The organism is Paenibacillus sp. FSL H3-0457 (assembly GCF_037981725.1).
In the GTDB taxonomy this organism is placed as follows: Bacteria; Bacillota; Bacilli; order Paenibacillales; family Paenibacillaceae; genus Paenibacillus; species Paenibacillus amylolyticus.
Window position 1 is genome coordinate 1,038,086 of record NZ_CP150283.1, and the last position, 922,746, is coordinate 1,960,831.

Annotated in this window: 820 protein-coding genes, 6 tRNA genes, 11 pseudogenes, 3 riboswitches and 2 other annotated features (2 of these 842 only partly in view); of the genes and pseudogenes, 624 read left to right on the forward strand and 213 right to left on the reverse strand. The window is 45.5% G+C overall.

Features of this window, described 5'->3' with window-relative positions; genetic code table 11:
* Nucleotides 1-314: the 3' portion of a beta-ketoacyl-ACP synthase II gene (fabF, locus tag MHH25_RS04730; protein WP_340019302.1), read on the forward strand. Its footprint begins 925 nt before the window's first position; only the last 314 of its 1,239 coding nucleotides appear in the window; its start codon lies beyond the left edge, outside the window; the stop codon is at nt 312-314.
* 118 nt (nt 315-432) lie between these two features.
* Here the strand turns inward: fabF and MHH25_RS04735 are convergent, their stop codons facing one another.
* The gene (locus MHH25_RS04735) at nt 433-1,662 is read right to left on the reverse strand and encodes a nitrate/nitrite transporter (RefSeq protein WP_340020444.1); all 1,230 of its coding nucleotides are present in this window, start codon (nt 1,660-1,662) and stop codon (nt 433-435) included.
* Nucleotides 1,663-2,088: 426 nt separating this feature from the next.
* Between MHH25_RS04735 and nirB the strand changes: the two genes are divergently transcribed.
* The 7 genes from nirB to MHH25_RS04770 all read left to right on the forward strand — a co-directional run bounded on the left by nirB (nt 2,089) and on the right by MHH25_RS04770 (nt 18,465).
* Nucleotides 2,089-4,203: a nitrite reductase large subunit NirB gene (nirB, locus tag MHH25_RS04740; protein ID WP_340019303.1), complete on the forward strand. Its 2,115-nt coding sequence runs from the start codon at nt 2,089-2,091 to the stop codon at nt 4,201-4,203.
* Nucleotides 4,204-4,224: 21 nt separating this feature from the next.
* A complete protein-coding gene (locus MHH25_RS04745) occupies nt 4,225-6,357 on the forward strand; it encodes a molybdopterin oxidoreductase family protein (RefSeq protein WP_340019304.1) in 2,133 nt (710 codons plus the stop codon).
* 342 nt (nt 6,358-6,699) lie between these two features.
* On the forward strand, nt 6,700-7,119 hold the full coding sequence (locus MHH25_RS04750; protein ID WP_047841712.1) for a hypothetical protein: 420 nt from the start codon (nt 6,700-6,702) through the stop codon (nt 7,117-7,119).
* A 24-nt stretch (nt 7,120-7,143) separates the two neighbouring features.
* Nucleotides 7,144-12,114 (forward strand): DUF4132 domain-containing protein, encoded by a 4,971-nt coding sequence (locus MHH25_RS04755; protein ID WP_340019305.1) that lies wholly within the window; start codon nt 7,144-7,146, stop codon nt 12,112-12,114.
* Between the two features lie 662 nt (nt 12,115-12,776).
* Entirely contained in the window at nt 12,777-15,488 is a 2,712-nt protein-coding gene (locus MHH25_RS04760) for a glycoside hydrolase family 3 C-terminal domain-containing protein (RefSeq protein ID WP_340019306.1), read from the forward strand.
* Between the two features lie 141 nt (nt 15,489-15,629).
* Nucleotides 15,630-17,201, forward strand: coding sequence for a glycoside hydrolase family 30 beta sandwich domain-containing protein (locus MHH25_RS04765; protein WP_340019307.1), 1,572 nt, complete (start codon nt 15,630-15,632; stop codon nt 17,199-17,201).
* A gap of 277 nt (nt 17,202-17,478) precedes the next feature.
* On the forward strand, nt 17,479-18,465 hold the full coding sequence (locus MHH25_RS04770) for a WXG100 family type VII secretion target (protein ID WP_100527708.1): 987 nt from the start codon (nt 17,479-17,481) through the stop codon (nt 18,463-18,465).
* A gap of 264 nt (nt 18,466-18,729) precedes the next feature.
* Here the strand turns inward: MHH25_RS04770 and MHH25_RS04775 are convergent, their stop codons facing one another.
* From MHH25_RS04775 to MHH25_RS04790, 4 genes are all read right to left on the reverse strand, one after another.
* Complete coding sequence (locus tag MHH25_RS04775) at nt 18,730-19,518, reverse strand: formate/nitrite transporter family protein (protein WP_036606169.1); 789 nt, start codon at nt 19,516-19,518, stop codon at nt 18,730-18,732.
* Nucleotides 19,519-19,593: 75 nt separating this feature from the next.
* Nucleotides 19,594-19,824 carry a hypothetical protein gene (locus tag MHH25_RS04780; RefSeq protein ID WP_340019308.1) on the reverse strand — a complete coding sequence of 77 codons (231 nt, stop codon included), beginning with the start codon at nt 19,822-19,824 and terminating at the stop codon, nt 19,594-19,596.
* A 27-nt stretch (nt 19,825-19,851) separates the two neighbouring features.
* The gene (locus tag MHH25_RS04785; protein ID WP_083677597.1) at nt 19,852-20,070 is read right to left on the reverse strand and encodes a bacteriocin immunity protein; all 219 of its coding nucleotides are present in this window, start codon (nt 20,068-20,070) and stop codon (nt 19,852-19,854) included.
* 392 nt (nt 20,071-20,462) lie between these two features.
* Entirely contained in the window at nt 20,463-21,452 is a 990-nt protein-coding gene (locus MHH25_RS04790; protein ID WP_340019309.1) for an NAD(P)-dependent alcohol dehydrogenase, read from the reverse strand.
* A gap of 181 nt (nt 21,453-21,633) precedes the next feature.
* Between MHH25_RS04790 and MHH25_RS04795 the strand changes: the two genes are divergently transcribed.
* From MHH25_RS04795 to MHH25_RS04810, 4 genes are all read left to right on the forward strand, one after another.
* Entirely contained in the window at nt 21,634-22,494 is an 861-nt protein-coding gene (locus MHH25_RS04795) for a LysR family transcriptional regulator (protein ID WP_340019310.1), read from the forward strand.
* 53 nt (nt 22,495-22,547) lie between these two features.
* Nucleotides 22,548-23,648: a beta-eliminating lyase-related protein gene (locus MHH25_RS04800; protein ID WP_340019311.1), complete on the forward strand. Its 1,101-nt coding sequence runs from the start codon at nt 22,548-22,550 to the stop codon at nt 23,646-23,648.
* 113 nt (nt 23,649-23,761) lie between these two features.
* Entirely contained in the window at nt 23,762-24,232 is a 471-nt protein-coding gene (locus MHH25_RS04805; protein WP_340019312.1) for an SMI1/KNR4 family protein, read from the forward strand.
* Nucleotides 24,233-24,248: 16 nt separating this feature from the next.
* Nucleotides 24,249-25,142 (forward strand): LysR family transcriptional regulator, encoded by an 894-nt coding sequence (locus MHH25_RS04810; RefSeq protein WP_255319910.1) that lies wholly within the window; start codon nt 24,249-24,251, stop codon nt 25,140-25,142.
* Here MHH25_RS04810 and MHH25_RS04815 read toward each other — a convergent pair.
* Both MHH25_RS04815 and MHH25_RS04820 read right to left on the reverse strand, forming a co-directional pair.
* Nucleotides 25,139-26,128 carry an aldo/keto reductase family protein gene (locus MHH25_RS04815; protein WP_340019313.1) on the reverse strand — a complete coding sequence of 330 codons (990 nt, stop codon included), beginning with the start codon at nt 26,126-26,128 and terminating at the stop codon, nt 25,139-25,141. The genes MHH25_RS04810 and MHH25_RS04815 overlap by 4 nt on opposite strands.
* A gap of 105 nt (nt 26,129-26,233) precedes the next feature.
* Nucleotides 26,234-27,268: a PocR ligand-binding domain-containing protein gene (locus tag MHH25_RS04820; RefSeq protein WP_036606178.1), complete on the reverse strand. Its 1,035-nt coding sequence runs from the start codon at nt 27,266-27,268 to the stop codon at nt 26,234-26,236.
* 305 nt (nt 27,269-27,573) lie between these two features.
* Here MHH25_RS04820 and MHH25_RS04825 point away from each other — a divergent pair, with 305 nt between their 5' ends.
* From MHH25_RS04825 to MHH25_RS04860, 8 genes are all read left to right on the forward strand, one after another.
* Nucleotides 27,574-28,716: a glycerol dehydrogenase gene (locus tag MHH25_RS04825; RefSeq protein WP_017690500.1), complete on the forward strand. Its 1,143-nt coding sequence runs from the start codon at nt 27,574-27,576 to the stop codon at nt 28,714-28,716.
* Nucleotides 28,716-30,485 (forward strand): dihydroxyacetone kinase subunit DhaK, encoded by a 1,770-nt coding sequence (gene dhaK / locus MHH25_RS04830; protein WP_340019314.1) that lies wholly within the window; start codon nt 28,716-28,718, stop codon nt 30,483-30,485. The genes MHH25_RS04825 and dhaK overlap by 1 nt, the downstream gene beginning before the upstream one ends.
* Before the next feature lie 393 nt (nt 30,486-30,878).
* Nucleotides 30,879-31,916, forward strand: a complete 1,038-nt coding sequence (locus MHH25_RS04835) for a siderophore ABC transporter substrate-binding protein (protein WP_340019315.1) — start codon at nt 30,879-30,881, stop codon at nt 31,914-31,916.
* Between the two features lie 16 nt (nt 31,917-31,932).
* A complete protein-coding gene (locus tag MHH25_RS04840; protein ID WP_340019316.1) occupies nt 31,933-32,958 on the forward strand; it encodes an iron chelate uptake ABC transporter family permease subunit in 1,026 nt (341 codons plus the stop codon).
* Nucleotides 32,955-34,019, forward strand: coding sequence for an iron chelate uptake ABC transporter family permease subunit (locus MHH25_RS04845; RefSeq protein WP_307414864.1), 1,065 nt, complete (start codon nt 32,955-32,957; stop codon nt 34,017-34,019). The genes MHH25_RS04840 and MHH25_RS04845 overlap by 4 nt, the downstream gene beginning before the upstream one ends.
* The gene (locus MHH25_RS04850; RefSeq protein ID WP_340019317.1) at nt 34,016-34,768 is read left to right on the forward strand and encodes an ATP-binding cassette domain-containing protein; all 753 of its coding nucleotides are present in this window, start codon (nt 34,016-34,018) and stop codon (nt 34,766-34,768) included. Before MHH25_RS04845 ends, MHH25_RS04850 begins: the two co-directional genes overlap by 4 nt.
* Nucleotides 34,769-35,027: 259 nt before the next feature.
* Nucleotides 35,028-36,206: an alanyl-tRNA editing protein gene (locus tag MHH25_RS04855; RefSeq protein ID WP_340019318.1), complete on the forward strand. Its 1,179-nt coding sequence runs from the start codon at nt 35,028-35,030 to the stop codon at nt 36,204-36,206.
* A 106-nt stretch (nt 36,207-36,312) separates the two neighbouring features.
* Nucleotides 36,313-37,617 (forward strand): DUF1963 domain-containing protein, encoded by a 1,305-nt coding sequence (locus MHH25_RS04860; protein WP_340019319.1) that lies wholly within the window; start codon nt 36,313-36,315, stop codon nt 37,615-37,617.
* Nucleotides 37,618-38,225: 608 nt separating this feature from the next.
* Here the strand turns inward: MHH25_RS04860 and MHH25_RS04865 are convergent.
* Together MHH25_RS04865 and MHH25_RS04870 are read right to left on the reverse strand one after the other, a co-directional pair.
* A complete protein-coding gene (locus MHH25_RS04865; protein WP_340019320.1) occupies nt 38,226-38,573 on the reverse strand; it encodes a DUF1801 domain-containing protein in 348 nt (115 codons plus the stop codon).
* Complete coding sequence (locus tag MHH25_RS04870) at nt 38,570-39,145, reverse strand: GNAT family protein (protein WP_174806482.1); 576 nt, start codon at nt 39,143-39,145, stop codon at nt 38,570-38,572. The genes MHH25_RS04865 and MHH25_RS04870 overlap by 4 nt, the downstream gene beginning before the upstream one ends.
* Nucleotides 39,146-39,400: 255 nt before the next feature.
* On the opposite strand from MHH25_RS04870, the gene MHH25_RS04875 reads away from it, so the two are divergent.
* From MHH25_RS04875 to MHH25_RS04890, 4 genes are all read left to right on the forward strand, one after another.
* A complete protein-coding gene (locus MHH25_RS04875; RefSeq protein ID WP_340019321.1) occupies nt 39,401-39,856 on the forward strand; it encodes a GNAT family N-acetyltransferase in 456 nt (151 codons plus the stop codon).
* A gap of 166 nt (nt 39,857-40,022) precedes the next feature.
* Nucleotides 40,023-40,304, forward strand: a complete 282-nt coding sequence (locus tag MHH25_RS04880; protein WP_340019322.1) for a hypothetical protein — start codon at nt 40,023-40,025, stop codon at nt 40,302-40,304.
* A 137-nt stretch (nt 40,305-40,441) separates the two neighbouring features.
* A complete protein-coding gene (locus MHH25_RS04885; protein ID WP_340019323.1) occupies nt 40,442-41,794 on the forward strand; it encodes an amino acid permease in 1,353 nt (450 codons plus the stop codon).
* 297 nt (nt 41,795-42,091) lie between these two features.
* The gene (locus tag MHH25_RS04890) at nt 42,092-43,846 is read left to right on the forward strand and encodes a HAMP domain-containing methyl-accepting chemotaxis protein (protein ID WP_340019324.1); all 1,755 of its coding nucleotides are present in this window, start codon (nt 42,092-42,094) and stop codon (nt 43,844-43,846) included.
* Nucleotides 43,847-43,960: 114 nt separating this feature from the next.
* On the opposite strand, the gene MHH25_RS04895 is transcribed toward MHH25_RS04890, so the two are convergent.
* Nucleotides 43,961-44,872 (reverse strand): LysR family transcriptional regulator, encoded by a 912-nt coding sequence (locus MHH25_RS04895; protein WP_340019325.1) that lies wholly within the window; start codon nt 44,870-44,872, stop codon nt 43,961-43,963.
* A gap of 116 nt (nt 44,873-44,988) precedes the next feature.
* On the opposite strand from MHH25_RS04895, the gene MHH25_RS04900 reads away from it, so the two are divergent.
* A complete protein-coding gene (locus tag MHH25_RS04900) occupies nt 44,989-46,032 on the forward strand; it encodes a 2,3-butanediol dehydrogenase (RefSeq protein ID WP_340019326.1) in 1,044 nt (347 codons plus the stop codon).
* Nucleotides 46,033-46,165: 133 nt separating this feature from the next.
* Here MHH25_RS04900 and MHH25_RS04905 read toward each other — a convergent pair whose 3' ends face one another.
* Together MHH25_RS04905 and MHH25_RS04910 are read right to left on the reverse strand one after the other, a co-directional pair.
* Nucleotides 46,166-46,678: a GNAT family N-acetyltransferase gene (locus MHH25_RS04905; protein WP_340019327.1), complete on the reverse strand. Its 513-nt coding sequence runs from the start codon at nt 46,676-46,678 to the stop codon at nt 46,166-46,168.
* A 129-nt stretch (nt 46,679-46,807) separates the two neighbouring features.
* Nucleotides 46,808-47,572: an AraC family transcriptional regulator gene (locus MHH25_RS04910; RefSeq protein WP_340019328.1), complete on the reverse strand. Its 765-nt coding sequence runs from the start codon at nt 47,570-47,572 to the stop codon at nt 46,808-46,810.
* Between the two features lie 372 nt (nt 47,573-47,944).
* On the opposite strand from MHH25_RS04910, the gene MHH25_RS04915 reads away from it, so the two are divergent.
* The 4 genes from MHH25_RS04915 (at nt 47,945) to MHH25_RS04930 (ending at nt 54,555) form a co-directional block, all read left to right on the forward strand.
* Nucleotides 47,945-50,266, forward strand: coding sequence for a beta-L-arabinofuranosidase domain-containing protein (locus tag MHH25_RS04915; RefSeq protein ID WP_340019329.1), 2,322 nt, complete (start codon nt 47,945-47,947; stop codon nt 50,264-50,266).
* A gap of 697 nt (nt 50,267-50,963) precedes the next feature.
* Nucleotides 50,964-51,692, forward strand: a complete 729-nt coding sequence (locus tag MHH25_RS04920; RefSeq protein ID WP_321163459.1) for a hypothetical protein — start codon at nt 50,964-50,966, stop codon at nt 51,690-51,692.
* A gap of 15 nt (nt 51,693-51,707) precedes the next feature.
* Nucleotides 51,708-53,396 carry a VWA domain-containing protein gene (locus MHH25_RS04925; protein WP_340019330.1) on the forward strand — a complete coding sequence of 563 codons (1,689 nt, stop codon included), beginning with the start codon at nt 51,708-51,710 and terminating at the stop codon, nt 53,394-53,396.
* A 19-nt stretch (nt 53,397-53,415) separates the two neighbouring features.
* The gene (locus MHH25_RS04930; RefSeq protein ID WP_017690481.1) at nt 53,416-54,555 is read left to right on the forward strand and encodes a toxic anion resistance protein; all 1,140 of its coding nucleotides are present in this window, start codon (nt 53,416-53,418) and stop codon (nt 54,553-54,555) included.
* A gap of 122 nt (nt 54,556-54,677) precedes the next feature.
* On the opposite strand, the gene MHH25_RS04935 is transcribed toward MHH25_RS04930, so the two are convergent.
* On the reverse strand, nt 54,678-55,217 hold the full coding sequence (locus tag MHH25_RS04935) for a hypothetical protein (protein ID WP_340019331.1): 540 nt from the start codon (nt 55,215-55,217) through the stop codon (nt 54,678-54,680).
* Nucleotides 55,218-55,372: 155 nt separating this feature from the next.
* A complete protein-coding gene (locus MHH25_RS04940; RefSeq protein ID WP_340019332.1) occupies nt 55,373-55,966 on the reverse strand; it encodes a TetR/AcrR family transcriptional regulator in 594 nt (197 codons plus the stop codon).
* Between the two features lie 192 nt (nt 55,967-56,158).
* On the opposite strand from MHH25_RS04940, the gene MHH25_RS04945 reads away from it, so the two are divergent.
* The gene (locus MHH25_RS04945) at nt 56,159-56,917 is read left to right on the forward strand and encodes an SDR family oxidoreductase (protein WP_340019333.1); all 759 of its coding nucleotides are present in this window, start codon (nt 56,159-56,161) and stop codon (nt 56,915-56,917) included.
* A gap of 172 nt (nt 56,918-57,089) precedes the next feature.
* Here MHH25_RS04945 and MHH25_RS04950 read toward each other — a convergent pair whose 3' ends face one another.
* Nucleotides 57,090-58,124, reverse strand: coding sequence for a LacI family DNA-binding transcriptional regulator (locus MHH25_RS04950; protein WP_340019334.1), 1,035 nt, complete (start codon nt 58,122-58,124; stop codon nt 57,090-57,092).
* Nucleotides 58,125-58,570: 446 nt separating this feature from the next.
* Here MHH25_RS04950 and MHH25_RS04955 point away from each other — a divergent pair, with 446 nt between their 5' ends.
* The 4 genes from MHH25_RS04955 (at nt 58,571) to MHH25_RS04970 (ending at nt 63,764) form a co-directional block, all read left to right on the forward strand.
* Nucleotides 58,571-59,857 (forward strand): maltose ABC transporter substrate-binding protein, encoded by a 1,287-nt coding sequence (locus MHH25_RS04955; RefSeq protein ID WP_340019335.1) that lies wholly within the window; start codon nt 58,571-58,573, stop codon nt 59,855-59,857.
* A 233-nt stretch (nt 59,858-60,090) separates the two neighbouring features.
* Entirely contained in the window at nt 60,091-61,446 is a 1,356-nt protein-coding gene (locus MHH25_RS04960) for an ABC transporter permease subunit (RefSeq protein WP_340019336.1), read from the forward strand.
* Nucleotides 61,443-62,279 carry a sugar ABC transporter permease gene (locus MHH25_RS04965; RefSeq protein ID WP_211081980.1) on the forward strand — a complete coding sequence of 279 codons (837 nt, stop codon included), beginning with the start codon at nt 61,443-61,445 and terminating at the stop codon, nt 62,277-62,279. The genes MHH25_RS04960 and MHH25_RS04965 overlap by 4 nt, the downstream gene beginning before the upstream one ends.
* Nucleotides 62,280-62,477: 198 nt before the next feature.
* A complete protein-coding gene (locus MHH25_RS04970) occupies nt 62,478-63,764 on the forward strand; it encodes an MFS transporter (RefSeq protein ID WP_340019337.1) in 1,287 nt (428 codons plus the stop codon).
* Between the two features lie 326 nt (nt 63,765-64,090).
* On the opposite strand, the gene MHH25_RS04975 is transcribed toward MHH25_RS04970, so the two are convergent.
* On the reverse strand, nt 64,091-66,247 hold the full coding sequence (locus MHH25_RS04975) for an alpha-amylase family glycosyl hydrolase (protein WP_340019338.1): 2,157 nt from the start codon (nt 66,245-66,247) through the stop codon (nt 64,091-64,093).
* A gap of 447 nt (nt 66,248-66,694) precedes the next feature.
* On the opposite strand from MHH25_RS04975, the gene MHH25_RS04980 reads away from it, so the two are divergent.
* The 3 genes from MHH25_RS04980 to MHH25_RS04990 are packed head-to-tail and all read left to right on the forward strand — an operon-like array spanning nt 66,695 to nt 70,862.
* A complete protein-coding gene (locus MHH25_RS04980) occupies nt 66,695-68,074 on the forward strand; it encodes an alpha/beta hydrolase-fold protein (protein WP_340019339.1) in 1,380 nt (459 codons plus the stop codon).
* On the forward strand, nt 68,071-69,489 hold the full coding sequence (locus MHH25_RS04985) for a hypothetical protein (RefSeq protein ID WP_340019340.1): 1,419 nt from the start codon (nt 68,071-68,073) through the stop codon (nt 69,487-69,489). The genes MHH25_RS04980 and MHH25_RS04985 overlap by 4 nt, the downstream gene beginning before the upstream one ends.
* Nucleotides 69,483-70,862: a fatty acid--CoA ligase family protein gene (locus tag MHH25_RS04990; RefSeq protein WP_340019341.1), complete on the forward strand. Its 1,380-nt coding sequence runs from the start codon at nt 69,483-69,485 to the stop codon at nt 70,860-70,862. Before MHH25_RS04985 ends, MHH25_RS04990 begins: the two co-directional genes overlap by 7 nt.
* Nucleotides 70,863-71,283: 421 nt before the next feature.
* On the opposite strand, the gene MHH25_RS04995 is transcribed toward MHH25_RS04990, so the two are convergent.
* Together MHH25_RS04995 and MHH25_RS05000 are read right to left on the reverse strand one after the other, a co-directional pair.
* Complete coding sequence (locus tag MHH25_RS04995; protein ID WP_340019342.1) at nt 71,284-73,056, reverse strand: alpha-glycosidase; 1,773 nt, start codon at nt 73,054-73,056, stop codon at nt 71,284-71,286.
* A gap of 223 nt (nt 73,057-73,279) precedes the next feature.
* On the reverse strand, nt 73,280-73,861 hold the full coding sequence (locus MHH25_RS05000; RefSeq protein WP_340019343.1) for a hypothetical protein: 582 nt from the start codon (nt 73,859-73,861) through the stop codon (nt 73,280-73,282).
* Between the two features lie 425 nt (nt 73,862-74,286).
* On the opposite strand from MHH25_RS05000, the gene MHH25_RS05005 reads away from it, so the two are divergent.
* The 12 genes from MHH25_RS05005 to MHH25_RS05060 all read left to right on the forward strand — a co-directional run bounded on the left by MHH25_RS05005 (nt 74,287) and on the right by MHH25_RS05060 (nt 90,503).
* A complete protein-coding gene (locus MHH25_RS05005; protein ID WP_340019344.1) occupies nt 74,287-75,300 on the forward strand; it encodes an iron-siderophore ABC transporter substrate-binding protein in 1,014 nt (337 codons plus the stop codon).
* A 93-nt stretch (nt 75,301-75,393) separates the two neighbouring features.
* A complete protein-coding gene (locus MHH25_RS05010; protein WP_340019345.1) occupies nt 75,394-76,407 on the forward strand; it encodes an iron ABC transporter permease in 1,014 nt (337 codons plus the stop codon).
* The gene (locus MHH25_RS05015; RefSeq protein ID WP_340019346.1) at nt 76,404-77,447 is read left to right on the forward strand and encodes an iron ABC transporter permease; all 1,044 of its coding nucleotides are present in this window, start codon (nt 76,404-76,406) and stop codon (nt 77,445-77,447) included. The genes MHH25_RS05010 and MHH25_RS05015 overlap by 4 nt, the downstream gene beginning before the upstream one ends.
* Nucleotides 77,448-77,460: 13 nt before the next feature.
* A complete protein-coding gene (locus MHH25_RS05020) occupies nt 77,461-78,282 on the forward strand; it encodes an ABC transporter ATP-binding protein (RefSeq protein ID WP_340019347.1) in 822 nt (273 codons plus the stop codon).
* Between the two features lie 540 nt (nt 78,283-78,822).
* Nucleotides 78,823-79,845, forward strand: coding sequence for a hypothetical protein (locus MHH25_RS05025; protein ID WP_340019348.1), 1,023 nt, complete (start codon nt 78,823-78,825; stop codon nt 79,843-79,845).
* 167 nt (nt 79,846-80,012) lie between these two features.
* Nucleotides 80,013-81,368 (forward strand): diaminobutyrate--2-oxoglutarate transaminase, encoded by a 1,356-nt coding sequence (locus MHH25_RS05030; RefSeq protein ID WP_340019349.1) that lies wholly within the window; start codon nt 80,013-80,015, stop codon nt 81,366-81,368.
* Nucleotides 81,369-81,379: 11 nt separating this feature from the next.
* Entirely contained in the window at nt 81,380-82,795 is a 1,416-nt protein-coding gene (locus tag MHH25_RS05035) for an MFS transporter (RefSeq protein WP_340019350.1), read from the forward strand.
* Complete coding sequence (locus tag MHH25_RS05040) at nt 82,773-84,560, forward strand: IucA/IucC family protein (protein WP_340020445.1); 1,788 nt, start codon at nt 82,773-82,775, stop codon at nt 84,558-84,560. Before MHH25_RS05035 ends, MHH25_RS05040 begins: the two co-directional genes overlap by 23 nt.
* Nucleotides 84,535-86,547: an IucA/IucC family protein gene (locus MHH25_RS05045; RefSeq protein ID WP_340019351.1), complete on the forward strand. Its 2,013-nt coding sequence runs from the start codon at nt 84,535-84,537 to the stop codon at nt 86,545-86,547. The genes MHH25_RS05040 and MHH25_RS05045 overlap by 26 nt, the downstream gene beginning before the upstream one ends.
* On the forward strand, nt 86,544-87,320 hold the full coding sequence (locus tag MHH25_RS05050; RefSeq protein WP_340019352.1) for an aldolase/citrate lyase family protein: 777 nt from the start codon (nt 86,544-86,546) through the stop codon (nt 87,318-87,320). Before MHH25_RS05045 ends, MHH25_RS05050 begins: the two co-directional genes overlap by 4 nt.
* Nucleotides 87,317-88,696, forward strand: coding sequence for an alanine racemase (locus MHH25_RS05055; RefSeq protein ID WP_340019353.1), 1,380 nt, complete (start codon nt 87,317-87,319; stop codon nt 88,694-88,696). The genes MHH25_RS05050 and MHH25_RS05055 overlap by 4 nt, the downstream gene beginning before the upstream one ends.
* A complete protein-coding gene (locus MHH25_RS05060; protein WP_340019354.1) occupies nt 88,656-90,503 on the forward strand; it encodes an IucA/IucC family protein in 1,848 nt (615 codons plus the stop codon). The genes MHH25_RS05055 and MHH25_RS05060 overlap by 41 nt, the downstream gene beginning before the upstream one ends.
* Nucleotides 90,504-90,905: 402 nt before the next feature.
* Here the strand turns inward: MHH25_RS05060 and MHH25_RS05065 are convergent, their stop codons facing one another.
* Nucleotides 90,906-91,208 (reverse strand): hypothetical protein, encoded by a 303-nt coding sequence (locus tag MHH25_RS05065; protein ID WP_315938072.1) that lies wholly within the window; start codon nt 91,206-91,208, stop codon nt 90,906-90,908.
* A gap of 93 nt (nt 91,209-91,301) precedes the next feature.
* Complete coding sequence (locus tag MHH25_RS05070; protein ID WP_339285679.1) at nt 91,302-91,706, reverse strand: hypothetical protein; 405 nt, start codon at nt 91,704-91,706, stop codon at nt 91,302-91,304.
* 484 nt (nt 91,707-92,190) lie between these two features.
* Here MHH25_RS05070 and MHH25_RS05075 point away from each other — a divergent pair, with 484 nt between their 5' ends.
* A complete protein-coding gene (locus tag MHH25_RS05075; protein WP_340019355.1) occupies nt 92,191-95,685 on the forward strand; it encodes a glycoside hydrolase family 2 TIM barrel-domain containing protein in 3,495 nt (1,164 codons plus the stop codon).
* A gap of 108 nt (nt 95,686-95,793) precedes the next feature.
* On the opposite strand, the gene MHH25_RS05080 is transcribed toward MHH25_RS05075, so the two are convergent.
* Nucleotides 95,794-96,243: a hypothetical protein gene (locus MHH25_RS05080; protein ID WP_340019356.1), complete on the reverse strand. Its 450-nt coding sequence runs from the start codon at nt 96,241-96,243 to the stop codon at nt 95,794-95,796.
* A gap of 169 nt (nt 96,244-96,412) precedes the next feature.
* Here MHH25_RS05080 and MHH25_RS05085 point away from each other — a divergent pair, with 169 nt between their 5' ends.
* The 17 genes and pseudogenes from MHH25_RS05085 to MHH25_RS05165 all read left to right on the forward strand — a co-directional run bounded on the left by MHH25_RS05085 (nt 96,413) and on the right by MHH25_RS05165 (nt 115,209).
* Nucleotides 96,413-96,886: a DUF4362 domain-containing protein gene (locus tag MHH25_RS05085; RefSeq protein ID WP_340019357.1), complete on the forward strand. Its 474-nt coding sequence runs from the start codon at nt 96,413-96,415 to the stop codon at nt 96,884-96,886.
* Nucleotides 96,887-96,982: 96 nt separating this feature from the next.
* A pseudogene (locus tag MHH25_RS05090) lies at nt 96,983-97,189 on the forward strand (cation:dicarboxylase symporter family transporter); the annotation flags it as partial.
* 28 nt (nt 97,190-97,217) lie between these two features.
* The gene (locus MHH25_RS05095; RefSeq protein WP_315938067.1) at nt 97,218-97,562 is read left to right on the forward strand and encodes a PadR family transcriptional regulator; all 345 of its coding nucleotides are present in this window, start codon (nt 97,218-97,220) and stop codon (nt 97,560-97,562) included.
* Nucleotides 97,549-98,439: a permease prefix domain 1-containing protein gene (locus MHH25_RS05100; protein ID WP_340019358.1), complete on the forward strand. Its 891-nt coding sequence runs from the start codon at nt 97,549-97,551 to the stop codon at nt 98,437-98,439. Before MHH25_RS05095 ends, MHH25_RS05100 begins: the two co-directional genes overlap by 14 nt.
* A gap of 353 nt (nt 98,440-98,792) precedes the next feature.
* A complete protein-coding gene (locus MHH25_RS05105; RefSeq protein WP_340019359.1) occupies nt 98,793-99,623 on the forward strand; it encodes a DUF4183 domain-containing protein in 831 nt (276 codons plus the stop codon).
* Between the two features lie 82 nt (nt 99,624-99,705).
* Nucleotides 99,706-99,990, forward strand: a complete 285-nt coding sequence (locus MHH25_RS05110; protein WP_091034485.1) for a DUF4183 domain-containing protein — start codon at nt 99,706-99,708, stop codon at nt 99,988-99,990.
* A 255-nt stretch (nt 99,991-100,245) separates the two neighbouring features.
* Nucleotides 100,246-101,418 (forward strand): WXG100 family type VII secretion target, encoded by a 1,173-nt coding sequence (locus MHH25_RS05115; RefSeq protein ID WP_340019360.1) that lies wholly within the window; start codon nt 100,246-100,248, stop codon nt 101,416-101,418.
* A 15-nt stretch (nt 101,419-101,433) separates the two neighbouring features.
* Nucleotides 101,434-101,913 carry a hypothetical protein gene (locus tag MHH25_RS05120; RefSeq protein WP_340019361.1) on the forward strand — a complete coding sequence of 160 codons (480 nt, stop codon included), beginning with the start codon at nt 101,434-101,436 and terminating at the stop codon, nt 101,911-101,913.
* Between the two features lie 262 nt (nt 101,914-102,175).
* Nucleotides 102,176-102,775, forward strand: a pseudogene (locus MHH25_RS05125) (NgoFVII family restriction endonuclease); the annotation flags it as partial.
* Between the two features lie 94 nt (nt 102,776-102,869).
* Nucleotides 102,870-103,778 carry a hypothetical protein gene (locus MHH25_RS05130; RefSeq protein WP_340019362.1) on the forward strand — a complete coding sequence of 303 codons (909 nt, stop codon included), beginning with the start codon at nt 102,870-102,872 and terminating at the stop codon, nt 103,776-103,778.
* 28 nt (nt 103,779-103,806) lie between these two features.
* Nucleotides 103,807-104,568: a DUF3427 domain-containing protein gene (locus MHH25_RS05135; RefSeq protein ID WP_340019363.1), complete on the forward strand. Its 762-nt coding sequence runs from the start codon at nt 103,807-103,809 to the stop codon at nt 104,566-104,568.
* A gap of 178 nt (nt 104,569-104,746) precedes the next feature.
* Nucleotides 104,747-105,898 (forward strand): DNA cytosine methyltransferase, encoded by a 1,152-nt coding sequence (locus MHH25_RS05140; RefSeq protein WP_340019364.1) that lies wholly within the window; start codon nt 104,747-104,749, stop codon nt 105,896-105,898.
* On the forward strand, nt 105,876-106,967 hold the full coding sequence (locus MHH25_RS05145) for a restriction endonuclease (RefSeq protein WP_340019365.1): 1,092 nt from the start codon (nt 105,876-105,878) through the stop codon (nt 106,965-106,967). Before MHH25_RS05140 ends, MHH25_RS05145 begins: the two co-directional genes overlap by 23 nt.
* A 327-nt stretch (nt 106,968-107,294) precedes the next feature.
* On the forward strand, nt 107,295-108,278 hold the full coding sequence (locus MHH25_RS05150) for a hypothetical protein (RefSeq protein ID WP_340019366.1): 984 nt from the start codon (nt 107,295-107,297) through the stop codon (nt 108,276-108,278).
* Nucleotides 108,275-109,804 (forward strand): hypothetical protein, encoded by a 1,530-nt coding sequence (locus MHH25_RS05155; RefSeq protein ID WP_340019367.1) that lies wholly within the window; start codon nt 108,275-108,277, stop codon nt 109,802-109,804. The genes MHH25_RS05150 and MHH25_RS05155 overlap by 4 nt, the downstream gene beginning before the upstream one ends.
* Nucleotides 109,805-113,323, forward strand: coding sequence for a helicase-related protein (locus MHH25_RS05160; protein ID WP_340019368.1), 3,519 nt, complete (start codon nt 109,805-109,807; stop codon nt 113,321-113,323). It abuts the gene before it with no gap.
* Nucleotides 113,320-115,209 carry a DUF1998 domain-containing protein gene (locus tag MHH25_RS05165; RefSeq protein WP_340019369.1) on the forward strand — a complete coding sequence of 630 codons (1,890 nt, stop codon included), beginning with the start codon at nt 113,320-113,322 and terminating at the stop codon, nt 115,207-115,209. The genes MHH25_RS05160 and MHH25_RS05165 overlap by 4 nt, the downstream gene beginning before the upstream one ends.
* A 217-nt stretch (nt 115,210-115,426) precedes the next feature.
* Here the strand turns inward: MHH25_RS05165 and MHH25_RS05170 are convergent, their stop codons facing one another.
* Nucleotides 115,427-115,780: a helix-turn-helix transcriptional regulator gene (locus tag MHH25_RS05170; protein ID WP_340019370.1), complete on the reverse strand. Its 354-nt coding sequence runs from the start codon at nt 115,778-115,780 to the stop codon at nt 115,427-115,429.
* Between the two features lie 143 nt (nt 115,781-115,923).
* On the opposite strand from MHH25_RS05170, the gene MHH25_RS05175 reads away from it, so the two are divergent.
* From MHH25_RS05175 to MHH25_RS05210, 8 genes are all read left to right on the forward strand, one after another.
* Nucleotides 115,924-116,445, forward strand: coding sequence for a hypothetical protein (locus MHH25_RS05175; protein ID WP_340019371.1), 522 nt, complete (start codon nt 115,924-115,926; stop codon nt 116,443-116,445).
* Between the two features lie 173 nt (nt 116,446-116,618).
* Nucleotides 116,619-117,734, forward strand: coding sequence for a WXG100 family type VII secretion target (locus MHH25_RS05180; RefSeq protein WP_340019372.1), 1,116 nt, complete (start codon nt 116,619-116,621; stop codon nt 117,732-117,734).
* 12 nt (nt 117,735-117,746) lie between these two features.
* Nucleotides 117,747-118,058 carry a hypothetical protein gene (locus tag MHH25_RS05185; RefSeq protein WP_091034469.1) on the forward strand — a complete coding sequence of 104 codons (312 nt, stop codon included), beginning with the start codon at nt 117,747-117,749 and terminating at the stop codon, nt 118,056-118,058.
* Between the two features lie 74 nt (nt 118,059-118,132).
* Nucleotides 118,133-118,603 carry a hypothetical protein gene (locus MHH25_RS05190; protein WP_340019373.1) on the forward strand — a complete coding sequence of 157 codons (471 nt, stop codon included), beginning with the start codon at nt 118,133-118,135 and terminating at the stop codon, nt 118,601-118,603.
* Nucleotides 118,604-118,643: 40 nt separating this feature from the next.
* Complete coding sequence (locus MHH25_RS05195; protein WP_340019374.1) at nt 118,644-119,141, forward strand: hypothetical protein; 498 nt, start codon at nt 118,644-118,646, stop codon at nt 119,139-119,141.
* A gap of 229 nt (nt 119,142-119,370) precedes the next feature.
* Complete coding sequence (locus MHH25_RS05200) at nt 119,371-119,697, forward strand: nucleoside triphosphate pyrophosphohydrolase (RefSeq protein ID WP_338591330.1); 327 nt, start codon at nt 119,371-119,373, stop codon at nt 119,695-119,697.
* Nucleotides 119,681-122,125, forward strand: coding sequence for a DEAD/DEAH box helicase family protein (locus MHH25_RS05205; RefSeq protein WP_340019375.1), 2,445 nt, complete (start codon nt 119,681-119,683; stop codon nt 122,123-122,125). The genes MHH25_RS05200 and MHH25_RS05205 overlap by 17 nt, the downstream gene beginning before the upstream one ends.
* 453 nt (nt 122,126-122,578) lie before the next feature.
* Nucleotides 122,579-123,178, forward strand: a complete 600-nt coding sequence (locus tag MHH25_RS05210) for a hypothetical protein (protein WP_340019376.1) — start codon at nt 122,579-122,581, stop codon at nt 123,176-123,178.
* A gap of 146 nt (nt 123,179-123,324) precedes the next feature.
* Here MHH25_RS05210 and MHH25_RS05215 read toward each other — a convergent pair whose 3' ends face one another.
* From MHH25_RS05215 to MHH25_RS05225, 3 genes are read right to left on the reverse strand one after another with little or no spacing between them, the layout of a single operon-like run.
* Complete coding sequence (locus MHH25_RS05215; protein WP_340019377.1) at nt 123,325-124,113, reverse strand: MerR family transcriptional regulator; 789 nt, start codon at nt 124,111-124,113, stop codon at nt 123,325-123,327.
* Nucleotides 124,088-125,014 carry a DUF2268 domain-containing protein gene (locus MHH25_RS05220; protein WP_340019378.1) on the reverse strand — a complete coding sequence of 309 codons (927 nt, stop codon included), beginning with the start codon at nt 125,012-125,014 and terminating at the stop codon, nt 124,088-124,090. The genes MHH25_RS05215 and MHH25_RS05220 overlap by 26 nt, the downstream gene beginning before the upstream one ends.
* Before the next feature lie 59 nt (nt 125,015-125,073).
* A complete protein-coding gene (locus MHH25_RS05225; RefSeq protein ID WP_340019379.1) occupies nt 125,074-126,330 on the reverse strand; it encodes an MFS transporter in 1,257 nt (418 codons plus the stop codon).
* Nucleotides 126,331-126,606: 276 nt separating this feature from the next.
* On the opposite strand from MHH25_RS05225, the gene MHH25_RS05230 reads away from it, so the two are divergent.
* Nucleotides 126,607-127,905: a galactokinase family protein gene (locus tag MHH25_RS05230; RefSeq protein WP_340019380.1), complete on the forward strand. Its 1,299-nt coding sequence runs from the start codon at nt 126,607-126,609 to the stop codon at nt 127,903-127,905.
* Between the two features lie 233 nt (nt 127,906-128,138).
* Nucleotides 128,139-128,420 carry a hypothetical protein gene (locus tag MHH25_RS05235; protein ID WP_340019381.1) on the forward strand — a complete coding sequence of 94 codons (282 nt, stop codon included), beginning with the start codon at nt 128,139-128,141 and terminating at the stop codon, nt 128,418-128,420.
* Nucleotides 128,421-128,523: 103 nt separating this feature from the next.
* Here the strand turns inward: MHH25_RS05235 and MHH25_RS05240 are convergent, their stop codons facing one another.
* On the reverse strand, nt 128,524-129,060 hold the full coding sequence (locus MHH25_RS05240; RefSeq protein WP_340019382.1) for a hypothetical protein: 537 nt from the start codon (nt 129,058-129,060) through the stop codon (nt 128,524-128,526).
* Between the two features lie 209 nt (nt 129,061-129,269).
* On the opposite strand from MHH25_RS05240, the gene MHH25_RS05245 reads away from it, so the two are divergent.
* Entirely contained in the window at nt 129,270-129,632 is a 363-nt protein-coding gene (locus MHH25_RS05245; protein WP_340019383.1) for a hypothetical protein, read from the forward strand.
* Between the two features lie 129 nt (nt 129,633-129,761).
* Nucleotides 129,762-130,337: a hypothetical protein gene (locus MHH25_RS05250; RefSeq protein WP_340019384.1), complete on the forward strand. Its 576-nt coding sequence runs from the start codon at nt 129,762-129,764 to the stop codon at nt 130,335-130,337.
* A gap of 135 nt (nt 130,338-130,472) precedes the next feature.
* Here the strand turns inward: MHH25_RS05250 and MHH25_RS05255 are convergent, their stop codons facing one another.
* The 3 genes from MHH25_RS05255 to MHH25_RS05265 are packed head-to-tail and all read right to left on the reverse strand — an operon-like array spanning nt 130,473 to nt 134,228.
* Nucleotides 130,473-131,636 (reverse strand): Ger(x)C family spore germination protein, encoded by a 1,164-nt coding sequence (locus MHH25_RS05255; protein ID WP_340019385.1) that lies wholly within the window; start codon nt 131,634-131,636, stop codon nt 130,473-130,475.
* On the reverse strand, nt 131,633-133,135 hold the full coding sequence (locus MHH25_RS05260) for a spore germination protein (protein WP_340019386.1): 1,503 nt from the start codon (nt 133,133-133,135) through the stop codon (nt 131,633-131,635). The genes MHH25_RS05255 and MHH25_RS05260 overlap by 4 nt, the downstream gene beginning before the upstream one ends.
* Nucleotides 133,107-134,228 carry an endospore germination permease gene (locus tag MHH25_RS05265; protein WP_047841796.1) on the reverse strand — a complete coding sequence of 374 codons (1,122 nt, stop codon included), beginning with the start codon at nt 134,226-134,228 and terminating at the stop codon, nt 133,107-133,109. The genes MHH25_RS05260 and MHH25_RS05265 overlap by 29 nt, the downstream gene beginning before the upstream one ends.
* Before the next feature lie 195 nt (nt 134,229-134,423).
* Between MHH25_RS05265 and MHH25_RS05270 the strand changes: the two genes are divergently transcribed.
* The 21 genes from MHH25_RS05270 (at nt 134,424) to MHH25_RS05370 (ending at nt 156,916) form a co-directional block, all read left to right on the forward strand.
* A complete protein-coding gene (locus MHH25_RS05270; RefSeq protein WP_340019387.1) occupies nt 134,424-135,317 on the forward strand; it encodes an NAD(P)-dependent oxidoreductase in 894 nt (297 codons plus the stop codon).
* Nucleotides 135,318-135,593: 276 nt separating this feature from the next.
* Nucleotides 135,594-136,325, forward strand: coding sequence for a nuclease-related domain-containing protein (locus tag MHH25_RS05275; RefSeq protein WP_076319386.1), 732 nt, complete (start codon nt 135,594-135,596; stop codon nt 136,323-136,325).
* Between the two features lie 266 nt (nt 136,326-136,591).
* On the forward strand, nt 136,592-137,482 hold the full coding sequence (locus MHH25_RS05280) for a hypothetical protein (protein WP_340019388.1): 891 nt from the start codon (nt 136,592-136,594) through the stop codon (nt 137,480-137,482).
* Between the two features lie 227 nt (nt 137,483-137,709).
* On the forward strand, nt 137,710-139,485 hold the full coding sequence (locus tag MHH25_RS05285; protein WP_340019389.1) for a histidine kinase: 1,776 nt from the start codon (nt 137,710-137,712) through the stop codon (nt 139,483-139,485).
* Nucleotides 139,482-140,546, forward strand: a complete 1,065-nt coding sequence (locus MHH25_RS05290; protein ID WP_340019390.1) for a response regulator — start codon at nt 139,482-139,484, stop codon at nt 140,544-140,546. Before MHH25_RS05285 ends, MHH25_RS05290 begins: the two co-directional genes overlap by 4 nt.
* A 270-nt stretch (nt 140,547-140,816) precedes the next feature.
* Nucleotides 140,817-141,734: an ABC transporter permease subunit gene (locus MHH25_RS05295; protein WP_243391250.1), complete on the forward strand. Its 918-nt coding sequence runs from the start codon at nt 140,817-140,819 to the stop codon at nt 141,732-141,734.
* A 14-nt stretch (nt 141,735-141,748) separates the two neighbouring features.
* A complete protein-coding gene (locus MHH25_RS05300; protein ID WP_036606256.1) occupies nt 141,749-142,618 on the forward strand; it encodes a carbohydrate ABC transporter permease in 870 nt (289 codons plus the stop codon).
* 60 nt (nt 142,619-142,678) lie between these two features.
* Nucleotides 142,679-144,334: an extracellular solute-binding protein gene (locus MHH25_RS05305; RefSeq protein WP_100526561.1), complete on the forward strand. Its 1,656-nt coding sequence runs from the start codon at nt 142,679-142,681 to the stop codon at nt 144,332-144,334.
* A gap of 343 nt (nt 144,335-144,677) precedes the next feature.
* A complete protein-coding gene (locus MHH25_RS05310) occupies nt 144,678-145,124 on the forward strand; it encodes a tellurite resistance TerB family protein (protein WP_036606259.1) in 447 nt (148 codons plus the stop codon).
* 35 nt (nt 145,125-145,159) lie between these two features.
* Nucleotides 145,160-145,753: a TerD family protein gene (locus tag MHH25_RS05315; protein ID WP_062837433.1), complete on the forward strand. Its 594-nt coding sequence runs from the start codon at nt 145,160-145,162 to the stop codon at nt 145,751-145,753.
* 90 nt (nt 145,754-145,843) lie between these two features.
* Nucleotides 145,844-146,419, forward strand: a complete 576-nt coding sequence (locus tag MHH25_RS05320) for a TerD family protein (RefSeq protein ID WP_062837432.1) — start codon at nt 145,844-145,846, stop codon at nt 146,417-146,419.
* Between the two features lie 93 nt (nt 146,420-146,512).
* Nucleotides 146,513-147,094 carry a TerD family protein gene (locus MHH25_RS05325; protein ID WP_036606267.1) on the forward strand — a complete coding sequence of 194 codons (582 nt, stop codon included), beginning with the start codon at nt 146,513-146,515 and terminating at the stop codon, nt 147,092-147,094.
* Nucleotides 147,095-147,119: 25 nt separating this feature from the next.
* Nucleotides 147,120-148,376 (forward strand): TerD family protein, encoded by a 1,257-nt coding sequence (locus MHH25_RS05330; RefSeq protein ID WP_340019391.1) that lies wholly within the window; start codon nt 147,120-147,122, stop codon nt 148,374-148,376.
* 190 nt (nt 148,377-148,566) lie between these two features.
* A complete protein-coding gene (locus MHH25_RS05335) occupies nt 148,567-149,787 on the forward strand; it encodes an HpcH/HpaI aldolase/citrate lyase family protein (protein ID WP_084650429.1) in 1,221 nt (406 codons plus the stop codon).
* On the forward strand, nt 149,717-151,150 hold the full coding sequence (locus tag MHH25_RS05340; protein WP_340019392.1) for a phosphoribosyltransferase family protein: 1,434 nt from the start codon (nt 149,717-149,719) through the stop codon (nt 151,148-151,150). The genes MHH25_RS05335 and MHH25_RS05340 overlap by 71 nt, the downstream gene beginning before the upstream one ends.
* A complete protein-coding gene (locus tag MHH25_RS05345) occupies nt 151,147-152,298 on the forward strand; it encodes a cysteine protease StiP family protein (protein WP_340019394.1) in 1,152 nt (383 codons plus the stop codon). The genes MHH25_RS05340 and MHH25_RS05345 overlap by 4 nt, the downstream gene beginning before the upstream one ends.
* Nucleotides 152,298-153,146 carry a hydrolase gene (locus MHH25_RS05350; RefSeq protein WP_340020446.1) on the forward strand — a complete coding sequence of 283 codons (849 nt, stop codon included), beginning with the start codon at nt 152,298-152,300 and terminating at the stop codon, nt 153,144-153,146. Before MHH25_RS05345 ends, MHH25_RS05350 begins: the two co-directional genes overlap by 1 nt.
* Nucleotides 153,147-154,196, forward strand: a complete 1,050-nt coding sequence (locus tag MHH25_RS05355; RefSeq protein ID WP_124117250.1) for an ATP-grasp domain-containing protein — start codon at nt 153,147-153,149, stop codon at nt 154,194-154,196.
* Between the two features lie 147 nt (nt 154,197-154,343).
* Complete coding sequence (locus tag MHH25_RS05360) at nt 154,344-155,096, forward strand: hypothetical protein (RefSeq protein ID WP_340019395.1); 753 nt, start codon at nt 154,344-154,346, stop codon at nt 155,094-155,096.
* Nucleotides 155,097-155,107: 11 nt separating this feature from the next.
* A complete protein-coding gene (locus tag MHH25_RS05365) occupies nt 155,108-156,211 on the forward strand; it encodes a toxic anion resistance protein (protein WP_036606281.1) in 1,104 nt (367 codons plus the stop codon).
* A 138-nt stretch (nt 156,212-156,349) separates the two neighbouring features.
* The gene (locus tag MHH25_RS05370) at nt 156,350-156,916 is read left to right on the forward strand and encodes a hypothetical protein (RefSeq protein WP_340019396.1); all 567 of its coding nucleotides are present in this window, start codon (nt 156,350-156,352) and stop codon (nt 156,914-156,916) included.
* Between the two features lie 64 nt (nt 156,917-156,980).
* Here the strand turns inward: MHH25_RS05370 and MHH25_RS05375 are convergent, their stop codons facing one another.
* The 4 genes from MHH25_RS05375 to MHH25_RS05390 are packed head-to-tail and all read right to left on the reverse strand — an operon-like array spanning nt 156,981 to nt 159,914.
* On the reverse strand, nt 156,981-157,643 hold the full coding sequence (locus tag MHH25_RS05375) for a DUF2642 domain-containing protein (protein ID WP_127547311.1): 663 nt from the start codon (nt 157,641-157,643) through the stop codon (nt 156,981-156,983).
* Between the two features lie 13 nt (nt 157,644-157,656).
* On the reverse strand, nt 157,657-159,003 hold the full coding sequence (locus tag MHH25_RS05380) for an arsenic transporter (protein ID WP_127547309.1): 1,347 nt from the start codon (nt 159,001-159,003) through the stop codon (nt 157,657-157,659).
* Entirely contained in the window at nt 159,004-159,141 is a 138-nt protein-coding gene (locus MHH25_RS05385; protein WP_161799422.1) for a hypothetical protein, read from the reverse strand.
* 53 nt (nt 159,142-159,194) lie between these two features.
* On the reverse strand, nt 159,195-159,914 hold the full coding sequence (locus tag MHH25_RS05390; RefSeq protein WP_282319256.1) for a hypothetical protein: 720 nt from the start codon (nt 159,912-159,914) through the stop codon (nt 159,195-159,197).
* Nucleotides 159,915-160,258: 344 nt separating this feature from the next.
* Between MHH25_RS05390 and MHH25_RS05395 the strand changes: the two genes are divergently transcribed.
* The 4 genes from MHH25_RS05395 (at nt 160,259) to MHH25_RS05410 (ending at nt 165,788) form a co-directional block, all read left to right on the forward strand.
* Entirely contained in the window at nt 160,259-161,311 is a 1,053-nt protein-coding gene (locus MHH25_RS05395) for a CotH kinase family protein (protein ID WP_282319255.1), read from the forward strand.
* A 245-nt stretch (nt 161,312-161,556) separates the two neighbouring features.
* The gene (locus MHH25_RS05400) at nt 161,557-163,359 is read left to right on the forward strand and encodes an ABC transporter ATP-binding protein (RefSeq protein ID WP_036606290.1); all 1,803 of its coding nucleotides are present in this window, start codon (nt 161,557-161,559) and stop codon (nt 163,357-163,359) included.
* Nucleotides 163,340-165,178, forward strand: coding sequence for an ABC transporter ATP-binding protein (locus tag MHH25_RS05405; RefSeq protein ID WP_339285773.1), 1,839 nt, complete (start codon nt 163,340-163,342; stop codon nt 165,176-165,178). The genes MHH25_RS05400 and MHH25_RS05405 overlap by 20 nt, the downstream gene beginning before the upstream one ends.
* Before the next feature lie 274 nt (nt 165,179-165,452).
* Nucleotides 165,453-165,788: a hypothetical protein gene (locus MHH25_RS05410; protein ID WP_282319252.1), complete on the forward strand. Its 336-nt coding sequence runs from the start codon at nt 165,453-165,455 to the stop codon at nt 165,786-165,788.
* 97 nt (nt 165,789-165,885) lie between these two features.
* Here MHH25_RS05410 and MHH25_RS05415 read toward each other — a convergent pair whose 3' ends face one another.
* Nucleotides 165,886-167,490, reverse strand: a complete 1,605-nt coding sequence (locus tag MHH25_RS05415) for a bifunctional UDP-sugar hydrolase/5'-nucleotidase (RefSeq protein WP_282319251.1) — start codon at nt 167,488-167,490, stop codon at nt 165,886-165,888.
* A gap of 273 nt (nt 167,491-167,763) precedes the next feature.
* Here MHH25_RS05415 and MHH25_RS05420 point away from each other — a divergent pair, with 273 nt between their 5' ends.
* The 5 genes from MHH25_RS05420 (at nt 167,764) to MHH25_RS05440 (ending at nt 171,950) form a co-directional block, all read left to right on the forward strand.
* The gene (locus tag MHH25_RS05420) at nt 167,764-168,747 is read left to right on the forward strand and encodes a phosphate/phosphite/phosphonate ABC transporter substrate-binding protein (RefSeq protein ID WP_036672542.1); all 984 of its coding nucleotides are present in this window, start codon (nt 167,764-167,766) and stop codon (nt 168,745-168,747) included.
* A 177-nt stretch (nt 168,748-168,924) separates the two neighbouring features.
* Nucleotides 168,925-169,722 carry a phosphonate ABC transporter ATP-binding protein gene (gene phnC / locus MHH25_RS05425; protein ID WP_036606306.1) on the forward strand — a complete coding sequence of 266 codons (798 nt, stop codon included), beginning with the start codon at nt 168,925-168,927 and terminating at the stop codon, nt 169,720-169,722.
* On the forward strand, nt 169,719-170,570 hold the full coding sequence (gene phnE, locus MHH25_RS05430; protein WP_282319250.1) for a phosphonate ABC transporter, permease protein PhnE: 852 nt from the start codon (nt 169,719-169,721) through the stop codon (nt 170,568-170,570). Before phnC ends, phnE (MHH25_RS05430) begins: the two co-directional genes overlap by 4 nt.
* The gene (phnE, locus tag MHH25_RS05435; RefSeq protein WP_282319249.1) at nt 170,567-171,373 is read left to right on the forward strand and encodes a phosphonate ABC transporter, permease protein PhnE; all 807 of its coding nucleotides are present in this window, start codon (nt 170,567-170,569) and stop codon (nt 171,371-171,373) included. The genes phnE (MHH25_RS05430) and phnE (MHH25_RS05435) overlap by 4 nt, the downstream gene beginning before the upstream one ends.
* A gap of 316 nt (nt 171,374-171,689) precedes the next feature.
* Entirely contained in the window at nt 171,690-171,950 is a 261-nt protein-coding gene (locus MHH25_RS05440) for a hypothetical protein (protein WP_036606308.1), read from the forward strand.
* A 96-nt stretch (nt 171,951-172,046) separates the two neighbouring features.
* Here MHH25_RS05440 and MHH25_RS05445 read toward each other — a convergent pair whose 3' ends face one another.
* Nucleotides 172,047-174,794, reverse strand: coding sequence for a DUF5689 domain-containing protein (locus MHH25_RS05445; RefSeq protein WP_340020447.1), 2,748 nt, complete (start codon nt 174,792-174,794; stop codon nt 172,047-172,049).
* A 261-nt stretch (nt 174,795-175,055) separates the two neighbouring features.
* Entirely contained in the window at nt 175,056-175,532 is a 477-nt protein-coding gene (locus MHH25_RS05450; RefSeq protein WP_315370933.1) for an RNA polymerase sigma factor, read from the reverse strand.
* A 216-nt stretch (nt 175,533-175,748) separates the two neighbouring features.
* Here MHH25_RS05450 and MHH25_RS05455 point away from each other — a divergent pair, with 216 nt between their 5' ends.
* The 8 genes from MHH25_RS05455 (at nt 175,749) to MHH25_RS05490 (ending at nt 188,692) form a co-directional block, all read left to right on the forward strand.
* Nucleotides 175,749-176,462, forward strand: a complete 714-nt coding sequence (locus MHH25_RS05455) for a response regulator transcription factor (protein ID WP_036606313.1) — start codon at nt 175,749-175,751, stop codon at nt 176,460-176,462.
* The gene (locus MHH25_RS05460; protein WP_076253375.1) at nt 176,459-177,925 is read left to right on the forward strand and encodes a HAMP domain-containing sensor histidine kinase; all 1,467 of its coding nucleotides are present in this window, start codon (nt 176,459-176,461) and stop codon (nt 177,923-177,925) included. Before MHH25_RS05455 ends, MHH25_RS05460 begins: the two co-directional genes overlap by 4 nt.
* A complete protein-coding gene (locus MHH25_RS05465) occupies nt 177,922-179,085 on the forward strand; it encodes a hypothetical protein (protein ID WP_339189495.1) in 1,164 nt (387 codons plus the stop codon). The genes MHH25_RS05460 and MHH25_RS05465 overlap by 4 nt, the downstream gene beginning before the upstream one ends.
* 385 nt (nt 179,086-179,470) lie before the next feature.
* The gene (locus tag MHH25_RS05470; protein ID WP_340019397.1) at nt 179,471-180,154 is read left to right on the forward strand and encodes an ABC transporter ATP-binding protein; all 684 of its coding nucleotides are present in this window, start codon (nt 179,471-179,473) and stop codon (nt 180,152-180,154) included.
* A gap of 18 nt (nt 180,155-180,172) precedes the next feature.
* Nucleotides 180,173-181,543 (forward strand): ABC transporter permease, encoded by a 1,371-nt coding sequence (locus MHH25_RS05475; protein ID WP_340019398.1) that lies wholly within the window; start codon nt 180,173-180,175, stop codon nt 181,541-181,543.
* Nucleotides 181,544-181,571: 28 nt separating this feature from the next.
* Nucleotides 181,572-182,648: an efflux RND transporter periplasmic adaptor subunit gene (locus tag MHH25_RS05480; RefSeq protein WP_340019400.1), complete on the forward strand. Its 1,077-nt coding sequence runs from the start codon at nt 181,572-181,574 to the stop codon at nt 182,646-182,648.
* A 570-nt stretch (nt 182,649-183,218) separates the two neighbouring features.
* Nucleotides 183,219-185,663 (forward strand): glycoside hydrolase family 6 protein, encoded by a 2,445-nt coding sequence (locus MHH25_RS05485; RefSeq protein ID WP_340019402.1) that lies wholly within the window; start codon nt 183,219-183,221, stop codon nt 185,661-185,663.
* Between the two features lie 692 nt (nt 185,664-186,355).
* On the forward strand, nt 186,356-188,692 hold the full coding sequence (locus tag MHH25_RS05490) for a rhamnogalacturonan lyase (RefSeq protein ID WP_340020448.1): 2,337 nt from the start codon (nt 186,356-186,358) through the stop codon (nt 188,690-188,692).
* A gap of 197 nt (nt 188,693-188,889) precedes the next feature.
* Here the strand turns inward: MHH25_RS05490 and MHH25_RS05495 are convergent, their stop codons facing one another.
* Nucleotides 188,890-189,522: a histidine phosphatase family protein gene (locus tag MHH25_RS05495; RefSeq protein WP_340019403.1), complete on the reverse strand. Its 633-nt coding sequence runs from the start codon at nt 189,520-189,522 to the stop codon at nt 188,890-188,892.
* A gap of 181 nt (nt 189,523-189,703) precedes the next feature.
* Between MHH25_RS05495 and MHH25_RS05500 the strand changes: the two genes are divergently transcribed.
* From MHH25_RS05500 to MHH25_RS05540, 9 genes are all read left to right on the forward strand, one after another.
* Nucleotides 189,704-190,717, forward strand: a complete 1,014-nt coding sequence (locus tag MHH25_RS05500; RefSeq protein ID WP_340019404.1) for an AraC family transcriptional regulator — start codon at nt 189,704-189,706, stop codon at nt 190,715-190,717.
* Nucleotides 190,718-190,907: 190 nt separating this feature from the next.
* Complete coding sequence (locus MHH25_RS05505) at nt 190,908-192,413, forward strand: alpha-glucosidase/alpha-galactosidase (protein WP_340019405.1); 1,506 nt, start codon at nt 190,908-190,910, stop codon at nt 192,411-192,413.
* Between the two features lie 452 nt (nt 192,414-192,865).
* Nucleotides 192,866-193,225 (forward strand): PadR family transcriptional regulator, encoded by a 360-nt coding sequence (locus MHH25_RS05510; RefSeq protein WP_076253369.1) that lies wholly within the window; start codon nt 192,866-192,868, stop codon nt 193,223-193,225.
* Complete coding sequence (locus MHH25_RS05515; protein WP_340019406.1) at nt 193,222-193,917, forward strand: permease prefix domain 1-containing protein; 696 nt, start codon at nt 193,222-193,224, stop codon at nt 193,915-193,917. The genes MHH25_RS05510 and MHH25_RS05515 overlap by 4 nt, the downstream gene beginning before the upstream one ends.
* Nucleotides 193,914-194,471 carry a DUF4825 domain-containing protein gene (locus MHH25_RS05520; protein WP_340019407.1) on the forward strand — a complete coding sequence of 186 codons (558 nt, stop codon included), beginning with the start codon at nt 193,914-193,916 and terminating at the stop codon, nt 194,469-194,471. Before MHH25_RS05515 ends, MHH25_RS05520 begins: the two co-directional genes overlap by 4 nt.
* A gap of 132 nt (nt 194,472-194,603) precedes the next feature.
* Entirely contained in the window at nt 194,604-195,374 is a 771-nt protein-coding gene (locus tag MHH25_RS05525) for an amino acid ABC transporter substrate-binding protein (RefSeq protein ID WP_145320967.1), read from the forward strand.
* 112 nt (nt 195,375-195,486) lie between these two features.
* A complete protein-coding gene (locus MHH25_RS05530; RefSeq protein ID WP_340019408.1) occupies nt 195,487-196,146 on the forward strand; it encodes an amino acid ABC transporter permease in 660 nt (219 codons plus the stop codon).
* 33 nt (nt 196,147-196,179) lie between these two features.
* Nucleotides 196,180-196,935 carry an amino acid ABC transporter ATP-binding protein gene (locus tag MHH25_RS05535; RefSeq protein ID WP_340019409.1) on the forward strand — a complete coding sequence of 252 codons (756 nt, stop codon included), beginning with the start codon at nt 196,180-196,182 and terminating at the stop codon, nt 196,933-196,935.
* 575 nt (nt 196,936-197,510) lie between these two features.
* The gene (locus tag MHH25_RS05540) at nt 197,511-197,852 is read left to right on the forward strand and encodes a DUF4190 domain-containing protein (protein ID WP_339189475.1); all 342 of its coding nucleotides are present in this window, start codon (nt 197,511-197,513) and stop codon (nt 197,850-197,852) included.
* A gap of 128 nt (nt 197,853-197,980) precedes the next feature.
* Here the strand turns inward: MHH25_RS05540 and MHH25_RS05545 are convergent, their stop codons facing one another.
* Nucleotides 197,981-200,167: a YhgE/Pip domain-containing protein gene (locus MHH25_RS05545; protein ID WP_340020449.1), complete on the reverse strand. Its 2,187-nt coding sequence runs from the start codon at nt 200,165-200,167 to the stop codon at nt 197,981-197,983.
* A gap of 77 nt (nt 200,168-200,244) precedes the next feature.
* The gene (locus MHH25_RS05550) at nt 200,245-200,826 is read right to left on the reverse strand and encodes a TetR/AcrR family transcriptional regulator (protein ID WP_340020450.1); all 582 of its coding nucleotides are present in this window, start codon (nt 200,824-200,826) and stop codon (nt 200,245-200,247) included.
* A gap of 305 nt (nt 200,827-201,131) precedes the next feature.
* Here MHH25_RS05550 and MHH25_RS05555 point away from each other — a divergent pair, with 305 nt between their 5' ends.
* Together MHH25_RS05555 and MHH25_RS05560 are read left to right on the forward strand one after the other, a co-directional pair.
* A complete protein-coding gene (locus MHH25_RS05555; RefSeq protein ID WP_340019410.1) occupies nt 201,132-201,494 on the forward strand; it encodes a hypothetical protein in 363 nt (120 codons plus the stop codon).
* 105 nt (nt 201,495-201,599) lie between these two features.
* Nucleotides 201,600-202,136: a hypothetical protein gene (locus MHH25_RS05560; RefSeq protein ID WP_340019411.1), complete on the forward strand. Its 537-nt coding sequence runs from the start codon at nt 201,600-201,602 to the stop codon at nt 202,134-202,136.
* A gap of 99 nt (nt 202,137-202,235) precedes the next feature.
* Here MHH25_RS05560 and MHH25_RS05565 read toward each other — a convergent pair whose 3' ends face one another.
* Nucleotides 202,236-203,972 (reverse strand): HAMP domain-containing methyl-accepting chemotaxis protein, encoded by a 1,737-nt coding sequence (locus MHH25_RS05565; protein ID WP_340020451.1) that lies wholly within the window; start codon nt 203,970-203,972, stop codon nt 202,236-202,238.
* A gap of 466 nt (nt 203,973-204,438) precedes the next feature.
* On the opposite strand from MHH25_RS05565, the gene MHH25_RS05570 reads away from it, so the two are divergent.
* Complete coding sequence (locus tag MHH25_RS05570) at nt 204,439-206,433, forward strand: CotH kinase family protein (protein WP_340019413.1); 1,995 nt, start codon at nt 204,439-204,441, stop codon at nt 206,431-206,433.
* Nucleotides 206,434-206,526: 93 nt separating this feature from the next.
* On the opposite strand, the gene MHH25_RS05575 is transcribed toward MHH25_RS05570, so the two are convergent.
* Both MHH25_RS05575 and MHH25_RS05580 read right to left on the reverse strand, forming a co-directional pair.
* On the reverse strand, nt 206,527-207,468 hold the full coding sequence (locus tag MHH25_RS05575; RefSeq protein ID WP_083669866.1) for an NADP-dependent oxidoreductase: 942 nt from the start codon (nt 207,466-207,468) through the stop codon (nt 206,527-206,529).
* A gap of 29 nt (nt 207,469-207,497) precedes the next feature.
* A complete protein-coding gene (locus MHH25_RS05580) occupies nt 207,498-207,998 on the reverse strand; it encodes a MarR family winged helix-turn-helix transcriptional regulator (protein ID WP_235431522.1) in 501 nt (166 codons plus the stop codon).
* Nucleotides 207,999-208,507: 509 nt separating this feature from the next.
* Here MHH25_RS05580 and MHH25_RS05585 point away from each other — a divergent pair.
* Nucleotides 208,508-210,196: a methyl-accepting chemotaxis protein gene (locus tag MHH25_RS05585; RefSeq protein ID WP_340019415.1), complete on the forward strand. Its 1,689-nt coding sequence runs from the start codon at nt 208,508-208,510 to the stop codon at nt 210,194-210,196.
* Between the two features lie 35 nt (nt 210,197-210,231).
* Entirely contained in the window at nt 210,232-210,876 is a 645-nt protein-coding gene (locus MHH25_RS05590) for a Vat family streptogramin A O-acetyltransferase (RefSeq protein WP_036672489.1), read from the forward strand.
* A 331-nt stretch (nt 210,877-211,207) separates the two neighbouring features.
* Here MHH25_RS05590 and MHH25_RS05595 read toward each other — a convergent pair whose 3' ends face one another.
* A complete protein-coding gene (locus MHH25_RS05595; protein WP_036606368.1) occupies nt 211,208-211,480 on the reverse strand; it encodes an HU family DNA-binding protein in 273 nt (90 codons plus the stop codon).
* A 99-nt stretch (nt 211,481-211,579) separates the two neighbouring features.
* Nucleotides 211,580-211,780, reverse strand: coding sequence for a cold-shock protein (locus tag MHH25_RS05600; protein WP_017690333.1), 201 nt, complete (start codon nt 211,778-211,780; stop codon nt 211,580-211,582).
* Between the two features lie 168 nt (nt 211,781-211,948).
* On the opposite strand from MHH25_RS05600, the gene MHH25_RS05605 reads away from it, so the two are divergent.
* The 7 genes from MHH25_RS05605 to mglC all read left to right on the forward strand — a co-directional run bounded on the left by MHH25_RS05605 (nt 211,949) and on the right by mglC (nt 221,753).
* Nucleotides 211,949-212,851 carry a tyrosine-type recombinase/integrase gene (locus MHH25_RS05605; RefSeq protein ID WP_340019416.1) on the forward strand — a complete coding sequence of 301 codons (903 nt, stop codon included), beginning with the start codon at nt 211,949-211,951 and terminating at the stop codon, nt 212,849-212,851.
* Nucleotides 212,852-213,188: 337 nt separating this feature from the next.
* Nucleotides 213,189-214,922 carry a response regulator gene (locus tag MHH25_RS05610; RefSeq protein ID WP_340019417.1) on the forward strand — a complete coding sequence of 578 codons (1,734 nt, stop codon included), beginning with the start codon at nt 213,189-213,191 and terminating at the stop codon, nt 214,920-214,922.
* Between the two features lie 26 nt (nt 214,923-214,948).
* On the forward strand, nt 214,949-216,736 hold the full coding sequence (locus tag MHH25_RS05615; protein ID WP_076253497.1) for a sensor histidine kinase: 1,788 nt from the start codon (nt 214,949-214,951) through the stop codon (nt 216,734-216,736).
* Nucleotides 216,723-217,901 carry a substrate-binding domain-containing protein gene (locus tag MHH25_RS05620; RefSeq protein ID WP_340019418.1) on the forward strand — a complete coding sequence of 393 codons (1,179 nt, stop codon included), beginning with the start codon at nt 216,723-216,725 and terminating at the stop codon, nt 217,899-217,901. Before MHH25_RS05615 ends, MHH25_RS05620 begins: the two co-directional genes overlap by 14 nt.
* A gap of 174 nt (nt 217,902-218,075) precedes the next feature.
* Complete coding sequence (locus MHH25_RS05625; RefSeq protein ID WP_036606548.1) at nt 218,076-219,137, forward strand: galactose ABC transporter substrate-binding protein; 1,062 nt, start codon at nt 218,076-218,078, stop codon at nt 219,135-219,137.
* A 75-nt stretch (nt 219,138-219,212) separates the two neighbouring features.
* Nucleotides 219,213-220,718, forward strand: coding sequence for a sugar ABC transporter ATP-binding protein (locus MHH25_RS05630; protein ID WP_340019419.1), 1,506 nt, complete (start codon nt 219,213-219,215; stop codon nt 220,716-220,718).
* Nucleotides 220,719-220,733: 15 nt separating this feature from the next.
* On the forward strand, nt 220,734-221,753 hold the full coding sequence (gene mglC / locus MHH25_RS05635) for a galactose/methyl galactoside ABC transporter permease MglC (protein ID WP_017690326.1): 1,020 nt from the start codon (nt 220,734-220,736) through the stop codon (nt 221,751-221,753).
* A gap of 280 nt (nt 221,754-222,033) precedes the next feature.
* On the opposite strand, the gene MHH25_RS05640 is transcribed toward mglC, so the two are convergent.
* Nucleotides 222,034-222,369: a hypothetical protein gene (locus tag MHH25_RS05640; RefSeq protein WP_036606384.1), complete on the reverse strand. Its 336-nt coding sequence runs from the start codon at nt 222,367-222,369 to the stop codon at nt 222,034-222,036.
* Between the two features lie 415 nt (nt 222,370-222,784).
* On the opposite strand from MHH25_RS05640, the gene MHH25_RS05645 reads away from it, so the two are divergent.
* On the forward strand, nt 222,785-224,200 hold the full coding sequence (locus MHH25_RS05645) for an ATP-binding protein (RefSeq protein ID WP_051446985.1): 1,416 nt from the start codon (nt 222,785-222,787) through the stop codon (nt 224,198-224,200).
* Between the two features lie 678 nt (nt 224,201-224,878).
* Here MHH25_RS05645 and MHH25_RS05650 read toward each other — a convergent pair.
* The 7 genes from MHH25_RS05650 to MHH25_RS05680 form a co-directional block, all read right to left on the reverse strand.
* Nucleotides 224,879-226,711: an ABC transporter ATP-binding protein gene (locus tag MHH25_RS05650; RefSeq protein WP_340019420.1), complete on the reverse strand. Its 1,833-nt coding sequence runs from the start codon at nt 226,709-226,711 to the stop codon at nt 224,879-224,881.
* Nucleotides 226,704-228,488 (reverse strand): ABC transporter ATP-binding protein, encoded by a 1,785-nt coding sequence (locus tag MHH25_RS05655; RefSeq protein ID WP_101314193.1) that lies wholly within the window; start codon nt 228,486-228,488, stop codon nt 226,704-226,706. The genes MHH25_RS05650 and MHH25_RS05655 overlap by 8 nt, the downstream gene beginning before the upstream one ends.
* A gap of 83 nt (nt 228,489-228,571) precedes the next feature.
* Nucleotides 228,572-229,006 (reverse strand): MarR family transcriptional regulator, encoded by a 435-nt coding sequence (locus tag MHH25_RS05660; RefSeq protein WP_101314192.1) that lies wholly within the window; start codon nt 229,004-229,006, stop codon nt 228,572-228,574.
* Between the two features lie 313 nt (nt 229,007-229,319).
* Nucleotides 229,320-230,267 (reverse strand): iron-hydroxamate ABC transporter substrate-binding protein, encoded by a 948-nt coding sequence (locus tag MHH25_RS05665; RefSeq protein WP_340019422.1) that lies wholly within the window; start codon nt 230,265-230,267, stop codon nt 229,320-229,322.
* A 62-nt stretch (nt 230,268-230,329) separates the two neighbouring features.
* Complete coding sequence (locus tag MHH25_RS05670; protein WP_340019423.1) at nt 230,330-231,346, reverse strand: iron ABC transporter permease; 1,017 nt, start codon at nt 231,344-231,346, stop codon at nt 230,330-230,332.
* A 2-nt stretch (nt 231,347-231,348) separates the two neighbouring features.
* Entirely contained in the window at nt 231,349-232,422 is a 1,074-nt protein-coding gene (locus MHH25_RS05675) for an iron ABC transporter permease (RefSeq protein ID WP_340019424.1), read from the reverse strand.
* Between the two features lie 99 nt (nt 232,423-232,521).
* On the reverse strand, nt 232,522-234,252 hold the full coding sequence (locus MHH25_RS05680; RefSeq protein WP_340019425.1) for an AraC family transcriptional regulator: 1,731 nt from the start codon (nt 234,250-234,252) through the stop codon (nt 232,522-232,524).
* Nucleotides 234,253-234,743: 491 nt separating this feature from the next.
* Here MHH25_RS05680 and MHH25_RS05685 point away from each other — a divergent pair, with 491 nt between their 5' ends.
* Nucleotides 234,744-235,745 (forward strand): Gfo/Idh/MocA family oxidoreductase, encoded by a 1,002-nt coding sequence (locus MHH25_RS05685; protein WP_338591549.1) that lies wholly within the window; start codon nt 234,744-234,746, stop codon nt 235,743-235,745.
* Between the two features lie 20 nt (nt 235,746-235,765).
* Complete coding sequence (locus tag MHH25_RS05690) at nt 235,766-236,389, forward strand: pyroglutamyl-peptidase I (protein WP_340019426.1); 624 nt, start codon at nt 235,766-235,768, stop codon at nt 236,387-236,389.
* Between the two features lie 1,535 nt (nt 236,390-237,924).
* Here MHH25_RS05690 and MHH25_RS05695 read toward each other — a convergent pair.
* On the reverse strand, nt 237,925-238,767 hold the full coding sequence (locus tag MHH25_RS05695; protein WP_339189420.1) for a 1,4-dihydroxy-6-naphthoate synthase: 843 nt from the start codon (nt 238,765-238,767) through the stop codon (nt 237,925-237,927).
* Nucleotides 238,764-239,576: a futalosine hydrolase gene (locus MHH25_RS05700; protein ID WP_340020452.1), complete on the reverse strand. Its 813-nt coding sequence runs from the start codon at nt 239,574-239,576 to the stop codon at nt 238,764-238,766. The genes MHH25_RS05695 and MHH25_RS05700 overlap by 4 nt, the downstream gene beginning before the upstream one ends.
* A 1,321-nt stretch (nt 239,577-240,897) precedes the next feature.
* Between MHH25_RS05700 and MHH25_RS05705 the strand changes: the two genes are divergently transcribed.
* From MHH25_RS05705 to MHH25_RS05755, 11 genes are all read left to right on the forward strand, one after another.
* A complete protein-coding gene (locus MHH25_RS05705) occupies nt 240,898-241,287 on the forward strand; it encodes a GntR family transcriptional regulator (RefSeq protein WP_091034217.1) in 390 nt (129 codons plus the stop codon).
* A complete protein-coding gene (locus tag MHH25_RS05710) occupies nt 241,280-242,182 on the forward strand; it encodes an ABC transporter ATP-binding protein (protein ID WP_340019427.1) in 903 nt (300 codons plus the stop codon). Before MHH25_RS05705 ends, MHH25_RS05710 begins: the two co-directional genes overlap by 8 nt.
* Nucleotides 242,157-244,184 (forward strand): hypothetical protein, encoded by a 2,028-nt coding sequence (locus MHH25_RS05715; protein ID WP_340019429.1) that lies wholly within the window; start codon nt 242,157-242,159, stop codon nt 244,182-244,184. Before MHH25_RS05710 ends, MHH25_RS05715 begins: the two co-directional genes overlap by 26 nt.
* Nucleotides 244,185-244,882: 698 nt before the next feature.
* The gene (locus MHH25_RS05720) at nt 244,883-245,764 is read left to right on the forward strand and encodes a hypothetical protein (protein WP_340019430.1); all 882 of its coding nucleotides are present in this window, start codon (nt 244,883-244,885) and stop codon (nt 245,762-245,764) included.
* A gap of 80 nt (nt 245,765-245,844) precedes the next feature.
* Nucleotides 245,845-246,870 carry an alpha/beta hydrolase gene (locus MHH25_RS05725; RefSeq protein WP_101314184.1) on the forward strand — a complete coding sequence of 342 codons (1,026 nt, stop codon included), beginning with the start codon at nt 245,845-245,847 and terminating at the stop codon, nt 246,868-246,870.
* Nucleotides 246,871-246,922: 52 nt separating this feature from the next.
* A complete protein-coding gene (gene nikR / locus MHH25_RS05730) occupies nt 246,923-247,456 on the forward strand; it encodes a nickel-responsive transcriptional regulator NikR (protein ID WP_340019431.1) in 534 nt (177 codons plus the stop codon).
* 286 nt (nt 247,457-247,742) lie between these two features.
* The gene (locus tag MHH25_RS05735; protein WP_340019432.1) at nt 247,743-249,401 is read left to right on the forward strand and encodes an ABC transporter substrate-binding protein; all 1,659 of its coding nucleotides are present in this window, start codon (nt 247,743-247,745) and stop codon (nt 249,399-249,401) included.
* A gap of 42 nt (nt 249,402-249,443) precedes the next feature.
* Entirely contained in the window at nt 249,444-250,439 is a 996-nt protein-coding gene (locus tag MHH25_RS05740; protein WP_340019433.1) for an ABC transporter permease, read from the forward strand.
* Nucleotides 250,436-251,443 (forward strand): ABC transporter permease, encoded by a 1,008-nt coding sequence (locus MHH25_RS05745; RefSeq protein WP_340019434.1) that lies wholly within the window; start codon nt 250,436-250,438, stop codon nt 251,441-251,443. The genes MHH25_RS05740 and MHH25_RS05745 overlap by 4 nt, the downstream gene beginning before the upstream one ends.
* Before the next feature lie 2 nt (nt 251,444-251,445).
* Nucleotides 251,446-252,402: an ABC transporter ATP-binding protein gene (locus MHH25_RS05750; RefSeq protein ID WP_340019435.1), complete on the forward strand. Its 957-nt coding sequence runs from the start codon at nt 251,446-251,448 to the stop codon at nt 252,400-252,402.
* Entirely contained in the window at nt 252,392-252,997 is a 606-nt protein-coding gene (locus MHH25_RS05755) for an ATP-binding cassette domain-containing protein (RefSeq protein ID WP_340019436.1), read from the forward strand. Before MHH25_RS05750 ends, MHH25_RS05755 begins: the two co-directional genes overlap by 11 nt.
* Before the next feature lie 192 nt (nt 252,998-253,189).
* On the opposite strand, the gene MHH25_RS05760 is transcribed toward MHH25_RS05755, so the two are convergent.
* Nucleotides 253,190-254,383, reverse strand: coding sequence for a MalY/PatB family protein (locus tag MHH25_RS05760; protein WP_340019437.1), 1,194 nt, complete (start codon nt 254,381-254,383; stop codon nt 253,190-253,192).
* Between the two features lie 410 nt (nt 254,384-254,793).
* On the opposite strand from MHH25_RS05760, the gene MHH25_RS05765 reads away from it, so the two are divergent.
* A complete protein-coding gene (locus MHH25_RS05765; RefSeq protein WP_053061461.1) occupies nt 254,794-255,483 on the forward strand; it encodes a stalk domain-containing protein in 690 nt (229 codons plus the stop codon).
* Nucleotides 255,484-255,625: 142 nt separating this feature from the next.
* On the opposite strand, the gene MHH25_RS05770 is transcribed toward MHH25_RS05765, so the two are convergent.
* A complete protein-coding gene (locus MHH25_RS05770) occupies nt 255,626-257,641 on the reverse strand; it encodes a S9 family peptidase (RefSeq protein WP_340019438.1) in 2,016 nt (671 codons plus the stop codon).
* 563 nt (nt 257,642-258,204) lie between these two features.
* Between MHH25_RS05770 and MHH25_RS05775 the strand changes: the two genes are divergently transcribed.
* From MHH25_RS05775 to MHH25_RS05800, 6 genes are all read left to right on the forward strand, one after another.
* Complete coding sequence (locus MHH25_RS05775) at nt 258,205-258,762, forward strand: STM3941 family protein (protein ID WP_076329453.1); 558 nt, start codon at nt 258,205-258,207, stop codon at nt 258,760-258,762.
* A 44-nt stretch (nt 258,763-258,806) separates the two neighbouring features.
* Nucleotides 258,807-259,673 carry an aldo/keto reductase gene (locus MHH25_RS05780; RefSeq protein WP_340019439.1) on the forward strand — a complete coding sequence of 289 codons (867 nt, stop codon included), beginning with the start codon at nt 258,807-258,809 and terminating at the stop codon, nt 259,671-259,673.
* A gap of 225 nt (nt 259,674-259,898) precedes the next feature.
* Complete coding sequence (locus MHH25_RS05785; RefSeq protein ID WP_036606428.1) at nt 259,899-260,285, forward strand: GntR family transcriptional regulator; 387 nt, start codon at nt 259,899-259,901, stop codon at nt 260,283-260,285.
* Nucleotides 260,278-260,976 carry an ABC transporter ATP-binding protein gene (locus MHH25_RS05790; RefSeq protein ID WP_338591598.1) on the forward strand — a complete coding sequence of 233 codons (699 nt, stop codon included), beginning with the start codon at nt 260,278-260,280 and terminating at the stop codon, nt 260,974-260,976. The genes MHH25_RS05785 and MHH25_RS05790 overlap by 8 nt, the downstream gene beginning before the upstream one ends.
* On the forward strand, nt 260,973-261,713 hold the full coding sequence (locus tag MHH25_RS05795; protein ID WP_339785913.1) for a hypothetical protein: 741 nt from the start codon (nt 260,973-260,975) through the stop codon (nt 261,711-261,713). The genes MHH25_RS05790 and MHH25_RS05795 overlap by 4 nt, the downstream gene beginning before the upstream one ends.
* 183 nt (nt 261,714-261,896) lie before the next feature.
* A complete protein-coding gene (locus MHH25_RS05800) occupies nt 261,897-262,400 on the forward strand; it encodes a hypothetical protein (protein ID WP_091034173.1) in 504 nt (167 codons plus the stop codon).
* Between the two features lie 115 nt (nt 262,401-262,515).
* Here MHH25_RS05800 and MHH25_RS05805 read toward each other — a convergent pair whose 3' ends face one another.
* Together MHH25_RS05805 and MHH25_RS05810 are read right to left on the reverse strand one after the other, a co-directional pair.
* The gene (locus MHH25_RS05805) at nt 262,516-263,400 is read right to left on the reverse strand and encodes a WYL domain-containing protein (protein ID WP_340019440.1); all 885 of its coding nucleotides are present in this window, start codon (nt 263,398-263,400) and stop codon (nt 262,516-262,518) included.
* Complete coding sequence (locus tag MHH25_RS05810; RefSeq protein ID WP_340019441.1) at nt 263,348-264,703, reverse strand: WYL domain-containing protein; 1,356 nt, start codon at nt 264,701-264,703, stop codon at nt 263,348-263,350. Before MHH25_RS05810 ends, MHH25_RS05805 begins: the two co-directional genes overlap by 53 nt.
* Before the next feature lie 371 nt (nt 264,704-265,074).
* On the opposite strand from MHH25_RS05810, the gene MHH25_RS05815 reads away from it, so the two are divergent.
* The 3 genes from MHH25_RS05815 (at nt 265,075) to MHH25_RS05825 (ending at nt 268,187) form a co-directional block, all read left to right on the forward strand.
* A complete protein-coding gene (locus MHH25_RS05815; RefSeq protein ID WP_340019442.1) occupies nt 265,075-266,568 on the forward strand; it encodes a TROVE domain-containing protein in 1,494 nt (497 codons plus the stop codon).
* 26 nt (nt 266,569-266,594) lie between these two features.
* Complete coding sequence (locus MHH25_RS05820) at nt 266,595-267,389, forward strand: nucleotidyltransferase domain-containing protein (protein WP_340019443.1); 795 nt, start codon at nt 266,595-266,597, stop codon at nt 267,387-267,389.
* 168 nt (nt 267,390-267,557) lie between these two features.
* On the forward strand, nt 267,558-268,187 hold the full coding sequence (locus tag MHH25_RS05825) for a copper amine oxidase N-terminal domain-containing protein (RefSeq protein ID WP_340019444.1): 630 nt from the start codon (nt 267,558-267,560) through the stop codon (nt 268,185-268,187).
* Between the two features lie 134 nt (nt 268,188-268,321).
* Here MHH25_RS05825 and MHH25_RS05830 read toward each other — a convergent pair whose 3' ends face one another.
* Nucleotides 268,322-268,714: a RidA family protein gene (locus tag MHH25_RS05830; protein WP_338707927.1), complete on the reverse strand. Its 393-nt coding sequence runs from the start codon at nt 268,712-268,714 to the stop codon at nt 268,322-268,324.
* A 281-nt stretch (nt 268,715-268,995) separates the two neighbouring features.
* Between MHH25_RS05830 and MHH25_RS05835 the strand changes: the two genes are divergently transcribed.
* Nucleotides 268,996-269,247, forward strand: a complete 252-nt coding sequence (locus MHH25_RS05835; protein WP_047841868.1) for a hypothetical protein — start codon at nt 268,996-268,998, stop codon at nt 269,245-269,247.
* 68 nt (nt 269,248-269,315) lie between these two features.
* Here the strand turns inward: MHH25_RS05835 and MHH25_RS05840 are convergent, their stop codons facing one another.
* The gene (locus MHH25_RS05840) at nt 269,316-270,104 is read right to left on the reverse strand and encodes an S-layer homology domain-containing protein (protein ID WP_340019445.1); all 789 of its coding nucleotides are present in this window, start codon (nt 270,102-270,104) and stop codon (nt 269,316-269,318) included.
* A 225-nt stretch (nt 270,105-270,329) separates the two neighbouring features.
* The gene (locus MHH25_RS05845; protein WP_340020453.1) at nt 270,330-271,250 is read right to left on the reverse strand and encodes an AEC family transporter; all 921 of its coding nucleotides are present in this window, start codon (nt 271,248-271,250) and stop codon (nt 270,330-270,332) included.
* 122 nt (nt 271,251-271,372) lie between these two features.
* Here MHH25_RS05845 and MHH25_RS05850 point away from each other — a divergent pair, with 122 nt between their 5' ends.
* The 3 genes from MHH25_RS05850 (at nt 271,373) to MHH25_RS05860 (ending at nt 274,182) form a co-directional block, all read left to right on the forward strand.
* Nucleotides 271,373-271,888: a mismatch-specific DNA-glycosylase gene (locus MHH25_RS05850; RefSeq protein WP_340019446.1), complete on the forward strand. Its 516-nt coding sequence runs from the start codon at nt 271,373-271,375 to the stop codon at nt 271,886-271,888.
* Nucleotides 271,889-272,030: 142 nt separating this feature from the next.
* The gene (locus MHH25_RS05855) at nt 272,031-272,606 is read left to right on the forward strand and encodes a sigma-70 family RNA polymerase sigma factor (protein WP_340019447.1); all 576 of its coding nucleotides are present in this window, start codon (nt 272,031-272,033) and stop codon (nt 272,604-272,606) included.
* On the forward strand, nt 272,584-274,182 hold the full coding sequence (locus tag MHH25_RS05860; RefSeq protein ID WP_340019448.1) for a hypothetical protein: 1,599 nt from the start codon (nt 272,584-272,586) through the stop codon (nt 274,180-274,182). The genes MHH25_RS05855 and MHH25_RS05860 overlap by 23 nt, the downstream gene beginning before the upstream one ends.
* A gap of 228 nt (nt 274,183-274,410) precedes the next feature.
* Here MHH25_RS05860 and MHH25_RS05865 read toward each other — a convergent pair whose 3' ends face one another.
* Nucleotides 274,411-275,472, reverse strand: a complete 1,062-nt coding sequence (locus tag MHH25_RS05865; RefSeq protein ID WP_340019449.1) for a LacI family DNA-binding transcriptional regulator — start codon at nt 275,470-275,472, stop codon at nt 274,411-274,413.
* Nucleotides 275,473-275,841: 369 nt separating this feature from the next.
* Between MHH25_RS05865 and MHH25_RS05870 the strand changes: the two genes are divergently transcribed.
* On the forward strand, nt 275,842-277,161 hold the full coding sequence (locus tag MHH25_RS05870; RefSeq protein WP_340019450.1) for a glycoside hydrolase family 125 protein: 1,320 nt from the start codon (nt 275,842-275,844) through the stop codon (nt 277,159-277,161).
* A 349-nt stretch (nt 277,162-277,510) separates the two neighbouring features.
* Here MHH25_RS05870 and MHH25_RS05875 read toward each other — a convergent pair whose 3' ends face one another.
* A complete protein-coding gene (locus tag MHH25_RS05875) occupies nt 277,511-278,566 on the reverse strand; it encodes a Gfo/Idh/MocA family oxidoreductase (protein WP_340019451.1) in 1,056 nt (351 codons plus the stop codon).
* A gap of 49 nt (nt 278,567-278,615) precedes the next feature.
* Nucleotides 278,616-279,503 carry a sugar phosphate isomerase/epimerase gene (locus tag MHH25_RS05880; protein ID WP_076214488.1) on the reverse strand — a complete coding sequence of 296 codons (888 nt, stop codon included), beginning with the start codon at nt 279,501-279,503 and terminating at the stop codon, nt 278,616-278,618.
* Nucleotides 279,504-279,632: 129 nt separating this feature from the next.
* On the opposite strand from MHH25_RS05880, the gene MHH25_RS05885 reads away from it, so the two are divergent.
* On the forward strand, nt 279,633-280,529 hold the full coding sequence (locus MHH25_RS05885) for an AraC family transcriptional regulator (RefSeq protein WP_315371840.1): 897 nt from the start codon (nt 279,633-279,635) through the stop codon (nt 280,527-280,529).
* 291 nt (nt 280,530-280,820) lie between these two features.
* Here MHH25_RS05885 and MHH25_RS05890 read toward each other — a convergent pair whose 3' ends face one another.
* On the reverse strand, nt 280,821-281,504 hold the full coding sequence (locus tag MHH25_RS05890) for a serine/threonine protein kinase (RefSeq protein ID WP_340019453.1): 684 nt from the start codon (nt 281,502-281,504) through the stop codon (nt 280,821-280,823).
* Nucleotides 281,505-282,027: 523 nt separating this feature from the next.
* On the opposite strand from MHH25_RS05890, the gene MHH25_RS05895 reads away from it, so the two are divergent.
* The gene (locus MHH25_RS05895) at nt 282,028-282,945 is read left to right on the forward strand and encodes a PD-(D/E)XK nuclease family protein (RefSeq protein WP_076329468.1); all 918 of its coding nucleotides are present in this window, start codon (nt 282,028-282,030) and stop codon (nt 282,943-282,945) included.
* 167 nt (nt 282,946-283,112) lie between these two features.
* Here the strand turns inward: MHH25_RS05895 and ald are convergent, their stop codons facing one another.
* Nucleotides 283,113-284,246: an alanine dehydrogenase gene (gene ald, locus MHH25_RS05900; protein WP_340019454.1), complete on the reverse strand. Its 1,134-nt coding sequence runs from the start codon at nt 284,244-284,246 to the stop codon at nt 283,113-283,115.
* Between the two features lie 189 nt (nt 284,247-284,435).
* Here ald and MHH25_RS05905 point away from each other — a divergent pair, with 189 nt between their 5' ends.
* Nucleotides 284,436-286,106 carry a PucR family transcriptional regulator ligand-binding domain-containing protein gene (locus MHH25_RS05905; protein WP_340019455.1) on the forward strand — a complete coding sequence of 557 codons (1,671 nt, stop codon included), beginning with the start codon at nt 284,436-284,438 and terminating at the stop codon, nt 286,104-286,106.
* A gap of 59 nt (nt 286,107-286,165) precedes the next feature.
* Here the strand turns inward: MHH25_RS05905 and MHH25_RS05910 are convergent, their stop codons facing one another.
* The gene (locus tag MHH25_RS05910; protein ID WP_152683010.1) at nt 286,166-286,456 is read right to left on the reverse strand and encodes a hypothetical protein; all 291 of its coding nucleotides are present in this window, start codon (nt 286,454-286,456) and stop codon (nt 286,166-286,168) included.
* A gap of 319 nt (nt 286,457-286,775) precedes the next feature.
* Between MHH25_RS05910 and MHH25_RS05915 the strand changes: the two genes are divergently transcribed.
* The gene (locus MHH25_RS05915) at nt 286,776-288,845 is read left to right on the forward strand and encodes a hypothetical protein (RefSeq protein WP_340019456.1); all 2,070 of its coding nucleotides are present in this window, start codon (nt 286,776-286,778) and stop codon (nt 288,843-288,845) included.
* A 47-nt stretch (nt 288,846-288,892) separates the two neighbouring features.
* Here the strand turns inward: MHH25_RS05915 and MHH25_RS05920 are convergent, their stop codons facing one another.
* The gene (locus MHH25_RS05920; protein ID WP_340019457.1) at nt 288,893-290,608 is read right to left on the reverse strand and encodes a sigma 54-interacting transcriptional regulator; all 1,716 of its coding nucleotides are present in this window, start codon (nt 290,606-290,608) and stop codon (nt 288,893-288,895) included.
* Nucleotides 290,609-291,003: 395 nt separating this feature from the next.
* Between MHH25_RS05920 and MHH25_RS05925 the strand changes: the two genes are divergently transcribed.
* Nucleotides 291,004-292,863, forward strand: a complete 1,860-nt coding sequence (locus MHH25_RS05925; protein WP_340019458.1) for a collagen-like protein — start codon at nt 291,004-291,006, stop codon at nt 292,861-292,863.
* Between the two features lie 368 nt (nt 292,864-293,231).
* Here the strand turns inward: MHH25_RS05925 and MHH25_RS05930 are convergent, their stop codons facing one another.
* From MHH25_RS05930 to MHH25_RS05945, 4 genes are all read right to left on the reverse strand, one after another.
* A complete protein-coding gene (locus MHH25_RS05930; protein ID WP_340019459.1) occupies nt 293,232-294,107 on the reverse strand; it encodes an SDR family oxidoreductase in 876 nt (291 codons plus the stop codon).
* A 29-nt stretch (nt 294,108-294,136) separates the two neighbouring features.
* Nucleotides 294,137-294,616: a hypothetical protein gene (locus MHH25_RS05935; RefSeq protein WP_036612071.1), complete on the reverse strand. Its 480-nt coding sequence runs from the start codon at nt 294,614-294,616 to the stop codon at nt 294,137-294,139.
* A gap of 127 nt (nt 294,617-294,743) precedes the next feature.
* A complete protein-coding gene (locus MHH25_RS05940) occupies nt 294,744-295,301 on the reverse strand; it encodes a MarR family transcriptional regulator (protein WP_047841886.1) in 558 nt (185 codons plus the stop codon).
* A 171-nt stretch (nt 295,302-295,472) separates the two neighbouring features.
* Nucleotides 295,473-296,396 (reverse strand): proline dehydrogenase family protein, encoded by a 924-nt coding sequence (locus MHH25_RS05945; RefSeq protein WP_253506103.1) that lies wholly within the window; start codon nt 296,394-296,396, stop codon nt 295,473-295,475.
* A gap of 320 nt (nt 296,397-296,716) precedes the next feature.
* Between MHH25_RS05945 and pruA the strand changes: the two genes are divergently transcribed.
* Together pruA and rpoN are read left to right on the forward strand one after the other, a co-directional pair.
* Nucleotides 296,717-298,264: an L-glutamate gamma-semialdehyde dehydrogenase gene (pruA, locus tag MHH25_RS05950; RefSeq protein WP_340019462.1), complete on the forward strand. Its 1,548-nt coding sequence runs from the start codon at nt 296,717-296,719 to the stop codon at nt 298,262-298,264.
* 128 nt (nt 298,265-298,392) lie between these two features.
* Nucleotides 298,393-299,697 carry an RNA polymerase factor sigma-54 gene (rpoN, locus tag MHH25_RS05955; RefSeq protein ID WP_340019463.1) on the forward strand — a complete coding sequence of 435 codons (1,305 nt, stop codon included), beginning with the start codon at nt 298,393-298,395 and terminating at the stop codon, nt 299,695-299,697.
* 120 nt (nt 299,698-299,817) lie between these two features.
* On the opposite strand, the gene MHH25_RS05960 is transcribed toward rpoN, so the two are convergent.
* Entirely contained in the window at nt 299,818-301,251 is a 1,434-nt protein-coding gene (locus MHH25_RS05960) for an aspartate ammonia-lyase (RefSeq protein WP_017690253.1), read from the reverse strand.
* A gap of 294 nt (nt 301,252-301,545) precedes the next feature.
* Between MHH25_RS05960 and MHH25_RS05965 the strand changes: the two genes are divergently transcribed.
* The 3 genes from MHH25_RS05965 to MHH25_RS05975 all read left to right on the forward strand — a co-directional run bounded on the left by MHH25_RS05965 (nt 301,546) and on the right by MHH25_RS05975 (nt 304,844).
* Entirely contained in the window at nt 301,546-302,823 is a 1,278-nt protein-coding gene (locus MHH25_RS05965) for a methyl-accepting chemotaxis protein (RefSeq protein WP_340019464.1), read from the forward strand.
* A 198-nt stretch (nt 302,824-303,021) separates the two neighbouring features.
* On the forward strand, nt 303,022-303,867 hold the full coding sequence (locus tag MHH25_RS05970) for a hypothetical protein (protein WP_253506113.1): 846 nt from the start codon (nt 303,022-303,024) through the stop codon (nt 303,865-303,867).
* Between the two features lie 269 nt (nt 303,868-304,136).
* Entirely contained in the window at nt 304,137-304,844 is a 708-nt protein-coding gene (locus tag MHH25_RS05975; RefSeq protein ID WP_340019466.1) for a hypothetical protein, read from the forward strand.
* A 149-nt stretch (nt 304,845-304,993) separates the two neighbouring features.
* Here MHH25_RS05975 and MHH25_RS05980 read toward each other — a convergent pair whose 3' ends face one another.
* Nucleotides 304,994-305,968 (reverse strand): ring-cleaving dioxygenase, encoded by a 975-nt coding sequence (locus tag MHH25_RS05980; protein ID WP_340019467.1) that lies wholly within the window; start codon nt 305,966-305,968, stop codon nt 304,994-304,996.
* 262 nt (nt 305,969-306,230) lie between these two features.
* Between MHH25_RS05980 and MHH25_RS05985 the strand changes: the two genes are divergently transcribed.
* A complete protein-coding gene (locus MHH25_RS05985; RefSeq protein WP_340019468.1) occupies nt 306,231-306,992 on the forward strand; it encodes a TIGR02206 family membrane protein in 762 nt (253 codons plus the stop codon).
* A 138-nt stretch (nt 306,993-307,130) separates the two neighbouring features.
* On the opposite strand, the gene MHH25_RS05990 is transcribed toward MHH25_RS05985, so the two are convergent.
* From MHH25_RS05990 to MHH25_RS06000, 3 genes are all read right to left on the reverse strand, one after another.
* Nucleotides 307,131-307,925: an SDR family NAD(P)-dependent oxidoreductase gene (locus MHH25_RS05990; protein WP_315939779.1), complete on the reverse strand. Its 795-nt coding sequence runs from the start codon at nt 307,923-307,925 to the stop codon at nt 307,131-307,133.
* A 206-nt stretch (nt 307,926-308,131) separates the two neighbouring features.
* Nucleotides 308,132-308,395 (reverse strand): YqkE family protein, encoded by a 264-nt coding sequence (locus MHH25_RS05995; RefSeq protein ID WP_036612099.1) that lies wholly within the window; start codon nt 308,393-308,395, stop codon nt 308,132-308,134.
* 484 nt (nt 308,396-308,879) lie between these two features.
* Complete coding sequence (locus MHH25_RS06000) at nt 308,880-309,530, reverse strand: peptidylprolyl isomerase (RefSeq protein WP_340019469.1); 651 nt, start codon at nt 309,528-309,530, stop codon at nt 308,880-308,882.
* 255 nt (nt 309,531-309,785) lie between these two features.
* On the opposite strand from MHH25_RS06000, the gene MHH25_RS06005 reads away from it, so the two are divergent.
* Nucleotides 309,786-311,000, forward strand: a complete 1,215-nt coding sequence (locus MHH25_RS06005) for an MFS transporter (protein WP_047841895.1) — start codon at nt 309,786-309,788, stop codon at nt 310,998-311,000.
* 102 nt (nt 311,001-311,102) lie between these two features.
* On the opposite strand, the gene MHH25_RS06010 is transcribed toward MHH25_RS06005, so the two are convergent.
* From MHH25_RS06010 to MHH25_RS06020, 3 genes are all read right to left on the reverse strand, one after another.
* Nucleotides 311,103-311,294 (reverse strand): hypothetical protein, encoded by a 192-nt coding sequence (locus MHH25_RS06010; protein ID WP_036611535.1) that lies wholly within the window; start codon nt 311,292-311,294, stop codon nt 311,103-311,105.
* A 39-nt stretch (nt 311,295-311,333) separates the two neighbouring features.
* Nucleotides 311,334-311,705, reverse strand: coding sequence for a hypothetical protein (locus tag MHH25_RS06015; protein ID WP_036611534.1), 372 nt, complete (start codon nt 311,703-311,705; stop codon nt 311,334-311,336).
* Nucleotides 311,706-311,826: 121 nt separating this feature from the next.
* Complete coding sequence (locus tag MHH25_RS06020; protein ID WP_017690239.1) at nt 311,827-311,988, reverse strand: hypothetical protein; 162 nt, start codon at nt 311,986-311,988, stop codon at nt 311,827-311,829.
* A gap of 144 nt (nt 311,989-312,132) precedes the next feature.
* Here MHH25_RS06020 and MHH25_RS06025 point away from each other — a divergent pair, with 144 nt between their 5' ends.
* Both MHH25_RS06025 and MHH25_RS06030 read left to right on the forward strand, forming a co-directional pair.
* Entirely contained in the window at nt 312,133-312,414 is a 282-nt protein-coding gene (locus MHH25_RS06025) for a hypothetical protein (RefSeq protein WP_036611533.1), read from the forward strand.
* A 153-nt stretch (nt 312,415-312,567) separates the two neighbouring features.
* Nucleotides 312,568-314,466 carry a HAMP domain-containing sensor histidine kinase gene (locus tag MHH25_RS06030; RefSeq protein WP_340019470.1) on the forward strand — a complete coding sequence of 633 codons (1,899 nt, stop codon included), beginning with the start codon at nt 312,568-312,570 and terminating at the stop codon, nt 314,464-314,466.
* Between the two features lie 77 nt (nt 314,467-314,543).
* On the opposite strand, the gene MHH25_RS06035 is transcribed toward MHH25_RS06030, so the two are convergent.
* A complete protein-coding gene (locus tag MHH25_RS06035) occupies nt 314,544-314,786 on the reverse strand; it encodes an NHLP leader peptide family RiPP precursor (RefSeq protein WP_091015589.1) in 243 nt (80 codons plus the stop codon).
* 54 nt (nt 314,787-314,840) lie between these two features.
* Nucleotides 314,841-315,788 (reverse strand): hypothetical protein, encoded by a 948-nt coding sequence (locus MHH25_RS06040; RefSeq protein ID WP_253506129.1) that lies wholly within the window; start codon nt 315,786-315,788, stop codon nt 314,841-314,843.
* A 219-nt stretch (nt 315,789-316,007) separates the two neighbouring features.
* On the opposite strand from MHH25_RS06040, the gene MHH25_RS06045 reads away from it, so the two are divergent.
* Nucleotides 316,008-316,745, forward strand: a complete 738-nt coding sequence (locus MHH25_RS06045) for a hypothetical protein (protein ID WP_340019471.1) — start codon at nt 316,008-316,010, stop codon at nt 316,743-316,745.
* Nucleotides 316,746-316,782: 37 nt separating this feature from the next.
* Here the strand turns inward: MHH25_RS06045 and MHH25_RS06050 are convergent, their stop codons facing one another.
* Together MHH25_RS06050 and MHH25_RS06055 are read right to left on the reverse strand one after the other, a co-directional pair.
* Nucleotides 316,783-318,036, reverse strand: a complete 1,254-nt coding sequence (locus tag MHH25_RS06050) for an acyltransferase (RefSeq protein WP_340019472.1) — start codon at nt 318,034-318,036, stop codon at nt 316,783-316,785.
* 139 nt (nt 318,037-318,175) lie between these two features.
* Entirely contained in the window at nt 318,176-319,171 is a 996-nt protein-coding gene (locus MHH25_RS06055; protein ID WP_340019473.1) for an LCP family protein, read from the reverse strand.
* A 185-nt stretch (nt 319,172-319,356) separates the two neighbouring features.
* Between MHH25_RS06055 and MHH25_RS06060 the strand changes: the two genes are divergently transcribed.
* From MHH25_RS06060 to MHH25_RS06080, 5 genes are all read left to right on the forward strand, one after another.
* A complete protein-coding gene (locus MHH25_RS06060) occupies nt 319,357-319,908 on the forward strand; it encodes an undecaprenyl-diphosphatase (protein ID WP_340019474.1) in 552 nt (183 codons plus the stop codon).
* A 207-nt stretch (nt 319,909-320,115) separates the two neighbouring features.
* Nucleotides 320,116-321,852 carry a methyl-accepting chemotaxis protein gene (locus MHH25_RS06065; protein ID WP_083677324.1) on the forward strand — a complete coding sequence of 579 codons (1,737 nt, stop codon included), beginning with the start codon at nt 320,116-320,118 and terminating at the stop codon, nt 321,850-321,852.
* A 341-nt stretch (nt 321,853-322,193) separates the two neighbouring features.
* Entirely contained in the window at nt 322,194-325,187 is a 2,994-nt protein-coding gene (locus tag MHH25_RS06070) for a glycoside hydrolase family 9 protein (RefSeq protein ID WP_340020454.1), read from the forward strand.
* A gap of 88 nt (nt 325,188-325,275) precedes the next feature.
* Nucleotides 325,276-328,551: a glycoside hydrolase family 48 protein gene (locus MHH25_RS06075; RefSeq protein ID WP_340019475.1), complete on the forward strand. Its 3,276-nt coding sequence runs from the start codon at nt 325,276-325,278 to the stop codon at nt 328,549-328,551.
* Nucleotides 328,552-329,077: 526 nt separating this feature from the next.
* The gene (locus MHH25_RS06080; protein WP_340019476.1) at nt 329,078-329,872 is read left to right on the forward strand and encodes an SH3 domain-containing C40 family peptidase; all 795 of its coding nucleotides are present in this window, start codon (nt 329,078-329,080) and stop codon (nt 329,870-329,872) included.
* A gap of 120 nt (nt 329,873-329,992) precedes the next feature.
* Here MHH25_RS06080 and MHH25_RS06085 read toward each other — a convergent pair whose 3' ends face one another.
* Entirely contained in the window at nt 329,993-330,901 is a 909-nt protein-coding gene (locus MHH25_RS06085; protein ID WP_221819037.1) for an ArsR family transcriptional regulator, read from the reverse strand.
* A gap of 179 nt (nt 330,902-331,080) precedes the next feature.
* On the opposite strand from MHH25_RS06085, the gene MHH25_RS06090 reads away from it, so the two are divergent.
* The gene (locus MHH25_RS06090) at nt 331,081-332,586 is read left to right on the forward strand and encodes an alpha-N-arabinofuranosidase (protein WP_340019477.1); all 1,506 of its coding nucleotides are present in this window, start codon (nt 331,081-331,083) and stop codon (nt 332,584-332,586) included.
* 531 nt (nt 332,587-333,117) lie between these two features.
* Here MHH25_RS06090 and MHH25_RS06095 read toward each other — a convergent pair.
* Entirely contained in the window at nt 333,118-333,870 is a 753-nt protein-coding gene (locus MHH25_RS06095) for an MBL fold metallo-hydrolase (protein ID WP_340019478.1), read from the reverse strand.
* A gap of 131 nt (nt 333,871-334,001) precedes the next feature.
* Here MHH25_RS06095 and MHH25_RS06100 point away from each other — a divergent pair, with 131 nt between their 5' ends.
* Nucleotides 334,002-334,433: an Lrp/AsnC family transcriptional regulator gene (locus tag MHH25_RS06100; protein ID WP_127547951.1), complete on the forward strand. Its 432-nt coding sequence runs from the start codon at nt 334,002-334,004 to the stop codon at nt 334,431-334,433.
* A 34-nt stretch (nt 334,434-334,467) separates the two neighbouring features.
* On the opposite strand, the gene MHH25_RS06105 is transcribed toward MHH25_RS06100, so the two are convergent.
* From MHH25_RS06105 to MHH25_RS06115, 3 genes are all read right to left on the reverse strand, one after another.
* Nucleotides 334,468-334,968, reverse strand: a complete 501-nt coding sequence (locus MHH25_RS06105; protein WP_340019479.1) for a hypothetical protein — start codon at nt 334,966-334,968, stop codon at nt 334,468-334,470.
* A gap of 104 nt (nt 334,969-335,072) precedes the next feature.
* Complete coding sequence (locus MHH25_RS06110; protein ID WP_340019481.1) at nt 335,073-336,890, reverse strand: ABC transporter ATP-binding protein; 1,818 nt, start codon at nt 336,888-336,890, stop codon at nt 335,073-335,075.
* Complete coding sequence (locus MHH25_RS06115; protein ID WP_340019482.1) at nt 336,883-338,625, reverse strand: ABC transporter ATP-binding protein; 1,743 nt, start codon at nt 338,623-338,625, stop codon at nt 336,883-336,885. Before MHH25_RS06115 ends, MHH25_RS06110 begins: the two co-directional genes overlap by 8 nt.
* A gap of 361 nt (nt 338,626-338,986) precedes the next feature.
* Here MHH25_RS06115 and MHH25_RS06120 point away from each other — a divergent pair, with 361 nt between their 5' ends.
* The 8 genes from MHH25_RS06120 (at nt 338,987) to MHH25_RS06155 (ending at nt 350,393) form a co-directional block, all read left to right on the forward strand.
* The gene (locus tag MHH25_RS06120; protein ID WP_047841909.1) at nt 338,987-339,910 is read left to right on the forward strand and encodes an S-layer homology domain-containing protein; all 924 of its coding nucleotides are present in this window, start codon (nt 338,987-338,989) and stop codon (nt 339,908-339,910) included.
* 826 nt (nt 339,911-340,736) lie between these two features.
* Nucleotides 340,737-341,708 (forward strand): ABC transporter permease subunit, encoded by a 972-nt coding sequence (locus tag MHH25_RS06125; protein ID WP_036668763.1) that lies wholly within the window; start codon nt 340,737-340,739, stop codon nt 341,706-341,708.
* Nucleotides 341,709-341,723: 15 nt separating this feature from the next.
* Complete coding sequence (locus MHH25_RS06130; RefSeq protein ID WP_340019483.1) at nt 341,724-342,632, forward strand: carbohydrate ABC transporter permease; 909 nt, start codon at nt 341,724-341,726, stop codon at nt 342,630-342,632.
* Nucleotides 342,633-342,673: 41 nt separating this feature from the next.
* Nucleotides 342,674-344,269 carry an extracellular solute-binding protein gene (locus tag MHH25_RS06135; protein WP_340019484.1) on the forward strand — a complete coding sequence of 532 codons (1,596 nt, stop codon included), beginning with the start codon at nt 342,674-342,676 and terminating at the stop codon, nt 344,267-344,269.
* A gap of 49 nt (nt 344,270-344,318) precedes the next feature.
* Nucleotides 344,319-345,605 carry an alpha-L-fucosidase gene (locus MHH25_RS06140; protein ID WP_340019485.1) on the forward strand — a complete coding sequence of 429 codons (1,287 nt, stop codon included), beginning with the start codon at nt 344,319-344,321 and terminating at the stop codon, nt 345,603-345,605.
* A gap of 63 nt (nt 345,606-345,668) precedes the next feature.
* Nucleotides 345,669-346,694, forward strand: coding sequence for a carbohydrate-binding family 9-like protein (locus tag MHH25_RS06145; RefSeq protein ID WP_340019486.1), 1,026 nt, complete (start codon nt 345,669-345,671; stop codon nt 346,692-346,694).
* A 7-nt stretch (nt 346,695-346,701) separates the two neighbouring features.
* The gene (locus tag MHH25_RS06150) at nt 346,702-349,335 is read left to right on the forward strand and encodes a transglutaminase domain-containing protein (RefSeq protein ID WP_340019487.1); all 2,634 of its coding nucleotides are present in this window, start codon (nt 346,702-346,704) and stop codon (nt 349,333-349,335) included.
* Nucleotides 349,336-349,340: 5 nt separating this feature from the next.
* The gene (locus MHH25_RS06155; protein ID WP_340019488.1) at nt 349,341-350,393 is read left to right on the forward strand and encodes a glycoside hydrolase family 18 protein; all 1,053 of its coding nucleotides are present in this window, start codon (nt 349,341-349,343) and stop codon (nt 350,391-350,393) included.
* A 150-nt stretch (nt 350,394-350,543) separates the two neighbouring features.
* On the opposite strand, the gene MHH25_RS06160 is transcribed toward MHH25_RS06155, so the two are convergent.
* Together MHH25_RS06160 and MHH25_RS06165 are read right to left on the reverse strand one after the other, a co-directional pair.
* Nucleotides 350,544-352,844, reverse strand: a complete 2,301-nt coding sequence (locus MHH25_RS06160; RefSeq protein WP_340019489.1) for a helix-turn-helix domain-containing protein — start codon at nt 352,842-352,844, stop codon at nt 350,544-350,546.
* Between the two features lie 314 nt (nt 352,845-353,158).
* Nucleotides 353,159-354,682: a glycoside hydrolase family 43 protein gene (locus MHH25_RS06165; protein ID WP_340020455.1), complete on the reverse strand. Its 1,524-nt coding sequence runs from the start codon at nt 354,680-354,682 to the stop codon at nt 353,159-353,161.
* 170 nt (nt 354,683-354,852) lie between these two features.
* On the opposite strand from MHH25_RS06165, the gene MHH25_RS06170 reads away from it, so the two are divergent.
* Nucleotides 354,853-355,719, forward strand: coding sequence for a helix-turn-helix domain-containing protein (locus MHH25_RS06170; protein ID WP_036611501.1), 867 nt, complete (start codon nt 354,853-354,855; stop codon nt 355,717-355,719).
* Between the two features lie 80 nt (nt 355,720-355,799).
* On the opposite strand, the gene MHH25_RS06175 is transcribed toward MHH25_RS06170, so the two are convergent.
* From MHH25_RS06175 to MHH25_RS06190, 4 genes are all read right to left on the reverse strand, one after another.
* Complete coding sequence (locus tag MHH25_RS06175; protein WP_036611498.1) at nt 355,800-356,369, reverse strand: YdeI/OmpD-associated family protein; 570 nt, start codon at nt 356,367-356,369, stop codon at nt 355,800-355,802.
* An 11-nt stretch (nt 356,370-356,380) separates the two neighbouring features.
* Entirely contained in the window at nt 356,381-356,890 is a 510-nt protein-coding gene (locus MHH25_RS06180; RefSeq protein ID WP_340019490.1) for a DinB family protein, read from the reverse strand.
* An 83-nt stretch (nt 356,891-356,973) separates the two neighbouring features.
* Nucleotides 356,974-357,891 carry a YafY family protein gene (locus MHH25_RS06185; RefSeq protein WP_127547927.1) on the reverse strand — a complete coding sequence of 306 codons (918 nt, stop codon included), beginning with the start codon at nt 357,889-357,891 and terminating at the stop codon, nt 356,974-356,976.
* A gap of 272 nt (nt 357,892-358,163) precedes the next feature.
* Nucleotides 358,164-359,081 carry a winged helix-turn-helix transcriptional regulator gene (locus MHH25_RS06190; RefSeq protein WP_036668788.1) on the reverse strand — a complete coding sequence of 306 codons (918 nt, stop codon included), beginning with the start codon at nt 359,079-359,081 and terminating at the stop codon, nt 358,164-358,166.
* Between the two features lie 396 nt (nt 359,082-359,477).
* Between MHH25_RS06190 and MHH25_RS06195 the strand changes: the two genes are divergently transcribed.
* The 8 genes from MHH25_RS06195 to MHH25_RS06230 all read left to right on the forward strand — a co-directional run bounded on the left by MHH25_RS06195 (nt 359,478) and on the right by MHH25_RS06230 (nt 368,389).
* Nucleotides 359,478-360,389, forward strand: coding sequence for a glycoside hydrolase family 43 protein (locus MHH25_RS06195; RefSeq protein WP_076251708.1), 912 nt, complete (start codon nt 359,478-359,480; stop codon nt 360,387-360,389).
* A 132-nt stretch (nt 360,390-360,521) separates the two neighbouring features.
* Nucleotides 360,522-361,862 carry a sugar ABC transporter substrate-binding protein gene (locus tag MHH25_RS06200; RefSeq protein WP_076319039.1) on the forward strand — a complete coding sequence of 447 codons (1,341 nt, stop codon included), beginning with the start codon at nt 360,522-360,524 and terminating at the stop codon, nt 361,860-361,862.
* Between the two features lie 157 nt (nt 361,863-362,019).
* Nucleotides 362,020-362,910 (forward strand): sugar ABC transporter permease, encoded by an 891-nt coding sequence (locus tag MHH25_RS06205; RefSeq protein ID WP_036611613.1) that lies wholly within the window; start codon nt 362,020-362,022, stop codon nt 362,908-362,910.
* 26 nt (nt 362,911-362,936) lie between these two features.
* Nucleotides 362,937-363,779, forward strand: coding sequence for a carbohydrate ABC transporter permease (locus tag MHH25_RS06210; RefSeq protein ID WP_036611483.1), 843 nt, complete (start codon nt 362,937-362,939; stop codon nt 363,777-363,779).
* A 56-nt stretch (nt 363,780-363,835) separates the two neighbouring features.
* Nucleotides 363,836-365,257 carry an arabinan endo-1,5-alpha-L-arabinosidase gene (locus MHH25_RS06215; RefSeq protein ID WP_340020456.1) on the forward strand — a complete coding sequence of 474 codons (1,422 nt, stop codon included), beginning with the start codon at nt 363,836-363,838 and terminating at the stop codon, nt 365,255-365,257.
* A 564-nt stretch (nt 365,258-365,821) separates the two neighbouring features.
* On the forward strand, nt 365,822-366,802 hold the full coding sequence (locus MHH25_RS06220) for a family 43 glycosylhydrolase (protein WP_340019491.1): 981 nt from the start codon (nt 365,822-365,824) through the stop codon (nt 366,800-366,802).
* Nucleotides 366,803-366,996: 194 nt separating this feature from the next.
* Complete coding sequence (locus tag MHH25_RS06225) at nt 366,997-367,842, forward strand: EcsC family protein (RefSeq protein ID WP_083669829.1); 846 nt, start codon at nt 366,997-366,999, stop codon at nt 367,840-367,842.
* A 58-nt stretch (nt 367,843-367,900) separates the two neighbouring features.
* Nucleotides 367,901-368,389 (forward strand): prolyl-tRNA synthetase associated domain-containing protein, encoded by a 489-nt coding sequence (locus tag MHH25_RS06230; RefSeq protein ID WP_211085725.1) that lies wholly within the window; start codon nt 367,901-367,903, stop codon nt 368,387-368,389.
* Nucleotides 368,390-368,811: 422 nt separating this feature from the next.
* On the opposite strand, the gene MHH25_RS06235 is transcribed toward MHH25_RS06230, so the two are convergent.
* Entirely contained in the window at nt 368,812-370,086 is a 1,275-nt protein-coding gene (locus MHH25_RS06235; RefSeq protein ID WP_036611474.1) for an MFS transporter, read from the reverse strand.
* A 210-nt stretch (nt 370,087-370,296) separates the two neighbouring features.
* Between MHH25_RS06235 and MHH25_RS06240 the strand changes: the two genes are divergently transcribed.
* Entirely contained in the window at nt 370,297-370,500 is a 204-nt protein-coding gene (locus MHH25_RS06240) for a hypothetical protein (protein ID WP_340019492.1), read from the forward strand.
* A 162-nt stretch (nt 370,501-370,662) separates the two neighbouring features.
* On the opposite strand, the gene queF is transcribed toward MHH25_RS06240, so the two are convergent.
* The 6 genes from queF to MHH25_RS06270 all read right to left on the reverse strand — a co-directional run bounded on the left by queF (nt 370,663) and on the right by MHH25_RS06270 (nt 374,789).
* Nucleotides 370,663-371,154: a preQ(1) synthase gene (gene queF, locus MHH25_RS06245; protein ID WP_036668798.1), complete on the reverse strand. Its 492-nt coding sequence runs from the start codon at nt 371,152-371,154 to the stop codon at nt 370,663-370,665.
* Nucleotides 371,155-371,301: 147 nt separating this feature from the next.
* On the reverse strand, nt 371,302-372,075 hold the full coding sequence (gene queE, locus MHH25_RS06250; protein ID WP_340019493.1) for a 7-carboxy-7-deazaguanine synthase QueE: 774 nt from the start codon (nt 372,073-372,075) through the stop codon (nt 371,302-371,304).
* Nucleotides 372,068-372,559 carry a 6-carboxytetrahydropterin synthase QueD gene (gene queD / locus MHH25_RS06255; RefSeq protein WP_036611465.1) on the reverse strand — a complete coding sequence of 164 codons (492 nt, stop codon included), beginning with the start codon at nt 372,557-372,559 and terminating at the stop codon, nt 372,068-372,070. The genes queE and queD overlap by 8 nt, the downstream gene beginning before the upstream one ends.
* A complete protein-coding gene (gene queC / locus MHH25_RS06260) occupies nt 372,556-373,236 on the reverse strand; it encodes a 7-cyano-7-deazaguanine synthase QueC (protein WP_340020457.1) in 681 nt (226 codons plus the stop codon). The genes queD and queC overlap by 4 nt, the downstream gene beginning before the upstream one ends.
* A 374-nt stretch (nt 373,237-373,610) precedes the next feature.
* Complete coding sequence (locus tag MHH25_RS06265; protein ID WP_340019494.1) at nt 373,611-374,315, reverse strand: AIM24 family protein; 705 nt, start codon at nt 374,313-374,315, stop codon at nt 373,611-373,613.
* A gap of 18 nt (nt 374,316-374,333) precedes the next feature.
* Nucleotides 374,334-374,789 (reverse strand): hypothetical protein, encoded by a 456-nt coding sequence (locus MHH25_RS06270; RefSeq protein ID WP_340019495.1) that lies wholly within the window; start codon nt 374,787-374,789, stop codon nt 374,334-374,336.
* Between the two features lie 330 nt (nt 374,790-375,119).
* Between MHH25_RS06270 and MHH25_RS06275 the strand changes: the two genes are divergently transcribed.
* From MHH25_RS06275 to MHH25_RS06285, 3 genes are all read left to right on the forward strand, one after another.
* Nucleotides 375,120-375,287: a hypothetical protein gene (locus tag MHH25_RS06275; RefSeq protein WP_340019496.1), complete on the forward strand. Its 168-nt coding sequence runs from the start codon at nt 375,120-375,122 to the stop codon at nt 375,285-375,287.
* A gap of 207 nt (nt 375,288-375,494) precedes the next feature.
* Nucleotides 375,495-376,199 (forward strand): hypothetical protein, encoded by a 705-nt coding sequence (locus MHH25_RS06280; protein ID WP_340019497.1) that lies wholly within the window; start codon nt 375,495-375,497, stop codon nt 376,197-376,199.
* Nucleotides 376,200-376,350: 151 nt separating this feature from the next.
* Complete coding sequence (locus tag MHH25_RS06285; RefSeq protein WP_340019498.1) at nt 376,351-377,322, forward strand: WYL domain-containing protein; 972 nt, start codon at nt 376,351-376,353, stop codon at nt 377,320-377,322.
* A 57-nt stretch (nt 377,323-377,379) separates the two neighbouring features.
* Here the strand turns inward: MHH25_RS06285 and MHH25_RS06290 are convergent, their stop codons facing one another.
* Nucleotides 377,380-378,051, reverse strand: a complete 672-nt coding sequence (locus MHH25_RS06290) for a 3'-5' exonuclease (RefSeq protein ID WP_017690193.1) — start codon at nt 378,049-378,051, stop codon at nt 377,380-377,382.
* A gap of 440 nt (nt 378,052-378,491) precedes the next feature.
* Between MHH25_RS06290 and MHH25_RS06295 the strand changes: the two genes are divergently transcribed.
* Nucleotides 378,492-380,438 (forward strand): FAD-dependent oxidoreductase, encoded by a 1,947-nt coding sequence (locus MHH25_RS06295; RefSeq protein WP_340019499.1) that lies wholly within the window; start codon nt 378,492-378,494, stop codon nt 380,436-380,438.
* A 368-nt stretch (nt 380,439-380,806) separates the two neighbouring features.
* Nucleotides 380,807-382,591: a proline--tRNA ligase gene (locus MHH25_RS06300; protein ID WP_340020458.1), complete on the forward strand. Its 1,785-nt coding sequence runs from the start codon at nt 380,807-380,809 to the stop codon at nt 382,589-382,591.
* A gap of 601 nt (nt 382,592-383,192) precedes the next feature.
* On the opposite strand, the gene MHH25_RS06305 is transcribed toward MHH25_RS06300, so the two are convergent.
* From MHH25_RS06305 to MHH25_RS06315, 3 genes are all read right to left on the reverse strand, one after another.
* Nucleotides 383,193-384,992: a 5'-nucleotidase C-terminal domain-containing protein gene (locus MHH25_RS06305; protein ID WP_340019500.1), complete on the reverse strand. Its 1,800-nt coding sequence runs from the start codon at nt 384,990-384,992 to the stop codon at nt 383,193-383,195.
* A gap of 172 nt (nt 384,993-385,164) precedes the next feature.
* Nucleotides 385,165-385,581, reverse strand: coding sequence for an ImmA/IrrE family metallo-endopeptidase (locus tag MHH25_RS06310; RefSeq protein WP_017690190.1), 417 nt, complete (start codon nt 385,579-385,581; stop codon nt 385,165-385,167).
* Between the two features lie 42 nt (nt 385,582-385,623).
* On the reverse strand, nt 385,624-386,067 hold the full coding sequence (locus MHH25_RS06315; RefSeq protein ID WP_082219000.1) for a helix-turn-helix domain-containing protein: 444 nt from the start codon (nt 386,065-386,067) through the stop codon (nt 385,624-385,626).
* An 839-nt stretch (nt 386,068-386,906) separates the two neighbouring features.
* Between MHH25_RS06315 and MHH25_RS06320 the strand changes: the two genes are divergently transcribed.
* The 7 genes from MHH25_RS06320 to MHH25_RS06350 all read left to right on the forward strand — a co-directional run bounded on the left by MHH25_RS06320 (nt 386,907) and on the right by MHH25_RS06350 (nt 392,950).
* The gene (locus MHH25_RS06320; protein WP_017690187.1) at nt 386,907-387,389 is read left to right on the forward strand and encodes an ArpU family phage packaging/lysis transcriptional regulator; all 483 of its coding nucleotides are present in this window, start codon (nt 386,907-386,909) and stop codon (nt 387,387-387,389) included.
* Between the two features lie 99 nt (nt 387,390-387,488).
* Entirely contained in the window at nt 387,489-389,156 is a 1,668-nt protein-coding gene (locus MHH25_RS06325; RefSeq protein ID WP_340019501.1) for a GAF domain-containing sensor histidine kinase, read from the forward strand.
* An 18-nt stretch (nt 389,157-389,174) separates the two neighbouring features.
* A complete protein-coding gene (locus MHH25_RS06330; protein WP_340019502.1) occupies nt 389,175-389,909 on the forward strand; it encodes a response regulator transcription factor in 735 nt (244 codons plus the stop codon).
* A 188-nt stretch (nt 389,910-390,097) separates the two neighbouring features.
* Nucleotides 390,098-390,673, forward strand: coding sequence for an NAD(P)H-dependent oxidoreductase (locus tag MHH25_RS06335; protein ID WP_076319051.1), 576 nt, complete (start codon nt 390,098-390,100; stop codon nt 390,671-390,673).
* 47 nt (nt 390,674-390,720) lie between these two features.
* The gene (locus tag MHH25_RS06340; protein ID WP_076327336.1) at nt 390,721-391,179 is read left to right on the forward strand and encodes a VOC family protein; all 459 of its coding nucleotides are present in this window, start codon (nt 390,721-390,723) and stop codon (nt 391,177-391,179) included.
* The gene (locus MHH25_RS06345; RefSeq protein WP_100530015.1) at nt 391,176-391,811 is read left to right on the forward strand and encodes a VOC family protein; all 636 of its coding nucleotides are present in this window, start codon (nt 391,176-391,178) and stop codon (nt 391,809-391,811) included. Before MHH25_RS06340 ends, MHH25_RS06345 begins: the two co-directional genes overlap by 4 nt.
* A 179-nt stretch (nt 391,812-391,990) precedes the next feature.
* Nucleotides 391,991-392,950 carry a hypothetical protein gene (locus MHH25_RS06350; RefSeq protein ID WP_340019503.1) on the forward strand — a complete coding sequence of 320 codons (960 nt, stop codon included), beginning with the start codon at nt 391,991-391,993 and terminating at the stop codon, nt 392,948-392,950.
* 100 nt (nt 392,951-393,050) lie between these two features.
* On the opposite strand, the gene MHH25_RS06355 is transcribed toward MHH25_RS06350, so the two are convergent.
* Complete coding sequence (locus MHH25_RS06355) at nt 393,051-393,533, reverse strand: hypothetical protein (RefSeq protein WP_340019504.1); 483 nt, start codon at nt 393,531-393,533, stop codon at nt 393,051-393,053.
* A 343-nt stretch (nt 393,534-393,876) separates the two neighbouring features.
* Between MHH25_RS06355 and MHH25_RS06360 the strand changes: the two genes are divergently transcribed.
* The gene (locus MHH25_RS06360; RefSeq protein ID WP_340019505.1) at nt 393,877-395,727 is read left to right on the forward strand and encodes a DUF4127 family protein; all 1,851 of its coding nucleotides are present in this window, start codon (nt 393,877-393,879) and stop codon (nt 395,725-395,727) included.
* Between the two features lie 4 nt (nt 395,728-395,731).
* Here the strand turns inward: MHH25_RS06360 and MHH25_RS06365 are convergent, their stop codons facing one another.
* Nucleotides 395,732-396,076 carry a DUF3139 domain-containing protein gene (locus tag MHH25_RS06365; RefSeq protein WP_340019506.1) on the reverse strand — a complete coding sequence of 115 codons (345 nt, stop codon included), beginning with the start codon at nt 396,074-396,076 and terminating at the stop codon, nt 395,732-395,734.
* Between the two features lie 443 nt (nt 396,077-396,519).
* On the opposite strand from MHH25_RS06365, the gene MHH25_RS06370 reads away from it, so the two are divergent.
* The 42 genes from MHH25_RS06370 to MHH25_RS06575 all read left to right on the forward strand — a co-directional run bounded on the left by MHH25_RS06370 (nt 396,520) and on the right by MHH25_RS06575 (nt 440,095).
* Entirely contained in the window at nt 396,520-397,443 is a 924-nt protein-coding gene (locus tag MHH25_RS06370; protein WP_340019507.1) for a hypothetical protein, read from the forward strand.
* Nucleotides 397,444-397,844: 401 nt separating this feature from the next.
* Nucleotides 397,845-398,045, forward strand: a complete 201-nt coding sequence (locus tag MHH25_RS06375) for a hypothetical protein (protein WP_340019508.1) — start codon at nt 397,845-397,847, stop codon at nt 398,043-398,045.
* The gene (locus tag MHH25_RS06380; protein WP_340019509.1) at nt 398,045-399,508 is read left to right on the forward strand and encodes a phage tail sheath subtilisin-like domain-containing protein; all 1,464 of its coding nucleotides are present in this window, start codon (nt 398,045-398,047) and stop codon (nt 399,506-399,508) included. Before MHH25_RS06375 ends, MHH25_RS06380 begins: the two co-directional genes overlap by 1 nt.
* A gap of 49 nt (nt 399,509-399,557) precedes the next feature.
* Entirely contained in the window at nt 399,558-399,965 is a 408-nt protein-coding gene (locus MHH25_RS06385; protein WP_340019510.1) for a phage tail tube protein, read from the forward strand.
* A 174-nt stretch (nt 399,966-400,139) separates the two neighbouring features.
* Nucleotides 400,140-400,574, forward strand: a complete 435-nt coding sequence (locus tag MHH25_RS06390) for a hypothetical protein (RefSeq protein WP_017690174.1) — start codon at nt 400,140-400,142, stop codon at nt 400,572-400,574.
* A 182-nt stretch (nt 400,575-400,756) separates the two neighbouring features.
* The gene (locus MHH25_RS06395) at nt 400,757-402,430 is read left to right on the forward strand and encodes a hypothetical protein (protein ID WP_340019511.1); all 1,674 of its coding nucleotides are present in this window, start codon (nt 400,757-400,759) and stop codon (nt 402,428-402,430) included.
* A 56-nt stretch (nt 402,431-402,486) separates the two neighbouring features.
* Nucleotides 402,487-403,119, forward strand: a complete 633-nt coding sequence (locus tag MHH25_RS06400; protein ID WP_340020459.1) for a LysM peptidoglycan-binding domain-containing protein — start codon at nt 402,487-402,489, stop codon at nt 403,117-403,119.
* Complete coding sequence (locus MHH25_RS06405; RefSeq protein ID WP_340019512.1) at nt 403,116-404,102, forward strand: phage portal protein; 987 nt, start codon at nt 403,116-403,118, stop codon at nt 404,100-404,102. Before MHH25_RS06400 ends, MHH25_RS06405 begins: the two co-directional genes overlap by 4 nt.
* Complete coding sequence (locus MHH25_RS06410; RefSeq protein ID WP_076327326.1) at nt 404,095-404,505, forward strand: hypothetical protein; 411 nt, start codon at nt 404,095-404,097, stop codon at nt 404,503-404,505. Before MHH25_RS06405 ends, MHH25_RS06410 begins: the two co-directional genes overlap by 8 nt.
* Nucleotides 404,498-404,953 carry a DUF2634 domain-containing protein gene (locus tag MHH25_RS06415; RefSeq protein WP_340019513.1) on the forward strand — a complete coding sequence of 152 codons (456 nt, stop codon included), beginning with the start codon at nt 404,498-404,500 and terminating at the stop codon, nt 404,951-404,953. Before MHH25_RS06410 ends, MHH25_RS06415 begins: the two co-directional genes overlap by 8 nt.
* 4 nt (nt 404,954-404,957) lie before the next feature.
* Nucleotides 404,958-406,097 carry a baseplate J/gp47 family protein gene (locus tag MHH25_RS06420; RefSeq protein ID WP_340019514.1) on the forward strand — a complete coding sequence of 380 codons (1,140 nt, stop codon included), beginning with the start codon at nt 404,958-404,960 and terminating at the stop codon, nt 406,095-406,097.
* Nucleotides 406,098-406,234: 137 nt separating this feature from the next.
* Nucleotides 406,235-406,825, forward strand: a complete 591-nt coding sequence (locus tag MHH25_RS06425; protein ID WP_036668845.1) for a YmfQ family protein — start codon at nt 406,235-406,237, stop codon at nt 406,823-406,825.
* Nucleotides 406,825-407,739 carry a pyocin knob domain-containing protein gene (locus tag MHH25_RS06430; RefSeq protein WP_340019515.1) on the forward strand — a complete coding sequence of 305 codons (915 nt, stop codon included), beginning with the start codon at nt 406,825-406,827 and terminating at the stop codon, nt 407,737-407,739. The genes MHH25_RS06425 and MHH25_RS06430 overlap by 1 nt, the downstream gene beginning before the upstream one ends.
* Nucleotides 407,740-407,760: 21 nt before the next feature.
* Complete coding sequence (locus MHH25_RS06435) at nt 407,761-408,348, forward strand: hypothetical protein (protein ID WP_036668847.1); 588 nt, start codon at nt 407,761-407,763, stop codon at nt 408,346-408,348.
* 281 nt (nt 408,349-408,629) lie between these two features.
* Entirely contained in the window at nt 408,630-409,049 is a 420-nt protein-coding gene (locus MHH25_RS06440; RefSeq protein ID WP_036668849.1) for a DUF6838 family protein, read from the forward strand.
* Nucleotides 409,050-409,173: 124 nt separating this feature from the next.
* On the forward strand, nt 409,174-409,383 hold the full coding sequence (locus tag MHH25_RS06445) for a hypothetical protein (RefSeq protein ID WP_036668853.1): 210 nt from the start codon (nt 409,174-409,176) through the stop codon (nt 409,381-409,383).
* Nucleotides 409,383-410,699, forward strand: a complete 1,317-nt coding sequence (locus MHH25_RS06450; RefSeq protein ID WP_340019516.1) for a phage tail sheath family protein — start codon at nt 409,383-409,385, stop codon at nt 410,697-410,699. Before MHH25_RS06445 ends, MHH25_RS06450 begins: the two co-directional genes overlap by 1 nt.
* A gap of 1 nt (nt 410,700) precedes the next feature.
* Nucleotides 410,701-411,159, forward strand: coding sequence for a phage tail tube protein (locus MHH25_RS06455; protein ID WP_017690162.1), 459 nt, complete (start codon nt 410,701-410,703; stop codon nt 411,157-411,159).
* Between the two features lie 170 nt (nt 411,160-411,329).
* A complete protein-coding gene (locus MHH25_RS06460) occupies nt 411,330-411,752 on the forward strand; it encodes a phage portal protein (RefSeq protein WP_340019517.1) in 423 nt (140 codons plus the stop codon).
* Between the two features lie 201 nt (nt 411,753-411,953).
* Nucleotides 411,954-413,927 (forward strand): hypothetical protein, encoded by a 1,974-nt coding sequence (locus tag MHH25_RS06465; protein ID WP_340019518.1) that lies wholly within the window; start codon nt 411,954-411,956, stop codon nt 413,925-413,927.
* Nucleotides 413,928-414,623, forward strand: coding sequence for a phage baseplate protein (locus MHH25_RS06470; RefSeq protein ID WP_340019519.1), 696 nt, complete (start codon nt 413,928-413,930; stop codon nt 414,621-414,623).
* A gap of 13 nt (nt 414,624-414,636) precedes the next feature.
* A complete protein-coding gene (locus tag MHH25_RS06475) occupies nt 414,637-415,647 on the forward strand; it encodes a hypothetical protein (RefSeq protein WP_340019520.1) in 1,011 nt (336 codons plus the stop codon).
* A 6-nt stretch (nt 415,648-415,653) separates the two neighbouring features.
* Nucleotides 415,654-415,911: a DUF2577 family protein gene (locus tag MHH25_RS06480; RefSeq protein ID WP_340019521.1), complete on the forward strand. Its 258-nt coding sequence runs from the start codon at nt 415,654-415,656 to the stop codon at nt 415,909-415,911.
* Nucleotides 415,908-416,321 carry a DUF2634 domain-containing protein gene (locus tag MHH25_RS06485; RefSeq protein ID WP_340019522.1) on the forward strand — a complete coding sequence of 138 codons (414 nt, stop codon included), beginning with the start codon at nt 415,908-415,910 and terminating at the stop codon, nt 416,319-416,321. Before MHH25_RS06480 ends, MHH25_RS06485 begins: the two co-directional genes overlap by 4 nt.
* Entirely contained in the window at nt 416,314-417,372 is a 1,059-nt protein-coding gene (locus MHH25_RS06490; RefSeq protein ID WP_340019523.1) for a baseplate J/gp47 family protein, read from the forward strand. The genes MHH25_RS06485 and MHH25_RS06490 overlap by 8 nt, the downstream gene beginning before the upstream one ends.
* Nucleotides 417,369-417,914 carry a putative phage tail protein gene (locus tag MHH25_RS06495; protein ID WP_340019524.1) on the forward strand — a complete coding sequence of 182 codons (546 nt, stop codon included), beginning with the start codon at nt 417,369-417,371 and terminating at the stop codon, nt 417,912-417,914. Before MHH25_RS06490 ends, MHH25_RS06495 begins: the two co-directional genes overlap by 4 nt.
* Nucleotides 417,915-420,287, forward strand: coding sequence for a hypothetical protein (locus MHH25_RS06500; RefSeq protein WP_340019525.1), 2,373 nt, complete (start codon nt 417,915-417,917; stop codon nt 420,285-420,287).
* The gene (locus MHH25_RS06505; RefSeq protein ID WP_340019526.1) at nt 420,287-420,910 is read left to right on the forward strand and encodes a hypothetical protein; all 624 of its coding nucleotides are present in this window, start codon (nt 420,287-420,289) and stop codon (nt 420,908-420,910) included. The genes MHH25_RS06500 and MHH25_RS06505 overlap by 1 nt, the downstream gene beginning before the upstream one ends.
* Nucleotides 420,911-421,345, forward strand: coding sequence for a hypothetical protein (locus MHH25_RS06510; RefSeq protein WP_340019527.1), 435 nt, complete (start codon nt 420,911-420,913; stop codon nt 421,343-421,345).
* Between the two features lie 142 nt (nt 421,346-421,487).
* Nucleotides 421,488-421,928 (forward strand): hypothetical protein, encoded by a 441-nt coding sequence (locus MHH25_RS06515; RefSeq protein WP_340019528.1) that lies wholly within the window; start codon nt 421,488-421,490, stop codon nt 421,926-421,928.
* 54 nt (nt 421,929-421,982) lie between these two features.
* Nucleotides 421,983-422,120, forward strand: coding sequence for a hypothetical protein (locus tag MHH25_RS06520; protein ID WP_340019529.1), 138 nt, complete (start codon nt 421,983-421,985; stop codon nt 422,118-422,120).
* 75 nt (nt 422,121-422,195) lie between these two features.
* A complete protein-coding gene (locus tag MHH25_RS06525; RefSeq protein WP_221819101.1) occupies nt 422,196-422,693 on the forward strand; it encodes a phage holin family protein in 498 nt (165 codons plus the stop codon).
* 252 nt (nt 422,694-422,945) lie between these two features.
* Complete coding sequence (locus MHH25_RS06530; protein ID WP_340019530.1) at nt 422,946-423,893, forward strand: glycoside hydrolase family 25 protein; 948 nt, start codon at nt 422,946-422,948, stop codon at nt 423,891-423,893.
* Nucleotides 423,894-424,821: 928 nt separating this feature from the next.
* On the forward strand, nt 424,822-426,468 hold the full coding sequence (locus MHH25_RS06535) for an ABC transporter substrate-binding protein (RefSeq protein WP_340020460.1): 1,647 nt from the start codon (nt 424,822-424,824) through the stop codon (nt 426,466-426,468).
* A gap of 208 nt (nt 426,469-426,676) precedes the next feature.
* Nucleotides 426,677-427,681, forward strand: a complete 1,005-nt coding sequence (locus MHH25_RS06540) for an ABC transporter permease (protein WP_340019531.1) — start codon at nt 426,677-426,679, stop codon at nt 427,679-427,681.
* A gap of 230 nt (nt 427,682-427,911) precedes the next feature.
* Complete coding sequence (gene nikC, locus MHH25_RS06545) at nt 427,912-428,811, forward strand: nickel transporter permease (RefSeq protein ID WP_340019532.1); 900 nt, start codon at nt 427,912-427,914, stop codon at nt 428,809-428,811.
* A 686-nt stretch (nt 428,812-429,497) separates the two neighbouring features.
* Nucleotides 429,498-430,394 carry an IS110 family transposase gene (locus tag MHH25_RS06550; RefSeq protein ID WP_340018721.1) on the forward strand — a complete coding sequence of 299 codons (897 nt, stop codon included), beginning with the start codon at nt 429,498-429,500 and terminating at the stop codon, nt 430,392-430,394.
* Between the two features lie 1,359 nt (nt 430,395-431,753).
* A complete protein-coding gene (gene htpG / locus MHH25_RS06555) occupies nt 431,754-433,634 on the forward strand; it encodes a molecular chaperone HtpG (protein ID WP_340019533.1) in 1,881 nt (626 codons plus the stop codon).
* A 683-nt stretch (nt 433,635-434,317) separates the two neighbouring features.
* Nucleotides 434,318-435,733: a dGTP triphosphohydrolase gene (dgt, locus tag MHH25_RS06560; protein WP_036668883.1), complete on the forward strand. Its 1,416-nt coding sequence runs from the start codon at nt 434,318-434,320 to the stop codon at nt 435,731-435,733.
* A 42-nt stretch (nt 435,734-435,775) separates the two neighbouring features.
* Nucleotides 435,776-436,780, forward strand: coding sequence for an MsnO8 family LLM class oxidoreductase (locus MHH25_RS06565; protein WP_340020461.1), 1,005 nt, complete (start codon nt 435,776-435,778; stop codon nt 436,778-436,780).
* Nucleotides 436,781-437,065: 285 nt separating this feature from the next.
* The gene (locus tag MHH25_RS06570) at nt 437,066-438,778 is read left to right on the forward strand and encodes a methyl-accepting chemotaxis protein (protein ID WP_340019534.1); all 1,713 of its coding nucleotides are present in this window, start codon (nt 437,066-437,068) and stop codon (nt 438,776-438,778) included.
* 339 nt (nt 438,779-439,117) lie between these two features.
* Entirely contained in the window at nt 439,118-440,095 is a 978-nt protein-coding gene (locus MHH25_RS06575; RefSeq protein WP_340019535.1) for an RNA methyltransferase, read from the forward strand.
* Between the two features lie 130 nt (nt 440,096-440,225).
* Here the strand turns inward: MHH25_RS06575 and MHH25_RS06580 are convergent, their stop codons facing one another.
* Complete coding sequence (locus MHH25_RS06580; RefSeq protein ID WP_340019536.1) at nt 440,226-441,182, reverse strand: D-2-hydroxyacid dehydrogenase; 957 nt, start codon at nt 441,180-441,182, stop codon at nt 440,226-440,228.
* 207 nt (nt 441,183-441,389) lie between these two features.
* Here MHH25_RS06580 and thpR point away from each other — a divergent pair, with 207 nt between their 5' ends.
* Both thpR and MHH25_RS06590 read left to right on the forward strand, forming a co-directional pair.
* The gene (thpR, locus tag MHH25_RS06585) at nt 441,390-441,992 is read left to right on the forward strand and encodes an RNA 2',3'-cyclic phosphodiesterase (protein WP_340019537.1); all 603 of its coding nucleotides are present in this window, start codon (nt 441,390-441,392) and stop codon (nt 441,990-441,992) included.
* 130 nt (nt 441,993-442,122) lie between these two features.
* Nucleotides 442,123-442,980: a cell wall hydrolase gene (locus MHH25_RS06590; protein ID WP_340019538.1), complete on the forward strand. Its 858-nt coding sequence runs from the start codon at nt 442,123-442,125 to the stop codon at nt 442,978-442,980.
* 275 nt (nt 442,981-443,255) lie between these two features.
* On the opposite strand, the gene MHH25_RS06595 is transcribed toward MHH25_RS06590, so the two are convergent.
* The gene (locus MHH25_RS06595) at nt 443,256-444,470 is read right to left on the reverse strand and encodes a glycosyltransferase (RefSeq protein WP_340019539.1); all 1,215 of its coding nucleotides are present in this window, start codon (nt 444,468-444,470) and stop codon (nt 443,256-443,258) included.
* A gap of 382 nt (nt 444,471-444,852) precedes the next feature.
* Between MHH25_RS06595 and MHH25_RS06600 the strand changes: the two genes are divergently transcribed.
* The 4 genes from MHH25_RS06600 to MHH25_RS06615 all read left to right on the forward strand — a co-directional run bounded on the left by MHH25_RS06600 (nt 444,853) and on the right by MHH25_RS06615 (nt 453,578).
* Complete coding sequence (locus MHH25_RS06600; protein ID WP_036611349.1) at nt 444,853-445,434, forward strand: TetR/AcrR family transcriptional regulator; 582 nt, start codon at nt 444,853-444,855, stop codon at nt 445,432-445,434.
* 206 nt (nt 445,435-445,640) lie between these two features.
* The gene (locus MHH25_RS06605) at nt 445,641-447,923 is read left to right on the forward strand and encodes a YhgE/Pip domain-containing protein (protein WP_340019540.1); all 2,283 of its coding nucleotides are present in this window, start codon (nt 445,641-445,643) and stop codon (nt 447,921-447,923) included.
* A 670-nt stretch (nt 447,924-448,593) separates the two neighbouring features.
* Complete coding sequence (gltB, locus tag MHH25_RS06610) at nt 448,594-453,192, forward strand: glutamate synthase large subunit (RefSeq protein ID WP_340019541.1); 4,599 nt, start codon at nt 448,594-448,596, stop codon at nt 453,190-453,192.
* A gap of 230 nt (nt 453,193-453,422) precedes the next feature.
* Nucleotides 453,423-453,578 (forward strand): hypothetical protein, encoded by a 156-nt coding sequence (locus tag MHH25_RS06615; protein WP_017690128.1) that lies wholly within the window; start codon nt 453,423-453,425, stop codon nt 453,576-453,578.
* A gap of 97 nt (nt 453,579-453,675) precedes the next feature.
* Here the strand turns inward: MHH25_RS06615 and MHH25_RS06620 are convergent, their stop codons facing one another.
* The gene (locus tag MHH25_RS06620) at nt 453,676-454,044 is read right to left on the reverse strand and encodes a helix-turn-helix transcriptional regulator (RefSeq protein ID WP_036668894.1); all 369 of its coding nucleotides are present in this window, start codon (nt 454,042-454,044) and stop codon (nt 453,676-453,678) included.
* A 378-nt stretch (nt 454,045-454,422) separates the two neighbouring features.
* On the opposite strand from MHH25_RS06620, the gene MHH25_RS06625 reads away from it, so the two are divergent.
* The 28 genes from MHH25_RS06625 (at nt 454,423) to MHH25_RS06760 (ending at nt 481,688) form a co-directional block, all read left to right on the forward strand.
* A complete protein-coding gene (locus MHH25_RS06625; RefSeq protein ID WP_340019542.1) occupies nt 454,423-454,827 on the forward strand; it encodes a hypothetical protein in 405 nt (134 codons plus the stop codon).
* A 155-nt stretch (nt 454,828-454,982) separates the two neighbouring features.
* A complete protein-coding gene (locus MHH25_RS06630; protein ID WP_036611338.1) occupies nt 454,983-455,741 on the forward strand; it encodes a CpsB/CapC family capsule biosynthesis tyrosine phosphatase in 759 nt (252 codons plus the stop codon).
* A 32-nt stretch (nt 455,742-455,773) separates the two neighbouring features.
* A complete protein-coding gene (locus MHH25_RS06635; RefSeq protein WP_235193748.1) occupies nt 455,774-456,529 on the forward strand; it encodes a Wzz/FepE/Etk N-terminal domain-containing protein in 756 nt (251 codons plus the stop codon).
* Nucleotides 456,510-457,187 (forward strand): CpsD/CapB family tyrosine-protein kinase, encoded by a 678-nt coding sequence (locus tag MHH25_RS06640; RefSeq protein WP_036611333.1) that lies wholly within the window; start codon nt 456,510-456,512, stop codon nt 457,185-457,187. The genes MHH25_RS06635 and MHH25_RS06640 overlap by 20 nt, the downstream gene beginning before the upstream one ends.
* 187 nt (nt 457,188-457,374) lie before the next feature.
* Nucleotides 457,375-458,277, forward strand: a complete 903-nt coding sequence (gene galU / locus MHH25_RS06645) for a UTP--glucose-1-phosphate uridylyltransferase GalU (protein ID WP_036611572.1) — start codon at nt 457,375-457,377, stop codon at nt 458,275-458,277.
* 35 nt (nt 458,278-458,312) lie between these two features.
* The gene (locus tag MHH25_RS06650) at nt 458,313-458,972 is read left to right on the forward strand and encodes a sugar transferase (RefSeq protein WP_243391516.1); all 660 of its coding nucleotides are present in this window, start codon (nt 458,313-458,315) and stop codon (nt 458,970-458,972) included.
* A 34-nt stretch (nt 458,973-459,006) separates the two neighbouring features.
* Nucleotides 459,007-460,383 (forward strand): O-antigen ligase family protein, encoded by a 1,377-nt coding sequence (locus MHH25_RS06655; protein WP_076319065.1) that lies wholly within the window; start codon nt 459,007-459,009, stop codon nt 460,381-460,383.
* Nucleotides 460,380-460,838: a PssD/Cps14F family polysaccharide biosynthesis glycosyltransferase gene (gene pssD, locus MHH25_RS06660; RefSeq protein WP_036611329.1), complete on the forward strand. Its 459-nt coding sequence runs from the start codon at nt 460,380-460,382 to the stop codon at nt 460,836-460,838. The genes MHH25_RS06655 and pssD overlap by 4 nt, the downstream gene beginning before the upstream one ends.
* Nucleotides 460,835-461,314: a PssE/Cps14G family polysaccharide biosynthesis glycosyltransferase gene (gene pssE, locus MHH25_RS06665; protein ID WP_339189194.1), complete on the forward strand. Its 480-nt coding sequence runs from the start codon at nt 460,835-460,837 to the stop codon at nt 461,312-461,314. The genes pssD and pssE overlap by 4 nt, the downstream gene beginning before the upstream one ends.
* Nucleotides 461,315-461,352: 38 nt before the next feature.
* Nucleotides 461,353-462,420, forward strand: a complete 1,068-nt coding sequence (locus MHH25_RS06670) for a glycosyltransferase family 4 protein (RefSeq protein ID WP_340019543.1) — start codon at nt 461,353-461,355, stop codon at nt 462,418-462,420.
* Between the two features lie 21 nt (nt 462,421-462,441).
* A complete protein-coding gene (locus tag MHH25_RS06675) occupies nt 462,442-463,386 on the forward strand; it encodes a glycosyltransferase family 2 protein (RefSeq protein ID WP_340019544.1) in 945 nt (314 codons plus the stop codon).
* Nucleotides 463,387-463,397: 11 nt separating this feature from the next.
* Nucleotides 463,398-464,420, forward strand: a complete 1,023-nt coding sequence (locus MHH25_RS06680) for a glycosyltransferase (protein WP_076209611.1) — start codon at nt 463,398-463,400, stop codon at nt 464,418-464,420.
* A 43-nt stretch (nt 464,421-464,463) separates the two neighbouring features.
* A complete protein-coding gene (locus MHH25_RS06685; RefSeq protein WP_235431526.1) occupies nt 464,464-465,369 on the forward strand; it encodes a glycosyltransferase in 906 nt (301 codons plus the stop codon).
* A gap of 8 nt (nt 465,370-465,377) precedes the next feature.
* On the forward strand, nt 465,378-466,754 hold the full coding sequence (locus MHH25_RS06690) for an oligosaccharide flippase family protein (RefSeq protein ID WP_036668918.1): 1,377 nt from the start codon (nt 465,378-465,380) through the stop codon (nt 466,752-466,754).
* Nucleotides 466,741-467,769 carry a polysaccharide pyruvyl transferase family protein gene (locus MHH25_RS06695; RefSeq protein ID WP_340019545.1) on the forward strand — a complete coding sequence of 343 codons (1,029 nt, stop codon included), beginning with the start codon at nt 466,741-466,743 and terminating at the stop codon, nt 467,767-467,769. Before MHH25_RS06690 ends, MHH25_RS06695 begins: the two co-directional genes overlap by 14 nt.
* Complete coding sequence (locus tag MHH25_RS06700; RefSeq protein WP_340019546.1) at nt 467,766-469,148, forward strand: sugar phosphate nucleotidyltransferase; 1,383 nt, start codon at nt 467,766-467,768, stop codon at nt 469,146-469,148. The genes MHH25_RS06695 and MHH25_RS06700 overlap by 4 nt, the downstream gene beginning before the upstream one ends.
* A 32-nt stretch (nt 469,149-469,180) precedes the next feature.
* Nucleotides 469,181-470,512, forward strand: coding sequence for a UDP-glucose/GDP-mannose dehydrogenase family protein (locus MHH25_RS06705; RefSeq protein ID WP_036611311.1), 1,332 nt, complete (start codon nt 469,181-469,183; stop codon nt 470,510-470,512).
* A 13-nt stretch (nt 470,513-470,525) separates the two neighbouring features.
* Nucleotides 470,526-471,446, forward strand: coding sequence for an LCP family protein (locus MHH25_RS06710; RefSeq protein ID WP_047841973.1), 921 nt, complete (start codon nt 470,526-470,528; stop codon nt 471,444-471,446).
* Between the two features lie 21 nt (nt 471,447-471,467).
* Complete coding sequence (locus MHH25_RS06715) at nt 471,468-473,627, forward strand: hypothetical protein (protein WP_340019548.1); 2,160 nt, start codon at nt 471,468-471,470, stop codon at nt 473,625-473,627.
* Between the two features lie 10 nt (nt 473,628-473,637).
* On the forward strand, nt 473,638-474,222 hold the full coding sequence (locus tag MHH25_RS06720; RefSeq protein ID WP_340019549.1) for a VanZ family protein: 585 nt from the start codon (nt 473,638-473,640) through the stop codon (nt 474,220-474,222).
* 84 nt (nt 474,223-474,306) lie between these two features.
* Nucleotides 474,307-474,828, forward strand: a complete 522-nt coding sequence (locus MHH25_RS06725; protein WP_340019550.1) for a hypothetical protein — start codon at nt 474,307-474,309, stop codon at nt 474,826-474,828.
* A 251-nt stretch (nt 474,829-475,079) separates the two neighbouring features.
* Nucleotides 475,080-475,331: a hypothetical protein gene (locus MHH25_RS06730; RefSeq protein ID WP_127551208.1), complete on the forward strand. Its 252-nt coding sequence runs from the start codon at nt 475,080-475,082 to the stop codon at nt 475,329-475,331.
* Nucleotides 475,332-475,363: 32 nt separating this feature from the next.
* Entirely contained in the window at nt 475,364-476,272 is a 909-nt protein-coding gene (locus MHH25_RS06735; RefSeq protein WP_036611301.1) for an ABC transporter ATP-binding protein, read from the forward strand.
* Entirely contained in the window at nt 476,265-477,056 is a 792-nt protein-coding gene (locus MHH25_RS06740) for a DUF2705 family protein (RefSeq protein WP_036668933.1), read from the forward strand. Before MHH25_RS06735 ends, MHH25_RS06740 begins: the two co-directional genes overlap by 8 nt.
* A 177-nt stretch (nt 477,057-477,233) precedes the next feature.
* A complete protein-coding gene (locus tag MHH25_RS06745; protein ID WP_081745953.1) occupies nt 477,234-478,307 on the forward strand; it encodes an AI-2E family transporter in 1,074 nt (357 codons plus the stop codon).
* Between the two features lie 213 nt (nt 478,308-478,520).
* On the forward strand, nt 478,521-478,916 hold the full coding sequence (locus tag MHH25_RS06750) for a GntR family transcriptional regulator (RefSeq protein ID WP_036611299.1): 396 nt from the start codon (nt 478,521-478,523) through the stop codon (nt 478,914-478,916).
* Nucleotides 478,917-478,939: 23 nt separating this feature from the next.
* Nucleotides 478,940-480,040: a DUF5808 domain-containing protein gene (locus tag MHH25_RS06755; protein ID WP_340019551.1), complete on the forward strand. Its 1,101-nt coding sequence runs from the start codon at nt 478,940-478,942 to the stop codon at nt 480,038-480,040.
* Between the two features lie 58 nt (nt 480,041-480,098).
* Nucleotides 480,099-481,688 carry a stalk domain-containing protein gene (locus MHH25_RS06760; protein WP_340019552.1) on the forward strand — a complete coding sequence of 530 codons (1,590 nt, stop codon included), beginning with the start codon at nt 480,099-480,101 and terminating at the stop codon, nt 481,686-481,688.
* Nucleotides 481,689-481,812: 124 nt separating this feature from the next.
* Here the strand turns inward: MHH25_RS06760 and MHH25_RS06765 are convergent, their stop codons facing one another.
* Nucleotides 481,813-483,171 carry a hemolysin family protein gene (locus tag MHH25_RS06765; RefSeq protein WP_036668939.1) on the reverse strand — a complete coding sequence of 453 codons (1,359 nt, stop codon included), beginning with the start codon at nt 483,169-483,171 and terminating at the stop codon, nt 481,813-481,815.
* A 376-nt stretch (nt 483,172-483,547) separates the two neighbouring features.
* Between MHH25_RS06765 and cls the strand changes: the two genes are divergently transcribed.
* Together cls and MHH25_RS06775 are read left to right on the forward strand one after the other, a co-directional pair.
* Nucleotides 483,548-484,987 carry a cardiolipin synthase gene (gene cls, locus MHH25_RS06770; protein WP_036668941.1) on the forward strand — a complete coding sequence of 480 codons (1,440 nt, stop codon included), beginning with the start codon at nt 483,548-483,550 and terminating at the stop codon, nt 484,985-484,987.
* A gap of 348 nt (nt 484,988-485,335) precedes the next feature.
* Entirely contained in the window at nt 485,336-486,247 is a 912-nt protein-coding gene (locus MHH25_RS06775) for a YitT family protein (protein WP_036668942.1), read from the forward strand.
* A gap of 55 nt (nt 486,248-486,302) precedes the next feature.
* Here MHH25_RS06775 and ligD read toward each other — a convergent pair whose 3' ends face one another.
* The 5 genes from ligD to MHH25_RS06800 all read right to left on the reverse strand — a co-directional run bounded on the left by ligD (nt 486,303) and on the right by MHH25_RS06800 (nt 491,649).
* Nucleotides 486,303-487,193, reverse strand: coding sequence for a non-homologous end-joining DNA ligase (gene ligD, locus MHH25_RS06780; RefSeq protein WP_340019554.1), 891 nt, complete (start codon nt 487,191-487,193; stop codon nt 486,303-486,305).
* A 71-nt stretch (nt 487,194-487,264) separates the two neighbouring features.
* Complete coding sequence (locus MHH25_RS06785) at nt 487,265-488,215, reverse strand: DNA ligase (RefSeq protein ID WP_340019555.1); 951 nt, start codon at nt 488,213-488,215, stop codon at nt 487,265-487,267.
* A 35-nt stretch (nt 488,216-488,250) separates the two neighbouring features.
* Nucleotides 488,251-489,363: an endospore germination permease gene (locus MHH25_RS06790; protein WP_340019556.1), complete on the reverse strand. Its 1,113-nt coding sequence runs from the start codon at nt 489,361-489,363 to the stop codon at nt 488,251-488,253.
* Between the two features lie 177 nt (nt 489,364-489,540).
* A complete protein-coding gene (locus tag MHH25_RS06795) occupies nt 489,541-490,410 on the reverse strand; it encodes a VOC family protein (RefSeq protein WP_036611283.1) in 870 nt (289 codons plus the stop codon).
* Nucleotides 490,411-490,734: 324 nt separating this feature from the next.
* Entirely contained in the window at nt 490,735-491,649 is a 915-nt protein-coding gene (locus tag MHH25_RS06800) for a Ku protein (RefSeq protein WP_340019557.1), read from the reverse strand.
* 256 nt (nt 491,650-491,905) lie between these two features.
* Here MHH25_RS06800 and MHH25_RS06805 point away from each other — a divergent pair, with 256 nt between their 5' ends.
* From MHH25_RS06805 to MHH25_RS06835, 7 genes are all read left to right on the forward strand, one after another.
* Complete coding sequence (locus MHH25_RS06805) at nt 491,906-492,202, forward strand: hypothetical protein (RefSeq protein WP_076209630.1); 297 nt, start codon at nt 491,906-491,908, stop codon at nt 492,200-492,202.
* Nucleotides 492,203-492,206: 4 nt separating this feature from the next.
* A complete protein-coding gene (locus MHH25_RS06810; RefSeq protein ID WP_026081228.1) occupies nt 492,207-492,383 on the forward strand; it encodes an H-type small acid-soluble spore protein in 177 nt (58 codons plus the stop codon).
* A 267-nt stretch (nt 492,384-492,650) separates the two neighbouring features.
* Nucleotides 492,651-493,133 (forward strand): tRNA (adenosine(37)-N6)-threonylcarbamoyltransferase complex ATPase subunit type 1 TsaE, encoded by a 483-nt coding sequence (gene tsaE, locus MHH25_RS06815; RefSeq protein ID WP_340019558.1) that lies wholly within the window; start codon nt 492,651-492,653, stop codon nt 493,131-493,133.
* Nucleotides 493,134-493,135: 2 nt separating this feature from the next.
* Entirely contained in the window at nt 493,136-493,984 is an 849-nt protein-coding gene (gene tsaB / locus MHH25_RS06820; protein WP_340020462.1) for a tRNA (adenosine(37)-N6)-threonylcarbamoyltransferase complex dimerization subunit type 1 TsaB, read from the forward strand.
* Nucleotides 493,985-494,001: 17 nt separating this feature from the next.
* Nucleotides 494,002-494,523, forward strand: a complete 522-nt coding sequence (gene rimI / locus MHH25_RS06825; RefSeq protein WP_340019559.1) for a ribosomal protein S18-alanine N-acetyltransferase — start codon at nt 494,002-494,004, stop codon at nt 494,521-494,523.
* Complete coding sequence (gene tsaD, locus MHH25_RS06830) at nt 494,520-495,575, forward strand: tRNA (adenosine(37)-N6)-threonylcarbamoyltransferase complex transferase subunit TsaD (protein WP_340019560.1); 1,056 nt, start codon at nt 494,520-494,522, stop codon at nt 495,573-495,575. The genes rimI and tsaD overlap by 4 nt, the downstream gene beginning before the upstream one ends.
* 284 nt (nt 495,576-495,859) lie before the next feature.
* Nucleotides 495,860-496,218, forward strand: a binding site (T-box leader).
* Nucleotides 496,219-496,284: 66 nt separating this feature from the next.
* Nucleotides 496,285-496,623, forward strand: a binding site (T-box leader).
* A gap of 335 nt (nt 496,624-496,958) precedes the next feature.
* Nucleotides 496,959-498,518, forward strand: a complete 1,560-nt coding sequence (locus tag MHH25_RS06835; RefSeq protein ID WP_036668956.1) for a 2-isopropylmalate synthase — start codon at nt 496,959-496,961, stop codon at nt 498,516-498,518.
* Nucleotides 498,519-499,169: 651 nt separating this feature from the next.
* On the opposite strand, the gene MHH25_RS06840 is transcribed toward MHH25_RS06835, so the two are convergent.
* The gene (locus MHH25_RS06840; protein ID WP_340019561.1) at nt 499,170-501,128 is read right to left on the reverse strand and encodes an ABC-F family ATP-binding cassette domain-containing protein; all 1,959 of its coding nucleotides are present in this window, start codon (nt 501,126-501,128) and stop codon (nt 499,170-499,172) included.
* Nucleotides 501,129-501,407: 279 nt separating this feature from the next.
* Between MHH25_RS06840 and MHH25_RS06845 the strand changes: the two genes are divergently transcribed.
* From MHH25_RS06845 to MHH25_RS06895, 11 genes are all read left to right on the forward strand, one after another.
* Nucleotides 501,408-502,046 (forward strand): 5-formyltetrahydrofolate cyclo-ligase, encoded by a 639-nt coding sequence (locus MHH25_RS06845; protein ID WP_076251475.1) that lies wholly within the window; start codon nt 501,408-501,410, stop codon nt 502,044-502,046.
* A 15-nt stretch (nt 502,047-502,061) separates the two neighbouring features.
* On the forward strand, nt 502,062-502,565 hold the full coding sequence (gene moaC, locus MHH25_RS06850) for a cyclic pyranopterin monophosphate synthase MoaC (protein ID WP_223869015.1): 504 nt from the start codon (nt 502,062-502,064) through the stop codon (nt 502,563-502,565).
* Nucleotides 502,566-502,602: 37 nt separating this feature from the next.
* Nucleotides 502,603-503,088: a MogA/MoaB family molybdenum cofactor biosynthesis protein gene (locus tag MHH25_RS06855; RefSeq protein ID WP_017690080.1), complete on the forward strand. Its 486-nt coding sequence runs from the start codon at nt 502,603-502,605 to the stop codon at nt 503,086-503,088.
* Between the two features lie 214 nt (nt 503,089-503,302).
* The gene (gene tatA, locus MHH25_RS06860) at nt 503,303-503,551 is read left to right on the forward strand and encodes a twin-arginine translocase TatA/TatE family subunit (RefSeq protein WP_036668966.1); all 249 of its coding nucleotides are present in this window, start codon (nt 503,303-503,305) and stop codon (nt 503,549-503,551) included.
* 78 nt (nt 503,552-503,629) lie between these two features.
* A complete protein-coding gene (gene tatC, locus MHH25_RS06865; RefSeq protein WP_017690078.1) occupies nt 503,630-504,412 on the forward strand; it encodes a twin-arginine translocase subunit TatC in 783 nt (260 codons plus the stop codon).
* 395 nt (nt 504,413-504,807) lie between these two features.
* Nucleotides 504,808-505,089, forward strand: coding sequence for a co-chaperone GroES (gene groES / locus MHH25_RS06870; protein ID WP_017690077.1), 282 nt, complete (start codon nt 504,808-504,810; stop codon nt 505,087-505,089).
* A 73-nt stretch (nt 505,090-505,162) separates the two neighbouring features.
* Complete coding sequence (gene groL, locus MHH25_RS06875) at nt 505,163-506,797, forward strand: chaperonin GroEL (RefSeq protein WP_017690076.1); 1,635 nt, start codon at nt 505,163-505,165, stop codon at nt 506,795-506,797.
* A 232-nt stretch (nt 506,798-507,029) separates the two neighbouring features.
* Nucleotides 507,030-507,470: a hypothetical protein gene (locus tag MHH25_RS06880; protein ID WP_076327289.1), complete on the forward strand. Its 441-nt coding sequence runs from the start codon at nt 507,030-507,032 to the stop codon at nt 507,468-507,470.
* 122 nt (nt 507,471-507,592) lie between these two features.
* Entirely contained in the window at nt 507,593-507,829 is a 237-nt protein-coding gene (locus MHH25_RS06885) for a hypothetical protein (RefSeq protein ID WP_017690072.1), read from the forward strand.
* Between the two features lie 216 nt (nt 507,830-508,045).
* Complete coding sequence (locus tag MHH25_RS06890) at nt 508,046-509,098, forward strand: NAD(P)/FAD-dependent oxidoreductase (protein ID WP_340019563.1); 1,053 nt, start codon at nt 508,046-508,048, stop codon at nt 509,096-509,098.
* Between the two features lie 87 nt (nt 509,099-509,185).
* Complete coding sequence (locus tag MHH25_RS06895) at nt 509,186-509,533, forward strand: hypothetical protein (RefSeq protein ID WP_340019564.1); 348 nt, start codon at nt 509,186-509,188, stop codon at nt 509,531-509,533.
* 282 nt (nt 509,534-509,815) lie between these two features.
* Here MHH25_RS06895 and MHH25_RS06900 read toward each other — a convergent pair whose 3' ends face one another.
* Both MHH25_RS06900 and MHH25_RS06905 read right to left on the reverse strand, forming a co-directional pair.
* Entirely contained in the window at nt 509,816-510,559 is a 744-nt protein-coding gene (locus MHH25_RS06900; RefSeq protein ID WP_340019565.1) for a hypothetical protein, read from the reverse strand.
* 94 nt (nt 510,560-510,653) lie between these two features.
* Nucleotides 510,654-513,773, reverse strand: a complete 3,120-nt coding sequence (locus MHH25_RS06905; protein ID WP_340019566.1) for a glycoside hydrolase family 2 TIM barrel-domain containing protein — start codon at nt 513,771-513,773, stop codon at nt 510,654-510,656.
* A gap of 105 nt (nt 513,774-513,878) precedes the next feature.
* Here MHH25_RS06905 and MHH25_RS06910 point away from each other — a divergent pair, with 105 nt between their 5' ends.
* Nucleotides 513,879-514,733 (forward strand): AraC family transcriptional regulator, encoded by an 855-nt coding sequence (locus MHH25_RS06910; RefSeq protein ID WP_235431527.1) that lies wholly within the window; start codon nt 513,879-513,881, stop codon nt 514,731-514,733.
* 5 nt (nt 514,734-514,738) lie between these two features.
* Here MHH25_RS06910 and MHH25_RS06915 read toward each other — a convergent pair whose 3' ends face one another.
* Complete coding sequence (locus tag MHH25_RS06915; RefSeq protein WP_282319095.1) at nt 514,739-516,793, reverse strand: helix-turn-helix domain-containing protein; 2,055 nt, start codon at nt 516,791-516,793, stop codon at nt 514,739-514,741.
* Between the two features lie 488 nt (nt 516,794-517,281).
* On the opposite strand from MHH25_RS06915, the gene MHH25_RS06920 reads away from it, so the two are divergent.
* The 6 genes from MHH25_RS06920 (at nt 517,282) to MHH25_RS06945 (ending at nt 522,614) form a co-directional block, all read left to right on the forward strand.
* The gene (locus MHH25_RS06920; protein ID WP_282319094.1) at nt 517,282-518,502 is read left to right on the forward strand and encodes an amidohydrolase family protein; all 1,221 of its coding nucleotides are present in this window, start codon (nt 517,282-517,284) and stop codon (nt 518,500-518,502) included.
* Nucleotides 518,503-518,562: 60 nt separating this feature from the next.
* The gene (locus tag MHH25_RS06925) at nt 518,563-519,729 is read left to right on the forward strand and encodes a hypothetical protein (protein WP_340019567.1); all 1,167 of its coding nucleotides are present in this window, start codon (nt 518,563-518,565) and stop codon (nt 519,727-519,729) included.
* A 256-nt stretch (nt 519,730-519,985) separates the two neighbouring features.
* Complete coding sequence (locus tag MHH25_RS06930; protein WP_340019568.1) at nt 519,986-520,921, forward strand: helix-turn-helix domain-containing protein; 936 nt, start codon at nt 519,986-519,988, stop codon at nt 520,919-520,921.
* Nucleotides 520,922-520,948: 27 nt separating this feature from the next.
* Entirely contained in the window at nt 520,949-521,437 is a 489-nt protein-coding gene (locus MHH25_RS06935; protein ID WP_340019569.1) for a DinB family protein, read from the forward strand.
* A 190-nt stretch (nt 521,438-521,627) separates the two neighbouring features.
* Nucleotides 521,628-521,915, forward strand: coding sequence for a hypothetical protein (locus MHH25_RS06940; protein WP_036611237.1), 288 nt, complete (start codon nt 521,628-521,630; stop codon nt 521,913-521,915).
* Nucleotides 521,916-522,092: 177 nt separating this feature from the next.
* Complete coding sequence (locus MHH25_RS06945; RefSeq protein ID WP_340019570.1) at nt 522,093-522,614, forward strand: GNAT family N-acetyltransferase; 522 nt, start codon at nt 522,093-522,095, stop codon at nt 522,612-522,614.
* 53 nt (nt 522,615-522,667) lie between these two features.
* Here the strand turns inward: MHH25_RS06945 and MHH25_RS06950 are convergent, their stop codons facing one another.
* Nucleotides 522,668-523,018: a hypothetical protein gene (locus MHH25_RS06950; RefSeq protein WP_340019571.1), complete on the reverse strand. Its 351-nt coding sequence runs from the start codon at nt 523,016-523,018 to the stop codon at nt 522,668-522,670.
* Nucleotides 523,019-523,455: 437 nt separating this feature from the next.
* On the opposite strand from MHH25_RS06950, the gene rhaD reads away from it, so the two are divergent.
* The 8 genes from rhaD to MHH25_RS06990 all read left to right on the forward strand — a co-directional run bounded on the left by rhaD (nt 523,456) and on the right by MHH25_RS06990 (nt 537,651).
* Complete coding sequence (gene rhaD / locus MHH25_RS06955) at nt 523,456-524,301, forward strand: rhamnulose-1-phosphate aldolase (protein WP_340019572.1); 846 nt, start codon at nt 523,456-523,458, stop codon at nt 524,299-524,301.
* Between the two features lie 261 nt (nt 524,302-524,562).
* Nucleotides 524,563-526,380, forward strand: coding sequence for an APC family permease (locus tag MHH25_RS06960; protein ID WP_340019573.1), 1,818 nt, complete (start codon nt 524,563-524,565; stop codon nt 526,378-526,380).
* Nucleotides 526,381-526,723: 343 nt separating this feature from the next.
* Nucleotides 526,724-527,686 carry a sugar ABC transporter permease gene (locus MHH25_RS06965; protein ID WP_076327280.1) on the forward strand — a complete coding sequence of 321 codons (963 nt, stop codon included), beginning with the start codon at nt 526,724-526,726 and terminating at the stop codon, nt 527,684-527,686.
* Nucleotides 527,683-528,504 (forward strand): carbohydrate ABC transporter permease, encoded by an 822-nt coding sequence (locus MHH25_RS06970; RefSeq protein WP_340019574.1) that lies wholly within the window; start codon nt 527,683-527,685, stop codon nt 528,502-528,504. Before MHH25_RS06965 ends, MHH25_RS06970 begins: the two co-directional genes overlap by 4 nt.
* Before the next feature lie 371 nt (nt 528,505-528,875).
* Nucleotides 528,876-530,234 (forward strand): ABC transporter substrate-binding protein, encoded by a 1,359-nt coding sequence (locus tag MHH25_RS06975; RefSeq protein ID WP_340019575.1) that lies wholly within the window; start codon nt 528,876-528,878, stop codon nt 530,232-530,234.
* Between the two features lie 186 nt (nt 530,235-530,420).
* Nucleotides 530,421-531,575, forward strand: a complete 1,155-nt coding sequence (locus tag MHH25_RS06980; protein WP_100529967.1) for a copper amine oxidase N-terminal domain-containing protein — start codon at nt 530,421-530,423, stop codon at nt 531,573-531,575.
* A gap of 573 nt (nt 531,576-532,148) precedes the next feature.
* Nucleotides 532,149-537,305, forward strand: a complete 5,157-nt coding sequence (locus MHH25_RS06985; protein ID WP_340019576.1) for a 5'-nucleotidase C-terminal domain-containing protein — start codon at nt 532,149-532,151, stop codon at nt 537,303-537,305.
* A 133-nt stretch (nt 537,306-537,438) separates the two neighbouring features.
* Nucleotides 537,439-537,651 carry an immunity 17 family protein gene (locus MHH25_RS06990; protein ID WP_047842001.1) on the forward strand — a complete coding sequence of 71 codons (213 nt, stop codon included), beginning with the start codon at nt 537,439-537,441 and terminating at the stop codon, nt 537,649-537,651.
* A 253-nt stretch (nt 537,652-537,904) separates the two neighbouring features.
* Here the strand turns inward: MHH25_RS06990 and MHH25_RS06995 are convergent, their stop codons facing one another.
* Together MHH25_RS06995 and MHH25_RS07000 are read right to left on the reverse strand one after the other, a co-directional pair.
* Nucleotides 537,905-540,493, reverse strand: coding sequence for a glycine betaine ABC transporter substrate-binding protein (locus MHH25_RS06995; protein WP_340019577.1), 2,589 nt, complete (start codon nt 540,491-540,493; stop codon nt 537,905-537,907).
* Nucleotides 540,459-541,688 (reverse strand): glycine betaine/L-proline ABC transporter ATP-binding protein, encoded by a 1,230-nt coding sequence (locus tag MHH25_RS07000; protein ID WP_036611218.1) that lies wholly within the window; start codon nt 541,686-541,688, stop codon nt 540,459-540,461. Before MHH25_RS07000 ends, MHH25_RS06995 begins: the two co-directional genes overlap by 35 nt.
* Before the next feature lie 501 nt (nt 541,689-542,189).
* On the opposite strand from MHH25_RS07000, the gene MHH25_RS07005 reads away from it, so the two are divergent.
* Nucleotides 542,190-542,765 carry a transcriptional regulator gene (locus MHH25_RS07005; protein ID WP_036611216.1) on the forward strand — a complete coding sequence of 192 codons (576 nt, stop codon included), beginning with the start codon at nt 542,190-542,192 and terminating at the stop codon, nt 542,763-542,765.
* 127 nt (nt 542,766-542,892) lie between these two features.
* Here MHH25_RS07005 and MHH25_RS07010 read toward each other — a convergent pair whose 3' ends face one another.
* Nucleotides 542,893-544,524 carry a helix-turn-helix domain-containing protein gene (locus tag MHH25_RS07010; protein ID WP_340019578.1) on the reverse strand — a complete coding sequence of 544 codons (1,632 nt, stop codon included), beginning with the start codon at nt 544,522-544,524 and terminating at the stop codon, nt 542,893-542,895.
* A 186-nt stretch (nt 544,525-544,710) separates the two neighbouring features.
* On the reverse strand, nt 544,711-545,997 hold the full coding sequence (locus MHH25_RS07015; protein ID WP_340019579.1) for a DUF5050 domain-containing protein: 1,287 nt from the start codon (nt 545,995-545,997) through the stop codon (nt 544,711-544,713).
* A 242-nt stretch (nt 545,998-546,239) separates the two neighbouring features.
* Here MHH25_RS07015 and MHH25_RS07020 point away from each other — a divergent pair, with 242 nt between their 5' ends.
* Together MHH25_RS07020 and MHH25_RS07025 are read left to right on the forward strand one after the other, a co-directional pair.
* Complete coding sequence (locus MHH25_RS07020) at nt 546,240-547,253, forward strand: Gfo/Idh/MocA family oxidoreductase (protein WP_340019580.1); 1,014 nt, start codon at nt 546,240-546,242, stop codon at nt 547,251-547,253.
* 32 nt (nt 547,254-547,285) lie between these two features.
* Nucleotides 547,286-548,272: a Gfo/Idh/MocA family oxidoreductase gene (locus MHH25_RS07025; RefSeq protein WP_340020463.1), complete on the forward strand. Its 987-nt coding sequence runs from the start codon at nt 547,286-547,288 to the stop codon at nt 548,270-548,272.
* Between the two features lie 3 nt (nt 548,273-548,275).
* Here MHH25_RS07025 and MHH25_RS07030 read toward each other — a convergent pair whose 3' ends face one another.
* From MHH25_RS07030 to MHH25_RS07040, 3 genes are all read right to left on the reverse strand, one after another.
* Nucleotides 548,276-549,070, reverse strand: coding sequence for a MurR/RpiR family transcriptional regulator (locus tag MHH25_RS07030; protein ID WP_340019581.1), 795 nt, complete (start codon nt 549,068-549,070; stop codon nt 548,276-548,278).
* Between the two features lie 137 nt (nt 549,071-549,207).
* Nucleotides 549,208-550,041, reverse strand: a complete 834-nt coding sequence (locus tag MHH25_RS07035; RefSeq protein WP_340019582.1) for an ABC transporter permease subunit — start codon at nt 550,039-550,041, stop codon at nt 549,208-549,210.
* Nucleotides 550,034-550,939 carry an ABC transporter ATP-binding protein gene (locus MHH25_RS07040; protein WP_340019583.1) on the reverse strand — a complete coding sequence of 302 codons (906 nt, stop codon included), beginning with the start codon at nt 550,937-550,939 and terminating at the stop codon, nt 550,034-550,036. Before MHH25_RS07040 ends, MHH25_RS07035 begins: the two co-directional genes overlap by 8 nt.
* Before the next feature lie 446 nt (nt 550,940-551,385).
* Here MHH25_RS07040 and MHH25_RS07045 point away from each other — a divergent pair, with 446 nt between their 5' ends.
* Together MHH25_RS07045 and MHH25_RS07050 are read left to right on the forward strand one after the other, a co-directional pair.
* A complete protein-coding gene (locus tag MHH25_RS07045; protein WP_340019584.1) occupies nt 551,386-553,221 on the forward strand; it encodes an HSP90 family protein in 1,836 nt (611 codons plus the stop codon).
* Nucleotides 553,221-554,270 carry a hypothetical protein gene (locus MHH25_RS07050; protein WP_340019585.1) on the forward strand — a complete coding sequence of 350 codons (1,050 nt, stop codon included), beginning with the start codon at nt 553,221-553,223 and terminating at the stop codon, nt 554,268-554,270. The genes MHH25_RS07045 and MHH25_RS07050 overlap by 1 nt, the downstream gene beginning before the upstream one ends.
* 153 nt (nt 554,271-554,423) lie before the next feature.
* Here MHH25_RS07050 and MHH25_RS07055 read toward each other — a convergent pair whose 3' ends face one another.
* The 4 genes from MHH25_RS07055 to MHH25_RS07070 all read right to left on the reverse strand — a co-directional run bounded on the left by MHH25_RS07055 (nt 554,424) and on the right by MHH25_RS07070 (nt 559,088).
* Nucleotides 554,424-556,631, reverse strand: coding sequence for a serine hydrolase (locus MHH25_RS07055; RefSeq protein WP_340019586.1), 2,208 nt, complete (start codon nt 556,629-556,631; stop codon nt 554,424-554,426).
* A 50-nt stretch (nt 556,632-556,681) separates the two neighbouring features.
* Entirely contained in the window at nt 556,682-557,452 is a 771-nt protein-coding gene (locus MHH25_RS07060) for a DUF3169 family protein (RefSeq protein ID WP_076251515.1), read from the reverse strand.
* Nucleotide 557,453: 1 nt separating this feature from the next.
* Nucleotides 557,454-557,663 (reverse strand): helix-turn-helix transcriptional regulator, encoded by a 210-nt coding sequence (locus tag MHH25_RS07065; protein WP_017690042.1) that lies wholly within the window; start codon nt 557,661-557,663, stop codon nt 557,454-557,456.
* A gap of 174 nt (nt 557,664-557,837) precedes the next feature.
* Nucleotides 557,838-559,088: an MFS transporter gene (locus MHH25_RS07070; protein WP_340019587.1), complete on the reverse strand. Its 1,251-nt coding sequence runs from the start codon at nt 559,086-559,088 to the stop codon at nt 557,838-557,840.
* Nucleotides 559,089-559,211: 123 nt separating this feature from the next.
* Here MHH25_RS07070 and MHH25_RS07075 point away from each other — a divergent pair, with 123 nt between their 5' ends.
* The 7 genes from MHH25_RS07075 to MHH25_RS07105 all read left to right on the forward strand — a co-directional run bounded on the left by MHH25_RS07075 (nt 559,212) and on the right by MHH25_RS07105 (nt 569,858).
* A complete protein-coding gene (locus MHH25_RS07075) occupies nt 559,212-561,095 on the forward strand; it encodes an ABC transporter substrate-binding protein (protein ID WP_340019588.1) in 1,884 nt (627 codons plus the stop codon).
* A gap of 163 nt (nt 561,096-561,258) precedes the next feature.
* The gene (locus MHH25_RS07080) at nt 561,259-562,455 is read left to right on the forward strand and encodes a DUF4367 domain-containing protein (protein WP_340019589.1); all 1,197 of its coding nucleotides are present in this window, start codon (nt 561,259-561,261) and stop codon (nt 562,453-562,455) included.
* 394 nt (nt 562,456-562,849) lie between these two features.
* Nucleotides 562,850-564,037: an alanine racemase gene (gene alr, locus MHH25_RS07085; RefSeq protein WP_340019590.1), complete on the forward strand. Its 1,188-nt coding sequence runs from the start codon at nt 562,850-562,852 to the stop codon at nt 564,035-564,037.
* A 260-nt stretch (nt 564,038-564,297) separates the two neighbouring features.
* Nucleotides 564,298-564,579 carry a ribbon-helix-helix protein, CopG family gene (locus MHH25_RS07090; RefSeq protein ID WP_017690037.1) on the forward strand — a complete coding sequence of 94 codons (282 nt, stop codon included), beginning with the start codon at nt 564,298-564,300 and terminating at the stop codon, nt 564,577-564,579.
* A 3-nt stretch (nt 564,580-564,582) separates the two neighbouring features.
* On the forward strand, nt 564,583-564,933 hold the full coding sequence (locus MHH25_RS07095) for a type II toxin-antitoxin system PemK/MazF family toxin (RefSeq protein ID WP_024630714.1): 351 nt from the start codon (nt 564,583-564,585) through the stop codon (nt 564,931-564,933).
* Nucleotides 564,934-565,167: 234 nt separating this feature from the next.
* On the forward strand, nt 565,168-567,357 hold the full coding sequence (locus MHH25_RS07100) for an alpha-galactosidase (RefSeq protein WP_340019591.1): 2,190 nt from the start codon (nt 565,168-565,170) through the stop codon (nt 567,355-567,357).
* A gap of 278 nt (nt 567,358-567,635) precedes the next feature.
* A complete protein-coding gene (locus tag MHH25_RS07105) occupies nt 567,636-569,858 on the forward strand; it encodes a Tex family protein (RefSeq protein WP_340019592.1) in 2,223 nt (740 codons plus the stop codon).
* A gap of 180 nt (nt 569,859-570,038) precedes the next feature.
* Here the strand turns inward: MHH25_RS07105 and cmpA are convergent, their stop codons facing one another.
* Together cmpA and MHH25_RS07115 are read right to left on the reverse strand one after the other, a co-directional pair.
* The gene (gene cmpA / locus MHH25_RS07110; protein ID WP_017690033.1) at nt 570,039-570,182 is read right to left on the reverse strand and encodes a cortex morphogenetic protein CmpA; all 144 of its coding nucleotides are present in this window, start codon (nt 570,180-570,182) and stop codon (nt 570,039-570,041) included.
* Between the two features lie 182 nt (nt 570,183-570,364).
* The gene (locus MHH25_RS07115; RefSeq protein ID WP_047842018.1) at nt 570,365-570,721 is read right to left on the reverse strand and encodes a hypothetical protein; all 357 of its coding nucleotides are present in this window, start codon (nt 570,719-570,721) and stop codon (nt 570,365-570,367) included.
* A gap of 119 nt (nt 570,722-570,840) precedes the next feature.
* Between MHH25_RS07115 and MHH25_RS07120 the strand changes: the two genes are divergently transcribed.
* From MHH25_RS07120 to MHH25_RS07130, 3 genes are all read left to right on the forward strand, one after another.
* A complete protein-coding gene (locus tag MHH25_RS07120; RefSeq protein ID WP_036669054.1) occupies nt 570,841-571,302 on the forward strand; it encodes a SprT family protein in 462 nt (153 codons plus the stop codon).
* A 93-nt stretch (nt 571,303-571,395) separates the two neighbouring features.
* Nucleotides 571,396-571,471 (forward strand) — tRNA-Asn (locus MHH25_RS07125).
* A gap of 6 nt (nt 571,472-571,477) precedes the next feature.
* Nucleotides 571,478-571,566 (forward strand) — tRNA-Ser (locus MHH25_RS07130).
* Between the two features lie 221 nt (nt 571,567-571,787).
* Here MHH25_RS07130 and MHH25_RS07135 read toward each other — a convergent pair.
* A complete protein-coding gene (locus MHH25_RS07135; protein ID WP_340019593.1) occupies nt 571,788-572,486 on the reverse strand; it encodes a winged helix-turn-helix domain-containing protein in 699 nt (232 codons plus the stop codon).
* Nucleotides 572,487-572,593: 107 nt separating this feature from the next.
* Here MHH25_RS07135 and MHH25_RS07140 point away from each other — a divergent pair, with 107 nt between their 5' ends.
* Nucleotides 572,594-573,253 (forward strand): flavin reductase family protein, encoded by a 660-nt coding sequence (locus MHH25_RS07140; protein ID WP_340019594.1) that lies wholly within the window; start codon nt 572,594-572,596, stop codon nt 573,251-573,253.
* 93 nt (nt 573,254-573,346) lie between these two features.
* Nucleotides 573,347-574,018, forward strand: a complete 672-nt coding sequence (locus MHH25_RS07145) for an MgtC/SapB family protein (protein WP_017690026.1) — start codon at nt 573,347-573,349, stop codon at nt 574,016-574,018.
* A gap of 64 nt (nt 574,019-574,082) precedes the next feature.
* On the opposite strand, the gene MHH25_RS07150 is transcribed toward MHH25_RS07145, so the two are convergent.
* Nucleotides 574,083-574,979 carry a Cof-type HAD-IIB family hydrolase gene (locus MHH25_RS07150; protein ID WP_340019595.1) on the reverse strand — a complete coding sequence of 299 codons (897 nt, stop codon included), beginning with the start codon at nt 574,977-574,979 and terminating at the stop codon, nt 574,083-574,085.
* Nucleotides 574,980-574,983: 4 nt separating this feature from the next.
* Nucleotides 574,984-575,760: a DeoR/GlpR family DNA-binding transcription regulator gene (locus MHH25_RS07155; protein WP_340019596.1), complete on the reverse strand. Its 777-nt coding sequence runs from the start codon at nt 575,758-575,760 to the stop codon at nt 574,984-574,986.
* A gap of 306 nt (nt 575,761-576,066) precedes the next feature.
* On the opposite strand from MHH25_RS07155, the gene MHH25_RS07160 reads away from it, so the two are divergent.
* The 3 genes from MHH25_RS07160 (at nt 576,067) to MHH25_RS07170 (ending at nt 576,420) form a co-directional block, all read left to right on the forward strand.
* Nucleotides 576,067-576,138: transfer RNA gene (locus tag MHH25_RS07160), tRNA-Glu, on the forward strand.
* 106 nt (nt 576,139-576,244) lie between these two features.
* Nucleotides 576,245-576,320 (forward strand) — tRNA-Lys (locus MHH25_RS07165).
* Between the two features lie 17 nt (nt 576,321-576,337).
* Nucleotides 576,338-576,420, forward strand: a tRNA-Leu gene (locus MHH25_RS07170).
* A 220-nt stretch (nt 576,421-576,640) separates the two neighbouring features.
* Here MHH25_RS07170 and MHH25_RS07175 read toward each other — a convergent pair.
* A pseudogene (locus tag MHH25_RS07175) lies at nt 576,641-577,753 on the reverse strand (IS3 family transposase).
* Nucleotides 577,754-580,191: 2,438 nt separating this feature from the next.
* Here MHH25_RS07175 and MHH25_RS07180 point away from each other — a divergent pair.
* A pseudogene (locus MHH25_RS07180) lies at nt 580,192-581,161 on the forward strand (IS630 family transposase).
* Nucleotides 581,162-581,665: 504 nt separating this feature from the next.
* Here the strand turns inward: MHH25_RS07180 and hflX are convergent.
* The 3 genes from hflX to loaP all read right to left on the reverse strand — a co-directional run bounded on the left by hflX (nt 581,666) and on the right by loaP (nt 585,078).
* A complete protein-coding gene (gene hflX, locus MHH25_RS07185; protein WP_340019597.1) occupies nt 581,666-582,931 on the reverse strand; it encodes a GTPase HflX in 1,266 nt (421 codons plus the stop codon).
* A gap of 1,275 nt (nt 582,932-584,206) precedes the next feature.
* Nucleotides 584,207-584,476 (reverse strand): acyl carrier protein, encoded by a 270-nt coding sequence (locus tag MHH25_RS07190; RefSeq protein ID WP_340019599.1) that lies wholly within the window; start codon nt 584,474-584,476, stop codon nt 584,207-584,209.
* Nucleotides 584,477-584,502: 26 nt separating this feature from the next.
* Nucleotides 584,503-585,078: an antiterminator LoaP gene (gene loaP, locus MHH25_RS07195; protein WP_340020464.1), complete on the reverse strand. Its 576-nt coding sequence runs from the start codon at nt 585,076-585,078 to the stop codon at nt 584,503-584,505.
* Nucleotides 585,079-585,552: 474 nt separating this feature from the next.
* Here loaP and MHH25_RS07200 point away from each other — a divergent pair, with 474 nt between their 5' ends.
* From MHH25_RS07200 to MHH25_RS07285, 18 genes and pseudogenes are all read left to right on the forward strand, one after another.
* Nucleotides 585,553-590,070, forward strand: coding sequence for an amino acid adenylation domain-containing protein (locus tag MHH25_RS07200; protein WP_340019600.1), 4,518 nt, complete (start codon nt 585,553-585,555; stop codon nt 590,068-590,070).
* 32 nt (nt 590,071-590,102) lie between these two features.
* Nucleotides 590,103-592,037 carry a carbamoyltransferase C-terminal domain-containing protein gene (locus MHH25_RS07205; protein ID WP_340019601.1) on the forward strand — a complete coding sequence of 645 codons (1,935 nt, stop codon included), beginning with the start codon at nt 590,103-590,105 and terminating at the stop codon, nt 592,035-592,037.
* Between the two features lie 21 nt (nt 592,038-592,058).
* The gene (locus tag MHH25_RS07210) at nt 592,059-593,972 is read left to right on the forward strand and encodes a carbamoyltransferase C-terminal domain-containing protein (RefSeq protein WP_340019602.1); all 1,914 of its coding nucleotides are present in this window, start codon (nt 592,059-592,061) and stop codon (nt 593,970-593,972) included.
* A 23-nt stretch (nt 593,973-593,995) separates the two neighbouring features.
* A complete protein-coding gene (locus tag MHH25_RS07215) occupies nt 593,996-599,599 on the forward strand; it encodes an HAD-IIIC family phosphatase (protein WP_340019603.1) in 5,604 nt (1,867 codons plus the stop codon).
* A 13-nt stretch (nt 599,600-599,612) separates the two neighbouring features.
* The gene (locus MHH25_RS07220; protein WP_340019605.1) at nt 599,613-609,821 is read left to right on the forward strand and encodes an amino acid adenylation domain-containing protein; all 10,209 of its coding nucleotides are present in this window, start codon (nt 599,613-599,615) and stop codon (nt 609,819-609,821) included.
* A gap of 36 nt (nt 609,822-609,857) precedes the next feature.
* Nucleotides 609,858-611,123, forward strand: coding sequence for an ACP S-malonyltransferase (locus MHH25_RS07225; protein ID WP_340019606.1), 1,266 nt, complete (start codon nt 609,858-609,860; stop codon nt 611,121-611,123).
* The gene (locus tag MHH25_RS07230; protein ID WP_340019607.1) at nt 611,123-615,715 is read left to right on the forward strand and encodes an SDR family NAD(P)-dependent oxidoreductase; all 4,593 of its coding nucleotides are present in this window, start codon (nt 611,123-611,125) and stop codon (nt 615,713-615,715) included. Before MHH25_RS07225 ends, MHH25_RS07230 begins: the two co-directional genes overlap by 1 nt.
* Nucleotides 615,716-615,736: 21 nt before the next feature.
* Entirely contained in the window at nt 615,737-616,993 is a 1,257-nt protein-coding gene (locus tag MHH25_RS07235) for a macrolide family glycosyltransferase (RefSeq protein WP_340019608.1), read from the forward strand.
* A gap of 14 nt (nt 616,994-617,007) precedes the next feature.
* Complete coding sequence (locus MHH25_RS07240; RefSeq protein ID WP_340019609.1) at nt 617,008-617,763, forward strand: SPASM domain-containing protein; 756 nt, start codon at nt 617,008-617,010, stop codon at nt 617,761-617,763.
* A gap of 1,176 nt (nt 617,764-618,939) precedes the next feature.
* Complete coding sequence (locus MHH25_RS07245; RefSeq protein ID WP_340019610.1) at nt 618,940-619,176, forward strand: phosphopantetheine-binding protein; 237 nt, start codon at nt 618,940-618,942, stop codon at nt 619,174-619,176.
* 26 nt (nt 619,177-619,202) lie between these two features.
* A complete protein-coding gene (locus MHH25_RS07250) occupies nt 619,203-620,960 on the forward strand; it encodes an ABC transporter ATP-binding protein (RefSeq protein ID WP_340019612.1) in 1,758 nt (585 codons plus the stop codon).
* A gap of 18 nt (nt 620,961-620,978) precedes the next feature.
* On the forward strand, nt 620,979-622,604 hold the full coding sequence (locus MHH25_RS07255) for an ABC transporter ATP-binding protein (RefSeq protein ID WP_340019614.1): 1,626 nt from the start codon (nt 620,979-620,981) through the stop codon (nt 622,602-622,604).
* 257 nt (nt 622,605-622,861) lie between these two features.
* A pseudogene (gene tnpA, locus MHH25_RS07260) lies at nt 622,862-623,204 on the forward strand (IS200/IS605 family transposase); the annotation flags it as partial.
* Between the two features lie 65 nt (nt 623,205-623,269).
* Nucleotides 623,270-623,896, forward strand: a complete 627-nt coding sequence (locus MHH25_RS07265) for a transposase (protein ID WP_340019615.1) — start codon at nt 623,270-623,272, stop codon at nt 623,894-623,896.
* Between the two features lie 15 nt (nt 623,897-623,911).
* A complete protein-coding gene (locus tag MHH25_RS07270; protein WP_340019616.1) occupies nt 623,912-624,106 on the forward strand; it encodes a hypothetical protein in 195 nt (64 codons plus the stop codon).
* 67 nt (nt 624,107-624,173) lie between these two features.
* Nucleotides 624,174-624,512 (forward strand): integrase core domain-containing protein, encoded by a 339-nt coding sequence (locus MHH25_RS07275; RefSeq protein ID WP_340019617.1) that lies wholly within the window; start codon nt 624,174-624,176, stop codon nt 624,510-624,512.
* Nucleotides 624,513-624,599: 87 nt separating this feature from the next.
* Nucleotides 624,600-624,683, forward strand: a pseudogene (locus MHH25_RS07280) (IS200/IS605 family transposase); the annotation flags it as partial.
* A gap of 1,124 nt (nt 624,684-625,807) precedes the next feature.
* Nucleotides 625,808-626,092 carry an IS3 family transposase gene (locus MHH25_RS07285; RefSeq protein ID WP_340020465.1) on the forward strand — a complete coding sequence of 95 codons (285 nt, stop codon included), beginning with the start codon at nt 625,808-625,810 and terminating at the stop codon, nt 626,090-626,092.
* Nucleotides 626,093-626,502: 410 nt separating this feature from the next.
* On the opposite strand, the pseudogene MHH25_RS07290 reads toward MHH25_RS07285, so the two are convergent.
* The 3 genes and pseudogenes from MHH25_RS07290 to MHH25_RS07300 form a co-directional block, all read right to left on the reverse strand.
* Nucleotides 626,503-627,533, reverse strand: a pseudogene (locus MHH25_RS07290) (IS3 family transposase).
* 666 nt (nt 627,534-628,199) lie between these two features.
* Nucleotides 628,200-628,646 carry a hypothetical protein gene (locus MHH25_RS07295; protein WP_340019618.1) on the reverse strand — a complete coding sequence of 149 codons (447 nt, stop codon included), beginning with the start codon at nt 628,644-628,646 and terminating at the stop codon, nt 628,200-628,202.
* 26 nt (nt 628,647-628,672) lie between these two features.
* A complete protein-coding gene (locus MHH25_RS07300; RefSeq protein ID WP_340019619.1) occupies nt 628,673-629,584 on the reverse strand; it encodes a transposase in 912 nt (303 codons plus the stop codon).
* Between the two features lie 412 nt (nt 629,585-629,996).
* Here MHH25_RS07300 and MHH25_RS07305 point away from each other — a divergent pair, with 412 nt between their 5' ends.
* The 3 genes from MHH25_RS07305 (at nt 629,997) to MHH25_RS07315 (ending at nt 631,851) form a co-directional block, all read left to right on the forward strand.
* On the forward strand, nt 629,997-630,263 hold the full coding sequence (locus MHH25_RS07305) for a winged helix-turn-helix domain-containing protein (RefSeq protein WP_340019620.1): 267 nt from the start codon (nt 629,997-629,999) through the stop codon (nt 630,261-630,263).
* Nucleotides 630,264-630,305: 42 nt separating this feature from the next.
* Nucleotides 630,306-630,569 carry a transposase gene (locus MHH25_RS07310; RefSeq protein WP_340019621.1) on the forward strand — a complete coding sequence of 88 codons (264 nt, stop codon included), beginning with the start codon at nt 630,306-630,308 and terminating at the stop codon, nt 630,567-630,569.
* A gap of 232 nt (nt 630,570-630,801) precedes the next feature.
* Nucleotides 630,802-631,851 (forward strand): serine hydrolase domain-containing protein, encoded by a 1,050-nt coding sequence (locus tag MHH25_RS07315; protein WP_340019622.1) that lies wholly within the window; start codon nt 630,802-630,804, stop codon nt 631,849-631,851.
* A 174-nt stretch (nt 631,852-632,025) separates the two neighbouring features.
* On the opposite strand, the pseudogene MHH25_RS07320 reads toward MHH25_RS07315, so the two are convergent.
* Nucleotides 632,026-632,927, reverse strand: a pseudogene (locus MHH25_RS07320) (IS30 family transposase).
* Nucleotides 632,928-633,243: 316 nt separating this feature from the next.
* Between MHH25_RS07320 and MHH25_RS07325 the strand changes: the two are divergent.
* Nucleotides 633,244-634,026 carry an AraC family transcriptional regulator gene (locus tag MHH25_RS07325; RefSeq protein WP_340019623.1) on the forward strand — a complete coding sequence of 261 codons (783 nt, stop codon included), beginning with the start codon at nt 633,244-633,246 and terminating at the stop codon, nt 634,024-634,026.
* A 66-nt stretch (nt 634,027-634,092) separates the two neighbouring features.
* On the opposite strand, the gene MHH25_RS07330 is transcribed toward MHH25_RS07325, so the two are convergent.
* Nucleotides 634,093-635,355 (reverse strand): IS701 family transposase, encoded by a 1,263-nt coding sequence (locus MHH25_RS07330; protein ID WP_340020466.1) that lies wholly within the window; start codon nt 635,353-635,355, stop codon nt 634,093-634,095.
* Nucleotides 635,356-635,513: 158 nt separating this feature from the next.
* Between MHH25_RS07330 and MHH25_RS07335 the strand changes: the two genes are divergently transcribed.
* A complete protein-coding gene (locus tag MHH25_RS07335) occupies nt 635,514-635,972 on the forward strand; it encodes a transposase (protein WP_340019624.1) in 459 nt (152 codons plus the stop codon).
* A gap of 424 nt (nt 635,973-636,396) precedes the next feature.
* Nucleotides 636,397-636,536: pseudogene (locus tag MHH25_RS07340) on the forward strand (IS4 family transposase); the annotation flags it as partial.
* Here the strand turns inward: MHH25_RS07340 and MHH25_RS07345 are convergent.
* Together MHH25_RS07345 and MHH25_RS07350 are read right to left on the reverse strand one after the other, a co-directional pair.
* Nucleotides 636,518-636,733: a hypothetical protein gene (locus MHH25_RS07345; RefSeq protein ID WP_340019626.1), complete on the reverse strand. Its 216-nt coding sequence runs from the start codon at nt 636,731-636,733 to the stop codon at nt 636,518-636,520. The pseudogene MHH25_RS07340 and the gene MHH25_RS07345 sit on opposite strands and share 19 nt — an antisense overlap.
* A gap of 2,125 nt (nt 636,734-638,858) precedes the next feature.
* Nucleotides 638,859-639,029, reverse strand: coding sequence for a hypothetical protein (locus tag MHH25_RS07350; protein ID WP_340019627.1), 171 nt, complete (start codon nt 639,027-639,029; stop codon nt 638,859-638,861).
* Nucleotides 639,030-639,752: 723 nt separating this feature from the next.
* On the opposite strand from MHH25_RS07350, the pseudogene MHH25_RS07355 reads away from it, so the two are divergent.
* From MHH25_RS07355 to MHH25_RS07365, 3 genes and pseudogenes are all read left to right on the forward strand, one after another.
* Nucleotides 639,753-640,715, forward strand: a pseudogene (locus MHH25_RS07355) (IS630 family transposase).
* A 134-nt stretch (nt 640,716-640,849) separates the two neighbouring features.
* Nucleotides 640,850-641,266: a helix-turn-helix domain-containing protein gene (locus tag MHH25_RS07360; protein ID WP_340019628.1), complete on the forward strand. Its 417-nt coding sequence runs from the start codon at nt 640,850-640,852 to the stop codon at nt 641,264-641,266.
* A 212-nt stretch (nt 641,267-641,478) separates the two neighbouring features.
* Nucleotides 641,479-641,904 (forward strand): helix-turn-helix domain-containing protein, encoded by a 426-nt coding sequence (locus MHH25_RS07365; protein WP_340019629.1) that lies wholly within the window; start codon nt 641,479-641,481, stop codon nt 641,902-641,904.
* A gap of 108 nt (nt 641,905-642,012) precedes the next feature.
* Here the strand turns inward: MHH25_RS07365 and MHH25_RS07370 are convergent, their stop codons facing one another.
* From MHH25_RS07370 to MHH25_RS07395, 6 genes are read right to left on the reverse strand one after another with little or no spacing between them, the layout of a single operon-like run.
* Nucleotides 642,013-642,984 carry an urease accessory protein UreD gene (locus tag MHH25_RS07370; RefSeq protein WP_340019630.1) on the reverse strand — a complete coding sequence of 324 codons (972 nt, stop codon included), beginning with the start codon at nt 642,982-642,984 and terminating at the stop codon, nt 642,013-642,015.
* A complete protein-coding gene (ureG, locus tag MHH25_RS07375) occupies nt 642,890-643,609 on the reverse strand; it encodes an urease accessory protein UreG (RefSeq protein WP_017690021.1) in 720 nt (239 codons plus the stop codon). Before ureG ends, MHH25_RS07370 begins: the two co-directional genes overlap by 95 nt.
* A gap of 33 nt (nt 643,610-643,642) precedes the next feature.
* Entirely contained in the window at nt 643,643-644,338 is a 696-nt protein-coding gene (locus MHH25_RS07380; protein ID WP_083669838.1) for an urease accessory UreF family protein, read from the reverse strand.
* Between the two features lie 33 nt (nt 644,339-644,371).
* Nucleotides 644,372-646,090 (reverse strand): urease subunit alpha, encoded by a 1,719-nt coding sequence (gene ureC, locus MHH25_RS07385; RefSeq protein WP_076319110.1) that lies wholly within the window; start codon nt 646,088-646,090, stop codon nt 644,372-644,374.
* Nucleotides 646,087-646,476 (reverse strand): urease subunit beta, encoded by a 390-nt coding sequence (locus MHH25_RS07390; protein WP_036610844.1) that lies wholly within the window; start codon nt 646,474-646,476, stop codon nt 646,087-646,089. Before MHH25_RS07390 ends, ureC begins: the two co-directional genes overlap by 4 nt.
* A gap of 17 nt (nt 646,477-646,493) precedes the next feature.
* On the reverse strand, nt 646,494-646,796 hold the full coding sequence (locus tag MHH25_RS07395) for an urease subunit gamma (RefSeq protein WP_076209470.1): 303 nt from the start codon (nt 646,794-646,796) through the stop codon (nt 646,494-646,496).
* Between the two features lie 261 nt (nt 646,797-647,057).
* On the opposite strand from MHH25_RS07395, the gene urtA reads away from it, so the two are divergent.
* The 5 genes from urtA (at nt 647,058) to urtE (ending at nt 651,954) form a co-directional block, all read left to right on the forward strand.
* Nucleotides 647,058-648,308: an urea ABC transporter substrate-binding protein gene (urtA, locus tag MHH25_RS07400; protein ID WP_340019631.1), complete on the forward strand. Its 1,251-nt coding sequence runs from the start codon at nt 647,058-647,060 to the stop codon at nt 648,306-648,308.
* A gap of 182 nt (nt 648,309-648,490) precedes the next feature.
* Nucleotides 648,491-649,396, forward strand: a complete 906-nt coding sequence (urtB, locus tag MHH25_RS07405; RefSeq protein WP_101314096.1) for an urea ABC transporter permease subunit UrtB — start codon at nt 648,491-648,493, stop codon at nt 649,394-649,396.
* Nucleotides 649,397-649,417: 21 nt separating this feature from the next.
* Nucleotides 649,418-650,509 (forward strand): urea ABC transporter permease subunit UrtC, encoded by a 1,092-nt coding sequence (gene urtC / locus MHH25_RS07410; RefSeq protein ID WP_076319163.1) that lies wholly within the window; start codon nt 649,418-649,420, stop codon nt 650,507-650,509.
* The gene (urtD, locus tag MHH25_RS07415) at nt 650,472-651,281 is read left to right on the forward strand and encodes an urea ABC transporter ATP-binding protein UrtD (RefSeq protein WP_222215986.1); all 810 of its coding nucleotides are present in this window, start codon (nt 650,472-650,474) and stop codon (nt 651,279-651,281) included. Before urtC ends, urtD begins: the two co-directional genes overlap by 38 nt.
* Complete coding sequence (urtE, locus tag MHH25_RS07420) at nt 651,259-651,954, forward strand: urea ABC transporter ATP-binding subunit UrtE (protein WP_076209466.1); 696 nt, start codon at nt 651,259-651,261, stop codon at nt 651,952-651,954. Before urtD ends, urtE begins: the two co-directional genes overlap by 23 nt.
* Before the next feature lie 30 nt (nt 651,955-651,984).
* On the opposite strand, the gene MHH25_RS07425 is transcribed toward urtE, so the two are convergent.
* The 3 genes from MHH25_RS07425 to MHH25_RS07435 all read right to left on the reverse strand — a co-directional run bounded on the left by MHH25_RS07425 (nt 651,985) and on the right by MHH25_RS07435 (nt 653,819).
* Complete coding sequence (locus tag MHH25_RS07425) at nt 651,985-652,620, reverse strand: hypothetical protein (RefSeq protein ID WP_340019632.1); 636 nt, start codon at nt 652,618-652,620, stop codon at nt 651,985-651,987.
* A 27-nt stretch (nt 652,621-652,647) separates the two neighbouring features.
* Nucleotides 652,648-652,851, reverse strand: coding sequence for a hypothetical protein (locus tag MHH25_RS07430; RefSeq protein ID WP_017690011.1), 204 nt, complete (start codon nt 652,849-652,851; stop codon nt 652,648-652,650).
* A gap of 266 nt (nt 652,852-653,117) precedes the next feature.
* Nucleotides 653,118-653,819, reverse strand: coding sequence for an urease accessory UreF family protein (locus MHH25_RS07435; RefSeq protein ID WP_162158974.1), 702 nt, complete (start codon nt 653,817-653,819; stop codon nt 653,118-653,120).
* A 444-nt stretch (nt 653,820-654,263) separates the two neighbouring features.
* Between MHH25_RS07435 and MHH25_RS07440 the strand changes: the two genes are divergently transcribed.
* Nucleotides 654,264-654,346: transfer RNA gene (locus MHH25_RS07440), tRNA-Leu, on the forward strand.
* A gap of 147 nt (nt 654,347-654,493) precedes the next feature.
* On the opposite strand, the gene MHH25_RS07445 is transcribed toward MHH25_RS07440, so the two are convergent.
* On the reverse strand, nt 654,494-654,973 hold the full coding sequence (locus tag MHH25_RS07445) for a glutathione peroxidase (RefSeq protein WP_036610823.1): 480 nt from the start codon (nt 654,971-654,973) through the stop codon (nt 654,494-654,496).
* 371 nt (nt 654,974-655,344) lie between these two features.
* A riboswitch (cyclic di-AMP (ydaO/yuaA leader) is annotated at nt 655,345-655,520 on the forward strand.
* 115 nt (nt 655,521-655,635) lie between these two features.
* Here MHH25_RS07445 and MHH25_RS07450 point away from each other — a divergent pair.
* Complete coding sequence (locus tag MHH25_RS07450; protein WP_235193755.1) at nt 655,636-656,034, forward strand: hypothetical protein; 399 nt, start codon at nt 655,636-655,638, stop codon at nt 656,032-656,034.
* A gap of 127 nt (nt 656,035-656,161) precedes the next feature.
* Nucleotides 656,162-656,845 (forward strand): HAD family hydrolase, encoded by a 684-nt coding sequence (locus tag MHH25_RS07455; protein WP_340019633.1) that lies wholly within the window; start codon nt 656,162-656,164, stop codon nt 656,843-656,845.
* A gap of 105 nt (nt 656,846-656,950) precedes the next feature.
* Here MHH25_RS07455 and MHH25_RS07460 read toward each other — a convergent pair whose 3' ends face one another.
* Complete coding sequence (locus MHH25_RS07460; protein WP_036611122.1) at nt 656,951-658,246, reverse strand: Nramp family divalent metal transporter; 1,296 nt, start codon at nt 658,244-658,246, stop codon at nt 656,951-656,953.
* Between the two features lie 400 nt (nt 658,247-658,646).
* Between MHH25_RS07460 and MHH25_RS07465 the strand changes: the two genes are divergently transcribed.
* From MHH25_RS07465 to MHH25_RS07540, 16 genes are all read left to right on the forward strand, one after another.
* Nucleotides 658,647-659,066, forward strand: coding sequence for an organic hydroperoxide resistance protein (locus MHH25_RS07465; protein ID WP_036610819.1), 420 nt, complete (start codon nt 658,647-658,649; stop codon nt 659,064-659,066).
* A gap of 210 nt (nt 659,067-659,276) precedes the next feature.
* Nucleotides 659,277-659,522, forward strand: a complete 246-nt coding sequence (locus tag MHH25_RS07470) for a zinc ribbon domain-containing protein (protein ID WP_036610816.1) — start codon at nt 659,277-659,279, stop codon at nt 659,520-659,522.
* A gap of 99 nt (nt 659,523-659,621) precedes the next feature.
* The gene (locus MHH25_RS07475; RefSeq protein ID WP_036610814.1) at nt 659,622-659,900 is read left to right on the forward strand and encodes a hypothetical protein; all 279 of its coding nucleotides are present in this window, start codon (nt 659,622-659,624) and stop codon (nt 659,898-659,900) included.
* Nucleotides 659,901-660,087: 187 nt separating this feature from the next.
* Nucleotides 660,088-660,510 carry a thiol-disulfide oxidoreductase DCC family protein gene (locus tag MHH25_RS07480; RefSeq protein ID WP_036610812.1) on the forward strand — a complete coding sequence of 141 codons (423 nt, stop codon included), beginning with the start codon at nt 660,088-660,090 and terminating at the stop codon, nt 660,508-660,510.
* 99 nt (nt 660,511-660,609) lie between these two features.
* A complete protein-coding gene (locus MHH25_RS07485; protein ID WP_127544200.1) occupies nt 660,610-661,473 on the forward strand; it encodes a DUF6612 family protein in 864 nt (287 codons plus the stop codon).
* Nucleotides 661,474-661,684: 211 nt separating this feature from the next.
* Entirely contained in the window at nt 661,685-662,068 is a 384-nt protein-coding gene (locus MHH25_RS07490) for a VOC family protein (RefSeq protein WP_036610809.1), read from the forward strand.
* A 160-nt stretch (nt 662,069-662,228) separates the two neighbouring features.
* Nucleotides 662,229-663,446, forward strand: coding sequence for a ParA family protein (locus MHH25_RS07495; RefSeq protein WP_340019635.1), 1,218 nt, complete (start codon nt 662,229-662,231; stop codon nt 663,444-663,446).
* Entirely contained in the window at nt 663,443-664,747 is a 1,305-nt protein-coding gene (locus MHH25_RS07500) for an ATPase, T2SS/T4P/T4SS family (RefSeq protein ID WP_036669082.1), read from the forward strand. The genes MHH25_RS07495 and MHH25_RS07500 overlap by 4 nt, the downstream gene beginning before the upstream one ends.
* A 40-nt stretch (nt 664,748-664,787) precedes the next feature.
* The gene (locus tag MHH25_RS07505; RefSeq protein ID WP_340020467.1) at nt 664,788-665,531 is read left to right on the forward strand and encodes a type II secretion system F family protein; all 744 of its coding nucleotides are present in this window, start codon (nt 664,788-664,790) and stop codon (nt 665,529-665,531) included.
* A gap of 12 nt (nt 665,532-665,543) precedes the next feature.
* Nucleotides 665,544-666,413, forward strand: coding sequence for a type II secretion system F family protein (locus MHH25_RS07510; protein WP_340019636.1), 870 nt, complete (start codon nt 665,544-665,546; stop codon nt 666,411-666,413).
* An 11-nt stretch (nt 666,414-666,424) separates the two neighbouring features.
* The gene (locus MHH25_RS07515; protein WP_036669085.1) at nt 666,425-666,613 is read left to right on the forward strand and encodes a Flp1 family type IVb pilin; all 189 of its coding nucleotides are present in this window, start codon (nt 666,425-666,427) and stop codon (nt 666,611-666,613) included.
* Complete coding sequence (locus MHH25_RS07520; protein ID WP_340019637.1) at nt 666,597-667,271, forward strand: TadE/TadG family type IV pilus assembly protein; 675 nt, start codon at nt 666,597-666,599, stop codon at nt 667,269-667,271. Before MHH25_RS07515 ends, MHH25_RS07520 begins: the two co-directional genes overlap by 17 nt.
* A 91-nt stretch (nt 667,272-667,362) precedes the next feature.
* Nucleotides 667,363-669,480 (forward strand): hypothetical protein, encoded by a 2,118-nt coding sequence (locus MHH25_RS07525; protein WP_340019639.1) that lies wholly within the window; start codon nt 667,363-667,365, stop codon nt 669,478-669,480.
* A complete protein-coding gene (locus tag MHH25_RS07530; protein WP_340019641.1) occupies nt 669,477-670,541 on the forward strand; it encodes a pilus assembly protein in 1,065 nt (354 codons plus the stop codon). The genes MHH25_RS07525 and MHH25_RS07530 overlap by 4 nt, the downstream gene beginning before the upstream one ends.
* A gap of 11 nt (nt 670,542-670,552) precedes the next feature.
* The gene (locus MHH25_RS07535) at nt 670,553-671,068 is read left to right on the forward strand and encodes a prepilin peptidase (protein ID WP_340020468.1); all 516 of its coding nucleotides are present in this window, start codon (nt 670,553-670,555) and stop codon (nt 671,066-671,068) included.
* Nucleotides 671,069-671,117: 49 nt separating this feature from the next.
* Complete coding sequence (locus MHH25_RS07540; RefSeq protein WP_340019643.1) at nt 671,118-672,890, forward strand: DUF6382 domain-containing protein; 1,773 nt, start codon at nt 671,118-671,120, stop codon at nt 672,888-672,890.
* Nucleotides 672,891-672,902: 12 nt separating this feature from the next.
* Here the strand turns inward: MHH25_RS07540 and MHH25_RS07545 are convergent, their stop codons facing one another.
* Both MHH25_RS07545 and MHH25_RS07550 read right to left on the reverse strand, forming a co-directional pair.
* On the reverse strand, nt 672,903-673,814 hold the full coding sequence (locus MHH25_RS07545) for a TIGR01777 family oxidoreductase (RefSeq protein WP_036610794.1): 912 nt from the start codon (nt 673,812-673,814) through the stop codon (nt 672,903-672,905).
* A gap of 159 nt (nt 673,815-673,973) precedes the next feature.
* Nucleotides 673,974-674,441, reverse strand: coding sequence for a DUF2621 domain-containing protein (locus MHH25_RS07550; protein WP_036610792.1), 468 nt, complete (start codon nt 674,439-674,441; stop codon nt 673,974-673,976).
* Nucleotides 674,442-674,611: 170 nt separating this feature from the next.
* Between MHH25_RS07550 and MHH25_RS07555 the strand changes: the two genes are divergently transcribed.
* The gene (locus MHH25_RS07555; protein ID WP_340019645.1) at nt 674,612-675,718 is read left to right on the forward strand and encodes a deoxyribonuclease IV; all 1,107 of its coding nucleotides are present in this window, start codon (nt 674,612-674,614) and stop codon (nt 675,716-675,718) included.
* 42 nt (nt 675,719-675,760) lie between these two features.
* On the forward strand, nt 675,761-676,654 hold the full coding sequence (gene purU / locus MHH25_RS07560) for a formyltetrahydrofolate deformylase (protein ID WP_017689986.1): 894 nt from the start codon (nt 675,761-675,763) through the stop codon (nt 676,652-676,654).
* 74 nt (nt 676,655-676,728) lie between these two features.
* On the opposite strand, the gene MHH25_RS07565 is transcribed toward purU, so the two are convergent.
* Nucleotides 676,729-677,208 (reverse strand): hypothetical protein, encoded by a 480-nt coding sequence (locus MHH25_RS07565; RefSeq protein WP_340019646.1) that lies wholly within the window; start codon nt 677,206-677,208, stop codon nt 676,729-676,731.
* Between the two features lie 438 nt (nt 677,209-677,646).
* On the opposite strand from MHH25_RS07565, the gene tkt reads away from it, so the two are divergent.
* From tkt to MHH25_RS07590, 5 genes are all read left to right on the forward strand, one after another.
* Nucleotides 677,647-679,689, forward strand: a complete 2,043-nt coding sequence (tkt, locus tag MHH25_RS07570) for a transketolase (protein ID WP_340019647.1) — start codon at nt 677,647-677,649, stop codon at nt 679,687-679,689.
* A 149-nt stretch (nt 679,690-679,838) separates the two neighbouring features.
* A complete protein-coding gene (locus tag MHH25_RS07575) occupies nt 679,839-680,156 on the forward strand; it encodes a pyrimidine/purine nucleoside phosphorylase (RefSeq protein ID WP_017689983.1) in 318 nt (105 codons plus the stop codon).
* Nucleotides 680,157-680,392: 236 nt separating this feature from the next.
* Nucleotides 680,393-681,748 (forward strand): glucose-6-phosphate isomerase, encoded by a 1,356-nt coding sequence (locus MHH25_RS07580; protein ID WP_017689982.1) that lies wholly within the window; start codon nt 680,393-680,395, stop codon nt 681,746-681,748.
* Nucleotides 681,749-681,924: 176 nt separating this feature from the next.
* Nucleotides 681,925-682,557 (forward strand): YigZ family protein, encoded by a 633-nt coding sequence (locus MHH25_RS07585; RefSeq protein WP_340019648.1) that lies wholly within the window; start codon nt 681,925-681,927, stop codon nt 682,555-682,557.
* 5 nt (nt 682,558-682,562) lie between these two features.
* A complete protein-coding gene (locus MHH25_RS07590) occupies nt 682,563-683,165 on the forward strand; it encodes a TetR/AcrR family transcriptional regulator (RefSeq protein WP_076209447.1) in 603 nt (200 codons plus the stop codon).
* Nucleotides 683,166-683,354: 189 nt separating this feature from the next.
* Here MHH25_RS07590 and MHH25_RS07595 read toward each other — a convergent pair whose 3' ends face one another.
* Nucleotides 683,355-683,756: a secondary thiamine-phosphate synthase enzyme YjbQ gene (locus MHH25_RS07595; RefSeq protein WP_036669103.1), complete on the reverse strand. Its 402-nt coding sequence runs from the start codon at nt 683,754-683,756 to the stop codon at nt 683,355-683,357.
* Between the two features lie 494 nt (nt 683,757-684,250).
* On the opposite strand from MHH25_RS07595, the gene cysT reads away from it, so the two are divergent.
* The 12 genes from cysT to MHH25_RS07655 all read left to right on the forward strand — a co-directional run bounded on the left by cysT (nt 684,251) and on the right by MHH25_RS07655 (nt 693,389).
* On the forward strand, nt 684,251-685,066 hold the full coding sequence (gene cysT / locus MHH25_RS07600; RefSeq protein WP_017689978.1) for a sulfate ABC transporter permease subunit CysT: 816 nt from the start codon (nt 684,251-684,253) through the stop codon (nt 685,064-685,066).
* Nucleotides 685,063-685,860, forward strand: a complete 798-nt coding sequence (locus tag MHH25_RS07605) for a sulfate ABC transporter permease subunit (protein ID WP_017689977.1) — start codon at nt 685,063-685,065, stop codon at nt 685,858-685,860. Before cysT ends, MHH25_RS07605 begins: the two co-directional genes overlap by 4 nt.
* 1 nt (nt 685,861) lies before the next feature.
* Nucleotides 685,862-686,926, forward strand: a complete 1,065-nt coding sequence (cysA, locus tag MHH25_RS07610; protein WP_036610770.1) for a sulfate ABC transporter ATP-binding protein — start codon at nt 685,862-685,864, stop codon at nt 686,924-686,926.
* Nucleotides 686,927-686,951: 25 nt separating this feature from the next.
* A complete protein-coding gene (locus tag MHH25_RS07615; protein WP_340019649.1) occupies nt 686,952-688,016 on the forward strand; it encodes a sulfate ABC transporter substrate-binding protein in 1,065 nt (354 codons plus the stop codon).
* Nucleotides 688,017-688,173: 157 nt separating this feature from the next.
* Entirely contained in the window at nt 688,174-688,620 is a 447-nt protein-coding gene (locus MHH25_RS07620; RefSeq protein WP_340019650.1) for a hypothetical protein, read from the forward strand.
* A 102-nt stretch (nt 688,621-688,722) separates the two neighbouring features.
* On the forward strand, nt 688,723-688,887 hold the full coding sequence (locus tag MHH25_RS07625; protein WP_340019651.1) for a hypothetical protein: 165 nt from the start codon (nt 688,723-688,725) through the stop codon (nt 688,885-688,887).
* Between the two features lie 17 nt (nt 688,888-688,904).
* Nucleotides 688,905-689,711, forward strand: a complete 807-nt coding sequence (locus MHH25_RS07630; RefSeq protein ID WP_340019652.1) for an MBL fold metallo-hydrolase — start codon at nt 688,905-688,907, stop codon at nt 689,709-689,711.
* A gap of 118 nt (nt 689,712-689,829) precedes the next feature.
* Entirely contained in the window at nt 689,830-690,696 is an 867-nt protein-coding gene (locus MHH25_RS07635; protein ID WP_340019653.1) for an RNA polymerase sigma factor, read from the forward strand.
* An 18-nt stretch (nt 690,697-690,714) separates the two neighbouring features.
* Nucleotides 690,715-691,296: an ATP-dependent Clp endopeptidase proteolytic subunit ClpP gene (gene clpP / locus MHH25_RS07640; RefSeq protein ID WP_017689971.1), complete on the forward strand. Its 582-nt coding sequence runs from the start codon at nt 690,715-690,717 to the stop codon at nt 691,294-691,296.
* A gap of 227 nt (nt 691,297-691,523) precedes the next feature.
* A complete protein-coding gene (locus MHH25_RS07645; RefSeq protein ID WP_340020469.1) occupies nt 691,524-691,898 on the forward strand; it encodes a GntR family transcriptional regulator in 375 nt (124 codons plus the stop codon).
* Between the two features lie 5 nt (nt 691,899-691,903).
* A complete protein-coding gene (locus tag MHH25_RS07650) occupies nt 691,904-692,770 on the forward strand; it encodes an ABC transporter ATP-binding protein (RefSeq protein ID WP_076319127.1) in 867 nt (288 codons plus the stop codon).
* Nucleotides 692,763-693,389 (forward strand): ABC-2 transporter permease, encoded by a 627-nt coding sequence (locus MHH25_RS07655; RefSeq protein ID WP_340019654.1) that lies wholly within the window; start codon nt 692,763-692,765, stop codon nt 693,387-693,389. Before MHH25_RS07650 ends, MHH25_RS07655 begins: the two co-directional genes overlap by 8 nt.
* Nucleotides 693,390-693,539: 150 nt before the next feature.
* Here the strand turns inward: MHH25_RS07655 and MHH25_RS07660 are convergent, their stop codons facing one another.
* Nucleotides 693,540-694,949, reverse strand: a complete 1,410-nt coding sequence (locus tag MHH25_RS07660) for a PLP-dependent aminotransferase family protein (protein WP_340019656.1) — start codon at nt 694,947-694,949, stop codon at nt 693,540-693,542.
* Nucleotides 694,950-695,081: 132 nt separating this feature from the next.
* Between MHH25_RS07660 and MHH25_RS07665 the strand changes: the two genes are divergently transcribed.
* Nucleotides 695,082-696,020: an EamA family transporter gene (locus MHH25_RS07665; protein WP_036610747.1), complete on the forward strand. Its 939-nt coding sequence runs from the start codon at nt 695,082-695,084 to the stop codon at nt 696,018-696,020.
* A 64-nt stretch (nt 696,021-696,084) separates the two neighbouring features.
* Here the strand turns inward: MHH25_RS07665 and MHH25_RS07670 are convergent, their stop codons facing one another.
* Nucleotides 696,085-696,654 carry a TetR/AcrR family transcriptional regulator gene (locus tag MHH25_RS07670; protein WP_340019657.1) on the reverse strand — a complete coding sequence of 190 codons (570 nt, stop codon included), beginning with the start codon at nt 696,652-696,654 and terminating at the stop codon, nt 696,085-696,087.
* Between the two features lie 156 nt (nt 696,655-696,810).
* Here MHH25_RS07670 and MHH25_RS07675 point away from each other — a divergent pair, with 156 nt between their 5' ends.
* Nucleotides 696,811-698,337, forward strand: a complete 1,527-nt coding sequence (locus MHH25_RS07675) for an FAD-dependent monooxygenase (RefSeq protein ID WP_340019658.1) — start codon at nt 696,811-696,813, stop codon at nt 698,335-698,337.
* 327 nt (nt 698,338-698,664) lie between these two features.
* Here the strand turns inward: MHH25_RS07675 and MHH25_RS07680 are convergent, their stop codons facing one another.
* Together MHH25_RS07680 and MHH25_RS07685 are read right to left on the reverse strand one after the other, a co-directional pair.
* Nucleotides 698,665-699,468 carry a Cof-type HAD-IIB family hydrolase gene (locus MHH25_RS07680; protein WP_062833159.1) on the reverse strand — a complete coding sequence of 268 codons (804 nt, stop codon included), beginning with the start codon at nt 699,466-699,468 and terminating at the stop codon, nt 698,665-698,667.
* Nucleotides 699,469-699,747: 279 nt separating this feature from the next.
* A complete protein-coding gene (locus MHH25_RS07685) occupies nt 699,748-700,752 on the reverse strand; it encodes a lipoate--protein ligase (protein WP_338708056.1) in 1,005 nt (334 codons plus the stop codon).
* A 189-nt stretch (nt 700,753-700,941) separates the two neighbouring features.
* On the opposite strand from MHH25_RS07685, the gene cobD reads away from it, so the two are divergent.
* The 11 genes from cobD to MHH25_RS07740 all read left to right on the forward strand — a co-directional run bounded on the left by cobD (nt 700,942) and on the right by MHH25_RS07740 (nt 712,463).
* Nucleotides 700,942-702,093, forward strand: coding sequence for a threonine-phosphate decarboxylase CobD (gene cobD, locus MHH25_RS07690; RefSeq protein ID WP_340019659.1), 1,152 nt, complete (start codon nt 700,942-700,944; stop codon nt 702,091-702,093).
* The gene (locus MHH25_RS07695) at nt 702,090-702,926 is read left to right on the forward strand and encodes an adenosylcobinamide amidohydrolase (RefSeq protein WP_340019660.1); all 837 of its coding nucleotides are present in this window, start codon (nt 702,090-702,092) and stop codon (nt 702,924-702,926) included. The genes cobD and MHH25_RS07695 overlap by 4 nt, the downstream gene beginning before the upstream one ends.
* A 44-nt stretch (nt 702,927-702,970) precedes the next feature.
* A complete protein-coding gene (gene cbiB / locus MHH25_RS07700) occupies nt 702,971-703,951 on the forward strand; it encodes an adenosylcobinamide-phosphate synthase CbiB (protein WP_340020470.1) in 981 nt (326 codons plus the stop codon).
* Nucleotides 703,942-704,628, forward strand: a complete 687-nt coding sequence (locus tag MHH25_RS07705; RefSeq protein WP_340019661.1) for a histidine phosphatase family protein — start codon at nt 703,942-703,944, stop codon at nt 704,626-704,628. Before cbiB ends, MHH25_RS07705 begins: the two co-directional genes overlap by 10 nt.
* Before the next feature lie 161 nt (nt 704,629-704,789).
* Nucleotides 704,790-704,925: riboswitch (cobalamin riboswitch) on the forward strand.
* Nucleotides 704,926-705,330: 405 nt separating this feature from the next.
* Nucleotides 705,331-706,329, forward strand: a complete 999-nt coding sequence (locus MHH25_RS07710; RefSeq protein WP_047842049.1) for an ABC transporter substrate-binding protein — start codon at nt 705,331-705,333, stop codon at nt 706,327-706,329.
* Nucleotides 706,326-707,372 (forward strand): iron chelate uptake ABC transporter family permease subunit, encoded by a 1,047-nt coding sequence (locus MHH25_RS07715; RefSeq protein WP_036610733.1) that lies wholly within the window; start codon nt 706,326-706,328, stop codon nt 707,370-707,372. Before MHH25_RS07710 ends, MHH25_RS07715 begins: the two co-directional genes overlap by 4 nt.
* Nucleotides 707,369-708,181 carry an ABC transporter ATP-binding protein gene (locus MHH25_RS07720; protein ID WP_036610732.1) on the forward strand — a complete coding sequence of 271 codons (813 nt, stop codon included), beginning with the start codon at nt 707,369-707,371 and terminating at the stop codon, nt 708,179-708,181. The genes MHH25_RS07715 and MHH25_RS07720 overlap by 4 nt, the downstream gene beginning before the upstream one ends.
* Before the next feature lie 45 nt (nt 708,182-708,226).
* Complete coding sequence (gene cobT, locus MHH25_RS07725) at nt 708,227-709,348, forward strand: nicotinate-nucleotide--dimethylbenzimidazole phosphoribosyltransferase (RefSeq protein WP_340019662.1); 1,122 nt, start codon at nt 708,227-708,229, stop codon at nt 709,346-709,348.
* Nucleotides 709,345-709,905: a bifunctional adenosylcobinamide kinase/adenosylcobinamide-phosphate guanylyltransferase gene (gene cobU / locus MHH25_RS07730; protein ID WP_036610730.1), complete on the forward strand. Its 561-nt coding sequence runs from the start codon at nt 709,345-709,347 to the stop codon at nt 709,903-709,905. The genes cobT and cobU overlap by 4 nt, the downstream gene beginning before the upstream one ends.
* Nucleotides 709,902-710,792, forward strand: a complete 891-nt coding sequence (cobS, locus tag MHH25_RS07735; protein WP_340019663.1) for an adenosylcobinamide-GDP ribazoletransferase — start codon at nt 709,902-709,904, stop codon at nt 710,790-710,792. The genes cobU and cobS overlap by 4 nt, the downstream gene beginning before the upstream one ends.
* A gap of 90 nt (nt 710,793-710,882) precedes the next feature.
* On the forward strand, nt 710,883-712,463 hold the full coding sequence (locus MHH25_RS07740) for a cobyric acid synthase (RefSeq protein WP_340019664.1): 1,581 nt from the start codon (nt 710,883-710,885) through the stop codon (nt 712,461-712,463).
* Between the two features lie 126 nt (nt 712,464-712,589).
* Here MHH25_RS07740 and MHH25_RS07745 read toward each other — a convergent pair whose 3' ends face one another.
* Nucleotides 712,590-714,290: a methyl-accepting chemotaxis protein gene (locus MHH25_RS07745; RefSeq protein WP_340019665.1), complete on the reverse strand. Its 1,701-nt coding sequence runs from the start codon at nt 714,288-714,290 to the stop codon at nt 712,590-712,592.
* Between the two features lie 352 nt (nt 714,291-714,642).
* On the opposite strand from MHH25_RS07745, the gene MHH25_RS07750 reads away from it, so the two are divergent.
* From MHH25_RS07750 to MHH25_RS07760, 3 genes are all read left to right on the forward strand, one after another.
* On the forward strand, nt 714,643-716,040 hold the full coding sequence (locus MHH25_RS07750; protein ID WP_076251589.1) for an L-cystine transporter: 1,398 nt from the start codon (nt 714,643-714,645) through the stop codon (nt 716,038-716,040).
* Between the two features lie 374 nt (nt 716,041-716,414).
* Nucleotides 716,415-717,098: a queuosine precursor transporter gene (locus tag MHH25_RS07755; RefSeq protein ID WP_340019666.1), complete on the forward strand. Its 684-nt coding sequence runs from the start codon at nt 716,415-716,417 to the stop codon at nt 717,096-717,098.
* Between the two features lie 202 nt (nt 717,099-717,300).
* Nucleotides 717,301-717,654, forward strand: a complete 354-nt coding sequence (locus MHH25_RS07760; RefSeq protein WP_127544142.1) for a hypothetical protein — start codon at nt 717,301-717,303, stop codon at nt 717,652-717,654.
* 290 nt (nt 717,655-717,944) lie between these two features.
* Here the strand turns inward: MHH25_RS07760 and MHH25_RS07765 are convergent, their stop codons facing one another.
* Nucleotides 717,945-719,033, reverse strand: a complete 1,089-nt coding sequence (locus MHH25_RS07765) for a Xaa-Pro peptidase family protein (RefSeq protein WP_036610714.1) — start codon at nt 719,031-719,033, stop codon at nt 717,945-717,947.
* A 262-nt stretch (nt 719,034-719,295) separates the two neighbouring features.
* Between MHH25_RS07765 and MHH25_RS07770 the strand changes: the two genes are divergently transcribed.
* Nucleotides 719,296-720,507 (forward strand): PQQ-dependent sugar dehydrogenase, encoded by a 1,212-nt coding sequence (locus MHH25_RS07770; protein ID WP_340019667.1) that lies wholly within the window; start codon nt 719,296-719,298, stop codon nt 720,505-720,507.
* A gap of 773 nt (nt 720,508-721,280) precedes the next feature.
* On the opposite strand, the gene MHH25_RS07775 is transcribed toward MHH25_RS07770, so the two are convergent.
* The gene (locus tag MHH25_RS07775; protein ID WP_340019668.1) at nt 721,281-722,012 is read right to left on the reverse strand and encodes an MBL fold metallo-hydrolase; all 732 of its coding nucleotides are present in this window, start codon (nt 722,010-722,012) and stop codon (nt 721,281-721,283) included.
* A 56-nt stretch (nt 722,013-722,068) separates the two neighbouring features.
* Nucleotides 722,069-722,611 carry a hypothetical protein gene (locus tag MHH25_RS07780; protein ID WP_340019669.1) on the reverse strand — a complete coding sequence of 181 codons (543 nt, stop codon included), beginning with the start codon at nt 722,609-722,611 and terminating at the stop codon, nt 722,069-722,071.
* 104 nt (nt 722,612-722,715) lie between these two features.
* On the opposite strand from MHH25_RS07780, the gene MHH25_RS07785 reads away from it, so the two are divergent.
* Nucleotides 722,716-723,579 (forward strand): SDR family oxidoreductase, encoded by an 864-nt coding sequence (locus tag MHH25_RS07785; protein ID WP_340019671.1) that lies wholly within the window; start codon nt 722,716-722,718, stop codon nt 723,577-723,579.
* A gap of 47 nt (nt 723,580-723,626) precedes the next feature.
* Here the strand turns inward: MHH25_RS07785 and thrS are convergent, their stop codons facing one another.
* The 3 genes from thrS to MHH25_RS07800 all read right to left on the reverse strand — a co-directional run bounded on the left by thrS (nt 723,627) and on the right by MHH25_RS07800 (nt 728,617).
* On the reverse strand, nt 723,627-725,627 hold the full coding sequence (gene thrS / locus MHH25_RS07790; protein ID WP_340019672.1) for a threonine--tRNA ligase: 2,001 nt from the start codon (nt 725,625-725,627) through the stop codon (nt 723,627-723,629).
* Between the two features lie 471 nt (nt 725,628-726,098).
* Nucleotides 726,099-727,859 (reverse strand): HAMP domain-containing sensor histidine kinase, encoded by a 1,761-nt coding sequence (locus tag MHH25_RS07795; protein ID WP_340019673.1) that lies wholly within the window; start codon nt 727,857-727,859, stop codon nt 726,099-726,101.
* The gene (locus MHH25_RS07800) at nt 727,856-728,617 is read right to left on the reverse strand and encodes a response regulator transcription factor (RefSeq protein ID WP_340019674.1); all 762 of its coding nucleotides are present in this window, start codon (nt 728,615-728,617) and stop codon (nt 727,856-727,858) included. Before MHH25_RS07800 ends, MHH25_RS07795 begins: the two co-directional genes overlap by 4 nt.
* 220 nt (nt 728,618-728,837) lie before the next feature.
* Here MHH25_RS07800 and MHH25_RS07805 point away from each other — a divergent pair, with 220 nt between their 5' ends.
* Both MHH25_RS07805 and MHH25_RS07810 read left to right on the forward strand, forming a co-directional pair.
* Nucleotides 728,838-729,938: a M23 family metallopeptidase gene (locus tag MHH25_RS07805; protein ID WP_340019675.1), complete on the forward strand. Its 1,101-nt coding sequence runs from the start codon at nt 728,838-728,840 to the stop codon at nt 729,936-729,938.
* Between the two features lie 133 nt (nt 729,939-730,071).
* Nucleotides 730,072-730,575 (forward strand): GNAT family N-acetyltransferase, encoded by a 504-nt coding sequence (locus tag MHH25_RS07810; RefSeq protein WP_036610704.1) that lies wholly within the window; start codon nt 730,072-730,074, stop codon nt 730,573-730,575.
* A gap of 116 nt (nt 730,576-730,691) precedes the next feature.
* On the opposite strand, the gene MHH25_RS07815 is transcribed toward MHH25_RS07810, so the two are convergent.
* Nucleotides 730,692-731,183, reverse strand: a complete 492-nt coding sequence (locus tag MHH25_RS07815) for a DinB family protein (RefSeq protein ID WP_076251602.1) — start codon at nt 731,181-731,183, stop codon at nt 730,692-730,694.
* Between the two features lie 286 nt (nt 731,184-731,469).
* Between MHH25_RS07815 and MHH25_RS07820 the strand changes: the two genes are divergently transcribed.
* From MHH25_RS07820 to MHH25_RS07865, 10 genes are all read left to right on the forward strand, one after another.
* Complete coding sequence (locus MHH25_RS07820; RefSeq protein ID WP_340019676.1) at nt 731,470-731,889, forward strand: hypothetical protein; 420 nt, start codon at nt 731,470-731,472, stop codon at nt 731,887-731,889.
* On the forward strand, nt 731,886-733,175 hold the full coding sequence (locus MHH25_RS07825) for an ammonium transporter (RefSeq protein ID WP_340019677.1): 1,290 nt from the start codon (nt 731,886-731,888) through the stop codon (nt 733,173-733,175). Before MHH25_RS07820 ends, MHH25_RS07825 begins: the two co-directional genes overlap by 4 nt.
* 341 nt (nt 733,176-733,516) lie before the next feature.
* On the forward strand, nt 733,517-734,458 hold the full coding sequence (locus tag MHH25_RS07830) for a YwqG family protein (RefSeq protein WP_340019678.1): 942 nt from the start codon (nt 733,517-733,519) through the stop codon (nt 734,456-734,458).
* A gap of 174 nt (nt 734,459-734,632) precedes the next feature.
* Nucleotides 734,633-735,091, forward strand: coding sequence for a DinB family protein (locus MHH25_RS07835; RefSeq protein ID WP_051449640.1), 459 nt, complete (start codon nt 734,633-734,635; stop codon nt 735,089-735,091).
* Between the two features lie 107 nt (nt 735,092-735,198).
* Complete coding sequence (locus MHH25_RS07840) at nt 735,199-736,152, forward strand: aminoglycoside phosphotransferase family protein (protein WP_340019679.1); 954 nt, start codon at nt 735,199-735,201, stop codon at nt 736,150-736,152.
* Nucleotides 736,153-736,181: 29 nt separating this feature from the next.
* Complete coding sequence (locus tag MHH25_RS07845) at nt 736,182-736,886, forward strand: response regulator transcription factor (protein WP_026081203.1); 705 nt, start codon at nt 736,182-736,184, stop codon at nt 736,884-736,886.
* Between the two features lie 55 nt (nt 736,887-736,941).
* Nucleotides 736,942-738,075: a HAMP domain-containing sensor histidine kinase gene (locus tag MHH25_RS07850; RefSeq protein ID WP_101314088.1), complete on the forward strand. Its 1,134-nt coding sequence runs from the start codon at nt 736,942-736,944 to the stop codon at nt 738,073-738,075.
* 99 nt (nt 738,076-738,174) lie between these two features.
* Nucleotides 738,175-738,915 carry a hypothetical protein gene (locus tag MHH25_RS07855; RefSeq protein WP_036610683.1) on the forward strand — a complete coding sequence of 247 codons (741 nt, stop codon included), beginning with the start codon at nt 738,175-738,177 and terminating at the stop codon, nt 738,913-738,915.
* Nucleotides 738,909-740,777, forward strand: coding sequence for a PBP1A family penicillin-binding protein (locus tag MHH25_RS07860; protein WP_340019680.1), 1,869 nt, complete (start codon nt 738,909-738,911; stop codon nt 740,775-740,777). The genes MHH25_RS07855 and MHH25_RS07860 overlap by 7 nt, the downstream gene beginning before the upstream one ends.
* A gap of 110 nt (nt 740,778-740,887) precedes the next feature.
* Nucleotides 740,888-741,433, forward strand: coding sequence for a DUF2569 domain-containing protein (locus MHH25_RS07865; protein WP_340019681.1), 546 nt, complete (start codon nt 740,888-740,890; stop codon nt 741,431-741,433).
* 128 nt (nt 741,434-741,561) lie between these two features.
* Here MHH25_RS07865 and MHH25_RS07870 read toward each other — a convergent pair whose 3' ends face one another.
* From MHH25_RS07870 to MHH25_RS07930, 13 genes and pseudogenes are all read right to left on the reverse strand, one after another.
* Entirely contained in the window at nt 741,562-742,020 is a 459-nt protein-coding gene (locus MHH25_RS07870; protein ID WP_036610676.1) for a threonine/serine exporter family protein, read from the reverse strand.
* Between the two features lie 18 nt (nt 742,021-742,038).
* On the reverse strand, nt 742,039-742,800 hold the full coding sequence (locus tag MHH25_RS07875; RefSeq protein WP_036669533.1) for a threonine/serine exporter family protein: 762 nt from the start codon (nt 742,798-742,800) through the stop codon (nt 742,039-742,041).
* A 235-nt stretch (nt 742,801-743,035) separates the two neighbouring features.
* On the reverse strand, nt 743,036-743,341 hold the full coding sequence (locus MHH25_RS07880; protein ID WP_036669286.1) for a hypothetical protein: 306 nt from the start codon (nt 743,339-743,341) through the stop codon (nt 743,036-743,038).
* A 64-nt stretch (nt 743,342-743,405) separates the two neighbouring features.
* Entirely contained in the window at nt 743,406-744,449 is a 1,044-nt protein-coding gene (locus tag MHH25_RS07885; RefSeq protein WP_340019682.1) for a S66 peptidase family protein, read from the reverse strand.
* A gap of 97 nt (nt 744,450-744,546) precedes the next feature.
* Nucleotides 744,547-745,881 carry a DUF4179 domain-containing protein gene (locus tag MHH25_RS07890; protein WP_340019683.1) on the reverse strand — a complete coding sequence of 445 codons (1,335 nt, stop codon included), beginning with the start codon at nt 745,879-745,881 and terminating at the stop codon, nt 744,547-744,549.
* Nucleotides 745,878-746,393: a sigma-70 family RNA polymerase sigma factor gene (locus MHH25_RS07895; protein WP_076327227.1), complete on the reverse strand. Its 516-nt coding sequence runs from the start codon at nt 746,391-746,393 to the stop codon at nt 745,878-745,880. The genes MHH25_RS07890 and MHH25_RS07895 overlap by 4 nt, the downstream gene beginning before the upstream one ends.
* A 438-nt stretch (nt 746,394-746,831) precedes the next feature.
* A complete protein-coding gene (locus tag MHH25_RS07900; protein WP_340019684.1) occupies nt 746,832-747,359 on the reverse strand; it encodes an ankyrin repeat domain-containing protein in 528 nt (175 codons plus the stop codon).
* Between the two features lie 34 nt (nt 747,360-747,393).
* Nucleotides 747,394-747,849: an NUDIX domain-containing protein gene (locus tag MHH25_RS07905; protein ID WP_340020471.1), complete on the reverse strand. Its 456-nt coding sequence runs from the start codon at nt 747,847-747,849 to the stop codon at nt 747,394-747,396.
* Nucleotides 747,850-748,008: 159 nt separating this feature from the next.
* Nucleotides 748,009-748,497, reverse strand: a pseudogene (locus tag MHH25_RS07910) (GNAT family protein); the annotation flags it as partial.
* Between the two features lie 149 nt (nt 748,498-748,646).
* Entirely contained in the window at nt 748,647-749,057 is a 411-nt protein-coding gene (flgB, locus tag MHH25_RS07915; protein ID WP_036610664.1) for a flagellar basal body rod protein FlgB, read from the reverse strand.
* Nucleotides 749,058-749,241: 184 nt separating this feature from the next.
* Nucleotides 749,242-750,057: an adenosylmethionine decarboxylase gene (gene speD / locus MHH25_RS07920; RefSeq protein WP_036610662.1), complete on the reverse strand. Its 816-nt coding sequence runs from the start codon at nt 750,055-750,057 to the stop codon at nt 749,242-749,244.
* Between the two features lie 158 nt (nt 750,058-750,215).
* Nucleotides 750,216-750,794 (reverse strand): DUF1273 domain-containing protein, encoded by a 579-nt coding sequence (locus MHH25_RS07925; protein ID WP_340020472.1) that lies wholly within the window; start codon nt 750,792-750,794, stop codon nt 750,216-750,218.
* 70 nt (nt 750,795-750,864) lie between these two features.
* On the reverse strand, nt 750,865-752,013 hold the full coding sequence (locus MHH25_RS07930) for an RluA family pseudouridine synthase (protein WP_340019685.1): 1,149 nt from the start codon (nt 752,011-752,013) through the stop codon (nt 750,865-750,867).
* A 189-nt stretch (nt 752,014-752,202) separates the two neighbouring features.
* On the opposite strand from MHH25_RS07930, the gene MHH25_RS07935 reads away from it, so the two are divergent.
* A complete protein-coding gene (locus tag MHH25_RS07935; protein ID WP_340019686.1) occupies nt 752,203-752,610 on the forward strand; it encodes a hypothetical protein in 408 nt (135 codons plus the stop codon).
* A 224-nt stretch (nt 752,611-752,834) separates the two neighbouring features.
* On the opposite strand, the gene MHH25_RS07940 is transcribed toward MHH25_RS07935, so the two are convergent.
* The gene (locus MHH25_RS07940) at nt 752,835-753,545 is read right to left on the reverse strand and encodes a GT-D fold domain-containing glycosyltransferase (RefSeq protein ID WP_340019687.1); all 711 of its coding nucleotides are present in this window, start codon (nt 753,543-753,545) and stop codon (nt 752,835-752,837) included.
* Nucleotides 753,546-753,857: 312 nt separating this feature from the next.
* Between MHH25_RS07940 and MHH25_RS07945 the strand changes: the two genes are divergently transcribed.
* From MHH25_RS07945 to MHH25_RS07970, 6 genes are all read left to right on the forward strand, one after another.
* Complete coding sequence (locus MHH25_RS07945; RefSeq protein WP_340019688.1) at nt 753,858-754,547, forward strand: glycosyltransferase; 690 nt, start codon at nt 753,858-753,860, stop codon at nt 754,545-754,547.
* Nucleotides 754,548-754,565: 18 nt separating this feature from the next.
* Entirely contained in the window at nt 754,566-755,555 is a 990-nt protein-coding gene (locus MHH25_RS07950) for an SDR family NAD(P)-dependent oxidoreductase (protein ID WP_340019689.1), read from the forward strand.
* A 75-nt stretch (nt 755,556-755,630) separates the two neighbouring features.
* On the forward strand, nt 755,631-757,034 hold the full coding sequence (locus MHH25_RS07955) for a nucleotide sugar dehydrogenase (protein ID WP_051449657.1): 1,404 nt from the start codon (nt 755,631-755,633) through the stop codon (nt 757,032-757,034).
* Entirely contained in the window at nt 757,021-757,767 is a 747-nt protein-coding gene (locus MHH25_RS07960) for a methyltransferase domain-containing protein (RefSeq protein WP_036669308.1), read from the forward strand. Before MHH25_RS07955 ends, MHH25_RS07960 begins: the two co-directional genes overlap by 14 nt.
* 573 nt (nt 757,768-758,340) lie before the next feature.
* Nucleotides 758,341-759,471, forward strand: a complete 1,131-nt coding sequence (locus tag MHH25_RS07965; RefSeq protein ID WP_036669310.1) for a glycosyltransferase family 2 protein — start codon at nt 758,341-758,343, stop codon at nt 759,469-759,471.
* A 148-nt stretch (nt 759,472-759,619) separates the two neighbouring features.
* Nucleotides 759,620-759,928: a hypothetical protein gene (locus MHH25_RS07970; protein ID WP_340019690.1), complete on the forward strand. Its 309-nt coding sequence runs from the start codon at nt 759,620-759,622 to the stop codon at nt 759,926-759,928.
* A 350-nt stretch (nt 759,929-760,278) separates the two neighbouring features.
* Here the strand turns inward: MHH25_RS07970 and MHH25_RS07975 are convergent, their stop codons facing one another.
* The gene (locus MHH25_RS07975; RefSeq protein WP_340019691.1) at nt 760,279-760,803 is read right to left on the reverse strand and encodes a DUF5412 family protein; all 525 of its coding nucleotides are present in this window, start codon (nt 760,801-760,803) and stop codon (nt 760,279-760,281) included.
* A gap of 23 nt (nt 760,804-760,826) precedes the next feature.
* Complete coding sequence (locus MHH25_RS07980; protein ID WP_338708083.1) at nt 760,827-761,720, reverse strand: helix-turn-helix domain-containing protein; 894 nt, start codon at nt 761,718-761,720, stop codon at nt 760,827-760,829.
* A 114-nt stretch (nt 761,721-761,834) separates the two neighbouring features.
* Here MHH25_RS07980 and MHH25_RS07985 point away from each other — a divergent pair, with 114 nt between their 5' ends.
* The 8 genes from MHH25_RS07985 to MHH25_RS08020 all read left to right on the forward strand — a co-directional run bounded on the left by MHH25_RS07985 (nt 761,835) and on the right by MHH25_RS08020 (nt 772,603).
* Nucleotides 761,835-763,655: an ABC transporter ATP-binding protein gene (locus MHH25_RS07985; protein ID WP_340019693.1), complete on the forward strand. Its 1,821-nt coding sequence runs from the start codon at nt 761,835-761,837 to the stop codon at nt 763,653-763,655.
* The gene (locus tag MHH25_RS07990; RefSeq protein WP_340019694.1) at nt 763,648-765,609 is read left to right on the forward strand and encodes an ABC transporter ATP-binding protein; all 1,962 of its coding nucleotides are present in this window, start codon (nt 763,648-763,650) and stop codon (nt 765,607-765,609) included. Before MHH25_RS07985 ends, MHH25_RS07990 begins: the two co-directional genes overlap by 8 nt.
* Nucleotides 765,606-765,821, forward strand: coding sequence for a hypothetical protein (locus MHH25_RS07995; protein WP_340019695.1), 216 nt, complete (start codon nt 765,606-765,608; stop codon nt 765,819-765,821). Before MHH25_RS07990 ends, MHH25_RS07995 begins: the two co-directional genes overlap by 4 nt.
* A 445-nt stretch (nt 765,822-766,266) precedes the next feature.
* Entirely contained in the window at nt 766,267-768,147 is a 1,881-nt protein-coding gene (gene recQ / locus MHH25_RS08000) for a DNA helicase RecQ (RefSeq protein WP_036669316.1), read from the forward strand.
* Between the two features lie 399 nt (nt 768,148-768,546).
* Nucleotides 768,547-770,589 carry a B12-binding domain-containing radical SAM protein gene (locus tag MHH25_RS08005; RefSeq protein ID WP_340019697.1) on the forward strand — a complete coding sequence of 681 codons (2,043 nt, stop codon included), beginning with the start codon at nt 768,547-768,549 and terminating at the stop codon, nt 770,587-770,589.
* Nucleotides 770,590-770,895: 306 nt separating this feature from the next.
* Nucleotides 770,896-771,225 carry a DUF3024 domain-containing protein gene (locus tag MHH25_RS08010; protein ID WP_051447171.1) on the forward strand — a complete coding sequence of 110 codons (330 nt, stop codon included), beginning with the start codon at nt 770,896-770,898 and terminating at the stop codon, nt 771,223-771,225.
* Between the two features lie 138 nt (nt 771,226-771,363).
* On the forward strand, nt 771,364-772,008 hold the full coding sequence (locus tag MHH25_RS08015) for a DUF3885 domain-containing protein (protein WP_076327217.1): 645 nt from the start codon (nt 771,364-771,366) through the stop codon (nt 772,006-772,008).
* A gap of 115 nt (nt 772,009-772,123) precedes the next feature.
* On the forward strand, nt 772,124-772,603 hold the full coding sequence (locus MHH25_RS08020) for a hypothetical protein (protein ID WP_340019698.1): 480 nt from the start codon (nt 772,124-772,126) through the stop codon (nt 772,601-772,603).
* A gap of 51 nt (nt 772,604-772,654) precedes the next feature.
* Here the strand turns inward: MHH25_RS08020 and MHH25_RS08025 are convergent, their stop codons facing one another.
* Nucleotides 772,655-773,257 (reverse strand): hypothetical protein, encoded by a 603-nt coding sequence (locus tag MHH25_RS08025; protein WP_340019699.1) that lies wholly within the window; start codon nt 773,255-773,257, stop codon nt 772,655-772,657.
* A gap of 239 nt (nt 773,258-773,496) precedes the next feature.
* Here MHH25_RS08025 and MHH25_RS08030 point away from each other — a divergent pair, with 239 nt between their 5' ends.
* From MHH25_RS08030 to MHH25_RS08040, 3 genes are all read left to right on the forward strand, one after another.
* Complete coding sequence (locus MHH25_RS08030; protein WP_340019700.1) at nt 773,497-774,063, forward strand: histidine phosphatase family protein; 567 nt, start codon at nt 773,497-773,499, stop codon at nt 774,061-774,063.
* A gap of 143 nt (nt 774,064-774,206) precedes the next feature.
* Nucleotides 774,207-774,503, forward strand: a complete 297-nt coding sequence (locus MHH25_RS08035) for a hypothetical protein (RefSeq protein ID WP_340020473.1) — start codon at nt 774,207-774,209, stop codon at nt 774,501-774,503.
* Between the two features lie 46 nt (nt 774,504-774,549).
* Complete coding sequence (locus MHH25_RS08040; protein ID WP_145320223.1) at nt 774,550-775,134, forward strand: AAA family ATPase; 585 nt, start codon at nt 774,550-774,552, stop codon at nt 775,132-775,134.
* Nucleotides 775,135-775,185: 51 nt separating this feature from the next.
* Here the strand turns inward: MHH25_RS08040 and MHH25_RS08045 are convergent, their stop codons facing one another.
* Nucleotides 775,186-775,557: a hypothetical protein gene (locus MHH25_RS08045; RefSeq protein ID WP_340019701.1), complete on the reverse strand. Its 372-nt coding sequence runs from the start codon at nt 775,555-775,557 to the stop codon at nt 775,186-775,188.
* 159 nt (nt 775,558-775,716) lie between these two features.
* Between MHH25_RS08045 and MHH25_RS08050 the strand changes: the two genes are divergently transcribed.
* The 4 genes from MHH25_RS08050 (at nt 775,717) to MHH25_RS08065 (ending at nt 779,732) form a co-directional block, all read left to right on the forward strand.
* Nucleotides 775,717-776,010 (forward strand): hypothetical protein, encoded by a 294-nt coding sequence (locus tag MHH25_RS08050; protein ID WP_340019702.1) that lies wholly within the window; start codon nt 775,717-775,719, stop codon nt 776,008-776,010.
* A 136-nt stretch (nt 776,011-776,146) separates the two neighbouring features.
* Complete coding sequence (locus MHH25_RS08055) at nt 776,147-777,187, forward strand: iron-siderophore ABC transporter substrate-binding protein (protein WP_340019703.1); 1,041 nt, start codon at nt 776,147-776,149, stop codon at nt 777,185-777,187.
* A gap of 1 nt (nt 777,188) precedes the next feature.
* Nucleotides 777,189-777,965 carry an IucA/IucC family C-terminal-domain containing protein gene (locus MHH25_RS08060; protein WP_339307389.1) on the forward strand — a complete coding sequence of 259 codons (777 nt, stop codon included), beginning with the start codon at nt 777,189-777,191 and terminating at the stop codon, nt 777,963-777,965.
* A gap of 45 nt (nt 777,966-778,010) precedes the next feature.
* The gene (locus MHH25_RS08065; protein WP_340019704.1) at nt 778,011-779,732 is read left to right on the forward strand and encodes a helix-turn-helix domain-containing protein; all 1,722 of its coding nucleotides are present in this window, start codon (nt 778,011-778,013) and stop codon (nt 779,730-779,732) included.
* Between the two features lie 252 nt (nt 779,733-779,984).
* Here the strand turns inward: MHH25_RS08065 and MHH25_RS08070 are convergent, their stop codons facing one another.
* Nucleotides 779,985-780,305 carry a hypothetical protein gene (locus tag MHH25_RS08070; protein ID WP_340019705.1) on the reverse strand — a complete coding sequence of 107 codons (321 nt, stop codon included), beginning with the start codon at nt 780,303-780,305 and terminating at the stop codon, nt 779,985-779,987.
* A 452-nt stretch (nt 780,306-780,757) separates the two neighbouring features.
* Between MHH25_RS08070 and MHH25_RS08075 the strand changes: the two genes are divergently transcribed.
* From MHH25_RS08075 to MHH25_RS08130, 12 genes are all read left to right on the forward strand, one after another.
* On the forward strand, nt 780,758-781,015 hold the full coding sequence (locus tag MHH25_RS08075; RefSeq protein ID WP_062833241.1) for a hypothetical protein: 258 nt from the start codon (nt 780,758-780,760) through the stop codon (nt 781,013-781,015).
* Nucleotides 781,005-781,376 (forward strand): retropepsin-like aspartic protease, encoded by a 372-nt coding sequence (locus tag MHH25_RS08080; RefSeq protein WP_062833242.1) that lies wholly within the window; start codon nt 781,005-781,007, stop codon nt 781,374-781,376. The genes MHH25_RS08075 and MHH25_RS08080 overlap by 11 nt, the downstream gene beginning before the upstream one ends.
* A gap of 46 nt (nt 781,377-781,422) precedes the next feature.
* On the forward strand, nt 781,423-781,665 hold the full coding sequence (locus MHH25_RS08085) for a hypothetical protein (protein WP_340019706.1): 243 nt from the start codon (nt 781,423-781,425) through the stop codon (nt 781,663-781,665).
* A gap of 254 nt (nt 781,666-781,919) precedes the next feature.
* Nucleotides 781,920-782,228: a hypothetical protein gene (locus tag MHH25_RS08090; protein WP_340019707.1), complete on the forward strand. Its 309-nt coding sequence runs from the start codon at nt 781,920-781,922 to the stop codon at nt 782,226-782,228.
* Nucleotides 782,229-782,254: 26 nt separating this feature from the next.
* Nucleotides 782,255-782,644 carry a hypothetical protein gene (locus MHH25_RS08095; protein ID WP_340019708.1) on the forward strand — a complete coding sequence of 130 codons (390 nt, stop codon included), beginning with the start codon at nt 782,255-782,257 and terminating at the stop codon, nt 782,642-782,644.
* Nucleotides 782,645-783,132: 488 nt separating this feature from the next.
* Nucleotides 783,133-783,642 carry a hypothetical protein gene (locus MHH25_RS08100; RefSeq protein ID WP_340019710.1) on the forward strand — a complete coding sequence of 170 codons (510 nt, stop codon included), beginning with the start codon at nt 783,133-783,135 and terminating at the stop codon, nt 783,640-783,642.
* Between the two features lie 111 nt (nt 783,643-783,753).
* Complete coding sequence (locus tag MHH25_RS08105) at nt 783,754-784,152, forward strand: hypothetical protein (RefSeq protein ID WP_340019711.1); 399 nt, start codon at nt 783,754-783,756, stop codon at nt 784,150-784,152.
* Nucleotides 784,149-784,604, forward strand: coding sequence for a hypothetical protein (locus MHH25_RS08110; RefSeq protein ID WP_339188929.1), 456 nt, complete (start codon nt 784,149-784,151; stop codon nt 784,602-784,604). The genes MHH25_RS08105 and MHH25_RS08110 overlap by 4 nt, the downstream gene beginning before the upstream one ends.
* A 47-nt stretch (nt 784,605-784,651) precedes the next feature.
* Nucleotides 784,652-785,107 (forward strand): hypothetical protein, encoded by a 456-nt coding sequence (locus MHH25_RS08115; RefSeq protein ID WP_340019712.1) that lies wholly within the window; start codon nt 784,652-784,654, stop codon nt 785,105-785,107.
* A gap of 557 nt (nt 785,108-785,664) precedes the next feature.
* Nucleotides 785,665-788,778 (forward strand): ATP-binding protein, encoded by a 3,114-nt coding sequence (locus MHH25_RS08120; protein ID WP_340019714.1) that lies wholly within the window; start codon nt 785,665-785,667, stop codon nt 788,776-788,778.
* Between the two features lie 446 nt (nt 788,779-789,224).
* Nucleotides 789,225-789,410: an aspartyl-phosphate phosphatase Spo0E family protein gene (locus MHH25_RS08125; protein ID WP_339240574.1), complete on the forward strand. Its 186-nt coding sequence runs from the start codon at nt 789,225-789,227 to the stop codon at nt 789,408-789,410.
* Nucleotides 789,411-789,447: 37 nt separating this feature from the next.
* The gene (locus MHH25_RS08130; protein WP_340019715.1) at nt 789,448-789,750 is read left to right on the forward strand and encodes a hypothetical protein; all 303 of its coding nucleotides are present in this window, start codon (nt 789,448-789,450) and stop codon (nt 789,748-789,750) included.
* A 123-nt stretch (nt 789,751-789,873) separates the two neighbouring features.
* Here MHH25_RS08130 and MHH25_RS08135 read toward each other — a convergent pair whose 3' ends face one another.
* The 3 genes from MHH25_RS08135 to MHH25_RS08145 form a co-directional block, all read right to left on the reverse strand.
* Nucleotides 789,874-791,553: an ABC transporter substrate-binding protein gene (locus MHH25_RS08135; protein WP_340019716.1), complete on the reverse strand. Its 1,680-nt coding sequence runs from the start codon at nt 791,551-791,553 to the stop codon at nt 789,874-789,876.
* Between the two features lie 134 nt (nt 791,554-791,687).
* Nucleotides 791,688-793,298, reverse strand: coding sequence for a response regulator (locus tag MHH25_RS08140; RefSeq protein ID WP_340019717.1), 1,611 nt, complete (start codon nt 793,296-793,298; stop codon nt 791,688-791,690).
* A 231-nt stretch (nt 793,299-793,529) separates the two neighbouring features.
* Nucleotides 793,530-795,341: a histidine kinase gene (locus MHH25_RS08145; protein WP_340019718.1), complete on the reverse strand. Its 1,812-nt coding sequence runs from the start codon at nt 795,339-795,341 to the stop codon at nt 793,530-793,532.
* A 274-nt stretch (nt 795,342-795,615) separates the two neighbouring features.
* Between MHH25_RS08145 and MHH25_RS08150 the strand changes: the two genes are divergently transcribed.
* The 6 genes from MHH25_RS08150 to MHH25_RS08175 all read left to right on the forward strand — a co-directional run bounded on the left by MHH25_RS08150 (nt 795,616) and on the right by MHH25_RS08175 (nt 801,397).
* Complete coding sequence (locus MHH25_RS08150; protein WP_221823484.1) at nt 795,616-796,473, forward strand: ABC transporter permease subunit; 858 nt, start codon at nt 795,616-795,618, stop codon at nt 796,471-796,473.
* A gap of 16 nt (nt 796,474-796,489) precedes the next feature.
* A complete protein-coding gene (locus MHH25_RS08155) occupies nt 796,490-797,362 on the forward strand; it encodes a carbohydrate ABC transporter permease (RefSeq protein WP_036610522.1) in 873 nt (290 codons plus the stop codon).
* Nucleotides 797,363-797,555: 193 nt separating this feature from the next.
* Nucleotides 797,556-798,212, forward strand: a complete 657-nt coding sequence (locus tag MHH25_RS08160; RefSeq protein ID WP_076318199.1) for a hypothetical protein — start codon at nt 797,556-797,558, stop codon at nt 798,210-798,212.
* Nucleotides 798,213-798,254: 42 nt separating this feature from the next.
* Nucleotides 798,255-798,722, forward strand: a complete 468-nt coding sequence (locus MHH25_RS08165) for a GNAT family N-acetyltransferase (RefSeq protein WP_076252701.1) — start codon at nt 798,255-798,257, stop codon at nt 798,720-798,722.
* 120 nt (nt 798,723-798,842) lie between these two features.
* On the forward strand, nt 798,843-800,459 hold the full coding sequence (locus MHH25_RS08170; RefSeq protein WP_340020474.1) for an FGGY-family carbohydrate kinase: 1,617 nt from the start codon (nt 798,843-798,845) through the stop codon (nt 800,457-800,459).
* 296 nt (nt 800,460-800,755) lie between these two features.
* The gene (locus tag MHH25_RS08175; RefSeq protein WP_340019719.1) at nt 800,756-801,397 is read left to right on the forward strand and encodes a FusB/FusC family EF-G-binding protein; all 642 of its coding nucleotides are present in this window, start codon (nt 800,756-800,758) and stop codon (nt 801,395-801,397) included.
* Nucleotides 801,398-801,525: 128 nt separating this feature from the next.
* Here the strand turns inward: MHH25_RS08175 and MHH25_RS08180 are convergent, their stop codons facing one another.
* Entirely contained in the window at nt 801,526-802,113 is a 588-nt protein-coding gene (locus MHH25_RS08180; RefSeq protein ID WP_340020475.1) for an NAD(P)H oxidoreductase, read from the reverse strand.
* Nucleotides 802,114-802,360: 247 nt separating this feature from the next.
* On the opposite strand from MHH25_RS08180, the gene MHH25_RS08185 reads away from it, so the two are divergent.
* The 4 genes from MHH25_RS08185 (at nt 802,361) to MHH25_RS08200 (ending at nt 804,465) form a co-directional block, all read left to right on the forward strand.
* On the forward strand, nt 802,361-802,747 hold the full coding sequence (locus MHH25_RS08185) for a helix-turn-helix domain-containing protein (RefSeq protein WP_340019720.1): 387 nt from the start codon (nt 802,361-802,363) through the stop codon (nt 802,745-802,747).
* Nucleotides 802,748-802,784: 37 nt separating this feature from the next.
* Nucleotides 802,785-802,967, forward strand: coding sequence for a hypothetical protein (locus tag MHH25_RS08190; protein ID WP_340019721.1), 183 nt, complete (start codon nt 802,785-802,787; stop codon nt 802,965-802,967).
* A gap of 3 nt (nt 802,968-802,970) precedes the next feature.
* Nucleotides 802,971-803,417, forward strand: a complete 447-nt coding sequence (locus MHH25_RS08195; protein WP_340019722.1) for a hypothetical protein — start codon at nt 802,971-802,973, stop codon at nt 803,415-803,417.
* 184 nt (nt 803,418-803,601) lie between these two features.
* Nucleotides 803,602-804,465, forward strand: coding sequence for a DUF4085 family protein (locus MHH25_RS08200; RefSeq protein ID WP_340019723.1), 864 nt, complete (start codon nt 803,602-803,604; stop codon nt 804,463-804,465).
* Nucleotides 804,466-804,610: 145 nt separating this feature from the next.
* Here the strand turns inward: MHH25_RS08200 and MHH25_RS08205 are convergent, their stop codons facing one another.
* Nucleotides 804,611-806,227 carry an AraC family transcriptional regulator gene (locus MHH25_RS08205; RefSeq protein WP_340019724.1) on the reverse strand — a complete coding sequence of 539 codons (1,617 nt, stop codon included), beginning with the start codon at nt 806,225-806,227 and terminating at the stop codon, nt 804,611-804,613.
* A 111-nt stretch (nt 806,228-806,338) separates the two neighbouring features.
* Entirely contained in the window at nt 806,339-807,346 is a 1,008-nt protein-coding gene (locus MHH25_RS08210; protein ID WP_340019726.1) for an ABC transporter substrate-binding protein, read from the reverse strand.
* Nucleotides 807,347-807,629: 283 nt separating this feature from the next.
* On the opposite strand from MHH25_RS08210, the gene MHH25_RS08215 reads away from it, so the two are divergent.
* The 9 genes from MHH25_RS08215 to MHH25_RS08255 all read left to right on the forward strand — a co-directional run bounded on the left by MHH25_RS08215 (nt 807,630) and on the right by MHH25_RS08255 (nt 812,907).
* Nucleotides 807,630-808,067 carry an oxidoreductase gene (locus MHH25_RS08215; protein WP_340019727.1) on the forward strand — a complete coding sequence of 146 codons (438 nt, stop codon included), beginning with the start codon at nt 807,630-807,632 and terminating at the stop codon, nt 808,065-808,067.
* Nucleotides 808,068-808,081: 14 nt separating this feature from the next.
* Nucleotides 808,082-808,369: a hypothetical protein gene (locus MHH25_RS08220; protein ID WP_076327169.1), complete on the forward strand. Its 288-nt coding sequence runs from the start codon at nt 808,082-808,084 to the stop codon at nt 808,367-808,369.
* Between the two features lie 22 nt (nt 808,370-808,391).
* Nucleotides 808,392-808,607, forward strand: coding sequence for a hypothetical protein (locus MHH25_RS08225; protein ID WP_340019728.1), 216 nt, complete (start codon nt 808,392-808,394; stop codon nt 808,605-808,607).
* Nucleotides 808,608-808,653: 46 nt separating this feature from the next.
* Entirely contained in the window at nt 808,654-809,199 is a 546-nt protein-coding gene (locus tag MHH25_RS08230; RefSeq protein ID WP_340020476.1) for an HAD-IIIA family hydrolase, read from the forward strand.
* A 19-nt stretch (nt 809,200-809,218) separates the two neighbouring features.
* On the forward strand, nt 809,219-810,082 hold the full coding sequence (locus tag MHH25_RS08235; RefSeq protein WP_340019729.1) for a phosphotransferase: 864 nt from the start codon (nt 809,219-809,221) through the stop codon (nt 810,080-810,082).
* A gap of 70 nt (nt 810,083-810,152) precedes the next feature.
* A complete protein-coding gene (locus MHH25_RS08240; RefSeq protein WP_340019730.1) occupies nt 810,153-810,719 on the forward strand; it encodes a MepB family protein in 567 nt (188 codons plus the stop codon).
* A 316-nt stretch (nt 810,720-811,035) separates the two neighbouring features.
* Nucleotides 811,036-812,076 (forward strand): hypothetical protein, encoded by a 1,041-nt coding sequence (locus MHH25_RS08245; protein WP_340019731.1) that lies wholly within the window; start codon nt 811,036-811,038, stop codon nt 812,074-812,076.
* Between the two features lie 88 nt (nt 812,077-812,164).
* Nucleotides 812,165-812,548, forward strand: coding sequence for a hypothetical protein (locus MHH25_RS08250; protein WP_340019732.1), 384 nt, complete (start codon nt 812,165-812,167; stop codon nt 812,546-812,548).
* Nucleotides 812,549-812,610: 62 nt separating this feature from the next.
* Nucleotides 812,611-812,907, forward strand: a complete 297-nt coding sequence (locus MHH25_RS08255; RefSeq protein WP_340019733.1) for an SHOCT domain-containing protein — start codon at nt 812,611-812,613, stop codon at nt 812,905-812,907.
* Between the two features lie 147 nt (nt 812,908-813,054).
* On the opposite strand, the gene MHH25_RS08260 is transcribed toward MHH25_RS08255, so the two are convergent.
* Complete coding sequence (locus MHH25_RS08260; RefSeq protein ID WP_340019734.1) at nt 813,055-814,038, reverse strand: cation diffusion facilitator family transporter; 984 nt, start codon at nt 814,036-814,038, stop codon at nt 813,055-813,057.
* A gap of 292 nt (nt 814,039-814,330) precedes the next feature.
* Between MHH25_RS08260 and MHH25_RS08265 the strand changes: the two genes are divergently transcribed.
* From MHH25_RS08265 to MHH25_RS08305, 9 genes are all read left to right on the forward strand, one after another.
* A complete protein-coding gene (locus MHH25_RS08265) occupies nt 814,331-815,008 on the forward strand; it encodes a response regulator transcription factor (protein ID WP_340019735.1) in 678 nt (225 codons plus the stop codon).
* Nucleotides 815,005-816,381, forward strand: coding sequence for a HAMP domain-containing sensor histidine kinase (locus tag MHH25_RS08270; RefSeq protein ID WP_340019736.1), 1,377 nt, complete (start codon nt 815,005-815,007; stop codon nt 816,379-816,381). Before MHH25_RS08265 ends, MHH25_RS08270 begins: the two co-directional genes overlap by 4 nt.
* A gap of 67 nt (nt 816,382-816,448) precedes the next feature.
* Nucleotides 816,449-817,579 (forward strand): ABC transporter permease, encoded by a 1,131-nt coding sequence (locus MHH25_RS08275; RefSeq protein WP_340019737.1) that lies wholly within the window; start codon nt 816,449-816,451, stop codon nt 817,577-817,579.
* Nucleotides 817,576-818,253, forward strand: a complete 678-nt coding sequence (locus tag MHH25_RS08280) for an ABC transporter ATP-binding protein (protein ID WP_340019738.1) — start codon at nt 817,576-817,578, stop codon at nt 818,251-818,253. The genes MHH25_RS08275 and MHH25_RS08280 overlap by 4 nt, the downstream gene beginning before the upstream one ends.
* A gap of 164 nt (nt 818,254-818,417) precedes the next feature.
* Nucleotides 818,418-818,957 (forward strand): NUDIX domain-containing protein, encoded by a 540-nt coding sequence (locus tag MHH25_RS08285; protein WP_340019739.1) that lies wholly within the window; start codon nt 818,418-818,420, stop codon nt 818,955-818,957.
* Nucleotides 818,958-819,002: 45 nt separating this feature from the next.
* On the forward strand, nt 819,003-819,515 hold the full coding sequence (locus tag MHH25_RS08290; protein WP_339188870.1) for a DUF4275 family protein: 513 nt from the start codon (nt 819,003-819,005) through the stop codon (nt 819,513-819,515).
* A 58-nt stretch (nt 819,516-819,573) separates the two neighbouring features.
* Nucleotides 819,574-820,167 (forward strand): DUF4304 domain-containing protein, encoded by a 594-nt coding sequence (locus MHH25_RS08295; RefSeq protein WP_340019740.1) that lies wholly within the window; start codon nt 819,574-819,576, stop codon nt 820,165-820,167.
* A gap of 42 nt (nt 820,168-820,209) precedes the next feature.
* Nucleotides 820,210-821,217 carry a phosphotransferase gene (locus MHH25_RS08300; RefSeq protein ID WP_340019741.1) on the forward strand — a complete coding sequence of 336 codons (1,008 nt, stop codon included), beginning with the start codon at nt 820,210-820,212 and terminating at the stop codon, nt 821,215-821,217.
* A gap of 19 nt (nt 821,218-821,236) precedes the next feature.
* Nucleotides 821,237-821,530 carry an RNA polymerase alpha subunit C-terminal domain-containing protein gene (locus tag MHH25_RS08305; RefSeq protein WP_340019742.1) on the forward strand — a complete coding sequence of 98 codons (294 nt, stop codon included), beginning with the start codon at nt 821,237-821,239 and terminating at the stop codon, nt 821,528-821,530.
* Nucleotides 821,531-821,549: 19 nt separating this feature from the next.
* Here MHH25_RS08305 and MHH25_RS08310 read toward each other — a convergent pair whose 3' ends face one another.
* Nucleotides 821,550-822,488, reverse strand: coding sequence for a hypothetical protein (locus tag MHH25_RS08310; RefSeq protein ID WP_340019743.1), 939 nt, complete (start codon nt 822,486-822,488; stop codon nt 821,550-821,552).
* Nucleotides 822,489-822,840: 352 nt separating this feature from the next.
* On the opposite strand from MHH25_RS08310, the gene MHH25_RS08315 reads away from it, so the two are divergent.
* From MHH25_RS08315 to MHH25_RS08560, 50 genes are all read left to right on the forward strand, one after another.
* The gene (locus tag MHH25_RS08315) at nt 822,841-823,347 is read left to right on the forward strand and encodes a DUF2569 domain-containing protein (RefSeq protein ID WP_340019744.1); all 507 of its coding nucleotides are present in this window, start codon (nt 822,841-822,843) and stop codon (nt 823,345-823,347) included.
* 80 nt (nt 823,348-823,427) lie between these two features.
* Entirely contained in the window at nt 823,428-823,949 is a 522-nt protein-coding gene (locus tag MHH25_RS08320; RefSeq protein WP_340019745.1) for a hypothetical protein, read from the forward strand.
* A 125-nt stretch (nt 823,950-824,074) separates the two neighbouring features.
* Nucleotides 824,075-824,731, forward strand: a complete 657-nt coding sequence (locus MHH25_RS08325; protein ID WP_340019746.1) for a pyridoxal 5'-phosphate synthase — start codon at nt 824,075-824,077, stop codon at nt 824,729-824,731.
* An 81-nt stretch (nt 824,732-824,812) separates the two neighbouring features.
* Entirely contained in the window at nt 824,813-825,388 is a 576-nt protein-coding gene (locus MHH25_RS08330; RefSeq protein WP_340019747.1) for a GNAT family protein, read from the forward strand.
* Nucleotides 825,389-825,679: 291 nt separating this feature from the next.
* Entirely contained in the window at nt 825,680-826,636 is a 957-nt protein-coding gene (locus tag MHH25_RS08335; RefSeq protein WP_340019748.1) for a radical SAM protein, read from the forward strand.
* Nucleotides 826,637-826,932: 296 nt separating this feature from the next.
* Nucleotides 826,933-827,946: a phosphodiester glycosidase family protein gene (locus MHH25_RS08340; protein WP_340019749.1), complete on the forward strand. Its 1,014-nt coding sequence runs from the start codon at nt 826,933-826,935 to the stop codon at nt 827,944-827,946.
* Nucleotides 827,943-828,956 carry a bifunctional glycosyltransferase family 2/GtrA family protein gene (locus MHH25_RS08345; RefSeq protein WP_340019750.1) on the forward strand — a complete coding sequence of 338 codons (1,014 nt, stop codon included), beginning with the start codon at nt 827,943-827,945 and terminating at the stop codon, nt 828,954-828,956. The genes MHH25_RS08340 and MHH25_RS08345 overlap by 4 nt, the downstream gene beginning before the upstream one ends.
* Before the next feature lie 127 nt (nt 828,957-829,083).
* The gene (locus MHH25_RS08350) at nt 829,084-829,344 is read left to right on the forward strand and encodes a DUF962 domain-containing protein (RefSeq protein ID WP_076252634.1); all 261 of its coding nucleotides are present in this window, start codon (nt 829,084-829,086) and stop codon (nt 829,342-829,344) included.
* Nucleotides 829,345-829,365: 21 nt separating this feature from the next.
* Nucleotides 829,366-830,076: an AAA family ATPase gene (locus MHH25_RS08355; RefSeq protein WP_127544730.1), complete on the forward strand. Its 711-nt coding sequence runs from the start codon at nt 829,366-829,368 to the stop codon at nt 830,074-830,076.
* A gap of 54 nt (nt 830,077-830,130) precedes the next feature.
* The gene (locus MHH25_RS08360; RefSeq protein WP_340019751.1) at nt 830,131-830,619 is read left to right on the forward strand and encodes an isochorismatase family cysteine hydrolase; all 489 of its coding nucleotides are present in this window, start codon (nt 830,131-830,133) and stop codon (nt 830,617-830,619) included.
* Nucleotides 830,620-830,651: 32 nt separating this feature from the next.
* Nucleotides 830,652-830,888 (forward strand): hypothetical protein, encoded by a 237-nt coding sequence (locus MHH25_RS08365; RefSeq protein WP_036669455.1) that lies wholly within the window; start codon nt 830,652-830,654, stop codon nt 830,886-830,888.
* Nucleotides 830,889-831,079: 191 nt separating this feature from the next.
* On the forward strand, nt 831,080-831,601 hold the full coding sequence (locus MHH25_RS08370) for a GNAT family N-acetyltransferase (RefSeq protein ID WP_340019752.1): 522 nt from the start codon (nt 831,080-831,082) through the stop codon (nt 831,599-831,601).
* A 24-nt stretch (nt 831,602-831,625) separates the two neighbouring features.
* Nucleotides 831,626-832,036, forward strand: a complete 411-nt coding sequence (locus MHH25_RS08375) for a hypothetical protein (protein WP_340019754.1) — start codon at nt 831,626-831,628, stop codon at nt 832,034-832,036.
* A gap of 305 nt (nt 832,037-832,341) precedes the next feature.
* On the forward strand, nt 832,342-835,062 hold the full coding sequence (locus tag MHH25_RS08380) for a YDG domain-containing protein (protein WP_340019755.1): 2,721 nt from the start codon (nt 832,342-832,344) through the stop codon (nt 835,060-835,062).
* A gap of 238 nt (nt 835,063-835,300) precedes the next feature.
* Entirely contained in the window at nt 835,301-835,783 is a 483-nt protein-coding gene (locus tag MHH25_RS08385) for a hypothetical protein (RefSeq protein WP_340019756.1), read from the forward strand.
* Between the two features lie 47 nt (nt 835,784-835,830).
* Nucleotides 835,831-836,487: a hypothetical protein gene (locus tag MHH25_RS08390; RefSeq protein ID WP_127544709.1), complete on the forward strand. Its 657-nt coding sequence runs from the start codon at nt 835,831-835,833 to the stop codon at nt 836,485-836,487.
* A gap of 126 nt (nt 836,488-836,613) precedes the next feature.
* Nucleotides 836,614-837,066 (forward strand): hypothetical protein, encoded by a 453-nt coding sequence (locus MHH25_RS08395; RefSeq protein WP_340019757.1) that lies wholly within the window; start codon nt 836,614-836,616, stop codon nt 837,064-837,066.
* A 33-nt stretch (nt 837,067-837,099) separates the two neighbouring features.
* On the forward strand, nt 837,100-837,603 hold the full coding sequence (locus MHH25_RS08400) for a DUF4188 domain-containing protein (RefSeq protein WP_340019759.1): 504 nt from the start codon (nt 837,100-837,102) through the stop codon (nt 837,601-837,603).
* Nucleotides 837,604-837,628: 25 nt separating this feature from the next.
* Complete coding sequence (locus tag MHH25_RS08405) at nt 837,629-838,129, forward strand: hypothetical protein (RefSeq protein WP_340019761.1); 501 nt, start codon at nt 837,629-837,631, stop codon at nt 838,127-838,129.
* Nucleotides 838,130-838,300: 171 nt separating this feature from the next.
* Nucleotides 838,301-838,747 (forward strand): LytTR family DNA-binding domain-containing protein, encoded by a 447-nt coding sequence (locus tag MHH25_RS08410; protein WP_047842163.1) that lies wholly within the window; start codon nt 838,301-838,303, stop codon nt 838,745-838,747.
* Nucleotides 838,744-839,154, forward strand: coding sequence for a hypothetical protein (locus MHH25_RS08415; RefSeq protein ID WP_076252609.1), 411 nt, complete (start codon nt 838,744-838,746; stop codon nt 839,152-839,154). Before MHH25_RS08410 ends, MHH25_RS08415 begins: the two co-directional genes overlap by 4 nt.
* A gap of 15 nt (nt 839,155-839,169) precedes the next feature.
* Nucleotides 839,170-839,568: a hypothetical protein gene (locus MHH25_RS08420; protein WP_340019762.1), complete on the forward strand. Its 399-nt coding sequence runs from the start codon at nt 839,170-839,172 to the stop codon at nt 839,566-839,568.
* A 29-nt stretch (nt 839,569-839,597) separates the two neighbouring features.
* Nucleotides 839,598-839,990, forward strand: a complete 393-nt coding sequence (locus MHH25_RS08425; RefSeq protein WP_340019763.1) for a hypothetical protein — start codon at nt 839,598-839,600, stop codon at nt 839,988-839,990.
* Between the two features lie 5 nt (nt 839,991-839,995).
* Entirely contained in the window at nt 839,996-840,343 is a 348-nt protein-coding gene (locus MHH25_RS08430) for a hypothetical protein (RefSeq protein ID WP_340019764.1), read from the forward strand.
* A gap of 310 nt (nt 840,344-840,653) precedes the next feature.
* Nucleotides 840,654-840,950, forward strand: coding sequence for a hypothetical protein (locus tag MHH25_RS08435; protein ID WP_340019765.1), 297 nt, complete (start codon nt 840,654-840,656; stop codon nt 840,948-840,950).
* Between the two features lie 59 nt (nt 840,951-841,009).
* Nucleotides 841,010-841,852, forward strand: a complete 843-nt coding sequence (locus MHH25_RS08440) for an adenylyl-sulfate kinase (RefSeq protein ID WP_340019767.1) — start codon at nt 841,010-841,012, stop codon at nt 841,850-841,852.
* Between the two features lie 220 nt (nt 841,853-842,072).
* Nucleotides 842,073-842,564, forward strand: a complete 492-nt coding sequence (locus MHH25_RS08445) for an NUDIX hydrolase (RefSeq protein ID WP_047842170.1) — start codon at nt 842,073-842,075, stop codon at nt 842,562-842,564.
* A 14-nt stretch (nt 842,565-842,578) separates the two neighbouring features.
* Nucleotides 842,579-843,148: a phosphoglycerate mutase family protein gene (locus MHH25_RS08450; protein WP_340019768.1), complete on the forward strand. Its 570-nt coding sequence runs from the start codon at nt 842,579-842,581 to the stop codon at nt 843,146-843,148.
* 95 nt (nt 843,149-843,243) lie between these two features.
* On the forward strand, nt 843,244-843,759 hold the full coding sequence (locus MHH25_RS08455) for a nucleoside deaminase (protein WP_047842172.1): 516 nt from the start codon (nt 843,244-843,246) through the stop codon (nt 843,757-843,759).
* A 26-nt stretch (nt 843,760-843,785) separates the two neighbouring features.
* Nucleotides 843,786-844,328 carry a GNAT family N-acetyltransferase gene (locus MHH25_RS08460; RefSeq protein ID WP_340019769.1) on the forward strand — a complete coding sequence of 181 codons (543 nt, stop codon included), beginning with the start codon at nt 843,786-843,788 and terminating at the stop codon, nt 844,326-844,328.
* A gap of 77 nt (nt 844,329-844,405) precedes the next feature.
* Entirely contained in the window at nt 844,406-845,299 is an 894-nt protein-coding gene (locus MHH25_RS08465; protein WP_340019771.1) for a PhzF family phenazine biosynthesis isomerase, read from the forward strand.
* A gap of 40 nt (nt 845,300-845,339) precedes the next feature.
* A complete protein-coding gene (locus MHH25_RS08470; RefSeq protein WP_036610373.1) occupies nt 845,340-845,792 on the forward strand; it encodes a GNAT family N-acetyltransferase in 453 nt (150 codons plus the stop codon).
* A gap of 53 nt (nt 845,793-845,845) precedes the next feature.
* Nucleotides 845,846-846,685 (forward strand): GNAT family N-acetyltransferase, encoded by an 840-nt coding sequence (locus tag MHH25_RS08475; protein ID WP_340019773.1) that lies wholly within the window; start codon nt 845,846-845,848, stop codon nt 846,683-846,685.
* 23 nt (nt 846,686-846,708) lie between these two features.
* Nucleotides 846,709-847,299: an HD domain-containing protein gene (locus MHH25_RS08480; protein WP_340019774.1), complete on the forward strand. Its 591-nt coding sequence runs from the start codon at nt 846,709-846,711 to the stop codon at nt 847,297-847,299.
* A 46-nt stretch (nt 847,300-847,345) separates the two neighbouring features.
* On the forward strand, nt 847,346-847,801 hold the full coding sequence (locus tag MHH25_RS08485) for an NUDIX hydrolase (protein ID WP_340019775.1): 456 nt from the start codon (nt 847,346-847,348) through the stop codon (nt 847,799-847,801).
* Between the two features lie 17 nt (nt 847,802-847,818).
* Nucleotides 847,819-848,148, forward strand: coding sequence for an HIT domain-containing protein (locus MHH25_RS08490; RefSeq protein ID WP_036610365.1), 330 nt, complete (start codon nt 847,819-847,821; stop codon nt 848,146-848,148).
* Between the two features lie 175 nt (nt 848,149-848,323).
* Nucleotides 848,324-848,482: a hypothetical protein gene (locus tag MHH25_RS08495; RefSeq protein ID WP_162158967.1), complete on the forward strand. Its 159-nt coding sequence runs from the start codon at nt 848,324-848,326 to the stop codon at nt 848,480-848,482.
* Between the two features lie 107 nt (nt 848,483-848,589).
* Nucleotides 848,590-849,369 (forward strand): hypothetical protein, encoded by a 780-nt coding sequence (locus MHH25_RS08500; protein ID WP_340019776.1) that lies wholly within the window; start codon nt 848,590-848,592, stop codon nt 849,367-849,369.
* A gap of 136 nt (nt 849,370-849,505) precedes the next feature.
* The gene (locus tag MHH25_RS08505; protein WP_340019777.1) at nt 849,506-850,186 is read left to right on the forward strand and encodes a zinc dependent phospholipase C family protein; all 681 of its coding nucleotides are present in this window, start codon (nt 849,506-849,508) and stop codon (nt 850,184-850,186) included.
* Between the two features lie 103 nt (nt 850,187-850,289).
* Nucleotides 850,290-850,712, forward strand: coding sequence for a hypothetical protein (locus MHH25_RS08510; RefSeq protein WP_340019778.1), 423 nt, complete (start codon nt 850,290-850,292; stop codon nt 850,710-850,712).
* Between the two features lie 180 nt (nt 850,713-850,892).
* Nucleotides 850,893-851,318, forward strand: a complete 426-nt coding sequence (locus MHH25_RS08515) for a GNAT family N-acetyltransferase (RefSeq protein ID WP_340019779.1) — start codon at nt 850,893-850,895, stop codon at nt 851,316-851,318.
* Between the two features lie 297 nt (nt 851,319-851,615).
* On the forward strand, nt 851,616-852,113 hold the full coding sequence (locus MHH25_RS08520) for a PH domain-containing protein (protein WP_340019780.1): 498 nt from the start codon (nt 851,616-851,618) through the stop codon (nt 852,111-852,113).
* Complete coding sequence (locus MHH25_RS08525) at nt 852,110-853,672, forward strand: PH domain-containing protein (RefSeq protein ID WP_340019781.1); 1,563 nt, start codon at nt 852,110-852,112, stop codon at nt 853,670-853,672. The genes MHH25_RS08520 and MHH25_RS08525 overlap by 4 nt, the downstream gene beginning before the upstream one ends.
* Nucleotides 853,673-853,763: 91 nt before the next feature.
* Entirely contained in the window at nt 853,764-854,117 is a 354-nt protein-coding gene (locus tag MHH25_RS08530) for a DUF3139 domain-containing protein (protein ID WP_340019782.1), read from the forward strand.
* Between the two features lie 109 nt (nt 854,118-854,226).
* Complete coding sequence (locus tag MHH25_RS08535; protein ID WP_094030640.1) at nt 854,227-854,397, forward strand: YHYH domain-containing protein; 171 nt, start codon at nt 854,227-854,229, stop codon at nt 854,395-854,397.
* A 94-nt stretch (nt 854,398-854,491) separates the two neighbouring features.
* Nucleotides 854,492-854,953: a GNAT family N-acetyltransferase gene (locus MHH25_RS08540; protein ID WP_340019783.1), complete on the forward strand. Its 462-nt coding sequence runs from the start codon at nt 854,492-854,494 to the stop codon at nt 854,951-854,953.
* Complete coding sequence (locus MHH25_RS08545) at nt 854,940-855,068, forward strand: hypothetical protein (protein ID WP_340019784.1); 129 nt, start codon at nt 854,940-854,942, stop codon at nt 855,066-855,068. The genes MHH25_RS08540 and MHH25_RS08545 overlap by 14 nt, the downstream gene beginning before the upstream one ends.
* 65 nt (nt 855,069-855,133) lie before the next feature.
* Entirely contained in the window at nt 855,134-855,601 is a 468-nt protein-coding gene (locus MHH25_RS08550; RefSeq protein WP_340019785.1) for an HAD-IA family hydrolase, read from the forward strand.
* 55 nt (nt 855,602-855,656) lie between these two features.
* On the forward strand, nt 855,657-856,184 hold the full coding sequence (locus MHH25_RS08555) for an NUDIX domain-containing protein (protein WP_340019786.1): 528 nt from the start codon (nt 855,657-855,659) through the stop codon (nt 856,182-856,184).
* Entirely contained in the window at nt 856,184-856,855 is a 672-nt protein-coding gene (locus MHH25_RS08560) for a DUF3298 domain-containing protein (RefSeq protein ID WP_340019787.1), read from the forward strand. Before MHH25_RS08555 ends, MHH25_RS08560 begins: the two co-directional genes overlap by 1 nt.
* 300 nt (nt 856,856-857,155) lie before the next feature.
* Here MHH25_RS08560 and MHH25_RS08565 read toward each other — a convergent pair whose 3' ends face one another.
* Nucleotides 857,156-858,316 (reverse strand): glycosyltransferase family 1 protein, encoded by a 1,161-nt coding sequence (locus MHH25_RS08565; protein ID WP_340019788.1) that lies wholly within the window; start codon nt 858,314-858,316, stop codon nt 857,156-857,158.
* A 386-nt stretch (nt 858,317-858,702) separates the two neighbouring features.
* On the opposite strand from MHH25_RS08565, the gene MHH25_RS08570 reads away from it, so the two are divergent.
* From MHH25_RS08570 to MHH25_RS08610, 9 genes are all read left to right on the forward strand, one after another.
* Entirely contained in the window at nt 858,703-859,272 is a 570-nt protein-coding gene (locus MHH25_RS08570) for a hypothetical protein (RefSeq protein ID WP_340019789.1), read from the forward strand.
* A gap of 27 nt (nt 859,273-859,299) precedes the next feature.
* On the forward strand, nt 859,300-859,584 hold the full coding sequence (locus MHH25_RS08575; RefSeq protein WP_133120487.1) for a hypothetical protein: 285 nt from the start codon (nt 859,300-859,302) through the stop codon (nt 859,582-859,584).
* Between the two features lie 226 nt (nt 859,585-859,810).
* Nucleotides 859,811-860,266, forward strand: a complete 456-nt coding sequence (locus MHH25_RS08580) for a PTS sugar transporter subunit IIA (protein ID WP_076209284.1) — start codon at nt 859,811-859,813, stop codon at nt 860,264-860,266.
* Nucleotides 860,266-860,583, forward strand: a complete 318-nt coding sequence (locus MHH25_RS08585) for a fructose PTS transporter subunit IIB (RefSeq protein WP_017689749.1) — start codon at nt 860,266-860,268, stop codon at nt 860,581-860,583. The genes MHH25_RS08580 and MHH25_RS08585 overlap by 1 nt, the downstream gene beginning before the upstream one ends.
* Before the next feature lie 29 nt (nt 860,584-860,612).
* Nucleotides 860,613-861,731, forward strand: a complete 1,119-nt coding sequence (locus MHH25_RS08590; RefSeq protein ID WP_036610325.1) for a PTS fructose transporter subunit IIC — start codon at nt 860,613-860,615, stop codon at nt 861,729-861,731.
* Between the two features lie 74 nt (nt 861,732-861,805).
* Nucleotides 861,806-864,484, forward strand: a complete 2,679-nt coding sequence (gene mngB / locus MHH25_RS08595; protein ID WP_340019790.1) for a mannosylglycerate hydrolase — start codon at nt 861,806-861,808, stop codon at nt 864,482-864,484.
* Between the two features lie 52 nt (nt 864,485-864,536).
* A complete protein-coding gene (locus MHH25_RS08600; protein WP_340019792.1) occupies nt 864,537-866,504 on the forward strand; it encodes a BglG family transcription antiterminator in 1,968 nt (655 codons plus the stop codon).
* A gap of 213 nt (nt 866,505-866,717) precedes the next feature.
* On the forward strand, nt 866,718-867,038 hold the full coding sequence (locus tag MHH25_RS08605; RefSeq protein WP_076319340.1) for a transposase: 321 nt from the start codon (nt 866,718-866,720) through the stop codon (nt 867,036-867,038).
* A gap of 23 nt (nt 867,039-867,061) precedes the next feature.
* On the forward strand, nt 867,062-867,898 hold the full coding sequence (locus MHH25_RS08610) for an IS3 family transposase (protein ID WP_340020477.1): 837 nt from the start codon (nt 867,062-867,064) through the stop codon (nt 867,896-867,898).
* Between the two features lie 82 nt (nt 867,899-867,980).
* On the opposite strand, the gene MHH25_RS08615 is transcribed toward MHH25_RS08610, so the two are convergent.
* Nucleotides 867,981-868,754 carry a sporulation protein gene (locus MHH25_RS08615; protein WP_340019793.1) on the reverse strand — a complete coding sequence of 258 codons (774 nt, stop codon included), beginning with the start codon at nt 868,752-868,754 and terminating at the stop codon, nt 867,981-867,983.
* Nucleotides 868,755-868,935: 181 nt separating this feature from the next.
* Here MHH25_RS08615 and MHH25_RS08620 point away from each other — a divergent pair, with 181 nt between their 5' ends.
* The 22 genes from MHH25_RS08620 (at nt 868,936) to MHH25_RS08725 (ending at nt 885,878) form a co-directional block, all read left to right on the forward strand.
* Nucleotides 868,936-869,613 carry a class I SAM-dependent methyltransferase gene (locus MHH25_RS08620; protein WP_036669601.1) on the forward strand — a complete coding sequence of 226 codons (678 nt, stop codon included), beginning with the start codon at nt 868,936-868,938 and terminating at the stop codon, nt 869,611-869,613.
* Between the two features lie 6 nt (nt 869,614-869,619).
* Nucleotides 869,620-870,060 (forward strand): hypothetical protein, encoded by a 441-nt coding sequence (locus MHH25_RS08625; protein ID WP_340019794.1) that lies wholly within the window; start codon nt 869,620-869,622, stop codon nt 870,058-870,060.
* A gap of 21 nt (nt 870,061-870,081) precedes the next feature.
* Nucleotides 870,082-870,621 (forward strand): hypothetical protein, encoded by a 540-nt coding sequence (locus MHH25_RS08630; protein WP_340019795.1) that lies wholly within the window; start codon nt 870,082-870,084, stop codon nt 870,619-870,621.
* Between the two features lie 8 nt (nt 870,622-870,629).
* Nucleotides 870,630-871,169 (forward strand): GNAT family N-acetyltransferase, encoded by a 540-nt coding sequence (locus MHH25_RS08635; protein WP_315370630.1) that lies wholly within the window; start codon nt 870,630-870,632, stop codon nt 871,167-871,169.
* A gap of 47 nt (nt 871,170-871,216) precedes the next feature.
* A complete protein-coding gene (locus MHH25_RS08640; protein ID WP_036610311.1) occupies nt 871,217-871,741 on the forward strand; it encodes a YfiT family bacillithiol transferase in 525 nt (174 codons plus the stop codon).
* A 33-nt stretch (nt 871,742-871,774) separates the two neighbouring features.
* A complete protein-coding gene (locus tag MHH25_RS08645; RefSeq protein ID WP_340019796.1) occupies nt 871,775-872,290 on the forward strand; it encodes a GNAT family N-acetyltransferase in 516 nt (171 codons plus the stop codon).
* Nucleotides 872,291-872,340: 50 nt separating this feature from the next.
* Nucleotides 872,341-872,422, forward strand: a riboswitch (ZMP/ZTP riboswitch).
* A gap of 60 nt (nt 872,423-872,482) precedes the next feature.
* Entirely contained in the window at nt 872,483-873,091 is a 609-nt protein-coding gene (locus MHH25_RS08650; RefSeq protein ID WP_338708160.1) for a DJ-1/PfpI family protein, read from the forward strand.
* A gap of 4 nt (nt 873,092-873,095) precedes the next feature.
* The gene (locus tag MHH25_RS08655) at nt 873,096-873,569 is read left to right on the forward strand and encodes a GNAT family N-acetyltransferase (protein ID WP_017689738.1); all 474 of its coding nucleotides are present in this window, start codon (nt 873,096-873,098) and stop codon (nt 873,567-873,569) included.
* A gap of 183 nt (nt 873,570-873,752) precedes the next feature.
* Nucleotides 873,753-874,136 carry a VOC family protein gene (locus tag MHH25_RS08660; RefSeq protein WP_036610305.1) on the forward strand — a complete coding sequence of 128 codons (384 nt, stop codon included), beginning with the start codon at nt 873,753-873,755 and terminating at the stop codon, nt 874,134-874,136.
* A 192-nt stretch (nt 874,137-874,328) separates the two neighbouring features.
* On the forward strand, nt 874,329-875,072 hold the full coding sequence (locus MHH25_RS08665) for a class I SAM-dependent methyltransferase (RefSeq protein ID WP_340019798.1): 744 nt from the start codon (nt 874,329-874,331) through the stop codon (nt 875,070-875,072).
* 52 nt (nt 875,073-875,124) lie between these two features.
* Entirely contained in the window at nt 875,125-875,889 is a 765-nt protein-coding gene (locus tag MHH25_RS08670; RefSeq protein ID WP_340019800.1) for an SDR family NAD(P)-dependent oxidoreductase, read from the forward strand.
* Between the two features lie 184 nt (nt 875,890-876,073).
* On the forward strand, nt 876,074-876,763 hold the full coding sequence (locus MHH25_RS08675) for a response regulator transcription factor (protein WP_017689733.1): 690 nt from the start codon (nt 876,074-876,076) through the stop codon (nt 876,761-876,763).
* Nucleotides 876,760-877,764 (forward strand): sensor histidine kinase, encoded by a 1,005-nt coding sequence (locus tag MHH25_RS08680; RefSeq protein WP_340019801.1) that lies wholly within the window; start codon nt 876,760-876,762, stop codon nt 877,762-877,764. Before MHH25_RS08675 ends, MHH25_RS08680 begins: the two co-directional genes overlap by 4 nt.
* 116 nt (nt 877,765-877,880) lie before the next feature.
* On the forward strand, nt 877,881-878,636 hold the full coding sequence (locus tag MHH25_RS08685; RefSeq protein WP_036669625.1) for an ABC transporter ATP-binding protein: 756 nt from the start codon (nt 877,881-877,883) through the stop codon (nt 878,634-878,636).
* On the forward strand, nt 878,633-880,558 hold the full coding sequence (locus MHH25_RS08690; protein ID WP_340019802.1) for an ABC transporter permease: 1,926 nt from the start codon (nt 878,633-878,635) through the stop codon (nt 880,556-880,558). Before MHH25_RS08685 ends, MHH25_RS08690 begins: the two co-directional genes overlap by 4 nt.
* Before the next feature lie 199 nt (nt 880,559-880,757).
* Nucleotides 880,758-881,303 carry a ClbS/DfsB family four-helix bundle protein gene (locus MHH25_RS08695; RefSeq protein ID WP_340019804.1) on the forward strand — a complete coding sequence of 182 codons (546 nt, stop codon included), beginning with the start codon at nt 880,758-880,760 and terminating at the stop codon, nt 881,301-881,303.
* On the forward strand, nt 881,303-881,833 hold the full coding sequence (gene pgsA, locus MHH25_RS08700; RefSeq protein WP_340019805.1) for a CDP-diacylglycerol--glycerol-3-phosphate 3-phosphatidyltransferase: 531 nt from the start codon (nt 881,303-881,305) through the stop codon (nt 881,831-881,833). The genes MHH25_RS08695 and pgsA overlap by 1 nt, the downstream gene beginning before the upstream one ends.
* 16 nt (nt 881,834-881,849) lie before the next feature.
* Nucleotides 881,850-882,275, forward strand: a complete 426-nt coding sequence (locus MHH25_RS08705; RefSeq protein ID WP_036669633.1) for a GNAT family N-acetyltransferase — start codon at nt 881,850-881,852, stop codon at nt 882,273-882,275.
* A 36-nt stretch (nt 882,276-882,311) separates the two neighbouring features.
* Nucleotides 882,312-882,749 carry a GNAT family N-acetyltransferase gene (locus MHH25_RS08710; RefSeq protein WP_339286250.1) on the forward strand — a complete coding sequence of 146 codons (438 nt, stop codon included), beginning with the start codon at nt 882,312-882,314 and terminating at the stop codon, nt 882,747-882,749.
* Between the two features lie 108 nt (nt 882,750-882,857).
* Nucleotides 882,858-883,280: a hypothetical protein gene (locus tag MHH25_RS08715; protein WP_264930265.1), complete on the forward strand. Its 423-nt coding sequence runs from the start codon at nt 882,858-882,860 to the stop codon at nt 883,278-883,280.
* Nucleotides 883,281-883,457: 177 nt separating this feature from the next.
* Complete coding sequence (locus MHH25_RS08720; protein WP_340019807.1) at nt 883,458-884,678, forward strand: RtcB family protein; 1,221 nt, start codon at nt 883,458-883,460, stop codon at nt 884,676-884,678.
* A gap of 21 nt (nt 884,679-884,699) precedes the next feature.
* The gene (locus MHH25_RS08725) at nt 884,700-885,878 is read left to right on the forward strand and encodes a DUF4272 domain-containing protein (protein WP_338708170.1); all 1,179 of its coding nucleotides are present in this window, start codon (nt 884,700-884,702) and stop codon (nt 885,876-885,878) included.
* Between the two features lie 116 nt (nt 885,879-885,994).
* On the opposite strand, the gene MHH25_RS08730 is transcribed toward MHH25_RS08725, so the two are convergent.
* The gene (locus tag MHH25_RS08730) at nt 885,995-887,035 is read right to left on the reverse strand and encodes a LacI family DNA-binding transcriptional regulator (RefSeq protein ID WP_235193769.1); all 1,041 of its coding nucleotides are present in this window, start codon (nt 887,033-887,035) and stop codon (nt 885,995-885,997) included.
* Between the two features lie 527 nt (nt 887,036-887,562).
* On the opposite strand from MHH25_RS08730, the gene MHH25_RS08735 reads away from it, so the two are divergent.
* The 10 genes from MHH25_RS08735 (at nt 887,563) to MHH25_RS08780 (ending at nt 901,453) form a co-directional block, all read left to right on the forward strand.
* Complete coding sequence (locus MHH25_RS08735; RefSeq protein WP_340020478.1) at nt 887,563-888,942, forward strand: extracellular solute-binding protein; 1,380 nt, start codon at nt 887,563-887,565, stop codon at nt 888,940-888,942.
* A gap of 125 nt (nt 888,943-889,067) precedes the next feature.
* Nucleotides 889,068-891,995 (forward strand): extracellular solute-binding protein, encoded by a 2,928-nt coding sequence (locus MHH25_RS08740; RefSeq protein WP_340019809.1) that lies wholly within the window; start codon nt 889,068-889,070, stop codon nt 891,993-891,995.
* Between the two features lie 75 nt (nt 891,996-892,070).
* Nucleotides 892,071-892,982: a sugar ABC transporter permease gene (locus MHH25_RS08745; RefSeq protein WP_047842211.1), complete on the forward strand. Its 912-nt coding sequence runs from the start codon at nt 892,071-892,073 to the stop codon at nt 892,980-892,982.
* Between the two features lie 2 nt (nt 892,983-892,984).
* On the forward strand, nt 892,985-893,848 hold the full coding sequence (locus MHH25_RS08750) for a carbohydrate ABC transporter permease (RefSeq protein WP_017689719.1): 864 nt from the start codon (nt 892,985-892,987) through the stop codon (nt 893,846-893,848).
* 11 nt (nt 893,849-893,859) lie between these two features.
* Nucleotides 893,860-895,326, forward strand: coding sequence for an NHL repeat-containing protein (locus MHH25_RS08755; RefSeq protein ID WP_340019810.1), 1,467 nt, complete (start codon nt 893,860-893,862; stop codon nt 895,324-895,326).
* On the forward strand, nt 895,307-895,927 hold the full coding sequence (locus tag MHH25_RS08760) for a Yip1 family protein (RefSeq protein ID WP_047842213.1): 621 nt from the start codon (nt 895,307-895,309) through the stop codon (nt 895,925-895,927). The genes MHH25_RS08755 and MHH25_RS08760 overlap by 20 nt, the downstream gene beginning before the upstream one ends.
* Nucleotides 895,928-895,941: 14 nt before the next feature.
* Nucleotides 895,942-898,527 (forward strand): DUF5696 domain-containing protein, encoded by a 2,586-nt coding sequence (locus tag MHH25_RS08765; RefSeq protein WP_340019811.1) that lies wholly within the window; start codon nt 895,942-895,944, stop codon nt 898,525-898,527.
* Entirely contained in the window at nt 898,524-899,423 is a 900-nt protein-coding gene (locus MHH25_RS08770) for a sugar ABC transporter permease (protein WP_340019812.1), read from the forward strand. The genes MHH25_RS08765 and MHH25_RS08770 overlap by 4 nt, the downstream gene beginning before the upstream one ends.
* A gap of 28 nt (nt 899,424-899,451) precedes the next feature.
* Nucleotides 899,452-900,462 carry a carbohydrate ABC transporter permease gene (locus tag MHH25_RS08775; protein ID WP_084174508.1) on the forward strand — a complete coding sequence of 337 codons (1,011 nt, stop codon included), beginning with the start codon at nt 899,452-899,454 and terminating at the stop codon, nt 900,460-900,462.
* A 28-nt stretch (nt 900,463-900,490) separates the two neighbouring features.
* Nucleotides 900,491-901,453, forward strand: a complete 963-nt coding sequence (locus MHH25_RS08780; RefSeq protein WP_340019813.1) for a glycosyl hydrolase — start codon at nt 900,491-900,493, stop codon at nt 901,451-901,453.
* A gap of 92 nt (nt 901,454-901,545) precedes the next feature.
* Here MHH25_RS08780 and MHH25_RS08785 read toward each other — a convergent pair whose 3' ends face one another.
* Entirely contained in the window at nt 901,546-901,812 is a 267-nt protein-coding gene (locus MHH25_RS08785) for a hypothetical protein (protein ID WP_017689713.1), read from the reverse strand.
* A 223-nt stretch (nt 901,813-902,035) separates the two neighbouring features.
* On the opposite strand from MHH25_RS08785, the gene MHH25_RS08790 reads away from it, so the two are divergent.
* Nucleotides 902,036-902,644, forward strand: a complete 609-nt coding sequence (locus MHH25_RS08790; protein WP_100529551.1) for a DUF1349 domain-containing protein — start codon at nt 902,036-902,038, stop codon at nt 902,642-902,644.
* Nucleotides 902,645-902,670: 26 nt separating this feature from the next.
* Here MHH25_RS08790 and MHH25_RS08795 read toward each other — a convergent pair whose 3' ends face one another.
* Nucleotides 902,671-903,777 carry an MFS transporter gene (locus MHH25_RS08795; RefSeq protein ID WP_340019815.1) on the reverse strand — a complete coding sequence of 369 codons (1,107 nt, stop codon included), beginning with the start codon at nt 903,775-903,777 and terminating at the stop codon, nt 902,671-902,673.
* An 88-nt stretch (nt 903,778-903,865) separates the two neighbouring features.
* The gene (locus tag MHH25_RS08800; protein WP_036610260.1) at nt 903,866-904,396 is read right to left on the reverse strand and encodes a TetR/AcrR family transcriptional regulator; all 531 of its coding nucleotides are present in this window, start codon (nt 904,394-904,396) and stop codon (nt 903,866-903,868) included.
* Between the two features lie 235 nt (nt 904,397-904,631).
* Between MHH25_RS08800 and MHH25_RS08805 the strand changes: the two genes are divergently transcribed.
* Together MHH25_RS08805 and MHH25_RS08810 are read left to right on the forward strand one after the other, a co-directional pair.
* Nucleotides 904,632-905,477, forward strand: a complete 846-nt coding sequence (locus MHH25_RS08805; protein WP_340019817.1) for an AraC family transcriptional regulator — start codon at nt 904,632-904,634, stop codon at nt 905,475-905,477.
* A gap of 393 nt (nt 905,478-905,870) precedes the next feature.
* Nucleotides 905,871-906,605, forward strand: coding sequence for a YdcF family protein (locus MHH25_RS08810; protein ID WP_340019818.1), 735 nt, complete (start codon nt 905,871-905,873; stop codon nt 906,603-906,605).
* A 100-nt stretch (nt 906,606-906,705) separates the two neighbouring features.
* On the opposite strand, the gene MHH25_RS08815 is transcribed toward MHH25_RS08810, so the two are convergent.
* On the reverse strand, nt 906,706-908,022 hold the full coding sequence (locus MHH25_RS08815) for a M56 family metallopeptidase (RefSeq protein ID WP_340019819.1): 1,317 nt from the start codon (nt 908,020-908,022) through the stop codon (nt 906,706-906,708).
* A gap of 6 nt (nt 908,023-908,028) precedes the next feature.
* Entirely contained in the window at nt 908,029-908,403 is a 375-nt protein-coding gene (locus MHH25_RS08820) for a BlaI/MecI/CopY family transcriptional regulator (protein WP_340019820.1), read from the reverse strand.
* A 167-nt stretch (nt 908,404-908,570) separates the two neighbouring features.
* Here MHH25_RS08820 and MHH25_RS08825 point away from each other — a divergent pair, with 167 nt between their 5' ends.
* From MHH25_RS08825 to MHH25_RS08900, 16 genes are all read left to right on the forward strand, one after another.
* Complete coding sequence (locus tag MHH25_RS08825) at nt 908,571-909,092, forward strand: hypothetical protein (RefSeq protein WP_340019821.1); 522 nt, start codon at nt 908,571-908,573, stop codon at nt 909,090-909,092.
* A gap of 116 nt (nt 909,093-909,208) precedes the next feature.
* The gene (locus MHH25_RS08830) at nt 909,209-910,099 is read left to right on the forward strand and encodes a TIGR01777 family oxidoreductase (RefSeq protein ID WP_340019823.1); all 891 of its coding nucleotides are present in this window, start codon (nt 909,209-909,211) and stop codon (nt 910,097-910,099) included.
* 154 nt (nt 910,100-910,253) lie between these two features.
* Nucleotides 910,254-911,255 carry a beta-ketoacyl-ACP synthase III gene (locus MHH25_RS08835; protein ID WP_340019824.1) on the forward strand — a complete coding sequence of 334 codons (1,002 nt, stop codon included), beginning with the start codon at nt 910,254-910,256 and terminating at the stop codon, nt 911,253-911,255.
* Complete coding sequence (locus MHH25_RS08840) at nt 911,245-912,537, forward strand: ATP-grasp domain-containing protein (protein WP_340019826.1); 1,293 nt, start codon at nt 911,245-911,247, stop codon at nt 912,535-912,537. The genes MHH25_RS08835 and MHH25_RS08840 overlap by 11 nt, the downstream gene beginning before the upstream one ends.
* The gene (locus MHH25_RS08845; RefSeq protein WP_340019827.1) at nt 912,534-913,529 is read left to right on the forward strand and encodes an NAD-dependent epimerase/dehydratase family protein; all 996 of its coding nucleotides are present in this window, start codon (nt 912,534-912,536) and stop codon (nt 913,527-913,529) included. Before MHH25_RS08840 ends, MHH25_RS08845 begins: the two co-directional genes overlap by 4 nt.
* Nucleotides 913,523-914,383, forward strand: coding sequence for an MBL fold metallo-hydrolase (locus MHH25_RS08850; RefSeq protein WP_340019829.1), 861 nt, complete (start codon nt 913,523-913,525; stop codon nt 914,381-914,383). Before MHH25_RS08845 ends, MHH25_RS08850 begins: the two co-directional genes overlap by 7 nt.
* Nucleotides 914,380-915,708 (forward strand): F390 synthetase-related protein, encoded by a 1,329-nt coding sequence (locus MHH25_RS08855; protein ID WP_076327074.1) that lies wholly within the window; start codon nt 914,380-914,382, stop codon nt 915,706-915,708. The genes MHH25_RS08850 and MHH25_RS08855 overlap by 4 nt, the downstream gene beginning before the upstream one ends.
* 69 nt (nt 915,709-915,777) lie before the next feature.
* Nucleotides 915,778-916,698: an SDR family oxidoreductase gene (locus MHH25_RS08860; protein WP_340019830.1), complete on the forward strand. Its 921-nt coding sequence runs from the start codon at nt 915,778-915,780 to the stop codon at nt 916,696-916,698.
* Between the two features lie 214 nt (nt 916,699-916,912).
* Nucleotides 916,913-917,494: a DJ-1/PfpI family protein gene (locus MHH25_RS08865; RefSeq protein ID WP_076252496.1), complete on the forward strand. Its 582-nt coding sequence runs from the start codon at nt 916,913-916,915 to the stop codon at nt 917,492-917,494.
* Nucleotides 917,491-918,069, forward strand: a complete 579-nt coding sequence (locus tag MHH25_RS08870) for a GNAT family N-acetyltransferase (protein ID WP_340019831.1) — start codon at nt 917,491-917,493, stop codon at nt 918,067-918,069. The genes MHH25_RS08865 and MHH25_RS08870 overlap by 4 nt, the downstream gene beginning before the upstream one ends.
* Nucleotides 918,066-918,950: a serine/threonine-protein kinase gene (locus MHH25_RS08875; RefSeq protein WP_340019832.1), complete on the forward strand. Its 885-nt coding sequence runs from the start codon at nt 918,066-918,068 to the stop codon at nt 918,948-918,950. Before MHH25_RS08870 ends, MHH25_RS08875 begins: the two co-directional genes overlap by 4 nt.
* 250 nt (nt 918,951-919,200) lie before the next feature.
* The gene (locus MHH25_RS08880; protein WP_340019833.1) at nt 919,201-919,860 is read left to right on the forward strand and encodes a GNAT family N-acetyltransferase; all 660 of its coding nucleotides are present in this window, start codon (nt 919,201-919,203) and stop codon (nt 919,858-919,860) included.
* Nucleotides 919,860-920,330 (forward strand): GNAT family N-acetyltransferase, encoded by a 471-nt coding sequence (locus MHH25_RS08885; protein WP_340019834.1) that lies wholly within the window; start codon nt 919,860-919,862, stop codon nt 920,328-920,330. The genes MHH25_RS08880 and MHH25_RS08885 overlap by 1 nt, the downstream gene beginning before the upstream one ends.
* Nucleotides 920,331-920,358: 28 nt before the next feature.
* Nucleotides 920,359-920,745 (forward strand): hypothetical protein, encoded by a 387-nt coding sequence (locus MHH25_RS08890; RefSeq protein ID WP_340019835.1) that lies wholly within the window; start codon nt 920,359-920,361, stop codon nt 920,743-920,745.
* 116 nt (nt 920,746-920,861) lie between these two features.
* Nucleotides 920,862-921,644 carry a glutamate racemase gene (murI, locus tag MHH25_RS08895; protein ID WP_340019836.1) on the forward strand — a complete coding sequence of 261 codons (783 nt, stop codon included), beginning with the start codon at nt 920,862-920,864 and terminating at the stop codon, nt 921,642-921,644.
* 24 nt (nt 921,645-921,668) lie between these two features.
* Nucleotides 921,669-922,220 carry a histidine phosphatase family protein gene (locus MHH25_RS08900; protein WP_076252479.1) on the forward strand — a complete coding sequence of 184 codons (552 nt, stop codon included), beginning with the start codon at nt 921,669-921,671 and terminating at the stop codon, nt 922,218-922,220.
* 69 nt (nt 922,221-922,289) lie between these two features.
* On the opposite strand, the gene MHH25_RS08905 is transcribed toward MHH25_RS08900, so the two are convergent.
* Both MHH25_RS08905 and coaA read right to left on the reverse strand, forming a co-directional pair.
* Nucleotides 922,290-922,652, reverse strand: a complete 363-nt coding sequence (locus MHH25_RS08905) for a DUF423 domain-containing protein (protein ID WP_036610220.1) — start codon at nt 922,650-922,652, stop codon at nt 922,290-922,292.
* A 64-nt stretch (nt 922,653-922,716) separates the two neighbouring features.
* Nucleotides 922,717-922,746, reverse strand: the 3' end of a protein-coding gene (coaA, locus tag MHH25_RS08910) for a type I pantothenate kinase (protein ID WP_036610217.1). Its footprint extends 900 nt past the window's final position; 30 of the gene's 930 nt are visible here — the last part of the coding sequence; its start codon lies beyond the right edge, outside the window — the gene reads right to left on this strand; its stop codon occupies nt 922,717-922,719.

Sequence of the window (922,746 nt, forward strand, 5' to 3'; positions counted from 1 at the left end):
GTGATCTGTCTGAGACGAGAGCCATTAAACAACTTTTCGGGACAGGTGCCTATGATATTCCGGTCACAGCGAATAAGTCCATGACGGGACATATGCTTGGTGCAGCAGGCGGTGCGGAGGCGATCTCACTTATTCAAAGTCTGCGGCATGGCATCATTCCTCCAACCATCAATCAGGAGCAGAGGGACCCCGAATGTGATCTGGATTATGTGCCAAACGAGGCAAGAAAAGCAGATTTGCGGATTGGGATGTCTAATTCCTTTGGTTTTGGTGGTCATAATGCGGTTATTATTCTTCAAAAATATTCATCTTAAGCAGAAAGAAAGCCGTAAGCAAAGAACAGCGCTGCCTGATGGGGCTACGCTGTTCTTTGCTTACTTATGGATCACTCGTAAACACTGTACCTTGGTTAACGCCGAGTGGTTGTACGCCTCAGGAAGAGAGGGATGTCGATTCCGCCATGCCTTTGTTACCTCGGCTCAACCAGCTCACACGCCAGCGGGATTGCATGAAGAGAACCAGGAACAGGGAAGCTGCTGCAATCAGGCTAAGAATGACAAAACCTGGTGTATAGGATTGATAGCTACTATACAGTTGACCGAGAATCAGTGGCAGTGCATACCCGCCCAATCCGCCAGCGGCACCCACAATACCTGTCATCAGGCCAATCTCATTGCCGAAACGTTGGGGAACCAGTTGGAACACGGAGCCATTTCCGGCTCCCAGACACATCATACCGAGGAACAGCATGACTACTACCACAGGAAGCGGTGGCATGAAGGATACTCCGATTAACATGATGCAGGCTCCTGTGTACAGGAAAGTCAACATACGGGTTCCGCCAATTTTGTCCGCCAGATAACCCCCTACAGGCCGGAAGAAACTGCCTGCGATTACACAGAAGGTGGTAATGTCAGCGGCACGAACTGGAGAGAGCCCATACTGGGTGTTGAAGAAGATGGTGAGATAGTTACATAATCCAACGAAGCCACCAAAGGTCACACAATAGAAGGCACAGAATACCCAAGCATCTTTTTGTTTAAGCAGACTTCCATATTGGGACAATTTCTTGGGTTCAGGCCGGTTAGGGCTATTCTTGGCAAAGATAGAAAAGAGGATGAATACAATAACGATCGGTATAATAGCAAGTCCGAACACAACTTCCCAGCTGCCAAAATGCGTAGCCAAGCGATTGGCAAACAACGTCGCGAGTACGGTTCCGCTGTTACCCGCCCCGGCAATACCCATGGCTAGACCCTGATGCTCCTTGCCATACCATTGGCCTGCCAGAGGTAGCGCAGCAGCAAAGGAGGCGCCTGCGACACCAAGCAAGAGTGCCACCACGTACAGTTGGCTTAAAGAGTCGACCCATAACCAGCCGAGTAATAAAGGAACTAAGGTGACGAGCATCCCGATCTGTGCGGTCAGTTTCGGACCAATATAATCAGACATGAAGCCAAGCACAAGGCGCAGGATGGAACCGCCGAGAATAGGCAATGCGACCAGATTGGCCTTTTCCAGCGGAGTCATCGGATAATCCAACGCTATGACAACTGCGAGTGGACCAAGCATCCCCCATATCATAAAACTGATGTCAAAATACATAAACGCCCCGAAGAGGGTGGGCATATGCCCGCTTTTCCAAAAACTTTTGCTCTCCATCATCCATCATCTCTCCTCATCCAATTGAGATCTTCGTGATTTGTCTATGTGCTTGTTGAGGCAGAAAAAGGCCGCAATTCGTCCAGATCTGAACGATTTGCGGCCCCGTTGCCGACAGGCGGTACACGTCATTGTGTTCCCGCATCTGAGTTGATCACAGCACTGTGATTTTGATTCAAATTATAATCAAGTGAAAATGTATATGTCAATAAAAATTACATGTGATTTTAAATAATTCATTTTTTAATCGTTATCGCAATTTTAATGTTAATTTAGTTGACATTAGATTCGGATTCCCTTAATCTGAATCTAATATGAATCCACACAAAGGCGTGTGGATTCCGGAGGCAACGGTGCCCTTTTCCGAATCATGGAGAAGGGATTTTTCTGTTTATTTTCAGGTGAGAGAGATAGGGGGGGCAGCCCATGAGTAGAAGCAAACTGGTGATTATCGGGAATGGCATGGCTGGAGTGAAGTGTGTCGAAGAGATTATCGCACTGGAGCCTGATACGTATGAGATTGTAATCTACGGCAATGAACCCCGTCCCAACTACAATCGGATCATGTTATCGAAAGTATTGCAGGGTGAGCATTCGTTACAGGATATCATTATCAATGATTGGACTTGGTATGCCGAGCATCATATACGGCTATGTACAGGTGAAACGGTACACCGCATTGATACCCGTGGAAAATATATAGAGACTGAATCCGGACTAAAAGAAACCTATGATGTCCTGATTCTGGCGACAGGGTCTTCACCTTTTATCCCACCGATTCCGGGAATTGATAAAGAGAGGGTCATGTCCTTCCGAACAATTGATGATTGTACGCGCATGTCTGATTATTCCAAAACCTATCGCAAGGCCGCCGTCATTGGTGGTGGATTGCTTGGGCTGGAGGCTGCGCGCGGGTTACTGCATCTGGGCATGGAAGCTGTGGTGGTACATAACGCACCTTACATTATGAACCGGCAGTTGGATCAGAAGGCTGCCACGATGCTTCAACAGGAACTTGAAGGGCAGGGTATGTCCTTTCTTTTGGCCAAAAATACGCAGAAAATTACCGGGCGATCACAGGTTCAGGGCCTTCAGTTCACAGATGGTTCCAAGCTTGAAGCACAGGTTGTCATTGTCGCTGTAGGAATTCGGCCAAATGTGGACCTGGCCAGACGAAGTGGAATCGCCACCAATCGGGCAATTATGGTAGATGACTATATGCGCACCAGTGTATCGGGTATTTACGCAGTTGGGGAATGTGCTGAACATCGGGGAATCAGTTATGGTCTGGTGGCCCCCTTATACGAACAGGGGAAGGTGCTCGCACGTACACTCTGTGGACAGGAAACGCCTGAATACAAAGGATCAATTCCCTACTCACAGTTGAAGGTATCGGGGGTTGATGTTTTCTCAGCGGGTGAGATCAGTGGGGAAGGCATGCAGACCGCAATTCAACATCTGGATGGCATTCAAGGCACATATAAAAAAGTGCTGATGCAGGCTGGCAAAGTGCGTGGAGCCATTTTATTTGGAGATACAACCGAAGGAACGGCATTGCTTGGACTTGTGCAACGGGGTGCAGATGTGGCGGAATTGGCTCCGCGTGAAGGGGCTCCGGACCCGGCTGAGATGGCTGCGGCGGCATTACCGGCTCAGGAGACCGTATGTGCCTGCAACAATGTGACCAAGGCTGCCATTATGAAAGCTATTCAGGAACAGGGTCTCGAGACAGCAGATCAGGTGAAGGAGCAGACCAAGGCGTCAGGTTCATGCGGTGGCTGTCGCCCGATGGTGGCTGCTCTGTTGAAACATACGCATAACCTGAAAAATAACGGGGGTACTGGCGTGGTAGCCACACCAGACAAACCTGCTCCAATGCCTGTGTGCAGTTGTACGGCGCTTGGGCATGCAGAACTGAAGGAAATACTGGCTGACATCGATCTTCTGGAGACAGGGCTACCAGACATATCTTTGATTTTGCAGAAGCTGGGTTGGGGTTCGGAGCTTGGTTGCTCGGTATGTCGTCCCGTAATTCATTATTACTTACAGGTATCCGGTGGAACGATGGTTGTTCGAGAGATCGAAGCTCACTCAGAGGTTCAGGTGCGCTGGGATGATCAGATCCCGCTTTCATCCTATGCAATAGATGCCAAGGGGTTGGCTGCACAACTTCGTGAGAGTTGGATCGGCGCTGCGATGCCGTCGCCGGTGAATATGGGAGTTGCACCAGGGCCCGGTTCGTTGGTGAGCGCACTGGTGCAGGATATTGGCTTGCTGGCTTCACCAGCTGGATGGGAGATCTACGCAGGCGGTCATGCAGAGCATCCGGTCAAACAAGGTGGCTTGATTGGGGTGGCTGAAACAGAGGTGCAAGCGGCCACACTCGCATCAGCCTGTCTTCAATGGTATCGCCAAACCGCTTGGTATGATGAGCCGTTATGGGCATGGACGGAACGATTGGGATTCATGTCGATTCGGGAAACACTGCTGGATGACCAGTTACAGAAGGAACTTGCAGCTACACTTCAAGCTGATATATAGATGAAAGGCGGGGATGGAAAGATGGGATTATCCGTGAGTTCAGAACCAACAGCCTCCAAGCTGTATGTAAAGGAGACCCAGTGTCCGTATTGCAGTGTGCAGTGCAAGATGACTGTTGAAGAACTGGCTGCACCTGTTGCAGGCCAGCGTCGTGGTGAGTATACGGTTCAGGGTGCCCCGAATGAAGCCTCTCAGGGCAGGTTGTGTGTGAAGGGCATGAATGCTCATCAACATGCGCTCAGTGGTCAACGATTAATGCATCCGCTCATTCGTCGTAATGGCGAGCTTGAACCCTGTTCCTGGAAGGAGGCCATTCAGACCATCGCAGAGCGGTTTCAGGACTTGAGGGATTTATACGGAGCAGATACGGTCGGAGTCTACGGAGGCGGATCTTTGACAAATGAAACAGCCTATCTGCTCGGTAAGTTCGCCAGAGTTGCATTGGGGACAAAATATATCGACTACAATGGACGGTTCTGCATGTCGGCTGCTGCTTCAGCTGGAAGTAAAGTGTTCGGGATGGATCGTGGATTGACGTTCCGACTGTCTGATATTCCCAAGGCAGGTTGTATAGTACTCGCAGGTACCAATATTGCAGAATGCCAACCTACCCTGTTGCCCTACTTCAATCAAGCCAAGGAGAACGGGGCCTTCATTATCGTTATTGATCCACGCAAGACAGCAACCGCTGCCATTGCCGACCTTCATTTACAGGTGAAGCCTGGCATGGATGCTCTGCTGGCGGATACCATGTTGAAGGTGATTATGGATGCCGGATTAGTGAAGCCTCATTTTATAGACCAACGAACGCATGGTTACGAGCAATTGATACAAGGGTTGGCAGACCTGCAACTCGAACAGGCCGCACAAGCGTGCGGGGTTGATTTGGCGCTGATTCGTCAGGCAGCGATGGCCTATGGTGAGGCAGAGACAGGCATGATCATGACAGCACGTGGTGTGGAGCAGCAGACGGATGGACATATGGCAGTGAGACACTTTCTGAACCTGGTGCTCGCGACTGGCAAAATTGGTAGAGAAGGCTGCGGATATGGTGCCATCACAGGTCAAGGCAATGGGCAGGGCGGACGGGAGCATGGGCAGAAGGCTGACCAGCTGCCGGGCTATCGATCCATTGAAAATGAAGCCGATCGTGCCTATGTGGCATCCGTCTGGGGCGTGGAACCTGCAAGTTTGCCAGGCAAAGGGGTATCCGCCTACGAGATGATGGAGAAGGTCCATGATCAGGAGATTCGGGCGTTGCTTGTAATGGGCTCCAACCCGGTCGTATCCAACCCCAATGTGCGTTTGGTGGAAGAAGGTCTGCGCAAGCTGGACTTTCTGATCGTGGCAGATATGTTCCTGTCGGAGACAGCACGCATGGCTGATCTGGTTCTGCCGGTTACATCTTATATGGAGAATGAAGGTACACTGACCAATCTGGAGGGGCGTGTTCTGCTCCGTGAACAGGGGCGGCCTGCACCGGGAGAAACGCTTGATGATTGGGATATATTATGCCGGATTGCCGCGCAATTGGGTAAAGCTTCTTACTTTGAATATGACACTGCTGAGGATATCTTTAATGAGCTTCGGGTGGCGAGTCGTGGCGGAGTGGCTGATTACTATGGCATTACCTATGAGCGTTTGCGTAACGAGAAAGGGGTATACTGGCCGTGTTCTGCCCTCGAAGATCAGGGAGAAGGACTGCTGTTCGGTGAACGATTCGCTCACCCGGACGGCAAAGCGGCATTTACATTTGAATCCAGCCCGGGCTGGAATGATATATCTTCGGAGTTCCCCTTAATTCTCACCAATGGGCGTGTGCTGCCTCATTATCTTACAGGGGTGCAGACACATCGCAGTCCGGCACTGGCAGCTCGTGAATTGGAGAACTTTGTTGAACTTCACCCGGCTACCGCTGCCCGTTATCGCATTCACGATGGAGAGTGGGTAGAGATTCAATCGACGTACGGAAGCTTCACGGTTCGTTCGCGCATCAAAGATTCGATTCGGGAGGATACCTTGTTCGTGCCGATGCATTGGGGCGGCATTCAGAATGTGAATCGGGCCACCAGACCAGAGCTGGATCCGTTCTGCCGGATGCCTGGGTTCAAGACAGCAGCTGTAACCATTCGACCGTTGCGTCTGGCGAGATGATTCATACAGGTTTCAGTTTATAAAGGTTCTCAGGCATCATAAGCTGTTCTAATGGTAGCTTAGCAGCTGCACAGTCCATATTTATATGACACTGTGCGGCTTTTTTTGCGTATATGTACGCAAGTAGGCCCTAGTTCCGTGGTTCCACGTAAACATGAGGATTGGCTCATGAATATGGATTGAATTTTAGTTATGATGTTCATTAGGGGTACATATGTACGTATTTTATATTTTATTTAGAGACAGATAATCATTTCGAGTTTAGGTTATTCCGCATCGTGGTATAGATATCGGGGCTTATGGAAGCTTCTTCAAATAGAGCAGGACAAGGGAGGTAATGCAGTGAATGTATGGATAACGGTAAAAAGTCTGGGCAAGCGCAAGCCGGTACTTGCCAAGCAAGCTGCCGAACTTCCGGAAACAACTCATACGTTAAGGCAGCTCATTGAGAACATGGTGGCTCTACAAGTAAAAGCTCTTCAGGACAAGAAACAACAGGCAGAATTGCTCGCCTACCTGATGCCGGATGAGATTGAGACACAAGGAGCGGTGGGGAAAGTTGGGTTTGGCGCAGTATACAATGAGGGTGTTCCTGATCTGAATGTTGCGATGGAGACAGCTATAACCGCCTATGAGGATGGGTTATATAAAGTATTTCTCAACGATGAAGAATTGCAGGAGCTGGATGAGTCACTTGTTGTAAAAGACGGAGATAACGTGGTGTTTATTCGTTTTACAATGCTAGCCGGACGTCTGTGGTAGAGAACGATGAAGGAGGAGAACAGGATGAATCAGGAAGAGCAAGTACAGGTGTATATGGATGGATTGCAGGAAAGAGCCAAGTCGTTAACAGGGGTACAGCTTGAGCTGGCAGGCTATGTTGTGGAGATCGCCGGGTCTACGTATTTACGTGGAGACGAAAAGATGTTTTTGAATACTGATAAGTTGCTTGGAAGGTTGGCTGCAGAAACACAGAAACCATTATTCGAGCCACTACTGGATGTGCTCCAGCATCTGGCGAGCGAGTCATTGGTTGCACGATTCCGTTATATCGCAGAGCGTGCGACTCGTTTCCCATACAGTAACAACTATGAACGCCGCCCTTTCCGCACATCCGATCCGGAGCAGCATGTAGAACAAGTCATCCGTAAACTGATGGGATTGTTCCGTATGGAAATGAAAAATTTCTCGCTGGAAGAATATGTGTCACTTCGTGAGTACAAGCTGGATTATTTGCATGAGATCCGTTGGGTCCTGGCGGATTGTATCGCTTATGAACTGGATCATCAGGGCGGAGATATGAAGCAGGCGCTACATGATATTATCTATGGTGACAATCAGACGGCGCTGTTAACCCATGAAATGATCAAAGGTATATTCATGAGCGATCAGGCGGATGCCTATCAGATGGTGGGTGAGCTACTCGTTGCAGCAAGGTTGCAGGAAGGGCTTCGCCAAAGCATTGTGGAGCGGATGGATGAAGGGACACTGGAAGCCTATATTTACATATTAAAAATCATTATCGACAACAACCTGATTCGTTTCAGTTCCGTGGTAAGAGCGCTTGCCGTATGGACGGGGATCGGTATAGAAGCAGCCAACCAGCGTGTTGCGGCACAGTTGATTGAACAGGCCTATCAGGCGCTTGTGCAACCAGAAGTACGCGAGGCCTGGCAGCAGGAAGCTAACGCCAACAAACTCTTTATCAGTCTTTGGGCGACAGCGGTCATTGAAGAGAATGAATTGAAGAGCAAGATAATCGAGATTATGGATCAAGGTCAGTTATATCAGAAGATTGTTGCTCAATATGTACTGGCTAACAGCCAGAACAGGGAGCTTCGTTTGGACATTGCACGTCGTTATCTGGAGGCGCAGGATACCGAGTTGATGCACTGGATTGTGACCAACTATGATGCGATGTATATGTACAACTGGAGTTTCGAGAATGGAGAGAATCAGCGTAGCGTCTACGTGTGGCCATTGCCTGCTCTTGGAGATAAGGGCTTGCGGCGTCAGGATTTTGATCGGTTCAAACAGATGCTGGCTGCCATTCCAAAAGGCGGGTCAGGTGGACCATCGGGTGTACTTGAGTATGTTCACTACCGGATTGATACGGATGATGTAGTCAAGAAAATGTTATATTTGGCCGCTTATGATATGGACCCGGAATGGATCGGGGAGGTCATCGCAATCAAGGACCGTTTAAGCCCGGAACTGCGCGGAGAACTGTTGTCCCAGTTTGTTCAGCATCCCGATAATGAGGTGCAAAGACAGTTTGTGTTTGAGAGTTTGTCTGATAAAAGCATCAGTAATCGGGAGAGTGCACTCGCCAAAGCGAAGCTGCTCACGTTGACGGTTGATGAGATGAAACAGATGGAGGCGTTGATGAAGCTCAAAACAGGCTCACTTCGTCAGAAGGTCATTCATGTATTGTTACTGCAACCCGTGGACCAATTGGAGGTCTCGCTGAAGCGACTTTTGCAGGCCAAGAGTGAACTGCAGCGCTTGGGTGCGCTAGAATTATTGACCGAGATTGCGGCAGATCCAGAGCGGATAGATCAGCAGGAGCAATTGCAGCCATTGGCGCAGCTGATTGAGACACCCACTGCCAAGGAACAGAAACTACTGGATAAGCTGACTGATCAGGGGAGTCGTTTCACAGTTTCTAATGGATTTGATTTATTTGATCCGAAGCGACGTGAGCCATTGCTGGATGAGAAGCGTGATCTCAAGGGCCATAATCCGAAGGATATCTTTACACTCTCTCTGGATAAGACCAGACCATTTCTGGAGGGACTTAGTGAATTAGTGCATGAACACAGGGATTATGAGTATCAAGTGGAATACTACGCTGGCTATAAAGACACATTGTTAGTCGGAGCGAGTCTTCGCTCCAAGGTTCCGTATGGAGAGCGGAATGAAATGAAGCAGATGGAACAGTTCCCGCTTCATGACGTATGGGAGAACTATATTCAACATGCCGAGTTCAACAGTGTGGAACTGATGAAACTATACATGGCTATACAGCTCGGGGAGTTCAATGGCAATTTGAGCGACCATTACAGTTATTTCCGTGAGCAGTATGACTATGACGAATTGCAGAAGATTCCGTTATTGGAAGGCTGGCGCAAGTCGTTTGCCGAACGGATCTATCCTCTGGATGACATCGAAAAGCTGCAGCAGATGCTGGATTCGTTAACGTATAAGGATCAGGTAGTGGCACTGATATCGGCGGCATTTCAGGATAGCGATCCGATCGACACGTTTGAAATAGCTGAGAAAACCTGGGCCTCCATCATCGCAAGTATGCCTGCTGATCGACTCGAAAAAGAGTCAGGCATGCTTCATATTCTGACTGGACCTTGGAATTATGTAGTTCGTGGCAAAATCCATGACGATAACAGCTTCAAACGTTTCTTCCAGACAGCTTACCAGTTCACCAGTCTTGTAGAGAGTAGTCAACCGCTGTCTTTACTGTCACTTGAAGATTTCCTGCGTGCGTACCAGTTGAACCTGATTGATGATCAAGAGATATATCGACAGGTGCTGGTCGGTGGGAATCGTCTGTTGTTTATTCGGGACTTAACATCCACTCGTACAGAAATGATCGCGAGTGATCCGAAGCTTGTTCAATTGCGAGATGCGGTGGTCGATCGCATTCTGGAGATTGAGCTGACCCGGGGAGAACTCTCTACAGAAGTAAGCACACTTGCCATGAAACTGGATCGAATTGAAGGCATGGAACACTGGGTACATCTAGTCTCGGCGATGGATCAGGATACATTTGTCCGTGGATATATCTATAGCTATGGAGACAACACAACACGTAAAGAGACGTTTAGCTATTTAATTCAGAATTGTCATCCACGGGATGGAGAAGATGAGAAGCGTCTTGGGGAGTTGCTCCAGAAGTATCCGGTGAATGAGAAAAAATTGCTGGAAGCAGCCATGTACGCCCCGCAGTGGATGGAGATTGTAGCGAAACATCTGGGATGGGAAGGTCTACGCAGTGCAGCTTGGTACTTCCATGCTCATATTAATGAACGCTTTACTGCGGAGAAAGAAACCATCGTGGCCCACTATTCTCCAATCTCACCACAGGACTTTAATGAAGGTGCGTTTGATATCGCTTGGTTTGAAGAAGCCTATGCTGCTGTCGGGGAGGAACGGTTCAATCTGTTATACGATTGTGCCAAGTACATTTCCGGGGGATCTAACCACCGCAGATCCCAATTGTTCGCAGATGCTGCACTAGGCAAGCTTCGACTTGACGATATGCGTGAGTCCGTGTCGGACAAGCGAAACAAGGATCATTTGTTAACCTACAGTTTGATTCCATTCGCTGTAAATCGCGAACAGGATCTGCGTGAGCGATACGACTTCATTCAGAAGTTCCTGATGCAGAGCAAACAATTCGGTGCACAACGCCGTGCCAGTGAAGGTGTGGCATCACAGATTGCACTGGGCAATCTTGCTCGTAATGCAGGTTATGCCGATGTTACGCGGCTGATGTGGGACATGGAAGCACGTAAGTTGGATGAGATGAAATCTTTCTTTGAACCTCATGCATTGGATGCTGACACGACGGCACAATTGGTCATTGATGAGGAAGGCCAACCCGAGATGGTTATCGTTAGCAAAAGCAAGACACTCAAATCTGTACCTGCCCGGTTCAAAAAAGATGGATATATCGCTGAACTGAAAGAGCTGAAATCGGATCTGGTGGATCAGTATCGCCGGGCACGGCAGGAGCTGGAACGTTCGATGACTGCTGGAACGTCATTTACAGGTGAGGAAATTGCCAGTCTGATGCAAAATCCGGTTATACAACCGCTGGTAAGAACACTTGTCTTCCAGTCAGGTGACAAGACTGGGAGATTCGATGTATCGTCCAGTGGTTTGGTTGCTCCAGGACCGGAGGGTACGATCCAGGCACTATCGGAACAGGATCAACTGTTGATTGCTCATCCGCTTCATCTGTATCAGAGCGGAAGCTGGAGTGAATTCCAGCGGGATCTGTTCACCCGTCAGGAGCGTCAGCCGTTCAAGCAGGTATTCCGTGAGCTGTATCTTCCTAACGAGGACGAATTGGCTAATGGTACGGTGTCTCGCCGATATGCCGGGTATCAGATTCAACCGAAAAAAGCAGTAGCTCTGCTTAAAGGACGCCAATGGACTGTCAGTTATGAAGAAGGTCTGCAGAAGGTAAGTTATGAGCATAATCTGATTGCGAATCTCTATGCTATGGCAGATTGGTTCTCACCAGCAGATACCGAGGCACCTACCTTGGAGACGGTGCAGTTCTACGATCGCAAGAGTTACAAACCTGTAGCGCTGCAAGATGTGCCGCTGACGTTCTTCTCCGAAGTTATGCGTGATATCGATCTGGTGGTCAGCGTTGCACATGTGGGAGGCGTAGATCCGGAAGCTAGCCTGACAACAATCGAGATGCGCCACGTCATTGTGAACGAGTCGTTGCGTCTGCTGAAGATCGACAATGTACGTCTGGACGGGAATTACGCACGAATTGATGGTGAATTAGGTGAGTATGCTGTTCATCTGGGGAGTGGTAATGTGTTCAAACAAGCCACAGGTGCACTTCATATCGTACCGGTGCACAGTCAGCATCGGGGTCGAATCTTCCTGCCATTCCTCGATGAAGATCCGAGAACAGCTGAGATTCTGTCCAAGGTGATGTTGCTCGCCGAAGATAAAAAGATCAAGGACCCGCAGATTCTTGCACAGTTACAGAACTAGAAGTGATTGAACAGAAGTGAGCCGTCCCTCTTGGGGCGGTTTTTTATTTGCTACTCCGATTTCAATGTAACTTCGAATCTCAATATAACGAGTGTAGAACAAGAATCATGGATGGAAAGTGAACAATATGGAGCAATTCCAACATAAAGGCAGCTGAAGAACCTGTTAAAAGGGACCTCAGTTGCTTTTATATTTTTGGATATTTCAATGGACCGGATTGGTTCCGTTTACAAATAGACTTAGGACCCAGAGTGTGTCGGTATATTCCTTAATCTGATAATTAATTGCATTAATTGGTTGATCGGGAGTGGGTCGAACCGACTGTTTTTAAAAGTAAAGAATTTGTTCGAAAGTAGTTACGGAAATGTAAATAATTCGTTTTCTTGTTTTGTTATCTGAATTATTAATATGGTGATTCCAAAGAACTAGGCTTGTTCCAATCGGTCATTTACCAAATTTAAGGGGATGTAATTCATGAGCATGTCGGCTATCGTTAGGAAGCGAAATCTGCTGACTTGCTTGCAGGCTGCAGTTTCAGAAGCCATGTGCAGGACGACCTGAATGCTTGAAAGACTGGGATCAAGCCAGTTCGCATTCCCTTGTATACATGTATTCAACATGTGCACAAGAAAAATGATCAAGAGAGAAGGAGAACTTACAACATGAACAGAAGACTCAATCTGATTTTCCTCAAACGATGGTTTATGTTATTAATCATCGTGGCGGTTGCGGCTATGCCGCTACACGCCTTCGCCGCGGAGGCGGAATCTGGGGCCAATCGGCCTTGGATGAACAAATCCTTGTCTGCGGAGGAACGTACCGAGCTGCTGCTCAAGGAGATGACGCTGGAGGAGAAAGTTGGATTCGTAACCGGTAAAGTAAATAACTATTATGGTTTCTATAATGATGGATTGGAGCGCCTCGGCATTCCGGCATTACAGATGGCAGATGGACCCGCAGGAGTACGTGTGGCTAACCCGGATGTGCAGGACAAAAAGTCCACGGCATTGCCTGCACCCATCGCGCTTGCCGCTTCCTGGGATACCAATCTGGCCAAGAAATATGGCGATCTGATCGGTCAGGAAGCACATGATACAACACATAATGTAGTGCTCGGTCCTGGGCTGGATATTGCACGTACACCATGGGGTTCCCGGAACTTCGAATCGCTGGGGGAAGATCCGTTACTGGCTTCCGGTATGGGTGCAGCGTATGTGAGTGGGATTCAAAGTAATCCGGTAATCGCTACTGCGAAGCACTATATCCTGAACAACCAGGAGACGGAACGTTTCACGACCAATGCAACAGCCAGCGAACGTGCGATTCAGGAAGTCTATGCACGTCCGTTCCAGGCGATGGTCGAAAAAGCGGATCTCGGTTCAGCAATGTGTTCATTTAACCAGGTGAACGGTACATATGCTTGTGAGAACAAGGAGATGCTGACGGATGTCCTTAGGGATCAGTTTGGCTTCGAAGGGTTTGTCATGAGTGACTACGGTGCAAACTTCAGTACAGCCAAGTCCGCCAATGCGGGTCTGGATCTGGAGACACCGGGAGAGCCTTACGGCAAATGGGGAGACAAATTGTTGGAAGTCGTGAACAATGGCGAAGTCAGCGAGCAAACCATTGATGAGAAGGTTAGACGTATTTTGCTTCAAATGTTCGATAAAGGACTGTTCGATAACCCTGTAACGAATACACAAATCAATGCTAAGAAAGACGGCAAACAGGCACGTGAAATTGCAGAAGAGAGCATGGTTCTTTTGCAAAACAACGATAATGTGCTGCCGCTGTCCAAGAAAAACGTGAAATCCATCGCTGTCATCGGTCCGGATGCAGATAACGCATCTGCTGCTGGTGGAGGTAGCAGTCTGGTTAATCCGATGTATACCGTAAGTCCACTTCAAGGCATTCGTAACCGTGCCGGTAACGGTGTGGATGTAAAATATGCTGCCGGAACCGATCCTATCTCCGCAGGAGATGCATTTAATGGACCATCCGCCGTACCTTCTACTCTTTTATCACCAGCGGATGCTCAGGAAAGTGAAAGAGACTATGGTACAGATCGCGCGGAATACGGTCTGCGTGCTGAATACTGGACGAATAAAGATATGGAGGGTAATCCTTCTTTGGTCCGTACAGATCATCAGGTCAACATGAATCTTGGATTCTACAACTATGAAGGTTTTAACGCACAGTCTTCCAAGCTTCCAGTGACACCTACGAAATTCAATGCCAAAATGTCTGCTCGTTGGACAGGGGCGATCACAGCACCTCAAACGGGTGAATATAAACTGTCCCTGACCAGTCTAGGTTCTGCGAAACTGTATGTGGATGATAAGTTACTCGTAGACAATCAAGGTGAAACATTGAGTACAACGAAGAAAGAAATCACATTCAAAGAAGGTGAGTCCCACAATATTCGAATTGAGTATCGTACGGATTTCCCGGTACAGACTAATCATGATATGGGTGCACAGGTTCGTTTTGGCTGGGAAGCTCCAGACGATGCTGTGGATATTAAAATGCAAAAAGCAGTTGAGCTGGCGAAAAAATCCGATGTTGCCGTCGTGGTAACTCGTACGTATGACAGTGAAGGTTACGTCGACCGTTCCGACCTGGAGCTGCCGAATAACCAGGAGCAGCTGATCCGCAAGGTAGCAGCAGCCAATCCCAAAACGATCGTGGTGCAAATGAGTGGTCGCGCTGTTGAAATGGATTCCTGGCAAAAAGAAGTGCCATCCATCGTTCAGGCTTGGTATGCAGGTCAGGAACAAGGTAATGCAGTGGCACGTGTGCTGTTTGGTGATGTGAATCCATCCGGTAAGTTGCCGGTGACGTTCCCATCAGATGATTCCCAGACCCCGGTATCCACTGCGGAACAATTCCCGGGTGTGAACGGGGTGGGCAACTATTCCGAGGGTATTTTTGTAGGGTATAAAGGATATGACAAAGAAGGCATGACACCGGCGTTTGCTTTTGGACACGGACTGTCGTATACCGATTTTAATTATCGTAATCTACATGTGAAAAACACAGGTAAAGGCGATAAGGAAACCGTAGAAGTATCCCTCAACCTGCGTAATACCGGTAAAGTTGACGGTGCAGAAGTTGTACAGGTCTATGTTGGCAATCTGCCAACCAAAGTCGAGACCCCGGAGAAACAACTTGCTGGCTGGGCGAAGGTTGATCTGAAAGCAGGCAAGCAGCAACGGGTCAACATTCAACTGGATCGCAGCGCATTGTCCTACTGGGATGAAACATCCCATGAATGGGTAATGCCTAAGGGTAAAGTCCAAGTGTATGTTGGCAGTGCATCGGATGATATCCGTCTGACAGGCAGTGTGAATATCGGAAGCAAGTCCGGTAAATAAAGTTCAATAAGGGAGATTGGAAGGTTTTTCTCCCGGCGAAGTTATTTCGTTAAATGCAGTTTGTTCTACTTCATATAGATTAGGAAAATGAGTCGTGGCCTAGTGGCCGCGGCTTTTTCCGCAATGGAAGGAGAGTGAAGCATGATAAACATAGGTTGGCGAGAATATCCCAAACGATGGATGATCCTGTTGATCGCTGCTGTTTGTTTTGTCGGTATAGGAATCTGGCTTATCTTCAACCGAAGTGAACAACCCGCTCCGCCACCGGTTGTGGACAAACAGAGAACGGCCGAAGTTTGGTTAACCACGGGAGATCAGCAAAATCTGCTTGCACGACAGAAGCCCATTCCAATTACCGATCACCATGATGCAGACACAAGTTCTTCAGTTTCTTCAACGCAGGAGCCAGACATTTCTTCGTCGGCGTTCACCATACAGATTGACCCGGACAAGACGTATCAGACCATGGATGGTTTTGGCGCAGCGATGACGGGTTCATCGGCACATCTGATCAACGAGCTCCCAGAGGAACAACAAGAGCAACTGCTGAAGGAACTGTTTACAACAGAAGGGCTGAACATGGATATGGTGCGTCATACGATTGGTGCCTCCGATTATTCGGTAGATGAAACAGGTGTGGCTTCGAGTTATACCTATGATGATATCGAGTCTGGCAAGGACTATGACATGGAATCCTTTTCGATCGAAAAGGATCAGAAAGTTGTGAATATGCTGGAGCGTGTAGCTAGTCTTAAATCGGATCTTAAAGTATTTGGCACACCGTGGACGGCCCCAGCTTGGATGAAATATGGAGAAAAGACCACTAACGGCTGGTATCTGGATTACAACGATCCCCAGGTGTATGAAGCGTACGCGAGATATTTTGTGAAATATATCAAAGCTTATCAGACAAAGGGCATTCCCATCTACGGGATCACGTTGCAAAATGAACCAGAGTTCACCTCGGACAAATATCCGAGTATGAGTATGGGAGCTGAAGAACAAGCGATGTTCATTCAGGATTATCTCGGCCCGGCTCTACAGGATGCGGGACTGGACACGCGAATCATTGCGTATGATCATAACTGGGATCAGGCGGTTGAATATACCGACAAGGTGCTTGGTGATGAGCAGGCTGCTGCTTATATCGATGGATCTGCTTTCCACTGTTATGCAGGTGATCCATCTGCCATGTCGGAAGTGCATGAGCGCTTCCCAGACAAAAATATCTATTTTACCGAATGTAGTGGTGGGGAGTGGAGTCCTGATTTTGGCGAGAATCTGAGCTGGCAGATGTCCAATCTCATCATTGGTGCACCTCGCAACTGGGCAAAAAATGTGCTGCTCTGGAACATCGCACTCGATCCGCAAGGTGGACCTACGAATGGTGGCTGTGAGAACTGTCGTGGGGTTGTGACGATTGACCCGGACAGTGATGAAATCACTAGAAACGTCGAGTATTATGTGTTAGGCCACATCAGCCGTTATGTACGTCCGGGAGCTGTGAGAGTTGCTTCCACGCAAGAACAGGGCAAGATCGAGAACGTAACCTTCCGCAATCCGGATGGAACGATGGTGCTGGTTGCAGCTAACACGGGTGAGGCAGAAGTTTCCTTTGATGTAGTCATGAGCGGAGATTCGTTTCGATATATACTGCCTTCCCAATCGGCAGCAACCTTCCGTTGGAAGCCAAAAACGGGGGTAGAACGTTGACTCAAGATTGGAAATTATGGGTACAGATTGAATGATGGACATGGTAAAATAAACGTAGAGTTATTTCAAATTTGATGTATTAAACAAGTCCGATCCCAGGATCGGGCTTTTACATAACCTTTTACTTTTAATAGAAAAGGAGCATACGTCGGACATGTTAGTCGTTGAATATCGGGAACAGGATCATGACAAGTTGGTCGAGATCTGGGAGAGTTCTGTTCGGGCAACACATTGGTTAACCACGGGATATAAATGACCACGAAGAGGAGTGTGCAGGATGACACAGATCAAGGTGACACCGGAACAACTGGAGACGGTCAGTGGACAGTTCGCTCAGGCACATCAGCAATTATCGGGCTTCATGTCCACATTGGACGGCAAGATGAGTGTCATGCGCAGCAACTGGGATGGCATGGAGCGTGAGCGTTTTTATAACGATTATTCAACGGCTCAAGGCACGATGAAATCTGTTCTGGAACTGGTTCTGTCCATTCAGTCGGAGCTTAAGAAGATTGCCGAGCGTTTCCGCACGACAGATGAAGAGGCGGTGAGCCAGGCAATCATGACGGCGCTGACCGCAGCGCGGGCGCTATCAACCATGGGCAAAAATAAAGGCGATGATCTGGACAAAACGCCAGGTCCACCAAAGAACATGGATGAATGGGATGAGAAGGATGCCGAGAAATACCAGAACTATGAGGAAATGCTGAAGAAAGCCAAAGAGATGGGTGACGAAGAACTGGCGCAGCAGATTCAGGCCAGCATGAACATCATTCGGCTTCAGTACGAAGATGTAATCTATCAGACTGACCCCAATACGGGCAAGACGGTGAAAATTACCGAGGATTCCATCGTAGGTACGTATCAGGTGAAAAGCGACAAGGGCGAAACAACCACCATCAGTCTGGATAAACAGGGCAATGTGGTGGACTATAGCAAGGATACGGAAAAGTATAGGTATTCGGAGCAAACGCACACGACCAGTCAAGGCGAGCATCTCTTTGGCAAAGCAGCACAAACGGCTACAGCCTACGGGATTGGTCTGCTGCTCACAAGCAAGACGGGCTCTGCCTTTACAGAACATGCCACTGGACTTGGTTCTTCCTTCGTCGCGGACAAATTCCTGTTCTCCGTGCCGGAAGAAGGCGAGACACGTACGATGATTTACCGTACCAATAAGGAGACGGGCAAAATTGAGAATATGATCGTGGTCACGCGCGGCGACAACGATATTGAATATACTCCGTGGCGGGAGTACTTCTAAGCCACGGATGGGGTTGGCAAGCGGGCAACACAGGGCTACCTGGTTGCGGCCCGCTTGCCGACCCACCGCATGGAGCCATGTGATTGTGTATCATATGGCTATGCGTGTGGAGGGCAGGCGGCTTATCCGTGAGCCTGCCTATAGAGAAACACCCCGGCAACCTTTTCCCTGAGATGGGAAGGGTGCCGGGGTGTTTTGGGTTTTTCTTACCGATTCGCCACGGTCGAAGGACCGGGCCGGAAGGAGGGCTTTTTTTGCCAGAGATTAATGCGTCTCTTCATCCAGAAACGGTTTGTTCACCGCATAATACATGAAGCCCATCAGCAACACACCGCCCACGAGATTACCCAAAGTCACGGGAACCAGGTTGTGGATCACACCTTCAATTGAGATCGTCCCCGGATGGTTCAGCACGAGTGCAATCGCGAACGTACACATATTGGCGATGCTGTGCTCGTATCCCGAGATGAAGAAGCAGAACACAAAGAGCATCATGGCAAACATTTTGGCTCCATTCTCCTTCATGAACATCGGAACAAAGAACGCCATACACACAAGCCAGTTACACAGGATTCCCCGGAAAAAGAGCTGCATGGTTGGAACTTCCATCTTGTGTTCTACCACGCTTAACAGAAAACCATTCACCTGAGACGAATCGAACAATCCGGTCAGGTAGATTAACAGGGCAAACACAGCTGCGCCCATCAGGTTACCGCTATAACTCGCAATCCACAGTTTGATCACTTCGAACCAGCGCAGTTTCTTGCGCAGCGCCGCATACGTGTAATAAAACGTATTGCCCGTGAACAGGTCACCCCCGCCATAGGCGATCAGAATGATGGCCGCGCCAAACGTAATTGCCGCCATCGGATAGGTAAACGGGGACTGCTCCATATAAAAGAAGTTACCTGTCTTAAACGCCACGATGACGCCGAATCCGATAAACATACTGGCCAGCATGGAGCGTGCGAGGTACCTGATTAAACTTTGTTTGTAAATCTTGTGTTTCTTCAGAGCTAGTTGTTCCACGTTGCGTAAAGCTTCCGTTTCCATAATTCTCCTCCAATAGCATGGTGTCTTGCTTACCATTATAACGAAATTATGGAAATTAGGGAGGGTAAACTTGGTTTATTGATTATTACTTCGTTGTTTCGAATGCAGTACCCGTATTGCAGAAGAGCCAAAATCAGGATCGGATTGAAGCGATTCTAACGCGGATGCTGCACCATTAACTTGTTGATGTGCAACAAGAATAGCAAAGGCAGCTCCTCTGACTAATATGTTTTCTTCACCACTGATTTCGTTAAAATCAGGGTGTTCATTGTTGTTATTATGATTTAAATCAGACATGTCAGACATATCCTACCGTTCACCTCCTGAAGAATATTATGGCTTGGGCGGGAGAATGATCGGACGGGAAGCCAAGGCTTCTTCCACAATCTGTTCAGGCGTCAGGTCTCGATCATCCCAGAAAATCAGATTACTGATCTCTGCATGTGGAACCTGTTGCTGTAGCTCCGTTAACATGTCATCCAACTCGGCTTCCGTTCCTTCGGCATCCATCAATTTGCGGACCAATTCGACCAAATGTAATCGATTGTCCATATCGATACCTCCTGAATGATTCATAGTGTGAAAAAACTAGTCTTTCATGGGTTGATTCAATGGATCATATATAATGAGCGCCGGAAAAAAATTGGGCTCAAGCATCAGACTAATGCGTTGTTCGTCTTGATCAGTATAAGAAATGATATAGTTTCCGAAATGAGACTCGTAGATGAAGTCTTGGAATTGAAAGGAATGTTCGGGATACTTTATCTTCACATATAACGTAGTAACTCCTCGGGCTAAGGTTTCTTTTAACATAGGAATTTGGGCCACAATGATAATAGCAATAAGGACAATTAGTATACGTTTAGCGAGACGGGTCAGATGGATTCACCCCATTATCTAAATCAATTTTCAACAATTCATGAAGGCCCATCTCAAAATAGATATCACTCCATAAGGATAGCCAGATTACCAAATTGCTCGCCTTTTTCCATACGTTCGAACGCTTTCGCCGCGTCCTGTAACGGATATACGCCATCAATTACAGGATGTATGTCATGTTGCTCCACGAATTGCAGCATCTGGATAAACTCCTCACGGCTGCCCATAGAGGTGCCGATCAGACTGATCTGCGGGAAGAAGATAGAACGAATGGGTACAGTCAGATCATCCCCCGAGCTTGCACCATACATCACGATACGTCCACCTGGTCTGATTATATCAAAATATTTTGGGAACATGGCTTGTCCGATGCTATCCAAGATGATGTCCACAGGTTCCAGATCGTTCTGCGTACTCCAATCGGCATGACTATCCAATGCATGGGTAGCACCCAAGCGCAGTGCCTCATTTCTTTTGGCTTCACTTCTGGAGGTGACGGTCACCTTGGCACCTGCCGCAACCGCCATGAGCAGGGCATAGGTTGCTACACCACCGCCAATACCGGGAATGAGCACATGTTCACCTTTCTTCAATACACCGCGAGTGAATAAGGCGCGATAGGCCGTCAGGGCTGAAAGGGACAGCACACCTGCTTCCTCCCAGGATAGGTGGGCTGGCTTAGGCAGGGCATTTTCAGCAGGCAACGTTATATATTGAGCCAGTGTTCCATCCATAGGGCCACCAACAATATCGGGTACGGTGGGCACTTCAGATGCATGTTCCCAACCGAGCGTAGGATGGATAATGACTTCATCTCCTATCGCGAACCCTCTTACGCTTTCGCCAATCGCTACGATAATACCTGCTCCATCGGAACCGGGAACGAGTGGGATGTCCTGAGGGCCGCGTCCTGCCATGATGAATAGATCCCGATGATTGATACCAGCGGATTTTAATTGAATCTGCACTTCCCCGGCTTCTGGTGCCCGAGAGATTGACTCTGTATATTGAAGACCTGCAAGGCCGCTCTGGGCCGAATGGACAATAGCTTTCATGTTCAATATTCCTCCTGTCTGTGTAGCTAGATTTCACTACTGAGCCTCATTGTACAGACGGAGCAGATTCACGTAAAATGAACAAAAATGATTGTCAGTATCATTAAAAATAATAGATAAGCACTTTGCATGAATCGGATGATGCAGAATGCCGATATAACGACGAGCAGGTGATCAGAGTATGGATGCAGGTGATTTGAAAATATTTCAGGCGGTTGCCCGCGAAGGTAGTATCAGTAAAGCTGCGCTCTCACTTAATTATGTGCAATCCAATGTAACAGCACGGATTAAACAGTTGGAGACCCAACTGCAAGTACCGCTATTTCATCGTTCCAATCGGGGGATGTCGCTTACACCAGCAGGCGAGAACCTGCTTGGGTATGCGGATAGAATATTAGAATTATTATATGAAGCAGAGCAGGCCACGCAAGTGGGTAACCCACCAGCTGGCATGCTTCGTCTGGGTGCAATTGAGACAGCAGCTTCCACTTTCCTGACGCCGCTCTTGGCTGAATATACTTCATGCTACCCGGAGGTACAGCATTCGCTTGTCACGGGTGGGACCCATGAACTGAACCAGAAGGTCATCCAACATGAATTGCATGGAGCCTTAATATATGGCCCGATTGATCATCCTGAGCTGAAATATATGAAGATGTATGACGAAGAATTGGTGTTGATCGCTGAACCTGGAGTACATGAGATGTACACGTTATTGTCTAAGCCGATGTTGTTTTTTGAGATCGGATGCACACATCGCGATCAGGCGGAATCCTTTTTGAAAGATCAGGGTATCCACACGCTTAACATCATGGAATATGGAACACTGGACACGATTCTGAATGGTGTATCTGCCGGGCTCGGTGTATCATTGCTGCCACGTTCTTCGGTTACCAAAGCAGAATCAAGAGGCGAGATTGCAGTGTTATCTTTGCCTGATCCCTATTGCCGGTTGGAAGTAGGATTTGTGTATTCCCGTGGTGAACATATATCTAGTGCGCTCAGCGCATTGGTTGAGATTATTACAGAACCAGAACTATAAGAGGTTGTTCAAAATTCCGTTTATGAACATGCACTATAAAGGAGTGAGTGATCTTGAAAGAAACTGCGTTAACGTTGGCTGATGCCTTTAATCAGGCAGATTTTATTGTGGGCGGTCACGGCAGTCGCCAAGTGAAGGTGCTTCAGCACGTACTGGACCAGATCGATGGGGAGTTGTTCAGTGACCACTACGGCAACGGCCCCCTCATTGAAGAATTTCAGGAACAGATGGCTGACGTTCTTGGCAAGGAATCGGCGGTATTTTTCCCAAGTGGAACGATGGCACAGCAGATTGCATTACGAATCTGGTGTGACCGCAAAGGTGTAAAACGAGTAGCTTACCACCCTCTGTGTCATCTGGAAATCCATGAGGAAGACGGATTGAAAGAGTTACACCAGATTGAATCGATTTTGCTGGCGGACAAGGATCGTTTGATTCGTTTGGAAGATGTACAAGCGCTTGACCAGGACATTGCCTGCCTGCTGTTGGAACTGCCGCAACGCGAGATTGGTGGGCAATTGCCAGCATATGAAGAACTGGAAGCGATATCGGCCTATTGCCGTGAACGCGGGATTAAGCTGCATCTGGACGGGGCACGCCTGTTTGAGATCACTCCCTATTATCAGAAAACGCCTGCGGAGATTTGCAGTCTGTTTGATACGGTGTATGTATCCTTTTATAAAGGCATTGGAGGTATTGCGGGGGCTATATTGGCGGGAGATCCCGATGTGATGCAAGAATCGAAAGTATGGAAACGTCGGCACGGCGGAGATCTGATCGGCCTGTATCCGTATATTCTGAGTTCTCAGTATTATTTCAATGAACGGATTGGCAAAATGGAGTTGTATTACGAGCAGGCTCAAGAACTGGCCTTCTTACTGAATGCGTGTCACGGGATACAAACGTTGCCCGAGGTACCTGTATCCAATATGTTCCATGTGCACTTTGCGCTCGCTGCTGCCGAAGTTGAACCAATTCTTGTGCAAATGGCTCAGCAGTATGGCATAGGATTGACTTCATATCTGAACAAAACAAGTGGGAACAGCTGTGCCTTTGAATTGTCTACGGGTGATCGTTATGAGAAAGTTCCTCAGGACAAGTTGCGTGCAGCACTGGAATGGCTGGATCAAGAGTTGCGTAAACAGGTGAGATAAGAAGTTGATTTTAATGCTCGACTCTTGTTTGGGTAAGGTGTTGCGCTTCAAGGAGAACTATTGAATTCACAACGGCTTATCAGTGGAGAAAAGTACCTTAAGGGGGAGTTTAAGTGACGTCAATAGAATTGAAACCGATTCGTGATCTTTTGGTAAAAGCCTACGATACAACAATGGGAGATGGGTGTACTCCTGATACGCAACAGAGCATTGAGGATTTTGAGCAAAAGTATAATGTGAAACTGCCCGCAGCGTATCGCGCACTTTTGCTTGAATTCGGTGCATGTAATTTCGGCGACCCTGCCTTGTATTCAGTGAAAGAACTGAGCTGGGCTTATTCGGATTTTTTGGAAGTATACCGTGAATATGAGAAAGAATACGAGCTGCCAGCTGACCTCCAGCCTTTCCCGATTGGTGGATTTGGTGAAGGAAGTATGGCTATACTGGATCAAAATTCAGGCAAGGTGCTGATGTTGATCCACGATGCAGGGGAAACTCCTCTGCGGGAAATTGCTGTGGACTTTAATGAATTGATGACGATGCTGGCTGAGTCGGCAATCTGGGTTCAGGAACAGATGAATTAACAAGGTAGACGGAAGGATGCGCAATCGGCTTATGGATATTCGGAAGTTAAGATACTTTATCACGGTGGCAGAAGAACTTCATTTCCACCGTGCAGCGGAAAAATTAAATATGACGCAACCACCGCTGAGCCAGCAGATTCAGAATTTAGAGGATGAGCTTGGCGTGAAGCTGTTGGAGCGCACCAGAAAAATGGTTCGTCTCACCCCGGCAGGTGCGGTATTTCTGGAACAGGCCAGGCTAATCATGGCCCAGCTTGAACGATCCATTCAGCTTACGCAAAAAGCAGATCAGGGCATCATCGGGCATATAACCATAGCCTTTGTGGATTCGGCTTCGGGGAGCATTATGGTGGATGTTCTTAGGAAATTTCGCGCTGCGTATCCTCAGATTGAATTGACGCTGCGTGAGATGACCTCATCCCAACAATTGCAGGCACTGGAAGACGGACAGATCCATATTGGATTTTTGAGATATCAGGAAGATACTCGTCATGTCTCGTTCCGCCCCTGCCAGATGGAAACGTTGATTGCTGTATTGCCAGATCATCACCCGAAGGCTTCTCAGACTCAAGTTTCAATTCGAGAACTGGCGGATGAAGATTTTATTTTATTCCCACGGCATCTGGGTTCTCCGTTCCATCGTCTCGTTCTGGATTATTGCAGGGAGCATGGCGTAGATCCTCGAATTACGCAGGAAGCGATCCAAATGTATACGATTGTGAATCTCGTTGCGGCGGGCATGGGCATTTCCATTGTCCCGTCATCGGTGGATGTGTTCCAGCGAAAGGGTGTAGTCTTTCTCCCATTAGAAGAAAATCCGCCCTCCGTACCGTTGTATACGGCATGGCGGACGGATATGAATCAGGAAGTAGTGTCCCGCTTTATGGGCATTGTTGATGAATGTGTTTAACCCGTCTTGGCTGGATCACGCTCAATCCACGGATTCAATATTTCATCAATACGAGTCATGATCGCAGAGTCCAGTTTCACACCGGAGGCTTTTACATTTTCCAATACCTGCTCTGGCCGGGATGCACCGATAATGACGGAACTAACATACGTATGCTGAAGAACCCACGCCACAGCGAGTTGGGGGAGAGTTAGACCAATCTCTTTAGCGAGTGGAACAAGTTGTTGCACACCGGTAAGAACATCTTCACGTAACCACTGACCAGCCAGTTTATTGAAAAAGGGTGCTCCTGCCTCAGCAGCTGCACGTGATCCGGTGGGCAATGCTGCGTTAGGCGCATATTTGCCTGATAGTATACCCTGAGCAAGAGGAGACCATGTAATCTGTCCAAGTCCTGCTTGGTCGCTTGCAGGCACCACTTCTTGCTCAATCACACGCCATAACATTGAATATTGGGGCTGACTTGCAATGAAGGGTATATGAAGTTCCTTCGCCAAAGCGGCTCCTCGTGCAATCTGATCCGCGTTCCATTCACTTACGCCAATGTAATGGACTTTGCCCTGACGCACCAAATCGGAGAATGCCAGAAACGTCTCTTCCAGCGGAGTGTTGTAATCATAACGGTGAGCGTAATAGACATCGATATAATCCGTCTGTAACCGCCGTAATGAACCATTGCAGGCTTCCATGATGTGTTTACGTGAAAGTCCGCGGTCATTATGACCTGTGCCGGTTGGGTGACAGACTTTGGTGCATAGTTCAATACTTTCTCTTCGTACATCCTTAAGAGCCTGTCCTAACACGGATTCTGCCTTGGTATTGGAGTACACATCTGCGGTATCAAATGTGGTAATACCTGCATCCAATGCGGTTCGCACACAAGCTTCTGCTATTCCATCCTCGACTTGCGCTCCATGCGTAATCCAGTTGCCGAGTGAAATCTCACTGACGGTTAATCCACTGTTTCCTAATTTGCGATATTCCATTCATGTCGCCTCCCTAAGTCATCTGGACTCCATTGTAACAATGGCAGATTAATAGGTGAAATATCTTTTAACCTCATCTTTGATACGAAAAAAGTATCAGTGAATCTACATTTTCTCTTGGAGGTATTTGCGATAGAGAGCAGGCGTAATTTCCTCGAACTTTTTGAATATTTTGATAAAATATCCCGATTCATTAAATCCCAGCTCATCACTGATCTGTGAGACAGGCATGTCGGTGACCTCCAGCAATTGCTTGGCCCACTTAATTTTGAGTTTAGCCAGGTAGGTAGTAAAGTTCTCACCCGTTTCCTTGGCAAACAGTCTGCTGAAATAACTCGGACTCAGGTGGCATAGATCGGCCATTTGTTTGAGTGAAACCTGCTCACTCTTGTGACTGTGAATGTATTCAAAAGCAGGCTGAAGCACCGGGCTGGAGCTTTCCGTATCACTTGGGCTGTTCTTCAGATAAGCATCCGCTATCGCATTGGTCATCTCTTTTTTGATCGACTCGATATTACGAATGGAGTAACCCGGCAGAATGGTGGAGAGGTTTAGAGTCTCCTGATTGCCTGAAGCTTTTTCGAACATTTCAACTAACAGATTTTTGTTTAGCGCTTCTTCCACAATGTAGTTGCAGAGCAGGGATAACATGTTAGAGATTTTCACAATCTCTTCATAGGTCATCACAGGTAGCTGGGCGTAATCATCCTTTAATTCCTCCAGCTTGGCTGCATGCATGGGTACGTTTTTGGACGTGACAATTTGCTCCAAGTCGCTACCCTTTTCCGGATCGGCGAGTTTCACTTGTCCTGCCATGACGGCGCCGATATATTTGCCATCAATCGTGATCGGAATCGCGATATCTATAATATTGAAATGGCATAAATACACATAAGGTTCATTCAATCGAACGGCTTCCAGACCACCGCGTGAATCACATTTTTGACAGTAGGGGAGAAGCTCCGGGTCTTTACGGACATTCTGGCAGAAAGCCTGACAGCTGCTGTGACTGGTTACGGGAATGCCTTTATAATCAACGGTGAGGATCGCCAGTTTGGTTACTGTTGCGAGAGAATCTTGTAGACGCTTCCATTTATTAAGGTCCAGAATTTTATTGATATGCAGATATTCTTTGATCATTGGTGCAACCTCCATAGGCTAACCAGATTCATAATTTAGGCCGTTAAAAGTTAGCAAGTTGTACATATTAAGATGTAATGATGACGGGTAATGTATAATGGGAGGTCAAAATTCAACCATCTCATGACAATAAGATACCATGATTGTGCCAAAAAGCAAAAAATTACGATTGTAAATTATAATAATTTGTTATCAAAGTCCACTGCAAACCTGTTGCTTATGCGTTATATTAAGGTCAATTGTAAGAAATTAAAATTTGATGTAATCACTAAACCAATTCATATCATTAGGAGGCATATAATATTATGAGAAAAGCATTTATCAGCCCAACCAAATATGTACAAGGCGAAGACGAGTTGTTGAACCTGGGGTACTTTGTTAAATCCTTCGGAGAATCTGCTTTGCTGATTGCACATCCGGATGATGTACAGCGTGTCAAAGCAAAGCTGGATGCAACAGCCGAGAAATTTAATATTACGTTTGTTGAAAGCGGTTTTAAAGGGGAATGTTCCCGTGAGGAAGTTGCTCGTCTGCAAGCGATCGCGAAGGAAAAAGGATGTGACTCTACCATCGGTCTTGGTGGCGGTAAAGCCATTGATGCGGCCAAATGTGTAGCAGAAGGCGAAGCACTGATCATCTGCCCAACGATTGCGGCAACAGACGCACCGACAAGTCACTCGGCTGTATTGTACACACCGGATGGTTCTTTTGATGACTATGCTTACTTCAAACAAAGCCCAAGTGTGGTTCTCGTTGATACAACCGTAATTGCCAATGCACCAACACGTTTCCTCGTATCCGGTATGGGAGATGCGCTCTCTACATACTTCGAAGCAAGAGCAACAGCGAAATCTTATTCCCGTGTAAACGCAAGTCTGCCAATGGGTTCCCGCGAAGGATACACACCCTCTGCAGTAGGTACCAATGCGGCACTTGCACTGGCAAAATTGTGTTATGAAATGCTGCTGACTGACGGTGCAAAAGCGAAAGTAGCGAGTGACAGCAACGTTGTGACACAAGCCTTGGAAAACATCGTTGAGACAAACATTCTGTTGTCTGGTCTTGGATTCGAAAGTGGCGGACTGGCCGCAGCACATGCAATTCACAACGGTTTGACTGTTCTGGAAGGCACACATCATTTCTTCCACGGTGAAAAAGTATCCTTCGGTACAATCGCACAGCTCGTCCTTGAAAATGCACCAACCGAAGAGCTGCATGAAGTCATGGACTTCTGTCTCGAAGTGGGACTGCCGATCAGCTTGGCGGATATCGGTGTAGATACGATTAGTCAGGAAGAACTGTTGAAAGTGGCAGAGATCGCTTGTATTCCGGAAGAATCCATTCACGCCATGCCGTTCCCAATCACCGTTCCTGAAGTAGCTGCTGCCATTGCAGCGGCTGACCGCATGGGCCGTGAGTACAAAGCAGCTCGCCGGGAGGTAAAATAATGAAGAAAATTATTAACCAGGCCGAACATGTTGTTATGGAAATGTGCAACGGGATTGCGCTTGCACACCCGGAGCTTGAATTTCTGAAAAAATATAAAGTCATCAAACGCAGAGAGATTCAGGCCGATAAAGTCAGCCTGATCAGTGGCGGAGGCAGCGGACATGAACCGGCTCACGCTGGTTATGTGGGTAAAGGCATGCTGGATGCAGCGGTGTGTGGAGATGTATTCGCATCTCCTTCCCAAATCCAGGTGTATCAAGCGATCAAGGCAACAGCCAGCAACAAGGGTACACTCTTGATCATCAAGAACTACAGCGGCGACATGATGAATTTCAAGAATGCAGCACATCTGGCTGAAGAAGATGGCATCAACGTACAGTATGTGCGTGTTGAGGATGACATCGCTGTACAAGACAGTTTGTATACCGTTGGGCGTCGCGGCGTTGCCGGAACTGTACTGGTTCACAAGATCGCCGGAGCAGCAGCCGAAGAAGGCCGCAGTCTGGCAGATGTGAAATCGGTTGCTGAGAAAGCAGCTCAGAACGTGCGCAGTATTGGTTTTGGATTCACATCCTGTACGGTGCCCGCCAAAGGCACGCCTACATTCGAAATTGCTGAAGATGAGATGGAATTCGGCGTAGGGATTCATGGTGAGCCAGGGATTCGCCGGGAGAAATTGGTATCAGCGGATGAGTTGGCAGGACGTATGGTCGAAGCATTGCTCGCAGATATGAAGCTGGATAAGGATGCATCCGCTGAGATTGCGGTGCTGGTGAATGGTTTTGGTGCAACGCCACTGCAAGAACTATACCTGCTCAACAATTCCGTTCAGCGTGAGTTTGCTGGACATGCAGGTCTGAAGGTCGCTACTACGTTTGTAGGCAACTACATGACAAGTATCGATATGGCGGGTGCGTCAGTTACGATCCTGAAACTGGATGATGAACTAAAAACGCTGTTGTTCAAGGAAAGTGATACACCTGCATTTAAAGTATCCGGCCCTCCAGCAGCACAAGTGGCGTATTCCGAAGCGCTGGAAGCTGTTGTGGGTGAAGACGCTCCTGTATCTTACGAAGTGGAGACGGATGCATCAGCTGCGGTAATCAAAGGCAATCAATTTTCACTGGACAATGTCGTCTATCTGATCGATAAAATGGGTGAGATCATCATCAAGAATGAAGTACCATTCTGTGAACTGGATTCCCATGCCGGTGATGGCGATTTCGGTATGAGTGTGGCAAAAGGCTTCCGCCAGTTGAAACGCGAATGGAATCACATCATTAACGAAGATAAAAAAGACATCGGATCATTCCTCGATGCATGTTCCTTGGTCATCATGGAATATTGTGGCGGCGCATCCGGCCCAATCTGGGGTTCGGCATTCCGTGCGGCTGGCAAAGCAGTAGGGGATAAACAGCAATTAAACGTTGCTGAATTCGCCGAGATGATCCATGCATCGGTGCAAGGGATTCAGTCTACAGGAGAACGTTCCTTCGGACGTGGCGCCGTTGTAGGTGATAAAACCTTGATCGATGCACTCGTTCCGTGTGCCGATTCCTGGACACAAAGCGCGGAGTCTGGCGATGACTTCAAAACAGCATTTGCCAAAGGTGCAGCAGCAGCCGTTGAAGGTGCGAAGAAAACGGAAGACATCGTGGCACGTATGGGACGTGCAGGTGCCGTCGGCGATCGTAGTCTGGGCTACCCGGATGCTGGCGCGTATGCGCTGGGTGTTATTTTCACAGAATTATCTGAGTCGATGAAATAAAAATTTTGGTGAAAAATTAACACATTTCGATGAGAAATATAAATGTATAAAGAGCTCTTACCGCAAAAGAAGTATCACACAGTGATGCTTCTTTTTTTGTATTGAAATGTCGATTTTTATGCATATAAATACATATAATGGAATATTTGGTTCATAATTTCGCCATGAATTAAAACAATTAGGTTGTTGAAAATGCCTTCTAACTTGTTATAATATAACCTATTGATATTGATAATCACTATCATTTGTTGTTTTGTTACTCAGCACTACAGTGAAAAGGGGTTAAGTTTATTTTCTAAATTTACGTCTGAGGAGGTATATGATACTGAGTTTATCCAACACAGTACGCTGCGTGGGAATCCAAATTTTTAAATCTAGGGGGATATAAATTAAATGAGAAAGTCTATTTCTTCAAAATTAATGTTTATCATGGTTGCAGCTTTAACTTTGGTGTTGGCAGCTTGTTCAAGTAATGAACCTGCTTCGACGGATACTGCTAATACAGAGGCTGCAACTTTCGATGCTGCTACTACAGCTACAGCCACAACAGTTGAAATTACGGATGCTCATGGAACGGTAACTGTGCCTGTAAATCCAACGAAGGTCGTTGCTCTGGATAACAGAACATTTGAGACTCTGTCCACTTGGGGCGTCAAATTAGCAGCAGCGCCGAAGGATGTAATGCCTGCGGATTCACCATATGTGGCAGATGAATCGGTACAAAATATTGGAAATCATCGGGAACCAAATCTTGAGCTTTTGGCATCGATTCAGCCTGATCTTGTCATTGTTGGTCAACGATTTGCTGGCTACTATGAAGACATCAAAAAATTAGTACCTAATGCAGCAGTGATCGACCTTAATATTGAGCTTGAAGAAACAGCATCACCTGGAGAAAACTTTGTTAATGGACTTAAAGATGCAACAACCAATTTGGGAAAGGTTTTCGAGAAGCAAGAGGAAGCTGCCCAACTGATTGCTGATTTTGATAAAGCTATTGAAGAAGCTAAGGCCGCTTATAATGGTGAAGATAAAATTATGAGTGTTGTCGTTTCTGGTGGAAACATCGGTTTTTCGGCTCCTCTTACTGGACGTGTGTGGGGACCATTGTATGACATTTTCGGCTGGGTTCCGGCACTAGAAGTGGACAAATCTTCTTCTGATCATCAAGGTGATGATATTTCTGTTGAAGCGATTGCCCAAAGCAATCCGGATTGGATTTTCGTACTGGATCGGGATGCAGCCGTATCTGCTGAAGAAGGTGCCGTTCCGGCTCAAGACGTTATTGATAACTCACCTGCTCTGAGAAACACCACTGCTATTACTCAAAAACAAATCGTTTATGCTCCAAACGATACGTACACCAATGAATCCATCGAAACGTTCTTGGAGTTGATTAACAACCTTACGAAAGCTTTAGCTAAACAGTAAAAAGGAGTATGCTGCAGTGCAGAAAAATTTAATGACAAAATTAGCTGGGGTTGAGAATTCTCAACCCCAGCGTCATAATCCCAAAAAGCTATGGACCATACCTTTTATCATTTCGATTCTAGCCACTATTATTTTAGGCATTACATCACTGCTTATTGGAGTCTATGACATACGAGGACAAGCGGATGGAATGGAGATGTTCTTCATTACTCGTGTCCCACGAACTGTTGCATTAATGCTTACCGGTGCCGCCATGGCAATGGCAGGACTGGTCATGCAGCTTATTACACAGAATCGCTTGGTGGAACCTACCACCACCGGAACAATGGAATGGTCAGGACTGGGGATCATGTTTATTTATCTGGTCTTTCCTGCTCCGAGCTTAACGCTAAGAATGACTGGTGCAATCATTTTTTCTTTTATAGGAACGATGATTTTTTTTATGTTTCTAAAGAAAGTTAAACTCCGTTCGTCTTTAGTTGTCCCGATTATTGGGATGATGCTTGGAGCTGTCATTTCTGCATTTTCAACTTTCGTTGGGCTTGTGTTCCAAATGACTCAAAATATCGAAAGCTGGTTTGCAGGCTCCTTCTCATCTGTGCAAATTGGCAGGTATGAATATTTATGGCTTATCGTATTGGTGACTATTCTTATATTTGTTTTTGCTGATCGGCTGACATTAGCCGGACTAGGGGAAGATGTCGCTACCAGTCTTGGCGTAAATTATGACAGGATCATTCTTTTGGGTACTGCGCTTATTTCACTGGCCGTTGGAATCGTTGCAGCTGTCATTGGGAACTTGCCTTTTCTGGGGTTAATTGTCCCCAATATCGTTTCCATGTTTAGGGGTGACGATCTCAGGAGCAATTTGCCATGGGTGTGCTTATTAGGGATGGGCAGCATCATTGTGTGTGATATCCTGTCTCGTGTCATCATCATGCCTTTTGAAATACCTGTCTCGATGATCCTTGGAACAGTGGGAGCCGTCGTATTTATTGTCATTTTGTTAAGACAAAGGCGGTCAACAAGGAGGGTAAGATGAGCGACTTAGCAAGTAGAAATCCACTAAATATCGAAATCGATTCTAGCCGTCGTCCTAAAAAAAGATCAGCTAGAGCCTTCCGTACCAAGAAAGAAGAAAAGCGTTATTGGATTTTGCTGATAACATTAATTGTTCTGGGCGTTTTTGCATCAGTTGGGCTACTGATTTATAACAATCCGGTCCCGGTGTCTTCGCCTTCTTTCATACCTGTTGTTACAAGAAGGGTAGTTGCTCTGGTTTCAATGCTGATCGCTGCAATTTGCCAAAGTTTATCCACGGTTGCTTTTCAATCGATTACGAATAACAGAATTATAACTCCGTCTCTTTTAGGTTTTGATGCTATTTATTCAACCATTCATACGAGTACTATATTTTTCCTTGGTGCTACGGTATTTGTGAATTTTAGCGGTGTTGATTCCTTCTTATATCAAGTTGCTGCAATGGTCATCATGTGTTTAATCCTTTATGGATGGCTGCTTTCCGGAAAATACGGAAATTTACAACTTCTGCTTCTGGTCGGCATTATCATTGGGACCGGGTTGAGGTCCGTATCTTCGTTTATGAGAAGACTTCTTGCACCGTCTGAGTTTGATATTTTGCAGGCAAGAATGTTTGCTTCCGTGAATAATGCGGATTCTGCCTATTTCCCGATTGCGATTCCTATTGTCATCATTGCAGCAATTCTGCTGCTTGCTAATGCCAAGAGGTTAAATGTACTGTCGCTGGGTAAGGATGTCTCGACTTCCTTGGGAACTAAACATCAAAGTAGTGTGATTTATACGCTGGTCCTAGTTTCCATTTTGATGGCCATTTCGACGGCTTTGGTTGGACCACTTACATTCTATGGATTTTTAGTTGCGATTTTGAGTTATCAGGCCGCGCAAACCTATGATCACAGATATGTTTTCCCAATGGCACTGGCGATAGGGTTTGTGATCTTAACCGGTGCATACTTTGTTATGAATCATGTTTTCAATGCCCAAGGTGTTGTTTCCATTATTATAGAATTGGTTGGCGGACTAACATTTTTAATTGTGATTTTAAGGAAGGGTTCTTTATGATACAGATCAATAATGTCAAAAAAACCTATGCAGCCGAGGTAGAGATAGGCCCTTTGAATATTCATATACCCAAAGCCGGTCTTACTTCTTTAATTGGACCCAACGGTGCGGGGAAGTCAACGACACTTCTGATGATCGGAAGACTTTTGGATTTGGACGAAGGTCAGATCAAGGTTGCCAATATGGATGTTTCCACATCCAAATCAAGGGATCTGGCCAAGATTATAACGGTTTTACGACAAGAAAATCATTTTGTCACAAGGCTTACCGTTAGACAACTTGCTGGATTTGGACGGTTTCCTTATTCTAAGGGAAGATTAACGGATGAGGATGAAGCTATAATCTCTAAATATATTGATTTTCTAGACTTAACTGATCTGGAAAATAGATACTTAGATGAGCTTTCAGGTGGTCAGAGGCAAAGAGCTTATGTCGCAATGGTTTTGTGTCAGGAGACGGAATATGTACTTTTGGACGAGCCTTTGAACAATCTGGATGTTGCGCGTTCTGTTCGGATGATGGAGCATTTGAGATATGCCGCTAATGAATTTGGAAGAACGATTCTGACGGTTATGCATGATATCAATTTTGCCGCCAAATATTCGGATCGAATATGTGCCATGAAAGATGGTCAAATCGCCGCTTTTGGAACCGTAGATGAAGTGATGGACCCCGCAATTTTAACAGATATTTTTGAAACGAAAATTGAAATTATCGATGGTCCGTATGGACCGATAGCGATCTATTAGCTACAAGATAAAATGAAAAGTTGTTTGTTAAAATGGTTTTCAGAAAGTAGAGTGATTATTCACTCTGCTTTTTTTTATTCAATGCCGAGAATCCTCCTGCAAAATTTTCTTTCTTGTTCAAAAGGTATTTTCGCTCACAAATCGTTCTTTTGGGTATGGAAAGCGATTTTGTATGCCATAAATTGGCTTGAGGGTTCCAGATAGTGTAATCTGGAGATTATGAAAACCCATTTGAACGAGAAGGGATCGGGATGATTCAATGACGCAAAAAATCTATTATGACTCTGCTTACACAAGAGAGTGGCATACAACAATTACAGGCAAAGTGGAGAAGGAAGATGGTGTATATGTCACGCTGGCGGAGACTGCTTTTTACCCGCATGGGGGCGGACAGCCTTGTGATCTGGGACAAATTGGTGGCATCGCTGTTCTGGATGTGAACATTGAAGATGGCGAAGTATGGCATAAGCTGGAACGCACCCCTGAAGAGACTGAGGTACATTGTGAGATTGACTGGGAGCGCAGATTCGATCATATGCAGCAGCATACGGGTCAGCATTTGTTATCGGCAATCACGCTAAAGCTTACTGAAGCGATGACACTCAGTTTCCATCTTGGTACGGAGTATGACACGATTGATGTGGCTACGGCTGAACTGGGAGCGAATCAATTAACCGCCATTGAACAAGAAGTGAATCGTCAGATCTATCGTAACGCTCGCATCAACACGTCTTGGGTTACAGCAGAAGAAGCTGCACAGTTACCATTGGTGAAGCAACCTACGGTAACGGAAGACATTCGCATCGTCGAGATCGAGGGTGTGGAGTATAACGCCTGCGGTGGAACGCATGTGTCGGCGACAGGTGAGATTGGGATCATCAAACTGTTGAAAACTGAAAAAGTGAAGGGCGGTACCCGCATTTATTTCAAATGTGGAACAAGGGCTCTAAATGAATTCACAGCTACACAAAACGTGCTCAATAGCATTATGGTTAAATTAAAGACCAGCAAGGACGAGTTATTGGAGCGCATTGAGAAAATGGAGCTGGAGCAAAAGCAGCTGCAAACTGAGCTGAATGCAGTGAAAACAACGAACGATGCCTATTATGCGGAGGAACTTCTGGCCGCTCGGCAAGGGCTGGTGATTGCTCAGGTCTTTGAAGATAAATCGCTCAAGGATATGCAGAGCCTGGCTACGAAGCTGACGGCAGACCATGAGGGGCTTGTACTCTTTGCCAGTATCTCAGAGGCCAAAGTAGTTCTGGCACAGAACGGACAGCCGCCCGAATGGGCTTGTGGACCTTTCTTTAAAGGCAATCTTGGAGCATACCAAGGCAAAGGTGGCGGCAGTGAAAAGATGGCTCAGGCAGGCTTTGCCAGCAGTGAAGATGCGCTTGCCTTTTACGAATTTACCAAGGACCAGTTGGGACATCACTGATTGCATCTTACGATATAAGACCGACAGCATTTAAATATGAAGTAAGGGACAAGCACGTCACATTGTGGCGTGTTTTCCATTGCCAATAGTTGAAGGAGGTTGGAATATGACAGAACGAATTCCGTGTATACGGGAAGGGTGTGCAAATACCATTTTACCAGCAACAGCGTTGAAAACGGGTGGTTATTGCATGCCTTGCAAGCAGGAGATGGAACGCGAGGAGCGTCAGAGATACATTGAAGCGAATCGACGTGACGTGAAATTGTATGCAGGTATCACAGACCCAGTCGAAATTTTGAAAATCATGCACAAACCTCAGGTTCGCGATCCACTAATTCGTTATACGCCCTATGAACAATCCGAGGAACAGGTATATCTATCTTTGTCTGTAGAGCAACAAGATCAGATGAAGGATTACGCGATGCAACGGATTTGTACAGGTGATGAAGATACGGGCAAAGACATTCTGGTATATCTGGTCTGCTACCATGATATATCGTTGACTGCCGAAATTCCTGAGCTGCTGGAACAGGAGATCTATTATCCTGCCATTTTGTATAAAAGTGCCTCGGGTGAGGTTCGTGATCATCTCTTGCAGCAGGTGAACACCGATGATGAGAATCGGAACCACATATTGCTCATGCTGGCCCATATCGGTGATGATGTTGTTGTGCAGCAGTTCCGGCAGTGGAGACAATCTCCTCCATCTTGGGCGAACGAGTTATACGTGGCACCTGAGCATTACACCACTGAAGCTGGTTGGGAGCTTACAAAAGACGGGCAGCGCAGGGAATTATTCATCACCCCAAGTTATTCACTCTATAAAGTAAAAGAGAATGAAGGACCTAACGTGGAGTTAACCGGAAATTCACTCTCGATGCTGAACCCTAGCACCAATTGCTGTCCATGGTGTGGCAATGCGTTAACCACCTTAATTAGTCTGGATGTTAAGCATCCAGCATTGAATGACGTTTCTTGGCATGCTCAGCAACTTCAGATACGGACTTGCGTGATATGCAGCAGTTACGGTGTGGTTTACATGGAGATGGACGCGGCAGGGGAACCGTTATGGAGTTCACATAATGTCATGCCTGCGGGAATGGACGAGATTGACCTGGACGACTATGGTAAACTTGCACCGGATGTTGGCCAGCAGTTTGGGATTGCAAATGCATCGCGTCATGCATTCCATGCCAGTGAGTGGGCGATGGAGCCATCGTTATCTCAGGTCGGCGGCCATCCGGGATGGGTTCAAGATGCGGAGTACCCAACATGTCCACGCTGTTCCACGAGAATGAAGGCTGTCGCACAACTGGACTGGGGCGAGGTTGAGAAATATGGTGAGGGTATGTATTACATGTTCATATGTGAGCCGTGTCAGATGACCGCCGTATCGTACCAGCAATCTTGATGGTGGAAGCTAGTATAAAACATTATAAGCAATTATAAGCAGTCATCTTATTATAAGATTACACCGCTGTTAAGGTTGGAATGACAGTAGTAGACAGACTATAACAAAGGGGCATCCCGAAGTTCTTGGAACTTCATGGGATGCCCCTTTGCCCTGCGCAGGATGGATGTGAGATATTTTTGCTACAGCCAGTCGTTTATGCTATTTATTTAGCCGCCAGAGTGAGAATGGGTTGTTTTTTCTACGTGCAGAGGCCGCTTGTCGTACTCACACAGTCTAACGAACCTAGCACGTCTTATTGGGTGAATTTGCAACAGTATAGAATTCTAACGAATCATAGCCACTCTATTTCTCCAATTGTCATGGTTTTTCGAAGAAAATCGAAGGGGGTTTCTGTAATAAGACTGCTGAGATTCGTTAGAATTTCATATGCCAGTTTAACTGCGACATAAGGTGTGTCCGATTCGTTAGCGCTTGGCCCAAACCCAAACCCAAACCCAAACCCAAACCCAAACCCAAACCCAAACCCAAACTCACCCCATATACTCCAACCGCACATTACTGCCTAAGTTACTACTTCGGCGTATGTGCCTCTTCACTACACCCGTCTACAATTCCGCAGATGCCTGCTTTAACAAACCAGCTAACCATTCATAGTCCGGCGTATCTTTTTCCTTGAGTTTGATCGTTTTTCGCTCTTCTGGGCCTTCAAATATCCCATCGGGTAGATCGAGTCCGGTTGCATTGAAGATGGTGAAAGACATGGCTTGTTTGGAAGGCGAGATGACCGCAGCGTACTTTCCGTTTTTCAAAAAATGAGGTTTCTTGTATTGTACGCGTTCTTGTACGTCAGGGATGGTATCATGCACTAACTGGCGCAATTGTTCAGCGACTTGTACTTGCCAGGGGATCTGAATCTGTTCAATAAACGCAGTAACTTCTGCATTCTTGGTCATACTTGTTCACCCTCCGTATGGATCTGATTGTGTGTTTCCCATTCTGGTCTTAGGATTCCCATCATCAAGCGGTCATAACGCTTACCATCACGATATACAGCTGAGCGTGCCCGACCTTCCAACTGAAAACCAACCTTTTCATAGGAACGGATTGCTTTGGCATTGTAGGCGATGACATCGAGGCCAACTCGGTCCAGATTCATCTCATGGAACGCATATCGTAAAATAAGATTCAACGCTTCCGTGCCATATCCCTTGTTGCGATGTTTGGCAAGTCCGATGCCAATGGCAAGCTGTCCGCAGCGGTTGTTCCATTCAATGCCATGAATGACGACAAAACCAATCAGCGTATCCTCTTCATGCGTGCGAAGTCTGAAGTAAACTTCCTTGTTCTTCGTTTCGCCCTCATCCTCCAACTGTTTCTCCGAATAGGGAATGGCCAGGTCAGTATCCACATTCCGAAGGTACTCCGGGTCTTCGTTCCATTGCAACATGGTCTGCACGTCTTCAGAGCGTGGTGGCGTCATCTTTAATCGTTTGCTATAAAACAGGTTATCCGTAGTGAGTGTCATAGGGTTCTCCTTTAAATTAAGTTAAGCTTGCTTCACCTTAGTTCCACGTTTAACTCTATGTATATTTCGCAATAGACCTCGCCCCTTTGGCATCTAATAGCCTCATCATACTGGAAATTATAGGTGAATCACAATAGCGTATTTCAGTGGATATAAGTAACCTCTTGTCATAAAACCTAACACGGTAGTAAGATAAAATGATTGATATACATTCAGTGATAAAACCAATAAAAATGTCGGCGGGAGTGGTACGTTATGGAGATCAAAGTGGATGATTTGAGTGGAGTCCAAGTTAAGGCTTTAATTGCGGAGCACTTGCAAGGGATGGCAGCAGATTCGCCTCCAGAAAGTATTCATGCGTTGAATCTGGACGGACTCAAGGAGCACGAAATTACTTTCTGGTGTGCTTGGGAAGGGGACGACTTGCTCGGCTGCGGGGCTATCAAAGAACTTGATCCAGAGCATGCAGAGTTGAAGTCGATGCGTACCGCTTCGGCTCATCTGAGAAAAGGCGTAGCGAGAAAAATTTTGGCGCATATTATGGAGGTTGCCACAGACCGTGGTTATAAGCGAATCAGTCTGGAGACGGGTTCAATGGATTCATTTATCCCGGCAAGGAAGATGTACGAAGACTTCGGATTTGAATATTGCGAACCATTCGCGGATTATGTATTGGACCCGAACAGCACGTTTATGACGAGAACAATTTAAATGGATTTACATGAGAAACCAGTATTCTGTTTTTTTACAGGACGCTGGTTTTTTAATTTTGCAACATATTGTACATTTTAAGAGATGGAAAAAGAGTAGAATAAACTAAATAATACAGCATTAAAGCAACGTGGCCTTGTGACGAAGAATGTGGAGGGAGTCGTGCATGATATATTGGTGGTTCGATGATATGAATCCGCTGTTTGCTGTCTTGGTGTTATGTCCCATCATTGCAGTGGTGCTTGGAATATGCAGTTATTTTGCCAAAGGGTTTAGACTTTGGGGAGCGCTGATTATATCTTTTATGCTGCCTTTGTTGTATATCGCGAGTAGTCTTTCAACAATGGGTAGTAACATAGGCGCTTGGTTCATCTATGGGGCAGGGTACATTTTGCTAACCTGGATTGCACACAGATTGCTTCGTGCCATTGTGGGGTATAAAACATAGGTTATGTCCATATATGTTTGGGATGAATTGGCCATAAGGAACTTCTGGGCTGATTGATGGACAATAGGGTATACTGGACATTATGTCTATGAAACAAGACAGCATTACAGACGTTTTTTACATCAGGAGGACTTGAATTGGCTCAGACAGAAGGAACACTACAAAAGAAGCTTAAACCAAGACACATCAGTTTTATGGCTATGGGTGGTGTCATTGGAACCGGAATTTTCAAAGGCAGTGCAGAGACGATTGGACTCGCAGGTCCGGGCGTGATCGTCACGTACATTTTTGCCGGATTATTGCTGCTGGTTGTTATGGCTGCGATGGCGGAGATGGCTACGGTGTACAAGAACAAAAATATGAAAGACTTCGTGCAGGAGGCATTTGGTAGTAGAGTATCCTTTGTTATGGGATGGATGTACTGCTTTCTATGGTTATCGGTGTGTGTCATTGAGGTGATTGCCGCCGGGAGCTTTTTGCAGTATTGGTTCAGTGAAGTACCGCTGTGGATACTGAGTCTGGCATGTGCGGCGTTCATTATACTGGTTAATCTGTTAAGTGTAGGTGTGTTCGGGGAATTTGAGTTTTGGCTGGCCGGGATCAAAATTGCCATGATCATTATTTTTATCTTCCTGGGTGCAGGATTGATCTTTGGCATTATCCCGAGTGATAACACGCCATATCTGCAAAATTACACGCAAGCAGGCGGCTTCTTCCCGAACGGATGGTCTTCGATTTTCTCGGCACTGCTTGTGGTCATGTTCTCTTATGGGGGATCGGAGCTGATTGGTCTGACCCTGACCGAGACGGAAAATGCAGAAAAAGTCATGCCCAAAATCGTGGGCAATTTCATGCTCAGAATTATTCTGTTCTTCACCTTGCCGATTCTCATCATTTGTGGTCTTATCCCATGGAATGAGATCGGGCCGGAGAGCAGTCCATTTGTACAGGTGCTTGCATCCACGGGACTGCCGGGAGCAGCACACATAATGAACTTTATTTTGGTGACTGCCGTTCTGTCTGCTGCGAATTCAGGGATCTATGGTGCATCCCGGATGATGCACTCCATGGCAGTGGGCGGTGAAGCTCCGAAGGCATTGTCACAGACGAATCGCAACGGTAGCCCTGTTAACACACTTCTGGTGTGCTCGGTCGTCCTGCTTGGAGGTTCCTTGCTTGGCCTGTTCGCGCAGGATCAACTGTTCCGCGTATTGCTCGCAGTTCCGGGGTTTGTTGTAATCCTTGTGTGGATCTGTATTGCTTCATCACAGCTGAAACTACGGAAGAGATATCCGGTTCAACCGACCTTCAAAGTTTGGGGATTCCCTTACATAACCGGAGTCGTGGTACTATGTCTCAGTGTGATTGCGGTGATGTTTGTGTTTGATGAAGGGAATCGGTTCAGCATTAGCATCTGTCTTGCCGTGCTCGCGTTGCTGATTATATGGTCCCTGATTCGATTCAGGAAGACGAATGGACGAACAGTTTAGTATTTTTTACATTCAAATGTAGAACACATCAACATCTCGGCGCTTGAGCCGGGATGTTTTTTTCTATCATTTTTCACTGCAAAGAACCTAAACAAATCCTCCAAAATTATGCCTAGATGCAGCTCCAATGAACAAAGCTACCACGGCCATGATAGCGTTTTTATGTAAACCCAATATTTTCTTGCCTAATTCGACATATTCGTTTACTATTTTCCCATACATAGTGCTTCAAGCATGCGTTTTTTGGGTAGCGCCTAGTCAAAAAGGCTTGGGTTCACGGGAGAGGAAGAGGAGCGGATGATTGGTTTTTTTAGAAAACGTTTGGTTGTGCGCATTGTTGCAGTAGTTACACTGGTCATTACGATTATAGCCGTTGGTAGCATGCTGTTACAGGTGGCCAATATGAAACTAGCTGCGCAGGAGGCCATTTCGAGTTACAACATCCAGATTGCTCAGAGTTATGTGAATCAGCTGGATACAGCATCTTATGCCGAGTTTGCCAAGGACCCCAAGGAGAATGACGAATTCTTGAAGATTCGTGATGAACTGGATGACTTTCGCGTAAGCATTGGTGCAATGTATGTGTATTTCGTCAAAATAGATGACAAAGGTACGCCACTTATTATGGTGGATGGTATGAAGGATGCAGATAAAGCCTCACCGATTAATGAAGTTACGGATGTCCCTCAGGAGGCTGTGCAGAAGCTGTTACAGGGGCAAACAGCCAGTTCTTCGATTATTAACAATGAGGAGTACGGCGACTATATTTCCTCTTACGCTCCCATGCTGGATAGTAACGGTGCTGTAACAGGTGTAATTGGTATCGATACGGCGGTATCGGTCATCGGAAGCATTGAGTCAGATATAATGAAATCGAGTATTCCCTTCTATGCTTTGTTGCTACTAATTACACTTATAGGCATTGCTGTTGTCACGTGGTTTATCGTAAGAGGACTGCGGCCACTTCAACCGCTGAAGGCGAGTGTGGAAAAAATGGCACAGGGTGAGCTTGCAGAAGCGAACCAAATTTTGACGTCGTATCGTTTGCGCAGCCAAGATGAGATTGGAACAACATATCAAGCGATGATACATATGTCCGGTAACTTGAATAAGATTGTGAGTGATATGGTTGAAGGCGTAGCAGTAACCACAGATATTTTATCGGAATCAACGAAGGAATTTAATCGCAGTACCGAAGAGATGCTTGAGATGGGCAAGACGGTTGATCAATCTGTCGAACAGATTAGGCAGGGTGCACATACGCAGAAGCAGGGTGCAAGCGATAGCGCGCATGCGATGGAAGAGATCGCAAAAGGCATAACGGATATATCCGAATCCTCGATGGTTGTATCGGATGCGGCATCAAGTGCGCTTTCTACGGCGGAGTCCGGTAAACAGAGCATGACACTGATGAAAACACAGATGGAGAGCATCTCAAATGTCTCAAGTGAAGTTGTAGCGATGGTTCAGGTGCTGAACAACTACTCCCAGGAAATTGGTGGTGCCCTGCACACGGTTCGTGACTTTGCGAGTCAGACGAAGCTACTTGCGCTTAATGCATCCATAGAGGCAGCACATGCAGGAGAACACGGCAAAGGTTTTGCGGTTGTGGCGGATGAAGTTCGGAAGCTTGCTGAGGCCTCAAGCACATCCATGGAACGGATCTCCGACTTGCTGCTTCGTATTCAACAAGAATCACAGCAGATTGGCTCACAGATGGGGGTTACTGCAACCGAGATTGGACAAGGGGTTACAATTACCGCAGAAGCGGAGCAAGCTTTCGCTCATGTAGTTGACGCGTTCCAACTGGTAACCAGTCGCATTCAGGAAGTCTCCGCTGCGGCAGAGGAAATCTCGGCAGGTTCGGAAGAGGCCGCAGCCTCCGTCAATACGATCTCGCAGATCTCAGCCGGGGTGTCGGATCATTCGGATGAAATCTATCGCTTAATGCGCGAACAGTCGGCCATGTTCAACAGGGTGGCTCAGACCTCCACAATGCTGGAGCAGCAGACGAACGAGATGAGTGAAGCTGTACGTAAAGTTAAAGTATAGTTTGATTAAGGTGTAGTAATAGTAACGCAAGAGATAGTCAGAAAAGTGTTCCACTCTTGGAGAAGTTGGTGTTCATCCCAAACTTCCTTCAAAGGGTGGAGCACTTTTTTAGATTTAAACTTTTAAATGATCCAGCTCTATCGCCTGTCTGAAGCGTTGGGCAAATCGTTCTGCGGCTACGGCGGACTCCTTGGACTCCGTCTGCACGAAGCCAATCTGCATTTTCGGTTGATCGATTCCAGCGATCTCTACCATCTTCACCAGACCTTCTTTCCATAAGGGATTTTGGTGAAAGGAAAAGTCGTGACCAATCGTGGCGGCAATATCGTTTCTTAACACCATGTTGATGGCTTCAGAGTTATTTGTTTTGAACAGAATGGACAGAGGTCCATGATCATAGGTGAATTCCTTGATGAAGTCTTCGATGAAACCATCTCGATACAGTGCCAGCTTGTGTTCTTTTAATTGATCCGGTGTAACGCGGCTGTGCTTGGCAAGTTCAGACAGGTGATGAGTACCAACTACCAGCTTGCCCGAATACATTGGACTGAAGTGAAGTCCATCGAATTCCCGCAATTGTTTCGCATAGATCGCGATAAAGCCCAGATGGGTTTTGTTATTGCGAATATCTTCGATAATTTCCATGGACCCTTTCTCTTCAATGGAAATGTTAAGTTGTGGGTGCTCACGCTTCATATCTGCAGCAGACTGGACAAGATAGGGCATGACACTTGGAAAAGTAGCCACATGAAGCTCTCCGCTAAGAGAGGAGGCTTCGGCGTTCAGGGATTTCAATTCATCAATCCGCTGTAAAATATCCAGTGCCTTGGCAATGAATTGTTTGCCTTCGGGAGTGGGATGAGTTCCCTGCCGCGAGCGTTCGAATAGGATGATACCCAATTCTTTCTCCAGACGATGAACCGATTGGCTGATCGCCGATTGTGTGACATGTAGATGTTCCGAGGCGGCGGAGAATGACTGCGTTTTCGCAATTTCAACGACATATTCGAGCTGTTCCAGATTCATGATTTCATCTCCGTTTAGCATTAATACAACTAATGTTAACATTAGTATCTATAAATATGAATAATACATGAACAGCGATATAATATATAGACAATCATACAAAGGGGATGAACTTCATGAAAGCAGCAGTATGGTACGGCCATAAAGACGTGCGTGTGGAAGAGCGGGAGGTTCCGGTTGCTCAAGCGGGTCAAGTCAAAATCAAAGTGGAATATGCAGGGATCTGCGGCAGTGACTTGCATGCCTATCATCATGGTGTAGGAATTCAAGAAGGCGAGAATCATCCGCTCTCAGGACAGAAAGCACCGTTGACATTGGGTCATGAATTTGCAGGAACCGTAAGTGAATTGGGGAGTAATGTAAGCGGTGTCAGTGTAGGGGATCGAGTTGTGGTAGAGCCGTTGTACCATTGCGGAAAATGTGAGTACTGTATTCAGGGACGTTACAACCAGTGTACTCAATTTGGATTCGTTGGACTGAATGGTGATGGTGGTTTTGCGGAGTATGTTGTTGTTGAAGCATACATGGTTCATCCCATACCGGATAACGTATCTTTCGAAGAAGGTGCGCTCGTAGAGCCTACGGCAGTAGCCTTTCACGCGGTTCGTCACAGCAAGTTGAAAGTGGGGAACAAAGTAGCCGTATATGGAGCAGGTCCAATTGGATTATTGACCATTCTGTCTGCCAAAGCAGCAGGAGCCTCTGAAATCTATGCAGTCGATGTATTTGAGGAACGTCTGGACCTGGCAGCCAAACTGGGAGCCATTCCGGTGAACAGTGCCAAAGTCAATGCAACAGAGGTGATCTTGCAACAATCGGGCGGTATTGATGTGGCTTATGAAGCAGCAGGTGTACAACCAACGATGGATAGCGCCATTGCGGTTGTCAAAAAAGGCGGAGAAGTTGTTGTCATCGCAGCGATTCCAAATCCGCTTCAAGTGAACTTCTTCGATCTTCTGGTCAAAGAAGCGAATCTAACGGCAACGCTGGCATATCGCCACATTTTCCCTGAAGTGATTTCATTGATTGCGGAAGGGTCGCTCGATGTGAAACAGGTCATCACCAAGAAAATCAAACTGGACGATATCGTGCAGGAAGGGCTTGAGCTGTTAATGAGCGACAAGAGCCATGCGAAGATTTTGGTAGAGATTCGCGGCTAAAAAATCAATAGCGATGTATTATTTCAAATGGTGATTGATCATTTATAAACGTAGAAAAGACCGTCATGAAGATGATCGGTCTTTTCTACATTTCATTCTCTGTTCGCTGATCCCATGTTGCTGTTAGCCAACACTAGGAATCATAACGGTAACATATTGCCTTGCCCCCGCCACTCTCGGAGCTGAACTCCTCATCCTCTGTAAATCCAAAACGCTCATATAAACGGATGGCATTGACCATCTGACCGCCCGTATATAAATACACCGTATTTTTGCCCATCTCCTTGGCAGAATCTACGCATTGCTGGAGCAATACTCTGGCAATCCCGTGACCTCTCCATTTTGGATCAACACCCAACAGCCGAATAAACGGATAATCGATCGGCAATTCAAAGTTTGGATAAGCCTTGTGTGCTGTTTCGAATAATTGGACTGTACCGACAATCTGATCATCAATCTTTGCGATCCATAATTGTGTCAGGTACGGATTAACCACAGACTCTCGAATATCTTTTAGGTAGGCCTCCCAGCGTTCATTTTGCTCAAAAGTCTCCCGATACTCGGCATAACTTGCAACAAGGATATCTACAATCTCTGGATGGTCTGCTTCTGTGGCAGGATGAATCGTAACGGCAGCCGTTGTCATCTTATAATTCCTCTTCTCTTATGGGTTAAGTATGGAATATAGTTTTCTTGCATTTTACCATAACGGATTCAATCCGATTCATTCAAATTTTCTATAGGTAACTCAGTCATTTCTATAGATCAAAGCATATCAGCGATTGAGCTGTGTGGAATACAGATGATTGCGATATTCGGTTGGCGTATTGCCTTCGTATTGCTTGAACATGCGCAGGAACAGTTTGTAGTCGGAGAAGCCGCACTGTCCGGCAATTTCTTTTACACTGGCATTGGTGTTGAGCAGCAATTGTTTCGACCGGCGAATACGTTCTGTGAGGATATAGGTTTTGAGTCCAGTACCTTTCTCGCGCTTCACCATTTTGGAGATATAGTCTTTGTTAAAATTAAAATTTTCCGCAATCTGACTCACCGTGATGTTTGTATGCAGATGAATATCGACCCACTTGCAGATATGGTCCACAATTGCATTGTGCGGGCGATAATCCGCCTCTATATTGCGCTCCAGCTCCTTGAACAACAGTAACAAAGCAGCGTCGGCTTCTTCTGGTGAGAAGGATGACACATGCAGCAATTGCTTGAATAACTGATTGGCCATGGAAGGTACCTGAATGGTGGCATGTGTCCTAAACTGGTTGAATTCTGCCGAAATGGCATCATAGTGAACCCAGTAGAAGCTCACGGGGGCGTCGTTAATCTGGTAGCCGTAATGGGTGCGACCGGCGCGCAGAAACAACAGATCGTTGGCACGAACTACATATTGTTCCTCTTCCTCCGCGATGTACATCTCACCTTCCAGCATCAAAATGATCTCATGCACAGGCATGCTGCGTCTCATGTGGCTCCAGTTGCCTTCGGATATGAACTTGCCGCACAGGTAATGTTCCAGTGGCTTTTGCATAGGACGGATTTATCCACCTTTTCTTGGATTATGAGTCTGATGTAATTTTATTTTATTTGATAGTATTGGGATATTCAAGCTCTACAGTAGATTGATGAGTATTAGTCATATGGAACAGAACACGGATTTTACCCCTCAATAATCAATGGATATCTATATAAGTTGAACTAATCATTTACATGATAACGGAGAGGACAGAAAAAACCTGAAAAAGCGAAGCGTTCGCCTTTATCCCCGGATTTTCCCTTTCGGAAAAGGGAATCAAAAAATCTGGGGGTAACAGCGATTGGAAGGTTATTCTGTCATCGTAGTGTCAGTGTAAGTAATCTTTAGTTCAACTTATATATTACATCCCGAGAAGGAGTGAGTGTCATGATTGATACGAAAAAAGGATTTCTGGGACCGGAACATGTAGATCTGTTAAATGGTGTGTTCCAAACATCACAAGAGGTGGGGGAGCGTTACCTGTTATCGCTGGATATTGATCGATTCCTGGCTCCATGCTTCGAAGCGCATGGTTTACCTGCCCGAAAAGAGCGCTACGCGGGTTGGGAGGCACGTACCATCAGCGGACATTCCCTCGGACATTATCTGTCTGCCCTTGCTGTGACGTATCAGGCAACCGGGAATATCACGTTAAAAGAAAGACTGAATTATGCGGTCACCGAACTGGCGAGAATCCAGCAGACCACGGGAAGCGGATATATCGGTGGTTTGTCCGAAGAACCTTTCCACATGGCTTTTCGAGCAGAGAATATCGGTGGATTCAATATCGGTGAATACTGGGTTCCCTGGTACAGTGTGCACAAAATCTATCGCGGCCTGATTGACGCCTATAAACTGACTGGCAACGGACAGGCACTTGAGGTGGTTACTCGATTTGCAGACTGGGCGGTCGAAGGATTGCTCCCGATGACAGAAGAACAGATGCAGACGATGCTTCAAAGTGAACACGGGGGCATGAATGAAGTATTCGCACACTTGTATGGGATTACCGGTAAAGCCTTATATCTTGAGATCGCTAATAAGTTCACCCATCAATTGATCCTGAGACCCTTGGAGCACAAGCAGGACGATCTTCAAGGCAAACACGCCAATACGCAGATTCCCAAAGTGATCGGTGCAGCCGAAATCTACAATCAGGACCATACTCATGAGAGTTATCGGACAGCGGCAGAATTTTTCTGGGACACCACGGTGCATCATCGTTCTTATGTATTTGGTGCGACGAGTATTTCGGAGCATTACGAAGCAAAGGGTATGGAGAGTCTTGGCATCAAAACAGGAGAGAGCTGTTGTACTCACAACATGTTACATCTAACGAAGCAACTCTTCGCCTGGAATCACGATAGCGCCTACATGGACTATTATGAAAACGCCATCTATAATCACATCCTCGGCACGCAGGACCCCGATACGGGGAACAAAACGTATTTTGCATCAACGCTGCAAGGCCACTACAAAATCTATGGTACTCACGATACCGCTTGGTGGTGCTGCACAGGATCAGGCATGGAGAACCCGGGCAAATATGCCGAGGCGATCTATTTTGAGGATGAACAGGACCTGTACGTCAACCTTTATATCGCTTCCCAACTGGATTGGGCGTCACAGGGATTATCCCTGAAGCTTGAAACCGACTTTCCTTATTCGGAAAAGGTAACCCTGACGATCACCGGAGGCAACGCCTCGGCTCATCTAAGATTACGCGTGCCCTCATGGCTGCAACAGCCAATGACGGCAACAGTTAACGGGGATACGGAACATCCGTATACACGGATGGAACCCGGTTATCTTTCCATCGACCGCACATGGACAGCGGGCGATGTCATCACAATCACACTGCCGATGTCACTCCGCCAGTACACTTCCCGGGATGATGCCCACAAGGTGGCATTCTTGTACGGCCCAATAGTACTCGCTGGTGCACTAGGAAACGAGGGCCTTCCCGAGGATACGATCGTGGACGAAACAGCGCTGAATCCCAAGACTGCACCTGTACCTGTGATCTGGACGGAGCAGGATGACGTACGAGAGTGGATCAAGGTTGTGGATGCAGACACGTTAACATTTGAACTTAGCAAAGATGTTACTTCCACAGCCGAAGCCGTGAAGCTCATTCCGTTCTATGATGTGCATCACGAATTTTATACCGTGTACTGGCCGTTTAACGATGAAGGAGATGCGCTGGAGAAAGAGTTGAACGATATCACGATCGACAGGGTTCAGGCTGACGGTCAGCAGGATGAGATTGGACATCAACTGGACAGCAACTGCCGTGGGGAGCATCATAATGGTTCTACCACGGATGGCCGTAAGAAGTTGCATATGTGGCGAGAGGCTTTTGGCGTCAGTGGAGCTTACTTCAGTTACCAACTGGCAGTGGATCGTGAAGCAACCAATTATCTATGTGTGGCCTATTGGGGCGGAGATCATTCCGCGTTTAAACGGGAAGGTAAGTTATATGACAGACAATTCGCTATTACCGTGGATGGAACACTCATTGGCGAGCAGAGAATTCACATGAATAAAATTGGCGACGTGTTCTATGTGACCTACGATATTCCTGAGGCCGTAACATCAGGCAAAAACAGCGTTACAGTAATGTTCCAGGCGAAGGGAGACAATGGCTGTGCCGGGAAAGTTGTAGAGGTGCGCACCACGCGAAGTAAATGGGAATCCATCTTTTCGTGATAACAGGCATGGTGTGAAAAGGCGGTGGCCTGTCCACTGGAGGAGAGGGTTTTATAAGAAATCGACTTTCTAATTTCTAACGAACCGTACACGTCTTATATGGGCAATATTGATGTGGTGGAAAATGTAACGAATCTCAGCGATGCTATTTCATTCGAAATAGGCGATAAACAACGTCTTTTCGCCTAAAACGGGAACATAACGCGTCTCAGGTTCGTTACATTTTCAGAAGAGCTGGAATGTACCTAATAACGTCACCTCAGTTCGTTAGATGTAGAACACGGCATCAAAATTTTAATAAGAACACGAAAAATAATGAACCAACGTAAAAGGGACGAAAGCGGATGATCTCCGATTCGTCCTTTTTGCATTGCTCTTTTTTTCAGACAAGTCTTATATAAAAAATGACACGCATAGCTATTTTCCACGTATTACCTGATAACATTTCTTCTCCACAATCTGCTGTCTCGTAAAACTCACTTTTTATGGATTGACCACAAAATTTCCTGCCAAGTTCCACGTTGTCCCTGAAAATATGAAATGGGATAAGCCCAAACCACGTATATTATGAGTATTCAAATATCCAATCATATCCACCTGAGAGCGTTAACATCATGTACAATAAGAATAAGTTGAACAGGAAAATTACGACATGAAGCACCAATATATAACATGAAAGGAGGTCGGATGATTGAACATGATCAAGTACATAAAATTGTTGGGATTAATCCTCGGTATTGTGGCTGTGAATGTTCTCGCATTCTCACCCGGCTTTATCGGGCTGAATTTCGAGGAGGGTGCATTCACAACTGCGCTATCCGTTACCCTTCTGTTCGGCAGTGCAATGGCACTCTTGTATGGAAGTTACACCTCGCTGTTCAGACAACCGGTAGTCCTGCCCGTGAAGCATATTGAAACGCATGAAGATTATGTGGAAGCACTATCTTTTTATAGACGCATTAAAGTTCTCGAAGAAGATATTACGCTGGGGCTGTCCCAACTTAGTCGAATGAAAAAGAAAAAAGAAACCCTCCTGAACGTGCTTCATCAGCGGTTTGATCCAGGAGAACTGAGCTACAAGAAATTTGCTTCGGTCACACTGGAAGTGGAGAAGCTGTTGTACCTGAACATCCGCAGTGTGCTGAACCGGTTGAATGTATTTGATGAAGCTGACTATGCCAACATGATGAAATCCAAATCCGAAAGCATTCCCCAGAAGCTTTTTCAGGAAAAAACCAAGGTATACAACGATTATCTGTCTTATGTGAAAAATGCATTACACACCAATGAGGAAATTTTGCTCAAGCTCGATCAGTTGTTACTCGAGATTTCACGCCTCGACAGCTTTGAAGCCGGAGATATTGAACAGATGCCTTGTATGCAGGAGATAGATCAGTTAATCAAGCACACCAAATTATACAGATAGTGAGGGGTTGCTCGTATGGCCAAGAAGGGAAAGTTTTTTTTCATATCGATTGTAATGCTGGTACTCGTATTTGGTCTGGTCTATGCAGGGATTACACTGACGTCGAACTTTGGCAAGTCGACCACACAGGTGAGCACAGAGAATGCAGGTAAGGAACTGGGGAAACTGTACGCGGACATTGCGCCAGCGACGGCGGAACCGGTCAAAGGACAGATTGATCTCGACCCGGTCGATGTGGCAGAATCACTGCCGGATATCTCCAAATTTGCAATTGCCGTAGAGAATACAACAAATGATTACGTTGAAATCTTCTCTTCCACGGAGAAGTCGGGCAGCGGGGTAGACGGCTGGTTAACCGAAGTGGGCGAGGAGTTCAACAAAGCAAATATTACCGTTGGTGGGAAACAGGTATCGGTCAAAATCCGCAACATTGCCTCCGGAACAGCCACCGATTATATCAAGTCCGGTAAGTATATGCCGGATGCCTTCACACCTTCCAATGAACTGTGGGGCGAGATGGTTGAGGCCAGTGGAGTGAAGACAGAGATGGTATCCGAGCGACTGGTCGGGAATGTTCCGGGTATTGTCATCTCCAAAGCCAAATATGATGCACTGGTTGATACGTACGGCTCCGTTAATGTAAAAACCGTAACCGAAGCGATTGCCAACAATGAACTCGCGATGGGATATACCGATCCATTTGCCAGCTCCACAGGACTGAATTTCCTGGTGACCGCACTGAATACGTATGACAGCGCCAACCCGCTTGGCGAGAAGGCTATTGAAGGGTTCGAAAAATTCCAGACGAATGTACCGTTTACAGCGTCGACAACGATTCAGATGAGGGAGGCTGCCAAGTCCGGCAGACTGGATGCCTTTGTACTCGAATACCAGACGTATGTGAATACCGCTGATCTGAAGAGTGGATACGTCTTTACACCGTTTGGTGTGAGACATGATAGCCCGCTGTATGCATTGGGACAATTGCCGCAGAATAAACAGGAAATCATCCAGAAATTCGCGGAATTCGTAACCCAAGCAAAGTACCAACAATCGGCGGAGGAGTTCGGCTTCAACGGGTTACAGGATTACAAATCCGAACTGGCTACTGTGGATGGCGGCACGTTGTTGTCTGCACAGAAAGTATGGAAAGAGAAGAAGAATGGCAGTAAACCTATTGCTGCCGTGTTCGTGACAGACGTATCCGGAAGCATGGACGGCGAACCGCTTAACCGACTGAAGGAGTCCCTACGCAAAGGTCAGAAGTACCTGGGCACTGAGAATAGTATTGGCCTGGTTTCTTATTCTAGCGGGGTAACCGTGAATCTGCCGATTGCCAAGTATGATACGAACCAGCAGTCCATGTTTGTCGGAACAGTTGATAGTCTGCAAGCTGGTGGCGGTACGGCGACCTTTGACGGGATCGTAGTGGCAATGAAGATGCTGGAAGATTATATGGCTGCTAATCCAAACGTGAAGCCGTTGATTTTTGTCTTGAGTGATGGCGAGACCAACGAAGGTCATACCCTCAAGGATATCCGGGATCTGGTCGAGACGTACAAAGTGCCAATCTATACGATTGGATACAACGCGGACATCAAGGCTTTGGAGAGCATCTCCAGCATTAACGAAGCAGCAAGCATCAATGCCGATACCGACGATGTCGTGTACAAGATTGGAAACCTGTTTAACGTACAGATGTAATCTAAAGGGGGAACTGTAGATGTCATTTTCAATGGAAATACCGAGCCAGAAGGAAATTCAGAAGGTGATCGAAGAAGAGGTGAAACCCGTGCCCGCCGAGGTCGCGGAGCTTCAACAAGTGGCAAATGCCAACGTAGAGATGATCATGACACTGGACCTCGAATCCTTGGAGAAGCGCAAAGAGATTTTGCAATCCATTGACGGTTTTGGCATGAACACGATGAGATCCTCTTCTGAGAAAAACGCCTTGCTTCAAGTCTCCGTTGGACATCTGTCCAAGACGGGAGACGAGGGCGGTCAGGTCGCCAAAGGTTTGACCGAGTTGCATATGCAACTGAAGGATCTCGACCCAAGCGTGGTCGACTTTGCCAAGACCGGTTTCCTCGGGAAATTGTTCAATCCGCTGCGCGCCTATTTCCTGAAATACCAGAAGGCTGATGCAGTCATTGCTGACATCGTAACCTCTTTGGATAAAGGCAGATCTACCCTGCGTAACGATAATACAACGCTGGAGATCGAACAACAGAACCTACGAGAACTCACAAAGCGATTGCAAAAGGAAATCCAGCTTGGCGTGCTCATGGATGAGTCCATCGACGCGCAGATTGAAGCGGCCAAGGTCCGTAATGAAGACCCTGAGAAAGTCCGATTTATTACCGAAGAAGTGCTGTTTCCGCTCCGTCAGCGGGTGATGGATCTGCAGCAGATGTTAGTCGTGAACCAGCAGGGTATCATGGCGATTGAAGTAGTCATCCGCAATAATAAGGAACTGATCCGAGGCGTAGACCGTGCGAAGAATGTAACGATCTCGGCATTGAAAATTGCCGTTACTGTAGCGAGTGCTTTATATAATCAGAAGATTGTATTGCAGAAAATTGAGTTGCTGAACCAGACAACCAATGATCTGATCGCCGGAACATCCAAGATGCTCAAGGATCAGGGAATTGCCATCCAAAAGCAGGCGTATGAAGCCAGCATCTCCGTGGATACGATGAAACAGGCGTTCACCGATGTGCTGTCGGCACTGGATTCAATCAGTCTTTATAAGCAGGAAGCCCTGCCAAGAATGCGCGAGACGATTAACCAGTTCCGTGAACTTGCGGATACCGGAGAGCAGCAAATTCAGCGGTTGGAGAAAGGGCAGAAGCTGGGGCTGTGATCAGAAGAGAGAGAAATAAATACGCATTATATTGTTATCTTTATTTCTATAATTAGAAGAAGCGCCCATTCCTCATTAAGCATGGGGAGTGGGCGCTTTTTGGGCTTCTATGAAGATAGGTACTAACTGTCATACCCCAAGCTTCTTGCATAAGCGTATAACTGTTGTTCGCATTGATCCATTAGAACACTAGCGGTGTTTACTTTGGCATTACCCTGTTTTAGTAACGTGTAATTCACTTTGTTCTTGGATACTGCCTTTTGGTACAACAGGTACCCTTCGAGCTGAGTGTAACTTGCCTTAACAAATGTAGCGTGAATTTTCTTGATCTGCGGGTTGGTAGGCTTGATTTGTTTTGCCTTGGATACCAATTTTGTATAATTGGGGATTACCGTGTTCGTAAGTTTAAGATACATGGACTTGCGATTGGTTGAAGTTACCTGGGTGTCGATGCTTTCCAAAGCTGTGAAGGCTTTGGCCTCATAAGTTTCGAGAACAAATAACTGATTAGTGTACTCTTTAAATTCTGCATAACTCTGATCTAAATCTGAATATGTAGAGGTTGCTACTTTGGCTGCATCAGCAGAAGTGGCTGGAGAGAGAAGCACTCCGCCAAGCAAAACAAAACTGGTAATCAATGATATAATCCACGACTTCTTCAAATGTAATGTCATCCTCCTTTTGTTTGTATTCCATTGGATAACCTAACATATCATTACCAGAAATTACAGGAATACATTTACATAATTTTGGTGGGAAGCTTTCTTGAAATTAATCTCAATCACCCTACTAAAGGGAAGTAAGATGATTCAAAATTTCAGTTTTTCAACACGACATTATCCGGCTTGTAATGGATGATCTTGAACAACTCCTCGGCCATGTAGGCGGGGCTGTGCTTGAAATTCTGTCTGATCCACTCCATGATCATGCCAAATATCGCATGAGATTGGTAACTTGCCAATATTTCATGGTTGATGTGCGGAGGGAAGATATGGTTCAGATCCTGTAAAGCGAGATCCCGAAGGACATCACAGATCATACGCTGGAAGTTGGAGGAGGCCTCAGATTTCACAACCAGTGTGTAGAATTGTGCGTGCTGGTGTACATGCTCAAATATAGTGATCGCCGAAGAGGGCATCAGATTGACTTCAAACTTTTCCTCATCCTGATAAGGTTTGCGGAAAGAAGTTACCAGATCCTGAATCACATCATCGATAATTTCGTTGAACAGGTCTTCTTTGTACTGATAATGCCTGTAGAAAGTTCCCCGATTCAGGTCGGCTCGCTGCACAATATCCGTAATTGATATTTCTTTAAAGGGATGTTTTTGCATCAAATGAATGAGTGCATCCTTCAGTGCAGCTTTTGATTTTTTAATTCTTCGGTCCATCGAATTCAGAGTTTCAGACATCTATTTACCTCCTCGCGAGTTCACTTTATTAGTTAAAGTACATTCAGGCTTAGTAGTGTTGTTTAACGTACAATTGGACAAGCTTTTACTGATTGAAGTGAAACGCTATGACTTATTATACTAAGGATAAGAGTTAATGAACATTTGTTTGTTAACTTATTGTAAACGAATACACAAAGGAGGATACATGGAATGAAACTTCAAGATAAAGTTGCAGTTGTTACAGGTGCTGGTTCAGGTATGGGGAAAGCAATTGCCACGTTGTATGCTCAAGAAGGCGCGAAAGTCGTTGTATCGGATATTAACGAAGAATCTGCACAAGCGGTAGTCAATGATATTAAAGCCCAGGGTGGAGAAGCGATTGTCGTTCTGGCCAATGTAGCCAAAGAAGATGATGTGCAAAACCTGATCGATACGACGGTGAGCACATACGGTACAGTAGATATTCTGATTAACAATGCGGGAATTATGGATGGCATGGAGCCTGCAGCTGATATAACGGATGAGAAGTGGGAGAGATTGTTTGCTGTGAACACAACCAGTGTGATGCGGACAACTCGTAAAGTATTGCCGATCTTCCTGGAAAAACAAAAAGGTGTTATCGTGAACATTGCTTCGGCAGGGGGCCTACACGGCGGACGTGCAGGAGCAGCTTATACTGCGTCCAAACATGCGGTCGTGGGCTTCACCAAAAATACAGGGTATATGTATGCTGAGCAAGGCATTCGCTGTAACGCGATCGCTCCAGGCGCTGTGGCAACCAATATCAGCTCCTCCATGGCAGGTATTAGCCCATACGGTGCAGGTCGGCAACAGCTGGGCATGGCAATCAACCCGCGCATTGGGACGAGCGAAGAGATCGCCAAGGTAGCCTTGTTCCTCGGATCGGACGAGTCCAGCTTCGTGAACGGAACCGTCGTTACAGCTGATGCTGGCTGGAGCTCGTATTAATCCATTCAAGTACAGTCGAGCATAGAGTACGGAAATAGTGTGTGAATTAAGGAAGCCGCATGAGTATATGCGGCTTCTTTTTTTGCACCTATGCACCTACGTACGGTGGATAACAGCATCATATTCCATGTAGGACAAACGTTTGCATTACTACACGGATACCCGATATGAATCAATCTGAGGGTGGCCTTGGTTTGGAAAAGAGTGAGGATTCACGCACGATCAGACGATGGGGGATAATGACCGGATTATGAAGCTGTGGTTCCCCACTAAGAATTTTTAACAATACCTGAACGGCTGTATAACCAAGCTGATAAGTCCCGATGTCGATAGAGCTTAGGGGTGGAGAAGCCAGTTCCGATAATGCAATATTGTTAAAACTGACCACACTGATATCTTCAGGCACCAGATAATGAAGCTCGGCAAGAGCTCTCAATACCCCAAAGGCCACGTTGTCATCGATGACAACAATTGCGGTGGGTCTGTCCGGCAAGGACATGAACAGCGACATCGCTCTGAATCCACTTTCCTGCAGAAATTCGCCTTCCACAATCCAATCACTATCCGCATCCAGCCCGGCTTGGGCAAGCGCTTTTTGGTATCCTAACATACGATCATGCGATAACGTAATGTCCGGAGGACCGCTGACAAATCCGATTCGAGTATGTCCCTGAGCGATTAGATGATGAGTCGCATCATAAGAGGTCTGCACATTATCGTTATCCACCATGGGGGCATTTGGATGAGCTTCACTGCGACCGATTAACACAAAAGGAAAATTTTCCGCTTCCAAAAATGAAATGATGGGATCGTCTCGCTTGGACCCAAGCAGCAAAATACCATCAACTCTACGGCCATGCACAAGGCGGGATATCGCATGCAATTCATTGTCTGATGATGTTTCGGTTGTTAGCAGCAATTCATAATTCATACGGGTGGCATGTGTAATAATACCTCGGAGCAGTTCCCCGAAAAAGTAATTTTGAAACAACTCTTCTGCAGGACGCGGAAGCATAATCCCAAGGGTATGTGTTGTTTTGGAAACCAGGCTTTTCGCGATGATGTTGGGATGGTAGTTCAATTCTTTCATAATTTGCTTCACTTTGAGAGACGTTTTGGTGCTGATTCTAGGATGGTTGGAAATCACCCGTGACACTGTAGAAGGGGAAACACCCGCCAATTTGGCAATATCCTTGATCGTAATCATGTAAAAAAATCCCTTCTGAACAATCGTATAAATATTCTCCTATGGTAATCCAAAGGATACGAGAAATCAATTGCTAACTGCCGAGTAAGGGATGCACGTGAAGTGAAATTAAGGAAGAAAGAGTCAGAACAAGGAAACAGGAAATTACTGTAGGTAGAAGAAGGAAATTGGTTAAAATTGAGCAAATATGGCTTGTGCAAACGTTTGTGCAAATAAAGATCGTTATTGTATGATGTGATTGTTATTGTAGCGCTTACATCAGTGGATTTACATACTTCTTGACTTGTTTACCCCTACATATTGAACGGAGAGGTCATCTTGTCTCCCATTTGAGCAAACGTTTGTACAAAATGGAATATGGGATGCAAAACCTGACAACATACGCAGACAAAAGGGTGAAAAGCGCGAACTTTGTTGGACCAAGCAGAGGGAAGGGGACATTTTACATGAGAAAATGGCAAGGGGCAACATTGTCCGTCATGATGGCTTTTACACTGGCTGCGTGCGGGGCTGGAGGCGGAAGTCCATCTCCAACTACGGCAGGTGAGAATCCGGAGGAAGTTGTAGAGCTGACAGCCGAGAACCTTCAGCCTGAAGAAGGTGCAACGCTGGTGATCTGGGAGGATAAAAATCAAAGCAGCTTTATTGAACAAAGAGCCAAAAAATTCGAAGAAAAATATGGGGTAACGGTCAAAATGGAGGAGTTGCCTCCAACCGATCAGGTAACCAAGCTGACGACGGATGGCCCAGCGGGTCTGGCGGCAGATGTCGTTGTTTTCCCACATGATAAGATTGGTAGCGCTTCAGAGGCGGGACTTATTCTGCCCAATGACATATTTGAAGCAGAGACCGTAGGGAACACCAGCGACAACGCGCTGAAGGCAGTGACGTTCAAGGATATCCTGTACGGCTATCCGTACAGCGTGGAGACCTACGCCCTTTTCTATAACAAGGCACTCTATCCAGAAGCTCCGAAAAACTTTGATGAGATTATCAGTTTCGCTAAGACGTTCAATAATGTGAAGTCCAATCAGTATGCGCTGATGTGGGAATTGCAGCAATTTTACTATAACTATGCGTTCCTGGCTTCACAGGGCGGTTATATTTTTGGAGACAACGGGATGGATAGCACGGATCTCGGTCTGAATAACGAAGGAGCCCAGAAGGGTGGACAGTTCTTGCAGACGCTGAAATCGGAAGTGCTGCCGCTTAAGATGGGTGACGTGAACTATGATATCAAAAAAGGATTATTCTCCAGCGGCAAGCTGGCTATGGACATTAACGGTCCATGGACCATTGCCGATTATCGCAATGCAGGTATTGATTTTGGCGTTGCTCCGCTTCCGGCAATCGATGGTAAACCGATGACCTCCTTCTCAGGTGTTAAAGCCTATTATGTGAATGCATTTACACAATACCCGAATGCGTCGAAGCTCTTGGCAGCGTTCCTTTCCAATGAAGAAGCTCAGATGGAGAACTTTGACCTGAACGGTACACTTCCTGCGAACAAAAACGTAGCTGCTGATCCGAAGTTGCAAGAGGACTCAATCAATAAGGCATTCCTGGAACAGTTCAATAACTCAACACCAATGCCTTCGCTTCCTGCCATGGACAGCGTGTGGGGACCGATCACGTCGGCCATTACGGACATATGGGATACCGATAAGGACGTAAAGGCATCGCTGGACAATGCTGTGAAACAGATCCAGGAAAGCCTCGCAACCGTCCAATAAGGACGAACTATGCATAAGAGCTGCATAAATTGAACTTCATATTTACACCAAACGTAGAGGACAGAAGAAAGCTGAGGAAGTAAAACTAAAAGCTTTCTGAAAGAAAGCTTCTTCGGAAGCATAGGCTCACCTTTATCACCGATCGGAAGCTTGTTCTGTCATCGGAGTGGTCAGTGTAAGTACACTTTTGTTCAATGTATACAGGTTAGCAATAGGCAGGGAGGAGAGAGCGAATGCAACAGCAGCATGTCCCGGTGCCCGTTGGACCGAACAGGGAAAGACAACATCGGATGACAGCGGCCATATGTTCCATCATACTGCAAGGTCTTGGACAGCTGTACAATCGACAATGGATTAAGGGAATTTGTCTACTGTTACTGGAGGGAGCAGGGCTTGCGTACCTGCTTCCTCGCCTGTCACAGGCAGTATGGGGCATATGGACACTGGGGGAAAATACACAGCGTTTTGTCAAAGTGAATGGGTCCACTGTACTTCAAAGGGGAGACCATTCCATCTTTTTGCTGCTTGATGGCATTATCGTATTACTGGTGTTTTTTGTGTTTATTCTGATCTACATCCTGAATATCCGGGATGCGTACGTCACTGGGCTCGCTAGGGAAGAAGGCAAGCGGACCCTGGGCGCAGCGGCTTCGCTTCGGAACATGATGGACAAAAACTTTCCGTATCTGTTTCTGTCCATTCCGGCACTGGGGATACTCTTCTTCACCGTTATGCCCATCCTGTTTACGATCACAATTGCATTTACGAACTATTCGGCCCCGGATCATATTCCGCCAGCCAAGCTCGTGGACTGGGTGGGCTTCAAGACGTTCAGTGATCTGATTCAATTGAAATCCTGGAGCCAGACATTTTACGGCGTGCTCACTTGGACGGTCATCTGGGCCATTCTGGCTACAGTCACCACCTATTTTGGCGGCGTGTTAGTAGCACTGTTAATTGAACAGCGGGGCATACGCTTCAAGAAGCTGTGGCGGACGATTTTTATTCTGCCTTATGCCATCCCGCAGATCATCTCCTTGCTGCTCATGCGTAATCTGTTCAATGGTCAGTTTGGTCCGATCAATACGTACATGAGAGCATTTGGGCTGGAGGGATTACCCTGGCTGACAGATCCGTTCTGGGCCAAGGTTACCGTCATTGTTGTCAACATGTGGATCGGTATTCCGGTCAGTATGGTGCTGATTCTGGGTGTATTAACAGCCATCCCTCGTGACCTCTATGAGGCTGCCGAAGTGGACGGAGCATCTGCGTTTCAGAAGTTCAGGATCATTACGATGCCGTTCATTCTTTTTGCCACAACTCCGGTACTCATCATGCAGTTCGCCGGAAACTTCAACAACTTCAATGTCATCTTCCTGCTGACCAACGGAAATCCACTGCGGGGAGACTACCAGTACGCAGGGGCAACGGACCTGCTGGTGACCTGGCTCTACAAGCTCACACTCGACAATAATAAGTTCAACATGGCTTCAGCGGTAGGGATCATCATCTTCCTTATAATCGCTTCATTCTCTATCTGGAACTTCCGCCGCTCCAAATCATTCAAGGAGGAGGACATGATTCAATGAAGACACGTAATAATCCGCTGCGTTTGGCCCTGAGTTATGTGCTATTGCTGATCATCGCCGTTGTCTCCATCTACCCGGTACTCTGGATCTTTCTCTCTTCCTTGAGACCCGGCGCGGCATTGTTCAGTGAACGGTTGTGGCCCGAAGCTTTCACGCTAACCCATTACGGTGAGCTGTTTAATAACCCGTCCTTTATGTACGGCAGATGGTATATGAATACGCTGAAAATTGCCTTTTTCACGATGATCTTCTCCACGTTGATGGTGACACTTGGGATGTATGCCTTGTCCCGCTTCCGCTTCCGTGGACGTAAAACGATTCTCTCCACCATGCTGATCCTCGGCATGTTCCCAAGCTTTATGAGCATGATTGCAATCTATATCATTTTGCTGCAAATTAAATTGCTCGACACCCACACTGCGCTTATCCTGGTCTATTCATCAGGAGCGGTACTGGGCGGATTTATCGTCAAAGGTTTCTTTGACACCATCCCGCGCAGCCTGGACGAAGCGGCGCGTATGGATGGTGCGAGTCACCTGCGGGTATTCACCAGCATCATCCTGCCGTTATCCAAGCCGATGCTGACTTATGTGGCACTAACCAGTTTCACCGGTGCGTGGATGGATTTTATCTTCGCCCGGCTGGTGCTGCGGACGAAAGAGAACTGGACGCTTGCGGTGGGTATGTGGGATCTGGTCAACCGTTATCAGGACAGTAACTTTACGATGTTTGCTGCGGGGGCGGTACTGATCGCTATTCCAATTACCCTGCTGTTTGTTTTCCTGCAACGATTCCTGGTTCAGGGTCTGACGGCAGGAGCTTCGAAAGGGTAAACGCAGACTCAGCAAGAAACATTATAGGTCTAGAGACAATATCATCAGCTAAGCTAACGACGGCATGATTAGTCTCGATAGCGTAACACTCACTTAACTCAGGCACTTCCGTATTGTCATGTCTTTATCGACTGGCAATGCTGCGGAAGTGCCTGGTTCTGTATGGGCTCGAATGATGATAAGGGAGGAACGTGATGTATGGGCATGAACCCGTCCAGTGAGCCCGAGATTATGGGATACCAAGATGGACAAGCTGCATTGTATAATACTAAAGCTCCGCCAACACTTTGGCGTAATGTTACCTTTCGAAGGATTTTGTACGGCTACGGCATCTCGGTCTTCGGGGATTGCTTCAATGGGATTGCGATCAGTCTGTGGGTGTTACAGACCACAGGCAGTGCGAAGAGCATGGCGGCCGTACAGATCTGCAATATGGCCGTCAGTTTTTTATTTGGATCGGTGGCAGGTACGGTCGCAGATCGATTGGATCGCAGGAAGCTGATGTTGGCGTCTGATGTATTTCGCGGTGTGATGGCTGTGCTGATTGCGATTAGCTTATTCGGTTGGCATGCGCCGTTCCCAGTGGTGCTGCTGTTGCTCTCACTCTCCATGTTTTCAAGCCTGTTTCAGGCACCTGCATTCCACGCCTCTGTAGCAAGTATGGTTGGAAGAGAACATATTCAACAAGCCACCGGAACCATTCATATGGTGGATAATCTTGCCCGAATCAGCGGACTAGCAGCAGCTGGGGTTGCTGTTGCTGCATTTGGCGGATTCGTTGCCATATTAATTACAGGGGCAACCTTTCTGTTGTCCGCAGTCTGTGTGCTGATGGCGGGCCGCTTTCCTGAGGTACAGCGATCCGTTAGTCAGCAGACCACGTTTGCTCAGGAATGGCGTAGTTCGTTTGCCTACATCTATCGGAATCCTTTGATCCGATCCATCGTATTGCTCAATCCGGTGCTGATCTTATTTTTCATGTCAGCTATGATGCTGGTTCAAGTGATGGCGGTCAAGGTATGGGAGGCTAATCCGGTGCAGTTTGGATTAATTGAGACCTGTATTCCACTCGGATATATGATTGGCTCTGCATTGTTGATTGCTTCGGGGAAACGATTGAAGCGAAGAGGGAGATGGGTGTTTATCGGTCTGATTGTGTTGGGGCCGATTTATATTTTTTTGGCGAATGTATCCTCTCCAATCATGGCGTTGCCGTTAATCGTGGGCGGAGGTGCGATGTTCGCGTGCTGTACGATGCTCACCCAGATTATGCTGAGGACAGCCGTTCCAGACGAGCTGCAAGGAAGAGTCTATGGCGTAGTTGGAACAATCACCAGTACAGCGCCTATTATGGGATTGACTGTTGTCTCCGTATTGGCTGATCAGTGGGGGGCAGCTTCTGTGCTGCAAGGCGTGGGCATATTACTGCTGGCAACAGGTATTCTGGCCGCTACAACATTGAAGTCGATCCGAACCTATCATTAGAAATGTGATATATAGATCCAATCTATGTTAGTTGAACTATAAACATTTACACGATAACGGAGCAGTCAGATGCAATCCGGAAAAGCGAGGCGTTCGCCTAAAAGATTTCTAAAAGAAAGCTACATTGGAAGCATACGCTAGCTCCAGATTTTCCCTGTATAGAAGGGAATTAAAACAACTGGGGGTAACAGTAATGGGAGATGGATCTGACCGTGTAGTGGTCAAGTGTAGAGTCATTTGTTCAATTTATATAGCATAATCCAATAGCAAAACCCGGAGCATACGCTCGTTAGCGTAACTCCGGGTTAGCTTATAGATGGATTATCTTATTGCCAGTTTACATTAACTGTGGCTGTACCGCTGGTTGGTGTGGTGAACGTGTGGTTGGAACCACCTTCCCACGTGATGGTCGCTCCATTTTTCTTGAAGAATTTGAACTCCAGTTGTTTCCCGGCGGGTACGCTCACATCATAGTACCAAGTTGGGTAGGCGTGGATGACCTGATTGAAAGCAGGGCCAATAGCTGTTGTAGCCGTACTCCAGTTGCCCAGTTCTGCCACGTTACCTGTCAGATAGATGTTCTGACCCAGTGTGGTGGACGCATTATTAATGACAAATCGTACAGTGACCTGATCACCCGTAAGGATGGTGAAGTTGTTATACGCATTGCTGTTAACTCCGTTCGCAGCTACTTTCACAGCATAATTGCCTGCGGCAACAGCTGGGATCGTTACTTTGATCTGCGTATCTTCCCAGGATGTGATCGCAGCACCGGTAACGGCTGTTGTACCGAAGTATACCGTACCTTTGGTGGAGCCAAATCCACGTCCGCTAATGGTAACGACATTACCCGGTTTGCCCATCACCGGACCCACATGCCCGATGGTTGGTGTTGTTTCGCTCGTTGTATACTGCCAGACCGCGGTTGCTCCGGCTGCCAGTGTGAAGGAAGAGACGTTGCCATTGGTGGAAGTGATGTTATTACCGTTCAGTGCGCCGCCCAGTACATCGGTGTAGTTGCCTGTTGGCAGTGAAGTGCTTAGATTCGCAATGCTTGCTGGTGTGGAGAGATTACGGTTGACCGCAACAACAGCTACACTTTTGCCAAATTTGCGTTCATAAACGTACACATCATTATTGATCCAGCGTTGCTGAGTGGAGCCATAGGCGATCGCTGGATTGGATTTGCGCAGAGGGGCCAGCTTGCTGATCACGTTGAAAGCAGTGGTTGTTTTGGAGAAGGAAGGCATTTTGGCCCGATTATCAGGGTCCCCGTTACCAGTCAGATACTGCTCGGTACCATAATAGATGGCAGGTACACCGCGGGAAGTCAGCGTGAAGGCCAGCGCTTGTTCCAGACGACGGTTGTTGACGGCACTTGTTTTGAATCGATCCATATCATGGTTGTCAATGAACGTAACTTGATCATTCACCTGATTGTAATCTGCCGCTGTGCCTGTAATCATCGAATCCAGAGCATACATGTTGGATGTGTTATCCCGGAAGACGTCACGTACGGCAGAGTTAAAGCGGAAATCAAGCAGACTCATCCCGGATTCATTGGCAAATTCCGTGTTATCCGCATCAGATGCAGCAGATCCCAGGAACCATTCACCGAAAGTGAATACAGGTTTATGTGCATAGATGGAGGACATCCAGCTCTTTTGCCAGCCGAGAGGCATATGTTTCACCGCATCAACACGAATGCCGTCCACGCCCATATCAAGCCATAGCTTGATTGCATCTTTGAAATATTGATCAATGGTACTGTTATTGTGATTCAGGTCAGCGAGGTCATAGAGATTTTTGTAGATACCATTCTCCAGGGAGGAAAAATCGGAGCCGCCGTTGTGATGGAAATATCCATTTGTATCATTTGTGTATCCGCCAACAAGATTACCGTTATCGTATAACTTGCCATTCTCTGCAAAGGAGGTATCGGTCTCCATGGCAGGAGATGTGTGGTTCGGTGCAAAGTCAATGACGATCTTGATACCTTTGGCATGAGCGGTTGTAATCAGATTTTGAAAGTCAGCCATCGTTCCGAAATAAGGATTGGTCTTCTTGAAATCACGTGCCCAGTAACCATGATACGCTGTGTTGATCACGCCGCCGTAGTTGATCGTGGCAAAGATATTTTCGACCGGTTGGGAGATCCACAATGCCGTAACGCCCAGATCGCTAAAATAGTTATCGTTGATTTTGTTGATCAAACCCTGCCAGTCGCCTCCGCAATACAACTTCAGGTTACTACAAGTGGCATCGTAGGCAGCTCCAGTAGGATTGTTGGAAGGATTTCCGTCCAGGAAGCGGTCCGTAAAGATCTGATAGATGACGTCTGTACTAAAGTTCTGCTTGTTGGTAACCGCGGTATCCGCATCGGCATAGATCGCTGAAGCAGGCAGATAGGGAAGTGCGCCCCCTGCAAGTAAACTGAGTGTCAGTGTTGTGCTGAGGAGTACACGTTTGGCCATTTGAAACATAGTAATCCACCCTTCTCGTGAATGTAGTAGTTTAGATAAACAACCAACCCGGCTCTTGAATAATAGCGCTTTCAATACAGCGAAGTGTTACGCAGTGGATTGAAGACTTCCCTCCTTTTGACACGCCAACAACCCCGGCATCTCCTTCGGGAGTTACCGGGGTTGTCCTAAACCGCTCAGGTTTAAAAGCATGGCCCTCGAGTTATGATCACAACGTTATCGTAAGAAATATTGGATCTTATGTCAATAACTTTTTTGGGAGCATTTATTTTCTATTTTTATGTTTACAAAAGCATGTCCGGGGATTTAAACTATTCGCAGATTCACAATATAAGGGCTATGTATCCCGGAACACTTACGTGTGTTCTGGGACAACCCCGTCTCTTCTGAGGCGGGGTTATTTGTATTATGCAGTCGAATTGGGAGAAGAGAGGCGGTTGATAATCGTTGAGTACCCATTCTGTCATCGAATGTTTGGAAGGCATTCAGGCGTCGAGGCTGGGCAATATCCGCAACATTTATGTGTACCTCCCGCCCGGTTACCATGAGCAGACAGCTCGGCAATATCCGGTTCTGTACGTTCATGCGGGGCAGCGGGCTTTTGGTCCATCCCGGACAGGCAATGAAACATGGAACATGGATCAGGCAGCGGACGGACTAATTGCCTCCGGGCAGATTGAATCACTGATTATTGTCGGTATTGCACATGTCCGTCCAGTCACGCACAACGAATTCTACCACTACATTGCTCCTGAGAGAGAGGCCGTGAGTGTGGGGTGCTCAGGCATCGACTATGAGCATTTCATCATTCATGAACTCAAACCGATCATTGACCATCGTTATCGGACGTTGCCAGACAAGGAGAATACCGGGCTGTTGGGTTCATCTGCCGCAGCACTTTGTACATTGCACATGGGGATGCGAAATCCGGATGTTTTCGGAAAACTGATCATGATGTCGCCATTCTGTGTAGATGTGCAGCTGGACGAAACATCTGAGAGCGGACTGTTGGAAGAAAACATGTATCGCTTGCCAGAAGAGGTACCCGACGTTCGAATGTGGATGGATATTGGAGATACGGAAGGATTGTTTCTGCCTTCTCAGGTCAGAAGGGTAGCTCATCAATTACTTGAACGCGGAGTAGGATCGTGTGAGGAATTGGCATTTCTGGAACAGCAGGGTGCCTGCCATCAGGAAGGTGACTGGGGAGCACGCGTTCACCTCCCGTTACTGTACATGTTCGGCCACGTGGGTAAGCCCTCCTCGCTCGAACTGCTTGGAAGGGATGTCATCGGACTACAGGGTGGAATGACCGTGTGTATCAATGCACAAATGCACTACGAGAGTGGGTTGGTTCAGAGTCTGCTGCATGGGAATTATACTTCGAGTGACCCGAATGTGCTTCAGGTTCATGCGAGTGGAGAGTTGGTTCCTGTCGGTATTGGAAGTGCATTCATCACGCTGACTGTGGGGGAACTGTCTGCTACACGCATCTACACTGTCGTTCCTGAAATGTCCACTCATGTGGGAGTCTGCATTCGTGCAGAGGTAGCTCCCGATGAAGACTCGGAGAAAACGATATATGGTGGTATGGGCATGAAGCTTGTCCGTTCTGGCAAAGGTCGATATGAAGGTAGTTACCGAGTCCCGCGTGATTGTGGGTTCTCCTTCCGGTTTACACGTGGTTTCCGCCGTTTCGAGACCGATGTGGATGGCAAACCTATTGCCAATCGGGTATTTCGAGCGACAGATGATATGTCTGTGCATTACCTAATCCAATCCTGGGGCAGTACGTCAGCCAAAACGGGAACAGGAGGCCCAAAATGATCATTCCTTCATTCGCTCCAGTGCTGGACATTCCTTATTATTATCCCTGCAATTTTCCTCTGATTCATGAAGTGCTCCATCGACAAGGATCCATCACAAGTCTGGCATTGCTGGCGGCAAGTCGGATGTACAGCCTTCCTTCGTGCGGGGATAACGGACTGGTGAAGCCTTATTTTCACAAACTGGATTATGTAGAGCCGATCTGGGAAATGTATGGTCAGCGACAGCTGGACAGCTTCGAGGAAGGCAAGACGCAGATCCAGCGGCATATTGGCGAAGGTGGGCTTTTTTTGGCTACAGGAACCAGTTATCATCTGCCTTATTGTGAGGATTATCAAAATCCCGAGTACATTCGCAAACACGTGAAGCAAGGTTCCCGACTACATCTGGTAGACCATTGGATTGCCGTATATGGTTTGGAAGATGAGCATGTTCACGTCTACGATCCCGTGCCCTCCAAGTATAAGGGAAAGGTTACTCAAAGGGCCTTTCATGACTTCTGGAAAGGTAACCAAAGCATACCTGAGCTTGCGCAGGCCAAACGCAAAGAAGAACTCCGAACGTATGGAACCATGGACATTCGGGCGACTGTGAAGCTGGACTCTGACGGTTACCGAGACATGTTGATCCAGGCGTTAACAACGCAGATTGAAGAATTTCTGACAGGCCGGACGATTACACAAGGAGAGCGGAATTTTCATTTTGGACATGCGGTGTCTCTGCGACTCTTAGATGCACTGCGTGGGGCGAATGAAGGGGATCCGCCCAATGAAATGTTAATATCGGGTCTGCTGTTTGATATGCGATGGAGTCGATATTTTCTTCGAGATCTTCTTCAGGAGTCTGCCTTATGGCTAGGTTCTCCACTTGATCAATATGCGAGAGAATTCAGCGACATTATTGTACGTTGGGAGAAGGCCTACAATATGCTTCAGGTCAGTCGGATAAAGCAGCGTGAGCAGTGGAAAGTACAGTTAACAAGTGTAATTAAAATGTTGGTCACCGATGAATGGCAATGGTATGAGTCACTTCGACAGTCCATACCTCAGGCAGATTGCTTCCCACGTCAGGCCGTGTTGATGATTGGACAAGAACACAGGGAGGATTTGCTCCGTATCGTATTGGATAGTTGCCGGGAGTTAAACGCGTACCATAATACAACGATTCCACTTGGTGAGGGTGGTAACGCTCCACTGTACGGACGAAGTGGGCAACTGGATTCGCTGGAACTCGTGTCATTGCTTGCAGTGGTAGAGCAGGGAATCGAAGATCGATGGGGAACGGGGATGGGAGCCGCACTGGCGGAGATGGCTGCTACTTCCATGCCGGAAAGCCCATATCAGACCGTGGGTTCACTTGTTGATTATCTCGCACAGCAATGGGCGTCTGCCGGTGAGGAGGATGCAAGATGTTGAACCAATTCTTGCTTGAACGATTCGCGGAACAGGGACAGCAACCTGCGCTGATCTGGAAAGATCAGGAGTACAGCTATCAGTGGCTGCTGGAACAGGTTGGCATCATGAGTAAGTGGATTACAGCAGAAAAGCTGACTGGGCAACTTGTAACGCTGGAGGAAGATTATTCTCCCTATGCAGCGGCAGCATTGGTTGCTTTGCTCGGACAAGGGTGTATCGTGCTCCCCATGGATCGGAACCTGGTTGAAGCCAAACGAGAGGAATATATCCAGCTGGCACAGGTGAAGTGGCGTTTGGGCGTTGAAGAAGGCAAGTTGTGCATTCGGCAAACGTGTGAATTATCTGGAGAGGTTCCTGTGTTGTTATCCTCGCTGGCACAAGAAGGCGTAGGCGGACTTGTACTCTTTTCATCCGGATCAACCGGAGTGAGTAAAGCGACTGTGCATCGTGCAGATCGGCTGTTACATGGTTTTCGGCGGCAGGTTCGGCCTTTGCGAACGATTCCTTTTATGATGTTTGATCATATCGGCGGTGTGAATACAATGCTGCAATCCCTGTCCAGTGGGGGCTGTCTCTGTATCATTGCAGATCGATCTCCCGAAGAAGTGTGCCGAACGATTGAGAAGTTTCGTGTGCAGGCTCTTCCGGTCTCTCCAACATTTATGAATCTGTTGCTGCTGGGTAGAAATGATGAGGGGTATGATCTGTCGAGTCTCGAAGTTGTGTCATACGGATCGGAAGTGATGCCTGAATCCGTACTGGCAGCCTGGAACCGGAGATTTCCACAACTAAGGACGATACAAGCCTATGGCATGTCTGAACTTGGCATTCTGCCAACCCGCTCCAAAGAGCCAGGCTCGCTGCTGTTTTCCATTCAAGATGAAGGGGTCAAGTACCGGGTGGTGGAAGGAGAATTACAGATCCATACCGAAACTGCGATGATCGGATATTTGAATGCACCTTCACCTTTTACAGAGGACGGGTGGCTACGTACTGGGGATGAAGTTGTGCTGGAGCAGGGTTACATTCGTATTCTGGGACGTCGTTCCGAGATCATTAACGTAGGGGGACGGAAAGTGTATCCTGCCGAGGTCGAGGGTGTTCTGGAAGAGATGGAATGTATTGAAGCGGCTGTAGTTTCGGGAGAACAGAGTGGTATCACGGGTCAGAGGGTGAAGGTGACTATCCGGCTGGCTACAGAATGTACTCTCACCGATCTGCGGCGATCCATCTGGGAATATTGTCAGGACAAGCTGCCTTCATACAAAATTCCGCAGAAAATCGTAATTACACAGGGAGCGCTCGTAAGTTCAAGAATGAAAAAAATACGAAAACCAATGACTTCGACACCCTTCGCCTCGGCTGGGAAATAGGTCGCTGCCTCGAAGAGTATCATCTTGCTTGAATCGGTATCGCTAACGAACCTCAAACATCGTATTGAGGGGATAATCAAGAAAAGTAAAACCTAACGAATCTCAGTAACGTTATTGCTTCAAAAATACGGCTTCTGGTCTCGAAAATCGACGTATTGGACGAAATAAGGTCTCTCTGATTCGTTAGGCATTTAACCCGCGTATAATGAAGCAAATAACGTGTGCTGGGTTCGTTAGGATATGACGTATAAGATGCACAAGACATACAAGACGTATAAGATACAGAAGAGGCTGTCCTTGGTCTGATATGCTACCCATACAGTAACAGGATTTTATTATTTTACCTGTCTACTTTATGGGGAGCATATCACCTGGAGGACAGCCTCTTTGAAGTTATTTTCCCTTGTTAGCTGTATTTATCTCAGGCCTCAGCTGGCTGTTTAACCTCAAGTTGCATCAGGGAGAATCCGTATGCTTCCAGATCGAGGGTCAGTTTATTTTGCCGAGCTTCCACGGTGTTTGATGTGAACAGATTTCGCCAGATGTTACGATCTCCCAAGGGGAGTTCAAGGGTGCATGGTTCATCACCCGCATTAAGAACAAGAAGCATACGCTCTCCCGTCTGCGAATCCAATCGTTCGATGGCAAGACAAGGGTCTCCGGCTTTTGCATATACAATCTTCAGTTCTGTGCTGCGCAGGGCAGGGTGCTGTTTGCGAAGGGCAATCGTACGGGTGAAGAATTCCAGAAGCTCGCGATTCTGCTTGGTCTCATCCCACTCCATACACTTGCGGCAACCCGGATCATATCCTCCATCAAGTCCCACTTCGTCTCCATAATAGATACATGGCACACCTGGATACGTAAGCAGTAACGTAACGGCAAGTTTCATCTTGCGCTCGTCTCCATCACATAAGGTCAGCAGTCTGGGGGTATCATGACTTCCGAGCAGATTGAAGGACGCTTCGGTCACAGGCTGTGAATAGGCTGCGAGCAGTTTGCCGATCTCATTGGCAAATGCGAGTCCGTCGAGCTTGCCGTGCACCGTATAGTCCAATACCGAGTTGGTAAACGGATAATTCATCACGGCATCGAACTGGTCTCCCTGAAGCCACATGAGCGAATCATGCCAGATCTCACCGAGCAGATAGGCGTCAGGCTTAATGGCTTTTACCGTCTGACGGAATTCGCGCCAGAACTGATGATCCACCTCATTCGCCACATCAAGCCTCCAGCCGTCAATGTCCATCTTCTCAATCCAGAAACGTCCTACCTCTAATAGGTATGCCTTCACTTCAGGGTGTTCCGTGTTCAGTTTCGGCATGAGCGGTTCAAAAGCAAAGGTATCATAAGTTGGTATGCCATCCTCCACACGCGGCGGCCAGTCCTTGATATAGAACCAATCTGCGTAGGGGGAAGAGGGACCATTCTTCATGACATCGACAAAAGGAGGGAACTCTCTGCCGGAATGATTGAATACCGCATCCAGAACAACGCGTATGCCGCGCTGATGACAGGCGTCCACGAACGCCTTGAACTGTTCATTGGTTCCAAAGTGAGGATCAACCTTCATGTAATCGCCTGTATTGTATTTGTGATTCGTCGTGGCTTCGAACAGCGGACAGAAGTAGATGGCATTGATGCCAAGCTGACTTATATGATCCAGATGATCAAGCACACCTTGGAGATCGCCGCCGAAGAAGTTCACCGGTGTAGGTTCTCCTCCCCAGGGTTCAGCATTTTTGGGGCTGAGGGATGGATCGCCATTGGCATAACGTTCAGGGAAAATCTGATAAAACACAGCGTCCTTAACCCAGGCAGGCGGTTCAAAAATGTCGACTGGATTCATAAATGGAAAATCAAAGAATTCGAGCGGATGATCAGGCAGGGCCTGCTCGAATCCACGCTCCGTCATCCAGACCGATTCCTCTCCCTGAATCAGTTGGAAACCATACCGTAATCGGCGATAGGGAGGTGAAGTCTCGGCTTCCCAATAATCGAACATTTCATCCCGGGCAAAGATGTGCATAGGGATGTGTGTGATCGTCCGATCCCAGGCATATTTGTCTCCCGTAATGGCAATCACCGCATCCAGGTCCCCGCGTTTGGACCGAAGTCGCAGGTGCATGGTCGAACGGTCATAAGCATAGGACCAATTGAGTTTGGGGCGATGATAAACGGCTTCAAGAATCATGTAAATCACTCCTCGTCAGATGATGAAATTCAGATAAAAGTGGCCATTAAACGCAAAAAAAGGCACAACCTCAATTGTTCACGAGGTTGTACCTTTCGGCAGCATAGCCTTTTGATTATAGTGCTATTATACGAACTAACTCAGCAAAAGAAAACACTTTTTTTCCTTAAATTTCAAATTGTTTTATTCGAAATGTAGGACGCGTATCTGCAATTACTGTTTTTTATAAATCAAATCCAAGTTTATTGGCGTATGCAGAGAATTCTTTGTGAAACTTCTCGATATTTTTCTTCCCGGCAGCAATTTTGGCATTGGATTGTTTCAGGACAGCACTGTTTACCGTTGTTTTGGAGACCGCTTTTTTAGCGAGTTGGAATCCTTCCAGCTGTGTATAGCTACCTTTGATCAAGTTGGCATGGATTTTTTGCAATTCCGCATTTTGCGGTTTGATCATCTTCAGCTTGGATACATATTTGGTGTAGTTAGGAATCGCTGTATTGGTCAGTTTCAGGAATACGGACTTGCGATTGGATGATGTGATGTAAAATCCACCTCCCAAAGCATTGAAGGCTCTCTCCTCATATACCGATGCCATATCCAACTGATCAAGGTAGCCCAGGAAATCTTCTTCTTCGACTGTAGGGATCGGTTCTTGTTCTGACGTGTCAATTTCTTCATAGTATTCGTCTTCCGAATATGTAGTGGTTGAGTCATCCGCAGCAGCGGCATAGGACCCTACAGGTGCGAACACCCCGCCGAGCAAGACAAAACTCATAATGATTGATAGTACCCATGATTTCTTCACGTGTTAATATCCCCTATCTATAGATGTGATTTTATTTCAATGGATAATCTAACATAGTACAACAAGAAATTACAGGAATTGTTTTACAGTAAATTCATCAGTCAAACGCATATGAATGAATAATGAGTCACTAGCAAAAAGGACATGTATTAGATGAAACTAAAAGTAAAAAGAGAGATTTGTATATTTTGTAGGTAAGAAAAAAATTACATATATGGTTTGTGTGGAGGCGTATTGTATCGATATATATTGTATTGGTTTAGTTAATTTATCTTTATTTAATGTTGTTTTATGAAGTTACAGAGTTCGACAGGGAGTGAGAACTTTTTCCAAATAAAATGCTTGTATAATGATTTCATCTCCATTACAATACAATTGATAATGAGATTCAATATCATTTAGATAAAAAAGGGGAGACGGATTTCATGTATAAAGTAAAGAAAAAGCTATACATTTATGCAGCACTTATTCTGATGATTTCATTGCTTGCTGGTTGTGCTTCGGGTGGAAGTGCCGAGACAACAAATACGTCCAGCCAAGCTGCAAGCAGCAATGAGAGCAATAATGAAAGTGATACAACTGCCAGTGCGACTGAAGATCAGACCCGAGTGATCAAACATGCCATGGGCGACACCACAATCAAGGGAACCCCGCAAAAGATCGTGACACTGTTCCAGGGTGCGAATGATGTCGTTGTTGCACTTGGCGTGAAACCGACAGGCGTGGTGGAATCCTGGGTTCAGCAGCCAGTCTATGAATATCTGAGAGCAGATCTGGACGGAGTTCCACAAGTAGGACAGGAATCACAGCCCAATCTGGAAGAGATCAACAAGTTGAAACCCGACTTGATTATTGCTACGAAGATCAGACATGAAGAGATCTATGAGCAACTGTCGCAGATCGCACCAACGGTAGTGACGGAGACGCTGTTTGACTGGAAAGAAACGGTGAAAACTGTTGGGGAAGCGATGAATATGGTTGAGCAATCGGATAAATTGTTGTCTGATTGGGATGGCCGTGTAGCTGATTTTAAAGAGAAAATGGGGGATCGTCTGCCAATTGAAGCAACCATCACGAACTTTAGAGCCGATCAAGTTCGTATTTTCTACATGGGATATGCAGGTAAGATTCTGAATGAACTTGGGTTCACCAGACCTGCCGGACATGATGCAGACACATGGGGAGTTGAATTGACTTCCAAAGAAAACATTCCAGATATGAATGCAGACATGATCTTCAACTTCAATTCAGGCACAGAAACAGATGCCATTCAGAAAAATTATGATGATTGGACCAGCAGTCCGCTGTGGAAAAACCTTGATGCAGTTAAGAATAACCAACTGGTTCAGGTCGATGAAGTGGCCTGGAACATGGCAGGTGGATACACATCGGCCAACATGATGCTGGACGATCTATATAAGCAGTTCAACCTGAACTAACAGGAGCAGGACCTGCCATGCACCAGAACATTCGTTAACGAAGTGTATGGGCAGGCAGGTCTTTTATCATTTTACAGATGAAAGAGTGAGAGTATGTTTCCCCTTTTTACAAAGGCAAGCGCCAAGATCTATGGACTGGTTGGTTTATTCATAATACTTCTACTTGCTTGCCTAGCCAGTATGATTCTGGGACGTACGCATATCACGTTTCAGATGGCATGGGAAGCACTGCAATTCTATGACGAGAGTTCTGTGGAACATGTGGTTCTGCTGACGGAACGGTTGCCACGTACGGTGATTGCTGCTGTTGTGGGAGCAAGTTTGGCCGTGGCGGGTGGACTGATGCAAGCATTGACACGTAACCCGCTGGCATCACCAAGTGTGTTCGGGATCAACGCAGGTGCGATCTTTTTTATTGTTATTGCCATTGTTGTATTGTCGGTATCCTCGCTAACCACGATGATGTGGTTTGGTTTTGCTGGAGCTGCGGTTGCCGCGGCGATTGTATATGCACTGGGTTCACTCGGTCGTGATGGCCTGACACCGATCAAAATTGTACTGGCGGGGACGGCCATCTCAGCATTGTTTGCCTCTTTCACACAAGCCATTCTGGTACTGGATGGAACCGGATTGCAGGATGTACTGTTTTGGCTTGCCGGTTCAGTAAGTGGTCGGACGTTGGAAATGTTATATCCTGTGTTGCCGTACATGACAGGTGCAGCTATTGTCTCTCTGTTCATGGGCAGAGCCATCAATCTGCTGTTGACGGGTGACGATATCGCCAAAGGCATGGGACAGAATGTACTACTGGTCAAAGTACTCATGGGAATTGTTACTGTGTTGCTGGCGGGTGGTTCAGTTGCCGTAGCCGGCTCAATCGGTCTTGTTGGTCTGGTTGTCCCGCATATCATGCGTGCACTGGTGGGCAATGATTACCGCTGGCTCGTTCCTTACTCTATTGTAGGGGGAGCGATTCTGCTGCTGTCCGCGGATGTGGTTGCACGGCTGGTGATCATGCCGCAGGAAGTTCCACTTGGTGTCATGACTGCACTGATTGGCGGACCCTTCTTCGTGTACATTGCACGCAAGGGGGTGACGAAGATATGAGGAAGATGTTGACTTTCCGCAACAAAAAAGACACCGTCTCAGTACAAATGGAACAAAAATCACTGGTTGTCATCGGCATATGTATCCTCCTGTTTCTGGTGGCAGGGGTTGTTGGTACCAGTGTGGGCAGTGACTTTATCTCTCCGCTGGATGTACTTCGAACGATATTTGGTCTGAATGAAGGGGAGCATGACTTCGTCGTGCTGACCTTAAGACTGCCACGGGTGCTATTATCTTTGCTCGTAGGAGCAGCCCTGGGTATGTCAGGTGCGCTCCTGCAAGGTATTATCCGTAACCCGCTGGCCTCACCGGATGTCATCGGCATCACCGGCGGCGCGGCCGTTGCAGCTGTAGGTTTTGTTACATTGCTGGGCGGAGCGGTGAGTATCAAGTTGTTGCCATTGTTCGCCATCGCTGGCGCAATTGTGACGGCATTAATCATCTACGTGCTTGCTTGGAAAAAAGGAGTCAGTCCGATCCGCCTGGTGCTGATCGGGATAGGAGTGTCAGCCATTACCGGAGCTGGAACAACCTTTATGTTGATCCTGAGTCCGTTCTACACGGCAGGTCAAGCCTATATCTGGCTGACTGGAAGTGTGTACGGAGCATCGTGGACCGATGTCCGAACCATTCTTCCGGTTATCGTAATTGTTGTACCGCTGGCAATCTGGTTCGCCCGTAGCCTGAATGCACAGGAATTTGGAGATGATCTGGCTACAGGGCTGGGTGTCACTGTGCAGCGGCATCGTTCAGCGTTGTTGTTATGCAGTGTACTGCTGGCGGGAATCGCCGTTGCGGTTGCCGGAACCATTGGTTTTGTAGGCCTGATCGCTCCACATATTGCCCGAAAGCTGGTTGGACGTATGTTTGGCAGTATGCTGATTGTGTCTGGACTGGTTGGTGCTCTGCTTGTATTTGCGGCAGATCTGATTGCCCGTACGGCCTTTCTACCGCTGGATGTTCCCGCAGGGGTATTCACCGCAGGCGTAGGCGCACCATTTTTCCTGTATTTGTTATTCAAGAATCGAAATCAGTTTTGAGGAGGAGAGAGCTGTGAGTATTCTGGAAGCCAAGGAGCTTACGATCTCCTATGGAGCAGATCCCATTATTGAAAATTTGAACCTGACCATTCCCAAGGGACAGATTACCGTTCTGATTGGCAGCAACGGCTGTGGCAAATCTACGCTGCTGCGTACAATGGCCCGGTTGCTGAAATCCAGCTCCGGTTCGGTGCTGCTGGATGGGGAAGAGATTGCGAAGCTGCCGACCAAGGAAATTTCAAGACGCATGTCCATCCTGCCACAAGGCCCGACCGCTCCGGAGGGCCTGACGGTGAACCAACTGGTTAAGCAAGGACGTTATCCACATCAAACGTGGCTGAAGCAATGGTCACGAGAGGATGAGCGTATGGTCAAGCTGGCACTTGAATCCACACATCTGACAGAACTTGCGGATCGACCTGTGGATGCATTGTCCGGTGGACAGCGTCAGCGTGCCTGGATTGCAATGACACTTGCGCAGGGTACTGAAACCTTGCTATTGGATGAACCTACAACCTATCTGGATATGACACATCAGATTGATATCCTCGATCTGTTGTTTGAGTTAAATGAACGAGAAGGACGCACGATTGTTATGGTACTTCATGATCTGAATCTGGCATGTCGTTATGCGCATCACATTGTGGCTGTTCACAACAAGTCCATCTACGCAGAAGGTAAACCGGAAGATATTGTTACACAGGACATGGTCCGTAAAGTCTTCCAGATGGAGTGTGAGATTGCAATCGATCCACTGTTCGGCACACCAACCTGTATCCCGCATGGACGGGGAAGGAAGCTGAATGGAGAACAGCGGTACACGCAGCTGGCTTGACGATCAAAAAGTCCGTTTTTGATTCGTTCAATAGTTATTCAAAACTCCAAATCAACTCCATTGTATGATCATACAGATGACAAATTAGGCAAGCCGTTGGTAAAACCATGTCCCAGGCTTGCCCGGTTTGTTGTGCCTATTATTCGATAAAAACATACCTGCATCGACTCAAACCTACACTAAATTAAATCTTATTTTTCCTTAAAAGTTTATTATTGACAATATAGCTCGAATTGCCATAAAATAGATTTTATATGATATTGATAATCATTATCAATATATAATTACAAAAAAATGATGAATGTATGAGCAATATAAGTTGAATTAATCATTTACATGCAACGGAGAGGGCAGGAAAAACCTGAAAAAGCGAAGCGTTCGCCTTTATTCCCGGATTTTTCCCTTGAGAAAAGGGAATCAAAAAAATCTAGGGATAACAGCGATTGGAAGGTTGTTCTGTCATTGTAGTGTCAGCGTAAATAATCTTTATTTCAACTTATATAGGAGCGAGTACCTTCATTCGATCGAGGAGGATTTTCAGTGTTTCCGAAAGGGATTCATAATCTGCAAAACCGACTCATTATAAGCAAAGCGAGAGAAATGGGCATCACCTGTGAGCCACTTCTTGAGGGATGCGAAGATTTTCTGAAGCTGTCTGTAGGGGATAAGCAGATCATCATTAATAAAACCAGATCTCATCGTCTGCCGTTAATTGCCGGTTTGCTCGCGAAGAACAAGCAGGCATGTAATATGTTGTTGCATGAACAGGGAATGCCTGTGCCATCATTTATCGTGATCCCGGAGATGGGAAGCGAAGCAGCAGATTTTCTGGAAAGGCATGGCTCTATTGTAGTGAAACCGCTGGATGCGAGCAGCAGCATGGGGGTGACGCTGGATGTGCGTACCCCAGATGAACTGGAGGCAGCCATTCAACTTGCGAGTGTCCATGGCAGCAGCATCATGTTGCAGCAATATGTAACTGGGATCGATTACAGAGTGCTGATCATTAACGGTGAAGTGGTGGCTGTGAACCAGTATCGACCTGTCTATGTCGAGGGAGATGGAACTTCAACCGTTCGGGCATTAATCGAGCAGTTGAATCAGGATCGAATCGAGATGACGCACATAGGAGAGTATGAAGCTTTTCCTCAGGTTGATGCAGAAACGGAACGACTGCTGGAGGTATTGCGTGCACAAGGGACAACTCTGGATGAAGTTCCTGCCATCGGAAAAGAAATCGAGCTATACGATCTCCGCAATTCTGCCGCCGGAAAAATCAGTGAATTCTACAAGGATTGTACCGAAATTATTCATCCCGAAAATGCCCGAATGATCATTCAGGCGGCAAAGACTCTTCAGATCGATGTAGCAGGGGTCGATGTTCGTTGTTGTGATATCCGCACTCCAATCTCCAGAGAACAAGGGGGCATTCTGGAAGTGAACGCCTTGCCAGATATGACACACCACGTCTTCCCCCATGGTGGGACAACTCGTGATGTGGTTCGGTTATATCTGGAATACCTGTGCCAGGAGCAACTTGAATATAAAATGTATAGCTTATAACAACGTATAGATGACAATCTATAACGGATAACAGATGACGGATACCATCATGTATAATTCGGACCTTACATGATTTTGAACCAATACCATGTCATATGCAAAATGCAGAACAAGAAACACAGGCAGCAGGTTCAGCCTGAATCGATTATAAGGAGCGTTAGAGGGCTATGTCAGTAGAGGTGCAGACGGAATATCTGAAGATGCAAAATGAGAAGGAATCCAATGCAAGATCGTACCCCAGACATTTCCCGCTTGTCATTAACAAGGCCCATGGGGTGAAGATTACCGATACGGAAGGCCGCGTATTCTACGATTGCCTGGCTGGTGCAGGAACATTGGCGCTGGGGCATAACCATGACACGGTGGTCAACGCCATTCGCGATGTTCTGGATCAGCAGATTCCGCTTCATACACTGGATCTGGCAACACCGCTGAAGCTTTCATATATGCAAGAACTGTTTTCCATTCTCCCGGCCGAGATGCGAGACAAAGCCAAAATCCAGTTCTGTGGTCCAACGGGGGCCGATGCAGTTGAAGCAGCCATTAAGCTGGTCAAACATGCAACAGGTGGCAAGTCTATTCTTGCCTTTCAGGGAGGTTATCACGGTTCAACACAAGCGACGATGTCGATGAGTGGCAACCTGAGCAAGAAACAACATCTGCAAAGCCTGCTGCCGGATGTGCATTTCCTGCCGTTTCCTTATGAGTACCGCTGCCCATTTGGTGTTGGTGAAGGCATGACGGCCCGATTAAGCGCACAGTATATCGAGAACTTGCTCGATGATTGCGAGAGTGGTATTGCCGCACCATGTGGGGTCATTGTGGAGACGGTACAGGGAGAGGGCGGAGCGATTCCGGCAGATATCGAATGGCTGAGGGAGCTGCGCCGAATTACGGCAGAGCGAAGCATTCCGCTTATTATCGACGAAGTGCAGACAGGTATTGGACGGACAGGACGAATGTTTTCGTTTGAACATGCCGGAATTGTACCCGATGTAATCATCTGCTCCAAAGCAGTTGGCGGAAGTCTGCCCATGTCTGTTGTCATCTACCGGGAAGAGCTGGACCAGTGGCAACCTGGTGCACACACAGGTACGTTCCGTGGCAATCAGCTGGCCATGGCAGCGGGACTTGCGACACTTCGTTATATTCGGGAACAGGATGTTCTACACAACGTACATCTGCGCAGTGAGCAGTTCATGAATCAACTGAATGCATTGAAAGAGCAGTATGCAGAGATTGGTGATGTGCGTGGCAGAGGGTTGATGATTGGTGTTGAGGTGGTTAATCCGGCAGGAAGCAAGGATCGTCTGGGACATTATCTGCCTAATGGTGCACTTGCTGAGTTTATTCAGCGTGAATGTTTCAAGAATGGATTAATTGTGGAACTGGGCGGGCGTCATTCAGCGGTTGTCCGTTTTCTGCCGCCACTGAATATTACGGAGCAAGAATCGGGTGCGATCCTGGCGATCTTTGAGAAATCGGTAGCTGAAGCGATTGCCTTAGCAACGGCTGCATGCTGAAGCTGTCCCTGATGAAAAGTCATGCAGTATTACTCGCGATTCTGATCGGTGCCTTTTCGCTGGTGTTGACCAACAGTGCATTTAACCTGCTGCTGCCTTATTTTGTGCAATACTATCAGATCTCTACCACAGCAGGCGGATGGATCATTGCGCTGTACATGCTGGCTATGACGTTAACAATGCCGCTGGCTTCCCTGATCGTGGACCGACTGGGCCGTAAGCAGACGTATATGCTGGGCATCACCATCTATGGACTGTTCTCGGTGGCAGGTGCGTTGTTTTATCACTCCATCGAAGTACTGTTGCTGGTACGTTTCATGCATGGGGTTGCCGCGGGGCTGATGATTCCGTTATCACTTGTGCTGCTGTTTGATGTCTACGGACCGGAGGTAAGGGGGCGAATTACAGGAGCGTGGGGCTTGCTGCTTATGCTGGCTCCGGCTGCCGGACCAACGCTGGGCGGCTTCATCATACAGTATGGACGGCTTGAAATGTTGTTCTGGCTCAATGTGCCACTAGCTATATTCTCGTTGATCGGCTGCGGTCGAGTCATTCAGACCTATATTCCTGCCCGCAGGAAAAAATGGCATCCATCCAGTGTCATGCTGCTGATCTGCTCGGTAGGTGCCCTTAGTCTGGGGGTACAGTTGTACGCAAGTCCTGTCGTGGCAGTATGGGTACCATGGATGCTGATTGCGCTCGGTGTGGTGTTGCTCATTCGTTTTGTCCAGACCGAGAACGGTCGCAAGGAACCGCTGATCCGGTACCAGTTGCTGCGGCGTAATGCCGTCTTTCCGCTGACGGTATTGATCTCGACTATTCAGGATTGTGTCATGTTTGGGGTGATCTTTGCATTGCCGTTATTGTTCCAAGACGTTTTCCACCTATCGCCGGCCCTGTCCGGTGCACTGTTCATTCCCTTATCGATCTGTACAAGTCTATTCATGTGGATTGGCGGCAGCTTGCTGGATCGCGGTCGGTCCATGCATTTTATTGCATGGGGCACGTTGCTGGTGTCGATATCGATCTTATCGTTTGCGGTTCTGCCCATGGGAGCATCAATCTGGATCATCGGTATGCTCATGGCGTGCCGTGGAATTGGTGTTGGTCTGTCAGGCATGAGTATCTCTGCGATTGGTCTGCAAGCATTACCGGACGAAGACATGCACGAAGGGTCGGTGTTATCAACCACGATTGAGCGTCTGGCTTCTTCGTTTGCGGTGATGGGCATGACTCTATATTACGATATGCGTTGGCAATGGCTTGCCGGGGCAGGAACGTCCATGGAGATGGCAAAATGGGGAGCACTCAAAGAGATCTGTATCGGACTTGGGTGCGCCATACTGCTTACACTTCCCCTGGTCTTACTTATAACCCGAAAGAAGGTTGGCATCATTGTTCGAGATGGAAAACAAGCTCCGGTCTGAAGCTGAGCAGCAGGCGCATGAACATTCGTGCAAACTGCTGCTGAACTGTTACATCCGTGAACTTGCGCTAGAGAAGGAAAGCGATATTCGTATCAATCCGAGTACGCTGACGTACACTGTTGCTTTTCAAGCTAGTAGGGTGAAGGTGACAGGACGCTTGTCTTATTACTCTGCCATGGGGGAGCATGAATACCTCAGCATGGAATCTGGCGGGGAAACAGTGCATTATGGCGACCTGGTTCGTTGGATCACATCTGAGCTAAGTGGGAATGGGGAACAGGGAGCGAGTTCGGATCAACATGGAATGAAGAAAAGTGTGATGGAGATGAAGAGTTCACTTGAGCTGGAGAATGTACATCCATTGGGTGAGAATGCGAATCGCGTAGAGGCGGCGTATGCCAGAGATTTTGCACAAAAGGTAGATAACAGTGTCGGTAACCTTACATTGTATATCGAACAAGCGGCCGGTCTCGACATCCACGACTATCGCACATCGGAACAGTCACTGTTGTATGGTCACCCTTTCCATCCGTTTCCGAAGAACTCCAAAGGCTTCAGCAAGCAGGATGTTCAGAACTACAGTCCGGAGTTACGGACATCGTTTCAACTCTGTTATATCGCCGTGAGGCAGGATGTCTATATGCAGGAATGGGTGGATGACGACGCGGCAATGGATTTGCAAGACTTACTGTGGAGCCATGTGGAGCCTATTTTAAAAGAAAAGAGTGAAATGTATGGGCTGCTGCCTGTCCACCCATGGCAATACGCATACATATCACGATTGTCCGAGGTACAGTCCTATTTTCGAGATGAAAAATTAATCCTACTTGGTAGTGCGGGGCCTACCGTCTATCCAACCTCTTCGGTCCGTACAGTTTATGTTCCCGAATGGAACTGCAATATCAAGCTGTCACTGAATATGCAGATCACCAACATGATTCGCACCAATAGTGCTGAGCAGATGCGCAGAACACTGGATGCCTCCAAGTACGTCAGGCACCATGACTGCTTCGGTGCTGAACCGAACACACATATTGCGTATGAGACAGGTGTAGCCACTTGTGCTTTTGAAGATGAAGAGTTAACCAGTCTGTTTACGATAGCGTATCGACCCATTGAGTTTGATGTTGAGAATACGTATGTCTTATCCAGTCTGGTTGAAGCACCGCTTCCTGGGATGCGCTCTAGGCTGATGACATTACTCGGTGGTGGACGTGACATAGCTGAGCGCTGGCTGGATCGATATCTGCAATGTTCTCTGCTGCCGATTGTACGAGCAGCGGGAGAGAGAGGCATTCACTTTGAAGCCCATTTGCAGAATACCCTTGTGACCTTAAAGGATGGGTTGCCTGTGGAGTTTATCGTCCGCGATCTGGAAGGGGTCAGTGTGGATGAACAACTTATAAGTGAGCAGGATCGTGCTGCGTCGGATTTATTATTTTATTCGCGAGAGAAAGCCTGGGCGCGGACATCGTACTATTTTATCGTCAATCATCTGGGGTCTCTAATTCATGTGATGGCGCGAGATGTGAACGTCCCCGAGGAGCATTTCTGGAAGCAGGTACGTGAGGCCCTTGTGGAGGAACTGGAACGAACGGGCAATGCATATGTGCAACATCTGCTGACAACGGATGCATTTCTGGCCAAACAAAACCTGGTGAGTTGTCTAAGAGGGATCAGCCAGACCCCGGCTTACGTGCCGGTGAGCAATGTAATGAAACGAATAGGGAGTGAAGTGCGTGGGAGTCGTGGGATACAGGGCTGAAGCAGGCGGCAGGACAGAAGCAGTATACGTGGGTGTACAGGAACGGATTATGCGGCAGACGTTGGAGGCGATGTGGTTCGAAGGCATTCTGGACAGTCATGTAAGTGGGAGCGAATGGCGAACCAGCGGCCTTACATCTTCCGGCGATTCTGTGGCGTACACGTGTGAAGCGGAGCGAAAGTTTTCATTTGGCCGGGTGAAGGTGAAGAAGGGTTCGATTCAAAGGGAAGGCGTACCTTGCACCGATCTGGATCTGTTTTTGGAGGAAATTGTGCTAAACGCTTTGAAGGGTGCGAATGTCACGGCTTTTATCCAGGAACTGCTCGAAACGATGGCAAAGGACAGCCAGTGCCAAGCTATATTGCCCTTGAACATTCCGAGTGAAGATCGACATTATGATGCGCTCGAAAGTCACATGACTGACGGTCATCTGTACCACCCGAGTTATAAGTCGAGGCTGGGATTTTCTTTGAAAGACAATCTGGCCTATGGCCCTGAATTTAACACGGAGGTTGCATTAGTCTGGGTTGCTGTGAAAAAAGAATTTGCTCAGACCGCTGTATCCGCAGGGTATAGCTCTGAAAAACTGGTGGGGCAACAACTGTCCGCAGAGGATATGCAGCGATTTGAACAGATCCTGCAACAACAAGGTCGTACGGACCCGGGTGAGAACGTCAACGCATATGCGGCGAGTACAGATCAGTTTGGGAGTAGTGCCGAGGTTGGTGAAAGCGTTGGAGAGACAATCCAAGCGAAGCTTCATGAGGCAGTTCGTGAAAAAGGCGAAACAGTCCGTAGCTCGGGTAGGGAAGACGGCAAGGTTGGTATAGAAATAGCTTCTGACGCAGGTGATCGATATGTATTCATTCCGGTTCATCCATGGCAGTGGGAGCATCAGTTGGAGTCGGTATATGCCCGTCAGCTGATGGATGGGGACATCGTGTACCTCGGCCCATCGTCTTCGCCCTATCGCGCGCAGCAGTCGATCCGTTCACTCTCGAACCGGATGAATCCGGAAGCCCCTTACATCAAACTGGCCCTCAGCATCACCAACACGTCGAGCACACGCATTCTGGCACAGCATACAACCCAGAACGCACCGCTGATCAGCGATTGGTTGGATAAACTCGTTCGTGATGATGAGCTGTTGCAGCAGGCGCAGTTTGGCATTTTAAAAGAAATTATGGGGCTGTCGTTCCGATATGAGCAGTTGCCTGCAACGCAGTATGGACGGGCCTACGGTACACTCGGAGCCATCTGGCGAGAGAATGTATCGGTTCATCTGAAGCAAGGTGAGACGGCGTGGCCGCTGAATGCACTGATGTTGGTGCAGCCGGATGGTGTTCCATTTATTCAGGATGCTGTAGAACGACATGGTGTGGAAAAGTGGAGCGAGGCCCTTGTTCGCACAGTTACCCTGCCGATTATTCATTTGCTCTATGCACACGGGATTGCGCTGGAATCTCATGCTCAAAATATTATTTTGGTACTGGAAGATGATCTGCCAAAACGAATCCTTATCAAGGATCTGCATGATGGTGTTCGCTATGTACCGCATCAACTGTTGCACCCGGAACGGGCACCGAAGCTGAACCCGGAGCCGGAAACCCACCGCAAGTTCAATCGGTATTCATTCATCTATGCCGGAGATGTGTCGGAAGTCCGTGACTATACGTATGACGCATTCTTTTTTATCTGCATGACGGATATTGCGCTGGCTTTGGAGAAGTTTGGTTTGTCAGAGGAAGCGTTCTGGCAGCTGTGCGCAGGTGTAATTGTAGATTATCAGCGAGAGCACCCGGAGTATATGAAACGGTTTGTGGCATTTGACCTTTTTGCCGAAGATGCACTGATCGAAGAGATGACCAAGCGCCGTCTGTATGGGGATGGAGAGTTATATTTCCGCAAAGCGAGCAATCCGCTCAAGATATCAAAGGATGCACTTGAATCAAAGAAAACACCCCAATTAAAGGGAATCGTCGAATGAGGATTAACACGCTGAAGGAAAAAATTGCACGCAAACAGCCTGTTTATGGCCTTTTTGTATCCATACCACACCCGGTCATCATTGAGATGATCGGACATGCGGAATATGATTTTGTCATTATTGATCTGGAACATGCCGCAACATCGATGGAATCGGTGGAAGAGTTGGTTCGTGCGGCGGAACTGGTGGGCCTAACCCCATTGGTTCGGATTTCGAAAGTGGAGCGAGCGGAGATTCTTAAAGTGCTGGACTGTGGCGCCCAAGGTATCGTTATTCCACATGTCGAGCAACTGGAGCAGGTGGAGGAAGCGATTCGTTACGCCTACTATCATCCAGTTGGCATGCGCAGCTTGAATAGTGGTCGTCCCGGTGTATTTGGGAAATATCCGCTCACTGAATACATTGGGGAAGCGAACGAACAAGTGATGGTTGTACCCATGATCGAAAGTGTGGAGGGCGTGCGGCAAAGTGCACAGATTCTGTCTCACCCTCAGGTGAGTTTTGTATTGGAAGGTGCGGCTGATCTGTCGCAATCTCTCGGTGTGCCATGGCAGACAGAGCACCCGGATGTGAGACGTGCACTGGATGAATTGCACGCTACTGCGCAACAGTGCGAAGTACCTTATGCAACGGTCATCAGAGGTGTGGAAGACATGTCACTCTGGGATGAGCGAGGAGTCCATATATACGTGCTGGGTGATGATCGGAATACGGCTTTTCGGGCATATGCTCAGAAACGGAATGACTACAGGAATGCGGGTGGGCAGATATGAAACCTAGTGTATGGCAGGTGATCGATGAACTTCAACGGAGGAATGAAGACCCGGTATGTGCGTATGTCTATGATCTGGCTGGCATTCAGGAACAGGTACGTCAGATGCTGGGCAGCATGCCCGGCAACACACAGTTGTTCTACGCTATCAAGGCGAATCCAGATCCGCGGATCATTGAGGCGTTGCTTCCATTGGTAAAGGGCTTTGAAGTGGCTTCGATTGGAGAGTTACTCAAGGTTAGAGCGGTAAGTCGAAAGGTTCCGATTCTGTTTGGAGGTCCGGGTAAGAAGGAGAGCGAACTGCGGCAGGCGATTGAGAATGACGTGAGTTACATCCATGTGGAGAGTCTGTTGGAACTTCGGCGCATCATTGCAATTGCGAAAGAGCGAGAGATGGAGCAGGAGCAGGTGCATGAGAGCAGGCAGAAGCAAGAATGGGAGCAGAACCCGGAGCAGAGATATAAGCAAGCATACGGCGAGGAACTGATGCAAGAGCAGAAGCAAAAACAGGAGCTAGCGCAGGAGGTTCGCATTTTGCTCCGAATCAATCTGCGAAGCAGTACATTACCCCGGACGAAGATTGTCATGGGCGGTGGGCCGAGTCCTTTTGGAATCGATGAAGAGGCGGTGGAAGAAGCCATTGAACTCATTCGTGTGGAAGGCGCGGGTGTGGTTCGGTTAAGCGGGTTCCATTTTCACTCCTTGTCCAACAATATGGACGCCAGGCTGCACGCCGAGATGATTGAGCTGTATTTGCAAAAGGTGGAGCAGTGGCAGCAGCAGTATGATCTTCCTGTGGAAGTGGTGAATGCAGGAGGTGGATTCGGTGTCACGTATGATGGCAGTCCCGGATTTGACTGGCCATTATTCACTTCCCTACTGGAGCAAAGTGAAGCCAGACAACGCCTTGCCTCACACGGAGGTCGGCTGTATTTTGAATCGGGTCGACTGCTGGTGGCAGACCACGGGTATTACGCAGCAGAGGTTACGGATATCAAAACCTCTCATGATCAGTATTTTGCCGTGTTAAGGGGAGGTACGCACCATAATCGACTGCCTGCTTCATGGGGACATAACCATCCGTTTCAGATTATGGCGACGGACCGTTGGAAGCATTCATTTGCCCGTCCAGAGGTAAGAGATCGTCGAGTCCATATCGTAGGTGAGCTATGCACACCCAAGGATCGCATGCATTCCGATGCGGAGGTAGCACTGCTGCGCGTGGGAGATATTGTTTTGTTTGAAAAGTCTGGGGCTTATTGCTGGACCATCTCGCATCATGATTTTCTGGGGCATCCGCACCCGGCATTCCATTATCTAACGGAGGACAATAATCATGTCAACACTGATGAAGCGTTCCAGTCTGCAAGCCGCTGAACAACGGATTATGGCGGATCTGATGAATTCATTTTTATCGGAGCAATTATTCCCACTGGAGGATCACCCATTCATTGATTTTGCCGAAGCACCTGCACCGTTCCGTCGATTGTACAAGGGATATGACAGCGAAGAGCACAATCATAATGTAGCTTCTCGCTATAGATTGCACACTCAAGGGGTACTGTGTCTGGTTGAAACTGGAGTAAGACAGGGAGCTGAGTGGGTTCAGGGTTCACCGATTTACGAGGAGAAAGCGGATGGAAGCTGGGTTCTCCTTGATTCTCCGGCAGAGGTTGGACGTGCGGTGTTACAGAGGGCTTTGTCGGATGATGCCTATGCGCAGCCCGGAGTGGCGGAATTCCTGACTAGTCTGGATATTGCTGTGGAGCAGTTTGCTTTGGGCTGGGAACAAGTCCAGTATCTGTCCGCCAACGTTCCGGCATCTGCTTATGAATGGTTTATCAAAGGCGAACGTGTTGCGGCATTGCGGGATCGTCCATTTCACCCATCATCCAAAGCCAAAGTGGGATTCAACGCAGAAGATGTCACAAGGTATGCAGCAGAATTCGGGAAGGCGATTTCGCTACGCTGGGTGGCTATACGGCTGGATGCTGTGCAGCAAGGTTGCGAAGATGGACTGTCCATTTTGGACGTGTTAGACGATGTTCAGCGCGGAGTGGTGGAAGCCGAGTTTGCCCGAAAAGGGATCACGTTGGACGAATACCTGCCGATGCCTGTCCACCCGTGGCAATTGGAGCATGTAATTCTGCCCCGCTTCACGAGAGAGATCGAAGAGGGCAGCATTGTCGTATTGGACATAGAAGTGGGTGACGTACAGGCAACATCCTCTTTGCGCTCGATGGCTCCGTCAACTGAATCCACTCTGATGCTCAAGCTACCGGTTAGTGTGCTGTCACTGGGGGCAGCTCGGTATCTTCCGGTAGTCAAGCTGCTGAATGGTCTTGCCGGAGAACGGATGTTAAGACGGGCCGTTGCCTGTGACGAGACGTTGAAGGACAAGGTGTATATGTGCGAAGAGCAGAACTGGTGGGGCTTGATGCCAGAATCCATGGGACTGTTCGATGATCATCCCCGGCATCTGGCTGCACAGATTCGTGTATATCCCGCTGAATTGCTTAATGAAGCCTACAAAGTAATCCCAATGGCCGCACTGGGTGTGAATCTGGAAGGGCATCATCTATTAACCGAGATTCTGGGGGGTAACCTGAGCAGCGCGGATGTCCTAGACTTTTATACGAGTATAGCTACTACGTTTTATGATATCGTGATGCGTCTGTTCAAGGTGGGCGTTGTACCCGAGATTCATGGTCAGAACTGCTGTCTGGTGTTGAAGGATAATGAGGTAAAAGGTCTCTTGTTCCGCGATCATGATTCCGTGCGTCTGCATCAGCCTTATCTGGACAAACATGGCATTGCAGACCCTGCCTATCATATTCGCCCAGGCTACTCGAACAGCCTGTATAATGAGACGGTTCAGAAGCTGATTTTCTATGTGCAGTCTTTGGGGACGCAGGTGAATCTGGCTGCGATCATGGGGGCACTCAGCGAGGTGTATCACATCCCGGAAACGAAGTTATGGGAGATCACCGAGCAGGCTTGGAAGGAAGCGCTGCAACAAGTGCAGCTTCCCGAATCCGACCGGGCCGCGCTCGCTCATGCGATATTCGAGAGTAAGGAGTGGCCCGTGAAGTTAGTTGTCCGTCCGCTGCTTGAAGCGGATGGGGTGCCTGGTGCGATGCCATCGGGCAAAGGCAAAGGGTGGAACCCTTTTTACAAGGGATAGAATGCAGAAGGTGGCCCGCTTGATGGGCTGCCTTTTTGGTTTTTTGGTAATGAAGGTTCAAATCGCGGGGGGGGGGAAATAAATGTTCATAATTATTGAAGGTGAATCTGATGAAATCCAAGTACAGAAATCGGACTGATGTTATAAATGAATAAGTGTTACTGGCTCACCTTCTTATGACGGCAATGTGTGGCTGAAGACGAGAGACCACAACCGCATCGTTACGGAAGGTATCTATGTAGCTATTTTGCAGCAACCAGAGGGACAATAGCATAGCTTTTTTTTCATCTGTCAACTTGACGGAGGATGAACATATTGCACGAGATAAAAAAAGAGCACTCCCAGAAAAAATAAGGAATGCCCTTTAATTTCTTTAAATTATTGTTGTTATAATTCCGAAACTTATCCATTACCAACTTTGATGATGTAATCGTACACCAATGTACCAGAAGCATTATAAATTTTAACTGGAACTGTTGCAGAAAAATAAGTTGTTACCTTTCCGGTAGAGGAAATTGTAATCCAGGTATTATCATACACATACGAGTAACCTGACGAATAAGGAAGACTATACCCTGAAAATTGAGTTGGTAAGGTTATTACTGTTGCGGCAGCATACACAGGAGTGGACAAGGGCCCAACTGCAGTAGCACCTGTCGCTATTGACGTCGCTATTACAACTGATAACAAAACCTTTTTTAACATAGATTTCATTCCTCCTCGTAATTTTGTATTCTAGCACAACTAGAGTATACATATCCCTATAAAGGAAATCAAACACTTTTTTACTTATATTTACTAATTGGTTGTTTTCGGTTGATTAAAATTACCTATTTGTTGATTTAACAGACTTACTATTTCCTTTGAATTATTACTCATTCCGTCGTCATTCTGATTCTTATTGGAGTTGGAGAGGAACCGCGAATAGTTTTCTGTACTTGTTGCTTCTCCTTCAGCATGTTTTGTTTCACTCAATAGAACCTTTGAGCCGTCTGAATTAACAAGATACTGTCTAGTATAAGCACCTTCCCTTGCTGTAACCAGCTGCCCTTTTTTTTCTACTGATTTGTCTTTCTTTTCTTCGTCTTCTTTCTTTTCGACTGTTTGTACGAGCAGCGTTGATTTAAACAACTCTTTGTTGTTTGTTAGATTGTTGCGTTGGTTAATGTGATAAATGCTAGGACTAGAATTGTTAATACGCATGACTTCACACCCTCTTCGAATGGAATTTTTTGAAATAATTGTAACATGTCATTTTATATCGGTATCTTTTGTTGAGAAATGAATACAAATTGCGATTTGGACAAAAAAAGGGACACTCGCAGCTTTTCTTTTAACGATTTTAATGAATTTGATATCGTCATTCCCTGAAATACCTTATAAGTTTCTTCGCGGTTCACCATTCCGGGCTTATATTGTCTACTTGACGGGGCTGTGAACATGACCCGGTTGACGGGTTGCCTTTTTGGCTTGTTGTCATCGAAAGGTACTATGCTTGGAGGGAATAAAACGTTCATCATTATGGTTAAAAAATCTTATGAAATGGAGGTATAGGAAAGAGACTGATGGTATAATCGGGTTATGTGTTATAGTCATACTTGTGTATTACCGAAAAGGTTTTCGGAAAAAGAGACATCTACTGTTGTAACCGCAATCATAATTTACTTCAAGAAAGTGAGAATCTACCATGAATCAGAAGAGGCTTTTTAATGATGGATGGCAATTTGCGAAAAGTAAGCTGGAAGTTACGGAACCTGCGGGTCTGGTATTCGAACCTGTGGAGCTTCCCCATGATTGGTTGATATATAACACGCTTGAACTGTACGAAAACAGCATTGGTTGGTACCGCAAGACGTTCCATTACACGAAGGATGAGCAGCAGCTTTTGCTTTGTTTTGATGGCGTTTACATGGATTCTTCGGTGTATGTGAATGGGCAGCTGGTTGGAGAGTGGAAGTATGGCTATTCTGCTTTTGAACATGAGATCACGAATGCACTGGTGGAAGGCGACAATGAGATTGTTGTCAAAGTGGTGCATCAGAGCCCGAACAGCAGATGGTATTCCGGGGCCGGAATCTATCGCCATGTGTGGCTGAAGACGAGAGACCGCAACTATATTGTTACGGATGGGACTTATGTATCCATCAAGCAACAGACAGATGGTTGGCAGGTGGAAGTGGATACGGAGCTGAACCTGAAACAGAATCAGCAAGCAGAGCTGGTGCATACGATCCGGTATGAAGGTCAGGTGGTGGCATCCAGCCAAGCGAATGTTAAGACTTCGGTGGTTGAGAATGCGGTGGCATTGGCAGATAGCCAACAGATCATTGTGGAGAGTCCAAACCTGTGGAGCCCCGATGCACCGCATCTGTATGAACTGGTGACGGAGTTGAGATTGACCTCGAACGATCAGGAACATCGGACAGTGGAGTCGGTATCACAGCGCATTGGATTCCGGGACATCAAACTGGATGCCAATGAAGGTTTCCACCTGAACGGAGTTAAGATGAAGCTGAACGGCGTGTGTGAACACCATGATCTTGGGGCGCTGGGAGCGGCGTTTAACCTGACGGCACTGCGCAGAAGATTCGTTTTGCTCAAAGAAATGGGCGTTAACGCTATCCGTACCGCGCATAATATGCCTGCCAAAGAGTTCATGGAACTTGCGGATGAGATGGGTATGCTGGTTGTGTCTGAAGCCTTTGATATGTGGGAACGTGCCAAAACGCCATACGATTATGCGAGATTTTTCCCGGAGTGGGTGCATACGGATGTGAAGAGCTGGGTGAAGCGCGACCGTAACCATGCCAGTCTGATCATGTGGAGTATTGGGAACGAGATCTATGATACCCATGCGGATGAGCGTGGACAGGAAGTAACTCGGATGCTGATGGACTATGTGCTGGAATTTGATCCAAAAGGTAATGCTGGTGTGACGATTGGTTCGAACTACATGCCATGGGAAAATGCACAAAAATGCGCGGATATCGTGAAGCTGGCAGGTTACAACTACGCGGAAAAATACTACGACAAACATCATGAAGAACATCCGGACTGGATCATCTATGGTAGTGAGACGTCTTCGGTGGTGCAGAGTCGTGGCATCTATCACTTCCCGTTCGAACAGCCGATTCTGGCTGATGATGATGAGCAGTGTTCCGCTTTGGGTAACAGTACGACCAGTTGGGGCGCGAAGTCGGCAGAATACTGCATCTTGGCAGAGCGGGATACACCGTATTCGCTGGGACAGTTCCTGTGGACTGGATTCGATTATATCGGAGAGCCGACACCGTATCATACGAAGAATTCGTATTTTGGACAGCTGGATACCGCAACGTTCCCGAAAGACTCCTATTACATCTACCAAGCGGCATGGACCGATTATAAGAAAAATCCGATGGTTCACCTGTTCCCGTATTGGGATTTCAGCCCGGGGCAGATCATTGATGTACGCGTGTGCAGCAACGCGCCGAAGATTGAGCTGCAACTCAACGGCAAGACGATTGGCACGTACGATATCGATCATGCCAATGGAACACAGTTGTCGGGCTGGTGGAAAGTGCCTTATGAAGAGGGCGAGCTGAAAGCGATCGCTTACGATGAGAACGGTCAGATCATTGCAACCGATGCACAAAGATCCTATACGGATGCGAAGAAAATCCGTCTGCAAGCGGATCGGGAGCAGTTGCAAGCCAGTGGCACAGACCTGATTTTTGTAGAAATTGATGTAGAAGATGAAGCGGGTAATCCGGTGCACAATGCGAACAACCGTGTGCAAGTTCAGGTGACGGGTGCAGGTCGATTGCTGGGTCTGGATAACGGGGACAGCACGGACTATGATCCATACAAAGGATTGAGCAGAAGACTATTCAGCGGCAAACTGATGGCGATCATCGGAGCGACAAATGAACCTGGAACGGTCCGGATTGAAGTATCTTCCGAAGGGTTGGAAGGGGCTACGGCTGAGTTCGAATCGCAGGTTGTGGATGCTGAACTTGAAGTGAGCAGTGTAGTTAATAATCAAACGCAAGCTATTTTCATGCAAAATGAACAACGTCCAGTCCTGACGGGGCGTACTCAGGAGATTCCTTTGCGGAAAATCGAGATCATCAGTACTGCAGGACAGTTGCTCGATCCGTCCAACCCGGAGTTGGTTGTAACTGCCAAGCTGTATCCGGAGAACACTTCCTATCGCGATATTGAGTGGGCTGTTGTGAATGATGCGGGGATTGAGTCCAACATAGCCAAAGTAGAAGCCGTTCAAGCGGAAACGGGCGACAACGGCGAGCATCAACATGCGGTGAAGGTATCGGCTATAGGTGACGGGGAGTTCCGACTTCGCGCAACCAGTACCAACGGTACGGATAAAACGAAACTGATCTCGCAGCTGGAATTCAAGGCGGACGGTCTCGGTACAGCCTACAAAGATCCATACGGCTTCATCACGGGCGGACTGTACGATTACACCAAAGGTGATGTAGGTAACGGCAACGAACGTGGGGTAGCGACAAGTCGCGACGGAGAGACGCATGTAGGCTTCCGTAATATTGACTTCGGACCATACGGCTCCGATACCATAACGATTCCTATTTTCACGCTGTCCACTGAGGATTACTTCATTCAGATCTGGGAAGGTATGCCGGATGAAGAGGGAAGCACGATGATCGCAGATGTGGTGTATAACAAAGAGTCCATCTGGAATGTATACCAGGAAGAGACGTACCAATTGTCCAAACGCCTTAGCGGGATCACGTCGATCTGTTTTGTACTGAAACAGAAGATTCATATTAAAGGATTTTCCTTCGAACGTCAGAGTCGTGCTTTTGAACAGAATGCTGCTGCATCCTGTGACCATCTCTATGGAGATACGTTCAAAATTGAAGCTGATCGAGTAGAAGGTATCGGGAACAACGTGTCGCTGGAGTTTGAAAACATGGACTTTACGGCAGAAGGCACATCCAAGCTCGTGATCTACGGTCATTCACCGATTGATAAAAATACGATTCATATTCGCTTCGCAGGCGCGGACGGACAGAGCAACCAGCTGGTTGAGTTCACCCAGTCAGGTGGATATGAGGAGCGGGTGTTTGAGCTTGAGCAGGTGACAGGTGAGCAGAAAGTAAGCTTTATCTTCCTGCCAGGCAGTCAGTTTGACTTCGGCTGGTTCCGATTCGAGAAATAAGTGTGATCGAAATATAAAACCCCTTCAAGCAGGCATCGGTTCATGGGAACGTGGATCTGAATCGCTTGCGTGAAGGGTTTTTCTTGTATGTAGGTGTGAGAGAAAACATTAATGAAACTGCTCTGCTTCAACTGAGAGATCTAAGTGATGACCTATTCTGCTATAGATGTACAACTTAATATCCGTGTCTTGTAATGCAAGCAGGTTTATCGTTTTATTACTATTTCTGCTGATAGATGTTTCCATAGGTTCACTTCCTTCATCTACATACATTTTCACATATACCGTGTGGTTGCTGTTATTTTCAATCGATATGTTGGCATTTGTTCCATTGGAAGCAACCATTGTGAAGCTGCCGTTGTATGCGGAACGACCTTCATGTTGAGTTGGAGCAATGAGCAGAACAGGTGTAGATGTTAGGGAGGAGCGCTCCATTTCATGGGCTAATCCGGTTGACTGCGGTTCGTTCGTTGAAGCTAGAGCCGCTGTATTGGCCGAATGGGTGGATATTAGTACAGATAGAGCCATTGCTACACCGAGCATTGTTTTTAACGTCATTAAATTAACCCCCTGCTGAATGATAAATCACTAAAATTTTCGTTCCTGTTTATACATTTCTATGATTCTAAACGTTCGGGACAACGAGGGAGTTACAGATAAATAACAAATTAAGCATAATCATGCAACAAAGGATAGTATTGAACCGTTTCATAGATGAGGTGATGGAATGAGAAAAAGTATGCTTATCCTATCGTTAGCTTTAATGCTGTTAACTGCTTGTGAAGCAAATGATCCAAAAACGAATGCTTCCGGAATTACGCAAGCTTTTCCAGAAATTATTGAGCCCCATAATCCAGAGCAAGCGGAGCAAAGCGGGGATGTGGTTGTGCTTCATGGAGGCATACGGAACGGGGATAAGTGGAACACATTTATGAAAAATGTGGAGAAAAAACAGCAGGATCAGGTTCGTGTGACGATGTATACCATTGAAGGTGGGCCCATTATCCAGGGATTGATCTATGATGGTACAACTATTCAATCGACTTACGATAACTCAAGGGATGCCTATGGCTCCAAACAGGGAATGAAGACCGACATCTGCAAAGGGATCGGTACGATGAAGAGTGAGCAGGGAAATATTTTTTACGTGTTAACAGGGTGTGAGAAGGAAGAGAACCCCTTTTGGATGCCTAAGTTGTAAATGAACCTTCGGGGCCCTGGTATATACGATTGGCAATAACGGCATAGGCTAACTATTCTCCATCGGTAAAATGATGGGTTCGGTCTACCTGAGCCGGCGATGTTCATGGCTCAGGCATATGGGGTGGAGCTTGCCATTACCCAGGTGCTGGTACTGCTCGATGTACTGATGCTGACCTCCAAAGGCGCTGCCGGAGTTACCGATTCCGGCTTCGTATCGTTGCGTGCAACGTTGAATAAGATTTATTTTGAGACAGTTGGCTCCATAAGATTGCTTTTTACAATATTTGTTTGTTATGCTTAACTACATAGAAATGCATAGTAGGTGGTGTGTGAAGCTGAGAAACGAAATGATTAAAGGATACATCGATGGAATTGTACTGTCTGTACTGAATAAGCAGGATGCATATGGATACGAAATATCTAGAACGGTGAATGACGAGACCAATGGTCAGTTTGATCTAAAAGAAGGCACATTGTATCCGGCACTGAAACGTATGGAGGCTAATGGATACATAGAGGGTTATTGGGGAGAGCAAATTAGTGGACCGCGGCGGCGATATTACCGGATCACCCCGGATGGCCAAACTCAGCTCAACACATTGAGGACATCATGGACGGAGAACATCAAGATTATTGATATATTCTTGGGAGGGGATCTGCATGGAAGTCATTGAACAGTATTTGGATCAAGTACTTCGATTTACATTTTTAACGAAGAGGGAAAAGTCTGAGTGGAGAGAAGAAATGGCCGCTCACCTCTATTCCTCGGTGGATCATCTAAAGCGCCAGGGGTTGGGAGAGACGGAGGCCATCGAACGTTCCATTCAACAATTTGGCTCTATCTCAGAACTGCGCAAAACGGTAACCAAAGAAACGTATGGATTCAACATGAGAACGATTTTTGGCTGTGCCTTAGCAGGTTTGCTCCTATTCATTGTAACACTGGCGGGTGGACTAATCGCGAATCGATATGGTGTGCATAATCGGTATATCGAATTAATGCCTATTTTTTGGATTACGGTGTGTGCGTTAGGTGCCTGTCTTGTGTTTACGCGCAAACGTGTGGATCGCCTTTACCTGTTATCTGTACCCCTTTTATTCACTTTAGGGTATCTGCAAGCTTATTTTCAGGTGATGTATCATTATTGGGGTGAAGGACTTACGTTTAATATGTTTGAAAAGTTATTTTTTAGTGGCGTGCTCCATACGTCTGGTGGATTGGGGTCCACCTTGATCGCCTCTATCTTCTTGGGTGCACAGGCACTCATTATGTTTGCGATAAGTAAAAATAAATATATATCCATTCTTCCCTTTGCCTTTTCCATCATGTATACCTTTGTTCATATGCTGATGTTTAGTCTCTATTATGTATTTTTTGCCTCAGAGCAGTTCAGTTCCGCGGTGACTCAGGGGTACAGCGTTTTCCTGAATGGGAATATGCAGCGAGTGGTGGAGATGGGGATGAGTCTGACCATGGCAGTAGCGTTATTTGTAGTATTCCAAGGTTGGAGCTATTGGACAGCAAAAAGGAAGTTAAGCTCCGCTTCATAAGGGTATTCAGCTTCCCCCATAATTAGACAATGAAGCCATGCTGGCAAGACAAAGGACAACTATAGCAAGACTCTTGTCTTTTTTATTGGGCTTCCATCATAGTTATTCGCACACTCTCCGAATGTGCCACTGACATATACATAGGGCATACACACTATGTGCATCGGCCTAAGGAGATGACCATTTTGAAGTATCTGAACAAGAGGACAGCCACCCTCAACAAATTAAGGCGCAGTCGTTCTACGTCGAAATGCAGAAAAAAACACTTGGGAAAACGAAAGAAATACCATATTATCCGTAGGTCTTATCGGAGAAAACGCTGCTCACTGAAGCGTCCATTAAGATCACAGAAAATGGCCCGTGACAAAAAAGTCATTTCATTACCGAGAGGGATGGGTAGCAACCCGGTATGTTGTGAGCCCGGCCCCCTGCTCGCTCCGTTGAGACAACATGAATTGGAGACGGTGAGTCTCCCTGGAACGCAAGGTGTGGCAGGTGCCCAAGGCCCCGCAGGCCCTCACGGCGGGCCGGGTCAACAAGGGGTTCCCGGAGCACAGGGTCCCGCAGGCCCTCAAGGTGAGCTGGGTCAACCGGGGCTTCCCGGAGCGCAGGGTCTTGTTGGCCCTCAAGGTGAGCCGGGACAACCGGGTCTTCCCGGAGCACAGGGTCCCGTTGGCCCTCAGGGAGAGCAGGGACAACCGGGAATTCCCGGAGCACAGGGTCCCGTTGGCCCTCAGGGAGAGCCGGGACAACCGGGAATTCCCGGAGCGCAAGGTCCAGCTGGCCCTCAGGGTGAGCCAGGTCAACCGGGAACTCCCGGAGTCCAAGGACCAACGGGTCCCCCAGGTGAGCAAGGTCCACCGGGCACCGTACCCGGAATTGAAATCATTCCTACGGCAAACCGCTACTTCTATTTTCCGGAGACCGATCTGGATTTGTCGGCCTCAGTTACAATTCCTGCCACAGCATTCACAAATGACGATGGTGGCAGCATAACCGAATTTGCCGGGGTTGGACTTACTAGTTTTAACAATCTTTATATAAACGGGATCGTCCAACCTGGAAACTCATACGATGTAAGTGCTGAGAGTTTGTTTTTTTCGTCACAAAACGGTGTGATCTTTGCAGGGACACCTATCACTATAGAGATAATTATAATAACAGCCAATATAATAAATGGTTAAAATTGGTTTTAGTTGCTGGTTCCTTTGCCTTCACTACTCCCAAACCTACCACATATACTATGTTAGGTAGGAGGTGAGAAACATGCCACTTGTGACACCATTTCAGAACAGTTTAAGATTTGCTGCAACCATTGGTGATGGGACCGGCACTGGGGCAACGTTTGCCATTGCTGCGACTGCTTTTACAAACGACGCTGGTGTAGCTGCAACCGCATTTCCAGGCACCTACAACTACTACAATCTTTATATTAATGGCCTTATGCAAACAGCAGATACATCCTCGGCTACGACGACTACAATTACAATTCCCGGTGGAGATGCATTAAATGATGGAACTCCAATTGTTGTACAATTTGTAGTGTCTTAAGAAGGTTTAATCCTACTGTATCGTTATCTTGTGCGACTTCTATCTGTGATAGAAGTCGTTCTTTTTGTACAAGTTACCCAGTCGACTCAACGGCATTCATCCATGCATTAATGTGCAAAAATAGTTACCCAAGGATGTTGCCCAACTACCGGATAACCTCTGAGGAAATGATCCTTCCGTTTGATTCCAATTCCCCTTCTCACTTGTTAAAATTTAGGTATATAAACTACGGTCAGGTTGGCGGGTGATAAGGAAATGCAGCGAATCGAGGTACATCCCGATCTATTGGAGGAAAAGGCCCGGTTGGTCCAGCAGAAGAAACAGGAACTGGAACGAATGGTCAGGGAACTGGAGAAATCCATCTATATGTTGCAATCCGATTGGTCGGGTGTGACAGGAGAGCGTTTCTTCTGGGATTTTATGCAGGTGAAAGAAGTGTTCCCAACTACACTCGGGCTGTTGGACGAAATCCAGAAAGAGTTTACGTTTATCGCGAAGAACTTCAAAACAACGGACGGCTCAGGCGAGGTTGCGCTGTACATTCCAGAGGAACTAAAGCGAAATTTCGCTGTAGGGCTGCTTGATAAATCAGTAGGAGAAACAATAACGGGAATGGGCCAGACGGCAGAAGCTTTCTTCGAGAACCCGTTCAGTACATTAAGCAGTGTGGCATATGCCATGACAGTGGGCAAAGTTGTTGACGTTGGGCGTGGTATTCAATTTGCATGGGATACCGCCTGGGGCACGGGAACAGCGAGGTCTGATATAGAGCAATTTGTAGAAGAGCAGAAGAAGCAGATCGATGAGAGTGGAGCAGGGTATTACGGTGGAGCGATGACCGGTCAGGCCCTGGCATATGTTTTGTTTGGCAAAGCTTTTCGTTCGAAGGACGACATTGGATCATCAGGTGGAGGCAAGCCTGAGTCGGGGAAAGGAAATGAAAGGACAGGTAGAACTCATTATTTAGAATCAGTTAATAAGTTTGAGGATCAAATTCGAAATAAACCCTTGGAACACGGGCAATTTTTTGATAAGAATGGTAATTTAATAGGAGAAACGGTTGTTGGTACTGAAAAGTCTATAAATATAAGTAACCATAAAGATGTAGCTAAAGATACGGTATTTACTCATAACCATCCAACTAACGGGCCGTTCAGTCTTGAAGATATAGCCACTGCAATAGATTTTAATATGGCTGAGATAAGAGCTGTTTCTCCAAATGGTACTAATTTGAGTATGAAACGAGGGGCAGAAGGTTGGAAAGAAAATGCAGAAGACATAGGAATTATATTCGCTAATATTCAAAAAGAGCTAAGAAGTGATCTAAAAGCACAAGAATTTTTCAAAACTGGTAATAAAGATGCAGTGTGGGATATGCTATTTGACAGAGTTGCCAAAAAAATAGGTGGGGAATATACAAAACATTAAAAGGTAGGTTAAACAATGAATAAAGATTTTCTTTACACTAAGCCCTATGTTCCCGGGATAATAGACGATACACCAGTGGACCTCGAATCGTGGTTTCTAGATGATTCAAGAGAGAGGATGGAAGAGAAATTAAGAAATATTTCTCTGAATGACCTAATCATTGAGTTAATTAATATATTTAAAGACGGAGATCCGAATTATCAAGTTCTCTTAGGGTTATTAGGAGAAAAAGTGGGTAAGGAGGATAGAGAAGACAAGATTGTTTATTGTCTAGGTGATATTTTGCGTGCTGACGACGATATAAAGAGAATCGAGATTGAAATTGATGATGAGGGTCTGAATATAAAGAAAATGAACATTTTTGTTATTCCAGCCGCGCTTTTGGTACTTCAAAAGGAGATAACTAGCCTTTGTGCTGATATTCAAACTCAAAAAACAAGCGATTACTTATCAATCTTTATTAAAGATAAGATGATAACCTTATTTTCAATTTAAGAGAGAAGACCGTCATACTAACTTATAATTCTAAGTGATATAGTGAAAAGCTGATATGAGTTGCGCATATCTATGCACGATTTAAAGTCATATCATTAAGCACTTCTACCAAACCAAAAGTAGAGGTGCTTTTTCCTATGAAATCAAAACAACTAATGAAATCTTCCACAGGTTGGTCGATAATATAGAAGAAGTAATTTTTAGCTCACCATATACATAGAGAACTATCCACAACCATCCTACACCCACACGAGGTACATTCATGAAACAAGGCATATATGAACAGCTTATCAACACCATCACCAGACAGGAGATTTCGGCGCTGGACCCGGATGTGTATAACATTGGGACCGAGAAGTTGGATGCAGAGGAAGCGCGCAAGCTGCTGTCCACGTATTTGGCGGCGGTGACCCGGCGAGCGCTCAAGATTGTACGGGAACAGACAGAAGATAAGACAGCAGTGCTGGCGCAGATCCGAACGTGTAATGAGATTATTGCTACGCTGAAAGGCACGCTTGGGGAAGAAGAATACAACGAATTGCAACTGGACGAGCAGGGGGAAGTGTTGACTCATGTGTACTCCAAACTGAACAGCATTCGTGCGGTCCGGGATACCAAAATCGTTCGTCCAGATACGCCAATCTCCCAAAGCTCTTTATTCACAGGTGCAAAGTCCGAGCCGAGTATGTTACTGGAGCTACAAAAGGAGATCGTGACCGCTGATCGGATCGACTGGTTGGTGTCATTTATCAAGTTCAGTGGGCTTCGCCTGCTGCTGGAACAGCTTCAGCAATTTACAGCGGGTGGCGGGAAGCTGCGTATTATCACAACTACATATATGGAGGCAACCGACCTAAAGGCTGGCATTTCTTAGTGTGGGATTTGCTATACTTTATATGCACTCCGTTGGCGACAAATTAATTCAAACTAAAAATCGGAAAAATGAGGTTAATACTATGCTGAAAGATGTCATCGATGTACTCTATAAAATAGGAAGTATTTTATTAGGCATGACTCTAATTATTGGAGTTATAAGACCAACATTAACTAAAGAAGAACAACTTTTTATAAGTGCTCCAGCTAAACTAGGGAGGAGTATTTTCACAAATTTTGTAGTGATAATATTTTCACTAATTTACTTTCTTCCTATAACAAAACTGGGTGGGAAAATAGAAAAAATTAATTTGTGGATAATCAATATTTTATGGAATAAGTACATGTTCTTTATCTTGCTCATATTCATAACCTTTATTCTTGCAGTTATTTTTATCCCACAAATTCATAGGTACATCATTCGTCTGAGGAGTAAACCGAATTCAAATCGTTTAGGGATATGGCCTGTTATTATCATATTGTTTGTATTTCCTTCTTTTACATATGTATTAATGAATCTTTATTTTAGTTTATTAATCAACATAATTTTATTAGAGATAAATAACAAAATGCAACTCAACTCACCTAACACTAATTGGGTACTCCTATCACTAAATAATATTAATGATTATTACAAACTAACATTATTAATTGTTGTTTTCATAATGTTTTTAAACACGATTTTATTTAAAAAATACTTTTTGTTAATCCAACGTATGGACGTTTTAGTAACCATTCTTTTAAAAGACAACACTGAATTAAATGACAGAAGAATTATAAATCATAACTTAAGTGGATATATATTTGTTGCCGATAAAGATAATAAGAATAAAATAGCTGTACCCAGAGATAGCGTAATTCAAATTAAATTCACTAGGATTGATACCTTTTTTAATCAGAGGATATATCCTTCTAAACTCAAATTGCCCAACCAGCTTGATGAAGCTGATCTTAAAAAAATATCTGATGAAGCTAAAAGATTATTACCTTGAGGACTTAAAATTATTGGAGTGATATTAAATGAGTAATCTATTTGTAGTTGGTAATAAATATTCTAGAAAGGATGTCTATAAAATTTTAGATGTTCCAGTTGAAAAGCAAGGTGGAAATTGGAATACAGGTTACACAAAATTTGAAGATGATTTTTTTATATTTGCAAATATTAACTCTGCTGGACGCACTGGGCATGATTATAATAATAAATTTATTGGAGACTATTTTCAGTGGTTCAGTAAAAATTCTCACGGAATAAACTCACCAACATTAAAATCTATATTAAATCCTAAAGGGGAAATATATATTTTTACTAGAGATAATAGTAAAGAGTTAATGTTTACTTATCATGGGCTTGGGGAAGTAAAACTGATTGAGAATTCTCATCCTGTTAGAATATTATGGTCGTTTAAAGATCATGAAAATCGAACTACTCACCCAACAGAAGAAAATGAATTGTTAGAAGAGTATTATGAAGGAACTAGCAAGAGAAGAATTGTAAATACTTATGAGCGTAATCCCGAGGCTCGGCAAAAGTGTATTGATCATTATGGATTAAGTTGTACCGTCTGTAACTTTAGTTTTGAAAATAAATACGGGGTTCTTGGTAAAGAGTATATTCAGGTACATCATTTAGTTGAACTAAATCAAATAGGAAAGAAATATGCAGTTGATCCTATCAAAGATTTAAGACCTGTCTGTCCTAATTGTCATGCCATGCTCCATCGTAAGAAACCTGCTTATTCAATAGAAGAATTGAAAGATGTAATGTTACATTTGAATAGTTAAGTTTAGTTAATTTATATCTTTTCCAAAATAAGAAGAATTTCGTTGGTACAGTTTTAAATGTATTTACGATTACCTTGGATACAAAAAGCTTGTAGTACACAAGCTTAAAAGTGTAAACTTAAGAGCGAACATTAGTTTGTAAATTTATTAAAAATTGATCCAAGGTAGGGTAAATATAATGAGTAAAGCACCAGTGATTTTTTCATTTTTTTCAGGAGCGGGTTTTTTAGATCTTGGTTTTGAAAAGAGTGGTTATAATATTGCGTTTGTGAACGAATATCATCGTCCTTTTCTTGAAACATATATGTACTCTCGTCAGGTAATGGGTATTCCAGAGCCAAGGTATGGTTATCATTTGTGTGATATAACTGAATTTGAGGATGAGGATAAGAGCAATAACCTTTCTGTATTAATAGAAGAGACAAAAAACGAAGATAACATAGTGGGATTTATCGGGGGCCCTCCATGTCCGGATTTCTCTGTTGGGGGTAAGAACAAAGGACACGAAGGAGAGAATGGTAAATTATCAGCAACATATATTGATCTAATTTGTAAACAATCACCGGACTTCTTCTTATTTGAAAATGTAAAGGGATTATGGAGAACTAAAAAGCACAGAGCATTCTATGACCTGATGAAAGAAAGACTCCAGAGTAATGACTATGTAATGACAGAACGTTTGATTAATTCGATAGAGTATGGTGCGCCTCAACAAAGAGAGAGAATAATTCTAATTGGATTTAAAAAGAACGTGTTAGAAAATTTAGGGATTCAAATTGATTCAAGCAATACTCTTAGTGATATTTTCCCTTGGGAAAAACACTTAAAATATCGGATGAAAGACATTAATGAAATAACTTGGTCTGGGATGGAGACATTTGAAGAAAATAATGAGAGAATTAGACCAAAAAAAATTATTGAGGAATTAACTGTTAATTATTGGTTTGAGAAAAATGAGGTGGAGTCTCATCCTAATGCAAATCAATATTTCACTCCTAGAGCAGGCCTGGCTAAGTTTCTGGTAATTCCAGAAGGGGATGACTCTAAGAAATCATATAAACGTTTGCATCGCTGGAGACCTTCCCCAACAGTAGCTTATGGAAATAATGAAGTACATCTTCATCCATATAAAGCGCGGCGTTTATCAGTTGCTGAAGCACTGGCACTACAAAGTTTACCAAAAGAATATGAATTGCCTCAAGAAATCACTTTATCTAATGCGTTCAAAACAGTGGGGAATGGAGTACCTTATTTAGCATCAAAAGGAATTGCGGAAACTATACTAGACTTTTTGAAGGTGAATAATAATGGAGAAACTAACAGCTGCTAATCTTGTACACCAAATCGGGTTGTTGCCCAATAATAAAGTATTTAACTACATTCATTCTAAAACCTCTACACAAATTAAAGTTGTTAATATAGTAAAACCAGAAGGGCCAATTTCCTTTCAAAGAATACGTCCCAATAAGGGTGAGACATGGCAGGATGCAAAGATAGAATCAATATCAGCTCAAATGATATGGAGACTAGCTAACGCATTTATACCGGATCATCCAATTAATGTTGATAGAATATTCGGAGGAAGTTATAATACTCGTTCTGCTTTAGAAGCGTTACTGGCTCATACACCGCAATTTTATTATTGTTACCCAGGAAGAATTGAGAGCATTAGTTCAAACAATAAAATAAAACGAGGTCATAAACATATTATTTGGTGTCCCAATAATCCCCATGCTCCTAACGCCTTGGTTGAGGCGAAAGTAGACATGGTTATATCGGAAGTACCTTTTACTGATATAGTTTATGATTCACTAGTTTTACCTGACGAGATGAATAAACCTGAATTAGATATTGAGATGAAACGGAGACATAGCCAGATACAAATAGCTCTTATTGAAATAGGCCAACATTTAGGATTTAAAACATGGGTTGCCCAAAATGATAAAGGGATAGTTTATAAAAATCAAAAAATAGGAGAGATGGACGGAGTCATAGCTTCTTTAAGTAAAGAACAAAATTTTATGGCGCCGTACTTCAGTGCTCAAAAAGCGGCACATTTAATTGATTGTATTTGGTTCAAGAACGGAAGGTTAATGCCAGCTGTGATGGAAGTTGAGCATAGCACGGGTGTAACAAGTGGATTGACTCGGATGAAGGGGTTTCAAGATGCATTACATGAAGTGTTGCCACCATTCCCTACCAGATATGTTATTGTTGCAGCAGATGAAGAGAGAGAAAAAGTTTTTAGAGAAGCCTCGCGGCCACAGTTCATTGATTTAAATGCAAGATTTTTTCCTTATAGTGCTGTTGAGGAAATGTATGCGTTATTTAAAAGGCGTAAGATAAAAGGAATTACAGAAGAATTTTTGGATAGCTATATGGAGCCAATTTTAGCGTAATTCTATATGTAATTATAAGAATAGATAGGTCAAAAGCAAAGTGGCAAGAGTGCTGCTTTGCTTTTTTATTTCTAGATATCTTCTTTTTACTTATGTGATTTCATGCAGACATAGAAGAGAGGGATATTGTCTTCAGTAAAACTAGGAAAAAAGTCTCACTTTTAAATCTATCAAAGGAGGGGATTGCAGATGTACGTCGAATATTTGGTTTCATGATATACGGAAGGCGCTCTTTTTTAATTAAAACAAATTAGAGAATTAGTAATATCTATTACTATATTTAGATGATATCCCTTTTAGGGAGGGAGTTGAAAGGAAGTTGTTTAAATGGGACTAAATTTACATTATAAAGATCACATCAACTGGGTTCCTATTCCAGATTGGTCTAGGTTTTTTATTAAGCTTGGAGAACTACTTGCTAAAAGATGTAACGAAAATAAAAGATGGACAGTTGCTCTGGCTTTGCCTACAACTGGTTATGTAGCGCCTTTTATTGGTGTAGGAATTTTAACTTCAATTGTCTCAAAGAGTTCATCGGACGAATTATTGGAAGCACATTTTCAAATGTTAGCATCGCTTGAAAGATACACTTTTGTCTGGTACAGAAAAAATAAACGATTATTGAAAGCAAATTTTTTAGGGGTTGTGGATTTTGAGGGAGAACAAAGGCTACTCATACAAACACAATCAACGAAAGCGGGAGGTTTAACAGAATACATATCAAAAAAAGATGCTCTAGATATACAGATAAACGAAAATAAAAGTTCAAGATTACCTAAAAATCAATTGGGAAGGACTGTTATTACTGAATTCCCTCTGGCCGATACTGTATTTGGATTGCATTCCCGAGAGTTATTAAAGCGATCAGAAACTAAATTGTGTTTTGTTGGGAGAAGAGAACAGCTCGAGAGTGAAATTACAAAGACTATAATTGCCACACCCCAAGATAATCAATATCTAAAGGGAACACTAAATGAATTATTGCGTATTAGGCAATTTCAACATACAGTGGATTCATACCAATCACAGTTTCTTTCCTCACAAGCGAGAAAAAATGAAAATGAACTATGTCTGAGCGATGGCTCCATAGTAATATATTCTGGATCAAATGGTTATCTGAATTGGAAAGAAGACTTCTTATCTTTAAATTCAGTGGTAATACTCGACAGATCAGAGCCCCAATTTGAGCATGCAATTGAAGAAATCAATAACCGATACATTGAAGTTAATCGAATGACGACTTCTAACTTGGATCTTGGGGTAGTACCCGCAGGGATCGAGTTATTATTTTGGGAGGAGGTGAGGGGGTGAATTCCTTAACTAATGTGAACAAATTATTTGAAATGACAAATAATTATTATTTGCGTTTTAATGAAATATCATCGAAACCCCTTGCAGAGTACGCTCTATCTTTAAAAGTACTTGAATATAAAGTTCACAATCTAGATGAAAGCGATATTTTACTACTCGATTTATTAACTCTTTTAAGAAAGTTTAGATTTATACTGTCAGCTAGTCCGCTCCCATTTTCCTCTCATAAGGAGATAATTAATGGGAGAGAGTTAACAAGATTATCAATTCAATGTAAGTTAATGTATCCGAGTTTAAAGTATGATATTGATACGGTTATGGACAATTATAGGGTATTACATAACTCCTCAGAGAAACCTGTACTAGAGTATCTGAGAAGTAACTTCAATGATAAAATTGCTACAGGTTTGGTTATAAAGACTGCAAGCGACTTGAACGCTATAGAAGAAGTACTAAAACGCACTTTTATTACTCACAATACCTTTACTATAGTTACACCTTCAAAGTTAAAAAAAGATAATTTTTACAATAGATTGATAATTCTAGGACCAACATATTGGTATCCAGATTTTGTGTTTAATTGCCCCAGATCCCAAACTATTGAAATCATATCTTATGATTGGCAATTGTTTCGTGCTCCTAAAATGCAATATTTCATTGAGTCGGAGTCGAAAATTTCAACTTTGAATCATGGCTGTGATATTTTCGTTAATAAACGAAATGAATCTCCATTAACAGAGATAATTGAAGTTAATGACCAAATAGTAGATTACAAAAAAGTGGAAAAGACCCTATCTGCAAGGTTAAAACATACAACATCGGATTCTGTTAAGGCGAAGTTAGTTGGTTTGACTGATATGAAAGGTATATTTTTTGAGGATCATTCAATTAAGAACATATGGACTATATCATTGCAATCGGAGGAACAGGTAACTAAGTGTTCTATTAATAAATTGGATACTGACAGTTACTTGCTAATTCGTACTGGCACTGGCCGAGATATTATACAAATAAAAGCCGATGAGTATCTAGGTAAGCGGGCAGCAAAAATACGTCATCGTCATTCTATTTGGAAGAAAAGATTACACAATTATACTACAAAATACGCTGCCGAAAGAATTTGTAGATACCTTCGGCGTCATGGAGGAATTCGTGCAAATGAAGTTAACCTTCGTAATTGGATTTCAAATGATTACATCAAACCACGGGAGTATAAGGATTTTTTGGCAATAATGAAGCTAGTAAAACTTGAAGAGCATGCAGAGAAATTGTGGAAGGAAGCAGATGAATTATTTCGTGCACACCAACGGGCGGGAACAGTGATTCGAAATCTTATAATACAAGAAATTAATAAATCGAATCTTGGTAAATTGGAAATAGAACAAAAAATGACTTTTGGTTTACCTGATGCAGAAAATGCAACTTTTACAGCTTATAAAATTGAATACGTAAGCCAAGTTGTATATCAGGTACAACCCCAGCAGTTAAGGAATTTAATTGATCTATATCATCTAGGGGGGCTTTGAATGAATAAATCACTATATGTTAATTTGAAAAACAGAGATATGCTTTATGATAATTTAATGAAAGAATTCATTGGTCCTTCCGTAGCTGATAAAAGTATTACACTGAATACTGATAAGGTTGTCATATTTGATAAAGCTGATGAATTGTACAAGCCGTACAAGGATCAAAAAACTGGTGAAGAGATTTTACAGCAATCTCCAACACGGCGATATGGAGCGGCTGTTTTGTATCCCCTACGTAGTAGAAAGGAAGAAATTTTAGAACAAATTAAAAATAATGATTTAGAACAAGAAGAAAAACTAGTGTTCCAAGAGGCGGCAAATGATTTAGAGACGATTGATAACCGTAATGCTACTGATGAAGAAGATACAGAACTTGATATGGATTCAGCAAATGCTTACCACCAGAGCAGTATGGCCGTTAGTTTTAAAGCAGATTTACCACATGGCAGTGAAATAGTTATTAATGTAGTTGGGGGAAGATACCATCCTTTATCTATTAAGTTAAAAGGAGAAACAGAGGGGAAAACAAGCAGGTGGTGGGTCCGTGTTCCAGTATATTTTGTAGTGAAAGTGCGAGCGGAGAAACTTTTAGGTACACAAGACATACTAGAGCATGGAAATATCACAGATGCAATGAATATTGAGGGGCTGGATATTCAAACGGATATATTATCCCGCCCGTTTAAAGATACTGAGCGGCTTGTTACTGTAAGTCTGATAAACCGAACTGAAGTTGTCAGGCATATTCCCTTAGATAGCTCTTGTCTTTTTCAGGTTTCTTTTAAAGTTCAAGTTGTAACGTCTGATCAAAGACCATCAATTTTGCCTTATCCAGAGATGGCAAATCTAGATATTCTGGATGAAGAAGAGCTTTCCATTGCCTTATTATACCGCAAGACGAAAACATATGCTGTAGGTCATGGTTGTGCCGCTGATTGGGGGGATGCAATATCCGACAAAGTCGATTTTGTACAAACAAGCTTTTTGCCGTTTTATGAAACTAAAAGTATGACACCGGATATAAAAAGAGACGACGGTACAGATATTGTAGTATCTATGAGCGATTTAGCAGGCTTAAATCCAAATCACGACGGTATAGAGCAATTAGAGGAAATTGTTCAACTTTATGAAAAATGGATCAGGAACCGCTGGAGAGTTGCTGAAAGGCTTGATTCTAAGTTATTTTTCGCGGCTGAAAGGAATCTTCAAGAATGTGATAAATGTGTAAAGCGAATGAAGCGGGGGCTTGAATATCTAAAAAATCCGGATGTATCACGTGCCTTCCAGTTAGCCAATCAAGCTATGCTTTTACAACAGGTGACAGGTGGATCCCACCGTTCAGCTGAGGTTTTTGATGAAACAATTCGATTTTCGTCTCCTTACTTGTCGCCCGATTTGACTGTGCTGCCGAATAATAAGGGAAATTGGCGTGCTTTTCAGATCGCATTTATCTTGATGGCTATGGAATCAACAGCAGAATCAGATTCACCTGAGCGTGAAGCTGTTGAATTGATTTTCTTTCCTACTGGCGGTGGCAAAACAGAAGCTTACTTGGGGCTATCTTCATTTTCTATATTTATGCGAAGGTTGAAAAATAAAACAGATGCAGGAGTACACGTACTTATGCGTTACACGTTGCGTTTGCTTACAGCTGATCAATTTCAGAGAGCCTCCAGGTTAATTTGCTCAATGGAATATATACGGCGTCAGAATGAAAAAGAATTAGGAAATGATGAATTTTCAATTGGCATCTGGCTAGGAGGGGATACAACCCCAAACAACCATACCATTGCAAAAAGTCAATTGACTGAATTGAGAAGCGGTAAGAGCAATGTAAACCCGTTTTTGATTAATACTTGTCCTTGGTGCGGCGCTAAAATGGGAAAACTCCCATCGAACCAAGTTACGTCTGCGACTGCTAAAGGAAAAAAACGGGGCACAAAAAATAAAAAACAAGCACAATCCAATTTCAGTGTACATGGTTATAGGAACGCAGATGGTAAGGTTATTATTCATTGTACTGATAATGCATGCCCCTTCAGTGAAAGATTACCTGTTTATGTAGTAGATGATGACATTTATGAGAAACGTCCTACCTTTATTATCGGCACAATTGATAAGTTTGCTCAACTTGCGTGGAATCCCCTACCACGTTCTATTTTTGGTATCGGAAAAGATGGGACCCGAGTTACTTCTCCACCAGGCTTGATTATCCAGGATGAGTTACATCTTATTTCTGGTCCATTGGGTTCTATGTCTGGAATTTTCGAAGTTCTTATAGAAGAATTGTGTACAGATTATCGAGGCGGTAAGAGGGTGAAACCTAAGATTATTTGTTCTACCGCTACAATCCGAAGGTATCAAAAGCAGATTATGGACATATATGACCGTGCGGATGTGGCTTTATTCCCAGCGCCGGGATTAGATGCAGATGATTCATTTTTCGCAACATACGCCCGTGACAAAAATGGGGATTTAATGCCGGGAAGAAAATATGTCGGGCTGAATGCTCCTGGTCTTGGATCTATGCAAACATTACAGGTGCGTTCATTAACTTCTCTACTTCAGGCTCCAGCGGAAATGAATGAACATGAAAGAGATCCGTGGTGGACTCTGCTTATCTTTTTTAACAGTTTGAGGGAACTGGGTACAACAGCAACGTTGCTTCAATCTGACATACCTAACCACCTTAAAGTTATAAAAAACAGGGAGAACATAGATTACAAAGAGCTGCGTCGTTTATATAAGATTAAGGAACTTACCTCCCGCTTATCAAGCGACGAAGTAGCTTCCGCGATAAGTGAATTGAAGACAGAAATAGGATCCGGCACAGTAACTGACGTTTGCCTAGCCTCAAATATTATTGAGGTCGGTGTAGATATTGATCGCCTTTCTCTTATTGCTGTTGTAGGCCAGCCTAAGACTACAGCACAATACATTCAGGTCACAGGACGTGTAGGAAGACGCTGGTATGAAAGACCAGGACTTGTTGTCACTTTGTATAGTGCATCGAAACCAAGAGATCGCTCTCATTTTGAAAAATTCCGAAGTTACCATGAAAGATTATATGCTCAAGTGGAACCAACAAGCGTCACTCCTTTTTCACCCGCGGTAGTAGATCGGATGCTACACGCGGTTATGGTAGGTTATGTGCGTCAATTTGCTCATATGGATGAGGTGGATTCACCATCACCTTTACCCGAAGAACTATTGATGTACTTAAGAGAGATTATAAGTAACCGGGTAAAATCAATAGATGAGGAAGAATTGTGGAATATTCAGAAGGTTTTTGACCGCCGTATCTCTCAATGGAAAAAATTAAACCCATCCGAATGGTCAAAAAAGAAAAGTGCTGATGATTATCCGTTGCTTTATTTCGCTGGTTCCTATGTGGACTCAACAACAAGAAGAATGTCCTGGGCTACACCGAATTCCATGAGAAACGTGGATTCGCAATGTCTGGGAGAAATCAGCACACTTTATGTGCTTCAAGATATGGAGGAGTTGGAATCATGAAGTACCCGATTCGCAGGGCGCAGCTAATTTCCCCCTTTGGTACAGGAGCCATGTCTATTTCTAAAAATGGTACATCGGCTGTGTGCAGCGGACTGGATCATTGGTTTAAAAATCGGCATGGCAATATGGATTCTACCGATTTGTCCCAATATAAAATAAAAGAGTGGCGTTTGGAACGAATGTTGGGAGTGAGTCATTTTCGGCTCCCGCCCGACTTTAGGACAAAAGGCAACGATGATAATGACATGAATAGGTTTTTAACAGTCCCATTTCTTCGCTTTCCTAAATGGCACTACTGTTCATTTTGTGGCCAAATGCAAGAGCTGGAATATCACCAAAAAAACAAGGAATTATGTAAAGGGTGTGAACAAAAAGGTTATAAAAACTTCATTTTCCAAGTACCTTTCGTTGCAATGTGCGAAAAAGGGCATTTACAAGATTTCCCTTGGCGGGAGTGGGTCCATAAAGAAAAAAATACATCCTGCAAAAAAACAATGTATCTGATGAGCACAGGAGGAGAAGCACTTACATCCATGCAAGTAAAATGTGAGTGCGGGGTTAAACCGAGAATGCTTCATAGCATAACTTCTGTAGATGAGGATGGAAAAACGGAACTAAGTAGATCACTGTGCGACGATGGTTCGGAATTCTTTTGTCAAGGTAAACGGCCATGGCTCGGTACTGATGAAGGGGAAGAGTGTGGATGCCATTTACGTGCTACATTGAGAAGCGCATCAAATGTTTACTTTGCTCAAGTACGTAGTGCCATTTATATTCCTGGGAACAGTAATAAACAAATTGTAGACCTATTGTCTTTTTTTGAACAATCTCAAGTTTTAAGAATCATAAATCTAGCCAATCGAGCAAATTTGAGTTTAGATGAAACAGTTAAGGAATTAAAAGAACATTTCCTATTAGAATTAAACCAATATTCTGATTCTGATATCCGGCGTGCATTGCTTGCTATGGAAGCACGGGATGCCAACAAAGATGATGATGAGGAACAGCCTCTTGATATGGAAGCGCTACTGAGGGAAGAGGAGTACGAGGTACTAAATGGGGAAATAAATCAGGAAGATTTGAAAATTAATCCTGTATCTCTAGATATATATAAAAGTGATATATTTGATGTATCCAGGTATTTTTCTAATATTCATTTAGTAGAAAAATTAAAAGAAACCCGAGTTTTAGCAGGATTCAACCGTGTATTTAATGACCAGAGTACCGATATAGAGGTTATGAAATCAATGCTGTGGCGCAATCAGCCGAATGATTTAACTGAGGATTGGCTTCCAGCATATGTGGTGTATGGTGAAGGGATTTTCTTTAATTTCAATGAAGGGGTTGTTAGAGAGTGGGAGCAAAAAATACAAGTAACAGATAGGACTCAGCCCCTGATTTTAAGATATCGGAATTTAGTAACCAATCGCCGTACTAGAGAGAAAAAGATAACTCCGCGGTTTATCATGGCCCATACCTTTGCACATTTACTTATAAACCAGCTCGTCTTCGAGTGCGGGTACAGCTCTTCCTCGCTAAGGGAAAGATTATATGTCTCCGATAATGCATCAAATCCGATGTGCGGTGTTCTTATTTATACTGCTGCGGGTGATTCAGATGGAACCATGGGAGGGCTGGTTCGGATGGGTAAGCCTGGTTATCTTGAAGCTGTTATCCAAAAAGCCTTTAATAATGCGGGGTGGTGCTCTGCTGATCCAGTTTGTACGGAAATAGGGTTGCAAGGGCCAAACTCCTGTAATTTAGCTGCGTGTCATAGCTGCTCGTTAATACCGGAAACAGCTTGTGAAGAGTTTAACCATTTTTTAGATAGAGGACTTGTTGTTCCATTGCATGGTGTAGATCCTCTTACCTCCCTCTTCAATTAGTCCAGAATCTAATTTACTATCTGGTTGAATGTATTCTGCTTTAATCCTAGAATTGTAAATTTGTTCTGTTTTAATACCTATACTTGGAGTAGGCTATTAAGAAATCAAAAAGGTAACTTCTTATCACCATTAAACTGGTACCCTCAGCCCAAACACCTTTTTTCAAAGTGTCTAGTCTTTGGGTACCAGTTTAATGAAAAGTACTTTGCTTTTATCGTTAGTCTTCTTTTGATTCATTCAGCAACTCTCTTAGAATGTTTCTAGATAAACGGATTTTATTTGGAGAAGCTTCTCTCAGCATATCCACTATTTCTTGGATCGTGATGTCCGTGTCGGTAAACTCAATTTCATCACTTACATAAGCAAAAAGTTGAGAAACATTAACCTCCAGTGCTTCTGCAATTTTACCAAGATTAACTAAAGACACATTTTTTTCTCCGCGTTCAACTTGGCCAATGTATGTAAAATGGAATCCACCTTTTTCTCCAAGTGCCTCCTGAGATAATCCTTTCTCTTTCCTTAAAACTTTAATTCGTGCACCGACTAATTTTAAAATTTTTCTATCATCCACACTATGCACCCCCTCTATGTAAAAGTGTAGACAAGATTTTGGGGGCTAAACATGAGTATATAAATCGTATAATTTAATTAAGTTATATCTTTGAGTATGTATTTAATGTATAATACTGGTATTAACTCTTTGGAGGGATGACAATGGCAAGAAATTGGTCCATAACCGGAGCACATTGTAATCACCAAGTAGATTTTACCCCACGTTTGCAAGACCATGATATCACCATACAACCTAGGTCCAAACATACTCCTGCTTACCACAAGCTACATACTACAATCATGGAATATCACCAACTTGCTAAGTATCATCTCAAACTTGCCGCCATCATGCGTAATCATAATCAGTTCAAAGCCTGCCTGATTCTCTGCGATTGGGCTCTAGCCTCCATGATTAAGGCGCTTTATATCCATAAGTATCATTCAGTTCATCCATCCAAAGAACTCAACATGAATGAAATCTTGCCTCTAGTGCATACGGACACTGAACCCGGATTGGATATCGCTTTGTTCATCGGCACGATGCAACATATGTCATCTTTAGAGGAACGCCCAGAGGATCAATATTTAGACCTTGATAACATCGAAAAGCTTCATCAACGAACGGAAGACATATTAGAGGAGTTAGCCACTCGATTGAATGATAATTCCACAAAGTTTTCCTGATATAAGGCATGCCATGATGATCTGGAGGTTCCTTTCACAGGAATGGGACTGGAGGATTATAAGTACTGAAAGGTACTCATTTGAAGAAAGGGAAAATCAGGATAATAGGTGGATGTATTTGCAACAAACTTCTGCTAACATGGTAAAATCCTATTTCAAACGCGGAGAATGATATGAGTACAATTAAAGTAACACCAGAGCAACTGTTGCATGTATCTAAACAGATTGAGCAGGGCAGGCAGCAGTTGGAAGGTATACGTAATGACCTGACTGCAAGGATCGGATTCATCCAGTCTCAGTGGGCGGGAGCAACGCAGGAACGATTTTTCTGTGATTTTCATCATTCACGTCCTGTACTAGATCGAGTACTGGAAAGTATGGTGAAGTCCTCTCAGGATCTAATGGCGATTGCCGAGAGATTCGAACAAGCGGATCAGGAACAGGTGAGCTTGGGAGCCGTTGCTGGAGAGATTGCTGCCCATACAATGATGAACCATAATACAGGTAACCCAGAAGAGCAACGACGAATGGTATATAACCCTTTGTTTGGAGTTAACATGCCTGCCAGTGAAGCAGAGGATGGGATGCCGGGGCAAAAGGAGTTTGTTAAGTATTGGGAACAGGGTGGTACCTATGAAGAAATGAGAGCTGGACCGAAGCAACCGGAGTCTGGTGGTGGGGATATATATGATGAACAGATTAGTGCGTTTAAGGAAGGTCGTCATCCCATAACTGGAGAATCCATACCAGCATGGCAAGCAGCAGTTTCTATAGGAGGTTTACAGACTGCTAAGCTCGTGTTGGCTTTTACAGGAACGTATAATAAGGGGTATAAGGTTCCGAAAGAAGGATTAGGATTCCCAAAAGGTTTGATCGGTGGAAGAATTACAGTAAGCAATGAAAGAATTAACCATGCTTCACTTGGAGATTTTAATTCTAAAAATAGATTGATCAATGGTGGTCACGGTCAAGATAATATTAATTACTTACTTAAAAATAAGATCGCCTTTAACATTACTAAAGAATATGAAAACGGTGTACGAGTTGGTAATATACCTAATCACAAAAATAAAGCAAAGCGAAGTGGAGAGGGCCAAGCATGGTTCCCTAAGGAATGGACATCGGAAGATATCAAAAAGTCAGGTGAGCATGTAGCAAATCTGCCTGAGAATAGAGTTAAGGGTGACGGTGAATGGATGTTTGGAAACTATAATAACGTTAGAGTAGGAGTGATCAAGAACGATGGACAGATCGGAACGATTACTCCAGATAACTCAAGACAACCGTGAGGAGAGTAAAACTTGGTAGACTACAGTGAAAAAGTTATCTCATTAGTAAAGAAGAGAAAAGATTTACACCCCGACGATCCAGCTATTCAAACGATATGGAATGAGATGGTAGACATTCTAAAAGAGAATGAGCAGAGCGCCATATCATTTCTAAATCAATGCGGAGAAGAAAATTTATATTGGCTGAGTGAGATATTTGAAGATCTATCTTCTGAATTCCAAAGTCGAGCATTTATAGATTGTCTTCTTCAATTGCAAAAGAAGTATCCAGATTTGGATATGGAGCAAGACATAGAATATGCGATCCAATCAATGGATGATTAATAATAAGATCATTGAAAGTAATCAGGAAAACATAGTTTTCAACAAATGAATAAACGGACTCTCAAGTGGGTGGCATGATGTCAAAAAGTATTTATATGAAGATCAAAGAAGAGGTGCTTGCACCGGAACTTATGGCGTATACCTTGGCCAAATTAGGTTCGTATGAATGGAATAGAACAGAGATGTATAATCCGAATCGGATATATGAGAAACCTGCGGGTTTTTATTTTAGATTCCATAACGCTGATCAGCTTTACGAGCAATTAAAGCATTGTATTCAGCACTTTAAGGGCAACCTTGAGTGGACGATTTATGTAAGTCCTGTAACCAGAAATCAAAATTATGTCATTGAGCCAGCGGATGTGCACCATGCTAAACAAACTGAGGCATACCAGGTGAATTTGGAACTCGAGGAAGTGCTTCAAGATTCATATAAAGAAATCTGTGAGCAAGCGCTTCAAGACATCCCATTGTTATGTAACCATATTGAGCAATGGTTTGGGTTGGAACATAAGCAACTACATCCACCTACAATACCGAATTAATGTGATATGAAGAATTACCTGATGTAAGAGGGTTTGTACTGTGGAAAGTTTAGAAATGATTTTGATTGATTTTAACAAAAATAATCTAGATCGATTCATTAAGAATGAATTGAACATTCAGGTGGATCGGATCAAAAGTTCTCACTTTTATGATAACCGTAGTGAAAACGATATTGAATTTCAGCAAATAGAGAGCCTTGAAGAGATTCTTTCTCCTAAGGGAACGGGGAATATATTATTGTCTCAGCTTAACCTGGGTCATACCTATAACGACGTGATGATTGTATTCTCATTCGATGAGGAATCTGGAGATATCGTTATGAATTTTCCTGAAGAGGAGTTGTTCAGCGGAGAAAATTCAGAGACAACGTTAAATGCTCAGAAGTTAATAGAGTATATTCTTGATATTAAGAAGAAGTATGCAATTGAAAAAGTTAGAATCGGTTATGAACCAGCTATGGATGATGACACTTGCTTGGTCGAGATTGATAAAGAAATGATGGATACGAATGTTATTGTCTCAAAACTGTTGGCTTAGAATCCTTCTGAACCAGAGTTTGATGCAAAATAATTAGACATTAATAATGGCAGAAAGCCCATTTCAACTCGAATACGAGTAGTCATGGGCTATTTTTAACTCCTCATTCCATCCCAACCACTTTACAAAATCAATCGATCCCTCTCCATAGCAAATGGTATAATGGCAAGAAGGGAGATTCTGGCACGAAGGCTCGAAAACTTCAACAGCAGAAAGGATGTTATACCACATGCCTACATACAACAAATTGGTGCGGGACAAGATTCCGCATATTATCACATCCAGTGGCAAGGAATGCCGCACACGTATTCTGGACCCGGAGGAGTATAAGCAAGAGTTAAGAACGAAGTTGCAAGAAGAATCGGATGAGTACGTAAATGCAGCGAGTGATCAGGAAGCATTGGAAGAACTAGCCGACATGCTGGAGGTCATCCGGGCACTGGCGGAGGTGCACGGTGTGAATGCAGCTCAGCTGGATAAGCTTCGGGCAGACAAAGCCGAGGAGCGCGGTGGATTCCAGGAACGGGTGTATCTGATCGATGTCGACGAAGCTTAACGTAAAACTCATTACAGATAACTTGGCAGACGAACTGATTGCCCGGATGCAGCATGCATCCGGGATTTATATTATGACGTCCTTTATTATGCAGTCCGGGGTGAAACTGCTGGCCCCGCACTTAAAGCGGGCGGCGGAGCGTGGGGCCGAGGTGCGGATGCTCGCGGGAGATTATCTGTACATAACACAGCCAGAAGGATTGCGGGCGCTGTGTGAGGTTGATCCCCGAATTGAGACACGGCTGTGGCGAAGTATGGGCACTTCTTTTCACCCGAAAGCGTATCTGTTCGATCATGACAACGGTGAAGGATTGTTGATCGTCGGTTCATCGAACTTTTCGTTCACTGCGCTGAGGACGGGATATGAATGGAATCTGGCGATGAATGCGGAGGCGGAGCCGTATACGTTCCAGTCGGCTTTGGATAAGTTCATGCAGAGCTTCTACCACGAGACAACCTTGCCGGTGAACCCGGATTCGATTGCTCTGTATGAGGAAGAGTACCGAAAGTATCACCAGAAGAACCCGGAGATGATCCAGCGGATCACGGAGATGGAAGAAGCGGATTTTGGCACAGGTCTACCTGAGGACAAAGAGGAAGAAGCCGCCGAGTTGTCGCTTGCCCCGATTCAGCCGCGCTTTGCGCAGTTGGATGCGCTCGAAGCACTCCATGGCACGATGGAGGAACAGTACGACAAAGCGATGGTCGTCATGGCGACCGGGCTTGGTAAAACATATCTGGCGGGTTTCTTCGCGGAGCGGTTCAAGCGAGTGTTGTTTGTGGCGCATCGGGAAGAGATTTTGTTCCAGGCGAAAAAATCTTTTCAACGGATCATGCCCGGGCGCAGTCATGGGATATATAACGGACAGTACAAGGATGGAACCGCGGATTGTGTGTATGCTTCAATCTTTACGCTGAGTATGCAGAAGCATCGGGATGGATTTGCGGTGGATGCCTTTGATCTGATCGTGGTGGATGAGTTCCATCATGCGGCGGCGAAGACGTACATGTTGGTGATTGAGCATTTTCAGCCTAAGTTCCTTCTGGGCATCACGGCTACCCCGGATCGGCTGGATGGCAAGGATGTGTATGCGCTCTGTGACGGGAATGTGGCTTACCAGATGCACTTTATTGAAGCGATCCGGAGGGGGTGGTTGGCTCCATTTCAATATTACGGAGTATTCGACGATACGGACTATTCGCAGATCCGTTGGATCGGGACGAAGTATGATGAAGAACAGCTTATGGCTGTTCAGTTGCAAGAGGAGCATGTGGAGACCATTTATGAAGCCTGGCGGCGGCACAAGCAGACTAGAACGATTGGCTTTTGCTCCTCGATCCGGCAGGCGGACTATTTGGCTGCGTATTTTCGCAGTCAGGGGGTGAAGGTGCTCAGTCTACATTCGCGCACATCGGACATGTCCCGGGAGGAAGCCATTCGCCAGCTTGATGCGGGTGAACTGGAGATTGTGTTGACGGTGGATCTGTTCAATGAAGGAACGGATATACCACGTGTAGACACGCTTCTCTTTGTGCGTCCAACGGAGTCACTCACCGTGTTCACCCAGCAGGTAGGGCGCGGCCTACGGCTGGCGGAAGGCAAATCACATTGTGTCATCATCGACCTGATCGGGAACTACCGAAATGCGGATGTGAAACTGAGTCTGCTGGATGTGCGTGGGGAGCTGGAAGGAACCGCGAAAGATCGGGATTCGGCTGTGCCGGAAGTTCCGGCTAACTGTGGAATTCATCTGGAGACGAAGGTGGTGAACCTGCTTCAGGAGCTAAGCCGCAAACGTCTGCCCCGTCGTGAGAAGTTGCATCAGGATTTTCTGGATGTGAAACGAGAGTTGGGGCGTATTCCGACGTATCTGGAGCTGCATCTGATGGGACGTTCGAAGAGTATCGGGTACCGGAACGAATTTGGCTCCTATGTTGGATTTCTCTATTGGGCGGAGTTGCTGTCCCCGACTGAGGGAGCGGTGTACGTCCGGCATGAGGCGTGGCTGCGTGATGTAGAGAAGACACTCATGAACAAAAGCTACAAAATGATCGTGCTGCTGTACATGCTGGAGCGAGGCGAAGCCCACTGGATGGACCCGATCACGCCGGAGGAGATGGCAAGCTTTTTCCATACGTATTTGACGGAGAAGGAATACCGGAAACGGAAAGACTTTTCGGATAAGGACAAGCTAGCGCTCTGGGAATGGAATGAGAAGACGGCAACGCGGATTGAGAAACTGATTATCAACATGCCGATGTCTATGTGGAGCGGGGCGAAGGGTAGCCTGACAAGATTCGAGGATGGCGTGTTCTCGCTGAATGTGCTGGTGGAGAATGCGAATGAACGGGCGCTGCTGTATCGCTGGACGAAGGAGATTTGTCTGTATCGGTTGCATGCGTATTTTGAGCGGGGAACAGGTAAGTAGAGAAGAAGCTCTTATACAGTCAGTCAAATTGGAATTTTACTTGGCAAATAAAAATTTACCAAGAAGAGAAAGCAAAAAGCGTACCAGTGGAATAGCGGTACGCTTTTTGCTTTCTTGAAATTAGCCTTTTGTAGTTCACTTATATTATTCGAATAGGGGAACAGTCTAATAATTGTAGAGAGATCGAACAACAAATATATCAATATAAAAGATAAAATATTATTAATTTTATAAAGAGGGTTTTACTATAATTTATTGAATAATATATAATATATGGAAGTGTTATCGTCATAAGGAGGTGAACTATTTAGACCTATTTTTTATTAAAAAGTAGATTGTGCCAGAAACTAGTCCAGCTAAGATAAGAAGGCTAACAACGAGAATAAGTATATTATTCCACACAATGTGCATTGTCGAAACCCCTTTCATAATAATTTTTAGGAGGTATTAGAAGTGAAGAAGATCAGTATGTTATTGACATTATTCTTGGTTTCAATATCCATTTCCGTTCTTTTTACTAATTCAGCCCACGCCAGTACAGGTGAGGAAGATACAGCCTTAAAAATACAAAATATACTAGATAAGTATGAAGTGAACGAACCATTTTCTGACGAAGATACACAATATTTAAAAGAAAACTCAGCTTTAAACAATAATATAACATATATTCAAAATAAAGGGGACGTATCAGTCTTTTCGGTCTCAAAGAAATTTTTCACAGGTAACAATAAAACATTAGCTTTAACTGGTTATGTAGAATACGATAACGGATTCGGTAAAAATAGTTGGAATTTCTATATGGACGCATGGGACACAGCTGGCATAAAAAGAAACATCCGAGCAGAAGTTAAAATTGATTGTGTGGGTATTGTAAATTTTGAAACTGGAGCAATAGGTAAAATCTATAACAATACAGTAAGCCAGACATCGTCTGGCAAAGTGGATTTCCTTACCTTAAATAAGTCTGATTCATTCACAGGCCTACCGATGTTTGTTTATTATTATCCAAAGGCTACATTTGACGGAGTTGATTTAACTGGTGAGTTCAGATAAAAACATTTCTAAAAATTAAAATATCCATCACTAACCCATGGCTAAGGTGCTCTAGCCATGGGTTAGTGATGGATAGATCATTTACATAATGGGCGTTTAATTGATAGTACCATTGTTCCGTGTTTTTCTGTGCGTTCTTTCGGAGGTTATCTAATATCTTTCACAGCTGATATGACTCCACCCTCCACATAAACCATAATCGCTTGATACAAAAACCTCAAAAAATTCTCATCACCAAACTGATCAAAATAACCCGCATAGCGACGATCCGTCGTATAGGCTTCTGCGATACATCTCAGAATCTCATCATCACAGACCATGAACTGTTCCAGACAACTCTTCCATTCACCCACTAACGCTTGCACCTCACCAGAAGCATGAGACAGATTCTGGTGCTTCGCCAATTCCCGAAATACCTGCTCCATGTTGACCGAGAACTGCTGGTAGGCTTTTTCTTGTTCTTCCACAGACAGTTGGTTCACATTAGCTTCGAATTCCTGATATTTCTCGGTGTCTCCATAGATGAACTTCGCCTCGGATTCATATTGCTCTTGAATGGAAAGGATGGAAGATTCGTCAAACAGATGAAGATGAGAGATATCCGTCCCATCCACATACTCGTCCAACTGGTCGATGATGGTTTCGAGCTTTTGTTTGCGTTGAACGAGTGTGCTGCGATGCTCTCTTAGGATATCTTTCTGTTCTTCTTTCGAAAGTTGCATCATGGCTGCAATGTCTTTCAAGGAGAAATTCATTTCTTTGAACAAGAGAATCATCTGCAGATTCCCGAGTGCCTCTTGATCGTAATACCGATAGCCATTGTCCTCGACTTTGCTCGGTTTCAATAGATCCGTTTTATCGTAATAATGTAATGCGCGTTTGGTTACGCCGGTAATCTGAATGATATCTTTAACGGTGAAATAGGGTGTCTTCATTCCAAAAGTCCTTTGTTTCAGCAAGAATGACACTTGCCGGAGTGATAGTTGCTTCGGTAATCGGTGTACCTGTTTTGTTCAGATAATATTGAATTAAGTGATAACCGCAGGCATAGCCAGCCGCGTAGGGCATACCTACGGGAGTGAAATTTTGCAGTCTTGCAAGTTCATCGCCGTATAGATACGGATTAATCTGGTCAAAACCGGTGACATGCAGCTGGTCTTTCATCTTTGGTTTGATTACGGTATTCAATGTCTCCATATCCGTTTTGGTTACCCAGGGGCCTAGCAACTCTTCTCCATACAGGGATGTCGCAAAACTCTCAGCCAACCCCTCGCTAACAAGCATCTCGCCAAGCGTAATCTGTGGATTCCACTGGATATATTGATATCTCACGTTATGATTGCATTCATGGGCTAACACGGATTGCATACGAGGTAGAGTATAGCTATTGGGGATCAGGTTTGCAATAATATAACCCGGGATTCCACCATCTCCGCTGATGCCTTCGTTCATGGTGAGTGAAGGACTGTTCTTGTCGCCTAATAAAATCGTATATAGATATTCGGAGACCGATAGCTCAATCCCGTGATCTGTAAAGGTGGATAGACTCGTACAAACAGCTTCATGACACTGTTGCCAAAATGCTTCAGAGGAGATCGCTGCTAACAATTCGTTAATCTCAGGTGTGATATCTGCGGGAGCGATATTCATAAAGTTATTCATCATGATCACATCGAAGCCATTAGGTTCGCTTGAGCGAAACGGGATCTGTTGAATGTTCCATTTGTTCATGAATGGACTCATCATTCGCTCGCGGTATAACTCCAATTTCTCATCGGGTGCAGCCTGGATGATCTCCTCATAGATTTGATCTGAACGTAACGCGGTGATCTTCATCCTTAATCTCTCCTTCATGTAAGCTTGAGATCATTATCAAGTATGACCTAACGTCACAGTCAAGCGTTGATGTTACGCTGCTGGCTCTCTGAGTGATTCTTCATCTTCATTGCGAATATCAGACCAGACAGGATATAGATCAGGCTTAACAAGAGGTAAGGGAGTTGCAGCGAGAATACGCGATCAAAAGTCGTTTCACTAACCCGCACCAATAATCCGCCGAGAAGCGTACCAATAGCACTAATCCCAAAGGATAGAAAGCGAAACACACTTCCGACCCGGCCAAGCATCTCATTAGGAACGGAACGTTGCAGGATGGAGGAACGGGTAACATTATAGACAATAATGAAAAATGCAGCACAGAAATACAGGCCGCCTACCATATATGCATTTGTAGTAAGACCCACCACACCGTAGATGATTCCCATGCACAGAATGGAGGAAATAATCAATTGTTTTGTACTCCATCTCTTACGCATATAAGCAACAGCCTGGCTCCCCACGATGCTACCGATTGTTGCAATGGAGATGAGAATACCGAATGCAAAAGCATCCAACTGAAGCACATCGCGTACAAAAAAGATCTGAGTAGACAGAATGATGGAATACATAAGCGTAATGGTGACAGACAGAATGGCTAATCCACGGAGAAAACGATCATGATAGACATATCGAATACCGGACCACATCTCACGTTTCCAATTTTTCATCGGGCGAACTTCCTTCTTGGTTGTTTCCGTATCCCCTGGGTAGAAGTTTCCCTTCAAACTGATTAAAAAAAGCAGAGCAACTACAGCCGTTACGGCGTCTATGGCAAAAGGAAAAACAATATGCAGGGTGATAATGAACCCTCCCAGGGCAACGCCCAGAATATCACTTGTGATTAACTGTCCGGCGGTGAACTGCCCATTCGCTTTTTCCAATTTACTCTCATCTACCAGTTGAGGGATGACCGTCTGCACCGTGCTGTCGAATACAACTCGGCTCAGGCCAATACCAAACATGAACAGTGCCAGAATCGGAATGCTCACCCATCCTCCCCAGATGCATAACGTCAGTCCAAGCAGAAGGAGCATTCGAGTAAAACCTGCGCCAATCAGCATATGTTTGCGTGAGTAACGGTCGATGAGGACACCTACAGGAAGACTGAATAGTAGCCAGGGTAAACGAAGTGCCGTCATGGTGACAGAAGCATACAGCGTATCGCTCGTAAGGGTTGATATGAGCCAAGGAACCGCAGCAAGTGTAAGTCCATCACCCAAAAAGGTAAGCGAAAATGCACCGAATAACTTGGTATAGTTCGACTTAATTTTCATCGTTCCCTCCACCAATAAGATGTTAAGTATACCCACTTTGAGGTTGGAAAATAATGTGTTTTCACTTAAACCCAATTTAAGTTATTACAAAATGGTTTTCAATCCTATTTTTACATTAAATAACTTCACAAAACGCTTACAAACTTTCAATTCTACCCTACCTTTTCCGCTACGAAGCTGAGATAATGGGAGAGGAATAAGGCATGAAACAGACGCGAAAACCATGTTCACCAATAGTCTAAAAATAAAAGCTGCATATCCATAGGAGGATTATTAATGACGACACAACCATTGAATCTGATCCAATCCACGGAGGGCCAAGCGCTGCTTGCCCAAATGTATGGACAATCACAAGTAGAGGAACAGACAGCACGTTACACAAAGCTGAACGCAACATTTGAAGAGTACTTTGGCGCACAAGAAGGAAGCAAGTTGTTCAGCGCGTCAGGACGCAGCGAGATTGGCGGTAATCACACGGATCATAACCATGGTAAAGTGCTCGCAGGCAGCATTACGCTGGATACGATTGCAGTGGCAGCACCAACTTCGGAGTCGGTTATTACGTTTTACTCAGAAGGTTATGAAAAGAAATATGTAATCGATCTCACGGACCTCACGCCAAATACAGAAGACGATGGCACAACAGCATTGATTCGTGGTATGGCTGCGGGATTTGGAGAATTCGGATATAAGGTAGGCGGCTTTCAAGCGTATCTCTCCAGTAATGTGTTCTCGGCATCCGGAGTGAGTTCCTCGGCGTCATTTGAGATGCTGATCTGTACGATTTTGAATCATTTCTATAATGACGGTGCACTGGATGTTGTGACAATGGCGAAAATCGGTCAGTATGCGGAGAACCACTATTGGAACAAACCTTCCGGTCTGCTGGATCAGATGGCTTGTGCGTACGGCGGACTTATTGCAATTGATTTTGAGAATCCTGCACAGCCGGTTATCGAGCCTGTTCAATGGGATTTCCAACAGAACGGTTACTCATTGGTCATTGTGAACACTGGTGGCAACCACGCCGATCTGACGGAAGATTACGCGGCTGTGCCCAATGAGATGAGAGTGGTTGCTCAGGCGCTGGGCAGTGAGTATGTTCGGGAAATTACGGCAGACGCAATCTACGCCAACCTCAAGAAGGTTCGTGAAGCGGCTGGAGATCGTGCCGTGCTGCGTGCGCTTCATTTCCTGGAGGAAAATAATCGTGTCGATGGTGAGGTTCAGGCGTTGCGTGATGGACGTTTTGCTGATTTCCTGAAACTGATTACGGCGTCCGGTAATTCGTCATGGAAGTGGCTGCAGAATGTATATCAGAGTGGTGCTGTGAAAGAGCAAGAGATTGGCATCGCGCTGGCACTGACCGAGAATTATCTGCAAAACTTGGGTGATGGCGCTTGTCGTATTCATGGTGGTGGATTCGCAGGGGTTATTCTGACGATCCTTCCGAACGAAAAAGTAGAAGAGTATATGTCCTGGATGCACGACATGCTGGAAACGCCAATCATTGTTGTTAATGTGCGCGCACAGGGTGCGGTATGCTTGAATGCATTGATCGCTAACGCGAGCTAAATAGCACTCAGATAAATTATTCTAACATAATTCAACGAAGTCCGGGCTATGCCCGGGCTTTTTGAATTGTTCATTTTTTGAAAAAACTTCAAACTTTGAAGGTCTGTAATGTGTTATTTAAGTAGTGGTTTAGTTAGCTAGGTAGGTAGTGATTAGAATACAGGCGTATTGATGATGGTCTGAATAGGTGAGAGGCTATATCTCAATATTGTTCTTATGGGAGGAAGGGTCAGATGATTACACCTTCAGTGGCTGGTCAGGAAGAGGCTCAATTATACGAGGAGTTGCGGTGTGCGATCGATGAATTCGAAGAGGGCGAGCAGCGGAAAATAGTTCTCAATCGGATGATCAGACGGCTCAAGTTTGCCAAGTGGCGTAAAGATCGGATGCGCAAGGTCGATGCATACTGCCAAAAGATCAAACCCGCGACACTTTGGATTATCTTAGCCACGGGCGCACTTGCACCAGTTTTGTTATTTAGCATGTTCATCTGGGTATCGTTGTGGGTGGAATGAAGCTGTAGCGAAGAGGGAGACATTATGAAGTTTATAAAAAAGAACCGTTAACCATCGGATTATCGTATTCCGACTGTAACGATTCTCTGAGCTATCTTTAGGGTTAATGGGACATTTGCGTAGATTTACCGTCTAAAGATTGCACTTGTCCCTGAATATACTGGTGGTAATCGCGGAAGCTGCTGATGTGATGCAAGGAATCAGAATTCTCGGACTGGATCTTAATTTTACCGTCCTGAGGCAATTTTTTCATCTCAGCAATGACGGATTTGGAACCTTGGATATCACCGGACATGTCTTGAATTCGCTGTAATAATGCCGGATGTCCTTCATGTTGGAGCATTTCGGCGAGTGGTCTCATTTCCTCCAACTTTTGGCTCGACCGTTCAAGTGTGGTCATCACTTTGTCTCCATCTGTACTTGCGCTAAGCGAAACCATTCGGTGGATGTGATCCTTCTCCATGCGCTCAAGTGCCTCAAGATGAGAAGCTTCCAGTCGTTTGGGATCGCTCCAACTCTCCGATCGAACGGTGTCATTCTGTTGCTGGGAAGCATTATTCGCAGTGCCATTGCCACAGCCCCATAACAGAGTTGAGCAGGTTAACACGGCTCCAACGGCGATGATACTTTTTAACCTCATGCTGTCACTCCTTCGATAATTTCCTGAAGGTAGTATGAGCTATAATATCCAAAATCATGCTTCATCTGTTCATTTATTTCCCATAATAACCTTTACAAATGGAGCGTACATACTTTTGGCTACGGATAATCAAAGTGATAGTAATGTAGCAAATGACCCCAATAAGTGAAGTTACAATTGCAACGTTATGTAATGAGGTGAGAAGCAATATGAATCTTTATACTAATAACATATGGCGCTGGACCATCAATCTTCTATATCCTTCCATTATCTTTGTCTTCCAGAGCTGGGGCCCGATATTGGATTCTTGGACAGGTCCTATTTTGTTCATCGCGGTTTTCTGCTTTCTGTGGAGCGATGTGAAAGACTTGTTCGTCTCGACAGGATTGACATGGTTTATTGCCATCCCGTGTTGGTGGTATTGGATTGAGCGTCCGAAACCATCGTTTGGTGCGGAGAATTTTGCCGCACATCTATGGTTAATTGTACTTATGTATATTGTCTTTGTGCTCATTCCTCAGACCTTAATCCTGACTACTCGGTTGCGGGTGATGCATTATTATAAGAAGTGAAAGTTAGTTGAGAGAAGGCGGCCGTTGGCATGGATGCTGGTAGATTACTTCGGGGCAGTACTATCTGACATACCATTTCTACGATAATTAATTGTTTATAGAGATTCAATTTAAAGGAGAGGTTAATCTATGCCCAAGACAAGCAACCGTCAACGGGTAGCGTACGTGTTGTTCTTTGTATTGGTCGCTCTGTTTTTGATACGCTCTTGTGGTCCGCAGGACATCGACACAATCTTAAGCGAAAAAGGTATTCCCCCAGAACAGGTAAAGCTAGTTACAACTATTGAAACGCGAACTCAATTGGTATTATATCAAGATCTCACTACGAATAACCTGACTCCTGCTTTGATCCAGCAAAAGATGTGGTTCTCCGAACTGGCCAGAATGGGCGGTGGTCTGCAGGATAATCCGGTCGAGCCGCTTTCTTCTCATATATCAGGATACGAGGAGTCTAAAGGCAAAATGATCTATATTATATACGGGTATCTCCACGATGCTGACATTACCCAGGTGCATATTCGCTACGAACCAAATCTGGCACCTTCACGGTTGGAAGCGGAAATCGTGAAATCGTCTTCCAATCAATCCAGCGGCAGGTTGTGGTATGCGGTAATCCAGCAGCCGATTCATGAGATGATATGGGACATAAAAGGATTGAACGACGAAGGTCACGTCATCTACTCATCTCTCGATAGTGAGGATTAGGAAGCAGGCTGGCTGATGGAATGGAAACTTCGCAGTCATAGATCCGCATGATTTTAATTGCAAACGAACTACCTCCATCTACACAAACACCCCTTATCCGGCTGCATACCGGACAAGGGGTGTTTCGCGTTCTGGCTACACTTTCCTTTTATATTTCCCTGTATATGGGATGGTGAGATGGATTTTCAGATCTTTAATCGAGTCTTCGGTAAGCATCATCTTGCTGCCATTGTTTGATAACTTACGCCAGAGTTTCGGATTTTTGCGATACAGCTTCTCCTGAAGACCATAAATATCCACACCACGCTCAAGGCCGTGACGATAGGTCTGCATGATCTGCTCCCGCAACTTCACTTCACTAATCTGGATCATCTCCTCATAAGAGGTGGGCACCAGGTATTCGTACAGGGCAGTGAGGTAGTGGGCATCAATGTTGAACGTAACGTCTTCACCCTGAATGACAGGTTTAATTTTGATCTTTGGTAATCCTACACTGAGCGCCCCGTAGATCGTTCCATCCTTCTGGACAAGTAGAGGGGCCCGCCGCATGTCTTTGATTAGCCAGTGATAACCGGGAAGCTGACTGCGTGGAAAGTATTCAAAGTCATAGCCAGTCTTCTCGAAAAAGGCCCCTTCCACCAGAAACAAATCATGTTTCTTCTCGTTCTCTGCCCACTGGGTATCGTTCAATGCAATACTCGGCAGATACGTCGTTGTAGCCGGATCATTATGTGTTGCAATGAGTTTGAAGCTAAGGACAGGCGGGTACAACGATTCTTCCAGGTACGTCGGGAGCGGATTGTGAAGAATGCTATCCAAGGGTGACATATTATAGATGGACGTTGCACTCAGGATTTTCTCCAGTGGCTCGCGTGTTCCATACACCCAGGTTGTATAACGGGATTCTGGGAAACGTCCCAGCATATCGAACACTTCTTTGATGTGTTTGCTGGTGAGCACACCTTCGGCCATAACGATGGCTGTCACATGCCCCCATGCCATGTGTAATTGAGCCGTACGGAACAGTTCATTTAGCGCCAGACTCATGGTTTTCCCTTCGGCATGTCCAACCCATACAGGCGGTGTCTCGGCACTTTTGGTTGAACTTTCACTTTTGGCGACACTGGCAAAATCCAGTGTTTGAACATACAGGTGATACATACCGTCTTTATAATCAATCCCAAAGGCTTTGGCGTAGTCCACCTGTTGAATCTCAAAGGCACTCCAGCATCCACTCGTCATCACGCACATCGACAGGCTTAACAGACCCAGCAAACATCGCTGTAACAAGTGTTTCATCGTCCGTTTCCTTTCTTGCGCGGTTCTTGGGTCTCAAGATAGACGGGTCTGCGTTTACCCAACCCTTTTGGCAGTTTGAATAATGAAGCTATCGCTTGTTTGAAATGAAGTGGTGTTAGCGGCGTCAGATACGGGATGCCAAATGATTTGAGATCGGTCAGGTAGATGAGGAACAGAATCAACGACAGGATGAACCCATAGATGCCGAGCGATGCCCCCAGGACAAAACAAAGGAACCGCAGGATCAGCACAGAACTGGTCATGACCTGATTCACAATGGTTGCTCCAGCTACAACGGTGACTGCAATGATGACAATCATGAGGGGAGAGACCATGCCGGCTCGAATGGCGGAATCACCGATAATCAAACCTCCAACGACAGTTAATGTCTGGCCGATGGCACTTGGCAAACGTACCCCTGCCTCACGGAACAGCTCCATCAGCAGCATAATGAGAAACATCTCCATTCCCGATTCCATCGGAAGTCCCATGCGTCCAACCGAGATCGTTGCGACTAGAGGAAAGGGGATCTGATCCATATGAAAGGATGTCAGCGCAATATAAAAGCCGGGCAGGAACACGGTGATCATCAGGCCAAGAAAGCGTAGCATCCTTCCTACGTTCACAGGCAAGAAGGGAAAGCTGGCATCCTCCGGTGATTTGAGCAAAAGAAACAGATTGACTGGTCCAATAATGGCGCTGGGATTGCCGTCTACAATGAGGATAAAACGTCCATTCAGGAGACATTCTGCAGCAAAGTCAGGCCTGCCCGTATAATGGGTGACGGGAAACAAAGTAATTTTCGAAGGTGACAGCAATTCTTCCAGTTCATTGGCGGTCAAGATGCGTTCGGTCTCAATCTTACGCAACCGATCCTGAACGTCTTCTATCAGCTCCGGATTGGCGATATTCTTGATATACATCAATGCCACCTTGGTTGCAGAACGTGTACCGATCAGTTCGATATTGCAGGCCAGTTGGTTCGTACGCAGACGGGTGCGTATCAAGGCAACATTGACGGCAAGTGGTTCAATGAACCCATCTCTTGCCCCGCGGATCGAAACTTCGGTGGTCGATTCCTCCGGTGTTCGAGTAGGGATGTTAGATATATCAATACTCCACATGGTTTGCAGGGAAGGAATACAGATCAACATATGGCCTTCAAAAACACGGAGAGACATCAGTTCGGTGCCATATGCCGGGTCTTTCAGATCCATTCGGGTCCAATCCAGGCTGATGCACTTTTCAATGTCGGATGTACGGATAAAGTGTGTATTTTCATATGTTCGTTTGAGTTCCGGGAGAATAATATCGTAGATCGCTTCACTATCTACCATACCGCTACAATAGGTCATAAGGAGTTGCATCGGAGGTTCTCCGATCATATGACTATTGATGATGACATCATCAGATCCGGCAAAAAAGGTATTCAGGTTATGCTCGTTCATTCGGAACGGTTCAACGTCAGGATTATTCTTGGGTTGGGTTGAGATCGGCACGTTTGGGAGCCTCCTTGTCCTTTTTGTGGATTAATGCGGCAATGGTCAATATTACGGTAACGATGGATACATAAGCGAGCATGACCGGGAACTGAATATGGTCCACATAATAATCCACGTAATCAATGCGCCACCATTGCATCGCCATGAAGCTCATGATGACGGTAATGGTGAGAATCGCGATATATCGTTTCTTCGGTCTACGGAAATTCAGCAGATCCACGATGAGATACATGGATATGGCGACCCTTGCAAAGGAACCACTAAGCCACTGATAGATGGATAGAAAATCAACGTGTTGCAATAGTTTGCCTATATTCACAAGTTTCCATTGCTCATAGGGACTGTTTCGTTGTTTGGCTGCTTCTTCTGGGCCAAACTCCACGATGGCTCCGATCGTGGGACCAATCGCCATACTGAGCATAAACACGCCAAGGATCAGAACATGCCACCAACGAATTTTGCCTTTGACTTCATGTTGGAACAACATAAGAATCCAAATTTCCATAAGCCCGGCAAGAGAGTAGATCATGCCCCGCCACACGGGACCCATGCCGTTCTCCATAATCGGGAACAATAGACTGTAGTCTTTGTATTTCATATTGGCGGACATTACAAAATAACCTAGCAAAATGACAAAGGGCAGCAGCAGACTGGAAGTCATCGCAATGGAGCGTATGCCTTTAGCCGCTGCCCACGCAGCAACCAGTGCTCCGCCACCTGCCAGAACATAAGGAGGTGTGAATTGAAGATACGTGGATACGGTCCAGTTGGTTGTCTCATACAACGTATGTGTGCCAAGCGTGAATAGCAGAATGGAAGCGGAGATCCGGAAGATCCAGGAAGGTACCGCCCCGAATTCTCGGGTAATCCAATCTGTTAATCGCTGTCCGCGTACTCGACGAATAATGATGTACATCATACATAGAAACAACATGAAAAAAGGCCCAGCCGCCACGACAGACAACCATCCGTCTCTGCCGCCAGCTTCGAGAATTGCTGGGATGGACAAGACATGGCAGACCAGTCCGGCACTTAATAAAATGATGGAAAAGGATAACCAGATGGTAATTTGACCTTTTTCACGACTCATGCGAATCCTCCTTTCCAATGAAGGAAGTTTCCGTTAGGTTGTACAGCATACAGGAAGTTGATTCCTTTTTCAGATTTTTTCACAGAAAGCTGCAAGCGATATGGACGGACTACGTAGAAAGCTTTAACATACAGATATAGCAATGTCGAAGACAAGCACTGAGCGAAGTATAGAGAAATAGGGAGGAAACCTGCGATGACAATTACAACGAAGGCACCTGGAGAGACAAAGGTTGGCTTTATTGGTACAGGCGTGATGGGTAAAAGCATGGCTGGGCACATCCAGCAAGCGGGATATCCGCTGCATGTGTACACGCGAACTGCTGCCAAAGCGGAAGCATTGGTGAAGGAAGGTGCCGTATGGCATGACACACCAGGCAAACTGGCTGCCGCGTGTGATGTCATCATAACGATGGTGGGGTATCCGAAAGATGTAGAGGAGATCTATCTCGGTGAGGATGGTCTCGTAGCCAGTGCCAAACCGGGTTCATATCTGATTGATATGACAACATCCAGTCCGTTACTGGCTGCACGAATCTTTGAAGCTGCGGAAGGCAAAGGACTGCATGCACTGGACGCGCCTGTGTCGGGCGGTGATATCGGAGCGCAGAACGCCAAGCTTTCCATTATGGTTGGTGGTAGTTCGGAGGCCTTTGAAGCCGTGCGTCCGCTGTTTGAGCAGATGGGCACCAACATTGTGCTGCAAGGCAAGGCAGGAGCCGGGCAGCATACCAAAATGTGCAACCAGATTGCCATTGCCTCTGGCATGATGGGCGTATGCGAAGCACTCGCCTATGCCAAGACGTCTGGTCTGGACGCGGAGACCGTGCTGAAGAGTATTGCTACCGGTGCAGCCGGAAGCTGGTCACTCAGCAATCTCGGTCCGCGCATGATCGCAGGCGATTATGAGCCTGGATTCTATGTGAAACATTTTATCAAAGACATGGGAATTGCACTAGAGTCTGCAAAAGCGATGGGCATGAAAACGCCTGGTCTGGCTCTGGCCGAATCTCTGTATCAGGAAATAGCGAATAATGGTCTGGAAGAGAAGGGTACTCAGGTGCTCTACACCTATTATCTTCAGGCTTAACATCAAGAGAACAGCAGCGTATTCTTTTTCTATTCAGGAAAGGGTTGCGCTGTTTTTTTCAATTTTGCGGCTTGTTTATGCGTCTAAAGTCACGAAATTGGTTAAATGTTCATATGTACTTTGCTTATTGGAGAGATTTTGATCGTTTTCCCTTTATTTTTACCCCGCTTTATCCGACATAAGTAATAGAAGTTTACATAATGAATGTGCCAAAGGATGTTATTCCTCCTGTAATGGTCACCCGTAACCCACACTATAATAGAACGGAGCTTGCCCATGTTCAAGAAAATCCTGTCTCTGTTCAAGACACAACCAGAGCTTGCGAACCAGATTACAGCCTCCGCTTCAGCGTTACCATCAACGACAACCATTCCCCCGCGTATGGTCCGTAGTAAGCGCAAGAAAAAAGCGGAAGGGGATTGGATACGCCAGCCGGAGGAGCCTAGTACAGCAGATCAGCTGATAGGTCTTCCAAGTCAATATAAAGTGCTGAACGACCTGCTCGTTACCAATCCGAAGTCACGCTCCGGTTATTCGCAGATTGATCATGTCGTGATCGGCCCTCGGGCAATCTTTGTAATCGAAACTCGAAATCTGACGACAGGTGAGATTCGCGGCGGAAGAAGAGAGGCCAATTGGTCGGTCAGCAGCAGCCGGGTCAAAATGTACAATCCACTTATGCAGCATCGTGCACATGTGGAAGCCATTCATGCACACCTCGGAGACTACAAAAGAGTACGTCTTGTCTCCATGGTGACCTTCACCAACCGTTGCCGCATCAGTGTTGATCCTGCTGTGAGGTATGTGAATTCGGATGAACTGATCATCTACGATCATGAATTGGTGGAAACGATTCAGCGGAAGACGGAACGACTTGAGAGTGAGGTTCCCGAAACCGTATTTCAAGAGAAAGATATTCAGGCGATCTACGCTCTGTTATCATCGGTTAATTCCACCGATCCTCAGATTCGGTCAGAGCATATGGAGAAGGCTAAAGGTATCAAATAATTACGCTTCACGAATGCTGTTGTCCATACGGGCGGCAGTGTTTTTGTGTTGCGGTGGTAGTTAATGCGTGCCTAGTAAAAGGCTTTAGACACAGGTATATCGTCGTATACAACCGGTTTTTAACTTATGATAGAATGTAGACCATGTCCAATTGTGTGAATCAAGCATGTTATATGAAAGGATATTTTTGTAAGTAGGTGTTCAAGTCTTGGAGCCAGAGGTTAATGGTTCTCAGGAATATACATACGATAGGGGAAGATTATACGATGAAATGGAATTATACGATAAAGACGTTCACAGTTATGCTTGGTTTGGCAGTGATTCTGACAGCTTGTGGTGGCGGAGCGAAAGAGACGTCATCGCCGGAGTCTGCTTCCGGTACAGAAGTTGCTTCGTCAGAGACAAGTAGCTCAAATGCGACCGTAACGGAAACCGCAGCAACCGGTTTGAATGGGAGTGAGGAGACAGGTTCAGCTACAGAAGAAGCTTCTTCAGCTGACGACGGCAAGATTGGAAAGGACTCCACATTGGAAGAGTTGAAGCAGCAGTATGCGGATAAACTCGGTTATATCCGTATTCCCCTGAATGATCATCCGGTGCGTCGGGTTAGTGAGGAAGGTTCCAAAAATATTAATGTGGCCAACTATAGTGATGCCGTTGTGGACATGAATGCAGAGGTTCCAATTCATTCCGATTCGCAGCGGTTAATTGATGATGCCTTTCCATTTTTCACAACCGTACAAGCACCTGATGAATCTTATATAACTTGGGAAGAAGCAACCAATCTGGAGCGTGCCTTGGTGAAAACACTGTTTATCGCCCGTGAAGGTCTGCTGATTACCGAAGATGCGATGAAAAATAAGGATTATAGCAGTACATCATTCCAGGATTCGATGGATTTCTTCAGGGTCACAGCGAAATTTGAATCCATGGCACCTGTTGCACAGCATCCGCGTGACATTACGTTGAGTACGCTATACGACAAAGCACGCACGTCATGGGGCAAGCTTGCTGCGATGGACCCGGAGCAGGATGAAGCGGCGTTTGCCGAGATGTACAAGACGACGAGAACCGATGCCAATAATGCCATGGGGTTGCTTAATGTTCTCTTGTCTACCAATGAAGAAGAACGGGTCAAAGAGATTTACGGGGAATAAAAATGCCGTGATCCAGAGTTAATCTGGGACATCCCGGTAACATGTCTGGATCACATGCCTTCAAACTCTGACTACCGCTTGAAGCGGGGTCAGGGTTTTTCTGGTTTTTTCCAATAGGTGTATGATATGTTTTTAGGAGTAAGACATGTACGGAATATAGGTGAGGTGTGTGAAAGATGTGGTGGATGAACTTTTGTAAACGCTTTAAATTTAAAACGAAGCTAATCTTGTTTTTATCTACCGCAACGGTCTTAATCTCCGGAATCACAGGGTTGATCACCTATCGCATCCATATCGACCTGTTCAATGAAGAGGTCAGTCGCCAGTATAGTCTTACCGCAGAGCAGATTCTTGCACGTCTGGATTCGAGGGTACACGACATGTATAAAGTCACCGATTATATCACACTGAATCCCTCCGTAAAAAATGCCATCAAAGCACAGACCTCTGGCATCTCGTCCTACGATCAGATGAAGCTGGAAGATGAACTGGATGATCAGTTGTATCAGGTAAGGCTGGATGCACCGGAGATCATGGGGCTCCGCATATATGACCTGAAGGATAACATATTTAATCTCGGCGCCTTTGCTGGCTCATTTCAACAGATGGATCCTTCCTATCTGGCAGAGATGGTTCATAGACTGGAAGGAACGGGCGGCGAATATGGTTGGAATCGTTTGGGGCCGGATGCTTTCTTGCAGGAGGAACAATCCAATTGGATTCTGGCGGGACGATTAATGCGGTCTGTTGATCTGGAGACCTATGGCGTCATGCTAATTCTGTTTAACACCTCGTTGTTCGAATCGTATCTCAAAGATCTGCGACTGAATGAGGAAGTTGCTGTCTACTTGTTTGACGCAGATGGTGAGCTTCTATATGCCTTTCATAATCAGGATGCGGATCCACCACCACTTACCGAGCTAAGCCTAGGGGCGACGGAGATCAGGGACGAGCAGGGAACAACCCAATTGTATACGAAGCAAACGTCAGACAAAGCGGGCTTCACCCTGGTCAGCAAGGTCTCACTGGCTCAGATTCAGAACAAGGGAAAGATTATTGTAAAAGTTGCTGTGTTCTCTGCGGTAGCCAGCATATTATGCTCCTGGTTCATCATTACCGTAATTAGCGGCAGACTGTTGCGTCCACTTGCGAGTCTAGTCAACGCGATGAAAAGAGTGCGTGATGGACAGTTCGATACACGGGTACGGATCGAGACACGGGATGAGCTCGGTTTCATCGGTGAACGATTCAATGCAATGGCTTCCCGGATTGATACGCTTATACATGAAGTGTACGAGCGCGAACTCAGTGAAAAAGAAGCTGAACTCAAAGCTATTCAGGCCCAGCTGAATCCCCATTTTCTGTATAACACCTTGAGCATGTTTTTCTGGAAGTTCTATATGCTTGGTGATGAGAAATCGGCTCGCCTGGTCACTGCCTTGTCCGAGATGCTGCAGTATACGCTGGAACCCGTGCAGCAACTGACGACCGTTCAGGATGAGATGAAGCAAATAGATCACTACCTGCAGATTCAGCAGGCCCGGTATCAGGAAGCCTTGTCGATTGAAATTGCCGTTCCTGCTGAATTGTTTCGCTGTCAGGTGATCCGGCTGTTGCTTCAGCCCATCGTGGAGAATGTTTTTGTTCATGCCTTCTCGGACAAAAGGAACAACCGCCATCTGGAGATTCGTGGCTCGCGGCAAAACGGGCATGAAGGAGAGCCGGATCTGCTCATCATTGAAATTTCAGATAACGGCTGCGGCATGCACGCATCGGTCATTGAACGCATTATGACGCCAGTGGCACATGCAGATGAGGAACGTCAGCACATTGGCATGCGGAGTGTACTTCGAAGAATTGAGTTGATTCACGGTGAACCCTACGGTGTACAGATCGAGTCGACTGTGGGAGAGAGTACGCTAGTACGTCTTCGTTTGCCTTATCAGATCGGTGAGGACTTATGCCGGGAAATTCAGGTGACTGAGAGGAGTAGGTTCTGTTGAATGGACGTATGCTCGTAGTGGATGATGAAGCATTATTTCGTCAGGGTCTGATTCATCTGGTTCGCAATAACCCCCTCGGGTGGGAGGTCGTTGGGGAAGCGGCCGATGGAGAAGAAGCGATACAGGCTGTACACAGCTACACACCTGATCTGATCATTACGGACATCAACATGCCTGTGATGGATGGTCTAGATTTGGCGGAACGCATACACGAGAGTGGACTGGACATTATGATTATCATTTTGACAGGTTATCGTGAGTTCGAATATGCACAGCGTGCCATCCGGTATGGGGCAATTGAATTTTTGTTAAAGCCGTTCTCGCTCGATGAAGCATGTCAGGTGTTACAAAAGGCACATGAACGATATCGCCGAAAACAGTCCGACATTCGGATCAGGGAACAATACAGCCAGGTGGACCGTACCGAGAGATTGCGAGAGGAACTGACTTCGTTGCTGCTCCACCATCAATTCGGAGCGATAATGAATCGGATCGAGATGTTGCTAGAAGAAGCGTCCGGGATGAGCTTGTCACAAGGCAAAGCGGAGATTCATATGCTTATGAAGGTCATGACGGACTTACTGGTACAACAGCTTCAGCTTCAGGAATCCGGTGGTATGGACTCCACTGCCCCAGATCCACTGCTCTGGATTCATACCATACCTGAAGTCATCGCTTGGGCGAGATGCAAGAGCGAAGAGTGGGTGGATATGCTGATGCGGCTAACTCAGGAACAGCAGGATCATGTCGTTACACGTGTTATACAGTATATTGAAATGAACTATTCCAGCACATGCACGTTGCAGGCCGTGGCTGCCCATGTTCATGTGACACCCAACTACTTGAGCCATTTGTTCAAAAAAGAAACAGGACAAGGCTTCAGCCAATATGTCAGCAAGCGCCGAATTGATAAGGCGAAGCTACTGCTGCACAGCACTCGGCAGAGCATGGCAGATATAGCGGAACTGACCGGGTTCGATAACTCCAGTTATTTTACAACCGTATTCAAACAGATGACGGGGATATCGCCCCGCGAGTATCGCAAGCAAGTCGCCAAGTGAAGTGCCGGGTAGAAATCCCCCTCGAACTGCTGCAGGGTCACAATTAAAGAGAAGCCTCCTCTTAATATCTGTTTGTTTCCAAGGGCAACCCCACCATGTGGGGTTATTTTGCGTAGAAAATTATAAAAGGATCGTTAAATAACAAATGTTTACGCTTACATTTTTATCTAAAATACAACTATAGTACATCAACAGCAGAGAGGAGTGATGGATGTGAAGGGGGAACTGACCGCAGGTCCGCCGTCTGGATTACAACCGCCGGACAGTGAAATGAAGCAGCGGATTCGGCAGCAGCGGCTTCGACGATTCAAGATGAATATTCCGTTAATCTTGATGTTTGTTCCGGTGATTATGTTCTACCTGACCTTTCGTTATGCACCCATCGGAGGGCTGGTCATGGCCTTTAAGGATTACAACTTCTATGATGGGCTGTGGAACAGTCCATGGGTGGGCTTTCAGCATTTTCAGACGCTGTTCAGTGATCCGCGCACGGTGGAGATTATTCGCAACACCTTGTTCCTCAGTCTGTTAAGCATCATTATCGGGTTTCCCATTCCGATCATTCTGGCCATTATGCTGAATGAAGTGCGAAACATGGCCTTTAAGCGAACGGTGCAGACGGTGGTCTATATGCCACACTTCTTTTCCTGGGTCATCATTGCGATGATGATCATGACGGTTTTCTCTTTGGAAAATGGGATCGTCAACCGCTGGGTCGAGGCCTGGACGGGAGCGCCTTATCCGTTCATGTACAACAAGGGTTCGTGGGTAGCGGTGTTTGTTGGCTCAGGGATCTGGAAGGACATGGGCTTTAATGCCATCATTTTTCTCGCGGCACTAACGACCATTGATCCGAGTCAATACGAGGCTGCACAGATGGATGGGGCCAGCAAAATGCGCCAGATCTGGCATGTTACCCTTCCGGGTATACGCTCTACCATTATTCTCCTGCTGATTCTGTCGATGGGGCGGGTGATGGAGGTCGGATTCGACCAGGTGTATATGCTTCAGAATTCCAATGTCAATGAGATAGCGGATGTAATTAGTACCTATATCTACCGCACCGGTCTTCAGGGAGCACAGTTCAGCCTGACAACAGCGATGGGATTGTTCGAATCACTGGTTGCATTTATCCTCATTTTCAGTGCAAATTATATCGCGCGGCGATTTAACGAAGGTTTGTGGTAGGGAGGGAGAACAGCATGAGAAAAACCAAAGGAGAAAAAGTCTTTTATCTAATCAATTATGTATTGTTGTCATTGGTTGCCGTCAGCTGTATCCTGCCCTTACTCAACATTGTTGCCTTGTCATTTAGTGATGCGAGAGCGGTTGTTTCAGGTCAAGTGGGGTTATGGCCCGTCGATTTCACCTGGTTCTCCTATCACAGCCTAATTACGGGAACGCCGATTCTGAATGCATTCTGGAACAGTGTGGAGATCACATTGATCGGTACAGGGCTCAGCATGGCGGTGACGATTATGGCGGCATATCCGCTGTCACGTAGACATTTTTATCACCGGCGCTTCTTTACGATGGCGATGGTGTTCACGATGATTTTTAACGGTGGACTCATCCCGACTTATTTGGTCGTGCAAAATCTCGGTCTTGTGAACAGTTACGGCGCGCTTTGGCTACCGGGTCTGGTGAGCACGTACAACATGCTGATTATGCGATCTTATTTTGAAAATCTGCCGGGGGAAGTGGACGAGGCTGCGCGCATCGATGGTTGTGGTGAACTGGGGCTTTTGTTCCGAATCGTGTTGCCATTATCCAAACCTTTGCTGGCGACTATTGCTCTCTTTTACGGCGTGGGTTACTGGAATTCGTTCATGAGTGTGATGATTTATATCAATGATACGTCCAAATACAACATGACCGTGCTCGTCCAAAATATGATTATGTCCAATCTGAATGTACAGGATTTTACCGATCCAACGATGATATCTAATCTGACCCCGGAAGGCATCCGGGCAGCAGCTGTCATTGTGATGGTCATACCCATTTTGGCAGTGTATCCGTTCTTGCAGAAGTACTTCGTTAAAGGGGTCATGCTTGGATCAATAAAAGGTTAAAGCAGGCTGTGGGTTAACCCGCATGGGTTCATAATACAGGAGAGAAAGAGGGTCTTATCTATGGCGTTAACGATGAAGGCATGGATGAAGTCGGGTCTCGTTCTGGGCTTGATCGGTGGTTTGCTGGCGGGATGTACAGGAGGTAATGGTAGCGAACAGGCGGAAGGCGAAGGCAACAGGGGGAACATTACGTCAACGATCTATGATCGGGGCGCGGTCCCAAGCGGCATGGGTACGATCGAAGATAATATGTGGTCCAAGTGGATTAACGAGAATGGCCCGGCAAATGTAAAATATACAGCAGTTCCCCGCTGGGAATCTCAGTCGAAACTTAACGTATTATTCGCTTCTGGCAGTGCACCGGATATCATTTTTGAATTCGGTACGCCTATTCGTAACACTCTGTTTAATCAAAAACAGCTGATGCCACTGGATGAGTTGATCGAGAACTCGAGTGTGGAATACAAAGCCTTGATGGAGAAATATCCCCAGCTCAAGAAGGCCGGCATCAAAAGCGATGGTAAGCTCTATGAAGTGGGACGTATGAACGAGGTGTTTCCACTAACGAGCTTTTTCATTCGGGAAGACTGGCTGGAAAAGTTGAATCTGGAGGTGCCGACCAATGAGGAAGAGATGCTGGCGGTAGCCAAGGCCTTCACGGAGAATGATCCCGATGGAAACGGAGCTAAGGATACATACGGCATCGGTGGATTTCAGTTCGGCGATACAGCGGGTCTGTTCCGCTATATGTACAACGCCAACTGGGTGAATGTGGAGGACGGGGAGATGGTGGTTGGTCCCAACAACATGAAAGAAGCCACAGCATTCAAACGTGCATTATATGAAGCAGGAGTGGTGGATAAGGACTTATTGACCGACAAGGACGGGGCCAAGGCAAAGCAGGATTTCCTGAATGGCAAAATCGGTATGTACGCGGCCATGACTTCGGATTATACCGGGTTTGCAGCGAAGGAACTGGATACACTGATGCAGAATGTTCCTGAAGCCAAATTAAAGGTCATCGCTCTGCCAACCACGTCCGTAGGACAGCACACGATGGTGTGGAATAACCCGGTTCAGATGACTGCAGCTGTGAATGCACGAGCCAAAAATCCGGAAGCAGTTATGCAATATATCGATTTTCTGACCAAAATAGAGTCAGGTCGAACCTTCAAAAATGGATTTGAAAACACGCATTATACGCTGAACGATCAAGGCTGTCCGCGCATCTCGGATCAGGAGAAATATAAGCAGGAGATCAGCTGGGCAGGCGATTACGCCATGTTGTACAGCCGTCTGGAGGAAGGCAAATGCGGGTACACAGAAATGCTGTTCAGCGAAGAGATCCCATCGCAGAAGGAAGGACTTCGACTATTCAAGGAAGCGCGTGAGGTATACATGACGGATCTTCCGGTAGGAGAGGGTGTTACCCATTCAGAACATATGCCGCAGCTACCCAAGGAGCTTCAGGTGAAGTTGACCAATGTGACAACAGCGATCAACGATATCTTTACCCGCTCCATCATTGGCGGAAGCAAATATACAGTCGAACAGGCTGCAACGGAAGCACAGCAGAAGTGGGAGCAAGGCGGGGGCCCGGAGATTGAAGCATGGTACAAAGACTGGTGGGGCAAGGAAAAGGATAATGTACTAGTCTGGGACGACTTCTATGAAATCTATGAACAACAACAGGCTGATTTTGAAAAATCGGAATAAATTCATGGATTCAAATCATTCATAAGATTTATAATTTTGGTGTTGGTAGAAATAAGTGCTCTGATCCCCTGATCAGAGCCTTTTTATGTTTGGGCTTCAAATAGGGGGATTTTTACCTGAAAAATGAAGTGAATAGAAAGTTCTCGCATCTTGCTTGAAACTATATCCAGAACGATGCGTATCATAAGGTATTAATTGTTTTTTAATGTAGAATATTGCCGTATTTCAGAGTATAGTTAAGGAATAATTTAACTTATATTCAACATGATGTAGACATGAAAGTTACTGAAAAATCTTGAAAAGAATGTACGGAACATCAGGTTGAAACTATTGGAGGTTGAGTATGAGTTCATTTAAAAGCTGGTTAAATTCAACAAAACAAGGACTTGAAGAGCAAGTCAAAAAGTTTAAAAATAAAGATTTTATGGATGCCGTGGTTGCAGGTTGTGCACTGGTTGCTTTTGCAGATGGTTCCATTGACGAAGCGGAAAAGAACAAGATGGCCGGTTATATCAACCTGAGTCAGGAATTGAAAGTATTCGATATGGCTGAAGTGATTACACGTTTTAATCATTATGTCGCGAACTTTGAGTTCTCTCCAGAGATCGGGAAGCAGGAAGCGCTGAAAGCCATTGGGAAATTCAAAGCCAAGCCGGATGTAGGACGCGTTATTGTGGGCGTATGCAGTGCGATTGGTTCAGCTGATGGCAATTTTGATGATCAGGAGAAAAGAGTCGTTGCAGAGATATGCATCGTACTTGGACTGAACCCGAGTGAATTCAATCTCTAAGTAGCTATTTTACATATGAAGGGAGGTGAAAATCAGTGGCAAGCATTAATTTGGTCAAAGGACAGAAAATTGATTTAACCAAAGGCAATGCAGGACTTACTGAGGTGATTGCTGGTCTCGGTTGGGACCCGGTAACTGCCAAAGGTTTCTTTGGAAGAAAAAAACAAGCGGATATCGATTGTGATGCATCGGCGATCATGTTGAATGAGGAAGGCAAGTTGGTCAAGGATTCCAACCTGGTTTGCTTCCACAACAAGCAAAGTGCATGTCGTTCGGTTATCCATTCAGGTGACAATCTAACAGGACAGGGAGACGGTGACGACGAACAGATCAAAATGGATCTGTCCCGTATTCCTGCTGATGTTCATAAAGTATTAATCGTTGTTAATATCTACGATTGTGTCAATCGCAAGCAAGATTTTGGCATGATTGAGAAGGCTTATATTCGTATTCTGGATGGTAAAAATTCCAGTGAGCTCGTGAAGTTCAATCTATCCGATAACTACACAGGTTCAACAGCGTTGATCTGTGGTGAATTGTATCGTCATGGAGGCGAATGGAAATTCTCGGCAATTGGAGAGGGTTCCCATGCGGTACATATCAACGAACTCGCTCGCAGGTACTCCTAAGTACAAGATTTAACCTAAATCGACAATAATCCTGATATTCATATGTCACGATAACTACAATACACTCAAATAAGCGAGGATGATCATACGATGGCAATTAATCTCTCTAAAGGTCAAAAAATCGATCTGACTAAAACGAACCCAGGTTTGACAAAAATCACAGTAGGCTTGGGCTGGGATACTAATAAGTATGATGGCGGAAAAGACTTTGACCTGGATGTATCGGTATTCTGTGCCAATGCAAACGGTAAAGTGGAAGGCGAGAAAAACTTCATCTTCTTCAACAATCCACAAAATGAAAATGGTTCTGTTGTTCACACCGGTGACAACCGTACAGGAGATGGCGATGGTGATGACGAGCAGATCAATATCGACCTGCCTAACGTACCCGCCAATGTAGAGAAAATTGCATTCTCCATTACGATCTACGAAGCTACAGAACGTAGCCAGAACTTCGGACAAGTCTCCCGTGCTTATGTGCGAATCGTCAACGAAGCAAACAGCGAAGAACTGATTCGTTTTGACCTGGGAGAAGACTTCTCCATCGAAACGGGTGTAGTTGTTGGTGAATTGTATCGTCATAACGGTGAGTGGAAGTTCAGTGCCATCGGTAGTGGTTACCAGGATGGATTGGTTGGATTGACACGCGATTACGGTTTGCAATAGGACGTACAGAACGACTTACAGGATGGGAAGAACCGTCTCCTGGACGGTTCTCCTTTTCATTTAATCACATATCTTGGAAAGGTGGAAAAACAAATGACGATCAGTCTTGCCAAAGGACAACGTATCGACCTGACCAAAACGAATCCGGGCCTTACCCGTGTGGTAGTTGGTTTAGGTTGGGACACAAACAAATATAGTGGTGGAGTCGATTTTGACCTGGACGCTTCGGCTTTTTTGTTGTACGAAGATGGAAAAGCCAAAGGTACGGATGACTTTGTTTTTTACAACAATCCAAGCGGCGGTGCGGGTTCAGTGACACATACCGGTGATAATCGTACGGGTGAGGGTGATGGCGATGATGAGCAAGTTGTTGTTGACTTCAGCAAAATCCCTGCGCACATTCACCGAATCGGTATTACCGTAACCATCTATGATGGAGATGGACGAGGGCAGAATTTTGGACAAGTCTCCAATGCTTTTGTTCGTGTTGTAGATGCTGCAAGTGATCGGGAAGTGCTTCGGTTCGACCTCGGAGAAGACTACTCTACAGAAACAGCTGTGGTATTCTGTGAGTTTTACCGTGCAGGTGCGGACTGGAAATTCCAGGCGGTAGGCAGCGGCTTCACAGGTGGACTATCTGCTTTATGCAAAAATTACGGACTGGATGCACAATAACTTGGCATAGAAAGGTGAGTCTGCTATGGCGATTTCTGTCGTGAAAGGCCAGAAGAGTGATCTGACCAAAACCAATCCGGGCTTGTCCCGTCTAACGGTAGGCATTGGTTGGGAGGCAGCCTCGGGTGTAGAGCTGGACACATCAGCATTCCTTCTGGGTTCAGACAATAAAGTGGCTGGAGATGAGGATTTTATCTTTTATAATCAGCCCTCTACCTCGTTCATCACGTATATGGATGGTGGACAGGTTGGTGGCGAGAAGAAACAATTCGCCATTGATCTTGGCAAAATCCCTGCCCGAATTGAGAAAATCGCCTTCAGCCTGACGATTCATGACGGTGAAGCACGACGCCATCATTTTGGACAGGTTCAGCATGGTTTTCTACGGTTTGCCAATGCAGCTACAGGTCAGGAAGTAATGAGATATGATCTGGGAAGCGGTTTTACAGTGGAGACCGCGATTGTCATCGGTGAATTGTATCGTCATAACGGAGAATGGAAGTTCAATGCAATAGGGTCGGGTTTTGCAGGTGGTTTGAATGCACTCTGCGCTAACTTTGGTGTGGATGTGGATGGTGGATCAGACCCTGCACCAACGACTTCAACCGTTCCTCCGACAGCTGTACCGACTCCGCCACCCCCGGTGCCCGCACCAGAACCGACGCCTGCTCCTGTGAATTCGATCAATTTCAGCAAAATTGAATTGAAGAAGAAGGGTGACACCATTAACCTCAAGAAAAATGCGGGGGGACTTGGTGAAATCCTGATTAACCTCAACTGGAATCAACAGGGTAGCAAAGGGTTATTTGGTCGCAGCAAGAGTGTGGATCTGGACTTGGGCTGTCTGTTCGAGATGAAGGATGGTACACGAGATGTGATTCAGGCCTTGGGACAGACGTTTGGTTCACTCAACCGTTTCCCTTATATTGCCCTGGATGGGGATGACCGGACGGGATCGGTTAAGACGGGAGAGAATCTGCGGATTAATGGTGCCCGTATCTCGGAAATTGAGCGCATCTTGGTATTCACCTATATTTATGGTGGTGTGGCCAACTGGTCTCAAGTAGACGGTGTGGTAACCATTCAGCAGAAGGACGGTCCCGATATCATTGTTCGAATGAATGAATACGGGAGCCCGCTTGGCATGTGTGGCATCGCGATGTTACGCAATGTGAACAATGAGACATTCAGTATTGAACGAATCGTGCAGTTCTATAATGGGCATCAGGCGTTGGACGAGGCTCATGATTGGGGAATGCAGTGGGTTGCGGGAAGAAAGTAATCATTTGTATTTATTCAATTTATAAACGCTGTATCGGTCAGCACCATTGCAAGGATACTGTTGACCAACGTTATCCTCGATAATAGACCATCAATCCCTCCAGATTAGGAGGGATTGGTTTTTATGCCCCGACAGCTGGAATCAACTATTGCAGATTGGCTATTGCCAAAGGTGCGAGGAGGAGACACCCCTGAAATATTTTAACTTTTTGAGTCTGGAAGAAGAAGATACTTTATTTTTCTCTTCACCCGTCTCGTTCAATCACCGGACTTCCAAAGATCTACTGGCATATGCTGTTGGGGCTGCTTTATATATGCCCGCGACGCGCACACATATCGCGGACGACATTATGAATGGTAAACATGAAGGTCTGACGACCATTATTATTGATCTGGAGGACGCTGTGGGTGACGACCAAGTAGAGTTTGCCGAGCAGTGTCTGGTACAGCATCTAACTCAACTGATGACTTATATGGAGACAGGCATGCTGAGTCAGGATCAAATGCCTCTTCTGTTTGCTCGTGTACGTTCACCACAACAGTTGGAACGTCTCATTGATACGTTGGGAGAACTGGTGTCCATGCTGACAGGCGTGGCTTTGCCCAAGTTTTGTGTGGGCAATGGAAGAGCCTATTTTGACCAGATCCGCAAGTATAATCAACGGAAACCGGATCATTATCCCGTTCTCTATGGAATGCCTATATTGGAAACGGCTTCAATTATATATCGGGAGACACGTTGGGAGACCTTACTTGGCCTTCGAAACATCCTCGATGAAAATGTTGAATATGTGCTCAATGTACGCATAGGTGCGACCGATTTCTCCAGCTTGTTTGGACTACGCCGAAGCCCGGAATTGACCATATACGATATCGCCACAATCCGTGACTGCATCTCGGATATTATCAATCTGTTTGGACGGATGGACAAGCCGTATGTAATCTCAGGTCCTGTCTGGGAATATTTCAGTCAGCGGGAGCGCGTGTTCAAACCTCAATTACGACAGACTCCATTCGAAGAAACCCTGGGCAAGTCAGGGCTGCATCTGAGAATGAAATATATTACGAACACAATGGATGGATTGATGCGTGAAGTCATGATGGACAAGGAAAATGGAATTGTAGGCAAAACGATCATTCATCCTTCTCATATTAAGCCTGTACAAGCGATGTACGTTGTTACACATGAGGAATATTCCGATGCACAAGACATCATCGCCCGTAATGATGGTAGCCTGGGTGTGTTCAAAAGTAATTACTATAACAAAATGAATGAGATTAAACCACACTTGAGCTGGGCGAATCGAATTCTAATCCGATCACAAATATATGGGGTGTTACATGAACAGCAGCATTTTGTCGGGCTCTTGCCCAAGCACGAGCAACAACACAACTACGTTCCCAATTCTTGATCAATTCAGTCTGAACGTTCAGGTTACACATAACCCGCTGCAACTTCCACTAGAATCTCTATTTTCCATGGCCGCACGAATTAATAAGAAACGTTCATTTCTGTTTGTAAGCAGACTGCTGGGCAAGCACATCCCGGTTAACCCGTATACCTCGCTTCTGAGCGGTGCGGCATTGGCTGTTCTGTTATATGAGCACCTGACTGAGAAGACGGAAGAGACGAAATTTCAGATCACCGAGTGGAAACGGGAAATGGTCGAAGGTTTGATTGATCCCAAGCGAGCTCGGCAAGTGTACGGCATGTTGTTGCAAGAGAAATTGAGTTTGCCGGAAACGATTCGTTTTGTTGGTTTTGCGGAGACAGCAACAGCGCTGGGCCACAGCATGTACGAGATGTTTGCTGATCAAGCTTCCTATATTCACACCACTCGCGAATATGTTCCAGCGATGCATCCAGATATTCAATTTGAAGAAGAACATTCCCATGCGATGGCTCATCGTTGTTACGCGTTGGATCATGAAGCCTTTGCAGGAGAGGGTCCGATTGTTCTGGTGGACGACGAGATTACGACGGGCAAAACGACGTTGAATATCATTCGGGATATTCAGGTTAGATACCCCCGGAAGCAGTATGTGATTGCTTCGCTGTTGGACTGGCGTACGGAAGCGGACGAGAATCGATTTGCCGAGTTGGAAGCTGAATTGGGAATTACCATTACACCGTTAAGCCTGTTGAAGGGCCGTATTGAAGTGGTGGGTACTCCACAGTTGGAAGCAACACAGCAAGATGAGCAGCTATCCTATCCTGCCGTGACGATTCAGACCTCTACCGTTGCAGATGCCTTCCATCAGCTGCACGCTACTTCCGAGGATGGTGAAGGTAAACGTAGCACAGCGAGCTACGTCCAGCATACGGGCAGGTTTGGTATACAATCTCGTCATAATGGCGTATTGCGTCAGGAGATTAGCCGGATTGCAGAACGACTTCAGTCGCAGCGTAAGGGAGAACGGACGTTGGTGATGGGAACAGGGGAGTTCATGTACATTCCAATGCGTATTGCTGCCGAGATGGGAGAAGGCGTGTTGTATCAATCGACTACCCGCAGTCCAATCCATACACATCCGGCTCCAGGATATGCTGTTCGTAGTGGTGCCGGATATGCCTCACCGGAAGACGCATCCGTTCGTAACTTTATCTATAACATCGCCCCGGGACAATATGATGAGATTTTTGTTCTGCTGGAGAGACAGATGTCCGAAGAACGAATGGAACCGATGGTGAAGGCACTGGAGCAGTTGGGATGCGGACACATTCATATTGTGTATTGCGGCTTGCCAGAGAAGACAGGGGACAACGAGCAATGAACTTAACTACACTGGAGCTAATCAGACAACGTGAGATTCAGTCTCCCGAACCGATGGGCAGTTATGCTGCATCGGACGTTGTTTTCTTACTGAAGGATATCAGCCATGTGGATCTGGAAAAGGGAACGGGTGAACGGGAGCAAGCGATCCAATCCGGGGTTCATTATTCGGAGATGCTACCCGTGGAATATCAGCCCACAAAAGAATACATCGAGCTGTTCCATCAGACGCTGGAACAATCCGCTGCAAGAATCGCTCGTCATACCGCCATTGTGGCTGAGAAGATTGTAGAGCGCAGGGGACTTAATCTGGTGCTGGTATCTCTGGCTCGAGCCGGAACGCCTATAGGCATCCTGATCAAGCGTTATATTGAATTGAAATACAAAGTGACGATTCCGCATTATAGCATTTCAATTATTCGTGGCAAGGGTATGGACGAGAACGCAATTTTATATATTTTACAGCAGCATGGGCTGGAAACAGCCATTCAGTTTGTAGACGGTTGGACAGGCAAAGGGGCTATTCGCAAAGTGCTGAAAGAGTCCTGTGACCAAATGGAACGGACTTATGGTGTAAGTCTTGATGATGATCTTGCTGTATTGGCCGATCCGGGTCAATGCTCAGGCACCTTTGGGACAAGGGAAGATTATCTTATTCCTAGTGCTTGTCTGAATTCCACGGTATCGGGACTGGTGAGCCGTACCGTACTACGCGATGATCTGATCGGGCCGGCAGATTTTCACGGAGCCAAATGGTATCGTGAATGGTCTTCTGCGGATGTGTCGACCCAATACGTGGATACTATTGCTCAGCATTTTCCGCAAATGATGGACCAAGTGGAGATTCGCTCGGACGACAATGCTACCGATACTTCGGAAATCACCTGGAAAGGCTGGCAGGATATCGAGGCCATCCAGCAATCTTTTGGCATTACGAACATTAATCTGATCAAACCTGGAATCGGAGAAACAACCCGGGTGTTACTGCGCCGTGTCCCTTGGAAGATTCTTGTGGACCGTCTGGATAATCCGGATTTGCAACATATTATGATGCTCGCCAGAGACAGAAATGTGCCGGTTGAGGTATATCCCGGACTAACCTATTCCTGTTGCGGCATTATTCAATTCCTGGGAGGTGGAGGAGAATGATGATCTACGCAAGTGATCTGGACCAGACGCTGGTGTACTCCCGTCGTGCGCTCCGTATTCCCGAAGATACACCGGGACTTGTTCCCGCAGAGTGGATTAACGGCAAGTTGTCCGCTTTTATGTCAGCATATGCACTGGAGCGGTTGCAGTCTTTGCCACAAGACATTGTATTTATGCCTGTGACGACACGTACCGTGGAGCAGTACCGGCGCATTCATATTTTTCAGACCGAATGTATTCCGAAATATGCGGTGACGAGTAATGGTGGCAACATCATTGTTGACGGTCAGGTAGACGATGAATGGAACCTGCATATTCGTTCTTTGCTTCGTCAGCAGGCAGCTACTCCTGAAGAGATCCTGGATTTGTTTGACGATGTACTGAGCCCGGAATGGGTGATTAATCAGCGATTGTGTGATGAGCTGTTCTTTGCATTGCTGATCGAACGTGACAAGCTTCCTATGGAGCGCATTACGGACAAGATTCGGGTGTTAGAGACGCTTGGATGGGAGAGTTCGATTCAGGGTCGGAAGCTCTATCTGGTGCCTTCGGCCGTGAACAAACGAGCTGCAGTGGAGCACATTAGGCAACGCATTGGCGATGTGCCTGTAATTGCTTCGGGCGATTCCTTGCTGGATCGCTGTTTGCTGGACTTTGCGCAGCATGCCATTGCTCCATCTCACGGAGAGCTGCATGTGGAGAGACAGCGTGCACCTGAGCTGGTGCCGTATCAATTTACGAAACAATTCGGTGCTTTTGCAGCAGATGAGATTCTCGATTACGTCCACCGTATTCATAACGATCAACAGACCCAGATAGACCATGCCGAGATAAGGGAGACCGTATAAATGAAAAAAATGAAGATTTACTTCAACCGTTGGTTCTCTGTAACGTATCATTATATGAATGCAATTCGGGACAATGAGGACGGCATGGAATTTGAGATCTACGGTACTCATCCTGATCCGGGACACATGGCATTACAGGGCTGTGATGTTGCAGAAGTTGAACCGCGTGTAACGGGCCGGGAATATGTTGATTTTTGCCTCGACTTTTGCCGTCGTCATCAGATTGATGTGTTTATTCCACGCTGGAACATGCTGGACATCAGCAGACATATCTCCCTGTTCGAAGAGATCGGTACACGGGTTATCGTATGCTCGGACACGGAATTGCTGGAACAATTGATGGAGAAAGACCGCTTCTATGAATCGGTGCGTGAGAAGGGCATTATGGAGATTCCGGATTATTTCACGGTCAGTAATGCTGCGCAATTCCAGCAAGCCTATGAGGCGCTGCGTGCACGTGGACATGATGTATGCTTCAAACCATGTAATGGTGAGGGCGGCATGGGATTCCGGGTGATTAATAATGAACGTGATCCGTTGCAGGAGTTGTTCGGATACGCGCTTAACTCCATTTCGTATGAAGATGCCCTGCGCGCTTTCTCTTCTGCTCCGTCCTTTCCCAACGTCATGGTGATGGAGGTACTGGAAGGATATGAATACAGCATTGATTGTCTTTCGGACCGCAATGGGAAACTATTAACGGCTATTCCGCGTAGAAAAGAAAGAGGACGTTTGCGTTTGCTTGAAGAAAACGAGGAATTGCTGGCGATTGCCCGCAATGTGGCAGAGGTATATCGGATTCCTTATAATTTTAATATACAGATGAAATATCGCAAGGATACACCGAAGCTGCTGGAGATCAATCCGCGTATGTCGGGTGGGTTGCACATGTCCTGTCTGTCGGGCGTGAACTTCCCGTATCTGGCGGTCAAGTCTGCACTTGGCCATGATATTGGACCACTTCATCCGAAGTTTGGCATACTGGGAAGTCATATCGAACAGCCATTTATAATCGACGTTCAGAAGGTAAGCGGAGTACACCACGTCTAGCTGAGAATTTTCCTCAACATTGACACCTTCTGGATGGTTTTTTTACAATACGGATGAGAGGTTATTCAAAAAGTCCATCTTCTCGGTACTGAAAATCAGACTTTTTGAATATGCACTTTATGTGTTGTTAAGGCAGGAGGACAAGTAATGTTACGGAAAACGAAGATAGGTATAGGCGCATTGGTCGGTTATGGTCTCGCGGCAATCTCGAGTCCTTTTCTACCGGATGTCATCACGTGGGCAATTCCGGCACTGGCAACTGTGGTCGGGGGATTGATTCCTTCACGTTCCACACCACGCACACAGGTGGATGGTTCGTCATCTGCCCCTGTACCAATCACAGATATCGGGAATGAACCATCTCGCTTGAATGGGGGACAAGCGTCGAGCGCAGTGCCAACAGGGGCAAGAGATGCTTCTCCAGCACAGCCCCATTCGAGTTCTACTCCCGCACAACATGCGGGCTCAGAACAAGCGAAGTCTTCCCGGACTGAACCAGATCCTGTATTTGATCCGGTGATTGAATACCTGGAAGTTCTGGAGGACATGATCATCTCCGAAGGTCAGAAGAACGAGCTTGATAATGAGATCGTGGAGAAATCACTGGCGTTGTTTGCCCGTTTGCAGCGTGTGATTCCTTCCCTTCAGGAGCTAAACAACGGGGATATCAACCATACGGTGCGCAGACTGATTTTGAAAGACCTGAACGGTTTTATTAATCCATTTCTGCGTTTAAGCGGAGAAGCCAAACGCAATAATCGGCGTATGCTGCTGAATGGTCTTCGCGACGTAGATTCCAAGATATCGGATATTGTATCAACGATTGAACATAAAGACTTAATGGAGCTTCAGAACAAAGCGGAACTAATACATCAACGGTATAATAGCTCTGAATTATAGGAGGGATTGGCATGGCAACGGAATGGGCTCAGTTGAAGCAGGAAGATGAGCAACGGATTAACCAGGAAGCAACGCAGCTTATTCAGAAAGTGTCCCAAAGTGATCCGGCTCACCTGGATACCTTAATGGATGATATCGGCAAGTTGGGCGTGAAAACACAAGAGAGAGCAGGACAGACCCTCAAGCTGCTTGATCGTCCAGTCAATGAACTGATGTCCGGGAATCGGGCAGAGGTATCCAACATGATCCTGAAGCTCCGTGATGAATGTGAGAGTTTGCAGCAGAGTAAAAATGTGAGTTTTGTCGGGAAGTTGTTACGTAAAAGCCCGCTGAAAAACTATGTATACCGTTATCAATCTGTTCGCACGAACATTGATGCGATCATTAACGGGTTGCGGGACGGCAAGGACAACCTGGAAGAAAGCATCGTAAATATGCGCCAATTGAAACGTTCCTCCATTCAGGAGATCTACAATCTGCAGACCAAAATCTCTTTTGGTAATCAATTGAAAGCATTGTTCGAAACCGAGATTGCCAAGCCTGAGAACGAGAATCGTAAAGCACATCTGGAGCGTGGGTTGCGCAAAGTGGTAACACGTACCCAATCCATGACAGAGATGATCATGCTGTACAATCAGGCAATCGCAGCTACCGACATCATTAATGATAACAATGACAAGCTGATTGATTCCGTTAATAATGCCATTGATAAAACAGCGAATCTGATCACCGTTTCGGCCATGATTGCGATGGCTCTTAATGATCAGGAGAAGGTCATTTCTGCTGTGGAAGCTACGAATAAGACGATTGAAGATCAATTCAAGGAGAACGCCAGATTGTTGAAGACAACAACAGAGAAAACAAATGAACTGTTGTCCAAACCGGCGATGTCCCTTGAAGCGGTCAATCAGGCGATGGGTGATCTGATGTCTGCGCTGGATCTGTCCGAGCAGTCTAATCGCCGGATCATCGAGAGCTGTAATGACTATACCAACAAGATGACAACCCTTAACGCTAAAATGAGCGATCGACTGGGTCTGGAAGGGCCGAAGGCTGCTGCCATTCCGGAAAAAAACAAACCGGATTCCAGTGCATTAGGATCTTTCCTGGATTAGGGTAGGACTCGCTGCATATCGTATCGAGATTGCTACATGGTTTTATTTTCTACGAGGGACGCCGAGTGCGTCTCTTTGTTTCATTTATTTGATAGAATGAAGGTAAAATCTGGGGTTGTGCGAAGGAGCTTGCTGAACATGCTGGACTTTTCATTCGAGATTATTGATGAGACCAAGATTAATATTCAATACAAATATGGCAGTGAGTTCTTTAACTTTAACCTGTATTATGCAAACGGGGAGTGGACGCTACATCCTTTTGACGGCATACTGATCCAAAACCGTGAAATGTGCAGTCTGATTGTATCGGAGCTACTCCGTAACAAAGATTTTCATGTCATGTTGGCTAAAGAGAAAATCATCTTATCCCAATTACGCACCAGTGTTAACCTCCAGTCCAATGAGCCGGATGAATGGGTAGCAGATCGGAGAAACGCAGATTATTCCAGTCCTGATGATGAGTTGATGGATTACATAGGGAACCACAGTTTCGAAGACATATTACAGCTTGAGCAAGAACAGATTGAGGCCAAAGTGCAATTCTTCCAACAGATCATTCAGAGAATGTTTATGGAGGGGCTTGGACCGGAAGATGCTGATTTCATCAAAGTTCAGGCCGTGATTCGGATATATAAGGAGACCTACGATCGTCTTGGTGAGTTGAATGATCATAATAGGGGTGATCGTGGACGCAGAAGATGGTAGGATGTAAAGGTGAAAAAAAGGTTCATCAGCCATAGGCAGATGAACCTTTTTGTTCTTCTGATATTCAAGGGAGATGAATGGTTTGGATATGATCGGTATGCATAATTAAAGAAGTCCCATCCGCTTCTACCAACGCAAGCAAGTGGCTGTCTGCACTCTTCAATAACCCTGCTCTGTAGGGCTTGCAACCGAGGTTGAGTACAACAAGTTCACCTATCATTTTATGAAGTTGCTGATCGAGTGTACGGGAGAGTGACATGGACGAAGGTTGCATAGGGAAATGTTGCTTACTAAGGGAGTAGGGTGTGCTGTTAGTAGGGGAAGGAATAATATACTTCAGATGATTAATGGAAACATAGATAGAATGGTATAACGGAGAGTAGAACATAAAGTAGTCATTCATAATATTTGTAATATAACCATGCAATGTTTTCCCTCCGATGGAGATTTCACTGAAACGTCCACGGGCGTTCATCAGCATTTTGCGGTAAGAGATATTGGTGTGATCCATCTCGGGGTCAGGTGTTGGCAAAACTATACTTGAATCATCTGCCGTATTGACATGCATGGATTGAACATGATGAAGTGGAATATAAACAAATCGCTGGTTTCCGTAGACTACAATCAGATCCTGGCCTACATCAATGATCTCACCCTGGATCGGTAGTTTACAGCCAGACAGCTCCAATTCGACGGATTTACCCAGCCAATGCGTAAGAAGTTCCACAGTATTCCTCCTCTCAATAGAGAATAGATGTCCAAATATAGAGTGAAATTAGGCTAACAATTAGACTTATTGGTATCACAATAAAGGTAACTTTCATATACTGTTTCCAGGAGATTCGAATATGATGGGTCTTTAATATATACATCCAAATTAACGTTGCCAAGGTGCCAATAGGCGTCAGCAAGGCTCCGATATCACTTCCCAGAATGTTGGCAAGATACGCAAGATGCAGTTGAGATTCACTTAGTGGAAGATCTGTAACAGCAAAGGTCCCAATCATCACGGAGGGCAAATTGTTGAACAGATTGGAAAGCAGAGTGAGCATTAACCCCGACACAGCAATGATGCTGGCATTTCCTCCTTCTATTATCGGTTTCATCCACTGAATGATCCATGCGGTCATGCCTGCTCGGTGAAGACTATCTACAATAACATAGATGCTGAAGGCGAAGAGTAAAATATGCCAAGGCGTTTGTGTTATCACATCTTTGAGTCCAGTCCGGGTGCGATACCAACGCACAGCGAGCATGAGAATAACACCAGTGATTGCAACTACCTCCATGGGTATACCAACTTGCTCAGCTAGAAAATATCCTGCACGGATAAATACAACGATGCCTATACAGACACGGAACAGCCACCAGTCTACTTTATTCTCGGATTCAGCCGTCTGTAGCGGATGATATCCTGAACCGGATGAAGACTGCAGGGATACAGGGAAATGATGAATAACTTTGGGAATACTTCTACGAAAATAATAGAACAGCAGTACGGTCATCACCATGATCGCAAGCATGGATGGCACAAACATCATCTGAGTATAAGTATTCAGATTTAAGCCAACCATTTGCAAAGCAATCAGATTTGCCAGATTACTAAGTCCAATTGGCGCACTGGAAGCCGTAGCGATTAGCGCACCGGAGATCAGGTAGGGTAACTGTTGATGCATTTTCAGACGAAGTATAGAACAGATTCGAATAATGATCGGAGTTGTGATCAGAATACTGCCATCATTGTTGAAGAAGATGGTCATGAGAAAACAAAGTAATAGAATTAGCCAGAACAATCGAAAGCCGGAACCTCTTGCTTTCTCAATCATATTCAAAGCGATCCAGCGAAAAAAACCGATGCTATCTAAAATAATCGACATGACAATGGTAGAGAGGATTGTTACGGCTGCACCAGATACGATCCCGAAGATTCCAACAATGTGAGCATAGCTGCTCACTCCAGTTAAAATAAGAAGAAGGGCGCCAAGCGAGGTGGGTATAGATTCATTCAATCCGCCAGGACGCCACATCAGGAAAATGACAGTGATGATAAAGACCCCGAAGGTTAACCACAACTGGTAGTCAGGCATTTACTGTGATTCACCTCCCAGGGGGAGAAGTCCTGACGAAGCCTGAAGCAGATGTTCATGGGATGGAGTGGGCCTTCCGGGTGCAACGATCCAGTAAAAAGGCACACCAATCAAGACTAATGCGACGAAGATCAACATGATAATTCCCCCCTTTAAGCTGGTAGATAACTTAAGTTGTCAGTTTATTTCAGTTACTTCTTTTTACCGCCGGATTTGTTGCCACGGGACTGGTTGCCTTGATTGCCTCGCGACTTGTTACCACCAGATTTATTTCCTTGGGATTGGTTGCCTTGAACTCGTTGCCCCTGAGAACGATTGCCTTGGTTGTTCCGTGACTTGTTGCCGCCGGACTTATTACCCTGGGATTGGTTCCCTTGAGCTGCTTGGTTCCCTTGAGAACGGTTGCCACGAGACTGGTTGCCTTGAGCCGCCTGATTACCTTGGGCTGCTTGGTTCCCTTGACTTGTATTACTACTGTTGTTGTTGTTCCCACCACCACGTACGAGGGATACAGATTTCACATGTTGCATCGGAATACGAACAATCTCCTGATTTTTCAAAGTCATGATCAATTGGTTCTGGTTGGCATCGGCCAGGATGCCTTCCACTTTTTCAGGTCCTCCCCGGTTAATCTGAACACGGCGGAAGCGGAGTGCTTGCATAACGCCCAAAAACGTGTTGGAAGGAATAGGATTCCCCATGGCTGCATTTCGGTTACCACCGGAACGGCCTGTATCTGTTATGCTTTTGACATGTGATTCATTAACGTAGACAATCCCTTCTTTGCAGTTCATCGCCATATAGTCCCAGCGTACGTCCGTGAGTGTACCTTGTACTGAATCAGGTCCTCCCCGGTTAATCTTAATCTCTCTTCCCAACAAACCTCTCATTCCTTGACCATTCATAGACATTGTGTTTGACCCCTTCCATGATATAAGTTCAGATGGACAAAAATGGTGGATGTAATTATGATCCCTTCCATTCGTCATTCGTGTCTGTCTGTAGTTTAAGCATATGTGACATGCCTCTTGGAGGGACTAGCCAGTTAACTATATTTATACCATTTCAGCTATAATCTATGAAAATGATGTAAATTTATAGATTAATAACCCGGTTATTCCGCATTATGACAAGTGAATTGGGATGTGATAAGTATCAGGACTGTGCATTCGCCCGTACGACTTTCTGTGCATCTGCATAGGATGGTGTAAGAGCCTACGGGCGAATCTTACAGGTATTCGAAAGGCGGATGGAAATGGCTCTACCTGTCTACCATATCAGCTTGTCTCCAACCGAATATCAACAGTTAACGTCCAATATATGGTCAGAGACGTTTGTGAACAGCACGATGCAGATGGACGGCAAGCCGTTTCCGATCCGGCTTCGATACCGTGGAGGACATACGCGCGGTTATCCCAAAAAATCATTTGAGGTTCGTACATCCAGCCGGACGTATCATTTTAATGCGGAGTATGATGATCCTTCGTTGTTGCGCAATGCACTTTCTTTTCGTTTTTTTGAGTCGATTCGTGTACCCGCACCGTCTACACAACACTGCGTACTCTATCTGAACGGGCAACTTTTGGGTGTATACCTGCGGATCGAAGGGGTGAAATCCTTCTTTTTTCGCCAAAGGAAAATCCCTGTGCGCAGTATCTTCTATGCGGTGAATGATCATGCTGGTTTTACGATGAATTCGGAATCCTCTTCAACAAGTACCGATTTATTGTCCGGATACAGCTTAATTCGTGGCAAAGATGTGGATCGCACAAGGCTACGTAATTTTATTCAGCAGTTGAACACAAAGTCCAGGTTGGAATTGTTACGTTTTTTACAGTCGAGGGTGGATACAGACAATTATTTACGCTGGTTAAGTGGAGCTGTGCTTACAGGGAACTTCGATGGATTTCATCAGAATTACACATGGTATGAGAAAATCAAAAGCGGTAAATATGGCATCCTGCCTTGGGATTATGAGGGTACTTGGGGGAGGAACTGTTATGGAACACGAGTTGACCCCAATCTTGTTCGTATTCAGGGGTATAACAGACTTACCGGACGATTGCTGGCATTCCGCAGTTTCCGTGAGCAATATAAGAAGTTGATGCGTCAGCATCTGATGAATGCTTTTACAGAGAAGCGAATTATGCCTTTAGTCCATCGATTGCACAATGAGATTCGTGAAGATATCTACAAAGATCCTTACATGAAATGGCCTATGGACGTATTTGCAGGTGAACCGGAAAGAATTCGCGAATATGTGGTGAAACGTCGGGAGTATCTAAGTGAAAAACTACGTCAGCTGTAAGCACATAACTAGCGCGGGGAAGGGAGACCTTCCTTTTTTTACTGCCAAAATGAAGAGAAGTTTATTGTATTGGGAAAAGTAGGGTAATAAGAATAGAAGCGGCATTGTAAAATACGCTATAATAACCATATGTGTACATAGAAATGATTACATATTGGACGCTGTGGAGAAAACAACATGTCTAATGGAGGCTCTGAGCTGGAACGTGTTATCGGTTTAGGGTGCTCCGAGCCGGAGGAATGCTTATGATCAAGCTGTTGTACTACTTGAAGAAGTACCGAGTTGCCGCGATTGCAGCCCTGGTCATGATGTTAATTGAGCTTGCGGTGGAGCTGGCTCAGCCTTATCTGATCTCCAAGATCATTGATAACGGGATTCAGCAGGGAGACCTTTCTGTCGTCTGGTTGTGGGGCGGTGTGCTGGTTGGCAGTGCTGTTGTGGCTTTTGCTGCTGGAATTGCCAGTTCGTTCTTTGCATCCCATGCAAGTCTGGGGTTCGGATACGATCTGCGGGAGAAGTTGTATGAGAAAGTGCAAACGTTCTCTTATGCCGTCTTTAACCGGTTCGCAACGTCGTCCCTGATTACCAGATTAACGGGGGATGTGACCCAGGTTCAGGACACCGTCTTCATGAGTCTGCGCTTCATGACGCGTGTGCCCCTGGTGGTGATTGGTAGCATGATTATGGCAGTGATCGTGAACCCGAGGTTGGGTCTGCTGCTGGTTGTCATGGTGCCTGTACTGCTCATTGTTGTAGTGTGGATGATCAAAAAGGCAGCGCTGCTGTTCCGCAATGTGCAGCGCAGACTGGATGCCGTCAATGGAGTCATCCAGGAGAATCTGACAGGCATTCGGCTGATCCGTGTTTTCGTACGGATGGGCCATGAGATTGAACGCTTTGCCGGATTCAGCGGCAAGCTGATGAAAGGCACCATTTCCGCGCTGCGCCTGACGGAGACCACGATGCCGTTCATGCTGCTTATGATGAACGTTTGTATCATCGCCGTGTTATGGTTTGGACGAGTCGACATTGCCTCCGGTAATGCAACCGTGGGTGAAGTGGTCGCCGTCATTAACTACCTGCTTCGCACAATTGGTGCCATGTCTGCGTTGTCATGGATTCTGGTGACGTTCTCCAGAGCAAGCGCTTCGGCGCAACGGCTGAATGAAGTGTTTAATACGGAGGACACGTCGGAGACTGAACAGACGATATCAACGTCTGCACCATCTGCTGGATCTATGAAATCTTCGCATTTTCCGCAATCTGTATACCCGGCGAAGAAACAGCGCGCTGTGCAGGGAGCGGTTGAATTCCGCAGTGTAGGCTTCAGTTATCCGAATAGTGAAATTACAGTACTGGATAACATCACATTCACGGCAAAAGCGGGGGAGCGTATTGCCATTATGGGAGCAACTGGCTCAGGCAAATCCTCGCTGGTACAGCTCATTCCGCGTTTATACACAGAGGATCAAGGAAAGGTACGGATTGATGGTGCCGATGCATCAGAGCTGGATCTGTCCATGCTGCGTGGTGCGATTGGTTATGTACCGCAGGAGGTTGTCCTGTTTACCGGTTCCATCCGGGAGAATATTGCCTGGGGTCAGGAAGATGCTACCTTGGATGAGATCGTGGAAGCCGCAAAGCGCGCGCAGATCCATGAAACAATTGAGAATTTACCAAACGGTTATGATACATTGCTGGGTCAACGGGGAGTGAATCTCTCCGGTGGACAGAAGCAGCGACTTTCCATTGCACGAGCACTGGTACGTAGACCAAGAATTCTGATTCTGGACGATAGCACGAGTGCGCTGGATGTGGCTACAGAAGGCAGACTGCTCGATGCGCTGGAGGAATTGTCGTGTACCACGTTTATCATCACCCAGAAGATCAGTTCAACCACTTCGGCGGACCTGATTCTGCTGCTTGATGATGGACAACTCATTGGACAGGGAAAACATGAAGACCTGATGGAATCGTCAGAGCTGTATCGTCGAATCCATGAATCACAATACGGGGAGGGTGCACAGCATGTTCAAAGCATTCATTGAGCCTTTCCGTCAGCCGCCACCGCCGATTGATCCGGAGACGTTACGATCAGGTGGTGGTCGTAAACCCAAGGCACGGGCGAAGAACTGGTCAGGTACGCTAGGTCGTATCTGGACCTATCTGGCACGGCGCAAGGTTAAGCTGTCCATGGTACTGTTGATGGTGTTTGCCAGTTCCGCACTCGCTTTGCTTGGCCCTTACATGGTAGGGGTGGCCGTGGATGATTTCATCGCGGGCGAAGCCGGGGCAAGCTGGACTCGGTTTCTGATTGGATTAACCGCAGTGTATGTCTTGTTCTCTCTTACATCCTGGTTACAAAATATATGGATGATCGAAATTGCACAGGAAACCGTGTTCCGCATGCGGTATGATCTGTTCTCCCATCTGCACAAATTACCGATTCCATTCTTCGGTAAACGCCAGCAGGGGGAGATTATGAGCCGGGTGACCAATGATATCGAGAATGTCAGCGGTACGTTGAACAGCTCGGCGATCCAGATTTTTTCGAGTGTATTAACACTGCTCGGAACGTTTGGGGTTATGCTCTGGCTCAGTCCGCTACTGACCCTGCTTACCTTTATCGTTGTGCCTCTGATGGCCATCGGCATGCGTTGGATTACGCGCAGAACGGGACCGCTCTTCAAAGAGCGGCAGCGCAATCTCGGTGAACTTAACGGTTACATCGAAGAGACTTTATCCGGGCAGCGGATCATTAAGGCATTCTCCCAAGAGGAGCGAGTGATTCGCGGTTTTGAGGAACGGAATACCCGCATCCGGATTTCCGGTTTCTGGGCACAGACGATCTCTGGCTTTATCCCGAAACTGATGAATGGATTGAATAACCTGAGCTTTGCGATTGTGGCGGGCATCGGTGGTATTCTGGCGATTCAGGGTTCGGTTACAGTCGGGGTGATTATTATCTTTGTGGAATATGCCCGTCAATTCACCCGTCCGCTGAATGATCTGGCGAACCAGTGGAATACGTTATTGTCCGCGATTGCGGGGGCTGAGCGCGTATTCGAGGTGCTGGACGAAGATGAGGAAGCGAAGGATGAAGGGGCAGCGATATCTCTGGACAAGGTAGAGGGAGCCGTTCGTTTCGACAAAGTATCCTTTGGATACGATGAAGGACGTAACATTTTGCATGAGATCAGCTTTGAAGCTAAACCGGGGGAGATGATTGCCCTTGTGGGTCCGACCGGAGCGGGGAAAACAACATTAATTCAGCTGTTATCCCGTTTCTATGATCCAACAGGTGGCACATTAACGGTAGATGGTCGCGATATGACCACCATTCGGCGTGAGAATCTGCGGTCACATATGGCATTTGTGCTTCAGGATTCATTTCTGTTTCAGGGCACGATTCGAGAAAATATTCGATTTGGGCGTCTGGACGCAACGGATGAAGAGGTGGAAGCAGCCTCCCGGCTGGCGAATGCCCATTCCTTCATTGTGCGAATGAAGGATGGATACGACAAAGTGCTCCAGGCCGACGGGAGCGGCATTAGTCAGGGGCAGAAGCAACTACTCGCCATTGCCCGGGCAATCTTGGCAGATCCATCCATACTTGTACTGGACGAAGCGACGAGCAGTATTGATACTGTTACGGAGATTAAAATCCAGGAAGGGTTGCAACGCCTGATGCAAGGTCGTACCAGCTTTGTCATTGCCCACAGGCTGAACACGATCCGTCAGGCCGACCGGATTCTGGTGCTGAAGGATGGGCAACTACTGGAGCAAGGCTCGCATGATGCATTGCTGGAACAAGGCGGTTTCTACAGAGAGCTGTATTACAGTCAGCTGCGTAAAAAGGCGCAATAGTCATTTTGGAAAATATGGGACATGTATTAGAGAACTTGTAGGTATGTAAAAAGAGCAGGGATGAGGGCACGATGCTCCTCAATTCTGCTCTTTTTGCATATTCAATTGAAGGAAAATGGAAAACGGAACTGTGATTGTATGTTAAAATAAGGATATATTGGAATAGGTCCGTTTTTGGACGGTTGCCAGCGGTTTTGAAGCATGAGAATGAATTTTTACACGTATGCCTGTAGTCAGTCATGTGATGCATTAAAAGAGAGGAGGGCAATGCGGAATGGAATTCAAATTTGGGAATGTTGCTATTCTTCTACCCCCTGTTCACATTATTATTATCGCAATCATTATTATTTTCATTCTAGTAAGGTGGAGCAAGCAGTTAGAAACAAGACGTTTTACGGTTTTCTTTTACTTTTTAATTAGTACGTTCATTACGCCAATTTATTCTCAAAGTACAACAAATGGTGTCTTTGAGCTATGGATCCCCGCAGGGTTTATTTTGGTTTTCTTTTATTTGATTCGTAGCGAAAGATATCATCCATCTAAAATGAAAGCGAGTATCTTAGGATTTTCAATAGCATTATATCAGTTAATCCTTCAATATGTCGGATGAAGGGACAGGACAGGATAGGATAATTCAACAAGAACAAGTAAGCAATAGGTTGAAAACAAAAGAGCAGATCCTGATCACAGGACCTGCTCTTTCTCATTTAACTTCCGATAACTTTCCAGTTATTAGCCTGCTCCACCGTTAACGGCTGGTGTCTGCGGATGTAATCTTCCACCAGTGCGGCCATGTCCGTGGCACCTTCGTGCAGTACCTTTTTGCCCGGATACATTGCATAATCCCCGCCGCCAGCAGCGCGGTAGCTGTTCATCACCACAGAGTACATGCCATTCATGTCCATTGGCTGGCCTTCATGTTCCAACTTCACAACTCGACTGCCAACAGGTTGGGAGATATCTAGCTCGTATTCCATGCCAGCCCACATATCGTAATTATAATGTTGAGGTTTGGGTTCCATATAAGCCGGATTAACTGCCACCTCACCAGAAGCATTCACTTCAAAGTAACGTGCCGTTTGTTCCAGTGCCTCCCGGATATCCTGACCACTCAACTCCAGCACCGTCAGAGTATTAGGATAGATGAAGTTGGATAACACGTCCCGAACGGTGATGTGACTCCCGAAACCGCGAGCTTCTTCACTCAGCATGGCGGTATTGGAGAGCTGCGCTCCAGTCGCTTCCATCTGCACTTGATGTACAAAAGCAATGAATGGATGTGCCTTGAGTCGCAGAGCCGTAGCATTGGTGATGGATAAATCCCCAGCCACCTCGCCAATGGGTTGATCAAGCCATGCTTGTGCCTCAGTTTCCAGCTCTTCCGTCAGTTTCATGACGCTTGCATCAGGTTCAACCTCATGATGTTCATCCAGAAGTAACAACCGAGCCTGCTTATCTGTAATTTGCCACTTGCCGCCCGATGATTGTTCCAACTGAACGGATACATGCCCCGCACCATTTCCACTGAATCCCGGTTGAATGACGGTTACACCATGAATATTAGCGGTAAGCTGACGATGCTGATGTCCGGTAAGCAACACATCAATGCCTTCGATGTCCCGGCAGATGGCATAGCCTTGATTTTCTCCAGTTAACCGTTCGGTGGGCTCGCCTGTCTCCAGATCACTCTCAAATCCACCGTGATAACTCACAACCATTACATCTGGTTGTTCATGATCGCGTATATAGCTAACCCATGTACGAATGGTCTCCAAGGCATCAAGGAACTGTAACCCCTCAATATTTTTTGGATGCTCCCAGTTCGGTATGTAGTGCGTAGTTGCGCCCAAGAGGGCAATTTTGACACCCGTAGACAATGTTTTGATTAGATACGGAGGACCGAAGGCAGGTACGTCTGGCTGCTCACCTTTTACAATATTGGCAGACAGCCAAGGGAAATTGGAAGCTTCAACTGCTCCGCGCAACAGATTCTGACCATAGTTAAACTCGTGATTGCCCATCACCGCAGCATCATAACCGAGTTCATTCAGTACCGTTATGAATGGATGCACCTCGTTTTTGGAAACCTGTGAAGCTGCATAGGAGGCCAAGGGTGATCCTTGCAGCAGATCCCCGTTATCCACCAGCATCAATTCAGGTGAACGTTCACGTTCCTTCCGAATCAGGGAAGCCAGCAGGGCAAGCCCAGCCGGGCGGTAGGCATTGGTATTGTAATGAATGGGACGGATCGCCCCGTGCAGATCACTGGTATACAGAATATCGAAGCTTGCCGTATGGTTTGTGGATGTCATTTTACAATCTCCTCTAATATATAAGTTCAGATATATGGAATTACTATAAAACGGAGAAGAATGAATAGCTTGAAGAACCGAAGTATGCGCCGTTATCTCCGATGTTCTTCCTATATCTTCAACCATAATGAGCCTATTCTAACAGATACAAGTCGCGCTGACAGCCTGACAGGAAACTTTACAAAACTCCAAATTTCGTTTCACATCGCGCTAATATTTGGCAACTATAGTAGATAAGTACTGAAAAATAGAAACTCTTTGGAGGGTGTTCGTTTGAAGAAGTCTGCTTTATTTTTACCATTGTTGATTTTGGTTCTGTTTCTGAGTGCTTGTGGGTCTAGCAGTAGTACAACAGGTTCGGCTAACGGGGATAATTCGAGTTCGAATGCATCCGGTACGTCTACGGCAGAGACAGAGAAAGCTGTCGAAGGTTATGTGCCAACTGAACTGACGGTTCAATTTGTTCCTTCCCAGAACGCAGATACGCTTGAAGCCAAAGCGAAACCGCTGGAGAAGTTGCTTGGTGACAAACTGGGCATTCCGGTAAAAGTCAGCGTATCCACCGACTACAACACAATTATTGAAGCAATGGCTTCCAACAAAGTAGACGTAGGTTTCTTGCCTCCGACAGCTTATGTACTGGCTAAAGAAAAAGGCGCTGCGCAGGTTATCTTGCAAGCACAACGTTTCGGTGTAAATGATGAGACAGGTGCTCCAACCGAAGAGTTGGCGGATTCCTATAAATCCATGTTCATTGTAAAAAAAGACTCTCCGATTCAATCCATCGAGGACCTTAAAGGTAAAAAAGTCGCTTACCAAAACGTAACGTCTTCCGCAGGTTATGTATGGCCAGCAGGTCTGTTGCTGGACAGGGGCATTGATCCATTAAAAGATGTAACACCTGTAACGTTGAAAGGTCATGACCAAGGTGTTATCGCTGTATTGAACGGTGACGTTGATGCAGCAGCTATTTTCCAAGATGCCCGCAACACGGTAGCTAAAGACTATCCGACTGTATTTGAAGATACACGTGTACTGGCGTTCACTGAGCCTATTCCTAACGATACCATTGCCGTTCGTACAGACATGAATGCAGATTGGACTGCGAAGATCAAACAAGCCTTCATCGATATCGGTAAAGATACTGAAGGTCACCAGATCATCAAAGAAATCTATACGCATGAAGGTTATGTAGAGTCCGATGATAGCAAGTTTGAGATCGTTCGTCAGTATGGCGAAAAAGTGAAAGGTGAATAATTCTGATCTAAAAGTAGTTCGGGATCTGTTCACTTTGTAGTAGCTTTCTTGGATGGGAACAGCTTAATCGTAGCAATGGACAGGCCAGTTCAGCGTGATCTACGCTGCGCTGGCTTGTGCCATTATAACAAGGACTCATGTATGGTTGATCATTATGAATGAAAGAAGGATATTGTCATGATTGAGCTTCATAACGTTACCAAAACTTACGCTAACGGCACCAAGGGCCTGGATAATATTAATCTGAAATTTGAGCAGGGTGAATTCATTGCTGTAGTGGGTCTGTCCGGTGCGGGTAAATCAACGCTCTTACGCTCCATTAACCGACTGCACGACATTAGTGAGGGCGAGATTCTGATTAACGGAAGTTCCATCACGAAGGCACAAGGCAAACGGCTACGCATGATCAGACGTGACATCGGCATGATCTTCCAGAGTTTCAATCTGGTGAAACGGTCCAGTGTACTACGTAACGTACTCGCTGGACGGGTTGGATATCATTCCACCATGCGCACCATTATGGGTCGTTTTCCAAAAGAGGATATTGAACTGGCATTCACTGCGCTGGATCGTGTGAATATTTCGGAGAAAGCTTATTCCCGTGCAGATCAGTTGTCTGGTGGACAGCAACAGCGTGTCGCTATTGCTCGTGTACTGGCACAGGAAGCAAAAATCATTCTGGCCGACGAACCGGTTGCTTCACTTGACCCGCTTACAACAAAACAGGTCATGGATGACCTGAAACGCATCAATCAAGACCTTGGGATTACGACCATCGTCAACCTTCACTTTATTGATCTGGCGAGAGAGTATGCGACCCGTATTGTCGGATTGAGAGCAGGCGAGGTCGTATTCGATGGTCCGGTGGAAGAGGCAACGGATGAGCGCTTTGCAGAAATTTACGGTAGACCAATTCTGGCTGACGAATTGCTGGACAAGCAGGCTGTACATGAGCAGGGAGAAGTTGTGGTATGAAGGGGCAGTCCAACGTTCCACTTCAGAATTCAGGCGGAGTAGGGAAGGGACCTGGTTCCAGCGCGGCTCAGGTTGTAAATCGCCCAAAACCACCTGGGCGTACGAAACATTTGCTCACTTTAGTGATCATTCTGCTCCTTCTATGGGCCAGTGCCAAACAGACGGATGCCAGCTTTACGGAGTTGTTTGAAGGTTTTCCCAACATGTTGGATCTGCTAAAGGAAATGTTCCCACCCCGTTGGAGTTACTTTGATAATATCGTGCAAGGCATGCTGGAAACGATTCGAATGGCCCTGATTGGGACAACCATTGGTGCGATTATTGCGATTCCAGTCTCGATCATCTGTGCTGGTAACCTGATGCCAAGTCGCTGGATTTACTATCCGGCGCGCTTTCTGCTGAACCTGATTCGGACCGTGCCAGATCTGCTGCTTGCTGCTTTGTTCGTTGCTGTGTTTGGTTTGGGGCCAATCCCCGGAATCTTGGCACTGGCTGTGTTCTCGATAGGTCTGATCGCGAAGTTGACCTATGAGACGCTGGAAACCATTGATCAGGGGCCACTGGAAGCGATGACGGCTGTTGGTATGAACCGGATTCAGCTCATTGTATATGGCGTGGTGCCGCAACTGGCTGCCCAGTTCACATCCTATGTGCTGTATGCCTTCGAAATTAATATACGTGCTGCTGCCATTCTGGGATTGGTGGGAGCCGGAGGAATTGGACTCTATTATGAGGCTACACTTGGATTCCTGGAGTATGACAAGACCAGTGTAATCATTCTGTTTACCCTCGTCATTGTTCTGGTCATTGATTATGTAAGTACTAAGTTGCGGGAGAAATTGCTATGATGAAAAATGAAACAAGCCGCATCCGGCCTAAACCACGGAAGAACCCGCTTCGCTGGGTCATTGTGTTACTGCTGATCCTTGTGTATGTCTGGGCGCTTGCCGGTGTACCATTTACTGGTTTCAAGGAAACAGCCGCTCAGATTATGAAGGCCATTGTAGCCGGGATTTTCTCACCGGATTGGAATTTTGTATATTTGCCTGAAGGAGAAGACTTGCTACGAGGATTGTTGGATACGCTGGCAATCTCTGTGTTGGGTACCGTGATCTCAGCTGTGCTCTGTATCCCGTTTGCATTCTGGTCTGCCCGTAACATGAGTGGGCATCGTTCCATCTCGGGTGCAGGCAAAATGGTACTAAGCTTTATTCGCACGTTCCCTGAGATTATCATGGCCTTGTTGTTCATTAAGGCAGTAGGTCCCGGATCGTTTGCAGGGGTACTCGCCCTTGGATTGCACTCCATCGGCATGTTAGGCAAATTGTACGCGGATGAAGTTGAAAATATCGACTACGGCCCATCTGAGGCGCTGCTTGCTTCCGGAGCCAATCGCATGCAGCAGTTGTGGTTTGCCATCCTGCCGCAGGTTATGCCTGGCTTCCTGAACTATACATTGTATCGTTTTGAGATCAATGTACGTTCCGCGACTATACTGGGTGTAATTGGAGCAGGGGGTATCGGTACACCGCTGATCTTTGCGTTAAGTACTCGGAACTGGCCGCGAGTAGGTATAATCTTGCTGGGTATTATCGTGATGATCACGATTATTGACTTGATCTCGGGGTATATTCGTAAGAAGCTGGTGTAGAGTTAATGTGGCGCTACGAATATATTAGATGATAAATTAAGATAAGTTGATAGCGTAAGAAGAGAGGGCTATTCGGTGCCGAATATTGGCAGGGATAGTCTTTTTTTGTGTCTGTAAATAAACATCGGTGCGTTCTTGTTGCTCAGCTAACCGTTGAGGAATAAGAGGATTCCAAGAATATTTATAAGAATGATTGAATTATTTTCCAAATCCATGTAATATTAATAGGTTTCTATATAAAGGGAATTAAGGATATTAATCAATACTCCTCTTAGATACCCATACAAGAAATGAATTTTTTAAAGGAAGGTGACCTATGGAAATATTTTATTTTATATGGATTGTATTTATGGTATTGATATTGCTGTACAGAATGATCTTTCAGAAGTTTAAAAAACATAACAAAGAAAATATGGGGCTCAGTGCAATCCTGATCATTTTCACGGGAAGCAGTTATACGTTTACACAGATGAACTTGATTTTTGTCATTAGTGTCATCGCCGTCGCGGCTTATTGTGCTGTATGGAACAGCATTCTATTTGTTAGAAATGGATATGAGCCTGAACGTTTGAAATGAATGATAAAAACCGAAACCATGTTGCCCTGTGAATCAGGCAATGTTGGTTTCGGTTTTTTAGTTGCTTGGTTAAACGTTAGGCTTCTTTACTGAGACTTAACTAGCCAAAGGCAATGCTTTAGTCACTTGAACCGTAATTTTCTCGGTGCTGGTTACGCCTGCAGCGTTGATCAGCTCAGCACGGTACGTGTACGTTCCGTTAGCGCGACCCGACAATTCAGTTGTAGCACTTTGGGAAGCTGGTGTTGCCGCGTTCAACGCTTGTGTATCAATTAATACATCATTCTCATAGAGACGGTATTCGGTTGCGTTTGTACCCCACCAGAGGTTCATGGATACGTTGTAATTTCCGTCACCATCCCAGTTGTTTTGGGATAACGTAGCTTTGCCTGGAGCAGCATTGGTTACTTGTACCGTCAGCACGTCACTGCGTGTTGTGCCTTTGTCATTGGTCAGCTCGGCTACGTAAGTATACGTGCCGTTGGCTTTACCTGTAATAGCTGTTTTGGAGGACTGAGCCGATGGTGAAGCCGCAGTCAACTTCTGTGTATCAATTAGAACGCCGTTCTCATACAGTTTGTATTCAGAACCATTTTCGCCCCACCAGAGGTTCATGCTTACGTTATACGAACCTTCGAACAGGCCAGTGGTATATCCATTATCAGAAGAAAGCACCGGTTTACCCGGTGCTCCTGCAGCTGGAGTGGAAGGCACTTCGCCGCCACCTTGCTCTTCAGCAGGTACAAAATCATTCAAGCTTCTAGGTTTCAATTGATATACATCTTTGAAAATAGCGGAAACGCCTGTGATATCGATTTTGTCACCAGCAGCATAAGGGAAGGCAGTCTCCGTCACACCTGTACGGGTGTCTACACGGATGTGTGTGCTCGTTCCATCTGCTGCTACCGCGTCGAATTCAAAAGATCCAACTGGTGTAGCACTGATGATATTCTCAATCGTTACATTTTTCAATTGAACCAGTTGACCTTGGTTCGCATCTGTAATTGCAGTAACCTCGATTGGAGCAGGTACGGAAGCCGTACCTGTTTTCTCAATCGCAACGATATCGGTAAGCTCGAACTCGCTGTTATAGATGGTTGTTGCTGCTGTTACTTTCACCTTGTCACCAGCATGGAAGCCGCTAGTGTGCTGGAATACGTAGATTCCAGCAGTTTCATCTTGAAGATAGAAGGCTTGTCCACCAAATGCACCCGGCTCTGTCGTCACAACACCTTCGATAGTTACGGTAGTGCCAGCAGCTTTGGTGCGTGCTTCAGCAACTGTGATAGCTGCTGGAATCGGTCCTTCTTCTTCCGGAAGCTGTTCTGCTGGCACATTGCCAACAGTCACGGCATTGGTGATCAGGTTGCTGCCATTCAGACGCAGACGCAAGCTCGCAGCGCCAGTTGTACCTGGTTTGATCCGGACGTTCAGATCTTTGATCCCGCGACCTTGGCTGTCCGAGGTTACACTGAATGTGGAGCTATACCCGTACGAAGTTGGCCAAGTACCACTTTCATTCTGGATCATGGCGACCTGTGTTCCGCCAGTCAGATAGATACCGGCACTATAACCGGATACGGTTGTGTTCGGAACCATGTTCTCCACAACTACACGAATCTGGAAGTCTTCTGCATTTGGAAGAGTATCCTGTTTCACGAAGCTGTATGCAGCGTTCGCACTGGATGCAGGGCCACCGTAAGAACCAGCCTTGAACGTGGAACGATCGTACCACTTATATCCGGCAGCAGGTGCGGACCAAGGTTCAGCCTGTGGTTCTGTGGAAGCAGCCGGCTCTTCGAATGGCAACAGCGCTGTAGCTGTGTCCAGTTCAAGTCCGTTCACTTCAGTCAGGCTTGTGTAGTTCTCTTGTGTAGCAAGCCAGTTTACGGTGTTCACGAGCAACACGGCATCATCGGCTTCTTTAAAACCGTCATAAGTTGTTTTGCGTGTGCCTGTCTCTTCACGCAAGTATTTTGGTGATGCATCTTCTACTGGAGAGGAGTCACCGATGAAGGCAGCTTTACCTGCGCCCAGCTTGGATACAGCCACGTAAGGACCTTCTTCAATCCCGCCGCCGTTGTAGACACCTTGGTCTACCGCGTTATTCCATTTTGCGTTGGTTTTTGGCAGGTACACAATACCTTTTGCCTTTTCCGGATCGGTGATTGCAAGTGTTGAACCGGCGTGCATGGCTACAGCCGATACGCCTTCTGTGATGCCGAAGGCTTGATCTGCCGGTACAACGATATTGGCGTTGATATCGCCAAGTGCGTTATAGCGGAAACGTACGCCGAAGTTATCGGACAACCAGTCCGAGCCGGTTACATTTTGCATCGCTTCAGAATTACGCTCATCGGTGCTCATACCTTTGGCCGGATCTTCGAATGCTCCCCGACGATAGCCGTTGATGACTTCAGAGCCATCCCAGCGGTTTTTATTACGGTCTGCATTATAGTGATCTCCAACAAAGAAGATGCTGCCGCCCGTTTCAACATATTGTTTGAGTGCTGCTTGTTCGGATGTTTTGAAAGGAATTTGAGGCTCTGCAATAACGAATACGTTATACTCTTTCAGATCATCATAGGTAAATGGAGTTGTCTTGCGAAGTTCTTTGACATAGTAACCATCATTCGCGAGTGCATTCCCGAAGTCGGAGAAACCTCCATCAATGACCCAGTCTGCAGCTCCAGCCGTTTGGCCGTGAGAGTTGTCGAACAATACTTTTTTACCTGCATTTTGGTTCACAACCTTTGCCTGGATGAACGGTGCCGGGTCTGTCGGTCCTTCCGCATGAACCGATGCATCTCCGTTCCATAATCCGACCTGAAGCGGCAAAGCCATGGACAATGCCAGGAGTGATTTTAAAAATACTCCTCGCATACCTGTTAATTTACCCAACCAAATCCCTCCCAAATATTAGTTGATTCATGAGTTCGTCCATATTCTACCACATGAAAATATCACATAGTCATAACAATTTGTAAAAATTAACTCGATATTTGTAAAATTGGGTCTTTTGACATATCCATAGGTATTTCGGTCCCGTCATAATCCATCCAATTCTGCGTGCATATTGATTTTACGCAAATAAAAAGCCATCTCTTATGAGATGACTTTGGCCCGAATTCGATTGACGGCATGGAAGACAGAGGATTTAATCATGCCTTCACTGCGATTCACCAGCTCTGCTGTTTCCTTAATGGAGTATCCATGGATGAGGCGAAGTTCTAATATTTTACGATGTTCGGTGTTGTTAATATGGGAAACAAGATCATGAACACCTTCGCTAATTTCAAGGTTGGATGTATCGACGTGATGGGTAGGTACCTCCAGACGGCTGTCTCGTCTGAGTGTACGGGTCCGCCTGCGGAAGCTGTCCATCGCCAGGTTACGGGCAATGCGTTTGAGATAATAGAGAATGCGATCTTCAGGGATATCCACGGTAACGTTCATTAGTCGAATGAAACAATCCTGTGCCAGATCTTCTGCGTCTTGCGGTTGTTTGACGATATGGGATAGATACCTTGTGATTTCTGATTTATAGTTGATATAAGCATCATTAATTTGTGTGCTGTTCATATGATGTGAATCCCCCTTGGATACAGATCAGGCTTGGGTCCGGTCTGGTATGAGTCTCTTTATGATCCAAGTATATCGGGATGTTGTTTCCAAAAGGTTCAGAGTTGTATCGGAGTTGTAACATTTCGTGCTTCCCTCTATTCAAGCATACGGCTTGGGATACAAAATAAAGGCAGATGAAGGAAATTCATAGAGCAGGGAGATTACGAAAGTATCATGAGACAAAAAGAGATTTTAATTATTGAGGACGAGGAGTCCATTCGCGATATTTTGTCCTATTCGTTACGTAAGGAAGGATTTGAGATCAAGGAAGCAGCTACGGGAAAAGAGGGTCTGGATCTGCTTCGGGATTCGAAGCCGGATCTGATCCTGCTGGATCTGATGCTGCCAGATATGAGCGGTTTTGATGTGTGCAGGCAACTATCTGTGAACTCCAAGATACCTGTCATCATGATCACTGCGAAGTCGGACATGCTGGACAAGGTACTTGGCATGGAGCTTGGGGCGGATGATTATATCACGAAGCCTTTTGATATCCGTGAGGTGGTTGCGCGCATTCGGGCGATTTTTCGCCGGATTGATCTGATCAGCGAGACACTGGAGAATCAGTCCTATGAGGTGGTAAGGCTAGGCAAGCATATTGAGATCCGCAAGGATGAACGGGAAGTATGGAAAGACGGGGAACGGGCAGGACTCACGAATAAAGAATATGATCTGTTGTTATTTCTCGTGACCCATCATCGTAAGGTGCATACACGTTCTGAACTGCTGGACAAGGTATGGGGATTTGATTTTGCAGGGGACACTCGAACGGTGGATATTCACGTGCAACGGATTCGCAAGAAACTGGATAGTGGTGTGCAAGGCATTTCGATGATTGAAACGGTATTCGGTGTGGGGTACAAACTGAATATTCAGGTACAGACATGAAGTGGACGATCCAGTTCAAAATGGTGGTGCTATTCTCGGTCATTGTCTTTATCGGATTCTCCGTCCTGCTGATTCTGTCCAATAAGGTAGCTCAGGAGAATATGTACCGGGAAGTGCATGAGGATATGGTGCAATCCAAAAGAAATCTGGACATCGCGCTGAATCAGTACTTTCTGATACATAACAAACGCATGAGCAGAGACTCGCTCGAAGCAGGGAGTCGCGAGCTCGCGGAGCAGATTGGATCAGCCGTTGGTGGGGAGATTACGGTATACCGTCCCGATGCTTCGCCCTACGGATCTGCTGGTAGCAAGGTTAACGTTGCTAAGCGCTCTGACCATCCTGATGTGGAGGAAGCCATACAATCCCGGATCGCTTATACCACAGTAGTGGATAAAGGTCGGGTCACAGCAAGTCTGTCCTTCCCGCTTCAGATGGATCAACAATTGATTGGAATTGTGCAGTTGGAGAAGGATTACACCGACTTGTACAAACGCAATCTCCGGTTCCAGAATACGATCAAGCTGTTTGCAGCGGTTATTTTCGTATTTGTATTTATCGCATCCATCTTTATTTCCCGGAAAATTACACAACCCATCCGTGTACTCACGAAACGTTCTGCGGAAGTGGCCCAGGGAAGTCTGAATGCGGATATTCAGATTACAACCAAGGATGAGATTGGTGAACTGGCTTCAAGCTTCACCGTCATGATTGATCGGGTTCGGGAGCAGATTGATGTGATTGAGCGAGAGCGAGACGAAGTGAAGCAAGTACAGGCGAGAAGCAAAGTCTTTTTTGACAATGTGACGCATGAATTGAAGACACCCTTAACGACGATTCTGGGATACGCCCAGATTTTACGGGATAACGGATTTACCGACCAGGACTTTTTTGACAAGGGCATGAATTATATCATCAAGGAAAGCCAGCGTCTCAACACGATGGTTGCGGATATTCTGGAGGTCTCGGTCTCCTCTGCGGTCATTCAGGCATACCGGTTCGAACGTATCGATATATCAGATATTATTCGTGAAGCTTGTGAGGACATGTCGATTAAGGCGAGCAAGTACAATATAGGCATTCACTATGAGTTGGAGGAACATCAGTATTTACAGGGAGATCGGGATAAGTTGAAGGAGGTTTTCCTCAACATCCTGGATAATTCGGTCAAGTACAGTGATGTGAACTCCATTATCGAAGTACAATCCTTCCGGTTAGGTGATTCCATTGCTATTGTGATCCGTGATCAGGGGGAAGGAATCGGTGCTGAAGCGCTCCAACATGTATTTGAACCCTTTTACCAGGATAAAGGAATCAACAGGGCCGAGAAAGGCAGTGCCGGGCTGGGTTTATCTATTGTGAAGAACATCGTTGAGCGTCATGGAGGAACAGTGGAGATGAAGAGCATCATGCGGGAAGGGACACAAGTGAATATCAGTCTTCCGGGGGAAATGAACGCATGAGACATCCTGGATTTTGGCGTAAAAACCGTGACAGATTGATGCTGTCAGGGTTGTTGATCGCATTTGTCAGCGGGATTTTTGGGATTGGGAGCCTGTTCAGTCTCGGAAATCTCAAACCAAGAACGGTGATTTTGCCAAGTGAGCAGTTCAACAACCGTCTGGCACCACCACCGAGCAGTACGATTCAGATCGAGTCGGCTACCAAGATTCCAAATGACTTTGCGATCTTTGATTTTGAAGTGTTAGACCGGAATACGATTATATTTAATCAGCCGGAATTTTCCTATTCAGGGCTCAAACTGTCTCTCCTGCATCTGGATGATAAGGAAGTGAAGAACATTGCGGCTAATACGGATTACGGTGTAACGATCAGCCCGGATCACAAGAAAATCATTTACTCCCAGTATCGGGCAGGTCAGACGCAGAAGACAACGTATGAGTATATGATACAGAGCGGGGAACGTCGCAAGCTTCCGTACGATAACTCGTATTATCGAGTGTTTGTGGGAAACGACTCCTACATCGGTCAGGATGATCTGTTATTTAAACAAGTTGATCTGAGCCAGGGGACGAGTCATGTCATCTACACGTATGAAGAGCTGATGAGCATGTTCACAGGACCAAAACAAGGGAAAGGTTCGAGTGATACGTTTATCGTTATGGATGTGTTGCAGGTCAGTGAGGATCACCAACAGTTTTATATACTGGTGATGCTGAAAGACAAGTATGCCATCTATCGTGTATCGCTTGAGGATGAGCATGAAGTGAAGGCGTATGCTGCAATGGAAGACATTCAACAGTACAAGTTGCTGAAAAATGGTGACATGCTCATCCAGGGAACGATGAATAAGGTACAGGGGTTGTATCGATATCACGCAGCAGAGGAGCAGTATGATCTGTTATTACAAGGTTCGATCTGGAGCTTCGATCTGGATGCAGATGAATCCCGAATAGCTTACTTTTTCCCGATGGACAGTCAGAATCAGAAAAATGAGTTGCATGTTGCCTACCTGAATGACAGCAAGATTTCGTCGGATACGGTGATCTATCGCAATATTGATAACTTCATCAGTCTGAAATGGAATGACGATGAATTATTTGCTGTAAGCAGCTCAGTGGATAAAAGTGAAATGTACCGCTTTAGTTTCAGAGCCTGGTAAGCTGCGGAAGGTATACGAATATAAGACCTTGGTCTGATGGAGCGATAGCTGCTCTGTGGACAAGGTCTTTTTTTGTTATGACATGTTACAAGTTGGATACAACTCGGGCCAGCCCGGATACATCTCCACCCTATAATGATAAGGGAATGTGCTACACGAATCTATACATACAAGTTCAAAAAAACTGGTTTTCAGTACCGAGAAGATGGGATGAAGCTAGAAATGGAGTAGCAGAGCGTAGGGAAAACTACGTGAGCAACGGACATTTCGGCTGAATTCTATATTCGATGTTGATGATGTCATTAGACATCCTTCGTAATCAAAAGCGGGCTTTTTTGAACAACCTCTGTACATATTTAGCAAGTAGAAAGGAAGACATGTAGCAATGCTTCAAGTTGAACATTTATCCCATTCGTTCCGCAATGGCCAGGGAACCGTGCCGGTGCTTCAGGATATCAACCTGACAATTGGAGAAGGCAAGATGGTAGCCCTGCTGGGCAGTTCTGGTTCGGGTAAATCCACACTGCTGAATCTGATGGCGGGGCTGATGAAACCGGATCAGGGCAAGATTCTAATTGCGGGACAAGATATTGTACGTTTCAGTGAAAATCGCCTGGCTGAGTTCAGGCGCAGTCATATCGGGTTTATTTTTCAATCCTATGAATTGCTGTCCAATCTTACGATCCGGGAAAATGTAGAGTTACCCTTGGTGTTTATGGGGATAAGCCCTTCGAAACGCAAAGCAAAAGCATTAAAGCTGTTGGAACAGGTTGGACTGGGTGAAAAAACAAAATTGTTCCCGTCCCAGTTGTCGGGCGGTCAACAACAACGTGTCAGTATTGCACGTTCGCTCATTACCGAACCCTCGGTGATCTTTGCAGATGAGCCAACGGGAAATTTGGATACCGAGACGGAGGAAGAGATTATTGCGATTTTGCAGCAGCTTAACCGGGATATGAATACAACTTTTGTCATTGTGACACATGAAGCAGAGGTCGCGGAGCAGATGCAAGTTGTGCTTACACTGCAACATGGAATATTGGTTGAAGAGGCTGTAAGGGAAGTTTGAGGCAAAAGGAGAGGAAATGTGAGAATACGGGATGTAGCACGTATGGCCTGGGGACAGATCATTCGCAGAAAAATGGTCACACTGCTGTGCATGATGGGGCTGTCCATCGGTTCTGCCGCCATGATCATTGCACTTAGTGTGGGGCAGTCCGTACAGACCTATAGCGAGAAAACATTGAACGACAATTACAAGATGGATGAAATTACGATTACGCCTAATGAGGGCATTCGTACCGGCAACGGCAAGGGGAATGGTCAGACATCGAAGTTTGAACGGGGAGCATTGACGTTGGAAAAGATTCAGATTATCCAAAGACTACCCCATGTTGTTGCCGTGGCTCCCATGTTAAAGCTGGATTCGCTGGAAATGGTGCTTCCGGATGGTCGCAGCACGTATGTTGAGGTCATTGGTACCCAGCTGGAGACCCTGGGCGGGTTTGGATACAAGTATGCTGAGGGACGTGGGGCAGAGGATGGTCGTATGGCGGTAACCAGTTATGGGGCTGCATTTGGACTCGTGGACCCGAAAGTAACTCAGAAGTTATTCGAGCAGTTGAATGCTGATCCATATAACAATGAGCTTTTGGAGCAGTTTACGGAAATGTCTGCGAAGCAGGATCAGTTGGTGCAGCAGCGTATTCAGTTTCGATATGAAGATTATGCGAATGCGAGTAAAACCAAAATGAGTGGTTCTATACGCGTGTCTGGAGAACTGATGAAGCCTTCCAACATGGATGATATGAGCGCTCAAAACGATAAAAAAGTATATCTGCCGCTCGATACAGCTCGTGCATTGCAGGATGAGCTTGGATTACAGCAGGCCGACAGCAGTGCGGCCAAGCATCTTAACTCAGCTCTGGTCAAGGTTGAGGACAAACGTTATGTATCCCAGGTGGAAGAACAGATTAAAAAGCTGACGTTAAACACACAGAGTAATCTGTTCCAAGAGGAAGCGATGGCAGGTCAATTGGCGATGTACCAAAAAGCGGCATTGGGGATCGGTGGTTTTATCATGCTGCTGGCCTCATTATCCATTATTGTAGCGATGATTATGTCCACGCATCAGCGTCGTAAACAGATTGGTGTGATGAAGGTGCTGGGCGCTAATCTGTGGCAGATCCGCCAGATGTTTATTACAGAAGCAGCGATGCTTGGATTAATGGGCGGCGTGGCTGGTGTGGGGATCGCCTTTGCTGCCCTCGGCGGGGTGAACAGTCTGCTGGCGAGTCAGATGGCAGATCAGATGAATGGTCCGATGACCGTCGTTATTCAGCAGTCGGCTCTGCCACTTGGCATCGTTTTTGCTGTTCTGGTTGGCATTGTATCGGGGATATATCCGGCAATCAGCGCATCTCGGACCAATGCATTAACTGTGATCAAATCAATGTAATTTTATTAGCGAAAGGGAAATTGGGCACATGAAAAAATGGATTAAAATTATCATCACCGTAGTACTTTTGGCAGGTGCAGGGTACTGGCTGTATGAAAAGTACAAGCCAAAACCGGAGGCGCCTATAGAGATTCCACCCCCGATTACCTTTGATGTGACACAGGAAACGATGACGCAAACGATACAGGTGAAAGGGAAATCCGTATACACCGATCAGACGGATATCTTCGCTCCGTATGCTTCTAACATCAAGCAGTGGCACGTGAAAAGTGGTGAGCAGGTGAGCAAAGGCGATATCCTGTTTAGCCTCGATACTTCCACGTTACAAACGGAAGTAGAACAGTTGCAGAGTGATCTGGAGAAAGCTCAGCTGGAAAACAAGATGAATCAGGTTACCCTGGATCAGACGAATATGAGTGAGTCCCTTGGCGTGACGGAAGAGGAGCGCAAGAAGGCATTTGCAGATCGGGAAGGTAAACGCCTGACGAATGAATTGAACCAAAAAGCATTGGTCCTCAAGGAGAAGGAGATACAGAAAAAGCAGGTAGTTATAAGTAAGTCTGTTGTGTATGCTTCCGCATCCGGTATATTTCAGATGAATGAAGAGGATAGCAAGACACGTGCGGTGACGGAAGGACAGCTGATCGGGTCGATTACAAACATCAGCAAACTGAAATTTATGACGATTGTTGGTGAGGAAGAAATGTTCAGGCTCAAGGTGGGCATGCCGGTTAAGGTGCGAATGACAGCGCAGAAAGACCTGCAATTCACCGGGAAGGTAAGTAAGGTGTCCAAATTCGCACGCAAGAGTACCGATACGGACCTCAAGCAAGCTTCACAGTTTGACGTGGTCATTGATCTGAAGCCTGACGCCAGAATGTATGGAGGCGTGAGTCTGGAAGGCGATATCGAGACAATGCGGAAGGATAAAGTGACGGTAGTGTCAAGCCTCGCGATCATGCGGGATCAGACCGAGCCTTACGTACTGTTAGACAAAGGCAATGGACAGACCGAGCCGCTGACGATCCAGGCTGGAATGGAATCGGGGGACAAGACGGAAGTAGTTAGTGGCTTGAAACCGGGAGATATTGTCGTTTTGCCTTAGATGTAGGAATATAAGAACAAGACATTATATGTAGTGACTAGCTAGGCGAACGGTTAATTCGGCATTGAAAAACACGAGGTTCATTGTGGCAGATTGCCACGATGGACCTCGTGTGTCTTTTGGAGCAAGGGATGTCCAGATTCCTGCCTGAATTATGGAAAAAAATATAATTAAATTTATATAATTCAATTTACAGTAAAATTTACATGTCGTATAATCAGAACATAAGGAGGTGACACCGAACATCATGTTTGTAGATGGATAGGCGAAGACCTTTTTTTTAACTGTTTGAAGAAAGCGCTTACCCAATTTAGGATTCAGACATCCCATAAGTCATTTTTCACACTTCTTCATGTCTAACACACGTTCAACCACACCCACCATATTATACTCATTCACATGATTCGCCCTCACACACCATTTGTTTGCTCAAGATTCCAGTGATACAACCATTTCTTTTGGAGGTGATACAACCAACTCATCCGAACGTTCTCTTCGTGCTAAGCATCATAATGACACAGAGGATCAGACATGAGTACAACCCAATCTAACTAAAGGAAAGGTGGAACTATGAAGACTAAATTGAAAACCAAATCGAGAGGTAAGAAGATCCTGCGCAAAGGTGTAAAACAAATGCTTGCAGCAACGCTGCTCGCGGCGGGGATTCTCCCTGGACTGTCTCCAGGCTTGGCTCAGGCGGCTGAAGCACATGTGGATAATCCATTTGTAGGGGCAACCGCTTATCTGAACGAGGACTATTCAGCTCTCGTGGATACGTCCATTGCACTGACCAACGATGCGTCGTTGAAGGCCAAGATGGAGACGGTCAAATCGTATCCAACCGCAGTATGGGTTGACCGGATTGCTGCAATCTATGGCGGGACGGACAACGCTGGTCGCAAAAGTGTAGAGCAACATCTTGATGCCGTTCTCGCTCAAAAGAAACCGGGTACGCCTATAACGGCTTCATTTGTTATCTATAACTTGCCTGGACGGGATTGTCATGCACTCGCATCGAATGGTGAGCTTCCACTAACACAGGCGGCACTGCAGACCTATAAAACGGATTATATTGATGTGCTCGCAGATATCTTCGCAGATCCGAAGTATCAGGATATTCGCATTATTGCTGTCATTGAACCGGACAGTCTGCCTAACCTTGTGACCAACCTGAGTACACCAGCTTGTGGGCAAGCCAGCTCAACAGGTATCTATGAGGCGGGTGTGAAGTATGCATTGGACAAGCTGCACGCCATTCCAAATGTGTACAACTATCTGGATATCGGCCACTCCGGCTGGCTTGGATGGGATAACAACCGTTCTGCAGCAGTCGCGCTGTATACAAGTGTTGTGCAAGGAACAGCCGCAGGTCTGAGCAGTGCAGATGGCTTCATTACAAATACAGCAAACACCACACCGCTGGGGGAGCCGAACCTGTCTAACCCTGATCTCAATATCGGTGGACAACCGATTAAATCTGCCAAGTTTTATGAGTGGAACCCTTATTTTGACGAAACAGATTTCACTGCTGCGCTGTATGCCGATTTCGTACAAGCTGGCTGGCCAAGCAGCACAGGTTTCCTGATTGATACTAGCCGGAATGGGTGGGGCGGGGTAGACCGTCCAGCATCTGCTACGGGCAGCAACATCAACGATTATGTGAATTCTGGACGTGTAGATCGTCGGGAGCATCGGGGGAACTGGTGTAATGCCAGTGGTGCAGGTATTGGTGAAGCACCTAAGGCTGCACCAGGACCAGCGCATCTGGATGCTTATGTATGGGTGAAACCTCCAGGTGAATCCGATGGCTCCAGCTCCGAAATTCCGAATAACGAAGGCAAAGGTTTTGACCGGATGTGTGATCCAACCTTCACAACTCGGGATGGTGTATTAACAGGTGCATTGCCTAATGCTCCGGTATCGGGTCACTGGTTCCATGATCAATTCGTGGCACTGGTGAAAAACGCATTCCCTGTACTTCCTGCAAGTAACGGTGGAGGTAATCCTCCGGGCGGAACAACAGCTCCGGCAGCACCAGCAGCATTGACAGCTTCTGCCGGTAACGCTCAGGTCTCCTTGACGTGGACTGCTTCTACAGGGGCTACAAGTTATAGTGTGAAGCGGGCACTGAGTGCATCAGGTCCATTCACAACAGTTGCAGCTAATGTAAGTGGAACATCTTACAGCAACACCGGTCTGATCAATGGTACAACCTATTATTATGTGGTAACGGCAACAAATGCAGTAGGTGAAAGTGTTAACTCTGCAACAGCAACGGCTACACCTGTTGCAGGTGTAACGGCGCCAGCTGCACCGACTGCTCTCACAGCAACTGCAGGCAATGCACAGGTGAGCCTAACGTGGACCGCTTCTACAGGTGCAACAAGTTATGATGTGAAACGCGCGCTGAGTGCAACAGGTCCGTTCACAACGATCGCGGCGAATGTGAGTGGCACGTCCTACACCAACACTGCCCTGACGAACGGCACAACGTATCATTATGTGGTAAGTGCAGTGAATGCAGCAGGGCAAAGTGCCAATTCCGCTGTAGCTTCCGCGACACCTCAAAGTGTCGTTGTACCAACGAGTGATCTTGTCGTGCAATATCGTGCTGGAGATACCAATGCTCAAGATAGCCAGATCAAACCGTATTTCAACATCAAAAATCTGGGGAGTACTGCTGTGAATCTGAGTGATCTGAAGATCCGGTATTACTTCTCCAAAGAGGGCTCGGCTGCGATGGATTCTGCCATCGATTACGCTCAAGTTGGCGGAGCCAATATCCAGCGGACCTTCACAGACTCGTATGTGGAGCTGAGCTTCACATCTGCAGCTGGCAGCATTCAGGCTGGTGGACAGACTGGAGACATCCAGCTTCGCATGTACAAAACAGACTGGTCCAACTTTGACGAGACGAATGACTACTCTTTCGATCCAACGAAAACATCCTACCAGGATTGGAATAAGGTAACACTCCACCAAGGTGGAAACCTGGTATGGGGTATGGAGCCTTAAACTTTATTTGTAACTGTCTTAACCGCGATCCTCTGTGTGTTAGAGGATTGCGGTTTTTTGCTATGCATTACAAGAGTCATTCTAGATTGAAGTTCTTGATCAACTGAGAAACGTAGTGGAGGGGAAGAATTCGATTCTGAAGAAGCGAAGCTGAAAGCTTTCTGTAAGAAAGCTACTTCGTAAGCATCATCTCGCCTTTATCAACGGATTTTTCCCTTGGAAAGGGGATGGAAGAAAATCCGGGGATAACAGCGATCATAAGAACGATTCGTAACCGGAACGGATAACCCTCAGAGTTGCAAGTACTTATTTCCTAATGACTCCTAAAAACACTGATTATTAATCGTTTTGGACGGATATTTGCCTAGGGTCTGGCAGACAGGATGTCTATAATAGAACCCGATGGGCGGGATTCCCTCGCTCGGACTGAAAAGAGAATGGAAGGGGGACCGCACTCTGGTAGTCGGGCAAGCTGATTTCTCTTTTTTAATATTGTAAGCGTAATCATTTCGGGTTGAAACCTTCTTTCGAAGAAGGCCTCTATGAATTATCGAACGTCTAATCATCATCGATGTGTACAAGCGTTACCCATTCTGTCTCAAGGAGCGTGAAGGTGGATGAACTCAGAAACAACAGCGCCGGTACATAAGGGATCGGTGTCAGGTCGGCAATCCGGTCGCAAGAAGGCACGTATGCCACTTGCAGCCAAGGTGCTCTCTTCGGCACTCAGCGTAGCTTTGCTCATTGGAGGAACCGCTGGGATTACCGGAGCAGAAGCTTCGAACGGTAGTGGGGCGACGGAGGCTGGCCTGCAATCACATAAGGGGGACAGTCACGTGAAAGAGATTCAACTGGAATATCTGGATCGGGGTTTGGTGGCTGCATCGACATCTGAAGGTGTTTTTCTCAGTTGGAGATTGCTTGGTGACGAGGCCACAGGGTATAGCGACAAAGGGCTGACAGGTACGGACTTTAACGTCTATCGTGATGGCAAAAAGATCGCTACCGTCACCGACAGCACCAACTATGTAGATGCCGCGGGCAAATCTTCTTCCCGTTATGAAGTGGCAGCGGTGAACAAGAAGGGGAAGGAGAGCAAACGCAGTGCATCCGTCAAACCTTGGGCGAACGGGTATGTGGACATTCCACTGCAAAAACCCGCTGATGGTGTGACGCCTGTGGGAGAAGCTTATACGTATTCCGCCAATGACATGAGTGTGGGTGATGTGGATGGGGATGGTCAATATGAGTTTTTCGTCAAATGGGACCCTTCTAACGCCAAGGACGTATCGCAAAAAGGATACACAGGTAAAACCTACATTGATGCTTACACCTTGGACGGTCAGTTGTTGTACCGGATCGATCTTGGGGTCAATATCCGTGCAGGTGCTCATTATACACAGATGCTAGTTTACGATTTTGACGGAGATGGCAAGGCCGAGATGATGTTCAAGACCGCTCCGGGCACGAAGATTATCAAATATAACAAAAAAGGAAAAGTAACCTCCGAGAAGTACATCACGCTTCCGAAGCAGGATCGCAAGGCAGGGTACTCGAACGAAGATGATTATCGTTTAAGTGCGGATGGTTACTACGATCATATGGTGGATATGTTCAGAAACTGGCATAAGCACGACGAGGTTGTGAAGGGGAACTGGCCTGCGACATTAGAAGAAGCTTTTGGAATCGAGAAAAAATATAATTACCCATTATCTCAGCAGGATGCCGAGAGTCTGGCCGACTACTTCATTGATGTGTACGCGGTAGAACGCAGTAACCGCAATGAGCTGCGCAAGTTTGAAGGTTTTATCGTGGATGGACCCGAGTACGTTACAGTATTTGAAGGTAAATCGGGCAAAGAGCTGGAGACCATCCCATATGAACCTGAGCGTCATGATGATGGCCTGATGTGGGGCGATTATGCGATGGCACGGATCGAACCGGGCAATCGGGTGGACCGTTTCCTGGCAGGCGTGGCGTATCTGGACGGCAAGAAACCGTCTGCAATCTTTGCACGCGGATACTATACACGTTCAACGATGGTTGCCTACAATTGGGACGGCAAGAAACTGAAAAAGGAATGGAAAGTGGACAGCGGCTGGACGCCAATGAAGAACCCATTCAATGACGGACCGCATGGTGTGGATGGCACAGATCCGCAGTACGGCTCCATTACAACTCAGGGAGCGCACTATTTCAGTGTGGCGGATGTGGATGGTGACGGCAAACAGGAGATTATCTATGGCTCCGCCACGATTGATCATGACGGCAGCGTGCTGTACAGCTCCACAGACCTGATGCCTGCCGAGAGTGCTGCACCGGGAACCATTGCCCGTCTGGGTCATGGGGACGCACTTCATGTGGCAGATATCGATCCGGATCGTCCGGGACTTGAGATTTTTATGGTACACGAGGGTGGTCCTTGGGCGCCATACGGCTATTCCCTGCGTGATGCGAAGACCGGGGAAGTGATCTATGGCGGATACACGGGGAAAGATACCGGTCGCGGCATGGTGGGGGATGTTGATCCGACTCGCCGTGGGCTGGAGACATGGGCTGTAGGTTTGTGGACAGCTAAGGGTGAGAAAATCAGTGATCAGATGCCGGGAACGAATATGAATATCCGTTGGTCTGCCGATATGACGACACAGATCGTTGATGGTGCGATTGATGTTACACCAACCATCAAAGACTGGAATCGTGGCACGTTGCTGACGGCAACAGGCACATTGACCAACAATCACACCAAAGGTACACCTTCCCTTGTAGCTGATATCTTCGGGGATTGGCGGGAAGAGATGCTGGTGAGAACCACGGACAGTTCCGCGATTCGTATCTATCTGAGTACCGAGAAAACGGACCGCAAGTTGTACACGCTGATGCATGATGCGATGTATCGGGTGGGCATTGCCGGACAGAACAGTGGATACAATCAGCCGTCCTATCCGTCCTTCTACATGGCATCGGATATTGACTGGTCGAAAGTAACGCTACCTAAGTTCTACACGCCAGGTAAGGGCGGAAAGTAAGCAGACTGGATGAGCAATAGCAAGATAACATGTGTTCATGATCAGGCTGTAACGTAACGCAGCGTCGTCAGTTTTAAGCGTTGGCATCGAAGCTTGGAAGCTCTGGAATCCCCATGTGTCTCGGCACATGGAGGTTTCAGAGCTTTTTTACATAAGGATCTGCGGGTAGAGCTTGGCTTGTTCCAATCCATTCGAATTTACGTCACTCCATTTTCATAATTGGAGTCTAGATGCTCGGTAGAAGCGAACGCTTCAATGGTGTATTTACCTTGATCATGGATCAATGTGGTGATGGAGCACTCGGGGATCAATTGGTTCTGCATAGCTATAAAATCGGAATGCCAGACGTTAAGCTCGCGCTCGGTAAAGGTTTGCACCAGAAAATCAGTAATGAGTCCACCATGTGCAACCACAATAATGTTACTATTCTCTGGCTCTTCATTAGCCAATTCGGTTAGGAGGGAAGCCAGACGTTCACCTGCCTGTTTGGCCGAGTCTCCCACGGGTGGAATGTAATCTGGGTCAGACGTACATCGATCCCACATCGTAATGAATTCTTCGAATGACTGATTCGGGCAATCGCCCCAATTGGCACGTTCGCGCAGGCGAGGATCTTCGGTTATATGGGAATGGGTGTGGCGGGCAATCATACTTGCAGTTTCTCGGGCCCGTTGAAGTGGGCTGGTCAGGATTTTAGTAACGGGAAAGATAGCTCTGGCAAAATGAAGTGCTGTGGTTTCGGCTTGTAAAGCCCCTTGGGCAGTGAGGGAGACATCCCCGATTCGTCGTTCTTTGAGACCATGTCGCACCAATTGAAAGGTGGTACTCATGAGTGAAAACCTCCTTAAGTATAGACAGTTTACATAAAGGATTAGATAGTAAACTAATTATATATTTATCTAATTAAATAATACAATGAGGCTTTTAACGAAGACAGTTTATATCCAGCCGACAGAATTGTTACAATGGAGAAAAGTGAGGATCGATCGTTGTAGGAATGGAGGTATGGATATGAGCATTACGAAGCACTGGACAGGAAGCCTGTATCAGGAGGCATTGCGAACGGAGGACTGCGGGCCGCGTTTCTACGCGTACTATTACAAGCAGTGGGACAACTATCGTATGTCCTATCACCATCATGATTCCACAGAGATCATGTATATTATTTCGGGAATGTGCCGGGTGGATGTGCAGATGCCGGATGGGGGCTCGGAGCAGGCTGTTTTGAAAAAAGGACAGTTCATTATGCTCGACGCAGGTGTCCCGCACCGTTTGCTGGTGGAAGATGGTGTCCCTTGCCGGATGCTCAATGTGGAGTTTGGATTCTCAAGCTCACCTCCCGGACAGTTATCCATCCGTCAGCTCGCGCAAGAAGAGGAAGAAGTACATGTTTTATTGGCTAATGCTTCGCCATATCTGGTACTGCCTGACCCGGAAGAGGTGTATCACATTATGAAAAGTCTGGTGCTGGAACTCGATCAGCGTGGTCTGCTGGAGCAAGGAAGATCAACTGTGCCGATGAAGATCATTCCACCAGAGGAAAGGTTGCATCATCGCGAAGCCCGGAATCTAACATCTCCAGAACAGGGCATGCTGGTGCGTACATTGTTCATCCAGTTGCTGGTCCGTGTTGCACGTCTGCGTGGAGAAATGAGCCGGAGTGCGCCAGATCAGGCGGAACTGTACGTCAAACGAACCATTGAATTCATGCATCACAATATGGATCGCAACATTCAGATGAAGGATATTGCGGCAGCCGTCAATCTGCATCCAGGCTATTTACATCGTATTTTTCGTCAGCACACGCAGCGCACACCTACCGACTACCTGTCGATGCTTCGCATGGAGAAGGCCAAGATGCTGCTTCAGCAGACGAATATTCCTATTTCGGAAATCTCCGACTATGTTGGAGTAGGCAGTCGTCAGTATTTTCATATGTTATTCAAGAAGACGACGGGCATGACTCCGGTCGAATTTCGCTCCTCTATGGAACGACATGTTAGTCAGTACTCGTCGGATGAATGAGCCGATTGCAGTTATTTTCGAAGACGTATCGATTAGTGGGACTGGCGCGTAAAAGTTAGGATTTTTGACAACAAGATCTTGAACAGGTCATGATTTTGATAACGCTTCCCTATTTGCGGTTGGTACAATGATTTCATGAAGAGGGTCATTAACCGAAGCGAAAGATTCGGATTTAGGGGAGGACATAGGCATGTCGTTTAAAGTGGCGTTTATCGGGGCAGGAAGTATCGGATTTACACGGGGTTTGTTAAGGGATTTGCTGACGGTACCAGAGTTTAACAACATCGAGATTGCGTTCTGCGATATTAACCAGCACAATCTGGACATGGTGACTGAGCTGTGTCAGCGGGATATCCGTGAGAATGGATTGAATATTCAGATTCAGCCAACAACGGATCGGAAAGAAGCGTTGAAAGATGCGAAGTATGTACTGTGTACGATTCGTGTTGGGGGACTGGAAGCATTTGCAACGGATGTGGATATTCCACTGAAATATGGTGTTGATCAATGTGTCGGCGATACGCTGTGTGCAGGCGGCATTATGTATGGACAACGCGGAATCGCCGAGATGTTGGACATCTGTAAAGATATTCGTGAACAGAGTGCACCCGACGTACTGCTCTTGAACTATTCCAATCCGATGGCGATGCTGACATGGGCTTGCAACAAGTACGGCGGTGTGCGGACGATCGGACTGTGTCATGGTGTACAGCATGGTCATCATCAGATTGCGGAAGCTTTTGGATTGAAAAAGAGTGAAGTGGATATTGTCTGTGCCGGCATCAACCATCAGACCTGGTATATCCAGGCTTCTCATGAAGGTAAGGATCTTACAGGTGATCTGCTCGAAGCCTTCGAAAAACATCCCGAGTACAGCCGCACCGAGAAAGTGCGGATCGATATGCTGCGCCGCTTCGGTTACTACAGCACGGAATCAAATGGTCATCTGAGTGAATATGTGCCGTGGTACCGCAACCGTCCGGAAGAGATTAACGAATGGATCGACCTGGGCAACTGGATCAACGGAGAGACGGGTGGATATTTGCGGGTGTGTACCGAGGGGCGCAACTGGTTTGAGACTGATTTTCCTAACTGGATGAAGGATGAACCGATGCAATTCATTCCGGAAAAACGGGGCGAGGAGCACGGTTCGTATATTATCGAGGGACTGGAAACGGGACGTGTCTATCGTGGACATTTCAATACCGTTAATAATGGAGTCATCTCGAACCTGCCGGATGATGCAATCATAGAAGCACCGGGATATGTGGACCGTAACGGTATCTCTATGCCACATGTAGGGGATCTTCCACTTGGACCGGCTGCCGTGTGTAACGTGAGCATCTCCGTGCAACGGCTCGCGGTTGAAGCCGCGGTGAACGGAGATGACAAATTACTTCGTCAGGCGTTCATGATGGACCCGCTCGTGGGTGCCGTATGTAATCCAAAAGAAATCTGGCAGATGGTCGACGAGATGCTGGTTGCACAGGCCGAGTGGTTGCCGCAGTACGGAGATGCGATTGCAGCTGCAGAAGCAAGACTTGCTGCAGGTGACTTGATTCCAACAAAGGAATATGAAGGTGCAGCACGTCTTAAGGTGAAAACGGTGGAAGAAATGAAACAGGATCGCGATGCTGCGAACAAAAACGCGGGTGAATCCGATAAAGGGAAAGATCGCGAGAAAGTGCAGCAATAGATAAAAATGCGTAAGGGCCTCTCCAAAATTGGAGGGGCCCTGTTTATTTCTATTTTTTTTCGAAACCACGGATAACAAAGGCAAAAGAGGTATCACCCAAGGAAACCTGCGAATTTTGAGAGGAAATCCAGCGGGCAAAGGCTCCATAATAATGAGTACCTTTTTCCTGCGCTAACTGGAATGAACCTTCTCGCAAAGAGTTGAGGGTGAGGCAGTTTTGTTTGCAACATGACTTGGAGTAGGATTACAGCCGGATAATATCAGCAAAGTTGAAAGAAATACCAATGTGGTCAATGTTCTTATCGTATTAAAGAATTTTATTTGCAAGAGAGGAATGTTGCTAGTGTTACTCTTGCGATGCATATTTACCATGTGATACATATTACCTTTACAGACATAGTAATGTGTCTTATAGTATACACAGGACGGAAGAAAGTCGGTGAAACTCGTAGATGGATGTGCAAGTGATTAACAGTGATCTGATTCGGGGCAATATTGACCCCATCATTCTGAGTGTACTTATACCCGCAGATAACTATGGCTACAGCATTATTAAGGAGATCTATCGTAAGAGCGGAGAGCAGTTTGAATTGAAGGAACCTACGCTTTATTCCAGTTTGAAGAGGCTGGAGAAGAGTGGATATGTGGAGTCCTACTGGGGGGAAGAGACGCAGGGAGGACGACGCAAATATTACCGAATTACAACGCAAGGCCTTAAAGCCTATAGAGAGCAGGTTCATGCTTGGCAAGCAGCCAAGGCACTGATTGATTGCATGATTGTCACTGGAGAAAAAGGAGATGAAGACCTATGAGATTGGAAGCTCGCATCACTCGTCATGTGAATCGTTTGTTCGCTCACGCACAAGATACATTAGACAATCGAGAATTAAAAGAAGAGATTCACAGCAATCTCGCTGCGCGGATTGACGATTATATCTCGCAGGGTATGAGTGAAGAGAAGGCGTTCCAGACCGCCATTCAGCATATCGCTGGTATGGATGAAGTGATGAGTGACCATCGAAGGGTACAACGTGTTCCTTACTGGACAGCGTTGTTGCAGTCTGCTCTGATTTATAGCCTCATAGCCTGGATCATTACCATTCCAATGAGAGTGCTGATGCAAGGCTCCGCCATAAACAATCTGCTTATGATCGTGAGTCTCATTGTTGGTGGCATGTATGTATTGTATCTGTTGATCAACAAGACGAACGATTCTGCAACTTCCGTGAAAACCACGGTTATTCGAATCCCTGCCTTAGTGCAGTGGAATCGCAGAATATGGTGGTTGTGGGCGGTATTAATACTCGTACTATGGGGAACGCAGGCAGCATTGCGATTCGGAAGCAACATCTGGTTTAATCGACCCATTCAGGTGGATGGACCCTATCAGTTTGCTGTGATCGTCATTGCCTTTGCCATCCCATTACTGAGTGTTATTATTCCTTTGGTTGTGCATCGGGCGTATCGGATCGTTAGTAAGTATGAAGTGAGTGATGCGTTATGAGAATTAGAAACATATGGATTATAACACTTGTTGTGTTGGGCATCAGTGGCTTAGTGATTGTTGAAGGTTTCGTTAATCCGAAGATCGAGGCGAAACAGGCTCGGTACGAGGAAGAGCAGCAGAATCCGCTGACACATGATTTTGCCACTTTAGCCAAATATCGCAGTCCCTACATGGGTGATAATTCAAACCTTAGTCATCTGAATCAGGCTTTACCTTTACGTGAAAGATTGAATGGTTACCAACTGTACCCGGAGACGTTCACGGTCCAAGTGAATTATAGCTTGGATACGCGTGGGATGGATGCAGAGGCACTTGAGCGGATACTTGTATATAATGCGGTTGCGAACTTTGTTATGATCGATAATCTGGAGCAGATCGTCTACCAGTTTGAGAATACCAGCCATACCTTACATCGTGAATCTGCCCAACAATGGACAGGTACGGAATTAAAGGAGCTTCAGAACCCGGAGCTATGGAATTCGACTGTACGCGAGAAGCTGGTGGAACCGGCACAAGTGAAAGAGGTTTTTTCACAGATTGTTGACAATTAAGCTGCATGAAATAGAAGGAAATAGGCAAGAGACTCGACTCTTCTCCCATGCTATGTTATTATAAATCTCTGATAACGTGGTAACGAACTAAAGCGTTTGGGTTTTGGTTATAGACATGGAGGGGTTCGAGAGATGAGAAAAAAAGCGATTCTACTATTATTCATTAGTATATGTGTATTGATTGTGGCTGGTTGTTCCAGTTCCGCAAGCAAAGACGATAACACGATTGTTGTAGGAATTGATGATAAGTTTGCTCCAATGGGTTTCCGGGACGAGCAGAATGAAATTGTTGGTTTTGATATTGATTACGCAAGAGCTGCAGCGGAGAAAATGGGTAAAGAAATCACATTCCAGCCAATCGACTGGTCTTCCAAAGAATCAGAGCTGAACAGTGGCCGGATCGACATGATCTGGAACGGGTACACCATTACGGATGAGCGCAAAGAGAAAGTGCTCTTCACGAAGCCGTATTTAGAAAATAGTCAGGTAGCCATTACCTTGGCAGACTCACCAATTACAAAGCTGGATGAACTCGATGGCAAAAATGTGGGATTGCAGGCGCTGTCCTCAGCGGCAGATGCACTGGCAGCAAGTCCCCTGAAGGATAAAGTGAAAGCTTCCGAATTCAAGGATAACGTGCTTGCACTGACGGACTTGAAAACGAAACGTCTGGATGCGGTCATCATTGATGAAGTGGTAGCGAGATACTACATGTCCAAAGAAGAGGGAACATTCAAACTGCTGGATGAATCTCTTGCACCGGAACAATATGGCATTGGTATCAAAAAAGGCAACGAAGAGCTTCTGAATCAGCTGCAAAAAGCACTGGATGAGCTGAGTGCAGATGGAACAGCAGCTAAAATCTCCACCCAATGGTTGGGTGAAGATAAGGTTCTGAAATAGGCAGGTTATACACCTGATATATAGTTAGAAACAAAACGGACCCCGTATTCCATGCTGGAGCGATTCATGCCCCAGAGGAATGCGGGGTTAACAGATTAGAGGAGACAAAACAATGAGTTGGGATTATCTATCGACCATTTTAAAACCGATGCTAGAGGGTGCGCAGACCACCGTTTTCATGTTCTTGCTAGCGATCGTGTTATCTGTACCGCTTGGATTTGCGGTCACGCTTGCGATGAGAAGCCAAATTAAACCACTGGCGTGGATTGCCCATACCTATGTATATGTGATGAGAGGAACACCGCTACTGCTCCAAATTCTATTCTTCTGCTTCGGTTTACCGTTGCTTCCGGTGATTGGAGAGTATCTGGTGTTTGATCGTTTTGTTGCAGCGGGGATTGCGTTCATCCTGAACTATGCGGCGTACTTCGCTGAAATCTTCAGGGGCGGACTGCTTTCCATTGATAAGGGACAACATGAGGCAGCGAAGGTACTGGGGTTAACAAAGTGGCAAACGATGACTAAAGTCATTATTCCTCAGATGATTCGTGTAGTATTGCCCGCAACGGCCAATGAGTCCATTACGCTCATCAAGGATACGGCACTGCTCTACGCCGTGGCTGTACCTGAGCTGTTGTATTACGCCCAAGCGGCAGTGAATCGGGACTTGCAGTTAATTCCTTTCTTCGTGGCGGCGATTATGTATCTGCTCATGACACTTGTACTCACGCTGCTGTTCAAGGCACTGGAGAAGCGGTTTTCATTTGAATAAATTAAATCTGATCAATCAAAGGACTGTCTGCATATGACACATATAATAGAAGTAAATCAGTTGAGAAAATCATTCGGTGCACTTGATGTACTGAAACAGGTATCCTTCAACGTGGAACCAGGCGAAGTGATTGCCGTGATCGGGCCTTCGGGTTCGGGGAAAAGTACGATGCTGCGCAGCCTGATTCATCTGGAGGATATTTCGGGCGGAACAATTCGCATTCAGGATCAGACGTTGGTTGATAATGGCCGTTACGCGGGTGCCGCAGATATTCGCAAGATGACGGATCGTATGGGTATGGTATTCCAGCATTTCAACTTGTTCCCGCATCTGACCGTACAAGATAATCTGGAACTTGCACCGAAAACTTTGAAAAAAGAAAGCTCAAGCGTCATTCGGTACCGCAGTCTGGAATTACTCGGCAAAGTAGGGCTGTCGGACAAGGCCGATGTCTACCCTGGTAATCTGTCCGGTGGACAGAAACAGCGTGTAGCTATTGCCCGGGCACTGATGATGCAACCGGATATCCTCCTGTTCGATGAGCCGACGTCGGCACTTGATCCGGAGCTGACCGGGGAGGTACTACGCGTAATCAAACAACTTGCACAGGAAAATATGACGATGATGATTGTTACGCATGAGATGGGCTTCGCCCGTGACGTTGCAGATCGTGTATTTTTCATGGATAACGGGGAAATTGCAGAGGCAGGTCCACCAGAACAGATCTTCGGCAATCCGAAGCTTGCACGTACCCGGACGTTTTTACAGCGGGTGAAAGTGGAAGGATAGAAGGCATTCCAAATCTAAGAAATGTCAAAAGGACGCAATCCTATGAGTAATAAGGGATTGCGTTCTTTTTGCTTTTTAAAATAATAGCTTATGTCCAAAGGTATATGTTCCAGATAATCAATACCAGGGTCAACAAGATATAAGTTGCTACATTCCAAGGGGTTCGAATTCTAAATGTCGTATAACTCATGATTCCAAACAAAAAAATGCTAAAACATAAAACAGCTACATTATTTTGATAAAAAGCAATAAGTACAAGCATCAAAATCATAAGTATATTCATGACTTTATCGATTCTCATCGTAGTGATCCCCCAAAGATATTCAGAAAAGTATTACGACTATAATAATATCTATATGTTAGAAGTATTCATGATTTATATCATCACACGGATAAACGGTTCTTAAATTCATATCCTTGAAGTACAATCTATAAGCTTATGGATGTAGGTATATGTCCAGGGATGATGGGAATAAAATAAATCTAATATCAATTCATAATTAACATAATGTGGATATTATTTTTCCTAATAATCGATTATAATGAACATACTTAATAAACAGGGAGGATTTACCTTGGAACATCGCGAAAATGATGTGGATCGTTATTATAACGACACACTTCCACCACCACCTTATGTAATACCAAAAACCAATAGCAAATCGATTGTATCACTAGTTTTGGGGATTCTGTCCGTCACGATTCCTTACGTGGGAATTTTAATCGGAATCGTCGCGATTATATTTGCATCTTTAGCCTTCAAAGAGATCAGAGTTCGCATGGAGCAAGGCAGAGGATTGGCCATTGCTGGACTTGTTTGTGGAATCATCGGTACAGCGATGTATGTATTACTTATTTTGCTCGTGCTATTGTTTAGTTTCGCTATCTCAAGTTCTGAAATTTACTCTACATACTAGAAATATGAAGTTAGCAAACTTAGATTGTATCTCAAACTAAAAAAGCAAAGGCGTACTTTAACTCACACCTCTTGTTGTCCAGAAGAGGGTGGGGCTTAGGTACATGCCTTTGCTTTTTATTTTACTTTTTACAGGTGAAGTGAGACTTCACTGCTGACGTTTGCGTTCTCCGTGGTATGAGGCATCAGGAAATACGTTAAGGTTCCTCCCAGGCCAATCACGGCGAAGATGCACAGAATACCAATCTGATCCCAAGCCACACCGAACTGTCCACTTGAGATAACTGCTTTATAACCTGTTACCGAATAGGTCATAGGCAGCCATGGATTAAACACTTTCAGCCAATTTGGAATCAGTTCGAGCGGGAAGGTGCCTGCGCTGGTGGTGAGCTGGAAGATCAGCATCAGAATCGCGAGGAATCGTCCCGGATTCTCCAGCCAAGTCACCAGTGCCTGAATGATATACATGAAGCTTAGACTGGTAACAAAGCTGAACAAGAGGAATAATGGAACGCTCTGAACATCCAGACCCAAGCCGTACAAGACCAGCCATGAAGCAAGCAGGGACTGCACTGCACTCATGAGTGTGAAAGCCAGCGTTTTACTCACAAATCGATTCCAGCCACTTGCCTCACTAACCGTGCTGCCGCGTGTTGGCACTACCAATGTGGCAATCAATGCGCCGACAAAGAGCCCAAGTGACAGGAAGTATGGCGAGAATCCTGTACCATAGTTGGGTACCTCATTATATTTATGCTCATCGACCTGAACAGGCTCTGCATACATGGTTACGAGTTCATCGGTCTTTTTTACACTACCCGTCTGCTCAGCCGCTTCATTCAACTTGGTGGCAAGTTCGCCAGAGCCGTCTGTTAGCTTAAGGGTACCTTCTTTTAACTGACCAGCACCTTCATCCAGCTTATGTGAGCCATCTGCAAGGGTTGAGATTCCAACAGTGAACTGGCTTACACCCGCAACCAGCTTGCCTGCACCAGCATCCAATTGACTTGAACCATCCGCAAGTTTGGCTCCTCCAGCGGCTGCCTCAGATAATTTGGAATTGAACTGTTGTAAACCAGTCGCAAGCTTTTCTTGTCCGACGGATAATTGCGTGGCTCCTTGTACCAGTTGTTGTTCACCCTGTACCAACTGGCTGCTCCCTTGATGCAGTTGTTGCTGTGCAGCGTACAGGTTTTGACTACCTGCGACCAATTGCTGTCCGCCTTGATACAGCTGTTCGCTGCCCGTAGCTACGGCTTGGCTGGCTGCCAGGAGTTGCTGCACAGCAGGACTTGCGGCAAGTTCCGGACTCGCTTCGGCTAATTGGGCAAGACCTTGCGCAACCGCTTTGGCACCCTCGCTAACTTTGCCACTGCCCTCAACAGAACTTTGCAGCCCAGCAGTCAGCTTTGCACTTCCTTCCTCAGAAGCTGCCAGTCCTGCATCCAGCTTAGCTGCACCTTCTTGAGCGGATTGAATCCCTGCCTGTAACTGTTTGCCTCCCACTGCAGCCTCCAATGCACCGTTACCAAGCTTCGTGCCTGCCGCCGCCAATTGGGACAGCCCACTGGACAGGGCGCTTGCGCCAGTATGAAGATCATCTGTGCCTTGGGCAAGAGTGGACGTACCTTCTTTTAATGTAACTACGCCCGCTTCGAGCTTGTCGGTGCCTGCGGCCAGTTTGGACAGGTTCTCTTTTAATGTAGCAGTACCCTCATCCAGCGTGATCGCACCATCATGAATCTGACCTGCGCCATCCCCGGCATCCGCCAAACCGCCAGAGATTTTTTCGACCTGATCCAATAACGTTTCGGTATACGATTCTGTGACTTTGGCAGCGACTTTGGAGCGAATTTGTTTGACCGCCGTGCCGCCAATCTGACCCGCGAGGAAGTTGTATCCTTCATTGGGTTCATAGATCAGGTCTGCCGGCTCAGGGTGCTCATCCATCAGGGTTGTTGCTTTGGTGGAAAAGTCCTCCGGAATCACAATCGTCATATAATACGTGTTGTCTTGCATACCTTGTTCTGCTTGTTCACGAGTCACGAATTGCCAATTGAAATCATCACTTTTTTTCAATTCAGCGACCAGATTCTGACCGACCTCAAGTGATTTGTCATTGTAGACTGCACCCTGATCCGTGTTGACCACGGCTACAGGTAACTCATTCATTTTGCCATAGGGGTCCCAGAATGCGTTCAGGAACAGGCCACTATACAGTACCGGAATGAACAGTACAACGAGGATCGGAATAAATACTTTTGGTTTCTTGAAGGCGGACTTCAGATCCTGCCCAAATACGTGGAATGATTTCATCATGTTCTCTCCCTATCCTTACGCTAATCCGTTTGTTCTATCTCTATTATGTTTTGAATCAAGTGATACACCTTTCTCTATGTGGTGGGGGATAAGCCATTCTTGAGAAAGAGGCCCACAAAATCCTTGATCTGATCTTTGTGCAACGTAGGATGCGCTTTGTTCCAATCTGAGGTTAAGGTGACATACAGCTTCAGCAGGACAAAAGAAACCAGCTTGGGATCGTCTCTGCGAATCTGCTCTAATTCCATGGCACGGCTCACCTGACGCTCCAGATATTCAAGAATGGCTGTCTCCACTTTCTGCAAACCTTCCTTGGCCTGTGGCGTACCGAACTCGTTGACCTCCTGAAAGAGTTTGATCAACAGCTCATGTTCCTCCCGATACTCCAGCAAAGAATCCATACTCATATGCACGTTATCCAGAAAGGAGTTCTCTTCCTTCACCGTCTGCTCTGTAATCTGTCTCATATCCGCAATGATTGAGCGCAGAATCTCGCTAAACAGTTCTTCTTTATTATCGAAAAAAGTATAGATCGTTCCCTTGCCCACATTGGCAAGTCTCGCAACCTGCTCCATCGTTGTGGCTTTGTAGCCAAACAAGGCAAAGGATTTCTCGGCAGAATCCATCACCTGTTGCCTTCGATCTATCGTTTTCATCACATATACACCTCCTTGTAGGTTGAAAGGTAATGGGTAAGGTAAGTTATCTAATGACCAATTTACTATTTCGGTCATCTGGTCGTTAACAACTGTAGCACTTGAACGGGGAAGGTGGATGTGATCTTTGTCATAATGTGGGCTGGGGGATGAAAACAATAAATGAGTAGAGGAAGTACGGATGAGGAGTTACTATAATATGGAAAAGTGCTAAATATATCAGTTATAGAGTTGAATAGCTATAATAGCAAAAGGTGGCGAAGAAACAGTAAATATTAAAATAAAGCAAAGAATGAGGAGTACGTATGGAACACGTTTTATGGACGATCTATCTTGGATTACTTGGCACAGCATCACTCTCGTATCTTATTAAAGGAAAGTATAAGTCGAAACTTAGCAAAATCGATTTTGTCGTATCCGTTATTACATGGATAGGGCTGCTAGGATATGTAACGGAAACAGCTATTTTAAATCCTTCTTTGTGGAAATTTATTACTGTGGCAGCGTTGTTATGGGATGTATTATTCGCAATGCTTTTAAAGGATAACGAAGGGGAAGAGATTTTGGGTGGATTACCAATTATGACGAGGAGAGTTTGGATGTTGATAACATTAGTTATCGCGATTGGACCTCTATACTATGGGCTGTTTAGATATGCTTTCTCTTAAGTGGAGAACTTCTTATATATTTTATTAATAATGTAACTTAATGGTACAATTCTGCGTCCAAACTCTAAGAGCCAGATTATATATTAGAGTGAGAGGAGGTCTACTTTGAAATATTTCTCCTACCTCCTGATGATGTGTCTTGTCCTAATGGGTTGTTCCGATTCATCATTGGAAAGCAACGACACAGCACCAGACCGAATTCAAAGAGAAGGACAGACGATGACGGCAACCAGGCAATTGGGTGAATATGAACTCCGATTAAGTGTCCAACAATTTGGTGATCACGACTTCACTTTTAAACCGGGGATAAGGTATAGGGGACAAGATGCCAACCACGAGATTTTCCATTCGAAACAGCTTTTCGATATTGATCTTCAAATGGATGGAAAGACGCTTCTCCCGTCGAGGTCAAGTACCAGTGAAGAATTGGCAACCGAATTAAAGAAAGATAGCTGGTATTCAGAAGAAGTTGAAATAATCCTTACACCGGAGCAGGTTCAATATATATCGAATGGTGAGGCCGATCTTATTCTTAATGCTGGATTTCGATCCGAACAATCTGGCTACAATGACGAGAAAAAGATGATTATAAGTGGGGAAGACATACTGTTTAAACAAGTAGATGCTGATCGAAAGGAATAAAACACCTGGTAACAACAAAAAACCAAGGCTTTGAGTGTAGTCACTCATGAGCCTTGGTTTTTACTGTGTCGTATTCTTGTTATCTGTATCCTATTAATTCTATTCTGCGCGTACTTTAAAGAATGAGATCAGTTCTTGCAGTTGCTCTGATACAACCGAGAGCTCATCGGAGGCACTCACAATGGCTGCCATGGAGGCTTCCTGCTCATCAATTGACTGCTCAATTTGTTTACTGCTGCTTGCTGCCTTGCTGACATTGGCAGACAGTTCATCGGCCGTGGCAGACATTTCTTGTGTGCTTGCCGAGATCTCTTCAGTAGAACTGGAGATATCCTGAATCTGGTTTGCAACTTTATTCGTAGCAGTCAGAATATTCTCGAAGAATACACCAGTCTCTTGGGTAACTTCCAAGCCTTTGGTAACTTCCTTGGAACCCAACTGCATCGCTTCAGAAGACTGCATGATATCCCGCTGAATTTCTTCAATTAACTGTCGAATTTGCTTCGCTGATTCCTGCGATTGCTCTGCCAGGTTACGTACCTCGCCTGCAACCACCGCAAAACCTCTTCCTTCTTCACCTGCGCGGGCTGCCTCGATTGAAGCGTTAAGTGCAAGCAAGTTGGTTTGTCCAGCAATCTCCGTAATCACGTTAACAATGTTGCTAATCTGGTTCGAGTTATTTTCCAAAGACTGAATCGAGTTTGACGTATTTTGCACCGCACCCGAGATCAGGCGCATCTGCTCAATGACTTGTTGCATCACCACATTACCTGTGCTGGAGCGCTGCTCCATGCTAAGTGCTTCATCTGCCACATCGGCTGAGCTGCTGGCGATCGTCTGCACTACCGTTGACATCTCTGTCATGGCACGTGCGTTCTCCACAGTGGCTTTGTCTTGTGATACCAGTCCAGTAGATATTTCTCGAATATTGGTGCTGATGGATTGAATGTTCACATTATTTTTCTCGGAAATGCCCAGTAGTTGTTTGGAAGATTCCGAGAGGTGATGTGAAGCATTCTGTACTTTATAGATGGTTGTATTAAAGCGATGGATCATGGCATTAAACTTCTCGTTGATGATACCCAGATCATCTCGCCCGGTATCGATGGTTACGTCCAGATTACCCGTGCTGACTTCTTCGATACCTTTCATCAGATTGCGGATCGGAAGCAACGTTCTTTTCAGCAAAATGAATTGCAACACCATGAACAGGATCAGGAAACCGATCAGGAACATCAAACCGTACGTAAGCAGTTTGTTCAGACCTTTTGGGACGGCACTTGCATCTACATCGAAGTAAAGAGCGGCGTACATGGAGCCATCTGCGTTATTAATCGGATAGATCAGAGTGGTCCAGGTTCCGTACTCATCCGTGTAGAAATCACTGAAGGCAGGCTTTCCGTCCTTTTTCATCTGTTCCAGTACTACGACATTATTCTGAGGCAGCGGGTACATGGCACCTGCGGGCAGGTTACCTTCCTCGAATGGTTGCAACAGGTTCGTTGGAATCGCGATGATGGACGTTCCGTTTCCTTGCTCAAGTTCTGAACCAAAAATGTACGCTTGCGCGATGTTTGGATAGAATTCATGGATGGAATCGAGATAAGCTTTCATTTCCAGCTGTACAGGACCGGAATAGCTTTTTTCCTTAGCCGCTTCTGCCACTTTGGCAGTGTCGAGATCATCGTACCATTTCTGGGTGATGACGGTAGCCTGGTCGTGCAACTGTTCAACCAAGATATTTTTTTGCAATTGATACGCGGCAGTAATCAGAATTACACCGATCAACATGATGCTGCCGAATGAAATCACCAAATTTTTGATGAAGAAAGGCATGGTACTCCAGCGAAGCTTATTAAACAAGATGGTTCACTCCTTCTACGATTGTGACGAAGGACTTATCCTGGGTGTTGTACACGCTATGTAATTGTTGGCTTAAAAACTGTGAAATCGTCCCTAAAACACTGTCTGATCAAATTCTCTTTTGTTTCTAAAAGCTTTTCGTAATGAGTTTTCCTATTCACGTATATGAACTCCAGGTAAGTTCTACTCTTCAGATATATCGTTATATAGGCATATTAATGTTAGATATTTGCAACAAAATAGGACTTATGAACCGGTTCCAAGGTTATAATTGCGCTTTTTTTCATTATGTTTCTTGTATATCCATGAGAATTTCATAGTGATACATACTATTTATTTTTGTGGTTTATCGCGTTTAAGATTCACTAAAGGTTCATCCCCTAACATGTTTACATAAGCCACAGTTGCTTAACAGAAACCAAGAAGGAGGATTCATCACTTGAATATTTTATTACGAAAAGCTGCAGTAACGGCATTATCCGTGACCATGGTAACGTCATCTTTTGGGCTGATCGGAAGTCCGAATGCAGCATATGCTGCAGAAAGTACAGCGACAACCACGAGTGCAGGCGTGACGCAAGCTTATGAATCGTTGTTCCAGACGGATAACGTCATTGATGTGAATGTAACGATTGATGATGCAGACTGGAAGAGCATGCTCGAAAGTCCGCTCGATAAGGATTATAAGAATGTTAGTGTGGAAGTGGACGGCAACAAGCTGGACAACGTCGGTTTCTCCACCAAGGGCAATCTGACCCTGAAAGCCGTAGCCTCAATGGAAGATTCGGACCGTTACAGCTTCAGACTGAAGTTTGATAAATACGACAAAACACAAACGCTGCTTGGACTGGACAAAATGGTACTGAACAACAACTACGCCGATCCTTCGTATATGCGTGAAGTTCTTCATTATGAAGCACTGCGCAGCATTGGCATGGATGTACCAATGACGAACTATGTTAATCTGTATGTTAACGGCGAGCTGGTGGGTTTCTATACTGGTGTTGAAGCAGTGGATGATAGTTATCTGGAGCGCAACTACGGTGAGGATTACGAAGAAGGCGTCCTCTATGATACGGATGAGAAGAGTTATCTTCAATATGAAGAGGGCAGTGACTACAGCACAATTACCAAAGACTTGGGTACGGATAAGGACAAAGCCAAACTCAAAACCTTCATCCAAACGCTGAACGAGATGCCAGAAGGTGAAAAAGGCGATATTGAAAGTGTACTGGACGTGGATTCGGCACTTCAATATATTGCAGGCAACATGGTTTTTGGCAACTATGACAGTTATAACGGCGACAAAGGACACAACTACATGCTCTACAGTGATGCCGCTGGCAAGTTCACCGTTGTTCCTTGGGACTTTAACATGTCCTTCAACGGATACTCGGGTGGAGGCGGACGTGGCACAACAACCGGATCAACCACGACCAACACCAACGCAACAAACGTATCTGTGGACGAGCCCGTACTGGGCATTAGCATGGAAAATGTACCGATGATTAATAACCTGCTTGCTGTGCCGGAGTATAAAGAAAAATATTTGAGCTACGTCAATGAACTGACGGACTATATGGAAGGCATTCAGGATCGTATTACTGGCCTTGCCAATGAGATTCGTCCTTATGTAGAAGCAGATCCTACGAAATTCTATACGACAGAACAATTTGAATCCAACATTGCTTATTCTGCAAATGCAGATGCAGCAGGTGGTATGGGCGGTACTCCACCAGAAGGATTTGAGGGAATGACCCCACCTGAGGGTATGGAAGGCATGACGCCGCCTGAAGGTTTTGAAGGAATGACTCCTCCAGATGGAACAACACCTCCGACTCAGCCGGGTGCCGCAACTGGAAATGGTACAACAGATGCAACAACGGGTACAGATAATACGCAGACACGCCCTGGCGGTAACTTTGGCGGCGGAGGTATGGGCTCCATGGCAGCCGGATCACTGACGACATTTGCCCTGAATCGTCTTGCGAACCTACAAGAGCAACTTGGACGTGAAGTAACACCGCTGCCTGAGACTTCGGAAGAGACAGGTTCGAATACCTCATCCGGAACAAACGACAAAACCATTACCGTAACACTCGATGGTAAATCGATCACATTCCCGGATCAGGACCCGCTGCAGCAAAGTGGCCGAGTGATGGTACCTGTGAACGCAATCCTCGAAGCGATGGGTGCAGAAGTGACTTGGGACAAAACGGCGAAGACGGTAACAGCCGTTCTGAATGATCAGACCCTTGTGCTCAAGATCGGAAGCAGCACCGCAACCGTAAATGGAGAGACGCTCGAAATTGATGCACCAGCAATCATTCAAAACAGTCGCACACTCGTGCCTGTACGCTTCATCTCAGAAGGACTGGGACTTACCGTGGACTGGGATCAAACCGCTGCACAAGTAAGCCTTACATCCAAATAAGAAATATCTCCTCAAGAGCAACGTTGTTGTATGGAGAATAAGAAAAGGGATTCGATGGTCAGATCGAATCCCTTTTTGCTCTGCTTTGTCAGGTTAGACGGAGCGAACATCCAGCAAAATCCGGCCTCGTCCATGTCTGGCCTCACTTTTGGCATGCGCTTGATTCGCTTCACTTAAAGGGAAGATAGAATCAATCTCTGAGCGGAGGGAACCGTTAGCGATTAGCTGAGCGATTGTGTACAGATCCTCTGATGTCGGAAATTCGGAATTAAACTTGGCTGTAACGCCATACTGCGCTGCTTTTTCGGCAGAAGGCAGTTGAGTTAACGATACCAGTCGGCCCCCAGGTTTCAGAACACCCCATGAGCGATCTTCGATCTCTCCACCGACCGATTCAACAACCAGATCTACATTACTTACCAGCTCTTCAAACAAGGCTGTCTTGTAATCAATCACTTGATCGGCACCCAATGAAGTAACAAAATCAACATTGGCACCAGACGCGGTAGCAATAACATGAGCGCCTTTCCATTTTGCAAGCTGCACTGCGAATTGTCCGACACCGCCCGCAGCAGCGTGGATTAGAACGGTTTGCCCAGCTTCCAACTCACCTTCGGTGAACAGTGCTTTCCATGCCGCTTCAGCTCCGCCTTTAATGGTCGCAGCATCCTCAAAACTCAGGTCGTCTGGCATATGCACCAAATCCGTAGCAGGAGCCATACCATACTCGGCATAACTTCCGTTCACATTACCAAAAACACGATCTCCCGGCTGAAAGGTATCGACACCCTCTCCCACGGTTTCAACGATGCCTGACATGGCCGTTCCGGGTGTATAAGGCAGCTCTTTGACAAACACGTTTTGCAACCAGCCGTTACGAATCTTCCAGTCCAGTGGAATGGCTCCAGCATACTGAATGCGTACCAGAACTTCGCCGGCAGCTGGCTGGGGCTTATGGACTTCCTGTTCGAACTGTAATGTATCGGGTCCTCCGTATTGATGAATCTGAATAGCTTTCATTTTAGATGTATGCATTGTACACACGCTCCATTCGTTAAGCAAATTTAGGATAGGGATGAATCAATCTGTGCAGCAATTTTCTGTGAAAGAGATAACAGTAAGTTCTTTTCTTCCTCGGAGAGGCCAGCTGTGGTGATCTGCTCCACTTGGCGCCAGGCGTTATTCACTTGATCCTCCAGTGCGCGTCCGGCTTCTGTTAGGGATACAATGGTCACCCGTCCATCTGTTTTGGAACGACTCCGAGTAACGAGACCGGCATCTTCCAGACGGCGAACAGACTTGGCTACGGTTGAGTGATCCAGGCGAAGTGTGCGACCCAATGAGTTTTGGGATTGATGGTCTTGTGCATATAACTGCATCAGCATAATCTCTTGACCGGGAAAAAGCCCGGTATCCCGAATCAACTGCGCAGCAAGACCCTTGTGAGAGCGTGCCAGAGCAAAAATGCTAAAGCTGATGGGATACTGCGCTACTGCACTGAATTCCTCATTATTTAATTCCTGGAGATTATCAGGCTTTTTGAAATCATCTTTGGCTGTCATCATGTACCTCAACTTTCTTAATTGTGTTGTCGGCAACATAAATATAACACTTAAATATGTGGTTGGCAACATAAATCGAACTAAACACTTCTACATGAAACGTAGAGGACAGAAAGAACCTGAAGAAGCGGAACGTTCGCCTAAAAGCTTTCTGAGCAAGCTGCATCGGAAGCATATGTTATCCCCGGATCTACCCCTTTATAAAAGGAATCGAAAAATCTGGGGATAACAGCGATCGGAAGGTTGTTCTGTCATCGGAGTATCCAGGTATATATTCTTTAGTTCAACTTATACAGCTCCTCTAAATTTCCAGACAGCAGAACATTCTTACATGATTACGGATAATGCGTAAAATATTAGATTTATAATTTCGATTACTGTGATAAAAGTCACTGAAATATTATAAATATTGTGAACACTCCTACCGATAAGACTATAGTGATATTCGAAACGGAATCGAAATTGGCTTGAATATCCCCACAATTACATAGGGAAAAGGGTGGCTCACACACATGCGAAGCATGAGCATCGGTACCAAAATCAGTTTGATCGTTATCAGTATATTTATCGTCTTCTCATCAGCCGTGGCGGTAAGTGTAATCCTGGAGATGAAGCAGGGGATCACGACATTTGCTACAGAGAAGGCAAAGCGAGATTTGGAGATGGCAAATAGTATGATTACATATAAGCATCCAGGAGATTGGGCCATTAAGGACGGACAATTATTCAAGGGAGATACCGCGCTGGAAGGCAACTTTGAACTGGTGGATGAGATTGGAGAAGCTTCTGGTGACACGGTGACGATCTTCCGAGGTGACGAACGTGTTGCAACAAATGTCATGGTGGATGGAAAACGTGCTGTTGGCACGAAGGTATCGGACGAGGTCGCCCAGACCGTTTTGCAGCAAGGGGAAAAATACTTCGGTGAAGCCGTGGTTGTGGGTCAGAAATATCAGACGGCCTATGAACCAATCAAGAACGCATCCGGAGAGATTATCGGAATTTTCTATGTTGGCGCTTCTCAATCGTTAATTGATGTGATTATCTCCTCGTTCCTCAAGACATTCCTGATTGTATTCCTGCTTGCAATGTTGGTCGCAATTACCCTGATCCTGTTGTACGTTCGCAGGGTGAGAGTAAGAATCGAACGGGTATCCGTAGCGATTAAACGTGCGGGTACGGGCGATTTCACACAGCCAGTTGTGGACAACGTCCAAGACGAGATTGGCATGCTGGGCATGGGATACAATGAGATGAGAAGTAATCTCCAGGTCATCATTCAAGGAGGACTTCAAGCTGCGGAGAAAGCAGAGCAATCGACTGGGCTGCTACTGAAGATTGCGGACCAAACGTCCAAAGAATCGGCGCAGATTGCATCCTCCGTTGAACAAGTCGCACAAGGAGCCGAGAGTCAGACAATTAGTACAGAAGAAAATCTGCAGGCCATGGAAGAAGTGGCGATAGCCGTACAACGCATGGCGGACAAGGCCTCCAGCATCTCGGATTCTGCTTTGTATTCACGCAAACAGGCTGAAACCGGAGGTGAAGCGGTGCAACTTACCGTTCAGCAGATGTCTACCATTGAATCTTCCGTTACCACAACGGATGAAGTCATTCGTATGCTGGAAGGGAAGTCGGCACAGATTAGCCAGATGGTTTCCGCCATTCATGAGATTGCAAATCAAACGAATCTGCTTTCCCTCAATGCATCCATTGAAGCAGCAAGAGCAGGGGAGCATGGCAGAGGATTTGCCGTCGTATCTACCGAGGTTCGTAAACTGGCTGAACAAGCCGGAGACTCTTCAGATCGTATTGAAGAACTGGTCGAAGCCATGGAACAAGATATGCAGCAATCGCTATCGGCCATGTCGAGAGTGAAGGACGAAGTACAGGAAGGACTGCGCTTGACCCGGGAAACGGAGCAAAACTTCAGCCTGATCCGGGATACAAACCTGCGTATTGCTACAGAGATTGAGGACATGGCTGCGACAAGTGAAGAGATGTCCGCAGGCGTGGAGCAGATTGTAGCTTCTGTGCATGAGATCGCTCGCCATGCGCAAACGGCTAGTACCAATTCACAACAGGCTGCCGATTCTGTCCATGAACAGCTCAAGTCGGTAGAGCAGATCAAGGCATCTGCGGCTATTTTGTCTGATGTGTCGACAGAGCTGCAGACCTCACTTAGTCCGTTTAAGATTTAATATCTGTTACAATAGGGAAAAGGAGGGACTACAATATGGCCCCTGATAAAACAAAACTTTTCCCGAATGAGAATATCCGTACGGTATGTTACATTCAAAACCTGCCGCCGCGTTCCAACGTGGACATCGGTGATTATACGTATTATAGTGACAACACAAATCCGCCAGAGCAATTCTATGACCGGATACAGCATCATTATGACTTTATTGGTGATCGCCTGGTCATTGGCAATTTCTGTGCAATTGCGGAAGGTGTGACATTCATTATGAATGGCGCGAATCATCGGATGGAGGGTATGACCACGTATCCGTTCAACATTTTTGGTGGAGGATGGGAGCGTGTGACACCTACACTGGAACAACTTCCATATAAGGGTGACACGGTACTGGGGAACGATGTATGGCTTGGACAAAATGTAACGATCATGCCTGGTATCACGATTGGAGACGGGGCAATTGTTGCCTCCAATTCAACCGTCGTTAAGGACATTGAACCCTATACGATTGTTGGTGGTAATCCAGCCAAGACTGTTAAAAAGCGTTTTGACGAAGAGACGATTGCACTGCTGCTGGAATTGAAGTGGTGGGATCAGGACGAGGAATGGCTGGATACGCATTTGGAACGTCTTGTCTCTGCATATGATCTACAGATCTTGCGCGAACTTCTGAACAGCAAATAGGCTGGATGTGCATTGTGCTTAAAAGACAAAAAAAGCTGGTTCCTGATGGAGCCGGCTTCCAAGCAAATCAGGCCCTGGACCGTTTTGAGCGGATCAGGGCCTCTTGTTGTCCAAGATGAAATGTTAATTTAACGGGTGGGTGGTCGTAGGGTACAATCAGACTTTGTTGATGGGGGCTTCAAATGAGTGTGATTTTCTGTATGATCCGAGTTTGTCTGTTTGCCTGAATAAAAGTTAATGATATCATCAACGGTAGTAAACACGACATTTAAATCCATATTATCATTGTGTGTTTGAATAAAAACCTCTTTTCAATAAGTTGTTGCGTTGTTTAATTTAAAGCTTCTTTCATGCTTAAGCCTGCTGTGAATACAGGAACTTTACCTGCAGGTAGTTGAATTTCTTTGCCTGTTTTCCGACTTCTTCCCGTTCTTGCCTCACGCTTCTGCACTTCAAATTTCCCGAATCCGACCAGTTGAACTTCTTTGCCTTCTTTGAGAGCTTCGAGAATCGAGTCCAGTACAACGGTTACAGCTTTTTCAGCATTCTTCTTGGAGAAACCGCCAGCCTTGGCTACTTCTGTGATCAATTGTTCTTTATCCATGGGGAATACCTCGCTTTCATTCTTGGGATGTGGAAACTTTGCTGTGACACATATGTGTAAATAAAAAGCTGCCTTATTAATAAGGCAGCTTTCATATAATTAAAGTTTAGTAACGTTCTCAGCTTGTGGTCCACGGTTACCTTGAGTTACTTCAAATTGAACGCGTTGACCTTCGTCCAAAGATTTGTAACCTTCACCTTGAATTGCACTGAAATGAACGAATACATCTGTTCCTTCTTCAGTTTCGATAAAGCCGAATCCTTTATCCGCGTTGAACCATTTCACTGTACCTGTTTGCATGTGATTCCTCCAAAAAATAAGTTTTTAGCCGATCATTATGACGAGTATAATTTAAAATTGACACTCACCTGGTGCATTTAAACCACGAACTTGATGTCCGCTAATGTATCGATTAATATGATAATACCATGTCCGCTAATATAAGTCAAGATTTGGAGGTATTTTCTAATGAATCAGTCATCAGGGGTTTCGGTGCAGCGGGAACCGACAGTAGAGGAATTCATACATATGCTTGCTAAAGAGGGGGAATTGCATCCCAAAACCGTGAAGGAATATGCAAGTGATCTGAAGCACTTTATCGAATGGTACAAGGAAAGCACCATGCTCAGCGCAGAGTTTTCACTGCGAATTGAAGATGTGGATACATCCACTTTAGTCAGTTATCGTGAAGATGCTCACCAAGTTATGTTATTGAAACCAGCCACCATTAACCGGAGATTGATTACGCTGAAGCGTTTTTTCAAATGGGCTGTCTTGGAATCCAGGCTCAGTCATGACCCTTCCAAACCATTAAAATTCATTCCGGAAGACAAAGTAAGTCCACGTCGAATGACATTGGAAGAAGAGCAGGCATTCCTCGCAGCAGTGGAGTATGGTAATTCACTTCGTGATCAGACCATCCTGACCCTTATGTTTCACACAGGCTTGCGAACGATGGAGGTATGCAACCTCAAGCCTCATGATATCGAAATTGGTAGACGAAGCGGTCACCTGACAGTGAGCGCAGATAAACGCAACATGCAACGTAAGATCCCTCTGAATATGCAGTGTGTTGTCATGTTGAATCAGTACTTATCTGATCTTGCTACCGATCGTGCGTACCTTTTTCCCTCAGAGAAGACAAATGATCGTTTAACGGAGAGAGCACTGCGCCACCTGATTAAAAAAGTAATGATAACAGCAGGGCTGGAAGGACTGAGTTCACACGACCTGCGTCATCGTTTTGGCTACGCCATGGCTGAGCATACGCCACTGCACCGTTTGGCCGAGATAATGGGACACACCAACCCAGATACAACAATGATTTATTTTAAAGCATTAAGTATGAATCATCGTAAAGAACAAGAATGAAGTCTGAATTATAGTCAGAATGAAAACACCTCTTATTAGAAGTACTTCGAAATTTCCCGTGTTTGTATTACTTTAACCTACCTTTAGCATTCATATACGATCCTTCACATTTCACTTAGGCACTGCCCGACAGGGTTGCCTTACCTCCAATAAAGAAAGCGATTACATATCCCTGATAATATTGTATATTATGATGGCAACCTTGGAACAGATCAACATGAGCCCTTTGCATTTTGCTTCAATTCGGTGAGCAATAAGACATCAAATGGATTCACAATGCTACATATATATTCGTTGATAGGGCATAAGGCCGGCATCAAAAGGGAGGAATCCAAACGTGTACCGGGTACTGCTGGTGGATGATGAAGAAGATGTGCGTGAAGGACTTGTTGTAGAGGTCGATTGGGAAGCGCTCGATCTGCGGATAGTCGGTTTGGCTGAGAATGGGCGTGAAGCATTGGAGATGGCGGAGCGGGTAGAGCCGGACATTGTGGTGACCGATATCAGCATGCCATTCATGAATGGTTTGGAACTCGCACAAAGACTGAGGAAACGTAATCCACTCGTGAAGGTGGTCATTTTGACTGGATATGATGAATTTGATTATGCGAGGCAAGCCATCTCGTTAAGTGTGGATGAATATCTGCTGAAGCCGTTCTCGGCAGGGCATCTCACCGAACTGCTCACAAGACTGCGCGCCCAGATGGCAGCTGAAGTGGCTGAGCGAGAAGATGTACAGCAGCTACGTGAGCACTATCATACCAGTTTGCCTTTATTACAGGCAGATCTGATGGCGACCTTGCTCCATCGACAGAAATCCTCGACATATATTCATAGTAAAGCCAAACAATGCGGATTGGATCTGACAGGAGAACGTTATGGGGTGTCTGTATTGACACTGCATATGGATGGAGATGTGCAGAAGGAGAAACCTGAGGGAGGATTCAGCGAGCCCCCACAGCGACATAACAAAACAACATCCGAGGTAGCGGACCAGTCTGAGATATTCGTTCCCGGAGGTTCCTTGCGTCAATCTGAGGATGCTGAACTGAAACGCTTTGCGGCACTTAACATTGCGGCAGAAGTTTGGGCGGAGCATGGGGCTGGTCATGCCTTTATGCATCAGGAGACGATTGTTCTGCTCTATGTGGATCGTACGGGCGGTACAGATGGAGCGAAGCGGCAACAGAAGGCATTGGAAAATGTGATGCGCAGCATCAACCACTATTTACGTATCCCGGCTACGGTGGGCTCTGGTCAGATTGTGGATACACTCGCGGATGTGAATCATGCCTATGAAGATGCCCTGCTGGCATTGGATTATCGACTTGTGCCCGGGACGGATTCAATTATATACATCGCGGACGTGGAGCGACAGACAGCGGGCAAACTGCGGTTCGACGAGTTGAAGCAGCAGACGCTGACACGTTGCCTTAAGGCGGGTACACAAGCGGAGCTGGAGGAAGCACTTGCGATCATTTTCCGGGAAATTACAGTGGAACACGGGCGAAGTGATATTCAGCTCTATTTAATTGAAGTATTAACAACAGTGTGGAAGGCAGCACAGGCATCAGGGGAAGCGATGGAGGACATCTTTGGTGCAGGGTTCCAGTTGTATGCGGATTTGTTCCGACTGCCGGGACTCACTGAGGCACAGAAGAAGGTACAGGAGGTCTGTCTACTCGTGCAACATCGCATTGCGAGCGGACGGCAGCATGTATACAAGGATATTGTCGAGCAGGCGTTGGTCTTCACGAAAGAGCATTATGCCGACCCGGACCTATCTATTCAGAAGGTGTGCGGACATTTGCATATCAGCTCCGGTTATTTTTGTGGCATTTTCAAAAAAGAAGTACAACTTACCTTCCTGCAGTACCTGATGCAGATCCGAATGGAGGCAGCGCGTGAGCTGCTTCGCTCGACCGAGCTGAAGTCGTTTGAGATTGCGGAGCAGGTTGGCTTTGCCGAACCCAATTACTTCAGTTTTTGTTTCAAAAAACATATTGGCATCTCGCCCAAAGAATATCGTAAACAGGCTTCCCAGGCGGCAAGTGAAGGTTCGATCCGATGAATTTCTTGTCCAGATGGGTGAAGTCCATGGGACCTCAATTACGCTCTCGTCTGCGTTCGTCCAGAGTCAGCAGTATCCGGTTTATTATTACATGGTCCTTTTCCGTCTTCATCGTCTTGGTGCTAACTATCATGGCGATGCTTCTGCATGACAAGTTCACGCAGGCTGCCGAGCGAAGTGCGGAACTCACGACGAGACAGATTGTGGATCAGGTCAGTTATAACCTGGAGGATTACGTCCGTAGTATGTCTCATCTGTACCGTGCCATTGAGGAACACATGCTGCGTGACGGGACATGGGAAGGGGAACTGGTGGACAAACAGCTTGACACACTGCTCAGCAGTCGTGAAGATATCATCTCGATTACTCTGCTTGATTCCACGGGGAAATTGCTCAAGAACCGACCTACAGCCGAATTAAAAACCAGCGCCCATGTGACACAGCAAGGGTGGTTTCAGTCTGCGCTTCGTGTGCCGGATCACCTGAGTTTCTCGTTACCTCATATTCAGAACATGTACACAGGCCCATATAAATGGGTCGTTTCCATGAGCAAAGGCATAACGATACGGCAAAATGGTCAGGATCGGCAGGTTATCCTGCTGGTCGATATCAATTTCAAACAGATGGATGAACTGAGCCGTCGGGTCAGTCTGGGGCAACGAGGATACGTGTATATCATCGATGAGAGTGCGGGCAATATCGTGTACCATCCGCAGCAACAATTGATGTATATGGGACTCAAAAGCGAGAATATCGAACAGGCTTTGGTGGCTTCCGGCAGTTACGAAGATGAAGCAGATGGGCAGAAAAGGCTGAATACCGTAAAGTCCGTTGCCAATATCGGGTGGAAAATCGTCGGTGTTGCTTATTTGGATGAGATTATGACAACGCGTCAGGAAGTGAACGGATATCTCATTCGTGTATTGGTCGTTGTACTGGTACTGGTCATTCTTGTCTCGCTGTTCTTATCCTCCAGTCTGACTCGCCCGATTCGGCGAATGGAACGTAAAATGAAGGCCGTAGAGCGCGGGGATTTCAACGTGGAGTTGCCTATTGAAGGGCCGCTGGAGGTGGAACGTCTATCTCGTCGCTTTAATCTGATGGTCAATAAAATTCGCACCCTGATGGATGAGATCATCCATGAGCAGGAACAGAAGCGGCGTCTGGAGCTGGAAGCCTTGCAGGCCCAGATCAATCCACATTTTTTATATAATACTCTGAATTCAGTAGTGCGCATGGTAGGCATGAGTCGCAATGAAGAAGTGATTACGATGATCACGTCTCTCTCTCGCCTATTCCGCATCAGTCTTAGTCAAGGCAAAACGATTATCACGATCAGGGAAGAGCTGGAGCATGCGCAGCATTATTTGACGATTCAGCAGATGAGGTTCAAGCGCAAATTCAACTTTACGATTAAGGTAGATGATACGCTTCTGGATTGCCTGACATTAAAGCTGGTGCTCCAGCCCCTGATTGAGAACGCCATTGTTCATGGCATCGAGTACCACATGGACGAAGGAAGTATTGAGGTCGATGTTTATCGTGAGGACAACAAGCTGGTGTTTCGCATTACAGATAATGGGGTCGGCATGACGGAAGAACAGATGTCGGGATTATTAAGTGGTCGTCCTGTGGTCAAAAGTGGTGCAGGCTCCGGCGTAGCGGTGCGCAATGTGCATGACCGAATCCGGCTCTATTATGGGGAGGGCTTCGGACTTGAATTTGCAAGTGAGTTGGAAGAAGGCACCACGGTCTGGGTTCGGATTCCCATTCAATGGCAGCAGAAGGAGGGCGAGCCTGATGACAGACAATAAGGAGAATAGGAACGATATCCACAGCCACAGAGTTGTAGGGTCATACATTCGTACGTTTTGGAAAAAGGTTGCTGCGAGCTTCCCTGGAATCCGGAAACGTCGGTTAGTAACCCTGACAGTTGCAAGCTGCTGTCTGCTCATATGCAGCGCCTGTGGCTTATCGAGTCCCGATGCTACGGCAGTACCGCCACGTATTGCGCTCATTACGCCAGCTGGGACAGGGGAACTTGCGGAAGCTATCCGGCTTGGCGCCGAAGCGGCTGCCAAAGAGAACGGAGCCGAACTGATTACAGTGGAAGCATACCCTTCCGATGGTGATGTGTACACGCCTGCCATTCTGGACTCTCCTGGAAATCAGATGCAGGTCAAACAGGCAAATATCAACAGCCATACGTTGTCTCGCAGTGGGCGAGAGCAGGCTCAAGTGGAGGCCGCCGCATCGGCTCTGAAGCAGGGGGCATCAGCTCTATTGGTTGATCCCCTAAGTGAAAAGGCACTTAGTGACATCATTCAGGAGGCACAGACAACAAATTCCGATGGAACCATTGTTCCTGTCATTGTGCTTAACGATGAATTTCCCGTGAAAGGCATCACCAGTTTCATCTCGATGGATAATGTTGAGGCGGGAAGACAGGCCGGCCAGGCTATGGCGGAGCTTCTGGAAGGGAAAGGGCATGTGGCCTTATTGGGCCCCGATCCTCTCAATTCTGGTCTGATTCAGAGAGAGCAGGGAGTTATGGAATCCTTGGTACAGTATCCTAATATTCAAGTGGAACCCAAATCGATATGTAATACACGGGATGGATGTTGGCAGACTGCGAAGCAATTGCTGGACCAGCAGGAGGTAGATGGTTTCATTACTCTTCAGGAACCTGCTTCTCTGGGAGCAGCTGATGAACTGAATCGACGCAAATCTGCGGACAAGGTAAGGATTGTTGGATTTGGCAGTGAACAACAGCAACTGGAGCAATTGCAAGAAGGGGTCTTTGATCATCTCATCGTCCAGAATGGATACAGTGCAGGTTATCTGGGATTGAATCAAGCCGTTGCGCGGCTGAACAATCAACAGGTGCAAGCGAGAGTGTTACTTGAGACCAAGCTGGTTAGTACAGACAATATGTTCTGGATGGATAACCAGAAGCTGTTGTTTCCTTTTGTGCAATGAACCAATGCTGGAACGAGTGCCGGAACGAATACTGAATGAAGTAATTAAGGTGTTTGTTAACTTGAGGAAGATTTCGATAGAACAGGTGAAGATATTGTATTCGAATTTAATGTAAACCCTTTCATAATAAAGACATCGGTGAAGCCGAATGAACTTGGGGGAGGTCATTAGGATATGAAGAAAACATGGATGACACTGTTGATTACGGCATGTATGGTTGTGGCGGCGGGGTGTAGTAGCGGCGGAGACAGCGCAGGTGGAAGTACGGGAACAGATACAGGAGGCCAGACAGCAGCCGGTACGGAAACGCCAAAGATTGGTGTTGCCATCTACAAATTTGATGATACATTCATGACGGGTGTACGTAATGCCATGACCGCAGCAGCGGAAGGCGTTGCGACTCTGGATATCGTGGATAGCCAGAATGCACAGCCGACCCAGAACGAGAAAGTCGATCTGTTTGTATCCAAGAAATACAATGCAATGGCCGTGAACCCGGTGGACCGGACGGCGGCAGGTGTCATCATTGACAAGGCTAAGGCAGCGAACATTCCAGTGGTATTCCTCAACCGTGAGCCAGTAGCTGAAGATATGAACAAATGGGATAAAGTGTACTATGTAGGAGCAAAAGCGGAGGAGTCCGGTACGATCTCCGGTCAGCTGATTGTGGATTACTGGAAAGCACATCCGGAAGCTGACAAAAACGGCGATGGCAAACTGCAATACGTTATGCTGAAAGGGGAACCGGGTCACCAGGATGCAGAGCTTCGGACCAAATATTCGGTTCAGGCGATCCAGGATGCCGGAATCGAAGTGGAAGCACTGGCGGAAGACACGGCGATGTGGGACCGGGTGAAAGGTCAGGAGAAAATGCAGGCGTTCCTGGCTTCCCATGGTGACAAGATTGAAGCCGTTCTCGCGAACAATGATGACATGGCCTTGGGAGCCATTGAGGCATTGAAAGCAGCCGGATACTTCAAAGATGGCAAATCCATGCCGGTGGTAGGTGTGGATGCAACAGCTCCAGCCATTCAGGCTCTCCAGGATGGTACAATGCTGGGCACGGTGCTTAATGATGCCAAGAATCAGGGTGCAGCCACGGTGGCACTGGCTTCCGTACTTGCCAAAGGTGAGACACCAACAAAGGAAAATACCAAATACGACATTACAGATGGTAAATACGTCTGGATTGCATACAAAAAGATTACAAAAGACAACATCGCCGACGCCCAATAACAGCACGAGACAGGGACGTCCGACATTCGGGTAGCGTCCCTTTTTTTGCCGGTCATATGGAAGGGAGGAACCAAGATGGAGTCACCTTACCTGCTGGAGATGAATGGAGTTTCCAAAGCATTTCCGGGTGTGCAGGCACTAAGTCAGGTCACATTGAAAGTGAAACCGGGGACGGTTCACGCCTTGATGGGAGAGAATGGAGCGGGGAAATCCACACTTATGAAATGTCTGTTCGGCATGTATCACCCGGATGAAGGAACGATACGTATCGAAGGAAAGGATGTGGATATTCCGAATTCCAAAGCGGCACTTCAGCAAGGCATATCCATGATTCATCAGGAGCTGAATCCGGTCCCGCATCGTCCGGTGATGGAGAATATATGGCTGGGTCGTTTTCCGATGAGGGGAATACTGGTGGACGAGAAACGGATGTATACCGATACGCTGGCCCTGTTCAAGGACTTGAACCTGGATATTGATCCGAAGGCTCAGGCGGGAACACTGTCTGTCTCCAAGATTCAATCCATGGAAATTGCCAAGGCGGTCTCTTTTCAATCCAAAGTCATCGTCATGGATGAGCCAACTTCTTCCCTGACAGGCAAGGAAGTGGATCAGCTCTTTACCATTATTAATGAACTGCGCAGTCGCGGCGTATCCATTATCTATATTTCACACAAGATGGAGGAGATCCTGACGATCTCGGATGAAGTGACGATCATGCGTGATGGTTTCGTTGTCGGGACATGGGATGCTGCTGATCTAACGACAGATCTGATCATTACGCGTATGGTTGGCCGTGATCTGGACGAACGTTTCCCGGAACGGACGAACGTACCCGGTGAAGTGATATTAAAAGCCGAGGGTCTGACATCAAGCCAGTCCAAATCGTTTTGTGATGTATCCTTTGAGCTACGAAAAGGGGAAGTGCTTGGCATTGGCGGCCTGGTTGGAGCACAGCGGACAGAACTGATTGAGTCCTTGTTTGGACTGCGTGGACTCGTTTCAGGTACAATTTCGATTCATGGGCGCAAGGTGAAGATTAACTCCCCCGCCGCAGCGAAGCGTCATAACATCGCGTTGCTCACGGAAGAAAGAAGGGTCACAGGAATCTTCCCGGTGTTGTCGGTGTATGAGAACACGATCATTGCCAGTCTGGGGCGCTACCGAAATCGTGTGGGCTTGCTGGACGAGAAAAAGGGCCGCGAAGAGGCACGTGAGCAAACGCTGAAGTTTAGAACCAAAACGCCTTCAGTTAACACGCTGATTCGAAACTTGTCTGGCGGAAATCAGCAGAAAGTTCTGCTGGCCCGTTGGTTATTGACCGACCCGGAGATTCTGTTGCTGGATGAACCGACACGTGGAATCGATGTAGGTGCCAAGTTTGAGATTTACACCATTATTACGGAACTGGCTCGTCAGGGCAAAAGCATTATCATGATTAGCTCGGAGATGCCCGAACTGTTGGGTATGTCGGATCGCATTATGGTGATGAGCGAAGGGCGTCTCACCGGAATCGTGGACGGAGCCGAGGCAACAGAGCAGGATATTATGAGGCTGGCCGCGCAGCAGCGGATGGCTTAGTCAGGAGGGAAACAGATGAACACACAGATGATCAATCAAGTGAAACAATATGTAACACAGCGCGCCATCTTTATCGTACTGATCCTGCTCATCATTGGTATTGCGATTGCCGATCCGAATTTTCTGGCCTTCTCCACACTGCGGGACATCTTACAGCAGTCCTCCACACGGGCCATTATTGCGCTCGGTGCAGCCTTTATCCTTGTCACGGGCGGGGTCGATCTATCCGCTGGACGGGTGGTTGGTCTGACAGCGGTTGTATCGGCATCGATGCTACAAATTGACGAGTATGCCAATCGCTTCTTCCCCGATCTGCCCCACTTATGGGTGGGTCTGCCGATCCTTGTCGGGATTACCGCAGGTCTGTTTGTGGGATTGGTCAATGGACTCATTGTCGCCAAATTACATGTGCCACCTTTTATCGCAACGCTGGGTACAATGGTTGCCGTGTACGGACTGAACTCCATTTATTTTGATACGGAACCCAACCAGTCACAGCCGATCGGAGGATTGAGACCCGATTTTACCGTCATTGGCTCTGGATACATTGATCTGGGCGGAGGTTATTCCATCCCGTATATTGTCCTCATTGCTATTGCGGTGGCATTAATCTGCTGGGTAATCTTTAACAAAACACGTCTCGGCAAAAACATGTACGCGATCGGTGGCAACATTCAGGCGGCGCATGTATCCGGGATTCATGTGGCTCGCAACCTGGTTGCGCTGTATGCCATTGCGGGTGCACTGTATGGTCTGGGTGGTGTACTTGAGGCAGCACGCACAGGTGGAGCAACAAACAATTACGGTAACATGTATGAGCTGGATGCGATTGCCGCATGTGTAGTAGGCGGTGTATCAACGGCAGGAGGTATTGGAACGGTACCCGGGGTTATGGCGGGTGTGCTGATCTTCGGGGTCATCAACTATGGTCTAACGTTTATCGGTGTAAGTCCATACTGGCAGTTGATTATCAAAGGATTGATCATTGTTGCTGCGGTGGCTTTTGATATCCGTAAGTATATGGCGAAAAAATAAGATTAACGTGAAAAGGTTACACCGTTGTACTCCGAGTGCAGTACCATCCTCCGATCGCCCTTATCCCCTGATTTTCTTGATTCCCTATATTAATAGGGGAAAATCCGGTGATAAGCGTATGCTTCCGATGTAGCTTTCTCCTAGAAAGCTTTAGGCGAACGCTATCGCTTCTTCAGATTGGTTCTGCACTCTACGTTATCGTGTAAATAATTTGTTCATCTTATATGGAAAAGCAGCAAAGAAGCCAGCCCTCGGGATATAGAGAGCTGGCTTTAATTGTTTAACCATTGACCATCCAATCGATAACGGGGATAACTGGTCCAATGATGCATAAGAGCAACATAAATCCGGCGACGTTATAAGATACACTTGTGCCATAATGTGAACGATTTTTTTTGGCGATCAAGAAGGCTGGAATCCAGAAGAGGGCTGCTACTACAAAAGGAATGTGAAGTCCTTGAGTTCCGTTGCTATAAATAGGTATGTTTATTAAGTTAAAAAGATAATGACTGATCATAAAATTTGTTGTGCCCCATTGGAAATTAAAGGCGAGACCCATCAATAGTACGAGTAGAGAGAGCGTTCCGAGGCCCAGTGGTTTTCGTTGTGTTGTCATGTGATATCCTCCATAAGAAAGTATTTATCCTAAATTAATCCATTAATGTATTGTACCACAATATTGATCTATGCGAAGAGGAATTGTTTCACTTTTGTTGATTACAATTACATCATATGTCCTATTGCCTTCATAATTTATACATTCGTGCGAATTTGGCGAGCCTCCACTAATCGACAACATCAGCTAATCATAATCGATATAATACATGTACATAAGTTATTTGATGTGAGTTTTATGTCAAAGGGGGCGAGGCTGTTTGCTTAGTTACACGATGAAAATGGTGATATTCCCGCTAGGTTGTCTGCTTGTCATTCTGTCCTCTTATGTTCTCAGGCTTACCCCTAATATGGCAATAATGTCACTTTCGGCGACATTATTGGTAGCAAGTATTTATGGGGAGAGACGATATCCTGTGTTGCGAAAATTTCAGTGGATTTTTCTAGGGATATTCCACTATTTCAGTGAACTGAACTGGTGCAACATGCTGTATTATATGCTCATTATTTCAATGATCCAGGACAAACCAAGGTTGACGCAGACCTTGCCGATTTCGTTGCTGCTTATGCTGCAATATACGTTGATTCGGCTTTCGTATGTGCCTGTAGATACATATGCTTTGCTGGTTTCGTTATTTGACCTGTTAACCTCGGTTGTTATCATTTTTTTGTACCATACCTTAATCAACAGTGAGGTCGAGAAGCGTAGGCTTCGGGAAAAAAATCGGTTCCTGACCCTGCATGATCCGCTTACCGGACTGTTGAATTACGAAGGTTACATGGAGGTGTTACATAAGACAGTAGAAGAGCAACGGTCTTTTTTGCTTGTCCTTCTGAACGTCAATAACTTTAGCGGCTTTAAAAAAGAGTCAGAAGATCCTTGGTGTACGGTAATCACAGGTACAGGCCAGATGATCAGCAATCATTTCACCGAGGCCTATGGCATATCCCGGTATGCAGGAGACCGATTTGCGGTCGTTTTGCCAGAGATACAGGATGTGGAAGAACGAATGTCGTCACTACTATCCGTGCAACTTCAAGGACTCCAGGTAAGCTACAGCATCTCCCTGTACCCGGAAATGTCGGATTCGTTGCAGCACTTTATGACGGTAGCCGAGGATAGGCTGCTTCAACAACAGCGCAGCAAATGGCTGAAAAATGAAGAAGAAGTATTTCGTTCCGAGAGACTAAGGGCTGTAGGTGAACTGGCCGCGGGTATGGCTCACGAAATTCGGAACCCGCTTACCGCAATTCGGGGATTCCTGCAGCTGTCCCGTGGACAAGCGTTTAATATCGCGCCATGGTATGAAGTGATTATGGGTGAGGTGACAAGAGTAACCGATCTGACGGCTGAATTTTTGCAGTTTTCCAAACCACATGCGAATCACATGAAGCCTGAACATTTGGGTCACTGCCTTGAACGAGTGATGTCTTTGACCGAGTCAGATGCGGCATCCCGAGGGCATCAAATTACGCTTGAAATGACTAATGAGCCAGTTGTGATCATCATGGATCGAGATAAAATTGTGCAGGTATTGATCAATCTGATTCGTAACGCTTTTGAAGCAATGACAGACCCTGGTGAGGTCCATATGGATTTGTTGCAGGACGGAGACGCAGTGCTCATTTCAATTACAGATACAGGAAGCGGCATTCCGGAAAATTCGCTATCCACCATCTTTAATCCATTTTATACAACCAAAGAAGAAGGTACGGGACTTGGACTTGCGCTCTGCCAGAAAATCGTTCAGGATCACAATGGTAAAATTACCGTCCATAGTGAAATGGGGGTTGGCTCCACCTTCACGCTTCATCTGCCAATGGAGACATAAAGCGTATAAGGGATCCAAAGATAGCAATTAAGTAGTCATTAGACAAAAACATAAAAACGCCGCATGGGTCCAGAAGAACCCCGTGCGGCGTTTAATATTTCGATTAATAAGTTGATGTGTGGAGACTACATTGGTTCAGATCATTTTAGCTATATAAGAGTGTGTCTGCAAATTCAAGTAAGCGATATGATGATGGAGGTCAGCGTATAAAAGTCTGAAGTTCAAGCCGGTTGATCCTGGCGAATGGGTAGTCGATTTTCTAAGGAACATAGGACGTCTTATTTGGCCTTCAAGTCCTTACTTTAATTTGTAAGAAACTTCAGACACGTTATTTCCCAACATCCCATGAAAAAACGCTGAAAATGGCTGTTTATTTGGATATAACGTGTCTCAGGTTCTTTAGATTTCTGAGGGAGCTTCAAAAGCTTGAATAAGGCGCCTCAGATTCGTTAGTTTACGCTCTTGCTCTGTTCCAACCGCGAGCTGGACGATGTCCTCAAGCCCGCCCGGCACGGAGTGGAGCTTTTCATTTGGAATAGAGAAAATCCACTTTTGTGGCATATTGATCGCTTGTTCGCACGCGAAGGACATGTTCTCCCACATTCAGGATACAGCACATTCGCTTGCTCCGTACGCGCTAAGGTCCACTTCGGCATGGATTAACTTTGCAGAGTCGCTTTAGTTCGACTTATTGAGCTGTCCCTGATGTAACTGATAGTAGAATCCTTGTTGCTTCATCAACTCATCATGGTTGCCCCGTTCAGCGATCTGCCCATCATCAATGACGAGAATCTGATCGGCTTCACGAATCGTGCTCAGCCTGTGGGCGATGACAAAGCTGGTACGGTCTTTCATTAAAGTGCGCATCGCTTCCTGAATGTGCATCTCCGTACGCGTATCAATGCTGCTTGTTGCTTCATCCAGAATAAGAATGGCCGGATCAGCCAGAATTGCCCGGGCAATGGTCAGCAGTTGTCGTTGTCCCTGACTCAGGTTGCTTCCCCCGGAAATGATGGGGGTGTCGTAACCTTGTGACAGTTTTCGGATGAACGAATGTGCATTCGCCAGCTCAGCCGCTTGCCTGATCTGTTCATCGGTTGCGTCGGGCTTGCCGTAAGCGAGATTGTCGCGAATGGTACCCGAGAACAGGTAGGCATCCTGAAGTACAATGCCGAGTTGCCGACGGAGTTGATCCTTCTCCAGTTCCGAGATGTTACATCCATCGATGGTAATCCGTCCGCCTGTAATCTCGTAGAAACGGGGCAACAGGTTGATAATGGTCGTTTTGCCTGCGCCGGTGGGTCCAACAAGTGCAATCATCTCACCAGGTTTTGCAGTAAAACTGACCTTCTTCAAAATGTCTCGCTCCGCACTGTATCCGAAAGAGACGTCTTCAAATACCACTTTGCCTTGAATCTGATCCAGTTGTTTCTTCTGTTCCACTACGTATTCACCAGGCGTATCCATAATGTGGAACACACGTTCAGCACCTGCGATTGCAGCCTGAATGAGATTGTACTGATTGGCCAGATCGCTCAGCGGCCGCTCAATCTGGCGGGAGTAAGCGAGAAAGCTGACGATCAGTCCGATGGACGTCATTTCATGATAAGCCATCCATCCACCTACAGAAGCCAGTATGGCAAACCCGATATTGTTCATCACGTTCATCGTAGGTCCAACCAAACCCGAAACGGTCTGGGCCTGTGTGCTGGATGTGCGCAGTTTCTCGTTCAAATTCTCAAAATGTTGATGTGCCTGATCCTGACGGTTATAAGCCGCTACGACTTTTTGTCCAGCAATGGTTTCCTGAGCATACCCATTAAGCTCACCAAGCAATTTCTGCTGGGCGGTGAAGTGTTTACGTGTTCTTGACGCGATCAGGCGAGTGGCGATGGTAATGAAGGGTACAGTCACCAGACTGAGCAGGGTAAGCCGTACATCAAGTGCAAACATGATCGACAAGGAGCCAACGAGCAGGATGGCACTGGACATCAATTGAGTTACGCTTTGATTCAGCGTTGTAGATACGTTATCGATATCATTGGTCGCCCGGCTCATGAGATCCCCGCTTTGATTTTTATCAAAAAAATGGATAGGCAGCTCTTGCAGTCGGGAGAACAACGCATGTCGCAGATCTTTAACGGTCAGTTGGGACACACCAATCATGACATAGGATTGAGCCCACATCAGGAGTGAGCCAAGGACATAAACACTCAGCAAGAGGAGACATTCCTTCAGCAAACCCGCTGTTACTTTGGGAACGATATGTTCGTTAACGGCACGGCCGAGAAGGTAAGGTCCTGCCAGATTGAGCAGTGTTCCAAGAGCCGTCAGCACTAATGCAGCAATGACTCCTTTGCGATGACGTCCCATGTACGACCATACCCGGATCAGGGCATGGCGAGCATTTTTGGCTCTGACTTTGGGAACAGGTACTCTGCCTGCTGGTCCGGGTCTTCCGATGGGAGGCACGGCCGTTTGTTGTATGGAGGAAGATGCAGGTTTAGCCAAATTGAACATCCTCCTTCCGTTGCTGCGAATAATAGATGGCATTATAGTGAGTCGAATGAGCCATAAGGTCATCATGTGTGCCCCTGGCAACGATCTGTCCTTCATCAATAACATATATACAGTCTGCATCCTTCACGGAGGAGATCCGCTGTGCAATCAAAAAGGTCGTGCTGTCTTTCATCAAAGATTGCAAAGCCTTCTGAATGCTCGCTTCCGTACGCAGATCCACAGCACTGGTGCTATCATCCAGAATCAGTACTTCCGGTCGCATGAGCAGGGCGCGTGCAATGGAAATCCGCTGTTTCTGCCCACCAGACAGATTGACCCCGCGCTGGCCCAGTTCCGTGTCATACCCGTCTTTCAGTTTCATAATAAAATCATCCGCTGCCGCAGCTTGTGCCGCAGCACGCAATTCAGCATCCGTTGCACCGGGCCGGCCGAAGCAAATGTTATCCCGGATGCTGCCGCTGAACAGAATGGATTCCTGTAGCACAATGGACACACGGCTGCGAAGATCTTGAAGATCCCAGTGACGAACGTTCACCCCATTCACGAGCACTTCACCCTGCGAAGCATCGTATAGACGGGGAATCAGCTGCACCAGCGAGGTTTTGCCTGAACCTGTTGAACCGATCAGGGCCACTTTCTCACCCGGGCGAGCCTTCAGGTTAATGTCAGTGAGTGCATGGTCTCCGTCATAACGGAAAGATACGTCTCTGAACTCCACTTGACCGCCTGTGTGGGAGGGAAGAGAAGACGTTTGGTTTCGGGACTGATCACGAGTAGACGGGGATGACTGTACATTCCCGGAGTTATCGGTTCCCGATTGAATATCCGGCTGTGTATGTAACACCTCGTTGATCCGTGCAGCAGATACCTTGGCGCGGGAGAAACTCATCATCATCATGCCGATGGACGTGAGGGAAGAGAGTACAACCGTGACATAGTTGATAAAAGCAATCAGATCCCCGGCAGCAATATCGCCTCCGACTACCTGGAAACCTCCGAACCACAGCACCGCTACAATGGTAGCATTCAGCATCAGGCTGAGCACGGGTGCATTCAGTGTGACAATACGCCAGGCTTTGACGGCGGTTGTAGTGTAATCTTCGTTGGATTGCTTGAACCGTTTTTTCTCCAGACGTGCACGTGCAAATGCTTTGACGACACGAATGCCGGCAAGATTCTCCTGAAGCACAGCGTTGACCTGATCAAGCTTGCTCTGCACACTGGCGAACAGCGGATAGGAAGCTTTTATCAGAATAAATAAAATAATAAACAGCACCGGTACAGTCGCAATAAGAATTAAAGCCAGCTTTACACTGATCGTAAACGCCATGATGATACTACCGATGATTAGCATTGGTGAACGGATAAACATCCGTAGCAGCATCTGTACAAAGGTCTGCATCTGGGTAATGTCACTGGTCAGACGAGTGATCAGAGATCCTTCCTGAAACGTATCCAGATTGCGGAAGGAGAAGGTTTGAATATGGTCAAACAGTTCTTGGCGCAGATCTGTGCCGTATCCAACGGCAGCTTTACTTGAATAGAGTGTACAGCCTGCGCCGCCAACCCAGCCGATTAACGCAACAAGTAGCATGATCAGACCTGTAGTCACGATATGGGGCAGATTCCCTGCAAGTACACCATCATCCACGATGCTGGACATCAGCTTGGGCTGGAGCAGGTCCATGGTAACCTCAAGTACCATGAGCAGCGGGGCGACGATTGCCGCCGACTTATACGGGGTCAAGAATCGTTTTAACGTCCACAATAGGGAATCACCTCAATCTTCATAGCATAAGTGAATCAATTTCATAATACCTTTAGCTGCTTCAATCGCGAATCTGCATCACCTCAAGCTTCACGCAAGTTTTGGAGCATACGCTGTGCAAGTGCAGCCATGATCTCGGATTCTTCCGGTGTAAAATCTTTCTGGGCTTGCTGTTCCAACTCCTGAATCACTTCTCTCAATTCTTGTAGCGCAGAGCGCCCTTGATCCGTCAGGTATACCCGCAAACTGCGCATATCTTTCGGGTCTGCTTCACGTCTCACATAACCGGATGATTCCATGCGCTTGAGCATCACGGTTACCGTTGCGGGACTGCGCTGAAGTTGTTCGGCCAGGTTTTTCTGGGATTGGCCATCTTCCCGTTCAAGCTGGAACAGCAAAGGGGGCTGCCCCGGGTATAACTCGGGGTGGTTCACAAGTTTCTCATGAACCTTGTAGCGTTTCAGTTTCACGAGTTCGGATAGCTGGCCCATTAACCGATCATTTTGGACTGGGTTCATATCATCTACTCCATTTCTACCTTCGTTCCATCTTCTCGGTACAGAAAACCAGACTTTTTGAACATGCACATTTAGTTAGTCGACTAACTAAATTTTAAGTTTGATTTGATATATCGTCAAGTGAATGCAAGTCGTTAATTTTGGATTTAAGGTATTTCCAGGTCGATTGGCTGGAAAGTAAACAAGTAAAATAGATAAGAAAAAAACAAAAACCTCTACTTTGAGCGAAAGAGAGCATGATAACTAACTCTGTTCCGGTCTCTAAGAGAGGTTTTTTGGTATTGTCACACGTTAAGTGTGGAGTGTAAGAAAATTATTTTTTGGAGAACATTTCTTTGGCTTCATCCATGGCCATTTTATTACCGATCGATGAGTAATCCAGCCAAGGTTGTGCACCAATCGGGTAGACATGGCCGGCTTTGACTGCTTTCAGGCCTTGCCAGATCGGATTGTTTTGTAGCTCCTTGAACATGGTCTGGGCTTCATCATCCGAATTCACAACTACAAAGATCGCATCTGCATCATAGTCCGGCAATATTTCACGGGAGACGACTTGATACGGTTTAGTCGAATCGATATCTGTGATCCCTTTGGCAGGAGTCAGACCGAGATCCTCATACAAAATGGGACCCATGGGACGGCGTGTACTGAATACACGTAATTCTTTGGCAGTAACACGGATCGCCATCACAGTACCATCACCAATCGTGTCATGAATCAGAGATTTCACTTCTTCCGTTTCGGTTGCGTAGTCCTGAATGTATTGCTCAGCTTCCTTCTCGCGATTTACGAGTTTGCCAATGTCTTTCAGATGATCGCGCCATGTACCGTCATCCAGATTGAAGACATGCACCGGAGCAATTTTTTCGAATTTGGCAATATCACCACCGGAGAATTCTTCGTCCAGATAGATCACATCGGGTTTCAGGGCAAGCAAAGCTTCCATATCCGGGTCTTTAACCGGACCAAGTGGCGTTGTATTTTGAAGTTGATCAGCAACATGGGACAGGAAGCCTTTGGCTTCGCCACCGATAACGGAACCAACTGGAGTAATACCGAGAGACAGCAGATCATTGGTCAGATGGATCGACATGGAGGCAATACGTGGCTCTCCTGAACTTGCACTGTTGTCCTGATTGTTGCTTGAAGTATCCGTGGACGAACCGCCAGAAGCAGATGATGAATTATTGGCCGTTCCACAGGCTGCGAGCACAAGCACCAGACAGATACTCATGACAAGCATAAGATTTTTCTTTAACATGGGTAGTCACATTCTCCTTGAACATCTCTTGGATGTCTTTATTGTTTTTTGAAAAAAAAAGATCACTTGCTTCGTACTAAAAGGTACAAAAAGTAAGGTGCACCAATCGCAGCAACCACCACGCCTGCCGGAATGGCGTTAGGCTGAAAGATCGTTCGCCCGATCGTATCGGCGGTCACCAGAATAACCATACCGATGAGCCCGGCAGCAGGGATCAGATGCCGATGCATCGGACCGACAAGTCTGCGCGCCAGATGTGGTGCCGCCAGACCGATAAAGCCGATCCCACCAGCCATCGATACACTGACGGCAGACAAGGCCACGGCACAGAGCAGCAAAATAACACGCTGGGATCGAACAGGCGTCCCGATACTGGTTGCGGCAGCATCACCAAGGTTGAAGGCATCAAGCGTTTTGGATCGACACCAAATGTACGAGATACATAACACCACCCAAGGAAGCAATGCTTGCACATGAATCCAATCCCGGCCCCAGACGCTTCCTGCCAACCAGCGAGCGGCAAAGGAATAGGTGTCTTCATCCAGACGCAGGGATAGGTAGAGTGTCAACGCATGGAACCCGGCCGCTACCGCGATTCCCACCAGAATCAGCTTAATGGGTGATACGCCGTTGTGCCGATCATAAGATAACAGCATGATGATCAGGGCGGCGGCAACACTGCCTGCAAAAGCAAACAACGGAATCAGTAAGGCTACAGAGCCATCCATTGTAAAGGAGAGACTAACAAACACCATTAGTCCAAATGCTGCCCCCGCATGTAATCCCAGAATACCCGGGTCCGCCAGTGGATTGCGGGTGATCCCTTGCAAGGCCGCTCCGGCAATACCAAGTCCCGCTCCGGCCAGTACAGTTACCAGGATGCGAGGAAGTCGGTAATCAAACAGTACAATCTGATCATCCGAACTGCCATTACCAAGCAAAGTCTGTAACACAGCCACTGGAGAGAGACGAATGGTTCCCGTGTTCAGGCTGATCACAATAACGGCAATGGCGATGCAGAGCAGCGTGATACTGACAACTATCGAACGTTTACCTCGTGAAGGTGTATTAAAATTCATCGCTATAAGGCCCTCCTTTCTTTACGGGCCAGATAGAGGAAGAACGGTACACCGACAAAAGCGACCATAATGCCTACCGCGAGTTCCTCGGGCGGGTTCACGATGCGTGAGCCCAGATCGGCGAGCACCAGTAATATCGCTCCCAGCAGAGAAGACATCGGAATGATGAGTCGATAATCCACACCCACCAGTTTGCGTGAGATATGGGGGATGACAAGTCCGACAAATCCAATCGAGCCTACTGCCGACACGGACACACCAGCCAGCACAACAACTGCTGCGAGGGCGAGAAACCTCGTCCAGCGCAGGTTGATCCCGAGATTAATCGCCACTTCTTCACCGAGTGACATAAGTGATACACGCCGGGCGAGTGGCATAATCAGTACTAGTGTGGCGAGCAGCACGGGAAGAATCAGCTTCAGATGCCGCCATTCTATTCCGCCAAAACCTCCCGCATACCAGAAGGCCAGATCCTGACTCAGGTCAAAATAGATGGCAACGCCTGTGCTGAGCGAGGTTAACATGGCTGCAATAACGGCCCCGGCAACGGTCAGTCTGATGGAATTCAGACCACCAGGTGCTGCCATTCCAAGCAGGAAGATTAGCAGTGTGCCCAGAACAGCCCCCACGAATGATAAAACCATGATCCAGCCATATGACAGTCCGGGCCAAAAGGCAAAGCTCAGTGCTACGACAAAAGTGGCTCCAGCATTGATGCCCAGAATGCCCGTGTCTGCCAGCGGATTACGCGTAATACCTTGCATTAAAGCTCCTGCAACGGCAAAGGCAGCGCCGATAATAACCGCGGCAAGGACACGAGGCAGCCGCAGCTCATGAATAATCTGATGTGGCGTCAAAGCTGGGTTGTACTGAAATATGGCAGCCCATACGGTTTCCAGCGTTAACCCTTTGGCACCTAAAGAGATTGCGACAAACATACTTAGCAGCAGTATGGCTATGGCAGACAAAAACGTCAGCCCAACGGTCACTGCAGATTTTTTGGAATTAGACGGACGATGTGGCAGTCCCGGATGTTGAATACGGGTCACTCCTTTGGTACCAACAACGCATTTCATTGTTATTGATTATCATTATCAATTAGTGATCATTATAGAATCTTAATTCAGGCCCGTACATGGCATAAATTAAGATTTTGGGGATGGACATTTTTTAGATTACAAAAGTGAAGGTTTGTTCGTCAACATAGAGAGCGCTTCATCGAGCTGGATGTTGATGGAATATGGAGCATATACGACCCATGAGTTCCAGTCGATGAGATGTACACGTCCGTTTTTTACCGCAGGATGGCTGTTCCACAGTGGATTCGAAGCCATCTCTTTCAACAGTGTTGCCTTTTCATGCATAGGATTAATCGCCAGTACCAGCACATCTGCCTCCAGTCCGTCCCATTCTCCTGGTGTGAAGGGCAGCCAGTTGAATCCAACGCCGGGAGATTTGCCAGCCAGTTCGTTCTGAATCCGCTGAGGAGCGGCCAATTGCAAGGTTCGATAAAAGACATGTCCAAAGTTCCGATGGCTGTACATCCGTGGACCTTTAGGAGTCAAGGTGCCAACGGCAACGGTAATGGTCCCCACGAATTCCTTGATTTTTTTGCGTGCACGCTCTGCCTTGCGTTCATGTCGATCCAGCCAATCTGTCGCTGCTTGGGTACGATCCACAATGGATGCAATCTGATGCAGATGACCAAAGACGTCAGTCTGGTTCCAGGGAATCGTGATGATGGGGGCGACATCGCCAATATGCTCCATCGCTTTGGCAGCTGCATTGTCCTTGGTCAGAATCAATTCAGGATTCACATCCAGGAAGGCCTGACGTCCCTGTTCCCACGGTTCATAAGCGTGGAAGGGCAGTGCCAACGATTTGGGCATATGAGGCAGGTGGCCCTGAATCTGAGCTGCGCATGGTGTGATACCCAGTGTCATCAGGTGATCCGTGTATGGATAGGAGAGCGACACAATATTCCGATGCACCTGCTTCGCATAGGAAGTGGGAGCATATCCAGCATGGTTCCGGAAACGTCGGCTGAAATAAAATTCGTCACGGTAACCCACTTCACGAGCCACATCACGGATACGCAGATCGGAAGTGAGCAACAATTCCTTGGCCCGGTTCATACGCAAATGAGTGATGTATTCAATCGGATTCTTCTGCATGCGGCTCTTGAATAGCTGCGAGTAATAGGATGGATGCATGTCAGCCAGTTCAGCCAGCTTTTCCAGTTTGATCTCGTGCATGTAGTTTTCGCGCATGTATTGCAGGGTGGACCTGAGCCACTGTTCGGGTTCATCCTGCCCAGCCCCTACGTCAGTCTGGTCTTCTTGAGGCCAGAGCATATGTAACAGTTCAGTTAGGAAGAGCTGTGCCTTCAGGCCTGTTTCCAAACCTTCGTTGGTCAGTTGTGTAAGCTGTGCGGCAATGCGCTGTATACCGTAAAATGGGCCCTGAATCCAGCCTGTAACAGGTGAACTGAGCTCACGTTCGTAGATTCGTCTGGATTTTGTTTTCTCCGTAGCCCGATACAGATCAAAGTGAATGATATACAGTTCAATATCATGGTCTTCATCACTAATCAGTTCAATCGCAGTTCCTGGTGTGCACAGACAAGCTGATTTGCGAACCACGTGGGATTCGGTCTCATTCATAATCAGTTGGCCTGTGAATTTGTGCATGTATATGAAGGTATGATGAGCAAGCTCAGTTGTGGACCAGCGCCATTTCCCTCGGGTTATTATATGTTCTGCCTGACGAAGTTCAATCAGGGTATCATTCAAGAATGCATCCAGGCCTGCCCGGGTTGAGGATTCCTTTTCTGCATTGAGACTTGTCTGCTGATGTAACATGTGTGGATTCATGTCGTTGTGGGTGGTACCAGGGATGGTAGTCATGGTGCTATGCGACCTCCTCTCTTTTGAACAGTTAAGTAATAATGAATGAATCTGATACGTATCGTATTTTCTCGGGCCTGAACGTCTTACTTGAACATCTATTGATGCGTTTTGCATGATGCTATAATTATTAGCTGCCTTGGCAAAAAAACGCGTTTGCAGTATAGTCAGATGTTTTCTGAATAGCACACGAGTATGATCCCGTTATCAGATGTGATCGATAGTTTAAGCAGATTGTCGCTAGTTACAAGTAGTTTAGGGACAAGACTTCTTGGCCCTAGTCTGCTGATAATCTTAGCAAATCTACTGGAGAATTGAAATGTACACAGATATGTTCGAGGCCCTGATGAGCTTGAATTCTATTGAAAGCACATCATCGAAATCGTTTTCTGACGTAAGCGTTTCTTTTTGGTAAAATAAAGGGGATAACATGTTGGCCTGATCTGAATCATGAACCTTTTCAACTCAAATTGCAGTAGGGAGGCTTTAATATGACAGAAATAGTGGGACGGGACAAAGTACGCTGGGGCATTATGGGCACGGGATGGATTGCATCCCAGTTTGCAAGGGATTTGGAGCATGCCGGGAACGCAGTGAAAGCAGCGGTAGGTTCACGGACAGCGGGAAGCGCGGAGAAGTTTGCAGCTGAATATGGTTTTGCACGCGCTTACGGTTCTTATGATGAGATGCTTCAAGACCCTGAGGTAGATATTATCTATGTGGCAACACCGCATCCTGTGCATAAGGAGAATGTAATGGCTTGTCTGGAGGCAGGCAAGGCGGTGCTCTGTGAAAAGCCGTTTACGATGAATGCGCGTCAGTTGGAGCAACTGGTGGAGACGGCACGAGAGCGCAACCTTTTCCTGATGGAAGGGATGTGGACACGCTTTTTGCCACCGATCGCTCAAGCCAGAGCATGGATCGCAGAAGGACGAATCGGTGAAGTACGTTTGCTCCAGGCAGACTTTGGATTCCGTGTTGGCTGGGAGCCGGAAGGAAGGTTGCTTAATCCGGATCTGGGTGGGGGCGCATTGCTGGATGCAGGAGTGTACCCGATTTCTTTTGCTTCGATGATCTTTGGCGAACAGCCCCAACATGTATGGAGTACGGCCAATATCGGTGAAACGGGTGTGGACGAGCAGTTTTCCGTATTATTGTCCTATTCCGAGGGACGTTCTGCGTCACTGAGTGCTGCCATTCGTCTGAACCTCAGCAATGAAGCGGTTATATACGGTACGGAAGGCAAGATTCGTCTTCCTTTATTCCTGGCGGGCAAAGAAGCCTATCTGCATGTGAATGGTCAGGATGAGCCGGAGAAGTTCACGGATGATCGAACATGTATTGGTTATGCTTTTGAGGCAGAAGAAGCGGGACGCTGTATCCTAGAAGGCCGCACGGAGAGCAATACCATTAAACTGGACGAATCTCTGGAAATCATGAAGCTGATGGACACCATTCGGGGCCAGTGGGGATTGCGTTACAAATCGGAGTAACAGACAGGAGCTGACGTGTGATGGTGAAGATTCTGATATCCGGGTTTGAACCGTTTGGCGGGGATGCGGTGAATCCGACGGGGGTGTTAATGGAGGCTCTTGCAAACGAAGTGATCGAGGGTGCTGAGCTAAAAACAGTACTGTTGCCCGTGCACTTTGATGAATGTGCAGACCTGCTGATCGCAGAGATGGAAGCCTATCGACCAGATGTGGTCATCGCCTGTGGGCTGGCCAAGGGCAGAACGTCCATCACACCGGAGCGGATCGCCGTGAATGTCAAAGATATTCCGCCGGGCTCCTACGCGGATAACCAAGGCCAGCGTCCTGTGGACGAGCCAATTGTAGATGGCAGCCCGGACGGTTTGTTCTCCACGTTGCCCATACGTGCCATGGTGAATGACATGTCCGCAGCAGGTATTCCCGCTACCGTGTCCAATACAGCAGGTACATATATCTGCAACAACACGATGTACCGGTTACTGGATCACATTCGAGTAGGGCAGCTTCCGATCCGTGCAGGATTTGTACACTTTCCCGCCTCCACAGAGATGGCTGTGTTGCAGCCTTCCGTCCCGTCGCTGCCTATTCCCATGATGCTGGATGCACTGCGGATTATGATTCGTACGGTTGTGGCTGATTCGTAGGGGATGGTTCCGATTGTTCGGCTGCGGTTGCAGCAAATCGTAGGTGACGGTTGGTTGGATTCGTAGATCGCAGTTGTGAGAGGGAGAGTAGTGAGTTGGGGTGATGGAGGTACAGTAGGGTTCAAGATGACGTGGAGAGCGTGTAGTTGCATGGTTTTTGTCTGCTTCGATCTTGGGTTGAGCAGAGTGTTAGATATGAGTATAAATATGAAGTTGAATAGAGAGTAAAAAAAGAGCTGTCCCATCGTCATAAGTCTGACGTTAGGGGACAGCTCTTTCTATTTCGTGTGTCATGTGTCATGGGTAGTGTAGTCCAACATGGTTAGTGAGGTCACTAGTTTGCAGCAAAGAATCTTGATGAAAGTTTTTTGCCTAGTTAAAAATTAGACTCTAAAACCGCAAACCGCAAACCGCAAACCGCAAACCGCAAATCCGAAACCAGGTAAGGCTTATACAACTGTTGCTGGAAAGTAGGAATTCAGCAAAACAGGTACGGGGCAGTTAAAGGACAGACTCCGATTCGTGCCCTCCTGAATACGACCTTTACTAACCCTAAGTAACTAAGCTCTTAAGAAACAAGACGCAAGGACACCACCATCACCCTGGCTAGCTAAGTGGTTTGTATCCACGAAAACCCCGAATAGACTTCTACGAAGCTTACTCCTCAGAACACCTTGGAACGGACTCAAACGAACCGAGCACACGCTATTCTAGGAAAATCTGCACATACCAATTTCTAACGAATCGTCGGATCGTTATTGGGTGGAATGAAGCGAATTTGTTGGTGATATGACCGATTTCTAACTGAATAGAGTGTCTGGGATTCGTTAGAATTTTCGTAGCATGATATTTGGCTAAATAAGGTGAACTGGGTTCGTAAGAGGAAAAAAACTGCGAATTTGTAGCACCCTAAGTCTACTTTTACAAACCACTTAAATTTCGAATCCCCGAATAGGCTTCTACAAAGCTTGCTCCTCAGAGCGTCTTGGAACGGACTCTAACGAACCGAGCACACGCTATTCGCCGAAAATCCGCACATACCAATTTCTAACGAATCGTAGAAGCGTTATTGTGTGGAATGAAGTGAGTTTGTCGGTGATAGGTTCGATTTTTAGCTGATTAGAGTGTCTGGGGTTCGTTAGAATTTTCGTAGCATGATATTTGGCTAAATAAGGTGCGTTGGGTTCGTAAGAGAAAAACTTGCGAATTTGTAGCACCCTAAGTCTACTTTTACAAACCATTTCGAATACCTAGGATAGGCTTCTACGAAGCTTGCTCCTCAGAGCATCTTGGAACGGACTCAAACGAATCGAGCACACGCTATTCGCTGATAAAACGCACATACCAATTTCTAACGAATCGTAGAAGCATTATTGTGCGAAATTATACGAGTATGTCGACGATATGAACGAATTCTAGCCGAATACGGTGTCTGAGATTCTTTAGAATTCTCATACTACGTTATTCGGCTAGATAAGGTGCGCTGGGTTCTTTAGATATAGAGCGAAGAGAAACTAACTCAAATTAAATCAAAGTTAGATTCGCAACAGATCAAGGTCGAACTCGGGAACGAGTCCTTCTTTCATGGCACGGCCAAGCAGTGCAGTGATTGCGCCGTAACCATCATCACCCAGGTTGGCGCTGAACTCATTAACATACAGTCCAATATGCTGTGCAGCTACGTCAGGGTCCATTTCTTGGGCATGTTCCATAACGTATGCTCTCGACTCATCCGGGTGCGCCCATGCATATTCAACCGACGCGCGTGCCCATCCGGCGAGGGCGTGAGCATCCATGTTGCGACGTGCGATGATTGCTCCAAGCGGGATCGGAAGGCCTGTGTCGCTTTCCCACCAGTTCCCGAGATCCGTCATTAGTTTGAGGTCATAATTCTGGTACGTGAAGCGTGCTTCATGGATGACAAGTCCGGCATCGATCTTGCCGTCTCGCACAGCAGGCATGATTTGGTCAAATGGCATGACAACAATCTCGCCTACACCGCCAGGAACATTTTGCGCTGCCCACAGACGGAATAATAGATATGCTGTCGAGCGTTCACTTGGCACAGCAACCCGTCGTCCAGACAGATATGCTGGATCGGTCGTGCCATTTGCGGTCAGAACCAGCGGGCCGCATCCTCTGCCGAGTGCACCACCAGCTGGAAGCAGAGCATAGTCAGACAGGACGTATGGCAGTGCTGCATAAGATATTTTCATCACTTCAGGTGTGTCGGGTCCATCGGGATTTGCCGCCAGACCATTGGTAATATCAATATCAGCATAACGGACATCCAGCTTAGGTGCTCCCGGGATTAAATCGTGCACCCACGCGTGAAAGATAAATGTATCGTTTGGACAAGGGGAAAATGCAATTTTCATGATGTAATAACCTCCCGTAAAATGGAACTTGCGGCCTGGAGCGCATCGAGGGCGTCCTTGATGCGCCAAGCGTCGCGGTCGCGTGGACCGACCGCGTTGGATATGGCCCGCAGTTCGAGTGCTGGCACGCCGAACTGCTGGGCAGCTGTTGCCACGCCGAAGCCTTCCATGCCTTCGGCGGCGGCATCCGGCACGCGGCGCAATAGCTCCGCGGCCGTCTCCGCTGTTCCGGTCGCCGTGGACACGGTGACCGCAGTGCCTCCGCTGACAGCGAGCCCAGCCCGCTGCAGCTCATGGCGCAGGCGAGCGGCAAGCTCCGCGTCCGCCGCCACAATGGACGAGCCGAATCCAAGCTCGTCCACACTAAGGAAGCCGTCTGGCGTCTGTGAGCCCAGATCGGCAGCAACCATGGCGTCGGCTACCACGAGGGAGCCGACGTCTGCCCGGCCGGGGAACCCGCCGCCGATGCCGGCACTGATCACCAGCATGTAGGCTGGTGATACGGCTCCGGCAAGGGGCCCCGGCCCATCCGATGTGGCAGATGCCTGTGCCACATCGGATGGGCTTGGCGCAGTGGAACCCTGCGCCAACGCCCTTGTGCTTGCAGCCGCTACGGCATATGCCAATGTAGCGGCTGTTCCTGCTGCGGCCGAGGCTGGGCCAACGCCCGCAGCAATGACGTCAAAGTGTTCCGCGGCCGTATCTCCCAAACCACGGAGGACCGCATCTTTTTCCGCATCAACCGCGGTTACAATTAACACACGTTGTGATGAATTTGCTTTTACCGGACTTATATCTGAAGTGTTTATTTCCCCCGTTGAATCCCCGTGGTGTCCACTATTTTCGAATGATGCGTTTGGTTTATTATTCTGATCTTTATCCTGTCTATGTTCATTCATCTCGGATTCTCCTTATGAGGTATTAGAAGTGTAACATATGCCTCCATAGTATCTTTCTTACAGCAAGCTTCTAGTTACACTTCTTAGGGTTACTACTTACTTCTATATTTTCGTGTAAATGTATAGTTCAGCTTATATAAATGGAATTCGGGCATATATTTGTCCACTACAAAAGGACATTTATCTTGATTTTGTCTTTCAAAGAGTGGACACTTTTTCTAAAAAGATACTATATCCATCCATGAATATGAAACACTACATATAGATGTTTTTAGATATAAAATTAAAAATAATCTATATGTAGAATATCAATTCCTAGGTGCTTTCTCATGTCCGTGTCCACCCTTTGAAAGACATATCTACAATATGTATGCACAGTGCGGACAGCACGAGTTGGCCCTCCAAACGAACAGATAAACGATTGAAAAGGCTGGAGTCTGCCCGACCCATTCAACGCGATTCATATATAAACCTTCGGATTTTTAGACCAACAAGCCAAATGAATAACGGGCCCAGTCTGCACTCGACCACTGCACAGTAGCTCATTTGTGCAAACCCGAATTTAAAGCAAATACACAGTTTTGCTAACTTTGATATAGCTGCCTACTGTACCGCCTACCGTTTGTGCAGACAATAGGTCTATAACGCAAGACAACTCAACACAACACAACACAACACATCTAACGCATAACAGACCTAACAATCAATCAGATTAAACGCACACAAAGAAGTAACAAAGATACAGTGATTACTGAACATAATTCCATCTCCATCATAACGGAAGGGGAAAGACCTGAACAACCTTTGCATGTAATTCTGTCAAAAGCGGTCAAGCAAAGATTTTGGGTAGCCGTATCATTTCAAGTAGCCACATCTAACCACATCGCCTCAGATAGCCTTTTTGCCTCATTTCATGTGAATGCCACCCTGATCCGAGCCCCATCCTAAGCCGAAATGAACTTGCTTCCAGTAGTGTGATATGTCAAATAAACCATATGATCTCTCTTTATTAACGTACTCCCAATAAAACAAGAAGTCAAAGTCAACGGTTGACAATTCGATTTAACTGTATTAATAATAGTAGTACAGTTAATACACCTAAGAGTTGAATACGTACAGCTGTACAGCTCAGGTAACGCCTTTTTTACACCCAGATAACTACACATGCACCTCAGATACAGTCATTTAAACCCATAGGTTATTTCACACATGTACAGAAAGGAGGTGCGGGATGTTCGAATTAGATGTACGCAGCCGTAAGGCGATCTACGAGCAACTAGTGGACAAAGTCAAAGAAATGATCGTATACGGTATTCTAAAGCCCGACGAGCAGCTTCCTTCCGTTCGTGCGTTATCCACGCAGCTAACCGTGAATCCAAATACGATTCAGAAAGCGTATCGCGAGCTTGAACGTGAAGGTTACATTTATTCTTTGAAGGGAAAAGGGAGCTTCGTATCATCGTCAGTGGAACATCCGAATGAAGCCATGAGAGATGAGATCAGAGAGTCTCTGGTGAAGTTGATTGCAGAAGCTTCGTATTCCGGTTTGACCAAGGCGGATATGACGCTTTTGTTTGAGGAAGCGATGGCCCGTATAGAGAAGGAGGAGCCTCATGATTGAGCTGAATCAAGTCGTCAAAGCGTTTGAACAGGAAAAGGCAGTGGATGGCGTAACGATGCGCATACATAAGGGGTCGATCTATGGTTTGCTCGGTTCCAACGGGGCAGGCAAGACTTCGCTGCTCAAAATGATGGCTGGCATTTACCGTCAGGACAGCGGGACTGTTCGTATCGAAGATAATGAGATTTATGAAAATATGGATCTCAAAGGCCGCACAATTTTTATGGCAGATTCGCCGTACTTTTTCCCGCAATCTTCAATAACTCAGATGGCTGCATTTTATCGTTCGGTATATCCGCGCTGGAATGAGGAACGGTTCAAGCAACTGGCTACCGTGTTCAAACTGGATGTAAAACGCAAGTTGCATCGCATGTCCAAAGGTATGCGCCGTCAGGCAGCCGTATGGCTGGGACTTAGCTGTATGCCTGAAGTGCTGCTGATGGATGAGCCGATTGACGGCCTTGACCCGGTCATGCGCCAGCAGATCAAGAACTTGCTTTTCCAGGAAGCAGCTGAGCGTCAGGTAACCATTGTCATCTCGTCCCACAATTTACGTGAGATCGAAGATCTATGTGACCATGTGGCAATTATGCACAAAGGCCGAATTATTGTAGAGAAGGATCTCGATGATCTGAAGGCCGATACGCATAAAATCCAGGTCGCTTTCCGCCACCCGGACCATGCGAAAGCCATGGATGAGCAGATTGATATTTTGCATGAAGAGAAACGGGGAAGTGTATCCCTGTACATTGTCAAAGGCAACCGACAACAGGTAACGGATCAATTCCGTGTACATGATCCGTATCTGCTGGATGTACTGCCTTTGACGCTCGAAGAAATCTTTATCTACGAAATGGAGGATGCAGGGTATGATATTCAACCGATTGTTCTGTAACCGGGGCATCCTGATCCAAAATTTCAGACAGCATGGATGGATAGGCGTTTTATTTCTCATCACTTTGTTGTTCTCACTTCCGTTATATATCGCTACCGAGTACAGGGACGTGCCACAGCAGATTACAAGTTTGTTTCAGGCCAATGGTGAAGTGCAGATTTTGTTCGCTATCACACTGCCCGTAGCGGCTGGTATTTTTCTTTTTCGGTATATTCAGTCTGGTGCACCTTCGGATCTGTTCCATAGTTTGCCGTTACGTCGTAAACATCTATTAACGATTAATCTGTTGACCGGATATGCCATGATCCTGATTCCAATCTGGATTACAACTGCGATTACCGGCTGGGTATGGGCGGTACTGGATCAACCTGCGTTTCTGTTCGATGGCAGTACAATCTGGATGTGGGGCTTGAGCATGAGTATCTACTCGCTGTTCATGTTCATGCTAACTGTGGCGGTCGGCATGTGTATTGGTCAATCTGTATTGCAGGGACTTACCGTGTACGCGCTCGTCTTGTTACCTGTAGTCGTGTGGTTCATTATGTCACTTCATCTCCAGCATTATTTGCTCGGATATGCTTTTGAAGAAGTGGGCTTTAATGCGGAGAAACTCTCACTTGTCCTGCGTGTGGGTTCGATCAGTAACCTCCCTGTAATCCGTCAGGAGTTAATTATCTATGCTATATTTGCAATCCTGTTTATTCCTCTAACCTATGTACTTTATGCGAAGAGACAGGTTGAATCTGCTACTCAAGCAGTTACGTTTAAGCTTATAAAACCTATATTCCGCTTTGGATTGATGTTTACATTGGTTCTGATTGGCGGAGGTTACTTTACAATGATTGCTCCAAGAGGATCAGCTGGATGGGGAATCTTCGGATATATCCTCGGCGGAATTGTAGGTTATATCGTTGCCGAGATGATTATTCGCAAAACATGGCTGATCTGGAGCAGCAGGCTGCTACCCAAGCTGATTCTATATGGTATCATCGCTGGTCTGATACTGTACGTACCTATTGCCGACTGGAATGGATACGCCGCACGAGTGCCTGAAATGAGCAAGGTGAACAGCATCAAGCTTGGTGGGGAGAGTTATACGTACAGTAACGGTGTCAGGCAGAAAAAGGACGATGCTCACCTCTATTCTAATGATCCGGAATACGTGGAGGCAGTTATCGCTCTTCATCAAAAAATTGTGGATTCCGATCTTCCTTTACTGGATGATCCGATTAATACAGGTATGCGTAATGATGAGTCTATATTAATTAACTACAAGCTGGATAACGGCAAAGTGATGAAACGGAAATACTACATTCCAGAAGCCGAATTCCATCAGGAATTAATGGCTCTAAAACAATCCCAGGATTACAAAAGAGTCGCCTTTGAAACGTATAAGCTGGATGAAGATGCGTTAAGTTTCGGCATTCGCTCTGCCATAAGTTCATACCGGAAGGTTTATATTAGCAATCCGGAGCAAGTCCGTGAGTTCAAAGCATTGTTGAAACAGGACATTTTGGATCAGACCTATGAAGAACAGCGCTCCCCGTGGCAGTCGTTTGCTTACGCGGAGATGAATCAGGACTCTACTTCGAAAGATCCATTTCAACCGAGGGAGATGTGGAATTATGAGATCAAACCTAGCTATGATCGGGTATTGGCTTGGCTGAAGGAGAACAAGTTATACGACCAGTTGCTTGTCCAGGCAGATGAGATTGTCTCCGCTCAGTTTGCGAAGCAGGAGATTAACAGTCCGGGTTCGCTTCAGTGGACTACTCCGCAGCCAGAATATATCGATGGAAATCTAAGTGGTAACAAGCAGATAGCGACTAAAAACAAAGAAATCATTAGTGATTTGCTCAAACGTCAACGGTCTGGTTATCTAACAGAGAAAGATACCATTTATCAGATCAAGTTGAATGTAACTCGTGGCGAGAACATCTATATGATGTTAAAAGAAGAGGATCTGACCGAGGAAATGAAAGCTATTTTGGTCAATCAATAAGCTGAGCTGTATCAGTTGTTAACTATAAGCGGGAAGGGTTCTCCCATCGATTGAAGGGTTGATATTTGACCAGGAAAACTATAAAAATTGAACTAAACATTTACACAAAACGTAGAGGACAGAAAGAACCTGAAGAAGTGGAGCGTTCGCCTTTATTCACGGATTTACCCTATAGAAGGAATCAAAAAAATCTGGGGATAACAGCGATCGGAAGGTTGTTCTGTCATCGGAGTGTGCAGTGTAAATATTCTTTAGTTCAATTTATATAGACACGACTTGACCAGATACAGCGAATGGAATATATTAGAAAAAGGAAAGGTTCGAGCGACTCGTTCAATCGAATCTCATATGGAACGGCTTATGAGGGAAGCACCCGTAAGAGCAGGCAAATGCCTGACTTGCGGGTGCTTTTTTGTCGTTCGCTGATTTCGTTGGCTATTCTGCTAAATATTTTAGAAGAAAGGGTGTAGAGACGCATGCAAACAGAAGCATGGAAGGAAACGATAAATGAACAGGAGGCCATGGTATGTAGTTCCCTATTGGAACGATCAAGCTCTCATAACTTCATAGAACATCACGGTTTATTAGAAGAAAAAAAGGGGCGACAGCATATCGAAGATATATCTACAGAAGATATAGCTTTAATGGAGACGAGTGACATACTATTCCCTTCTCCAATAGCAGGTAGCCATAGTCACATGATGGAACAAAGTAACGTCCGGCGTCGTCAATTGCCATCGTTGACTCATCTTATTTTCGGATCACGCCTGCTTATAGGGCTTGTGATTCTGTTCAGCGCAGGCACGATGTATTTTGCTTCTTCAGTAGAGGCTGCTGGCATAGATCTTGGCGTAACAGCGCAAAAAGCATGGGACTCCGTTTTGAACAAAGCCGATGCACAAACCAAGTTAACGTTGAAGCAAGCGTACGATAAAGTGGGGAACTGGAAGGCTCAAGAGCAGGTTTGGGAACAAAAGATAAAGACACTTCATGCCGCCAATACCGCGGAGTTGGAGCGATTACGTGTAGAAATAAGACAAACCGATGATGCGAAGGTCGCAGCTCTAGCTGAAAAGGTAAAGCAAATACAGGCCCGATATGAACCGCTATTCGCCCTCTATAGTTCAGTCAATAGACAGTTGGATGCAGCCAAAGCCATCAAAAATAAGGAATGGAGTGCAGCAATCCGCACTCAGTCAGAGGCGTTGAGACCCGTTGTGAAGCTTGCCAGAGAAGACATCCGGATCAAGAAAAAGGAACTTGCTGAAGCACGTAAACGGAAGAGCGCTGAAATAAAACGTTTACGAGCTATGCTAGCAGGGGCCGACTCCGCGAAGAAACAGATTCAAACGGCTAAAAAACAGGCGAGTCTGGCAAAAGAACGATATTCCAAAGCTCTACAACAGTTCAAACAGAGTACAAAACAAAGCCAAACGTCACGTGTACTCAGCTCATTGAACACCTTGGCGTCTGTAGCAGAGAAGTGGGCAGGAACAAAACAAAGTATTCATACACTGGAGCAAAACGTATCCACTACGTATGTGAAAGTCAGACAGGAAATCGCCAAGAGACCCAAATAAGAGGAAACCCGGTCCTCTCTGCAACGTACACAACTTTAGATGTAAAGACGCTTCGATGATGATGGAACGAGGTGGAGCTATTGCAGTCCAAGTTGGAAACGAAACGTACGGGGGCAAAAGGTTTTAAACGTAAACGTTACTGGATTCCCAGCGTTGTACTAATTTTGATCATAGGTTTTATTGGGATTGGTACACAATGGACACCCAAAATAACGGTATTTTTATTAAAATCATTAATTGAAACTGCTAATACAGACACAAATAGCAAGGACACTATGCTCTCGGGTGGGATAACTCGTGTTGTGGATGTACCCTATGCAGACGAAGGGCGTAATGACAGTACACTGGATATCTATTATCCTTCCGTAACATCGGAACCTTTGCCTGTTGTGTTGTGGGTTCATGGTGGTGGATGGGTCTTGGGTGACAAAAAGGATATCGCAGATTATGCCGTACAATTAGCCAAACAGGGTTACGTTGTGGTCAGTATGAATTATGCGCTCGCACCGGATACGAAATATCCCATTCCCGTGATCCAGACGAATCAGGCTTTGACTTACGTGAAGAACCATGTCAGTGAGTATCACGGTGACCCGGAAAACATATTTCTCGCAGGCAATTCGGCAGGTGCCCAGATTGCAAGTCAGACTGCGGCAGTGGTGACCAATCCATCTCTCGCCAAGCTGATGAACATAACACCAGCCGCCCAGCCGGAAGAGTTGCGTGGGGTTCTGCTATTCTGTGGTCCATACAATCTAAGCACGGTAGCCAATACAGGCTTTCCACTCATACGGACATTTCTCTGGTCATATACGGGAGTCAAAACATTCGAAGACTATCCACGTCTGCATGAAATGTCGACCGTGCTTCAGGCCACAGCAGAGTACCCGCCTGCATTCATTACCTCAGGCAATGATGACCCGTTGACCAGTCAATCGATTGAGCTGGCACAAGTATTGAAGCGCCTTGATGTTGAGGTGGAAACCTTGTTTTTCTCAAACTCATCAGAGAAGCTGGGACATGATTATCAATTTGATCTGGAGAGTGACGCTGGACAACAGGCGATACATTCGGCAGTACGATTCATGCAACAGTATAGTCGATGAGCAGACAAGTCTGTGGTACACTCGAAGCAAATGAGGGCGCAGGAGGAGAAGTATGGCAGATAAAGAAGATTTGACCCGGTTCGGGGTGGCGTTCCCTACACCTCTAATTGAGCAGTTTGACCAGTATATTGAGGAACAGGGATACAAAAACCGATCTGAGGCTTTCCGTGATCTTGTTCGCAAAACATTACTGCAACCTTCTGCACTGCAATCCGATCAGGATGTGGCCGGCACCATTGTTATGGTCTACGATCACCATATCAGTGATCTTCCCATTCGTTTGATGGAGCTGCAGCATGAGGCGCATCATGACATCATTTCCAATATGCACGTGCACCTGAACCATGACCAATGCCTGGAGGTTATTGCCGTACGAGGGAATCTGGGACGATTGCGTCATTTGCATCAACAGATCCAGGTACAAAAAGGTGTTTTGTATGCGGAGCTGTCTGTGACTTATGTAGATGAACTCAACAAACTGGCTCATGCTCAGAGTCGTCAGGATGGCAACCCGGATCAAAGTCTGGATGATAATCACAGTGCGGGGCAGCATGGTCACAGTCATCATCATCGCTCTGCGGAGTAAGACAAATACGGGTGTAATTTCTATGAAAATATAGCAAATCTAAAAAACAGACTATTGGTTAGAAGCCAACCGTCTGTTTTTTTTTTGCTTGTTATAATACCTGACTTTATAGAGCGCTACAAATGCTCGGTTATACAATTTTTTATTTATTAATTCTGAAATATGAAAAAATATGGATTACGAAGTTAACTTTGTTGACATATGATTTGTGTTTTGTGCTACAATTTCTCTAAAAAGTAACACGAAAAAGTGAGTGAAGCACATATTTAGAGGGGGAACGACCAGAATGGGCAGATTTTCATGGAGATGGGGAAAACGAAAAGGTAGAACAGGATTAGGCATTTTGCTTGTATGTTCCATTGGTTTATCTGGTTGTGCACAGAGCACAGCGCCAACAGCTTCATCAGCAGAGAATGGAGAATCAGGAACAACCTCAACCAAAGACGAATTGGTGCTGGCGGTTGGCACCGAGCCGGAAGGTGGGTTTGATCCAACAACCGGATGGGGGCAATATGGGTCACCACTTTTCCAGAGTACCTTGCTGAAGAGGGATGCCAAATTACAACTGGTTAACGATCTGGCTACCGCATATTCAGTTAGTGAAGATGGGCTGACCTGGACGGTTACGCTTCGGAACGATGTGAAATTCTCTGATGGGGAACCCCTGACGGCTGAGGATGTAAAATTTACGTTTGAAACAGCTGCCAAGAGTGGGTCCGTGATTGATCTGACCAATATGGCTGATGTGAAGGCACCTGATGATAGCACGGTTGTATTCACATTGAAGTCGCCGCAGTCTACATTTATCAGTCTGCTGACAACACTTGGCATTGTGCCTGAACACGCCTATGGGGCTGATTATGCAGAACATCCGGTCGGATCAGGACCGTACAAGCTGGTTCAGTGGGACAAAGGACAACAGGCCATCGTAGAAGCCAATGAAGAATATTACGGTAACAAGTCTGTATTCCACAAACTCACCTTCCTCTATCTGGATGAAGATGCAGCCTACGCCGCTGCGCAGGCAGGTACGGTGGATATCGCTGCTATCCCGGCAGCGTTTAGCAAACAACAGGTGAATGGCATGACATTAGAGGCCGTGAAAACCGTAGATAACCGTGGCATCATGTTCCCCATGCAACCTGCTGGTGCCAAGTCGGGCGATGGTCTTCCCGCAGGGAATGATGTGACATCTGATCTGGCGATTCGCCAAGCGGTGAACGTTGTGATTGATCGTGAGGCTTTGGTTGAGGGTGTACTGGAAGGGTACGGTCGTCCAGCGTATTCCGTCAGTGATGATCTGCCTTGGAGCAATGCAGAAGCTGTATTTACAGATGCCAATCTCGAAGAAGCGAAGCGCATTCTGGCGTCTGGTGGCTGGGTGGATGCGGATGGTGATGGTATCGTCGAGAAAAACGACGTTAAGGCCGAATTCAATCTGCTTTATTTTGCAGGTGATTTAACAAGACAATCTCTGGCACTGGCTGCTGCGGATATGGTAGCTCAGGCGGGAATCAAAATCAATGTTGAAGGCAAAAGCCGTGAAGAGACAAAAAAGATGGCTTACTCCAACGCTGTATTGTTTGGGTGGGGCAGTCATGATCCTTTGGAAACCTATAACCTCTATAGCAGTACTCATAAAGGAGAAGGGTATTACAATGTGGGGCTGTACAGTAATCCTGTCGTGGATTCTTGGATGGACAAAGCCCTTCAGGCAACAAGTGAAGAAGAGGCATTGCCGTTCTGGCAGAAAGCGGAATGGGATGGAACAACAGGTTTCAGTTATCAGGGTGATGCGCCATGGGCATGGCTCGTAAATATAGATCATCTGTATCTGGTTACGAATGGCCTGAACATTGGTGAGCAGCAGATCCACCCCCATGGTCACGGCTGGCCGGTGACAACCAATCTGGAGGAATGGTCCTGGGATAACAGTACAAAGTAGGAAACGTACCGGTAGCTTTAGCCTGAATTGGGGAGAGATTGGATGACAGGCAGGAATGGATGGGTCAGATTTGTTGGTTTTAAAATGTTGCGACTTGTATCTCTATTGGTTGGAGTCAGTGTGTTGTCTTTTATATTACTGCAATTCTCTCCTGTTGATCCGATCGAAGCCTACATTGGTGGAGACATGATCAGAGTAAGCGCCGAACAGCGCAGTTTAATCGAAGAACGTTGGGGATTGAATGAATCTCCCGTGGAACGATTACTAACCTGGGGACAAACGCTGATTCAGGGAGATCTGGGGACATCAATGATCTACAGACAGCCTGTAGCGGATATTATCCAGGAACGATTCATGAATTCTGTCGCACTTATGGCTGTAGCTTGGATATTATCCGGCATCATTGGTTTCACTCTTGGTGTAGTTGCCGCCATGAGACGGGATTCGAAGCTGGATCGCCTGATCTGTTGGTATTGTTATACGCTGGCTTCCACGCCAGTATTCTGGATTGCGCTGTTGTTGCTGATGGTATTTGGTGTGTGGCTTGGATGGCTTCCGGTTGGGCTTGGAGTACCCGCCGGGATGTCAGCTGATCAGGTTACATGGGGAGATCGGGTTATTCATATGATTTTGCCAGCGTTGACTCTCAGCCTGACCGGGGTAGCCTCTATTGCTTTGATTACCCGGCAGAAGCTCACAGATGTGCTCGAGTCAGATTATATTCTGTTTGCGAGAGCGCGAGGTGAGCGTGGATTTCAGCTGTTCCGTCGACATGGGTTCAGACATGTTGTTTTGCCAGCCATCACGCTGCAGTTTGCTTCGTTCAGTGAACTGTTTGGTGGGGCTGTGCTTGCAGAACAGGTATTTTCATATCCCGGGCTGGGTCAGGCAACGGTTCAGGCTGGGTTGCGTGGAGATGTTCCACTGCTGCTTGGACTTGTGATGTGCAGTGCGATTTTTGTGTTTACAGGTAATATGGTTGCCGACATTCTGTATCGTATGATTGACCCGCGGATGAAGGAGGAGCTGATGTCATGAAGCAGACGGTAGAACGCTCCTCTGAGCAGACGACAAAAACATCCCCAGTACAAAAAGTGAAAACGGAGACTCCAGAGGTAAGGTTCAACATTAATCCGGGGTTACTACAAGCTGAGACTGGAAAAGGAACAGGAACAACACGCCAAACGAGAATAGGTTATGCGGGTGCCAGAGACCAAAATTTCCGCAATCCTCGCCAAAGAGCGGTGATCTGGGGAAGCCTTGCGGTGATCTGGATTGCCGTTGTGTGGTTGACGGGCAGACTACTTCCCGCTGGTTCTACCCTAACCTCATTAATGGATCGGAATCTGGCTCCAACCTGGGCGCATCCATTTGGCACAGATTGGCTCGGAAGAGATATGTTCATGCGCACGTTAAAAGGATTGGCAACCAGCATTCAAGTGGGATTACTTGCTGCATGTGGTGGCGGATTGATCGCACTGCTATTGGGTTTGGCTGCCGCTTCAAGCAAGGCTGCTGACCGGGTGATCTCATGGATTATCGACCTGTTCCTGAGTGTGCCACATCTGGTATCGCTGGTTATGCTGGCCTTTGTATTTGGGGGAGGTTTGGCAGGAGTGGCGGCAGCGATTGCGCTGACTCACTGGCCGAATCTGGCCCGGATTGTACGAGCAGAGATGATTCAACTGAAATCCGCAGAATATATTCAGATTTCACATAAGTTAGGTCAATCACGGTTACAAATTGCGGTGCAGCATATGCTGCCACATCTGGTTCCACAACTTTTCGTGGGCGTGCTGCTAATCTTTCCCCATGCGATTCTGCATGAGGCAGCCATTACGTTTCTGGGGCTTGGGTTGTCCCCGCAACAACCGGCAATTGGAATTATTTTATCAGAGTCGATGAGATATTTATCTGCTGGCATGTGGTGGCTCGCCTTTTTCCCGGGACTGGCATTGTTGTTGGTTGTTCGTGCGTTTGATGTATTGGGCAACAGTCTGAAGACAATGACGGGAACAGGTAGTTCAAGGGAGGTGAGGTAAATATGGCTCTTCTTGATATTGAGGGAGTATCGGTGTCATTTCGGCGTGCTCGTGGTTGGTTTGGACACGAACAGACTTACGTTATTCAGAATCTGAATCTTTCCATAAACGAGGGCGAGATCGTGGCTGTTGTAGGTGCAAGTGGATCGGGTAAAAGTGTGCTGGCGCAGGCCATTATGGGCATTCTGCCTGCCAATGCCAAGTTAGAAGGTAGAATTAGCTATGAAGGCAAGCCTTTAACCCCAGAGCGGCAGCTTCATCTGCGTGGAGACGAGCTGATGTTGATTCCACAATCCGTCAGTTATTTGGACCCGTTGATGAAGGTGGGGAGGCAAGTTCAGCCTGTAACCCGAGATGTGGGAAGGAAGCGCAGATTCATGACTCGATCCCACTTGAAAAAGACGGAGCAGGAGCTGACGGATCGTTATCATCTTCCTCAAGGAACAGCCGAGAAATACCCGTTTGAGTTGTCCGGAGGGATGGCAAGGCGGGTGTTGATGGCGACAGCGACCTCAGGCCAGCCGAAGCTGATCATTGCCGATGAGCCGACACCAGGTATTCATCCCAAAGTGCTGGCCGAGACGATGAAGCAATTTCGCGAGCTTGCAAATCAAGGCGTAGGTATCCTGTGGATCACCCATGATATCACGACAGCCCTGACGGCAGCGGATCGCATCGCTGTATTTTATGCGGGTACCAATGTAGAGACGGCGCAGGTGGATGATTTTAAAGGGAATGGAGAACGTCTGCGTCATCCATATACAAAAGCGCTCTGGAATGCGTTGCCGCAGAACGGATTTCAGCCACTCCCAGGCTCCCAGCCGTTGGCAGGTCAAGAGATCACGACAGGATGTTTATTTGCTCCCCGATGTAGCGTAGCAACCGTTGCATGTACCCGCGAACGTCCAGAGCTTCGTAAGGTACGGGGCGGAGAAGTGAGGTGTTTCCATGTCACTTGAAGCACGGGACGTGAGTTACCGTTATGATCCGAAATCGTGGGTGTTCCAGCAGATGAATATGCAGGTGAAACAAGGCGAAGTCGTGGGCTTGTGGGGACCAAGTGGCTGTGGAAAAACAAGCCTTGGACGCATCCTTGCAGGATATGCCGAACCTGTGAGAGGGCAAGTCCTTTTGGATGGGAACACACTTCCTCGTACAGGAGTATGTCCCGTTCAGCTGGTGTTCCAGCACCCGGAGAAGGCTGTGAATCCACGCTGGCGGATGCGTCGTGTACTTCAGGAGGCGTCTGTGCAGGATGAACAGTTGCTCGAAGCTTTGGGTATTCAGCAGACCTGGTTGGACCGTAGGCCGACTGAATTATCCGGTGGAGAACTGCAACGTTTCTGTGTGGCGCGGGCGCTTGGCACAGCGACACGTTATGTGATCGCAGATGAGATGACAACGATGCTGGATGCAATCACTCAGGCACAGATATGGCATACCGTGATGGAAGTGGCTCGCCAGCGTGATCTGGGGCTATTGATCATAAGCCATGATCGGGATTTGTTGAACAGGTTGTGCGACAGAATTACACCGATGCCGATATCGATGTGACTGTAATTTTAATTATGTTTTGAATAAATAAAATGATCGAATACAAATGGGGTGCCCTTTGTGAAGTCATTGACCATGAATATGAGTCATGGACTTGACTACGGGGCACCCCTTTTTCTATCTTGACAAATATTCACCATTTAACAAACAGTACACGTTTTGTTCGCAACGTACATAGATGTAACTGACAGCTTATTTGCCCGACACATTGCTTAACAACACAGATAACCTGCGCATCGCCTCTTCAACCGTGGAACGTGGACAGGCTACATTAATGCGCATGAACCCTGTGCCCTCTGTTCCAAAGAAGCTCCCGTCATTGAAAGCAAGCCCTGCTTCATGAAGAAGCATATTGCATAGTTGTGCATGTGGGATATTCAGCTCCCGGAAATCCATCCATAACAGATAGGTCGCTTCGGGCAGATGCATCTTAATCTGAGGCATATGTTCCGCAACATATTGCTGTACATACGCCATATTTCCACGGATATAGGCAAGGCACTCATCCAGCCATTCCTCGGCATCATTGTAAGCAGCTTCGGTTGCGACAGCCCCCAGTGTGCTGATATTGGCAAGTCCCATCGTTTTTACACCCTGCGCGAACGATTCCCGTAACTTAGCATTGGGGATAATGATGTTGGATGTGCAGAGGCCAGGAATGTTGAACGTTTTGCTTGGAGCCGTACAGATGATACTTAGATCAGAGACGGCGTCTGAGATCAGGGTCAGTGGTGTATGAGTTCCGCGCTGATGAACAAGATCGGCATGGATTTCATCTGAAACCATCAGTACGTTGTATTGCAGACACAATGACGTAAGCCCTTCAAGCTCTTCACGAGTCCATACCCGTCCAACCGGGTTATGAGGACTGCACAGAATCAGCATTTTGACCCGACCGGTCTGCAAGCTGGATTCCAGTTGTTCCAGATCCATCGTGTAATGACCGTTATTCTCTACCAAAGGATTGGTGATCAGTTCACGGCCCTGACCACGTACTACTTCATAGAAGGGAGCATACACCGGGGTTTGGATGACCACTGCATCTCCCGGTTGAGTGAATCGTTGTACAGCAATGCTGAGTGCGGGCACAATACCTGGAGTGAATACAATCCAGTCATCGTTAATCTTCCAGTTGTGGCGCCGTTCCATCCAGCCTGCAACAGCTGCATGATACGCTTCAGTCCGTACTGTATAACCAAAAATCCCGTGCTCCATCCGTGTTTGCAGGGCCTGAATGACGGATGGTGGAGCAGCAAAATCCATATCGGCCACCCACATCGGAAGCGCATCAGCAGCACCGAATATATCCTCAAGCGCATCCCATTTTTCTGATCCGGTAGAGATCCGGTTAATAGACTGGTCAAATGTACTGGTATTGTTATTCATCGTATTTAATCCCCCTTGAGTTCCGTTCCTTCGACCACAAATCGACAAATAATTATCTAATACATTGGTTAATTTCGCAACTGTTGTGCATGTATGATTAGCTTCATATGTATGGTCCGGAATTCAGGACTTTATTCATATAAGAACAACTTAACGAGCGAGAGTACAGCGGGAATACGACAAAGACTATTTTTGTACGCCCTTGGTCCTGTTTTGTTCATATATTATTTACAACCTCTTGTCAGATGCTATTATATTGCTAACATTTGGTGGAACAACGGGCTGTTATCCGAATAAGCTCGTACCCATACATGATGAGCATAACTACATGAGTCTTTCGCGTACATCGAGCGATCGCTTGAATCGTATTATGCATAAGGCTGACATTTGAACTCAGGAGGCGTTTAGGGATGAAAAGCAAAAAGTGGTTGATTGCTGCGGGTGTGTTTGGCATGGTGTTAACCGGATCGGCAGGTGTATATGCAGGTACACAACTGGAGACAATCAAAGCTTATCTGAACCATGGGCTCGCCATCGAAGTGAACGGACAGAAATTTACACCGACAGGTGACCAGGGCAAAAAGCTTGCGCCAATTACATATCAAGGCAGTACATATCTCCCCGTTCGTTCGATTGCTGATGCGTTAAAGACCGAAGTGAAGTATGATTCCCAAAACAATAAAGTAAGCATCGGCTCTTCAAGCTCTTCTGGTGGGTCAACATCCACAGGCAACAGCGGATCGACATCGCCCTCAACAGGTACAAACACACAGGCGGCAGGAGTGAAGTCCAAGTATCTTCCGGCTGATTTCCCATTACCGAAGGATGCGAAGGCAACAAGTCTCATTGAGAACATAATGGATGGTGACAAAAAAGTAGTGCTCACGTACACAACCAAAGAAACGTTGCTAACCGTTGGAACATCCTACAAAGACTACTACCAGACCAAAAATTTGAGTCAGAACACTCAGGATATCCAGGCAGACGGCTTCAGCATCGTGGGTCGTGAAGATGGCAAATATGCCGTAACGATCACAGGTTCGGTGTCTGCAACCAACAAGGATCTGAATGAAATCACCGTAGTGTGGGGCGAAGAGTAATCTTTCCTTCTATAAAAGGTGAACAGCAAAAGCCGTCCGTTGAAATCATAACAGATTTCATTGGACGGCTTTTAGGGTTTAATCTATATCTGGTCCTATACTCTAAATTAATAGTGTAATTAATAGTCTAAATATTAGTTCGTTACAAGTGCTCGTTAAACCAACCGGCAATATGCTCCAGACGACGTACTCTTAAGTGGGGGTGACCCCCACGAGATAACTCGTGGTTGGCACCTGGGAAACGAACAAGACGAGTGGTCTGTTTGCGTCGTTTCAACGCAATGTACAATTGCTCGGCCTGCTCAATCGGACACCGCAGATCCTGTTCGCCATGTAAAATGAGCAGCGGAGTACTGACGTTGCCGACATAAGCGAGCGGGGAATGTTTCCACAGTTTTTCCGTGTCATCCCACGCGTTACCGCCAATCTGGTCTTCCGTGAAGAAATATCCAATGTCACTTACACCGTAGAAGGATAGCCAATTGGAGATGGAACGCTGGGTAACAGCCGCCTTAAAGCGGTCCGTGTGTCCAACAATCCAGTTGGTCATGAAGCCACCATAACTGCCCCCGGTTACGCCCAATCGTGATTCATCGATAAACTCATACTGGGACAGGGCATAATCCACACTCTCCATGAGATCGCGATAATCGCCACCGCCATAATCTCCGCGACAGGCGTCTACAAACTGCTGCCCGTATCCGAGGCCACCGCGTGGATTGATATACACAACAGCGTAGCCTTGTGCGGCGAGAATTTGGAACTCGTGCATAAACGTAAAACCATACATCATGTGCGGGCCGCCATGAATCTCCAGAATGGTCGGGATTTTGACCCCGTCGACCATGCCATGAGGTTTCATGATCCATCCTTGCAGCCGTAGGCCATCTGAGGAATTAAACCAGAAGGTTTCCGGTGTACTGAGATGGATCTCATCCTCAAGCTGTGGGTTGCTGCGGGTGAGCTGAATCGGTTCTACACCGGAATCTTCCGGTTGTTCATACATATAGAGATCACCAGGATTTCGTGTATCGGCAACAGCGGCAACGATCTGTCCGTTTTCCAATTCCACAAATTGATAAATCTCCCGTTCGTCAGGCCATATATAGTCGGCACTGCTGCCGTCTCGTGCGAATTTGGCGATGCGTACACTACCATGGATGGTCGCCAGACAGAAGATTGAAGAACCATCCCTGCTGAATAATGGCCCCGTAGTTGTCAGATGTGATCGCATGTCGCCAACAATGCTGTGATTCAACTGTACGTCCCAATCCGTGCTCAGACATACGAGTTCACCACCTGATACTGGAAGGGTGTACAGCTTCACAAGTGTGGCATTTCCATAGGAACGGTCACTGGCGAGCAGTGCAATGGATTGTCCATCCGGTGCAAAGGCCAGTCGGCTGAACGTATATCCTTCCGGGGTTAACTGCTGCACATCCGATCCGTCTGCTTTGGCAAGGTACACATGATTAGTCAGGGTGTAATCATTATTGTCCTCGCCTTCTTCAGGCATTTGCGTGATCCATACCATGGATGTTCCATCCGGGGACCAGGCGTAGTCTCCAACGTCATAATGACCTGTAGTTACCGGGGTTGCTTCCGCGTACGCGTCAATCGGCGCGATGGTGAAGAGATGGGAACGTCTTCCTTTCCACAATCCACTGGCATCTGATTTCATGCGAATCCGGTCTACAACATGTTCTTGCAGCAGTTTGGGTTTATCGTTTATAGGATCTGTAGGTTCTAATTCTTCTTGTCCGCTCATATCCACGGATGATTTCACAAGTAAGGTATGACCATCTGGTGACCAGAGCAGGGAACTGACGCCATGTTTCAGGTGACTGATTTGCCGTGCTTCTCCGCCATCTGTTGCAATGATCCACACTTGGGATTTACCATCAACCTCTCGTATAAAAGCAAGCTGAGACCCATCTGGCGACCAGGCAGGGGAATGATCCTTCTCTCCAGAGGTAAAAGGCCTGTCCTTCTGACTCCCCAGATGCAACAGTCTTAGGTGAGAACAATAACCGTCACGTGCTTCATTCGTTTTCCGGCTTACATATACCAGTTGTCCGCCTTGAGGGGACGGAGTTGGATCATTAACCCATGTAATCTGATAAAGATCTTCCGCTGTTATGCCGCGCTGACTCATCATTGTTTGTCCTCCCACCATGAATTAGAATTGGTTAATTTCCTAACCTTTCCATTTATATTAACGGAAAGCAAGGGACAGGACAATAAGTGTAATGAGGGAGGGGGAAGACATTTAACAATGTATATTCATTGAATTAAATATTTGCACGTAACGTAGAGGACAGAAATAACCTGAAGAAGCGGAGCGTTCGCCTAAAAGCTTTCTGAAAGAAAGCTGCATCGGAAGCATAGGCTATCCCCGGATTTTCACTTTGAAAAAGTGGAATCGAAAAATCTGGGGATAACAGCGATCGGAAGGTTGTTCTGTCATCGGAGTGGCCGGTGCAAACATTCTTTAGTTCAATTCATATAGGTGTGTTAAAAGGATTTGCTCGAAGGATGACGAATCCTAATGTTGAATAAGCGCAGAAATGACGAAAAACGGTCTAATTTTAATGTTTAACATTGGTGAATTTGGTTTAATGTACAATGCAATTCCTGTTCTACATTTCAGGTATTTGGTTCTTAGCCATTCGTTTATATAGAACTCGTATGATTCAGTCGCAATGGAGGAGGAACGTCACGTTGAGCACATCCTATGAGCAACATGTGGAATATCCAAACCGGAAACGAATGGCGTGGCTTACGGCAGGGGCGGCACTCTTTGTGGCAGCCGGATTTTTTTTGATTTTTGATCGTTCTTCAGTTACGAATGATTCCATCCTTTCGGATGTGATTGGACTTCTATCCATTTTGTTTTTTGGGCTATGTTTCTGTTACAGTCTGGTAAAGATGATTAAGAAGGAACCTTCTTTTGTAATCGATGAGGATGGGTTTGTGGATGCATCTTCTTATACCGCAGGAGGAGCCGTGGCTTGGAACGACGTTGAGAATATTTTTATGTATGAATTGATGGGACAGAAAATGATCGGGGTCAAATTGCGGGACGAGAAAGCCTTTCTGGATCGCCAGAACGGGATGAAACGCAAATTGATGACGGTCAACAGCAATATGGTCGATGCGACCATCAGCGTTGCCCAGAGTAGCCTCACAGTGCCACTGGATCAATTGTATATCATGATGATGAGCCACTGGAGACATGTGAGTGATAATATGATTTATGATTCGTATAGTCGTCGTTAGAGAGGTCACAATGTCCATAGAGTCTTCAGAATGGAGGAATATAGATGATGCATGGTAATCAAACACGCACGATTCTACTTCCGGATGGAACTGCACTGCCTGCGATAGGACAAGGCACATGGAACATGGGAGAGAAACAATCCAGCCAGCAAGAAGAAGTACGCGCACTGCGTTCCGGTATTGAACTTGGAATGACCGTGATTGATACAGCGGAGATGTATGCAGAAGGTGGGGCAGAAGTCGTTACGGGAAAGGCCATCTCGGGCCTGCGTGATGACGTTTTTCTCGTATCCAAAGTATATCCCCATCATGCAGATCGCAAGCAGATGATTACCGCTTGTGAGCGTAGTCTCACGCGTCTTGGTACAGATCGTCTGGATCTGTATTTGCTCCACTGGCGGGGAGGAGTACCACTTGAAGAGACGGTTCAGGCATTGGAACAATTGAAGCAATCCGGTAAAATTTTGCGTTGGGGTGTCTCAAACCTGGATACAAGGGATATGCAGGAATTATGGAGTCTGCCGGAGGGGTCTCGGTGCATGGTGAATCAGGTGCTTTACCATGCAGCTTCGCGTGGTATTGAACATGATCTGCTTCCCTGGATGCGGGAACGTAACGTTCCTGTTATGGCGTATTGTCCACTGGCACAGGGTGGCAGACTTCGCAGTGAATTGTTGGAGCATCCAGTCATTCAGAAGATTGCGCAGGATCGAGGAGTTACAACTTCGCAGATCGCATTAGCCTGGGTGATCAGGGACGGAGATGTGCTGGCGATTCCCAAGGCGGTACAGCTGAATCATGTGGCAGACAATGCAGCAGCAGTGAATATCGTTTTGACACCAGAGGAACGGACCTGTTTGGATGAGGCATTCCCTGCGCCTAAAGGTAAGGTACCTTTAGATATCGTGTAGCTGGTTCTACTTTATCGGATAAGCATATGAATGAGATGACAATACGATTAATGAGTTATGCAGAGCAGATCTTCACGATCTGCTCTTTTTTTTGTATGTATTTGGATAACCAAAGCTTGCTCATCAACTGAGCGATTATATATTTATAACAAATGGGCTTTACAACACTATTTCACTAGTGTACTATGTAACTAACACACCAGTACAGAGAGGAGCGAGAGCTTTGTGACTATAGAATTTGATAACAACTTACCGATCTATCTGCAGATCATGCAGTACATCAAAAGACAGATTGTAACCGGGACACTTCAAGCAGGTGACAAAATTCCTTCGGTTCGTGAACTGGCGGCCGAACTACAGATCAATCCAAATACAGTACAACGGACATTTCAGGAGCTTGAGCGGGAAGAAGTGGTCGAAACCAAACGGGGCTTGGGCAGATATGTGACCAGTGAGGAGCGGAAGATTATGACGATCAAAAAAGAGATGGCCGGTGAATTACTGGAACGTTTTCTGACCGGAATGCAGGAACTGGGGATTGAAGAGCAGGATATCTTATCCATCGTAGCCGATGCCGTTGCGGAAGGAAAGGGAGGAACAACGCATGAGTAACATCCTTGAACTGAACCAGATCAATAAGACATATGGCAATAAGAAAGCGCTCAGTAATATTACTTTGGATATTGCTCCAGGGAGAATCGTAGGTCTGCTGGGTAGCAACGGCAGTGGCAAAAGTACGCTCATGAAGCTGGTTGCAGGTTTGCTGCATCCGAGCAGTGGAACGATTCAAGTCACAGGTAAGCCTGTGGGGCTGGAGACGAAGTCACTGGTTTCATTTATGCCGGATCGTCCATTAACCGAAAAGTGGATGAGAGTGCGGGATGCGATTTCGTACTATCGCGATTTCTATGCTGATTTTGATGAGGAGAAGGCACGGGAGATGCTGGACTTCATGAATCTTGTCGAGAGTGACCGGGTACGGCATCTGTCGAAAGGGATGAATGAACGACTACAACTAACACTGGCACTTTCTCGTAAGGCTCGTCTGTATTTGCTGGATGAACCGATTGGCGGAGTAGATCCGGTTGCGCGTGGCAAGATTCTGGATGCGATCGTCAAGTTCTATGATGAAGAGAGCAGTCTGATCATCTCCACACATCTGGTGAATGATATCGAACGGATTTTTGATGAAGTGGTCTTCATTCGTGAAGGTCAACTGGTGATGCGAGAAGAAGTGGAAACGCTCCGTCTGAAATATGGGAAAAGTGTGGATGAGATGTTCAAGGAGGTCTATGCGGAATGATGACATTATTGAAGTATGACTTTAGAAGGAACTGGAATACACTGCTGGCTGGGCTAGTTATTTTGATTATCGCTCAAGTAGGGCTTTCCCTTTTCGTGTCTGAGGTCACAGGGATTGTGCTTGGCATTATGGGTTATGTTGGAGTTGGTGTGGCTATTTATGTGAAAATGATTAAAACATACACGTCCAATATCCGCTCTTATAATCGCCGTCTGTTACCCGTAACGGGCCTATCACATGTGTTGTCTCCTTTGATCTTTGGACTACTTTGCGGGTTGGGGTTAGTCATTATTTTTACGACTCATGCCTACATCTATATTTCAATGAAGCTCAGAATGAACATGGCTAGCAATATTGATCTTTCGGGTCTGCATGTTTCGGATTATATTAGTTTGTTGCTGTTTAGCGCATGGGTTATGGTATTCATGACCGTCATTATCTTCCTTTCGATCTCGATTGCAGGCAGCTTCCGCTGGAAAACGGGACCATGGATCGGAATCGTTGCATTCTTTGTCCTCGTTAATCTGATTGGCTGGTTGGAGAATATTATTACGACTGGACGCTTCAGTCCAAATGAGATGTTCCGGTATACGGAAGAAAGTACAGGTATTGCAATCACAGCCAATGGCGTATTATGGTCGGACGGCATGTGGGTAAGCATTGTATTTGAAATGATCGTAGCCGTTATCTTGGTGTGGGCAACCATTTACCTGAACAACAAAAAAGTTGAAGTCTGATGACAGGATAACTTGAACGTGATGCGAGCAACCAGGGTTGCTCGTTTTTTTTTTACATCCTGTTTTAATCCATATTTTGAATCCACTACCATTAATTATACGTATATATAGATATATTGTGTGCTCGATGCGAGATTAGGTTAAACAGAACAAAAGGATATGTAAGGGAAAGGAGCAATCGTTATGGAACTATACTTTAGGGATAACTTTTTTAATGCGGGTTACACCGAGATCATGAATCCAAATCAGGAACAGGCCGGGCATCTCGATTTGAAAAGTGTTTTTGGCTCTTCGCTCGATGTATCAGATAACTCGGGATTGGTTTGCAGTGGCAAATTCCGCATGTTAACCAATCGTTGGGATATCACTGCAGCCGATGGGAGACATCTGGGCGTATTGCGAGCGAGATTTAGTTTCTTCAGCAAAAAGTATGAGTATGATGCAGGATCACGCGGTACGTATGATGTGTCTGCTCCAGCATTTTCGCAGGAATATGATATAAGTGGCAGTGGTGGCCGCATCGTGGCAAGTTTCCGCCGTACCAGTGGCTGGTTCAGTTCAGGCGCATTTGTATTAGACAACCAGTCGGAACAACTGGACACGTATGAATTAATTGCCGTGGTTATGGGCGTGCATGCGATTAATAAAAGACGGAACTCGGCAGCCAGCAGTGGTGGAGCAACGTAAGTGGATCGAGTAGAATTACTTCCGCTGATAAGTTTACGACATTACGAGCAAGTAGGTATAGCAAAAAAAGGTTTGGATAAGGTTATCCAGACCTTTTTTGCTATATGGGGCCAAATCATTGGCCATCGACTTTCGCAAGAGAGCCTTCCTCGTGTTGGCGGTGCTGAACTTCATTCGCGCGTTCGGGATGCATATCAGGATCTTTTTCTACATAACGGGCCAATGCCTTGGCAGCTGTCTCGGACATCCTCTCCCGCAGCATCGTGTGGTCAGCGATTCGAACCCGTTTGCCGAGAAAACGCATCTTGGATAAAACATAATCCATCTCATTCCGCGGAACGGTCAGCTCGATTCGATACGTCTGCTCGGCTTCCAGGTACTCGACCTGTTTCTCGAAGCAGGAGAAGGCATAGAGGATTCGAGACAGCTCCTGATTGAACTCGGGCAGTACTTCGATGGTGATGGTCGTTTTGCGCTTTTCCGTTATCACAGCAATTCGGGCAGTGTAGCCAGAAGCGGTATCCGGTTCAACCGGTTGGGCTTCCACGGTAACGATGCTGTGCAGCTTGGTCGACATGAGTTTGTCGAAGCGAGGAGCATACCAGAGCACGTACCATTCTTTTTTGACCATGGAATACTCCAGTTTATACGGGAAGCCAAATTCATCATGGCTCGTGCGTCCATTGCGGACGCGACCCGTCATGCGAAATCCCTGATGATGCAGAATGATTAGCCGTAACTGTCGAAGTAGTGGGTGAGAGACACTGTTTTCTTCGCTTTTGGCTTTTTCGGTCAGGTAATCTTGAAGGTTCAGGTCCTGCTCACTATTCAACATATTGTGCATTTTATCCAACGTTACAGGGCTCAGCGCTTCTCTCGCAGCAGGGTGATTCAGCATCATACGAAGCCAGGCCCGTTCCTGTGAGGTCCAGGTGAACAGTCCGGTTTCATTCAATCGCGTCATCATCTGGTAATTGAACATCTTCTCGAACAGGTTCATAATATTCCGCAATCTCCTTCCATTCCTTGATCATCTCCTGGCGTAGTCTCTGAGGTGCGATGATTTCGCAGCTTGAGCCAAAACTCCGTAACCACGGTTTGATCTCGGTGGTACCGTTGACCTGGATTTCGTAGAGAAAGGTATGATCCGTTTCGGGTATAATCTTGCCCCATTGACCTTGCAGACGAACCCGATCCAGAATGAAGTTGCGCTGACCACGCTCCGGGTGGAAAAAGCGTGCTTGAACCGTCACGGTATTCCCCGTATCCACGAGCCAACTGTAGCGACTAATGTCGGTCCACTGCTGCTTCAATTCGAGCATGTATTCCTCTTCTACTGAATCCTGTTCCTCCAGTTGGGTTATGCCTTCCATCCGGAATTTAACAAAGCCGCGGCGCCCCTGATATCCAATTACATACCAACGACCATACTGATGGTCATAAATCACTTCAAGGGGCACGATCCGATTGGATCGACCATCTGCTTCCCGTTCAAAGCGTGGATTCGTATTCTGTGAACTGTAGCTGGATGGTTTTTTCGGTGAATAGTATAGGAACTGCACACGTTTGCGCTGACGAATCGCACTAAGCAGCGTGTAGAGATGAGCTTCGTCCAGAATACGAGAATAATAGTGATACTTATAGATATAGGGTTCGGTAGCTTCTTCTTGCGGAAAACTTACCGTAATGGCTTTTTTCAAACTGTCCCGCAATAAGTACCCCTGTACGGAAGGAACTTGGGTATTCGCCATCATATCCACAAAATCATACAACTCCAGCTGTTCCTCCACAGTTAATTGGGTAAGGACATCCTGTTGTAAAGCATATCGATATGGCCTGCCACCTGGCTCTTTTCGAATAACCCCAACCTCTTCCAGATACTTTAGATCAGAGCGAATGGTTTTCTCGTCAGGTAACGCCAGATCTTCCGGCAGATCAGCACAGCAGGCGTCCAACAGTTCCATCGCGGTCAGGGCTGTATCTTGTAGGGTATGCAAAAGGACGGAAAGACGCTGAACTTCAGTCTCTTTCATCGACTTGGCGCGGAAGAGGAAGAGCAGCATTGGTTCAGCGGATTCGCCATACTGGAAGCGGACGAGATCCGCCATTTCCCAGCTTGCTTCGGCACCTGAGCGCTGGTCAGCGACGGTCTGCATGATTTCTTTTAATCTGCGATTGGTTTTATCAAAGGTATGTACGGATATGCCAAGCCGCTCGGCATACTGTTTGCGGTTATACGCACCGCTTGTTAGGGATAACATGCGTAAGAACTGAATTTCTTTGTCAAAACTCTCTCTTGCCATGAACATTCACTCCTTGTTATCCCTTCATTGTAGCAGGAAGAGTGGCAGGTTTCATTTTAAACTTGTGAAGGTTGACTCCATTTCAGAAAATGATTCGTCGCCATACTTTCGCCATGTTCGCGTGTAGGTGCGTGAGGCATAATGAGGTTGTGAAGCGGGGCAGCAACAAGCACTGTGGATCAAGGTTCCGAGGCGCCAGGGAGGGTTACTTCGACTGTTAATCGACCAGGTCGTTGGTTCGAATCCAATCGCCGCCGTTCATGGCGGTGTAGCTCAGCGGTAGAGCGGGTATTATACCTTCCCACCTTTTTCCTCGGAACATTTTATTATGAAAGAACAGCAAATAGACTCAAACCGGGAGGTCATGAGTGATGAGCAGAGCGAAACAATTATTTAATCAACCTCAGCCAACGACACGTAATCATGGGGGCTATGGAGCCTATGAGCGATTGGTGGAGGAACAATATATACAGATGTTGATGACCAATACATTGAACAATACGTTCTATGCAGATACCCAGCAACTGATGGACGATGCGTTGGTCAGTCATCAGGAGATGGCTGAGGTCGATGCAGGGTTTATGGCGCGGGCGCTGGTCTATGCTCGTAATGAAGGTTTGATGCGGTTACAGCCTCTATACGGGCTGGCACTCCTGTCCAAAGTAGACGCGGATCAGTTTGCAAAGGTGTTCTCCAAGGTCGTACAGACACCGGCTGACTTGGCCGATTTTCTGACGATTCTAAGAGGAACAGGTCGGGGACAGGGCGGTCGAGCGGTGAAACGTCAGGTGAGTCTCTTTTTGAACGGGATCAGCGAATACTGGGCGATCAAATACAACGGACGTGGGCGTGGATATAATCTGGGTGATATGATCGCTACAGCACATCCCAAGCCGATAGATCTGAAGCAGCAAGCCTTATTCCGTTATTTGCGCGGGCATGAGGTGGATCTTACGGAACTTCCGCAGTTGCAGGCGCTGGAAAAGCTGAAGGCTACCCCAAACCCGGCAAGTCGGATGCATCTGATCGAGAAAGGTAAACTCCCGTATTCGGTGGTCACCTCGATCATGCAACCGACACGTACGGTGTGGGAGGCGTTAATGTCACAAATGCCGACTTTTGCGTTGCTGCGCCATCTGAATGCGATGGATCGGGCGGGAGTGTTTGAAAAATCGGAAAATATCGATTACGTAACGGGTCGTTTAACGGATGCAGAAGCCCTGCGCAAGTCTCGCATCTTGCCTTTCCGCTTCGCCAGTGCGTATGAAATGATCGCAAGAGAAGAGCTGCGGGATGCTTTGCGACAAGCGGTGGAGCTATCCATTGGTAACCTGCCAACGCTGCCGGGAAGAACAGCTATTTTCCTGGATCGCTCCGGTTCCATGCAAGGGGATTATTTACAGATTGGTTCGGTGCTGGCACTGGCGCTTTATAAACAAACACGAGGTAATGCGCTGTTCTGGTTATTCGACCATATGGTTGAGGATGCTCGTCCGAAGATGAATGAAAGCATTCTTGCCCAAGCTCACCGTATTCGCGCACAAGGTGGAACAGACACCGGTCGACCGGTGCGGGAACTTCGGGATATCGGAGAAAAAGTGGATCAGATCATTATGATCACCGATGAACAGCAGAATGAAGGCAGCCCGTTATATGCCGAGCTTGAGCGATATCGCCGGATGATGAATCCGGAGTTGAAGGCATTTATTGTGGATATAGCACCTTATCAGCAGGCAATGGTACCGCCACGGGATGGCAAAACCTTTTACATCTACGGTTGGAGTGAAACGGTATTGACGTATATTGCCGAGACTGTGGCAGGATATGATACACTCGCGAACCGGGTGAGAGAGATAGAGATTTAATTGAGGGAATTTGGAGGCGGCTGACCATGACCTACGTTCATGAAGAAATGAGAGATATGATTAGACAACAGCTGAAGCAGATTGAACAGGAGGAGCAGGTACGAATCATCTATGCCTGTGAATCGGGCAGTCGAGCGTGGGGATTTCCTTCCCAAGACAGTGATTATGATGTGCGTTTTCTGTATGTAAGACCACTGGAATGGTACTTGTCGATTGAGGATAAAAGGGATGTTATCGAACGCCCAATCAGTGATCAGCTCGATATTAATGGTTGGGATCTGCGCAAAGCGTTGAAGCTGTTTCGCAAATCAAATCCACCACTGCTGGAGTGGCTGCAATCCCCCATTCAGTATGATGAACAGTATAGTGTGGCACAGCATATCCGTGCACTGTCGCCTTTGACCTTCTCGCCCAAGTCCTGCATGTATCATTATCTGAATATGGCAAAGGGGAACTTCCGCGATTATTTACAAGGGGACCAGGTGAGGATCAAAAAGTATTTCTATGTTCTTCGCCCCTTACTGGCTTGTGGCTGGATCGAACGTTATGATGCGATGCCACCGATGGCATTTGAAGAGCTTGTGCAAGAACTTGTACCTGCGACTACACCGCTATATACGGAGATTCATGAGTTACTACGCCGGAAAAAGGCGGGCGAGGAACTGGATCTGGAGCCGAAGTTGCCAGCTATACAAGCTTATTTGGCGGAGAAGATCGAGCATTTTGAACGACTGGCCGGGCAGATGGAGAATGAGCAGATTATTCAATTTGAAGAATTGGACCGGATTTTCCGTTTTGCATTGCAAGAGGTGTGGGGCTAACGGGATTAAGAGGAAAAATTTTGTGCTGGCGATGCTTTCGCTGGAGTCAGAGCGAGTAGACCCGCGTTTGTAAACTGTTATATGAAAATAAATTTTGTTATTCACCTATATTGTATGGGTAATTATGGTATGATACTCTGGCTAAACTAATTGCTGGAGGTTATCCGTATGCGTATCAAAGTAATAAGCAGTTTGCTTGCCATTTTTATGATTTTTGCTACTGTTGCGTCTGCCCATCCGGGAAGAACAGATGCAAATGGGGGACATACCTGTCGAACCAACTGTGCAAAATGGGGGCTGAAACAAGGGGAATATCATTATCACAACGGAGGTTCTTCTTCGAGTTCCAAATCTTCCTCTTCAAGTTCATCCAGTTCAGGAAGTACCAAGAAAAGTAACAAGTCTTCAACTGCAACCCAAAAGAAAGCCACTCCTAAACCAGAATATATCAAGTCTGCTGTTCAGGTGAAGGTGAATGGTTCCAAGGTTATTTTCACTGAATCTCCTATTGTAATGAATAACACAAATCTCGTACCTCTGCGTGAGATGGCCAAAGCAATGAAAGCCAAAACGTCTTGGGACAGTAAGACTCAGACCATTACCGTTACCAAAGATAAGTACAAGCTAATCTTTACCTTGGGCAGTAAAAAGGTGAAGGTGAACGGAAAAGAAGTCACCCTACAGGCAGCACCCAAGGAAATTAAGGGAACGACGTACATTCCCCTCAGAGTTTTGGTAGAAGGGCTTGGGGCATCCCTCACTTCATCCGGTAATACGCTGACGGTGAAAGTCAAATAATAAGAATAAGAATTCATAAAGAAGCAGGTTAGGAGTTTATCCGGCCCTGCTTCTTTTTTTGTATATGAACTTCGTTAAAGCGAAACCTTATCAGGCCATTTTACTTGGCGCTGCAACTTTTGACATGACCTGGATCAGTCGGTATGAGCAACGGCGCGAATCTCAATCAGTTGATGAGGGAAGGCCAGACCTGATGTCCCAACCATCGTAACAGCCGGACGATGAGTACCAATGTACTCTTTATACACGGCAACAGATGGCTCAAGATGCTCCTGCGGGTGAACCAAAAAAATCTCCAGTTCAGCAATGTTCGACTTGGTCACGTTAAATCCTGCGAGCACGCGGTCCAAGTTATCCAATGTCTGGCGAACCTGTGCTTCAATATCATCGACACCAATAAACGTCCCCTGCATATCATGCGAAAATTGTCCTGCAATGTAGATCATACCGTTAATGCTGTATCCCTGAGCAACGCTAAATGCTTCTTCCCACGGGACACCGTGGCTATAGATTTGAGCTGTGGTCATATGGTTCTCTCCTTTGGAATTCAAAATAAGGTTAGAGCAAGTATAAACGGAGAAAAACGACTTGGGCAGTACGCACTTTCATGACAGTGACTATCTATAAGGATAGTGTGAACACGGTGTTTGTAAGCCTAACGACTCATTTCGGAGAATCTTTATATCAGGATATTTAATTTAGGTATAACTAACTTAAGTCCTATATCCTTCCCCTAGAATCTGGGTAATAATTATAGTAGGCAAGTGATTAATGGAATCTCATAACGTAACGATAGGGGGTAACCTGTATGGCATCTGTGATTCTGCTGGTGAAACAGACGGAGGACGATGAGAAGGTTATTTATCGATTCGGACCGAATGAGCGAAAGATGGGGCTCATTGAGATGAATAAGATCAAGGAAAGTGTGAGGGAACTGGAACCTGTCCAGGTGGATGGGGTAAGCCCGAGTTTTTTCTTTAACCGAGCCGCGCAGCGACTGGTACGATGTTTATTCAGGGAAGGCGGCAAGTTCCCGGAACGAACGACGTTTGAATCATAGTATACACTCGTTAAAATAAAACACTCTGTAGCCCATGTTGTAGACTGGATACAGAGTGTTTTTACGTTTTATTTGCTTGAATATTCTTTAAGCGTACCATCTGCTTTTAGATCGAGATATAACCTGTGAAGAATAGTTGCTGCTTCTGCTCTTGTTATTGTTTTTTTGGGATTAAATAGGCCTTCATTCGCTGTCATTATACCTTTCTTCTGCAAGGCTGAGAGACGGCTTCCAACCAAAGCCGAGTGATCATCACTAAGTTCCAGTCCTTCAAAAAGTAACGGGTAGATCTTATTGGTCCCATCAATATCATAATTAAAGCGTCCATCATCCAAAAGTTCATCTTTAAACTCGCGTTTGGGGATATCTTTCATCGTGTGGATAATGTCATAGACTTCTTGATCATCATCAATCTCATCGTATAAGACAGGTAGCAGGTTTGCTACTCCGATACGAGTGAGCTTGTTGTCAGGATAGAAATAGTTGTTTCCCTTCTTAATGGCATATGTTGAATAGGTAAACTGTGAGAGTGCTTTGGATGTGGAACTGTAAGCCCAGTGACTGGCAGGAACATCTTTAAACTTACGAGTTGGAGTGTCATCATTCGTTATGTATTTATTAAATAACTGTGAAAACATCGTGATGAATTCTGCTTTGGTCACACTATTATCGGGTTTGAAGTTGCCATTTTGGTAACCTTTGATAATTCCTTTCTTGCTCATAAATTCAATGGATTCGATAGCCCAAGAGTGTTTGTATTGGGAGACATCATTGAAGGTGGAACTTTTGGCACTGGCAGCTGTAGAGCCTGCGATGAGAGATGACAAGAGGAACATGATGATAACTAGCTTTTTCATGCTGACTTCCTTTCTAAATGTAGATTCAAATTTTGGAAACTCCTAAATCTTAGCATAATAAATTTTGAGCGTATACTTATTTCAGGAAATGAAGGGACTATTTATCTATTCTGAAAAGGGTGTTATGGCATTTGCTTAATGTAATGGATGAAAAAAGGCCCATCTCCACAATGTGAAGACAGACCGTTCTATGAATGCTAAGGATATTTATTCCATTCTAAAATTTCAGAACGTTTTGGCATAAGAGATCAGTGCCGTAATTGTGATGATGTTAAGCAACGTTGAGATTAGCACCGTCTGGGCTGCAAAATCGGGTTCGTTATCGTATTCTTCCGCCAGGATGGATGCGTTGACACCGGTTGGCATACCCGAAGCGATAATAAGTGCCTGTGCAGCGATACCTTCCAACCCAAGCAGAAGCACAATCGAAATGCCGATAGCCGGGCCAATCAGGAGACGCAAAAATGTGCTAATATACACATCAAGACGGTACAGTCGAATTGGATATTTTACAATCTGTGCCCCGAGTGTCAGAAGCGCCACGGCAACCATACTTTGCTGCGCATAGGTCAGCGGCATGGACAGGAATGTAGGCAAGGGAACCTTCCACATGTGGAACAGAATCCCCAGCAAGAGTGCATACGGAACAGGCATTTTAAGAAATCCAATAATCACCGCACGGTAATTACCTTTGAGCTTCGCGCCCTGAATGGACAACACGCCATAGGTGAATGTCAGTAATGCTTGCAAAGACATGACCAGCGCCTGGATGGAAGAGGCGAGTGGATCGCCGCGGAATACCAGTGCATTGATAGGCAGTCCATAGTTGCCTGCGTTATCCAGCATAATGCTGTTGTTGAAGGCAGCCTTCATGCCTTTATTCATCCGAAGAGAACGGGAGACGACTGAACCTATAATATAGAGAATCAATACATAGATTGCGTAAAATAATGTCACAGTCCCAAGCAGTTCGCCCGACATATCCGAGTGGTACATGCTCATAAAGACGGCTGCGGGGGTAATACAATAGAAATTGATTTTGGCGAGTGTGTACAAGTCCAGCTTGAACACCTTTTGCATCCAGGATCCGACAGCGATCAGGAGAAAGACGGGCAGGACGACTTCAAGCATGATGTCTGCAATCATTAGTTCAGCTTCCTTTTTCATGAAAATTTCAATCCGATTTCGAAAATGCTTTGCTTATTATATCATTTTATACACACACGAAAGATGTAATTAGTTAAAAAAGATAAGGGGGGCCTTCCATCATGATTCCAGATCATCTGGATGTTGGTTTATCGATATTGTTTATTGGCTTCAACCCGAGCATTACGTCTGGAGAGACGGGTCATCATTATGCTTACAAAGGAAATCGGTTCTGGCGCATCCTTGAACGGTCGGGATTAACCCCGCGTTTATATGATGCACAGGAGGATGGAGAATTGCTGAAGCTGGGATATGGATTCACGAATATTGTGGCCCGTCCCACCAGAGGTATGGAGGATATTACGAAGGAAGAGTACGCAGAAGGACGACAGATTTTACGGCAAAAGCTGGAGAAATACCGACCGGACATCGCTTGTTTTGTCGGAAAAGGTGTATACACCCAGTACAGCAAACGTGCCAAAGTGCAATGGGGATTCCAGGACGACCCGGTCGTCAAGGAGATTCAGGAGTTCGTCGCTCCGTCGTCCAGTGGGCTCGTGCGCATGTCGATGGATGAGATTGTGGAGATCTATTCACAGCTTGCTGATTTTGTTGTGGAGAAGAACAGGGAAGATTAAGAGGCAAGTAAGCAGAGTTCACCCAGTCGGCTTCGCCGATAAGGGCGAATTCTTTTTTTTGGATAAAGTGAGAGGTTTCGGGAACGGCTTCCGTCTATATAGTACAGAACCATGCATGGAAGCTGTAGAGAAGGGGGATTACATGACTCAACAGATACCGGAGGAGGAGCTTATTCAGCGCATTGTTGCAGGGGATAAGCAGTTGTTCTCCGTGCTTGTGGATCGATATAAAAATAAAGTCTACGGCATCATGCGCGGAATGGGCGCGAGTCATCCGGATGCACAGGATCTCGCTCAGGATACGTTCATTCGTATCTATCGTTATCTCCCGTCGCGGCGCGAGGAAAGTCGTTTCTCGTCATGGGTGTACACCATTGCGGTGAATCGGATGCGGGATTTTATACGGGAAAAGAAACCCGTGATGTCTCCAGTCGATCAGGCGATCGAACCTGTCAGTAATGAAACACCGGAAAAACGTGTGCTGCATAAAGAGATGCAGCGTGAAATATACCGCCAGCTCGAACAGTTACCTGAATCGTATCGCCTGGTGTTATTACTAAAGTACACAAACGAGTTGAGCTATGAAGAGATTGCAGACATTACAGGCATGAGTTCAACCAGAGTGCGAAACACCCTTTATCGCGGGAAAAAAACGCTGAGGAAGCAAATGGAATGCAAAGGAGGTTTAGCTACGTATGAAGCCTATTTCAAGGGATGAAGATCGGTTGTGGGAGGAGCACCTGTACCGTGAGGAGCCGGACGCAGATTTTACGCTTAAGGTCATGCAGAAGCTGGATGGCGTGTCCATGGAAAGTGGAGAAGATAAGCATCCATTCGAGAAAAAATCCATGAGAACGCATTGGATGCGTCGGACTGGAATTGCAGCAGCGGCTGTTGTGATCTTTGCCGGAGGGGCCTGGTTTGCTTTCGAACGAACAGCAGAGCCAGCACAACCCGCGGTAAATGCTGTGGATCAGCGGCTTCCCGACATCCCCGTACCAGAAGAGATAAGATCTGCTTATCTGACGGACGATTACAAACGTCTGAAACCACTTGATCTTGTAATTAACCCGAATATTCAAATTCTAGATCAGGGGTATACGCTCAAGATTAGCGATGTTCTAGTGGATCGTTCACAAATTATTATTATAACAGAACAAAGCAACCCTAAAGGCAACACGATATCGGATGTTTATCTGGATGCGGGAAGAATTCATGTTACAGATGAAAAAGGGAACAGTGTTGCTTCCATGGCGGTAGATACGAGGCTTAGCAGTTGGAAGTATCAAAGGTTTGTATTCCAATTGAATGATGATATTCCAGATCACGTATTTGTACGGGGGGAATTAAGTTATTTAAAAATCCCTGATCATTATAATCTTGATACTGGAAAAATTACAGCAAGTAATACAACGGTGGATTGGAGCTTCCAATTCAACATCGATATGACCAAAGCCAAATTAATGTCTGTTGAGGCTCCCATGGACAACACCTATACCACTCCTGAGGGGTTAAAGCTAGACATGACACAACTTGTGAGAACGCCAAACGGAACCCGACTTGATGTGAATGTCAGTTTGAATGATCAACTGCAGGCTAAAGTGAGTGAGGATTGGAAGGAACAGATGGATATCCTTTATCACATCGAAATTCCTGAAACCAATGAGTATAGAATATTTAACGGAAGCAGGCCTTACGCTCGACAGGCGAAGTTCCGGCTCCGGGATCTGAGTGAAGCGAACGAAAATGGCGGTTGGTTGAAACTATCCGAGACGTGGGACCCCGCATTTGTGACGGTGGATGCGAAGAATATTCGCTTTGTATTAGATGGCTACACCTTACCGGTAAAGGAAGAAAAGTCTATCGAAATTGATCTTGAACAACTCCCTCTCACGACCACAATATTTGAACAATCGGGTGACAGAGTCGTTTTGAATGGGTATAACTTTGATCCAGAAAGAGGGAGTTATATTCCATCGGGTAGTGGAACCGATGACCAGCATCCTCTTGTATTGTTAGGAAGTGCAGAGTTCTCCAACGAAATTGCCGGGGACAAATGGGTGGCGGTTGATCGTGAAGGAATCGAATATCCCGTTTCAATTCTAAATTCGATTAAAGAGATAAATAATGACGAAAAATATGTTACAAGTGATCTCAAATTAATGGTTCATGGACTCCATCAGAATTCTGCTACCAAGTTCACCTTGAAACGAACGGTGGTTCACCGTGAGTTCCGTGATGTGAATTGGGAAGTGGATCTTCCGTCGTACGATAGCCTGCCTTGGCTGAAATAACCAGTAGTACAATTCTCAGACATGAAGTAAATGATGCTTTGAATGGATGATATAAGGATTGATCAACTGATTTAAGTGTGAATGTACAGGAATATAAGGATATAAGCCTAATATACGAAAGAGGCCTTGCATAATGGTATGCGGGGCCTCTTTCGTATGTACCAGACTCACGGGACAGCAAGTACCTAACGAATTCATCTTCAGAAAAGAGAGGTTACCTTTTCCGAATTATGCCGATTCCCTTGGAATCAACGTGGTCGATAACATGACGGTTTCTTTTGGTGTCCCCGGGCGTTCGATTCGGCGTTGCAAAGCCTCGACCGCGCGCTGTCCAAGTTCCTCTTTACACAGATTAACTGTGGTCAGGGGCGGGGAGGACGTAACCGCAGAGTGTACATTGTCGATACCGATGACAAGGCAATCTTTAGGTGTGGAGATACCGATCTCCTGTAGTTTGTGCATCCATTGCAAGGCGATATCATCATTAACACCAATCCAGGCATCGGGACGTTTGTCATCTGGCATGTTTTGAATTGTGGTAGCCAGCTGGTTAACCCATTCCCCGTTCTCATACGGAATGTTCCATTCTCTGAAGCTGGTCGTATGACTGGTGTCCACATGGAAATGGTTCAGGGCCAACTCAATCCCGATCTTCCGCTGCGCAAAGCTGGCAGCACGACCATCATCTGTGATGAGGCCGATCCGTCGGCAATTCATAGACATTAGATATCTAGCCACAGTGATGCCAGCTTCCAGATTATCATGGCTGATCGTATCACAATTCAGCAGCGGTTCCTGATGATCTACCAAAATAATAGGCCGACCCGTCTGAGAGAGTCGTTGCAGAACCGTATGCGGGAAAGCCCCCATGACAATAATCCCGGCACAACGTTCCCAGTCCAAGTGAGGAGCAATAGCTTTTTCGGGAGAGGTGCTCTCGTCCGTCACTCCGAGTGAGGGAGATACAATGGCATGATGCCAACCACGCTCATTACAGGCGGAGATCATGCCTGATAGAACACGTTGCCAGTAGTGGGGTTCACCGCGGTTGAGCTGATTCATGCATATGAGAGCAAACGGTGGATCGGACGGATCTGCATGGTTTGCAGTAGCAGGACTATTGCTAGCACCAGGAGTACTTTGGCGATATCCTAAAGCTCGAGCGAGTTCTAGTACCCGTGCGCGTGTCGCTTCACTGACACCCGTCTTGCCACTGAGTGCACGGGAGACGGCATATTTGGATAATCCGAGCTGGTCAGCCAGCGTCTGAATGGATACTTTGCGTGACATATCATTACTCCTTCATTTGACGATCATCTTCTGACACAGTACACTTACAAATAATAATGTTATTATAATTTATCATAACAAAAATAACAATATAATTAGAGTGTTAGCTCCAATCTATATATGTTCAACTAAATATTTACACGATAACGGAGAGGGCAGAAATAACCTGAAGAAGCGAAGCTAAAAGCTTTCTGCAAGAAAGCTGCATCGGAAGCATAAACTGCGCCTTTATCACCGGATTTCCCCTTGAGAAAGGGGATCGAAAAATCTGGGGATAACAGCGATCAGAAGGTTATTCTGCAATCGGAGTGCTGGTGTAAAAAATTATTAGCTGAACTTAAATAAACCAATTCAAAGGAGACAACATACATGGAACAGTTCAGATTACCGAAAATCCCTATGCCGCATCTGGAATTGCCGCAAGCTGTGCAGGATATTCTGACTGAGGCGGACGACCGTTTGCAACATCGACCGAGATTGCTGACTCAGTTTCGCAATTGTTTTCCGAATACACTGGAAACGACCACGAAGCTGCTGGAGGATGGGACAACCTTTGTGATTACAGGGGATATTCCCGCCATGTGGTTAAGGGATTCCGTAGAGCAGGTCATGCATTATGTTCCGCTTGCCAAGGGTGACGAGAAGTTGCAACGTATCATTGGAGGGCTGATCAAACGGCATACGTTCTACGCTGATCAGGATATCTATGCCAATGCGTTCAATGAAACGGCGAATGGATGGCATTGGGATGCCAATGATGAGACGGAGATGTCACCCTGGGTGTGGGAACGGAAGTTTGAATTGGATTCCCTCTGTTTCTCCATGAAGCTGGCTTATACATATTGGCGGGAGACGGAACTTACGGATATATTCGATGAGCGCTTCAAGAAAGTGATGGAGAATATCGTACAACTATGGGAGACAGAGCAGCATCACGCAGAGCAATCACCTTACCGGTTCATGCGGCGCAATTGTCCTGCCCATGATACGCTGCGTAATGAAGGATTGGGTATGCCGGTGAATTATACGGGGATGATCTGGTCCGGATTTCGTCCGAGTGATGATGCCTGTGATTTTCATTATAATATTCCGGCGAACATGTTCGCTGCGGTAACCTTGCGCCAGATGGGGGAGATCGCGAAGTGGGTGTTCCGGGATGAGCAGCTGGTGAGTCAAATGGCTCGTTTGGAAGAAGAAATACGACATGGCATTTCCCTGTACGGTACTTACCGTCATCCGGAGTATGGACAGATATATGCCTATGAGACGGACGGTTACGGCAACTTTTGTCTAATGGATGATGCGGGCACACCTGGACTGATGTCTATACCGTATATGGAGTATGCTTCGATTGAAGACAGGGTATATCAAAACACTCGTCGATTTATTTTGAGCAAAGAAAACCCGTTCTACTATGAAGGGAAGGTAGCCAAAGGTATAGGTAGCCCCCACACCCCTCCAGGATACATCTGGCACATGGCGCTATCCATGCAGGGTCTGACCGCAGACAATGACGAGGAGATGCTGGCGATGATTGAATTACTGGAGAACACAGATGCGGGTACTGGGTATATGCATGAGGGTTTCCACGCCGATGATCCAAACACGTTCACCAGACCATGGTTTGCTTGGTCCAACAGCCTGTTCGCGCAGTTGGTGTACAAGGCAATGAAAAAAGGGATTCTATAAGTGATGTAGTTCAAAAAAATAATTGCTCACTGCCTGCAAAGTGGCCGTTCCGGTTACGAATCGTTCTTTTGATCGCTGTTATCACCGGATTTCCTGATCGACTTTTTGTAAAGTCGAAATCCGGTGATAAGCGTATGCTTCCGATGCAGCTTTCTTTCAGAAAGCTTTTGGGCGAACGCTTTGCTTCTTCAGAATCGATTTCGTCCCCTGCACTACTTTCACTATCGAGCGCGACTGTTTTTGAACGATATCATTTTTAGAATAGGTGAGTAGGTAAAAAAACAAGAAAGCCCAAACTGCTAAACTTTGCAGTTGGGCTTTGTTTAATATGAAAAACACAGGCGCTGCGCTATGTGTTTTTCAGTAGATCGGCGATGAACACTTTCTGTCCTGTGCGTGCGCTTTCCAAGGAAGCGAGGACCATGGCCATGCTGAACTGGTTATCGCTGCAATCGGTCTCAGGTAGTCGTCCGGATTCCAGTGCAGCGAACATGTCTTCGAGACAGCCGTGATGACCTGTTTTGTCCATGACAGGCAGTTCCGCTTCAATCCGCTCACTTGGCTGGAAAAAGGATGGTTTGCCGTCAGCATCCAGGCTTTGCGCAGCAACTACCTCAGCATAGATGTCATCATGACCATCCCAGATGGCGGTTCCTTTTTCACCGATTACGCGCCAGCTTGCTTCCCATGATGTGGGTACACCTTCTGCGCACCAGGATCCGCGATAGTTGAATACGGACCCGTCAGACATCTCAAATATACATAACGCCATCGCATTGCCCTGATACCAGGAACCTGGAGGATTGAACTCATGGCAGTACACCGATACCGGATTGGCTCCGAGAATATACCGTGCCTGATCAAATGTATGTATCGCCATATCAAGCAGCAGCGGGCTATCCATCAGATCACGGAATCCGCCGAAGTGTGGCCCGAGGAAAAAGTCGGCTCCTGCGTAACCTACCTGCCCTATAGCTCCGCCGGAAATAAGATGCTGGTAGGCGCGGATACGTGGATCGAAACGGCGATTCTGCATCACGGCTTGAATGTGTCCTGTACTGCGAGCAGTTTGCACAATGTCTGTGCAGTCGGAGAAGGACTCTGCCAGTGGCTTCTCGCCAAATACGTGACATCCTTCCTTCAGCGCCGTCATGGCAATGCCGTAGTGACTCGCCGGAATTGTGACATCAAATACGATATTTGCACCAGTCGCTTGAATGGCTTCACGGATATCGGTGAACGTAGGGCAGGTGAGGCCATGTCTTGTAGCAAAAGCAAGGGCTGTCTGTTCATACAGATCGACCAGTCCAACGATTACTGTATCTGGCCTTTGCAAGGCATAGTCCGCCCACGTGTTTGCCATGGCACCGCAGCCAGCAATAATTACCCGATAAGGATGAGTCATGTTCTCATCTCCTTCGCATGGAATTGTGTTATACAGCTCGCATGGTTTCCTATACCGGATTGGGCACAAAATCGCCGCCGCGGCATTGTTTCAAATATCGCAATGCATGCACCTGTCCGGTCATTTCGAGTTCGTCTTTGTAGACAGGATCATGCCAGCCTTCAATGTCAATCGTACCCTGATAACCGTTCTGGCGCAGAATGGTGATAATGTCTGCCCAGTTGTTATCCCCGAAGCCGGGTGTGCGGTGCCAGACAAATTCACGTGGTCCATGCACGCCGTATTCCTTGACAATATCCCAGGCAATCGTGGCATCTTTGCCATGTACGTGGAAGACTTTATGTGCCCATTTGCGTAGCTGTGGAATAGGATCAATCAGGCTGGACATTTGATGGCAAGGCTCCCACTCCAAGCCTACATTTTCATCCGGAACAGCATCAAACATCATCTCCCAGGCCGTCGGGTTATGGGCAATGTTCCAGTCGCCCGTCTGCCAGGTTCCACCCATATCACAGTTTTCAAAAGCAATGCGTACACCCCGGTCTGCTGCCCGGCGTGCCAATTCACCAAATACTTCCTTGAACCGGGGGATAGACTCGTTAATGGGTTGATCGGTCAGACGTCCGGTGAACCCGGAGACGATATCTGCACCAAAGAGCTGTGCATGATCGATAACCCGCTCCCAGCTTGCCAGTGTATCAGCGTTGTCTCCGGCTCCAGTTAGCGGATTACCAAATACACTCACCGCGGAGATGACAATGCCTTGTTCGTCCACGATTTCACGGACACGTTTGGCTGTCTCAGCCAGGTCCAGGTCACCAGTTGTTTGCCAGAAGGTCAGGTTAAATGATTCGAAGCCATGTTGCATGATCTGCGGGATAACGCGGACGGCGTCCTGCCCGCCTACAAGGGTACCGATGCGTAATGATTTATTCATGGTTGTATTTCACTCCAATATTGGCTTATAGTACTTCGTGACACACTCATTATAGCCGTGGATTAACGGGATGGCTCTAAACAATCTTGTGTAATAATAGTCGGATCTTGTGAAGAGGGGGAAGAAGTCGTGCTGGATCTGAAAGCGCTTCACGAAAATACCCGAATTGACCATAAATCACATCCATTTCAGCTGTTCCAAAATCGGTGTTCAGATATGAAAGCTGAAGAATGCATTTTGTATTTGCATTGGCATGAACATTTTGAACTGATTATTATGCGCAAGGGCAGTGCGCTGTTTCATATTGATAGCAAACCTTATGTGGTTCGAGCAGGTGAGGTCATCATCATTCCTGGAGGTACATTGCATGTCGGATATGCTCTGGATGAGGGGGATGTGCATTATGATTCCGTTGTGGTCAACCGTGCACTGTTCCATGATTTCACTCATGATCCTGTGCATGAGCAATATGTCGCGCCGTATTTGGAAGGAAGAGTGAGATTTCCGGTCAAACCGGCAGAGGAAAATACAGCCTGCACAGGCTATTATTCTTTGCTGAATGAAGCTGTGGAGGAAATGGCGTTACAGCCCCCGGCTTATCAGCTCGTGGTGAAATCCAAGCTGCATGCCTTGTTCACCCTGCTTGCGCGAACCTTTATGCCGCAGCAGCTACCGGATAAAACGGTCGGATCGTATTTTCCAAACCGTGAACGTTTCAAACAGTTAATTGCACAGGTTGAAGCGGACCCCACAGGTAAGATGTCTGTTACGGAAGCGGCAAGTCATGTGGGATTGAATGCGTATCACTTCTGCAAAATGTTCAAAAAGCTGACCGGACGTACCTTTGTGGAATACGTGAACGGGTGCAGGATGAGTGAGGCAGAGCAGCTGCTGCAAGGCAGCAGTCTGACCATTACGGAGATCGCCGCCAGAGTTGGCTGCGACAACGCTAACTATTTTACGAAGTTATACAAACAATACAAGGGCATGACTCCCTCGCAGGGACGGGGGAGAAAAGAAGGTTGAGCACGACCAGTTTAGCAGTAGTCTCGAATAAAAGGTCTATAAAGATGGTTCTGACCCTATGTAACTCGCAGTCGCAATTGTGAGCAGAAGCAGAAGTGGAAGCAGAAGCAGAAGCAGAAGCAGAAGTAGAAGTAGAAGTAGCAGTAAAGCACACAACAATGATTACCGTAACCATAATCATCGCATACGCACATATACAAAGAATAACCCGGATAAAGGCCTCTTCAAGGCTGTTATCCGGGTGGTTTTGATTCAATAATATCAAGACAATCATCTATGTGTACAACGTGCTCATTTCATAAACCTAGAGAACAGACGATTGGCTTTCTTGGCGAGGTCGTCCATTTTGACGTTGGCATGATCGAACTGATTATATCCCCATTTGATCGTTTGCAGCATGCGTGGGGATATGGGCGTTCCTTTGATCCGTGGATAGATGTTGTGATAGGCCCAGACGAGATGCTCCCAGCGATTGTCATTGCCGTCCTGAATATACTCGGATACGTCAATCACTTTCCCGCGTCCGTTCTGAAGAATTACATTTTTTAGATGAATATCGCGAGGGTTCAGCCCACGGCTGCGAACGGCTTCTCGCGCTGCGTCCACATCGAGCATCACCTGCTCGGGGACGGGGATTCCTTTTTCCAAACATTCCAGCAGTGTATCCCCGGGTTCAAAACTGATCACGAGTACATTCCGGCCGCTGCCATAATAGGTAGGGAAGTATGGCAGGCCTTTGAGCTGTTCGTATACCTGTTTTTCATTTTCGAGTTTGTCCAAGGCATGATCCGAGTACATCTTGAAGGCATACTGCGGCAAACCGTCATACGTAAATACAGCCGCATCCGTACCTGTGCCAATGCAATTCAATCCTTCTACATCGCCGATGATGTTCACGAGCTCATTCCGGTCGCTTCCGATGACTTGGATCTGTTGTAATGCTTCTTCCGCCTGGAACCAATCCGGTCGATTCATGGGTGGTGCCTCCTTTTAGGATATGCCTGTACAATTTTTTTTCATATAATCATTTTCTAACGAACCGAGTAAGTCTTATTTCACGTAAATCGGCAGATCTGAAAATGTAACGAATCAGAGACACGCTATTGGCTCATTTGCTTGCAGTAAACATGTTCTACAACCGAATAAGACTAATTAGCTTGTCTGGGGTTCGTTAAGTTCCGTAAAACCTCATGATCCACGTGATAAGGTGTGTGTGATTCGTTAGCGCCGGGCCCGCACTGGGCCCGCACTGGCCTCGGGCTAGACCGTACTAACATCCCGGTCCCGGATTCGCTGCCCTCTATAGAGTATATTATGCGTTCTGCTCCGCAATTTCATCTTTTGGTGATGTTACTATATAAACGATACGGATCGAATCGGAAACGGTTGCGTCAGAAGAAAATAACGGAAGCACGCTTGCGGCAAGGTTGCCCGGGCTTTATACTGTGAGCATTAAGGGATCTCATGCAGATTCGGCATACAGAAAGGCAGATTACTTATGGCACAATACCCGCAGTGGTCTTATTCGCAGTCGCGGGCGAGTATGTTCGATGAGTGCCTGCGCAAATATTATTATCATTATTACGGTGCCCATAACGGTTGGAAGACAGACTCTGCTGATGAGATGCAGGTTCGTCTGTACCGTCTGAAGCAGCTCAGCAATCTGTATCTTGTCTTTGGGGACCTCGCGCATCGGATGTGTGAGTCGGCGGTACGCAGCAGGGAAGAGGGCAAAGATAAACCGCGTGAACACTTCCTGGAACAGACGATACGCAAGCTGCTGAATCAGGCGTATGTGGAATCCATGGACGCGGATCAGTGGCGGCTGAACCCCAAGAATCGCACGATGCTGTCGGAGATTTATTACGGGGATGACACGTTAAATGACCGGATCGCCACGATTAAGGAACGGGCTTCGGCCTGTGTCGGTAACCTGTACCAGACGCTTACGTGGGAGGACTTGTCCCGAGCAAGTACGGACATTCTGGAGATCGAGAAATGGGATACCATGATGCTGCACGATACACGTGTGTATGTGAAGATGGATTTATTGTATCGACGCAGTAACGGCAATATTGTTATTGTGGACTGGAAGACGGGCAAAGAAGATGACTTCTCGGATCAGCTAATGCTGTACGCGTCCTATGTAAGGGAGCACTACCGAATTCCTTTGGAGCAGATTGAGCTTCGTGTGGAGTACTTGTTAACCGGAAAACACCGAGAGTTTACAGCGACAGAAGAGGATATCCGGAAGGTGGAGGAGAACGTGGGTCGTTACATTGAGGAGATGCGATCCTGCGTGGAGGATGAGTATTACAACCGTCCCAAGGACGTCACCTACTTCACAGCGATGCCATCGCATCGGTCCTGCCGGGATTGCAACTTCCGCGAAGTGTGCAGTGAGCGAGCAGTCTGAAGCGCCAAAACCGGAGCAACCTAAAGGCCTTATAACAAACAACGAGCTATTTCATATGTGAAAAAAAACAAGAAGCGCAAGCCGGGAACATCATCTGCCCGACTTGCGCTTCTATTGCGTTCCACAGGCCTGGCGACAAGGCGCCGGGTGGAACGATCATATCAAGATTACTGGACAGCGGCGGTATTCTCCAGCGCCTGACCCGCAGGAACATAGGCATGCCCGAGATCCCGGGCAACCGCCTCATACGTGATATGTCCATTCAGCACGTTAACCGCGCTGCGAATGGACGAACTGCCGCGAATCGCGGCGGCTGCACCGTGGTTGGCCAACTGCAGCGAATAAGGCATGGTGGCGTTGGTTAGCGCCACCGTGGACGTACGCGGCACGGCGCCCGGCATGTTCGCCACCGCGTAATGCACGACACCATGCTTCACATAGGTAGGTTCATCGTGGGTTGTGATATGATCAATGGTCTCAACGATCCCGCCCTGATCAATCGCCACATCCACAATGACCGAGCCCGGTGCCATCGTCTTAACCACTTGCTCGCTGACAAGTGTTGGCGCCTTGGCGCCCGGAATCAGCACCGCACAGATCAACAGATCTGCCGCCGCAACAGCTGTTGCGATGTTGGACGGGCTGGATACTAGCGTGTGGATCTGATTGCCAAAGATATCATCCAACTGCCGCAGACGATTCAGATTCAGGTCAAGGATGGTCACATCGGCGCCAAGACCAATAGCAATTTTGGCTGCATTTGTTCCCACCGTTCCGCCACCAATAATGACCACTTTCCCCCGACTGACACCGGGTACACCTGACAACAGAATGCCCTTGCCACCTTCTGTTTTCTCCAGTAGCTGTGCTCCGATCTGGGAGGCCATGCGGCCTGCAACTTCACTCATAGGGGTGAGCAGGGGTAGGGCACTGTTGACCTCCAACGTCTCATACGCAATAGCCGTTACCCGACTTTTAATAAGGGCTTTGGCAAGCTCCGGTTCCGCTGCGAGGTGCAGGTATGTGAACAGAATCAGTCCCGGACGAAAATATCCATATTCACTGGCAAGCGGTTCTTTCACCTTGATGATCATATCGGCTTCGGTCCACACGGACTTGGCATCCATCCGAATCTCGGCGCCCGCAGCTTGATATTCATGATCCGTGAATCCACTGCCGTTCCCCGCGCCTTGTTCAATCAGTACCTGGTGACCGGCTCTGATGAAATCAGCAGCCCCGGCCGGAGTCATTGCTACACGATTCTCATTGTTCTTGATTTCTTTGGGAATTCCGATTCTCATCACCATGCACCTCGTCCATTTATTGGTTGTTAGCTTATACTACAAGTTTATGACTTGAATAATCGTTTTGCACCTTACTTGATGTCTAATTTTTAGGGATCGAACTCAACATATTGTCGAAAAAGACTGTTCAGGACATTTGTCCATGGATTATAATGTAAGAAAAAATAACACGAAGAGGGATCGCCATTGCGAAATGACCGTGTGTTTACGATCAAAGATATCCTTGCACGTCCGGTATTTGGCCGAGCACGACTAGCGGCAGGGAAGGATGGAGTGAACCGTCAGGTTGGCTGGGTTCATGTATTGGAGATTACCAATGTATCTCCATTCGTAAGCCCCCATGATCTTATTTTATCCACTGGACTGTGGCTTCAATCGGAAGAAGGGCGCGAAGAGTATCTGCTTCAGCTCATTGGCAGTGAGGCAGCCGGGCTGTGTGTGGAGTTTGGTACCAGCATATACGGGATCCCGGAAGAACTGATTGAACTGGCGGACAGACACCAGTTTCCGCTGATCGTATTTGAACAACCGGTTCGTTTTGTCGAGATTACGCAGGATATTCACTCTCTGCTCATTAATCATCAGCACCAACTACTGAAAAGTCTGGAAGCCTACTCCCGCCAGCTTCAGCAGCGTACATTACAGAGTACGGACATGTCTGCTGTGCTGAACCTGTTGCATGAATACGCTGCAAAACCGGTGGTGTACATCTCGTCTATGGAGCCGGGTAGTTTTGTGCCCGAACTTGCTCCGGAGATGGAGCAAGCAATCTATACCTGGTATGAACAGGAGGTAGAACATCTGGATCTGAACGATTCGGATACTGAATTATGGTTCCACATAGACGAAGAGAAGGCTCTGCTGTGTCATCCGGTCGTCTGTTTTGGCCAGGTATTTTCGGCTGTAGGCATGATTGTGCATCCCGCAGCTCCAGTGGAATATCTCAAGCTGTTGCTCGATTATACGGCGAAGGCGGCGGCAGCGCTCACGCTTCGTTCCCAGTTTCTTGAAGAGAAGATGGTCCGCAATCAGAATGAACTGATCCAGGATCTGATGAATGGCAACATCCATCAGGAGGAACAGGCTCAGACTCGAATGGGGCTTCGTTTGCTGGTGAAGGGACAGTACTGGTTTGCAGGAGGGGTTATCGAGATTGAGCATCGATTGAAGGGTACGGGCCGGGAGAGGATGGAAGCGAATCATCAGGATATTCTTGTCCTGCTTCGTTCCCTGCTCAAGAAGAACAATCTGCCTAGCCTGATCATGCTGAAGAACAATCAGGTGTATCTGTGCTGTGCGAAGGAAGCAGTCTCGGCTGCTACACGTCATCAGCTGCTACGCTTGCTGGAAGGAATCGCTCTGGACGTGAAGCAGTTTGCGAGCCGCAACTTGAAGCAGGTCATGATTCATGTGGGATTTGGCAAGTTTCGCAGCCGTTTGACCGGTCTACCGGAGAGCCTTCAGGAGGCCTATCAGGTGATCGAAGTTTCAAGATCGGTAGATTCGATGGAACATGTTCACTTTTACGAACGTATGGGTATATATCAAATGTTAAAGGCGTTACCCCAATCCTTCCTGCAACCCTTTGTCCAGGATCACCTTAGTATGTTGATTGAACATGACCAAACGCATCACCTGCGATTGGTGGAGACGTTGGATGCTTACCTGCAGAACTTTGGTTCCAAACGGGATGCAGCTGCCCAGTTATTTATTCATCGGCAAACGTTGTACAACAGACTGGAGAAGCTGGAAGAACTGATGGGTCCAGGTTACATGGATCAAGGGAGAAGAATCTGTCTGGAGATGGCGCTGCTCGCGCACGCGATGATTGAGAATGGGCAGTGGCAATCCTCTTGATGAGGTGAAAGGGATGCAACACAGACTGTGCACCCATCTTACACTACCTTGAGCACAGTCTAGCAGTTTCTACTAATCCGCCGGGTATGTTGTAATGAAGCAGGCAGGCGTTGCAGAGTGGAAGTGGAGCGTCGGCCCCGATAAAGCTTCACTTGACCGGAGGATGGTGCCAGTGATAAGGAAGAAGGTGCAGCCAGCCGATACGGGGGGGATGACCGGTCAGGGAGTCCTTCCGGTTCTGCGACGTTGTCCTCCATTGAAATGCCACTTTGGTGCAGCCATTCATTAAGTCGTTTGGGATTGATTCCGAGTTGTCCGCTCAGATTACAGATATCGAGGTTTATTCTCACACAAATCCGCCTTTCCTGGAATATCGGGCTGGTAGTAGGTTATGAAAGGGAAGCATGAATTCGAGATCAGTAAATGCTCATGTAACATGTTGATTGCAGTTTGATCGGCGGAATGATCCATTATGATAAGAAATAATGCGGAGGCGTTTATGTATACCTTGTTATACGTTTCCATATCCGCTGTTTTGAATATTTCCATTAAATTGGCTTTTAACAAGATTCTATCACTTCACATGCAATTGCGCGTCTCAATATAGTCTCAATTTTGTGAGAGAAAAAAGTATATTAAAAGTACCAGTATCTAGTACGGAGGACATATATGGGAAACAGTAGTGAGGCTCAATACGACAAATATCTTGAGGATGGCAAACGTTTCATTGGTCGAACCAAGGAACTGACGACACTGGAGCGGTGGTTCAATCATCCGGAAGCCCCATTAACCATATTTTCAATTACGGGCATGGGAGGCATTGGTAAATCTTCCTTGCTTTCAGAGATGTTATCTGTCTCTCGGGATCGAGGTGCGACGGCTATCTGGATGGATGGTCGATCATGTGGGGCAACTCCTTCCGTTTTTATGGATTATTTGTCCTCTACATTAGGCTTGGAAACAATGGATAGTGAAGGATACCCGCGACCATTGAGTCTGCTGAGAGACACATCGATCGAGAAGAGATTGGTTCTGGCCGTGGATAATTATGAAGAGCTTGCTCTGTTAGAAAGCTGGTTCATGGAAGTCTTTGTATCCAAACTTCCGTTAAGAGGGATACTTGTCATTCTTGCATCACGCCCGGAACTGGCGTCCACCTGGCGGACACATCCCCGATTACATCAGAGATTTATACAGATGCGGCTTCAACATTTTACAGTTGATGAGATTACGGAATACATCACGGTGGCAGGCTTTCTGAATCAGGGGATGGCGGGTACCATTACGCGAATGACCGATGGACATCCGCTGGGGCTGGCCCTTGCTGTAGAAGCTGCGGATCAGAGGAGGAATCTTCCACAGTCCGAATGGGCTGAACTGTCACATATGATCAGTGCACGATTGCTATTGGAACTGACGAATTCCCGTCTACATCCCATGGTGGAGGTACTGACACTGATTGAGACAGCCAATCAGGAATTGTTATCATCTGTCCTGGACATGACTGTGACGCAAGAAGACTACCACATGCTGAGACAGATGTCGTTTATCCGTTCCGGTCCGGATGGTCTTGGACTGCATGACATGGCCAGGGTACATCTGCTACGGGATTTTCGACAGCGTGAGCCACATCGGTTGCAGACCATGCGTATCAAGATCGTGAAGCTGCTGAAACCACTGCATGAGCAGGCGGGTCCACATGAGCGTCGCCAGATCGCCCGGAAGATGCTGTTGCTGTGTCAGGAATCCATGCTTCAATACCGCAAGTACGCGGATGTGTCCCGTGATTCCTTGTTCTCACCTCTCGAAACGATGAGAAGCGAGGATCTGCCCGTTCTGCACAGCCTGTTACAGCAATGGTGCGAGTACAGCGTGGAACCATGGCAGGCGGTATCCTATGGTCCCTTCCTGGATGAACTGGCGCACCGTTATCCCGAAGGAATCGTATTAATGCGGGACAAGCTTGGGGAGACAATCGCCATGTTCATTACCATTCTTGTACATAGGGAGAGTAGTGAGTTGTTACTAAAATATTTTCCAAATGAGATGTATGAATGCTTCACACCACAGGAGCTTGGCAATGATCCGGATCAGAGTGATACGCACTTTGCCTTGCTGGCTGCGGCAAGAGATGATGTGCCTGGTTATACACGAGAAGAACTGGTGGGATACATGGCACTGGATCGACTATCTCTACTGGGTGATGGTGCGCGAGCGATACTCGTTGCAACGAATCCTCACCTGAAACTATTTTTGCAAAGTATTGGATTCCAGATGCGAAGAACCCGCATTCGTGTCTGTGACAGATTCGAGGACCAGGCGGACATACTTGATTTGGATTTGCGTAGCGGGCATTTCGGAGAGTGGGTCATGTCTCTGCTTGATCCGAAATCAACAGAAGATCGTATACAGCCGGAAACAACAGAAGTGGATGGTGTCATCTGGACTGAACAGGATGTTCGCAAGATGTTGGGGGATCTTCGTTCCCCGGGAGAATTGCATGAATATGCTGACAGGGTTAGAGGAGTAAAGGATGGAATCCAGTTACAGCTGTATGTCATGGATCTGTTGGAAGGCAGAGTACATGGCCTATCTCCACAGGATCAGATGCTGTTATGCGCGGCCTACTGGACGCATGCTGGCAATCCAACTGCCGCAGCCCAGACGTGTTCCATGAGTCGGGCGACATTTTATCGCCATCTCAGAACAGCGCTGACTCGCTTGGCGCGGATTTTGTAGGGTTCTATTCGTTCGTCATACCGATAATGAAGACAAGAAGAGGCTGGTCATAGACCAAGCCTCTTCATGCGGTTATAGAGCGTTGCCCTGGAGATGCCAAGTTGCTTGGCGAGTGTTCGTTTGTTGCCATCTGCTGCTTTCAGATATTGAATTAGAAGCTGCGCCTCATAGGTGTCCAATTTTTGCTGGTAGGTAACACCTGAGACAAGTTCGGAATCATCTGAGGGATCTAATTCGTCCACATTTGCAACGGATCGAGGTTCTTTTTCTGGTTCTGCTCCCGCCGAATCCTGACGTTGCTGATTTTCGTTGTTGGCATATGAATGAATTCCGGATGTCAGTTGAACTTCGGACTGTTCTTGCATGATGAGGGAAGTGAGGGTATCGGGCAGATATTCCTGCTTCACCTCACCATCTGTCGTCAGAATGGTCAGGCGTTCGATCACATTTCGTAATTCACGTACGTTGCCTGGCCAATCATATTGGAACAGCAACTTGAACACTTCAGGTGGAACCAATTCAATATGACGGTTATAGAGCAATGAGAATTCTTGAAGGAACGTCTGGGTTAATTCATATATATCTTCCTTGCGCATACGCAGAGGAGGGATGACTAGGTTAATGACATTCAGCCGATAGTAGAGATCTTCTCGGAATTGATTACGGGCAATCATACTCATTAGATTCTGGTTGGTTGCTGCGATAATCCGGCAGTCGGCCTGTTTCATACGCGTTCCCCCCACAGGAAAGTAACTCTTCTCCTGCAACACCCGAAGCAGTTTCACTTGCAATTCCAATGGCATCTCACCGATCTCATCCAGAAAAAGAGTACCCCCTTCGGCAAGCTCAATCTTGCCCTTTTTGCCTTTGGGATCTGCTCCGGAGAAGGCACCTTTTTCGTAGCCGAACAACTCACTTTCAAACAAGGAAGCAGGAATTGCCCCACAGTTAATAGCGATGAACGGTGCAGTCTGCGATTCACGAAGATCATGAATGGCTTTGGCGAATAACTCCTTGCCTGTGCCGCTCTCTCCGAGGATAAGTACGGTTGCTGAGGTGGTACTGATCTTGCGTATGGTCTCCATGCACTGTTTGATGACCGGGCTGCTGCCCTTGATTCTGGCAAATGGATCTAATTCGAAACGTAGCCGAGCAACGGCTTTCTCCAGGTGCTGGACTTTGGAGGTCATATGTAATAGTTCCTGATGTAATCGGATTTCGGTTGTTATATCCACTTCTGCAGCAACTGCACCTACAATATGTCCATCCAGTTGGACAGGACGAGCATTAATCAGCGCGAAGAGGTCGGGCCGTGGCTGATGCTGTTTGCGATAGACCGTTTCACCGGTATACAACGTTTTGAGAGACTGTAGCCGATCTGGAGGGAAAAAGTCCGCTGCGGGTTGTCCGATGATGTCTTTTTTGCTGATCGAAAAAACATGCTCCGCGCCAGTTGTCCAGTAGGCCACTTTGGCATCTTCATTAATTAATGTCAGAGCTGAACCCGCTGTCTCCAGTGTTGTCTCAAAATAAGCTTCTATTAGGCGATGCGCATGCATCATGGCATGTAAAACATCGGATACGGCGATATATCCCAATAGAGGGCCATCATCCTGAATGAATAAATAAGAAGATGTGTCGAATAAGCAGAAGGCATCTACCAACGATGTTGATGACGGAATGGTAAGTGTGGGGAGGTCCGTATCCAGAACATCCATATCCGTACGCAATAAAGACATTAATTCTGGAAGTAAATGTTTCATCGATATCACCTCAGTTAGGGCATAACTTTCAGAACTGTACCTGTTACAAGGAACTTTTATGATCGGAGTAAATGGAAATATTTGAGTGAGATAGTTATCCATATTATAGCTTTCAAAGTGAAGTGTGTATAGATTTTTTGACATGAATCATACATAAGACAATCGGAAATAGTGGTTAATTTTGTTTTGTACAACTAGAATACTCTCTCAATCTGAAGCGAAAGTGAAGCATTCATGAACATGACAGTATCAGTTCGTTAATCTCAACACATTCACTGGGCAGGTTAAGTGATTCTATATGTTGACTCTCAATTTGTCCACACCATTAAGTATCGTCTGAATAATACTATACCAAGGACTGAAATGAATGAATTCAATCGAAGGAGGGTGATGAAATGGCGATTCTATCAACTGGGCCCATTGAGAATAATATTTCAGGAATAACGGGGATCCGACCAACTCAATCCGTTACGGTCAAAATCGATAACCGGAATGCGACAGATGTGTTCACAGTGCTTCTTCGGGGCTATTACCTTAATGGAGTCAGAACATTATATGTAGAAGAACTGCTCAATGTATCACCTAATCAGGTCATAACCAAAGTTTATAATGGGAATTTTGATGCTTTTGAGTTTGTATTTTCAACCTCAGACACGGCTGCTCCAGAAGCACAAATATCCGTATGGGGTAAAAATGCCGCAGGCGAATTAGTCGCGGCTCACCGATTGGTATCCCAGGAGTTATTGGGAGAAACGCTGAGCACAACGGGTGTAACTGGAGCCACTGGAGCCACGGGTATTACGGGAGTAACAGGAGGCACCGGAGCCACTGGAGCCACGGGTATTACGGGAGTAACAGGAGGCACCGGAGCTACTGGAGTGACAGGAGCTACGGGAGTAACGGGAGGCACTGGGACCACCGGAGTAACAGGAGCCACGGGCGTTACGGGAGTAACGGGAAGCACCGGGGTCACCGGAGTAACAGGAGCCACGGGCGTTACGGGAGTAACGGGAAGCACCGGGGTCACCGGAGTAACAGGAGCCACGGGCGTTACGGGAGTAACGGGAAGCACCGGGGTCACCGGAGTAACAGGAGCGACGGGCGTTACGGGAGCAACGGGAAGCACCGGGGCCACCGGAGTGACAGGAACCACGGGCGTTACGGGAGTAACAGGAGGCACAGGGGCCACCGGAATAACAGGAGCCACGGGCGTTACGGGAGTAACGGGAAGCACCGGGGCCACCGGAGTGACAGGAGCCACGGGTGTTACGGGAGTAACGGGAAGCACTGGAGCTACTGGAGTGACAGGAGCGACTGGTGTTACAGGAGCAACGGGAAGTACCGGGGCTACCGGAGTGACAGGAACCACGGGCGTTACGGGAGTAACAGGAGGCACAGGGGCCACCGGAATAACAGGAGCCACGGGCGTTACGGGAGTAACGGGAAGCACCGGGGCCACCGGAGTGACAGGAGCCACGGGTGTTACGGGAGCAACGGGAAGCACCGGGGCTACTGGAGTGACAGGAGCAACGGGCGTTACAGGGGCCACGGGTATTACGGGAGTAACGGGAAGCACTGGAGCTACTGGAGTGACAGGAGCGACTGGTGTTACAGGAGCAACGGGAAGTATCGGGGCTACCGGAGTGACAGGAGCCACGGGCATTTCTGGAGTAACGGGAAGCACTGGAGCTACTGGAGTGACAGGAGCGACTGGTGTTACAGGAGCAACGGGAAGTACCGGGGCTACCGGAGTAACAGGAGCCACGGGTATTACGGGAGTAACAGGAAGCACTGGGGTTACCGGAACAACAGGTGTCACTGGAGCAACCGGTACAGCAGGGCAAGGGTTGTCCTCTTATGCCTATATTTTTAATACTTCAGCTCAAACTGTAGCTATTGAAGCGGATGTAATCTTCGACAGCAACCAAAATCTTACTAATATTACTCATGCGCCCAATACCACTGCGATTATTATTGGTAATGCCGGGGACTATGCGGTGTTTTTCAACGTTGCAGGTGTGCAGGCAAACCAATTCACCCTTTATCAAAACGGAGCCCCTGTAGGTGGCAGTGTCTATGGTTCAGGAGCTGGGACTCAACCGAATCCAGGCATGGTCATTATTACGGCTGCTCCCGGTGATGTGCTGACATTACGGAATCATTCCAGCGCATCAGCTGTTGGTCTGCAAACACTAGCAGGTGGAACACAGACCAATGCTAATGCTTCTATTCTTATTCAACAGTTAAGTGGTTAACTTTTAAATAATAAATGGGTGTGTCCAGAAAAATAGACATTTAAAATTGTGGTCCTATCTCATAATTAGTGGTTGACAGTCTTCGGTCGCAAATCATGGGAAGTTCTCACTTTAATAATTTTCGCATTAAAAGAGTCATAATATAAAGTCTAGCCGCTCTTTTTGAGTGGCTAGACTTTAGCTTAATTAATAGTTAAGTTCTCTCATTAAAAACATTATTACCGGCTAGGATTCCTGTAGAGCTCATAACCATCCTCTAGAACGCTGAAGTTCGTTAAACTTAGCATTTTTGTTTATCGCTTTAATATGCGGTGGGGTCGTTAGCGCTTGGAGCGAGAGAGCCCCTTTTCGTTATTGTATAACTTGGTTTACAGCCTTGGTTTAAATGCATCTCGATGTTCTCTCAGGAATGCATCAAGTGAACGCGGCGCTCTGCCAAGCAAGCGTTGGACCGTATCCGTCGGCTTCTCTGGCACAACGGAAGACATCGTCTGAATTTCCACAACGTGGTCTGCAAGCCAAGGAGGCATCTGTCCATGTTCGATCAGATCCGTTCGAAGCTCCTCGGGTTTGAGGTTGAAGAATCCGATCGGACGATTGAACAGGGTGGACATTTTATCTGCAATCTGTGCATAAGTGAATGCTTCGGAACCGGTAAGCGTATAGATGCGGTTCACTGGTTTGTCTCTAGTCAGCACTTCTGTGGCAATATCTGCGATGTCTCGGCAATCGATGAAGTTGCACGGGGAATCTCCAATGCAGCCGAAGAATACATCTTGAGTTGTAATGGTTGGTGCGAGTCGGAGCAGATTTTGCATAAAAGCATAGGGCCGCAGCATTGTATATGTCATCCCGGATTTCACTAGAGTTTGCTCGATTTGTTCATGCCAGCCTGCTACAGTTACTGGTGAACGTTCGTCATATGCTGGGCTGGATATTTTGACGACATGCTTGACTCCCTCTTGCGCAGCCATCTGAATAATGGATGTCTCTAGTTCCATTTGTTTAGGGTTGTTGGATAACGCTAGAAATAGTTGACTGGTACCCGCCAAAGCTCTGCGCATGGATTCGGAATCATTTGCATCGGCAGCACAGATTTCAATCCCGGACAACGCCAAGTCCGCCATTTGTTGACGAAGCTTATCCGGCTTTCTACTTACTGCCCGAACGGGAATACCTCTTTCCATCAAACGTCTCAAAAGTACATTTCCAATCATGCCTGTTGCTCCAATAATAGTAATCATGTTTCAATCTCTCCTTATAATGAACTTGTTTATTTGATAATGTAAGCTCGCCAGCGCCATGTCATGATCGTACAAGCTATTGCACCCGACAATGGAAAATCGAACCCAATATGATCCAACCAAGCCCATGAAGAACTCGGGTTTACGATCTGCAATACATTAGAAATCCCCCACGCCGCCACCAAGCCAAACCCTGCGCCTGCAAGTGCCAAGCAGCCCACGACAATGATTCGGGGGGCTTTTGCCACCCACCGTGTGCGGTTCTTACGGTTACGAAGCCAGAGTCCGGCCCATAGAGCCATAAGCAGAGACGCCCCTCCAATCGTTGTTAAAGCTCGTAACTGAAGGACTTCATCAGCGGTAACGATTCCCCCGATGCTTGCCATGATGGCAGGAGACAAGTAGGCCGGGATTAATTCACGCCACAGCACAAAAGGTTTTGGGGGAGGATTAGCAGCTCGGTTTGGATAAGCTTCCTCGGAATGAATGGGGTCATTAAGGTTAACCATATCACTACTCCTTTTTTGTTTAGAAATCACTGATTTGCTTTCATCTATAAGTAATTAGGAGCCTAACTATATGGTGATGAAAATGGGCTAGTTGAACTAGCCCGGTTCACCTTTCTTCGTTATGCTCCTAGGATTTTGGTTCGGAGAAGTCGTGTGACTCATCTGTAAGTGCAGCAATACCTTGTGTTACACGCCCCAGCAGGTTGAGAAACACACTCCTTTCCTCGATCGTAAGTAATCCAACCATCGCTTCCAGTCTGGCAAAATGTTCCGCAGCCATATCCGTTAGTTTCTTCGCACCTTTGGCGGTCAAAATGACTGACTTCTGACGACCATCAACGGAACTCGTCCGACGAGCAACCAGTCCGTCGCGTTCTAAAATCTCGATTAGACCAGTTACGGTAGCACGGGTTACACCCAGATTTTCCGCCAGTTGGGAGGGCAGTTCTTCTCCTTCGTGATCTTCAAGATCTGCCAACAGACGATATCGTCCTGTCGATAAACCAAATCTGGAGAAATGGATTTCTGCAGCATGCCCAAGTTTGGCTCCTGCTACCATCAGTCTGGATGCGACAAGCACGGCTTGTGCATCCACGTCTAATTGATAGCGATCAACCTGACGCTTCGTTTGTACTAACGAAGGGATGAGGTACATATCAGTTGTTGATTTGTTTTGATTGTCCATACATATAGTATGGTGCCTAACTATATAGTTGTCAACTTTTGTTTAGACCATTCGTCAAGTTGGATGCTCTCGTAAAGTGTTCGTACACAAAAAACCATGTGCCCAGAAAAAAAGAGGCGACATGGTTTTCTTTTGTCTTTTTTCATAAATATTGATCCAGCTGGAAAATAACTATCGGAACATATTCTTAACGACCATCCAGAGATTAGCCGGTTTTTCGGCCAAACGGCGAGTATAGTACGGATACCACATGGTGCCATAAGGTACGTAACAGCGAATGCGATAACCTTCTTTGGCGAGACGTTCCTGTTCGCTCATGCGCAGACCATATAACATCTGGAATTCAAAGGCATCCGGCGAGATTCCCCGATCCTTGGCGTATTGTTTCGTCCAGTTAATGATGTGATCATCATGCGAGGCAACCGCAGTGTACACACCCTGATCGAGGTGATTACGAATCATCGTTTTGAATTGATGAATGACTTCAGAAGTATTCTGATAGGCTACTGATCCGGGTTCTTTGTAAGCACCTTTAACCAGACGAAGCCGAATGCCTTCCCGAATCATATCACGTGTATCTTCTTCGGTGCGATGCAGGTAGGCTTGTAATACTGTGCCTGTATTATGCAGTCCTTCCGAGTGAAGTCTTCGGACAATATCCAGCGTCGCTTGAGTAAATGGACTATCCTCCATATCAATTCGGACAAAAAGATCATGCAATTTGGCTTGTGCGGCAACGGTACGGATATTTCGATAACCCTCTTCCGGGTCAAGTGCGAGGCCCATCTGGGTTGGTTTCAGCGAGACGTTGGAGTCTACGCCTTCACGTGCAATGCCTTCTACCAGGCGTACATACTCATCCCTGTACAATGCCGCTTCGCTCAGGCGGGTGATGCCTTCGCCCAGATGATCGAGTGTAGCCATAATGCCTTTATTATTGAGTATGTGGATCTCTTCGAGAGCTTCTTCCAAGGTGTTTCCTGCAATAAATTTGCCTGCCAGCTTCTTACCATATCTAATGGACAGGTTCTCTACAGCTTTGTTGCCTGCCACGGTTAATAAGGTTTTGCGATATATTTCCGTTCCCACACTCATTTTCGTTTCCTCCTTCAGCATTGTGCATCTTTAATTCAAGCAAGAAACGTGCCAGATTTGGCGATGGTCTACTATTTTTCATGGAAATTTTAACTTTATAAAAAGGAAACAAAAAAATCTGGGGATAACAGCGATCGGAAGGTTATTCTGTCATCGGAGTGGCCCGTGTGAATTTTCTTTAGTTAAATTTAACGAGAAAAATATTTCAGTCTCAACCGGAGTTGGCACGGATTTTGCTACATATATTTGGTGATGAGTAACATGCAAAATAATTTAGGCGAGCAGCCAGCGAATCCCACATCCTGAAGGAGGAATCATTGATGAATATCCCTTTTGTTAACGAACCATTCACACCCTTTGTAGTACAGGCGAACCAGGAAGCATTTGAAGACGCACTTCGTCAGGTAGAAGCTGAACTTGGGCAGGAGTACCCGATTATTATTGGTGGGCAAAAAATAACAAGCAGCCGCACGTTAACTTCAGTGAACCCCGCAGCCAAGAATCAAGTCGTCGGAACGATCCATCAGGCAGATCAGGAATTGGCCGAAAAGGCCATTCAGACAGCGGCGGAGACATTCCACACATGGAAACATACTGACCCGAATGAACGGGCTCGTTATCTATACAAAGCAGCTGCCATTATGCGCCGTCGCAAGCATGAATTCTCCGCATGGATGGTTTATGAAGCCGGCAAGACTTGGCCTGAAGCCGATGCGGATACAGCGGAAGCCATTGATTTTATGGAATTCTATGCACGGGATATGCAGCGACTGAGTGAACCGCAGCCTCTCGTGCGGATTGCAGGGGAAGATAATGAACTGAGTTATATACCGCTGGGCGTTGGTGTTGTTATTCCACCTTGGAACTTCCCGCTGGCGATTATGGCAGGTATGACCTCTGCTGCACTGGTCTCCGGCAACACGGTGGTGTTAAAGCCAGCAAGTACAACTCCGGTGATTGCCGCCAAGTTTATGGAGCTGCTCGCTGAAGTTGGTCTGCCGGATGGCGTTGTGAACTTTTTACCAGGACCAGGCAGTGAAGTGGGTGATTATCTCGTGGATCATGCGCTCACCCGGTTTATCAGCTTCACCGGTTCCCGAGATGTGGGACTGCGAATTAATGAACGTGCAGCACGAACAGCTCCAGGTCAGAAGTGGATCAAACGGGTTATTGCAGAGATGGGCGGCAAGGATTCTATCGTAGTAGACAGTGACAGTGATCTGGAACTCGCGGCAGAGTCCATTACCGCTTCGGCATTTGGTTTCTCAGGCCAGAAATGTTCGGCGTGTTCCCGTGCCATTATTCATAAGGATGTATATGATGAAGTATTGCAAAAAGTGATTGAACGGACACAGAAACTGACGATGGGTAGTCCTCTTGAAGTTGGCAGTCAAGTTGGGCCGGTTATCGATGACAAGGCATATGCAAAGATCACGGAATATATTGAAATCGGCAAGGGTGAGGGGCGTCTTGTGCACGGTGGCGGTACAGGGAACGTTGAAGGTTATTTCATTGAACCAACCATAATTGCCGATGTGGACCCAAAAGCCCGGATTGCTCAGGATGAAATTTTTGGACCTGTGCTTGCGTTCATCAAAGCAGAATCTTTCCAGGATGCATTGGATATCGCCAATAATACAGACTATGGTCTGACCGGCGCGGTGATCTCACGTAATCGTGAACATCTGGAACAGGCAAGACGCGAATACTTTGCGGGTAATCTGTATTTCAACCGGAAATGTACCGGAGCACTGGTAGGCACACATCCATTTGGCGGATTTAACATGTCAGGCACAGATTCCAAGGCAGGTGGAAGAGACTATCTGTTGTTGTTTACCCAGGCGAAGCTGGTATCGGAGAAATACTAGACAGAAACCCATGATCCGACTAAAAACTTCTTACATTTGCTTGAATAGTATGCTATTATCCCTGCAAATCCTTTTGTTCGTATAAGAAACATAGATGCTTATTGCCGAAGGCATAAGGAGGGTAACGGATGTTAGGTGTTCAGTTGGTACAGGAACAACGTATTCGGCTGTCCATCACGCCGGAGATGAAACAATCCTTTCATTTGCTAACCATGTCTGGCCAGGATCTGACCCGTTACTTGCTGGACGCAGCGGAGGAAAATCCAGTACTTGAACTGGAAGAACAAGCTGCGCCCCTCGCCCGGATTCCGCGGCGTATGGATCAGCGCAGGCATGATTCCTACGATCCGCTGCTTCAGGCCAAAGGTGCTGAACCTACTCTGGAACAATTGCTGATTGCGCAAATTCGAGTGATGACACTTCCAGACGAATTGGAAAATATGGCGGTATATTTGGCAGGATGTGTAAATGATGATGGTTATCTGACGGTTGAACTGGCAGAAGTGCAAGCAGTTCTTCAGCTTTCGATGAGCAAGATTGCAGCGGGACTGGAGCTTCTCCAATCGCTGGACCCTGCTGGTGTAGGGGCGCGGAATCTGCAAGAATGTCTGTTGCTCCAGATCAGACGTGATCCATTGGCTGTTCAGTACGCTGAACGTATGGTGGAAGCCGGATTGGAAGCACTGGTTCCTTTTCACCCAGGTAGAACAGGACGTCGATTAGGCATGACTTCGCAAGAAGCTCAGACTGCCTATGACTATATTACACGTCTCGATCCCAAGCCCTGTCGATCCATCGGATGTACAGAACGGCCACATTACATTATTCCGGATGCCATTGTTGGGGTGCGTAACGGTGAGGTCCATTATATTCTGCATGCAGCAGGTAACCCTCGTGTATCGATGAATGAAGTGTGCTTCCGCTGGATCAGGGAAGAGGCTCCGGACGCAATCTGGTCTACGCGCGTGGCAGAGGCGAGGGCTATCATTCGGAGTGTACACTTGCGGCGCAGGACTTTAGTGCGTGTGCTGGCGGCAGTGATGGAAGAGCAGAAGAACTTTTTGGTCAAAGGCCCATCCGCGCTAAAACCGCTTAATCTGGGTGTTATTGCAGAGAAGATTGGCATGCATGAATCAACGGTAAGTCGTGCGGTGAACGGTAAATACATTGAGACCCCACATGGTGTATATGAACTCAGGGCTTTTTTTGCCTCGGGAATCAGTACAACGTCAGGGGATAAAACATCAGCATCAGCGGTGAAACGTAGATTAAAAGAAATCATTCGCATGGAACAGGCTCAGCGTCCATACTCGGATAGTCATTTGGCCACATTGCTCGCCGAGGAGGGGATTGTCATCTCCCGCAGAACGGTTGCCAAGTACAGGGAGGAACTTCAGATTCTGCCTTCCCTTGAGCGTAAACGTTGGGCTTAATCGAATAGCTGGCGTCTTATCATCTCTGAATACAAGAACCCCCGCAAACCGGATAAACGGTCTGCGAGGGTTCTTGTTAATTATTTGTGTTTGGGTTGCTACATCAGTTTTCCTGATTACCTACAAACGTTCCATATTACGCAGGAAGTGTTCTCCGGCAATCCCTGGTGTAGTCATCTGTTCCGGATGAAGAATCTCTTCCAGTTCTTCCGGTGTCAGCAATCCGCGTTCGAGAATAATCTCTTGCAAGGAAAGTCCAGTCTTGAGTGCTTCCTTCACAATGGAAGCTGCCACATTATAACCTAAGTGTGGGTTCAACGCCGTAACCACACTGAAACTTTGCTTCATGATTAATTCGCAGCGCTCACGGTTAGCTTCCATCTCTTCAACTGCATAACGCGTGAAAACATCGATGCCGTTATTCATAATTTTCAGCGATTGCAGCAAGTTGAACGCAATAACTGGGCCCATGACATTCAGCTCGAATTGACCGGCTTCACACGCCATACAGATCGTATGGTCGTTCCCCATCACCTGGAAGGATACCTGGTTAATGACTTCTGCCATAACGGGGTTGACTTTGCCCGGCATAATGGACGAACCTGGCTGACGCGGTGGCAGGCGCAATTCATTGAATCCTGCACGTGGACCTGAAGCCATCATGCGAATATCATTACAGATTTTGGAAAGGCTAACCGCACATACCTTCAGCGCCGCTGAAAGTTCCAGATAGGCATCTGTGTTCTGCGTTGCATCCACGAGATCCTCAGCTGTTTGTAGTGGAAGTCCGGTAACATCAGACAGGTGCTCTGTAACCTTGACGATATATTCGGGTTTGGCATTGAGTCCTGTACCTACCGCAGTTGCACCCATGTTAATGGTAAGCAAGCGGCGATTGGCAAATTCAAGACGCTCAATATCCCGTCCGATTACACGGGCATAAGCTCCGAATTCTTGTCCAAGGCGAATAGGTACGGCATCCTGAAGATGGGTACGGCCAACCTTGACCACATCGTTGAATTCCACTTCTTTTTTACGGAACGCATCCTGTAGTCTTTTCATCGTAGCGAGTAACGTCTCCGACAGTCGGTACGCCGCAATGCGCAGTGCTGTAGGAACCACGTCATTAGTAGATTGGGACATGTTCACATGATTATTGGGATTGCAATGGAAGTAGTCTCCCTTGCTTTTGGTTAACAGTTCCAGCCCGCGGTTGGCCAAAATTTCATTCATATTCATATTCATGGAGGTGCCTGCACCGCCCTGAATGGAGTCTACAATAAAATGATCCAGATGATGGCCTTTCATCATTTCTTCAGCTGCCATGACGATCACATCGCCAATCTTGCTCGGCAGCATCTTCAACTCCATGTTGGTAATCGCTGCTGCCTTCTTCACCGCAGCCAGAGCCGTGATCAGCTCCCGGTGTACCGGAACGCCGGTAATCGGGAAGTTTTCCACGGCCCGTACCGTCTGAATTCCGTAATAAGCATAAGCCGGGATTTCTTTTTCACCGATAAAATCTTTCTCCGTCCGTGTGGACATAGTAGACATCTCGTTCGCCTCCAGTGGCATCAATAAAAATAGTTCGGCTCCAGCGTTGCTGAAGCGCACTCAGTATATCATTTAAGCAAAATGGATGCCAATCTAAATCATTTGACCTCTTGTGCCGATAATAAATAAAATTAGGGATATCCAAGCTTGTCTTATACATTATGCGCTATATGGTAGAGAAGTCATGCATGAACGGCAAGTATGAGGGGAAATAGAACGTTTTCAGTGATGTATATCACATGAAATTTGGTACTTGATTGGTAAAATAGGAAAAAAGGACTACGGGGTGTGCACATGAAATGGACTTTAGGAGCAAAGACTGTCGCAGGTCTGGTACTGATTTCGATTATTACCTACGGAACTAGCGGCTTTTTTATATTTTTTGTCAAAGACTGGGTTACGTTAGATATTCCGAATTGGGTATACATATCGATTATCCTGATCATGGGAGTATGCTGGAACGGGATTCTGGGATGGTTTGCCTCACGCTGGCTGACTCGTCCAATCGTTCACCTGTCCCGGGCTGCACAGCAGGTTTCAGCGGGAGATCTGACAACCGAAATTCCGATGCGACGCACGCAGGATGAACTTACCGTATTATATGATGCTTTTCGCGCAATGGTTTCTAACCTTCGAAGCATTGTAAATGATATTGCAGACAGCACAAGAACGACTTCACAGAACGCACAGTCTCTGAGTGAAGCGATTACCCAGGCCGCCGAACAGATCGAGATGATGTCGGATGCGGTGGATCATATTGCGGTAGGCGTAGAAGAGCAGAAGGTCACTTCCCATCAATCTCTGATCACTGCGGATGAGATGCTGAACGATTTCCAACGTATGCATAGCCAGTCAATGGACATGACAGAGATGTCCGGTCAGATGGAACGATCGGTGGATCATACAAAACAGACTTTCTCATCGTTGATGAAAGGGATGGACGAGCTGGCCGAGTCGCACAATCGTTCCCGCGATATTATGCTGTTGCTGGAGAAGGAAGCCTCCGATATCGAGGTAATTACCCAGTCTGTCAAAAACATCGCAGAGGAAACTGGGTTACTTGCCTTGAATGCTTCCATTGAGGCTGCACGAGCTGGCGAAGAGGGTTCTGGTTTTGCAGTCGTGGCGCAGCAGATCCGCAAGCTGGCAGACGAAAGTAAGGAATCGGTACACCGTATTAATGAGCTGATTAGTCGTGTGCAAGAGCGGATCAGGGAGACAGCCCAACTGTCTCATGAGCAGCATGGTCTCGTGGTTAATGAATCGGAGCGGACCGTCTCTGTGGATCAGACGTTGCATGAACTGACAGGTACAGTGGAAGTATTTATGAAGGGTGCACATGATATCGGCTCCAAGATTGCAGAACAGACCGGTCGCGTGGAGCAAACGCACGGTCATGTGAAGAAGATCCAAGGGAAAGCTGGATCGTTCTCGGATGAGGCGAGACGAATTATGGATGCCGCACACGAAGAGACAGCCATCATGGAGGAGATTTCATCCTCGGCTGAAGAACTGAGACAATTAACCGATCGGTTATTGGACAAAACCAAAGCATTCCGGATGCAGCCTTAAGCTGTGTTCGGGATTTTTTTTGTTTTTGGAGCACAGTTTTGGCATGATAATTTGCTTATTCTGGTTAAAGCCGAACGTTCTTTCGTGAAAACGAAAATTTGTAAAGATTATTTTATGAAAGATTAACAAATTCGCAACTTGCAGGCGATAAATGAAGATATAATAGGATTATCACAACAGATAAAGGAGCCCAGTATATTGAAAACTTGGACAGGTATCCTGCTGATGATTATTTTGGCGGTAGCTACGATTAGTACAACTTCGGCTGCCAGAACCATGAATGAATCGCAAAAACAGCTTAACATAGATGATCAATCCAGCCAGACCGAAGTGGTCGAGGCTTCCAATATAGATAAACTGCATGACACAACGAAGACAACACAGGAATCCATTCCTGTGAAAGAGGAATACGTTTCGGTAGCTCCAGAGAATGAGAACGTCAGATTATACCCTATGAAAGTTGAGGGTTCAGGATATATATATAACGGAATGATTTTGGAAGTGGACGGCAAAACGCGAGAATTTAGTGATTGGCAGGGAGAAGGCGGGTCTTACAAACCCGAAGTGCACGAGTTGGATCTGAATGGAGACGGCCAGAAAGAAATTATCGTTTTGTACACAGAAGGTCATGGAACAGGTATTTATTTGGGACAAGCACGTATCATTAATCCGGTAACGCTGGAAGAGATGAAGATGCAATCTCTGGATGAGATTGCGAAACAACATGTGAAGTCAAAAGTTACGGTTAGATCAGACCGTGTGGATGTTGATGTCGCCGTTGATGGCGTTCAAGCAGAACCTTTACGGATCGAGGAAGATACGAGTGGCGGCGTATATAACGAAGAGTTGGGGTTCGGTGGAGTTACCTATTACAGTGTAGAGGATGGCCAGCTTGTCGTATCAGCAGCAGGATCTTACGGTGCGGCTTTGTATGTGGGTGATCTGACATTTGCTTATGAGTATCAAGATGGCGAGTGGAAGGCCGTAGATTTGAAGTACAGCATGGAAGTGTATGAAGAAGAATATTATGAATCTTTTGATTGATATCATCCTGTTGATATCATAGTGCAGTGGGAATTAAAAGTTCTCGATTGTGGAGTTAAGTGAACAACTGACAAGAATATCTTCCTTTCTCCGTATACGGACAATGGGAAACAGGGCGAGGCTGAAAAAAAATGGGGACATACAGCCTCGTTTTGTGCTGCCCTGAAATAGGCAATGTGTACTAAAAATGCAGTAAACAATTGACATTATCACTTTAGTCGTTTAAATGTATAAAGGACAAATCATTTTAACATTCAGGAGGGATTTTGATGAAGAAAAAAGTTGTACTGGGTTTGATGGTAGGCACATTAACAATTGGGATCGGAACAGGTGCACTCGCAGCAACAGGACTGGAACAGATTAAAGCCTATCTGAACAGCAAGATTACGCTAAAAATGAATGGTGCCACGGTGACAGCCAAAGATGCCAATGGTAAAACAGTGTTGCCTATCACTTACAACGGAACGACTTATTTGCCTGTGCGTGCTGTGGGATCTTTGCTTGGGACAGAGATCACTTATGACAGTGCAACTTCATCCGTCCTGATTGGCGGAACGAATGGATCTGCGCCCGTAACCAACGGAAAAGTAACGCTGAGTGCACTTGGAACATCCGTACTGGGATCTACCGCTTGGCACACCAAAGATCCTAAGGATACCACATATAAAGGCAAGGATTACAAGGATGTTTATCTGCATAATGATCCTACGAAACAGGGGGATGATATCCAGATTAATACGGGTAACAAGTATTCTTCTCTGCACTTGGAACTTGCCGCGCTGAAAGGAAATCAGGAGATTCATATCTATGATCAGGATCTCGCGACACTCAAAAAGTTCAATATCACTCCAGAAAGCGGTATGATGAGTCTAGATGTGGATGTTAAAGGTACAGACGCTGTCTATGTAGAGATTGTATCTGAAGATCCGGGTTCGGCTCTGTTTGTACCGCTCACAACATCGTATCTGACGAAGTAAAACACAATCTGCAAGTTTGCGACCTTACAGAAGGGGCAAGGCAAGCATAAACATAAAAAAACGATGATTCACTAGGCGATTCCTGAACCGTATCCGGTATTCAGAGTTGCCTGGTGAACATCGTTTTTATTTTCTTTTTGTTACGAATATTAACGAATGACGGTATCCAGTGGTTTGAGATTGGCTTCAATCTCGGCGCGGCGACCTTCAAGGAATGGAGGCAAAGCAAGCGATTCTCCCAGATGCTCCAATTCTTCGTCTGTATCAAATCCCGGACCATCGGTTGCAAGTTCGAACAGAATACCGTTTGCTTCACGGAAATAGAGGGAGCGGAAGTAGAAGCGATCTACAAAACCGGAGTTAGGGAATTGGAAGTTACGAACCCGTTCCACCCATTGTTTGAGTTCTTCCTCGTTATCCACACGGAACGCAACATGGTGTACGCTACCACGTCCAGGACGCTCTTGGGCAAGGTCATTCCGTTCCTCAACATGCACCTCGGAGCCGCTGCCACCTTCACCGGATTCAAAAACGAGTACATCAGGCTGACCTGGAGTAAAGGCAGGGTAACTTCCTTTAGCTCTGAAACCGAGCAGTTCGGTAAGAACCGGAGCGGTAAGGGAAGCATCTTTTACCGTAAGATGGATAGGGCCAAGACCTACAATGCCATACTCGGCAGGCACAGGGCTCTGATCCCATGGTTTACCACCAGCGACACCTGTATTATTTTCATCCGAGACCAGAATCAGACGTTGTCCTTCAAAGTCTGTGAACGAAAGCGTGGCACGACCACCCCGTTCAACAATCTCTCCATGTGTGACTTCGAATTCGTCAAAACGTTGCTGCCAATAAGTAAGTGCCGCATCACTTGGAACGCGCAGTGACGTTCCGGATATGCTGTTCACCCCTTCACGAGTCTGTCCGGCCATCGGAATCTCGAAGAAGGTAAGTTCGGTACCTGGATTACCTTTCTCATCGCCATAGAAGAGATGGTAGACGGACACGTCGTCCTGGTTGACTGTTTTTTTAATGAGGCGCAGACCCATGATGTTAGTGTAGAAACGATAGTTCTGATCGGCATGTGCTGTTAGAGCGGATACGTGGTGAAGTCCTTTGATTTGCATAATAATTCCTCCTAGATGAAATGGGATAGTGTAAATGTTCAGTTGAACGTTTGTTAAGTACGGTATATTTTATTTCGATTAAGAAAGTTACTAACTTTTCGTTTGTTTTGGTTCTGAATTTATCTTAACATAAAGATATTTAAATTACAATGCTTATTTAGAATTCCAACTGGACAGTACTTTCATTCAATGGCAAAATGAAAAAGTTAACATTAAAGAGAGATAATGTTGGTGAGATTCTTGTAAAGGAGAGAAGAGATGCATGGCGTATCCACCATGGCTGGACCCTTATGATGCAGAGCCGTTTATCCTGTTCTCCACTTCACATATCGTTTCAATTAGCGTAATTACAGCATTGATTGTACTGATGTTTTTGCTTCGACATCATCTTCGATCATGGTCAGAGAGGGCACGCCGCATACTGCGAATTGTTCTGGCTTGTATCATGTTTGCCTGTGAAATCGTGCTGCAACTCTGGTATGTGTATGGAGGGATATGGAGCCTGCAGACGTCACTGCCACTCGAACTATGCAGTCTGTCTCTACTATTATCGGCGTTGTTACTACTGACACGCAGTCGACTGTTGCATTCTGCACTGCTGTTTGCAGGCATTGCTGGAGCTCTTATGGCGATCCTGACTCCTAATCTGGGTTATGGTTATGCACATTTTCGATTCATTCAATTTTTCGTTGCTCATGCCTGTATCATTCTGGCTTTACTCTACATGACCTGGGTAGAACAGCTGCGACCTAGCTGGAGATCTGTAGCAGGTTCGATGATATTTGTGAATGTGGCAGCACTAATCGTATACATTGTAGATGTCATGCTTGACGCGAATTACATGTTTTTGAGACATAAACCGAGTACACCCTCGGTGCTTGATATGTTAGGTCCGTATCCCATGTACATTCTTGGGGAAGAGATACTTGCGCTAGTTTTGTTCTCGCTAATGTACATTTTTCTCTTTGCCATTCCAGATCGGTTGAAGCATCGTGTGAAAAAAGGTAAAAGCTCCGCGGTATAGGGATAATTCTTGTAGTTGCGTCTGCGCCGCATTATAAACTCTTTATAAATAAAACATCCCGCAGCAATCTGACCGGATCAGATCGCTTGCGGGATGTTTGGGCGTTGTCCCTGAATGGGGCCAACTTATATTATATTTTTATCCACGGAGCAGAGATTCCGCACCATCCACATAGATTCGTGTACCTGTAACATGAGAGGCTTCATCGGAAGCGAGGAACAGAACGAGGTTCGCCACTTGCTTCGACGTTCCAGGTTCGCCCTTGAGCGGATGTTCGTGACCCTCAGGGAATTCAACAGGAATCTGTACATCTTTCAGATCATCCGACGGGTAGGTGTTATCATCAATGTTGGTATCGATGGCTCCTGGGCAGACGGCGTTTACGCGAATCTTATAACGAGCCAGCTCCAGTGCAGCCATCTTGGTAAATGCAGTTTGTCCCGCTTTGCTGGAAGCGTATGCAGAGAAACCGATCCCTGAGAAGACCCGGTTACCGTTGATGGAACTAGTGATAATGATGCTGCCGCCATGTTCTTTCAGATGAGGAATAGCATATTTGACGGTTGCGAAGGTTCCGCGCATATTGATCTCCATCGTCTGGTCCCAGTCCTCAATTTCCATCGTTTCAATCGGGGCCATCGTTCCGTTAATGCCGGCATTCGCAAATATGATATCCAGTTTACCCGCTTCAGCCGCAGCCTGATTGATTGCCTTCTGCACATTATCCGGTTTGGAGATATCACATTCGATCACATACGCTTCTCCGCCAGCCTTTTCAATCGTCTGTTTTGTTTCCTCCGCATTTTCGGGTGTTCGATCCAGCATGTACACTTTGGCTCCATGCTCGGCGAAACGAATAGCGGTAGCTTGACCAATACCGGATCCACCTCCGGTTACAATCGCGACTTTGCCTTCCAAACGTTGTTCTGTCATCTCTGATCCCTCCATGAGTTAGATTATCGTTGTACGCTCTACTTCTAACATACCCGGCTCAAGATGCGTGAATCATATGTGTATATATCAAAAAGAACAGGACCGCAATGCGGCCCTGTTCTTTGAACAGATCATCTTCATGATCTGTCTGCTGTAATATTATTTTGGCATGTGTGATAGGAGACACCCCTAGGTCATGCCCTGGCTTACTTATGTTTCTTCCAGTCCATTGCACTGTTATTGAGCAAATATTCGAAATCGTTATCCCGGCGCTTCTGCTCCGCTTGGCGAGCTTCTTCTGCCTGCTGACGTTCCTGCTCTTTAAGAGCCGCTTCTGCAGCCTTGGCTTCATCCGCCTGAGCTTTCAGCTTCTCCAGCACATCACTGCTAAGCAGATCCTTCAGTGTTGTGGGTTTATCCTGTGCTACTGCTGCTTTGGGAGCAGGAGTGCGTTTTTTGGATTTTGCCATAGGAAAATCTCCTTTCCAAACATGAATCAGGTTCCATTTATCGTACAGTAGTCATAGTATATCAGGTTCCCGTAAAGCATTCCATGAATCTGCGGAACAAAAGCAGGAAAACGAGGGTTGCGTGACGAATGAAAACGGGTATAAAATCATATACTATTACCGATACTGCGACTATTCCCTGGAGAAAGGAGTCGTTGTTCGTGGAAGTAAACCGTGGTTTACTGAAAGGGCTTGCATGGGGCGTTGCCTTTAGCTGCCCGTTATGGATTGCGATTATCGGCTGGTTACGTTTGATGGGATGGATGTATTGAGGATGATGCCGGAAGAGGTCATTTTTTATAAAGTCATATATGTAACCGTTATCATTAAAATCAATAAATAAAGCTCTGCCTTGCGAGATACGCGCAGGACAGAGCTTTTGTTTGTTTAGAGTTCCTTACAAGTCATAACCGTGTGATTATCATCCATTTGGCAAGGAAGTTCATTAAGGTATTTTTACCGGCTCTGGATATTCCAGACCGTGGGTGTCTACCGTAACTTTTTTCATAACTTGATCGGAAACCGGTTTGTCACCTTCACCTATTTCCTGAGCAGCAATACCATCAACAACTTCCATACCTTCTGTTACCTTACCGAAGGTAGCGTATGAGTTATCCAGGTAATCCGCGTCAGCTAACATGATGAAGAACTGGGAGCCTGCTGAATCAAGATTATCCGATTTACGTGCCATCGAAATGATTCCCCGAGTATGATTTAGGTGATTCTTGTGGCCATTGGATGTAAATTCCCCTTTGATCGTATAACCTGGGCCGCCTGAACCGTTGCCATCGGGATCACCACCCTGAATCATGAAGCCCGGAATGACCCGGTGAAAGATCAGGCCGTCATAGAACCCTTTATTCGCAAGGGAGATGAAATTATACACCGTGTTGGGCGCAATCTCGGGATAGAGCTCAATAACGATCTTTTGACCATCCTGCATCTCAATGGTAGCCACCGGGTTTGGACCTTCAGGTGCGGCCGGGACCGGCGCTTGCTCGGCACTGGTTGCAGGGCGTCCGCAACCACTAATGACGATAAGCAGCATCGCAAGAACGAGCGATACTGCGGTTGTTTTTTTCCACCGTAAAGACATGAAAACGTTCCTCCTTGCATCTCTGCATTATATATTTTCTCCAAATCATATTTGGATATTTACCCAACTATCATACCGTTTTTGTGGACAGGATGGCAATGTAATACATGTGTTTGTGGTGAACAAGGGATGGTCTTCGTGGAATGATGGGTGTAAAATAAGGAAAATGCTTCCGCATCGTGACGTACGGGTCTGTTCCGTCCGCTCCAATACACGGCAGTCCCGGCGTCAGTAACGGAAAGGGCGTGCGGGTATATGAACTTCTCGTGGAAGCGCAATCTGGTCATATTGTGGATTGGTGTATTTTTTTGCAGCACCGCCTATTCGATCTCGATTCCATTTCTGCCTCTGTTTCTAAGTGCTGACTTGGGGGTTCGTGATCACCTGGAGTTATGGTCAGGACTGGCATTTGGCATTACGTTTCTTGCGAGTGCACTCGTGTCTCCGTTCTGGGGATCACTGGCTGACAAATACGGACGCAAGCCCATGCTGATCCGGTCGGGATACAGCCTTGCCGTCTTGTATTTAATCAATTATTTCGTGCAGGACCCGTATTCTCTGATTGTTGTTCGATTGTTTCAGGGTCTGCTTGCAGGGTTTGTTCCAGCAGCGATTGCTCTGGTAGGCACAAATACACCTGAAGAGAAGACTGGTTATGCACTTGGTATTATGTCCACTGCAGGAGCCACTGGTGGTATTATCGGACCGTTAATTGGTGGCGTGGTGAGTCATTATTATGGCAACCGGAATGCATTTTTGTTTTCGGCTATTGTTGTGTTAGTCTCAGCAATCATCGCAACCTTTTGGGTAAAAGAAGAGAACTTCAACCGGAACAAAGCTCGTTCCCACGTCATGGATGACATTCGTGAAGCGAGAGCGAATCGTTTGTTTATGACGGTGCTTGGCATGATGGGCATATGTACATTCTCCGTCATGATTCTGGAGCCACTATTGACGGTCTATGTGATGGAAATGGGCGTTCAGCCGGATCGTGCCTCACTCAGCTCGGGTATTATTTTCTCAGCGGTGGGGGTAGCAACAGTTATTATGGCGCCGCGGTGGGGCAAGATTGGTTCAAGGATTGGATACGGTAAAGTGTTGATCATTGGACTTGTTGGTGGGGCTGTAGGGAATCTTCTGCAGTTCTTTACAACAGGTTATATCGCATTCGGCATTTTACGATTTGTGTATGGTTTATTCTTTGCCGCTGTATTTCCGGCAATTAACGCCATGATTGTGCAGGCTACCGCATCAAGTTTCCGGGGCAGGGCTTTTAGTCTGAATCAATCCGCTGCCCAGATCGGGACGATGGCGGGACCGATTATTGGTGGTGTACTTGGGGGCTGGCTGCCGATACGCTGGATATTTATTATTAATGGAGTGGCATTGATCATCACTGCGATTGTAGCGAAGTGGTCAGGATTGGATCACAAACTGCCCGTGGCAAGTAAGGTTTCCGCTAAGCGATGATGCTAAATCACTAAGTGTAAGTGAACTTACAGGTAACAAAAAAGATGACGCTGTGAAATTACAGACGTCATCTTTTTTAAGTCAACTACGGATCTATATAAGTTAGTCATCCGAAGAGGGCTTACGAGAAGCCTTCTCTTTGGGAATGGCATGTTCGACCGCATCACGTTGATCCTCATCCTCAAGTGCTTCGGGGAAGGAGTCCTCAGTGAACAGTCCGAAGTCCGGGTCAATATCCCGTTCGGTCACGAGATTATCCGGTTCATGCACATGCTTTTGGCGATCTTCCTTCATCGTGTATGCACCTCCTCATTCAGGATGTCATAACAGCTGTTAATGTCGTGGTGGAATGTCGTTCTCTGGTTTGGCATCTGCACCAGCACCATTAAGCAGATCGGTACCATGCAGCGCATCCGGATCGGGTGCAGCAGGATCAACCGGACTGTTCGGTTGCAGAAGATCTGCATCAGGTACAGATTCCAGCGGTGTCTCAGCCAAACGTGAATCCAATTCCGGCTCGTCCACAGCAGTTGCGGCTACGGGTGCCAGATCCGAATCTTCCGTAACAATCCGTCTGCCGGAAACTTCATCAAAGGTGTCCATATCGCCTTCCGGGACTTCCGTCTCTGGTGGAATATCGCGGGACCTCTGATAACGGTCATAATAGCGGTCGCTCTCTTCGTTACTAATTGGTTTGTCAGACATGAGTAACACTTCCTTTCATTGTCGGTTGTCCAAAGCTTCTTACTCCGTAGTTACCCAAAGCGCTAGTGTTGTAATCTTGCACAGGTTATTATCTCCGGGTGTTCACTACGATATGAATGCCTTAGAATTTGGGGAATACATATTTAACCAAGAAGTATAAGAATCCGAAAAAGATAATGATATATGCGGCATATTTAATAAATGTGGAAGCGACCATACTTGAATCCGATTTATGCTGAACATCCTTATGTTCTACCTCAACCGTACGATGGGGCTCATTCATTGTAATCATCTCCTTAGCGTGTTTGTTTGCTTTGAGAAACCATTACACCCGGAGCAAAGGATTGAATCGCAGCCACCGTTTTTACAGCTTTTCCTGTTTTGCCTATGTTATGATGAAGCTTGAATATGTAAGGGAGGGATTCATGTGGACTGGTATACACTGGGGAATATGATCACACGCATCCGTATCGGGCAAAAGGCGTCCACACCCGGGTTCTCCCGTACCGTCATCCGTCGTCCGGATGGTTTGTTTTGGGTAGGCGGTATATGGTCCGGGCAAGTTGTCCAGTTACGGGATTTCCTTTTTTCCGACATATGGACCATATATGATGATGAGGAGACAGAGCAGTGGCTTGAATTTCGCAGTCAAGTTGAACAGAAAGAACGGGAAATGATAGTGAACCAGTTCGAAGACCTGCGTGATTAATCGAATAACTTTAACAATAAAATGGAAATAAGACTATAAATCGACTTAAATGTGAAATTTCATTTTATCTCAAGAAGGTGACGTGACAAACGGTGGCGAATGATAAATGAGAGAATCTAAGATAGGGAAAATTAGAACTTTGAGGTGCTGTGAATGAAAAATGTGCCCAAAGCTATCGTCATCTTATGGATGAGTGTATTGATTATTCTAGGCATGCCACATGGGATAGTCTTTGCAACTACAGGAGTGGTTCAGCAACCTGTATCCATTACAGGATGGGAAGTAAAATGGGGGAACGTTGACGATCAAGGATTCATCAGTGAGGTTAAGGGAGCAGACGAAATATGGGAAAAGCAGGGCAGCGATAAGTTAGAGTATAGCAATACGGATCGATCGAATTCTTTATGGACTCGCCTGACCATCCCTGAGTTGAGTGAGGAAAGTTCAGCCATTCGATTTGAGAACATTAAAGGCAATCATATTGTTGTTTATCTGGAAGACCGCAAGGTCTACGAGAACTATCATTACAATTATGATAATAATGCTGTGTTGCTGCCCTTATCCAGCGAAAATTCAGGTGACACGCTCTATGTATGGTCGCAAAATGAAAAAGGCCGTCTGGGGATACAAGGTACTGTTCAGGTTGGACCTTATGCCGCGTTACAGGAGAAATATATTCATAACGGACTTATTGATGTAATTTTGGGCGCGACCTTTGTTTTCACAGCGATTACGATGCTGAGTTGTACATTCTTCCTTGGCAAATTCCATAAGGGATTATGGATCTCGCTATGCATCGTGATGGGTTCCATCGGCACGATGATCATCACGTACTCGCAATTTTTGTATACGTTCTATCAGGTATATGGTGACCTGTATTCCGTAGTCTTTGATCTGGCGATGCTGCTGGGTATGCCAGCGCTATGTTATTTTTTTGAACAGATTATCGGGCCTGGACTGCATGGAATCTTCACCAAACTGCGAAAAATACTATTCATATATTCAGTTATCGCTGTGTTCTCTCTATTTATCTATGTTACTTCAGGTGGGCAATGGGAGATCCTCTACAATCTGCTCGTACAGCGTGTGGTTGGCATTGTGCTGGTCATTCTGCTGACGATCCTGTTGGTTGGTACCATCGCCAAAGCGCTGCAACGAAATCGGGAAGCTATGTTGCTTGCGACAGGATTTGGTACATTTGCCTTGATCAGTGTGGCTGAACTGTTGTGGTATTATCAGCGGAGTGGAACGTATCATCTGTTATGGTGGAAATGGTCCATGGTTGCATTTGTGATCTCGTTGATTGCCATTCTCGGAAGTCGTTTTGCCGAAAAACATACAAAAGTTCTAGAGTATTCCAAGGAACTGGAGCTGTTCAACAATGAGTTGCAGCGATCCGAAAAAATGGAGATTATTAGTGAATTGGCCGCTTCCGTTGCCCATGAAGTACGTAATCCACTTCAGGTGACAAGAGGGTTCTTGCAACTTATGACGGAACAGGAAGACAACAAAAATAAGGGGTATGTGCGAATTGCACTGGAAGAACTTGATCGGGCTTCGGGCATCATAACGGATTTTCTTACCTTTGCCAAACCTGAGTTTGATCATATTATCTCGCTCAATATCTCGGATGAGTTCAATCATATTGAAGGCATTCTTGTACCGATGGCTAATCTGGAAGGTGGTAAAATCACCACTGACATTCCGCCGGATCTATATATTCGAGGCAATTCCTCGAAGTTTAAGCAGGCTTTTATCAATATTATTAAGAACAGTATTGAAGCTCTGCAGGGACAAGGTCAGATTGATATCTGGGCGTATAAGCAGGATGGAATGATTAAGGTGCATGTCAGGGATAACGGAGAAGGAATGGACGAGGAAGCACTCTCCCGGTTAGGTGAGCCTTATTTCTCCAATAAAATCAAAGGCACAGGCCTCGGCATGATGGTGACATTCCGTATTGTTGAAGCGATGCAAGGACAGATCAGCTTTACAAGCACCAAAGGGGTAGGAACAGAAGCGGTTGTATCTTTTGTCGAGTTCGTCGATTGACGAACTCACAGAAGGATACAGCGGCTTTTTTTGTTCCTACCCCTAATTTCTTACACTACAAGATTAGCTCACCCGAATTAACTTCTCCAAGGTCCGCAATTCACATCATAATTTACTTTGGAAGGATTGGGAGGTATGACAAGCACATAGTCATTCTGCTGCTCCTCAACAGTACGTACCTGAATGTGCTCCGGAATTACGATGCCGAACGCTTCACGAAGCGCCTGCTTCGGATTGGAGTGCAATTGTTGTCTGAAGTGCTCGTCAGTCCAAGCCTTTTCAATAATATCCTCATGCAACGTTTTCTCTGATACCATCATCGTCAACATTCCCTTCATATTTAAAATTAAACTGAATCAGCTTAGTTCTTATGCTCAGAATCCCAACTGTTGCTCGCTAATCCAGTGATGAAACCCACCTTGGAGGAGCTGTTTCTTCCGTTGTGTAATGTCCTGAACAGCTTGTACTAAAGTGCTGCATAAATAAGAATCAAACGCCTCAAGATGCGATATTCCTAAGTTAGACGATGTTAGTGTACGATTATAGTGATAAGCAATGTCTACGTAAGAGTTCATGAGTTGTGTATTGTATACATTGTCATGTATACGTTCGCTTAGAGGTTGAACTGGATAGTTGTGATTCAGTGCTGCGGATATGTGGGAGAGGTAGCTGTTGTAGTTTCCATGCACAGCATCTTGTTGCGTGTCTGTGAAGTCATCGGTCATCTGAAGTGTCATGAGTGTGATGTTGATGGCAGAACACACCGGGATGATCCGGTCGGACTGATTCAACAGAAGCAGTGCACCAGTAGCTCCAATGAGGAGAGGGGCAGCCTTTTGCGCAATCAACAAGGGATTCTGTTGGAAATAATCAATGGAATGCTCACCCGTAACACTCACGGCCCAATCCACTACATATTGTCTGAAATAGACCCAGAACGTGGAGGAAGGATTGAATAATACCGAGTAAGATTGAAGTGCATCCATGTAATATAGATTACCCAGGGATAACTTCAATGTGGCATTCTCCGGTTGTTCATCCATCACGTCGTCCTGATTCAGAAAATATAACATATGGATGAGACAGGCTGTACTTAATTGGTGTGCTTTCTCTGGGGGCAGTTTATCTGAGTGTTGCATCCAAAGTGGAGTGATGTACCCGATGTAGCTGTGTCCCGAATCTCGTAACAGCGGATTAACCGAACGAAGCTGCTCTAATGCATGTCCTGACAAGGGTTCGGGATATTCCCGTACGAGTTGTTCCGCTGAAGCAAACACGACCTCCAGATCGGATCTAAACGGATCTAACCAATCTTTCCGCATTATTACATATCGTCCTTCCTGCGATAAGGTGACTAAGGACTGTTCAACTAGATCATGAAGTTACATTTAGTATAGCGGAAATAAACTGAAAAAAATAGGATTTTTTGTGATCAATTGTGAGAAAAATGATGACTTTTTGTATTTTATGGCATAAAAAAGTGGATTTTAGGCCCAAACTAGGAAGGCACAGGATTTCGACATCGGAAAGGCGGTAGAAAAATGAATTTGAAGTGGAAAACATGGATGGCAGCCGGATTGGCAGCCGTAGTTATAACAGCAGCAACAGGACATGTGGCATTTGCTGATCCAGCCGTTCGTGCTGAGCAACATGACGATGCGTCAAAAGCTTCTTCCTCCGGCAAACCAGCGAAGCCATGCATGCAGGCAGGACACGGTCTGTTCATGATTGGTGAGACGGCAGACTTGCTTGGGATTGGACTTCGGGATCTGAAAGAACAGATGGAACTTGGCAAGACGTTGTCCCAGATTGCGAAAGAGCGTAAGGGACTTAGTGAGGAGCAGTTATTGCAGAAGTTGAAGCCTACACTGGCACAGCGTTTGGATCAAGCTGTGGAAGAAGGTTGTCTCACCAAGGAACAAGCTGCAGCCACGAAGGCAGACATGGATACCAAGTTGAAAAAGGTCATTAATACACCGCTGCGTGATTTGCGGCGTGAATTTGCCCACCATGGCAAACGTTCCATGGTAGATAAGGGCGAAATTGCCCGGTTTATTGGAGTGACCCCTGCTCAACTGCACGAGCAGCTTCAGGGAGGGAAATCCCTGGCTGAGATTGCTCAGGCAAAAGGCATTAGCGAAACGCAGCTGGTGGACAAGCTGAAGGAACAATTAACGGGTGATTTGAAGATATTTGTGAATCAGAAGGGCAACGTGCATCCAGCCCCGGGTCCCCAGGAACCTGTTCCTGGACGATCAACTTCGAGCGAAGTAAATTAAAGAAGAGCGTCTCCGTGAGGGGACGCTCTTCTTTATTCTAAAACGGCTCACTCGTTCCCGGATTGCGAGTTGAGCCGGGTGACGGAGTTCGCTCAGGTGAATTTCTTTTGTCCACAGCAGCTGATGGATTGGGAGTTAAACGTGGTTTGCGCATTAACCCTACGGTGAAACGTGAGCCAGGAAGCTTGGACAGCGCCCAACTGATTGCAAGAGCAATACCAACGGTTACAAGGAACGATAGCAACGTTACAGGCAGATGCCATCCACTGAGTTGAAGCGGTCTGGTGACATAAGCGATCGCGTAGATCACCAGTGCATGAACCAGATATCCACCAAATGAATAGCGGCCAATCCAGGCTAAGAGGCGCTGAAACCGTGTATCTTTGCCCCGCATTAGTACAAGGAAACCGTAGAACATGAGCATCTGAGCCATAATGATCAGGAATGTGGTTGGTTTCAGATAGGTGGAGATATTCAGATTCACAACATCCCCGGACCCACGCAGCACATCGTAACCAAGCCATATATACATCCCTATAAACAGACAGATCGTCCATGGCAGGATCTTTGTGGTCCAACTCCTCCAGCTATCCACTGACCAGGCACATACGGCACCCAGTAAAAAGTAGAACCAGTACATCACCCATGAATAGGAGCGATATTGCAGTAACGTTGACCAAGGCTCAGACATGGATTCTGTCCAGCCCCCCATATTATAGTAGGACCATTGCATAAGCAGGGCATATAGTACTGCTGCAAAGAGAATTAGTCCGATAATGACTTGCATGGGCGTGAAACGTGAGGTGTTCTGGATACGTCTCTGAATGGCTTTTGCTCCTGTCCAGAACAGGGGGAACAGAATATAGAATTGAAACACCATAATGACAAACCAGAGATGATATCCCGTCTGTGGTATAAACAGTTCACGAATCAGACTGCGAAAATCCGGTATGCCTGCAAGCCAGAACGCGGGGATGAAGATACGGACAGAAAGCCAGTAGATCAGTGTCCATACGACAAACGGCATATAGATATCGCCAAATCGCTTTCGAATGAAGCGAGGATAGTCCGGTTTGGTGTTACGATGATGGTAAAACAACATTACACCCGATAAAAATACAAACGTTGGCGTACCAAATCGGGTCAGATGATAAATCATGGTCAACATAATGGAATCCGGTTGTTCAATATCAGCGCGATAGATATACTCAGCGATACTATGCTGCATGACGATTGCCAGAAAGGCAATGCCCCGCAGTTCGGTCCATTCCGTTATTCGCGGTTTTTTCACATTGTAATCCTCCCTCCAGGAACCTGAGTTCATCATATAAGGGTACCTGTTAAACATTAAGGCTGCATTAAATGGAGAAAATAGGTACTAAGAAAGACGGCTTTGGCCGTCTTTTCTATTGATATATCTCATGCTTGTTTTAGTTCTGTTCCTCTGATGATAGAGTCTCTGAGGACGCGGCATCTTCTTCAAACAGTTTCTGAATGTAGGACTGGAGTTTGGTCACATCAACACCCAGTACCTGAGCTGAGCCGACCAGTTCATTGGTGAGTAGTTTGTTCGGTGGAATCTGCTGCTGATCGATATCGTTCGCATGGATATCGAAGCCAAGTGATGCGAGTTTTAACATCTGGGTTGGACTAAGGTCTGTCTCGATATAGGGAGCGATGGCTTCCAGGATATCCGGGATTTTGAAAAGCGACGTAGTACTCTGCATTTTCTTGGCCAGTTCGGTCATGAAGATCCGCTGCCGTTCGGTACGGGTGAAATCCGAGGTGGCATCATGCCGGAACCGAACATATTGAAGGGCGGTCTTGCCGTCCATATGTTGCAATCCTTTTTTTAAGTCAATGTCGTACATATGTTTATCTGCTTTACTGGTGTAATACATGTCTTTCTCCACATCGATCTCAATACCGCCTACCGCATCAACGAGTGCCATGAAACCTGTAAAGTCTGTGTAGACATAATGCTGAATGGGAATACCGAGCAGATCACTGACGGTTTGTTTGGTCAGCTCCGCACCCCCGTAGGAAAAGGCTGCATTAAGTCTGCTTTTGCCATGCCCGGGAATGGCGACATAGGTATCACGCAGTACGGAGAATAGATGGGCTTTCTTGGTGACCGGATCAATGGAAGCGACCATGACCGAGTCCGAGCGTCCTGCATCGTCGCCTCTTGAGTCTCCACCAAGGAGCAGAATGTTCACCCGTTCCTGGCCCTCCCATCTGGGAATCGTTGTCGTTGGTGTGTCTGAATCGCTGTCTGTTCCGGAAGAGGACGAGTTGGATGAAGTCCCGGAAGCCGTGGAGATGCTATTGGCAAAATGAACAATCGAATATCCGTAATATACAACGACACCTGTAATCGCAAGTGCCAGGGTCAGGGCTGTACCCCATAACCATTTTTTAAGCATAATCTTCACCTTTCTATGATTGAACTGATATGTAACCCAAACTAGTTTAACAAAAAGAAAGCAAAAAGTCCTCTTTGATTTCGTAACTTCGGTCAATGTGAGGAATGTTTGACAAATAGTTAGTGTATATTTAATATGTAAAAAAATAATCTTGCTTTGTGTAATGGGGGTATTAAAAGCCAGTTATGAATCAATCACTATTTAATTGGATTAATCAGTTTGCAGACCAAATACCGTTTCTGGACTGGTTTATGATCACATCATCCGAGTATGCGGTTTGGGTCATGATTGCACTGCTTGTTATCGTATGGTTTCTCGGCGATCCATCGAAACAACGAATTGTTTTCTATGCCTGTGTGGCTTCCATTGTAGCGCTAGTTCTGGCCAAATGGGGGATATCACCAGCGGTCGGTCATCCAAGACCTTTTGTGGAAGGGACTGTGCATCAGCTGGTTGCCCATGTACCTGATCCTTCTTTTCCAAGTAAACATGCTTCCTTTGTATTTGCTCTATCGGCTGCTTCATTCTTTATTGGACGTCGCTTCGGGTCATGGATGATGTTACTCGCTGTGTTGACAGGGGTGTCTCGTGTATATGTTGGTGTACATTATCCAGGAGATATTCTGGGAGGATTCATTCTCGGAAGTCTGCTTAGTGTGGTTCTGATTACAACCCGCAATTATACCAAGCCGATTCCCGACTTCTTCATTAACATACACCGACGTGTTTTTCGTTAGCTTTTGAAAGCAATGTCTAGTGAAGTTTTGGTAGTTTAGTTTATTGAAAGAAGTCTCTTATCTCTGGTTCTGCCAAAGATGGGAGACTTTTTTTGTGTTATGTTCGAAGTTACATGAAATTTACAGAAATTGAATTCTAACATCTACAATTCACGACGATCGGTGACGATATATTATAAATATGTATTATTTTGAGGAGTGGGACACATGGAAGACACGCGGGGGAATAAGTTGGGGATATTGAAGTTAACGATTCGAGGCAAGTTACTGACTGGTTTTCTCATAGTCGTGGCTCTGTTGATTGTTGTAAGCGTTTATGCGTTAATACAGATCCATAATATGTCTGGTAAAGCCAATGATGTGGACCAGACCTGGATGCCGAGTGTAAGCCTGTTGGGTATGATGAATGGTGATGTTTCGGATGTAGAGCGGTTAGCGCTGGCCATTATCGTTGAACAGGACGAAGAAGAAAACGTCAAGGTGAATGAAGCGTTAAAGTTGCTCCTCACGAAGATTGAAGATGAGCGTAAACAGCTGCTAACGTTCATTGAGAGCAATGATGAAGCGATGAAGCTCTACAATGATTTCAGTACGAATTATGATGCTTATGTGGAGAAAATGCCTGCATTCATAGAATTCGGTATTGCAAATAACTATGAAGAAGCAAGTAGACTGCACACTGAAGCCTATCCATTGTGGTATACAGCTAACGACACGATTGCCAAGCTGATCGAATCTGGGAATAAAGGATCGGATGCAGCAACGAATGATTCTGTCGAGTTGGCTGAGAATACATTTAATGTGATTTTGGCAGTGACGATTTTTGCATTCCTGATCGCCGTGTTCATTGCATTCTTCATTGCAAGCATCATTTCACGTCCAATCAAAAAGATGAATGAAGCGGCCATGGCTATTGCCAATGGTGATCTGACGGGTGAGACGATTGTGCTCAAGAACAAAGACGAATTGGGAACGCTCGCGGCTTCCTTCAATACCATGAGTGGTAATTTGCGCTCCATGATTGAATCGGTATCGATGACTTCCGAACAGGTAGCGGCTTCATCGGAAGAGCTTCTTGCAAGTGCAGAGCAAAATACTCAAGCCTCGGAACAGATTTCCGAAACGGTTGAGGAACTGGCCGTGGGCACGTCAGATCAAGTTGATATTGTGAAGCGCTCTTCACAGGCGATGAATGAGATGGCTCTCGGATCAGAGCAGATTGCCGAGCTTGCTCAGAGTGTATCCGTATCTGCTGTAGATGCGGCGAATCAATCTTCCGAAGGAAATATGATTATTCAGCAAGCGGTTGAACAGATGGGTTCTGTTCGAAATTCCATTGCTTCGCTTACTGAATTGGTTACAGGGCTGGGGGAACGTTCAGCAGAGATTGGAACCATTACCGAGGTAATCAACAACATTGCCCGGCAGACCAATCTGCTTGCACTGAATGCAGCCATTGAAGCCGCACGAGCAGGAGAGCACGGACGTGGTTTCGCCGTAGTTGCGGGAGAAGTGCGTAAGTTGGCTGAGGAATCTTCTACATCTGCGCAAAGAATTACGGATCTCGTTCAATTGATCCAGAAAGATACGGATCATGCTGTTCAGGCAGTGAAAGTGAACAGCAGTGAGACAGAAGCAGGAATCGAGATGGTTACTGCGGCAGGACAAGCGTTCGAGCAGATCTCGGATGCGGTCAACAAAGTAGCGGGTGAAATCCAGGAAGTATCTGCAGGTTCAGAGGAAATGTCGGCGAGTACAACTGAGGTTGTAGGATATGTAAGTCAAATCTCCAACATTGCTGGAGAGGCAGCGGGCGGGGTTCATAATGTATCTGCCGCAACTCAGCAGCAGTTGGCTTCGATGGAAGAGATTGCATCATCCGCGGGTTCATTATCCAAAATGGCCGAAGAACTGCAGGAGCAGATTAACAAGTTCAAAGTGTAACCAATGAGATGTTCTGATACCTAAGGTGTACAGAAACATACTGACAGGATGGTCAGAATGCCATTCGATTTGTACTGTTGATGATAACAAGGGCGAGAAGCTGTTTCTCTAACGCGCATATGCGTTAGAGAAACAGCTTTTTTTGTCACATGACGCAGAGCAGGTCACAACAATGTTATTTCAGAAGTCACCAACGCTTATATAGCTGGTGAAACAAACGGCTATAATGGTAATTAATGGTGGAACTTACACTGAAATACACCATGGGGAGGAGCGATATAAACTTGCAGTCCAGAGTAATGCATACGGAATATTGATGAAGAGGAGATGAATAGTTGAACATGAAGGGGAGCTGGTGGAGACGAGTCGCTATGATCGCGTTATCGGCAGGACTACTGGCAGGGAGTTTATCGATGGGCACAGGAATTCGTAAGGCGGATGCGGCCGCTGGAAATCAGAACTATGCTGAAGCACTGCAAAAGGCCATTTACTTCTATGAGGCACAGCGCTCGGGTCCGTTGCCAGCGAGTAATCGGGTCGAATGGCGTGGTAATTCGGGCATGCAGGATGGAGCTGATGTAGGTGTTGATCTGACCGGAGGATGGTATGATGCCGGAGATCACGTGAAGTTTGGTTTTCCGATGGCTGCTTCCGCAACGATGCTTGCCTGGTCTGTCGTGGAATACAGTGACGGATATGAACAGGCCGGACAACTGGAGGAGATCAAGGATAATATCCGATGGGCGACCGACTATTTTATGAGAGCGCATACGAAACCAAATGAATTATGGGGACAAGTGGGGGCAGGTAATACCGACCATGCCTGGTGGGGACCCGCAGAAGTCATGCAGATGAACCGTCCTTCGTTCAAGATTGATGCTTCATGCCCGGGCAGTGATCTGGCGGCAGAAACGGCTGCAGCGCTGGCAGCGTCATCGATTGTATTTGCAGATGATGATCCGGCATATTCGGCCAGACTGCTTCAACATGCGAAAGAGCTGTACAACTTCGCAGATACATATCGGGGGGAATACACCGATTGTATCACTGATGCTGCAGCGTTTTATAATTCGTGGACAGGATACGAAGACGAGCTGGCATGGGGTGGCGCATGGCTTTATTTAGCCACTAATGATAGCGCTTACTTGTCCAAAGCCATTGCAGCTACGGACCGGTGGTCTTCTAGCGGAGGCTCAGCCAATTGGCCCTATACCTGGACACAAGGTTGGGACAGTAAACATTATGGTGCCCAGATTCTGCTTGCCCGTATTACGTCCAGTTTGAACATGCCGGAGGCGACAAGATTTATTCAGTCCACTGAGCGCAATCTGGATTATTGGACGGTTGGAGTCAATGGGACACGAGTCAAGTATACGCCAGGAGGTCTGGCGTGGCTGGATCAGTGGGGATCGCTCCGATATGCAGCGAATGCATCCTTTATTTCTTTTGTATACTCCGACTGGGTCAGTGATCCTGTGAAAAAGTCAAGATATCAGGATTTTGCTGTCTCACAGATGAATTATATTTTGGGCGATAATCCGCGTCAGAGCAGTTATGTGGTCGGATATGGGCAAAATGCACCTCAACATCCGCATCATCGGACCGCTCACAGTTCATGGCTGAATAACGAAGATATCCCGGCTAACCATCGCCACATTCTGTATGGTGCCATGGTCGGTGGCCCGGATGCATCGGATGGATATACCGATGATATCGGGGATTACGTGAGTAATGAGGTCGCAACCGATTACAATGCTGGTTTTACCGGCGCACTGGCAAAAATGAATTTGCTGTTTGGTCAGAATCATCAGCCCCTGGCGAACTTCCCTGCACCTGAGGTGAAGGGAGATGAGTTCTTTGTGGAGGCTGCGATCAAATCATCAGGTGCCAATTATACGGAAATCAGAGCACAGCTTAATAATCGTTCCGCTTGGCCTGCCCGAATGGGAGATCAACTTTCTTTTAAGTATTTCCTGGATTTGAGTGAAGTGTATGCTGCCGGACGTACGGTATCGGACGTGCAAGTGACAACCTCCTATACGGAGGGGGCGACAGTATCCCAACCAGTTGTGGTGAATGCAGCCCAGCATATCTATGCCATTACGGCGAACTTCGGTAATACCAAGATCTATCCAGGTGGGGAAGGAATTTATCGTAAAGAAGTACAGTTCCGCATTACAGGCCCACAGGGTGCATGGAATGCCAGCAATGATCCTTCGTTCCAGACGCTGACCACAGGCACTCCTGTGAAGAGTATATACCTTCCAGTCTATGATGCAGGGGTGAAGGTGTATGGACAGGAGCCTGGTGTTACACCAGTCACGGTTCCAGGCACACCTGCTGGCGTGCAGGCTGTAGCGGGAAGCAGTCAGGTTAACCTGACCTGGGCCGCTGTATCCGGGGCCGAATCGTATACGGTGAAGCGTTCCGAGGTGAGTGGAGGACCATATACAACTGTTGCAACAGGGGTTAATGGATTGACCTACACAAACACGGGACTGACCAACGGGACGGCTTATTATTATGTAGTGACTGCTGTGAATTCAGCAGGGGAATCATCGGGTTCTGTACAGGTGTCGGCTACCCCGCAAGCAGCTTCGACGGTGCCGGGAGCACTAACTTTAAGTGGGGCAGCTGGTGATGCGCAGTCGGTCCTGACCTGGACAGCAGCCTCGGGCGCTACTAGCTATAAGGTACAACGTTCGGTGGCAGGCGGGACATATGCAGATGTGGCAACCGGATTGTCCGTGTTGACTTACACCGATACAACAGCGCTGAATGGCACCACGTACAATTACCGGATTGCAGCCGTGAATGCGAACGGACAGACACTGTCCAATGTCCTGGCACTAACGCCTTCTGCACCTCCGGTGACGACCGGTACACTCGAAGTGCAGTACCGCAGCGGAGGGTCCGGGAATTCAAGTAATGCGGTGACTCCGCAGTTCAACGTGAAGAATACCGGAACACAGGCGATTGATCTCAGTACCGTGAAGATCCGATATTATTTCACCAAGGATGGTGCGGATCAAATGACCTTCTGGTGTGATTATGCCGAGATGGGCACGGCCAATGTTGAAGGTACATTTGTCGCAGTGAATCCGGCGAAGGGTACCGCAGATACGTATCTGGAGATTAGCTTCAAGTCCGGAGCAGGCAGTTTGGCCGCTGGAGCAGAGACCGGCGTGATTCAAGCACGCTTTTCCAAAAATAACTGGAGTAATTTCGATCAAAGTAATGATTATTCCTATGATGCTTCCAAGACGGCTTTTGCCGTATGGAACAAGGTAACAGGGTATCAGGGAAACACCAAAGTATGGGGCTTGGAGCCGTAACTAGCTCAAGATCATTGGCCGAATAGCAGCATGGGCAGACCAACAGCACTTATATTCAATTTCCACTATTCCAGGGAGGTATATATTAATGTTGAAATCAGCTGCGAAAAAAAGTTTAACAGCCATGCTGGCGGGAACCGTCATGTTGACCGGATACACCGGACTCTGGGCAGGGCCGCAAACAGCACATGCCGCAGATCAGGCCATCGAGATTCAGGCAGACGGCATTAATGAAGCCCGGTTTTTGCAATTATATGATCAGTTGAAAGATCCGGCGAACGGATATTTTTCGCCAGAGGGTCTACCGTATCATTCCATTGAGACCCTGCTGAGTGAGGCTCCGGATTATGGTCATATGACGACGTCAGAGGCATACAGTTACTGGCTGTGGTTGGAAACCATGTACGGTCACTACACGGGAGATTGGTCCCAATTGGAAGCAGCTTGGGACAGTATGGAGAAATACATTATCCCGGTCAACGAAGGTGACGGCAAGGAAGAACAGCCTACGATGAGCTCATACAACCCGAACAGCCCTGCTACGTATGCAGCGGAAAAACCTTTTCCTGATCAATATCCATCGCCACTTAATGGTCAATATGCAGCGGGTAAAGACCCGATTGATGCCGAACTTAAGGCGACCTATGGTAACAATCAGACCTATCTCATGCACTGGCTGGTCGATGTGGATGACTGGTATGGATATGGCAACCTGTTGAATCCATCACATACGGCTACCTATGTGAACACGTTCCAGCGTGGGGAGCAGGAGTCTGTGTGGGAAGCCATTCCGCATCCATCTCAGGATGATAAATCTTTTGGTAAGGCAAACGAAGGCTTCATGAGCTTGTTCACAAAGGAAACTCAGGTACCGTCAGCGCAATGGCGTTATACAAACGCAACGGATGCCGATGCACGTGCAGTACAGGTGCTGTATTGGGCGAAGGAGATGGGATACAACAATCCGGAATACCTGGATAAAGCGAAGAAGATGGGGGACTATCTGCGCTACGGCATGTATGATAAATACTTCCAGAAAATTGGAAGTGCAAAGAGCGGTACACCAACTCCGGGTACAGGCAAGGATTCCAACATGTATCTCATGGCTTGGTATACGTCTTGGGGAGGTGGCTTGGGTCAAGGTGGGGATTGGGCTTGGCGCATTGGAGCGAGCCATACCCATCAGGCTTATCAAAACCCGGTTGCAGCGTATGCTTTGTCTGATCCGGCAGGCGGCTTGATTCCGGAATCAGCAACAGCGAAGGCAGATTGGAATGCTACGCTGAAACGTCAGTTGGAATTCTACACTTGGCTACAATCCCATGAAGGAGCTATCGGCGGGGGAGCAACCAACAGTCTGGATGGTTCATATAAAGCCTATCCGGCAGGCGTAAGTACATTCTATGACATGGCTTATCAGGAGGCACCTGTATATCGTGATCCGGATTCCAACACCTGGTTTGGATTCCAGGCATGGCCGCTGGAACGTGTAGCCGAGATGTACTATATTCTTGCGGAGAGCGGGGACTTGACCTCTGAGAACTTCCAGATGGCCAAGAAGGTAATCACGAAGTGGATCGACTGGAGTAAGGATTATGTATTTGTAGGTGAGCGTCCGGTGACGGATGCGCAGGGCTATTATCTGAATGCGGCTGGACAGCGCATTTTGGGTGGAACTAATGTTCAGGTAGCGACAACGCCGGCTCCGGGAGAGTTCTGGATTCCGGGTGGTCAGGAATGGCAGGGTCAACCGGACAAATGGAACGGATTCAGTTCGTTTACGGAAAATCCGAATTTCCGTGTAACGACCAAAGATCCAGTGCAGGACACAGGCGTTCTGGGAAGTTACGTTAAAGCTCTGACCTTCTTCGCAGCGGGAACTCAGGCAGAGAACGGCACACTTAGTGCGGAAGGCCAAGAAGCCAAGGATCTGGCTGAGGCTCTGTTGGATACAGCTTGGGATTACAATGATGGTGTGGGGATTGTTACGGAAGAAGAACGTAAAGACTACTTCCGCTTCTTTGCCAAAGAGATCTATATCCCGGCGAACTGGTCTGGAACCTTTGGTCAAGGCAATACGATTCCAGGTACAGCAGGTGTACCTTCCGATCCGGCGAAAGGTGGGAATGGCGTATACATTGGATACTCCGATCTGCGTCCGGCCATCAAGCAAGATCCGGCATGGGCTTACTTGGATAATCTGTACAAAACGTCATATAACACAACCACGAAACAGTGGGAAAATGGTGCACCTACCTTTACGTATCACCGGTTCTGGTCACAGGTGGATATGGCTACAGCGTACGGTGAGTATGATCGTCTCCTCGGAGATTCGGATAGTCCGGAAGTGGAAGTACCCGCTGCTCCTGCTGGCGTAACAGCAACTGGAGGAAGTGAGCAAGTGGTTCTGAATTGGAACGCAGCCGCTGGTGCAGCCTCGTATACCGTGAAACGTGCAGAAGTGAATGGTGGTCCTTATACGTCTGTAGCGACAGGGGTCACAGGATCGACATTCACGGATACAGGCTTGACCAACGGTACAACGTATTATTATGTCATCACTGCGGTGAATGCCGTAGGTGAGTCTGCACCGTCGACACAGGCATCTGCAACACCACTCGCAGGTACCGTTGTGCCGGGCGTATTCAACCTTACTGGAACGGCTGGCAATGCCCAGGCGGTACTGACATGGACCGCATCAACTGGAGCAGCGAGTTATAAGGTACAACGTTCGGTAGGCACCGGGGCATATGCTGATCTGGCAACAGGTTTGACCGCACTGACGTATACCGACGCTACAGCGGTGAATGGTACGGCTTATAATTATAGAGTCGTAGCCATTAATACGAGTGGTCAGACGAATTCAAATGTATTGGTGTTGACCCCATTGGCACCTCCAGTTACAACGGGAACGCTTGAAGTACAATACCGGAATGGTAGTTCAGGGGCTTCGGTCAATGCGATTACTCCGCAGTTCAATGTGAAGAATACAGGTACAACTGCTGTGGACTTGAGCAAAGTGAAGGTCCGGTATTATTTCACCAAGGATAGTGCCGCTGATCTGAGTTTCTGGTGTGATTATGCACAGATTGGCAGTGGTAACGTGGAAGGGCATTTTGTCTCGATAGATCCGGCCAAGGGCACGGCAGATACGTATCTGGAGATTGAATTCAAAGCAGGTGCCGGCAGTTTGGCCGCGGGTGCCGAAACCGGAATCATCCAGGGACGTTTCTCGAAAAACAACTGGACGAATTTTGATCAAACGAATGATTATTCCTTTGATTCCACCCAATCAGCCTTCAGTGCCTGGACAAAAGTGACGGCTTATCAGGATGGCGCCAAGGTATGGGGAATTGAACCTTAAATGAGTTGATCGACCGATTGTAGAGTAATGTTACTCATCATACAGGTTAAGCCGGGGAGAAATCCCTGGCTTTTCTTTTTTATGGAAAAGCAAAAATGAAATACAAAATAATCAAACGGGCACTGCTGATAAATCGATCCGTATTGAGGCTGGAGGCAAAAATGTGAATTCGGGGAACGGTAATCGACAAATGAATCATAGTAATGTTTACCATATTTGATATTTTGAACATTAAAATCTAGGTCATATGGCATATGCTCTGAATGAGAAACGACCTAACTCTTTTATCGCGGTAAAATGAAGTATATCAAATAGTTACAATAATTTAACCTTTCAAAAAGAAGGGATCAGCAGTGAATTTTTCCAGCAGATTATGGACGCACCCTAATACTTAGTGCTCAAGTTCGCCTATATCAATACAGGACTTTTGACTGATGAACGTTATGGATACCCCGTTTACAATGGGGCAAGCCCGGGAGAACCAAGCCAGGTTAAAATTCTGTAACATCAGGGGGAACTCGACATCATGAACTGGAAAAAAACGATTATTACGGCAAGTGTCACAGCAACGATGCTGATGGGAAGTCTGACGACAGGAGCACTAACGGCACAGGTATCGGCAGCTGCTGTTAACAATTCACAAGTAAAAGTAATTTGGGGCGTAAACCTACGCACAACACCTTCTTCTTCTGCGAAGATTGTTCGCTTGGTCGCTAAAGGGGAAACGGTAACGGTGCTTCAGCAATCCGGTTCGGATTGGTATAAGATTAAGGATTCTGCTAACCGGACAGGCTACATATCTTCTTCATCCAAATACACACAAGCGATTAGTGGCGGCACAAGCGGATCGGGTTCGAATAGTGGTATATCGGTGACCGGCAATGCGTCTGTAGAAAAAGTGATTGCAGCGGGAATGAAATATTTGGGAACACCTTATGAGTTCGGAGCCAGTCGTAACAGCACAGCTACTTTTGACTGTTCCAGCTTTGTACGCCAGGCCTTCATTGATGCACTGGGCATCAAGCTTCCAGCGGATTCCCGCAAACAGGGAGACTATGTAAAAGCCAAGGGTACGGTTCAGACGAACTGGAAAAACCTGAAGCGTGGCGATCTGATGTATTTCATGTCGTATAAAGGCAACTCTGCATCATCGTATTCGGGCGTGAATAAATCTAGCGCAACCATTACGCACACAGGGATTTACCTGGGCGACGGCAAGGTATTACATACGTATTCCAACGCTGGCGGTGGTGTAACAACTAGTGATATCTCCGGCAAACACTGGGAGTATCGCTTCCTGTTTGGTGGCAGTGCGCTGTAGGTTGAAACAAGAACCTTCTTAAATAATCCACGCATGTTCATATGCATACAAAACACCTCCCATTCTGCCTTTGACAGGCGAGTGGGAGGTGTTTTGGTGTTATTTATTATTTTGAAGAACTCAATCGTGATAGTACAGTCGGAACAGGATATCCTGATTGTAGTTGCCGAATCCCTCGCCATATAAGGTAAGCCCGCCTACATGCTGAGCATCTTCCTCCACCGAAAGACGAAGAGTCCATTGGTTGCGTTCGACCGGGATATCTGCGAGTGTAATGTCGGATAGATGTTGTCCATCAATAAACGTACCCTCATTGGTAATTCGCAGTACCTTGAGCATGCCGTACTGATTGATACTGTCACTCCACCATTCCGGGGTGAACATGCCACGTCCGTTGCCTGAATCTCCAGGGCTTGTCCATTCCCCTAATCGGATGCCATTCAGCATGAATGTAATATCCGAGGGCCAATTCGGATTCACCGAAGGGGCTTCTGATCCGATCTCAAGGGACAATTCAATCGCATTGATCTGTTGTCCGGATAAAATATAGTTTGGAATTTTGTACTCCACAAACCCACGGCCAAACCACAGAATATGTGCATGCATCCGCTCGGGGTCGAGAAAATAACGAGGGTCATCATACTGTCCGATAACATGATTGGATGTAGCCAGACCACATGTCGGATAGACGTCAAAGTGAGTATAGTGTCCCACAGGGACGGAAACCTCGTGAAGCTTGCGGGCTGTCCCACTTTCCTGCGGCATGGAGATGCCAATCCAGTCTACAGCAAGGCTGTTCATTTTATGTGTGCCGCCGTCTTTGCGTATCATTTTGGACTGAATAATGCCTACATCCTGAAGTTTGCGGACATGCATGGTCACGATGGCACTACTCAGACCCAGTGAAGCAGCAAGATCTTTCACATTCATCGGGGTCTCTGCAACAAGGCGGATGATCTGTAGACGGACTTCACTGGCAAGTGCTTCATATAGGGGGAGCCATTCGGCATCGGTATTTGCTCTAATCACAATTGTTCCTCCATTTTATCTGTATAGAATTAAGTTAAACATAAATTCAGTAAAAAGAATAACATTTTGCAAAATTCAGGTTGAAATTAAGGCTACAATCGATTTTAATATAAATATGAACGTTGATCCATAGAATATCAATTAATTTTTATATTAATCTTAGGGAGTTGAAATTCATTATGGAAAAAGCAAAAATGACGGTAGATAAAGATTTTACTATTGGTGTAGTGGATAAGCGCTTGTACGGATCATTTATTGAGCATCTGGGACGTGCCGTCTATGGCGGGATTTACGAGCCAGGGCATCCATCAGCGAACGAACAGGGTTTCCGCACAGATGTGCTGGAGATGGTCAAGGAGTTGAATGTACCGATTGTACGTTATCCTGGAGGTAATTTTGTATCCGGTTACAATTGGGAAGATTCGGTTGGACCTGTGTCAGAACGCAAACGCAGACTGGAACTGGCCTGGAGAACGATTGAGACCAATGAATTTGGCTTTAACGAATTCGTGGACTGGGCAAAACAGGCTAATTCTGAAGTGATGATGGCCGTTAATCTGGGAACACGGGGTACGGATGCAGCTCGCAACATTGTGGAGTACAGCAACCATCCGGAAGGTTCGTACTATAGTGATCTTCGCATCAAGCATGGATACAAGCAGCCACATGCGATTAAAACATGGTGTCTGGGCAACGAGATGGATGGTCCTTGGCAGATTGGTCACAAAACGGCAGATGAGTATGGACGGTTAGCTGTTGAAGCGGCAAAAGTCATGAAGTGGACGGACCCGACGATTGAGCTGGTAGCCTGCGGAAGTTCGAATCTGAATATGCCATCGTTCCCGGAATGGGAAGCAACGGTGCTGGATCATACGTATGATCACGTGGAGTATCTGTCATTGCATCAATACTACGGCAATCAAGAGCAAGATACGCCAACGTTCCTGGCACGCTCGCTTGAAATGGATCGTTTTATCGATACCGTGAAGGCAACTTGTGATTATATCAAAGCCAAGAAACGCAGCAAAAAGACGATGTATCTGTCCTTTGATGAGTGGAATGTATGGTATCACTCCAATGAAAATGATTCGAAGATGGACCCTTGGCAGATTGCTCCGCCACAGCTGGAGGATATCTACAATCATGAGGATGCACTGCTTGTTGGCTGTATGTTGATCAGTATGCTCAAACATGCGGATCGGGTTAAAATGGCATGTCTGGCACAACTCGTTAACGTGATTGCGCCGATCATGACAGATACCGGTGGTGGTTCATGGAGACAGACAATCTTCTATCCATTCATGCATACGTCCCTCTTCGGGCGTGGAACAGCATTGGTGCCATTGATCCAGTCTCCAAAATACGATACAAAACAAATCACAGATGTACCTTATCTGGAAGCTATTGCGGTTCATAACGAAGAGCAGGGTGAAGTGACTGTATTCGCAGTCAACCGTCATCTGGAAGAATCCCTTCCGCTCGAGGTGGACCTGCGCAGCTTCGGGAAGTGTACCGTGATCGAGCATATCGTGCTGGAAAGTGATGATCTCAAAGCAGTTAATACGGCGGCACAACCAAACCGCGTTGCTCCTCATAATCGCGGTGGTGCAGTCATCTCCGATACACTGATTACGGCGAGCTTGGCGAAAGCATCATGGAACGTGATTCGTTTGAAAGTTCAGTAGGGGATTAGCGTAAAGGGATAGGACACGTTGGAGCCCAATGGCAGGTTTGATGCCTGAGAGGGAAGCCAGCGAACAGCGGATTAGCGTGTTCCTTCAATCAAAAAAGCTGGGTGCGAGTTCATCGCATCCAGCTTTTTTCGTTATATTTTATAGGGAAAGGGAAGGCATGGGAGATATGAGTGATGAAGTGGCAGACAAGGTAGCATATAAGCTAGGTAACGGCGTGTGTTGAAAATGAAGTAAATGGTCCTGTCATACGCATACGCGCTAACGAATCTAGGACACCTTATAGTGCCGATTATCGTTATAGTAGAAATTTAACGAATCGGAGACACGTTATCCTGACAAAAAGACGGATGAATCTCGGTAAAAGCGTGCCTAGAGCGGAAATAAGGTGTCTAGGATTCGTTAGAATATTAGATTTGCTGAAAACAGACTAATAGCGTGTGCTGAGTTCGTTACAATCCACCCACCTGTGTGAAAAGGTTAATTCTCTTCAGCTTTGATTCAGCGTAGCTTCCGCTTCAAAATTCAAAACTCAAAACTTTCGCCGTCGCGTGGAATGAGCACCTGACCATCCATCTGCTCGGTTGCCAGATAAGTGGCGAGATCCGTGCGTGATACCACACAATGGTTAATCGCATCCATGTGCACAGCGATGACATGAGAAGATGGCGCATGGCGCTTCACGGCGGCAACGTCTGGCCCGTCCATTGTAATGGGATCACCCTCCACGAAGCGTGCACCTCCGGCATTCACGACAATAACTTCAGGCGTATATTGGCGGATGACTTCAGCAGGTTCTTCACACCAGATGGTATCCCCCGCAATATAGGTGACAGGTTCTCCATCTGCTTCAAGTACGAAGCCGGACACCTTGCCCATACGTTCGCCGATTTCACCTGTGCCATGATGCCCGGATGTACGGGCGAATCGGACAGAGTGATGCTCATGTTTTTCATCTACAGCTGTTACATTCGTGAATCCAGCCTCCAGAAATACATTCTCGTCCCCAGGCTGGCAGATCAGGGGAATGTCTTTGCCAAGTTGTTTCGCCGCGGCTTCATCCCAGTGGTCCAGATGGGTGTGTGTCACAATCAACAGATCCGGATTCAGATAATCCGTTTCGAGTTCAGGCAGACCGACTCTCGGGTTACGTAGCTCATTCGGTGTGTTTGGAAAAGCAGGCATGACTTCGGCGTCCATCAACATCGGATCAACGAGAATGTTCAGCCCTCCGTATTCCAGCCACAGTGTAGCATTGCGAATCAATTGAATTTTCATTATATTTGCACTCCTTCGAGTTGTTTAATAGTATTACCCTATATGGTATACAACCCGTTTAACGGCGTACATAACATGATGAATGGAATTAGGCCACGCTAATTTCACCGTGAAAGGATTGCTGAAGCAAGATGAATGAAATGATAGATGACACGGATATACGTATTTTGCAGATTCTGATTCAGGATGCCAAACGTTCTCACAAAGAGATCGGTGAAGAGGTTCATCTCACGGGACAGGCCGTTGGTGCAAGAGTGCGCAAGCTGCAAGATCTGGGTGTAATCGAAGGGTACACGGTAAAATGGAACCCGGAACGCCTTGGCCTCGGCCTACAGGCCTTTGTCACAGTTTTCTTGAACTCCGGCGACAGACATGCTGCCTTTCGTACATTCATTGCTGATCGTAAGGACATTGTTGAAGTCCATCGCGTCAGTGGAGAAGGCTGCTATCTGATGCGGGTGCAGACTGGCACCACAGAGCAGCTTGGCCAACTGCTTGAAGCGTTGTTACCTTACGGCAATTACAAAGTCAGCCTGTCTATAGGTGTAGAGAAATCACAGTGATGTGTGGGGAACTTGCCCTCATCCATCCCGGTACTCAACGATCCTGTTTCTGTTCCTGCAAAGTCCTCTGAAGCAAAGCCACAGCCTGGTTTAGCTCTTTTTTGCTCAGCAGATGATCTGTCTGAATATGAGACCGTGTGCCGTCCTTTAAGTACAGGACAAACATGGGAGAAGCAGACAGGAGCCACTTGCTGCGGGCAGGTGAGGCGAGTTCGACTTTGCGAATCTGGCTCCAAGCAATCTTCCGTTTGCCCGTGCTCAACGCATCATCATCCCAGGATAACAACACGGCAGGGGTTCTGGTTAGTCGTGACACAAACATGAAGAATAGCGGTCCGATCAACCACATACCCAGCACGGCTGCGATGGAATAGTATATCGTCTCCAGTCTTTCGGCTTGTCCGTCCACGATGATCCATAATAAGCTCACGCACAAGAGAAGGAACAGGAAGCATAGACTTCCCTTCCATAGAGCTGTGCTGCGTCGGTAACGAATCTGCTGATGGTCACGCTTGGGTGTTTCGGGTTGTTGCATAGATGTTCCTCCTAATTAACAATGCTGATCGATATGCCAAACGGGCCGCCTGCATGAGCAGAGCGGCATGTTCAACGTTCTGTATTTACTATAACTCAGGTTCATTACCCTGATTTAGCTGAATTTTTACCTGCATCACGCGCATGGGTGTACAAGTCTGCATACACGCCTTTGGCTGCGATCAGTTCCTGGTGCGGTCCTTCCTCCACAATCTCCCCATTCTCCATCACCAGAATTCGATCGGCATGCATCACCGTGGACAGGCGGTGAGCAATGACAATGGTGGTGCGTCCCTGGGATACCGATTCCAGCGCCTGCTGCACGAGCTGTTCAGTGTGTGAGTCCAGATTGGCGGTTGCCTCATCCAGGATGAGCACTCGGGGTTGGAACACCACAATCCGGGCAAAGGAGATCAACTGCCGCTCCCCGGCGGATAGTCCGCTTCCGCGTTCGGATAGATGCGTATTATATCCTTGTGGCAAACGTGAAATCATTGCATGTGCTCCGACAAACCGGCAGGCCTCAATCGCCTGCTCTCGCGTAATATCCTCACGAAACATTCTCACATTATCAATGATGGAGCCGGAGAACAGGAAGGGTTCCTGTTGAATCAGACCCACGATCCGATGAAGCTTAGCCTGCGGCAGATGCCGGATATCGGTACCGTCAATCTCGATACTGCCCTTGTCTACATCATAGAAGCGATTGAGCAGGGAGATCAGTGTGCTTTTGCCAGCGCCGGTTGTTCCCACGATACCTACCATTTCACCCGGATAGAGGTGCAGGTTCATCTGTTGGATCAAGGGCCGGTCTGCCCGATAACCAAACGACACATCGTTAAAATCAATCTGGCCCATCACATTTTGTGGTTCAAGCGAGGAGGCCATCCCGGGTTTGGGATCAGCAACTTCAGGCCGTGTATTCAGAATGTTCCAGATGCGATCCATCGAAACGGTAGTAGACTGGAACGTATTCCACTGCATTGTAATCTGGTTAATCGGTTGAAAGAATTGGCGAATATAGCTGATAAACGCATACAGTACTCCGACTTGCAGGGACTCTCCCAGTACGGCGCGACCTCCAAGCCAGACCATCATGACCAGTGCCGCATTGCCAAGGATATCAAACGTCCGGTTGAAGATGACATTGGAACGGGCTTGCGCAATGTTGGCTTTCAGATGGAGCGCATTCTGTTCCGAGAAACGTTTCTTCTGTTCTTCCTCCTGGTGAAAAGCTTGAATCAGGAACATGCCGGATAAGTTCTCCGCCGTAAATGCGATCAGACGGGAAAGACGCGTACGGGCATTCTGATAAGCTTTTCGCAGTCGACTACGGAATAATACCGCAACCACCGCAATGACAGGCAGAACGATCAGGGAGTATGTCGCCAGCACAGGATCAAGTTGGAACATAAAAACGATAATGAGCACCAGCATCATACCATCCCGAATCAGACTGAGCAGTACTTGAGTGAAAAAGCTGCTGATGGTCTCCGTATCACTGGATACGTTCGTGACCAGACTGCCGATATGAAAACGGTCAAAGAAGGACATGGACATCTTGGAGATATGCTTGAACAGGTCCTTTCTGATCCGGGATACAATGTTCTGTCCCACATGCTGCAACAGATTATTCTGGATATAGGTAAAAATAAAACTGATGACAGCCAGCCCAAGAAAGATGGCTGCGAGCTGAACGAGAAAGCCCACACTGGTCTGGCCCACGGCCAGATGATCATCGATGGCGATCTTTACCAGATAGGGTTGCAGCAGATCTGCCGATATGCCAAGCAGTGAACAGAAGAAGATACCGGCAAAAGCCCATTTATGCGGTTTGGCGTATGCCATCATCGCCTTAAACGAAGTTCGTTTACTCTGATCGTCTTCTGCATCTGGGTGAAGTTCAGCGTTAGCGTTAGACATGATGTAATCCCTCCTCCTGCAAACGGTAGGTGGCCGCATATAACCCCTTGGCAGCCATCAACTGCGCATGTGTTCCCTGTTCAGCGACTCGCCCTTCATCCAGAACGATAATATCGTCCGCATGACGGACCGCGCTGATGCGATGAGAGATGATTAATGTAGTCTTGCCCTTGCCGATCTCGCGCAAACTGCGCAGAATACCACTCTCGGTGACAGCATCAACCGCGCTCATGCTGTCATCCAGAATAAGTAACTGTGCTTGCTTGATCAGTCCTCTTGCAAGACTGGTTCGCTGACGCTGTCCACCAGACAAGGTGAGTCCACGTTCGCCAAGCAGTGTATCGAAGCGATCAGGAAAACGGACAATATTATCATAGATCATGGCTTGCCGTGCACTATGTTCCACTGTATCCAGCGATACTTCCCGGTCGCTGAATGCGATGTTATCCCGGATGGTGGTACTAAACAGGAATCCATCCTGAGGGACATAGGCGATGCGCGATCTTAGACTTTCCAGCAACAGCTGCCGAATATCGGTACCATTGATGCGAATTGTTCCTTCAGGTGGTTCATATGTACGCAGCAATAGCTTAACGAGGGTACTTTTACCCGAGCCGGTCTTGCCTACAATACCGACCGTTTGCCCGGCACGGATATGGAGTTGAATGTTTTTGAGAGCAGGAGATGAACTGCCAGGATAGGAGAAGGTTAGATTCTCCATGGTAATATCTTGTACGGTTTGGAGCGATGTGGCTTCAGGAAGTTCACGCACATCCGCTACTTCGCTGAGCAGGTCATTCACCCGCTCGAGTGATGCGCCTGAGCGCTGAACGGTATTAATAACATTGCCGATCTGTTGAAGCGGTCCCATAATAATGCGCAGATATAAGGTTAAGGCGACAAAACTCCCGAGTGTAATGGAATTCTGCATGGTCATAATACCTCCGACAAGCAGAGAAACGACCAATGAGATGGCTCCCAGTAGCGGGAGCAAGGCTTGAAACAAGGAAGACAGACGAACGAGTCGAAGCTGTTTGCTCTTGATCTCATCGACGGTAGTTCCAAAGCGCGCACGAGCACTATCTTCAATAGCAAACGTCTTGGTTACGCGAATGCCGCCCAACTGTTCTTCTGCAGATTCCGTCATGGTTGCAAGAGCTTCCTGCACGTCGCGAGAGCGCTTGCGAATCCGCGGACCAAAAAACACGACCAGAAATGGAATCGCCAGCAAAGGAACAACACTGATTAGAATGAGCGTCAACGGAATCCCGCTAAGCAGCATCATGACAATGCAGGACAACAACAGGAAGGTGGCATTGGTCATGAGCGTCACGCCATTGGATATCGCTTCACGTACGGAAGTGACGTCATTCATGACATAACTGAGCAACTTTCCGTTTCCCTGTTTCGAGAAATAATGTTCGCTAAGTTCGGAAAACTTACTGAATATACGCTCGCGCGTCATGAATTCGAAGCGTCGACCGAGCTTCATAATCATGAATTGCCCTGTACCGAAGAGCAGATTATACCCGATGGCAATAGCCAGAAGGGACAGGCTGTACCTTACGACCGTCTGCATCTGAAGAGAGTTCTGCATCAACTGATCCGTGAAGCTGCCGAGTATGCGGGGCAAAGATGCTTGCCCGACATTGGAGGCGATGATCAGAAGAACAGCAACCAGGTAAACAGGCCAGTTCGACACAACATAACCGCGAAGTAATCCTTTCTTGGACATAAGCGTTGTTCTCCTTTTGTTATAGGTGAAGTCAGTTCAGGCAGGTGGAGTCAAGAAAAGGGCCGACACCTGTTATTAGCGCGTCGTGCCCTCTTACTGTATGCGATCCAGTTCGTTGTTTATCCGTCATCCGATAGATTTCTCTATTCTTATTTTTGCGCTAATCCGAATCAATGTCAACGAAGCCAGTTAGCAAAAAGCAGGTGATCGGATTATCGGCGTTGGAGAAGGGTTCTATGCCGTGTTCTCCTGTTGTATTCACCAGATGTCGAAATTACTGAAACATTTTCTAGGGATGCCCCGTCTGTAGGAATGAAGAGGTTAAAAATAGGCTTTACTAATCATATGGAGGTGCCAGGAAATGAAACATAAAAAAGGATTGGCTGCAACACTTGCGCTCTGCGTTTCTTTGACAGCAGGAGGTGCATCGGTATTTGCTTTCACAGATGTGAAGGATGAAGGTCAGAAGTCGGTTGTGGATTCATTGAAATCAAAAGGTATTGTTAACGGAGTAACAGCGGATCTGTTCCGTCCAGATCTTGCATTGTCCGAGCCACAGGGTGTTCAACTGATTGTGAATGCATTTGGTCTGAAAAATGAATTTGCGGAAGCATCCGCTCAGAATAAAATCAGTCCGGATACGTGGTATGCCGATGCGGTGCAGGCCGCTACTCAGAATGGACTGTCCATTCCGGTTGAAGTGAACCCGCAGGGCAAGATGACGCGTGAACTGTTTGTCATTTTGCTGAATGAAGGGATTAACACAACCGGGAATTATCCGGTCATCATGAAGTATAATCTTGTTAAGGACGAAAATAAAATCGGTAAGGACGCCATATCTGCAGTCCAGAACCTGCTGAACATGAACATCATTGAACTGGATAAGGACGGGAATTTCCGTCCAGATCAGTCGCTTACCCGTATGGAGGCTGCAAGCATGATCTTTAATGCACTCGAATTTGTGGATAAACACGGCAATGGCGGCTCAGCAGAGCCAACTCCAACCAATCCAGGTGAAGGCCAACAAGCGATTGTACCTGAAGTAACAACGACAAAGGTTGATGACAAAACAACCAAAGTTAAACTCAGTGCTGAAATGCCGCATCCTGGTTATGGATTGAAGATTGATGATGTGAAATTGGAGAAGGATGGACGCGCTATCGTGCTCTATTCCATTATTCAACCTGATCCAGACATGATGTATCCGATGGTTATCACCAATGTGACTGCAGAAACGGATATCCCAACAGGGTATACAGCAGAAGCTCAACCTTCTGGTAAGTAAATTCACTGCAAACCCTACAAACTGAACATGGTTAAAACGGATGTGTATCTTCCAAACCACTCTCCATACATGTATGGAGAGTGGTTTTTTATTTGAGTTGAAACTGTACACAGGTTTTCATATGATCATTTATATTACATATTGTGTTATTTATTCTATCATTTTTTATGAATGAAATGGAAATCTGCTTAGGTTGTAAAGCCAGTTCGTGTTAGTGGAATGGCTTTTTTTAATGATCTTTTCCGAAATATCTACTATTTTCAGATTCCACACCTTGTGCAAAATCTACATACTATGATTCCATATTTCCAGTGTTTATAAGCGTTTATGTATCCTGAAGGTAAAGATAAAAACAACATATATACGAAAGAGGGAGGAGAAATATAGAATAAAGGCAAGCCATTACAGGCTTGTAGTGCGCGAGAGATATATGATAGATAATATTACATTGCATCACGTCGGTAAAACCTTGAAACCTGCAAACCTTAGAATTCAGTATGATGGCTGTAGACATCAATACCGTGTCCCATGCGTATATGTGGGTTTTGACTTTAAGGTCTGTTTTCTAACCTAAGTTCGGATCTGACATCTTTCAAGTTCATGTGATGAAACTCTCAATGACAACTACAGGAGGGAAATAGGTCAAATTCTACATGTTTTATACCCCCGAAATGACAATGACAAGCTGGCAACAAAAGTGTAAATCCCTGTTGTAACAGTATATTCCGTGATTTTAGAAGTGAAGATTGAAATGGCATATTTACGGATTAGGCAATGAACCATAAACTCGGTATGTAAGCGTTACCAAAAAAGGAGGAAACAACTGATGCAACCAGATGGGAAGTCCGCCTTATCGCAAAACTTATCGGTATACACCAATCCGAGCAGTAAGAAAAATAAATTATGGAGAAGGACGATTCGGAACTGGGAGTTGTATCTGTTTATTGCGCCAGCCTTTTTATACTTTCTGATATTCCATTATGGTCCGATGTACGGCATACAAATTGCATTTAAAAACTTTATTCCAACGCTTGGTGTCACAGGAAGCCCATGGGTCGGATTCGATCATTTCATCCGATTCTTCAATTCGTATTATTTCTGGGATTTACTATGGAATACCCTTAGCATCAGCTTGTATGAGTTGGCCATAGGTTTTCCGCTGCCGATCATTCTTGCGTTAGCGTTCAATGAAGTGAAGGATTCCTTCTTCAAGCGTACTGTGCAGACCGTCACGTATGCACCGCATTTCATTTCGGTCGTGGTGATGTCGGGGATGATCATTACCTTTTTATCACCCTCGTCAGGCATGATTGTCAATTTGGTACAGGCCCTTGGATTCCAGGCACCTCAATTCCTGACGGACCCTGCGTGGTTCAAGACAGTGTATGTACTGTCAGGAGTCTGGCAAAGTGCAGGCTGGGGCACCATTATATACCTTGCCGCTCTATCAGGTGTGGACCCGCAACTGCATGAAGCGGCTGTGGTGGATGGCGCGAGCCGGTTCAAACGGATTTTGCATATTAACATTCCAGCGATCATCCCTACGATCACCATCTTGTTAATTCTGAATATGGGCAGTATTCTGGGCGTCGGATTCGAGAAAATCCTGCTGCTGCAAAATCCGCTGAACATGGGCTCGTCCGATGTCATCTCAACATTTGTCTATCGGTCCGGTCTGGTTGATGCGCAGTACAGTTTCTCTACGGCGGTGGGATTGTTCAACTCCGTAGTGAATGCGATTCTGCTTATTACCGTGAATCAGATTGCACGCCGCACCAGTGAAAACAGCCTGTGGTAAAAGGAGGGAATACACATGTCATCCGCTGTGAAAGAAAGCAGAAGTGATAAATTGTTCTTATTGTGCAATTACATCTATCTGACGGTAGCGCTCGTCATTGTGCTGTATCCGCTGTTATACATCATCAGTGCTTCAATCAGTGATCCCAAATATGTAGCCTCTGGTGAGATGTGGCTACTGCCAAAAGGGATTACGTTTGAAGGTTACGCCCGGGTGTTTGAGAACACCAACATCTGGATTGGGTACAAAAATACGATTATCTATACCGTTGTAGGCACCATCGTTAACCTGATTGTTACACTACCGGCAGCCTATACGCTCAGCCGCTCGGACTTTGTGGGACGCGGATTCTTCATGGCGATGTTTATGGTAACGATGTTCTTCGGCGGAGGGCTTGTCCCAAGTTACCTGCTGGTCAAGGATCTTGGTATGGTGAACAGCATGTGGGCACTTATTCTGCCCGGGGCTGCATCCATCTGGAATATTATCGTATGCCGGACGTTCTTCCAATCGACCATTCCCAAGGAGTTACAGGAAGCGGCGCATATTGATGGGTGTACCAACACCCGGTTGTTCATCAAGATTGTGCTCCCGCTTTCGATGCCAATCATTGCAGTGATGGCGCTCTTCTATGGAGTCGGACACTGGAACAGCTATTTTAGTGCCATGATCTATCTGAATGATTCCTCCAAGTACCCGCTACAGCTCTTTCTGCGCCAGATTCTGGTGCTTCAAGAAATGGCTGCTCAAGGGGGAGGCGCTATCGATACGTCTTCAGCCACGGCGATGAATACCAAAGCGGAGATCGCTGCACTGGTTAAATATGCCGTCATTATTGTTGCCACCCTACCTGTCATTGCGGTGTATCCATTCCTCCAGCGTTACTTTGTACAGGGTGTTATGATCGGTTCCGTTAAGGGATGATCTTAATCCATATACCACATTAAACAAGGGGAGTTGTTGTTATGAAAAAGCTTCGCAAGGCTTCATCCATTACACTCTGTCTCACCTTATTCGCAACATTGCTTGCAGCTTGTGGTTCAACCAATGAAGACGGAAGCACGACCACCAAAGTAGAGGGGGTCAAAAAGGAAGGTTTCCCCATTGTAGACAAAACGCTAACGTTAAAGGTCATGTCCCAGGATGCGGGCGTAGCCGACTGGAGCACGATGCCTGTGCTGCAAGAAATGGAGAAACTGTCGGGCATCAAGCTGGAATACCAGCTCTCACCAATCGACAGCTTTGAAACGAAGAAAAATCTGGTTTTCGCGAGCGGAGACTTGCCGGATATGTTCTATGCTGCGGACCTCAAGCCAGCCGAACAGGTGACTTATGGCAGCCAGGGCATCCTGATCCCGTTGGAAAAATACATTGACGAAGGTTACGCCCCAAATATCAAAAAAATCCTCGATGAAAACCCGGATGTTCGTAAATCATTTACAACACCTGATGGGCATATGTATGCACTCCCATTCATTGATAAAGCGGCCGTGTGGTATAGAGGCCCAATGTGGTACAACGGGGAATTCTTGAAGGCACTTAACGTAGAAGAGCCCAAGACTACGGAAGAATTGTATACGTATCTCAAGCGTGTAAAAGAAGAAGATCCTAATGGCAATGGCCAGCAAGATGAAATTCCGCTTACTTCTGTAAAACTGGATGATCTTCGCATGTTTTTCTTCGGCTTCTGGGGAATGTACAACGAAGGCATCTATTCCGATAAGGACGGTAAAGTTCACTATCCTTATCAAGAAGAAGGTTACAAAGGTTATCTTACATTCATGAACCGCTTGTGGAAGGAAGACTTGCTGGATCATGAGACCTTCTCTCAAACAGGTGATCAGAAAAAAGCTAAAGGTGAAAGCAACAAACTTGCACTGTTCAACGATTACCATCCATACTTCACGCTCGGTGGTGAACCTAGCACGGATCATCCGCTGATGACACCAGTGAAGAGCGAGGTGGCAGACTCTCCGGTATACGGCAAGCATCCGGGCATGTCGGCTCGCGGTACCTTTGCTATTACAAGCAGCAACCCGTCACCCGAGGCGACGATGCGATGGATCGATTACTTATACAGCTATGACGGTGCGACACTGTTTAATCAAGGTCTGGAAGGTGTGCTGTGGAAATTCAAAGACAAGGAAAATCACGTTAAAGAGTGGCTCCCCGTTCCCGGGGGTGGGGATCGTGAGGAATACCGCGGTAAAATCACGCCGAACTTTGGTATCTTGACACCGGGTATTAATGATCCGGATGTAGCGAAGGGTCTTCGCACCGAATTTGATGAGTGGATTGACCAGCAGAATCAAGAGAAGTTGGTACCTATCGGAAAAGCACCATTTCCTAACGTTTATTTGACGAATGAAGAGCAAAGCGAAGCAACCGCTCTATTGTCTGACCTGGATACGTACGTCAAACAGATGGAAGCGAAGTTTGTGACAGGCCAAGAACCACTTGAGAACTGGGATAAGTACATTGCACAGATGAAGAAAATGGGGAGTGACCGTATCATCGAACTGTATCAGGGGGCATATGACCGCTGGAATACTGGAGAATGACCTAAAGATTTTTCACAGATAAGGACTCTCGAAAGAGGTGTGGACAGATATGCAGAAATGGTTTGAAGAAGCCAAACTGGGGATATTCATCCACTATGGCATCTATGCGGTGGACGGGGTTGCGGAATCCTGGTCCTTCTATAATGGCAGGATATCCTATGAAGAATATATGAAACAGTTGGATGGTTTTACGGCATCGGAATTCAATGCTGAGAAGTGGGCGGACTTGATTGAGAAGTCTGGTGCCCGGTATGCCGTATTAACAACGAAGCATCATGATGGCGTTGCGTTATGGGATACGCAATATAGCGATCTCAATGTTGTCAAACAGACACCAGCGAATCGGGACATTGTGAGGGAATATGCGGAAGCGATTTGGGAAAAGGGCATTCATCTGGGGATGTATTACTCGCTCATTGATTGGTCACACCCGGATTATCCTAGCGTGTATGAAGGTGGAAAAGTACCGGAGGATCTCAGCAGTGTCAACCGACATTCAAGTCCTGTGGACGGCGTTCAAGATCAGGCAAAGTGGCAGAAGTTCCTGCAATTCAATAACCATCAACTGGAAGAGATTTTAACAAATTACGGAAAGGTGGATCTGCTGTGGTTCGATGGGGACTGGGAACGGAGTGCCGAGCAGTGGAATCTGCCGGAGTTCAAGCATTATCTGCAATCTTTTAACCCGGATATCATCATCAACTCCCGCCTTCAAGGTTATGGGGATTACAAAACGCCTGAGCAAGGCATTCCGATCACAAGACCGGAGGGACCCTGGGAATTCTGCACCACGATCAATAGATCTTGGGGTTATGTGCCAACAGATCATAAATACAAATCGTTAAATCAGATCATTCGAATGTTCTGTGACTGCATTTCGATGGGCGGTAATATGTTGCTGGATATCGGTCCGCGTGAAGATGGCACCATCGATCAGAGGCAGGAGGATATTCTGCTTGGGCTGGGAGCATGGATCCGAACCCATGAAGAGGCCGTCTTTGGTACGGGTGAAGGTATTATGCCTCGCTATTATCTGGGGGGAAGCACCGTATCCGAGGATCGAAAGACGCTGTACCTGTTTGTGTATGACGATCCAAAAGAGAATGTGTGCATCAAAGGTCTCTGCAATCCGATCAAGAAAATTACCGTGCTGCATTCGGGCAAAGAGCTTAATCATGAGATTCATGGGGGCGTGCCTTGGTTCAATATCCCGGGGACAACGTGGATCAAGATGACCCTGGAGGACACGCATGAACAGGTGACCGTTCTTAAGCTCGAATTCAATGAGGAGCTGGAAATGTACGGCGGCTCTGGAGCCGTTGTCACCCACAACTAACCATTACGGGGAGGGCGTGTGCTGGTAGATGCATGCCCTCCCTTACGAATTGGAGAGAGTGACATGAACAGAAGTGGAGTGCCAGAACCCAGGATTGAGTATGCTCCCAAACATTATATATGCAAGCGTGCGCAGGAACCGTTGGTGTTAGACGGTCGTGTGGATAAGGCATTTTGGAATGCGGCTCATTGGACGGAGGATTTCGTTGATATCGAAGGTGATCTTCGTCCGAAGCCAGAGAAACAAACACGGGTAAAAATGCTGTGGGATGACGACTATTTCTATTTTGCTGCCGAGCTGATTGAAGATCAGATCTGGGCTACTTTGACTGAACGTGATTCGGTTATTTTCTATGACAATGACTTCGAGATTTTCATCGATCCCGACGGGGATTCCCATCAATATTATGAGTTCGAGATCAATGCGCTCAATACGGTATGGGACCTGTTGTTAGTGAAGCCTTATCGGGATGGTGGGCCTCCGGTTAACGGTTGGGATATCAGCGGTCTCAAGACGGCCGTATATATCGATGGGGAACTGAACAGACCTGGTGCAGAGAACCGGAAATGGAGCGTGGAAGTCGCGATTCCCTGGGCCAGTCTAAAGGAATGTGCCGAAGGAAACCGTCTACCTGCGCCGGGTGAGTTCTGGCGTGTCAACTTCTCGCGTGTGGAGTGGCAAACCGAGGTACAGGACGGTGAGTACCGCAAGGTGCTGAATCCAGATTCGGGTAAACCTTATCCGGAGGACAACTGGGTTTGGTCACCTATGGGTATTATCAACATGCATTACCCGGAGTTATGGGGTTATGTTGTATTCTCGGAGGATGACGGAACGGATCAGTCGTTTGAGTTGCCGGAAGACGAACGAATCAAATGGGAGCTTCGCAAGCTCTACTACCGTGAACGCAATTATTATGAAACCCATGGTGAATTTACACAGGATGTGAAGCTGCTTAAGGGTGAGGAATCGTGGAGCTGTGAGCCTATAATTGAAACGACTCGCAGCCTGTTCCAGATTACTGCGCCGTCTTCGGACGGAACGGCCTTGATCTGTATTCGGGAAGACGGAAAGCTGTGGAAGGAGTGAGAATGCTATGACCAGCCAAACCTTGGTATTTTCCCTTGATGCACAGTCATTGGAGAGAATCGAGCAGAAGTTCCAGGAGAAGGTACGTTTTGCAGAGGCACGCAAATCGGAGTTGTTTCATATTTTTCAGCAGGAGCTAACACAAGAAGAGACATGGGCATTGAAGTATGTCTATGCCTATATGCCGGTAAACGACATGGCTGATTATAACGGGGACTTGTTCTTGAGCCATGTGCGCCAGGCTTTGGACACCCGCAAACGTGTGCCATGGGGAGATCGCGTTCCGGATCATCTGTTCCTTCATTTTGTGCTGCCTTATCGGATAAATACGGAAAATATTGAAGATTACCGCGGCTTGATGTATGGCGAATTAGTCGAGCGGACTACGAACTTATCCATGGCAGATGCCATTCTGGAGACCAATTACTGGTGTCATGAGAAAGCGACCTATATTGGCAGCGATTTGCGCACGATATCACCGCTGACGATGATCCGGAATGCTCGTGGTCGATGCGGCGAAGAATCCACGCTGGCGGTAGCCGCTCTTCGCAGTATCGGTATACCTGCCCGTCAGGTCTACACACCACGCTGGGCTCACTGTGACAGTAACCATGCTTGGGTAGAAGCCTGGGCAGATGGTCAATGGTATTACATCGGGGCATGCGAGCCGGAAGCCCGTCTGAACCAAGGGTGGTTCAGCCCGCCAGCCCGCAGGGCCATGCTGATTAATACGAGGATCTATGCCGACTATCCCGGACCAGAGGATATTACGCTCTCGGAAAAGGGATATACGGAAATTAATTTACTTGAGAACTATGCGCCCACACGCAACATCTATGTGAAGGTGAAAAATGAGCAGGGAGAGCCCGTACCCGGCGCGAGTGTTCGTTTTGAGCTGTACAATACGGCTGAATTCTATCCGATTGCCGAGATTAGGACGGATGCACAAGGGGAAGCGACCTTTAAGACTGGCTGTGGTGACCTTTTGATTCGTGCGGTCAGCGGCGGTAAGTGGAGTGAGATCCTATTCAAGGCTCAGGAAAATAAGGATGTAGAGCTTGTGCTGAACTCATCAGAGCAGCCTACAGGGATTGTAGATTTCGATATGGTTCCTCCTCCGGAAAGGGAGGGAGAGGTCGTGGTTGCATTACCAGAAGAGAAGATTGAGATTCATAATCGTCGTCTGGAGGAAGGAGCGCAGACCCGGAGCGAGTATGAGGACACGTTCCTGAGTGAGGAGGAAGCTGTCTCGCTGGCTAAAAAGGTTGGACTGCCCTCGGTACGTGTGTGGGATGTTCTCCGCAAGGCACGGGGAAACAGCCGGGAGATTGCAGCTTTCCTAGAGGAACGTTCCAATCCATACGATGAGTGGCCGCTCCGGTTGCTGGAGTCGATGAATGAAAAAGATTTAATTGATACCTTTCGTCAGACGCTGGATGATCATCTGATTGGTGCGCTCTCGCAGCAAGGATCATGGGCGGAAGATACGTTTGTAAGATACATCCTGTGTCCGCGGATCTCCTATGAGATGCTGGTCCCTTATCGGGGTGTATTCCAGAATGCCTTTTCGGCAGATGAGGCGGCAGCGTTCAGGGAGAATCCCTCGACACTTGCCCGAATGCTGGAACAGCAATATGAATACTATGACGATCTTCCTAATCTAAAAGGCAAAGGGAATCCAATAGGGACGTTTAGTCTAATGAAGGGAGACTCTCAGTCGCTGGATATTTTGTTTGTGGCTGTATGTCGCAGTTTGGGTATTCCGGCCCGATTACATCCGAGCGCACAGAAACCACAGTATCTAAGTGACAGAGGCTGGAAGGATGCAGTGTTTAGCCTCACCTCACCTCTAACTCAGGAGAGCACAAGCTGGGGATTGCTCCAACTTCGTAGGGATATAAAAGTTCCGCAGGATACACCAGAAGCATCTTATTTCGAAAATTTCTCGTTTGCCCGTCTGGAAGATGGCGTCTACAAGACGTTGATTTATCCTTATGGCAGTACGAATGTCTATAGCGAGCCATATGAGGTTGAGGCAGGAGCTTATCGCTTAACGACAGGCATTCGTCTGAACGATGGAACGGCAAAAGTACGATTCGTTTACTTTACCGTGCGCGCCGGAGATACCACTGAGGTTGTATTGTCTTATCGTGAGACTGAGGTTGATATTCCTGTACTGGGTAAATTGGCACCAGGAAGTGTATTGACCCGTCTGGATGGTTCAGAGGTAGAACTGGAGGAACTTCTGGGATCGGAGGGTGCCATTGCAGCCTGGATTGAACCGGAGCGGGAACCGACCAAACATCTGATTCGTGAACTGTGTGAGCTGGCAGAGCCGCTGGATAAATTGGGTATACCCATCGTACTCATGATCGGAGATATGGAATGGAACGCTGCCTTTGACCCTGCTGGTTATCCAAAGCTGCCTGTACGCACGGTTTTTGTACGAGATTCCAGTTATGCTTCCTTGTCCGGCTTCAATTCGAAGCCTGCCGCTCATGAAGCAGGTTATCCGCATCTGTTCGTGCTGGATACTCAGCATCAAGTTCGTTATTCGGCTTCCGGGTACAAGATTGGTACTGGGAAGGAAGCCTTGCAGATTGCTGCTACGATATCTCAATCATCGAACAGATCGGAGTGAAGAGAGTGACGAAATATATTGCTGCCGGTTATGCTGTTGATTCAGTTCTCCCCGACATGACACATGAGGATCTCTTGAAGTTAACACATCTGAACGTAGCCTTCGGACATGTCAAGAATGATGCAATCACCACCGAGCATCTAAAAAACGGTCGCGTTATCCAGAACATCAAGCGGGAGCATCCAAATCTTACAGTGCTGTTGTCTGTAGGCGGATGGAGCGCTGGCGGTTTCTCTGAGGCCGCCTCAACCCAGGCGGGGAGAGACAGCATGGCTACTTCGGCGGTTAGGGTGCTGGAGGAATATCCATTTGACGGGATTGATCTAGACTGGGAATATCCTTGTTACGGTGAAGCTGGTATCGCATCCAGCCCAGATGATAAACGGAATTTTACCTTACTTCTCAAGACGATGCGGGAGGCACTGAGTGCCAAGGGAGAAGCGGATGGCCGTCATTATCTGCTGACCATTGCAGCAGGGGCTGATCAATACTACGTTGATGGTACAGAGATGGCTGAGGTGCAGCAGTACCTGGACTACGTGCAGTTGATGACCTATGATATGCGTGGCGGTTTTCAGGTTCTGACCGGACATCATACGAATCTGTACACGCCATCAGGAGATCTGTTTCGAATCAGTACGGATGCTTCCGTGAACCTGTTTGTTTGCGCAGGCGTTCCGAAGGAGAAAATTGTGATTGGAGCTGCCTTCTATTCCCGGATCTGGACTGAGGTTCCTGACCGAAACCACGGACTCCATCAAATGGCCGGCAGCACAGGCGGCTACGGTCCGTCATTTGCCGAGCTGGAAGCGAAGTACATTAACAAGAATGGTTACACCCGTTATTGGGATGAAGAAGCCTGTGCACCGTTTTTGTTTAATGGGTCCAGCCTCATATCTTATGATGATGAAGAATCGATCCAATGCAAATGTGATTACGTAAAGGATCAAGGTCTGGCCGGGATCATGTTCTGGGAGTACGGCTGTGATCCAACTCACCGTTTGCTAGGTGCAGTGCATCAAGGACTGAAGGTTCTTCCGGCTGGGAAAATCGGATAAGGCCGCCAGCCGCGACGAATCAGATTATGTCTACGGACTAAAAACATACGAAGGGGCCGTCCTATACGTTATGAGCATGACGTATAGGACGGCCCTTGTTTGCGTTGTTTTGGTCTAATGAATCAGGCACATGTTAGAAGATGTCTCCCTTTATCCAATACATTCCTCGTCATCATCATCAGGAGAATCGGCGGAGCCATTGGGACGGTGCATTTTACGGTATTGCCCTGGGGTATAACCCGTCTCTTTTTTGAATTTGCGGATGAAGTTTGGTGTATCCAGGTAACCGACACGCGTGATGATATCTTTTAACGGATCGGTTGTATGCAGCAGTAGTCGAATGACCTCATCCATCCGTTTCTGCCAGATATATTGGGTAAAATTCATGCCGATCTTTTCTTTAAATGAACGACTGAAATAGGATGAAGAGATCGTGAATTTCGATGAAATCGTACCTAAACTGAGATCATAATCAGAGAAATTGGCATCGATATAAGCCACGATTTCATCCATAAGAGAGCTTTCTTCCGTCTCACTCTTTGCCTCGACATGGGCGCAGATTTCGGCGGCAAGGCCTGTCAGTTTTTTCTCCAAATCCTCCAACGAGTCGTAGGAAGTGACTCTTGGAAGTTGATCAACCACATGATGGATTCCAAGCTCCGAAGCGGTTTTGAGCATTGTATTCAGAATATCAAAGCAGATGCAACGCAGCAGCGGTACAGATGGCATTTCGGATTTCAGGGTATTCAACGCAGTTGACACCATCTGAACTGCCACATCATAGCTGCCTTGTTTCAAGCTCTGAACCAGCTTTAATAACACATCCTTAGGGACCCAGAAGGAGGAATCCTTTACATCGGAACCAGACAGGTCGTTAAAGTATGTACTGCTGCCCTGTCCATGCAGCATCGATGCTTCCAGAGCGGTCGAGGCCTCAATGTAGGACTGATTCAGCTGTTTCGGATAAGTGTACCGATTGCCTATCCCGATTGCGGGCGCGACCCCGGTGTGTTCTGTCACTATCCATTGCAGTTTCTCAACAATAGGCTCCATACGGGTATTCAGGCTACCTTCATGCCCAATTTCGGCATCGAATCCCACGATAAGGGCCAATTGGTCTGCCTGTGGCAGCTCTACGCCGTAAGCATATGCAGACAACTCGGGCAGGTCCACATCGTTCATCAGCTGCATGACAGTAGGTTGCTCGGGGTTATCACCGATAGGAAAAGCACGCATTTCCCAGCCCATGATCATGACAAAATAATGGGATCGGTTAAAGCGTATACCAAGCTTATCCGTAAACTCAGAGGGGAAATCTCCGGTGTGACCGTGCTTCAGCAACATGAGCAAAATGTGATTGCGAGCATAGGGCTCCTGAAGATCTACGCGCTGACTATAATCATGCAGTGTTTTTTTAATCCATTCCAGCTCGTTGGTGGTGGAGGATGGATCAGGATCATTTTTCAACCGAATGAACTCCATTAAGTCTGAAATCGGATGGTACTGTCTTCGGGCCAACATAATGGCGAGGAACGTGCCCATCACCACCATTAAGGAGAAAACGAGAACAACAAAGGTGCGAATATGAACGATTCGGCTAAAAAATTGGTTGCTGGGCATAGCGGTTACATAAGTCCAACCCGCATCCGATTTAACGGATACAACCGAATGTGGTTCTTGATTTAAGGAGATGCTGTGCGTTCCGGGTTCAAGAGCAAACAGAGCGTTAACTTCCTGTTCGGATATGATTTCTCCCTTGTAATTGGCTGCCAGTACTTGCCCGAAATTATCGAAAATATAAGTCATCCCGTGATAGTCGCTGAGGATGGAATCAATTAAGCCCGTCAGATTGGACTCGTGTATCAAGTACATGACGGTTCCATGAGCGGGCGTATTGTTAGGTGCAATCGGTACAAGGTATGCCAGCATGGAATTGGGTATTCTGGTTCCTTGGACGACCTGCTCCGCTGGACGTATTGTGGGGGACTGTACGTTATTCAAATCCCGGATCATGTCTGTTTTGTTCCACGTAGTAAATTTGTAGCGGCCAGTGAATACATCCAGGTTCTCAGAACCTTGAGAAGAATAGATGTTATCATCTTCACGGAAGAACAGGAATAACTCATCGATAATGGAACTGGTGGCTTTGTATTTGACCAATGCGCCGATTGATTCCCGGCTATAGTACGGATGGTGGGTCCAATACCGCGTTAACTGCTCATCGTAGGCGATGCGAAAAGCGATGTCTTGGAGTTCTTTCATGCGATCATCAATGACAGTTTTGGCTTGAGTGAGCTGATTGACATTGGTCTGTTCAATCTCTGAACGGAGCGTGTCCACAGCGTTGTGATAAATAATGATGGTTAAAATAACAAGAGGGATAAGGAAAATGGAGATATAGGATAGGGTGTACTTAAACAGAAGCTTGGACTTGAAGTGATTCCATTTCATATCTGCAACCTCCCGTTTATCTTAGTGCTGCAGCGATAGCGCTCTCATATGGGCAGTGAAGTTATTGCCAAGATGGGAGCTGCTGGGGTGTTCCTTCTAAAAATACTAGGAGAACTTCTCTAATAAAGCAATGGTTCTTTTATAAATTCCAGTGCAATCCGTAAGAAAGATTTAGCTATAGCAAAATCCCCTCAAAGTTCACTCATTTCCTTATGCTACCACACAAGGCTTTTCAAAGAGTATCTACTTTAAGGGGATAATTCTAGCTGATCATATATTATATTTTCTATTACTGAATATAGGAGTTAAAACGATTATTCGTCCAGAGGTTCATAGTCAAACCAATCGTAACTCGCAGGCGTACACTCCCCCGATGGAGCATAAGCGTACATGGCGATCATCACACCTGTGAAACCACTTGCCACTTCGGTAGATAACAGATGTGTTTCTCCTGAACCCACTTCGATGGCATCGGATGAACCTTGCTGGTAGAGGAACGTGAAGTGATTACGGTCAGCCTTGATTTGTATTACAACCGGCCCCTTGTCACAGTTAAGCGCCTGTTCGGTTCGCAGAGAGCCGACGGTTCGCCGCAATACGATTTTCTTCTGCCCATCGACCTGTGTTACAGCCAAATCGTAATGATATTTATCATTCATAAATAAGGTTAGTCCAGCTTCCTCACCGTTCGCATTTGGCTCATAACGCAGCTCGGTTGCCATTTTGCATAAGAAATGGCTCAAGCGACGTCCGACAAAGGCTGGATTTCCTCCATCATCGAGTGAAACCGGCTGACCCCGCAGGATGAGTTGCCCGGGATTTTCTGTGAGTGTCCAACTATTCGGAGCCGGGTTCCGTAAGAAAATCCAGTTCATGTCCAAAATGTCCAAAGTTGGTTCGTCAAAATGATCCCGTATAGCCCGAGGTGACCAAGGATGCTCAGGCAATGAAGGTCCGGTCATCTCTGGTTCAATATGTCCGTCCACACCGATTATCGGCCAACCGTCATCCGTCCAAGTGACAGGTGCCAGGAAGGTCTCGCGTCCCAGATGGTGTCGCATGGGGTAACCTGCTGGACGAAGGCCCAGACATACGGCCCACCAGCTTCCATCCTGGATCTGGACAAGGTCTGCATGACCGGTTGCGTGAATGCTGGATTTCATGCTCCGATTGGACAGAATCGGATTATGAGGACACGGATCAAATGGTCCGTATGGCTCTGTGCTCCGAGCGATGGTTTCCATATGGCCATACTCGGTTCCACCTTCGGCGATCATCAGATAATAGAGGCCGTTTATTTTATACATGTGGGGAGCTTCGGGGGCTGCTCCTCCGGTTCCAGTCCAGATCAATCGACTATCGGTTAGTCTGGCTCCGGTCGTGATGTCTATCTCAGATTGATAGATGCCCTCACCTTCAACGCCGTTACAGGCCGTTTGAAAATACACAGGTCCATCTTTATCAAAGAGAAAAGAGGGATCAATGCCACCCTGATCAACAAAAATCGGTGCAGACCATGGTCCCTCAGGTTGGATGCTACGTACATAAAAATTTCCGCCGCCGCTGACATTGGTTGTTGTCATATAGAACCAGCCACCATGGTACCGGAGTGTTGGGGCAAAAATACCGCCAGAACTGCCTGCGTTCGCTAAAGGGAGTTGCTCAGTTGTTGTGAGGACATGGCCGATCTGTCGCCAGTTCACAAGGTCTTTGCTGTGGAAGATGGGCACACCAGGGAAATATTCAAAGGTACTGGTTACCAGATAATAGTCTTCATCTACACGGCAGATACTTGGATCTGGGTAAAACCCCGGAATGACCGGATTGGTATATTTCATCATTTATGCTCCTATTCATTTCGAGAGTTTAGTATGAATCTGGACACATTGAAAATCCCTGCTACAAGGCGAATTATAACGCTTATAAGTATATGGAACCTTGATTTTTCGGTCCTGGAATAGCATGATATAGACATTCAACCCAACATGGTTTGCGGAGGGGGATGCTTTTGAGTAATGCATATTTGAGATGGTTTACCTCGGACCATCAACAATTTCCGTTTTTTATTCAGTACGGTGGACATGTTGAGGACATGGAGCTTCATAATCATATGGATTTTACGGAACTTGTGATTGTTCTGAATGGTCATGCAACCCATGTGGTGAACACCGAGGAATTTTTTATTAAAAAAGGGAACGCATTTGTGATTAATGGCGACACCCATCATGCGTATAAAGACCCTCATGATTTTAGGATCTGTAACATTATGTTCAGTCCCGAGATGCTTGCTTCGGCGGGGCCCGATCTGAGAAAATCTAACGGCTTCCAAGCGCTGTTTGTTTTGGAACCGTTTTATCGTAATATTCACTCCTTTCCGAGTAAATTGGCGTTATCCATTTCCAGTCTGGAGTATGTAGAATCACTGATATCGTTCATGATTGAGGAGTATCAGAGTAAACAGCAAGGGTATCAGACGATGTTGATCTCACGTCTTACGGAGATGGTTGTTTATTTGTCGAGGCAATATGATACGCAGGAGAAAGGGATCGAAGGTAATAATCTGATGCATCTGGCAAATGCCATTTCATTTATTGAAGATCATTATCTGGAGCCACTGTCGCTAGAGGATATTGCGGGGAAGTCGAATATCTCCATAAGGCATCTGAATCGGATTTTTCGATCCTATTATCAGATGACCCCGATCTCTTATCTGCAAAAGTTGCGTCTGGAGAAGGCATGTCATTTGTTGAAAAACGGGAATCTGTCCATCACGGAAATTTCGTATGAATGTGGATTTAACGACAGTAATTATTTCACCCGCCAGTTTAAGAAAGCCTTTGGCAAGTCTCCCAAAACATACAGGCAGACTCATTAATACATGACCGAATATAAAACACCAAAACAGGGCCTCCTCATAGGGAGGTCCTGTCTGCTGTCTCAGGGAAAAGGGGGAGTTCAATAGTTCAAGAGCCGTCCGTTGTCATGCCACTGACCGTACATTTTATTTTCCTTTGTGTGGGTTATGAACTTATCCAATCTGCTCTGGAATAATGCTGGCTGATTCTTAACACTTTGGATCGTATCGATCCGAACGTTTTGATACAGGGTAGGGAAGGCCATGAAATTTGCATAAACCTGATGGTCTTCTTTCAGCCTTTGTTCGATCACACCATCAATTATGAAAGCAGTCGGCTCCATAACAGGAAGAACCTGTCTACCCTCGTCATGCATGAAGCCCAACTTTTCAAGACGACGGACACGTTCCTTGTTCAATTCAGTCCATGAGCTACGTTTACTCCTAGGAGATAATCGCTGTGCTAATTGAGTCTCGGATATTTTCTTTTTGACTCCATCGATCCAGCCAAAGCACAGCGACTCCTCAACCACGTCCAAATACAGCAGGGTATTCGGCACGGGTTTTATGCTTATTATTACCCAGCAAGATTTCTCAACTTTTCCATGTGTCTGCAACCAATTTCTCAATTCATCCCTCGACGTCATGGGGATACAATTTACATTTTCCATCCGATTGTCAACTATACTTGAGCCGGTTCCTGATACCAAAAGAGTGAATAGTCATTCATGATGGAGGCATGCCCCAATTGACGTAGCATGGTAGAAACATTGCCTCGATGATAGGTTCCGTGGTTAACCACATGGATTACTATATCGGATAAGCTGGTTTCGCGAACTCCTGCAAATGGATTATCGAGTAGAGTGGTTTGCTCCAGATCAGCATGGCCTCGTAACCACTCACTGTATTGTGTCGACAGGTCGGTAAAACGTTTGATGTACTCATCTACAGAACCGTGAATCTCACCATTAAGCAGTATACATGCTTGCAGTGCCTCGGGCATACTGGTGCCATTCAATACCTCGTACCACATTTTATCTACCGCGTAGATATGGCTGAGTGCGTGAGCAATAGTTGGATATGAACTGTTCGCTTCCTGACTCAGTACAGAAGAGGGCAGTTCCTTGATTCTGCCCAGGATGGTTTGGTTGGCCCATGCGTGGTAGTTATACATTTGTTCCGGATGATTCATTGATGATCGTCTCCTTTAATTTGGCGATGGATTAGATGAACTTACTGAGATGATTATAAAAAAAGAAGTATGACAACAGCGTGTCATACTTCTTCATAGAGCTTAAGTGCGTTTCGAAGTTGTTCTTTCAGAATGTCTCTTAATTCAATCGGTTCAAGTACCTCGGCACCACTGCCTAAACTAAGTAGAAACGACCATAACCACTTGGCTTGTAACGGTTGATGAACCTGGATACGCATCGTCATACTTCCATCCTCGTGAAATTGCTTATCTGCCTGTTGAAAATGATCCATGGCTTCCGCGAGCGCTTCCGGGTTCACCCGAAATACTACATCACTTACCTGATCTTGCCATGACGGATCTGACACAACCGTCTCTTGGGGAAGCTCAAGGTGGGGTTGGAAGTGTTCCGATGTCAGTTGCACGTTCATCATCCGGGACAGTCGGAACTCGCGATAATCCTGCCGTGTCTGGCAAAATCCATATACATACCAATTACGATATTTAAAATGGAGTCTTACCGGTTCCAGATGGCGGGGTGTATGTTCATTCTTTGTATTGATGTAGTCAAAACGGACAACCTGATGATCCGTAATACCTTTACGCAGATGAGGAAGGGCATCAGGTTCTGTTCGGCGAGTCTCCAGATCCACCGATAGACTTGAGGTTTGATGCTCCGGCCCAATCGTTTGCAGACGTTCAATCGTGCCTTGTGCACGTGCATCTTCGAATACTGTGGATAGACTGCTCAGGACCGTGATCAGGGAGTCCACATCATAAGAACCGAGCAAGCTTTTATCCATCTTGTATCCGTCCATCATGCCGTAGCCACCTTTGAGTCCCTGATGGGAGACGACCGGGAAGCCGGCGGCACAGATTACATCAATATCCCGATAGATTGTTCTTGGGGACACCTGAAACTCTTCCGCCAAGGTGGAAGCAGACAATACTTCGTGGTTCAGCAGTTTATATATGATTGAGATTAATCGCTCCAATTTCAAAAGGTATCCCCGCCCGTTATTCCATTTTGTCATTACAGGCCATTATTATATCACGCCAGGGTAAACAACATGGAGGATTACAGAGGGGCTATAGGAGGTCATATCATGCAGTAAGTTTTGTTCCAACATGATTGGACAAGTTCTTCGGTGTGATGAAACAAAAAAAGAGTGCTGGATAGCACCCTTTCGAAGACACATGATTGTTGTTGTGTTGAACAGTTACGTTAGCAGATCGGTCGAACTTCATATCGAGTGAATAGTCAGAGCTGGCTCTACTCTTCTTGTACGTTATAGAGAACCCGAGCGAGCAGATTCTGTCCATAGTTTCCGAAGTTTTTACCAAAGATCGTTAAGCCCCGTTTGTTCAAAGGTTCGTCCGTAACGGCAATGCGGAAGTGAATATCGCTTTTGTAATCCAGCCCAATCTGGTCCAACGTCACATCCGAGATGCGGCATCCGTCGATATAGCTGCCTTCCTGTGTAATCCGGATCAGCTTCAGCATGCCGTACTGATTCAAGTGCGGAGGCCACCATTCCGGATTAAAGGTACCGCGTGTATTGCCAAAATCCCCCGGACTTGTCCAGCAGCCAATCTCAATCCCATTGACATAGAAGTAAATATCCGAAGGGTAATTGTCACAAAAGCCAGGGGCCTCCGATCCCAGTTCCATCGACAACTGAATTTCGCTAAAGGACTGATTGGGTTTGAGATAGTTTGGAATCCGATATTCCAGATAACCTTCAGCCAGCCAGATCATCTCCGCATCAATTCGCAGTGGATCAGCAAAGTACCGCGGATCATCGAACTCTCCAACAATGCTGTCCCGGGTAGCGAGACCACATGTAGGTGCAGCCTGATAATCGCTGTAATGACCGACCTGAATTTCCACCTCATAACGATTGTTAATCTCTTGTGAACGCAGATCAACCATCAATTTTTCCTCATTGAGATAACATATCTTCTGAATTCCATGTTTGCCAACGGCGGTGTTGATCTCGATCAATCCGCTCTCTTCAAGCTTCTTGATATGCATCGTGATAGCGCCATTGCTCAGTCCCAGCTTGGTTGCAAGATCATTGAGATTAAGACTTTGGTTCTTGGCCAGTAGCTCGATGATCTGAATCCGGATTTCCGAACTGAGCGCTTTGAAGATATTCACACCCGACATCAGATCTTTAATATAAATCATAGGTGGATTTCCTTTCCCCGTTCTGAACAAAGTCTTCGACACAGACATTTGCACATTTATATGTTTTATTTCAGATAATTATAAATCATTCCCTCATGGAAGGGAAGGGTGGAGAAATAGAAGCCAAAACCCTTGTATATAGCGCAAATACGAGAATATAACCTATTTTTTGTCCACTATTCCGGTTAAAATAAGTGTTAATCAGTTCACAAATATTTGAAATATACCATTGAAATGTAATGTAACCGCTTTTATAATCCTATTATACCTAAATTGATTCAATACTTCATGAACCTAATTAACCATTTGAACAGGAAAGGTGGAGTTGGTTTGGAAAAGTTAAGCAATGTGAAGAGGTTTAAGTGGAAACGGTTGGCGTTACCGGCATTACTTGTGATGGTATTACTGCTGGCAGGTCAGTCAAAAGCTTTGGCGGCATTCTGGAATCTGACCGGAGATACCGCTGTTCATGATCCGTCGATTATCAAAGAGGGCAATTCCTGGTACACCTTTTCAACCGGCCCGGGCATTCAAGTATTGAAATCCGATAATGGATCGTCCTGGTATCGTGTTCCACAGATCTTCTTAAGTAAGCCATCCTGGTGGGCTTCTGCCGTTCCGGGACAAAGCGGATTGGATGTATGGGCACCGGATGTAGAGCAGTATAACGGAAAAGTATGGCTCTATTATTCGATCTCCACCTTTGGCTCCAATCGGTCTGCGATTGGTCTTGCGTCTGCGAACAGCATTGGAGCAGGGCAGTGGAAGGATGAAGGATTGGTGCTTCAAACCACGACCGCCAATAATTATAATGCCATTGATCCGAATCTGGTCATTGATGCTTCAGGCAATCCATGGCTGGCCTTTGGTTCTTTCTGGAGTGGTCTGAAGATTGTCAAGCTGGACAAAAACACGATGAAACCGACGGGAAGTATAACTTCCATTGCTGCGCGCCCGAATAACGGAGGTGCTATTGAAGGACCAAGTATTGTATATCGTGGCGGCTACTATTACCTGTTTGCTTCCATCGATTCTTGCTGCCAAGGTGTGAACAGTACCTACAAAATGGTCTATGGACGTTCGACCAGTATAACAGGCCCTTATGTGGACAAAAACGGAGTTAATATGCTGAATGGTGGCGGAACGATATTGGATACAGGCAATGTAAAATGGAAAGGTCCAGGTGGTCAGGACGTGTACAACGGCAATGTCATCGCAAGACATGCCTATGATGCAGAGGATAATGGCAATCCGAAATTGCTGATTAATGACTTGCTTTGGGACTCGAGTGGCTGGCCGAAATACTGATTTATTTTATATAAATATAAAATGTTTTATAAAAGTGTTGACTAAAGTGATCTGGATTTGATAAATTTAACAACAGAAATCTTATTTCATCCAATTGAATACGGTTACAAGTCCAGATCAGGAGGGGTTCAGATGGTAAAGAAAAAGAGTTGGGTCACATTTATGCTTCTTATGCTGGTAAGTGCGCTGGTACTCGCAGGTTGCGGAGGAAGCAGCGGTGCAAGTGGGGACAAGGAGTTAACGTTTATGTTCCGCGGCGGTACTGATGAGCAGAAAGCATACCAAGCGGTGGTCAAGAAATTCGAAGAAGATCATCCGGGTGTGAAAGTCAAAATTATCGTAACGGCTGCGGATCAATATGCAACCAAGCTCAGAGCGGCAATTACAGGCAACAGCTTGCCTGACGTATTTTATATCAATCCGGGCGACGTGAAAGCGTATGTGAACAGCAATGTGCTGATGAACCTCACTTCGTATATTGAAAACAATCCGGATGTTGATCTCGATAATATCTGGAAATACGGCGTGGACCTGTATCGTTATGACGGCCAAATGGCAGGTCAAGGTGATATCTACGGTATGCCGAAGGATCTGGGGCCATTTGCACTGGGCTACAACAAAACGTTGTTTGAAAAAGAGGGCATTCCACTCCCTGACAAGGATAAACCATACACATGGGAAGAGTTCATCAAGGTGAACCAGCAAGCGACCAAGGATACCAATGGAGATGGTAAACCGGATGTATACGGTACTGGATTCAACGTACAGTGGGCACTGCAATCCTTTGTATGGAGCAACGGTGGAGATTGGTTGGATGAGACCAAAACAAAAGTAACGATTGATGATCCAAAATTCGCTGAAGCACTGCAATTCTTCGCGGATATGCAGAACGTATACAAAATTACACCTTCCATTGAGGAAGCGCAAACATTGGATACGTATCAACGCTGGATGAAAGGTGAAATGGCTTTCTTCCCTGTAGGCCCATGGGATATGAGTACATTTGAGAAATTGCCTTTCGATTATGATTTGCTGCCATTCCCTGCGGGATCAACTGGCAAATCGGCAACGTGGATCGGATCTCTGGGAATCGGAGTATCCGCGAAAACGAAACATCCAGAAGAAGCAGCAGCATTGGTGAACTACCTTACGGCTTCGAAGGAAGGCATGCAGCAACTGGTAGATGCCAAGGTACAAATTCCGAACTTGCTTGATATGGCAGACGAGTGGGCCAAAGATACATCCACGAAACCAGCCAACAAACAGGAATTCATTGATATTGTTGAAGATTACGGCCGGGCTCTGCCAGGTAACTACACGTACAATGCGGAATGGTATGACCTGTTCTTCACGGACATCCAGCCGGTATTGGATGGCAAGATTACAGCCGCAGACTATGTGAAGCAGCAACAACCGAAAATGCAAAAACTGCTCGACAAAGCGGTTGAACAAGAAAAGAAATCTCAGAAATAGTAGATAGGAAAGGGTGATGCCGGCAGCCTGCAATCATGCTGCTGGCATCATTCGTATTGGAACTTATTGGATTCCATACGGGCATGTGGCATTCGTTGATCGACAAGGTTCAATCGAAGAATGCCACATGCTGATACTAGAAACAGGGGTGAACGCCGTGATTACGAAATCGAGTTTGTATCGCAAAGAGATGCTGTACGGATATCTGTTTATTTTACCTCCGATTCTTGGATTGCTGATCTTTGTCATGTTCCCGTTCCTCTACTCCCTATATGGTTCCTTTACGGATTGGGACGGACTGGGACAGATGAACTTTATCGGTTTGGCCAACTTCAAGGATTTGCTCACGGATGACCTCTTCTACAAAGCGATGTTTAATACATTCTTCCTGATGCTTGGTATTCCGATTGGATTGTTGCTCGCATTGTTGCTGGCAATGGGTCTGAATCGTAAAATTCCCGGCACAACGACATTCCGTGTGATCTATTACATTCCAGTTATTTCTTCCCTCGCTGCGGTGTCCATCATGTGGAACTGGGCGTACAACGGGGATTACGGTCTGGTGAACCAGTTCCTTGATCTGTTTGGGATTAAAGGGCCTAACTGGCTCGCGAACAAAGACACGGTCAAACCGGCTCTGATTATTATGACGGTGTGGAAGGGTCTTGGATACACAATGTTATTGTACTTGGCGGCACTGCAAAGTGTATCACGTACATACTACGAAGCGGCTGAGCTGGATGGAGCGAACGGGTTCCAAATCTTCCGCAACATCACCTGGCCTATGGTGAAGCCGGTTACTTTTTTCCTCATTGTTACAAATATCATTGGCGGTTCCCAGATCTTCACCGAGATGAACATTATGACACCTACGGGTGGTCCTGAATATTCTTCGGCATCAATCGTCTTCTACATCTGGCAGAAGGCCTTCAGTAACTTGCAGATGGGCTATGCCTCAGCAATGGCCATGATTCTTGGTATTTTCATTTTTGTCATTACCCTGGTGCAATTCAAAATGAACGAAAAATCAGCCTATGATGGGGATTGATTGTCAAGGAAAGGAGTGAACCGGAGATGTCTTACAGTCAAAAGAGGAAATTAACAAACTCGATCATCTTTATCGTACTCGCGATTGGTGCGATTGCGATGATTGCACCACTGATCTGGATGTTGTCCACGTCATTGAAGGAGAAGCAGGATGTGTTCGCGCTTCCGCCTGTATGGATACCTGAAGTATTCCAATTTGGAAAGTATAAAGAAATTTGGGAAGCAGGACCGCTGCTCAGCGGGATCAAAAACAGCCTCATCGTTGCGGTAAGTGTAACGGTGGTGGGTACGTTTACGTCCAGTATCGCGGCCTTTGCCTTTGCCAAATTAAGATTCCCGCACAAAAACAAACTGTTTCTCGCGTTGCTGGCATCCATGATGATTCCTTATCCGACAGTCATGATCCCGCAATTCATCATGTTTGCAAAGCTGGGCTGGGTGGATACGCTGTTACCACTGATTGTTCCAGGCCTGTTCGGTAACGTAATCATGATCTTTTTCCTGCGCCAATACCTGCTTAGTGTGCCTGATGCAATTATTGAGGCGGCCAAAATCGATGGAAGTTCCTACTTCCGGCTGTACTCCAGTATTACGTTTCCACTTATCAAACCGGCGATTGCTGCACAGCTGATTCTCTGGTTCATGGGCATCTGGAACGATTATCTGGCACCAATTATCTATCTGAATTCACCGGAGAAGCAGACGTTACAGCTCGTTATAGCAAACTTTAATGCCACGTATGCGATCCAGACGGATTATCCACTTATTATGGCGGCGTCGATTGTGGCTCTGTTACCTGTATTAATCATCTTCCTGATCTTCCAGAAACAGATTATTGAGTCGGTTGCCATTTCGGGAGTGAAGGGATGAATCAGCGGAAGAAATTCCGACGGTGGTCGAATTCAGGAAAAGGAGTGGTTGCTTCCATGTTGTTATTGTTGGTTGTTGGAGCTGCGGGTTGTTCGGGAGAAGGAGCAGGAGAAACGGTGTCCCGTCCCGTCTTTCCTGAAGCTCCTCAAGATACTCAGTTGTATGACACTTCCATTTTGGACGATGAATCACGCTGGACGGTGAACAATGCGCATGATCCGGCCATTATCAAAACAGACCAGGGGTACTACGTCTATTCCACAGACGTTCGTGTAGCAGGAGAAGCGAAACCCGGTGTCATGGTACGTAAATCAGATGATCTGATTAACTGGACATGGGTAGGTCAGGCTCTGCCCGGGATTCCGCAAGAAGCGCTGGACTGGACGGGTGCGGTCAATCTGTGGGCACCGGATGTGATTCAGGCTGGTGATACCTATCGGATGTATTATTCGGCTTCTTCTTTTGGCAGTACCCAGTCGGCTATTGGTCTTCAGACATCCTCATCTCCCGAAGGTCCATGGACAGATGAAGGGCTGGTTGTGCAAACTTCTGCGAATGAACAGGACAAATTAAATGCCATTGATGCTAATCCCATCGTAGATGCCGAGGGTAATTCGTGGATGGTATATGGTTCATTCTTTGACGGCATCTACATTGCGCCACTTGATCCCGACACCGGGAAATTCAAGGGCGACGGTTATGGTACTCGCATTGCTGCTCGGGATCGTGCAACTGAAGAGGGCGCAGTGGAAGGTCCATACATTGTGTTTAACCCGGAGTTCAAAAAGTATTATCTGTTTGTCTCCTATGATTCCTTATTCGAAGATTATAACGTGCGGGTTGCGCGTGCTGATTCAATCACAGGACCGTATACGGACATAAACGGCAATAACATGCTGGATACAGAGTATCTGCCGCAATATGAGATCGGCACCAAAATTCTCGGCGGTTATCGCTTCACAGAAGGCGAGGGCTGGGTTGCGCCCGGACATAACTCCGTGTTGAAGGACGGAGACGATTATTACATCGTGCATCATGCACGGGGGGAGACGGATAAAAACTGGCCATATCTGCATGTACGCAAAATGTTATGGACGAAGGATGGCTGGCCTGTGGTTTCACCTGAACGGTACGCAGGTGAGACTGCACAGGATATTCCGAAATCCATGATTGCCGGGGAGTGGGAAGGTATGGCGCTTGATCCGTCCGTGGACGGGCAGATTCAAGCCGTGCCTTATACCCTAACAAGCAACGGTAAAATTAAAAGTGAAAAAGGTTCAGGGACCTGGGCCTTTGATGACAAACAAACACTGACACTGAAGTGGAAAGAAAGCCCATGGGGCGGAGCTTCCACGGAAGAGCTGCAACTGCTGCCGTCCTGGGACTGGGAACGAAGCCAGCCCGCGCTGGTGGTGACAGGCCTCGATGACCACGGCATGGCGGTCTGGGGCAAGCAGATCAGCGGAGCGGATGAGTAAGGGGACGAGCTGCGAGCGCATTAAGAGCGAGTGGCTGCGCGAAAGGTGCACAAGCAGTGAGGGGGAGGAAGGAGTCGCAGGAGCGAGTTTGGCATCCGATTTCAACCGCAGAGAGCGGTGGGAAAAAGAAATCGGAGGACAAGAGAGCGCCAAGGCCCTACCACCCCCGAACGTCCGCTGTGCATGACAAAGTTGGCCAATAGCTCTGCGGCCAGCCCTGCATTACATGGGGAGAGTTGACCCTGCGAAGCGGTCAACCCCATAAGACCGAGCCACAAAAAAGGCTCGAAGTTGAGTTGTAACCCAGCGAGCGCGGTGAGAGCGAGCTGCTGCTCCGATGGTGCACAAGCAGTGAGGGGGAGGAAGGAGCCGCAGGAGCGAGTTTGGCATCCGATTTCAACCGCCAGGAGCGGTGGAAAGAGAAATCGGAGGACAAGAGAGCACCAAGGCCCTGCCACCCCCGAACGTCCGCTGTGCACCACCCCAAAAGGGTTTTCGCTTTTTCGCAATTGGGTTACATCCCTAAACTTCGAGCCAAACAACATTTGAAAGGGGAGCATTCCCATGACTGATTCCATTACATTTACTAATCCCATTCTGGAGCAGCGCGCTGATCCGTGGGTGTACCGTCATACAGATGGTTACTATTATTTCTCCGCTTCCGTGCCAGCCTTTGACCGGATCGAAATCCGGCGAGCAGAGACTTTGGAAGAGTTAAGAGATGCTGAGCCGGTAACGGCTTGGACGAAGCGTGACACAGGGCCCATGAGTGCCAACATCTGGGCACCGGAGATTCATTTTATCGATGGCAAATGGTACATACACTACGCTGCCGCTCACACCAGTGAGACCAACGAAGGTCTGTTCGATCACCGTATGTATGTCCTGGAGAACGATTCAGTGAATCCACTCGAAGGAGAGTGGGTAGAAAAGGGACAGATACACACACGGTGGGAATCATTCGCGCTGGATGCAACAACCTTTGAACATAAAGGAATCCGCTATCTGGTCTGGGCACAGAAAGATCCTGATATTGTGGGCAACTCGAACCTGTACATTGCCGAAATGGAAAACCCATGGACGCTGCGCGGCGAACAGGTCATGATCTCTACGCCTGAGTACGATTGGGAAATCATCGGCTTTAAGGTGAATGAAGGCCCAGCCGTGATGCATCGGAATGGGCGCTTGTTTATCGGCTACTCGGCAAGCGCGACCGATTACAATTATTGTATGGGTCTACTCACCGCAGATGAAAATGCCGACTTGCTTGATCCGGCCAGCTGGGTGAAATCACCCGAGCCGGTATTCCAGACTTGTGAAGCGAACGGCCAATACGGCCCGGGTCATAATAGCTTTACCGTGTCACCGGATGGCAAGACCGATATTCTGATTTATCATGCCCGTAATTACAAAGACATCGAGGGTGACCCCTTGTATGATCCGAACCGCCATGCCCGTGCTCAAGTGATTCATTGGCGTGAAGATGGCACACCTGATTTCGGTGTTCCGGTCCCAGATGGTAGCGCGGTAGCAGAAGCAAAATAAGAGGTAGTGAAACCTTAATATGAGAGCCCTTAGTTAGCGAGTGATGCTGATTAAGGGCTCTTCTGTGTGTGAACGATAAGATAGAGTGGCCTGAACATATGTGTCCTGGACACAAAACAAAGCAACCACAACGATGATTTCTGCGTATGAGAGAGATACAGATTACGATGCAGAACCTATTAGGAGGATCACATATGGATTCACGCGAGACGTTGGACAAGGAACTTGAACAGATTTTGAAATGGGAGAAACAACAGAAAGACTTGTTTATTTGGGATAAAATCGGGCGTTTGCCCTTTGCGATGTTGGATAAAGTGATGCCTAAAGCGCTGAAACAGAAGATCGGAGATTCCCTGAACGATGTGGGTCAGTATGTGCAGAATGGGGGCAAGTTCCTCGTACAGAAGAAAAAAGTAGCCAAGCTTTTGCAAGAGGAAGCCGGGAGGTCCGGTTATTCCATGATGGATACGACCTATCGTCTGGAGCAGGAATCTGAAGCGGAGGGGACAGCAAAGATTCATAGTGTAGAGAATCTGCCACTTCAGGTGCTGGACCAGGTGGCTGATAACATTACCGAGAGTCGAACGAAGTTTGCCGCGGCTCAGGGAGCAGCTACAGGGTTTGGTGGCATTGTAACCATTGCTGCAGATATTCCGATGGTGATGGGGCTTTCCTTGAAGGTACTGCAAGAGATGGCTCTATGTTATGGTTATGATCCAGATGAACCGCTGGAGCGTATCTTCATTGTCAAATGTCTGCAATTCTCTTCCGCTGATATTGTAGGTAAGAAAGCGATCATTGAAGAACTGGCCGCTTATGATGATCCCGACAAACCCATTGAAGTAGTATCGCAGATGCAGGGATGGCGGGAAGTGTTTAACTCCTACAGTGAATCTTTTGGCTGGAAGAAGCTGTTCCAACTTGTGCCGATTGCAGGCATGGTGTTTGGTTCGGTGAGCAACAAAAATACAATTCGAGATGTCGCCGAAGCAGGCAAAATGTTGTACAAAAAACGGCTGATCCTTCAGCGTTTGAAGTAATATTACAGAAGAAGTCATATTATAGAAGAATATTTATATTGAAAGAGATGAATTTGATATGTTAAACAAACAGGGTTTCTATGATCTTTTAGATCGCAATAATATCGTTTACAAAAGTATTGAACATCCCGCAGTATACACGATGGAGGAAATATTCTCTTATCAGATTCCACATACAGAACGTATCGTTAAAAATCTGTTTCTGCGTGATGATAAGAAGCGCAACTATTATCTGGTGACGATTGCTGGGACGAAGTCCGTTGATTTGAGAAGTTTAAGCGAAAAGATACCTAGCCGCAAATTAAGTTTTGCCAGTGAAAAGGATTTGTTGGAATTCCTCGGATTGGAAAAAGGGCACGTCAACCCTATGGGGGTTCTCAATAATATTCAGAAAAACGTGACCGTAGTTTTTGACAAGGATTTAGTTGGTCAGAAAATTGGAATTCATCCCATGGAAAATACGGCAACGGTATTTCTTGAATTTGAAGATGTGAAGGAACTGATTACAGCTCAAGGTAGCAGCGTTGTCATGTGTGACGTGGAATAAACGGTTGAAGCTAAATACGAGAAAAACATATATAACAAAAGGGTTCCTGCCAGTCTGTGAATACAGAGTTGGCAAGAACCCTTTTGTTATGGTTCAAACATTTTATTTAGACTGCAAATGTAGGTGACCAAAGTGAAATCTAACGAACTCAGCAGACGTTATTCGGCGATATTTCACTAATCCCGATTTCTAAAGAATCTCAGACACGTTATTTCTGCATCTCACACGCACATTCCATGGTTTTCGGCCTTTTTCTCGGGAATAGCGTTGCTCAGATTCTTTAGATTGGGAAACCAGCAGTATTCTTTCAAATAAGTGCTGTAAGGTTCGTTAACGCAAGATAACGTCTTATAATGGCGATGCTGCCACGTAAGTATTGGATCTAATATAGAATAAAAAGTGCACACCTGTTGATGTATTCTTTACTCTTCACTACCGTTTTCTTTCGCCCAGATATTGAGTAATTTATCGGATGGAAGCAGGAACGTGAAGATTCCGAGCAGTGGCAGGAAGCTGCACATCTGCATTACCGGTGATACGCCGAAGACGTCAATCCAGTTCCCCAGCACGAGTGCGCCCAAGCCTCCCATACCAAATGCCAGACCTGTGATCAGGCCCGAGACCGTTCCGATTTTGCCTGGGATCAGCATTTGCGCGTATACAACCGTAACCGAGAAGCTGGATAACATGATAAAACCAATAATGGTTAGCAGTACGCCTGTCCAGAACAGATTCGCATAGGGCAGCAACAGAGCTAGTGGAGCAGCTCCGGCCATGGACAGGAAGATCAGGTTACGTTTGCCGAATCGATCCGCCAAGGGGCCTCCGAAGAACGTACCCAGTGCTCCAGCAGCCAGGAACAAGAAGATATAGATCTGCGCGTCCTCTGTGGACAATCCAAAGGTATCTTTCAGATTAAACGCATAGAAACTACCGATGGAAGCGATATACCAGGAACGAACAAAGACGAGCAAAATCAATAGCGTAATGGCGGCAGTAATCTTTTTACGTAAAGCAGGATTGGGTGCACGACGGGCAGCAGCCTGTCTACGCAGGTATCCTCCCGATTGCAGCATGCGTCCATACCAACGAGCTATGTAGATCTGAACTGCAATTCCCATGGCAGCAATGCCTGTAAATCCAATGGCACCGAACAGTCCAAACGGGATAAAGATCCAGCGTGTAAGCAATGGGGCAAGGGATTGCCCAGCGTTACCACCAACCTGGAAGATGGACTGTGCCAGTCCACGACGTTGACCGGCAGCCATGTGTGATACACGCGAACCTTCCGGATGGAAAGCAGCGGAACCCAGGCCGACAAAGATAACGGAAATCAGGACAGCCATATAACTGTCGGCAAAGGCCAGCAGCAACATGCCGGTAAATGTAAAACCCATGCCAATGGGCAGAATGGATGGCGTCGGTTTTTTATCTGCAAACCAGCCTACGACAGGCTGCATAATGGATGCGGTAAAGTTAATAGCAAAGGAGATCCATCCGATCTGAGTATACGTGAGATGCATAGAATCTTTCAGAATCGGAAAAATGGCTGGAATAACCGACTGGATCGAATCATTGAAGAGATGAACCAAACTAATGGCAATGAGTATCCGGTAAACGGTGCTTTGGGCATCCGATCCGGGTGGGGCTTTCGAACGCGCTGCGGCGTCCTTGGTTAAAGTGGATTGAGTAGACATGTACAATTCTCCTTTGGTCGCGGTCACGAGGGATCAGCGCCTGATGTTGTAATATATGCGTGTAAGCATATTGTTACATAATAGGATAGATTGATTGGACCGACAAGGGGAACATGAGAAAACGTACATTTACAAAAGAAACGTATTACTTTAGCGTATACTGTAAGAAGACCCATATTTATGTGTAAGAAGGATAGAGGAGGGATGGATATGAAATCCTTATCACCTTATGAATCCGCCAAACGTGAGTTGGTGATGACTATTTTGTATATGGCTGTAATAACGTTTCAGGCTATATATGTTTCCCCAGCATCTTTGTCTGTGGCTATCGTCATATTTATCATTTTTCAATCGATTGGTGTGCTGATGTTGAGACATTACATTAAAAAAATCAAAGCACTAAAGGAAGATTAGTCTACTCGAATGCACTACGATCCAATTGCGTTGAGACACTCAGTCTCATACAGGTGTATACTAAACAAAGAAAAAGCCGGATCTCTTCAGGTTTTGAAGAGTTCGGCTTTTCTGTGTCCTATAATTTATTTTAGTTATAGCAGAGTTTATTTACCCGCCAGTTTAACGATTATCAATCGTCTCCGGGTACATATCATGGTTCATCATGCGGTGGTCGGCCATCTGCTCGTATTTCGTTCCAGGCTTACCATAGTTCGTATACGGGTCAATGGAGATGCCGCCGCGCGGTGTGAATTTGCCCCATACTTCGATGTAGCGGGGGTCCATCAGCTTGATCAGGTCGTTCATGATGATGTTCACGCAGTCCTCGTGGAAATCACCATGGTTACGGAAGCTGAACAGGTACAGCTTGAGTGATTTACTCTCGACCATTTTCACATCCGGAATGTAGCTGATATAGATCGTTGCAAAGTCCGGCTGACCCGTAATCGGGCACAGACTAGTGAACTCCGGGCAGTTGAATTTCACAAAATAATCGCGGTACGGATGTTTGTTATCAAAGTTCTCCAAGATTCCCGGATCATATTCAAACGTATATTTTACGTTCTGGTTGCCCAGCAACGTCACATCTTGCATCTCATCAGGTTGTCTCATCGGTTATTAAACGCTCCTTGTTTCCGTCAAAGCCGAAGCCTCGCGGTATATATGAATAGGCAATTTTGCCTGTATAATTCTCTTTTTTGTCTGATGACATTTCGTTCTCAGCTTACATCATGCCGCCCATTCCACCCATACTGCCCATCAAACGCCGCGTTTGTTGCCCCATACCAACGTATGAAGCTGTGGAAGCACACGAACATCATTCAGGTCATCGGAGGCACTGACTTGGTCAATCAGCCACTCATAACGAGCAAGCAGTGAGGACACCAGATCTGGCGTTTCGGCGGAAGTCACATCCGGGTTCCCGGTTTGTAAAAATAAATCCGTGCCCGGATACCGCGCATGCACACGGCGGGCATAGTCCAGGTCTGTCTCATCGAAGATCACGATCTTCAGACTGTGACTTCGTTCTACCGGGCCAGCGGCCAGCCGTTCGATCAGATCATCCAGCACGGCCCAATCGGTGTCCATGCCGGAGCTAGGTGGCTTGGGCGAGACGGTGACTTCGTCAATGTCCGCCAGCCAAGGCTGCCAGCGGGAGCCCTGCGTCTCCACCGCGGTGCGGATGCCGTTCTCCCGCAGCAGGGCAACCAACCCGCCCAGCGAAGCGAGCAGGGCGGGATTACCGCCAGAGATGGTCACATGGGAGAAACGGGTGCCGCCAACGCGGCGCAACTCTTCCCATACGTCCTCTGGCGTAATCATCCGAATCAGGTCCTTGCCACTGCCGTCCCAGGTAAAGGCCGAGTCGCACCAGGAGCAGCGATAATCGCAGCCGGCGGTGCGAACAAACATCGTTTTTTGCCCGATGACCATACCTTCGCCTTGAACCGTCGGACCAAAAATCTCCATCACGGGAATACGAGCCTCTTTGCGAGATCCCGTCTCATTCACCTGGTGTGTCACACTACTCATCGATCATCCACTCCCGTCTCGCTTCCGCGTAACTGGTGGGTGTCTCGAAGAGTCGGACAAACTCTGTCCGCCCACCATCGGTCAGCCCGGCATAGGGTTCCGTCTGGAGCGCATGTTCCATCTGTTCGAACAGCCAAACGACCATATTCTCGGCTGTTGTATTCATTAAAGGAAGTGTCTCGTTAAGGTACTGATGATCCAGATATCCCTCAATTTGAGTTTTCCATATATCTTTGATATGTCCAAAGTCAACCGTCAGCCCGGTTTCACCCGGATAACCGCTGATGCCAAAAATAACTTTATACGTATGACCGTGCAAGTTCTTGCACTTGCCTTCATAACAATGCAGATGATGTGCTGCGTCAAAGGTGAATTCTTTGCTTACAAGTACACGTTTGCGGTGGTAGCGTAGCTGGGTGGGGAGAATATCTTCTCCGATGCGTTGCAGATGCTCTACAATACGGAATGTTCCCGGCTCTCTCATCGTACATCCACTCCCGCCGATTCAGCAGCAGAACGTTGCTGTACATAGCGATCCAGTCCGGCTTTGCGGAGTTTGCAAGCAGGGCATTCTCCGCATCCATCGCCGATCACGCCGTTATAACAGGTCAGGGTACGCTCGCGGACATAATCGAAAGCACCAAGATCATCGGCCATCTTCCACGTTTGGGCTTTGTCCAGCCACATGAGCGGGGTATGAATGACAAATGGGTAGTCCATGGACAGATTAAGTGTCACATTCATTGATTTCACAAATGAATCCCGGCAATCCGGGTATCCGCTGAAATCCGTCTCGCATACACCTGTAACCAGGTGGCGTGCTCCTTTTTGCTTTGCCATAATGGCCGCAAAACTGAGGAACAGCAGATTCCGTCCATCTACAAATGTACTCGGCAGTTCGCCTTCTTCATGCGTAATCTCCACATCCGTGCGAGTGAGCGCATTGGGGGCAAGCTGATTTAACAGACTCATATCCAGTACCGTTTGCTGTACGCCCAGATCACGTGCGATCTCTGTTGCACATTCAATCTCTAACTTGTGGCGCTGACCATAATCAAACGTAACGACCTCTACTTCGGCAAACTGTTGTTTGGCCCAGAACAGACACGTGGTACTATCCTGACCGCCGCTGAATACAACGACTGCTTTTTCTTCGTTCAACATAAAAAAACCTCTCTATCTTCTTGAGATCAAACCATGCACATAGGCATAGAGTGTCGGAAGAACAGAGAAGTTCATGAACTGGCATCCATCAAAAAACACACCTTCTCGATAACCGCTTCAAAAAAGCAGGCAAGAGTAAGTGTCCTTAGTTTTTTACGTACATGATTGCATGGTGACCGCAACGTGTACGCAAGACTTATGCTGACCCATCATATGGTCAAGTCTTATAGAGGGAGTTCGCGAACCTCTCCCATGCCACAGGCATGGATTTTCTTCTTCAATTGTCTGAACCATTATAACATGAAACGGTGTGGTGACCACCCCACTGGAGCATAGTGGCAGCTAATCGGTCGGCTCCACCAACTAACAGCTTATTTGATCAATACATTGCCGAAAGGGATCACTTCTTTCAGAATTCGTTTGAATAGTCCCTCATCGTTGAGATCCTGTTCCAAGCGGTGATTCTCACGTCCAGCCTGAAAGAGTACAGATCCATGTCCTGTCATCTTCCAATGATAATTCATATGCTGACTGGCAAGGTTGTTACCATATACGGTGAGTTCCAGATGTGCATTTTCAGGATAGGCAATAATACTGCCAGCATCTACATAGAGTGGCGCTGTTGGGTGAAGTTCCTGTTGGCAGACCTGACCTTGAGTGAGCAATCCGATTTTGCCTTTGCCGGAAAATTTCATTTTCACTGCATCACGGGTGATCAGCATGTTTTTGATTTTCTGAATTTTGGTATGCATGGTTACACCATCAGAGTAGAAGAACAGGTGGCGGAAGTCATAGAGCAGATCACTGTCCTCCGTGAGCTCCACTTCCTTCATCGTGAATCCGGGAGGCAGGGCAGCCACAAATTGGCAAGGTCCGGTGATTTCGGATTTAATCAGCTTTTTTTTGCGATATATGCCCGTGATATTCATGAATTTATCATTGCGACTCCCACTTTGACCGCGGAAGGCCACAATTTGCTGCGGATGCAAAATATGAAGGCGGTCATCTTTAATCAGTGAAAATGTGACGACTTGTCCTGCTCCGCCTGCTTCAGCATTGTTCAGGTGTATGTTCATGCAGTTGCTCCTGTTCTTTTATACTCGGCCCGAACGGCGACGCATTCCCCAGCGCATCACACGAATCAGAACAAAGTAACCCAATATGAGAGAACCGACAGTGATGATCGTCGTCTGAATTCGTTTGGTGGTAGCTGCTTTGGCATTCTGGTCGTCCTGTAATTTACTTACCATTTCAGTGAGTTTCTGGTTCTGAGCCAGCAGTTGTTCGTTCTGGGTCTTAAATGCTTCGACATTGGCCTGGGCTTGTCCCAACTGAGCAGACGTTTGATTTAATTGCTCCATCGTTTGCTTATAACTTTCCTGCAGAGCGTTCACTTCTCCGGGCAATTCGGAGACTCGCTCCCATCCGCTGTATATATCCGTAAAAATATTGGCACTGGCTGCACTTACTGTCGAAGCGATCGAAACGGTAAATAGAATGCATGTGGTGAATAACACCCGAATGAAATAACCCTGAATGGATTTTGGCATCGTTAACACCTCTTTCTTCGGTTAGATAGATCAATCGCCGAATTCGTCGTCTATTGTTGAAATACGGCTCTTACATTATACGTCAAAACCGGGACGATGGGTTCAAGATGATATCGTTTTATTACCCGAAATATATAAAATTATTTAGGAACAGGGTTGTTTAGCTTACAAATCTGAGGGGTAATAGAACGATAGGCAAGCATACCGGACCGTTTTACAGATCTTTTACTTCAGTTCCGGGTGCATGCTATTCACAAATGCGCAATTTAATGAAAGATACCAATATATCCGATTGAATATAAGATCGTGAACATGAAGGAGTAGAAACATATGTACACAACAGATCAGAACACATCAACCAAAACAATTATGATCACTGTTAATGGAGAGCCAGTAGGGCGTAAGCTGGTCATTGACAGTGTCACCTATGCACCGGTAAACGAAGTAGACGGTGTACAATATTTACACAAAATGGGAATCGATCATCCTACTGTTTAATTTGGGACTTGTCATAGATAAGTGATTGATAAGCTTGGCATAATGCCAGGCTTTTTCGTCGTTTATTGTCGTATTGAGACGGATTTAGGGATATAAAACTAATATATTGGAAAAATTTAATGAGAACATGTGTTCCGTGACAATATAGTGTCCATTCACCCTGATAACTTAGAAGATAATACACATAAATCGGGGGAGAGACTACCAGTGAACTCAGTCTTTGAAGTATCTTATTCGTGGAATAAAGAGGCCATACCGACAGGGGGAGCCGACCCCGTATATATGATGGTAGAGTGGCGTAACGGTGCCCCTGCCAAAAGACTTAGGAAAATAGCACCCAAAATTGTATCAAGAGATTTGGAACTTTTGCTCAAACCGGAATATGGAGTACAGCTAAAAGGTATCTATGGATGTCGTTCCAAGGAAACGGATATTGGCTGGGTACTGAGACTTGGCGATATGTATAAGGGGGAAAGCAAGCAAATTTTGCTTGAATTCTTCATGGGACCCCGTGTATCAGGAAAAGCTGCCGTATGTTCAGCCTACTGGAGCACAAGGAAGTTGAAGCAAAGTCAACGTGTATTGTTACGAAGAGAACAGCTGTATATTCAGTACACCAGTCATCTGGGCATGCTGAGACAGCCCGAAGATCCCAAGGTGGAGAAGACGATCAAATTAAGTGAAACCGTGCCCCTGATCAAACAAGCCCTGCGCGCCTACGAAAGAGGCCGGGTTCAAGAGGGAAGTAATATGTTACGTCGTCATGCTGATGCCTTGTTAATTGAAGCTGCGCGGAAGCAAGATCTGGACTATTACGCGGAAGCCGAGATCGTTGAAAAGTTGCGTTATCACTATGAGATAACGTTTACAACAGGATATCATGACCGTGAAAAAAAGATATTAGGGGAATAGGGTTGATTTCAGGTGGTAACGGTATAGAGAGAGTCTACATATTTGAAGGTGAAGTTTAGGAGAAGGTCGAATGTATGTATCAATATCATATTAAACAATGGATGGAGTTGTATCAAATTTATTGAAACAACATCGTGGAGGGTCCGGCAAAATGACAGACCGACTAATCCGATTAATGCGCATTATAACGCTGGTGCAGGCGAAGCCAGGCATACTGGCACGTGAGCTCGCCCAGCGATGCGAGACGACGGAAAGGACGATATACCGCGACATGGAGGCCCTCAGTGCAATGCATATCCCGATCGCCAATATGGGACACGGGCAAGGGTACATGTTTATCAGCCAATTTGCCATGTATCCGCTAAATTGGTCTGATGAAGAAGCCCAAGCCTTCATGCATCTTGCTGAAGTTATGGAGAATATTCGTCCTTTGCTGAAACCTGCTTTTGAGAGCGCTTATGAGAAAGTGGTTGCTGCGAGTCAGAAAAACAAAACAGAACGAGTGGAATGGTCGGAGCAAATTAGTGGATTGTTCAAAGCGGGATTGCCCGCATGGCAAAATGAAAACAACGATTCGCAGAATCAATCCATGATTACCCTGCTTCAGGCTGGCATTTCACAGAACACCATTGAAGGGGAGTATCTGTCTCAAGGTAAAAAAGGGATCGTACGTATAGATCCTTACTGTCTTATCCCTCGTGAATACAGATTTGAGCTGTTAGGGTATTGTCACCTGTCGGAGAAACTTCGAATATTTCAGGTGAGCCGGCTGCAAAAGATACGGATATTGCCACGCACGTTTCGCAAAGAGGATTATCTCATGCAATCGCACTTCCGCATTCCTTGGGCATACGAGGGAAGTACGGAGTGGACTGCGTTCAAAATTCGATTTGCACCCCATGCTGTGGAGCGTGTGATGCAGGAGCAATTTTTTATGCGACCCATCCTAACCATTGAACCGGAAGGTAGCCTGTTATTTGAAGCCATATTAAGTGATGTTGACGAATTTCTCGTATGGATATCTAAATATGGACCTGATGCGGAAATTCTCGAACCGGAAATCTGCCGCATCAAGATGAAAGAACGTCTAAACTATTGGCAACAAATGTACAATAAAAGTTGAGATTAGAATGCCACCTATCCTAAGCCAAAACACGATTAGGTACCGTGCTGTGGACGGTTACTCTTTGGTTTTGAAAAGGCTTGCCAGATTGCCAAATGGAGATTCTTTCTCTTCATCTTCTGTGGAGCTGGAATAGACAACTTTGGAAGTAATGCCCTCATCATCGGCTGCACAGTTGTTTTCCAGAGTGAAACGGTCAAATTGATGCATAAACACCTTGGCTGTATTAATGGCATCATCCAAGGCACGATGCTGGGTACCATCAAATTCAATTCCACAGATTTCAAGAGCTTGAGCGAGTCCGAGTTGACGGAACTTGCCTTCTTTACGAACGGTGCGGGACCATTGTTGCTGGAGATCGTTATGATTGGTGATCCAGGCCACATCAAGTTGATGGGTGCGACAATGAGAGATCAGTTTGCTGCGGTCATCGGGTCCCCAGGAACACATGTAATAGGGATCACTTCCCATCCAGGCAATGAATTGGTTCAATGCTGCCGGAAAAAGAGGGGCTGCATCAATATCTTTCTGCGTGATACCTGTAAACTGAATCGTGTCAGTGGACAGAACAGACTTATTGGAAGGACGAACATACGTATGGAACGTATCCGTTACGACCAATCCATCCGCACTTTCCGTAACTTTGACGGCACCGATATCAATAATTTCAGAAGAATAGCGAGTATTGCGGCTTACCGTGAATTCAAGATCATATATGATATATGGCATAGGACAAGCTCCTTTATCGATTAATACCTGTGATAGATTTCTATTTCTCTATATTACAGGGAACGTGCTGCCATGTCAGCCATCGCCAGAGAATTCATTGTAGTCAGGATTAACGAACAGTCTGAGTGTTTAATGATCTTTCTAATGCATTTCCGGTTTTGGTAAGTCTTTACTTCGCCAAAAGTGGTCGTTATAATGAGGAAAGTTAGGGACTTTCCTATGTTTTGTTTGTATTTATGGCAACATAAAAGTAGAATTTTCCGTCTTATTATCAGAACTTCCTAACACCGTTTGAAGTGTTGGGGAGTTTTTTATTATTTATAGCATGCTCATGCAGGAAAGGAGAAAAAGTTAGTCGGTTGTTGGTATAACACAGGAAAACTAGTTCACGAGTTAAGTTAGTATTATTGAATTTAAAGTACATATGGAGGTTTGTTTCTTTGATTAGTAGAAAATTGAAAATAACAGCAATTATAGCCAGTGTGTTTATTGTTTTAATGAGCGCTGCATATGGTGCATTCTATATCTGGAACAAGAATTATAAATTTAATAATAATTATGTATGGCAGCCTTTGGAGGACGTGCAATCTACACTAAACCTGAAAGATTCCTATAACGTTATTGTAGCCGGAACGGATCCGGAAGGTATTACTGCTGCCTTATCAGCTGCTCGTAATGGGATGCGTGTATTGCTGGTGGAAGCAAGAGATCGCAACATGTTGGGAGGATTGTTGACCGAGGGAGGTCTTAATACGCTGGATCTAAATTATTCCCCTGAACAACCGCAGTTATTGAGTAGTTTGCGGCAGCCTGACTTTTTGAACAAAGGTATCTTCCAGGAATGGTTCGACCAGATCGAGGGTAGTTCATTTGATACCAATACAGCGGCTAACATTTTCTATCGGATGGTTCGTTCTGAACCTAATATTGACCTGTTGATGAATGTTAAGGAATTAGTCCCCCTTACTGAACAATCTACGGGAGATCACACGACAATAACGGGTATGAGCATAACTAAAGAAGATGGAACAACTGTTCAGATTTCAACCCGCTCCATCATTGATGCAACGCAAGATGCGGATATTGCAGCCGCTGCAGGAGTTCCATACTCCATAGGTAGACAAGATATTGGAGATGGTAAATCCAAAATGGTCTCTACGCTTGTATTCAAGTTAAGCGGTGTTACTGATGAGGTATGGCAAAAGTTTAGGGAAAGAGAGGGAACCGGGGTTGATAAGATGAGTGCTTGGGGGTACGGTGATGCTAGAAAATATGAATCCTCCAATCCACAACATATTAAGATTCGAAGTCTGAATATCGGAAGACAAAATGATGATACAATCTTGATTAATACGATGCAAATCTTTGGGGTAGATCCGTTAGATCCGATATCTGTGAAAAAAGGTCTGGAAATCGGGCGTAAAGAAGCCCCACTAATTGTTGATTTTCTGAAGAAAAATTATGATGAATTTGCAGGGCTAAAATATGCTGGAACAGCAGACGAGCTTTACGTGAGAGAATCACGTCATATCTATGGCGAGTACCGATTAACATTAGCTGATGTCATGGAAAATCGTGATCATTGGGATGCCATTGGATACGGCTCATACGATATTGATATTCAGAGCACGAGTGTTGGAAATCCCGGCACGATTATGTTGAGTCCGATTCAATATGGTGTACCTTTTCGCTCGCTTGTACCGCTAAAGGTTGATGGTTTGCTCGTCGTTGGACGTGCAGCAAGTTTTGATACAATCCCACACGGTAGTGCAAGAGTTGTCCCAATGGGAATGGCAGAGGGAGAAGCAGCAGGAGCGGCGGTCAAGCTGGCATATATCCATAAGGAGTCCTTCCGCGAACTCTCAACTTCCGAAGAGCGAGCATCTGAACTACGTAAGATGCTGGAGAATCAGGGGATGGATCTGAAAGTACATCGTTTCGAGCAACCTGATTATATGGAGCATAAGGATTACAAGGGATTGCTGGCTGCAGCGAGTATGTATATGACTTCAGGCAATTATAATAACGATGGTTGGGAACTGGATAAAGGAATGAATCCAGAACGATTTTTAAGTAAATTGAAAAGAATGCAAGCGATGTTTCCAGAAGCCTACACAGGCAGTGCCGACCAAGGTCTAACAAATATGGAGAATGCCGTAACCCTACCTTTAACGTTGGATCAGGCTGCGTATATGTTATGTCTGGCAATGGGATCTTCAGAAACGGAAACTTCACTTGAACAGGCACTTGCTCAATTACAAATGCAAAACTTTATAAGTGCCGACACGCTTGCTGGCATTGCTGACAAGAACAATCTTACAAATGGGGATGCGTTTATGCTCATTCGTGATGTAGTGGAGTATTATTCTGGAGTTGTATTCGACTAATTGGTTGACAATTACTTGTAAATGAACTAATGTGGTCAAAAATGATAACAGCGTTATAACGAGGACATGATTGTGCAATCCAGCTTCAACAGAGAGGGAACAGTGTGGTGCAAGGTTCCTGTAGCTGCTTCATAAATTCCTACCTCGCGAGCTGCGGAAGAGAATGCCCCTACAGGGTTGCAACCTCCGCCGGCAGGGCCCGTTATGCCCCGTAGGACTGCATGTTACAGATCGCAAAGGTTGCGAACGGATTAATTTGCAGTTAAATAAGGGTGGTACCACGACACATTCGTCCCTTGACGGATGTGTCTTTTTGCTGTTTATGCGCCGTATTTAATAACAAAAAGGAAGATTAGGAGTGTGTTATGATGCGTCAAAGTGAAATGCTTGTCCCAACATTACGTGAAGCGCCAGCGGAGGCAGATGCAGCGGGACATCGCTGGTTACTGCGTTCCGGTATGATTCGCCAACTGGCAGCAGGGATATACAGTTACTTGCCCCTCGGACGGCGTATATTGTTAAATGTTGAACGGATCGTTCGTGAAGAGATGGATCGTGCTGGATGTCAGGAAGTGTTGCTGCCGATTATGCAGCCAGCCGAACTGTGGGAAGAGTCCGGAAGGTACACACAGTATGGTCCTGAATTAATGCGTCTGAAGGATCGTCATGCACGGGAATTTGCTCTTGGACCAACACATGAGGAAGTCGTAACCGCTTTAGCGCGGGACGAGGTGAGTTCGTATCGTAAGCTGCCATTCACCCTGTACCAGATCGGAACCAAGTTCCGGGATGAACGCCGTCCTCGATTTGGATTGCTGCGTGGACGTGAGTTCATCATGAAGGATGCGTACTCTTTTGCTTCGGACTGGGAAGAGCTTGATCGGACTTATCAGGCTATGAACACGGCGTATAGTCGCATTCTGGAGCGTTGTGGTCTGGACTATATCCGTGTTGAGGCGGACGCAGGAACGATTGGCGGTCAAGGAGAAACACATGAGTTCATGGCTCTTGCTGATGTGGGTGAGGACACAATTGTAACCTGCAAACATTGTGGATATGCTGCAAATCTGGAGAAAGCGGATTATCAGACTTCTGGAGATATGGAGAAAAAAGAAGGAAGCTTGGAAGTTCCAGCTGACTCTGCGAGTGCAGACTCCGCGCTTCAAACGGTTGAACATTCAGGAGCGGAAAACCTAGTACGTATCTCGACACCTGGCGTTCGTACGATCGCAGAGTTAACCACTTTTGTGGGCAAAGGTGCTGAACATATGATCAAAACGCTGCTTTATGTGGCGGATGGTCAGCTCGTCGCTGCGCTTGTGCGTGGAGATCATGAACTGAATGACATCGCATTGAAGCAGGTGTTGGGGGCAGAGGAACTGATCCTTGCAGACGATGCAGCCATTGCGGCTCATCCAAATCTGAAGGTAGGATTCCTGGGTCCGATTGGACTAAATCTGCCGATGGTGGTGGACGCTGACGTGGCAGTGATGAAGAGTGCAATTACAGGAGCCAATGAAGTGGATGTGCATGTTTCCGGTGTACGCCCAGGGATTGATTTTGCATTGGAGCGAGTAGAACGAATCCGCTTTGCTGCGGAGGGGGATGCTTGTCCAACATGTGGATCACCACTTGTGTTTACCAAAGGTATTGAGGTTGGACACATATTCAAATTGGGAACGAAATATAGTGATGCCATGGGTGCTTCATTCCTGGATCGTAATGGTCGCCAGTGTGCGCCAGTCATGGGGTGTTACGGCATTGGCGTATCCCGCCTGATGGCCGCTATAGCTGAACAATATGCAGGAGATGACGGCATTCGTTGGCCGGTTGCTGTGGCGCCATATGATGTGCATCTGATTACAGTAAGTTGGAAGGATGAGCAGCAGCGTCAGCTTACCCTTGAACTGGAGCAACAATTGATCGATGGCGGTTACACGGTATTGGTTGATGACCGGGATGAACGTCCAGGTGTGAAATTCAAGGATGCGGAGCTGATCGGATTGCCTGTGCAGATCGTTATTGGCCGAGGAGCAGCCGAAGGACAGGTCGAACTGGGATCACACGCACTTGCAGCATCAGGTGAATCGAAACGAATCGGGTTGACTGCACAGGAAGCTGTGCTTTATGTGAAGGAACAGCTCACGTCCTAAACTCAGTGGATTCGTTAATTATATGAGTTCATATAATAGTACCGAATATGATGCGGTAGCTGATTTTGATTGCTGAAATTCCAATGAGAGCATGAAAAAGAGGGCTATAGGCATATAAATTGATAGGGTTTTATGAGTAATATCATACGAAATAACTATATTTGGATAGTTGTATTTAGTATACAAATGATTTTATGATTAAGGATTTGAAGATGATCATACGCAGGCGGATTTATGTGCAAGTATGCAATTTTGAGAAGATAGAGATGTCGAAATTAAATGTACAATAAACGCATGAACACGGTCATTCCGGAGAGTTCTTATATAGTTCGGTGTCGAAGGCACATGATAAAGTTGGTCCGTAAAGGCCAGGCTGGGATTTATTTTTGCCTCAGATGATTGTCAGGATCAGCAGGATATGTCCACAGGAAATGTTCAAGTATCTGATGTGGATTGATGTTTAAGAACGGAGATACAAAAGGGTGTCCCCTTAACCAGTAATCTGGCTTTGGGGACACCCTTTTGGTTATGACAAAATTGATTCGTTATGTTGTTGCGCCTTATAAGCGATCATGCCTATATGCACTTTGCTTTGCTGAGCTTAAGAAGCTGCAGGCAATTTTAATTGTTGACCTGGATAAATCCAGTGTGGATTTTTGATATGGTTCAGCTTTTGCAATGCCTGCCACGTTGTGCCGTATTGTTTGGAGATGGAGTACAGGGAATCTCCGGATTTCACAACATGAAGTTTAGCTGGAGCTGGTTTGCTTGGTGTTGGTTTAGATGGTTTTTCCGGTTTTGGTGTTTCTGGTTTTGGCTTGGTTGGAGCTGGTGTTTCTGTTGCCGGAGTTTCCGGCTCTACTGCAGGTTTTACCGCTTCACTGATCCGACCATCTGTTTTGATGTTTACAGCGCCAAGCTTTTGCATGTAGTTAATCAACGCTTCATCCAACGCGCCGTACATACCTGTTGTAGCATATTTGGCAAACATGGTGTATTCGTCACCACCAACAGCTGTGAAATCATTGGTTGCCAGTGTATATGTTGCTTCCGGATCAAGGGCTTTATCGCCCACGGTTACGGAATGTACACGGCTACCTTCAGCAGCGGAAGTGTCGATTTTGAACTTGATACCAGATACTTGCGGGAATCCACCGCTTGGTTCCGGATAGGAAGCTACACCGACTTCAAGGGCTGCCAGAATATCGGACCCTTTCACTTCAAGAGTTACCACTTGATTACCAAAAGGAAGCACTGTGATGATATCACCTTTGGTTACGATTCCTTTTTCGATGGAAGCACGGATACCACCACCGTTAGTCAGTGCAATATCGGCTTTGCTGACATCACGAATGGCATCTGCAAGCAGGTCACCCAGGTTAGTTTCACCTGCACGCACCTGTTCACGTTTACCATCCAGCAGAATAGCTGTATTGGCTACTTCTTCTTTCAAAATAGGTTCTTGTTCTTTTTGAATGGAGTTCACGAGAGTCGCGACTTTCTCATTTGGTTTGATGTCTTTTGCTTCAGTTTCATCAATTAATGTTGCTTGTTTCTTTGTTACTTTACCACCATCTACCCACAGATCGATGACACCTACGTAGTTAGTGTATTCTCCTGCACTTGCAATCAATGTTCCGTTATCGGATACAAGGCCATCTTGCAGTACAGTGTGGCTGTGACCATCGATGAATACATCGATGCCAGGAACTTCTTTAACAACTTTAAAGCTAGTATCCGTGCTGGATGCATCTTGTCCAAGGTGTCCCAATACCACAACAACATCTACTTTGCTGCGGATTTCGTTTACCAGAACTTTGGCTTCCGCAGATGGATCTGTAATATCAAGACCTTCTACGTTTTTTGGATTCGTTTTGTACAACGTTTCCGGTGTAGTCAAAGCGATGATACCAATTTTAACGCCATCCACCTCTTTAATGAGGTAAGGATCGAAGAGACGTGTTCCGTCTTTTTTCTTCACGTTGGCACTCAGCATGGGGAAGTTCATCATGTCCGCCAGTTCGATCAGGCGATCTGAACCATAGTTGAATTCGTGGTTACCCGGTACGATGGCTTGGTATCCCATTTCATTCATGACTTTCACGATGCTCTCACCATTCACAAGAGTGGCGAATGTTGTACCATGCACAGCATCTCCAGCATCGAGCAAGAGTGTGTTCGGGTTTTCGCTACGATATTTGTCAGCGATTCCAGCTACTTTGGCAAAACCCATAGCAGGTGAAGATTCAACTGCACGGGCATGCGTATCATTCGTATGTAGAATGGTAATGTGTTTACCTGTGCCCGGAGTGGTGTCCGTTGCAGCTGCGGCAATACCTACACTGCCAAACAGCAAACAGACCGTTAGCAGAAGTGAAACGTAATTCTTCCAGATTTTCATATGAATCCGAAACCTCCCAAAATAATAATCTACTTGAGCGTTTACACAGCTCAAATAGTATTTTAACAGACTATTATTAGGAAATCTCGCGAATTACGTAAAAATAAGTAACCTGAAAGTGACATGTAAATCTGCTGTTGGAAAATATAATCTTCGGAAAGAACGTATGTTCTTAAAGAGTGTAAAAAAAATGCTGCGCTTCACGCGGCAGTCCGGTACGCAAACAAAATTTCTCCAAAGATTCATCCGGTTCAGGCATCACTCCGGAGGTCAGCAATTGAATGGCAAAACGGTTAGCCTGTCTTTCCAGCTTGCCTGGAGCAAAATAGGAATGTTCCTCCAGAAAGAATCGATTAATCCCTTTATGAAGTCGGTCGTGTCCAAGCTCATGGGCGCACACGAACCGTTGCCACTCCGGCGGCAAATCATTGTGTATGACGATAAACCTGCGCCGGAGCTTACGAAAGTACAGTCCCTTGGTGGACTTCCCCAAATTGGTGAAACGAATCTGTATTCCAACCGCGCGGGCAATGCTGAACGGGCAGTTGGTCCGGTGTTTTCGAATCAGCTTTGTTACGATGTCATCCATATGATCTCACCTGCTGCCTTATTAAATTCAGTGGGTCATGCCTCATGGGCGATTGTCCGATTCGTCTGTCTTTTTGCGTTTGTTCATCTGTTTGGCTTCCCAGAACAGACCTGTCAGCACATCCTTGATTCGTTTTTTGTCCTCTTCATCGAGTGGAATGCCGTCAAACATCAGATCATCATCGTCCTCCAGCATCTTTTTAAAATCACGACGGTCTTTGTATGTAGCCCATTCCGGTACGTCCTGAAGTTCAGCAGCACTCCCTGGTTCAATATAACCAGCCTGCTTCATCATCTCTGTATAGGGCACCGAGAGTGCATCTGAAATCTTGCGGATGGTCGCTGGTTTGGGCACACCCCGGACCCCGTTCTCAATACGTGATATCTGTGAGTTGCTTATTCCGGCTGCTTCGGCGAGCTGATTGATGCTGTATCCTTGTTGCTCGCGCAGTTGTTTCATATAAGGACCAAAAGCGTGCTCCACAATTATGCCAACTCCTTCGATTCGTACAAGTACTTGAATTAATATTAAGAAGAAAGATGAATGCGACAACTCCTAAACCTCTGCGGGTGCGCCGTTCCGGATTCGGATCGTTCTTTTGATCGCTGTTATCCCCGGATTTCCTGTTTCCCTTTCCTAAAGGGTGAAATCCGTTGATAAAGGCGAACGCTTTGCTTCTTCAGAATCGATTCCGTCTCCTTCACTACGTATGCGCTTGATATGTACCTTATCGGCATTAAGGAGAAGGGGAGCTTCTTAATATTAAAAATCAAATGACTTGTACGGAAGTTCATTAATTAAACAGTACTATAACGTATATATACCATTAGGTAAAGAGATATGAAACAATTATGCCAAAAGGCATAGGAAATGAGAGCGAACGTTTTATTTTATCGTCAAAATGAACCAAAATGAAGGTTTACTCCGATCTCCAGAAAGTGGTATCCTCAAATAGAAATACGAACACTATACGAACAAAATGTAAAGTTGAGGCAGAGCGTGTGTTTTGTAATCACCTTCTGAAAAGTGGAATTCCCCGGATTATAGCGGTTTGGAGTGATTCCAAAAGGCAACAGGGGGAAATTGAAAAAAATGTCGTTACTTTTTTAGGAAACTGGACAACTCTATGAATAAGAGCGTTTTGTCATCGTTTACGATTGCAAAACAATTTCATGTGAACCATTGAATGAGTGATATGAGTTGAGAAATGAAAGTGTTAAAGATGAAGTGGTTGCATGTTTAACAAGGTTGTTCTGTCATCGGAGTGATCATGCGAAACTATTAGAAATTTATTTTATAAAGAATACTAAAGGAGGAAGATAAATATGGAATTGATGCTGCCTGAATTGGACCGACGCAAAACGCAAACAGCTGTTGAAGCTGCGCTGGAAAAATACCGTATCTATAAAACCATTGCATTTGAAGAACGAGAGGTTATGGTGACGGCAAGTTATGCCGAGCGTTTCCACGGTGCAACCAATGTGACGGGGGATTCCACGGCGAGAACGGCGATCTACAATGTGGACGTGCAGCGCGCGCGTCAAGCATACTGCGATACGATTGATTTTGTTGTGTCCCGGCTGAGTGAAAAGGAACGTGTACTCGTCTGTGAACGATATTTGAAAGACGATGATGTGTTTGACTATAAAGTGTATAACCATGTGTTTGATCCGCCTGTCAGCAAGGATACGTATACGAAGATTCGTACACGTGCTTTCTACAAAATGGCGCTGGCTCTGTCAGATCGAGGTCTGATTAATATGGAGCCTTTGTCTGTGTCCCGCAAAGAGCGACAGAAGCTGGGCTGAGTGAGCGATTGAAGAAGTTGATCCTTTAATATCCAAGGTGGATTGGTTACAATAGTTGAACAAACCACAGTTGGTACAGCCAAAGGAGAGAAGTCTGCGATGTCGGAAGAAGTCGGAATGCAGGAAATGGTCACGTTGAAGACAATCGCGGAAACACTCAATACGTCCAATGATCTGAACTTAATGCTGGATACCGTGGTCGGCAAATTACTGGAGTTGACCGGATTAACGGCAGGTTGGATGTTTCTGATTAATGAACGTGGAGACTATACCTGTGTTTCGGATTATAATCTGCCCCCGGCATTACTGCGTAAAGATAAGGAGCCCATGCGAACGGGTACCTGCTGGTGTGTGAACCGCTTTAAGGACGGTCAACTCAATCATGCGGTCAACATCATTAACTGTAAACGGCTGGAGGATGCGGTGGAATTCCAATGGGGAGATACCCATGATATTACCCACCATGCAACCGTCCCGTTAAGGTCAGGGGAGAAGATGCTCGGCCTGCTCAACGTGGCTGCGCCAGCCAAGGAACATTTCAGCGACAGTGAACTTGCACTGTTACAGGGCGTGGCGTACCAGATTGGGAGTGCGGTAGAACGGATGAGATTGTATCGAGCAGAGCAGCGACGAGCTGCTCTGTATGCCAAGCTGGGGGAGTTCAGCACGGCTTTGGGACTTGCAGTGAACGAATGCAGCAATTCTGATGCTTTTTGTTTAAAAGTTGTACAGCTGCTTGGGCAGCATTATGATTGGCCTTTTGCTACAATTATTCAGCAGAAAAGCGGAATGTTCGTTGTGCAGGCAGCCTATGCAAATGATACGGTTCGAACGTTATCAAGTACTCCGTTATCTTCAGAAGTGACGAGCCACATTAACCATATAATCAATAGTCATCGTGTAACATCTCTGTCTGGGACACAGATCGCTGAGATATTTACCCTGTGCAAGCCTGATCAGGTTATGAATTCCATTGCCTCGGGAATTGCTGCTCCCCTTCCATATCATACGCCAGGGGAAACGGGAATTCTGGTGATCGGAATAGGAACATCAGGTCCTGCACAGGCGGACCGTGAAGTGCTGGAGGCATTGGCCGAACATATTGCGGCCTCATGGGAGAGTCTGAAGCTGGCGGAGAATCGCCGCGAACTTGCACGAATGGAAGAGAGAAATCGGTTGGCTCGCGATCTGCATGATTCGGTTAATCAGATTTTATTTTCACTATCGTTAACGGCTAAAGGCGCGGAAAGTATGTTATCCGGCTCCGAGCAGTTGCACCCGGCAACGGAAGCGATGAAGGATATTCGGGCTTTGTCTCAGGAGGCTCTCAAGGAAATGCGCGCATTGATTATGCAGCTCCGTCCCGCGGGACTGGAAGCAGGGCTGCTCCATGCACTACAGGAATACGGCACAAGCCAGGGGCTTCAAGTGGTGACGAATCGGACGGGAATGCGGTCTTTACCACGTAATATAGAAGAAGCATTGTGGCGAATCGGACAGGAAGCGCTGAATAATGTACGGAAACACGCGGATGTTCCTTCTGCTGAGGTCACCCTCAAGTTAAGTAATCATGAAGTGGTGCTCACTGTCACAGATCAGGGAAAAGGTGGTGCGAACAGGCCAAAAGCGTCGTCTGGAAGCTCCCTTGGCCTGTCCATTATGAAGGAACGGGCTCAATCACTCGGAGGCAACTTAGAAATAGTGAGTTCTTCCCGTAAGGGAACGACAGTAACGGCAGTCATTCCACTTCCGTTCGAATCTGTATAAAGTCAGGGGGAAGAAGAGATGCCGATTACGATTTTGCTCGCAGATGATCATGCGATGGTGAGACGGGGGCTGCACGTTTTTTTGACGACACAGCAAGACATGAAGGTTGTGGGCGAAGCATCGAACGGACAGGAAGCACTGGCTCAGGCGGAAGCGTTAAAACCTGACGTGGTATTAATGGATCTGCATATGCCGGTCATGGACGGAATCGAAACAGCCAGAAGGCTGCGCACGTTATTGCCAGCAACGCGAATCATTGTGCTCACCTCGTTTTCGGATCAGGATCATGTCGTTCCTGCTGTTCGCGCAGGAGTTAAAGGATATCTACTCAAGGATATTGAACCGGAGGATCTGGCTGTAGCCATTCGCAATGTGCATGCAGGTCAGGTGGAATTGCATCCTGACGCAGCAGGTCAATTGATGCATGTGATGGCTTCATCCGATTGGTCTATAAATGAACAGCAACCACAGCATATACCGACAGATCAGTCAGCAGACAGTCAACATCAGAAGCCAAAGCAGAAGGGGAAATCAACTGAAGCGTCTCTTGGCGGACTGGATATGCTGACTCGCCGTGAACAAGAAGTCTTGGGGCTGATTGCTCAAGGATTGAGCAACAAGGAAATTGCAGTTCAATTGGTCATCACCGAAAAAACGGTCAAAACCCATGTCAGTCATCTGCTCGACAAACTGGGACTAGCAGATCGGACGCAAGCGGCTCTTCATGCCGTAAGAAATGGCTGGGTCGTGTGACCAATTCCGACATATGTTCATACTTAAGTCGTATAAACTCAACCTAAAGGTTGAGTTTTTTGGTATTTCAAGTTAAGTCTATCTGCTGACGATTTGGATGCAAAAGAAAGGTAAGATAAGAGTAGAAATAACAGATCGGTTGAAACATGAGAGTTTGAATTATTAAAAAACCAAGGAGAGTGACATGAATGAATATTGTTATTTTGGCAGGAAGCAATCGGAACAATGCAACCAGTACACGTCTGGGAGAGTATGCTGTGGAGATTATTCGCGGTCAGGGACATCAGGCCAGCCTGTTTGATCTGTATCAGACACCACTTCCATTCTACGCACCAGATGAAAAACAAGCGGATCATGAACATCTGGCAGACCTGAATACACGTATGCTCGCGGCCGATGCGATCATCCTGTCTACACCAGAGTATCACGGCAGTATTAGCGGTGTGCTCAAAAATGCACTGGATCACCTGAGTCAGGCTCATTTCAGCGGCAAGACCGTCCTGTCCATCAGCTCCTCTGGCGGAGCGGTGGGGGTAAGTTCGCTTTTACAACTGCAAGCGATTGTTCGCAATCTGCATGGCATCAATGCCCAGGAGTGGATATCCATTGGTGGTGCGCAGCGCAGACGATTCGAAGCGACATTTGACGGATATGAAGAGTACGAAGGCAGTCAGGATATAGAGGACCGGGTGCAGCGGGTTATTGGATCGTTTTTAAATCTGGCACAGACGTTAACGAATGCGCGGAATTCAACCATGAGTTGAGAACCAAGGAAGATGAAAAATCGGAAAAGGAAAAGAGGTTGAACATTATGATTACTGGCATATTTGAAACACATCTAAACGTGACGGATCTGGAGAGATCCCATCATTTCTATGAAACGGTCCTTGGTTTACCTCATGCCTACGGGCAGAAAGAACGTGGGAACTCCTTCTACTGGATTGGTGGAAAAGGCAAAGCCATGCTGGGATTGTGGCAAAAGGAATCTTCCGAGGTGAAACGTCAGCACTTTGCTTTTCATGTATCTCTGGAGGATATGAAACACGCGGTGGCTCACTTGGAGAACAAAGGGATCAAGACACAGAACTTCCTGAATGATGATATCGGTGAACTGTACGTCTTCGGCTGGATGCCTGCGGTATCTGTATATTTTAAGGATCCAGATGGTCATTTGCTTGAATTCATCGCCATGCTCCCGGATGAAGCGAAGCCTGAACTCGGCATGGTGCCGTGGAGTCAGTGGGAGGAGATGCAGGAGAAGACCGTATGATGATTGAAGAATTACAGTTATATACAACACGGATGGAGGACCTCAAGCATTTTTATCGTGATACGTTGGGAATGGAGGTGTCCAATGCGACGGATCAGGCCTTCAACCTGCAGGTTGGAAGGACAAAGATGATTTTCAAACCGTGTGAAACAGATCGTGAGCCCTTTTATCATGTGGCCTGGTCGATTCCGACGAATCGGTTCAAGGAAGCGAAGCAGTGGGCTGCATCACGTGTTGTTTTAAGCAGAGAAGGAGATCGGGATGAGACGTACTCTACTAACTGGGACTCTCATTCTCTCTATTTCGAAGATCCAGCAGGCAATATTATTGAGCTGATTGCTCATCATCGTATTCAGAACGAGAGTGACCATGACTTCTCGACTCAAGATATATTACAGGTGTGTGAAGTTGGCCTGGTGACGGAGGATGTTCTGTCTACGGTGAATGAGCTTCAGCAGATTGGACTCACGCGCTGGGGTGAGGTTAGTGATACCTTTGCTCCTGTAGGAGATGTACATGGTTTATTTATTGTGGTGAAGAAGGATCGGACGTGGTTTTTCTCCAAGCAAAAAGCACAGATCTATCCGCTGGAAGTATCCATCCGTGGGGTGGGCAAGCTTCGAATTGGCTAAACTTTGCATTCCGGGGCAAAACGGGCATATGTGGAGCATTTCCATCATGTTATAGAAGTAAACGCTTTATTTATTAATTAGGATATATAAGTTGAACTAAATTTACACGATAACGGAGAGGACAGATCTTAGTTCAACTTATATAGTTTTTCTGATGGGTTTACATATGATGAAGGGTGGTGGCAAGCTTGGATCGACGTTTGTTGGAAGATGGACTAGCGATTATCGTTTCCAGTCGGGAACGTACAGGAGATCTGTGGCACGCCCATTATGGGGCGGGTGCGATTGCGGCATATTTTTGGTTGCGGGAAAATCGTCTCACTGCCCTTGCCGCCGGCAGTGTTACCGCCGAAGCAAAAGCCATGCTTCGCCAGCATGGAATCAGCCCTGGCCAGACCTCTCCGATTGGTGAAATGATGCCCAGGGAAGATGCCGAGGCGTGTATTACGGACGCATTGGATCGAACGATTGGAGAGCTACATTGGGTTGGACACCAGGCCATCTACGGGGCAATCAGTCTGAAAGCCATTCGTGAACTGGATGGATGGGGCACTGCGGAGGATATTGGTCGGCTGGTTGAACTGATCGATTCATTCGATCGAACTATCCCGGGAAGATCCTGGATGAACACAACGATGAAAGAAATCCGCAGTCTCAAAGCAGAAAAGAGCGATGGTTTCCCCGAGATTGAAGATCCAACGCAGTTGTCACGTCTGATTTTGGATGAGCTTGGTGCTTTCCAGACTATCTATCACGCGGAAGCGCATCATGATCTAATCGGTCATATGCTCACCTACGGACATGCGCTTAACATATTATATGAACTGGGTTATCCTGCATTATTCCACAAAGGCATTCCGCCTTTCCTTACCATGGTGAAGGCACTACGCTTAAGCCGAGATGTGGATATTGAACAGGAGATGCCGACATTGCAATCACCCGTAGACCTGCTGCCACTAGAACGGGCGGAACGATCAGTGGCGCTCCCTCATGAACTGGAATATTGGCTCACCGACAGACGTTCCCGTGACTGGAACGGAGGTCATGTATTCAAATTCCCGTTCAGTTTCTATCATCATGCGAAGAACGGGGAGCCCGTACCGGAAACGTGGGAGAACTTTCGTTATATCATCGCGTGAGATAAAACATACATTTCAGAAGGGGTGTCCGACATGACGGACACCCCTTCTAGGCATTATTCTGGTCTACCGAATTGTAGGGTAGGCATCCTGTACCTTTTTAACGGGGCCAAATTTCAAGGATAAAAAGGATCAGCATGACTCTGGACACCAGCATGTATGGTGATTTTCGTATGGGCTGACGCGCTGCCCATATTCCCCAGGAACTCATAAGTGCAATACTCCCCCAGAACATCCATAAGGAGATGCCTTCGGGTGTAAATAGAAAGGACAGCTTGGGCAGTCCCCTGTTGCCAGTCCCAAGAAGAACAGTGGTCATATAGACGAGGATAAGGAAAAACAACTCGAAGAGCAGGGTTTGCAGCCAGAAATAATAGATGTTGAACACTCGTAGCATGATGACTGTGATCAGGATAAACAGGATACCAACGGATAAGAATGTTGCCGCGGTCCATCCAATGAGAGATGTTGTTACAACATCTGTTTCCTGATATAAGATGTACATCGCCAACGCATACATAGCGGGACCCGCCATATAACTGGTGACAGCAATCCAAAGATAGAAGAAATATCTCTTTTTCATGGTCATATCCATCCTTTATTGTTCGTAGGATTTGAAAGCTACTTATGTCATATAAACATCATCAGAATGGGTTTGGTTGGACTATCAATAGGAGTTTTCTCCAAGAAATCGGCATTTAACCGCCATAGAGACAACTACATTCATGCGTATTTCATCCCGATTACCATCAGCGCGAGTGGGAAAAGGCGGTAAAATGGTATTATCGGATCAGCAGCAAGGAAGACAACCGACAGCTCATACGCTAAAGTACAGCCGGCCATGGGGCCGGTTTTTTAATTCGGTGATTGCATCCTTGCCCTGATCGGGTATTAAAGACTAAACAGATAACAGGAGGCTACGTGATATGAAAACAGTATTGTATGTTCCACTGGATGATCGTCCAGCGAATCTGGATGATGTGATTGTGCAAGGGAAAGCAGCCGGTATCCATATCGTTACACCGAACCTGAGTGATATTAAGAATCGTCTGGACTCGGAGAAAACCGTAGATGGCACAACGCTGCTCGGCACCTCCACGCCGGTTTATGGTAAACCGTCCAAGATTCACGACTTTATTCTGAAACATGCTGCCAAAGTCGACGGATTCATTATTTCATCCGATATGCTCGCTTATGGCGGCCTGATTGGTAGTCGTCAGCTCCGTGAAGATGGAGGAGGCGCCTATCCAGAATACGATGATGAGACGACGCGTTTGCTGGATGTGATCCGCGTGATCAAGCAGAAATACCCACGCAAACCCGTATTTATAATGGATACCATCATGCGTTTGGCTACAACCTCGTTTGCAGATGGCTTGGCGCTTGATGCGTATAATGAGTCCCGTGCATTGATGCAGCAGCCACGTCAGACATACACTGAGTTTGAGGATATTATCGAAGGTTATAACCTGTCCCCGGATGGAGTGGAATATGGGACAACGACCTATTTTGATAAAGAACAGTATTACAATACAAGACAGCATAAATTTAAAACAAATCTGTACATTCTGGATCAACTGGCTCGCACAGGTTATATCGATTTCCTCGCAGTTGGAGTCGACGATGCTAACACGCAGGGTGTTCAGATCAATGAAATCAAATATGTAGAAGCGCGGATCAATGAATGGCTGGGTGGAACCAATGGGCAAAATCCGGATCGAGCTATCGTCTTGCCGGATGCGGATGGTCTGGGGCACGCTTTGGTTGCTCGCATGGCTAACCAGTTGTTCCGAGGCGGGGCGAGGACACGTTACGCAGTGAAATATTTTGGTCCTCACGGCAATACCATCATTAACACGTATGAATACATGGATGTACACGAGAATGTGGTTCGTCATGTGGATATTGTAGGTGGTGTGCTTGTAGCGGATTCGGCATATCCTGAACCGGAGGTGGTGACGGATGTGGGTGCTGGCTTGGAAAATGAACAGCTAGTGGCTGTAGCAGCCGATCAAGTTGTCCCGTTTGACATGACCTCCGAACTGGATCGTATGACGAAGGGTCACCCAGGTAATTCCGGGGAGAACACGGGCATCGACATTGAGATTATCGCCATTACGGCTCTGGATCAGGTGCAGGCTGCGTTGGAGCAATTGACGCTGAATAGTGAGCAAGGTCTGCCTTCGGTGTTGATTGATTTTGTGGGTAAAGGACCAGCCAATGTTGATGTTGCTGAAGCATTGCTCAACAGTCCATATACCGGACGGGTTCTGGGTTATAGTGCATGGAATACGCCAGGTAACAAGATCGGTATTGCTGTAGGTATGGGGCAGTCCAGGTACGCGTTGATCACAACAGAGAAGCATGAGCATAAGTTGCGTGATGCGATGAACGCGCATGGCTCGTTGTTGTTTAAGCGTTTCCTGAAGGATTACTACTACAAAGCGGTAGCGATTGCGGACATCCGCACGTATTCCCGAGCCCATGCGCTGTATACCAACGTGGCTACCCTTTCGGATCAAAATATGTTGCTGTTCAACTCGGAGGAAGACTATGCCCATTTGCAAACATTGCTCCGTGATTTGATGCAGACTTATACCACGGCGCTTGCGAATAAAACAGCCTTCCAGACAGGCAATGTGGCGATTAAGCAGATCTGTAATGACGAATTGTCCTATGCGACGTATGGCAGTGCGCTGCTGGAATATGGGAATCCTGATTTCATCTGGGGCCGTGCATTTGAGATTACGTTGAACCCGCAGGTTACGCTGAACTAAACTGTTATCTCACCATGGGTTCCTCATGTTTAGGGTAATCACTGGTATGACTGTACCGCTTAATCTCTCCGTTGTTAAAAATGATATATTGGTACTTCGCTTCGAGTTCATCCGCGAATGTTACTGAGGCACCGTAAGGTGCTTCAGAGCTTTTTGAAGAGTAGGTACCTTGTACTTCAATAAGCTGTTCTGGTGAATAACCTTTCTGTTCAATAAGGTAAGTGGTTATCTGTTGTTCAGCATCATTTTTCTTGAGCGGATTACCAAACAGTCCGAAGTAGGCCCAGCAGGATATCCCGAGTATAAATGCTAAGACAGCCAGTGAAGTAATTTTGAATTTTTTACTCATAGTTATTTCTCCTTCTTTTACGTAAGCCACAATGAATTAGATAATGAAATATTAATATATTTGGATAAATTTATCAATTATTTGATCTTAAAGCTTACTTAGTTATTCTTTAAAATGATGATTCCAGAATCGTCTTTTTTCCACCCGAACGACTCCCTTAATCGCACCGAAGTCAGACGGAACACCATCCGCGCTAGGGATGAAAGGGTGTAAGATTGTATTATCGGATCAATAACAAGGGACGCACCGAAAGCACATACGCTAATGTACAGACCGGCCAGGTGGCCGGTCTTTTTGATGCGGTGAATGTAGTCCCGGTATTGGTTCGGTTGGAATACAGACTCTGAGTTAAAAGGGGGAGTCTACTGCTGCTGCTGCTGCTGCATTGTCGCTGCACGGTGTGGGCAGATCTCAAACTTGCAGCCAAAGGGGGCGAAATGAATGTGTCTATGAGAAATAAAATTAGCACTGCCATGAGCACCAGTAAAATGAGTACGCTCATTAAAAAAACGCTGAAACAGAAGCTTGCGGTACTTGTTCCAGATTGGAATGGTCGTGTGCTGGATGTACCTGCGTCAGGCGAAATGTTGGCCGGGCCTTGTGCAGTGGTTGCGTTTGCCGAAGAGGTGCCGAAGTCTGCTTGGGCGGGATATCGACGGATTATCAAAATCTCACCATGCGCTCGTCCGGAAGATGGTGGCGCTGAACAAGTGGAAGCTTGGTCAGCTGATCTAATTGAAGGGTTGCACCAGGTAAGGCTGGTGGATGAAGCAGGTGGGGCATTCACATGTATCTATCTGGGTTCTTCAGATAGTGATCGGGTGGATGCTGGGTCTGGTATGGTTACGCGCAGTCTGCGGTTCGGAGTGTATGCTCCCGAAGACTCGGGAGCCGTCCTCGCCGAAAGAGGCGACGCGTGGTTAGCTGCGCTTCAAGATTGGACACAGCAAGAGCTTGGTTCGGGCTGGTCGGTATATGGTGATGTCTGGCCCGGTGGATATGAGATGCCGTCTGTGTTATGGCGATTGGCCGGATGCAGCACTTCTGTGGCGGGGACTTCAGCATTGGAGGTTCGACAACAGTGGATTGGGCATGTGCTCACCGATCATTCGGTGTTAACACGGCAGACCGTTACTCGGTTGGCCCGGCAACTTGCAGTGCAATCTCGTCTTGCTGTCACTGAAGCGGGTGGCGAAGAGCACGAAGGTAACACACGGTATGTGACAGTGGATGAAGTCACGGCAGATTTACAGGCAGATGCCTATCTGAACGGACAGATTCGCCTGACGTTGCAACAGCGGATTCGTCGTCCGGGTACAAATGTACCTTTGATTCGTGAGATTCACCATAGCAAAGGTATGGAGTAAACGTTAGTCGAGAGGAACCTTCTATTAGAGGTTGTTCAAAAAGCCCGCTTTTGATTACAAAGGATGCCTAACGGCATCATCAGCATCGAATATGGAATTCAGCCGAATAAGCATAAGCTTACGAAGTATGTTTCCTTTGGAAACATTGTAGTTGCTCACGTAGTTTTCCCTACGCTCTGCTACTCCATTTCTAACTTCATCCCATCTTCTCGGTACTGAAAACCGATCTTTTTGAACATGTACTTTTAAGAGTAGTTTCAGATTATAGCTTTGAGATGATGGATGTAGCTTCAACATTATAGCTTCAAATTCATAGGTTCATAGGATCAAAAATTCATAGATCAAGCTTAAAGATCATCGTTTCACGAAATTAGTAGTCCAACAAATGAGGTGAGATGGCAATGGCAAGCTCAGTGAAAAAAAGCAAACAGACAGCCCCGCGGTATACACGGGCAGAATTGATGAATCATGCAGAAGCCCTCTTTGCCGTTAAGGCAGAGGTGCTGTACGGTGCGCTGTACGAAGCGGCGCAAGAGTCGTTTTCCATTGAAGAAACGCAGGAACGAATTAACCAATTTATGAAAGCGAAGGTGAAGGGATAATGGCAGGTGGAACTTGGGAGCAAACGAATCGTCCGGTCCTTCCGGGCTTATATATGAATTTTCAGGCGGCGGCATCCTCGGCCATTCAAGCGGGTACGCGGGGGACGGTCGTGGTGCCAATCAAGGCCAACTGGGGTCCAGTGGGGACTTTTGTTGAAGTAGGGAGCGAAGCGGCGATTGAACGTATTTATGCGGCGAATGTGCTGGACAACGGTACGGCTTATACGTCCTTGAAGCTCGCCCTGTTGGGTGGACCGAAGAAGTTGCTCGCTTATCGGGTGGCAAGTGCTGCGGCCAAAACAGCCACGCTTACTTTGAAGGACAGCAGTGATGCCAATGTACTGCAACTGGATGCGAAGTATCCGGGGGATCGTGCGAATGGATTCTACGTCACCATCCAGCCGGGTGTAATTGATAATACGAAACATGAAGTGCGCCTTTTTGAAGGTAACCGGATGTTGTATGCGCTCCTGACAGCGGATATTACAGCAGCTTCTCTGGCAAAAGAGATCAACGCGGATGAACAAAATGTCTGGTTAACGGCTCAGGCGATTGGCGATGATGCAGGTGTAGTTGCAACAATTGCGGGTGCGGCATTCAAAGGCGGCGTAAGTGGCAACGATGACCTGACCAATGCAGAGTACATTGCTGTACAGGGCGCGCTGGAAGGGGAGCAATTCGACGTCTTGGCTTTGGATCAGGCGGCTGATGCACCTCTGCTTGCGAGTTTTGCGGCATGGGTGAAACGTGTGCGTAGTGAAGGTAAACCGGTGGTGGCTGTATTTGGCGGTTCCTCAGCGGATGACACTTCTGCTACAGCAGCACAAAAAGCGGCAGCACGTTCGCTTGGGCTCAACCATGAAGGTGTGATTAATGTCGGTACAGGCGTACGCCTTGGAGATGCATTCTACAGCTCGGCGGAAACATCCGCCTATGTTGCAGGTCTGATCGCCGGACAACGTCTGAACCAATCCACAACCTATGCAGCTACTCCGTTCGATGATGTGACACGTCGCTGGACGCGTGCAGAACAGGAGCAGGCGGTACAGAATGGCGTATTTATTTTCTTCCATGATGGACGTCAGGTGAAAGCACTTCGTGGTGTAAACACACTGGTAACTCCGGCCGCTGGACAGAATAATGCATGGAAAAAAATCCGTTCCATTCGTGTGTTAGACGCGATCAACACGGATTTGCAGCGTTCCGCGGAAGATACGTATATCGGTAAAGTGAACAATACCGAAGAGGGTCGTCAAGCACTGATTAGTGCCATGAAGGCCTATTTGGCGCTGCTCGCACAGAGCAATGTGATTGAAGCGGACAGTTATGATGTCATTCTCGATCCGGCATATTACGGCGCGGCACCAGTTCTCAAACCGGAAGCGGATCAGGTATTCCTGCAATGGAATGTGAAGCTGACGGATGTGATGGAGCAGTTGTTTGGCACATTTTACGTGCAATAAGGTTGTGTGAAAGGAAAACGCGATTTTTTAATTTTAAGGAGGAAAATATATGTTGGATGCGTCAAGAGTAATTCTCGGTACCCATGGTCAGTTGCATATCGATGGTGTGTGGCAGACAAACATTAACAAGTTGGAAGCGAGTGTGGAGATTGAAAAGCGTGAGCTGAATCTGGTCGGTAACGACTGGAAAGTGCACAAAAACGGCGCAAAAAAAGGAACAGGCACGATGACGGGCTACAAAGTCACTTCGGATATGATCCAGCGCGGCTTCACCAAATTCGAGATCATTTCCAAAGTGGATGACCCGGAATCATATGGACATGAGAGTGTATTGCTGAGAGGTTGCATGGTGGACAAAATTCAGCTTGCCAACTGGACAGCGGGTGAGGAAGTACCGGAGGAAACGGGCTTTACATTTGAAGGATTTGAATTGCTGAATCCGATTGTGGCGAACTAAGCTTTGGAATAGGGATGTGATTGAGCTAGTGTGCTCAAGCGTGATTGCATAGTTACTTCATATCATATGGACACCAATGCGGGCCGAGATGATCTCGGTCTCTTTGTTGTCTCTACAGGCTTGGAAGCTGGCATAGATAAACCCATTTGTGAAATAAGAAGGAGATAACACCCGATGAGTATGAATGAAAATATGTCCGAAGAACAGATTTTGGATCAGTTGTTTGAAGCAGCAGAACGTTTGCCAGAGGAGAATGTGCGCATTCAGCGTCTGGATCTGCTGTTGACCTTGCGTGGACTGACGTCCTCCAAAGTGGATCACATTCGCGAACGCTGTACCATTCGTAAAACGACCAAAGGCCGCACCGAGGAAAAGGTGGACACCGAAACATTTAACGCGCTGCTCATTTCTGAAGCAACCGTGAAATTAAAAGTCCGCAGCCTGGAATTGTCCGGCTGGGGAGACACCCGCATTACAGGCCGCATGAAGTTGTCCGGTGGCGAACAGGCGGTACGTCGTATGTTGCTCGCTGGTGAATTGGATGCCGTAGGTGATAAAGTGCTGGAGCTGTCCGGCTTTGGTGTGGAGATTGAAGACCTAAAAAACTGATTCACTCCGGCGGAATGACCACGTTCCTGTATCACATGTGGGTGCGTCATCATCTCCGGCCCGGAGAGTTCTGGTCTTTGCCACGTGGGGAACGCTCGCTGTTAATTGCGTTCTCGGAAGAGGAAATGTCAGCGATAACTTCGCAAATGAATCGATAACGAAATAGGCTAGGAGGTGAAAAAATGGCAGAAATGATTGTAGGTTTGTCCAAATCCAATGCGGAAATGCGGACAACCCTTCGTTATCTGGATCAGATTCAGCGTTCCACGGAACGTCTGGGCAGAGTTCGTTATCAGAGTCTGATCAAGGTGAATAATGAGCTGAGAATGACTGGGCGCAGACTGGAAAGTATCTATAGTACCGCTGTACGCTTGAGTCGATTGAGAATCACACCAACGATTGGTCTTAATGATCAAGCTACTCCAGTACTCCATGGTTTGATTGGGAAAATGAAACAGATTCGTTCTAAGCTGTTGCACGCTACAGCCAAAGTACAGTTTAAAGTCAGACATCAAATCTCAGGAGTATCCGTTAATGTAAATTCTCAGCCACTGATGGATGCTTTAAATACGAATACGATATCAATTCTTAAGCTTAGTGCCAAACTGGATTCTCTTAATATTGCAGCAGGAGGAAAAGAGGAGAAACCGAAAACTTTTTTGCAGAAGATGAAAGGTATGTTTGATCGTGGGAAATCAATCTCATCTGGTGTGGGGAAAGTCTTTGATGCAAGAAATAGTGGGAAGAAGCTATGGAAAGAAATCACAACACCTGCCACACCGGGGAATAAATTTAAAAAGGCGTTCAAGGTTACAAAACGTGGGGCAAAGTTTGTGAATGATTTCTCGTCCGCAGGGTCCGATTTGATCGGTGGATTCGATGGATTGTGGGGCGATGTAAAAGGTCTCTTTGGTGGAGGTGGAAGCGGAAGTGGGGCAGGAGGCAGTGGTGGGTCTGGCATCATAAGCAAGCTTGGTGGCAACCTCGTTAAAGGAGCGGGAAAATTGTTCGCTCCACTCCGTATGTATAACAATATTAAAGAACTTGCAAGCGCCCCACCTGAGGATCGTGCTCGTGCGGTGGGTTCGGTTGCTGGTAATGCAGTAGGAACAACTATTGGTACCGTACTTGGCAGTGTAATTCCAATTCCGGTGGTTGGGAACATGCTGGGCGGTTCAATAGGCGGTTGGCTGGGTGAAAAGGCAGGCGGTTGGCTGGGTGACAAGGTAGGTGGATTCCTAAAAAACAACGCGGAAGACATCTCAAAAGTAGCAAAATTTGCTTCTGAGGGAGCGAGTTACGTGGCGGAGAAAACGACGAATTTGTTCAATGGGGTTGCAGGTTTTTTTGGTTTCGGTTCTAAAAAGGAAGAGCAGACCGCCCCAGCCGCAGCGGTCATAACGTCACCCTCAACACCTGTAGCAACGCAGACACCACCCCCTCCACCGATAGCACCTCAGATGCCGCCTCCATACAGGCCGGCAGTTCTATCGATCACCGGTCCAGAAGCCTACATGAACAATCGATTTGGTTCACCGACGGCTGCGGGTCTTATGGGAACAAGTGTGATGCAATCCCAAGCGGTAGCAAAGAATAACGCGGGTCAACCCAATGAGAAAGCTTCGCCGCTCACAGTGCGTATTTCCGAAGAACAGATGAGCAGTCTTGCAGGTTACCTTAAGGATTTCAAAACGGAAACGACGAACCAGATTGCTGTGAATATTGCACCGGGTACGGTACAAGTGACCGTTCGGGAGAACGCTATTGATTATGACGCAGTTTCTCATCAGGTGGGGCAACGTATCTCTGATGAGTTCCGCCGCGCGATGCAAAATCGCAAAACAATTATGGCCTAAGCAGAAAGGAGGCCGCAGATATGTCAGTACTTGAAGATAAAGTTGGTCCTAACAAAATGTCATTTACGTTGAAGGACGGCAACACTCCATTTCAATTCCCAGTGAACCCGGAAGAGGTGAGTATTTCCAGGTCCAAAGGGTATGAAACGATTAATATGCTGGAGCATGGCGAGTTTGATTTTGCGCAGGGGGAGAAGGTGAAGGAGATCACCTTCTCTTCTTTTTTTCCAAAAGAGTATGATGCCTTCTATTGCATGGACAAAGAAGATTTTCCAGATCCGAGGGTAGCGATGAATATGCTGAATACGTTTCTGGTATCGAAAAAGCCGCTGCGTTTCATCATTTCAGAGACGGGCGTGAACGTGCCTGTTTTTATTGTTTCGCTTAATTCGAGCTTTCGTGGGGGGGAGACAGGGGATATTTATTTCGACCTGACCCTACGCACCTGGCGGGATTCCAAGGTGGAGAAGGTGGGCTCTGCGGCATCCGCGAGCAAGTCAGGTTCGCGTACCGATTTGAAAAAGAACAGCAAGACCTACACCGTCAAATCTGGCGACTCCCTGTCCAAAATAGCAAAGCTTGAGCTGGGTAGCAGTTCCAAATGGAACGAGATCTACAAGCTCAACGCAAAGGTCATCGGGAGTGATCCAAACCGGATCAAGCCCGGGCAAAAGCTGGTGATGCCATGACCTACAAGGTCATTGTCGACGACAAATACGACATCACCAAGTTGGTGGAGACAATTACGCTGAAGGATTCGCTCGACCAGATTGCGTATCAGGCCAACATCCGACTGGCGGTGTCTGCATCTTCCGGTCTGCCTTCCATCTCACCGGGCATGGCAGTGCGGATTAGCGGGGTTCCTTTTGGCGAAAAATCCATGGTTCACTTGCTGCATCCTGCGGTCATCTGGGAGGTGGAGAGTTCCAACAGCGGCACCAAGCGGCTGTCTCTCACGGTGTACGACCGGATGATTTATCTGGAAAAATCAGAGGACGAGTTCCTGTTGCCAAAGGATCAGACGGCTACGCAGCGACTTAAAACCTACGCCAAAGAGTGGAAGATTCCATATGCTACGCTGCCAGAAACCAAGACAAAGCTGGGAAAAGCCGTGTATCGGTCACAGACGATCTTCTCGATGATGTTTGCAGATCTGAAGGAAACGGCGAAGTCCGGCGGGGAGATGTATCATCCCCGGATGACACCCGGCGGGTTGCAGCTCTTCCAGGTAGGAAGTAATGCAAAGGTGTATGAACTTGATCGACTGATTGATCTGACCCAGATGCGTACACTCGAAGGGGCGGTTACCAAAGTTAAAGTGATGGCAGCGTCGGAGTCTACGAGTGGTAAAGAGGTCCCTTCCAAAGTGCTCGCGATTGAGCAGAATGGTGTGGAAGAACTGGGTACATTGCAAAAGCTGGTTGAGGACGATCAGGTGAAATCGACAACCGCGGCGAAAAAACTGGCGAAAAGTCATCTGACGGGTATTCAGGAGACCTTTACGATATCCGCACCGGATGTGAATACGATCCGCGCTGGAGAAGCAGTGTTGTTAAAAGGGCTGAAACTGATCGTCATGTCGGTTAGCCGTGATCTGTCTGCCGGACCTGGAACGATGACGTTAGAGCTGGGGACGGCTGAGCTGGTGAAAAGGAGGTATTACCTTGAATAAAGATGATCCGTACGGGCATTTTGCCGACGTCATGCGGGGTGCGATGAGTACACATTCCCGTCAGGCCGTGAGCGGGCTGGGAGCAGTACTGGGTACGATGACCTCATCCGGCGTGAAGCTGGATGATTTCAAGCACGAAGTGCAGGATTATCTCGTGGCCGAGTTGCCGGGCACGCTTGGACTGCCGGAGCGCGAGGCTGCTGGCGCGATTTCCGGTATACCTGACGTGGCAAACGGCGGAACGACGGGCACGGGACGGTTTCTTTTGCAAAAAGAGGAAGTGGAAGAAACGGTGTTGTCTCTTGGCAAAGGTCTGAAAGCGGGAGATCGCGTACTGGCGATGCGCGTGAATGGCGGTAACGACATTGTGGTGCTGTGTAAGGTGGTGAGTGCGCATGCCTAGTTTGTTCCCGGAAACGGGTGTGGTATGGGGAGATGAGGAGGATCTGTCGGGGGCGGAATCGGAAGAGGTACGCTTTGGACGGAGCTGGCGATTCGATTACGATGCAGGGGATTTTGTATTGACCCCCAGTGGTAAAGTCGCTGCGGCTGGTGGGCATGAAGCGTGGGTACAGTGGTGCATCAAGGCCGTCAAAACGCCAAGATACAGACATGTGATCTATTCCCGAAACTATGGTTCGGAGCTGGAGGATCTGGTGGGTCAGGGTGACAGCCGGGGTGTGATGGAAAGTGAGATTACTCGGATGGTGACGGAGACGTTGCTGGCTGATCCACGCACGGATTCGGTAGACCAGTTCACGTTTGATTGGAATCGGGAGCAGTGCATGTTCTCGTGTCGGGTGGCGAGTGTGCAGGAAGAGATGTTTATTCTGGAAAGTGAGGTGATCTGACGGGATGGCTGAGATTCCGCGTTATTTGGAGGACCAGACGGAGGAACAGATTATGCAGCGCATGCTGGATCGTCTGCCCGCGGATCTGGATAAGTCGGAAGGATCGTTTCTGTGGGATGCGGAGGCTCCGGTTGCGTTTATGCTGTCTGAAGCGGCATTGTGGGCGCAGGAATTACTTCGGCGAGGGTTTGCTAGTACTGCGGCGAGCAGTGATCCAAATTTTCGTTCGGAAGAGCTGGATCTGCGGGCAGGAGAGCACGGCATCACGCGGCGGGCTGCTGTGGCGGCACAAGGTGCAGTGAGGTTCATGGGTACGCCGGGGAAAGTTGTGCCTGTGGGCACGGTCGTGGCTACACTCGCGGATGAAGTATCTGCTGAAGCTTCGCTCGAATATGAGACGGTGGGGCGTATGGAACTGGATGCAGAGGGCTCCGGGGTGGTAGGCGTGCGAGCGCTTGTTGCCGGAAAAGAAAGCAATGTGCCTGCGGGCACGGTAACTGTGCTGTCTACACCTGTAAGTGGCGTGACTTCTGTCACGAACGTTGATGTGATCAAAGGCGGTGCAGATATTGAGGCAGACACGGCGTTGCTGGAACGCTTTTATGCCAAAGTCCGCAATCAGGGGACCAGTGGCAACAAGTCGCAATATGTGCAATGGGCCAGTGAAGTACCAGGTGTAGGCGCAACGCGTGTCATTCCTTTATGGCAGGGGCCAGGCACGGTGGGATTGTATCTGTTAGACACGGACAAACGTGCTGCGGGTACCGATCTGGTGGCGGCTGTGCAGAAGTACGTTGACCCCACGCAGGATGGACAGGGTGAAGGCGTTGCACCGGCGGGGCCAGTAGTGTCTGTGATGTCGGCGGTGGAAGTGCCGATGAATATTCAGGTGAAACTGACTCTGGCAAGTGATGCGACACTCGCCGATGTACGAGCATTGATCGAACGCGGGGTGACCGCGTATCTGAAACAGTTGGCTTTTGCCGATCCACTCGTTCGTTACACTCGCATTGCTGCGATCCTGCTGGACATTCCGCCCATTATCGACTATTCGGAGCTTACCGTGAACGGTGTGAGCGACCAGAATATTGAGATAACCGCGAGTCAGGTGGCGGTTCTGGGGACGGTGGATGTGCATGAGTAGTGTTGGGCAGATGGTGGACGAAGAAGTAGTTTTGGAGTGCGGAGACCAAGGAAGATTGGGAGAAGTACGCCGATCTGAGTTAGAGCTGGTGAGCGAGACGTTTCATGATGATGTGCAAGGAAGGGAGGGGACAGGGCATGAGTGCTCCTTCTATTGTAGATGTTGGACTGACGAGTGAGAAAGGGCGGGAGCTGTTCTCGTATTTGCCAAGGTATTACGAGACTTCGCGTGTCATGCAGGCCGATATGCAGGCCAAAGGCAGTGAAATGGATCTGCTGTACAAGGCGCTGGATGAGACGCTGGAGCAGTTTTTTGTCCGCACGGCGACGTGGGGGCTGGACTTCTGGGAAGAAGAGCTTGGCATTGAGACGGATCGTCTCAAACCTGTGGAACAGAGGCGTGCCGTAGTGGAGTCGAAGCTGCGTGGTGCCGGGAAGTTCTCTGGCAGGTTGGTTTCGAATGTGGCTGAGGCATATGCCGGGGGCAAGGTGGATGTAACTTTTCAGCCGGGAGCATGGAGTTTTACGGTGAGCTTTGTGGATACGATGGGTATCCCGCCCAATATCGACGATCTCAAACGTGCGATTGAAGAGTTGAAACCGGCCCATATGGCCGTGGAATATGAGTATCGTTATCTGATCTGGGACGATCTGGACGACAAACAGATGACTTGGGATGAACTGGACACCGCGTCCTTGACGTGGAATGAACTGGAGGTGTGGGCGTAATGCCACAAGAAACCGATCGATTGAAATTACCTCTTCCTTTGGGGAACGAAAGAGTGACCCGGGATAGTATTAGTATGATTTTCGAAAAGATTGATGCTGGTGTTGCAACGCAAGAGGATTTGGATGCGCTCCGTGAAGCGGTGAGTCATATGGATATTCCTGATGCGTCGTTGACGCAAAAAGGGAAGGTGCAGTTGTCAAGCAAGACGGACGGTACGTCCGAGACGGTGGCTGCGACGGAAAAGGCAGTGAAAGCGGCTGTGGACAGTGCCATTCAAAGACTGATTCCAGATACTCGTGGAGTAGCTACAAAGCCGAGCGATTATCGTAAAAACATCGCATACTCATTTAAATCAGGCTCAATGATTGGCTTACCCGCCGAACTCTATGTCGTATTACATGGATTAAAGGGCTGGAATGATGACAGCGGAGGTGTCACTCACGAATATGCTTCTGGCGGAACGACAGGAGGAATGTACCATCGTACTGGTACGACTGCTAACGATACCTGGGGGCCGTGGATGCAGATTGTTGATCAAGGTGCACCGTGGCAAAAGCGTAAGTTAACTGAAGATAATGGTCTTTCAATCAACGTCAGTAATGGGAATGCCAATAATTTAGTCGCTGCAGGGTTCTATGTTGGTGAGAATATTGCCCATGCACCAACAACCGCGAGTGGTGCATGGTGGTATATCGAAGTTCAGGCAATGTCTTCTGATAGTTGGGTTATTCAAAAAGCCTATGATTTATTTAGTGCAGGATCATTCAGAATGCGAATTAAAAGCAATGGAACTTGGACAGCATGGTCACAAGACCTTTTTCAATCTTTACTTGATGCTAAGAACAGGCACATTATTTCATCTGCTGCACCTTCTGGCGGAAACGATGGCGACATCTGGTATCAATACTCATGATAAAGGGGAGGAGAATAACGCATGGCTTTAGGCGCTAAGGTGGGTGGCACGTGGAAAATGCCCAATAGAGTGTCTGTCAAGGTTTCGGGGACTTGGCGGGGTGTCCAACAAATTTATGCGAGAGTCGGGGGAGTATGGCGTCCCATTTGGTCCACTGTACAGACTATGCGGAAAGGTTCCGTATGGGGCAGCAATTCATATGTGGCCAAACAATCGGACCATGTGGAATGTTACGCATACAACCCAAGCACAGGCGGCGGTGAGGCGGCCGTAGTGACAAGCACACCAGTGGATCTGACCAACGTAACTAACGTTGTATTTGATTTTGCATTGGAAGGTTCATCCCACATCCAATCAGATGGGATTTTCATAGCGTCAACGGACCAAATGGGAGGCGGCGGTACATATAACGCCCGAACATATCGGGGTTCACTGACGACAAGGACCACAATCAGCTTGAGTGTTTCCAACCTGTCCGGGTCCTACTATTTGCGGGCGCACGCTTCAAACAACAGCGGCGTAGCCACATGGAAATGCGTTCGCCTTTACCGGATCTTGCTGGATAACAAAGAGATTTGGAACGCCAGTGTGGGCGGTTCTTACTCTTAATAAGGAGGCATGATCATGTCTGATTATAATTATGTGCAATACCCAAGGAAACCGGTAACGCTGTGAGATTGATATCCGGTGCCCAAGACGGAGAAGTAAAGTCAGCGACGAGTTCACATACACGGGTATTAATTGTAGATGATGAAAACGGGGGTGGCGCCAATTACGTCTTTCATATGGCATGTGAACTTACATTTAAAGCCGTTAGTCTGGATATCGAATCTTGGTAGATAGGAAAAACTTAACTAATCTCAATCTCACCAATAAAAAGGAGGTGAACCATGACAACAAACCAATTAACCGACTCTATCGCTACAACACTCACGCAGCACTTTCCGAAAATCCCGATCCTCCCGCAAACGGGCACTAGTTCCACCCCGGGCATCTCCTACCGCCTGCTGTACGCCCAACTCACCCGGGAACGCAGCGATCGCTTCGTGCAATATCACGCCTATGAAATTCGCTGGCTAGGAGCAGACAATATCCCGGGTACCCTACCAGACCAGCTGTTCGAAGCATTGGAAACCATCGACGTGGAGGGCACTCCCTATCGTGCAACGGAAATGCGTTGGGAAACGGAAACCGATATGCCGCGAATGCTGGTGTACTATACCATGCGAACCACCAAAGTGTCGGAGTCCGCCGCTACCATGCGACAATTGGAACAGCGACCTACCGCACTTAAAGCTACGAGAGAATAACTATATAAGTTCAATGTAACGAAGGTTGTTCTGCAATTGGAGTGGCTAGTGTAATTTTTCTTTAAATGAACTTAAACAACCAAATGAGGGGATCAACATGAAAGGAATAGGAGGCGCATTGGCAATGTTTACGAAAAAAGAACCGGAACCTAAAAATCTGGAAGCTCAACAGAAAAACAACCAAAAATACAGCAAAGCACAGTTCGCCGAATCCCGGCAACTCAGCCGGATCGAGAAAGATATTTTGGCAGCAGTTCTGCTGGAACAACAAACATATACCTTACAAGAAGCACAGCAACACATCCAACAATTTATGAATGGGGAGGCACAATAATGGCTGGAGGAACATGGACGACACAAAACAAGGTACGCCCCGGCGTATATATGAATTTTGCATCAGAGGGTTCATTGCCGGGTACGGTAGGGGATCGGGGAACGGTGGCATTGGCCCTTCCATTGTCATGGGGGCAAACAGGCTCAATCCTGACGGTACAAGCAGGTGAAGATGTACAAGCCAAATTGGGCTATGACTGGACAGCACCTCAATTACTGCTGATTCGTGAAGCTTTGAAACGGGCACAAACCTTGCTCCTTTATCGTCTCAATGCGGGTACAAAAGCAAAGGCAACATTGGATAAACTGACGGTAACTGCTCAACACGGTGGTGTGCGTGGTAATGATCTGGCTGTTGTAATCTCCGCAAATATCAATGAACCGGAAAAATTGGATGTCTCGACTTTGCTATCGGGTAAAGAAGTGGACAAACAAACTTCGTCCACCATCGAAGCTCTGGAATCCAACGCATACGTCACATTTACTGGTGAAGGTGCACTCACAGCTACAGCATCACTTCCACTAACAGGTGGCTTGGATGGTACAGCAACGAACCAAGAGCATGCTGATTTCCTGACCAAGCTGGAAGTACTGGATTTTAACACGGTCGGTCTGATTTCAGACGATGCCACACTCAAGTCAGTCTACACAGCCTACATCAAGCGCTTGCGTGATACCGAGGGCAAGAAGGTGCAACTGGTTTTGTCCGATTATCCGGCTGCAGATCATGAAGGTATCATCAGTGTCAAAAATGGTGTTGTGCTCGCAGATGGCACCGTCCTTACGCCGAAACAAACAGTAGCATGGACTGCCGGTGCAACAGCGGGTGCTAACCTGAATGAATCCCTGACGTTCCGTGCGTATGACGATGCCGTGGATGTGAACGGACGACTGACACATACCGAGACAGAAGCAGCATTGCGTAATGGCGAGTTTGTGTTTACGGCTAGCAGCAACCGCGCAGTGGTAGAGCAGGATGTAAATACTTTCCGTTCGGTGACACCGGATAAAGCACGTCATTTTGCCAAAAACCGTGTTGTCCGTGTACTTGATGGTATCGCTAATGATATGAAACGGATTTTCGAGTCCTACTATATCGGCAAAGTGAACAATAACGAAGATGGGCGCAGCCTGTTCCGTTCCCAATGTGTCACTTATCTGAAGCAACTTCAGGATATTGGTGCCATTCAAAATTTTGATTCCAAAACAGATATCACTGTTGCTCCGGGCAATGAAACTGACAGTATTCTGATCGAGATTCAGGTCCAACCTGTGGATTCCGTTGAAAAAGTATATATGAAAGTGAAGGTGGTTTAAGATGGCATTTTTGAAAGCAAGCGACACAATCTCCGGCCAGGAAGGCCGCGCATACGCAACGATTAACGGACAGACGGAAGAAATGTTCTATGTGAAGACGCTGGAAGCAACCGTGGAGAAACAAAAAGCAGAGGTCAAAACCTTGGGCCGTCGCGGTGTACAGCACAAAGCAACCGGATGGTCCGGTTCGGGCTCCATGACAATCTTTTATACCACTTCCCGTTTCCGCGAGCTGATGCTCCAGTACATGCAGAATGGTGTGGACACGTACTTCGACATTGAAGTGACCAACGAAGATCCTTCCTCTACGATTGGCAAACAGACGGTGACCCTCAAAGGCGTCAACCTCGACAGTGTAATCATGGCATCCCTGGATACCGAGGCTGAGGCGTTGGAGGAAGAAGTGAGCTTTACCTTTGAAGATGTCGATATGCCTGTATCGTTCAATCTGCCGAAGTAATGTAGCGTGAAAGCATAATGATTTGAGATTTATAAAGAGTATAAATTTACAGCGGGTTTGTAAAAGAAACCTGTTCAACTTGCCTGTGTTACGGGCTATTTGGCGTGTCAGAATATTGTTCTTCGCCGCTTCGTGCGGCGGGGGACCTAACTTTAGAGGAGGAACAATACATGAGTGGATTGAGTATGTTTTTTGCCCAAAATGCAGCAACAGATACAACGGAGGAGTTTACCGTATCCCCCCGATTTAAAGATGAGAAAGGCGAGCCGGTTGCTTGGAAACTGCGCAGCATGACCGAGGACGAAAATCAGGAATGCCGCAAGGCAGCTACTCGCAAAATCAAGGGCAAGAATGGTGTCTACACACCCGACATCGATGCGAATGATTACATGGCTCGCCTGATGAGCGCAAGTATAGTATTTCCCGATTTGAAAAACGCAGAACTCCAGCGTTCATATGGCGTGATGGGGGCGGAATCGCTTTTGCGGAAAATGCTGTTGCCTGGGGAATTTGCTTCGCTTGGCGAACAAGTCCAGAAGCTGAACGGCTTCAATCAGGACATGAACGAACTGGTGGATGACGTAAAAAACTAATTAAAGAGGGCGATTCCGAAGCCAATCTGGCTTATTACGCTCTCCATGAACTTAACATTTTGCCGCATCAGCTAATGGCCTTCTCCATGCGAGAACGAGCCGCTATCTATGCTATGATTTCCATCCGGGTGGAGGAAGAGAAGAAAGAGCGGTCCAAGAGCCGCGCCCGGAAGAAATAAAAAGGAAAGGAGGGAGAAATGAATGTATGCCATGTTTGCAAGACTGTACCTTACTTCAACACGTATAGTAACGCAATTTCAACAATTACCTGCTGCTATAAGTACCATGTTTAATTCTGCTCGACTGAACAGTATTGCAATGGCATCCAAATTGCTGCAGGGCGTATCCGAGGAACAAGCCAAAGTGAACGCGGCTTTTGCAGAAGGAGCCGGGCGTGTAAGAGCCTGGATCAGCATGATCAAGTCAGCAGGACAAGCGGTTCTTGTTCCAGCAGCACAAGAAGAGGATCTGAAGCATCGCTATATGGCTGCTACGGGTGATGATGCTCAGGGGGAGACGATCTTTAATCGCTACCGTGCGGAAGCTTTCAAGAGCGGACAGAATGTTACGGATGCTTTGAAAGGTACACTATCTCTCATTCCGTATGCACAGAATACGGATCAGGTTGACCAACTGAGAGATATGACTAAACGGTTGAGTATGCTTTCTCCAGATGGGAAAAGTATGTCAGATGCATCCAGTGCCTTGGTTGCTGCCATGAACGGAGACAATGGTGAACTTGCCAATTCTTTTAACATTCCTGCTGAAGCTCTAAGTGGAGCGGGTCTGCAACAAACTATCGATTCATCCAATCTGGATGGATTTATCACCAAGCTTGATGTCATTTTGCAAAAACAAGGCTATACCCAACAGGCTTTTGACACTATGCTGGATTCACCACTACAGAAGTGGAACATGCTTGTGAATCAGTTTAATGGGGTTCTGGGCCAGATTGGACAGGTAGCTCTTGTTGCCTTGACGCCTCTACTAGATCGATTAAATGAGGCATTTGCCAATGGTGAATTCACTGGCATTATTGAATGGCTTAGCAATGCATTTACGGTTGCGGCAAACGCGCTGACGATGCTGGTAAATGGCATTCTGTATATAGCAAGTGTGATCCAACAAAACTGGGATATTATTCAGCCGATCCTTATGGCGCTTGCGCTTGTGGCTCTGGCTTTGGTCATTATCCAAGTTTACAGTTTGGTTGCAGCCTGGTTATTACTGAATTGGCCTATTCTGCTCGTCATCGCTGCCATTGCAGCTGTTATCGGTATTTTAAGCATGATGGGAATATCGGGAACTGAGATTTTGGGAGCAATTATCGGTACATTTATGCTGCTTGGAGAGATGGTAAGGGTTGTGATTGCCACGATGTGGAATCGATTTGCTATATTCGCAGAGTTCATAGCCAATGTCTTCAAAGACCCATTCTATGCATTCCAAAAATTGCTTTACGATTTGGGAATGTTCGGGATGCAGATATTTTACAATCTTATTGTAGGAATTGAGGACTTTCTGGGCAAAGCGATGGGGGCAATTGGGAAGGTAGCTTCCTTTATTAATGATATCTTTGGTACAAATTTAGCTGTCATGTCCGAAGCGGATATCAACATTGCTAGTAAAAACGTCAAGGGTTGGATGGATACATTGAAATCATTTGAGCCACAGAGTGACAAAGATGTATTCCACATGAATCGAATGGACGGAGAATTCGATCCAAAGGTTTCTGACAAGGGACAAGATGCAGCAAAAAAACTATTATCAAAAATACCTTCTCTGCCTGATCCAAATTCCAAAGAAACAAAATTACCCGGAAACTTCGGCGGCTCAACTCCAAAAACCCCTTCAATGCCATCGATACCAACTGCACCTGCTCCCACCGTTGTTCCCAATAGCAATATGAGTAACATCAACAAAATTAACAATATCGGACAGGTGGACAAGATCGGTGACGTGGACGGCACAGTGGATGTGACGAGCGAGGATCTGAAACTGATGCGTGAGCTTGCCGAGATGCAGGCGATTCAGCGATTTGTCAGCCTTACTCCAACCGTTCAGGTCACCACAGGGGATATCAACAGCGGACATGATGTGGACAGCATCATCAGCAAAATCACCGATGGACTGAACAGTCAGATCGTCTCCAGTGCTCAGGGGGTGTATGGATAAGTGGAATATTATATTCAACTAAGCTTCAATAACCGCTCTGAATACATGTTTTTCCCGGTGACACCAGAGAGCATTGAGTTTTCGGATTCGGGAGACGGTAGTACGTTTAACGTGAGCGCTTTGGGTGAAATTAACGTGATCAAGTCGCCGAAGCTGCGCGAAGTCAGTTTCAGCGGGATTTTTCCGGCAGATTACAGCCCTTATCATCTGAACTACGATGCAGGACATCCGGCAATTCAGAAGCAGTTTTACCGTGATCCCTATGAATATGTGAAAAAGATCATCCGCTGGATGCAGACGGGTAGACCCGTCAGACTGTTCTTTTCCAGTGCAAGGTACACCATTAATATGGCGGTTTCCATTGAGAGCTTCGACTGGAAGGAGACAGCGGGTACGGTGGGCGATATCCAGTACGATATCAAGCTGAAGCAGTTCATTTTTTATGCCGCCAAAAAAGTAGTGCCACTCAAGGAGAGCAAGGATACGGCTGCTTCGAAAACAAAAACCAAAGCCTCTCGGCCCAATGAAAAAATTCAGCCAAAGACCGTCACACTCAAAGCCGGAGACTCCTTGTGGTCTGTAGCTAAAGCCCATTTGGGAGATGGATCTCGCTGGAAAGAGCTGCAAAAGCTGAATAGCATCAAAGATGCACAACTGAAGAAGCTGCCGATTGGACTTGTGATCAAGCTTCCGTGAAAGGAGAGGTAATATGCAAGAGCAGATCAGGTTGGATGATAAGCTGGCCAACATGAAGGAACGGTTATTACTGGATGACAAGCAGGGCAACATCTGGGACATTAGCGAAATTGCCGGTGATATTACGTACAAAACCTCCCGCATCGGCAAGCCCTCCTCTCTGGAATTCACGTTGATCAAGGGCAGTCTGTACCAGAATAAGAAATTCACATATGAGAATGGATATGTCGTGAAATATATCAGCAACGAGGTAGGCATATTTTACGGATATATCTTCTCGGTGGATAGCGGTAAGGACGAAAGTGTCAAAATCAAGGCCTACGACCAGACTCGTTATCTAACCGCGAATCAGACGTACAAGTTCGTTAATGCCACTGCTGCGGATGTAATTAAACGAATTGCAAAGGATTTCCTGTTGAAAACGGATGATCTGATTCAGCCGAAATATGTGATTCCACGCATGTTATTTGATAATAAAAAGCTGATTGACATGATCTGTGAGGCGTTGGACCGAACGTTGATCTATGGCGGAAAAAACTACATCTTCTACGATGATTTCGGCAAGCTTGTGCTTCGGGATGTGGAAAAGATGCCTTACGGCTTTGTCATTGGGGATAATAGTCTGCTCACGGATTACAGTTATACGCGGTCAATTGACGACCAGACATATAACAAGATCAAGCTGTATCGGGATAACAAGGATACGGGAAAAAGAGAAACGTTTGTTCATCAGGATTCAGGCAGCATCCGTCAATGGGGGCTGCTTTTTTTGTACCAAAAAGCGGATGATGGCCTGAACGAAGGTCAGATTGATGAAATGCTCAAGACCCTGATGACCCTCCGTAACCGCGAGACGCAGACGTTGAAAGTGGATGCGCTTGGTGATTTCAAGGTGAGGGCAGGCAGTTTTGTCAACATCCAGATCAATGAACTCAAGATTAATCAATATTTTCTGGTAGACGAATGTACGCATAAGGTACAGGGGGGCGTGCATACGATGTCACTGGATTTGAAGGTGGTGTAACGATAAATGATGCTGGACGTGATTAAAAAGGCGGCGGTGGCCGCTGTAGATGCCAAGTCTCCCGTTCAGGTAATGTACGGAAGCGTGACAAACACCCAGCCTCTGGAGATCACCGTTGAACAACGGCTGGCATTGGCTGAGCCTTTTCTGGTACTGCCGGAATTCGTAGTGAACAAAGTTTGGACCGTGGGTGACCATGTCTTGTTGTTACGTGTTCAAGGCGGAGACAGCTTTGTTGTGCTGGATCGGCTGGTGAATCCATGATTCCACAGGGTGCGCAGATTAGTGCAGAAGATCTGGAAGAAGCTGTTGTGCTTCCAAGTCTTACTTATGTGTTTCAAGCTTCAGGACAGCGAATTGGAAGACTGCAGCTGGATGGAAAAGATGCGGTAAAACAGGCGGTGTACAAAGCGTTGTCTACACGCCGTTACGAGCATCTAATCTACTCTTCGGATTACGGCATGGAATGGTCTTGGGAAGGAATGGCCGGGAGATCCATGGTTGAATCGGAACTGGAACGCTGGATTCGCGAAGCGTTGCTTCCAGATGATCGCATTTCGGATGTAACCGAGTTCGATTTTGTCCACGAGGCTGACGGGGTACGGGTTTCTTTTACCGTGGAAACAGATTTTGGCAGCTTCAGGGAAGAGACGGAGGTGAACATGAATGTATGAAGAGCAGACGTTTGAAGTTATTTTAAACCGAATGCTGGACAGGGTACCGGATGGTGTGGATAAACGTGAAGGCAGCATTATCTATGATGCGCTTGCGCCAGCGGCAGTGGAAATGGCTCAGATGTATATAGAGCTGGATGTGAACGCCAACCTGAAGTTTGCGGATACAGCATCTGGAGAGTATCTGGATCGTGCGGTGGCTTGGTCTGGCATTAGTCGGAAAGTGGCCACGAAGGCACGTTGGGTTGGCAGTTTCCGGGGTAACGAAGGGAAGCCTGTTGAAGTTCCTTTGGAGAGTCGTTTTTCCACGGGGGATCGGGTGTACGTTATTGTGGAGCGCATCGCGGCAGGGCGATATGTGTTGGAATGTGAGGTCGCGGGAGCGGAAGGAAATGAATATACGGGGGCGCTGCTGCCCATCGATTATATTGCTGGCTTGACGACGGCTGAATTGACACAGTTGCTGGTTCCTGGCGAAGACGAGGAAACGGATCAGGCTTTATATGATCGTTATCAGGACAAAGTCTCCCGTCCGGTCACGAGTGCGAACAAATATCAGTATGAGTTATGGGCACGGGAAAACTCCGGTGTGGGCAAAGCAAAGGCTTTTCCACTGTGGGATGGTCCAGGTACAGTCAAAGTGGCATTGCTGAATAATGAAATGCAAACACCTGCTGATGCGGTTATCGAGGCGGTGCAGGAATATATCGATCCATCCCAGGATGGAATGGGCGAAGGTGCTGCTCCAATCGGACCTGTGGTCACGGTGGTGGGGGCGGAAGAAATACCCATCGATGTAGAAGTACAGGTCACGCTTGCTTCTGGTTCAACGTACGAGGGAGTGAAGATGCTTATTGAAACGGGAGTTACAGCGTATCTGAAAGAACTGGCTTTTGCCGATCCGTTGGTTCGTTGGACACGTATTGCCAATGTCATTCTGGATATCCCGCCCGTGATCGATTATAGCGATCTGCTGGTGAATGGTGGTATGTCCAATCTGGAGATCGCCCCCGGCGCAGTAGCCGTTCTCGGGACGGTGAAGGTGACATGAGTAAAGCAGAGATGTTAATGACTCTTTTGCCCCCATTGTATGAAAATGTGCTGGAGATGCAGCTTCTCACGGAGACCGAAGGTGTAGAGCTGGACAAGCTTACGGTGGGTTTGGAAAGTGTGCTGGACCAATTCTACCCGGAGTCTGCGACCTGGGCATTGGAACGTTATGAGCGGGATTTGCAGATTCCGACGAACCAAGCCAAGCCAGACGACCAGCGGAGATCCGTAATCATCTCCAAAATGCGCGGCAGCGGCAAAGTCTCAGGCTCCATGCTCAAGAACGTGGCACAGGCCTACGAAAGCGGCGGAATTGATGTATCCGTTGATTCAGGTGAGTACCGCATTATAATCCGCTTCATCGACACATGGGGCTTGCCGCCCAATTTGGACGATCTGAAAGCAGCGATTGAGGATATTAAACCAGCACACATGACCGTGGAGTACCGTCTACGGTATTTGACGATTGCGGAGGTTGAAAGCATGACGCTGGATGAGGTCGAACAGACCCGACAGGATAAATTTGCAGGAGGTGGAGCATAAATGAATGAACCAAAAACACCAAATTTGGGGTTGAATAAGATTGATCGTTCCTCGCCATCGACAACCTATTTTGATCTGGATAAGTATCTGGATCAGAACTGGGAGAAGGTTGATGATTTTGCGGAGCAGGTGGAAGAAAAGGCTGAGGAAACCGCGGCACAGCTGGGTAGTATTCAGGAGCGGTTGGATACGGAGAAGCGGAGATCCGTGACGTTGGAGCCAGGGTTACAAGTTATTAATGCTGAACGTGCCTCGGCATTTAAGTTGGAAGGGTTGAAGGGGCGCACGCTGGTGAATTTGTTGGGGCGTTATGGAGGTATGGAGAGTTTAACTGGCTTGAACGCCATTCGATCTAATCTTTCGTTGGATCTGATGAATAAAGTAGACGGGAGCAGTGGACTAAAGGTTACGGTTAACTCCGCAGCTTCTCCTAGTGCGGCAGGTGTTGCTACAGTGTCTCTTCCTAATTTTAAAGCGAATAGCTTTTACGTATTAATTGCAAATGTAAAAAACGGAAATTCGATAGAAGGGGCAAATATTGGATTCGGTGGAGAATTTGGCGGGCCATATTCAACATTCGTTCAGACAACTGATAAATTTGTTACGGTATGGGCAAAGAAGAAAGTCTCTACCCAGGGGAGTGGAATTATTGATTTTGCAGTTTTTGGAAACCCGAATCAGTATGGTTACTTTGACTCTGGTCGCCTTTATGAAATCAGCGAATCCGAGTACAATGCGCTCGACAGCATGAATCCGGAACAGGTAGCTCTTAAGTATCCTTATGTTGATAGTGTGCAACCTGTGCTAAATCCATACGTGATTAGGTATGGGGAGAATCTGTTGCCGCCATTTTATGAGTGGGAGATTAGCACGTCTCAAGGGTCGTATACACTGTCATCTCCTTATACAATTAGCATCACAAATACAAGCACTACGTGGGGCCAATATGCAAGGTATTATGTTCCCGTTTTGATAGGACAAACTTATGCCTTATCTGTTACTATATCCGATTCAGGAGGGACTGAATCTTGTTATATGTATGCTTGTGATGCAAGCAAACAAAGGGTAGGTGATAAGATCACAAGCAGGTCTATTACCGTTCCCACTGGAGCATCTTACGTAGAGATTGTTGTAAATACAGTGGATGCCAATGGGGCTGTAGTTGGATTATTTACTTTTGCTAACCCGATATTCAATATCGGTAATGAAGCCAAATCATTTAAACCACGTAAAGACGTTATGCACACACTACAAACGGATTTATATGCTGATCCAGTAACTGGTGAGAATGGTGATGAAGTATTTGAGCAGAGTGGACAGTATTACAAGATGAAAAAGTGGTACAAAGTTGATTTTGAGGGGAGCAGAATTACAAGCACTATCTTGGGCAACAAATCCGGATTTAAAACGCTATACCCTAAGTTAGAAGGCGCCAATTATGGCTATTCTTCTATGGCAGCGTCCGCCGCTGTTAAATACGATGGGAAAATCTTAACGTGGGGATCTCACGAGGCAATTGCAGACGGATGGGCGATTGATAAACTCAATAATAATTTTGCAATTTCCGTTCCCAACGCAGACAGCGGATGGGGAGATGCATACACGCCGACAGTCAACGAGATTAAGGCGTATTTCATGGGCTGGACGATGCGTAACATGAGCGCCAGCACTTACAATGATCCGACAAACGCGTCTCAAAAAACATGGACACCGATAGGATACTCACCTCCAGCTAACTGGAATAGCACATGGGCACATTTAAGAACATCAGTACCAGTAAACGAGAGTTCTCCCTCTATTAAAGATGGGACAATTTCGTCATACCAGCTTGTATATCAACTTGTAACGCCAACTGTCGAGCCGATCACATCAGAAGGACAATTGACGTTATTCGAAGGCAATAACCAAGTTGAAGTAGGATCGGGGATTGTGTTGCGTGAGAATGTGATACCTTCAACTGACAGTGGAGGGTGGAAGAATCTTGGTAATCCTGCAGCTTCGGCTGGTGCAAAGGGATTCAAATATAGATCGAGTAAAATTATGCAAGTATATCGCAACGGAAGGCAGGATAACGGATGGGTAATTACTAATACCATTCAGTTCGGATCAATTGCCCAATTCCCGCTCATACGAATCAATGAGTTCGATCCGTCAGCCACGTACACCGTAACGTACGTTATGTTGGACAAGTCTCCGATTGCTTCATTCGTCGGATCCGTAGCCGAGAACGAAAAGGCGTTACTTACGGATATGAACGACGTCGTACGTCAGAATGCGGCAGCGGTATCCGTGGTCGAGACGGCGGTTAACGAGGCTGTTCGTCAATTGCTGCAACAACAAAATAAAAGAAACGTTTGGGGGCTTATTGAATAATGGCAGAAATTGCAAAGTTGCTGTATCAAGGCGTAATACCTACAACTGCAACAAGTATTTACACTGCTCCCCCGGGAAAATATACGGTAATTAAATCGATATTCCTAACGAGTTTAGCTAATGGAACTGATCGTACATTTAATTTGGTAATTGGGGGTATTACTGTTGGATATGGTCACACTGTTAAGTCATTTAAAACTCTATTTTTCGATGACATAGGTATCTTCTTGCTTCCTGGCGAAACCATACAGCTTCATTGCTCTGGTGGTAATGTGATCTCTCAAATAAGCGGAATCGAAAGTGATTACGTTCCTGCCGAATTTCCTTATATTAAAAGCAACGGAAGCATACCAGCTGTAACTTCTTCCACAATATTGAATCCAGATTCATCACATGATTGGATAATTAAGTCCTTGATAATTACAAATCATAATTCAGCTGACAGGGAAATAGTCGTTCAAAGTGCAGGCTTTTCACTTCTATATCGATTTAACTTAAAGGCTTATGATACGTTAATCGTCCCCTTGCCTAACTTTATGCTGCCGAAGGGTCAAACAGTCACAGCTTATACTATGTCGGGCGGAGCATTATTCGGAATTGTGGCAGAAAGGGTGGTGCAGTAAATGCCGTTAATTGATAATTACTTGCTGGACAATTGCGCGATTGACGGCCCTTCCCTTGAGCTTGAATCTACGTTAAATGGAACGTTGAACATCGTAGCGGAAGATGGCGTTGCGAGGAATTCGCCTCAAAACTCTTATGGGAAGGTAAAAGCTATTCAAGTTGGATACAAAGGAAAGTACAGAGTAATAACCGTTACAAACGCGAGCACTTCGTTAAGCAGTGATTGTAGGATCGCTGTTTATGTAAATGGGATTTATCAAGGCGTTAGTTTTGTTGTTCCGATAAATACAGGAAGTCAAACTTTTGAAGTGACGGTAAACGCCGGGGATTCCATAGAAGTGTGGGCATATTATACAGGTGGATTCTCGTATAATATAAGCCGAGTTACTCTTTATTCTTCTTTAGCGCCCGTAGGGAAATTTACGCTTACTTGATCTTAAAAAGAAAGCAGAAGTGAGTGGAATGATAGAGAGATAGCGGGGGGAAAGGGTGTGACGTTGTGAGCCGGGAAAGCTTTTAACGCATACTCTTTTTTGTCATATCAAAAAAAATTAATCAACGAAAGGTAGTGAAAAAATGAACGAACAAGAGCCGAAAAATAAAATCGGTATGAAGGTTTACTACGACTTGCAATCCGGGAACGTAATCGTTATTACACCAGAGAGCACCGGGATCGTCGTCGAAACCACGAGAGAGCAGGATTTCAAGTTGTACAAAGCGTTGGACGATAAAGTTCTCGATAGTGTTGGTATGATCCAACTGGAATACGGCGCGTACATGTTGGACCGTGCCGAAGGCGGTATGATTGCACGCGTTGATCTGGAAACATTGGAACCACTCTTTGACTACCCGCCAAAACCCGATGAAGAACCACAACCGCCTGCCATTTCATTTACGTCTCAAATTGCCGAATTGGCGGCAGAAAATCAGCGATTGCGGGAAGAAAACAACACGAATCAATTGGCGCTTATGGAATTGCACATGATGCTGCTTAACTTGATGCCTGATGCGGGATAAACTTGCAAGATTGTCAATCCGTTGGGCTGTAACACTCACGAAAGGGGTGAGAATATGTTGGCTGTATATGTAATGATGATTCATAAAGGATTGATTTGTATTGACGATGTTCCGACTGCAAACGGTAATCGTGATAAAGTGAAGGTTGCTCTGGAAACAGCAGGGATGGACCAAAACGGAAGTATTGTGTAACAAGCGTTCCGAATACGGAGCGCTATTTTAATACCTTTTGGGGCAGTTATCACAAAAATTAAAGGAGGTGAAACCATGGAACGATGGGATACCCTATGGAAATGGGGAATTGCGCTCATGAGCAGCTCAGTAACCTACTTCTTCGGTGGTTGGTCAGGCGTACTCGGCGTACTACTTGTATTCGTCATCCTCGATTACCTAACGGGCATTGCGGCAGCAGGCATGAGTGGCAAGCTAGAAAGTAACGTTGGCATGTTCGGCATTGCACGAAAAGTATTTATATTTGCAATGGTATCGGTGGCTCATCTGGTGGACGGTGTTCTGGGAGACGGACATTTGTTCAGGGATGCGGTCGCCTTTTTTTATATCGCAAATGAGTTGTTGTCCATTATCGAAAACGGGGGCAAGTTGGGCGCACCTATTCCGCCAGTGATTCGGCAAGCCATTGAAGTGCTCAAGGGCAAAGGGGGAACCGGGGAACTCCCCGGTAACTTCTCTCCAAGTGCCAAAGACTCTTTTTCACAGGCAGATCCGGATGACATAGATTCACAGGCTGGAGATAGTAAGAAGTAATGCGACTATAGGAAGCTAGCACGTTAAACTAAACATATCTCAGGTACATCAGGGACACGCACACAAGCAACCCCTGATCCAACAGCATTAACTATAGGAGCACTTTGCATCAATCCAGAGAGTGACATCCAATCAGCAATGTATAGATCAGAATGCTCTAATCTGTCTATACTTGTACCCGGGAACGCTTGAATCGAATGATGTAAAATGCTGATACAAACGGCAATTTGCCGCATAAAGGGTGTGAGAAACATGCAAACGAGAAGTTCGGGCAATACACAGGGCATTGACGTCTCCCGATACCAGGGCAATATTGACTGGGCGAAAGTGAAGGCAAGTGGCATGACATTTGTATTCATCAAGGCAACTGAGGGACAGACGTATACCGATCCGAATTACCAGAAAAATGTAACCGGTGCACTGGCGGCAGGCATGCTGGTCGGAACGTATCATTTCTTCCGCGCGACATCTACCGATGGTGCCAAAGTAGAAGCAGCACATTACGCCAATACACTTAACAAAGTTGGAGGCGCCAAGGCACTACAGCTGCCACCCGTCATGGACTACGAGAACAACCCTGGCAACCTGAGCAAAGCGCAGATGAATACAGTTGCTAAAGCTTTTTTAACCGAATTACAACGTCTGACAGGTGTAAAACCGATTATATACACGGGCAATGCATTTGCCGGGAATTTTGACACAACACTCAGCTCATATGATCTGTGGATCGCGCGCTACAGCAACACCCGTGTACCGGACGACCAGCCGGCATGGAAGCGTTGGACGTTCTGGCAGTATACGGATTCAGGCAAGGTGAATGGCATTAGTGGCAACGTGGATATGAATGAATTCGAGGGAACAGCGGCACAGCTCAGAGCAAGATACGCAGCAGCCACTCCGAAACCACCGGAGCCATCCAATCCAACGAATCCAAGTCATCCGAATCCACCAACCGAACCACCGAAAGGGGGCGAACCGATGACAGCCGAAGAGAAAGCAGCGTTTGATGCGCTCAAATCCCAGGTCGACAAACTGCAGGCGCGTCAGCAAATGGAAGTTCCAGTATGGGCAAGGGCAGCTGTGGATGCAGCACTAGCATATGACACTAAAAATCCATTGTTCAGCATCGATAATGGGGCGAGTTATGATTTTTACCGTTTTATTACCGTGATGCATCGCAGAGGTTTGTTTAAAAAGTGAGCTGATTCTTAGCAAATTAGAATGTTGATTTATATAAATGTGGATTGAGAAGAGAAGGGACACGGGATGCTTTTTGTCGAACTGTGTTCCTTTTTTGTGTTTTGTGTAAGTGATATTAACACATATAATAAAGTTGAAGACTTATGTCTGTAAATCTCTTGTCTAATTGATTAATGTGATGTAAAGTAAGTTACACGAAATTGTTTTTCACCACAGTTTATTTACACAATCCTCCTCATCATGACAAAACCATAACATATGAAGTTATTGTAATGTCTCCCTGTTGTACAATCCAACATCTCAAGATGACTCGTTCATACATTTTACACATCCAATTTGCAAGAGAAAACCACCGTAATAAACAACTTACACATCCAAACAACCTAGCCTATGTTGAGTTTCTTTCATCCGTAATGCTTACGAACGATAACGATACCTAATCCGGTCTCCACACTCCATGCTCAACACGACACGCTCAAGGAACAGACTTTATTGCGTAGCCAGCAGCGTAGTATCCATATGCCCATCAGTATTTTTAATCTACCAACTTAAACTTGCTCTTACCAGTCCATAACTATTCACTGTTGCTTATTGACCTTAGTTCAAATAAAACGCAACAATTTCATTCAATTTCATAGATTCATCTCACAAGATCCGTTGTAGAACCTTTTTCTTTTTCTATAAAAGTAATCAAACGACGTCCTCAATCCATGTGCACGATCTGAAATTTACCTGTATTCCATACGTGTCCCATGCTGTTTTTACATTTCATCCATGCCGTACTTTTCCCAGAACTTTAATTCAGGTATCGCAGGCATCTAAAGCCTTTTATATGATACATAGCACTAAACCGATTGCCAACATTGGAGATCTTTCATGCCAGCATCACACACATTATGAGACAGGGAAGGGTGTTGTACGTATGCGAATGAGAAAAAAATGGATGTCCGGTGTTCTAACGATGGCCTTGAGTACCGTATTGGTGTTGTCCGGTTGCTCCAGTAACGAGAGTGGAGAGAATACGCCTGCTCCGGCGGAAGGAACCGACCCTCCAACCGAAACGGTAGCGCAGGATACGATGATTATGGGACGTGGTGGGGATTCCGTAGCACTCGACCCGGCGATTGTAACCGATGGGGAGTCGCTGAAGATTGGGCATCAGGTGTTTGATTCATTGCTGGACTACAAGGAAGGCGGAACAGAGGTCATTCCTGGACTAGCAGAGAGCTGGGAGATTTCGGCGGATGGGCTCAAGTATGTGTTTAAACTGAAGTCCGGTGTGAAATTCCATGATGGAACTGACTTCAACGCAGAGGCTGTTGTGTTTAACTTCAACCGCTGGGGCGATCCGGCGAGTGAATATAAATTCGAGGGAGATTCCTTCGATTATTACGATTCCATGTTTGGTCCAGAGGACGGACGTGTGATCAAGGAAGTGAAGGCGACGGACGAAACTACGGTGGAGTTCACATTGAACCAGCCACAAGCCCCTTTCCTGCAAAATATTGCGATGACGCCATTTGGCATTGCCAGCCCAACCGCGATTCAGGAGAAAAAAGAAAACTTCAAGAGCGAGCCTGTGGGCACCGGCCCATTTGTATTCAAAGAGTGGAAGCGTAACGACTCCATCACCCTGGAGAAAAACGCGGATTACTGGAAAGAAGGACTGCCAAAGCTGAACAAAGTGATCGTGCGTTCCATTCCGGATAATACCGCTCGCTTCAATGCCCTGCAAAACGGCGAGATTGATGTCATGGAAGACCTGAACCCGGACGATCTGTCCATTCTTGAAGGCAACAGCGAGTTACAGAAGATCGAGCGTCCACCGTTCAACGTGGCGTATATCGGCTTTAACTTCAAGAAGAAACCATTTGATAATGTGAAAGTCAGACAAGCCCTCAATCATGCGGTGAACAAGCAGGCTCTTATTGATGCGTTCTTTGCTGGACAAGCTGAACCTGCCGTGAACCCAATGCCGCCAACGCTGTGGGGATACAACGATACCCTTGAGGATTACCCATATGATCTGGAAAAAGCAAAAGCTCTACTGGCCGAAGCAGGCTTCCCTGACGGGTTGCCTGATCCGATAACCTTCTATGCAATGCCGGTATCCCGCCCGTATATGCCTGATGGCAAGAAGGTTGCGGAAGCGATCCAGGCCGATTTTGAGAAAATCGGAGTGACCGTCACCATCGAATCACCGGAGTGGGCAACGTATCTCGAAGATACAAAGGCCGGGGAGAAGGACGACATTTACATGCTCGGCTGGACAGGTGACAATGGTGACCCAGATAACTTCCTGTATACACTGCTGGATAAAGATGCCATTCCAAGCAACAACCGCAGTTATTATGTAAACGAAGAGTTGCATGTGTTGCTGACGGATGCGCAGAAAGAAACAGATCAGGAGAAACGTGCGGAGCTTTACAAACAAGCGCAGGCAATTATCAAGGAAGACGCACCGTGGATTCCTCTGGTACACACGACGCCAATTCTGGCGGGTAAAGCAAACCTGAAAGGTTTCGTTCCTTCTCCACTGGGCACCGAATCCTATGCCGGTGCTTATTTCGAGTAAGCTGTAAGCTGAACTTATCCATTTCAGGATAACTGCGATCTGAAGATGGCACTACAGTTCGGAGTGATTACGTTTTAATTCTTTCTTTCAAAGCGCTGGTGAGACGCAATGCTTGGCAGAACCCACATCCGGACGTAACTATCCAAAGCATGCGTTTCTGCCAGTGCTTTTTATTTTTGCACGATATGTCGAAGGCAGGTGAACAGGATTGAACAGCTATATTGTCAAACGTGTGCTTGTGTTGCTGCCCGTACTGCTGGGCATGACCCTGATTGTCTTTTCCATCATCCATGCGATTCCGGGTGACCCAGCCGAGACCATACTTGGGCAAAAGGCAACCGAACAATCCAAGCAGGCCCTTCGTGACCAGCTCGGTCTGGATAAACCTTGGTTCCAGCAGTATTTCGCCTACTTAGGCGATTTGCTCAAAGGCGACCTGGGAACATCCATCCGCACCAAGGTGCCTATTGCCCAGGAAATTGTGCCTTATCTGACAGCAACCCTTGAATTAACGATGGCAAGTATGTTGTTTGCTATCATTATTGGGGTGAATGCCGGGATTGTCAGTGCATGGAAGCACAACTCCTGGTTTGATTATTGCTGTATGGTCATTGCTTTGGTGGGTGTATCGATGCCAATCTTCTGGCTCGGTCTGATGGAACAATGGCTGTTTGCGAACAAGTTACAGTGGCTGCCGTCCATTGGACGCATGAATGCACGTGATCCGGTGGAAGCCATTACGGGCTTGTACGTGCTGGATACGATGATCGCTGGACAATGGAATCAGTTGTGGACCGTAACGAAACATTTGATTCTGCCAAGTGTTGCACTGGGCACGATCCCGATGGCTGTTATTGCTCGGATGACGCGTTCCAGCATGCTGGAAGTGATGAGTTCCGATTACATTCGTACTGCAAAGGCGAAGGGGCTGGGTCCGTTTTTTGTTGTATATGGACATGCGCTCAAAAATGCATTTATTCCCGTGCTTACGGTTATCGGCATCCAGACCGGGTCATTACTCGGGGGTGCGGTGTTGACCGAAACGATCTTTGCCTGGCCGGGCGTGGGACGTTATATATATGAAGCGATTAGTTCGCGGGACTATCCGGTGATCCAGAGTGGCATTCTGATCGTGGCGTTCTTTTTCGTGGTGATTAACCTGATTGTGGACCTGCTCTACGCCGTGTTTGATCCTCGTATTAGTTATAAATAGGGAATTCATCAAGAACCAATCTGCAGAATCGAAGCTAAAAGCTTTCTAAAAGAAAGCTACATCGGAAGTATAGGCTGCGCATGTATCACCGGATTTTCACCTTTAAATAGGTGGATTAATAAAATCTGGGGATAACAGCGATCAGAAGATGATACTGCAATCGTAGTGCTTGAGTGTAATAGAACTTGTTGATCTTTTGTTATATTCATATCCAAGAAAGGAGACACCGCATGGTCAAATTATCGACCAATACCGGACCATCCCTTGACGTTGCGTCGGCGAGCACATCCGGTCCATGGCGGGAAGCGTGGAGAACGTTTCGGAAAAATCGGCTTGCGCTTGCAGGCCTGATTATTATCGTATTTTTTATCCTGTTGGCCTTCCTTGCGCCATACATCGCACCTTACGATTACAAGGAACAGGTGCTGGTGGATCGGCTTCAGGCCCCTTCGGCAGAGCATTGGTTTGGTACTGATGATCTGGGGCGTGACGTGTTTTCCAGAGTGCTGCATGGGGCGCGTATTTCCTTGTGGGTGGGCTTTTTCTCCGTCATTGGTTCCATTATCGCGGGTACGCTGCTTGGTCTCATTGCCGGATTTTATGGAAGATGGGCGGACATGCTTATCTCGCGTTTATTTGATATCTTGCTCGCCTTTCCGGGGATTTTGCTGGCCATCGCCATTGTGGCGATATTGGGCCCGTCTTTGCAAAATGCACTGCTCGCCATCGCCATCGTGAACATCCCGACCTACGGAAGATTGGTGCGTTCACGGGTACTCAGCTTGAGACAGGAGGAATTCATTACGTCGGCACGGACACTTGGAGCTGGCAATGGGCGAATCTTGTTTCGCCACATCTTGCCCAACAGCCTTACTCCGCTGATTGTGCAGGGTACACTTGGAATTGGGACGGCGATCATCGAAGCTGCTGCGCTCGGATTTCTAGGGATGGGCGCACAACCACCCGATCCCGAATGGGGTAAAATGCTGTCGGACTCCCGTCAGTTTATACAAAAAGCACCGTGGACACTGATCTTCCCCGGCGTTTCCATTATGTTGACCGTTCTCGGCTTCAACCTAATGGGCGATGGCCTGCGCGATACCCTTGATCCTAAAATGGCGAAAAAGTAGAATTATCAAACTCAAACTCAAACCGTAACTCTGACCGTGACCGTGACCGTGACCGTGACCGTGACCGTGACCGTGACCGTGACCGTGACCGTGACCGTGACCGTGACCGTGACCGTGACCGTAACTTGTAACCCAAGCTCGAACTCAGACTGCAATTTTGATTGAAACTCTAGCTCTGCAAGCCTAACTTCTTCTGTAACGCAGCATGCGTGCCAAAGGCAACGTTAATACTAACCGTAAGCACTAATTTTTATCACAATCCTATCTGAAGCTGTAACGCCAACATTTGCTTCGACTCTAACGAACTCGGGAGACCTTATTGTACGATTTCCAGCCAATTTCCCAGTCTAGCTATGATGAACGTAACCGCAAAAAATAGCCCTCCATATTGCTGCACATCGTAGGTTAAAATGGACAGTAAGAAGACCACCATTTCAGAGCTACACAGCAAAGGAGAGCTATCCCTATGAAGTCTACCACAAAATTCATTGGTTTAGATGTATCCAAAGAAAAAATTTCTGTCGCTATTGCTGACGAGGGTAAAGACAAGCCGCGGTATTACGGTACCATTGCTCATGCGCCTGCTGCCTTACGCAAACTCATCAAAGAGTTGGGTCCGGCAAGCTCCCTCTCGTTTTGTTATGAGGCTTCCTACAGGATACGAAACCTACCGCTGGATCGAATCCATGGGGGCCCATTGTGTCGTCATTGCCCCTTCACTCATCCCCAAACGCTCCGGCGATCACGTGAAAACCGATCGACGGGATGCCGAGCAACTGGCACGTCTGTTCCGTGCAGGCGAGCTTACGCCGATTTACGTTCCAGCACGTGAAGATGAGGCGCTTCGTGAATTGGTTCGGGCACGCGAATCGGCAAAAGAAGATGCTCACCGGGCTCGTCAACGCGTGCTCAAATTTTTATTGCGTCACCAGATCCATCCGCCTGAACAAATCAAACGTCGCTGGACGAAAAAATATCGCGTATGGCTTGGACAACTGACCTTCCCGAATGCGCCTATGCAGATTGCGTTTACGGAGTACCTTCATGCCATGGACGAGATCGAGCAACGCATCGGTCGACTGGAAAAAGCCTTGATTGAAGAGGCAGCGACCAGTTCCAAAGCCGATTTGATTCAGATTTTACAGTCTCTGCGTGGCATTGGATTTCTCACGGCCGTCACGCTTGCTGCGGAGATCGGTTCCTTTGCCCGGTTCCGTTCTCCTGCTCAGCTCATGGCTTACTTGGGCCTGGTTCCGCGTGAGCATTCGTCTGGAGTCCGTACCCAACGAGGCTCGCTCACCAAAGCGGGAAATGGACGATTGCGTCGCACCTTGATTGAATCGGCATGGAGTTACCGCCATCGGCCTGCGATTAAAGGGGACTTGGCCCGCCGTTTGGAAGGTCTGCCTGCGGACATACAGCTCATTTCATGGAAAGCCCAGGAACGGCTGCACCGAAAATTCCGCCGTTTAGTTTATGGATTAAACAAACACAAAAATGTCGCGGTCACCGCGGTGGCCAGGGAACTGACCGGGTTCATTTGGGCGGTCGCCCGAACGTTGGAGCTACCGAACGCTCAGTAATCTGTTATTCATCTTGAAGAGACGGATGGTTTAAAAGGAAAAAGGGGAAAACTCCGGAGCCTTAGGCCCGGGAGTTCATGGAAGGTTCAGGAGAGAATGTACGAGGTTCGTTTGCACTAGGCTTTTAATGGGCTGAACGTGCGTGGCTAGCTTGTAAAAGCTCTCCTTGACGAAGGCATACCATGTGGTAACCAACCCACGGATAGCAGCGTGCCAACCGTCGCTCGCATATGGACTCCCGCGCTTAGGGCTTCGGGGAAAAGCAGCTTTTTGTGATGGACTTGACAAAAACGTTCATAGCAACGAACCTCACACACTCTATTTTGTGAAAAACCTGCCAAAAGTTTCAAAAGGTTGGCTAAAGTCGAGAAATAGCGTGTCTACGATTCGTTAGCTTACAAAAACCTCCCAAAAAGGCCAATTAACGCCTCTGAGATTCGTTAGCGCGTGACTGTCATACTGCTCAAGACATTCAAGCAACCACAATACCAAGGTACCAACATACCAAAGTACCCATATAACCTACATCAGTCTCAACACAGTAAGACCGAGGATACTCCAAGGTACATTAAATGAATATGTTTTAACGCTATCTACTATATCAACAGACACAATAAAATCTTTCCCCATGCCGATTCGAACTCTGGTTCGAGTCGGCTTTTGTTTTACCTGCGGGATTACGGTAAAATGATTGGTGATGTGCAAAAGTTAAAGAGTTATTCGATCTTTTTGTTAAAATAAGCGCTTACGTATTGACACCCAATTTTCCCATATGTTATATAAAAGGAAGGGTTTAGCACTCCGATCATTAGAGTGCTAACAAATGATGTTTTCAATACACGCTTACATATGGAATGATTCTGTTTTGGGAAATAGATATTGAACCTGAGTAGAACATGCGAAGCCAAGGTATGCAACAGACTTGAAGCAAGATTCCACGTTTAAGAGATATCACTTCATTGATGTCCTTTATCCTAAAAAATCAGTCGCTGATCAGATGCAAAAGTAGTGCAGGGGACGAAATCGATTTGGAGGAAGCAGAGCGTTCGCCTAAAAGCTTTCTGAAAGAAAGCTGCTACGGAAGCATACGCTATCACCGGATTTCTCCCTTTTAAAAAGGGAATCAAAGAAATATGGGGATAACAGCGATCCGAAAAACGATTCGTAACCGCAACGGCTACATTGCAGAACGTCGTGCACTTATTTTTACAATGAGCCAGTTAGAAGTGAATCACAATATCTGTGGACTAGAGCGATCAAAGGTTTTTGAGTCTACTAATGGCCGCAGGATTATCTCAGTTACTTTCTATTTTCAATCAAATCATTCGATATCCCAATTTGAAAGGAGTCCAACCACTCATGGCTAAAAAAGAATTCCAGGCAGAATCCAAACGTTTGCTGGATATGATGATCAACTCCATTTACACCCAAAGAGAAATCTTTTTGAGAGAATTGATCTCCAACTCCAGTGACGCCATTGATAAAATTTATTACAGAGCACTTACGGACGATTCGCTCGTTTTCAACAAAGAGGACTACTTCATCAAGCTTACGATTGACAAAGAAAACCGCACGCTCACACTGACGGATACCGGAATCGGGATGACGCAGGAAGAGCTGGAGAACAACCTGGGGGTTATCGCGAAGAGTGGTTCCCTGGCGTTCAAGAAAGAAAATGAAGCAAAAGACGGCCACAACATCATTGGACAATTCGGGGTTGGTTTCTACTCGGCATTTATGGTGGCGGACAAGCTGGCCGTAACGAGTAAAACGCTGGGCAGCGACGAGGCTTGGAAATGGGAGTCCGAAGGCGCGGATGGTTACACGATCACACCAGCTGAGAAAGACTCCGTAGGTACAGAGATCGTCCTGACGATCAAAGAAAATACCGAAGAAGATTCGTATGACGAATTTTTGGAAGAGTACCGCCTGAGATCCATCATCAAGAAATACTCCGACTTCATTCGCTACCCGATCAAGATGGATGTAACGGGTCAACGTCCAAAAGAGGGCACGGAGAACGAGTTCGAGGAATACCAAGAAGAACAAACCGTGAACAGCATGGTGCCGATCTGGCGTAAAAATAAAAGCGAATTGACTGAAGAAGACTACAATAACTTCTATATGGAAAAACGCTACGGTTTTGACAAACCGCTTAAACACTTGCATATTAGCGCAGATGGCGCTGTGGTATACAATGCAATCCTGTTCATTCCGGAAAATACGCCGTTTGATTACTATACCAAAGAGTATGAAAAAGGCCTCGAGCTTTACTCCAACGGTGTATTGATCATGGATAAATGCGGGGATCTGTTGCCAGATTACTTTGGATTTGTCAAAGGTATGGTGGATTCCGAAGATCTGTCCCTGAACATCTCCCGTGAGATGTTGCAACATGACCGTCAGCTTAGCCTGATCGCGAAGAACATTAAGAACAAAATCAAGAGTCAACTGCAAAGCCTATTGAAGGACGAGCGTGAGAACTACGAGAAGTTCTACCAAGCGTTTGGACGTCAGTTGAAATATGGCGTATACAGCGATTATGGTGTGAACAAGGATACATTGCAGGATCTGCTGTTGTTCACGTCTTCCAAAGAGAGTAAACTCGTGAGCCTGGACGAATACGTCTCCAGAATGCCGGAAGATCAGAAGTACATCTACTATGCATCTGGTGAGTCCATTAGCCGTATTGAGAAGCTGCCACAGATCGAGGGTGTTCTTGAGAAAGGGTACGAAGTATTGTACTTTACCGATGACATCGACGAGTTCGCAATCAAGATGATCACGAACTACAAGGAGAAAGAATTCAAATCCATCTCCAGTGGTGACCTGGGCATCGAAGATAGCGCAGACAAAGAAGAAACGGACGCTCAGGACAACGACAACAAAGAGTTGTTTGAAGCAATGCAAGCTCAATTAGCGGGTAAAGTTAAAGCGGTTAAAGCTTCCAAACGTCTCAGAAGCCACCCGGTATGTTTGTCCACTGAAGGTGAGCTGACGATTGAGATGGAGAAAATCCTGAAAGCTATGCCGAATAGCGAAAACGTACAAGCCGACAAAGTGCTGGAAATCAACGTGAATCACGATGTATTCAAATCGTTGAAAGACGCTTTCGCGCAGGATCAGGAAAAACTGAACCTCTACACTAGCCTCTTATACCACCAGGCATTGTTAATCGAAGGATTGCCAATTCAAGATCCAGTAGAGTTCACCAACGATATCTGTAAGGTGATGGTGTGAAAATCCTTCGTACAAGGGTGCGATAATATCCTTGATGCAAAAGTTCATGTAGCTTCAAGAGTAGACTGCGTGAACATTAAGTTTAGTAGCTAAATCGCAACGCTGCATCCACCATATTCATCCGACAGGGCATTTCCGTCCTGTCGGTTTTTGTTTTTTACCCACAACGGGGAGGGTGCAGGGGAGGCATACTATCATTGAAACAAATGATGATATTTTCTAAATTGAACTTGATTTTCACTCGATTTTAGCGAGCTGGATGATGAATACCATTATGTAATTTAAGGACGCAAAAGTAGTGAAGGGGACGGAATCGATTCTGAAGAAGCGAAGCGCTCGCCTTTGTCTCCGGGTTTTTCCCTTAATAAAGGGAATTCAGAAAACCTGGAGACAACAGCGATCAGAAGAACGATCCGTAACCGGAACGGCTACCTGGTGTCACAGTGAGTACTTATGGTTGTTCTGCTATGGGAGCGAGCATATGTGAATAATGAGTTCAATTTTTAATCATTATCATTTAGATGCACGGATGATAGTCTGGCAGGGTATAATAAGAGAAGATGACTGTTCATTACAAGTTGATGTAAGAAGAGATGACAATCGCAGACAGGTTTTACTTTTCGAAACCACAGATGTTGTGTATAATCACTCAAAATAGAGACAGTCGGCTAGGAGTGATCCCCATGCAATGGAACGATCTGAGAGAACATAGACAATATCCTGAATTAACCAAATTGGATGGATCTCGTGCAGCGTATGAACGGGACTATTCGAGACTCATTCATTCACCGACCTTCCGTCGGCTACAGGGCAAATCGCAGGTGTTTGGCGCAGGAACGGGTGATTATTATCGTACTCGCTTGACCCATTCCCTGGAGGTGGCACAGATTGCCCGAGAGGCTGCCCGAAGTTTGATTCGCCGTTTTCCTGAGGTGGACTGGGACCGCGCGGACAACCCCGGCCTTATTATTGATTCAGAAGTGGTGGAGTGCGCTGCAATCGCACATGATTTTGGTCACCCGCCGTTTGGACATAAAGGTGAAGAAGTATTAGATGGTATTCTGGATGACCTCATCAACACCGAGGCTAAGAAAATCATGAAAAAAAGCCGCAACGCCAAAGTTCCCAAGGTCGAGTCTGAAGTCCGTGCCGAGTTAAAACGGAAATACGAGCATTTTGAAGGCAATGCGCACAACTTCCGTCTCATTATGCACTTGGAGAAACGTGAAGATATCGATGGACTGAATCTGTCTGATGCGGTATTACTAGGGATAAACAAGTATCCGTACCCTGGGACAGAGAGCAAAAAAGGCATGTATCATCATGAGTGGCAATATATTCGGGAGATCCGTGATCGCTGGAACGTACCGGCGGGCAAGAAGACGCTGGAAGCACAGCTGATGGACCTTTGCGACGATATTGCGTACTCCTCACATGACTTGGAGGATGGCATCAAAGCAGGCAAAATTGAAGTACATGAGCATTTCCTGCAAGATCCGCATGTGAATCGACTGATTGTGGATAAAATTACAACGCTGGAGGATCTGTTCTGGAACGGATGGACCCGAGAAGCGATTGGGCAAAAGGTAGAAGAGGTCCTCGCTTCGTTCCTGCGCATCTGGAATGAAAAGATGCCGTTCTGCGAGCATGATTACTCGCGTACCCGCCGTGAGGTGAAAGCCTACTGGGTGAGCTTTTTTGTAGGCAGTCTGGGCGTTATTGACGACGGTGACTGGAAGAAGGTAACCTTTGTCCGTGAAGGGGCTGAAGACCTCGACATGCTGCGTACGGTGAGTGTGCTCAAGAGTTTTGCCTGGGTGACCATGATTCGTGACCTGCGTGTGCAGCGGCTACAGAAGCGAAGTGAGTGGATGATTAAGCGATTATGGGATGCATTCCTCGATCCGGAAACGTCCAAATCCATTATTCCATCCGACTGGCTGCAGCGGTATGAGAAGGATCAAGCCAAAGCCCAGCCGATCTGGACTTGGGAACACATGGTGATCGATTATATCGCAGGAATGACGGATGCATTTGCCGAGAAAATATATAATGAACTCTACGGTCTGAAGGTGGGTTCGATCTACGATTTGGATTAAAATTAACCGATATAAAGGGAGATGAGACGCGTGGCTAAGCGAATGAGTGAGACGTTCAGTCTGGGCGTACTTGACCTTGTGCCAAGGTTAAACGATGCCACAGCGGAACAGGCGCTTCACCAATCGGTGACACTTGCGCAACATGCCGAGGCTTGGGGATACGCCCGATACTGGACGTCTGAGCATCATGATATGGCTGAACTGGCATCGGCCTCTCCCGAAGTACTGTTATCGCACATCGGAGCAAGGACAACAACGATCCAACTTGGCTCTGGTGCGGTCTTGTTGCCACACTATAGCCCACTCAAGGTTGCGGAGTCGTTCCGCCTGCTGGCTGCGCTCTATCCGGGGCGCATTGAGCTTGGGCTCGGACGTGCTCCTGGCGGTGGACCTCATGCCACGATGGCACTCAGTGGCAATTACTTGCAGCATGTGTCCAAGCTGCCTGAATCGCTCGCAGCACTCACAGAACTACTAGAAGACCGCTACCTGTACGAGGATCATTCCGTGACAGCTCGTCCGATTCCCAAGCTTCCGTTATCACTCTGGATGTTGGGAACTAACGTGAAGAGTGCAGAATTTGCGGCACGGTTTGGCATGGGATATGTCTTTGGTCAATTCATGAGTGATGCAGATGGTACAGAGGCTGTAAGGCGATACCGAGAAGGATTTATGCCTAGTGCAACGATGAAGGAGCCTGAGGTTATGGTGGCAGTGAGCGTATTGTGTGCCGAGTCAGAGACGGATGCTATGGCCTGGAGTCGTGACATGGCGGAGAGGCGCAAGCTGGATGGGAAAGAACATTCAACCGAGTCGAATTCAAGCGGTATCGCGGGCTCTGACACGAATGATGAAGCCGTTAGTGATCAAAATGAATCGGTACGGCACTATGCAGGTACACCTGAGCAGGTATGGGCTCGATTGCAACAGGTGAGTCGCAGGCTGGATACGGAGAGGTTGCTTCTGGTTACGGCAGGACCAGATTATGAGCGCAGGTTGGATTCATATCGATTGCTGGCTGAGCATAAGACAGCAATACTGAACTAGGCTGATCATTTTATGATGTTAGCCGTTGAAATCCGAACAAACCGAAGAGCTGCAGATCGGGACTTTACCGTATGCTGCAGCTCTTCGGTTTGGACTTTGTCAAGATTCAACAATTTTTTACAAAACCAAGCATCTTAATGACAAAATAATGTTATAATACTTTACGTCTATTTTCCTATCGATATAATATAGAGAAGTTCTTTTGACAAGAGGTCAAAAGAAGGGGAAAACAATGACATAAGCACCTGAATTCGGGATGACCGAAGAGGTCAAGGGGGAAATCATATGTTCAGCAGATTCAAGATCAAGAGTATCGGTCTGCGTATCAGCATCGCGTTCTACTTGTTAATCCTCTGTTTAATTATTTTGAGTGTCACGATTGTCACCCGGATGAATTCAATTGAAACCAACACTAATGAAATTACGAACAATTGGATGCCATCAATCCAGCAAATTAACCGGTTAAATTATACTACAGAGCATGTCCTGTCACTAAGTTATCGTCACTTTGACGCGGAAGAAACAGACAAGGTATTTTTGTCAGAAGAGCGTACCAAGTATATTCGTGAAACGACGCAGGCGATTAAAATCTATGATCAGCAGGAGAAGTCTGCGGAAGAGCTCGAACACTGGAATGCGTTCAAGAACAAATGGGAAGCGTATCTCAAGATTAATACGCAATCGATCAAGCTGAGTGATGAGGGTCAGACACAGCTGGCGAAGGAAGTAGCTGATAAAGGTGCTGATTCCTTTGACACCATGCAAGTCGATCTTGATTATCTTGTGGAATACAATCAGGAACAATCCAATCTTGCGGCGGCCCAAACGATCAGATCAGTGCAAGATGGTAGATTAATCATCATTATTGGTGTTCTTGTCATGATTGCCATTACAGCGATCAGCATTCCGATTATTCGTTCACAGGTCGTGAAACCACTGCTACGTGTCATTAGTGCGGTGAAACTGATTGCAGAAGGCCAATTGAATGTTCAGGACATACATACCAAACATGAGGATGAAGTTGGTGTTCTGGCCAAAGCGGTGAATGACATGAAAGGTAACCTGACTTCCATGGTTCTGAGCGTTAGACGAATTGCGGAAGCTGTTAATCTACAAAGTGGGGAACTGGCAATATCCTCAGAAGAGGTTAAGATTGGTAGTCGCCAGATTGCTGTGACCATGGAAGAGTCAGCCAAGGCCGCAGAGAGCCAGGCAGAGACAGCCGTGGAATCAGCCCGTACGGTTGAAGTGTTGAATGATCACATTCAGAATCATACGGAACAAGGTAGCCAGCTACGCGTCATGTCGGATCTTGTACTGGAGCAAGGGTTGAATGGTCGCAAGGTGATGGAACAATCCGTGCAGCAGATGCAACAGATTTCCGGTTCGGTCTCTGCTTCAATGAACAAGATGGAACGATTGAATCGTAAAAATGAAGATATTTCCAAGCTGGTTCAGGTCATTCATGACATTGCACGCCAAACCAATCTGCTGGCATTAAATGCCTCCATTGAGGCAGCGCGTGCGGGAGAGAGTGGACGCGGATTCGCCGTAGTGGCATCAGAAGTGAGGAAGTTATCTGAGGCTGTGCAGACTTCGGTTGAAGAGATCACGGCGATTACCGAGGATATTCAGCAGGAGTCACAAGGGGTGGTTGCGGAATTACGTACGAACGTTCAGGAGACCGAACTGGGTCAGGAACATGTGCTTACTTCAGGTCAACTCTTCCGTACAATTAACGAATCGGTGGAAGGCATGGTTGGTGTCATCAGTACTATGACAGATGGACTGGCAGGCATGCAGGAAGCAAGCGGAAGAATGAATGATTTCAGTCAGCAGATTTCCGCTGTTTCGGAACAATCGGCAGCGAGTGTGGAAGAAGTTTCTGCATCGGCGGAAGAACAGGTAAGTTCCATGGAGACGATTAGCGGCAACATTCAAAGTCTGAAAGGATTATCCGAAGATTTGCTTACATCTATTGAAAAATTAAAAATATAATCTTCTTATAATAGAAGAAGCTGGAATCACGCAGGCGGCTAATGGTGAGAAAGCAGTATGATATATGAGCTGTTGGCCTATAACGTTTACTGGCAAGAACGATTAGATTTCCAGTGTTATAATCTCGAAAAAAAGTAAGGCGTTCCTCAACAATGGGAACACCTTACTTTTTTTCTGTCCAAATAGATACGTGCAAGGAAATGGATAGTTGTCTAGGGGCCTAACATTGTATACAATGACTACCTGAAAGCAAACGTATGAGTCGTATTTGATATGTCTTCAATGAGCTTACTGTTTATATAGAAGAAACATGATTAATGAAGGAAGGAGAGGGGGATTTTGCCTGATGAAACACTTGGTATGTACGCTACTTCTGGGAAACACCTCTATACCTTTGCTTGCCACGAGAATGAGCAAGAATTATGCATGCTGGAGCTGAATACGCTACTTGAACCGAGTTCGGAGATCCGTATGGATATGGGGTCGTATGTGTGGTCTGAACGATGTATTCCACCTGGACGCAGTCCTTTTATCCATGGCAGACTGGACGTGATCGGCGAAGGGAGCAGCGTGACTGATCTGCTTCCTATTGCCAGAGATATTTCTCTGTTGCCAGAAGAGACATTTAAGGTAGTTTGTCTAAAAGAAGGGGATCAAGCCCCTGATTATGCACAGTCTCGTCAACTGGAAAAAGAAGTTGGCATGTGCATTAAAGGCAAGGCACAGATGAAACAACCTAAGGTGACTTTCGGCCTAATCCGAACAGGAGAAAAATGGATCTTGGGCCAGTGGACAGAAGCGGATCGATCATGGCAGATTCATCGGCAGAAGCCGCAAAATTACTCAACTGGATTTGGCATCACGCTTGCGAGAGCGCTGGTTAATATTGCTGTTCCGAGAGTAGAAAATCATCGATTGCTTGATCCATGCTGTGGTATGGGAACGGTTGTGATTGAGGCTTTATCCATGGGAATTGATGCAAAAGGTAACGATCTCAATCCGCTGGCTGTCCGAGGTGCGCGAATCAATCTGCCGCATTATGGATATGATTCAGATCGAATCACACTTGGGGATATGAATGAACTGCAAGATTTGTATGATGCGGCAATTCTGGACATGCCCTATAATCTCTGCTCTGTACTTCCGGATGCTGAGCAACGAGCCATGCTGGAGAGTTTGCGCAGATTGGCAAAACGGGCGGTGATTGTTTCCACAGAGTGGGTAGAAGAGCACTTGTTGGAAGCGGGATGGGCTGTAAAAGAGTACCGAACAGTACACAAAGGCACGTTTATACGTCATATTTGGCTGTGTATGTAAGCGTAAAAAAACAAAAACGCTACCTCTAAGGGAATTTAGATTTCCCAGAGGTAGCGTTTTTTATTGCGTACATATCCATTGATATCGTTGATCTGATTTGCACAATATTGCATGGGAACGGGTGTTTGTGTTAATATTTATGACTATAATCCACAAGGTTCACCGGCAGGGTATCGCCAGCGACGTAAGCTTCCAGATTTTTGACGAAAATATCGACTGCTCGATCCGCGTATTGCTCTGTACTTCCTGCGATATGAGGCGTAATTAACACGTTGTCCATGCCCCATAGCGGGTGGTCTGCCGGAAGAGGTTCTTCTTCGAACACGTCCAGTGCGGCGAAGGCAACTTGGCCGTTTTGGAGTGCATTCAGCAACGCTTCCGTTTTCACACTGGGGCCACGGCCCACATTGACGAAGCAGGCACCGGATCGGAACTGCTCAAATGCAGTTTGATCATATATATGTTTGGTTTCATCGGTTAGCGGTAAAATGTTAATTACATAATCGCCCTGGCTCAAGGCTTCATGTAAACCGGTCATGTCGTACATTTGGTCCACATTGGGGACATCCTTACCTGAGCGGCGAACTCCGATCGTGCGCATGCCGAGTGCTTTGAGAATACGGGCTGTTTCCGTACCGATCTCACCTACACCAACGATGACCGCTGTTTTGCCATGCAGTTCCGGCAGTGGTTTGGCAGGAGCTTTCCATTCGGCCTGCTGTTGATGCAGCATAGCTTGTCTCAGCCAGCGACTGTGGGATAACATCATGCCCAGAATAATTTCGGTGATTGGAATCGCGTGAACTCCATTTGCACTGGTGATCTGAACGTTCTTTTGTTGCAAATCTGCGAAGGGGAGATTGTCCACACCAGCAGACCAGACCTGAACCCACTTCAACAGGCTGTCCTGTTTCAATGCATGTTCTGTGACGAGTGGGGACCAGCCGAGAATAATCTCAGCTTTTTTCAACTCAGCGGGGTCCAATTCCTTGGCTTTTCCGAATTTCAGGGTGTATCCCGGTGCAGCATTCCGAATGCGTTGTTGCTGTTCTTCGGATAGAGATGGAAAACATACAATTTTACCCATAATGTGTGGTCCTCCTGAGATAAATAGTTTGATGAGTTTGATAATTAAAGTGTATCAGATTTGGTGTTGGATGTGCATTAAGGTGGGAAATGCAGGAATCTAGCCTTATTTGCAAATGGTTATATTTGTGTCACTCTATACTTACCCAACTTGAAACGATATGTATAGTTATGAAATAATAGAGCGAACTTTAGAGAGGTGTATGCAATGAATAACCAATCACATCAGGATCATTCATCCCGACGGGAAAGATTGTTTGTAGCCATTCGTCTTCCTGTTGCTGTTCAGCAGTCTCTTCAGATGGATGTGAGGCTTGTACAGAACAAGCTAGATTTTCGTAAATGGACAGATCATAGAGATTATCATATAACCTTGCAATTTCTGGGGGATACGTTAGTTAGTGACATCGGGCACCTGCGAAAAGCATTGCGCTCAGCAGCAAGCGGATTTCAGCCGTTTGAACTTCAGCTTTCCGACTGGGGCACATTTGGACTTGAAGAAGCACCTAAGGTGCTTTGGAAAGGTGTTAGCGGAGAGCTAGAGCACTTGTTTTCATTGCAAAAACAAATCGTGCAGGCGACTTCGCCCCTTGGGTATGAAGCTGAATTAAGACCTTATGCTCCCCACATTACCATTGCCAGAAAATATCTGGGACAGCTTCCAGGTAATGAAAATAAAGGGGTATCTGGAGTGCTTCCGGAACATTCCCCAGGTGTTAATTCATGGATGGTGGAGGACATTGTACTTTATGTGACAAGGCTGGGACAATCGCCAATGTATGAGGTCGTGGATACGTTCACTTTTTCCTGATAATCATTTTTATGCCATAAAATCACATTGACATAACGTTTATCCCTATGTAATATTAGCCATCGTTATTCAAATTCTTTTTTTTGGGTTACTTAGTTAAGGGAATTGTTTCGACAGGAGGAATCTTCGAATGAACATTATAAGCAAAAATCGTTGGGTAGCACCGATGTTATCAGTGCTGCTTGTATGTATAGTGGGGGTAAATGTCGTTCAGGCGACGGGGAAGTGGAATGAAGCTAGTGATAGTAAACAGATGACCGAACTTACGGCTTCTGTGCAAAATAACCAAACATCTACGCAAGAAGAGAGGCGCATGATGGAAGATGGGACAAGTCTGTCCTCTAATCTGTCTGCCCAAACCGTAGCGTGGACTGAATCTCTGCCAGCGAAGAACTGGCTTACGACTGCTCAAGAAGAGCAGGAACTGCAAGAAGCCAAGGCCAAGAACAAAGCTAGAGCGGTAGCTACGGCCAAAGCCAAAAAAGAAGCTGCACTGAAATTGGCCAAAGTGAAACGTGCCAAAGAAGTCGCTGCTGTAACAACTCCCCCCCAAAAACTATACTTTACACGGACCAAACTTCTGAACCAGGAAGACTCGAAACTTGCAACCTGGTCATACAGTGTGTCCGATAAAGAACTGCATCTGCTACAAAAAATTGTCATGGCAGAAGCGGAAGGTGAACCGTACGAAGGCAAAGTGGCAGTTGCCAATGTTGTCTTAAACCGGCTACGGTCAGCCAATTTTCCCGATACCATTTACAAGGTCATCTATCAGAAATCCCAGTTTAGTCCTGTAGCGAACGGACGTATGAAACGTGTGGTTCCCAACGAGGACAGCATCAAAGCAGTGAATGCTGCGTTGAATGGGAAGAAGGAAGTTGCCGATGATACGTATTATTTTTTATCATTGACGCTTGCCGACGATCTGACAGTTGCCCGCTCGCAGAAAAAAGTAAAAACGATCGGTCATCATACTTTTTACAAGTAATTGACCCGTAAATTCTGCAAACAGGCAGGGTAGTTAACTGTGTGTGCATCACACCGCCCTTGAAAAAGCCTGAATCGTAGTTTTATTTCGTTATTTAAAAATATCGTTATACTCTAAATTACCCTTTTTTCTGCCAAATCATACGGTGGAATGAGTGAAAATAAAAGAAGGTTCCCTTCCAAAAATTCGGAAGGGAACCTTCTTTGTATATGGTGAGCAATTGTCTTGTCCCCAATAACACCTCGTCAGAGCTGTTCTATAGGTCCATAGAGGCGTCAGAATGGTATTCTGGTACCTGACAAGGACGTGGCAGTAATTCCGGCTGTGAAGCGCTCCAGGGAGGTTGTTGTGACTTCGGCTGTCGTCGGAAACAATAAGTCATGAACAGCTTGAGCACAGCACTTCGGATCATAGACCGAATGGTTACCAGAAATATGCGCTACGTTCAGCGGGCTTTCAGTTTGAGTAGATGCCTGCTCCACTAGTTGTCTGAAACGATTGGTGATCACGTCCGCAGAGTGAATGACCTGGCCGTATCCGGCTTGTACAAAGTATTCACAGTTCTCTTCCTCTTGACCTGCAATCGGGGGAATAAACAACATCGGTAGACCCTTGGCCAGCGCTTCAGTGCAGGTCATGCCACCTGGCTTCGTAATCAGCACATCGGATACATCCATCAGTTTGCTTACTTCCCGTGTGTATCCCAGAATACGAATATTCGGATGCTGGAAGCAAGGCATTTCCTTCATTTTTGCGATCATTTTTTCATTGCTTCCTAGACAGAAGATCAATTGAACACGATCTGCCCAAGACGTGAGAGCTTTCATATGATCCTCATCAAACGAAAGTCCCCATCCGCCACCCATAAGTAGCGCTGTAGGCATGTTCTGAAGCCCCATCTCTTCCCGTAGCTTCACCTTATCTCCTGCTTCCCAGAAGTCTGGATGCACAGGGATTCCCGTGACCTGAATATGGGAGGGATCGACACCCCGGATCTCAAGCAATGCTTTGACCTGAGGGGTAGAGACCAGATATTTGTTCACTTCCGGATTAATCCATGTTCCGTGCACGTCATAATCCGTCACGACCGTATAGAGCGGGATATTCAGACCCTGGCGTTTGAGCCGGGAGATGACAGCATTCGGAAAAGGATGGGTACAGATCACCGCATCGGGTTTCAGTTGGGATACGACCTGTGCCGTCTGTGTATAGAAAATTCGGTGCAACGCCAGCTTGGTAAAACCATTTAATGATTTATTGTACTGTGTGCGGTACAACAGGCTGACCAGTTTGGGTTGAACCGATAGTGTCTTTCGATATGCAGAGAAAATTAGTGGAGCTACCGTTGGGTTCAAAAATTTGCCTAGTTCAATGACACGACTGTGAACATGTGGACTGACTTTTTTGATGCCATGTGCCAGCGCATGAGCGGCCTGAGTGTGACCGGTACCGAAACCTTCCGATAATAAGAGCACTCTTGGTTTTCGCATGAGTTCACCTTTATTCATAAGTTTTAATTCAAAAAGAAGATATTCATTGTTTATTCTAGCTATGGAATGCGTTACTACATGAATATACATTGAAGCACAAAATCATGTTTCTTCTATGAATATTTACACCATATATCTTACAATGAGACAACCTAAACTTCATTATATACACGTATTATCTGAGTCATCTTACACTATAGACGACGACAGAAGGAGTTTCCACTGCATTTAGGTTAAAAAATATTAACACAATTTTTAAAATGTTAGGGTTGCAATCTGTTTTCGAAGGTGGTATTGTAGTTTTTGACCGAATGACCGAATTGTATTTCTGGTCATTTATGTAGAGCGATTGAACAATGAATGTGATTAAAGGAGGGATTAGATGGCTCCGATTGACAGGAGACAGCAGGTTATTCATGCAGCAGCCCAGTCGTTTGCCATGTTTGGATACAAAGCAACGACGATGGATCAGGTCGCCAAGATTGCGAACGTTGGCAAAGGAACGATCTATACGTTTTTCACCAATAAGGAACAATTGTTTGATCAGATCCTGGTAGAAGTGATTCAGGAAATGAAAAACATCGCGCATCGTGAAGTACATCAGGAAAGTGCATTTTTCGATAATCTGTTTCGGGTACTGGATGCCTTGTTGGAGTTTCGTCGTGATCACGATCTGCTTGTTAAGTTATCTCAGGAGCTGAAGGACTTTGGAACACTGCAGGCCAAGGAAGGCTTGGACAAGGTGGAGAAAGTAATCTCCGACTTTCTGGCTAAGGAGCTTGAGAAAGCAAAAGACAATGGAGAGATTCGAGATTGTGATCCGCAAGTCGTCGCATTTATGATGATTCGCCTGTATATTGCACTCACCTCAGACTGGAGCAAACAACATCAACCGCTGAGCAAAGAGGAAATCAAGACTTACTTTCGCCTTTTCTTAATGGAAGGAATTGCTGCTGTAACGTAATCCGAATTTAATCTACTATAATATAAGGATTTTCACGCGTATCAAGCAGGGAGGCTTGTCGGAAGACAGGTTGTTTTTTTGTCCTAAAGTGACCGTTTGAGGAAAGTGGTCACTTCGTGTTTCAGTATGTTTTCTGGAATGCGACATTGTATTTCATTATGGTTATTCCTGCTCATGGAGCAGAGAGATTAAGGGGAGAAAATGACATGAAATCTTTATCCGTGTTTTTCAAGGATGTGGGATCGGCCGTGAGAAACCCGAAGGTGTTGATCCCTGTTATTGCAATTATGTTTATACCGATCCTGTATAGTGGCATCTATCTGGCAGCCTATTGGGACCCGTATGGTCATGTGGATGAGATGCCGGTTGCCGTTGTTAATCTGGACAAAGGCGCTGAGCTGGAGGGCAAATCCCTCCATGTAGGTAGTGATCTGGTGGATGAGTTGAAGAAAAATGCCGATTTTAAATGGGATTTTGTCAGTGCCAGTCAAGCTAAAGAAGGCATGAGTAATGACAAATATTATATGCAAATTACGATTCCGGAGAACTTCTCATCCCAAGCAACAACATTGCTCGATGACAAGCCGGAGCCGGCTGATCTGATCTATGAACCGAATGGCAATTACAGCTTTGTCGGTGCACAGATCGGTAAGACCGCTATTAAGGACCTGAAAGCAAAAGTCTCAGCCAAAGTAACGGAATCCTATGCAGAGACATTGCTCGACAAGTTCTCCGAAGTATCGGATGGCTTGGCTGAGGCAGGCGATGGGGCTGGTGAACTGAATACCGGTGCAGGCAAACTGGATGATGGTGCTGTTAAGCTCAAGGATAACCTGGCGAAGCTTGCATCCGGAACGCTTGAACTTCAGGAAGGACTTTCTCCATTAAGTGATGGTGTTAACGCGCTGCATACAGGGGCAACCAAACTTGAAAGTGGAACATCGAATCTTGTATCCGGTCTGCAACAGCTTCATGCAGCTGCTTCGAGCCAGCTTCAGAGCGGAGCAGATCAGTTGAAGGATGGCAGCGCCAAGTTGGAAACCGGACTCCAGTCTTCACTGGATGGCACAAGTAAGTTGCAGGCTGGCCTGAAATCTTCAGAACAGGGCAGTGCAAAGCTGTCGGATGGTCTGCAAAGTGCAGTTCAGGGCAGCGGTACACTGGCAACAGGCCTGCAATCGGCTGTAGATGGCAGTTCCAAGGTGGCTGATGGTGCACAGGGCGTAGCCGCCGGATTGAAACAGCTTGCTGCATCGAACCCCGAACTGGCTGAAAATGCGGATGTACAGAAGCTGCTTGCGGCAAGTGAGGCTGTTGCTGACGGCAGTGCACAATTGCATGAGAGCGAGCAGAAGCTGGCACAAGGTGCAGATCAGCTGCATCAGGGTAACCAGCAACTGGCTGCGGGTGCAGCCGAGCTTCATGGAGGTCAGGAGCAACTTCTGGCTGGTGCGAACCAACTGGTGGATGGTCAGAAGCAATTGCTGGCTGGGGCCGGGCAGCTTAGTCAAGGAGGCGCGAAACTCTCCGATGGTCTGAAGCAGTTCAGCGGCAAATTGGGTGATGCTGCAAGTGGCGGTACATTGCTTGCAGATGGTGCCAAGCAGCTGGGCTCAGGAACAACAGCTTTGCAAACGGGTGTAGGTAAACTCAGTGGTGGCGTTAGTTCACTAACCGATGGTTCCAAGCAATTGGGTGATGGCGCGGGCAAACTGGCTGACGGCCTTACTGAGCTAAAAGATGGCTCGAGTGAATTGGAAACCAAGCTGAATGATGCCGCACAGAAAACATCCGAAGTTAAGAAAACGGATGATGTAGTGAACATGTTCGCTGAACCGGTAAACTCCTCGGAGAATACAGCAGAGAACGTGAGCAATTATGGTACAGGATTGACACCGTTCTTCCTGTCGATCGGTCTGTTTGTGGGATCGTTGATTTCCACGATTGTATTGAAAATGCGGGAAACGTCCGTACCTGGTGCAACAGGCTGGAATCGTTTTGTCAGCCGGACACTGGTATTTGGCTCCGTGAGTATTTTCCAATCGGTTATCGTGGCAAGTTTCATGTTATATGGTCTTGGACTGGAGACGCACAGCGTAGGGCTGTTCTATCTGTTTACCATTATTACGGGGCTGACCTTCATGTTGATCGTTCAGGCACTTGTAACCTGGCTGGATCTGCCTGGACGTTATGTTGTCATTCTGCTTCTGGTCTTCCAGCTTGCGGCTAGTGCAGGAACCTTCCCGGTAGAACTGATTCCATCATGGCTTCAGGCATTTAGCCCTTGGTTGCCAATGACACACAGCATTATGGGCTTCAAAGCCGTAGTATCGAGTGGTAATCTGGATGTGATGTGGCATCAGGCAGGTATTCTTAGCATCTATGCAGGTGTATCCATTCTGCTGACGCTTGCTTACTTCCTCTGGAATGGCAGACGTCCGAAAAAAGAAGTCGAACAGGCTGATTCTGGTCAAGGTGTGACGGCATAAGTCGAACCTGATCTTCAGCAGGGTCATATTTTTGAAAAAAACTTTATTTTCTTGTAGTGAAATTATGCAATATAGTAGTCAAATAGTGCAAATAGCCTGTGACCCTAAAAAGGGGTTGCAGGCTATTTTGTATACAAATGCATAGAGAAGTAAAGTTTCGCTGGCTTAAGCAGTGAAAATTTGGTGGAATTATGGATAAACGTAGGCGGAACATGGAACGATTTTCTTCTGTCAGCAATTTAATTCAGTTGTACTCTGGCTTAAAAAGTGTATAATTATTCGAAAAAGAGATGAATTTAAACGTCACTACTGTAAAGCTGTACTGCAAAACATTTCTTATCAGAGGTATTAAAAAGTTTAAATTGCGCTGATGTTAGGTCGGTGTTAAAATAATAGAACTATATCAAAAAAACGTCGCTCCATTTCAGTAGCCGTGCCAGCGGCTGCGTGTTGATTTATACAGGCTGTTTGCCGGATCGTCCGGATCAGCTCATCTCATTTAATGGCTTCTGCCCAATAGCAGGCATTATTTTGACAGTCTCATGCTGTCACCTCTTCTATCTAGCAGGCTCTATCGCAAGCGAAAGGCCAGCTCCTCCCGTTTCATTGTTGCCTGTTGCCTATGTTCTTGATCTTTCCGAAATACTTCATTATAGAAAGGTTGCGTTCCATGAGACACATCGGATTACCTCCAAAACAGGGTCTGTATGACCCGCAGTTCGAAAAAGACGCATGCGGAATGGGTTTTGTTGCCAACATCAAAGGAGTACCTTCACACGATATCGTTAGTCAGGCACTGACCATGCTTAGTAACATGGAACACCGTGGAGGACAGGGAAGTGAGCCGAATTCCGGTGACGGAGCAGGTATCCTGATTCAGATTCCACATCGCTTTTTTGCAGAGGAAGCGAAACGCCTTGGTTTTGCATTGCCTGAACAGGGATTCTATGGCGTAGGGATGTTGTTCCTTTCCCAGGACCCTGCCATTCGCAGTGCGCATGAAGAGTGCCTTAAGAAGATTATTGAAGAAGAAGGTCAGACGTTCCTGGGTTTCCGGGATGTTCCTACTTTTGATGAAATGCTTGGCCGTTCTGCGCTTGCAGCAAAACCTTATGTACGTCAGGTGTTTATTGGAAGATCCGCAGATGTGAAGGATGAGCTTGGATTCGAGCGTAAGCTGTATGTTATTCGCAGACGTGCTGAGCTGGCTATTCGTTATTCGGCAGATGAAGCAGAAGGTGGTTCGTTCTACCTTCCGAGCATGTCTTGTCGCAAAATTGTATATAAAGGCATGCTGACAACTGAACAAGTTGGCGGGTTCTATCTGGATCTGCAGGAAGAACTCGTGGAATCGGCCATTGGACTTGTGCATTCCCGTTTCAGTACCAACACCTTCCCAAGCTGGGAACGTGCCCACCCGTATCGCTTCATGATCCACAACGGTGAGATCAATACGATGCGTGGTAACGTGAACTGGATGCATGCACGGCAATCCTTGTTCGAGAGCGAGTTGTTTGGTAACGACATCGCGAAAGTAAAACCGGTTATCAATCCGGACGGTTCGGATACAGCCATGTTTGATAACACGCTGGAGTTCCTGTATCTGAGTGGTCGTTCCCTGCCACACGTGGCGATGATGATGGTTCCTGAACCTTGGAGCACAGATGAGGACATGGACCCTGCCAAAAAAGCATTTTATGAATATCACAGCACAATGATGGAGCCTTGGGATGGACCAGCAGCAATGGCCTTTACAGATGGTTTGCAAATTGGTGCAACACTTGACCGTAATGGATTGCGTCCAGCTCGTTATTATGTAACCAAGGATGACCGTATTATCCTGTCCTCCGAAGTTGGGGTACTTGATATTGCGCCGGAAGAGATCCTGTACAAAGATCGTCTGCGTCCAGGTCGGATGTTGCTTGTGGATACACAAGAAGGCCGCATCATCGCGGATGAGGAAGTAAAAGCAATCATTGCAGCCGAGAATCCGTATCAGGATTGGCTTGATGAGCATTTGATGGATCTGAGCGAGTTGCCGGACGCACCGGAACTTCCTGATCCAAAACATGATAACGTGACCCAGCTTCAGCTCGCTTATGGTTATACATTTGAAGAACTACGTAAAATCCTGGAGCCGATGGCAACAACAGGTATGGAAGCTACGGGTTCGATGGGTTATGATGCACCGCTGGCTGTGCTGTCCGATCGTCCCCAGCGTCTGTACAACTACTTTAAACAGATGTTCGCCCAGGTAACCAACCCGCCAATCGATGCAATCCGTGAAGAGATTGTAACGTCTACGGCAACAACCATTGGTCCTGAGCGCAACTTGTTGAACCCTGAACCGGAGAGTTGTCGCCAGATCCGTCTGGATACACCGGTATTGTCTAATGAAGACTTTGCGAAGATTCGCCATGTGCGTCGCCCAGGCTTCCGCTCCATGACGATTCCAATCTTCTTCACCGCTGCGGAAGGGGCAGAAGGACTTCGCAAAGCGATGGATTTGCTCTTCGAAGCTGCAGATCGTGTCATCGACAAAGGTCATAACATTCTGATCCTGTCTGACCGCGGTGTGGACGCAGAGAATGCTGCCATTCCTGCATTGCTTGCTGTAGCAGGTCTGCATCACCATCTGATTCGCCAGGGAACCAGAACCAAAGTCAGCATTATGCTTGAATCGGCAGAACCGCGTGATATTCACCACTACGCGTTGCTGCTGGGTTATGGTGTAAGTGCGGTGAACCCTTATCTGGCCTTTGAAACGCTGGATGACATGATTCAGCAAGGATTGCTGCGTGGTATCTCGCATGAGAAAGCAGTGAAAAACTACATTAAAGCAGCTACCAAAGGCGTTACTAAAGTGTTGTCCAAAATGGGGATTTCTACGATTCAATCGTATCGGGGAGCTCAAATATTCGAAGCGGTGGGTCTGAAATCAGACTTCGTTGACCGTTACTTTACCTGGACACCTTCCCGTATCGGTGGAATTGGGTTGGAAGAAGTGGCAGCCGAAGCGTTGACACATCATAACCGTGCCTTTACGGAAAAAGACGGTAACGATAAAGTATTGGATTCCGGTGGGGATTATCAATGGCGTAACGACGGAGAAGAGCATCTGTTCAATCCGCAAACCATTCATACCCTGCAACATGCAGTACGCACTGGGGATTACAAGCTGTATAAAAAATATTCCAAACTTGTACAAGGTGAGAATGATCAATTGTTGACCATTCGCTCCATGTTGAAGCTGAAACCGGTGGGAGCTTCCATTCCACTCGAAGAAGTTGAATCCGTAGAAGATATCATGCGTCGTTTCAAAACAGGTGCAATGTCCTTCGGTTCGATCAGTAAAGAGGCACATGAAGATCTTGCCATCGCTATGAACCGTGTTGGAGGTAAATCCAATACCGGTGAAGGTGGAGAAGATCCGGCTCGCTTCATTAAAGATAGCAACGGGGATTCCCGTCGCAGTGCGATTAAACAGGTAGCATCCGGACGTTTTGGTGTTACATCCAACTATTTGGTTAATGCCGATGAGATTCAGATTAAAATGGCTCAGGGAGCTAAACCAGGTGAAGGCGGACAACTGCCAGGACGTAAAGTGTATCCTTGGGTTGCTGAAGTTCGTGGATCAACACCGGGTGTAGGTCTGATCTCGCCACCACCGCATCACGATATCTACTCGATCGAAGATCTGGCAGAGCTGATCTATGACTTGAAAAATGCCAATCCGCGTGCTGAGATTAACGTGAAGCTGGTATCGGAAGTTGGCGTGGGTACCATCGCAGCTGGTGTAGCCAAAGGCCGTGCTGATATTATCCTTGTCAGCGGTTATGACGGAGGTACAGGTGCATCACCACAAGGTTCGATTCGCCACGCAGGTATGCCTTGGGAACTAGGTCTTGCAGAGACACATCAAACGTTGATGTTGAACAATCTGCGTGACCGTGTTGTCCTCGAAACAGATGGCAAAATGCTTAACGGCCGTGACCTGGCGATTGCTGCCTTGCTTGGAGCAGAAGAGTATGGATTCTCTACGGCACCGCTCGTTGCACTTGGCTGTATCATGATGCGTGTCTGTCAGATGGATACCTGTCCGGTTGGTGTAGCGACACAGAATCCGGAATTGCGTAAAAATTATATGGGTGATCCAGCTCATGTGGTTAACTTCATGCGATTTGTTGCTGAAGATGTTCGTGAGATCATGGCTGATCTTGGTTTCCGTACTATTCAGGAGATGGTCGGACGTACAGATTGCCTCGAAACGGTAGAAGCCGTAGATCACTGGAAGAAAAAAGGTGTGGATCTGTCTGTATTGCTGCACGTGCCTGAAATGCCGGAAGGCTCTGCACGTTACCGTACACAGCATCAGAATCACCAATTGGAAGAAACGCTGGATATGCAACAATTGTTGCCACTGGCACAGTCTGCTATTGAATCCAGTCAACCGGTTGAAGCGGTGCTTCCAATTACAAACGTTAACCGTGCAGTAGGTACCATTTTGGGTAGTGAGATCACACGCAAATATGGACTCGCAGGATTGCCTGAAGATACGGTTAAATTCAAATTTGTCGGCTCTGCCGGACAAAGCTTTGGGGCCTTTGTACCTAAAGGTATGACCTTGACCGTTGAAGGGGATTCCAATGACTACGTAGGTAAAGGACTGTCCGGAGGTAAACTGATCGTGATGCCTTCTCCGAAAGCAACGTTTGAGGCGGAAGATAACATCATTATCGGTAATACGGCTCTCTACGGAGCAACAAGCGGTGAAGCATATATCCGTGGTATTGCGGGTGAGAGATTTGCTGTACGTAACTCGGGCGCCAAAGTAGTCGTTGAAGGTGTAGGCGACCATGGTTGTGAGTATATGACAGGTGGACGTGTCGTTGTACTGGGCGATACAGGTCGTAACTTTGCAGCAGGGATGTCCGGAGGTATTGCCTATGTGTATGATCCGGAAGGCACATTCCTGAAACGTTGTAATCTGGAAATGGTTCTTTTGGAGCGTATCGAAGATGTGGCCGAAAGTGCAGATCTGCGAGGCATGATTCAACGTCATGTTGCCAACACAGGAAGTGCTGTCGGTCAGCGCGTTCTGGATAACTGGCAATATGCGCTGAATCAGTTCGTTCGGGTTATTCCGAAGGACTTCAAACGTATGACAGAACAGATCGAACGGATTCAGGCAACAGGTTTGACTGGAGAAGCAGCGCTGCTTGCAGCGTTTGAAGCGAATATGCGTGAACTTGCACGTGCTGGAGGTTAATAACTTCCTTGTTCAAAGTTATAAGTGCATGAACAGGTTGTATTAAGAATAATAGGAGCAATATGGTTGCCATTCCGGCACCATATTGCTCCTATTTTGCTTTCGACAAAATTAGAACCCCATCAAAAAACGTTATCGCCATGAGACGACAACATCGAGGAACTTTCTCAAGTATAATAAGGCTAGTTTTGGAGGGCAGGGAAAGTATAAAGATAAGAGAGGTTAGCGGAATGAATATGAAGCATCCAAACAGGGACGATCGTAGGCCGACAGGTAAACAAGTCGAAGCAACCCAGATGGACATCATGAAGGTGTTACTGCAATGCGGAATCGACCCGGAGCGTTGGAACCATTTCGTATCCTCCGTCAACAACAAGCGTCCTTGACACAATAGACAAGCATGGAATGAAAAAGAATTAAGACACAAAAAAAGCCCAGAAGCCAGAGAGGTTATCTCTCGGGAACTGGGTCCTCTTTTCGGGTTTAGTCCATGCTGCGTTCCATTCGGACAAATGCAATAAAACGACGTGCCTCTTCTTCTGTTAAAGACTTCCCATCAATCATCAGATCGAAGCGTTCTAACACTTCTTTGTCCGATAACTCCAAGGTATCCACGAAATCACGTACGTCTTCATCCATCACGACATCACTTTGCTTTGTACGTCCTATAAGATAATCAATAGACACATCAAAGATGTCAGCAAGTCTCGTTAACACTTCGAAATCCGGTTTACGTCGATTCTTCTCGTAGTGGGAGAGAGCAGCTCTTGTAATATGAATGGAGCTCGCAAGTTCTTCTTGAGTAAGTCCCCGCTGTTCCCGTAATTCCGCAATGCGATTTCCGTAGCTCATAAGCTATTTCCCCCTGAACGACATCAAATATATATTGAAACAATCCTGAGCCAAGTGTTTGATCAGGGCAGCTTTCCTGCAAAAGAGTAACTCCTCATGTGTTTCCTTTAACCCATTTCCATTTGTAAATAGGTCTGTCTAAGGACATCTCAAATTGTCGTAAATCAAAAGAACCATGTCCAAATACCGCTTGACATGATACGTATTGTATCGTAAATTGGACGTATGGAGTTACAAAATGTATCATTTGGAATATTTTAAGTATCTCCTGGTTGCCTGGACCATATACCTGTGAGAAGGAAGTGGAGGCAGTCCATGTAGGCTAATCCATTCTAAAGGAATGAAACCATGTATTCAATAATTCAGGAATGGGCTGATATGAAATTAAATGTCCATATGTACATTCGGGAGTTTCACGGGAAAATGGTAGACCGCAAAAGACGCCCTGTTCTGTTACTTGGAATGGACACTCAAGCAATCACCTTCCTGAGCGACCTGAACTTGCCGGTATCATCAGAAATGCTCATTGGTTTGGATGTTGAAGATCATCATGTATGTGTACGACTTCACGCAAGGTTGCAATGGAAACAGCCCTTCGGAGAGCTCACAATGTATCATTCAAACTTGCATATTCAGCACGAACAGAAACTATATATAACTGGACAGTTAAACACAATGCTTACTGAAGTTCAGTTTCCCACGGTTTCCCGTTTTCAGTATGAAAAGGCAACAGAACAAAAGGCTCTGCAAGAACCCTATCATTACATTGATTTCACCATATAATTCCAAGTCGATTCTTAACATTTTCTGAACAAAACATGTACTTAACGCCATTTTACTATATTTCATAGCGTTATGCATTAGTTCTTTAACACCAAAAGCATTTGCGCAATGAATAAAGGGGCGAGGGGGCTCATACTATTTCAGGAAGTTTGGATATGGTTGAAATGCACTGCCACATATTATCCGGCCTAGATGATGGTCCTGTTCGAATGGAGCAGTCCGTTGCGATGGCTGAGAAGGCGGCAGCCTCAGGAATTACCTCCATTATTGCTACTCCGCATCACCTGAACGGGCAATACAACAATGAACCGATGGTGGTCAATCAGGCCGTGAACCTGCTTCATGCAGAACTTCGCAAACGCAACATTCGCCTGGAGATCCGTCCCGGACAGGAGATCAGGGTGCATGACAACCTGATTGGAGACTTATATGCAGGAAAGTGCTGCACACTCGCCGGAAGTCGTTACATGTTGCTGGAACTACCCTTTGGTCATATTCCCTCACAGTTCCCCAGGATACTGCATGAATTACGAATAGCGGGAATTACCCCTATTATTGCTCATCCGGAACGCAATCGTGTCATTTTGAAGAAGCCAAAGTTGTTGGCTGATTACTTGAGTCAAGGCGGACTATGTCAGCTTACCGCTCAATCTTTCACTGGGCTTTTCGGACGGAAAGTTCGGCAGTGGTGTTTTCATTTTTGCAAAGAAAACGGGTTTCATTTCATTTCATCAGATGCACATGATACGTGCAAAAGGACATTTGCCATAAGTGAAGGAGAGCGGGCCATTGAGCGTCGATTTGGAGCTGAAGCCGTTAAGAGGCTGGCAGAGAATGCGTCGCACATTCTATCGAATTCGTGTCTGGTCACAGAACGCTGGAAACCTCGCAAATGGCTACTGTCCATCTGGTAGTTACATAGGATAGATCACAACGTATAGGAGGAATGAAAGTGGAACTGAAAGGATATTTTCGACTCTTACAAAAGAAACTGTGGTTGATTGTTGCAATTGCTTTGATAGCCGGTGTGGGTGCAGGGGTCAAAAGCATTTTCTTCACCCAGCCCATCTATGAGGCAAGTTCCAAACTGATCGTGAACCAGACCTCTAACGTTCAAGGCCAAGCGATGATGGACTTCAGCATGATTCAAACCAATATCAAACTCATTAACTCATACAGAGAAATTATTAAATCTTCCGCCATTATGGATAAAGTCGCTACCACGTATCCGGACCTAGGCTTAACCTCTGCACAGCTCATGAATAGCACCTCCGTCTCTACAGCCAGCGAATCCCAAGTGATGAGCATAACTGTACAAGGAACTACCTACGAAAAAGCCGCAAAAACGGTCAATGCCATCTCCAACGTGTTCCAATCTCAAATCCCCCTAATCATGAAAATCGATAATGTGGCTATCCTCAGTGAAGCAAAAGTGGATAGTAACGCATCTCCAATCAATATGAAAACCACATTAAGCATCATTGTCAGTCTGTTCGCAGGTCTTGTGCTCGCCATTGCACTTGTATTCCTGATGGATTATCTGGATGACACATTCAAATCCGAAACTGAACTTGAAAAAGAGCTGGGCCTGCCTGTGCTTACCGTGATATCCAAAATGAAAAAAGACGATCTGAAAAATACGAAAAATTACGTATCTCAACAGAAAGTGGGGGATGGCAAATATGTCGCGGCTAACCAATGAAAATAACAGTCTGGTGACCTATTTTAACTCCAAATCTCAGATCTCGGAGGGATACCGTAAATTACGGACGAACATCCAGTTCTCCTCAATCGACAGTCATATCAAAAAAATCATGGTGGCTTCCGCTGAATCCGGCGAAGGCAAGACCACAACGATTAGCAACCTGGCGGTAACCTATGCCCAGGAAGGCAAAAAAGTACTGCTGATCGATGCGGATCTGCGTAATCCTTCCTTGCATCAGGTGTTTTCTGTACCGAATCATATCGGTCTGAGTAGTGTGCTGTCTAATCAGTACAGTGTGGAAGACGTGCTTAGAGAGAGTTACATCGACAATCTCCAATTATTCACTTCTGGCCCAATTCCGCCGAACCCTTCCGAGATGATTGGTTCCAACCGGATGAAAAGGCTGATTGAGAAGTTAGAGGATCAATATGATGTCATCATGTTTGATACACCGCCGGTGCTTGCGGTAACGGATGCACTCATTGTGAGTTCGCTGTGTGATGGTGTGCTGCTGGTCGTGAACTCGGGCAAGGTCAAGAAGGAATTGGTGAAGAAGACCAAGGCTGCTCTGGAGCATGTGAATGCACGAATTCTGGGCGCAATCCTGAACAATATCAAAAACGCTGCAGTTCCGGTGGGCTACGGAGAGAAGTAAACCTTCCATCCAATGCTCCCAAGTAAACAGGTAATGTCTACTGCACCTTTATCACTGTAGGCACTCGGTCATGCTGTGGGTTCAATGAACCTTAGACGTTAATCGTCGAAGGTATGACGTGAGGACGGGTTAGATGCCCTGGTTCAACTTTTATCAAACTAAAAAAAAAGAGGATAGGGTGGTATTTATGAAAAAAGTGAGAAAAGCAATCATTCCTGCAGCTGGACTAGGTACACGATTTTTGCCAGCCACAAAAGCGATGCCCAAAGAAATGCTCCCTATTGTGGACAAACCAACCATACAGTATATCGTTGAGGAAGCCATTGCCTCTGGAATCGAAGACATCATCATCGTAACGGGTAAAGGGAAACGGGCAATTGAAGATCATTTCGACAACGCTTTTGAATTGGAACATAACTTGCTGGAAAAAGGGAAGCTGGGCCTGCTTGAAGAGGTTCGCAAATCCTCTAACGTGGATATCCACTACATAAGACAAAAAGAGGCCAAAGGACTTGGTCATGCTGTCTGGTGTGCACGTAACTTTATCGGTGACGAACCTTTTGCCGTGTTGCTCGGAGATGACATCGTCGTATCGGAAGTTCCATGCACCAAACAATTGATCGATCAATATGATCAGGTTCAACATTCCATTGTTGGCGTACAAACCGTACTGGCTGAACAAACAGACAGATACGGCATTGTGGACCCGCTTCAATCGGATGGCCGTTTGACAGAGGTTCTCAGGTTCGTAGAGAAACCTGCCCAAGGCACAGCGCCTTCCAACCTGGCGATTATGGGGAGATACGTACTGAGTCCAGAGATTTTCGAACATCTGGAGCAACAAGAGATTGGTCAAGGGGGAGAAATTCAATTAACAGATGCGATTCAGCGCTTAAATGAGACACAAGGAGTGTATGCTTACGATTTCGAGGGAGTACGTTATGACGTGGGCGAGAAACTGGGATTCATTTTGACAACCATCGACTTCGCTCTGCAAAAACAGGAACTTAGAATTCCAATGCTGCAAGCTCTGCAACAGATTCTGGAAAAAGAGTCGGTAGAACATGTAGCCGGGGGGGAGTTTGAATGAGTCCATCTCCCCAATCGAAGGAAGCGGAGATTGTTATGGACCCAAGTCTGGGGTACAATGCATCAACGATGTCAGGACAAAATGCGGATAAAGTGTATCTATTTATGAAAAGAATGCTCGATTTGCTGGGTTCTTTCATAGGTTTGATCATTTTGTGCCCCTTGTTTGCGGTCATCGGATTACTGATCAAAATCGAGGCCCCGCAGGGGTCTGTTTTTTTTCGTCAGGTACGAGTAGGACAGAATGGGAAAGAGTTTCATATGTACAAATTCAGGTCGATGGTTGCGAATGCAGAAGATCTGCTGGAACAGCTGATTGATCAGAATGAAGTGAACGGGAATATGTTCAAAATGAAAAATGATCCCCGCATTACCCGGATTGGCAAGTTCATTCGGAAAACCAGTCTGGATGAGCTGCCACAGTTGTGGAACGTGTTCAGAGGAGAGATGAGTCTCGTTGGACCCAGACCGGCTCTGCCCAGAGAAGTGCAGAACTACACTTCCTATGACAGACAACGTCTTCAGATGATCCCGGGATGTACGGGATTATGGCAAGTCAGCGGTCGAAATAGTGTTGGTTTTGAGGAAATGGTGGAGCTGGATCTGACGTATGCCCGTGAGCGCAGCATGATGGTGGATATCAAAATTATCTTCAGAACGTTCAAGGTGCTGGTAGGTTCGAAGGATGCGTTTTGAAACACGATTCTGGCTTTGAGGTGGCATAGTAGATATGCAAAAGACCGGTATACTTGCTGCATTAAATATGAAGTCGTTTAATATCATTCTTTTTTCGCTGGTAATTGTTTTCGCAGCAATCTATCTTCCGCTAGTCTCGGTTGTTGCACTCATAGCTGTGATTCTGCTGGGCGTTTATATTAAACAGCCCAGCTGGATTTTTATGATTCTCATCGTAAGTTTTTCATTGTCCATTGATAAAATATTTAGCATTCATCTGGCAGGACTGGATTCGCTGTCCTTCTACAAGCTGGCCATTCTGGGTTTTGTCGTCTCTCTTTTTCTACGCTTTGGTATTCGCAAAGAGTTGATATATCCTGCACTGGCGATTGGTTTTTTATTTGTGGAGAGTTATTTTCTATCTGATCTGCCCAGTAAGGTTAGTCCGCTCGATCCATTCAAGGCCTTTCTGGGAGTCATTGTTCCTTTTTTGTTGCTGATGCCCCATTTTTCAAGAGAGATCAGTCAACGAATTATACGTGTACTCGCATGGTTGCCGCTGTTCAGTCTTGCTGGTGGTTATATTCTGCAACTCGCCGGCATATTGTCCATTACTAACCTGGAGATGTCGGGAGTAACCCGGTTACAGGGTGCTAACATCGCCGCGCATCTGGCCATGTTGTGTTTTATCTCGATCTGCGTCTGTCTGATTCAGATCAAGCAAGGCCATCAGGTTGTTCTGTATTACATGCTTACCTTGACACATCTGGTCATTCTGGTCCAGACGGGAACCAGGGGGCCACTTATTGCGCTTATACCGATTATTCTGGTCTATCTTTTTGATCAACTGAAAGCCTTCATCAAAGGCAGAGTCAGTGCCATTATTCCTCTCATTCTGTTTGTTGTCGCTGTGGCCTATATGGTGATTGCGCAGTGGGACAATTATGAGATGAGGTCAGAGAGCAAAGGGTTGTCGGGAAGGGATGTAGCCTGGAATTATTTTATTGGCAAAGCAAATGAGTATCCGATATTTGGACGTGGACTCGGCTCAACTCTTGTAGCGAATGATGGAAGTATCTTTTCCGGCTTCGTTGTTCCGCATAATGAATACATTCGTTTTTATTATGATGGCGGGTTAGTTGGAGCCATCCTGTTGTTTCTATCGCTGCTGCTGGTGTTTCGGGCTGTTTACTTCCGATTGGGCGGCATGATCCGGTTGTATTTTGCCGGTATGATTATCGGTTTCCTGACCTATTCCTTTTTTGACAATACCCTGTCCACGGTTCATCTGATTGCTCCATTCTGTATCTTCCTGAACGCGTTATATGCTACGGGAAATGGAGTCCATTCCAAGTCAGGGGCTGAAGCAGAAGTGGATATACAGATACAGCGAGCCAAGGACGTATCCTTTTCAAAGGAGATTAGAACATGAAGGTCTGTTTGATCAGTTCTACAGGCGGCCATTTTGATGAATTAACCAAAATTATTCCTGCGGTTGAAGAACATGATTATTTCCTGATTACCGAGAAAAATAAAAGCAGAAAAGTCGATTCGGCACAGGGCAAAGTATACTTCTTAATGCAGCAAGAGCGTAAAAATGCGATGTTCTTGCTAATCTTTGTGGCTAATATTATCAAATCGTTTTTTCTATATCTGCGTGAGCGTCCAAAGGTGATCATTACAACAGGGGCGGGAGCCACATATCCTTTTTGCCTTATCGGTAAAATCTTCGGCGCCAAGCTGATCTACATCGAAAGTTATGCCAAAATCTATTCCTCCAGCGCAACCGGGAGATTGATGTACAAAATCTCGGATGAGTTCTTCATTCAATGGGAAACGTTGCAGGATAGCTATCCCAATGCGAAGTACAGGGGGGCTTTATTTTGATATTTGCTATCGTTGGAACCCAGCGTTTTCCCTTCAATCGGATGTTTGAGCTTATTGATGAGGCGATTGAGGCAGGAATTATTGAAGAAGAGGTTGTTGCCCAATCCGGATATACCGAGTATCAGCCGCGGAATTTCACTATGATTCCTTTCCTCACGCAGGAAGAGATGAATGAATATGTGGAGCGCAGCAGATGCATTATTTCTCATGCGGGTGTTGGCTCCATTACAAATTGTCTTGAACGTGGCAAGCCCGTTATTGTCATTCCACGCCGGAAAGAATGGGGTGAGCATGTGGACGACCATCAGCTTGAAATCTCCAAAGTTTTTCAAGATAACGGCTATGTGGCCGTCGCGGAGAGTCAGGCTGAATTACAAAAACTGGTTCCTTGCATAGAGGAGCTGACGTTCCAGCCTTATGTGAGAAAACAGTCTGATCTGATCTCATCCATTAAAAATTACGTGAACAGTCTGTAAGAGGTATGAAGATTAACCATGAAAAAAAGGAGTCTATCATGAAACCAAAAGTATTGGTTGTTGGATCATCCTTGAAGGATATGGGCGGAATTGTGAGTGTCATCAAAAACATTGAGGATTCCTCCATCTCGGAAATGTACGCCATGCAGCGGGTCGAAACGTATATCACGGGCAGTGTGTTATTACGGCTGCTTATTTTTATACGGGGATTCATGCAATTCTGGATGAAGTTGTACACGTTCAAGCCGGATATCGTGCATATTCATATGGCAAACAACGGGAGCTTTTATCGGAAGTCTCTATTTCTGCTAACCGCACGAAAGTTGTTTCGAAAGTCAGTTATTCTGCATATTCATGCGGCTAGCTTTGATGATTTCTACAATCAATTTGCTCTGCAGCGCAAGTATTGTCACTACATTCTGAATCAGGCAGACAAGTTGATTGTCTTGTCCCAGACGTGGAAAGAATACTTTGCTACGATTGTGCCGGAGACAGCCATTGAGGTTCTTTATAACGGGGTCTTTGTCAAAGAACCGTTTGTAAGAGAACAACAAACAGCCGTTAATGCTCTGTTCATGGGCAGACTGGGTGAGCGAAAAGGAGTCTATGATCTGCTTCAGTCCATTCAGCAATTGAAGGCGCTAGGCGTTACAGCTACCTTTAATCTGGCAGGGGATGGCGAAGTCGAAGAAGTCAAAGCAATCGTGCAGCAGTATGGAATAGAGGATCGTGTCAATGTACTCGGCTGGATTAACGGAGAGCAAAAGGAAAAACTGATGCGGGAAGCGGATCTACTGGTCCTGCCTTCTTATCATGAGGGATTACCTATGGCCATACTTGAAGCAATGAATTGTGGCTTGCCCATTATATCAACCACCGTCGGAGGCATCCCCGAAGTGATTACATCCGGTCATAATGGGCTGTTAATCGAGCCGGGAGATGTGCACGGGCTGACATCAGCGCTGGAATATCTCATCACGGATGAAGAGGTTAGAGCAAGAATGGGTTCACATAACAGAGAGATTATATCGGATAAGTTTGATATGAATCTTCTCGTGGGCAGATTATCAGGAATATATGATGCACTTCAAGTGAAGGTATCCTAGTGAACAGGAAAAGGTGATGAAATGAACCCCTTGGTATCTTGCATCATTACGACCCATAACCGGGCCGAGTTATTGAAAAATGCGTTGAGAAGTGTACGGGAGCAAACACATCCGTATCTGGAGATTTTCATTGTGGATGATGGTTCAGAAGATCAGACGCCAGAGATCTGTCAGGCTTGGACCCGGGAAGATTCACGGATTCGGTACATCCGAGTTCCATATCCCAAAGGAGCCAACCATGCACGGAATGTAGGGATATCCCAAGCCAATGGCAAGTACATTGCCTTCCTGGATGATGATGATGAATGGATGCCTGACAAAATAAAAACCCAGGCGGAAGTGCTGGAGCGTACACAGGAAACATTCACCTTTTGCAGCAAGTATCTCGCATACACGAATGAGCAGCATCAGGTGGTCAAACGGAAATTGTCAGTGGAACCTCGCGATGTTATTCGGTATGAGGATCTGCTTACATTCAACTGGATCGGGGAAACGTCCAAAATCATGGTACTTACCTCACTGGCCCGTGAAGTTCGATTTGATGAAAATCTGACATCCGCTCAGGATTATGATTTTTATCTGCGTATATTGAAACGAGGCTACATCGCCGTGAATGTGAAAGAACCGCTGGTGGATATTAACATCCATAGTGGTCCACGAATTTCAACCTCTACAACGGCCAAGTACAAGGGCCAACGCAAGATTATTTTGAAATACTACAATGACATGTCCAAGGAACAGAAGCGCCGTCAGTTACACCATTATCGAATGCTCGAATGGTCGAGAAATACAGTTCGCAATAACGTTTATTTGAAAAAAGCACTGTCGCTGTACCCTTGGTGGAAAGATTGGGTGCTGCTCAAGCGTAATACCAAAATTATGATGCAAGGATTTCTAATGAGATTTCATGCAAGGCGCGCAGTTGGAACGTATACAGAGGAACCTGTGCGAATGAAACTAAAGTAAGAGGTGCCTGGATGGAAAATCCGACGGTGTATATGCTGCCCAAGATGATTGAGAACAATAAATTCAATGAGCTGTTATCCGATTCCATTGAGAACAAGGGATGGGAAGTGAAACAGTTTACCAAAAGAGATCTAATCAAACTGAAAAAAAATGATGTGCTGCATTTTCATTGGCCTAGCTTCTATTACAGGGGTTCTTCCGTGCTGACAACAGTGATCAAATCGATTCTATATGTATTGATGATTTGTTTTGCACGCTTGCGCGGGGCCAAATTGTTCTGGACGGTGCACAACATCTGGCCACACAACAGCGGCAAGACGCGATTCGATTATTGGATGAGAAAAATACTGGTCCAAAATTGCTCCAAGCTGATTGTCATGGGTAAACCCTTGATCTCGGAAATCTGTTCGACGTTTGGGATTGATTCCAGCCGGATCGAGGTTATACCACATGGACATTACAAGGGAGTGTATCAGGGAAAAGGGGTGAATATCCGCTCCCGGTTTGGCATCCCGGAGGATAGTTATGTGTATGCGTTCTTCGGTCAGGTGTCGCCGTACAAGGGCGTGGATGATTTGCTGGAGGCATTCAAGGATCTGGATTCCGAACAAGCCCATCTGTTGATTGCCGGCAAAAAGGTAAAGGATTATGACCTTGGAGATGAATTTCTCAAGAGTGGACATATTCATACTCATTTTCATTTCATCGAAGATGATGAATATTCGGATTATTTTGATGCAGTCGATTCGATCATTCTTCCATACAAGCAAATTGCCACTTCAGGCAGTGCGATTCTGGCATTGACCTTCTGTAAACCGGTGGTGGCACCACGGATTGGCTTGTTGGAGGAATACCTGCCCGAAGATTGTGCGGTCCTCTACGAACCTTCCGATCCGGATGGATTGCTTAAAGCGATGAATATGATCCGGTTAAAACAATCGGAGTTTCAGGAAGGCAGTGGTTTTGTCAAAGCGTTGGAGCGGCTGGATTGGCCAGTGATTGCCCAAAGGACACTTACCCTGTACTCCAGTTAGTGCAGATGAACGGGTGGACCTAATTGAAAAATATGGGGATGAAATGATGAAGGTAACCGTCGCGATCTGTACGTATAACCGTGCACAGGATGCGGTAGAGGCCATACGAAGTGCAATACAACAGAATTACGCAAGCAGCGACTATGAGATCATACTCATTGATAACAATTCAAAAGACAACACACGGGAAGTCGTGCTTCAAACCATCTTGCAGCATGAGAACCATTCGATCCGTTATGTGTTGGAAGAAAAGCAAGGCTTGTCTGTAGCCCGTAACCGGGCCATTCACGAGGCACGTGGCGAGTATATCCTTTTCCTTGACGATGATGCCTTTGCTTGCAGGGACTGGATTCACCAGATCGTTAGTGTGTTTGAGATGAATGAAAATATCGGTTGTGTCGGTGGCAAGATTGATCCGATCTGGGAAGTACCTGAGCCAATGTGGATTCCACCGGAGAACAGGTCGCTATTCACCATTCTGGATTTTGCAGATGAAGTCACTGAAATGAAAAGTCCTTATATTCCATTTGGGGCAAATGTGGCTTTTCGTTTATCTGTCTTTGATCAACTGGCTCCCTTCCGTGAAGATCTTGGAAGAGTGGGGAACAACCTCCTCTCCAGTGAAGAGAGTGAGTTAATTGCAAGAATACGGACAAAGTTCAAGGTATATTACACGCCGTATGGCGCGGTACAACATAAAGTAGCCAAAGAGCGAACGACAAAGAACTGGTTTCTGCGCCGAATCTATTGGCAAGGTGTGAGTGATGCCATTCGGGATCAGGATCGTGGTGTTGTGCGTACGGCCAAACATGGCATCAAGCTTGCACAGGGGATCACAACCTCACTGATCTACATTTATAATGCAGATCGGTTCACACGTCAGCTTGCCAAAGTATGTTACCGAAACGGCATGATTGTTGGGTCGCTTCGTCAAAACAGTAAGGGATGAGGATCGCTATGGCGCAAGTTGCACTTCGCAAAGTATTCAGAGGAAATGGCTTAATGAGTGCCATATTTCAGACAAGTGGAACCAATCTGCTGGTCATGACACTGACGATGTTGTCTTCCATTTTGACGTCACGCATGTTCGGCGTAGAGGGAAAGGGTGCATTCTCGGCCATCCTGTTCTGGCCAGCACTCTTAACCGGATTGGTCGGATTCGGACTACCAACTTCTATCATTTATAACATCAAACAGAGCGCAACCGAGAAGAGTGCACAGTATGTTCGGTTAAGCTTTCTTTTTCAAGTTCCGGTGTGCATCATCATTGGCATTGTGGCCTGGTTTGGATTGCCTTTCTGGCTCTCCAGCTTTCCGCCGGAAGTAGTGCAGATATCCAGATGGTATACGATTGCTACCGTTCCTGTACTTATTGTCATCAATCTCATATCAGCCCTCTCGCAGAGTCGGGAGAAATTCGCTGTATATAATGGTATCCGGTTAATGATCCCCCTGTTTAATGTAGGCGGGCTTTTTGTGTTATGGGGCCTGGGCATGCTGAGCATTCAGCTCGCGGCTGCGATCTATTTTGTAACCAGCTTCTCCGTGGTGGCGTGGGCTATCTATGCCAACCGTAATGAATTAAGACTGAGATGGTTCAAGGATCGGGTGGACCAGAGTTCGGCCAAGAAACTTTTTGGTTATGGCAGCAGGGTGTATGGTGTTGAATTGTTAGGAACATTGTATACCCAGTTTGATAAAATCATTATTTTGGCTTTGCTCACCCCGCGTGATTTTGGACTGTATTCCGTCGTATTTGCGCTGTCCCGGATCTACAATGCAGTTCAAACGGCGATCAGTAACGTTGTTTTTCCAAAAGTGACTGGATTACCCCAAGAGCAGATTATTCGAACAGTTGGCAGAGCCTTCCGCATCTCGCTCATGGTCATGATGATCATTGTAATACCCACCATGTTTGTGGGGAACTACCTGATGGGTCTTCTGTTTGGCTCCGAATTTTTGGAAGCGAGCGTAGCATTTTATATTTTGGCTGTGGAATGCATTATTGGTGGTGGCTCCTGGATTCTGGCATCCGCATTTAATGCACTTGGTCGGCCTGGACTTGTGATGATCAGACAGCTCATTGCACTCTCGGTGACGGTGGCTTTGTTCTTTGTATTCACCCCGCTGTGGGGGCTCAACGGAATTGCGATTGCTTTATTGATCGGGTCCATTGTACGAATGGTGGTTACTGTGGCTGCGATGAAGATTGTATTTAAGGTGAAGTTTGCCGCCATGTTCTATGACAAGGAAGATCTGACGTTTCTCTATGAACGGTTAAATAAAAAAAGAAGAAGAGTCACCCAAGGAGGAGATGGAGATGCTGGGCACTAACAATATTCATCCAATGGAAGAGTTGAAGGGACATTTACGTCAGATTTTGAAGGTCATTCCACCGCGTACCGAAATCTATTATTTGGATTACCCGGTGCATAGCAATGGTGGCGACTTGTTGATTATGAAAGGTACTGAGGCTTTCTTCCGGGACAATGATATTCATGTACGTGCCAGATACAGCATTCTGGATTGCCCTTTGTCCCTCAAGGTTCCGGAAGGTATCACGATTGTGTTGCACGGGGGAGGTAACTTTGGTGATCTGTACCCTGCCCATCAGAAATTGAGAGAACGAATGATTGCCCAGCATCCGAATCACCGGATTGTCATTCTGCCACAGACGATGTTTTACAAGAGTGATATTGAATTGAAAAAGACAGCACAAGTATTCAATCGTCATAAGGATGTACACTTTTTTGTCCGGGATACCTTATCTTATGAGATAGCCAGTAAAGAATTTCAACAAACCAATGTGTATCTATCTCCGGATATGGCGCATCAGTTGTGGCCTTTGAAGTCCAAGAGCAAGCCTACCGCAGAGATGTTGTATTTCTTCCGGAAAGACATTGAGAAAACTCAGAATCAGGTGCATTACGAATCCGTCAGTGGATCTAAGGCCACGTTTAAAGACTGGGAGACATTGTACAACCGGGTAGACCGGAAGATCATTCGGATGATTACATCCCGGTTAAAGTCAGGGAAAGGCAGCTCTTTTGCCCGCTGGTTGTGGTACAAATACTCTGATCGGATGGTACATACGGCCATTAAGGAATTCAATCAATACCGAACCATCACGACATCCCGTCTGCATGGACATATTCTGGCCTGTCTCCTGGATCAACCGAACATCCTGCTGGATAATTCATACGGCAAGAACTCGAATTATTATGCAGCTTGGACCAAGAGCAATCCGGCAGGCAGATTGGAATCCAATCAGACCAGCACATATAACAAACCAACCGAGACCGGCAAGGGAGCAAGTACGGTTGTGTTGTCGGATGGTGCAGCCCTATGAGAAGCATTCTGTTATCCGGTGGTTCTGGCAAGCGTCTCTGGCCGTTATCCAACGATTCCAGATCCAAGCAATTTCTTAAAGTTCTTCATGGGCCAGACGGAAATCCGGAATCCATGGTACAGCGGGTATGGAGACAGCTGAATCATGCCGGACTTGCATCAGAGGCACTTATTGCGACCAGTTTGCCACAGGTGGAGATTCTGACTTCTCAGCTGGGAGACGATGTGAGACTGGTTGTGGAGCCTGAGCGCAGAGATACGTTTCCTGCGATTGCGCTGGCAGCCTCCTATCTGTATTCCGTAGAGAGTGTGAGTCTGAATGAGACGATTGCGGTGTTGCCTGTAGATCCCTTTGTTGAAAAAGAATTTTTCGAAGTGCTGGCAACCTTACCGGAGATGCTTGATAAGTCTGGTGCTGATCTGGCCTTGATGGGAGTTGTGCCGACGCACCCGTCAGAGAAGTACGGATACATCATTCCGCAATCCCAATCTTCCAGTGAAAATAACAATGAATACGTGAATGTAGCGAAGTTCCAGGAGAAACCCTGCGAATCCGATGCGGTCCTCATGATTGAGCAGGCCGCATTATGGAATTGCGGGGTTTTTGCTTTTAAGCTTGGTTATTTGATTAATCTGCTCATTGAGATGGAACTGCCGATCCAGTATGACGAGATGCTGAAGCAATACGGAAGATTGAACAAGATCAGTTTTGATTACCAGGTTGTCGAGAGAGCCAATCAGATTATCGCTATTCCGTATAACGGTTTCTGGAAAGATCTAGGCACGTGGAACACACTCACGGAAGAGATGGGAAGCTCGGTTGTAGGAAAAGGGTGGATTACGGGAGATTCCCTGAATACCCACCTGGTCAATGAATTGAACATTCCGGTTGCCATATTGGGCTTGTCGGATGTGGTGGTCGCCGTGAGTCCGGATGGCATTCTCGTCAGTGACAAAGAGGCCAGCCCACGGATCAAGGAAATCTTGAAGAACGAGGATCAACGCCCCATGTATGAGGAGCGTAGGTGGGGTTGCTACCGGGTTCTGGATTACACAAGAAACGAAGCTGGCGGCGAGGTTCTCACCAAACGAATCTGCATCAGTGCCGGGAAAAACCTGAGTTATCAATACCATTTGCTTCGCAATGAGGTATGGACGGTTGTATCGGGAACTGGGGAATTGATTCTGGATGGGCAGAGCCGAATGATCGGGCAAGGAGATACGGTGATCATTGACCGGAGTATGCTTCATTCCGTCAGAGCCGTTACGGAACTGGAGATCATTGAGGTACAGATCGGCAGTCAGCTGATTGAGGAAGATATCGTTAGAGTGTCTACCGAATGGCAGGACATTGTTCAGACATATGTGAAGCACGCGTAACCAACACATTAGAACATGGGGGAGATTATGGAATGAATATTACGGTGATTGGCACAGGGTATGTGGGTTTGGTATCGGGCGTATGTTTTTCGGAACTGGGAAATAACGTGATCTGTGTCGACAACAATGTGGAAAAAGTGAATATGTTAATGGACGGTCATGTTCCGATCTATGAACCGGGTCTGAAAGATATCATGAATGCCAATATGAAAGCAGGAAGGCTGTCCTTCACCACCAACATTCAGGATGCTATCAGTCGTTCGGATATCATCATTATCGCGGTGGGTACGCCATCCCTGCCTAATGGCGAAGCAAATCTGAGCTTTATTGAACTTGTCGCGCGAGAAATAGGTTCTTATATGGATAATTATAAAATAATAATGACTAAAAGCACTGTTCCTGTCGGAACTAACGATCGTATTCAGGAATGGATCAGCAGTCTGACGAATCATCCATTCGACATGGCATCGGTACCGGAGTTCCTGCGAGAAGGTACCGCTGTCCAGGATACGCTCTATCCTGACCGGATAGTCATTGGGACACATAGTGAGCGGGCAGTCGCCACGTTGAAAGAGCTGCATCAGCCATTAACCGATCAGATTATTGTTACGGATATTCGCTCGGCCGAAATGATTAAATATGCATCCAACGCTTTCCTCGCAACCAAGATCTCATTTATCAACGAAATCTCTAACATCTGTGAAAAAGTAGGAGCAGATGTCAGCCGCGTTGCCGAAGGCATGGGCTATGACAGACGAATCGGTGCCTCCTTTCTCAAAGCAGGCATTGGTTACGGAGGTTCCTGTTTCCCTAAGGATACACAAGCTCTGATTCAAATTGCAGGTAATGTGGATTATGACTTCAAACTGCTGAAGTCCGTGGTGGAAGTGAACAAAGATCAACGCTTCAACATCATTCGTAAACTGGAAGATGCACTAGGCTCACTCGAAGGGAAGGAGATTGCCATCTGGGGGCTTGCTTTCAAACCAGATACCGATGACGTTCGTGATGCTCCGGCGATTGAGATCATTCAGCGTTTGCTTGAGCAGGGAGCAGTGATTCGGGCATATGACCCCATCGCTACCGAGAACTTCCGCAAAGAGGTGGATTCCCCATCCATTACGTGGGAAGAGCGTGCCATGAAAGCGGCGGAAGGTGCTGATGCACTCTGTGTTCTGACGGAATGGAAAGAGTTCATGGAGGTTAATCTGACTGATTTGGCAGCGCATATGAATCAACCCATCCTGATTGATGGAAGAAACATCTACGGAGAAGATCAGATTAAAGATACGTCCTTTCAATACTACTCCGTTGGTCGTCCAGGTCTAACCAATATCGATGGAAGAAAAACGGCAGTCATCTGACGGAGGCCATAACATGAGACGCGGGATCAAAATAACATTAGGTGCCATTTCCCTTGTTGCAGTTGTCATGATTGGATATTCTGTGTATCTGTATTCGCATGTTAAATCAGCGGCGGATCAAATGTATGAACCACGGGAACCCATCAAGCAGGTATCCATTGTAGACCAGCGGGGTGGGGGAGATTTCCCTGTGGATATGGAGAATGAAGAACCTTTTAATGCTTTGATTCTGGGTGTGGATGAACGTTCCAATGATCGGGGGCGCTCCGACACCATGATTGTATTAAGTGTTAATCCTGCGAAAAAATCCGCACTTATGTTTAACATTCCCCGAGATACCAGAACGAATATTGTTGGTCACGGCACGGAGGATAAGATCAACCATGCCTATGCTTTTGGGGGCGTTAACATGTCTGTGCAGACCGTGGAACAATTGCTCAACGTTCCCATACATTACTACATGAAAGTGAATATGGAGGGCTTTGCACAAGTCATCGACATGGTGGGTGGAGTGAATGTGAATAACCCGTTTGCATTTGACTATGAGGGTTACCGGTTCGAGCAAGGGAATATTCATCTGGATGGTGAAGCTGCTTTGGGATTTTCGCGGATGCGTTATGATGATCCGAAGGGAGATCTCGGGCGGAATGACCGCCAGCGGGAGATCATCAAACAAGTGCTGAAAAATACGGTCCAGGTATCCAACGTATTGCAACTGGAGACGTTGCTGGACGAAGTCAGTGCTCACGTCAGAACCGACGTTACCTTTGATGAGATGAAGCAGATGTTCTCCAATTATCGTTCGGTACTGGATCATATTGAATCCGTTGAGATTAAAGGCACGGGCAAGAAAATAGACGGAGTGTATTACTATATCGTGGAACAGTCGGAACGAGACAGGATACATCAGATGATTGAAGAACATTCAAAATGATCGGATAGGGCGGTGAACCAGATGCGTATCTCCAGGCTAATGAAATTGTCCCTGATTGTGCTACTAATGTATATGCTCATGATACCGGCAAGTACAAATTATGTTCAATCAGCTCAAAACTATCAATGGAATAATATACCTATTGGTGGTGGGGGGTACGTTACAGGGGTGGTTATTCATCCGACTGAGCCTGATCTGGTTTACGCTCGAACTGACGTTGGAGGAGTATATCGGTTGGATACAGCTTCAGGAGATTGGGTTCCACTACTGGATCATTTTGGAGATGAGGACAGCAATCTGTACGGCGTGGATGGAATTGCGCTGGATCAGCAAAACCCCAATGTCGTGTATATCGCTGCTGGGAAGTACGGTAACGTGGGACCGAGTGATATTCTGAAATCCACGGATCGGGGAGAGACCTGGACTCGAACCGGACTTAATCTTCGGAATGAATCGAATGGAAATATCCATCGAGCCATGGGAGAGAGCATCGCAGTTAATCCCACGAACTCCAATTACCTGCATGTGGGTACACGATATGATGGATTGTACACTTCCAGTGATGGTGCAGCCACATGGAGCAAGGTATGGGATGTACCTAGCGGACTGTCCGGTGAGGGAATTCGGAGTGTAGCTTATGGATTGAATCCCGTGACAAAGCAAGGTCAAGTTGTGTATGCGGGGGTTCGCGGCATTGGTGTGTATAGCAAAGCACCAAGAAGCAATGGGCAGACCACTTGGCAACTTACCGGGAGAAGTCCCGAATATCCTGCACGTATGACTGTGGCGAAGAACGGGACGTTGTATGTGACCACGGATAATCAGGGCGTCTACAAGTTCAATGGTGTGCAGTGGACAAATATAACACCCAGCTCCAGTTACTCATCTTATTATGGAATCACGATTGATCCCAATAATGATAATCACATCCTGGCAGCCGTTCGAACAGGCGGAGATAATCTGCCACTGTATCGTTCCGTTAATGGCGGACAGAGTTGGACAACAGTGAGCAAAACGCTGGTATCCAAACCGTCCTGGTGGACACCCAACATGTTTTTCTCAGCCACATCCAGTATCAAGTTTGATCCACATAATCCGGGCACCGTATACGCTACAGACTGGTTTGGCGTGTACAAAACGGAAAATATCAATGGTACCACTGGATTGACTGGTAATACAGCGAGTACTTGGGAAGCCATTACCGATGGTCATGAAGAAGTCGTCGCACTCACGGCATCCACACCACCTCAGGGTGTTTCATTTTTTAGTGGTTTAACGGATCAAGTCGGATTTAGACATGAAAATGTAACCGATGTTCCTCTTAACAAAATCCCGCTCGCAGGTATGCGAGAAATTGTGAGTATTGATTATCACGAGGCAAATCCGAATTACATGATATTTCTGGGAAGCAGTGACTGGTATGGTACCACCACACGTTTATTTGTCTCTTCCAATAACGGAGTTACAGTAACTCCAATGAATGTTCCGGCTGGCTCCAAACTGGGGAGGGTCGCCTATTCAGCCATTAATCCAAATGTAATTGTTTATTACCCCCAGACCGGTAATCCGGTCAGAAGCACGAATCGTGGTGCAACATGGCAAAATATGAATGGTGCCCCTTTTCAGGCCATCGGGGGGAATATGGTCTTTGCCTATAATCATCCACTGGCTGCGGATCGCATCAATGGATATAAATTTTATATGTATGCTGCTGGTTATCTGTATCGGTCTACGGATGCAGGTGCCAACTGGTCCAAAGCGAATACGGTTCGCCTTCCGATTAATACGGATATCAATACAAGCTTCATTAAAGTCGAGGCTGCACCTGGCGTGGCGAATAATGTATGGGTGAGTCTGGGAACCGATGGATTATATGCATCAACGAATTCGGGAAATACATTTTCCAAGATCCAGGGTGTGCAGAATTCCAAATTATTTGCCTTTGGTAAAGCTCAGCCCGGCAGATTGGTTCCAGCTGTCTATGTATATGGCACCGTAAATAACGTGAATGGATTCTTCCGTTCCGATGATATGGGGATAACCTGGAACAATATAGGTCCTTTAGGTAATGGAATCGGGCTGGGCAATGAACCGCAAATTATGGCGGCAGACCGTCAAATCTATGGTCAGGTATATGTAGGTACAAATGGCAGAGGCATGTATGTTGGATCAATAGAATAACGAGAGAGATATGAAAGTGGTGAAGATCAAAATGATGGAGGAGGGCTCCGGGCGCACGAGACAAAAGCATGTACGAAGAACGTACGGATTTCTCATTGCTCTGCTGTTGATTGTGATCTGGATTCTGGTTATCTGGTCCATGTCCACGCAATCCTCTCAACAGCAAGACATTCAGCCTTGGCTTCATAAATGGTCTCAAAAATTGCACATCGGTTTTACACTTCCTGATGTGCATTTCACTTACGGGGAGTATGAGTATTCGCTGAAGCAGCGGCCGTATGATTTTGCAGAGTTCATCTTTCGCAAGAGTGCGCACTTATTTGTATACGCTGTGCTCGCCGTGCTTGTGTACGGCGGGATGCGGTACAGAAGAACATCCCTTGTGACCAGTATCGTTTCTGCTCTGGCTGTAGTGTTTGTTATAGCCTCCATTGATGAGTATATTCAGCAGTTCAGCCCGGACCGGACAAGCTCGATACGTGATGTTGGAGTAGACTTGCTCGGCGGCTGCTGTGGGATTGCCATATATGCAGGACTTCAGTCCATTATCCGAAGGATCAGAAAAGGAAAGCGTACTTCCATTCACAGCGAGTGATTTCCCAGGAAATTAGATGTATCGTTCAACTTCTACTTGTCTGCCATCCATCATAAGTATGGAGTAGGACAAGGAGGACTGGACATGCTGCGAAGAAGGAACCGGAATGCTTTGCTCAAAAAGATCGGGTCCATCGCGATCATTGTATTATTGCTGTGGTTGATTGCCAGAACCATTCCGTATTTGTTTCAGGCAGATACATCGGATGAAGCTACTGCTGTTGCCGAAGAGTTTTACAAATATGAGCAGACGGGTGACTTCGGCAGTTCATGGGAACTTTTTCATCCCCTGATGAAAGAGCGGTTTCCCAAGAGTGCTTACGTACAGAACAGAGCACATATATTTATGCAGCATTTTGGCGTGGAAACGTTTGAGCTGGAGATGGAAAAGCCGGAGCGCGAGTTCGATGTAACCGTGATCGATGGCGTTAAGCCATTTTCTGAAGCCTACAGAATCCGGGTCACCCAGAAGTACTCAGGTACCTTTGGCCAATTCGATATTGTGCAGACCTGTTATCTGGTAGAGGATGGCGATGAGTGGACCTTACTTTGGTATTATCCAAATCAGAAAAACGAGGATACCTCGCAGGTCGACAATAGTGACTGATCAGGAAATAGTATTAACCCATACATTGAACCGAATTGTATCATTTACCTAACATGAGGCTCCATAAATGCGAGACTTTTGTCGCATTTTTGGAGCTTTTTTTGTGTTTTGCTTGTTTTTATAGCTTTAAAGCCTTGACATTAGTCCCGGTGTCAAGTAAATTACGAGATAGATACAAAATGTATCAATTTTCAGCGTCTAACGACAAATAACAAGGACTTCTAAGCTCCTTGTGAGGGGAAGGAATATCATTGATCGAAACGGGCCGCTTTTACTGTGTCAGTTGTGGGATGATTGTGTCGGTCACTAGAAGCTCTGTCGAAATGAAGGAAGAGGGCAATGGAGGCAATCACGTATTTCGCACCGGATTCTACCGGAGTGAAATGCCGCTTGGATGCTGTGAAGCGTGTGTAGTTGAAGCGAAACGTCAGGGGAAATCCCAGTTTGCGGGACAATATACTAAAGATTATGATACACTATGTGCATATGAGAAACGGGCATGAATGATGTGTTCGTCCATGAAGGAGGGGATTGAATGCAGCAGGAGCCGGTCGTCCGGATTCAGGGCGTCAGCAAGATCATATCCTCCCGATCATTGGTCAGCGACCTGACTCTGGATATTTCTCCGGGGCAGGTTTTTGGTTTTTTAGGACCCAATGGCGCGGGAAAAACAACGACGATTCGAATGATGGTTGGACTGATGTCCATCAGTAAAGGTGACATTTTCATCTCGGGACACAGTGTAAAGAATGAATTTGAGCAGGCGGTAGCCCAGGTAGGAGCTATTGTAGAAAATCCGGAAATGTACAAGTTTCTGACCGGGTACCAAAATCTCGTTCACTTTGCCCGCATGTCGCCGGGAGTTACGAAGGAACGTATTGCGGAAACAATTGAGCGTGTGGGGCTCACAGCCCGTATTCACGATAAGGTCAAAACCTATTCACTGGGCATGCGCCAGCGTCTGGGGGTCGCGCAAGCGATATTACATAAACCGAAGCTGCTTGTACTGGATGAGCCGACCAATGGTTTGGACCCACAGGGTATACGGGAACTAAGAGATTATTTGCGCCAGCTCACCCAAGAGGAAGGCATTACGGTCTTTGTATCCAGTCATTTGTTGTCGGAGATGGAGCTGATGTGTGATACGGTGGCCATCATCCAGAATGGCAAGTTGATCGATGTAAGAAACCTTCGGGCTGAAGCAGGTTCGGATGCATTAATCGAAGTTGCTTTTGAGCTGAATGATGCAGATCGTGCTGCGGATCTGATTCAGGGTGCTGTCGTACAGGGCAATGTCCTGGTGATGCGGGTGTCTCGTGAGCAGATTCCGGATATCAATGCCAAGCTGGTTAGCGAAGGGTTTCAGGTGTACGGTATTCGTAACGTGACTCACACCCTGGAAGAACAATTCTTGCAAGTCACTGGGGGTGGAGGCATTGGGTAGTTTTGGTAATCTGATATTGAACGAGAATATGAAAATTTTCCGTCGTCCCCGTACCTGGATAATGTTATCAATTCTGGCGCTGATCTCGCTATTAATGCCAGTGTTACTGCGAGAAGGAATGGGGTCCAATGAAGTTTTGTACTGGGAAGCGGCTGTAACGACCATACAGATTACGTTTTTCCTAAACACGATCTTCTGTGTCGTGATTGCAGCGGAATCGGTTGCGGGCGAATTTACCTGGGGAACCATTAAGTTATTGCTGATCCGTCCATGGTCACGAAGCAAAGTTCTTGCTTCCAAATATCTGACCGTCGTTGGCTTCAGTATTGTCAGTACACTGCTGATCATCGCGATGGCCATGCTAACGTCTTATATCCTTTTCTCGCATGATGCTCCGGGAGGAAGCAGTAGTCCGGCTACGAATGCTCTGACGTTATGGGGATATTTGTACGTTGATCTGTTCATTACGCTTGCGATTGCCTTTATGGTGTCCTCTGTATTTCGTTCAGGTGCACTTGCGATTGGATTATCTCTGTTCATTATGTTCTCACAGAGTATCTTCTCACTCATATTCAATCCGGTCCGTTATGAGTGGGCCAAGTATGTCCTATTCAACAACATGGATCTTAGCAAATACATGACCTCTGGGGCAGATTTTGCGCTAATGGGTGGTCCGAGTGCAGGAATGACACTGGGTTTCTCCATTGCAGTTCTGGCGGTGTATTACGTTATTTTCATGGTGATTTCCTGGGTTGTATTCAGCAAAAGAGATGTGGCAGGCTAACGCCTGCTTCTTTTTTTTGCTCCAATGTTTGTTTTGGAAAGAAAATAAGTGTATATTCAGCATCGCCTGTGGCATGACTGTCATTTAAGGGTACTTAGTATCATAAGTAAATGACTAGATATACATATGAACGCCGCAGTCACTTTGGCAGAGCAGCGCATGGAGGGATCACGTTTCTTGATAAATAACAAGTTCTACCGCATATGTACAGCGATTATTCTGCTGCTGCTCATCGTGTATCTGGGGGAAAAAGTGAACTTTATTTTCAGCCCCCTGACCTCACTGATTCACATCATCATCATTCCGCTGCTGATTGCTGGTTTCTTCTATTATCTGCTGCGCCCGCTTGTCGATTATATGGAAAGGCATAAGATCAAACGTGCATTATCAGTTCTGATTATTTATGTCGTAATTGCATTAATACTTGCAGGTTTTAGTGTGCTTGTATGGCCTTCCCTGCGTGAACAATTGATGAATTTCGTGGAGAATGCTCCAGCGTTGGTTACTTCACTCAGCGATCAGTTGAATGCACTTGAAAAGAGTAATGTTGTATCCAGATACCTGCCTGATGATTCCAATCTATTCTCACGATTATCCGATGTTCTGAGCCAAGGGATCACTCAGGTAACCAATTATGTCTCCGGGTTATTCTCCGTGGTATCCAATCTGGTTATTATTCTGGCAACGTTCCCGATCATGTTGTATTACATGCTTAAGGAAGGCAGCAAGTTTGGAACGAATCTAACCTTATTGTTGCCAAGACATTATCGGAAGGATGGGGAAGAAACCGTCCATGAGATCGATGAAGCATTAAGCAACTATATTGTTGGCCGGGTTATTGTTAATGTAGCCTTGGGGATTCTGATGTACATCGGTTTTCTCATCTTAGGTTTGCCTTACGCATTGCTGCTGACGGTTGTATCCATTATTCTGAACTTCATCCCTTATGTGGGTGCTTTGCTGGCAGCTATTCCGGTTGTCATTGTTGCGTTTATCGAATCACCTTCGATGGCGATCTGGTCACTGGTCATCATTGTAATCGCACAGCAAATTCAGGATAACCTGATCTCACCTTATGTCTATGGCAAACAGCTCGATATTCATCCACTGACTACTGTTATCCTTTTGCTCGTGGGTGCTGACCTGGGAAATATCTTGGGTATGATTATCGTGATTCCCCTATATATGATTCTGAAAATTATAGTTCGCAAAATCCATTATCGGATTGTCGAAGATAAGACTGAAACTTAAATGGAATTTGAAATACAACGCTGTCATGTGCCACTACTGATGTTTTTTGTTGAATCACATCGATAAGCTCAACAGGTAAGCCGCATATCAATGGTGAAGGGTCAGGTAAGTTTGCCCTCACCATTGATATGCGGCTTTTTTTCATACATATTGTTCACTCATGTTATATCTGTTATACTTGATATATAACAGATAACAAAAGAAGGTGAACCCTTGATTATTCAACTGGATATGCAATCCGAACTTCCCATCTATTCGCAACTTGTTTATCAAATTATTGAAGGCATTGCTAGTGGTGAGTTACAGCTAGGTGAGGCGTTACCTTCGGTTCGGAATTTGGCCGCAGATATCGGTGTTAACCTTCACACCGTCAACAAGGCTTATACACTACTCAAGCAAGATGGATACATTCTGGTTCATAGACAAAAGGGAGTTGTAGTGAACCCTGATGGAATGCCTGGTTTAACGGATGATTTTTTGAAAAAGCAGCAAAGAGAATTAAGACCGATTATTGCGGAAGCGATCTGTCGAGGAATGACCAAAGAAGAATTATCTGCGGTGTTAGACCAAATGTATGATGATGTGAAGATGGGTCACAACAAAGAGTAAAGAATCAAGGGAGTGTGTTATGTATGCAGCTATTTAGTATATTACCTATCATTTTAATCTTTGCTCCATTAGCCTTACTTCTATCTTTTACACCATATCTGACAAGGGAAACCATTAGCTTTGGGGTTACGGTAAGTCAATATAATTACTACACACCCATCTTACGTAAGCTAAGAAGTACGTTTGCTACAGTAAGTCTGATCGGAAACGGGATGATTATACTTGTCTGTCTGTATTTTCTCCGATCTGCTAATGAAGATGCTACCGCAATGATTACCGGTGTTAGCACAATGATATTTATTGTGTACTGGACAGCGCTACACATCTTATTTCATTTCAAGATGAAAAAGATAAAAGGAACACTTACAACTGTAGAAGCACCTCAAAGAGTTAAAATCGATACCACCTTCCGCCAAAATAAACTCACCTATTCCAACTATTGGTTTCTCATTCACATGGCTATTATTGTTGCCATTGCGATCATTTCGATCCTGAATTATAAGGCACTACCTAACGTCATTCCAATAAAATATGATCTTCAAGGCCATGTCACTTCCAGTGTGCCTAAAACTTACCTCTCGGTACTGGCTATTAATCTTGTACAGCTAGGAATCATTGCACTTATGATGTTGGTTAACTGGAGTATTAAATCAAGCAAACAACAGCTTACTACGTCTAATCCGGGCCAATTTGCTGCTGAAAATATTCAATTCCGCCGTAAATGGTCCCTATTTACGCTTGTAACAGGCTTACTTCTTACCATTTTATTTGCCTTTATTCAGATCAATATGTTCGTCCCTAATCTGGTCTTGTTAACAGCTATTAGCTTCATCACTCCTGTGGTGATCGTGTTAGGTGTTGTATGGCTATCTCTCACAGGCAGACAGGGCGGTGGGAAAATTCGTAATCAACAAGAGGATCATGAACGATCTAAGGAGCAACCTGTGAATGACGATGATTATTGGAAGCTTGGGTTTATTTACTTCAATGCCAATGATCCTTCTTTAACCATAGAAAAGCGTTATGGAATAGGCTGGACAATTAACTTCGCTCGTCCACTATCTTGGGTCCTGTTGTTATTCATCATTGCTATTGTTGTTATAAGCATAGTCCTGAGCCAATAAAGGCTCATAATGCTATGCATATAATAGATGAAATTAATTATTAGGAGGAGTTATTACAATGAACAATTGGAAAAAGCTATTACTTTCTCTTACTTTCGTAGGTCTCATCCTTCCGGTAACATCCATCTCAGAAGCTGCTGAAAAATCCGCTGGTAGTGAAAATCTTGTTCCTATTCGTGAGATTGCAGAAAAGAATGGGGCTGAGGTATCTTGGCAACAAAAGACAGGAGAAATCACAATACGAAAAAGTGAGCTTACGATTGTAGTTAAGGTTGGAGAGAAACAGGCGATGGTGAATGGGCAAGCCATATCCTTAGACAATCCTGTTCAGTTAACGAAAGGAACTACCTATATGGATGGGGCATTTCTTTCCGAGACGCTGAAGGCAGCACCTGAGGATATATTCATTTCCCTTATTAGTGAGGGCGATGGCAAGGAGGCTGCCAAGTATGTTCATACCTCTGTGAGTGGAGTGTTGTCACCCACGTTGTTGAGTCAGCTGTGGGGAGCTTTAGAAGGACAAAATGGCAAAATTACAAGTGAAGCCATAGCTAAGCATGTAGAAAATAATACAGTGCATCGCAATGTTACCTATACGTTCAAAACAGAGCTGACTCGTTTAAATATTACGGTCAGAATGAATCATAACGGACTTGTAGATGATTTGCATATTGCCGCCGCTACGCCAGATGTGTATCAAAAACCAAGCTACGACGCCCCATCTGCCTATACAGAACAAGACATTACGGTTGGTCAGGGTGATTTAGCTTTGCCAGGGACATTAACTTTGCCCAAGGGAGAGGGACCTTTCCCGGTTGTCATTCTGGTACACGGATCTGGGCCTAGCAATCAAGATGCTGCCATTGGTGGTGCAAAGCCATTTCGCGATCTTGCGGTAGGTTTGGCTTCACAAGGAATTGCTGTATTAAGATACGATAAGGTCACATATGAGCATACCTATAAGGTGGCTTCACAGCCTAAATTCACATTAAAACAAGAGAGCGTAGTTCAGGTAAACGATGCAGTGGAATTGCTTAAAAAGAATACACATATTGATTCTACAGCGATTTTTGTAGCTGGACATAGTCAAGGCGGGTTTGCAATGCCGTTAATCATTGCTGAGGATAAGCAACATGATATTGCAGGAAGTATTCTACTTGCTGCACCAAGTAGTAGCTTTGCGGATGTGCTTACCGAGCAGCAGGACGAATTGGTAGAGCGGATGAAGCAGCTTGGTTTAGACACGGATGTCATACAAGGGCAAGCTGATTTTTATAAAAATGTGGCTGCGATGGTTAAAGATCCAAAATATTCTGTAGATCATCTTCCTGAGGCGTTTCCACTTCAACCTGCTTATTGGTGGTTTGAGCAGAGAGATTATGTGCCTGCGGAACTGGCTAAAACACAAAATACACCTATGCTTGTTATACAAGGCGAAAACGATGTGCAAGTGTCTATGAATCAATTCCAAACCTGGAAATCGTCTCTCCAAGGTCATTCCAATGTAACGTACAATAGCTATCCAAAGGTAAATCATCTTTTATCCAGCTATGATGGACTTTCGATCGGTCAAGAGTACGCTGAGCCATCTAATGTCTCCAAAGCCATTATCGATGATATTGCGAAGTGGGTATTAAAATCAAACTAAAAATGGGAGTTCATTCTTGGGTTGAATGATAACTTGGAGAAGTGACGGATAGGGCGAGATATAATAAGAAGAGGAGCACTTACCAAAATAGGCAAGTGCTCCTCTTCTTATTTATAAATTTGCTTTATTTAGACCAATTGGACTCTTTCTCGTCTTCATCGGTATAATCAGACATGGTCAGTGGTTCCTTGGGAACAACGGCCACTTTGTAGAACCGATTCTTGTCTTTTTCCAGCAAAACAAAGATTAGATTCTCGAACTCATATTCTTCCTGTTCGTTCATCTCGGGACGATGGCTGTAGAGCCATCCACCAATGGTGTCCCACTCATCTGCATCCAGGCTGGACATAAACATGTCGTTCACCTTTGATAAGGAAACCTTGCCATCCATAATGACATAGTTCTCATTGATGACTTGAATATCTTCCACTTCGTCTGCGTCGAACTCGTCGCGAATCTCACCAACAATCTGCTCAAGCACATCCTCGATGGTTACAATTCCGGAAGTTCCTCCATATTCGTCGACAAGTACGGCGATATGTACGCCATCCTTCTGCATTTTCTTGAGCAAGTCCTTCACAGGAGTTGTTTCGTGAACAGCCGATACAGGCTGAATCAGGGAGGATAGATCAACAGGTTCATCGTTTCCGTAAAGTTCCAGGAAGAATTGTTTCGTATTAATGATACCGATGATATCGTCTTTACTCTCATTCACTACTGGAAAACGTGTATATTGTTCTTCACGAATGATCTCCAGGTTTTCCTCGTTTGTTCTATTCACATAAAGGCAGACCATATCGGTCCGGGGTACCATGATTTCTTTGGCTAACATCTCATCAAAAGCAAAGATCCGGCTTACGTAACCGAATTCGGCTTGGTTGATTTTACCACTTTCAAAGCTTTCATTAATGATGATCTGCAACTCTTCTTCGGAGTGTGCATCTTCATGTTCAGAAGCAGGTTTGATTCCGAACAGTTTCACCAGTTGGTTCGCTGAGCCGTTTAACAGCCAGATAAAAGGATACATAATTCGGTTAAACCAGATGATAGGTGTAGACGTCAGCAGTGCAACAGTCTCGGCTTTCCGGATTGCAATCGTTTTTGGAGCGAGTTCACCAACCACAACATGCAGATACGTGATGGAAGCAAACGCGATTACAAATGATAAGAATGAAGAAACCGCCTCAGGAATTTGCAAGCTTTCAAACACAGGGTGGAGAATCTTCTCTACCGTTGGTTCACCCAGCCAGCCCAGTCCCAGAGATGTGATCGTGATTCCAAGCTGGCAGGCAGACAAATATCCGTCCAGATTGGCAACGGCTTGTTTAACAGCCAGCGCACGCTTGTTTCCTTCTGCAATCATTTGATCGATCCGGCTCGGACGAACCCGTACCAGAGCGAATTCCACTGCGACAAAAAACGCCGAAAGTCCTATCAAAAAAGCAACCAATACTAAATTTAACGCATACCTCTCACTTTCCATTCACTGCTCTTCTCCTTTAGGTAATAAGTTTTTAACGATTATTATATCTAATTTTACGTAAGAAGACCACCTCCAGACAAAGAAATGAGGAAGAGTCTGGAAGGTGAAATGAGCAGATTGGCGTCACAATGCGAATCTGCTCCATCATTAAACTGATATGTAGAAGGTAACACAGTCAGAATATACAATGAACGAAGTACAAATTTGAATTTCCAGAATCAAGTATTCCGTCTGCTTATGTAAAGTTTTATCTAAGCAAACGTTACGAATAGGGGGTACATTGGGTATCTATGATTAGCTGTATACATAATCGTCAAAGATGTGTAGGTGAGAGAAAGGCAAGGCCATGAAGCTTGCCACTTGAGGAGGAAGCCGAATGTTCTGGCTGGTCATTATATTACTCGTATTTATTTTCCAGGCAGCCACAATTCTTTTGCTGGAATTTCGTAATCCGGCTAAAGCTGTGGCTTGGCTGTTTATTTTGTTCTGCGTGCCTTTGATCGGTTTTGTAGTGTACTATTTCGTGGCGCAGGATTATAACAAACGAAAAAAACTCCGCAAGGGTGGATCGCGCATCTTCCGTGAAATGAAGGAAACGATCTGGGAACAAGCCCACATCATTGGAGATGTCGAACAGATGCCTGGCGATCGTTTCAGCCACCAGCATCGATTGTTTAACCTGTTATCCCATCTGTCGGAGAGCCCGATTACAGGTTGTAACCACAGTACGGTGCTCACAAATGGTGAAGAGGCATTTGCGGCAATGCTGAGGGAAATGGAAAAAGCAAAGCACCATCTGCATGTGGAATTTTACATTTTCCGTGATGATGTGATCAGTACGAAGTTTCAGGATGTCATGATTCGCAAGGCACAGGAGGGCGTGAAGGTTCGGTTTATTTGTGACGGTCTCGGCAGTCACAAGATGAGCTGGAGTTTTATCCGCAAACTGCAAGATGCAGGTGTGGAGTTTCATTATTTTCTACCGCCACTGATTGCAACGATTGACCGAAGAGTCAACTACCGGAATCACCGTAAAATTGTTGTTGTGGATGGACAGGTTGGCTTCGTGGGTGGCATTAATGTAGGCGATGATTATCTTGGACAATATCCGGAGGTGGGTTTCTGGCGGGATACACATGTGCAGATTGAGGGAGATGCCGTATATTTCCTCCAAAGTACGTTCCTGAACGACTGGAAATTGGCTTCCGGTGAGCGAATTACCGAACCCCAACTTGCGGAATTATTTCCACCCCATATCTGTAGCGGGGAAGAGCGAATTCAGATTTTGGCCAGTGGGCCGGATCAGGACTGGGATGCCATTCAGGAGATGTGTTTTGGGGCCATTTCGGTAGCTTGTGAACGGATATACATTACCACACCTTATTTTATCCCTGATCCTGCCCTGTATGAGGCACTCAAAACAGCTGCTGTCAGTGGCGTTGATGTGAAAATTATCATTCCATATCAATCCGATTCAAAGCTTGTTCATTTGGCATCCCTTTCATATGTAGAGGAACTTCTGCGAGCAGGTGTTGAGTTTTTCCAATATCGCAAAGGTTTTGTACATGCCAAAGTGATGATTGTGGATGAGTTGCTTGCAACGGTAGGCACGGCCAATATGGATATGCGCAGTTTTTTTTGCAATTTTGAGTTAACGGCTGTCCTGTTCGAGTCCTCTCCGATTCGTCGTTTGATCACTGATTTTGAACGTGATCTCGGGGAATGCAGTCAGATCGATGGGGAGGTATTTCAGAAGCGTTCACGACGGCAAAAAGGCGCAGAAATGCTTTCTCGGATGCTTTCACCGCTTCTTTAGCCGATTTAGGGCAGATTTCTGAAGATAAGTTCACTTTTTGTGAATTTATCTTCTTTTTGCTAAGTATTTTGCGCAAATTTGATCTTTTATGATATAATAGATATATAAATCATGTCTTGGCGAAGGAGGGGAGTCTGCGGGAAAACAGGCTCCCTTTTGCTCTCTTTTGAAAGTGCAAACCGGGATGAATAACATTTTGAATCCATTTTATATCGCCTTTAGATGCTTGCGCTGTATAGCCAGGGTACATATAGAACGCAGTTTGCTGTTCTCCATATGTAGATTCACCCTGAGTATTTAAATGATTTATAAAATGGATTCACACACTGATTTAACGGGGGGGATACCATGTCCAATGTAACGGTGAAAGAACTAACAGCCAAGCAAGCTGACCGCGGGGTCAAAAGCTCGGTGTTTACATTAAAGCTGCTGCAACGTATTGTGATGATTCTGATCGGTGCTGCACTAATGGCTGTATCGCTTGAAGTGTTTCTCGTACCGAATGGTGTTATTGATGGTGGGATTACGGGGATTTCAATTATGGTGTCAGAACTTACACATCTGCCACTCGGAGTGTTCCTGACCTTGCTTAACTTGCCTTTCCTGATTCTGGGTTACAAGCAGATTGGTAAAACATTTGCGTTATCCACGCTGCTGGGGATCGTGGTCATGTCCATCGGGACATCATTATTGCACCATGTGCCTGCATTAACACCAGGGGAGCCTTTGCTCGGAGCTGTATTTGGCGGATTGATCCTGGGTGTGGGTGTTGGACTTGTCATTCGGTCTGGCGGTTCACTGGATGGTACGGAGATTGTGGCGATCTTGCTTAGTGAGAAGTCACCTTTGTCTGTAGGACAGATCGTATTGTTCATTAACGTGTTTATTTTCGCAGGTGCAGGATTTGTATTCGGCTGGCCGAATGCCCTGTATTCCATGATTGCATATTATATTGCGATGAAGATGATTGATATTGTGAATGAAGGACTTGACCAGTCCAAATCGGTATGGATCATTAGTGAGAAATATCGTGATATCGGTTCAGCCCTGACAGACCGTCTTGGTCGTGGTGTAACTTTCCTGGATGGAGAGGGCGGATTCAGCGGGGACGAGAAAAAGATCATTTTTGTCGTGATTACCCGTTTAGAAGAAGCGAAGCTGAAGACCATCGTTGAAGATTGGGACCCGCAAGCCTTTGTGGCTATCGGTAACATTCATGACGTGAAGGGCGGACGTTTCAAGAAAAAAGGTATCCATTAGCGATTGATATATACATGAATGATAATAGCCGACCCCCTTGTGATGAGGGAGTCGGCTATTTTTTCTTCAAATGTTTGAGAATGAGCTCTACCGATTGGGGTTCAACAGCTGCGATTAAATCACCGGTTTGGTTCAAGCGTTCAATAATGTTCATCAGATGGTAATCCTGGATGGAGACGTTGCTTCTAACCTCATCCCAAGTAAGGGGTGTAGAGACAGTGGCGCCGGATTTGGCACGTGGTGTATAGGGAGCGGCAAGGGTCTTGCCTCCATAATGCTGGAGATAGTCAAAATAAATGCGGTCTCCACGGTCCTTTTTGAGTCGTTCCAGTGTGAACAGATCAGGGTGCTTTTGAGTGACATATTTGCCTACAAAATAACCAACCTCTCTCAATTCATCAAAGGTTACTCCCTGCACAATGGGAACGATGATTTGAACTCCTGTTGCGCCCGAAGTTTTGGGAATGGACCTCAGACCAAGGGAAGTCAGGGTTTCGCCAACGATGAGTGCAGCTTGCATGATCCGGGGTTCATGTTCCTGAGAGGGGTCCAGATCAATCATCCATTCACTGGGCAGATGGCTTCCCACAGTATGCAGAGAAGGATGAAATTCAAGTGCAGCCAGATTACCAAGCCATAACAATTCGGGAAGTCCATTCATGACCACATAGCGGATGCCGTCGTGAACTTCAGTGCGCACATAATCTGGTACAGGCTCAGGGGCATTCTTTTGATAGAAAAATGTTCCTCCAGCGCCGTGAGGATACCTTATCGTGGTGAGAAGTCGATTGCTCGTATACGTGAGCAGATAAGGAGCCAGAGCGGCCAGCTTTTGCAGATAGATGGCTTTGGTAACGCCCGCTTCCGGCCATAAGAGCTTGTCCGGGTTGGTGACCGTCAGCTCTGTGCCTTGTATTATGATGGTTCCCTGGATCTTGGGGGCCATGTGGAACACCTCCTATGTGCTTAATGAATTATTGAAACATAGGCCGAAACACGAGTGAAGCGAACTCTTCATCATGGAAGAAGCTGGTTCGCCAGACAATCCTCACGGGTTACATCCGCGAAGGTCTGAATACTGGGGTGGCGTAGAGTGTTATGATGAGTCAGCTCCATATATTGCACTTTGACTCCTATTCGCGGTTCCACCCAGGTGGTCTCTGCACTGCGCTCGGGTACATTATGGAACGGTCTGTCCTGCCTGATCAGAGGCTCGACTTGATGTGTGAGTTCCCGCCACGTATTGGAGTTCAGTTTGCCAGTCCCAACATGACCAATATAGACAAAATCAGGCCCGTCATATACACCGACCGCAACTGCATTCACAATACCGCTCCGGTACGTGACTCCCCCGATCATGGCATATACGTCATGCATGATTTTGACCTTCTGCCAGCGCTGATCCTTGCCCTGTATGCCATAACTGCTGGTGAGATCCTTGCAGACAATGCCTTCCATCTGATGTTGTCTCATGACCGTAAACAGGGAAGCGGCATCAAGTGTATTGGTGACCTCCTGAACATGGGGAGCGGTGTTAAGGACCTCGTGCAACAGGCGCTGTCGATCCGCCAAAGGCTGATCCGTCACCCATTTCCCCTCATAGAACAGGATATCAAATACCATATATGTGACCGGAATCTGATGTATGGCTTGGGCGATACCTTCGGGTCTGCTCATCCGATCCCGCCGCAGAACATGATAAAACGAAGGTTTTCCGGTGTCTGGGTCCAGCGCAATAACTTCTCCATCCAAGATATAGGAGGAGCCTGAGCATAGATTGCGTGGTGTTACCAGCTCGGGATACTGTGCGGTTCGATCATGTAATCTGCGATTCACCAGACGCAGCTCCTGCCCGTCCTCATAGGCAAGCATACGGACTCCATCCCACTTGATCTGGGCAATCCATTGCGGCCCTGTGGGCAAAGTATCTCTGGATATGGGTTCGAACGGAATCAGCGGTTTGAACATGGGGAACTCCTCTCTCGTACACCAATTAGCTCAGGTTAATTCGGAATTTTACTATATTTTTTGAAGCGGGACTTCATATGATGCACCAGAATGAGCAGTAACGGAAGTGCTATACCACAGGTCAGATCCCAATCAATCCAATAGGGAATAACGACCTTGAGATAAAAGTTCTCGTTTGGAGAGATTAGAATAGACATGGCGAGAATAAGCATGGCACCCGGCAGGATCAGCGAACGGTTACTGGACAAGCGAAACAGGTGAGCGACGCCCAGGACAAAACCGTAAAAGAACAGAGCGGCTTTGAAGAAAACAGCGATAATCCAGACCGATGCTATGAAAGCTTCGATGCGTTGCATAAAGTTTCCGATATTGATCTTCTGTGAAAGGTTGAATGAAGCGAACCAGTGATGCTGGGTCATCCATGGTCCCATAACGAGCAGACACATACTTAGCGTCAGTGTGAGTAACAATCCGCCAATCATCCCTGCTAACAGAATGTCCTTCTCCAGATGGGGCTCATTTTTAGTGTAGGGAAAAAGCATCATGAAGATGCACAACTCGCAGTAGGGATATGTGAGTACAGCAACAAAACCTTTGAATGGATCAAGAAACCCTTGTGCCAGCACAGGTTGGATGTTGGCCAAACGTATATGGGGGATTAGACACACCGTCAGAATAAGTAGAAACAACACGATCAGAGGAAGAAAGACCTCAGCAGTTTTACCAATGCTCTCCAGACCCGACAGAAGCCCCCAGACAAGCGCACACATAAAAACCAAATGCAGAATCAGTAATGGAGATTCCGGCAAGATCTGAGTAGACATAAAATCGCCAATCTCCCTAATGAACGTTGAGGTACTGATCAGGAAATAAAAGAGATAAAAAGAGCCAAACAAGGTTCCGATCCAGGGTCCCAGTGTTCGAAGAGCATTTTGAATCAGATTCAACCGGGGATGCAGTTTGTAGGCAACTAGCATAATGAAGAGTATTCCCAAGCCCCCTGCGACTCCCAATAAGGCTGATAACCAGGCATCCTGATGAGCGTAGGATGTGATCATGGAAGGGAAGACCAGAATCTGCTCCCCAATGGTGCACAGGAACATGAGTGAAGCGAGCTGTCTAACAGTCAAACGTCCCTTTTCGATCATGAGGTATCTCCTTAACATATCTTGTCTATGTATTGGTTAGAATGCACCAATTGTGCCAGTTTTATAAAAGCCAACTCAAAAAGCCCGGGTAACTGATCTCTCTGTGATGTAGAGAAATCAGTTACCCGGGCTTAATAAAATGAGGTTAAGCAAGCATATTGTAACGCCTAAACAAAATCAGTTCGCAGTTGTCAGACGTATACGAATATTTTGTGGGTCTACCGTAAACCAGGTACCCTCCACTTGGGTAACGACTGCACCGGATTGACGCAATTGTTCAAGTGCCTGATCCAATTGTTCCTGTGTGGCGTACACAATGGTGAAGTAGTCAATTCCTGTAGCGTTATCTGGATTAACAGGTGCGTTCACTCCCGCCCAGATATTAAGTCCCAGATGATGATGATAGCCACCTGCGGATACAAAGAGTGCTGACATGTTGGCGAAGTTACCCACGATATCAAAACCGAGTATGCCGGTGTAATAGTTGCGTGCTTCTTCCAGGCTTCGGACGTGGAAATGTACATGACCAATAACGGTGCCAGCAGGCAGGCCCTGCCAAGGTTCATTCTCCGAGATGGCAAACAGGCTTTCCACATCAACAGGATCACTTGCCATCACGTAGTTATTGTCGCTATCCCGTTTCCAGGTATCACGTGCACGGTCGGCATAGATCTCAATCCCGTTCTGATCGGGATCGGAGATATAGAAGGCTTCGCTGACCAAGTGATCGCCTTGGCCGATATCGATACCGGATGCAGCCAGATTACGAAGAGCAAGACCCAGGGACTTGCGGTCAGGCAGCAGGATGGCGAAATGATACAAGCCAGCGTGTGAGCGTTCCGGCAGGGTAATTCCATCCGTGAGCTCTTCCAATCGCAGCAGGGACTGTTTTCCGTCGGCTGTCAACGTGGCCACTTTGCCACTACGCTCCAGTAATTTTAATCCAACCACTTCGGTATAGAACTTAATTGAACGGTCTAGGTTCATAATTCGCAGACTCACTTCACCCAGATGGGTTGTGGCAGGGATTTGATATGTTGTATTCATGATTGTTTCCTCCTGATTATGTGACTATAGATAATAGGGCTTAGCGTTTGGTTGCTTGTATGCGTTGAAAACGGATTATGAAATTGCATATTGTTGAAGCAGAATTACAGCGTGACTGTATATTTATAAATAAGTTACTTTTCATAAGTTAATATAAAATATAAATCAGCTTTCGTCAATCGTATTTTACGATTAAAACTGGAGTTTTGTTGACAAGAACTGCTTCAATAGTTCTGTAAAACAAAAAAATCCGACTGTAAAGCCGGACTTGAGTTGAACGCATTACACATGCATATAACGGAATCGGTCTTGCCTTAGCGACATTCAAACTTTTGGTTTAGGTGTCGCCTTTTTTCTTTTGGCTGGTGTAGCAGGTGTATCGGATTCTCCTCCGGCAACCGCTTGCGCAGGCGTTTTGCGCGGTGCGCGTTTCTTAGGCTTGGCCGTTGTTGTCCCAGGGTCAGCCGGAATAGGCTTCACGGCCTCGATACTTGCCTGCAAGGCAGCCATCAAATCCATCACATTAGCTTCAGGTTTGGCTGGAGCAATCTTGATTTCTTCGCCTGCCACTTTGTGCTGGATGAGGTCCAGCAGTTTGCTGCGATAGTCATCGGTATATTTACCGGGTTCAAAAGGTGTGGACAATTGATCAATCAGCAACTTTGCCATCGTGAGTTCCTTTTCATTCACGTTCTGCACTTCCGGCAAGTTGGGCACCTGGGAGACAGGACGAATCTCGTCCGGATAGAAAATCGTCTCCATGGAGAGGCAATCTTCCAGCACGCGTATGGCAGCCAGACTGCTCTTCGAGCGAATGGAGATTTTGGCGATGCCAATTTTGCCGGTATCCCGCATGGCGTTCATCAACAGTTGGTAGGCATTTCCACCAGCCTGATCGGGCGATAGGTAATATGTTTTCTGAAAATAAATCGGATCAATCTCAGTCAAGTCAACAAAATCCAGTATGGTAATGGTTTTGCTGGTGGAATCATTTAACGCTTCCAATTCTTCTTTCTCGAAGAGAACAAACTTTCCTTTTTCATATTCATAGCCTTTAGTGATCTCTTCCCACTTCACGTCCACTTCACAGGATGGACATTGACGGACATAAGCGAGCGGACTGCCGCAGACTTTATGGATGTAGCGCATCGAGATGTCTTTGTCTTCGGTAGCCGAGAACATTTTGACAGGGACATGCACAAGGCCAAAACTGATTGCACCTTTCCAGACGGTATGCATAGGTCGGCTCCTTTCAAAAGGTTGTTCAAAAATTTCCGCTTTTGATTACGAATCACCGGGCTTTTTGAACACGGATTTATATTTAATAGTATGGGCATCTGGCGCGAGGGATAATCGTCTTGTAGCCGAACGAATTCGTATGGTTCGGCGAGACTCGGGGATGATAACAGAAACATGCTTCGGATTCCAACAGGAAGATGAGCATGGGATAAGTAAAGTAGTTATTCTCGCAGCACATATGCCGGGAGGTGCAATATTGAAGAACAGACGTGATGAGGAAGAAGCACACAAGCATGCATTTTCTCCGTATCCTCTTGCCAAAGCCGAAAGTGCTGAAGAATTCTATACACCTGCTACAGCTGTAAACTGGGAAGCGGTCACTTCGGAAGAATTGCCCCTTGATCGGGAGTCGTTCATGCTCGACATTGACCGGATGGTGAATGAAGGGTTAGGCGGGGGACAGGTTACGGAAGATAACGGTTATATTGGTGAAAGTACAACAGATAGCATGGTTCGAGAGTCACATGATGATCCGGAAGGGGAGTATGAATAAGATGATGGATGCAAAGCGCGCCAAAGCGATCTATGATTCCAAGGATACCATTGCCGTTACGCTGGAGGGAGATCCAGTCTGGATCGAGAATGTGGATGAAGCCAATGGTATGGCAACCGTTCAGGTTGGCAGCAGGCCGGGAAATACCCAGACGGTTCGTGTGGATCGCTTGGAGGAGTAGATACAAGTAGCATATCGTTATTGAGGCATTCGAGAATGAATCAAAGCTGAAATATATGTATAACACGGCCGGTACCGGGAGGTGCCGGTTTTTTGGTTTTTCCTAATCGGTGTCTGAAACTTCGAAGGAAGCGAGTTTTGAGACACGTCTAATAATGCACGTTATATTTCCGCTCGCCTCCTTGGATGTTGCGGGGGAAGAAAGGGACCGATATAATAAGGTTCAAAGTGAACTCAGGCGGCTGGACCGCCAAAGGTGGGGCGAATATTGAATCAGACGCACGAGCAGTGGGTGTATCAATCCCATGGCATTGCAGATACAGAAGCACTCGCTTCCGCACTCGCCAGACAGGCAAACGCCGGCATGGTGATTGCTTTGGATGGTGATCTGGGCGCGGGAAAAACGGCATTTTCACAGAAATTTGCCTGGCATTTGGGTGTACGTGATGTGGTAAGCAGTCCCACATTCACACTAATTAAGGAGTACGAAGGGCGTCTGCCTTTATATCACATGGATGTATATCGCATATCGCTGGAAGAAGCGGATGAGCTTGGACTTGATGAATATTTCTATGGATCCGGAGTCAGTCTGGTGGAGTGGTCGAGTATCATTCCCGAATTGCTGCCGCAAGAGCACTTGCATGTGCAGATTGAAACAACGGGCCTGGAGGATCGAACGATTACACTGGATGGGTACGGCGAGACTTATGCAGCCATATGCCGACAGTTCAGACAGAATGGAGTCAAATGATGATGGAAGATTTACAAAAAGAGCCGCGTCAGCGGTTTTTGGCGTTGGATACATCCACCGCAGTGATGGCAGCTGCGATGATGGAAGATCATGCGCTTCTGGAAGAGCGCAATGAACGGGCTGAGCGTAACCATTCGGTACACGTCGTACCGGTGATGGAGCAGCTGCTGGCCGCCAGCAACACACAGCCTGGGCAACTTGACGGCATTGCCGTTGGCGTTGGCCCAGGCTCGTACACGGGCATCCGCATTGCGGTGACCGCGGCGAAGACACTGGCCTGGGCGTGGGACATCCCCGTAGCCGGGGTGTCCAGCCTTCAGGCCATCGCCTGGGGCGGCTGGCACAGCGGCCTTGCCGCCAAGGCGGAAGCTGCGGCAGAAGATGCCGCAGCAGGGGCTGGCGGAACGCCATCCGCGGACCAGGACAGCACAAGTGCTGCTCCTGTCCACTGGATCGTTCCGCTTGTGGATGCACGGCGCGGTCAAGCGTGCACCGCGCTGTTTGCCTCCGCCGGGAGCGATGCGCCCCGGCGTCTGGCGCCTGATGCCATCCGCAAGATGGACGGATGGCTGGAAGCCCTCGCCGCCCGCATGGCGGAGGCGGCGCCGGAAGAGCGGCCCGTAGCCGTCTGGATCGTCGGCGAGACGGGCCCTCATGCTGCGGCAGCGGCGGAGCTTCGCTGCCCCGCAGGAACGGCGCTCCAGCTCGTACCTTATGAGCTGGAAGGCCGCTGGGTTGGGCGCCTTGGCGCCGCCGCGCTGCTTGCAGGTCAGCGTGATGACGTGCATGCGCTGGTGCCGAACTACACCCAGTTGTCTGAAGCGGAAGCCAATCTGCTGCGCAAAGGCTGAAGGGGGAGGGGAAGCAGATGGACAATGTGGCGAATAATAAGCAGGAAGCAACGCTTCAGTTCAGGTTCATGACACTCGCGGATATTCCCGATGTGATGGAGATTGAACATGAGGCCTTTACCCTGCCCTGGACGGAAGAAGCATTTCAAAATGAATTGACACACAATCATTTTGCTAAATATATTGTGATGGAATTAGAAGGAAAAGCCATCGGCTATGCAGGTATGTGGACAATCATGGATGAAGCCCATATTACCAATATTGCAGTCAGAGGCGCGTACCGTGGACGCAAGCTTGGCGAAAAGTTACTGGATGAATTAATGAGCACAGCGGCTTATCTCGGGATGGAACGAATGACGCTGGAGGTCAGAGTCTCGAACAGCATTGCTCAGCGTTTATATCAGAAAAAAGGGTTTGAATCGGCGGGTCTTCGTAAAGGGTATTACTCCGATAATGGGGAAGATGCGATGATTATGTGGGCGAACTTGCCGTCTGCAGGCCGGAGCGGCGAAGAGGAAGGAAGCGTACTGGATTCATGAACGAACTCAATGAAAAAATAAATTCTGCACCATCCTATATTTTGGCGGTGGAGACAAGCTGTGATGAAACATCGGTAGCAGTAGTCAAAGATGGACGGGAAGTGCTGTCTAATCTGATCTCAAGTCAGATCGAGACGCATAAGGCATTTGGTGGTGTTGTACCTGAAGTGGCTTCACGCAAACACGTTGAAGTCATTACGTTGATGCTGGAACAGGCGATCGAACAGTCCGGCATTCGTCCACGTGATCTAAGTGCAATTGCCGTAACACAGGGGCCTGGGCTGGTCGGAGCACTGCTGGTGGGTATCGTTGCGGCCAAAACGATGGCGATGGCACTGGGCAAACCGCTCATTGGTACACATCATATTGCGGGGCATATCTATGCCAACCGACTTACTCATGAACTGCAATATCCGGCTATGGTACTGGTCGTATCTGGTGGACATACAGAACTCGTGCATATGGAATCCGAGGGTAAGTTCAAACTGATTGGTCGTACACGTGATGATGCTGTAGGCGAAGCGTATGACAAAGTAGCACGTGCATTGGGTTGTCCTTATCCGGGTGGCCCGCATGTGGACCGAATGGCATCTGAAGCGGAGGATGTAGTGCCATTACCACGGGTATGGCTGGAAGCAGGTTCGTACGATTTCAGTCTCAGTGGTCTGAAGTCTGCTGTACTGAATGTGCTCAACCAGGCCAAAATGCGCGGAGAAACCTTGGAGCCGTCTGCGGTTGCACGTGGTTTCCAGGAAGCTGTTGTTGAAGTACTGGTGGAGAAAGCCGTTAGAGCAGTTCGTGAATATGGTTCACGTCAACTGTTATTATGCGGTGGTGTTGCAGCTAACCGGGGGTTACGCTCGGCATTACAGGAGCGATGCACGAAGGAAGGGCTTGAACTGTTAATCCCGCCAATGGAATATTGTACGGATAATGCGGCCATGATAGGAGCAGCTGCGTATCTGAAATGGCAGCGGGGAGAAATTGCTGAATTTGATGCGAAGGCAGATCCGGGACTTTCTCTGGAGGAATGGTCCGTTCAGTCCTTATAGAGGTTGTTCAAAAAGCCCGCTTTTGATTACGAATGATGCCTAGCGGCATCATCAGCATCGAATATGGGATTCAGCCGAAATGTCCGTTGCTCACGTAGTTTTGACTACGCTCCGCTACTCCATTTCTAGCTTCATCCCATCTTCTCGGTACTGAAAACCGATCTTTTTGAACACGCACTTATAGTTTATATAAACAGGCAGTTTGAGATTAAGAGTTGACAGCAGGGATGTAAAGAATGTATATTTAGTTACAAATTTAAACAGGAATTCAGATTCCTGAACTGATAAACGCGATGAACAGGAATAGTAAGGTCATTCCCGGTCTTAGAGAGCTGCGGTATGGTGCAACGCAGTCGAAGGAAACCTGAAACTCACCTGGAAGCGGAACGATGGAACACGGTGACTCCCCGGGAGAATCCGAAGGCCGATCATGGCCCAAAGTACATGGTTACGGGTTGCCTCCGTGAATGGGCCGTTGTCGGTAGGACCGTTATTACAAGGATCGACTGACGATAACTGAGGGGGCTTTCAGGCTGCTTCAAGTGATCCGGATATGCGAAAGCATTCAGGGGTTGTCTTGAATGAACAGGAAGGAAGTCAACAAGAGTGGTACCGCGAAGGTGAACAGCCTGTCGTCTCTTGCATTATTGCATGAGGTGGCAGGCTTTTTTGATTTTCAAAATAAGGATGAATGAAGTTAGGTCATATTATAAATGTGATGAACGGGAGCAGTAGAACGATAAAGCGCTCAGAGAGCTGCGGGGTGGTGCGACGCAGTGGCTGGAATCCTTCGAATCTCGCCCGGGAACGGAGTTGTGGAAGCGTGGGGACGATATCAATCGCCCAGTTGTCCTGATGGACAACAACATGTGTTACACAGCAACGGTTAACCCCCGTTATAGGGTGTTTCTCCGAATTCCAGTGGTGTCGTGCGTGTACGTACATCCAGTGGATTTCGGAGACGACGAGGTGGATGGAGTCCGGCGCAAGCCTGGCCCATCAAGCGAGAGTGGTACCGCGGAGGGGATAATAACCCGCCGTCTCTTATATGAGATGGCGGGTTATTTGTGTTTGCTGCCGGCAGCAGGGTGGGCATGGGAAGAACCATATGGAGATTGAAAAGTCAGAGGATCAGGGTGTAAGTCGACGTACACTCTGTCATGAGGGTAAGCAGGATATACAACGAACCAGTAATGAACATTGAACAACAAGTGTAGGCACGAAACATTCAACAGGTATTACTGATCACCAAGGACTAAGCTACAAACAACATACGCGTTTACAAACAAAATATATAACAACAGTGAATGCGATCAGCGGGTGTTCTGTGGCACGTGGATCGTAACGGAAATATTTATAAAAATTTGATGGAGGTTGATGGATATGACAACAACTAATAACAAACGCATGATTGAGATTTTTGATACAACGCTGCGTGATGGAGAACAGGCACCGGGAGCAAGTCTGCAGCCCGAGCAAAAGATTGAACTGGCACACCAACTGGCTTCTCTGGGTATCGACGTCATTGAGCCTGGATTCCCGATCTCCAGCCCAGGTGAGTTCGCGGCGGTTCAGGCGATTTCGAGACAGTTGCAGAACGTGGAGATCTGTGGATTCGCGCGTGCGGTCAAAGGTGATATCGATGCAGCTGTTCAAGCAACAGCGGATGCAGCACGGCGCCGAATTCACCTGTTTATCTCTTCTTCGGATATTCATATTGAGCATCAACTGCGGCGTCCGCGCAGTGAAGTGGTGGCTACCGCTCGTGAGATGGTATCTTATGCACGCCAGTTCACGGACATCGTAGAGTTCACAGCCATGGACGCTGCCCGTACCAAGATGGACGATTTGATTGAAATGGTTGAAGTCGCCATTGAAGCTGGAGCGAGCATTATTAATCTGCCGGATACGGTCGGTTATGCCCTGCCACATGAGTATGGCGAGATGTTCCGCCGGGTGCGTGAGGGTGCAAGAGGCGGCGATCAGGTTCGTTATAGTGCTCACTGTCACAATGATCTGGGCCTGGCCGTAGCTAATAGTTTGGCTGCGATTGCCAATGGGGCTACCCAGATTGAAGTGACCATCAATGGTATCGGAGAACGGACGGGGAACTGTGCACTGGAAGAGCTAATTATGGCGCTGGAGACTCGAGGAGACGCAATTGGTGCAACGACGAACATTAAGCTGAATCAGCTGTATGAGACTTCACGTCAGATTAGCCGTGCGATGCACTTCCCGATTGCGTACAACAAGCCAGTGGTGGGACGTAATGCATTCCAGCATGAATCTGGCATCCATCAGGATGGTCTGCTGAAGAATCGGAGCACCTATGAGATTATGGACCCGGAAGCGCTGGGTATTCCACGCAGCATGATTATTCTGGGCAAACACTCCGGTCGTCACGCCCTGAAGGATCGGGTTCGCAAATACGGTTTTGAGCCGGATGAGCAACAGATGGAGCAATTGTATGAGGTGTTCAAAGAAACCGCAGACCAGCAAAAAGTGGTCAGTGACGACCAGTTATTACAGATGGTTAGCCAGACCATGAATATTCCTGCACAGGATTATGAATTGGTTGAATTGCAGGTGACGGCCGGCAGCATGACGGATCGAATGGCCGCCGTTCGCATTCGCACAAGCGCTGGAGAACAATCTTACTCTGCTGTTGGCGGTGGACCCGTGGATGCAACCATCCGTGCGATTGGTCAGAGCATTTCCGATGATATTGCATTTGTAGATATGGAGATGCATGCCTTGAGTGGTGGAGAGGGTGCAAGTGCAGAAGCTGTAGTTACCGTGGAGCGTGCAGGACGTGAGTTCCGGGGAACAGCAACACATAATGATATCGTCATGGCTGCCGGTTTGGCTTATGTAGCGGCTTGTAATGCTGCTGGGCTGAAGGCCGAGTCTTCCGAACATCATGAACAAGAAGCACATGCGTAAAACATCTTTTGCCAGATCGCATCTACAGCGGCAATAGTAGCAATTGCAATTCGTTGTAAATATGCATGGCATATAGTAAATAAATGACGGGCAGGCCTTAAACGACAAAGGTCTGCTTTTGTCTTATTATGGAGGAACATTGAGGAGTGGAATGATGCATTTGTCAAGGTGTTATTATAGTTATCCACATATCCAGTGTAATTTGTGGGTAACTATCCCAAAGCCAAACCAGCATAGTTTTCGAAACGAAAAGGGTTTAGGGGATAGAATGACTCCTTACTATCCACAAAGTTGTGGATAAAGTGGATAACTTGGTGGATAAATATGGTTTTTGTGTGCAAAAGGCTATTCTACCGCTGTATAATTAAGCTTATTAATGTGCTTGCTATCTTGCTTTCTTGTGGATAAGTGTGAGGGACAGGGAGATAAAAATATTTCTCTTCATTCGAGTAAATTTGACAAAAGTCAAAACAGCTCCCCTAACCTCCGTATGTTAGAGTTCAATCTCAAGGAACATAAAGAAGATAAGGTGCATAGCTTCAATACGCATCCTCAACAAACAAAAAGCTGATCCCAATAAGGAATCAGCCGGTGGTGCTACTATAATTGTATGACGCGATCAAGCCATGGTCTGAGTCTGTACTATTCGTACTATTCCATAGCTAGTTCTTCCCAGTCCTCGTAGGCTTTGGTGAGTTCTGCTTTGTGTTCCTCCGATTGTTGCTGGAGTTCTTGCAGCTTCATATAATCCTGATAGATTTCAGGCAGAGCCATCTGTGCCTCAAGTTCGGTAATCTTTGTTTCCAACTCTGCAATCTGTTGTTCCAGAGCTTCCTGCTTGCGTTGTCGGTTGCGCTCTTCACGCTTCGCCTGTTTTTCCGCTTCGAATGAAGCTGCTCCAGATTTTTCGGTTGTGGCTGTGTTCAGATCGGATTTGGACGAGTTCTTGGACGAAGCCTGACGTGCCTCAGCAGCTTCACGTGCGATGTCCTCAAGCTCCTGTTTTTTCTCCACATAATCATCGTAATTACCGAGATATTGTTCTGTGCCGCCTGGATGAAGTTCAACAATGCGTTCAGCCATTTTGTTGAGGAAGTACCGGTCATGGGAGATGAACAGCAGGGTGCCTTCATAATCCATTAATGCCGCTTCCAGCACTTCTTTGGCAAACAGGTCGAGATGGTTCGTAGGCTCATCCAGAATGAGCATGTTGGCTTCCTTCAACATCAGCTTGGAGAGAGACACACGTGCTTTCTCACCGCCGCTGAGGGAGGAGATTTTCTTGAGCACATCGTCACCGCTGAACAAAAAGTTCCCCAGTACGGTCCGAATGCGTGCTTCTTCCATCCCGGGATAGGCACTCCACAGTTCTTCCAGAACCGTGTTGGATGGATTGAGCCCAGTCTGTTCCTGATCGTAATAGCCGATCTGCACTTTTGTTCCCCATTGGATCTCTCCGGTTACCGGACGTAAACTTCCCGTAAGACACTTCAGCATGGTGGATTTACCAATACCGTTTGGTCCAATCAGAGCAACCGTTTCCCCACGTCGCAGATCGAAGGATACGTTGCGGAACAATGGAGAAGCCTCGTCATAAGCGACAGACAGCTGATCCACTCGAAGCACTTCCTTGCCTGACATAACGGCGGTTTCGAAGGAAAAATGGGCTTTTTTCAAATCTCCCATCGGTTTATCAAGCCGCTCCATTTTGTCGAGGGCTTTGCGCCGGCTTTGCGCCCGTTTGGTCGTCGAAGCACGTACAATGTTTTTCTGAACAAAATCTTCCATCTTGGAGATTTCGCCTTGCTGTTTCTCATATTGCTTCATCTGAGTTTCATATTCGGCAGCTTTGAGCTCCATATAACGGCTGTAATTTCCCGTATATTTTTTGGAGCGGTGACGTTCGATCTCAACGATGGTTGTTACGAGTCGATCAAGGAAGTACCGGTCATGGGATACCACGAGCAGTGCGCCTGAATAACCTCTCAGATAATCTTCCAACCAAGTAAGGGTGGCGATATCGAGATAGTTGGTAGGCTCGTCCAGCATGAGCAGATCAGGTGCCTGAAGCAAAATACGAGCAAGCGCAAGGCGTGTCTTCTGCCCGCCGCTCAGAGTAGCAATGGGAGTGTCTGGCGAAAATTCGCCGAATCCCATCCCGTGCAGTACGCTGCGAATGCGGGTTTCCATCTCATAACCGCCATGGTCCTTGAACCAGTCGGAGCGTTTCGCATAACGTTCCAGCAGGTCAGCATACTTTTTCTCGTCTTCCATCTGGGCAGGGTCGGCAATATCACGTTCCATCTGACGCAAATCAGCTTCAGCCTGTGTCAGGTGAGCGAAGACGTTCATCATTTCTTCCCAGATGTTACGGTCGGATTGCAGCCCGCTGTTCTGAGCGAGGTAACCGAGCGTCGTTTCTTTGGACTTGAAAATCTGTCCTCCGTCATAGGACGTTTCGCCGGCTACAATTTTGAGCAAAGTGGATTTCCCTGCACCGTTTACACCAACGAGGCCGATGCGCTCGCGTTCTAATATTTGTAAGTTCACGCCGTCCAGGATTGGATCGACACCAAAACGTTTGATAATTCCGGATACTTGCAGCAGCATAAAATTAAGTTCCTCCATAGGTCCAGTTCTTGATATGACAACTATATCCCAGTTTACATGAAATACAGAGCAATTGCACCGATTGGGAACGCATGGGGCATGTAGTCTTTTTGATCAATCAATGATAAACTGAAAGAAGGCATGTTATTACATGAGGATTTTGCAGAAAATGAATCATTTTAACCATTTCAACAAGATGACAACTGGTCATAACATATAAATTGTTTTTAATGAGAGCTTTTTTCTACCTTCCCTATCAACAGGAGGTTATTCAAGGATATGCAGGATCATGCGGAACTGAAAAGTCAGCTTCGATCCAGACTAAGACAGAGCCGTGATCTGATGGATGCAAGCATGCATCAGCAGGCGATGACTAAGATTAATGCTGGAGTGAAGCGGGAGCTGGAGCGCCTTAGACAGGCCAAGAGCAAGGTTGTGAACAAACCACTCGTCATATTCAGTTATCTGTCCTATGGAAGCGAAGCGTCCACAGCTTTTCTGTTTCAAGAGGGCTGGAATCATGGAGATGTGATGTTTGCACCAAAAGTGTTGGCGAATCCACCTCGAATGGAGCTACGGCGAGTGACCGGAGAACAAGATCTGGAGCCAGGCATATGGGGGATACCCGAACCTAAGGATTCCTGTGAAGTCCTGACGCCTGATGATTGGCCGGATATCGATCTCGTATTGGTACCGGGGCTTGGTTATGATCTCCACGGCGGGCGTATTGGTTATGGTGGCGGTTATTATGATCGTTTTGCCGAGATGCTTGCAGCAACATGTGTGATGACGGGCAAGAAACCGTTGATGGCTGCGATGGTATTGCCGGGTCAGTTACAAGAGGAGATCCCGATGGACCTGCTCGATCTGCGGATTGATCTGTTGATAACAACCGAAGGTATATTACATATCGAATAAAGGGTTGTGATGTGATTGAGTTCAGAAGTGAACAACGGCCAGGCTTCGGGTGGCAAACTGACCCATTTTAATGAACAGGGGCGGGCCCGGATGGTTGATATTTCAGGTAAGGAAATTACCGTACGTACGGCTGTGGCCGTAACCAAAGTGACGATGAATCCAGATACACTGGAAGCGATTCGGGAGGGCCGAATCGGCAAAGGTGATGTTCTGGCTGTGGCTCAGATTGCCGGGATTCAAGGCGCGAAGAAAACGTCGGACTGGATTCCGATGTGCCATCCACTGGCACTGACGGGTGTGGATATTCGTTTTCATGATAACGGAGTGGATGAATTACACATCGAAGTTACTGTCAAAACCGAAGGCAAAACGGGTGTTGAGATGGAGGCGCTCACGGCTGCCTCAGCTGCAGCACTGACGGTCTATGACATGTGCAAGGCCATGCAAAAAGATATGATTATCGGTCCAACCATGCTGAATTCCAAGAGTGGTGGCAAAAACGGTGATTACAGCCGATAGGCAATATTTATTTTCATAGAGGAGAAGGGTGATCTTTATGGTGTGGAGAACAGCAATCCTGACAGCCAGTGACAAAGGAGCCCGCGGGGAACGTGAGGATACGAGTGCACAAGTCATTCGGGAGCTGGTGGAAGAAGAGCTGGGTGGTCAAATCGTGGAGTACCGTATCGTTCCGGATGAACCCGATGAGATTATTGCGGCTTTGATTGAGATGACGGATTATTTTCACGCCGATCTGGTGCTGACTACCGGTGGCACGGAGCTGGCCATTCGTGATATTACTCCGGAAGCGACCCGGCGCGTAATTGAGCGGGAAGTTCCCGGGATGGCAGAGGCCATGCGGTACAGTGTAATGAGCAAAAACCGTTCTGCAATGCTGTTCCGCGGGGTATGTGGCATTCGTGGACGCACGCTGATTGTTAATCTGCCAGGTACACCAAAGGGTGTGCATGAACATCTGGCGGCCATTATGGATCAGCTTCCGGAAGCGCTGCTGATGGTTACGGGTCAGTTCAAGCAATAATCGAGCACGGACTCTGGGGCAAGATATCCGATTAGCCATGAACCGGTGTTAGATTGTTCTAGTGACATCTCTTATCTTATTTGTGAATTTTGCGGGTTATGTAAGTGGTTACATCTATGGTATGATGGGCTTAAATTAAGAACGCAGCAGAGACATCTATGAACATCTGGCCGAGTATGCGCATCTTCGAAGCTTGAGACGAGGAGGAATATCAATGTTTAGTTCCATTGGACCAACGGGCTTTATTTTGCTGGCCGTGATTGCATTGTTGTTGTTTGGACCCAACAAACTTCCGGAACTGGGACGTGCAGTTGGGCGTACCTTCCGTGAATTCAAAGAGGGCGCTCGCGAGATTATCTCTGAGGATGACTCGTCCAATCGCAAAGAGCAGGAGAAGGCGAAACCGTTGGCGGCTGAGAGCACACCTGCAGACAAGCCTGCTGATAAACGCCTGCCGGAATAATCTTGACGGCAATGAAAGAGAAATCCCTTCCTGCCGGAAGGGTTTTGTATTTTAAGCTGGCAATAATGGGGGGCAGGCATGACGCAGCAAATGGAAGAAATGTCGATTACGGAACATCTGAGCGAGCTGCGGAAGCGGCTGATCTACGTATTAAGTATTTTTGTGCTGGGACTGATTGCAGGATTTTTTGTGGCGGACCCGGTATACCAATATCTGACCAAGGCAGAGTCGGCAAAAGGTTTTGTGTTACATGCCTTCTCGTTCTGGGACGGGATTGGCATCTATATGAAGATTGCAGGGTTGTTCTCACTTATTATTACACTGCCGTTTACGGTGTATCAGATCTGGAAGTTTGTTAGTCCAGGGCTAAAGCCGCGCGAACGAAAAGCAACGCTGAAGTATGTGCCCTATGTGTTTCTGTTATTTCTGACAGGTATGGCTTTCTCGTATTATGTTATTTTTCCGATGGCACTTGCCTTCACAACAGCGATAACGGAGAAGATGGGGCTTGTGGAGACCTATGGGATGAAACAGTATTTCAGCTTCCTGTTTGGCATTGTGCTGCCTGTGTCCCTGTTATTTGAACTTCCTTTACTTATTATGTTTCTGACAGGACTGCGGATTCTGAATCCAATTCGTCTTCGCAAGATGCGCAGAGTCTCTTATTTTGTTCTGATCTTCATTGCAGTGGTCATTACACCTCCAGACTTTATTTCCGACCTTCTGGTGATGATTCCCTTGCTCTTGTTATATGAGATCAGTGTGTTATTATCCGCAATCGTATATCGCAAGCAGCTTGCAGCCGATGAAGAGATCGAATCCCGCTACGTTCGTGCCGAGGATAAGAAACATGCGGGCTGAATGAGGGTAAGCTGTAATGTGCCCGGAAAAGACGGTATGTTCTTATCCGGGCTATTTCTGTAGACTGCCGACCAACACGACAGGACAAGCAGGCATATTATGTTCAACAATGGATACAATGGGGAAGGGACTGTAACGTTGCAGAAGGGTTAAACAATTTCGTAGAATAAGATTAGTGAATTGCAACATAGAACCAGGCACAGCGGGTGTAATTTGGCTATGATTATGTAAATTCAACGTAAATTCTCGCAGGAATTCGTCAAAAGGACTTGAAATCATGCTTCAAGTTGAGTATCATAAAGTTGGTTGTTAGCACTGAACACTGTCGAGTGCTAATACATATGGCTACAACCTACAATGTAACGTTATATAATTTCAAAAGGAGGCTATTTTTCATGATCAGACCTTTAGGTGAACGCGTATTGGTAGAACCACTGGAGCAAGAACAAACAACTTCTTTCGGGATCGTACTCCCGGACTCCGCCAAAGAAAAACCGCAAGAGGGTAGAATCATTGCAGTTGGTGCTGGAGTATTGAAAGACGGCGTACGTGTAGCTCTGGAAGTGAAAGAAGGAGATCGCGTTATTTTCTCCAAATATGCCGGTACAGAAATCAAATTCGAAGGTAAAGAATATTTGATTATGAAAGAAAGCGATATTCACGCGATTCTCGACTAATTCAAATTTAATCGGATAACCGAACCATATAGCACGACCATTTTCCAACAAAAACTAGGGAGGTTTTCTTAACATGGCTAAAGACATTAAATTCAGTGAAGACGCTCGTCGCTCCATGCTTCGTGGTGTGGACGCATTGGCTAATGCAGTAAAAGTAACACTCGGTCCTAAAGGCCGTAACGTGGTTCTGGAGAAAAAATTCGGAAGCCCGCTCATCACAAACGATGGTGTAACCATTGCTAAAGAAATCGAACTGGAAGATGCATTCGAGAACATGGGTGCACAACTGGTTAAAGAAGTAGCAACAAAAACCAACGATGTTGCCGGTGACGGTACTACAACAGCAACTGTATTGGCGCAAGCGCTGATCACAGAAGGTCTGAAAAATGTAACTGCAGGCGCTAGCCCAATCGGTATCCGTAAAGGGATCGACAAAGCGGTTAAAGCTGCGGTTGCTGAATTGCAATCCATCTCCAAACCAATCGATTCCAAACAATCCATCGCACAAGTTGCAGCAATCTCTGCAGCTGACGAAGAAGTAGGCGAACTGATCGCTGAAGCTATGGAAAAAGTAGGTAAAGATGGCGTAATCACAGTAGAGGAATCCAAAGGATTCGCTACAGAACTTGAAGTGGTTGAAGGTATGCAATTCGACCGTGGATACATCTCTCCTTACATGATCACAGATACGGACAAAATGGAAGCTGTTTTGGACAATCCGTACATCTTGATCACAGACAAAAAAATCTCCAGCACGCAAGATATCTTGCCATTGCTTGAGAAAATCGTTCAACAAGGCAAACCGCTGGTATTGATCGCTGAAGATATCGAAGGCGAAGCACTGGCTATGCTGGTTGTGAACAAATTGCGTGGTACATTCAATGCTGTAGCTGTTAAAGCTCCAGGATTCGGTGACCGCCGTAAAGCAATGCTGCAAGACATCGCTGCCCTCACTGGTGGCCAATTGATCACGGAAGAACTGGGTCTGGACCTGAAATCCGCTGTTGTGGAACAACTGGGTACAGCTCGTCAAATCCGCGTAACAAAAGAAAACACAATCATCGTTGACGGTGCTGGTAACAAATCCGATATCGATGCACGTGTTAGCCAAATCCGTACACAATTGGAAGAAACAACTTCCGAGTTCGATAAAGAGAAACTGCAAGAGCGTCTGGCTAAATTGTCCGGCGGTGTAGCAGTAATCAAAGTTGGTGCGGCTACTGAAACAGAATTGAAAGAACGCAAACTTCGCATCGAAGATGCCCTGAACGCAACTCGCGCAGCGGTTGAAGAAGGTATCGTATCCGGTGGTGGTACAGCGCTCATGAACGTATATAGCGCGGTTGCGGCTGTAGCTCTGTCCGGGGACGAGCAAACAGGCGTAAACATCGTCCTGCGTGCTCTGGAAGCACCAATCCGCACAATCGCAGCTAACGCTGGCGAAGAAGGTTCCGTAATCGTGGAACGTCTGAAAAAAGAACAAACAGGCGTAGGCTTCAACGCTGCAACTGGCGAGTGGGTTAACATGATCGAAGCTGGTATCGTTGACCCTGCGAAAGTAACTCGTTATGCATTGCAAAACGCGGCTTCCGTAGCAGCTATGTTCTTGACTACTGAAGCAGTTATCGCTGACAAACCAGAACCAGCAGGTGCTGGCGGCGGAATGCCTGACATGGGCGGTATGGGTGGAATGGGCGGCATGATGTAATAAAGGTGTAAAAACCTTTAAAGCATCATGTGCCTGGCAGAGTGAATTCTCGTTACGATGTGACAAGAATTTGTGAGGCGGCCACTGCTAGAAATTATAAATAATACAAAAACCACTTCTTAGAAATTATTAAGGAGTGGTTTTTGTATTATTGAGTATTTTATAATCAAAGTCACAATGTGGGGGATTTCCCCCTTTTTCCTTTAGTAATGAGATATGGAGGGCATATATCATGAAACATATTAGAAAAATGATAGTGGCAGGTTTAGTGTCTGCTGCTGTTATCATCTTAATCTATAATTTCACTTCTGATTCCGAACGAAAATTTGTAAAAGTAAATGAAGCTAGTGATACTCCATTAACTACATTCACAGTAATTAATAATGAGGATTTCGCAGGCACTACAAATACGCATCAGTTTGATATTCCAACAGGGTTTAGTTATGTGAAAGTTAGTTTTAAAAACACGGGTTCGAAACACTTTACGTTCACGATCAATGAAGGATCACCTAGTGGAACTGAAATATTGTATGGCAGGGTCCCGGCAGACGGAAAAGAGCATACATATTATAGTGACAAAGCATTGTCGACGGGTTCGTATTATGTAAGTACCTCTTCTGCGCAAGGGATGTCGGGCATATTGGATGTTTCTCTTGGAACTGATGTTAATTAAAGATTCGGTAATTCGCTCTAAATGTAGATTTGAAGCCCTGTGATTGAAACCTCGTTCCTATGGTTTCGTATGTACTGTGATACATAGAGAGCTTATCAGTAACGACTTGAGGAGGAAATGATTTGAGAAAGGGTACAAAGTGGACATTATGGATACTGGGTTTGATGCTCGCTGCAATATTTATCAACTTTTTTATGAATCTATATAGCTTTGCTTATGCACTGATTACTGTGCTTATACTTGCCTTTATGGGGTGGGGTTTCTTAGCGAAATTAAAGAACGACGTTCGTCAGCATGAAGATTACCATAGAAGAGAGCATCAGTCTGCGAACGATGACATCGATAGATACACCAGGTAGAATTCAACCAACCTATCATACTTAGCACGTAGCATACATGAGAAGTTATAAGAAACTTGCACTGAAATGATTAAAAGGCTCCCGTGAGGGAGTCTTTTTAATGGCTGATTTTGTAAAAGGAAGTAGTGATGTTTTTCTATTGCTAAACAGACAGTTGTTAAGTAAAATAAACATATGAATAAGTACTCATATATTAATATATAGACGATATTGGAGATGATACATATGTACGATGTATTGGTTATCGGAGCTGGACAAGCAGGCTTGGCAGCAGGTTACTATCTTCAGCAGTCGGGGTTAACCTTTTTAATCGTTGACGCTGCTTCATCTATCGGAGAATCTTGGCGTAAACGGTACGATTCCTTGCGTCTTTTCACCCCACGAATGTATGATGGCTTACCGGGAATGCCGCTTAGTGGAGATAAAAATAGCTTGCCAAGCAAAGATGAAATTGCAGATTATTTTGAAAGTTACGCTAAAAAAATGGATCTTCCAATAAAGTTAAACTGTTTAATCTCTCGTCTCACGAAGCAAGATGAGGTGTACTATGCTGAAACTAATGATGGAACGATTGAAGCGCGCAATATTATCGTTGCCACGGGGCCTTTCCAGACCAAAAATGTTCCTCATTTTGCGAAAGCATTATCCGAGCATGTGATTCAGCTTCACTCATCAGAATATAAAAATATCTCTCAATTGCTTCCTGGAACAACAGTAGTTGTAGGCGGAGGGAATTCAGGTGCCCAAATCGCCGTAGAGTTGACATCAGATGAACAACAAACCGTATACATATCCATAGCTCGAAATATTACCTTTAGGCCTTTGCATATTAATAAACGAAGTATATTCTGGTATTTTGAAAAGCTCGGAATATTACGTGCAAGTGCAGATCGTATGGTTGGAAAATGGTTGAGAAATCAGCCTGAGTACGTATATGGCTATGAGTTAAAAGAATTGATGACCCAGGGAAAAGTTAACCTGCGCCCACGTGCCATTAATGCAATAGATGACCGCATCCTATATGAGGATGGTAGTGAGACACGAATAGACAATATTATCTGGGCGACTGGGTTTAAGCGAAATGATAGTTGGATCGATATCAATACTGCTTTTGATGCCCAAGGTGTAATTATACACGAGAGAGGCGTATCACCGGTTGCTGGACTGTACTTTGTAGGGCTACCTTGGCAAACATCACGGGGTTCAGCACTGTTGGGATGGGTTAAATACGATGCTCAGAGAATCGTTAATCTTATCATTCAAAGGTAAGACACATTATACTAAAATAGATGCTAGGGATGATTAGCGGATATCACAACTCACATTTTTGGGTATATTCCTAAAAGGAGGGATTTTATGAAATTATTTAAACTGCCAATGATTCTTTGTGTTATAGTGCTTGTATCTATTGTCTCAGCTTGTGGTGCGGATGATAGGTTACACGGAAAGAGCGATAACTGGGATGTTTCTCTACAGAGATCAACAGGGAGCTATAGTATTACTTATATAGGTGATGAAAAGCGCATAAAGGATTTTGTGTTTGACCTTACCGGCAATAATATAAAACAACAGGGGAAGGCGCTTGAGGAACAAGGGGTACCGTTCAGTATGTCGGGAACGGCTACTGAGGCGGAGAAAACGAAAGATCCAATTACCTTTAAAATGAGTTGGAACAATCAGAGCGAGATAGTAACTTTTGAGTAACTCTCGCATGCGGGAGGTGTTCATCATTGGACTTATGGCAACTATTAATCGCCTGGATATGCATTGTTTGTTGGATTGTCACATACAAAGATAAGATCAGTAAATGGATACTTTACCCTGTCTCGCTTTTTTGTATAGTGATTACTTTAATTTTTTGGCTTACTAATCCATAAAATAGGAAAATGTTAGATCAGAGACTGTGACTACTGAATTATCCAAAAAAAGTACATATCACACGATAGGCCGTTCCTTCATGGAGCGGCCTTTTTGCACAATCGCATCTTATCTCGCAACAGTTATTTCAAAAGTAGAGTGCTCAGAATCCTGTACGCTGAAGCGATATTCTAATCCGTTGCGAATAGTCGCTCCATCAAAATCAGACTGATTCACATCACGATCCAATAGACCGATATCCTGGATGACATCTTGTGCATCGTTATAGGTGTACTCACTATTGGTTGTGAGAATGAGTGTGGCGATAGCAGTTAGAAAAATTCCACCTGTTGGTTTACGCGTATCACCAGTTCCGTACAACCTGACTTCCTGTATGCTCTCATCTGCATTCACTGCACCAACCAAGCGTAATTCGTCATTGAATACATACTCGAAAGTGCCAGTGCCCTGCTCGGAAGAGTCTTGTATATTCAAGCGGGTAATACTCAACCCATTCAGTCGGTATTTGCCTACGGCGCCATTAAACTTGTTTTTAAATTCATCGGCAGTCATGTGGAGGCCAGAAAGTTTAATCTGGGATGAAGGGGTCTGATCAAGTTCAGACTGAGTAGAGTTCGAAGATAAATTCAGCATCCCATACAAACCTATTGAAGCAATCGCAAAACAGGCTGTCGTTAGAAAAATATATCTGATTGGCAACCTATCACCTTTGCGAATAGATAAGATCATCCCAACAACAAATCCCAAAAAAGCGATAAATCCAAGAATGAAGAGAGTGGTAAACAAATATTGCAAAGTCTCACCTCGTAATAGAGTAATAGCTGGTACGAATCTTTCTTGCACCTCATTCATTATAATGTTCCCATGACAAAGTTCAAACTCCCACTACTCACTGCCCCAACAAAAAAAGCACTGCCGGCATGCTGCCAGCAGTGCTTGCTTGATGTTATATAGGTCTTACCGTAAAGGTGAAGTGATACGCGCGGTTGGCTGGCAAGGTGTATTCGACATGGGTACGTGCGCTCCAGCTGTCATCTCCGCCAACACCCATTTGTTTGTAATTGATGCGGGTGACAGTCTGTGTGCTCTGAGGTAATTTGTACACATGGTCGTTTGCTTCCAGTTCTTCCGGTGTCCACGGCAACGCATTAATTTCAAAGGGTATAGTGGCTTCAACATGAAGGCCAAGCTGACCATCTGCTGACGTAATCTCTGCAAAACGTACATCCGTTTTGTTACCACACTCTTGTGGCTTCAGATATGGAACAAATTGATCTCGAACCGCACCTGTGTAATAACCGAGACGTGCACTGGTCAGACGGTCTGCATAATTATCATGCGGGCCTCTGCCGTACCAAGAGATTGTATCCAAGCGGTTATTCAGTTGTAGCAGCATACCAAATTCCGGTAGATCAGGTAAGCCTACGCCTGGAATAAGGGTTTGACTGATTTCCAATACACCATCCGCATCAATTCGGTATGTGATGGACAGCGTACATCCCGGATGTTGATCCCACGTATAATCGGTCGTTACGAGAATACCTTGCTCGTCTGCATGGTGCTCAAAGCGAATTAATCTGCTGGTAGCGTGAGCATCTCTCCAGAAGGCAGAACGCTCATTCAGGCGGTTCCCCATATCATTGTCTGTCATGGCTCTCCAAAAATTCGGCCGGACAGGTGCGAGCAATTGCTCCTGATTGTTGATCTGATAGGATGTTAACGCGCCAGTAGCTGGATTGAAGCTCAACGTGACTTGGCCTGTAGTCACTTTCAATTCATCTTGCAGCTCTTGTACCTGCGGTGTATTGCCTTGCCCTTGGTGTACCTGTTGGATTGGACGCAATCGCGGAGATACCACGAACTGATCCCAGGCAATCTCATGACCTACTCCTGCCCATTTGGTTGCGATTTTTGTAACCAGAGATACAGTCAGCACCGCTTCCTGGAACAGATCGGAAGATGGCGTATAAGGGATTCGGACTTCAACCGATTCGCCAGGAGGTACCGCGATATCCAACGTACCGTTCTCTACAGATTTGCCATCGTGAGTTACTGTCCATACGAGCGAATATTCGCTCAGATCCGTGAACAGGAACTGGTTTTTGATGCGCAGCAGGCCGTCTTTGACATCAACGGTTTCCATACGAACGTTCTGATAACATTTCTTCACTTCTTCCAGCTTCGGTGTAACCGTCTTATCCGCCAGAATCAGTCCGTTTCCGCAGAAATTGCCATCATGAGGGGATTCACCGAAATCGCCACCATAAGCAAAATATTCTACACCGTCTGCCGTAGTGGTACGAATGGACTGATCAACCCAGTCCCAGATGAATGCACCCTGCAACACATCATATTTATCGAACAAATCCCAATACAGATGCAGACCTCCACAAGAATTACCCATGGCATGGCTGTATTCGCAGATAATATAAGGTTTCTTCGGTCCCTTCATGCGCGCGTATTGCTCCACATCTTGTGGGCTGATATACATCGTTGATTCAATATCGCTTGCCGAATCGGAAGGGCGATAATGGTAGGTACCTTCATAATGAACGAGTCGTGTTGGATCGACCTGCTTCAGATAATCGTACATGGCAATGAAGTTATCGCCGCCGAAGGATTCATTGCCAAGGGACCAGATGATGACGGACGGATGGTTTTTATCCCGCTGGAACATGGAGTTACAGCGATCTATTACGTTATTACGCCATTCCGGTTTGCTCGCGGGAATATTGTTTTCATTCATTTCCTTTTGCTCATATTCCCAGGTGCCGTGAGTTTCCAGATTCGTTTCGTCAATGACATAAAGGCCATATTCATCACACAGTTCGTACCAGAGAGACTGATTTGGATAATGGGATGTGCGCACGGCGTTAACGTTATAGGACTTCATCAACTCGATGTCACGAATCATGTCTTCCCGTCCAATGGCTCGACCCTTATCCGGGGAAAATTCATGACGATTGACGCCTTTAAATACAATGCGTTTGCCATTGATTTGCATCAGGCCGTCCTTCAGTTCAAACTTGCGGAATCCGATCCGGCTGCGGACCGCTTCCAGTGTTTCGCCTGATTCGTCCTGAATGGACAGCACAAGTGTATACAGATGAGGGGACTCGGCGCTCCATAGAAGCGGTTGGATAACCTCTGCTGACAAATTGAATGAAAGTTCATCCTCACCCTGGAAAGTAACGGCCGCAGTAAGTGGTTGCTTCAGTACAGTCTGCTGTTGTGCATCATAGAGCTGTGCCTGAACGGACAATCCGGCAGTGTTCTGCGGGGCATTATGATTAAATAATTTCAAATCCAGCAGGAGCTCCGCATCCTGATACGCGTCATCCAGTTCAGTACGAACAAAGAAATCGGCGATCTGAACCGGTGAAGGTGAATGCAGGTATACACCACGGAAGATGCCGCTTAACCGCCAGAAATCCTGATTCTCCAGCCAGCTCGCATCACACCAGCGATATACCTCCACAGCGAGCTTGTTCTCACCTTCCGTTAGATACGAAGTGATATCAAATTCTGCGGGTGTGAACGTGTCTTCACTATAACCGACGAGTTCCCCGTTGACCCATACATAAAAGGCGGATTCAACACCCTCGAAGTGCAGCAGGACAGGACGGTCTTTCCAGTCAGCAGGAACAGTAAACGTGCGGATGTACGAACCCACCGGATTATAAGTTGTAGGTGCAAATGGTGGCTTCAATTCAGGCTCACGCTCGACCCACGGGTACGTCATATTTGTATAGTGGGGATAATCGTACCCTTGTAGCTGCCAGTTGGAAGGAACAGCGATCTCGTCCCAGTCACTGGCATCATAGTTGTTCTCATAAAAGGATGTAATCCGTTGCTCCGGTGTCTCCGCAAAGGCAAACTTCCACTGACCATTCAGTGATTCGTACCATGGCGATGCGCTGGAATCATTGGACAATGCTTCTGTTATAGATGGAAACGCTACCATAGAAGCATGTGCGGGTAGACGGTTTACTTGAAAAGTCTCGGGATTATTGTTCCATTCCGGGTATCCATTTGCCGGAGGGGTGTGTACCAGTTTCTTTCGCATAACAGCAACTCCTTCTGAAATGTTATAATATTGTCATTATAGAATTGAATGATGACTTAGAGAATAAAGAATATTGCCCATATATATCACAATATGAAACTAACGATGAAGAAAGTGGTGTACTGGATGGATACCCGGATTTTTTTTGGTAAAACAGAAGAAGCTGCTCGCCTGCCGATCTATATGACCACGGTTGGTTACTGGGAACACCAATATGAAACTGAGCGTCCAGAGGGATTCCCGGATTATCAGATCCACCAGATTATTCATGGTCAGGGGAGACTGATTATACAAGAGGACGAGTATATCGTCGGACCGGGTGACGTTTTCTTTCTGTATCCCGATGTTCCGCATCGATATATGCCCATCAGTGACCGTTGGGAACTGGCTTGGGTCTCGTTTCAGGGGAGAGAGGCTAGCCAGTTATTATCTTATGCGGGGATTACCGGTTCACGCGTATGCAGACTCAGGACAGCAACGCTGCTACGTGGCCTGGAGCAACTTCTGGTTAGAGGAGAGAATGGCGGTGATACGGATTACGCAGATTACGATGTGGAGTGTTCCAAACAATTATATGCCCTGCTGCTGGATCTGAAGCCACTGCTCATCGCATCCGCCAATTATAATGATGAACTGGAGCGCTTGAAGCCTGTGCTGCGTTATATCGCAGAGCATCTGGATCGTTCACTGTCGCTGAAGGAACTGGCCGATGTGGCTGTGGTATCTCCCCAATATTTGTGCAGGCTGTTTCAGAGGGCACTCCATACCAGACCTGTATTTTACGTGAACCAAGAACGGATCAATCGAAGCAAACAACTCATGTTCAGTGAGAGAGAGCTTCGAATATATGAAGTGGCTGATCGGGTGGGTTACGAGAACGCCAGTTATTTCTGTGCGATGTTCAAAAGGCATACAGGCATGAGTCCAGAGCGTTTTCGCAAACTGCACGGACTGAATTGATGGAGTTACAATTTTAGTGCTCCACTTGCGGTAGGAGCACCAGAGTACACTTCACTTAAATGACATGCCAGATACACCTTCATCCAACCCTCGGAATCGTTCAGATCAACACCTAGAATCTCCTCTATTTTGCGCAGGCGCAGGTACAACGTATTGGTATGAATATGCAGACGTTCGGCTGTGGCTTGCACAGATCGATTCGCGGCAATGTAGGTTTTGAGTGTGAGTTCAAGCTCTCCTGATTTTTGCTGTTGAAGAGGGGACAGAATTTCGTGAATGTAGTTCTCGATATCGGAAGGTTCCTGGTTCAGAAACAACCGATTGATCCCGATTTCTTCGTAGAGCATCAGGCCCGCTTTGTTTTGTTTCAGCAAAAAGGACAATGAGCGTGTAGCCTCGTCATTGCTTTTGGACACATACTCAAGCCCTTGATACAGTCCACCGATGCCGATAGATAGGGCAGGAGTCTTAGAGGTGGTCCATTTCTCCACAGCCGTTTCCAGCCTGCTGATGATCCAGTGTCTGACTTTGGGCTCGGGTGCCGCAGCCAAAATCGTAATTTTGTGATGTGCACTGAACAATAGATGTTCGCGGGTGCCCAGCTCCTTTTCGATAAATCCGATCAACTTGCGCACCCAATTTTCAGTTGTTTTCATGTCGGGATGTTCCCCATAGAGCTGCAATTGAGCGACGAACAAGGACTGATGGGCTGGCAACTGAAAGCTGGAAAGTCGTGCCTCCAACTGCTGTGGTTCTCTATATTGCACGAGATCGCTGAAGAAATCATGGTTTTTCCGATAGGACATCTCGGTGAGTGAGTAGGTATTCACCATCTCCAGCATCACAATAGCTCCGCCTTGTTCCAAAATCACATGATCCAACTGACCTAACGGATGATCTAATTGGATGGCAAAACAGCCAAGCACCAGAGATCCGTTCACAATGGGATAGAGGTAATAATCGCTATGATCCGTTCCACCGGATAAGGTGATGGGGTTAAACTGACTGTCCAGAGCGGTATAGATATCGAGCTCACTTAGCAAGACACTTTCCGGGATGAGCGGGTACCAGTCATTTCTCGCCATGTCCACATAATAGGTGGGAAGTTTCAGCATTGACCCAACCGTCTCAATGATATGTCCGAGGCTCACATGTTCAATGGAAAGTGCCGTGAATTGATTATGAATTTCATTGCGGCTAACGAGATATCGGTTCGTTTCCAGCAGTTCTGAATACATGGTGGCGTTGGAGATGGCAATGGCTGCCTGATCCGCAAATCCCTGCATCACATTCAGATCATGTGGGGCAAATCGTCTGTTTTGTTCAAATTGGTATACCAGCATTACACCGATTTTGTGAGTATTCATTGTCACGGGAACGGCGATAAGTCCTTTTGCCATAATACCGTCAGGCAGTGAACTTACAATGATATCCGCATTCTCCTGACTAACATTGCCCATATCTTTAAAGGCATCATCCGGTGTGCTATACATTCGGCCAATGCCTTCCTCGTATACTTTTCCCGTAATGCCCTCATCCAGCTCGCCCTGATATTGATACACGCTATCCTGAAAACCGACTTTGGCTCTAGGAATCATCTTGCCAGAGTCCGGATCAACCATCATGAACAGTCCGCAGGAAAGGGAGGGGATGACATGGAGCGCATTCTCCATGATTTTGAGTAACAAGTCGTTCAGCTCCAGGGAACAGGTCAGCTCCCGCAGTCCGGTCAACCATCGATCATTGTGTGCACGTTCCATCTCAATCTGCTGCTTCAGCAGTCCTTCCCGAATCAAAGACTCCAGACGTTCACTCTGTAGCAGGGTAAGTTGCTTCTGGGTATCGATAACCACACGAATGTTGATGTTAGACAAAAAAACAAACGTATACCTGAGAATCTTCCAGGATGACTCAATCTGTTCTTGATCTGTACATTCAGGTAACTCTCCTTCACGCAGCCAGTTATTCCACTGGAAATCATATTCATCCTTGATCCAGATTCCGTACGGAACAGACCCAAAGACTTGAACCATAAATGAGCGAACCGCTTCATGAATCATAGCAAACGTACTCCTTTTGTGTTCACATGGCAAAATGCTTACATATATAACATGATCTTCACTATGCTGTGTGATTTATATTTTATATTGTGTATATCACCATAATTAATATTAGAATGCTGTTGCTATCAACAATGACATTATACATATGCAACTTATATAATGTCATTAACTTTAACACGATACAATTTCATTGTAGTACAACAGTAGAGCTGTAAATCGAACATGTACACGTAATATTTAAGTTCAACTTAACTTTTTACACGAGAACGGAGAGGACAGAAATAACGTGAAGAAGCAAAGCGTTCGCCTAAAAGCTTTCGCAAGAAAGCTACTTCGGAAGCATACGCTATCCCCGGATTTTCCCTTTGGAGAAGGGAAAATCCGGGGATAACAGCGATCGGAAGGTTATTCTGTCATCGGAGTGGTCAGTGTAAATATTCTTTAGTTGAACTTACAACCAAGTCTGAAAATGAGGTGGAGTACAGATGAGTCAAATTACTGCTTTTGTAGGTGCATTGTTGATTGATGGACAAGGTGGAGAACCTGTTTCCGATAGTGTGGTCCTGGTTGAGAACGGGAAATTCATAGCAGCGGGTGCAAAAGCAACCGTTCCAATTCCGGAACATGCCGAGCTTGTTGATGTAACAGGCAAAACGGTGATGCCAGGATTAATCGATGCCCATGTCCATGTACACGGGGCCAAAAATCTGAATATGGCTGCGGTGGCGCTGGAGGCCAATGAACTCCAGATGGGGAGAGCACTTCAGGATCTGCCGAAGCTGATCAACGCAGGATTCACAACCGTCAGGGATGTCGGTAGCCATGTTGCTGTATACATTCGCGATCTGATCAAGGAAGGTGTGGTGAAGGGGCCGCGGATTAAAACTTCCCGTCATATGCTCTCTCAGACGGGTGGACATGCAGATATCCATATGATTCCAACGGAACTGAATATCTTCACCGTGTGTGACGGGGTTCCGGAAGTCATTAAGGCAACACGCACTCAGTTCCGTGAAGGGGCGGATTTCATTAAAGTGTGCTCCACAGGCGGGGTACTTTCGGAGAAAGATGACCCTCGCTGGTCGCAATTCCGCATGGATGAGCTGAAGGCGATCGTGTATGAAGCGGAAGCGGTACAGTCTTATGTGGCTGCACATGCGCAAGGTGCACAGGGGATCAAAAATGCGTTGGAAGCGGGAGTACGCACCATTGAACACGGGATTTACATTGATGAAGAAGGCATTGGCATGATGCTGGATCAAAAGGCGGTTCTGGTTCCAACGCTGGCCATTGTACATCGGATCATCAAAGAAGGGCATAAATACGGTGTTCCCGAATTTGGTATCCGCAAAGCCAAAAGTGTATATCAGGAGCATATTGAGAACATGATTATCGCGCGTAAGGCAGGCGTAACCATTGCAGTAGGGACAGACTTCTGCACGTGTGCACCTGTTGAGCATGGCGGGAATGCACTCGAACTTCGATTGCTTGTTGAAGATGTTGGATTTACGCCGATGGAAGCGATCGTAGCCGCAACAAGAGATGCGGCGAGAGCGATGCAGATGGAAGCGGAGATCGGTACGATTGAGCCTGGCAAAGATGCTGATCTGCTGGTACTGAATGTGAATCCGTTGACGGATATTGGACTGCTCGAAAACATAGAGAATATCGAACAGGTCTATTTATCAGGTGAACGCTTGAAATAAGAAAATGGTTCTACGTTTACTGAACTGCACTGACAACATAGAGAATGGGGAGAAGCCACCATGTTTAGTCAACCGATATATATCGCCACAGTATTGCTTGTTATTTTAGCTATAGGGGAACTGGTTTCGATCTGGTCCAAAGCGCGAATTCCTTCCTTGCTTGTTATTCTGATCGGATATTTGCTGCTGAACTGGGCGGGGTTATTTCCTAAAGGAGTGGTATCCAGCTCTGCTCTGACGGCGTTCGGGGCTCTCATGGTGGCTCCGCTGATTGTACACATGGGGACATTAATACCGCTGAAATTAATACGTTCCCAATATAAAGCAATACTGATCTCATTGTTCGCATCACTCACGGCGACAGGTCTTATCCTGTTAATCGTATCACCGTTCTATGGTTATCCTACGGCTGTTGCCGGATCAAGTCCGGTTGTTGGTGGCATTATCTCTTATCTGATCACAACCACGAAGTTGCAGGAGATGAATCTGGGTCATCTGATTACAATTCCGGCTGTTATTCTGGGTATTCATTCCCTCGTGGGGATGCCGATTGCAACCAATATGTTGCGCAGATATGCGTTGAAACTGCAGAAGCAGGGCGCTTTTGAGAACAAGGTTGCAGGGGAAGGCCATGTGAACATTAAAGAAGCGAATGCCAAAACATTCCTTCCGCAGCGATTCCAGACCGCACCTATTCTGCTGTTGCTCTTGTTCATTATGGGTAGTCTCTCCATTTATCTAGGTAATGTAACCGGACTTAGCTACAGTATCTGGGCTCTGTTGCTGGGGGTTCTCGGACATCTGATCGGACTGTTCCCATCTCGTATTCTGGATAAAGCAAGTACATCGGGAATTGCCATGATAGGTCTGATCGTAGTCGTTATGACAAGTATGGAGTCGATCACTTTTGATGCGGTGGTTAGTTCCATTATTCCAGTGTTGTTCATTATCGCAATCGGTGTAATCGGGGTGCTGATCGGTGGATTTGTTGGCTCCAAGCTGTTCAAATGGGACCCGCTCAAAGGTCTGCCTGTGGCACTGACTGCACTATTCGGTTTTCCGGGGGACTACATTATCTGTGAGGAAGTAAGCCGTTCAGTTGGACGTGATGAAAGTGAACGCAAAGCCATCCTCGATGAGATTTTAACGCCAATGCTGGTAGGTGGATTCACAACGGTCACAACAGCATCCGTGTTAATTGCGTCCATACTGATCAAGACACTTTAAGAGGTTGTCAAAAACGGTCTTTTTGAACACGCACTATAAGAAAAATTGATGTTCTTTTCATCCCAATTTCAGTTTCCATTAAGGTTGGGAAGGTAAGATAAGTCTTGTAAACCCCTTCTCGTGTTAAATAGATGTGTGACTGGCCCTATCGGATTGTCCTCCGGTAGGGCACTTTTTTTTCTTCATTTCTGCGGTTGGTGGTATGATAGATGAATACATAATGTGTAACCAACTCTAGTGACCGGAGGATGGAATTGTGGATCACAGTTTGCACCCGTTGTTTAAGCCTATTCAGATGAATGGAACGTACCCTAACAGTTATTATGTTGAGAAAGTACCTGCTACTGGTCTGATGGCTTATGTGGCCTGTTATTGGGAATCAGGATCTCTTCCGAACACACATGCGGATGTTGCTAAGAGAGAAGGTCCAGAGCGATCGATGATGACGGTACCTGCCCGGGTATTACCGGATGGTTGCACGGACATGCTGATTACATACGACCCGGTCTGTTCAAAGCACTCCTATGCTTACTGTGGCAATTATACACATCCGTTCGCTGTACCTGAGCCATCCGATGATGGCTCCCCTGCTGGAGACTACACCTTTGGTGTCCGGTTCTTCCCGGGTGGAGCGCATGTCTTCCATGGCATGCCTCTGGAGTGGTTTACGGATAAGCGAATTACACTTCAGGAATGTTGGCCGGAGAAGCTGAACGAGCTTCAGGAACGGATGGCCGAAACGAATCATTTTGCAGAGCGAGTAGAGGTTATGAATGCGTACTTGAGTCCGTTGCCCGTGCAGGCAAGCACATCGGAGAACGATCTGATGAAAAACGTGCTTCACCGTATCTTTATCGATGGGGGACGTATGAGTGTCCAAGAGCTGGCGATGCATGAAGTGATTAGTGAACGGCAGTTGCATCGCAAGTTCTCGGAATGGGTCGGAATCAGCCCAAAGCGATTCAGTGAGGTGGTTCGTTTTCATCGTGTGCTGAGTGATATTCATCAGGGGAACACGGCAGACTGGGCAATGCTTGCCCAGAATCATGGATTTTTTGACCAAGCCCATCTAATTCGGCAATTTCGCAAGTTTTATGGAGAGACTCCGTTGACGGCAGCCAGGGAGCATGGCAGAATGTTGTCCGATTTGTACAATAGATCTGTAGCACCTTCGGTTATACTGAAGTCGTGAGAATAAAAGATAAGGGAGACATCATATATGAATGGAACATTGCAGATTCGGGATCACTTGTTGAATGAGTTGGAAACAGGCGTACGGACGGGGGCTTCGTTAATTCGCTTGATCCGTTCGGAGGATTGGTCGTATCGTCCACAGGAGAATATGCGTTCATTGGTGGAGCTTGTACATCATTTTATCCAGATTACCGCATCCGATCTTGCCATTATGCAGGAAAAAGGTGAAGCTGAGGTTGGGCTGGTGGAGAATAGCCTGTCGGGGACCCAGGATATCGAGAAGCTTGAAGCAACATTATGGAGCAATTTCGAATCCTACAAAGCTTATATCAAAGGATTGAGCGAAGACGACTTTTTGAATCGTTCAACAAAAGCTTTTTATATGGAACATGGTCACTTGCAGGTTCAATGGCAGATTGAAACGGTAACGCATGTATTCCATCACCGTTCGCAGCTGTATAACTATCTCAAGCAGCAGGGCCATGAACTGAACTTTTTCATGCTGTATGCGTAATTAAACCTGTAATATTAAAGTAAGCTTAGTTGGCTCCACCGGATGGTCCGGTGGGGCTTTTTTTGCGTACATTCGTCTATCAATCTATGAAGTCTATCAAAATTGGACATTATGACCCTGGTAATTCACCGTTGCTTTAATAGATTTCAAGCATAGAATACCGTATCAAAGCAAAAAGGAGGTGATTTCAATGGCCATCCTTTTACCGATACAAAATTACAACCTTCCTGCCGGAGTAGGCAAGTCCTACTACGAAAATTTGGCTGGAGGCACAAATGCCAGCGCTACAGTGAACAACTTTGGACCTTTTCCGGTATCTCTCGTGATCACACGTGTTAATGCACCAGTAGTCACTTACGTTGTTCCTGTAAACAGCAGCCTTACCATTTCTGCAGGTGGAGTTCTGGTGTTTGCCTTGTTAGCTAACCTTGGAGGCGCAGCTTCCGGAACAATTCAATTCGCCGTAGCAGATTTGTAATTGATGTGAACTGAATTGGAACGGCCTCTGTCGGACATCTTGTCGGCAGGGGTTTTCTTTTTTATGGATATACATAGATTTAAATTAATTAAGTGGCTTGTTTACTTTGGCAGTCATTCGATTAATTTAAGGTATAGGCGGCACGCAGATTGGTGTTGGCATACAGGAGGTTAGTCGATGATGAACAGAACAATCTTATTTGAAACTGAACGGTTGGAATGTGCGACTTGGAACGAAGGAGATCGTGCGCTGGCGTTTGCATTGTGGGGCGATCATGAGGTTGCCAAATGGATTAGCAGCAAGGGATTTCTGAGTGAGGATGAAGTAGAAGCGCGATTAACACAGGAGATTCAAAGGCAGAAGGAAGCGGGGGTGCAATATTGGCCCCTTTTTGAGAAAGAGTCCGAGGTGTTTGTCGGTTGCTGTGGCCTGCGTCCGTATTCTCCTGAAGAGGAGATCTATGAATTGGGATTTCATCTAACCCGGGATCACTGGGGGAAAGGGTATGCGCAGGAAGCGGCGCGGGCGGTAATTAATTATGCCTTTGACACAATGAATGTGAATGCACTGTTTGCTGGGCATCATCCGGATAATGAAGTGTCACGTCACATCTTGATTAAGCTGGGATTTGAGTATACAGGTGATGAACGTTATGAACCAACAGGAAAGAAGCATCCATCGTATGTGCTGCGAAAATAAGAAACCCCCGACCAATGAAGGACAGGGATTGAGGGCATCTGGTTTCCTCTTTTTTATAGAACTAGTTCATTCGAAACAATACGATGTGCGGTGACGATTTGCCCGGCGCTGTCTTTTCCCCACACTGAAATTTCAGTTAATGCAGCTGCGCCTCCACCCGTTGTGAATACATATTCGTATCCATCCAGGTTGGCATAGTAGGTTTGAGAGAAGACTTGCCCGGGTGTCAGATTAACGGATTGCAGCACATATAAGGTCCTCGTTCCATTCAGGAAATAACCTTCAATGAGTACATTGGACGTATTGATGGAATCGGTGTTGACCATTTTGATGGTGACCTGTTGTGTAGGCCTGCTGCCACCGGAGAGGTTGTTCTCGATCGGGCCTGTAGAAAGGACTGCCATAGGTCCAACTCCTTTTTTATGAATGACTTTTTCTGAGAAAAGCTAGAATAGCATATGTTAGAATCCACAAAAGCGTTTGGACAGAGAGATATATGTACTGAATGAAAAGGAGGAACTGAATCTTCTGTCCCAAGGAGATATATGTTTTCATGCTTTTTTTATTTCGCTTTCAGCTTCTATTAAGGTAGCAGAGGTAAGATAAGTCTTGTAAACCCCTTCTCGTGTTAAATAGATGTGTGACTGACCCCGCCGGGCGCCGGTGGGGTATTTTTTTGTTTTATTTTCAAATAAACAAAACTAAACAAAAGTAAATAAAAGTTTATTTCTGTGTTTGTTATTGACTACCAAAGATAAACAAAGGTATAATGAATGTGAAATAAGGAACTTACTATGTACGTGGCAAGCCATTTGATTTTCAATATAAGGAGAGATTGATCATGAACGTGACCCTTAGCAATGAAACAACGCAGGCTGCAGGTTTCCATATCCCATTTGTCCGTGAGATGGCTGAGATTACACAACATATGTGGAAAAATGGCTGGGATGAGCGCAATGGCGGTAATGTCAGCTATCTGCTGGAGGAAGAGGAAGTTGCCCAATATATCGATATCCATCATGTGATTCGCAAGATCAAACCGGCATTTTCGGTGCATGAGCTGGCAGGCAAGTATTTTATCGTGACCGCATCGGGCAAATATTTCAAAAATGTACTCGCTGATCCGGAGAGCAATCTAGGATTGCTGCGTGTATCGCAGGATGGACAGGAGCTGGAAGTGCTCTGGGGATTGAAGTCGGGCGCGAATCCAACAAGTGAGTTGCCTACACATTTCATGAGCCATATCGAACGTTTGAAATTGGACCCGAACCACCGGGTTGTCATGCACAACCATGCCACTCATGTATTGGCTATGACGTTTATCCACGAATTGGATGAAGCAAAATTCACGAAGACGCTGTGGCAGATGTGCACGGAGTGTGTGGTTGTATTCCCGGATGGGATTGGCATTATTCCATGGATGATTCCTGGATCGAACGAGATTGGTCGCGAAACGGCTGAGAAAATGAAAGAATACCACGCGGTCATCTGGCCGCAACATGGCATCTTTGGAACAGGTACAACGATTGATGAGGCTTTTGGTCTGATTGAGACCATCGAGAAGGCAGCCCAAGTGTATATGCTGGTTGCTGGTCACGAGATCCGGCAGAGAATTACGGATGAGCAGCTGACCACACTGGCACAAGCGTTTGGTGTTACCCCTCGTCCCGGAATTCTGGGCAGATAAAATAGTCAACGGATAGATCAAGGAAGTGGTCTTTGGTTCAATGAACCAAAGGCCATTTCCTTTTTTTTGACGAACAATCGTCATTTTGGTTCAAAAAAGTTCAAATTGCTGAACAAGAATGGCTTTGTTATCGATTATTGAATCGTAGAATGCATTATCACGCGCTGGCGAAATTCGGGTGAAATGACGTATTGTCAACGGCTCTGCGATTTTGCATAATAACAATGCTTCACAGATGAGAGACGGAAGGAAGTTATGATCATGCTTGGCAAAATGAAGAGAATCTTAATAGGCAAGCCAATGAAATCGGCTGAACTGGATGGAGAAAAATTGGGGAAATGGAAGGCACTCGCCATCCTGTCCTCGGATGCCCTATCGTCCGTTGCCTACGGTACGGAACAGATTTTGCTGGTGCTCGTTGCGGCCGGATTCGCCGCCCTGTGGTATTCTGTTCCGATTTCCATCGCCGTGCTGGGATTACTCGTCATTTTAATTTTTTCCTATCGCCAGACGATATTTGCTTATCCAACAGGGGGCGGCGCTTATATCGTAGCCAAGGATAATCTGGGTACAACATCCAGTCTGATTGCTGGAGGATCTCTGCTGGTCGATTATATTTTGACCGTTGCGGTAAGTTCGTCGGCAGGGACGGATGCGATTACGTCGGCTTTTCCTATGCTGCATGACTACAGTGTTGTGATTGCTCTGATTATGATTGTTTTTCTAACCATTATGAATTTGCGGGGAGTGACGGAGTCAGCGTCTGTGCTGGCGATCCCCATTTATCTATTTATCTTTTCGATTGCGGTGCTAATTATCTCGGGCGGAATCAAATTTCTTGCCGGGGGGATGGAAGCAGCTGCACCAGAATTCGGAACTAGTCTATCCCATGTGAGTATGTTTCTGTTATTAAAAGCATTCAGCTCCGGTTGTTCGGCCTTGACTGGCGTGGAAGCGGTAAGTAACGCAATCCCGAACTTCAAGCAGCCTGCCGAGAAAAATGCCGCGGGTACATTACTGCTCATGGGTTGTATATTGGGAGCCATGTTCATCGGCATCACCTTACTGGCTTATGGGTACGGAGTGAAGCCTGATCCCAAAGCAACGGTCATTTCCCAGATTGCTGAAGCGACGTTTGGCAGGGGCACGATGTATTTTATCATCCAGGGTGTAACGGCACTGATCCTGTTCCTCGCAGCCAACACAGCTTATTCGGCTTTTCCGCTGTTATCCTTCATGATGGCAAAGGATAAATACATGCCGCATGCATTTATGGTCAGAGGAGACCGTCTTGGTTTCTCAAACGGGATCATTTTTCTCAGTGTGATGTCTGCGCTGCTGGTGGTCGGTTTCAAAGGAAATACGGAAAGCCTGATTCCGCTCTATGCGGTAGGGGTGTTCATTCCATTTACGCTGTCACAGCTCGGTATGATGATTCGCTGGATCAAAGTCAAGCCGTCTGGCTGGCAGATGAAGTTGCTGGTCAATACCGTCGGTATGCTGACTACACTATCGATTACCCTGATCTTTATTTTCACCAAGTTCACGCAGACATGGGTCATCTTTATCTTTTTGCCGGTCGTAGTCTATGTGTTCATGCGTATTCACCGTCACTATTGCAACATTGCAGATGAGCTGCGGATTGATATTCGGGTTGATAAGCCAGCCAAAAAGGGCAATACGATAGTCATTCCTGTTGCGGGCATTACCCGGGTCGTTATGAATACGATCAGTTACGCCCAGACGATGTCGGATCATGTGGTCGCGCTGTACATTGGATTTGATGATGAGGCGATACGCAAGATGGAGCAGAAGTGGGAAGAGTGGAATCCAGGCGTTCGTCTGGTCGTGATCAAATCGAGATACCGTAGCATTATGGGGCCGCTGAAGAAATTCATTGATACAGTAGAGTGGAAAACGGCTGAGACCGATCACATCACCATATTGATTCCGCAATTCATCACCAAGCATTGGTGGCAAAATGTACTGCACAACCAGACTAGCTTCATGATCCGAGCCTATCTGATCAATTACAAAGACGTGATTGTCACCACGGTGCCATATCATCTTAATCGTTAACTCGAACGGTTAATCGCTTTACCTCGTTTGGAAGATTTACAGATTATTGTAAAATGAGTCGCTTTTATTAAAAAGCAAACGTTCATATTCCATTTACACATCAAACCGCAGGGACATCTCCAAACAGGGGAGTTCTTGCGGTTTTTTGTCATGAAATTCGGTATGGATACCGCTTTCGAATGGATGCACATTTCCGTAAAGTCCCTTGTCCATGATTAACGTTACGTTGATTCAGAATGAATTTTGCTGTGACATTCGACTCTTACACTAGATAACGTGGTGCTGAAGTTGATCTAACATTTCACACACACTGAATGCGTGAAACAAGGGGGAAGAAAATCCGATGAGTGAGCTTGATAACCGGATCAGCTTGCCCGCCGCCAAACGGCGCGTATCCGGTACGAGTGAGCGCCGGACAGCCTCGCTGCGTGTGCAGCGAATGCGGGAGAATCTGCTGGCCTATGGTTTCCTGGCACCATCGCTGCTTTTGTTTGCAGTGTTTCTGTTTTACCCGATGTTTAAGTCCGTGTATCTGAGTCTGCATTCCACAGATCCGACGGGGCAGATTGCGGCTTATGTAGGACTGGATAACTTCAAGGCCGTGTTCCAATCAGGACTGTTTATGCAAGGTATGAAAGTGACGTTACTATTTGTGCTGTTTACAGTCCCCACAGGTATGTTGGCTGCTCTGATTCTGGCTGCACTGACCCACAACCGGTTCAAGGGAATGCGTGTGTTCCAATTTGTATTCTCTCTGCCCGTGGTGTTATCCGTTGGTTCGTCAGCGGTGATCTGGAAGTTTCTATTCCACCCGACCCTGGGCATGCTGAATTATCTGCTTGGCAAAGTAGGTATGGATCCAATTCCCTGGCTTACCAGCCCGGATTGGGCATTGATCTCAATTTCCATCATGACAATTTGGATGAACCTTGGATTCAACTACATTATTCTATCCAGTGGTTTGGCGGGCATCCCGGATGAGATCTACGAGAGCGCCAAGATTGACGGTGCAGGACCATTGCTGACGTTTCGCAAAATTTCGATGCCGCTACTGTCACCAACGTTGTTCTTTGTCACGGTTGTATCAATCATTGGTGCTTTTCAATCGTTCGGTCAGATCAACATTCTAACCCGGGGTGGCCCGATGGACAGTACAAATGTTTTTGTCTATTCCATCTATCAGGAAGCTTTTGTTAATTTCCGCTTTGGTACAGGTAGTGCACAGGCACTGATCCTGTTCGTGGTGATTATGTTGCTGACCCTGATCCAGTTCAAATGGGTAGAAAGGAAAGTGCATTACCAATGAGTGCGACATGGACCAAAACGCTGTTGTATGTATTACTGACGATCTGTGCAGCGCTTGTGCTGTATCCGGTGATTTACACCTTTTTCATGGCCGTGATGACGCCGGAAGATGCGAGTGCTTATCCGCCGCATATCATTCCAAATTCAATCGATCTGTCCAACTTTAGCGAAGTATTTGATATTGTTCCGATCGGCCGATTTATCGGCAATACCTTTCTTGTCGCAGGACTGACAACGCTTGGTCAATTGATTACAGCGAGTATGGCAGCCTATGCTTTTGCAAAAATGCAGTTCAAAGGCAAAAACGTCATCTTCAGCATGTTTGTCGCCACCATGATGATTCCATGGGAAGTGACGATGATCCCCAACTACCTGACGGTTCGCAGTTGGGGCTGGCTAGATAGTTACCAGGGGCTTACCGTGCCGTTTCTGGCAACGGCGTTTGGTACATTCCTGCTAAGACAGTTCTTCATGCAACTACCCAAGGAATTGTTCGAGGCGGCGAGGATCGACGGTTGTGGTCATATTCGTTATTTCATATCGCACGTCTTGCCTTTGTCCCGTCCGGCACTTGGAACACTGGCAATCTATTCATTCCTTAGCATGTACAATTCGTATCTCTGGCCGCTGCTGGTGACAAACACACCGGAAATGAGAACCGCACAGATCGGAATCTCGATGCTGGAGTTCCAGGAATCCACAGCGTGGAATCTGGTATTTGCCGGAACAGCCATGGTCATTCTACCATCCTTACTGTTATTGATCTTCGGGTTGAAACAGCTTGTCCGCGGAATGGCCGCAGGAGCGCTGAAGGGGTAGGCAATGAAAGTTTTACAACTATTGAATTGAAGTGGAAACTCTGAAGGTTTTGATCTAAAGATTTTAATTTAGAGGTTTTGAATTAAACCATGTATCAGGTCTTAAGGTCTGGATACCAAGAGCGAATAAAATGAGGCTCGTGCTTCAAATAAGATGTTGAAATGAACGACGGTAGTAGTGGAGGGGACGAAATCGATTCTGAAGAAGCAAAGCGTTCGCCTTTATCCCCGGATTTTCCCCTTTGATAGGGGGAGTGAGAAAAATCCGGGGATAACAGCGATCAAAAGAACGATTCGTAACCGTAACGGCCACACCGCGTCATCCCCAAGATTTTATTGTACGCGAGCCATATAAAAGGAGAGCGATTTCGTTTGAAAAAAAGAGGAACATTCGCATTAATGCTGGCTGCACTCATGTTGGTCATTTCCGCTTGCGGAACAAAAGCTGAAACAAGCAGCCCGGCAAGTGGAGCACAAGCAGAAGCGGCCGCAGCTGAAACAACACAATTGACGTGGTGGCATTCCATGTCTGGCGCTGGGGAGAAAGCCATTAATCAACTCGCTTCCGATTTTAACGCTAGCCATCCCGACATTCAGGTGAAACCCATCTATCAAGGGAAGTACGATGAGAGCTTGAACAAACTCAAAGCATCCATGGGCTCAGACAGCGGTCCAGACATTATCCAGGTCTACGAGATCGGTAGCAAGTTCATGATCGATTCGGGCATGATTACGCCAGTACAACAGTTCATTGACAAGGATCAGTTCGACCTGTCCCAACTGGAGCCAAACATCATCCGATACTACACCATCGATGGCAAATTGAACGCCATGCCGTTTAACACATCCAACCCGATCCTGTATTACAACAAGGATATGTTCAAAGCAGCAGGTCTGGACCCGGAGAACCCGCCGAAGACGTATGAAGAGTTTGAGCAAGCAGCAAAAGCACTGGCGAAAGACGGTAAGCCAGGTGCATCCATGGCGATCTACGGCTGGTTTATGGAACAGTTCTTTGCAAACCAGAATGCAGATTATGTAAACAATGGAAACGGAAGAAATGAAGCAGCCACAGAGTCTCTGTTGAACTCCGAAGCTGGAGTGAAGACTTTAACGTGGTGGAAAAAGATGATTGATGAGAAGACCCTCTCCAATCTGGGACGTAGCACAGACGATACAACAGCAGCATTTACCGCTCAGCAAATCGGTATGACCCTAGATTCCACGGCTGGCCTGCGTAAAATCGTAGAAGGTTCCGGTGGCAAGTTTGAACTGGGAACAGGTTTCCTGCCTCGTCCAGCGGATGCCAAAGAAGGCGGCGTTGTAGTGGGTGGAGCGAGCTTGTACATCATGAATAACAAATCGGAAGCGCAACAGCAATCGGCGTGGGAATTCATCAATTACTTGGCTACACCAGAGGTACAAGCGAACTGGAGTGTTGCGACAGGATACTTCCCTATTACGACAGCAGCCTACAATGAGCAAGTATTAAAGGATAATATGGCGAAGTACCCGCAATTCCAGACAGCAGTCGATCAATTGCACGCTTCCGCCGATTCGACAGCAACATCCGGGGCATTAATGGGTGTATTCCCGGAAGCCAGACAACTTGTCGAAGGAGCGATTGAAACGGTCCTGAATGGACAAGGTACACCACAGGAAGCACTGGATGCAGCAGCCAAACAAATTACAGACAAGATTGCGCAATATAACAGCACGGTGAAGAAATAATTTAATTCATATCCATGTTGAATGCAGTGATTAAGCTGCATTCAATTTTTTTGTTTTACTAAAAAGAAAGACTAACATTTTTTGTTAATGATTCCGAAATAGAATAGGAAGCTGAAAGGGGTATCCCAATACATGGATTCATGAAAAGTAATGGACAATATTAAAAATAAGAAGGAGTACAAGTGAATGAAAAGAGTAACGCTTCTAATGATGGTATTTATGTTGTTGTTTGTCTCAAGTGTTTATGGAGAGGAACTTAAAGTTAAAAATATTGAACTCATCCCTAATACTACAGTTTCGGTCGGTTCTAAGATTAATCTTAATATAGTTGTTGTGTATGATGACGAAAATTCAATACATAGCGATAACGATCCATACTACAGAAGAAATACAGGTCTTACAAAAACAGATTATACGATCAGTGAACCTCATATACTTCAAGTGCTGAGCACTGGGATGGTAAAGGTAATAGGTGTAGGTTCTTCAACAATTACTGTTAAAGTCGAAAATGTTGAAAGATCAGTTACTATTTCAGGTAGTTTGGATGAAGCAATTGATGGAGGATACATAAAAAACGGTGTGACTCTTGTTCCGATGAAAGAGGTATTTAAGGCACTGGGAGGGAGTGTTAGTTACATTGCTCAACAGGACGCCTTCGAGATTAAAGTTGGTTCTACCAAACTAACTCTCCCGAAAACGGGAACAAAAGCAACGTTAAATGGAGAGCCATTAACTCTCAAGTCCCCGTTGCTTGTTCAAAATGGCGTAACTTTGTTTCCTGCTTCTGTTCTCTCAGATGCTCTGGATGGAACTGTGACTTATAACTCTAAAGCTAAGCAGATGCAAGTATCCATTGGTAAAGGTAAAATGACTATTAATATTGAACAACCTCAAAAACAAAACAGTGTAACAGGAACAACTCCAACAAAAGGGAAACTTTATGCTGTGCCAGCTACTGGAGATATGAAAGGGTGGAGCATTCTCAAGGGTCATCCTTACGAAAAAAGCATCCGTGTGTACTTCAAAATCAATGGGTCAAATGTACAAATATATACTAAGGATATAAGGAAGGTAGATCTGAATAAAAAAGTAACATGGACCGATTTAGAGGGGAAAAAACACACGAATACGGTAAAACAGTTATATACTGTTTTTGGGGAATTAAGTAATGAATATACTAGTGACATACTATATAAAATGTTTGGAAAAACATATTCAGACTGGATCGGGTCAACTTCACTGAATGCAGATCGATACGTTGACCAATACTTGGAGCAACAAGGATTAATTGAACCCTATGGAAGTAATATTACTTTGACACCAGACACAGAAGTGTATTGAAAACCGTCTGTAACATTTCGAAAAAGTGAAATTAGTATCATTTTTCATATTTTTGTATTATCCCACAAGAAAGTCTCTGAGAGTAATTGGAGATGTTCTTGTGGTTTTTTTTTAACATTCTATTAACTCATACTGATTTTGCGCTTAATAGTTCTCTTTTATACTCAGTTAATGTTGTGATCTAAAGTGATCCGTACATATCGTTTTATCATGTGAAAATGCATGTCTCAAGACTCAGGTTTTAGTGGGTTTAAAGAAATGAGTACTGTTACTAAATGTCGAATTCGTATATATATTTAGTATAAATGTCAATTTAATTGACGTTAAGTAACCGTGTATCTAACATTTATATAACTTTAATAGGCTTAATAACGTGTTTTTAGTTAAAAGTTAGTACTATTTATCCATTATTATAGAGGTTAGTTTAGAAAATGTGATATGAGTGTTCTATTTTCTTTCATAACGAAGAAATATTGTTTACACAAGTCTGTTATTCAGTTATCTTATATTTGAACTAATGTACAAGCTGGCTGAACAAATGATTGCCAAGTTGAAAACATGGGGGTAGGACGAATGAACAACAAGCAACTGAAACGTTGGGCACAAGGGTTTCTGGTTTTCGTTCTTGTCGTTACAGGTGCGGCACCAATAGGTGGATTAAGTAGCACCGCATATGCTGATGAGGAAAGTGTAGTAACGGAAGAGCCGCACACAAGTGATCAGGAGACTTCCATACCGAATACTGTCTCAACTGAAGAATCGTCAGACCTGGAGGGGACAGAGTCACCAACTAACGAAGATGGTGATTTTGATGGAACTGAAAGTGAAGAACCAGCTGAGACGGATAACTCAGAAGTACAGGAAGCAGACGAGACTGGAATCATATCCATTGCTGATGCGAGAGTCCTTGCACCAAATACAAATGTAGCCGTTTCAGGTGTCGTAACGTACAGTGAACTCTCCGGAGAATTCACGAATTATTATATTCAAGACGAAGAAGCTGGCATTGTAGTCCGAGCGAAGAATCAGGTTGATGTGGGGGATCGCATTGAAGTGTATGGTCCAATTACCCACTACAGCGGACTCGTCCAGATCGAGAAGGATAAGTCAGGTTTTACCGAAGGATACATGAAGGTAACTGAGCAAAATGTAACACTCCCCGGACCCAAAAATATGGTGTCCACAGACTTTGTCAGACCAGCAGACCAAAGTAACAAAGGTCCGGGCGAAAAGTATGAGGGAATGTTTGTCGAAGTAAGAGATATTCAGGTAACACGGGGCAGTAGTTCGACGTTTTACGCTACGGATAGTCATGGTGCTGAGATGACGATTTATGCCAAAAACTCTCCTACCGCGCTAACTGTTGGCAAAACCTACGAATATGTGCAGGGTGTTCTGACATTCAACAGTAATTACGGATTAGAGATTTTGCCTAGAACAGCCGCAGATGTTGTAGAAAATAGCCTGTCTGTGATGGCAAGTGTTCCATCTGGCGGGATTCCCCGGAACAATGAAGTCACATTAACCTCTCCAGCCAAGAGTGCAGTTGTACATTACACGACGGATAATACAGAGCCTACTTCTTCTTCCGCCGTGTATAGTAGTCCAATAGTGATTGATCAAGACATCGTAATCAAGGCTGTTGCCATTCTTAATGGACAATCCAGTGCAGTGTACACCTTTACGTATCAAATACTTCCTGATAAAGAAAACGTGCGTATCCATGATATTCAGGGGGCAGGACATACCTCTGTTTTTAACGGATACGATGTTAAGGATATTGAAGGTATTGTTACCTCTGTCAGTACAAGCAGTTTTTACATGCAAGAGCTTCCGGGCGAGATGGACGATGATAACCGGACATCCGAAGCCATTCAGGTTTATAAACCAAGTCATGGAGTTATCGTTGGCAATCAGGTGAAGGTATCTGGGAAAGTTGCGGAATATGGGGCGGTTAACGAATTAACCACCACGCAGATTACGGCGAGTGCCATTGTAAAAGTAATAGATAAGGTAGATCTACCTGCACCTGTGAAGTTGGGTGTCAATGGACGTGTAATTCCAACCGTCATTGACTCAGACTCTTTTGCAGAATTTAATCCCGAGACGGATGCTATAGACTTTTTTGAAAGTTTGGAAGGCATGCGTGTTGAACTGGAAAAGCCTGAAATTATAGGTCCTTACTCCAGTCAACCGGGTCTGGCCGTTGTTGTGGATAATGGTGAGAATAATCCACTTCGCACACCTAACGGTGGTGTTATTCTGACCGATAACAAGAAAGATATGAATGAGAGTGATCTCAATCCGCAGCGTCTATTTATCGGCAAGAAACCTTCCAAAGCAGTAAAAACAGGCGATAAGTTGGATGGTAATGTAGTCGGAGTAATGACCTACTCTAGTGGAAATTTCAAGGTGAGTCCTGAAGGGAATTTACCAGCAGTTATCCCGGGAGAAACGAAACAAGCGACTACTTCCATTGAACAAGCGGCAGATAAACTGACCATTGCTACGTTTAATGTGGAGAACTTCAGCAAAAAAGATTCAACACGAGCCAATAAAATCGGTAAAATCATCGTGGATAATCTGAACACGCCAGACATCATTGGCATCATGGAAGTTCAGGATAACGATGGCGATGCCGACACGGGCACAACAGCGTCCAATGAGAGTTTTCAGACGCTAATTGATGCAATCAAAACGAACAACGGACCAACATATCGATATAGTGAGATTTCTCCGGAAAATAACAAGGATGGCGGGGCACCTGGTGCCAATATTCGTGTAGGGTTCCTTTATCAGCCGAACCGTGTATCGTTGGCTAATGGTATCGGAAAAGGAAATGCTACGACAGCGATCACAGTCAAAGCTGACGGCAGTCTCTCCAATAATCCGGGTCGTATTGCACCAGGGGACGAGGCGTTCGCCAGCTCCCGCAAACCGCTCGCTGCTGAATTCGAATTCAATGGTAAACGTGTAGTGGTGATTGCCAATCACTTCAATTCCAAAGGTGGAGACCTGAAACCTTTTGGAAGTATACAACCTGCCACTCGGAGCAGTGAAGTTCAACGTGCGAAGCAAGCTGCATTGGTGAATGGGTTTGTGAAAGAGTTACTGAACAAAGACCCTGAGGTGAATGTCGCCGTTCTTGGTGATTTTAATGATTTCCAATTCTCGGATACTTTGAACATTGTTGAAGGTAATGAACTGGACAACCTGGTAAACGAACTACCAGAAAATCAGCGGTATTCCTACATCTATGATGGAAACTCCCAGACACTGGATCACATTTTGGTGAGTAAAAATCTAACTGAGACGGCAGCCATCGAAGTGGTACATGTGAATGCCGATTTTGAGACAGCAGATGGACGAGTAAGCGACCATGATCCATTGCTTGCACAATTGAGTATTGGAGATCCAGTGGAAGAAGGCGACTTCAACCTGCGCGTACTGCACACGAATGATACGCATGCGCATCTGGATAACATCCCGCGCCGAGTAACGGCAATTAAGGAAGCACGCAATGATAATACCCTGGTGCTGGATGCAGGGGACGTATTCTCTGGTACATTGTACTTCAATCTGTTTAATGGTCTGGCTGACCTGGAGTTCATGAACATGATCGGATATGATGCCATGACTTTTGGTAACCATGAGTTTGATAAAGGTCCAAGCGTACTGAGAGCATTTATTGAAAAAGCAGAGTTCCCGTTTGTGAGTGCTAATATTGATTATTCAAAGGATGCGAGTTTGAGTGGTTTGTACAGAAATAGCATCGGTAACCCGGGTGATAAAGCCGAAATCTATCCGGCGATTATTACGGAAGTGAATGGTGAGCGAGTCGGTATTTTCGGACTGACGACACCGGACACGGTATCTCTTTCTTCACCGGGAGATGACTTGAAGTTTATCGATTATAAGGCAAGTGCACAAGCAACTGTACAGATGCTGCAAAATGAAGGTATCAATAAAATTATTGCTTTGACTCACCTGGGCTACTCAGAGGATCTCAAATTGGCAGAAGCTGTAGAAGGGATCGATATTGTAGTAGGTGGTCATTCACACACCATTCTGAACGCACCAGTTTTGGTGGATACCCATGCGGACCCAACTTTGGTTGTGCAGACTGGGGAATATGACGTTTCTCTTGGTCAATTGGATGTTACGTTTGATGAAGCCGGTGTATTGAAGAAGTGGAACGGCAAATTGCTGAGTCTAGATGCCAAAGATGCTAACGGCCAATTCATCTATGCTGATGATGTGGAAGCCGCAAACAAGCTGAAAGAATATGCGCCTCAGCTGGAACAATTCAAGAAAACGATTATCGGTAAAACGAATGTCTTCCTGGATGGAGAACGTGGCACTGTACGGAAACAGGAAACCAATTTAGGAAACCTGATGACAGACGGTATGCTGGAGAAAGTGAAATCCATTGTGCAGGAAAACGACGTCAAAGGATACGTGGCGATCCAGAACGGCGGTGGCATTCGTGCTTCATTCCAGACAGGTGATATTACGCTGGGTAATCTCCTTACTGTGATGCCATTTGCTAATAATCTGTCTGCGTTGAAAATGACAGGTAAGGAAATCACAGCCGCGTTGGAAAATGGGGTTAGTGGTGTGGAAACGGGAGAAGGACGTTTTCCGCAAGTAGCGGGTATGCGTTTCTACTACGATTCCACGAAACCAGGCGAGAAAATTGATGCAACGACCAATACCGTGACCCAAGTGGGTCAACGTGTGGTCAAAGTTCAGATTAAGAATGCAGATGGTACGTACTCAGATATTGATCCGAACGGGTATTATATCGTCGCTACCAATTCATTCATGGCTAACGGTGGAGACTTCTATCGTGCTATGAGAACGGCAAAAGATGATAATCGATTCTACGAATTAAATCTGGTCGATTATGAAATCTTCCATGAATATCTAGACCGTGTAGGTAATGTGAATCAAGTGACGGAAGGACGCAGCACGGATCTGAAAGGTACGCCACTTCCGGGGGACGGAAATGGAAGCAATCCTGGTAATGGTGGCGGCAATAATGGAAGTAATCCGGGCAGTGGTAACAGTGGTGGAGGGTCTACAACACCTACTCCGCCTGTAACTCCAACCACACCAACCAATCCTACAAACCCAACTACGCCAACTGTTCCGGGTAATGGAGGAAACCCTAATCCAACTACTCCGGTCGTAGACCTGAAGGACATCGGAAATCACTGGGCGGCGGCTGCCATTGGACAGGCCATTTCCCGGGGAATTGTGAACGGATATCAGGATGGTAATTTCCGTCCGAATGCACCAGCCACACGCGCCGAATTCATTGTGATGTTGGGCAGAGCATTTGAACTTCCAGCCAGCAACAAAGCATTGACGTTTAAGGATGCTGCCGGGATACCTGCATGGGCACAATCCTTTATTGCTCAGGCAGTGGATCTAGGCATCATTAGTGGGTATACGGATGATACGTTCCGTTCATCGGGCAAAGTATCACGGGTAGAGATGACAGTTATGCTCGTCAGAGCACTCGGCCTCCCGGTACAGTCCAATCCGGCACTGAGTTTCGCGGACGCAGATAAAGTACCGGCGTGGGCTGTTCCATATATCGCTGCTGCATATGATGTAGGACTGGTGAAGGGAACAGGCAAAAATATGTTTAATCCCCTCGCCGAGGCAACCCGTGCTGAAGTTGTAACCCTGCTATTGTCGGCAAGCGAGATGCAAAAGCAATAATACGCATGATATAGACGGTTTAGAACAGCTTGCAGACTCCCATCTGCAAGCTGTTTTTTTCTAATTTATGCCTGTTAATTTTCACCAAGTGAAGGTATAGTAGACAGGATTATATTGAAGGAGTGTTGACGTAATGCAAGATCAACCCGTTTTAATCGCACTATTTGCCATAGCGGCAGGAATTTTTAGTTTACTCGGAGGTATCAACAATTGGGATTGGTTTATGAAGAGTTTCAGAGCAGGAATTTTTGTGAAGACTATTGGACGGCAGGGCGCAAGGGTGGTATATGGTATTCTAGGTGTCGTCATGATTGTCATTGGTGTACTACTGTTACTGATCGGATAGTTATTGGGAAATAAACGAACTCACTAAGTGTCATCTACATACGATGTTCATGAGCGAAGGCAAAGTAAGAGGATATGTGAGAAGAGTCAAATGGAAAAAGCGTTTGAATGCTTAAAGTAGCAGTATGCAGTAAGACCAGGATAGAATATCAAATCAAATAGCATGCCTGAAAAAAACATAGCCATAACAAAAAGACCACCGAAATTTTTCGGTGGTCTTTTAACAAATTCAGGTTTATCCATCTCAATCTGGTTTAATTATCTTTTAAGTCTTCAACGGAGTTGATATCCATGTACGTTGGAACAACCAGACCTTGTTTAACTCCTGTCATGCTGACAGCGATATCTTCAATCTTGTTTCCATATGTCTTCCAGTAGTCCCCATGTGTAAGCGGGAGCCATACGGCTGGAGAAGCATCGATATCACCTGCTGCCAAGCCTGCCCACATGGGGCCAGCTTCGACTTGCAGTGCTTTGACTGTGTAACCCAGATCCGTCTCAAGCACATACTTCATCAGGTTGGTACTCGCAATTTCAGAGTCCCATGCAACATAACCGAGACGTAAATTGTCACCTTTAACCGGGGTTAACCCCTTGGTCCATTCTTCAATTTGGTCCGGATGTTTTTCCGCATAAGTCTTGGCAGCTTCTTCAGGCGAAACGCCCTTTTGAATGTCTACCATGATTTCACTCATTTGATCTGCAGTCCAATTAAAACGAGAGAAGAACTCATAGGCAACGGGATGATCTTCCTTGATTCCCTTACGTCCAACCGTGTGAACTTCCTCTGCATCGCCGAAAATTAAGTCGGGATCATCCAAATACTTCAGATCATACTGATTGAACATCCAGTGTGGAGTCCAACCCGTAACGATGATGGGTTCTTCATTTTTATAAGCTTTGTCCAACGATGCAGTCATTGCTGCTCCGGAGCCTTCAATCAGATTCCAGTTAGACAATTCATAATGTTTAATGGCGTTTGCTGTGGCCTTCATCAGACCTGCACCCGGGTCAATACCAACAATCTGGTGATTAACCTCTTCGCCCACATTAGCACTTGCCGATGGAGTGGAAGAAGCGGCACCTGTCTCCAGATCTGCAATCGAGTTTACTTCAGTCATGTACTTAGGAACCACGAGGCCTGTACGTACACCTGTCATATTAGCCCCCAGATCGTCCACCTGGTCTTTGTAACGTTCCCAGTAGTCTGCGTGTGTCAATGGCAGCCAAGCTGCTGGAGAGGCATCTACGTCGCCTGAGGCAACACCCGTCCACATTGGTCCGGCTTCCACTTGCAGAGCGTTAACTTTATAACCCAATTTGTTTTCCATCACATATTTTAGCAAGTTCGTACTTGCGATTTCGGAATCCCAAGCCACATAGCTGAGTTTGAATGCATCACCGTTCACTGGAGTCAGACCTTTGGTCCACTCAGCAATCTGATCGGCATGTTTCTCAGCATAAGCTTTAGCTGCTTCTTCTGCGGATGTGCCATCTTGGATAGCAGTCATCATTTCACCCATTTCATCCGATGTCCATTGGAAACGGGACAGGAATTCAAACGCAACAGGGTGATCTTCTTTCAGACCTTTACGGGCGATGGTGTGAATTTCTTCAGCATCACCGAAAGATTTTTCTGGATCTTCCAGATATTTCAGATCATATTTGTTGAACATCCAGTGCGGAGTCCAACCTGTAATAATGATTGGATCTTCATTTTTGATCGCTTTGTCCAGCGTGGCCGTCATGGCTGCACCAGAGCCTTCAATCAGAGTCCAGTCAGTTAATTTATAGTCTTCGATCGCTTTTGCAGCAGACTTCATGATACCAGCCCCTGGATCGATACCAATAATCTGATAGTTCACTTCTTGACCTACAGCATTGGCTGCTGAATTGTTGCCACCAGCCGAAGTTGTGCCACCAACGAAGTATTGTGAGAAACCAGCTACAAGCACAAGGAATGTTGCCGCAGCAGTGATCCATGCTTTTTGCTTGGCTGTAATGCGTGAGGTCTTTTTGCGACCTGGCATAAATACATTTTGTGTAAAACGGTCCAGTACAATCGCGAGTACAACAACGGCCAGACCGGCTTCGAAACCTTTACCGATTTGAAGCTGTGTTACAGCACGATAGACTTCCGCACCAATACCTTGTGCACCAATCATGGATGCAATAACAACCATGGACAGTGATAGCATGATGGTCTGGTTAATACCGGACATCACGGTAGGCAAAGCGAGTGGAAGCTGTACTTTGAACAACTTTTGCATGGAAGTTGAGCCGAATGCATCAGCTGCTTCAACCAATTCGCCAGATACCTGTCTGATACCGAGGTGAGTCAGACGAATCGTTGGCGGAATGGCAAATATAACAGAAGCGATAACACCTGGAACGACACCTAGACTAAAGAATGTGACCGCAGGCAGCAAGTAGACAAATGCAGGCATCGTCTGCATGAAGTCAAGCAGCGGTGTAATGATACGCGCCGCAGTTTTACTGTATGCGAGCCAGATTCCGACAGGTACACCAAGCAGGATCGAAACCAATCCTGAAGTGATAACCAGGCCGAGTGTGTCCATCGATTGGGACCAGTATCCCAAGTTATCTACGAGCAAGAACCCGATAACCGTAAATAGTGTCAGTGGGAGTCGTCCTACGAGGAACGCAAGAACACCCAATATGGCAATGAACAGGAGTGGATGGGGCAGCATGAACAGCCCGGAGAAGAATCCAACTACTGCCTGAATAACAATAGAGATTACATTAAACAATCCGGAGAGCGAGGAGCTCATCCAGTCAACGATGGATTCAATCCACGATGCTAGTGGTATTTTGGGAATCATTCTCAAGTTCCTCCTTTACTGCAACTTCACCGCTAAGTGCACCCAGCAGGGCACCGCGGACGATAACACCTTGCAGACGGCCATTCTCACCAACAACAGCGAGCGGCACATGGGCAGAACTTACAATCTCAAACAATTCATGAATCAGGGTCTCAGGCGACACTGTCGGCCCGTCCGTGATCAGAATGTCATTTAATACTTTATTTTCGCGCATTGCACGGGTTGCATCTTCTGCAGTAATGACACCAAGTAGCTTCTTCGAACGGTCAATGACAAACAGATTAGAGACACCATTTTCGCGCATGAGTTCGAGGGCTACCCGAGGACCGCGGTCAAGTGTGATTGTCTCAGGGCGACGCATGACGTGAGCGGCAGTGAGGACCTTGGACAGATCCACGTCTTCGACGAAGCGGGCCACATATGAGTTGGCCGGTTGAATCATGATTTCTTCCGGTGTACCGATCTGCACAACTGCGCCGTCTTTCATGAGGGCAATACGATCGCCGATGCGCAGCGCTTCGTCCAAGTCATGGGTAATGAAAATGATGGTCTTTTTCATTTTATCCTGAAGCTCGATCAACTCGTCTTGCATATCACGGCGAATCAATGGATCAAGTGCACTGAAGGCTTCATCCATCAGTAGTACTTCCGGGTCATTGGCAAGTGCACGCGCCAAGCCGACACGTTGCTGCATCCCGCCACTGAGTTCATCTGGCATTTTGTCTTCCCAGCCCTTAAGGCCAACCAGCTCAAGTGAGGTTTTTGCCTTCTCCCGGCGTACTTCCTTATCTACTTTTTGTATTTCCAATCCATACTCCACATTATCAAGAACGGTACGGTGCGGGAACAACGCAAACTTCTGGAAGACCATGCTAATCGTTTTCCGGCGCACTTCGCGCAATTGTTCTTTGTTCATCTTGCGTAGATCCTTACCATGGACCAGAATTTCTCCGGATGTTGGTTCAATCAGACGATTGAACATCCGAACCAGTGTGGATTTACCACTCCCGGACAGTCCCATAATAACGAAAATCTCGCCTTCCTTAATGTCCATGTTGACCCGGTTGACACCAACCGTTATCTGTTTTTCTTTGGCCAACTTTTCTTTACCCCAACCTTGCTCCAGTAATTGCAGACCTTGCTCGGTTTGGGGTCCAAACAATTTACTCACGTTTTTCACTTCAAGTATGGTCATGTTTTCACCCCTTCTGATGTGTTGTGCACTTCGAACGGCTTTCAGCATCCATAAGCCCATACACTTATGCGCCCAGCCACGAAATCCGGTAATTGTTGCTTCGCTTCCCGTCTTTCTGGGTAACGTTTTTAAGTCTAACAATACTTAACCAGTATATCAACCGAATAAACAGTACATAATGTTTGTACAGTAAAAACTGTACAAAGTTTTTCGTCCAAATACTCCGTCATTCTCCTTATTCTGGCTAATAAGGCAGCTTTACATTTGACATTGCTTTTCCTACAATAGAAAATGAGCTGAATTGAAGCTGAATTTTTTGGTTAAAAGATAGTCATAGGCAATTGTAGCCTGGTAAAGTTCCCATTTTCATACATTGGGTGAATGAAAGCCCTCTGGCATATATGATGTCCGGCCGAGTGCTTTCCCATGTAAGCAGGACTTTTAAAGTGTTGCAATTATTTCGCCAAAGACTGTGGAATGTTCAGAATGGAGGTTGCAAGCATGGGCTTGGACCATTTACAAGAGGAACAGCAGGCAACCGTGCTGAAGATTCGTAAGCGCGTCATTGAAGCCATTGGACGTAATATGGATCTTTACGGCGTTACGCTGTCGACGGGACACTTATATGGATTGCTATTTTTTGCAGACAAACCAATGACCCTTGACGATATGGGACGGGAAATGGAAATGAGCAAAACGAGTATGAGTACAGGTGTACGAACACTGCTGGATCTGAAAATGGTAAATAAAGTGTGGAGCAAGGGCTCCAGAAAAGACCTATATGAAGTGGAATACGACTGGCATCAGACGTTTACGGATTATTTTGCGATTAAATGGAGAAAAGCCGTGGAGAGTAACCTTCAGATTCTACGCAAATCAATTGAAGAACTGAATCGGTTAGTCGAAGGTCTGGATGAGCAGGCAGACGCTGAACTTATCCACATTCTGATGGAAGACAAACACAAAGTTTTGCAAGCGGAAGCATATTACAAATGGTTGGATCGGTTGATTGATACCATGGAAAATGAAGAGATATACAAGCTTGTTCCGAAGGAAGAGATTAAGGAACATTCATAATTACATGCAAAGGGCCCTTTCCGTTATAGGAGAGGGCCCTTTGGCCTGTGCAATATCTTACTGAATTATAATGAAGGAACACGATGTAAAAGATAATCTTGCCCATCGTATCGACCTATGTTCACATCTAATGTCCGATCAGACCTGCCTGAGGAAAGACTACAGACTGCTGAGTAATCTGTTCCAGTTCGTTCAGAATCTGCAACCGGCCACCCGGGGTCCAGCATAACCGTTGCCAGTTCGAAATATCGTGAACGTTACCATACAATACAGCAGGAGATCGATTCCATGATGCCGTTTGTTTCATGCGTCGGAACACCTTTTCACTGACAGGCTGAAGCGAAGCACGATGGATCAACAGGTAATCCGTGTCCAGCACGGGAATACTATCCGCTACATACTCATTTCTGGAACTTTCGGGAGATACAAGCTGAGCAGGCTGAAGTCCCAATTCAGCATACAACAAGTGATTTAATGGATGCTCGCCAGTTCCTTGTAAGCGAATGAACTGATTCGTAACCTCCATCAGAGCCAACCGTTTTTGTCCGAAATAGGATTGCAGGTTCAGGCTTGCTTCAAGCTTACGAAACTCAAGTTCTTTGAAATTCAGCAACGCTTGTTTCTCACGTCCGACCAGTTCGGCTATGCGAATATGGTTCTCTTTCCAGTCATCAGTGGACTCCAAGATGATGGTAGGTGCAATACTTTTCAGGCGATCATAATAGGGCTTGTGGTAAAAGTCACCGATGATCAAGTCTGGCTTTGCCTGCCGAAGTTGATCGAATTGTCTGGTTAATCGGCGTTCTTGTTCATATTCATCCGATTCTCGGTCAAACACACCTTCACCTTCCAGCACAGCTACCGGGCGCAGTCCAAGCGAGGCCAAGTTCTCATGGAATCCCATAATGGATGCTGTAGCTACGAGAAGTTGATCTCTTTTCATATATATGCTGGGAGCAATCCCCAAGGTTTGTTTGAATTTGCGGCTAAAATAATACTCATTACCATAGCCGACAGATACCGCGACGTCTTTGAGGATACAGGATTCCTCTGTCAGCTGTTTTTTGGCTTCGTTTATACGTAAACGATTCAGGTAATCGGTCGGTGACATGCCTTTGGCCTTCTTGAAACTGCGTGAATAAGAGCTGGGGGTGAGTCCAGCAATCTTGGCAAGCTGATCCATGCTGATTCCTTCACTCATGTAACGTCGCATATACATAATGCTGCGTTCCAAGGCAGGATCCACTTTCTCATGATTGGCTTCCAGCCTGTTCTCTGAGAGAAATTGCAACAGCTCATGCAGCTGGCTATGTATGCTGATAAAGTGATCCGGTTGAAGACCGCGATAGGTTTCATACAGTTGTTCCAAACGTAATACAGCCTGCTGCTCATGACGAACCAGCAACCTGCCTGTCTCCCAATCCAGCGGGAAGGCAGGTGAAGAGGTCATTTTCCATTCACCGCGCACTTGCTGCAAACAAACCGTATCCATGCTTAGTAATATACATTCGGTCACATTCGAGCGTGCAGCGGCCTCAATGGTTGTTCCTGGCTTCAGTACAAACAAGCTGCCCGCTTGCGCCGTGTAGACTGTATCATTCAGGACCAGAACACCGTCTCCTTGCAAAATAAGACAGAGCATGGGCCGTGACACCGTCTTGCCTTGCACACGGAAATTCTCCCCTCGACGCACACGGCACATGGAGGAGAGGAGCGGTAGAGATGAGGTTTCAGCAATGAAGGGAAACTGTTCAGTCATACGGACCATCCTTTTGTCTTATTTTCTTAATGATAACAATTATCATTCTCATATGGAAGATGTTTTTGAAAAATAGTTTTCGACAACCAAAAAAGGACTACCAAGCGCCGTTATGGCTGCATGGTAATCCTTTTTGTTATGGACAAGTCCGTTGAATGGGCTATACGCCTGAATCAACATGATATGTTAGTACGGTGTCACCAATAGAATATTGTCGAGGAAAACGTCACTCATTACTTTTTTCCCTGTTCCACCCGTTTGCACGTGATACAAGCGATATTGATCTTTGGCATTGATGTAGAAGAGGCCCGCAACATCATCTCTGATATGGAATGCATCCCATTCGTCCCCGGTAAGTTTCGTTACCTTGAGAGCTGTATTGACCGAATAGAGTCCGTTGTTGCCCGAGATGTATGCTGCCGTAGATGTACCATTGGTCAATTGATTCGCCACATACGTTACATTTGTCAGGTTCAGGTTGGCAGACTTGGTCACTTTGTTGCCCGAGACCGTTTTGGCATAAGCCTTTTTGTCTGCATCAATAAGGACAACCTTGTCTGTACCTAAGGCACTTACTTCACGAACGCTTTTGTTATGAAGCTGAAGTGTTTTGGCTGAATTTGTTAACGCAAACGCTTTGCCTTTGGCATAATTGTAATCCTTATTGCTGTCTAGAACGATTCCTTTGTTATACACGTAAAGATTGTTTCCCCAACCACCGGAATATACAGCATTCACATCCAGTTTGGCTTTGGGATTAACAGCGGTCGCCTTACCAGTGTTGTAATTCACCTTATACATGACAACAGCATTGGTGGAGTAGAAATCCTCGTACGGGTCTGTATTTACCATCAGTTGCAGTTCGTTTTTGGCTTGATTCGTAAAATAACGTCCTTCCACTGCGCCTGCGGCAATCCGCTGCACAGCTCCAGCACCGTTGGACGTTTTGGACACGATCCACGTGTTTCCATTAACCAACGCATTATAGTAGGCACGCCCTTTGGTTACCAAGAGGAATGGGAAGTCGGTATCAGCCTTGTCAGCAATCTTGGTGACAGATGAAGCGTCACTATTGCCATTCGCACGATAAATGGTACCTGTAGCATCCAGATAATAGATGAATCCGTTATCCGTATAATAGCTGAGTACATCTGTAGCAAAGGTCTCTGCCGCATCGCTGGACCCGTCATTTGGAACCCGAAGCAATGTTGTGGAAGAAGCAGTCTGCGTGTAGTAGAGATAAGAGCCTGCCGCGTGCAAGTCCACACCTTGGAAATCAATTAATACTTCTGTTGTATTGCTGCCATCCGCGGATACTTTGTATAAAACTCCGTCGGACTCATAATACACTGTGGATTGGCTGAGTGAAGCTGCCTCGGCTGCGGTTCCACCTCCCAATGTCACTGCTGCAATGAGTGTAAATAACAGCAATGCACAGATGGTGCGTTGTACGTATGTATACCCTGATTTCATTCGTTCATCGTCCCCTTCGTTCTTCTATATGTATGTCGTTAATTCCTTATGTTATATCGGTAAACTATGGAAGATATGTTAGATCTCAAACATGAAAAAAAGAAGAAATGAAATTGAATTTCATAGTCATTCAAACCTGAAATCAAATTGCGCATGATGCTGCCAATCCCGTCCCAAAGCATTCTCCGCCTGACTTGATCGTGATAACATTACACTCAACCAGAGCAGAGGAGTGAGCGATCATGGTAATGAATGTGGCGATCATCGGATTTGGGAATGCAGTGGTGAATTATCATTTGCCTTATCTGGACAAAAAAGAAAACATCAAGGTGAAGACGATATACCGTCGCGAGGAAGATCGGGTTGGCGATACAGAGCGTGAATTACTTTATCCCGAGATTACTTTTACTACGAGTATCGAAGACATATTGCAGGATGATGAGATTGAATTGATTGTTGTCGCTACCCATGTGGATAGTCATGTAGAGTACGCCAAGCTGGCATTGGAACACGGGAAACATGTACTGGTGGAGAAACCTTTTGCCTCCACTTCTGCGGCAGCCAAAGATATTTTTGAACTAGCCAATCGTAAAAATCTCATCGCCATGGCAAATCAAAATCGCAGATTTGATGGTGACTTTCTGACATTGAAGAAAGTGATTGAGAGCGGCAAACTGGGGAATATTGTTGAAATCCAGTCCCACTATGATTATTTTCACCCACAGTATGCGAGAAGTGAATTTGGATTGATGCATGGCTTGGCCGTGCATACGATCGATCAGTTAATCTCCATCTATGGCGTAGCTGACCGTATTGATTATGATGTTCGGAGTTTGATCGCGCCGGGTGAATCCGATGATTATATCGATATTGATTTTCGTTATGGACGAATGAAGGCCACGATTAAGTGCAGTCTGCTTGTGAAGATCGAACATCCAAAATTCATGGTACACGGGGATCGAGGGAGCTTTGTTAAATATAGCAGTGGGCATCAAACGAAAAATGGAGATGGACGAACCAGGGTATCCATTGAAGCTGAACCGGAGAATAACTGGAGTACGATTAGTTATGTGGACGATGAGGGAATATCACATACGGAGAAAGTTCCTTCGGAAGCGACAGACTATGGCATTTTATATGATCAACTGCTTCAAGCCATTCGACATAACGGTGATAAACCGGTCAAGGATGAAGAGGTTTTATATGTATTGGATATTTTACATGACGGAATCGAAGCAGCGAAGAGAGCCAACTGACAAACAACCAACGACAGGAGCGAAACGATATGATGAATATAGCAACGATTGGTACAGGGTCCATTGTGGATGCCATTTTATCTGCGATCAATGAACTGGAAGATGTTACGTGTACAGCGACGTACTCCCGTAAGAGAGAGACAGCACAGGAGCTTGCGGGTAAGTATGGGGTAAGTACAATCTATACGGACCTGGAATCCCTATTTTCAGATACAAATGTAGATCTCGTATATATTGCTTCACCAAACAGCATGCATTACGAACAGGCCTTTCAGGCACTTCAACATGGCAAACATGTCGTCTGCGAAAAACCGTTCACGTCCACGCTTCAGGAAGCAGAAACGCTGATTGCACTTGCAAAAGAAAAGAATCTGTTGCTGTTTGAAGCCATCTCCAACATTCATCTGCCCAATATTAAAGTCATACAGGAGCAACTACCAAAGCTTGGTCCGATCAAACTCATCCAGTGTAACTACAGTCAATACTCGCGCAAATACAATGATCTGCTTGCAGGGGAAACGCCGAACGTATTCAATCCACAATTCTCTGGTGGAGCGCTGATGGATATCAATATTTATAATCTGCATCTGGTCATGAATCTGTTTGGCAGTCCGAATACCGTATCGTATACCGCGAACAAGCATGCAAACGGCATTGATACGTCAGGTGTAGTGGTTCTTAAGTATCCGGAGTTTATTGCGGAATGTGTAGGTGCCAAAGACACAAACAGCATGAACTTTGTGCTTATTCAGGGCGAGAAAGGTTATCTTCAGGTTGTGGGAGGAGCAAACGGTTGCCGTGAGATCAAGCTTCAGATCGGGAATGAGCCTGCTGAGGCGTATAATGCGCAGACCAAATCCAATTGGCTGTACTATGAGTGGGAAGCGTTCAGGGACATCCATGCAAATGGGGATCACAAACGGTGTTACGAACTGCTCGAACACAGCCAGTCTGTGATGAGTGTACTCATGAGTGCGCGTAAGGATGCCGGAATCGTATTTGCAGCGGATAAGTGTTAATCGTTAATACGTATCGCTAATGCTCCCCATGTACAACATGTCGAAAATGTAGAGTACCGAGACCATCGAAGACATTTTGGATAGCCTTAATTGTTCATTGTATCCGTAAGCCAGCAGCGTTTCATCACAGTGTCTGGACAGGGTTGAATGGTTGTTGCCCGTGACCGCGATGACTTTCATCTGTTTGTTGCTCAGCACTTTGGCAGCTTCAATCATGGATTGATTCTCACCTGTGTGCGAGATAACAAAAGACAACGTCAGGCTGTTGGGATTCATCGTGTTCAAGTAATGCATGTTGGGACTATTATGAGCAATCGCAGATATGCCGAGTTCATTCCACTTGGCACAAGCCTGCTGAGCCAGATAATAATTCATATCACTGCCATAGATATCGATACGTCCGGATTCTTTGACCCAGTTCGCGATTCGTAGCAAAACAGGAGCGTTTAACATCCGGCGCGTATCATCTAGCGCCTGCTGATACAGGTAAGGAACTGAGTCGATGGTAGCCAGCACGTTGCCTTGTTCTGCAATTGCATGATCCTGCGTCTGCAACGCGGAAGGTATCTGTTGATATTCAAGAGCAAGTTTTAACTGAAAGTCTGGGTACCCCTTGGTACCCAGCTTTTTGCATAAGCGAACAATGGTGGATGAGCTTGTATAGGTCTGCTGAGCCAGTTCATGGGCTGTAGAATCAAATACAACTTCGGGATTGCTTAGGATATAGTCCACAATATGCTTCTCCTGTGCCGTTAATTGTGAAGCATATTTTAATTTTTGAAGTAGTTTGGATTCCATACAGTTGTTCCATTCCTCTCTATAAATCATCCCATAGCATATATCTCCACATCATAACCTGCGTATATTTATTTCTCAATCTGTATAGCGGAGCGACAGTGTAGTTTGTTGAATTTCGTCGCTACACTCCACATCATTCAGATCTGACTTTCCACCAGTTGCTGACGACTATTCCACGACGTGACCAGACGAAGAAGAACCACACTTATGAGCAGGAGCACTGCTCCAATCATGACTAACATCCAAGGACCAATCAGCAGCATGCCACTGGCTTGACCAGCGACTAAGGCGATGAGGGGAAGGACAATTAATCCGCCGAGTTGATAGGCTTCCTGGAACCCACGGACCTTGGCCGAGATCAGGACGTTTAATAAAATGACCATAAGACTGCAAGCGGGAACAACCCACACGACAAGTATTATCCAGTTCAGATTGGGAAACATCAACGTTCCAAACATGGGGTACATCAGAATATTGGCAATGATTCCGTAGATCAGGAAAGTAACCCAGGATAATAAAATGGAAGGGATCAGGGCAGCTAGCACTTTACCTTTAAAAAGAGTCTCCATGCTGATCGGTGTGAATAACAACCCTTCCAGCGTCTTACGTTCCTTCTCACCAGCGAAGCTATTGGCCGTCAGAATACTGGAGGCCATCACCGGAATGATGAGAAACAAGGGAGCGAACATATACATGGCCAAGTAATAGACAATACGATGATTATCTGTAGGCATGGAAGCAAGCTGAGGAATCTGTCCACCATGGGTTAACGCATCCAATGATTCGAGTAGAAAGCTGATGTTGCCCAGAGAACGAAGCTCCATTCTGGAGGCCGCCCACAGGAGGGCAGAGGGCATAATGATTCCGATAATCAGTGGAACAATCAACATGGGCAACCAGAGCTGAACGCTGGCTGTGACGGACCGGATATCTTTACGTACCAGTGCACGTATGGCTTGGTGGTTATTCATGGTGATGTGCCTCCCTTATGGCAAAATAGATACTTTCCAGATCACTGCCCGTGATGCGGGCCTGATAGACTTGACCATGCTCCGTTAATTGCCTTAGCAGTAATGGAATATCTTCACGCGATGTAAGCTGAAATACTGCTTGATGTGCGGAGATTATTTCAGGTGTGTAGTCGGTTGCTGTGTGCCATCCTTCGGGCATGTCGGCTTCTACTTCGAGCTTCGGAGTGGACAGGTACCGGCTAACAATCTCCTGTTCCGTGCCTTCCTCAACGATGCGCCCCTTTTCCATGAAAATATAATGATCACAGACGGCTGACAACTGGGACAGCACATGGGATGAGACCAGGATTGTCATCTTTTCTTCCTTATTTAACTGACGGATAAAGCGCAGAACCATCTGAATTCCATCCGGATCCAGGCCATTGGTGGGCTCATCCAGAAACAGGATGGAAGGACGGTGCAAGAGTACTCGTGCAAGGCCCAAGCGTTTCTTCATGCCTGTGCTATAGGTGCCGACTTTTCGATGCTGATAATCCTGCAACTCGAACAGATTTACAAGCTCGTCGATTCGTTTCTTGGCATGCTTCAGGCCAAAAACATCTGCGAAGAAAGTCAGATTGTCACTCCCGCTCATATTTTCATATAATCCACTTTGCTCGGTAAGAGTGCCACACATGGCCAGTACTTTCTCCGCCTCACGAGCGGCGTCCAATCCGTTAATGGTTACCTGTCCACCGGAAGCGCCTAAGACACCATTCATGATACGGATCAGTGTGGTTTTGCCTGAACCGTTGGGTCCAATCAACCCGGTGACACTGCCTTGTTTAACTGTGAAACTGACATCATGCAGTGCTTGATGCACCTTGAATTGCTTGGATATGTTGCGTACTTCGATCATGTATATTCACCGTCCGATCTGAGTTTGGAGATTATACGTGTGGTAGGCTGATATCGTTCAAATGGACGACAAAAAAGATCTATTCCTCCTTCAATAGTCCCGAATGTAAGATGCACATTTACCCTGAAGTCTGTCTGAAATCGGGTCTAAGGTTTGTTTTCACTCTGCCTTGTAACATGTATCCTTATTTTAGGGTAGAACATCCGTTTCATTGCTATTCATAACGTGGTAATGAAAGATAAGGCCTTACGTCTCATGAATGCCTGAAATATGCATATAACGCCGGTCTTGGTTATCCAGGGCCGGCTTGACGTGATGTTTTGGCGTGCCTGTCACGGGGAACGTCTGTTTCTAACGATTACATAATGAATTCGTCTAACACATCCATATGAATACATCGTATGGGTGCATATTGTGTATTGGACGTAGAGGAAGGTGAGTGAGTCATGACAGCATCCAATGAATATCGTTTTCAAGTGAACCTGAGCGGGATGATCCAGATTTTATCCAACCATCTATATAGCAGTCCTAAAGTGTTCTTGCGCGAACTGATGCAGAATGCGACGGATGCGATTACCGCACGAACGGAGGCGGAGCCAGGGTATCAGGGTGAAGTGCGTGTTGAACTGACGGAAACAGGTGAGCAATTGACCATGATGGTGGAGGACAACGGCATCGGCTTGACTGAAGCTGACATCCATGAATTCCTGGCGATGATTGGACAATCCTCGAAGAGGGGGCAGCAAGCGCTGCTGGATGGAGAGACTTCCTTTATCGGGCGTTTCGGGATCGGGTTGTTATCCTGTTTTATGGTGAGTCACGAAATTGTCATGCTGACGCAATCCGCGAAGGGCGGCCCTTCGATGGAGTGGCGGGGCAAGCCGGATGGCACCTATACGATTCGACAGTTGGACACACAGCTGTCCCCGGGGACCAAAGTATATCTGCGTTGCACACCGGACGCGGCGCACTACTTTGAACCAGAGTATGTGAAAGAAGCTCTGTTCTATTACGGAGCATTATTGCCGTATCCGGTCACGCTGTATCATGACGGCGTGCAACATGTGGTGAATAGCGAGACACCGATCTGGCTGATGGACCCTGCACTCGCATGTTCACGCAGAGCGGAGGTATTGGCTTTTGGTGAACGTCTGCTTGGTGAGCAGTTCCAAGACTTCATTCCGTTGACGACAGCTTCAGGCCGTACCGGAGGTATTGCTTTTGTACTGCCACACGCGGTTAATCTGAATGCCAAGCGTTCTCACCGGGTTTACCTGAAGCGAATGCTGATTTCGGAGAAGGCTGAGAACATTTTGCCAGAGTGGGCTTTCTTCGTGAAATGTCTGATCTGGACAGATGAGCTTCAACCGACGGCATCACGGGAACATTTCTATGAAAATGAGAAGCTGGAGGAAGTTCGCTCCGAACTCGGAGACGCACTTCGCAAGGGACTGGCCGACATGGCTGAGAGCCAGACGGAACGGCTTCAGAAGCTGATTCGTCTGCATGCTCTGTCCATGAAGGCATTGGCTGTGCAGGATCAAGCATTCTACGCGATGATTCATCGCTGGTTGCCATTTGAGAGTACGAGGGGGCACCGTGAACTGGGTGAGCTAATCGATGAAGGAGAGACATTGTATTTCACGTCCTCTGTTGATGAGTACCGTCAGATTCATCATGTAGCTTCCGCACAATCGATGCTGGTAATTAACGGTGGTTATATCTATGACAGCGATTTGATAGCGATACTGCCGATGACCGTGCACAACGTACACACGGAGCGGCTACAGCCGGATCAGGTCTCGATGAGTTTCACCGATGTGCCACCTGCTGAGCGTAATCAGTATTATGATGCCTTGCGACTGGCCGATTCTGCCTTACAGCGCTTCCGTTGTCGGGCTGAGGTGAAAGGTTTTAAACCTTCGGATCTGCCGGTGTTGTTCACGCTGTCTCAGGAATCCTCAACACTTCGTGCGCTTGAAAAAGCAAGCGAGGAGAGCACGGAATTGTTCTCGTCTGTTCTGGGTTCATTATCTTCTAACATGAGTTCAGCAGGGTACTCAACCTTGTATTTGAACGTGAGTAATCCGATCATTCAGCGGGTACTGACATCACCGGATGACCAGATGACACCGATTGCCATCGAAATGTTATACGTCAATGCACTGATGATGGGGCATTATGCCATGAGCAAGCAGGAGCTTGAAGTGTTAAATCAGGGCATTGTTCGTTTTATTGATTGGGGTTTACGTGCAAATACAGATCGTAAGGGGGAAGCCTGATGAAGACAGAGATGGATTTTGAAGAACTGATGGACGAAGCCTATGGTTTGCCCAATGGTCCGGCGAAGCTTGGTATGCTGGAGGAAGCGGCAAGAGTTGCCGATGTGAACGGCATGGAGGAAGAGGCATATGAAGCAAGATCGGAGATTGTGGAGACAGCAACATTCTGTGGTTATCCAATGAAAGCACTGATTGCTTTTTCCTGGCAGTTGGGCAAGTTCGACCAACAGCCCGAAGAATATGATGAAGAAACGTTAATGTGGTCGTACAAATGGATATTGGGCAAGATGCCCGACTTTCCGGAAATATCACGCGAGAAGATCCTGGAGCTGTTGGAGGATTTCGGACGGCGCTTCAAGTCCTACGGTTACAGCGAACGCTCCTACTGGTATTATCGGTTCCGGATCTTTATGGATTTTGGGGAGCTGGAGGAAGCGGGACGCAGTTATGATCGATTCAGAACGATGGATCGTGACTTTATGAGTGACTGCGAAGCCTGTGAGCAGGATGAGATTATGCGATATTTCTTGTTAAAAGGAGACGATGAGAAGGTGTTGGTGGCGGCACAGCCTATCCTGAAAGGGCGTATGAGCTGTGCGGAGATTCCCCATCTGACTTTATCTGAAATTTTGATGCCGCTATATCGACTGGGACGGACTGCGGAAGCAGATAAACATCAGACCAAGGGATATCGCCTGATCAAAGGCCAGAACGATTTTGTGCAGAGTTTTGCGGAGCAGATGGATTATCTCGCACGTACGAACCCGGCAAAAGGCATAGATGTGCTGGAGGAAACACTGGTGTTTGCTGCTGATCATGAAGATCCTTACGCCAAAATGTTGTTTTATGCCAGAGCGGCATCGTTGCTTCGCCGCTGGGCGGAAGAATCTCCAGAATACCGATTGCGTTTGCCAGCATCCTTCCCGTATGAAGGTGATCCAGGCGACCTGCTCAAGTTGGCCGATTACTTTGCGGAGCATGCTCAGACCGCTGCAGCCAAGTTTGATCAGCGCAACGGGAACCTCCATGTAACTTCGTTGATTGAATAGAGACGGATATAACTTAGTGACAGATTGCTATAATAAGTTATGAAAAGTAACGAAACAGGCTTGTTCGAGAAGGATTGTATCCTTCTGAACAAGCCTGTTTTTTTCTTGCATCATAAGCATGATCAATCTAATCGGTATGAAGATGTTTTATTTTTATTGTGCTGAAGTCACAGAAGGGACCGGCGCTGGTACAGGAACCGGCGCAGTTTCAGATGTCTCATCTGCAGGCTCAGCTCCTTCAGCAGGTTCTGCTTGTGGCTGCTGAGCAGCCATCAGTTCAGCGACGATTTGATCTGTTGGTTGGGTAAGCAGCGCATACATGATCGCAGCCTCTTCCTGACGAATCAGAGGTTTGCGGGAAAGGAAATCAACAGAACCATCCTCCATTACCTTCACCTCGGGTCCATGGATACCAAGCTTCGCCATCATCTGAATGGCTGGTACAGCCCATGCATCTGTGTGCCCCGCAAGTTTCACATCATTGAACAGTTCGCTAGGATATTGCAGTTGCATAATTCTCCACATCATGACCATTGCTTCCTGTCGGATAATCACTTGATCCGGCTTAAACTGCTGTTCGTCCGTGCCAGTAATCATACCCAACTCATATCCGAGTTGAATATATCCGGCCGCTGTATGGTCTGCCCAGTCGGTGTCAGCAGGAGGCGTAGTTTTGCTGGGCTTCAATCCACTCAGTTTAAGGGTGTTCTCAATAAATTCAGCTCGTGTCACACCTGTTTTTGGTTGGAAAGACTTGTTGCCATCATTCTCATAATATCCAAGAGATTGTATGGCATAGATGGCTTCGGCATAAGGACTGTTCTCACGAACATCCCGGAAGCCCATAGGCTTTTGACCTTTTTTCTCATAACCCATAGGGTTGAGGTAAGGTTCTTTCATGTATGTGGTTCCATCTGCATATTCTTTGAATGCTGTGAATTGACCAGTCAATTCATCTTTGAAGAGATTATCTTCCACCTGAATCAGGTTGCGTTGACCCAGGAATACATCGTTAATGCTCAGTTGTCCTGGCTTATCCCCGCCACCTTTCAAGGAACTTACAATCGTGCTAAGTCGAAGATCTGCGTACAATCCGGTGAAGCGTTGCAGCTCAGCTGCGGATTGCGGCGTGTATTCCTTGAACTGTACAGGCTCTGCATATTCCGGGAAGAAGCTCTGGATGAATGCAGGGTAGAACAGGTTACGAAGTGCTCCATTTTGATTATACGTCAGGAAAACGCCTGTATTTTGCTCGGGAATAAGGAAGAGATAAGAGCTGAATCCGGTCAGGTCGCCTCCTTTTGTAATAACTTTTGGACTACTTCCTGCTCCGGGAAGCTGAAATGCAGCTTCGAATCCATACGTCGTGTTTGGTAACAGTGGATGAATGGAAGAACGGTACTGTTCCATACTTTTTACCGTGGATTCCTTGAAAATTCGCTTGTTGTCCTTCACGCCATCATTCAGGAACGCAATCATGAACTTCCCGATGTCCTCAGCGGTAGACAACATGCCACCTTGAGGCATTGGTGTTGGAGAGATGGTGTACAGATCAAGCGGATTGTGTGCCGCATCATAGCCCGTGGCCAGCTGCTTTTGGAACTTTTTGTCCAGCATGAAACTGCTATTATCCATTCCTAGCGGTTTGAAGATATGTTGTTGCATGTAGGATTCAAAGGGCTCGCCGCTTACATTCTCAACAATCATGCCAAGCAGCAAAAACGAGAAATTATCGTACATATAGGCACTACCAGGCTCGCGAACGACAGGAGGCATGTGTTGCTTAGCGTAATCCTCCATCGCTATGTACTTGTCGAAATCAGTATGGATGTCTTCCTGCTGCGGATCACGAATCTCGAATCCGGTCGTGTGTGTGAGCAGGTTCTCCACAGTTACAGGTTTGTCAAAAGGATTATCGAATTCGAGCCCTTTCACATAGGTCTGAAAATCAGCTTGCAGATCAACCTTGCCTTGCTCCACTAGCTGCATTACAGCAGCTGACGTGAACGTTTTGGATACAGAGGCTACACGGAAGGCCGTATTTTTCGGATCGATCGCTGTTTTACTCTCCACATCGGAGAAGCCATATCCTTTTTCCGCCAGAACTTTGCCATCCTTCACAACAACAACGGAGGCTCCCACATAATGGGGTTTTGCCTCAGGTGAATCGAAGAATGAATCCAGAAAAGCTGTAGCCGATTCAGTTGTCAGCGCTTTCGTCTTTCCTTGTTCAGCAGCTACTGGAGTCGCGGTCTCCGCCTGAACTGCGGGTACCCACAGACTGAGAGACAGAACCGCAGCCATAAAAGCTCCTGTTAGGGAGGTGAACCTGAAACGGGTCTTTCGTTTGGATAAATGCATGCAAACACTCCTTTATGAAAATATTTACAAAATAGTTACCTACTCATGTATTACTGATTACTCGCACGATAGGTTTCACGATAATAGATTCCAATGTTGGCAATCCAGATCACAGAGAGCATCACAATTGGGAATGGAGCAAAGGTAAAGAGCATCGAATATAGAACCATAGAGACCATTCCAACACCAAGAAGTACATTCATCATCTGAAAAGAACGATAGGCTGCGCGATAGACAATCCATTTCTCGCCTTCATCCAGCTTCTCAAAATGATCTTTCTTCATATTGCGCGAGTTCAGATCCAGAGTGCGTTCAGGATAATAACGGTTGTATCGCTTCACAGTCAGAGTTTGCACGACCACAACGATGATAATAGAGATACACGAAGCAACAAAATTCAAGAGGTTGAACAGTTCTGGAGAATTCGGCATGGTTCGGTTGGATGCATACAAGGACAAGGCAAGTGCTGCCCAGGTAAACGTAAGAATAACGCTGAATCCGCTGAGGATCATCGCTTTTCCGAGGGAGCGCTCTGCGGGAGAGATGAGTGAATCGGAATCTCCATAAGCATCATCTTCCATGGGAGGGACAGATGGCGTGCGGGAGAGACTGAAAATGTTCCACACCGTCATAACTACCACAAGAGCCGCCAGTATTGCGAATAAAAGATCATAGTCATAATACACGGACAGCGTCCAGTTCAAGTCAGAAGGGAGTTTACTCACTCCGCTAGCGCCGAGAAAACCAACTACAGCGCCACCGGCTGCATACAAGGGAAGACGCAACCGCTTTTTAATGGACGAGGATGATGAATTTTTCATTTTAATCTCCACCTTTCAGTTCAAAGATTTTTTCGACAGGTTCACGAAATACATGTGCTATTTTTAGTGCCAGAACGACCGACGGAGAGTAATCTCCACGCTCAATCAGGGCAATGGTTTGACGGGATGCACCAATGAGTTTGGCCAGTTCTGCTTGGGATAGCCGGTCTCTTGCTCGTAACTCCCGAACGTGATTGTGTAATTCTTCCACTTGCTCACCTCCATGAACCTAATGTACATGATATTTGACTAAATGTAAACTATAATATACAAAATGTTAAAGATAATTTACTTCTAAACGTTGATCATGGACATGAAAAAGAGAGCCTGCTGGGCTCCCTAGGATTTTTATTTTGTTGTCGGAAAAGTTGCCAGAAAAGTGAAATCAAGATGCATCTGCACACGGCAGATGTTGATTCTGTTCCTCTGCCTTCCGAAGTAACATTCGGAAAAAGATGAGCGCTCCAAGCCCCATCAGGATATACAGACCAGCCATCGCATAGGAGGGCAGAAAGGCTCCAATGGTTAACCCGAGACTGCCGAGGAGGGCAGCGGCGTTGTAACTCAACCCGTCAGCAGCCATATAGGCAGCACGGTCCGAATCTGGAATCATGCCCGCGAGCATGACCTGACGAACAGGGGCGTACATCAATTCTCCAATGGTTAGCAATATAGCGGATGAGATGAGTAACCAGGCCCAGTTGCTGAAAGCAAGTACGGTGAAACCTGCGGTATAGAGGAGCATACCAACAGTCATAATAGATCGGGACTGGAAGCGACCTATCCATCTGGAGAATGGAATGGCAACCAAAGCGACCATAACGGTGTTAATGACCATGATAAGGCTGAACATATGCAGACCTGAGATATCTGAGCCGAACAGTTGGGCGGTGAATTCATTTTTTAGACGAACAGCGATGTATTTATCCAATTGAAATTCCAGGGAGACTGCAAGTACAGTAGCCGTGAAAAATATCATGAAACGTTTGTCCTGAAAGACCGCCCAGTACGTTTTCAGTATGTTCCTCTGGATGGGAGCATCGCCATAACCTAATTCACGTTTATCCATTGTTTCACGAATCATAAAGATCAAAATAAACAGGGTGGCTAGGCTTTCAAGGCATACCAGACTGAACAATAGGAAACGAAATGATTCGAAAAATAGCCCGCCCATCAGTGCACCAAAAGTTACAGCAACGTTTGTTGTCCAATATTGCAATCCATATACATAATGACGTTCATGTTCACTGCTCACGTCGACAATCATGGCATTAGCAATCGGCACGGTGATCCCTGAACTGAGACTGCTGAGCAGAAACATGAGACAAGTGACAATGATCGAATCCATCCACGGCGAATTGGCGATGGCCAAGCAAAATAGAGCCACTACCTGCAGAGTTTGTGCAATCACCATCAATTTCTTCCGTCCAATCCGGTCAGACCAATATCCTGCCCACAATCCCACAATCATGGAAGCCACAATATTGACCGTCAGCAATAACCCCGCCAAACCTGCGCCAATCTGAATACTCAGATAGATCGCCATGAATGGAATGATGGACTTCTGGGTCAGATCGGTGAAAAAATCAGTAATGATACGTATCCTGATGTTCGGGTGCAAATCGGCGTATTTCATAAGTCGTTTTTCTTCCTTCCCACTGGTCATGTTGATGTTACTGAGTATAATGGAGGAAAACCTGAAGAAAAACTGTAGAAGCATCCGGATGGATTTCGTATTTTAGCAGAAGGTAGGGCATATATGGACGTATCAGAACATTACATTCAACTGCGATTAAACTTTCCACATGTGCATGATGAACAAGAATTATATACAACAGTAGGTGAACTTGCCGATCTATTATGTTGTACCATGCGCAATATGAACCTCATTATGAACAAATTCAAGGAGAATGGATGGGTCAGGTGGAACCCGCAGCGCGGAAGAGGCAAAAAATCGATGCTGGTATTTTGTGTCCCGTTGCTTGAAGTGGCGCGTGAACGATTTGACCATCTCCTGGATGGGAACAGGATGGAGGACGCCTATGAACTGGCCGCCACCTTACCAATTACGATGAGAGAACATCTGATGCAGCAAATGCAGCATCAATTTGGTCTGCGTTCGAATGGAGGGGACAGAGGACGAGTGGATACATTGCGGATTCCACGGAATATCCCTTTTAAGACATTGGATCCCACGCAGACGGCCATGTGGGGAGAAGTTTTTATTGTTGAGGAGGTTTTTGATCGTTTGGTTCGTTATAATGCTGAACACCAGGTCTGTGAACCGAGTCTGGCTGTGGCATGGGGGAGTCATTCAGAGGGGAGCGAATGGACTTTTTATCTTCACAAAGGTATACCATTTCATCATGGCAGAATAATGGATTCAGAGGACGTGAAGTTTACCTTTGATCGCATTATCTCTGACAAGAGTAACCCGTGCAGGCCTCTGTTTGGATCTATTGAGCGCATAGAGACGTTGGACGAATTGACTGTACGTTTTGTGTTAAACAAGCCTAACTTCATGTTCCCGGATCTGATGAGCAGTATGTCTGCATCGATCTTGCCGAGAGATGTGGAGATGAATCCGCTCCATCCGATTGGAACAGGACCTTATCGGTTGACACGTCATGATTCCAAGCTGCTTGTGTTGGAAGTATTCCCTTCCTACTTCCAAGGTCGAGCCTATATTGACCGCGTTGAAATATGGCAACTTCCCCATTCTGGGAGGGTGGAGTCCGTCATCAAGCATAATATATTTCCGGATGCGGAGCCTCGTGCCGTGCAGCATGAGATGCAGGGTGGCATGTATATGACGTTTAATATGCAAAAGGAAGGGCCGCAGCATGATGTGAATTTTCGCCGGGCTGTTCAACAGCTATTGAATGCGCAGGAGTTGTCGCAAGCGCTCGGAAGCACGAACACGCAGGCTGCTTATAGTCTGATTCGAGGACGAGTACAGCAACCTTTAAAGGTGGGTTCAGATCAAGGGGAGCCATGGAAACAGCAATCGGAACAAATAGAATGTTCGGTCACACCTGTATCTGACCTTTCCATGGAGACCTCACTGGCGCGGGCCTCAGCATTATTGCGTCATAGCTCTTATCAAGGGCAGAGTTTAAGCCTGTGGGTGGAAGAAGGCGAGAAGATGGAGGCAGATATGGTCTGGTTTGCAGAGAGAAGTAAACAGATTGGCCTACATATCAACATTATGCAGGGAGATCCGATCCATGCAGTCTATCAAGATGGGTTCGGGGATTGTGATCTGATCTATACAGGAGAAATCTTCAATGATCATGTCGTGCTGAGTCTCGTGACGATGTACACCTTCCAGAACACGTTATTCCTGATTGCGATGAATGATCACTGGAGACATGAACTGGAACAGGAATGTGGACAAGTGGTCATGATCCAGGAAGCTGCGGAGCGGTTGAATAGATTGATTCGGCTAGAAGATCGACTGATTCAGGAGGCATTGCTTCTGCCCACATACAGCTTCAAGGAAGAACACGCCCATCATGATTCACTGAGAGATTATCGTCTTGCGGGGTATGGTCTGCCTGATCTGCGCAGATTGTGGGTGAAGAGAAGCCCTGGGGCCGCTGAAGAGGATACGAGTTATCCGGTGTATATTCCGTTGTGGTAGGACTATGCAAGCGTAGTAATGCCGTATTAACTGACTTCACCGATTGCTTGTCAAACTAGTCCGCATATATCGAACAAGTCCCTCATAACATGTACTAATCAAGTAGGGGTTCTGCTGCAAGCACAATCCTGAAGTGAAAACATGTGCTAAAGGGGATGATGTCATGCGCCGAATATCATGGATGCTTGCCATGGTATTGGTCTTATCGGCCTTACTTGCCGCCTGCGGGAAGAAGGATGCGGCAGCTGTGGTCAAAGATCTGAACGAAGTCGTAGGAGAGATGGAAAGTTACCAGGGGGCAGGCGTGATGACGCTGCATACCGGAGATACGCCGCAGCAATACAAGGTCGAGGTATGGCATCAGAAGCCTTCCTATTATCGTATTGCGTTAACGAATGCAAAAAAGGATGTAACACAGATTGTACTGCGTAACGATGAAGGCGTGTTTGTTTTGACACCGAGCCAGAACAAAAGCTTCCGTTTTCAGAGCAATTGGCCAGATAATCAAGGACAGGTATATCTCTATGAAACATTGATTCGGAGCATTACGGGGGATACAACCCGTCAGTTTGCGGATGAGAAGGAGAGCTATGTTTTTGATGTAGCTGCCAATTATAATACACATGCACTCGTCAGACAGAAGATCTGGCTGAACAAAAGTGATTACGCACCGAAACAGGTTGAGGTATCCGACTCCAATGCCAATGTGGTCGTGGATGTGAAGTTTGATTCCTTCAAATTTGGTGCTGCATTTGAGAAAGACGCCTTTGACATGCAACGTAACATGACAGCAGCTACAAAAGAGGGCGGCCAAACAGGAACGGATTCTGGTGTAACTCCTGCGGAGCAAACAGGTGAGGGCGGTAAAGAACCTGCCAATCCTCAGACTGCGCCTGAACCTGATGGAGCCGTTACTGATGGACAGTCGGGTGTAGGTGGTGACACAGAGCAGCAAGGTACAGAAGGTGCTGCAACAGGTCAGGAAGGCGAAGAGCCGACACTTGCAGAACCGGAAGGGGCAGACAGCTTCGGCGTGATTCAGCCGACTTATGCGCCGGAAGGCGTGCAGCTCAAGGACGATCAGATTCTGGAAGAAGCGGGAGACTATTCGGTTATGCTTCGTTATGAAGGAACATATAATTACACGATATTCGAAGCCAGACCACAGGATCGAGCTGTATCACTTGCTCCATCCAGTGTAGTAGATCTTGGATTCACACTGGGGATGATCAGCGGAGATGCATTGAAGACTCTGACATGGATGACAGATGGCATAGAATATCGGATCACCAGTGCCGACCTGCCTCAGAACGAAATGGCACGCATTGCAACATCGATGCAGGAAGAGTCAGGCAAATGATTTTTGAACAAATGAACGAATAGTAGCATAAACATAAGGAATGCTAAGAAGCATCGGAGACCTGTTCTCCGGTGCTTTGCTTTGATGTAAGAAAGGTATTCATTTAGCGCTGTTTTTCTTACCCGATACACTCAATAAAGCAAAATGCGCTTCTACGCTGAGGGAACCGGGTAAATAATCGATATAAGCAGATTTTGCTTGGGTGAAAAGTGGGATTTTGCCCTGCTAATCTCGCTTATCGGTCTTCTTCTGTGTTCGCATTTGTTCTTCAAAAGGCGCACCTTACATCTGTTTTTGGATGCGAAACTTCGGTTCATTTGACAGTCACATGCTGGAGCATTACGATGGAGTCTGACGTGAGCCGGATTAAGATGATTAGAGAAGGTGACTTAACGTGCAAGGACAATATCGGCCGACCCAAGCGGAGATCAATTTGGATCATTTGTGTACTAACGTAGAAGCTTTCCGCGAGGCATTGCCTCAGGGCATGAAATTCCTCGCCTGTGTGAAGGCCAATGCCTATGGACATGGAGCGGTGGAGACGGCTAGGGAACTGGAACGAGTGGGTGTGGATTACTTAAGTGTGGCTTTTCTTGACGAAGCTCTGGAACTGCGACAACATGGGATTACGATTCCAATCCTGGTACTGGGATATACGCCGCCTGAAGGGATCGCTGTTGCATGGCAACATGATGTGACCGTCACACTGTTCAGCAGGGAAGTGCTTGACGCCATTCGACATCTGGATGCGAGCACATTCGCTAACCAACTGAAGGTTCATATTAAAATCGACAGCGGCATGGGCCGATTAGGTCTGTTGCCTGGCGATGAGGCATTGGCTTTCATTCAGGAAGTAGCTTCGCTCAATCAGGTGATGCTGGAAGGTATGTTTACCCATTTTGCCAGAGCAGATGAAGAAGACAAAACCTATACACTGGAGCAGTATAGACGGTTCCAAAGCGTGGTTCATGCGCTCAGGGATCAGGGATGTTCCATCCCGATTATACATACGGCGAACAGCGCCGCTGCCATTGATACACCGGAATTGTCCTATGACATGGTACGTGTGGGAATAAGCCTGTACGGACTCTATCCTTCGGCTGAGGTGAATCATCAGGTGGTGAAGCTGTCCCCGGTATTGACGCTGAAGACAAAATCGGTTCTGGTCAAAACACTGCCACCCCATTGGGGGATCAGTTACGGAACCCGTTATTTTACGCAAGGTTACGAACGAATAGCGACCCTGCCGATCGGATATGCAGACGGATTCTCCAGAATGCTGACAGGTAAAGCAGAAGTGCTTGTACGCGGACGCCGCGTCCCTGTCGTCGGTACAATCTGCATGGATCAGTGTATGGTGTCGTTACAATCTTTCGCGGAAGAGGCGGAAGAAATTCAAGTCGGCGAAGAGGTTGTCCTCATCGGTCATCAGTCTGGTGGCGTAATAACCGCAGACGAGGTGGCATCTCAGCTCGGTACGATTGCTTATGAAGTGATCTGCATGATGGCGCACCGCATTCCACGGGTCTATACCCGTGAGGGAGCAGTAGTCGCCAGAATCAATCCACTTTTGACATCCTGACAGGTAAACTGGACGTCATTCCCAATAAACTTTTTTTCAGAACAGAAGGAAAACTGTCGGAGCATCTCGAATTATGTATGACGGTAAGGATTTAATTCCTGAATTGAGATGTTTGGTCTGTACGAATATTGTTCCCCGTGTTTATAATGGAGTACAGCATACTTGATATACTCGGGGCATATATATTCCTTTGTATAAAAGTTCTGGAAAAACGTAATACTGGTTCACAATGGCGAAAGGTTTGTGGGGGTGGAAGAAAGGTGGCCAACTTGCAGAACACCAAGCGGATCATGATCAGTTTACCTGATTATCTTTTGCAGGAAGTGGATGGCATCGTAGCGCTGGAGAATTCCAACCGCAGCGAATTGATTAGGCAGGCTATGAAGCTGTATTTAACGGAGCGTAAGAAACGTTACATCCGTGAAACGATGCAGCGAGGGTACATGGAGATGGCAAAAATTAATCTGACCATGGCATCCGAAGCCTTTCATGCGGAGGAAGATGCGGACAGCACTCTGGACCGCTTAGTTAGCGGGGTGTAGACATTGATCGTAAAACGTGGTGACGTTTTTTTTGCGGATCTTTCTCCCGTTGTCGGTTCCGAGCAAGGTGGAGTCAGGCCGGTTCTGGTGATCCAGAATGATATCGGCAACCGGTTCAGTCCAACTTGTATTGTGGCGGCTATCACCGCCCAAATCCAGAAGGCAAAGCTGCCAACGCATGTTGAAATTGATGCGGCGGCACACGGCTTTGACCGGGACTCGGTTATTTTGCTCGAACAAATACGGACGATTGATAAACAGAGGCTGACTGACAAGATTACCCATCTGGACGAGGAGACCATGAAATTGGTCAACGAAGCCTTACAGATCAGCCTTGGTTTAATCGATTTTTAAGGCAGTAACCAGCGTCTTGTACGTTGCACTGCCGTCCGTTGGCAATGGATGTTCCCGTAAGGGAACACACTGAATTCAGATTGTAACCAAAAGAGCGTATGACATCCTTCGGGCTGTTATGCGCTCTTTTGATTAAAGCTTGATGAAAGCGTAGAACATTGGCGATCTTTTCGCTATAATGAAACCTGAGAAACCGTTTACCGAAAGACCTATATATAGAGGTGGAGGAGACATATGAGCATTTACATCAATCAAGAGAAACTTCAGTTTCATTTACAGACCCGTGAGGCCAGTTACGTATTTCAGGTACTGCCTTCAGGATATTTGGTGCATTTGTATTATGGCAAAAAATTACGCGACACCGATCTTAGCTGGTTGCATGTTCGTACAGAACGAGCATCTTTCAGTCCGAACCCGGTACCAGAGGACCGTACGATTTCATTTGATACATTGGCAGTGGAACTACCCGTGTATGGCACAAGTGATTTCCGTAATCCGGCTATCCAACTGGAACTTGAGAATGGCTCGACGGTTTCGGAGTTTACGTATACAGGTCATCGATTGATCAAAGGAAAGGTAGCGCTTACCGGACTGCCAGCAACGTATGTTGAATCCGATGAAGAAGCAGAGACGCTGGTTATTGAGTTGGAAGACCGCGTTGCAGGCATCAAAATCGAGCTTTCTTATACAGCCTTTACGGCATTTAATGCAATTACACGCTCCATGCGTATCGTTAATGAGAGCGCTACCTCAGTGAATGTGGCGCGTGCGCTCAGTTCTTCAGTTGATTTCCCGCATGCGGATTATGAATTGTTGCAATTGTCAGGTGCATGGACACGGGAACGTGATATCGTTCGCAGACCGCTTGCGTCAGGCCTGCAAGGGATTGAGAGTCGTCGCGGTTCAAGCAGTCACCAGCAGAATCCATTTATTGCGCTGATGACACCAGGCACGGATGAAGACCAAGGTGAAGTTTACGGATTCAGTCTCGTCTATAGCGGTAGCTTCACCGCACAGGCTGAAGTGGATCAGTTCCACACCACCCGTGTATCGCTCGGGATCAACCCGTTTGAGTTCAGCTGGAAGTTGGAGCCACAGGAAGCATTCCAGACACCTGAGACGGTTATGGTATATTCGGCTGCAGGTTTGGACGGCATGTCACAGTCCTACCACGAATTGTATCGGGAGCGTCTGGCACGCGGCAAATTCCGCAATGCGGAGCGTCCGGTGTTGGTCAATAACTGGGAAGCGACTTACTTTGGTTTCGATGCAGACAAGATTGAACAGATCGCTCGCGCTGGACAGAAGCTGGGTATTGAGCTGTTTGTCTTGGATGATGGCTGGTTTGGACACCGGGACAGTGACAACTCCTCGCTGGGCGACTGGATTGTAGATAAGAACAAATTGCCAAAGGGACTGGATGATCTGGCTAACCGCGTAACAGGTCTGGATATGCAGTTCGGATTGTGGTTTGAGCCTGAGATGATCTCACCAGACAGTGAGCTCTACCGAGCGCATCCAGACTGGTGTCTGCATGTGCCTGATCGTCGCCGGACAGAAGGGCGTCAACAACTGGTACTCGACTTCTCTCGTCAGGATGTACGTGATGAGATTGTGCGCATGTTAACAGACGTACTTGGTTCTGCACCAATCACTTATGTGAAATGGGACATGAACCGCAATATGACGGAAGTGGGTTCTGCATTGCTTCCGGCAGATAGACAGCGTGAGACAGCGCATCGTTACATGCTCGGACTGTATGATGTTATGGAACGAATCACTTCGGCGTTCCCTAACATTCTGTTCGAGAGCTGTTCAGGTGGTGGTGGCCGCTTCGATCCAGGTATGCTGTATTACATGCCACAGACGTGGACAAGTGATAACACGGATGCCATATCCCGCCTGCGGATTCAATACGGTACGAGTCTTGTGTACCCGGTAAGTTCGATGGGATCGCATATCTCAGCGGTACCGAATCATCAGGTCAACCGGATCACTTCTCTTGAGATTCGGGGACATGTTGCGATGTCGGGCAACTTCGGGTACGAGCTAGACCTGACAAAATTCACGGAGGAAGAGAACGACATCGTGAAAGCCCAGGTTGAGCTGTACAAGGAGATTCGTGGAACGGTTCAATATGGAACATTCCGCCGTTTGCTCAGTCCGTTTGAAGGCAATGAGACGGCGTGGATGTTTATTGCACCGGACGGAAGCGAAGCTGTTGTATTCTACTTCCGTGTGCTCTCTGAGCCCAATGCGCCACTTCAGCGCCTGAAGCTGAAAGGATTGGACCCTAATGCGGATTACCGTCTGAAAGGCGGATCGGAGACCTTTACCGGCGATGCCCTCATGTATGGCGGTATTTCGGTAGGCAGCACATCAGGAGACTATCTGAGCGAAATGTTCCGGTTCGAGCGCGTCTAGATTGCTATTTTATTTAAAGCTTTTAAAAAAAAGGAAGGACCGGGGAGCGTCGTGATGACGTTTTTCGGTCTTTTTTTGACGTAATGGGGAAGGCTGGAGGATGACATCATTCTGTCAGAACTTGTATGCTTGCGGATTGATGGAAATCTGGACGTGATTCTGTGATAATATAGGGTAGAGTGGAAGAAACAAATGGTTCAACTATACTGTAATTACAGCAGCAAAGCTGCCCTGAAATGATTGTAACGAACGATTCAGGAAGGAAAGAGGGATTTATTTTGTCTGAACAGGAAACGGTTCTGGAACCCAATGAAGAAACAATAAAGGCAGAACGCCATGAACGAATCATCAAACAGGTAGCCAAGGAACTGTCACTGTCCTTGAAGCAGGTCCGCACAACGTCGGAGCTTCTGGACGAAGGCAATACGATTCCATTTATCGCCCGCTACCGTAAAGAAATGACTGGAGAGCTGGATGAGAACCAGCTGCGATCGATTGAAGAACGCATTGTTTATCTGCGCAATCTTGAGGATCGCAAATTGGAAGTCATCCGTATTATAGAGGAACAGGGCAAACTGACCGGAGAACTGAAGCAATCCATTACGCAAGCTGTGAAGCTGCAGGAAGTGGAAGACTTGTATCGACCTTACCGTCAGAAGCGGAAAACGCGTGCCAGTGTGGCCAAGGAAAAAGGTCTTGAACCCCTTGCTGTATGGATCTGGGGTCAATCGAAACAAGGAGATGCACTCCAGGAAGCTGCGAAATATATCAATGCTGAACTGGGTGTAGAAGATGCGGAGTCGGCGCTTCAGGGAGCCAAAGATATTCTCGCAGAGAACATCGCAGACGATGCTGCCATTCGTGCCTGGATTCGTCGGTACACCTTGGATCACGGGATGCTGACTTCGGAAGCGAAGGATGCTCAAGAGGAGTCCGTGTACGAGAATTATTATGATTACCGCGAATTAGCCAAAAAGATGCCTCCACACCGTATTCTCGCGATTAATCGCGGTGAACGTGAGAGTATTCTGAAAGTCGGCTTGGACGTACAGGCAGAACCGGCCCATCGCCATATGGAAGGACAGATCATTCGTGGTGCTTCTGCCGTGCAGGATATCCTGCGTGATGTGATTGAAGATGCATACAAGCGGCTGATTGCGCCTTCCATTGAGCGTGAAGTTCGTGGAGAACTTACGGAAAAAGGTGAAAATCAGGCCATATCGGTATTCTCGGCCAATCTGCGTAATCTGTTGCTTCAACCGCCGATTCATGGCAAACGTGTGCTGGGTGTCGATCCGGCCTATCGTACCGGTTGTAAACTGGCTGTAGTAGATGATACGGGCAAACTGCTGGAAGTGGCTGTGACCTACCCAACGCCACCACACAACAAGAAACGTGAAGCTGCCGAAGTATTCCATCGCATGATCAAGCAATATGATATCGGACTGATCGTCATTGGTAATGGTACCGGATCACGTGAGACGGAGCAGTTTGTTGCCGAGATCATTCAGGAGAACGGTGATGAAAGTCTTGTGTATCTGATTGTTAACGAAGCAGGCGCGAGTGTATATTCTGCATCCAAACTGGCCCAGGAAGAGTTCCCGGATCTGGATGTTGCGGAGCGCAGTGCAGCTTCCATTGCACGTCGTGTACAAGACCCGCTGGCGGAGTTGGTTAAGATTGATCCAAAAGCCATTGGCGTGGGTCAATATCAGCATGACGTCTCTCAGAAGATTCTCGAAGAAAGCCTGAAGGCTGTCGTGGAATCCGCAGTTAACCATGTGGGTGTGGATGTGAATACAGCATCACCTTCGTTGCTGTCATATGTTGCCGGAGTTAACGCTACGATTGCCAAAAACATCGTGAAGTACCGTGAAGAAAATGGCCGGTTTACGAACCGCCGTCAGCTTCAGAAGGTGCCACGTCTGGGTGCCAAAACCTATGAGCAGTGCGTAGGATTTATGCGTATTGGTGAGGGAGAGAACCCGCTGGACCGTACACCTATTCACCCTGAGTCTTACAAGGTAGTTGATCAGCTGTTCAAGGAGCTTCAGGTTGCACTGGACAAGCTGGGCAGCAAGGAACTGTCGGTATTACTGTCAGAGCAACAGCCAGAACAATTGGCTGTGAAACTGGACGTAGGTGTGCCTACATTGCGTGACATTCTGGACAGCTTGCAGCGTCCGGGGCGTGACCCGCGTGAAGAAATGCCGTTGCCAATCTTCCGTACAGATGTATTGAAAATTGAGGATCTGGTGGAAGGCATGGAGCTGCAAGGTACGGTTCGGAACGTTATTGATTTTGGTGCCTTTGTTGATATTGGGATCAAGAGTGATGGGCTTGTCCATATTTCACAGCTCAGCAACGGGTATGTTAAACATCCGATGGACGTTGTGTCTGTTGGGGATAATGTAACGGTCTGGGTTATGAGTGTGGATACCAAAAAAGGCCGTGTCGGCCTGACGATGAAGAAGCCTGCTTCTGCGCAACAGTCTTCTTAAATAGTAGGATTGGAGAACAGCCTTCCCTAACCAGGAAGGCTGTTTGTTGTCGACAGTAATAGTCCCGTTATCCGTTCTAATTCCTCTAGTAAGTACGGTGGGCAATATGTGCATTTTCTTAAAGTGCGTGTTCAAAGGGCCATCCTTCGTAATCCAATGCAGACTTTCATGAACAACCTCTTAAAGTTCGTTCTCCGCGCTGCGTGGTGTGCCATTTGCTGGTTTGTTACGATAAAAGAACCAGCATTCGTTCAGCAACTTGATTTGCCGGCTGTCCTTTTTGTGAAATGCACGCATCAGTTGATTGCAAAGCCATTGAGGCAAGGGTATCTCCTCCTCTTGCATAATTCATCTGTACGTTAGCATATGTGGCAATAGCCTGGACTGTGCGGGATAAGTGGAGGCCACCGGCAAATCAATCTTGTTCACTCAAAAAAAAGCACAAATCCCAATTCAGGGAAATGTGCTTTTCGTTCTCATCATTATAAAATGATAACTGTGGTGAATTAGAGAGCTTCCATCTCTTCTTCATACCATTGTTCCAATTGGGCCTGAAGAGCTCGGATTTCGGTAAGCAGAGAAATCAAGGGATAATGGCTTTCACGTAATACTGCAAAAGATTCTTCAAGCGCATTGATATAATCAAGGCCGCCGATGATAGTAAGATTTTCGTTTAGGAGATCGAGGCTGTCACATTCGGCGATCGCCCAAGGCAGGACAGGGACATCTGCTGCAGTGAGTTTATCAATTTCCTTGTGTAGGCGCAGGTTGAGCGCACTGAGTTGATAGGCGTAATCTGCGGGCATTTCCACGAACTGCAAGTGTTGTTCCTGCTGCAGGATGACATAGCGCATTGTAGGCATAACGAGTAATAATCTCCCCTCATACATTCTACTTGACAGTGTAGCCTACGAAACGGTTAAAATTCAAGTATTATACCGGAAAAACAAATGCTCCGAGGGGGTGCAAGGAGAGGATATCGATGGAAAATGAGGAATTGCAACAATGGATTGAACAGGTATCACTGGATCATTTCGGAGTGCCGTTCACCCATGAAGCGTTGTTTAACAGTCGCCTGACCACGACGGGTGGGCGTTATATGCTTAAAAGTCACCGGATTGAGATCAATCCGCATCAACTCGAAGCCTATGGGCGAGATGAGGTTGAGAAAATCATCAAGCATGAGCTGTGTCACTATCATCTGCATATTCGTGGGCGCGGCTATCAGCATCGTGACCCGGAATTCAAGGCTTTATTGCAGAAGGTAGGCGGCTCGCGTTACTGCCAATCGCTTCCTGACGGCAAAGGCAGAAAGCCGTTGCCATATCGTTATAAGCTGGTGTGCAAGAGCTGTGGTACGGAATATTTGCGCAAACGGAAAATAGATCCGAAGCGTTACCGTTGTGGTCGTTGTGCGGGAAAACTGGGGCTTCAGAATATCTGATGTGCGTTTCGTTCAATGTATTAAAGAAAGTGATGGAAGGGATGTTGACTTGGATTATTAATCATGGTAGATTAATCTTATTCAAGTTAATTTTCCCTGATAGCTCAGTTGGTAGAGCACTCGACTGTTAATCGAGTTGTCACAGGTTCGAGCCCTGTTCGGGGAGCCATTTCTTGGAGAGATACCCAAGTGGCTATAAGGGGACCCTCTGCTAAGGGGTTAGACTGCGTAAGCGGTGCGAGGGTTCGAATCCCTCTCTCTCCGTTCTGAATTAAACTTCTCTGCAAAGGGATGAGAACCCTAAAGGTTCGTCGGAGCATAAGCTTCGTTAGCAATCTTCGCAGTCTCAAACGAAGTGAGAGTACCCCTCTTTCTCCGTTCTGATTGCAATAAAAATCCTCTTCACATTAGACCGGTTAACGGTCAGTGTGAAGGGGATTTTTTGCGTTTACTGATCTTTGCTTATCCATGGTGTACGCTTCAGCCTAAAGTGAAATGCTCAACATCTCGTATAAACCTTTCTTGCCTGCTTCCGTTACTTCGACAGAGCGACTTCCTGTTTTTTGACGAATCCAGTCCAGTTCCGCTAACCGATGTCTGAGTTGTTCCCCAAGCATACCTGAGAGATGATGACGGCGTTCGCTCCAATCCAGACATTTGCGAGCGATGGCACGGCGTGATCCCGGCTTCATCTGAAGTTCAATTCCAAACGTAGTGAACCACTGCCTTCCTTCCTCTGTAACTTGATAATCCTTGCTGTGTGCCTCTTCGGGCTCTGCAAGATAACCCTTCTGTACTAAGGCTTCACAGAGCGAGATTCCCAATTTCCCGGCCAGATGACCATAACAGGTCCGTGCATGACTCAGTTGTTGAAGCTGATCGGATTGTTTGAGAGAGCGGATCTGTACAGGCGGGGCAATACTGGCCATGCTTTCAATCAGATTAGCAATTTCTTTGTTTGCAAGACGGTAGTATCGATGGCGTCCTTGTTGTTCAACTTCGAGTAATCCTCCCTCTACGAGTTTAGCTAGATGGCTGCTTGCCGTCTGGGGAGTGACACTTGCCATATGAGCAAGCTCTCCTGCGGGCAACGAACGGCCATCAAGTAAGGCTGACAGAAAAATAGCGCGGCTTGGATCAGCGATTAACGACGCAATAACAGTAATATTCGGATATACATTCATACTTCGATCATACCTGAACTATTACTGTATTACAATCGAGTTGTATCGTCCCATATGGGTCAGATTGAGCTTATAAAGCATTGGAATGGGAACAGGAGAGGTACAGGATGAAAAAGATAACGAAACAGGACTTTGCTACAGAGCAGTTGTCCGCGAGTCCAGAAGTGATTCAACATGAGACGATTAATCCCAGTATTTTATATTATGGTACGCCTGTAGTGCTGCTAAGCACATTAAATGAGGATGGATCAACTAACCTGTCACCATTATCCTCGTCTTGGGCACTGGGGGATTGTCTGGTTCTCGGTCTAGGTACACAGGGCAAAGCCTATGGAAATCTGAGTCGATACCCGGAGTGTGTAATTAATCTGCCGGATGCGACCATGTGGAGACAGGTTGAGGCATTAGGACGTTATACGGGAGTTACACCGGTTCCTGAGGAGAAAAGGAAGATGGGTTATGAATATTGTCATGATAAATTCACTGTAGCTGGACTGACATCTGAATGCTCGGTTCAGGTGGCTCCAGATAAAATAGGTGAATGTCCGCTCCAGATTGAAGCGGCTGTACAACACATACGTATTCCCGAACATACACCGTTCATGGCGATTGTTGAAGTGAAAGCGTTGAAGGTGCACGCACACACCAGACTAATATCTGGACCGGACAAGATTAATCCGGAGGAATGGCATCCGCTGATATATAATTTCAGACATTATTTCGGATTGGGCAAGAGACAAGGGGAAAATTTCCGGGCAGAGAATTGACCTGAGTAGAAGTTCTTTATTAGTCATGTAAAGATTGGGTAATAGTAAAGATAGACTCATGTAAGCATATACATAATGAAAGAGGTGATGTGCATGGAAGTGGAATATTTGATGCGTGTACTCATAGCTGGAATATGTGGTGTGCTAATCGGATATGAGCGCAAGAATCGAATGAAAGAAGCGGGAATCCGTACTCATTTTGTGGTCGCCGTTGGTGCTGCCCTGATGATGATTGTATCGAAATACGGATTCCAGGATCAGGCTGGCTGGGACAATCTGTCCCTGGACCCTTCAAGGATCGCTGCACAAGTTGTTAGCGGTGTGGGGTTCATTGGAGCGGGCATGATCTTCACACAGCGGCACACGGTCAGGGGATTGACCACAGCGGCTGGCATATGGGCTACGGCAGGCATGGGACTTGCTGTGGGTTCAGGTCTGTATTGGACGGGTGCGGGCGTGACACTGCTTATTGTCGTGGCACAGATGTTACTGCATAGACCTACACGCTGGCTGGTATCCGCTCGAACAGAGACGTTAACCATCCATCTGCAAAATGAGGGAGAGGCCCTGAAGACTGTTTTGGCACTGCTGGGACAGGAGAAGATCTCGGTCATCGGATTTAAGACTGAACAGCAAACAAGCACAGACTCCGTGGAAGAGACTGTGCTTGAGTTCACGTTGCAACTACCGGGTTCATACCGGGGCGAGCAACTGATTATTTTGTTACAGGACGTGCCTCACGTTCGATCTGCGGAGTTAAAATGAAGAGAACCTGCATGGATCAACAGGTGATCATGCAGGTTCAGTACTTAATTCAGTATGGGTCCAATTACTGACCTTCTCCGACAATCGTTTCTGGACGGGATACCGGTTTACCTTCAAGCAGGCACTCGATGGCATGGGCAACACCGTGTTCCACATTGGTCAGCGTTATGGCTTTGGCTAATGCCTGGATTTCGGGTTCGCCATTACCCATGGCGATGCCGAGTCCTGCCATTTTTAACATGGAGACATCGTTGAAGTTATCACCGATCGCTACTGTATCCTCCATGGAGATGTTCAGGTGAGCCGCCAGTTTGGTGAGGGCATTACCTTTGGATACGTCCGGGTGCTGCATTTCGAAGTTATGCTCAAAGGATACAACCATAGCGACATCAGATCGGGAAGCGAAGTATTCTCGTCCTGTCTTTACTTTGTCCGGATTCATGGAGAAGGCCATAATATTATAGATGTAGGCTTCTGCCGGAATTTCGAGATGGCTGTTTACGCGGTGGTAGTCTTTTTTGTCATAGTGTTTCTTGATGGAGCCAATCATGCGTGCAATGTCCTCACCAGGGTTTGAACCAAGAACACGTTCCATCTCGGCGAGCAAGGTCTCATGACTGCTACGCGGGGCATAGATGCCTTGTTGTGTTGAAGCCTCATAATAGACATCATGATCTTCCAGCCACTGCATGACGGAAGCTGCTGTGTCACGCTCGAGCGGAAGATGGAATAAACGTTCACCGTCTTCATCATGAATTGTCGCTCCGTTGGAGCCGATAATTGGGGTTTTAATTCCGCCTTCGCGGCTGATGGTCACAACATCGGAATAGACACGTCCTGTTGCAATGGTAACTTTCATACCGGATTGCTGGGCCTTTTGGATGGCTGCGGCATTCTCCGGGCTAATCTGGCTATCTATGTTCAACAAAGTTCCATCTAAATCTGTGGCAAATAATTTCATATATTTACAACTCCTTATCATCTGTTGGTTCAGGAATGAGAATCTCAACCTGTTGTTCAGCTAGAAAAACAAGCCATTCTTTGGTTGGCCATTGATCCGTAATCAATACATCCACCAACGACCAGTCGGCAAAACGATAACCATAACGTCTATCAAACTTGGATTGATCTGCAAGAACAACAACTTTCTTGGCAGCTTTCATCATTTGGTGTTTAATTTTCCCTTCCTCTTCGGAAGCACTGAAGCCCTCCATGGTGATACCGCCAATTCCGATAAAGGCTTTATCTACATAATAGTGGGAGAGGGTCTCGATAACAGAGGTACCGTAGACATAACGTTGTTCCTTATCTACTTTGCCTCCGAGCAAACGAATCTGGACAGCAGTGTGATTGGAGAGAAGATCAGCGGAATGAATCGAATTAGTAATGACGGTACAGGATTTGCCGTTTAAGTTCTCGGCACAGGCCTGCACAGTCGTGGAAGAGTCCAGAATAATGATCTCGCCTTGTCTTACAATGGCCGCAGCGAGTTTGCCGATGGCCCTCTTTTCCTCAGATACATCGAGTAAACGGTCTTTGTAGGATCTGAATTCTTGCGGAGGAGGGGGGAGAATCGCACCGCCACGTGTTCGGATAATGGCATCCTGTTCCTCAAGCTTAATCAGATCCCTGCGTGCAGTATCCCGTGATACATCAAACAAGGCGACAATATCATCGGCTGAGATGCGATTGTGTTTGCGTAGATGTTCAACAATGAGCTGCATTCGTTCTTCTTGAAACAAACATGTCACCTCCGAGTGTATGGATGACCGTACTTATACTGATACTTTAATTATAAGTATTCTTAATGTGATTTGCAATATTATAAGTGAACGTAAGTTTTTATAAGTGTTTTGATGAATGATTTACATTGTTCCTGCACGGGGATGACATTGGCATGAACGGGAGGTGGCTAATAAAGGGGCTCGGAAGAACAGTATGTAATGGGCAAAAAGGCTTGAAAAATAAATTTTAAAAAAAGTATTGCAAGTTCAAATTGTCCTGTGGTATACTCATTCTTGTCGCCAAGAAAGACAACTTGTTATTAAGGCCCGTTGGTCAAGGGGTTAAGACACCTCCCTTTCACGGAGGTAACAGGGGTTCGAATCCCCTACGGGTCATATCTTCACCACCTCATGAGATCTACATTTTCGATGAGTAATCCTCAAAGTCATTGCTCTTATAGACAAGAATGAAGCATGGCACATCCGGTGAAGTTTACAGCAAGAGCCATTAGCTCAGTTGGTAGAGCACCTGACTTTTAATCAGGGTGTCGAAGGTTCGAGCCCTTCATGGCTCACCATTTTTACAATTGTATATGCGGTCGTGGTGGAATGGCAGACACGCTATCTTGAGGGGGTAGTGGGTGTATACCCGTGGAGGTTCGAGTCCTCTCGACCGCATACATATTTAATGGACAAAAAATCATAATTATTCTGGTATTATCTCCTTTAAGTAGACACTTAAAAAAACTTCATGTTATCATGGGGTTTAAGTGACACTTGGAGGAGATATTTTTATAGCGAAAAAACAGACGGATACCGAAAAATTCTTGTTAAATGCAGTAGAGCATATGTCGAAGGTTCTTCAAGTTATTTGGAAATTTGGATTGTCAACGTTAAATCAGACAACTTTTTTAAGGGCTGCTTGACGATACTGAACAGGTGTCATGTACCCCAGTGATCCGTGAATGCGATGCTTGTTAAACCAGTTGACATAGTCGTATAATTCCAATTCCAAATGATGAAGGCTTTGGAAATCCATCTGGTAGATAAACTCCGTTTTCATGACCCCATAGGTGGCTTCAGCCACGGCGTTATCGTAGGGACATCCTTTCTTGCTGAGTGACCGGTCAATACCAAAGGTTTTGAGAAGCTGGTCCATCGTTTGGTTGTTAAACTCGCTGCCGCGATCCGTATGAAACTACTGGATCTGGCTGAGATCGTCCTCTACCGTTGCGAAGGCACGGGAAGTCAGAGCAGCATCTTTCGCCGGACCTGCGCAATGGCCTATAAACTCTCGATTGATCAAATCAATGAGAATACAAATGTAATGCCACCTTTGCCCTACCTTCACATAAGTCAGATCGCTGACAACGAATCGTTTGGTTTCCTTCTGTTCAAACTCACGATCCAATACATTTGCCGTCGTTACCTCATTATAAGCCGTTTTGTGGGGCTTAAACTGGGCAATGGTATACGTGGAAACGAGGCCCTGTTCTCGCATTCGGCCTATACGGCGTCTGGAGACGATGGCTCCTCGTTCTTGAAGTGCTACTTTCAGCTTTTGCGTACCGTAGGTCTTTCGATTCTTGTGGAAGATCTCCACAATGGCTTTGGTACATTCACCTTCTTTGGGCTGTTCCTTTTTCATAGTAGAACGTGCTTTTCGCGATTTCGAGGACGTCACACATTGCTGTTACCGAGTATTTATCACTGTTATTCTGGATGATAGCTACGTTCGTCCCATGATCAGCGCGGCTTGCTTTAAATATCATTCTCCATCCGTAGACGTTGGAGTTCTTTACGCATAGCGATTAATTCGTTTTCTTCAGGCGAATGATTGTCCTTTTCTTTGAAGGAACCGATTGCCTTCGATTGCTTGATCCAGCGATCTAAAGCCGAAGCGGTGAGGTCGTATTCCTCCACAAGGGCTGCCCCGGACTTCCCATTTTCATAGGCTGCACCATCTGTTTTTATACCCAGTTGTAAACGTTCGTCGTTGTTGTTTGGACATGGTAGAGATCCGCTCCTTCATATAATAGATCTATTTTACATGCCCTTATTTTTATTGTCCAACTAAGTGTAGCCGATCCAATTGTTCACAACTGAAGGTGTGGGTGAAAAAGTGAAAAAACAGGGAAGCGTTCGATGAGGAAAAGTAACGAAACTAATCCAATGAAGGGACGTCCTCGTACAACCTTTGGTAGCGTGGAGGAAGAGCGACACTATCTTCAAGCACAGGTGGATTATTTGAAAAAGCGGTATCTAAATCTAGTAAAGGAGGAGCGCTGAGCCAACGCGAGAAACTACGACATCATAGATGAACTTCACTATCTACATGGCATCACACGCTTAGTAACCATTGCAGGAATACCCCGAGCGATTTACTACAAATGGCGAGTTACACAGCCACAGCGAGACACAAGACCATGATCGTGAGATTAAAGAACACATGATGGCCATTCATTGGTTATCCTCGCATGACAACAGCGTTTTGGGAGGCGGGGCTGAACGTCAATCACAAGAAAATATGGCGAATCATTCAGAAGCTACCGATCCAATCGGTGATTCGCAGGAAGCGGAAAAATTCTTGTCATCTATCCGAATCGCCTGAAGCGCAAATTTCAAGCCACAGCCCCCCCAGCAAAAAAATCGTGACGGATAGTACCTATATTTCGGATGGAACCACATTGGTTTACCTGTTCGTGATTAAGGCCTGTTCAACAACGAGATTGTAGCTGGGCAGTTGTCCAAACGAAACGATGTTCAGCTCGTTTTGGATACGGTGGAGCAGTAGACACGAAAAAGAGACATATCGGAAGCCATGCTCCATTCGGATAAAGGCTTCCAATACACGTCTCAGGTGTACAACTCATTATTAGAAGCATTCGGCGTCAAGGGGAGCTACTCTCGCAAAGCAACCTGTCTGGATAACGCATGCGTCGGATCCTTCTTTTTCCATCTCAAGACCGAGAAGCTGTACTTTAAACAGCGTAATTTAGAAGAGGAGATTCGACAAACGGTGGAAAATTACAATTATAAACTACCAACGCTTTCAAGCCAAACTCAAACAAACGCCCACCGATTGAATATCGATGTGCGCGGGCAGCATAGCTTTTTTATCAGTCTACTTGACAGGGGTATAACCAGGTTAAAAAACTTACCCCGCAGTGAGTTAGACGAGCAGATATTCTGAAACCTATTGGGAAAATAAAGACCTTACCTTTTAGAAATCCTAAATATTGGACAAAGACTCATACAACATGTATCAAACAGGTTTTAGAATCTGTTTGTGAAGCTAGATTCCACAAACACAGTTATGATTTTATTGAAGCGGTTATGGACAATGGGGTTCGTGACAAGAACCTGTTGTAAGTATCATCGAAGATGTTGAAAGCTGAGATTGAAGGTATTGGTGTACCTTCAAAAGGCAAGGGAGAATTCTATCCCCTCTCCTGTCAAACTTGTTTCTAAACGAAACCGACTGGTGGATAAGTGACCAGTGAAAGTTCTTTAATAGCAGACATAAGTACGCAACAAGCAACGGTGGAGAGTCACACAAATTTAATTCATTGCTTAAAAGTAATCTAAAGCAATTGTATCTAATTAGATACGGGATGACTTCAAAATCATGTGTGAAAGTAGAGAAGATGAAAGGATTCCAAATATAATGTGGCCATTATTTGATGCACAAAATCACTATGATGTGGAAACACATTTCAACCTTGATGCTAATTGGTTAGTCTGGACGTTGAATAAGTTACTTCATAATCAACTAAAGAAAGTGAGTAAAAATTGAGAATCGCCTACGGAAACGTATAAGCGTTTATTTAAGAATAATTATAAGAAACGGTACGTTACTGAGGGTATACTGTTTCCTCTCGGGGATGCCAGACACAAATGGGCAAGAATATTTTCACCGTTAATTAATAGTTATATTACTGAGGGTAGGGCACTTATTCATAAAATCTGAGTGATAGTTACAATCATAATATTTACGCAACTTAATGAGTAATCCGTTATTGAACTAAAACGTGGAATTGAATGACAATAGGATATCCCTATACGTCAGTCAATATGGTAAATGTGGGGTCCACTGAACAGAAGTGAAGATAAGTGGTATAGAAGTTCATCACCAAACACCACGGAGTAAGGGTGGTGTTTGGTGATGAATATACCTAATCACGATTAGTTCCCGAGCACATAAATTAATTGTTGAGTTGTTTTATTTGGTTCTCACTCATTTTTCGCAGCTATAAATTAGACTGAATACCTTGCGACTGTAATGACTAAACATGTTATTCCCTTGACTTGAAAAAAAACTTTTTCGTTTGGTATCATGGAAGTGTCTAGCAACCATGTAAACAAAAAAGGTGTAAACCTATGGTAAGGATTTTGTGGCTACTTGTCGAAGTAATATAGACAATAACTTCAGATAGGCAGGGGAATTTAATGGACTTTAAAGCATCCTTTCAAGAGATCGAAACTGCGATGAAGCAAGCAAAGAAACGTCGGATGTACAAACGGTACCAGACACTGTATTTGTTTCTGCAAGGAACCGAAATTTATCAAATTGCTCATATGATAAATCGAAGTGCGAAAACCGTAAAAGGTTACATTGTGGCGTATCAAAGCGGAGGGCTTTCGGGTCTCCAAATGAATCATTCACCAGGTGCACCTGTTCGATTAACTTCAGAACAACAAGAACAGTTGAAACAAACGATCGATTGAGCGGGAATTTGGCGTGACGTATTCGCTTCGTGGTATCTCCAAAATGATGCATCGCCAGGGACTAAGTTACACCAAACCAACGTATACCTTGGCAGCGACGAACGAAGAAAAACAACGAATCTTTACAGAATCCACGTTTCCCGACTTAAAAAAAGAGTGATAAAGGACGAAATTCAACATGTCCTTTTTGAAGATGAATCCATGATTCGCGACTACCAAGCGATTCAGAAAACGTGGTTTCTCCGCGGAAAGCAACGGATGATTCCAACCACAGGTAAACATCGCGGAGTCAAACTGCTGGCAACTGTGGACTATGTAACAGGCAAGATTGTGTGGCAGGAAGATGAGCAGTATACCGCAGAAACATTTCTATGTTTCTTGAAAAAGGTTGTAAATGAATACCCCACAGGCAAAATTGTGATGATATTGGACAATGCCCGAATCCACCGTGCCAAGCTGCTGATCCCGTTCCTCACGGAGATGGAAAACCGGCTTGAACTCGTTTTTTTGCCTCCTTATAGCCCTCAACTGAATGCAGTTGAGGGTTATGGAAATGGCTTAAATCTGATGTGTGATTAACAACGTCTTCTACCACACGGTTACTGAAATTCGAATCAACGTACAGCAATTCATGGACGAGATTATGAAACTGCCTATGACGATCATTGACCGGCTCTGTGTTAGGTTCTAGTCATTCGTTTCTTTAATTCAACTTAAATAAGTTTCGCTCTTAACTTTTCTCATAATATAAAAATGTAATCTACTTCATCAGGCTGGCATTTGCAAGTCTTTTGGCCTTTCTGTGCTTGTTGTCTTTCAATTACTTTTCTCGCTTGTGTTTAAGGGGAAGAATTGATTTCGACTGCTGGAGCAGTCGCGGCGCTTTATTGCGAGCTTTTCTTCATTCGCTCAGTTTAACAGTGGTCCTGCAGTTTTCCGCACTTACGTCAACCAAGCGTGTAAAGTGTACATTTTGGACGAATCCACTCCTTAGCGCAATCACAGTAAGAGGAGTGCGGGTTCAATTTCAGAATGAGTAGAAGGTTCCGCAGGATTTATCACCTAATTCCATGTAAGGGATTATCCGAGATATGGAATTAGATGATAAATTGTCTTACATAAGAGCTCATTACATAAGGGGGATGCATCTTGAATCATGAAATTGTGTAGGTCTTAGCAAATTTCAACATGTAAATTAACTATCTTCATGAATATATTTTTTATATTTTTCATAATCGCTGAATGTACATTCCATGGTTAATGTAGTACCTTCATTTTCATAACTTGTTGAAAGAATATTAGCATATTCATTAAAGTAATGGACTAAATTACCTTCTGTATATGGGATTCTCATAGTACATGTCTTATAGTCCTGAAATAAGTAGTTGCGAATAAGGTCAATGATCATATCAATGCCAATTCCATGTTTTGCGGATATAAAAACATGATTATCTTCTGATTTAGGGATATTTATGTCCATTAAATCAGACTTATTAAATACAAGAATAATAGGGATATTGTCAATTCCAATTTCTCTTAGAGTAGAGTTAGTTGTTTCAATAAATTCAATATAGTTTGAGTGGGAGTAGTCTACTACATGAATCAATAGGTCAGATGCTGCGGATTCTTCCAATGTCGATCTGAATGCTTCCACTAAATGATGTGGTAAATTTCTCACAAAACCTACGGTATCAGTGATAAAAAAGTTTTTGTTGTCAGGCATTTGAATATGTCGTACCGATGTTTCAAGAGTAGTAAAGAGCATGTCTTTTTCAGTTACTTTTTTATTTGATGCTTGATTATATGAATCAACTAATGTGTTCAATATGGTTGACTTACCAGCATTGGTATATCCAATTAATGAAATTATAGGCACCTTATTTTTTTTTCTTTTACTTCGTTGAGTTCTTCGTTGTGTCACTATTATATCTAACTCTTTTTTTAATAAGCTGATTTTATTTTCAATTTTCCGACGATCTAATTCTAATTTAGATTCCCCTGTGCCTTTATTTCTTGCTCCAGATCCACCTCTCTGACGATCCATAGATTCCCCTGATCCAATTAATCGGGGGAGCATGTACTGAAGATGGGCTATCTCGACCTGAAGCTTGGCCTCTTTTGTCTTCGCGCGTTGTGCAAAAATTTCCAATATTAATTTAGTACGATCAATTACTTTGCAATTCAGAACTAATTCTAAGTTGCGTACTTGTGTAGAGGAGAGTTCGTCATTAAAAATAACTAGATTAGCGCCGAATTTTTCGATTTTCGAGAGAATATCAGGTATTTTACCCTTACCTATATAGTGTGATGGGGTAACACATCTTAAATTCTGCACAACTTCAGCTACAACATCCAAATCACAAGCAATAATTAAGTTGCTCAGCTCTTCCATTGTATCATTGTAATCAGGTTGATTATTTACATTGACTCCTATAGCAATTGCTTTTTTTTTGAGATCCATTTACTGTATACCACCATTCTGAATTTCAGTTAAGGTTCTAATATATGGATTAAACTTAAAATTTTTATACTCAAATAAGAAACGGTCAATCATTTCAAGTGGAGATTGATTTAGCTGTTTCATAAAGAAATATGTGATCGAATGACCTAGAACTTCAGAAAGAAGACTTATTCACGACATTTTGCTTGCTCTGGGCAACTAACCGCCGTACTGGACAACTCCCATACTTATCAAGCTGAGGAAATCAGATCGTTTCTGAAGCAGCATCCAAGGCTCCGTTTAGTCTACCTACCCAATTATGGCCCTGAACTGAACCCCACCGAAGGGCTGTAAAAATGGCTCATGCATGTAGGGTATCGGTCAAAATAGTTGGAACGCCGAAACGTCGAGCACTTCCTCTTCTCGGTGAGTAATATATCTTATTTCATAATCCAGAGCCGCAAACAGCTTCGCTCCTTGATGTTTCCATAGGTGGAATCTTAAGCTGGCTAGTCGTTGCTGAGAAACACTTGCCCGTTGTCGGTTTGAGTCCAGGTACACCTGAAAGTTAGAACTGGGAATATGGCAAAACGTATACGCTTAAAAAGGCATATCCAAAGTGTTTATCCATTAGGCATTTGCTATTCAAAAGCAATCTATACTCTGGATCTGGCTAATACGGAAGATCAGGAAGAGTTCATTAATTGACGCTACCAGAGCACAAAGGTCAGTTAGATCAAGGTGAAAGACCATTTTCTTTTTTTAGATAAGTTCAGTTATCTGAGCATAATTGGTTTGCAATATATTTGGTTTTACCAGGATCAAAGTGGCTCCCCTTGTGAGGGCGGTTAGTTTTTTTGGGACGGGGATTGGATTAGTATCCAATCCCTGTAGCCCGTGCCAGCGATAGTCATTCCAATAGCCGCTGATTGCCAGAACAGATCGGCTCCAGATATCTGGAATCTCAGTCAGTTGATGCCCTTCCCAGTGGCAACCTTACAGCCAGATACTGCTCATACATTCGGTACTCGTTGTGGCATTCATAGCTGTATTAAGTCCCTTTCTCATCCTCATTAAAATCTCCTCTTTTCGGGTCTTTACAACTTATTTAACTGTTGTAAGAAGATGTTAATTTCGAGAGAGTTTAGTCTAATCTAAATAGCTAAAAGTTCCTAAGATTTGAAAACGATTCTAATCATACACTTTCATGAGGTTTTATAGTGCCATTGAGGATTTTATTATTTCTATCCCAAATAAATTATTCTTCAATCTAAATAAAACATCCGTTAGCTTTTTCTAAATTTCCTTTAATGATAATTTATTAGTTATTTGTTCAGTAATAACATTAATGTTTGAGAAATTTTCGAAAATTAGTTCTTCATCATCAAATTCAATTTCATAAGTTTCCTCTAGCTGAACAATTAAATTTATTGCCTTTAAAGAATCTAACCCAATAGAGTCTAAATCTTCATCATTAAGAATTTCCAGATTATGATTTAAGATTTCTTGGATTAATCTAATGACAGTTTTATGTATTTCATTTTGGTTTTGAGTAGATTGTTTCATATACAGTCCTCCAATTTTTAAAGTAACTATTGTTCACGAGTAATGAGAATTCCAACATCCATTAAGTATTGAGTCTCCATAAAATTCAAAGAAATTTTAGCCCTACTTTTACGTATTTCAATTTTCTTAATTGAGCAGGATAGCTCCCTTAAGGGGCCAGATTCTATCACTAATTTTTCTCCATCAAAAAAAGCTTTTGAGAATTCCACTATATCATTATCATCTATTAATTTTAGAATTAGGTTAACCTCTTCCGATGGAAGCGCTTTAAAATAGTTGGCTTCTCCTTCTATCAAGGTATTATGATCAGATGTAGTTCTATCTTTTTTATTATTATAAGTCAGTAAACTAATTACATTTGGTATTTTGATAATCTCATAATACGTACAAAAATCCATTTTAACATTAATTAGTAAATATCCAGGGAACATTGTTTTTAAAACAATTTTTGTGTTTTTTTCTTTTTTTTCAGGGATTCTCCGCTTTGGCAATAGGCATCTGATCATCGTAGGACCGAGTTTTTGTTCTAAAAGCGATTTTGTTTCATCTTCATATCCGGTTTTTACGTATAAAGCGTACCAATGAGAATTTGATATTTGTATTCATCCTTTCAATGAAGTTTAATGATACAAGTAATCATATACTATAAATCCAATATAGGGAATTATAATAGAGATGAAAATGATATCTGTTTTTTTGGTTCTATCTAATTATTTAGATTTTATTGTAACATAAGATAATATATATTATAGTTACAATAAAAATCTAGGCAGAGATGTTGTTACGGCACACTTTGTTGAAGTTTGGTTATAAAAGTTTTCTGAGTAGTATACTTTATTGATAAAAATCTAGTATATGAAAGGGCGAAGCTGTGTGAAATAAAAAATTACGCGAAAACGACTATCTATTGTAGAGAGTCGTTTTTTGTTGTGATGAAATTAGGATTAAATGTAAATAACCTCTTATGACATATTTATAAGACAGTATAAATTGAAAGTTTAATGCTAAAATCTTAAAAAAAAATTGGTGGGAAAAGCCCTCTTTCTTCACTTGAATTGAAAGGAGAAAAAATGAAAATGCATTATACAGCCGAAAAGAAGCAATTGTATTCATTAAGCCATGCACAGAAGAGAATATGGTATATTGAAAAAATGTATCCTAACACCTCGATGCATAATATTGGTGGAATTATTAAGATAAAAGGGTACATTGATTTAGATGTATTAGAAACAACTATACATTCTTATATTGAGCATAATACAGCTATACAATACCAGATCACTGAAGTTAATGCCGAGCCCCAGCAATATTTAAATCAATATAGACCCGAGAAGTTAGAGAAGGTATACTTTGAAGAAATAGATAATTCTCAAGAGAAGTTTCTTCAGTGGACTAATGAATGGTTTCAAAAACCATTTATTATGAGTGAAACGCGGTTATTTGACTTTGCATTATTTCAGTTGGAAGATACGTATGGGTATATCTGCAAATTACATCACGTTATTGCCGATGGTTGGAGCATGAAATTGTTAACTGATTATATTGGAAATACTTACAATGATTTAAGCTCAAACAACGTTTTATCAACAAATGAAAATGAGCCAGTTACGTATATAAATTATTTAGAAAAAGAGCAAGATTACATTCAATCGAGGCGTTTTGAAAAAGATAAAAAATACTGGAATGACTTATTTTCTGACTTATCAGAAACTGTGTTGGAGGAGTCTTCTGAAAACACAACAGGGAAAAGAAATTCGTTTGTTTTAGATAAAACGCTATCAAAGAATATTAAGAATTTCATAAAATCACATAACCTAACATTAACCTCGTTATTTACTTCAGCATATTTAACTTATGTCCATAAGATTACACGAGAAAATGTTGCAACCGTTGGGATGCCAATATACAACCGTTCGGGTGTGAAACAGAAAAAGATTACGGGCATGTTTACTAGTACAATGCCATTTAGAGTTAATATTGACTCGTCTTACTCAGTAATGACTTTTTTGCAAACAGTTAATGAAAAATTAAAACAAGCTTACTATCATCAAAAGTATCCTTTTGACCTACTTGCTAGTGACTTACAACTTAATAAAAAAGGTTACGATAAAATTTTTAACACATGTATCAATTGTTATAATACGAAGTATACCAATAACTTTGGTTATGCAGTATATGAATATACAGAACTTTATAGTGGTCATCAATCTTATTCTTTACAAATCGTTGTAAAAGAGTGTTCCAATGAGGAAGAAATTGAAATGTATTTTGATTACAAAATCAAGGATTACTCATTAATTGAAATAAATAACATGTATAAACGAATGGTTCATATCATTGAAACAATGTTAGGACAAAGGAATCTAACAATAGAAGAAATTGAGTTGATTTCTAAAGAGGAAAAAGAAGATATACTTTTTTCTTATAACGATACATATATGAGTTTTCCAGAGGGACAAACAATACAGCAACTGTTTGAAACTCAAGTATTCAAATCTCCTGAAAAAGTGGCAATCATTGAGAACTCTAAATCTATTACTTATGAAGAGTTAAATGATCAAGCTAATCGAATGGCAAAACATTTAATAAAACATAGGATTGGTCGAGGTTCTGTAGTGGCAATCATGCTACCTAACTCGATAGAGTTAATTGTATCTATTCTTGCTGTATTGAAGTCTGGTGCTGCGTATCTACCTATTGATCCAGATTACCCAAGTGAACGAATTCAATATATTTTACAAGATAGTAAAACAGATCTTTTATTGACTGATTTATTTTTAAATAGTGAATTGAAGGGGATATCAAATGTAGTTTTTATCGAGGAAGAATTATTTATGAAAGGAGACCCTTCAAATTTATCACTAGAGTATATCCCGACTGACTTAGCTTATATTATATATACTTCTGGCTCTACAGGCCGTCCTAAAGGAGTAATGATTGAACAAAGAGGTTTGGTAAATTATATCTGTTGGGCAAAAAACGCTTATCAAGCACATGAGAATAAGGATGTATTTTCCTTATATTCTTCCATTGCATTTGATTTGACGATAACTTCAATTTATACACCTTTAATTAGTGGCAATACCATTGCAATATATAATAATATTGGAGAAGAATTTATACTACACAAAATCCTTCGAGATAATAAGTCGACAATTATTAAACTTACGCCAGCTCATCTTTCACTTTTGATAAATATTTCTGGCTTTGATTTTAGTGATTCTATTGTCAAAGTACTTATTGTAGGGGGAGAGAATTTCAAAACAAATTTGGCTAAAAAAGTTCACAAATGCTTTAATGGTAAGATTGATATCTATAATGAGTACGGTCCTACAGAAACGGTAGTAGGTTGTATGATTCATAAATATAACATTGAAAAAGATATTAAATCCTTTGTGTCTATAGGAAAACCTATTCAGAATATGAAGGTCTATTTACTTGATGATCAAAAAAAACTTGTCCCACCTGGAGCTATTGGTGAAATCTATGTTGCAGGCGCTGGAATTTCAAGAGGATATCTCCATCAAACTGAACTTACAAAAGAGCGCTTTCTTTTAAGTCCTTTCAATGAGGAAATGATGTATAAAACAGGGGATTTGGCAAAACACACATCAGATGTTGGGATGATTTACTTGGGACGGCAGGATAATCAAGTGAAAATTAAGGGACATCGTATTGAACTAGAAGAAATTGAAAACCATCTTATAAAGCATACTGGAATTATTGATGCAGTGGTTACAAGTTGGTCGGTAGACTCTGATTCTGCCCAACTTGTAGCATATCTCGTATGTAAGGAGAAGGTTAGTTCACATGAAGCACGTGAATTCCTTTTACAACAATTACCTAGTTATATGATACCATCTTACATTATTAACTTGGATAAAATCTCATTGTCTCCAAACGGTAAGGTAGATAGGAGCAAACTACCCGATCCTCTTTCTTTGGGAGAATACTCAGCAGAAGATGAACACTTAGATGGCGGAATTAAGGAATTATTAATTTCCGTTTTTTGTGATGTTCTAAAAGTGGATCATCTCGAAATAGATGACAATTTTTTTTATTTAGGTGGTGACTCGATAAAAGCAATTCTTATCGCTAGTCGATTACATGAGAATGGATACAATCTAAAAGTTAAAGACATATTAGCTTTTCCGACGATCAGAAGTCTAATTAAATTTATTGAACGGGATGTAAGAGAAACTAAGCTGGCTGCTGAAGGAACTATAAATCCATCCCCGATTATCTCATGGTTTTTTAAACAGAAATTTTTTAATCAAAACTATTTCAATCAATCTATCATATTGAAAATGAACCAAAATATTTCAATTAATGATATTAATGTGATTTTAAAAGATTTGATTCAATATCAAGACACTTTACGAATAAACTACAATATGGAGAAAGAAACTCTGTATTATAACAATGATCATCTTTTTAAAGAAGATGATGTGAAATTTTATGACCTATTTTTAGAAAATTCTGAAGAAAAGTATAAGAAACTCAAGGAAATTTGTACTTTAGCTAAATCAAACATGGATATTACGAAAGATCTATTGATAAAAATGATAGTTTTCAGTTTGGGAGAAGATGAACAATATCTATTTATGACTGCTCATCATTTAGTGATAGATAGTGTTTCATGGCGAATTATATTAGATCATATAACTCAGCGCCTTTCAAAGAAACAACATAATTTTTATAATAACATTGCAGGCTCATATCAAGCATGGACAGAGAAACAGCAAGAACAATCCAGTGACTATTCTACAGTGGAGATGCTGTATTGGAACGGAATTCAAGATAAAATTACTAATTCATTACCAACGGACTTTGATCATTCAGGCATAATTAGCATGGATAGTGAAATTAAGCTATATGGTGATTTGACGGTAGAAGAAACTAAGTTACTTTTATCACAAGCTAATGTTTCTTACAATACTCAAACAAATGAGCTTTTAGTGGCTGCTTTGATATTTGCGCTTTACAGAATAAATAACAGAGATAGAGGGCTAATTAGTATAGAACTAGAGGGGCATGGACGTGAAGTTTTAGAAGAATCACAATCGAAAGATTTGTTAAATATGGTAGGTTGGTTCACATCTATTTATCCTTTTGTTTATTTAATTGAGTCAGAAGATTTATCATTAAACATACTATCAATTAAAGAAAGTATTCGCAATATTCCTAATAAAGGGACAGGCTGGGGAAGACTGGGCTTTTTATATGAGCAGAAAGAGGTGAGTTCAAGACTCATTCGTTTTAATTATCATGGTGAGGTTGATACACTTATAAATAATTCAATCATGGAGCTTTCAAGCCTGGATACGGGGCCAGATACGGACATAAGAAATCATTTTACAAGTTTGATGGAAATTAATGCAATGATCTCTCAAGGGAAATTTAATTTTGTACTTTCTTTTTCTAGTAAACAATTCAAAGAAAGTACAGCAGAAGCTCTCAAAGTAGAATTTATATCATGCTTACGTGAAATTATTATAGACTGTACCAGCAGAGAAGAGGTCCAATTTTCAACCTCAGATTTTGAAATGCTAAATCTCAGTCAGTTTGAGTTAAATGAACTATTTAATAGTTAGTAAATACATCCATTCAAAGGAAGGTGTTTTTAATGGAAAACGGGTATTATCTTTCAACATATTTAGAAATAAGTGAGTTAGCGAATTTATATTCTTTTGCTGAACGGCATGATCACAATGTATCATTGTGGCGCTTGACAGATCATAAAGTTGAGCTTATTCATTATTGGGAATTAGAGCGAATAACAGGGAATAAGCACCATCGACATGCTTGTTTCAATGTAGACGAGGCTAAAAAATTTCTGAATGAACTATTAAGTACTTACGATTTATCATTAGAAGATATGGTGGAAATATGGGGCACACCTCAATTAGAAACGGTACATGACTACCATTCGATCGAAGATTTCCCTGATTTCACCTACCATTCGATTAGTCATTTGTTTTCTACAGTAATGTTTGATACAGAAATCTTTAATAATAAAACGGTTATTGGATTTTCCGTTGATTTAGGATCTGATTCTATTATTGATAAAAACGCTGCAGAAAAGATAGCTTTCACAGGTTGTGTTGTAAATAAAGGTGAAATAGAAGTTTTCCCTATTCATTCACCAGGGTTGTTATGGGGAGCTGCAAGAAGTGTATTTGGTCTTGAAGAAGGTACACTCATGGCACTTTGCTCCGCGAGTACAAGCCATGCCTTTTTTGAAAATGAGAATATAGAGAGCATAATTACTAAAAGTAGATTACAGAGCGTGGAATATATTAAAGAATTATATGACAGAGTAAAGTCTTTTACATCGAAGGAAATAAGGACTTTATTTAGTGGTTATGATCCTCGCTTCACAATAGAAGAAAATAATATCAGTATGGTAATGAAAAAAATTCAAAAACTGTCTAGTGAAATGATGGACTACAACATTGATAAGATTATAGAGCAATACGATATACAAACTTCCAATGCTTATTTAGCTATGTCAGGTGGGTTTTCCCTGAATTGCCCTACGAACAGTCACCTCATGTTAAAGTACAAGTTTAGAGGTTTTGTTGCACCTCCATGTGTAAGTGACACGGGCCAATCACTTGGAATAGCTTTATATGCATTTTTTAAAAAGAAAAGAAATTTCGATTTTAAAATGGAGCATGCCTATTATGGAGATCGTGATATAAATCTAAAAGATTTAATATTTAATGAAGAATATATCCAATTTATTAATCACGTTTCGGAATTTAATGCGGAGCAGGCTGCAAGAGATATTCAAGACTCACCTATAGCCTGGTTTGATGGTGCTTCAGAAGTTGGACCAAGAGCATTGGGTAATAGAAGCTTGTTATCAGATCCCAGAACACAACTAGCTAAAGATAGTTTAAATAAAATTAAAGATCGACAATGGTGGAGACCAGTTGCTCCAATCGTATTGCAAGAAGATATCGAGGAATGGTTTGATGATGCTCATCCATCACCGTTCATGCTTCATACTTTTAAAATAAAAGAAAGAGTGCTGGGCTTAATTCCTGGAGTAGCACATTTAGATGGTACTGCTAGGGTTCAGACGATTGATAAAAGCACCTCTCTACAGCAACTTTATAAATTAATTGAAGCCTATAAAGAGCAGACTGGGATTCCAATTATTTGTAATACATCTCTTAATGACAAAGGGGAACCTATCATTAATAAAATTGAAGAGGTTTTAAATTTCGCGCTTCGTAAAGGCATTAAAGTTGTATATGTCAATGGAACACGAATTGAGTTACATAATCACGACTTATATAGACAAGTAGAACCACAACCAAGACCATTCAATTTCAAATTGAATGATTCATCTATTCTTGAATGGAAAAAGAAATTAAATCCTTACGATGTTCCTTTAGAATCAATATATTACTTTGTAATGGTTGAGAATAGAGGAATTACTGAGGCACTAGATATAACAAATAAATTTGATGCGAGACAAGTATATATCAAAACACAAATATATAAAAATAAAGAGCAAATTACTTCTGCAGACGAAATTATTTGGAACTAATTGTTGAAAGGAAATTATGTTATGAAAAATGGATATTATTTATCTACCTATTTAGAAATTAACGAACTAGGAAATTTATATCATGTTTCAGATCGACATGATCAAAATATGTCATTATGGCGTGTTGTGAATCAGCAAATAGAACTGGTTCATTATTGGGAAATGGAAAGAGTTACTGGGAAGAAGCATCATCGACATGCATTCTTTGATGCAAATCAAGCAAAAGTTGTGATTAATAAGTTATTAAGCAACTACAATTTGTTAGTAGATGATATGATTGAGATTTGGGGAACGCCAGGAATTGAAACTACATCTGATTATCACTCTTTAGAGGAATATCCGGATTTTTCGTATCACGCCATGAGTCACTTGTTTTCAGCTATATTGTTAGATTCAGATAAATTTTATAACGATACAATCATCGGATTCTCTCTTGATTTTGGTTCGGATTCAGTGATAGATAATGATATAAAAAATAAAATACAATTTTTAGGTGGGGTGGTAAGGGAAGGGGGGTTTGAAGCCTTTCCAGTGTATTCACCAGGATTATTATGGGAAGCTGCAAGAAGAATATGTGGTTATGAAGAGGGGACATTAATGGCTCTAAGTTCTGCGAGTCAAAGTGTTGCCTATTTTGAGCAAGTAGATCTACAGAACATCCTTAATAAAGGTAGAATTGAAATTTTGGAATATGTTCGTTCTTTATATAATCAAGTAACAAGCTTTACTGAAGATGATAAAGACATATTATTCAATGGTTACGATTCAAGATTTACAATTAAAGAAAACCAAATTAGTATGGTAATGAAAAAAGTCCAAGAACTATCAATAATGATTATGGATTTTAATATTGATGATGTCCTCACAAAATATGATATTAATCCAACAGAAGCACATATTGCGATGTCTGGAGGATTTTCATTAAACTGTCCTACGAATAGCCACATAATGACTAAATATAAATTTAAAGATTATATTGCTCCGCCGTGTGTAAGCGATTCAGGACAATCCCTTGGTATCGCTCTTTATGCATTTTATAAAAAAATGGGCAATATTAATTATAAAATGACACATGCTTATTATGGAGACCAAGATCAAAGATTAACAGAAATATTACAGAATGAGGAATTCAAGTCTTTCATCGAAAAGGTAAGTGATTTTTCTGCAGAACAGGCCGTTATAGATATTCAAGATTCGCCTATAGTATGGTTTAATGGTGCTTCGGAAATTGGGCCAAGAGCTTTAGGTAATAGAAGTCTACTTTCAGATCCTAGAACTTTAAAGGCAAAAGATCAATTGAATCAAATAAAAGGGCGACAATGGTGGCGTCCAGTTGCTCCTATTGTGATGGAGGAAGAATTAGTAGAATGGTTTGAGAACGCCTATACATCACCTTTTATGCTTCATACTTTTAAGATAAATAAAAATAAAGAAACGGAAATACCAGGTGTTGCCCATCTTGACAGAAGTGCACGCGTTCAAACAATGAATCAAGGTACATCTAACGAGCAATTATATCAAGTTTTACAAAAATTTAAAGATAAAACTGACGTGCCTATAATATGTAATACATCTTTAAATGATAAAGGAGAACCCATTATTAATAAGATAGAAGAAGCTTTGAATTTTGCTTTAAGGAAAGAAATCAAAATTATTTATATTAATGGTAAGCGCATTCAATTGATAAATCATAAAGTATATAATCAAGTTATACCGCAGAAAAGATATATAAGTTTAGAGTTAGATCAGGCAGAACATAATAATTGGAAGGAAAAATTGAATCCATACGATGTTTCTTTTGAATCGATATTTGTAAATGTTTCATTAGGTTTGAATCTTGACCTTAAAAGCAAAGCTAATGCCAGATATTTAAATATTTTATCTAAAAAGTATTTTGTTAGAGAGCAGATTGAAAATATAAGTGAGGTTCTATAGAGTTAAAGAAAGGAGTAAGGGCATTGTCGGAGAAACAATATGCAATTAATAAAGCAAATGTAGAAGACATCATTCCTTTGACTCAAATGCAAGAAGGATTACTATTCCAATCACTGATTAATCCAGAAAAAAATCTTTATTATGAACAAGTAGGTTTTAAAATCTCTGGAATTATAAATGTGGAAATATTTAAAAAAGCATGGAATTTTGTTGTAGCTTCTAATGAAATGCTCCGTGCCATTTTTAGATGGGAAAATATTAGTATTCCAGTTCAAATCATTTTAAAAGAAGCTGAAATTGACATTAACACTTTTGAATTAGTTCACTTCTCCAAAGAAGAAGATATACAGCAAAAGATCGAAAAGATTGTAATAGAAGATAGAAAGAAAGGTATCAATTTTAATTATCATCCATTTCATATTACGTTGTGTGAGTATAAGAAAGATAAAGCATTGATGATAATTTCTAGTCATCATGTCCTGTATGATGGTTGGAGTAATAGCATACTGATTAGAGAATTTTTGGATATCTATGAGAAGTTTCTACAAGGTGAAAACGTAGAAGTACCCTTGAAAAAAAATAAATATAAAGAGTATATACGTTGGCTTTCTAATCGGGATAGATCGAGTGAAAAAAAATATTGGTCATACTACTTAAGAGATCTGAAAAAGATTGATTTACCATTTATTGAAAATAATCAAAAAATAGGTTTAACGGAAGAGAAGGCATATAGACAAACATTAAATACAGAATTATTTAGTAAAATAAATGAATTTACTAAAATGAACAATGTTACAAGTGCGACGGTTTTTTATTTAGCATGGAGCTTGTTGCTTGAATATAGTAATAGGCAGGGAGACATCGTTTTCGGTACAGTAGTATCTGGTCGTCCTCCTGAAATAAGTGAAATCGATAAAATAGTAGGATTATTTATAAATACAGTACCGTTAAGAGTGAAAATTAACTATAAGGATTCAGTTGATGTATTATTGACACAGCTCGAAAAAAACATAAGCGAAAGAGCTGAATATGAAAATACCTCAATACCTGAAATAAAAGATTTTATTAAATATAATAAATCTACAAATTTATTTGATTCTGTTGTAGTAGTTCAAAATTATCCCTTATTTGATAATAATTTATCAAGTTTATCAACTTGCCTAGAATTTATTTATGAAAAAACAAATTTCGATCTGACGATCCAAATAGAAAATTACGGGGAAACCTCTGTTAATTTTCTTTATAATAGTGAACTATTTAATGTATATCGTATTAAGCAAATAATGAATAAATATATAAAAACCTTAGAACTTCTTATTTCAAATGAGAGAATGAGTATAGAAGAATTGTTTTCTTGTATCAAAAATACTACGGAAGTAATAGAAGATAACTTAGAAGAAAAGTTAAATGTAATTATAAGTTCTACTTTTACTTCTGAGTTAATTGAACCATACATGAGTTGGTGGTTAAATCATTTTAACGAATCAGTTCAAATCTCTTTTACAAGTTACGATCAAGTGATACAAAATTTACTGGATTCTGAAAGTGAATTGTCTAAGAATAGAGATGTTAACTTATTATTTATTAGATTTGAGGATTGGATTCGTCATCACATACATGATGAATTTCAGTGTCGTGAGATCCTATATACTATGTTCCAGCAAGTTTTAGATATTATGCAAACAAAAGAACTGAAATCCACTTATTTTGTAGGGATTTTCCCCTTATCTATTAATACGAGTGATTCAATACAGAGAATTTTAAAAGAGATCTATAAAGAATGGGTAGACCAGTTATCGAAAATAGATGGTATTAATATCATAGATTATAGAGAGATTGAGCAAATTTATGATATTTCTGAGGTAGAGGATACCCTTCAGGACTCTATGGCGCATATTCCATATACAGAAGTTTTTTTTGCAGCAGCTGGGGCGTTGACATCGAGGAAATTAGTGGCATGGAGAAAACAAAAATTTAAGGTCATTGTTGTAGATTGCGACAATACTTTATGGAATGGAATCTGCGGAGAAGATGGGATACATGGTTTGAAGATTGATACATCCTATCAATACTTGCAATCTTTTTTATTACGAAAAAAAAATGAGGGTATGCTTTTAGCTATATGTAGTAAGAACAATGAAGAAGATGTCTGGGAAATATTTAATAGTCACCCTGAAATGATCTTGAGAAAAGAGGACTTTGTTTCAAGTAGAATTAATTGGGAGGCAAAATCCACAAATATTAAAGATATAAGTTTAGAATTGAATTTATCAACAGATAGCTTTATTTTTTTAGATGACAGCTTAACTGAGTGTTATGAAGTTATGCAAAACAGCCCAGAAGTTTTGACACTACAAATTCCAGAAGAATCTACACTAATACCTGAATTTTTGAAACATGTTTGGGCTTTTGATCAATTTAAAGTTACCAAGGAAGATCAACAAAGAACTGAGATGTATTTAGCGGAGAAGAAGAGAAAGAATGTTTTAACTTCTGTAAACTCAATGGATGTAGAAGGCTTTTTAAAACAACTTCAGTTAAAACTTAGTCTGAGGATAATGGATCCCAATGATTTATCTAGAGTATCTCAACTTACGTATAGGACAAATCAATTTAATTTAAATTCTATAAAGAGAACTGAGAATGATATTTCAATCCTTATAGCAGACCCATTTGTTAAATGCTGGATTATAGAAGTGGGAGATAAATTTGGGGAATATGGATTAACCGGAGCCATAATTGTTAGAGAAAACGAAGAGAAATTAGAGTTTATTTCTTTTATGTTAAGTTGCCGAGTTCTAGCCAAAGGAATCGAAGTTGCTACATTAAGCTGCTTAAAAGATTATTATGCAGAAAAAGGAATTACTGAATTCCAAGCTCAGTATGTAGTCACGAATAAAAACAAGCCTTTTTTAGATTTTTTAGAAAAAAACAACTGGAGAAAAATAAACACTACATCAGAATGGATTGATTATCAAATTAGTGTTGAACAAATTACTCTAATTGATTATGTGGACTGTTATATCAATGAGTCTTATGAAAAATATTACAATAATAAACTTGTAACGCATAATACGATTTTTGATCATTTGGGTATTGCAGTTCAAGATATTAATCAATCCATTAAGTTTTATAGTGAATTAGGTTATAACATTAGTAATGTTATTGAAGATCCTATCCAAAATGTGAAGTTAGCATTATGTCAAAGAGAAGATTTAGGAACTATTGAGTTAGTCGCTCCTATTGATAAGGAATCACCAATTATTAGTTTGCTAGAGATTAACGGTAACACTCCTTACCATATTTGTATTAAAGTTGAAGATATAAAACACTTTCAAGAAAATTTAAAGAATAATGATTTTGATTTTGAAGTAATAAGTGAAGCTAAGCCAGCAGTGATTTTTAATGGAAAAAAAGTGGCATTTATCTCTATTTATGAGGTGGGTGTTATTGAGCTCCTCGAAGATCCTGTTAGTATTCATACGCAAAAAATATTACATCCAAACAAAAAAGACATAATAAATTATTTGGTGAATGATCTAGATATTTCTTCAAGATTTTTTGAACTTATCGGATATACTCGTGAAGTTAGTCATGATAAAGGACAAAATGTTATTTCGTTGAATCGAATAGATACAGGCAGAATAGAACTTAGTTCACCAATGAATAACCATTCACATGATTATAAAGCTCTAATCAAACGCGGGCCACATCCATATAAGTTATTAATAGAAACGGATAAGAGAATTGAGTCAGGAGAAAACCACTACAAAGATGAATATCTTAATAATAAACATGATTACTTAATTCACTATTTAAATGAAGATAAAGAGCTGAATAGGAAAAAAAATAATTTTACAATTAATGTTATAAACAAAGAAAATCTTGTTCACAAAAATTATTTGACACCATTAATGAATTATTCAGAAGAACAGTTGTTACAATTGACTCTGAGCGAAAATCATAATACAACAATCATAAAAAATGTATATGAAGCAGCAGAAACTGAGATTGAACACAAACTAATTGATGTTTGGAAAGAAGTATTAGCAGTATCACAAATTGGAGTCAATGATAATTTTTTCGAATTAGGAGGACATTCCCTAAAAGCTACAGCTCTGATATCAAAGGTACATGTGGTTTTTAAAATTAGATTAACCTATAGAGATATCTTTATGTGTCAGACTGTTAAAGATCAAGCCAAATGTATTAGAAATAAAAAATATGTTAACTACTCTAATATTGAGATAATTGAAAAAAGAAACTATTATCCATTATCCTACGCACAAAGAAGATTATTTGTTTTGAATCAACTAGATAAAAAAAGTACGAATTATAACATGACTGGAAGACTAATCATTGAGGGGGAATTAGATTTAAAGAAATTAGAAATAGCCTTTCAAAGATTAGTAAATAGACATGATGTTTTAAGAACAGCATTTTCCATAATAGATGGCGTTCCTATGCAGCATATTTTTGATGATATTAATTTTACAATCAATTATCTAAATATACCGACTGGTTCAGTTGATATTAAAAAAATAGACACACTAATTGAGGAGCTAATCGAACCATTCGACTTATTCCATGCCCCTTTGTTTAGAGTGCATTTAATTAAAATTAGTATAGGGAAACACATGCTAGTTTATGATTTGCACCATATTATTGCGGATGGTTTTACTATGAAAATTTTAACACAAGACTTTTTTGATTTGTACACTGGTAAGTCATTACCTAATTTACGAGTACAATATAAAGATTATTCTATGTGGCAAATCAACAATATGTCATCACAATATTTAATAATGCAGGAAGAATATTGGCTTGATATGTTTAGTAAGCCCGTTACAGATTTGAGACTTCCATTTGATTATCCAAAATCCTCAAACCCTTCTTTTAAGGGAGATATATATCATAAAACGATAGACGAAAATTTGTTCGAAAGCGTAACAGATTTTGCCTTAAAGAACGAATGTACTCTTTATATGATATTATTGAGTGCTTTTAATGTACTTCTGTATAAATATACAGGTGAAGTAGACATCACTATTGGTTCTCCGGTAGCAGGTCGAAATCACAATGATTTAGAAAGAACTGCGGGAATGTTTGTTAATATGTTATCAATGAGAAATTATCTAAACGAAGATTTAAGCATTAAGCAATTTGTTAGAGAGCTTAAAGAAAATTCACTTAAAGCTTTTGAGAACCAAGATTTCCCTTTTGATTTGTTAGTTGAACGATTAAATTTAAAAAGAGATTTAAATGCAAATCCATTATTTGATGTGGTATTCACTTTCCAAAATGCAAATATTGACAAAATAGAATGTGAAGATCTTATTTTAAGTTACGAAGATATACAGTTTGACACATCAAAATTTTTTCTAACTCTATTTGTACAACAAAAAAATGAGCAGTTGTTTCTAAGTATCGAATACTCAACAATGCTATTTGAAAAAGAAATGATAGAAAATATGATGAATAACTATATAAAAATCATAAAAATGATGGTAGAAAATGATTCTATTTCGTTGAAGGAAATAAGTATTGTCGATGAAGGAATGGAAGAACGATTAGAATTACAGCAGATAAATTTAAAAGAGAAAATTTCTATAAATTTTGATTTCTAGTGAGGGAGTAACCATGAGACAAATAAAGATTGATAATACTATTCTATTATCTAAAATGTTTACCGAGGCAGAAGAGTATTGGGAGAATAAAATGCAAGGCTGCTTTCTACCAACTATGTTACCGTCAAGTCATAATAATTGTCGGAATAACAACAACTCACTGGGTTGTATATCAAAAGTTTTTCCTCCTGAACTGTTAAAGATTCTTAATGAAAAGTCTAAAAATCACGATTTAGCAAAGTACACAATTTTACTTACAATATTGAAAATATTAATATATAAATATACGGACCAAACAGATACATTTATTGGTTCTCCAGTTTTTGCTACAGATGAAGAGCAGGATCTTTATAATCTAGGCATATTAATCCGCGATGTGATTTCAGAAGATCATACTTTTTCTAAGATTTTAGCAGGGGTCAAAGATTCCGTTAGTAAAGGGTATGAATATCAATATTATCCATTCTCTGTTTTAGAAAAGAAATTACACCTTATAGATCATGACATCCAACCTTTTAATATTATCTTTGAATCAGAAAAGCTACACAGTAAAGAAATAACAAACCAATTGATCGAACAATATCCGAATGATTTACTGTTTACGTATACGGAATCTAATAATAGTGGATTGTTCAATATACAATTTAATTCAAGTAAATATGATGAAAAATTTATCAATAAATTATTTGAACAATATACAAGTATTTTAGAACAAACTGTTAGAAATACGGAGATTAGGATAAGTGAAATTCAAATTTCTAATGAATCGGATATTAATACAATATTAAAAAAATTCAATAACACAGAAACTACCATTAATTATAATGGTATTCTAGTATTATTTGAGGAGCAAGTAGATAGAACACCAAATAATATAGCACTGATAGGAGAATCATCTCTAACTTATCGTCAATTAGATGATCGAGCAAATCAATTATCAAGATATTTGTATGAAAATCAAGTTATAGAGGATAAACCCTTTATAGGAATTTTAATAGAAAGATCGGTTGAGTTTGTTATCTCTGTTTTAGCTATTTTAAAAGCATGTAAAGTTTACGTTCCTATCAACCCTGATTATCCAGAAGAGCGAATAATAAGTATGATTAATGAGGTTGGCGTATGTACAATAATCTCTATGAAAAAACACATCAAGTTACTAAATAAATTACAATGGGAATGCCCATCTTTTGATTACTTTATGTGTTTAGATAGTGAAAATGTTTTGTTAGAAGAGGAACTGGAAAAAAGCGGATTTATGAATGAAGATCTCTGGAATTTCGTTGGGCAAGAAGCAAACGATGATATTGCTAGTGGTGGATGGGTAAACAGTTATACTGCGGAATTGTTTACCTTAAAAGAAATGGAGGAATACTCCAATAATATTTTACTTAAATTAAAAAAATTCCTGCATAAAGATACAAGGGTTTTAGAGATTGGATGTAGTTCGGGGATTACAATGTTCAATCTTGCTCCTCATGTAGGGTTTTATTATGGGATAGATATGGCTAGCGCGACAATTAAGAAAAATGAATCTCGGATTCAGCGAGAGGGAATAGATAATATTAAAGTTGTTTGTATGCAAGCCCATGAGATATTGGATATTGACCAAAAGGATTTTGACATAGTTATTATTAATAGTACTATTCAATGCTTTCATGGTCATAATTACCTAAAAAAAATTATTAATTCTGCCATTCATCTTGTAAAGGATAGTGGCATTCTTTTTTTAGGTGATATCATGGATTTAGAAGAAAAAAGATCTTTAATATCAAGCACTACAGAGTATAAAAAAAATAATCCTCAACATAAAACAAAAATAGATTGGAATGAAGAATTGTTTATATCTAGAGCATTTTGTGAGGATTTAAAGGCAGATATTAAGGGAGTTGTCGAAGTAGAAATATCAGATAAAATCTATACTATTGAAAATGAATTGACAAGATACCGCTTTGACTGTCTCTTGAGGATTGATAAGAATAATACCACAGTGAATGAAGCGAAAAAGCATAAGTATCAGCATGGACTAAATAACTTAAAACAATATAATACCGATCGTTTAAATATACAAAGTGATGCTGAAGATCCTGTATATACAATATATACATCGGGATCTACTGGAAAACCAAAGGCAGTAACTGTTAATCACTATGCATTTTATAACTTGGTTAAATGGTATATAGAAGAATTTGAGATTGATGAACAAGATAATGTATTATTCATTGCCCCAACATGTTTTGATCTTGCACAAAAAAATATTTTCGCTCCGTTGTTAAAGGGGGGGACACTTACTATACATCAAGGAAACCTTATTGATTATAAAAAAGTTATTGATACAATCGATTCCTTCAATGTTACTATCATAAATTGCACACCAAGTGCATTTTACCCAATTATTGAATTGAACTCTAATTATGAACAAATATCATCGTTAAGGTATGCTTTTCTTGGAGGAGAACCGATCAATACTTTAAGGCTTTCACCTTGGTTCGAGTCTACCGATTGTCAGGCCGAAATTATTAATACTTATGGACCAACCGAGTGTACAGATATAGCAACATCATTTAGACTAACTAAGGGTCTAGATATGCATACTGTACCTATTGGCAAGCCTATTCGTAACGTTAAAGTATATATTTGTGATAAGAATTTCTCTCTATTACCAGTAGGAATGATTGGTGAACTTTGTATTGGTGGGATTGGCGTTTCTGGAGGTTATAATAATAATATAGATCTATCAAATACTAAATTTATAGATAATCCATTCGAGCTTGGAGAAAAGATGTATAGAACAGGAGACTTTGCAAGATGGTTACCTGATGGCAATATTGAATATGCGGGTAGGATGGATGATCAAATAAAGATTCGCGGTTATCGAATCGAACTAGAAGAGATCGAAAATACGTTGTTAAGATATGAAGGAGTAAATGAAGCCGTTGTTATTTCAAAAAATAATACAGGTCAAGAAGATCAACATCTATCTGCATTTATAGTGACAGATCAAGAGGTGTCGATCAAAGAACTCCGAGAGTACTTGTCGAGATTCTTGCCCGATTATATGCTGCCTTCTTATTTCTTAGAGTTAGATCATATACCACTTACGCCTAATGGGAAAGTCAATCGTAAAGCTCTAAGTCAGTTGAATCTTCATACTCCATTGAATAATGAATATGAAGGCCCTGAAAATGATATTCAATTCAAGCTTATAGATCTTTGGCAAGAAATTTTAGGAAGAGACTCTATTGGGATACATGATAATTTCTTTGAATTAGGTGGACATTCGCTCAAAGCAACTACTTTAATGTATAAAGCTAATAAAGTATTTGGAGTTGATATCCCTTTACGAGAGATTTTCAATAAACAAACTATAAAAGCACTAGCCCATTTCATTGAAATAGCTACAACTAATGTATATGCTGCCATTCAGCCTATAGAAAATAAAGCTTACTATTCATTGTCATCTGCACAAAGAAGGCTATTTATCTTAAATGAGATGGAAGAGGAAAACACAAGTTATAATAGTCCGTTTGCAGTTAGAGTTAAAGGGGATTTAGATGAAAGGAAACTTAAAGAGGTTGTCATGACCTTAGCTCAAAGACATGAAGGATTACGGAGCACTTTCGCTTTTAAAGACACAGAACCTGTTCAAATCATCCATCCCCATGTCGATATTGAAGTACAGACATTTGAAAGTCATGAGGAAGGAATACAAGACTGCATAGATGAATTTATTCAACCGTTTAAGTTGACAGAAGCCCCGTTATTTCGACTGGGGCTTATTCGAATGGACAAGCATAGCTCTGTACTAATTTTTGATATTCATCACATTGTATCCGATGGGACTTCTTTGAATATTCTCATTAAAGAGTTTATTGCGCTATATAGCGAAAAGAGTTTGTCTCCTCTACGAATTCAGTATAAGGATTTTGCAGCGTGGCAAAACAACGTACTTACTTCTGATTCTATAACTAAGCAAGAAAAGTATTGGGTGAACCGATTTAGTGGAATGCTACCTGTCCTAGATCTTCCAACGGACTATCCAAGACCCACTATCCGTCAGTTAGAAGGAGATCGGTTTGATTTCAAAATTGGTAAGGAATTAGCGGACAATATCCAAAAATTAGCACACGATACGGGAACAACGTTATATATGATTTTGTTGGCAGGCTATAATGTATTACTCTCAAAATATACAAGACAAGATGACATTATAGTAGGCTCGCCAATTGAAGGAAGGCATCATACAGATGTAGAGGCTGTTGTTGGAATGTTTGTGAATATATTAGCCATGCGGAATCAACCATCATCTGAAAAAACAGTAGCTGAATTTTTACAAGAGGTGAAGGAGAATTGTTTAGAAGCTTATGAAAACCAGGAATATCAATTTGAGTCGTTAATAGAAAGGTTGCATATTGAGCGGGATCTTAGCCGTAATCCATTGTTTGATACGATGTTTATCCTTCAAAATATGAACATGGAAAAAATGAAGATGGATGGATTGGTATTCTCGCCATACTCTTTAAAAACAAACGCTTCAAAGTATGATATAGCTCTCCAAGCCTATGAAAATGAGGGTGAAATTATATGTAGTATAGAATACAGTACAGCATTATTTAAACAGAAAACCATTGAACGTTTGGCTAAGCATTATTGTAATATTATGAGTCAATTTCTGCTAACTAATAGAAAAATAGCACAAATCGAGTTAATGGACGAAACTGAAAGAATTAAGTTGTTAGATCTGTTTAATAAAGCAGAGAAATATGATGTGAGTAAATTAACTATTCATGAATTATTTGAGAGTCAAGTGACCCTTTCACCAGAGAGTCCAGCTGTAGTATGTAATGGAGAAACTCTAAGTTTTAAAGAATTAAATCATCGAGCCAACTGTGTTGCCATAGGGTTAAGAAAACATGGAGTTAAGTCAGGTAGTGTGGTTGGTTTATTGGTTAATAGATCTCAGAATATGATGGTTGGGCTCTTAGCAATTCTAAAAGCAGGAGCCGCTTACGTACCAATTGATCCTTTTTATCCAAAAGAAAGAATTAGCTATATGCTCAAACATAGTGGAGCCGATATTTTACTAACTCAATTTCAATATGATCAAGAAGCGTCTGTTTTTGATATTAAAAAATTATTTATTGAGAGTATAGAATTTGACAAAAAACGAACTAATGTTCCTGTTCTTCACGAATCACAAGACGATATGGCTTACCTAATTTACACCTCGGGGTCAACGGGGAATCCCAAAGGGGTAAAAATAGCACATCACTCTGTAGTGAATTTTATTGAGGGAGCATGTGTTCATATCCCTATCTGTGAAGGGAGTGTGTTTTTATCCTTAACATCAATCTCATTCGATATTTTTGTACTGGAGACACTTCTACCTTTAATTAAAGGAGCTACCGTTATCTTAGCAAACGATGAGGAATGTAAAGATCCTAATGCGACATTGGATTTAATCACAAAGCATAATGTTGATATAATGCAAGTGACCCCTTCGAGATTAGGAATGCTCTTAAATAATACTGATAACACCTCTTCCCTTGGAAACTTGAAATATATTGCAGTCGGTGGTGAGGCTGTTTCTATTACATTAATTAATAAATTTAGAATGAATTCAAAAGCACAAATATTTAATATGTATGGTCCTACAGAAACAACAGTTTATTCGATGATAGAAAACTTGACGAACTGTAAAAAAATTACCATAGGTCAACCCATTACAAACACAAGAATATATATTGTTGATAAAGATAAAAACCTACAACCATTTGGTATTCAAGGTGAATTATGTATATCTGGTGAGGGATTGGCATCAGGCTATCATAAAGATGATATCAAGACTCAACAAAAATTTATAGATAATCCATTCGAGCCTGGAGAAAAGATGTATAGAACAGGAGACTTTGCAAGATGGTTACCTGATGGCAACATTGAATATGCGGGTAGGATGGATGATCAAGTTAAGATTCGTGGTTATCGAATCGAACTAGAAGAGATCGAAAGTACGTTGTTAAGATATGAAGGAGTAAATGAAGCCGTTGTTGTTGCAAAAAATAATACAGGCCAAGAAGATCAACATCTATCTGCATTTATAGTGACAGATCAAGAGGTGTCGATCAAAGAACTCCGAGAGTACTTGTCGAGATTCTTGCCCGATTATATGCTGCCTTCTTATTTCTTAGAGTTAGATCATATACCACTTACGCCTAATGGGAAAGTCAATCGTAAAGCTCTAAGTCAGTTGAATCTTCATACTCCATTGAATAATGAATATGAAGGCCCTGAAAATGATATTCAATTCAAGCTTATAGATCTTTGGCAAGAAATTTTAGGAAGAGACTCTATTGGGATACATGATAATTTCTTTGAATTAGGTGGACATTCGCTCAAAGCAACTACTTTAATGTATAAAGCTAATAAAGTATTTGGAGTTGATATCCCTTTACGAGAGATTTTCAATAAACAAACTATAAAAGCACTAGCCCATTTCATTGAAATAGCTACAACTAATGTATATGCTGCCATTCAGCCTATAGAAAATAAAGCTTACTATTCATTGTCATCTGCACAAAGAAGGCTATTTATCTTAAATGAGATGGAAGAGGAAAACACAAGTTATAATAGTCCGTTTGCAGTTAGAGTTAAAGGGGATTTAGATGAAAGGAAACTTAAAGAGGTTGTCATGACCTTAGCTCAAAGACATGAAGGATTACGGAGCACTTTCGCTTTTAAAGACACAGAACCTGTTCAAATCATCCATCCCCATGTCGATATTGAAGTACAGACATTTGAAAGTCATGAGGAAGGAATACAAGACTGCATAGATGAATTTATTCAACCGTTTAAGTTGACAGAAGCCCCGTTATTTCGACTGGGGCTTATTCGAATGGACAAGCATAGCTCTGTACTAATTTTTGATATTCATCACATTGTATCCGATGGGACTTCTTTGAATATTCTCATTAAAGAGTTTATTGCGCTATATAGCGAAAAGAGTTTGTCTCCTCTACGAATTCAGTATAAGGATTTTGCAGCGTGGCAAAACAACGTACTTACTTCTGATTCTATAACTAAGCAAGAAAAGTATTGGGTGAACCGATTTAGTGGAATGCTACCTGTCCTAGATCTTCCAACGGACTATCCAAGACCCACTATCCGTCAGTTAGAAGGAGATCGGTTTGATTTCAAAATTGGTAAGGAATTAGCGGACAATATCCAAAAATTAGCACACGATACGGGAACAACGTTATATATGATTTTGTTGGCAGGCTATAATGTATTACTCTCAAAATATACAAGACAAGATGACATTATAGTAGGCTCGCCAATTGAAGGAAGGCATCATACAGATGTAGAGGCTGTTGTTGGAATGTTTGTGAATATATTAGCCATGCGGAATCAACCATCATCTGAAAAAACAGTAGCTGAATTTTTACAAGAGGTGAAGGAGAATTGTTTAGAAGCTTATGAAAACCAGGAATATCAATTTGAGTCGTTAATAGAAAGGTTGCATATTGAGCGGGATCTTAGCCGTAATCCATTGTTTGATACGATGTTTATCCTTCAAAATATGAACATGGAAAAAATGAAGATGGATGGATTGGTATTCTCGCCATACTCTTTAAAAACAAACGCTTCAAAGTATGATATAGCTCTCCAAGCCTATGAAAATGAGGGTGAAATTATATGTAGTATAGAATACAGTACAGCATTATTTAAACAGAAAACCATTGAACGCTTGGCTAAGCACTATTGTAGAGTAGTAGATCAATTAGTAGCAGCACCAATGCAAAGCTTAGGCAGCATAAACTTCATCACAGATGCAGAACAAAGGCAAATTCTCAGCAAGTTTAATAAGCAGAATTCTCAAGAAAAACTGAATTATATGACAGTTCTAGAGATGTTTGAACATAAAGTATTAGAAACACCTCATCAGCTAGCAATTGTTAATCAAGAAGGTTCAATCACATATGAAAAATTGTATCTAAATGTTAATAAGTTAGCTTTGAAATTAAGAAAACAAGGGGTGGAATTGGGCAGTAGAGTAGGTATTGTTATGGATAATTCTCCAGAAGTTATTCTAGGGATCTTAGCCATTTGGAAGGCTGGAGGGGCCTATGTACCGATTCATATTCATCTTCCAGAGGCTAGAAGAAAAGCAATAATGAACGACAGCGAAGTGAGCCTTATTCTTACACAATACAAGTATATCCATGAAATGCAGGGTAGTGCCTGTATATTTGTGGAATTCAAGGATATTAGAGATGAAGTCCCAATTAATAATCAGGATATACAATGTAAAACTCCTAAGGATAGCCTAGCTTATATTGTATATACGTCTGGTTCTTCAGGAAAACCCAAAGGAGTTATGGTTGAACATAGGGGAATAGCCAACACAATTAAATGGAGAAAGGAAGAATATCTGCTTAACAGAAAGGATACTGTTTTAAATTTATTCAATTATTCATTTGATGGATTTTTAACGAGTGTTTTCACCACACTTGTGTCTGGTGCAAGTCTTGTTTTATTAGAGGATAATGAAGTAAGAGATATGCATGCCATTATAAAAAGTATTAAAATTCATCAGATTACGCATTTTATTTCAGTTCCTACTTTATTTGCGAGTCTCTTGCAGCATATGTCACCTTCAGATGCGGAAAGTTTAAGAATTATAACTCTGGCGGGAGAGTCATTTGATTCTAGTATCATTGAAAGATCAAAGTTATTAAATGATACATTAGAAATTGTGAATGAATACGGACCTACTGAAATCAGTGTAGTTGCGACAATTAAAAGAAATGTTTCTTCACATGATAATAATGTAATTGGTATACCTATTCATAATACGAGGGTTACTATTCTCAATAATGATAATCAACTGATGCCTGTTGGGGTAATAGGAGAAATTGTCTTATCCGGAGAAGGAATAGCAAAAGGGTATGTAAATGAAGATGTGCTAACGATGAATAAATTTCAGATGCATCCCTATATGAGTGAATTAATGTATAGGACAGGTGACCTAGGTAGGTGGCTAGAAGATGGTTCCATTCAATATTTAGGAAGAATAGATCAACAAGTAAAAGTGAGTGGTTACCGGATAGAATTAGATGAGATTGAGAAGAGTTTACTCGGGTACAATAAAATGACTTCTTGTGCTGTAACAGTAAGGAAGAATAAGGGGGGGAATCAATATTTAGTCGCCTATTACACTTCCGGTGAACAATTAGATCAAGAGGAAATTAACGAATATGTAAGTAAGGTACTTCCCAATTATATGGTCCCTAAGATATATGTCTATTTAGAAGCTATGCCAGTTCTCTATAATGGAAAGTTAGATAAAGCAAGCTTACCAGAAAATGAGGAATTATATTCATCAGCCATCCGAAATGATGATAACACATTAACGGAAACGGAAAATCTGCTGGTAAAAATGTGGCAAGAAATTTTAGGGGAAGATAATATCGTCATTCATGATTCGTTTTTTGAACTTGGGGGTACCTCTTTGGAGTTAGTTGCATTCCAATATAAAATAAAAGAGGTTTTTTCTAGTCCCATTAATATAACGGAATTTTTTATACATTCTAGTATATCTAAATTAGCTAAGTATATAGACTCTCATCAAAATCCGGATGTTTTGTTGAAATTCGTAAATATGCCGACTTACTTTTTTAATCCGAATACAGGAGATCAGGCGGGAGGAGAATTAAAAGTAAGATTAGAAAATGAGCTATTCGATAAACTTAATTCATTTTCAGCTCACTACGAATTATCTTTATTTGATATTCTTTTAGCTTCTTTTATTTATATCTTACATGATCAATCTGAAGAATCAATAATAGGAATGAATGTACTGAAACTCGGGAAATTGAAGACATTCAATATAAATTTTGATGGATTAGAAGATCCAATTGAATATTTATATAAAGTAAAAAGAGAGGTGGAAAGTGAGAAAGATATTTGGGAGAATATCTCTTCTTTTAATTTGAAAAATAAAGAAAAAAATCAGATTATCCCTTTGTTTTTCGATTGTTCCAATCCCTTTCCTGATGTAGTCTTTGATATTCTTTTCCAAGTAATATGTAGTGAAAATCATATGATTTTAACGTGTAAGTTTGATGGCCAACGCATAAAGGTAGAAAACATCGAAGAACTACTGGAAAAACAACTTATTTTATTAGAAAAAATTTCCTGTTTACAAATAGACTTACAACCTAAATGATATTGAGATCGAAAGGAAGATAAAGGAGAGAATGAGTTGAGATATGCCGCGTTATTTCCAGGACAAGGGGCCCAATATGTTGGAATGGGAGAAGAATTGTATAAAAAACATTCAATAGCTAGAGAAATTTTTGATGAGGCAAGTGAAGTTTTAAACAGAGATATGACAAAACTCTGTTTTAATAGCACAGAAACTGATCTTAAAAGAACGGATAATGCACAAGTAGGTATTCTAACAGTTAGTGTAGCTTCGTTTTATGTTTTTATGAAGCAGTATGGAATTCAACCCCTTATGTGTGCTGGACATAGTTTAGGGGAATATAGTGCATTAGTATGCTCAGAGGCATTAACATTTTCAGAAGCTTTAACGTTAGTTTCACATCGAGGTAAATTTATGCATGAAGCTTCTTTGCAGAAGCAGGGAGTGATGGTGTCGATCTCTCATACGGATCAAGCAACAATAGAGAATTACTGCAAGGAATTTTCAAGAGGAAATCTCATTGCTGAAATATCTTGTATTAATTCATCTAATCAAGTTGTGGTCTCATGCAATAAAGAGGTTGTATCTCTATTTGTTGAAAAAGTAGGAGGTCATGCGACAGTTTTAGATGTTGGTGGGGCTTTTCATAGCCCCCTAATGCTTCATGCAGCTAAGCTTTTTAAAAAAGAATTAGTAAAAACTAAATTTAAATGCCCTATATTTCCTGTTATATCGAATGTATTTGGGAAACCTTACGCTTATGATAGAGATCATGTAGAAATTTTGAGTAGACAAATTTTGGAACCTGTAGATTGGCTAAATACGATGAAATTTATTGAAGGAGAGAATGTGAAGTACACGATTGACTTTGGTCCGAAAACAATTGTGGGGAACTTAATACAAAGAAATTATCCATTATTAACAGGATTATCTGTGAATAGTGAGAAAGACATGCATCTTTTTCAAAAGGAATTGAAAGAAGTTGACAAAGAAAGAATTAAACTTTTAAAGCTTTGTTGCAAAATAGCAGTTTCTACAAAAAATTATACTTGTAATGATAGGCATAGTTATCAAGAATATGTTCTTAGACCATATCAAAGTATTTGTAACACAATAAATTTGGCTGAGAATAATGAAATATCGTTAAGGGATGAGCAGGTCATTGAGGCGATACAAATGTTGCTGCAAGTCTTTAAGATGAAAGGAATAGGTAATGAAGAGGTAAGGAATAGGTTAGATAGTATTTTGCGTGAGATAAATTTTAATCATACCTGTTATCACATATTCATAATAAATCAACTCATGAAGGAGATTAATACTTAATGAAATCTAAGCTATTTGATCTAGGAAGTACTCATAAAGATTATCGGCCTGAAATTGAGAAGATCAATAAAAATGACATTGCGATTATTGGTATGAGTGGTAAATTTCCACAAGCTAATAATATTCGTGAATATTGGCGAAATCTAATTGATAAAATCGATTGTATAAGCAATTTAAACAAAATTCGTGAAGAAGATGTCAAGGATATCGTTAATAGTCTGAATCTCCATGAGGAGGAATACCAATTTTTAGAACTGGGTTATTTGGATAATATTGATAAATTTAATTATGATTTTTTTAATCTTTCTCCTAAAGAAGCAGAGTTAATGGATCCTACTCAAAGACTGTTCTTAGAAACGTCTTGGTCTATTCTAGAGGATGCAGGATATGGTGGTGGGAGGGCAAAGAGTAGTAAAACAGGTGTTTTTTTAGGATACAGTGAGAACTCAGTTATTAATTATAGAACGCTAATATATGTAAATCAAAAATCTAGCTACAACATGGCCACTCCAGGTAATCTGAAATCTATAACAGCAAGTAGAATCGCCTATCTTCTGGATCTAAAAGGACCCGCGATTGTTGTGGATACCGCATGTTCTTCTTCTTTAGTAGCGGTCCATTTGGCATGTCGTTCAATTAAAAATGGTGATTGTGATATGGCCCTTGTTGGGGGTATAAACTTATATCTAGTTCCTATAAAGGGTTCTTCGGAAATCAAAATAGGTATTGAATCTTCTAATAACAGAACACGTACTTTTGATGATTCTTCTGATGGAACGAGTATGGGGGAAGGAGTTGGAGGTATACTCATCAAGCCTTTATACAAAGCATTAGAAGATGGAGATCATATTTATGCGGTTATCAAAGGAAGTGCCATAAATCAAGACGGCCATTCGATGAGTTTAACTTCGCCAAATCCTGCAGCACAAGCTGATGTAATCTTAAGTGCTTGGAAGGATGCTGGAATTGATCCAACTACAATTACTTATATTGAGGCGCATGGAACTGGAACAAAGTTAGGGGACCCAGTAGAGATCAGTGCTATTCAACAAGCTTTCAGTCAGTTTACCGAGAAAAAACAATTCTGCGCTGTAGGCTCTGTTAAAAGTAATATTGGACATCTAGATAGTGCAGCTGGGATAGCCGGTATAATTAAAGCATCACTTGCATTACAAAATAAAGAGATTCCAGCAACATTACATTTCAATTATCCCAATAAACAAATTGATTTTATGAATTCACCAGTGTACATCAGTGATGAGCATCATAAATGGAGTGATTCTAAAAATCCACTACGATGTGGGGTTAGCTCATTCGGTATGAGCGGAACCAATTGCCATATTGTCATGGAGGAAGCCCCAATATCTTTCTGTAAGTCTGAAGCTTACTTACCTGAATATAATCTGTTACCTATTTCCTCAAAAGATGAAAACTCTTTAAGGGAACTAGTACAAGAGTATATCTATTGTTTTGAAGATATAGAAAAGTATCGAGTGGAGGACGTTTGTTTTACTGCAAGCACAGGCAGAGGACACTATAACACGCGGTTAATTATAATGTTTAAAGATTGGGAGGACTTGAAACTTAAATTACAAAAAATATTAGGGTCTAAAGAAATTCATAATTCTTCAGAATATATTTTTTTTACAAATGATATAAAAAACAGGGTAAAATTTTTAAACCATGGAAAAAGTGATGAAGAGATCATCTGCGAATCATATATTAATGGAGCAAATATTGATTGGGAGGCTTTACATAGCAATGGAAGAAAGTTTAAAGTCAGTTTACCCTCATACCCATTTAACGGTAAGAGATGTTGGATAAAATCAAGTGGGAATTATGTTAAAAATAAAGAGTCCGACAAAATTGTTGATTTATTGTATTCAAATAACTGGAAAGAAGAAAAACAAGGTGAGAATTTTAATAATCATGAGTGCATTATGATTATTCGTAAACAAGATCAGCTTTCCAATAAACTTATTACAAGTTTAAGAAAAGATGGAAAACGTGTTATTGTAGTTAATTTATCAACCTGTTTCCAGAAAATTGATAATGAGCATTATACTATAGGGCATACGATAGAAGATTACGAGACATTATTTAAGAATATAACTCTTTCAAAAGTCTCACAGATTATACACATGTCTTCTCTTAGTTCCCCAACTCTTAGAACGAGTTGGGATGAATTGGAAGATAAACTTAATAGTGGTTTATATAATTTATATAGCTTATATAAAACACTATGTTTGCAAACATATTCACATAAAATCGAGATTGCAATAATTACTGATTATGCTCAAAGGGTAGATGGAACGGAAGAAATAATACGACCTGAAAATGCTACTATAATAGGTTTTGGTAAGGCATTATCAATGGAATCGCTACACATTAATTTTAAAAATATTGATATTGATGTGCATACAACTAAAGATGAAGTGATAGAGGAATTAAATACATCAAGCTCAAATTATCAAGTTGCTTATAGAAGGGGAATACGGTGGGTAATCGAACTGGAAAAAGCTGGTTTAACTGAAAGAAAGCAAAACGGTTCTAAATTAGTAGATGACGGTGTTTATATTGTAACGGGTGGTGCTGGAGGAATTGGTTTAGAAGTTTGCAAATATATAGCTTCAAATGCCCAAGTGAAAATTGTTGTCTTAGCTAGAAGTGAATATCCACAGAAAAAAGATTGGAAGAATATAATGGAGAGCTCTGATGATGATATTCTAAAAAATAAGCTTAGAGCATTTGAAAAAATCGAGAATGAAGGTAGTCAGATTTATTATTATTCCGTAGATATTTCTGATTATGTACACACAAAAAAGGTAATTAAAGAAATTAAAAATCGTTTTGGGAAAATCAATGGTATATTTCATACTGCGGGAGTTTCAGGAAATGGATTCGCTTTTAATAAAAATATAGAAGAAATCAGAAATGTACTTCGTCCAAAGGTACAAGGCGCATGGATACTTCATGAACTAACAAAAACTGATCATTTGGATTTTTTTGTGATGTTTTCTTCACTTACTTCTATTGTATCTGCACCTGGACAAAGTGATTATACTGCTGCAAATTGCTTCCTCGATTCATTATCCATGATGCGTCAGTTAGAAGGATTAAATTCAATTTCTATAAACTGGGGGGGGTGGAAGGAAGTTGGTATGTCTGTAGATCACAATTTAAGTGACGAACATAGCAAGGTAAAGCTGATGGGTACTCAAAAAGCTTTAAATGCATTAGATTACGTAATTCATAGTAATATCACGAATATTGCTGTCTTAGAAATTGATCACCAAAATCTAGATGAGCGAGACTCGAATTGTGCAATAGAGATAATTAAAGAAAGTCGAACTACTATTGAGATCGTATCATCCATTTGGAATGAAATTCTAGGAAGAAATAATATCGATATAGATGATGATTTTGTGAAGGCTGGAGGCAATTCAATCAGCGCTATAAATTTAATTTCACAAATACAACAACAATTTAAAATTGAGTTACCGCAGCATTTTATGATTGAAGTCCCAACAATTAAGAGAATGACTAATTATCTTGAAGAAAATGCTTATTCTCAAACAACAATCATTGAAGATATTGAACCTTTTAATACGTTATATTTCAGTAGTTGCTTCTATAATTCACTGTTTCCTATACTCAAAAAATTTGACATTGATATTATGACAGTTTTAATTAATAACATTGTCTTATATGAATTTAATGAGTCTAAACCTAACGATTTTCTAGACATAGAGTATATAACATGCTCACCTATTGAAGAGATACTCAAGCAAGCGGGTGTTGGATATCACACCAAAAATATTTTGAAAAACCCTATTTCCGAAATTAAAAATTCGATAAATCAAAAACATCCAGTTATTCTTTGGGTCGATTGCTATTATGAATCTATTCGAAAGGACACTTATCTACAAAAACATCAGGATCATACATTATTAATATATGGATACAATGATAAGTTAAAAGAGTTCAATATTATTGAGCAATTAAATGGAGAAAGCCTATCTTATAGACATTGTACGATCTCCTATATTGAACTTGAAAAAGCTTATCAGGGGTATATGAAGACAGATGAAATCCCAGCAGATAGACCCTCTTTTTATGAATTTTTTAAAAGGGATGAATATGATATTCAAAAAAAATATGATTTTAATATAATATATTCAAAAAATATACTGAGTTACAAACAAAAAATAATAGAAGGTTTAGACGTGCTAATGTTATTTTGTGAAAAATATAAGAATGAAATAGATGAAGAAAAATTATTGAAAAAAAATGGACATATTTTTCTTGGAACTATGAATGAAATAATCAATGGAAAAAAAGCTGAGAGATATATTTTTGAAAACTTGATGAAAGATAATACTTTTGATGAACTTATATCTTTGAATCATTCTATATGTACGATTTGGAGCCTTTTAAGGATTCCTATAGGCAGATATTTATTTGGTTCGAAATATAACAAAAATAGTTTTGTGGAATCGTTAAGAAGAATAGAAGAGATTATAGAGAAGGAAACACTTTACTACAATAAGCTTTTTGAAGTATTAGAAATAAATATCCAATCCCTTAAATAATTGAGATAAGGAATGATTTATTTGTCTACTGTAATTATATTTAGTTATCCTCTTTTTGGTCATGTGAATTATGGGTTGAAGATTGCAAAAGCATTAAAAGAAAGGAATGAGGAAGTATATTATTATTCAACACTTGACTTTAAAGAGATGATTGAGGGGAGTGGTATTCATTTCAAGGAATATAAAAAACTTAGAATGATTGGTGAAAATAATAACAAAGCAGAAGAAGATGGGCTGAAAGGTCTGTATGAGTTAGGTGTCCATATTCTAGAAACTACAGAATTAATACTTCAAAATGATCTAGAGGATATTAAAAACCTTAAGGCAGATTATATTATATATGATTCATTTGCTTATTGGGGAAATAAAATATCAGGCTTACTAAATGTCCCAGCAATTTCTTCAATTACTTGTTATGCGTATAACAATTCAATGATAAAAAAAGATCCAAAAGGCTTTATTAAAAATGTACTTCAAGCCGAAAACAATCCCTTACTATCGAAAGGTGATTATCGAACTTTAAAGAGATTATTAGACATTTATTCAGTAAAATTAAGAGAAAAATACAACGACCCAAACTTTATAATCACAGATACTTTTTTTAGTTCCGAAAATCTCAATCTTGTTTTCACTTCAAAAATGCTTCAATCTTATCCAGAAACATTTGATAAACGTTACTTATTTGTGGGCCCATTAATTGATGCTCCGAAAAGTGAAATGTCACCTTTTTTTCAAGAAATTTATAGTGGTACTAATAATATTGTTTATATTTCATTGGGAACTGTCTTCAATAATAATAAGCAATTTTTCTTAGAGTGTTTCAAAGCTTTTAGTAATGAGGATGCTAAAGTATTTATGAGTATTGGCCATAATGTCTCAATTGAGGAATTGGGAGAGATCCCTACTAATTTTATAATTGATCATTTTTTACCTCAAGTTGAAATTTTGAAACAGGCAGACTTATTTATTACACATGGAGGAACAAATAGTGTTAGAGAAGCGCTATTTTTTGGTGTACCAATGATCGTTATTCCGCAAGGGGCAGACCAGTATGTAATGAGTGAAGATATCGAGCGTTTAAGACTAGGTATAAGTATGGATCGAGAGCAAGTTACTGGAAAAGAACTACTTTCATGTTGGAAAAATATCCTTCTAAATAAAAAGGGATACAAACATAATTGTAATTTAGTGTCACAATCCTTGAAAAATAGCGGGGGTCTACTTCGTATTTTAGATGAGATTGATCAATTCAAAAAGGAATATACTATTACTCAATGAAAGAGGAGATATTTATGAATTTAAGTAAACTGTCTATATTATCATTTGAAATTGGAAACGAATGTAACTTAACTAAACAACATCCTAAGTGCCCTATTAATATACGGGAGTATAAAGAAGATCATAGTCCATTAACGACTGAAATTATTGTTAAATCAATTGAGGAGGCCGAAAAATTTGGATTTAAAGGACATGTAGCTTTTCATTTCTATAATGAGCCTTTGCTATATAAAGATAGAATCGAAGAAGTGATAGACGCCAAACCAGACTCGAAGTATTTATTATGGTCAAATGGTTTATTACTGAATCCTAAAATCGAGGATAATCAGATTTTGAAGAAATTCGAACAAGTTGTAATCACATGCTACTATAGTAAAAAAATGGACTTTTTTAACAGAATTAAAGAGTATTATGGGAATGTTGAAATTGCAACTTGGGAACTTGATGATAGAATAAATATTTATTCCAATAAACCAACAAATGTTTTGGGATGCAAGAGAGTTCAGTTTGAACTTCCCATTGATTACTATGGAAATGTGCATTTGTGCTGTAGAGATTGGAATAACAGCTATGAAATTGGTAATATAGTTAAAGATGGTTTTGAGAGCGTAGTGATGGGGAGTGCCTATCAAAATGCTGTACAGTCAGTTAATAGAAGATTATTAGATTTGAATAGTTGTCCGGGAATATGTAAATCTTGTGACGATCCTTGGTTGAGGATAGAAAGTGTAGGGAAAACTGAATCTTATCTTGAAAATAAAAATACTTAAATACTGTACTTGCCAATAATCACTTCAATAACTTGGAAGTTAAAAAGCTGACAGTATCCCTATTCCGCTCTGAACTGCGTTTTAATTTGGGCTTGGTTGTAGATATACTCAATCACGTGCTGCCCTTTCTGTAAGCGGTAGCGATGTAACCCATCGATCAAGCTTCCATGGCCTTCATAGATGCAGCACATTGAAGCAAACATCAGCAGGGACAACGGTCAATGACCTGAGCGGATCGAACCGCGCTCCATGGCCAGATGGACTTTCACGGTTCGAAAATACGTTTCAATCGTCGAACGTTTTCTGTAGTAGCTTAGAATTTCTTCATTGGTTCATGAAACATCGGTGCTTAGAAAGGTCTTCAGTTACTTGGATTCAAAACTTTTCCCTTCTTTCTAACACAGCAGCAGGACGGAGTTTTCCAAGAGATTTAGCTTACTCATAGCGATATACATGATAAGCGGAGGAGCCGATGGTCACCAGATCGGTATCCGATTTCGTGATGTAAGAAGCAAAGCTTTTAAGCAATTGCGAATGCCTTGGGGTAGAGATACAGATGTTTTTCACACTACAAATAACACGTCAGCACATAGGTTGGCGCGTGGACATCGGGACAGCCTGGAGACATGCTGGTTCTTGAGATGAAAATGTTAAAACAGATTGTCCTGAATCATGTGCATAGCCTGTAACGAAGGCTTAGTTTTTTTACACACGGTATCGTCAAGGATCAAAAAATCGGGCTGTGATGTTACTGAGCGTTCTCCTTGATCTGCTGAAATGCTACATGTTGGGCCTTACGTTTAAAGGAAGAGTATGTTCCAGTGACCATGAGATAAGAAATGACTCAAGATTCTACGATCTCGATCCTCTAAGTTTTCCCGATGAATATCCGTTAAGGTACCCGTGAATTCAGCAGAAAGCATGCGGTCCACGAAGTGTTTGATGTGATGGAGCACCGGTTTAGTAAAATACAGTGGGAGCCTCCACTGTTTAAAAAGATTGTTCCAATGGATCTGGTGTTAATTTAATCGTATGGGACATGTCTTGTTCTTTTCTGCGTAGGGTCGTTAGTGGTGCTGCTATTTTAAGCGGAGAGTTAAGTATGTCTCTTTTTACATTTCGTGGAACTGATTTTGAGCAAGTACAGTTAAATATTAAGAAGGAACGGTGATAATCATGACAAGAACAGAAATTGAAATAAAATTGAGAGAGATTCTTAATAGTTTAATAGAAGTAGAAGAAGTTAATATGAGTTTGAAGCTTAATGAAGTAGGGGTAGACTCGATTAATCTTATTAAAATGTTAATTTTAGTAGAAGAAGCTTTTAATATTGAATTAACAGACGAGGAACTAATATCAGATAGCTATACATCATTAAATGATATGGTTTCATTTATAGAAAGAAAATTATAAATGACTCTTTTGAAAGAAGGTTAATCATGGTGTCTAAAAAAGAGAATTTTATTTATAGGTACTCAAAAAAACATGTCAATTGGTTACTAACATGCCTTCTATCTTCATTTATACTTATTGCTCTAAATATCTACAGAGCTGTAATTACAGGGGACATAGTTAATTTTTCATTGCAGAATAATACAGGGGAAATATTTGAGCAAATAATGATTTTGTTAGTTACTATTTTGGTAGGTGCGATATTAGGTTTCCTTACAAAATATGCCTCTGCTACATTTGCGGCTAAGATGTCAGCTGATATTAGAACTGATATTGTGAATCGCATAAGTAATATAAAGATGGGAACTTTGCGTAAATTAACATTAGGCGATATACAGACAAGAATAGATTGGGATACAGATTCTATTGAAAGATTTATGAAGAATGATTTGCAAAGTATGTTTATTCAACCGCTAATGGCAGTTATTGCGTCTGCCTTTATACTTTTTATTGATTGGCGGCTTTTCGTAATTAGCTTCATATTTACTCCAATTGGAATGATTATAGCATATCAATTAAATAAGAAAGCAGGGAAATGTTATCCAAGACGCGGAGAGCTTTTTTCATTGGCAAATAATGAATTTACTCAAACTGTATCAGGTATAGATATAGTTAAAACATATAAATTATCTCATTTATTTAAAAGAAGAACGGAGAAAGCATTATTGGAACTATTGGAGGAAGAACAAAAAATTTTAAAATATGTTTCTTTGCTTCAACCCATATGTACAGCAATTGCCTGGTTTCCAAGATTAACCTTTATTATATATGGTGGTTATTTAGTATTAAATAATGAAATTAATGCTGGAATTGTTGTAGCTTCAATTCAATTACTGGAATTTATTGTAGGACCTACAGTTTGGTTCCCTTTTGCATTGAATAGTTTTAATGAGACAAAGGCTTCTGTTAGGAGAGTTATTGATTTGTTAAATAAACCGGTTGAGACTAATCAAAAGCAGAAAGTTGAAGATCTTTCTTTTAAGAAAGGTGCATACGAATTAAATGGGCCTTCTCTTTGTTTTAGAAACGTTTCATTTAATTATGATACGGAGAATAGAGAGAAAGGATTAAATTCTATTAATCTAAAAGTATTCCATAATAGTAAAGTAGCAATCGTTGGACCGAGTGGGAGTGGAAAAAGCACTCTAGTGGATCTAATCGTTAGACTGAATGATCCTGATGAAGGTATTATCGAGATATTTGGACAAAACATTGAACACTATGACCTCAATGTACTCAGAGAGAATATAGCTGTAGTATCTCAAAATACTGAATTATTATCAGGGACAATTTCTCAAAATATCGTTTTTGGAAAGTTAAATATAACAGATGAAAAGATAATTGAAGCAGCTAAAAAAGCAGGCGCACATGACTTTATTATGAAATTAAAAGATGGATATAATACTATCTTGGGCGAAAATGGTATAAATTTATCTGGAGGGCAGAGACAGCGTATTGCAATAGCGAGAGCATTCTTTAAGGACTCTCCTATACTTATACTTGATGAACCTACTGCTAGTTTAGATAGTCAAATTATTAATACCATCCAAAATTCGCTAAAACAATTACAATTCGGTAGAACAGTAATTGTTATTTCTCACCGTCTATCGGAAATTCAAGATGCTAATAACATTTTTGTTATTAAAGATGGCGAAATATTAGAGGACGGAACACATCAACAGTTAATTAAAAATGAGGGAATTTATTTTGAAATGTATGAACAGAAAGTGGTTAAAGAAATTTAATAAAAGGGAGTGAAATTGATGGTTTTAAATGTGATGAAGATTGTGAATTTGATGGGAGAACGAAAGAGGTCCTTTCTAATCACTGTGTTTTTAAGTGCTGTTTTCGTCTCTTTAACATCATTTGTTGTAAATATGATATTTAAAGATGCAATTAACTCATTCGTATATTCTGACTATAATTTACAAAAAAGAGCGCTGATTTTATGCGGGATTTGTATAATACTGATTCTTATAAGTACACCGTTTACTTCGTATATATGTAATAATATAGCAAAAAAAAGTATATATAAAATTAAAATTGATTTATTTTCACATATTATAAGACTACCCCGATTATCATATTTTGATAAAAAGCCCAAGGGAGAAATTCAATCACTAATGACAAATGATGTAGGTAGTGTAGAAGCAATTTATGGTGGGCAACTATATTTCCTTCTCTTTAATGTAATTAGTGGAACAACAGGTCTAATTGCAGTATTGTATCTTAATTGGAGGTTAGCTATTGTTAATGTGTTTTTTGTTATTCTAACCTACTTTGTTAATTTTTTTTATTCCAAAATACTGAATAAAAAAGGACAGGAAATTCAAGAACATCGAAGCAACTTTACTAGTTTTTTCTCTGAACTGTTTAACTCTGTACGTACCATCAAACTTTTTAATGCATATAGTACAATTAATAAAAAGTTTGAGCATATCAATAGTGATCTTATACAAAAAAAGAAAAAAGTAGCAGCTTACGAAGGTATTATCGAAGGACTTAACAATTTTCTTTCCTCTGCGACTTTTGTGAGTATCATAGGTATCGGAGCTTTTATGGTGCAAGAAGGAATGACTAACTGGGGTACTGTTATAGCTATTCTTGCCTTTAAAGCAATGATTGATGATCTCATTAAAGTGGGAAATTCAATATCTTCTTTACAGACTTCCGTAGCTGGTGTAGAGCGTGTATATTCAGCATACACAGAGGATATTGAAGTGGAAAGTAAGTCTATTATAAATGAGCTTATAGAACTAGGACAAAAGAAACCTGTTGTTACTTTTAGTAATGTATCCTTTTGTTATAGTGATAAAAAAAAGGTGCTTGATAATATTAATTTTATAGCCTATTCAAATACAAAAGTAGCGATTTTAGGTCCAAGCGGAGAGGGGAAATCGACGATTGCTAAATTAATAGTGGATCTATATAAACCGACGACGGGTACTATATTATTACAAAGTGATGTCGCATATGTGCCTCAAGACGCTTTTATTTTTGATGAAAGTATATATAACAATATACTTTATGGAAAACCTAACGCTACTAAAGATGAGGTTTTGCAAGCAGCAAGAAAAGCTAACGTTTTAGATTTTGTTAATGAGTTTCCGAAAGGATTTGAAACAAGGGTCGGGGAAAATGGAAGTATGCTTTCAGGAGGGCAAAAACAAAGAATTACTATCGCACGAGCTTTTTTAAAAAATGCTGGAATCATAGTTATGGATGAGCCTACATCAGCTCTTGATTCAGTTTCAGAGAAAAAGGTATTGCATGCTATTGAGAACTTAATGGAGGGGAGATGCACTATTTTCATTACTCACCGGTTAGAATCAATTAAGGATTTTGATTATGTTTATCGCATTGAAGATGGTCAGATCAAAGTAATATGAATCATCTACAAATTAAGGAGTAGAAGCTATCTAAATGGATTATGGTATCAATCATGGTGAAAATTCACTCGAATGAACGGTCTAAAAATTTGGAAATGGCCCGATTTTTTTTATTATGGCTTTAGCCAGTTGAGTGCATGAAATGCGCGAAACAAAAAACCACCCGCTATGCGGGTGGAGGGGTGGAGGGATTGAGGGTTTGACCACCAAGACTACAAATTGAGATGTTCAGGCTCAAAAGAAAGGAATGGTTTAGGGTGGCAAACAAGAGCTACAGCCTAGCTCACACAAAGTGGATGTGCAAATACCACATTGTATTCACCCCGAAGTATAGACGGAAAGAAACCTATAATCTTAGTAAGAAAAGATTTAATCGAAATCTTCAGGCGATTATGTAAGTATAAGGGAGTAGAAATTATAGAAGGTCACATGATGCCCGATTATGTCCATATTTTGGTAGCGACCCCACGGAAAATAGCTGTTTCAACGTTCATGGGAGATCTACAAGAAAAAATTTCTTTATTGATCTTTGAGAAGCATGCTCAGCTAAAGTATAAATACGGAAATTTAAAATTCTGGGCAGAAGGATACTTTTTAGCCCCCTAGGAGACTTGGACAGTATACCCCTTAATTAAATACAATAGTGTTAGACGGAGGGGAACGTTATGAAACGAGTACAATATGATCTGGATTTCAAGATGGAAATCGTTCGAAAAGGGAATGAAATGGGGAACTTCACAGCCGTTGCAAGACAGCATGAACTGGATCCCAAAATGGTATTACGATGGGCAAGAGACTTAAAGCGTAAGGATGTGGATCAGTTAGATAAAGCCAGCAAAAGACAGGTAGCCTTCATCCCCACGGCTGAAGATTTTAAACAACTAGAGCATGAGAATGAAAAACTGAAGAAGCTATTGGCGGAACAAGCCCTGGAAAGGGAAATTCTCAAAGACCTACTAAAAAACAAACCCAAACTTACGGATAAAATAGAGATTGCTCGTAAATATATCGGTGGAGGGCATTGCATCACCTTCGTGCTTCGTGTGCTGGAAGTTGAACGATCAACGTACTATGCCCATGTGAATAAAACTGCACGGAATTCAATCCAAAGGAGAGGTCGTCCTGCACCAGGTTACTCCTTTACCTCCACTGGAACCCCCGTGAGTGATGAAGAAATCTGCGAATGGCTAATGGAGTACTTAGCGGGTGAGGGAGTCTCTTATGGTTACCGCAAGCTGACTGTACTCCTGAAACGACGCCATCAGCTTGTGATGAACAAGAAAAAAGTATAACGACTGTGTAAGCGTATGAATGTCTTACGTCCGCAGCGTGAACTGAAACGTAAGCATCCGCGAAGACTGGCGAACAACCGCGTCATTGCAGGCTCAAATCAGTTGTGGGAAACGGACATTAAGTACGGCTGGATCGCTGGTGAGAGTCGATTCTTCTTCATTATGTGCATCTTAGATGTGTTGATCGTGCCATTATTTCGTATCATCTAGGGTTAACCTGCGAAGCGAAGCATCTAGTTCAGATCACTCAGGAAGCCCTGATGAGGCGTCAGATACTATGGAAGCGAAGCCTTTTATACGCTCGGATAATGGCCCACAATTCATCAGTCACCGGTTTGAAGAGGCTTGTGAAACGTTTGGAATCCTTCATGAACGGATTCCCCCACGAACACCAAATAAGAATGCTCGTATCGAATCTTTTCATTCTATTTTGGAGGCGGAATGTTATCAAAGGCATGAATTCGAGTCGTATCCAGAGACCTATGAGATCGTCACACAGTTTATTCAGGATTATAATCAGCAACGGATTCACGGAAGTATTTACGACCTATCTCCCTATGAATATATCGATGCGTTGAAAGAAAATCTGGTAAAACCGAAAGAAATCAAGGTCTGAATACAGAATTCGAAGGAAACAAGAGCAATTCCGAGAAATTTTATTAGAGCATCTGGTTAAGAGGTGCAGTGTCCAACATAAGGGTGTTCAGCCGGATATGATGTGAGTATAGTGGGCTTAAATGAAGGAACTGTAGCAAAATATATACGTGAACAAGAAGCACATGACTAAGCCATAGATAAGCTGAGTATACAAGAGTACAAAGATCCATTCAGTAGCAACAAGAGCGAAAATAAACCAGTGCAACTGGTGAGTGAAAGTGACAAATAACACTGAGCTTGAACAGATTTGTGGTCAGGCTAGAGTTTTAGACGTAGTTTGTCCCCCCCCCCTATGAGCAAACAACCCGTCGGACGGTTGGTCATGATTGTAGGCGTGCGCAGAGACACGGATCATCCAGTTGGTGAAAATCTAATCAAGGGAAGGGCAGCCACCTTTGTGGCTAGGATCTTCGCACATAGCGAAAACATCGACAAAAGTACCTTTCAGAGATAGATAGAGCGACAACCTAAGGCCTCGATATGAAGTGAATCCTACTGTGGCATCAAAAGACACTCGTGAAGGGGTGAAGCGCACCCTTAGAATAGACATTGTAATAAACTCTTGGTTTATCTGAGGGATACCAAGGAGTGCCATTTTTTATGCCAATAATAGAAAGCAGTCTAAGAAACATATTCATATGAAAACAAGATGGAGGCAATATGGCTTCACCTCAAAGAAGGATGGACATTGAGAAATACATACGATTATATAACCATAACCGTCGCGACGCAAACTTAATAAGCTTGCTCCGGTGAAGTGCCGGAATTGAAGTGCACGCATTAGAATAGACATTGGAAGACCCCTTGGGTTTAACCGATGAAATTCTAGGGGGTTCATTTTTGTATGACCATAAAGAGATAAAAGTTTAAAACGTATTCGGAGAAGGTTAAAAAGAGGCCATTCGTCAACATACTGTTGTTGAGGGGGGGACTTACCGAAAGATTAATGAACATTTGGGGATTCATGACCCAGAACGAATGAAGAGATGGATGTGAAAAAACCGGGAACAAGGGGAGTTCGGACTGATGGATCAGCGAGGTCGCCGAAAAGCATTCATGGATCAAGACCGATATGCGCAACACTTGAACCGGGAGAATGAGTTACTAAAAAGTGCTTGGTAACCTGAAAGTCGGAAGCAAACAAGAGAGATCTCAAATCATGGAAAAGGTAGCGGCATACGGTGATATCCAGAAACTCTGCCATGTGTTTGGCGTTTCCCGGAGGGGGTTTATACCTATGTAAAACGCAAACGAATCGATCGCGATGCAAAGGCGAAGAAACAGGTGTTTCAAACGTATCAACGAAATGAAGGCAAATATGGTTATCGACAGCTCCAGTTATTCCTTTGGCAAGGTCAGGGGACTTGGATGAGCGACAAAAAGGTGCTCCACCTGATGCAAATGCTCGGTATCCAATCTCGAATTCGTCGTAAACGACGCTCCAGTAGCTTGTTTGCACCTGCACAGCGTGTAGCAGAGAACCACTTGAAGCGAGACTTCAGTGCGGAAAAATCGAATCAGAAATGGGGAACGACATGACCCAGTATCGTGTGGGCGAGCGCGGGGTATATCTTTAAGCCATAAAGGATCTGTTTAAACGAAATTTTGGCTTCCGAAATGGGAGAACGCAAGGATAATGAACTCGTGCTCTGCGCATTCAGCAAAGCGTTTGCGAAGCAAAAAGACGTGACTGGACGGCCGTACACAGCGACCCGTCCCATGCTTACCATGACATGCTGCCAAAGGTTGGTGTCCAAATCAGCATGTCTCGTCGATAAAATTGTTATGACAACGCTCTTATGGAGAGCTTCTTCTCCCATCTCAAAACGGAAGGGCTCTACTCTTATCATATCCGAACGGTTACCGGAACAATTAAAGAAAAATCGGGGAATATATTTGTTTTTACAACCGAAAACGGCCGCAACGGAAATTGGATTGTCAACGTTAAATCAGACAACTTTTTTAAGGGCTGCTTGACGATACTGAACAGGTGTCATGTACCCAGTGATCCGTGAATGCGATGCTTGTTAAACCAGTTGACGTAGTCGTATAATTCCAATTTTAGATGATGAAGGCTTTGGAATTCCATCCGGTAGATAAACTCCGTTTTCATGACTTGTAGGTGGCTTCAGCCACGGCGTTATCGTAAGGACATCCTTTCTTGCTGAGTGACCGGCCAATACCAAAGGTTTTGAGAAGCTGATCCATCGTTTGGTTGTTAAACTCGCTGCCGCGATCCTTATGAAACAATGGATCTGGCTGATATCGCCCTCTACCGTTGCGAAGGCACGCATCCTTCGCCGGACCTGCGCTATGGCCTATAATCTCTCGATTGAACAAATCAATGAGAATACAAATGTAGTCCCACCTTTGCCCTACCTTCACATAAGTCAGATCGCTGACAACGAAACGTTGGTTTCCTTCTGTTCAAACGCACGATCAGATACATTTGCCGTCGTTGCCTCATTACAAGCCGTTTTGTGGGGCTTAAACTGGGCAATGGTATACGTGGAAACGAGGCCCTGTTCTCGCATGATTCGGCCTATACGGCTTCGAGAGACGATGACTCCTTGTTCCTGAAGTGCTACTTTCAGCGATTCTTGTGGAAAATCTCCACAATGGCTTTGGTAAATTCATCTTCCTTGGGCTGTTCCTTTGCTTCATAGTAGAACGTGCTTTTCGCGATTTCGAGGACGTCACACATTGCTGATACCGAGTATTTACCGCGGTTATTTTGGATGATAGCTACTTTCGTCCTATGATCAGCGCGGCTTGCTTTAAAATATCATTCTCCATCCGTAGACGTTGGAGTTGTTTACGCATAGCGATTAATTCGTTTTCTTCAGGCGAACGATTGTCCTTTTCTTTGAAGGAACCGGTTGCCTTCGATTGCTTGATCCAGCGATCTAAAGCCGAAGCGGTGAGGTCGTATTCCTCCACAAGGGCTACCTGGACTTCCCTTTTCATAGAGCTGCACCAACTGTTTTTTTAAACCCGGTTGTAAACGTTCGTCGTTGTTGTTTTAGGCATGGTAGAGATCCGCTCCTTCATATGATAGATTTATTCTACAAGCCATTATTTTTATTGTCCAACTAAGTGTAGCCGATCCACTCATCTGTGAAGCCGAGTGTAAGGAAGTATCCTTTGTATTTCGATGAAACGAAGTACTAAAGGGACGCAACACCGTATTGTGCAAAGTCTGCAAATGCAAAAGAAATGGGGTAGTCGCGACGTTGTTAACTTTTTAGCCATGCATTTCCGGAAAACCAAAGTGGAGACATCCCAAGGTAAGTTACACTACGCAGCGTGGCAACGAAAAGGCGGTCAAAGATTCAAGGATGAAGAAAATATACTACACGAAGTATGGTTAAAATAATAAAATGTAATATATTGGTTATTTTAAGGTGGCTAACCGATGGCTTGCGAAGGAGAGACAGTACAGGGGATGGATAGGATCACGATCATTGAATGCGCTGATTAAAGCAGGGGTGAATTCTGCTGTAAATGTCCGGCGTACTCTTGGCATTGTGGATAGCTAATCTTTATCTGTTTATTCTACTCTACTATACTAATCAGTAAAAAGTTCTCCAACGCGAAGAAACCAGCGAATTGCGCTCCGCATCAGCGTTTTCCTGCTTGGATTTAATTATTGCGTTATGGATACATGCGGATTTTGAGCAAACAGGCGAAAAATAGATTTGGGCAAATAAGCAGCAACACTGGCTTCGGAGACCACCGTATGGGAGGGCGTTCGCAAATAGCGGAAAAACAGCCCCGTGGTTCGGCCTGAAAACTGCAAGGCAACGAGTTGCAGGAGTCCCATCGCAATGCACTGGCACATGACGAATCCCTCGATCGCCTGGATCGTTTTCTGGATGCGCTGCCGGTCTTGCTCGTTCGTTACGGCTTCGAGGGGACGCGCATCCTTATTTCTCAAAAACCGGTTTAACTTCGGCATGGACTTGCTCCAGAAGCGGTAGCCAAAGGCACCCAGCACCTGTTTCATTTCACGGAACATACTCTCGATCTTAGTGCGATAGCCGTATAAGCGGATGATGTCTGGCGCCGCTAGGCTCAAATCCGTACTGACCAAAATGGAGCAGCCGCCCTCATACACGACTAAGACAAAGTGTAATTCCTGATATAAACCCTGCCCCAAAGCAGATCTAGGCACAGAAATTGGACCGTCTCTTCTTTGCCGTACAGCGAAAGGGTTGTCGTTTGAAAATCGGCAGCACGAGTCGTGAACAACGCCTTCAGTTTAATCGGCTGGCCTTTTTTCGGCGGTCGACCACGTCCGGGCTTCTTCGCAGGAGGATGCTCGTAGGCGACCACATTCGATTTAGCTTTGGTGACCAGGTTCATGCGTGTTTCGGAAGCGAGGTGGCACGCATTCAGCCGCTCCAAGGCCGGAACCGACAAGAAGTACCGATCCAACAGTAGCAGCGCTTGACCGAAGCCTTTCGCAGCCTCGAAACCCTGTTCAATCATCTGAACGACATGGGAAGGCGTCTCTACTTCGCTCGCGAACTTCTTCCAGCCCAGAATGGTTTGGAGACCGTCTTGTAGATTCATGAACAAAGGTAAGCAGAACCATTTCCGGGAATCGCCGACCAGAATGCCAATAGCGCCGAACAAATGACCAAAGATATAGTCCCCTTTGGAAACATTTTCGGATTCCTGATGGAGTTTTTTGACCCCTGGCATCCGGCGGCCTTCCTTGGCTTGTTTCATGCCATCGCCGACGAGGACCACGCGATTCTGAATCACGAGCAAAGGTGCATGCCGGCGCACGACCTGAAGCCACTTCTGCCTTAGCATGGAGGTGGACCAGCCGGACGAACGGAAGAAGTGAATCAGTGTCTCATAGCAGCGGCTATTCAGGTTGAGGTCCCGAATGACGGAAGTCACGCCTAGAGCGTCGGAGCGCAGCATAAAGCCGACGATGATCACGACAAACCAATCGAAGGTGGCTTTATGAGAGAAGCAAGAGCGAAATGGAAGTAGAAGTTGATTCATGTATTTGAGCATAGGTATGTTCAATCGCTCGCATATGGGATAGACTGTTTATTGTAACCCATCTGGCGATTATTCCTTTCGTGTGAGAACTAAAGGATACCATAATTCGCTCAGCTGGGTTATTTTTCTATGCGTTAATTTCGACAAGAACTTTTGACTGTCCAGTACTATATAGAAAGTATTTAAGAAACTGCCGAGTCATTCCAGTCGCCAAATCGGGTAAAGAATAGTAATAATTTACCCGATTTGGCGATGAATATGAGTAACAAAGAAATCGAGTGGTTGAATGCAGCGATGAAACAAACATGGTACAAACGACTCTACGAAAGTTACCTAGCAGTCCGTCTTCGTCTGGAAGGACATACGTTTGAAGAGATCGGTAATCTACTCAGTCGCGCGCGTCAAACGGGAGTTTGGCATCAACATGAGCGTGCGTGTGATCAGAGAGATACTAAAAAGGATGAACTTCAGTTTTACCAAAGCCACGTATACGCTTGTCAACGCAGACGAGGACGCTCATGCATATTTCAAAAAGCACACCTTTGCAGCGCTCAAGAAACAGGTTGAAGCGGAAAAAATTGATCATTTGCTCTTTGAAGACGGATTGATGATCCGATCCTATCAAGCGCTGCAATACAATTGGTTTCCGCGTGGCAGACAACGTAAAGTGCCAACGTACGGTAACCACTAAGGAGCCAAGTTGTTCGGTGCGATTAATTATTAAACCGGGCAGGTGCATCACCGGGAAGAAGAAAAGGCTGATACCACAGCCTTTATTCGATTTCTTCAGGATCTTCTCTCCGCGTATCCAAGTGGGAAAATCGCCTTGATTCTGGACAACAACCGGATCAATCATGCTACGGAGTTACAGCCTTTTTTTACGGAACATCCACGTATGCAGTTGGTCTTTCTACCGCCTTACAGCCCAAACCTTAATCCGGTTGAAGGGCTAATGGCTATGGCTCAAAGCAAATGTAGTGAACAATGTCTTTTTTGAAAAGTTCTATAAGATTAAGATTCATGTGAGCCAATTTATGAAGCCAATCAATAAGCATCTGCTGAGAACCGTCGATCGCCTGCTAGTAAGGCTATGAACTTAATTGGGGTCTATATATCCCTTAATTTTCTGTCCAACTAAGTGAAGTCGATCCGTAGCCGTCATAGATCTCAGACTTGATCAAACTTATAATAAATTACCCGAATTCAAATTTTAATAGAAGGAGAATTTCATGTTAAAAGAAGAACTTGATGAATTTATATCAAAAATAGAAAACAAAAATATTATTCCTGGTATGGGTATCAGTATAATTGAAAACGAACAAGCACCACTTATTTCAACTTATGGATTTGCTGAGATTAAAAATAAAATTCCAATGTCTGATGATCATCTTTTTCAGGTAGCATCTTTATCTAAGCCAGTAACAGCATGGGGGATAATGTTACTTGTTCAAGAAAGGAAAATTAAATTAGATGATCCTGTGAATAATTACTTAACAAAATGGAAGATTCCATCTAATTCTTACGATTCCAATAAAGTTACAGTAAGACAATTACTTTCGCACACAAGTGGGATATGTCCAGTTGAATACCAAGGAATTCAATTAGCGGGAGAAGTTTATACATTAGAAGAATCTTTAAAAGGAAAATACTCATTTACAACTAAAGTAGAACTCCTCCATCCGCCTGGAAACCGTTTTTTATATACAGGAGCTGGATACACAATTTTACAATTATTGATTGAAGAGGTAACGGGTGATCGTTTTGAGGTTTACATGGAAAGTAAGGTACTGATACCATTAGGACTTCGAAAAAGTACTTATAAATGGGAATCAGTGCTTGATAAAGAAATATCTCGATCATATAATCTTTTCGGAGAAGAATTACCACAAAAGATATTTCCCGAGAAAGCCGCAGCTGGGCTTTTATCAACTCTTCCCGACATAACTAAATTTGTGCAAGCCAATATAAACTATACTGGCTTGCTTAATAAAAGTAGTCTTAGTATGCTTCATTCTCGTGTCCATAGAGCGATTCCCTACGGATTGGGTTTCCAAATAACGACACTTGCAAATGGTAATCGTATTATTTTTCACAATGGCCATATCAATGGATGGAGTTCTTCGTTCATATTTACTACTAACTGTAACTCGGCTCTTATTATTCTAACAAATAGTGAAAGTGGCCATTATGTGATAAGAGACTTAATTACATTGTGGGTTCAGAGAAAGTTTAGTAATGTCACTGAAAATAGCCTTAAATCGATATTACCCCAAAATTAATAGTACATTAATATTTATTCAAATCTCATGTTGTGTAGTACCGTCCAGGCCGCGAGTCAAGAAAAAATGCTTGGTAAACGAAGCTGCATTGGCTGAAATGGCAGCTCTACTAGTTTTGCTGGATAAGGCTCGAGATGAGAAAATTAGAGCTAGTCGTTTATAGATGACTGATTGTCAAACCAAGTGTGAAAGCTCCTCTATGAAAGATTCGTGAGAGGTTCTCCAACCTAAACATTTTCGTGGTTTGTGATTGATTAGACGGAGTGAATGGGCGAGATCTTTATCCTCTACTTGAGCGAGATAGGTACCTTAAGGGAGAAACTCTCGCAGTAACCCGTTCGTATTCTCGTTTATGGGCAGTTTCCCAACTCGCATAACATGCAAATTCTTCTCCTCGGTCAGCTGTAGCTGTGAGGAAGATCCCTGTGGGGTGCTGTGAGATCGCTACACCAAGGGCAATTTCCATCGACAAAGCGGTACGATCGGGCATGAGGATAGCGGTATATAGGCGTGTCTTGCGATCTATTAACGTGGCTACACATCCTTTGCTTTTCCCACGCCCCGATACAAAGGTATCAAGTTCTCAGTGCCAAATATTTCACGGGAACGAACCTCTTTCGGGCGATCCGAAATGGAACGGCCAATCGTGAATTTGCACGAGTTTCTGTCGGTTTTCGACGCTTTCCTTTGTGCCGAAGAACTTGTAGTTCGCTTCGAACTAAGCGTCCCTCGTAGATCCAGCGATAGATGATCTTGAAAGAGATTACAGGCAAGCCTTGCGTACGTAACCGTTCCGTGATTTGCTCTGGAGACCACGTCGCCTGAAGCTTTTCCTCCAAGGAAACAGCCAGTTCACTTGACCATTTCCCAAGAGAGACAGAAACTTTACGGCGTGCCTGATAAGATGGGCTTGTTTTGCATGATAGGGTTGCCTTAGAACGGCACACACTCCAATTCCGGTAAATCGTCAACGGATGCCTTCCCAGCTCTTTTGCATTGGCTCGTGAACTATGACCTTGCTGGTGGAAAATTTCTAACTTGCTGCGCTCAATTATGCTAAGATGTGTATACCCCATGGTGAATTCTCCTTGTGTGAATGAGTGTGTGTGAACTTTCATGCCACACGAATCCGACCATGGGCCCTTTTTATTTATTTCCAGTAGGTGTCGCACTTCATATTACAATCCATTAGATAAATAGGTAATTACAATCCGCTATATTACTAACGAGATATGTCCCAACTTTGAAAATATATTTCATAATTTTACAATAGAAGGTATTATATTCATAGGAAAGAAATAGGGAAAGTGCTAACGATGAGTAGAACTTATCTAAGTAGTGAGCTAAAAAGCCCATTCCCATACTTAAAATCATGTAAAGGAAGATATTAATATGCTTAAAATCAAGCTCATTAGAAAGCAAGAAATTTTACTATCAGGAAATGCCCTGCCATGGGGAATGGATTTAAATGATCTTTGTTTGATGCACTTCAAATTCACTACCTCTATTAGTATTTCAAAAAAAAAAATTATAATGCTTCCAGATTCTTTTGTAGTATCAAAAAATATTAAAATTCATAACAATGTGAGCTCCTTAATTCAGATTAGTGGAATAGTATTCACTGTGTCTGAGTCATTGGTTAATAATGTAAAACTTCCGATTGTAATTCAAAAGAATTCTATAGGTTACTCACAGCTTAAAGAAATTTTCTCTTTAATCTATAACCAAGAGATCAAAGAGAAAAATATTGAGTTATTAAACAGTTCTTTATTAGAAAGTATCTTTTTGATTTCTAGATATCCACATAAATTTGACTGTAAACTTCATGGGAAAATTGATCAGAGACTAATAATTGTCAATCGTACAATACGTAAGCACTATAATGATCCATTAACCCTGGAATATTTGGCCGGATTAATAGAATGTACTCCTCCCTATCTTTCTTTTATGTATAAGAAGGTTTTTAATATCTCTCCTATAAAGTTTTTACAAGCTTTCCGAATGAAAAAATCTTTAGACATTATTATTAATAGTGAATTATCCATTGGTGAAATTGCAAATAAAATTGGCTATGTATCTCAATCGCAGTTCACATCTATATTTAATAAATATTTTGGTATATCTCCTAGCTCGTATAGAAATTTAATGAAAGGTAAAAAGAAACACTTATATTAAAATAAATAACTGTACTTGCCAATAATCTATTCAAATATTTGTAAGTTAAAAAACCTGACAGTATCCCTATGCGACTCTGAGCCGCGTTTTAATTTGGTCTAATGTCGCCCCGCGCTGAGCTTGGTTGCAGATATATTCAATCATGTCATGCTTTTTCTGAATGCGGTAGCCATGTATCCCGTCGATTAAGCTTCCGTGGTTACGACACGTACAACACAGCGCGGAAAAAAAGAGCAGGGTCAAGTAACGGTCAATGCCCTGAGCTGAACGAACCTGGTAACGCTCCATGGCCAGCTGAACTTTCACCGTACGAAAATAGGTTTCAATGGTCCAACGTTTGCTGTAAAAGTTCAATATTTCTCCATTACTCAGGGAAACATCCGTACATAGAAAAGCTTTCATTTGCTTGGGATCAATGCCTTCTCCATCTTTCCAACGCAGGAGCAATACAGCGTTCTCTACTAAATTAAGCTTGCCTTCATAACGATATACTCGGTAAGCGGAGGAGCCAATGGTCACCAGATCGGTATCCGTTTTCGAGATGTACGAAGCAAAGCTTTGGAGTGATTGACGGATGCCTTGCGGATAGAAAATTCGGTTTGTTTTCAAACCACTAATGACATGAAAGCCGCGCTCCGCGCAGGTTTGAAGTACGGAAGTAGATGGATACCACGAATCCATCAGGACGTAGGTCCGGCAGGAAGACATCGGGACGGCCTGAATCATATCACCCGCGAGTTCGATTTTACTTTTTCCTTGTGGATAGTAACACGCTGTGGCAAAAGGAAAGACCTGATCCCCTGAGCGAAGTAGGGTTTGAACCACTGCGTGCCCATAAACATGCCGCCGCTTGAGGTGAGAATGTTGAAATGAAGCCCCTTGAATCATGTGTGCGGCCTGTGACGAAGGCTGGATTTTTTCACACACGGCGTCATCCAGAATAACGAACATGGGGCTACATTCTCGCTGAGCACACGCTTTAACCTGCTGAAAAGCGACACGTTGAACGATGCGTTCCAGGTAAGAAGCATCCCATTTTCCTTGAGTTAAGAAATGACTCAGTGTCCGACGATCTCGTTCCTTCAAGCTTTCCCTTTGAATATCCGTTAACGTTCCCGTAAATCCGGTTGAAAGCATCCCATCCACGAAGTGTTTGATGTGGTGAAGGACAGTTTTGGAGAAAAAGAGTGAAAGCTTCCACTCTTCAAACCGATTGTTCAGTGGTCTTCTTGTGATAAAATAAACGTATGAGACATGTCTTTTCTCTCCTGCGAGAGTAGTTGGTCGTACTTCTATTTTACGCAGAGAGTCAAGTGTGTCTCTATTTATATTTCATGGAACTAGTTTTGGGCAAGTACAGTAAATAACTCAACTTTCGCACCTAGAATATCGAGCTAACCCCCTTGTGGGTGTAAGGGAATTTCAACAAAACTAATTCTATTGACAAAAAAACTCGCTTGTTGGGTATCATGGAAGTGCGACCAACCATGCCAACCAAAAAGGTCTTTAACTCTATGGTACAACAACATTTCCTGTCGGAACAGTCTCGTTTTTCCAAACTTTTTGCCACGCTTCGTATTGGGAAAGCTCTACGAAACAGGCATTTCCAAATTGTTCGGTCTTTCCAGTTTGGCGATTTTTCGGATCGTATTCTCGCTGGTCTTCGAAGGAAAGAACTGGTTTCGTCTTTTGGGAGCGACCGCGGTGCAGACCTTCTAGGTAAAGATGTTGTCTATCGGTTCTTGAATCAATCTTCTTTTTCGTGGCGGCGATTTTTGCAGACGGTAAGCCTTCGGATCGCACGCCATTTTGAATCGCTCATTTCCTCCAAACGGATGCGTGTATTTATTGTTGACGATTCGGTACTTAGCCGAAACCGGAGTAAAAAAGCTGAGCGGCTGGCACGTGTGTTTGACCATTCTACAGGCAAAATCACTGAAGGCTAAATCATGCTCACGCTCGGTTGGTACGAAGGTTTTAGCTTTAACTCAGCTGGATTTTGTCATGCTGTCCTCAGCTAAGCTGGTCAATCGTTTTTGCGAAATCGCTTCCCATTTCACGAAACGCAGTATCAGATACAAACGCCGAATGCAGTTGTTCACTTGCTGGATCAGGCTTTACATGAAGGGTTTACAGTCAATTACGTGCTCATGGATAGCTGGTTTACGAAGGTACCTCTGCTTCGTCAGTTCGCAGATAGCTTTCCGTGATTGAGATGATCAAGGAAAGCGAATGAGTCCACATGAAGTGTTTCAATGTCTGCCCAAATCCGACTCAAAAGACGTCAAAGCTTCTATGATTGTACACACGTCGTGTGGTCTTCTGTGAAGTTTCTCTTTGTGCGCAACCAGAATAAAAAAGGGGGGATAGCTTGCTATTTTAAGCACAGACGTGAAGCTGGATGAGAACGAGATTGGAAGAGCTACGGGTTGCGTTGGAGTATAACCTTTTTTAAAGTCACCAAAAGCTACTTGAAATTAGGAACGGAGTTTCAGGGTCGTTCCTTTGACCTCAGTGGCAGGCCTGTAGGCATTTCAAAGCCGGAACCGACAAAGAAGTAGCGATCCAAGAGCAGCGGCGCTTGACCGAAGCCTTTGGCGGCCTCAAATACTTGTTCAATCATTTGTACAACATGAGAAGGCATTTGCGTCTCGGTATTTGTTTTCTTCCAGCCTAAAATGGTTTTAATGCCGTTTTGCAGATTCATGAAAAAGAGCAAACTAAACCATTTTCGAGAATCTCCGACCAGAATGCCAATCGCTCCAAACAAATGCCCGAAGATGTAGGAATCTTTGGAGACGATCTAGGATTCCTGATGAAGTTTCTTGACTCCCGACATCCGGATACCTTCCTTCGCCTGCTTCATCCTGTCACCTACAAGGACGACACGATTCTGAATCAGCAGTAAGAGTGCAGAGCGGCGAAAGTGAAGGAGTGTTTTATAGCAACGACCACGCAGGGAAAGATCTCGAATGACGGAAGTGACCCCGAGATGGTCGGAGTGCAGCATAAAGCCGACGATGATCGCAATAAACCACTCGAACGTGGCCTGTCTGGAAAAGCAAGAACGAAACGGAAGTAAATGTTCATTTAATGTTTTGAGCATAGGTATGTTCAAGCGCTCGCAAATGGGGTAAACTGCTTATTGTAACCCAGATGGCGATTATTCCTTTCGTGTGAGAACTAAAGGATACCATAATTAGCTAAATTGGTTATTTTTCTATGCAACGATTTTTTGACAAGAACTTTTGACTCTCCAGTATATATAAACTCGGAAGGAAACAGAGAGGCGAATAAAGTATTACGATAATGTTCAGTAAAAAAAGCGACATGTACAGGCTACGAAAGACAGTACTAGTCCCCCTTTTGGATTTTGTATAGTTTCTAACTGATTTTTGTTGAATATTACCATATAGATTGAACTGTGAAAATTATGAACGAACCAGTAGTCTATCAATTACTTCAAGAGGGCACTAATTGAACCATTTCATGAAGGCTACAAAAACGGATGATGTGAAGTTTATAAGAAAGACATTGTTTACGACATATTGTTTCACAACCCTACGACAGGATTAAGCTGAGGACTATACTTAGGCAAAAAAAACAAGCGCAGTCTTGGATGCTCATGAAGAAAGAGCTGGATCTTATCTGAATGATAAGTGTGAGCGTTGTCTGAAACAATAACGAGTCCACTTTGGGATATGCCTACGGGCGATCGACCAAAAACCGATGAAAGGTCGTTACATCGAACTTTTCCTCTTCTGGGTGAATTATAGGTTTTGTAGTCGATGGTAGTAAACAGTTTCGCTCTTTTATGTTCGGCATGAGTCAAGATCTTTAGTGAGTTTAATTTTGTGTTTAAGTAATATTATATAAAAAAAGAGCTTTAATCATGAATTCATCTTCGAACAATAGATGGTCGATCTTCACTAGATTAACTGTTCTTTAGCTCAGGTAAAGTCACTTCTTCAAATTGTTTCTGTTAGAGGTTGTTCAAAAAGTCCGCTTTTGATTACGAAGAATGCCTAGTGGCATCATCAGCATCGAAGTTGGAATTCAGCCGAAATGTCCGTTGCTCACGTAGTTTCCCTACGCTCCGCTACTCCATTTCTAGATTCATCCCATCTTCTCGGTACTGAAAATCGGTCTTTTTGAACACGCACTGTTACTCTTTCTTACCTGATTTTATGCAGTTTTTAAATTTAAAATTTCAATCTATGCCCAGATAGAAGAGGAAAGTGATTGTCGTATATATACAAAAGAAAATCAATTATTCAGTAACAATAGTAGATGATGCACATTCTCTCAAGAAACACATCGATGCCGTTTACTTATATACTGTCTTGGAAAATCTGAAGATGCTTGCTTAGATCGAGTCTCGCTATACTATCTCTGATCCTTACCTCACCAACCTCACCTCGATAGGTAGTTTTGAATGTTATAGTCTATCATGATCGAGCGATTATGTTCCATTGAAGGAAGTACTTTTTCACATTCAAGATTATGTTAAAATCATGAGCATTTACTATCATATGATAAGGATAGAGTCCTTCCGCTTTCAGATGCGAGAAGAAACTCTCCAGAGATGCATTGTCATAACAATTTCCTCGGCGAGACATGTTGATTTGGGCACCAAACTTTGGCAGCATGTCGTGGTAAGCATGAGACGTGTACTGGAACCCCTGGTCGCTGTGAACGACCAGCCCGGTCACGTCTTTTTGCTTTGCAAATGCTTTGCTGAATGTGGGGAGCACCAGTTCATTGTCGTTGCGTTCGCCTATTTTCTTTTATGGCTTAAAGATATATCCCGAGCTCGCCCACACGATACTGGGTCATGTCGTTCCCCATTTCTGATTCGGTTTTTCCGCACTGAAGTCTCGCTTCAAGTGGTTCTCTGCTACACGCTGTGCAGGTGCAAACAAGCTACTGGAGCGTCGTTTACGACGAATTCGAGATTGGATACCGAGCATTTGCATCAGGTGGAGCACCTTTTTGTCGTTCATCCAAGTCCCTTGACCTTGCCAAAGGAATAACTGGAGCTATCGATAACCATATTTGCCTTCATTTCGTTGATACGTTTGAAACACCTATTTCTTCGCCTTTGCGTTGCGATCGATTCGTTTGCGTTTTACATAGGTATAAACCCCCTTCGGGAAACGCCAAACACATGACAGAGTTTCTGGATATCACCGTATGCCGCTACCTTTTCCATGATCTGAAATCTCTCTTGTTTGCTTCCGACTTTCAGGTTACCAAGCACTTTTTTAGTAACTCATTCTCTCGGTTCAAGTGTTGCGGATATCGGTCTTGATCCATGAATGCTTTTCGGCGACCTCGCTGATCCATCAGTCCGAACTCGCCTTGTTACCGGTATTTTCACATCCATCTCTTCATTCGTCCTGGGTCATGAATCCCCAAATGTTCATTAATCTTTCGGTAAGTCGACCCTCAACAGTATGAAGACGAATGGCCTCTTTTTAACCTGCTCCGAATACGTTTTAAACTTTTGTCCCTTTATGGCTATAAAAAGTGCACTCCCTAGAATTTTATCGGTTAAACCCAGGGGTCTTTCTTTTTTTTGTCAAGAGCTAGACGGATACATTGCTGGGGTTAAAAGGCTGAGTATCTATATAAGTTGAATTAAAGATTAGAAAACTATGGTAAGGATTTTGTGGCTACTTGTCGAAGTAATATAGACAATAACTTCAGACAGGCAGGGGAATTTAATGGACTTTAAAGTATCCTTTCAAGAGATCGAAACTGCGATGAAGCAAGCAAAGAAACGTCGGATGTACAAACGGTACCAGACACTGTATTTGTTTCTGCAAGGAACCGAAATTTATCAAATTGCTCATATGATAAATCGAAGTGCGAAAACCGTAAAAGGTTACATTGTGGCGTATCAAAGCGGAGGGCTTTCGGGTCTCCAAATGAATCATTCACCAGGTGCACCTAACTTCAGAACAACAAGAACAGTTGAAACAAACGATCGTGGGCTCCGTTCCGCATGATGTAGGCTTTACGGCGCGGCACAATTGGACACTGGAGATCATTGCTGCCCTGATTGAGCGGGAATTTGGCATAACGTATTCGCTTCGTGGTATCTCCAAAATGATGCATCGCCAGGGACTAAGATACACCAAACCAACGTATACCTTGGCAGCGGCGAACGAAGAAAAACAACGAATCTTTACAGAATCCACGTTTCCCAACTTAAAAAAAGAGTGATAAAGGAAGAAATTCAACATGTCCTTTTTGAAGATGAATCCATGATTCGCGACTACCAAGTGATTCAGAAAACGTGGTTTCTCCGCAGAAAGCAACGGATGATTCCAACCACAGGTAAACATCGCGGAGTCGAACTGCTGGCAACTGTGGACTATGTAACAGGCAAGATTGTGTGGCAGGAAGATGAGCAGTATACCGCAGAAACATTTCTATGTTTCTTGAAAAAGGTTGGAAATGAATACCCCACAGGCAAAATTGTGATGATATTGGACAATGCCCGAATCCACCATGCCAAGCTGCTGATCCCGTTCCTCACGGAGATGGAAATGGCTTAAATCCGATGTGATTAACAACGTCTTCTACCACACGGTTACTGAAATTCGAACCAACGTACAGCATTCATGGACGAGATTATGAAACTGCCTATGACGATCATTGACCGGCTCTGTGTCAGGTTCTAGTCATTCGTTTCTTTAATTCAACTTATATAGACAGATTATGGTATGATTATGGATATGGTGTTTCTAGGAAAAGGTTGAACAACAAGATATAGCAATAATTTATGATCATGATTACGGTTGGGAGGCGGTCTTGTATGGAGTCGATCTATGAGCGAATTGAGCATCTGATTGGTGAACGGGAAATGACCAAGAAAGCGTTCTGTCAGCAGTTGAAGATTAGCACAGGTAATCTGGGTGACTGGAAACGCGGCAAGTCTATTCCGAGTACAAATAAACTGATTGAAATCGCTTCGTTTTTTGATGTGAGCCTGGATTGGCTCGCGATTGGACGGCCATCGAAGGAATCGATGGTACGGGAAAAACGAGAGGATTATTTTTTTGACGTGTTACGGCAATTTAATTGCCAACAAAGTGAGTTGTCGACTGAGGAGCAGTCTTTTATTAGTGAGTTCATTGAATTTACCCGCTATCGCAAGGCAAAGGAAAGCAGGAAATCCGACGAGTTTCGATATACAGAACATCCTAAACCGGAAGCGGATGAGTCTGTGTGAATGGGGCTGGCCCTTCACCAAACAACTGCTAGGATGTGGAATTTTCGTATGCATGCGGAAGTGAAGTCCTTTATGGTGTACGTGGGGACTGAGGGATGAAAACGCTGAGCATTTAGGTGGACTGTGGTATAATTATGTATATTGTTGTCTTCAGGGGATTGGTTGGGGACAAGAAATGGTTTTGATTATTACGGTTGGAAGGCGGTTCTTGTATGCAGTCGATCTATGAGCGAATTGAACACCTGATTGCCGAACGAGGAATGACCAAGAAGGCTTTCTGCCAACAGCTGAAGATTAGCACAGGCAATCTGGGTGATTGGAAACGTGGCAAGTCTATTCCGAGTACGAATAAGTTAATTGAGATTGCTTCGTTTTTTGATGTGAGCCTCGACTGGCTCATGATTGGGCGTCCATCGAAGGAAGCGATGGTTCGGGAAAAACGGGAGGATTATTTTTTTGACGTTTTGCGGCAATTGAATTGCCAACAAAGTGAATTATCGACTGTGGAACAGTCTTTTATCAGCGAATATATTGAGTTCACCCGTTACCGTAAATCCAAGGAAAGCAAGGATGCTGGCGACTATCGCTATAAACCTGAGAACAAATCAGAGAACGATTCTGAGGAAAACGAAGCGTAAGTGAGATGAGCAGCATCCATAGACTGAATGTACAAAAACCTCTGGACTAATCCGAACACACTCGGAGACAGTTCAGAGGTTTTTTGGTGTTAACTATGCTTGATGCCCTTATTTACGAAAGACAAGAGTTTCTTTGCCCAGCAGATGTGGGCGGAGTGTGTTCCAGATCTGAAGACACTGCTCCTGAAGTTCCCAAGCTGCCATGCCAAGGAGTCGAACGCCGATGCCTCCGGTTGCCAGCAAACTTGCACCTGCGAGCATTCGCCCATCTGGTGGCAGCGCAAATCTGACTTGCTCCAACTCCGCAGTACCAAGACCTGGGGCAATCATCCATAACGCAGCGGTATGTGTGTAGTGAAGGAGAGACGCTGAGTGTTTGGGATCATCGGTATCCGGTTCGAGTCCGAATCGATCCCAGACAGCCAGTTGTTCACCTTGCCATATCTCCGTCAAGCTGCGGTAACGCTCGAATTGGAAGGCTTCTCCCCGATGAATCCGTCCGGCAGACCAGATATCTGCATAGGCCAGGATTGCCTGTTCTTCCAGCTCAAAGGTTACAGTGAGCGAAGAAGAACTTCCCTTGAAGGGAATGACGCATTCAGGGAAGTATTCCAGCGTGGCCCCTTTTCCCAACCGAAAGTGATGATTAACGGATGAAGGAATGGAAGGTGTGGGATGGAGTCTGGTAGCAGATGTGCTGCTCAACATGACATGGGTGCCTTCACCTAATTCCCACTCGGAATGATAATGATCCCCGTTAAGGACTCCGGGCGAGACGTCTGACGTGTACACACATAATTCGGTTCCGCCTCCGGGAGGTCGAAAGGATCGGCTAAACCGGAGCGGTGCGCTGTAATAACGATCGGTCATGACAGTCCGGTCGCCTTGAGAGGCAAAGGTGGCCCGAAGCTCGCTGCGGCGTGTGACGGGCGCACCTGCACTTTCATTCCCATTTACCTCTGTTCCGGTGGGGACAGAAGATGAATTAATGCGAGTGAGTGCCATGTTCATGGCTGTGTGAATGCAGATGTGCAGCGGAAGCATCGTCATCCATATATTGATGTTCAAGCCAGTGGACAATCTCGGACACACCTTCACCGCTCATTAGATTAGACATGACATAAGGGCGGCCTTCGCGTACCCGCTCGGTATCATTTTTCATAACTTCCAGGCTTGCTCCAACATAAGGGGCAAGGTCGGTTTTATTGATTAACAGCAGATCTGAACGTGTGATGCCGGGACCGCCTTTGCGAGGGAGTTTCTCCCCTTGGGCAACGTCGATAATGTAGATGAACACATCAGCCAGTTCCGGGCTGAATGCAGCGGAGAGATTGTCGCCGCCGCTCTCGATAAAGATTAGTTGCAGATCCGGGAAACGTTCAATTAACTCGTCAACCGCTTCGAAATTCATGGAGGCATCTTCGCGAATAGCCGTGTGCGGGCATCCGCCTGTCTCTACGCCGATAATGCGCTCTGGTGCCAATGCATTCTGACGCAGCAAGATTTCGGCATCTTCCTTGGTGTATATGTCATTGGTGATGACAGCAAGGCTATAACGTGTACGCAGTGCCTTGGACAGCTTCTCCACCAGGGCTGTTTTACCTGAACCTACCGGTCCGCCAATTCCAATTCGCATCGGACGACTCCGATCAAATGCCTTGCGTTCCCACTCCGGATGATGCGTATGATTAGCTCCTCCACACATAACAATTCCTCCTTGGTTATATAAAAGTTGATGTTAAGACATAAACAGCCGCGCGGGTAAGGTCTCATGCCGCATGGCGTAGATTTCCTGGGCGATTCCGAAGCTGTGCATATCTTCCGGGTCATTGTCCCGCATGAGAGCCCATTCCGCTTCGATATCATCAAGCAGTTTCTGAATCAACATCTGCGCTTCCGTTTGTCCGATGGGCAGCAGGCGAAGTGCGCTGTTCACATAAGCGTTCACTGAGGTATACAGATGCCCGGTAACGGCTTCATCCAATTCAATCTCCAATTGATAGTTGATATAACCGTGAATGGTCGTGATGCCACAATACGCGCCGTATTCCCGTATAGCCTCATCGATCAGGGAAAAGTCCATCCATGGATAGAGTGAGCGGGCCAGCTTGAGCAGTCGCTTTCCCATTTTGTGGCCGCTTTCCCTGAGTTCCCGAGGGGAGCGCTGGGCGTGGACACGTTTGTCATACAGGGCAAGTAGAGCGGCATCTTGTTGTTTTATCGCCTGATAGACGCCTTTGATGGCAAGACCATCTAGTCGTACAAGACTGGAATGAAGCTGGCTGCGAATAAACTGTTCAAGCTGCGCGGTATTTTGCACGGTGCCATCATGCGTGTAAGCTTCCAGACCGAAGGAATGGGAGAAACCACCGATGGGCAGGGCTGAATCCAGCAGCTGAACATAACGGAGTAGCTTCGTGCCACTATTCATCATGAGTGCCCCCTTATCAGCTAATCCGTATTCCTATCAAAACATAAAGTACCGCTGTGCCATAGGCAACTCGTCTGCGGGTTCACAGGTGAGTAGCTCGCCGTCGGCGCGTACCTCGTAGGTTTCGGCATCGACTTCAATGACAGGGGTGACGTCGTTATGAATCATGTCTTTTTTGCTGACTGAGCGACAGCCTTTAACGGGTTCAACCCGCTTTTTCAGGCCCAATGACTCTTTGATCCCTGCTTCTGCTGCGGCTTGGGAGACAAAGGTGATCGATCCGCTGGCAATGGCGCTACCATAGGCTCCGAACATCGGTCTGCCAAATACCGGCTGAGGTGTCGGGATGGACGCATTGGGATCACCCATCTGGGCAAATGTGATCATGCCACCCTTAATGACAATCTCGGGTTTAACACCGAAGTAAGCCGGTTTCCATATGATTAGATCTGCCAGCTTGCCAACTTCCACCGAACCGACGAGATGACCGATTCCGTGAGCGATAGCTGGATTGATAGTGTACTTGGCGACATATCGCTTGATCCGATCGTTATCGGAGGGAGAATTCGGGTTGAGCTCAAGTTTGCCGCGCTGTTTTTTCATTTTGTCGGCTGTCTGCCAGGTGCGGATAATGACTTCGCCCACTCGGCCCATGGCTTGAGAATCGGAACTGATGATGCTGAACACGCCAAGATCATGCAAAATGTCTTCGGCTGCGATTGTTTCGGGACGAATCCGCGAATCCGCAAAAGCGACATCTTCCGGGATGGAAGGGTCCAGGTGATGACACACCATCAACATATCGAGATGCTCTTCTACAGTGTTGCGTGTGTACGGTCGTGTTGGGTTGGTTGATGAGGGGATAACGTAGGACTCCCCAGCGGCCCGGATAATATCCGGTGCGTGTCCGCCACCAGCGCCTTCCGTATGGTACGTGTGGATCGTCCGGCCGTTGATTGCAGCCAGGGTGTTTTCGAGAAATCCGGTTTCGTTCAATGTATCGGTATGGATAGCCACTTGAACATCATGTTCCCCGGCGGCAGTCAGACAAGCGTCGATAGCGCTCGGGGTAGTGCCCCAATCTTCATGTAGCTTCAGGCCGATTACCCCAGCTTCAATCTGTTCAATTAAAGGTGCGGTACTGGAACTGTTGCCTTTGCCAAGGTAACCGATGTTCATGGGAAAAGCTTCTGCGGACTCCAGCATCCGGTGGATGTGCCAGGCTCCTGGTGTGCAGGTGGTGGCTTTGGTTCCTGTTGCTGGTCCTGTTCCCCCGCCGATCATGGTCGTGACCCCGGAGGATAACGCAGTCTGAATCTGCTGTGGGCAGATGAAATGAATATGGGTATCAATGCCGCCAGCTGTTACAATCATGCCTTCACCGGCGATGATTTCGGTGGAAGCACCGATGACCAGTGCGGGATGAACACCATCCATTGTATCCGGGTTACCGGATTTGCCAATGGCGCAGATGTGACCATCTCGAATGCCGATATCCGCTTTTACAATGCCCCAATGATCGATAATGATAGCGTTAGTGATGACAGTATCAGGGGTGCCGTCGCTTCGCAGAGCAGTGGTAGACTGGCCCATCCCATCGCGGATAACCTTGCCGCCCCCAAACTTGCTCTCATCTCCATATACGGCATAATCATGTTCAATCTCTGCCCATAGTTCGGTATCCGCAAGTCTTACGGCATCGCCGGTTGTTGGTCCAAACATGGACGCGTATTGTTCACGGCTCATTCGTTTCATGAGGGTTCACCTCCATCTTGTATGGGAGGGGAGAACGTCTTCAGGAATGCCTCCAGTTTCACTGGATCGGGGGCTTGATCCGCAGAGCCTTCGGTTAATCCGTTGAACCCGTGAATCTGGCGTTTGCCGCCAAAGGTCGTGAGTTCAACAGGTTTCTCTTCACCAGGTTCGAAGCGAACTGCGGTGCCTGCCGGAATGTGCAGACGATGTCCAAAAGCTGACGTGCGATCAAAGTCCAGTGCTGCATTAACTTCATAGAAGTGAACGTGAGAGCCGACTTGGACGGGGCGGTCGCCGCGATTAAGGACAAGGAGTCGTAGGGTTAAACGATCCGGATGACAGATGATGTCGTCATCTGGCTTCAAACGGTATTCACCAGGAATCATGGTTTCTCCTGCCTTTCTCAGCGTATAGGTTCATGTACAGTAACCAGTTTTGTACCGTCAGGAAATGTGGCTTCTACCTGTACTTCAGGAATCATATCGGGAACACCATCCATACAGTCTTCGCGTGTCAGGATGGTGCCTCCGTATCTCATTAATTCGGCAACACTCATTCCATCCCGTGCTCGTTCCATCAGTTCGGAGGTCAACAAGGCGATGGCTTCGGGAACATTCAACTTAAGTCCGCGTGCTCTTCGTTCACGGGCGAGGTTAGCGGCCACGGTAATCAGGAGTTTTTCCTTTTCCTGCTCAGTCCAGTGCAAGGCAATCCGACCTTTCGCTTATAATGTCTGATATGTTCATGGATCATATTGTATGTTAAATATACTCACACAGGGTGAATCCTTTGTCAATAAGCTTCAAGGCATATTAGCAGTATGCATGAAACGAGTAGGCATGAAATAAAATTATGTAAGCTATATTGACATGAAGAGAGTAACCCTCCATAATTTGGATCAACGAACATTTCGGACGCAAATGACCTTAATGTTCGTCAATAGACTAAAAAAAGGGAGTGTAGGCTATTGAAGAAGAGGTCGGTCAAGTTATGGAGTATTTTGCTGGGTGCGGTCATTGTGATGACAGGATGTGTGGAGGGCACTGCGCCGCCTGAGGCTTCAGGTTCAGGTGGTACAGGAGAACCATCTGCATCCGGTGAACCGATTAAAGTTGGCATTCTTCACTCTCTCAGCGGAACGATGGCGATCAGTGAAGTATCTGTTAAAGATGCGGAGATGCTTGCCATTGAAGAGATTAACGCCGCTGGCGGAGTTTTGGGTAAACAGATCGAGCCTGTAATTGAGGATGGCGCTTCGGATTGGCCCACTTTTGCGGAGAAGGCTGGAAAGTTACTGCAACAGGATAAGGTCGCTGCTGTATTTGGTGGATGGACCTCTGCAAGTCGGAAGGCTATGCTCCCGGTGTTTGAACAGAATAAAGGTTTATTGTTTTACCCGGTGCAATATGAGGGATTGGAATCGTCGCCAAATATTTTTTATACAGGAGCAACAACCAATCAACAGATCGTTCCATCCGTAACCTGGTTACTGGAGAACAGGGGCAAGACGTTTTATCTGCTCGGTTCAGATTATGTATTCCCAAAAACGGCCAATCAGGTCATTAAGGCACAACTCGCAGCAGAAGGCGGCGAAGTAGTGGGTGAAGAATACACACCGCTGGGCCATACCGATTACAGTACCATCATTAGCAAAATCAAGGCTGCGAAGCCGGATATTGTATACAATACGCTGAACGGAGATAGCAATGTGGCCTTTTTCAAACAATTGAAGGATGCCGGAATCTCCTCGGATCAGATGACGACCCTCTCGGTAAGTGTGGCGGAGGAAGAAATCCGTGGTATTGGCGCAGACGTATTGAAGGGGCATCTGGCTTCGTGGAATTATTATCAGACAACGGATACACCTGAGAATGCAACATTTGTTGCCAAGTATAAAGAAAAATACGGTGCTGATCGAGTGACAGCTGATCCGATTGAAGCGGGATATGTGGCGGTTTATCTCTGGAAGGCGGCGGTGGAAAAAGCAGGATCAACCGACGTGGAGAAGGTGAAGGCAGCTGCCAAGGGTCTGGAGTTTGATGCCCCGGAAGGTAAGGTAACCGTGGATGGAGAGAATCAGCATATCTACAAAACCGTACGGATCGGTGAGGTGCAGGAGGATGGGCAGTTCAAGGAATTGTGGAATTCTGGTGAGCCTGTCAAGCCGGACCCTTATCTGAAAACGTATGAATGGGGAGCAACCCTCAGCGCTAAATAACATAGAAACCTCGCAATAAAACAGGCAACTCGCTTCAAAGCAGCCGAAACATAAACGAGGGTGTGACAACACATCCTCTTACCATATCGCGGTAAAGCGTTACTGTGATGTGAAAAATGTTACTGCCGCTAATTGAATTCATGTGAAATATCGAGAGTCACGGTATGGAGGAGGGGATAGCGATGGATATGTTTATCCTGCAGATGTTCAATGGTCTGAGTATCAGTTCAATTCTGTTGTTGATTGCATTGGGGCTTGCAGTAACGTTTGGGCTGATGAATGTCATCAATATGGCTCACGGTGAACTGATCATGATCGGTGCATATGCAACATATGTAACACAAAATCTGTTCATGTCCTATGCTCCAGCAACGTGGTTTGGTGCCTATTTTGTTGTGGCTCTGCCGATTGCGTTCATTGTAGCGGCTCTAATTGGCTGGTTGCTTGAAGTGGTTCTGATCAGGCATCTGTATGGCAGGCCGCTTGATAGTCTGCTTGCGACATGGGGTGTAGGCATGATGCTGCAACAACTGGCCCGTACCATATTCGGAGCACCCAATGTGGGAGTATCCAGTCCGGCTTGGCTCAATGGGGGATTGGCGATCTCGGATGGTATTGTATTTCCGTATAAACGAATTTTCATTATCGCACTGGTTGCGGTTGTGCTGCTGTGTATGTATCTCTATATCTATCGAACATCTTCCGGAAGACGAATGAGGGCTGTGATGCAGAATCGGAGCATGGCGGGGTGTCTTGGGATTTCTACCCGGCGGGTGGATGGCATGACCTTTGCGATTGGTTCGGGCATTGCCGGAATTGCTGGCTGTGCATTAACGCTCATTGGTCCGATTGGTCCTTCGCTTGGTACGTATTATATTGTGGATGCGTTCATGGTCGTTGTTCTGGGTGGGGTAGGGAAATTGGTTGGAACCGTGTGCGGAGCATTGGGGATTGGTATGTTCAACACGCTGTTCGAAACCTATACCTCGGCCTCCATTGGCAAGGTGCTTGTGTTTGTATGTATCGTTGCTTTCCTGCAATGGAAACCACGCGGATTGGTCGCGATGCGTACACGGAGTCTCGATTAACGTGAAAAAGGGGGTTAGTTCATGTCCGCTTTACTCAAGACTGGCAGTCTCAAAATGAGGATTATCTGGGCGGTTGTACTGATCATGATGTGTCTTGCTCCACTAATCTCCACGGAGTTTCGTCTGAGTCTGTTAGCCAAGTTTTTGGCGTTGGCAATCCTGGCCATTGGTCTCGATCTGATCTGGGGTTATGGGGGGGTGCTGAGTCTTGGGCATGGGGTGTTCTTTGGTCTGGGTGGATACGCGATGGCGATGTATCTGAAGCTTCAGGCTAGTGGAGCAACGCTCCCTGACTTCATGGGATGGAGTGGTCTCAGTGGTCTACCGTGGTTCTGGGAACCATTTCGCTCTTTCCCGGTGGCGCTGTTATTGGGGATAGCCCTTCCAGCATTGCTTGCCTTTGCTCTGGGGTGGTTTACGTTCCGCAACCGGATCACCGGTGTTTATTTTACCATCCTGACTCAAGCTTTGGTTCTTATTATGGTAACACTCTTTGTTGGTAAACAGGAATGGACGGGTGGGACAAATGGCATCACCGGATATAATTCGATCTTTGGTTTTACACTTCATTCCGCTGGAACGACGATTGCTCTCTACTATATAACGCTTGCTGTTCTGGTGATCGCGTATGTGCTCTGTCGTCGAATGGTGAACAGTCGGTTCGGCCAAGTGCTCGAAGCTGCGCGTGATGGAGAGAATCGGGTGCGATTCCTCGGATATGATCCGGCAGGATATAAAACGCTGGCTTTTGCTTTTTCCGGTGCGCTTGCAGGCATCGCGGGCATGTTGTTTGTTCTTCAGGTGGGTATTATCTCGCCATCGATGATGGGGATTGTACCCTCCATTGAGATGGTCCTGTGGGTTGCATTGGGTGGTCGCGGTACGCTTATTGGAGCGGTCATCGGAGCAGTGGTGCTGAATGCAGCCAAAACAGGCATAAGTGAGGCTTATCCCGAAGGGTGGCTGTTTGTCATTGGTGGGCTCTTTGTAACGGTAGTTTTGTTCATGCCAAACGGTATTGTAGGTGTATATCGTCATGTCGTTCGCTTGCTGAAGCGGAGAGGAGAGAGTGCGCATGTCCAAGTCACTCGGGAAAAACCTAAAGTCTACTGAGGAATCAGCGGTGTTGTTAGCCGAGGATATTACGGTGGCTTTTGGTGGGTTCGTTGCTGTCAAAGGCATGAATCTGAAGCTGCATGAACATGACCTGCATTTTCTGATCGGACCCAATGGTGCAGGGAAAACAACGATGCTGGATGTGATATGTGGCAAAACAAAACCCGTGTCCGGCTCGGTGAAGATGGCGGATGGCACAGAATTAACACGACTGAAGGAGCACCAGATTGTTCGCAAAGGTGTGGGACGAAAATTCCAGGCGCCATCGATCTTTGCAGGTCTGACGGTGCAGGAGAATCTGACGCTGGCGGCGGAGACTCGCCGTTCCCCTTTGCAAGCCATCGGTATTCGTCGATATGGGAAAATGAGTGCTGCCATGGAGCATGTTACCCTCCAGATTGGTCTGCAAGACCGCGTTGATGCTCGTGCAGGAGCGTTGTCGCATGGGGAGAAGCAGTGGCTGGAGATTGGCATGTTGCTTCTGCAGGAGCCACGGGTGTTGTTGCTGGACGAACCAGCCGCAGGCATGACGGATGAAGAAACACACAAGACCGGGCGACTTCTGCAAGAGATTGCGCGTGAGCGCTCGGTTGTGGTGGTGGAGCATGATATGGAGTTTGTGCGAGAGTTCGCAGCCAAGGTAACGGTGATGCATGAAGGGAAACTGCTGAAGGAAGGTACGATGGCGGAGGTACAGGCAGACCCGAAAGTGGCAGAAGTGTATTTGGGCAAAAGGAGGGATGAACATGCTGTCGCTGCAACGAATTGAATCCGGCTACGGGGAAAGTAATGTGCTTCGTGGTGTGAACCTGGATGTACAGCCTGGACAGGTGGTGTGTCTGATGGGCCGTAACGGTGTAGGGAAAACAACGTTGATGAAAACATTAATGGGGCTGCTCAAAACACGCAAGGGCAGTATTCAGTGGCAAAATCAGGAGTTATCCACCTTGGACACAGCCAAGCGGGCAAGGGCAGGGATTGGTTATGTACCGCAGGGGCGGGAGATTTTCCCGCAGCTTACGGTGAAAGAAAACTTATTGCTCGGTCTGGAGACAAGTGCACCGGGAGTAAAAACGTTCCCGGAGGATGTACTGGCGATGTTCCCAGTGCTTGCTACGATGTATGGACGGCAGGGCGGGGATCTGAGTGGTGGACAGCAGCAGCAGTTGGCATTCGCCCGGGCATTGGCTTCGCGTCCAGGGTTGTTGCTACTGGATGAGCCGACAGAAGGCATCCAGCCTTCTATCGTGGAGGACATTCGGCAGGTAATTTTGCAGCTCAAGGCAAAGGGGAACCTCTCGGTTTTGTTGGTAGAGCAGAGTATTGATTTTGTGCGAAGTGCCGCAGATTACATTTATATCATGGACAAAGGAACCATAACCCTGCATGGGACACCGCAAGAGCTGGATATGTCGCAGTTTGAACATCATCTCTCCGTATAGTTGTAGTTAGTCGGCGAGTGGAGAAAGGTTTCAGGAACGCTTGTCCAGGATATTCGAGTATTTCGGATATAACCGCCGGATGCATTCCGGACAGATGTCATGGGTGAATTCGGCGTGGGTATGCTTCTCTAGATAACTCTCAACGGAGTTCCAGTGTTCCTCTTCGTCCTTGATTTGTTTGCAGACGGCGCAAATAGGCAGCAGTCCGCGCAATGTGCGCACTTCAGACAATGCCTTCTTCAATTGGTGTTCTGTCTTTCTTTGTTCGGTAATATCCATGTGTGCAATTAAAGCGAGATCGGTATCCAGAATTGAATTTGCATAAGATAGAGGGGTGAGTTCTACACGAAACCACCTCTTTTCGTTGTATACAGTATACACGCAGATGTCATATGTATGATTTCGATTAAAGGGTATTCCGCGTTCTTTCAAATTCTGTGCGACAAGTGCCATGTTAGCGTTCTTGCTTCGTTTTGCCCAGGCTTCCGTCAGATGCAGGTAATGTCTATGACTACTGTGTATATCCGGGTTTGGTGAGCATTGACCAAGTCCCTGTTGCCAGGCACGGTTACAACTTTGGATAATCCAATTGTCATCAACGATGATGAGCTGGTGACGTATGGACTGGAACGACAGCCTCTCCAGATCGGATGTAACATGTCTCATGGATGAGACCCTCCTTTGGCAGAAATCTTATCTCAGTTCATCTGGAATATCCAAAATATCAGCGACCAGGTGCCTGAATCGGGTTGCTTTGCGTGTGCCGTGAATGAGATTGGATAAACGATAGGGTGGGATGCCATGCTGTTCACAAAAGGTCTTCTGGTCCACTTGAAGTTCGGTTAGCCGTCGTTTGATGGCCCATCCGAACGGAGTAACTGGTTTTTTCTTGTTCAAAAGGGTTCACCCCTGGTTAGAATGTAGTATTCAGCCGCCCTTTCTTCATGTAGAATATATAGAAATGCGAGCTGTATGTTTTATTATATACGTAAATTCGTCATCTAACAATTAAAAAAGACGGAAAAAAGTGTATTTTGTGATTATAAATGGCGTAAATACGTAAATAAAACAAATAAAATGACAAAAAACACGTCGGCAAGGAGGTTGCCGCGTGTTTTTTAGTTTTTTTGAATGAAGGGGAGCAGGCATGAGGAGGAAGAGGATTAGGCCCTGTAGGCATGAAGTCCAGCTCCGAGCATATGGAAACTGGGGAAAAACGATTTCATGGACATCGAGGTTGGCTGTGCCAGTCCATCCGCAGCCGAGGCGCTGACGGTCTTCCATTCATTCTCCAGATCTGTGGCCAGGCGGACCATCAGATCCTTGGTTGTATCGTTGTTCAGGGGAATGACTTTGGAGGCTTCGGTTATGCAGGCATTCATGGCTGAATGCAGGTAACCAAGGACCGCCTCTTCGACCGGGATGTCGAGGTGGTGGTTAATCCAGGCATGAACAGTGGAGAGGCAGCCAACCGAATCGTATTTGGCAAAGATCTGTTCGAGCTGGCTGAATTCAATCCAGGGGTGCAGAGCGCGTGCGAGTCTGATCAATCGTTTACCCATGGCGGCAGCTTGTTCTCTGAGATCTCCAGGGGTTCGCTGAACATGGACGAGCTTGTCGATTAGAGCTATCCGCCATGTATCCTTGTGATCTGCTGCGGTATAGATGCCTTTGATGGCCATACCTTCAAGACGAACGATGCTCGGATGCAACTGACAACGCATGAATGATTCGAGATCTTCAGCATTACGAATGGTACCCTCCCTGATATGGATATCCATGCCGAAGGAATGGGTGAACCCTCCAACCTGAATAGAGGAATCAAGCAGTTTGACATAATCGAGCAGCTTATTCCCACGGTTCACAATCATTCGCCTCCTGTGTTCGTTAAACGTCACTTAAAGTAACATTTATGTTCCTTTTTGTTTGCTTTGTGTTTAGAAATCCGAATTATATGATAGTTATCATCCCATGAATGTCCGCTTTTTGTCAATAGTATCCGTGAAATTTAATGGATTAAATCTGGGATTTAATATTTGTGTTATTTTATATAACTTATTGTGTTATTTATTTTGCGAAGTGCAGGGAGGACTATATATAAGGAAGGACTATATATAAATGAACCAACAAGATCGGCTCTTACCTAAAGAGAGGGGATCAAATCTAATCATATGCAGTTCATGGGTAAAGATGACGAGATTATGCGATTTTTGATGAAAATGCCTAGCTGAAAAAGAAGTATTAAAAAATACTTTACTTTTAGTTCTGAACCCGGTATAATCAATTCTGTTGCCGATTATTTACGACATGCGGTCGTGGTGGAATGGCAGACACGCTATCTTGAGGGGGTAGTGGGCGTATGCCCGTGGAGGTTCGAGTCCTCTCGACCGCATCATATGAACGATTAAAAAGAAGCTTTCTATTAATGGGAAGCTTCTTTTTTTTGTCTTTTTCGAACAGTATGACATCTGGGTTGAAAAAAGGCCATCCATTACCGGAGGAATGTTGCTCTACCTTCCGGCTACGGGTGGCCTGTGTATTATTTTTGCAGCAAATTCTTGATATCTTCTTCAATCTTGTCCGGTGTTGTTTTGGGAGCATAACGTTTAATGACCTGTCCGTTCTGATCCACGAGGAATTTGGTGAAATTCCATTTGATTGCTTTGGAGCCGAGCAGGCCAGGAGCTTCTGTGCTAAGGTGTTGGAAAAGAGGGTGAGCGCTTGAGCCGTTCACATCAATTTTCTCAAACATGGGGAAACTCACGCCATAATTCATCTGACAGAACTCGGCAATATCGTCGGAAGATCCTTTTTCCTGTGCAAACTGGTTGCTTGGGAAACCAAGCACTTCAAATGGAGCATCTTGAAACTTGTCTTGCAATTCTTGCAGACCTTTGAATTGAGGGGTAAGGCCGCATGAGCTTGCCGTATTCACAATCAGGAGCACTTTGTCACGGTAGTCGGACATTTCAACTTCTTGACCGCGAAGGGTATTCACTTTGTAATCGTAGACTGTCATCTAAATCGCCTCCATTTATTTACTCTTATATCTTCTATTATATTGGTTACAATTAAATATTGCAAAACTAATATGGTGTTAAAAGAATCAAAACAGGCAAGTTGTGCAGAATACGTGAATGAATTGCGAAGTGATTTACGCCAGAGTGAGAATTAGATAGCCTTGAAGAGATGGATAGAGTATAACCTTATTGTAAGCGTTATTATGAACGAGTATTGGCAAAAATCTGCCGATTCGGTGATCTGTAAGGACTTTACACCGTCATGGCGGGGGTGTATGATTCATAACGTAATTTCAATTTAAACTAAATTGTACTTGAAAAACGAAACAAACGATAATATCGCTCGATCTTACCTTAAGATATACGAACGATGTTTTAATCGCTGAGTTTCCATTCATTAATGAATGGGAAACGGGGGAACCAACGGAATGCGCTGTCCAGGACAGTGGGCATTCATGGGGTGAATTTTCCGGTGACAGCCGGAAATAGGGCGACTCTCGCGCCCGAATCCGTCAGCTAACCTCGTAAGCGTTAAAGGGAGAGGCAACAAGCCGTACGCTGGTTCATGGTGTTTTCGCCATGGGTTATTTAAGAAGCGTTCGGGAGGCCTTGGTCCCCCACGCTTCTTTTTTGTTGTCTTTTCACGCCAAGGGAGGAACGAATGATGGATACTGAGATGATCTTAGTGACTGCTCCAAATGAAGCAGGACGCAAATTTATCAAATTGCTGATGTACAAAAAAATGCCGTTTGCCGTTCTAACCAACAGTGCAGGGGAAGAGCGCAGACTCCGTAGAATCGGAGTAGAACATGTTATTCGCATGAATACGGCTGCAGCTCAAAAATGGTTTTTGCCGCAGGGCAGCGTAGGCAACGTGTTTATTTTCGAGAACAGCCTGAATCTGACCTGTCGTTATTTACAGATCTGCCGTTCATGGACATCGAAATCCCTGTGCGTCATTACGGAGCAGAGTCATCCTAAGGGCATCTATCGGGGCATGGGCGCAGACCGGATTGTATATTCGCTCAATGGGGAAGTTGGCTTTCTCCTCAATGGTTAATGCCATAGCTTCTGATTGCTCAGGTGTAAGGTGCCTGTTATAATTGAATGTATCGATAAACGGAAGTTTGAGGAGACTCATGCATGATGGTGAGTCTTCTTTTTTATGCTTACAAGGAGGAATTGGCATGCCGGATGTAGGTGGATTGAAATGGTTGTTTTTTGATGTTGGAGATACACTGGTGGATGAATGGGAGCCGGTTGATGATATTATCGGACAGTTTGTCCGTGAAGCTTGTGCTTTGGGGTATCCGGTGACAATTGAGGCGGTACGCGAACTGTTCGCGAGCTGTTACCGAAAATATGAGGAATGGCCTATGAGAGTGGCAATTCGCACATTCGTTGAAGACGAGGGACACCAGAAACAGATTCAGGACAAGCTGAAGTTTCAAAAAGATCTTGAACGTCCTTTTCCTTCAGCGGATTCCGTTCTTCAGCAATTGTCACGGTATTATCGTATTGGCATTATAGCCAATCAGAGTCCTGGAACGGAAGAGAGACTGGAAAGCTATGGCTTGCGGAAGTATGTTGATGTTCTGGCATGTTCGGCTGAAGAAGGAGTGTCCAAGCCAGACCCTGAGTTATACGCTGTGGCCTTGAAGCAGGCCGGTTGTGAACCGGAGGAAGCCGTCATGATCGGCGATCGGATCGATAACGACATTATACCTGCTCGGAAGCTGGGCATGCGTACGATTCGAATTATGCAGGGTTACGGAAGATTCCAGCCAGAGCTATCGGATGACAAACGTGCGGATTGGACTGTTGATTCATTGGATCAACTCCTGCCGTTACTGATGCCAAATCAGGATTAGATTCAGATGGTTGTTTATTGGATTGCAACAATAAAGGCTGATCAACTTGGGTATAGCATACCGGAGTTGATCAGCCTTTTTAGTATTTAGCCAATTAAAATGAGATTAGAACAACCGGATCGTCTGAATGATCAGATATACATTCAGCACAACGATAATCGCGGCAATGACCCATGAGATGATTTTGAGCCACAATTTGTTGGCGAATGCACCCATGCTTTTTTTATCACTTGTGAACATCACCAGGGGAATTACAGCAAAGGGCAATTGAAGCGACAGCACGACCTGGCTCAAAATGAGCAGTTCTTCTGTGCCATGTTCTCCTGCAATGGCTGTCACAATTACCGCCGGGATGATGGCGATCAGACGTGTGACCAGTCTGCGCAGCCATGCTGGAATTCGAATATTCAGGAAACCTTCCATAACGATCTGCCCAGCGAGTGTACCTGTAAGGGTAGAGTTCTGACCTGATGCTAACAGCGCCACACCGAACAGAATACTTGCAACCGTAGTACCCAATAGAGGTGTCAGCAGATGATAGGCATCAGCGATCTCAGCAACCTGCGTCATACCAGCACTGTGGAATACAGCAGCAGATACAATCAGGATGGCCGCATTGATGAACAGGGCCAGTGTCAACGCGATTGTAGAATCCATGGTCGAGTACCGAATGGCTTCTTTTTTACCCTGTGGTGTCTGTTCGATCTGACGGGTTTGCACAATGGAAGAATGCAGGTACAGATTATGCGGCATCACGGTTGCTCCGATAATACCAATGGCAATATAGAGCATGGCCGGGTTTTGCAGAATCTCAACATTTGGTACAAAACCATGGAGAACACCGCCCATATCCGGTTTTGCCAGAAACAGATCAATCCCGAAGCAGAGGGCGATGGTTGCCATCAGCACAATGACGAGAGTTTCCAAAGCGCGGAAGCCTTTGTTTTGCAGAACAAGAATCAGGAGTACATCAACTGCGGTGATGATAACGCCGTATAACATGGGGATGTTAAATAACAGTTTTAATGCGATGGCAGAACCAATGACTTCAGCCAGATCAGTAGCTGCAATGGCAAGCTCACACAGAATCCATAACATCATAACAACAGGCATGCTGAATCGTTCACGACAGGCTTGAGCCAGATCCCGTCCAGTGACGATACCGAGCTTGCCAGCCAGCGACTGAAGGACAACGGCCATCAGGTTCGATAACAGGATAACGGATAACAAGGTATACCCGAACTGCGAGCCGCCTGCGATATCTGTTGCCCAGTTCCCCGGGTCCATGTAACCTACGGCAACAAGGTATCCTGGGCCTACAAAGGCGAGGAATTTCTTCCACCATGCAGCATTCTGCGGAACTTTCATGGAACTATGTGCTTCTCCAAGGGAAGGGGTCATGCCCGCAGTAGACAATGATTCTCTTGAAGGAGCGTTGAACGGATTTTTTTTACTCATACGATAATCACCTGACTTTGAATTATTGATTTGGAGATATTGATGCGGTACAAACCACTCACGATATATCTAAATTTTTATGTTTATTGTTACATTGTACTCCTTCAATTATTTTTGTCTAGTGCAACTTTTATGTATCAGCACAAAATTTCGGTTGTAGCTTGAATATGCCCCTTCGTATATTACCCAACCTTAGGGAAAATACAGCCATGGCATTGAAATGCATGAAAATAATAAAGTTGTAAAAGCTGATAAAGATACAAAATTGCGTTTCAAAATGAGCCAGAAGTTTAAATTGAAAGGAAGGCAGTAAAAAACTATATGGATAAGGGAGAGATTCTGAATGGAAGCTTTATATACAGCAGTAGCGACAGTTAAAGGTGGACGTACAGGTTCGGTGACTTCTTCGGATGGCGTGCTTAAGCATGATCTGAAAATGCCAAAAGAGCTTGGTGGCTCCGGTGGTGAAGGTACTAACCCTGAGCAACTTTTTGCCGCTGGATATGGAGCATGTTATGAAAGTGCCCTTGCCAATGTAGCACGCAAAGCAGGTGTGAAATTGGAGGATGTGGTCGTTACAAGTAACGTATCCATTGGTAAAGACCCTGCGGATGACGGTTTTCAGCTGTCTGTTCGTCTGGACGTTAGCATGCCTGGTGTAGATCACAGTCAAGCAGAGGAACTGGCCCGCAAGGCGCATGATTTCTGTCCATATTCCAAAGCAACACGCGGCAACATTGATGTTGTATTAAACGTAGTTTAAGATTTGACTCCTGGTAAGTAAAGGGAACATATAGAGCAGGTTATCCCAGATACCTGATGTTCGACTACAAAGCCCTGCTGGCAATCGGCAGGGTTTTGTGTTGATTATCATATAAGGACATGATGCAGGAGATTAGATGCCAGATCGCGTACTATTTTACATAATTGCACTCTCACTTCATGCTACACATTCCATAAAGGGGGAACGAAGATGAGTATTGAAGAGATGATCGAGCGGCGATTTGTGTGTACAAAATGCAGGGGCACGGATTGTAACATTAAGGAAGTTTCCATGTCAGGAGCAGGCCTGAGCAAGATGTTTGATATACAGCATAATCACTACTTGTTCGTGGCTTGTGCTTCCTGCGGGTATGTTGAAGTATTTGATCCGGATGTCTTGAAAGGGAAAAAACAGGGGCAGGTAGGGACGATTCTGGATATTTTGTTTGGCGGGTAGACATGCGCGAGTTGACATTGATCTGAATTTTCTTTAATATAACTTAGTACTGAGTAGTGTCATTGCATGAACCAAATTTGAATTAAACAGGTGATATCCATGTCTTATAGACCGCGTATTGCAGATTTAGAATTAGCTTATGGTAACAAGGAAGACGGATTGTATGAATTCAAAATGAATTTGGTAGACGGTACAAAATGCCGTGTATTCTACACCCGTTCCCCGGAATGGAAGATGACCAATATCAGCCGTCTGCAGAAAACCCCTTGTCCAGTATGTCGCAAAGATTTCATTTGCAAATGTATGGACCAGTGGGCAAGTGACCTGCATCAACAGATGATCGATGACCAATGGATGGAAAAGGCAGTTACGGAGTAATTGTCGGACAGATACGAGCGTGGGCACAATGCCTGCGCTCTTTTTCTTTTATTTCCCATTAATGCGTGTTCAAAAAGAGCGGTGTTCATTCTTTTTGAACTACCTCTAGAAATAAATTTAGAATTAGTGAACAAGATGGCCCAGATTGGGTAAGTTACTCTAACCGCAACAATAGGAGGCAGCCAATATGACAGCAAATCAAACAGATGTGCATCAGGGACATCCGATCGTACTGGTGGATGGTGTCTGTCACTTCTGCCAGGGCTTAACCAAATGGATTATCAAGCGTGACCCGGAAGGAAAATATCATTTTGCATCGCTTCAATCGGATGTAGCCAAGGAACTGCTGGCGAAGGGAAATTTGTCGACAGACAGTATGGACACCTTTGTTCTGATTGAAAATGGAAAATACTATACACGTTCAACCGCCGCACTGCGATTGGCTAAGGGTCTAAAGTTTCCTTATCCGTTGTTATATGTGTTCATCATCATACCTAAATTTATTCGTAATGCAGTCTATAACTGGGTTGCTCGCAACCGTTATCGCTGGTTTGGCAAGGATGAAGCGTGTATGTTGCCTACACCGGAGATCAAAGATCGATTTCTGTGAAAAAGTCTCGTGCGACACATTGTATCCAAATTTGATGATTAATAGCGGAAATAATTGGGTAATGACTACAGATCATATCTATTTTGGGAGGAAAACAACTTGAAGAAGTGGACTACATTAATTATCGGGGCATTATTAGCAGTAAGCTTGGCAGCATGCGGAAACGACACAGACAACACGGCAACGCCGCCAGCGACCAACAATGAAACATCTAATGAGGGTAATACACCTGCGGAGCAGGAAACAAAGATCCCTACCCTGGATGAGTTGATTACCAAAACGAATGCAGCAACCAAAGAAATGAAAAGCTTCACAACTGAAGCAAACATTGATCAGAATCTGAAACTGGATGCTGGTGAACAGTCACAGGATCAACAGGTTAAAACATCGCTCAAAATGGATATCATCAAAGATCCAATGATGATCTACCAAGAGATGAAAATGGAAATGTCTGGGCAGGAAGCGCAGAATGTAAAACAATACATCACTTCAGATACGATCTATTCACAAGTGGGAGAACAATGGGTTAAAATTCCTGAAGCTCAAACCAAAGAATTGGTGGAGCAGATGAAAGCAAGCATGAATCCAGAAGGTGAATTGGATCAGTTCAAAAAGATTGAGGAAGACACCGAAGTTACAGAAGATGGCGACAATTATGTCATTAACGCTGATGTATCCGGTGATAACGTAAAGGAACTGGCCAAAGCCGTGATGGAGCAAAACGGATCGAATGCCCAGACCCAAGCGATGCTTGAACAAATGAATATTACAAGCATGAAGATGAAATATATGATTAACAAGGAAACCTATCTGCCTGCAGGTACGGATGTAAACATGGTCATGGAGATGGAACAGAATGGACAGAAAATGACGATGGACATGAAGATGAACAGCACATTTTCTAACCACGATCAAGTGGAAGAGATCAAGATTCCACAAGAAGCATTGGATAGCGCAAAATAATTTGGTTATGCCAAATGTGCTGAAGATGATTTAAAGCGGTAAGCGAGCATCCTTGTATGCCCGTTTGCAGGGCACCTCTGAACTAGATCTGTGTGAGCCGAGAGGTTTACCGGATTAGAATCAGGGGTGTTTTTCTGTTTAGCGGAGATTATGGTCAGGGTTCAAGGTGTTATAGTATAGTCATATTGAAGTAGAGAGGGGGATATAAAAGATGATTGAATATGCACACATCCACCATGTTAGTCTGGCTGTACGTGATCTGGAAATCGCGAAGAAGTTCTACTCGGGGTTACTGGGCATGCAGGAGATTGAACGTCCAGCCTTCCGCTCCACGGGTACATGGTACGCTATCGGCAGCCAGCAGCTTCATCTGCTTCAGCACCCAGAGGGTCACACGTTACGTGAGGCTGGGATTGATACTACAGACGGTCACTTTGCGATCTGGGTCACCAGTTATTCAGAGACTATAGCCTGGCTGGAGCAGCAGGGAATTGAGTATGAAGCGAGACCTGACAGTGTAGCTGGATTCGCGCAGATTTTTGTACTTGATCCGGACCGTAACATTATTGAGTTCGATTCACCGTACAACTCTTAAGGAAAAAGGGTTAGAATAAATCCCTTGCTCCCCCAGAAATTGTATGCTATATTATCCATACATTCATAGCACGTGACGGAAGCACCGTCCATATACTGCATATTCATGCGGTTATTGGACGGTGCTTTTTTGTGCTTTTTGACAGGGAGGGAAGGAGAAATTGATTGTACTGAAGGTTGTTCTGGTTTCAAAGGATAGAGATTACATTAGCGCCTGGCTTGATTATGTACAGGGAAATTCATCTGGTCTTCATGTGCGTTTCACGGCATTCTCCCAAGAGGATTCGTTCAGGGATCACATGAAAGAGCAAGAAGGTCGGGAATTACCGGATCTGGTTATTGCGGAACCGGAGTTTCTGAATGACTGGCTGAATAACGGGGGAGAAGTATCAGGTGTACCTTGGCTAATGCTTAGTGAAGGGATGGAGGAGGTGGATGAGGCCAAGCGGCTGATGAAATATCAACCCTTGCCTGCTTTGCTGGATGCTGTGATGCATGCTTGCCGGCAGCCACGCCGTAAGAAGGTTCACCATCCAGGGCAAGAGACTCTCTCCATCGGTGTAGTATCCGCTTCTGGTGGAAGTGGCAAAACGGCAGTGGCCTTGCATATGGCGAAGCAATTGGGACTTGCAGGATATGCTGTTCTTTATCTGAATCTGGAGACGCTGGACAGTACGCTCCCGTTTCTGGAAAAGGGACTAACTAGAAGTGGGCAGCGTCACCCGGATGCGGAGACGGGATTGTCCCGCCTGTTATACGATCTGAAGGTGGGCAGGAAGGAATCCGGCAAGCAGTTACAGGTACAATCGAAGGGCGTAGATGGATATGTGGTCCGGCATGAAGCGTTGAAATCCGATGTGTTCTGGCCATTATCGAATCGGAAAGAACTGTTGCAAATGACTCGTGAGGATACGTCGAATCTGCTTCGTTATTTAACGGATTGTGGACAGTATGACGTGTTGATTCTGGATGGGGATTCCGGTTGGGATGGGCGCAGTGAAGGGGTGCTGGATGCAGCAGATGCATTTGTCTGGTTGGTTGAGGATGATATATCTGCCATGCATCGATGGGGACAATGGTTACAGCATGCTGAGCGTACGAAGCCAGATCTATACGAAAGTATGTTGGATCGTTCACGCTTTGTGGTTAACAAATATCGGGACAATGTCGTCAATGCACTTCCACGCCCTGATCTGCATCTGGATGCAGTGTTACCCTATATCCCTTCTTGGAAGCAACTCAGTCAGGAGGAAGTCATGCTTAGTTCTCCGATCTTCCAACGTGAAGTGAAGAGATTATGTGCCATGCTGGTACAAGATGGCGAAGAAGAATTGAAGCAGACGGGACGAATTCAGAAGCAGGATCGGTGGGTGTTATGACGGATTCATCCAATAGAATACTGGATCGTGAAGAACAGTTTCAGATGATGCGAAGGGAAGTCAGGGCTGGCCTCGATCTAACCTCTTCCGCAGGAGATGATGAACTGTGGCAGGGAATAGAACGCAAAGTTCTTACTGACCCGAAGCTGGATGATCTGACCTCAGGAGAGCGTCACACGCTGGTACAGCGATTGTTTGACTCCTTTCGTGGATTGGATATTTTGCAGCCACTTGTGGATCATCCCGATATTACGGAAATTATGATCAATAGTCACAAGGAGATTTTTGTGGAGCAGGAAGGTGAAGTCAGCCAGATCACCCTTGAATTTGAGTCAAGGGAACGGCTCGAGGATATCATCCAGATGATTGTGTCCGGGGTAAACCGGATTGTGAATGAGTCTTCTCCAATCGTAGATGCCCGTTTAAAGGATGGTTCGCGGGTCAATATCGTGTTGCCTCCTATTGCCTTGAAAGGCCCCACGATGACGATTCGTAAATTTCCCAGTGAACCGATGAAGATGTCCGATCTGATTGAAAAGGGAGCCCTGCATGAAGAAGCGGCAGAATTATTGCAGCAGTTGGTAAGGAGCAAATACAACATCTTCATTGGAGGCGGGACCGGATCGGGAAAAACGACCTTTCTGAATGCATTATCCCAGTTTATCCCTGCCGATGAACGGATTATTACCATTGAGGATTCGGCTGAGCTACAGATAGTTACGGTACCAAATCTGGTATCACTGGAAACGCGGAATGCAAACACCGAAGGCAAGGGACAGATATCTATTCGGGATCTGATCAAATCTTCCTTACGGATGCGTCCGAACCGGATTGTGATTGGGGAAGTCAGGGGCGCAGAAGCGCTGGATATGTTACAGGCCATGAACACTGGCCATGATGGATCTTTGTCTACAGGGCACGCGAATACCATCTCGGACATGATTAGCAGACTCGAAACGATGGTGCTTAGCGGTGCGGATCTTCCTATTGCGGTTGTAAGGCAGCAGATTAGTTCGGCGATCGATATTTTTGTACATCTGTCCCGGCTACGAGATCGTTCACGGCGGGTGACAGAGATTAGTGAAGTGATTGGCATGCAGGACGGTGAGGTTATGCTGAATCCACTGTTTCGTTTCCAGGAACAAGAAGAGCGTGAAGGCAAAATTATTGGCGGGTTAGTGCAAGTTGGAAAGTTGAATCAGGTGGATAAAATTCAGATGGCTGGGCTCGGGGAATGGCTGGATGAATACATAGAACAATATAGTGTTGAATTAGATTCATCAGATAACAACGTGAATTAAAGCCATTGGAAGGTGATTACTGTTGGGTGAAGCCAGACAGATGTTGACGGATTACACCGTATATACGCTTTCCCGGAGACAACGAATGGTCTGTATGCTGATTAGTGGTCAGCTGTTTTTTGGCATCGGAATTCTGTTCTACCATCACTGGTTGGCTGGAGCGATCCTGGCTGCGGGTTGCATATGGGTACCAAAACATTGGACTAAAGTGCTGTTGGAACGAAAAAGAATGACACTCAGTTTACATTTTAAGCAAGCATTATATGCATTATCTTCGGCACTTGCCGCAGGAAAATCGGTGGAAAATGGGTTCAAGGAATCCGTAGAGGATCTGCGGATGTTGAACCCGGAAGCGGATACCGATCTGATTCGTGAGTTCACGATATTGCGGACACGGATGGAGTATGGACAACCAATTGAAGAGGCACTACAGGATTTTTCGGATCGGGCGCAGATTGAAGATATTACGAACTTTGCAGATGTGTTCATTACGTGCAAACGAACTGGCGGGGATCTGGTTGAGGTTGTGCGTCGTACCTCTGCGGTGATTGGTGAGAAGCTGGACATTCAGCAGGATATTATGGTCGCGGTATCGCAGAAAAAGTTCGAATCAAAGGTGATGTTTGCCGCTCCATTTATTTTTCTGATATTCCTCAATCTGACCGCCAAGGACTTTATGGAGCCGTTATATAGCGGGATGGGGTACCTCATCTCTAGTGGAGCATTGGTAGTACTCGCCTGCTGTTATCTGTGGATTAATCGCATTATGGATATCAAAGTATAAGGAGCTGAAACGATGCTGCTTCCCGTTATAGTCGCAGGGATGCTCGGAGCGGGATGGCTGGTGCTGGATCGAACCCGGGGGCAGACCTACCGGCATCTGCGCAAGCTGGATATGGAAGGATTACGACTGAAAAAATTGCATGGTCCCTTCCTGTTTATATTGGACAAGTTCGAGATTGGACGCAGATTGCCAGTGCTCATGTTTCGAATGCAACATGCCATTCAGAAAATGTACGGCATACAGCACAGTGGAGAGAAAACGATGCTGTATTGCGCCGAGATGTTGACCTACACGTGGCTCATGCTGCTGGTGGGCTGCCTGTTATCACTCGTTGGAGATATGGGCATCGGAGGTATGGTGGGTGGGCTCGCGCTTGGTGCAGCGTTGCCTTTTGCGCTCTACAAAGACCTCAATACAAAGGTGCAGCGAAGAGACCAGGATATTCTTATGGAACTGCCTGAGCTGCTGAACCGAATTGTACTGCTGGTTGGCGCAGGGGAAACCGTGCAACGTGCCATCGTTCACTGTGTGACAAGCCAGGGGGAACGGAATCATCCGTTGTACAACGAACTCAGAAAGACGGTGGGGGATTGGAATAGTGGTTACTCTTTTCAACAATCATTTGAACAGTTCAGTCGTCGCTGCGGCGTACAGGAAGTGACGATTTTTACGACAACAGTGCTGCTGAATTTCCGACGTGGGGGAGGTGACTTTGTATTGGCGCTGCGGGATCTGTCACATGTGTTGTGGGAGAAACGCAAGGCTGTCAGTCGGGCGAAGGGAGAACAGGCTTCTTCCAAACTGGTGTTTCCAATGGTACTGATCTTTTTTACGATTGTGGTCATGATCGGGGCACCTGCTTTTATGATGATGAATATGTAGGAGGAATTGGGATGATGGAAGTGTTAAAAAACAAGGTAAGCGCATTTTGGAAAGAAGAGGACGGACTCGGCACGTTGGAACTGATTCTGATTATCGGGGTTATTATCATTATTGCTTTGATTTTTAAAAACCAAATTAAGACGTTGGTAGAGAGACTGTTAACTAATGTGAGTAATAAAAGTAATGAATTTTTCGAATAACAAGTTCAAAAAGGAAGAAGGGAGCTTCACCGTTGAAGCTTCCCTGATCTTCCCTGTTGTGCTGTTTATTCTTGTGTTATTGCTTTTTTTCACCATGTACATGTATCAAAAGACATTCTTGAATCAACATGCCTATGCTGCTTCGGAACGTGCAGCCTATAGCTGGGACAACAGCCACAAACAGGCGATGACAGGTGAATTTGTCGCTGGAGAACATGACAATCTGTATTGGAGACTGACGGATGATCGTATGCTTGGCGCGCTGTTTGGCTGGGCGGGAGCGGATAATCAGGTTAGCGTTTCTATACCTGCTGGAGAAGGTGGAAGTCTCTTGGAACAGAAGTTAGCACAAGCGGTGCAACAGATGCCCTCAGCCATGAAAGGAACGATTGAGTATCAGAATTCTCTGATTCAGCGGAAAGTAACAACCAAGCTGGAACAAGTAATTTCTTTGCCTCTTCCTTCTTTTTTGTTCGATTCAGGTAACCGTGTCCTCACTCAAGGATCGTCCGCAGTTGTTGAACCGGTTGAATTCATTCGAACGGTAGATTTAATCCGGTATTACGCAGCCAAGTTTAAAGGAAAAGGCGGTGCGGCGACCAGTACAGCGGCAGAAGCCGGACAGGTTGTGCAGCATTTTGGCAAAAACAAAAAGTGAGAAAAGGAGGAGGGCGGAGCTGTTTAGAAAAAAAGACGGTGAGTCGGGAGCCGTAACCCTTTTTTTAATATTAATATTGGCCGGAGTTTATATGTTTGTCGCAATATTTATTGATTACGCTCGTATAGCGGCATTCAAGGTGCAGACCGAACGCATGACTCATGCTGCGATGAGATCCGTCATGTCAGCCTATGACACATCACTCCGGGAGTATGGTTTATTCGGGTATGGTGACAGTAGTGGGGATGCAATTATGGCTAAAGTGTTGAATGATAGCGTGAAGCCTTCAGCTGTAAAAGATGGATTTCCCATTCTGGATATCCAGTGGGATACAACTTCGCTGAGCATGGAGCGTGAACTGGGCAGATACGATATATTTAATCGCCAGGTTCAGGAGGATATGAAGTATCGGGCTCCGGTTGATTTTACCCTTGAAGTGATCAATCGGTTCAAACCGATATCAGACGAGATGAAGGAAGCTGCACACACGGTAGACTTGCTGAAAAAATTACAGAAGTTATATGACAAACGTGAAGAATTATTGGATGAAGCCATTGCTAATCAGACGGAATCCGCGGAGAAGCTGAAGAATCTTCCGAAGTTAATCATGGACCCGCCTTCACAAGCTATCTATGAAGAAATGTTGGAAGAAACACCAGAGACAGCTGCCGAGGCGGCGGCACGTTATGCAGATTACCTTAACAAGAAGCAGGCAGATGAGGGACTGCCGTTCAGAGAGCAACAATACATATTGGAACTGGCTCGTTATCGGACTGGTGTTGGTAATGTGGTGACAGGCATCAGCATGATCATACAGCCCGCGTTACAGGCCCATCAAACGAAGCTGGAGGAAGCACAGTCCAAAATCGAAGAAGCGCGTAAAGTTAATGAGGAAATGAAACGTGTGATCGCGGAGGGGGAGAACCGTTCGGAGAATGCGAGCTATGACAACGTCGGCAACTCGAATTTGCCTGGAACGAGTCCTGCATCTACTGGATCAGGCAGTGAAGCTAAAAGCACACGTTCTCTTGCTTCGGAGCTTGTGAGGGCAGATAGCCAATTTGATCAGTTGAAGGCACGGGTTGTTTCCCAGAATTCGGACTTCTCTAACGTCAGAAGAGACAACATGGAATTGAATACACAGCTTCGCAGTGTCACGGCCATGAGCGGTGTTCCGATTAAACCGGCGGTCAGACAGGCAAGTCAGGTTACGGAACGATATATGGACACCTATGTACGTAGCGGTCCTGCCAATCTCATCCTCCAAAGTAAGCAGCAGTTGGAGAGTGGTCGTGGGTCGGATGCCCAGCGCAAAGCGAATGACAAAGAATCCAAAGGGAAATTGAAGGAAGTCAAACGAATCTTGTCGCAGATTCAGAATGGAAGTTCGGGTTCCATGGACGCTTTCAAACAGTTGGAGGAATATTACAACGCTAATATTGCTTTTAACGAGGCTAGTCGTGAGGAAGCCAAAAAGGCAGAGATTGCTGGAGATCCCTATGACTCTGGTGGCGATGCCATGAAGGGGATGGACAGTTTGTTTGGCGGGATGTCCGGTCTGCTGGACAGTCTTGGCGACGAATTGTTTCAGAATGAATATGCTTTAGCCTATTTCAATTCCATGGATTTTGGTCAGTTATTTACCTGGACTGAAGGTGGTGGAGATGCTGGTGATGTTTTCAAACTGGAGAATCAGGAACTGGAGTATATCGTCTACGGGTTTCATAATCCTTCGGGTAATATCGCTGCGGCATATGCGGAGATATTTGGGATGCGGCTGGCTATTCGGACGGCAGAAGGGTTAATTGAGCACAGCAAGCTTGGGAACCCACTTCTGGTTTTATCGGCGGCAATCTTATATGGGATTACAAACGCCATCGCGGATATGGTGAAACTAGCAAAAGAGGGCAGTGTGGAATTGTCTAAGTATATCAAAGTCAAACTGACGTACAGGGACCATCTCCGATTGTTCCTATTGATGCATAGCAACAATGAACGCAAAATGTCCAGAATGCTGGCGCTAATTCGATTGAATACCGGTGTGAATCCAGATGAGAAACAGACGTATGCTTCGGGTAACATGCGTAGTAGCATCAAACTGTGGTTTTTACCAGGGGTGGTTAGAAGCATAGGTACAGTTATGGGTAGTGCGGACCAGGTTGAAGATGGGCGATTTTTCATTGAGCGGAAGGCGGATTATTCCTATTGAATAATCAGGATCGTTTCGGTGGAGGGATTATGAACAAGCAGCAACATTATGAAAAAGAAAGCGCACAAAAGCAGATTCGTTTAACACGAATAATCAGATTGCAGCGTTTGAAGTCTCTCAAAAAGCAGATATGTTCTCCAAAAAAGGAACAGGGTAGCATGGTTCTGGAAGCTTCACTGGTGTTACCTGTCTTTCTATTCTTTATCATGTTTCTCATCTTCATAGTGCAAATGACTCTAATCTCCACAGCCTTACAGAGCACGGCGGGTGAAGCGGTGAAGCAATTGTCAACGAAAATATATCCCGTTTCCCTTGCATTCACACCTTCTGATTCTGCCGGCGGAGAAGGTTCAGGAGGGGGCTGGAAGATACCAGAGTTATCACTGACGGAATGGGCAGAAGGTTACGCTTCTTCTCTACCCGAGCCTTTAAGTGATTGGGTACGTTCAGCGGCGGCCAGTGGTGAACAGCCACTACAGGAGATCAAAACATCCGTCTTGGAAACCGTACTTGATCCCACGGTAAAACCGCTGCTTCAACCTTTTATCGAGCCAACGCTGCTTAATATGGAACGTGTTCATGTGAATGGTATTTCGATACCAGATCTCAAAAACAAAACAAATCCATATTTCCGACTTGAACTGAGTTATGAATTGCCTATAAAAGTCCCCTTTCTCAGTAAACCGCTTCGGATTCAGGCTGCTGCGGCAGAACGGGTATGGATTGGAGATACCGGAGAAGGATCAGATGGCAGCGCAGGAGACGGGGATACTGCGGGTTCAGCAACGGTACTGTCGAAGCCTGACCCGGCATACATAGGCAACAATGCAACGATCAAGGTGAAGGTAGAACCAGGAGCGACAGCCAACTTAACGATATTTTACAAGTCAGGTGAAAGTTCTGCGAAGCACATCGGCTGGGCCACCGCAGATGAGAATGGAATTATTGAATGGAATTGGTTTGTTGGTACTCGGACAACAGAAGGAACATGGAGTTTTGTTGTCGAGACAGGGGACGGTGCCAAGACGGAGACTACGTTTACCGTGGCCTCCAGAAAATAAGGAAGGGGATGATGGAGGTGGAGTGGTTTTACATTGCCTGTGGCATATACGTAATTGCAGCTTTTATTACAGATATTCGTTCAATGAAAATTCCAAATCTATTGACTTTACCCGTGACTGTTGCAGGCGTATTGGCCCACATCATATGGGGAGGTTGGGATGGTTTCTTGTTCTCAGCAGCTGGATTTGCAGCAGGTTTTGGTATTTTGTTTCTGATGTATGCGATTGGGGCGGTAGGAGCAGGAGATGTGAAATTATTTGGTGGGATTGGCGCATGGACGGGATTTGCTTTTGGCATTCATGTCATTATTTACTCCGTTTTGTACGCGGGCGCCATTGGTTTAGTGATACTTCTATTCCGTAAAGATTCAGCGAAGCGAATTCGAGGCATGGCAGGCAATCTTGCCGGGTTCTTCATGCTTGGTTCCCTCAAGCTGTTTAACACAGAGAAGACATTGAAGTTTCCGTTTATGCTGGCGGTGTTACCTGGATTTATCACGGTCCTTGTCTCAGGACTTTTCCCTTAAGTGAAGGAGTAGAGAAATTTGAGAATAGCAATGGAAAGAGAGGATTGGCATGTATGGATTAACGAGAGATTTTATTCGTAACGGCGGAGCGTTCATGGTTTTGGAAAAAGCAGAAGGGTTACGAATGGAGGAATTGAGCCGGGTGCAGATGGGGATGTTGTCCTCTAATCATATTCCGCGACTTCTTCCTGTTCATATTCGGGAAGTCGATCGAAATGTAACTTTGCAGTACGACATATCAGGGTACAAGATGTTATCTCAGATGTTAAAGTCAAGCAAAATCAAATTGCGTGTTCTGTATGGTCTGTTGTTCCAACTAGCCGATGCCTTCACGGAATGCCGACAGTATATGTTGGAGCCTCGTAAATTATTGATCCAGGAAGAGTACTTGTTCATTAACGGTTCATTCGAACAGGGTGAGCTTGGGATGGTATATGTTCCAATCATGGATACAGTTGAAGTTGATCCAACGCCTAAGCAATTCCGTGAACTGGTGATCAGGCTGATGGCACATGTACAGGAACTGCAGGGAGAAGGTATTCAGCGTGTTCTGCAGTTATGTGACAACGAACGCTGGGATATCAGACAGTTGCGCGAGCTTCTGCTGGAGTTATACGCTGACGAGCAAGAGAATGGAGGAGGCGCAGCATTTCTCTCGTCCAGAACTTTGGACACACCCAATGATTCAAGAGGTGATCTTCATTCGTCGATTTCTGAGCGAGATAGCAGGCTAGCCACTGGTACTTCTCGGCCATATCAACCCGGTGCTCCCGTTCAAAATGCTCCTGTGGGGCCGCAACTAAATTTCCGTCTGCCGCAGAAAACAAGTGAATTCGAGGTGGAAGACATTCCGGTGAGATCTCGAACCTTTCCAGGCAGGCGCTCACCTGAGCAAGTTCCATTAGAGAGTTCAAACGGTATGGATAAGAAAGGAAGTAACTCGTATGATTCGCTAGAGCGTGTTGATATGGAAGTGGAGGAAAAGCCCGGATCTTCCAAAGTAACTTATATCATATTGGGCTGTATGGTTGCCATGGCATTGGTATGGAGATTTATTTACATGGAGCAACCGGGACAGACGCAGATGATCCTGTGTATGGTACTCAGCCTTGGCTTGCTTGGTGTAGCAGGATGGACGTGGAAGCGTAAAGGAAGCCCTCATAATGCCTCAGAGAATAAGCGGTCTTTTTCATTCAATTTAGGTAAGAACAAAGGTAAGCAGACGGATGATGAAGAGGAGCAATTTCAGGAGAGTTGGCGCTGGAATGCAGCTGAAAGGCCAGTGGAACGCATAAACCAAACGGTTGCATCCGCCTCAGAAGGTGGTAGCGAGCATTCCCGTTTTCAAAATTTGCATATGGCATCTGAACACTCCGAACCACCGTTCGTTCAACGCCATGTGGAAACGGTAGCTTCAACTTCAGAGCTAATTCGACAGGATGCAGTTGCAGAGGCAACCGTGAATTTGCAGAATCTGAGTGGAAGTAATGTTACAGGGGCAGGCCCGGTGATGGCGTCTTATTATCTTGAACGAAGATCGGGAAGCAGTGACCAACATGAACGGATGGATGTGCAAGGAGCATCTTTTGTCATCGGAAGATCAGCAGACATGGTTCAGTGGGTGGACACAGCGACCGGGGTGTCCCGTGCTCATGTGGAATTGAGCCGGAACAAATCGGGCTATGTGATTAAGGATCTGGGTTCCGTCAATGGAACCATTCTTCAGGGCAATATTCTTGCTCCGTATAAGGAGTATCCATTGGCGGATGGAGACACATTTACACTTGCAGAATCTGTTTACACTTATCGGTCGGTTGGATAAGGCATAGTTCAATCAGTCAGATAAGCCGCGGTGTTTCAGATCTTCCAGTGCCTGGGTTAAGGTTGGGAAGGTGAACTGGAATCCGTGGTCGAGAGCTTTTTGCGGAATGACTCTCTGCCCCTGAAGCACGACAACGGATAGTTCTCCGACCAAAGTTTTAATCAGGAAGCTGGGTACGGGGAACCAGTGAGGGCGATGATACACTTTACCGACCGTACGACCGAATTCATCATTGGTAACAGGGTTCGGTGAGGAAGCATTGACCGGACCTGACACTTGTTTATTTTGAATGCTAAAATCAATGAGTCTTACGATATCCATAATGTGAATCCAGCTGGTCCATTGCTTGCCACTGCCGATCTTGCCACCAACACCCAGCATATAAGGAAGTTTCATCAATGGAAAAGCACCTCTTTTATGTCCAAGCACCAGACTTACCCGGATTTTAACGAGTCTTACATTTTTGATTGCATCTGCAGCAACTTCCCATTGTTCCGAGACCCGGGACGGGAAATTCATTGATTTTTGCGGACTGCTTTCGTCAAAGGTTTCGTTAGGAGAGGTTCCATAGATGGCCATGGCAGAAGCCTGAACGACCACTTCCGGCTTTTGTTCAAGGGATTCTACCAATCGGGCTACCCGCGCTACGGTCGTGACTCTGGATTCAACAATTTCCAGCTTCGCCTTGGTTGTCCAACGTTGATTCAGCGTTTCTCCGGCAAGGTTAACGAGAGCGTCCATACCTTCCAGCAAGTGAGGTTGTTCTTCGACTTGTTCCCACGATATATATGTAAGATTTTTACTTGGATTATGCAAGTCAGGCAGTTTTCGTGTAATAACTTTCACATGGTGCCCGGCTTGCAGCCAGTAATCTACAAGTGCTCCTCCCACAAATCCGGTACCTCCACAAATGGCAATTTTCATATTAAACATCCTCTCTGTATTTTCACTGTGCTGATACATACCGTTGGATCGACAAACAGCCCCGTACGGTAAGCAATGCTTGTTGGGAACAACTTACCTGACGGAGCATATCTGTATCTAATTAACCAAATCTATATGCCACTTAACTCATCTTTTATTTTATTTAATCAAATGTTGATAAGGGGAATAATCGATTTTGTTTTTCTCCAAAAATTTTACCAAAAACTTATTATCCCGCTTCGGTGTGGCAATAATGTATCCTTTGATGCAATGATCTCTCGATACTTCCGTGGCATTGTCTTCAACTGCAATCTTACCGATTTCTGCAGCAATGGAATGTTTGGCGATGTCACGAAATGGCCCGGGCACAGGCTCCACTAGTTGATCCAAAAAAGCTTTGGCTTCATCTGTCCATAAGTGACGGCTGGCTTCAACCCAATAATTCTGCCAATCCAGTTTGGACTTTCCGTCTGCTTTTGGGAGCACTTTCAAAAACTTGCGCATCATGAAAAATCCACCGATACACATGCTGCCTAGCAATAAAAAAGTCCAGAATGCGATCGTATTCATAAACCAATTGCTGGGGGAATAGCTGTTCAGTATTATCGCGTAGGAGTCGAAAATCATTGCGGAGTCACCTCGGTTCATTGATTTTCACGGAAAGACGGATTCCGCCTACCCATGTTCCACATATTAGCTGTCAAAAATAGCCTCTATCCCGAATTATAGCGCATTTCTAGATTTATTTCGATAATCGCGTTAGAATAAGGGATAATTCAGAATAAGGGGGATCAATAATGCTGAAAATCGGCTCCCACGTGTCCTTTTCGGACAAGGGATTATTGAGTGCAACGAAGGAAGCGTCCTCGTACGGTTCCAGTTCGTTTATGATATATACGGGTGCACCACAGAATACACGTCGCAAGCCAATTGAGTCCATGTATATTGAAGAAGGCAAGGTTGCCATGCAAGAGGGTGGAATGGAAGATATCGTTGTCCATGCACCGTACATTGTTAATCTTGGCTCATACAAAGATAATACGTTTAGACTGGCTGTAGATTTCCTTCAGGAAGAGATTCGTCGGACATATGCTATTGGTGTGAAGAACATCGTATTACATCCCGGCGCATTTACAGACAAAGATGCCCACTATGGGATCGGACGGATCGCAGAAGGATTGAATGAAGTGCTGGAGGGTGTGAAAGACACGGATGTGAACATCGCTCTGGAGACCATGGCTGGCAAAGGTACGGAGATGGGTCGCAGTTTCGAAGAGATCGCTCAGATTATCGAGAAAGTAACATATAACGAGCGCCTGACTGTGTGTATGGATACATGTCACATTCATGATGCCGGATATGATATCGTTAATGATTTTGACGGTGTACTGGAACAATTCGATCGTACGGTAGGACTTGACCGCATTGCCGTAATGCATATTAATGATAGTAAGAATGCTGTGGGTGCGCATAAGGACCGTCATACACCAATTGGCTCTGGCTGGATCGGGTTTGAAGCGATTAACCGCATCGTCAACCATGAGAAGCTTCAAGGACGTCCATTTATTCTAGAGACACCTTGGATTGGTAAAGAGGCCAAGACACAGCGTCCAATGTATGAGGTGGAGATTGCGCTGCTTCGTGGGGATGTTGCCGGTCGATTCGGCCAGGATTTCCTGACAGAAGTAGAACAGTTGCAACACTTTTTCAAAGGTAAAGAGATTGAGTCTCGTTCGTATATTCTGGATGTGTGGACGTTGCTCAAAAATGATGCCAAAGCCAAAAAGGCAGATCCGCGCGAACCGCTGGAACGCCTCTATGACATGGTGACTGAAGCTGCACTATTCCCGCATTTGAATGAAGAACAACTGAATCATCGCTTGATTGCATGGCTTGCGGGTTAATCCCGCAGGTCATGGCTTAATTGAAGGAGGAAGAATAACCCGATGGAGATCCACGCTAAACAAGTACGCCCTGATTCTAAAAACCGCGCCGATCGTGCGCGCATGCTTATTTCCTGTCCGGATGGTCCAGGAATTGTAGCTGCCGTATCTCATTTCCTGCACCAGCATGGTGCAAACATTGTTCAGTCGGACCAGTATACAATGGACCCTGCTGGCGGCATGTTCTTTATGCGGATTGAGTTTGATCTTCCGCAATTGTTGGTCAATTTGCCGAAACTGGAAGCTGATTTTGCAGAAGTAGCAAGCCGTTTCCAGATGGAATGGACGTTATCTGCGGTCAGCCGCAAGAAGAAACTGGCTATCTTTGTGTCCAAAGAAGATCACTGTCTGGTTGAATTGTTGTGGCAATGGCAGGCAGGCGACCTGGATGCAGATATTGCGCTTGTGGTCAGCAACCATCTGGACATGAAGGACTATGTAGAATCATTTGGCATTCCATATCATCATATCCCAGTTACAGCAGATACGAAAAAAGAAGCGGAACAGCGCCAACTGGACGTCATCGGCAACGATGTGGATGTGATCATTCTGGCTCGTTACATGCAGATTATCTCTCCGATGTTCATTGAGCATTACCGCAATCGAATCATTAATATTCACCATTCGTTCCTGCCAGCCTTCGTGGGTGGTAAACCGTATGCGCAGGCGTACAACCGCGGTGTCAAAATTATCGGTGCGACAGCGCACTATGTTACGGAAGAACTGGATGGCGGCCCGATTATTGAACAGGATGTGCAGCGTGTAAGCCACGGGGACGATGTAACCGAGCTGAAGCGTATTGGACGTACCATTGAGCGTGTTGTGCTCGCACGTGCCGTGAAATGGCATGTCGAAGACCGTGTTCTTGTTCACGAAAATAAAACCGTTGTATTTTAAGCTCACGCTTTAATACTGTGCAAGGTTGATTCGAAACCACGTAATAGACTAACAATAAAGCGACCCCAATTCGTTTACGAAATGGGAGTCGCTTTTTTTGTTGTGTTGATATACTTTCCGCACAAGCCAAGCATAATACCAAACAGCAGATGTCCTACAATCCAGTAGAGGATGGCGGACACATCGTACAGGTCTGGCACACGTGATGACAATTGAGAGAGTGGGATATAGAGCAAGGACGAGACTGCACCAAGTAAAATTCCTTTGATCATAGGGCGGCCTGAATGCCTTACCCACCACAGATAGAAGATACCGATGACAACGGACACGATGAGATGCAAAGCAAATTCAATGAATTCGGGTAAGGTTGGCGGAAGACCAGGCACAAAATCAATATTCAGCAGCAGAGTATATACTTGTTCACCAGTGTTGGCCTGAATCATTTTGAGGAAAAATCCCAGGACAACTCCCGAGAGAATTCCCGTTAAAATACCGGATATCCAGGGTAATGAGTGTTTTACCGATGTTGATGGGTGAGCAGCAGGATCTGGCATGATCGCGACCTCCTATGATTGACACGTGTACATCTATAAAAAAGTAAACCACAGCCCGAATTTCGTAATCCATATTAAGGAACATTATATGTGAATTGAGGATGAATATCTAAAAAATGCATGGTTTTCAGGTTAAAGGTTATACTTCATGCGATGGATTTGCGAGGCTCCTTAAGTCTACTTTTGGAATTTAGTACCTTGTACAGTACGATTTTTGCTTGATAGGCCAAGGAATATTCATCACAAACCACCGATTTTTCACGAACTTCTAAAAGAAGGTTATGGAAAAGCTTCACGCCAAGTGATACAATACAAAAGTGAATAAGTCAAAATGAAACACTCAAGCGGATTCACTTATTGTGAAATTCGGTTTGCTTGTATGATGAGAGGGATTCGCTTGCGCACCCGACTTATCTAAAGACATGAGGAGGACAAACCATGACTGACAAGAACGAAGCGATTCAAAAGGACGAGAACACTACAATCGACAACCTGTCGATTACTACCGTACGTACTTTGGCGATTGATGCAATTGAGAAGGCAAATTCCGGACACCCGGGTATGCCTATGGGCTCCGCTCCAATGGGGTACCAACTTTTTGCAAAAACGATGACTCATAACCCGGACCACCCAACTTGGGTTAACCGGGACCGTTTTGTCCTGTCTGCAGGACATGGCTCCATGTTGCTGTACAGCTTGCTGCACCTGAGCGGATATGATCTTCCAATGGAAGAACTGAAACAGTTCCGTCAATGGGGAAGCAAAACTCCGGGTCACCCGGAATTCGGACATACTGCAGGTGTTGATGCAACTACAGGCCCACTGGGTCAAGGTATTGCAATGGCTGTAGGTATGGCGATGGCTGAAGCTCAACTGGGCGCAACATACAATAAAGACAAATTCAACGTAGTTGACCACTACACTTACGCAATCTGTGGTGATGGCGACTTGATGGAAGGCGTATCTCATGAATCAGCTTCCCTGGCTGGACGTTTGCACCTGGGCAAACTGATCATGATGTTCGACTCCAATGACATCACGTTGGATGGTAAATTGGATCTGTCTTCTTCCGAAAGCATCGCGAAGCGTTTTGAAGCTTATGGCTGGCAAGTGCTGCGCGTTGAAGATGGTAACGATCTGCCTGCAATCGAAAAAGCAATTCAGGAAGGTCAAGCAGATACACTGCGTCCTACACTGATCGAAGTTAAAACGGTTATCGGTTATGGTAGCCCGAACAAACAAGGTAAAGGCGGCCACGGCGGTACTCACGGATCTCCACTGGGTGCAGACGAAGCCAAATTGACTAAAGAGTATTACAAATGGGTTTACGAAGAAAACTTCCACGTACCAGCTGAAGTTCGCGATCACTTTGCACAAGTGAAAGATCGTGGTATCTCTGCTAACAAAGCTTGGGACGAGAAATTTGCCGAGTACAAAAAAGCTTTCCCTGAGCTGGCAGCTCAATTCGAAACAGCGATTAACGGCGACCTTCCAGAAGGTTGGGACCGTGATCTTCCTAAATATGCAGCAACAGACAAAGCTCTTTCCACTCGTGTAGCATCCGGTAACGCTCTGAATGGTCTGGCGCACAACGTGCCACAACTGACAGGTGGATCTGCTGACTTGGAAAGCTCCACAATGACTCACTTGAACAACCTGGAGAACTTCACACCTGAAGATTACTCCGGCCGTAACATCTACTTCGGTATCCGTGAATTCGGTATGGCTGGAGCAATGAACGGTATGGCACTGCACAGCGGTGTGAAAGTATTCGGAGGTACGTTCTTCGTATTTACCGATTACCTGCGTCCGGCTGTTCGTCTGGCTGCCCTGATGGGATTGCCTGTAACGTATGTTCTGACTCACGACAGTATCGCTGTTGGTGAAGATGGTCCTACGCACGAACCAATCGAGCAACTGGCATCCCTGCGTATCATTCCTAACCTGACGGTTATTCGTCCGGCTGACGGTAATGAAACTTCGGCTGCTTGGGCTTACGCGCTTGAGAACAAGAGCAACCCGGTTGCACTCGTACTCACTCGTCAAAACCTGCCGATCCTGGAAGGTACGGTTGAAGGTTCACGTGAGAACGTGAAACGTGGTGCTTATGTTGTCTCTGATGCAAAAGATGGCAAAGCGGTAGCACAAATTATCGCTACAGGTTCTGAAGTGCAATTGGCTGTTAAAGCTCAAGCAGCACTTGCAGAACAAGGCATCCAAGTTCGCGTAATCAGCATGCCAAGCTGGGATCTGTTCGAGAAACAAGACAAAGCTTATAAAGAGTCCGTTCTTCTTCCGGATGTTAAAGCTCGTCTTGCAATCGAAATGGCTTATCCAATGGGCTGGGAGAAATATGTTGGCGATCAAGGTGACATTCTCGGAATCAGCACATTTGGTGCTTCCGCGCCTGGCGACCGTGTTATCCAAGAGTATGGCTTTACAGTGGATAACGTGGTTAGCCGCGTAAAAGCATTGCTGTAATAGCTTCATAAGCGCTGCTATGATTGGGAGGGCGTCATGCTGTCCTGATCCATGGCAGTAAGTTATTTCCGCAGAGATGGGGGGTATCTCGTTATCGCCCTGATCTGTTTTGCCTATTGTTTTCATTAACTTCAGGGGAGCGGGTACGCATGTCACAATTCGATCAAGTCAGTGTAGTGAAAGAGGCCAACATTTATTATGATGGTCAGGTAACCAGCAGAACGGTTATTTTGGGGGATGGCAGCAAAGTGACTCTGGGCATCATGCTTCCAGGCAGTTATGAGTTCGGTACGGATTCCCGTGAAATTATGGAGATTCTGTCCGGAGATCTGAAAGTATTGCTTCCCGGAGAAGAAGAGTGGCAAGAGATTCAAGGTCAAGCTACGTTCCACGTGCCTGCCGAATCCAAATTCAAACTGGAGATACGCAGCGTTACTGACTACGTCTGCTCGTACCCGGCGGAATAACATAAGAAGGGTAAGCAGAACCGCAACCCGCGGATTCGGTTTACCCTTTTTGCTTCTTGAATTCTAACGACAAAGTTCGAGCTGCAAGCTTGTCAGCCCCGTGGATTTGAAGTATCCTTAAGGCAAGTTGTTTAGAATGGAATACGGACATAATATAAGAGGTTGTTCAAAAAGTCCGCTTTTGATTACAAAGTTTGAACACGCACTATAATCGAAATCAGGAGGTTTTTGAGATCATGGCAAAAAAAGTGACATTTGACTATAGCACGGCATTGCAATTTGTAAATCAGCACGAAGTGGATTATTTCGCAGAACCGATTCGTCTGGCTCACGAGCAGCTTCACAACGGAACAGGAACAGGCTCCGATTACCTGGGCTGGATTGACCTGCCAACGGCTTATGACAAAGAAGAGTTTGCTCGCATTCAAAAAGCGGCTGCCAAAATCCAAAGCGACTCCGAAGTACTCATCGTTATCGGTATCGGTGGATCATACCTGGGTGCACGTGCAGCGATCGAAATGCTGACTCACTCTTTCTATAATAATCTGCCAAAAGACAAACGCAAAACGCCTGAAATCTATTTTGCAGGAAACAATATCAGTTCCACATATGTAACTCATTTGCTGGATCTGGTTGAAGGCAAAGATTTCTCCGTTAACGTCATCTCCAAATCCGGTACAACAACAGAGCCGGCAATTGCTTTCCGTATCTTCCGTGCAGCACTGGAAGAGAAATATGGTAAAGAAGAAGCTCGCAAACGCATCTATGCTACAACAGACAAAGCACGTGGTGCACTGAAAGAGCTGGCAAATGCAGAAGGATACGAATCTTTCATTATCCCTGATGATGTAGGTGGACGTTACTCCGTTCTGACAGCTGTAGGTTTGCTGCCAATCGCAGCAGCTGGTATCAGCATCGAAGAAATGATGCAAGGTGCGGCTGACGCATCCAAAGAATACAGCAACCCGAACGTAGCTGAGAATGAAGCATATCAATATGCTGCAGTTCGTAACGCATTGTATCGCAAAGGCAAAGGCACTGAGATCCTTGTAAACTATGAGCCATCCCTGCACTTCGTGTCCGAGTGGTGGAAACAACTGTTTGGAGAGAGTGAAGGTAAAGATTACAAAGGGATCTATCCTGCATCCGTTGATTTCTCTACAGACTTGCACTCCATGGGTCAATTCATCCAGGAAGGTAGCCGGAATATCTTCGAAACTGTTATCCAGGTTACTGAAGTTGCTGAGCATATCTCAATCAAATCCGATCCGGACGATCTGGATGGTTTGAACTTCCTTGAAGGCAAAACTATGGACTTTGTTAACAAAAAAGCGTTCCAAGGAACACTGCTTGCACATACGGATGGTCAAGTACCAAACCTGATTGTGAACATTCCAGATATGACTCCATATTCTTTCGGATATCTGGTATACTTCTTTGAAAAAGCATGCGGTATCAGTGGCTACCTGCTGGGCGTCAATCCATTTGACCAACCAGGCGTGGAAGCTTACAAGAAAAATATGTTCGCATTGCTGGGCAAACCAGGCTTTGAAGAAGAGAAAGCAGCGCTCGAAGCGAGACTTTCCGAATAATTCATCGGTCTGCTCATATATTTGAATAAGGTAATATAAATCTAACCGGGAATCACTGTTCGTGTAAGAGGCAGGGTTCCCGGATGTAGATAACCAGGGCAGTTCGTCCGCGTTCGCGCGGTGAACTGCTTTCTTGTAAAATGGACTCAGGAAAAGATCAGAAAGTTGGATTTAGGATGATTGAACGTTATCGCACGGTTCGAGGACCGGGCAATCTGGAAATTGTAATCAAGAAGTCGCGATTTATCGGTCATATTATGCCGGTCACGACAGAGGAAGAGGCTGTTGCCTTCATCGATGAGATCAAGAAAAAACATTGGAATGCAACTCATAACTGCTCTGCATACATGATTGGGGAGCGGGACGAGATCCAGAAGCAATCCGATGACGGTGAACCCAGCGGAACAGCAGGGAAACCCATTCTTGAAGTGATCAAAAATCAGAAATTAAAAAATGTGGCAATTGTGGTTACGCGATACTTCGGGGGAATTATGCTTGGAGCTGGCGGGTTAATTCGTGCTTATACGGATGGAGCTGTAGCAGCCATTGAAGCCGGAAAAGCCATTACCAACGTACTGCATCGTGAAGTGTTTGTTGAACTGGATTATACGTGGCTGGGTAAAGTGGAAAATGAGTTAAGAAGCCGGGAAGTCCGTACAGGTGAAACTGGATTCACCGATAAGGTTACGTTGACTTGTCTTCCGCCGGATAGTGAAACTGAGGCTTTTGTAGCCTGGATCACGGATTTGACGCAAGGGCAATCCCGGATCACGGAGGGACAGCGGCTTTATTTTATTGAAGGGGAATAAAATATATGGCTAGAAGAGCAGTCGAACAGGAGTTGTCGAGGGAGCGGATACTGGAGGCGGCGAGGCACCTTTTTATTACCAAAGGATACCGCGCCATTTCGATGCGAAGCATCGGCCAGCATCTGGGCTATAGTCATGGGTCGCTGTATTATCACTTTAAGGAAAAGGCAGAGCTGTTCTATGCCATCGTGGTTGAAGATTTTAATCATCTGGGGCATTTGCTGCTGCAAGCCATGGTCAGGCCAGTCCGTGATGATGTGAGCAAGGTAGAGCACATTATGATGGAGTTTATTCGCTTTGGTCTGGAGAACCCATATCAATACGAAATTATGTTTATGATCAGGGATGAAGAACTGTTGTCTTATTGTCGTACCGAACAGGGACGTTGCTTCGAATTGTTTGCATCGATTATAAGGCAGTATATGAATGAAGAGAACTGTACGGAAGAGGATATTCAAAGGGTACCGCGTACGCTATTTTTGGCTATGCACGGATTCATTTCTTATTACATTCAGGACCGTTTAACGTTTGTGGAGATTGAATCGTCTGCGCTGTCTCATGTCAAAGTGCTGTGCCGCAATCTGGGTCAGCAGCCTGGCGACCAATAATGGCGCTGTTGTTGCACCCCTACACTTCAGGGCGGTGATTTGTCATAACTTTAATTCTTTATAACGTTGTCTCGCGAAAGTTAATATGCGCAGTAGACCAAGTCAGGCGGCTCCGACCCGAAATGAGGGTGGACCGCCTGTTTGTGTTTGCAAAAATGAACGAGTAGGTGGCAGGCCTATTGGACCCAACTAACCTTCCATGATTTTGAGAAAGTACTCCCGCTCACGTGGTCCATCGAATTCGCAAAAGTAAATGCCTTGCCAGCGGCCAAGCAGCAGTCTGCCTTCGTGAATAATCACCGTCTGTGATGGTCCTGTTGTGATCGATTTCAGATGAGAGGCTGTATTGCCTTCGGCATGTCGATATTCGGGATGCTCCCAGGGGTACACCTCATCCAGGCGTAACAAGACATCGTGTTTCACATCCGGGTCTGCATTTTCGTTGATGGCTATACCCGCCGTCGTATGTGGACAGTAGATGAGCACCGTCCCATTCTGCACCCCGCTACTCTGGACAACCTGCTTTACGTCCCATGTGATATCCTTCATTTCATCTCGTGTGGAAGTGGATATATTCTTCTTGTATAACATGTTAAATCACTCCTTAGGATCTCATTTCTTACCCTCGATTGTACCTTAACCACTACATACCAAACAAACCACATATGAAGACGGATATGTGAATCGCACAATAACGGAGAGGTCAGAAATAACCTGAAGAAGCGGAAGCTAAAAGCTTTCTGTAGGAAAGCTGCTTCGGAAGCATAAGCTTCGCCTTTATCACCGGATTTCCCCTTAAAAAAGGGGATCAAAGAAATCTGGGGATAACAGTGATCGGAAGGTTGTTCTGGCCGCGCAGTGTACAGTGCGATTTTTATTAATCGTTCTCATATGAGGCCCAATTATATTCAATAAAAGCATTGACGATTAGCACTGCAAACTGGTAAAGTATCAGAAAAGCAAAACCAAGTAGACTAATGGGAATAATATTAAAGTAATATCATCCAACTTAGGAAAAATGTCGTATTAAAGCCAGGAAGACTGCCGACCGGAGTTAAAGCCGGAGGCTGGGAGGGAACGCAGCAATGAATACCGTTCTTCGTCATAAGGGATGGACTTGGGGATTCCGCAGTACCGTATTGTTATATTTTATCGTACTTATTGTACTTCCAATCATCGGTGTGTACGTCAATTCCTTCTCTGAAGGATGGAGCAACTTTGTTCAGAGCATTATGGACCCCATCGCGTGGAAAGCCGTACTGCTGACCATTCGGCTGGCCGTCATTGCCACGCTGATTAATGTGGTTTTGGGCACGATGATCGCCTGGGTGTTGACAAGGTATCGCTTTGTGGGCCGATCGTTTCTTAACAGTCTGGTTGATCTCCCGTTTGCACTGCCAACAGCGGTGGGCGGCTTGATGATTATGCTGCTTTTGGGTCCGGTCAGTGCCATCGGGAAACTGGCAGAATCCATGGGATTTGAGATTGTATTTCACCAGCCCGCCATTGTTATCGCGATGACCTTTGTCACGTTTCCGTTTGTTATCCGTGCAGTGCAGCCTTTGCTGGAAGAAATTGATCCTTCCGAGGAAGAAGCCTCGTACACGATGGGGGCATCCAAGGCTCGCACGTTCATGCAGGTTATTCTGCCTTCCATGGCACCTGGCATGATCAGTGGGGGGATGCTGGCTTTCTCGAGAGGACTGGCTGAATTCGGGGCTGTTGTGCTGGTGGCTGGTAACATTCCAGGAAGAACACTGACTGCTTCCGTATTTATCTACGGGGAGATTGAAAGTGATAATCCAACGGGGGCTGCTGCGGTATCCGTGTTGCTCCTGACGCTCTCCTTCCTGATCCTCTGGCTGATCAATCTGGTGCAGATGCGGGGGAGAAGACGATGAGACGACTGTTAATCGGACTGACGTTTGCGGTATTTATTGTACTGCTGATCATCCCACTTGGACGCATTTTTATTGGCGCATTTGAAGACGGGGCAGGTGGATTCCTGAAAGGGTTAATGCGCCCTGAGGCGTTACATGCCTTGATGATGACCGGACTGGTAGTTCTGGTGGTCACCCTGTTAAATACATTGTTTGGCATCATGATGGCTCTTTATCTGGTTCGTGCCGGATGGCTGAGTGAACGGATAAAAGGGCTGCTAAACAGCATTGTAGACCTGCCTTATGCCGTATCTCCTGTCATTGGCGGTTTGATGATTGTGTTGATGTTGGGACCTAACAGCATTATGGGCGCTTTTTTTGAAGGGATTGGATTCAATGTGGTCTATGCCTTCCCGGGTATGGTGATCGCAACGTTATTTGTTACCTTTCCACTGATGGTCAGAGAGGTTATGCCTGTCCTGCAGGAACTCGGTTCTCAGCAAGAGGAGGCCGCATCTACACTTGGCGCCTACGGCTGGAGAACGTTCTGGAGTGTGACCTGGCCTTCAATCCGCTGGGCGGTAGTGTATGGTCTAGTCTTGACGGTTGCGCGCTCGCTTGGGGAATTCGGTGCAGTGCTGGTGGTATCCGGTAATATTATGAACAAAACGCAGACCGCAACAACCCTGGTGTACCAGGATGTTGAGAATTTTAATGTGGCTGCCGCAAATGGTGTGGCATTGGTGCTGGTCACCTTCTCCGTCGGGCTGCTGCTTATGATGGAATGGGCCAAGAAGCGAAAGGAAGTGCATTGATATGCATGTAGAAGTCCGTGATCTGAACAAACATTTCGGTGATTTTCATGCGGTAAAAGATGTCTCATTCGATATTGCCAAAGGCCATCTGATCGGTCTGCTTGGACCCAGCGGAGGCGGGAAAACGTCCATTCTACGGATGCTTGCGGGTCTGGAGAATCCGGGTTCTGGAGAGATTCGCTTTCATGGAAAAGTGGTGAACCATCTGCCTCCACAGGAGCGGGGCATCGGATTTGTATTCCAGAACTATGCCTTGTTTAAACATATGACGGTATTTGAGAATATCGCCTTTGGACTCAAGGTCAAGAAGACGCCAAAAGCCCAGATCCGTGATCGGGTGATGGAACTGGTTGAACTGACCGGGTTAAAAGGTTTCGAGCAGCGCTATCCACATCAGTTATCTGGTGGGCAGCGTCAACGTGTTGCTTTTGCCAGAGCACTCGCCCCGGAGCCACAGCTGTTATTGCTGGACGAACCGTTCGCGGCCATTGATGCCAAGATCCGTCAGGAACTGCGTTCATGGTTGCGGGAGCTAATCGAGCGGGTAGGAATCACTTCGATATTTGTAACGCATGACCAGGATGAAGCGATTGAAGTGGCGGACGAGATTATGATTATCAGTCAGGGTCGTCTGGAACAGAAGGGCACACCTTGGGATATCTACAAAAACCCTCAGACACCGTTTGTGGCTACATTTATCGGGGAGTCTACGGTTGTGGAGGATGCCTCCCAGTTGAAAGGATTCGAACATGCCGTCGAGGGTGAACATACCAAAGCGTTGATTCGACCGGAGTATATTGAGATCGGCTTGAAGAACGAGTTCACCATGTTGTCTGCAACGGAAAAAGGTACAGTCAAACATCTTCATTTCCGCGGTAGTGAATGGATGGTAGAGGTGGACGTACAGGGTCATAAGTTAATCACATATCGTTCCCTGGAGAAAACGACATTGGAGATCGGTCAACAAATTCGAGTCCTTGTACACCGTGCATACCTGTTCAATGACTCCAACAGTTGGGTGGTTGAGAACCGACTGAAGGAAGATCCGATGCCGGTGATGATTTAGATCAAGTGGAAGAAAGGGGCTGCCCATGCAGATGAGGAAGAAGAAAGCCATACTCTTATATGTTGCCCTCATGCTTCTGCTCGTCTGCATGACCGCTGGATGCAGCAAGCAGGAGGAGTCCAGTGAACAGAACGAGCCCTCTGGTAACGATTCATCCAATACGCTGGTGATTGGTGCTTATAGTGTAGCGAAAGATGCTGTAGGCGAATTGCTACCCAAGTTCCAAGAGGAGTGGAAGGCAAAAACCGGACAGACGATTAACTTTCAAGAATCCTATGAAGCTTCGGGCACACAGGCAAGAGCCATCGTTGGTGGATTCGAGGCTGATGTAGCCTTGCTCGCGATGGAGAGTGATATCGAGAAGTTGGTCAAAGCCGATCTGGTTAGCTCTGATTGGAAACAGACCCCTAATGAGGGCATGATCACCCGTTCAATTGTTGTTCTGGGCACAAGAGCAGGCAACCCGCTCGGTATTCGTGATTTTCAGGACTTAACCAAGCCAGGAGTGAAGGTACTGTACCCCAATCCAAAGACATCCGGAGGCGCACAATGGGACATTAATGCCATTTATGGTGCCGGATTGAAACTGTCGGAGGAGCAAGAGGGGAAGAAAGATCCTGCCGCAGCCAAGGCTTTTCTCGAACAGGTACATCGTAACGTTGAATCATTGGACAAGAGTGGGCGTTCTTCGATGGCGGCATTCGAATATGGTGTGGGTGATGTCATCGTCACGTATGAAAATGAATTGCTTGCCCGGATCGCCAAAGGTATAGATTATGATATCGTCATTCCGAAGAATACGATCCTGATTGAGAACCCGGCAGTTGTGGTGAATAAATATGCCGATAAACATGGAAATCGCGAACTGGCAGAAGCCTTTGTCGCATATCTGCGTACACCAGAAGCGCAGCGCATTTTTGCCAAGCATGGTTTTCGTTCAGTAGATCCGGATGTATTTGCACATACGGAGTCGACATTCCCAACGCCAGAAGGACTATTTGATATCAACTATCTGGGTGGATGGGACGAGGTACGCAGTACGTTGTACTCCAAACGCGGCGTGTGGTATCAAGTGCTCGCTGGATTATGAGTATTGCTGATGTAATCGAATAGGTAAGCGATCATGTAGATACTAAACCTTCATTTCAATGGAAGTAGAGATGGAGGTTTTTTACTGCCAAAAGGTTATAATAGAGGTATACTGAATCATGATTGTTACATAGTACTAGCAGGAAGGTGTGAGTTGGATGAGTGCAGAGATCAAATTATCCCAAAGTACAGCAATTCGACTGGAGCAGGCCCGCGGTAAGGGGATGCCTGAGGAAGAAATTTTAAAAGCTATTCAAGCGAAAGACGTTTCCGCTTTTGACGCCGTGTCTGAAGAGGAATACCGATATAACGAATTTTTCTCGTATGCGGACGAGCATGGTGAAAATCTGGAGGCAGCAGTAAAAGACGGATACCGGATTACCTTTAACACGCGTGGTGGGCTTGGAATCTGGTTGGAGAAAGCCTTCAAGGTACAGCCCGAGAAAGACTTCACAGTGGGTGAAGGAATCATCACCGGATTACAGTTGAAACCGGAGCAGGCAGAGGTACTGGTGAAGCGGCTTGCATCGAACTGGGTCATTACGGATTCGAAGGATGTACCTGCGGGTCAGGAACTGACGTTGAAGCTGCGGGCACTGGTATAGTTCCAGCGCGGAGTGTATGTGACTCGAATTAATCGGTCGTGGCCTGTTTAAAAGGTAAGGCCTGATCTTCATGCGGATGACCCGCTTATACGGTTGCATCACATGCTGACGAAGCGTACGCTCCCGAATGGAGCGAAGCATGGAGATGAAGGTCTGACGGTGAACGGTCAGACCACAGACTGTCCCGAATTGCAGTGGAGAACTGCAGCGGGATGGTCTTTTTTTTGCAAAAACGGAGGTGGACGATTACAATCTACATATCATTAATTCAGGGGGAATGCGGATTGGATCAGCTAACATTTCTGGGCACAGGCGATGCGATGGGCGTTCCACGTGTGTATTGTGATTGCGAAATATGTACAGAGGCGAGGCTTACGGGAGAGAATAAACGGAAACGCTCTTCTGTTCTGATTGACGGTGGTGGGGATGGTGCGGGTGAACAGTTCATGATTGACTGCGGACCGGACTGGAGATCACAGATGGAGGATCAGGGATTACGTATGGTGCATACGCTGCTCATCACTCATGCCCATTTTGACCATATTGGAGGATTGCCGGAATGGGCGGATGCGTGCCGCTGGCTGGGTGTGAAGGGGCGTTTGTATGCACCACGTGAAGTGATTGCTATCATTCAGGGACAGTTTCCTTGGTTGGGTCGTCATATGGACTTTCTGGAAACGGATGATGATATTGAACTCGGCGGCTGGAAGGTACATTCCTGGAAAGTATGTCATGGACATAACGGATATTCGTACGCATATCGGCTAGATCGAGACGGGTATAGCTGGGCGTACTGTTCAGATGCTATTGACCTGAAGACATCCGAAAAAGAGCCGTTGCACGGACTGGATCTGCTGGTGCTTGGAACAAGCTTTGTGCATGAGCTTGCGGAATTCTCAACACGTTCCGTGTATGATATGCGTGAGGCGCAGGAGCTGCTGTGGGAACTGAAGCCGGGTCATACTTATTTTACACATATGTCTCATGACGTCGATGTACGGCAGAAATATAATCTGGATCAAGGTATTACGATTGCCCTTACCGGGATGAAGGTGCCGCTTGGAACATTAAAGCTGGAAACGAATGCGTAACTCAACTTAACTAGCGTAATAAAAATAAATTTAGAAGAGCGTATCCTTTACAAGGGGTTCTTCGTTTACATAGTGTAAGTCAAAATCAATCAGGAACCAGCAAAGGGGGGCCCCCAAGATGGCCTTTGTGAAGTCCGTGGATTGCAGAATCAACAGACCACATGATGATGGTAAACAAGATAAATTCGATATTGAATCTAATGGCAACGACAGAAAAAATCAATTGAACCCAAGCGTCCATACCGTGCTACCCGATCTGATGGGTTCGTTGTATGCGTATTGTTTATCTCTGACGAAATCAGTTCCAGAGACGGAGGATTTGGTTCAGGAGACCTGTCTCAAAGTATTGTCGTCGAGAGTGGTTGGAACTTCCGGGATGAATAAAGATATAAACTGGGAAGCTTATCTGATTCGTATTGCACGCAACAGCTGGATTGATATCTTACGTCAGCGGGAGAGATTAGCATATAAATTGGATAGCTTGAAGCCGCTCCTGCACGAGATGGAGGAGGAAAGGCAATTCGAGGAATTGGAGTCTGCCGTACAACTTCTTGTAAATACGCTACCACCGTGGCAACGAGTGATATATGTATTACGTGAATTAATGGGTTATAGGGCGGCAGAGACTGCGGAAATGCTGGATACGACAGAAGGCGCTGTGAAAGCAGCGTTAAGTCGTGCTCGCTCTGCCATAGCTGAAGTGAGGCACAGGTTGGAACAATCGGACGCTGAATTGCAGTATGAGGAAGGCGCAGTGGAGGACAATCGGGAGGAACTGCGCAGCTATCTACTGGCATTTCGTAATGGGGATACAGCCCGAATCATTGATCTGTGCCTGAACCGGACCGATGATCCGATGGCTGTGGCGGGGACGATTTTGCAGCAGACTTTGCCGTCTCCATCCACGCAGCCAATGATGTACGGGTACTCCACTTCTGGCATGATGTCGTATGGAGGAGGATACACGGTCAACATGGTTGCCTAAACCGAGGAGGCGACACATATGAATGTAGTGCCGTATGTAGTGGAACAGACAGCTCGCGGAGAGCGGAGTTATGATATTTATTCACGTTTGCTCAAAGATCGGATCATTATGGTGTCTGGAGAAATTGAGGATCAGATGGCAAATGCCATCGTGGCCCAGTTATTGTTTTTGACTGCAGAGGACCCGGAAAAGGACATTCAGATGTACATCAACAGCCCTGGTGGGTCGGTGACCGCAGGATTTTCGATCTATGACACGATGCAATTTGTGAAGCCGGATATCTCCACGATCTGTACAGGGATGGCGGCAAGCTTTGGCACGATATTGCTGGTAGGTGGAACAAAAGGTAAACGTATGGCGCTGCCCAACAGTGAGATCATGATCCATCAGCCACATGGCGGTACGCGAGGGCAGGCATCCGATATGCTGATTCACGCTAACCGCATCATTCAGCATCGTCAGCGCCTTAACAAGCTGTTAGCCGACCATACAGGACAGTCAATTGAGCGGATTGAGAAGGACTCGGATCGAGACTATTTCCTGACCGCTGCGGAAGCAGTCGAATATGGATTGGTGGATAAGGTCATATCCAGCTCATAATAGTAGCCCGGAAGGTCATGTGACCTTACGGGCTTGATTAATCAAGAGGACGAACAGGAAACTGACGTCCTCTTTTTGTCGTCCAGATTAGCTAGCCTGTGTCTATGGATTGAATCAGAATGAGAATAATGTGAAATAAAGATTGACCATTGGTAGGTATAGTGTATATATTATATATACACACTATACCTACTGAAAACTACGTAACATCAATGAGGTGAGGAAAGATTAACATTTTAATATCGAATGCTTCGAGCGATCCGATCTACATGCAGATTCTAACTCAGATCAGACAGAGCATCTTGAGCGGAGAATTGGTTGCTGGAGATAGTCTTCCCTCCATTCGGCAGCTCGCCAAGGATCTGCAAGTCAGTGTTATTACAACTAAACGTGTCTATGGAGAGCTGGAGAAGGAGAAACTGATCGATTCAGTTGTAGGCAAAGGGAGCTTTGTATCCGGAGCCAATCAGGACTTTATTCGAGAGCGGCGGATGAAACAATTGGAAGAGAAGATGCTCGAAGTGATTCGTGAGAGCAGAGAACTGGGCATGAGTTCACAGGATGTAATCCATCATCTTACATTGTTGGTTGAGGAGGAATAAGCATAATGAACGCTATCGAATTACGTAATGTAACCAAAACGTATCCCTTATTTAAAGTAGATAATGTATCTCTGGATGTGAAAAAAGGGTATATCACGGGACTTATTGGTCCGAATGGGGCGGGAAAGAGTACTTTGATCAAAATGATCACGGGTCTGATCCAGCCCGATAAGGGGAGCCTCAAGACATTGGGCAGTGAGATGCCAAATCAGGAAGTTGATATCAAGCAACGCCTTGGCATTGTGTCAGATGAATGCTTTTATTATGAGCATCTAACGATCCGGGAGATGACACAAATGATCGCTCCTTTTTACACCAAATGGGATAATAAAGCGTTCAATGACTACTTGGATCAGTTCGAACTGTCTCCCAAAAAGAAAATCCAGGATCTGTCCAAAGGCATGAAGATTAAGTATTCTCTCGCCGTAGCTTTGTCGCATGAAGCGGATCTGCTGATTATGGATGAACCGACATCCGGGCTTGATCCTGTGTTTAGGCGGGAACTGCTTGATCTGCTTGCAGATATGATACAGGACGAAACAAGGTCTATTATTTTCTCAACGCATATTACGACGGATCTGGAACGTATTGCAGACTACATTACGTTTATTCATCAAGGGAAACTGGTGTTTAACGAGGCAAAAGATGATGTGCTGGAAAGGTATACGATTGTAAAAGGGGATATGGGTCTGCTTGATTCCGACATTCGGAAACATTTCATCGGAATACGCGAGACAGCCGTTGGTTTTGAAGCATTGTCGGATCATAAGGCAGAGGCCGAACGGTTATTTGGCAGGTTAGCTCTTTTACAAAGACCTACGTTAGAAGACCTCATTTATTTTACGGCGAAGGGAGGACGCAAATATGCTTAACTTGCTTCGTAAAGATTTCATTGTACTAAAAAGTTCACTGTGGACGATTGGGTTATACCTGGTGGTATTTAGTCTCGCCTTTATACCTAAGAGTGAAATGTCAATGTATTTTGTAGGCATCTACACAGCCTTTGGTTCGGTCATGCTGGCAACCATGATTGATATCAAGAACCATAATCACAATTTCCTGGTCACACTCCCCGTTAGCCGCAAACAGATTGTAAAAGCCAAGTACCTTTCTGCTATAATCTATACGTTATTCGGGGTACTCGCGTCGTTTGGGATTCACCAGCTTGTGAACCTGAACTATCCTGAACTGAACAAGCCGAATTATTCATTTAGGGATATTGTCATTTCCATAGGCATGGTGCTTGTGCTGGTTTCCATATACATGCCTCTTTTCTACGGATTAAGCAAAAAAGGTGCTGGTATCATCAATGCGATATTCATGGTCTGTATGATTATACTGGCGCAACCCGTTGCGTACCTCATGAGTATGGCCAACGAGAACGGTATGATTACCACAACGACAATGGCATTGGTTTCTGTAGGCATTATAGGTTTGTTTTTGCTGTCCTATCTCATTACCATTCGCTTGTTTGCAAGAAAAGACCTCTAAGCACAGAGCGGGTGCAGGTAAATAAGGTAAATACTATAGAACACCAAAAGTAAAGTCGCCATTAGGCGACTTTTTTTGATGCAGCAGGGTGAGAGGGCAAATTACACTTGATATTCTTCGGATTGGCTTCAATCCAAGAGTATCAAAATGTTACATTTCTTTCGCAAGCGTAATGAGCCTGCTCATCCCTTCCCGAATCTGCTGCTCATGCGCATAAGAGAAGGACAGGCGCAGCTTGCGACTGGCTGAATTATCCGAAGAATCGAATACGGTTCCGGGTACAAAGGCAACGGATTGTTCCATGCATCGGTGGAGCAGTCTCCCTGTATCCACACCCTCAGGAAGCTCCACCCAAAAGTTGAGTCCGCCCTCCGGCCGGGTCCACGTCCAGTCCGTTTCCAGCAGAGATTGTTCCATCACTTCCATCCGTAGCTGGATGGCGGTCCGTAGCTTGGACAGATGCTGATGCATACGTTCTGACTGAAAATAACGGAGAAAAAGCTTCTGGTTCAGAAGGGGCGATCCGTTATCTGTCAGTGATTTTACAGCCTGTAGTCCTGGCATGAAACGCTGACGGCATATGATGGCTGCAATCCGTAGCCCGGGTGCAACATACTTGCTGTAACTGCGAATGTACAGAGTGTGTCCAGTGGTGTCATAGGTGAAAATCGGTGCAGGAGGTTTCTCCTTAAAATAGATATCATAGGTGCTGTCGTCTTCGAGCAGAAAACAACCATACTGTTCTGCTAGTTCAGGTAACTGCTTGCGCTGTTCTACTGGAACGTTAACGCCGGTTGGATTATGAAAAGTTGGCGTCGTGTAGAATAAGCGTGGTTTCTCCGATTTCATCAGATGTTCGATCTGCTCCAGATCATACCCATCCGAGTGAATACCCGTAAAGATCAGACGAGCACCTTGTTTACGGAAAATCTCCATTGCTGGTCCATACGTAGGCCGTTCCATCAACACCCGATCCCCGGGTTTGACCAGCGTCCGCGAGATGACATCAATCGCTTGCTGGGCCCCCGATGTAATGAGCACTTCGTCTGCAGAGAGATAGAAGCGTTCTTTTTTCGTTAGATGGCTTGCCAGCGCACTTCGCAATTCCAGATCTCCCTGAATTGTGGAATACGTTCCGAGCAAACGGGGATATTGATCTAGCAGATCACGCATTAGTTCTCCCCAATAACGGTTGGGCAGCAGAGAGGGATCGATTAACGATTTGGAAAACTGGTATTCTGCTTCAAGGGACTGTACCCGTGCTAGGGAATCCCAATGCAGCCAGGCAGACACGGCGGGATCATCCGCCTGATCCGTTACTGAGAATGGAGTCGCTGGGCTGACATAATAGCCAGACTTATCTTTCACATAAACATTCCCACGTTCTTTTAACTCCTGATAGGCTTTGAAAACAGTCAGACGATGTACGCCGAGTAGCTCGGACAGGCTTCGTACAGATGGCAGTTTTTCATGTTCTGCCCACTCTCCCGCTTCTATACGTACAACGAGATAATGGATTACTTGCTCATATAATTTCAGGCTGTTATCTGTCATCATCATGGTTCTGCCCACCCGGCTCACACTCCTTTTGAACTCTATTGTAACAGCTAATGGGAGAAAACTGTTCTGTTTTGTTCATTCTGTTCTGTAGACCATGAGATATGATGGAGAACAGATAAAGGAGTGGTTATCATGGTGGGGATTGCATTTACGGTTATGTGTCTTATTTTTGGTACAACATTTCTGGCTATTAAAATTGGAGTAGAGGCAGGCATGCCGCCTTTTCTGTCAGCCGGATTGCGATTTTTAATCGCGGGAGCGCTGATGTTTGCATGGATGAGGATGAAGGGCAAAGTGAGCTGGTCGCTCCTGTTCCGCAAGGAGATGTTGTTAACGGGAGCGGGGCTGACCTTCGGCACTTTTGCCACATTATATTGGGCTGAACAGCATGTGAGCTCGGGTGTGGGTGCCATTCTTTCAGCGACAGGGCCGCTGATGATTATGTTGATGCAGACGGCGCTGTTACGGCAAAAAACATCTGCCCGTATGATTGTGGGCTGCCTGATCGGGTTCACCGGTGTGGTACTGGTTGTGTTGCCAGGTGTATCGCTTGGTGCAGGTTCCCTGTTCATGTGGGGTTGTATCGCGGTACTAGTGGGGGAGGTCTGTTATTCAGCAGGTGCATTGTACTCCAAAAAGGTCATTCATCAGTTCAAGGAGGCTAGTCCTGTAGCGATCAATGCGGTGCAGATGATGTATGGGGGACTGCTGTTATCCCTGCTCTCGGTCGGAACGGAATCGTGGAGTATGTCTGCTCTGGACTGGGTGCCTGCCGTCTCGTCGGTGATCTATTTGACTGTCATCGGCTCCATGGTGGGGCATAGTCTGTTCTATTGGATTATGTCGCGTACCAACCCGTTGTTTCCAGCAACATGGTTATACATTTCACCACCCATTGCCGTAGGGCTTGGTGCTGTTGTCTACGGTGAGCATGTCAGCTGGGTTACATGGATCGGTGTAGTGCTGGTCGTTTCAGGTCTGCTGGCGATGAATGAGAAGGTGAGCGGCTGGTTGAAGAAAAGAAGTCGTGCGAGGATGACAGTGCAGGCTTCCGAATCTGTTTTAAAATAGGTAAAGTTTGAAGGTATGCAGCTCAATCTCAAAATCAGCCATTGATTTTAGGTTGAGCTGTTTGTTATTTCAACATGATATTCTCGTTAACCAGTAGGTAGTAATATTCATCCATCTGTTCTGCCGTAACATTTTCTTCGAAATGTTGTATCCACCACATCACAAGTAAACGAATCACCCCCGAGTGAAACTCGGCAACAAGTTCTATGGGAAGTGAAAATTGTTTACCTCTTCTCTTCAATTCCAGAAAATCCCGTCTGAATATCTCTCCGATATAATGTATGAAAAAGTTGTTAAACCCCTCATCCTTCTGTTGGTTCTGCACAATTGTCTCCAGTACATTTCCAAACAGAATTTTAGATATGCTTTGCAAAGGCTGCTGTAACCGGTCTTCTACATTCATGTGTAAATAATCCCGAAGGACCCAAGTTAGGGTGGAGGACAGTAGAGCAAATTTATCCTTGAAATGTTTGTAAAACGTTGTTCGGTGAACCATAGCTTTGTCACATATTTCATTAATTGTGATGTTGCTGAATAGCTGACCTTTCTCACATAACAGATCGAGTAGCGCCATCGTTAACAATTTATGAGTTCGAGTAACTCTCAAATCCACCTTTTTATCAATCATTTTCATCTACATCAGTTCCTTATTGTAGTTTAGCTATATAGTATCAACACATTGATTCTTACATGGAACGAGATTTCAAGTGTATATTGGTATTATAAGTAATTTTTTGATAGCGCTACAAGTGTAGATAAAATATGATGGATTAGAGAGGATGAAGTGGCGATGTCCGACATGAAAAAAGCTGTGGTAATTGGGGCAGGTATTGCAGGGTTAATCACTGCAAGGATGTTATCTGATTATTATGATGAGGTATGTATCATTGAGCGAGATGAATTGCCTTCTGAGCCGGCGAATCGGCAGGGTGTGCCTCAATCCTTTCATCCACATCGTGTATTACCGCGCGGCGGACTCATTCTGGAACATTACTTTCCCGGATACAATGATGAATTGGTCGCGCTTGGTGCCATTCCTTCACATGAAGAGAAGTTTATGATTGCCAATCGCTACGGTACATTAGTTAATAAGGCGAATGCTGCTTCCTCATTCAAAATTGCATCCAGCAGCAGAGCCCTGCTGGAATGGGTACTGCGTCAGCGAGTCCAGAACATAGAACATATAAGCTTCTTAACGAATACGGAAGTTACCGGGTTAATGGCATCAGAAGATGAGCGTTCGATTACAGGCGTGTATACCAAAGAAAGAGGTCGGGATAACCGGGAAGCAATGCTTGCAGCAGATATGGTTATTGATGCCGCGGGACGTTCTTCCAAATTGATCAGATGGCTTGATCAGATAGGGTTGTCCGTGCCTGAGCCGGAAGTGCTGAAGGTGTCTCTTGGTTACAGCACCCGCTATTATAAGATACCATCCTCTATTCAAAATGATTGGGGAACGGTGATAACAGAGTCCGATCCTGTGCAAGGAACTCGTGCAGGCATGTTGTGGCGCATTGAAAATGATATCGCTGGACTATTACTGTTCAACGCAGGGGGAGACGAATATCCTTCAACTCATCCGGATGAGTTCCAAGAGCAAATCAAACATCTGTTTGCTTCGGATGAAATCGTAGCATTGGCAAACCAGCTGGAGCCTTTTCAAGGGCCTCGGGGATACCGTATTTCCGAGTCTGTCCGTCAACATTTTGAACTGATGGAGAATTGGCCCTCCGGATTACTCGTCCTTGGCGATGCATTTTGCAGCTTCGATCCGATCCATGGCCAAGGCATGACGGTTGCTGCAATTGAAGCCGAGACCATAGGGAAATGCTTGGATGAGCAGCGAATGCATCCTGAGCCGCAGTTTGAGCGCCAAGTGTTGCTCCGTATGCAGCAGGCCATTGAACCGGCCTGGTGGCTTAGTTCTGTGGCCGATCTGCGTTGGAAAGGGGTCGAACATGTTGGGCCTTCCCGAATGAAAGGAGTTACTTTTGCTCAGAAGTATATAAACTTGTTTACTAAGCAGGCGATGAAAAAGGCGAGTCAGGAAAATAATAAACATCTCTTTTTTACCCAGTTCCTGATGAATGCTCTAATCCTTCCTCCAAGTGAATACTTTAAAGGTGAAATCCTGAACATGATCCTGAACGACAACGGTTCCGAAGAAGAAATGGAGTTAAGAGCAGAGCTTGGTGTCCAAGATCCGGAGTTATTCCAGCAAAGAATAGATGAGATCATTCCGTCATTTCAACTGGAATTTGATGGGCAAATCAAAAAACTGCTGGAGTCTTTCCAGCATGCCATGAGCAAGTAAGACAATAATTCGTGGTGCGTGAAAGTAGGCAAAACATGAAACGAATAATTTTAAATTTCATAGCTAGCATTGTCATCTCATTTATTGTATTTTTTATTGTTTTATTTTTTGCCGATGTCCCAGATACTGATCGTGTCATTTTATCTATGGCGATTACGATTTCACTACAATTATCCTTGATTACCGCATTGTTGCTCTCAAAACATAAAAAATAACAGAAAAATATACCTAATATAATCGCTAAATAGGCTAATAAACATATTTTAAAAATCAAAAAAACAGCCCTGTACGGCGAAATTCGCCGACTGGGCTGTTCGTTGATCTTATTTACTCTGCGTTCAGCACAAACTTCTCGATAACCTCTTTTACACCGTCTTCGTTATTACTTGCCGTAATGTAATCTGCCAGCTCTTTCAGCGCAGGAATGGCATTTCCCATCGCTACACCAAGACCAGCAACTTCGAGCATCTCATGGTCGTTCCAGGAGTCGCCGATGGCAATACACTCGCTGAGCTGGTGACCGAAATGGTCAGCCAGGAAGGTCAGGGCGTGACCTTTAGTTCCTTCATTGTGCATGATCTCCAGGAAGTAAGGTTTGGACTTTGTGATATGGACTTGAGGTCCGAGCAATTCACGCAAGTCAACGGCAACCTTATCCAAGTAGTCTGGCTCATCGATAATAAGCAACTTTGGTGTTTTTTGTTCGATGACTTTGATGAAATCAGATTCGATGTAATATTGGGTGCCGTTTAATTTGGCATAATCACGCAGCTTGTCGTTTTCCTCACGGGCATATAACTTATCGTCAATGTATGTTTGAAGGTGGAGATTGTTCTCCAGGCAGTAATCATACAATTTGCGGGAAGCTTCCTGTGGAACGTAGCGCTCATAGAGGACTTTTTCGTCCAGCAGGTTTTTCACCAATGCGCCTTGATACGTGATGATCGGAACGTTAAGTCCGGTTTGACGAGCCAGCGCTTGTGCGGAAGCATAAGCACGTCCAGTCGCCAGCGTTACAGTTACACCATGGGCAACTGCTTGTTCCAGTGCTGTCTGTGTAGCAGGGGTTACTTCCTTGTTGTCGTTGATCAGTGTGTCATCAATATCGATTGCAATCAATTTGTAGGTCATCTGTATTTCTCTCCTTTTTTATCTGTATCTATATTAACGAACGAAAAAATAAGTTTTACACGAGGCCACTCCGAATACAGATTCATCTTTCGATCGCTGTTATCCCCGGATTTTTGATTCCATCTCCCCAAGGGGAAATCCGTTGATAAGCGTATGCTTCCGATGTAGCTTTTTTCCAAAAAGCTTTAAGCGAACGCTTCGCTTCTCCCGATGAATTCTGTCTTCTCCGTTAACGTGTAATCTTAGACTTCGTTCTAAAACTATACTTACATCTAAATTTTACTCTTCCAGGAAAACAAGGCCGATAAAGTCTTCCAGCTCAAGGTTGCCGAAGTAATGTTTTACATCCAGACCTTCCAGAGCTGTACGCACCTCGGATTCCTCATAACGCTTGCCGCGCAGCATATTTTCGATATCTGCCACATCGCCTACACCGAAGAAGTCGCCAAAGATTTTGATATCTTCGATGCGTCCATCCTTAATGTTCATGCGCAGATCGATGATACCGACAGGGAATTTGCGAGTGTGCTTCACATTGCTTTCCGGAGACAAGCCATAGTTCCAGTCCCAGTTGTTATAACGCTCAGCGGAGATCTCCTTGATTTTGTCCCAGTCCTTGTCAGTCAGCTTGTATTGCGGGACGTCTTGTGGCTCCATTCTGAAAATATGACGTAACAGCTCATCGCGGAACTGCTCAATCGTCAGGTTGGTATCAATCAGATCCCGTATGTTGGCGACCCGGCTGCGGACGGACTTGGTGCTCTTGGATTTGAACTTCTCGGGATTGACGTTCAGGGAAGCCTGAACATGCTCCAGATTCAGATTAAACATCAATGTGCCATGACTGAACATGCGCCCACGTGTGGAAAACTGGGCATTGCCCGAAATTTTCTTTTCGCCGACTTGCAGATCATTACGCCCGGTCAACTCGGCATTTACACCAAGCTCGTGCAAAGCTTCAACCACAGGCTGGGTGAACTTGCGGAAATTGTGGAAGGATTGACCGTCATCCGCTGTAATAAAGCTGAAATTCAGGTTGCCCAGATCGTGATATACCGCTCCGCCTCCCGAAAGACGACGAACGACCTGCACACCGTTATCCTGAACGTACTCGATATTAATTTCTTCAATCGTATTTTGATGTTTTCCGATGATGATCGACGGACGGTTGATGTAGAACAGCAGATAGCTGTCATCCTCCATCGGCAGATGCTTCAGAATGTACTCCTCAATGGCGAGGTTTACAGAAGGATCTGTAATGCCCTGGTTGTCTACAAACAGCATGGTCATTCCTCCATTAATGTATGTGAGGGATTGCTAGTCCCTTATGTAGTGAACCTTGTATATCAAAAGGAACCGAAATTCCTCTTCTATTGTAAACGAATTATGGTTGGGACACAAAGAAAACAGGATTGACCCACACCTCCCGTGCCATCCATAATAAAAAGGACATACAGAAAGGATGACGGAAGAATGACCGGTTATATCGAAGTGTTCGGACATGGCGGGGACGTGGAGACGGCTGCGTCACGATTTGGGAGGGAAGCCGCTGATTTTCTGGATTTCAGTGCCAACATTAATCCACTCGGTCCACCCAGAGGGGTGCTGGAGGCTATACAGCAAGGATTGCAGTCGGTGATTCGGTATCCCGATCCGGCGCATCGCGGATTCAAAGCACTGCTGAGCGAGCGTCTTGGTGTGATGCAGGAGCAGATTTCTGTGGGCAACGGTGCAGCCGAAAGTATGGCGCTCATTCTGCTGGGGCTTGCCCCGCGCAAGGTGGGTACGGTGGAACCTGGATTCTCGGAGTACCGCGCGTTGGCACGACAATTCGGTGCCGAGGTTGTGCATACGGAGGGCAGAGAAGAGCTGGCGTGGCGAGCGGAACCCGAGGAGATCGAGCAGCTCATGGAAAAGGTAGACTTGCTCTTCCTTGGCCAGCCCAACAATCCAAACGGTGTACAATATCCGCTTGAGGTATTGCAAAGGCTTGCCAGCAAAGCGGAAGAAACGGGAACTGTAATCGTTATTGATGAGGCATTTATGGATTTTATTCCGGTAGCCCGGCGCCAGTCCCTGGCATCACATCTGCATGACTATCCAAATGTGATCATCATTCGCTCCATGACGAAGTTTTATGCCATTCCGGGCTTGCGTCTCGGATATGCTTTGGGCCGTGCCGAATACATTCAGGCGATGACGAAGAAACAGGTGACCTGGAGTGTCAACGGTCTGGCGCTCATGGCAGGGGAAGCCTGTCTGCGCAGCGGAGAACGGTACGAACAGGAGACCATATCACAGATCACGCGGGAACGGGGTCATCTCATCGAAGGGCTGAAGGCGTACGGATGTGCGGTGACACCGGGAGAGGCTAATTTTATTTTGGCACGTATGCCGGCCCCATGGACAGCAGCATCAATGCAGGAGGCGCTGGGCCGAAGAGGTATTCTGATTCGCAGCTGTGCCATGTATCCGGGGCTTGACAAAGGGCATGTACGTTTCGCAGTCAAGGATGCAGATGCCAATGCTACATTACTCGAAGTGCTGGGCAGCGTGCTGGAAACCAAGGGATATCCGAATGTTGATCAGACGAAAGATGAGGAACAGGGAGGGAAGCGGCAATGACACTCCCGTTTTATAACTACTTTACGAATGGAGAAACAGAAGAGAATGAATATGCTTCCTCTTCCTGGCCGGGACTGAAGATATCCGCACATGAACGACATATCAAAGCTCAGAGTCCAAGGGCAGCCCAAGCGCTGTCGAGTGCGGTATATGGCGGCGGGATGTTTGAACTCGATCGCATATTTAACATCTATGTGGACAGGCATTACCGCTGTGATGATCCGCCGCGTGATATCGAACAAGCGCTGAATGAATGGCATGAGCCACGCGATCAATGTGCCGGATTATTGACGGCCGTAAGGCTGGAGCATACCTCCATTCAGGAATATACAAGTGATGAATTTGGCCTTCTGTGCTGCACCACTGCGGGTGTATCAAATGCCGCACGAGCGGGGTCGGAGAGAACGGTATTTGATACGGCGGGAAATAAGACGATGTCTTCCAGCAGGGAGCGCTCTGCTCCTCCAGCACGGAATCTAACGATGCCCCCCTATGTCCCGGGTACAATTAACATTATGCTCTGGTTGAATGGACGCATGACCAGCGGGGCGATGGTGAATGCAGTACAGACGGCGGTGGAAGCCAAAGCGGCCGCGCTGGCGGATGCGGGTGTTCTAGATTCGGAGAACGGGTTGCCCGCTACCGGCACCACAACCGATGCCATTGTGATTGCAGTAGGTCAGGCAGTGGAAGTGGAGGAACCTCAGCCGATGATTACTTATTCCGGAACAGCGACTACGGCAGGGGCGGCGATTGGCAGATTGGTATACGACACGGTAACGGAAAGCCTTCGGGCCGGACTGTTATGGAAAGAGAGGGTCAGGAACAAATGACTTTTGAGGTGGAGCATCTATGGACCTGGCCGTTCTGGACAGGCATGGCGGGAGCATGGATTATTATACTTGCGTACCTGTTGGACCGATGTATCGGAGATCCACGCTGGATTCCCCATCCGGTGATTGGCATGGGAAAAGGCATCTCGGCGTTGGAGCGAGTCATTCGCTCACGTGTGCGCACAGATTCGGGGCTGAAGAGAGCCGGGCTGTTGTTCCCGATGGTGATTGCGGGGGGTTCTTTTGCCATTACTTGGGGACTCATATATATGCTTGGGCGGATCCACCCTATCATTGCAGCGGCAGCTGAAGTGGTGCTCATTGCAACGACCATTGCTTCAAAAGGGCTGAAGGATGCAGGTATGGAAGTGTATCGTCATCTGAAGCAGCAGGATTGGCCGGCGGCCAGACGTTCACTGGGCATGATTGTTGGACGTGATACGGCGCATCTGGATGAACCCGAGGTTGTGCGGGGAACGGTAGAGACGGTTGCTGAAAATATCGTGGATGCCATTGTCTCGCCGTTATTCTATGCGCTCATTGGAGGCGCTCCGCTTGCCATGGCTTATCGCGCCGTCAACACGTTGGATTCCATGGTCGGATATAAAAATGACAAGTATCTGCATCTTGGCTGGGCCTCGGCCCGTCTGGATGATGTGGCGAACTGGATACCTGCGCGGCTGACCGCGATTCTGTTAATCGTGGGAGCCTGGGTCATGAAGCTGGACGCCAATGGAGCAGCACGCATGGTTGTACGGGATGCAAGATTACATCCAAGTCCGAATAGCGGTTTTCCCGAATCAGCGGTGGCTGGAGCACTGGGTATCCGGCTTGGCGGACATAACGTGTATCACGGCGTTGCTTCGTTTCGTGCCTACATGGGTGAAGCCACACGGCCGATGGAAGCCGAGGATATTGTGCAAACGTCACGTTTGATGTTCTGGTCGGCAGGGGCTTTTGTGGTACTATGCGTGTTCATAACGCTGGGCGTGTGGCTGGCAGGAGGGACGCTGTTATGGCCGTAAATGCAGGAAATGCAGGAAATGAAGTACATACGAATCAGCCTGGGCCGCTGAAACGAAACATTCTGTGGGTCCGTCATGGGACAACGTTGTGGAATGTGGAAAAAAGATACCTAGGGCATACCGACATCGGTCTGCTGCCAAATGCCAAAGAAGAACTGGCTCCGCTTCATGAACAATTGAGCGGTGTTTTGTGGAACGAGGTTTATTGCAGTGATCTGCTTCGCTGTCGGCAGACGCTGGAACAGATTCTTCCTGATGCCATCGGAGAGGTGAAGTTTGACTCGCGCCTGCGCGAGAATGATTTTGGAGAGTGGGAAGGGCTGACGTATGATCAGCTTAAGGATAACCCTGTGTACCGAAGCTGGATTGATGCGCCGCAGGAGGTCACTCCGCCCGGAGGGGAATCGTGGCAGGAGTTTACCGCACGGTTGGATTCCTTTCTCCAAGAGATGTTATTGGAGGGTCGTCCTTCAATGCACGTTGATGAGGGGCAAGTGCCAACCATAGTTGTGATTACACATGGTGGTGTCATCCGGTATGCCTTGTCCCGTCTGATTGCCGGTCTTGGATTCTGGGATACACATATTGTCCCGGGACAGGCGATTCAGGTTCAGCTTCATCAACAGGGGAATCAGTGGTTTGGCAGCAGAGTGACTTTTCCGCCGATCGGGTTGTAAGGATGTACAATATACCCTATAATCACAACAGAAGTGTGACTTCAGTATGGATACAGATACGCTGCAGGATGTGAAGCCTGAAGGAGTATGCAGCATGCAGAAGTTACACGGCAATGGTTTACCATATCAGCGACCAAGGGTCCCGCGTGTGAAGGCTGTTTTCATGGCAAATTAGTATGAGTCATGAACACACAAGGGTGAAATGGGGAAGCCGGTGCAAATCCGGCACGGTCCCGCCACTGTAAAACAGGATGATTCCTGTAAGTCAGGTTACCTGCCCTGGACGTACAAACCGGTGTTCCTTCGAGGAAAGGACAGCGTTTCGGGCTATTCTATGCGCATGGACAACCCTTGGTTGAACATGTACAGATCGCCATATGCGAGACGTCATCCCTGATCCTGGACGTATGGATTGGGGATTTTTTATTGTTCATGTAAAAAAACCGAACTTTTACACGTTAACGAAGAGTGCAGAACCGATCTGAAGAAACGGAGTGTTCGCCTTTATCCCCGGATTTTCCCTTTCGAAAAGGGAATCAAAAAAATCTGGGGATAACAGCGATCGGAAGATGGTACTGCAATCGGAGTGGACTTGTGTAAAATGGATGGGTTTTACTTGTACAGGAACACCAAGACATGGGGAATAAGGGTTCGAGCACGATGCAAGAAAATAGCACAAATAGAGAAGGGGAGAATAACAGAATGAATTTCAAGAATTGGAAAAACGTAGCGTCCCTGCTAAGTGCAGCGGCACTCGCACTGGCTTTGGCCGGATGTGGCAATGCAACAACAAACGAGGGCACAGGTACTTCACAGCAACCGGCACAGGAGCAGTCCCAAGGCCAGGCGCAGACGGACCTCAAAACACAATATCCACTTACCGTTACGGATGCAACGGGTGAATCGTTCACCTTTGAAAAGGCACCGGCCAAAATTGTATCTGTGTCTCCGGCTGAGACGGAATCCCTGTTTGCCCTTGGATTGGACGATCAGATCGTTGGTGTATCCGACTATGACGATTATCCGGAAGCGGCAACAACCAAAGCTAAAATGGGCGGTATCACTAAGCCCAATGAAGAGTCCATCATTGCAGCTGAAGCCGACATTGTCTTCACAGGTATCTCGATGAGTGAGGATGCGGTGAAAAAGCTGCGCGAACTGGGCATTACCATTTTCAAAACGGATCCTAAATCCATTGACGATGTGATGAATAATATCGAAACCTTCGGTAAAATTACCGATCATCAGGAAAAAGCTCAGGAGATCATCACACAGATGAAACAGGACGTGACGGATGTAACCGAAGCGGTGAAGGCAGTTAAACCGGAAGAGAAGAAAAAAGTATACGTTGAATTCTCCCCAGGCTGGACTGTGGGTAAAGGCGAATTCATGGATGAACTCATCACTGTAGCCGGTGGTAGCAATATTGCTTCGGACAAAGAGGGCTGGTATGAAATTAACGAAGAGAACGTGATTGCCTCCAACCCGGATGTGATCCTGTATGCCAACGATGTAATTGACGAAAACTCTAAAACACTGGATCAGATCATCAAGGCGCGCAGCGGCTGGGATCAAATTACGGCTGTGAAAAATGACGCGGTTATTGGCCTGGATGCCAACCTGCTGAGCCGTCCGGGTCCACGTGTAACTCAAGGGTTGAAAGAAGTAGCCAAAGCGATCTACCCTGACTTGTTCCAATGAGTAAAAAGCTGATCCTGTTCGGAACGACGGGCATGGTGCTGCTGGTGCTCACCGTGCTCATCTGCACGGGCATTGGTTCAGTAGCGTTGCCGATCCGGGATATTGCAGGCATCCTGATTCACAAAATTCCTTGGGTGGGCGATTGGATTACACCGGATTGGAATAAGGCAGCCGAACAGATTATCTGGAAAGTCAGATTCCCACGTGTATTGCTTGCCGTGCTCGTGGGCGCATCGTTGGCGATTGCCGGCACGGGATTCCAGGGGGTTCTTCGGAACCCACTGGCAGACCCGTTCACCCTGGGCGTGTCATCCGGTGCTTCGGTGGGTGCAGCCTTTCTGATTTTCTTCGGATTGCAGTATGCACTGATCGGAATCTGGACGTTGCCACTGGTGGCGTTTTTGACGGGTGTAATCACGTTATGGTTTGTTATGGCACTGGCTCGTGAAGGGCGTAAAATACCTACACATAGCCTCATTCTGGCTGGTGTGGTCATGCAAAGTTTCCTGGGCGCAGTTGTTTCCTTCCTGTCGACCATGTCGAAACAGACGATTAATGAAATTATATACTGGACGATGGGAAGTCTGGCTCTGCGTGGGTGGTCGTATACGGCCATCCTTTTCCCGTATTTTCTGTTAGGGCTGGTCTTTCTCTGGAGCCGCGCACGCTCGTTGAATGTGCTTGCACTGGGAGAACGTCAAGCGGCACATATCGGGATCGGAGTGGACAGGCTCAAGCTGTCCGTGCTGGCAGTTGGCACACTGCTGACAGCTGGGGCTGTCTCGGTATCGGGTGTCATCGGATTCGTTGGATTGGTGATCCCGCATATGTTACGACTGCTGGTGGGACCGGATTACCGACTGCTGGTACCTTTGTCTGCCATTGGTGGAGCGATCTTCATGGTGTGGGCCGATACCATCGCAAGGTCGTTGCTGGCGCCAACTGAAATTCCGCTCGGTGTTGTCACCGCCTTTGTTGGAGCGCCGTTCTTTGCTTACCTGCTGAACCGGAACAAAAAGTTGCAGAAGGGGATGATGCCATGAATTCCAGTACCAGTTCCAACTCGACTTCACTTATCTCCATTAAGGGAGCAGGGAAGTCATATGGCAATCATCAGGCACTGCACAATGTAGACTGGCATGTTGGCGAAGGTGACTGGTGGGGAGTTGTCGGACCAAACGGCAGTGGCAAGTCCACCCTGATCCAGCTTATTGCCGGAACGGAACAGTTAAACGAAGGTCAGATTCGTATCGATGGTCGAGACATCGGCTCTTACAGCCGTAAGGACCTGTCGCGCATGATCGCTGTATTGCAGCAGGATGGCTTACCAGCCATCTCCTATCCCGTGCGAGACGTGGTGGAGATGGGGCGATATCCATACCAGAACTGGCTGGGGCGGGAAGTGGGCGATGGGGCACTTGTAGTGGACAGGGTGCTTGAAGACCTTGGATTGACAGAGCTGGCGGACAGACCGCTGGATGCACTCAGCGGCGGGCAACGGCAGCGGGTCGCACTAGCCAAAGTTATGGCTCAGGAGCCGAGGTTACTGCTACTGGACGAGCCAACCACGTTTTTGGATATTAAATATCAATTGCAGTTCATGGAATTGTTATCGGCATGGCGACAGAGAAATAACATTACGATTGTGGCTGTGCTGCATGATCTGAATCTGGCTGCGTTATTTTGCGATCACATTCTGGCGCTGCGTGAGGGCATGGCGGTTGGAAAGGGTACACCTCATACGTTGATCAACGATGAGAATATCCAGGATATATTTCGCGTCAAACCCGCGATTGTCTCTCATCCCGACCATGCCATACCTCAACTGCTGCTGCGGCGGGACATCGATTAAATGAAGCGGGGCAACCCATATTTTGATGAAGGAAGTGCTGGTTGTATGAATAATGAACAGGTGTTGGAGCATTTAACAAGTAAGATTACTGCTCCTGATCAGGAAGTGGCGGCAGAAACCTCTGCGCACGTGGATTCGTTGACGAAGCCACCGGGAAGCCTGGGCAAATTGGAAGAGCTGGTGATCCGCCTAGCAGGCATGACTGGCAATGCACGTCCGCGTTTTGATCACAGGGCGGTCATTGTCATGGCCGCGGATCACGGTGTAGTGGAAGAGGGCATCAGTGCTTTTCCTGCCGAAGTGACCCCGCAGATGGTCCTGAATTTCCTCGCTGGAGGTGCGGCAGTGAATGTGCTTGCCCGTCACGCCGGAGCTGGTGTGATCTGTGTGGATATCGGTGTGAATGCCGATCTTGAACATCCGGACCTGCTTTCCCGTAAAATTCGTAAAGGCACGGCCAACATGGCCCGGGGTGCAGCGATGACCCGGGATGAGGCAGTCAGCGCTATCCTTGCAGGAGCCGAAGTTGTATCAGCAGAGGTGGCGAAGGGAACACAGCTGTTTGTCACCGGGGAGATGGGAATTGGCAACACCACTGCAAGTGCTGCGGTAATGAGCGCGTTAACCGGAGTTGCACCAGCTGCCGCCGTGGGGCGAGGCACCGGCATTGATGATGCAGGCTTGCAGCGCAAGGCTGCTGTAGTCAGCCGGGCGCTTAGCGTAAACGCACCAAACCCGGAAGATGCACTGGATGTTCTGTGCAAGGTGGGTGGACTGGAGATTGCCGGACTCACAGGGGTTATTCTCGCAGCAGCTGCTCATCGTTGCCCTGTCGTTGTAGACGGGTTCATCTCTACCGCGGCAGCGCTGGTGGCGAGACAACTTGCACCTCTGAGCACAGCCTATATGATCGCTTCTCATACGTCACACGAAAATGGACATGGAGCGTTGCTGCGTGAACTGGACCTGAAAGCGATGCTGGATCTGGACATGCGTCTGGGTGAAGGCACAGGCGGGGTGCTCAGTCTTCATCTGATTGACGCAGCCTGTCTCATTCTGAACGAAATGGCGACCTTTGCAAGCGCGGGTGTCTCGGATGGAACAAGCCCTGCTCCAGATTCCGCTGCGTCGGTTGATTCATCCCTGCAAGGAGAGAGTTCACGATGAGTGTACTGGTGACAGGCGGCGCACGCAGTGGCAAAAGTTCCTTTGCCGAGCGTCTCTGCATGCAACGTTCCTCGGAGGCCTGGTATGTGGCGACAGCTCAGGCGTACGATGATGAAATGCGTGAGCGCATCGCCATGCATCAGCATCAGCGCGAGGCATCGGGGTATCTGTGGCATACAACAGAAGAGCCGATACATCTACCTGCTTTGATAAGCCGCATGGGTGAAGGGCATACAGGAACTTCTGCACCCACCATTCTGGTGGATTGCCTGACGCTATGGCTGACGAATGTTTTGTTAGCGCATGAGCATGACGAGAAGCAGGTGTTACAGGGACATTTGGACGCGCTCGTTGAAGCGATTCGAACCTATCCCGGGTTGCTTGTTCTGGTTACAAATGAAGTGGGAGATGGGATCGTACCGGAATATGCCCTTGGCAGGAAATATCGGGATTTGGCAGGTGTACTGAATCAGCGTATTGCGGCGATATGTGGTGAAGTGTTTCTGGTGACCGTAGGCATTGCGATTGAACTAAAAAGCAAGGAGTACCGCTTATGAAGGATGGCACGCCTGCTCCTCAGCGTAAACATGCGGCGGCAGCCGCTTTTCAATTTTTGTCCCGTTTCCCTGTCAAAATGCAAATCGATTTTGTCCCGCCGCTGCTGCGGGAAAGTGTAGTCTTTTATCCGCTGGTCGGTGCAGCGATTGGTCTGTGTGTCTGGCTCGCGGGAGCCTTAAGTGGTGCAGTGCTTCCGGCCTTTCCGGCTGCCGTCCTGACCTTGACGTTATGGGTATGGCTCACCGGAGGACTCCATCTTGACGGATGGATGGATACGGCGGATGGCTTGCTCAGTTATCGTACCCGTGAACGGATGCTGGAGATTATGAAGGACAGCCGTGTCGGGGCAATGGGCGTGATCGCCTGCGTGTTGCTTCTGATGATGAAGGCTGCGCTGATCGCCGATTTTATTGCCCGGGGCCACTGGGTGTACGGTGCGCTGCTGATCCTGCCCATGATCTGGAGCCGCTGGTTCATGGTGTATGCAATGGCGGCCTGGCCGAATGCACGCGAAGATGATGGACTTGCTGTATTGTTTAAAGGTCTCGGGGAGCGGAAGGAGGTCCAGCGTGCACGAAGTTCAGCTGTGGGCCTGACCTTGGTCGCAGGGGCAGTTACGTTTACTGCGGTGTGGCTTTTCAAGCCGGATATGGGGATTGCAGATGCGATGGTGAGTGGGCTGGGAACACTGCCATGGTGGCTATACCCGGTGACGGCGGTTATTGTACTGCCTGTGGCGTGTTATTATATCGGCCGATTCGTGGCTGCCCGGATCAGTGAAAGGCTCGGTGGTTTAACCGGGGATACGTATGGTGCCATGAATGAGCTGCTGGAGGCGGCTTTGTTGACTGTGCTGAGTGTGCTTCAAGGACTGTTCTGGCTGTAACTTTTGAAGTATGGAGCAGTTTGGAAAACGTTACGCATGAGGTTGGGAGCAAGGTGATCTGGATATAACACGGAGACAGGGGGAGAGAGCATGGAAGATAGGCGATCACAACCAGCGGCGGTACTGATGCTGCAAGGAACGGCTTCCGATGTGGGCAAAAGTGTCATCACAACGGCATTGTGCCGGATTTTTAAGCAGGATGGCTTCAAGCCTGCTCCGTTCAAGTCACAGAATATGGCACTGAATTCCTATGTGACGGAAGATGGCAAGGAGATTGGTCGGGCCCAGGGGGCACAGGCCGAAGCCTGTGGTATTGAGGCGACAACCGATATGAATCCAATCCTGATCAAGCCGGTGCGGGACATGCATTCGCAGATCGTGGTACATGGTGTACCTTTTGCCCAGATGAGTGCATCGGACTACCGTCAGCATTTCCTGCCTGAAGCAAAGCAGACGGTGATGGAGGCGCTGAATCGGTTGCGGGACACCTATGATGTGGTGCTGATGGAAGGAGCGGGCAGTCCGGCCGAGATCAATCTGAAGGACCGGGATATCGTCAACATGAATCTGGCAGGCTGGGCCGATGCGCCGGTGATTCTGATCTCCGATATTGATCGGGGCGGAGTGTTTGCTTCCATTGTAGGTACGCTGGAGCTGCTGGAACCGCATGAGGTGGCGCGAGTCAAAGGGTTCATTATCAACAAGTTCCGCGGTGATCTCTCCCTGTTGCAGCCAGGACTCGACTGGCTCGAAGAACGGACAGGCATTCCAGTATTAGGTGTTTTGCCTTACATAAGAGATATTCAGATTGAAGCAGAGGATTCGGTGGTGCTGGACTCCATGCGTCATGGTAAATCCGGCAAAACAGAGCTGGATCTGGCGGTGATCCGATATCCGCGAATTTCCAACTTTACAGACTTTGACGCACTTTCCCGTGAACCGGATGTGAATGTGCGTTACGTGACCTCGCCAGAGGAATTGGGCAGTCCGGATGCCATTCTTCTACCGGGTACGAAGGATACCATAGGTGACCTGGCATTTCTGCGTGAGTCTGGACTGGAACAGGCGATTGCGAGCCAGACCGAGCGTGAGCATGTTCAGCTCGTAGGAATATGTGGCGGATACCAGATGCTGGGACGTCATCTGAAGGACCCGTTTGCTGTGGAGGCGAATCAGATCCAGGAAGCAAAAGGACTTGGCTGGCTCCCGCTATCGACAACATTTCTTCAGGAAAAGCAGACCGTCAGAGCTTCCGGACGGGTGCAGCCTGATCACCCGCTTCGTCTGTATGGTGAGCAAGATGTAGCAGATGCTTCATTACCCATTAACGGATATGAGATTCATATGGGCGTTACGGAGTGTCACGAGCCTGAACGTGTAACGGCGTTGTTTGAAATCTCGCATCCAGGTGGTCAACCTTTCCAAGAAGGCTGGGGCTCAGTAGATGGCAGGGTGTGGGGAACCTACCTGCATGGTTTGTTTGAAAGTGATCAATTCCGACGTTCGTGGCTGAATGCCTTGCGTGCAGGAAAGGGACTGGCTCCACTTCAGGAGACATATAGTGCGCATGAGCGTAAGGAGATGGAGTTCGATCGGGTAGCTGAATCGTTGCGTTCAGCATTGGATATGAAGCGCGTGTACGAGATTATGGGTGTTCAGGCACCTGAGTGAAACAACAATACCCCCATGTCCGGCAAACCGTTCTCTAGAAACGGAATGTTAGCGACATGGGGGTATTGTATATCCTATGATTAAATGAGGTTTAAAACAGGTGATGATAGGTTAATGGTTAAACTGTTAGTTTATTTTGAAATTTTTCATAGCGGATTGCAGCTCTATAGCTTGTTCATGCAGATGACGAACTGTATTCGAATGTGAGTCCATCTCGCTGAGCTGCAGATCTGCTGTTGAAGCAATCTGTAACATGCTCTCACGGGATTTGGTCGTAATCTGTGCCGTTTCTTCAACGGATGCACTCACTTCTTCAGCACCAGCTGATACTTGTTGTGTAGAAGCCGAGACAGTCTGAATGGTCAGATTCACGTTCTGAATCAATTCATTCAGTTGCTGGAAGGCTGAGCCTGCTTGTTGAACGATAGTTGTGCCTGAACCAATCTCCTGGGTTACACGGTTCATGGCATCAACCGAGCGTTCAGCATCTTCACGAATGGTACCCAGATAATCCGATATTTCTTCCGTGGCTGTCTTGGATTGCTCGGCAAGTTTACGAACTTCTCCAGCAACAACAGCGAATCCGCGACCATGCTCTCCGGCACGTGCTGCTTCGATGGAGGCATTGAGTGACAGCATGTTAATCTGTTTGGTGATTTCAAAAATGGAAGCAACAATGGTGCCGATGGCTACCGAACGTTCATTCATAGTTTCAACATATCGCAACGATTCGCTTGCTGTCTGGCCTACACGCTCCATCTGCTCAATGGCATTCTGAGCCAGTCGGTTACCGTTAACTGCCTCGTTGGCTGCTTCACCAATCTGGTCAGACACTTCAGCAGAAGAAGAAGCAATATGCATGATACCTTGCGTAATTTCTTCCATAGCTCTGGCGTTCTCGGATGCGCTTGACGCAATGCTGATGCTGCCTTTTTCTGCATCTTCTGCAGAGCGGCTGGAGTTTCGAACCATACCGGACATCGATTCAACCCGCTGAAGCAGGTCATTGGAGCCTGATACAACTTCATTGGACGTGGACAAGGCACGACTAATCATTTCTTTCAGGTTATGCGTCATCGTCTGGAAGCTTGCGGCAAGCTGGGCAATTTCATCTTTACCTTTGATCTCTAGTTCAGCGGTCAGATCACCCTGGGATATTTGTTTGCTATGTTGAACGAGCTTGATGATTGGTTTGGTAACTCTTTTGATCATACTAGTGGAGATAAGCCAGCCGAGTACAAACACTAATGCTGTAATTCCAAGACACAACCAGAAAATCTGGGTAATCTTGTCTTGAATGAACTGGGCATCCATGCTCACAGCCATAATCATGTTACTTCCTGCAATGGGGATAAAGGCTGCTTTATGTACACCAAAGGAATCGGAGTAGACCTCGCTGATTACCATTTCTTTGTTCTCAATAGCTGCATTCATTGCGGGTTCTACACTAATCTCATCCTGGGCTTTCATGTTTGAAGAAGGGTTGGCCACAACGACTTTGGCTGAGCCATCTTGAATAGCAACAACGTAAGCCGCATCCAAATTATGTTCTTTTGCTTTATCTGCCAGGTACGATTCCACGGTCATGGCAGCACCTTCAGAACCGGCTCCGCCACTCTGTACCTGTAGGATTTTGGATGCTGAAGTATTCTTGTATATATCCTGAATGGACGTGTTTAGGACTTTGTCAAACTGCGGAAGCACGTAGCTTTGAATAATATTCATCGATACGGCGTAAAAACTAATACTGAACAACAGGGAAGCAACCAGCAGAACGAGGAACAAGGTGCCTCTGATTTTACCGGCAACGGTGCGATTACGAAACATATGATCATCCTTTCACGTCAAGTTCATTAACATTGTCGCTTTTCCGTAATCCTAAGACCTATCTACCAATGAAGAAAGACCTAAATTGAACATTGAGAAAACTTGGGAATAAGCGGATATACCTATATTACAAAATTAACCGGAGGTTGAATAGAACAATTTTCACGATTTGGTGTATTTTTTTCAGAAATAGATGAATCTGTTACATGCATATTACATAATATCAATTAATACCTACCAGAATAGTTTGTTATATGTTATATTGTAAAATGTCTTTGTCGGAAGTACAAAAGATAGAAGAGAAAACCGGATATTCTCCGGTTACACACATGCCTGAGGAGGATTTAAAGAAATGGATACTTTTCTAGTCATATTGAATGTAGTGGTTATACTTGCCTTACTTGGTATCCTCTACTGGATGCAGAAAAAGCATATCTCCTTTACAAAACGCGTATTTGCGGGTCTGGGACTGGGGGTTGTTTACGGGGTTATTCTCCAATTGGTGTACACATCAGGTTCTGATGTAGTTACGAAATCAGTCGATTGGTTCAATCTGGTCGGTTCAGGATATGTTCGTTTGTTACAAATGGTCGTGATCCCATTGATCATGGTGTCGATCATTTCGGCCATTATGAATCTGAAGGGCAAACAAAATCTCGGCAAGATGAGTGTTTCCATTATTGCCATTCTGTTGATCACCACAGCGATTGCCGCAGGTGTCAGCATTGTAACGAGCCTTGGCTTTAACCTGACTTCCATTGAGATTCAAGGAGGAGACCGGGAGAATGCGCAGATTCAGAAGGTGGAGGAACGGCTTGTTGATGTGAAGGATCAGACAATCCCGCAGCAAGTGCTGGAATTCATTCCTTCGAATCCATTTGCAGATATGACAGGAGAACGTCGTACATCCACACTGGCGGTGGTTATCTTCTCCGCGTTCATCGGTGTAGCTGTACTTGGACTGGATCGCAAAAAACCTCAGCAGGCGGAGACGTTCCGCGGTATGGTTAATGCGGTATATGCGGTGGTTATGCGAATTGTTACACTGGTGCTGAGGCTTACGCCTTACGGGATTTTAGCACTGATTACAAAGGTAACGGCGACAACCAATGCGGAAGAGATATTAAAGCTCATCAAATTCGTGATTGCATCTTATATCGCGCTGGCGATCATGTTTATTATTCACTTGATCATTATCTCGCTGTCCGGGTTCAACCCGATTACGTATTTGAAGAAGGTGCTGCCAACACTGGTATTTGCCTTTACATCCCGTTCAAGTGCAGCGGCGATCCCGCTGAATGTGGAGACACAGACGAAGAAACTCGGCGTATCGGACGGCATTGCGAACCTGTCTGCAAGCTTTGGGGCTACGATTGGGCAAAACGGCTGCGCCGGGATCTATCCGGCCATGCTGGCGGTGATGATTGCTCCGACGGTCGGCATCGACCCGTTGAGCTGGGACTTCATTGTGACTTTGATCCTCGTAGTCATGATCAGTTCGTTTGGTGTGGCTGGCGTTGGCGGCGGGGCAACCTTCGCTTCCCTGATCGTATTGTCCACCATGAATCTGCCTGTGGCTCTGGTTGGACTGCTCATTTCCGTGGAGCCGCTGATCGACATGGGTCGTACAGCGCTTAACGTGAACGGGTCGATGACATCAGGACTCGTAACGAGCAGAATTTTGAAGGAAAACGATCGGGACACGTTTAACGATCAGAGTCGTGAGCTGGATTCTGCGGCTCAGGCTTAATACAGAATGGATTAGATAGAAGCTCACATTAAGATAGCTAGAGCCGTCTACAAATCAAGTGAGAAAAGCCGTCCTTCGGAGGAATCCGGAGGGCGGTTTTTTTTGCGGCAATCAAACTATGCTGTGCACAGTGGTGAAGCAGTCTTCTTTTTCTATACACGGTGCAAGGGGAATAGAGGTAGGAAAAACTAGTATGGTCGAGAGGGAAGCGGAGGAATATAGAAGGGGTCGTAGTCACTCAGGCAGACTTGGAGTTATTTAGTTCTGTTCATGGGACGAGAAATGTGATAGAGTATTCATGTTTTGGCCCTGAGCCAAACCGCGGTTCGTAACCATCCCGCGTAATCAAAACTAGGAAGGCAGTGTATGTATTTATGTTTAACTTAGGGTGGGGAGCAGTTTTTGTTCTCGTAACTTATGGATTTTTCCTGTTGTGTTACCGCTTGTTCGGTAAAAAAGGTCTCTATGCCTGGATTGGTGTGGCTACGGTTATAGCCAACATTCAGGTGACCAAAACGATAGATATCATGGGAATTGTACTGACGTTAGGCAACACGATGTATGTCAGCATGTACCTGACCAGTGACCTTCTTAATGAAAAATATGGACCAGGTGAGGCACGCAAAGCCGTATGGTTTGGATTCTTCACGCTCATCATGACAACGGTTCTGATGCAGATGGTGTTGTACTTTGACCCGGCACCAACGGACTTTGCACAGGATTCGATGAAAACATTGTTTGGTCTGCTGCCACGTTTGGCACTCGGAAGTCTGACGGCATACTTCATAAGTCAGTTCCTGGATGTTCGATTGTACTCCTGGCTGCGCAAGGTGGCTCCAGGGCGCAACCAGTTGTGGATTCGCACCAACGGTAGTTCCATCATCAGTTCATTTGTGGATACACTGGTGTTCTGCACGATCGCGTTTGCGTTCATCTACCCTTGGGATGTTTGGCTGGAAATCTTCCTGACTACGTATGTTATCAAATTTGTATTAACTGCGGTCGGAACGCCATTTCTGTATGCTGCACGTAGCTTTAAGTTTAAGGATGAAGCTTAGACAATATTCAAAGAATATCACTTAAAAAAAACCTCTGCGCGGTCAATTGTAATTCGGACTCTGCAAGGTTTTTTTTCATAGAAAAGACCCGAAACAAGAAAAATCCTTTTTACATTTTTATGAAAAAGTTATAATATAAACGACCTGTCGTTATGAGCGTGTATCAATAGGAATGATCATTTCATACAAAGGGGAATCGCACATGTACTCTACACTGCGTTATAAACTGGAAAGCAATGGCACAACCTACGAGAATGATAGCATTAATGCCTCGTTATTGGTGGAGTTGATCTCCAATCTGGAATTGCAGGAATTCGTAGTACTTGTACCTTCCGAGCTGGTGGAGGGAAGTATGTATATGCAGGCTGCTGCGCTTGAGGAACCGGGGCAAATGGTGGCGGAGATTCGTTTGCAGGAAGGCGAGGGCGGTTTCCGACATTACAGCTGCAGAACAACAGATACGACTGGGATTATTCAATGGTTTCTGGATTACTGGGGGAAGCAACAGCTGCCACAGCTGGAGTCTTGGCAGGATATTACGCATGAGTTTGACTAATGGTAAATGAGTGAGCAGGAATAAAATTACGTAGAATGCAGACGGAGTAATTTAGGATATGCTTTGTATTAATTAAAATCCCGCAACCCATGATATTCATGGATTTGCGGGATTTTTGCGTTCGCGTGTGTACTTGCTACTTTTTCTGTATACAGGCCTGAGGCGTACGCGAAAAGAGTATATTATTTTGAAGAACAGTTCAGCGCAGTTTCGTGCAGTTTAGTTCATGATGCATAATATCGGCTAAGCATTGATGTATCTGGGCTATTTTTGACATAGATCCAATTGAATTAGTCGCTAAGGATTTGCAGTTCTTTTGGATATGTCGTCAGAACTTCGATACCCGTCTCGGTCACAATTACATCATCTTCGATACGGACGCCGCCTGCAGCGGTATAGATGCCCGGTTCAATCGTGAATACGGTACCTTCATTCAGGATGTCCATATTCTCTCCATGGAGAGAAGGATACTCATGTACGTCGATACCCAATCCATGGCCTACTCTATGCATAAAGCGCTCGCCGTATCCCGCTTCTTCCGTGACCTGGCGTGCTGCACGATCCACTTCGGCGCAGGTGATGCCTGGTTTCACGATTTGGATAGCAGCTTCGTTCGCTGCGAGTACAGTGTTATAGATGGTTTTGAGTTCAGGTGAGATGTCACCAAAGGCGAATGTACGTGTGATATCCGAGGCATATCCTCCAGCATACACACCCATATCAAACATCAACAGGTCACCATGTTGCAGTTTCCGTTCACCGGGTGTACCGTGTGGCAGACCTGTTTTGGGTCCCGTGAGCACCATGGTATCAAAGGAAGGGCCGTCGGCACCCAGCTTTTTCATCTGATACTCCATCTCTGCGACAAGTTCGATCTCGGTTACGCCTGTGCGAACATGAGAGAGTCCTTGACGCAATGTTTCTTCAATCAGATATATGGCGTGGCGAATGCGGGCTACCTCATCCGGTGTTTTTTTCACACGTAATGTGCGAAGCAGGGGGCCAACATCTTCAAAGCTGGCAGCACCTAGCGCGGCGGTTAGTTGTTCATAACGTGCAACCGTCACGTATTCTTTCTCGAGACCAACCCGGCCCAAGCGCCCCTGATAACGATCGAACAAAGCGTACGGATTATCCGTATCCGTGTGAGTGGCAATGTTGGATACCGAGGAAGCGGCTGCGGCAGCTTCAGCATCAAGCGCAGGTACAATCAACAGGGGCTCTTCGCCACGTGCGAGAACCAGACCGAGGAAGCGTTCATGCGGATTGCTCGCAAATCCAGTTAAATAGTAGATATGTTTTGGATCTGTGATCAGCATGGCGTCCAATCCTTGCCCGGACAGATCGGCTTCAAGACGAGATAAAGGGTTTTGATTCATAAGTGTAGTTGTCCACCTTTCCATTCATACTATCCTTCTATTATAAAAGATTATGATGGAATTCCAAACTGCGGTGATTTCATATCCTCGGAATACCTTGAATTCTCGGTTTAAGCGGCTGGTATGAAGGGTAATACAGGGCGAAACCGCTTAACAGATGAATAATAACACCACAACAATAGAGAGCAATCCATTAATAATACGTTGAAGCTTGATTTATTTATTTTATACAGAAGAACGAAATACGAAGGGAGATGTAATCATGAATAATCGAGTAACCGTTCCGCTGTATGCTTCATTATTAAGTGTGGCACTGTTAACCGCGTCATGTTCTTCAGGCGAACCTTCTACGGGAGGAACAGAGCAGACGTCTCAGGGACAGGGAACAGGTCAGGGACAGACGGCCAACGGAGGCAATACCGGTGCAAGTGGAAATGAGAGTGGAGCGCAGGGAGAGACTGTTATTCCGTATCAGGCATCTGTTCTGGTTGAAGGATTGAATGCACCATGGGAGATTGTGAGTGTGCCTGATGGTCGGATGTTTGTAACGGAACGCCCTGGTGCGATTCGGGTCATTGAGGATGGAAAACTAGCCCCTGAACCACTGATTGAATTCTCAGCCCCGTTTAATGAAGAAGGTGAAGGAGGTCTGTTGGGTCTTGCGGCTGATCCGGACTTCGAGGAGAACGGTTATCTGTATACGTACCACTCCTATTTGGAAGGCGACGACATTGCCAATCGAGTGTTACGTCTCAAGGTGAATGATGGCAAAGCGGTCATAGATCAAGAGTTGCTTGGTAACATTCCAGGCGGAACAAATCATAACGGTGGGCGGATCAAAATTGGCCCGGACAAGTTGCTCTATATCACGACAGGTGAGCGTTATGAACCTGAACTGTCACAGAACAAAGATAGCCTTGGAGGTAAAATATTGCGGATAGGTCTCGACGGATCGATCCCAGCAGACAACCCATGGCCGAATTCGCCTGTGTATAGTCTGGGACACCGTAACGCACAGGGACTGGCATGGAATCCGGACAACGGTTACCTCTATTCTACCGAGCATGGTCAGCGGAATCATGATGAGATCAACCGGATTGTGGCCGGGGAGAATTATGGCTGGCCCGAGGTAGAAGGAGACGACGATGACAATGGCGCATATCAGGCTCCGCTTGCACATAGTGGGAACGATACATGGGCGCCGTCTGGTGTAGCTTTTGTAGAAGAAGGACCTTGGGCTGGATCACTGATTGCTGCAAATCTGCGTGGAGAGCAGCTGCTGAAGGTTACTCTTTCGGAAGATGGTACACAGGTGGAGAAGGTGGAACCCATCTTCGAAGATGAATGGGGCCGGATTCGCAATGTGAGTGCTGGTGAGGACGGGAAGTTGTATGTGCTTACGAACAATCGGGATGGACGAGGATCGCCGCGTGATGGAGATGACAAGCTGATTGTACTAACTCCGGAGAGCTGAGTCGGGGTCAGGGGAGAGAAAATCAGTGTTGTAGGACAACGTCGAACCGAACTCGTCTCCCCGTAAGGTAGTGGATGGAGTAAGTTTAAAACGAACGGTTGCCGCTTATCTTGAGCCAAAGCCCTGAAATGTCCTGAATCTGAATCGCTCTAAATAAAATTTTTCTAACGAACCTGACGCACCTTAAATAGAGGTTTGGTGACGATCGTAGGATTTAAAGAACCTCAGCCACGTTATAATGCCAAAATTCACTCGAAACCTGCGGAAAAATCAATGAAATGAGTAACTAAGGTGTCTGGAGTTCGTTAGAAAATCTTGATACTCAAAATACTGCGTATAGAGTGTCTGAGATTCGTTACAAAACAACTATAACGTTTAGACTGTGCCCAATTCGTTAGAGATGGACCTCAGTCAATAAGTAGACACTTACGTTACGGATTTTCCGGTGAATTGTTTTGCCAAACGGGCAGGGGAAAGATACTGTGCACATGTCGTAGTTCAACATAAGATACTGCGTGCATACTGTATGAATAGCGTGCACAATAGGAGCTACCATACGGTCAACACCAGTGCAGTAGAATAGTAGAAGTGCGTGGTTAATTAATTAAAGGAGCTGTCCCCGTCAAATTCATGACTTATGGGACAGCTCCTTGATTGTAATGTATGTGTCATCCTAATCTTGAATGAGCTACAACGCACAATGCCGCACGAAGAGAAACAGCGTTAATAGGATGCGTTATCGTTCCAAAAAACTCACAGCTCCGCGTTCTTTACTACTCTGCGCTCTCCGCAAGTGTGGCAATACGCTGAGCCGGATCATTCATGTATACTCCACCGTGATAACAGAGAACCTTATTGAGCTTAAGGTCGGTCAGTTTCTTCAGGCTTCGCAGCGCTTCAGGCATGTCCGGTGTCGCTTGTGGTGCAGGGCCAACCAGTTCATCATCGACCACACGAAGTTCATCGGCAGCGAGCAGGAACTGTTGCTCCCCGAAATACAGGCAGATATGACCTGGCGTATGTCCCGGTGTATGAATGACTTGTGTACCACCTTGAAGGGGTAACAAGTCTCCGTCCGCCAGAGTTCTGCTAATGTTCACTTCAGGCAGCTGCAAGAGCAGTTGGTCTGCCAGTGCCAAAACGGGCGCGGGCAGCAGAGCACGACGTTCAGGCGTGAATTTGATCAAAGGCTTCTCACCGGTTAGATATGGAATCTCATCGGCATGTGCCCAGATTTCCAGATCAGGGATGGCATCCAGCAGAGCACCCAAGTTACCGATATGATCGATGTCCTGATGAGTAATAATCACACGTTTGACGTCCGAGAGCTGTACGCCCTCTTGTTCCAATGCGGATTGAAGTTCTGCAAATTGTCCAATCATGCCGGTATCCACCAAGGTAACGCCATCTACATCACGAAGCATGACGGGGAATATGGGGCTGTTCCCGGAAGGTGTGGGAATCTGAAGATTTAGCACAGTAATTGAAGTTGTTGGATGGCTCATGGTTATCCGGACCGTAGTCCGGTACACCTCCTTATATTTTTTAGCGATGATTGTTGTTATTCAGGGCGATTATATTTTAAGTGTTTTCTATATTTTTTAACGGTATGGAGCAGTGCTTCGAACGTTTCTTCTTCATTACTGCCGTCCTTAACGATGGTGACAAATGAGAAATTATCATGAACAAGTTTGTTTCTCGTCTGAAACACCAGGCTAAGGGCGTCAGCAAAGTGTTCTTTTTCGGATTCCAGAGCAATGAACTCTTTACTCAGTTCGGACTGAATAATCTCCATATTGGAGCGTGCACGGTAGGCAGGAGTTTTCATCAGCTGAGTCGAATTAAACTTTTTCTGATATACGTCTCTGTACAGTTGATGTAACATTTGTTCAATAATGGCGCATAGTTCGATGACCAGTGAAGCATATCTTCGGTTTTTGCGTTTTCGGGTGAGCTCACGTGTTTCTTCTTTGTCCAAAATACCGTATTTTTCATACAGCGTAGAATCAACGTTCTGCAAGATTTCCTGATATTCCTGTTCGAGTAGTGCGATTTCAAGTTTGGCTTGTTTTTTAACTTTTTTAAAATCTTCTTTGGTCAGCATACTTGTCCTCCCATGGAAACCGAGATGTGATCCTATCATTATCTCATATTGTCCGTCGTTGCGCCTCTAATTTCGGAACCTCAGGTTCAGAAGGGAAGTACCTCATGTCCAATCAGACAGCAATTGTAACAGGAGCTAACTCAGGTATGGGGTTGGCAACCACCATTGAACTTGCAAGACAAGGATATCGGGTAATCATGGCATGCCGCAGTGAGAAGCGCGGACAGGAGGCTCTTCAGGAAGCTGTGCGTCAGTCCGGTTCTTCTGCGATTGAATTGATGCTGTGTGACCTGGGTTCACTCGAAAGTATACGCCAGTTTGCCGGCACATTCCGCGAGCGTCATGATCACCTTGATGTTCTGGTTAATAATGCGGGGGTAGTGATGGTTAAGCGGAAGGAAACCTCAGACGGGTTCGAACAAAGTATCGGTATTAACCATCTGGGACATTTCCTGCTGACCTTACTTTTGATAGAACCTCTGAAAGCTGCGAAGCAGGGACGGGTTGTGAACGTTTCGTCAGGTGCCTACAAGGCCGGCAAAATCCACTTCGAAGATCCACATCTGCACAAAGGTTATAATCCGATCAAAAGTTATGCTCAATCCAAACTGGCGAACGTGCTGTTCACTCGTGCACTGGCTAGCAAACTGTCAGGTACGTTTGTCACAGTGAACTGTCTACACCCTGGTGCGGTGGGAACGAGTATTGGCGTAGATCGCAATACCGGATTTGGCACACGCATTATGGCATTTGCAGGTAAACTTCCATTCTTTCTGTCCTCTGAAGAAGGGGCGCGAACGGCTGTTTATCTGGCCACAAGCCCTGAAGTCGTCGGCATCACCGGTCGTTACTTCTATCAACAGAAAGAGCAGCAGCTGAAGGCACATGCCGTTGACGATGCTTCAGCTGAGCGTTTCTGGACGTGGAGCGAAGAACAGGTGGGGCTAAGAGATGACGAGAAGTTGTAATTCAGCACAAGCTGATGAGTGACTCATGAATAGAGTCGTTACATATTTTATACTTTTGCCTTCACAGCTTGTTGGATCATTTCAATAACAGCTTCAATACGTTGGATGCCTTGATCTCCCTGACCGTATGCACGGACAGAGGCGGATGAGGCATTTTTCTCATTCTCACCAAGCACGAGCGAATAAGGCACTTTTTCCATCTGGGATTCACGGATTTTGTACCCGAGCTTCTCGCTACGAAGATCTGTTTCTACCCGAATGCCCGCAGCACGGAGTTGGCTCTGTACTTGGAGTGCATAGTCTTCGTAATGATCTGATACAGGCAACAGCTTCACTTGCACAGGTGCGAGCCAGAGTGGAAATGCTCCTGCATAGTGTTCAGTCAGGATGCCGATGAAACGATCGATGGAACCGTAGATGGCACGATGGATCACGACAGGACGGTGTTTCAGACTATCTTCGCCAATGTAAGTGAGGTCGAACTTCTCCGGCATTTGAAAATCAAGCTGGATTGTTCCGCACTGCCAGCTACGCTTCAGCGCATCGAGGATATGAAAGTCAATTTTCGGTCCATAAAAGGCACCGTCCCCTTCGTTAATGCGATACTCCACGCCCCGGCGATCTAGTACATTTTGCAATGCACGTTCCGCCTGATCCCACAGTTCTTCCGATCCCATGGAGTCTTCTGGACGAGTGGACAATTCAATCTTATATTCGAATCCAAAGATATCGTACATACGTCCAATCAGTGAGATTGCCTGATTGATCTCGTCCTCGATCTGCTCTGGCATGACGTAGAGATGGGCATCATCCTGGCAGAATGTCCGCACACGCATCATGCCGTTCAGGGCACCTGAGAATTCATGACGGTGAACCTGACCAAATTCCATCATGCGAATGGGTAATTCGCGATAGGAATGAAGTGTGTTTTTGAAGATCAGCATATGCCCAGGGCAGTTCATCGGTTTCAGTGCAAAAGTGGCATCGTCCACTTCCGAGAAATACATGTTGTCCTTGTAATGCTCCCAATGGCCGGATTGCTCCCACAGTCGGTTGTTCATCATGAGAGGAGTCCGAACTTCCTGATAACCTTCCTGTAATTGCAGCTCACGCGAGAATTGCTCCAGTTCAGTGCGAACAGTCATACCTTTGGGCAGATAGAAGGGCATGCCGGGCGCTTCTTCGGAGAACATGAACAGTTCAAGTTCTTTGCCAAGTTTACGATGATCCCGTTTCTTTGCTTCTTCGAGCATGTGCAGATGTTCATCCAGTTGGGCTTTGTTCGGGAAAGCAGTGCCGTAGATGCGTTGCAACATCTTATTATCCGAGTTCCCCCGCCAGTACGCACCAGCTACATTCAACAGCTTGAACGCTTTGATCCGACCAGTAGATGGAAGATGGGGACCACGACACAGATCGAAGAACTCTCCTTGATCATAGATCGAAAGCTCGGCGTCCTCTGGCAAATCCTGAATGAGTTCAAGCTTGTAAGGGTCCTGGATTTCTCCGAAGATACGGAGGGCTTCTTCCCGGCTAACGACCCGCCGACTGATCTTTTCATTTTCCTGAATAATTTTGTTCATTTCCCGTTCAATGGCAGCCAGATCACTGATGGACAAGGCATGCTCCAGATCAACATCGTAATAGAATCCATCTTCAATGACTGGGCCGATACCCAGTTTCACTTGTTCTGCACCGTAGATGCGTTTGAGTGCCTGTGCGAGCACATGTGCTGCGCTGTGACGATAACGATACAGACCTTCCGCACTTTCTAAAGTAACGATAACAAGTTCGCAATCTTGCTGGAGCACCCAATCGAGATCGACATTTTGACCATCTACAATACCGCCGATAGCCTGTTTCCCAAGACTTGTGCTGATAGATGAGGCAACCGCACCTACAGTGATGCCTGCTTCGTAAGAACGTATCGCGCCACCTTGCAGATGGACCTCAATGGAATGACTGGATGGTTGAAGATCATTTGCTTGGTTGTTTATTTCGTTACCTGATTTGTTGCTTACTGAGTTACTGTTTTCTTGTTTGCTCATGTGAACCACTCTCCATTTCTTAAAATGAAAGCGCAAAAAACACCCGTCCCGGAAAAGGGACGAGTGCGCTTGGCTCGTGGTTCCACCCTAATTTTGGTTATGGTGCACCCTGTTCTCGGCCAGCCGCCGGAACAGAAAACATCATAACCCTCATTGGAATCCGTTATCGGGGATCAGGCGGTGAACTCTACTGGCAGCAAGCAAACATCCGAGGGAAGTTCGAAATGCTGAGGTTCGAGGTCACGGCTGCAGAGGGGTAATTCCGGTCCGTTCGCTGAAGAAGGTTTCACCAATCCCCTCTCTCTCTGGGCAGCACGCAAACGAAATCATGTCTCTGGTCATCGCCAAATATGTTAGATCAACTCATTCAAATTATTCTGAAATGTGTTGCATTCAATATTAATATATTGGAACAGGTGTTATTGAGTGTCGATTATATAGACTGAAAATGGAAAGGTCAAGCGGAACATTTTAATTGGTTTCGGACGGCCCATCCCATATTAAGCGAATGATCGTTCCTTCACCAGGGGTGGACTGCACCTCAATACGACCATTCATGGCTTCGATCAAACCTTTGGTTACCGCCATGCCCAGCCCTGATCCAACGTCCGATGTACCTGTATCTGTACCGCGATAGTATCGTTCAAATAACTTCCATACCATCTCGGAGTCCATGCCTCTTCCATTATCGGCAAACTGAATGCTGAATTCATCTGCCTGCTTACCAGAATGCACGCTGACAACCAGGATGGACTCGGCCGGATTATGAAGAAGGGCATTGGCAGTCAGATTATCCACAATTCGTTCAAACGACGGAATATGGACAAGTCCATACACAGGCACTTCGGAAGGTTGGAATAGGATGCGACCTTCTCCATATGCGGGATTCCGTTCAGCGCGCTGGATCAGATCACGGAGCAACGTATTTACGTCAGTCTCTTCCACCACAGGTTGATATCCTCCACTGCGTAATCGATAGGTCATGGCAAGGTCGTTGACAAGCCTGTCCATATACATGGACTTATCGAGCATTATGCCTGCGAATTCCCTGACTTCCTCCGCGGTCCAACTATACTTATCCGCCTCAAGCATATGAGCATATCCCTGAATGGAGGAGAGGGGTGTCTTCAGGTCATGTGTTATGCCAGCAATCCACTCCTCCCGCAGAGAATCGGTCTGTTTCCGAAGTTCTTCATCTTGCTTCAAAGTGTGAGACAGGGCCTGCATGGAGCGAAGCACTTCAGCATACACGTTGTATTTTCGTTTCCATTTTCCGTTACGACGCTGACTGCGAGGCACTCCAGAGGCTCCGGCAGGTTCCTCGTAATGTCCTCGCTCCAGACGTTGTAACCATTGGAGCATATGCAGCATGGGTGAGCCAAATCGGTTGGCATACCAGAAGGCAAGCAAAATGAGCAGCATGATGATAGACACGATCAATACAACCAATGCCGGTTCCAGAATAAAACTGTAGGGGTTTTGAGTTCCGGTCGCCAATGGATCACCAGGTATGCTAATCAGCCAGGTGGTTTCATTCTGTTCGTCGTACCACGTTGCAACAGACATACCTGATCGACTCGGATAGCGAATTTGCAGAACCAGTTCCTGAATGGTGTATTCGCTTGGTACGCCCATGGCTGGTTTATTATAGGAGGAGAGCTCGCTTCCTGATGCGTCCAATACTTGAAGATAAGCATTGGCGGCATGGAGGGCCTCCTGTTGGTCGGGCCGAAGGTCAAGCTTCCCGTTGGTGAAAGCAAGGTCTGAACGAATGTTATTCATTAAGGACTTGGCCGGATTACTCTCGCCATATAACAAGGTGAAGTTCTTCCCGTTTTTCTCCCGGATGAGCATGGCGATCTGATAAGGGAACGGCTTCTGGCTTTCCCAGTATGCAATCAGTTCCCCCGGTTTATAGTGAGAAGGAACATCGGCGGGTGTGTGATATTCATCAATGGCGTTGCCTTGTTCGTCAAGAACTTGGAGCCAGCCTTGATTTTTATCCACTTGCTTTAGCAATTCAGGGTCATACCGGATGGTATTATCCGGCAGGATCTCTGCTGTACTAATCAATTGTTCCAGACCGTTAAGAGCAAAATCATCTACCAGATTCACTTCATTTACCTTTTGCACGACCCAGTAAGTCGCTACAGAACCAAGCAGGATGATAAGAACGACTGCACCGGCAAGCATCCCGATAAACCGGGTCATTAACCTGCGCCGAATACTCATGATCGTGACACATGTTCCGGCTGAATCAATTTGTAACCCAGACCCCGGACGTTGACGAGAAACACCGGATTGGAAGGATCGGCTTCAATGCGCTCCCGAATGCGGTGAATATGAACCATCACGGTATTGTCATCACTAATGGCTTCAGAGCCCCATACTCGCTCATATAGATCTGATTTGGTGAAGATTCGATTGGGATGTTTGCAGAAAAAGAGTAACAGTTGGAACACAAGTGCCGGACAAGATACGGACTCACCTTCAACACGAAGTTCACCAGCCCACTCCAGCACTTGAAACCGTCCAAAGTCGTACACGCCTTCCGATGTGCTGGGAGATGACGTATTTACGTTAGATGGGACGTGATTCGAGATCGCTGCGGTTTTAGATGGTAAATAACGCTTCAGTAATGATTTAATTCGAGCAACGACTTCCAGCGGATTAAAGGGTTTGGCGACATAATCGTCGCCACCAACGGCGAATCCGGTTAATTTGTCATAATCGGTTGTTTTGGCCGTTAGAAACAGGATAGGCGCATCGGTGACCTGCCGTAGAAAAGGACAGATTTCCAGTCCGCTTTTGCCAGGAAGCATGATGTCGAGCACGATGCAATGATACGTCTTGTTGTTGCATGCCTCCATGGCAGCTTCGCCTGTTGTAACGGTATCAATATCGAGAAACTGCTCTTTGAGCAGAACGGTTTTGAGCATATGCAGAATAGCCTGTTCATCATCCACAAGCAGTAATGAGACGTTATCCATAGTTTAAAATTGACCTCCTGATCCTTCCGTTGTGTGTATTGCTAATCATACCATCCAAGAAGGCTGTATAACGTATGAGCTATCTTAACGGAATCTTAATTATACAGCGTTAGAGGGCGTTGCAAGTTTAACTACATGTAAGATGGGGTTAGACGAAGGATAAGACTCATTCTGTACACTTAACTGGAAAGTATAACGATTAACTGAAGGGATGTTGAGAATGAACAGAGAAGGTCATCTGAAATCAGAACAACAAACACATTCAAAATTACAGAATAGAAAGGGCTGGAAGGTGCTTGCGATTACCCTTGGAGCTTGCGTAATACTGTCTGCTTGCGGCAACAGTAACTCCATTACTTCCGACCAGGCAGAGCAGCAGTCAGCAGAACAGGCGTCCAATAATGAAGCGAGCGAGAACTCCAATCAGGAGCAGAACTCAAGTTCAGAGGTGAGCGCAGTGGTTACACCGGACAATTTCATAGATACGCTGATGAACGGTTCAAAGGATGCAATCTATAATCAATTCTCTCCGGAATTGAAGGGGACGTTAACGCTTGAACAGTTCAAAACGACGGCCGATCCTTTTTTGGAGGGTGTTGAATCATGGGAGCAAGTGGTAGACGCCAAAATGAATCAAATATCTGAGGTGGCCTGGAAGGATCAGACTGGGACGAAAGGAATTCGAGCCTATTTTTCCGAAGAAAATCAAATTAAAGGTCTCTCGATCCAACCGCTGCAAGCTCATGAGGACACGGATGCTAAATTCACCAAAACCGAATTTAAATTGCCGATGAAGGGAGAATGGTATGTATTCTGGGGAGGCAATGATGTGTTGTCGAACTATCATTATGAGCATGAAACCCAGCGGTATGCGCTGGATATCGTTCGGACCAAAGAACAATCCAGTTATCAAGGTGATGCAACGGCAAACGAAAACTACTATGCTTTTGGTGAACCACTTTATGCAGCTGCCGATGGTACTGTCGTCGAGATCAAGAACGATATACCGGACAATGTGCCGGGTGTCATGAATCCGGAAGAACCGGCCGGTAACTATGTGGTGATCGACCATGGCAACAGTGAATACAGCATCACAGGACACATCAAGGAAGGCAGTGTTTCGGTCAAAAAAGGAGATAAGCTCAAGCAGGGAGACCCTATCGGTGAGCTTGGTAATTCGGGAAATTCCAGTGAAGCTCATCTGCATTTCCAGGTATCGAATGGCCCGGATCTGTTCACATCTCGCTCAATTAACATTCGTTGGGCAGACCAGAGTCAGCAGTTCACTCGTGGTAACACAATACAGGGACTGCCAGAGTAATGATGGTGGCGTATCGCCCGCGGTATTAATGAGTAATTCTCTGTCACAATGTTAGGGATGACGAAGACTTCTCTTCTCCGTTATAATATCTTCTATAATTAGAGGTTTGATCTGGAATGATGGAGGAATAGCGATGAAACTGGAAGATGTGCAGATTGAATATGCGCGCCTGGAGGACTTGCCGAGGATTGTGGAGATTTATAATTCTACTATTGAGGGCCGTATGGCAACAGCGGATTTGGAGCCAGTGACGGTGGAGCAACGTTTGCCTTGGTTCGAGGAACATACACCGGAACATCGTCCGCTTTGGGTGATGAAGCAGGCAGGACAGGTGGTAGCTTGGGCGAGTCTCAGCTCGTTCTATGGACGTCCTGCGTATAATGGAACGGTGGAAGTCAGTGTATACGTGGATCAGCAATGCCGCGGAATTGGGGCTGGTGGACGTTTGCTCGAAACGGTATTTGCAGCATGTCCTGCACTTGGAATTAAGACCATTCTTGGATTTGTCTTCGGGCATAACGAACCGAGTCTGGGGTTATTGCGCAAGCATGGTTTTGAACAGTGGGGATATTATCCCGAAGTGGCCGTGTTGGATGGTGTGAATAGAGATCTGGCGATTTTGGGCAAAAAAATATAAGTGTCGTTCTTATTCGTAACATAAGAACACTGAAAACCTCCAACCTAAATTAATAGGATTGGAGGTTTTTTTGTCGTTCGACTATATTCTATGCTATGTGAAAGTGTAGGTTGTGCTTACACGCCAAGCTGCTTTTTAATCTCTTGAATCTGTCCCAGATGACGTTCCTCATGATAACTTGTAAAGTCAATCCATTGGGTAAGATCCATCTCACCAAATACGGGATGAGGAAAGGACTTGCTGCGCAGCAGGTCAGGATCATGATCCAATGCAAAGTTGTTTAACGCTTGGTGAGATTCGTCCAGATCACTGCGGACGTCTGCGAGTGCTTCAGGCGCTGCTGGAGGCTGAAGATGGGGTGGTGCCTCGACGGAGCGGCTGCGGTCCAACGATAATTCATATGGTTTTTTGTCCACAGACACCGTCTGTTCCTTCTCGAGGGCCAGGCGGGCTTGTTTTCCAATAACATTTTCCATCAGATTCAGATGTCGTAGTACTTGCATAATACTCCATTGTTGGGGTGAAGGTTTTCGGTTCAATTGTTCTTCTTCGAGTCCAGAGACTGCTTCCCAGATTTGGTTGCGTATATTGTCATTACGAGTAAACATTGTGGAATCCTCTCCTTATATACAGGTTCTATGATGCGGGTAGTCTGTGTATGTTCATTACCCCAAATGTGGATGCTTATTCTATAAGCATTGAGAATGGAAAGAGTGAATGCGAACCTGGGCAACATTATCCTTTGTTAGATGTAATTCGTGGCAAATAAAAAAAGCCGTTCTCCATGAACGGTTCATTTAAATCCATCCCAAGTCCAAAAAAAGATTGACGGGCTGACCCCGGCAAACTATAATCGGTACAAGTAACTTTATATGTAAGGAGTCCTGACATGATATGTTAGTAATCGACGAGGTGTATCACCATACAGCATTGCAAATATCATCGTCCGATTTATTGTACCTTATCGAACGGCTGAAGGTCAAAAAAGAAAATGAGATCCAAACGCTCAAGAAAAAGATCGAACAGTTCGAACAGAAGCGTCGAGCGGAAGAGGTCGCTTATCAATCGTTGTCGCCCGTACGCAAGTGGTTTGCGGGACGCCCCGCATCCCATCATCAGGCGGTGGAATATATGGTGCAGGTGAAGGAACGTTTTCGCAAGATGGAACAGATTCGCAGACGCATACGTGATCTGGACCAGATCGCAGAACAAATTAAGCATCCGGACAGCATTGAGCGGGACGAGATTGAGCTTGCGCCCGATACAATCCGTGAGCTCAGACAGCTTAGTGAAACGGAGGATGTACAAGCATGACTTTGGAGACGTTAAGCACCGGGATTGATACGGTCTGGGTCGTACTGAGTGCAGCAATGATTTTATTGATGGAGGGTGGATTCGCCCTGCTTGAGGCTGGCTTTGTGCGTTATAAAAATAGTGTGAACATTATTATGAAGGTTTTTGCTGACATTACGATTGGGACGTTGCTGTTCTATGCCATCGGTTTTGGACTGATGTATGGTTCGGACGTTGGCGGTTTTGCGGGAGTAACGGGATTTTTCCTGAATGGGGATTTGTCTCACCTGGACGTGCCGGTATCTCTGGAGACATTCTGGTTGTTCCAGGCGGCCTTTACCATTGCCGTTATTTCCATCGTTTCGGGAGCGGTAGCCGAGCGGATCAACTTCCGTGCTTATCTTTTGTATATCATATTGATGACGGCAATCATCTATCCGATTGGTGGACACTGGGCATGGGGCGGCGGCTGGCTTAGTCAGCTGGGGATGCAGGACTTTGCCGGTTCGGCTGTCATCCATGCACTCGGCGGATTCTCGGCATTGGCGGCTGCGATTATCATCGGCCCGCGTAAAGGGAAGTACACGCCACTTGGCGTAAGTGCCATTGCACTCCCGAGCAATCTGCCACTGGCATCTGTAGGTGCATTTCTGTTATGGTTCGGCTGGTTTGGCTTCAATGCGGGTAGTACACTCAGCGCGACAGATGTAAGAATTGGTCACATTGCGATTGTCACGATGTTATCTGCGGCTTCGGGTGGTGCGGTTACGCTACTGTATACGTTATTCCGCTTCAATCGTTCAGATGCACCCTCGGTCATTAACGGTTCGCTTGCGGGACTGGTCGGTATTACGGCAGGCTGTGCTTTTGTTGGCGATGTAGCAGCGATATTCATTGGGGCAGTATCCGGCTTATTGATGATGGCTGCCACTAACTGGCTGGACCGTCAGCAGATTGATGATCCAGTTGGTGCTTTCCCGGTGCATGCCGCATCAGGAATGTGGGGCACGATTGCTGTAGGTCTTTTTGCCACGGATGGTGGATTATTTATGGGCGGCGGCTGGAGGTTGCTGGGTGTTCAGGCACTTGGCCTTACAGCCCTGGTCATCTGGGGATTCGCCATGACTTGGATCGGGTTAAAGTTGATTGGAAAAATTGTGCCTGTACGTTCGACAGAAGAAGAGGAAGATCTAGGTCTGGATATCAGTTATCATGGTGTGATGGCAGCCCATCAGGCCCATGAATTCCTGGACGGTGAGGAGCATATGCGTGCTTACCAGGAAAAGTCTTCTGATCCAAATCGTTAAATGGAATATAGGATAAAGAAGTAGACTGACAAGGAGTGTCAGTCTCTTTTTTCTATATAAATTGAACTACATATTTACACGAGAACGTAGAGGACAGGAAGAACCTGAAGAAGCGAAGAGTTCGCCTTTATCCCCGGATTTTTACCTTTGCAAAGGTGAATCTAAAAAATTCTGGGGATAACAGCGATCGGAAGGTTGTTCTGTCATCGGAGTGGTAAGTGTAAAATATTCTTAAGTTCAATTTATACAGAAGCAGGGAAAGACGTCCGGGCAGAAGAATATACAGGTGTGAACCTGAATATGTCTCAGCATAGGTGTATTGTCAAAAGGGGAGGATCTATATGATTAAGCCAGAACAATGTGAACGTCTGAGCAGAAAAGCCCGTAAAACACTTGAGGAATATGGTTTGGGAGTTGCTGCCGATCTGCTGTTGTCCTCAAGCCGCTGGGGAATTCGCCTCGATGTATCCACACTGGACGAATATCGCAGAACAGGAAACTCACGTGTGGGTGGACATCCGGATTTGCCAAGTCGCATGGGATGGCCCGTAACACAAGAAGGAGTTCCAATGACTTTCCTGGCCCAACTGAACCTGGTGGATTTGTCGCCGTATACGCCGAATGATGGGCGCGGGACTTTGCCTGAACGTGGAATGTTATACTTTTTCGTTGGCAAGGATGAATCTGCTTGTCCCATTGAACATCGTGTGATTTTTGAGCCAAGTTCTCATAACCTCATAAGGCGAGAGCCTGAAGGTGATACCGCGCTGGATGGAGCCCCGTTTGTTGCACATTCGGTGACCGTGCTGCCTAATCTTGAGTTTCCTACATATGCATACATTGACGCCAACGCGCTGAATGAGCTCTCGCCGCTTCGGCTTGAGACCGATGAGACCGAATCGGAAGTAAGTCTGTATGACCGTTACCTTGAATTCGAGTCGAGTTGGAATCATCCAAGTACGCTGAATTGGGGCGGTATGTTTGGATATCCTGACGGGCAGCATCCGGATGCCGAGCATCGTGCCTTGTTACAGATCGCACTGGGAGAAGAGTACGATTATAATGAGCAGGAATGTGAGAAGAAGCTGACCAAGCATTACGGCGGTGATGAGGATCGGACACGGCAGGAACTATCCGATACGCTACTGCTGTTGAAGATAGATACACATGATGCTATTGGTTTCCAATGGTGGGATTGCGGGGAACTGCAATTTTTCATTCGCAAGTCTGACTTGGAGGCTGGACGATTCGAGCAAACGTATTGTTCGTTATACTCAAGTTGAGCAAAGATTTGAAAACAAATAGGCAACAAAATGTCCTGAATCCCGTCTATATGAAGGAGGAAGGACTTTTTTTGTTCGTAGATTGATAGATTTGGGGTATATATTAAGGAGGGATATCTTGGTTGATAACCGATCATATGTTCTGTATAATGGGATAAAAAGGAAGTGTGACTGTTGATTCAATCTGCGTTCAAACATATTGACGTGGCCGTAACATCGTTGATTGATATATGTGATCAATTGTCGGAAGAAGACTTGGCTTTGACTCCAATTGAAGGTAAACGACCTGTTGGAGAATTACTAGCCCATCTGTCTGTGATCTGCCGAGCGGATGTTTATATTTCCGAAGGTGCATCGGAGGAAGAGATGGCTCAATTCTATGCAGAGAATCAGGTGCATTCGCTCGGTGAGATCAAGCAGGCTCTGATTGATAACCAGATGTATCTATACCAACGGTACAGGCAGTTTAACACGGAAGAGTTATTACATGTGACGGATTCGTACTGGGGAGCTTCCTATAGTCGGCTGGAGTGGCTGCTTGAGATTATGGGACATGTGTATCATCACAGGGGACAATTGTATACGATGCTGACCCTGACGGGCAAAGAACCCGAATCAGTACTTTTTAAATAGAAACGGATAGAATACATATAAGCATGTTATAGGAAATATCATGGGTTAAAGTGGGAATAGACCGACGATACTACACGCCATACGTGAAATAACGGAGGATTCGGGACGTGGAACAACACGATACATGGAATGCATCGATGGACAATACGTTGATTGACAGGTTAAAACAGATTCCTGAACTTGGTCAGGCCACGCGGATTGAACCTGTTATGAAGGGTTATTCAGCAGATACTAAATTCAAAATGTTTGTCCCTGGTCAAGGCCATGTGCTGGTGAGGGTGTATGATATTGCTGAGGAATGGATGAAGCAAAGGGAATATCAATATTTGCAAAGCATGCAACAATTAGGTGTACTGTGTCCAGCAACGTTGGGCACAGGTAGATTGGATGAGAAGAACGGATATATGATTCTTAGCTACATTGAAGGCGAAGATGCTTCCGAGAGACTGCCTCAGCTGAATGAACAGCAGCAGTGGGCGGTTGGTTTGGAAGCAGGAGCGCAGCTACAGCTGATTCACCAGTTGCCGATGGAGGGACAGATCGAATCATGGTACATACGCAAGAGCACCAAGCATCAACGTTACGTGGAGCGCTATAAACAGTGCCCTATCGTGATGAAAGAGGATCATGTTATTCTAACGTTTATTGCAGACCATCTTGGTTGGATGAAAAATCGTCCAGATGGATTTCAGCATGATGACTTTCACCCGAGCAATCTCGTCGTTAAGCAGGATAAACTCGCAGGAGTGATTGATTTTAATCGTTATGATCAAGGTGATCCCATTCATGAATTTTTGAAGCTGGGTTTGTTTGCTTCGGAGATCAGTATTCCATATTCCATAGGTCAAATTCAAGGCTATTTCGATGGCAATGAACCGGATGAGTTATTCTGGAGATTGTATTCACTGTATACGGCTATGGCGCTGGTGTCTTCTGTAGTGTGGATTCAGCAGGTGAAGCCTGAAGAGACGCTTGAGATGATGGCCAAGATCGAGCGTGTCCGTGAAGATCACGATGATTTTCGCAGTTTCATCCCTCGGTGGTATACTTTGAACAGGTAAGGAATTATGGAAGGGAAAGGAATAATGCCGTGGCACAGCCAGCAACCATTCTGCTTGTGGATGATGAGCAGGAGATTATTAAACTGATGGAAATTTATTTTGGCAACGAGGGTTATCGGATTCTCACCGCGAATGATGGGCTTGAAGCACTGGAACAATTGAAAAAAGAGTCGATCGATCTCATTATTCTGGATGTCATGATGCCAAATATGGACGGAATCGAAGCTTGTATGAAAATTCGGGAAGAGCAGAAAATGCCGATTATTATGCTGTCCGCCAAAAGTATGGATATGGATAAAATCACAGGGCTAAGCATCGGTGCCGATGATTATGTGACCAAGCCGTTTAACCCGCTTGAACTTGTCGCACGGGCGAAATCCCAGCTGCGCAGGTATCATACCTTCAATGAAGGTCGGGAGAACAAAGAGCACGAGTGGGTTATTGATGATCTGGTCATAAATACCGATACACATGAAGTTTGGGTGGATGAGCAGCCGGTTCGTCTGACTCCGCGTGAATTTGCTGTTCTTGAATTACTGGCTCGTCACCAAGGTTCAGTACTTAGTATGGAACAGATCTATCGTCAAGTCTGGAAAGAAGAATTCATGGAGTCGAATAATACAGTCATGGTACATATTCGCAAGATTCGTGAGAAGATTGAACTCGACAGCAAACACCCCAAGTTTATTCAGACCGTATGGGGTGTAGGTTATAAGATGATCAAACCGCAATAAACATGTACATTCACAGGATGTCGTGTAACATGAACACATTCAGGGAGTTCCTACTATGAATTCAAAGTTGATTAATACAGTCCGATGGAAATTTATCTATGCATTTCTGCTGAGCGGTATATTAACTGCAGTTATTTTGTACGGGGGTAGTAAGGTGGGGCAGACCATCCTGGAAGCTCAGACGTATCCGGATTATTCCATTCCAGCCCAAGGGATCAGGTGGTTGGTGAATAATATCGGTTCGGTGCCTTTGATGATTGTGGTAGGCGTGCTTGGTTTTGTGCTGTTTTTTTTCCTGTTCTCACGCAAGGTGATGCGGGTCCTGGATGAAATTACGGCGGGGATTCAGGAGGTTGCCAAAGGAGAGTTATCCCATCGCATCGAAGTGAAAACCTCGGATGAATTCGGAGTCGTTGCTGCAAGCATTAATCAGATGGCTGAACAATTGCAGTTATCGCTTCAGGAAGAGCGTAATGCAGTTGCTGCCAAAAACGATCTGATTACGGGGATATCACATGATCTGAGAACACCACTCACTTCTATTCTGGGATTTCTGGAGTACATCGAGAAGGATCGCTACCAAGATGAGATTGAGATGCGCTATTACGTTAGCATTGCCTATGAGAAATCCTTGACCCTTCGCAAGTTAATTGATGACTTGTTCGAATATACGCGTGTGAGTGGCGGGAGCCTTCCGTTATCTCTGCAAGCGTTGAACCTGAATTCGTTTCTGATGCAGCTGGCTGAAGAGTTTGCTCCCATGCTGGAGGATGCTGGCATGACCTACAAGATCATCGGCGGGCAAGACCCACTATGGATACAGGCTACTCCGGGGGAGCTTGTAAGAGCATATGAGAATCTGTTCAGCAATGCCATTCGGTATGGTTCGCAAGGTAAACTAATGGAGATTGGGCTGGCCCTTGAAGGTAAAGAGGCTGTAGTCCGCATCAGTAATTATGGTGATCCGATTCCGGCACAAGATCTGCCACATCTATTTGATCGATTCTATCGGGTAGATAAATCCCGTTCCCGCGATACGGGAGGTACCGGTCTCGGCCTGGCGATTGCCAAATCGATGATTGAATTACATCGAGGAAGTATTGTTGCTTACAGTGAAAATGGCAGAACGGATTTTGTTACCCGTTTCCCTGTAACCGCTGCTTCACCAAGTAATTACTCAGAGGAATAAAAATTAAGAATTTGGTAAGAAGTTAGCCACTATCTCATTAAGAAATATTCGGTATTCTACCTCTATTACCATATTATTGTATAGAGGAGGATACCGAATATGAAGTCTCAATTTAGTACAGTAAGACTAAGATACATATACATTGGAGGAGCAAGCGCGTTACTGAGCGCAGCGCTCCTTTTTGTCGTTTATCACGTGCTACGGTTTGCCCACAATCACATCCTTCCAGATGCAGCATGGATAACGCGTATGATGAACTGGGGAATCAATCATATCGGAACAAAGCCGCTCTTTATCTTCATTGGAGGAGCCATGTTTGCGATCTTTTTCTGGATTCGATCCCAGAAGATTGCGGAAGATCTCAGTCAACTTGCACGCGGAACAGCCGAACTTGCATTGGGCCACAATCCTGGAAGAATTGATGTTCTAAGTGGTGGTGAACTACGACAAATTGCTGCCAATCTGAATGTAATTACGTTTCTCCTGCATGAGGAAGGGCTGAGCAGATCAGAACCGAAACATGAGAGAAGAGAGGTAGAGGGAGCGTTTATTCAGCATGAGCAACCCGGCCTTCAGCAACATAATGAAGAAGACAAGGAGAACACTCAAACTATTTCTACACAGGTTGACCTACCGATAAAACTTACTCTCTACGGTATTCAATCTTCTCTGGATGAGATTATCCAAGGGCGGTGTCAGGACGAGATGGAAGTTCAGCATTGGGTCAAGTTGGCGTATGAACAGACATTGCTGCTTCATCATGCTCTGGAGATTACACAACGAGATAGACAGGAACACGAAGTTTCAATTGAACGGGTACACAAGGAGCCTGAATGTTGAAACACGTGAGCAAGCGATGGATGTATTACGTTTTTGATGCCGCAGTGGTTGTAGTTTTGATATTGACCCTTTTCTATCTCTATCTGATTACTTATGGCGAAGGAATGCTTCGCAATCGTCCAGAGGCCATGCAGGTGGCTTCTTCAACCATTATTACGAATGCAGAGGGGACCGAAATTTCGAGGTTGCATACGCAGACCAAAGGATATTCCGAATATGCTGAACTGAACGCTATGCCAGATTTATTAAAGATGGCTTTTTTGGCTACAGAAGATCGACGTTTCTACAACCATGATGGACTGGATTTCATCGGACTTGGCAGAGCCATTATGCAAGACATCTTACATATGAATCTGAGTCAGGGAGGAAGCTCCATTACGCAGCAACTGGCAAGAAATCTGTATTTGAATGGGGATAAAACGTTGGGTCGAAAGGTGAATGAGATATCGATTGCGATGGCCCTGGAGAAGAAGTATAGCAAGGATGAAATTCTGGAAATGTATCTGAATCAGATCTACATGGGACGCCAGCAGTATGGTGTAAAAGCGGCAGCCTGGCGGTATTTCGGAATTAAGGATATGCACCAATTGAAACTATGGCAGATTGCTACATTAGCTGGAATGCCCAAAGGTCCATCCATATACAATCCAGTAGATCATCCTGAGCTTTCCAAACAAAGACGTGCCGTTATCCTTGGACTAATGCATGAACAGGGACTAATTACACGAAAGCAGATGCTCCAAGCCCGTGACGTCGATTTCACGCCGCCTGAAACCGTATTGAATGCAACAACTTCACCGGGCTTGAGCGAGCCCGCATATGTGTCTGCCGTGGATGCTGTGATTCAGGAGGCTTCTCGGCTCACAGGTAAAAGTGAAGCAGAGATTCAATCGGCAGGTTGGGTTATTCAAACTGGGCTAGACGAACAGGCACAACTGGCGATGGAAGAAACATTTGCAGACGCTACCCGATTCCCCGATGATCGCCAAGACGAGCAGGTCCAGGCAAGTATGGTTATTATCGACCAGCACAACGGTGAAGTGAAAGCGATGATGGGTGGACGTAATCCTTTAAAAGGGGGCATCAACCGGGCGATTATGGATGCAAGGCAGCCAGGTTCATCTTTTAAACCGATTATTGCATATGGCCCTGCGTTGGAGTCGGGGAAGTTCAAGCCAGAGAGTATACTACCGGATAAACGCATGCAATATGGCAGCTATCAACCTTCCAATCTCGGTGGGCGTTACAGTGGTTCAATAGCCATGTCCCAAGCCTTGCAAAAGTCTATTAATGCCCCAGCCGTATGGCTGCTTCATGAGAACGGACTGAACGATGCACATCAATTTGCGGCACGGCTCGGTATTGAAATGGGGAAAGAAGATCTAAACCTCTCAATTGCCTTGGGAGGTGTGCATCAGGGAGTGTCGCCAATGAAGATGGCGCAGGCCTATACGGTGTTTGCGAATCATGGCAAATTGAATACAGCCCATCTGATACGCGAGATTACAGATTCACAAGGACGGACAATATTTGCTCATAAGTCGGAAAATAAGCAGGTAATCTCCTCCAGTACGGCGAATGCCATGACCAGAATGCTGCAAAATGTAGTCAGTCAGGGAACAGGAAGCCGGGCACAACTCGGTCAGCACAAGGTAGCAGGGAAAACGGGAACAACACAGGCTGCATTACCTGGTGTGGGAAGAGAGGCCAATCGGGATTTGTGGTTTGTGGGCTATACGAGCAGCTGGACTGCGGCGGTCTGGATGGGATTTGATCATACGGATGAAGAACATTATATGAGGTCAGGAAGTGGTGTTGCAGCGGAGTTGTTCGCAACAGTGATGAGACGTGCTACCCAATAGAATGCAAGAGAGAGACCTTAGTCCAGATGGTTCTTTCCTTCTCTTGGATAACACAGAAAATAGCTTCTAATGTATAATATGTGTCTTATCTATCGTAAACGGAGGCTGAAATGAACTATAAATATAGGGACTCGGAACTGGATACAAGCTCGCTGCAGCCTAAAAGTGGTATCAGACCGGAACGGCCTGGCATCTCCGGATTAGGCGGATGGCTTATATTAATTCAGATTGGCCTGTGGGTCACACTGGTGCTTCTTATTGCGGATATGTCGCAGGTAAATGTCATTATGGATCCGGTGAGATGGGAGGGTGTCCGTGGTGTTGATTCGGAACTTTATACTGAAGGGATACGCCCGCTCCTTTGGTTCGGAGTCATAAGCAGCGTCATGTTACTATTGCTCGTTATCGTGAATCTCGTACTGCTGCATAAGAAAAAAAGGCAATTTCCGCGCATGATGATTATTCTGTACATTGCAAATGTATTCATTGGAGTCGTGACATGGATCTTGATCGCACGAATTGAGATTCCGAGAGAGCAACATGTGCTCGATCCAACATCAGCATTTAATTTGACGATACGATCCATTCTGACATGTTGTATCTTTATCCCGTATTTTCTAAAGTCGGTACGTGTGAAAAATACGTTTGTGAAGTAAATAGAATATTGATTGATCTGCTACTCTATAATGCTCTATAAAAAGCGATACGTAAGGCCCGTAGGTATACAAGATTTTATCCTGTATGCTAACGGGCCTTACGTGTGCTGAATATGTGAAAAGAACGATTATTTCGATGATGATTTTGCCCGAAGTGAGGCGGGAATTCGGCGTATCATCTGGTTTAATACCTCGGATAACACAAGGCCTACGGCAATAGCGCCGGATAACATGAGTGCCTTGGCGGCCATCTCCATAGCGGCACTGTAGTCATTTTGCACAAAACTTCGCATTGCATTATACGCCAGTCCACCAGGAACGAGAGGAATGATGCCTGCGACGCTGAAGATGATGACGGGTGCGCGAAACATGCGAGAGAATACCTGGCTGATGACACCTACGGCTATGGTCGCTGCAAGTGTAGCAGGAACCGCATCCGCTGCATATTCAAGCACGATATAGATAATCCAGCCGATCATGCCGACAAATCCACCGTGGAGCAGCATGCGCCGTGGTGCGTTGAAGATGATCCCAAACGCGGCTGAGGCGACAAAACTGGTCAAGGCTTGTTCAATAAAATGGAGCATATCCTGCATTCCTCCGTCTTACATAAAAAGTGAAAATACAACTGCAATGCCTGTACCTATAGCAAAAGCAGTCAGAAATGCCTCGGCTCCCTTGGATAATCCGGAGACGAGATGTCCGGCCATCAGGTCGCGTACAGCATTGGTAATCAGCAGCCCCGGAACCAGCGGCATAACCGAACCAATGATGATTTTGTCCCGTTCATGACCTACTCCCATATAGATCAGGAGAAAAGCGAGTAAGCCAATGACAAAGGATGCCGTAAGCTCGGCAAAGAATTTGACCCGCACCAACCTGTGAAAGGCAATAACGGCTGCATAACCTATGCCCCCGCAGATTAACGCCGGAAGAAAGTCGCTCCAGCCCCCGCCAAACATAATGGTAAAACAACCACTGGATAACGCTGCGGCCGTAAGCTGCACAGCCGTTGAATAGGAGGAGGGCTTTCCTTCGATCTGTATCAACAGATCATGGGCTTCCTGAGCGGATAGCTCACCTTGTCCGATGCGACGGGAGACCGCATTCACCTCGGACACCTTGTCCAGATCCGTCGTACGCTCGGAGATACGAATGAGCTTGGCAGGTTCGGTTGCATCAACAGAGAAGAAGATGCCTGTCGGAACAACGTAACTGTGCGAATGGGGTAAGCCCAGCGCAGCTGCCATACGTTTCATCGTATCTTCCACACGGTAGGTTTCACCACCGCTTTGTAGCATGATTTTGCCTGCGAGCAGACAGATTGCAATCACGCGTGATTGTTCAGTAGGATTGCTGCCAATCATACCCGTCTCGGCTTGTGATACGGGTGATGAATCATGACGTATGTATTCCAACCGGATCAAGCTCCGTTTCATATGAGATATGGGGTGGTGCGACACCATTGTATCATATTTCACACGCTCGCAAGGAATCATACGGCACCATCGCCAAGACGATAAAAAAGCCTCGTTCCCAAGACTTGAAGATCTCAGGAGCGAAGCTTCTTGGAACAGGTTCGGATATAGAAGTATAATACCACTACATCAACAGTGTGATAACCAACAATTCATACAGCACAAGCGGCAAAATGGTTGGTCCAAACAAAGCGCGCGGTTCAGGATATCCATGCATCGGGGTAACCTGGAGATACAAAATACCCCGGTCTGCACTGATGACGACACCTTCCCACACTTGCCCATCGATATTCTGGACTTGTACCTTCTTGCCTATATGCTGCCGAGCTGTATGATGAAGCATATTCCGCACATTTTGCACGGATTGAAGCATCGGTTGATTGGCTTGATACACGACACGCGTGGATGGCGTGGATGTAGATTCAGACATGATGCACAACCCTTCCTCAAAATAAGTTCTTACTTCAAGGTATGCATCTGCCTATAAAAGGTGATTACACAAACGCCATCTCAAGGCTCCCGCGTCCATTTTCATAAGCGACTTTGCCTAATGCTCCATTCACAAAGGTGAGCTGGGGTGGAACATGGCCGAGATCCACATCGTACAGTACAGGGACATCCAGATCCCCAAGTGCAGAGGATAGGGCATCGGTGAAATTAAAATCCGCTGTATCGGAATAACCCGCAGGTCGGCCAAACATGAAACCTTTTACACCTGCAAACCAGCCAGCCTGTTTCATCTGCCACAGATGACGGTAGATATCCCCCGCATTCATTTCACAGCTTTCCAGATACCAGATCGTTCCTTCATCTGCACAGTACTGATCCAGATACGATTGGACGGGTGCATACGGCGTACCAATCAGACTAGTGATCGTATCCATACAGCCACCGATCAGCCGACCGGAGAACGACACAGCGGTATCTGCATCTTCCGAGTGGCCGAGCTGTTTCCAGCGCGAAGGTGTATCCAGGTTAAAACCAGGAGATTCCGGTTTCCATGCCGATTGATAATGTGTGGAAGACGATTGTTTGATCTGTCCGCCGTATTTGGTCTGTAACACATCAATCCAGCGCGCAGTCACGGGATCGAGGGCGTTTGATCTTAGATCAACATAATTGGTGCCATGTGCGGATGCTGTTCCAGTGATCAGGGTATAGGCGAACAGGAACGTACTGATATCCGAATATCCCATGACCCATTTTGGTGGTAATGTTTTCAAAGCTTCCCAATCCAGCAGGGGGAGGATATCCATCAGAAATTCCCCGCCCCATGGAGGGATAATGGCTTGAATATTTGGATTGCGGAAAAACTCATTCATCTCTTCGGCGCGTTCCTCTTTGGAGGCACTCACACATTTGGTGTTGTGGCGGAGCGATGGGCTTTCCAGCACGCCAAAACCAAGGCGCTCCATATTACGTTTGCTCTCCTCAAGATAATGGTATAGGGATTCGCCTACACCGCTGGAGGGTGCTGCTACACCGATGGTATTTCCCGGAGCGAGTGGCTGCGGATAACGGATGGAACGTTGATTCATATCTAAACACACCTTCCCTATGAACATCATTGCTCGTAATAATGAATGTTTCCATTATATAGAATATTTGCGATAATCACAGCCTACTGGTAGAAAATTAAGGATTAACAGGGATGTCCAATGAGAAGGGAGACTTTACTTTCATCGGATAGGTGGAGATGTTCATTTTCACTTCCCCTTTTAATTTGGCTCCATTTTTGATAGTAGAAGAAACAATCGTATGACTGTCATCCGTTCCCTCTCCACTACTCCAACTGGAGCCAGGGACTTCATATGACTTCCCTGTACTGTCTGTAACTTTCCTGAAAGTTAGAACGAACCCACCGTCCATCCTGCCAGCAACGGAGAAGTCAATAATTAGATCTTTGCCTTCGACCTTGCTGCCTACCATCTTCAATCCAGGTGGTCCACCTGTAATCCGGTGTGACTTCAGATCAAGGGTAAGATCCAACTCATCTTTATCCAATCCGGAGAAGCCAGATCCCTGTAACGTCAGCTTTTTCGGTATGGAGAAGTACATGCTTTCGAAGTATATGGAACGTTCATCCTCAACGGTTGAGGTATCTGTTCTCCACGCGAGGCCTTGCTCATCAACCAGTTGAAGATCGCTGAGGCCAAATACCTTCTTGGTATTTTTGGGATCAAAATTCACATCAAGCACAAGACGTGTTGGATACATAGTAGCCTGTTTCACATCAATACGCTGTCCATCCACTGTTAACGTCTGATTCACAGGAATGACCTTTTTCATACCTTTGGTAAGATTCTTGTCTACCGGGAACGTTATTTTCCACTTTTCTGCACGCGTTGTATCTCTGGCCTTAAACACGACGCTCAGCTCTTCAGGAGGAGAGGTTCCATCCGTGAAGATCACGTCTATCATATTCTCATTCACATTCTCGTCTGGTGAAGGTGTTGGATAAGCGTGAGTAAACGCAACTGGAAGATCTTTACCGTTCTCATCGAGCAGATCAATATCATAGTTGAATTTCTCGGGATCTTTCATGCCTTTCATCGTGTAAAAAATAACCATACGTGACTCGTCTGTGATAATGCCATCAACGGTCAAGGAAGTACCATCATGCTCGTCGGTGACACCGATCTTCTGCAAGAGAGACTGATCGATCGCCATCATTAATCCTTTGTCCTGGCGAATCATACTCACAATGCCCTCCATTCCGGGCAATTGCTCCACAAAGGACGCAAAGGCGGGAGAGACGCGGATACAACCGGTAAACAACAGGATGAGGGCAGCTGCCGAGATGGAGCTCATATACCAGCGCAGCCGGGACTTTCGCTTACGGGCAGCCTGGCGGATTCCGGACTGCACAGCCTGATAGGCAGCATCCGGTACAGGCATGTTTTCGTACTCCGTCTTTCGAGCATTCAGACGTTCTTCCAATGTGTCGAATGAATTTTGTTCATTCGTCATGAGGATACATCTCCCTTCGTTTCAAGTTGATCACGGAGCTGTCCGAGCGCCCGATGTAATCGAGATTTTACGGTTCCGGTCGGGATTTCGAGAATATCGGCAACTTCAGTTAAGGAGAAACCTTCGAAATAACTCAGAATAATAATCTGTTTGCAATCCCGGTCAAGAGTGGATACGGCAGCAGCAAGATCGGGGTCCGCAGGACGATCCCAGCTGCTGGATTCATGAATCTCGGTGACGGGACTGAATCGACTTTTGCGTTTGCGTTCGTCCGCACAGTAGTTGAGCAGAATGCGGATGAGCCAAGTGCCGAAGTAGGATGGTTCTTTTAATTTTTTGAGTTTACGGAACGCCCTGAACGTTGATTCCTGAATCGCTTCGAGCGCATCACCTTCGTTATGCAGGTAGGCATAGGCGATACGGTACAGTTGGCTCTGATGTAATTCCATTAAGGCTGCAAAAGCCTCGGCATCCCCTTTTTGTGCGGCGATGGTGAGCTGAGTAGGGGTCACATGGCTCCTCCTTTCCTGGATATGTTGAGTATTAGACCGCGTAAGGCTCCAAACGGTTCTTATTTTCTAAAAAAATATAATGTATCGGGATTTCTATAGAAGTTGAACGAAGTATTTACATGAGAACGTAGAGGACAGAAATAACGTGAAGAAGCGGAGCTAAAAGCTTTCTGAAAGAAAGCTCCTTCGGAAGCATACACTTCGCCTTTATCGCCAGATTTTCACCTTTGTAAAAGTGAATTAAAAAATCTGGGGATAACAGCGATCGGAAGGTTGTTCTGTCATCGGAGTGGCAAGTGTAAATATTCTTAGCTCAACTTATATAGCCTCTCACCGATAGAGGTATGTAATCGGACAACAAATAACCGTCAGACCTTCTCTTTGTACTCCAAAAAGAGTCCTGACGGTTATTCGCGTATTACTCACGTTATCTAATCATTATTGCTGATGCGCTGTAACTGCTGCTCGCAGACATGAAGCTGTAGACGTGTTACCACGTTCAAGTGAAATCTCCAGTGGGGTCTGGCCTGCTGAGTTCAGCGCGTTTGGATCAGCTCCATGCTGAAGTAACATCTCGATAAGTTCGATCTGATCCGTATGAAATGCAGCGGAGTGCAACGCATATTGTCCATCGCTGTCCAGAATATTCGTGGATGCCCCATGTTCGAGTAAAAGTTGGATAACTTCTGGTGAGCGTTCTCCGGCAAGTGTGGCATGCAGTGCAGTATTGGACGGGATAAAGGAAATCTTGGAATGAGAAAGGGTGTTAACATCTGCTCCATGCTCCAGAAGAAGACGAACTACTTCTGCTTGTCCATAATGAGAGGCATATCCCAGCGAAGTTAACCCATCCTGATTTTCAGTATTGGTGAGTTCCGGGTGAGAAGCGAGCAATAATTGCAGGTTGGCCACATCTCCAGACTGTGCAGCCTGAAATAGTTGATTCATCTGTTCTGCATGATTCATAAAGGAATACCTCCATCTGATGAGATATTAGAATTTACAGGGATTCATTAAACATCTTCTTCACAGCTTCCAGCCCAGGTACCGCAAAGCAGGCGAGTGGAGAGGGCAAATCATTCAATGGGAACCAGCCGATCTCACCGATGGCTCCGCCTTCTTCCAGATTACGAGCATGGCCGCCAATCACCTTGGTTGAATAGAGAACAGATATCCAGTGTTCCTTCTGCTCTGGCTGGATCGTCTCCGCCGTGCAGAGCAGACTGTCGATGGCGATATCCAGATTCACTTCCTCCTTGATTTCACGGATAACAGCAGTTTCCAGTGATTCATAGGGGTCGACTTTCCCGCCAGGAATACTCCAGGTGTGTTGTTCGGGCTGGCGGTTCCGCCAGGCGAGAAGCACTTCGCCCCGCTCATTCAGAATGACCGCGCCTACGCCAATGCGAGGCGTAATTTCAGATTCACCTTTTGGATCTGAGCGTAACGCCGACATGGACAGCGCAGCTTGTTCATTCTCATTACGCTGCGAGAAGCCACCCGCGTCCATTTCCCCAGATTGAGGCGTGCGAGTAGACTGGAATGACAATGGAAGCTGAGACTGTACAGACCATTCTTCCGCAAGGATACTCATCGAGATCAGGTCATAATGCATGCCATCCCGCAAAACTGCAGAACGCTGGCGACCCTCTTCCCGAAATCCGGCTTTTAGGTACGCACGTCTAGCGGCTTCATTGTATTCAATGACTTCCAGCGCGATTCGGTTCAGGTTCAATTCGTGGAAGCCATACCGAAGAATCAGAGCCAGGGCGTCGCTGCCGTATCCTTTACCTCGATCATTTTCTTCGCCGATACCAATAGCCAGACGAGCAGACCGATTGTTCCATTCAATCCGGTACAGGGCAGTGAAGCCAATGAATCGATTACCCTCCAGTGTACGTAATGCAAATTCAAAACCGTTGTCTCGACGGACAGACGAGGAACCCGTTTCATCCGGCGTTAAAGGAATAGCGATATCGGTATCCATGTTGCGCAAATATTCGTAATCGTCTGTGAAGCGGGATAGACGCATGCAATCTTCCGGGCATGGAGCCGCGAGCCTCACTTTGGAACCTTGAAAACCATTTAAATGACGTGGAGCCATGTTGCACCTCTTTTGTTCGATATGAAATCAATCGTTTCTCCCCATTATACTACGAACAGGAGCGGATACCGAAAAATGGCACCAAACGAGCTACACCCAGGGGGAAAGACCATAAAAAAAAGCAGCCATCGCGGGCTGCTGTACATTCATTATTTCAAATCATTCAGTAAATTTTTCATTTTTTTGTAGTGTCCACTGACCCGATCGACCATGTAGTTATACATGAGCTGATTCTCCGAAAGATTCGCCATTTCCTTGTCAATGTCAACGTTATTGTTGTTATTATTCATGGCTGTTTCGTTGTTCTCGACAATTCGATACTGTACGATGGAAGAATTGGGATCACTGATAGGAAAGTGTTTGTCATGAGTCCGTTTCATGGCGAGCTGATCTGTTTTGCCATTTTCAACGATACGTCTAAGCTCTTCCTGAAACTCTACCGTTTTCTTTTTGTAGTTAGGCGTGTCTGCATTGGCAATGTTATTGGTGATGGCATTGTGTTGTGCAGTCAGTGCTTGTAACAGTGATTCATTACGTCTTGTCGTATTCGTTTCGATCACAGGCTCAGTCTCCTTCACTGTAGATTATACAGTTACTTCTATAATAAAAAATAAAGTTGCACACTGTCAACAAAATCAAAGAAAAAGACAAGCACATGCCGGAGGTTCCCTGAATAGAAGAACCCTGCCTTCATGATATCTTGTCTTAAACTTTGCCCTCATGCATCAGCCATTGAATAGCGTCTTAAGAGGGACGATTGATATTTTTGCCGTAATAGATCTCATCCATCTCCAGCTTCAGCCACTCGGTAATCTCCTGTTGTTCCTTCTTGCTCAGCTTATCCTTGGTATACCCGAACAGATAATTGTCGAGATCGAATTCCCTCAGTTTACATTTGGTATGAAAAATGTTCTCCTGATAGACGTTCACGTCAATCATGTCGAAGCTGCTCTTGATCTCGTCCGGAATATAATTCTGTATTGAGCCGATCTCATGGTCAATGAACAGCTTACGTCCGCTCGTATCCCGCGTAAAACCACGTACCCGGTAATCCATCGTCATAATGTCCGTATCAAATGAGTGGATCAGATAATTCAGCGCCTTGAGCGGTGAAATCTCACCGCAGGTGGATACATCGATGTCTGCACGGAAGGTACTGATGCCTTCACTGGGGTGAAACTCAGGATAGGTGTGCACAGTGATATGGCTTTTATCCAGCTGCATAACGACGTTATCTGGCAGAGGGCCGGGAGATTCATCGAGTGATTCCTCGGGGATTTCCACAATCGGGCCTTCCGAAACCAGCATCGTCACACTTGCACCTTGAGGCACGTAATCCTGCTGCGCAACATTCAGGACATGAGCCCCAATGATGTCAGAGACGTTGTTCAGAATTTTGCTCAGCCGGGCGGCGTTATACTGTTCATCAATATATTCAATGTAAGCTTCGCGTTCGTCTTTGGTTTTGGTATAACAAATATCGTACATATTAAAGCTGAGCGACTTGGTCAGGTTGTTAAATCCATGCAGTTGAATGCGCTGCTCTGGCGTAATTGTCATGGTTGCAGTTCCCCTTATCCCATACGACATATCATCGCAGTTATAATACTACTTATACCCAACCTGCCTCGAAAAAAAACATATGTACGTCATTCAAAATACGTTTACCCTCTGATGAAAGCTATGCATGAATGGACTTCAGAAGATCTACATTTTTTTCAGAATGAAGAATCGTCAAAGTCTATAACATCGTTCATGCGCTCATCCTCAGCTACAGATTGAATATCCTCTGAAGTGACACTGATGATCGTATAGTTTTCATTTTGCTGTTTCTTAATGGCTTTTTCCTTCACAAAACGGGGACTGCCTTCCCCGGCATCTTCGTCATAGACGAGCAGAAGACCGTCGCTTTTACGCAGCAACAGGTCATCCCGTGCAGTGAACTGCCACGGCCCGATATAAGGTTGATTGCTAATCGCACCGTAATAGTCCACACCCGAGAGGATGGAACGGTAATACTCCTGCTTGTCTTCTTTCCATTGCTCTTCCGGGTTCTGAAAGGCAGTGATGATCGACAGTTTCAGATGTGGATACGTCTTCTTCAGATCAATGACCACTTCGCAGGCCCACAAATCCACACCGTATTGTCCCGGCGTCAGCACCCATTCCAGACCCTCCTCGACAAGAGGAGTGAGGCGGGAGGAGATGGCCTTTTTGATAAAAGGAATACCTTCATGCTTCTGTCCGAAAATCTGTAATTCATGTGCCCGGTAACCGGTGATTAACAGGTTTTTCAGTGTCCGTTCCTCCTTTCGGGCAAGATCACTGGATCAGTGAATTTTCTATATACACACACTAAAGGTGCGGTTACTTCGCGGGTGGCGCATCTGTACGGAACGGATACAGGAATGGCTTCGGAATATCCGTCTCGAATGACATCAGTTTATCGGTTGTGGGATGAATAAACGAGAGAATACGTGCATGAAGTCCGAGACGCCCGAGGTCTCTTGTACGTGCTCCGTATTTTCTGTCACCGGCAATCGGATGTCCGAGATCTTCCATATGCACACGAATCTGATTTTTGCGACCTGTCTCCAGACGCACTTCCAGCAGGGAGAACTCACGGTTGGACTTCAGACGTTTATAGTGTGTAATGGCATGTTGTCCATCATTCGGACGCGAGCTGGAGTACATTTTCAGAGTTTTGGTTTCCTTCAGCCAGGAAGAGATGGTACCTTCTTCTTTGGCTACCGAACCTTCAACAAGGGCAACGTAGACGCGGTCCTGTACGTTTTCTTTCCAGTTGTTTTGCAGCTTTTGTTGTACCTCTTCACTTTTGGCAAACATCATGACACCCGACGTATCCCGATCCAGACGATGGACGACAAAAATCCGGTTCAGCGGATTGGTGCGGCGCACATGCTCTGTCAGTTGGCGATAAGCCGTCAGGTCATCCGTCTTGTCAGCGGCAATGGACAACAGTCCGGCTTCTTTGCGGATCACAATGATATCATCGTCTTCATGCAAAATGTTAATGCCTGTCAAGGATGGAGCAGCAACTGCACCTTCTTTTCTAATGTATACAATCTGACCTGGCGTCAGCGCTTCATTAAACTTGGTTACGACCTTCTCATCCACGGATACCTGTCCACGACCCAGTATGGACTTCACCGCGTTCCGTCCTGATTTCAGATGTTGCAGCAAGAAATTCAACAGTTCATCCGGTTCGGTTACTTTGTACTGGCGTGGTGGTTCCTGCTTGCGATAATAGGAATTGCCCGGGCGTTTAGAAGCACTGGCATTTTTGGATTTGTTGCCTCCGGCTTTCTTGGGTGCGGCCGACGATTTTGCGGCTACTGGCTTCTTATTCTCCTCCGTATTGCGTGAAGCGGAAGCACCGGATGATTTTGCTGATGAGAAATTAGACTTGCCGGAACGTGCTGTGGATGAACCAGCATATGATTTTCCATTGACCGAGGCCGATGTTTTGCCCGTTGGACGTTTGCGTTTATTCATGAATAGTAATCTCCTTCTGAACAGCCTGTACCGCTTGTGTGCATACGATCCGTTCATTTCGTTATGCAGTTCAATATACCACTAACAGTCGACAAATAAAAATAGGTTCATGGAATCTGCTATACATCCAATCCGAAGAGTTGTGAGATTCATAGGATATGGTATCCCATAGCATTGGAGGTGTTACTCATGGGCGTGTTTCTCGATATGAGAACTTCGATGAACTCGGGAACCGTAGGACAGCCCGGTTTATCTTTAGGTCCATCCCCGGAAGCATTCGGCACGATTGGTCTTCAGACCCAGGGTGTGGTGAATCCCATTATTACGTTGAACGGGACAGTGGGCGTTACGGGAGAACTGGGAGATACCTTTGTGGTGGAGCTGGTACGGGGATTCCTATATGATCCCTTCTATGTCATCTACCGTGCTGAAGGTACGGTTGGACAGAACGGCGGCGCCGAATTTCATTCGTTCACAGCGCAGGATCTGTCTGCACCACCAGCACTGGAAAGTGTGTATACTTCGTTTATCTCGGGAGTGTCCACAGCAGTAAGAACCGGGCCGGAGATGTTATACGGTATTGCAGCCACTGGCTAGTTGTGAAAGACGCAATGTGAACAGGTAGAGTGCTTAAATATCGCTTCGCCCAAGGCAGAGTTCGTTTCATACCCCAGAAACCCAGAAGTACAAGGCAATGTAGCGATAGGTTTAGACTAGCGCTCAGCATGAAACCCCCGGCTCAAGGAGTCGGGGGTTTTTGTCATACAAGCATCAATACATTTCAATGTAGTTCACTCATCTGATGGAGGTGTCCGTGTGGATCAGTTGGCACGACCCTTCAGAATGATGTTGTTGGCTTTGCCAAAGTCGATGGCGACTTTACCTGCGAGTGCAGCTGTTCGCTCAGCAAGAATGACCGCGTTGACACCGCAGGAAAAGAGAGCGACATCGAAGGTATGTTGATTATTCTGAATCCAGTGCAGCGTTTCATCCATTTGATCATAGCTGTCGAAGGGCAGGGCAGTCACAATGTTCAGATTATACGGATCACGTTCGAGCATGACACGCAGTGCCTCAATCTCACGAGTAACGAGTAACACACGCTTGACAGCAAGCATCTGCCAGAAACGCGGGTTCTGCGCCAGTTCCCGATTAACACAGGCGTGACAAGTCATCGGAGGAGAGATGCCAAAGTGTGCAAATACCATATCGGTCAGGGGTCTTTTGAGATAATCGGGAGCATTAATGGTGCTGTCACCACGAGGAAGAATGCCCACGATATCGGCACGTTGCAAGGAAGCGGCGACTTCATCCCGTAGTTTCGGGTTGGGAAGACGAAGTCCCTTTTGCCCTAGGTTGGCTTTCTTGGCCCAACGCTCCTGAAGGACCTGTTCCGTGGGCCATACGGTTTCTTGAGACATGACGATATTCTCGCCATCACCGACTCTTACAAGAGACAGCGGTCGGTGTTCCAGAAGTGCCGCTTCGAGCTGATCAAGCACACCTTCCATTTCAAGATAGATCGAATTCATTTGACGGGTTGCCTCCTTTGAAAATTGAACTGTTCTATTCTATGTTGCGACTACCGTAACGATATGTACGTTCGACCCAAAGGGCGCCATGCTTGGTTGAATATCAATCTATTTATATGAAAGTTAGTACATCTGTCGGTACCGCTTCTATCAACGTTTCATACCATATAGAGTGCTGGATTCACAAGCGAGATGTCGCTTGTAAGCGATCAGATAGATAGAAGATGGTTTTCGTAGGAAGACGGCATCAAAACTATGAAAACAGTCTGTATCCGGTAAACGGAACTTGCAGCGTTCATGAGGAGGCATGTTATGTCCAGGAAAGTTGTGATTGAGATTAACTTTAACAATTACGGGATGGACCCACAGCGATTAACGCGGGAATGGCTGGAGCGTCGGATGGGCATCTTCCGCACGTTCACATTGCATTGCCTGAAGGCGCAGACGAATCAGGATTTCCTCACAGTGGTGAAGTTGTCCAAGGAATCCGGGGAATTAATGCAGGAGATTCTGGCGGGTCAGGAGCCGCTTCCCTCCAATATTCGTTTTGGAACCAATATGGAGAGTGTGCGTGCCATTTTGGAGTTTGCCAAAGGTGCGGAGCAACTCTATATTGCCCGTCTGGATTCGGATGATCTATACCATGAAACCTTTGTTCAACAGCTCTACGATATTCAACCACAGCAGCAGACGATGGCATTGATTAACCAGAACGGATATCTGTGGGACAGTGTGAATAACGAGATGGCCCCAGCGTTTCACCGTTCTCCACAGTTCTATGTCTACTTATATAAGACAGCCGAATACGCAGCAGGATACCGGGTCAAGCTCCCGGGCAGAGGTACACATGGCAATGTCATTGAACTGCCGCACGAGCTGCTTGCTCCGCGCAATTATGTCAACATCGTGCATTCGAGCAATACTTCAACCAAAAAGGTACCGCCCAAAGACCGGTTAAGCCGGGATGAGATGGCACAGGTACTACGCGAATTCATGATCTGATCAGGGAGGGATTCATCCATGATTCAAGGACAAACGATTCTGATCACTGGAGGAACGGGCTCCTGGGGTCAAAAGCTGACTGAGGTACTGCTGAAGCAGGACCCGGCTGAGATTCGCCTTCTGTCACGTAATGAATACGCCCAGATTGCGATGCAGCGAGAGTTCAACCATGATCCGCGTCTGCGATTCATCATTGGGGATATCCGCGATTATCGGGCAGTGGAAGATGCATGCAGAGGTGTGGATGTGCTCTTCCATCTGGCTGCGCTGAAGCATGTTCCGGTCTGCGAAGACCAGCCAGATGAAGCGTTCAAGACCAATGTAATCGGGACGCAGAATATTATTCGGGCTGCGATACGTATGCAGGTTGCCAAAGTCATCGATGTGTCCACCGATAAGGCAGTAGATCCGATTAACGTATACGGCATGACAAAGGCTTTGGGTGAAAAAATGATGATCCGTGCCAACTGGCTAAGTGAAGGTACCCGGTTTGTCTGCATCCGCGGGGGCAATGTGCTTGGAACCAGCGGCAGTGTTGTGCCTTTGTTCCGGCGTCAGATCGATGAAGGCAAAAGCCCGACCATTACGGACAAAGGCATGACCCGTTTTTTCCTGACGCGTACCGAAGCTATACATTTACTGCTTAAGGCGGCTGAGGCGGCCGTGGGCGGAGAGACTTTTGTGATGAAAATGAAAGCTTGCAAGATGACGGAACTTGCATCCGTCATGTTGGAACAGGCAGGTCGTCCATCCTTCGATTATAAGGTGACGGGAATACGTCCAGGCGAGAAATTGCATGAAGTGTTGATCTCGCCCTTTGAAGCGCCGCGTACGTACCAATACGATGCACAGTATTATGTCATCCTGCCGGAGCACAAGGACAAGAGCCTGACGGATCAGTACAGCAGTCTGCCACGTGTGAACTTCTCCGAGTATCGCTCGGACAGTGCCATGATGAACAAACCAGCGATTGCCCGGTTTTTGCGTGCAGGTGGCTATATCGATTAGGGTGTGTCTCAAAACTCGTTCGGAGTTTTCAGACACACCCACCGAGGGGAGGCGGAGCGTTTGGAGGTGGAAGGAATGGAAGAAAATCATCAACACAACCAGCACGAAGGTAATGAAGAGTTACAGCAACGTACCCTAATACAACATATTAATGACCGCTCCCTAAAAGCTGTTGTCATTGGTCTCGGTTATGTTGGTTTACCCATGGCTGTAGAGATGGCACAGGCAGGTTATCAAGTCCACGGGATTGACATCGATACTTCCAAGGTAGCCAAGCTGAACGCCGGGAATTCGTATGTCATAGGTATAGAAGATGATGTTGTGCAGTCGCTTATGCAGGCTGGATTATTCACGGCAAGCACCGATTATGCAGCGGTGGCACAGGCCAATGTCATTGTAATCTGTGTGCCCACTCCGCTGACTGCCGAGCATCAACCGGATATCTCGTATATTTCGGCGGCGGTGGATGGCATGAGTCCTTATTTGCAGGAGGGCAGCCTGGTTATATTGGAAAGCACGACCTATCCGGGCACAACGGAGGAACGTGTGAAACAACCGATTGAAGCGGCAAACGGCTGGCGAGCTGGAGAACAGTTCTACGTCTGTTATTCTCCAGAGCGGGTAGATCCGGGCAGTGTGCATTATGGTGTGAAAAATACCCCGAAGATTATTGGTGGCTCCACACCCGCTTGTCTGAATTATGGTAAACAGTTCTACGGCTCGTTCCTCAACGAAGTTGTTCCGGTTAGTTCAACAACGGTAGCGGAGACGGCAAAGCTGTTCGAAAATACATTTCGCAGTGTCAACATTGCACTCGTGAATGAGCTGACTCCGGCCTGTGAACAGATGGGTGTAAACATCTGGGAGGTGCTGAATGCGGCGGCGACCAAGCCGTTTGGTTATATGCCATTCTATCCCGGTCCCGGCATCGGCGGGCACTGTATCCCAATCGATCCGATCTATCTGTCCTGGGCTGCGAACCGTCAGGGATCGGAGCTGCAGTTCATCCAGCTGGCGGATGCAACCAATCGGCAAATGCCAGAGAGAGTAGTGAAGCGTGCCTCGGAGCTGCTGGAACAGAATGGTGTAACTGTGCGAGGAGCACGTGTTGTACTGGCGGGTATGGCTTATAAAAAAGACATTGACGACTTGCGTGAATCGCCAGCGCTGGACGTTTATCGGCTGCTGAGCGCAGCGGGTGCAGAAGTGGTTTTTACAGATCCAATGGTGCCTGTCTTCCGCAAGGATGACGGTACAGTGCTTCAATCCCGGCCGGCTACGCCGGAATTGTGGACAGGAGCTGATCTGGTGATCATCACCACGGATCATTCGGGATTCGATTATCAGGAAATGGCAGATCATGCAAAGCTGATTTTTGATACACGCAATGCAACGGCCGGATGCCTCGGGGGAAATATTGTGGTGCTGGGTCAGCCGGTTCATCGGGTGAAAACGGGAGAAACCTATGGCCAATCATGATCGAGTGAGTGAACGCTATTACGGCGAGATCAATTCGGAGGATTCTCATGAAGCGACAAGAACGCGTATCCACTGGATGTGTCGTGAGGCGACTGGCAAACGCATCCTGGATGTCGGGTGCAGTCAGGGCATTACGTCCATTCTGCTGGCACGTGAAGGATTTCGTGTAACAGGGATTGATCTGGAAGAAGAAAGTGTTCGATATGCGCAAGCTGAGCTTGCCAAAGAGTCTAGGCCAGTTAGGAACAATGTGGATTTTCGAATGCTGGATATTACGCAATGGAAAGTAAGGACTGCCTTTGATACTGTGCTGCTTGGAGAAGTGCTGGAGCATTTTGCTCATCCGGAGACGTTGTTGATCCAGATTTATCGGCTGTTGCAAGGTGATGGGACGTTGGTTGTGACTGTGCCGTATGGGTATCACCCGTTCTATGACCACAAGCAGACCTTCTATGCGGGAAGCCTGGCGATGTGCCTAATACCGTATTTCGAAGTCTTGAAACTGGAAGTTCATCATAAATATCTATGTTGCGTGGCCCGCAAACGGCCGAGTACACAACTGCATATGTCGCCGACTTTGGACCAACTGATGGAGTGGATGGAACTGGATCATGTCCATTTTGCCGAGGTGGAACATCAGCACCTCCGCGTAATGAAGCAGCGCAAGAAGGCACTGGACAGTGCGGTGGAGCAGGTGAAACGCCTTCGCCGTCAGGAGAGTGGGGAAGGGTAGCGACAGCGGCAAGGGCAGGGGTATTCTAACGAATCTCACACGTCTTATTTTGATGAATTAGACGAGATGAGAAATGTAACGAATCTCAGCGGCGCTATTTCATCTGAAAGCTGCGATAAACGACGAATGGATGCCTATAATGCGAGAATAGCGGGTCTCAGATTCGTTACATTTACCAGGTGGCTGAAATACACCAAATAGCGTCACCTCAGTTCGTTAGCCACAGTGAAGATGAAATGAATTCCGTGATCAATACCAATACCAAATAAATTGGATTAAACATTTACACGAAACGGAGAAGACAAAAAGAATATCAAGAAGCTGAGCTAAAAGCGTTCTGAATGAAAGATGCACCGGAAGCATATGCTTCGCCTTTATCCCCGGATTTACCCTTTATAAAAGGAATCAAAAAAATGGGACTAACAACGATCGGAAAGTTTCTGTCATCGGAGTGTCCAGTGCAAATCTCTTTTAGTTCAACTTATGATAGTACTTTGTTCGGAGTATTTAACCAACAAAAGCAAATCGTTATGACATTTCGTAATACGCGTACGACAGGAAGGGGCTCAAAACGTGATCACCATCAGTCTGTGCATGATTGTGAAGAACGAGGAACGCACGCTGGCGCGCTGTCTGGACTCGGTTGCCGGCATCGCGGACGAGATCGTCATTGTGGATACCGGTTCATCGGATCGCACGATGGACATCGCTGCGCAGTATACCGACCATGTCTACACGTATGAATGGAAGGAAGACTTTGCCGCAGCGCGGAATGAGTCATTCGCCAAGGCCACGCAGGAGTATATCCTATGGCTGGATGCGGATGATGTGTTGCTGCCCGCGGAACGGGCGAAGCTGGAGGTGTTGAAGCAGCAGCTTCCGTCAGGGGGGAAGACGGAAGCTGTGATCTTGAACTACACGCTGGCCGAGGGAGCGGAGGGGAGTCCACTTGTGACGGACCGACGCCTTCGCCTGGTCAAGCGGGATGCCGGGTGCCGCTGGCATGGCCGGCTGCACGAGCAGCTTAGCTTTCCGCGGGGCGAGGTCATTACGGCAGATATTGCCGTCACGCATCGCCGCGAAGCGGGACATCATTCGGCGCGAAACGTGCGCATTCTGCGCAAATGGATCGTCGAAGAGGGCGTAGCCCAAGGTCGCCTGCTGTTCTATTATGCAGGCGAGTGTTATGACCGCCAGCGTTATGCGGCGGCGGCACGCGGATACACGAAGCTTCTGGAGCAGCCAAGCGGTTACCGCGAGGATCGCCTGATTGCCTGCGCGCGGCTGGCGGAATGTTATGAACGACTGGGTGAGCCGGGCCGTAAGCTCGGAGCATTGCTGCAGTCGTTCCAGTATGATCTGCCACATGCCGATTTCTGCTGCGCTATTGCGGCCTGTTTCCATGAACGGCAGGAACCCGTCTCGGCGATCTACTGGTATATGCAGGCGGTGGACGTGAGCAGCCGCGATCCGGGTCTGCGCCCGGTGCCTAGGGCTTGCCGTACATGGCTGCCACATGCTCGTTTATCCCTTTGTTATGCCCATCTGGGCAACTGGGAGCAGGCACTCATGCATAACACCAAAGCCCGTGAGTACTTGCCCAACGATCCCGGGTTGCTTGCCAATCGGCAGAAGCTCGAAGTGGTGGTACGCAAGGAGATGAAGGAGCGGGAAGAACGTGGTGAAGTGTCACCGCGTAAGTAGGGAGACGAACTGGGACAGATGAGGACAGAAGGGTTTGAAGCGGGAGTAGAGATAGAGAAAATAGATGGAAGTAGAAGTGAAATAACAACAAAAACTAATCCGTTGCTGGTAGAATGCGATAGGGCGGATCAGTGAAAATAAGGGTTGAGTGGAAATAGAGTGTAAGGCACAATTGCGAGCAGAAGCAGAAGCAGAAGCAGAAGCAGAAGCAGAAGCAGAAGCAGAAGCAGAAGCAGAAGCAGAAGCAGAAGCAGAAGCAGAAGCAGAAGCAGAAGCAGAAGCAGAAGCAGAAGCAGAAGCAGAAGCAGAAGCAGAAGCAGAAGCAGAAGCAGAAGCAGAAGCAGAAGCAGAAGCAGAAGCAGAAGCAGAAGCAGAAGCAGAAGCAGAAGCAGAAGCAGAAGCAGAAGCAGAAGCAGAAGCAGAAGCAGAAGCAGAAGCAGAAGCAGAAGAGGATTAAGAGGTAGAATAGATATGATAGATAAATTATGATGCTGCCATATGTTTAAAGTCCGATAGCTACGAAGTTGTTAGTGAACAAGCATATTAGATCACACTAAAGTATAAGTAAATAAACGATAAAATGCAGAACAAGAGCAGCCCCGCTCAACCGAAAGAGTCGGTGAGAGGGGCTTTTGATGCTTCTCGTGCCGCGTGTATCTCCTGCCATGGTGTAATGAAAGTAGCATTTGGTGAAATTTTCACAAGGCATACAGAGCATTGGGACTTTTGACATGCGGTGCAGTGAGGATTACTCATCAAGATGAGCCGTCGAGTGTTCAAGGCCATCATATTAGCTGTTAAGTTATTTTACTTTTCGGGTGCTAGGCATCGCACATACTGGTCTTTCATTCGTAAGCTTTTACATGCCCAGCCCCATCCATCATATATTTCGTCATCGATGTTGAGGGTCATGGTCTCATCCGTATATTCATTCCAGTTTTCAATCCGGAGTATGTTTTCACTTTCCCATTCGAGATGGTTATTTCCGTGGTGCTTGGCACGATAGATCGTTTTTACCGTGGCGTCCTCAGGTGCATTTGTCTTCTTAACATCGACCCAGATTGTAACGCCGCCTGCCGCACCACCGTAAGGTATACCGTAAATTTCGGCAGTATAGTCACCATTACGTGAAGGCATGGAATAGCTTAATTCTCCTTTCTCAGAACGGTCAAACGTGGAGAAGTAAGGACGGAGCCAGAAATACAGGAATACAGCGGCAAACAGTACAAGAATCAACAATGTAAATGTAGTGAGAATAGGGTGTCTACGTATCCAAGGTTTGCGAGGATTTGTATGGGATGAACTTGAATTAGCTTGAGTATTTGAGTCCATAAGGTTGAACCTCCATATGCAGCTTACAGTGAAATTTGCTTTGCAGGAATATAAATGTCCAACTCTCCGTAGTGGTCCTGAGCCAGACTGCCGTCAATTCTTTCAAAATAGTAGGGATCACTCTTCTCGTACCCCGAATGGCTCTGCCAATATTCATCGATAAATGTCCAGACACTGTCCAGATGATCAATATTGATGAGACTTGGATGGAAATCACAGACAAATTTGAATACGGCATACTGGTTGGCTGGTACCTCAATTCCGTCCAGTTCTTCAGGGATATGATCCAGACTGGTGACCTCTACAGACGGCTGATATGTACTGTAATCCTCGTTAATTTCATTGGTAAATCCGATATATACGTTGGGTTGCAACACGTTAGGAATCGAATGAAAGTGTTTTTCAAAAAAGTCGTTGCCTGCTGAATTGGCTTCATAGTGCTCTTCGTTATCTGCATACCGAATGTGGGACCGTTGCCCAATGAGTTTCATGGCCGGTTTTCGTACATACGTTGGTTTGAAAATATATCCATATGGAAGCGTTGTGATCATGGACGAAGTCATGCGGGCTGTAAATTCAAGGTCTCCAGCTCCCTGTTTGCGATACTGCAGGGGTGTAATGCCGAAGGCTTGTTTGAAAGCACGTATGTAGGATTGTTCATGTTCAAAAGCGTAATGTCCGCTGATATCGATAATCTTCCAGTTCAGATTCACCAATTGCTCCAGGCTGCGTGCCAATTTGCGTGAACGAATGTATTCTCCAGGCAATTGTCCGCTGACATGTTTGAACATGCGATGCAGGTGGAATTTGGATATATGAGTCACAGATGCCAGATGATCCAGCGTTAATTTGTCTTGAATATGGTCTTCTATGTAGTCGAATAGCTTATCCAGTGTGTCTAGCAGATCGTGTTGCATATCAATCTCCCTACTTCTAATAGTACTTACAGCAATAAATGTTCATTTTTTCCTTATCACCGATGATATCATAACCAAGTACATAATTTAATGACAAGATTGGAGAAAGCATCCATGTTTGCTGACAAAAAAAATTATACAACGTTAGGCATGTTAACTCGATTATGGACACTAACGGGCAAGTACCGTATGTTCATCATTCTGTTACTTTTCGCCGCATGTATGGTCTCCCTGATTGAGGTCGGTTATTTGGAATCGATCCGAAGACTGGTCAAAGGCGCGACTGAAGCACAGTTTTCGTTACTCTACTCAGGTTTGATCATAGGCGTTAGCATTGTAGTATTACGATTGATTGTAACCGCATTCATGACGAGGGTCGAGACGTTATTCCAGCAAAAGACATTATTGTCTGTGCAGTCTCTACTGCTCTCAGCCTTTAGCAACACAGAGACACGCGATCTGGCACATTATCATACGGGTGACCTAACCTCTAGGGTCTGGACTTCAGCCAAGGAAGCACAGAAGGGGATCAACCAACATGGCATTGAACTCGCCAAAAATATCATTCAGCTGATTCTTGCCTTTGCTTACTTCAGCTGGGTGAACTTGCCGCTGTCGTTGGCTATCATTGCATTCACATTGATCTATCCTTTTGTAACGGTAGGACTTGGTAAACGTCTACAAAGACGGCATGATCAGTTGAATGCCAGCGCAGCGTCAAGAGATGAAATTCTGACTGAAATCATACAAGCCCCGGTTGAGATCCGAAGTTACGGACTCGCGGGTTATGTACACCATCATTTTAAAGATCGAATGGATCAAGTGTTCAGACATACGATGTCTGTATCTATGTTGCAACGACTTTCGGAAGCAGCAGGACGGGTCTCCACGTATGGTGGCATGATTCTGATTCTCTATCTAGGCGGCATGCAGGTCCTGAATGGACATATGGATGTAGGCGGACTGGCAGCTTTTCTGGTAGCAAGCAGTCAGTTAACTCGTCCGATTGAGTCGTTATCCGGGCTGTGGAATGATTTTATTGGTTCGGCTTCTCATGCGTCCAGAATCTTTGAAGTGTTGGATCTGGAGAGAAAGAACACAGTTGCTAATCCCAGTACAAATACATATGTACAGTCCGATACGCATTTGGGGCAGCTTGAAAAGCATTCTAAACCGGCTGGCATCAACGTGCAGCATGTGTCTTACAGGTATGCGGAGCAAGAAGAAGTGTTAACAGATATTTCTTTTGAGGCCAAGAAAGGAAAGCTTACTGTAATCACGGGGCCAAGTGGGTGCGGGAAGACCACGTTATTGAAATTAATAGTCGGATTAGATACACCTGTTACTGGTTCGATCCAGGTGATGAATCAGAAGAATTCACTGAAGGATATGCACGAAGTTCAGACTGGGCATGTCAATCAGGTGTATGTTCCGCAACAAGCCTTTATTTTCACAGGAACAGTGGAAGAGAATATTGTTTTTGGACAAGAGGGGGTATCTGCCGATCAAGTAGAGGTCGCGGCCCACATGACACATGCACATGACGCGATTATGCGTCAATCGCTCGGCTATGGGACAGAGCTTCAGCCACAAGGCGGGACGATGTCAGGTGGTGAGCTTCAGCGTATTAGTTTAGCCAGAGCGATGCTGAGGAATCCTGATATTCTATTGTTGGATGAACCGACGTCATCTCAAGACCCGTGGCATGAGCAACGGTTGAATGATCTTTTTGCAAGAATCACTGCTGACAAAGGCACAACGGTTATTGCCGTTACTCATCGATTATCGCTGATAGAACGGGCAGATCAGGTCATCTATATTCAGAAGGGACGCGTCGAAGATACGGGGACTCATCGTGAATTGCTGGATCGTCCAAACGGATATCGAAGTTATATTGCGGAGCAGGATACGGAAGTGGAGGAACAGCATGAGTAACAAGATTGAAGATGCAGCATATGCCGATGACGTTGAAATGAAAAGCAGTCATGAGAAAAGCGGAGCATATGAGATGAATGAAAATAATGAAAATGAAAATATCGAAAATGAAGCTCATCATCAGATGAACGAAAGTGATGTTCCAGATGACCCGAAACAAGCTGTATCATTGGCAACGGTGTGGCCCGTTATTTTTCGCTGGATGAAGCCTTATGGATTAGCTGTAGCGATCTTGCTCATTTTTATCGCCGCAGATGCGGTCTTTGATTGGGGACTTGCCTTTGTACAGGGATTCTTCGTGGATGCTATTCATGATGGGGGACAGGAGCAGTTAAACGCTACAGCGTTGATCTTTATCGCCATTCTGGCAGGGTTTATCGTATTGCTCGCGATGCATCGTTATGTTCTGGTATGGCTCAAGGAATCGATGCAACGGGATATGTCCATGGATCTGTTGAAACTGTTAAACCGGATGCCCTATTCCTGGGTGCGCAGACAGAAGTCCGGGGATGTGATGCTTCGCATCAAGGAAGACACCAAGCATGGTGCTGAAGTTGTGGAGGCTATTGCAGAGGGTGTTACGGTTGTATTCATCATTGCTCTATCGCTGGGATACTTGTACAGAGCAGATGCATGGGTTGCGGTTATTGCCTTGGTAAGTGCAGGGGCAATCTGGTTCACGGCGAGGTTGTATGATCAGCGAATTATACATCTGTCCGATGAGGTCGAATCCAGGGAAGGCGAGTCCCAAGAACAGATCCAACAGTATGTTGAAGGGATACCGGTGATTCAGATGTATAATGCTTCACCGTGGTTTCTCGCACGATTTCGAACACAACAGCAATCACTGAATCGTGTTCAGGCCAAGTTACAGATGACCCTGAGCATGTCGGATAACGTGGCGATGGCGGTGTTTGGTCTGGCTCAATTGGCAGCGTTGTTCCTTATTGCTTTGTCAGCGGCTAGGGGAACTTTGTCTCCGGGCATGGTTGTTGCAAGTAGTCTGCTGTTTGAATTGGTGGTGTGGCCAGTACTCGGCTTGTCCAGCCAGTGGAGTCAGATGCAGGCCAGCGTGGGTGCATTTGGACGTATCTCTGCATGGTTGAAATTGGCGGAGAACAAGAAGACAGACGCATCTAATACTAAGCACGAGGAACTTGCACAGGGAATTTGTAACCAAGATCAAGGGAATACACAAAAAGGGGCACATAAAGAGAACGAAATTGCTATACTACGTCTTCAACAGGTTACGGTAACCGATGAAGACAGTGGTCGGACGATTTTGGATCAGATTACGCTTAATCTGGTTCCTGGTGAACTGGTTGCGGTAGTTGGCGCCAGCGGTGCTGGCAAATCTACACTGTGCCAAGTGTGTGCAGGGTTGATCGAGCCAATAAACGGAAGCGTATTACTGGGTGATAAACATGTTGCAGAGTATGTAGAGATGGATAATCAATCCAGACTGACGTATATGCCACAGAGACCAACTTTTTTCACAGGAACGATTGAAGACAATATTCGTCTGAGTTCAGACGTTACATTGGACAGAGTGAAGCTTGCGGCAAAGCAGGCAGGTTTGCATGAATATATTGAGGCACAGGAAGGACAATACGCAGCAATGTTGCATGAGAAAGGGGCCAATCTATCTGGAGGCCAACAACAGCGACTGTCGCTTGCCAGACTCTTTACGAGGTCATCTGATCTATATATTCTGGACGAACCAACGTCATCACTGGATATTCAGACAGAACAGAACGTAATGAATCACTTGCTGAACTTTATGAAAGGCAGAATAGGATTGCTTGTCACACATCGCATGGAGGTTGCTCGCCAGTGCTCTCGCATCCTTGTGATGGAACATGGCCGAATTGCCGAGGATGGAACGCATGAACAACTGATGCAGAGGAAAGGATTGTATTATCGTATGAATGCAAGAGGTGGTGATACAACATGAATGAATCTGGGGTTAAAAAAGTAATGGATACGCTGGAGTTCTTGAGTCAGGATCGGGAAGCGCGTCGTTTGTATGAAGAGCGGCAGAAATATTTGCATGACGAAGCTTCGATGATTGAGTGGGCTACGGAAAAGGGAATAGCTAAGGGGATAGAAAAGGGGATAGAAAAGGAATTAGTAGAAGGGGAAAAAGAAAGGCGATTGAATTTGTGAAGAACATGCTCTCACTTGGACTCGAAGTTGCTGTTATTGCAAAGGCCAGTGGCTTGCCGGAGTCTGAGGTAGAGTCGTTAAAAGATTAAAGTGAAGTTGTAAGGTTGTAAGGTATAGTAGCTCCACTAGATGAATGGGTACGGGTACACTAGCGTGATATGAGTGTGTCGGTTGTGAATAAAAGTTTACAACAATCGTTTTGTCCAACTAGGGCAGGACGGTTGTTTTTATTTTAATGAAGAAGCTTCAAACGTTTTACAGTAAAACGCGGTTGCTCATTCGGGGCTGGGCCGTTAAACTAAAGGGAGCGGCGTTTGCTTGACGGACAAGTCATGAGAACGCCATTTTGTTGTCAAGGATGCGGGATATGAGCCGCTTTCGGATGTCAGAATCGGATCGGACCAAGCTGGTGGGAAAACGCCGGTGATAAGTAAGGAGTCTTTACATGAGTGTGCAAACACCTACATTAGAAGAAGCGCAGGGTCTCCTGCAAAAATATTATGGCTACCCCGACTTCCGTGAGGGACAGAAAAAGATTGTAGCCAGCCTGCTCGAACGTGAAGATACGTTGGGGATTATGCCAACCGGGGGCGGTAAGTCGATCTGTTATCAGATCCCCGCTCTGTTATATTCGGGTCTGACGCTTGTTGTCTCCCCGTTGATCTCATTGATGAAGGACCAGGTCGATGCGTTGACGACCGCCGGAATTGCTGCCGCGTATATTAATAGTACACTTAGCGGCAAAGAAGTGAATGATCGCATCCGCGCAGCGCAGCGCGGTGAGTTGAAGCTGCTCTATGTCGCGCCTGAGCGACTGGAGCTGGATTGGTTCCGCGAGGAGATGGGCCATTTGCCGATCTCTTGCGTTGCCGTGGATGAGGCCCACTGTGTATCGCAGTGGGGGCATGATTTTCGGACAAGCTACCTGGCGGTAGCGCCGTTTGTGGACAGTTTGCCGGAGCGGCCGGTAGTTGCGGCCTTTACGGCTACAGCGACGCCCGAGGTCATGGGCGATATTCTGCGGCTGCTGCGTTTGCAGGACCCGCAGACGTATGTGACCGGACTTGGGCGGGATAATCTGGCGTTTAGCGTGCTGCGCGGCGAGAGCAAGAAGGACTTTGTCCTGAATTATGCGCGCGAGCATGCCAGCGAGCCAGGTATTATATACGCCGCGACCCGTAAGGACGTGGACGATCTGCATCAGCGTTTGTTGCAGGCGGGATTACCCGCAGGACGCTACCATGCTGGCATGACGGACGATGAACGGTCCCAGAGCCAAGAAGCTTTTTTGTACGATGATATCCGAGTGATGGTGGCGACCAATGCGTTTGGGATGGGGATTGATAAGTCGAACGTGCGTTACGTTATTCATAACAGCATGCCGAAAAATATGGAGGCATACGTGCAGGAAGCCGGACGTGCAGGCCGGGATGGAGAGCCAAGCCAGTGTATTCTGTTATTCGGGGCACAGGACATTATCACCCAGAAGTTCCTGATTGAGCAGAATCCGATGGACGGCGACCGCAAACAAAATGATTACCGGAAGCTGCAACAGATGGTGGATTACTGTTACACAACGCGTTGTCTGCGCAGTGCGCAACTCGATTATTTCGGTGAGGTGCATGACGATACACCTTGCGGTACTTGCAGTTCCTGTACGGACGACCGCGAGTTGGTAGACATGACGATTGATGCACAGAAAATATTCAGCTGCATTCACCGCATGCGTGAACGGTATGGTGTATCGCTGGTCGCTTCGGTGCTCAAAGGCTCCCGTGCCAAAAAAGTGCTTGATTATGGCTTCAACTCTCTGCCAACTTACGGCGTGATGGGTAATCGGACAGAGCGCGAGATATCGGAGATCATCAATGTGATGGTATCGGAAGGATATCTGATGCTGTCCGAGGGACAGTATCCAGTTGTACGTCTGCAACCACTAGCGGTGGAAGTGCTCAAAGGCCAGCGTGAAGTGATGCAGCGTGTTGTCCGCAAGACAGCGGCAACGGCTTCGGGTACGAACTATGGTGGACGGCGCGGACGCGATGCAATGCCATCTGCGGTTAATGAGACGGTATTTGAACAACTTCGTCTGATCCGGCGTGATCTGGCGGCGAAAGAGCATGTACCATCGTACATTATCTTTAATGATGCGACCCTGCGTGAGATGAGTGTGGTATGTCCACAGACAGAACGTGACATGCTGGATATCAAAGGGGTCGGTGAGGTCAAGTACCGCAAGTACGGACTGCCGTTCCTGGAGTTTTTCCAGAAGCAATCGGGCGAAGAAGTGGATACGGATGATGATGCGTTTTACGAGTATGAGTGAGTATGAAATGAGTAAGAGTGAATTGAGTATGAATTGTTAATTTTCACTTTCCAATCTTTGAAGTTGGTTGTCGCGTCTCTGTAGAGTGGACAAATGATGGCGAATTGTCTTTCAAAGGGTGGACATTGGCGTTAGGAATGGTCGACCGTATCGTATACAACATGTAGGTTCGAGGTGCGGGTTTTGTGCTGTATGTTGTGGTTCGGGTTTGACGGGGTGTATATGTCTTTTTGAAAAGAGTGTCCACTCTTTGAAAGACAAAAGTTGGATATGTCCATGAGACATGGAATGGCTAGTACAAAAGGGGTTTAGATGAACAGCATCCGGGGCAGGATGGCTGCGATGCTTTCCTTTTATAAAAAATATGTGGTCTGGGTGTCCAGGCAAAGGTTGTGAACCATGAAGGTTATTCTTTCTACATTAAATGCAAAGTACATCCATACCTCTTTGGCCTTGCGATGTCTGAAGGCGTACAGTGAGAAGGATTTTGATATTGACCTGGCGGAGTATACGATCAAGGACCCGGTGATGAATATTGTGTCTGATCTGTACCAGCGCGGCGCGGACGTGATTGGTTTCTCGTGTTACATCTGGAACATTGAAGAGACAATCAAGGTCATTGATAACCTGAAAAAGGTTATGCCGAACGTGAAAATTCTGCTGGGCGGGCCGGAAGTGTCCTACGACACGGAATATTGGATGAACCGGATTCCCAATGTGGATTTCATCGTGATGGGTGAAGGGGAAGAGACGCTGCATCAGCTTTTGATGGAGCTGGAAGGAAGCAAGAAGTTCCACTTTGTCTATGGACTGGCATATCGCAAAGGGGAAGAGGTCATTCTCATGCCAGGACGCCCGAAAGCGGATCTGAACGATCTGCCATCACCGCACCGTTTTGATGAGGATATCCCGGAGCTTGGGAAACGGGTTGTTTATTTTGAGACCAGTCGGGGCTGTCCGTTCAGTTGTCAGTTCTGTCTGTCCAGTATAGAGGTCGGCGTGCGCTATTACGATATTGAGCGGACGAAGTCGGACATTCTGTACCTGATTGAGAAGGGCGCAAAGCTGATTAAGTTTGTGGACCGGACGTTTAACATTAAGCGGGATTATGCGCTCGAAATGTTCAAATTCCTGATTGAGAATCATCAGGGGACGGTGTTTCAGTTTGAAATTACGGCGGATATTATGCGTCCCGAGGTGCTTGATTATCTGGCAGAGAATGCGCCGCCGGGCACATTCCGGTTCGAGATCGGAGTTCAGTCTACGAATGATCCGACAAATGAACTGGTGAAACGTCGCCAGAACTTTACCAAGCTTAGCCGGACCGTGAACAAGGTGAAAGCCAGTGGCAAAATCGACCAGCATTTGGATCTCATCGCCGGATTGCCTGAGGAAGATTACAATACGTTCCGCAAAACGTTTAACGATGTGTTTGCACTGGGGCCGGAAGAGCTTCAGCTGGGATTCCTCAAAATGCTGCGTGGTACAGGTCTGCGTCTGGATGCGGAGAAGTACAACTATACGTACATGGATCACGCGCCGTATGAGATTCTGGGCAGTGATGTGCTCCCGTTCAGCGACATCGTGCGCTTGAAACGGTTGGAGGATGTGCTGGAGAAATACTGGAACGCACACCGGATGGACCATACGCTGAAGTACCTGATAGAGCAGGAGTTCAACTCACCGTTTGATTTCTTCCAGGCGTTCGGGGATTACTGGGAAGGTCAGGGCTGGCAGAAGATTGGTCACCAACTGGAGGATCTGTTCACCCGTTTGCACAGCTTCCTGGAGTCGCGGAACACGCCGCATATGGATATCGTGCTCGGCCTGATGAAGCTGGACTATTTCCTCGGACACAAATACAAACCACGCAAAATCTGGTGGGAAGATCCGCTCCAGAAAGACCAGTGGGCGGGTTATATGAAAACGTTGGCTGAACGTCCGGAAGACGTTCGTCTGCCACGTGTTGCCGGCGCCTCAGGCACGGCATGGCTGGAAAGCAGCGGCACGGGTCCGAGTGCCGCTGCGGGAAGTTCGGCTGCTGCCGGAGAAGACTCTGCCGCAGATGCGGCGGGTGTGATCGGCAGCGAAGCCGGGGGTGCAGCGTCGCTCACTTCGGGCGACGCAACAGGGTCCGCCGCGGATGGAGCGGCGGACATGGTGGACGGCAACGCTTCGCGTGCGTTGCCGATGACCTCGGCCATGACCGCACAGACGGTCATGGGTGCCCGTGCTTTCGCCGACCTTGGTCTCGGCGAAAAGGAACTGCAGAAGCACACCGTATTGGATGTGCTTCCGTTCCGGCTTGAGCGTGTGCTAGCTGGCGCCAGCCCGCTTGCCGCGAAAGGCCGGACGCTGCTGGTCGTTGTGTACCAGCAGCACGAAGGGCAGCAGGCGCAGTATTACACGCTGCCGCTGGGAGAAGAAGCCGCTGCTATGTAGGTGCAGCGGCCTGAGATAAGCTACATGGCTAATTGGTGCCATGTAGCAGGATGAAGCATCACGACTATACGGTCGTGATGCTTTTTTTCGTGCATCGCGGCTTTGTGCTCGTGATGCTACCAAGGTGGGCACCGCGATCATTGACGCGGTGCAACCCCATTGGGCGCAGCACCTCACCCTCACGTGGCTTGCTATTGCACAAGCCGCGCTCCGGTTTACCTTTTACAAGTAAAGCATCATTTAAATCGGAGAAATCAACATGATATAATCTAAGCAAAACAGATCAAGGCAGGGGAGTTCGAGAGCATGGATGATTTTACGAAGAAGCGGATTCAAAAGATTATGGACCATTACACCGAGAATGCTGTACCCGAGCATGTGAAAAGTCAGATGAAGATTAGTTATAAAATCAGAGGTAACCATGTGACATTGATTGAAGAAAGACAAGCCTTTCAAAGCGATAAATGGGTACAATTGCCGGTAGCACAATTCAGAATGGATGAGAAGGTATGGAAAGTGTATTGGCAGGACAGTAAAGGAAAGTGGCATTACATCGATGATATCGATCCGAACGAAGATTTTGAAACACAGCTCAAGATCGTGGACGAAGGTCATAACGGAATGTTCTGGGGTTAATTTTTCTGAAAAGGCGTTGGGGGGTTGATTAACCCAATTAATATTAAAAGATCTGAATATAATACCGCAAACCTTTGAAGAGACGGATACCTTCTTTAAGCTGGTGCTCATCTTTAAAGTGAATTTGGAGGCCACAGAATGGACCTGAAGACGTACCTGGCAGAGCATTTTCCAAACCTGACCTTAGAAGCGCCTCTTTTTTATAATTGGGATGTTGCAATACGATTCGAACTTGGCAATCCTCTGATGTTTGGAATGAATATGGAGCATTATATGGAACAAGTTTATCATCGATCACTTGAACTATTTAAAGCTCTTCATGATCAAGAAGATGAAGTCCTATTAATAACTCAAGCATATTTTGCAGATAAGCCTAAACACAAAGTGAAGAAAATGAACCTGTACAGAAAATATATCAAGAAGAAAGGGCCGATTAGAGCCTTAAGCCTTGATATATTTCCAGGTCAGGATTGTGAACCGGATGACATCCTAGACCCAAGGAGCAACATGTATAGGTACTGGACTAAATGTAGAGTTGAGAACTTGAAATATAATCAGTTAATCAAAGCTATATGTAATCATGATGTTGGAATTAAGCCAAAGATTTATCATAGGGTGTATTTCATTAATATAAGTAAGAAAACGATATTTCATATTTATGATGATAGAGGTTGCGATGTTATTTCAGCATCAAAAGAAGCACTAACGGATATCTATACAGAATATAACGATTGGATTTTAGATTATGATAGGGACAGAATTAACAATATATTTATAGGATAATGGGGTGGATGATCCAAGGAAGTTCCCAGATGTTGATCGCACAGGGGTAATGTATTATTTGAAACACAGGTTTGAAAAGAATTTTAAGAGTGTTCCGATGTAAGGAGTAAGGATTATGGATAAAAAAGAAAAGAAGTTTATTATTGCTATGATTGTACTTGCTGTAGTTGTATTAGGAGCTATATGGTACCTAAAAGTAGGCTATCTATTAAAGAAACCGGAGATGCCCGAAGCAAATATTGCTATTCAGACTCAAATGGTGGATGGTGGTGCGATCAGTTTACGAAATGCTGATTACACGGAAAATCAAATCAAGGTTGGATATGAAGTGAAAGGGTTCAGTTTGGAGGAATATAATATTGTTTGTGAGCTTTATCATGATGGACATTTGATTTCAACTTCTGGCTCAACAGGTGGAGGTTTGATAGAACTGGACGAAAAGCATTATTACTTCATTGGTCATGAGAATATAACTGAAATGAATCTTCCTGAAGCTATACATCTAAACGTGGAGATTAAAGTGATACCCAATGATTTTAGACAAAAATCGATAACTTCATCATTTGACGTAAGTCTTGATAAAGAAGTGCAATAGATTGAAGGGGGCAGTTATGTCTGCAAAGTTCACGGTTGTTTGATGAAAACTTTAATTCAAATGGTACTTCACCATAACGGAGTCACGGAAAGTTTCGTATTCTGATAACGCTTGTGCAGTGGAGGATTGAGGTAAACTATATTGAGTTATCCCTTCAAGGCTGAATTTGCCTAGGTTATAGTTGATTAATCCATAATCACCAAAGGTGTTTTTCATCAAGAAAAGCACACTTTTATCACCCTTCTGTAGTTCTACATAGTCATCAACTGTATATTTGACGTCTCCTTCCAGGCTAACGGGTTCAATGATCTTCAATTCGTTCTGATCTGAAGGGAAATCTTCGGGTTTCTTCAATATCTTTTCAATCTTAATATTTGTATTGGTGTGAAAGGATTGCATGGTCCCATCATCAAATGCAGTAATAACATGCTCTCGATCTCTGAAATCTTCTGTTACATAACCAATAACGATGAGTTCAGCAAACGCATCCAGCTTATCTATTTCATGAAATATTAAAGAGTTGGCTGAAAGGTTGACGACTTTATGAACGGGCACGTTCGGTTTCGATTGACCGTTTGCGTAAGCGATTGCAGCAGCAGAGATAGCCAGTACGAATAAAGAGATTAGTACAACCTTCCTTTTGAAAAAAGACATGATCTCATCCTCTCCGTTAGATTTAACTTCTTTTGAAAGCATCTTGCTTCATTTCTACTATACACATATCTGAAAATTATTGTAAATTAAAATGTCTAGCAAATTATCAATCCTGAATTAATTCAGAATCTAAAATATGGTGGCACCATGTAATTGATCTTTGGAACGAAAAGACAAAATATGTTGAAGGACCTAAAGCGTGACCATAAAATTGATAAAAGAAATTCAAGGAGGGTCCTATGAAGACCATCGTTTATATGGTAAGGCATGCGGAGTCATCGTATACGGAAGGAACGGAAAGAACGAGGGGGCTTACTCTGGAGGGCAAGATGAATGCAGAACGAATAACGGAAATATTAACGAATGAAGGAATACATTCCATTGTCTCAAGTCCTTATGCCAGGGCTATTCTGACCTTAGAGGGTGTGGCAGCAGCGTTAGAATTAGATATTCAGATCATGGAGGATCTGCGGGAAAGGCATTTTTCAGATGATATGATTGCGGATGAAGAGTTTGAGCCTGCTTCGAAGAAGATGTTCGATGACCCGGATTATGCATTGCCAGGGGGCGAGTCGAACACGGTTTGCCAGAGTAGAGCAGTGGGCGTGTTGAAACAGATATTAGAAGAATACAAGGGTGAAAAAGTGGCGATCGGCACACACGGACATGTAATGACGTTGATGATGAACTACTTTGATTCGAGTTACGGATTGGATTTTATGAATCAAACCAAGAAACCGGACATTTATCGATTACAATATGACGAGATGGAATTAGAGAACGTGACAAGGCTATGGAGCGAATAGGGTGAAAGTGAATAAGCGAGAACGCTTGTTCATAATTTTGGTTACAGGTAAAATATAGATATCATTAAATATGGAAGGGATTGATTCCATTGACGTTACAAAACTTGTTTCTTGGAAAACCAACGAAACTATGGAATGAGAGAATGATTGAAGGCGGAGATGAGCTTTTCACAGAAGAGAGATTACTCATGTCTGATCAAGCCCTGGATACATATTTGCACCAATTAATAGCATTACAAGAAACGAAAGATTCTGAGCGCATGATGAAGGCTGTAGAGGAAGTTGTGGTTAGGTTTAATGAAATGAATGAGGCCAATGGTTACTTTATTGAAACGATGGAACGTGAAGAATTGGCTGATTTTATAGACAGGGCGGCTAGGCTGGCTGGATTAGACATTCAGGAGGATGAAGATATTACGGAAGAATGGAGAGAATGGTAATTCGGCAGAACAGTGTTTTCCAATTTTAATGATAAGGGTGATCAATATGGAACGAGGACTCATTATATTTTTGAACGGAACGTCAAGTTCGGGGAAGACAAGCATTGCGATGGAAATGAAAAATCAGGGAGACATTCCGTTTCATCACTTATCTGTAGATCAATTTCTGCATAATTATGATCAATTTATCGATACTACATATCCAGATATGAAACCAACAAGAGAAGTGGAACACCATGTGATGACAGATATCCTGTTCGACCCCATCAATTCGTTGTACTGTGCAACCATTAAATTGTTTTCGGAAATGGGTTTGAATGTCATCGTGGATACGGTTATCAGCAATGACGAGTGGTTTAACGGTTTTTATGATTTACTTTCGGATTATCCGATATTGTTTGTAGGTGTGCATTGCTCGAAAGAAGAACTCACCAGAAGAGAGCAGAGCAGGGGAGATCGTGAGATTGGACTTGCCCATTCCCAGTTCGACTACATCTACTCCTATGATGAATATGATCTGGAAGTGAATACGGAAGAGCTTAGCTCAGCTGCATGTGCGGAAAAAATATTAAGTTATATGAAGTCTGATCAGGAATACTCGGCATTTAAGAAATTAAGCAGAAGAGACTGAGAGACTGCTGCTGATTGCGTCAGATCATATGATATCTATTGCAAATGAAAGTTAGAGATTCGGCCAAATCTTTTTCTCAGAGTTGCCAGGACCTAATAAGTAGATTTCATCAACATTCCCATAAGTATTAGAAAATGAAATTGTGAAGTCTTTACTACCACCGATAGGAAGTTTACTGCCTTTAATCTGAATGAAAAGTGAATTGTTATGATGTGAGAGGTAGTAGCCGTGATATCTGCTAATACTGTCTGTAAATCCACCTTTTATAGTAATAAGGTTAGGAGAAACTTTAGTTCTCGTAACCATTGTCTCGTCAGGATCGATAACCTTGTTCAACATATAAAATCCAATGATAATAGGAACAACGACAATAATAACTGCGCTAACAATAATGCCATACTTCATGTTTGGTCGCATACTCATGTTTCACCTCATAATTAGATGATATGAATCGATGTCTTAATACTCATTGGCATCGATTTATTGTATTTAATCAGAACAGAATTCTATGTTTAGAAATATTAAGCTCACTTATATAATATACTAATTCATTTTTTTTGTAGAGATAGGGGGAGGTCATCGATGGAAATTAACGCTATGAATCCAGAAGATCATATTCAACACATGTTACAGGCGATCATTGAACAAACACAATCAATTATCAACGATAGTCGTAAACAATCTTTTGGATCACTGGAATATTTCCTGGGACATATTTTGGAGTATCGGGATGAACAGCAATACCTGACAGATGAGTGGCATATCCGCACACCTCGCTGGCTGGGGGAGTATGGCAATACACCAGAGGAAGAAGAGCTTCTTTCAGACATTTACCGACTGCAAGGGTATATTGCTGAGAAATTAAAGGGCGGATAAAAGGCTTGCCATGTCGCATTAGTCCGGCTCAAATGTCGCAAAAGTACATGGTAACACGATACGGAGATCGTATATACTCTCTTTATGTTTCGATAATGAAAATCATTATCAGTATTATACATAAGGGGGATTCATCATGAATCAAGGAACAAAGGGGCAGGCTGCTGGAAGCAAGGCATATGCTGCTCACAAATCACGATTATTCATGGGCTTGATGTTGGCCCTTATTCTTGTCCTGACGGCTTGCGGTGCCGGAACAGGTACAGATAGCGGTAAACAATCTGCGGCAACGCCAGCGGAGACACCTGCGAATGCAGAAACACAGACAGATGGAGCTTTTCCCGTAACGATCACACACATGAAGGGTGAGCTGACGCTAAACGAAAAACCACAGAGAATTGCAGTACTTGATGTTAAATTTCTGGATCAAATGTTAGCGGTTGGTGAGAAGCCGGCTGGCAGTGTTATCGCTGGAGGCAACACCGATTATCCAGAATACTTAGGCGATCAGCCGAGTGATGTACAGGTTCTGGGTACACGGGACGAGCCTAATCTGGAAGCGATTGTAGCCTTGGACCCGGATCTGATTATTATGACGGATTTCCAGGAGAAGCAGTATGAGAGTGTAAGCAAAATTGCACCTACTCTCGTACTGGACTTCTACGAAGACTGGCGTGATACGTTAGCCACAGTTGCTAAGATTACTGACAAGCAGGACGAAGCGGAGAAAGTGCGCACAGCCTATGAGGAGAAAGTTGCTGGACTGAAGGCGAAGCTTTCAGAGAAAATGGGAGATGAAACGGTAGCTCTTATTCGTCCGAGAAAAGAAGGCATTCGTGTTCATGGGATCGAGCATCGCACAGGCGGCATTCTGTATCAGGATTTGGGCTTGAAAATGCCTGCACTTGTTGAGGGAATCAAGGATGATACCTCTGTTGAAATCTCGATGGAGAAGGTTCCTGACATTGGGGCAGATCGTTATTTTGTGCTGTCGGATGAGCTGTTTGCGGCAGAGGCAGAGGCTATGGTGAGTAATCCCGTGTGGAAGTCCCTTGATGCTGTGAAGAATAACCGCACGTATGACGTAAACTCAACACTTTGGATTGCATACTACGGACCGCTTGCGATTAATCTTATTGTAGATCAGGCATCGGAAGCCCTGCTCGGATCGAACTAATATGAACCCATATCTCTCGACAGACTTATGGAAAGAGACGGTAGAGGATCATTCGATTTTGCTTGGTGAGCCGCCTGAACATAGTGTCCGTACCATTGCTTTGAGTGAGTTGCATGACGAAGAGGCGTGTCGAGAGTATATCCGCTGGTTTCAGAACTATATCGATGCGCCTGACATGAAAGTCGCAGCCTCCATGTTAGCCAAGCGGCTTGGCTTTCTATGGACGACTCCGCTCGTGACCGCGATGACGTTTCATCATCAGCATGTAACCTTTCAGCTGGAGAACAGCTTTCTCTATCATCCGGCGCTCTCAGATCATGAGGGCGGCACACGATTTCCTTTTTTAGCGGTGAATGGGCTTCAGGCTGAAGGACTAACGGGAGACAGGGGAGCATGGCGGGAAAAGGTGCTCGAGGAGATGTTTGCGGTACAGCTTACACCTCTGTTAAAGACACTTGCTGCGATTGCGCCTCTTTCGATGAGTATTCTCTGGGAGAATATCATGGTACGTATCGGCCGACTATTCGCTCCTGATGAAGCCGAGACAGAGCAGGAAAGTAAGATCATTCGAGAGGACTTTTCCTATCTGACGCAGGTGGCATCCGGAGAGGTGTTTGGTGAGAGGAAGAATCCGTTAACCCGCTTCACCGATTGTAAGGACAATGTGCATGTTGCCAAAAGCGAGCGAATTACCTGCTGTTTCTATTACCAGATGTCAGGTGAATATTGTCTCAAATGTCCGAAAATTGACAATGAGAAAGAATCTCAACTAAAATGACAACAGCAAGAATTTTACCTTTGCGATTGTCAGGAGATGAGAGAAATGCCGCTGCAAGAACAGACAAGTCTATGGAGTGATACAACGATCAAGATGCTTGACGGGTATAGCGGTACTTTGCAGACAGGCAGCGTTTTACACGAAACGGATTTAACTTCAAATGTGCTACTGCTGGCATATGGAGGGGAAGGGGAGCTTGCAATGGATGGCGAGGGTAGCCACATTGGAGCTTCTTTTGCCTGTCATGTGGTGAAGGGAGCATCCTTTACGCTGACGGCCAGATCAGACGAACTTTATTATATCGTAATCATGTACGAGGCTTCTTCCATGGAAGGAGCCTCCCATGCCATGCCCTCGTATCTCAAACATCCGCTACAAAATTCGTTTATTCAGAACCCTGTGACTCAGGCAGAATGGATCCAGAATGCGGAAAAAATCGTTGCCAAATGGCGTCGTGGCGAAGGACTGGAACGGTTTCATGCCCATGCGTTGCTCCAGGGGATGATCTATGAACTGATCATGGAGTATGAACGTGGTCAAGGCGGAGCAGAGTCCGACATGGTGGATGTGGTCGTGTCATATATATCATCGCATTATCGTCAGAATCTGGAGCTTAAGGAGCTGGCAGCCCTCGCTGGTTGCAGCGTAAGGCAGTTACAGCGACGATTCAAACAAGAGAAGCAGCTTGGACCAATGGAGTACGTCATCCAGCTACGAATGGAAAATGCATCGCGGATGCTACATCATACGGATGCGTCCATTGGGGAAATTGCTGACAAGATGGGCTACCGCGACATGTATTATTTCAGTAGGGCGTTTAAAAAATATTATGGCGTCCCTCCGCTGCGTTATCGGCTTGATGCCGCTAAGGAAACAGATGCAAATTATGCTCAATCCTTGCTGCGGAATCGCATGGCTTCTTCGTACGAGTCGGACCAAGGTCCAGTGATATGCCATATGCGAGGTGAATATCCTGTCACCCGTTCTCCACTGCGTATCGCTGTACTCGATGTGCAATATGCGGATCATTTGCTTGCGCTTGGATTGTCTCCAGCAGGAAGTGTCGGACTAGGAAGTGGAACGTTCCATTTCCCGCAATATATCAGGGTAGGACTGCAGGGTACCGAGATACTCGGAACGTATGAGTACCCTGATCTGCTTGCTGTCGAACGACTGTCCCCGGATCTGATTATTTGCACCGAGGTGCATGAACAGTACTATGAACGGCTCAGCCGGGTGGCTCCTGTTCTTATGTTTAAGCGCAATGAGAGTTGGCAGACCATTCTTGGCCTGTTCGGTGAATTAACTGGTAAACGAGCAGAGGCAAAACGTATACTTGCGGATTATCACCGACGAACCACATTGCTTTCTGAAGAACTTGCTCCAGTACTGGCAGGTAAGAGCGTGGCACTGATTCGTCCACTGGATTCTCTGGTTCGCGTACACTCTGCCTCTCATCGCACAGGTGCTGTACTGTACCGTGACCTGGGTCTGCCTGTTCCGTTATTTGTAGCAGATACCACCGACACGGCCTATCATATCTCCGTTGACAGACTACCGGCTGTGCAGGCGAGCCACTACTTCCTGCTTAGCAATGAGATCATGCAGGAGGGTATTTCCGCAACAGAGACGAGGGTTTTGAGAATGCTGGATGGGGGCGAGCAACAGTATGTACACTCCGTAGATGCCGCGACATGGATCGGTTGTTATGGGCCAACAGGCATCAATGGCATTGTGGATCAGATTGAACAGGCGTTGTTGGGATGAGAGGGAGTTCTGATGTGACTCCCTCTATTTCTTTATATTCAGGATTCATCGAATTAGTGGATAACTTCTTTAAACAGAGGTTTATCTTAATTTCAGAACACAATCATTCTATTATGTAGATCGCTTTGTTTCTTCATTTTATTGTTGCGGAGGACGTTGACAGAAGTAATTGACGAAAGATACAATCCATATATTCCCTATAGATTCAAATTGTTTATATAGATTGATCGTTTTAAAAATAACTTCAACTCTCTATTTGGGATTTGGTTTCTTGGATATACCTTCAGGAAGCGATAGTGTCTCAATACTTAAAGGATCGTAGTTAACGAAAACAAATACCTTCTTTTTCTTATCGCCTTCAATGTAGCCATGGAGGCCTAACGAATTGGATAGATCGGGAGGAGAGAATCTATACTCCGTAAAACGAACAGTTTCACCGTACTTTTCGAGAATATAATTTGCAGCGAACTTCTCGGCGGAGGATACAATCATCTTTTCCTCTTTGGAGGCACATGCTCCAAGCAAGAGAGATGAGATAATTAAGATTACAAACAGGAAGAAAGGTTTTCTCAAAAGGGACACCTCTACTTTCTTTCATAAAAAGGAATAAATGCACTATAAAGATTGAATTATTACTAGTTTACATAATCATATTGAAATGTTCAATTCAGGAGGTATTTATGCGGAACGATTACATTATCGATGAGGTGTATTAGAAAATAATTGATCCTTGCTTACCAGAACAACATTCATGCCGGAAACCCTTTGAGGTGAACAGATTATGCAGGCGTTTTGGTTGGAGAGGCAGGTTTTCATGAGAAAAATAAAACGTCCCGTAGTAGGTTGAAGCGCGTGCAACCATATACCAAAGGAGACGGTTTCTTTGTACATTTTACATACTTGAATGAGGACACATTGGAATAGGCCGAGTGTTAATAATGCAGGAACGATATACGATACGAGTCAGGGGGATATGTTAAAATGATAGAAAGTTGAACCAATACGAATAACAGGAGGTATAACACATGAAATGGCAAGAGGTTAGAGAACTGTTCCCAGACCAATTTGTTCTGGTTTCTATCATTCATTATCATGAGGAAGATAACAAAAAAATTGTAGATGAAGTTGCACCAATTCGTACCGTATCAGAACAAGATGCGAATAAAGAGTTTTTTCGAGTAGAGCCTGGTAACGTTGTATATCATACGTCGAATCAAGACTTTGTGATTCATCTCCGTAAAGATCCATTAATGAGAGTGAGACGTAATACGAATGAAAATTAACTATGATGGACAGCTAATTACAACGTCACTTACCGTTACATTTAGAGGAAGAACGCTGATAATAGACGATGTTATTATAGACACTGGATCTTCACATACGATCATTAGTCCTGATATTTTAGAGGAAATCGGCGTGACTTATGAAACAGGGGATTCGATTTTTGAAGCATACGGGATTGGAGGGAGTATTCCTTTCTACACAAAAATCATGGATAGGATTGTAATAGGCACAAACTATATTGAGAATATAGAGATCGATGTAGGCATATTGCCTAAAGATCATAAAGGTCTTCTCGGGTTGGATATTCTGAAACAACAAAACTTTATTATTGACTTGAAGTTACTAGAGTTACGTAAGTGAATTTTGAAATAACGGCTATGGTGAAATCTACTTAGAGGGAGAAGCTATGAACGAAAAAGCTAAAGGGAAATTAAAAAAGCAATTCCTACTCATCGTTTTATTTGTTTTTATAATTGGAATTCAATTAGCTACCAGATACTTTGTATATCATCCTCCTGCATGGACAACTGCATTATCAACATGTAGCTTTATTATATTTTGTATACTGGGCCTTGTAACTTATCTTGATCTCAAAGAAACAAGAGCAGTTCATAACGATCGGACAAATTGTAGATGTGAAGAAGAATAAAAATATCATTATAGTCAGAGGATTGGGACGAGGTAATAGCAAAGTTTTAATCAAAGATAGTCCTATTCTGAATATGATGCAGCCAAATGACCTGATTGAAATCACGAGATTAAAATATACAAAAATGATAACGAGAAAAGTGTATAAGGACCAAGAGATACAACTATGAGTAAGTGGTGGAAGAGTTGTAGTACTATACATAAAAGTAGAGGATATATCTTCAGATACTTCTAAGGTAGAAGGAGAGAATGTAAATGAACAACATAAACTCTCATAATTGCAACCTAAATATAAGGTATGACCTGCCTGATGAGGTATGGGATAAAGTTTCTAAAGTATATGAGCGTATGCCAGGGTGGATTGGTTATAAAAGTGGAATTCCATATTGGTTTGGAACTGAAGAGGATGATGTTTTCATTGAAGCATCCGTTGAGCCTAGTGGATTATCATTTTATGCACAGATGAATAGCGATGTATGGATATCTTGGATAGAAACATTTAAGTTGGAAGCGACAAAAGTGTTGGGTTTTGATGTTGGTGAACCTGAAGATGGATATGTGTGATGAAAGAAGGAGGATAAAAAGAAAAAGTGATAAATTCTATTAGCATTGATGAGCGGAATGGGACCACATTTAATGAAGAGATCGTTATGAACCCTACATGGGCAGACAGTTTACGTTTTTTGAGAAAACTCGATGGAGATAAATTTACATTAGTTTTTTTTGAGGTATCAGACACAGGTTCAGCATTAGTTGGAGGCGGACCGGAATATTTTGTAGTGTCTATTACAATTGATGAACATATATATACGCTGATGAACGATAAGCGGGGAAATAGTGAAATTTCTCTAGTAATTGGTGGTCAGTTGGGAAATTATTGCGATAACATTTGTATAGAATTAATACCCATGCTGGAAGTGCTAAAGTATTTTTATGAAACTGGTAAACTACACGAATCACATCAATGGAAGCAAGAATAATAAATACTGGTCAGTTAGGGCTCTCGGGCTCGTAAACACCAAAGGTTATGTGCAATTGTATTAAAAGAGTTGGAGTAGGAGAGTTCAGTGGTGGAGAGGAAATTCAAAAGTCATTTTTTTTATATTGTTCTACTGTCAGTTCCATTTGTAGTATTAGAGATTTTACTTTTATTAAAATATCCTAACACCGGGTTAGGCAGGATTATAAGCTTGCCCATGACCTTTTTGGTGAATGGTATGATTATTCTGATCTTATCCAGTTTAGTTTATTATTTGCTTAAATACACCAGATTTAAAGTTGTTGGGCGAGTTATTCTAGGATTAACGATATGTTTAACTCTTATCGTAACAGTATGGTTGTACCCTCAGGATTCATCCAAACATATTTCAAAAATCATAGTAGAAGATATTAAGAGTTTATGGAGTAAATAAGGGACTCAATTGTGAAACAGATAAAATCAATTTACTAAGATATTGGATGTGACTGTATGAATCATGAACTATTCAATAAAATCAATGGATATTTAGAAGGGGTAAGTAATTTAATTACTCACTTCGGAGGATGTTATGGGCACGAATATCAGTTTATAAAAATTGATTCGCCAATAGAACGAGCAATAGAACTTCATAATACTAATGGTAATTTAAAAGATCACAAAGATATTAAATATGTAGGACTAAGCGAATTAGATGATTGGAAGGATGAGATATTTAATATTACCGCAAGATGGTTTTTCTCTTTATTTCACTTACAAAATTTTGGCGTAAGTGTTAAATATCCGGACACTGATGGAGAAACGCCTGCAGAACTAAATAAAGAGTCAAATAACGTGAGTAATAAACTGATTAAACTGTTGGAAGAATTCTTTGAAGGGTCAAATGTTAAAGCTTATAGACTGGTAACAGAGGTTGAATGGAAAGATGAGTTTGATTGGGAACAGATTTATTTTTCGCTAGGTAATGAAGTATTTATCTTAGATCTATATCAGTGGGGTTAACGGACAACTTTGCACTTCTCAATCTGTCGAATCATTCCCGTTGGTATTTAATAAGTGTTAAAGGAAATTAACAAGTCAAAAAAATAAAATAATGATAACTTGTGAGGCATTATGAAATTAATAAAATTAAAGGGCACTAAAACTGAAGAAGATATAAGAAGAGAATTAGTAGGATCGCATGAGTCATTATTTAATGATGAAATAAGATCAGGTTTGCTTTCAGTTATTAAGAGGTTTTTTCCACAAATGAAAACTGCCTATATCTTATTTTGGACACCCGAACAAGGGGAAGACATTTTTTCGTTGCTGATTAATAACGATACAATTGCAAAAGTAGAAATCGATCGTTACGACCACGATATTGAACCTATAATTGAGAGCAAACAGCTAGACAATGTCTATTTAAAAGGACTTAGTAAATATTCACAGATTAGACTAGCGATTGCACTTGAACTTGCAAATAGGGATCTTCAAGATGAAGAGAAAAAATTAAAGGAGTTTCCGAATTGAAGAATCAAAAGCGTTCAATAATTTTGTTATTTCTTTTAATAATACTAGCTCTAAGTGGATGTATTTCATACAGTGTGAAGACGGATAAAATTGTTGAGGATGGGTTCATAATAAACTCAATTTCATTTGGACTGGGTCAGAGCGAAGAAGATGCAGGTATTACAGTGGTAACATACAATTTCACTCTTCGAAATAGAACCAATAAATCAATAATGTTAAAAACAGTTGAACCGATCTTGAGTAAGGATATTCAGGAGCGATTAATTGATAGAGACATTAAATTGGACATAAATGAGAAAATTGATGGTGATACTTCGGAAGAACTAACAGGTACTTTTAAATTAGATACTAGAGGGCTGGATAAAGAAGGAATAATTAATTTAAACATTAATGTTAACAAATTTAATGTAGCAATTGAACAAGTCATAGGAATGAATGATGTAAATAACTAATTTGAGATATCTCCAAGAAAACATATCTAACAAAGAGGTGTATTTTTATGGGAAGAAAAAAAGATGAAAACAATGAGATGGCTGTAATTCCAGAGCACCATAGCCCTATTCGACATATCCTTAATGAGGCAAATGGACAACCGAACAATCAGTTTATAGACAGTTTTAAGAAAGCTCTGGATACTCCAGATGCATATGTAATTATGGAGGGTGATTATGGAGGACAGATCTATTTGTCTTGCCCTATGAAATTAGTAAACTGTAGTGAAGAGACATTACATACTCTATTAAAAGATTTAGATACCATTGCATGGGACTGTAATGAGGGAGAAGGCCAAGGATTATATTACGAAAAACACTTTCCTGGTGATGGAATTGGTGGAGGTATGGGGGGAGGAGATGTTGAAGAAGGACTATGGATTCATAAAGAGTTTATAGATTTACAATTATATGATGAAATTCATGAAGTCTTACTAGGTAATAAAGAAAGATTAACAAAGTAATAAAATGAATAAATCTTAAGGCCCATCAACATCGGATAACAAAGTGTTCATGTGGATGGGCAAACTGTTGAAGTACTGCATACAGAGGAAAAAGAAATATGCGAGGTGAGTTATGGGCGTAAGAAAAAAATATAAACGTAAAATCGTTCGATCCAATCGATTATTTTATTGGTATGTTGAACCGGATATTGACGATGAAGGGATAATCAAATTACATATCGTTTCTGAGGATAAGAAGTTAATCGTCACTTATGAAGTGGGACAACAGAATTTATAGGATACAGTTAACACCGAAATGAGATGAGGTATCTGCTTGTTGTAATCCCTATAATGATTGAATCTCCTTACTGGTGTGATAACTAAAAGGATACCATATATTTTTTTTATTCGTTTATTTTTCCATGTTACATTTTTCGACAAATCTTTTTACTGTCCAGGAAAACTGAAGTTAGCCTAAAATCTTGTATAGTAGTTAAAAATGATGTACTTCATTGGTGGATTTTGTTATTTTAAGGATATGAAAAAACATTTTTATGAATTTTTTAGGAGGTTTTATTATGTCTGTTTCAGTGTTAATTACAAATGCAGAAAGATGCGCAGATGAAGTTAGAGATTTACCTAATTTTCGAGGAGTTTCCCTGCCAGATATTAAAGAAAAGGTAGATAATTTATTATCTATGATTGGTAGAGAGGGCATTTTCTCAACATATACTAAACATGATATGAGTCATATTGAATCAATGTTATATAGTCTTGATTGGCTTATTCCAGCATCTACACAAAAAGCATTTACAAGTGTTGATTGGTTGCTTATCGTACTAACAGTTTACTTCCATGATTTGGGTATGTTGGTCACGAAAAATGAGTATATTCAGAGAGAAAGTAATTCCTTATATGTGGAATTTAGGGAGAAAATTTTAGAGGATCCATCAGGTAAGGATTATCTATCTAGAGCAGCAGAGTTGGATAAAGAAGAGAAGGAGAAATTTTTTTATCAAGAATTTGTGAGAAAAAATCATGCGAGTCGCATAAAAGAATGGATTTCAGGTAGAGTGCAATATTATTGGGGAGAAGGAGTTAGTAATGTTGCAGGTGAAATAAGTAGCATTTTAGATAAATTGCCATCGCGTTTTAGGGAAAATTTAGCATCGGTATGTGAAAGTCATCACAGTAATAATCTGGATAAACAAGATATGTTTCCTTTATGCCAAAAGTATGGAAATCATAGAAATGAAGTAGCTAATGTACAGTATGCAGCTATCTTATTAAGAACAGCAGATTTAATTCACGTTACTAAAGATAGAACGCCTTCTGAAATGTACAAAGTTATTGGGTTAACTGACCCATTGGGTGTTGATGAATGGAAGAAACAATTAGGAACATTTTCTGTTAACATGTTAACACGTCAATTTGATCCACAGGAAAAGGATACACACTATATCTCGTTAAGTGCTGATTTTAGTGAAGAACGCCCTTTTTTCTCATTAACTGAATATTTAGTCTACGCCAATAGTGAAATAGAACAGACCAAACGTTGGGCAGACGCTAGTCAGGAGCATCCAGATGCACAAGACTACAGTTTTCCATGGAGAGGTATAAAACCCGATATTAGGGTTGAGGGGAATTTGCCTAAATTAATGAAATTTAATCTGGACCGTGGAAAGCTTTTAGACTTGTTGGTGGGGCATACTATTTATAATGATCCGACTGTGGCAATTAGAGAATTACTTCAAAACGGTATAGATGCTGTTAAGTACAAGTACTATCTTGAGAGTAAGAAAAATGGAGAAGCCACTTCATTGGGTGATATTAGAGTCCGTTGGGATAACAATACTAGAGAACTTGTTGTTCATGACAACGGTATAGGTATGAATCTAACAATCATTACAGAACATTTAATGAAAGTAGGATCTTCATACTACAACACTACACAATTTAAGAATGATAATTCTGATTTTACGCCCATATCGAGATTTGGAATAGGAGTATTATCTTGTTTTATGATCTCTGATGACATCGAAATTATTACTAAGAGAACCCAAAGTTCTGGATATAGAATAAAGATGAGTTCTGTTCATGCAGATTACTTATTAAAAGAAGTCGTTGAAGGAGATCCTCTTCTAAAGGATATTGGTAGCAGTGGAACTAAGATAACAATGAAAATTCGTTCGTCAGTTGATCTCGAGAAGAAAAATGTATTGGATATCATAAAATATTGGATTACAATGCCTCCCTGTGATGTGTTGTACTTAGATAACGATTTGAAATCTCCAATTAAGATTGGTTTTAATAGTGCAGCTGACGCGCTAGAACAGTATATGAGCGATGGCCAAAGAAAGGGTAAAGTTGATTATGAAATAATTACTAAAAGGAAAGAAGTAGGGAAAGAAATTTATGAGTTGGCTTTTGCAGTAAGAAGCAATAGTTTCGAAAAGAGTTTCTATCATACTGAACTAAATTCTATTCCTAAAGTGTGCATTGAGGGGATAAGGACAGCGGAAAACTTACCTGGATTTCTCCCACATCTGCAACCATCTATATGTGCCTTGCTTTCAGTTAGCGGAAATGGTAAGTTTCGAACTACTGTTTCGAGAGCAGACTTGGAGGAAGATGAAGAGTTTAATAGAGTAGCTCTAATATCTGCGGAGATGCTCTTTAGTCATATTAATGATGAAGTACAAGAAATGTCTGAAAGAAAAGGATCTCCATTATCACGTTCCTCGACTGCTGGACTATGGATATATCAATCACTAGAGAGAAGCGTATATAGTAGTAGTGTTAGAGAATACATTAATTCACTTTTTCATAAGTTGCCTTTAGTAATAGTTGAAGAACGAAGCTCTTCATATGGAGCAAATAATAAAAAATTAGTTAGCCAAAATGAATTAAACAATTATGATTTCTTTTGGACGATAGAGTCCAGGCTTGTTGATAATTTAGGAGTTATTTCACGAGATATAGGTAAGGAACTCAATTTTAACGAATTTTTGGATCAGTTTGCGGAAGGTGTATTTAGTCAAAAAATTTCTCCAATTGTTTTTGACCCTCAAAATTATTCTCAGATGATATTGAACACACATCAAGTAGCTTTTGTAGAATTTAGTAAACAGTATCAACATACTCTTGTTAAATGGGAAAAAAAGGATAAAGCAACAGGGGTTGAGCCTTGGTTAGAGTATGTTACTAACAATAAAAGCGAAATATATGCAATTCTTGAAACGACATACACTAGAAGATACCATTATAGGTTTAATTATTTAATTAAAAAACCAGATATTATTCATTATTCGGAATTTGAAGGTGATCTTGAAAGTATTGAGGGTATAACAACAAGACTTGTTTGTATCATTAAAAAGGGTACAGAACTTGAAGTAAAGGTAAGTAAGATAATTGAGTCCTTTAATTCTATTATGAATAATTTGGTTGAAGATGATAAACCTATACAGGAATTGGGATTGATGGTCGGATTGTATATTTTATTTGTTGATGGTTTGCTAAATAGAAACAGAATTGAATTTAAAGACATTTTAACTAATTATAGAGGGAATTTCAAAAGAACTAGTCAGAATGAATGGTTGTTAGAAGAGATTGAAAGCATACTTATAAGTGATGTTTGGTTTGATGCGAGCGATTACTGGAGAGATTGGAGTCGTTCGTTTCTTGAATTTTAATAATTTGAAAACTACCTAAATCCCCTACGGTTTTGAATTTTAGTATAGCTGTTCTGAGTATAAATTGAGGATTTTTGTTGTCTCTTTCAATTAGTTTCTTTCAGTTCTTCTAAGAACACGCACCTTTATGTTGAAATTAGATTATAACACTCGATGAAGTAGATTTCTATTTCATCGAGTCTGAAAAAACTACTTAAAATTCAACATAGCCGTCTCTTGAAATGAAACGATATTCTTTGAAATCATTAGTTGAACTCAAATTAAAAAGATGTTATCTGGAAAACGACAAATACTCTCTGGCCAGGCCAATTGAGTATTTGTTTTTATTTAATTCGATATCCGCATCAAAACTATGATCCTTTCTCATACAATTCGAATAAAGAGGTTACTCACGTCTAGTCTTAACAAGACATGATACAGTTTAGACCCATCAGAGAGGTGGATGTATGAGCCGGTTGCTTGACTTATTGGAAGAGGAACGGCGCAAGCTCAATCAGCTTGGAGAGGCATCCTTGAAGCAAGCGATTCCGTTGTGGGACAATCCCGAGGTTCAGGAACAGAGCCGAAAAGTGGATGAACTGGTGGCACGAGTTAGTGAAATGAAGGCGAGACATAATCGAGTTGTACGATGATGAGTGAGAGTACATAATGCGTAGGGGAGGAGAAGCTATGGATTTTCCACCGTGGATGCAACGAGCGATTCAGGCAAGGCTGGATGAGGTATCTGCTCTAATCGAACATGATCCTGAACTTAGTCGTGTACGTGGGGAAACAAACGAAGCGTTCGAAGCTTTGTTTGCTAGCAAAGATGTCGAGCAGACACCTGAATATGCTGAGTGGGAGAGTCGATACATTGTCACCAAAGGGATAGAGAATGAGCGGTTGTACATGCAAGGGCTGAGGGATGGGATTCAACTTAAAGTATCCTTGCTTGGTGTGTCGACGCCGGAGGAGATTGATACGAAGGCTTAATCCACTAACGCGAACCCATAAGACAGGGGAAGCGACCTCAATCTCTATCTAAAAAAACAGCCGAAGCGTGTAACTATCGCTTCGGCTGTTTTTTTAATTCTCTAATTTTCCAAAATCCAATTCTTACTTCGCACTTACCGACTTGAACCAATCATTCACTTCTTGCGTGATCTGATCTCCGCCGTTGGATTTCCAGTTAGCGACGAATTGGTCAAAGGCATCAATTGGCAAATTGCCGTAGATGATTTTGTTGAAGGTTTCCATCTCGGACTGGCGGAGCAGGTTCCATTTGGACACCATGGTTGGTGTTGCAGCGCCAGTGAAATAGTTTTGTTTACGAATGTCGATCTGGGACATAACGACTTTACCTGCATACCAGTTTTCCGGTTTGCGGAATTCGGCCATTTGTTTCTCGTAAGGTGTTTCAGGCTTCTCGCCGTTGGCCAGCTTCACGAGTGTTTTCATGTATAAATCCGGGATACGTGCTGGGCCGGTCAGGAATGGGAATTCGTTGGAGAAGTCTTTAATCTTCTCTTTGTCACTGGTCGGTTGTCCGTCAATGATATCCCAGTCGTACCCTTTGGCGAAGCCGTATTCATACTCACTGCCCGCTTTCGGGTTAGCCAAGTTATCGAGCAAGTAGTTGTAGTACAGGAAGATGGCTTCTGGATGCTTGGCATCCTTGTTGATCATGATACTTGCGTTGACACCAGAGTTCTGCCACTTTGTACCGATCTTGCCGTCTGGGCCAGCTGGAACAGGGTAAGCTTTATACTTTGAGCCAGGTACGTTCTTCAACAGGTCAGGTGCAGGCCAGTCCGGTACCCAGTTTGCGCCAGGCAGAATGCCCGCTTTGCCGGCTGTCCAGCTTTCAGCGGATTTGCCTTCGTCCCACAGAGCGGAGTCAGCGTGGATATAACCTTTATCCATCCATTCAGCCAGCTTGGCAAGGGCTTGTTTGGCACCCGGGTTAACGGAGCCGTACTCAAGGTTGCCGTTTGCGTCTTTGTTCCATTGCTCCTCGATTGTGCCGTATGCACCGAACAACCAGTCGAGCTGACCCATCCAGGTGTTGGTGTTATTTTTCAGCGAGATCGCCAGAGGGAATACTTTGTCTGGAGACAGACCGTCCGGGTTCTCGTTCTTGAATTTGTCCATGATGTTCTCAAGGTCTGCGATGGTTTTCGGAGCTTCCAGGTTCAGCTTCTCCATCCAGTCCTCGCGGAGCCAAAGCAGTGTATCGTCGTTATCGGTGTACTCCATGATCGGCATGTTGTATTTCTTGCCGTCCTTGGTGAACGGATACCACAGTTCAGGATGTGCTGCTGCGTGATCTTTCAGAGTCTGACTCGCGTACTTGTCGAACAACTCATCGATGGCGATGAATTGACCGGAGTCGATCAGCTGATTGGTCAGTACCGCATTGGTGGGTACGGTAACGAAATCAGGCAGTTTCTCGCCAGAGGCGATTGCCAGTTGCAGCTTTTGTCTGTATTGATCGTCATTGGCCGGATACCAAGTATCTTTATGCTTCATACCCAGCGTTTCGAGCATCCAGCGATCGTGCACGTTATTTTCTTTGGTATCTCCTTGCACGTATTTCTTCGGCATCAATACCGAACTGAACTCGATCGGTGGATCATATTTTCCTTTAGCAAAAGCAGCTTCTGCTTCAGCTGAGCCGACAGTTCCCGGCGTATTATTACCATTGTCACTGGCTGTCTCGCCACTGCCGCACGCAGTGATCGTGATGAGCGCGATAACCATGAGCAGTGACCACCATGTTTTTTTGAATTTGATCATTGTTCAATCCCCCTACGGTGTATGATCTTTACAGTGTAACTGTACCAATTTGTGCGGGAGTGCATCTATATGAGTTTTTTAGTTTCGATAGGACTCTATTAGTGAATGTTCCAAAAGATCGGTTTTCAGTCATGTTATTTATGCTGGTCTCTATATTCCTGCGGCGTAACGCCGAATTGACGCTTGAACACTTTGATAAAATAAGCCGGGTCCATATAACCAATCTCCATGCTGATTTCGTACACTTTTTTGGTGGTCGTGACCAGCTTGTGGCAGGCCCGATCCATACGCAGGCGCGAGATATAATCACTGATGCCTTCGCCCGTTTCGATCTTATAGATTTTGGACAAATGGGTCGGGTGCAGATTGACATGGTCAGCGAGCACACGCAAAGACACATCCAGATGCAGGTTCTTATCTGTGAAATCCTGAATCTTCTTCACATACTCGGAACGGATGTCTTTGATCTCGTTGGACGTGCCTTCCTTGAGTTTACCCAGCACACTGAGCGACCATTTCCGCAATTTGCTGATGGTAGCGAAAACTTCCCCACTTTGCAAATCCTCGACATCATTTCCCATTAAAGTGGTCAGAGTCAGCTTGTTTCGGTGGGCAATATTGGTGAACGAAGCCGTAATGAGAAAACCAGCCTCCATGCAATGCTCCCATGATTCCGACCATTTTTCATCCAGCTCAGCGCAGACCGCGCGTATTTTCTCTTCGGCAGCATCCCACTGTCCGCTCTCTAGCAAACTAATAAAGGTGGGCGGGGTGTACAGTACATCCAAGGGACCTTGTGCCGCAGGTGTCTCGACATCGCTGACACGCATGACAAATTCGCGTTCATCGCCAACGATCTGCCGGAAATAGGCGGAAGCCTGACGGAAGCGATCGTAAAGCTGATCCGGAAAGGTGAACCACTCGGTGATAACGATGGAGAGAGAGCCTTTCAGAAACTGTTTTACTTTGGATTGAAGCTGAATTGATAGCTTCTCCAGAATGGTTTCTTTGCCAATATCGCCTTTCCGATCTTTAAACTGAAGCAAAAACACTAGATATCCATGCTCCTCCTTGACGCCCCACACTTCCATAAACTCGCCCATAATCTCTTCCGCCATATTGATGATGGCATATTCGATCAGGGTCTGATCATTGCTGTCATAGTGTCCGAATTCTTCTTCCAAACGAACTAACATTAACGCGGCATCCCCGGTATGAAAGGGAAGATTGTAATTAGCGAGCTTCCGATCCCATTCCGCAGCGGCGATTCGTTGTCCCTGTAAAGCCCCTAGGAGCAGTCGTCCCTGTAAATGGGGTAGATTCTCTCGCAAGGTAAACTGCGTTCGTGTCAGTGAACTGACAAGTTCCCATTCGTTGTTCAATTGATCGATGGCCTTTTGCACAGCACCCATTAATTCATCGTCAGTCGGGGGCTTCAGCAGATAGTCCACAGCCTCGAACTGGATGGCTTTTTTGGCGTAATCAAATTCGGAATACCCGGATAACAGGATACATTTTATTTTTTTGTCCCGGATGCGGATGCGTTCGATCAGTTCAATACCTGTCATTTCAGGCATCTGAATGTCCGAGATCACGATATCGATGGGGTGAGTGTCGATCATTTGGAGTGCTTCGTGTGCCGAGTATGCTTTATGCACATGTTCGATCCCCAGTGTGTGCCATGGCTTGGTCATGGACAGGTTATCGACCCAGTGTGCTTCATCGTCTACGATCATCATTTGCATTATAATGTCTCCCTTGGTGGTTGAACTAAGGCATATTTACACTTGCCACTTCGATGACAGAACAACCTTCCGATCGCTGTTCAAGCCCCATTTTCTGACTTAGATGAATATAAGGTTAAAATGGTGCTTGAAAGGCGAACACTTCGTTTCTTCAGGTTTTTTCTGTCCTCTGCGTTCACGTGTAAATGGTTCGTTCAAAAATCAAATATCAACTTATCGTTAGTATCGAAATTAATTTGTATCGGTATTTCCTTTATCGGAATCTGTATCCTCTTTTGGTATCTCCCAGATGATTTCGGTTCGGAATCCGCCAAGTGGGGATGGGCCGAATAGGAGGTAGGAGTGACTGCCGAACAGGTGCGTGATTCGTTGGTGCGTATTCCAAAGGCCGCAGCCCATTTCTTCTTGTAAAGGTTCCTGCATCTTCAAGTTGAGCGCTTCGTACTGTTCCGGGCTTAAGCCAGGACCATCGTCATCGATGTATATTCTGCCAAAACCATTTAAGCGCTCCCCGGTAATTCGGATTTCGCCGGATGAATACGACTTCGCCACGCCGTGAATGACGGAATTCTCAACCATCGGTTGAAGCATTAATCGTGGCACCGACTGGGCCAGCATATCCTCAGGGATATCGATGTGATACTCAATACGACCATTGCGCAGCTTCTGGATATCCAGATAGTTGATCAGCAGCTTGATCTCTTCTTGTAGCGACGACGTCTCCCGTTCCATACGGGTGGTGTAGCGATAATACGCACTTAGGTTATGCGCCATGGAGACCACAGCTTGCTCGTCCTTCATCTGGGCCATGTTGATGATATAACCTAGACAATTATATAGGAAATGCGGATTGATCTGCGCTTGTAATTGCTTCAGTGTAGCTTCCCGGGCTCTAATTTTCTCATGGAAAACATTCTCGATCAGATCCTGAATCTGATGGGACATATCGTTGAATCGGCGGAACAGGAATGAGAACTCATTCTGGTTTTTGCTATGCAGGCGGACAGAATAATCTCCTTGCTCTACACGGCGTAAGCCTTTGATCAGCTTTTTGATCGGATATTGAACATTCCGGTACAGCAGGATTGACGCCGAGATACCCACCACCAGCAGCAAAATCATACAGGTGTAGAACAGATTCTGACTAAGTGAGATGGGTTTCAAAATCTGATACAGCGGGATCACGTCAACCAGATGCCAATCCAGATAAGTGGACTTCACGGAGCTAACCAGATAGTTCTTACCGTTCAGCTCTACGACATCCTGTGTAGTATCTTCCGGAGAATGCGTGTCCAGATACTGAATGAGTTCTGCGGACAACTGCTTGTCCGCGCTGCGATTCAGAATGGGTGAATTTCCTTTGTGATACAAGAAAGGATCGCCTTGTCCGCCCGCTTTATACGTATCCAGCATATTTTGAATGTTCTCGTAGCTGAAGCTGGCTTCAATCACCAGATTACTTCCCGTGAGCATCCCCGGCTGTGCCAAGGAATCGGTATAGAACCAATAGAAGGAATTTAGTTCATCCTCTGATACAGCTCCTTGATCCCCATAGGTCCATCGTCCGCTCATATTTTTTTTCAGATACTCCTCATCATATCCTGTCGTTTGGTTGTAGTTGGCGATGACATCCTTATTCTGCTGTGAATGCACCGCATATCGGGTGGGCCATATATCCGTAACGCCGGTTTGCAGCATCATCTTCTCTTGTATCACATAACGGGTCTGCATCCGGTCATACCGATCATCCCACATGTTGAGGCCGTTGAATGCTCTGACATTGGGGTCTCGGGAGAGAATCAGGCTGAAATCCATCATCTGATTGATGCGGGAGTCGATCTGACTGGACAGAAACGTGAGCTGTTTTGTGTTGGAGATCTGCAGTTCTTTGCTGACGACATCATAGGTGACGTTATTCGAGTAGGTGTACATGATTAGAATGGGGATGAACAAGACCACAATTAACAAGTTTATTTTGGCAAAAAGACTGAATGGGGTTCTGGTTTTACCTTGAAAAGGCATTAAGCGCTTCCATATATACATGAAAAGTCTCCTTCTAATTCGTGTGTAAACAACCTCTTCTGATGATACCCTAACAAAACACTATCAACCCTAACAATGTTATATAGCAGACCTCAGAATGGCTTGATACTATTTATATCAGAGAACCCGATCACACACAAAAACTTTTTTTGGGAACAGGAGAAGCGCTATGGAGGCTAAATTGGAGGGTAAGCGGATCCCGCAGGCAAACGTTGGGAACAAGCTGGATAAAAAGAGAAAAAAACGCTACAAACAGCCATGGATTCTGCACTTTATGGTGTTGCCGGCGGCCATTATGGTCTTTATATTTTCATACATTCCGATGTCCGGGATTTTGATGGCATTTCAAGATTATAAACCTGCACTGGGATTTTTCAATTCCGAATGGGTAGGACTGAAACACTTCAGGTACATGTGGGAAAATGATTATTTCTTGCAGATTACGTGGAACACGTTGTTCTTTGCCTGTACGAAGATCATCATGAACCTGATCATTCCGTTTGTCTTCGCCTTATTACTTAATGAGGTACGGAAGATGGCACTGAAAAGAACGATTCAAACGCTCGTGTATCTTCCTCACTTTCTGTCCTGGGTTACACTATCAGGCATTCTGATCGACATTCTGGCCCAGACGGGTATTGTCAATCAGTTCCTGGTTTCGGTATTCGGTATCAAACCGATCTTCTTCCTGGGGGATGGCAGCTGGTTCCGATTCACAATTATTGCGAGTGATGTCTGGAAAGAGTTTGGATTCAACACAATCATCTTCCTCGCGGCACTGTCTGGCATTAACCCTGCACTTTATGAAGCAGCTGAAGTGGATGGGGCAGGACGCTGGAAACAAACGATGTATATTACCATCCCGGCACTGATTCCCATTGGGATTGTAATCGCAACGCTGGCACTAGGTAATGTGCTTAACGCCAACTTTGACCAGATCTTTAACTTATATAGTCCGTTGATTTATCAACAAGGAGATATTATCGATACGTTTGTGTATAGAGAAGGTCTGCTTAGTGGGCAGTTCAGTTTCGCTACCGCTGTGAATCTGTTCAAATCGGTCATCAGCCTGATCCTGATTGTGATCTCGTACCGACTGGCTTACCGATTCGCCGGATATCGAATTTTCTAGAAAGGATGACAAACGAATGTATCATAAAACGATGCCTTACCGCATATTCAGCATATTCAACAATGTGTTCCTGACCATCCTTTCACTGCTCTGCTTGCTGCCTTTGTATCACTTGCTCATGGTATCACTTAGCGCATCTGCACCTGCAAATGCTGGTCTCGTAACGTTCTGGCCAATTGGATTTACACTGGAGGCGTATGCCAAGACATTTGCCAATACCAACTTCCTCTCCTCCTTATGGGTATCTGTGGAGCGGACGGTACTGGGTACTGGACTTGCGTTAATCGTCAACACGATTGCAGCCTATGCGCTTTCCAAAGAGACGCGGGTGTTCCGCGCACGTAACATCTATCTGTGGTATTTTGTCATCACGATGCTGTTCAGCGGTGGCCTCATTCCAGGGTACATCCTGATTCTGAAGCTGGGACTGATGAACACATTGCTGGCCTTGATCCTGCCAGGATTGGTTGCGGTGTTTAACATTATCTTGCTGCTGAATTTCTTCCGTACCGTTCCGAAGGATCTGGAAGAAGCTGCATTTATCGATGGCGCAGGGCACTTTAAGACGTTTATCAAAATCTATCTGCCGGTCTCCGTACCTGTTATTGCAACGGTTTCACTCTTCATGATGGTTGGGCATTGGAACGCATACTTTGACGGAATCATCTACATCCGTGATGCGGAAAAACTGCCTCTCGCGACATTCATGCAGACGATCATCGTGCAGGCCGATATGTCGAAGCTTGATCCAGAAGCGGTGAAGAACCTGTCCCAACGGACCATTCGGGCTTCGCAGATCTTTATCAGCGCGCTGCCGATCCTGCTTGTGTATCCGTTCCTGCAACGTTATTTTGTAACGGGGATTGTGGTTGGAGCTGTTAAGGAGTAGTTGAATGTAGGGAATGAATAGGATTGTAAAATGGAGTCACTAAACTGGGGAAGGCCAGGGAAGTGGCTTCTTTTTGGTGTATGGATAAAGAACGTTGCATATATGTAGTGTATTACCTTTATTTGAATAAAATGGTACGATGATAGCTGATTGAAAGTTATTTTTATTATTCATATAAGAGGGTGTGTACGAAGTGAAAAAAATGATAATCGTTACTCTTGCTTTGTCGTTAGTAAGCGCTTCTCTTGCTTTTGCAGCGACAAGCGCACCACAGAAGATAAGTATATTTTTGAATGGAAAAGAACTAAAGACCAGGGCAGGGACAGAAGTCAAAATAATTGACAATCATGCTTATATCCCGGCCAGTGTTCTTCGTGATGCAAGATTTGCGGTAGAGTATAAGAATTCCAAGCTTAATCTAGTGAATAGTTATTCTCATTACACTAAAAATTTAATAGAGATGCATCTTTCCAATCATGAATTTACAAGCAAATTCAACAAGATCGAGCAAGAAGTGGTTGATGTTCTTAGTAAAGTGATATTAGAAGAGCAAGTTGACATCTCCAGATTACAACAGTTAATAAAGGAAGCCGAATTTAAGGGCTGGATCCGTCCAGAGGTGTTTACTCCAGTACAAGACTATAATTCCTTTGATTTTTCTGATGCGGGTTATAGTGTGGAATCATATAAAAAAGCGAGTACTGAGTTAATAGCCTATGTTAATACCGGGGACAAGGAAAGATTAAAGTCTTTCCACGAAGAGAGAAAAAAGGCGCTTGAGTATTACGATTCTTACACATATATGTATGATCGTATTTTTAAATTGAGCTATATTAGTGCAACAAAATAGGAAGAAAATAGTAATGATGATAAGTGCGGGAGGGAATTCAAAATGGAATTTAGAAGAATAACTTGGGATAATTTTATCGAATGTATTGAACTTAAAGTCACTCCAGACCAACAAAGGTTCATATCCTCGAACCAACATGCACTTGCTGAAGCGTACGTCGCCTCAGATGAGGGGCAGATTATTATTACTTTTGCAGTCTATAAGGAAGACAATATGGTAGGTTTTATTTCGATGTACTATGATGACGGGGATGGCAATTTTGATTATAGCAGTTATGGCATCTTCAAGATGATGATTGACCAGCGATACCAAGGTAAGGGATATGGTAAAGAAATGGTAGTAAAAGCAATCGAGTATGCGAGAACTTTCCCACGTGGAAAAGCCAAAGTTGTAGAACTCACCTACAAACCTGAAAATGTCGTTGCGAAGAAGATCTATGACTCTCTTGGTTTTATTCAAACCGGTGAAATATTGGCATGTGGCGAAGTACAGGCGGTATTAACTTTGTAATTGTCCGTTACAGCTCCAATTCTGCTCTTTCTTCATGAAATTTACACCTTGATTTGGGCTATTCAAATCACCTATTTCCGAATCGGGCGAATTCCAAATTGAGAGAGGATGAATACGATGATGGATCAAAACTTGAAACAAGCAATAGTCAGGGGAGAAACTTCGCTAGGCATTGAATTTGGATCCACACGAATCAAAGCTGTACTCATGGATCACCATTTTAATACCATCTGTTCAAGCAGTTATGAGTGGGAAAATCAATTGATTGGCGGTTACTGGACTTACCATATCGATGAAATGATTCATGGGTTGCAACAAACTTATCATCATTTAAAGCAAGAGATTGAAAAAAATTATGGTGTAACGATACAAAAAATTGGCTCAATCGGATGTTCTGCTATGATGCAGGGCTACATTGCACTTGATCAAAATGGGGAGTTATTGGTTCCGTTTCGTACATGGCGTAATGCCACAACGGGGAAGGCTGCATCAGAGCTAACCGAGAAATTCCAGTTTAAAATTCCAGAGCGCTGGAGCATTGCACATTTGTATCAAGCGATTTTGAACGGAGAAGAGCATGTTACGAACATCAATTATATTACGACGTTATCGGGTTACATACATCGGCTGTTAACTGGCAGTAAAGCTATTGGTATAGGGGATGCCTCAGGTATGTTCCCAATTGATGAATCCACACTGGAATACCATGAAGATATGTTGAAGAAGTTTGACGATATAATTGCCGACAAAGGCTACACGTGGAATCTTAAAGATATTTTACCTAAAGTGTACACTGCAGGTGAACATGCCGGATATCTTAGTGAAGCTGGTGCCCGACTGTTAGATCCATCAGGTAACTTGGAATCCAATATTCCACTTTGCCCTCCGGAAGGCGATGCTGGAACAGGCATGGTTGCTACGAATAGTGTCCAAAAACGTACGGGTAACATTTCCGTCGGTACATCGATTTTTGCCATGATTGTATTAGATAAAAAGCTATCTACGGTATACCCTGAGATTGACATCGTGACTACACCTGATGGCAATCCTGTGGCTATGGTTCTTGCGAATAACTGCTCCAGCGATATTAATGCCTGGGTCGACTTGTTCCGTGAGTTTTATGAGGCGATGGGACAGAAACCCGATATGAACCAGTTATTCAGTGTGTTGTTCAATGAAGCACTGAAAGCTGACGCTGATGGCGGTGGCTTACTGAGCTATGGCTACTATTCAGGCGAGAATATTACAGGAATTGCAAAAGGTCGTCCGTTGTTCGTACGTTCTCCAGAGAGCCGTTTCAATCTGGCAAACTTTATGAGAGTCCATCTGTTTGCTGCATTTGCTGCACTAAGGCTCGGGCTGGATATTCTCACACAGAAGGAGCACGTAACGATTGAGCACATTTGGGCGCATGGGGGATTGTTCAAAACCCCACTAGTCGCTCAAAAAATATGCGCATCCGCACTGAATATTCCCGTGTCGGTCATGTCTACCGCTGGTGAAGGTGGCGCATGGGGAATGGCTATTTTGGCTTCCTACATGGTTAATAAGCAACAGCACGATAGTTTGGCGGATTACCTTACCACTAAGGTGTTTATTGATGCAGAAGGACAAGAGGTTTCTCCAAATAGCGCGGATGTGAATGGATTTGCCTTGTTCATGGAGCGTTACACGGAAGGACTGGCCATTGAGCAGTCAGCGGTAGATCATTTCGTGGAAAATGGGAAAAAAGCCTGAGATGTAATCATATTTCTTGAACAGAGGAAATTGGAACGAAGCCCGTTGCCTACACTATGATGCCCTGTTATAATTTCGATATATCTATCGTATTGGGGGTTATGACGTGGCAATATGGATAATGCCGGATTGCTCGTTCGCTAGAAAGCCTTACGCAAAGCCTGAATAGGGGCGGACTTTGTGTAGGGCGCGACAAAAATGAGATTGTTGCCCTGAAATCAATATCAACATAATGTTACATCCCGCAGGCTTTGCACCTTATTTGTTCTTCCAATAAAAATAAGGGGCTGAACGCCATGCAAACACCATTTATTCAGAATCATCAATTTAATTATATTCAAAAACAAGCTGATTTCCTGCTCAAAACGCTACGCTCGGTTGTGGATCCCAAAGTATTAGAAACCGTCCGTTATACGGTCGGCACAAATGCGGTGAGCATCTTCGATGAACTCACTTCGGAGCAGAAGCAACTGCTGGAGCAGTTATCCACGTATGAGACGGCACATGAACTTCAGACGCATCTAAACCAGCTCGAATCATATCTGATTCCATATCCGCAAGTATCGGCAAAGCAGATTCAGAAGCTTTTTCCAAAGGCCAAGAAGCTCAAAGTGCCCGATCTCGAATCCATCGATTACGCACACACAACCTATCTGAGATGGACTGACATTGCGACGAGCCGTTTGTTCATCGTGTACCCGTACGAAGGCAGATTCCTCGGTATTGAGGGACGGATTACACCTACGAACAAAAAGGGGTACTGCATGTTCTGTCATCGTCATCAGGAGCTTGGATTCTTCAATGTGAAGACCAAGGCTCATTCGCCGGATAACTTTTCTTCCATTGCCCAGTACGTATGCATGGATAACACAGTTTGCAACCATAGTATTACCGATATCTCTATGTTGGAGAAGTTTCTTCTCTCGACAGTAAAATAATGCAAGACACACAGGCAGGGTCGCTCTTCGGAGCGACCTTTTTGCCGTGTTCAAGCGTAGTGATTCGCCATTGAACGTACCACTAAACTTCAGAATTCATATTCGGGTCATACATTTTTCTCATACGATCATGGAGTCGGAGTATCGTTGGCATAGTTCAGTCCCAAGTGATGTGCATGGTTCAGTAGTGCCTCATAATGCTCAGGCTTAGATTCCAACGTTTCATATATAAACTCAACCCTCGATTGGGACACGCCGCAATAATCGGCAATCCCCACATTGAGCAGGTTGGCGATCGATTGACCATAGTTGCGCTTATGCATCTGTTCTTCCGTCACACCCGAAAGAGCAATCCATAATATCTGCTGATGAGAGAGCTTGTTCGCGCCGTAGGCAAATCCGTTGTTCATGACACGATCCACATAACCTTTCAACATGGCTGGCAGATGCCACCACCAGAGAGGAAACACAAAAGCCACAGCATCGTGTTTCATCAACCGCTTCATCTCCGTTTCAACCTCAGGCGAGAACACCTGATTTTCTTGGGTATAGTCTGGTTCATCCATCTCTCGGAGAATCGGGTCGAATCCAATCCCATGCAAATCCAATATCTCATAACCGTGACCGGCATCGGTAAGACCCTGTGCAAAACGTTGAGCTACCTGAAAGGTCAAGGAGTCTTTTCTTGGGTGGGATACTACAACGAGTACGTTCATCTTATCTTTCACTACCTTTCTGGATTGCAGTCTTGTAGCCATAAATCAGTGGCTGATGCTATTATAAACAGGTATGAAAACATCTGGAAGTACGCACTTTGATGTTCTATAGGAAGAATGAAGTGCCATAGGAACATTAAAGTACCCTAAATGGATGGCTCGAAATGGGCTTGAATAATAGAAAGAAGAGTAGCAAAAAGTTTATATTTTCACTTGGGATACAGCCTATTTATGGAGGGGTTCAAAAATGACAGAACATAGAGAAACGAGTGCTCCAAAAAAATATAAAGTAGGCGTGGAAGCGGCCTTGGAAGTAATGGGTGGGAAGTGGAAGCCGTTGATTATTTATCATTTGATGACCGGACGGAAACGCACGTCGGAGCTTCGGCGGTTAATACCGGACATTACGCAGAAGATGCTGACAACGCAGCTCAGAGGACTTGAAAAGGATGAGATCGTACAGCGCAAGGTATATTCGGAGGTGCCTCCCAAAGTGGAATATGAGTTGACGGACTACGGCTGGGGACTCAAGCCCGCGCTGGACCATTTATGTTATTGGGGAGAAGAGCATCTGGACAAAATCCACGGGGATAGGTTTAAAGTATTGGAGGATTTCGATTCTCAGGAAAGTTGAAGAGAGGGGCTATACCGCTCCCATATTCGTAGGGTACGTGGATGAAAGCCAGCCTGTCCGGTTAAATCATGAACATACCGAGTACCAATGGATGACGTTTGACGAAGCCAAAGAAAACGCGGCATTGCCCGGAATTGATGACATTTTGGATTTTGTTGAAAAGCATTTTGCCAGAAAAGCCCCTTCCGAGTGGCTTAGGATTGATGGAGAGAATGATTAGGAGGTGGAACTCATCACATACAAGACGATCTATCCAAGAGCATGGTTGAGCCTACTATGTATGTTGGTCATTGAAGCTATACTTTTCAGGGATGGTATTTACGATAAAAATGGTATTCCGAAGTACTCCCTGATCGTTATATTGACCTTTATTCTGGGTTATATCATTTTTCTGATCTGGCGTTTGTTTTTCACTAAACCCAGTATTACGCTAGAAAGTAATCATGTGATTTCTATGAAACATCAGAGATATGATGCATCTCAGATTGAGTGTATTTATATGAATTACAGACGGATTGGCATCAAACTCTATGGTAAACGGTTAGTACGGATGGATCTAAGTTTTTATTTTCGACGAGGTCAGGAATCCGCAGGCGTAGAAGCTGTGCATGAATGGGCGGCGCGAAACGACAAAGAGATCAAACACAAATTTTTTCAAACCTTGGCGTAGAACAGTGCGTTTGTGAATATAAGGAATCGTTGAGGCTGAGGATTTTGGAGGAGTAGAGATGCAAACAATAGAGCAATTTCTAACGAGATCGATCTGAAGTGGTCGAGGTGCTAGGCTTTACGAGATCTGTTATCGCTAATACGATTATTGAAGTAGATTCTAAAAATCAGTAGGAGAGATGCATATGAGATATCTAACAAAAGAATGGTATGAGCTTTGTCAGCAGACACATCTTCATTTTGGTTTAAGAGTACATAACGGAGCTTACGAGTTCGATGAAAATCTATTTTTAAGGCTGTATAAAAGAAAGGAAAAAGCGGATGTGAAGCAGGAGCGAGAGTTATATAACTTGGACCCACGTTACATGTTGGAGCATGATGGACAGGTGCTCACTCGCCTAGACAAAGCTTTCGGTGAGGAAGAAGTGACAGAAGAGGATCAGATCGTATTTCACATGCCTCCGGAAGAACGAGCGCATATCGAGAAACTCATTGCAGAATATGATGTGCGCCCTCCTTTTGATGAGAAGAAATGTAAGGAAGAGTACAAAGAATCGATGGAGTGGAATTTTCAATACAAGGCGGAGAATTTGCCACAGGAAATCGTTGAACAAATTGCGGATATCCGTGTATTTACATTGGGTTATTGCACGAGAGAAGTTATGCTCAAGCTGAATAAACAGAGTGCAGAGAATAGAAGAGAAGTGGAACGCATATCGAAAGAATTTAGAGAAGTGATGATGGCACAGGACATTTCCGATGAAATACATGGGCGGATTCAATACCATGATTGTACAGTGACAGAACTGCTGACGGGTGATGAGGTGGTCATTCGTTTTGACACCCGTGGGGGCTTCACCAACATAAATAAACTTACGCTGGTTGCACCCGAAATCATCAAGCAAGACGGTGGGATTGTAGGCAGTTACTGGCTGTATCAAGAGCTGTATCGAATCGATAACGGATATGAGCTTCATGTTCTATTTGATGGAGAGCATATGCCCGAACTGATTGTTCGCTGTGCTGATATTCTTGCCGAAGAGGAGTAAGATACAGTAATGCTAAGCAAGAGTCGTCAATTTGGTGAAATAAGTGTACACCACGAATTCTACCGAAAAGTGACGACTCTGATGAGAAAGGTAAATATACAATCCGGTGTATCTTGCAATCGTTTTGAAGCATGTAGAACACGTATCATCGTTTTACGAGTATATTAATCCCGTCATCCAATTGTCCTGATAGTGATAGAACATCATAATAGATCCATTTTTCCGAATCAATGGTTTGCACTTTACCTTGACGGACAGCGGACAACTGCCTCCATACAGGGTTCTGCTGCAGTTGCGTATAGGTTAGGGCAGCTTCGGCCCCATAGACAATGACAAATAACCGGTCTGCTTCATATTGCCAGAGCTGTTCGACTTCTACTTTTCTACCATACTGGTTAGGGTGCTCTACAAGCAAATGTTGAACAAGTGGCGGTGGTTGCAAGCCGAAGGAACGGTACATAATCTCGCCCGCATTCCGGTCTCCCAGCACATATATTTCTGACCCTTCAATCAGGAGCAGGCCAACGGTCTCATCCTTACTTACATAATTTTTGATTTGCTGGTGTGCCATTTCACGCTTCAATTCGTAATCGTCAATCCAGCTCTTTGCTTGTTTCTCCATCCCAAACACATCACCAATAGCTTGTAAATGTTCCGTGGCATGGAGATCCATCCAAGGGATTGTCACCATGGGAGCGATATGCTCCAGTTGTTGTTGTGTTTCATAGTCTAGCGTGTCACAACTGATAATAAGATCCGGTTTCAGAGCTTTCATTCTGTCATAATAAAAGATCGATTTGTCTCCAATGTTCGTAATGTTCTCTCCTAAACGTCCAGCATAATAACCCAAATGATAGGCAGGTGCGCCAATCGGTTTGATGTCAAGTGCCAGTAGCGCACATACATAACTCATCGACATGATTTTGTACTGTTTCGTGTTCACATATACTCGCGGCGGGACGCCTGTGATTTGTTTAAAGCGACGGTTAAAATAATAACTGTCCCGATAGCCGACCTGTTCTGCAATTTCAGCAAGCGGTTGTCTGGAAACGATCAGCAGTTCCTTTGCCCTGCGTATACGAAGCGTTGATATATATTCATGAGGCGTTACGCCAGTGATTTGTTTGAACAAATGAATAAATTGCTTGACACCAATCCCGGCCTGTTCAGCCAATTCTTTTGTGCTAATCTCTTCATTAAAATGGTCTTTCAAAAATAAAACGCTCTGTTCCACCGCTTGCAAAGATGTTACGGTTTCAGATTTAATTATATTTTGCTTAAGTAATGTATGCATCCATTTCTGGAAACGGAAATGGTAGCTCAGCTGTGCTTCTTCGCTCTCAGGATGCTTCAGGGCAATTAGCTTACGCAGCACTGCAAGTGTACGAACAAAAGGATCGATGGTAATTTTGCTATTCGCGAAAGGATGCCGCATATCTTTGTCAGGCAGAGCAGAAATGATGTCAAAGGTAACACCAAAATAAAGCATGTCTTTCTTTTCTACAGTTGAACTGACGATAAGCTTAGCGCCAGGAGAGACTGCATAACAATCACCAGTGACAGCATGGTAACAATTGTCGTCTATATATATGCTGCCTGAACCTTCAGATACAACAATCAGCCTGTAACTCAGACTAACGTCGGGAAGTAGCTGATGCGTAGTGTTAATTGTTACGGATTCAATATCAACAAACCTAAAAAAATAGGAATGAAAGGCAGTAGGAGGGTGGGGGGAGTTGCTATGCGCAGTACGATTGTTCATGAAGTCACAGATTCCTCCTGCATACAATGAGAATTATTATCATTATATTAAATGACAAAGAAGAAGCTAGTCAACCATCAGGTGAGCTAGCTTCTTCTTTGTCATTGGTTATTAGTCAGGAATGATCGCCTTCATGACATCTTGCATTTTCTTCTCATAAGCGAGTGGACCATTTGTGATCCATACATCACCACGGACTTCATAGACATGACCTTGTTTAACCGCGGGGATTGTCTTCCATAACTTGCTTTCTTTAAGCTCCGTAGCCTGTTCTTCTCGTCCTTCATCTACAGCGAGGAAAATATAGTCTGCATCCATCTGTGGAATAGTTTCCATCGAGATGGCTTGGATATCCATATCCTCTCCCCATGCCAACTTGCGTACAATCGGGGCAGGCTCTAATTCAAAGTCGCCATATAATGCTGTGCCTACTTGACCTCCGGGACCTCCATATAATCGCATTTCTTTACTGGCATGAATGCGAATCATAGCTGCTGTTTTGCCTTTAGCGGCGACCTGTAATTGCTCCTTGGCAAGCTTCGTTTCTGCTTCACGCTTCTTGATTACGTCTTGTGCTTGTTCTGTCTTTCCGAGTAGATCAGCTACAGTAAGCAAGTTCTTTTTCCAGTTCTGCGGGTATTGAATTTCACTACCTGTAAATACATAGGTGGGAGCAATTTTAGACAATTTCTCATACGTACCGCCATCTGCCCAACCTTGGAAGCCCAGAATAATGAGATCTGGTTGCGCCGCCATGATTGCTTCAAAGTTAAATGCAGCTGTGTCGAGCTTCGGTACATCTTTTAAATAATCCTCAAGATAGGTCTGGTAATAGGTTCCGCTTGAGTATTGCATGATTGGTTTAACACCAAGAGCACTCATCTCGTCTTCGACGAATAATCCAAGAACGCGCTGAGGCTCAGCAGGTACTTCGATTTTCCCAAGGATATGCTCCACAGTACGCGGCCCCCTAGGTGTATCTTCAGATGATGCCGGTGTTTGTTCTGTCTGTACCGCCCCAGCCTCTTCCTTCACAGTTCCCCCGCCGCATGCAGTAAGTACGAAGATAAGCACAAAGATCATGCTAATTATAGAAAAGCCTTTTCTAGTAAATGTCATTCATCTGCCACTCCTTCTACTGATATCTATTCTCATTTAGGTGCTTTGCTTATCTTAAGTAGCAGGACGGATTAATTCAATGGACTTTTGAGTAAAAATGATCATTTTTCGAAATATATCTTAAATGTACATTTAACAAGAGACGGTTCGTTAATGAATTAAAAATGCATATTTCCTTTAGTTTAAACTCAATAAAATGGTACTATTAACCAATGATCGTTGTGCTGACATTCTCATAGTGGAAGACTGAGAGAGCTCAAGAGGCAAAATAGGAGGGAATGTAGTGAAGATTAGCACCTTAGAAACCAAATTAGCTTCAAGATACAATGAGTTCGATCCTGAACAGGATGGGAATAAAAATACGAAGTTCTCAGACATCATTATTGATGGTACATCGCTCTATCAAAGATTGAAAAAACATGAATTGGTACCTTGTCTCGGATGGGGAAGCGATGAATATCAAAGGCTTCTTATTGATTATTTTTTACTTAAGAAATCACATGAATCCATGTATTATAGATATCCCATTTTAGTGTGTCCTTGGTGTGGGGATGAAGAGTGTGGATTTATTTCTGTAAAGATTGATAGGGAAGATGATGTTGTGATCTGGAGAGATTTCATATTGAACGACAAGAAACTACAGGTAGGCCCGTTTTATTTTGGTTGGGAAAATTATAAACAGGCCATCGAAAATACTTTTGGTACGGCAGGAATTCAGTAAGGAAAAAAAGGGGGATGGAGAAAATAGAGATGGAATGGACCACCAGTACGTTTGGTTATTTATCTACTCCCGTATTTGTCGTGGGCTTTGCATGTTACTTCTTTCCTGATTTTCTATACAAAATATTTGTCCTGATGAGATATCGAGAAATTAAACCGAATTACGAGTTTGAAGATAACCCACCTAATAGTGATATCCCTAAACATATCGAAATAATATTAAAAGTACTAGGCACCATAATGGTTATATTAGGGATGATATGGTTTTGGTTTTCAGAAGAGTTTTATAACATATTATTTTGACAGCAAGGAGTTGAACACCATTTTGGAGTTTTATGGAGCTTTAGTAGTATCACTTATATGTTTAATTGTCGTTCTTATCTTTGCAGCAATTGTACGTTATGCGATAGATTCATCCAAAACATCGAAAAAACTGGATGTATTAATCAAAGAAGTACACTATCTGAAAACTGAAATTAAAAAGCAACAACACCATAAGCAGCAAGATGGTAGCAAGCATATTATCGATGAGAAAGTATAGATGAACGACACGACTTGAAATTTTTCTAAGAAGGGAACAGACCATGATGAAACCACATGTGAACGTACAAGCTGTTTTTATAGACAGAGATGGAACAATTGGTGGTACAGGTCATTTTATTCATCCGAGAGATTTCAGGTTATACCCCAATGCTCAAGAAGCAATTATGCATTTAAAACGAGAAGGAATTATGGTACTGGCTTTTACGAATCAATATCGAATCTCACGTGGAGAAGCGAGTGTTGAGGATTTTGAAGAGCAATTTCGCGAGTACGGATTCGATCACTCCTATATATGTCCGCATGAGCAAGAATGCAGTTGCAGAAAGCCTAAACCCGGAATGTTATTACAGGCATCAGAGGAACTCGGTCTGGATTTATCCAAATGTATCGTTATTGGAGATGTAGGAGATACAGACATGCTTGCTGCCCATGCCGTAGGAGCGACCAAGATCATGGTGAGAACAGGATGGGGGGAATCTTCATTAACTAAATTCAGAGACAAATGGACGGAGACCGAACCTGATTATATCGCAGAGGATATTTGGGATGCCGTACAATGGATCATTCATGGAAGAGAATTCAGATCCTAGTTATTATGAGGAGAACCATATGTTAATTAATCCAACGATTAATGAGATCAATGACTTATTCAAGATGCATTCTATCAACGAAGAAATATCTGGAATTCAAAGTTTGTCAGGTACCACAGCTGGACGTATTTATCGGTTGAGTACGAGTCTGAATAAACACTATATTTTGAAATCAGATGAACCCGAACAGATTCACATCGCCCAGCAGTTTTTGGATACGAATAAGAATTCTTCGTTACTGCCTGAAGTTTTGTTGACTGATCCAGATAACACTTATTTCATTTATACGTATATGGAAGGTACGACCCATTTCAACCGGGGCCAGAAAAGAGACTGGTTAACTCGTCTGGTGAAAGAGTTATTCAATACATATGTGAGTTCTTCAGATACGAAATCATGGGGCAGAATAGAGTTCCCACAGAGGACCTGGAAAGAATTTAATCAGATTAGTATTCAAGAAGCAAAGATGAATATCGGAAGTGTTTTAACAACAGATGATTATAATCTGGTTCAATTCAAAGTGGATCACCTGTTTCATGAGGAAGAAGAGAAGTTTCTTTTGCATGGAGATACGGGGGTTCATAATTTTGTATATGATCAAAATGAACTCATCGGCGTTATTGACCCATCTCCAATGGTTGGACCTATCGTCTATGATTTCTTGTATGCTTTTAGCTCCTCGCCAGATGATATCAACACCGAAACATTATTTGCTACGTTCGAACTTTTAGAGCAAGTAGATATGGATAAATCCAGATTGATAGAGGAAGCTCTGGTCCATCTATATTGCCGAATTGGGCTGAGTAACAAGCATCATCCGGATGATCTGCCTGAATACTTGAAGGCATGGCAGGAATGGAAGCGATTATGTCATGAATTTTGAACTAACAAACTTTTACAGCTATCGCAAATGCCTTAGTTCAGACTATACAAGAAAGGAGAGATATCACAAGTTGGATAACAAAAGTAGTTTGAATCGTCCGAATGCTTGGACGACCTCCAATGTAATTCATGGCGACTTACTTGCCAGTAAAGAACTAATCTATGACAAGTGTGGCTTTGTATGCTCACAACCATATGAAGAAGCACAAAATGCTGAATATGGTGCATATGTGTTCACCATAAATGCTCTCTCCATTCGATTTCGCGTCGCCAAAACCACGCCAACCAAGATCGGACAATTTGTTACCCTGTGGCAGCGTAGTGAGGATGGATCGACACAGCCATATGATGGATCAGATCCAGCAGATGTGTATGTCATTAGTACGCGCGCAGGCATCCACTTTGGTCAATTTGTATTTCCGAAGAATGTATTGTTACAGCGAGATATCATATCGGATCAAGGCAAAGGTGGCAAGCGAGCCATACGTGTATATCCGCCTTGGGACAATCCAACAAGTAAGCAGGCTCTCAAAACGCAGCAGTGGCAGCTTGAATACTTCCTGGAAGTACCTGTTACTGAACCATTGAACTGTGATCAAGCCAGAGTACTTATGATAAACCATTATAATCACCTATGATTTAGGAGTGTGGTCCTGATCGTATTAACGTCAGCAATCGTATTCACCTTCCTGATCCTAATCGTTATTCTCTTTCAAGTTGCTTTAGCGGTAGGTGTGCCGTGGGGCGAGTATGCCATGGGTGGAAAGTTTCCCGGGAAATACCCTATCTCCAATAATCATTGCCATTACATAACAATGAGCAACAAAGAAATATACAAAAACAGAGCTCTGGCATGTATGCCAAAGGGCTCTATTAATCACTGCCGTTCCTCATTTATAATAATGATAGTTTAACCCTACATAGAGAAGATCACGGAGAGGAGCGGTTTTTATTATGCCGACCTACTACTATCTTGCAGCAGTTTTATTAGTTGTAACAGCCTATTTGGTTCGACGTAAGCTCAAGATTTTCCGTCCAGCAGCAGGAAGACGCAGAAAACAGATGAAAGTTACGTACAGACGAAAAAAAGCACCATTGAATCTTGGACTTCGAGAAGAAGTCTCCTATCAGCAAACCATTCTTCAATTGGAGAAGAGTTACAATAAGCATTTTGCCAACAAACTCAAGATCCGAATTCAACAGGAATATCCTCACATGAAAACGCTGGAGTATCGGTGGAAATTGATAGAACTTAAGCGATATTTCATTATGGCTTCATTACTTAAGCAGGTGCCCATGTTCAGTGATGAAGTTGATGATTTGTGGCATGAGATGCTGATGTTTACGAAATCTTACGCTGATTTTTGTGCAGAATTAATGGGTTCCACGGTACACCATGAGCCGGCAATCACCCGCCGCGAAACGCCAGGAGCACGTGCATGGTTTGACTGGGTGTACTGTCAATTATTTGAGTTCACCCCCTACAGTGCTGCAATCTGGGGTGATTTTTTCACTTACCCATTATCCAGTGATGTACAGAAGCTGATCGCACAGGGAGATCAATTCGAACTGGTAAATGAACTGTTTCATGCCAGACGCATGCAGGAGGATCCTGAAGCTGCTCAGGTGATTATCTACTTGATTGATCAACTACGTAGATCGGCAACTCTAAGTGAAGAAGAGCTATCTCCAGCATCTTCCGGAAGTAGTGATTTAGCTCTCGTCATGGCTAGCGCCATGGTGTATTACTCCATGCATAACGAGGCGACATATGGGTTACACATGGGGCGGCTGGAACAGGAAATTCTTCCACAGGAAAAGGCAGCCTATGGTTCCTCGTCAAGCAGTGGTTGCACGAGCAGTTCCAGCTGTTATGCGGACCAATGTACAGACAATAGTAGTTCCTCGGGAGGATCTGGATCATCCTCGGGATCATCTTCTGACTCTTCTTGCAGCTCATCCAGCTGTTCATCTTGTGGTGGTGGCGGAGATTAATGAAGTTGAGTATCTGGGCTACAGTGAATCTGCAATCTTGAATGAAACAGTCACTAGACAAATGGAGATTGCCGGAAGGGAAGAGCACATGCGAAGCAACAAATTCACACCGTATTTAAGTTTTATGGGTTTTGGACTAGTTATTCTGACCTTAAGCGTGAATGTAAGCTTTAAGCTAGGAATTGAGAAAGGTTTAGATGAAGGTTCCCTTATGCTGTTGTCAGTTGCTAATGCAGTGTTACTGGTATATCCATTGGCATGGGGAGTATTTGCTATACTTGAGTTCTACATGTTCTGGAAAGAAAAACAAAATATGAAGTCCAAGCTGGAACGCGGAAAAATAAACAAAGAAGACTACTTGGATCAGATCAAGAAAGTTAAGACCAGTTTGGGAATCAACATTAGTTATATTGTTATCCTGCTGTTTCAGCTTGGATACGTCATTATAAACTGGGACGAGGTTAATGTTTAGACTTCTGACCGACCTTTCCTGATTTTGAATAGAACATACATAACATTTAGGAGGAATATTCATTGAAAGCATTATCAATCGTTAGCCTTATTGGGTTCTTACTCAATTTTTTATTAATAGCAGTTTTTTTAGATGGTTCGCAAGAAGGTGCGGAGGTAGCGGCAGTTTTGGGACTTCTGGGTGGACTGTATGGTGTGCTTTTCTCAATTCTAGCCTTGATCATATCAAGCAAGAGAAAAAAGACCCCTGTGAATGTTCATGAACAACTGCTTCAGCTAGGTGACTTAAAAGAGAAAAATATCATATCGGAATATGAATTCGATCAAAAAAAAGAGAAGTTACTCTCCAGATACAAGTAGTCCAGAGCCCGCTACGGTTAGGTAAAGGCTATTCTATTTTCTACTCATACCAAAAAGCTGAACTTAGGAAAATAAAAATAGGGCGTTCACTTCACCGGAGAATCTGCCCTGTTTTCATTTAGAAGCAACTAATATTTGTTACCCTTCTCAATGGTGATGATGCGCATGGGCATCTGGTGCGTCGCCTTTGACAGTACATAGTACCGAGGTGTCATGCAGATGTTTTTCGGACTCCACTTGGAGCGTCACATGTTTGATTTCTTTATGCTCCAGCATGTGTTCAATCTTCTGAACCAGGATCTCGGATGCATAAACATCCATTTTTCCATCCACTACGATATGTGCGGTCAGCGCATTCAGGTTACTGGTAATGGACCAGACATGCACATCGTGTACACCTTTGACACCTTCGACTTGTTTGATGGTCTGCACCAGTTCATTCACATCGACATTGGCTGGAGTGCCTTCCATTAAAATATGCAGGGATGATTTGGTGACATAGAACCCACTACGCAATACCAGTGCCGCGACAATTACACTCGCAAGTGGATCGGCCCAACCCCAGCCAAAGAACATCATGAGCAGGGCTGCCGCAATGGCCCCAACCGATCCCAGCATGTCGCTGATGACATGGAGATAAGCCCCGCGCATATTCAGGTTATTCTCTGTATCGCTACCACGCATCATGATCCAGGCCACTAGAATATTGATGAGCAATCCAATGACGCTGATGATTAACATGCCTACGGTTGCGACTTCTGGAGGGTTGATAAAACGCCCAATCGCTTCGTAGAAAATGTAGAGTGCAATGGCGATTAACGTAATTCCGTTTAACGTAGCGGCCAAAATTTCAAATCTTCTGTAGCCGTAGGTTTTGCCGGTATTTACTGCTTTTTCACCAAAGGTGAACGCCAGTAAAGCGATCCCGAGCGCAATGGAATCGGACAACATATGACCTGCATCCGAGATGAGCGCGAGACTGTTGGTGATGAATCCACCAATGGCTTCAACGATCATATAGATGGTAATAATAATGAAGGAAAACAACAGGACTTTCTTGTTATTGGTAGTATGAGCGTGGTTGTGTCCATGATCGTGCCCATGGTTCTGATCGTGATGATGTCCGGACATATAAATCCTCTCCTTTGGAGCCTTGCTCCGTTATGTAATATGGTTTCTAGTGTGGATATAATTGATCCTTAGCGATGGTTAACCACTAATAAATGAATATATGAGCGTTTGTTCATATGTTATGGTTTTATTATAGTTGCGCCTCATAGTAGTGTCAACCAGATTTAAGGAAATATAAACATGACCGGTGTGTCTCAGCGCGTATGTACTAGCTAATGCGTTTGTTTTTATGCTACCATCTGTGCAGAATCAAAGTGAGATGTACTTGTTACATAGAAGGGCGGACAACGATATGAAACATCTGCTGCTGGCAGACGATGATGCCAATATTCGAGCACTCCTACGGCATGTCATGACCAAGGAAGGGTATCGGGTACATGAAGCGCAGGATGGATTGGAAGCGGTCAAACTGATGCAAGAAACGCCGATCGATCTGGCGATCCTTGATGTCATGATGCCAGGCATGGACGGACTGGAGTTATGTGATTACATTCGGCAGCATTACGACATTCCAATCATGTTGCTGACGGCACGAGATCAGCTATCTGACAAGAGAGACGGTTATCTGAAAGGAACGGATGAATATGTGACCAAGCCGTTTGAACCGGAAGAACTGGTCTACCGGGTAAAGGCGTTATTTCGTCGGTACCATCGCACATCCAGCGATATTATCCGCATGAACCGAATCGTCATTGACCGTAACAATGTGGAGGTTACCGACGGGCAATCCATTCTCTTTTTGCCAATGAAGGAATTTGAATTACTCTCACAGCTTGCCCAGTTTCCAGGCCGTTTGTTCTCGCGGGATGAGCTCATTCGGCTCGTTTGGGGAGCAGATTACGAAGGAGATGATCGTACCGTTGATGTACATATCAAGCGGCTTCGTGATCGATTTACCGATTATACGGACGATTTCATCATCCAGACTGTGCGGGGTATTGGTTACAAGATGGAGGTGAAAGCACCTTGAGGACCTTGTACGTCCGGGTATTCCTCATTACAATTGCGGTGATTATGGTCAGCGGCATGCTCGGTTTTCTTTTGTCCAACATCTACTATCATACAAAGCTCAAGGATTTCAATGATGAGAAGCTGGTGGGCATCGCGACGCATATGAAGCAATTTGTGGAACAGCAACCCGGCACGATGGAGCAGTATTTGAACAATGCCGCCGCACTTGGGTACGAAATCTATGTGACGGATGAAAAAGGCAACGACCAATTCTACGGCCGCGAATTTCGAGAGAAAGATCTGGACAAGCAAGTTGTAGAACTGGTGTTGAATGGTGAGGTATACCATGGCGTCGCCCAGTTTCCAAGCAAACCGTTCATTACCGGATTCTTCGATAATCAATTAAGCAATACCGTGGGTGTTCATCTACAGCTGGACAATGCAAATTACGCTCTCTTTATGCGTCCGGATGTAATTCTGCAATTCGGTGAGCTGCGGATCTTTTTTGCGCTGATTGGAGCATTGACGATAGGTATTAGTATCCTGATCTTTCTGATCAGTACCCGCTATCTGGTCAATCCGATTGAACGTCTGTCCGAGGCAACCAAACGTATTGCGCAAGGAAAATATAATCTGAAATTGCCTACCGCAAGGCGGGATGAGATTGGACAGCTGGCCCAGCATTTCATGACCATGAGTCGTGAATTGGAAAGGGTAGATCAGGCGCGGCAGCAGTTTGTATCGAATGTATCGCATGAGATTCAATCACCGCTGACCTCGATTCAGGGTTTTGCCCAATTGGTGGCGGATCGGGATCTGCCTGAACACGAACGAGAGCACTATGCATCGATCATTGAGGAGGAGAGCCGTCATCTCTCTTTGCTCAGCAAACAACTGCTACTCCTGTCCTCCCTAGAACAAGGCAACGAAGATCTGAGCAAAGCAAAGTTCTCTCTGCGAGATCAATTCCGGCAAGCCGTTCAGGTGCTGCAATGGCAATTGGAAGAAAAAGAACTGTTGCTTCGGATTTCGGTACCCGAATCCATCCAGCTAGTCGGTAATGAAGTGCTGCTCATGCAAGTTTGGATGAATCTACTGGGCAATGCGGTGAACCATCTACCACAGGGAAGAAGCATTGAGATTCATGCCGAGCAGACGGATAACCAGTGTGTGATTCAGATTCGGGATACAGGAGACGGGATTGCTGCAGAGCATCTGCCTTTCCTGTTCGATCGATTTTATCGGGTGGATCGTGCGAGGGAACGTTCTTCTGGACGAACCGGACTTGGACTTGCCATCGTACAGAAAATTATCCGAATTCATGACGGTACAATCGAGGTTTCCAGTTCACCTGAGGGTACGATCTTTACCGTGACACTTCCGCAGATGTAATCTGTTATTCATTTGCCGTTCATTTTCGCCTCCTATACTTGGGTTATCAAGAGGGAGGTCACAGAACATGTACTTGGCTATTCGGGAAATGAGGTATGCCAAAGGGCGCTATGCCTTAATTGCTACAATCATGGTGCTGGTTTCATTTCTGGTACTGTTTGTTACAGGTCTTGCACAGGGGCTGGCGTATGATAACGCAGCTTCGGTCAAAAATATGGCAGCAACCCATTTTGTGCTGGAGCAGGATTCTAATCATCGGTTCACCCGGTCACAAGTGGATCAGGATCAACTTAATCAAGCTCGCTCCGTGATGGGGCAAGAGAACGCTGAGCCACTCGGTGTGAAAATGACAACCGTCAGTCCAACCGGCGACACAAAAAAGATCGATGTCACGCTGTTCATGGTTAATCCGGAGGGCTGGCTTGCTCCAACGGTGACTGAAGGGTCTCCGATTACGGATCAGACAAAAGGGCAGGTTGTGGTGGACCAAAAGTTGTCTGAATCTGGTGTCACAATTGGCACCGTCTTGGTCGATCAAGCTTCGGGAACGGAGTGGACCGTTGGTGGATTTGTACAAAATGAGTCCTTCAGTCACTCCCCAGTGGTGTTCCTGAATGAACAGGAATGGCTTACGCTTCAAGGAGGCTCACGAACTTCGCAAGGTTCAGCAGACACCAATGCCAATGCTCCGATATACAATGCTATTGCGATTAAGGATGGGGGCGATCAGGTAGACCGCCTGAGTGTTGCAATGCCTAATACGGAAGTCATCACAAAGTCGGATGCCGTATCGGCCATCCCTGGATATAAGGAAGAGCAGGGATCGTTGCTCATGATGATCGCTTTTCTATATGTCATCTCGGCGTTTGTGCTTGCGGTATTCTTCTATGTCATCACAATTCAGAAAACGAGTCAGTTCGGGATATTAAAAGCCATAGGAACGCGGAATGCTTATCTGGCGGGTAGTGTTTCGTTACAAGTCTTGGTTCTGTCGGTTGGCAGTCTGGTCATTAGCGTACTATTGGTTCGACTGTTCGAGTCCATTCTTCCTGCATCGATGCCGTTTCAATTAGGCTTGTCCACCCTTGCTCTGACCTGTGTGTTATTCATACTCATGTCTGTGGCGGGTTCATTATTCTCGGTGTGGAAGGTTACCAAAATTGATGCGCTTGATGCGATTGGGAGGACAGCAGCATGAGAAACCGATTGGTATTGCAGGGAATTACACAGACCTTTGAAGATGGCGGTAGCAAACGAACGATTCTGGACAAGTTGGACCTTGAGGTTGCCGAAGGGGAACTTGTGGCCGTAATGGGGCCTTCCGGCTCGGGCAAAAGTACATTCCTGTCTATTGCAGGCGCACTTCTCGAACCGACGGAAGGACAGGTTCTGTTGGACGGAGCAAGTGTTATGGGTAAAAGCAAACAGGACATATCCGATGTACGGCTTCAGCAGCTTGGTTTTATATTTCAAAGTGCTAACCTCATTCCGTATCTGAAAGTAGAAGAACAACTGATGGTGGTCGCAAAGCTCGCCGGAACGGAAAAAAACAAGGCGGAGAAGCGCGTTCATGAGCTATTAGACACGGTGGGGTTGACCCATCGGCGGAAGGCATATGCAGAGAAGCTGTCTGGCGGGGAACGCCAACGGGTCGCCATTGCAAGGGCGTTGATGAACGATCCGGCTGTCCTGCTCGCGGATGAACCGACAGCCAGTCTGGATGCGGAACGTGGACTGGATATTGTCGGCATGATTGCACGGCTCGTAAAAGAGCAGGGCAAGAGTGCAGTGATGGTTACGCATGATGAGCGGATTTTGCCGCTCTGTAGCCGGGTTCTTTTTTTGGAAAATGGAAAGCTGGTGCAGCATTAGAAGGAGAATGGTCTGAGAGTCTGGAGAGAACACTGATTCAAGGCTTAAGGGCAGAGAGCGTAAGAAGAGGGTCACGTATTCCCCGGTGGGAAGGTGGCCTTCTTTCTGTGTTTTCGACTATAATTGGAAGAATAGTGGAATTAGATAGAGAGGATCGGGTGCGGATGAGTAGCTTGAGTGCGGAACTATTTCCGGCGCTGAGTACGTCAATTCATTGGGGAATTATTGAGGCGGAGTTCAGATTGAACGACATCGTGGATGAAAAGCTGGTGAGTAATATTAGCATCATTCCTTTTGTCGGGGATCAATGTGTCGTCTTTCAACTGGATAATGGAGATTGGGAGCTGCCTGGATGGACGCTTGAAGCAGGTGAGCAGTATATGGATGGACTGAAGCGCGAACTGATGGAGGAACTTGGGGCAGACATGCGGTCCTATCAGATCTTTGGTCAATTCTATTGCACATCCAGTGCGTTGGAACCGTATCGACCGTATATCCCGCATCCCCATTTCGTACGAATCATCGGTTATGGAGATGTTGAACTTGTCGGTGATCCGCTGAATCCGGAGGATGGTGAGCAGGTGGTTGCAGTGGAAGTGGTAGAGATTGATGAAGCGATCCAAAGATTCCAGAAACAGAACAGGCATGACATTGCAGAAATGTACAAACTGGCTTATGTACTGCGAGAAGACGCTAAACAGTGAGAGGCAATGGTTAGGTATTCTAATTCCATATAGCATACGGAGGTAATGATGGTTCGAGATAAAATTAATGAGTTGCTGGATACTTTACCCGAGTTGGAACTGAACCGAGCATATTGGGGGATTGAGCGTATCCATCAGGAATATATGTTCAAAAAGAACTTGCAGGATAAGGGAGTTATCGTGTCCGAACTGTACGACGAATCCGAAGAGATTGTACAGAAATGGGACAGCGTATTTTCCAATAATATCGATGATGTGGTCAAAGAGTCTATCCATTATAGCCAGTACAAGTGGCATTTGTTCAGTTATGAACAACAGAAATGTCTGACACATGATGAAGCACGAAATGCTTTCAATGCCGAGCCGAAAGATGAAGTATATGTGATGTATGAAAGTGGTGGTTGGGTGCTTTTATACGAAAATGCGAATCGGATTATTGCAGCGGATTTTGATTCGGAGCAGGATATCTATATCTTCGACCGAGCGTTTACATGGACGTACGTGCATACGCACGAATCCATGTGTGGTCCTTATTTTTATAAAATGGAACAAGCATGATTCTGAACAAAAAAGGGTAACAACGAATTAAATAAACTTTGCCTTGGGAGTGATATCAATGCAGGAACTTTTTAAGAAGATCATCAAAACAGACGTCAAACCCGTATTTGCCAAACACGGCTATTCGAAGAAAAATCTGAATTTCTACAAAGCGGATGGAAACCTCGCATATAAGTTCAACATTCAAAGAGCAAAGTATAACACCAGTAGACAAGTCCAGTTTTATGTTAATTGTGGTGTTCATTCCACCGAACTTGCGGAGTTGCATTCCGTTGGATTGAATGGAGACATATTGGAGTTCACATCTCATTTTACCTGCCGAATCAGAGAAATAGCCCCTTCCGCTCCGGCCCACTATACCTTAACGCCTGATATCGATCCAGACGCTTTATCGAAAGAACTGGTGTCACATTTGGAAGAGGGCATGTCATTCCTACACTCGCTAACAGGGGCCAGAGATATAGTCCATTATTATATGGACAAGACAGCGCTACATTTAAGCGAAGTAACCTTCCGCTTCCTGCTAAAAGCCGGCAATACGGAAGAAGCCAAGCATTATTTACAGCAACTGCACGCCAAATACGGAGCCGAAAAGCGCTGGACGATATTAGAAAAGAAATATGCAGCCGTTTTTGCCGAGTACGGAATGTAAGCTTTGCTCCAGACAAATAGCCAAAATGAGAGGGGATAACATATGAACGATACTCAATATAATTTAAATTTTGAGAAACTGTGTAATGAATTACAGCTTGGTGAATTGATCAGTTCGCCCAAACCGATTTCAGGTGGACTTCTTCATCGAATGTACGCCATTGAAACGACGCAAGCTAATTATGCAGTTAAGGCATTGAATCCCCAGATCATGATACGACCTGCTGCTGTGCAAAATTATATTAATTCAGAAAAAATAGCAGACGTGGCAGCTGAACATATCCATGCTCAACCTGCAAAAAGGTTAAAGGGTGCTTCTATACATAACATTGATAATCAATTCTATCTAATATTTGATTGGATTGAGGGTCAATGTTTGAAACAAGATGAAGTTACTATCAATAACAGTTCTCTGATGGGAACGATCCTTGCAGATATCCATAAAACGGATTTTAGACAACTAGAATTGGATAGTCCACAGGCGACTAATTCTAAAAAAATAGATTGGATGTTTTATCTGAACAAAGGAAGAAATGAGAATTCGGAATGGATTAAGATTTTGGATTCCAATATGGATAAGGTGTATGAGTGGAGCATGAAAGCTAAGAATTCATCTTCAATGTTAGCATCCAATAATGTTATTAGTCACAGAGATCTGGAGCCTAAGAATGTGATGTGGAGACAAGAAGTACCTATTATTATAGATTGGGAATCGGCAGGTTATATTAATCCGATGCATGATCTGGTAGAAACAGCTGTGTATTGGTCAGTAGATAGCTCTGGAAGTATAAACGAGGAAAAGTTCTTAGCTTTTATAGGTGGATATAAGAAGCGAGTGGGGAGTCTAACAGCCAATTGGGAAGTGGTTCTGGATATTGGTTTTGCTGGAAAGTTGGACTGGCTCGAGTATAGTCTTAAACGGTCACTGTGGATCGAATGTACGGACATAGAGGAACAGTTAGTAGGAACATCCCAAGTCATTAGGACTTTAGAGGCTTTGAAACAATACGAAAATATGATTTCAGATATAAAGAACTGGTTGAATACTTAATCCAGGAGGGGATGCCCATATGGCAAACGATAAAGGAACACTCAGAACATGCGAACATGGACATTTGTATTATAAAAAAAGTGATTGCCCAACCTGTCCAACGTGCGAAGCTGAACGTAAACCGACAGAAGGATTTCTAGCCTTGCTGTCAGCTCCCGCCAGACGTGCCTTGGAGAATGAAGGCATTACAACACTACTGCAACTTGCGGAGTACACGGAGAAAGAAATCCTGAAGCTGCACGGAATCGGGCCATCTGCCATGCCTAAACTGCGAAACGCATTGGAAGAAGAGGGATTGTCTTTTAAGAAATAACCCTCTTTACCCCTTTCCTCTAATCCAAGACGGAAGTAATCTCCTCCATCGTTACCCGATACAACAAGTTACCTTCACTAAGTAGAAGACGATGTTGGCGAAAATCCTGCCGTGCCTGCTTGAAGGGGTGATCATCTTCATTTAGCAAATCAATCTTCTGCCCCTTGCTCATTCTTCCGGGCTTCTCCATTTTCTTAAGGACAAACGTACCATGTTTACCGTACCCGGCATCGAACAAGAAATGATAACCATCCGTACTGAGGCCAGAGGAACCGGAGATGTTTGGATTCATAAATGTTACGTTAGGTTCACTGGTTCCCCCTGAGATACAACCGAGTTCAAAATCGGTATAGAAGTAGAACCAGATCTGCTTCTCATTCACCACATTGAGTGCGTAACAATCTGCAATGTCAGCTGCGCTGTTTTCGTACACTTTATTACCGTGCTCATCCCAGGCCAACAGACCGTTTGATCCAATTGGATCGGCCCATCCGTAGTTACCAAATACCCCTTCATCAAAGTAACTGGTCCAGATTGTTCCCTGCTCTGTGACCTGTACACTTTGGATACCGTCTCCCAACAGAAACTCGCGAATTGTATTTCCGTCTAAATCACACACTTTGGCGTTCAAATCAAATTGTTCATTTCCGTAATTCGCACACCGTGCTCCGACGAGCAGCAGATGATCATGTAATGGTTGTACGTAATGATAATTGAACGTCTGTCCCCAGATGACAACTTCCTCGATAGTTTGATCTGTCACAATAAGCACTTTGTACGTATAGCTTTGATTCAATTTACTTTGGACGAACATACCTCGTTCTCTTTGGGGGATCTGATTCATCAAAAGCACATAAACAAGGCCATCCCCGCCCCACTGGGTGGAAACGATATCGAAGCCCTCGACATAGTTTGAAATGTCGGCAAAAGGCAAAAGTTTTACTTTGGGATTGGTCATATCCATATCCTCCTTTGTAGTCCAATGCAGAGTCACCATCTGCATCTGTATAAGAGGATTATGACGTACGTGTACTTTACTGAACATGGCGGAAGTATAGCGAAGGTCTTTCTTTGGCTTTTACAATGGATGAGTATGATGTTTGGTAACCTGTGCCTTGACACTCGTAGTACAATAAGGAAGTTGTGTAAAATTCTATATAATAGGAGGGCGGAGAGATTGCTATAAGGAGAGTGTGAAAATACATACAACGCACGTGAATGAAGGGGTAAGAATCACCCGTAGATTCAATGTACAATTACGAGGAAGACTCATCTCAGAAAAACAAAACTAGTTAAGGAAGTGTTAAGAGGTGGAACCACATATTCAAGAGCAAAAGACAGACTACCGTCCACTAGGTGCGTCGGGATTGGGTGGTTGGCTGATTCTCATCCAGATTGGATTATTTCTTACGATTATCCTGCTCGCAGTACAGTTGATGCAAAACACGTTACCAGCATTAACATCTGAGATGTGGGACATATTTGTTTCCAAGGACTCCGAATACTACCACGTTCTTTGGGGGCCATTAATTATTTTTGAAGCTATATATAATGTGGTCTTTTTATTGTTCACCATATATATAGTTGTAACCTTTTATAGAAAAAAAGCAACCTTACCCCGATTAATGATCATCTATTACAGTGTGAGTCTGGTGCTCTATACGGTTGATTATATACTCGTGCTTCAGATCCCCTTGATGAGGGAATTGGAAGATGGAAGTGGAATACAGGAGATTGTGAAATCTGTCATCACTTGTGCCATTTGGATTCCTTATTTTATCAAATCAGAGCGAGTTTATAATACATTTGTAAGATAAATGGTAAGCAGGAAATACCCGATCTTGGATAGAAGCTATCTGAGATCGGGTTTATTTGATACATATTAAGGAGATGACACATGGGGTTTAGGATGGAATACGGAGACACCAATTTTATTGCATTAGTCAACGCGGATCAATACAAGACGTACGTAAGTGAAGACTGGGAGCTGGATATGCTGTTAAACCATTTTGTTCAGGAGATGCAGATTGGAAACATATTAGTTCTCCAAATGACTAATGAAGGTGTTGAGCATTCATGGACAACGGAGTTTACTTTTGAAAATAATATAGACGTTGAAAGCTGCTATAGAAGAGCTAAAGGATACATCCAGGTTACTGATAATCAGTTATATCTGGTGGACTACACCTGTCTGACCATGGCAGCTCAATTTGAAGATTGTATCGTACCAGACGATAATTGCGCCAGATATAGAATTGAGTTACAAAACGGAACGTATCAGGTAGAGATCATTCAGTATTATAATCCAGATATTGGAGAGTATGTTGGAATAAAGGAATCAGAACTTATTATGGATTTTAAGAAAGTAACTGAGCTTGGAAAAAATGAGGATAAAGTGATCTGGTGCAGTTATATGTAGATGGAATGGGTGAACCACGGATGCTCTTGAGTATTTATTTTGAAGAAGACAATGATCTGCTTACATGGGAAGCGGAGAGTAAAGGATAAAAATAAACGAATAGAAGAGAAGATGGAGGCGATGACATGAGCGATAAACCCATTGAACTGTTGCAACGTTTAAAATCTTTATCCGGCCCATTTCCAACCTGGGATACGGGGCAGTTGCCGGAGCAGCCGGGGAAGTTATTTTTGGAGTGGTTGAGATTGGCGGTTGAGAACGAAGTGAAAGAACCTCATGCTATGACAATATCCACCGTGGATCAAGACGGTTATCCTGATGCGCGGGTGTTGATTTTGAAAAACGTAATTGATGAAACGTTCTATTTTGCCTCCAGTTCGGAGAGTCGAAAAGGGCAGCAGTTGAAGGAGAACTCTCATGTGGCCCTGACATTCTACTGGCCTTCCCTTGGAAGACAGATTCGGATAAGGGGAATTGCCGAGGATCGGGGAGATGAAGCGGGCGCTGATGATTTCCGCAAACGTTCAGTTGAAGCAAGAGCAGTTGCTATGACAGGGCATCAGAGTGAGGTTTTGGATAGCGAGGAAGTGTTGGATAGTTCCATTGAAGCTCAGAAGGAAAAGATAAGACGTGACCCCAGTGTTGTTACACCTTATTGGCGTCTATATGCCGTGAATGCACAAGAGGTGGAGTTTTGGCAGGGAGATTCGGAGCGCAAGCATGTACGAGTCCAATATGTGATGCATGATGGGCAGTGGAAGACACTCAGATTGTGGCCTTGATTTTAGAACAGATGAGTCAGGTAATATGGACCGAATTGCTGTGTGTTTCTTTTTCCTAATTATCTGAGGGAGGATAAATCTATGAAAACGATTGAAAGTTTCTTCGAACCATTTCCCGTGTTGGAAACCGAACGGACGTTACTCCGACCTCTTACCTATGATGATCTGGAGGATATGTACAGTTACTGCGTTGTACCTGCTGTATCGGAGTTCACCACCTGGGACGCGCATCAGAGCAAAGAAGACACCAAAGCTTTTTTAGATTTTGTCATGAGTCGCTATGAGACGGATCTAATAGGCCCATGGGGGATTGAAGATAAACACACCAAGAGGCTGATCGGAAGTTGTAACTATCTAGGGTGTGATAGCGATAACAGGAGAGTTGAGCTGGGATATGTGTTATCTGATCAATTTTGGAATCAAGGCTACATGACCGAGGTAGCGAAACGAATTATCCAATTTGGATTTGACGAAGTGGGGCTTGAGCGAATCCAGGCCAGATGTTTGGTGAAAAACACAGGTTCCGCTAAGGTCATGGAGAAGGCAGGCATGCAATTCGAAGGTGTGCTGAGGAAGTACATGAGGGTGAAAAATGAGCTTCAGGATCTGAAGATGTATGCTATCGTAAAAGAAGACTTCTATACTAGTATTAAATAAAGAACGTGTTATTGAAAAGTCGTGTGTCATTTATCATGCTGGCGAGCCATGGATTTTCCTGAAAGCGCTTGAATTGCTGCATCAAAAGGTCAAGGTATCGTATTTTATATTGTCTAATTCAATAATTATATGCCTAGCTTTGGCCCATTCCTGATCGTTGAGGATATGGGTTTTATTTTTGTTTTCAGCAAGCAACGTACATAATGTCATATCTTGAACCTGATGCTTTCCGCTATAATCTTCAAGTTATCCAAATGTGGATTGAATGAAGGAACCAGGAGGTACAACGAATTGATAGGCAAAAACAAATATAAATCACTCGAACTGGAAACCCCCGGCGTATATGAGCTGGAAGGGCTTGAAGTGGGAGTGACATCGAACTGCAATTATAAATGCGACTATTGCTGCGCCTACAATCGGGATGATGGAGCGTGTATCAATAGTCAGGAAGTCATCCGTATTATTAGTGAGCTTCCTCGTCTCAAGAGAGTGCGATTGTCAGGGGGAGAAGTTACTCTGAAATATCAGGATTGCCTGGAGATTGTGACGTACTGTGCGGCACATGGCATCGATACACAATTGAACAGTAATGCCAGTCTGCTGACTGAAGAACGAATCATCGCGTTGCGTGATGCAGGCTTGTCCAACATTCATATCTCGTTCAATTATACGGATGCGGAGTCGTATGCTACGTACTACCGCGTGCATCCTCGCATGTATGAAAGGTTGGAGCAGAATATCCGTCTGTGCACGGAAGCCGGTCTGGAGACGGTGCTGGAAACGTTACTATTTGAAGGTAATCAAGCGAACATGCAGGCCATTAGCGATAAGGTGTATGATCTGGGTGTGCGCATCCATGAGATCCAGAACAGTATTAAGATGCCGCATACCGACTGGACCCAGATTGTATCCAAAGAGTCCCTTGTTCGATCTGTTACGGAATTAATTAAACATAAAAAGCCAGATACAACGCTCTATTTCACCTGTATGGATCGGTTCGCTGAACAGTTGAATTTGCGTGAACAACCTGGTGTGTATTTCTCTAATTGTGTGGATGGCACGAAACAGCTGCACCTGCACGGCAACGGGGATATTCTCATCTGTGAGTTATGCCATCCTGTTGTGATTGGCAACATCTATACTGGAACGTCTTTGAAGGATATATACGCTCAGCAGCCACCGGCGTTAACAGAATTCCTAGAGAAGCGGCCTTGTCCCGCATACGATGCTCTTTTTGCAGATGCATAACAGGAAGACCTGATGAAGATATGTGATATGAATGTTGAACGAGATATGTACACGATAACAGTGACCTTTAGGTTTATATAGACTGAAATCAAGGTGATCTGGTTTCCTCAATGGGAAAACGGATCACCTTTTTTTATTGAACTATTCAGTTACAGAATAACAGCGATTGGAGGGTTGTTCTGTCATCGGAGTGGCTAGTGTAAATAATCTTTAGTTCAATTGATATGGTTTCAGATTCATTTAAGCTACCCGGCCTAATATGGCTTTAAGAACTTAGATGAAGAGGTGAGCTTCACATGATGAAGATTGATGAGAAACCAACCCGGAAAGAACCACATAAACGACCGATCTCTCCAAGAAAGCGCAGATGGCTCATCATCACACTTGTCATCGTGCTTGTGGTAGGTGGAATCCTGTACAGCCTGGCTGACCGTTACCTGATCCGGCATGTGCAGGTGGTTGTGGAGGATGAGAACACTGCAACGGCAACAACGAACAACACCAATGATTCCAGCAATACTTCGACCACTACGACTGAAGTGAATGCAACGTCAGATGATTGGAATTATTCGAGTGATGATATGAAAGTCAATATTGAAGAGGTACAGACAGGATCAGGCTCGGATCAGATTACGTATTATGTCGCCGATGTTCAGCTAACGGATGCAAGCAGCCTGCGAACTGCGCTAGCGGACAACAGTTTTGGAACGAACATCACCGAGAATACGTCAGAGATTGCCGCAGCCAACAATGCGATCTTTGCCATTAATGGTGACTACTACGGATTCCGTGATGATGGTGTCATTATCCGAAATGGAACACTGTACCGAGACAGCCCCACGCGGGATGCACTTGCCCTGTTCAACGACGGTACGATGAAAACATATAACGAGAACGAGATTTCTTCCTCGGAACTGCTGGCCGAAGGTGCAACCGATACACTATCTTTTGGGCCCATTCTGATTCAGGATGGCGAGATTGTCAGTGATTTTAGCAGTGTGAAAATCGATAATAACTTCGGTAATCGTTCCATTCAAGACGCAAATCCAAGAACAGCGATCGGCATGATTGCTCCGAATCATTATGTCTTTGTGGTGGTGGACGGACGGCAGGACAACAGCCGTGGCATGACTCTGGCAGAACTGGCGGATGTCATGAAAGGCCTCGGAGCAACCGGGGCTTACAATCTAGATGGCGGCGGTTCATCCACGATGTATTTTATGGGCAGAGTTGTCAATAACCCGCTGGGGCGTAACCAGGAACGTGGCGTAAGTGACATTTTATATCTGAGGGAGGGACAAGGATCATGACGATATTAATTCCATCATATGAACCCGATGTGCGTTTATTGAATCTCGTTCTGCAGTTACAGACTTTTAAACTTGGACCTATTGTGATTGTAGATGATGGCAGCGGCCCCGGTTACCGTGGGATTTTTGAAACGGCAGAAGCCTATGGCTGTACGGTCCTGACACATCCCGTCAATCTAGGTAAGGGTAGGGCGTTGAAGACGGGCTTTCAGTATATTAAGGAGTTTGGACCACAGGGCGGTGTGGTGTGTGCAGATAGTGACGGACAGCATCTACCGCATGATATTAAGCGTATCTTCGAAGTGCTACTCGCACAGACGACACCAGGAATTGTACTCGGCAGCCGTCGCTTCAGTGGTAAAATTCCAGCACGTAGCCGGTTTGGCAATACAGTCACAAGGGCGGTCTTTTCCCTCACAACAGGTACCCAGGTATATGATACACAGACGGGTCTACGTGGTTTTCCTTACTCCATGCTGGATTGGCTGAACCAGATTCCTGGGGATCGGTTTGAATATGAGATGAACATGTTATTAACGGCACACAAGGAAGGGTATGAGATTACGGAGGAGTTTATTGATACGGTGTATCTGGATCACAATGAGTCCTCCCATTTCCGCCCGTTGGTTGATTCGTTCCGGATCTATATGCCAATCCTGATGTTCAGCACATCTTCGGTGCTATCGGCACTGATTGATTTTGGATTACTGTTCGTCATCCAGTATTTGACGCATAATCTGTTTCTGTCGGTTGTCGCAGCAAGACTGTGCAGCTCCATCTTCAACTATACGATTAATCGGAAGTACGTATTTTCCGCTGGACGAACCTCTAAGGTTCGGCAGTCATTGCCCAGATACTTCTCACTTGTCCTACTAGTGCTGTTATTAAACTACGGTTTATTGTATTTTTATAATGAAAAATTAATAATCCCGCTGCTCGTAGCTAAGCTGCTGACCGAGGTATCCATCTTTGTATTCAGCTATTGGGCACAGCGCAGATTTGTCTATTAACGCTGAAGAGAGAGTAAGCCTATGGCTTGCTCTTTTTTGGTTGAAACGGTTTCATATGTACCCCGAAATAGGTTACGATGGAGTGGGAAATAAGGAGCCTTATTTTAGGTGGGATGGATGTGGGCTGATGTTGAATCGTGTGCGCAAGGACTTGCGTTATTACCTTCAGGAGCATCAGGATCGGAAAAACCGCATTTTGCATTACTTCGCGTTTTTGTCGGCGTTTGTGGCATGGATTTTTTTGTTTATTGATATCAAAGTCACGCTCCTACTCGCTGTAACCCATTACGCTTTATCCTGGATGGGGCACTTCTATTATGAAGGCAATAAACCCGCAGCTTTTCGTTATCCTCATAATTGTAAATATTCTTTAGTTGAACTTATATAAAATAAATATGGGAGGATGATTATGTATCTTCGAAGTGTGGAACTCCTGTCGGCCAAGATCGAGAATCGGAACCAATATCCTTTTGACATCCCCGCGATCCGGTCCTTGGAACGATTGGAGCTCACGAATAACGTTACTTTTTTTGTAGGTGAAAATGGTTCAGGGAAATCTACGCTGCTCGAAGGCATCGCTCATCAATGTGGATTCAATACCGCAGGGGGCGGCAGGAATAATACCTATGAGACACATGCTTCGGAATCCTCGCTCGGGAATTATCTCAGGCTGGCATGGTTACCCAAAATAACGAATGGCTTCTTCATGCGCTCTGAATCGTTCTATCAATTCGCATCACATGTCGATGAGATGCCGGCGTCGCTTCAATATTATGGCGGGCGTTCTTTACATGAACAATCACATGGGGAGTCTTTTCTCAGTCTGTTCGTCAATCGCTTCAGTTCCAAAGGCATCTATCTGCTTGACGAGCCCGAAGCCGCTTTGTCTCCAGCTAGGCAGCTCTCCTTATTGCGTATCCTTCATGATCTGTCAGGCACTTCACAATTCATTATTGCGACGCATTCACCCATTTTGCTGGGATATCCGGGGGCAGAGATTTTAAGTTTTGACGATAGCCATATCCAAGAGATAGCCTATGAGGAGACAGATCACTATCAGATTACTCGCAGCTTTCTGGAGAACCGCGACCGGATGCTGAATGAATTATTTAAAGAGTAAGTTCTCAGTTTACTCAACCATGCGGCGTAAAATTTATTTATGAGGAGAGATAGGATGAAAGTAGGTTTGCTGATTGTTGATATGCAGGAGAGTATTGTGCGGAAAAAGATGGACCAAACTTCGATAGACCATGCTTGCGAGTACATTAATCATGTGGCTAATGTGCTGCGCTCGAATGATCATACGGTCGTTCACGTGCAGGATGTGGAGGGCATGGAGGAGGCAGCGTCAGATGAGTATCGCATCATTCCCGAGGTGGATGTGAATGTGAAGGATCTCACCGTTACCAAGGAAGCCTCCAATGCCTTCTGGCAAACTAACTTGGAGCAGGTGTTGAAGAGTCATGGAATTGAATTGGTGATCATCGCCGGTTTTGCAACAGAGGAATGTGTTCTATTCACCTACAACGGAGCGATGGAGCGAGGTTTCCGGCCGGTTATGTTGCAAAATGGAATTCTTAGCACACATCCCGAAGCAGTGACTTCAACGTACAGAGATCGCAATGTGATCTCATATCCTGTGGTTGATTATCTGATTCAATAAGTGTTGGCTACATGCCAGTGGAGGTGATGGTTATGAACGTGCTTAACGTTGCTTTTGTCCTATTGATCTCATTGGCAGGAGTTGTTTTCGGTGTTCAGGGGTTGAAGAAAAAATCTCCAGTCATGATGTATATCAGTGTAATATTTATTTTCGTTCCTATACTTCTTTTCATGGATTGGTTGACGTTCTTACCTTTTATCGCTCCCGCAGCGCTTGCCAGTGGATATTTGGTGAAAAATAAAGACAAGACCAATAATCGGACTCTTTAGGGAGTCTTTTTTTGTCCAAATGTTCATGTCCACTGTGAAAGTAAGGTTACTCCATGGTTTAAACCAAACTTTGCCTATATCTGCTGTGGTTGAAAGAATATATTGAGAACAGGGCACAGCAAACTCGTTGTGGAGATCGGTAATGTCATGTATGGACCACTAGCCAACTCATTAACTAAGGGAGATGTGCAATGAAGATGGATGTACAAATTACGAGTATTTTGGCAGAACAAAAGGAATTGTTCTTCAACCTGTACAACTTGTACTTATATGATCTGTCCGAATTTTCTGGCGAGGATCTACTTGAAGAGGGGAAATATGATCCAACGAACACCTATCTATATCTGGAACGCGATGAATTACATCCGTTTTTGATTCAGTATGAAGGAAAGGTTATTGGATTCGTACTGGTCTGCTCACCTCCATATGTGCCGGAAGGTGTGGATTATACCGTGCAAGAGCTGTTCCTGGTCAAAAAGTATCGCGGACAGGGGCTGGCAACACAAACGGTTGACTTGGTTTTTGCTCAATTTGAGGGTACATTCAAAGTAGAACAGTTCGCTAACAATGCGACAGCAGTTTCATTCTGGAAAAAATATTATGAGCAACATCAGATTGAATACACTGAGTCTGAATATAACATTGAGATTGACAACATCACTGGTATCCACCAGATTTTGTCTCAGACTTTTGTACGTGAAAGAGAGAAATAATATTTAAATTAGAAGGTGATTAGTATGTTCATTATCGTAGCAACCAAAGGGAGTTCGAAGTGGGTCTCAGGTGTATTCCAGGCAGAAGAGGTAGCTAGGCAGTACATGGATCTCATACCTGATGAGCTTAAGGTGTACCATGAATTCATTCAAATAGAGAATATCACATATCCATTTTATATTATAGAGCATCAGGAATGTCCGTTTAGGTTTCTCGGTAAAGATGAAGTGATTTCACTTTTTGATATAACAGATGTGTCAGAGGATGAAGATGAGGTGCACTTCAATATTTACACGATTGATTCAGATTATAGATCGAACAAACCTGGAACAGATTATATGGGAGCACTGAGGCATGATCATGTGACCAATGAATCTATAGAGATGTACCGAGAAGAAGGAACAGCGTTTCTGAGTAGACGAAGGATTTTATGAATGTGAGAATTGAGGAAACTAGTGATTCAGCATTTTAGTTTACTACCTAATTTAATAAACGAGGATACCTATGGATACGACAACGAGGTGTCCTTTTTTTTGTTATATTTCAGTTCTGATGTGATAGGGAGGAGTAGAAAAAATGTATACTGTATGCACCGAAAGTTGGGCTCCAAACTCTTTAACAGACTGGGTTTTGTAGCCATATTTCATGGTCAGTATTTTATGTATACTATTGCTGATCTTTGTGATAAGTTGAGCGAATAAGATCCAGTAATCATACTATGAGTGAGAGGACTAATATCATGAATTGTGCTAAAAAGCTTGTGACCACTCTATTGATTACAGTTATGTTGTTTTCATCGTTTAATGTAGTATTTGGTGCCGCCGAATCTTCGGCATCAGACATCGAGGGAAACTGGGCAGAAAGTCAAATTACGAAATGGATCGACAAAGGTTTTATTCATGGTTATGAAGACGGCAGCTTTAAACCGAACAATACTATAACAAGAGCAGAATTTTTCTCATTGGTTAATCGTTCATATGGATTTACTGACACAGCATCTGTATCCTTCAAGGATGTTAATTCATCTAACTGGGCATATGCTGAGGTTTCCAAAGCTGTAAAGGCTGGATATATAAAGGGTTATAGGGACGGTACAATCGGTGCCAATAAACCCATTAGTAGACAAGAAGTTGCAGTTATTATCGATGATCTTCTGGATCTATCGAATGAAGCTAGTACTGGAGATCACTTTACGGATTCGAATACGATAGCCTCATGGGCTAAAAATTCGGTGGATGCTACTGTAGCTAAAGGGATTTTACAGGGCTACGATAATAACTTCAATCCGAATAAACCGATCACTCGTGCTGAAGCTGTCGTTGCGCTGGATCGTTCAGTGAATGCAAGAGCAACGGATTACAGCTTAGCTGGAACATATGGCCCTGAGGCGGGAACGCAGACCATTGATGGGGATGTGCTCATTAGCGCGGCTGGGGTTACATTGAAGAACATGATCATTAACGGGAATCTATTATTTAGTGAAGGTATCGAAGAAGGAGATGTACACCTTACGAATGTTACGATCAAAGGTGTGACTCGGGTAGAAGGTGGGGGCGTTAGTACCATCTATTTAAAAAATACCGTAACATCTACCCTTATCGTTGATAAGAAAAAAGGACCTGTTCTCATTATTGTAGAAGGTTCAACGACAGTTGGAGAAGTAACCATTCACTCCCCTGCTACGCTACAAGAAACGGATATTACGGGGAATGGCTTCGGCAAGATTACATTATCCGAGCGGTTACCTGCGGGTTCAAAAGTAGGTTTGAAAGGAACATTTGATTCCTTAATCATTAAAGGCAGTGGGGTTCAGGTGGATATTCCTGAAGGCCGTATTAAGGACGTTATCGTAGCAGTTACAGCAACGGGGACGACTCTTAACTTAGGCACGGATGCAACGATTGTAAACCTTTTCTTAGATGCAGTCGCTAAAATTCTAGGCACGGGTACTATTGAAAAGGTGACGCTGAGTTCCGTTGCTAAAGGTGGTACGACTTTTGAAACTACAATTCGACTGTTGGATAAAGTCATAAATACAGTGACTCCAGCTACTCCAACTGCTCCTGTGACTTCACCTTCCACTGGAGGAACGGATACAATCGCTCCTACTCTGTCCAATGTAACGAGTGGTCATATTGCAGGTGGAGATCCTGTGGTGGGTAGAAGCAATGAAAATGGGTATCTGTATTTGGTTCCTTCCGCAACACCAAAAACAATCACTAGTCTAAACCAATCTGTTGCAGGGTTGTTTGGCAAGAAGCAGTCGGTGACAGCAAACGTAGATACGACAATGAGTACAGCGGGTTTAGTGTCAGGTACGTATGTCTTATATGCCGTTGATCTCGCGAACAATATATCGATGGCTTCGGCAGAGATTGTTATTGGTACAAATCAGTTAACCGTTTCGGCTCCAGTACTCTCAACCGAGAAAATGTACGATGGAACGTCTTCGGCTACAGTAATAGCAGATTCACTAACCGGGGTTGCTGCTGGAGACCATGTAACCGTAAGTGCAGCAGCCACCTACAATGATGCAATAATAGGCACAGGTAAAACAATCACTGTAGTTTATACGTTAGGCGGAGCAGATGCAGCCAAGTATATTGCGCCTTCAAACTATACAACCCAGACAGGGGCCATTACAGCCGCACAGTTGACGATCGGGGAGCCGATGTTGACTGTTATTGAGAAGACAGATGGAGATTCATCGGTAGTCGTATCTTCAGGTTCCTTAGTTGGGGTTGTTCCAGGTGAGGATGTGACCGTGAGTGCAGAGGTGGTATATGATACAACTTCCCGGCCTAATTCGGCGCTTGTAACTGTGGCTTACACAATAGCTGGTACGGACAGTGGCAAATATATTGCTCCGGTTAATAATACGAACTACACTGCTTATGTACAATCTAGTGCAGATACGGGGACGATCATAGACCTAATCACCACTTTCAAAGTGTATGATGGAACCTTTGCAACAACTGCAATAGCAGGTTCTAGAGTAGGATCTTGTGGAGAAAATAAACAAGGTATTTGTCCTGGGGATGACGTAACGGTAAGTGCTTCAGGAGTCTATGATAATGAAAATGTAGGAACAAATAAGAAGATAACTATATCGTATACTCTATTGGGACCACCTGTAGAAGTAAGGAATTATTCTCCACCAAAGAATATTGAAGTAGTTGGTGTAATAACTAGAAAGCAATTGATGATCACGGATCCGACATTAATACTCTCCAAAGTATATGACGGAACTCTTGCAGCAAATGTAACACCAGGAGTATTAACTAACGTGATCTATGGGGATGACGTACAAGTAAATGCTGTAGCGACATACAATAATGCAGCTGTTGGTACCAGTAAAGTAATAACGATTAATTACACTCTTACAGGAAATGATGCAGGAAATTATGTTGCCCCAGCAACGCAGATAGTTGGTACAGGGGAGATTACTGCTACACCGTGATGTTTATGTTTGAAGACCATTTTCATTAGTGACTTTTCTGATGAAAGTGTAGAAGCAAATAGAGTCTCCACTGTCGAATAAGACTGTGGAGGCTTTTTTGATTTTCTGAAAAGAGTAGAATATAAATGGTAGAGTTCAATGCTCAAAATGATTTCGCATTTACCAATACATGGGTTATGATGAATTAAGAGGATTGAACAGATATTGAAGCATGGGGAACTGTAACGGAGGTGCGGGTATGTCGAAGCATCATTTTGTTATTGAAAACAAATCGCAAGTAAACGAATATATCTATACTTCCTACTCTTGGGACTCTAACGGCGTGATACATGGGAGTGGATTAACCACAAAGAATCATGCGACCTTGGAAGACGAATTCATTGCGTACATCTATGATTCCCTTTGCTGGTTGGATACATGGAATCCATCTACCTGTATGAGATGTAGTGGACTGAACAACTATGGAATAACCGTTATTGAAGAGCAGGATGCGTTGTTGAAGTTTCATCAACTGATTCGAGCCTGGATGGATCTATTTAGCCATGCGACTGATCCGATCGTTCTTACAGGGAGTTACTGTGTTGATGGAGAAGAACAAAAGGGCTACTACGAGAAACTCGTGTACAACAAAGTTGAATTAATCAACGAATTACATAAGCTTGCGAACATGGCAAAGTATGCTGAGATAAATGGGAAATGCATTGTGCATTTCGGGATATGAAATTTAACTCTTTTAAGACCAATTGACTAAAGAAGGGAGTTTTTGTATTGCCTTGGCCTATGGTACATTTTGCAATTGCATCCGAATTGATATCCGAACCATTCCCTGAATTGTTATTGGGGAGCCTTGCTCCTGATTCGATCCATGTAAGAACTAATCTTCGTACAGAAAAGGCGAAAACCCACCTCATGCCAGAGGCAGGAAGATTCGCAACAGACGAAGAACTTAAAGGATTTTTTGAATCCAACAAGAAATTAGCTTATAGTGATCCCAAATTCCTGCAATATCTGTGCGGTTACATCGCCCATATCTATACGGATCGCGCGTGGACATTCGATATCTATCCTGCATATGAAGTCCATCCCAACGGAAGAAGTGTGTATACACAGGATGTCACAAAGCTGGAGTTTATGATTTTACGGAATTGGAACAGGGCCAACGATTGGTTAAATGAGCTGAATGTGGGAAGAGCATTTGATTTAGGCGGATTGCTGGAATCTGAGGTGTACCAGTATAGAGAAGAGAAACTTGAGTTTTTAGTTAACCCTGACAACGAACCTTTGGGTGATTTAAATATGTTATCCATGGAAGCTATGGAAGAGTTCATACATAAAACGGCGTTAGCGCTAAAAGAATTGTATACAAGTTGGAATGTGTATGAAGATTTACGCAGCAATGAAGGCACTGCACAAATGCGTTTGTGAGTTGCATCCCAAGATTAATGAGATTATTTTAGCTGTAAATGAAGGGAATATTGCGGCACAGCGGTTATATCTGAAAATGGGTTTCCAGTTATTCTGCTTCACAGAATTGCATAAAGGAGGATGACTATGGACATCGTTATGACACTTGAACCGCACGGATGGCTGGATATTCTTGTTCAACCCGATCAGGGAGAACAGATTGAGATTCCGGTTTCTTTTTTGTCGGATGCGGTGGATGAGATAGCATGTCAATTCGTTGCATTGCACAAAGGAGCGACGGAGGTAACCATGACCATGCAGACCGAACCTGGAGAATATCGCTTCTGGATCAAGAAACGTTCGCAGGTAATCGTTCAATTCATGGTGTATGAGATGAGTTATAATTTTAGTCCGAAAGCCATTACAGAGGGGCGATTACTTATGTCCGAGGAGTTAACCCTGGTCAAGTTGACCAAGCTGTTCTACAGAGAACTAAGCAAAATGAAGGAAATGGGACTGGAGGAATATCACAAACGGTGGAGTTTTGAATTTCCCCTGAATGCCTATGAGCGGATAGGAAGGGTTGTCCAGATCCGATGAAATCGATATTTTTTGACGAGAAGGAGGGGTGACATGGCGAACATACATAAGGGAAGGTATTCCGCTGAGATTGAGGGAGAATTTGTTGTTTTTATCATCGGAATGAGGATCAATCGTCTGTGGGCTATACACAAATGGTTGCCTGTCTTTAAGTCCATGGGACCGATGATTAAAGAACTGTATATGAATCCGGAGACTGGATTTCTGAGTACAGAGTATTTTATAAGTTGGCGTGGGGTGACGCTACTACAATACTGGCGCTCTTACGATGAATTGGAGAAATACGCACGAGGCGGAGTACACTTGGAAGCTTGGAAAAAATTCAACCGATCCATTGGTACTGACGGAACAGTAGGGATATATCATGAAACATACAAGGCTCAGTCGGGTTCCTTCGAGACCATATACGCCAACATGCCCAAATTCGGATTAGCTAAAGCTTCTGACCATGTGCCTTCGACAGGGAAAATGGAGACATCCAGACGCAGAATGGGCGGAGAGAATGACCCGGCCGTGGAAGTACCAGAGAATCCTTAAATAGGTAAAAAGAAAGGGGCATGTTATGAAGGCTAAACTTCGACCAGAAGATATATATTCAAAGCAACTTAGCTGGCTGTGTATTGAACCAATGCTTGTTTCGGTACGGGGCAGAGATATGGCAGCCAAAACAGAGATATACCGAATGTTACACGAAGGGCAACAAGCTTTATTTCTGTTCTATTCCTATCACAATCACACGAAAAGTCTGGCAGAATTTTATTGGTTTTCGGCATATAACATCATTGAGATCAAAAGCTGGAATGGAATAAAAAATGGGATGCACTTTTTTTATTTAGATGAGATGGTTAATGTACTTGAACAGATTGAAAGTCTCATTACGGACAAAAATAAAGTGGGTGAAGAGTGGCTTGAGGTGCTGGCAACAGATCTGGATAAGGACCCAATCTTGCTTCAGAGAACAGAGGTGTTATATGACACCTATCAGACCGTGGCGCAAGCAGCTATTACACATATGAATGAGATGATCCTGCAAAATCGGAATATGTATCTGGAGATTGAGTAAGGTTAACGTAGCACCTCCTTATATTAAAAGAACTGCTCCCATGGAGTGGTTCTTTTTAGTATTTATGCAGTACCGATGCAACAAACTTGCAAAATCATGCAACAAAACGCAATACAGTGGGATTGCCGTAACTATGCTTGTAATATGAGTTGTGAGAGGAGGGGCAAACACATGAAAGTCATTTTTGAAGAGGACACGACAGTTGAAAAAAGGTTAGCCAAGGTCATAACCCATCCTGCGGAGAAGTCGAAGTGGGACCGTATTCAGAAGGCAATCTGTGAATCGGAAACTCAATTAACGGTCATCCATGCCAAGAATAATCGCAATATACAGATCCAGTTGAGCTCAGTGGTTGCCTTTGAATCAGAGGATCGGATGTGCTGTGTCCGGGTGATCTCAGGTGAGAGGTACTTGCTTCATAAACGTCTGAAATTTGTAGAAGAGGATCTGGATGACCTTCATTTTGTAAAAATAAATAATCAAACGATCATCAATACGCGGTACATCACCGCATTCTCTGCAACAGACCAAGCTCGAATTAAGGTAGACCTGAGCGATAGCTCCAGTTACTTCGTCAGCCGATTTTATATTAAAAACTTTAGGGGGAAATTATCATGATTACTCAACTTAGAAATTCTTTTTTTCAAGTATTCACTATAATGACGCTATGGATCACGTTCTTGGCTACAATATTCTTTGGTGATCTGCCCATTCAGATGTCCTATTTATGGAACATAGCGGGTATTGCTTTTATTGCAGCTTTGTTGTTTGGAATGATGTATAACATACTGTGGAACTATTTTACGTTAAAACCGGTATGGAATATCGTCATTTCTTCCACATTCAATATTGCAGGAGGTATGGCGATGGTATGGTTATTCTCGGTAGACATGTTCCAATTCATCGCTCCCTGGTTCCCCGGCATGTGGTTATTATCTATCGTGCTGCACGTCATCGCTTTTTATTTTTATGCTAGAATGGATAGCAGGAAAAAAGCGGAAGAGTTAAACAACATTCTCAAGTAGGTAAGGGGAACAAATATGAACGAGGAAGAACTGTTGCAGTTGTACGGGGTGGAACCTGATGAGGTACACCGGGAGGCCATCCGACAGCTGCTTCAGCAAGAGATTGAGAACCGAAAGTCAGAGGATAACGAGGTTCTGAGACTATTGTGCATCATGTTATTCTGTATTGGAAATGTGGAGGACACCACGCTGATCTGGCAAGCCAAACGAAAGAATCAGGATACGGGCAGTTATATTGATGTGCAGTTATTATGTGGTGCGGGATATGAGCAGACCTTATTTTATCTAGAAAATATGGTCGGGGGGCAGGCACATGAGGAGTTGCTTTACCTTAAACAGTGCGAGCCGTATGATTTTGTTGATTTTTCCAAAGCGGAATGGGTCTCAGACTATAAACAATATTACGGTGTTTGATATATGTGCACACTGGAAGGAGGGGGACTATGCCAAGTTTGCATGACAACATCATATTAAGTTACGAAGTTGATTTAGAGAACAAAAGAATCAGGATGCGCTCACGTTCAAGTCATGCTGTATCGAAAAATATGGATGTTTTATTCTCTGGTGTTATGGCCCATACGTTTGATACACCGCTGCATGGCAGCATTATTTTGGATCTGGATGAGTGGGATATAGAGCATTTTATCCCTTATAATCGAGAGTTGTTAGAATCGGGGATGGGTCAAGGGTGGCCTGTCAGTTATGATTCCTATGACGAATTGCAAATCCGGCTGATCGAGGAGAAATACAAGTACATGGTGATCTCATCCTCGTATGGATTGAGTGGTTGGGTTTTGGCAAAGAACGTAGAGATTTCTGTTCAAGAAATGGGGTGAACGGGATGGAGCGTGAGAACACGCAGCATGGTAGCAAGAGGGGCGCTGTACTAAGAGCGGGCATTGTTGTGCTTGTTGTTCTGTTCGTTATTCTTGTCATGATCAATCCAAACGAAGAAGATTTTGTCGCATGGCTCGCAAGTGAACATAACATCCATTCTTCGTATAATGTGGTTGAAGGCAGGACGTTTGTGCAGAAAATCGATGGTGAGGGAAGGAATCTTCATGTTAAAGGTGGACATATACGGCATATAGGGATTTTTTCAACATATAGTTACCTTTTCTCGGATACTGAAGAAAAAGAGATCCAGATTGAAGCGGTCGGCATAATGAATATGTTATTTGACAGATAGGTAGATTGATTGTGGACAGTTACAAAAGTTGAGTGAAAGTTCTGCTGATAACCACGCGCTTTGCATGATTTAACTCGTGCAGAGAAGCGTGGTTTTTTGCGCGAAATGCGATAGAAATAAAGATGGTTAACTTCGTTTATTCGCAAATTCCACATTATGGGTTATGATGTACCTTGAGAGAAAATTTTACATACATAGGAAGTCTTTATTTAAATAAAAGGCACAACAGGATGAAGAAATATCGACATCCCATGAGAAGGAAGACATCCCACCAGAGTATTTCGATGAAACAAACTATACAGGGGACAAATTGGAAATCGTCAAACTTATGAATGCCCGTATGCGTTATTTATACGAAAAGGATGAAAAAGCATATATGAGTTTGATTGATCCTGAATCTCCTATATCGGGCATGGGAAGATACAAAGTTCTCAAGGTTACTTCCATGAGCGACATAACTATACAGGAGCAAAGGAAGCTCTTTCAGGCAGTGGTGACGGTTAACGAGTTAAAAGAGAACAATGAAGAGTATAACAATATGATGGTGTTTTGGAAAAAGAAAGAAGATGGCGATAACGCGCAATGGGTTATTGCGGATATTGATTAATAACATAGTGTCTGACACATGGAAGATCCATATCTTCACACAAAATAAAGGGTGATGTAATGATGGCAAGGCGATTAATACTGATTGAAGGATTACCGGGTTCAGGCAAGTCAACGATTGCCGAGATGGTTTCCGAAATTTTGATAGAACAAGGTAAGAAGGTACAACTATTTCAAGAAGGGAACCTGGATCACCCTGCTGATTACGAGGGCGTATCTTTTTATTATGCAGGAGACTTCGAGGCTTTATTGGGCACGCATGAAGATTACAGAGAGGTTCTGGAAAGCAATGCGATTGCCTATGATCAAGGCTTCCTGATTCCATACCGTAAGATGAAAGAGCAATGGGGAATAGAGCTTCCCGATCACATTGTACAGGATATTTTCAGACGAGATATTTACGAAATTCCTTTTGAGCAAAATGTTAAGCTGATCACCAGGAAGTGGCAAGATTTCTCCCAAAACGTGTTAAGCACGAATGATGACTGCATCACGATATTTGAATGTTGTTTTATCCAGAATCCACTAACCATGGGTCTTGTAAAATGCAATCAATCCAAAGAGCAAAACGTGCAGTATGTATTGGAACTTGGGTGTATCATTCATGCTCTGAACCCGCTTCTCATCTATATCGACCAGAAAGATATATCCTATACATTTGATAAGGCGGTTAGTGAAAGACCAAAAGAATGGTCAGAGGGATTCATTAATTACTATACGAACCAGGGTTTGGGGCAGGCACAGGGTTATCAGGGTGTTGAGGGTACGGTACAGGTTTTGCAGGAAAGAAAGAAGCTGGAGTCCGAAATCTATGGGTTACTTCAGATGGATAAGGTATGGCTGGATAATTCGGATTATGACCGCGAGGCTTGTAGGCACAAGCTAGAAAAGATTCTGCAGTAACCTTAATGAAATACGAATACATACCGGAGGTCAGTTTTATGACATTTTATGGAGTAGCCTTAATTGCAATAACCGCAATCTTAATTATTATAGGTGTTCGAAGCAAACGGAAAGCAATTCTTAGATGGGGCATAGCCAGTTTAATTTTATTGCTCGTACTCATCATTCCCTCATTCATCATGGGATTCATAGACGGATTTGCTGATGGGTGGTCAGCGAGATGACCACTGCAGATAACAATAATGTATCGTATGAACAAAATAACAACAAATTCAACTTCCGTGTGGCAGGTATTGTGATGGATGCGGGAAGAGTTCTTTTGCATACGACAGAACAGGATGATTTCTGGAATCTGCCCGGAGGTCGGGTGAAATTAAACGAGACAACAGAAGCGGCTATTGTGCGAGAGATGATGGAGGAACTGGGTGTTCATGTAGAAGCGCAAAGGCTCGCATATGTTAGTGAAGATTTCTTTGAATATGATGGTCTGAAGTATCATGAAGTTGGCTTTTATTATCTCATCACATTGCCGGAAGCCCATAAGCTATATAGTGAAACCGAATTCAAAGGTTTAGAAGATAACGGTAAGTTAATTTTCCAATGGTTTTCCTTGGACGAACTGGAGCGAATGGAAGTATATCCTGTGTTTTTGAAAGAGGAACTGAGTAACCTTCTTGATGCAAAAGGCATCAAACACTTCATTCAGAAATAGAGGAATAGGTGCCTATGGACATTACATTTATTCGTCATGGTCATGGCGAACACTTGATGGATTATCCAAACCAATTAAATTTTCTGCATCCTGGCCTCACTGAATTGGGAGAAAGTCAAGTCATAGCGTTGCGTAAACAAGTGGTTTTTGCGCCTGAAGACGTCATTTTGATTAGTCCAACGAAACGTACTATTGAAACAGCACAACTCCTAACCCCTAACAAAAATCTTGCGTTCTTCAGCCCACTGGTTGGCCCAAGAATGTTTCCTCAGAATCCAGAGTTTGTTCCTTTCGTCTGTGATCAGATCTATTCCAAGGAAGAACTCAGCCATCAGTATACTGACATAAGAATGCTTAATTTGGGGTTGGATTGTTGGGAAGAAAGTATTAATCAGATGGATGCAGATCGGTTCCAGATATTAGCTGAAAAGCTTCTTGAATGGTGCAGGCAACAGAGCGGCAATACGTTTATCATTTCACATGACGGTACGATATCGAACTACAGGATATTACTCGGAGAAAAAGAGTTAACCAAAAGTGATTTTCTGGGTGAAGCCGGGCAGTACACAATCCGAAACGTTTAACGATTAAAGGTGATTCCATCAATCTCTTCTATTACACATTGCACAAGGAGTCTGTTTTGTAGGTGGTCTATAACTGTACTTAGGGGGACTTTCAAATGAAGTTATCGGATTATGAATATTTAACTTTGGCTCTGGAAGAAGCAGAACAATCACTTATTGAAGGAACGTATCCGATTGGTGCGATAATCGTGGATGTGGATGGGATTGTCGTGAGTAAAGGCAGGAACCGAGTTTTCTCGGATTGCGACCCCACCGCACATGCTGAGGTGGATGCCATTCGTCGGGCAGGAAAACATTTGCTGGATGTAGAGAAGAAGAAATTCTCGAAGAAGAAAGACTTGACGCTTTATACTACCTGTGAACCTTGTCCTATGTGCTCTTGTACCATATTAATGTCGGGTATTAAAAAGATTGTATGGGCAGCGGATGATGAAGAATATGGCGGACTTCGACGTTTCAAGGAAGGGCCTCATTTTATCCATATGTTTGACACGTTATCCTGTGTTGCAGCACCCTATCTTGATCTGGAAAACAGACAGAGGGCTTTGCTCGCCAAATGGAATATTGGTAGAGGTTTGCTTAATACAGAGTGGGAGATTCCTAAGCAATGATCCTAATCCAAAGGAGATGAATTCATATGGAATTCGTGGGAGAGAAGGTAAGAATAACAACAGTCACAGAGCAGGACCTCGACTTCATATGTCAACTTGAATGTGACGCAAACATATGGAGCTTTGAGGAAACTGTTGAGACGGATGAGGAGAAGGTTCGCGAGAAATATCGCAGCCATTTTGCTGTCGCAGATGAGAAACCGTATGCCTATGATTTTGTTATACGCCGCTTGAATGATCCGGAAGATACACCCATTGGTATTGTTCAGATGTGGAGTTATGTGGATTACCGAAAAAGCTGGGAACTTGGATTCGCTGTACTTTCAGAATACGCAGGCAACGGATATGGGAGCGAGGCTACCCGTCTTTTGTTACAATTTGCGTTTCAAGAGTTACAAGATCATAAGGTCGTCGGCATGTGTAATTCACAAAACGTTCGCTCAGCAGCACTGATGCAGCATTTGGGTATGACACGGGAGGCCGTCTACCAGGAAGAACTATGGTGGAACAATCAGTGGACAGACCAGTATTTTTTCTCGATTTTGGATAGAGAGTTTAAGCAAGTCTAATAGGTACGGGAGGAAATAAGATGACTACGTTGGCTCTGTTGTGTTTCTCGTAAATTAGGGCAAAGGTGGTTATAACCATGGAGAGAATTACGGTCTATCATTATGATGCTTTCTCTACAGTTCCCGGTCAAGGTAACCCGGCAGGAGTGGTTTTTGATGCTGATCATTTCAGTGAGACGGAGATGCAGCAGATCGCTTATAAGGTTGGTTTTAATGAGACAGTATTTGTGTTGAATTCTGAAGTAGCTGACGTCAGATTACGTTATTTTACGCCGGGCCATGAGATTAATCTGTGTGGTCATGCCACAATGGCATCACTGTATGGTTTGAAGACGCGTGGGATGTTGAGTGACAAAGAGCTAATCACGATTGAAACCAATGTAGGTACATTACCCATACGATTTGAGTGCAATGCCGACACCATTTACATGGAAATGAAACAGGATCAGCCGCAGTTTATACCGTTCCAGGGGGATATCGAGAAGCTGGTAAGCGCCATTAATCTCACTCTGGATGAGGTTGACCTTTCTACGCCAATCGTTTATGGAAGTACGGGAAACTGGACGGTATTAATCCCGATTCGTGGACTGAACTCTTTTATGAAAATGAAACCGGATTCTTCCCTGTTCCCAGGGATTTTAATTGAGAATCCCAAAGCTTCCCTACATCCCTTTTGTTTCGAAACTCGTGATTCCGATGCGATGATGCATGCCAGACATTTTTCATCACCTTACTCTGGTACGACGGAAGATCCAGTGACTGGAACAGCCTCCGGGGTGATGGGTGCTTATTATTTAACCTATGTGAAACCGGAGATTGATGAGGTACAGTTTGTGATAGAGCAAGGGCATGAGATTGGAAGAGATGGAGAGGTTCAAGTGAGTGTGATTCGGGATGGTGAGGATATGGATGTCAGAATGAAGGGGACAGCTGCTTTTGTGCGTGAACTGAATGTTGAATTGGACATTTGATCATATACGAAAGCAAAAAGCGCGAAGGGAGATTAACATTTTGCAAATTATTGATATTCGGCAGAAGCCGGACGTGATGCAAGAAGCAGTACAGTATTTCTGGAAACAATGGGGCTCGGAATCAAGCTTCCATTTCTATCGGGATTGTATAGAGCGTTCTGTGGATACAGAGAGTGATGTGCCAAGATTTTATGTGATGTTGGACGGAGACCGAATTATCGGTGGGTACGCTTTGTTGCGAAGTGATCTGAATAGCAGGCAGGATCTCTTTCCCTGGTTTGCATGTCTTCATGTTGATCCAGAATATCGGGGCCAGAATCTGGGTGGACAACTTCAGACCCATGCATTAAATGAGGTGAAAGCAAAAGGGTATGACAAGCTGTATTTATGTACTGATCTGACTGATTATTATGAAAAAAATAACTGGGCCTATATCGGTAAAGGATACCTGCTTGATGATGAAGAGACGCGAATCTATGAATATAAGATTTGATAGAGGTTACACACGTTTTAGGGCTCTGCCTTGAATTCGGGAGGAATGAACCTATGATTACCGAGATTAATAAACATGAATTCCATAAAGTAAAACATCTCACGGACTCGTGTCAGAATATTGAAGTCAAGGCGGTGGCGTCTGGCTTGAATCCGGGACGAATATATGTAGATGATGCAGAGAATATCACAGCAGCTCTAATTTGGATACATGGACAATCTGGTTTTCAGTTAATCGGAGATTCTCGAAGTGAACCCTTTCTGAATGAATTGAAAGAGTACATGCGGGAACGTATTGAACCTGAATTATTAAACTTACATATTCATGCTGTTGAAATTGGTGTGGTGGACGAAGCCTGGGAAGATGTTCTTCGGCACATCTCCGGGAAAAGAGATATCTCCAGTGATATTCAGCATGTATTCAAGTTGAATCCAAATCTGATAAGTCAGCAAGCACCTCTCGACATATGTGCTTCACAGGACGAGAAAGTCAGAATTGTCAGGATAGATGAAGTATTATTAGGAGAGAAAAGATATAACAATTCTCCATTCCTGAAATATAAAATCTCTCACTTTTGGAATAAAATAGATTATTTTTTACAACATGGCTTTGGCTATATTGCAGTGCATAACGATGATATCGCGAGTGTTTGCTTTTCGGCATTTATCGCAGATCAGACACATGCGGTTGATATTGAAACGGTTGAAGTCTACAGAAGAAGGAATTATGGTGCGATGGTGGCAAAAGCTTTTGTGGAAGAATGCAGTCGTGTAGGTATACATCCGTATTGGGATTGTTCACCGGACAATGCAGGCTCAATTCATCTGGCACAAGGTGTGGGGATGTCACTCGATTTTAACTATAGAGTTTACTGGTATGATCTATCCACATAGATGGATCTGAAGGAGGATGTGCTGTGAGCGAATCATTACAGGATCAGATTCAATTTCTCATTGAGATTGATAAACTCAAAACGATTGAACGAAAGACGAGAATTATGCATGGTGAGAGAATTGAAAATGATGCGGAGCATTCTTGGCATCTGGCGATGATGGCCTTGGTTTTGCAGAGTCATGCCAACAAGGATGTGGATATCCTCAAAGTCATTAAGATGCTTCTCGTTCATGATCTGGTCGAGATTGATGCCGGAGATACATTCGCTTATGATACGGTGGGACACACGGATAAATATGATCGTGAACTCCAAGCGGCTCATCGGCTGTTTGGTATGTTGCCTAAGGAACAGGCTGAAGAACTACTCCAGTTATGGTTAGAGTTTGAAGCAAAGCAGACTCCTGAAGCACAATTTGCTTCATCTCTAGATCGGTTGCAGCCTCTGATACACAATCATCAGAATGAGGGAGATACGTGGCAGAAATATAACATTACAAGTGAACAGGTGATAAACAGAAACCGTGAGATTGCGAACGGTTCCGAAACATTGTGGGAGTATGCGCAGCAGATTATTCAGAAATCCGTGGATCAGGGAATCCTGTCCAAATCATGAGGATATGTTTTCACGTATGCACTTTGAAGATGGAGGAGAAGCATCTATGGGATATATCATGGAGCTGAGAAAATTGGTAGGCCCGCGTCCTTTAATTATGACGGGCTCATGTGTACTCGTTTTCAATGAGGAAGGTCACCTACTGCTGCAAAAACGTACAGATAGCTTGGATTGGGGGACACTTGGGGGATCAATGGAACCCGGGGAGTCTTTGGAGGAAACAGCTGCGCGGGAATTGTATGAAGAAGCCGGACTGAGAGCGGAATCGTACAAACTCAATAGCGTTTTTTCAGGTGAAGACATGTACTATCAATACCCACATGGTGATGAAGTTTACAACGTCATGGCTGTTTATGAAGCTTCAGGCATCAAGGGCAGCCCAACCATTATGGATAATGAAGGGCTGGAACTCCGATATTTTGATCTGAATCAGCCGATCCCTGAGATCAATCCGTTTACGGAATATGTGTTGAAGAAGGCAGGATATATTAGAACTAACTAGTAAGAGGAGGGTATGTTATGACGCAGGACTTCTATTGTGATGAGGTGCTGAGTGGTAAAACGCAAGTCAAAGTTGTCATGGAAACAAATAACGTTATGGCTTATCATCACACTCGCCCTTACTACAAGCATCACATTGTTGTAATTCCCAAGATTCATATCCAGTCCCTCATTTCAGAAGAAGAAGAGAATAATGATGAACTACTCTTAGAAATGATGCGTGTCATTAAAAAGATTGCTGCTGACTTGTTAGCTCAGACAGGCTCATCGAAGATTGTAACTAACTTGGGCAGTTATCAAGACTCGAAGCATCAGCATTGGCATATAGTCAGTGGTGAGCGAACTTAGGAAACTGTATACCGGATTACAAAACTTCCACCTTTCACATACGGATGTGGAAGTTTTTTCGTTTTGAACCACTAAACATACCAAACAACTCTTACATCTACCCCAAAATGAACTAAGGAAAAATATGCTAGAATAGGGAGTGAATATTTAAAAGGGTCAATTAGGAGGAATAATAATGATGGTTGGTTCTATAGTTACGATATTTGCAATGTTGATTAATGTGTTGTTATACGGACTGGGTGTGTATGCACTGATCCTGTTTATTAAGCTGGCCCGGCGTGGGATTCAGGCACTGGATATCTACTTGTATGAGAAACGCGGAGAGCGGTTCTAACGTTCACCATCTCACACTCGAACAGAATTATCATTTTTCTCTCAGTGTTTTATCTTTCCTATTCTAGTATGATTAACGCATCATTCCAGTAAAGAGAGGTTCATGACATGGATGCTTTTCTAGAACAAATTAACAAGTTAAACGAGCTTCAGAAAGACTTGGTTAGTCTACATCCTTTGTTTGCAGAACATTATCCAGTGGTTGTAGCCTATGAAGCTTTATTATATATCTATGATTATTCGTCCAAAACGCAGCAGTATGAGTGGGTGAAGACAGTACCTGACGATTTATATATTCCAGATGAATGCCTTGCCGCAATGCCGGTGCATCATATGGATGGAAGAATGTGTGCGATTGTAACGGATACAGCGTTCAAAGATCTGGAGCAGAAAGTCTATCTGTTCCACGAATATGTTCATTGCTATGTATATGAGAAATATGATGAGCGGATCGTCAACCGTCTTCAAATTAAGCATAAAATGGACCAGCTGAAGCGTGTAACATGGGAACTGGATTATGAATTTCCGTATGAAGATGAAATCGTTGTGGAGCGGATTAACTCATTGTTGTCTGCTTTGAAGAGTAAAGACCTGACACAAGTACAGACAGCTAGAAAGGCGTTGTTCACTTCATTAAATGAAGAACAAGCCGAGTATTGGAGCTGGTTGGAGTGGAACGAGGGTTACGCGCGTTATATTGAGAATCTGATTCGGGCAAAATTTGGGCAGGAAAGCAACCATATGGGAGACACTGCTCCGTTTAATCGTCTAGTATTCTATGAATGTGGATCGGAATACATTAGTCTGCTTGTGAAGGAGCACCCGGAGTACCATACGGATCTGGAGCAGCTGTTTGACCGCATGCAAGTGGAGAGAATTCAGGGATAATCACGCATCTACGGTGAAAAAAGGTGGAACCTAGCGAAGTCTCACTATTCCAGTGATCTGCGTTGCACCAGTAGGTTATATCGTTTCTTTTTATTAAGTATAGTAGAATACTTCCCGATAAAAGGAGATCAACTCTATGCCGTTACCTATGGTTCATCTCAATATTGCTAATCTGATTGCAGACTCGCTGCAAATTCAGGCTGATCGAGGTTCATTATATCTGGGGAATATCGCCCCAGATTCCATACATATGCGCGAAGGTACAACCAGAGATGATAAGGAATACACCCATTTCAACCCAAAAGATGATGGAGATTACGTTGGTGAATTGAAGGATCTTTACTCATTCTATATGCAACAACTTACCGATGAAGGATGGAAGTGGTTTGTGCGAGGATACTTTATGCATGTGCTAACAGATTATTACTGGTTCCGTAGTGTGCATCCCGAATTCGTCGAACGGGTCAACAAGGTAGATCAACATACAGGCAGTAGCAGATCGAAGGATGAACTAGCGCGTTTATATTACCAGGAGACGGACCAGATCGATTTCAATCTCTATCAAGGTTCGAGTTGGAGCGAAGAGGTATGGCAGGTGCTCAACAGTTCACCAGGTTATGACATGACGGGTCGTTTAACTGCTGATGAGATTGTGCGCTGGCGGGACCACACGTTTTCTTTTCTTAATGGGGAAGAACCGGGAATTACTCCTGAGTTCATCACGGGTGAGAGAGTTCAGGTATTTGTGGAAGAGACCGTAGAGCGACTGATCGCTTTGTTGTCTTCATGGGACCCGGAGTTACGTAATTTGATATGAATATAGATAGTTAGTGCAGTTGAGTCATTTCATTATATACTGTATTTATTACTTCTCTACTCATTACTAGTTTATTTAATACTAAGTCAGGGAGGCACGCAGTATGGTGAAATATGTAGGAGTGTTGCTCGTATTTGTCATTGCCACGTTCATTGCAGGGTGCAGTAAACCGAATGAATCGAACGTGGAAGAGGGGCTTCCTCTATTGATCACCTTAACCTGTAATCCAAACCTCACTTTGGAACCATGCCAAGATGTTGAGTTTGATCGATCTGACGAGATTCGGATCATGATGGATGCCATACATAAGGCTGAGCGTTTGCCGGGTATTCTCAATTATGGTACACAGTACGACCTGAGCATAACAAATGCGGACAGCTCGATAACACGGTATGATTTTTCATTAGGAATGGATCCCAAGATGCAAGGCCTGTTAGTAAACCATGAAGACACGCACACTGGATATAGCATTCCTCTTGAGGATTCGAATCAAATAAGAAGACTGATTCAGCGACGTACAGATTAAGAAGGTAAATGGAACGGAGAAGAACCTGTGGATGACAAAATTACCATTGAACCTTTGACGCGATAGGATGCAGATGGAGTGTATCAGGTGTTTGAGACAACCATTCCCGCAGCATTTGATCAGGAGGGAATAGGCTCGCTTCTGGATGATATTTAGGGTGAAATAACACAGAAAAAAGCGATGATTCACAAGGCATTGCAAGCAAAGGACAACATCAAAGCAAGTGTATTTTTCCTCGTCGCCAAAATGGGAGATGTTATTGTAGGCACAATCTCGTATGGACCGTGTGGTAAGGAGATCCGGGAATGTGCAGAGGGCCGGCTGAACGATATCGGAGAACTGGGTAGCCTGTACGTGTTGCCCGATGTTCAAGGTCAGGGGATTGGTTCAGCGCTCATTCTCGCACTGGTTACTGAACTGCAACGGCTGGGAATTCAGCAATTCTGCCTGGATAGCGGTTACCAGATCGCACAGAAGAAGTGGCAACGCAAATTCGGTGCACCCTATGTGGTGGCGAACAACTATTGGGGCGAAGGAACAGATCATATGGTATGGCTGTGTGAAGTACAGGATTTTATAGAGGTTGTTCAAAAAGCCCGCTTTTGATTACGAAGGATGCCTAGTGGCATCATCAGCATCGAATATGGAATTCAGCCGAAATGTCCGTTGCTCACGTAGTTTTCCCTACGCTCCGCTACTCCATTTCTAGCTTCATCCCATCTTCTCGGTACTGAAAACCAGTCTTTTTGAACATGCACTAAAGTAAAATGAAATGAACAAAAGAGATGACGACCTGTATTGTATAGGGGTCATCTCTTTATCTTTTTGCATCGATCGTGGACGATTGTTCGTACATTGTATCATGTGTGTTTTTATGTACCCGAGGAAAAAAGGAGTGAACATATGTCAATACAGTGGAATACACCCAAGCAACGGCTGTCCCCTCATGCGGTAAACTTGTGGAGAATTAGCGCCATCATATGGAATGTAATAGGTTTCCTGATCTTTGCCGTACTGTTAATACTCGACTCCATCTATGGATGGAAGACGTGGATTGGATGGATTTTGTGGGGCGTTACGGCCATATCTGTGCTCTATGCGGTGTGGGATATTTTCATCCAGCCTTCATGGTTATACAAGCATTGGTACTATGATGTGAATGAGGAGTTCCTGCAACTGAAGCGTGGGGCGCTAACCAAGGTACATCAGATCATCCCCATGGCGAAAGTGCAATCGGTTACAACAAATCAGGGACCTTTAATGCGAAAATATGGACTCTATTCCGTATCGGTTGGCACGATGGGTTCATCGCATGAAATCCCCGCATTGCCAGAGGAAGTCGCGCTTGCACTCCGTCATCAGATTGCGTCCTATGCGCGGATTAATGAGGTGGATGAATGATCGATATGAAGCGACATCATCCATTAACCATGCTGTGGAGCTTGTGGAAACAGGTAAAGAATTGGTTCGCCATCGTCCTTTTTTTGTTTGTTTTCCGTCAGGGCTCGGAGTCCCAATGGATATTCTATGGAAGAATCGCTTTTTATGTAGGTGTCTCCATTAGTATCCTGTCCATTATCCTGAAGTGGTTCACCTCGCGTTATGCAGCAGACGATACAGCCTTTCATATCTATAGTGGTGTGTTTAACCGTACTCGAAGAACGATACCTTATACGAAGGTCCAGAATGTGAATCGTCATACAACGTTGTTTCATCGGTTATTCAGGGTGACGTCGATTCGATTCGAGACCGGAATTAAGGGAGAAGATGCTACCTTTCAGTTACACGTTGTTTCACTTTCCGAAGCGGAACAGCTGGAGAAGATTGTAGCAGGTCATATGGCTGAAGAAGCAGTAACAGTAGGAGCAACAGAGGAACATGATACGTTGGATGCAGTTCAGGTTATGGAAGAGGGAGAGGCGCAATCCGAACCTGTTATAACGGATGAAGTCATGTCTCTACCTGCAAAAGAAAAACAGGAACGGGTTGTTCATTATCATTCCACCCGCAAGGACATATTCAAAGCATCCTTTACCTCGCTTAGCTTTCTCGTACTGATTCCGGTCTTGGCTACGCTCTATTCCTGGGTGAAAGACTTCTTCCCTGATGAAGAAGTAACGGAGAGTTTGTTATTAACCTGGCTTGATTCCTGGTGGATTGCCGGTTTGATGATTTTAGTTTTATTGATCATATCTATTGCTCTGGGCATAGTCAGAACCTTCGTAAAGTATGGCAATTTCCAGATCACCTCGGATGCCAAGCGGATCTATATCTCGAAGGGCATGATGGAGCAAACGTCATTTTCAATCCTGAAAGAGCGAGTCCAAGCCGTGAAAATTACACAGTCGCCAATGAAAAGGCTGCTTGGACTGGCGGAAGTAGAACTGACCACTGCAGGTAGTCTGGGAGAATCCGAGCAGGAAGTGAACTCGCTCTATCCCTTCTTGCCTGTGAAGCAAGCCTATACCCTGATTGAGGAAATCCTGCCATCCTATCGGGTTACGCAAGAGATGGAAAAACTTCCACGAATATCACTATGGCTGCGCCTGCTCAAACCAAGTTGGGGATGGATCATAATTACGGGTTTATTGTGGTACTTCAAACCATTGGTGTTTGGGCAGAAACATGCATGGTGGATGATTTCCGCGATTCTGCTCGTGTGGATTGCAACATGCAGAGTGATGGACTTTTTCCATACCCGATACATTCTGCATCAGAATTTCATTCAACTTCGAACCGGTGCGCTCACGTCAACACTTTTCATCTCCAAACGTGAGAAAGTCATCGAAGTGCAGATCACCCGTAATGTGTTACAGCGTTGGTTCGGTGTGGCTTCCATTCATACGGTAAACCGCGCCAAGCCAGTACTGCATCATCGGGCACATGACATTTCCCTGGATACGGCCAAATCATTTCAATCATGGTACATGGGTCGTACCCAAGATGTTCAGACCCGTTAATTGCAAGAGCAAGTGCAGGAAGACCAAACAAGGTTATTCTGTGCTTGCTCTTTTTAATTGAAGAATTTTTATTACTAAGGAGAAGGTCAACGTGAGTAAAAGGAAAATCATATCTCTGACGGTCTTGATCACTCTAGCGATCTTAGTTGTTACGCCCTTTGCATATGTAAAAGTGAATAAGATGATTTACGCTCATCGAGTGACTGAATATTTAATCGAGCAGAAGAATTATTCTTCCGAGGAAATTGCATCTGTAGAGGGCGTATGGTCAATCAAGCTGCCGCCGTTCCTTGCCATAGTCAAATTCAAAGATGAGCCTGACGTAGAATATATCTATTTTGCTCATAATGATGTCATCCAATTTAGTCACCGCATTTCGGAAGAAGCTCAGAAGAAAGGCAAGACGAAGTCACATCTGAAGCATTTTGTACCTATGATTTTATGAGAATGGATCGGCTAAAAAGATGAAGGATATCCAAATTGTGGATTTTCATGTAGAATGATATAGCACGTATTAAGCCCTAAAGCATAGGGTGTTGATCGAAGGGTGACTTATGAAAAAGGTTGTTATCGTAATCCTGTCTCTTGTCGTACTTGTTGGTGTATCCTCTTCCGCTTATGCTCATCCAGGCAGACTGGATAAGAACGGTGGACATAACTGTTCAGCCAAATCCAAACAAAAGGGTCTGTGCACAGGTTATCACTATCACAAAAAGAAAAAATGAGAATGAGCTGTACAAGATAAACCCGGCCATCGTTCAATGTATGGTTGGGTTTGCATGTGTACCATTGATTTAAAATGACGGAGGCGGTTACACCATGCAGATACAGGAGATATCGGTGTGGAATCATGACGATTTAGTGGCGATGCTGGTCGAAAGCTCCAGTGAGGGGTTCAGACATATCGAGCGATTAATCCATGAATATGAGACAGGAATCAATACATTCGAGCAAGAAGATGAAGCGCTTTTTGAATGCAGAGTGCACGATAAGGTGGTTGGGATCTGCGGTCTGAACAGAGATCCTTATTCTGAAGTGACTGATACAGGAAGAATTCGCAGGCTTTATGTGATGAGAGAATTTCGAAGACATGGGGTTGGGCGCAGGCTGATGGATGCGGTTATTCAAAAAGCGGAAAATCATTACGCTCGACTGGTTCTGTACACGGATCAACCGGTTGCTGGATTTTTTTATCGCGACTTGGGATTTAGAGAAGTGACGAGTATGGAGAAGATAACGCACGTACTGGAATTGGGGGAGAAGAAAGATGGATCATATTAAAGCCGTTATTTTTGATTTGGACAATACAATTCTGAACAGAACAATGACCTTTGACGGCTTCACGCAGAGTTTGATTAAAACCTATTTTGGTCACCTTGGTCAACCGAAGATATAAGCAAACGAATTATTGAACTCGACCAGGATGGTTATAAGGACAAACCCTTTCTGTTCAACGAGTTGTTGCATGAACTGCCCTGGGCAGAGCATCCGCCACATGCAGAACTGATGGAGTTCTATGGCAGAGAGTATGTGCGAAGTTCAGTTCTGATGGAACAGGCGCGAGAAGTCGTTCAGCATCTTCGGGGGAAATATCAAACCGGGTTAATTACCAATGGGCAGACCGATATTCAGTATGGGAAGATCGATCAACTCGGTATCCGGGATGATTACGACCATATTATTGTTTCAGAAGAGGCTGGAGTCAAAAAGCCCGATCCACGCATATTTCAGCTTGCGCTAGATCATTTCGGTCTAAGCCCAGAGCAATGCATCTACATTGGCGATCATCCGGTGAACGATATTGAGGGAGCGGCAAGCGTAGGCATGAGCACCATCTGGATGAAGGTCAACCAGCCGTGGCAGGACAGGATTACGACTAGTCCTTTACATACGATTGAGCATCTAAGTGAGCTGAAGAAACTGCTTTAGAAGACGGTTATATAAATTGAATTCCTATAATCACAGTCTGGAAAGCGAGGAACATATGGAAATTAGACAGATGGCTACAGCGTTTTTGAGCAATGGCTCAGAGATGCTGATGATGAAGAAGGCGGGTAGCAGATTGTTTGATTTTGAATTCTGGGGTGGCATTGGCGGACATCTGGAACAAGGGGAACTGAACACACCCATGACCGCCAGCTATCGGGAGATTGAAGAAGAGACCGGGTTCACGCAAGAGGATGTCGAACAATTTCGGCTTCGATATATGCTGTTGGAAGTTAACGGTGGTGAGATTTGGCAGCAGTTTGTATATTTCGGAGAGACCACGCATCGACATTTTGTGCCCTCGGATGAAGGCGAGTTATTCTGGATACCACTGGATGAGGTGTTGGACTTACATTCGTCTATTCTGATCAAAGCAACGCTTAGGCACTATTTACAACACCCAGGAGCAGAGGACATCTGGATTGGCAACGTTCAGAGCGGAACAGACCTAAAGAACACTCCACAGGTAATATGGAACAGAATGCAGGAAACGATATCATTTGAGCCAAAGGGGGTTAATCGATAATGTTGAAATATAGAATCGAAAGAAAAAAATTGAGATGGATAAATTACCTGTTGATCACTGTACTGATTGCTATCATTCTTCCGAGTAGTCATGTGGAGGCAGGCAGCACGATTACAGTGAAAACGAAGGTCCAATATTACAAAGGACAGCCATACATACATCTAACAGGTGGTAATAAATCTGTGACGGATAAACTGAACAAGACATTTAAACTTCACGCAGTGATAGCAGCTCGCTTGGACAAAGAAGAAAAGAAATCAAACAAAAAATATTTCTACATCACCATGGCCAGTGTAAAATACAATGCAAAAGAAAACTTATCTGTGGTATATGAAGATCATGTGTACACTGGCGGAGCACATGGAATGGATGCGACAAAATCATATAACTATGATTTAAGAACGGGGAAAGAACTGAAGCTAAGCGAGTATGTCAAAGACGATACTCAGATGGAGAAGGTAGAGAAATCAATCTCCAACAGTCTATTAGCCATGTATAATGCAGGAGTTTCTATTTTTGAAGAGAATATTTATGATTTTCAGCTTGATCAAACATCTGAATTCTTTTTATATGACAAAGGTATCGTCATCCGATTCCACCCTTATGAGGTTGCACCCTACGCTAAAGGGTTTGTAGATATCAAAGTCCCGTTCAGTAAATTCAACCAATAGATTGTTTGCAATAAAAGGCATGATCCAGTTCAATGAGGTCATGTCTTTTTCTATATATACAATCATTCAAAATACTCTAAATAATTTCAATAACTTCGGCTTCTATGTTTCTACATACCGTGTAAATAGCTCAACCCTATCCAAGATGCAGGGTTTGTTATGAAGCATATTGGAAACATGTTTCAGGCTGACCGTAGCAGAGTGTAAATACTATGGCAGCCTGAACGAGCGAACCGGTTTAATTTTGCATAGGGCAGAGGCGGTAGTTATGGGTTGTTGGAAGAAGATGATTTCATAAAACTACGCTGTAATAATTCGATTTTTCGTTTGTCTGTTCCGACGTTCTATCGCTTCCTCATAATCCCCGATCAGTGTATCAAAAATATGCTCCCACGACCGCTGCTCAGCCAGCTTTCTGCCTTCCAGTCCCATCATCCTCAATTGGTTCACGTGATTTCCCCAGAGACATATCTCCCGAATCAGTGCATCAGCCTGACCTGGCTCGAATAACACACCATTGCGGTGAGGGGATATCAGATCCTTTACACCTCCAGCATTGGCCGCCACCACAGGGAGTCCTGAAGCCATCGCTTCCAGTACCACATTGCCAAATGTCTCCGTAGAGGAAGGAAACACAAACAGATCTGCCGAAGCATACATAACAGCAAGTTCTTCGCCATGCATATAACCTGTAAAGGTGACATTGGGTGGGGATTGCAGACGCATTTTCGGGAGAGATGGGCCGTCGCCAACGATAATCCAGTGAACACGGGACTGCATTTCCTGGGGCAGCTGCTGCATGGTAGTCGTGAGAATAGCGATATCTTTTTCCGGGGCAATGCGTCCAACGTAGAGTAGAATAAGGGGAGCGGTGATGTGGTATCGTTCACGGATATCCGAGCTGCGTTTATCAGGGGAGTACAGGTTGCAATCAATCCCGCGAGACCAAAGTTTCAGACGCTGAATGCCTTGGGTTTGCAGGGTGTTTAACGTTTCCTGTGATGGAGTTAGGGTTGCATCACAGGCACGGTGGAACCACTGGATATATTTCCAGTAGAGAGGAATCATACTCTTCAACCGGTAGTATTCGAGATAACGATCGAAGTGGGTATGGTAGGAGACAACATGGGGAAGATGGTGTTTGAGGGCATACCTCAGACCAAGCAACCCCATATTAAAAGGCGTGGCGATATGCAGCAGATCGGGTTGAAAGGTTTGTAGCTGCTTGTGTGTGTCTGCTCTGTTGGGTAGAGCAATGCGGCATTCGGGATACAGAAAAAAAGGGATGTTGGCAACCGATCGGACTTGAGTCTCATGGCTTCCTTCAATGACGGAGTTCGGAGTAAACAGCAGATGTTCAATTCTTCTGCGGTTCAGATGGTTACTCAAGCGGTGGAGCGTGCCAGCAACACCATTGGTTTCCGGAAGATAGGTGTCTGTGAACAAGGCCAGGCGCATCATTACCCCTCCCAAGACTCGTGATGCCAAGATCATAACAGCGGAACATTTTCCAGAGGTCAATTGCACGTTAACTTGACGACATTCCCTGTAAATTGTTAAAGGATATACTATACCAACTTCCATAAGTTCAACTTATATAGCGTATTCTGATATGATGTAATAACGTGTCGGCGTAGTTGAACTTGAAATTTACACGAAACGGAGAGGGCAGAAAAAAACTGAAGAAGCGGAGCGTTCGCCTTTATCACCGGATTTTACCCTTTAATAAAGGGATTGAAAAAATCTGGGGATAACAGCGATCGGAAGTTTATTCTGACCGCGTAGTGGTCCAGTGTAAAAAACACGTTCAAACTATTTAGACAGAGAGATACAGGAGGCAGAGAAAGATGAACAAGTTACAAGAAGAATTGCAGGAGTTGTTACCACTTGATCAGCTTGAAGAGATGTCAGGTGAAGAAGTGGTGGGGAGTGTTGCCATGGACCTTTATCGGGCTGAATTTTCGACGATTCGAGAAAGTGGGCCGGAACTTCCGCAAGTATTGAGAGATATCATTCTAATCATTGATCTAGATACCGAGCTGTCTATGAACGGGATGACCGGTTTCCTTGAGAATTCCAGCGGACAGTATCTGGGTGAGACGATAACAGCTATGGAGCGGATCGGCAATGATGCAGATGCCGTGATCCTGAAGAAAATAGAGCAGATGTTGTCCGAAAGCGGTGTAACGCACGGGCAATTACGAGATAATGTGAATGGCCTGTCCGAAGATGACATCACGACAACCCTGCAAACACACGGGGAACAGATTCATGAGGTATTACAGCAGATTGAACTGGAAGCCGCGAATTTGAGCATGCAATCGGATAACGAAGAAAGCTTTGACCTGCTGTATCAATATGTGGACGAAAATAAAGAACGTTTGAAACAGGAGATGCAACACGTTTTGTCTAATTGAGTGGGAAGAGGAGGCAAAATGACAATCATGAACAAACGATTAGCGCTGGAATCCTTTTTGGTTACCTTGTTATTCATCATCGGTTTTGTAGCTTGGAATGTCGTTCAAGGCATGATCATGACCATGAATTATGTACCTGATCTTACGAACACCGCTTCTTCTGTTACCCCATTGCAATCCAAGATTGCTTTTGGAAGCCGTGTTCAATGGGATACAACATCTATGATTATGGCTGTTGCCGGATTTATTTTGCTCACCGCCGCATATTACGGTCTTCGATCAGGAATGCAACGCTGGACACAGCGTTCCTGAAGTGTTGTCTAAATAGAAGACATTTCCTTACACTGCTTTTGCAGCATACCAATTGAATTTCATTTGCAATTGCCCTGAGTCCATTAGACTCAGGGTTTTTGCTATGGCTAATGTTTTTCCGCTTCGAAGGGGAAATTTTCTAGATCCAAGGTCAAGGAAGAATCCGTTACAATGATCTTGTAAGCGCTTATCGTTTTGGATAGAGAGAGGAGGAGAGACAGAGATCATGATTACAACCAATCAGATTTATCTCGATCAGACATTGCATAGCAAAGAGGATGTATTTGATTTTATATCTGCGGAGGCAGAGCGTTACAGCATCACTACAAACCGTGCACAACTTGCGGCTGATCTGTGGGAACGCGAACGTGTCTACTCCACCGGACTTCAGGATCACTTTGCGATTCCCCATACCCAGAGTGAAGTTGTAACACGTCCGGCAGTGATGGTCATTCGATTGCGGGAGCCCATTGATTGGGAATCTCATGACGGCAAGCCGGTAAAATATATTTTTGCCATCCTTGTGCCTAAAGGTCATGTAGACGTATCCCATCTGCAAATTATCTCTTCACTTGCCACCTTATTGCTGGAAGATTCATTCAAAGAGGCCATCGCAGAAGCGGTGCAGCCGGAAGATGTATATACGTTGCTTCATCAATATACGGAAGGACTGGTGTCATAATGAAAATCGTAGGTGTAACGTCATGTATCGCAGGTCTCGCCCATACCCCGATGGCCGCCAAAGCATTGGAGAAAGCAGCTCAGCAACTGGGATATGAGATCAAAGTGGAACAGCAGGGAGCCATGGGACAAGTCAATAAGTTGACGGAAGAAGATATTGCTGCAGCTAATTTTGTACTGATTGCAGCGGATCAAACGGTGAAGGACATGGATCGGTTTGGCGATAAAAAGGTCGTACGTGTCAAAATCGGTCATGCCGTAAGTCAGGCAGAAGCGGTATTAACCAAAGCTGTTGAGGCTGTGAACGCACAAGCTTAACCCCACCTTCCACATGAGGAGAGAGTACGATGAGAAAATGGTTTGGTGAAGCAAAAACACATCTAATGACAGGTATCTCCTATCTGCTGCCGGTCATTATCGCGGGTTCCCTGGTCGTTGCCATCTGTAAAATTATCGCACTATCAATGGGCATTACTGATCTTGATCCGTATAAAGATGGAAGCGGATTCTTGCATATTTTATATCTCGTGCAAAATGTAGGATGGAGCGGCATCGGGCTATTGACGATTGTCCTGTCCGGTTACATTGCCTACTCCATTGCTGACAAACCTGCGCTGGCCGCAGGTCTGATCGGCGGGGTGCTGGCACAGCAGACCAACGCTGGTTTCTTGGGCGCATTAATCTCCGGTTTTTTTGCCGGATACATCACCTTGTGGGTCAAAAACAAAGTTAAGATTACAGGTCCGGCCGCTGGCTCGGTACCGTTAATCATTTTACCGCTGATTACCGTAGGTTTAACCGGATTTCTGATGGCAGTCATTCTGGGTGGCCCGCTGGGCGCGCTGAATGAGTATCTCATTGCTTGGGTTCAAAACATGAGCCAGAGCGGAACCAATACGGTTGTGCTTGCCATTATTCTGGGGGCAATGATTGGATTCGATCTCGGCGGACCCGTCAACAAAGCGGCATGGATGGCAGGCAATGCCCTGTTCCTGTCCGGTGTCTATCTGCCGAATATTTTCATTAATATTGCCATCTGCATTCCGCCGCTTGGTTATGGTTTGGCAACATTGCTGATGAAGAAACGTTTTTCCAAAACCTATCAGGAAGCGGGAAAAGGTGCAGTGATCATGGGTGTGATCGGTATCACGGAAGGTGCAATTCCGTTCACACTGCGTAACCCTGCCAAAATGATTCTGGTCAACATGTTTGCCTGTGCAACGGGCGCTGCCTTGACTGCACTGCTGGGAGCACATATCATCATGCCACCAATTGGCGGCTTATATGGAGCTGTGTCAGTAGGTACCCCAATCGCGTACCTTGCCGGAGGCATTGTCGGTGCACTAATCGTGGCGGGGGGCACCATGCTGGTGAACTTCCGTGATGAAGAAGAGAAACAACCTGCCAAGACTCAGGAAGCTTCAGTGAAGAAAAACGGGGAAGAAATCGAACTCGTTTTTGACTAAAAGTACATGTTCAAAAAGATCGGTTTTCAGTATCTTGAACAACCTTTAAAAAGCATCTGGAGGGATATAGAGATATGAGTGAGAGAAATCGTACCAAAGTACATGTGATTCCACATACACACTGGGACCGGGAATGGTATTTTACGACCTCCCGTTCCAAAGTGTATCTTGTCAAACACGTCAAGGAAGTATTGAACGCACTGGAGAATATCGATGGATTTCATTATTACCTGTTGGATGCACAAGGCTCTCTGCTGGATGATTACATCCGCTGGTGTCCCGAAGATGAGGAACGGATCCGCCAACTGGTTTCTGCCAAACGACTGATGACGGGACCCTGGTATACACAGACGGATCAATTGGTGATTTCCAGTGAATCCATGGTCCGAAACCTGTATTATGGTATGAAAACAGCACAAAAGTACGGACATGCGATGAAGGTTGGTTATGTCCCGGATGCATTTGGACAATCGGCACAGATGCCGCAGATCTATCGGGAGTTTGGCATTGAACGTTTCCTGTTCTGGCGTGGTGTCTCGGATAATACGAATCCACATACCGAGTTTACGTGGGAAGGGTCGGATGGCAGTCGTGTATTTGCTGTACAGATGCCATTCGGGTATTACTACGGTGGTAACATTCCGGAAAATGAAGAAGATCTGATCCCTTATTTGGAGAAACAGATTGGTGCGCTGGAACGCAAAGCCTCCACCAAACATATCTATTTCCCTAATGGGTTTGATCAGGCGCCTGTGCGATTGAATCTGCCGGAGTTGATTAAACGGTTCAATGCACTGGATACAGAACGCGAATATGTGATGAATGAACCGGAACGTTTTCTGGCGGAGATCGAAGCGGATAGTCAGGATCTGCCTGTACTTCGGGGTGAATTAATGGAAGCCAAGCACATGCGGATTCACAAGTCCATTTTTTCCACCCGTGCGGATCTCAAGCAACAGAATAACCGAATTGAGAATCTGATTGCTAACACGCTCGAACCTTTACTTGCCATTAGCCATTCTCTCGGGCATGATTACCCGCATCGCATTGTGGAGGACATCTGGAAGCTGTTGTTTGAGAATGCGGCACATGACAGCATCGGTGGCTGTAACAGCGATACAACGAATCAGGACGTTGCGTTCCGTTACAAACAGGCCTATGATATCGCACTGAATTTGCTTGACCTGCATATGCGGATGATTGCTTCAACGATACAGCAGGAGGAGACATTTGCGTTCACCCTGTTCAACACGCTACCGTATGTGCGAGGCGGGGTTACTGAGATTGAAGCTTATATTCCGGAAGAATCCTTTGTGATTCGGGATACGAAGGGGCGCGAGCTGGCCTACACCATTGTGGGAAAAGTAGACCAGACCGATTATGTGCTTGGACAGCACATCGATCTCAATCCAAGCCGCAAAGTGCATCTGCCGGAACGGGTATATCGCGCCAAATTGCTGGTGGAACTGCAAGAGGTCCCGGCGATGGGTTACACCCAGATTGTTTTTGATTTCAGTCAGGGCGCTGCACCTGTCATTGAACGACGTAACGAGGACAAGATTGAAAATGAACATTTCACTATTGCGCTGCAAGCAAACGGCACCTTGCAAATTACAGATAAGCGATCTGGCCAAGTGTATGCGGATCAAATGGTCTTTGAAGATAACGGGGATGACGGAGATTCCTACAATTATTCTCCTCCCGAGCGGGATCTGATTGTTTCTTCGGCAGGTAGCCAGATGAGTGCGACGACCACCCAAACGTCTGTATCTCAGACACTATCCCTGCGTTTCACGTTGGATGTTCCCTACGATCTGGAAGAGCGCGCCGCAGGTATCACGTCGGGAGCATTGCCAATGCAAGTGGAGATATCTCTTCGCAAAGGAGAGAATCTGATCCGTTTCCAGGTTCAGGTGCAGAATGAGGTGTTCAGCCACCGTCTGCGTGTCCTTTTTGATACAGGAATTGCTTCCGCCCTATCCATTGCAGACCAGCCTTTCGGTGTGATTGCTCGTCCAACCTCATTGCCAGAAGTGGAAGTATGGGAGCGCGAACAATGGCAGGAGAAACCGATCACTATTGAAGCTATGCAGAGTTATGCGGGGTTGAACAACGGTACGCGTGGTATGGCTGTGATGACGGGGGGTGTACGTGAGTATGAGATTGTTGGCGAGCAAATGGATACCATTGCCCTGACCTTGTTCCGTACTTTTGGTTTCATGGGTAAGGAAAACCTGTTGTATCGTCCTGGCCGGGCCTCCGGTGAGAAAATTGTGGCTACACCTGATGCGCAATTACTTGGCGAGCTCTCCTTTACCTTTGGCCTGCATATCCAGACTTCCGGGTTCGACGAAGCGAATGTGGCCCGTGCTGCGCGTGAATATTTGACACCGATCAGCAGTTATCAGCTATGCGACTTTTTGAACGGACGACTGATCTTTGCTTTCCGCGATGAGGCACTTGTTCTTGATACAGACTATAGCCTGATGTCGTTCAGCAACGATTCCAACGTGGTGTTAAGCAGTTTCAAGAAAGCAGAGCAGAGTGACGGATACATTGTACGTGTCTTCAATCCGTATTTGTCACAGTCTGCTAACGTGAACATGCACTTTAATCAACCTGTACATGCAGAGCGTGTATCTCTTGGTGAACAACCACTGGAGCCTCAGCAGAGGCTAACCGATGGAGAAGAGGTAGTTCGTTTGCCGGAACTCGCACATTGTAAATTGATGACGGTACTTGTATCGATATAAGGTGGGCTTTAGTTTGACACAATCCTGATCAGAAGGGAGGTCGGATATCGGTATGATTTTTCCAACTAAACGGTTGAAAAAGCTGTTCCACCTCATTCATGGTGAAGGACAGGAACAGGCTTGGACGAGCCAAGCACTTGCAGACAGGCTGGAAGTTACTGTACGTACTATTCGGGATGATCTGAAAAAGCTGGATCATATCCTCGCGGGGCATGGCGGGAGCCTGGAATCCAAGCGTGGGCGGGGTTATTCCATTCGTGTGCATGATGCGAAGCGGTATAATGAGCTGTTGGAGGAACGGAAGGATGATGGGCAAAAAGGTGCTCCAGTACCTGGTTCGCCTGATGAGCGTATCCGTTATGAATTGTTCAAGCTGCTTGGTGAACCGGGTCATATCAAGATGGAAGACCTCGCTGATCAGCTGTTTATAAGCCGTGCAACAATGAACAATGATCTGAAAATCATTCGTCAGATTCTGGAGAACTACCAGCTTCAGCTTCAGATCAAGCCAGGACATGGTGTGAAGGTCGTCGGAGACGAGCAAAGGTTTCGCTATTGCCTTGCCGAGTACGCCGATGCGCGAGATGAAGAACTGGGCCCCGAAGGAATGACCGTTGCACAGGAACGTTTGTTGTATCCAATCGAACCCGCGCACATCCGCGAGATCGTCATTCGCCATGTAGGCCAACAGGATGTTCGTATTGCAGATGTGGCACTGAAAGATCTGATTACGCATCTGGCGGTTATGGTATTACGTATTAAGCAGGGGCATGAACTGGAGCGATTCGAGAAAGTGGAGGCGAATGTTCAGGATCAGCAACTTGCACAGCAGATTATTCAGGATCTGGAGTTGTTATATTCCATTCACTGTCCAGTTGGAGAGCGAGATTATCTGCTGTTGCATATTGTTAGCAAAAAAATGACCACTACCGATTGGAATGGACTTCGAAGTGACCCGTTATATGTTGCTGTACAGCAGATGCTGGGTCATATCTATGATCGGTACACCTATGATCTGCGTGATGATGAACGATTGCCGAATGATCTGTATGCCCATCTGAAGCCCATGATTACTCGCCTGGAACATGGCATGAATATGCGGAATCCACTGCTGGGACATATACGTAAATATTATCCACTGGCCTATGAGATTACGATCAGTGCAGTGAAACAGCTACAGACATATGTACCTCATGAAATCAATGACAGCGAGATCGGTTACTTGGCTCTTCACATTGGTGCAGCTTTGGAACGTAAATACCAGATTCCTCATCGCAAACGGAAATCCGTATTACTCGTCTGTGGGTCAGGATACGGCACAGCCCGTATTCTTGAATCGAGATTGCGTTCGTTATTTGCCGAGCTGGAGGTCTCTCGTGTGGTTTCGCTACGGGAGTATGAGGAGATGGGGAGTGTACCCGAAGATTTGGTTATTTCCACGATCCGGTTACGTGAGTCCAAAGGCAAACCGTCGGCTGTCATTGCTGCGATTCCATCGGAACGCGACATGGCAACGATCACTCATCTGGTGCGAACTAGTGATGAGCAGGAGGAAATGACGCTACTGCGTTACTTTGATCCAGCGTTGTTCATGTTTCGGTCCGATCAGCCTGACAAAATGACACTTATGGCTGAGATGAGCGGAGCGTTGTTGGAGAAGGGAATCGTGACGGAGCAGTTCTGGCCAGCTGTGCAGGAGCGGGAAAAGATGGCTTCAACCGCGCTTGGAAGAGGTATGGCGATTCCGCATCCCATGGAGCTGAGTTCAACCCGTACGACCGTATCTGTATGCCTGCTTGAGAAGCCGATTCCGTGGGATGAGGAGAATGAAGTACATGCTGTATTCATGTTATCCATCTGCAAAGAGGATTACGAACAGGCTATGGGGATCTATGATCTGTTTGTAGAGTTGATCCGACAGGAGGAGCAGCTGGAAAGCCTGCGATCCTGCGGCAGCTTCGATGCCTTTGCCCAACTTGTATGTGAAACGTTGAGTCTGAAAAGTACCGAAGCGTATTAATATATATATGTTCGCTAATGGATAATTACACGGACACTCCGAGTACAGAACAACCTTATGATCGCTGTTATCCTCCAACTTTTTTTAATTCCCTTTTTGAAAGGGAAAAACCGTCCTTCATCAGATTTGTGGTATTATCCCCTTTAAGTAGACACTTGAAAAAACCTTCATGTTATCATGAGGGTTCAAGTGACACTTGGAGGGGATATTTTTATGGCCAAAAAAGGACAAACATTTCACACGTATACCGAAGAATTTAAATTGAATGCGGTTAGATCCTATGTCGAAGGTTCTTCAAGTTACAAGGTGGTCGCTGATCGCGAAGGAATTCGAAACTGTTCACAACTGAAGGTGTGGGTAAAAAAATGGAAAAACGGGGAAGCATTCGATGAGCGAAAAAACAATGTTCCGAATCCACTGAAAGGACGGCCTCGTACTGCCTTTAGCAGTGTAGAAGAGGAACGGGACTACCTTCAAGCACAGGTAGATTATTTAAAAAAGCGGTATCCAAATCTAGTAAAGGAGAAGCACTAAGCCAACGGGAGAACTACGATATCATAGACGAATTGCGTTGCTCGCATGGCATTACACGCCTATTATCGATTACAGGAATACCCCGTTCCAGTTACTACAAATGGCGAGCAACACAGCCACAGCGAGACGCAAGACAAGACCGTGAGCGTGAGATCAAAGAGCGCATGATGGCTATTCATTTTGCAAATCGAGAGTTTGGTTATCCTCGCATGACAACGGCGCTCTGGGAGTCTGGTCTGAACGTTAATCACAAGAAAGTATGGCGAATCATGCGGGAACTATCGATCCAATCGGTAATTCGCAAGAAGCGGAAGAAGTCCAGCTATACGCCATCTGTGATTTATCCGAATCGCCTAAAGCGCAAATTTCATGCCACAGCACCTCAGCAAAAAATGGTGACGGATATAACTTATATTTCGGATGGAAACACGTTTGTTTACCTGTCTGTGATTCAAGACTTGTTCAACAACGAAATTGTCGCTTGGCAATTATCTAAACGGAACGATGTTCAGCTCGTATTGGATACGGTGGAACAATGGACACAAAAAAGAGACGTTTCGGAAGCCGTGCTCCATTCGGATCAGGGCTTCCAATACACGTCTCAGGTGTACAACTCACGATTAGAAGCATTCGGCGTCAAAGGCAGCCACTCTCGCAAAGCAACCTGCCTGGATAACGCATGCATCGAATCTTTCTTTTCGCATCTCAAAACAGAGAAGCTGTACCTTATCCAGTGTAATTCAGAAGCCGAGATTCGACAAGCCGTGGAAGATTACGTGTACAATTACAACTACCGACGCTTTCAAGCCAAACTCAAACAGCGCGCACCGATTGAATATCGATGCGCGCTGGCAGCATAGCTTTTTTCATCTGTCTACTTGACAGGGGTATGACCATTTGTCTGATAGAGGACGGTTTTTATTCGTTAACACAAACTATAGATTAGATATGTTTGGAAATGATTTCTTCTAGTCCTTGAGCGACAGAATGCGCCCCTCGCGCCAGATGTCTTTCATATAGATGCAGGCGGACAAAACTTTCATCCGTGCCCATCGCTTCCGAGAATATTCCACTGAGCCCACGAGCGCGGCGATCGATCTGTAATAGCAGCTCCAGCGAATCGCCCATCGGATAGAACAGCACTTCCAACTCATCCAGATGCCCACGGAATTTGTTTGTTGGTACAAATTCAAATTCCTGCACAAATGGCAGATTGCCACCCAGCTTTGGTGCATAGTCATTGGTCACTTCACGCAATTTGAAACCAAGGATATCAATTGCATCGAGCACGGTGTTCATGTCTTTGCTAGGAACAACATGCAGTCTGTCCCGGTCTGAAGGGTCTACAGCACTTGGAATATCGAGGCCCGTCTCTACCCATACCTCTGCACGATGTAGTGTAATTGGCAGATTTTCTGGCAGGTCAAATGAAAAGTCTTTCTCCAATTTGGCTCCAGGCTGTAATGTAAAACCTTCGGTGAGTAGATATTTGGCTATAACGGCTGTTTCTTTTACTTTACGATCATCGTGCTCCCGTATGTAATGGGTTTTAATTGAAAGATAGATTCGATCTACGTTCTGTTCCACATCTCCACCTTCAATGTACACAACCCCCGAGATGATTCCTCCAGGCGTGACCTCTGGTGTATGCAATTCCGTATTTACTTTGGCTGCTCCAACACCTACACTGGCTAACATTTTCTTGAAAAATGACATGCGCTCGACCTCCAGATTAGATGGTTTATTATATGGGATACATACGGCTTCGACCTTAATACGGAAGCTGGAAGAGAAGCGTTTCATATTTTAGCAAAGATATATCGTATATCCAAACAGGAGAATCGACGTACCTATGTCGAATGTTTAAATAAAGGGAATTTTTGTCAGGAGGAACTCTATGAGCATGGAATGGTACGATATGATTGCACAACGTAATGGGGGATACAAGGGTAGAGCTTTGTATACGTTGGAAGGTAACTCTGCTGAAGATATTTTTGAAGAGCGGTTGATTAAGCTTCTGCCTCAGTATACATCCGTGCTCGATGCAGGCTGTGGACATGGGGAGTTTACGTTGAAAATGTCGGAATATACCGATCACATTATAGGGTTTGATAATTCGGAAGAGATGATAAAGATAGCCCAAAACAGTCTTCATTCAAGCACGAAAACAAATGTGAAATTTGTCTGTGTAAGCACAAAAGAAAAGATGCCATTTGAAGATAAGCAATTTGGTCTGATCTATGATCGCAGAGGTCCAACTTCCATTATTGAGCATGGGAGATTGCTACAAAAGGGTGGAGTTATGATTGGTATTCATACGGATATAACAAAGGTACGTGAGCGTTTGGAAAGAAATGCTTTTAAGGAGATCAAGATTGAGGAATATAACGAGGCACTTATGATTTTCTCAGATGAAAAAGAGTTTGCCATCTTTCTCTCCGATATCCCCGGAAACCCGGATTATACACAGCCTGAGTACCGGGAACAGCTGGAAGTTAAGCTGAAGGAGAACCAGGTTGATGGTAGAATTGCTGTAAGAGAATGCAAGTATATTTGGCAGGCCATAAGGAGGTGAAGCCGATTGAACACAGAATTTTCAGAACAGAAATATGGTGAATCGGGTGTCAAAACCAGCTTCGAGCAGATGGCGAACGGGGAACAAAAATATAAAATGATAGCAGAAGATGGCAGTTATTATTGTAGAACCGTTGCTTCTTCCCACGGAGCATGGCAAAACAGTCATGTACATATCAATCTAACGGAGTTTTATGTGGTGCAAACCGGATGGATTGCGTATGCCAGTTATGGAGACGATCAGATGTTTTCGATTCGAGTGATGCGTGCAGGAGAGCACATCATTGTCCAACCTGGAATCCACCATAATATATACATGTCTGCACATAGCGCGATACATACCATCAAGCATGGATTGAACACCACCAGTGATTGGACGGCATCACCTGAGTTGGATAGGTTAACTCAATTTTTAACAGAGATGGAGCTACTCCAGAAGTGTGATTAACCAGACGGGAGGATCAGACAGATGCGTAAAAGTACAATATTTTGGATTACGGGAATAACGATAATCCTCTTGGTGTCTCTGCTCATATACAGCTATGTTATTCCAAGTGTGAGTGCCCAGGATGTAGTGATGGCAGGCACAATCAGGCAGATTGATACGGATGTAGTTGAGGTAGAGTTAGAGATAACGCGAAAAAGAGAAGACAAGGACCAGCATATGGTGTATCCCGTTGTCCCTGGATGGGAAGGGGTCACATTCACTGAAGAACAAGATGATGCGTGGTACATGCCTTCGTCTGTTGGCAGCTCCTATCTTGATCAAGTCATTCTGGAAAAGTATCTGAAGGCGCAGGGGAAGACCATGAAATCAACTGATAATCTGATAGGATTTGCGATACCTGATGAGATAGGGAGCTACAAGTTGCGGTTAACGCTCAGATCTTTGGATGGAACGACTCAGCCGCTTGAGAACCCCGTGGTGTATTATGTTCACAACGAGCATTTGTTAGGGAAGGATCTGAGTTGGGTTACGAGTGAGAATCTGGAGATCAATAAGGAGTAATCAGAATGATGAATGTATATGAATCGAATGAAATCACTGTACGTTTCTTGGACACAGAAGATGAACAACATCTGGTGAAGTGGCTGTCAGACCCGGAAGTTCTTCAATACTATGAAGGGCGTGATCGGCCGCATGATCTGGAACAGGTGAGAGAGCATTTTTACAATCAGAAAGATGGTGCTACTCGTTGTATCGTTGAGTATGGAGGACATCCGATTGGATACATTCAGTTCTATGAGCTTGAGGAAGAAGAACGAACGGAGTATGGTTATGGAGACACGGATGAGATCATCTATGGAACGGATCAGTTTATTGGTGAGGTAGAATACTGGAATAAAGGCATTGGTACACAGTTGATGCAATCCATGCTGGCTTATCTGATTAATGAAAAACAAGCCCGTAAAGTGGTTATGGACCCTCAATCCTGGAACTTGCGAGCGATATCCTGTTATGAGAAATGTGGTTTCCAAAAGATTAAGCTGTTGGAGAAACATGAGCAGCACGAAGGACAGATGCGAGACTGTTGGCTTATGGAATATGCCCTGTAGATCCTGCTTAAAGTTATTTAAATCATGTAAACAAGGAGGAATAATGGATGGATGAAAGATTTCCGATAGGACCATTTGTACACACGGGTGAAGTTACTTTGGCACAACGGGAGAAGTGGATTCAGGACATTGCTGAGTTGCCTGAACGCGCACGAGAAGCGGTAAAGGGATTGAGTGAAGAGCAATTAAGTCTACCGTATCGAGAAGGTGGATGGATGCTCAAACAGGTTATTCACCACATGGCAGACAGCCATATGAACAGTATGATTCGTTTCAAGTTGGCGCTGACAGAGGATACACCAACGATTCGGCCTTATTATGAAGAGCGCTGGGCTGAACTGAGTGATTCAAGAGACCTGGATGTCGAATTCTCGCTTCAGATTCTGGATGCCCTCCATCGTCGTTGGGTGTTTCTGTTAAACGCGCTGACAGATGCAGATTATGCCAAACAATTTTATCATCCCTCATCGGAAGAAACGACAAGACTGGATTACAATCTGGGCATGTATGCTTGGCACGGCAAACACCATGTTGCTCACATCACATCGCTTCGGGATAGATTGGGAATATAGCTATTAGAAATATCTTTTAAGGAGGATTCATCAATGAGTGTACATATCAGACTATTAAATGAGAACGATCCTGTAATCATATCAAAGGCGTTTCAGGAGCAGGGTTGGGGGAGATCCCCTGAGCAGTATCTTCATTACTTGGCTGAACAACAGAATGGGGAACGCGTAACCTTGGTAGCCGAGTTGAATGGAGAATTTGCCGGATACGCGAATGTATTGTGGAATTCCAGCTACCCGTCTTTCAGGGAACAAGGCATTCCCGAAATTAACGATTTTAATGTACTAATGAAGTTCCAGCGCCAAGGTATTGGTTCACGGTTGATGGACCGAGCAGAGGAAGTTATGCTGGAACGAACGGATGTAGCAGGCATTGGTGTAGGTGTGTTTTCCGATTATGGCAAAGCGCAAGTTCTATATGCCCATCGCGGGTACATACCAGACGGTCACGGTGTACACAAACATGATCATTACATTCAGCCGGGTGAAGAAACGATTATGGACGACGATGTTGTACTTTATCTTACGAAGAAGTTAAAAGCCACGCAATAATTTCATAATATATACAATATGAAAGATGTCATGTATATTAGTTGTAAATATCTGTTATGTGTGACTGGCGTAAACGTAGAGTGAACCACGAGGGAGCACATATATTATATGCCGTACGCCTGGGCAAAGTGTTTGATCTTTTGATCAAACACTTTATTTATTATTCAGGGAACGAAAGGACTGGTGGCGGCAATGAAAATGGCGTTTGTTTTATTTGATGGAATGACAAGCATGGATTTAGCTGGATTTTATGAAGCTGTGACTTGGCTAGCGATTCTGAAAGCAAAGGAAAACGTATCATGGACATTCTGCGCAGATAAGGAGGAAATTTCGGATGACCGTGGGCTGAAAATGAAATCCGATGCAGTATTACCTCATCTAGGGGATTTTGACCTAGTATTTTTTCCTGGTGGATTATCAACTAGAACGCTTCGATTTGATGAGGATTTTATGCGATGGGTCCGAACAGCAGAAAATGTCACATATAAAATATCTATTTGTACCGGGGCTTTACTGTTGGGGGCAGCAGGTTTCCTGAATGGAAAAAGGGCTACTACCAACTCATCTGCTTATGATTTATTGAATCCTTATTGTGCAGAAGTAATCTCAGCGCGTGTAGTGCGTGATGGTAATACGGTAACGGGTGCGGGGGTTACGGCTTCCATTGACCTGGGACTATACTTGGTCGAAATGTTAACGTCTACGGAGATTGTCCTTCAAGTTCAACAAAAACTAGAGTATCCATATTATGAAGCTGGTAATTTAAAAGATGTCTACATGCACACTAAGGGTAGGGGATAAAAAGATGACTATTCGCCTTTTTCAAGCGATTGATCAGCCAGCGGTGCTGAAAATGATGACGGATCATGATTTTCAATTCCCTTCGTTTATACGCGATCAGTATCCTGCGCGCTGGGATTTATTTTTAAAAATGACGGATGAACGTATCAGTGCTTATTATGTCATGGTTGACGAAGCAGATGTTGTCATAGGTCATGCTGGTTATATCTTTCAGCCTACTGTTAACCGATATGAAATCGTTGGCGTTGTTACATGCAAATCACACCTTCGACAGGGAGTAGCACGTGGACTAATTACAAAAATATGTATAAAAATAGCTGAATTCGGCAGTGGTGATGTCATGCTTTACACACTTGATCATGAAGAAAACGAAGCAGCGCTCGTATTTTATGAACGAATGAATTTTCAAAAAGAAGGTGTCGATATGAATTATTATACCTCGGGGTTTCATAGACTTTCACTTGTTAAAACATTATAAGGGAACTTCAAAAAACTAATTGTAGTGGAAGCATAAAAGTGTACTTCAGTTTAAGTTGCATGTACTTGCAAAGAAAGATGATCAAAAAGCTGTCTTGCATGTTATACTCTATTGGAATTTGAGGAATGATAAGCAGGATGTTAAGAGATTAGATGATCAGAGGATCAGAGGAGTGAATGATGCATGTTTAGCAAAGTCGGCCAGATTATGTTGTATGTCAACAATCAGGATGAATCACTGGCATTTTGGACGGAAGTTGCGGGGTTCCACATTGTGGATGAAGTAAACCTTGACGAGGGTATGAGATGGATTGAGATTGCGCCTACCCCAAATTCGCAGACGAGCATTATTCTTCATGACAAGGAGTTTGTGGAGCGGATGTCGGCGGGTGTAAATCTGGGCACACCTTCCTTAATGTTCTTCACCGAAAATCTGGATCAGTTATATGCCGACTTGGCTGGTAAACATGTAACGGTTGGAGAGATTGTCGAGATGCCAACGGGGCGTGTCTTCAACTTTGCTGATAACGAAGGAAATTACTTTGCAGTTTTGGAACGGGCGAAGTAAGTTACAACTTAAAACAGCACCATTGCAAGCGGTCGACATTCATGTCGGTCGTTTTTTTGTTGGGAAAAAGCTTATGTTTTGGAGTAGAAAAACGCAAGAAAAATAGAGAACTACTGGGTAAAAATGTTATAATAGAGTGTGGCTGATTTAACGAAAATGCCGAGGAATGAATAGTCGAAAATGAAGGTTTGAATGGAGCAGTTAAGGAGGAATGTGGTTGTGGAAAAGACGATTAAAAGTGTACAGGACCTATATGATATGCTCGATGCGGACTTCAGATCTGCCAAGCAATTTTGGGAACCTTTCTATGAGGATCGGAACAGACCAATACCCTTTTTCCCAAACAAACCGGATGAGAATCTGGTAGAACATGTGAACGCAGGTCTGCTGAGCTGCGGCAAGGCACTGGAACTGGGGTGTGGCCCGGGGAGAAATGCGTTGTATTTAACCCGCCAAGGATATCAGGTAGATGCTTATGATCTTTCGGAGACAGCTATTGCTTGGGCTAAAGAGAGGGCGGCAGAGGAGCAACTGGACGTGCATTTTGAATGTCGATCTGTGTTCGAATTGTCCCCAGAGCAAGAATATGATCTTGTCTACGACTCGGGTTGTCTGCACCATCTGTTGCCACATCAGCGCATTCCCTACATAGAGATGATCCACAATGCACTCCGGCCTGGAGGATACTTTGGAATGACTTGTTTTGCTCCTTGTTTTGGCGATATTGGTGGGCCTGAGATCGTTATGAATGATTGGCAGGTGTATCAAGAGAAGTCGATGCGCGGTGGTCTTGCGTTCACGGAGGAGAAGCTTCGCTACATGCTGGAAGATGGCTTTGAATGTGTGGAGTTCCGTGCAATGAAGTCGCTGGAGCAACATGAACCGTATTTTGGTGTACCTTTTCTCTGGGCCACGTTGTGGAGAAAGAAAAACTAGTAAGAATAGTGAAATAAACATGCATTGAAAATAGAGGAGGAGTGGTATCGGAATGGGAACAGAAACAGGAAAAAGACACTTTATCATTACAGGCACATCCAAAGGGATCGGTTTACAACTTGCAGAGTTATTATTGGCTAAGGGGGATTACGTTTACGGTATTTCACGCGGGGGTTCGGATCTGTTGGAATCAAGCGAGGAATGTAGCGGGCGTTACCGCCATGTTCAGTATGATCTTGCCGACCTGAATGGGATCGATGATTTGATTACACGCATATTGGACCAAATACCTTCTCAGGAAGCTGAATTCATTGGACTCATTAATAATGCAGCGATGCTGGAGCCTCTAAAACCTATCGATCAGTGCAGTGCGGCAGAGATAAGTCAAAGTCTCAACATCAGTCTCGCAGCACCAATGATATTAAGTTCCTCTTTTATTCAACAAACAAATCACCTGTCCGCCAGACGTAAAATTGTTAATCTCTCATCGGGTTCGGGAAGTTATCCCGCGCCTTCAATGGCAGTGTACTGTACATCCAAGGCAGGTATGAACATGTTCACCCAATGCGTATCTTTGGAGCAAACGGGCCAACAGAACCCTGTTGAGATTATTGCTTTTGATCCGGGGATGGTCGATACGGAATTGCAGGCTGTTGCACGAGGCAAAAGTGCAGAGGAGTTCGCCCTTGCAGGTATGTTCAATCAAGTATATGAAGCAGGCCAATTAAGATCGCCACGAGACGTAGCGATGCAGTTGATCGAGCGGATGGACGCACAGAGTGATGCAAGCCATGTAATACACACTATTGAGAGCTAATAGGATATACGTATTTCGGCTTGTTATCTTTACGAAGTATGGATACCTTTTGATATAAGCCCAACTTCCCTGTACACTGGAATCAGCGATCGGAAGAACGATTCGTAACGGTAAAGGTGATCCTGCAACAACGGAGTCTAATTACCTTATTCAACCTTAGAAGATCAGAAACGTGGTGAATCTCTTGTTTAAAATTATGCTCATTGAAGACGACGAGTCGTTATTCAGTGAAATCAAGGAACGTTTGTCCCAATGGTCATATGATGTGTATGGTGTGCAGGATTTTGGAAAGGTATTGCAGGAGTACAGCGTAATTCAGCCGCAACTGGTCATTATAGATATTCAGTTACCCCAATATGACGGGTTCCATTGGTGCCGGATCATTCGTTCGCACTCCAATGTGCCGATTATCTTTTTGTCCTCACGGGATCATCCTGCGGATATGGTTATGTCCATGCATTTGGGGGCAGATGATTTTATCCAGAAGCCTTTTCACTTCGATGTATTGATTGCCAAGATCCAAGCGACTTTGCGGAGGGTGTATAACTATAATACAGAGCATATTGAACTTCGAACCTGGCGTGGTGCTGCTATTGAATATGTGAAAAATACGTTGACCTGCGGGGATGAATCTGTCCTGTTGACCAAAAACGAAATGTTCATTCTTAAAGTGCTGGTCGAGCATAAAAATCAGATTGTTACCCGTGAGGACCTCATCCGGAGCTTGTGGGATCATGAGCATTTCGTGAGCGACAATACGCTGACGGTTAACGTTAATCGGTTACGGAAGAAGCTTGAACCCATCGGCTTGGAGCGTTACATTGAAACCAAAGTAGGTCAGGGGTACATGGCAACGGAAGAGGCAGAAGCATGATCGGAAAGTACATACGAGAAAGGGCTAGTTGGTTATGGCTACTGGTAAGCATGCAACTTATTATTTTATTGGTGGCCTACCTGGACTCGTCCATTCCATTCCAATCTGTGGTGTATATCGTAGGACTGAATGTGGTGGTATGCCTTGTTTTTATCTGGGCGAGATACCTGAAAGAGACCCGTTTCTATAAAAAGTTGAGCATCTGGGATCATACCTATGATCTGGGAGAACTTGATATCGCCGAAAGTCCATATGAGCAGATTGTACATGAGGCCGTCAGTTCCCAGACACAGCGGTATCGTAAGGAGTCTTCACATCATTTTATCGCTCTGGAACAGGAGAAGGACGAGATGTTGTCCTGGATTCATGAGGTGAAGACCCCACTGACTGCGTTGCAACTGATGATCGAGCGCTTGCCAGATGACAAGTTACAGAGCCAAATGACATATGAATGGTTACGAATTCATCAGTTGCTGGATCAGCAGCTTCATCAGAAGCGTATTCCGTTTATGCATAATGATCTGTTCATCGAAGAGACGGAACTTGAACCAGTATTGAATAGCGAGATACGAGCTTTGAAATCGTGGTGCATTTCCAAAGGCATTGGCTTTGATGTGTCTTTAATGGTATCGCGCGTGCTCACAGACAGCAAATGGTTAGGCTTCATCCTCCGGCAGTTGTTGAGCAATGCGGTGAAATATAGCGATTCATCGGACATCCTCATTGAAAGTTGGGAACAGGATGGACACATCATACTCATGATTCAGGATCACGGGCGAGGGATTGAGACTCAAGATCTGCCGCGTATATTTGATAAAGGATTTACGTCTACCCGAGGCAGAATGGATGGAGCGGCTACCGGGATGGGGCTGTATCTGGTTCGTCAGGTGGTCCAGACGCTTCATGTGAACATTCATGTAGAATCTTCTCTTGGCGAGGGCACAACCGTCACACTTACTTTTCCGCGAAAAAACGACATGGTGCATCTTGCAGGCGTGTGACAACAATGTCACATGCTTTTTGGTTTTGTTCGGTGAATCACACGATAACACTGCACATCCCGATTATGATATAGACACGAGCATTTTGCAGAAGATCTAAGAGGAGTGAGCGGGATATGTGGATACTGGAAGCCAAAAAAATTCATAAAGTCTATGGTAATAAATTAAATAAACAGGAAGTGCTGAAGGGAATTGATCTTGGGGTAAGCAAGGGAGAGTTTGTTGGTATTATGGGGCCTTCGGGTTCGGGTAAAACAACGCTGCTTAATGTACTTTCCTCCATTGATCGGGTGAGCCAGGGCACGATTGATATTGAGGGCAAGGAATTCACCGGAATGAAGGAGAAACAGCTGGCTGAGTTCCGCAAACATCATTTGGGCTTTATTTTTCAGGAATATAATCTGCTGGATACCCTTACGGTAAAGGAAAATGTATTATTACCGCTCTCGATCACGAGCATTCCAAAGCAGGAGGCACACCAGAAGTTTGAACAGATCGCCCGTGAACTGGGAATCTACGAATTGAAAGACAAGTATCCATCTGAGATTTCAGGGGGTCAGAAGCAGCGGACTTCGGCAGCAAGAGCATTTGTCCACGAGCCGAGTATCATTTTTGCGGATGAGCCGACAGGAGCGCTGGATTCCAAGTCCGCTTCGGATCTGCTCGGCAAGTTAAGTGATATGAACAGCGCACGAAAAGCGACTATTATTATGGTTACCCATGATCCGGTTGCCGCAAGTTATTGCAGCAGAGTGATCTTTATTCGAGACGGTCAGATCTACACCCAGTTGAATAAAGGAGACGAGTCACGGCAATCGTTCTTCAACGATATTATCAAAACCCAAGGCGTATTGGGTGGTGTGCAGCAATGAGCTTGAATTATATTATCTTCCGCAATCTCAGAAAAAATCTGAAGAATTATTATCTCTATGTATTTGCGCTTGTGTTCAGTGTGGCCTTGTATTTTTCCTTTGTGACGTTACAGTATGATCCTTCCATGGATGAGGTAGCTGCTTCAACAAAAGGTGCGGCGGCTATAGGCGCATCTTCAGTACTATTAATCGTTATTGTCGGCATCTTTTTGCTCTATGCCAATACGATCTTTATCAAGCGACGTAGCAATGAAATTGGATTATTTCAATTGATCGGACTGACGAAAGGCAGAATTTTTGGTATTTTGAGTGCGGAGAACAGTATTCTTTATTTTGGCTCCATGGCCATTGGTGTGTTAATTGGGTTTCTTGCGTCCAAGCTGGTATTGATGATATTGTTCAAAATTCTCGGTGTGGACGCGATTACGAAATTGTATTTCTCTCCGATGGCACTGATGCAAACGGTGATTGTCTTTACGATGATATATCTACTCATCATGCTGATGAACTACACTTTTATCAAGAGACAGAGTATTCTCTCGCTCTTTCGGGTGTCGGCCACTACGGAGCAGCAGGTGCAGAAGATGTCATTTGGACAGATGATTGTTGGCGTCTTGGGTATTGCTCTGATTGTGTATGGATACTTCATGTCTGCACGGCTGTTCAGCGGTGAGGCAATGGATATGCAGCAGTTGATGTATACGATGATCCTGATTCTCTTCTCGGTCATACTGGGGACATACCTGTTCTATAAGGGTTCGGTAAGTTTTATCTTTAATCTGATTCGCAAAAGTAAAAACGGATACCTATCCATTTATGAGGTGTTGTCTTTATCTTCAATCATGTTCCGCATGAAGTCCAATGCATTGCTGCTTACAATTATTACAACCGTATCGGCGCTTGCTATTGGCATGCTGTCACTCAGTTACATTTCGTATTATTCCGCAGAGGCTCAGGCGAAAGAAAGCTTGCCGGAGGATTTCTCTTTTGCTCAGGTTGATGTGAAAAATCGCTTTGTAACGGATTTGGAACACAAACAGATTCCATATGAAGAGAAGCATAGACAGCCCATTTATATTGAAATTGATGCTCATAAAGTGATGGATGAGTCCATGACGGAAAAGTACCTGTTCAGTAGTGTGTTGAGTGACAAGATGGTAGATAACATTGATCTGCAACCAGGCGAAGCGGTCTTCATGGGATACGGAAATGCCATTCAGCAGTTGATTTCCATTCAGGAGACAGGTCCAATTGTCTTGCATGGATTGAAGCGAACGCTAGACCAACAACTGATCGGAACCACCCAAAAGGGGGTTCTTCCTGGATACTATTCTGGGGGCACGCCTGTAGCGGTAGTAGATGAAACGGTATACCAGCAGTTGCGGCAGGATCTCGATCCCGAGCTGCAAAAATCCGAGTGGGCGGATTACTATGGTGTACGTATTCTGAATGAGGGGCAGGCTGAAGAGGCATATGCCGTATATAAGGAGCTACAGTTGGAAGCACCGAGCTTCTCCCAGATTGAGTTCAGAAATAACCAACGTAATAATATGGGCTTAATTATGTTCATTGTTGGTTTCCTTGGTTTGACGTTCTTGATTACATCGGGATGTATCCTGTACTTTAAACAAATGAATGAGAGTGAAGAGGAGAAGGGGAATTATACCATTCTGCGAAAACTCGGATTTACGCAAGGCAATCTGTTGCGTGGAATTCAGATCAAGCAGTTGTTTAACTTTGGTATTCCGCTTATGGTGGGGTTGAGTCATAGTTACTTTGCCGTGAAATCAGGTTGGTTTTTCTTTGGTACGGAGCTGGCGACACCTACGGTCATTGTCATGATAGTCTATACATTGTTATATTCGATCTTTGGTCTGTTGTCTGTGTGGTACTATAAACGGGTGATTAAGGAAGCTTTGTAGAATTGGGATCACGAGTATGCTGATATAGCAAAATAGGTTGAGTAAAGGGCAGCTGTATTGTTTACAGACTGCCCTTTTTTCTTGCAGAAATAAATATAGCTTTATGAAAAAAAGGATGATTATGGAATTGAGTCGAAATGATGATAGAGTCCATGCTTCTGATTCATGTATAACGGTGAAACGAGGGGAGTGGAGTAGCGTGCCTGGAGTTCTATATGCCTCGAAGAAAGAGTTAAGTGAGACGATTCGACGCACCTATGAATTGTTTGAGGGTGAGTTCAATGACATCCATAACAGCGACAAAGATAAGTGGGTTGAAGGTGTAGATAAGACGCCTGCCCAGATGATCGCGTACCAGTTAGGTTGGATGAACCTGGTGATGGGTTGGGAGCGAAATGAACAGTTGGGAAATGAATGTCATATGCCGGCCCCAGGATATAAATGGAACCAACTAGGGTCATTAAATGAATCATTTTACGAAAAGTATTCAGGGTGTACGCTGGAGGAGCTGCGCTCTTTGTTTCGGGAGATAGAACAACAATGGCAGAACTGGATTGACTCGCTGAGCGAAGAGGAATTATTTGTACAAGGGATAAGACAGTGGACGGGGACCAAGCCCGGATGGGCTATGGTGAAGTGGATCCAGATTAATTCGGTAGCTCCTTTTAAATCCTTTCGGACCCGAATTCGTAAATGGAAAAAAGGTCACTTAGCCAACATGGATGAGGGGAGAATAGATGTCTAATGAATCTGGCAAATAAAATCACGTTGGCTAGAATCGCGTTGATTCCATTGTTTATGATCTGTTTTCTCAATCAGCAAAGCGTGATGATTGCACTAATTATATTTGCAGTAGCAGCTGGTACGGATAAATTGGATGGATATGTGGCGAGAAAATATAATCAGATCACGAATCTGGGAAAGTTGCTTGATCCACTGGCGGATAAACTGTTGATTGCGGTAGCGCTGATCATGATGGTTCAGGAGAATATGATCAGTTCATGGATTGCTGTAATCATTATAGGACGTGAAATTGTCATTACTGCATTGCGAATGGTAGCCACAGAACAGGGTATTGCTCTTGCAGCTGATCGTTATGGAAAAATCAAAATGGTGCTTCAGGTGGCAGCCATCATTGCCATTTTGTTGAATAATGTTCCGTTTAGTTTGCTGATTGATATCAGAGTGGATGTGGCATTACTATGGGGTGCAACAGGCGTTACTCTCTTATCCGGAATGAATTACATTATCGTAAATTATAAACTGTTGAGATAAAAGGAGTGATTAGGAGATGTCCCAAATCAATATTAATCCAAGTACTTCAGAGGATTCAGAGTATGTTCGCCAGCAACTTATCGCATTTAATGCTGCACATGTGAGCGAGGAATTAAGGCATCGGTACGAAGAACTGAATTTCAATATCAAAAATGAGACCGGCGAGATTGTTGCAGGTGTGCTTAGCACACTTTGCTGGAACTGGCTGGAGGTTGATATTCTTTGGGTGGATTCTGAACAACGGCATCGGGGATATGGTTCACAGTTGTTGCTTGAAGTTGAGCGAATTGCGCGAGAGAAATCTTGTGATTTTGTCATGTTGAACACCTTCTCCTATCAAGCACCGGAATTTTACAAGAAACATGGCTACCAATTGATCACAACGATCGAGAATGCACCGACTGGACACAGTCATTATTATTTTAAAAAGGACCTCACTTAAGACAAAGCATACGAAATAGGAAAAATCAGGAGGGTTATGATGGTTACCATTAAAGGAATCGAACTTGAAGATTTACCGGCACTAAGCCAGCTATACCATGAGTTGATGGGAATGCCTACTAATGAGCAGCAGATGAAAAAGATGTTCCATTACATACAACAGAATGGTCATTATCATGTGCTTGGGGCATTTTACAATGGCAAGCTGGTTGGGTCCGTTATGGGGGTTGAGTGTATGGATCTGGTGGGGCCATGCAAACCGTTCATGGTTGTGGAGAATGTGATTGTATCGGATCAGGTACGCAGGCAGGGCATTGGGCAGAGGTTAATGCTCCAGATTGAGCGGATTGCAAAAGATATGGGTTGTGGTTACATGATTCTGGTGTCTGGCGATCAGCGTAAGGAAGCACATATATTTTATGAGAAGTTAGGTTTCAAGGATGAGAAGGTTCAGGGTTACCGAAAGCATCTTTAACAGACAGTTCAAGTGAAAATTTCTTACACAAGTGGAAGGATTACTTAAGGAACACGGCGAATAAGGCATAGTCTTAATAAAAGAAACGAATAAGAGGGAGGCACTCTTGTGTTCAAAAAATGGGCTAATGTTTTCATGATTCTGAGCCTGGTATTCGCCGTATGTTCCCCAACCTCCTATGCTGCCGCCAAAACGGTCAAGGTAACCGTGACGTTGGTGAGCGCGGAGCTTGTCGAGAATAACTCTGTCGGTAATGAGTGGGCCATCGGAGCAAGTGTGAACGGCAAAGATCTGGAAGAGGGTTCATCGGTCACCTTAAATCTGAAATCCACAGGTACGTTGAAACTGGAGGCCATCGCCGAAGAACAGGACAAAATTCCCGATTACGGGAGTAAAAGCACTAACGTCAAACTATCTTCGTTCTCCAAATCAACCAACAAGACACTTTCCGTGGTGGTGACCGAGAACAGAGGTCGATATTCTGGTAACACAGCGACTTGGGCGTTCAAGTTTAAGATTAGCAAGAAGTGAATAGGAACCATCCGTGAGAAAGGGAGCCTAGCTCTCTTTTTTTAATGCGCAGATAATGGTGAACTGAAGGAAGACGACGTTTCGAGTCACGCTGATCTTTGTTAAACTAATGAGAACAACAGTATAGAATTAAAAGATGTATTTTGAAAAAAAAGTACATAGGAGGTTAACACAATCATGCGTATCGTAGATAACATTAAAGTCTGGGGGGAGCCGCTGGAGAACGCCGTAAGTCAGGCGGTGACTTGCTCGCAATATGGAGATGTATTGGGTGTGGCTCTGATGGCCGATCATCACAAAGGTTACTCGCAACCCATCGGTGGTGTTGTCGCTTATCGGAATATGATCAGCCCGTCAGGTGTCGGATATGATATTGCCTGTGGCAATAAGGCTGTGCGTACAAATCTGATGTGGGAAGATATTCGGGATCAGATTGTAACGATCATGGATGACATCAATTCGACCATTTCTTTCGGCGTGGGTCGTAACAATCCAACACCCGTGGATCATGAGCTGTTCGACGACGCGAGCTGGAAGCTGTTTGATACCATTGAACCGGGATTACAACATAAGCTGAAGACACTTGCACGCAACCAACTCGGAACCGTAGGCAGTGGCAATCATTTCGTGGATATTTTTGTAGAAGAGGCAACGGGGAAGGTGTGGATTGCAAATCATTTTGGCAGCCGCGGGTTCGGTCATAAAGTGGCGAGTGGGTTCCTTAACCTTGCCGCAGGGCGTCAGTTCAGTGGCAAAGCGCCGGGCGAATCGATGGATCAACCGCCTACGTTGTTTGACCTGAACAGCGAAATGGGTGATATGTATTGGGATGGAATGACTTTGGCGGGCAGATACGCCTATGCAGGACGTGATTATGTCATTGAACAGGTGCTCGGAATTCTCGGGGCAAGTGCTGAATACGCCGTTCATAATCATCACAACTTTGCCTGGAAGGAACAACACATGGGTGAAGAGGTAGTTGTGGTCCGCAAAGGTGCAACGCCACTGGCACCCGGGCAACTCGGTTTTGTCGGAGGAAGCATGGGAGATATCTCGGTAATTGTGGAGGGCATCCACAGCGAGGAGAATACCGAATCATTCCGCAGCACTGTGCACGGAGCAGGGCGGACGATGAGCAGAACCCAGGCGGCTGGCAAAATGAACTACAAACTCCGTACACGCATGGGCGGTGAGATTAGCGAAGCACAGATGCATGAGGCAATTCGTGCTTATGGTGTTGAGGTGCGGGGAGCGGGCACAGATGAAAGTCCGTTTGTGTACAAGAAGCTACAAGACGTACTGAACGCACATGCGAATACGTTGAAGATCAACCATGTACTGCGTCCCGTTGGTGTCGCCATGGCCGGAGGTAATGAATTCGATCCATACAAGGATTAGTTAGAAAAGAGGGTGAACTTCATGAGGAATTGTGCGATATATAGCTCTCAGTTTGACCTAGATCAGCTGTTTGAATTGATTCAATCCATTTATCCTGAGGGTACGATTGAACGCCGGGAAGATAAGACCCATATTCAAGTGACTCAGAAAAAATGGCTCAGTAAGAAAACCAAAGGCTTTAATATCATGACCAGCCAGACACATCCTGAGGAATTTACGACAATGATTCAGGGCATGCTTGGATTTTTGAGTCAGATTGAGGGGCGCAATGCTTCGCTCCAGGAAAAGGTATTGATCAAATGTTCCACATTGAACATGGTGGTTGGTATTGAGACGGAAGAGGATATCTCGGAAGAATTCTTCGGCGAGTTATTACGGTTGGCTGATGCGCTGGATGCTGTTATCTTCTGGGGAGGTGGATCTCTGCTGAATGCACAAGGTCAGCTATTGCTGGATGTGAATGGAGAATCAGAGGTGGAGGATTACACGGTGACAGCGCACACCAGTTTCCTTGACGGTAACAGACCGCAGTCGGAGTCGGGCATTCAACGTAAAGCGCGGTCAGAGCAACTGTTGACTGAACAAGGCATTCCGTATAATGCGAACTTGCCCGTAAGGGCCGGAGACGAGCACACCACGATTCGGAGTAAAGAGGAAGTCGCGCGTCGTGCGGTTGCCCTATGTCTTGCCGCGCTTAAGGGTGAGTGTCTGGGAGCCGGCGAAAGTGCGGATGATACCGCAGCACTGGTTCAGGAAGTGATCGACAAGTATGAGGCTGAATCCTTTTTCTCACCCGCAGAGAAGAGGTTTATCGACCAGCACGGAGCAGAGCAGCAGGAGATCATCTCCTTCTCTTGGGGATATGAAGCGTACCACGTAATGTTGTGGGCGCTTGGTTATGTGAAGGAACTAGGTGCACCAACGGAGTTATGTAACGTAGGGAAGGATGTCGGTTATTTGCAGCAGAAGGATAGTTTTACCGACTTTCTCTCCGATGCATCTCTGCGTAACAAAAGCGAGATTCTGGATGAAGCAGATCTGATCTACCGTTATAACTGGGTGTGCGTGGATAGTCGGGTGAATGACAAAACACCTCCCGCTGGCCTGAATGGTGGAGTGGCTTATGAACGTCACCGTGCATTGAACTGGCTGATCTGTTATCTGGATCTGGCGTGGGATGATGTGCGTACAGATACGTAGAACGGGATGATGTGACGGCCTATTGTAAATAAACAAAACATAACACAACATACAACAATGCAAATACCCCTTTAGCCGCACAAATACGGTTAAAGGGTATTTGATATTCTGCCATATTACCCACTATGTCTGCCAAACTGTTCACGAATAATGACATCAGCAAGAATCAACTTTTTCTCGACATTGCTCTCTGGATTCGCAATGCGCCATAACATCTGATCCACTGCACGCGCACCGAGTAACTCCTTGTTCACATTAACTGTGGCAAGTAATGGGATATTGTCGTATAGATTATCAAATCCCGTGACAACACACTGATCGGGTACACGAATACCCATACTCTCAAGGGCTTCTATGGTGTATAGCCCATAGAAATCATTCGCACATACAAACACTTCAGGCAGGTTATCCTCACTGATCACCGAAGTGAACGTCTGGCGGAACTCATCCAATGCCTGATTACTCAGCTCGGGAATCTGATGTATTTCCATCCCATGACCCATAAGCACAGAAGTATACGCAATCCAGCGTTCATAGAAGCTATGAGCATCCCCGATATTGCCAACGAACTGGAATGTTTTGAAACCCTTGCGGAGCAAATAGAGCATGATCTCTCGCATGGATGCAAAGTTATCGGTGAATATGCTGTCACTGTGAAAAACAGGGTCCAGATGATCCACCATCACAACCGGAATACTGAGACGCTTGATTTCAAGCAGAATCGGGGTCGAGATAGAGCCAACGGTAATGATCCCTCGAATGGCATCCGGGTTGAGTAGGGTAAATAGCTGGTCTGCTGAGGGTTCCGTTAAGGTCAGAATATTAATCCCTTTTTGGTTCAGCTTGGAAGAGATCCCGTTAAAGACGGGGCCCCAGTATACGGAGTCTTGATTTTGGTACCGAACATTGGGGAACAAAATCAAGATCGTTCCGCTTGAACGTGTGTTCTTTGGTTCCTGAAGTTCATGGCTGTTATACAGTTCACCAGACAACATGCTGTTATCTTTGAAATATCCAAGTTTGCCAGCGGCCTTGAGAATGACATCCCTCGTTTGATCGCTAACGCCCGATTTTCCAGACAAAGCTCGTGACACCGCGAATTTCGACAAACCCGTAAAATGTGCAATCTCCTGAATTGTTACCTTTGTCTTCATCATACCATCCTTACACTCGTAGTTCTGCCGTATTCCTTATTTGGAGCGATATCCAACGATTCTAGTATAGCATGATGTATTTCTCTTAATCTAATAACGGACAGAGAATTCAAAATGTTAGTGATGCACAGTATTTTAGGATGAACGTTCAACGTGACGGCAAGCATATTTTCAGATAGTATGACGAATTTTGTCTGCTTAATTATTATTTTGTTATTTTATAAAAATAACAAAATAAACAAAGTTAGAATCATGGTTTAATATGTTTGTACTTAGAGTCCAGGATATTGAATAAGCTGTGACACAGGCATGTTACAGCTTAATCAGCATTTTATCAGAGAAATTAGAAAATGTTAACAACAAAAATGTTGACGCTTACATTTTGCTGTGTTAAATTTTGTTTGTCAAAAGCAAACAAAGAAATAACAAATGGTGGTGGTTTTTTATTTTCGATTGGTTGATGAATGGGGTTAACGATTTGGGGTGAACCATGATTGGTATACACATTCGGGGAGGTTGTTAAAATCATGATGAGAAGATGGAATGTTCTACCTCTGATGTTATTGGCTGTGATGCTTTTTGTATCCGCTTGCAGTGGTGGGGGGACAGCGCAGACGGGGACCGAAGCAGAGGGAACAACGAACTCAGGTAACAGCACTGAGGTCGCTGAGACAGAGAAAGAGGGCGAAGCGGAAGAAGCTGTGGTTAATGTGCCTGATCTGGGTGGGCGTGTCATCAAGGTCGCGGCCTGGTGGGACTTGAAACCGGCGGGAGAGACGGCCTCCGATAAGGCCAGACTTGATAAAATTGCAGAGGTCGAGAAGAAATACAACGTGAAACTGGAGTTTGTTAACGTACCTTTTGAAGAATACATGAACAAATTCACAACGTCTGCACTGGCTGGCGAACCGTTCGCCGACATCGTTCAGATGGAGTACAAATCTGCACTACCCGCCATCCTCAAAGGGCAACTATTGCCCATCTCCGAATTCACTACACCTGAGAATAACATCAACCAAGAGGCTAACCTGATTGCAAAATTTCCTGCCATTGCAGGCAACGAATACGCCTTCGAATCTCCAACCAGCATTGGTCTGGGACTTCACTATAACCGTGACTTGTTCAAAAAATTATCTTTGCCTGATCCTCAAGAACTGTATAACCAAGGCAAATGGGATTGGGATAAGTTCATGGAACTTGCCAAACAGGCAACCAAAGATACCAATAACGATGGCAAAACTGACGTATACGGATTTTCTGGCTGGGCGCTTGATGTCGTTCGTCATTTTACCGCAGCCAATGGTGGAACAGTCGTGGATGATACCAATAGCAAAGAAGGATTGTCCGATCCGAAAACGATTGAAGCTGCCGAATTTGTCAAACGCCTGTATAACGTGGAAAATGTCGTGAAGGTCAAAACCGGCGACAAAACCAATTGGGAGGAAAGCAATACGTTCAAAGATGGAGATGTAGCTCTGTTCACCGCTGCTGAATGGCAGTTGGGCGATCTCACCTTTGCGGTTGGTGTTGTGCCGATTCCGAACGGGCCACAGGGTAGCAAAGAGGTAACGTATGCAAACAACGCAGCATCAGCGAAGTTCATTCCTAAAGGTGTGGAAGATCCAAAGATCGTCTACCAAATCTATGAAGAGACCTTCGACATCCCGCAGATTGAAGAGTATCCAGGTCAAGATTATCTGGAGAGTCGTTATACCGACGAGAAGGATATTGCGATCATTCGCGAGCACATCGCTGGAACCGGCCGCATCTTGCTGGATGATGCCTACACAGGATACCCTTTCGGGGATTATGTGAACGATATCATCAAAAACAATGCTTCCGTGACAGCAACAGCCGAGAAATACAAAGCACAGGCACAAGCTGCAATTGATAAACTCGGCAAACAATAACAACACTTATCACCAGCAAACGATTCAGGCAGGGGGCTCGTGTCGGCAATGTTGCACGGAGCCCCTTTTCCTGAACCACCAAATCGGCATTGCTGGCATCAGCCTTGATGAGGAGGACTCGTAGGATGGCTGGAATTCTACAACGTAAGACATGGATATTGTCCACAGTAATCATCGTGGCGGCAGCCTGCATCATTCTATATATAACTTCCGGCGCTGATGGAAAGAGTGCAAACATTCCACCTGGCAGTCTGCCTGCCATTGAAGTGGATGCAGTCTTGCAGCAGACCCGGCAGAAAAAGGGATACGAACAGTATCGATCCGGAACGGATCAGGCTACACAGCCGAATGTGGACATCACCATTGAAGCAGGAGATTACATAAAAGCCGAAGGTGAAGACGTCCGCAAACTGACTAATTATGAAGGAATGGATGGTGTATCTCTCCATACCGGAGAGACCGGACAAGTCGATTGGACGATTAATGTGCCGGAGACTGGGCTGTATAACCTGTCCACGATCTATTTTCCCGTTGAAGGCAAGAGTTCAGCCATTGAGCGTGCATTGTACATTGATGGTGAACTTCCTTTTGCAGAAGCCGCCTATTTGCAGTTTGACCGGGTATGGGCGAATGAGAAAGATGTCGTTGAACAGGATAACCAAGGCAATGACCTTCGCCCGAGACAAGTGGAGCAACCACGCTGGCTGGAAGAAACGTTTCAGGACTCCGACGGGTACGAACAGACTCCATTCAAGTTTTATTTGGAAAAAGGGGAACACACGCTAACGCTAAAATCATCACGCGAACCCATGGTGATTCGGTCCATTCGTCTTTTCAATGAGAAGACAGCTGTTCCTTACGCGGAAACTGCGGGGGCACAACAATCGGATTCCTCTGGGCAGCCGAAGGATATACTTATTCGCATTGAAGGAGAAGCCGCGATTGCCAAATCTTCACCTACGTTATACCCGACCAGCGAAAGGTCAAGTTCTGCTGTATCTCCTTACAGCGCTTCCCAAGTACGCATTAATACGATTGGCGGCTTTAACTGGCGTCTGCCAGGACAATGGATCGAATGGGAAGTGGATGTGCCGGAAAGTGGACTGTATCATATCGGTTTTACCGCACAGCAGAATTTTGTCAAAGGCATCTATTCTACACGCAAACTGACCATCGATGGTGAAGTTCCGTTTGCAGAGATGGCGAAAGCACCTTTCCGTTATCAAAGTGACTATCGTATTGACGTGATGGGCGGCAAGGATGCATACAAGTTTCACTTGGACAAAGGAAAACATGTGCTGCGGCTGGAGAACAGCCTCGGTGACTTCGCACCGCTTATCCGCAATGTGGAGGACAGTCTGTACAACTTGAACTCCATGTACCGACGCATTCTGATGATTACAGGCACGAAGCCTGATGAATTCCGGGACTATCGGGTGGAAAAGCAGATCCCGAACCTGCTGGAAGTATTCAGCGGAGAAAGTAAACGCCTCAAGGACGTGGCTGCACAGCTTCGTCTCTTGTCAGGACAGTCCAGCGATCAGGAAGCGCTGATCAAGACGATGGCGCTGCAACTGGACGAGATGATTGACAAGCCGGATACCATTCCAAGACGGCTTGCGGCTTACAAAACCAATACGGGCGGACTCGGAACTTGGGTGCAGCAGGCACGAGAGCAGCCCCTTGAGATTGACGCACTGTACGTCACTTCGATTGACCAAGATATTCCCGGAACAGGTATGGGGCCACTTGCCAAGCTTGGTCATGAAGCCAAGATATTCTATCATTCGTTCTTCATTGATTATAACCAGATTGGTAATGTAGCTACATCTGAAGATCAGCGTACGGTAACCGTCTGGATTGGTAGCGGACGTGATCAGGCGAATACGATGAAAGCGATGATTGACAAGACCTTCACACCAGACAGTGGTATCAATGTCAATCTGAAGCTGGTGAATATGGGAACCTTGCTGCCAGCGACTTTGTCCGGTGAAGGACCGGATGTAGCGATGCAGATCGGCAATGATCTGCCGGTGAACTTTGCGATGCGGAACTCGGCTGTAGATCTGACGCAATTCAGTGATTATAGCATCGTGGAACAGGAGTTCAGGGAAAGTGCAATCGTGCCGTATGCCTATGATTCAGGCGTATATGCCCTGCCGGAAACGCAAACCTTTAACATGCTGTTTTATCGTAAAGACGTGCTCGAAGAACTCGGACTTGAAGTGCCTCAGAACTGGGAGGATGTCGAAGCTCTGCTCGCGATTCTGAGCAAGAATCATATGGAATTTGGTATGCCGATTGTGACCCAGGCGAATATGCAAGGTGTCAATATTCCGCCGAACTCGCAGTATGCCACGATGCTGCTTCAGAACGGCGGCGCCTTCTATCGTAACGATGACAAGGAGTCGGATCTGGATTCAAGGATCGGAATTGAGACGTTCAAGCAGTGGACGGAGTTCTATACCGATTACAAGTTAGAGCGGGAATATGATTTTGCCAACCGTTTCCGGACAGGACAGATGCCTATCGGACTAACGGATTACACCATGTACAACCAATTGTCCGTATTTGCACCGGAGATTCGCGGACTATGGGGATTCGTTCCTGTCCCGGGAACCGTTCAGGCGGATGGAACCTTGAATCGGGATGTACCGGGTGGAGGCAGCGCGGTCATGATGCTGGAGAGTGCCAAGGATCAAGATGCGGCGTGGGAGTTCATGAAGTGGTGGACCAGTACACCGATTCAGGCGGAATTCGGACGGGAGATGGAAGGACTGATGGGTGCCGCTGCCCGGTATCCAACGGCCAACATCAAGGCGCTGGATTCCCTGCCGTGGCCTGCGGAGGATTACGCCAATCTCAAGGCACAATTCGAAACGGTGAAGGGCATTCCTGAAGTACCCGGTGGTTATTTTACAGGCCGCCATCTGTTCAATGCATTTTACAAAACCGTTGTTGGCCAAGTGGAAGCCAGGGAATCCATCATGGATTATACCCAATATATTCAGGACGAGATTCGAGTCAAACGTAATGAATTTGGTCTTCCGTAAGCAGAGGGAGGGTTAATCGTGCCACAAATATCACTCCGAGACGGACAAAACAGTCCTCCTGAGAAAGCGTCAAGGATGGGCATGAAATCGTGGTGGAGCTGGAAGCTCCAGGAAATGAAGGCCAGCAAACATTCCTATGTCCTGCTTGCACCTTATATGCTCCTGTTCCTCATGTTTACCGTGATTCCGGTTGTCATCTCGATCATACTCAGCTTCACCTACTTTAACATGCTGGAATTCCCGCGTTTTATTGGCTGGCAGAACTATACTCGCCTGTTTCTGGAGGATGATGTATTCCTGATTGCAATCAAGAATACGTTGTTGTTCGCCATCATTACCGGGCCGATCAGTTATATTGCTTGCTTTGTCTTCGCGTGGATCATTAATGAGTTAACACCGAAATGGAGAGCGTTCATGACGCTGATCTTCTACGCGCCCTCCATCTCGGGCAATGTGTATTTTATCTGGCTGATGATTTTCTCGGGAGATCGTTATGGTATTGCCAATGGGCTGTTGATCAAATGGGGTTTTCTGCTGGAGCCAATCCAATGGCTGAAGACGGAAGCCTACATTATGCCTATTCTCATTCTCGTGCAGCTATGGCTGAGTCTCGGAACCGGATTTCTGGCGTTTATCGCTGGTTTGCAGACGGTGGACCGGACATTGTACGAAGCGGGAGCGGTGGATGGGATCAAAAATCGCTGGCAGGAACTATGGTACATTACCCTGCCTTCGATGCGTCCACAGTTGATGTTCGGCGCAGTCATTCAGCTGACAACCTCGTTTGCCGTGGCCGATGTGTCGATCGCGCTGGCCGGGTTCCCAAGTGTGAACTATGCGGCAGAGACTGTGGTGACCCATTTGATCGACTTTGGTACTACGCGGTTTGAGATGGGATATGCATCGGCGATTGCCACCGTGCTGTTCATGATTATGGTGGGCACCAACTTGCTGGTACAGAAACTGCTTCGAAGGGTGGGAGAATAGCTATGGCTGCAATTGCGACAGGCAAAAAACGCGTGAATCGTTCGCTATCGGGAAGCCTCTCCCTGTTTGCCCTTCTGCTCGTTTTTGGTGCCTTCATGGTGCTGCCGTTGATCTATGCGATCAACAATGCATTTAAACCATTGGATGAGATTTTTACCTTTCCACCAACGCTGTTTGTCAAAAATCCCACGTTCAGCAACTTTACAGATCTGCTGAATCTGCTGAGTGACTCGTGGGTGCCTTTCTCACGTTATATATTCAACACGGTATTTATTACAGGCATCGGTATCGTAGGCCATGTACTGCTAGCTTCCGCAGCGGCGTACCCACTTGCCAAACACAAGTTTCCGGGCAAAGTATTCATGTTCCAAGTGGTCGTACTGTCACTGATGTTCACACCTGCGGTAACGGCAATTCCAAACTATATGATCATGTCATGGCTCGGATGGATCGACACGTACTGGGCTGTTATTATTCCGGCATTTGCCTATTCACTCGGGTTGTATCTGATGAAACAGTTCATGGAGCAGATCCCGGATGCACTGCTGGAAGCAGCCAAGATTGACGGTGCCAGTGAATACCGAATCTTCTGGTCCATTGTCATGCCCAATGTGAAACCAGCCTGGCTTACATTGATCATACTGCTGTTCCAGATGTTATGGGGCAGTGATGGCAATGGGTACATCTACAGCGAGCAGCTCAAGACCCTGCATTATGCAGCAGGTCAGATTATTCAGGGCGGAATATCCCGGGCAGGAGCGGGTGCTGCGGTAGCACTGATTTTGATGAGTGTGCCGATCACGCTATTTATTTTCTCTCAGAGCCGAATCATTGAGACGATGGCGAGCTCGGGCATGAAGGATTAAGGGGGAACGATATGGCACGCACAGTGAAAAGATGGCTTGTTCTCCTGACGGCAGTATCTCTGCTGCTGGTGAATGCCGTGCCTGCGGCGGCCTCCCCGGCGCCGTATGAGAGTTATAACTACAACTACTGGAAAGAGGCTGTACCTTCACCAGATGCCTATCTGCCCGAGCGTACCATATCAGGCCGTGATCTCGGCATTAGTGAGTTTAAAGACCCTGGTGATGTGAACGTTTCACCCTCCGGGTTGATCTATATTTTGGATAGTGGCAACAGCCGAATTGTTGTATTGGACCCAGACTTTAAGCTGCTGCGCGTCATTGATGGATTCATGATGGATGGTAGCAAGGAGACCTTCAACCTTCCGGGCGGATTGTTCGTGGATGAGCAAGAACGCATATACGTCGCCGATACAGGCAACGGTCGTGTGGTTGTCCTGGATGGAGAAGGGACACTGATTCAAACCATCACGAAGCCCAAGTCGGATATCCTGTCGACCCAATTCCAGTTCCAGCCTTTGAAGCTGACGGTGGACCATGTAGGCCGAGTGTATGTTGTGGCGCAGGGGGTCTACGAAGGGATTATGCAGTTTGACGAGAGTGGGAAATTTATCGGATATGTCGGTACCAACAAAGTGGAGCGGGACTACGGCGAATATATCTGGCGCATGTTATCAACCAAAGCCCAGCGCGCACAGATGGTTCTCTTTGTTCCAACGGAGTTCTCCAATGCGGATATTGACCACAAAGGATTTGTGTATGCAACGAATATTGATCCCGGCTCAAATGAACCGATCAAACGGCTGAATCCGTCTGGTGAAGATGTACTGAAGCGGTTTGGTTATTACGATGTCAAAGGCGATATCCGGTTCCGCAACAATCCGGGTCCATCCAAACTGATCGATGTGAAAGTGCTGGGCGACGGCATGTACAGTGTATTGGATGCGACACAGAACCGGGTGTTCACGTACGACGATGAAGGTCATCTGCTCTACATATACGGTGGCAAAGGAAATCAGGTGGGCACGCTCAAAACACCTGTCGCGATTGAACAATCAGGTGAGCATCACTTGGTTCTGGATCGGGGCAAGAACAACCTTGTTGTCTATGAGCCAACCCGTTTTGGTGCCCGTGTGAATGAAGCGGTGGCACTCCACTATCGGGGCGAGGACACGGAAGCCGTGAATATATGGCGAGAAGTGCTGAAGCTGAATGCCAACTATGACATCGCCTATATTGGTATCGGCAAGTCCTTATTAATGGAGAAGAAAAACGAGGAAGCGCTAGGTTACTTTGAACTTGGGATGGATCGCAAGAGTTATTCTGTGGCGTTCAAGAGGCATCGGCGGGAGATGATGAAGGAACATTTTGGTACATTCCTGACCGCTGTAATCGCGCTGATTGTCATTCTGATCCTGACCCGGGTGACGGTTAAATGGAGACGGAGGAGGCAGGTTGATCGTGAAGCAGGATTTCATTAAGTTTCCGCTGCATCTCATTTTTCACCCCATTGATGCATTCTGGGACCTCAAGTCAGATAACCGGGGACGGCTGTTTGTTGCTTTTGCAGCATTGGCGCTTACCATTGTTATGATGATTTTGCAAAAGCAGTACGCAGGATTTCTCGTTAATTACATCGATCCTCGTACGATTAACAGCATCATCGAAATCGCCACGGTTGCAGTACCTTTCTTTCTATGGTGCATGGCCAACTGGGCGGTAACAACTTTGATGGAAGGGGAAGGCAAGTTCAAGGAAATCGTTCTGGCGACAGGTTACTCGCTCATTCCGGTTATTCTGATCTATGCCCCAATGATCGTGATCAGCCGTTTTATGGTGCAGGAGGAGACTGCTTTTTATTATCTGTTCAATAGTATTGCGTTCTTCTGGTTTGTGTTGCTTCTGTTCATTGGCATGATGACGGTGCACCAGTACACGGTGATTAAAACGATCATTACGATGGTGCTGACACTCATTGTGATGGGCATTATTGTATTCCTTGGCGCACTGGTCTTTAGCATGCTGCAACAGCTGTACGAATTCGGTTATAACATTTACCGCGAGTTGATTTTTCGGACCTAAAGGAGGCGGCATCCGTGAACAAAAGGCAACGATTATATACGGTGCTGGCTGGTGGTACAGCTGTAATCATGATTGCAGCCGGGCTGCTGTATATAAACAACAGGGGAGTTCCTGCCGTAGAAGCCGCGGCTTATCTGGATACGACAACCCAAGCCATGCCCGTCACGGAGGAAACATTGCAGTTCCTTAGCGACTCCTCGCAGGGTGTGCCTGGTATGCAACTGGTCGCCGAAGATCAGAGACTCGCCCTGTACTATAACGAGGAGACAACGGAAATTGCAGTACGTGACGGGAAAAGTGGAGAGATCTGGTACAGCAATCCGAAAGAACGGGCTGAGGACGGTCTTGCTTCCGCGTATGAAAAAGAGGTGCTGTCGTCCCAGTTAAATGTGTCTTTCCGGGATTCGATGGGCACACTGGAGAACTTTCCGAATTTCAGTTCGAGTATTAGCAACAAACAATTCACAGTGGGTCAGATCGATCAAGGGATTCGGGTCAACTATACACTTGGTGATACATCACTTGGCATTGATGCGCTGCCGAAGTTGATTAGCAAACAGCGACTGGAGGAGAAGGTTCTTTCCAAGCTGGATGCTACTGTCGCAAGATACACATCTGCCCGATATTATCCAACCAAGAACAATCCGGATATTCTGGAGCGGCTGGATGGACAGATCTCGAAGCAACTTGTGCTGAACAAGATGCTGGGTGCCTTTGAGACGGCGGGGTACACTGCGGACGATCTGGCTTTTGACAATCAGGAGAATGGAGTCGAAGGCGGAGGTGTATCGGATAAGCCCAGCTTTGTCATTTCTGTGGAATACCGATTGGATCAAGGGGCGCTTGTTGTGACTGTACCTCTAAGCCAAATAGAAGAAAGTGGGCAATACCGCATTCGGAATATTGATTTGCTCGCTTATTTTGGTGCTGCGGATACAAAGGGCGAGGGTTATATGCTCGTGCCGGACGGTTCCGGCAGCCTGATCCACCTGAACAACGGGAAAACCCAGGAAGAGCAGTATGTACAGCGCGTCTATGGCGCAGACCCGAATGATAATTCGCTTAGTCGTCCTCAGGTTAGTGAATCAGCGTATATGCCTGTGTTTGGTCTGAAGAACGGGGAGCATGCCTGGTTTGCAGTCATTGAAAAAGGGGACGGCATCGCCAGTATCTCCGCAGATATTGGAGGCAGACAGAATAGCTACAACCATGTGCATGCGACCTTCTCCCTGCGGGGGGAGGATGAGTTGGAGATGTATACCTCGCAGAAAATGCAGGAGATTCAGCTACTTAGCGAAGAGCCTTTCCGTGGAGATATTCAGGTGCGCTATCATTTCCTTCAAGGAGAAGAGGCCAGTTACTCGGGTATGGCCCGCCTGTATCAGCAGCAGTTGATAGAGCAGGATGTACTGAAGCCGCTCGCAGAACAGACGGAGTTGCCGTTCTATGTGGATGTGCTTGGTGCAGTGGACAAAAAGGCTTCGTTCCTAAGCGTTCCCTATCGGACCACCTTAGCCATGACGACGTACGAACAGGCCACCGAAATGGCGACGAAGTTACAGCAGGAAGGTGTGAACCGCGTACAAATGCGTTATCAGGGATGGTTCGGTGGTGGCATCAGCCATCATACGCCAACCCGGGTGAAATTGGACAGGGAAGTAGGTAGTCGTTCCGAGATACAAGCATTGTCAGCTAAGCTGGAGCAGTCGGGTGGAGCTCTGTTCCCGGATGTGGCTTTCCAGCACATGTATCACGATGATTTGCGCTTTGCTCCTTCCTCGGATGCAGCTCGGTTTGTAACGAAGGAGACAGCAGAACTGTATCCATACAATCCTGCGCTTAATCGCATGGATCAGAGTAAGGACAGCTATTATTTGCTTTCAGCGGCCAAGCTTCCTTATGTGGTGAGTGAGTTTGCTGACAAATTCAATAAACTGGACCTCGGTGGATTATCCCTTCGTGATCTCGGGCAGGTCTTGACTTCAGATTATCGGGATAGTCGGGTGATTCATCGAGAGACGGCGAAAAACATTGTGAAGGAGCAGTTGGGCAAGCTGGAACAGTCCTATCCGAACCTGATGGTATCCGCAGCAAATAGCTACGCTTGGGGAAGTGCACAACATGTTGTGAATGCACCCGCAGGGTCGAGTCGGTTCAATATTACCGATGAAGAAGTTCCTTTTTATGCGATGGTCATTCATGGATACATGAACTATGCGGCATCTCCAATGAACACGTCGGGGGATCAGGATCTCCGCAAACAGTTGCTGCGCAGTCTGGAGCTTGGGGCAGCTCCATATTTTCAATGGACCTATGAACCATCATCCAGGCTGAAGCTGACGAATTATGATTCGGCATATGCAACGGAGTATGTATATTGGGTGGATGATGCCGTTGCCTTGTATAAGCAGGCCAATGAAGTGCTGGGAAATCTGGCGAATGAGCAGATTCTCAAGCATGAACGCATTCAGGATGGCGTTGTCCGGATCACCTATACTGGGGGTACATCCATCCTTGTGAATTACAATGCGGATGCAGTAACCGTGGATGGAACAACGGTTGGCGGGACGGACTATGTGGTGGGAGGAGTGAACCGATGAGAAGCATTCGATTATCGCTGAAGTCACGGAGAGCGTTGCTTGGACTTGCATTTATTTCTCCGTGGCTGCTCGGTTTCATCTTCCTCTTTGCCACACCACTCCTGCAATCGATTCGGTTCAGTCTGAGTAATCTGTCCGTTGCTCCGGGCGGGTACGTTCTGGACTTCGTTGGATTTAAAAATTTCAAGGATGCACTTCTGGTTGATGCTACATTCAACCGGATTCTGGTGGATTCAGTTGGAGCGATGGTACTTAACGTGCCGATGATTCTGTTCTTCAGTCTGTTCACGGCGACACTGCTCAACCAGAAGTTCAGAGGCAGAACGATGGCACGTGCGATCTTTTTCCTGCCGGTTATTTTGGCTTCCAGTGCAGTTGCAGCAGCTGAGTCTGCGGGATTAATCAATCTGATGGGGGATGCGAGTGCGGTGGATGCATCAGCCGATGGCGGTGCTTCGTTCAACGTGGTATCCATTGTGCGGATGCTGGCGGATGTGGGACTACCGATGGCCTATGTGGATTACATCGTTGAAGCCATCATGCGAATCTATGAGATTATTAGCAGCTCGGGTGTACAGATTCTGATCTTCCTTGCCGCGTTGCAATCGGTACCGGGATCGATGTATGAGGTTGCGAAGATCGAAGGGGCGACAGCTTATGAATCATTCTGGAAAATTACATTTCCCATGGTCAGTCCGTTGATTCTGACAAATGTCATCTATACGATCATTGATTCATTTGCCGGGAGTCCAGTCACACAGGCCATCTACCAAACTGCATTCAAAACCCAGAACTTTGGCTTAAGCTCGGCGATGTCCTGGCTGTACACACTGGTGATTGGTCTTGTATTGATCGTAGTGGGCTGGGTATTGTCACGGCGGGTTCACTACAACTGACGGTTAACATTAAGGGAGGCTTCAGATTATGGCTGCATCAGGGACAGATCGCATGGTGGTAGTTCCGAAGCAGAATTATCACATGCATCGGGTGCGAAACAAGACATCGGACCTTCTCTATTCCATATTCAGATATGCACTGGTCATCGGCATTTCATTTATTATTTTGTACCCGTTATTTCTCAAAGTGTCAGTTGCGTTTAAGGATAAACAGGATATCTACAATCCAACGATCTATATGATTCCCCAGCACTTTACATTGGATAATATCCGGCTAGCGGCGCAAGTGATGGATTACCTGCCTCTGCTGGCGAACACGTTATTGTTTGTTACCATCACAACGCTTCTGACAGCGATATCCTGTGCACTTGCCGGATATGGCTTCGCCCGGTTTTCGTTTCCGGGTAGTAATGTACTCTTCATCCTTGTGATTCTGACGATTCTGGTGCCGACAAGCACACTTATGGTGCCAATGTATCTGCATTTCCGCAGCTTTGACTTTCTGGGCATCATCCAGTTGTTCTCTGGAAAAAATGGCATCAATCTGCTGAATACGTATTGGCCTTCCATGATCACGGCTGCTACAGCGGGAGGGCTGAAGGCGGGGCTGTTCATCTATATTTTCCGTCAGTTCTTCAAGGGCATGCCAAAGGAAATCGAGGAGGCTGCATTGATTGACGGCGCAGGTGGATTCAAAACGTTTGCTCGAATCATGCTGCCCAATGCAATCTCGCCGTTGATTACGGTTATTCTGTTTTCGTTTGTATGGCAGTATAACGATACCTTCTATTCGGCATTATTCATGAGTGAAAGTCCACTGATCTCGCTGAAAGTGGCTTCCTTACCTGCTCAGGCGAACCAGTTGATTCCGCAGCTGATGGGCTTTGGCTCGAACTCGGGCATCAAGGCCGATCCAAACTATGTGGCGATGATTGTCGATACAGGCATTTTGCTGGCTATTGCACCCCTGATTATTTTGTATCTGTTTGTGCAACGTTATTTCGTGGAGAGTATTGAACGTTCTGGTGTAGTGGGTTAACATGTTAAATCCAATTGGAGGTGTAGAGATGACAGTGCGTGAGATCAGCAGAGTTCCGGTGAATAAAGCAGCGACTCCCGAAGCAAAAGAACTGATGGCGTTCCTGGTAGAGCGTTATCAAAAAGGGATGTTGTCAGGCCAGCAGGATTATAGCAATCTAAACTGGATTAATGAAAATACAGGCCGGAAACCAGCTGTGATTGGCTTTGATCTCATGGAATATTCGCCATCAAGAACAGAGCGCGGTGCGGTCTCCCAAGAGATTGGGGATGCGATAGACTGGCATAAACAAGGCGGGATCGTGACATTATGCTGGCACTGGAACGCACCGACGGATCTGATCGATGAACCGGGTAAAGAGTGGTGGCGGGGGTTCTATACGGACGCGACAACCTATGATCTTGCCTCCGCGATAGCTGATACTGAATCGGAAGCATATCAGTTATTGATTCGGGATATCGATGTTATTGCTACACATTTGCAAGAGTTGAAGGATGCTGGTGTGCCTGTATTATTCCGACCACTTCATGAAGCAGAAGGTGGGTGGTTCTGGTGGGGAGCGAAAGGCCCCGAATCTGCCAAACAGTTATATTGTTTGTTGTATGATCGATTGGTTCAAGAACATCAGCTGCACAATCTTATCTGGGTCTGGAACTCGGAAAAACCGGAATGGTATCCGGGTGATGATATCGTGGATATTGTGAGTGTAGATGTATACCCAGAAGCGGGAGATCACAGCCCGCTGGCGGCACGTTACACCAACCTGCGAGAGCTTGTGAAGGATAGTAAAATCATTGCACTGGCCGAGAACGGCTCCATCCCTGATCCTAAGCAGATGAAGGAGCAGGATGTACACTGGAGTTGGTTCTGTACCTGGACAGGTGGATTCCTGAGAGACGGGACATATAATGAACTAACGTTTTTGAAGGAATTGTACCATAGCAAAGAGGTCATTACGCTCGATCAGTTACCGAAGTGGAGTTGGTTATAAGAATCCCATGTCCAACTTGAATTGGAATCAATGAAGCGCACATTTGTTAATGGAACCCATCACCCCTGAAACATTAGAAGTTGAACAACCATTTAGTTTGACGGGTGTAACATAGCTTGGATATTGGTATGTAAAGTCACGCTGGAAGTGAACAAAATATACGATTGATTCACTGTGCGGATCAGAATCCTCTCGCTTGTGCCATTGACTGGACCGATCCGAATGGCGGATGGTTCGCTTCCACCGTACGTATCATCCAGGGTGACCGATGTGATATGTGTGATGGGAATTTCAATTTTGGAAAACTGCCACCGGATGACCAGTTGATCTTCTACTTTTTTCACGTTAACACCAAACATAGGATGACCTCCTGTTGTGATTCAAATTATTGAAGTAATCTCGTATGTCCAGTTTATCATATTTTGGATAAAATTACCTTATTAATAATAAAGAGTGACGATTTCTATCAACTGATATCAGGGATGGGAACTTGATGTAAAACATACAGGATTAACCATGATACATATCGAATACAAATAGAGGAATTAGAGAACTTATACTCCAACACAAAGGGTGTGCCACATGACGAATCTATTCGAACATTGTTCAGGTCAAACATTATCTGCCAACCTGAGATGGCTGAACGAGCCAGCAGATTGGTCCATTGAAGACGGCAAAGTAACGATAACCGTTTCGCCAATCAGTGACTTTTTCATTGATCCGGGTGGTGAGCCGGTGAAAGCTTCAGCTCCATTTTTACATACGATAGTCAAAGGAGATTTCAGCATCGTCACTCAAGTACAGGTGGACATGAAAGAACAGTATGACTCCGGGTGCCTGATGGTGAGGGTGGACGATACGAATTGGGCTAAAGTCTGCTTTGAGTATTTTGAAGAACAGCCGTCTATTCTTAGTGTTGTTACTCGTGGTAACTCGGATGATTGTGTATCCGCACCTGTAGAGGTTAGCAAGCCTTATTTACGTGTAGCCCGGGCAGGCAACAGTTTTGCTTTCCATTATTCTCAGGATGGAGAGAAGTGGAAGCTGGTTCGTTATTTCGGACTCGACTGCCCGGAAGAGATCAAAGTTGGCATTGTGGCCCAATCCCCCATTGGGCAAGGGACCACGGTTACTTTTACAGACGTAGAGCTTCAACATGGGGTGACCGGAAGTGTTCGCCGGGTAAAATAACAGCGATCAGAAGGTTGTTCTGTCATTTATTTCACCCGAATTAACATTCCGAACAGACCGAGTATAGCAAAGGCCAGAAATGCCGTTGTATTGGAAAACACTTCGATCGTATACCCTGCCATGGATGAGCCAAGAAATTGCCCAACACCCAGCGCGAGAAAGGCAAGGCTAATTCCGATGGACACATTTGGACTGAATAGTCTCGTCGCCCAAACGATAAATACACTGGTCAGGAAAATATACGTGCTGCCAAATATGATCGCAGAGATGAGACTGGCAGTCATTGAAGGCAGAAGGATAACCCCGAGCGAAATAGCCAATAAAAGTATGCCTATTCGGTAGGACCACCCAATCTCGAACTGTTCAATAATGCGACCAGCGCATCCACCGAGTATCCCCATAACCCCCATCACAATCCAGAACAACACGGCTTCCGAATCGGAGGCCCCTTTCTCGTCTGTGAGGAAGTTCCGGGCAAAGGTCCAGTAGATTGCAGAACTGAAACCTGTCAACAGACAAGCCATGAGCAGAGCAGACCCTGGTCTGGTAGGTTTCATACATGTCCAGAGAGACTTGGTACAAGGCAGTGTCTTGGTTGCCGGAATAACACGTCTGTTCCACAAAAGAACCACAACACCGATTACAGCAAACAGGATGTAGGTTAGACGCCAGTAATCCGTGAACAGCCAGTAGAGTGGACCTGATATTACAATTCCGAAGCTGGTCCCTGTGTTAATCCAGCTGTTGCCTCTTGCTTGTAGCTCGGGAGCAAGCTCGGCATTAACCGTGTTACCGAGGGCTGGAGAGGCCCAGCCTGTACTCAAACCTGCTAGAAATATACTAAATGTAAGAACCCATGCATTCTGAGCCAGGGCAATGCCGGTTAATCCGAGCACTGCGCTGATCCCTGCCAATTGAATGACATAATGATGTCCCTTGCGATTAATCAACAGTGGTGCAGTTAGAAGGGACAGACAGTAGGCAATATACGTTCCTGAGTTAATCGCGCCAGAGGCTGCATCATTTAATTGTAAGGCTTCCGAAATTTCCGGCATAAACAATCCATAACTGAATCGCCCGAATGCATAACATACAGCGATAAGTGCAATGCCTGGAAAGATAATTTTTTTCATTAAATCCACCGCCTTTTAGATAGAACGATCATTATATTTCTTATTAAATAAAAAAGTGAGTTGAAATATTAACTCACCCGGAATAGCTTTATTTGAAACTGGTCTGCGTCATATGGATCAGTTCAAGGCAGACGTCATTTACATTTTCTGTCTCAGCAAGTGCCGTGGAACCCTCCAGCAGCAGGGAGAATCGCAATAGATCTCGATCACTTGCAACAGGCGCCAATGTTTGGATTAAAGTTCGCATATGTCTTTTATGCGCATTTACTGTCTGCACGATGATATGGTCCGCATGACCTCCGAATTCTTCTTTGGCGCGTAAAAATAAGCAACCTCTTGATTCGTGTTCCTTCAACCAGGTTGCATGTCCTTCAGCCAGATTGAGGAACATAGGTTGTGCTTTATTGTCTGCATATTGCCTGAGCTGTTCTAAATAACGCTGTTCGCGTCGTAAGAGTACCTGGACAATGAGATCATCCTTGGACTCAAAATGATTATATAACGTCATGATGGCAATCCCGGCATCCGTGATAATCCGCTTCAAGCCGATGGAATGGAAGCCGTGGAGGTAGAATAATTCTTCAGCCACGTTCAAAAGCATTTCTTTTTTGCTGCTCATATTCAATGATACTCTCCCTTCAAAATAAGATAGAACGATCATTATACTTGTAGGCTATAATAATTCGTTGACATTGTCAAATTTTGTGACTCCCCTTGTCTTTGGTTAGTTCAAAGCCTGGGCAGGGCGTTATATGAAAAAAGTCGTTGCACATTAACCGGACATATGAGAGCACAACATGACAGGTTTTTGGGTGGTTTATCCGTTATATTAGACATCAAGGAGTGATTATTACATGAACTGGATCAACGCATTACAGGTCGCTATTCAATATATGGAAGACCACTTACTCGAAAATATGACGATGGAGCAGATTGCAGCGCAGGCCCATATCTCTCCTTTTCATTTTCAACGTACCTTTGCCTTATTAACTGATGTTACTGTAGCCGAGTACATAAAACGCAGACGATTGACACTGGCGGCACATGAGCTGCTTCAAAGTGATCACAAAATCATTGATCTGGCATTTAAATACGGTTACGACACACCGGAATCTTTCTCCAAAGCATTTCGTAGACAACATGGGATCGCACCCAGTGAGGCTCGAAAGAATAGTAACGCTGTCCAATCGTATAATCGTCTGGTGATTCAAGTGAGTATAAAAGGAGCAGAGCCGATGAAATATAAAATTGTTGAACATCCCGAATTTACGTTGGTTGGAGTGGAGCAAACTTTCTCATATGCAGATGGAGAACATCTGCAAGGCATCGGGAAGATGTGGCAGGAAGCGTGGACAAGCGGTACAGAGGATCGTTTATTTGAACTGAACAACGGGGATATTCCAGGTTTACTCGGTGTCGTTGTGGATCAGAGCGAAATCCAGGAGAAACAGATGCAATACTGGATTGCTACGACTTACGATGGTGAAGTACCGGAAGGATTATCAAGCTTCACCATGCCTGCTTCCAAATGGAGTGTATTTGAGGTAGAAGGCCCGATGCCGGAGAGTATGCAGCTTCTGTGGAAACGGATTATTTCGGAATGGTTTCCATCCAACCCTTATGAGCACGCATATATGCCGGAGCTGGAAGTATACCCGGGGCCCAATCAACCTCCACAAATCTGGATACCGATTAAATAAATTTTAACCGTTTCAAACTCGATCATTGTCGCCCATAAACATTCGGATAACCGAAGCTGTTTATGGGTTATTTGGTTGTGATTAATCAGAGATTCGAAGTTGTACAGAGGATGTTCAAGCGTTGTTCATTTTATTGCAGATAGGTAAACATGATATATTGGAACGAAGGTTAACAGCAATAAGAGGACAACGAGGTAAACCGCAGGAGGCAGATATGTTATATGAGGACCCATTCATTCAGACGATCATCCAACACGAGCAATTAATGCATGACCTGCGGAGAGTTCGTAGTCTCCATTTGCCTCAAAGTTACATAGGTGCAGGATATATTCGTAATTATTGAATAATAAGTGATTTGCGGAATAATGGGTACAAGAAGGAGTGTCTACGGATTTGATAAAAAAGTTCTTACAAAAAAATGGACTGATCATTGATCTTGTCCTGTTGGCATGTTTTGTGGCATTTCTGGCCTTCTGGGGCCAAAGATTCCCAGTCATGTTTTTCGGAATGATCACGGTGGCTTTTATCGTACTAAGACGGATTGACTATCAGAAGCATGTTATTCTGAAACGGATTATCCTTACCGGATTTGGCGTGGTTGCCGTCTCTTTTGTCATTATTGAAGCCCTTGTATTCACACAGCTTGGTGCGAATGATCCGGAAGAAGCGGACTATGTCATTATTCTGGGTTCAGGCATCCGTGGAACGGAATTGTCATTGACCTTGAAGCAAAGGTTGGATGCCAGTCTGGACTACATTCGCAGTCACCCTCAGACACCCGTCATTGTATCGGGTGGGCAGGGACCTGGGGAATCGATTCCCGAAGCGCTCGCCATGAAAAACTATCTGATTGAACAGGGGATTAACCCTGCCCAAGTGATTATGGAAGATCGCTCCACAAGTACACAGGAGAATTTGGCCTTTTCCAAAAAAATCATTAATGAGTCCGGGCTGGAGCACCCCGAGATCATGATTGTCACCAGTGACTATCATATGTTTCGATCCAAGTATATCGCTGCCAAGAACGGTTATGCAGCAGAATACGGCATATCGGCTCCGTCACCGGGTTATCTGAAACCCGTCAACATGATCCGCGAATATTTTGCTACGATCAAAACATTTATCTAATGCACATGACAGAGAAACGGAAACAGGACGAAGCGGAGATCTATGATCTATGCTTCGTCCTGTTTGCATATAAGGATGGTTATTGCTCCTTAACGATAGGTTATTTTTCTGAAGGAGCAGGTACAGTTACTGAAACCTTATCCCCAGGGAGAGCTACGATTTCAGGAGATTCACCCTTAAAAGGAACAGTGGCTGATTCTACAACTTTAGCCTCAGAAGGTTCAGTAGTGGATGGAACAGTAGCAGACGGAACTGGCACAGCTTCGGAAACTTCATCCTCAGGGAGAGTCACGATCTCAGGAGTTTCGGTAGTAGAAGGAGCAGTTACAGCTTCGGAAATTCCAACCTTGTTGGGAGAAGCTACGATTTCAGAAGATCCACCCGTAGAAGGAACAGTCACAGCTTCAGAAGCCTCAGCCTCCACTTTAACTGTGTGGTTTGATGCCCACACTGCGGTGGACGTACTTACGCCTGTAATAAGCAGGAGGGCTCCCATACTTATTATCCAATGTTTCTTTTTCAGTTTCTTTACATTAAACATAATCATCAATCTCCTTTTTAATTGTTTGCCTTCACCCGACAGGGACGAACAAAATTGAGCAGGCATTTTCTTGGTTCCCGCCATCACATTTAAAATTGTCTCACCATATCGTCTTCGTTCTTCGTGGGACATCTCTTTCACCACATCTTCATCACAGGCCAACTCGCTCCAAGTATGAATGTCCCGGCGAATCATATGAATCAGGGGATTGAACCAGTGCAGGGCAATAACCCCCAAGGTCACAGCCTTGACCCACAGATCTTTATGTTTTAGATGTACCAACTCATGATGAATTACCATGCTGATGTCCATTTTCACCGTATTTTCGGGTGGCAGATATATCGTGGGTTTAAACAAGCCAACCAGTATAGGGCTTCGTACTAGCGTGCTGTGAGCAAGCGTGATATTGCGTTTGAGACCCAAAGCCTCTTTGATTAATGGTAGCTGTATAGCTGCTTCACTATGACAGAGGACCGGGGTACGTGTACGAGATAAATCATTCAAAAATCTTCTATAACAGTACACCTGCCATGCAGAAAAACTGATGACTCCAATACCCCAGACGCATAACAAGAACCAGGCTGTGGTTACCGAGATGGTTTGTTCCGGGATAAACGTTCCTGCAAGTACGCCCGAAGTTGCTGCATTCTCCGTACCTGGTATAGTTGATGTCGTTTGGAATGCAATATCCAAAAGCCATGAAAGGCCAAGAGATACCGGGAACAGATAAAACAAGATAGCCAGTTTACCGAGTCTGTAGAGCCACTTGGTCGGAAAAACAGATACGGGTCTAAGTCGTAGTGCCAAAATACAAACAGAAACGATACTTCCCGCCACGGTCAGGCTGCACAGAATCTCAAAAAAGATATTCATCATCTGCACCTACTTTTCCGAAAGCCATTTTTTCAGTTCTGAAATGTCATCGTCTGAAAGCTTGTCACCGTCATACATGGCCGAAACCAAATTCTTGACTGAACCTTGATAGAGTCCATCAAGAACATGCTGCGTTTCCTGTAGTTTGTAATCTTCGGGTTGTAGAAGAGGCTCATAGTCATTGGTTCGTCCACGTCTCGTAACGGTAAGAGCGCCTTTATCCACCAACCGTGACAGAAAGGTAGACATGGTCTGCGCTTTCCACGCTTTCCCCTTCTCAGCAAATATGTCTAATAGTTCTGTGGAGGTGACCGGTGGGGCGCATGACCATATAACAACCATTAACTCCATTTCTGTTTCGGATAATTTTTGAATCTGGTTCACAGTGAACACTCCTTAACATCGTTATGCGTCCATAACGATCGTATTACTACACTACGTAGTACGTATAAACTACTACAACTTGTAGTGGATAGTCAAGTTATCCTGATAGATGATTGCCAAACCATGTTATAATATAGGTCATTAATAGAAGAACGATGTAGGAGTGAATGATCATTACAGCATATCAATTACCTGCTCTCTATGAGCAGAAGCGAGTTTCAATGCACGAGATGGAAGAGATTGTACGCCTGTTGGCGCAGGCACCGCTATTATATGATGATGGACAGAGCATTCAGGTTCAGGATTACATGGGAGGTTTGGAGGTCGAACTTGAGCATGAGGTACGCCGTGCAGTGACCGAGTTGTACGAACTGGCTGTTCAGGCCTGCCGCGCCTTCGCCGATCCATTGGCGTACGAGCAACTTCAAGATGCGCTTGGGTTACAGGCTGAGTTATGGCAGGAGGAAGTGCTTACTCTTGCAAAGTGGATGGATTGGCTGAAGCAGATCAGCGAAGGAAAGAGAACACTGCCAGAGTACAACTTTACAGCGATGCTTGGGAACTTGCCGGACGGATTCATGATCCATGATTTTTATGATGAACTCCGATATCAGCTGGAACAAAACCCTGCAAACGCATGGGCTATCGAAGAGCGGGATCGCATGTACGCAGCCTTGGGTGCGAATTAAATCAAACCAACGGGTCACCGGCGGTGTTAATCTAATATCTGCATTTTGCATGCATAGAAACATTCCAATCTATATCTTGCGAATTCTTTACCCAGTATGGGAAATGAGGGGATACCGTGAAGAAGGTTGTATTAGCTGGTGGAACGGGATTTGTCGGACAGGATTTTGCCCAAAGGTTCAGAAAGCTGGGGTATGAGGTGTTAATTATCTCGCGTCAGCCCGGTCATATTGCCTGGGAGGATCGTGCGGGAATTATAGGGGCACTGGAAGAGGCAGAAATATTGATTAACCTGGCAGGTAAATCGGTGAACTGCCGTTATACGGAGGAGAATCGCAAAGTCATTCTGGAATCCAGAACCCGGACAACGCGCATTCTCGGCGAAGCCGTCCTGGCTTGTAATCAACCTCCTGAATTATGGATTAATTCGAGTACAGCAACCATATACAGACATGCTGAAGATCGTCCCATGACGGAAAAAGAGGGCGAGATTGGCTCCGGGTTCTCGGTCGACGTTGCCAAGGCATGGGAACAGGCTTTCTTTGAATTCAGTCTGCCGTCTACACGTCAGATTGCACTGCGGATTGCGATTGTGCTGGGCGAGGGTGGCGTGATGGTGCCCATGACGAACCTCGTCCGTTTTGGACTGGGAGGATCTCAAGGCGCAGGAACACAGCAGTTCAGCTGGATTCATATCGAGGATCTCTTCCGCATGGTAATCTATCTGCAAGAGCATCCACACTTGAATGGTGTGTTCAATGCTTCCTCTCCGCATCCGGTGACGAATCGGGAGCTAATGGCGCGTATGAGAGAACAGATGGGTGTGCGGATTGGACTACCTTCTCCTCGCTGGATGCTTGAACTGGGCGCACGTTTTATTCAGACCGAGACGGAATTGGTTCTCAAAAGTCGTTGGGTAATTCCTGAGCGAATGGAGAGGGAAGGATTCACGTTCACATACGGTACGCTAGATGCAGCTCTTGCCGAGATCTTGAATAAGAAGAAATGACACTTCATAACAAAAGAAAATACAACAGGAAGGGCAGAGGCATCTGCCCTTCCTGTTGTATATTTCAAAGCTTCTACTTCATGGTGTTTCGCCATTTGAGGTGGAGTGTAAATTTCATATTAATCAGTCAGATGAACAGAAAGAGGTTGGGGAAATGCAACTTAGAAGAGTAAGGATCGCAGGAACAGGGAAGTACCTGCCTGAACAGGAAGTCACCGATGAGGAACTGGATCGCCGCTTGGACGTGCCTACGGGCTGGGTTAGCAAAGCTACAGGCGTAGGTGTACGTCATTATGCTTCGGGTGAAGAAACCTCCTCTTTCATGGGCGCACGGGCTGCGGAAGCTGCACTGGCGGATGCAGGATTACAATTTAGTGATATCGACTGTCTGGTGTGTACCAGTGGCACGAAGGAACAACCGTTGCCAAGTACGGCGGTATTTATCCAGCAGGCCATGGGACAGCAAGATTCGGGCGTACCTGCCTTTGATATGGATGCAACCTGCCTAAGTTTCCTGAACGGACTGGATGTGATTTCCTATATGGTAGATGCTGGACGTTACCAGCGAGTACTGCTCGTAGCCACTGAGATTGCCTCAGCCGGACTGAATTGGTCTGATAAAGAGAGTGCGGCCCTGTTCGGAGATGGAGCGGCCGCTGTTATTATTGAGCGTTCGCCTGAAGGGTCATCCTCACAGATCGTCCATGCTTCCCTTCAAACCTACAGCCGAGGTGCTCGCTTCTCGGAGATTGCAGGTGGAGGTACACGGATGCATGCTTCGAATTATAAGGCAGATCAGCCTGAACCCTACCTTTTTCATATGGATGGACAGGCGATCTTCCGCATGGCTTCTAGACTTTTGCCTGGATTCATTGGTGATATGCTGCAGGCGACCGGGGATAGAATGGAGGATTTCCAATTGGTCATTCCCCATCAGGGAAGTGCCATGGCGATGAGACTGATCCGTAAGAAGCTTGGCATTGCTGAAGATCGGTTTATGGACATCACACGAAATCACGGCAATACGATTGCGGCATCGATCCCGATGGGTCTGCATGAAGCGATTAGACAACAGCGTATTCAGCGTGGAGATCGGGTGTTGATGATTGGCACGGCTGCCGGATTATCATTGGGAGGACTCATTTTTGACTACTAGATCTGGGGAAACCAGACATCGTACAGCTGCTTCTCTCCGTGTGTTGCTTACAGGCGGAAGGGCTCCCGTAACGCTCGATCTGGCACGCATGCTTCATCGGGCAGGCCATCGGGTCTATGTCGCGGAGAGTGCCGTACGGCATCTGACCAGATTATCTCGTGCAGTGGAACAGTGCGCTGTGGTCCCGTCGCCACGTCATGACACACGTGCGTATCTGGCAGAGCTGGAACGGTTGGCACAGGATTGGCAGATCGACCTGTTGATTCCGATGTGTGAAGAAGTCTTTTATGTTGCCCAAGGGGCAGACAGATTGCGTGCATATTGCCGTGTTCTGGTTACAACTCTGGAGCAGCTGCATGAGCTGCACCATAAATATGATTTTATCCAGCTTGCAGGGTCACTCGGTCTTTCGGTTCCGGATACACACCTGATCCACAGTCGGCAGGAATGGATGGAAGCTCAGTCTGTTCTGGGAAAAGTAGGAGATTGGGTATGGAAACCGGTGTATTCCCGCTTTGCAGCCAAAGTTCGCATGCCAACACTCATGAACGATGAGGCTAGGGCAGGGACGGATCAGGAAGGAAACGTAAGTGAAAAGAAACGTCGACATTTCCGTAACGACCCTCCGGACGAGGTAGCACTATCATCTATTTCACCTTGGGTTGCACAGGCCTACATTCCTGGTCAGATGTTATGTACATACAGCATAGCGCATGAAGGGCAACTGGTTGCACATGCCACTTACGACAGTCGCTATCGTACAGGAAGCGTGGGAGCCAGTGTTTTTTTTGAACAGGTGGAACATGAAGGTGCCCTTGCGTGGGTTAGACAATTTCTTGAGGCAACGGGTTTTAGTGGACAGATTGGGTTTGATTTTATAGAAGGTCAGGACAGGCGAGTGTACGCGATTGAGTGTAATCCGAGGGCAACGAGTGGGATTCATCTGTTTCACCCCGGAGATGACTTGGTGCGTGCACTAACTGAACCGGAGACGTTGGTAAAAGAAAGAAAAATGATCACGCCCGCACGGGGCAGCAAAGCCATGCTCATGCTCCCCATGCTGGGAAGCGGAGTACAGCAGATCTTTGGCAAAGGGAAATTCCGTGCATGGATAGCTGCGTGGCGTGGAACCAGGGATGTGGTCTATGTAGGGCAGGATATCCAGCCTGTATTTGAACAATTCGGAGTGGTGCTAGCTGCATGGCGTCTGGCAAGATCACAGAAGTGCTCGCTGACTGAAGCTTTGACTCATGACATAGAATGGAACGGTGAACAACAATGAATAGAGCATTGGTTACAGGAGCTACGGGATGTCTGGGCAGGCATCTCGCGATACGACTTGCTAAAGAGGGGTGGGAAGTCACTGGCATGGGCCGACAGCCAAAGATTGGTGCAGAACTTGAGTTGGCAGGAATCCGATTCTTGAGTGGAGATATACGGGATCAGGCAACAGTAAACGAAGCGTGTGCGGGGCAGGATATGGTCTTTCACTGTGCAGCTTTATCATCGCCATGGGGCAGATATCGTGACTTTTATAGCAGTAATGTAGAAGGCACACAAAACTTCATTGATGGCTGCCTGCATAATGAGGTGCAGCGATTCATACATGTCTCAACTCCGAGTATATATTTTAATTACAATCCGCGATATAACGTACATGAGAATGATCCGTTGCCATCCAAACCAGCCAATCATTATGCAGCCACGAAGCTTCTCGCTGAGCAGGTTGTAATGGAGGGGCATGCGAAGGGACTTCCATCGATCATGATTCGACCGCGAGCCATTTTTGGTCCGTATGATCAGACGTTATTTCCCAGAATTGTCGCAGCAAACGCAAAATCGGGCGTGCCGATGATCGGTGGTGGACAGGCGTTAATCGATCTGACATGTGTGGATAATGTGGTGGATGCCTTGTTGTTGTGCCGCGATGTCGATGCAGAAGCACTCGGCAGAGCTTACAATATCTCCAATGGCGATCCGAGAGCGTTCAGTGAGTTGGTGAGCAGCCTGTTTGGCATGCTGGATATGCCCTTGCGTCGTCGAAACATTCCTTATCGGATGGCATATGGTGTGGCAGCGTTGCTAGAGCGAGTTCATGGCTATATTCCTGCGTTGGGTGAACCTGCATTAACACGGTATACAGTCGGCTCCTTATCCATCCCACAGACGTTGGATATTACGGATGCACGGGAGCAATTGGGATACATCCCTCGGGTGTCCATTGAAGAGGGATTGCAACAATTTGCAGACTGGTGGAGGGCTGAATCATGCTGACAACAACTCCGGTGAAACTATATTTGGGTGCGGCGGGTTACTGTACACATCCAGAGTTTCTGACGCTGCGTGGTGGTCGATTGAGTCCAGTACATTTCCCGGCAGGATTTGCCTGCATCATTCATCCCGTACATGGACCGATCCTGTTGGATACGGGATATAGTTCCCGCTTTTTTGAGGAAACGGCTCATTTGCCTAATGCAATGTATCGTCATATTACACCAGTGGTCTATCGTGAAGAGGATAGTGCCGTTCATTTTTTGGCTCGAATTGGACTGAAAGCTTCGGATATTCGGTATATCATCCTCTCTCATTTTCACGGCGATCATATCGCGGGTGTACGAGATTTCCCGGAGGCACAATTCATCTATCTGCCAAGAGCCTATGATGCTGTGCGCTCACTTGGTCCGATTGCGGCTGTAAAAGCAGGTTTTCTTGCGGGGCTGTTGCCCGAGGATTTTATAGTCAGATCATTGCCAGTTACGTGTGAGCCTGAGCGATGGACGAGAATAGAGGAAGGATTCCCTTTTGATGAGGTCTACGACATCTTTGGTGATGGCAGTCTGCTGGGGGTGGATGTATCCGGTCATGCGGAAGGCATGATGGGACTCCTGCTGCATACAGAAGAACATGACTATTTTCTCTGCGCGGACGCGGTATGGTCAAGTCGGGCTTTTCGGGAACAGCGCAGACCGAATATTCTTGCTGGAATCATCATGTCGAATCGACAGGAATACAATCGTAACTTTGACAAGCTGGTTCAGCTGCATCAGCAGTTTCCCCACATTCAGATTGTGCCGAGTCATTGCCGAGAGGTATTGGACGCTTGGGGTACAGGAGGGCTGAAACGATGAGTAATACCTTTCGTATTGTGGTTCATTATGCACTCGCACGTGGGCTGCGAACATGGAAAACACGAGAACAACTTGAGCGCTGGCAAGAGCGCCGGATTATTCGGCATGTTCATCAGATCCGTGCCCGATCTCCGTTTTACCGGAAGTGGTGGGGTGGCGTGGACGCAACCGACTGGAGAAGCTTTCCGTTGATTGACAAATCAACCATGATGGAACATTTTGATACACTGAACACGGTGGGTATTACCAAGGACAAAGCGCTGGCTCTTGCAGGTGAAAGTGAAGAAACACGTGATTTCAAACCTTCCATTCAAGGCGTGACGGTTGGACTGTCTTCGGGCACGTCAGGGAACCGGGGGATATTTCTGGTGAGTGATCGGGAGCAGGATGCGTGGACGGGTACGGTGCTGGCCAAGTTGCTGCCTGGTGGACTGTGGAAACCTGCGAAGATTGCGTTTTTCCTGCGGGCCAACAGTAATCTGTATGAATCGGTGCAACGTGGCAAATTGCAGTTTCAGTACTTTGATCTGCTGGAACGTGTGGAGACCTTGGTTAAGCGGCTGGAAACCTACCAACCTACCGTGTGGGTGGCTCCTCCATCCATGCTGCGTCTGTTGGCGGATGCGTATGTGGTAGGATATCTGACTGCTGTACCGGATAAAATCATCTCTGTTGCCGAGGTGCTGGACCCCCTGGATCGCAAGGTGTTGGAGCGGGTCTTCGGACAGACCGTTCATCAAGTCTATCAGTGCACAGAAGGGTTCCTGGGTGCAACCTGTCGTTATGGCACACTGCATTTGAATGAAGATATCGTGCATATTGAAAAAGAGTTCATTGATCCCGCCACCCGACGGTTCGTGCCCATTATTACGGACTTCTCCAGAACATCACAGCCGATCATCCGATATCGGTTGAATGATATTCTGACCGAGGCGGCGCTGCCATGTGCCTGTGGTTCCCCGTTTACTGCCATTGAGCGGATTGAAGGCCGCTGTGATGACACGCTTTATTTTTCAAACATGCATACGGGTGAGGCGGTACCGGTCTTTCCGGATTTCGTTACCCGTTCGGTCATTGCGGCTTCGCCGGATATTGAACATTATCGTGTGGTGCAGCAAGGGGACGGAACAATGGAGGTATCCCTTCGACTTGGCGGGAACGCAGTGATGGCTCAGGTTGAGACCAATGTACTGCTGGAACTGATGAAGCTGGGAGAGCGGCTTGAATGCACCTTACCTGAGATCAGATTTGTACCGTATACGTTTGAACCGGGACTTACGAAGCTGCGCAGGGTGGAGAGACGGCATAATGGAGTGGCGGATTAAGCAGCAGGGGCCGTGCGGTATAGGTAGGAACGGGAAGTAAGTAATTTACCGAGGAAAGAAGGACACACCGTGACAGTAGAGGAAAACTTAACAGAAGCCGGACAGGGACGGATTAATGCAGGTTCTGATGTAGTGAAAAAGACGAAGGAAGGAACTAACGCTCCGGTGGCCTTAATTACGGGTACCTCCAGTGGTTTTGGTATGCTTACCGCGATCACCCTTGCCAAGCAGGGATACCTTGTTGTTGCTACAATGCGTGATCTGAGTCGAAGAGAAGAATTGGTGAAACTGGCTGAACAGGCGGGGTTAGCTGATCGTTTGCAATATGTGCAACTGGACGTGACCGATGCTGAATCGGTGCAGAAAGCTGTGGGGAGCGCACTTCACAACAATGGCCGAATCGACATGCTGGTGAACAATGCAGGATTTGCGGTGGGCGGGTTCATTGAGGAAGTATCGATGGAGGATTGGCGGCGACAAATGGAAACGAATCTATTTGGATTAATCGCTGTGACACGGGCGGTTCTGCCTGTGATGCGTGTACAGAAGCAGGGGTTAATTGTTAATTTGTCCAGTGTCAGTGGTTTGTCCGGTTTTCCAGGGTATGCGCCCTATGCTGCCTCCAAATTCGCTGTGGAAGGATTTACGGAAAGTTTGCGGCATGAGATGTCTTCGTTTGGTGTTCGGGTGGTATTAGTTGAGCCTGGCTCTTATCGCACACCGATCTGGAATAAAGGTTTGGGTGAGATTCACCGGAGCGAGGACTCTCCGTATAAGCATAAGCTGGACGCGGTTCTTCGTTATTCCAAACATGCGAGCGAGACGGCACCTGATCCACAGGAGGTAGCCGATCTGATTGGCCGAATTGCACGGATGCGTGCACCAAGACTTCGATATGCTTTGGGAAAAGGTTCGCGTGTGCTCATCATAGGTAAAGTACTGCTACCCTGGAAGTGGCTGGAGTGGATCATCGCCCGTGGATTAAAATAGAGATAAGGTACGAGTCACGATTGCGTAATTTCCGAAAAGGAGAGATTAGCCATTTTCGAATTTATCGTCATTATTTTACTTCTTGCGATTGTGGGTCTGCTCTTTCATATCAATAGCAAGCTGCCAGCGCGTGACCGGGTGAAGGAAGCAATGGAACGGGATCGGAATCAGAAACATAATCAGGATGCTCCAAATTAAAACGCGGAGGTTACCAATGAAAATGGCATTCGTTTTGTTTGATGGACTGACTTTCCTTGATTTTGCAGGATTTTATGATGTGATCAATCGGTTGAATTTCTTTGAACCTACCAAAGGAACGACGTGGGAAACCTGTGCAATGACAGACCAGGTCACGGATGAGTCTGGTCTAACATTGAAGGTGGATCGAGTGAAGCCTGACCTATCGGAATATGATCTCGTGTTTATCCCCGGAGGCATGGGAACGCGCAAGCTTCGATATGACGAGACCTTTGTAGGTTGGCTGAAACAGGCTGAGTCTGTGCCTTTGAAGGTTTCGGTGTGCACAGGCTCTCTGCTGCTGGGTGCAGCTGGTTTCTTATCCGGCAAAAAAGCAACAACACATCCCCGTGCATATAATTTGCTTGAGCCGTATGTCACCGAGGTGATTCAGAAGCGGATTGTAAAAGATGGGAATGTCATTACGGCTGGTGGAGTAGCCACGTCCATTGATCTGGGGATTTATGTTGTTGGGTTGCTTGCAGGACAGGAAGCGGCAGCGAATGTAAAACTTCAGATCGATTATCCTTATGAAATGCAGGGAGTGGTCGAAGAATGAACGCAGATCGAAAGCAAGAGACATATATCATTCGCAATATTCAGCGGGATGAAGCAGACATCTACTGGCTTTTGCGACTGGAAGCACTGAAAACACATCCTGAAGCCTTCGGGGCTTCGTTTGAGTTGTCCATTCAGATCCCCATGAATGAAGTACAGGAACGCATACATAATGAGCCCGATGATTATATTCTGGGAGCATACACAGAAGAAGGAACTTTGGCGGGAATGATGGGTTTCAAAAGGGAACACGGCCTAAAGCTCAGGCACAAAGGTATGATCTGGGGCGTCTATGTAGCTCCGCCATATCGGGGGAGTGGGCTGGCTTCGCGTTTGCTCCGCGAGGTGCTGGATCGGGGAAGACATCTGGAGGGCATCAAGCAGATTAATCTGAGTGTAGTGACAACAAATAAATCAGCCAGACGTTTATACGAGCGATATGGATTTGAAGTCTACGGCATCGAGAGTAACGCATTGGAAGTCAACGGTCAGGGATATGATGAGGCGCATATGAATTACTTTTATACGGAGCATTCAACATTGAATGAAGATACCAGCACAGGAGGAGTCCGATGACAGATCAAGTTGAACTTGAGATCGATGGTGTTTCCTTTGTTTTAAAAGAGTCTCATTCTTTCGATTGGTTACAGCCCTTGGGTAGGGTTTTTCGCGTATTCGATCAGCAGGATTCAGGGAATCTCTCTTTTGGTATTGTGCGAAAGGATGGAAAGCGATTGTTCGTTAAATATGCGGGAGCACATACAATTCATGCGAATCATACGGGAAGTCCCCCGGAAGCCATTCGTAATCTGAAATCATCTGTTTCCGTTTACGAAGATTTGGCGCATGACACGTTGATTCGACTAACGGATCATTTTGCAACGGATGAGGGCTATGCCTGTGTATTCGATTGGGTAGATGGGGAGTGTCTGCATTCCCACTGGTATTTTCCGCCTCCGGCCAAATATGAAGATCCGCGTTCGCCCTACTATCGGTTCAGACAACTCCCAGTGCAGACACGTATTCAGGCAATGGAGCAGATTCTGGATTTTCATATCGAGGTGGAACGAAGAGGCTATGTGGCTGTAGATCTGTATGATGGCAGTCTGATCTATGATTTTGACAGAAACTTTATGAAAATTTGTGATATCGACTTGTATCGGAAGGGCTCTTTTACCAATACCATGGGGCGCATGTGGGGATCTTCCCGCTTTATGTCACCTGAGGAATTTGAGTTAGGTGCACCCATAGATGCGGTTACCAATGTATTCAACATGGGGGCAATGGCGTTTGGGTTGCTTGGTGGGGAGAAAGATCGTTCCTATGACAGATGGGATGCCGGAGAAGCATTGTATCAGGTTGTGATACGTGCAGTGAGCGATGATCGGTCCGAGCGGTACGCATCGATTGCGGAACTTGGTGAGGCCTGGAAACAAGCTGCGATTAAAGGTCAATGAGTGAGTGGTGGAATTTTCGCAAATATGCAAAATCCATTCGTAAGTGTGTGTGAAATCCCGTATAATGGAAATTATTAAGGGGGTGCAGACGATGTGTAGATATGCCATGTCAGGACCATATAAAGACATCTATGCATGTTTCATTTGTTTGGAGCAGCAAGAAGCTGGTAAAGGCAGTGTAGGCAAACGATTATTGCAAAGGTTAACTTCTTAGTTGTCTATGGAAATGTTGAAAATACAGGTGAGCACGTTGTATACAATCAATGAGCAGCAGCGTCTCATAAGCATTAACGAGCCGGGTGGTGGGCAGGCTCCAGCCATTTTTATCGGCATGACTTCTGCTGGTTCACTGATCTATTATCATGAGCAGTTACCGCCGGATCTAATGGATGAGTTGGGGAAGGATTGCGAGCTTCCGTTGGATATTCCGAAACTGATTCGCAAGGTGGAAACCTTTGAGCCAGTTAACCGTGTGTGGATGGGACCCGCCTATGCTTTTCCTGAGATATCTTACAAGTGGAATCAGAAGGTTCAGTTGATTGGTCAGGAGCAGCGTTATTTGCTGGCAGAGCATTTCCCTGAATTAACAGACTACTTGTATGAAAAAAGCCCTGTTGCCGCTTATGTTATTGGGGATTCTGCTGTGGCAGTGTGCTGCTCCGCAAGACTCTCCGATCATGGGGCGGAAGCGAGTCTGTATACGGCACCCGGTTATAGAGGACATGGATATGCAGCGGAGACGGTAAAGTGCTGGCAGTATTATGTCAAGGAGCGTGGACGCATGCCAATCTACAGTACATCTTGGGATAATCTCGCTTCACAGCAAGTTGCCCGTAAACTCGGATTAATTCAGTTCGGTGTGGATTTCAGTATCACAACTGTGGATTTGAGGAAGGACTGTGATGTCTAATGATCCGCACTTTCGTACAAAAGGATCTGCAGTATGTCATTGAAGCGCATATCCGAATTTATCGAAACGAGTATAATTATGATCATAGCTTTGCTGAATTTATCACCAACTCGGTGAATTCGTTTGGACTTAAAGGCAATCATTCGAGGGAGATGTTATGGATTGTTGAGTTAGATCAGACAGCTTCCGGCTCCATAGGACTTACTCAGGTGAATGAAAATACGGCTCAACTTCGCTGGTTTTTGATCGAACCGGAAGCACGTGGTGCAGGATGGGGCGGGGAGCTTATCAAACAGGCAGTTCTTTTTGCAAAAGAAAAGGACTACACATCTGTGATCCTGTGGACCAATGAGTCTTTGATCGGCGCGCGTAGATTATATCAATCTGTGGGCTTTGAAGTGAAGGAAGTCCGCAAGCAGATGTTGTCAGGTCAGGAGCTTACCGAAGAACAATGGGAACTTGTTCTGTAGTTAACTCGTTGTTGAAAGGAGTGGTACAGTGAATCAGAGAAGACTGATTCTGGGTTTGTTATCCGTATGCACAGCATTGACGGTAGCAGCATGTTCGATTCGGACAGAAGACCAAGCATTAACAGCATCGATTGAAAGCAACCTGCAGCAGATGGTTAGCGACCCTGTCCTCCTGACCAGCAGCAATCCGAATGATTATATTGCTGGTAACCGGGAGGCTTACGACGACATCTTGAATACGGGTGAGGAAGGATTGCATCTGCTGCTACAGCAGCTCGAATCCAGTCCGGATAATGGTCTTAAGGAATGGATCATGGCTCAGGCAAGTACTGAACTGCTTGGAGAGCTTAACCCTGTAGAGGCGTGGCATAGTGGCAAGGACTGGCTCAGACAGTATAAAATGAGCGTAGAATAATGGCTCATCATCCATCGTGTGTGATGAGCCGGAAGTACAAACCTCACCTCCAGTCAGCATGAGCAGCATTGAGAGGTTCTTGGAACCCGAAAGAATACATTATAGAGGTGAAATCCTTGACTAAGAAAATTGCTTTTTTTGATTCAGGCATCGGTGGTTTAACCGTTTTGCATAAGGCATTACAACAGTTTCCGGAAGAACAATTTCTGTATTATGCGGATACTTTGCATGTCCCTTATGGAACCAAATCTGCGGATGAGGTTAGAGGACATATTTTTGATTGTGTGGAAGCCATCGTTCAGGAGGATGTTCAAGCAATAGTGATTGCTTGTAATACAGCAACAAGTCTGGCTGTGAAGGATCTGCGCGCCAAGTACGATATCCCGATCATTGGCATGGAGCCTGCGGTGAAACCAGCCGTGGAGATGAATCGTGATAGTGGAAAGAGAGTGCTTGTATTTGCCACGGCCCTCACCTTGAGCCAAACCAAGTATAACGAACTGGTATCGCGTGTTGATGATCACCACAGTGTGGATTCCATTGCGCTGCCGGAACTTGTGGAGTGGTGTGAACAACTACATTTTGAACCGGACAAAATCGCTGATTATTTCAGGTTGAAGCTGGCAGATCTCGATCTTCATGGGTATGGCACAGTGGTGCTTGGTTGCACGCATTATCCATTCTATACGTCCATTCTGCGCACGGTTCTGCCCGATCATATACAGATTATTGATGGCAGTACAGGCACGGTGAACCATCTGAAGCAGCGGCTTGGACTGGTGGCTCAACATGGAGACAGAACAGGGAAAGAAGTCACTTTCCTCAGTTCATCAGGCCGACTGGAAGAGCAGGAGAAGATGTACAGTGCACTTCAATATCTTGAGATGAACTCCAAGTAAGTTACACCATAGGAGGTGATAGCTATGCAGTCGATTTATCTTATCCGTCACGCCAAGGCCACAGGGCAGGAACCCCATGCAGAGCTTACAGATGAAGGGATCAGGCAGGCTGAAAAACTTGCAGATATCTTGGCTCATCATTCCATAACGTATATTGTCTCCAGTCCATGGAAAAGGGCTGTTCAGACGGCTATGCCACTGGGCATAGCAACGCTGCAACATATACATACGGATGAACGTCTCCAGGAGAGGATACTTAGCTCTCTTGATCTGTCTAACTGGATGGATGTACTGAAACGTACATACGATGATGTGGATTGGGTGGAAGAAGGCGGGGAATCTTCGAGAAACGCGGCTGCAAGGGGGCTGGCACTACTGGAAGAGTTGTGGAGCAGACCGGAACAGCACGCGGCCGTGGTTACACATGGAAACTTGTTATCACTGCTTATTCGTGAGTATGAACCATCCTTTGGTTATGAAGAGTGGAGCAAACTGTCTAACCCGGATGTGTATGTGCTGGAGAGACAACGACCGGATGCAGGGCTGTCCACCATTCGAAGAATGTGGACAGATTAAACAGCAAAAGAGTGCTCCAGCGATATTATATCAGCCAGAACACTCTTTTCGTTTATCCACGGGGCAAGTTTACAATGCGGCAATCATGATCATAACCCATCCAGCCAAAAATGCGACTCCGCCAAGTGGGGTAACGGCTCCCAATTTGCGAACACCCGTCACACTTAAAACGTACAGGCTGCCAGAGAACAGGATAATCCCGGCGAACATCAGCCATCCGGCAAGCATGACGAGTGAAGAGGATTCAAGACGGTCTGCCAGCAGTCCGATCAGGATGATGCCAAGTCCGTGGATGAGGTGATATTGAACACCGGTTTCATAGATTTTGATCATGTCAGCGGATAGTTTGCGCTTGAGCGCGTGTGCGCCAAAAGCACCCAATGCAACAGCCAGGAACATCATAATACTGCCGAGTATAATCAGGGTTTGCAATGTGTTTTTCTCTCCTTTTAAGGGTAATTAGATATAACATCAAAGTGTACTGCACGAGTGTTGTCTACAGTTTGCGCAATTGAATCTGCCCAAT

Excerpts from the sequence above, each read along its gene's own strand:
- MHH25_RS08660 (WP_036610305.1), top strand. The coding sequence starts at position 873,753 with ATGTTTAGCAAAGTCGGCCAGATTATGTTGTATGTCAACAATCAGGAT.
- MHH25_RS05460 (WP_076253375.1), top strand. The coding sequence starts at position 176,459 with ATGAAGTGGACGATCCAGTTCAAAATGGTGGTGCTATTCTCGGTCATT.
- MHH25_RS08725 (WP_338708170.1), top strand. The coding sequence starts at position 884,700 with ATGAGGAATTGTGCGATATATAGCTCTCAGTTTGACCTAGATCAGCTG.
- MHH25_RS08275 (WP_340019737.1), top strand. The coding sequence starts at position 816,449 with ATGTACTTGGCTATTCGGGAAATGAGGTATGCCAAAGGGCGCTATGCC.
- MHH25_RS08415 (WP_076252609.1), top strand. The coding sequence starts at position 838,744 with ATGATTACTCAACTTAGAAATTCTTTTTTTCAAGTATTCACTATAATG.
- MHH25_RS08685 (WP_036669625.1), top strand. The coding sequence starts at position 877,881 with ATGTGGATACTGGAAGCCAAAAAAATTCATAAAGTCTATGGTAATAAA.
- MHH25_RS08020 (WP_340019698.1), top strand. The coding sequence starts at position 772,124 with ATGGATAAAAAAGAAAAGAAGTTTATTATTGCTATGATTGTACTTGCT.
- MHH25_RS07980 (WP_338708083.1), bottom strand. The coding sequence starts at position 761,720 with ATGCAACACGATCTGCTAGACACACTGGATAAGCTATTCGACTACATA.
- MHH25_RS06040 (WP_253506129.1), bottom strand. The coding sequence starts at position 315,788 with ATGCGGAAAGATTGGTTAGATCCGTTTAGATCCGATCTGGAGGTCGTG.
- MHH25_RS08405 (WP_340019761.1), top strand. The coding sequence starts at position 837,629 with ATGAAGGCTAAACTTCGACCAGAAGATATATATTCAAAGCAACTTAGC.
- MHH25_RS05205 (WP_340019375.1), top strand. The coding sequence starts at position 119,681 with ATGTCGACGAAGCTTAACGTAAAACTCATTACAGATAACTTGGCAGAC.
- MHH25_RS06100 (WP_127547951.1), top strand. The coding sequence starts at position 334,002 with ATGAATGAAATGATAGATGACACGGATATACGTATTTTGCAGATTCTG.
- MHH25_RS06490 (WP_340019523.1), top strand. The coding sequence starts at position 416,314 with ATGTATGAAGAGCAGACGTTTGAAGTTATTTTAAACCGAATGCTGGAC.
- MHH25_RS08235 (WP_340019729.1), top strand. The coding sequence starts at position 809,219 with ATGTTAATTAATCCAACGATTAATGAGATCAATGACTTATTCAAGATG.
- MHH25_RS08450 (WP_340019768.1), top strand. The coding sequence starts at position 842,579 with ATGGACATTACATTTATTCGTCATGGTCATGGCGAACACTTGATGGAT.
- MHH25_RS08705 (WP_036669633.1), top strand. The coding sequence starts at position 881,850 with ATGTCCCAAATCAATATTAATCCAAGTACTTCAGAGGATTCAGAGTAT.
- MHH25_RS08045 (WP_340019701.1), bottom strand. The coding sequence starts at position 775,557 with ATGAGTATGCGACCAAACATGAAGTATGGCATTATTGTTAGCGCAGTT.
- MHH25_RS08770 (WP_340019812.1), top strand. The coding sequence starts at position 898,524 with ATGAGAAGCATTCGATTATCGCTGAAGTCACGGAGAGCGTTGCTTGGA.
- MHH25_RS04795 (WP_340019310.1), top strand. The coding sequence starts at position 21,634 with ATGGATGCAGGTGATTTGAAAATATTTCAGGCGGTTGCCCGCGAAGGT.
- pgsA (WP_340019805.1), top strand. The coding sequence starts at position 881,303 with ATGAATCTGGCAAATAAAATCACGTTGGCTAGAATCGCGTTGATTCCA.
- MHH25_RS08265 (WP_340019735.1), top strand. The coding sequence starts at position 814,331 with ATGAAACATCTGCTGCTGGCAGACGATGATGCCAATATTCGAGCACTC.
- MHH25_RS06445 (WP_036668853.1), top strand. The coding sequence starts at position 409,174 with ATGTTTACGAAAAAAGAACCGGAACCTAAAAATCTGGAAGCTCAACAG.
- MHH25_RS05030 (WP_340019349.1), top strand. The coding sequence starts at position 80,013 with ATGTCAGTAGAGGTGCAGACGGAATATCTGAAGATGCAAAATGAGAAG.
- MHH25_RS08575 (WP_133120487.1), top strand. The coding sequence starts at position 859,300 with ATGAACAAACGATTAGCGCTGGAATCCTTTTTGGTTACCTTGTTATTC.
- MHH25_RS08170 (WP_340020474.1), top strand. The coding sequence starts at position 798,843 with ATGGATCAAAACTTGAAACAAGCAATAGTCAGGGGAGAAACTTCGCTA.
- MHH25_RS08780 (WP_340019813.1), top strand. The coding sequence starts at position 900,491 with ATGACAGTGCGTGAGATCAGCAGAGTTCCGGTGAATAAAGCAGCGACT.
- MHH25_RS08750 (WP_017689719.1), top strand. The coding sequence starts at position 892,985 with ATGGCTGCAATTGCGACAGGCAAAAAACGCGTGAATCGTTCGCTATCG.
- MHH25_RS04985 (WP_340019340.1), top strand. The coding sequence starts at position 68,071 with ATGATCATTCCTTCATTCGCTCCAGTGCTGGACATTCCTTATTATTAT.
- MHH25_RS06340 (WP_076327336.1), top strand. The coding sequence starts at position 390,721 with ATGATTACTGGCATATTTGAAACACATCTAAACGTGACGGATCTGGAG.
- MHH25_RS08505 (WP_340019777.1), top strand. The coding sequence starts at position 849,506 with ATGCCGTTACCTATGGTTCATCTCAATATTGCTAATCTGATTGCAGAC.
- MHH25_RS08015 (WP_076327217.1), top strand. The coding sequence starts at position 771,364 with ATGGACCTGAAGACGTACCTGGCAGAGCATTTTCCAAACCTGACCTTA.
- MHH25_RS06425 (WP_036668845.1), top strand. The coding sequence starts at position 406,235 with ATGAGTGCTCCTTCTATTGTAGATGTTGGACTGACGAGTGAGAAAGGG.
- MHH25_RS05915 (WP_340019456.1), top strand. The coding sequence starts at position 286,776 with ATGGGAAACAGTAGTGAGGCTCAATACGACAAATATCTTGAGGATGGC.
- MHH25_RS06395 (WP_340019511.1), top strand. The coding sequence starts at position 400,757 with ATGGCAGAAATGATTGTAGGTTTGTCCAAATCCAATGCGGAAATGCGG.
- MHH25_RS06125 (WP_036668763.1), top strand. The coding sequence starts at position 340,737 with ATGCAACCAGATGGGAAGTCCGCCTTATCGCAAAACTTATCGGTATAC.
- MHH25_RS04915 (WP_340019329.1), top strand. The coding sequence starts at position 47,945 with ATGATTGATACGAAAAAAGGATTTCTGGGACCGGAACATGTAGATCTG.
- MHH25_RS05160 (WP_340019368.1), top strand. The coding sequence starts at position 109,805 with ATGAATAAATCACTATATGTTAATTTGAAAAACAGAGATATGCTTTAT.
- thrS (WP_340019672.1), bottom strand. The coding sequence starts at position 725,627 with ATGAGCAAACAAGAAAACAGTAACTCAGTAAGCAACAAATCAGGTAAC.
- MHH25_RS08395 (WP_340019757.1), top strand. The coding sequence starts at position 836,614 with ATGGACATCGTTATGACACTTGAACCGCACGGATGGCTGGATATTCTT.
- MHH25_RS06230 (WP_211085725.1), top strand. The coding sequence starts at position 367,901 with ATGTTAAACAAACAGGGTTTCTATGATCTTTTAGATCGCAATAATATC.
- queE (WP_340019493.1), bottom strand. The coding sequence starts at position 372,075 with ATGAGTAGTGTGACACACCAGGTGAATGAGACGGGATCTCGCAAAGAG.
- MHH25_RS04960 (WP_340019336.1), top strand. The coding sequence starts at position 60,091 with ATGCAACAGCAGCATGTCCCGGTGCCCGTTGGACCGAACAGGGAAAGA.
- MHH25_RS05165 (WP_340019369.1), top strand. The coding sequence starts at position 113,320 with ATGAAGTACCCGATTCGCAGGGCGCAGCTAATTTCCCCCTTTGGTACA.
- MHH25_RS07335 (WP_340019624.1), top strand. The coding sequence starts at position 635,514 with ATGCCAACCAAAAAGGTCTTTAACTCTATGGTACAACAACATTTCCTG.
- MHH25_RS05505 (WP_340019405.1), top strand. The coding sequence starts at position 190,908 with ATGTCGTTTAAAGTGGCGTTTATCGGGGCAGGAAGTATCGGATTTACA.
- MHH25_RS07345 (WP_340019626.1), bottom strand. The coding sequence starts at position 636,733 with ATGAATCTGCAAAACGGCATTAAAACCATTTTAGGCTGGAAGAAAACA.
- MHH25_RS05455 (WP_036606313.1), top strand. The coding sequence starts at position 175,749 with ATGAGACAAAAAGAGATTTTAATTATTGAGGACGAGGAGTCCATTCGC.
- MHH25_RS07030 (WP_340019581.1), bottom strand. The coding sequence starts at position 549,070 with ATGGAATCCAAACTACTTCAAAAATTAAAATATGCTTCACAATTAACG.
- MHH25_RS08825 (WP_340019821.1), top strand. The coding sequence starts at position 908,571 with ATGATCATTACAGCATATCAATTACCTGCTCTCTATGAGCAGAAGCGA.
- MHH25_RS06700 (WP_340019546.1), top strand. The coding sequence starts at position 467,766 with ATGAGAAGCATTCTGTTATCCGGTGGTTCTGGCAAGCGTCTCTGGCCG.
- MHH25_RS06065 (WP_083677324.1), top strand. The coding sequence starts at position 320,116 with ATGGAAGACACGCGGGGGAATAAGTTGGGGATATTGAAGTTAACGATT.
- MHH25_RS07855 (WP_036610683.1), top strand. The coding sequence starts at position 738,175 with ATGAAGTCTCAATTTAGTACAGTAAGACTAAGATACATATACATTGGA.
- MHH25_RS05050 (WP_340019352.1), top strand. The coding sequence starts at position 86,544 with ATGAGGATTAACACGCTGAAGGAAAAAATTGCACGCAAACAGCCTGTT.
- MHH25_RS06375 (WP_340019508.1), top strand. The coding sequence starts at position 397,845 with ATGGCAAGCTCAGTGAAAAAAAGCAAACAGACAGCCCCGCGGTATACA.
- MHH25_RS04900 (WP_340019326.1), top strand. The coding sequence starts at position 44,989 with ATGAAAGCAGCAGTATGGTACGGCCATAAAGACGTGCGTGTGGAAGAG.
- MHH25_RS08145 (WP_340019718.1), bottom strand. The coding sequence starts at position 795,341 with ATGTATATATGGAAGCGCTTAATGCCTTTTCAAGGTAAAACCAGAACC.
- MHH25_RS08375 (WP_340019754.1), top strand. The coding sequence starts at position 831,626 with ATGTTCATTATCGTAGCAACCAAAGGGAGTTCGAAGTGGGTCTCAGGT.
- MHH25_RS05965 (WP_340019464.1), top strand. The coding sequence starts at position 301,546 with ATGAAATGGACTTTAGGAGCAAAGACTGTCGCAGGTCTGGTACTGATT.
- MHH25_RS07685 (WP_338708056.1), bottom strand. The coding sequence starts at position 700,752 with ATGCTGTTTGTAGACAACCAGGGCATTACAGATCCTTCTGTAAACCTC.
- MHH25_RS08005 (WP_340019697.1), top strand. The coding sequence starts at position 768,547 with ATGAAGGTTATTCTTTCTACATTAAATGCAAAGTACATCCATACCTCT.
- MHH25_RS05225 (WP_340019379.1), bottom strand. The coding sequence starts at position 126,330 with ATGAAAATTAAGTCGAACTATACCAAGTTATTCGGTGCATTTTCGCTT.
- MHH25_RS07595 (WP_036669103.1), bottom strand. The coding sequence starts at position 683,756 with ATGTTATACAAGAAGAATATATCCACTTCCACACGAGATGAAATGAAG.
- MHH25_RS04875 (WP_340019321.1), top strand. The coding sequence starts at position 39,401 with ATGGAGATCAAAGTGGATGATTTGAGTGGAGTCCAAGTTAAGGCTTTA.
- MHH25_RS05135 (WP_340019363.1), top strand. The coding sequence starts at position 103,807 with ATGAGTAATCTATTTGTAGTTGGTAATAAATATTCTAGAAAGGATGTC.
- MHH25_RS07680 (WP_062833159.1), bottom strand. The coding sequence starts at position 699,468 with ATGACCTACAAATTGATTGCAATCGATATTGATGACACACTGATCAAC.
- MHH25_RS08325 (WP_340019746.1), top strand. The coding sequence starts at position 824,075 with ATGAGCGATAAACCCATTGAACTGTTGCAACGTTTAAAATCTTTATCC.
- MHH25_RS06485 (WP_340019522.1), top strand. The coding sequence starts at position 415,908 with ATGATTCCACAGGGTGCGCAGATTAGTGCAGAAGATCTGGAAGAAGCT.
- MHH25_RS06880 (WP_076327289.1), top strand. The coding sequence starts at position 507,030 with ATGAAACATATTAGAAAAATGATAGTGGCAGGTTTAGTGTCTGCTGCT.
- MHH25_RS07520 (WP_340019637.1), top strand. The coding sequence starts at position 666,597 with ATGAATTTTTCGAATAACAAGTTCAAAAAGGAAGAAGGGAGCTTCACC.
- MHH25_RS07210 (WP_340019602.1), top strand. The coding sequence starts at position 592,059 with ATGAAAAATGGATATTATTTATCTACCTATTTAGAAATTAACGAACTA.
- MHH25_RS06945 (WP_340019570.1), top strand. The coding sequence starts at position 522,093 with ATGATGAACAGAACAATCTTATTTGAAACTGAACGGTTGGAATGTGCG.
- MHH25_RS08620 (WP_036669601.1), top strand. The coding sequence starts at position 868,936 with ATGAGCATGGAATGGTACGATATGATTGCACAACGTAATGGGGGATAC.
- MHH25_RS08205 (WP_340019724.1), bottom strand. The coding sequence starts at position 806,227 with ATGAACAATCGTACTGCGCATAGCAACTCCCCCCACCCTCCTACTGCC.
- MHH25_RS08540 (WP_340019783.1), top strand. The coding sequence starts at position 854,492 with ATGCAGATACAGGAGATATCGGTGTGGAATCATGACGATTTAGTGGCG.
- cobS (WP_340019663.1), top strand. The coding sequence starts at position 709,902 with ATGAAGGATGGCACGCCTGCTCCTCAGCGTAAACATGCGGCGGCAGCC.
- MHH25_RS06650 (WP_243391516.1), top strand. The coding sequence starts at position 458,313 with ATGGACCCAAGTCTGGGGTACAATGCATCAACGATGTCAGGACAAAAT.
- MHH25_RS06355 (WP_340019504.1), bottom strand. The coding sequence starts at position 393,533 with ATGAAAAAGAGATATTTCTTCTATCTTTGGATTGCTGTCACCAGTTAT.
- MHH25_RS05715 (WP_340019429.1), top strand. The coding sequence starts at position 242,157 with ATGATATTCAACCGATTGTTCTGTAACCGGGGCATCCTGATCCAAAAT.
- MHH25_RS08545 (WP_340019784.1), top strand. The coding sequence starts at position 854,940 with ATGGATCATATTAAAGCCGTTATTTTTGATTTGGACAATACAATTCTG.
- MHH25_RS06505 (WP_340019526.1), top strand. The coding sequence starts at position 420,287 with ATGGCAGAAATTGCAAAGTTGCTGTATCAAGGCGTAATACCTACAACT.
- MHH25_RS07000 (WP_036611218.1), bottom strand. The coding sequence starts at position 541,688 with ATGACCATACTTGAAGTGAAAAACGTGAGTAAATTGTTTGGACCCCAA.
- MHH25_RS06940 (WP_036611237.1), top strand. The coding sequence starts at position 521,628 with ATGGCCATCCTTTTACCGATACAAAATTACAACCTTCCTGCCGGAGTA.
- MHH25_RS06735 (WP_036611301.1), top strand. The coding sequence starts at position 475,364 with ATGCAGCAGGAGCCGGTCGTCCGGATTCAGGGCGTCAGCAAGATCATA.
- MHH25_RS06310 (WP_017690190.1), bottom strand. The coding sequence starts at position 385,581 with ATGGATGACATCGTAACAAAGCTGATTCGAAAACACCGGACCAACTGC.
- MHH25_RS06240 (WP_340019492.1), top strand. The coding sequence starts at position 370,297 with ATGAAATCCTTATCACCTTATGAATCCGCCAAACGTGAGTTGGTGATG.
- MHH25_RS08175 (WP_340019719.1), top strand. The coding sequence starts at position 800,756 with ATGCAAACACCATTTATTCAGAATCATCAATTTAATTATATTCAAAAA.
- MHH25_RS06800 (WP_340019557.1), bottom strand. The coding sequence starts at position 491,649 with ATGCATACCGTCTGGAAAGGTGCAATCAGTTTTGGCCTTGTGCATGTC.
- MHH25_RS08120 (WP_340019714.1), top strand. The coding sequence starts at position 785,665 with ATGTCTGTTTCAGTGTTAATTACAAATGCAGAAAGATGCGCAGATGAA.
- MHH25_RS07575 (WP_017689983.1), top strand. The coding sequence starts at position 679,839 with ATGTCACAATTCGATCAAGTCAGTGTAGTGAAAGAGGCCAACATTTAT.
- MHH25_RS08030 (WP_340019700.1), top strand. The coding sequence starts at position 773,497 with ATGAAGACCATCGTTTATATGGTAAGGCATGCGGAGTCATCGTATACG.
- galU (WP_036611572.1), top strand. The coding sequence starts at position 457,375 with ATGAAAAAAGTGAGAAAAGCAATCATTCCTGCAGCTGGACTAGGTACA.
- MHH25_RS05535 (WP_340019409.1), top strand. The coding sequence starts at position 196,180 with ATGACACATATAATAGAAGTAAATCAGTTGAGAAAATCATTCGGTGCA.
- MHH25_RS05175 (WP_340019371.1), top strand. The coding sequence starts at position 115,924 with ATGGCAAGAAATTGGTCCATAACCGGAGCACATTGTAATCACCAAGTA.
- MHH25_RS06925 (WP_340019567.1), top strand. The coding sequence starts at position 518,563 with ATGTTTAGTCAACCGATATATATCGCCACAGTATTGCTTGTTATTTTA.
- MHH25_RS08805 (WP_340019817.1), top strand. The coding sequence starts at position 904,632 with ATGAACTGGATCAACGCATTACAGGTCGCTATTCAATATATGGAAGAC.
- MHH25_RS07655 (WP_340019654.1), top strand. The coding sequence starts at position 692,763 with ATGCTTAACTTGCTTCGTAAAGATTTCATTGTACTAAAAAGTTCACTG.
- MHH25_RS05520 (WP_340019407.1), top strand. The coding sequence starts at position 193,914 with ATGAGAATTAGAAACATATGGATTATAACACTTGTTGTGTTGGGCATC.
- MHH25_RS05720 (WP_340019430.1), top strand. The coding sequence starts at position 244,883 with ATGATGGAACAAAGTAACGTCCGGCGTCGTCAATTGCCATCGTTGACT.
- queF (WP_036668798.1), bottom strand. The coding sequence starts at position 371,154 with ATGAGACAACCTGATGAGATGCAAGATGTGACGTTGCTGGGCAACCAG.
- MHH25_RS07865 (WP_340019681.1), top strand. The coding sequence starts at position 740,888 with ATGAACTATAAATATAGGGACTCGGAACTGGATACAAGCTCGCTGCAG.
- MHH25_RS05145 (WP_340019365.1), top strand. The coding sequence starts at position 105,876 with ATGGAGAAACTAACAGCTGCTAATCTTGTACACCAAATCGGGTTGTTG.
- MHH25_RS05440 (WP_036606308.1), top strand. The coding sequence starts at position 171,690 with ATGGAAATATTTTATTTTATATGGATTGTATTTATGGTATTGATATTG.
- MHH25_RS05495 (WP_340019403.1), bottom strand. The coding sequence starts at position 189,522 with ATGAGTACCACCTTTCAATTGGTGCGACATGGTCTCAAAGAACGACGA.
- MHH25_RS07025 (WP_340020463.1), top strand. The coding sequence starts at position 547,286 with ATGAATATAGCAACGATTGGTACAGGGTCCATTGTGGATGCCATTTTA.
- MHH25_RS07950 (WP_340019689.1), top strand. The coding sequence starts at position 754,566 with ATGATTCAAGGACAAACGATTCTGATCACTGGAGGAACGGGCTCCTGG.
- MHH25_RS08055 (WP_340019703.1), top strand. The coding sequence starts at position 776,147 with ATGAATCAAGGAACAAAGGGGCAGGCTGCTGGAAGCAAGGCATATGCT.
- MHH25_RS07055 (WP_340019586.1), bottom strand. The coding sequence starts at position 556,631 with ATGCATTTATCCAAACGAAAGACCCGTTTCAGGTTCACCTCCCTAACA.
- MHH25_RS05605 (WP_340019416.1), top strand. The coding sequence starts at position 211,949 with ATGAATCAGTCATCAGGGGTTTCGGTGCAGCGGGAACCGACAGTAGAG.
- MHH25_RS06305 (WP_340019500.1), bottom strand. The coding sequence starts at position 384,992 with ATGAAAATCTGGAAGAATTACGTTTCACTTCTGCTAACGGTCTGTTTG.
- MHH25_RS08250 (WP_340019732.1), top strand. The coding sequence starts at position 812,165 with ATGCGAAGCAACAAATTCACACCGTATTTAAGTTTTATGGGTTTTGGA.
- MHH25_RS05760 (WP_340019437.1), bottom strand. The coding sequence starts at position 254,383 with ATGAATAACAATACCAGTACATTTGACCAGTCTATTAACCGGATCTCT.
- MHH25_RS06475 (WP_340019520.1), top strand. The coding sequence starts at position 414,637 with ATGCAAGAGCAGATCAGGTTGGATGATAAGCTGGCCAACATGAAGGAA.
- MHH25_RS08585 (WP_017689749.1), top strand. The coding sequence starts at position 860,266 with ATGAAAATCGTAGGTGTAACGTCATGTATCGCAGGTCTCGCCCATACC.
- phnE (WP_282319250.1), top strand. The coding sequence starts at position 169,719 with ATGAAGGGGCAGTCCAACGTTCCACTTCAGAATTCAGGCGGAGTAGGG.
- MHH25_RS08115 (WP_340019712.1), top strand. The coding sequence starts at position 784,652 with ATGGGAAGAAAAAAAGATGAAAACAATGAGATGGCTGTAATTCCAGAG.
- MHH25_RS07765 (WP_036610714.1), bottom strand. The coding sequence starts at position 719,033 with ATGAATCAAAACCCTTTATCTCGTCTTGAAGCCGATCTGTCCGGGCAA.
- MHH25_RS07995 (WP_340019695.1), top strand. The coding sequence starts at position 765,606 with ATGAATGAATCTGGGGTTAAAAAAGTAATGGATACGCTGGAGTTCTTG.
- mngB (WP_340019790.1), top strand. The coding sequence starts at position 861,806 with ATGAGTGAGAGAAATCGTACCAAAGTACATGTGATTCCACATACACAC.
- MHH25_RS04845 (WP_307414864.1), top strand. The coding sequence starts at position 32,955 with ATGAGCGACTTAGCAAGTAGAAATCCACTAAATATCGAAATCGATTCT.
- MHH25_RS07205 (WP_340019601.1), top strand. The coding sequence starts at position 590,103 with ATGGAAAACGGGTATTATCTTTCAACATATTTAGAAATAAGTGAGTTA.
- MHH25_RS07015 (WP_340019579.1), bottom strand. The coding sequence starts at position 545,997 with ATGAAATCAGGGTATACATACGTACAACGCACCATCTGTGCATTGCTG.
- MHH25_RS07890 (WP_340019683.1), bottom strand. The coding sequence starts at position 745,881 with ATGACGAATGAACAAAATTCATTCGACACATTGGAAGAACGTCTGAAT.
- MHH25_RS05070 (WP_339285679.1), bottom strand. The coding sequence starts at position 91,706 with ATGCGTATTAACAATTCTAGTCCTAGCATTTATCACATTAACCAACGC.
- MHH25_RS05075 (WP_340019355.1), top strand. The coding sequence starts at position 92,191 with ATGAATCAGAAGAGGCTTTTTAATGATGGATGGCAATTTGCGAAAAGT.
- MHH25_RS08355 (WP_127544730.1), top strand. The coding sequence starts at position 829,366 with ATGTATCTTCGAAGTGTGGAACTCCTGTCGGCCAAGATCGAGAATCGG.
- MHH25_RS06755 (WP_340019551.1), top strand. The coding sequence starts at position 478,940 with ATGCAGCTATTTAGTATATTACCTATCATTTTAATCTTTGCTCCATTA.
- MHH25_RS05180 (WP_340019372.1), top strand. The coding sequence starts at position 116,619 with ATGAGTACAATTAAAGTAACACCAGAGCAACTGTTGCATGTATCTAAA.
- MHH25_RS07985 (WP_340019693.1), top strand. The coding sequence starts at position 761,835 with ATGTTTGCTGACAAAAAAAATTATACAACGTTAGGCATGTTAACTCGA.
- MHH25_RS07135 (WP_340019593.1), bottom strand. The coding sequence starts at position 572,486 with ATGAATGTATATCCGAATATTACTGTTATTGCGTCGTTAATCGCTGAT.
- MHH25_RS06515 (WP_340019528.1), top strand. The coding sequence starts at position 421,488 with ATGAACGAACAAGAGCCGAAAAATAAAATCGGTATGAAGGTTTACTAC.
- MHH25_RS06275 (WP_340019496.1), top strand. The coding sequence starts at position 375,120 with ATGTACACAACAGATCAGAACACATCAACCAAAACAATTATGATCACT.
- nikR (WP_340019431.1), top strand. The coding sequence starts at position 246,923 with ATGGCAGATAAAGAAGATTTGACCCGGTTCGGGGTGGCGTTCCCTACA.
- MHH25_RS06845 (WP_076251475.1), top strand. The coding sequence starts at position 501,408 with ATGCAGGATCATGCGGAACTGAAAAGTCAGCTTCGATCCAGACTAAGA.
- MHH25_RS06460 (WP_340019517.1), top strand. The coding sequence starts at position 411,330 with ATGAGTGGATTGAGTATGTTTTTTGCCCAAAATGCAGCAACAGATACA.
- MHH25_RS07555 (WP_340019645.1), top strand. The coding sequence starts at position 674,612 with ATGCTGAAAATCGGCTCCCACGTGTCCTTTTCGGACAAGGGATTATTG.
- MHH25_RS06030 (WP_340019470.1), top strand. The coding sequence starts at position 312,568 with ATGAAAAATGTGCCCAAAGCTATCGTCATCTTATGGATGAGTGTATTG.
- MHH25_RS04905 (WP_340019327.1), bottom strand. The coding sequence starts at position 46,678 with ATGACAACGGCTGCCGTTACGATTCATCCTGCCACAGAAGCAGACCAT.
- MHH25_RS06920 (WP_282319094.1), top strand. The coding sequence starts at position 517,282 with ATGAGTCAAATTACTGCTTTTGTAGGTGCATTGTTGATTGATGGACAA.
- MHH25_RS07750 (WP_076251589.1), top strand. The coding sequence starts at position 714,643 with ATGGATACTTTTCTAGTCATATTGAATGTAGTGGTTATACTTGCCTTA.
- MHH25_RS06550 (WP_340018721.1), top strand. The coding sequence starts at position 429,498 with ATGGGGGCCCATTGTGTCGTCATTGCCCCTTCACTCATCCCCAAACGC.
- MHH25_RS05120 (WP_340019361.1), top strand. The coding sequence starts at position 101,434 with ATGAATAAAGATTTTCTTTACACTAAGCCCTATGTTCCCGGGATAATA.
- MHH25_RS05795 (WP_339785913.1), top strand. The coding sequence starts at position 260,973 with ATGATGACATTATTGAAGTATGACTTTAGAAGGAACTGGAATACACTG.
- MHH25_RS07590 (WP_076209447.1), top strand. The coding sequence starts at position 682,563 with ATGGCTAGAAGAGCAGTCGAACAGGAGTTGTCGAGGGAGCGGATACTG.
- MHH25_RS06500 (WP_340019525.1), top strand. The coding sequence starts at position 417,915 with ATGAATGAACCAAAAACACCAAATTTGGGGTTGAATAAGATTGATCGT.
- MHH25_RS07930 (WP_340019685.1), bottom strand. The coding sequence starts at position 752,013 with ATGAATAAACGCAAACGTCCAACGGGCAAAACATCGGCCTCGGTCAAT.
- MHH25_RS07100 (WP_340019591.1), top strand. The coding sequence starts at position 565,168 with ATGAGCATTTACATCAATCAAGAGAAACTTCAGTTTCATTTACAGACC.
- MHH25_RS06165 (WP_340020455.1), bottom strand. The coding sequence starts at position 354,682 with ATGAAATATACCAATCCGGTCATTCCGGGGTTTTACCCAGATCCAAGT.
- MHH25_RS06175 (WP_036611498.1), bottom strand. The coding sequence starts at position 356,369 with ATGGAAAATGTAAATTGTATCCCCATGACGTCGAGGGATGAATTGAGA.
- MHH25_RS05410 (WP_282319252.1), top strand. The coding sequence starts at position 165,453 with ATGGAATTCAAATTTGGGAATGTTGCTATTCTTCTACCCCCTGTTCAC.
- MHH25_RS06640 (WP_036611333.1), top strand. The coding sequence starts at position 456,510 with ATGTCGCGGCTAACCAATGAAAATAACAGTCTGGTGACCTATTTTAAC.
- pruA (WP_340019462.1), top strand. The coding sequence starts at position 296,717 with ATGAATATCCCTTTTGTTAACGAACCATTCACACCCTTTGTAGTACAG.
- MHH25_RS07830 (WP_340019678.1), top strand. The coding sequence starts at position 733,517 with ATGATTAAGCCAGAACAATGTGAACGTCTGAGCAGAAAAGCCCGTAAA.
- MHH25_RS08330 (WP_340019747.1), top strand. The coding sequence starts at position 824,813 with ATGAAAACGATTGAAAGTTTCTTCGAACCATTTCCCGTGTTGGAAACC.
- MHH25_RS05100 (WP_340019358.1), top strand. The coding sequence starts at position 97,549 with ATGGAAGTCATTGAACAGTATTTGGATCAAGTACTTCGATTTACATTT.
- MHH25_RS07270 (WP_340019616.1), top strand. The coding sequence starts at position 623,912 with ATGAATGTCTTACGTCCGCAGCGTGAACTGAAACGTAAGCATCCGCGA.
- MHH25_RS08815 (WP_340019819.1), bottom strand. The coding sequence starts at position 908,022 with ATGATGAATATCTTTTTTGAGATTCTGTGCAGCCTGACCGTGGCGGGA.
- MHH25_RS04950 (WP_340019334.1), bottom strand. The coding sequence starts at position 58,124 with ATGATTACGATCAAGGATATTGCCAAATTGGCGGGTGTTTCCCCTTCT.
- MHH25_RS08295 (WP_340019740.1), top strand. The coding sequence starts at position 819,574 with ATGCAGGAACTTTTTAAGAAGATCATCAAAACAGACGTCAAACCCGTA.
- MHH25_RS08740 (WP_340019809.1), top strand. The coding sequence starts at position 889,068 with ATGGCTGGAATTCTACAACGTAAGACATGGATATTGTCCACAGTAATC.
- dhaK (WP_340019314.1), top strand. The coding sequence starts at position 28,716 with ATGAAGAAAATTATTAACCAGGCCGAACATGTTGTTATGGAAATGTGC.
- MHH25_RS06785 (WP_340019555.1), bottom strand. The coding sequence starts at position 488,215 with ATGTTCAAACCGCTGATTCCGTTCGAACCCATATCCAGAGATACTTTG.
- MHH25_RS05580 (WP_235431522.1), bottom strand. The coding sequence starts at position 207,998 with ATGATGACAGCCAAAGATGATTTCAAAAAGCCTGATAATCTCCAGGAA.
- MHH25_RS07190 (WP_340019599.1), bottom strand. The coding sequence starts at position 584,476 with ATGAAACAATCTACTCAAAACCAAAATGAAATACATAAAACTGTCATT.
- MHH25_RS05055 (WP_340019353.1), top strand. The coding sequence starts at position 87,317 with ATGAAACCTAGTGTATGGCAGGTGATCGATGAACTTCAACGGAGGAAT.
- MHH25_RS06715 (WP_340019548.1), top strand. The coding sequence starts at position 471,468 with ATGCGTATCTCCAGGCTAATGAAATTGTCCCTGATTGTGCTACTAATG.
- MHH25_RS04860 (WP_340019319.1), top strand. The coding sequence starts at position 36,313 with ATGACAGAACGAATTCCGTGTATACGGGAAGGGTGTGCAAATACCATT.
- MHH25_RS05895 (WP_076329468.1), top strand. The coding sequence starts at position 282,028 with ATGGCACAATACCCGCAGTGGTCTTATTCGCAGTCGCGGGCGAGTATG.
- MHH25_RS04975 (WP_340019338.1), bottom strand. The coding sequence starts at position 66,247 with ATGTTTCAAATGGCCAAACGTGTACTCCTCAGCACAACACTGACACTC.
- MHH25_RS05870 (WP_340019450.1), top strand. The coding sequence starts at position 275,842 with ATGGAACAGTTCAGATTACCGAAAATCCCTATGCCGCATCTGGAATTG.
- MHH25_RS06215 (WP_340020456.1), top strand. The coding sequence starts at position 363,836 with ATGTTGTTATTGTTGGTTGTTGGAGCTGCGGGTTGTTCGGGAGAAGGA.
- MHH25_RS05685 (WP_338591549.1), top strand. The coding sequence starts at position 234,744 with ATGACAGAAATAGTGGGACGGGACAAAGTACGCTGGGGCATTATGGGC.
- MHH25_RS05815 (WP_340019442.1), top strand. The coding sequence starts at position 265,075 with ATGAGCAGAGCGAAACAATTATTTAATCAACCTCAGCCAACGACACGT.
- mglC (WP_017690326.1), top strand. The coding sequence starts at position 220,734 with ATGAACACACAGATGATCAATCAAGTGAAACAATATGTAACACAGCGC.
- MHH25_RS07800 (WP_340019674.1), bottom strand. The coding sequence starts at position 728,617 with ATGGATAACGTCTCATTACTGCTTGTGGATGATGAACAGGCTATTCTG.
- MHH25_RS06630 (WP_036611338.1), top strand. The coding sequence starts at position 454,983 with ATGGTTGAAATGCACTGCCACATATTATCCGGCCTAGATGATGGTCCT.
- MHH25_RS05140 (WP_340019364.1), top strand. The coding sequence starts at position 104,747 with ATGAGTAAAGCACCAGTGATTTTTTCATTTTTTTCAGGAGCGGGTTTT.
- MHH25_RS05340 (WP_340019392.1), top strand. The coding sequence starts at position 149,717 with ATGAACAGCAGCATTTTGTCGGGCTCTTGCCCAAGCACGAGCAACAAC.
- MHH25_RS06910 (WP_235431527.1), top strand. The coding sequence starts at position 513,879 with ATGAAGAAAGTGGTGTACTGGATGGATACCCGGATTTTTTTTGGTAAA.
- MHH25_RS04850 (WP_340019317.1), top strand. The coding sequence starts at position 34,016 with ATGATACAGATCAATAATGTCAAAAAAACCTATGCAGCCGAGGTAGAG.
- MHH25_RS08560 (WP_340019787.1), top strand. The coding sequence starts at position 856,184 with ATGTTGAAATATAGAATCGAAAGAAAAAAATTGAGATGGATAAATTAC.
- urtB (WP_101314096.1), top strand. The coding sequence starts at position 648,491 with ATGGATATGTTTATCCTGCAGATGTTCAATGGTCTGAGTATCAGTTCA.
- MHH25_RS07515 (WP_036669085.1), top strand. The coding sequence starts at position 666,425 with ATGATGGAAGTGTTAAAAAACAAGGTAAGCGCATTTTGGAAAGAAGAG.
- MHH25_RS08140 (WP_340019717.1), bottom strand. The coding sequence starts at position 793,298 with ATGCAAATGATGATCGTAGACGATGAAGCACACTGGGTCGATAACCTG.
- MHH25_RS06135 (WP_340019484.1), top strand. The coding sequence starts at position 342,674 with ATGAAAAAGCTTCGCAAGGCTTCATCCATTACACTCTGTCTCACCTTA.
- MHH25_RS08465 (WP_340019771.1), top strand. The coding sequence starts at position 844,406 with ATGGAGAGAATTACGGTCTATCATTATGATGCTTTCTCTACAGTTCCC.
- MHH25_RS05230 (WP_340019380.1), top strand. The coding sequence starts at position 126,607 with ATGACGACACAACCATTGAATCTGATCCAATCCACGGAGGGCCAAGCG.
- MHH25_RS07465 (WP_036610819.1), top strand. The coding sequence starts at position 658,647 with ATGGAAGCTTTATATACAGCAGTAGCGACAGTTAAAGGTGGACGTACA.
- MHH25_RS05325 (WP_036606267.1), top strand. The coding sequence starts at position 146,513 with ATGACGATCAGTCTTGCCAAAGGACAACGTATCGACCTGACCAAAACG.
- MHH25_RS05985 (WP_340019468.1), top strand. The coding sequence starts at position 306,231 with ATGGCGTATCCACCATGGCTGGACCCTTATGATGCAGAGCCGTTTATC.
- MHH25_RS06690 (WP_036668918.1), top strand. The coding sequence starts at position 465,378 with ATGGCGCAAGTTGCACTTCGCAAAGTATTCAGAGGAAATGGCTTAATG.
- MHH25_RS07710 (WP_047842049.1), top strand. The coding sequence starts at position 705,331 with ATGAATTTCAAGAATTGGAAAAACGTAGCGTCCCTGCTAAGTGCAGCG.
- MHH25_RS06060 (WP_340019474.1), top strand. The coding sequence starts at position 319,357 with ATGAATCAATCACTATTTAATTGGATTAATCAGTTTGCAGACCAAATA.
- MHH25_RS07540 (WP_340019643.1), top strand. The coding sequence starts at position 671,118 with ATGTATGGATTAACGAGAGATTTTATTCGTAACGGCGGAGCGTTCATG.
- MHH25_RS06430 (WP_340019515.1), top strand. The coding sequence starts at position 406,825 with ATGCCACAAGAAACCGATCGATTGAAATTACCTCTTCCTTTGGGGAAC.
- MHH25_RS07475 (WP_036610814.1), top strand. The coding sequence starts at position 659,622 with ATGTCTTATAGACCGCGTATTGCAGATTTAGAATTAGCTTATGGTAAC.
- MHH25_RS04925 (WP_340019330.1), top strand. The coding sequence starts at position 51,708 with ATGGCCAAGAAGGGAAAGTTTTTTTTCATATCGATTGTAATGCTGGTA.
- MHH25_RS06190 (WP_036668788.1), bottom strand. The coding sequence starts at position 359,081 with ATGATTTATATTAAAGATCTGATGTCGGGTGTGAATATCTTCAAAGCG.
- MHH25_RS07870 (WP_036610676.1), bottom strand. The coding sequence starts at position 742,020 with ATGCTCCATTTTATTGAACAAGCCTTGACCAGTTTTGTCGCCTCAGCC.
- MHH25_RS05320 (WP_062837432.1), top strand. The coding sequence starts at position 145,844 with ATGGCAATTAATCTCTCTAAAGGTCAAAAAATCGATCTGACTAAAACG.
- MHH25_RS06695 (WP_340019545.1), top strand. The coding sequence starts at position 466,741 with ATGCTGGGCACTAACAATATTCATCCAATGGAAGAGTTGAAGGGACAT.
- MHH25_RS08385 (WP_340019756.1), top strand. The coding sequence starts at position 835,301 with ATGTCGAAGCATCATTTTGTTATTGAAAACAAATCGCAAGTAAACGAA.
- MHH25_RS08300 (WP_340019741.1), top strand. The coding sequence starts at position 820,210 with ATGAACGATACTCAATATAATTTAAATTTTGAGAAACTGTGTAATGAA.
- MHH25_RS07940 (WP_340019687.1), bottom strand. The coding sequence starts at position 753,545 with ATGAATTCGATCTATCTTGAAATGGAAGGTGTGCTTGATCAGCTCGAA.
- tsaB (WP_340020462.1), top strand. The coding sequence starts at position 493,136 with ATGGAAGATTTACAAAAAGAGCCGCGTCAGCGGTTTTTGGCGTTGGAT.
- MHH25_RS08040 (WP_145320223.1), top strand. The coding sequence starts at position 774,550 with ATGGAACGAGGACTCATTATATTTTTGAACGGAACGTCAAGTTCGGGG.
- MHH25_RS08310 (WP_340019743.1), bottom strand. The coding sequence starts at position 822,488 with ATGACCAATCCCAAAGTAAAACTTTTGCCTTTTGCCGACATTTCAAAC.
- MHH25_RS07305 (WP_340019620.1), top strand. The coding sequence starts at position 629,997 with ATGAGCGTGCGTGTGATCAGAGAGATACTAAAAAGGATGAACTTCAGT.
- MHH25_RS07860 (WP_340019680.1), top strand. The coding sequence starts at position 738,909 with ATGTTGAAACACGTGAGCAAGCGATGGATGTATTACGTTTTTGATGCC.
- MHH25_RS06090 (WP_340019477.1), top strand. The coding sequence starts at position 331,081 with ATGGAAAAAGCAAAAATGACGGTAGATAAAGATTTTACTATTGGTGTA.
- MHH25_RS07230 (WP_340019607.1), top strand. The coding sequence starts at position 611,123 with ATGAAATCTAAGCTATTTGATCTAGGAAGTACTCATAAAGATTATCGG.
- tatA (WP_036668966.1), top strand. The coding sequence starts at position 503,303 with ATGTTTAGTTCCATTGGACCAACGGGCTTTATTTTGCTGGCCGTGATT.
- MHH25_RS07825 (WP_340019677.1), top strand. The coding sequence starts at position 731,886 with ATGACTTTGGAGACGTTAAGCACCGGGATTGATACGGTCTGGGTCGTA.
- MHH25_RS05755 (WP_340019436.1), top strand. The coding sequence starts at position 252,392 with ATGTCACTTGAAGCACGGGACGTGAGTTACCGTTATGATCCGAAATCG.
- MHH25_RS06635 (WP_235193748.1), top strand. The coding sequence starts at position 455,774 with ATGAAAGTGGAACTGAAAGGATATTTTCGACTCTTACAAAAGAAACTG.
- MHH25_RS07450 (WP_235193755.1), top strand. The coding sequence starts at position 655,636 with ATGATGGATACTGAGATGATCTTAGTGACTGCTCCAAATGAAGCAGGA.
- purU (WP_017689986.1), top strand. The coding sequence starts at position 675,761 with ATGGAGATCCACGCTAAACAAGTACGCCCTGATTCTAAAAACCGCGCC.
- MHH25_RS08065 (WP_340019704.1), top strand. The coding sequence starts at position 778,011 with ATGCCGCTGCAAGAACAGACAAGTCTATGGAGTGATACAACGATCAAG.
- MHH25_RS06385 (WP_340019510.1), top strand. The coding sequence starts at position 399,558 with ATGTTGGATGCGTCAAGAGTAATTCTCGGTACCCATGGTCAGTTGCAT.
- MHH25_RS07565 (WP_340019646.1), bottom strand. The coding sequence starts at position 677,208 with ATGCCAGATCCTGCTGCTCACCCATCAACATCGGTAAAACACTCATTA.
- MHH25_RS06330 (WP_340019502.1), top strand. The coding sequence starts at position 389,175 with ATGCCGATTACGATTTTGCTCGCAGATGATCATGCGATGGTGAGACGG.
- MHH25_RS08185 (WP_340019720.1), top strand. The coding sequence starts at position 802,361 with ATGACAGAACATAGAGAAACGAGTGCTCCAAAAAAATATAAAGTAGGC.
- MHH25_RS07350 (WP_340019627.1), bottom strand. The coding sequence starts at position 639,029 with ATGAACGACAAAAAGGTGCTCCACCTGATGCAAATGCTCGGTATCCAA.
- MHH25_RS07875 (WP_036669533.1), bottom strand. The coding sequence starts at position 742,800 with ATGATTGGCAGCAATCCTACTGAACAATCACGCGTGATTGCAATCTGT.
- MHH25_RS06045 (WP_340019471.1), top strand. The coding sequence starts at position 316,008 with ATGAATTTGAAGTGGAAAACATGGATGGCAGCCGGATTGGCAGCCGTA.
- MHH25_RS05270 (WP_340019387.1), top strand. The coding sequence starts at position 134,424 with ATGACAATTACAACGAAGGCACCTGGAGAGACAAAGGTTGGCTTTATT.
- MHH25_RS06010 (WP_036611535.1), bottom strand. The coding sequence starts at position 311,294 with ATGAAGGAAGATCGCCAAAAGCATGTGCATGAACCGGATAATCTCGTG.
- MHH25_RS05280 (WP_340019388.1), top strand. The coding sequence starts at position 136,592 with ATGAAATGGAATTATACGATAAAGACGTTCACAGTTATGCTTGGTTTG.
- MHH25_RS06415 (WP_340019513.1), top strand. The coding sequence starts at position 404,498 with ATGCCTAGTTTGTTCCCGGAAACGGGTGTGGTATGGGGAGATGAGGAG.
- MHH25_RS04780 (WP_340019308.1), bottom strand. The coding sequence starts at position 19,824 with ATGTCTGACATGTCTGATTTAAATCATAATAACAACAATGAACACCCT.
- MHH25_RS06725 (WP_340019550.1), top strand. The coding sequence starts at position 474,307 with ATGCTGCGAAGAAGGAACCGGAATGCTTTGCTCAAAAAGATCGGGTCC.
- MHH25_RS05130 (WP_340019362.1), top strand. The coding sequence starts at position 102,870 with ATGCTGAAAGATGTCATCGATGTACTCTATAAAATAGGAAGTATTTTA.
- gltB (WP_340019541.1), top strand. The coding sequence starts at position 448,594 with ATGAGACACATCGGATTACCTCCAAAACAGGGTCTGTATGACCCGCAG.
- MHH25_RS06600 (WP_036611349.1), top strand. The coding sequence starts at position 444,853 with ATGGCTCCGATTGACAGGAGACAGCAGGTTATTCATGCAGCAGCCCAG.
- MHH25_RS05515 (WP_340019406.1), top strand. The coding sequence starts at position 193,222 with ATGAGATTGGAAGCTCGCATCACTCGTCATGTGAATCGTTTGTTCGCT.
- MHH25_RS07990 (WP_340019694.1), top strand. The coding sequence starts at position 763,648 with ATGAGTAACAAGATTGAAGATGCAGCATATGCCGATGACGTTGAAATG.
- MHH25_RS08775 (WP_084174508.1), top strand. The coding sequence starts at position 899,452 with ATGGCTGCATCAGGGACAGATCGCATGGTGGTAGTTCCGAAGCAGAAT.
- MHH25_RS05765 (WP_053061461.1), top strand. The coding sequence starts at position 254,794 with ATGAAAAGCAAAAAGTGGTTGATTGCTGCGGGTGTGTTTGGCATGGTG.
- MHH25_RS06450 (WP_340019516.1), top strand. The coding sequence starts at position 409,383 with ATGGCTGGAGGAACATGGACGACACAAAACAAGGTACGCCCCGGCGTA.
- MHH25_RS08150 (WP_221823484.1), top strand. The coding sequence starts at position 795,616 with ATGGTGTTGCCGGCGGCCATTATGGTCTTTATATTTTCATACATTCCG.
- MHH25_RS07955 (WP_051449657.1), top strand. The coding sequence starts at position 755,631 with ATGGAAGAAAATCATCAACACAACCAGCACGAAGGTAATGAAGAGTTA.
- MHH25_RS08490 (WP_036610365.1), top strand. The coding sequence starts at position 847,819 with ATGACGCAGGACTTCTATTGTGATGAGGTGCTGAGTGGTAAAACGCAA.
- MHH25_RS08085 (WP_340019706.1), top strand. The coding sequence starts at position 781,423 with ATGAACGAAAAAGCTAAAGGGAAATTAAAAAAGCAATTCCTACTCATC.
- MHH25_RS08565 (WP_340019788.1), bottom strand. The coding sequence starts at position 858,316 with ATGATGCGCCTGGCCTTGTTCACAGACACCTATCTTCCGGAAACCAAT.
- MHH25_RS04765 (WP_340019307.1), top strand. The coding sequence starts at position 15,630 with ATGATAAACATAGGTTGGCGAGAATATCCCAAACGATGGATGATCCTG.
- MHH25_RS08605 (WP_076319340.1), top strand. The coding sequence starts at position 866,718 with ATGGCCAAAAAAGGACAAACATTTCACACGTATACCGAAGAATTTAAA.
- urtC (WP_076319163.1), top strand. The coding sequence starts at position 649,418 with ATGTCCGCTTTACTCAAGACTGGCAGTCTCAAAATGAGGATTATCTGG.
- MHH25_RS05860 (WP_340019448.1), top strand. The coding sequence starts at position 272,584 with ATGAAGCCTATTTCAAGGGATGAAGATCGGTTGTGGGAGGAGCACCTG.
- MHH25_RS06075 (WP_340019475.1), top strand. The coding sequence starts at position 325,276 with ATGTTGAAATCAGCTGCGAAAAAAAGTTTAACAGCCATGCTGGCGGGA.
- MHH25_RS05855 (WP_340019447.1), top strand. The coding sequence starts at position 272,031 with ATGACTCAACAGATACCGGAGGAGGAGCTTATTCAGCGCATTGTTGCA.
- MHH25_RS06195 (WP_076251708.1), top strand. The coding sequence starts at position 359,478 with ATGGTATTACTGCTGGCAGGTCAGTCAAAAGCTTTGGCGGCATTCTGG.
- MHH25_RS08155 (WP_036610522.1), top strand. The coding sequence starts at position 796,490 with ATGTATCATAAAACGATGCCTTACCGCATATTCAGCATATTCAACAAT.
- MHH25_RS05255 (WP_340019385.1), bottom strand. The coding sequence starts at position 131,636 with ATGAAACACTTGTTACAGCGATGTTTGCTGGGTCTGTTAAGCCTGTCG.
- MHH25_RS08090 (WP_340019707.1), top strand. The coding sequence starts at position 781,920 with ATGAACAACATAAACTCTCATAATTGCAACCTAAATATAAGGTATGAC.
- MHH25_RS08865 (WP_076252496.1), top strand. The coding sequence starts at position 916,913 with ATGAAAATGGCATTCGTTTTGTTTGATGGACTGACTTTCCTTGATTTT.
- MHH25_RS06020 (WP_017690239.1), bottom strand. The coding sequence starts at position 311,988 with ATGAATGAGCCCCATCGTACGGTTGAGGTAGAACATAAGGATGTTCAG.
- MHH25_RS08400 (WP_340019759.1), top strand. The coding sequence starts at position 837,100 with ATGGCGAACATACATAAGGGAAGGTATTCCGCTGAGATTGAGGGAGAA.
- MHH25_RS05665 (WP_340019422.1), bottom strand. The coding sequence starts at position 230,267 with ATGTTAAAGAAAAATCTTATGCTTGTCATGAGTATCTGTCTGGTGCTT.
- MHH25_RS08220 (WP_076327169.1), top strand. The coding sequence starts at position 808,082 with ATGGAGAAAATAGAGATGGAATGGACCACCAGTACGTTTGGTTATTTA.
- MHH25_RS05390 (WP_282319256.1), bottom strand. The coding sequence starts at position 159,914 with ATGTCTATGAATGGTCAAGGAATGAGAGGTTTGTTGGGAAGAGAGATT.
- MHH25_RS05275 (WP_076319386.1), top strand. The coding sequence starts at position 135,594 with ATGTTCAAGAAAATCCTGTCTCTGTTCAAGACACAACCAGAGCTTGCG.
- MHH25_RS05150 (WP_340019366.1), top strand. The coding sequence starts at position 107,295 with ATGGGACTAAATTTACATTATAAAGATCACATCAACTGGGTTCCTATT.
- MHH25_RS07780 (WP_340019669.1), bottom strand. The coding sequence starts at position 722,611 with ATGCTGACCAAAGAAGATTTTAAAAAAGTTAAAAAACAAGCCAAACTT.
- MHH25_RS07935 (WP_340019686.1), top strand. The coding sequence starts at position 752,203 with ATGGGCGTGTTTCTCGATATGAGAACTTCGATGAACTCGGGAACCGTA.
- MHH25_RS08455 (WP_047842172.1), top strand. The coding sequence starts at position 843,244 with ATGAAGTTATCGGATTATGAATATTTAACTTTGGCTCTGGAAGAAGCA.
- MHH25_RS07785 (WP_340019671.1), top strand. The coding sequence starts at position 722,716 with ATGTCCAATCAGACAGCAATTGTAACAGGAGCTAACTCAGGTATGGGG.
- MHH25_RS07480 (WP_036610812.1), top strand. The coding sequence starts at position 660,088 with ATGACAGCAAATCAAACAGATGTGCATCAGGGACATCCGATCGTACTG.
- MHH25_RS08835 (WP_340019824.1), top strand. The coding sequence starts at position 910,254 with ATGCAACTTAGAAGAGTAAGGATCGCAGGAACAGGGAAGTACCTGCCT.
- MHH25_RS08425 (WP_340019763.1), top strand. The coding sequence starts at position 839,598 with ATGCCAAGTTTGCATGACAACATCATATTAAGTTACGAAGTTGATTTA.
- MHH25_RS05450 (WP_315370933.1), bottom strand. The coding sequence starts at position 175,532 with ATGAACAGCACACAAATTAATGATGCTTATATCAACTATAAATCAGAA.
- MHH25_RS07425 (WP_340019632.1), bottom strand. The coding sequence starts at position 652,620 with ATGAGACATGTTACATCCGATCTGGAGAGGCTGTCGTTCCAGTCCATA.
- tkt (WP_340019647.1), top strand. The coding sequence starts at position 677,647 with ATGACTGACAAGAACGAAGCGATTCAAAAGGACGAGAACACTACAATC.
- MHH25_RS05240 (WP_340019382.1), bottom strand. The coding sequence starts at position 129,060 with ATGAGGTTAAAAAGTATCATCGCCGTTGGAGCCGTGTTAACCTGCTCA.
- MHH25_RS08320 (WP_340019745.1), top strand. The coding sequence starts at position 823,428 with ATGGGGTTTAGGATGGAATACGGAGACACCAATTTTATTGCATTAGTC.
- MHH25_RS06285 (WP_340019498.1), top strand. The coding sequence starts at position 376,351 with ATGACAGACCGACTAATCCGATTAATGCGCATTATAACGCTGGTGCAG.
- MHH25_RS05615 (WP_076253497.1), top strand. The coding sequence starts at position 214,949 with ATGGGACCTCAATTACGCTCTCGTCTGCGTTCGTCCAGAGTCAGCAGT.
- MHH25_RS05695 (WP_339189420.1), bottom strand. The coding sequence starts at position 238,767 with ATGAAAATTGCATTTTCCCCTTGTCCAAACGATACATTTATCTTTCAC.
- MHH25_RS06840 (WP_340019561.1), bottom strand. The coding sequence starts at position 501,128 with ATGCTGCTGCAAGTATCCGGAATTATCAAACGTTTTGGTGTCGATCCA.
- MHH25_RS05600 (WP_017690333.1), bottom strand. The coding sequence starts at position 211,780 with ATGCAAACAGGTACAGTGAAATGGTTCAACGCGGATAAAGGATTCGGC.
- MHH25_RS04820 (WP_036606178.1), bottom strand. The coding sequence starts at position 27,268 with ATGATCAAAGAATATCTGCATATCAATAAAATTCTGGACCTTAATAAA.
- MHH25_RS05465 (WP_339189495.1), top strand. The coding sequence starts at position 177,922 with ATGAGACATCCTGGATTTTGGCGTAAAAACCGTGACAGATTGATGCTG.
- MHH25_RS04835 (WP_340019315.1), top strand. The coding sequence starts at position 30,879 with ATGAGAAAGTCTATTTCTTCAAAATTAATGTTTATCATGGTTGCAGCT.
- MHH25_RS07060 (WP_076251515.1), bottom strand. The coding sequence starts at position 557,452 with ATGAAAAATTCATCATCCTCGTCCATTAAAAAGCGGTTGCGTCTTCCC.
- hflX (WP_340019597.1), bottom strand. The coding sequence starts at position 582,931 with ATGGATCTCAAAAAAAAAGCAATTGCTATAGGAGTCAATGTAAATAAT.
- MHH25_RS08795 (WP_340019815.1), bottom strand. The coding sequence starts at position 903,777 with ATGAAAAAAATTATCTTTCCAGGCATTGCACTTATCGCTGTATGTTAT.
- MHH25_RS05405 (WP_339285773.1), top strand. The coding sequence starts at position 163,340 with ATGTTCAAAGCATTCATTGAGCCTTTCCGTCAGCCGCCACCGCCGATT.
- MHH25_RS06990 (WP_047842001.1), top strand. The coding sequence starts at position 537,439 with ATGCAAGATCAACCCGTTTTAATCGCACTATTTGCCATAGCGGCAGGA.
- MHH25_RS05200 (WP_338591330.1), top strand. The coding sequence starts at position 119,371 with ATGCCTACATACAACAAATTGGTGCGGGACAAGATTCCGCATATTATC.
- MHH25_RS04825 (WP_017690500.1), top strand. The coding sequence starts at position 27,574 with ATGAGAAAAGCATTTATCAGCCCAACCAAATATGTACAAGGCGAAGAC.
- MHH25_RS06325 (WP_340019501.1), top strand. The coding sequence starts at position 387,489 with ATGTCGGAAGAAGTCGGAATGCAGGAAATGGTCACGTTGAAGACAATC.
- MHH25_RS05835 (WP_047841868.1), top strand. The coding sequence starts at position 268,996 with ATGGCATCTGTGATTCTGCTGGTGAAACAGACGGAGGACGATGAGAAG.
- MHH25_RS05305 (WP_100526561.1), top strand. The coding sequence starts at position 142,679 with ATGGCGTTAACGATGAAGGCATGGATGAAGTCGGGTCTCGTTCTGGGC.
- MHH25_RS05510 (WP_076253369.1), top strand. The coding sequence starts at position 192,866 with ATGGATGTGCAAGTGATTAACAGTGATCTGATTCGGGGCAATATTGAC.
- MHH25_RS06705 (WP_036611311.1), top strand. The coding sequence starts at position 469,181 with ATGAATATTACGGTGATTGGCACAGGGTATGTGGGTTTGGTATCGGGC.
- tsaD (WP_340019560.1), top strand. The coding sequence starts at position 494,520 with ATGAACGAACTCAATGAAAAAATAAATTCTGCACCATCCTATATTTTG.
- MHH25_RS07695 (WP_340019660.1), top strand. The coding sequence starts at position 702,090 with ATGACACTCCCGTTTTATAACTACTTTACGAATGGAGAAACAGAAGAG.
- MHH25_RS05550 (WP_340020450.1), bottom strand. The coding sequence starts at position 200,826 with ATGAAAACGATAGATCGAAGGCAACAGGTGATGGATTCTGCCGAGAAA.
- MHH25_RS08100 (WP_340019710.1), top strand. The coding sequence starts at position 783,133 with ATGAATCATGAACTATTCAATAAAATCAATGGATATTTAGAAGGGGTA.
- MHH25_RS07975 (WP_340019691.1), bottom strand. The coding sequence starts at position 760,803 with ATGGACTCAAATACTCAAGCTAATTCAAGTTCATCCCATACAAATCCT.
- MHH25_RS05790 (WP_338591598.1), top strand. The coding sequence starts at position 260,278 with ATGAGTAACATCCTTGAACTGAACCAGATCAATAAGACATATGGCAAT.
- MHH25_RS05740 (WP_340019433.1), top strand. The coding sequence starts at position 249,444 with ATGACAGGCAGGAATGGATGGGTCAGATTTGTTGGTTTTAAAATGTTG.
- MHH25_RS08515 (WP_340019779.1), top strand. The coding sequence starts at position 850,893 with ATGATTCACAAGGCATTGCAAGCAAAGGACAACATCAAAGCAAGTGTA.
- MHH25_RS05295 (WP_243391250.1), top strand. The coding sequence starts at position 140,817 with ATGAAGCAGCGGATTCGGCAGCAGCGGCTTCGACGATTCAAGATGAAT.
- MHH25_RS06855 (WP_017690080.1), top strand. The coding sequence starts at position 502,603 with ATGGTGTGGAGAACAGCAATCCTGACAGCCAGTGACAAAGGAGCCCGC.
- MHH25_RS06520 (WP_340019529.1), top strand. The coding sequence starts at position 421,983 with ATGTTGGCTGTATATGTAATGATGATTCATAAAGGATTGATTTGTATT.
- MHH25_RS07220 (WP_340019605.1), top strand. The coding sequence starts at position 599,613 with ATGAGACAAATAAAGATTGATAATACTATTCTATTATCTAAAATGTTT.
- MHH25_RS08670 (WP_340019800.1), top strand. The coding sequence starts at position 875,125 with ATGGGAACAGAAACAGGAAAAAGACACTTTATCATTACAGGCACATCC.
- MHH25_RS04995 (WP_340019342.1), bottom strand. The coding sequence starts at position 73,056 with ATGATTCTTGAAGCCGTTTATCATCGCCCCAAACTCAATTGGTCCTAT.
- MHH25_RS04910 (WP_340019328.1), bottom strand. The coding sequence starts at position 47,572 with ATGCAAAAGCCACTGGAACATTACCTGTGCGGCAAGTTCATATCCGAA.
- MHH25_RS06970 (WP_340019574.1), top strand. The coding sequence starts at position 527,683 with ATGAGTGCGACATGGACCAAAACGCTGTTGTATGTATTACTGACGATC.
- MHH25_RS08510 (WP_340019778.1), top strand. The coding sequence starts at position 850,290 with ATGGTGAAATATGTAGGAGTGTTGCTCGTATTTGTCATTGCCACGTTC.
- MHH25_RS06625 (WP_340019542.1), top strand. The coding sequence starts at position 454,423 with ATGAAATTAAATGTCCATATGTACATTCGGGAGTTTCACGGGAAAATG.
- MHH25_RS05480 (WP_340019400.1), top strand. The coding sequence starts at position 181,572 with ATGAAAAAATGGATTAAAATTATCATCACCGTAGTACTTTTGGCAGGT.
- MHH25_RS08650 (WP_338708160.1), top strand. The coding sequence starts at position 872,483 with ATGAAAATGGCGTTTGTTTTATTTGATGGAATGACAAGCATGGATTTA.
- nikC (WP_340019532.1), top strand. The coding sequence starts at position 427,912 with ATGGTCAAATTATCGACCAATACCGGACCATCCCTTGACGTTGCGTCG.
- MHH25_RS05865 (WP_340019449.1), bottom strand. The coding sequence starts at position 275,472 with ATGTCACGCAAAGTATCCATTCAGACGCTGGCTGACCAGCTCGGATTA.
- MHH25_RS05385 (WP_161799422.1), bottom strand. The coding sequence starts at position 159,141 with ATGTTGATCTTCGTCGCATTAGTCTTGATTGGTGTGCCTTTTTACTGG.
- MHH25_RS07140 (WP_340019594.1), top strand. The coding sequence starts at position 572,594 with ATGAAAAAGATAACGAAACAGGACTTTGCTACAGAGCAGTTGTCCGCG.
- MHH25_RS05620 (WP_340019418.1), top strand. The coding sequence starts at position 216,723 with ATGACAGACAATAAGGAGAATAGGAACGATATCCACAGCCACAGAGTT.
- urtD (WP_222215986.1), top strand. The coding sequence starts at position 650,472 with ATGTCCAAGTCACTCGGGAAAAACCTAAAGTCTACTGAGGAATCAGCG.
- MHH25_RS08790 (WP_100529551.1), top strand. The coding sequence starts at position 902,036 with ATGACGAATCTATTCGAACATTGTTCAGGTCAAACATTATCTGCCAAC.
- MHH25_RS06005 (WP_047841895.1), top strand. The coding sequence starts at position 309,786 with ATGAACTTCTCGTGGAAGCGCAATCTGGTCATATTGTGGATTGGTGTA.
- MHH25_RS07635 (WP_340019653.1), top strand. The coding sequence starts at position 689,830 with ATGGCCTTTGTGAAGTCCGTGGATTGCAGAATCAACAGACCACATGAT.
- MHH25_RS08445 (WP_047842170.1), top strand. The coding sequence starts at position 842,073 with ATGACCACTGCAGATAACAATAATGTATCGTATGAACAAAATAACAAC.
- MHH25_RS05680 (WP_340019425.1), bottom strand. The coding sequence starts at position 234,252 with ATGACTACCATCCCTGGTACCACCCACAACGACATGAATCCACACATG.
- MHH25_RS06935 (WP_340019569.1), top strand. The coding sequence starts at position 520,949 with ATGAATGGAACATTGCAGATTCGGGATCACTTGTTGAATGAGTTGGAA.
- MHH25_RS05830 (WP_338707927.1), bottom strand. The coding sequence starts at position 268,714 with ATGACCACAGCTCAAATCTATAGCCACGGTGTCCCGTGGGAAGAAGCA.
- rimI (WP_340019559.1), top strand. The coding sequence starts at position 494,002 with ATGGACAATGTGGCGAATAATAAGCAGGAAGCAACGCTTCAGTTCAGG.
- MHH25_RS05705 (WP_091034217.1), top strand. The coding sequence starts at position 240,898 with ATGTTCGAATTAGATGTACGCAGCCGTAAGGCGATCTACGAGCAACTA.
- MHH25_RS07620 (WP_340019650.1), top strand. The coding sequence starts at position 688,174 with ATGAGTGCAGAGATCAAATTATCCCAAAGTACAGCAATTCGACTGGAG.
- MHH25_RS06120 (WP_047841909.1), top strand. The coding sequence starts at position 338,987 with ATGAAACATAAAAAAGGATTGGCTGCAACACTTGCGCTCTGCGTTTCT.
- MHH25_RS07040 (WP_340019583.1), bottom strand. The coding sequence starts at position 550,939 with ATGATCGAAGTACGCAACATATCCAAGCAATTCAAGGTGCATCAAGCA.
- MHH25_RS08130 (WP_340019715.1), top strand. The coding sequence starts at position 789,448 with ATGGATTTTCCACCGTGGATGCAACGAGCGATTCAGGCAAGGCTGGAT.
- MHH25_RS04880 (WP_340019322.1), top strand. The coding sequence starts at position 40,023 with ATGATATATTGGTGGTTCGATGATATGAATCCGCTGTTTGCTGTCTTG.
- MHH25_RS08230 (WP_340020476.1), top strand. The coding sequence starts at position 808,654 with ATGAAACCACATGTGAACGTACAAGCTGTTTTTATAGACAGAGATGGA.
- MHH25_RS08600 (WP_340019792.1), top strand. The coding sequence starts at position 864,537 with ATGATTTTTCCAACTAAACGGTTGAAAAAGCTGTTCCACCTCATTCAT.
- MHH25_RS07745 (WP_340019665.1), bottom strand. The coding sequence starts at position 714,290 with ATGTTTCGTAATCGCACCGTTGCCGGTAAAATCAGAGGCACCTTGTTC.
- phnE (WP_282319249.1), top strand. The coding sequence starts at position 170,567 with ATGATGAAAAATGAAACAAGCCGCATCCGGCCTAAACCACGGAAGAAC.
- MHH25_RS06435 (WP_036668847.1), top strand. The coding sequence starts at position 407,761 with ATGGCTTTAGGCGCTAAGGTGGGTGGCACGTGGAAAATGCCCAATAGA.
- MHH25_RS07150 (WP_340019595.1), bottom strand. The coding sequence starts at position 574,979 with ATGAAATTATTTGCCACAGATTTAGATGGAACTTTGTTGAACATAGAT.
- MHH25_RS07145 (WP_017690026.1), top strand. The coding sequence starts at position 573,347 with ATGGAAGTGGAATATTTGATGCGTGTACTCATAGCTGGAATATGTGGT.
- MHH25_RS05265 (WP_047841796.1), bottom strand. The coding sequence starts at position 134,228 with ATGAGTCGTGAAAAAGGTCAAATTACCATCTGGTTATCCTTTTCCATC.
- MHH25_RS08710 (WP_339286250.1), top strand. The coding sequence starts at position 882,312 with ATGATGGTTACCATTAAAGGAATCGAACTTGAAGATTTACCGGCACTA.
- MHH25_RS06590 (WP_340019538.1), top strand. The coding sequence starts at position 442,123 with ATGAACATTATAAGCAAAAATCGTTGGGTAGCACCGATGTTATCAGTG.
- MHH25_RS06150 (WP_340019487.1), top strand. The coding sequence starts at position 346,702 with ATGACCAGCCAAACCTTGGTATTTTCCCTTGATGCACAGTCATTGGAG.
- MHH25_RS06980 (WP_100529967.1), top strand. The coding sequence starts at position 530,421 with ATGAAAAGAGTAACGCTTCTAATGATGGTATTTATGTTGTTGTTTGTC.
- MHH25_RS07900 (WP_340019684.1), bottom strand. The coding sequence starts at position 747,359 with ATGAATCATGCAGAACAGATGAATCAACTATTTCAGGCTGCACAGTCT.
- MHH25_RS06530 (WP_340019530.1), top strand. The coding sequence starts at position 422,946 with ATGCAAACGAGAAGTTCGGGCAATACACAGGGCATTGACGTCTCCCGA.
- MHH25_RS05555 (WP_340019410.1), top strand. The coding sequence starts at position 201,132 with ATGGAACACGTTTTATGGACGATCTATCTTGGATTACTTGGCACAGCA.
- MHH25_RS06360 (WP_340019505.1), top strand. The coding sequence starts at position 393,877 with ATGAAAACAGTATTGTATGTTCCACTGGATGATCGTCCAGCGAATCTG.
- MHH25_RS05300 (WP_036606256.1), top strand. The coding sequence starts at position 141,749 with ATGAGAAAAACCAAAGGAGAAAAAGTCTTTTATCTAATCAATTATGTA.
- MHH25_RS05530 (WP_340019408.1), top strand. The coding sequence starts at position 195,487 with ATGAGTTGGGATTATCTATCGACCATTTTAAAACCGATGCTAGAGGGT.
- MHH25_RS06320 (WP_017690187.1), top strand. The coding sequence starts at position 386,907 with ATGGAATTGATGCTGCCTGAATTGGACCGACGCAAAACGCAAACAGCT.
- MHH25_RS06055 (WP_340019473.1), bottom strand. The coding sequence starts at position 319,171 with ATGCTTAAAAAATGGTTATGGGGTACAGCCCTGACCCTGGCACTTGCG.
- MHH25_RS05010 (WP_340019345.1), top strand. The coding sequence starts at position 75,394 with ATGTTTCCCCTTTTTACAAAGGCAAGCGCCAAGATCTATGGACTGGTT.
- MHH25_RS06710 (WP_047841973.1), top strand. The coding sequence starts at position 470,526 with ATGAGACGCGGGATCAAAATAACATTAGGTGCCATTTCCCTTGTTGCA.
- MHH25_RS08900 (WP_076252479.1), top strand. The coding sequence starts at position 921,669 with ATGCAGTCGATTTATCTTATCCGTCACGCCAAGGCCACAGGGCAGGAA.
- MHH25_RS05975 (WP_340019466.1), top strand. The coding sequence starts at position 304,137 with ATGAAGAAAAAAGTTGTACTGGGTTTGATGGTAGGCACATTAACAATT.
- MHH25_RS07115 (WP_047842018.1), bottom strand. The coding sequence starts at position 570,721 with ATGCCTACAATGCGCTATGTCATCCTGCAGCAGGAACAACACTTGCAG.
- groL (WP_017690076.1), top strand. The coding sequence starts at position 505,163 with ATGGCTAAAGACATTAAATTCAGTGAAGACGCTCGTCGCTCCATGCTT.
- cbiB (WP_340020470.1), top strand. The coding sequence starts at position 702,971 with ATGGCGGGAGCATGGATTATTATACTTGCGTACCTGTTGGACCGATGT.
- MHH25_RS05470 (WP_340019397.1), top strand. The coding sequence starts at position 179,471 with ATGCTTCAAGTTGAACATTTATCCCATTCGTTCCGCAATGGCCAGGGA.
- MHH25_RS06180 (WP_340019490.1), bottom strand. The coding sequence starts at position 356,890 with ATGAATCATCCGGAACAAATGTATAACTACCACGCATGGGCCAACCAA.
- MHH25_RS08360 (WP_340019751.1), top strand. The coding sequence starts at position 830,131 with ATGAAAGTAGGTTTGCTGATTGTTGATATGCAGGAGAGTATTGTGCGG.
- MHH25_RS08080 (WP_062833242.1), top strand. The coding sequence starts at position 781,005 with ATGAAAATTAACTATGATGGACAGCTAATTACAACGTCACTTACCGTT.
- MHH25_RS07705 (WP_340019661.1), top strand. The coding sequence starts at position 703,942 with ATGGCCGTAAATGCAGGAAATGCAGGAAATGAAGTACATACGAATCAG.
- MHH25_RS06220 (WP_340019491.1), top strand. The coding sequence starts at position 365,822 with ATGACTGATTCCATTACATTTACTAATCCCATTCTGGAGCAGCGCGCT.
- MHH25_RS05110 (WP_091034485.1), top strand. The coding sequence starts at position 99,706 with ATGCCACTTGTGACACCATTTCAGAACAGTTTAAGATTTGCTGCAACC.
- MHH25_RS08340 (WP_340019749.1), top strand. The coding sequence starts at position 826,933 with ATGATGAAGATTGATGAGAAACCAACCCGGAAAGAACCACATAAACGA.
- MHH25_RS08370 (WP_340019752.1), top strand. The coding sequence starts at position 831,080 with ATGAAGATGGATGTACAAATTACGAGTATTTTGGCAGAACAAAAGGAA.
- MHH25_RS07240 (WP_340019609.1), top strand. The coding sequence starts at position 617,008 with ATGAATTTAAGTAAACTGTCTATATTATCATTTGAAATTGGAAACGAA.
- MHH25_RS08420 (WP_340019762.1), top strand. The coding sequence starts at position 839,170 with ATGAACGAGGAAGAACTGTTGCAGTTGTACGGGGTGGAACCTGATGAG.
- MHH25_RS08350 (WP_076252634.1), top strand. The coding sequence starts at position 829,084 with ATGTTGAATCGTGTGCGCAAGGACTTGCGTTATTACCTTCAGGAGCAT.
- cobT (WP_340019662.1), top strand. The coding sequence starts at position 708,227 with ATGAATAATGAACAGGTGTTGGAGCATTTAACAAGTAAGATTACTGCT.
- MHH25_RS06915 (WP_282319095.1), bottom strand. The coding sequence starts at position 516,793 with ATGATTCATGAAGCGGTTCGCTCATTTATGGTTCAAGTCTTTGGGTCT.
- MHH25_RS07380 (WP_083669838.1), bottom strand. The coding sequence starts at position 644,338 with ATGATGAATAGTGGCACGAAGCTACTCCGTTATGTTCAGCTGCTGGAT.
- MHH25_RS06510 (WP_340019527.1), top strand. The coding sequence starts at position 420,911 with ATGCCGTTAATTGATAATTACTTGCTGGACAATTGCGCGATTGACGGC.
- MHH25_RS07490 (WP_036610809.1), top strand. The coding sequence starts at position 661,685 with ATGATTGAATATGCACACATCCACCATGTTAGTCTGGCTGTACGTGAT.
- MHH25_RS05660 (WP_101314192.1), bottom strand. The coding sequence starts at position 229,006 with ATGAACCCAGTCCAAAATGATCGGTTAATGGGCCAGCTATCCGAACTC.
- MHH25_RS07550 (WP_036610792.1), bottom strand. The coding sequence starts at position 674,441 with ATGATTTTCGACTCCTACGCGATAATACTGAACAGCTATTCCCCCAGC.
- MHH25_RS06795 (WP_036611283.1), bottom strand. The coding sequence starts at position 490,410 with ATGAATACAACATATCAAATCCCTGCCACAACCCATCTGGGTGAAGTG.
- MHH25_RS05980 (WP_340019467.1), bottom strand. The coding sequence starts at position 305,968 with ATGCAAATCAAAGGACTTCACCACGTATCCGCTCTAACAGCACATGCC.
- MHH25_RS05875 (WP_340019451.1), bottom strand. The coding sequence starts at position 278,566 with ATGACTCATCCTTATCGGGTAATTATTGCTGGCTGCGGTGCCATGGCA.
- MHH25_RS06985 (WP_340019576.1), top strand. The coding sequence starts at position 532,149 with ATGAACAACAAGCAACTGAAACGTTGGGCACAAGGGTTTCTGGTTTTC.
- MHH25_RS08720 (WP_340019807.1), top strand. The coding sequence starts at position 883,458 with ATGCGTATCGTAGATAACATTAAAGTCTGGGGGGAGCCGCTGGAGAAC.
- MHH25_RS07510 (WP_340019636.1), top strand. The coding sequence starts at position 665,544 with ATGCTGCTTCCCGTTATAGTCGCAGGGATGCTCGGAGCGGGATGGCTG.
- MHH25_RS05960 (WP_017690253.1), bottom strand. The coding sequence starts at position 301,251 with ATGTCTACTATGTCCACACGGACGGAGAAAGATTTTATCGGTGAAAAA.
- MHH25_RS05670 (WP_340019423.1), bottom strand. The coding sequence starts at position 231,346 with ATGAATTTTAATACACCTTCACGAGGTAAACGTTCGATAGTTGTCAGT.
- MHH25_RS05370 (WP_340019396.1), top strand. The coding sequence starts at position 156,350 with ATGCTGGACTTTTCATTCGAGATTATTGATGAGACCAAGATTAATATT.
- MHH25_RS06670 (WP_340019543.1), top strand. The coding sequence starts at position 461,353 with ATGAAACCAAAAGTATTGGTTGTTGGATCATCCTTGAAGGATATGGGC.
- MHH25_RS05810 (WP_340019441.1), bottom strand. The coding sequence starts at position 264,703 with ATGGCAAGAGAGAGTTTTGACAAAGAAATTCAGTTCTTACGCATGTTA.
- MHH25_RS07500 (WP_036669082.1), top strand. The coding sequence starts at position 663,443 with ATGACGGATTCATCCAATAGAATACTGGATCGTGAAGAACAGTTTCAG.
- MHH25_RS04990 (WP_340019341.1), top strand. The coding sequence starts at position 69,483 with ATGTTGAACCAATTCTTGCTTGAACGATTCGCGGAACAGGGACAGCAA.
- MHH25_RS07850 (WP_101314088.1), top strand. The coding sequence starts at position 736,942 with ATGAATTCAAAGTTGATTAATACAGTCCGATGGAAATTTATCTATGCA.
- MHH25_RS06070 (WP_340020454.1), top strand. The coding sequence starts at position 322,194 with ATGAAGGGGAGCTGGTGGAGACGAGTCGCTATGATCGCGTTATCGGCA.
- MHH25_RS07810 (WP_036610704.1), top strand. The coding sequence starts at position 730,072 with ATGAAACTGGAAGATGTGCAGATTGAATATGCGCGCCTGGAGGACTTG.
- MHH25_RS07315 (WP_340019622.1), top strand. The coding sequence starts at position 630,802 with ATGTTAAAAGAAGAACTTGATGAATTTATATCAAAAATAGAAAACAAA.
- MHH25_RS05805 (WP_340019440.1), bottom strand. The coding sequence starts at position 263,400 with ATGAACCTGTTCGAGAAGATGTTCAATTACCAGATGATGACGCGATTG.
- MHH25_RS06365 (WP_340019506.1), bottom strand. The coding sequence starts at position 396,076 with ATGAGTAAAAAATTCAAAATTACTTCACTGGCTGTCTTAGCATTTATA.
- MHH25_RS04760 (WP_340019306.1), top strand. The coding sequence starts at position 12,777 with ATGAACAGAAGACTCAATCTGATTTTCCTCAAACGATGGTTTATGTTA.
- MHH25_RS05215 (WP_340019377.1), bottom strand. The coding sequence starts at position 124,113 with ATGAAGACACCCTATTTCACCGTTAAAGATATCATTCAGATTACCGGC.
- MHH25_RS07365 (WP_340019629.1), top strand. The coding sequence starts at position 641,479 with ATGCAGTCGATCTATGAGCGAATTGAACACCTGATTGCCGAACGAGGA.
- MHH25_RS06130 (WP_340019483.1), top strand. The coding sequence starts at position 341,724 with ATGTCATCCGCTGTGAAAGAAAGCAGAAGTGATAAATTGTTCTTATTG.
- MHH25_RS05330 (WP_340019391.1), top strand. The coding sequence starts at position 147,120 with ATGGCGATTTCTGTCGTGAAAGGCCAGAAGAGTGATCTGACCAAAACC.
- MHH25_RS07815 (WP_076251602.1), bottom strand. The coding sequence starts at position 731,183 with ATGTTTACTCGTAATGACAATATACGCAACCAAATCTGGGAAGCAGTC.
- MHH25_RS06335 (WP_076319051.1), top strand. The coding sequence starts at position 390,098 with ATGAATATTGTTATTTTGGCAGGAAGCAATCGGAACAATGCAACCAGT.
- MHH25_RS06210 (WP_036611483.1), top strand. The coding sequence starts at position 362,937 with ATGTCTTACAGTCAAAAGAGGAAATTAACAAACTCGATCATCTTTATC.
- MHH25_RS05925 (WP_340019458.1), top strand. The coding sequence starts at position 291,004 with ATGGCGATTCTATCAACTGGGCCCATTGAGAATAATATTTCAGGAATA.
- MHH25_RS04755 (WP_340019305.1), top strand. The coding sequence starts at position 7,144 with ATGAATCAGGAAGAGCAAGTACAGGTGTATATGGATGGATTGCAGGAA.
- MHH25_RS07665 (WP_036610747.1), top strand. The coding sequence starts at position 695,082 with ATGGTGGGGATTGCATTTACGGTTATGTGTCTTATTTTTGGTACAACA.
- MHH25_RS07525 (WP_340019639.1), top strand. The coding sequence starts at position 667,363 with ATGTTTGTCGCAATATTTATTGATTACGCTCGTATAGCGGCATTCAAG.
- rpoN (WP_340019463.1), top strand. The coding sequence starts at position 298,393 with ATGTTAGGTGTTCAGTTGGTACAGGAACAACGTATTCGGCTGTCCATC.
- MHH25_RS04945 (WP_340019333.1), top strand. The coding sequence starts at position 56,159 with ATGAAACTTCAAGATAAAGTTGCAGTTGTTACAGGTGCTGGTTCAGGT.
- MHH25_RS06775 (WP_036668942.1), top strand. The coding sequence starts at position 485,336 with ATGTCCAATGTAACGGTGAAAGAACTAACAGCCAAGCAAGCTGACCGC.
- MHH25_RS05525 (WP_145320967.1), top strand. The coding sequence starts at position 194,604 with ATGAGAAAAAAAGCGATTCTACTATTATTCATTAGTATATGTGTATTG.
- MHH25_RS07325 (WP_340019623.1), top strand. The coding sequence starts at position 633,244 with ATGCTTAAAATCAAGCTCATTAGAAAGCAAGAAATTTTACTATCAGGA.
- MHH25_RS08555 (WP_340019786.1), top strand. The coding sequence starts at position 855,657 with ATGGAAATTAGACAGATGGCTACAGCGTTTTTGAGCAATGGCTCAGAG.
- MHH25_RS05565 (WP_340020451.1), bottom strand. The coding sequence starts at position 203,972 with ATGCCTTTCTTCATCAAAAATTTGGTGATTTCATTCGGCAGCATCATG.
- MHH25_RS06200 (WP_076319039.1), top strand. The coding sequence starts at position 360,522 with ATGGTAAAGAAAAAGAGTTGGGTCACATTTATGCTTCTTATGCTGGTA.
- MHH25_RS07795 (WP_340019673.1), bottom strand. The coding sequence starts at position 727,859 with ATGAGTATTCGGCGCAGGTTAATGACCCGGTTTATCGGGATGCTTGCC.
- MHH25_RS05800 (WP_091034173.1), top strand. The coding sequence starts at position 261,897 with ATGGAACTATACTTTAGGGATAACTTTTTTAATGCGGGTTACACCGAG.
- MHH25_RS08060 (WP_339307389.1), top strand. The coding sequence starts at position 777,189 with ATGAACCCATATCTCTCGACAGACTTATGGAAAGAGACGGTAGAGGAT.
- MHH25_RS07945 (WP_340019688.1), top strand. The coding sequence starts at position 753,858 with ATGTCCAGGAAAGTTGTGATTGAGATTAACTTTAACAATTACGGGATG.
- MHH25_RS06455 (WP_017690162.1), top strand. The coding sequence starts at position 410,701 with ATGGCATTTTTGAAAGCAAGCGACACAATCTCCGGCCAGGAAGGCCGC.
- MHH25_RS07720 (WP_036610732.1), top strand. The coding sequence starts at position 707,369 with ATGAATTCCAGTACCAGTTCCAACTCGACTTCACTTATCTCCATTAAG.
- MHH25_RS05040 (WP_340020445.1), top strand. The coding sequence starts at position 82,773 with ATGGAAAACAAGCTCCGGTCTGAAGCTGAGCAGCAGGCGCATGAACAT.
- MHH25_RS08500 (WP_340019776.1), top strand. The coding sequence starts at position 848,590 with ATGGATGCTTTTCTAGAACAAATTAACAAGTTAAACGAGCTTCAGAAA.
- MHH25_RS06960 (WP_340019573.1), top strand. The coding sequence starts at position 524,563 with ATGCTTGGCAAAATGAAGAGAATCTTAATAGGCAAGCCAATGAAATCG.
- MHH25_RS08365 (WP_036669455.1), top strand. The coding sequence starts at position 830,652 with ATGAACGTGCTTAACGTTGCTTTTGTCCTATTGATCTCATTGGCAGGA.
- MHH25_RS07545 (WP_036610794.1), bottom strand. The coding sequence starts at position 673,814 with ATGAAAATTGCCATTTGTGGAGGTACCGGATTTGTGGGAGGAGCACTT.
- MHH25_RS05235 (WP_340019381.1), top strand. The coding sequence starts at position 128,139 with ATGATTACACCTTCAGTGGCTGGTCAGGAAGAGGCTCAATTATACGAG.
- MHH25_RS06110 (WP_340019481.1), bottom strand. The coding sequence starts at position 336,890 with ATGTCTAACGCTAACGCTGAACTTCACCCAGATGCAGAAGACGATCAG.
- MHH25_RS06300 (WP_340020458.1), top strand. The coding sequence starts at position 380,807 with ATGCGTCAAAGTGAAATGCTTGTCCCAACATTACGTGAAGCGCCAGCG.
- MHH25_RS07505 (WP_340020467.1), top strand. The coding sequence starts at position 664,788 with ATGTTGACGGATTACACCGTATATACGCTTTCCCGGAGACAACGAATG.
- MHH25_RS06345 (WP_100530015.1), top strand. The coding sequence starts at position 391,176 with ATGATGATTGAAGAATTACAGTTATATACAACACGGATGGAGGACCTC.
- MHH25_RS07885 (WP_340019682.1), bottom strand. The coding sequence starts at position 744,449 with ATGAATCAACGTTCCATCCGTTATCCGCAGCCACTCGCTCCGGGAAAT.
- MHH25_RS05735 (WP_340019432.1), top strand. The coding sequence starts at position 247,743 with ATGGGCAGATTTTCATGGAGATGGGGAAAACGAAAAGGTAGAACAGGA.
- MHH25_RS04785 (WP_083677597.1), bottom strand. The coding sequence starts at position 20,070 with ATGGACAATCGATTACATTTGGTCGAATTGGTCCGCAAATTGATGGAT.
- MHH25_RS07445 (WP_036610823.1), bottom strand. The coding sequence starts at position 654,973 with ATGACAGTCTACGATTACAAAGTGAATACCCTTCGCGGTCAAGAAGTT.
- MHH25_RS06015 (WP_036611534.1), bottom strand. The coding sequence starts at position 311,705 with ATGTCTGACAAACCAATTAGTAACGAAGAGAGCGACCGCTATTATGAC.
- MHH25_RS05015 (WP_340019346.1), top strand. The coding sequence starts at position 76,404 with ATGAGGAAGATGTTGACTTTCCGCAACAAAAAAGACACCGTCTCAGTA.
- MHH25_RS08035 (WP_340020473.1), top strand. The coding sequence starts at position 774,207 with ATGATTGAAGGCGGAGATGAGCTTTTCACAGAAGAGAGATTACTCATG.
- MHH25_RS07760 (WP_127544142.1), top strand. The coding sequence starts at position 717,301 with ATGTACTCTACACTGCGTTATAAACTGGAAAGCAATGGCACAACCTAC.
- MHH25_RS07045 (WP_340019584.1), top strand. The coding sequence starts at position 551,386 with ATGACAGCATCCAATGAATATCGTTTTCAAGTGAACCTGAGCGGGATG.
- MHH25_RS05770 (WP_340019438.1), bottom strand. The coding sequence starts at position 257,641 with ATGATGAGTCAGCGCGGCATAACAGCGGAAGATCTTTATCAGATTACA.
- MHH25_RS08755 (WP_340019810.1), top strand. The coding sequence starts at position 893,860 with ATGGCACGCACAGTGAAAAGATGGCTTGTTCTCCTGACGGCAGTATCT.
- cysA (WP_036610770.1), top strand. The coding sequence starts at position 685,862 with ATGCATGTAGAAGTCCGTGATCTGAACAAACATTTCGGTGATTTTCAT.
- MHH25_RS07585 (WP_340019648.1), top strand. The coding sequence starts at position 681,925 with ATGATTGAACGTTATCGCACGGTTCGAGGACCGGGCAATCTGGAAATT.
- MHH25_RS08655 (WP_017689738.1), top strand. The coding sequence starts at position 873,096 with ATGACTATTCGCCTTTTTCAAGCGATTGATCAGCCAGCGGTGCTGAAA.
- MHH25_RS08380 (WP_340019755.1), top strand. The coding sequence starts at position 832,342 with ATGAATTGTGCTAAAAAGCTTGTGACCACTCTATTGATTACAGTTATG.
- MHH25_RS08430 (WP_340019764.1), top strand. The coding sequence starts at position 839,996 with ATGGAGCGTGAGAACACGCAGCATGGTAGCAAGAGGGGCGCTGTACTA.
- MHH25_RS06440 (WP_036668849.1), top strand. The coding sequence starts at position 408,630 with ATGACAACAAACCAATTAACCGACTCTATCGCTACAACACTCACGCAG.
- MHH25_RS06685 (WP_235431526.1), top strand. The coding sequence starts at position 464,464 with ATGATGAAGGTAACCGTCGCGATCTGTACGTATAACCGTGCACAGGAT.
- MHH25_RS05365 (WP_036606281.1), top strand. The coding sequence starts at position 155,108 with ATGGCAACGGAATGGGCTCAGTTGAAGCAGGAAGATGAGCAACGGATT.
- groES (WP_017690077.1), top strand. The coding sequence starts at position 504,808 with ATGATCAGACCTTTAGGTGAACGCGTATTGGTAGAACCACTGGAGCAA.
- MHH25_RS07245 (WP_340019610.1), top strand. The coding sequence starts at position 618,940 with ATGACAAGAACAGAAATTGAAATAAAATTGAGAGAGATTCTTAATAGT.
- MHH25_RS06765 (WP_036668939.1), bottom strand. The coding sequence starts at position 483,171 with ATGGAAAGTGAGAGGTATGCGTTAAATTTAGTATTGGTTGCTTTTTTG.
- MHH25_RS06565 (WP_340020461.1), top strand. The coding sequence starts at position 435,776 with ATGAGTGAGACGTTCAGTCTGGGCGTACTTGACCTTGTGCCAAGGTTA.
- MHH25_RS07670 (WP_340019657.1), bottom strand. The coding sequence starts at position 696,654 with ATGAAAATGATTGATAAAAAGGTGGATTTGAGAGTTACTCGAACTCAT.
- MHH25_RS05085 (WP_340019357.1), top strand. The coding sequence starts at position 96,413 with ATGAGAAAAAGTATGCTTATCCTATCGTTAGCTTTAATGCTGTTAACT.
- MHH25_RS05840 (WP_340019445.1), bottom strand. The coding sequence starts at position 270,104 with ATGAAAAAGCTAGTTATCATCATGTTCCTCTTGTCATCTCTCATCGCA.
- MHH25_RS06465 (WP_340019518.1), top strand. The coding sequence starts at position 411,954 with ATGTATGCCATGTTTGCAAGACTGTACCTTACTTCAACACGTATAGTA.
- MHH25_RS08290 (WP_339188870.1), top strand. The coding sequence starts at position 819,003 with ATGATGGTTCGAGATAAAATTAATGAGTTGCTGGATACTTTACCCGAG.
- MHH25_RS08440 (WP_340019767.1), top strand. The coding sequence starts at position 841,010 with ATGATGGCAAGGCGATTAATACTGATTGAAGGATTACCGGGTTCAGGC.
- MHH25_RS05065 (WP_315938072.1), bottom strand. The coding sequence starts at position 91,208 with ATGTTAAAAAAGGTTTTGTTATCAGTTGTAATAGCGACGTCAATAGCG.
- queD (WP_036611465.1), bottom strand. The coding sequence starts at position 372,559 with ATGAGAGAGCCGGGAACATTCCGTATTGTAGAGCATCTGCAACGCATC.
- MHH25_RS07035 (WP_340019582.1), bottom strand. The coding sequence starts at position 550,041 with ATGAATAACCACCAAGCCATACGTGCACTGGTACGTAAAGATATCCGG.
- MHH25_RS08260 (WP_340019734.1), bottom strand. The coding sequence starts at position 814,038 with ATGTCCGGACATCATCACGATCAGAACCATGGGCACGATCATGGACAC.
- MHH25_RS05035 (WP_340019350.1), top strand. The coding sequence starts at position 81,380 with ATGAAAAGTCATGCAGTATTACTCGCGATTCTGATCGGTGCCTTTTCG.
- recQ (WP_036669316.1), top strand. The coding sequence starts at position 766,267 with ATGAGTGTGCAAACACCTACATTAGAAGAAGCGCAGGGTCTCCTGCAA.
- MHH25_RS07120 (WP_036669054.1), top strand. The coding sequence starts at position 570,841 with ATGGAAAATGAGGAATTGCAACAATGGATTGAACAGGTATCACTGGAT.
- MHH25_RS07010 (WP_340019578.1), bottom strand. The coding sequence starts at position 544,524 with ATGACTGAACAGTTTCCCTTCATTGCTGAAACCTCATCTCTACCGCTC.
- MHH25_RS08485 (WP_340019775.1), top strand. The coding sequence starts at position 847,346 with ATGGGATATATCATGGAGCTGAGAAAATTGGTAGGCCCGCGTCCTTTA.
- MHH25_RS08635 (WP_315370630.1), top strand. The coding sequence starts at position 870,630 with ATGAATGTATATGAATCGAATGAAATCACTGTACGTTTCTTGGACACA.
- MHH25_RS06605 (WP_340019540.1), top strand. The coding sequence starts at position 445,641 with ATGAAATCTTTATCCGTGTTTTTCAAGGATGTGGGATCGGCCGTGAGA.
- MHH25_RS07070 (WP_340019587.1), bottom strand. The coding sequence starts at position 559,088 with ATGAAATACGCCGATTTGCACCCGAACATCAGGATACGTATCATTACT.
- MHH25_RS05545 (WP_340020449.1), bottom strand. The coding sequence starts at position 200,167 with ATGAAATCATTCCACGTATTTGGGCAGGATCTGAAGTCCGCCTTCAAG.
- MHH25_RS07075 (WP_340019588.1), top strand. The coding sequence starts at position 559,212 with ATGGACGTATCAGAACATTACATTCAACTGCGATTAAACTTTCCACAT.
- MHH25_RS04940 (WP_340019332.1), bottom strand. The coding sequence starts at position 55,966 with ATGTCTGAAACTCTGAATTCGATGGACCGAAGAATTAAAAAATCAAAA.
- MHH25_RS07755 (WP_340019666.1), top strand. The coding sequence starts at position 716,415 with ATGTTTAACTTAGGGTGGGGAGCAGTTTTTGTTCTCGTAACTTATGGA.
- MHH25_RS05890 (WP_340019453.1), bottom strand. The coding sequence starts at position 281,504 with ATGAATCGACCGGATTGGTTCCAGGCGGAAGAAGCATTACAACAGATC.
- MHH25_RS05355 (WP_124117250.1), top strand. The coding sequence starts at position 153,147 with ATGAAAAAAATGAAGATTTACTTCAACCGTTGGTTCTCTGTAACGTAT.
- MHH25_RS05585 (WP_340019415.1), top strand. The coding sequence starts at position 208,508 with ATGCGAAGCATGAGCATCGGTACCAAAATCAGTTTGATCGTTATCAGT.
- MHH25_RS06890 (WP_340019563.1), top strand. The coding sequence starts at position 508,046 with ATGATACATATGTACGATGTATTGGTTATCGGAGCTGGACAAGCAGGC.
- MHH25_RS05005 (WP_340019344.1), top strand. The coding sequence starts at position 74,287 with ATGTATAAAGTAAAGAAAAAGCTATACATTTATGCAGCACTTATTCTG.
- MHH25_RS06380 (WP_340019509.1), top strand. The coding sequence starts at position 398,045 with ATGGCAGGTGGAACTTGGGAGCAAACGAATCGTCCGGTCCTTCCGGGC.
- MHH25_RS08690 (WP_340019802.1), top strand. The coding sequence starts at position 878,633 with ATGAGCTTGAATTATATTATCTTCCGCAATCTCAGAAAAAATCTGAAG.
- MHH25_RS04790 (WP_340019309.1), bottom strand. The coding sequence starts at position 21,452 with ATGAAAGCTATTGTCCATTCGGCCCAGAGCGGCCTTGCAGGTCTTCAA.
- MHH25_RS08570 (WP_340019789.1), top strand. The coding sequence starts at position 858,703 with ATGAACAAGTTACAAGAAGAATTGCAGGAGTTGTTACCACTTGATCAG.
- MHH25_RS08745 (WP_047842211.1), top strand. The coding sequence starts at position 892,071 with ATGGGCATGAAATCGTGGTGGAGCTGGAAGCTCCAGGAAATGAAGGCC.
- MHH25_RS06095 (WP_340019478.1), bottom strand. The coding sequence starts at position 333,870 with ATGAAAATTCAATTGATTCGCAATGCTACACTGTGGCTGGAATACGGA.
- MHH25_RS08105 (WP_340019711.1), top strand. The coding sequence starts at position 783,754 with ATGAAATTAATAAAATTAAAGGGCACTAAAACTGAAGAAGATATAAGA.
- clpP (WP_017689971.1), top strand. The coding sequence starts at position 690,715 with ATGAATGTAGTGCCGTATGTAGTGGAACAGACAGCTCGCGGAGAGCGG.
- MHH25_RS08855 (WP_076327074.1), top strand. The coding sequence starts at position 914,380 with ATGAGTAATACCTTTCGTATTGTGGTTCATTATGCACTCGCACGTGGG.
- MHH25_RS07650 (WP_076319127.1), top strand. The coding sequence starts at position 691,904 with ATGAACGCTATCGAATTACGTAATGTAACCAAAACGTATCCCTTATTT.
- MHH25_RS06225 (WP_083669829.1), top strand. The coding sequence starts at position 366,997 with ATGGATTCACGCGAGACGTTGGACAAGGAACTTGAACAGATTTTGAAA.
- MHH25_RS05360 (WP_340019395.1), top strand. The coding sequence starts at position 154,344 with ATGTTACGGAAAACGAAGATAGGTATAGGCGCATTGGTCGGTTATGGT.
- MHH25_RS06810 (WP_026081228.1), top strand. The coding sequence starts at position 492,207 with ATGGATGCAAAGCGCGCCAAAGCGATCTATGATTCCAAGGATACCATT.
- MHH25_RS05940 (WP_047841886.1), bottom strand. The coding sequence starts at position 295,301 with ATGGACAATCAAAACAAATCAACAACTGATATGTACCTCATCCCTTCG.
- MHH25_RS07605 (WP_017689977.1), top strand. The coding sequence starts at position 685,063 with ATGAGACGACTGTTAATCGGACTGACGTTTGCGGTATTTATTGTACTG.
- MHH25_RS05250 (WP_340019384.1), top strand. The coding sequence starts at position 129,762 with ATGCCCAAGACAAGCAACCGTCAACGGGTAGCGTACGTGTTGTTCTTT.
- MHH25_RS08640 (WP_036610311.1), top strand. The coding sequence starts at position 871,217 with ATGGATGAAAGATTTCCGATAGGACCATTTGTACACACGGGTGAAGTT.
- MHH25_RS07455 (WP_340019633.1), top strand. The coding sequence starts at position 656,162 with ATGCCGGATGTAGGTGGATTGAAATGGTTGTTTTTTGATGTTGGAGAT.
- MHH25_RS08615 (WP_340019793.1), bottom strand. The coding sequence starts at position 868,754 with ATGTCATTTTTCAAGAAAATGTTAGCCAGTGTAGGTGTTGGAGCAGCC.
- MHH25_RS08875 (WP_340019832.1), top strand. The coding sequence starts at position 918,066 with ATGACAGATCAAGTTGAACTTGAGATCGATGGTGTTTCCTTTGTTTTA.
- MHH25_RS04970 (WP_340019337.1), top strand. The coding sequence starts at position 62,478 with ATGGGCATGAACCCGTCCAGTGAGCCCGAGATTATGGGATACCAAGAT.
- MHH25_RS06525 (WP_221819101.1), top strand. The coding sequence starts at position 422,196 with ATGGAACGATGGGATACCCTATGGAAATGGGGAATTGCGCTCATGAGC.
- MHH25_RS08885 (WP_340019834.1), top strand. The coding sequence starts at position 919,860 with ATGATCCGCACTTTCGTACAAAAGGATCTGCAGTATGTCATTGAAGCG.
- MHH25_RS05825 (WP_340019444.1), top strand. The coding sequence starts at position 267,558 with ATGCGTATCAAAGTAATAAGCAGTTTGCTTGCCATTTTTATGATTTTT.
- MHH25_RS05415 (WP_282319251.1), bottom strand. The coding sequence starts at position 167,490 with ATGACATCCACAAACCATACGGCAAGCTTCGATATTCTGTATACCAGT.
- cobD (WP_340019659.1), top strand. The coding sequence starts at position 700,942 with ATGACCGGTTATATCGAAGTGTTCGGACATGGCGGGGACGTGGAGACG.
- MHH25_RS04745 (WP_340019304.1), top strand. The coding sequence starts at position 4,225 with ATGGGATTATCCGTGAGTTCAGAACCAACAGCCTCCAAGCTGTATGTA.
- MHH25_RS05750 (WP_340019435.1), top strand. The coding sequence starts at position 251,446 with ATGGCTCTTCTTGATATTGAGGGAGTATCGGTGTCATTTCGGCGTGCT.
- MHH25_RS07200 (WP_340019600.1), top strand. The coding sequence starts at position 585,553 with ATGCATTATACAGCCGAAAAGAAGCAATTGTATTCATTAAGCCATGCA.
- MHH25_RS05590 (WP_036672489.1), top strand. The coding sequence starts at position 210,232 with ATGGCCCCTGATAAAACAAAACTTTTCCCGAATGAGAATATCCGTACG.
- MHH25_RS08665 (WP_340019798.1), top strand. The coding sequence starts at position 874,329 with ATGGAGCAGTTAAGGAGGAATGTGGTTGTGGAAAAGACGATTAAAAGT.
- MHH25_RS04920 (WP_321163459.1), top strand. The coding sequence starts at position 50,964 with ATGATCAAGTACATAAAATTGTTGGGATTAATCCTCGGTATTGTGGCT.
- MHH25_RS06235 (WP_036611474.1), bottom strand. The coding sequence starts at position 370,086 with ATGTCTACTCAATCCACTTTAACCAAGGACGCCGCAGCGCGTTCGAAA.
- MHH25_RS07905 (WP_340020471.1), bottom strand. The coding sequence starts at position 747,849 with ATGTCGGCGTTACGCTCAGATCCAAAAGGTGAATCTGAAATTACGCCT.
- MHH25_RS05345 (WP_340019394.1), top strand. The coding sequence starts at position 151,147 with ATGAACTTAACTACACTGGAGCTAATCAGACAACGTGAGATTCAGTCT.
- MHH25_RS08870 (WP_340019831.1), top strand. The coding sequence starts at position 917,491 with ATGAACGCAGATCGAAAGCAAGAGACATATATCATTCGCAATATTCAG.
- MHH25_RS08460 (WP_340019769.1), top strand. The coding sequence starts at position 843,786 with ATGGAATTCGTGGGAGAGAAGGTAAGAATAACAACAGTCACAGAGCAG.
- MHH25_RS06720 (WP_340019549.1), top strand. The coding sequence starts at position 473,638 with ATGAAAGTGGTGAAGATCAAAATGATGGAGGAGGGCTCCGGGCGCACG.
- MHH25_RS07675 (WP_340019658.1), top strand. The coding sequence starts at position 696,811 with ATGTCCGACATGAAAAAAGCTGTGGTAATTGGGGCAGGTATTGCAGGG.
- MHH25_RS04895 (WP_340019325.1), bottom strand. The coding sequence starts at position 44,872 with ATGAATCTGGAACAGCTCGAATATGTCGTTGAAATTGCGAAAACGCAG.
- MHH25_RS05490 (WP_340020448.1), top strand. The coding sequence starts at position 186,356 with ATGCCACTTGCAGCCAAGGTGCTCTCTTCGGCACTCAGCGTAGCTTTG.
- MHH25_RS05710 (WP_340019427.1), top strand. The coding sequence starts at position 241,280 with ATGATTGAGCTGAATCAAGTCGTCAAAGCGTTTGAACAGGAAAAGGCA.
- cls (WP_036668941.1), top strand. The coding sequence starts at position 483,548 with ATGTTCTGGCTGGTCATTATATTACTCGTATTTATTTTCCAGGCAGCC.
- MHH25_RS06580 (WP_340019536.1), bottom strand. The coding sequence starts at position 441,182 with ATGGGTAAAATTGTATGTTTTCCATCTCTATCCGAAGAACAGCAACAA.
- MHH25_RS07470 (WP_036610816.1), top strand. The coding sequence starts at position 659,277 with ATGAGTATTGAAGAGATGATCGAGCGGCGATTTGTGTGTACAAAATGC.
- tatC (WP_017690078.1), top strand. The coding sequence starts at position 503,630 with ATGACGCAGCAAATGGAAGAAATGTCGATTACGGAACATCTGAGCGAG.
- MHH25_RS07360 (WP_340019628.1), top strand. The coding sequence starts at position 640,850 with ATGGAGTCGATCTATGAGCGAATTGAGCATCTGATTGGTGAACGGGAA.
- MHH25_RS05400 (WP_036606290.1), top strand. The coding sequence starts at position 161,557 with ATGATCAAGCTGTTGTACTACTTGAAGAAGTACCGAGTTGCCGCGATT.
- MHH25_RS06905 (WP_340019566.1), bottom strand. The coding sequence starts at position 513,773 with ATGCGAAAGAAACTGGTACACACCCCTCCGGCAAATGGATACCCGGAA.
- MHH25_RS06140 (WP_340019485.1), top strand. The coding sequence starts at position 344,319 with ATGCAGAAATGGTTTGAAGAAGCCAAACTGGGGATATTCATCCACTAT.
- MHH25_RS05060 (WP_340019354.1), top strand. The coding sequence starts at position 88,656 with ATGTCAACACTGATGAAGCGTTCCAGTCTGCAAGCCGCTGAACAACGG.
- MHH25_RS07615 (WP_340019649.1), top strand. The coding sequence starts at position 686,952 with ATGCAGATGAGGAAGAAGAAAGCCATACTCTTATATGTTGCCCTCATG.
- MHH25_RS06535 (WP_340020460.1), top strand. The coding sequence starts at position 424,822 with ATGAGAAAAAAATGGATGTCCGGTGTTCTAACGATGGCCTTGAGTACC.
- MHH25_RS05380 (WP_127547309.1), bottom strand. The coding sequence starts at position 159,003 with ATGCCTGACTACCAGTTGTGGTTAACCTTCGGGGTCTTTATCATCACT.
- MHH25_RS06965 (WP_076327280.1), top strand. The coding sequence starts at position 526,724 with ATGAGTGAGCTTGATAACCGGATCAGCTTGCCCGCCGCCAAACGGCGC.
- MHH25_RS07660 (WP_340019656.1), bottom strand. The coding sequence starts at position 694,949 with ATGATGATGACAGATAACAGCCTGAAATTATATGAGCAAGTAATCCAT.
- ald (WP_340019454.1), bottom strand. The coding sequence starts at position 284,246 with ATGAGAATCGGAATTCCCAAAGAAATCAAGAACAATGAGAATCGTGTA.
- cobU (WP_036610730.1), top strand. The coding sequence starts at position 709,345 with ATGAGTGTACTGGTGACAGGCGGCGCACGCAGTGGCAAAAGTTCCTTT.
- MHH25_RS06790 (WP_340019556.1), bottom strand. The coding sequence starts at position 489,363 with ATGATCGAAAAGGGACGTTTGACTGTTAGACAGCTCGCTTCACTCATG.
- MHH25_RS07250 (WP_340019612.1), top strand. The coding sequence starts at position 619,203 with ATGGTGTCTAAAAAAGAGAATTTTATTTATAGGTACTCAAAAAAACAT.
- MHH25_RS06390 (WP_017690174.1), top strand. The coding sequence starts at position 400,140 with ATGAGTATGAATGAAAATATGTCCGAAGAACAGATTTTGGATCAGTTG.
- MHH25_RS08345 (WP_340019750.1), top strand. The coding sequence starts at position 827,943 with ATGACGATATTAATTCCATCATATGAACCCGATGTGCGTTTATTGAAT.
- MHH25_RS04775 (WP_036606169.1), bottom strand. The coding sequence starts at position 19,518 with ATGGAAACGGAAGCTTTACGCAACGTGGAACAACTAGCTCTGAAGAAA.
- MHH25_RS04955 (WP_340019335.1), top strand. The coding sequence starts at position 58,571 with ATGAGAAAATGGCAAGGGGCAACATTGTCCGTCATGATGGCTTTTACA.
- htpG (WP_340019533.1), top strand. The coding sequence starts at position 431,754 with ATGGCTAAAAAAGAATTCCAGGCAGAATCCAAACGTTTGCTGGATATG.
- MHH25_RS05920 (WP_340019457.1), bottom strand. The coding sequence starts at position 290,608 with ATGAAACATTTACTTCCAGAATTAATGTCTTTATTGCGTACGGATATG.
- MHH25_RS08495 (WP_162158967.1), top strand. The coding sequence starts at position 848,324 with ATGATGGTTGGTTCTATAGTTACGATATTTGCAATGTTGATTAATGTG.
- phnC (WP_036606306.1), top strand. The coding sequence starts at position 168,925 with ATGATTGAGCTTCATAACGTTACCAAAACTTACGCTAACGGCACCAAG.
- MHH25_RS07080 (WP_340019589.1), top strand. The coding sequence starts at position 561,259 with ATGCGCCGAATATCATGGATGCTTGCCATGGTATTGGTCTTATCGGCC.
- MHH25_RS07050 (WP_340019585.1), top strand. The coding sequence starts at position 553,221 with ATGAAGACAGAGATGGATTTTGAAGAACTGATGGACGAAGCCTATGGT.
- MHH25_RS07390 (WP_036610844.1), bottom strand. The coding sequence starts at position 646,476 with ATGATTCCTGGTGAATACCGTTTGAAGCCAGATGACGACATCATCTGT.
- ureC (WP_076319110.1), bottom strand. The coding sequence starts at position 646,090 with ATGAAACGAATGAGCCGTGAACAATACGCGTCCATGTTTGGACCAACA.
- MHH25_RS07960 (WP_036669308.1), top strand. The coding sequence starts at position 757,021 with ATGGCCAATCATGATCGAGTGAGTGAACGCTATTACGGCGAGATCAAT.
- MHH25_RS08535 (WP_094030640.1), top strand. The coding sequence starts at position 854,227 with ATGAAAAAGGTTGTTATCGTAATCCTGTCTCTTGTCGTACTTGTTGGT.
- MHH25_RS05640 (WP_036606384.1), bottom strand. The coding sequence starts at position 222,369 with ATGACAACACAACGAAAACCACTGGGCCTCGGAACGCTCTCTCTACTC.
- ureG (WP_017690021.1), bottom strand. The coding sequence starts at position 643,609 with ATGTGTGGAGGAGCTAATCATACGCATCATCCGGAGTGGGAACGCAAG.
- MHH25_RS05115 (WP_340019360.1), top strand. The coding sequence starts at position 100,246 with ATGCAGCGAATCGAGGTACATCCCGATCTATTGGAGGAAAAGGCCCGG.
- MHH25_RS06035 (WP_091015589.1), bottom strand. The coding sequence starts at position 314,786 with ATGATGGTATCAGAGAAAACGTTGCATGAGGATATTATTGAAAAGGCT.
- MHH25_RS08580 (WP_076209284.1), top strand. The coding sequence starts at position 859,811 with ATGATTACAACCAATCAGATTTATCTCGATCAGACATTGCATAGCAAA.
- MHH25_RS08165 (WP_076252701.1), top strand. The coding sequence starts at position 798,255 with ATGGAATTTAGAAGAATAACTTGGGATAATTTTATCGAATGTATTGAA.
- MHH25_RS07715 (WP_036610733.1), top strand. The coding sequence starts at position 706,326 with ATGAGTAAAAAGCTGATCCTGTTCGGAACGACGGGCATGGTGCTGCTG.
- MHH25_RS06655 (WP_076319065.1), top strand. The coding sequence starts at position 459,007 with ATGCAAAAGACCGGTATACTTGCTGCATTAAATATGAAGTCGTTTAAT.
- MHH25_RS05850 (WP_340019446.1), top strand. The coding sequence starts at position 271,373 with ATGATTCCAGATCATCTGGATGTTGGTTTATCGATATTGTTTATTGGC.
- MHH25_RS08520 (WP_340019780.1), top strand. The coding sequence starts at position 851,616 with ATGTCAATACAGTGGAATACACCCAAGCAACGGCTGTCCCCTCATGCG.
- MHH25_RS08050 (WP_340019702.1), top strand. The coding sequence starts at position 775,717 with ATGGAAATTAACGCTATGAATCCAGAAGATCATATTCAACACATGTTA.
- MHH25_RS04865 (WP_340019320.1), bottom strand. The coding sequence starts at position 38,573 with ATGACCAAGAATGCAGAAGTTACTGCGTTTATTGAACAGATTCAGATC.
- MHH25_RS08200 (WP_340019723.1), top strand. The coding sequence starts at position 803,602 with ATGAGATATCTAACAAAAGAATGGTATGAGCTTTGTCAGCAGACACAT.
- MHH25_RS07265 (WP_340019615.1), top strand. The coding sequence starts at position 623,270 with ATGAAACGAGTACAATATGATCTGGATTTCAAGATGGAAATCGTTCGA.
- MHH25_RS08125 (WP_339240574.1), top strand. The coding sequence starts at position 789,225 with ATGAGCCGGTTGCTTGACTTATTGGAAGAGGAACGGCGCAAGCTCAAT.
- MHH25_RS05395 (WP_282319255.1), top strand. The coding sequence starts at position 160,259 with ATGGCTCTACCTGTCTACCATATCAGCTTGTCTCCAACCGAATATCAA.
- thpR (WP_340019537.1), top strand. The coding sequence starts at position 441,390 with ATGAATAACCAATCACATCAGGATCATTCATCCCGACGGGAAAGATTG.
- MHH25_RS08135 (WP_340019716.1), bottom strand. The coding sequence starts at position 791,553 with ATGATCAAATTCAAAAAAACATGGTGGTCACTGCTCATGGTTATCGCG.
- MHH25_RS08025 (WP_340019699.1), bottom strand. The coding sequence starts at position 773,257 with ATGTCTTTTTTCAAAAGGAAGGTTGTACTAATCTCTTTATTCGTACTG.
- MHH25_RS05990 (WP_315939779.1), bottom strand. The coding sequence starts at position 307,925 with ATGACAGAACAACGTTTGGAAGGCAAAGTCGCGATTGTAACCGGAGGT.
- MHH25_RS05220 (WP_340019378.1), bottom strand. The coding sequence starts at position 125,014 with ATGAAGATCACCGCGTTACGTTCAGATCAAATCTATGAGGAGATCATC.
- MHH25_RS05880 (WP_076214488.1), bottom strand. The coding sequence starts at position 279,503 with ATGAATAAATCATTACGCATCGGTACCCTTGTAGGCGGGCAGGACGCC.
- MHH25_RS07775 (WP_340019668.1), bottom strand. The coding sequence starts at position 722,012 with ATGAGCCATCCAACAACTTCAATTACTGTGCTAAATCTTCAGATTCCC.
- MHH25_RS04770 (WP_100527708.1), top strand. The coding sequence starts at position 17,479 with ATGACACAGATCAAGGTGACACCGGAACAACTGGAGACGGTCAGTGGA.
- MHH25_RS06680 (WP_076209611.1), top strand. The coding sequence starts at position 463,398 with ATGGAAAATCCGACGGTGTATATGCTGCCCAAGATGATTGAGAACAAT.
- MHH25_RS07005 (WP_036611216.1), top strand. The coding sequence starts at position 542,190 with ATGGGCTTGGACCATTTACAAGAGGAACAGCAGGCAACCGTGCTGAAG.
- MHH25_RS05080 (WP_340019356.1), bottom strand. The coding sequence starts at position 96,243 with ATGACGTTAAAAACAATGCTCGGTGTAGCAATGGCTCTATCTGTACTA.
- MHH25_RS05485 (WP_340019402.1), top strand. The coding sequence starts at position 183,219 with ATGAAGACTAAATTGAAAACCAAATCGAGAGGTAAGAAGATCCTGCGC.
- MHH25_RS08525 (WP_340019781.1), top strand. The coding sequence starts at position 852,110 with ATGATCGATATGAAGCGACATCATCCATTAACCATGCTGTGGAGCTTG.
- MHH25_RS08785 (WP_017689713.1), bottom strand. The coding sequence starts at position 901,812 with ATGTTTGGTGTTAACGTGAAAAAAGTAGAAGATCAACTGGTCATCCGG.
- MHH25_RS07625 (WP_340019651.1), top strand. The coding sequence starts at position 688,723 with ATGCTGACGAAGCGTACGCTCCCGAATGGAGCGAAGCATGGAGATGAA.
- MHH25_RS06265 (WP_340019494.1), bottom strand. The coding sequence starts at position 374,315 with ATGAACATACACCTGAACAATGCTGAAGCAGGCGGAGCAGGACAAGTC.
- MHH25_RS07740 (WP_340019664.1), top strand. The coding sequence starts at position 710,883 with ATGGAAGATAGGCGATCACAACCAGCGGCGGTACTGATGCTGCAAGGA.
- MHH25_RS08210 (WP_340019726.1), bottom strand. The coding sequence starts at position 807,346 with ATGACATTTACTAGAAAAGGCTTTTCTATAATTAGCATGATCTTTGTG.
- MHH25_RS04965 (WP_211081980.1), top strand. The coding sequence starts at position 61,443 with ATGAAGACACGTAATAATCCGCTGCGTTTGGCCCTGAGTTATGTGCTA.
- MHH25_RS07255 (WP_340019614.1), top strand. The coding sequence starts at position 620,979 with ATGGTTTTAAATGTGATGAAGATTGTGAATTTGATGGGAGAACGAAAG.
- cysT (WP_017689978.1), top strand. The coding sequence starts at position 684,251 with ATGAATACCGTTCTTCGTCATAAGGGATGGACTTGGGGATTCCGCAGT.
- MHH25_RS05930 (WP_340019459.1), bottom strand. The coding sequence starts at position 294,107 with ATGATTACTATTATTGGAGCAACAGGCATGATTGGAAATGTACTTTTG.
- MHH25_RS08730 (WP_235193769.1), bottom strand. The coding sequence starts at position 887,035 with ATGATGAAGACAAAGGTAACAATTCAGGAGATTGCACATTTTACGGGT.
- MHH25_RS07275 (WP_340019617.1), top strand. The coding sequence starts at position 624,174 with ATGGAAGCGAAGCCTTTTATACGCTCGGATAATGGCCCACAATTCATC.
- MHH25_RS08680 (WP_340019801.1), top strand. The coding sequence starts at position 876,760 with ATGATCGGAAAGTACATACGAGAAAGGGCTAGTTGGTTATGGCTACTG.
- MHH25_RS06290 (WP_017690193.1), bottom strand. The coding sequence starts at position 378,051 with ATGCCATATATCATATATGATCTTGAATTCACGGTAAGCCGCAATACT.
- MHH25_RS07880 (WP_036669286.1), bottom strand. The coding sequence starts at position 743,341 with ATGTCTGAATCTACATCCACGCCATCCACGCGTGTCGTGTATCAAGCC.
- MHH25_RS05935 (WP_036612071.1), bottom strand. The coding sequence starts at position 294,616 with ATGGTTAACCTTAATGACCCCATTCATTCCGAGGAAGCTTATCCAAAC.
- dgt (WP_036668883.1), top strand. The coding sequence starts at position 434,318 with ATGCAATGGAACGATCTGAGAGAACATAGACAATATCCTGAATTAACC.
- MHH25_RS05995 (WP_036612099.1), bottom strand. The coding sequence starts at position 308,395 with ATGGCAAAATCCAAAAAACGCACTCCTGCTCCCAAAGCAGCAGTAGCA.
- MHH25_RS06995 (WP_340019577.1), bottom strand. The coding sequence starts at position 540,493 with ATGATTCCCAAAATACCACTAGCATCGTGGATTGAATCCATCGTTGAC.
- MHH25_RS06900 (WP_340019565.1), bottom strand. The coding sequence starts at position 510,559 with ATGAATGAGGTGCAAGAAAGATTCGTACCAGCTATTACTCTATTACGA.
- urtE (WP_076209466.1), top strand. The coding sequence starts at position 651,259 with ATGCTGTCGCTGCAACGAATTGAATCCGGCTACGGGGAAAGTAATGTG.
- MHH25_RS05350 (WP_340020446.1), top strand. The coding sequence starts at position 152,298 with ATGATCTACGCAAGTGATCTGGACCAGACGCTGGTGTACTCCCGTCGT.
- MHH25_RS06615 (WP_017690128.1), top strand. The coding sequence starts at position 453,423 with ATGAATATGAAGCATCCAAACAGGGACGATCGTAGGCCGACAGGTAAA.
- MHH25_RS04735 (WP_340020444.1), bottom strand. The coding sequence starts at position 1,662 with ATGGAGAGCAAAAGTTTTTGGAAAAGCGGGCATATGCCCACCCTCTTC.
- MHH25_RS06115 (WP_340019482.1), bottom strand. The coding sequence starts at position 338,625 with ATGTCCAAGAAAGGATTACTTCGCGGTTATGTTGTGTCGAACTGGCCT.
- MHH25_RS06895 (WP_340019564.1), top strand. The coding sequence starts at position 509,186 with ATGAAATTATTTAAACTGCCAATGATTCTTTGTGTTATAGTGCTTGTA.
- MHH25_RS06405 (WP_340019512.1), top strand. The coding sequence starts at position 403,116 with ATGACCTACAAGGTCATTGTCGACGACAAATACGACATCACCAAGTTG.
- MHH25_RS06160 (WP_340019489.1), bottom strand. The coding sequence starts at position 352,844 with ATGAAATGGAATCACTTCAAGTCCAAGCTTCTGTTTAAGTACACCCTA.
- MHH25_RS08010 (WP_051447171.1), top strand. The coding sequence starts at position 770,896 with ATGGATGATTTTACGAAGAAGCGGATTCAAAAGATTATGGACCATTAC.
- MHH25_RS08735 (WP_340020478.1), top strand. The coding sequence starts at position 887,563 with ATGAGAAGATGGAATGTTCTACCTCTGATGTTATTGGCTGTGATGCTT.
- MHH25_RS07770 (WP_340019667.1), top strand. The coding sequence starts at position 719,296 with ATGAATAATCGAGTAACCGTTCCGCTGTATGCTTCATTATTAAGTGTG.
- MHH25_RS06950 (WP_340019571.1), bottom strand. The coding sequence starts at position 523,018 with ATGGCAGTCCTTTCTACAGGCCCGATCGAGAACAACCTCTCCGGTGGC.
- MHH25_RS05820 (WP_340019443.1), top strand. The coding sequence starts at position 266,595 with ATGACCTACGTTCATGAAGAAATGAGAGATATGATTAGACAACAGCTG.
- MHH25_RS05575 (WP_083669866.1), bottom strand. The coding sequence starts at position 207,468 with ATGCATACATCTAAAATGAAAGCTATTCAGATTCATCAATACGGAGGA.
- MHH25_RS06675 (WP_340019544.1), top strand. The coding sequence starts at position 462,442 with ATGAACCCCTTGGTATCTTGCATCATTACGACCCATAACCGGGCCGAG.
- MHH25_RS04810 (WP_255319910.1), top strand. The coding sequence starts at position 24,249 with ATGCGCAATCGGCTTATGGATATTCGGAAGTTAAGATACTTTATCACG.
- MHH25_RS06270 (WP_340019495.1), bottom strand. The coding sequence starts at position 374,789 with ATGCCAAAATCCATTCAGGGTTATTTCATTCGGGTGTTATTCACCACA.
- MHH25_RS06495 (WP_340019524.1), top strand. The coding sequence starts at position 417,369 with ATGAGTAAAGCAGAGATGTTAATGACTCTTTTGCCCCCATTGTATGAA.
- MHH25_RS06760 (WP_340019552.1), top strand. The coding sequence starts at position 480,099 with ATGAACAATTGGAAAAAGCTATTACTTTCTCTTACTTTCGTAGGTCTC.
- MHH25_RS08630 (WP_340019795.1), top strand. The coding sequence starts at position 870,082 with ATGCGTAAAAGTACAATATTTTGGATTACGGGAATAACGATAATCCTC.
- MHH25_RS08845 (WP_340019827.1), top strand. The coding sequence starts at position 912,534 with ATGAATAGAGCATTGGTTACAGGAGCTACGGGATGTCTGGGCAGGCAT.
- MHH25_RS08305 (WP_340019742.1), top strand. The coding sequence starts at position 821,237 with ATGGCAAACGATAAAGGAACACTCAGAACATGCGAACATGGACATTTG.
- MHH25_RS06400 (WP_340020459.1), top strand. The coding sequence starts at position 402,487 with ATGTCATTTACGTTGAAGGACGGCAACACTCCATTTCAATTCCCAGTG.
- MHH25_RS05310 (WP_036606259.1), top strand. The coding sequence starts at position 144,678 with ATGAGTTCATTTAAAAGCTGGTTAAATTCAACAAAACAAGGACTTGAA.
- MHH25_RS06145 (WP_340019486.1), top strand. The coding sequence starts at position 345,669 with ATGAACAGAAGTGGAGTGCCAGAACCCAGGATTGAGTATGCTCCCAAA.
- MHH25_RS05780 (WP_340019439.1), top strand. The coding sequence starts at position 258,807 with ATGATGCATGGTAATCAAACACGCACGATTCTACTTCCGGATGGAACT.
- MHH25_RS06570 (WP_340019534.1), top strand. The coding sequence starts at position 437,066 with ATGTTCAGCAGATTCAAGATCAAGAGTATCGGTCTGCGTATCAGCATC.
- MHH25_RS06620 (WP_036668894.1), bottom strand. The coding sequence starts at position 454,044 with ATGAGCTACGGAAATCGCATTGCGGAATTACGGGAACAGCGGGGACTT.
- MHH25_RS08280 (WP_340019738.1), top strand. The coding sequence starts at position 817,576 with ATGAGAAACCGATTGGTATTGCAGGGAATTACACAGACCTTTGAAGAT.
- MHH25_RS07805 (WP_340019675.1), top strand. The coding sequence starts at position 728,838 with ATGAACAGAGAAGGTCATCTGAAATCAGAACAACAAACACATTCAAAA.
- MHH25_RS06080 (WP_340019476.1), top strand. The coding sequence starts at position 329,078 with ATGAACTGGAAAAAAACGATTATTACGGCAAGTGTCACAGCAACGATG.
- MHH25_RS06835 (WP_036668956.1), top strand. The coding sequence starts at position 496,959 with ATGACAACAACTAATAACAAACGCATGATTGAGATTTTTGATACAACG.
- MHH25_RS06420 (WP_340019514.1), top strand. The coding sequence starts at position 404,958 with ATGGCTGAGATTCCGCGTTATTTGGAGGACCAGACGGAGGAACAGATT.
- MHH25_RS05595 (WP_036606368.1), bottom strand. The coding sequence starts at position 211,480 with ATGGATAAAGAACAATTGATCACAGAAGTAGCCAAGGCTGGCGGTTTC.
- MHH25_RS08850 (WP_340019829.1), top strand. The coding sequence starts at position 913,523 with ATGCTGACAACAACTCCGGTGAAACTATATTTGGGTGCGGCGGGTTAC.
- MHH25_RS06000 (WP_340019469.1), bottom strand. The coding sequence starts at position 309,530 with ATGTCTTTACGGTGGAAAAAAACAACCGCAGTATCGCTCGTTCTTGCG.
- MHH25_RS04930 (WP_017690481.1), top strand. The coding sequence starts at position 53,416 with ATGTCATTTTCAATGGAAATACCGAGCCAGAAGGAAATTCAGAAGGTG.
- MHH25_RS04855 (WP_340019318.1), top strand. The coding sequence starts at position 35,028 with ATGACGCAAAAAATCTATTATGACTCTGCTTACACAAGAGAGTGGCAT.
- MHH25_RS05500 (WP_340019404.1), top strand. The coding sequence starts at position 189,704 with ATGAGCATTACGAAGCACTGGACAGGAAGCCTGTATCAGGAGGCATTG.
- MHH25_RS05945 (WP_253506103.1), bottom strand. The coding sequence starts at position 296,396 with ATGAGTGTGGGAACGGAAATATATCGCAAAACCTTATTAACCGTGGCA.
- MHH25_RS08410 (WP_047842163.1), top strand. The coding sequence starts at position 838,301 with ATGAAAGTCATTTTTGAAGAGGACACGACAGTTGAAAAAAGGTTAGCC.
- speD (WP_036610662.1), bottom strand. The coding sequence starts at position 750,057 with ATGACAATTACGCCAGAGCAGCGCATTCAACTGCATGGATTTAACAAC.
- MHH25_RS08800 (WP_036610260.1), bottom strand. The coding sequence starts at position 904,396 with ATGAGCAGCAAAAAAGAAATGCTTTTGAACGTGGCTGAAGAATTATTC.
- MHH25_RS04870 (WP_174806482.1), bottom strand. The coding sequence starts at position 39,145 with ATGACACTCACTACGGATAACCTGTTTTATAGCAAACGATTAAAGATG.
- MHH25_RS05105 (WP_340019359.1), top strand. The coding sequence starts at position 98,793 with ATGGCCCGTGACAAAAAAGTCATTTCATTACCGAGAGGGATGGGTAGC.
- MHH25_RS05675 (WP_340019424.1), bottom strand. The coding sequence starts at position 232,422 with ATGAAATGCGTTGTTGGTACCAAAGGAGTGACCCGTATTCAACATCCG.
- MHH25_RS05190 (WP_340019373.1), top strand. The coding sequence starts at position 118,133 with ATGATGTCAAAAAGTATTTATATGAAGATCAAAGAAGAGGTGCTTGCA.
- MHH25_RS06105 (WP_340019479.1), bottom strand. The coding sequence starts at position 334,968 with ATGCAACAACCCGAAACACCCAAGCGTGACCATCAGCAGATTCGTTAC.
- MHH25_RS07820 (WP_340019676.1), top strand. The coding sequence starts at position 731,470 with ATGTTAGTAATCGACGAGGTGTATCACCATACAGCATTGCAAATATCA.
- pssD (WP_036611329.1), top strand. The coding sequence starts at position 460,380 with ATGAAGGTCTGTTTGATCAGTTCTACAGGCGGCCATTTTGATGAATTA.
- MHH25_RS05445 (WP_340020447.1), bottom strand. The coding sequence starts at position 174,794 with ATGGCTTTGCCGCTTCAGGTCGGATTATGGAACGGAGATGCATCGGTT.
- MHH25_RS07535 (WP_340020468.1), top strand. The coding sequence starts at position 670,553 with ATGGAGGTGGAGTGGTTTTACATTGCCTGTGGCATATACGTAATTGCA.
- MHH25_RS05625 (WP_036606548.1), top strand. The coding sequence starts at position 218,076 with ATGAAGAAAACATGGATGACACTGTTGATTACGGCATGTATGGTTGTG.
- ligD (WP_340019554.1), bottom strand. The coding sequence starts at position 487,193 with ATGGCCCCCAAGATCCAGGGAACCATCATAATACAAGGCACAGAGCTG.
- MHH25_RS08180 (WP_340020475.1), bottom strand. The coding sequence starts at position 802,113 with ATGAACGTACTCGTTGTAGTATCCCACCCAAGAAAAGACTCCTTGACC.
- MHH25_RS05845 (WP_340020453.1), bottom strand. The coding sequence starts at position 271,250 with ATGATTGCAGACATCATGCTTGAAGTCGTCCTGCCCGTCTTTCTCCTG.
- MHH25_RS08645 (WP_340019796.1), top strand. The coding sequence starts at position 871,775 with ATGAGTGTACATATCAGACTATTAAATGAGAACGATCCTGTAATCATA.
- rhaD (WP_340019572.1), top strand. The coding sequence starts at position 523,456 with ATGAACGTGACCCTTAGCAATGAAACAACGCAGGCTGCAGGTTTCCAT.
- MHH25_RS05630 (WP_340019419.1), top strand. The coding sequence starts at position 219,213 with ATGGAGTCACCTTACCTGCTGGAGATGAATGGAGTTTCCAAAGCATTT.
- MHH25_RS06595 (WP_340019539.1), bottom strand. The coding sequence starts at position 444,470 with ATGCGAAAACCAAGAGTGCTCTTATTATCGGAAGGTTTCGGTACCGGT.
- MHH25_RS08590 (WP_036610325.1), top strand. The coding sequence starts at position 860,613 with ATGAGAAAATGGTTTGGTGAAGCAAAAACACATCTAATGACAGGTATC.
- MHH25_RS07460 (WP_036611122.1), bottom strand. The coding sequence starts at position 658,246 with ATGACCCCTTCCCTTGGAGAAGCACATAGTTCCATGAAAGTTCCGCAG.
- MHH25_RS06480 (WP_340019521.1), top strand. The coding sequence starts at position 415,654 with ATGATGCTGGACGTGATTAAAAAGGCGGCGGTGGCCGCTGTAGATGCC.
- MHH25_RS05245 (WP_340019383.1), top strand. The coding sequence starts at position 129,270 with ATGAATCTTTATACTAATAACATATGGCGCTGGACCATCAATCTTCTA.
- MHH25_RS08075 (WP_062833241.1), top strand. The coding sequence starts at position 780,758 with ATGAAATGGCAAGAGGTTAGAGAACTGTTCCCAGACCAATTTGTTCTG.
- MHH25_RS04815 (WP_340019313.1), bottom strand. The coding sequence starts at position 26,128 with ATGGAATATCGCAAATTAGGAAACAGTGGATTAACCGTCAGTGAGATT.
- MHH25_RS05745 (WP_340019434.1), top strand. The coding sequence starts at position 250,436 with ATGAAGCAGACGGTAGAACGCTCCTCTGAGCAGACGACAAAAACATCC.
- MHH25_RS08245 (WP_340019731.1), top strand. The coding sequence starts at position 811,036 with ATGCCGACCTACTACTATCTTGCAGCAGTTTTATTAGTTGTAACAGCC.
- MHH25_RS08285 (WP_340019739.1), top strand. The coding sequence starts at position 818,418 with ATGAGTAGCTTGAGTGCGGAACTATTTCCGGCGCTGAGTACGTCAATT.
- nirB (WP_340019303.1), top strand. The coding sequence starts at position 2,089 with ATGAGTAGAAGCAAACTGGTGATTATCGGGAATGGCATGGCTGGAGTG.
- MHH25_RS07300 (WP_340019619.1), bottom strand. The coding sequence starts at position 629,584 with ATGCTCAAATACATGAATCAACTTCTACTTCCATTTCGCTCTTGCTTC.
- MHH25_RS05690 (WP_340019426.1), top strand. The coding sequence starts at position 235,766 with ATGGTGAAGATTCTGATATCCGGGTTTGAACCGTTTGGCGGGGATGCG.
- MHH25_RS07020 (WP_340019580.1), top strand. The coding sequence starts at position 546,240 with ATGGTAATGAATGTGGCGATCATCGGATTTGGGAATGCAGTGGTGAAT.
- MHH25_RS04890 (WP_340019324.1), top strand. The coding sequence starts at position 42,092 with ATGATTGGTTTTTTTAGAAAACGTTTGGTTGTGCGCATTGTTGCAGTA.
- MHH25_RS07580 (WP_017689982.1), top strand. The coding sequence starts at position 680,393 with ATGGCAAAAAAAGTGACATTTGACTATAGCACGGCATTGCAATTTGTA.
- MHH25_RS08475 (WP_340019773.1), top strand. The coding sequence starts at position 845,846 with ATGATTACCGAGATTAATAAACATGAATTCCATAAAGTAAAACATCTC.